This window comes from Streptomyces sp. Y20, from assembly GCF_043195475.1.
Classification (GTDB): domain Bacteria; phylum Actinomycetota; class Actinomycetes; order Streptomycetales; family Streptomycetaceae; genus Streptomyces.
The window spans coordinates 390,370-1,191,770 of sequence record NZ_JBIDDP010000001.1 but is presented as its reverse complement, the minus strand read 5'-3'; the positions used below and the strand labels follow the sequence as shown (position 1 = coordinate 1,191,770).

The window sequence follows — 801,401 nt, the reverse complement described above, 5'->3', positions numbered from 1 at the left end:
ACCGTCGTGAGGGTGACCGGGGTTCGCGTCCGCCGTTCCAGCGCGACGACCGTCGTGAGGGTGACCGGGGTTCGCGTCCGCCGTTCCAGCGCGACGACCGTCGTGAGGGTGACCGGGGTTCGCGTCCGCCGTTCCAGCGCGACGACCGTCGTGAGGGTGACCGGGGTTCGCGTCCCGCGTTCCAGCGCGACGACCGTGACCGCGGGCCGCGTCGGGACGACCGTGGGGACCGCGGCTTCCGCCGGGACGACCGGGGCGGCGACCGTCCCCCGTTCCGCCGCGACGACAACCGAGGCGGCGGCTTCCGCCGCGACGACAACCGCAGCGGCGGTTTCCGCCGCGACGACCGCCGCGACGACAACCGAGGTGGCGGCTTCCGCCGCGACGACAACCGCAGCGCCGGCTTCCGTCGCGACGACCGCCGTGACGACGGTCGTGTCGAGCGGCGCGACGACCGTCGTGGTGAGGACCGTGGTGGTTTCCGGGGTCGCGACGACCGGGGTGAGCGGGGCGGTTTCCACCGCGACGACCGCCGGGACGACCGCGGTGGCCGACCCGGTGGCTTCCGGGGCCGTGACGACCGCCGGGACGACCAGCGTGGTGGTGGCCGGTTCCGTGATGAGCGGGACCGGGACCGGGAGCCGATCAAGCGGCTGCCGATCCCGGAGGACGTCACCGGTGACGAGATCGACAAGGACGTCCGGCAGGAGCTTCAGAGCCTGCCCAAGACGCTCGCTGAGGATGTCGCCAAGAACCTGGTGATGGTCGCCCGCCTGCTCGACGAGGACCCCGAGGGCGCGTACGGCTACTCCAAGGTGGCCCTGCGTCTGGCGTCCCGCGTGGCCGCAGTACGGGAGGCCGCCGGGTTCGCCGCGTACGCCACCCAGAAGTACGCCGAGGCCCTCGGGGAGTTCCGGGCCGCCCGGCGGATGACCGGCACCGTGGAGCTGTGGCCGGTCATGGCCGACTGCGAGCGCGGACTCGGACGGCCGGAGAAGGCGCTGGACATGGCCGGCGCCCCGGAGGTGCACAAGCTGGACAAGGCCGGGCAGGTCGAGATGCGGCTCGTCGCCGCCGGTGCCCGGCGTGACATGGGGCAGCTGGACGCGGCCATCGTGACCCTCCAGAGCCCCGAGCTGGCCTCCCAGTCGGTGCAGCCGTGGACCGCTCGTCTGCGCTACGCGTACGCCGACGCGCTGCTGGCCGCCGACCGGGAGCGCGAGGCGCGCGAGTGGTTCGCCAAGGCCGTCGAGGCCGACCGTGACAGCAGCACGGACGCGTCGGACCGGCTCGCCGAGCTGGACGGCGTGGAGTTCGTCGACGCCCTGGCCGAGGATGAGTCGGAGGAGCCCGTCGAGGTTGACGAGTCCGCCGAGTCGGAGGAGCCCGTCGAGGTCGACGAGTCCGCCGAGTCGGAGGAGCCCGAGGAGGCCGAGGAGGCTGTCGGGATCGACGAGGTCGAGGTGTCCGACGAGCTCGCCGAAGCCGAGGAGCCGGGCAAGCCCGCCGGGGTCGTCGGAGCCGCCGAATCCGAGAAGGCCGGGGATGCCGGGGATGTCGCCTCCCCGGACGCCGGTGACAAGGACTGACCCAGGTCGGTGACGAAGAGGGCGGGCTCCCCGGGGAGCCCGCCCTCTTTTTTCGTGCCGTTCTGTTGCCGTGTGTTGTGCCGTTGCTCGTGCCCGGTCAGATGTCCAGCGCGCGCAGGACCAGCCCCGAGGCCGGTTTCGGGCCGAACGACGTCGACTTGCGGGGCATCGTGACGCCCTGCCGGGCCAGGTCGCGGACGACCTCCTCGCGGACCGGGTGCATCAGGACGGCCGTGCCGCCGTCGCGTTCCGCCTTCTCGACCGTCGCCGCCGTGTCGTGTATGTAGGCGATGTGGGCCGGGGAGTCCTCCGGGATCCGCCAGACGTGCTCCAGCAGCGTGGTGTGCAGGACCGTCGCGTCCAGGGAACGCCAGGCGGCCGGGCGGTCAGCCGGGATCGTCCGGGCCAGCAGGTCCGGATCCGGGCGGTCCAGGAGGTGGAAGGCGCCGTCCCCGGCCAGCAGGAAGGCGTTGCCCTCGCAGGAGGCGTCCGCGAGCACCTCCAGGGCCTGCGGCAGCCCCACGTCGAGGCGCTGTGTCCGGAACAGGCCCGACACGGCCGACAGGGCGTCGGCGACCGGCAGGCCGTGCAGCAGCCGGTGGATGGCGCGGACCCGCAGCGGATAGCGGGCCGTGTCCACCAGGAGGACCAGGCCGTGGTCCCAGGGACTGGGGGAGGGATGTTCGGCGCGCAGCCGCAGGTAGGTGGCCCAGCGGTGGTGGCCGTCGGCGATCAGGGCCTGCCGGCCGGAGAGGTCGGACCGGATGAGGGTGAGGTCGTCGGGGTCGGTGACGGACCACAGCCGGTGGTGGAAGCCGTCCTCGGTGGTCGTGGCCAGCAAGGGCGGGCGGCCGGCCGTGCGCTCGACGACCTCGGCGGCGGTGCCGTCGCCCCGGTACGTCAGCAGCAGCGGCTCCAGGTTCGCGCGCGTCGCGCGCATCAGGGCGGCGCGGTCGGCGACCACGGGCGGCATGACGTCCTCGTGCGGAAGCACCACGCCCTCGGCGGGATCCGTGACGCGCAGGGTGCCGATGACCCCGCGCTGGAGCATGCCGTCGGTGTCCTGCTGCTCGTACACGTAGAGGCCGGGTTTCCGGTCCGCGGTGAGGATGCCCTCGTCCAGCCAGCGCCGGAGGGTGTCGGCCGCCTGCTCGGTGCGGGCGCTCGGCGTGCCTGCCTGGGGCAGGATCAGCCGGACGATGTTGTAGGGGTCGGCGGACTGGAGGTGGTGCAGGCCGTCGGGGCGCACGACGACGTCGTAGGGAGGGGACGTGACGGAGGCGAGGCTGCCGACCCGGTCGGGGTCGTAACGGAGGCCTCGGAACGGTGTGAGTTCCAGGCCTCGGCGCGCCGTTGCCTCCGAGTGACCTGCTGTCTTCATCCCGGCATCGTACGTGGGGCCGGCGGTGTGCGGGATGATCGGGGGAAAGGCGAGCGAACGAGGAGCGATGCGAAATGAGCCAGGGTGTCAGGACGAGGCCCGAGAGCAGTGAGCGGCCCCTGAACGAGGCGTACGACACGGCGCTCCTCGATCTGGACGGGGTGGTGTACGCGGGCGGGAACGCGATCGCGCACGCGGTCGACTCGCTGGCGGCGGCCCGCGAGGACGGTATGCGTCTCGCCTATGTCACCAACAACGCGCTGCGGACCCCGGACGCCGTGGCCGGGCACCTCACGGAGCTGGGGATACCGACGGGTGCCGGTGATGTCATCACCTCCGCTCAGGCCGTCGCGCGGTTGGTCGCCGAGCAGGTGCCGGCCGGGGCGCGGGTGCTGGTGATCGGCGGGGAGGGGCTGCGGGTGGCGCTGCGCGAGCGCGGCCTGGTGCCGGTGGAGTCGGCGGACGACGACCCGGCGGCGGTCGTGCAGGGGTACGGCGGGCCCGATCTGCCGTGGGGGCGGTTCGCGGAGGCGTCGTACGCGGTCAGGCGCGGGGTGCCGTGGTTCGCGTCCAACACCGATCTGACGATCCCGAGCGCGCGGGGCATCGCACCGGGCAACGGGGCGGCCGTGGAGGTCGTGCGCATCGCGACCGGGTCCGAGCCGCAGGTTGCGGGGAAGCCGTTGCCCCCGATGCACCGGGAGACGATCATCCGGACGGGTGCCGAGCGCCCGCTGGTGGTCGGGGACCGGCTGGACACGGACATCGAGGGCGCGTTCCACGGCGAGGTCGACTCGCTGCTGGTGCTGACCGGCGTCACCGACGCGCCGCAGCTGCTCGCCGCGCCGCCGCGGCACCGGCCGACGTTCGTGGACGCCGATCTGCGCGGGCTGCTCACCGGGCAGCCGGAGGTCGCCGCGGAGGGCGACGGTTTCCGCTGCGGTGGCTGGACGGCGGCAGCCGGGTCCGGCCGGCTGGCGCTGGAGGGTGACGGGGCGGCGCTGGACGGGCTGCGGGCGTTGTGCGCGGCGGCGTGGACGGCGGCCGGGGACGGCGCGTGCGAGCTGGACGCGGGCAAGGCGCTGGACCGGCTGGGGTTGTGAGGCCGCTGTCCAGGAAGGCGGTTCGAGTTCCGTCTTGCGGGGGATGCGTCGACACCAGGGGCCCGAATAATAGGCAGGGTAGGCTAACCTAACCGGGTGTTGGTCGACAGTCCTCCGGAACAGCGCGCGGAAGCCGCGGCCGCGCCCCCGACCCGCCGAGCGGCAAGGGCCGTCGGGCTCCTGCTCTCGGCCGTGCTCCTGGCGCTCGTCGCCCTGGCGAGTATCGCGATCGGGGCGAAGGCGCTGTCCCCGGACCAGGTCTGGCACGGCCTCTTCCACGCCTCGGGGACCTACGGGGACGTCGTCGTGGACGACCGGCTCGCGCGCACGGTCCTCGGGCTCCTGGTGGGCGCCGCGCTCGGTCTGTCGGGTGCGGTGCTCCAGGCGCTGACCCGCAATCCGCTGGCCGACCCGGGGCTGCTCGGCATCAACGCGGGCGCCTCCGCCGCCGTCGTCACCGCCCTCACCTACGGCGGCGTCACCAGCCTGACCGGATATGTGTGGTTCGCGTTCCTCGGCGCCGCGGCGGTCGGCGCGCTGGTGTGGTTCCTCGGCGGCAGCCGGGGCGCCACCCCGGTGCGGCTCGCGCTCGCCGGTACGGCGATCAGCGCCGCCCTCTACGGCTATCTCCAGGCCGTGATGATCACGGATGGCGCGGCGCTGGCCAAGCTGCGCTTCTGGACGGTCGGTTCACTGGCCTCGGCCACCGACTCGACCATCCTCCAGGTGCTGCCGTTCCTCGCGGCCGGCACCGTCCTCGCGCTCGCCCTGGCCCGGCCGCTGAACGCCGTCGAGATGGGCGACGACACCGCCCGGGCCCTCGGCGCGAACCTCGACCGGACCCGCGCGCTGGCCATGCTGTCCGCCGTGGTGCTGTGCGGTGCGGCGACCGCCGCCTGCGGCCCGATCGTCTTCGTCGGCCTGATGGTCCCGCACGTGGTGCGTTCCTTCACCGGCCCCGACCTGCGCTGGATCCTGCCGTACGCCACGGTGCTGTCGCCCGTGCTGCTGCTCGGAGCCGACGTCCTCGGGCGGGTCGTGGCCCGGCCCTCCGAGGTGCAGGCCGGCATCGTGACCGCGGTCGTCGGCGGCCCGGTCTTCATCTTTCTCGTACGACGGCGGAGGACGGCCCAGCTGTGAAGACCCACTCCAGGAGCCGTGCCGTCCGCATGCCCGGCGGGCTGTCCCTGCGGCTGGACCCGCGTGCCCTGACGGTCGTCGTGCTGGTGCTGGCCGCCGCGCTCGCCGCCGGGATCGCGCTGATCGGCACCGGCGAGGCGAGGATCCCGGTGGCCGACGTGCTCAGGACGCTCGCCGGGAACGGCACCGCCTACCAGGACTTCATCGTCGAGGAGTTGCGGCTGCCGCGGGTCCTCGTCGGCCTGCTGGTCGGTGCGTCGCTGGGGCTCGGCGGCGCCCTGTTCCAGTCCGTCTCCCGCAACCCGCTGGGCAGTCCGGACGTGCTCGGCCTGTCGCAGGGATCGACGGCCGGCGCGCTCGTGGTGATCGTGCTGATGTCCGGCGGCGCCGCCCAGGTCACCGCCGGCGCGCTGATCGGCGGCCTGGTGACCGGGCTCGCCATCTATCTGCTCGCCTGGAAGCAGGGCGTGCACGGATACCGGCTGGTCCTGGTCGGCATCGGCGTCAACGCGCTCGTCACCGCGGTCAACGGCTACCTGCTCACCAAGGCCGACCTGGTCGACGCGGCCCGCGCGGTGGTGTGGATGACCGGCTCGCTGGACGGCCGCGACTGGAACCAGGTCCAGCCGCTCCTCGCCGTGTGCGCCGTCCTCGTCCCCATGGTCCTCGTCAACGCGCGCGGCCTGCGGATGATGGAGATGGGCGACGACGTCGCGAACGCGCTCGGTGTACGCGTGCAGCGCGTCCGGCTCCTGCTGATGGTCTGCGCCGTCCTGCTCACCGCCACCGCCACCGCCGCCGCGGGCCCCGTCAGCTTCGTCGCGCTCACCGCGCCGCAGCTCGCCCGGCGCCTGACCCGCTCCCCGGGTCCGAACCTGGTCCCCTCCCTCTGCATGGGGGCCGCCCTGCTGGTCGCCGCCGACTGGGCCTCCCAGCGCCTGTTCGGCGCCGACCAGCTGCCCGTCGGCGTCGTCACCGGCGTCCTCGGCGGCGGGTATCTGCTGTGGCTGCTGGTCGCCGAGCGCAGGGCGGGCCGGATATGAGCGGCGCCTCCCCGAACACCCCTCGCACGGCACCGGCCCCCGCTCCCCGATCCGGCCCGATCCGAACGAAAGACCCCAGGAGCACTGTGAACCGCCTGTCCGCCGAGAACGTCACCCTCGCCTACGACCAGCGCGTCATCGCGGACCAGCTGTCGGTGGAGATCCCCGACCACTCGTTCACGGTGATCGTCGGCCCGAACGCGTGCGGCAAGTCGACGCTGCTGCGGGCGCTGTCCCGGATGCTCAGGCCGAGCCGGGGCCGGGTGCTGCTGGACGGGCAGGCCATCCGGTCGATGCCCGCGAAGAAGGTGGCGCGGACCCTCGGTCTGCTGCCGCAGTCGTCCGTCGCGCCCGACGGGATCACCGTCGCCGACCTCGTCGGCCGGGGCCGCTACCCGCACCAGGGCCTGCTGCGCCAGTGGTCCGCGCAGGACGAGCGGGTCGTCCAGGAGTCGATGCGGCGGACCGGGGTCGACGCGCTGGCGGACCGGTACGTGGACGAACTGTCCGGCGGGCAGCGCCAGCGCGTGTGGATCGCCATGGCGCTGGCCCAGGAGACCCCGCTGCTGCTGCTCGACGAACCGACCACCTACCTCGACATCCAGCACCAGATCGACATCCTCGACCTGTGCGCCGAGCTGCACGAGACACAGGGCCGCACCCTGGTCGCCGTCCTGCACGACCTGAACCACGCCGCCCGCTACGCCACCCATCTGATCGCCCTGCGCGGCGGCGAGGTGGTCGCCGAGGGCGCCCCGGGAGACATCGTCACGGCCGGGCTGGTCGAGGAGGTCTTCGGGCTGCGCTGTCAGGTCATCGACGACCCCGAGACCGGTACCCCGCTGGTGGTGCCGGCCGCCCGGAAGGCGCGGGCGCGGCGGGTCACAGCAGCTTCCTGAGCCGGAACAGGTCCAGCAGGCTCGCCTCCAGCCGCACCCGGCCCGAGCCCCAGGCGGTCGCGAAGTTCAGCCCGCCGCCCACCAGGGCCATCAGGTCGTCGCCGGCCATGGCGAGCCGGATCTGCGCCCGTTCGGGCGGGTGCCCCGGGTGGGTCGCGTCGACCTCGATCCGACCGCCGGTCAGCCGGCCCGCGAAGGTGACGTCGAGATCGGTGATGTGACAGCTCACCGAGCGGTCCAGGGCGGCGGCGGCGCGGACCTCGCCCCCTGCCCCCTGCATGTTGTCCGAAAGCTTGCCCAGTGCGGCGCGGCACTCCTCGATCGTGGCCATCGCCACCGACGGTACCCCAGCGGTTCGGGGTAGCGTCTGGGCATGAGCGAGTCCGTGTCCGAGGCCGGGACCGCCGCGGCGGAGCCCGCGTACGACCCCGCCGCCCCGGCCCCCCTGAACATCCCGCGCACCCCCACCGGCGACGCCGGGGTCGACGCCCTGCTGGAGCGGCTGGCCGACGCCGGCCACCTCGCCACCGACGGGCACACCGAGGTGTACGAGGATGTGCACCGGGGGCTGCGCGACGCGCTCACCGCGCTCGACGCCCGCCCGGGACCGCCGGTTCCGGACCGTCACCCGATCGCCGCCCCCCGGTGAGGCCCTCCGGGTCGCATCCCTCGACCGCCGTACGAATAGCAGGAGCTGAACCGAACGTGGCAGGAGTCGCACGCCGCCGTCTCGACGCCGAGCTGGTCCGCCGGAAGCTCGCGCGCTCGCGCGAGCACGCCGGCCAGCTGATCGCCGCCGGCCGGGTCACCGTCGGCCGGACCGTGGCGACCAAGCCGGCCACCCAGGTGGAGGCCGCGGCGGCGATCGTGGTCCGCGCCGACGACAGCGACCCGGACTACGTGTCCCGGGGCGGGCACAAGCTCGCCGGGGCGCTCGCCGCCTTCGTGCCGCAGGGCCTCGCCGTCGAGGGCCGGCGCGCGCTGGACGCCGGCGCGTCCACCGGCGGCTTCACCGACGTCCTGCTGCGCGCGGGCGCCGCCCACGTCGTCGCGGTGGACGTCGGCTACGGGCAGCTCGCCTGGAGTCTGCGCAACGATGAACGCGTCACCGTCAAGGACCGTACGAACGTACGCGAGTTGACGCTGGAGGCGATCGATGGGGAACCGGTGGATCTAGTCGTGGGTGATCTGTCCTTCATCCCGCTCGGGCTGGTGCTGCCCGCCCTGAAGCGGTGTGTGAAGCCGGACGCCGACCTGGTGATGATGGTCAAGCCGCAGTTCGAGGTGGGGAAGGAACGGCTCGGCAGCGGAGGTGTCGTACGGAGCCCGCAGCTGCGGGCGGAGGCCGTGCGGGGAGTGGCCCGGAAGGCCTGGGAGCTGGGACTCGGGGTGCGTGGCGTCACCGCGAGCCCGCTGCCCGGGCCCTCGGGGAACGTGGAGTACTTTCTCTGGCTGCGGGCGGGAGCACCCGAGGTGGACCCGGCCGACGTCGACCGTGCAGTGGCGGAGGGGCCCCGGTGACACAGAACCTGGCGCGTACTGTCTTCCTGCTCGCCCACACCGGGCGGCCCGCGGCGATCCGCAGCGCGGAACTCGTCGTCAAGGGCCTGCTCCGGCACGGCATCGGGGTGCGGGTACTGGAGGAGGAGGCCCGCGACCTGCCGCTCCCCGACGAGGTGGGGCTCGTCAAGGAGGCCACCCCGCAGTGCCTCGACGGGTGCGAGCTGCTGATCGTGCTCGGTGGTGACGGCACGTTGCTGCGCGGCGCCGAGTTCGCGCGGGCCTCCGGGGTCCCGATGCTCGGCGTCAACCTCGGGCGCGTCGGCTTCCTCGCCGAGGCCGAACGCGACGACCTGGACCGCGTGGTGGACCGGGTGGTGGCACGGTCGTACGAGGTCGAGGAGCGGATGACCGTGGATGTCGTCGTGCACCGCAACGGGGACATCGTGCACACCGACTGGGCGCTGAACGAGGCTGCCGTGCAGAAGGCCGGCGCCGAGAAGCTGCTGGAAGTCGTGCTGGAGATCGACGGGCGGCCGGTGACGGGGTTCGGGTGCGACGGGGTCGTCCTGTCCACGCCCACCGGGTCCACCGCGTACGCGTTCTCCGCCGGCGGGCCGGTGGTGTGGCCCGAGGTGGAGGCGCTGCTGATGGTGCCGATCAGTGCACACGCCCTGTTCGCCAAGCCGCTGGTCACCTCGCCGGACTCGGTGCTGGCGGTGGAGGTCCTGCCGCACGTTCCGCCCGGCGTCCTGTGGTGCGACGGACGGCGGACCGTCGAGCTGCCGCCGGGGGCGCGGGTGGAGGTGCGGCGGGGAGCGGTGCCGGTGCGGCTCGCCCGGTTGCACCACTCGTCGTTCACGGACCGGATCGTGGCCAAGTTCGCGCTGCCGACCACCGGATGGCGGGGAGCGCCGCACTAGCGGATCGTGGGGCTCGGCGTGGTCCGCCGGCGGGTGCGGGTGCTTCCTGGCTCGTCGGGCGGTCCGCCGCGCCCCGTCGGCGGGACCACTCGCCGGGGTGACACGGGCGGGCCGTGTGCGCTCCCCGCCCCGGACCTCGTATGGTCTGTTCCGTGTTGGAGGAGATGCGGATACGGTCACTCGGGGTCATCGACGACGCTGTGGTCGAGCTGTCACCGGGGTTCACCGCTGTCACCGGTGAGACGGGTGCCGGCAAGACGATGGTGGTCACGAGCCTGGGGCTGCTGCTCGGCGGCCGGGCCGACCCGGCGCTGGTGCGGATCGGCGCGGAGAAAGCCGTCGTCGAGGGGCGGATCGCCGTACCCGCCGACGCCACCGCCGTCGTCCGGGCCGAGGAGGCGGGCGCCGAGCTGGACGACGGGGCCCTGCTCATCACCCGTACCGTCTCCGCCGAGGGCCGCTCCCGCGCGCATCTGGGCGGACGCAGCGTGCCCGTCGGGCTGCTCGCCGAGCTGGCCGACGACCTGGTGGCCGTGCACGGGCAGACCGACCAGCAGGGGCTGCTGAAGCTGTCCCGGCAGCGCCAGGCCCTGGACCGGTACGCGGGCGAGGCCGTCGCCGTGCCGCTCGCCGCCTACACGGAGGCGTACCGGCGGCTGCGGGCCGTCTCCGCCGAGCTGGAGGAGATCACCACCCGTGCCCGGGAGCGGGCGCAGGAAGCCGACCTGCTGCGGTACGGGCTGGACGAGATCGCCGCCGTGGAGCCGCGGCCCGGGGAGGACGCGGAGCTGGCAGAGGAGGCGGACCGGCTCGGGCACGCCGAGGCACTGGCGTCCGCCGCGACGGCCGCGCACGCCGCTCTCGCGGGCAACCCGGAGGACCCGGAGGGGATCGACGCCTCGACCCTCGTCGCGGGCGCCCACCGGGCGCTGGAGGCCGTACGCTCCCACGACCCGGCGCTGGCCGCGCTCGCCGACCGGGCCGGGGAGATCGGCATCCTGCTCGGCGACGTGGCGGGCGAGCTGGCCGGATACGCCGACGACCTGGACGCCGATCCGCTGCGGCTGGCCGCCGTGGAGGAACGGCGGGCCGCGCTCACCGCGCTGACCCGCAAGTACGGCGAGGACGTCGACGCCGTCCTCGCCTGGGCCGAGCAGAGCGCCTCGCGCCTCACCGAGCTGGACGGCGACGACGAGCGGACCGGTGAGCTGATCGCCGAGCGGGACGCCCTGCGCGCCGAGCTGGGCGGGCTGGCACAGGCGCTGACCGACGCGCGCGCCGAGGCCGCCGAGCGGTTCGCCGCCGCGGTGACCGCCGAGCTGGCCTCGCTGGCGATGCCCCACGCGCGCGTGTCCTTCGACATCCGGCAGACCGAGGACCCCGAGGGCGTCGAGGTCGGCGGCCGTACGGTCGCCTACGGGCCGTCGGGCGCCGACGAGGTCGAGCTGCTCCTCGCCCCGCACCCCGGCGCCCCGCCCCGCCCCATCGCCAGGGGTGCGTCCGGCGGTGAGCTGTCCCGGGTGATGCTGGCCGTCGAGGTCGTGTTCGCGGGCACCGACCCGGTCCCGACGTACCTCTTCGACGAGGTCGACGCCGGGGTCGGCGGCAAGGCCGCGGTCGAGATCGGCCGGCGCCTGGCGAAGCTCGCCCGGACCGCGCAGGTCGTCGTGGTCACCCACCTGCCGCAGGTCGCCGCGTTCGCCGACCGGCAGCTGCTGGTGGAGAAGACCGACGACGGGTCGGTCACCCGTTCCGGCGTGAAGGTCCTGGAGGGCGAGGACCGCATCCGCGAGCTGTCGCGGATGCTGGCGGGCCAGGAGGACTCCGAGACGGCCCGGGCGCACGCCGAGGAGCTCCTGGCGACGGCCCGGGCCGCCCTGTGAGCCGGCGTCCCCGCCGGTGACCAGGGTGGCGCGATGATCGGCGCGACGCGGTCGTCCCGCGTCTTCCTCCTCGCCGCCGGACTCACCCGGGCCGGCCAGGCCCTGCTGCGCGCCCGGGCGCCCGGGGGGCGGGAGCGCTGGGAGCGGACGAACCACGCCGGGCGCACCGTCGGGCTGTACGCCGGTCCGGCCGCGGCCCTCGGCGCGTCCCTCGCCGTGGCCCGGGTGCGTCCCGGGGCCGGACTCGCGGTCCTCGCCGCCGGGGCGTGCGGGGCGTACGACGACGTGGCCGGGGACCACCGGCGCGGCTTCCGCGCGCACCTGGGGGCGCTGAGGGACGGGGAGGTCACCAGCGGCGCCGTGAAGCTGTTCGGGATCGGGGCGGCCGGGCTGGCCGCGGGAGCCCTGCTGAAGGAACACCCGCTCGACCGGCTGCTCGCCGGCATCGCCGTCGCAGGCACCGCCCACCTGGTCAACCTCGTGGACGTGCGGCCCGGACGGGCCGCCGGCGCGGTGCTCCTGCTCGGCGCGCCGGCGGTGGTGCGCGCGGGGGCCGGCGGGCAGCTCGCCGCCGGTGCGCTGGGGGCGGCCGCGGCCGTGCTGCCGGAGGACGTGGCGGAGCGGACGATGCTCGGGGACACGGGGGCGCACTCCCTCGGTGCCGCGCTGGGGGCGGCCGTGGCGGCGGGAAACCGGCGCGCGGGGTTGCTCGCCCACGCGGTCGCGGTGGTGGCGGCGGCCCGGTACGGGGACCGGGTCAGCGCCTGGACGCGCGCCATGGGCTGCTGACCTCACCGTATGCCGGGCCGTCGTTCGGCCATGGCGGAATTTCCCTCCCCCGTGTGGGTGATGTGCTCCGGCGCATTGCCCCGGCCCGCCGCGTGGTGCGCCCTCCTGGCCGTCCCTGAACAGCCGTACGCCCTGGCATGCTTGGCAGGGAACGGGGGGCGGGTGGCGGGTCCGGACCGTTCGCGCGGGAGGCGCGCGGGGCGCGCCCTTCCGGCCCCCTGAGCCCGCTACCTTCTGTACGTTTCCTCGTACCGCCCACGCGAACCAGGAGCCCCGGCCACGTGACCCCCGTGAGCAGCAACGCACCGCACGGCCAGTCGCCGCTGCGCACCGTGCAGGTGCTCGGTGGAGGCAACGCCGGCAGCAGCGCGCACGTGCGGTCCCTGGCCCAGGGGCTCGTGGCGCGGGGCGTGCGGGTCACCGTGTGCGCCCCCGTCGAGGCCGAACGCGCCTACGACTTCACCGGAGCCGGCGCCGAACACGTGCACGTGCCGCGCAGCAGCGACCCGGTCTCCGTGGCCGCGCTCCGCACGGCCTGCGCCCATGCCGACCTGGTGCACGCGCACGGTCTGCACGCCTCCTTCCGGACCGTGCTCGCACTCGGCGGACGCGGCACCCCGCTGGTGGTCACCTGGCACGGCCGCACCCGCGCCGAGGGCCCGCGGGCACAACTGCTGCGGGTGCTCGAGCGTCGGGTCGTGCGGACCGCGGCCGTGGTCCTCGGCACCAGCTCCGACCTGGTCGACCTGGCCCGGCGGTGCGGTGCGCGCGACGCCCGGCTCGCGGCCGTCGCCCTACCGGACCGGCGTCGGCCCGGACATCCGGCGGACCCGGACGACCCCGACCTGCTGCGGCTCAAGACCCGGGCCGAACTCGGCGCCACCGGGCGCCCGTTGCTCATCACCGTCGGCTCCCTGGACCGGCAGCGCGGCTACGGCGTCCTGCTGGACGCGTCCCGGGCCTGGCGGGACCTCGACCCCGTTCCGCTGGTGGTGATCGCGGGCGAGGGGCCGCTGCGTCCGGTGCTCCAGCGGCGCATCGAGGACGAGGAACTTCCGGTACGGCTCGTCGGACGCCGGGACGACGTGCCCGAGCTGCTCGCCGCCGCCGATCTGGCGCTGCTGACGAGCAGTTGGGAGGCGCGGTCCGTCCTCGCCCAGGAGGCGCTGCACGCGCGCGTGCCGCTCGTCGCGACCCGCGTCGGCGGCATCCCGGACCTCGTCGGCGACGCGGCGGCCCTCGTCCCCTACGGCGACGCGGACGCCCTGGCCGCCACCGTCGTACGGCTGCTGGCCGACCCCGGATGGTGCGCGGGGCTGCGCGAGCGCGGGGCGCGGCAGGCGGCGACGTGGCCGACGGAGGACGAGACCGTCGCCCAGGTGCTCAGCGTCTACGACGAGTTGACCCAGCCCCGGCCCCTTGCCTGAGCGGCGGCGGGGCTACGGCACATGGCGGCGGGCTCGCAGGGCCAGGCTCAGGGCCAGGACCGTCTGCGGGTCGTCGAGGTCGGTGCCCAGCAGCTCACCGATCCGGGCGAGCCGGTTGTAGAGGGTCTGCCGGTTGAGGTGCAGCTCGCGGGCGGTCTCCGCCTTGCGGCCGGCGTGCGCCAGATAGGTCTCCAGGGTGGGCAGCAGCGGTGGCCGCGAGCGGTGGTCGTGCTCGCGCAGCGGGCCGATCGCGCGGTCGACGAAGGCCGCCAGGTCCGGATGTTCGCGCAGCCGCCACAGCAGCAGGTCGATGTCGAGGCGGCGGGCGTCGTACCAGGGCCGGTCGCTCAGGCCCTGCGCCGCGGTCGCCGTCTCCGCCGCGTGCCGCAGCCCCGCCGAGGCGGCCGCCCAGCCACCGGCCACGCCGACGACGACCACCGGGGGAGGGGAGCCCGGCCGCCGCATCCCGGCCCGCTCGACACCCGCCCGCAGCGCCGCCGCCACCCGGTCCGCGACCACTGCCCGCTCCGACTCCGAGCGCAGCCCCAGCAGCACCGGCACCCGGCCCTCCACCGGCCGCACCCCCAGCAGCACCGGTACCCCCACCGCGGCCAGCTCCTCCGAGACGGCCCGGGCCAGCACCGCCCAGCCCCCGCCGGGCGCCAGGGCGTCCCCGACGCGCATGACGACGGGCAGCAGCGGGCTGTCGCCGGGCTTGAAGCCGAGGACCCGGGCCTGCGCGGGCGCGTCCTCCGCCGCGATCCGCCCCTCGGCGAGGTCGGTGAGGAAGTCACCGCGCCCGCGCGCCGCCAGCTCCTCCTCCTGCCGGGCCTGCATCAGCACCACGGCCAGGATGCCCGCGGCCCGCTCGGCGGCAATCCGGTGCACCGGGGCCAGCGGCGCCCGCACCGGCAGCAGGACGAGACGGGCGCGCACCGAACCCGTCGTACCGGGTCCGCCGCCGGGCACGTCGACCAGGACCGAACCGGCGGGCGGCGGGGCGTCCTTGTGCGGGCCGCGCAGTCCCTCCCACACCTGGAGCGGGTCCGCGCCCTCGGGTCCGGGCCCGGCGGCGTACAGCAGGCGGCCGTCGGCGGTCTCCAGGAACACCGGGTTGCCGCCGAAGTCGGCCAGGATGCCCAGGACCTGCGGCACCCCGCCGCCGCCCAGCAGGGCCTCCGTGCACCGCCGGTGCACCTCCTCCGCCCGCTGGAGCAGCGCGTAGTGGTGATTGACGATCTCGGTGTGGACTTCCTCGGTCACCGTCACGAACGGCACCTCGCGGTGCAGCTGGACCAGGGGCAGGCCGGCCGTCCGTGCGGTGTCCACCAGGGCGGCGGGCAGCCGGGCGAACCGCGGGCCCAGCTCCACCACCAGGGCGGCGATCCCGCGCTCGGCGAGGGTGCGGACGAAGGCCCGCTGCTCGGCCGGGCGGGTGCCCACGCCGTAACCGGTGGTGAGCAGCAGCTCGCCGCCCTTGAGCAGTGAGGCGATGTTCGGCACCTCACCGGCGTGCACCCAGCGCACGGTACGGCCGAGCCGGTCGGCGCCCGCCAGGATCTCCGGCAGCCCGCTGCGCAGCCCGGGCAGCTCCAGCGCCCGCTGCACGGTGATACCGGCGCCCTGGGTGTCGAAACGGTGGTCCGTACGGCTGTCCATGCAGCGGACGCTACCTGCGCAAACGGCCCGATGACAGGTCCGGCGGCCGGCTACACCGGCCTGATGTTGTGGTTGAAGCGGAACACGTTGTCGGGGTCGTACCGCCGCTTCACCTTCTCCAGGCGCAGGATGTTGCCGACGCCCAGGCCCGCCCGGACCCGCTCGGGTCCCTCGGCGCCGACGAAGTTGAGGTGGACGGCGCCCGTGCTCCACGGCCTCAGGCCGGCGCAGACGTCCCGCACCCAGCCGGTCGCCCGCTCGTCGTCGGCCGGCTCCGCCCAGAGGGCGAACGGGTGCGCGGCCCAGGGCGCGTCCCGGTAGGGCACCGGGTACTCGCGCGGGCCGGCGGCGATCGCCCCGCCCTGGGGGAACAGGAGGTGCCGGCAGCCGGCCGGCACCGGCAGGCCGTCCGCGCGGGCGCACAGGACGTCCACCACCTCGTCCGGCAGCCCGGTCAGGCACTGCGCCGACCAGTGGTGGCGCAGCCCGGGCGGGACGTCCAGCATGCACTGCACGTCGGCGTACGGCATGTCACCGGCCAGCTCCACCTCGTGCGGCAGCGCGAGCAGCGGCCCGGCGAGCTTGCGCAGGTCGTCCTCGCCGCCCGCGTACGTCAGCAGCACCCCGCACAGCGGCGTGCCCACCAGCCGCTCCGGCACGAACTCCGCGGGCGGGCCGACCCCGTAGAGCATCGCGCCGCCCAGCTCGTCGGGCCCGTCGGCGATGACCTCACCGAAGGTGCGGACGGCGTCGGGGCCGGACTCGGGGAGGTACAGCAGCAGGACGACGGAGAACTCCGGCAGCTCGTGCAGCCGCAGGGTGAGCGCGGTGGCGACGCCGAAGTTGCCGCCCCCGCCGTGCAGCGCCCAGAAGAGCTCGGGGTTCTCGTCGGCGCCGGCGTGCACCCGCTCGGCGTCGGCGGTCACCAGCTCGACTTCGAGGAGGTTGTCGGCGGCGAGACCGAAGGCACGGTCCAGCCAGCCGGTGCCGCCGCCCAGGACGAGTCCGCCGACGCCGGTGGTGGAGACCCGGCCGCCGGTGGTCGCGAGGCCGTACGGCTCGGTGGCCCGGTCCAGATGGCTCATCGTGGCGCCGCCTCCGATCCGGACCACCGCGGCCGCCGGGTCGACACTCACCTCGTGCATCCGGCGCAGGTCCACCACGAGCGCCCCGTCGCCGAGCGCCGCACCGGCCACGCCGTGCCCGCCGCCGCGCACCGCGATCGGCAGATCCAGCTCCCGGCCGAAACGCACCGCCCGGACCACGTCGGTTGCGTCCGCGCACTGGGCGATCACGGCCGGCCGCCGGTCGATCATCGCGTTGAGGACCGTACGGGCCTCGTCGTAACCCGGGTCGGCCGGGGCGAGCACCGCGCCGACCAGATCGTCGCGCAGCGCGTCCAGGGCCGCGCCCGCCTTCGAGAGGGAAGCCATGGCCGCCCCCTTCCGCAACAGGGGCTGTCGTCCGCCTCCAGCCTAGGCCGTCCCGCCGGCTTCGACGGGCCCTGTCCTCCGGTCGCGTTCAGCCGCCGTACGCCCCCGAGGCGGTCAGGCGCAGGGCCGTGTCGATCAGCGGGACGTGGCTGAACGCCTGCGGGAAGTTGCCGACCTGGCGCTTCAGGCGCGGGTCCCACTCCTCGGCGAGCAGACCGAGGTCGTTGCGCAGGGAGAGGAGCTTCTCGAACAGCCTGCGGGCCTCGTCCACCCGGCCGATCATCGCCAGGTCGTCCGCCATCCAGAACGAGCACGCCAGGAAGGCGCCCTCGTCGCCCGGCAGGCCGTCGACGCCCGCGTCGTCGCCCTCCGTCGGGTAGCGCAGGATGAACCCGTCGGCGGTGGACAGCTCCCGCTGGATCGCCTCGATGGTGCCGATCACCCGCTTGTCGTCCGGCGGCAGGAAGCCCATCTGGGGGATGAGCAGCAGCGAGGCGTCCAGCTCACGGGAGCCGTAGGACTGGGTGAAGGTGTTGCGCTCCTGGTCGTAGCCCTTCTCGCAGACGTCCCGGTGGATGTCGTCGCGCAGTTCCTTCCAGCGCTCCAGCGGGCCGTCCGCGTCACCGGACTCGATCAGCTTGATGGTGCGGTCCACCGCGACCCAGGCCATCACCTTGGAGTGCACGAAGTGCCGGCGCGGGCCGCGCACCTCCCAGATGCCCTCGTCCGGCTCCTGCCAGTGGTCCTCCAGGTAGCGGATCAGCTTCAGCTGGAGCAGCGAGGCGTAGTCGTTGCGGGCCAGGCCCGTCATGTGGCCCAGGTGCAGGGCTTCGGTGACCTCGCCGTACACGTCCAGCTGGAGCTGGTGCGCGGCGCCGTTGCCGACCCGGACCGGGGCCGAGTTCTCGTAGCCCGGCAGCCAGTCCAGCTCGGCCTCGCCCAGCTCCCGCTCGCCGGCGATGCCGTACATGATCTGGAGGTTCTCGGGGTCGCCGGCCACCGCCCGCAGCAGCCACTCGCGCCAGGCGCGGGCCTCCTCGCGGTAGCCGGTGCGCAGCAGCGAGGAGAGGGTGATCGCCGCGTCGCGCAGCCAGGTGTAGCGGTAGTCCCAGTTGCGGACGCCGCCGATGTCCTCGGGCAGGGAGGTGGTGGGGGCCGCGACGATGCCGCCCGTGGGGGCGTACGTCAGCGCCTTCAGGGTGATCAGCGAGCGCACCACGGCCTCGCGGTACGGCCCGTGGTACGTACAGTGCTCGACCCACTCGCGCCAGAAGGTCTCCGTCGCCTCCAGCGACTGCTCCGGCTCCGGCAGCGGCGGCGGCTGCTTGTGGGAGGGCTCCCAGGAGATCGTGAAGGCGATCCGGTCACCCGGGGCGACCGTGAAGTCCGCGTACGTGGTCAGCGCCTTGCCGTAGGTCTCGGCCTCCGTGTCGAACCACACGGAGTCCGGCCCGGCGACGGCCACCGTGCGGCCCTCGTGCTTGTGCACCCACGGCACCACACGGCCGTAGGAGAACCGCATCCGCAGGGCGGAACGCATCGGCACCCGGCCGGTGACGCCCTCCACGATCCGGATCAGCTGGGGGGCGCCGTCACGCGGCGGCATGAAATCGGTCACGCGCACCGTGCCGCGCGGGGTGTCCCACTCGGATTCCAGGATCAGCGAGTCGCCGCGGTAGCCGCGCCGGGCCGCCGTGGGCGGCTCGGCGTCGGCCGCGTGCGCCGGGCCGAGCCGCCAGAAGCCGTGTTCCTCGGTGCCCAGCAGGCCGGCGAAGATGGCATGCGAGTCGAAGCGGGGCAGGCACAGCCAGTCCACCGTGCCGTCCCGGCAGACCAGTGCCGCGGTCTGCATGTCTCCGATGAGTGCGTAGTCTTCGATGCGCCCGGCCACGTGCAACTCCAGTCGAACGGCCACGTCACCCCCGCGCAGGGGGATATCGCTTAGTGCGGTCAAGGGGGTCGTTGTTGTGCGTCATTGAGCGGTGAAGCAAAGCAGCCCGCCGAGCCCTGAGGCAACACGACAAGTCTTTGCTCAACGAACTGCCGCGCTCTCGTTGTTCCGGTGTGATGCAGCGGGGGTGTGCCGTCTTTTCCGGCCGGGCTCGGCAGCGAGTGTCCGAGCAGGATACGACGCACCCAGATGATCCGCGCGCCGCTCCGGACAACCCGTGTGGGCCGAACGGGTGACCGGTGGGGTGAGAACTGTCCGTAGTGACGTACGTGACGGAGCGGCCTGTGCCCGGGCGTGCGCGGAGGGTGCCCGGGAGCCATCCCGTCCGGGCGCTGATACGCTGGTAGCCCGTGGAGCGGTGGGCGACGAACCCCCGAACCGCAGCGACGGCACCCCGGGCCCTTCCCGTCCGGCAGCCGCCCCGCATCACAGACAGCGACCACGGGAGCCCCCTCTTGGCCATGCCCTCCAAATCCACGACGACCAAGCACATCTTCGTCACCGGGGGTGTCGCCTCCTCGCTCGGCAAGGGGCTGACGGCCTCCAGCCTGGGCATGCTGCTCAAGGCTCGCGGCCTGCGCGTCGTGATGCAGAAGCTCGACCCGTACCTGAACGTCGACCCGGGCACGATGAACCCCTTCCAGCACGGTGAGGTGTTCGTCACGAACGACGGCGCCGAGACCGACCTGGACATCGGCCACTACGAGCGCTTCCTCGACCGCGACCTGGACGGCAGTGCCAACGTCACCACCGGTCAGGTCTACAACACGGTGATCGCCAAGGAGCGCCGCGGCGAGTACCTGGGCGACACCGTCCAGGTGATCCCGCACATCACCAACGAGATCAAGCACCGCATCCGCCGCATGGCGACCGACGAGGTCGACGTCGTCATCACCGAGGTCGGCGGCACCGTCGGCGACATCGAGTCGCTGCCGTTCCTGGAGACGGTCCGCCAGGTCCGCCACGAGGTCGGCCGGGACAACGTCTTCGTCGTGCACATCTCGCTGCTGCCGTACATCGGCCCGTCGGGCGAGCTGAAGACCAAGCCCACCCAGCACTCGGTGGCCGCGCTGCGCAACATCGGCATCCAGCCCGACGCGATCGTGCTGCGCTGCGACCGCGAGGTGCCCACCGCCATCAAGCGGAAGATCTCGCTGATGTGCGACGTGGACGAGGCCGCCGTCGTCGCCTGCCCGGACGCCCGCTCGATCTACGACATCCCGAAGACCGTGCACGGCGAGGGCCTGGACGCCTACGTCGTCCGCAAGCTCGACCTGCCCTTCCGGGACGTGGACTGGACGACCTGGGACGACCTGCTCGACCGGGTCCACAACCCGGACCACGAGATCACCCTCGCGCTGGTCGGCAAGTACATCGACCTGCCCGACGCCTACCTCTCGGTCACCGAGGCGCTGCGGGCCGGCGGATTCGCCCACCGCGCCCGGGTCAAGATCAAGTGGGTGACCTCGGACGACTGCAAGACCCCGGCCGGCGCCCAGGCCCAGCTCGGTGACGTCGACGGCATCTGCATCCCCGGCGGCTTCGGCGACCGCGGTGTGCTCGGCAAGGTCGGCGCCATCCGCTACGCCCGCGAGAACCGGATCCCGCTGCTCGGCCTGTGCCTGGGCCTCCAGTGCATCGTGATCGAGGCGGCCCGCAACCTGGCCGGGATCCCGGACGCCAACTCCACCGAGTTCGACCCGGCGACCGGCCACCCGGTCATCTCCACCATGGCCGAGCAGATGGACATCGTCGCCGGTGAGGGCGACATGGGCGGGACGATGCGGCTGGGCATGTACCCGGCCAAGCTCGCCGAGGATTCCATCGTGCGCGAGGTGTACGACGGCCGGGAGTACGTCGAGGAGCGCCACCGCCACCGCTATGAGGTGAACAACGCCTACCGCGCGGAGCTGGAGAAGAAGGCCGGCATCCTGTTCTCCGGCACCTCCCCGGACGGCAAGCTCGTCGAGTACGTGGAGTACCCGCGGGAGGTCCACCCCTATCTGGTCGCCACCCAGGCGCACCCGGAACTGCGCTCGCGCCCGACCCGTCCGCACCCGCTCTTCGCCGGCCTGGTGAAGGCGGCCGTCGAACGCCAGCAGCAGGGCTGACACGCGCGGAAGATCGCGAAGTGATCCACCGGTTGTACGGTGGCCGGGGTGCACACCTGAGAAGGGTGGGCACCCCGGTTTTGTCTGTGCGCACGTGGAAGGACAGGGCATGACGATCAAGGACACCCCCGAGGAGTGGGAGATCCGGGCGACCGACACCCCTTTCGTGGGCGGCAAGACATCCGTCCGCACGGACGACGTGGTCATGCCCGACGGCTCGGTGGCCGGCCGTGACTACCAGGTCCACCCCGGCTCGGTCGCCGTCCTCGCCCTGGACGACGAGGACCGGGTCCTGCTCATCAACCAGTACCGGCACCCGGTCCGGCACCGGCTGTGGGAGATCCCGGCAGGCCTGCTGGACGTGCCCGGCGAGAATCCGCTGCACGCCGCCCAGCGGGAGCTGTACGAGGAGGCGCACGTCAAGGCCGGCGACTGGCGGGTGCTGACCGACGTCTACACCACCCCCGGCGGCTGCGACGAGGCCGTACGGATCTTCCTCGCCCGGAACCTGTCCGAGGCCGATCAGCGGCGCTTCGAGGCGGAGCACGAGGAGACCGACATGGAGCACGCGCGCGTGCCGGTCGAGGAACTGGTGCGCCGGGTGCTGTCCGGGGACGTGCACAACAACTGCCTCGTCGTCGGGGTGCTCTCCCTGGTGGCGGCCCGCGGCGGGGACGGGCTGGACGCGCTGCGCCCGGCCGACGCCCCGTGGCCCGCGCGTCCCTTCAGCTCCTGACGTCATCCGTCCGGCGCAGTGGTGTGACGATCGCCTGATCCGATCGGGCGATTCGTTCGCCGTGCTCCTCACGGGAGGTAGCAGAGCGTGAACTAGGCTCTGCAAAACGCCCGTACCGGAAGACACCGGCGGGCTTTGCGCGTGCGGTGGGACGGGAGCGTGGCCCGTGACGGATCAGGTGGTGGACACAGGCGAGGTGCGGCCGGCCGCGCACCCGGCCGCGCGGGACCGTTTCCTGGGCCGCGCACGCGAGCTGAAGGAACTGCGCGCCGACATCGAGCGCGCGGGCCTGGACACGCTCTCCGGCCGCAAGGCCCCCCGCGCGCGCGTGCTCCTCATCGCGGGCCGCCCCGGCTCGGGCCGCACCAGCCTCGCCGAGGAACTCGTCCGCCAAGTCGCCGGCCGCTACCCCGACGGGGTGCTGCGGGCCCGGCTGAGCGAACCCGACGGCACGCCGGTGCCCGTCGAACGGGCCGCCCGCGATCTGCTGGGCGCCCTGGGCCTGCCCGCACCGGCCGGGGCCGCCGAGGACGACCTCACCGCTGCCCTGCGCGGCGCCCTCGCCGGCCGGCGCATGCTGCTCCTGCTGGACGACGCCGCCGGTGCCGACCAGGTCGACGCGCTGCTCCCGGACGCCCCGGACTGCCTGGCGGTGGCCGTCTCCGGCGGCCCGCTCACCGGCATCGCGGACGTCCGCCCCTGCACACTCGGCGGGCTGGACACCAAGTCCGCCGTGGAGCTGCTCACCCGCTACGCCGGCACGGTCCGCGTCACCGTCGACCCCCGTTCCGCGGAGAGCCTGGCCGAGGCCTGCCAGGGACACCCGGCCGCGCTCGTCCTGGCCGGCGGCTGGCTGGCGGCCCGGCCCCAGGCCGCCGTCGCCGACCTCGCCAAGCGGATGCACGCGGACAGCGACGACGGCGCCGACGGCGCGGACGCCGGCCCGACGGCCCGGGTCCTGCGGCTCGTGTACGAACAGCTGCCCGGCCAGGGCGCCCGGATACTGCGACTGCTCAGCCTCGCCCCGGCCGGCCTGGTCGACCCGCACACCGCGTCCTCCCTGGCCGGCTGCTCGGTCGACGCCGCCCGAGCCGTCCTGGAGGACTTCGTCGCCCTCGGCCTGCTGCGCGCGGTGGACTCCCCGCTGCCCCAGTACGACGTCCCCGGCTGGCTGCACCCGCTGCTGCGCGTCCTCGCCGCCGGCCAGGAGCGGCCCGCGGACCTCCAGCTGGCCCGGGCCCGGATGCTGGAGCGGACGGTGCGGCTGCTGCACTCCTGCCGCGTCATCACCGAGACGGACAGTCCGCAGGCCCGGGAGAAGCTGAGCGCCATGCCCCGGGAGGTGCGCTTCCCCACCCCGCGGGCGGCGGCCGACTGGCTGCGCATCCGGCGGCCCGCCCTGCTGGCGTCCGCCCGGCTCGCGGTGGCCGACGGAGAGCTGGACACCCTGGCGAGGCGGCTGCTGTCCCAGCTGGTCAGGGCCATCGCGGCGCATGTCGGCACCCAGGCCGCCGCGCCCGACCTGTACGGCGTGCACGGCCTGGTCCTGGATGTCGCCGAGCGGCGCAGGCTGCCCCGGGAGAAGGCCGCGGCCCTGTTGAATCTGGGCGATCTGGACGCGCAGACCGGCCGTACCCGGGACGCCCTGGTGCGCTACCGGGCCGCTCTGGAGGCCGGCCGCGAGGCGAACGACCCGTACGCGACCGGCCGCGCGATGGAATCCGTAGGCGGGGCCTACCAGGAGCTGGGCGACTACGACCGGGCCGCGGACTGGTTCGGCCGGGCCCTGGCCGAGCGGCTGGCCCGCGGGGAGCACCCGGAGGCCGCCCGGCTCTACGGCCGGATCGCCACCACCCACACCTACGCCGGCCGGTACGGCGAGGCGCTCAGGAACTGGCGGGCCGCGCTCGCCGGCTACCGCAGGAGCGCCGATGTCGCCGCCAGCGCGCGGGCGTTGAGTGAGATCGCCCGGGTGCAGGAGTACGCGGGGCGGCCCGAGGAGTCGCTGCGCACCTGCCAGGAGGCCGTGGACTGGGCGCGGCGCGCCGAGGACGTCCGGTTGCACGCCGCGCTGGAGCTGCGGCTGGCGGACACCCTGGACCGGATCGGCGACCCGGCGGCGGCCCGCCTGCACCGCGCGGCGGCGGAGCGCATGCTGGTCGAGGAGCCGCCTGAGGACGGTACAGGCCAGGAAAGGAACGCTGACGCCTGCGAAATCCGCAGCTCATCCGAGGAAGATTGATGCAATGAAAGGCTAGACAGCCGGAACGCCTTCATTAGACTGGCTCTGCCGCTCGTTCTCCTGCGGTGTCTCCCGGTGTGCCCTGCATGCCTGGGTATGTCATGTAATGCACCCCCCCATACCCTCTGAGCCAAGGACCGTGATCGACGTGAAGGTCGGCATCCCCCGCGAGGTCAAGAACAACGAGTTCCGGGTGGCCATCACCCCCGCCGGCGTGCACGAGCTGGTGCGCAACGGCCACCAGGTCGTCATCGAGCGGGGCGCCGGCCTCGGCTCCTCCATCACGGACCAGGAGTACGTCTCCGCCGGTGCCGCGATCCTCGAGACCGCCGACGAGGTGTGGGCCGCCGCCGACCTGCTGCTCAAGGTCAAGGAGCCGATCGCGGAGGAGTACCACCGCCTGCGCAAGGACCAGACGCTCTTCACCTACCTGCACCTGGCCGCCTCCAAGGAGTGCACGGACGCGCTGCTGGAGTCCGGCACCACGGCCATCGCCTACGAGACCGTCGAGCTGCCGGGCCGCGGCCTGCCGCTGCTCGCCCCGATGTCCGAGGTCGCGGGCCGCCTGGCCCCGCAGGTCGGCGCCTACCACCTCATGCGCGCGGCCGGCGGCCGTGGCGTGCTCCCCGGCGGAGTCCCGGGCGTGACCCCGGCCAAGGCCGTCGTCATCGGCGGCGGTGTCTCCGGCTGGAACGCCACCCAGATCGCCGTCGGCATGGGCTTCGACGTCACCCTGCTGGACCGCGACATCAACAAGCTCCGCGAGGCGGACCGGATCTTCGGCACGAAGGTCAAGGCGATCATGTCCAACTCCTTCGAGCTGGAGAAGGCCGTCCTCGACGCCGACCTGGTCATCGGCGCGGTCCTCATCCCGGGTGCCAAGGCCCCGAAGCTGGTCACCAACGAGCTGGTGTCCCGCATGAAGCCCGGAAGTGTTCTTGTCGACATCGCGATCGACCAGGGCGGCTGCTTCGAGGACTCCCGTCCCACCACGCACGCCGAGCCGACCTTCCAGGTCCACAACTCGGTCTTCTACTGCGTGGCCAACATGCCGGGCGCGGTGCCGAACACCTCCACCAACGCGCTCACCAACGCCACGCTGCCGTACATCGTCTCGCTCGCCAACAACGGCTGGGCCGAGGCGCTGCGCCGCGACGCCGCGCTCGCCAAGGGCCTCAACACCCATGACGGCAAGGTCGTCTACAAGGAGGTCGCCGAGGCCCACGGCCTGGAGCACGTCGAGCTGACCGCTCTGCTCGGCTGACCCCTCCCGACCTGGCGGGTCACCAAGTCACCGCCGGGTAAAAGGCGATTCGTCAACACGACTCGTCAACCGCGCGCACCCGGCCGGACCTTGCCGACAAGGTCCGGCCGGATGTGTGTATGGTCACTTTGCGGCACTCGGTCAACTCGCCTCGAACGTAACCCTTCGACCGATTCGCACACCGGTGAAACCTGCCGTGCGACGGCCGTGAGCCCTTGACAGAGGGATGTTTCATTGCCGACACATCCTGCCGGGTCCGGCGGATTGTGTTGCTGCGGACCGCCGACACGCCATAGAGTCGCCAACCGTCGGCATGGTGCCACGCTGACCTTGTCTAGAAGTTTCCTGGTCACCAAGGAGGTAAGACGACTTGTGAATGAGTCGACATTTTCTCCCGGGGGTGGTCAACCAGGAATGCCGGTACGGGGCCAGGACCCCACGGGATTCGAGGCTGTCGGCTCCGTAGCTGTGCGCACCTTCGCAGCCCACCAGAGTCCGGATCCGCAGGCGGACCGGACAGCACACCAGAGCATGGATGGCCATCACGTGAACGCCATGGCCGGCGACGGAAGTGGCGCGCCCCACAACCAACTCGCCGACTACGACGACCTGCCCGAGGGGCATTTCTACGACCCCGACGCCGAGTACGAGCCCGATCCGGAGTACGCGGCCACGCTCGCGCCCGACGCTGCCCGCCAGCGCCGTGAGCGCGTCGGCCCTACCGGCCGTCCGCTGCCGTACTTCCCGATCCCGGGCCCGCTGACCGACCACGGCCCCGCGAAGATCATCGCGATGTGCAACCAGAAGGGCGGCGTCGGCAAGACCACGTCGACCATCAACCTGGGTGCCGCGCTCGCGGAGTACGGCCGGCGCGTGCTGCTCGTGGACTTCGACCCGCAGGGCGCGCTGTCGGTCGGTCTCGGCGTCAACCCGATGGAGCTGGACCTCACCGTCTACAACCTGCTCATGGAGCGGGGCATGTCCGCGGACGAGGTCCTGCTGAAGACGGCTGTCCCCAACATGGACCTGCTGCCCAGCAACATCGACCTGTCGGCCGCCGAGGTCCAGCTGGTCTCCGAGGTCGCGCGCGAGTCGACGCTCCAGCGGGCCCTGAAGCCGCTCCTGCCCGACTACGACTACATCGTGATCGACTGTCAGCCCTCGCTCGGCCTGCTGACCGTCAACGCCCTTACGGCCGCGCACAAGGTGATCGTGCCGCTGGAGTGCGAGTTCTTCGCCCTGCGCGGTGTGGCCCTGCTGACCGAGACCATCGAGAAGGTCCAGGAGCGGCTCAACCCCGAGCTGGAACTGGACGGCATCCTCGCCACGATGTACGACTCGAGAACCGTGCACAGCCGTGAGGTGCTCGCACGTGTCGTCGAGGCGTTCGACGACCACGTCTACCACACGGTCATCGGGCGCACGGTCCGCTTCCCGGAGACCACGGTCGCCGGTGAGCCGATCACCACGTACGCCTCCAACTCCGTAGGTGCCGCCGCCTACCGCCAGCTCGCCAGGGAGGTGCTCGCCCGGTGTCACGCCGAGTGAGTCTGCCCGGGGCCGACGAGTTGTTCCGCACGACGGGGGGGACGGCGCTCCAGCCGTCCGGTACCCGGCGCGGGGCGAACGGTGAGGCCCGGGTGCCGGCTCCCGCGGGGGAGAGCGACGAGACGGCCGCCGAGGGCGGACCCCAGTCGGTGCCCGTCCAGGGCGGTGACGGAGAGGGCGCGGAGCACGCGGCGGCCGAGGCCGAGCCGTCCGGGACCGGCGAGTCCCGCACTCGTCCGGCGCGGCGGCAGGAGGCGCAGGAAGGCGTCGATCCCGCCGGGCAGCCGCGCAAGCGCGCTCGGGCGGCGTCCCGGCGGCCCAGCGGGCGCGAGCGGCACGACGAGAAGATCACCGTGTACGTCTCGGCCGAGGAACTGATGGACCTGGAGCACGCCCGGCTCGTGCTCCGCGGCGAGCACGGGCTCGCGGTGGACCGCGGCCGGATCGTCCGCGAGGCGGTGGCCGTGGTCCTGGCCGACCTGGAGTCCCGCGGGGACGCGAGCATCCTCGTACGACGGCTGCGCGGGCGGTAGCGGTAGCCTGCGGGGGCCATGACCTCGCACGCAGCCCCCGCTCCCGGCGCATCCGCCGGCCGCCGGCGTGCGCTGGGGCGGGGTCCGGGCGGACCGCGGAACGCCCCCGGGACTCCCGGCGCCGAGCCGCCCGGGACCACGCGGAGCGCCCCGCGAACCCCGGCGCCACCCGCACCGGGAACCCCCCAGCGGCCGCCCGAGCCCTCGGCGCCCGGTGAGCCTGCCGAGCCCGCTGTGTTCGACGAGCCCGCTGTGCTCCCCGGGCCGGCCGGGCCGCATGAGCCCTCGGCGCCCGGTGAGCCTGCCGAGCGGGGGCCCGCCGAGCCCCATGAGCCCGCGCCGCCGCGCGCGCCCGCACGATCCTCGGCGCCGCACCAGCCCACCGCGCCGCATGAGCCCACCGAGCCCGCCGCGCCGCACGAGCCCGCCGAGTCCGCCGCGCCCCGTGAACCCTCCGACGGGGTTTTCACGGTTCGGCTCGCCAACTTCGAGGGGCCCTTCGACCTGCTCCTGCAGTTGATCTCCCGGCACCGGCTGGACGTCACCGAGGTCGCCCTGTCCCGGGTGACGAACGAGTTCATGGCGCACATCCGGGCCATGGGGCCGGACTGGGACCTGGACCAGACGACCGAGTTCCTGGTCGTGGCCGCCACGCTGCTCGACTTGAAGGCGGCCCGCCTGCTGCCCGCCGCCGAGGTGGAGGACGAGGGCGACCTGGCGCTGCTGGAGGCGCGGGACCTGCTGTTCGCGCGGCTGCTCCAGTACCGCGCGTACAAGCAGATCGCCGGCATCCTCGACCGGCGGCTCGACGACGAGGCACGCCGCTATCCCCGTACCGTCGGCCTCGAACCGCAGCACGCCGAGCTGTTGCCCGAGGTCGTCATCAGCATCGGCCCCGAGGGTCTGGCCAGGCTGGCGGTCAAGGCGATGCGGCCCCGGCCCGAACCGCAGGTCTACGTCGACCACATCCACGCCCCGCTGGTCAGCGTGCAGGAGCAGGCCGGGATCGTGGTGGCCCGGCTGCGGGAACTGGGCGAGGCGGACTTCCGCACGCTGGTCGAGGACACCGGCGACACCCTGACGGTCGTGGCCCGGTTCCTGGCGCTGCTGGAGCTGTACCGGGAGAAGGCCGTCGCCCTGGACCAGGAGACCGCGCTCGGCCGGCTGCTCGTGCGCTGGACCGGCGAGGCGGACGCGGCGCCCCTGGTCACCGACGAGTTCGACCGGCCGCCGGAGCGGCCCGAGGAGAAGAAGGCATGAGCGAGGAAACAGCGGAACCCCCCGCGGGACCCCGGACCGCCGCCGGCCTCGACCTCAGGCCCGCCCTGGAGGCGATGCTCATGGTCGTGGACGAGCCCGCGACCGAGGAGCACCTGGCGCGGCTCCTGGAGCGGCCGAAGCGGCTGATCGCGAACGCCCTGCGGGAACTGGCCGAGGAGTACACCGCGCAGGGCCGCGGCTTCGACCTGCGGTTCGTCGCCGGCGGCTGGCGTTTCTACACCCGGGCGGCCTACGCGCCCGCGGTCGAACGGCTCGTCCTGGACGGCCGGACGGCCCGGCTCACCCAGGCCGCGCTGGAGACCCTGGCGGTCGTCGCCTACCGCCAGCCGGTCAGCCGCAGCCGCGTCTCCGCGGTGCGCGGAGTGAACTGCGACGGCGTGATGCGCACCCTCCTCCAGCGCGGTCTGGTCGAGGAGGCGGGCGCGGAACCCGAAACAGGTGCGATCCTGTACAGGACGACGAACTACTTCCTGGAGCGGATGGGCCTGCGTGGCCTGGACGAGCTTCCGGAACTCGCGCCCTTCCTCCCGGAGGCGGAGGCGATCGAGGCCGAGACCCAGGAGGGAGTCCCGTCGTTCGACCCGGACGCGCCCGACGCGCCCGGCGCAGACGACGACGCAGACGACTAAGACGGAACTTTGATGCGAAGCAGCGGCAGCGGCAAGAGCGGTGGCGGACGCGGGAACTACCGCGGTGCCGGCAACAGCAGGGACGACAAGCAGGGGCAGGGCCGGCCCCGCAAGCCCCGCCCCGAGGAGCGCCGTTACGACGTGGGCCCCGGGGCCACCAAGGACGGCCCCAAGGCGGGCCGGGGCGGCGCCGCGCGCGGTGGCTCCAAGGGCGGCCCGAAGCGGCCCCAGCAGGGCGGCCGTACGGCCCCCGCGCGCTCGCGTGAGTACGAGACGCGGGTCGAGGAGCGCAACCGTGATCGGTACGCCGGGAAGCCGGACATCAAGCTGCCCAAGACCTTCCCGGGCGCGGAGCAGGAGGGCGAGCGCCTGCAGAAGGTGCTCGCGCGCGCGGGCTACGGCTCCCGGCGGGCCTGCGAGGAGCTGATCGAGCAGGCCCGGGTCGAGGTGAACGGCGAGATCGTCACCGAGCAGGGCCGCCGGGTGGACCCGGAGAGTGACGAGGTCAAGGTCGACGGCCTGACGGTGGCGACGCAGTCGTACCAGTTCTTCTCGCTCAACAAGCCCGCCGGTGTCGTCTCCACCATGGAGGACCCGGAGGGCCGCCAGTGCCTCGGGGACTACGTCACCAACCGCGAGACGCGGCTGTTCCACGTCGGCCGGCTGGACACCGAGACCGAGGGTGTCATCCTGCTCACCAACCACGGCGAGCTGGCGCACCGTCTCACCCACCCGAAGTACGGCGTGAAGAAGACCTACCTCGCGGCGATCGTCGGCCCGATCCCGCGCGACCTGGGCAAGCAGCTGAAGGACGGCATCCAGCTGGAGGACGGCTACGCCCGCGCGGACCACTTCCGGGTGGTCGAGCAGACCGGCAAGAACTACCTGGTCGAGGTGACCCTGCACGAGGGCCGCAAGCACATCGTGCGGCGCATGCTCGCCGAGGCCGGCTTCCCGGTCGAGAGGCTGGTGCGCACCGCCTTCGGCCCGATCACACTCGGCGACCAGAAGTCGGGCTGGCTGCGCCGTCTGTCGAACACCGAGGTCGGCATGCTCATGAAGGAAGTCGACCTCTAGAGCGTCTTGCCGTGATCACCATCCCCGTTTATGGTCATAGTGACGATAAAGGGGATGGTGAACCGCGTGAATCGCGTGTCCGAACGAGTCGCGACCGGCGCACTCCTGGGCCTGGCCCTCGGGGACGCCCTCGGCTACCCGACCGAGTTCAAGACCGTGCCGGCGATCCTCGCCGAGTCCGGTCCCTGGCGGACGCTGGAGCCGGCGCGGCCCGCGCTCGTCTCCGACGACACCCAGATGACCCTCGCCGTCGGCCGCGCCCTGCGGACGGCCATGGAGCGCGGCGACCTCACGCCGCTGCGGCTCCAGCGGCCGCTGCGCGAGGAGTTCGTGGACTGGTACCGGTCACCGGAGAACGTCCGCGCTCCCGGCGGTACCTGTCTGCGGGCGTGCGCCCTGCTCACGGAGCCCGACCGGCCCTGGCAGGACGCCAGCCAGGTCGGCTCCAAGGGTTGCGGCGCCAACATGCGCGTCGCACCCGTCGCCCTCGCCCCCGGCCTGAGCGACGAACAGCGCGCCGGTGCCGCCCAGTTGCAGGCCGCGCTCACCCACGGCCACCCCACCGCGCTGGCCGCCTCCGACCTCACCGCCCACGCCGTCCACCTGCTCGCGCGGGGCACCGGCCCAGCGGAACTGGTCGGCGCCCTGCGCGCGTACGCCCTGGACCACCGCACCCGCTACCACCACGGCTGGCTCGGCGACCTGTGGACCCGGGCCGAGGACGCCGGCCCCGAGCAGTTCATCGCGCGCGGCTGGGACGAGTGCCTGGCCATCCTCGACCGCCTCCGGGACGCCGTACGGACCGCCTCCCCGGAGACCGACCCCTGCCTGGCCACCGGGGAGGGCTGGATCGCCGAGGAGGCCCTCGCCACCGGGCTGCTGTGCTTCCTGCTCTTTCCGGACGAGCCCCTCACCGCCCTGCGCCGGGCCGCCTGCACCGCCGGTGACTCCGACTCCATCGCCTGCCTCACCGGCGCCTTCGCGGGCGCCCGGCTGGGCGCCGGCGCCTGGCCCGCCGAGTGGGCCGGGCGGATCGAGTACCGGGCGGACCTGCTGGCCCTGGGATCACTCTGGGACGGCCGACCCGGCACTGCGGCGTGAATCGGCGGCGGGGCCTCCACCGACGTGCCCCGCGCCCGGGACCCGCGCGGCCTCGTGGTCCGGCTCCGCCCGGAGGGCCGACGCCCGGCGCACCCGGTACAGGAAGCGGGCCACGCGCGCGTGGTCCGGCTCCGGCGGCAGCGGGCTGCCCCGCAGGGCCGCCTCGGCCTCGGCCGCCAGCCGGACCATCCGCCGCTCCACCTCCGCCCACGGCACCTCGCCCCGCTTCACCGCGAGCAGTGCCTCCCGCCGGTCGCCGGCTTCGATCCGCAGCTCGCCGGTGCGCATCAGGTCCCGGGCGCTCGCCAGCAGCCGCAGCAGATGCATCGCGTGCTTCCAGCGCGGGGCGCCCGTGACACGGACGTCGGCGTCGAGCCTCTTGCGCTGGCCGAGGGCATAGCCGGTGAACGTGTCGTAGGCCCGGAGGGACAGGAAGGCGCCGCGCAGGGACAGCAGTTCGCGGCCCGTGTCGTCGACGTGCTCCACCAGCGGGGAGTGCAGGCACTCCAGGATGTTCGGGTTGCCGCGCAGCGCCAGCTCGCAGAACCGCTCCAGCTCCCAGGAGAACCGCTCCTCACCCGGCCCCTCCACATGCGTCGGCGGCTTCTCGAACCGCCAGAACTGCGGGGTGGGGGCGAGGAACACCCCCCGCCGGTCGGTGTCGCTGGCGTCCGTGGCCAGTCCGAAGGCACGGGAGCCCATGACACAGGCGTAGACGGTGTGATCGCGTACGAGATCCTGCGGCTCCATCCCCGGAGCCTACGCGGGCCCTCAGGCCAGCTGGATCGACTGCCCCCGCACGGTGATCTGCTTCTCGGGCAGCGGCTCGGTCGCCGGGCCGTGGGCCACCGAGCCGTCGGCGACGTGGAACCTGCTGCCGTGGCAGGGGCAGTCGATGGTGCCGTCCGCGACCTTGTCCACCGTGCAGCCGCGGTGCGTGCAGACCGCCGAGAAGGCCTTGAACTCGCCCTTCGACGGCTGGGTGACGACGATCTTCCGGTCGGCGAACACCTTGCCGCCACCCACCGGGATGTCGCCGGTTCTGGTGAGTTCCGCACCGCCGACGGACGAGGAGGGCGAGGGGGAGCCGCTGGCGGCGCCCGCGGAGGAGGCGGAGGGGACGGGCGAGGGGGAGCCGCTGCCGGCGCCGGTGGGGGAGGCGGACGACGAGGAGCCGTTGTCGCTCTTGCCGCCGCCGCACCCCACGCAGCCCAGGGCGAGCGCTCCCGCGCTCGAAGCCAGAACCGTGCGCCGGGTCGAGGGCTGGGTCATGTCACGCCTTTCGTGCAGGACGTCGAAAAGGGCCGATACCGGTACGTCCGCATCGTCTCAGTGACCGGGCGGCGCACGCCCGCCCCGCGCGGGCTGACTACGCTGGACGGACCAAGAACAGACACGCATGTCAGCGAGGAGCAGCACCGTGGCGGTACGAGCGGTCCGGGGGGCCGTCCAGCTGGAGCGCGACGAGGCCGGACACATGGAGGAGCAGGTCGGGGCCCTGCTCACCACCGTCCTGGAACGGAACGGGCTGACCGCCGACGATCTGATCAGCATCTGGTTCACGGCCACCCCCGACCTGCACAGCGACTTCCCGGCCGCCGCCGCCCGCGGGCTCGGCCTCGTGGACGTCCCGCTGATCTGCGCCCAGGAACTGGACGTCGAGGGCGCCATGCCCCGCGTCGTGCGGATCCTCGCCCACGTCGAGTCGGACACGCCCCGCGCCGGCATCGCCCACATCTACCTCGGCGCCGCGGCCGGCCTGCGCAAGGACATCGCCCAGTGAGAACCGCACTCGTCATCGGCACCGGCCTCATCGGCACCTCCGCCGCCCTTGCCCTCGTCCGGCGCGGTGTCACCGTCCACCTCGCCGACCACGACCCCGACCAGGCCCGTACGGCCGCCGCGCTGGGCGCGGGCACCGACGAGGCCCCCGAGGGCCCGGTCGACGTGGCGATCGTCGCCGCCCCGCCCGCCCACGTCGCCCGGGTGCTGGCCGACGCCATGCGCCGGGGCGTGGCCCGCGGTTACCTGGACGTCGCCAGCGTCAAGGGCGGCCCCCGCCGCGAACTGGAGGCGGCCGGCCTCGACCTCAGGGCCTACCTCGGCACCCACCCCATGTCCGGCCGGGAGAAGTCCGGCCCGCTGGCCGCGACCGCCGACCTCTTCGAGGGCCGGCCCTGGGTGCTCACCCCGACCCGGGACACCGACACGGAGGTACTGAACCTCGCCCTGGAACTGGTCTCGTACTGCCGGGCCGTACCGGTCGTCATGGACGCCGACGCGCACGACCGCGCCGTCGCCCTCGTCTCCCACATGCCCCACCTGGTGTCCAGCATGGTCGCCGCGCGCCTGGAGCACGCCGAGGAGGCCGCCGTACGGCTGTGCGGGCAGGGCATCCGGGACGTGACCCGGATCGCCGCCTCCGATCCGCGCATGTGGATCGACATCCTCTCCGCGAACCCCGGGCCGGTCGCCGACCTCCTGTCCGACGTCGCCGCCGACCTCGGCGAGACCGTGCGGGCGCTGCGCGCCCTGCAGTCCGCGGACGACGACAAGCGCCGCTCGGGCAGCGCCGGCGTCGAGGACGTGCTGCGCCGCGGGAACGCCGGCCGGGTGCGGGTGCCCGGCAAGCACGGCAGCGCGCCCCGCGTGTACGAGTCCGTCGTCGTCCTCATCGACGACCAGCCCGGTCAGCTGGCCCGGATCTTCGCGGACGCGGGACAGGCGGGCGTCAACGTCGAGGACGTGCGCATCGAGCACGCGACGGGACAGCAGGCCGGCCTCGTCCAGCTCATGGTCGAGCCGCAGGCGGCGACGGCGCTGAGGGACGCACTGCGCGAGCGGGGCTGGGCCCTGCGGCAGTAGAGCCCGGTGAGGGCGCCTGCCGCGAGCCAGTAACCTTGTGCGGGGCGCCCTCGCGTCCCGCCCCCAGCCCACCACCCTTCACCAGGAAGGTGCCCTCCCGTGGAAAACGGCGCCGCCCCGACGCCCAAGCCCGTGATCGTCGCGATCGACGGTCCGTCCGGCACGGGCAAGTCGAGCACGTCGAAGGCCGTGGCCGCGCAGCTCGGCCTGAGCTACCTGGACACCGGCGCCCAGTACCGGGCGATCACCTGGTGGATGGTGACCAACGGCATCGACCTGGCGGACCCCACCGCCGTCGCCGCCGTCGCCGGCAAGCCGGAGATCGTCTCCGGCACCGACCCGGCGCACCCGGCCATCACGGTCGACGGCGTGGATGTGGCCGGCCCGATCCGGACCCAGGAGGTCACCTCCAAGGTCAGCGCGGTCAGCGCGGTCCCCGAGGTGCGCGCCCGGATCACCGAGCTCCAGCGCTCGCTGGCCGCCGCCGCGGAGCACGGCATAGTGGTCGAGGGCCGGGACATCGGTACGACCGTCCTGCCGGACGCCGACCTGAAGATCTTCCTCACCGCCTCCCCGGAGGCCCGTGCGGCCCGCCGCAGCGGCGAGCTGAAGAACGCCGACGTCCACGCCACCCGCGAGGCCCTGATCAAGCGGGACGCGGCCGACTCCAGCCGCAAGACGTCACCGCTCGCCAAGGCCGACGACGCGGTCGAGGTGGACACCACCGAGCTGACCCTCGCCCAGGTCATCGAGTGCGTCGTCACCCTGGTCGAGGAGAAGCGGGCCGGGAAGTGAGCCGTCCGCCGGTCCCCTCGGAGCGGGGCGCCGAGATCGGCCGGCGCATCGGCGTCGGCCTGATGTACGGGCTGTTCCGGCCGCGCGTGCTGGGCGCCTGGAAGGTGCCGGCGACCGGCCCGGTGATCTTCGCGGTGAACCACTCCCACAACGTCGACGGCCCGATGGTCATGGGTGTGGCGCCCCGGCCGACGCACTTCCTGATCAAGAAGGAGGCGTTCATCGGCCCGCTGGACCCCTTCCTGACCGGCATCGGCCAGCTGAAGGTGGACCGGGCCCTGCCCGACCGCACCGCGATCGCCCAGGCCCTCGGCGTGCTGGCGGCCGGGGGAGTGCTGGGCATCTTCCCGGAGGGCACCCGGGGCGAGGGCGACTTCGCCGCGCTGCGCGCCGGGCTGGCCTATTTCGCGGTCCGCGGCGGGGCGCCGATCGTGCCCGTCGCCGTCCTGGGCAGCTCCGAGCGGCCCGGACGGCTGGTCAAGGCGCTGCCTCCGCTGCGCTCGCGGGTCGACGTCGTCTTCGGTGACCCGTTCGACGCGGGCGACGGCAGCGGGCGGCGTACGCGCGGCGCGCTGGACGAGGCGACCGAGCGGATCCGCAAGCGGCTCACCAGCCACCTGGAAAACGCCAGGCGCCTGACCGGGCGCTAGGCGACACTTGAGTAGTGGATCAGCCCACGGAGGGCCGCTCCACCGATCACCACGAATGAACGACGAGGTACGGACTTCATGAACGACGACATCCAGCCCGACGGCTCGGCCGAGCACGAGTACGAGCACGGGGCTCTCGGCGACGCCGAGTACGCGGAGTTCATGCAGCTCGCCGCGGAAGAGGGCTTCGACATCGAGGACGTCGAGGGCGCCATCGAGGCGGCGGGCCACGGCCCGCTGCCCGTGCTCGCCGTCGTCGGCCGCCCCAATGTCGGCAAGTCGACCCTGGTGAACCGGATCATCGGCCGTCGAGAGGCGGTCGTCGAGGACAAGCCGGGCGTCACCCGCGACCGTGTCAGCTACGAGGCCGAGTGGGCCGGCCGCCGCTTCAAGGTGGTCGACACCGGCGGCTGGGAGCAGGACGTCCTCGGCATCGACGCCTCCGTTGCCGCGCAGGCCGAGTACGCGATCGAGGCGGCCGACGCGGTCGTCTTCGTCGTCGACGCCAAGGTCGGCGCGACCGACACCGACCAGGCGGTCGTCCGGCTGCTGCGCAAGGCGGGCAAGCCGGTCGTGCTGTGCGCCAACAAGGTCGACGGCCCCAGCGGTGAGGCGGACGCGACCTACCTGTGGGCGCTCGGCCTCGGCGAGCCGCACCCCGTCTCCGCCCTGCACGGCCGCGGCACCGGCGACATGCTGGACGCCGTCCTGGAGGCGCTGCCGGAGGCGCCCGAGCAGACCTTCGGCACCGCCGTCGGCGGCCCCCGCCGCATCGCGCTCATCGGCCGCCCGAACGTCGGCAAGTCCTCGCTGCTGAACAAGGTGGCCGGCGAGGAGCGCGTCGTCGTCAACGAACTGGCGGGCACCACCCGCGACCCGGTCGACGAGCTGATCCAGCTGGGCGGCGTCACCTGGAAGTTCGTCGACACCGCGGGTATCCGCAAGCGGGTCCACCTCCAGCAGGGCGCCGACTACTACGCCTCGCTGCGCACGGCGGCCGCCGTGGAGAAGGCCGAGGTGGCGGTCATCCTGATCGACGCCTCCGAGAACATCTCCGTCCAGGACCAGCGCATCGTCACCATGGCGGTCGAGGCGGGACGCGCGATCGTCCTCGCCTTCAACAAGTGGGACACCCTGGACGAGGAGCGCCGCTACTACCTGGAGCGGGAGATCGAGACGGAGCTGGCCCAGGTCGCCTGGGCGCCCCGGGTCAACGTCTCCGCCCGCACCGGCCGGCACATGGAGAAGCTGGTCCCGGCGATCGAGACGGCGCTGGCGGGCTGGGAGACGCGCGTCCCCACGGGCCGCCTGAACGCCTTCCTCGGCGAGCTGGTCTCGGCCCACCCGCACCCCGTCCGGGGCGGCAAGCAGCCGCGCATCCTCTTCGGCACCCAGGCCGGCACCAAGCCGCCGCGGTTCGTGCTCTTCGCGTCGGGCTTCATCGAGGCGGGCTACCGGCGCTTCATCGAGCGCCGCCTGCGCGAGCAGTTCGGCTTCGAGGGCACCCCGATCCACCTGTCGGTGCGGGTGCGCGAGAAGCGCGGCGCGAAGAAGAAGTGACGGCGGTACGACGAGAAGGGCGCCCCCTGGCTCTCCAGGGGGCGCCCCTCGCCGTTCGCGGGTCCGTCACGCGCCCCGGCGCGGCCCCGGCGGCAGGGCGGCGGGCGCGTACTGCGTGCCGGTGTCCTGCTGCCGCCCGAGCGTGCCGACCCGCTGCCACTGCGACTGCTGGCGGGCGCTGTAGGCCCCCGCGCTGTAAGCGCTGTAGGAGCTGCTGAACGACCCCGCGCGGTGGCCGCCGTACGCGCTCGTGCCGTCGGGGAAGTCGCCGAAGGCACTGAACCTCAGCTCCTCCTCGCCGCTGCGGTCCCCCGGCAGTGTGCGGAAGGTCCTGACCCACTCCGCGTAGAGCGCGTCGTAGATCGGCGTGGCAGACGGTCCGCCGGACGGTTCGTGGGCCGTCCGGGCGGACGGCACGGAGGAGAAGGACCGGCGGGGGGGAGTGTCGTATGCGTGCACGTATGTCCAAACGACCTGACGCGCAAAGGGATGCGGCCGACGCGGTCGTACGGCTGCGCGGGCGGCCTCAGGTACCCGCGAGCGGAAGCGCCGCGGCGACCAGCCTGCCGTGCGCGGCGGCCCTGTCCAGCGCGCCGCGCAGCAGGTCCTCCCGGGGCTGGCGCCCGATCGACCCCACCGGCGCCGCGAACAGGAGCACCTGCTGGTGCTTGTTGGCGGCGGCCCGCCAGCTGTCGGTCACCTGGAGCGGCTGGTGGGCCTGCCACCAGGCCACCGGCCGGCCCCCGTCGGCCGACGGCTGGAGCACCGCGTGCAGCTGCCCCACGGCCAGCAGGACGGACCAGCCGTGCAGCACCGGCGGGACGGACGCCAGCTCGGGCACCGGCAGGAAGCCCTGTTCGACGAGCAGCGGAAGGAAGTCGTCGCCGGTGCCGGTGGTGCCCGGGCGCGCGATCGCCGTGGTCGGCTCGACGACGAGCGCGGGGTGCAACTCCCCGTCGATCAGGACCAGTCCGCTGGTCACACCGAGCACCGCCTGCTCGGGAACGGTCGGGTGCGGCACGCCGGCGGCGGCGTCGCCGCCGGCCATGTCACCGGCGGCGCCGATGGATCGGACGGCGCCCTGCAACTGCTCCTCGGTGACCTGGACGACCTGCGAGGGCAGGCAGCCGGCGTGGGCGAAGGCGAGCACGGCGGTCTCGTCGCCGACGAACAGGACGGTGCTGGTGCGCTCCTGCGCGGAGTCGCCCGGGGTGCGGCAGGACGTGCAGTCGTAACTGCCCGGGGCGTTCTCTCCGGCGAGCAGCCGGTCGGCTTCTTCGTCGCCGATCTCGGCGCGTACGGCGTCACTGACGTCGAGCATGCGCGGCACGGGTGGCTCCCTCGGAGTGCGGTGCTGGGGGTCGGCCGGGTGGCTCCCGGCCGATGAGCCCCGGGGTTCCGGGCTCATGAAGAAGACAACGGGCGTCCTGTGGTGGGAGTCACGCCCCGGGACCGACCGGTTCGGACTGCCTGCCGCACGCTGTCACAGCATGCGCATGCATGGTTGCCGTGTGTGAAAAGTCGGGCCGAGTGAGAGGCGTGATCGGGTGAGGTGGGTCACAGCCCGCTCGCGCCAGTGGTCGTCTCGTCCGGAAATAAGTGGATGAGGTGGGTGTCCGAAAATCTCCGCTACCTCCGGTAACAAGCAACTGGCCTGGAAGGACGGTGAGTTGGTTGATTCCGGTGCCCCGCCCTCCCTACATTCCTCCGCCGTGTGCAACGAGCACCGCTCGGGTACGTCCGCAGACCGGCATCAGGCAGAGCACGAACGCCGCGCCGGCGGTGGCGGACGGGGCGGGCGCGGCGAACCGCGGCCATACGCGGCACGACGCGCTCCGTCCGGGGGAGCCCGGGTTCGTGGAGAGGGAACCACATGTCCGACTGTGCCGATACCACCCGCAACACCGACCGGCCCGCCGGCACCCGCAAGGGCCGTACGACGGCCGCGCTGGCCGGAGCCGCCCTGCTGGCCCCGCTGGGACTGCTGGCCGCCACCGGCAACGCCGCCGCGGCGGACAACGGGGTGTGGGACCGCATCGCCCAGTGCGAGAGCGGCGGCAACTGGCACATCAACACCGGCAACGGCTACTACGGCGGGCTCCAGTTCTCCGCCGGCACCTGGCGCGCGTACGGCGGCACCGCCTACGCCCCGACGGCCGACCAGGCCTCCAGAAGCGCGCAGATCACCGTCGCCACCAAGGTCCAGGGCGCCCAGGGCTGGGGTGCCTGGCCGGTCTGCTCGGCCCGCGCCGGAGCCGCCGGCACCGCCCCGGCGACCGCCTCGGACACGTCCTCCCGGAGCGGCGCGCCCCGCGGCAGCGGAACCGGGAGCGGCTCGACCGGGAACAGCCCGGCCCGGAACACGGCGACGCCGAGGAGCCTGACGGCGCCGTCCGCCCCGGCCGCGACGCCGGAGCGCCCGGCGGCCGCCACCAACCGCAGCGCGTCCCGCGGCGACTACACGGTCCGCGAGGGCGACACCCTGAGCATCATCGCCGCCCGGTACGGAACCAGCTGGCAGCGGCTCTACGCCGCCAACAAGGCCGTCATCGGCGCCGATCCCGACCTGATCGTGCCCGGCCAGCGCCTCGCGCTGTGAGCCGCGCGGTGAGCCCCGCGCGGTGAGCCCCGCGCTCTGAGCCCCGGGCCGCCCACGGCGGGCAGCCGCCGTCCCGGCGGGGACGGCGGCTGCCCGCATCCGCGTGTCGCCGCGGACCGCCGGTGAGGCGGTCAGGAGGATCAGGAACCGGCCTGATGCCGCTCCGGCTCGGGCTGCGGGGCCTGGCCCGCGTACTCCGGGTGGTGCAGGTCGAACGCCGGGGACTCGGAGCGGATCCGGGGCAGGGTGACGAAGTTGTGCCGGGGCGGCGGGCAGGAGGTCGCCCATTCCAGGGAACGGCCGTAGCCCCAGGGGTCGTCGGTCTCGACCTTCGCACCGTGCACGGCGGTCGTCCAGACGTTGTAGAGGAACGGCAGCGTGGACACGCCCAGCAGGAACGCGCCGATCGTGGAGACCGTGTTGAGCGCCGTGAAGCCGTCGGCCGCCAGGTAGTCGGCGTACCGGCGGGGCATGCCCTCGGCGCCCAGCCAGTGCTGCACCAGGAAGGTGGTGTGGAAGCCCGTGAACAGGGTCCAGAACTGGATCTTCCCGAGCCGCTCGTCGAGCATCCGGCCCGTGAACTTCGGCCACCAGAAGTAGAACCCGCCGAAGACCGCGAAGACGACCGTGCCGAAGACGACGTAGTGGAAGTGGGCGACCACGAAGTACGAGTCCGTGACGTGGAAGTCCAGCGGCGGCGATGCCAGGACCACTCCCGACAACCCGCCGAACAGGAACGTCACCAGGAACCCCAGCGCCCACAGCATGGGCGTCTCGAAGGACAGCGAACCCTTGATCATCGTGCCGGTCCAGTTGAAGAACTTCACGCCCGTCGGCACCGCGATGAGGAACGACGTGAACGAGAAGAACGGCAGCAGCACCGCGCCGGTGGCGAACATGTGGTGCGCCCACACCACCACCGACAGCCCGGTGATCGTCATGGTCGCGCCGACCAGCGTCAGATAGCCGAAGATCGGCTTGCGGCTGAACACCGGGATGATCTCCGTGACGATCCCGAAGAACGGCAGCGCGATGATGTACACCTCGGGGTGCCCGAAGAACCAGAACAGGTGCTGCCACAGCAGCGGGCCCCCATCGGCCGCCTCGAACACCCGGGCGCCGAACCGCCGGTCCGCCTCCAGGACCAGCAGCGCGGCCGCCAGCACCGGGAAGGCCAGCAGGATCAGGATCGACGTGAACAGCGTGTTCCAGGTGAAGATCGGCATCCGGAACATCGTCATGCCGGGTGCGCGCATCCCGATGATGGTCGTGATGAAGTTGACCGCGCCGAGGATCGTCCCGAAGCCGGACAGCGCCAGGCCCATGATCCACAGATCCGGGCCGAGGCCGGGGGAGTGGGCGGAGTCGTTGAGCGGCGCGTAGGCGAACCAGCCGAAGTCGGCAGGCCCGTCCGGTACCAGCAGCGAACCCAGCACGATCAGCCCGCCGAACGTGAACAGCCAGTACGACAGCATGTTCAGCCGGGGGAACGCCACGTCGGGCGCGCCGATCTGCAACGGCATCAGCTCGTTGGCGAAGCCCGCGAAGCTGGGGGTGGCGAACAGCAGCAGCATGATCGTGCCGTGCAGCGTGAACAGCTGGTTGTACTGCTCGTTGCTCATGACCTGGAGCCCCGGCCGGGCGAGTTCCGCGCGCATCAGCAGGGCCATGACCCCGCCGGCCAGGAAGAAGCAGAACCCCGTGATCAGGTACAGATGACCGATCCTCTTGTGGTCGGTGGTGATGAGCCACTCCACGACCAGCCGGCCGCCCCGGCCGCTGCGCACCGGTCGTGCCGTCGTCCCCGCGGCCTCGGTCCCCATCGCTCGCTCGCCCCTTCGCGTCGTCGCGCGCCGCCGTCCTGCCGCTCACCGGGCCGTTCGCCCGGCAGGGGCGTACGGCGGTCGTGTGCTGAATCCGTGAAATCTCCTATGCGGCGTCAGCTTCCGTGGCGTCGCACAGGATTGCCGGGGAATCGCGCCGCGGGCCCGCCCCGATCCTCCACGGGGGCACTTTCCGCCGGGTAATTCGAAGCCGTTCGCCGACACGCGTGAATTCGGCTCGATTACCCCGGTAAGCCGAACGGAAACGCCCGTTCGGGTGACGTCCGGCCGTGATGTCAGCCGATGCCCAGGGTGGCTGAAACCGGGACGCGCGGCTGTGACAGAGGTGTGACCGGAACCGGATACGGCTCTTACCCTGCTGTGCCCGCTTCCGTCGTCGCCGGATGCGGCCTAGCGTGGCGGCATGGCACCGATTCCCACTCCGCCAGCGGAGCCCCAGGACAGTCCGGACGGGTACGTCGGTCTCGACGCCGCACACGCCGAGCGCCTCGCCCGCGAGCGCGGCTGGCCCTCGGTACGGTCGCTGCCGCCGGGCGCGGTCATCACCATGGAGTACCGCGCGGGCCGGCTGAACTTCGAGGTGCGGGACGGCCGGGTGGCCCGCGCCTGGAAGGGCTGACCCCGGGCCGGCGACACGGACACGGCGAAGGCCCCACTCCCTGGCAGGGAGCGGGGCCTTCGCCGTGGCGCGGGGTGGTGGTGCGTACCGGGCCCCGTCGCCGTTCCCGCCGTCAGCCGCCTGTCAGGGGGCGGGCCGGCTGGGACGTACCTCGGGGGAGACGGTCGGCGTGCGGCGGGCGGCGGCTGCCCACCGGGGTGACCGGGGTGCGTTCCGAACGGGCCGTGTGCGGCCCGGGGGCCAGGTGGGCCGCGCCCCGGGAGGACCGGGTCGCGGACACCGGCTCGCGGACGTGCGCCGGCTCCGCCGGGACGCCGCGCGGCCGGAGCGCCACCGGCCTGACCGGCGCGGCCGGCTTCGGCACGGGCAGGCCGCCGCGGGCGCGCAGGCGGTCGCGCAGGACGAAGATCCCCTGCTCGGCCCGGGCGATCAGCGGTTCGAACCAGGGCAGGGCGAGCAGGATCAGCAGGCCCGCGGCCCAGCCGAGGAGTACGTCGCTCAGCCAGTGCGTACCGAGGTAGACGGTGGTGAGGCCGACGCCGAGCGAGGTGACCGCGGAGAGGGCCGACAGCCAGCGGCGCGCTCTCGGGGTGGAGGCCAGATAGGCAAGGATTCCCCAGGTCACGACCGCGTTGGCGGTGTGGCCGCTGGGGAATATATCGCCGCCCAGGCCCATCTCGTTCGAGCCGATCACGGTCGCGTAGTGCGGACCGAGCCGCCCCATGCCGAGCTTGGCGGCGCCGACCGTGATGTTCAGCAGCAGCAGCGAGGCGGCCAGGGTCAGCAGCGGGCGGAGCGTGTGCTGCCGCCAGGAGCGCCAGCCGAGCCAGGCCGCGACCATCACGGCGGTGGGACCGCGCTGGCCGAGCACCACGTAGTAGTCGAGGAAGGCGTGGATCTGCGGCCACTGCTGGTACGGCCGGAAGAACATGACCTGCCAGTCCAGCCGGACCAGCCAGGAGGTGGTCACCACGGCCCACACGATCGCCAGGTAGAAAGCCAGGGTCGCCGAGAACAGGACGACCCGGTGCCGGCTCATCCTCGGCACATCGATGTGAGCCGGTCGTTCCGGCTCACGGTCCAGTCTGGTGAACACCCGGTCCAGACGCCGGATGAGGTTTCGTTCGGTACGCACCCAATCGACGTTACAGCGAGTGAGCTGGGTCCCCGGTCGAAACAGCGGCTTTGTGATGACGATGTGATGTGGCAAACCTCTCAAGGGCCGCCCGAATTCACGGGATTCCGCAATCGAGCGAGGCCACTCGGGTCAATTCCTTTGATCATGCCGGGTGTTGTTTATATGGCGCTTATGAATGTGTTAACCGGGTCCTGGCGTGGATTTCTCCCGGCGGCCATCGGCGCGGGGGCCGGTCACGGCGGACCGGAGCCGTTCAGCCAGAACGCGCCGTAGACGGCCGCCGCGCCCGCCAACCCCGCCGCGACCAGGGCGGCTCGGGAGGTGCGCAGCCGGGCCAGGGCGCAGGCGAGCGGCAGCAGTACCGGGAAGGCGGGCATCAGCAGCCGGGGCTTGGAGCCGAAGTAGCTCGACGCGCACAGGGCGAGGGCGAGGACGGTCCCCGTGTACACCAGCAGTTCCACGGGCTGCCGCCGGTGGACGCCGGTGACGTACAGCCAGATCAGCAGGGCGACGCCGGTGATCAGGGCGAGGCCGGCGAGAGCCGACGGGAATGACGTGAACTTGTCGGCCACGAAGCGGGCGAAGGCGTAGCCGCCGTCGAACCCGTTGCGCCATCCGGCCTGGACGTCCAGGTACCCGAGCGGGCCGTGGCCGGTGCGCCGCCCGACCCAGAGGACGTAACCGGCGGCACCGAGCGGAGCGATCAGCATGCCGAGCGCACGGCGCCAGGCGGGGGCGCGCGAGGTGGGCGGTGCGCCGGGCGGGTCGGGTACGGGCGCGGGGGCGCGGGTGTCCATCGGCGCGCCCGGTGTGAGCGCCGGAGCGTGCGAGGCGGCCGGCCCGCCCGGTGTACGCGCCGGGGCTCGGGGGACGCTTGGAGCGCCCGGCGCGCGCATCGTGCCGCGCGCTCGCACGAACGAGACCACGCCCGCCACCCACACCGCGGCGACCACCGCCAGCCCCACCGGACGGGTCAGCCCCGCCAGCGCGGCGAGCGCGCCCGCGGTCAGCCACCGCCCGGTCAGGACCGCGTACAGCGCCCAGGCCGCCAGCGCCGTGAACAGCGACTCGCTGTACGCCATCCACTGCACGGCCCCGACCGGCAGCACCGCCCACAGCAGCACCGCGCAGACCCCGGCCCGGGGTCCGTACACCCGGTCGGCGACCGCGAAGATCCCGGCCGCCGCGGCCAGGGACGCCAGCAGGCTCACCACGAAACCGGCGTCTGCGTACGACAGCGGGGCGACCGTGTGCAGGAGCCGCTCCAGCCACGGCAGCAGCGGGAAGAACGCCAGACTGGAGTGGACGTCCCCGTTCGGCAGCCGCACCTCGTAGCCGTACCCCCCCTCCGCGACCCGGGTGTACCAGAGCGAGTCCCAGCGTGCGGTCAGCAAGGTGTACGCGCTCCTGCCGCGCGCGGCGCTCCACGCCGTCAGCACGGCCAGCCCCAGAACGCGCACCGCCGCGTAGCCGAGGAGGGCGGGGGCCGCCCGGCGCGGGAGGGAGGCGGGGGGCGCGGCTGCGCGCGCGGCGAGATCGGTCACGGGCCCGATTATCGACCGCGCCCGGAACGGTACCGGCCGCCGGGGCGCGGTCGGGGGAGGAGGGCGTGGCGTACGCCACACGGGTCTCGTCGCGCGCGTGAGATGTCCGCCACGTGGCCGTGCGGTGGACTCGCGTACGCTGACGAGTCACTCGCATGGGTTCGCGCGGGTCGGGAAACCGCTCATTCCCGGCCATAAGGCAGGGAGTCCCCACCCCGCCGGTCCGCCCCACACGAGGGATCTTCTGGGAGGTACGTACATGTCCGGGACGATCACGGCTGCCGCAGGGCCGCGCCGTCGGGCGCCCGGGGCGGATGCCCACCGCTGGGTCGTCCTCGTCGTCCTCTGTGCCAGCCTGCTGCTCGTCGCCCTCGACGCCACCGTGCTGCACGTGGCGGTGCCCGCCGTCACCGAGGACCTCCGGCCCGGCGCCGTGGAACTGCTCTGGATCGTCGACGTCTATCCACTGGTCTGCGCCGCGCTGCTGATCCTCTTCGGCACTCTCGGCGACCGGGTCGGCCGCAGACGCGTCCTGCTGCTCGGCTACGCCCTCTTCGGCGTGGCGTCCGCCGCGGCCGCGTTCTCGGGGACCGCCGAGATGCTCATCCTCGCCCGCGCGCTGCTCGGCGTCGGCGGCGCCATGATCATGCCCGCGACCCTGTCGATCCTCCGCCAGGTCTTCCCCGACCGGCGCGAGCGCGCCCTCGCCATCGGCGTCTGGAGCGCGGTGGCGGCGGTCGGCGCGGCGGTCGGACCGCTGCTCGGCGGCTTCCTGCTGGAGCACTTCTGGTGGGGCGCGGTCTTCCTGGTCAACATCCCGCTGATGCTGATCAGCCTCCCGGTGGGCCGGCTCCTGCTGCCCGAGTCGAGGGGGGAGCGCGACGGCCCCTGGGACGTGACCGGCGCGCTGACGGCGGCGGCCGGCCTGTTCGCTGTCGTCCTCGGCGTGCAGCGGCTCGGCGGCGGGCGGGCGGCGGCGAGTCCGCTCACCGCGCTGCCGCTGCTGGCCGGCGCGGGTCTCCTCCTGCTCTTCGTACGGCGCCAGCGGCGGCTCCCGTATCCCCTGGTGGATCTGCGCATGTTCCGCCGGCCCGCGTTCAGCACCTCGGTGGGCTGCATCGTGCTGGCCATGCTCGCGCTGGTCGGCCTGGAGCTGATCGCCGCCCAGTACCTGCAACTGGTGCTCGGCCTGTCGCCCCTGCAGACCGGCCTCAGGCTGCTGCCCCTGACCGTGGCCGCGATGGCGGCGGGCCTGGCGGGCGCGCGCATGCTGCGCCGCTTCGGGCCACGCCGCATGGTGTCCGCGGGCTTCTGCCTGACGGCGGCGGCCGTGCTCACCCTGACGGTGATGGGCGGCGCCGACGACCCGCCGCTGCTGCTGGCCGGCTTCGTGCTGCTGGGCTTCGGTCTGGAGACCACGCTGTTCGGCGCGTACGAGTCGATGCTCAGCGAGGCCCCGGCCGACCGGGCCGGCGGTGCCGCGGCGATCGGCGAGACGTCGTACCAGCTCGGGGCCGGTATCGGCATCGCGTTGCTGGGCAGCGTGATGAACGCGGCCTACGCCCCGGCGCTGCGGTCGGTGCCGGGCGTGCCGCGGGACGCGGCCCGGGCGGCGGGGCACTCGCTCGGCGAGGCCTACCAGGTCGCCGGACGGCTCGGCGGGCCCGCCGGGGCCGCGCTGCGCCGGGCGGCGCGGGACTCCTTCGTGCACGGGCTGCATGTGACCCTGCTGGTGAGCGCGGGCCTGTTGCTGCTGGGCGCGCTGATGGCCCTGCGGCTGCCGCGGGCCATGCAGTGCGGCGAGGAGCCGGGCGGAAACGGACCGGAGGTGCCGGGGCCGCGGGAGGCGGAGGCGGCGGGCGGCCGGCCGAGGGTCTCCGCCTGAGCCGCTCTGGACGTGCGGGAGAGCGCACCGTAACGTCGGCCGCAGAGCTGTGACTAGCGGTGCTAGTTTTACTCCGTTCCCGTGTCCCGGAGGGTGTTCCATGTCCGCGTCCGCGAAGCTGCCCCCGTTCGACCCCGCCGACCCGCTCGGGCTCGACGACCTGCTGGAGCCGGAGGACCTGGCCGTCCGGGACACCGTCCGCGGCTGGGCGGCCGACCGTGTCCTGCCGTACGTCGCCGACTGGTACGAGAAGGGCGAGCTGCCCGTGATCCGGGACCTCGCGCGCGAACTGGGCTCGATCGGCGCGCTCGGCATGTCCCTCACCGGTTACGGATGCGCGGGCGCGAGCGCCGTGCAGTACGGGCTGGCCTGTCTGGAGCTGGAGGCGGCCGACTCGGGCATCCGCTCCCTGGTCTCGGTGCAGGGCTCCCTCGCCATGTACGCCATCCACCGCTTCGGCAGCGAGGAGCACAAGCAGCAGTGGCTGCCCCGCATGGCCGCCGGTGAGGTGATCGGCTGCTTCGGGCTGACCGAGCCCGACCACGGCTCCGACCCCGCCTCGATGCGCACCCGCGCCGAGCGGGACGGCGGGGACTGGGTGCTCAACGGCCGCAAGATGTGGATCACCAACGGGTCCGTGGCCGGCGTCGCCGTCGTGTGGGCGCAGACGGAGGGCGGCATCCGCGGGTTCGTCGTGCCCACGGACAGCCCCGGCTTCTCGGCGCCCGAGATCAGGCACAAGTGGTCCCTGCGCGCCTCCGTCACCAGCGAACTCCTCCTCGACGACGTACGGCTGCCCGCCGCGGCCGTGCTGCCCGAGGTGGCCGGACTGCGCGGACCGCTCAGCTGTCTCTCGCACGCCCGGTACGGCATCGTGTGGGGCGCGATGGGCGCGGCCCGCAGCAGCTTCGAGGCGGCCGTGGAGTACGCGCGGACGCGGGAGCAGTTCGGCCGGCCCATCGGCGGCTTCCAGCTCACCCAGGCCAAACTCGCCGACATGGCGGTCGAACTGCACAAGGGCATCCTGCTCGCCCACCATCTGGGGCGGCGGATGGACGCCGGCCGCCTGCGTCCCGAGCAGGTCAGCTTCGGCAAGCTCAACAACGTCCGCGAGGCCATCGACATCTGCCGCACGGCGCGGACGATCCTCGGTGCCAACGGGATCTCCCTCGAATACCCCGTGATGCGGCACGCGACCAACCTGGAGTCCGTGCTCACCTACGAGGGCACGGTCGAGATGCACCAGCTCGTGCTGGGCAAGGCGCTCACCGGGCTCGACGCCTTCCGGTGAGCCCCGTCGGGGAGCGGGGCCGGGAGCGGCCCCGCCTCAGCTCTGGTTGAAGAAGCCGTCGGAGCGGTGCGAGGACGCCTCACCGCTGATGATCTCGGTGTCGGCGGGGGTCAGCAGGAACACCCGGTTGGAGACACGGTCGATCGAACCGCGCAATCCGAAGATGAGCCCCGCCGCGAAGTCCACGACGCGCTTGGCGTCGCCGGGCTCCATGTTGGTGAGGTTCATGATGACCGGGACACCCTCCCGGAACAGCTCGCCGATGGCGCGGGCGTCCCGGAAGCTGTCCGGGGTGACCGTGCCGATTCTGCGGTCCTTCTCGTCGGCCGTGTCCGTGGCCACCTTCACGCGCGGGTCGGTGACCCAGGCGTCCCCGGACTCGGAGCCCTCGGAGTAGTCGTCGTCGTAGTAGCGCTCGTCATCGTTGTCGTCGACGAGGCCGAGCCACGCACTCGCCTTGCGTACCGATCCCATGGACGCCTCCTCTCACAGCGTTCTTTCTTGCTTTCCGTATCCCTATGGTCATCCATGATGCGGACGGTGCGCCAAGTGGATAGACGCCGCGCGGGGGGTTTGTGACGGTACTGGTGCACAGCAGATCCGTCGAGAGTCCTTGTGCCCCAAGGGGCGAGACTCATACGGGTGCTGACTGAGAGTGAAATATGATGGTACGCGGCGGACGGGTGATGCACAGTGCGTATGGGTGAACCCCAACGTCGTACCACAGTACGGGCGAAACCGGCAGATCGCGCGTGCGGAATGCGGACGGTGTACCGGCGCGCGGGCTGAGGCCCGCGCCCTGGCCGCGACCACGGCCGGGTCCCGAGGATGGTGACACGTTATGACGGGCTGCTCATATGCGCCCTGACGACGGCTCAGGCGCCGCGCCGGCCCGGGACGCGCCGAGCCCCCGGCGGGGCCGGGGGCTCTTCGGCCGGCTTCGCCGGGGGCTCGGGCGCGGGGCAGGGCCGGAGGCCCTAGTTCTTCAGCTCCGGCGGGGAGATCCGCGACGTGTCGACGGCGGAGCCCGTCGTGCCCCACTTCTCGAGGATCTTGTCGTAGGTGCCGTCCGCGATCAGCTTGTTCACCGCCGCCCGGAAGGCCGGGGCCAGCGCGGTGCCCTTCTTGAAGGCGAAGCCGACGTCCAGGCGGTGGAACTCGTTGAGGAATCTCAGGCCCTGCTGGTGGGCGACGGCGTAGCGCAGCCCGTTGATCGTGGACATCACGACGTCGCTGCGGCCCTGCTGGAGCGAGGACCAGATCGCGCTCGTCTCCCCGTACGTCTGCACCCGGTAGGCCTTCTTGCCCGCGTCGGCGCAGACGTGCTTGTTCTCCTCCAGCGTGGCCTCGAAGGTCGTGCCGGCGGCGGTCGCGACGTTCAGGCCGCACAGCTGCGTCAGCCGTGTGATCTTCGAGAGCTTGCTGTCCTCGCGGGTGGCGAAGCCCTGGCCGTCGTTGATGTAGGTGACGAAGTCGATGGTCCTGCGCCGCTCGTCGGTGACGCCGAAGTTGCTCGCGCCGACGTCGTACTTGCCGCTGTCCAGGGCGGGCAGGATCGCCTCGAAACTCGCCTGCTCCAGCTTCGGCTCGATGCCCAGGACCCGGGCGACCGCCTTGGTGAAGTCGACGTCCTGGCCGGTGAGGGTCGTGCCGTCGGCGAGGTAGGTGGTGCCGGGCGGGGTGCCGCCGATGCTGACCGCGACGGTGAGGCCGGTGGTGCCCGCCGGCAGCAGCCTCGCCGCGGCCTCGTCCTTCTTCTCGGCGGAGACGACGTCCGTGGTGGGCACCTTGACGGACCCGGCCGCCACCCCGGAGGCGTCCGTGCCGTCCTGGTCGCCGGACCCGGAACCGCAGGCGGTGAGGAGCAGGGCGGCCGACGTGATGCTGACAAAAGGTAGGAAATGCCGATAGGCGGGCGTACGCATCGGGGAGCGGTCTCCTGAAGCCGAAGGGGGTGCGACAACGCGAGGGGAGGGGAGCGCGTGTGAAGGCGGAGAAGCAAGAGAACGCGAGTGCGCCCGCCGTGAGGGCGGGTGCGCGCAGGGGGTCAGCTCAACAGGAAGAGGACCACACGCGACCGAAGTCGATGTGGGAGCGGGTGACCAGCCACTGCTGTGGATGCATGGGCCAAGTGGAACAGGCATGCGGTTCTGCGTCAACCGAGTTGAGATGTACCGCTCACAGTATGGACAGCCTTGACAGCGGAGGGAAACGCCCCCGTACTCTCGGGGTGCGGCCCTGCTGAGGGGCTCGGCCGTAACGCGCCGTGCGGCGCGTTTCGTGTGAAGGCACCACCCCGTATCGACGACTCTCCCCCGCTCCCGGCCTCGCCGAGCGGGGGACCACCCCGTCACGGAGCCTTCGCATGTCATCCGACACCCTCGCCAAAGTCCCCACGGTCCCGGATCTGCCCGAGCCCGCGGACGTCCCCCGGATCGTCCCGCAGCGCCGGTACGGGCAGTGGGCCGCCGCCGTCGCCGTCCTCGTCGCGCTCGGCCTGGCCGTCAACTCGGTCGTACACAACAAGGCGTTCCAGTGGGACGTCGTCGCCGACTACTTCACCTCGGACTCCGTCCTGCGCGGACTGTGGCTCACGCTGTGGCTGACCGCGGTGGTGATGGTCCTCGGCTTCGCCCTCGGCACCCTGCTCGCCGCGTTCCGGCTGTCCGCCAACCCCGTGCTGCGCGCGGTCAGCTGGGGCTACGTGTGGCTGTTCCGGTCGATCCCGATCCTGGTGCAGCTCCTGCTGTGGTTCAACATCGGGGCGCTGTACCCGCAGGTGTTCGGCGTGCGGACCGTCAACCTCCTCGGCCCGGTGGCCGTCGCGATCGTCGGCCTCACCCTGCACGAGGCCGCCTACGCCGCCGAGGTCGTCCGCGGCGGGATCCTCTCCGTGGACCGCGGCCAGATCGAGGCGGCCCACGCCCTCGGCCTGAGCCGGTGGCGGCGCTGGTGGCGGATCGTGCTGCCGCAGGCGATGCGCTCCATCGTGCCGCCGGCCGGGAACATGCTGATCGGCACCCTCAAGGGCACCTCGATCGTCAGCGTCATAGCCGTCAACGACCTGCTGTTCTCCGCCCAGTTGATCTACCACCGCACCTATCAGGTGATCCCGCTGCTGATGGTCGCCACCCTCTGGTACGCCGTGGTCACCTCGCTGCTGGGCGTCGGCCAGTACTACGTCGAGAAGCGCTACGCCCGTGGCACGGAGAGCACCCGATGAGACAGCAGTTGGTGATCGTCGGAGCCGGGCCGCGGGGGACCGGCATCCTCGAACGCCTCGCCGCCAACGCGCCCGGCCTGTACACCGGTTCGGGCCTCGACATCCATCTGGTCGACCCCCATCCACCCGGCGGCGGACGCATCTGGCGCGAGGAGCAGTCGCCGCTGCTGTGGATGAACTCGCACGCCGAGGACGTCACCATGTTCACCGACGAGACGGTGGCGATGGACGGCCCGGTGCGCGAGGGGCCCACCCTGCACGAGTGGGCCCGGCTCGACGGCCGCGTCTTCGCCGGCCGCCGGGTCCAGGGCCGCTATCTGCGCTGGGTGTACGAGCGGGCCCTCGCCGACCTTCCCGCGAACGTCTGCGTGTACCACCACCCCCGGCGCGCCCTCCGGGTCGGCGGCCCGCGCGAGGGCCGGCAGCAGGTGTGGCTGGAGGGCCTCGCGCGGCCCCTCCTCGCCGACCTGGTGATCCTCACCCTCGGCCACCTGGACAGCGAACCGGACGCGGAACAGGACCGGTTGGCGCGGTACGCCCGCGAACACGGCCTGGTGCACCTGCCGCCCGACTTCACCGCCGACAGCGACCTCTCGCCGCTCGCACCCGGCGAACCCGTCCTCGTCCGCGGGTTCGGCCTGGCCTTCGTCGACCTGATGGTGCTGCTCACCGAGGGACGCGGCGGACGGTACGAGGGGCAGACGTACCTCCCCTCGGGGCGCGAGCCGGTGCTGTACGTCGGCTCGCGGCGCGGGGTGCCGTACCACTCCAAGATCGGCTACGACTGGACCGGCGACCGTCCCCCGCTGCCCCGGTTCCTCGGCCCCGCCGAGGTGGCGGAACTGCTGGCCCGGCCCGGCGGCTTCGACTTCCGCCGCGATGTGTGGCCCCTGGTCGAGAAGGAACTGGGCTTCGCCCACTACCACCGGCTGTTCACCGCCCACCCCGGGCGTACGGCGATGGCCTGGGCGGACTTCGAGAGGAAGTACGCGGTGGCCGGCGACCCCGCCGAGACGCGGGCGCTGGTCGCCGCGGCCGTACCGGATCCGGCCGACCGGCTCGACCTCGCCGCGCTCGACCGCCCGCTGGACGGCGTCCGGTACGCCTCGCACGAGGACTTCCAGGCGGGGCTCAGGGACTACGTCGAAGCCGACCTGGACCGGCGTCACGACCCCGCGCACAGCGCGGACCTGGGCGTCTTCCTCGGGTTGCTCTCCGTCTACGGACAGCTCGTGCGGCTCGGGGACATCGGGCCCCGGTGGCACGGGTTCTTCAGCTACCTGGCGTCCGGGCCGCCCGGGCCGCGACTGCGGCAGATGCTCGCGCTGTCCCGGGCCGGGCTGCTGAAGTTCGTCGGCGCCGGCATGACCGTCACCGCCGAGGACGGGGTGTTCCGGGCGGCCGGTTCCACCGTGCCCGGGTTCTCCGTCGAGGCCCGGGCGCTGGTCGAGGCCCGGCTGCCCGAGCCCACCGTCGGGCGGGCCCGGGACGGCCTGCTGCGCGAACTGCACGCCGACGGCGCCGCCGCGACCCCCGGCGGGCTGCTCCGGGTCGACCCCAGCGACGGCCGCGTCCTCGACGGCGCCGGGCGCCCGCACCCCCGGCGCTTCGCGCTCGGCCCGTACACCGACACCCGTGCCCCCGGTGCCTTCACCCGCCCCCGCACCGGCGGACCCGCGTTCCGGCAGAACGACGCCACCGCCCGGGCGGCGCTGGTCTTCCTGCGGGACCTGGCCGGCCGCCTGGCCGCCTGAACCCCTCGACTCGAAAAGGAACTCACCCGCCATGACCGTCATGGTCGACATCAGGTCGGTGCACAAGAGCTTCGGCCCGCTGGACGTGCTCAGGGGCATCGACCTCCAGGTGCGCGCCGGCGAGGTCACCGTCGTGCTCGGCCCGTCCGGCTCCGGCAAGTCCACGCTGCTGCGCACCATCAACCACCTGGAGAAGGTGGACCGCGGCGAGATCAGCGTGGACGGTGCGCTGATGGGCTACCGGCGCGCCGGGGACAGACTGTACGAGCTGCCGGAACGGGAGGTGCTGCGCCAGCGCACCCGGATCGGGTTCGTGTTCCAGAACTTCCACCTCTTCCCGCACCTCACCGTGCTGGACAACGTCGTCGAGGCGCCGGTGTCCGCGCTGAAGCGGCCCCGCGAGGAGGCGCTGGAGCACGCGCGCCGGCTGCTGGCGCGGGTCGGGCTCGCGGACAAGGCCGGCGCCTACCCCCGGCAGTTGTCCGGCGGGCAGCAGCAACGGGTCGCCATCGCGCGGGCGCTGGCGCTGGAGCCGAAGCTGCTGCTGTTCGACGAGCCGACGTCGGCACTCGACCCCGAACTGGTGGGCGAGGTCCTCGATGTCATCCGGGACCTGGCGGCGCGGGGCACCACGATGATCGTCGTCACGCACGAGATCGCGTTCGCCCGGGAGGTCGCCGACACGGTGGTGTTCATGGCCGACGGGAGGATCGTCGAGCAGGGTCCGCCGCAGGAGGTGCTCGGCGCTCCGCGGGAGGAACGGACACGGACGTTCCTGGCGAAGGTGCTGTGAGGATGGCGGACGTGGTCACCGCAGACGGCGCGGCCGGCACCGCGCCGGCCGTCCGGACGGCGTGGACGGCCTCCCGGCCGCGTCCGGGTGGCGGCCCGCCGTCGCGGCGCGAGCGGGAACCGGGAAGGCGCCCGGCATGAGCAGTCTGCTGCACCTCGCCGCCGCCGTGGACCAGCCCGGCACGCCCGACGCGGCCACCTGCGCGGAACTGGCCCTGCTCGCCGAGCGCGGCGGGCTGGACTTCGTGACGCTGGGCGACTCCTTCACCCGGCCCGTACCCGACGCGCTCGGCGTGCTGTCCCGGCTGGCACCCGCGACCCGGCGGATCGGGCTGGTGCCGACCGTCACCTCCGCCGACGGCGAGTCCCTCCAGGTGCGGGCCGCCGTGGCCGCCCTGGACCGGGTCAGCCGCGGGCGGGCCGGCTGGCGGACCGAGGTGCCGGCCACCGAGGAGGAGTCCCGGCTGTGCGGCCGGCCGCCCGCGGCGCCGCCGGAGACGCCGTGGCGGGAGGCGGGCGGGATCGCCGGCGCGGCGGCCGGGCCGGGGGACGGCTCTCAGGACGGCGCCGAGGTCCGGGGCGGAGTCCGGGACGCGGTCACCGGCCGGTTCCCGAACCGGGACCGCCCGCACCACGTCGGCTTCACCCGTACCGGGTCCCCGGTCCGGGCCCCCTCCACCGTGCCCCGGCCGCCGCAGGGCCACCCCGTCCGTGTGGGCGACGCCACCGACGACCACGCTCTCACCGTCGCCGCCCGGTACGCGGACGTGGCCCTGGTGCGGGCCGCGGACCCGGCCCGGGCCGCCGGCCTGCGCGACCGGCTGAGGGAACGGGCCCGCGCGGCGGGCCGGGACCCGGACACCCTGCGGATCCTGGTCAGCCTGCTGGTGGACCTCGGTGACGGCGAGTGCGCGGCCCGGCCGGGGCACGGCGGGGGCGGCCCGCGGCCCACCGCGCGGGGCCCGCTGTACCGGGGCGGCCCGGTCGATCTCGCGGAACTGGTGACCGCCTGGCACGCCGACGGCGTCACCGACGGCTTCCACCTGATCCCCGTCGAACCGCGCCGCGACCTGGAACGGCTGGTCAACGGCACGGTGGCGCTGCTCCAGCACCGCGGTCTGTTCCGCACCTTCTACCCGGGCAGCACCCTGCGCGAGCACCTGGGCCTCGGCCGGCCCGCCCACCGGTGCGCCGTGCTGACGGACCACCGCCGGCACCCCGCGCCCTGATCCGGCGACAGACCCCGGGCCTGCCGCTCCCGCGGGGGAGCGACGGCCGCACCCGAAAGGAGACAACGGCATGACGACGGACGCGTCCGACGCCTGGAAGCAGTGGCACGACAAGCGCGTGGAGGCGGTCACGGCTCCCTACGGACCGCTCGCGCTGACCGGGACCCACTGGATCGAGGACTATCCGGAGGGGCGACTTCCGGACATTCCCGGGACCTGGGTGGCCGAAGAGGGCGGGGTGACGCTCACCGCCGGCGACACCGACGGCCTCACCGTGGACGGCCGGCCCCTCGCGGGGACGGTCGGGCTGGCCGCCGACCGCGGCCCGGAGTCCGGAGCGCGGGTCGCGCTGGGCGGGAAGCGGCTGGTCGTCCTGGTCCGCGAGGGCGTCTGGGGAGTGCGCGTCTACGACCCCGGTGCACAGGCCCGCCGCGCCTTCCCGGGCATCGTGGCCGGCCCTTACGACCCGGACTGGGCGGTGCCGGCGCGGTTCACGCCGTACGACGCCACGCGCACCGTACGGGTCGGCAACGCGGACGGCCGCGAACGCGGGTTCGGCCTCGCCGGGGAGCTGCGCTTCACCCTGGCCGGGCGGGAGCGGACCCTGAAGGTCGCGCGGCAGGCGGACGGGGCGCTGTGGGCGGTGTTCGCCGACGCGACCAGCGGCGACACGAGCTTCCGGTTCCGCTTCCTCTTCGCCGGGGCGCCGGACGCCGAGGGGCGCACGACCGCCGACTTCAACCGCGCCCAGCTCCCGCCGTGCGCCTTCGCCGACCACTTCCTCTGTCCCTTCCCGGCCCCCGGGAACACGCTGGACGTGGCGGTGCCGGCGGGGGAGCGCCGGGTGGGCTGAACGGGGTGCGCACCCGGGGCCTGTGCGGGGCGTGTTGATGCTTTCGAGTGGTTCGGGGGCGACGGCCGAAAGGCACCCTTGTGCCGACCGGCCGTTCGGCCGAATACTCCCCCTCAGCGCTTGTCAGGGGCATGCGTATTTGGATCCGGTCGGTTCCCTGGCTGCGCCTCACGGGCCCCGACCCCACGCGGGCCCCTGACTTCCCTTGGAGGGAACGACACGTGAGGATCAAGCGCATCACTCCCCGCAACGGTGCCACGAGACGGACCCGGCTGACCGCCGTGGCCACCGGCTTCCTGGCCGCAGCGGCGTTCGCGGCCCCCACCGCCAACGCCAGCGACGCCCACACGTTCAGCGCCACCCAGCTGACCAGTGCGAGCGACTCCGTCCGCAAGGCCGACATCCCCGGTACGGCCTGGGCGGTCGACGGCAGGAACCACCGTGTCGTCGTCACCGTCGACAGCACGGTGTCCCCGGCCGAGATCGCCAGGATCAAGCAGCAGGCCGGCGCCGACGCGGGCGCGCTCACCATCAAGCACACGCCCGGCAGGTTCAAGAAGCTGATCACCGGCGGCGACGCCATCTACGGCGGCGCCTACCGCTGCTCGCTCGGCTTCAACGTGCGCAGCGGCAGCACGTACTACTTCCTGACCGCCGGGCACTGCGGCGAGGTCGCCTCCACCTGGTACAGCAACTCCAGCAAGACCACGGTGCTCGGCACCAACGTCGGCTACAGCTTCCCGGGCAACGACTTCGCACTGGTGCGCTACACCAACTCCTCGGTGGCGCACCCGAGCGCGGTGGGCAGCCAGACCATCAGCAGCGCGGCCACCCCGTCCGTGGGGACCACCGTCTACCGGCGCGGTTCCACCACCGGCACCCACAGCGGCCGGGTGACGGCGCTGAACGCCACGGTCAACTACGGCAGCGGTGACGTCGTCTCCGGGCTGATCCAGACCACCGTCTGCGCCGAGGGCGGCGACAGCGGCGGCCCGCTCTACGGGGGCAGCGTGGCCTACGGTCTGACCTCCGGCGGCAGCGGCGACTGCACCTCCGGCGGTACGACCTTCTTCCAGCCGGTCACCGAGGCGCTGAGCTACTACGGGGTGACCCTGCCCTGACAGCCGCCGGGGTCCGCTCCGGTGACACGAGCCCCCGCCGGCCGAGCGCGAGCGGGGGCTCCGCCGCGCCCCGGCCCGGCCGACGCGGGCTCCCCGGGCAGCCGGTGTCATGTCCCCGAGGACCGCCCGCGGCGGGTGTTTGCGCAGGTGGGAGGCGCCCGAACGGGAGTCGTACATACGTTCGGGAATGGGGGTATGGTGGGGTGAGGGAGTTGGAACAGATGTTCGAGAGCCGTTCGGGGCTCACGAGTGCGGGAGGTGTGCGTGCCGGGCTTCGCGCATCTGCACACCGTCTCCGGGTTCTCCCTGAGGTACGGAGCGTCCCACCCGGAGCGGCTGGCCGAGCGTGCCGCGGAACGGGGCATGGACGCCCTCGCCCTGACCGACCGCGACACCCTCGCCGGCACGGTGCGCTTCGCCAAGGCCTGCGCCGGCGCGGGCGTCCGTCCGCTGTTCGGCGTGGACCTGGCGGTGCGGACGGGACGGGACGTACGGCGGGACCGGCGGCGCACCCCGGTGCGCGGCGGCGCCTTCGTGGACGAGTCGGCGCCCCGGGTGACCTTCCTCGCCCGGGACGGCGCCCGTGGCTGGGCCGGCCTGTGCCGGCTCGTCACGCAGGCGCACGCCGGCGGGGGCACGCCGCTGCTTCCCTGGTCCGCGCACCAGGAGGACGGCCTCGTGGTGCTGCTCGGTCCGGGATCGGACGTGGGGCGCGCGCTGGCCGCCGGGCGGCCCGACCGGGCGGCGGCGCTGCTGGCCCCGTGGCGCGAGATCTACGGCGACGCGCTGCGCCTGGAGGCCGTCTGGCACGGCCGTACCGGCACGGGGACCGGCTCCCTGCGGCTCGCCGCCCGTACCGTCGGCTTCGCCGCCGAGCAGGGGATCCGGCCGGTGCTCAGCAACGCCGTCCGGTACGCCGATCCCGGCCAGGGGCCGGTCGCCGACGTGCTGGACGCCGCGCGCCGTCTGGTGCCGGTCGACCCCCGGGGCGAGCTGGACTCCGGCGAGGCCTGGCTGAAGGACCCGCAGGCCATGCTGGGGGTCGCCGAGCGGGTCGTGGAGGCCGCCGGGTTCCGCCGGGACACCGCCCACCGGCTGCTGGAGCAGACCCGGGCCACGGCCGCCGAGTGCCGGGTGGACCCCGAGGACGGCCTCGGCATCGGCACCGTCCACTTCCCCGAGCCGCACCTCGTCGGCGCCGGCCTGCGCACCGCGCAGCGGACGCTCGCCTCGCGGGCGACGGCGGGGATGCTGCGGCTCGGGTACGGCGGCCGGCGCGCGTACTGGGAGCGGATGCACCATGAGCTGGACATCATCGCCCACCACGGCTTCGCGTCCTACTTCCTGACGGTCGCCCAGGTGGTCGACGACGTACGGGAGATGGGCATCCGGGTGGCCGCGCGGGGCTCCGGCGCCGGATCGCTCGTCAACCACCTGCTCGGGATCGCGCACGCCGACCCGGTCGGGCACGGGCTGCTGATGGAGCGCTTCCTGTCCAGGGAGCGCGTCGTGCTGCCCGACATCGACATCGACGTGGAGTCCGCGCGGCGGCTGGAGGTCTACCGGGCGATCATCGGCCGGTTCGGCGCGGAGCGGGTCGCGACCGTCTCCATGCCGGAGACCTACCGGGTCCGGCACGCGATCCGGGACGTGGGCGCCGCGCTGTCCATGGACCCGGCCGAGATCGACCGGATCGCCAAGTCCTTCCCGCACATCCGCGCCCGCGACGCCCGGGCCGCCCTGGCGGAGCTGCCCGAGCTGCGGCGGCTGGCGGGGGAGAAGGAGAGGTTCGGCAGGCTGTGGGAGCTGGTGGAGGCTCTCGACGCCCTGCCGCGCGGCATCGCCATGCATCCGTGCGGGGTGCTCCTGTCCGACGCCTCCCTGCTCGCCCGTACGCCGGTGGTGCCGACCAGCGGCGAGGGGCTGCCCATGTCGCAGTTCGACAAGGAGGACGTGGAGGACCTCGGGCTGCTCAAGCTGGACGTGCTGGGGGTGCGGATGCAGTCGGCGATGGCGCACGCGGTCGCCGAGGTGGAGCGGGCGAGCGGGGAGCGGATCGACCTGGACGCGGTGCCGCCGGAGGATCCGGAGACGTACCGGCTGATCCGGTCCACCGAGACCCTCGGGTGCTTCCAGATCGAGTCGCCGGGGCAGCGGGACCTGGTGGGGCGGTTGCAGCCGGCCACCTTCCACGACCTGGTGGTCGACATCTCGCTGTTCCGGCCCGGCCCGGTCGCCGCCGACATGGTGCGGCCGTTCATCGAGGCGCGGCACGGGCGGGCGCCGGTGCGCTGTCCGCACCCGGACCTGGAGGAGGCGCTGAAGGGGACGTACGGGGTCGTCGTCTTCCACGAGCAGGTCATCGACATCATCGCCGTCATGACCGGCTGCGGCCGGGGCGAGGCCGACCGGATGCGGCGCGGGCTGTCCGATCCGGAGACGCAGGGGCGGATCAAGGTGTGGTTCGCCGAGCGGGCGGCGGCCAGGGGATACGCCGCAGAAACGATTCAGCAGACCTGGGGGACCGTGGAGGCCTTCGGTTCGTACGGCTTCTGCAAGGCGCACGCGGTCGCCTTCGCCGTACCCACCTACCAGTCGGCCTGGCTGAAGGCGCACCACCCGGCCGCCTTCTACGCCGGGCTGCTCACGCACGACCCCGGGATGTATCCCAAGCGGCTGCTGCTGGCGGACGCGCGGCGGCGCGGGGTGCCGGTCCTGCCGCTGGACGTGAACGCCTCCGGGGTCGCCCATAAGATCGAACTGGTGTCCGAGTCCCCGGCGGTGTGGGGGCTGCGCCTCGCCCTCTGCGACGTGCACGGCATCAGCGAGGCCGAGGCGGAGCGGATCGAGGACGGCCAGCCGTACGCCTCCCTGCTGGACTTCTGGGAGCGGGCCCGGCCCAGCCGGCCGCTGGCGGGACGGCTCGCCCAGGTGGGGGCGCTGGACGCCTTCGGCGCCAACCGGCGTGACCTGCAACTGCACCTCACCGAGCTGCACCGGGGCGCCCGGGGCGGTGGTGGCGGCCAGCTCCCGCTCGCGGGAGGCAGGAGGACCGCGCCGGCCGGCCTGCCGGACCTCACCCCGGCCGAGCGGCTCAGCGCCGAGCTGGGCGTGCTGTCCATGGACGCCTCCCGCAATCTGATGGACGACCACCGGGAGTTCCTCGACGAGCTGGGCGTGGTCTCCGCGCGCCGGCTGCGCGAGGCGCGGCACGGCGAGACCGTGCTGGTCGCGGGCGCCAAGGCGGCCACCCAGACCCCGCCGATCCGCTCCGGCAAGCGGGTCATCTTCTCCACGCTGGACGACGGCACGGGACTGGTCGACCTCGCGTTCTTCGACGACTCGCACGACACGTGCGCCCACACCGTCTTCCACTCCTGGCTGCTGCTGGTGCGCGGAGTGGTGCAACGCCGCGGCCCGCGCAGCCTGAGCGTGGTGGGTTCCGCCGCCTGGAACCTCGCCGAACTGGTGGACGTACGCCACGAGGAGGGGCTCGACGGGGTCGCCGCCCGGCTGGCCGGCCCCCCTGCCGGCGACGGAGCCCCGGCGGGATCTCCGGCGGGTTCCCCGGCGGAGGGCGACGGCGGTCCGTCCCGGGCCCGGCTCGCCGGTTCGGACGGACTGCCGGCCCCGGCGGGTTCCGCGGCCCAGGACGCGATGGACCGGCGGCGGATCCGCCTGCCCACGGGGTACGAGATGCACCCCTGGGCCGATCTGCGCCCCGCGGGCGAAGGGCCCGCGGTGGGAAGGAAACTGTGGCACCAGAGCCCGGGGAGTGCGGGATGACCATTCTCTGCGTACGTTTCCAGCTGCCGCCGGCGCACGAGGCGGCCCTGCCGGAACTGCTCGGACTGCTGGAGGAGTTCACGCCGGTCGTGGAGGCGCTGCCCCCGGACGGGGCGCTGGCCGACCTGCGAGGTGCCGAGCGGTACTTCGGGCGCGGTGCGGTGGAACTGGCCTCGGTGATCCGGGTACGCGCCCTCGCGCGGTACGGCGTCGACTGCGTGATCGGCGCCGGGCCGGGCCCGATGCTGGCCCGCGTGGCGCTGCGCGACGCCCGGCCGGGGGTGGCCTGCGCGGTGCCCGAGGACCCCGACGGCATCGCCGGGTTCCTCGCCGGCCGCCCGGTGTCCGCGCTGCCCGGCGTCGGCGCGGCGACCACCCGCACCCTGGACGAGTACGGCCTGGACACCCTGGGCCGGGTCGCCGCCGCGCCGCTGTCCACGCTCCAGCGGCTGATCGGCGCGAAGGCGGGCCGGGAACTGCGCGAGAAGGCGGCCGGCGTCGACCGCGGCCGGGTCGTCCCGAACGCCGTCTCCCGCTCCCTGGCCACCGAACGCCCCTTCCGGCGGGACGAGCTGGACCCCGGCCGCCACCGCCGCGCCCTGCTCTCGGCGGCCGAGGAACTGGGCGCCCGGCTGCGCGCCCTGGGCAAGGTCTGCCGCACCCTGACCCTGACCGTGCGCTACGCCGACCGCTCCTCGACCACCCGCAGCCGCACCCTGAAGGAGCCGACGGCGCACTCGGCCGAGCTGACGAGGACGGCCTGCGGCATGTACGAGTCCCTGGGCCTCCAGCGAGCCCGGGTCCGGGCGATCGCCCTGCGCGCGGAGGACCTGGGGGCCGCCGAACAGGCCTCCCACCAGCTCACCTTCGACCCGGTGGACGAGAAGGTCCGCCGCATCGAGGAGGTCGCGGACCGCGCGCGGGCGAAGTTCGGGCCGCGGGCGGTGATGCCGGGGCGACTGGCCGCCTGACTCCCGCGCTCCGGGCGTCGGTCGGCCCACGGCGGGGTGAGGCGCCTACCGTCGGCCGGATCCGCCGCCAGGCCGACGGGGGCGGTGACCCACAAGATCGCGGTGTGCTCGGCCGGATTCTCCAGGCCCAGGGCCGTACCGGAGTCGACGGTCACCGTGTCGCCCGGGGTGATCCGCTCGGTACGGCCGTCGAGCGTGACCCGCAGCTCGCCGATGAGCAGGTGCAGGACCTCCTCGCGGGTGACGGTGCGGACCGGGGCCTTCGTCCCGGCCGGGATCTCTCGGGGTGACCAAGCAGGCGGCGAGCCGGCTGGTGGACGAGATCGTACGCAAGGGGTACGCGGAGCGGCGGCCGCATCCCGAGGACGCGCGGGCGCGGCTGGTCGTGCTGACCGAGCGGGGACGGGCGCGCACCCGGGCCGCGCAGGAGGCGGCCGCCGAGGTGGTGGAGCGCCGGGGCGACCTGCTGGGCGGGGGTGAACGCCGCCTGATGCGGGAGCGGATGGCTCGGATCGCCCCCGTGGCCCCATCAGGCCCGCCTGGTGACGATGTGCCGGCCCGGCGGCGAGCCGCCGCCCACCTGGCCGCCGGTCACCGCCGGAACTTTTTACCGACGCGTAACTTCACACATCCACTACCCGCCCGTAACTTGACGAATGAACAGCATCCCGTGATCCGGATCACAGGTTGAGGCCGTGCACCTCCCTTGAGCCGCAAGGAGATCCCACGATGCTGCCCTGGAAGCGAGTGCTCAGACCCGTCGCCGCCCTCCTCCTGACCGCCGCCCTCGCCGCCGTACCCGCCGCCACCGCCAGCGCCTCGGACACCACCGCCCCGAGCGCGGGCTGGAACGACTACACCTGCAAGCCCTCCGCCGCCCACCCCCGCCCCGTCGTCCTCGTCCACGGCACCCTGGGCAACTCGGTCGACAACTGGCTCTCCCTCGCCCCCTACCTGGAGAGCCGCGGGTACTGCGTCTACTCCCTGGACTACGGTCAGCTCCCCGGCGTCCCCCTCTTCCACGGCCTCGGCCCCATAGACGAGTCCGCCGGACAGCTGGCCGCCTTCGTCGACCGGGTGCTCGCCGCGACCGGCACCGCCAAGGCCGACCTGGTCGGTCACTCGCAGGGCGGCATGATGCCCCGCTACTACCTGAGGTTCCTGGGCGGGGCGGACAAGGTGAACGCGCTCGTCGGCATCGCCCCCGACAACCACGGCACCAGCCTCAGCGGCCTCACCCGGCTGCTGCCCTACTTCCCCGGCGCCGAGGACCTGCTGCGGGCCACCACCCCAGGCCTCGCCGACCAGATCGCCGGCTCCGCGTTCCTCACCCGGCTCAACGCGGGCGGCGACACCGTCCCCGGAGTGCGCTACACGGTCATCGCCACCCGGAACGACGAGGTCGTCACCCCCTGGCGCAGCCAGTACCTGACCGGCCCGGACGTCCACAACGTGCTGCTCCAGGACCTCTGCCCGCTCGACCTCTCCGAACACGTCGCGATCGGTCTGCTCGACCGGATCGCCTTCCACGAGGTGGCCAACGCGCTCGACCCGGCCCACGCCACCGCCACCACCTGCGCGTCGGTGTTCAGCTGACGGCCACCGGGGCCTGACCGGCCTGAGCCGCCGGACAGGCCCCGGACACCGCCGCGAGGCGTGGCTGACGGCCGCTCGCCGAAGCCACGGGGTGTGCGGGCGCTGCCCCCAGCAAACCGCGGAACCGCCCGCCGCGGGTGGCCGGAGGAGATCCTTATGGTGCCGTTAAGGCAGTGCTCAGGCTGCGCTGAGGTGGGCGGCGCCGGCCGGGCGCCGCGGGGTCAGCCCTCGGGCCACCAGGTGCGCGCGATGTCCCTGCGCACCTCGGGGCGTCCCGCGGGGGGCTCCTCCCCCTCCTCGCGGATCCGGCGGCTGTCCGTCCTCTTCAGGGGCTTCTGCACGGTCACGCGGCGCATGGCTGCCTCCTCCAGTGCCTACCGGGTTCCGCGTTGTCACGGAGGTAGACGCCTGGGGCGAGAGTTCCTCATCGGTTCCGGGCTGTCAGTGGCGGCAGTCACGTCCGCCCTGTCAGTGGCGTGTGCCACTCTGCGGGCATGACGAACGGGAAACGGCACAGGGCCGAGGCTGCCCCGGAAGTGGACTGGGACGCGCAGGCCGCCGCCTTCGACGACGAACCCGACCACGGCCTGGGCGATCCCGCGGTCCGCGCGGCCTGGGCGGCCCGGCTGCGGACCTGGCTGCCCAGTCACCCCGCCGACGTCCTCGACCTCGGCTGCGGCACCGGCAGCCTGGCACTCCTCGCCGCCGAACAGGGCCACCGGGTGACGGGCGTCGACCGGTCGCCCGCGATGGCCGGGCGGGCCCGCGCCAAGCTCGCCGGGCGCGACGCGGAGATCCTGTGCGGGGACGCCGCGAGCCCGCCGGTCGGCGACCGCCGCTACGACGTCGTCCTCGTACGGCACGTGCTGTGGACACTGCCGGACCCCGCCCGCGTCCTGCGGCACTGGCGGGGCCTGCTGCGGCCCGGGGGCCGGTTCGTGCTGACCGAGGGCGTGTGGGGGACCGTCACCCAGGTCGGCATACCCGCCGAGCGGCTCACCGCCCTGCTCCTGCCGCTCACCGCGGACGTGCGCGTGGAGCGACTGTCCGGTGACCCGCTGCTGTGGGGGAAGGCCGTGACCGACGAGCGGTACACGGTGGTGGCGACGGTGTGACACCGCGGGTGCCGGCGGGTCAGGCCAGCAGCTCCTCGAAGCCGCCGTCCCGGGCCAGCCCCTCCAGGGTGTCCAGCGCGGCCACCGCGGCGGACGCGGCACGCGGGTCCGCCTGCGTGAGCCCGCTCCCGGCGAACTCGTCCTCGTCCAGCCGCCGTACGTCCCGCCCGTCCGCGGAGCGCCACAGGTCCAGGTCGAGGTCCTCCACGACCAGCTCGGTGCCGGACAGGACCGCGGGCCGGGCGACGTCGCAGTACCAGCCCTTGAGGGCACCGTCCGCGCCGCGGACCTCCTTCACGGCGTACCACCGGTCCCGCCAGTAGTACTCGGTGAACAGGTCACCCGGCTCGAAGCGCACGAACCCGAAGTCACGCACCCCCGAACCCGCCCAGCGGGCACGTACGGCGATGCGGGTGCCGTCGTCCCGGAGCAGCTGAGCCGGGTAACGGATCTTCGTACGGCCCCCCTTGACCAGGACGACCTCCAGCCACCGCACGGGTTCAGCCGAGTTCGCGGACACAGCGCACCTCCGACGCGCACTTCTCGTGGCCGGCCCTGGCCGGCTCCCGGTCCAGCAGCGGATGGTTCCGGCCCTCCCGGACCCAGGCGTCGTAGTCCGTCATCTCGGCGCTCACGTCACCCGGTTCGTCCCGCACCGTCCGCGCGTCCAGGTCGAACAGCGGCCGGGGGGCGTCCGCGAAGTCGGCGGTGGTGCGCAGTTCGACGGCGGGCGGGACGCCGGGGCGCAGGTCGCGCACGAGCAAGGTCATGCGGTGGACCGTACGGGGCGCGAGGACGGGACCGCCTCCCCATTTCCGCGCCGGGTGCGGGACAATCGGGCCGTGAGCCTGAAGATCCGCATCGATGACAGCGCGCCGCCGTACGAGCAGGTGCGGGCGCAGATTTCCGCACAGGCGCGGTCCGGCGCCCTCCCCGTGGGGTACCGGCTGCCGACCGTGCGGGGGCTGGCCGAGTCCCTGGGGCTCGCGGTGAACACGGTGGCGAAGGCCTACCGGGCACTGGAGGGCGACGGGGTGATCGAGACACGCGGACGCAACGGCACGTTCCTGGCCGCCGCCGGCTCGGCCGCCGAGCGGGAGGCGTCGTCGGCCGCGCAGGCGTACGCGGAGCGGGTGCGCAGGCTCGGGCTCGGCGAGGACGAGGCGCTCGCCGCTGTACGGGACGCCCTGCGGGCGGCCTACGCGGGATAGCCCCCGCGCCGGGCCCGAGCGGTCACCGCGGTCGCACGGGCTCCGGAGTCCGTGACACCGTCAGTCCCGCCCGGCGCGCCAGCGCCGCGAACACCTCCGCGTCCCGCACCGCCGCGCCCCCGGGGTCGTTGTTGAAGTACGCGTACACGTCCTCCCCGCCGGTCCAGGCCGTCGCGACGCGGTCCACCCAGGTCTCCAGGGAACGCCGGCCATAGCGGGGCCAGGGCTGGGCGCGGCCCTGGTGGAAGCGGACGTACCCCCAGTCGGCGGTGCGCCACAGCGGGCCGGCCGGACGGGCCAGGACGTCCGCCCAGCACAGGGCAGCGCCGCGGGACTCCAGCACCCGCCGCAGCTGCGGTGTCCACCACGAGTCGTGGCGGGGCTCCACCGCGACCCGTGTGCCGGCCGGGAAGCGGGCCAGGCACGCGTCCAGCAGGGGCGGGTCGGCGCGCAGGGTCGGCGGGAGCTGGAGGAGGACCGGGCCCAGGCGGTCGCCGAGGCCCGCCGCGTGGGTCATCAGCCGGTGGACCGGCTCCTCCGGGTCCTTCAGGCGCTTGATGTGGGTGAGGAAGCGGCTGGCCTTGACCGCGACGACGAAGTCCGGCGGGACGCGGTCGCGCCAGGCGGTGAAGGTGTCGTACGACGGCAGCCGGTAGAACGCGTTGTTGATCTCCACCGTCGCGAACAGCCGTGTGTACTCCTCCAGCCACAGCCGCGTAGGGACACCCGCCGGGTAGACGAGGTCCCGCCAGTCCTTGTACTGCCACCCCGACGTGCCGACGAACACGGTCATACCCTCATGAAAGCATCACAGGTACAGGCCCGCGTCCGCGCCCTCCCGCGCGCCCGGCACGGACGTCGGTGCGGTGCCCCGGCGCAGCGCGTACAGCTCGGCCAGGGTCGCGCCCTCGCGGCCGACGCCCTCCTCGGTACCGAGCCAGTTCACCGCCTCCCGGTGGGTCAGCGGGCCCACCTCGACGCGGGCCAGGCAGCGGCCTGGGCGGACCACGGCCGGATGCAGGCGCTCCAGGTCCTCGTTGGTGGTGACGCCCACCAGGACGTTGCGGCCCTGGCCGAGCAGGCCGTCGGTGAGGTTGAGCAGCCGGGACAGGGCCTGGCCCGCCGTGTGCCGGGCCTCACCGCGGATCAGCTCGTCGCAGTCCTCCAGCAGCAGCAGCCGCCAACGGCCCTTGCCGGCACCGTCGTCCTCGCCGATGGCGATGTCCATCAGATAGCCGACGTCGGAGAAGAGGCGTTCGGGGTCCAGGACGCAGTCCACCTGGCACCAGTCCCGCCAGGAGCGGGCCAGGGTGCGCAGCGCGGAGGTCTTCCCGGTGCCGGGCGGACCGTGGAGCAGGAGCAGCCGGCCCGCGATGTCCTCGGGGGTCGTCTTCATGAGGCGGTCCATCGCGTCCGCCACCGGCGCCGTGTAGTTGGGCCGCACCTCGTCCCAGGTGCCCGCCGAGATCTGGCGGGTGGTGCGGTGCGGGCCGCGCCGCGGGGAGACGTACCAGAACCCCATCGCCACGTTCTCCGGCTGCGGTTCCGGCTCATCGGTCGCGCCGTCCGTGGCCTGGTCGAGGATCCGCTTCGCCAGCTCGGCACTCGTCGCGGTGACCGTGACGTCGGCGCCGCGGTTCCAGCGGGAGACCAGCAGGGTCCAGTCCTCGCCCTCGGCGAGGGTCGCGCTGCGGTCGTCGTCACGGGCGACCCGCAGCACCCGGGCGCCCTCCGGCAGCAGGGACGCGCCCGAGCGGACGCGGTCGATGTTCACCGCGTGCGAGTACGGCTGCTCGCCCGTTGCGAAACGGCCGAGGAACAGCGCGTCGACGACGTCGGACGGCGAGTCGGAGTCGTCGACGTGGAGCCGGATCGGCAGAGCGTCGTGCGGGTTGGCAGCCATGCCGCCATGATCCGGCACGGACGCGCTCCGCGCACGGCATTTCCGCCGCTGGTTCCCGGTGTCCCGGAGACGGTTCCCGGTGTCCCGGGACCGTTGCCGTTGTTCCGGCCGACACCTGCCCGCCGCCCCGCTCCCCCCGTTACTGTGGTCCGCGATGGGACGCCCTGGCGGGGACGCGCGAAGGCGGCGGTGGCGGTTCACCGCCCTGCTCGGCGCGGCGCTGGCCGCGCTGGCCCTGCTGGTCCCCCTGCTCGGCACGCTGCCCGGCGGCCCCCGCACCGCCCGTGACGGCGACAGGCCGCACGGCACCCCGGCCGCCCCGGCCGGGAGACCCGGACCGGACGTCGGCTGGGGCTTCACGCACACCCGGTACAGCGCCGACCGGGGTTCGCCGGCCGCCATCGCGCGCGTCACCCGCCTCCTCGGCCGGGACGGCGGGCTCACGCAGAACCAGCACATCATGGGCTGGGGCGCCGACAACCCCGAACCGGCCAGGGGGCGTTACGACTTCGGCGCGCTGGACCGGCGCATCGGCCTCGTCCGCGCCTCCGGCGGCACCCCGGTGATCACGCTGTGCTGTGCCCCGGACTGGATGAAGGGCGGTGCGGCCGGGGCCGGCCGCACCGACTGGAGCCGGGCCGCGCTGGAGAGCGCCCCGCTGCCCGGCCACTACCAGGACTTCGCCGACCTCGCCGCGACCGTCGCCCGGCGCTACCCGGACGTGCGGCACTTCATCGTCTGGAACGAGTTCAAGGGCTTCTGGAACGACGCCGGTTCCCGCTGGGACTACGAGGGCTACACCCGGATGTACAACCTCGTGTACAAGGCGCTGAAGAACGTCGACCGGGACATCATGGTCGGCGGCCCGTACCTGGTCATGGACAGCGTCGGCCCGCACGACCCGAACGCCTCGACCGCGCTCAGGGGCCCCTGGGGTGCCATGGACCAGCGGGTCCTGGACGCCTTCGCCTACTGGAACACCCACCGGGCCGGCGCCGACTTCACCGTGGTCGACGGCTCCAGCTACACCCGCGACGACGCGCTGCTCCCGGACGAGTTCGCGGCCACCGCCAAGTTCACCGCCGTCGGCGCCTGGGTACGGCGGCAGACCCGGGACCTGCCCCTGTGGTGGGCCGAGTACTACGTCGAACCCGGCGACGGCGACGGTGCGCGCACCGGCTGGAGCGAACCGCACCGCGTCGCCGTCCAGGCCACCGGCCTGATCGCCATGGCCAGGGGCGGCGCCGGCTCCGGCTTCTACTGGAACCCCGAGGAGCGGGCGGGCCCGTGCCCCGGCTGCCTGTGGACGCCGACCGGCACCGCCGGCGGCGGCCGGGAACTGCCCCTGTACGGCCTGCTGTCCCGGTTCGCGAGCGCGTTCCCGCCGGGCACCCGGTGCGCGGCCGTGTCCGTCGCCCCGCACGACGCGCCTCACGTCCGTGTCCTCGCCACCCGCAGCACCGTCCTCGTCGTCAACACCCTCGCCCGGCGGATCGGCGCACGCGTCGACGGCAGGCGGTTCGAGATGGACGCGTACGAGGTGAAATGGCTCGACCGCTGAGCCGCGCACCCTCACTTCAGCGTCACGAACCGCTGCACCAGCGAGGCCAGCACCAGCCCCAGCAGCGGCAGCGCGAACCAGAAACCGCCCTGCACCAGCCGCAGCCGGCGCACACCCGGCCGCACCGCGACCCGGACCAGCTCGCGCGCGGCCAGCAGCAGGACCAGGACGGCGGCGGCGAGAGCGCCGGCCACCGACCACGGTGTCCATGTGACCTGCGGCCCGGCCGGCCCCGGTCGTGGCGCGGGCACCGCTCCCGCCGGCCGCTCGCGCAGCGCGTACACCGCGACGTCCTCACCGGCCAGGACCCTCGTCAGTTCCGGCCGGCCGTCCAGCCGCCTGACCAGCCGGCGCTGCCAGGCCGCCGGGTAGCCCGCGTCCAGCTCCAGGTACGTCGCCTGGCTGCGGTCGACCATCAGATACGAGTGCGGTCCGGCGTCCTGGAGCGCCTTCACCAGGCCCGACACCAGCCGGGGGTCGGCCGGTGCGCGCGTCGGCACGTAGGTCACCCGCTCCATGTCCCGCGCGCCCCACGGCAGCGCCGGCGTCACGTCGTCGACCGGGTCCTGGCTGAGCCACAGCAGCCGTACGGTCGGCCGGTCATGGGCGTACACCCAGTCCATGGCCGCGACCTCGCCCGGCCTGACCCGTTCGAACGGCTCGTTGCCCCAGCGGGCCACCAGGAAACCGCCCATCAGCAGCAGCCCGGTGAGGAGTACGGCCGGCGGGGCGAGCCGCGTCCGCACCTCGCGCACGGCGGCGGCACCGGTGCGCGGGAAGAGGGCGAGTCCGCCGAGCAGTGCCGCGCCCGGCACCGCGAACATGAAGACGCGCAGCGCCATCTCGCCGCCGTACGACTGCATGCCGAAGCCGAGGAACGGGACGAACACGAGGACCGGCAGGGACCGTTCCCGGTACCGGTGCAGGCGGCGCCGCCACCAGCCCCAGCAGGCCAGGCCCAGCACCGAGCCGGCCAGCAGCACCCGGGTGTACAGCACCAGCTTGTGGGTCGGGCTGCCGCCCTGGATACGGCCGGAGACGGAGGTGGAGACGTTGCCGCCGACCCCGCCCACCCCGCCGAAGAGGTCGTCGAAGTGCCCGGACCAGTACGGCTCGGCCATGAAGCCGACCCAGACCGCCACCAGCAGCCCGAACAGCAGCGGCAGCCCCGGAAGTTCGCACCGGCCGAGCAGGACGAGGACCGTGAGCACGCCCAGCATCATGAACGGGGTGAGCTGGTGCGCGGGCACCGTCGCCGCGTAGAGCGCCATCAGCACGAGCAGCAGCACGGCCCGTTGCCGCCGGCCGGCCGGCTCCACCTCGGCCTCGCCCGGGCAGCGTGACGTCCGGATCATCCGGGGCGGGCGGAACCAGACCAGCAGGATCGCCACGAACACCAGGTACAGCAGATAGGTGAAGCCCTGCGGGGAGAAGTAGTCCTGGCCGACCCAGCCGCTCAGCGCGAAGATCCAGACGCCGGTCCACTTCGCCCGCCAGCTCGCGCGCATCGCCCGGGTGAGCAGGAACATCGGTGCCAGATAAGCGAGTTGCATGACCGTCGGCCACCAGCGGATGACCTCGGTGAAGTCGGTGATCCCGCATGCCCGGCCCGCGAACGCGGCCAGCGCGAAGAAGCCCGGCCAGCTCCAGCGGGCGTCCAGGTCGGGTACGGCGGAGCCGGTCCGGTCGATGTGGTCGAGGAAGCCGAGGTGCTGCCAGGCCGTCGGGAACCGCGGTTCGGTCTCGATCACCGCGGGCAGCGCGTGCAGACAGACCACGGTCGCCAGCAGGGTGAGCAGCAGCAGCGCCCGGTGTTCGCGGCGCAGCCGGAGCAGCGCGGCGAACACGGTGACCAGCAGGGCCGCCCCGGCCAGGGTCGGCAGGGGCAGCACCGAGACCAGCCCGAGCCCGTCCATCCGGTCCAGGTGCGTCTCGCCGAGCCGCAGCGCGGGCACCCAGTACAGCGCCAGCGCGGCCACCAGCAGACACCCGAGGAGCAGCCCGGCCCGGGTGTCCCCCTCGCGCACCCGCGCCGGGCCGGGCCGGGGCGCCGGGGCGGCCGGGGTGTCGCCGCCGGAGCGCCGCCGGGAACGGGAGAAGGGCTCCAGGTCGGCGAGGTCGCCGTCCGGTGCCGTGGTGTCCGGCACGGTGGTGGGCGCGGACCGCATCGTCCGCCACAGCCTCGGCGCGGCGACGGCGACGACCACCGCGAGGCTGGAGACCTCGGCGACGCCCGCGCCGGTCAGCCCCAGCCGGGGCAGCAGCAGGACGGTCAGGCCCAGCACCAGCACGCACAACAGGCCCTGCAGCCAGGCCAGCCCGGCGGTGCGGCTCTGTGCGCGCAGCACCGCGAAGTGGGTCTCCAGCACCGTCCGCAGCACCGTGCCGACCGCGGACCAGCGCAGCAGCGGGGTCGCGGCGTCCGTGTAGCCCTCACCGAACACACCGAGGATCCAGGGCGCCCCGAGGAACAGCAGACCCGCGACCGGCAGCGTGATCCGGGCCATCCGCCGCAGCGCGGCCCGGGTGTCGGAGGCCAGCCGCGCCGGGTCGTGCGAGCCCTCGACGGTGAGGGAGGCACCCATGTTGACGGCGAGCAGGTTGGTCGTGCCGGCGATGGTGGCGGTGATGTAGAAGTACGCGTTCTGCTCGGAGCTGACCCGCGCGGCGATGATCACCGGCACGAGGTAGACGACGGCGAGGGAGAACAAGGAACCGGTGTAGTCCCCGGCCAGGAACCGGCCTATCTCCCTCGGCGTCGGCGGGCGGGCCAGGTTCGCGGTGGCCCGCACGTGCCGGGGGACCAGCCGCCGGAACACCAGCCAGCCCAGCGGCACCACCGAGGTGGCGATCGCGGCCACCCAGGACACGAAGACACCGGTGGCCGGCAGGGCGGCGGCGAACGCGGCGAGCAGGGCCAGTTTGACCGCCGAGAACACGGTGTTGCCGACGGGCACCCAGGGCGCGCTGCGCAGCCCGGTGAGCACACCGTCCTGGAGGGTGAGGACGTTCCAGGCGACGACGGCAAGCACGAACCCGAGCCCGCTGAGGGTGCCGTGCAGGAAGCGGTACGACGGCCCCCACGCGTCCAGGGTCAGCAGGAAGATCCCGGCGGCGGCCGCCACGACCAGCGAACCGCCCGCGTAGGTACGCAGCACGAGCCGCCCGGTGCGGTCACCGGAGACGGGGATGAATCGGGCCAGGGCACCGGTCAGGGTGACCGCGGTCAGCCCGGCGAGGAACTTCATCGCGGCGATGGCGGCGGAGCCCATCCCGACCGCCGACTCGGAGTAGTAGCGCGCCGCGGCCAGCCAGAAACCGAGTCCGAGGACGGCGGAGATGCCGGTGTTGAGCATCAGCGCGTAGGCGTTGCGGAACAGCGGACTGCCGCTGCCGCCGCCGCCGGATCGGCCGGTCCCGGGTGCCGTGGCGCCGGGCGCGGTGGTCGTCGTGGTCGCGGTGGTTGTGTCAGACACGGCTGGAGAGGGCCTTCCGGCGGACCTGGCGGGCTCTGCGGACGACGGCGTACCCCTTGGTGAGGACGCGGTCCCCGGCGAAGTCCCGGGCGAGGCGGCGGCCTTCGAGGAGCCGCCCGAACTCCTCGGCACCGGTGCCGCGGCGGACCGTGACACGACGCAGCGCGTACGGTCCCTGGCGGCGGCGGGCGAGAGCGTTGCCGACGGCGAGCGCCTGGGCGTACCCGGCCGCGCGCACCGCCTGGCGGACCCGCCGGCTGGAATAGCCGTACGGGTAGGCGAACGACGTCGGCGGGGTGCCGAGTTCGTCGGTGACGATCCGGGTGCAGCGGTCCAGCTCGGCGCGCAGTCCGCCGTCGGGGAGCTGGTCGAGCTGGGGATGCGTGTGACTGTGCCCGCCGATCTCGAGCCCGGCGGCGGCCAGTTCACGCACCTGCGGCCAGTCGAGCATGGTGTCCGGGGCGCCGCCGGTGTCGTGGGCGCCCCGGAGCCAGCCGGTGGCGACGAACACGGTGGCCGGGAAGCCGTGTCTCGCCAGGACGGGCAGCGCGTGCCGGTGCACGCCCTCGTAGCCGTCGTCGAACGTGATCAGCACCGGCCGGGCGGGCAGCGGACGCCCACAGCGCCAGCCGGCCGCCAGGGCGGCGGTGGTCACCGGGGTCAGCCCCAGAGCGTCGATGAGCGCCATCTGCTCCGCGAACGCCTCCGGCGCGACCGACAGGGCACGGGTGGCGTCGTCGGGGGCGGTGGCGACGGAGTGGTACATGAGGATGGGCACGGGTGCGTCACTCACCGGAACCCCCGGGTGCCGGCGTCCGCGGGGGCGCCTGGACGGGGGATCGGGACGGGTTCTGGGCCGGTGCCCGGGCCGGTCCGCGGGGTGGTTCCTGGGTCGGTGTCCGGGGTGGGGTCCGGGTCGGGTTCCGGATCGGTGGCCGGGGCGGCTCATCTGCCGGTCCGCGGGACGCTTCCTGGGCCGGTGCCCGGCTCGGCCTCCGGGCCGGCGTCCGGGGCGGTTCCTCGGCCGGTTCCTGAGCTGGTTCGGGGGGCGGGTTCCGGGTGGGGTCGTGGAGGGGCTGCTCGGCCGGTGCCCGGGGCGGTTCCTGGGCCGGTTCGCCGGGCGGTTCCTGGACCGGTGCCCGCGTCGGCCTCCGGGTCGGTTCGAAGGCCGGCGGGGCCGGGAACGGCGTCCCGGCCGCTCGCCGGGCCCGCAGGCTGCCCAGCGCGTAGCCGCCGGCCGCGCTCAGTGCCCCGGCGACGATCGCGCCCGCGCGACCAGCCCCGCCCGGCCTGCCCAGCAGCGCGTCCCTGATCCCCCGCGCGACCCCGGCCGGCAGTACCCGTGCGACGTGACGGCGTTCGGACTCCAGGCCCTTCTGCGCGCCGACACTGCGGGCGACCAGGGCCTTGGACAGGCCCTCGGCGTAGGTGCGGCTGCGGAAGTAGGCGAAGCGCTCGCGGGCCGCGGGCACCCGGTGGTGGATCACCGCGCGGTCGTCGATGAGCAGGACGGCGTCGGGGCGGGCGCGGCTGAGGCGGATGCACAGTTCCGTCTCCTCGCAGCCCAGCGGGCGGCGGTCGCCGTCGCGGCCGATGCCGGTGGCGAAGCCGCCCGCCGCCTCGAACGCCGTACGCCGGAAGGAGGCGTTGCCGCCGAGGACGTTGCGGACCCGGACCCGGCCGGGCGGCAGCCCCTGGTAGGTGCAGCCCACCACCCAGTCGAACTCCTCCGGGAACCAGGCCGGCCGCCGGCCCGACGCCCAGACGGGTTCCGTACGGCCGCCGACCGCGAGGACACGCGGGTCGGCGTACCCCTCGGTGAAGCGGCGCAGCCAGTCCCGTTCGGCCACGGCGTCGTCGTCCAGGAAGGCGATCACCTCCCCCCGGGAAGCGGCGATTCCGGTGTTGCGGCCCGCGGAGAGGCCGCGCGGACCGGCGTTGGCCAGGACCCGGACGCCGTCGCTCGCCTCGAACGCGCGCTCCAGCCGGGTCCGCAGGGCCGGGTTGTGGTCCACGACCAGGAGCGTCTCCAGCGCCGGACAGGACTGCGCGCGGACGGAGGAGACCGCCGCGAGGATGTCCTCCCAGCGGTCCTCGGTGTACACGCAGATCACGACGGAGATCCCGGGACCGGTCACGACACGTCCCCCCGGACCGTGTCGAGCAGCGGCGAGCGGCGTTCCCGGCGGCGCAGTTCCCGCCGGTTGGAGCGTTCCCGCAGGATCACCCGGAGCACCCGGAACCCGTCCCGTACGGCCCGCAGGTTGCTGGTGCCGTGGATGCGCAGGTACTCGTGGCTCGGTATCTCCTGCACCCGCAGGCCCGCCTTGACCACTCTGATGTTCATCAGCGTCTCGACCTCGAAGCCGGTGCAGTCGAGGTCGATCCTGTCGAGGCAGTGCCGCCAGAACGCGTTGTAGCCGTAGCAGAGGTCGGTGTAGCGGGCGCCGAACTTGTGGTTGACGGTGGCGCACAGCGCCCGGTTGCCGAGTCTGCGGACGAAGGTCATGTCGTCGGTGCCGCCGCCGTTGGCGAAGCGGGAGCCCTTGGCGAAGTCGGCGCCGGAGACCAGTGCGGAGACGTACGACACGATCTCCCCGCCGTCGGCCGAGCCGTCCGCGTCGACCATCACGATGATGTCGCCGGTGCAGGCCTCGAACCCGGCGATCAGGGCATCTCCCTTGCCTCTGCCCCGCTGTTCGACGACCTTGACCTCCGGCCACAGGGAACGCGCCACGCCGACGGTGCCGTCCGTGGAGTTGCCGTCCACCAGGACCACTTCGTGTATCCAGCCGGGCAGACTCTTGAAGACGTAGGGCAGGTTCTCCGCCTCGTTCATGGCGGGAATGACCACGCTCACCGGCACGGTGATCGCCAGGTGGGAGGAGATGGGCCGGTAGTCGGCGGCGATCAGCGGATCTTGGCCCGGACCCGGCGGGCGCAGGACGGAACTCATGAGTGTTTCCCTCTCGTCCGGTGGACCGCCCGCCCACGGGCGGTCCGGCTCTGTATCCGGTTCGAAAGGGGGGTTCTCATCTTCGGCACGGCGGCCCGGTCTCCGGGGCGGTACCCGGGGCGGTCTCCGTGTCCGTCGACGAGCTGGCAAAGCTGGCCGGTCTGCCGGGGAACGACGGCAGCCGGTCGCGCGGCACGACTCGGTCACGGTTGCGGTCACCGAGCACGGCACCCCCCTACCGCGCCCCGCGCCGGGCACACCGTGGCCCTGAGCCCTCCCCTGGAGCCGAGTTCCGGCGGACCGGTGCGGGTGAGATGTATGACGGTATTGACGGCCGCACCCGAAAGGCAAGACACAGAAGGCTGTCTCACCTTCATGCTGGTTTGGCCGTTCAACCCACCTTGCACCATAGCGGTCACTTTTGTGTGCGTTTTCCGGAAATTCGTTCCCGCAGCGGTATCGGGAGGAGGAGCAGCAGGCTCAGGACGGCCACCGCGGCCACTCCGCCACGGACCGACCACCGGTGCACGGCCAGCATGACCTGGGCGACCAACATGTTCACGGCGATCGCGCCCGCGAGGGCGGTCAGTGTCCGGCCGTAGGGCTCCAGCCCGCGCAGCGCCGCGGCGATCGCCGCGGCCGGCGCCGTGAGCAGGAAGAACAGGGTGAACGGGGCGCGCAGGGGGGAGGCGGAGTCGAGGAGCGCGAGCACCGCGCCGGTCATCGCCACGGCGGTCGCGGCCCCGGCGAGCAGTGGTCGCAGGAGCCGTCCCGGATCTGGCCGGAAGTATGCCTCGGTGCGTGTTCTGGTGCGTGAGGTCCGCATTGGCGACTTCGCCCCCCGACGCGCCGGATGCCGGGCTTCAATGTGGCGCAGACCGGAGTGGGCGTCAAGAAGGCCTTGCCGAGGGCGGTTGCCGTTTCACCCGCGGCGGCTCACAGATGACATGCACATGCAATAGATGAGCGGTGAACGTCTTGGGCTGATCCTGTTGAGATCACAAAACTCTTGGCATGGACACTTCCCGTCAACACGCGTGGTTGGTACCAACGTTGAGGCAGAGATCCTGCTAAAGGGAGGTTCCATGAGACGTTCCCGACTTACCGGACTCCTCACCTCGCTCCTCCTCGCCGCCGGCCTCGGTCTCACCGGGGCCGCTTCGGCGCACGCGTCCGGCACGGCCGCGGCCGGAGGCTACGTGGCGCTCGGTGACTCCTACTCCTCCGGGGTGGGCGCCGGGAGTTACATCAGTTCGAGCGGCAGCTGCGACCGGAGCACGAAGGCCTACCCCTACCTGTGGAACGCCGCCCACAGCTACTCCTCGTTCGCCTTCAACGCCTGCTCGGGCGCGAAGACGGACGACGTGCTCGCGAACCAGCTCGGCTCCCTCAACTCCGCCACCTCGCTGGTGTCCCTCACGATCGGCGGCAACGACGCCGGTTTCTCCGACGTCATGACGACCTGTGTCATCCAGTCCGACAGCGCCTGCCTCTCCAAGATCGACACGGCCAGGGCGTACGTCGCCAACACGCTCCCCGGCAAGCTGGACACCGTCTACAACGCGATCAGCGCCAAAGCCCCGTCCGCCCATGTCGTCGTCATCGGCTACCCCCGCTTCTACCTGCTCGGCCAGACCTGCCTAGGCCTCTCCGAGACCAAGCGGTCCGCCATCAACGGCGCGGCCGACTACATCGACACCGTCATCCAGGCCCGTGCCACCGCCCACAACTTCGCCTTCGGCGACGTCCGCACCACGTTCACCGGCCACGAGATCTGCTCCGGCGACTCCTGGCTGCACAGCGTCAACTGGCTCGACATCGGCACGTCGTACCACCCGACCGCGGCCGGCCACTCCGGCGGCTACCTGCCGGTACTCACGAACGCGGCCTGACCCGTTCGGGCTCGCCCGGCGGGGTGAACTCTCCCGGCCGGTTCCTCGGGGCGAGCCCGGCGGCGCGGCGGAGACCCGGTCCGACGGGGTCTCCGCCGCCGTCGTCCCACCGGAGCGGCTCAACCGAGCGCCGACACGGCCCCCTTCAGCACCAGTCCCGCACCCAGCGCCACCACGACCAGCGCGGACGCGAACGGCAGGGTGCGGCGCGCCAGCGTGGCCAGCGGATGCGCGGTCCAGCGCGGACGCCGCTCCAGCATCAGGGCCGCGCCCGAGCCCAGCCGTACGACGGCGAACCCGGCCGCGGTGAGCGTCAGCGCGAGACCGGCGCCGTAGGCCACGACGAGCAGCAGCCCGAACCAGGCCTTGCCGAGCGCGGCGGCACCGACCAGCACCACCACGGCCGACGGGCTGGGCACCAGCCCCCCGGCGAAGCCGAGAAGAAGCGTGCCGCGGAGCGTGGGTGCGGTGGGGTGGGTGTGCGTGTGACCGCCGTGGGTGTGGGTGTGACCCGCGTGAGTGTGCGTATGACCGTCATGGCTGTGCGCGTGACCGTCATGGCTGTGGGTGTGACCGTCATGGCTGTGGGTGTGGCCACCATGGGTGGGCTCCACACCGTCGTGGCGGTGGGGGTGTGGGCCGGCGCCCACGGCCACCAACTCCCTTCGCGTCGCCTCGCCGTGGGCGACGGTGACCGTACGGGGCCGGCTGTGCCACGCCCGCCGTACGAGGGTGACGCCCGCCGCGAGCACCAGGACACCGCTGGCGAGGCCCAGCCAGGCGATCACCACCGGCGTGGCGGCGGAACCGGCCGTCACCAGCAGGCCCAGGGCGACCACCCCGAGCGTGTGGGTCACGGTCACCGAGGCGGCCAGCGGCAGCACGTCCCGCGGCCGGGCCCGGCCCCCGCGCGCCGCCGCCGACGCGGCCATCAGGGTCTTGCCGTGCCCCGGCGCGAGCGCGTGCAGCGCGCCCAGGGCGACCGCGATGAGCAACGCCAGCGCCGCGAAGCCGACGGTGAGATCACGCCGGGCCACCAGATCGTCCAGGGCCCGGGTCCAGCGGTCGGCGCCCCGGGGCAGCACGCCGGCGCCCGGGGTCTCCTGCCGCGCCGCGTCCGCGGCGAGCGCCGGACCACCGGGGCGCAGCCGTACGGAGGCCGTCGCGGTGTCGGCGGGCGAGGACAGCAGGTCCTTCGGATACGTGGTCAGTTCGTGCGAGACGGACGTGCGCGGTACGTCCGTCGCGGTCAGCGTCATCCGGTCACCGCGCGCGGTGATCTCCCGCCAGCCGGGCCCACCGGCGGCACCCGCGCCGTGGAAGCGCAGGGTGACGGTACCGGCGCGGGGGAGCGCCGCGGTCAGCCGGCACTCCACGCGCAGGGTGCGCAGCCCGGCCTGACCGGGGCGCGGGCGCGCGGTGCCCCGGGCGGCCGTCAGTGCGGTCGTACGCCCGTCCACGGTGAGGGCGCTGTCCGCGGCGGCCCGCGCGCACCGCTGCCGCGCCCACCCGCCCAGCCCCAGCCGCTCGATATCGGGCCCCGCCTGGGTCGCCGGGATCTCGGCGAGGTCCTCCACATGGTCGATGCGGAGCTGCCCGGGAGCGGCGACGAGACCGTCGTAGCGGTTGACGGTGAAGTTGCCGAGGGGGTGCGCGCTCGCGGTGCCGGCCGTGAGGAGGGCGAGCGCGCACACGGCGAGGAGGAGGTACAGCGGGCGTGGCCTCACTCGGTCGCCTCCAGGGCCTTGCGGGCCGCGGCGGAACCCAGCGGGGAGAAGCCGGGGTTCAGCCTCAGGGCCGAGGTCAGCGAGGCGCGGCCGGCCGCCCGGTGGCCCGTGGCCAGCTCGATCACACCCCGGTGGTAGCGGAACGCGGCGTTGCGGTAGCCGGTGGCGGTGGCACGGTGGGCGTAGGGGAGGGCCTCGGTGTCCCGGCCGTTGACGTGCAGCGCCCAGGCGAGCGCGTCCGCCGTGTGCACGGTGTGCCGGCGGGCCCATTCCGCCCGGGCCGCGCGCAGGGCGGCCGTCCTGTCGCCGTGGTCGGCGGCGGCCAGCGCGGTGTCCAGGTCGGCGTTGACGCCGTTGGCGCGGGCCAGCGCGGTCCAGGCGCCGACGAGCGCGTACTGCCGCCGTGCCCGCGTCCGGTCGCCCGCCGCGCCGCGTGCCTCGTACAGCTCGCCCAGGACGACGAGCGGGCCGGGCACCGGATACCGGGCGACCACCCTCTCCATCCCCTTGATCGCGGCGGTCCGGTCACCGCGGGCCGCCTGGGCGCGGGCCCGGCCCTCCAGCGCCGGGAGGTAGCCGTCGTCGGCGGCCAGGGCGCGGGCGTAGCAGGCGAGGGCCGACCGGTAGTCGCCCTGGTTCCAGGCGAGCTGGCCGAGTTGCGAGGCCACGTACGCGGTGTCGCCCGGTGAGGTGGCCGCGGACAGCGCCTGTTCGAGGACCCGGCGTGCCGTGGTGACGTCCCCGCGCAGCTCGCGCACGTACGCGTACCGGGTGAAGACCGGGACGCCCGGCTTGCGCGCGTCGGCGGTCGCCGCGGCCTTCGCCGCGTCGGCGTACCGGCCGAGTTCGACCAGGGCGTCGATACGGGAGGACAGGGCGCGCTCGCTGTACGGGTTCCGCCGCAGGGCCGCGTCCGCGAACGCCAGCGCGTGCGCGAAGTCGTGCCGGGCCGCGGCGAGGGCGGCGCGGCCGGCCAGGGCCTGGTCGCTGTCCGGCGTCAGGGACACGGAACGCCGCAGCGCCTGCTCCGCCTGCGGATAGCGGGCCGGATCGCCCTTGGTGCGCGCCTGTTCCACGTAGGCCAGGCCCAGGGTGGCCCAGCCGCCGGAGTCCTTCGGCTGCGCTCGCAGATGCGTCTGGAGCGCTGCGATGCTCGCGTCCAGGTTCGCGCCGCCCAGGACACCGGGGTCGACGGCGTCGGCCACGACCGGCACGGTCGCCGGCGCCCGTTGCGCGCCGAGGGCGATCGCGCCGCCGGTCAGGGCGACGGCCACCAGGAGGGCGGACCCGGTCAGCCGCGCGGCCCGCCACCGCCGCCCGGCCTCCCCGGCCCGCCGTACCGCGGCGACCCGATCGGTGCCTTCGCGTCCACCGGCACCCCGGGCCGTGCCCGCTCCGGCGGGCCCCGCCTCGCCGGTGTCCGGCGTTGCCGTCTGCGGTGGCGGGGATGCCGTCGGCCGGGTGATGTCGGTCGTGCCCGCCGGCCGCTCGTCGTTCTCCTGGTGCTGCCCGCGCGGGCCCATGCCTGTTCCTCCGTCGGTCGTGCGTCGGTCGTGTGGGAGGCGCGGCCCGCCGTGGGGGGAGGGGGAACGCGGGCCGCGCCGGTCCGGGTGGGGGCGGGGATCAGTACGCGCGCTGCATACGCCGGCGCCACCACGCGAACGCGGTGCCGAGCAGCAGGATCCCGGCCGCACCGGAGGCCGCCGAGGCGGCGATCAGCATCGTGTCGCCGGAGCCGCCGGCGGAGGACCCGGCCGGCTGGAGCGCGTCCCCGAGCTGGCTGCGCACGTCCGTCCCCGCGGTCGTTCCCTTGGCGAGCCGGCCGCGTGAACCGGCCGTGGGCTCGGCGACGTACGGGAAGTACTTCTCGAACTTCTTGTCGTTCTTGTCGACCGCGTCACCCAGGTCGTTCTTGGAGCCGACCAGTTCGCCCTCGACGACCTGGAGCGCGGCGTCGATCACGTCGTCGCCGAGCCGGCGCCCGTTCGGGAAGCCCGCGTTGTCACCGTCCAGGACGCCCAGCCGCTTGGGGTGCATGCTCGGCCGGACCGAGGTGTTCAGCCGCAGTTCCTCCGAGGCCCGCACGTTCGGGGGCTGGTTGAGGCCCTTGACGCCCTTGAGGAAGACGTCGACGAGGTCGTTGCGCGGCTCGGCGGGTGCCTTGATCTTGTAGATGGACTCGATGAGCTTCGGCAGCTCGGGGTTGGTGACGTTCTTCAGGAACTGGCCGTCGTACGCGGGCTGCGACGCGTTGAACCTGTCCTTGTCCTTCTGCGGGTTGACGACCTCGTTCACCAGCGGGTTGCCCAGGCGTGAGACCTGGCTGTAGTAGCCCTGGGCGTTACGGCGCTGGGTGGTCGACCAGATGCCGACGACCGGCTGGTGGGCCGACTCGCGGATCAGCTCGTTCGGCACCTGGAGGGCGATGGTGTTGACGTTGTAGCCCTTGAGGGTGTCCCGGCCGACCTCGCTCAGGTTGCCCCCGTACAGCAGGTCGAAGACGCGCAGGTCGGCGAAGAACGGGTCGTCCGCCTGCCCGGCGAACGTGGTGGCGCCGCCCGCCGTCCGGTAGACGGCCTGCGAGCGCAGTTTGCCGTAGTCCGGCATGGACGCCTTGCCGACGTCGGACGGTGCCACCGGCACGTCGTCCGCGAGCTTCGTCCTCGACACCTCGTGCCCGTTCTTCAGCCGGACGAGGTCGAGGTCGTAGGTCTGCGTGATGTTGAGGTCCGGGTCGGCCAGGTTGGTGACCGGGCCCGTGTTGTAGAGGAACGTGTCTCCGTTCTTCGTGTGCGTCTTGAAGGTGTAGCGGAAGACCGTGTCGCCCTGCGCGTCCCCGTTGCTGTCGATGTGCAGGTCGTACTGCGCGTCGTCCGCGAACGTGTAGAAGTTCGGTCCGCCCGCCGGTTCTTCGAACGGGATCCAGTCCGCCACGATCGTCGTCGTGTCGGGCTTGTCCGGACTGACGAACGCGTACAGGTCGGTGTTGTCGTACTGCGGGGTCCCCGAGATCAGAGGTGCTTCCCGGTGGGAGGAGGCGGAGGCCGCCCCGGGTTCCAGCGTGGCGACGCCGGCGGCTGCGAGCCCTCCGGCGGCCAGCGCGCCACATATGAGCGAGACCAGGCCCTTGCGTCCTGTGCCGCTCCTGGAGAAGTGAGGTGTCATGCCGTCCGTCCTCAGTGCCGTCTTGCCTTGACGGACGGATATACGGAGCGGTCACGCCATTCGGATTGGTCGGCGCGAAAAAACTTTTCGGCGCCGGACGGCCCGCGTTTTCGGCCCGCGGATCCGTATGTCTCCCGGGAGGTGTGTCTCGTTGCGGATGCGCGGTGTGCGGGGAAGGACCGGCTGCGGGCACGGGCAGGGGGCTCGCGCGGGGGCGGACGATCTGCTGGTGCGCGTGGCGCGCGGTGACCAGCGGGCGTTCGAGGACCTGTACGCACTGGTCTCCGGGCCGGTGTTCGGACTCGTCCGGCGGGTGGTGCGCGACCCCGCCCAGTCCGAGGAGGTCGCCCAGGAGGTGCTGCTCGAACTGTGGCGGTCCGCCGCCCGGTTCGACCCCGGCCGGGGCAGCGCCCTGTCCTGGGTCCTCACCCTCGCCCACCGCCGGGCCGTCGACCGGGTGCGCAGCGCCCGCGCGGCCGGGGAACGCGAGCAGCGCGAGGCCCTGCGCGCCGGGGAACCCGCGTTCGACCACGTCGCCGAGGAGGTCGAGGCCGGCCTGGAACGCGAGTGGGTGCGCCGCTGCCTGAACCGGCTGACCGCCCTTCAGCGCCAGTCCGTCACCCTGGCCTACTACGACGGCTACACCTACCGTGAGGTGGCCGAGCGGCTCTCGCTGCCGCTCGGCACGGTCAAGACGCGGATGCGCGACGGGCTCACCCGGCTGCGCCAGTGCCTGGGAGGCGCCGTATGAGCGTCCTCGGCAGACTGGTGCGCCGCGAGGACCCGCACTCGCTCGCCGCGCCCTACGCGCTCGACGCCCTCGAACCGGGCGAGCGGCGCCGGTTCGAGAAACACCTGGCGGGCTGCGACCGCTGCGCCGCCGAGGTACGGGACCTGGCCGAGGACGCGGTGCGGCTCGCCTGGTCCGCGGCGGTACCCGCGCCGGCCGCCCTGCGGGAGAGGGTGCTGGCCGCCGTGCGCACCACCCCGCAGGAGCAGGCACCGGCACCGGAGGCAGCGCGCCGGCTGCCGCCGCACGTCTGGGGTGTCCAGCCTCCCCCGGGACGCGCTCACGCCCCACGCAGGCGCCCCCTGTTCGCGCCGTTCGCCACGGCCACCGCCACCGCCGCGCTCGTCGTCGCCTCCCTCTTCGCGGTGCAGGCGCACCGCACCGGGGACCGGCTGGCCGCCGAGCAGGACCGGGCACGTGAGATCGCCCACGTTCTGGCCGCTCCGGACGCCCGCGCGGCGAGCGGCGAGGACGCGCGGGGCCGCCGGATCGGAGTGATTGCTTCCGCTTCCGGGCGGGAGGCCGTCGTCACCCTCAGCGGGTACGGCGCCCCGGCCGGCGGACGCGTGCACCAGCTCTGGCTCATGCGTCCCCGCGCGCAACCGCGCTCCCTGGGGCTCTTCGCGGGCGACACGCCCTTGGTCGCGCGCGGCCTCGACACCTCCTCGACGTCACTCGCCGTGACCGTCGAGCCTGACGGTGGCTCAGCGCGGCCCACGGGCCAGCCGATTGTCCAACTCACCCTGGAATCGGTCGGATTCGGAGAGTAGTCGGCGAGGGATGGTCAACCCCCTTACAGGGAAGGTGAATCGTGTGGCCGAGATACACGCGTGCCCCATTGGGGCGATAGGGTTACCCTGCCCGGGCCGGGTGGACTCGTACGGGTGGGGAGTGACATGGAGCAGATAGCAGTGCGCAGCAGGGCCAGGGTCCCTGCGATCACCTGCGGGAGCAGCGCGACCAGTTCGCGCCTCGACCGCCATCTGTCGGTACTGGCGGGTCCCGCCATACCGCAGCGGGAGACGATCGAGGCGACCTCGTTGATGCGTGAACTGACGGCGCGCAGCGCTGTGCACGAGCGCAGTGACCGGGGCAGGCGGGTCAGTCGCGTCTCCCTCTTCGCGCCGCTGCGCCGGCTGCGCCGTTCACTGTTCGGCGGCCACTAGCGGTCACCGAGCGGTCACCCGCCCACCGAAGCGGCCGACGCGCGGGGAGGCCCGCGCTCAGGCCGCCACACCGTCCCGGCGCAGCGCTGCGATCTCGTCGTCCGTCATCCCCACGGCGCGCAGCAGCGCCCCGGTGTGCTGCCCGAGCGCGGGTACGTCGCCCATCCGCGCCCCGTCCCCGCCCGGCAGTGTGATGGGCGGCAGCAGCGCCTTCAGCGGCCCGGCCGGCGAACCCACCTGACGCCACCGCTCCCGGGCCGCCAGCTGCGGATGCTCCGCCAGCTCGTGCAGATCCCGCAGCCGCGCACAGGCGATGCCGGCCTTCTCCAGCCGCGCCAGGGCCTCCTCGGTGCCCAGTGCCCCCAGCGCCCGCGCGACCAGGGCGTCGGTACTCTCCCGGTGCGCCACCCGGGCCGCGTTGGTCGCGTACGCCGGATCCGTGCCCAGCTCGGGACGGCCCATGACCTGTCCGGCCAGCCGCCGCCACTCCCGGTCGTTCTGCACCGACAGCAGCACCCGCCCGCCGTCCGCCGTCGGATAGGCGTCGTACGGGGCGATGACGGCGTGCGCCAGCCCGGTGCGCGCCGGCGGCTCGCCTCCGTGCATCGCGTGGTGCAGCGGATGCCCCATCCACTCGGCGAGCGCCTCCAGCATCGACACCTCCACCGGCCCGCCCCGCCCGGTCGTCCCGCGCCGCACGAGAGCGGCCAGGACCCCCGAGAACGCGTACATGGCCGCCGCGATGTCCGCCGCCGGGATCCCCGCCTTCACCGGCTGCTCCGGCGTCCCGGTCACCGAGACCAGTCCCGCCTCGCACTGCACCAGCATGTCGTAGGCCCGCTTGTCCGCGTACGGACCGGAGCCGCCGTAGCCCGAGATGTCCACGGCGACCAGCCGCGGGTGCGCGGCGCACAGCGTGGCCGCGTCCAGGCCGAGGCGGGCCGCCGCGCCGTGCGCGAGGTTCTGTACGAACACGTCCGCGCCCGCGACCAGCCGCCGTACGACGTCGAGGCCGCGCGGGTCCTTCAGGTCCAGCGCGAGGGACTCCTTGCCCCGGTTGCACCATACGAAGTGCGAGGCGAGACCGCCGGCCGCCGTGTCGTAGCCGCGCGCGAAGTCGCCGCCGTCGACCCGCTCCACCTTGATGACCCGGGCGCCCAGGTCGGCGAGCTGGCGGGTCGCGAAGGGCGCGGACACGGCTTGTTCGACGGCGACGACGGTGATGCCCGCCAGGGGCAGGGGCTGACGCGTGTACGGGTCCATCGGCTGATCCATGCCCGGATCATGGCCCCCGAGCGGCGACTTTGTCAGCAGCGGGGTCTCACTCGCCCCGCGCGTACCTGTGCACGGGGAGCGGCGGGAACATCGCGGTCAGGGCGAGGCTCCAGGCGGGCGCCCCGGCGACCGGGTGGGTCACCGGCCGGGCCGCGCCGTCCGGTACGGGCGCGTCGCCGAACGATGCCGAACGGTGTCGTGACGGCGTACGTCCGCGGCGGACTCGACACCGCCGAGCGCGCCGCACCGGCCGTGCAGCGTGGGCTAGAGGAGCGTGAACTGGCCCTCCGGGCCCTCCTCTTGATGGTCCAGGACGGAGGCGGGGCGACGGGACCGCTGCGGTGGCGGGAGGACGCCGGCGTCGCGCAGGTCGGCCGCCGTGACCGGTGACGTCATCCGCAACGCGGCCCGCAGCGGTCGTAGTTCCGCCAGCAGCGCCAGGACCGTGATCAACTCCAGCAGTTCCGACGTCCAGGCCTGCGGCCAGGTCGCCGGGCGGACCGCGGCGAGGGTGCCCGGCTCGGGCGGGGCCGTACGGACCGCGAACCAGGTCTCCAGGACCCGTACTCCGGCCACCTCCAGGTCCCAGGCCTGAGGCGGCACGGGAGAGACGCGGCCCTCGTCCAGGTGCAGCGTCTCCTCGTCACGGTCGTAGCGCAGGGCCGTCGGGCGGCTCGGCAGGGGTGCGCGGACGTAGGGGCGGCGGCCGCCCGGCAGCTTGGGGCGTTCGCCGTCGCGGCGCAACAGCCGCAGCATGCGGCGGCCCACGCCCACGCCCGTGGACCACAGCCCGGGGTCCGCCGTGAGCGGGACGGTGAGGTCCGGGCGGACCGCCGCCAAGATCCACGCCAGTACGTCCGGTGCCGTCGGGGGCGTGCCCAGCCGGGCCGCCAGGTGGTCCGCCAGGCCGGGCGCCAGATTGGGTTCCGTGCCCCCGGGGCGGCGGTGGAGCGGGCGGACGCGGCCGGTGCGCAGCAGGGGCAGCACCGAGGTCGCCAGCAGAGGGGTACCGGCGTCGCCCGTCTCCACCGTGAACACCTGGTGCGCGTCCGCCACCCGCCACAGCTCCGGGCGGGCGGCGTCGATCAGCCGGTGGTCCGGGATCAGCCACTGCTCGTCGAAGGGGGCGGCCAGTACCCGGACGGGCTCCGCGCAAGGACCCTCGGCGCGCACCAGCCGTCGCGTGCCGCCGGCCTGGCCGGGCAGCTGGCCCACCGCCGAGGTGAGTGTCCGGGCGCGGCTCGGCTCGAACAGCGCCTCCCGGTCCGGGCCCCCGGCCTTCAGCAGGGCGTCCCACCGGGCCCGCAGGGACGCCGGGTCCGGTGCCACGGGCCAGCCGCGGCCCAGCCGCAGGGGTGCGACCGACCACGGCATGAGGTCCGCCAGCAGCGGAGCGTCGTCGTGCGTCACGCCGGGCATCGTACGACAGCGCCGCGACGGGGGCGGGAGCGCGCAAGATACGCGGCTCAGCCGCGGAAGCGACCGTCCGGGGGGTGGCCTTGCGGACGGCCGGGGCGAGCCTGCGGGTGGCTCGTGAGGGGTCGCGGACGGCCGTGAGCGACCTGCGGACGGCCGGGGCGAGCCTGCGGGTGGCTCGTGAGAGGTGGCGGACGGCCGTGAGCGACCTGCGGACGGCCGTGAGGGGGTGGCGGACGGCTGTGACAGCCCCGGGCGGCTGCGTGGAGCGGTGGTGGCGGCCGTGACGGGCCCGCGGAGGTCGACACGGGTCCCCGGGGTCGACACGGACCCGCGGACGACTGTCACGGGGGCGCGGGCGGCTGTGACGGTCCGCGGAGGGCCGCGACGGGAGCGCGGGTGGCTGTGTCGGGTCCGTGGGGGCCGACCGGCCTGACGGCCGCGGACCGTCGGCGGTTCTCTCGGGGCCCGGCCGGCGGAACGCTCAGGCGTCCAGCGTGACCGTGAACGAGAAGCGGTCGCCCCGGTAGTGGATGACGGCCACGTCCAGCACCCGGCCCTCGGTGTCGTAGGTCACGCCCGTGTAGTGCAGGATCGGGCTGAGCAGCGGGACCTGCAGCAGGCGGGCCGTCTCGGGGTCGGCGAGGCGGGCCTCCACGGTGTCCGTGATCCGGCTGATGTCCGCCCGCACCACGTCCCGCAGCACCTTGGTCATCGGCCAGCGGACGAGGTCGTCCGGGTCGATGAGCGCGGCCAGGTCGGGACGGATGTGGTTGACGGCGTGGTTCGTCGGCTCGCCGGTCTTCTCGTCGCTGCGCAGGCGGTGGTACGCCGCCACCTCCGCGAGGTCCGGGAAGTACTCGGCGAGTCCGGCCGGCACGGGCACCGGGCCGTGCTCCAGCAGCTCGGCCGTCATCCCGGACTGCTGGGCCACGATGGCGTCCACCGAGCCCAGCAGCCGCACGGGAGCCCCGCGCCGGACCCCGGGCTCGATGAACGTGCCGCGCCGCCGGTGCCGGCTGATCAGCCCCTCGTCCTCCAGCTCCTTCAGCGCCTGCCGCATGGTCAGCACGCTCACCCCGTAGTGCTGCGCGAGCCGCTCCTCGGTCGGCAGGCGCAGCGGATCCTGGGGTGAACGGCCCAGTATCGAGGCGCGCAGCGACTGCGACACCTGGTACCACAGCGGCAGCTTGCGGTTCAGGACGATCGAATCCGGAGCGAAGGAGGTCACGCGGCTATCCGTACCTGTCGATGAACGGTCGGCGCAATGCGGCCGTCACACCCGGAAGTGGCGCTCCAGCCCCTGCCACACGTCGTCGTAGCGCTGCTGGAGGTGGTCCGCCCGGGCCGCGAGCGGGGTCAGGGTCACCGGCCAGCGGGTCTCGAACATGAACGCCAGCCCGTCGTCGATCTTCTGCGGCTTCAGCTCGGCCGCGCTCGCCCGGTCGAACGTCTCCCGGTCCGGACCGTGCGCAGACATCATGTTGTGCAGCGAGCCGCCACCGGGCACGAAGCCCTCCGCCTTCGCGTCGTACGCGCCCTCGATCAGGCCCATGTACTCGCTCATCACGTTCCGGTGGAAGTACGGCGGCCGGAAGGTGTCCTCGCCCACCAGCCAGCGCGGCGCGAACACGACGAAGTCCACACCGGCCAGGCCCGGGGTGTCCGAGGGCGAGGTGAGGACCGTGAAGACGGACGGGTCGGGGTGGTCGTAGGAGATGGTGCCGATCACATTGAAGCGGCGCAGGTCATAGACGTACGGCACATAGTTGCCGTGCCAGGCGACCACGTCCAGGGGGCTGTGGTCGTAGGTCGCGGCCCACAGGTTGCCGCAGAACTTGTTCACCACCTCCACCGGCCCCTCCACGTCCTCGTAGGCCGCCACCGGCGCCCGGAAGTCCCGGGGCGCGGCAAGCCCGTTGGCGCCGATCGGGCCGAGGTCGGGCAGCCGGAACGGCGCCCCATAGTTCTCGCACACATAACCGCGCGCCGAGTCGTCCAGCAGTTCCACACGGAAGCGGACCCCACGCGGAATCAGTGCCACCTCGGCGGGCTCCACATGGAGCCGGCCGAACTCGGTGTGCAGCAGCAGTCCGCCGCGCTCGGGCACGATCAGCAGCTCCCCGTCCGCGTCGGAGAAGACCCGCTCCATCGAGGCGTCGGCGTGGTAGAGGTGCACGGCCATGCCGGTGCGCTGGCTCACGTCACCGTTGCCGCCCAGCGTCCACAGGCCGGCGAGGAAGTCGGTGCCCGCCGGGGGCTCGGGCAGCGGGTTCCAGCGCAGCCGGTTGGGGTCGGGCACGGTCTGGGTGAACGGGGCCGTGCGCAGCGTGCCGTTGCCGGTGCGGGCGAACTCCGGGTGCGCGGCCGACGGGCGGATCCGGTACAGCCAGGAGCGGCGGTTGTGCGCCCGCGGCTCGGTGAACGCCGTACCGCTCAGCTGCTCCGCGTACAGCCCGAGCGGGGCGCGCTGCGGTGAGTTGCGGCCCTCCGGCAGGGCGCCCGGCACCGCCTCCGAAGCGTGTTCGTTGCCGAACCCGGTCTGATACGACAGCCCCTCGGCGGTCTTGCGCGCGTCCCCGCTCATCATCGCTCCCTTTGCGCCGCTGATTCCTATGCATCACCGTAGGAATCGATCGGGGGGCTGCGCAAGAGGGTCCAGGCTCCTCCCTCCGGGTGGGGGGACAACCCGACCTCAGGGGGATCCGGGGTCGCCGGGCGGTGTTCTACGCTCCCGGCCATGTCGTGGATCAAGTGGACGCGTGGACCTCTCGCCGCGCTCGCCGTGTCCGTCCTGCTGCCGCTGGGAGCGGCGGCCTGCGCGACGGGTGAGGCGCACGGGGGCACGGCCCCGTCCTCACCCGCGGGAACGGTGCTGGACGTCACCGACGGGACCGGCCGGAACCTGCGCCAGGTGGCCGGGAAGGACGCCCCCGCGGTCGGCGTCGAGGTGACCCCGGCCGCCGGCGGCGGCTGGGACGTGCGGCTGGCCTTCCGCCGCTTCCGCCTCTCCGCCCCCGGCGCCCGGCCGGTCGCGGTCACCGGGCGCGGGGGCGTCTCCCTGTTCGTCGACGGCCGCCGCGTCGCCCGGCCGCGCACCCCCGCGTTCCACCTCGCCGCCGCCCTCGTCCCGCACGGCACCCACCACGTCACCGCGCGGCTGTACGCCGACGACGGCACCGTGTGGGCCGTACGGGGCAAGCCGGTCGAGAGCACCGTCGACGTCACGGTGTCGGGCGCGGAGGCGGCGGCGGTGCCGGGCACCGGGCCGGACGCGGCGGAGGCGGACCGGGCGGAGGGGGGCGCGGCCGAGGCGGACGCGGCGGGGGCGGACGCGGACGCGGCGGGGGCGGACGCGGCGACGCCCCCGGCCGCCGGTGCGACCCCCGGCACCGGCAGATGAGTGCATCGGCCACCCTTCTCCGTACTGTGGGACGAGCTTCACCGGCCCCCGGCGGAAAGGCATCATGAAGCCCGTGCCCCACGCGACATCGCTCCGCCGCGCGCCCGTCCAGCGGCGCAGCGCCGAACGGCTGACCAGGATCCTGGACGCCTGTGCCGAACTCCTCGACGAGGTCGGCTACGACGCCCTGAGCACCCGCGCCGTCGCCCAGCGCGCCGGGGTCCCCATCGGTTCGGTCTACCGCTTCTTCGGCAACAAGCGGCAGATGGCCGACGCCCTCGCCCAGCGCAACCTGGAGCGGTACGTCGAGCGTGTCACCGAGCGGCTGAAGGACGGGGGCGGTGGCGCTCACGCCCGCTCGCCGGAGACCGCGGGCGCGGGCACGACGGGCGGGGGAGACTGGCGGGCCGCCATGGACGCCGTCCTGGACGAGTACCTGGCGATGAAACGCACCGCGCCCGGCTTCTCCCTGGTCGACTTCGGCAACCAGATCCCGGTCGGCAGCCGCCACGACGAGCCCAACACCCGTGTCGCCGACCGGCTGACCGACCTGCTCTCCGGCTATCTCTCCCGCACCCCCGACGAGGAACTGCGCCGGGTCTTCCTGGTCGCGGTGGAGAGCGCCGACACCCTCGTCCAGCTGGCCTTCCGGATCGATCCGCAGGGTGACGACGCGATCATCGCCGAGACCCGGCAGCTGCTGCGGGCCTACCTGGGACGCGCGCTCGACTGAACGGCAGGCCACCGGGACTCCCCAGCGGGCATACCGGTCGGTATGCTCCGAGCGGGCCCGTCCGCGCCGCCGGTTCCTGCCTGCGCCCGTCCGTGCCCGTCCGTGCCCGTCCGTGCCCCCTCGCGCTCGTCCGCCCCCGCCCGAGCCCGCCCGCCTCCGTCCGGGCGAGCCCCCGCCGACCCTCCGGAGGACCCGTGTCCCGCACCGCCCTGCGAATCTGCCCCCTGTGCGAGGCCACCTGCGGGCTGACCCTCACCGTCGAGGGCACCCGTGTCACCGGCGCCCGCGGCGACCGGGAGGACGTCTTCAGCAAGGGGTTCATCTGCCCCAAGGGAGCCTCCTTCGGCGCCGTCGACGCCGACCCCGACCGGCTGCGCGCCCCGCTCGTCCGAAGGGACGGCGCCCTGCGCGAGGCCACCTGGGAGGAGGCCTTCGACGCGGTCGCCGCCGGCCTGCGCCCGGTCGTGGAGCGCCACGGCCCGGACGCCGTCGGCGTGGTCCTCGGCAACCCCAACGTGCACACCATGGCCGGTGCCCTCTACCCGCCGGTGCTGCTCGGCGCCCTGCGCACCCGCAGCCTGTTCACCGCCTCGACGGTCGACCAGATGCCCAAGCACGTCTCCAGCGGGCTGCTGTTCGGCGACCCCAACGCCATCCCGGTGCCCGACCTCGACCACACCGGCCACCTGCTCCTGATCGGCGCCAACCCCCTGGAGTCCAACGGCAGTCTGTGCACCGCCCCCGACTTCCCCGGCCGGCTCAAGGCGCTCAAGGCCCGCGGCGGCCGGCTCACCGTCGTGGACCCGCGCCGCACCCGTACCGCCAAGCTCGCCGACCGGCACCTGGCGATACGCCCCGGCACCGACGCCCTGCTCCTCGCCGCGATGGCCCACACCCTCTTCGCCGAGGACCTGGCCGATCTCGGGGAGCTGGCCCCGCACGTCCAGGGCCTGGACGAACTGCGCGCCGCGCTGGCCGACTTCACCCCCGAGGCCGTGGCCCCTGCCTGCGACCTGGACGCCGGAGTCATCCGTACCCTGGCCCGCGAACTGGCCGCCGCCCCGGCCGCCGCCGTCTACGCCCGCATCGGCAGCTGCACCGTCCCGCACGGCACCCTGGCGAGCTGGCTGGTCGACGTCCTCAACATCCTCACCGGCAACCTGGACCGCCCGGGCGGCGCCCTCTTCCCGCAGGCCGCCACCGACCGCACACCCCGCCCGGCGGGCCCCGGCCGCGGATTCGCCCTCGGCCGCTGGCACTCCCGGGTCGGACGGCACCCGGAGGCCAAGGGCGAACTGCCCCTGTCGGCGCTCGCCGAGGAGATCGACACGGCGACCGGCACCGGGGAACCGGTCCGCGCGCTGATCGCCGTCGCCGCCAACCCGGTGCTCTCCGCGCCCGACGGCGACCGGCTCGACAAGGCCCTGGCCTCCCTGGACTTCATGGTCAGCGTCGATCCGTACCTCAACGAGACCTCGCGCCACGCCCACGTCGTCCTTCCCCCGCCCCCGCCCGCCCAGAGTCCGCACCACGACTTCGCCTTCAACACCCTCGCCGTGCGCAACCAGGTCCGCTACACCCGCCCCGCCGTCCCGCTGGAGCCCGGCCGCATGGCCGAGAGCGAGATCCTGGCCCGGCTGGTCCTGGCGGTCTCCGGCATGCACGGCACGGATCCGGCCGCCGTCGACGCGATGGTCATCGAGCAGACGCTCGCCAAGGCGGTCCAGGACGAGCACGCGCCGGTGCACGGCCGCGACCCGCGCGCCCTCGCCGACCGGCTCACCGGCGCCAACGGCCCCGAACGGCGGCTGGACATGATGCTCCGCCTCGGCCCGTACGGTGACGGCTTCGGCGCCCGGCCCGACGGGCTGAACCTGGCCCGGCTGCTCGCCCACCCGCACGGCATCGACCTCGGCCCGCTGCGCCCCCGCCTGCCGCAGCCGCTGCGGACCCGCAGCGGCAGGATCGAGTTGCTGCCCGAGCCGATCGCCGGCGACCTGCCCCGCCTGCGCCGGGCCCTGCGCGAGCGCCCCGCGGGACTCGTCCTCGTCGGCCGCCGCCATCTGCGCTCCAACAACAGCTGGATGCACAACGTGCCCGCCCTGACCGGCGGCAGCAACCGCTGCACCCTGCACATCCACCCCGAGGACGCGGCCCGGCTCGGCGTCCGGGACGGCGCCGGCGTACGCGTCAGGGGCGCCGGGGGAGAGGTGGTCGCCCCCGCCGAGGTCACCGACGGCGTCCGGCCCGGGGTGGTGAGCCTGCCGCACGGCTGGGGCCACGACCGTCCCGGCACCCGGCTCGGCCACGCCTCCACCGACCCGGGCGTCAACGTCAATCAGCTGCTCGACGGCAGCCTGCTCGACCCGCTGTCGGGCAACGCGGTCCTCAACGGCATCCCCGTCGAGGTCGTCACACTGCCGTGACCTGGACTTCTGCGCTTATTGCTCGCACGTCAACCACTTGTTAACGCCGTTTGACCGGACCTAACGTCAACGCACCGCCGGCCCCCAGGTGGGATGTTCAAGGGCGAACGTTAGGTATCCATTTCATGCTGACCATCCTCGGCTTCGCCATGATCGCGACCTTCCTGGTCCTGATCATGCTGAAGAAGATGTCGCCGATCGCGGCGCTCGTGCTCGTACCCGCGCTGTTCTGCGTGTTCGTGGGCAAGGGCGCCGAGCTCGGCGACTACGTCATCGGCGGCGTCACCAGTCTCGCCCCCACCGCGGCGATGCTCATGTTCGCGATCGTCTACTTCGGTGTGATGATCGACGTGGGCCTCTTCGACCCGGTCGTGCGGGGCATCCTGAGGTTCTGCAAGGCCGACCCGCTGCGCATCGTCGTCGGTACCGCGGTCCTCGCCGCGATCGTCTCCCTGGACGGTGACGGCTCCACCACGTTCATGATCACCGTGTCGGCGATGTACCCGCTGTACAAGCGCCTGAAGATGTCCCTGGTCGTGATGACCGGCGTCGCCGCCATGGCCAACGGCGTGATGAACACGCTGCCCTGGGGCGGGCCCACCGCCCGGGCCGCCACCGCCCTGAAGGTCGACGCGAGCGACATCTTCGTGCCGATGATCCCGGCGCTGGCCGTGGGGCTGGCGTTCGTCTTCGCCCTCGCCTTCGTCCTCGGCCGCCGCGAGCGCGGGCGGCTCGGCGTGCTCACGCTGGACGAGGTCCTGGTGGAGGAGACCGAGCCCGTACTGGCCGGTGCCGGCGCCGGCAAGGGTGCGACGGGCGCCGGAGGAGGAGCCTGCGGCAACGAGGCTCAGAGCACCGGCGGTCCGGGTGCCGGTACGGACGCCTCACCCGGCGAGCCCGAGGCCGACGGCTTGCAGGGCCTGGACCCGGACCGCGCCACCCTGCGCCCCCGGCTGTACTGGTTCAACGCGCTGCTCACGGTCATCCTGCTGACCGCCATGATCATGGAGTGGCTGCCGATCCCGGTGCTGTTCCTGCTCGGCGCGGCCCTCGCCCTGACCGTCAACTTCCCGCACATGCCCGACCAGAAGGCCCGCATCGCCGCCCACGCCGAGAACGTCCTCAACGTCTCCGGCATGGTGTTCGCCGCCGCCGTCTTCACCGGCGTCCTCCAGGGCACCGGCATGGTCGACCACATGGCCGGGTGGCTGGTCGACAACATCCCCGCCGGCATGGGCCCGCACATGGCCGCCGTCACCGGCGTGCTGAGCATCCCGCTGACGTACTTCATGTCCAACGACGGCTTCTACTTCGGTGTCCTGCCGGTGCTCGCCGAGGCCGGCCACGCGCACGGCGTCTCCTCCCTCGAGATCGCCCGCGCCTCGATCATCGGCCAGCCCCTGCACATGTCCAGCCCGCTCGTCCCCGCCGTGTACGTCCTGGTCGGCATGGCCAAGGTCGAGTTCGGCGACCACACCCGCTTCGTGGTCAAGTGGGCCGCGCTCACGTCCCTGGTGGTGCTCGGCGCGGCCATCGTGTTCGGCATCGTCTGACCGCTCGCGACGGAGGTCGTGTCCATGGGGTCCGGTGGGAACCGCGGCTGGCTGCTGCGCCTCGTCATCGCCTTCGGCTGCGCGCAGCGGGCGGTGTCGACGGCCCGGCCCGCCGTCTCCTACCGGGCCCTCGCGCTGGGCGCCGACGAACGGGCGGTCGGTGTCATCGCGGGCGTCCACGCCCTGTTGCCGCTGTTCGCGGCCGTACCGCTCGGCCGCCGTACCGACCACGGCCGCTGCGCGCCGCTGCTCCCGGCGGGCGTGGCCCTGATCGCCGGCGGCTGTGTACTCAGTGGTCTCGCCGGCTCGCTGTGGACGATGGCCCTGTGGAGCGGGGTGATGGGCCTGGGCCACCTCTGCTTCGTGATCGGGGCGCAGTCGCTGGTGGCCCGCCGGTCCGCGCCGCACAACAGGACCGCGACTTCGGCCACTTCACCATCGGCGCCGCCCTCGGCCAGCTCGCCGGACCCGTCGCCGCGGGCGCCCTCGTCGGCGGCCCGGACCTGGCGCGCAGCAGCGGGCTCGCCCTCGTCACGGCGGGTGCGGGCGCGGCCGTCGCGTTCACGTCGCTGTGGCGCGTGGAGGACCGTACGGCCGTCGCCTCCCGCCCGGGACGGGGCGCGCGCGTGCCGGTAGCCGGCATCCTGCGTGCCCGCGGCGTGCCCGCCGGAATGCTGATCAGCCTGTCGATGCTCTCGCGACCGACCTCCTGACCGCCTACCTGCCGGTGGTCGGCGAGCACCGGGGCATCGCCCCCTCGGTGATCGGTGTCCTGCTCGGCCTGCGCGCCGGTGCCACCCTCGCCTGCCGGCTCGTCCTCACCCCGCTGCTCCGGCGGCTCGGCCGGCCGGCGCTGCTCACCGTGACCTGCCTCCTGGCGGCCCTGCTGTGCGCGGGGGCCGCGCTGCCGGTGCCGGTGGGGGTGCTCGGCGCGATGCTCACGGCGCTCGGTTTCTGCCTGGGGGTGGGCCAGCCGCTGTCGATGACGACGGTGGTGCGGGCCGCGCCCGCGCAGGCCCGCACCACCGCGCTCGCCCTGCGGCTGACCGGCAACCGGCTCGGCCAGGTCACCGCGCCGGCCGCCGCGGGCCTGGTCGCCGGCCTGGCGGGGGTGGCGGCGCCGTTCGTGATGCCGGGGGGTCTGCTGCTGTCGTCGGGCGTGGCGCTGCGCTCCCCGGACGGGCCTCGTTCGCCCGTCCGGGTGGACGAGGCCCGTCCGGGGAGCCCGGGACTGCGCCGCACGAGCGATTTCTGACGGTGCGTGGGGCGTCGCTCCCGGCTCGCGCGGGGGGGATGGCGCAGAGTCCAGGCGAAAGAGCGATTTGTATGAAAATCGTCTGACTCGGAGGAACATCCATGCCCACCCTGAAACTCCCACGAAGCCTCGGCTCGCGCGCGGGCGCCACCGTCATTCTCTCCGCTCTCGCGGCGTCCGGCGCGTCGTGGGTGGCGGCCCCGGCGGCGGTGGCCCAGGGGGAGAACGGCGACATCAGGATCCACCGCGTGGGCGTGCCCTTCGGGGTCTCGAAGGACGATCCGGTGGTGTGCAGGTTCTACCTGGACGCCGTCAACTTCGACGTGCTGCCCACCATCGCCTACACCATCACACCGCAGCCCCCGCTGCCGACCTCGGCCACCGTCGCGGGCACCATCCCGCTCGCCGGGGGCGCGGGTCACACCGACCCGCTCGGCCTGGCGGACGGTCAGTACCGCCTCACCTGGGTGGTGGCGGGCGCCCCCAAGGAGAAGGTCTTCCGGGTCCGGTGCAAGGACGAGCATCAGGAGGAGGGGCACGAGGGCCCGAACGGCCAGATCGCCGACAACCAGCACAACGACGGTGCCTGGGGCAACGGCGACCAGGGCGGCCCCAAGGGCGGGGTGCACGCGGGCGGCGGCGGTCTCATCGACACGGCCGCCGCGTACTCGCCGGTCGCCGCCGCGGGCGTCGTGGGCCTGATCGCCGTCAGTGGTGTCGTGTACGTCCGGGTGGTCCGCCGGCGGCCCCATGGTGCCGCGTAGGCGCCGACGCAGGCCCTGGTACCGGACCCGCCCCTACCGCCTGGCCAGGACGGCGCTGCTCGTGGCCGTCCTGGTGACGGTCGGCAACCGGTGCGGACGGGACGGCGGATGGGGTGTGCCCGGCCGGCCGGGCGGCCCGGACGCCGTGGCCGCCCCCGGCGCGGGCGCCGTCCGGGCCGACGGACGGGGCCCCGGCCCGGACGGCCCCGGGCCCTCCGCCGCCCCGGGGCCCCCGCCGCGCCCGCTGCCCCGGTCCCGGCCGACATCCTTGCGGGTGCCCTCCCTCGGGATCGACGCCCCCGTCGCCCCGCTGCGCCTGGACGCGAACCGCCAGCTGGAGACGCCGCCCGTCGACCGGCCCAAGCTGGTCGGCTGGTACCAGGGCGGCCCCACGCCGGGCGAGTCCGGCACCGCGATCGCCGTCGGCCACCGCGACACCAGGACCGGACCCGCCGTGTTCGCCGGGCTCGCCCAGGTCCGGCCCGGCAAGCCCGTGGAGGTGCGGCGGGCGGACGGCCGTACCGCCGTCTACACCGTGGACCGCGTGCAGGTGTTCGACAAGGCGGGCTTTCCCGACAAGGAGGTCTACGGGCCCTCCGGGCGTCCGGAGCTGCGGATCCTCACCTGTGGCGGCCTCTTCTCCCGGCGGACCGGCTACACCAGCAATGTGGTGGTCTTCGCCCACCTGACCGCGACGAAGTGACCGGCGGACCGGCCGGTACGGGTTCTTCCGACCGTACCGGCCGGTCCGCCGTCGTGAGCGTGATGCCCTTCGCGATGATGTCCCGGAACGTCCGCGGACCGGGAATGTCTGGCGCCGTAAAACTATCACCGCTAGTTTGAGTGCCGGACGACGCAACCCCGCCAGGAGGAAGCAGCATGAAGGCACACGACGCCCTGTACATCGACGGCGCCTGGCGCCCCGCGGACAGCGGGGACGTGATCGAGGTCGTGAACCCGGCCGACGAGCAGGTCATCGGACGGGTCCCGGCCGGCGGGGCCCTGGACGTCGACACCGCAGTCCGGGCCGCGCGCGCCGCCCTGCCCGCCTGGGCGGCCACGCCGCCGGCCGAGCGGGCCGCGCGCCTCGCCGCCCTCCGGGACGCCCTCGTCACCCGCAAGGACGAGATCGCCGCGACGGTCACCGCCGAACTCGGCTCACCCCCGCAGTTCTCCCAGGCCGTGCACGCCGCAGTGCCGATCGCGGTCGCCGGCTCCTACGCCGAGCTGGCCGCTTCCCATCCCTTCGAGGAGCGCGTCGGCAACTCCACCGTCCTGCACGAACCGGTCGGCGTGGTCGGCGCGATCACCCCCTGGAACTACCCCCTGCACCAGATCGTCGCCAAGGTCGCCCCCGCGCTCGCCGCGGGCTGCACGGTCGTCCTCAAGCCCGCCGAGGACACCCCGCTCACCGCCCAGCTGTTCGCCGAGGCGGTGCACGAGGCGGGCGTACCCGCGGGCGTGTTCAACCTGGTCACCGGCCTCGGACCGGTCGCCGGGCAGGCCCTCGCCGAACACCCGGGCGTCGACCTGGTCTCCTTCACCGGCTCCACGGCGGTCGGCCGGCGGATCGGCGCGGTGGCCGGCGCGGCCGTGAAGAAGGTCGCCCTCGAACTGGGCGGCAAGTCCGCCAACGTCATCCTGCCGAGCGCCGACCTCGCCAAGGCCGTCAACGTCGGCGTGGCCAACGTGATGTCCAACTCCGGCCAGACCTGCAGCGCGTGGACCCGCATGCTGGTCCACCGCGACCGGTACGCCGAGGCCGTCGAGCTGGCCGCGGCCGCCGCCGCCAAGTACGGCGACCGCATCGGCCCGGTGGTCAACGCCGGCCAGCGGGCACGGGTGCGCGGCTATATCGAGAAGGGCATCGCCGAGGGCGCCCGCCTGGTCGCCGGCGGTCCTCAAGCGCCGCGCGAGCAGGGCTACTTCGTCAGCCCGACCGTCTTCGCGGACGTCACCCCGGAGATGACCATCGCCCAGGAGGAGATCTTCGGGCCGGTCCTGTCGATCCTGGGCTACGACGACGAGGAGGACGCCCTGCGCATCGCCAACGGCACGGTGTACGGCCTCGCGGGCGCCGTCTGGGCCGCCGACGAGGCGGAGGCGGTGGCCTTCGCCCGCCGCATGGACACCGGCCAGGTCGACATCAACGGCGGCCGGTTCAACCCTCTCGCGCCCTTCGGGGGTTACAAGCAGTCCGGAGTCGGCCGGGAACTCGGCGCGCACGGACTCGCGGAGTACCTCCAGACCAAGTCCCTCCAGTTCTAGAGGAGTCCGAGACCCATGGCCGTACGAGCCGCCGTCCTGCCCGCCATCGGTGCCCCTCTGGAGATCACCGGCATCGAACTGCCCGACCCGGGCCCCGGACAGGTCCGGGTCCGCCTGGCCGCCGCCGGCGTCTGCCACTCCGACCTGTCCCTGGCGAACGGCACCATGCGGGTGCCGGTGCCGGCCGTCCTCGGCCACGAGGGCGCCGGCACGGTCGCCGCCGTCGGCGAAGGCGTCACCCATGTCGCGCCCGGCGCGCCCGTGGTCCTCAACTGGGCGCCGTCCTGCGGCATCTGCCACGCCTGCACCCTCGGCGAGGTCTGGCTGTGCGCCAACGCCCTGAACGGCGCCGCGAACGTCCACGCCCGCACCACCGACGGCACCGACCTCCACCCCGGCCTCAACGTCGCCGCGTTCGCCGAGGAGACGGTGGTCGCCGCGTCCTGCGTGCTGCCGCTGCCTGAGGGGGTGCCGCTGGTGGACGCCGCCCTCCTCGGCTGCGCCGTGCTCACCGGGTACGGCGCCGTCCACCACTCGGCGCAGGTCAGGCCCGGCGAGACGGTCGCCGTGTTCGGCGTCGGCGGGGTCGGCCTCGCCGCCCTCCAGTCGGCCCGCGTCGCGGGCGCCTCCCGCGTCATCGCGGTCGACGTCTCCCCCGGCAAGGAGGAGCTGGCCCGCGCGGCCGGCGCCACGGACTACGTCCTCGCCTCCGACACGACCGCGCGCGAGATCCGGGCGCTCACCGGCAAGCAGGGCGTCGACGTCTCCGTGGAGTGCGCGGGCCGCGCGGTCTCCATCCGGGCGGCCTGGGAGTCCACCCGCCGGGGCGGCCGTACGACGGTCGTCGGCATCGGCGGCAAGGACGAGCAGGTCACCTTCAACGCGCTGGAGCTGTTCCACTGGGGCCGCACCCTGTCCGGCTGCGTCTACGGCAACAGCGACCCGGCCCGCGACCTGCCGGTCATCGCCGCCCACGTACGGGAGGGCCGCCTGGACCTCTCCCGGCTGGTGACCGAGCGGATCACCCTGGAGGGCATCCCGGCGGCCTTCGACAACATGCTGGCGGGCAAGGGGGGCCGGGCGCTGGTGGTGTTCTGAGGGACCCCGCGGGACTCCGGGCGACCCCGGGGGGCGGGGACGCCCGCAGGTCCTGCCCCTACGCTCCCTGCCGTACCTGCCGGTACTGCTGCGCGAGCCCGTCCAGCAGCGCGGTCAGCCCCGTCTCGAAGGCCCGCTCGTCGATCTTCTCCTGCTGCTCGGCCAGGAGGTGGGCCTGGCCGAGGTGGGGGTAGTCGGCGGGGTCGTAGGCGCTGGCGTCGTCCACGAAGCCGCCGGCGAACGAGCCGAGCGCCGAGCCCATGATGAAGTACCGCATCAGCGCGCCGATGGAGGTCGCCTGCGCCGGCGGCCAGCCCGCGTCGACCATGGCGCCGTAGACCGCGTCGGCCAGGCGCAGGGCGGCGGGGCGGCGCCCGGGGCCCCGGGCGAGGACGGGGACGATGTTCGGGTGGTCGCGCAGGGCGGCCCGGTAGGAGACGGCCCAGTCGTGCAGCGCGGTCCGCCACTCCCGGCCGTCCTCGAACATCGACAGATCCACCAGCCCGCTCACCGAGTCCGCGACCGCCTCCAGGATCTCGTCCTTGGTGCGGAAGTGGTTGTAGAGCGAGGGCCCGCTCACCCCCAGCTCGGCGGCGAGCCGGCGGGTGGAGACGGCGGCCAGGCCCTCTCGGTCCACGAGGTCCCGGGCCGTCTCGACGATCCGGTCGGGGCTGAGGAGGGGCTTGCGCGGTCGGGCCATGGCGCACATAGTAGGGCTGCGATCAGAAACTAGCAGTGCTAATTTAAATGTACGACTTTCAAGATACATGTGGTGTGGGGTGATCTCGTGGTGAACCTGGGACTCAGCGAGGAGCAGACGGCCGTACGGCAGCTCGCCCGGGACTTCGTGGAGCGCGACATCGCCCCGCACGTCGTCGCCTGGGACCGGGCCGAGGAGGTCGACCGGGGCATCGTGAGGAAGCTCGGCGAGATCGGCTTCCTCGGCCTGACCATCGACGAGGAGTACGGCGGCTCGGGCGGTGACCATCTCACGTACTGCCTGGTCACGGAGGAGCTGGGCCGCGGTGACTCCTCGGTCCGCGGGATCGTGTCCGTCTCCCTCGGGCTCGTCGCCAAGACGATCGCCGCCTGGGGGAGCGAGGAGCACAAGCGGCGCTGGCTGCCCGGCCTCACCTGCGGCGCGTACGTCGGCTGCTTCGGCCTGACCGAGCCGGGCACCGGATCCGACGCGGGCAGCCTCACCACCCGGGCCGTGCGCGACGGCGGCGACTACGTCATCAACGGCACCAAGATGTTCATCACCAACGGCACCTGGGCCGACGTCGTCCTGCTCTTCGCCCGCTCCACCGACGCCCCCGGCCACAAGGGCGTCTCCGCCTTCCTCGTCCCCGCCGACACGCCCGGCCTGACCCGCCGTACCGTCCACGGCAAGCTCGGCCTGCGCGGCCAGGCCACCGCCGAACTCGTCCTCCAGGACGTGCGCGTCCCGTCCTCCGCCCTGCTCGGCGAGGAGGGCAGGGGCTTCTCGGTCGCCATGTCCGCACTCGCCAAGGGCCGGATGTCGGTGGCCGCGGGCTGCGTCGGCATCGCCCAGGCCGCCCTGGACGCGGCCGTACGGTACGCCGGCGAGCGTGAGCAGTTCGGCAAGCCGATCGCCCGCCACCAGCTGGTGCAGGAGCTGATCAGCGACATCGCCGTCGACGTGGACGCGGCCCGGCTGCTGACCTGGCGGGTCGCCGACCTCGTCGACCGCGGCGAACCGTTCGCCGTCGAGTCCTCCAAGGCCAAGCTGTTCGCGTCCGAGGCCGCCGTGCGCGCCGCCAACAACGCCCTCCAGGTGTTCGGCGGCTATGGCTACATAGACGAGTACCCGGTCGGCAAACTCCTGCGCGACGCCCGGGTGATGACCCTCTACGAGGGCACCAGCCAGATCCAGAAGCTGCTCATCGGGCGTGCCCTGACCGGTGTCTCGGCGTTCTGAGTAGGTGCCTGAGTATCCCGGCGGATGTGGCGCGGGCCGCGTCCGCCGATGCTGTGTCCCATGAGTGACACACCGGTCAAACAGCAGAGCACGGCCGCTTTCCACGGCCAGGCCGTGGCGTCCTTCGCCGTCGCCCTGGCGGCCACCGCCATCGGCGTCTACCGGCTGGACGCCGGCGCCTGGGTTCGCGGCTTCCTCGCGATCGCCGTCCTCTACCTCGTCACCTCCGCCTTCACCCTCGCCAAGGTCGTCCGGGACCGCCAGGAGGCCGGGTACCTCGTCAGCCGCGTCGACCAGGCGCGCCTGGAGAAGCTGCTCGCCGAACACGACCCCTTCGACAAACCCTGAGGCGCGCCGCCGGCCCCGGTGACCTCGCCTGACGGCTACGCTAAGCGACCGCTCACCGTCGGCGGTATGGTGGTGCTCCTGTCACGAGAGGGGCGAACGAGCGATGAGTACGGCGGAGGAGACGACCGGCGGCGAAGTGGAGCCGTGGGAAGAGGTCACCCCGGACGCGGCCCGGCGGCTGCTCGTCGCCGCGGTGGAGGCCTTCGCCGAGCGGGGCTACCACGCGACGACGACCCGTGACATCGCGAGCCGCGCGGGCATGAGCCCGGCCGCGCTCTACATCCACTACAAGACCAAGGAAGAGCTGCTCCACCGGATCAGCCGGATAGGCCACGACAAGGCCCTCGACATCCTGCGCACGGCGGCCCGCCGTGAGGGCCGCGCGTCCGAGCGGCTGGCCGACGCGGTCAGCTCCTTCGTCCGCTGGCACGCCGGCCGGCGGACCACCGCGCGGGTCGTGCAGTACGAACTCGACGCCCTCGGCCCCGACGCCCGCGCCGAGATCGTCGCGCTGCGCCGCCAGGTGGACGCCGAGGTGCGCGGGATCATCGAGGACGGCGTGGCCTCGGGTGAGTTCGACGTGCCCGACGTGCAGGGCACCACGCTCGCCGTGCTGTCGCTGTGCATCGACGTGGCCCGGTGGTTCACCGTGAACGGCCCGCGCACCCCGGAGGAGGTCGGCGCGCTCTACGCCGACCTCGTGCTGCGGATGGTGGGGGCGAGGTAGTCCGCCCCCGGGTCAGAGGTAGTACCGGGACACCGACTCCGCGACGCAGACCGGCTTGCCGCCGCCCTCGCGCTCCACGGTGAACGCGACCGTCACCTGCACCCCGCCGGTGACGTCCTCCACGCCGGTGATCGTCCCGGTGGCGCGCAGCCGGGAGCCGACCGGCACCGGGGCGGGGAAGCGGACCTTGTTCGTCCCGTAGTTGACGCCCATCTTCACCCCGTCGACCCGGATGAGCTGCGGCCCGAACAGCGGCAGCAGCGACAGGGTGAGGTAGCCGTGGGCGATCGTGGTCCCGAACGGCCCGGCGGCGGCCTTCTCCGGGTCCACGTGGATCCACTGGTGGTCCCCGGTCGCCTCGGCGAACAGGTCGATCCGCTTCTGGTCGACCTCCACCCAGTCGGTGTGCCCCAGTTGCTCGCCCACGGCCGCCCGCAGCTCGTCGGGGGAGGTGAAGATCCTCGGTTCTGCCATGTTCCCGGCCTCTCGCTCGCGTCTCTAAGCAACTGCTTAGCATGGTCGGGCGGGAGGGCGATGTCAACGGACGGCCCGGCCGGCCGGGTGGGTAATCTCTGGGGAGTGCCCCAGATTCCGGAGAAGATCCACGAGCTGACCGTCGGCCAGTTGTCCGCGCGCAGCGGCGCCGCGGTGTCCGCCCTGCACTTCTACGAGGCCAAGGGCCTGATCTCCAGCCGGCGCACCCCGGGCAACCAGCGCCGGTACAGCCGCGACACCCTGCGCCGCGTCGCGTTCGTCCGCGCGGCCCAGCGGGTCGGCATCCCCCTGGCCACGATCCGCGAGGCGCTCTCCGGGCTGCCGGAGGAACGGACGCCGACCCGGGAGGACTGGGCGCGGCTGTCGGAGAAGTGGCGCTCGGAACTGGAGGAGCGGATCCAGCAGTTGAACCGCCTGCGGGACCATCTGGCCGACTGCATCGGGTGCGGATGCCTGTCCCTGGAGAACTGCGTCCTGTCCAACCCCGACGACGTCTTCGGCGACCGCCTGACGGGCTCCCGGCTCCTGGCGGAGGACCGCTGACCGGCGCGCCCCTACCGGGACAGCGCCGCCGCGACCAACTGGGCGTTGGATTGTGCCGGTCGGCCGTCCGGCAGGAACAGGGTGTCCTCCAGGCCGACCCGGGTGGCGAGGCGCAGCCGCCGGGCCAGCCGGAGCACCGGCCAGGTGCCGCCCTCCTCACCGTGCAGCAGCACGGGACGGCCGTGCGCCGTATCCAGCTCGGCCAGCAGCGCCCGCGCCGACGCCTCGGCGGTCGCCGGGTCCGCGTCGGTCACCTCGGCCAGCACCCGCAGCACCCGCGGCCCGAGCCGCGAGACCGCGAACCGGCGCGCGCCCCCGGTGCCGGACCAGATGCCCGCCTCCACACCGACCCCCCGGCCGAGCAGTTCCCCGGCGACCTCCTCGGCGCCGTCCTCGTGCCAGTTGACCGAGGCGAAATCGGGCAGCACCGGCCAGGCGCGCACCCGCGCGCGGCGCGCGGCCGGATCCGGTTCGGCCCAGGCGCCGGTGGTCACCCCGACCGGCACCCGCACCCGCGCCCGTATCGCCTCCAGCGCCGGCGTCAGGACGTGCGGGGAGAGGCTCTCCTGCCCGCACGGTGTCCTGGGGTGGACATGGACCGAGGAAGCACCGGCCGCCACCGCCTCCGCGGCGGCACGCGCCAGCTCCTCGGGAGACATCGGCACGCTCGCGCCGTCGGCGGCCGAGCGGCGCCCGTTGAGACATACCTGAATCATGATCCGATGATGCCGGACGGAGCCGACGACGGCCCCGGTCCACGGGCCGGCCGCCGCGCGGAAGGGGTGCGGCATCCCCTGCGCACCCCGCACCGGGTACCGGCCCGCCGCTCGGGCCGCGCCCGCTGACACCCCATCGCTCAGGCCGACATGAGCAGGCGCTCCCGCCTGGCGTACTCCAGGGCCCGCGAGGTGAGCACGGGACGGGGCACGAGGATGCCGCAGTCCGCGCAGACCGGGCCGGAGGACGGCTCGTGGTCCAGGCCGTACCTCCAGACCAGATGTTCGCCGTCACACACCGGGCAGGACGAGCCCGGTGCCCGCTCCAGCGCGGCGATCAGCCGGCGCAGCACCACCGCCAGCGGTTCACCGGGGTGGACCCGTGGGTCGTCGCACCAGGCGACGCCGAAGCCGCCCCAGGTCAGCCGGTGCCAGTCGTCGACACTGCCCGGCCGGCGCAGCCCGTCGTGCTTCTCCTTCTTGCGTCGCTCCGTGAAGTCGGTCTCGTAGGCGAGCCAGACGTCACGGGCCTCCTCCAGCTCCTCCAACGCGGCCACGAGCCGCGCCGGATCGGGGGAGCGGTCCTCCGGGCCGAAGCCCGCCCGGGAGCACAGATGGTCCCAGGTCGCGCGATGCCCGTAAGGGGCGAACTTCTCGAGGCACTTGCGCAGTGAGTACCGCCGCAGCGCCAGATCACAGCGCGGATCGCGTACTTGTCTCGCCAGACTCCGGAAACCTGCCATCGTCCTGCACCTCCGTCACACCTGCACCTGCATTCCGGTCACTTCGGCGTCGTCGTCGCACGGACGTCGCCGAATAGACGTATCGACAGGCGATTCGGCTCCATCTCTTCTCCGGTTCCGCTCGCGGACTCCCGAAAGTGACGCATGTTCACCTTTGAACGTGGGGATACCGCCGGTAACGTTCGGCCACCCCCTGTCGCTAGGAGCCGCCATGCCACGGCGAAGTCCACGTACTGCCCCTGACAGACTGAGAACGTCCCGACGTCTTCCCGGGTTCCTGAAGACCGCGTCCGTATGCGTCCTCGTCGCCGGTCTCCTCGTTCCCTTCACCCGGACAGCGGTCGCGGCCGGCGCGACCGCCCCGAACGACTACTGCGGCGGCCAGTGTTCGGACATCGTGCCGCCCGGCGAGAACGGCAACGCGACTCTCGCCCAGATCCTGCTCAACCAGGCCTTCGGCACCCAGCCCTCGCACGCCGAGGACCAGCTCGGCCCCTACGCCGACCTGGCCACCGGCTACAAGGGCCTGACCGACGCCACCATCAACGCCTTCTTCAACGACGCCTCGTTCGGCGTCCCCTCCGGGCAGGTCGCCTCCAGTGAGAAGCCGGCCGGCCGCGGCGACGTGACGATCGTGCGCGACAAGAAGTCCGGCGTGCCGCACATCACCGGCACCACCCGGTACGGCACCGAGTTCGGCGCCGGTTACGCGGCGGCCGAGGACCGGCTGTGGCTGATGGACGTCTTCCGGCACGTGGGCCGCGGCCGGCTGACCTCCTTCGCGGGCGGCGCCCCCGCCAACCAGGGCCTGGAGCAGCAGTTCTACCGCGACGCGCCCTACACCGAGGCCGACCTCCAGGCGCAGATCGACAACGCGGTCGCGAAGAACGGCGCGCGCGGCCGGCAGGCCCTCGACGACGTCAACGCCTACCTCGCCGGGATCAACGCCTACATCGACGCCTCCGACAGCGGCCGTTACTTCCCCGGCGAGTACGTCCTGACCGGCCACAAGGACTCGATCACCAACGCCGGCACGATAGACCACTTCAAGGTCACCGACATGGTGGCCCTCGCCTCCGTCATCGGCTCGCTGTTCGGCTCCGGCGGGGGCGGCGAGGTCGACAACGCCCGGTCCCTGCTCGCGGCCCAGGCCAAATACGGCCTTGAGGAGGGCACCCGGGTCTGGGAGTCCTTCCGCGAACGCAACGACCCCGAGGCCGCCCTCACCGTCCACGACGGCCGCAGCTTCCCGTACGCCGCCAAGCCCGCCGACGCGCAGGGCGGGGCGTTGCCCGACGCCGGCTCGGTCACCCAGGAACCGCTCGTGTACGACCGCACGGGCAGCGCGGCCACGGCGAGCGCCGAGAAGATGTCCGCCACGGCCACCAGGACGGCGCTCGGCTCGGCCCGCCGGGGCATGTCCAACGCCCTCGTGGTCAGCGGCGCGCACACCGCGAGCGGCCACCCGGTCGCCGTGTTCGGCCCGCAGACCGGCTACTTCGCGCCACAACTGCTCATGCTCCAGGAGATACAGGGCCCGGGCATCAGCGCCCGCGGCGCGTCCTTCGCGGGGCTGGGCATGTACGTGGAGCTCGGCCGCGGCCAGGACTACTCCTGGAGCGCCACCACGTCCGGGCAGGACATCATCGACACCTACGCCGTCGAGCTGTGCCAGGACGACCACCACTACCTGTACCACGGCACCTGCACCGCCATGGACCAGGTCGAGCAGAAGAACGCCTGGTCGCCGACGGTGGCCGACGGCACGGCCGCGGGCTCGTACACCATGCGCGTGTGGCGCACGAAGTACGGTCCGGTGACCTACCGGGCGACCGTCGGCGGCAAGAAGGTCGCCTACACCTCCCTGCGCTCCTCCTACCTACACGAGGCCGACTCCATCATCGGCTTCCAGATGCTCAACGACCCCGACTACGTCAAGGGACCCCAGGACTTCCAGAGCGCCGCGCAGCACATCAACTTCACCTTCAACTGGTTCTACGCCGACTCCCGGCACACCGCCTACTACAACAGCGGTGACAACCCGGTCCGGGCGGACGGCGTCGACGCCGAGTTCCCCGTCTGGGGCCGGCCGGCGTACGAGTGGCGGAACTGGGACCCGGCCACCAACACGGCCGACTACACCCCGGCCGCCGCGCACCCCAACTCCGTCGACCAGGACTACTACATCTCCTGGAACAACAAGCAGGCCGCGGACTACACGACCGCGTCCTGGGGCGACGGCTCCGTGCACCGCGGCAACCTGCTGGACGACCGCGTCAAGAAGCTCGTCGCGGCCGGCGGGGTGACCCGTACGAAACTGGTCCAGGCCATGGCCGACGCGGGCCTCGCCGACCTGCGGGCCGAGGACGTGCTGCCCGAGCTGCTGAAGGTGATCGACTCCGCGCCGGTGACCGACCCCACGGCCGCGGCGGCGGTGGGCAAGCTCAAGGCCTGGGTGACCGCGGGCGCCAAGCGCACCGAGACCTCGGCCGGTTCGAAGACCTACGCCGACGCCGACGCGATCCGCGTCCTGGACGCCTGGTGGCCGCTGCTGGTCAAGGCGGAGTTCGAGCCGGGGCTCGGCAGCGACCTGTACGACGCGATCACCGGCAGCCTGCCGGTCGACGAGGCGCCGTCCGCCGGACACGGCCCGACCGGCTCGCACGCCGGAAGCTCCTTCCAGTACGGATGGTGGAGCTATGTCGACAAGGACATCCGCGCGGTGCTCGGTGAGCCCGTGCGGGGCGGCCTCGCGCACACGTACTGCGGCGGCGGCAGCCTCGGCGCCTGCCGGGACGCCCTGCTCGGCACGCTGAAGCAGGCGGCCGGCCTGACCGCCGCGCAGGTCTACCCGGGCGACGACCAGTGCTCGGCCGGCGACCAGTGGTGCGCCGACTCGATAGCCCAGCGCACCCTGGGCGGCATCAAGCACGGCAGGATCAGCTGGCAGAACCGGCCGACGTTCCAGCAGGTCGTGGAGTACACCTCGCACCGCTGAGGTGACACGGGCGGCGGGTCAGCCGATGCGGCCCGCCGCCACCACCAGCCGCGCCAGTTCGGGGTGCACGATGTCGCTGTGCGCCCCGGTCGGCGCGCCGCCGCGCCGCACCACGGACGCCGCGTCGACGTTCACGCACCCCGACGCGGGCAGCGCACCGCTCAGGGCCGCCGCCAGGTCCAGCCGGGCGGTGCCCGGCACCCCCTGCGCCCCGTCATGGCCCAGGGCGCCCCACCGCGGGCCCAGCACGGCCGCGATCTCGCCGCCCGCGCAGGAACGGTCGTCGCCGGCCAGCCGGGAGGCCAGCGGGTAGAACGTGCCCAGAGCCGTGTCGAAATGGGAGTAGCAGCACACCAGCGGGCCGTCGACGCGCCGCTGCCGGTCCCTGAGCGCCCCCGCACGGTCCGGGGCGTGCGGCAGCCGGGCGGTGAACGCGTAGTGCGAGAAGGCTCCCTGGAGCAGGGTCACCGACTTGACGGTGGACACCCCCTCGGGCAGCCCGCGCAGCGCGAACGCCACCAGCCGGCCGCCGAAGCTGTGCCCGACCAGGTGCACCCGCACGCCGGGCGCCACCGCGGCCAGCCGCCCGAGCAGCGGCCCCAGCCCCCGTTCGCCGACTGTCCCCGCCCGCCCCTTCATCTGGTGGTACGTCAGCTGCCGCAGCAGTTCCTTGGCGCCGTCCCACGGGTTCGGAAGACTGAACCGCGCGGCGCCACCCGCCGTGCCGAGCGCGGCCAGCGCCTCGGCGAACTGCCCGCACGCGGCCACCGGATCCCCGCCGGACACGGCCGGTTCGCCGCTCTCGTCGGTGTCGGCGGCCCCCGCCCGATCCCCGTCCGGCAGCAGTCGCGCCAGCCGGCAGAACTCCGTCAGCCCCGCGGCGCCGTCCGGCCGCTCGTCGAGCATCCGGGCCAGCCGGTCGACCACCGCCGCCCGGCCGGGGAAGGTCCGCGACAGCGCGCGCCGGGTCTCCTCGTCCAGTCCCCGGCGCGCCGCCGCCGCCTCCGCGGCCGCCACGGACGCCGGGAAGTCCGGGATCGGCTCGTCGCTGAACCGCATCGACGGCCAGATCACGCCGGCGTAGCCGAGCCGGGCCTGTGGCGCGAGCCGCGGGAACGGGGCGAAGAAGCGGCGGTACAGCGCGGTCGCGCCCGAGCGGTCGTTGTTCCAGCCGTGCGAGAAGACGACCAGGTCACGCACGCCGTGCTCGGTGACCTGCGTCAGCAGCCGGTCGCGTTCGGAGCCGTCCCCGTCCCCGTCCGCGTCGAAGGTCAGCTCCCAGTAGGGAGTCACACCCGTCCCAGGATCCGTCATGCCAGGCTCCCTCGTCCCGCACCTCGGTGTGATGCGCCCGTATCGTCCTGCGCGCACGAGGGGTTGGCCATACGGCGCGGCTCACTTGTAGAGGAGGTATTTCCTCCGGGTGCGCCGGAACGCGGCCAGCTCGTCCTGCCAGGCCCCCGTCACCTCGTCGGTGCCGGCACCCGCGTCGATCATCGTGCGCACCCGGGCCGAACCGGTCAGCTTGTCGATCCAGTCGTCGGACCGCCAGGCGAAGCCGTCCCAGACCTTCCTGGCCGTCACGAGCAGCGCGATCCCGGTGCCTACGGGATCGTAGGCGGCCCGGTCGGTCACATGGATCTGCACCCCGCCGACCGTCGTGCCCTGGAACTTGGAGAACGTGGGCTGGAAGTACGCCTCCCGGAACCGCACGCCCGGCAGTCCGAGCCCGTTGACGGCGGCGGCCCAGCGCCCGTCGACGCCCTCGGCGCCCAGGAGTTCGAACGGCCGGGTCGTGCCGCGCCCCTCGGAGAGGTTGGTGCCCTCGAACAGGCAGGTGCCGGAGTACACCAGCGCGGTGTCCGGGGTCGGCATGTTGGGGCTCGGGGGCACCCAGGGCAGGCCGCAGTCGTCGTAGAACGCGTCGCGCCGCCAGCCCGACATGCGGACGGTCTCCAGGCCTACGGGTGTGGCCAGGAACTCCCCGTTGAACAGGCGGGCCAGCTCCGCGACGGTCATGCCGTGCGCCTGCGCGATCGGCTGCCGGCCGACGAAGGTGGCGAACTCCCGGTGCAGCACGGGTCCGGCGGCCTCGCGGCCGGTCACCGGGTTCGGGCGGTCCAGGACGACGAGGCCCAGGCCGGCCAGCTGGGCCGCCTCCATGCAGTCGTACAGGGTCCAGACGTACGTGTAGAACCGGGCGCCGACGTCCTGGATGTCGAAGACGACCGTGTCGACGCCGGAGGCGGTGAAGATGTCGGCGAGTGCCCGGCCGCTCTTGAGGTAGGTGTCGTAGACCGGGAGGCCGGTCGCGGGATCGACGTGGCGGCCCTCGGAACCGCCCGCCTGCGCGGTGCCCCGGAAGCCGTGCTCCGGGCCGAAGACCGCGGTGAGCGCGACGCGGGGGTCGGCGTGCAGGACGTCGACGATGTGGCGGGCGTCCCGGGTGATGCCGGTGGGGTTGGTGACGACTCCTACGCGCCGGCCCTCCAGCAGGGCGTACCCGTCGGCCGCGAGTCTCTCGAATCCGGTGCGCACGTGCCCGCCGTGCCGGGCGGTCGCGGGTGCGGTCGCGGGTGCGCCGGGCCGGGGTACGGCGGGGACGGCCGCCACCGCCGCCGAGCCGAGCAGATTCCGTCGGGACAGGTGCATGGGATGGCCTCCGTGGGGATGGAAGGTACCGGCAGGTCCGTGGTCGCTCGCGCGGTTCCCCGCGTCCCCCGAGGGTGGCGCAGTCACCCTTTCCCTTATACATACCGACTGGTTAGTCTGTCCCGGAAGAGCCGCGCGCGCCGCGCGAAATGTCGTGTCGAAGGAGACCGATGGTGGAAGCCGTGCAGGATGCGGGAGTGATCGTCACCGGAGCGGGCGGTGGGATCGGGGCCGCGCTGGCCCGGCGGTTCGCCGCCGAGGGCGCCCGGGTCGTGGTCAACGACCTGGACGCCGCCAAGGCCGAGGCCGTGGCCGGGGAGATCGGCGGGATCGCCGTGCCCGGCGACGCCTCCACGATCGTCGGCCCGGCCCGCGAGGCGCTCGGCGGCACGGTCGACGTCTACTGCGCCAACGCCGGTGTCGCCTTCGAGGACGGCGACCTCGGCGGCACCCTGGACGAGTACTCCTGGGCGACGTCCTGGGACGTCAACCTGATGGCCCACGTCCGCGCGGCCCACGCCCTGCTGCCCGACTGGGTGGAGCGCGGCGGCGGCCGGTTCGTGTCCACCGTCTCCGCCGCCGGGCTGCTGACGATGATCGGCGCGCCCTCCTACAGCGTGACCAAGCACGGCGCCTACGCCTTCGCCGAGTGGCTGTCGCTGACGTACCGCCACCGGGGGATCAAGGTCCACGCCATCTGCCCGCAGGGCGTCCGCACCGACATGCTGTCCGCCACCGGCAGTGCGGGCGACCTGGTGCTCCAGCCCACCGCGATCGAACCGGAGGATGTCGCCGAGGCGCTGTTCCGGGGCATCGCGGAGGACCGCTTCCTGATCCTTCCGCACCCCGAGGTCGCCGGTTTCTACCAGGCGAGGGCCGGTGACCCCGACCGCTGGCTCGCCACCATGAACCACATCCAGCAGAAGTGGGAGGCCGGCCGGTGACCGCCTCCCGCTACGCCGCCCGCCCCTGGCTGGCGCTGCTCGACGAGGCCCAGCGCGCCCCGGTCACCCCCGCCGACTCGCTCGTGCACGCGCTGCGTGAGGCCGTGGCCGCGGCACCGGACCGCACCTTCCTCGCCTACTTCGACGCCCGCCTGAGCTACCGCGAGGCCGACGAGCTGAGCGACGGCGTCGCCGCCCACCTCGCCGCCCGCGGCCTGGCCCGCGGCGACCGGGTGGCCGTCCTCCTCCAGAACTCCCCGCACTTCGTGCTCGCCGTCCTCGGCGCCTGGAAGGCGGGCGCGACCGTCGTCCCCGTGAACCCCATGTACAAGGCGGGCGAGGTGGGGCACGTCCTGCGGGACGGCGAGGTCACCGCGCTGATCTGCTCCGACCGGGCCTGGGACGCGTACCTGCGCGAGACGGCCGCCGGCTCGCCGGTGCGGATCGTCCTCACCGCGTGCGAGCGTGACTTCCAGACGCGCGACGACCCGCGCGTCCTGTCCTTCGAGCGGCTGCCCCCGGCCGCGGACGCCGACGACCTGGTCACCGTGGCCCGCCGCGGCGGCCCGGCCCCCGAGGACCGCGTGCCGCGCCCGGACGACATCGCGCTGATCAGCTACACCTCGGGCACCAGCGGCACCCCCAAGGGCGCCACCAACACGCACGCCAACATCATGCACAACGCCGAGCGGCAGGCCACCGGGCTCGGCCTGCCCCAGCCCCCCGTCTACCACGCCCTGGCGCCGCTGTTCCACATCACCGGCATGGTCTGCCAGTTCGGCGCCTGCCTGAACAGCGCGGGCACCCTGGTCCTGACCTACCGTTTCGAGCCCGGCGTCGTCCTGGAGGCCTTCGCCGAGCACCGCCCGCACTACACGGTCGGTCCCTCCACCGCCTTCATGGCGCTCGCCGCCCACCCCGCCGTCACCCGCGAGCACTTCGCCTCCTTCACCAACATCTCCTCCGGCGGTGCCCCCGTGCCGCCGGCCCTGGTGGAGCGCTTCCGCGAGCGCTTCGGGCCGTACATCCGCGTCGGCTACGGCCTCACCGAGTGCACAGCCCCCTGCGCCTCCGTCCCACCCGGCCTGGAGGCACCCGTGGACCCGGTCTCCGGGACGCTGTCCGTCGGCCTGCCCGGCGCGGACACCGTGGTGCGCATCCTGGACGAACAGGGCGCGGAGGTGCCCTTCGGGGAACAGGGCGAGATCGTCGTACGGGGGCCCCAGGTGGTCCCCGGCTACTGGCGGCGCCCCGACGCCACCGCCGAGACCTTCCCCGGCGGTGAGCTGCGCACCGGCGACATCGGGTTCATGGACGAACAGGGCTGGCTCTACGTCGTCGACCGCAAGAAGGACATGATCAACGCCTCCGGCTTCAAGGTGTGGCCGCGCGAGGTCGAGGACGTCCTGTACAGCCATCCGGCGGTGCGCGAGGCGGCCGTCGTCGGCGTCCCGGACGGGTACCGTGGCGAGACCGTCAAGGCCTATATCAGCCTGCGTCCGGGAGTCGAGGCGGACCCGGACGAACTCGCGGGGTACTGCAAGGAGAGACTGGCCGCCTACAAGTACCCGCGTCAGGTGGAGATCCTGCCCGAACTGCCCAAGACGGCGAGTGGGAAGATCCTCCGTCGGGAACTGCGTTCCCGCACCGACGACTAGCAGCAGACCGGAAGGCAGGTGGCGGCAGTGCCCAGGACGACGGACGGAGACGGTACGCCCGTCCCGCAGCGGCTGCTGGCCGCCGCCACCCGGCTCTTCGCCGACCGCGGTTACGACCGCACCTCCGTGCAGGAGATCGTGGAGGCGGCCGGCGTCACCAAGGGGGCGCTGTACCACTACTTCGGCTCCAAGGACGACCTGCTGCACGAGGTCTACGCGCGCGTGCTGCGCCTCCAGCAGGAGCGGCTGGACCACTTCGCGGGCCTGGACGCGCCCGTGGAGACACGGCTCAGGGGCGCGGCGGCCGACGTGGTCGTCACCACGATCGACAACCTCGACGACGCGATGATCTTCTTCCGCTCCATGCACCACCTGAGCCCGGAGAAGAACAAGCAGGTACGCGCCGAGCGCCGGCGCTACCACGAGCGGTTCCGCGCGCTCGTCGAGGAGGGCCAGAAAGCGGGGGTCTTCTCCACCGCGACCCCGGCCGACCTGGTGGTGGACTACCACTTCGGCTCCGTCCACCACCTCTCGACGTGGTACCGCCCGGGCGGCCCCCTCACCCCCCAGGAGGTCGCCGACCACCTCGCCGACCTCCTGCTGCGCGCACTGCGCCCCTAGGCGTGCCGCCCCGACCGGGTTCCGGGTCGGCACCCGCCCCCTGGAGGGCGTCTCTTCGGTCGGCTCATCACCGGCCTCGCGTTCGACGACCGCCTTCGGCACCCGGCCCACCTGCGCCCCTGCCCGCGAGGGCGGTGCGGGCGGGGGCGGCCTCTGTCGCGCGGCCGTCGGCGCAGGTGGTCGTGGTCTCCGCCCCTGTCGGCGTGGAGCTCGGCCGGGCGCCGGCGGCACGGTCCTCGTCCGGAGCGGACGGGCGGGACCGCGCGCACGAGCGGTTCCAGGGCGAGGCCGGCGCACAGTGTGGCGCCCGAGATGCCCAGCGACAGGGGTAGGCCGTTCCGGGCCGCCTCCGGGAGAACCGCGCGCGGGGTGCGCGGCCCGACGGGCGCCGCAGAAGGCTTCCCGTACGGCGGCCCCGGCGCGTTAGGGTCGGGACATGGCTTCCGGAATCGGGGACGAGAAGGCGGGCCGTGGAACGGGCGAGGGGCGAGCCGGCGAGCCGGCCGACACGGACCCGGCCTGCGCGGCACAGCCGTTGGACAGCGAAATCGCTGCTGCCGTGGCGGCCGCCGAGGCCGCTGGGTCCGCCGGCGGCGAGGGCGTCCGCGTCGACAGCTGGATCTGGGCCGCCCGCCTCGTCAAGACCCGGTCCCTCGGCGCCGCCGCCTGCCGGGGCGGGCACGTTCACGTGAACGGAGATCGGGTGAAGCCCGCCCGCTGCCTGCGGGTGGGTGACAAGGTACGCCTGCGGCACGAGGGCCGGGAACGCGTCGTGATCGTCAAGCACCTGATCCGCAAGCGGGTCGGAGCGACCGTGGCCGCCCAGTGCTACATCGACAAATCCCCACCGCCTCCGCCCCGGGACGCCGTCGCCCCCGCCGGCCTGCGTGACCGGGGCACCGGCCGCCCCACCAAGCGCGACCGGCGCGAGCTGGACCGCCTCCGTGGTCTCGCGGCGGGCAGCCCCACGTTCTTCGCCTCGTTCGCCGGACCGAGCGGCCCCGACGGTGCCGGGAGCGCGAAGGGCTCCGATGGGCGCCGTGGCACCAGCGACCCGAACGGGCGTCGACGGTGACGGACGACTCGGCGGGGGCGTTGCCACGCACCCGGTGATCCTCGGCGTTGCCGGACTTGCTGCCGGTGGGCGGCGGATCGGTGCTGCCGGTGCCCGTGCGGAGCGGTGCCCGGTTCCGGGGTCCAGGTCGGATCGACGCCAGCAGCAGGCCGGCCGCCCGGCGACGTGCGGGGAGGCCATGGAGGTGCTGCCAGGGCGGGGGCGGCGCCGCGGCCGGGGCTCGTGCGCAGGGGCCGGCCCCGCGAGTGGCCGCCCCCGCGGAGCACGGGGACGGCCACGGTCCGGTGGATCGGTGGGCGGGCGGGGTGTGGTGGGTCCTGGTGAAGTCCGGGTGATCCAGGGGGCGCCGCTGCCGGACAGGTAGGTCCCGCGTACCCGCGGGAGGCGCCCTCCTCGGTGTCGTCCGTACCGCCGCCGACCTCGACGGGACCACCGACGGGTGGGTGGGGGCCGGCGCCGGCCCCCACCCTGGCCGCGGCGTCGATCGCCTGCGTCGCTCCACCTCGCCGCCATCCTCATCCGGACACGACGCCGACCGAAGAGACAGAACTAGTCGATGATCTCCCGGAAGAACAGGACGGCCGTGGCGGACGTACCGCTGCCCACGCTCACCGCCACCGGCCAGGCGTTGCCGGCCAGCGCCGCCAGGACGGTGGCCCCGATGCCGGCCAGCGCGGCCAGCAGGAACACCATGGCGGCGCGCTGCGTCAGGAGCGGCCCGGCCCGCTCCGGCCGCGTCCGCTCCGGCCGCGGCCGGTCCCGCTCGGGCGACGGCCGGCCGGCCGGGGGCACCCCGGTGCTCCTCACCGGGCGTCGCCGGCCGGGACGGCCACCGGGTCCTGGGACAGCGGGTCCACGCCGTCCTGCTCGGTCAGCTGCCACGGGTCCTGCGCCGGACGGACGACGGTGAACGCGATGCCGCCGTCCGCGTTCGTCCGGACCCCGTACACGGCGGGTTCGGGCAGGCTGTTGTACCTGAACGGCGTCGAGAAGTAGTAGGCACCCGTGTCCGGCACCACCACGAGGTCGCCCGGCTCCAGCGGGGGCAGCGCGCGGTCGCGGGCCAGCAGGTCGCCGGCGAAGCAGGCGGGCCCCGCGATGTCCTGGCGTACGGGCCGCCCCCGCTTGGCCGTGCCGGACGGGTCGTGCGCCTCGACGCGCAGCGGCCAGGCGTCGGGACTGAACACCGTCCGGGTGGCGACCTGGACGCCGGCGTGGGTCACGGCGATCGGCCGGCCCCCCGCGCTCTTGGTGTACTCGACGTAGGCGGCCATGAAGCCGTTCTTGGCGAGGAGGGACCGGCCGAACTCGGTGACGACCGCGTACCCGCCCCCGAAGAGCCGCGGGGCGTGTGCCCGCACCTGCTCGACGTACGTCGCGAACGTGGGGGTGACCTCGTCGTCGGCGAAGTTGACGGGGAGCCCGCCGCCGATGTCGATGCCCGCGATCCTGCCCTCCCCGAACGCGGCCGTCACCTGGTCGGCGAACTCGACCGCCTGCGCCACCCCGCGGGCCATCAGGTCCAGGGGGCAGCCCTGGGACCCGGTGTGCGTGTGCACCCAGGTCAGCCACGGGTACGTGTCGAACGCCCGCATCAGCCGCTCGCGGTTGCCCGGATCCGTCAGCGGGACGCCGAACTTGGAGGTACTCGTGGCGGTGCTCATCGCGGCGATGGCACCCCCGCCGACCTGGCAGTTGAGGCGCACCCCGATCCGCGAGACCGGAGCGCGGCCGTCGAGCAGCCGGTCGATCCGCTCCAGCTCCTGGAAGCTGTCCGCGTTGACGGCCACCCCCAGGCCCAGCGCCCGCTCCAGCTCCGCCCGGGTCTTGGCGGGGGAGTCGAAGACGATCCGCTCGGCCGGGAACCCGGCCGCCAGCGCCCGGGCCAGCTCACCGGCGGTCGCGACCTCGCAGCCCATGCCGTGCCCCGCCAGTTCCGCCAGGACGGGCACGAGGCAGTTGGCCTTCGCGGCGAACGTGTGCAGGACGCCGCGGACCTCGGGGGAGCCGGGGAAGGCGTCGTGCAGGGCCCGGACGGTGGCCGCGACGCCGTCGAGGTCGACGAAGGCGGCCAGCAGGGACTGCTCCGGGTCCAGCAGCCTCTGCCGCACGGCCTCCTGGAGAACACGTTCGCGCCGTACGGCGTCGAGGGGCACAGCGGTCATGGTGAACCTTCCGGTGTGGGACGAGGCGGCCGGGGCCGATTCCCCGGGCGTGTTTCCAGGTTGCGGGCCGCGCACCCGTGCCGTCATCGTCGGTTTCCCAAAGGCTCGCCCCCCGCGCCGGCGGGCGCACCGGGCGGCCGGCCCCGGCCGGCCACGCCGTTGTGCGCGGCGACAAGGACGGCGCCCGGCATTGGTGCGGGCACACGAATCACGCCTCGGGGCACACCCTCAGGACCCGGCCTCCGCCTCCCCGTCCGGGTCCGCGAGGCGTAATTGCAGCTGGGCCAGCAGGCGGGCGTCCGGACTGCCGAGATCGAGGTCCGAGGCCGCGGTGATCCGGCCCAGCCGGTACCGCAGGCTGTTGGGGTGGACCGAGAGCGCGTGCGCCGCCGCCGACACGTCGCCGAAGTGGTCGAGGTAGGCCCGCAGCGACTTCACGAGGTGTCCTCCGCCCGGCCCCGCGTCCCAGGCGGCCAGCCGCGCCACCGAGGTCCCCGGCGGCAGCTCCAGGTCCCGCAGCGCCTCCAGCACCCGGAGCACGCCGATCGTGTCGGCCACGTCCGCCACCCGGGCGACGGTACGGGCGCCCCCGGTCCGGATGAGGGCCCTCAGGGCCTGTTCGGCGCCGCGGCGCGACTCGGCGGCCCGGGCCAGCGCCGGCACCACCTCGCCCAGCCCGGCCCGCACCGGCGTGCCCGTCGTGGCCGACAGCCGCTCGGCGAGCGACGCCCCCAGCTTCGTCAGCTGCTCGCGGGCCCCCTCCGGATCCTCGTCCAGCGCGGTCACCAGCACCAGGGCCCTGCCGCCGGCCGGCACCACCACGACCCGGTGGCCGAGCGCCGCGCAGTGCAGGGCGAGTGCACCGTACAGCCGCGACGGGTCGTCGGGCGGGGCTTTCGCGGACGCGCTCGCGCCGCGGCCCACCGCCAGCACGGCGCAGGGCTCCAGCGCGGGCAGCGACGCCCGCGCGGCCAGCACCTCGGCCGAGCCGCGGTCCTCCAGCAGCGCCCGCGCCGCGTCCTCCACCAGCCGGCTGTCCGCACCGCGCGTGCGGTGGTGCAGCAGATGTGCGGCGGCCTCCCTGGACGCCGCGCGCAGGGCCTCCGACGCGTTCGGGGACAGGGGCCGGCCGCCGACCGCCGCCACCCAGACGGATCCCAGCACCTCGCCGCCCGCCCGGACGGCGCACACGAGCCGCTCGGGGTCGTCACCCTGAGCCCTGCGGTGCAGCACGTCGTCCGCCGTCCACAGGGCGCGGAAGAAGCCGGCGTCCCGCATGGCGGCCACGCGCCAGGGAGGAACGCGCCGTCCGAGGATGGTCAGCCGGCGCATCTCGTCCACGTTCTCCTCGGTCGAGGAGAACGCCAGCACCCTGGACTCGGTGTCCTCGATGGTCACCGAGCCGCCGACCAGCGCGGCCACCGCGTCGGCCAGCGCGTCGAGGTCCCCCAGGGCCGGTCCCGGGGCCGTCGCCGACGGCGCGGCCCCCGCCGCTGCCAGCCCGGCCCGCAGCACCACGACCAGCTCGTCCCACCGGTACCAGGTGCGGAAGAACACCGCCGTGCCGGCCTCCCGGGCCGCCGCCCGCAGGGCTCCGGCGGCACCCTCGGGGCGGTCCGGGCCGAAGACCACCCCGGCGGCCCCGGCGTCGCCGGCCCGGCGCAGGACGTCCACCGCCTGGGGCGAGCCGGCACCCACACCGACCGCGAGCACCAGCTCCCGGGGCCGGATCGCGGGATCCAGCACGTCCAGCACGGCGACACCGCCGACGGCGACGGCCAGCCCGCCGGGGGCCGTGTCCAGCTCCAGGGCCCCGGGCCCCACCACCGACAGCAACCGCTCCAGGGTCACCTTGTGCTCCGCCGCCGCGCCCCACCCCGGTCGCTCCCGCGCATCGCCCACGCTTCCCCCTCGCCCCACCGCCCGGCCGTGGCCCGGCCGCTTCCGGAACACGTACGACACCACAGCTCGCGCCGGCGCTCAACAGCGCACGGAGACACGAGGAAGCACGGACCACCGCCGGTGCGGCGAAGGGGGAGGGGACCGGTGCGGGGTGGCCGCACCGGCCGGGGCGGTCAGGCGTACTTCTTCAGTTCCCTGCGGGCCAGCGAGCGCTGGTGCACCTCGTCCGGGCCGTCGGCCAGCATCAGGGTGCGGGCGCTCGCGTACAGCTCGGCCAGCGGCAGGTCCTGGCTCACCCCGCCCGCGCCGTGCAGCTGGATCGCGCGGTCGAGGATGCCGACCACCGCGCGCGGCGTGGCGATCTTGATGGCCTGGATCTCCGTGTGGGCGCCCCGGTTGCCGACGGTGTCCATCAGCCAGGCCGTCTTCAGCACCAGCAGCCGCAGCTGCTCGACGGTCACCCGGGCGTCGGCGATCCAGTTCTGGACCACCCCCTGCCGGGCCAGCGTCTTGCCGAACGCGGTACGGGACACGGCCCGCCGGCACATCAGCTCGATCGCCCGCTCGGCCATACCGATCAGCCGCATGCAGTGGTGGATCCGGCCGGGGCCGAGCCGGGCCTGGGCGATGGCGAAGCCGCCGCCCTCCTCGCCGACGAGGTTGGCCACCGGCACGCGGGCGTGGTCGAAGACGACCTCGGCGTGGCCGCCGTGGGAGTGGTCCTCGTACCCGAACACCCGCATGGCGCGCCGCACGGTGACGCCCGGGGCGTCGCGCGGGACCAGGACCATGGACTGCTGGCGGCGGATGTCCGCCCCGTCCGGGTCGGTCTTGCCCATGACGATGAAGACGGCGCAGTCGGGGTTCATCGCCCCGGAGATGTACCACTTGCGGCCGGTGATGACGTACTCGTCGCCGTCCCGTTCGATGTGGGTGGTGATGTTCGTGGCGTCGGAGGAGGCCACCTCCGGCTCGGTCATCGCGAACGCCGAGCGGATCTCACCGGCGAGCAGCGGCTCCAGCCACTGCTTCCTCTGCTCCGCGCTGCCGAACTGCGCGAGCACCTCCATGTTGCCGGTGTCGGGCGCGGCGCAGTTCGTCGCGGTGGGCGCGAGGTGCGGGGAGCGGCCGGTGATCTCGGCGAGCGGCGCGTACTGGAGGTTGGTCAGCCCGGCACCGTACTCGGTGTCCGGCAGGAACAGGTTCCACAGACCCTGCCTGCGGGCCTCGGCCTTCAGTTCCTCGACCACGGCCGGGGTGTCCCAGGGGGACGCCAGCCGGGCCCGCTGCTCCTCGGCCACGGCCTCGGCCGGGTAGACGTACTCGTCCATGAAGGCGAGGAGTCTGGCGCGCAGCTCCTCGGTGCGCGCGTCGAACGCGAAGTCCATACCGGTCAGCCTTCCTGAAGAGTGGTCAGTCCGTGGTCGATGAAGACGGGGACGAGTTCGCCGATGCGGTCGAAGCCGCGGCCGACCGTCTGGCCCAGCGTGTACCGGTAGTGGATGCCCTCCAGGATCACGGCGAGCTTGAACCAGGCGAACGCCGTGTACCAGGAGACGGCGCGGACGTCGCGCCCCGAGCGCGCGGCGTACCGCTCGATCAGCTCCTGCGGGGAGGGGTGTCCCGCCGCCTCGGCGGTGGTGGAGACGGGGGACTGCGCCATGCCGAGCGGCCGGCTGTACATCACCAGCAGGCCCAGGTCGGTCAGCGGATCCCCGAGCGTGGACATCTCCCAGTCGAGAATCGCCCTGATCCGGTCGTCGTCGCCGATCAGGACGTTGTCCAGGCGGTAGTCGCCGTGGACGACGGCCGGGGCGGGGGAGGCCGGCAGCGCCCGCCCGAGGGCGGCGTGCAGCTCGTCGATGCCGGGCAGGTCGCGGTTGCGGGAGGCGTCCAGCTGCTTGCCCCAGCGGCGCAGCTGCCGGTCCAGGAAGCCCTCCGGGCGCCCGAAGTCGGCGAGGCCCACCTCGGCGGGGTCCACCGCGTGCAGCTCGACGAGCGTGTCCACGAGGGACAGCACCGCCGCGCGGGTGCGCTCCGCACCGAGCGGGGCGAGCTGCTGGGCGGTGCGGTACGGGGTGCCCTCGACGAACTCCATGACGTAGAACGGCGCGCCCAGCACGTCCTCGTCCTCGCACAGCAGCACCGGCCGCGGCACCGGCACCCGGGTGGGGTGCAGGGCGCTGATCACCCGGTGCTCGCGCCGCATGTCGTGCGCGGTGGCCAGGACATGGCCGAGCGGGGGCCGGCGTACGACCCACCGCGCGGTGCCGTCGGAGAGCGCGTAGGTGAGGTTCGACCGTCCGCCCTCGATCAGCCGGCCGGTCAGGGGGCCGCTGACCAGACCGGGGCGCTCGCGGTCGAGCAGGACGCGCAGCCGGTCCAGGTCGAGTCCGGGCGGGTGGTCGGCGCTCATACATCACTCCTACGCACGGGTGGACACTACCCGACACATGATGCCGACCGGTCGGTATGTCGTCCAGTGCGAGGGTCGAACGTGACGTGAAACGTGACGTGAGCCACGATAGGCCGTCCGCTCCCCGGACCGGGGCATCCCGGGTGCGCGGGGCCCGCGCACCCCGGGGGGTCGAGGACATGAAGGGCGTCAGCAACAGCCGCTACGGCGGACCCGAGGTGCAGTGCTGGAGGTCGAGCGCGGCGAGACCGTCCTGGTGCACGCGGCGGCCGGCGGGGTCGGCTCGCTCGCGGTCCGGCTCGCCGCCCGCACCGGCGCCCGGGTGATCGGTACCGCCGGCGAGCACCACCACGACTTCGTCCGCGGCCTCGGCGGCGAGCCGGTGACGTACGGCGGGGGCCCGGCCGAACGGGTGCGCGGGCTCGCCCCGCAGGCGTGGACGCGGTCTTCGACACCATCGGCGGGGACACGCCGAGGACCTCCGCCCACCTGCTCGCTCCCGAGGGCCGGCTCGCGTCCGTCGCCGACCCGGCGGTGGTGGGCTACGGCGGCCGGTACGCCTTCGTCCGCCCGGACACCGAGGGCCTCACCGCGCTCGCCGCGTCGGCCGGACGGGGAGTCCTCTCCGTCCACGTCCAGGGGACGCTCCCACTGGAGCGCGCGGCGGACGCCCACCGGCTGAGCGAGCGGGGCCGCACCCGCGGCAAGATCGTTGTCACCGTCGGCCAGGACACCGGCGCGGGCGGCGCCTAACGGGCGGGGCCGAGCACCAGCACGGCCGCGCACACCGCCGTCGCCACCGCGCACAGCACCGCCGCCCCCGCGTGGCGGGGGGCCAGCACGGGCGGCGGGGTGCCGGCGGACAGCGCACGGATGCGCTGGTGGGCCACCCACACGAAGGCCAGCCACAGCCCGCAGCACACCGCGCACACGACGAGCGCGCCGGAGCCGGCGCCGGCGCGCAGAGCCGACTTCACGGCGAACACGGCGGCCACGGCCGCCGACAGCGTCGTACGCCGCCAGGCCAGCCGGGTGCGCTCGGGCTGGAGCCCCGGATCCCGGCCGGCCGCGGCCGCCGTCACGTCTCCCACCCGACCAGCACCACCACGACCATCGCCACGGCCACCACCGCGACGACCAGGCTCAGCAGCACCGGGAACCGGGAGGCGGGCAGGTCCTCGCCGCGCCGCATCGCCCGCTCGCAGCGCACCCAGTGATTCACCGCCCGCAGCGAGCACAGCACCCCGGCGCCCAGCAGCGCGAGCGCGAGACCGGCCCGCCACGCCCAGCGCAGGTCCGGCAGGAACTGGTCCACCGCGAATCCACCGCCGATCAGCGCGAGCGCGGTCCGCAGCCAGGCGAGGAAGGTGCGCTCGTTGGCCAGCGAGAACCGGTAGTCGGGCGTGCCGCCTTCGTCCCGCACCTGTTCCGGCGCGAACCACAGCCGGATGTTCCGTACGAACTCGATCACGTGGCCGACCCTACCGGCGGCTCACCGGCCCGCCCGGAACGCCTTCAGACGCTCGTACGCCGCGAGCCCGTCCGGCACCCACTCCCACTCGGTGAGCCGCCGCCCGACCTCCTCCTCGGTGAGGAAAGCGTGCCACTGGACCTCCTCGGCCTGGGGCCGTACGGGCAGATCGCAGCGCACCTCGTACACCGCGGACCACCAGCTCTTCCCGGCGCCGTCGTCGTACAGGAACGTGAACAGGTGAGCCGGCCGGGGCAGCCCGCCGACGCCCAGCTCCTCCTCGGCCTCGCGCAGCGCCGCCGCGTCGTAGGACTCGCCCGCGCCGACCACCCCGCCGACGAACATGTCGTACCGGGACGGGAACACCAGTTTGGTGGCCGTGCGCCGGTGCACGAAGAGCCGTCCGTCCGCGTCCCGGGCCTGGACGAACACACAACGGTGGCGCAGCCCGCGGGCGTACGCCTCGCCGCGCGGGCACTGAGCGACGACCCGGTCGTGCTCGTCGACGATGTCGAGGATCTCGTCAGCGGGATTCATGCCCCTCATCCAATCAGGGCGGCGACTTCAGCGGCGCTGGAGGTCGCGGGCCGACGGCTCCGCCCGTGCGGGGCCGCACGGCATCGCCGGGTGCAGCCCCAGCAGCACGATGCCCGCGACCACGGCCGCCAGCCCGGCCGCCTCCCAGGCGAGCGCCCCGGTGTCGGTGCGCAGCCGGTCACCGAGGAAGCCCACCCCGCACAGGATCCCGGCGAGCGGCTCGGCCGCGGTCAGCGCGGGCAGCGACATGCGCAGGGGGGCCGTCTCGAACGCGCTCTGCACCAGGACCAGCCCGGTGATCCCGCACGCCAGCACGCCGTACGGCTGCCAGCCCGTGAACAGCTCGGTGAGTCCGCCGTCGGCGAAGCGCGTGCCGCTCACCCGGGTCAGCGCGTCCTGGATGCCGTACAGCAGGCCGGCGGCGGTGGCCAGCAGCACCGGGCCCCAGCTCATCCGGGAGCGCTTGGCGTACGCCGTCAGGATCAGCGCCACGCCGGCCACGGCCCCGATGATCAGCCAGTGCCGCAGCGGATCGGCGACCGCCGTGCCGGCGCGCGGCTCGCCCGCCAGGAGGAACGCGCTCACCCCGCCCGCGAGCAGCAGCAGCCCGGCCCAGCCCTGACGGCCGAGGGACTGTCCGGCGCGGTACCGGGAGAGGGCGAGGGCGAACAGCAGGTTGGTCGCGAGCAGCGGCTCGACCAGCGAGACCTCACCCTTGCCGAGGGCGACCGCGCCCAGCACCATGCCGGCCACCATCAGACCGAGACCGCCCAGCCAGCGCGGCATCCGCATCAGGTCGAGCAGCAGCCGGAAGGACAGGAAGTCGCTGAGCGGTGCCTGCTGGGCCGCGCTCTGCTGGAGTACGAATCCGAAGCCCAGACAACAGGCCGCGCTCACGGCGAGGACGAGAACCAGAACCGACACGCTGTGTACCTCATCATCCGGCCGGACCACGGGCGCGTAGTGGCCGACTGTAGCGTTCCCGGGACGGCATTGCCCCGGAAGCACCCGAAAACGGGCGGTTGACTCGCCATGGTCCGATGCCGGGGCGTCCCGCGCCATGGCGTACGCCACACCGGGGCGCCACGCGTTCCGCACAGCCCGTGGCATACGCCACAGGGAAGCCCGCCGACCGCGGCGGCGGACCCCCGGCCACCTGCGCCGGTCATGCCAAGTTCCGTTCCCGGCGCGGCTGTTGAAGTGCGGAGCATCAGGGTTCCGCTTGACGCGAGTCACGGCTGCGGGTTTGCTGTGCGTGATCGGTCGATGGCAGCCCGAGAAAACAGGAAGTCCCCCGGTGCCCCCTCTCCCGCCCGCGCCCGGCCTGCGCCGGGTCCTCACGGACGCGTCCGGCGACCTTGCCGGGGACGCCACCGCTGCCTTCGACGAGGACCTCGGCGACGCCGGACTCCGCACCGCACGGACCGCCCTGGCCCAGGGCCGCCGACAGGCCGCCCGCTCCCTGCTGATCCGCACCGGCGACGACTGGGACCGCCGCGGCCACCGCCTCACCGTCCTCGCCCGGGACCCCCGCGCCGCCGACCGGGCCGGTGACTGGCTGGCCGCCGAACCCGGGTCCGCCGACGCCGCCACCCTCCTCGCCCTGGCCCTCGTCCACCGCGCCGTGCGCGGCAGGGACGAACCCGACCGGGCCCGCGAGGCCTGCGACACGGCCGCCGCGCTCGCCCCGGCCGACCCCACGCCCTGGCTCGGCCGGCTGCTGCTGGCCCGCGCCCTCGGCTCCGACCGCGAGCTGCTCGGCACCTTCGCCGAGCTGCGCCGCCGCCACCCCGAGCACCACCACGCCCACCACCTGCTGATCGCCCGCCTCGCCGAACGGCCCGCGGGCGGCCGGCCGGAGGCCCACGAGGTGTACGACGTCGCCGAACTGGCCGCCGCCGAGGCCCCCGCCGACTGCCCCCTCGCCGTGCTGCCCGTCGTCGCCTACGCCGAGCGCTACCGGGTCCTGGCCGCCACCGGCCTCACCCCCGCCGACCCTGCCGCCTCCGGGCACTGGTCCGGCCCACGGGCCCGGCGCATCCTGCGCACCTGCTTCGACTGGTGGCTGGAGTGGGAGCACGACGACCACCCGCGCCGCCACCTCGACCTCAACCACCTCGCCCTCGCCCTGTCCTGCGCCGGCCGCCCGGCCGAGGCGGCGGCGCTCTTCCAGCGCATCGGCCGGCACGCCACCCGGGCACCCTGGTCCTACGTCCACCGCGACCCCTGGACGGCCTTCCGCACGGCCCGCGGCCACGCGCTCGGCCGGTAAGACACGCGCTCGGCCGGTAAGAAGAGATGACGAAAGTCTGACCGATGACCCGGATCCCTGGTCCCGCGGAGCCGCGAGTGCTCGAATGGGCCACGTGAACCCTGACCAGCCCGAGGAGCGGGACGGCCGGCCGGTCGGCCGCCGTATCTTCCTCGGCACCCTCGGCCTCGGCGCGCTCGGCGTCCTCGGCGCGCCCGTGCTGCAACGCGGTACGGAGGGCTTCCTCGCAGGTGTCGCGGGCAAGGATCCCACGGGCCTGACGGGGTTGCTGCCCAACGGCGGCGGATTCCGGTACTACTCCGTCGCCGCCTCCGTCCCGCGGCCCGGCGCCACCGCCTACCGCCTCACCGTCGACGGCCTGGTCGACCGCCCGCACAGCTACACCCTCGCCGAACTGCGCGCCCTGCCGCAGACCCGGCTGGTCAAGGACGTCCAGTGCGTCACCGGCTGGCGGGTTCCCGGCACGCCCTTCGAGGGCGTACGCCTCTCCCGGCTGCTGGACGCCGCCGGCGTCCACCCCTCCGCCCGAGCCGTCCGCTTCACCTGCTTCGACGGCACCTACACCGAGAGCCTCACCCTGGCGCAGGCCCGCCGCCCGGACGTCCTGGCCGCCCTGCGCATGCAGGACCACGACCTCGGCCACGACCACGGCGGCCCCGTCCGCCTCTACGTGGCGCCCATGTACTTCTACAAGTCGGCCAAGTGGCTCTCCGGCATCACGGTCACGGACCGCGTCCGGCCCGGCTACTGGGAGGACCTGGGCTACGACGTCGACGCCTGGGTGGGCCGCTCGAACGGACGCACCGATGCGCCTACCGACTGACGCCCCGGCCCCGCCGGGCACCCGCGTCCACCGCTTCACCCCGGCCGAGCGCCGGGTGCACCGCGGCACCGCCGCGCTGATGGGGCTGTGCGTGCTGACGGCCGCCGTCCTCTACATCCCGCAGCTGGCGATCCTGGTCGGCCGCCGTGAACTGGTCGTCCGCGTCCACGAGTGCGCGGGCCTCGCCCTGCCGGTCCCGGTCCTGCTGGGCCTCGCCTCCCGCGCCTTCCGCGCCGACCTGCGCTTCCTCAACCGCTTCGGCCCGCACGACCGGCTCTGGCTGCGCACCGCCCTGCGCCGCGCCACCCGGCACGCCCCGCGTCCGGCCGGCAAGTTCAACGCCGGCCAGAAGGTCTACGCCGCCTGGATCGCCGGCGCCACCCTCGTCATGCTCGGCACCGGTCTGATGATGTGGTTCACCCACCTCACCCCGCTGATGTGGCGCACGTCGGCCACCTTCGTGCACGACTGGCTGGCCCTGGCGACCGGCGTGGTCCTGGCCGGCCACATCGGCATGGCCCTCGGGGACCCGGAGGCGCGCAAGGGCCTGCGCACGGGGACGGTGAGCGAGGAGTGGGCCCGGCGGGAGCATCCGCTGTGGCGCCCCTGACCGGGCCGGCCCGGCCCCGCTGACCGTTCCTCGCCCCGGCAGCCGGGGACGGCTAGACCACGAGGGACAGCAGCAGGACCAGGCCGCCGCCGACCACCGAGATGATCGTCTCCATCACCGACCACGTCTTGAGGGTCTGCCCGACGCTCAGCCCGAAGTACTCCTTCACCAGCCAGAAACCGGCGTCGTTGACCTGGCTGAAGAAGAGCGAGCCCGCGCCGATGGCGAGGACGAGGAGGGCGGTGTGCGTGGTCGACATGTCGGCCGCGAGGGGCGCGACCAGGCCGGCCGCCGAGACCGTCGCCACCGTCGCCGAGCCGGTCGCCAGCCGGATCGCCACCGCGATCAGCCAGCCCAGCAGCAGCGCCGGGATCGACCAGTCCCTGGAGATGTCCAGGATCATCTGGCCCACCCCGGAGTCGATCAGCGTCTGCTTGAAGCCGCCGCCCGCGCCGACGATCAGCAGGATGCCGGCGATGGGCATGAGGCCCTTGTCGACGGTCCGCTGCAAACGGTCCCTGGTGAACCCTGCCGGCCGGCCCAGCGTGAAGAAGCCGACGAGCACGGCGGCGAGCAGAGCGATCAGCGGTGAACCGACGATGTCGAAGACCCGCTGGGTCCGGTCCGTGGTGTCGTCCACGACGATGTCCACCAGCGCCTTGGCCAGCATCAGCACCACCGGCAGCAGCACGGTCGCGAGCGTCGCGCCGAAACCGGGGCGGCGCTCCAGCTCGTCCGTCGCGCGCGTCGGCAGCATCCGGTCCGGCGCCGGCACGTCCACCCAGCGGGCCGCGACCTTCGAGAACAGCGGACCGGCGATGATCACCGTCGGTATGGCGACGAGGATGCCGAACGCCAGGGTCACGCCCAGGTTGGCGTGCAGCGCGTCGATCGCGACCAGCGGGCCGGGGTGCGGCGGGATCAGGCCGTGCATCACGGACAGACCGGCCAGCGCCGGGATGCCGATGCGCATCAGGGAGTAGTTGCCGCGCCTGGCGACCATCAGCACGACCGGGATCAGCAGCACGATGCCGACCTCGAAGAACAGTGGCAGACCGATCACCGAGGCGATCAGCACCATCGCCCAGGGCATCGCGCGCCCGCCCGCCCTGTCGAGGATCGTGTCGACGAGTTGGTCGGCGCCGCCGGAGTCGGCGAGCAGCTTGCCCAGGATCGCCCCGAGCGCGATCAGGACGCCGACGCCGGCCACGGTGGTGCCGAGCCCGATGGTGAAGCTGGTGATGGCCTTGTCGAGCGGCGCTCCGGCGACCGCCCCGAGCACCAGCGACCCGATGGTCAGGGCCAGGAACGCGTGGAGCTTGTACTTGGTGATGAGCAGGACGATCGCGGCGATGCCCACCAGGACGGCGATGCCCAGCTGGGCGTGTCCGGCGGAGGTGATCGGCGGAGGCGCGTCCGCTGCCAGCATCTCGACGCTGAGTCTGGTCACGGGGGTTCCCTTGCGGTTACGGAAAGGTGTTCGGGTGCTAGGCGGATGCGGCGGGAAGGGCGTCCAGCGCCCGCACGGCGCGCTCGGTGATCTCCTGCGGGCTGCCGGCGACGTCCACGGCGACTCCCGGCTCGTCCGGCTCCAGGGGCTGGAGCGTCGCGAACTGGGAGTCCAGCAGCGCGGTGGGCATGAAATGGCCCTGCCGCCCGGACATCCGCTCCTCGATCAGCTGCCGGTCCCCGGTGAGGTGCAGGAACACGACCCCGGGGGCCACCGCCCTGAGCCGGTCGCGGTACGACCGCTTCAGCGCGGAACTGCTGACCACTCCGCCCAGCCCGGCCCGGCCGTGCGCCCAGTGCCCGATGGCGTCCAGCCACGGCCACCGGTCGGCGTCCTCGAGCGGGATCCCGGCCGACATCCTGTCGATGTTGGCCTGCGGGTGGAAGTCGTCACCCTCGGCGTACGGGACGCCCAGCCGCGCGGCGAGCAGAGGACCGATCGTGGTCTTGCCCGTCCCCGCGACGCCCATCACGACGACGACCTGGGGGCTTCGCATCACTGCCTCGCTGTCTTCCTCGACATCCGACGCCCCTGCGGCGTCGCCACACTGAAACCCATTAGGTACGACGAATTCAAGACTGTGTGACATATAAGTCTGACTTTTTGTCCCCGTGATCCAGGCCGTACGCTGAGTGCATGAGCACACCGGGCCGGGGCCTGCACGGCCGTGTACTGGACACTCTCGGCCCCGCGATCACGGCGGGCGAGTACCCGCCGGGCAGCGTTCTGCGCACGGACGAGCTCGCACAGGACTTCGAGGTGTCACGCTCCGTGATGCGCGAGGCGGTCCGCGTCCTGGAGTCCATGCACCTGGTCGCGTCCCGCCGCCGGGTCGGCGTCACGGTCCGCCCGAAGGCCGAGTGGAACGTGTACGACCCCCAGGTCATCCGCTGGCGCCTCGCGGGCGCCGACCGCCCGCACCAGCTGCGCTCCCTGACCGTGCTGCGCTCCGCGGTCGAACCCGTCGCCGCCGGCCTCGCCGCCCGGCACGCCACGGCCGGGCAGTGCGCGGAACTCACCGAGTGCGCCCTCGGCATGGTGGCCAACTCCCGCGGCCACCGCCTGGACCAGTACCTGATCCACGACGTCGCCTTCCACCGGGTCGTCCTCATCGCCTCCGGCAACGAGATGTTCGCCCGCCTCGGCGACGTCGTGGCGGAGGTGCTGGCCGGACGCACCCATCACGAGGTCATGTTCGAGGACCCCGACCCGGCGGCCGTCACCCTGCACGTGCGGGTCGCGGAGGCGGTCCGCGCGGGCGACGCGGTCCGCGCCGAGGAGCTGACCCGGCAGATCACCGTGGGCGCCCTCCAGGAACTGGACATCCTGGCGCCCTGAACCGCGCCGTTCCGCCGGAGGGGGATACCGTCCGCGGCGCCTTGCCGGGGCCGCGGCCGGCGCGGCCGTCCCAGGCCGCCTACTCGTCCGGGAAGTCGCCGTCCACGTACACCCACGCCCCGTCCACCCGCTCGAACCGGCTGCGTTCCAGCAGCGAGCCGCCCCGGTAGGAGGCGCGGAAGGTCACCGTGCCCGTCGTGTGGAAGGCCGACCCGCCGGTGGAGCCGAGGACCTCGAGCCCCGTCCACCGCGTCCGCGGATCGAGGTCGAGCCGCTCCGGCCGGGTCCGGGGATGCCAGGTGCGCAGCAGGTAGTCGTTGTCGCCCCGCACGAACGCGCTGTACCGCGACCGCATCAGCAGCTCCGCCGTCGGCGCCGCGGCGGGGCCGGAGTGGAAGCGGCCGCAGCAGGCCTCGTAGGACATGGGGAGCCCGCAGGGGCACGTGCGCGAGGTCATGACCCACATTCTGCCCGCGGCCGGGCGGCGTCCGCCCGCGCGGGGGTGCACAGTGGAAGGGGCCCACCGGCGCTCCACCGGGCCGCGGCGCGCAGGGAGGAGAGACGGACGATGACCCGACCCCCCGGCAGCCGTCCTCCCGCCATCAGGGAGTGGCGGCTGAACCTCTATCTGTCCGAGCGCGATCCGGACACCACGGCCCGGATCGTCCTGGACACCGGCGACAGCGTCCTGGAGATCCGCGCGGAGGCCCGCCGCAGCCCCTACGACCCGGCGATGCCGGACATCGGCGACGAACTCGCCGCCGGCCGCGCCCTGATCGCCCTGGGCCGCATGCTGCTGCGCGCCGCCGACGGTGACCTGAGGGCGACGGGGGCCACCGGCACCGACGCCGCCCTGGCGCCGCTCTGGCTGACCCGTGAGTGACCGGGAGCCCCCCCGCCGGGGGCGACGCGAAAGGCCCCCGCGTCGCGGGGGCCCTGCTGGTGTCCGAGGGGGGACTTGAACCCCCACGCCCGATAAAGGGCACTAGCACCTCAAGCTAGCGCGTCTGCCATTCCGCCACCCGGACAAGGTGTCTGTCGTACGGGATTTCCCTTTGGTCGGGATTTTCCTCGCGGCGACGAAGGAAACATTACCAGGCTTTCCGGGGTGGCCGATCACCCCCTTCCCCGGCGCGTACCCCGGCGGCTCGCCCGTGAACGGCGTGTGACGGGCCCGGCCCCGTCTTGGGCCCGGGGTGCGCCCGGAGAGAGGATGAGAGGGACCCAGCAGTGACAGCGGGAGGATGCAGCGTGAGCGAGACGGACACGGCCAGGAGCGTCACCGGTGAGGACGAGGTCGTGGACCTCTGCCGCGAGCTGATCCGGTTCGACACCAGCAACTACGGCGACCACTCCGGACCCGGCGAGCGCAAGGCCGCCGAGTGGGTCGCGGGGAAGCTCGCCGAGGTCGGGCTGGAACCGGAGATCTACGAGTCGCACCCCGGCCGCGCCTCCACGGTGGCCCGCATCGAGGGCGAGGACCCGTCCCGGCCCGCGCTGCTGATCCACGGCCACCTGGACGTCGTACCGGCCAACGCCGACGACTGGACCCACCACCCCTTCTCCGGCGAGATCGCCGACGGGTGCGTGTGGGGGCGCGGGGGCGTCGACATGAAGGACATGGACGCCATGACGCTGGCGGTCGTGCGGGACCGGCTGCGCAGCGGGCGCCGGCCGCCGCGGGACATCGTGGTCGCCTTCCTCGCCGACGAGGAGGCGGGCGGCACGTACGGCGCCCGCTACCTGGTCGACCACCACCCCGAGCTGTTCGAGGGCGTCACGGAGGCGATCAGCGAGGTCGGCGGTTTCTCCTTCACCGTGAACGAGCAGCGGCGGCTCTACCTGATCCAGACGGCCGAGAAGGGCATGCACTGGATGAAGCTCACGGTGGCCGGGACCGCCGGGCACGGATCGATGATCCACCGCGACAACGCGATCACGGAGCTGTCCGAGGCCGTCGCCCGCGTCGGCCGGCACAAGTTCCCGGTGCGCGTCACCAAGACCACCCGGGCCTTCCTGGACGAACTGGGCGACGCGCTCGGCACCCAGCTGGACCCGGAGGACATGGAGTCCACCCTCGCCCGGCTCGGCGGCATCGCCAAGCTGATCGGCGCGACCCTCAGCAACACCGCCAACCCCACCCAGCTGAACGCCGGCTACAAGGTCAACGTCATCCCGGGCGAGGCCACCGCGCACATCGACGGCCGGTTCCTGCCCGGCCACGAGGAGGAGTTCCTGAGCGACCTCGACCGGCTGCTCGGGCCGCACGTCCGCCGCGAGGACGTGCACGCCGACAAGGCGGTCGAGACCGGCTTCGACGGCGCCCTGGTCGAGGCCATGCAGTCCGCGCTGCTCGCCGAGGACCCCACGGCCAAGGCCATCCCGTACATGCTCTCCGGCGGCACCGACGCCAAGTCCTTCGACGACCTCGGCATCCGCGGCTTCGGCTTCGCGCCCCTGAAGCTGCCGCCGGAGCTGGACTTCGCGGGCATGTTCCACGGCGTGGACGAACGGGTACCGGTGGACGGGCTGCGGTTCGGCGTCCGCGTGCTGGACCGGTTCATCGACGCGTCCTGAGGCCGCCTGCCCCGGACGGCCGGGCACACGATCGGGCAGCCGTGCGAGATCGCCCGAGAGGGTGAATGCGACGATAGGTTCGTAGCTTCATCAGTCCCTCCTCGTTACCGCTGATGTGACCTCGCACCTTGGGGTCGCACTGCCAACTAGGAGGAATAATGATCAAGAAGGTCGTCGCCGCCGCGGCTGCCACCGGTGGGCTGCTCCTCGCGGGCGCGGGCCTCGCCGCCGCCGACGCCGGTGCCCAGGGTACCGCCGTGGGTTCCCCGGGCGTGGTCTCGGGCAACGTCATCCAGGTGCCCGTGCACGTCCCGGTGAATGTGTGCGGCAACACGATCAATGTGATCGGGCTCCTGAACCCCGCCTTCGGCAACGCCTGCCTCAACAAGTGAGGCGGGCTCCCCGCGGGACATCCCTCCCGAGGGGGCCTCTTTCCTGAGCGGTCGGCCGTCCGTCCTCGACGGGGCCGGTCCTTCACCATCGAAGGCAGGGGGGAATTCCAGCATGCGATACAGCACGCGCAAAGGCCTGATGACCATGGCCGCCGCGACCGGCGTGCTCGCCGCCGCGAGCGGCTACGCACACGCCGACTCGACCGCCGCCGGCACCGCCGCCGGCTCGCCCGGCGTACTGTCCGGCAACACGGTGCAGGTACCGGTACACGTCCCGGTGAACGTCTGCGGCGACACGGTCGACGTCATCGGGCTCCTCAACCCGTCGGCGGGCAACGCCTGCGCCCAGCGCGGCGGCACCTCGGCGGAGCGCCACAGCGGCTCCGGCGGCTCGCACGCGGGCGGCGCGAGCGCCGGCTCGCCGGGCGTCGGCTCCGGCAACACCGTGCAGGTGCCGATCGACGTCCCGGTGAGCGTGTGCGGCGACAGCGTCGACGTCATCGGGGCGGGCAACGCCACCGCGGGCGACGACTGCGGCAACGGCGGCGGGCACTCCGCGCCGCCGCCGGGCGGTGGACACGGCAACCCGCCCGGGAAGCCGGTCACACCCGGCCACCCGGCCCGACCCGGTCACCGGATCCACCCCGAACACCCTGGTGATTCCGGTCACTCCGCCCACCGGCAGGCCTCGCGGCACCAGGCCCAGTGGACGGGTCGCGCCGACCGGCCCCCGACCACCGCCCAGCTCGCCCACACCGGCAACGGCATGCCGCTCGGCCTCGCGCTGCCGGCCGCCGGGGGCGCGCTGCTCGCGGGCGCCCTGCTCTACCGCAAGGCGCGGTCCGCGGCGTAACCGACACACCCGGCACGAAGGCGGCACGGCCCCCGGCAGGGCGGTGATCGCCCGGGAGAACGGAGCGGGCCCTGCCATGCCGGCGGGGCCCGCTCCGTTCAGTTGTCCCGCGTCACCACGTGGCACGCACCTGGCGGATGATCCGCCGGCGCAACCGCACCCTGCGGCTGCCGTCGCGCAGCAGGCTCAGTCGGTCCAACTCCCAGTGTCCGTACTCGGCATGGTCGGTCAGCAGACGTGTCGCCTCCTTGCGGGAGACCCCGCGAGGCACGTACACGTCGACAAATTCGTATTCCGGCATCGCATCTATTGTGCGGGCTGGTGCCCGGTACGGATAGCGTCTGCACTATGTCTGATGCTGCGCAGCCCACCGCTGCCGAGGTACGCGCCGCCGCCGAGGCGGTCAAGACCGCGCTCGACCGCCATCTGGCTGCGGTCGAACGCCGGTCGGGGGAGGACGACCCGGCCGTCTCCGAGGCGTTCAACCAGCTGGCCGCTGCCGCCGAGGTGTACGACGAGCTGCTCTACGACCGCTACGACGAGGTCACGCCCTTCGAGATCCCCGGCGCGGAGGACGCCCTGCCGCCGTACGCCGGACCCGACGAACCGAACGCGATCAGTGTGCTGATCCGCCGCGACTACACCGTGGCGGAACCGCCGCGGCTGCTCGCCCAGGCCCAGCGGATCGAGGCGGCGGAGTACGACGGCGGCGTGGACGACGACGGGGCCGCCCGCTCCGTCCCCGGAGCGCTCGGCATCCTCTTCGGCGAGTTCGAACCGGACGAGATCGCCTCCCGGCACAAGGAGTTCGGCCTGGAGGAGGGCGACTCCACGCTGTGGGTCACCGCCGCGGAGGAACCACCCGAGGCCGGGGAGTGGCTGGAGGCGCCGTTCGAGCACTTCGACCCGCAGCAGGTGGTGTGCCGCTTCGACGTGAGCGCGGTGTTCGACGACGAGGCCTCCGACATCGAGGACGACGACATCGACTTCGTCGAGGAGGACCACGAGGGCGAGGACGGCGACGAGGACGAGCTGGAGCCGCTCGACGCCGAGAAGTGAGCGGCGTGGCGGCGCCGCGGGGGGCCGGGCCCCCTACGGCGCCGCCGGTTCCCCCCGCGCGCTGACCGTCCGCGCCGCGGACCCGGGCGAGGGGGTCAGGGCGTCGGGGTCTGTGTCCGCAGCAGGGCCCGCAGCCGGGTCGTGCGGGGTTTGGCGGCAATTTCCGCGACCGCCTTCGGCAGCGCCTGGTCCACGCCGTGCACCACGGACAGATGCCGGTCCGCCCGCCCGAACGCGGTGTACACCCATGGTCTGCTGAGAGCCTGCGCGGCGTCGCCGGGCAGCACCACGACCGCCGCCGGCCAGCGCGCGCCCACCGCCTGGTGCGCGGTCAGCGCCCAGCCGTGCCGCACACCGCTCTCCACCCGCTCCCGGGGTACGACGACGGGGGCGCCCGCGCACGACAGGTGCAGTCCGTCGGCGTCGGCCCTCACCACCACGCCCGGCACCGTACGGCCCGGCGCGGGGGAGTAGGCGACCCGGTCACCGGGGTCGAAGCCGCCGAACCGCCCGGGGCCGGGGTTGAGCCGTTCCTTCAGCGCGGAGTTGAGGGCACGGGTGCCCGCTGCGCCTCCGTGGCCCGGGGTGATCACCACGGTCTGGTCGGCCGGCACGCCGATCGCCCGCGGCACCGAGTCCGCGACCAGCTGCACGGTCCGGTGCACGGCCTCGCCGGCGTCCCGCACCGGCACGATCACGACCTCCTTGCCCGGGGCGGCGACCTGGTTCAGCTCGCCGACGCCGATGCCGGACACCAGCTCCCCGAGCGGACCCGGGTCCGGCACGCGGGACACGGTGTGCGGGCAGACGCGGGCCGCGAGCAGGTCCGCGAAGACCCGGCCCGGACCGGCCGACCACAGGACCGACGGGTCTCCGCTCAGCACCAGCCGGGCCCCGTCGGGCAGCGACTCCACCAGCATCGCGGCGGCCTCCACGTCGAGCTGGGGTGCGTCCAGCACGATCAGCAGGTCGAGTTCGAGGGCGCCCTCCGCGTCCCGGCCCGGCCCCTCGTCGCCGGACAGCAGACCGGCGACCGTGCCCACCCCCTGCTCCGCCGGGCCGCCACCCAGCGACGCGGCCAGGCGCCGGCAGCCGTCGGGCGTGTGGCAGACGGCGAAGGCCCGCAGTCCCGCGGCGGTGGCGGCACCGAGCAGCGCGGCCGGTTCGGCGCGGGCCGCCTCCCCGCCGGTGTGCAGCACCAGGCCGTGCCCGGCGACCGCGCGGGCCAGCTCGGCCGCACCGCCGGACACCCCGGAGGCGGCCGCCTCCCAGGCCTGACCGGGATCCGGCGACCGGGAGTCGACCAGCCGGGCCAGGCCGTCGGCGAGGCTCTCCTCGGCCATGGCGTAGCGCTCCAGGCCGGCCAGGACCCGGACCGGCCGCTCCTGCTCCTCCTCGCTGTCCCGGGGGTCGGGGGCGCCGGTCTCCTCCAGGGCGTCCTGGAACACCAGGGCCTCGCCCTCGGCGAGCGCGCTCTGCACCGCCGCGTCCGCGTCCGGCACCGCCTGCCGGGTCAGTGCCGCGGTGAGCGTGGGCAGTTCCAGGGCGGTGTGCCCGGCCAGGGCCGCCTGTTCCAGCAGCCAGACGGTCAGCGCGCGGCCGCGCCGTTCGTCGTCGGGGCCGCATGCGGCGCCGAGCAGTGCCCGCGCGAACCCGTCGGCCTGCTCCGGCCGGACACCGCCGACCCGGAGCAGCTGCCAGGGGTCCTCCCGGAGCGTGGTGCCGGCGTCCTCGCCGAGCGCCGCGGCCACCTGCGGGGCCAGGCCGTCGGGCGCGCCGCCCTCGGTCAGTACCCGGCGCACGGCCTCCACGGCCTCCGGAGCGGGAGCACCGGGCGCGGCCACGGCTGGGGCCGGCTGGGGCCTGCGCACGGGCTCCGGTGCGGGGCGGCGCGGTGCCGGTGCGGACTCGGCGAACACCGCGGCCACCGGCTTCTCACCGCTCTCCACGGCCCGTACCGCCGCGAGCAGGTCGGCCGCCTTGCCGCTGAGCTTGGCCCCGGCAGCGACCGGGCCTGCCTTCTCGGCCTTGCGCCGCTCGATCCGCTCCCGCTCGATCCGCTGCGCGGCCAACTCGGCCTCCGCCTCGGACACCCCGCCCGCGGCGCCGCCGCCGCCCTCGGTGTCCACGCCGCCCGCTGGACCGGCCTCCGCCGCGGCCTCCCCGCCGCCGTCGGCACCGGCCGGCACGGGCGCTTCCACGCCGGACTCGGCGCCGGACTCGGCAGAAGCTTCCTCACGGCCCGAGGAGCGCGGGGAGCCCGGGGAGGCCGGGGAGGCCAGGGCGTCGTCCCTCGCCGGGGCCCCCGTACGCTCCTCTGAAGCGGCGGAGCCAGAGGCCCCGGCCTCCGCACCCCTCCCGGAACCTGCGTCCGCCGCGCCCCCGGCACCCTCCACGCCGCCCGCGCCCCCCTCAGCCCGAGCCTGAGCGCCCCCGGCCTCTTCGGCGTGCCCGGTGCCGTCCCGGTCCTCCGTGGTGGCCCGGCCGGCCGGGTCGCCCGTGCTCCCGGCCGGGGCGGCTCCCGTGTCCGGTGTCCCCGGCCCGGCTTTCTCCGTGGTCTCCGGCTCCGTGCTCACAGCGTGCTCCAGTCGTGATCGGGATAGCGGTGCACGGGCGCCGACACATCGTCCAGCGCCCGGCAGATCTCGTCAGGAAGACTAAGGGCCTCCACTGACAGCGCGGCCGCGAGCTGCTGCCCGTTGCGCGCGCCGACGATCGGCGCGGCCACCCCGGGCCGGTCCCGGATCCAGGCGAGGGCCACCTGGAGCGGGGTGACGGCGAGACCGTCCGCGGCCGTGGTCACCGCGTCCACGATGCGGGTCGCCGTGTCGTCCAGGTACGGCTCGACGAACGGCGCCAGATGCTCGGAGGCACCGCGGGAGTCCTGGGGTGTGCTGTGCCGGTACTTGCCGGTCAGCACGCCCCGGCCCAGCGGGGAGGACGGCAGCAGGCCGACGCCGAGGTCGAGCGCGGCGGGCAGCACCTCGCGCTCCACGCCCCGCTGGAGCAGCGAGTACTCCATCTGCGTGCTGGCCAGCCGGGTGCGCGTGCCCGGCGCCGCGAGCTGCCAGGTGGCGGCCTTGGCCAGCTGCCAGCCGCAGAAGTTGGACACCCCCGCATACCGGGCGCGGCCGGTGCTCACCGCGAGGTCGAGAGCCTGGAGGGTCTCCTCCAGCGGGGTGTCGGGGTCGTAGGCGTGGACGTGCCACACGTCGACGTACTCCGTGCCCAGGCGGGCCAGGGAGGCGTCGAGCGCGGCGAGCAGATGGCCCCGGGAACCGTCGAAACGACGGTCGGGATCGGGGACGCTGCCCGCCTTGGTGGAGATGACCAGGTCGCGGCGCGCCACCAGTTTCTCCATGAGCTGCCCGAGCAGGTACTCCGCCTCCCCGTCGCCGTACACGTCCGCAGTGTCGACGAGGGTGCCGCCGGCCTCCCAGAACGCCTTCAGCATGTCCGCGGCGTCGTGCTCGTCGGTGCCCCGGCCCCAGGTGAGGGTGCCGAGTCCGATGCGGGACACGCGAAGGCCGGTCCGGCCGAGATGCCTCTGCTCCATGCCCGCGACATTACTGGCCGCGCCCGCTGCCGTGGGTTGCCTGTGGATAACGTCCCGGGCCCCGGGCGAACGACCCGGTCGCGCCCGGTGTGCGGGCTCCGGCGGCCCGCCGCGCGCCGCTTCGGCCGTCCCGCCGCCGGCGCCCCGCCCGCCCCGCGCGCCGCGCGATCCACCCGGCTGTCCCCGGCCACGCCCTGCTCCCGGCGCCCGGTCCCGCGCTAAGGTCTGCGCACAGGGACGTTACTCATCGGTAAGGGGAATCGCGCATGCAGCTCGGGATCAACCTCGGCTACTGGGGTGCCGGAATGGACGGCGACAATCTGGCCGTGGCGCAGGAGGCCGACCGGCTGGGCTACTCCGTGTGCTGGGCCGCCGAGGCGTACGGCTCCGACGCGGCGACGGTGCTCAGCTGGGTCGCCGCGCAGACCGAGCGCATCGACGTCGGCTCGGCCATCTTCCAGATCCCGGCCCGCCAGCCCGCGATGACGGCGATGACCGCGGCCACGCTGGACTCCCTGTCCGGCGGCCGGTTCCGCCTCGGCCTCGGCGTCTCCGGCCCCCAGGTCTCCGAGGGCTGGTACGGCGTCAAGTTCGACAAGCCGCTGGCCCGCACCCGCGAGTACGTGGAGATCGTCCGCCGGGCGATGACCCGGGAGCGGCTGACGTACGAGGGCGAGCACTGGACGCTGCCGCTGCCCGGCGGCCCGGGCAAGCCGATCAAGCTGACCGTGCACCCGCAGCGTGAGCACATCCCGCTGTACATCGCCGCGATCGGTCCGAAGAACCTGGAGCAGACCGGCGAGATCGCCGACGGCGCGCTGCTGATCTTCCCCTCCGCCGAGCACCTGGAGGAGACCACGGTCGCATACCTGCGCGCGGGCCGGGAGAAGGCCGGCCTCACTCTCGACGGGTTCGACGTGTGCCCGACCCTGCCGATCGCCCTCGGCGACGACAAGGACGTGTCCCGGCTCGCCGACACCTTCCGCCCGTACACCGCGCTGTACGTCGGCGGCATGGGCAGCCCGAAGCAGAACTTCTACAACCAGCTCGCCCAGCGCATGGGATACGAGAAGGAGGCGGCCGAGATCCAGCGGAAGTACCTCTCCGGGGACAAGCAGGGCGCCGCCGCCGCGGTCCCGCAGGAGCTCGTCGACAGCACCACGCTGCTCGGTTCCGTCGACCGCATCGCCGACCGGATGAAGGCCTACGCCGCCGCCGGGGTCACCACCCTCAGCCTGGCCCCGGCCGGCTTCACGCTGGACGAGCGGCTCGCGTCCCTGCGGGCCGGCAGCGAGGCCCTGGAGCGCGCCGGGCTCGCGTAGAAGAAGTTCAGCGGCCGTGGTGGGGGCTCGGGGGTCTTCCCCGCCACGGCCGTCACCCGGAACAACGCGTCCGGCGCCGAGCGGTTACGACTCCGGTGGCCCTTCTTCCGGCCGATCCGGTCCGCACACCGGTCCGGCATGACTCCCGCCCGGCCTCACAGCCAGCCGCGCCGCTTGAACAGCCGGTACAGCACCGTCTCCAGGACCGCCATCACCACGATCACCACGGGGTACGACCACACCCAGTGCAGCTCCGGCATGTGGTCGAAGTTCATGCCGTAGATGCCCGCGATCATCGTCGGGACCGCTGCCATCGCCGCCCACGCGGAGATCTTCCGCATGTCGTCGTTCTGCCGCACACTCATCTGCGCCAGATGAGCCGACAGGATGTCCGACACCAGCCGGTCCAGGGCCTCCACGGACTCGTTCACGCGCGTGAGGTGGTCGCCCACGTCCCGGAAGAACGGTCGCGCCTTGTCGTGCACGAACGGCACCCCACCGCCGGTCGGGCCGTTGCCGGACAGCCGGGACAGCGGCAGCGCCAGCGGCCCGGTGGCCCGCCGGAACTCAAGGACCTGCCGCTTGAAGGTGTAGATCCGGGACGCGATGTTGCGCGACCCCCCGATGTCCGGCCGGAACACCTCCGCCTCCAGCTCGTCCAGGTCGGTCTGCAGCTCCGTCGCCACTTCCAGATAGTGGTCGACGGTGGCGTCCGCGATCGCGTACAGGACCGAGGTGGGGCCCTTGTCGAGCAGCTCGGGCTCCTCCTCCAGCCGGTGCCGCACGGCGGCCAGCGGGGCGCCCTCGCCGTGCCGTACGGTCACCACGAAGCAGTCACCGATGAAGATCATCACCTCGCCGGCCGAGACGGCGTCGCTGCTGGGCTCGTACACGACCGGTTTCAGCACCAGGAACAGCGAGTCGTCGTACACCTCCAGCTTGGGCCGCTGATGGGCCTTGAGGGCGTCCTCCACGGCCAGCGGATGCAGTCCGAACTCCCTGGTGACCAGGTCGAACTCCCGCTCGGACGGTTCGTGCAGCCCGATCCATACGAAGCCGCCCGCCGCCCTCGCCTCGGCGAGCGCGTCGGACAGGTCCTCCGGGCCCTCGGTACGGTGCCCCTGCCGGTAGATGGCGCAGTCCACGATCACGCGGAGCATTCTCCCTTCGGCCGATCATCGGCACATCACGTGATGCGCCTACCCTGTCCGCATGCCCACGCTGATCCTCGTAAGGCACGGACGTTCCACTGCCAACACCTCTGGCCTCCTCGCCGGCTGGACGCCCGGCGTCGCCCTGGACGAGCGCGGCATCGCGCAGGCCGCCGCGCTGCCCGGCCGGCTCGCCGGCCTGCCGCTCCGCGAAGTGGTCGTCAGCCCGCTCCAGCGCTGCCAGGAGACCGTGCGGCCGCTGCTCGACGCCCGCCCGGAGCTGCGCGCCCACACCGACGAGCGGATCGGTGAGTGCCACTACGGGGACTGGACCGGCCGCAAGCTCGCCGAACTGACGGACGAGCCGCTGATGGAGGTCGTCCAAACCCACCCGTCCGCCGCCGCCTTCCCCGGCGGTGAGTCGATGCGGTCCATGCAGACCCGCGCCGCCGAGGCCGTACGCGAGTGGAACGCGCGCGTGGAGCGCGATCACGGCGCTGACGCCGTCTACCTCATGTGCTCCCACGGCGACATCATCAAGTCGCTCGTCGCCGACGCCCTGGGGCTCCATCTCGACCTCTTCCAGCGGGTTTCCGTCGAGCCGTGTTCCGTCACCGCGATCCGCTACACCCGCCTGCGGCCGTTCCTCGTCCGCCTCGGCGACACCGGGGATTTCGCTTCGCTCGTCCCGCGCGAGGAACACGGCGAGGGCGACGCACCGGTCGGGGGTGGTGCGGGCGCACCGTGATCGTCGGCCGCAGTAGGGTGAAGCGGTCCGCACGGGCCGCGCATCCGCGAACAGCCGTGAACCCGAATGACCCGCACCGCACCTCTCGAATCAATGGAGACAGGACGTGTCCCGTCAGGTGTTCCTCTACGACCAGCCGGACCGCTTCGTGGCCGGCACGGTCGGACTGCCCGGGCGCCGTACGTTCTTCCTCCAGGCCACCGCAGGCCCCCGGGTGACCAGCGTGGTCCTGGAGAAGACCCAGGTCGCCGCGCTCGCCGAGCGCATGGACGAACTGCTCGACGAGGTCGTACGGCGCAGTGGCGGCAGCGCCGCCGTGCCCGCCGTGGCGCCCTCGGAGATCAGCGACACCGCCCCGCTGGAGAGCCCCGTCGAGGAGGAGTTCCGCGTCGGCACCATGGCGCTGGCCTGGGACGGCGAGGACCAGCGCATGATCGTCGAGGCGCAGGCTCTGGTCGAGCTGGACGCCGACACCGAGGAGGACCTCGCCGAGGCCGAGGAGCGGCTGCTCCAGGACGAGGAGAACGGGCCCCCGATGCTGCGGGTCCGGCTGACCGGAGCGCAGGCCCGGGCCTTCGCCAAGCGCGCCCTCGACATCGTCAACGCCGGACGGCCGCCGTGCCCGCTGTGCAGCCTCCCGCTCGATCCGGAAGGACACGTATGTCCGCGCCAGAACGGATACCGCCGCGGAGCGTGACGGCGGACCCGAACCCCGCCGAGCTGCTCGCGCGCGGTGAGCTGACCGTGCGCGGGCGCATCCGCGAGGCGTCCAACGCGGCGCTGTTCTGCACGGTCGCCCTGGACGGCCGGGAAGCCTCCTGCGTGTACAAGCCGGTGGCGGGGGAGAGGCCCCTGTGGGACTTCCCCGACGGCCACCTCGCCGGCCGTGAGGTGGCCGCCTACGAGGTCTCCGAGGCCACCGGCTGGGGGCTCGTGCCGCCGACCGTGCTGCGCGACGGACCGTACGGCGAGGGCATGTGCCAGCTCTGGATCGACGTCAGCCCCGAGGCGGAGCTGCTCGCCCTGGTGGACGGCGAGGAACCGGAGCCGGGCTGGAAGGCGATCGGGTTCGCCGAGGTCGGTGAGGGACGCACCGCGCTGCTGGTGCACGCCGACGACGAGCGGCTGCGCCGGCTCGCCGTCCTCGACGCGGTGATCAACAACGCCGACCGCAAGGGCGGCCATCTGCTGCCCACCGCCGACGGGCGGCTCTACGGTATCGACCACGGCGTCACCTTCAACGTCGAGAACAAGCTGCGCACGCTGCTGTGGGGCTGGGCCGGGGAACCCCTGACCGCGGAGGCCGTCGGTGTCCTCAAGGGGCTGCGGGACGCCCTGGACGGGCCGCTGGGCGAGCGGCTGGGCGGGCTGGTCACGAAGGCCGAGACGGACGCCACGCGCGCGCGTGTCGAAGCGCTGCTCGCCTCGGGCCTGCACCCGGAGCCGAGCGGGGAGTGGCCGGCGATCCCCTGGCCGCCCGTGTGAGGGCCGCGCCCGTGCGGGTCAGCACATTCGGCGCCGAGACGCAAGAGCGCGGAACCGGCCGTCCGGCCCGATCTCGTTCGTACGCGCAGCTCTACGCCGGTTAGGCTCATGTACATGCATGCCTGGCCCGCTTCCGAGGTCCCCGCCCTGCCTGGTCAGGGCCGCGACCTGAGGATCCACGACACCGCGACCGGCGGTCCGGTCACCCTCGACCCCGGTCCCGTCGCCCGAATCTATGTCTGCGGCATCACCCCGTACGACGCGACCCACATGGGTCACGCGGCGACCTACAACGCGTTCGACCTCGTCCAGCGCGTGTGGCTCGACACCAAGCGGCAGGTCCACTACGTCCAGAACGTCACCGACGTCGACGATCCGCTGCTGGAGCGCGCGGAGCGGGACGGCGTCGACTGGGTCGCCCTCGCCGAGAAGGAGACGGCCCTCTTCCGCGAGGACATGACCGCCCTGCGGATGCTCCCGCCGCGGCACTACATAGGCGCCGTCGAGGCGATACCCGGCATCGTGCCGCTGGTGGAACGACTGCGCGACCTCGGCGCGGCCTACGAGCTCGACGGGGACGTCTACTTCTCCGTCGAGTCCGACCCGCACTTCGGCACGGTCTCGAACCTGGACGCCGCCGCCATGCGGCTGCTGTCCGCCGAGCGCGGCGGCGACCCGGACCGTCCGGGCAAGAAGAACCCACTGGACCCGATGCTGTGGTCGGCGGCCCGGCCCGGCGAGCCCAGCTGGGACGGCGGCACCCTCGGCCGGGGCCGGCCCGGCTGGCACATCGAGTGCGTGGCCATCGCCCTCGACCACCTCGGCATGGGCTTCGACGTCCAGGGCGGCGGCTCAGACCTGGCCTTCCCGCACCACGAGATGGGCGCCTCGCACGCCCAGGTGCTCACCGGCGAGTTCCCGATGGCCCGGGCGTACGTGCACGCCGGCATGGTCGCCCTGGACGGCGAGAAGATGTCCAAGTCCAAGGGGAACCTGGTGTTCATCTCGCGGCTGCGCCGCGACGGCGTCGACCCGGCGGCGATCCGGCTCGCGCTGCTGGCCCACCACTACCGTGCCGACTGGGAGTGGACCGACCAGGTCCTCCAGGACGCCGTGGCCCGTCTCGGCCGCTGGCGCGCGGCCGTCTCCCGGCCCGACGGCCCGTCCGCCGACGCGCTCGTGGAGGAGATCCGCGAGGCACTGGCCGACGACCTGGACGCACCGGCCGCGCTCGCCGCGGTGGACCGCTGGGCGGCCCGGCAGGAGCGGGACGGCGGCACCGACCCCGGCGCCCCCGGCCTGACCTCCCGAGCCGTCGACGCACTGCTCGGCGTGGCGCTCTAGAAAGTGCCCCTGCGGCCGCTCACGCCCGCGCGAGCGGCCGCAGGCGCCGGCGCGACCGCCCGGGCCGGGTCGGCGGCAGAGAGCTGACCGGGGCACACGGACCCGCGCGGACCGATCACCACTCCCGCTGACCGGCACGACCACTCCTCCGGAGCCGGCACGCCGCTCACGTGTCTCACACGAGCCGGGTCAGGGCCGCTCCCGCCGAGCCGGCACGCGCAGTCACACCTACGAGCGCGGACCGGTTACGGCCGGTCCGCGGCCGTCCGTGCCGGTCCCGCGGAAGTGGGCGTGCCGGGCCGGCGGGAGCGGCCGTGACCGGTTCGCGTGAGCCGCTCCCGGAACCCCAGGAGTTCCCACCGCAGACGCACCACCGCCCTGGCCGGCCTCAGGCCGCTGACCGGTCGTGCCGGGTCCGCGTGAGCGGCTGTGACGGGGTTCGTGCGGCCGGCCGGCCGTGCAGGTCCGCGCCGGGTCCGTGCGATCGGCCGTGAGTGGTCCGCACGAGCTGCCGCGAGGGGTGCGCACGAAGCGTCGTGAGCGGCGGTCCGTGTGCCGGCCGTGCCGCGCTCGCGCGGCTGGGGCGCGCAACCGGTCCGCGCGGCCGGCCCCCGAGCGCCGGTTGCCCTCCGCAGCGGCGGCCGTACGACGCAGAGGGGCGGTACGCGCGCCGCGTACCACCCCTCTCCGTGTGTCCGCTCAGTCCTCGGCGGCGTCACCCTTGTCCTGGTCGTCGCCCTCGGCCGCGTCCGGCCTGGGCGGCTTCGCCGGGCGGGTCCGGCCGCCCGGGCTGTCCCGCAGGAACGAGCCGCCCTCCCCGCCCTCCGCGGTGGCGTGGCCGCCCGGCGGGCCGATGTCCCGCCGCCGCAGGTACCGCTCGAACTCGCGGGCGATGGCCTCGCCCGACGCCTCCGGCAGCTCCGCGGTGTCCCGGGCCTCCTCGAGCGACTGGACGTACTCGGCGACCTCGTTGTCCTCGGCGGCCAGCTGGTCCACGCCCACCTGCCAGGCCCGCGCGTCCTCGGGCAGCTCACCGAGCGGAAGGCGCACGTCGAGCAGGTCCTCCAGACGGTTGAGAAGTGCCAGCGTGGCCTTGGGGTTGGGCGGCTGGGAGACGTAGTGCGGTACGGCCGCCCACAGCGAGACCGTCGGGACACCGGCGTGCGTGCACGCCTCCTGGAGGACGCCGACGATGCCCGTGGGGCCCTCGTACTTGGTCTCCTCCAGGTCCATCCGCTGGGCCAGGTCCGGGTCGGAGGTGACCCCGCTGACCGGCACCGGCCGCGTGTGCGGCGTGTCCCCGAGCAGGGCGCCCAGGATGACCACCAGCTCCACGCCCAGCTCGTGCGCGAAGCCGAGCAGTTCGTTGCAGAACGAGCGCCAGCGCATCGACGGTTCGATACCGCGCACCAGCACCAGGTCCCGAGGTTTGTCGCCGCCGACGCGGACCACCGACAGCCTGGTCGTCGGCCACGTGATCTTTCGCACACCGCCGTCCATGAACACCGTGGGGCGGTTCACCTGGAAGTCGTAGTAGTCCTCGGCGTCCAGCGCCGCGAACACCTCGCCCTTCCACTCGCGTTCGAGATGCGCGACCGCCGTGGAGGCGGCGTCGCCGGCATCGTTCCAGCCCTCGAACGCGGCCACCATGACTGGGTCGATCAGCTCGGGAACCCCCTCCAGCTCGATCACCCAGTGCCTCCTTCCGACGTGCCCTCGCTTGACTCACCAACCTTACGGCGTCCGGCGGGGGCGCCCGCAGCCCCCTCGCACGGGGGAGTGAACGGATCACTGCCCCGTTCCCCGGCCGGGAACACCCCTGCTCGGCACGCGCAAGGGCGGCCCCACCGGGGTGGGGCCGCCCTTGCGCGTGCGGGCCTACTTGCGGTCGAGGAGGTCCTGGACCTTCGTGCGGACGTCGTCCGTGGCCAGGCCGCGGATGGTCAGCGTGGTCCGGCGGCGCAGCACGTCGTCCGGAGTCTCGGCCCACTCGTGGTCGCGGGCCCAGACGACCTGGGCCCAGATCTCCGGGGCGTCGGGGTGGACCCGCTCGGCCAGCTCCGGGCTCTCGTTCGCCAGGCGGGCGATGTCGAAGGCCAGGGAGCCGTAGTGGGTGGCCAGGTGCCGGGCGGTGTCGGCGGCCATGCGCGGGCCGGGGGCCGGGTTGTCCACCAGCAGGCGGTGGGCGACCGCGCGCGGGTTGGCGACACCGGGCAGCGGCATCTTCTTCGGCAGCGAGGAGATCGGCTCGAAGTCGTCACCGAGCGGGTGCCCCGGCAGCGCCTCCAGCTTCTTCATGATCGTACGGCCGATGTGGCGGAACGTCGTCCACTTGCCGCCCGCGACGGACAGCATGCCGCCCCGGCCCTCGGTCACCACCGTCTCGCGCTTGGCCTTGGCGGTGTCGCCGGGGCCGCCCGGCAGCACCCGCAGACCGGCGAACGAGTAGGTGATGAGGTCACGCCGCAGCTGCTGGTCCCGGACGGAGAACGCGGCCTCGTCCAGGATCTGGGCTATGTCCTTCTCGGTGACGGACACGTCCGCCGGGTCGCCCTCGTACTCCTCGTCGGTGGTGCCGAGCAGCAGCATGTCCTCCCAGGGGAGGGCGAAGGTGATGCGGTACTTGTCGATCGGGGTCGCGAGCGCGGCCTTCCACGGAGAGGTGCGCTTGAGGACCAGGTGCGCGCCCTTCGACAGGCGGATGGACGGAGCCGCGTTCGGGTCCTCCAGCTTGCGCAGGTGGTCGACCCAGGGACCGGTCGCGTTCAGCACCAGGCGGGCGTTGACCCCGAACTCGTCACCGGAGGTCCGGTCCTTGAGCTCGGCGCCGGTGACCCGGCCCTGGGTGAAGCGCAGCCCGGTGACCTCGGCGTGGTTCAGGACGACCGCGCCGGCCTCGACGGCCGCGCGGACCGTCATCAGCGCCATGCGGGCGTCGTTCATCTGGTCGTCGCCGTACACGGCCACGGCCTTGAGGTTCTCGGTGCGCAGCTCGGGCACGTCCTGCGCCGCCCTGGCGGGCGAGAGGAGGTGGCCGACGCCGTCACCGAACGCGGAGAGCGCGGAGTAGGCGAAGACGCCCGCGCCGAGCTTCGCCGCGCCGTGCGGCCCGCCCTTGTACACGGGGAGGTAGAAAGTGAGCGGGTTCGCCAGGTGGGGGGCCACCTGGCGGGAGACCGCACGGCGCTCGAAGTGGTTCTCCGCCACCAGCTTCACCGCGCCGGTCTGCAGGTAGCGCAGACCGCCGTGGAGCAGCTTGGACGAGGCGGAGGAGGTGGCGCCGGCGAAGTCGCCGGCGTCGACCAGCGCCACCCTGAGACCGGACTGCGCGGCGTGCCAGGCGGTGGAGATGCCCAGGATGCCGCCGCCGATCACAAGAAGGTCGTACGACGCCTTGGCGAGCTGCTCCCTGGTCTCGGCGCGGCTCGGATTCGAGCCGGAGGCCGGGTGCGTCCCCAGGGCAGGCACGGACTTCAGGGTGGACTGACTGGTCATGTCGGGTACTTACTCCTCGTCAGAGCTGACTGAGCCGGGGGAACCGCTCAGTCCTCGTCTTCGAGCCAGCCCATGGTCCGCTCTACGGCCTTGAGCCAGTTCTTGTACTCACGGTCGCGGGTCTCCGCGTCCATGCGGGGGGTCCATTCGGCGGCCCGGCGCCAGTTGGCGCGCAGTTCGTCGGTGCTGGACCAGAAGCCGACGGCGAGGCCGGCGGCGTAGGCGGCGCCGAGGCAGGTGGTCTCGGCGACCATCGGGCGCACCACGGGGGCGTCCAGGACGTCGGCGAGGTTCTGCATCAGCAGGTTGTTGGCGGTCATGCCGCCGTCGACCTTCAGGGTCACCAGCTCGTCGCCGGAGTCCTTGACCATGGCGTCGGCGATCTCCCGCGTCTGCCAGGCGGTCGCCTCGAGGACGGCGCGCGCGAGGTGCGCCTTGGTCACGTACCGGGTCAGGCCGGCGATCACACCGCGGGCGTCGGAGCGCCAGTGCGGGGCGAACAGGCCGGAGAAGGCCGGCACGAAGTAGGCGCCGCCGTTGTCCTCGACCGAGAGCGCGAGCGTCTCGATCTCGGCGGCGGTGGAGATCAGGCCCATCTGGTCGCGCATCCACTGCACCAGCGAGCCGGTGACGGCGATGGAGCCCTCCAGGGCGTACACCGTCGGCTGCTCGCCGATCTTGTAGCCGACGGTGGTCAGCAGACCGGCGTAGGAGTTGATGATCTTGGAGCCGGTGTTCATGACCATGAAGGTGCCGGTGCCGTAGGTCGACTTCGTCTCGCCCTCGGAGAAACAGGTCTGGCCGAACAGGGCCGCCTGCTGGTCACCGAGCGCGGAGGCGACCGGGATGCCGCCGAGCAGATCGCCGAGCCGGCCGCCGGTGACCTCGCCGTACACCTCGGCGGAGGAGCGGATCTCGGGCAGGATCTGGAGGGGCACACCGATCGACTCGGCGATCTTCTCGTCCCACTGCATCGTGTGCAGGTTCATCAGCATGGTGCGGGAGGCGTTGGTGACGTCGGTGACGTGCCTGCCGCCGTCGACACCGCCGGTGAGGTTCCAGATGACCCAGCTGTCCATGGTGCCGAAGAGGATGTCGCCCGCCTCGGCGCGCTCCTTCAGGCCGTCGACGTGGTCGAGCAGCCAGCGGGCCTTGGGCCCGGCGAAGTAGGACGCGAGCGGCAGCCCGGTCTCGCGGCGGAAGCGGTCCTGGCCGACGTTGCGGCCCAGCTCGCGGCAGAGGGCGTCGGTGCGGGTGTCCTGCCAGACGATGGCGTTGTGGACGGGCTCACCGGTGTTCTTGTCCCACAGCACGGTGGTCTCGCGCTGGTTGGTGATGCCGATGGCCTTGATGTCGTCGCGGGTGATGCCGGCCTTCTCGACGGCTCCGGCGACGACCTCCTGGACGTTGGTCCAGATCTCGTTGGCGTTGTGCTCGACCCAGCCCGGCTTGGGGAAGATCTGCTCGTGCTCCTTCTGGTCGACGGAGACGATGCGGCCGTCCCGGTCGAAGACGATGCAGCGCGAGGAGGTCGTGCCCTGGTCGATGGCGGCGATGAACGGGCCTGCGGTGTGGGCGTCGGTCACTGTGTGCTCCTGAAAGGTCCGTGGTGGTGGGGCTGTACGTACGGCGCGTACGCGAAGGCTCGGGGGCTTCCTAGGCGAACGCGACGTTGTAGATGCCTGCGGCGATCGCGGCGCCGATCAGCGGACCGACCACCGGGATCCAGGCGTAGCTCCAGTCGGAACCGCCCTTGTTGGGCAGCGGCAGGAGGGCGTGCACGATGCGCGGGCCCAGGTCACGGGCCGGGTTGATGGCGTAGCCCGTCGGGCCGCCCAGGGAGAGGCCGATCGACACGACCACGAGCGCGGTGATCAGTCCGCCGAGGACGCCGAGGCCGTTGCCCTTGTCGTTCAGGCCCTGGGTGAGGACCGCGAGGATCAGCACGACGGTGCCGATGATCTCCGTGGCGAGGTTCTGCACCACGTTGCGGATCTCCGGACCGGTGGAGAAGATGCCGAGGACCGGGCCGGCGCCCTTCTCCTGGGCCTCCACGGCCTTCACGGAGGTGTCCTGCGCGCCCGGACCGCCGACGATCTCCTTGTCGGTCAGGTGCGCCTGGAACTGTCCGTAGTAGGCGACCCACACCAGGGCCGCGCCGATCACGGCGCCGAGCAGCTGGCCGGCGAAGTAGGTCGGGACGTTGCTCCAGTCGCTGTCCTTGATGGCCAGGGCGACGGTGACGGCCGGGTTGAGGTGGGCGCCGGACAGCGGTCCGGAGATGTACACGGCCGTCATGACGGCGAAGCCCCACCCGAAGGCGATGGCGAGCCAACCGGCGTTACGGGCCTTGGAGGCCTTCAGCGTGACAGCGGCACAGACGCCGCCGCCGAGCAGGATGAGTATGGCGGTACCGATGGTCTCGCCGATGAAGATGTCGGAGCTGGACACCCGCGACTCCTTTGTCCTTCGTCCAGGGGTAGCCGGACCCCGGTTCCCGCCGGGGGTCTGGCGCCCTCAGGGGGTGAGAGCTGGCCGGCCTCTGGCGTTGTCACACTCTAGCGCGTATTGCCGGTAGGTGTTCGACAATGCCGACCGATGGACGGGAGTCTTGCTTCGGCGTTACGCGTGCGTCAAGGGTTCTGTTATCGAAAACAGGATCGTTATTGATCGCTACGGCCTATCGGCCTTCGGGTGCAGACCGGGTGCGGGGATACATTGTGATCCTGTTTGTCCGTTTCAGGGTAGGTCGGCAGCCGGAACGCCGCCTGACGTCCCGGTCGTTCCGTGCCTCAGCCCCTGCTCAGAACCGTCCGGCGCCCAGGTCGCGGGAGACCGCGCGGGCGCAGTCCCGCACCGCCGCGATCAGCTCCGGGCGCAGCTTGCCCTCCCGGCACAGCCGTTCCACGGCCCCGGTGATGCCGACCGCGCCCACGGGCATGCGGCGCCGGTCGTGGATGGGGGCGGCGAGCGAGGCCACTCCCTCCCAGGTCTCCTCCACGTCTGCGGCGTACCCACGCGCGCGCGTGACGTCCAGGAGGTGCTCGAAGTCCCCGGGGTCGCACACCGTGCGGTCCGTGAACGCCTTCCGGTCGGCCTCCAGCGCCTCGCTGTGCGCCACCGGGTCGTAGGCCGACAGCACCTTGCCCAGTGCCGTGGAGTGCAGCGGCTGCATGGCGCCGATCTCCAGCACCTGCCGGCTGTCGTCGGGCCGGAAGACGTGGTGCACGATCAGGACGCCCTGCTGGTGCAGGACGCCCAGGTACACGCTCTCGCCGCTGGAGCGGGCCAGGTCGTCGGCCCACACCAGGGCCCGGGCCCGCAGTTCGTGCACGTCCAGGTAGGTGGTGCCGAGGCGCAGCAGCTCCGCGCCCAGCTGGTAGCGCCCCGAGGCGTCGTCCTGCTCCACGAAGCCCTCGTGCTGGAGGGTGCGCAGGATGCCGTGGGCGGTGCCCTTGGCGAGGCCCAGCGACGAGGCGATGTCCGAGAGGCCGAGCCGCCGCTCGCCGCCCGCGAGCAGCCGCAGCATCGCGGCCGCCCGTTCGAGCGACTGGATGTTCCGTGCCATCGCCGTCCTGCCTCCGTCCCCTTCGACTGCCGTAGGCACCATGCCCTATCCGCCGTTCGGCAATGCCGAACACTACCGGTCCTTGCCGATCTCCCGCCAATGGTCGGACGACACCTGTTACACAGCCTCCGGCCCGGGTCGGAGGCGTCCGTTCCGTGGACGTAGGTGCCCATCCAAGCCGACTCCCGGCTACTGTGGCGCCGTGCGGCAACCCTGCCTGCCGGGGAATCCGCATAGCCGACAGCCGTCGCAGCCCAGGGAGCCCCTTCATGGCCTCGTTGCCCACGTCCCCTTCCGCCGACAGCCGGACCCGGGTGTCCGAGCTCCGCGAGGCACTGGCCACCCGTGTGGTGGTCGCCGACGGAGCCATGGGCACCATGCTCCAGGCCCAGGACCCCACCCTCGAGGACTTCGAGAACCTCGAGGGCTGCAACGAGATCCTCAACATCACCCGCCCCGACATCGTCCGCTCCGTCCACGAGGCGTACTTCTCCGTGGGCGTCGACTGCGTCGAGACCAACACCTTCGGGGCCAACCACGCGGCCATGGCGGAGTACGACATCCCCGACCGCGTGTACGAGCTGTCCGAGGCCGGCGCCCGCATCGCCCGCGAGGTCGCCGACGCGTACGCCGCCGCGGACGGCCGCCGGCGCTGGGTCCTCGGCTCCATCGGCCCCGGCACCAAGCTGCCCACCCTCGGCCACATCGCCTTCACCACCATCCGGGACGGCTTCCAGGCGAACGCCGAGGGCCTGCTCGAGGGCGGCGCCGACGCCCTGATCGTCGAGACCACCCAGGACCTCCTGCAGACCAAGGCCTCCGTCCTCGGCGCGCGCAACGCCATGGAGCGGCTCGGCGTCGAGGTCCCGCTGCTGGTCTCGATGGCCTTCGAGACCACCGGCACCATGCTGCTGGGCTCCGAGATCGGCGCCGCGCTCACCGCGCTGGAGCCGCTCGGCATCGACATGATCGGCCTGAACTGCTCGACCGGCCCGGCCGAGATGAGCGAGCACCTGCGCTACCTCACCCGGCACTCCCGCATCCCGCTGCTGTGCATGCCCAACGCCGGTCTGCCCATCCTCACCAAGGACGGCGCCCACTTCCCGCTCGGCCCCGAGGGCCTGGCGGACGCGCAGGAGAACTTCGTACAGGACTACGGCCTGTCCCTCGTCGGCGGCTGCTGCGGCACCACCCCCGAGCACCTGCGCCAGGTCGTGGAGCGCGTCCGGGACCTCGCCCCGGCCGAGCGCGACCCGCGCCCCGAGCCGGGCGCCGCCTCCCTCTACCAGTCGGTGCCGTTCCGCCAGGACACCGCCTACCTGGCCATCGGCGAGCGCACCAACGCCAACGGCTCCAAGAAGTTCCGCGACGCCATGCTGGAGGCGCGCTGGGACGACTGTGTGGAGATCGCCCGCGAGCAGATCCGCGAGGGCGCGCACATGCTCGACCTGTGCGTGGACTACGTCGGCCGTGACGGCGTCGCCGACATGGAGGAACTGGCCGGCCGCTTCGCCACCGCCTCCACACTGCCGATCGTCCTGGACTCCACCGAGGTCGAGGTCATCAGGGCGGGCCTGGAGAAGCTCGGCGGGCGCGCGGTGATCAACTCCGTGAACTACGAGGACGGCGACGGACCCGACTCGCGGTTCGTGAAGGTCACGCGGCTGGCGCGGGAGCACGGCGCCGCCCTGATCGCGCTCACCATCGACGAGGAGGGCCAGGCCCGCACCCCCGAGAAGAAGGTCGAGATCGCCGAGCGGCTGATCGCGGACCTCACCGGGAACTGGGGCATCCACGAGGAGGACATCCTCATCGACACCCTGACCTTCACCATCTGCACCGGTCAGGAGGAGTCCCGCAAGGACGGCGTCGCCACCATCGAGGCGATCCGCGAGCTGAAGAAGCGCCACCCGGCGGTGCAGACCACGCTGGGCCTGTCGAACATCTCCTTCGGCCTCAACCCGGCCGCCCGCATCCTGCTGAACTCCGTCTTCCTGGACGAGTGCGTCAAGGCCGGACTCGACTCGGCGATCGTGCACGCGAGCAAGATCCTGCCTATCGCCCGCTTCAGCGAGGAGGAGGTCCGCACGGCCCTCGACCTCATCCACGACCGCCGCGCCGAGGGCTACGACCCCCTCCAGAAGCTCATGCAGCTCTTCGAGGGCGCCACCGCGAAGTCCCTGAAGGCCGGCCGCGCCGAGGAACTGGCCGCGCTGCCGCTGGAGGAGCGCCTCAAGCGCCGCATCATCGACGGCGAGCGCAACGGCCTGGAGGCGGACCTCGACGAGGCCCTCCGGGACCGGCCCGCGCTCGACATCGTCAACGACACCCTGCTGGACGGCATGAAGGTGGTCGGCGAGCTGTTCGGTTCCGGCCAGATGCAGCTGCCGTTCGTCCTCCAGTCCGCCGAGGTCATGAAGGCGGCCGTCGCCCACCTGGAACCGCACATGGAGAAGTCGGACGCCGACGGGAAGGGCACCATCGTCCTCGCGACCGTGCGCGGCGACGTGCACGACATCGGCAAGAACCTGGTCGACATCATCCTCTCCAACAACGGCTACAACGTCGTCAACCTGGGCATCAAGCAGCCCGTCTCCGCGATCCTGGAGGCGGCCGAGGAGCACCGGGCGGACGTCATCGGCATGTCGGGGCTGCTGGTCAAGTCCACGGTGATCATGAAGGAGAACCTGGAGGAGCTGAACCAGCGCGGTCTCGCCGCCCGCTTCCCGGTCATCCTCGGCGGCGCCGCCCTGACCAGGGCCTACGTCGAGCAGGATCTGCACGAGGTCTACGAGGGCGAGGTCCGCTACGCCCGTGACGCGTTCGAGGGCCTGCGCCTGATGGACGCGCTGATCGGCGTCAAGCGGGGCGTGCCCGGCGCGAAGCTGCCCGAGCTGAAGCAGCGCCGGGTGCGGGCCGCGGCCGTCGTCGAGGAGGCCGAGGAGCGCCCGGAGGAGGGCCACGTCCGCTCCGACGTCGCCACCGACAACCCCCTGCCCGTCCCGCCGTTCCTGGGCACCCGGGTCGTCAAGGGCATCCAGCTCAAGGAGTACGCGAGCTGGCTGGACGAGGGCGCCCTGTTCAAGGGCCAGTGGGGGCTGAAGCAGGCCCGCACCGGTGAGGGGCCGTCGTACGAGGAACTGGTGGAGACCGAGGGCCGGCCGCGCCTGCGCGGCCTGCTCGACCGCCTCCAGACGGAGAACCTGCTGGAGGCGGCCGTGGTCTACGGCTACTTCCCGTGCGTCTCCAAGGACGACGACCTGATCATCCTGGACGAGCAGGGCAACGAGCGCACCCGGTTCACCTTCCCGCGCCAGCGCCGCGGCCGGCGCCTGTGCCTGGCCGACTTCTTCCGCCCGGAGGAGTCGGGGGAGACGGACGTGGTCGGCCTCCAGGTCGTCACCGTCGGCTCGCGCATCGGTGAGGAGACGGCCCGGCTCTTCGAGGCCAACGCCTACCGCGACTACCTCGAACTGCACGGCCTGTCCGTGCAGTTGGCCGAAGCCCTCGCCGAGTACTGGCACGCCCGCGTCCGTTCCGAACTCGGCTTCGCCGGCGAGGACCCGGCCGCCATCGAGGACATGTTCGCCCTCGGGTACCGGGGCGCCCGATTCTCCCTCGGCTACGGCGCCTGCCCCAATCTGGAGGACCGGGCCAAGATCGCCGACCTCCTCCAGCCGGAGCGGATCGGCGTGCACCTGTCGGAGGAGTTCCAGCTCCACCCCGAGCAGTCCACCGACGCGATCGTGATCCACCACCCCGAGGCGAAGTACTTCAACGCCAGGTGACCCCCGCCGCGGGCACCCCCGGCGCCCCTGGGCCGTTCAGGGGGCCCGGCGGGGCGCCCCGGGGCCGCGAGTGGCGGACGAGACGTTTCGCCCCGCGGAGTCGTACACTGGTCGGTCCACCGCAGGCCGGTTCCCCGCACGGGAACCGGCCTGACCGTCCCTCAAGGAGGTGCGCCCGGATGACCAGCACGGTCCCCGCGCCCGGAACCCTTCCCCCCGCTCCCGCCGGCACCGGAGCGGGCAGGACCGCGCCGCCCGAGGGTTCCGTCCTCCAGGCGGTGCTTCTCGACATGGACGGCACCCTGGTGGACACCGAGGGCTTCTGGTGGGACGTCGAGGTGGAGGTCTTCGCCCGCCTCGGCCACACCCTCGACGACTCCTGGCGGCACGTCGTGGTCGGCGGCCCCATGACCCGCAGCGCGGGTTTCCTCATCGAGGCCACCGGCGCCGACATCACCCTCGCCGAACTCGCGGTGCTGCTCAACGACGGGTTCGAGGAGCGCATCGACCGCGCCCTGCCGCTGATGCCCGGCGCCGCCCGTCTGCTCGGCGAGCTGCACCGGCACGGCATGCCCACGGCCCTGGTCTCCGCCTCCCACCGGCGCATCATCGACCGGGTGCTGTCCGTGCTGGGCCCGCACCACTTCGCCCTCTCCGTCGCGGGCGACGAGGTCTCGCGCACCAAGCCCTTCCCGGACCCCTACCTGCTCGCCGCCGCGGGGCTCGGCGCGCATCCGGCCGGATGCGCCGTGGTCGAGGACACCGCGACCGGGGTCGCCGCCGCGGAGGCCGCGGGCTGCCGGGTGATCGCCGTACCCTCCGTGGCGCCCATCGGACCGGCCGCCGGACGGACCGTCGTCTCCTCGCTGGAAGAGGTCGACCTGGCATTTCTGCACGGTCTGATGACGGAAATGCGCTAGCCGTTCACCCAGCGTGCGAGGTCCATTGGGTGTGCTGGACATATTTCCGGGGAAGTGCACACCAGGGGAATTCCTGGTGAGCCGTCCGGCCGAATTGTGCTGACCCGTCACACAGTTGCGGGTGTGACGTTTCCCACGCCCATGGGGGTCGACAGTGTCGGCGGGCTGTGCTGAACGGCCTGGATCGGAGGGCGTGGACGGGTCTTTGTGTCCCGATTGATGGGATGCTGCACTAATCCTGCCGCTGTCGGGTTTTCGGTGTGTCCGCGACCGGTTCCACTGCGTGATGAGGGGTCAACTCACGCGGCCGTGAAGCGTGCTGCGAGTGCGGACTAACCTCGTCGCGAGAACATCACCGCGAACCCCCGTGATCCGTCGCACCACCCATGCATGCCGGATACACGGACCCGAACAGCTCTGGAGAAACTCCCGCATGAACCGCAAGACTTTGGTGCTGCCGGCGGTGGCCGGCCTGCTCACCCCGGTTCTCGCCGCGTGCGGCGGAACCGACAGCGGGAGCAAGAGCGGTGACGCCATCGTCGTCGGTACCACGGACCAGTTCACGGCCACCAAGGCGGCCCCGGCGCCCCTCGACCCGGCCTACGCCTACGACGTCGGCACCTGGAACATCCTGCGCCAGACCGTGCAGACCCTGATGGCCCAGCCCAAGGGCGAGGGCGACCCCGTGCCCGAGGCCGCCGAGAGCTGCTCCTTCACCGACAGCGGCAGCGAGCGCTACGTCTGCAAGCTGCGCAAGGGCCTGAAGTTCGCGAACGGCGACAAGGTGACCGCCGGTGACGTCAAGTACTCCATCGAGCGTGCGCTGCGCATCAAGGCCGACAGCGGGGTCTCCGCCCTGCTGAACACCGTCGACACCATCGAGACGCAGGGCGACCGCGAGGTCGTCTTCCATCTGAAGACGGCCGACGCCACCTTCCCGTACAAGCTGTCCACTCCGGTCGCGGGCATCATCAACCCGAAGGACTACGACAAGGACAAGCTGCGCGACGGCTTCGACGTCGACGGCTCCGGCCCGTACACCCTCCAGGCCGACGTCAAGAACAACGCGATCACCAGCATCACCTTCACCAAGAACCCCTCCTACAAGGGCAACGTGACGGTGCACAACGACGCGGTCGAGCTGCGCTCCTTCAGCGACGCCGACGCCATGGGGACCGCGCTCGACAAGGGTGACATCGACGTCATGACGCGCACCATGTCGCCCGCCCAGATCCAGAAGCTGGACGCCGGCAGCGACGACAAGGCCGACCTGGTCGACATGCCCGGCCTGGAGATCCGCTACCTGGCGTTCAACACCGACGCCACCAGCGTGAAGTCCAAGGCCGTACGCCAGGCGATGGCGCAGGTCATCGACCGCGGCGAGCTGGTCTCCAAGGTCTACGGCACCCAGGCCGAGCCGCTGTACTCGCTGGTCCCCGCCACCGTGACCGGCCACTCCAACTCGTTCTTCAACAAGTACGGCAACCCCAGCGTCGACAAGGCCAAGGCCCTGCTCGCCAAGGCAGGTATCACCACGCCGGTGAAGCTGACCCTGCACTACACGACCGACCACTACGGCTCGGCCACCAAGCAGGAGTTCCAGATCCTCCAGCAGCAGCTCAACGGCAGCGGCCTGTTCGACGCCTCCGTCCAGGGCCACCCCTGGGCGACCTTCCGGCCCGCCGAGCAGAAGGGCGCGTACGACGTCTACGGCATGGGCTGGTTCCCCGACTTCCCCGACGCCGACAACTTCCTCGCCCCCTTCCTCGACAAGGACAACTTCCTCGGCTCGCCGTACGCCAACAGCGCCATCCAGCGCTCGCTGATCCCGCAGTCCCGCCGTGAGGCCGACCGGCTCGGTGCCGCCAAGAGCCTGACGGAGATCCAGGACATCGTCGCCGACGACGTGCCGGTCCTGCCGCTGTGGCAGGGCAAGCAGTACGTCGCCGCCCGGGACAACGTCACGGGGGTCTCCTACGCCCTCAACTCGTCGTCTACGCTCCAGTTGTGGGAGCTCGGCCGTGGTGTGAGCGGCTGACGGCTCTCCTCACCCGGGGGCCAGGGACGGCTGCCCCGGGTCCCGGGGCCAGGACGGCGGTCCCGGGGTGACGGACCGACGACAAGGCACCTCTCAAGTGAACAAGCGCAACCCGTGGCCGGTCCTGCCCCTCGTGGCGGGGCTGGCCTCCGGCCTGTTGACCGGCTGTGGCTCGGAGACCGGCGATTCCGGGGGAACCGGCTCCGCGGTGGTGATGGGGATGTCCGACGACGTCCTCGCCACGGACCCGGCGTCCGGCTACGACCCCGGCTCCTGGCTGTTGTTCAACAACGTCTTCCAGTCGCTGCTCGGCTTTCCCAAGGGCGCGACCGAACCCGAACCCGAGCTGGCGAAGCAGTGCGGCTTCACCGACACCCGGGCCATGGTCTACCGGTGCGAACTGAAGGACGGCCTGAGGTTCAGCAACGGTGACCCCCTCACCTCCGCCGACGTGAAGTTCTCCTTCGAACGCATCCTGAAGATCGACGACCCCGCCGGTCCCGCGATCATGTTCCCGATGCTCGGCACGATCGGGACACCGGACGCGAAGACGGTCGTCTTCCACCTGAAGGTGCCCGACGCCACCTTCCCCAGCAAGGTCGCCTCCGGCGCCGGTTCCATCGTGGACCACCGCCAGTACGACGCGAACGGCCTGCGCACCGACCACAAGGCCGTCGGCTCCGGCCCGTACAAGCTGGACTCCTTCGACAAGGACCAGGCGGTCTTCTCCGTCAACGGCAACTACAAGGGAACCGTCCAGGTCAAGAACTCCGGCGTCACCCTCAAGTTCTTCCACGGCGACCGCACCGCCCTGAAGCAGTCCCTCCTCGACGGCGGCATCGACATCGCCTACCGCGGTCTTTCCGCCTCCGACATCGCCGGCCTCGACGAGCAGAAGGACGACAAGGGCGTCGACGTCATCGAGGGCACCAGCGCCGAGGTCCAGCACCTGGTCTTCAACATGAAGGACCCGGTGGCCGGCAAGCTCGGCGTCCGCAGGGCCATGGCCTACCTCATCGACCGCGACGCCCTGATCGCGAACGTGTACCAGGGCACCGCCACCCCGCTGTACTCGATCATCCCGGCGGGCATCGCGGGCCACAACACCGCCTTCTTCGACACGTACGGCGCCCGTCCCTCCCGCGCCAAGGCCGCCGCCGCGCTGCGCGCCGACGGCATCACCGGCAAGGTCAAGCTCACCCTGTGGTCCACGCCGTCCCGCTACGGCCCGGCCACCGACGAGGAACTGAAGGCCATCGCCGGCCAGCTGAACGCCAGTGGCCTGTTCGACGCCGACGTGCGCTCCGTCCCCTTCGGCCGGTACGAGAAGGAGATCGCCCAGGGCAGGTACGGCGTGTACGTGAAGGGCTGGGTGCCGGACTACCCCGACGCCGACAACTTCACGGCCCCCTTCTTCGGCAGGGGCAACGTGCTGGAGAACAACTACGGCAACCGCACCATCACCGGTTCGCTCCTGCCCGCCACCGCCGCGCAGAGCGACCGGACCGCGACCGACAAGCAGTTCGGCAGGCTGCAGGACATCGTCGCCGACGAACTGCCCGTCCTGCCGGTCTGGCAGGCCAAGCAGTACGCGGTCGTCCGCGACGGCGTCTACGGCCTGGAGTACTGCCTGGACGCCTCGACGGTGTTCCGGTTCTGGGAACTCAGCAAGAGCTGACGATCGTCATGGAGAAGGGCGCCCCTCACCACGCGCGAGGGGCGCCCTTCGCCGTACCGGCGGGCCGGCCGCCTCGCCGCTACTGCGCGCCGGGGCGCACCAACCCGCTCTCGTACGCGTACACCGCCGCCTGCACCCGGTCCCGCAGGCCCAGCTTCGTCAGCACGTGGCCCACATGGGTTTTCACGGTCGTCTCGCTGACGAACAGGTCGGCCGCGATCTCCGCGTTGGACAGCCCGCGCGCCACCAGCTTCAGCACCTCGACCTCACGGTCCGTCAGGGTGTGCAGGGCGTGCGGCACCGGGTCCTCGCCGGAGGGCAGATGCGTGGCGTACTTGTCCAGCAGCCGCCGGGTGATGCTCGGCGCGAGCAGGGCCTCGCCGGCCGCCACCACCCGGATGGCCTGCACCAGTTCGTTGGCGGGCGCGTCCTTGAGCAGGAAGCCGCTCGCTCCCGCGCGCAGGGCCTCCACCACGTACTCGTCCAGGTCGAACGTGGTCAGCACCAGCACCTTGGCCGGACCGTCCCGCCCGGGGCCGGTGATCTGCCGGGTGGCCTCCACACCGTCCATCCGCGGCATCCGGATGTCCATGAGCACGACATCCGGCTGCAACGCGCGCACCTGGTCGATGGCCTGGAGACCGTCACCGGCCTCGCCGACGACGGCGAGGTCCTGCTCGGCCTCCAGGATCATCCGGAAGCCGGTACGCAGCAGGGGCTGGTCATCGACCAGTAGGACGCGGATGGCCACGTGACACTCCTTCGCTAGTCCGCGCCCATTGTGCCCTGCGCCACCGTCCCGGACTCGGCCGCCCTCACCGGCAGCGGATAGGGCGGGGGAGTGCCGCCGAACTCCGGGCAGTGCGCCTGGTGGTCGCACCAGCCGCACAGCCGGGTCGGCCGGGGCCGCCAGTTCCCCGTCTCCGTGGCCTGGCTGATGGCCTCCCACAACGCGTGCAGCTTGCGTTCGACCCGCTCCAGGTCGGCGAGGACGGGGTCGTACGTCAGCACGTCGCCGCTGCCGAGATAGACCAGTTGCAGCCGGCGCGGGATCACCCGCTTCAGGCGCCACACCACGAGGGCGTAGAACTTCATCTGGAACAGGGCGCCCTCCGTGTACTCGGGGCGGGGCGCCTTACCCGTCTTGTAGTCGACGATCCGCACCTCGCCGGTCGGTGCCACGTCCACCCGGTCGATGATCCCGCGCAGCCGCAGCCCCGAGTCCAGCTCGGCCTCCACGGACAGCTCCCGCTCGGCGGGCTCCAGCCGCGTCGGGTCCTCCAGCGTGAACCAGCGCTCCACGAGCCGCTCCGCCTCGGCGAGCCACCGGGCCAGCCGCTCGCCCTCCGGGTCGTCGGTGAACAGCTCGGTCACCTCCGGGCGGCTCTCCCGCAGCCGGTCCCACTGCCCCGGGATCAGCGCCTTGGCCCGTGGCACGGTCCGCTCACCGGCGGGCGCGTCGAACAGGCGCTCCAGTACGGCGTGGACCAGCGTGCCGCGCGTCGCCGCCTCGCTCGGCTTCTCCGGGAGCCGGTCGATCACCCGGAACCGGTACAGCAGCGGGCACTGCATGAAATCACTCGCCCGGGACGGCGACAGGGAGGCCGGCGCCACGGCCGCCCGCTCCCCGCCGGCCGCCGGGGGTGCCGGCGGTGGGGCGTCCGGTGGCGTGTGCCCGGCGCCGGCCGCCGGGGCCGCTGCCTCCTCGATGCTGCTGTCCATGCCCACAGACCTTACGGCCCGGCACCGACAGTGACCCGCCCGCCGGCCGCGTCGGCCGGTGAGCGGGGGGCGAACACAAGGGGTGCCGGGGCGGAACGTGCCGCCACTGCCGCATACCATCGAGCAGAGACCCTTCCGCCCGGCAGGCGCGGGAGACGCTTCGAACGAGGGGACACCGTGGACGTGAGCGGCGGGAGCGGGCAGCCGCGGTCCGGCAACGAGGGGCCGGCCGACAACTCCGCCGACCCCACGGCCGAACCCGCCGACCACCCCGCGGACCGGACCCACGACAGCCCCGACGCCCCCAGCCCCACGACACCGCACCCCGCCACCCGGCAGCCGACCCGGCCCGACGGCCCCCACCCGGCCGGCGAAGCCGCCCAGGCCGGCCCGGTCGACGAGGATGACGCGGCAGGGGAGGGCGGCACCGCTGGACGCCCTCGCCTCGAAGGCGTCCGCACCCGCCGCGATGACGCCGCCCCCACGCCCGGTTCGCCCGGCACGGCCGACGCCGACCAGCCGGTCCGCCCGGCGGACACGGACAGCGCCTCCCGCGCGGCGGACACGGACAGCGGCCCCGGCCCGGCCGGCAGGGCCGGCGCTCCTGGCAGGGAAGACACGGACGGCTCACCGCGCCCGGCGCGTCCGGACAGCGCCCACCACCCGGCAGGGGAGTCCGAGCCGCAAGACGGCGACTCCTGCGAGCACCGCTCGCTCGCGCACTCCGGTATCGCCAAGGGCGAGCCGCCCCGGCCCCGGCCCAAGGAGCCCGGCGGCGGCATCCTCATGGGGCGGCCCTTCGGCGTGCCCGTGTACGTCGCGCCGAGCTGGTTCCTCGTCGCCGCGCTGATCACCTGGGTCTTCGGCGGCCAGCTCGACCGCGTGCTGCCCGAGCTGGGCGCCGCCCGCTACCTGGTCTCCCTCTTCTTCGCGGTCGCCTTCTACGCCTCCGTCCTGGTCCACGAACTGGCCCACACGGTCGCCGCGATCCGCTTCGAGCTGCCGGTCCGCCGCATCCAGCTCCAGTTCTTCGGCGGTGTCTCGGAGATCGAGAAGGAGGCCGAGACCCCCGGCCGGGAATTCGTGCTGGCGTTCGTCGGCCCGCTGCTCTCGCTCGTCCTGGCCGGGCTGTTCTACCTCGCCATGAAGCCCGTCGAGCCCGGCACCGTCCCCGGCGTGCTGCTGACCGGGCTGATGGCCTCCAACCTCATCGTCGCGATCTTCAACCTCCTGCCCGGCCTGCCCCTCGACGGCGGCCGGATGCTCCGCGCCGTCGTCTGGAAGCTGACCGGCAGGCCGATGAGCGGCACCGTCGCCGCCGCCTGGGTCGGCCGTGCCCTCGCCGTCTCCGTCCTGATCGGCCTGCCGCTGCTCAACCACTCCGGCGCCCTCGGCGGCGGCGGTGAGGAGACGAGCGGCATGGACACGGTCACCGACGCCCTGCTCGCCGCCATCCTCGCCGCGATCATCTGGACCGGCGCCGGCAACAGCCTGCGGATGGCCCGGCTGCGCGAGCACCTGCCCGAGCTGCGTGCCCGCACCCTCACCCGGCGGGCCGTACCGGTCGAGAACGACACCCCGCTCTCCGAGGCACTGCGCCGGGCCAACGCCGCCGGTGCCCGTGCCCTGGTCGTCGTCGACGCCGACGGCACCCCCCTCGCGCTCGTCCGCGAGGCCGCCATCGTCGGCGTACCCGAGCACCGCCGCCCCTGGGTGGCGGTGAGCGGCCTGGCGCAGGAGCTGACCGACGGCATGCGGGTCTCCGCGGAGCTGGCCGGGGAGGACCTGCTGGAAGCCCTCCGGGCCGCTCCCGCCACCGAGTACCTCGTGGTCGAGCAGACCGGCGAGATCTACGGCGTCCTGTCCGCCGCCGACGTCGAACGCGCTTTTGTGAAGGCGATGGCCCGGCCGACCCCGTAACCGTGGTCGGCGGCCCCCGGAAACGCCGGTAGGCTGGTCACATGTCCGAACCGACCGGTGCCGCCCGCAGGCGCGGGCCCTTCAAGGTCGGGGACCAGGTACAGCTGACCGACCCCAAGGGCCGCCACTACACGTTCACGCTCGAAGCCGGGAAGAACTTCCACACCCACAAGGGCTCCTTCCCGCACGACGAACTGATCGGCGCTCCCGAGGGCAGCGTTGTCCGGACCACCGGCAACGTGGCCTACCTCGCGCTGCGCCCCCTGCTCCCCGACTACGTCCTGTCCATGCCCCGTGGGGCAGCCGTCGTCTACCCCAAGGACGCGGGGCAGATCCTCTCCTTCGCCGACATCTTCCCCGGCGCGCGCGTCGTGGAGGCCGGCGTCGGCTCCGGCTCGCTCAGCAGCTTCCTGCTGCGGGCCATCGGCGACCAGGGCATGCTGCACTCCTACGAGCGCCGCGAGGACTTCGCCGAGATCGCGAAGCAGAACGTGGAGCGCTACTTCGGCGGGCCGCACCCCGCCTGGCAGCTGACCGTCGGCGACCTGCAGGACAACCTGTCCGACACCGACGTCGACCGCGTCATCCTGGACATGCTCGCTCCCTGGGAGTGCCTGGAGGCCGTCTCCAAGGCGCTCGTCCCGGGCGGCATCGTGTGCTGCTACGTGGCCACCACCACCCAGCTCGCCCGGACCGTGGAGTCCATCCGGGAGATCGGCTGCTTCAACGAGCCGACCGCCTGGGAGACCATGATCCGCAACTGGCACATCGAGGGCCTGGCCGTCCGTCCCGACCACCGGATGATCGGCCACACCGGTTTCCTGCTCACCGCCCGCCGCCTCGCGGACGGCGTCGAGCCGCCCATGCGCCGCCGCCGCCCCGCGAAGGGCGCGTACGGCGAGGACTACGCCGGACCCAACGCCGACGGCGGCGCCGGCCGCTGACCGGCCCCGCACGCGTACAACGCAAGGGCGCCGTGCCCGAGTTCCCCATCGCATCCGGGAACTCGGGCACGGCGCTCCCGCGTTGGGCCGGTACTGGCACCGGCGCCGCCCGCACGCGGGTCCACCGCCCCGGGGGAATGCCGGTCCCCGCCGTTCCCCCGCCCAGCGGCGTGTGGCAGCATGCAGCCCATCCCACCGGCACAGCCCTCACAGGAGACACTCCTAGTGCAGCAATCCGCCGTTCCGGAGCTCGCCCACACCCAGACCCGGCCGATCCACTGGGTCCTCACCGCCACGGCCGTCGCCGCCGTGGTGGCCCTCTCCACCGTCGCCCAGCCCGGATCGGCCACGGCCGCCCAGTCCGCCACCGGCACGCGGACGACCACCGCGGCCGCCGCGCCGGGCACGGCCGGGGCGAAGTTCCCGCTGGACTGCGGACCGGTGAAGGCCCTGGTCGTCAAGAAGGCCGACGCGGATCTGGACGGTGACGGCAGGCCGGAAACCGTCGCGGTGGTCCACTGCGACGCCCCCATGGGCACCCCGCCGGACGGCGTCTACGTCCTCACCCGCTCCGCGGACGGCAAGCGGCCACGCGTGGTGGCCACCCTCGTCAGGCCCGAGGACCGGCTCACGGTCACCGGCTTCGCCGTGCGCGCGCGTACCGTGTCCGCCACGCTGCTCGGCTACTCGTCGGACTCCGTGCCCAGTTGCTGCCCGGACCTGAGGACCCCGGCCGCCTGGCAGTGGAAGGGCGGTGCCTTCATCCGCTCCACGGGAGCCGCGGCCCACAGCGTCTGAAGCGGGCTCAGTCCGCCTCGGGGCCGTACACCTCGACCCTGTCCTGAACGCGCCGCACGTGGATGCACTCGCCGGGACACTCCTTCGCCGAGTCCACCACGTCCGCCAGCAGCGGCAGCGGCACCGGCGTGGCCGCGCCCGGGGCCTGGAGCAGCTCGTCGTCCGTGCCCTTCACATAGGCCAGCCCGTCGATGTCCAGCTCGAACACCTCGGGGGCGTACTGGGCGCAGATGCCGTCGCCGGTACACAGGTCCTGGTCGATCCAGACCTCCAGCGCCTCGTCGCCCGGGGCCTCCTGCTGCACGGTCATCTCTCCTGCCGTCGGTTCGCCGGGCGCTCCGGGCGCCGCGAGGGCCGGCCGGGTCCGCTCCAGCGGCTGTTGGACACCCTCGACCCTACCTCCGCCGGATGCGCGTCCGGGCCGGCCCGGTCCGGGGTTTGTGGACCCGCCCGCTCGGGTACCAGCGCCGGACCGGGACAGGGGTGCCCCGGCGGCCGGATCGATCACTTCAGGCCGCTCCGCGGTGACAGCCCCTCCCGGTTCCGTCGCTCTGCGTGATGACCGTGCGAGCGGTCCGAGTGCTGCCCGCGAACGGGCCGACCGGCCCGGGACGGACAACTCCGGCCAGCCGTGGAGGCTTTCGACCGCGCCATGCGCGGAACACGCTGCTTTCCCCTCACGTTCAGTGGGTATCCCCTCCGTGCGAGGCAGTGCGCGCCGGGTGACCGACGACACACCTTGACAGTCTTTGTGATCTAGGGGTTTCAATCGACACCCACCCAGGTAGGGTCTGGAAGCGTCCAGCTCCCCTTGGAGGAGGTGAGGACCGTGGCAGCCCACGACGACGACATGAACCGCGGCATCCGCCCGGGACGCGGGTCCGACGACCCGGCCGGGCAGATCGCCTACCTTGAGCAGGAGATCGCCGTCCTGCGACGCAAGCTCGCCGACTCTCCGCGGCACACGAGGATTCTCGAAGAGCGGATCGTCGAGCTACAGACGAACCTGGCCGGCGTGTCCGCCCAGAACGAACGACTGGCCAACACCCTCCGCGAGGCCCGCGACCAGATCGTGGCCCTCAAGGAGGAGGTCGACCGGCTCGCCCAGCCCCCGGCCGGCTTCGGTGTCTTCCTCCAGGCGAACGAGGACGGCACGGCGGACATCTTCACCGGTGGCCGCAAGCTCCGGGTCAACGTCAGCCCCAGCGTCGAACTCGACGATCTGCGGCGCGGCCAGGAGGTCATGCTCAACGAGGCGCTCAACGTGGTCGACGCCATGGCGTACGAGCGCGTCGGCGACATCGTCACCCTCAAGGAGATCCTGGAGGACGGCGAGCGCGCCCTCGTGCTGGGGCACACCGACGAGGAGCGGGTGGTGCGGCTCGCCGAGCCGCTGCTGGACGTCACCATCCGCCCCGGCGACGCCCTCCTGCTCGAACCCCGCTCCGGTTACGTCTACGAGGTCGTGCCCAAGAGCGAGGTCGAGGAGCTGGTCCTCGAAGAGGTCCCCGACATCGGTTACGAGCAGATCGGCGGCCTCGGCAACCAGATCGAGGCCATCCGCGACGCGGTCGAGCTGCCGTACCTCTACCCGGACCTGTTCAAGGAGCACGAGCTGCGCCCGCCCAAGGGCGTCCTGCTCTACGGCCCGCCCGGCTGCGGCAAGACGCTCATCGCCAAGGCCGTCGCCAACTCGCTGGCCAAGAAGGTCGCCGAGGTCACCGGCCAGGCCCAGGGCAAGAGCTTCTTCCTGAACATCAAGGGTCCCGAGCTGCTCAACAAGTACGTCGGCGAGACCGAGCGGCAGATCCGCCTCGTCTTCCAGCGTGCGCGTGAGAAGGCCAGCGAGGGCACCCCCGTGATCGTCTTCTTCGACGAGATGGAGTCCCTCTTCCGCACCCGTGGCTCCGGTGTCAGCTCGGACGTGGAGAACACCATCGTCCCGCAGCTGCTCGCCGAGATCGACGGCGTGGAGGGCCTGCAGAACGTGGTCGTGATCGGCGCCTCCAACCGCGAGGACATGATCGACCCGGCCATCCTGCGCCCAGGCCGGCTCGACGTGAAGATCAAGATCGAGCGTCCGGACGCCGAGGCGGCGAAGGACATCTTCGGCAAGTACCTCACCGAGCGCCTGCCGCTGCACACGGACGACGTCGGCGAGCACGGCGGTGACAAGACCACCACTGTCCAGAGCATGATCCAGACAGCGGTCGAGCACATGTACGCCGAGTCGGAGGAGAACCGCTTCCTGGAGGTCACCTACGCCAACGGTGACAAGGAAGTCCTCTACTTCAAGGACTTCAACTCCGGCGCCATGATCGAGAACATCGTGGGCCGGGCCAAGAAGATGGCGATCAAGGACTTCCTGGAGAAGAGCCAGAAGGGTCTGCGCGTCTCCCACCTGCTCCAGGCCTGCGTGGACGAGTTCAAGGAGAACGAGGACCTGCCCAACACCACGAACCCGGACGACTGGGCCCGGATCTCCGGAAAGAAGGGCGAGCGGATCGTGTACATCCGTACGCTCATCACCGGGAAGCAGGGCGCGGACACCGGACGCTCGATCGACACGGTGGCGAACACCGGTCAGTACCTGTAACGGCAGGGCGGCTGCGGGTGCCCTCGGCGGGTACCCGCAGCCGTCTGTTTTCAGGGCCACGACCGGAGCAGCCAATGACGCAAATGATCTCCCCACCAGCGCAAAGGCGTTCTAGGCTCGTTCCTGCCGCCGAGTCGCGCCGTGCGGGAACGGGCACCGCACACACACCGGAGCGCCAGCGGCACATGAGCGGTGTCCACGACCGAGGGTGCCGCCGGGCAAGGAGGGCCGCATGACCGTACGGCGAGTAATGGGAATCGAGACGGAGTACGGGATCTCCGTCCCCGGCCACCCGAACGCCAATGCCATGCTCACCTCGTCCCAGATCGTCAACGCCTACGCGGCCGCGATGCACCGGGCCCGCCGGGCCCGCTGGGACTTCGAGGAGGAGAACCCGCTGCGGGACGCGCGAGGCTTCGACCTCGCCCGGGAGACAGCCGACTCCAGCCAGCTCACCGACGAGGACATCGGCCTGGCCAACGTGATCCTCACCAACGGCGCGCGGCTCTACGTCGACCACGCCCACCCCGAGTACAGCGCCCCCGAGGTCACCAACCCCCGCGACGCCGTCCTCTGGGACAAGGCGGGCGAGCGGATCATGGCGGAGGCGGCCGAGCGGGCCGCGCAGCTGCCGGGAGCCCAGCAGATCCACCTCTACAAGAACAACACCGACAACAAGGGCGCCTCCTACGGCACGCACGAGAACTACCTGATGAAGCGGGAGACCCCCTTCTCGGACATCGTGCGCCACCTCACGCCCTTCTTCGTCTCCCGTCAGGTCTTCGCCGGAGCGGGCCGCGTCGGCATCGGCCAGGACGGGCACGAGCACGGCTTCCAGCTCAGCCAGCGCGCGGACTACTTCGAGGTCGAGGTCGGCCTGGAGACCACGCTCAAGCGCCCGATCATCAACACGCGCGACGAGCCGCACGCGGACGCGGAGAAGTACCGCCGGCTGCACGTGATCATCGGTGACGCCAACCTCTCGGAGATCTCCACCTACCTCAAGCTCGGCACGACCGCCCTGGTCCTGTCCATGATCGAGGACGGCTTCATCGCCGTGGACCTGGCCGTCGACCAGCCTGTGCGCACCCTCCACCAGGTCTCGCACGACCCGTCCCTGAAGCGCCTGGTCACCCTGCGCAGCGGGCGCACGCTCACCGCGGTCCAGCTGCAGATGGAGTACTTCGAACTGGCCCGCAAGTACGTCGAGGAACGCTTCGGCGCCGACGCCGACGACCAGACCAAGGACGTCCTCGGCCGCTGGGAGGACACCCTGACCCGGCTGGAGCGCGACCCGATGAGCCTGGCCGGCGAGCTGGACTGGGTGGCCAAGCGGGAGGTGATGGAGGGGTACCGCCGCCGGGACGACCTGGACTGGGACGCCGCGCGGCTGCACCTGGTCGATCTCCAGTACGCCGACGTCCGCGCCGAGAAGGGCATCTACAACCGCCTGGTGGCCCGTGGGCGCATGAAGCGGCTGCTGGACGAGGCCGAGGTCGAGCGGGCCCGTACGAAGCCGCCGGAGGACACGCGCGCGTACTTCCGCGGCCGGTGCCTGGAGCAGTACGCGGACGACGTGGCCGCGGCGAGCTGGGACTCGGTCATCTTCGACCTCCCCGGCCGCGATTCCCTCCAGCGCGTCCCAACCCTGGAACCGCTACGCGGAACGCGAAATCACGTCAAGGAGCTGCTGGACCGCTGCCGTACCGCGGAAGACCTGGTCAGGGTCCTGTCCGGCGGGTGAGCGGTGTCAGGGGGGTACTCGGTGCGCCCCGGGCGGTCGGGGTGGAAAGCCCACCGCCCGGGAATCATCGGGATGGCCCCCGTTCGTTGGAGAAACTGCGGGGCCGATGTCGGACCCGGCTTGTAGGGTCTGATCATCACCGATCGGCAGGCGAACTGAGCGGGGTGAGGGTTATGGCGACCAAGGACACGGGCGGCGGCCAGCAGAAGGCCACGCGCTCCACCGAGGAGGTCGAGGAGCAGGCGCAGGACGCGCAGGCGCAGGACGACCTCAAGGAGCGGCACGAGAAGCTCTCCGACGACGTGGACTCCGTCCTGGACGAGATCGACGACGTCCTTGAGGAGAATGCGGAGGACTTCGTGCGCTCGTTCGTGCAAAAGGGTGGCCAGTAGGCTGCTTTCCCCTTCGGATCCAAGGTCCAGGGGCGTCGGAGTGGTGAGTGGCCGGCGAACGGACGACGAAGCACTGCTCGCGGCCGGAGAAGTCCGGGCCGCGGGCAGTCCTCGTCCCCGGGGAACGGCTGCCGCCGGGCAGGTGGATCACCGCCACCGGCCGGGTAAGGTCCGTGGCATACCGTGCTTCAACCGCAATTCGGCCATCGGCACATGGGGGAAGACACCCCGGACCTGCCCGCCGGACTGCCGCTACGTGGAAGGAATCTCGTGGAAGCCAATACTCGTGGCACCGGGCGTCTACCAGCTGCCTTCCTGACGCCAGGATCCTCCTCCTTCATGGACTTCCTCTCCGAGCACCAGCCCGCGCTGCTGCCCGGCAACCGGCAGCTGCCGCCCACGCAGGGTGTCATCGAGGCGCCGCACGGCACGACGATCGTCGCCGTCACCTTCCCCGGAGGTGTCGTGCTCGCCGGTGACCGCCGGGCGACCATGGGCAACGTCATCGCGCAGCGGGACATCGAGAAGGTCTTCCCGGCCGACGAGTACTCGGCCGTCGGCATCGCCGGCACCGCCGGGCTGGCCGTCGAGATGGTCAAGCTCTTCCAGCTGGAGCTGGAGCACTTCGAGAAGGTCGAGGGCGCCCAGCTGTCCCTGGAGGGCAAGGCCAACCGGCTGTCTACCATGATCCGTTCCAACCTCGGCATGGCCATGCAGGGCCTGGCCGTGGTCCCCCTCTTCGCCGGGTACGACCTGGACCGCGAACGGGGACGCATCTTCTCCTACGACGTCACGGGCGGCCGTTCCGAGGAGCACAACTTCGCCGCGACGGGCTCGGGTTCGGTCTTCGCCCGCGGTGCGATGAAGAAGCTGTTCCGGAGCGACCTGACCGAGGAGCAGGCCACCACGCTCGTCGTCCAGGCCCTCTACGACGCGGCTGACGACGACTCGGCGACCGGTGGTCCCGATGTCGCCCGCCGGATCTATCCGATCATCACCGTGATCACCGAGGACGGCTTCCGCCGGCTCACCGAGGAGGAGTCGTCCGGGCTCGCCCGCGCGGTGCTCCAGAAGCGCCTGGAGGAGCCCGACGGCCCCAAGGCCGCCCTGCTCTGAGCCCGGCCCCGGTTCTTATCGAGGTGATCCAGTGACCATGACAGAAAGGGACGGATAACCGGTGTCGACGCCGTTCTATGTCTCACCCCAGCAGGCCATGGCCGACCGGGCCGAGTACGCCCGCAAGGGCATCGCCCGCGGCCGCAGCCTGGTCGTGCTCCAGTACGCCGACGGCATCGTGTTCGTCGGCGAGAACCCGTCCCGCGCGCTGCACAAGTTCAGCGAGATCTACGACCGGATCGGCTTCGCGGCGGCCGGCAAGTACAACGAGTACGAGAACCTGCGGATCGGCGGCGTGCGCTACGCCGACCTGCGCGGCTACACCTACGACCGTGACGACGTCACGGCCCGCGGCCTGGCCAACGTCTACGCCCAGACGCTGGGCACGATCTTCTCCTCGGCGGCCGAGAAGCCGTACGAGGTGGAGCTGGTGGTGGCCGAGGTGGGGGAGACCCCCGAGGGCGACCAGATCTACCGGCTGCCGCACGACGGTTCCATCGTGGACGAGCACGGCTCGGTCGCGGTCGGCGGCAACACCGAGCAGATCAGCACCTTCCTGGACCAGCGTCACCGCGACGGCATGAGTCTCGCGGAGGCTCTGAAGCTGGCCGTGCAGGCCCTGTCCCGGGACACCAACGGCAGCGAGCGGGAGATCCCCGCCGAGCGGCTGGAGGTCGCCGTGCTGGACCGCACGCGCCCGCAGAAGCGCAAGTTCAAGCGCATCGTCGGCCGCCAGCTCGGCCGCCTGCTGGAGGCGGGCGGCGCGACCACGGAGGCGGAGAGCGCCGACGAGGAGTGATCCCCGCACACCAGGTGTGCCCCGGCCGGTCCTCCGGCCGGGGCACCTGCCGTTCCGGCGGTGGGTGACCGGCCGGTGGGTGACCGGCCTACGCCTCGCGGGGCGGTGCCGTGGAGCCCCGGACGACCAGTTCGACGGGGATGTCCCCGCTCTGCGGCGCACGGCCCTCCAGCACCGCCAGCAGGGCCCGCATCCCGTGCTCGCCGAACAGCTCGGCGTCCAGCCGCACGGTCGTCAGCTCGGGGTCGAGGGCGGTGGCCAGGGCCAGATCGTCCAGGCCGGTGACCGAGACGTCGTCCGGGACGCGCAGGCCCAGCCGGCGCAGCGCCTTGTACGCGCCCGCGGCCAGCTTGTCGTCGTCGCACACCACGGCCGTGGGCCGGGGGCCGGGCGCGGTGAGCGCGGCCTCGGTGGCGGCCAGCGCGCCCTCGATGGAGATCGGTGCCCGGGCCGTACGCACGCGCGTGCCGGGGACCGCGGCCAGGCGCGCGGCCAGCTCGCGCGCGCGGACCTCGAACGTCCAGGACGGCACGTCCGCCGCCAGGTGCAGCACGCGGCGGTGGCCGAGGCCCAGCAGGTGCTCGGCGACCTGGCGGACGCCGTCGGTGATGTCCAGGTTCACGGTCGCGGCGCCCAGGCTGCCCGAGGGATCACTGTCCAGCATGACCAGGGGCAGCTGGTCGCCGCGGATCGCGGTGAGGGCGTCGGCGGCCATCGAGGAGGCGATGACGCCGTCCAGGGCGGCCTGCGCGGAGGCGAAGGGGTCGCGGGCCGGGCCGACCCCCTCGGGTGAGGGGTAGAGCACCACGCCGAAGCCGTGCTCGGCCGCCACGCGCGCGGCGCCCGTGTAGACCCCGGCGAAGAACTCCGTCGTCAGGGCGGGCACCACGAGCAGGACGGTGCGGGTGTGGCCGAGGCGCAGGTTGCGGGCGGCGAGATTGGGCCGGTAGCCCAGCTCCCGGGCGGCCTCCCGGACCCGTTCGGCGGTGGCCTCGGACACCCGGCCGCGCCACTTGTCGCCCAGCACGAGGGAGACGGCCGCCTGGGAGACGCCGGCCGCCCGGGCGACGTCACGGCTGGTCGGGCGGGTGCTGCTGGATGCCACCGCGGGCCTGCTCCTCTGTTTCGGCCGTCCGCCCGGGGCGCTGGCGCGCCCGCGGGTCACCGTCGGCCGTCTGGACGTGTGAACAGCGCACATGGTACGTATGGGCGGGGACGTTATACGTAACACTTCGGGCCGTCGAGGCGTCCCGCGAGCCACGGAAGGGCTGGACATGGCCACGGGATACCTGGAGATCCTCAGAGCGAGGCACGCGTGCCGGCTGCTCACCGGCACCCTGGTGGGCCGCCTGCCCAACGCCACCGCGGCCATCGCCCTGGTGCTCTTCGTCCGCGCCGAGGGCGGCAGCTACAGCCTCGCCGGCGCCCTCGCCGCGGTGTACGGCGTCGCCAACGCCGCCGGCCAGCCGGTCCTGGGCCGGCTCGTGGACCTGTACGGCCAGCCGCGCGTCCAGCTGCCCGCGGCGGTCCTCGCGGCCCTCTCGATGACCGCCTTCGCCTTCCTGGGCACCGGCTCGCTCCCCCTCGCCCACGCGAGTGTGGCGGCGGCCGGCCTGTTCGCCCCGCCCCTGGAGGGCGGCCTGCGCGCCCTGTGGCCGTCCGTGCTGCGCCGCGAGGACCAGGTGCACACCGCGTACGCCATGGACGCGATCGCGCAGGAGATCATGTTCACCGCCGGCCCGCTGCTGGTGACCCTGTGCGTGTCCCTGTGGGACGAGCGCGCCGCCCTGCTCGTGCTGAACCTCCTCGGCGTGCTGGGCGCGCTCTCCGTGGTCCTCTCACCGCCCTCGCGCGCGTGGCGCTCCGCCCCGCGCGAGGCGCACTGGCTGGGCGCCCTGCGCTCGCCCGGCCTGCTCGCGCTGCTCGCGGCCTTCCTGTTCGTCGGCATCGCGCTGGGCTCCATCACGGTCGCCTCGGTGTCGTACGCGGACGGGCACGGCGGCGACGCGGTCTACGGCTGGCTCATGGCCGGACTCGGCCTCGGCGCGCTCGCCGGCGGCAGCGTCTACGGCGCCCGGCGGTGGGCCGGCGCGCCCGAACGGCGACTGACGGTGCTGGTGGCCCTGCTGGCGGTCTGTTACCTGCCGCTGACGCTGACCCCCGGCACGGTCGCCATGGTGCTGCTCAGCGTGGTCTCCGGTGTCTTCCTGGCGCCCTGCATCGCCTGCGCGTTCATCATCGTCGACCGGCACGCGCCGGCCGGGACCGTCACCGAGGCGTTCTCCTGGCTGGTGACGACGTTCACCGTGGGCGCCTCGGTCGGAACGGGCCTGGCGGGACCGGTCGTCCAGGCCGGCGGCACCCTGTGGGGTTTCGCCCTCCCGGGCGCGGCCGGGGCCGTGTCCCTGCTGGTCCTGCTCGCCACCGGACGGGTACTGGCGGCTCCCGCGCGGGGCGGGGTCGTTGCGGCTTCATCGGAAAATGATCCAGATCGTGCCGTCGAACCTCGTTTCAGCTCGGGGGATCGGGCGTAATGTTCCCTCATGGACCGCCGCATTTTCGGGCTGGAGAACGAGTACGGCGTCACGTGCACGTTCAGGGGACAGCGCCGCCTGTCTCCTGACGAGGTGGCGCGGTACCTCTTCCGCCGTGTCGTGTCATGGGGCCGCAGCAGCAATGTGTTTCTGCGCAACGGCGCCCGGCTCTATCTCGACGTGGGCTCACATCCGGAATACGCGACTCCCGAGTGTGACAACGTGACCGAACTGGTCACCCACGACAAGGCCGGCGAGCGCATTCTCGAAGGACTCCTGGTGGACGCGGAACGACGCCTGCACGAGGAGGGCATCGCGGGCGACGTCTACCTCTTCAAGAACAACACCGACTCGGCGGGCAACTCCTACGGCTGCCACGAGAACTACCTGGTGGCCCGGCACGGGGAGTTCTCCCGGCTCGCGGACATTCTCATCCCCTTCCTCGTCACCCGGCAGCTGCTGTGCGGCGCCGGCAAGGTGCTCCAGACCCCGCGCGGCGCCGTCTACTGCGTCAGCCAGCGCGCGGAGCACATCTGGGAGGGCGTCTCCTCGGCGACGACCCGCTCCCGGCCCATCATCAACACCCGCGACGAACCGCACGCGGACGCCGAGCGCTACCGCCGGCTGCACGTCATCGTCGGTGACTCGAACATGTCCGAGACGACCATGCTGCTCAAGGTCGGCGCCACCGACCTCGTGCTGCGCATGATCGAGGCGGGCACCGTGATGCGCGACCTCACCCTGGAGAACCCGATCCGGGCGATCCGCGAGGTCAGCCACGACATCACCGGCCGGCGCAAGGTACGCCTGGCCAGCGGCCGGGAGGCCTCCGCCCTGGAGGTGCAGCGGGAGTACTTCGACAAGGCCGTGGACTTCTGCGAGCGCCGGGGCATCCGCACCGGCACGGTCGCGGAGGTGCTGGACCTGTGGGGCCGCACGCTCGACGCGATCGAGGCCGAGGACCTCGACCGGATCGCCACCGAGATCGACTGGGTCATGAAGTACAAGCTCATCGAGCGGTACCGGGCCAAGCACAACATGACCATGTCGCACCCGAGGGTCGCGCAGATAGACCTCGCCTACCACGACATCCACCGCCGTCGTGGCCTGTACTACCTGCTGGAGAAGAAGGGCCAGGCCACCCGCATCTGCAACGACCTGAAGATCTTCGAGGGCAAGTCCGTTCCCCCGCAGACCACTCGGGCCCGGCTGCGCGGCGACTTCATCCGGCGGGCGCAGGAACAGCGCAGGGACTTCACGGTCGACTGGGTCCACCTGAAGCTCAACGACCAGGCGCAGCGCACCGTGTTGTGCAAGGACCCGTTCCGTTCGGTGGACGACCGGGTGGAGAAGCTGATCGCCGGAATGTAGGCGAAGGGCCGGGTCAAGCGTTCCGGCTCCGAAATGCCGGAACGCCACACGGGCGCCGTACGTTTTCCGTACGGCGCCCTTCTCACGCCGTAGAGTTGCGCGCACGCCATCCGCAAGATCGACCGATTACGAGGCTCTCCGTGCGCCGACGCTCACTCCTCCTCGCCGCTGTCCCCGCAGGACTGGTCACGCTCGCCGCCTGCGGGGACGACTCGTCCGACTCCGGCAAGACCAGTGTCTCGCCGTCGCCGTCGGCGTCCGCCGCGCCCCCGCCCAAGATCGTGGACGGACCGCTGCCGGCGGTCACGGCGGGCACGAAGTTCGGCGAGAAGCCGGTCGTCGCCAAGGGACCGGGCGACCCGTCGGAGAACCTGGCGGTCAAGACCCTGATCCCGGGCAGTGGCCGCACGGTCGCGGAGAACGACTTCGTCCAGGCGAACTACCTCGGCCAGATCTGGGACACCGCCAAGGTCTTCGACAACTCCTACGACCGCAAACGCCCGCTGGTCATGCAGCTCGCCCAGGGCAGCATCATCGACGGCTGGCGGTACGCCCTGGCCGGCAAGAAGTCCGGCAGCCGGATCGAGATCGCCGTCCCGCCCGCCCTGGGCTACGGCAAGTCGGGCCAGCCGGACGCGGGCATCAAGGGCACCGACACCCTCGTCTTCGTCATCGACGTCATCGACTCCTTCAATTCCAAGAGCTCCGCCAAGGGCAAGCCGGTCGCGCAGAACGACCCGGCCCTGCCGAAGGTGGCCACGAACACCGACGGCCAGGTGCCCAAGGTCACCATCCCCAAGTCGGACCCGCCGAAGAAGCTCGTCTCGGAGTACGTCCTGGAGGGCGACGGCGCCGAACTGAAGGCCGACCAGACGGTCCTGTGCCAGTTCCAGGGCCTGGTCTGGGAGAGCGGCAAGACCTTCCAGCGGACGTACGGCTCCGGCAGGCTCAGCCAGTTCTCCCTGGAGCAGATGCAGCAGGCGGTCAAGGGCCTGGCGCAGGGACTGACCGGCAAGAAGGTGGGCAGCCGGGTCCTGATCGTCGTCCCGCCGGAGCTGGGCTACGGCGACAAGCCGCCGAGCGGCGGGATCATCAAGAAGGGCGCCACCCTGGTGTTCACGGTGGACATCCTGGCGGCGATGTAGCCGGGGGACGCCCGGGGCGGGCGAGGGGCCCGCGATGATGAAAGACTGTCCGCGTTCCGTGTCGTACACAAGCAGGAGCTTTTGACGTGAGCATCGACAAGCCCGAGATCGACTTCCCGGAGGGCGCGCCCCCGGCCGACCTCGAGATCAAGGACATCTGGGAGGGCGACGGGCCGGTCGCCCAGGCGGGCCAGAACGTCACCGTCCACTACGTGGGCGTCGCTTTCAGCACGGGCGAGGAGTTCGACGCCAGCTGGAACCGCGGCACTCCGTTCCGCTTCCCGCTGGGCCAGGGCCGGGTCATCCAGGGCTGGGACCAGGGCGTGCAGGGCATGAAGGTCGGTGGCCGCCGCCAGCTGACCATCCCCGCCCACCTCGCCTACGGCGACCAGAGCCCGACCCCGGCGATCAAGCCCGGCGAGACGCTCATCTTCGTGGTCGACCTGCTCGGCGTCTGATTCACGGCCCGGATCCGACCGGATCCGATCACCTGGGGCCCATGCCTGCTCGGGCGTGGGCCCTCGGCTTTTGTCACCGCCCCGCGGAGCGGTACGGTCATCGGTCAGAAGCACCATAGGGAAGGCGAAGGGCGTCGATGGCCATTGCCAAGGCCGAGCGGCTGATGAACCTCGCGCTGTGTCTGCTCGGGACACGGCGGCCGCTCAGCAAGCGCGAGCTGCGGGCGTCCATCGAGGCCTACCTCGAAGCGGGGAGCGACGACTCCTTCAACCGCATGTTCGAGCGGGACAAGGACGACCTGCGCGAGCTGGGCCTCGTCATCGAGACCGTCGAGAACATCGACGGCGAGGTCGGTTACCTCGCCCGCCGCGACAGCAACCGTCTGCCCCCCATCACCCTGGACGCCGAGGAGGCCGCCGCCCTCGGTCTCGCCGCGAAGGTCTGGCAGCAGGCCCGGCTGGCCGGCGCGGCCAGCGGTGCCCTCCAGAAACTGCGCGCCGCGGGCCTGCCCGAGGACGTCGACCCCTACGAGGCGCACAGCGCCCTGGAACCGCGCATCCCGGTGCACGAGGCCGCCTTCGAGCCGCTGATGCTGGCCCTGCGCGACCGCCGCCCGGTCCTCTTCGAGTACCGCAAGGCCTCCGCCGCCCACCCCGAGCCCCGGCATGTCGAGCCATGGGCGCTGGAGTGCTGGCGCGGCCACTGGTACCTGGCCGGCTGGGACCGCGACCGGGGCGCCGAGCGCGTCTTCCGGCTCTCCCGGATCACCGGCAGGGTCCGCACGCGGGGCACGGGTTTCACCGTGCCCGTGCCCGACGTGGTCACCGTGCGTGAGACCGTCGCGAGCTGGGCCGGCGAGATCGCCGACCGCTCGGCGCTGATCCGGCTGCGCTCCGGCGCCGGCTACCCCCTTCGGGCGAAGGCCACCGCGGTCCGGGAACTCGGCGGCGGCTGGGACGAGCTGGAGATTCCGTACGGGCACGGACTGGACGCCTGGCTGGTGGAGTTCGGACCGGACGTGGTGGTGCTGGAGCCGGCCGAGCTGCGCGCGGACGTGGTGGACCGGCTGCGTGCCGTGGCCAAGGGCTGAGGGGGAGCAGGACTGTGGCAGGCAAACCGGTCAGGCCCGTGAACGCCATCGACCAGACCCGGCGGATGCTCTCGCTGGTGACCTATCTCCGGGAGCGCCCCGGCGCCCGGATCGCCGACGTGGCGCGCGCCTTCGGCATCACCGAGGACGAACTGGTCGCCGACCTCGACCTGCTGCCCATGTGCGGCACCAGCTTCCGGGGCGGCGACCTGCTGGACATCGACACCGACGGCGAGCGCATCTGGTGGCACAACCCGGCCGCGCTCGGGGAGGAGGCGGCCGAGCCGCTCCGGCTCGCCGCCGACGAGGCCACGGCCCTGCTGGTCGCGGCCCGCGCGGTGTCGACGCTGCCCGGCCTCCGGGAGGGTGACCGGCAGGCCCTGCTGCGGGCCACGGCCAAGGTGGAGACCGCGGCCGGCGAGGCCGCCGGGGCCAGCTCCCGCCTGTCGGTGACCTTCGAGTCCGAGGGCGGGGTCTTCGCCGACGTCGACCGGGCGATCTCCGAGCGCCGCCGGCTCTGGATCCGCTACTACTCCCCGGCGCGCGACGAGATCACCGAGCGCGAGATCGACCCCATCAGGCTGGTCAGCGTCGGCCACACCTATGTGGAGGCCTGGTGCCGCCGCTCCGAGGCCCGGCGCACCTTCCGGCTCGACCGGGTCGCCGAGATCAAGGTCCTCGACGAGCCGTCGGCGCCGCCCGAGGTGGAGCTGCGCGACCTCTCCGAGGCCCTGGTGCAGCCGGCCGCCGAGGACCCGGAGGTGGTGGTCGAGGTCGGCCCCGGCGGTCGCTGGGTCGCCGAGTACTACCCGCACGACAGCGCCGATGAGCTGCCCGACGGCGGACTGCGTATCACTCTGCGCACCCCCGACCCGGCCTCCCTGCGCAGGCTGGCCCTGCGGCTCGGCCGGGACGGCCGGATCGCCTCCCCGGCCGAGCTGGCCGAGAGCGCCCGCCGCGCCGCCCACGAGGCCCTGGCGGCGTACGACGCTGCGGCGGGCGTGGCGCGGGGCGCCGGTGACGGCCGGGACCTGAGGCCCGCGTGAGCCGGGGCCGTGCGCCCCGGCGGCGGACGGCCCGGAGCGACCAGAGGAAGAGGAGCGTGGGCTGTGAGCGAGTCCCCGGTGTCCGGTGCGGGTGAGATGACGGCGGCTTCGGCCTTCGCCGGGATGCGCGGAGCGGTCCCGGTGGTCTTCCGGGCCGGCTGCCCGGACTGCCGGGGCCGTTTCGAGCTCGCCGCGAGCGCGCTGCGCCTGGCCATCGGCGCCACCAGCCGGACGACGTTCTACTCCTTCACCTGTCCCGACTGCGGCACCCCGGTCCGCAAGCCCGCGGGGGAGCGGATCGTCGAGCTGCTCACCGGCGGCGGCGTCCGGACCCTGCGGCTGCACTCCACGGTGTAGCCGGCTGGGATCCGCCCCGGCGGACGGACTAGTCTCGGCGTCATGTTCTGGCCGATGTTCGCGGTAGCCATGGGGTTCCTGGGTCTCGCCGTCCTTGGGGTGTTCGCCGTCCGGGTGTTCCTGGAGGCTCGGCGCCTCGGGCGGCAGGTCGCCGATTCCGGACGCCGTATCACCAGGGCCGCGGAGGACCTGGAACGGGCGGCCGTGAACGCCGCCCGAGCCGTGGACACGCTGTAGCCGCGCCGGGTGCGGTGGGTCCCGCCCCGTCGGTGCGGTGTCGGTCACTCGGCTCTGTCACCCCGCCCACCCGGCCAGGTACGCTGCTGGTGCTGGTAGCGGCCCGATGACGAGGCGCGGTCCGCGAAGCAGGAGTACGCCGGGGGATTGTCCCGCGTTCATCCCCAGGCGTTACGATCGCAGCCAGCATGACGTCCGGACAAGTGTCCGACCTGTCGGACGTGCCCGCCTCGGTGAGAAGGTGAAGATTTATGTTCCGCAACGGACTTGAGCCGTGGCACCTGCTGCTCCTCGTTCTGGTGATCGTCCTGGTGTTCGGCTCCAAGAAGCTCCCGGACATGGCGCGCTCGCTCGGCAAGTCCGCGCGCATCCTCAAGAGCGAGGCCAAGGCGATGAAGGACGACGGCAAGCAGCCCGAGGGCACCGCCCAGTCCACCGCCGAGGAGCCCGCTCCGGCTCAGCGCACGATCCAGGCCGCCCCCGGTGACGTGACCAGCTCCCGCCCGGTCACCGAACCGACGGACACGACCAAGCGCTGACGCGAGGACCGGGGCATCCGGTCCACTGCACGAGATGAGGATGTGGGTTGCTCAAGCCTGCCCGCAAAAAGGAGAGGGATCCCGAGGGGCGGATGCCGCTCGCGGATCACTTGCGCGAGCTGCGCAACCGGCTCGCGAAGGGTGTCCTGGCGATCCTCGCCGTCACGATCGTCTCGGCCTTCTTCTATCGGGACATCATCGAGGTCATCACCCGGCCGATGCTGGACGAGATCGGCTGCCACCAGTCCTTCGGGGAACTGGCCGACGCCAAGAACGTCCGCTGTGCGCATATCACCGTCAGTGGCCTGCTGGGCGCGTTCAACCTGGCCCTGAAGGTTTCCCTCATGTCCGGCATCGTGCTCGCGTCGCCGGTCTGGCTGTACCAGCTGTGGGCGTTCGTCGCGCCGGGTCTGCACCGCGGCGAGAAGAAGTACGCCTACGCGTTCGTCTGCTTCGGTTTCCCGCTCTTCCTCGGCGGCGGCTACCTCGCGTTCCACTTGCTGCCCACCACGGCGAAGTTCATGATCGAGCTCACGCCGGCGGGCGCTGAGAACCTGTTGCCGCTGGACGACCTGCTGGACCTCATCACCCGCATGATCGTCGTCTTCGGCCTCGCCTTCGAGATGCCGCTGCTGCTGGTCATGCTCAATCTCACCGGGGTGCTGTCCGGGCGGCGCATGCTGGGCTGGTGGCGCGCCATGGTCGTCGGCATCACCGCCTTCGCGGCCGTGGCCACGCCCAGCCCCGACCCGATGACGATGCTGGCGCTGGCGGCGCCGATCTGGGCGCTGTACTTCATCGCCGTGGCCATCGCGCTGCTCAACGACCGGCGCCGGGCCCGCCGCGAGGCCGATGGCCCGGGCGACGACGAGGCGTCCGAACTGGACCTCACGCCCGAGGACATCGGCGCCGTCGAGCCCGTCCCGGCGGCCCGGGCACTGCCCGAGCAGGCGAGCACCGACCGGGTCAACGGCTACGACGACGTGACCTGAGCCCCTCCCACCACGCGCGATGCCCCCGCCCCCGGAGCCCTCCGGGGGCGGGGGCATCCGTCTTTGCCGATCAGCCCACGTTCCGGATAATGATCGTCCTGTTGTCAGTGGGGCCCGGTACGCTCGAAAGCACGATGACAGAGGACCTCTCACCGGCCGAGCGGTACGCGGCAGCCCGCAGGCGGGCTGCCGAGCAGGCCACCGCGCTCGCCTCCTTCCGCGAGATGTACGACTTCGGCCTCGACCCCTTCCAGATCGAGGCCTGCCAGGCACTCGAAGCGGGGAAGGGTGTACTGGTCGCCGCGCCCACCGGCTCGGGCAAGACGATCGTGGGCGAGTTCGCCGTCCACCTCGCCCTCCAGCAGGGCAAGAAGTGCTTCTACACGACGCCCATCAAGGCCCTGTCGAACCAGAAGTACGCCGACCTGTGCCGGCGGTACGGCGCCGCGAAGGTGGGCCTGCTCACCGGCGACAACAGCGTGAACTCCGACGCCCCGGTGGTCGTGATGACCACCGAGGTGCTGCGCAACATGCTGTACGCCGGCTCGCAGACCCTCCTCGGTCTCGGCCACGTGGTCATGGACGAGGTGCACTACCTCTCCGACCGCTTCCGGGGCGCCGTCTGGGAGGAAGTGATCATCCATCTCCCCGAGTCGGTGACCCTGGTCTCGCTCTCCGCCACCGTGTCCAACGCCGAGGAGTTCGGTGACTGGCTGGACACCGTCCGAGGCGACACCGAGGTGATCGTCTCCGAGCACCGGCCCGTACCGCTGTTCCAGCACGTCCTCGCCGGACGCCGGATGTACGACCTGTTCGAGGAGGGCGAGGGCCACAAGAAGGCCGTCAACCCCGACCTCGCCCGCCTCGCCCGGATGGAGGCGCAGCGGCCGTCCTTCCAGGACCGCAGGCGCGGCCGCTCGATGCGCGAGGCCGATCGCGAGCGGGAGCGCCGGCAGCGTTCGCGCGTGTGGACGCCGAGCCGCCCCGAGGTCATCGAGCGCCTGGACTCCGAGGGCCTGCTCCCGGCCATCACCTTCATCTTCAGCCGCGCCGCCTGCGAGGCCGCCGTCCAGCAGTGCCTGCACGCCGGCCTCCGACTAAACGACGAGGACGCGCGCGAGCGGGTCCGCGCCCTGGTCGCGGAGCGCACCGCCTCGATCCCGCCGGAGGACCTGCACGTCCTCGGCTATTACGAGTGGCTCGAAGGGCTGGAGCGGGGCATCGCCGCCCACCACGCGGGCATGCTGCCGACCTTCAAGGAGGTCGTGGAGGAGCTGTTCGTGCGCGGCCTGGTGAAGGCCGTGTTCGCCACCGAGACCCTGGCGCTCGGCATCAACATGCCCGCCCGCTCGGTCGTGCTGGAGAAGCTCGTCAAGTGGAACGGCGAGCAGCACGCCGACATCACGCCCGGCGAGTACACCCAGCTGACGGGCCGGGCCGGCCGGCGCGGCATCGACGTGGAGGGCCACGCGGTCGTCCTGTGGCAGCGCGGCAGCAGCCCCGAGCACCTCGCCGGTCTCGCGGGCACCCGCACCTACCCGCTGCGCTCCAGCTTCAAGCCGTCGTACAACATGGCGGTCAACCTGGTCGAGCAGTTCGGCCGGCACCGCTCGCGCGAACTGCTGGAGACATCCTTCGCGCAGTTCCAGGCCGACAAGTCGGTCGTCGGCATCTCCCGCCAGGTGCAGCGCAACGAGGAGGGCCTGGAGGGCTACAAGGCCTCCATGACCTGCCACCTCGGCGACTTCGAGGAGTACGCGCGGCTGCGCCGCGAACTGAAGGACCGGGAGACGGAACTGGCCCGGCAGGGCGCCAGCCAGCGCCGCGCCGAGGCCGCCGTCGCCCTGGAGAAGCTCAGGGCCGGCGATGTCATCCACGTGCCGACGGGCAAGTACGCCGGTCTGGCCCTGGTGCTCGACCCCGGCCTGCCCGCCGGCCGGGCCGACGGCCATCGCGGCTTCGAGCACCAGGACGGTCCGCGCCCGCTGGTGCTGACCGCGGAACGGCAGGTCAAGCGGCTGGCCTCGATGGACTTCCCGGTACCGGTCGAGCCGCTGGACCGGATGCGGATCCCGAAGTCCTTCAACCCCCGCTCGCCGCAGTCCCGACGGGACCTCGCGTCCGCGCTGCGCACCAAGGCGGGGCACATCCCGCCGGAGCGGGCGCGCAAGCAGCGGTCGCAGGCCGCCGACGACCGCGAGATCGCACGGCTGCGCACGGCGATCCGCGCGCACCCCTGCCACGGCTGCGGCGACCGTGAGGACCATGCCCGCTGGGCCGAGCGCTACCACCGGCTGCTGCGCGACACCTCGCAGCTGGAGCGGCGGATCGAGGGCCGTACGAACACGATCGCGCGGACCTTCGACCGGATCGTGGCGCTGCTGACCGAGCTGGACTACCTGCGCGGTGACGAGGTCACCGAGCATGGCAAGCGGCTGGCCCGGCTCTACGGCGAACTGGACCTGCTGGCCAGTGAGTGCCTGCGCGAGCGCGTCTGGGAGGGCCTCGGCCCCGCCGAACTCGCCGCCTGTGTCTCGGCGTTGGTGTACGAGTCCCGGACGGGCGACGACGCGCTGGCGCCGAAGCTGCCGTCGGGCGGGGCGAAGGCCGCGCTCGGTGACATGGTGCGGATCTGGGGACGGCTCGACGCCCTCGAGGAGGAGTTCCGGATCAGCCAGACCGAGGGGGTCGGCCAGCGGGAGCCGGACCTGGGGTTCGCCTGGGCGGCGTACATGTGGGCGACGGGCAACGGGCTCGACGAGGTGCTGCGCGAGGCGGACATGCCGGCCGGTGACTTCGTGCGGTGGTGCAAGCAGGTCATCGACGTGCTGGGGCAGATCTCGGCGGCGGCGCCCAGGGAGGGGTCGACCGTGGCGAAGAACGCGCGCAAGGCGGTGGACCAGTTGCTGCGCGGCGTGGTGGCCTACTCGTCGGTGGGGTGACCCGCCGTCCGGCGGGCGGGGGCGCGCCGCGGCCGGGCGCGCGGGCTCCCGCACCCGCCCAGGCGCGGTAGGACGCCGGCCGGCGCACGGCTCCGGGGGAGCGGCTCACGCCTCGGGCTCACCCTTCACGGTGAGCGGCATTCGCATGCCCGTTCGCCACTACGAAGAGTGTTCGAACAACAGCACAATGTGTAAAAGACTTCGAGCGTACTCCTGTTGCGGGGGCGATTTCAGATGCTTGCCGAAGAGGGCACGGCGATGATCCGGTCGGACTAAGCTCGCCCGAGGCGCACCGACTTGAGGTAATTCGCGCGCCTGTTCCCCTTGTGCGAAACAGATCCCGATCGTCCGTGAACCTTCCCTCCGCAAGACCCCCCGACACCCAGCCGACTCATCTCGGAAGGCATCCATGGTGAGTGTTCAGAAGCCTCCCGGCGGCCGTGAACGTCCCTGTGCGCGCGTGCTGTTGGCGCCGGCCATAGCGATGGCCGCAGCCGCCGGGGCCGCCGTCGCCCTGGTACCGCCCACGGCCCGGCTCGCCGTCGGCGTGTGCGGAACGCTGGCCGTTCTGCTGGTCCTCGGCGCGGCCGGGGAGGCCGTCCGGCGTGGCCGCCGCCTCCGCGAGACGCAGGCCGAACACGCCCGGCACGCCGCGTATCTGGAACAGCGGATCGCCGCCCACAACGCGCTGATCGACCGCATCACCACCGACATCCTGCCCACCGGTTTCTACCGGCTGCGCCGCGGCGAGGCGCTCCGGGACACCGTCAGCAACGTCTACGACGCGGACCCCGACCTGCGCGGCCTGCCCGAGGGCTACCGCGAACTGGTGCGCGTGGCCTGGCGCGGCGCCGACCACGAGATCTCGATGCGCGATGCCACGGAGCGCTCTTTCGTGAGCATCGCCCGCCGCGTCCAGGCCATCGTCCACCAGCAGGCCAAGGAGCTCCGCGAGATGGAGGAGGACCACGGCCGCAACCCCGAGGTCTTCGACGACCTGCTGCGCATCGACCACGGCACCTCGCTGATCGGCCGCCTCGCCGACACCATCTCGGTGCTCGGCGGCGGCCGGCCCGGCCGTCAGTGGCCCCTGCCGGTCTCCCTCTACAGCGTGTTGCGCGGTGCCATGTCCCGCATCCTGGAGTACCGCCGGATCGAACTCAGCTCCATCGTCAACATCAACATCAAGGGCACCGCGGTCGAACCGGTCCTCCACGCCGCCGCCGAACTCCTCGACAACGCCACCCGCTACTCGCCGCCCTCGACCAAGGTGCACGTCACCGCCTCCGAGGTGCAGTCCGGTGTCGTCATCGAGATCGAGGACGCGGGCGTCAGCCTCAGTGAGGAGTCCCGCGCCCGTATCGAGCAGGCCATCGAGGACGCCAAGAACAACGACGACGCCGACAACCTCGGTGAGAACCCGCGCCTCGGCCTCGCCGTCGTCGGGCGTCTCTGCAAGCAGTTCGACATGGAGGTCTCGCTGCGCTCCTCCGCCTACGGCGGCGTCCGCGCGATCCTCATCGTGCCGCGGGTGATGACGACCACCGAGCCCGGCGTAGGCGCCGCGCACGGCATCGGCGCCACCGGCATCCCCAAGCCCGAACTCGGCGCCGTCGAGGGCCCCAAGCGGCCGCCCAAGAAGCGCCGCCCCACCAGCCCCAAGATCCCCGCGGGCATCTCCATGGAGGACGACGTCCCGGAGGTCACCGAGTGGACCGCCGGCGGTCTGCCGCAGCGCCGCAGCCGGGTCAAGACCCCGATCGGCCAGCGGATCGCCGAGCAGGCCGCCATCGAGCGCGCCGAGCGCGAGGGCAGGCCGACCATCTGGTCCCAGAGGAGGCCGGAACCCGAGCCGGAGATCGATCCCGAGCGCAAGAAGCTCATGGACCGGCCGCCGGGCATGTGGATGGAGGCGTTCTGGGACGGCCTGCGCAAGGGCATGCCCGCGGACGCCACCGCCTCGGAACTGACCGACTTCACGCTCAACCCCACCAAGTACCTGCATCTGCTCAACGATTCGGCCGATCCCGGCGAGGGCGCCACCGAGGCCGACGACGAGGGGAACCCCAAGTGATCCAGCAGCGCGCGAACCTGGACTGGATGCTCAAGCAGCTGAACGACGGTGTGCCGGGTATCGAGATGATCGTGGTCCTCTCCGCCGACGGACTGCGCATCGCCCGCTACGGCGGCGACCCCGACGCCGCGGACCGGGTGGCCGCCGCCTGCGCGGGCGTCCAGAGCCTGGCCGGTGCCATCATCCAGGAGATCCCCGGCGCCGGTGACATGAAGGTCGTCGTCTTCGAGATCGACGGCGGTTACTTCTACCTCATGAACGCGGGCGCCAACGCCTACCTCGCCGTGCTCGCCGACGTGACCTGCGAACCCGGGCGGATGAGCGGCATGATGCGTGACCTCGTCGTCCGGATCGGAGCCCATCTGACCAGCCCACCCCGGCGCAACGGGCAGGCCGTATGACGCCTCCACGACGCAAACGGCGCCAGCCGCAGCCGGTGGCGCCCCCGCCGTCACCCCAGCCGGCCGGCGGCCAGGAACCGCCCAGGAATCCCGAGCGGCTGTACACCATCGCGGGATCAGCCGACGGCGCCCGCGCCGAACTCGACCTGGTGACCCTGGTGGTGGCGCGCTCCTCGCCGCAACCGTCCGCCTCGCCGGAGGAGGCGGCCGTGCTCCGGCTCTGCGTCGCCCCGCTGTCCGTGGCCGAAGTCTCGGCCTATCTCCAGCTGCCGTTCAGCGCGATGACCGTACTGATCACCGAGCTGATCGGGGCGGAGCTGGTGCAGGCGCGCGCCCCCATCGTCCGGCGGTCGGTCCCCGACCGCTCACTCCTCGAAGCGGTGATGCATGGACTTCAACGGCTCTGAGACGGTCCCCGGTCCGCGCACCGAGGACCATCTGCCGCACACGGCCCAGGCCGCGGTGAAGATCGTGATCGTGGGCGGCTTCGGTGTCGGCAAGACCACCATGGTCGGCTCCGTCAGCGACATCAGGCCGCTGACCACCGAGGAGACCATGACCCAGGCCGGTATCGGTGTGGACGACAACTACGGCTCCGACTCCAAGACGGCCACCACGGTGGCCATGGACTTCGGCCGGATCAGCGTCACCGACCAGTTGGTGCTCTACCTCTTCGGCACCCCCGGCCAGGAGCGCTTCTGGTTCCTGTGGAACGGCCTGTTCGAAGGCGCCCTCGGCGCGGTCGTGCTGGTCGACACCCGGCGCCTGGAGGTCAGCTTCGATGTGATGGGCCGGCTGGAGGAGCGCGGCGTGCCCTTCGTCGTCGCCGTCAACACCTTCCCGGACGCCCCCCGTTACCCGGTCGAGGACCTGCGTGCCGCGCTGGACCTGGCACCGGCCGTCCCGATCATCGACTGCGACGTGCGCCGCCGGGCCTCCAGCAAAGACGTGCTGATGACCCTCATGCGCTTCCTGCACTCCATCGCCCTCTCCGGCGCCCGCACCTGACCCGCTGCCCGACCGATCCCCCACCATCCGTTCCGGAGCGACACCGTGACGTCTGAATCCCCATCCCTGACCGGCACCGACCCCGCGTCCGGCCCGCCGCCGGGCTGCCCGGCGCACGGCCCCGGCCCCGGGGGGCCGCACCGGCTCTACGGGCCCGACGCCGAGGACCTCGGCAGCCTCTACGAGCGCCTGCGCGAACAGCACGGCCCGGTGGCCCCCGTGCTGCTCCCCGACGACGTACCGATGTGGGTGGTGCTCGGGCACGCCGAGAATCTGCAACTGGTGCGCAGTCCCTCGCAGTACACCCGGGACAGCCGCGTCTGGACCCCGCTGCTGGAGGGCACGGTCAAGCCCGACCACCCCCTCATGCCGCACATCGCGTGGCAGCCCATCTGCTCCCACGCCGAGGGGGACGAGCACCAGCGGCTGCGCGCGGCGGTCACCGCGGCCATGGCCACCATCGACCACCGCAGCGTCCGCCGCCACATCGGCCGCCACACCCAGGCCCTCGTCAACGGCTTCTGCGAGCGCGGCCGTGCCGACCTGGTCTCCCAGTTCGCCGAGCACCTGCCGATGGCCGTCATGTGCGAGATCCTCGGCATGCCCGAGGAGTACGACGACCGGATGGTGCAGGCCGCGCGGGACGCCCTCAAGGGCACCGAGACCGCCATCCAGAGCCATGGGTACGTCATGAGCGCGCTCAGCCGGCTCACCACCCGGCGCCGCGCCCTGCCCGAGGACGACTTCACCAGTCACCTCATCGCCCACCCGGCCGGACTCACCGACGACGAGGTCCGCGAACACCTGCGGCTCGTGCTCTTCGCGGCCTACGAGGCCACGGCGAACCTCCTCGCCAACGCGCTGCGCATGGTCCTGACCGAGCCGGGCTTCCGCGCCCAGCTCAACGGCGGCCAGATGACGGTGCCGGAGGCGATCGAGCAGTCACTGTGGGACGAGCCGCCGTTCAGCACCGTCTTCGCCTACTACGCCAAGCAGGACACCGAGCTGGGGGGCCGGCGCATCAGCAAGGGCGACGGGCTGCTGTTCGCTCCCGCGCCGGGCAATCTCGATCCGCGGATCCGCCCGGATCTGTCCGCCGGCATGCAGGGCAACCGGTCCCACCTCGCCTTCGGCGGCGGTCCGCACGAGTGCCCCGGCCAGGACATCGGCCGTGCCATCGCCGACGTCGGCGTCGACGCTCTGCTGACGCGGCTGTCCGACATCCAGCTGGACTGCGCGGAGGAGGAGCTGCGCTGGCGTTCGTCCATCGCCTCGCGGCACCTGGTGGCCCTGCCGGTGCGGTTCGAACCCAAGCCGCAGCAGGATGTGGAGATGCCGCCCCGGCCGGTGGCCGTCCCGCCGCAGCGCTCCGCCTGGCAGGTCGGCACGCTGAGCAGCGACCCGGCCCCGGCCGCCGCACCCCGGACGGCGCCCCCCGGCCCGCCCCGGACCCCGGCCCCGCTCCCCGCGCCCGCGGAACCGTCCCGCGCCCCGGGCGTCTGGCGCCGCCTGCTGGTCTGGTGGCGCGGCGAGTGACACACCGGCCTCCCGGGGCGGGCCCGCCCTCCCTGGCCCGGGACCGCCGGGTGACCTCGTGCTGAGGCCGGAAGGTGGCTCACGGCCATCCGGAGGACCGTCACGCGGGGCTCGCCCGGGGGTGCGTCCTGATGCCGGACGAGACAGCGGTCTGCGGGCGCGCTCCGCACTTGCCCCGCCCGGCGGGTGACCCTCGGCGCCGGGCGTCGGCCGCGACGTGAGCGGCCGCCATTCCTACGGGGCCGCGTACGCCTTCCTCCGCCCGGCTCAGGGCGCCAGCACGACCCTGCCGAAGACCTCCCCCGCGTCCATCGCGCGGTGGGCCGGCACCGCCTGGTCCAGAGGCAGCACCGCGTGCACGACCGTGCGCAGGTCCCCGTGCGCGGCATCGGCGAACTGGGAGGACCGTACGGCCTGCCGGTCGGGGCCGGGCACGGTGTCAGAGCTGAAAACGGTGAACGACAACGACCTGCGGAAGGCGTCCATCAGTCGCATGCCGAAGTCTGCCGGCGGCTGCCCACCGGCCACACCGACGGTCACATACCGTCCGTCGGGGTTCAACTTGTCCAGGAAAAGAGGAAGCCGGGGTCCTGCCACGACATCGATCACCACGTCGAAGCCCGCCGGCGCGTCCGGGCCGCCCTCGCCGCAGCGGTCGAGGACATGGGTCGCGCCCAGCTCCCGCAGGCGGGCGCCACGCTCCGCCGACGAGGTCGTGACCGCCACCGCGCCCGCGCCGTCCCTGGCCGCGAGCTGGACCGCCGTGATCCCGATGCTGCCCGCCGCACCGCGCACGAGCACCGTCTCACCGGGCGTGAGCCGGGCCCGGTCCAGGGCGAAATGGGCGACCACGCCGGAGCCGCCGAGAGTCACCGCGTCCGCGCCGGTCAGTCCGTCGGGCAGCGCGAGGACGTCCTCGACCGCGGCGACGGCCTGCTCGGCATACCCACCGGACAGGCCGGTGAACGCCCAGACCTTCCGTCCGATCCACGAGGCGTCCACGCCCTCTCCCACCGCGGTGACCCGTCCCGCGACCTCGCTGCCGAGGAGATGCCCCTCCCGGAAGCCGTAGGCGGCGAGGGTTCCCCGGCGGATCACGGCGTCCACGCCGCCCACCCCGATCGCCTCCGTCGCGATCCGCACCTGCCCCGGGGCGGGAACGGGCGCGGGCACATCGACGACCTCCAGGCCATCGGGGTCTCCGAACGTCCTGATCACGACGGCTCTCATCTCTGCTCCTCGGGTCGGTGGAGGGGACGCACCGCAGTCGCTGCGGCCGTGGGCGCCGAGCGGTCCCCACAGCCGGGGCATCACCGGCGGAGTGCCGGGACTTGAGGGCGGCACCGCCACCGGACCGTAACGAACGCCCCCGTCCGCTTGGCTAAAGTGAGAAACGATGCCCAGCCATTTGCCTCGGACCGTGCGCTCCGACGCCCGCGACAACCGGGCCCGCATCCTGGACGCCGCCCGCGCGGTGTTCGGCGAAGAGGGCCTGAGTGCGCCCATGCGAGAGATCGCACGGCATGCCGGCGTCGGCCCCGCCACGCTGTACCGGCACTTCCCGACCAAGCAGGCACTGATCGCGCAGACCTTCGCCGAGCAGCGCCGAGCCTGCCGTGCCGCCGTCCGCGACGCCCTCGCGGACCCGGACCCGTGGCACGGATTCCGGAGCCTGATCGAGCGGATCTGCGAACTCCACGCGCACAGCCGGGGATTCGCCGACGCCTTCATGGCGGCCTTCCCCGAGGCCATGGACTTCGCCGCCGACCGGGAGCAGACTCTGCGCGCGGTCGGTGAACTGGCCCGCCGCGCCCAGGAGACCGGCCGGCTGCGCCCCGGCTTCGTCGTCGACGACCTGATCCTCATGCTCATGGCCCACCAGGGCCTCCAGGGCACTCCGCGTGCCGTCCGGGCCACGGCCTCCCGCCGCTTCGCCGCGTACGTGATCGAGGCGTTCCGCGCACCGGAACCCGGAGCGCCTGCGCCGCTGCCGCCGGCACCGCGCCTGCGGCTGACGCACTCGCCCAGCACGCCGTGATCCGTCACCCGCACGTCCGTCCCGGCCGACGACCTTGCCGGACCCCTGTCTTCAGCCGGGCCGGAAAGGGCTCGCCGCGTCGCTGTCGGCTCCGGAGCGGCGCGGATGAACACCGGCTCGGGTGCGCCCGGTTGCTTGTTACCGAATGCGGACAGACCCTGATGAACGACGCCCGTCCCGGCGTCATCTCCTGGGGTGCAGCGAACAGTCGATGCGGCCGGACGCCCCGCGGGAGCAGGGGAGGTGCCGCGTCCTGACAGACCTGGGGGAGTTCTCATCATGACCACGCACCGCACCCGCCGTACCGCCCGTTCCGCCGCCCTGGCCGCCGTCACCGCCGCGCTGGCGCTGGGCCTGACGGCCTGCGGTGGCGCCGACGAGGGCTCGAAGGCGGCGGGCGGCGGTCACACCGCCGGTACCGCGCAGAGCCGGTCCTCGACCGACGGGGACGGCAAGGGCAGCGCGGAGCGGGCCGACAGCGGTGGTGGCCCCAAGGAGGGGGCGCGCCCGGCGACCCTCTCGGCCGGGACGGACAGGGTCGCGAGCAAGGTCGCGACGGCCGGCGCCCAGCAGTGCCGCGGAGACGAGATGCTGGTCACCGCGGTGCACCGGTTCGCCGGTCAGCAGGGCGACCACCTGCTGGTCACCGCGTCGAACGAGGGCACCGAGCCATGCTGGGTCACCTCGTACCCGGCCGTGAAGCTCGGTGGGGACGTCGACGGCGCCGCACTGCCGCACTCGAAGAAGGACAACCCGGGCGGCGACAAGCACATCACGCTCCGGCCCGGAGGCAAGGCATACAGCGCGGTGAACCTTTTCGACTACGGCTCGAAGCACCGCACGGCGCGGTCGTTCGCCATCGCGCTGCGCGGCGCGGACGGTCACATCGGCCCCTTCTACTCCGTCGGCACCAAGGGCCGGAAGCCGCGGTTCAGCTGGAACGAGGCGGACGTCCTGAACTGGAACACCCGCAAGCCGTACGACTTCTGACGGCCGATCGGCCAGGTCGCCGTCCGCCTGTGGAAGAGCGGCGGGGAGCCGATCCCGGTCCGCACCAGCGGGCCGCCCGAGATGGACGGCGCTCCCGGCGGCCTGTCGCCACCCGTTTCGACGAACGGGCCCACGTCCTCCACCGCACTGTCCCCACACAGTGATCCGCTTATGGCCCCGTCCATGAACCGCCGGGCAGAGCCTGGTCCCCGGCGGCCCACTCGTCGTACGACGTCCAGGCCCGGAGTACGCGTCCGGTGACGAACGTGTGCTCCGTGCCGGTGACCGGGTCGGTGAACTCCATCCTGCGCGCCAGCAGTTGCAGCGGGCGGCGGAAGTCGCCGGCCGGTACGGGGCCGCTCACCTCGGGGTAGAGCGGATCGCCGAGGACCGGCACGCCGAGGGCGCTCAGATGCACCCGCAGCTGGTGGGTCTGCCCGGTTGCCGGAAGGAGCCGGTAGCGGCCCAGCCCGTCCCGGTGGCCGGCGAGCTCCACCCGCGTCTCGGCGTTCGGTTCGCCCGCCACCTCCCGGGCGGCCGGCACCCCGCGCTCCTTCACGATCCTGCTGCGCACGGTGCGGGGCAGGACGAGCGCGGGATCGTACCGCGCGACCGCCTCGTACTCCTTGCGCACCAGCCGGTCCCGGAACAGCGTCTGGTAGGCGCCCCGCTCCGCGGGCCGCACGGTGAACAGCACCAGCCCCGCGGTGAGCCGGTCCAGGCGGTGCGCCGCCGTCAGCTGCGGGAGGTCCAGCTCGCGCCGGAGCCGGGCCAGCGCGGTCTCGGCGACATGCGAGCCGCGCGGGGTCGTGGCCAGGAAGTGCGGCTTGTCGGCCACCACGATGTGCTCGTCCCGGTGGACCACCTCCACCGGGAACGGCACCGGCACCTCCGCGGGCAGCTCGCGGTGGAACCACACGAACATCCCCGGTCGGTAGGGCGCCTCGGGGGACACGGGCCGTCCGTCGGCGCCGACCACCAGCCCCGCGTCGAACATCGAGGCGACGACCCCGGGCCCGGCGCCGGTGAGCCGCTCCACCAGGTGCTCCCGCACGGTCGCCCACGTCCCGTCCACGGGCAGCCGCACCCGTACGGGGTCGACACCGTGGCGCTGGGGGAGCGGGGCGGGCGGGGGCGGCGTACGGCGTCTCACCGGGTCAAGGTTAACGGCCGTCATCCGGGCGGCGGCCGTAAATGAGTGGGCCACCGGCCACAGGATCGGCAGGATGGGATCATGCCGTACCTCAGCAGCCCGGTCCTGTTCCCCGGCGCGCTCTCCCGCATCCCCCAGCCCGTTCTCGCGGCCGGTGACGGCCTGGTCCTGCGCCCCTGGCGGGCCGAGGACGCGCCCGCCGTGCACGCGGCCTTCCAGGATCCGCTGATGCACCAGTGGCACATCAGGTCCTCCGACTCGGCCGAGGAGGCCGCCGACTGGATCACGCGGTGGCGCAAGGGGTGGGAGGCCGAGCAGGACGCCCAGTGGGCCGTCGCGGACGAGATCACCGACGAGCTGCTGGGCCGGGTCGCGCTGCGCCAGATCCTGCTCGGGGACGGCGTCGCCGAGGTCGCGTACTGGACGGTGGCGCGGGCCCGCGGCCGGGGCGTCGCCCCGCGTGCCACGTCCGCGCTGGCCGACTGGGCCTTCGAGGAGATCGGGTTCCACCGCCTGGAGCTGACCCACGCCCTCGCCAACGAGGCGTCCTGCCGCGTCGCCGTCAAGGCCGGCTTCACCGTGGAGGGCACCAAGCGCAGCGCCCTGCTGCACCCGGACGGCTGGCACGACATGCACCTGCACGCACGCGTGCGGGGCGACGGCGCCTGACGGGGCCGGCGGCCCCGCCGCGCCTGCCGGTCCTGCTCAGGCCGCCGTCGCCGCGCCCTCCTGCTCGGCCTCGATGCGGGCGTTCCACTCCCGCTTGGAGGCCTGCCAGCCGTCCTCGTCGTGGCCGAGGCGCCAGTAACCGGAGATCGACAGATCCTCGCGCGGAAGCTCCCGTTCGACGCGGAGCAGCCGGCGCAGTTCCTTGACGAACCCCGCCTCCCCGTGCACGAACGCCTGCGGCCGGCCCTCGGGGAACCGGAGTCCCCGTACGGCCTCCAGCAGGGCCTCGCCGACCGGCCGGTCCCCGCGGTGCAGCCAGACGACCGGCACCTCGGTGTCGATCTTCTGCTCCTCCTCGGGCCCGGACACCTCGACGAAGGCGTGCGCACGGGTGCCGGCGGGCAGTGTCTCCATGGCGCGGGCGATGGCGGGCAGGGCGCTCTCGTCGCCGGCGAACAGATGCCAGCCGGCCTCGGGGTCGGGCGCGTAGGCGCCACCGGGGCCCATGAAACGCACGGTCTCGCCGGGACGCGCGCGGGCGGCCCAGGGCCCGGCCAGACCCTCGTCACCGTGGATCACGAAGTCGAGGGTCAGTTCCCGCTGTTCGGGGTTCCAGGCGCGCACCGTGTACGTCCGGGTCACCGGCCACTGCTCGCGCGGGAACTCGGCGCGGATCCGTTCCACGTCGAAGGGCTCCGGGTAGGTGACGCCGGGGGCGCCGAACAGCAGCTTCACATAGTGGTCGGTGCAGGTGTCCGCGGGGAATCCGGCGAGGCCCTCGCCGCCGAGCACCACCCGCTGCATGTGCGGGGTCAGTCGTTCGGTCCGCACCACCTGGGCGGTATGGGGCTTGCGCGGCTTTCGTCCGGGACGTTCTGCCATCACGGCCTCCTGCATATTGGTTAGGTAAACCTAAGTTAACACTCGCTCTCCGTGAACACCCCTTTCCCCGGGGCTCGGTGAAGGCCCTTTGCCGGAATATTCCAGTCAGGTCCCCGTCAAGGCCGCTCCGCCAGCGTGGTCAGCAGCCGCTGGAGGGAGCCGCCGAGTCCCCACCGCCGCGCCAGCTCCTCCAGGGCCGCCGGGTCACGCGGGGCGCGCGGCAGGACGGTGTCGACGTCCGGCAGCGGCACGTCGTCGGCCACCCGCACCACCTTCGGCGCGACCGCGACGTACGGCCGGGCCTCGGTGAGCCGCCTGCGCTGCGACGGCGTGAGCCGCGCCCGGGGATCGTCGACCGCCGCCATGATCCCGGCCAGGTCGCCGAACTCGGCGAGCAGCTTGGCGGCCGTCTTCTCGCCGATGCCCGCCACGCCCGGCAGGCCGTCGCTCGGGTCACCGCGCAGCAGCGCCAGATCCGCGTATCCCCGGCCGTCGACGCCGTACTTCTCGCGCAGCGCCGCCGCGTCGGTCAGCTGGAGCGTGCCGACGCCCTTCAGCGGGTACAGCACCCGGATCCCGCGCCCGTCGTCCACCAGCTGGTACAGATCCCGGTCGCCCGTGACGATGTCCACCGGCTCACCGGCACGGGCGGTGAACGTGCCGATCACGTCGTCGGCCTCGTACCCGGCGACCCCGACGCGCGCGATCCCGATCGCGTCCAGCACGTCCTCGATGACCGGCACCTGCGGGGCGAGCGTGTCGGGCACCTCCTCCTCGTCCGGCGCGTCCGCGCGCTCCGCGGCGACCCGGTGCGCTTTGTAGGTGGGGATGAGGTCGACCCGCCACTGCGGCCGCCAGTCGGCGTCCATGCAGGCCACGAGCCGCTCCGGCCGGTGGTCGCGGACCAGCCGGTCGATGAAGTCGAGCAGCCCGCGCACGGCGTTGACGGGTGTGCCGTCCGGCGCCCGCACGGAGTCCGGGACGCCGAAGTAGGCGCGGAAGTACAGCGAGGCGGTGTCGAGGAGCATGAGTCGTCCGGTCACGTTCGCATCATGCCGTACGGCACCGACGGCGACCCGGCTCCGGTGGTGCCCCCGCTCACGGAAAAGATCAGGACAATCACGGGCGGTGACGAGTGGTGGTCCGTGCGAGGGCGCGCGGCCCAGCTGGTCGGCGTGTTCCCGCGCCGCCGGGGCCGGATTCCCGGGTGGTCGCGGTGCCTGCGATGCTGGCGTGAAAGGTGAGGTCGGAGGGTCACCGGCATGTCAGGGATGTGACCGCACGTGAAACGGTTTGCCGAACATGCGTAGGGTGCAGAGAAGTCATCGGGAGAGGTGTGCCCCCGGGCGGGCACCCGGGCAGCGGCACGACGAGTGAGGGAGGGAGCCGGAGCGATGGGCGACCACAAAGAGCAGCAGCCCGTGCGGGTGGGCGCGGCCGTCCGGCGGCGCCGGCGCGTGCTGGAACTGACCCTCGCCGTCGTGGCCGAGCGCAGCGGCCTGTCGGTGCCGTTCCTCAGCCAGGTCGAGAACGACCGGGCCCGTCCGAGCCGTACCTCCCTGGAGAAGCTGGCCGACGCCCTGCGCACCACGGCCGTCGAACTCCTCGCCGCGGCCGATCCGGCGGCCAGCGTGGACGTGGTGCGGGCCGAGCAGGTCGCCGAGGGCGACTTCGACCCGCGGACCCGCTCCCTGGTGCGCGGACACCACCAGCTGCACGCCTCCGAGTTCACCGGCGACCACGACGCCGGCCGCGAGTTCCAGCACCGCAACGACGAATTGATGTACGTCGCCGACGGCGCCGTGGAGATCGAGGCCGAGGGACGGGCCTACCGCCTGGGGCGCGGCGACACCCTGTACCTGACCGGCGGCGTCCGGCACCGCTGGCGGGCCACGGTCCCGGACACCCGGGTCGTCGTGGTGGCGGTCGCCGAGCACATCGAGGCCGTCCAGGACCGGTCGCGTTAGGTGCGGGTCGTCTCGCTCGTCCCGTCGCTGACGGAGGCGGTCGCCGTCACGCTCCCCGGGGTGCTGGCCGGTGCCACGGACTGGTGCGACCGCCCGGCGGGCCTGGACGTCGCCCGGATCGGCGGTACAAAGAACCCGGACGTGGACCGGATCGTCTCCCTGGCCCCCGACCTGGTGATCGCCAACGAGGAGGAGAACCGCGCCCCCGACCTCGCCGCCCTGCGCGCGGCGGGGCTGGAGATGCTGGTCACCGAGGTGCGCACCGTGCCGCAGGCCCTCACCGAGCTGGACCGGGTGCTCACCGCGTGCGGCGCGTCCGGGCGGCCGGCCTGGCTGGCCGAGGCGGAGGCGGCCTGGGCGGCCCTGCCGGAGCCGGCGGAGCGCAGGACGGCGGTCGTACCGGTCTGGCGCCGCCCCTGGACGGTCCTCGGCCGGGACACCTTCGCCGGTGACGTCCTCACCCGCCTGGGTGTGGACCACGTGTACGCCGCCCACCCCGAGCGGTACCCCCGCGTCCCGCTGCACGAGCTGCGCGCGGCGGACCCGGACCTCGCCGTCCTTCCCGACGAGCCCTACCGCTTCACCGCCGACGACGGCCCGGAGGCCTTCCCCGGCCTGCCCTGCGCCCTGGTCAGCGGACGGCACCTGACCTGGTACGGGCCGTCGCTGGCGCGGGCGCCGGGGGTGCTGGCCGCGGCCCTGCGAGCAGCTCGCCGCTGAGCAGGCCGCGCACGGTGCCGCAGGCCGCCGCCAGCCAGGCCGCCACCAAGGCGGCGTACAGGCCGGCGGCCAGGACGCCGTACACGGCGAGGCCGGTGTGCCGGGCGAGGGCCGCCGCACCGGTCACGCAGGTGCCCACCGGGAAGGTGAACGCCCACCACGTCAGCGTGAACCCCATGCCGTCGCGCCGGGCCCGCACCACGAGCGCGACCGACAGCCCCAGCCACAGCAGCGCGAACCCCATGACCGGCACCCCGTACAGCACGGCGAAGACCGCGAGGCCACGGTCGTACGGGGCCGGGACGACCCCCGGCGCGGCGTCCGCGACCAGTGCCACGGCCGTGGTGGACTGCCCGAGCGGGCCGAGGACCAGGAACAGGGCCGGGGTGAGCGCGGGCGGCAGCGGCCCGGACGTGATCAGCCGGGCGAAGACCAGCGGCAGCGTCAGCAGTACGGCCAGCAGGCTCAGCCCGAACAGCGCGAAGCAGCCCAGCAGCAGGGTCTCGCGCGGCTGGCCCGGCGGCAGATGCGGCACGAGCAGCGGGCCGGCCGCGGCGGACACCATGGGCGCGACGAGCGGCAGCAGCCACACCGGCGTGGCTTCGGCGGCCCCGGGGCGGTGCCGTACGGCCATCAGGTACGGGACGGCCACGGCGGCCCCGAGCCCGGTCACCGTACCGGCGGTGAACAGCACGGTGTCCAGGGCGACCGCCGCGCGTGTGCCGATCAGCTCCCGCCCGGCCGTCAGGGCGCCGCCGCCCACCGCCAGCAGGGCCATCGCCGGACAGCCGTAGAAAGGAGCCGTCGCCGGGTCGAGGAGGTGGGCGCGGGCCTGGTCGCCATGGCGGGACCAGTGCAGCGCCCGGGCGGCCAGCAGGGCCACCAGCAGGAGCAGGGACAGCGCCCAGACGGCCGCGAAGACACCGTGCGGGCCGTGCGCGGGCCCGGGCAGCGCGACACCGGCCGAGCCGACGATCGCGGTGCCCATGACGCAGGCGTACCAGTTCGGGCCGAGATGCCGGAACCGGGCCGCGCGGGGCAGGGGCAGGGGCTGGGCTGCGGTGACCATGCGTCCACGGTGCCGTCACCCGCCGCCCCTGACCAGGGAGTTCCGTCCTATGAGGACATAAGCTGGTCTTATGAGTGAGGTGGAGGGGCGGCGGACACGCGCCGAATCGCTGGCGCACCGGGTGCCGGACCTGGGCGCGCTGGAGCTGCTGCTCGCCGTGGCGCGGCTGGGCAGTCTGGGAGCGGCGGCCCGCGAGGTCGGCATCACCCAGCCCGCCGCCAGCAGCCGGATCCGCTCCATGGAACGGCAGCTCGGGGTGGCCCTGGTCGACCGCTCACCGCGCGGCTCCCGGCTCACCGACGCGGGCGCCCTGGTGACCGACTGGGCCCGCCGGGTGGTGGAGGCGGCGGCGGCCTTCGACGCGGGGGCGCAGGCGCTGCGGGATCGCCGGGACTCACGCCTCAGGGTCGCGGCGAGCATGACCATCGCCGAGTACCTGCTGCCCGGCTGGCTCCTCGCCCTGCGCGCCCAGCGGCCCGACACGGCCGTCTCGCTGCTCGCCGGGAACTCCGCCAAGGTCGCGGAACTGCTGCTGGCCGGCGAGGCCGACCTGGGTTTCGTGGAGGGCCTGACGACGCCGGCGGGCCTGGACTCGGCGGTGATCGCCCACGACCGCCTGATCGTCGTCACGGCCCCCGGCCACCCGTGGGCCCGCCGCCGGCGCCCGCTGACCGCGGGGGAACTGGCCGCGACCCCGCTCATCCTCCGCGAGCGCGGCTCCGGCACCCGCCAGGTCCTGGACACGGCCCTCGGGGGCCTGGCCCGTCCGCTGATCGAACTGTCGTCGACCACGGCGGTGAAGGCGTCCGCGGTCAGCGGCGCGGGCCCCTCGGTCCTGAGCGAACTGGCGGTGGGGGAGGAACTGGCGACCCGGCGGCTGGTCGGCATCCCGGTCCAGGACATCTCCCTGCGCCGGGCCCTGCGAGCGGTGTGGCCCACAGGCCACCGCCCCACAGGACCGGCCCGAGACCTCCTCACCCTGACCAGAACCTGACCCACGCCGACGACCGACGGCCCGGCAACCCCCTAAGGGGCGCGGGGAACTGCACGACCGGCCACGACGACGCCGCACCCGCAAACCACCCGCACTCACGACGCCGCGCTCACGGCGCCGCACCGGCCACACATCCGCGCTCGCGACGCCGCACCGGCAAGCCACCCGCACTCACGACGCCGCCCCCACCAACCCCCGCATCACCCGCAGGTCCTCACCCATCTCCGGATGCCACTGCACCCCCAGCACCCAGCGACCCCCCTCCACCGGCAGTTCGACGGCCTCCACCGTCCCGTCCGCCGCGTAGGCCGACGGCACGAGACCGGCCCCGAGCCGCTCCACCGCCTGATGGTGGTACGCCGGCACGGTCAGCTCCTCCGGGACGATCCCGGCGTACAGCGTCCCCGGTACCGGCTTCACCGGGTGCCCGCCGAACACGCCGACCCGTTCCGCGTGCCCGTCCAGGTGCTGCACCAGCGTGCCGCCGAGGGCCACGTTCAGCAGCTGCATGCCCCGGCAGATGCCGAGCACCGGCACGCCCGCCGCCAGGGCCGCGCCGATCAGGGCCAGCTCCCAGGCGTCCCGCTCCGGCGCGGGCGGTCCCGTACGGGCCGAGCGCTCCGCGCCGTACCGCGACGGGTCGACGTCCGGCCCGCCCGCGATCACCAGCCCGTCGAGCCGGGCGACCGCGGCCGGCGCCCGCCCGGGTGTGTCCGGCGGCAGCATCACCGCCAGCCCTCCGGCCCGCTGCACGAGCCGGGGATACGCGGCCGGCAGCAGTGCCGCCTCCAGCTCCCAGACGCCCCAGCGGGCCCCGGCCTCCAGATACGTGCTCACACCGATCAGCGGTCGTACGGTCATGCCAGCCCTCCCACGCCGGGACGCCAGACGCTCACCCGTCAAAGGTCGATCCGCGTACCATCACACAACCGGCTCACGCCAGGAACCCCCGCAGCAGCGCCGCCGTCCCCGCGCAATGCTCCCGCGTCATCTCGCGCGCCCCGTCGGCGTCCCCGTCCAGCACCGCCTCCACCAGCGCGGTGTGCTGCCGCTGGGAGTGCTCCAGGTTGCGTACCAGCAGCGGGATGCAGTCCAGCAGGTCGTTCACCGTGGCCCGGACCGCCGCGTACTGCGCCGTCAGCGACGGCGAGCCGCACAGCTCGGTCAGGGTCAGGTGCAGCAGCGTGTCCGCCCGGCGGTAGTCCGCCAGGGGCGCGTCGCGGGTGCGGTCCAGCGCCGCCCGCAGCCGGTCCGCCTGCTCACCGGTCAGCCCGTGCGCCGCGCACAGCCCGGCGGCCCCCACCTCCAGCACCTCCCGGAACCGCAGCACGTCCTCGATGTCGGTCCCGGCGACGCGCCGCCGCAACGCGTCCTCGCCGCCCGCGTCCGTGCGGGGCAGCACGAACGTGCCGCCGTACCGCCCGCGCCGCGCCTCCACCAGCCCCTGGTCCTGGAGCACCTTCAGCACCTCGCGCAGCGTCACCCGGCTGATGCCCAGCCGCCCGGCCAGCTCCCGCTCGGCCGGCAGCCGCCCGCCGTCCGGCACCAGGCCGAGCCGGACGACCTGGAGGATCTGCTCGAGCGCCTCCTCGAAGCCGTTGCCCGCCCGCACCGGCCGCAGCACCGGAGCGAGCCGGTCGCCGGTGCCGGGCGCACCCGCCCCCTGCCGTTCCGTCTCCCGCGACACCCGCCGTGCCCCCTTCCCAAGCAATGGTTCTCAGCAATACCTTATGGTTCCCGGCCCGGCCGAAAAGCGCGATGGCGCCGAAGGAGGCTCTCCCGTGGCAGTCCGCACAGCCCCGCTCAGCGTCGAGGAACTGCACGCCCTCGTCGCGGGCGGCGAGATCGACACTGTCGTCCTGGCCTTCCCCGACATGCAAGGGCGCCTCCAGGGCAAGCGGTTCGCCGCCCGCTTCTTCCTCGACGAGGTCCTGCACCACGGCACCGAGGGCTGCGACTACCTGCTCGCCGTCGACACCGAGATGAACACCGTCGACGGCTACGCGATGTCCTCCTGGGAGCGCGGCTACGGCGATTTCGCCTTGCGCCCCGACCCGGCCACCCTGCGCCGCATCCCCTGGCACCCGGGCACCGCCCTGCTCCTCGCGGACCTCGCCTGGGAGGACGGCTCCCCGGTCGCCGCCGCCCCACGGCAGATCCTGCGCCGCCAGCTGGAGAAGCTCGCGGAACTGGGCTACACCGCCCAGGCGGGCACCGAGCTGGAGTTCATCGTCTTCCGGGACAGCTACGAGAGGGCCTGGGACGCCGGCTACCGCGGCCTGACCCCGGCCAACCAGTACAACATCGACTACTCCATCCTCGGCACCGGCCGCATCGAGCCCCTGCTGCGCCGCCTGCGCAACGACATGGCCGGCGCCGGCCTCACCGTGGAGTCCGCCAAGGGCGAGTGCAACCCCGGCCAGCACGAGATCGTCTTCCGCTACGACGAGGCCCTCGTCACCTGCGACCAGCACGCCCTGTACAAGACGGGCGCCAAGGAGATCGCCGCGCAGGAAGGGGTGTCGATCACCTTCATGGCGAAGTACAACGAGCGCGAGGGCAACTCCTGCCACATCCACCTCTCGCTCGCGGACGCCGAGGGGAACAACGCCATGGCCGGGCCGGACGGGATGTCCGAGGTGATGCGGTACTTCCTCGCCGGACAGCTCGCCGCCCTGCGCGACTTCTCGCTTCTCTACGCCCCCAACATCAACTCCTACAAGCGGTTCCAGCCGGGCTCCTTCGCCCCCACCGCGGTCGCCTGGGGGCACGACAACCGCACCTGCGCCCTGCGCGTGGTCGGCCGCGGCCGTTCCCTGCGCTTCGAGAACCGCCTGCCCGGTGGTGACGTCAACCCCCACCTCGCCGTCGCGGGGCTGGTCGCGGCCGGTCTGTACGGCATCGAGCAGAAGCTGGAACTCCCCGAACCGTGCGCCGGCAACGCCTACACCGCCGGCTTCGCGCACGTCCCCACCACCCTGCGCGAGGCCGCCGAACTCTGGGAGAACAGCCCGATCGCCCGGGCCGCCTTCGGCGACGAGGTCGTCGCCCACTACCGCAACATGGCGCGCGTGGAGCTGGCGGCCTTCGACGCCGCGGTCACCGACTGGGAGCTGCGCCGCTCCTTCGAACGCCTGTGAGCCGCCCCCGCACGCCAGTCACGCGCCGCCGCCTGTGAAAGGTCCTCACGTGCCCGACCCCCACGAGTCGTCCGGCCCCCACGAGTCGTCAGGCCCGCACGAGCTGGAGATCCTCAACCCCGCCACCGAGGAAGTCGTCGCCACCGTCCCCGCGGCCACCGCCGAGGACGTGCACGCCGCCGTCGTACGGGCCGGCCGCGCCCAGGCCGGGTGGGCCGGCCTCGCCCCCGCCGACCGGGCCCGCCTGCTCCGCCGTTTCGCCGACGTCGTCGACACCCACACCGAGGAACTCGCCCGGCTGGAGGTGCGGGAGGCCGGCCACACCATCGGCAACGCCCGCTGGGAGGCCGGCAACGCCCGCGATCTGCTCCTCTACGCGGCCGGCGGCGCCGAACGCCTGCTCGGCCGGCAGATCCCGGTCCCCGGCGGCTGGAACGTCACCTTCCAGGAACCCCTGGGCGTCATCGGCGTGATCGCCCCCTGGAACTTCCCCATGCCGATCGCCGCCTGGGGTTCCTTCCCCGCCCTGGCCGCCGGCAACGCGGTCGTCCTCAAGCCCGCCGAGACCACCCCGCTCACCGCGCTCCGGCTCGCCGCGCTCGCCCTGGAGGCGGGCCTGCCCGAGCACGTCTTCCAGGTGCTGCCCGGCCACGGCCACACCGCAGGACGCGCGCTGGTGGACCACCCGGACGTCGCCAAGATCGTCTTCACCGGCTCCACCCGCACCGGCCGCGAGGTCATGGAGCGCTGCGCCCGCCTGGTCAAACCGGTCACCCTGGAACTGGGCGGCAAGAGCCCCAACGTCGTCTTCGCCGACGCCGACCTCCAGGCCGCCCTCGACCCGTTCTCCTTCCTGGACAACTCCGGCCAGGACTGCTGCGCCCGTACCCGCATCCTCGTCCAGGAGCCGGTGTACGAGGAGGCCCGCGAGTTCCTCGCCGGCGCGCTGGCCGCCGTCGTGGTGGGCGACCCCGCCGACGAGCGGACCGGGATGGGCCCGCTGATCTCCCGGCGGCAACTCGACCGCGTCCGCTCCTACGTCCCCGGGGACGCCCCCGCGCTGCGCGGCAGCGCCCCTGACGGCCCCGGCTTCTGGTTCCCGCCGACCGTCCTCACCGGCGAGCGGCCGGGCGGCCGTGCCGCCCGCGAGGAGATCTTCGGCCCCGTCGCCGTCCTGCTGCCCTTCACCGACGAGGAGGACGCCGTCCACCTCGCCAACGACACCCCCTACGGCCTCTCCGGGTCCCTGTGGACCCGGGACCTCGGCCGCGCCCTGCGCCTGTCCAGGGCCGTCCGCGCGGGCAACCTGTCCGTCAACTCCCACTCCAGCGTCCGCTACTGGACCCCGTTCGGCGGCTTCAAACAGTCCGGCCTCGGCCGCGAACTCGGCCCCGACGCCCTGACCGCCTTCACCGAGACCAAGAACGTCTTCCTCAGCACGGAGGGCCCCGCACTGTGACCGCTCAGCACACCGACACCGTCTGCCGCCGCCTGGCCGGCCGTACCGCCGTCGTCACCGGAGCCGGCAGCGGCATCGGACTCGCCGCCGCCCGCCGGCTCGCCTCCGAGGGTGCCCACGTCGTCTGCGCCGACGTGGACGAGGCCCGGGGCGCGGCCGTCGCCGACGGGACGGGCGGGCTCTTCGTGAAGACCGACGTCACCGACCCCGAGCAGGTCGAGACGCTCTTCCGGACGGCGTACGACACGTACGGCAGCGTCGACATCGCCTTCAACAACGCCGGCATCTCCCCGCCCGACGACGACTCCATCCTGGACACCGGCCTGGAGGCCTGGAAACGCGTCCAGGAGGTCAACCTCACCTCCGTCTACCTGTGCTGCAAGGCAGCCCTGCCCTACATGCGCCGCCAGGGGAAGGGCTCCATCATCAACACGGCGTCCTTCGTGGCGCGGATGGGAGCGGCCACCTCGCAGATCTCCTACACGGCCTCCAAGGGCGGCGTCCTCGCCATGTCCCGCGAGCTGGGCGTGCAGTTCGCCCGCGAGGGCATCCGGGTGAACGCCCTGTGCCCGGGACCGGTGAACACCCCGCTGCTCCGGGAGCTGTTCGCCAAGGATCCCGAGCGGGCCGCGCGCCGCCTGGTGCACATCCCGGTGGGCCGGTTCGCCGAGGCGGAGGAGATCGCCGCCGCCGTCGCCTTCCTGGCCAGCGACGACTCCTCCTTCGTCAACGCCACCGACTTCCTGGTGGACGGCGGCATCTCGGGCGCGTACGTCACCCCTCTGTAGGGACGAAGGTGTACGGTCCGCGCATATGCGACAGCATCTTGCGTGGCTCCTGGCCGCGGCCGCCGCCCTGGCGGCCGCGCCCACCGCGCCCACGACGGCACGCCCCGGCGACTGCCCGCGCCTGCACGGCAGTTGGTACGGCGACAACCGCGCCCGTCTGCAACAGGTCATCGACGCCTACGGCACCTGCTCGGGACGCACCGGGGCGGTCGCCGCCTTCGACTGGGACAACACGCTCACCAAGAACGACGTCACCGACGCCACCCTCTCCTGGGCCCTGCGCCACGACCGCCTGCCACGCCCGGCCCGCTGGAAGGACACCAGCGCCTGGCTGACCGATGCCGCCGACCGCGCCCTCACGGCCGCCTGCGGCACCGGCGCCGGCGCTTCCCTGCCGACCTCGGCCCGGCCCCGCTGCACGGACGAGATCGTGGAGATCCGCGAGAACGGCACCACCATGAGCGGCGCCCCCGCCTTCGCCGGACACTGGAACCACCGCCGTACCGTCCCCCAGTACGCCTGGGTGTCCCCGCTCTTCGCCGGCCGCACCCCCGCCCAGCTCGCCGCGTACGCCCGCGCCGCCCGCCGCGAGGCCCTGGCCGCCCCCGTCGGCGCGACCCGCGTCCTCGGCACCCACACGGTCCCCGCCTATGTCCGCTACTACGCCCCGCAGCGCGCCCTGATCGACACCCTGCACCGCGCCGGCTTCCGGGTGTACGTCGTCTCGGCCGGCGTCGAGCCCGTCACCGAGGTCTGGTCCCGCGCGGTCGGCGTCGACGCCGCGCACACCCTCGCCATCCGCCCGGTCCTCGACCGCCGGGGCCGGATCACCGTGCGCACCGAGGGCTGCGGCGGCGTCCCGGGCGGCCGGGGCGCGGTGATCCCGTACATCGACGGCAAGCGCTGCCTGCTCGACGAGGAGGTGTACGGCGTCCGGGGCGCGCGGGCCTGGCGGCGGCAGCCCCGCGAGCGGCGGCCCGCCCTCGCCGCCGGGGACGCCGACACCGACGTCACCTTCGTCGGGGACGCCACCGGCGCCCACCTCGTGATCAACCGCAACAAGCCCGAGCTGATGTGCCGGGCGTACGACGACGCGGACGGCCGCTGGCTGGTCAACCCCATGTTCCTCGCCCCGCTGCCGCGCCGGGCCGCGCCCTACCCCTGCGCGACCACGGCGTACACCGCGCCCGACGGCACGCACGGACCGCTGCGCCGCCCGGACGGCTCGGTGGTGCCGGACCAGCCGGACACGGTCTACTGACCGGACCTCACAGGAACGTCCGCCCCTCGCCGCGGTAGGTCGGCACGGCCGCCGTCACCGCGTCCCCCTCGATCAGGTGCAGCGTGTCGAACCGCTCGCACAGCTCGCCCGCCTTGGCGTGCCGGAACCACACCTTGTCGCCGACCAGCAGGTCGTCGGCGGGCGAGCCGAGCAGCGGGGTCTGCACCTCGCCGGGGCCCTCCTGGGGGTCGTACGCCAGCCCCTCCGGCAGATACGGCACCGGCAGCCGGTCGCGGCCGGCGGCGCCGGAGGCCGGGTAGCCGCCGCCCAGCACGGTGACGACCCCCACGCCGGGCCGCCGTACGACGGGCTGGGCGAAGAGGGCGGCCGGACGGCCCGTGAACGAGGTGTAGTTGTCGAACAGGCGTGGCACATACAGCCCCGAGCCGGCCGCGATCTCCGTCACCGCGGCCTCGGCGGCCGTGTGCTGCACGCTGCCCGTGCCACCGCCGTTGACGAACTCCAGGTCCGGCACGACGGCCCGCACCGCCCGCACGACCGAGGCCCGCCGCTCGGCCAGCTCCCGCCGGGCGGCGGCCTGCATCAGCCGGATCGCCCGCGAGCGCAGCGGCCGCCCGGCCACCGCGTCCCCGACCCCGGCGACATGCCCCTCGTACGCCATGATCCCCACCAGCCGGAACCCCGGCCGCCGGGCCACCGAGCGTGCCAGCTCGGCGAGTTGGGCGGGAGAGCGCAGGGGCGAGCGCCGGGCGCCCACCCGTACCCGGCCGCCGAACAGTCGCAGGGACGTGTCCAACTCCAGGCACACGCGCACCACTTCGCGCCCGCCGTCGCGGGCGGCGTCGATGAGGTCCAGTTGCGCCGGGTCGTCGACCATCACCGTGACGGCACCGGCCGGCTTCGGATCGGCGGCCAGCTCGGCGAACCCGGCCCGGTCGGCCGACGGATAGGCCAGCAGGATGTCCTCGAACCCCGACCGCGCCAGCCACAGCGACTCCGCCAGGGTGAACGACATGATGCCCTGGAAGCCGTCCCGGGCCAGGACCCGTTCCAGCAGGGCCCGGCAGCGTACCGACTTGCTGGCGACGCGGACGGGCTTGCCCCCGGCGCGGCGGACCAGGTCGGCGGCGTTGGCGTCGAACGCGTCCAGGTCCACGATCGCGAGAGGGGCGTCGAGATGGGCGGTGGCCCGGTCGTAACGGGCCCGGTCAACGGCGCGCGCAGTCATGACGGAAGACTGCCAGACAGGATTACCGCAGGGTAGAGGGATGTTCCGGGCAGATGCCGCGGGCCCGCGCACCGGTTCCGTCCCGGCCCCCGTCAACCCGTAGAGTGACGCGCACGTACGGCGCGACGCGCCCGGCACACCCGTCTGAACCGGGATGCCGGTCCGGCCGTACGGGTATGCGTGCCCGACGGAGCTTCCGTACCGGGCGCGGCCGAGCAGCACAACGGCCCGCGTACGACAAACGGCCCGGGCATGAGGAAACGGGGAGTGCATGAGCACGGAAGCGCGGCACGCTCCCGTCCCGCGACGTCCGTCGGCCCCGCCCGGACCGCCCGCCGGCGCCGGGCCGCTCCCGCCCGGTACCCAGCATCCGCCGGCCCGCTCCACCCCCGCCCGCCCGGCCTCCGCGCCACTCACCGGCGACCCCTACGACCCCGACGACGAACCCTCGGTCTTCACCCCCCGCGCCCCGCACCCACGGCCCGGCCGGGCCGTACCCGAGGTCGCCGACCCCGTGAGCCCGCCGCCGCCTCCCGCGTCGGCCCGCTTCCCCGACGCCCCACCGAACCCCGGACACGAACCTGACCGGGGCGCCCCCGCCCCACCCCGCCCGTCCGGCCGTCCCGGCCGACCCGCGGATGCGGCAGGCATGGACGCGACGACCCCGGTGAGCCGGTCCGGCCCCAGGACCCTGTCAGGCCAGGAGCCCCTGGCAGGCCGGGGGGCCCCGGCGGGCCAGAGGACCTCGGGGGGACAAGGGACCTCCGGGCCGCAGGGGACACAGGGGGTTTCGGCAGTCCGGCCGCCACGGCCGGGCGCGGCGACCCCGGCGGGCCCGGAAGGTCCGGCGACTCCGGCAGGTCCGGCGGGCCCGGCAGGTCCGGCGGCCTGGGCAGGCCGTGCGGTCCCGGCAGGTCCGGTGACGCCGGCAGGTCAGACGGCCCCCGCAGGCTCCGCGGCTCCGGCAGGGCACCCGGCGTCGCCGGCAGACCCCGCGGCCCCGGCGGCAGTGCCGGGACCGACGACACCGGCGAGCCCGGACGGCCGGGCGGCCCGCGCGGGCGGGGAGCGCCCCGCGGCCCAGGCGGCCCCGGTCGCCACGGGGGAGACCCCGCCCGGGACGGCCTCCGGGGTGACCGCCCGATCGCGCCCCGGCGGGGAGTTCAGGGGGCGGGGCGGTGCCCCGGCGGAGACAACGTCGGAGACGACGGCCCGGCTCCGCCCGATCCGCCCGGCGTCCTCGGCCACCTCGCCGTCGTCGCCTCCTTCCGCGTTCCGCCCGGCGTCCTCGGCCACCTCGCCGTCGTCGCCCCCCTGCGCACCCCCGCAACCCCGGCGCCCCGCCTCCGCGCCCCGCGTACCGTCGGCACCCCCAGTGCCCTCCGCACCCCCGGTACCCTCCGCGCCTTCCAAGTCGGACATGCCCCCCGGGTCGGGGCGGCCCGGGGCGACGAGGCCCGCAGGGACCGCGCGGGGACCTCGTGGCGGCGTCGGCGGGGCGGCCCGTGCCGGTGATGAGCGTGTCCGGGACGGGGCCGCCGTGCACGCGGACGGGCCCGGCGAGCCCGCGTCCGGTACCGGCGCCTGGAGTCCGCTCGCGTCCGCCCACCCCGCGGGCTCCCCGCCCGACCCGGCCCACTCCTGGAGTGCCGCCCCGGCCGCCCGTCCCGACGTGACGTTCGCGGTGCCCGAGGCGTTCGGCGAGCGTACGCCCGGCCGCCTCGGGCCGCGCACCGCCGCTGCCGCCGCCTGCCTCGTGCTCGGTCTCGGACTCATCGGTGGCGCCGTCACCGGGAGCTGGCTCACCGGGGACGGTGGGGACCACGTCTCCGCCGACGCGTACACGGCCGCCGGGACGCTGTGGCACAGCGTGCCCGTGGACGATCTGTTCCCGCCCACCGTCCAGGGCACCGGCGCCGGTCCCGGCGGAGCCGACCGCACCTGGATCAGGATCGCCGTCGCCCCGGACAGCGGCTGCGCCCGCGCCTTCGACCCGCTGCTGGGCAAGGTCCTCGCTCCCGTCGGCTGCCGGCGGCTGCTGCGCGCCACCTACACCGACGCCACCCAGAGCCATGTCACCACCGTCGGCCTGCTGTTCACCGAGGCCGACCCCGCCGCCATGTCCGCGCTCGCCGCCCGCTTCCGCACCGAGCACCTGGACCGGCGCGCCGACCTGATGCCCCGGCCGTACGCCGCCCCGGGCACGGCCGCCGCCGCGTTCGGCGACCGCCAGCGCGCGTCATGGACCATCTCCGTCCTCACCGACGCCCCCGTCGTCGCCTACGCCGTCTCCGGCTGGGCCGACGGCCGCGCCGTCGACGCCCCCCAGCCCGCCGCGGACGCCGTCGGCTCCGGCGCGACCACGGCCCCGGCCCAGGCCGGCCTCGGCGACGAGGCGCAGGGCCTGGCCGACCGCATCGAACGGCGCCTGCGCAAGACCGTCGGCACAGCCTCGGAGAAGCCCGCATGACGCACATCCGCGCGGCGGCGCTGAGCCTGCTGCTCGCCGGCTCCCTCGCCCTGCTGCCGGCCACCACCGCCCACGCCGACGGCATCCGCGACCGGCAGTGGGCCCTGTCCGCCCTCCACCTGGACCGGGCCTGGCAGACCACCAGGGGCCGGGGTGTCACCGTCGCCGTCCTGGACACCGGCGTCGAGGCCGATCACCCCGACCTCGCCGGCAACGTCCTGCCGGCCAAGGACATGATCGGTTTCGGTGCCGGGCCCGGTGACCGCACGTGGGCCCGGCACGGCACCGCCATGGCCGGGATCATCGCCGGCCACGGTCACGGTCCCGGCGACGCGGACGGCGTCATGGGCGTCGCCCCCGAGGCGAGGATCCTGCCCGTGCGGGTGATCCTGGAGGACGGCGACTCGGCCCGCGCCAAGGCCCGTACCGAGCGTGGCAGCGCTCTCGCCGACGGCATCCGCTGGGCCGCCGATCACGGCGCCGACGTCATCAACCTCTCCCTCGGCGACGACTCGAACTCCGCGCATCCGGAGCCCGGCGAGGACGAGGCCGTGCAGTACGCCCTGAAGAAGGGCGTGGTCGTCGTGGCGTCCGCGGGCAACGGCGGCGACAAGGGCGACCACGTCTCCTACCCGGCCGCCTATCCGGGCGTCATCGCGGCCACCGCCGTCGACCGCTACGGCACCCGCGCCTCGTTCTCCACCCGCCGCTGGTACGCGGCGGTCAGCGCGCCCGGGGTCGACGTCATCATCGCCGACCCCGACCACAAGTACTACGAGGGCTGGGGTACGAGCGCCGCGTCCGCGTTCGTCTCCGGCGCGGCGGCTCTCATCCGGTCCGCCCACCCCGCCCTGGCCCCGGCGCAGATCAAGAAGCTGCTGGAGGACACCGCGCGGGACGCGCCGGTGGGCGGCCGGGACGACTCCCGGGGCTTCGGGATGATCGACCCGGCGGCGGCCCTGGAGTCGGCGCTCCGCCTGAAGCCGCAGCGTCTGCGCCCGGCGTCGTACGGCGAGCGGTACTTCGGTACCGGTCCCGACGCCCCCGGAACCGCGTCCTCGGCCTCCGGCTGGGCGGGCCCGCTGGCCGGCGGGGCCGGCGGGGTCCTGCTGGTCGCGGGCGTCCTGCTGTGGCGGGGCGGCAGGAGGAGACGGCTCAGCCGGCGGTGAACGCGGACACGGCCGCCTTCACATCGAGGCGCGCCCGCTCCCGCACGCGGACCGTGGCGCCGGCGGTGACCCGCCCACGGCGACGACGGCGAGCGCGGCGCACAGGAGGGGACGGCGCGGGGAGGGGCGCGCACGGCGGCGACGGCGGGCTCGGGGAACTCCCGCCCGCGATGCCCGGGGCGCGGAGTGTGCGTCCCCTGCGGCCGGGCTGAGGACCGCGTCAGGGAATGCCGGGATTCCTGTGAGCCGGGTGTCACCGGCCCCGCGGCCGGCCGGCGGCCTCCCCCCGATAGGCTCGGTGACCGTGGCGAACAAGAACATCCCCGACCCCGGCTTCTCCGACGACGACGGCTCCGCCGACCCCCGGCTGAGCGCCGCCCTCGCCGCCTGGGCCGAGGACCGCGGCGCCCTGGGGCCCGTCCTGGAGGCGCTCAAGGGCGCCCGCCTGCTCGTCCCCGTGGTCGCCGTGCTCGGGGAGGTGGAGGAGGACGAGAACGGGCTGCGCCGCGAGAAGACCAGCGACATGGCCGTCCCGACCCTGAAGGCCGGCGACCGCACCGCGCTGCCCGCCTTCACCTCCACCGGCTCCCTGGCCCGCTGGGACCCCGGGGCCCGTCCGGTCGCCGTACCCCTGCACCAGGCGCTTCAGGCCGCCGCGCACGAGAAGGCCGACACGGTCGTGCTGGACCTGGCCGGCCCGGTGCCGTTCGAGCTGACCGGCCCGGCGCTGCTCGCCCTCGCCGAGGGCCGCACCAGCATCGACCCGCTCGCCGACCCCGCGGTCGTCGAGGCCGTCCGTACGGCGGTGGCGGCGGAACCCGCCGTGCTCCGCGCCCACCTCGGGCCCGGGCGGGCCGACGGCATCCTCGCGCTCGTCCTCGACCCGGCGGCTGCGCCCGCCGAGGCCGCCCGGGCGGTCGCCGAACGCCTGGCGGCCGACGAGACACTGCGGGCCCGCCTGGTACGCGGCCTCGACCTGGCACTGCTGCCGGCCGGGACCACGCCGCCGGGCGAGCCCCTGTACGTGCGCGGATGAACGCGTGCGGTCGACGCGGACGGACTAGCCGTAGACGGGGCCGGTGTACTTCTCGCCCGGTCCCTGGCCCGGCTCGTCCGGGACGAGCGACGCCTCGCGGAACGCCAGCTGCAGCGACTTCAGGCCGTCGCGCAGCGGGGCCGCGTGGAAGGAGCTGATCTCGGTCGTGCTCGCGTCCAGCAGGCCGGCGAGCGCGCTGATCAGCTTGCGGGCCTCGTCCAGGTCCTTGTACGACTCGCCCTCCTCGCTCAGCCCGAGCTTCACGGCGGCGGCGCTCATCAGGTTGACGGCGACCGTCACGATCACCTCGACGGCGGGGACCTCGGCGATGTCCCGGGTCATCGCGTCGAAGTCGGGGGATGCGGGAGGGGTGTCACTCATGCCCCACACGATAGGTGGTCCCGGCGGTCCTCCCTCAATTAGCCCCCGCCAGGTGATGCTGCTAGTCTGAAAGACGACCGGCCGGACATTTTGTGCGGCCCACAAGTGGAGGCTCCGATCTCCCACCCGACCATCCTCCGGGACGGCGGGTCATCCGGTCAGGCGACCACCATCGTTCCGTACGGACGATGGAGTCGCCCGAAAGTGCGCCCCGCGGCATCGCGGCGGTGCTCCGGTAGCGTTCGGAGTCCCGCATGTGATCGTGCGGGGCATTTTTTGTGCCTCGGCGCGGTTGGTCCTGTGAACACAGACGTAACGCGGCTGTCCGCCAGACCGCCGCGTGGTGCTACCGAGGAGGATCCATCAGCGCCGAGCCCCGCATCAACGACCGGATTCGCGTTCCCGAAGTGCGACTTGTCGGTCCCAGTGGCGAGCAGGTCGGCATCGTGCCGCTCGCGAAGGCACTGGAGCTTGCACAGGAGTACGACCTGGACCTGGTCGAGGTGGCGGCGACCGCCCGTCCGCCCGTGTGCAAGCTCATGGACTACGGGAAGTTCAAGTACGAGTCGGCCATGAAGGCCCGTGAGGCGCGCAAGAACCAGGCGCACACGGTCATCAAGGAGATGAAGCTCCGGCCGAAGATCGACCCGCACGACTATGACACCAAGAAGGGTCACGTCGTCCGGTTCCTCAAGCAGGGTGACAAGGTCAAGATCACGATCATGTTCCGTGGCCGTGAGCAGTCGCGCCCCGAGCTGGGCTACCGACTGCTGCAGCGTCTCGCGGAGGACGTCCAGGACCTCGGGTTCATCGAGTCGAACCCGAAGCAGGACGGCCGAAACATGATCATGGTTCTCGGTCCGCACAAGAAGAAGACCGAGGCGATGGCCGAGGCCCGTCAGGCGCAGGAGGCCCGCAAGGCCGACGCGAAGGCGAACCCCGGCAAGTCGCAGAACGCCGCCGAGGCCGACGAGCACGACGAGGCCGAGGCCCAGGCCGAGGTGCCCGCCGAGGAACCTGCCGAGGCGTGATCCCCGGGGGACGTGCGTCCCCGAGGATGCAACCGACAGAAATGAGCGACGCTCCATCGTGCCCGGTTTCACGACCGGGCACCGGAGCGCCACCGACGAGGAGATAACGGCGCTATGCCGAAGAACAAGTCGCACAGCGGTGCCAGCAAGCGCTTCAAGATCACCGGCTCCGGCAAGGTGCTGCGCGAGCGCGCCGGCAAGCGCCACCTGCTCGAGCACAAGTCGTCCCGTGTCACGCGTCGCCTCACCGGCAACGCCGAGATGGCCCCGGGCGACGCCGCGAAGATCAAGAAGCTTCTCGGCAAGTGACGCCGCGGCGCGCCTGAGCGCCGTGCGTCTGGACCGGGACCGAATCGTTTTCGGGTCGTGTGAGCACCACCACGACCCCGCTACAAGGAGTTAAAAAGTGGCACGCGTCAAGCGGGCAGTCAACGCCCACAAGAAGCGCCGGGCGATCCTCGAGCAGGCCTCCGGCTACCGCGGTCAGCGTTCGCGCCTGTACCGCAAGGCCAAGGAGCAGGTCACCCACTCGCTGGTCTACAACTACAACGACCGCAAGAAGCGCAAGGGCGACTTCCGGCAGCTGTGGATCCAGCGCATCAACGCCGCTGCCCGCGCCAACGGCATGACGTACAACCGCTTCATCCAGGGCCTGAAGACCGCGAACGTCGAGGTCGACCGCAAGATCCTGGCCGAGCTGGCCGTGCACGACGCCAGCGCCTTCGCGGCGCTCGTCGAGGTCGCGCAGAAGGCGCTGCCGTCGGACGTCAACGCCCCGAAGGCTGCGTGACGCACCGGCCACGAGCCGATGTGACGAAGGACCCGCAGGCTGCACGGCTTGCGGGTCCTGCTGTTGCGACGACGCCGCGCGGCCAGGGCGGCCGCGCCGTTCCACGGGCGGGTCTGCCGCGGCGCGGGACACACCGCGCCCGCCCCGCAGCGGGGTGCGGCACCGCCTGAATCCGCCGTCGCGGCCGGTCGCCGCCGCGGCGGACACGAGTTTTCGAAGGTAAGAGGATGCCCCCCGTCTCCCCCGAACTCATCTCCCCCCGGTCCGCCCGGGTCAGCGCCGCGCGGCGGCTCGCCAAGCGGAACTTCCGGGGGAAGGACCGGCTCTTCCTCGCGGAGGGCCCGCAGGCCGTGAGGGAGGCCGCCGGGCACCGGTCCGGCGGGCAGGCCACCCTGGTCGAGCTGTTCGCCACCGTCGAGGCCGCGGAGCGCTACGCCGACATCGTGGGAGAGGCGCGGGACGCGGGCGCCCGGCTGCACCTGGCCTCCGAGGAGGTCATCGCCGAGATCTCCACCACCGTCACCCCGCAGGGGCTGGTCGGGGTCTGCCGGTTCCTGGACACCCCCTTCGAGGACATCCTCGCCGCCCGCCCCCGGCTCGTCGCCGTCCTCGCCCATGTGCGCGACCCCGGCAACGCCGGCACGGTGCTGCGCTGCGCCGACGCCGCCGGCGCCGAGGCCGTGGTCCTCACCGACGCCTCCGTCGACCTGTACAACCCCAAGGCCGTGCGCGCCTCCGTCGGCTCCCACTTCCACCTGCCCGTCGCCGTCGGCGTCCCCGTCGAGCGTGCCGTGGCGGGACTGAGGGACGCGGGGGTGCGGATCCTGGCCGCCGACGGCGCCGGGGACCGCGACCTGGACGAGGAGCTGGACCGGGGCACCATGGGCGGGCCGACCGCGTGGGTGTTCGGCAACGAGGCCTGGGGACTCCCCGAGGAGACCCGCGCCCTCGCCGACGCCGTGGTACGCGTTCCCATCCACGGGCGCGCCGAGAGCCTGAACCTCGCCACGGCCGCCGCCGTATGCCTCTATGCGTCGGCCCGCGCACAGCGCGCCTTCGGAGGGTGCCGATCCGTCACCCAGAGCTAGTAGGGTGACCAACTCGGGGCCTGCGCGGTCTGAGAGGTGGGGTACGGGGATGACTGTGGCCGGCACGAGCACCGCGCCGGGGGGACGGGACGCGCGACAGGCCTCCGCGCCCCGGCACCGCGACGCGGCCCTCGGTCTCGATCCCGACCAGCTGCCCGACGGCCTCGTCGTCGCCGACGCGGACGGCCGCGTGGTCTGCTTCAACGCCGCCGCCGCCCGCATCACCGCCGTACGGGCCGCCGACGCCCTCGGCCGGCCGCTGGAGCGGGCCCTGCCGCTGGAGGACCTGGAGGGCCGCCGCTGGTGGCAGCTGACCGACCCCTACGGCGGGCTCGCCATCCGGGTCCGGCAGCCGGAGCGCAACCTGCTGCTGCCGGGCGGCCGGGAGGTGCTGGTCTCCGCCCGCTACGTGCGGGACGAGCCGCTGGGGCCGGTGCGCAGCGTGGTCGTCTCCCTGCGGGACACCGAGGCCCGCCGCCGTACCGAGCGCAGCCACGCCGAGCTGATCGCCACCGTCGCGCACGAGCTGCGCTCCCCGCTCACCTCCGTGAAGGGCTTCACCGCCACCCTTCTCGCCAAGTGGGAACGCTTCACCGACGACCAGAAGCGGCTCATGCTGGAGACCGTCGACGCCGACGCCGACCGCGTCACCCGCCTCATCGCCGAACTCCTCGACATCTCCCGCATCGACGCCGGGCGCCTGGAGGTGCGCCGGCAGCCCGTCGACATCGGGGCCGCGGTGTCCCGGCACATCCAGGCCTACGTCGCCGCCGGCCAGCCCGCCGACCGCTTCCTGCTCCGCGTCGAACAGCCGCTGCCCGCCCTGTGGGCCGACCCCGACAAGATCGACCAGGTCCTGAGCAACCTCATCGAAAATGCCGTGCGGCACGGCGAGGGAACCGTCACCATTGACGTCACGCCCTCGGCGTCCCCCCGCGAGGGCGAGGACGGCGAGAACGCGGCCACGTCGGTCACGGTGAGCGACGAGGGGCCCGGCATCCCGGAGGAGTCCATGAACCGCGTCTTCACCCGCTTCTGGCGGGGCAGCAAGCGCGGCGGCACCGGCCTCGGGCTGTACATCGTCAAGGGCATCGTCGAGGTCCACGGCGGCACCATCACGGTCGGCCGCGCCCCCGGCGGCGGCGCCGAGTTCCGCTTTACGCTGCCCGTGGCGGCCCCGGCGTATCTCGCCTAGTGGCCCACGGGCGCATCCGCACACCTCCACCCCGTTAGACTCGGCCTTTGGCACCTTTGTGTCCCGAAAGCCGGACGCACCGTCCATCAGCCGGTGACGGGGACCATCCGCCAGCCAATCGGAAGTACGGGAAGAGATGTCGGCACCGAATAAGTCGTACGACCCTGTCGAGGTCGAGGCGTTGAAACCGGAAGAGATCGAGCGCATGCGGGACGAGGCGCTCGCCGCCTTCGCCGCCGCGGACTCGCTCGACGCGCTCCACGAGGCGAAGGTCGCCCACACCGGCCCGGCCTCCCCGCTGGCCCTCGCCAACCGCGAGATCGGCGCCCTGCCCCCGCACGCCAAGGCCGAGGCCGGCAAGCGCGTCGGCATGGCCCGCGGCGCCGTGAACAAGGCCCTCGCCGCGCGCCAGGTGGAACTGGAGGCCGAGCGGGACGCCCGCGTCCTGGTCGAGGAGGCGGTGGACGTCACACTTCCGTACGACCGCGTCCCGGCCGGCGCCCGGCACCCGCTGACCACCATGATGGAGCGGGTCGCGGACGTCTTCGTGTCCATGGGGTACGAGATCGCCGAGGGGCCCGAGGTCGAGGCGGAGTGGTTCAACTTCGACGCCCTCAACTTCACCCCGGACCACCCGGCCCGGCAGATGCAGGACACCTTCTTCGTCGACGGCCCCAAGGGCGAGAACGGCGACTCCGGTGTCATCCTGCGCACCCACACCTCGCCCGTGCAGGCCCGCGCCCTGCTGGAGCGCGAGCTGCCGGTCTACATCGTCTGCCCCGGCCGGGTGTACCGCACCGACGAGCTGGACGCGACCCACACCCCGGTCTTCCACCAGATCGAGCTGCTGGCCGTGGACGAGGGCCTGACCATGGCCGACCTCAAGGGCACCCTGGACCACATGGTCCAGTCGCTGTTCGGTCCGGACATGAAGACCCGGCTGCGTCCGAACTACTTCCCCTTCACCGAGCCGAGCGCCGAGATGGACATGCTCTGCTACGTGTGCAAGGGCGAGTCCGTCGGCAACCCCGACCGGCCCTGCCGCACCTGCTCCAGCGAGGGCTGGATCGAGCTGGGCGGCTGCGGCATGGTCAACCCGCGGGTCCTCACCGCCTGCGGCGTCGACCCCGAGAGGTACAGCGGCTTCGCCTTCGGGTTCGGCATCGAGCGGATGCTCATGTTCCGCCACAACGTCGAAGACATGCGAGACATGGTCGAGGGTGACGTCCGGTTCACCCGGCCGTTCGGGATGGAGATCTGATGCGGGTCCCGCTTTCTTGGCTGCGGGAGTACGTCGACCTGCCGGCGACGGAGACCGGGCGCGACGTCCAGGAGAAGCTGATCTCGGTCGGCCTCGAGGTCGAGACCGTCGAGCAGCTCGGCACCGACCTCAAGGGGCCGCTCGTCGTCGGCCAGGTGCTCACCATCGAGGAGCTGGAGGGCTTCAAGAAGCCGATCCGCTTCTGCACCGTCGACGTCGGCCGGGCCAACGGCACCGGTGAGCCCCAGGAGATCGTCTGCGGCGCCCGCAACTTCTCCGTCGGCGACAAGGTCGTCGTGGTCCTTCCGGGTGCCGTGCTGCCCGGCGGCTTCGCGATCTCCGCGCGCAAGACCTACGGCAAGACCTCCCACGGCATGATCTGCTCCGCGGACGAGCTGGGCATGGGTGACGACGGCACGCACGGCATCATCGTGCTCCCGCCGGAGTACGAGGTGGGCACCGACGCCATCGAGCTGCTCGAACTGGTCGACGAGGTCCTGGACATCGCCGTCACGCCCGACCGCGGCTACTGCCTGTCGCTGCGCGGCGTGGCCCGCGAGACCGCCATCGCCTACGGCCTCCCGCTGCGCGACCCGGCCCTGCTGGACGTGCCCGCACCGAACGCCTACGGCTACCCGGTCCAGGTCTCCGACCCCTTCGGCTGCGACCGTTTCACCGCCCGCACCGTCTCCGGCCTCGACCCGGAGGCGCGCTCCCCGATCTGGCTCCAGCGCCGGCTGCAGAAGGCCGGCATGCGCCCGATCTCCCTCGCGGTGGACGTCACCAACTACGTGATGCTGGAGCTGGGCCAGCCCCTGCACGCGTACGACCGCGCCCGCGTCCAGGGCCCCGTCGGCGTGCGGCGCGCCGAGGCCGGCGAGCGGCTCACCACGCTCGACGGCGTCACCCGCACCCTCGACGCCCAGGACCTGGTCATCACCGACGAGCGCGGCCCCATCGGCCTCGCCGGCGTCATGGGCGGCGCCCACACCGAGATCGACGACACCGAGGGCACCACCAGCGAGGTCGTCATCGAGGCCGCGCACTTCGACGCGATCTCCATCGCACGCACCGCCCGCCGTCACAAGCTGTCCTCCGAGGCCTCCCGCCGCTACGAGCGCGGCGTCGACCCGCAGGCCGCCGCGGCGGCCGCCCAGCGGACCGTCGACCTGCTCGTGCTCCTCGCGGGCGGCACGGCCGACGCGGGTGTCACCGAGGTGATCGCGCCCTCCGCGCCGCGCACCATCACCATCCCGGCCGACCATCCGGACCGGGTCGCGGGCGTGGAGTACGGCCGCGAGACAGTGGTCCGCCGCCTCCAGGAGATCGGCTGCGACGTCTACGGGCAGGACGAGCTGGTCGTCACCGTGCCGTCCTGGCGGGGCGACCTGACCGACCCGAACGACCTGGCCGAAGAGGTCATCCGCCTGGAGGGCTACGAGAACCTGCCCTCCACGCTGCCCAAGCCCCCCGCGGGCCGCGGCCTGACCGAACGGCAGCGGCTGCACCGCCGCGTCGGCCGCGCGCTGGCCGGCGCCGGTTACGTCGAGGCACCGAACTACCCCTTCATCGGCGAGCAGGTCCTGGATCGGCTGGGCCTGGAGGCGGACGACCCCAAGCGCGCGGTCGTCACGCTGGTCAACCCGCTCTCCGACGAGGAGCCGGCGCTGCGTACGACGCTGCTGCCGGGCCTGCTGGCCGCGCTGCGGCGCAACGACGGCCGGGGGTCGCACGACCTGGCGCTGTTCGAGACGGGCCTGGTCTTCCATCCGCGTGCGGAGGCGAAGGCCGCGGTCCGGCTGCCCGTCGACCGGCGTCCCACGGCCGAGGAGATCGCCTCCCTGACCGAGGCGCTCCCCGTCCAGCCCCGGCACGCCGCCGTCGTCCTCGCCGGCGCCCGCGAGCAGGCCGGCTGGTGGGGCACGGGCCGCCCGGCCGGCTGGGCCGACGCGGTCGAGGCCGCGCGGGTCATCGCCCGGGAGACCGGCACCGAGCTGATCGTCCGCAAGGGCCAGTACGGGCCGTGGCACCCCGGCCGCTGCGCCGAGCTGGCGGTCACGGCGGACGGCACCGAGCGGGTCGTCGGGTACGCCGGCGAGCTGCACCCGCGGGTCGTACAGGCCCTGGGCCTGCCGGCGCGCACCTGCGCGATGGAGCTGGACCTGGACGTGCTGGAGGAGGCGAGCGCGGGTCCGGTGAAGGGGCCGCGGATCTCGGCCTTCCCGGTGGCCACGCAGGATGTCGCCCTCGTGGTCGACCAGTTCGTGCCGGCCGCCGACGTCGAGGCCGCGCTGCGTGAGGGCGCGGGTGAACTCCTGGAGTCGATCCGGCTGTTCGACGTGTACGAGAACGCCGAGCAGCTGGGCGACGGGCGGAAGTCGCTGGCGTACGCCCTGCGGTTCCGGGCGTCCGACCGCACGCTGACCGTGGACGAGGCGTCCGCCGCGCGGGACGCGGCCGTCGCCCTCGCGGGCGAGCGGACCGGAGCGGCGCTGCGCAGCTGAGCGCGCATGCCGACCGGCCGGCCACGGGTTCCCCGTGGCCGGCCGCGCCGTGCGCCACCCCCCGCGGGAGCGCGCGCAACCCCCTGTCAGCTGCATAAATGCGGCCCGGCCCGCGGAGTCTCACTCGTTCGGGTGGGAATCGCAGGTGATCCGGTCCCACCGGCTCATGCCGTCGGCAGAATCGGACCGGCCTTCCGGGGCCGGTCCGTCCGCTCTGTCAGGGCCCATATGGGGGACCAGAGGCATGATCCGCATCAAGGCACGGGCGCCCACCGCGCGAGGAACCGTACTGCCCACACTCTGGGGAGCCGTGGCCGTCGGCTACAGATACGGGTGCCCGCTCGCCCGGCAGGACGGGCTCGGGGCGCGCCTGGTCACCAGCGCCGTGTTCCTCGCCGTCGGCACCGCCCTCATCTTCCACGTCCGGCGCGCCCTGCTGCGGGAGCTGCGGTTCGCCCGGCGGGCGGCGTGCGCCGCGCAGAGCGTCGTCCTGCGTCCACTGCCGCCCTGGCTGGACGGACTCAACGTCGGCGCCGCCCAGCTGTCCGCCGACCGGGGCGCCAGTGTCGGCGGCGACCTGTACGAGGCCATCGCCACCGAACACGGGGTGCGGGTGGTGATGGGCGACGTACGGGGGCACGGTCTGGCCGCCCTCGGCACCGTCGCCGCCCTCCTCGGCAGCTTCCGCGAGGCCGCCCACGACGAGCCCCGACTGGGTGGGGTGCTGCACCGGCTGGACCGCACCCTCGGCCGCCATCTGCGCGAACGCGCCCGCGCGGAACACCCCGCGTGCGGCGTCCCCGCCCCCGACAGCCCGGTCGCCGAGGAGTTCGTCACCGTCCTGCTCCTGGAGATCGACCGGGACGGCACGCTCCGCGCCCTCAACTGCGGCCATCCGTGGCCGTACGTGCTGCGGGGCACGAGGGTCGAGCCGCTCACCCGCACGGATCCGCTGCCGCCGCTGGGCCCGTTCCCGCCGCCCGCGGAGCCGGAGCCCCAGCCCTGCGGCCGGCTGCTGCCGGGCGAGTCCCTGGTCCTGTTCACGGACGGCGCGGAGGACGCCCGGGACGGCCGAGGGCGGTTCTTCTCCCTGCCGGAGGCGCTCAGCGAGGCCGTGCGCGACCAGCCGGCCTCCCCGCAGACGGTGCTGCGTACGGTTTTCGGCGCGCTGCTGCGCCACACCGGCGGGAGACCAACGGACGACGTCGCGCTCCTGGTCCTGCGCAACGACCGGAAGGACAGACGGCCGCCGGGCGCGCGGGGAGCCGCCCGCCCGGCCTCGACGCGTCCGCAGCCGACGACGCGCCGCTGAGGTCAGGGGCGCCGCCGGCCTTCGGGGCGCCGCCCGGCCGGGCCGCCGCTGTCTGAGGGGGAGCCGGCGGCCCGGCCGGTCTCTCGCGAGGCAGCCCAGTGAACCGGCGCGGCGCCCGCGGCGACAGCGCGTGCGCCGCGCGGACGCGGGCACTGCGTTCACACCCCGTGTGAAGGCGGACCCACTACGCTGACGGCACCAGGTCACTCGGGGGGCATCCCATGCAGCCCAACACTCTGCTCGACGCCATCCTGGACGAGGCGGGGATCTCGCACGCCGGTCTCGCCGCCCACGTCAACCAGGCGGGACGCGCCCGCGGTCTCGCGCTGCGCTACGAACACACCGCCGTGGCCCGGTGGCTGAAGGGGCAGCGGCCCCGCGGCCAGGTGCCCGACCTGATCTGCGAGGTGCTGGCGGCACGGCTGCACCGGCCCGTCACGCTCGACGACATCGGCCTCGGGGTGCCCGGCGGCCCCAGCACCCCGCACACCGGTTCGCTCAACGGGTTCGTGGAGCGGGCCACCGCGTTGTGGCGGTCCGACGAGCAGCAGCGGTCCCACGTGCTCGGGGCGCCCGCCGTCACCGGGACCCCGGCCGTGATGCCGGTGTGGGAGTGGGAGAACCCGCCCGAGGACGTCGACGTCTCACGGGGCGGCCGGCACGCGGTCACCGCGTCCGACATCGAGATGCTCCGGGCCGCCCGCGCGCACTACGAGCAGATGTACCGCAAGGCGGGGGGCATCGCGACGCGGAGCCGGGTCGTCGGCTTCCTCAACGCCGAGGCCGCGCCGCTGCTGCGCGGCGGCTACACCGACGCCACCGGCCGCCAGCTGCACCGGGCGACCGGCGGGCTCGTGGCGATCGCGGGCATCTGCGCGTACGACTCCGACGCGCACGGGCTCGCCCAGCGCTACTTCCACCAGGCGCTGCGCCTGGCCAAGGCCAGCGGGGACCGGGGACTGGGGGCGTACGTGATAGCCCTGCTCGTCAACCAGTCGCTGTTCATGCGGGAGTACCGGCAGGCCGTCGCCTTCGCCGAGGCCGCGCTGCGCACCGCCGGCCGGCACATCACCCCGGCGCTCGCCTCCGACCTGTACGCGATGCAGGCCAAGGCGTACGCGCACCTCGGGGACAGCGGCAGCGCGCTGTTCTGCATCCGGCGCGCGGAGACGGCGGCCGGGCGGATCCGGCGGGGGCACGAGCCGGCCGAGACCGGGTACGTCCAGCCGGGCCTCGTCAACGTGCAGGTGGCCGAGGCGCTCCTCAGCCTCGGGGACCTCAGCGGCGCCCGGGAGCACGCGGCCGCGGCCGTCGACAACCCCGCGCACGACCGGGGGCGGGTGCACCGGCTGGCGATGCTGAGCACCATCGAGCTGCGCCGGGGCAACGCCGACCGGGCGGCGGCCACCGCCGTGCAGATGGCCGAACAGGCCCGCGGGATGGAGTCCCAGCGGCTGCGGGACAGACTCCGCGCGGTGCGTGACCATCTGCTGCGCTGCGGCTCGGCCGGCACCGCCGAGGCCGCCGAACTCATCGACGGAGCACTGCGCGTGCCGCTGTAGGCGCACTGTAGGCGCACCGTCACTGCTGCGATATTGCCACTTACTCAGCGGAAGGTGGCAATACCGTGCAGTGGACGAAACAGAACGAACAAACTGTGTATGAGAACCGCTGGTTCAGCGTCAATCTCGCCGATGTCGAGCTGCCGGACGGCCGGCACCTCGACCACTTCGTCATCCGGCTGCGGCCCGTGGCGGTGGCGACGGTCGTCAACGAGGCGAACGAGGTGCTGCTGCTGTGGCGGCACCGGTTCATCACCGACAGCTGGGGGTGGGAACTGGCTGCGGGTGTCGTCGAGGACGGCGAGGACATCGCGCGCGCGGCGGCCAGGGAACTGGAGGAGGAGACCGGCTGGCGGCCGGGACCCCTGCACCACCTCATGAGCGTGGAGCCGTCCAACGGCCTCACCGACGCCCGGCACCACATCTACTGGTCGGAGCGGGGTGAGTACGTCGGACACCCCGTGGACGACTTCGAGTCGGACCGGCGGGAATGGGTCCCTCTCAAACTCGTCCCCGACCTGATCGCCCGCGGGGAGGTCCCGGCCGCCAACATGGCAGCCGCGTTACTCCTGCTGCACCACCTCAGGCTCGCCCAGGACTAATGGGCCGTCAGCGCCTGCCAGATCGTCGCCGCGAGCGCGCCCAGCGCGGTCAGTGCGGCGAGCGAGGGCAACGGCCAGCGCGCGTGTTCCAGCGAGGCCAGCCGGGAGTTCAGCTCGTCCAGTTCCTTGGCGGTCTCCTCGGTACGGTGACGCAGCAGCGCCAGTCCGCCCTCGACGCGGGCGTAGGCCACGTCGAGGCGGCGCCGTAACTCTGCGAGTTCTCCATGGATCACGGGATGCTCCGGATCGACCGTCACGGGCCCGTTCCTCTCGGTAGTCGAAATGGATGGTTCCGCTTCCCTTGCGTGCGCATGGAGAGTCAACTCGCCTGGTGGGCGCGTGGGGAGCGTGTGCGACAGGCATATGCGTGCCCGGCGCGCACACGGTGTGTGAAACGGACGGGCCCGGCACCGTATCCGGTGCCGGGCCCGCAGGGCGTCGCTCTGGGTGATCAGCCGTAGGTGTAGAAGCCGGAGCCGGCCTTCCGGCCCAGCCGGCCTGCCTCGACCATGCGCTGGAGCAGCGGGGGAGCGGCGTACAGCGGCTCCTTGTACTCGGCGTACATGGAGTTGGCGATGGAGACGATGGTGTCCAGACCGATCAGGTCGGACAGCTTCAGCGGGCCCATCGGATGGGCGCAGCCCATCTCCATGCCGTTGTCGATGTCCTCGCGGCTCGCGATGCCCGACTCGAACATCCGGATGGCCGACAGCAGGTAGGGCACGAGCAGCGCGTTCACCACGAACCCGGAGCGGTCCTGGGCGCGGATGGCGTGCTTGCCCAGCACCTTCTCGGCGAAGAGCTGGGCGCGGCTGAGGGTGCCCTCGGAGGTGGTGAGCGCCGGGATCAGCTCGACCAGCTGCTGCACCGGGGCGGGGTTGAAGAAGTGGATGCCGACGACGTGGTCCGGCCGGGACGTGGTGACCGCCAGCTTCACCAGCGGGATGGAGGAGGTGTTGGAGGCCAGGATCGCGTCGGGCCGGGTCACCACCTGGTCGAGCACCTGGAAGATCTCGGTCTTGACCTGCTCGTTCTCGACGACGGCCTCGATCACCAGATCCCGGTCGGCGAACTCGCCGAGGTCGGTGGTGAAGCTCAGGCGCGCCTGCGTGGCGTCCCGGTCCTCCTCGGTGATCTTGCCGCGTTCGGCGGCCTTGCCCAGGGAGTTGAACAGCCGGGTGCGGCCGATCTCCAGGGCCTCGCCGGTGGTCTCGGCGACCTTCACGTCCAGTCCCGCGCGGGCGCACACCTCGGCGATGCCCGCGCCCATCTGGCCGCAGCCCACGACCCCGACGCGCGCAATGTCTCCCCCTGGGATGCCCGTCACATCGTCCCCTTCGCTTCTCCGGCTCGCTCGGCAGGCCTCCGGGTTCGGTGCCTGCTCCGATCGTGCACGTTACCGCCAAGTATCGATGATCGATCGCCCGGGTGGGGGCATTCTGGAGCGCGGAACGATCCGTGACGAGGCGGATCCGAAGCGTATGGGGGTGTGCGAATGGGACGCATGTCACGGCGGACCTTCACGCTGGCCGCGCTGTCCACGCTGGCCACGGCGGCGGGCGGCACCGCGGGCGCCGGGGCGGAGGCCGCCGTCCCGGCGCCGGGCGCGCACCCGGGGTCGTACCGTCTGCCGCGCACCGGCGCCGAGATGCGCGGCGTCTGGCTCGCGACGGTCGCCAACCGGGACTGGCCCTCGCGGCCCGGCCTCCCGGCGAGCACCCAGCGCAAGGAGCTGATCGCCCACCTCGACCACGCGGCCCGCCGCCGGCTCAACACGGTCGTCTTCCAGGTGCGGCCCACCGCCGACGCCTTCTGGCCGTCGCCGTACGAGCCCTGGTCCGAGTACCTGACCGGCACCCAGGGCGGGAACCCCGGCTGGGACCCCCTCGGCACCGCCGTGCGGGAGGCCCACGCCCGGGGCCTGGAACTGCACGCCTGGTTCAACCCGTACCGGATCGCCAACCACACCGACCCGGGCCGGCTGGCCCCCTCCCACCCGGCGCGCAGGCACCCGGACTGGGTGGTGCCCTACGGCGGCCGGCTGTACTACAACCCCGGCCTGCCCGAGGTCCGTGCCTTCGTGCGGCGGGCCATGCTCGACGCGGTCGCCCGGTACCCCGTCGACGCCGTCCACTTCGACGACTACTTCTACCCCTATCCGGTCGCCGGGCAGACCTTCGACGACGAGGACGCCTACGACCGGTACGGCGGTGCCTTCCCCGGCCGGGCCGCCTGGCGGCGGGACAACATCGACAAGCTGGTGCGGGAGACGGCGGCGGACATCCGGCGCGTCCGGCCCGGCACCCGGTTCGGGATCAGCCCCTTCGGAGTGTGGCGCAACGCCTCGACCGACGCGCGCGGCTCCGAGACGCGGGCGGGGGTGCAGACGTACGACGACCTGTACGCGGACACCCGCAAGTGGGTCCGCGGCAACTGGATCGACTACATCGTGCCGCAGCTGTACTGGCACATCGGCTTCGCCGCCGCCGACTACGCCGAGCTCGTGGCCTGGTGGGCAGAGGTCGCCCGGGGCACCCGCACACGGCTGTACATCGGCGAGGCCCTGTACAAGGCGGGTGCCGCCGGGCAGCCCTCGCCCTGGCAGGACCCGGTCGAGCTGTCCCGGCACCTCACCCTGGCCGCGCGGTACCCCGAGGTGCGCGGGCACGTCTTCTTCGCCGCCGAGGAGGTCGCGGCCGACCCGGTCGGGGCGATGGCACGGGTGGTCGCCGACCACTACCGGCGGTCGGCGGTGCCACCGCGCTGACCTACTGCTGTGCCCGGTCCTGCGGATGACGGACCTCGCAGTCGGGGCCGGGGGACATCACGGCCTCCCGCCCGTCGGCGAAACGGACCCGGTAGGGCGGATTGCCCTCCTGACCCATCACTTCGACGACTTCCGTGACCTGGTCGTGCTGGCCGACCACCCTGCCGTGCTGGACAAGGCGGTCGCCCTTGGATGCGTGCATGGACGGGCCCTCCTCACGATCACGACCGCTGTGTGACGGCGATGCACACGAGCACCGCGACGGCGGTCAGCGGAGCGGCCGCCGTGAAGCGCTCGCCCAGCAGCAGCGCCGACCACACCAGTGTGAGCAGGGGCTGCGCCAACTGCAACTGGCTGGCCCGGGGGACGCCGATGGCCGCCATCCCCCGGTACCAGACGACGAGCCCGAGGAACTGCGAACCCAGCGCCACCCACAGCAGACCGGCGACGCCGTGCCCGGTGAGGTGCACGGGCTCGCAGGCCAGCGCCAGCGCGGCGGCCGGCAGGCTGAGCGGCAGGCACAGCACGAGCGCCCAGCCGATGACCTGCCAGCCCGGCATGACGCGGGCCAGGCGGCCGCCCTCGGTGTAGCCGGCCGCGCACACCAGCAGGGCCGCGAAGAGGAAACCGTCGGCGACCGTGAGCGTGCCGCCGCTCTGGGCGAGGGTGAAGGCGATCACGGCCGCCGCGCCGGCGACGGCCGCCAGCCAGAACCGGCGGGAGGGGCGGGTGCCGGTGCGCAGGGCCGAGAACACGGCGGTGGTCAGCGGCAGCAGGCCCACCACCACGGCCGCGTGCGCGGTGGTGGAGGTCTCCAGGGCGAGCGTGGTCAGCATCGGGAAGCCCAGCACCACTCCGGCGGCGACCACGGCGAGACCGGCGAGATGACGGCGGGCCGGGAGCCGTACCCGCAGGGCCAGCAGGCAACCGCCGGCGACGACCGCGGCCAGGACCCCGCGCACCGCCACCAGGGACCAGGGGCCGAAGCTCTCCAGCCCCCAGGCCGTCGAGGGGAACGTCAGCGAGAAGGCGAGCACACCGAGGGCGGCCTGGAGGGTGCCGAGGCCCCCGGACTCCTCCCGGGGAGCGGTGACTGCTATCGGGCTCGCCGCAGTAGCGCTACTCTGTGTTCTCATGCATCAGCGTAGCAGCGTGGCGGAACTGGCCGGACAGTTGCGGGGAGAACTCGACCGCTACCCGTTGGGTGGAAAGCTGCCGTCGAGCCGGGCACTCGTCGAACGGTTCCGGGTGAGCCCGGTGACCGTCTCCCGGGCCCTCGCCCAGCTGGCCGCCGAGGGTCTCGTCGTCACCCGTCCCGGTGCCGGCGCCTTCCGGGCCCGGCCGCACCCCGCGCAGGCCCCCGCCGGGGACACCTCCTGGCAGGAGGTGGCGCTGAGCGCCGACGGCGCCGCCGACCTCGTCCCCCGCACGGTGGACGCCGCCGGGGTCACGGTCTCGCTGGCCGCGCCGCCGCCGGGGGTGCTGGAGTTCAACGGCGGCTACCTCCACCCCTCCCTCCAGCCCGAGCGGGCCATGGCGGCGGCCCTGGCCCGGGCCGGGCGGCGGCCCGGTGCCTGGGGGAGGCCGCCGCTGGAGGGGCTGCCCGAGCTGCGGGAGTGGTTCGCGCGCGGGATCGGCGGGGCCGTCAGCGCGGCCGAGGTGCTGATCGCGGCGGGCGGCCAGGCCGCGCTGGCCACCGCCCTGCGCGCGCTCGCCCCGCCCGGCGCCCCGGTCCTCGTGGAGTCGCCCACCTACCCGGGCATGCTCGCCCTGGCCCGCGCGGCGGGCCTGCGCCCCGTCCCGGTGCCCGTGGATCCCGACGGGGTACGCCCCGGCCTGCTCGCGGCCGCCTTCCAGGCCACCGGCGCCCGGGTCTTCGTCTGCCAGCCGCTGTTCCAGAACCCGACCGGCGCCGTGCTGGCGCCCGACCGGCGCGCCGAGGTGCTGCGCATCGCCCGGGAGGCCGGCGCGTTCGTCGTCGAGGACGACTTCGTCCGCCGGCTGGTGCACGCCGACGCGGGGCCGCTGCCCCGTCCGCTGGCCGCCGACGACCCGGACGGCGTGGTCGTCCACGTCGGCTCACTGACCAAGGCCACCTCACCCAGCTTCCGGGTCAGCGCCCTGGCCGCGCACGGCCCCGTCCTGGAGCGCCTGCGCGCCATCCAGGTCGTGGACAGCTTCTTCGTGCCGCGGCCGCTCCAGGAGGCCGCCCTGGAACTCGTCGGCTCCCCGGCCTGGCCGCGCCACCTGCGCGCGCTCTCGGCCGAGCTGCGCACCCGCCGGGACGCCATGACGAGCGCGCTCGCCCGGCAGCTGCCCGAGCTCGCCCTGCCGCACATCCCCTCCGGCGGCTACCACCTGTGGCTGCGCCTGCCCGACGGCGGCGGCGCCTCCCCGGCGCTCGGCTCCGGGGTGGAGGCCGCGCTGGCCGCCGCCGCCCTGCGCGCGGGCGTCGCCCTGACCCCCGGCCGCCCCTACTTCAGCGCCGAGCCCCCCGCCGCCCACCTCCGCCTGAGCTTCGCCGCGGTCGCCGGCACGGGGGAGATCGCGGAGGGGGTACGGCGACTGCGGGCGGCCTGCGACGAGGTGCTGGGCTGACCCGCTGGTCCCGGCGCGGCCGGGCCGGTGAGGATGAGCGCGTGCACGGCACCCGCGGGATCGGCAGGTGGCGCGGGCGCGGGGTGACCGGCCGCGCGTGGTGCTGTCCGCCCGGCTCGCGGACGGCTGCGTCCGCCCGTCCGTGCGCGGCGGGGGCGTCGGCGCGGTGGCCGTCGGCCGGATCAGTTGGCCACCTGGCACTCCTCGGCGTACGCCGGCCGCCGGTCGCGGCGCGGGGCGCGCACGCCGGTCGGCGGAAGCTCAGGTTCCGGGAGCGGAACCGCCCCGCGCGGTGGATGGTCCACACCTTCCGGCAGGAAGCCGGGCAAAGTGCCGCACCCCTTCGGTAACTCCCGGGTAACCCCTCTTGACCCGCCCCCCGGCGCGGCCCACCATCACCGCATGCCACTCAGGGTCACGTTCGTCGCCGCCGCGCGCAGTGCCTCCCTCCTCGCCGAGCGCTTCGAGGACGACCGGCCGCTGGACGGGGCCGGCTGGGACGACGTGCAGCGCGTCGCCGGGGACCTGCTGCCCCTGGCGGCCGCCGAGCTGCGCTACTGCTCGCCGACCCCGCGCAGCCGGGCCACCGGTGACGCGCTGGGGTACGCCCCGCTGGTCCAGCCGGCACTGCGGGACTGCGACATGGGCCGCTGGCGCGGCCTGACGCTGGGCGAGGCGATGGCCCGGGAACCGGCCGCGGTCGACGCCTGGCTGGCCGATCCGTGCTCCACCCCGCACGGCGGTGAGTCCCTGCTGGTGTTCATCTCCCGGGTCGGCGGCTGGCTGGACACCCGGCCGGCGGACGACGGCGGCCGGATCGTCGCGGTGGCCGAACCGTCGGTGATCCGCGCGGCCCTGGTCTACGCCCTGAAGGCACCCCCGTCGAGCTACTGGAACATCGACGTCCGCCCGCTGTCCACAACCACCGTCACGGGCCGCTCGGGCCGGTGGAACCTCCGCTTCGACGGGGGCGGCGCTCAGACCTCGCGCGCGTAGTCGGTGACGAGGAGGAGGTCCTTCGCCGGTCCGCCGACCCGCCACACCGTGCGCCAGCGGCCGGCGTCCCGCACGGTGAACTCGCCCCGGTAGAGGTCGGCCGCGCAGGGGTGGTCGGCTACGTACCGTCCGGAGGTCAGGTCCAGCGCGTGGAAGGGCCGCCCGTCCGCGAACCGCACGTCCGCCCGGCCCGGCGTGGGCCCCGGCAGGAACCGCAGGGTCCGTGTGGCCGGCCGCGCCACGCCCTGCCAGGTGAAGATGCCGGACTCGGTGTGCAGCAGCCCGCCGCCGTCCAGCGGGCCGAAGACGGTTTCCCCGGTGAAGTGTCCCGTGTCCCCGCTCGCCAGGTCCCGCACGCTGCGCTCGACCCGCCAGCGTCCGGCGAGATGGGCCAGCAGGTCGGCCACGGGCCAGCACTCGTCCATCGTGTTCCCTCTCCACCCGTGCTTCCGGGCCGGCCCCATCGACGTGCTGACACCTCGGTCCTCACCGAAGCCGCCGGCCGGTCACGTCCATCTTCCCGGCGGACGGACCCCGCCATCCTCCTCGGGATCAGGGAGAAGCAGGCGACCCGGCCGCGGGCTGCCGCCCCGCCGGCAGCAGCCCGCGTTCGGCGAACACCTTCTTCGCCACGAAGGTGGCGTTCAGCGCCCGGGGGAAACCGCAGTAACCGGCCGAGTGCAGCAGCGCCTCCACGATCTGCTCGGGGGTGAGTCCCACGTTCAGCGCCGCGTTGACGTGCACCTCCAGCTGGGCCTCGCAGCCGCCGAGGGCGGTCAGCATGCCCAGGGTGACCAGCTGGCGGTCCCGGGGCGCCAGCTGGGGCCGGGCGTAGATCTCGCCGAAGCCCCACGCGACGATCTGGTGCCCCAGCTCGGGGCTGATGTCGGCGAGCGAGTCGACGACCCGCCGGCCGGCCTCGCCGTCGACGGACTCCAGTACCTCCAGGCCATGGGCGAAACGCTCGTCACGGGTGGTGCTGTGCTGGTTGCTCATGACCCGAACCGTAGGGGCTGGAGCGCGCTCCAGGTCAAGTCCGGCGTGACGCCATGTCCGCCGGCGCCTGCTTCACCCCGAGAACACCTTCCGTAAATCCCCGGTTCTCCGGAGCGGCGTCGAATTCACGCACTGTTCTCCTTGTTCGGAAGATACCGTCCCACTTTTCGATGAGTACACAACCATCGGGAAATGCCTTCCGTCTCACTCGGCGAAAACCGCGAAGTGAATTCCGCTGGGGGCCTTGCCGTAATGGACCGTCCGACCCCGCCCGACGTGCCGCGCCGGGCCGCCGCGCTGCTCGCCGCGGCCGTCACCCTCACGGCCCTGTGCGCCGGTGACATGCTGGCCCGCAGCTACCCCTTCGGCCCCCGCACGCGGAGCGTCAGCGACCTGGGCAACCAGTACGTGCCCTTCCACGCCCACCTGTGGGACCTGCTGCACGGCAGGGGCGACGGCGGCCTCCTCGTCAACTGGCAGTCCGGTTACGGCACCAGCTTCCTGCCCGACCTCGGCACCTACCTCGGCAGCCCCTTCGCCCCGCTCGTCGCCCTCTTCCCCCGGGACCGGATCGACCTCGCCGTCTACGCCGTCACCCTCCTGAAGACCGCGTCCGCCGCCGCGGCCATGGCCTGGCTGCTGCTCACCCTGCGGCCCGGCCGCTGGTGGGCGGCGGCCCTGCTGGGCAGCTCCTACGCGCTGTGCGGCTGGAGCGTGGCCGACGCCTCATACAACCCGATGTGGCTCGACGGCCTGATCGCCCTGCCCCTGTTGTGCCTGGCCGGGGAGTGGGCGCTCGACGGACGCCGGCGCGTCCTCGGCGTCCTGACCGTCGCCCTCGCCTGGACCGCGAACTTCTACACCGCCTACATGGCCACCCTCGGCGCCGCCCTGGTCCTGCTGCTGCGCCTGCTGCTGGCCCGCCCACCCCGCCGGCAGGCGCTCGCGGCGGCCGGCCGCGCCACCCTCACCACCGTGCTCGGCGTGGGCCTGGCCGCCCCGCTCGTGACGGTCGTCTACCTCGGCACCCGGCACGCCTACCCCGGCCGCGTACGGGAGTTCGCGCCCGTCGCCACCGAGGACGTGGCGGCCCGGCTGCTCCCCGCCACCTACGGCTTCGGCTCCCCGGCCCTCTACGTCGGCGTCACCGCCCTCCTCCTCGCCCTCGCCCTGCCCTTCCACCGGGCGGTCCCCGTGTCCGTACGCACCGGCTGGACCGCGCTGGTGCTCGCGGTGGCCCTGTCCCTCCAGTGGGCCCCCACCCACCTGCTCTGGCACGCCTTCGCCACGCCGCAGGGCAGCTCCTACCGGCAGGCGTTCGTGCTGTGCGGGCTGCTGGTCCTCGCCGCCTGGCACGCCCTGGCGTACGGCCTCCCGGACCGGCGCGCCCTCGGCGCCGCTACCGCGCTGCTCACCCTGATCACGGCCGTCGCGGCCCGCAGCGGCCTGGTGCGGGTCTGGACCTGGCCGGTGCTGCTGCTCGCCGTCGCCGGGTCGCTGGGCGGGCTCCTCCTCCTGGCCCGCCCCGGGCGGCGGAGCCGGCTCGCCGGGCTGGCCGTCGTCCTGCTGCTCGGCGCACAGTGCGGCGAGGCCGCCGCCACCTCCGCCGTCGCCGCCCGGCTGCGCCTGGGGCACCTGGACGACTACGCGCCCTGGGGCGGGCGGCAGGAGCGGCAGGCGGCGGTGGTCGCCGGGGCCGACGGCTGGCCCCGGTACCGCACCGACCCCGGCCGCGAACAGACCGTCGGCAACGACCCGATGCTGGTGGGCGGTCAGGGAGCGGCCTACTACAGCAGCCTGACCCCGGACGTCCTCAGCCGCACCCTCACCGCCCTCGGTGGCGGCTGGACCTCGCGGGGCCGCAGCGTGCAGAGCCTGGACAACGCGGTCACGGACGTGATCTTCTCCGTCGGCGCCCGGGTGCACTCGCCGCCCGACCCGCACCGGACGCGTCTGCCGGGGGACGGCGGCCCGGTGACCGTGACCCGGCAGGACGTGCCGCCCCTGGTGACCGTCCGGGCCGCCTCCGACGCGAGGGCGTTCGGGCCGTCGCCGTACCGCAACCAGGAACTGCTGCTCGGCAGCCGCGTCTACACCGTGCCCCGCGTCACCGTCCACGACGACGGCGGGCGGCCGGTGCGCTCCGGCCGGGTCGGCACCGGCACCTCCGTGACCGCGCCGACGCTCACCGCCCGGTGCCCGGCCGGCACCCAGGTCCACCTGTGGGCCCCGCAGTTCTCCGGCACCGCACGGCTCACCGGCGCCGGGAGCACGGTCCCGTTCCGCTACGTGTTCCCGCGCAACCGGGCCGCCATGGCACCTCTCGGCCGGGCCCCGGCCACCGGACGGGTCCGTGTCGAGCTGACCCCGGACCGGCCTGGGCGCGTCCCGGACGGCGCCGTCGGCTGCCTGGACACCGCCCGGCTGCGCACCGCCGCCGCCCGGCTGACCGCCACCGGTGCCACCGAGGTCACCGTCACCGACGGCACCGTACGGGCCCGGCTGCCCGCCGGCAGCAGGGGCATCGCGGTCCTCGCCGTCCCCAGGATCGCCGGCTGGCGGTGCGCCGCGGGCGACGGTCCCGAGCGGCCCGCCGCCGGCTTCCACGGCCTGACCGCCGTACCGCTGGACACCCCCTCCACCCGAGTGAGTTGCACCTTCCACCCACCCGGCCTGCGACTGGGCATGACGGCCGGGGCCGTCTCGCTGACGGCCCTGGTCCTGCTCACCGCCCTCACCGCTGCCCGCCGCCGCCGCGCCCGGGCACCGGCCACGACCACATCACCGCGCGAGCGCGTGACCACCGCTCTCCGACCGCGCCCAGGGGGAGACCCGCCATGCTGATATCGATCGTCGCGCCCTGCCACAACGAGGAGGACGTCCTCGCCCGCTTCCACGAGGAGGTCCAGCGGGTCGCCGAGGAACTGCTGCCGCTCGGCCACGACATGGAGTTCGTGTACGTCGACGACGGCAGCCGCGACCGTACCCTCGCCGTCCTGGAGCACCTGGCCACCGCCGACTCCCGGGTGCGCTACGTCTCCCTCAGCCGCAACTTCGGCAAGGAGGCGGCCCTCCTCGCCGGTCTCCGGCACGCCTCGGGCGACTCGGTCGTCGTCATGGACGCCGACCTCCAGCACCCGCCGGAGCTGATCCGGCGCATGGTCGCCCTGCGTGAGCAGGGCCACGACCAGGTCATCGCCCGGCGTACCCGCACCGGCGACGGGCTCGCCCGCACCCTGACCGCCCGTCTGTACTACCGGGTCGTCAACCGCCTGGTCGACGTCGAACTCGTCGACGGCGTCGGCGACTTCCGGCTGCTGTCGCGCCGCGTGGTGGACGCCGTCCTCGGCCTCACGGAGTACAACCGCTTCTCCAAGGGCCTGTTCGCCTGGGTGGGCTTCCCGAGCGTCACCTTCACCTACGGGAACGCGGCCCGCGGGGCCGGCCGCAGCTCCTGGTCGATGCGCGGCCTGCTCAACTACGGCCTCGACGGCCTGCTGTCCTTCAACAACCGCCCGCTGCGCGCCGCCCTCTGGCTCGGCATGGGCCTGCTGCTGTGCGCGGGCCTGTACACGGCCTGGATCGTGGGCGCGGCGCTCGTCAACGGTGTCCGGACGCCCGGGTATGTCACCATCATCACCGCGGTCACCGCGCTCGCCGGGGTGCAGATGGTCATGCTCGGTGTCATCGGCGAGTACACCGGCCGCATCTACTACGAGGTGAAGGGCCGCCCGCACTTCCTGGTGAAGGCGACCAACGTGGAACGGACAAAGGACCTCATCCCCTGATGCCGAGTCGTTCGCTGCCCCGCCAGATAGTGGCGTTCGCCGTGGTCGGTGTGGTGAACACGGCCGTCTACTACGGGCTCTACCTGCTGTTCCTGATATGGCTGCCGTATCTCGCCGCGCACACCCTGGCATTCACGCTCAGCATGACCGGTTCCTTTTTCCTCAACGCCCGTTTCACCTACCGGACGCGGCCGACCTGGCGGAAATTCCTGCTGTTCCCGCTGACGAACGTGACCAATTTCGTGATCACGACGGCCGGGGTCTACGTGATCGTGGACATCCTCCACGCCGGCCACCGCTTCGCCCCCCTCCTGGCCTCGGCGGCGGCGATCCCGGTGACGTTCGTCGTGTCCCGCCGGGTGATGCTGCCGGGAGCGAGGCCCGAACGGCGACCGGCCGCCGCACCGGCCCGGACCCGCAGGAGTTCGACGCCTTCCTGACACGCCTCGCCGATGTGGTCCCCACCGGTGCCCCGACGCGGGCACCGGACCCAGCGGTGACGCGCCGCACGACCTGTACACCCGCACCCGGGCCCGGGCCCGGGCATGGGCGGAAGGCGGTCGCACATGCCGGACACCCGGCAGATCCGGTCGGGCGCCCGGGCGGGAGTCGCGAACCTCCTGCTCTCCCTGGTGGTGCTGCTCGGCACCCCTGCCGGGAGTGGGGGAGCCGACCACACCTTGGGACGGTGCGTTGCATACTCCTGCATAGCTGCGTATAGTCATGCCATCCTGAGGAGGGTGGACATGGCGGTACGTGTGGCAGTGGCCGGAGCGAGCGGGTACGCGGGCGGAGAGGTCCTGCGCCTGCTCCTCGCACACCCCGAGGCGGAGATCGGCGCGCTGACCGGCAACTCCAACGCCGGGCAGCGGCTCGGCGCGCTCCAGCCGCACCTGCTGCCGCTGGCCGGCCGCGTCCTGACCGAGACCACGCCCGAGGCGCTCGCCGGGCACGACGTGGTCTTCCTGGCGCTGCCGCACGGGCAATCCGCGGCCGTCGCCGAACAGCTCGGCCCCGACGTCCTCGTGATCGACATGGGCGCCGACTTCCGGCTCGCCGACCCGGCCGACTGGGAGACCTTCTACGGCTCCCCGCACGCCGGCACCTGGCCCTACGGCCTCCCCGAACTGCCCGGCACCCGCACCGCGCTGGCGGGGTCCCGGCGCATCGCGGTGCCCGGCTGCTACCCCACCGCCGTCACCCTCGCCCTGTTCCCGGCCTACGCGGCCGCACTCGCCCGGCCGGAAGCGGTGATCGTCGCCGCGTCCGGCACCTCCGGGGCGGGCAAGGCACCCAAGCCGCACCTGCTCGGCAGCGAGGTCATGGGCTCCATGTCCCCGTACGGCGTCGGCGGCGGCCACCGGCACACCCCCGAGATGATCCAGAACCTCAGCGGCGTCGCGGGGGAACGGGTCGCGGTGTCCTTCACTCCGACTCTCGCGCCGATGCCCCGCGGGATCCTCGCGACGTGCAGCGCCGCCGCGGCGGAAGGGGTGACCGCCGAGTCCCTGCGGGCCGCGTACGAGAAGGCCTACGCCGACGAGCCCTTCGTCCACCTGCTGCCCGAGGGCCAGTGGCCCGCCACGGCGTCCGTCCACGGTTCCAACGCCGTACAGGTGCAGGTCGCCCACGACGCCGCCGTGGGCCGCATCATCGCGATCAGCGCCATCGACAACCTGACCAAGGGCACCGCGGGCGGCGCCGTCCAGAGCATGAACCTCGCCCTCGGTCTCCCCGAGACCACCGGACTTTCCACGATCGGAGTCGCACCGTGAGCGTCACGGCAGCCAAGGGATTCACGGCGGCGGGCATCGCCGCCGGGATCAAGGAGAACGGCAACCCGGACCTGGCCCTCGTGGTCAACAACGGGCCCCGCCGTGCCGCCGCCGGCGTCTTCACCTCCAACCGTGTGAAGGCCGCGCCGGTCCTGTGGTCCGAGCAGGTCCTCAGCAGCGGCCAGGTCTCCGCCGTCGTCCTCAACTCCGGCGGCGCCAACGCCTGTACGGGCCCCAAGGGTTTCCAGGACACCCACGCCACGGCCGAGAAGGCCGCCGAGCTGCTCGGCCGCGGCGCCATCGAGGTCGCCGTCTGCTCCACCGGGCTCATCGGCGTGCTGCTGCCCATGGACAAGGTGCTCACGGGCCTGGACACGGCCGCCGCCCAGCTGTCCGAGCACGGCGGTGAGAAGGCCGCCATCGCCATCAAGACCACCGACACCGTCCACAAGACCGCCGTCGTCAGCGGGGACGGCTGGACCGTGGGCGGCATGGCCAAGGGTGCCGGCATGCTCGCGCCGGGCCTCGCCACCATGCTGGTCGTCCTCACCACCGACGCCGACCTCGACAGCGCCACCCTGGACAAGGCCCTGCGCGCCGCCACCAGGGTGACCTTCGACCGGGTCGACTCCGACGGCTGCATGTCCACCAACGACACCGTTCTCCTGCTCGCCTCCGGCTCCGCCGGCGTCACCCCCGGGTACACGGAGTTCGCCGAGGCCGTACGGCAGGTCTGCGACGACCTCGGCCGGCAGCTCATCGGCGACGCCGAGGGCGCCGCCAAGGACATCAGGGTCGAGGTCGTCAACGCGGCCAGCGAGGAGGACGCCGTCGAGGTGGGTCGCTCCATCGCCCGCAACAACCTCCTCAAGTGCGCCCTCCACGGGGAGGACCCCAACTGGGGCCGGGTGCTCTCCGCGATCGGCACCACCCGGGCCGCCTTCGAGCCCGACCGGCTGAACGTGGCCATCAACGGCGTCTGGGTCTGCAAGAACGGGGCCGTGGGCGAGGACCGCGACCGGGTCGACATGCGCTACCGCGAGGTGCACATCGTCGCCGACCTCGCCGCGGGCGAGGAGACCGCGACCATCTGGACCAACGACCTGACCGCCGACTACGTCCACGAGAACAGCGCCTACTCCTCATGAGCACTCGCAAGCACACGGCCCTGCCGAAAGCCCAGATCCTCATCGAGGCGCTGCCCTGGCTCACCCGGCACCACGGCAAGACCGTCGTCATCAAGTTCGGCGGCAACGCCATGGTGGACGAGGAACTGAAGGCCGCCTTCGCCCAGGACGTCGTCTTCCTGCGGCACGCCGGCCTCAAGCCGGTCGTCGTCCACGGCGGCGGCCCCCAGATCAGCGCCGCCCTCGACCGGCACGGCATCGTCAGCGAGTTCAAGGCGGGCCTGCGCGTCACCACCGAGGACGCCATGGACGTCGTACGCATGGTCCTCGCCGGGCAGGTGCAGCGCGAACTGGTCGGTCTGCTCAACCGGCACGGCCCGCTCGCCGTCGGTATCACCGGCGAGGACGCGCACACCATCACCGCCACCCGGCACACCCCCGAGATCGACGGCGAACTCGTCGACATCGGACGGGTCGGCGAGATCACCGCGATCGACACGGGCGCGATCGAGGCCCTCCTGGCCGACGGCCGCGTCCCGGTCGTGTCCTCCATCGCCCGCTCCCAGGACGACGGGCACGTCTACAACGTCAACGCGGACACGGCGGCCGCGGCGCTCGCCGCGGCACTGGGCGCCGAGACCCTCATGGTCCTCACCGACGTCGAGGGCCTCTACGAGGACTGGCCGCGCTCCGACGAGGTGATCAGCCGCCTCACCGCTTCCCAGCTGGAGAAGCTGCTGCCGGACCTCAGCGCCGGCATGGTGCCGAAGATGGAGGGCTGCCTGCACGCCGTACGCAACGGCGTGACGACCGCCCGCGTCATCGACGGCCGGGTCCAGCACTCGATCCTGCTGGAGATCTTCACCGACGAGGGCATCGGCACCATGGTCGTGCCGGACGAACAGGGGGAGTCATGAGCAACCAGGAGCTGACCGGGCGCTGGCAGGGCGCGCTCATGAACAACTACGGCACCCCACGCCTGCCCCTCGTCCGCGGCGCGGGCCTGAAGGTGTGGGACACCGACGGCCGGGAGTACCTCGACTTCGTCGGCGGCATCGCCACCAACGCCCTCGGCCACGCCCACCCCGCGATCGTCGAGGCCGTCAGCGGCCAGATCGCCTCCCTCGGCCACATCTCCAACTTCTTCATGGCCGAGCCCACCGTCGCCCTCGCCGAACGGCTCCTGACGCTCTTCGGCCGGGAGGGCCGCGTCTTCTTCTGCAACTCGGGTGCCGAGGCCAACGAGGCCGCCTTCAAGATCGGCCGGCTCACCGGGCGCGCCCACATGGTCGCCACCGGCGGCGGCTTCCACGGCCGTACGATGGGCGCCCTCGCGCTCACCGGCCAGCCCGCCAAGCAGGACCCCTTCCTGCCGTTGCCCGGCGACGTCACCCACGTCCCCTACGGCGACGCCCAGGCGCTCGCCGCCGCGGTCACCGAGGACACCGCCCTGGTGATCCTCGAACCGGTCCAGGGCGAGAACGGCGTGGTCGTGCCCCCGGCCGGCTACCTCAAGGCGGCCCGCGCGATCACCGCGGCCACCGGTGCCCTGCTCGTCCTGGACGAGGTGCAGACCGGTGTCGGCCGCTCCGGGAACTGGTTCGCCTACCAGGCCCACGAGGGCGTGCTCCCCGACGTCGTCACCCTCGCCAAGCAACTCGGCGGCGGACTGCCCCTCGGCGCCACCGTGGCCTTCGGCCGGGCCGCCGAACTGCTCCGGCCCGGCCAGCACGGCACGACCTTCGGCGGCAACCCCGTCGCCTGCGCCGCCGGGCTCGCCGTCCTCGACACCATCGCCGACGAGGGCCTGCTGGACAACGTCAAGCGGCAGAGCGAGAGGTTGCGCAACGGCATCGAGTCCCTGAACCACCCGTTGATCGACCACGTCCGGGGGGTGGGCCTGCTCCTGGGTATCGTGCTCACCGGGCCGCGCGCACCACAGGTGCAGCAGGCGGCCCAGGAGGCCGGGTTCCTGGTGAACGCGCCCGTCCCCGACGTCGTACGGCTCATGCCGCCGCTGAACCTCCGCGACGACGAGGCGGGTGCGCTGCTCCAGGCACTGCCCGGCATCCTCGAGCAGGCCAGCGGGGACGGACTATCCGGGGAATGAGACGACGATGAGCCACGCGCAGGACCACGAGCAGGCGGCTGGAGCCGGACCCGGCGTGCCGCAGACCCGCACCGCACGGCACGGCCGGATCGTGGACATCCTCAACCGGCAGCCCGTGCGGTCGCAGAGCCAGCTGGCGAAGCTGCTCGCGGACGACGGGCTGAGCGTCACGCAGGCGACGCTGTCACGGGACCTCGACGAGCTGAACGCGGTCAAGATCCGCAACGCCGACGGTGACCTGATCTACGCGGTGCCGAGCGAGGGAGGTTTCCGCACACCTCGGGCTCCGCTGGGCGGGTCGGCGAAGGAGGAGCGGATGCGGCGCCTGTCGCAGGAGCTGCTGATCTCCGCGGAGGCCTCGGCGAACCTCGTGGTGCTGCGTACGCCGCCCGGCGCGGCCCAGTTCCTCGCCTCGGCGATCGATCAGGCGGAGCTGCACGACATCCTCGGCACGATCGCCGGGGACGACACGTTGCTGTTGATCAGCCGGGATCCGGGCGGGGGGCAGGCGTTGGCGGACCATCTGCTGCGGCTGGCCCAGAACAGCCACTGAACGCTCCGCGGGGTGGCGGGGGCGGGGGGTGGCGGGTGGCGGTTCGTCGCCGGGTGCGGGTCCGTGGGGGCTGTTCGCGCAAGTCCTCGCGCCCCTGAGGGGCGGGCGTCCGTTGTCCGGTGGGGTCAGCCCAGTTTCGTGGGGAGGCCTGCTGTGCAGCGGACCTCGTCGCCCGCCGTGATCAGGAGGGCCTCTGTGTCCGGCAGGGACTCCAGCCAGGTCAGGGCGGCCCGTGAGCCCATGGCGAAGGCCGCCGTGGCCCAGCAGTCGGCCCAGGTCAGGCGTGGTCCGACCACGGTCACGGCGACCAGGTCGGTCACCGCCGGCCGGCCCGTGCGCGGGTCGATGATGTGCGCGCCCCGTTCCGCCGTACCGGACGTCGCCACCGACAGCTCCTCCGCTCCGGCAGCCGAGATCACCGCCGCCAGCCCGCCGGGCCGCAGCGGATCGGCCACCCCGGCCCGCCAGGGCCGCCGCGGTTCCGGCGCGCCCAGCAGCTGCACGTCGCCGCCCCCGTTGACGCTGACCCCGCACACCCCCTCGACCGCGCCGATCAGCCGCGCCGCCCGCTCGGCGGCCCAGCCCTTGACGATCCCGGTGGGGTCCAGGGAGCCCTGGTACCGGGTGCTGAACCACCCCTCGCTCACCCGTTCCGCCTCGGCCGCCAGCTCCAGTACCTCGGCCACCTCGGGAGCGCACCGGGCGGCGTCCAGCTCACCGCGGGCCAGCCGGGACACCTCACTGTCCTCCCGGTACGTACTGAAGAGCATGTCCGCCCGGTGCAGCCCGGCGACGGCCTCGTCGAGCGCCGCCCGGACCGCGCCGGGCGCCCCGCCACGGATGTCGAAGGAGAAGACGGTCCCCATGACCTCCTCCGCGTGACGCACCGCGGCGGGGGTCCGCGCCGGCCCGGCCACCGTGTCAGCCACCGGCCTGGTCCAGGGCGGACTGGAGCGATGTGCGGTAGCCGGCGCTGGTGTAGGTGGCGCCGGAGACGGTGTCGATGTGTGCGGTGCCCGTGGTGACGGCTTCCTGGTTGAGGCGGGGGACGGCGAGTTGGGTCTTCTGGTCGCTGAGGCCGCCCTTGGGGGCCTGGACCGCCTCGGCCTTGGTGATCTTCCCGCCGGCGACGGTGATGCGTACCTGCACGGCCCCGTACTGGGTCTGCGCCGCCTTCCCGGTGACCGTACGGGCCTGCGCCGAGCCGGTGGCGGCCGGGGACGCGGGCTTCATCCGGTCCAGGGCGGACTGGAGCGATGTGCGGTAGCCGGCGCTGGTGTAGGTGGCGCCGGAGACGGTGTCGATGTGTGCGGTGCCCGTGGTGACGGCTTCCTGGTTGAGGCGGGGGACGGCGAGTTGGGTCTTCTGGTCGCTGAGGCCGCCCTTGGGGGCCTGGACCGCCTCGGCCTTGGTGATCTTCCCGCCGGCGACGGTGATGCGTACCTGCACGGCCCCGTACTGGGTCTGCGCCGCGTCCCCGGTCACCGTGCCGGAGCCCGCCCGGGCCTGCCCGCCGCCCTGCGGCGGCTCCTGCCCCGCCACCGGCTGCCGCGGGGCCGCGCCCGCAGCCGACGCGGCGGCCGGGTCCGACGCGGGTTTCAGCGCCAGCAGCAGCACGACACCGGACACGGTGGCCGCGGTGGCCAGCACGACCCGCCGAACGGGATGACTCTTCCTCATCGCTTCGCTGCTCCGCTCACATCTCGAACGACTCGTGGTGGATACGGCGGGCGGGAACCCCGGCGCCGCGCAGTGCCTCGTACACCGACTGCGCGAAACCGGGCGGCCCGCACATGAACACGTCGTGGCGGTCGATGTCCGGGATCTTCCGCTGGAGGTTCTCCGCGGAGATGTCCGGCCGCTCGCCCTCCGGGCTGTTCACCGCGTACATCAGCCGGGCGTCCCGCTCCGTGGCGATCGCCGCCAGCTCGTCCCACAGGGCGAGGTCCTGGGTGGTGTTGGCCCGGTAGAGGAGGGTGATGTCACCGGCGGCCCCGGGCAGCGTCTCGAACAGCGCGCGCATCGGCGTGATGCCCACCCCGCCCGCGACCAGCAGCACCTTGCCCCGGCTGCGGCGCTGGGCGGTGAGCGCGCCGTACGGGCCCTCCGCCCACACCTTCGTGCCGGGCGTCAGCTCGCGCAGCCGGGCACTGTGGTCGCCGATCGCCTTCACCGTGATCCGCAGCATGCCGGGGCGCGGCGCGGCGGAGAGGGAGTACGGGTGGGAGCTGAAGCGCATCCCGGGGGCCAGGAACCGCCAGCGGAAGAACTGCCCCGCCTCCGCGCCCATCCGGTGCAGCTTCCGCCCGCCGATCAGCACCGACACGATGCCGGGCGTCTCCTCGATGACGGCCTCCACCCGCATGCGGTGCCGGAGGTTCAGGCGGAGCGGGGTGAGCACGCGGTACCAGAGGACGAGCGCGGTGACCACGCCGTACAGCCCGTACCAGAAGGTCTTGGCGGCGGGCTCCACCGCGAAGTCGTTGCCGGTGGTGATCTGGTGCCAGAACGTCAGGAACACGGCCGCGTACGTCAGCAGGTGCACGTGGTACCAGCCGTCGTACGGCAGCCGACGGCGCACCGCGCCCACGGACGACAGGCCGATGACGACGAACAGGCCCGTGCCGATCGCGGCCTTGCCCATGTCCGGCAGCTGTTCGACCGAGTCGACGGTCTGCCGCACGATGTCGCCGAGCGACCTGCCGGCCTGGAGCGCGTACCCCCACATGGTGAGGAAGACGTGCGCGAGGACCAGGCACAGCGTGTACCGGCCGCTCATCGCGTGCCAGCGGGCCACCCGGTCGGAGCCGACCCGCCGCTCCAGGGCCGGGACCCGCGCCATCTGGAGCACGACCAGCGCCAGCAGGTAGCCGGCCAGCAGGCCGGTGATGCGGCCCGCGTTGAGGATCCGGCCGGTGTCGTCGCCGATGGCCGGCGTGTCGTGCCACCAGAGCCACAGCACGGCCGCCGCGCCCGCCCAGACGGCGAGCAGCAGCGGGACGGCCGGGGAGCGGCGCGGACGGATGCGGCGCATCGTCTGTCGGCGGGCGGCACGTCCGCCTGCGAGCGTGGTGGTCACTGTTCCTCCGTGGGGACTTGACCCTTGGCCCTCAGATACGTGCCGGGTGAGCCGGGTGTTCAGAGGCCCGCCGAGTCCAGCGCGGACTGGAGTGACTGACGGTAGCCGTCACTGGTGTACGTGGCTCCCGAGACGGTGTCGATCTGCGCGCTCTGCGCGGTCAGCGCCTCCCGCCGCAGCTGGGGGAGGGCGTAGCTGTTGATCTCCTGGTCGCGCGGGTTGTCCTGCGGGTAGCTGACGGCGGTGACGTCCGTGAGCTTGCCGCTCCCCAGCGTCACCCGTACCCGGACCGGGCCCCAGCGGGTCCGGACGGTGTCCCCGGTGACGGTCCTGGTGCCGGTGGCGGGCGCCCGCTTCGCCCCCGGTGGGGCACCGGCGGCGCTGCTCACCGGCGCCGGTGCGTGCGAGCCGACGGCGAGGACCGGGCTCGTGTGCGGCTTCAGCGACAGCAGCAGCACCATCCCGGAGACGGTCGCGGCACTGGCCAGCACCATCCGGCGCAACGGGCGGTTCTTCCTCAGCGGATGCACGGTGTCTGCCTCACAGTTCGAACGACTCGTGGTGGATGCGGCGGTCCGGCACCCCGGCCGTCCGCAGCGCCCGGTACAGGTCCTGCGCGAAACCGTGCGGGCCGCAGATGTAGACGTCGTGGCCGGCCAGCCCGGGGAAGGACGCGCTCAGCGACCCGGCGGTCAGGTCCGGGCGCTCGCCGTGGGGGCCGTTCAGCGCGTATCGCACCCGCGCCCCGCGCCGGCGGGCGATCGCCTCCAGCTCACCGCCCAGCGCCAGGTCCTCCACCGAGCGAGCCCGGTACAGCAGGGTGACCTCGCCGGGCAGCGTCTCGAACAGCGCGCGCAGCGGGGTGATGCCGACACCGGCCGCGATCAGCAGGGTGGGCCGGCCGGTGGCCCGGTCGGCGGTCAGGGAACCGTACGGGCCCTCGGCCCACACCCGGGTGCCCGGGCGCAGCAGGGAGACGGCCGCGCTGTGGCCGCCGAGTGCCTTGACGGTGATGCGCAGCAGCCCGGGGCGGGGCGGCGCCGACAGGGAGTACGGGGTCGACGTCCGGCTCAGGCCCTCGGCGAGGAACCGCCAGCGGAAGAACTGCCCCGGCCGCGCCCCCAGTTCCTCCAGGTACCGGCCCCGGACGACGACGGAGTGCACACCCGGTGCCTCCTGGTGCACCGAGTCCACCCGCAGCCGGTGGCGCAGGTTGAGCCGGACCGGGGTGAGGACGCGGAACCACAGCACCAGGGCGGCCACGCCCAGGTACAGCGTGTACCAGGCGGCGGTGGCGGCCGGGTCGCCGCTGAACTGCTCACCGAGCGTGAGCTGGTGACCGAAGGCGAGGAAGACGGCCGCGTACGTGAGCAGGTGGACGTAGTACCAGAACTCGTAGCCGGTGCGGCGGCGTACCGCACGGGCCGAGGTGACGCCTGCTGTCAGGAGCATGACGGTGCCGGCGGTGGCCTTCAGCATGTCCGGGTAGTCCAGGACGACGGTGACCGTCTCGTGCCAGAGCGAGGCCCGGTCCTGGGCGGCGTATCCGGCGAGGATCAGCACGATGTGGGCGACGAGCAGGCACACCGTGTACCGGCCGGCCATCGCGTGCCAGCGCGCCACCCGGTCCGAGCCGACCCGCGTCTCCAGCACCGGCACCCGGGCCATCAGACCGACCAGCACCGCGCAGGTGTACCCGCACAACAGCCCGGCGATCCGCCCGGCCCCGGTCAGCCCGCCGGCCGTGCCGACCACCGCCCCGGTGTCCGCCCACCACAGCGCGATCACCGCCGCGGCCCCCGCCCACAGCAGGGCCAGCACGGCCCCCGCGGGGGAGCGCCGGCCCGTCACGAGCGGCGGCGGAGCCGTCCGCCGCGCATCCACCTCCGTCATCGGTCCTCACCGTCCGTCGTCATGCGTCCTCGCCGTCCCTTCGTCCGTCCTGCCGGGCCACTGTGCGGGCCGAACCTCTCAGGGACCTTTGAGCGGCCCTCTCCTGAGCGGACTCAGAGGAAACTCAGAGGGGGCCGGTACGCCCGGGCCACCGGCGACGAGCGATGCTGGGGACGCGATGAACACCACCCGCTCCGGCCGCCCGGCCCTCACCCGTCCCGACGGCACCCCGCTGCGCGTCCTCGTCGTCGACGACGATCCCGACCTGGCCGAGGTCCTCACCGGCGCCCTGCGCTACGAGGGCTGGCGGGTCCGCGCGGCCGGTGACGGCGCAGCCGCCCTCGCCGCCGCCCGCGAACTGCTGCCCGACGCCGTCGTCCTCGACGTGATGCTCCCGGACACCGACGGCTTCGCGGTGCTGCGCCGCCTGCACGAGGTCAAGCCCGACGTGTGCGTGCTGTTCCTGACGGCCAGGGACGCGGTGGAGGACCGGATCGCCGGGATCACGGCGGGCGGCGACGACTACGTCACCAAACCGTTCAGCCTGGAGGAGGTGGTGGCCCGGCTGCGGGGCCTGCTGCGCCGCGCCGGCATGGCCCGCCGGCCGGACGAGGGACCGCGGCTGACCGTCGGCGACCTCGTGATGGACGAGGACGCCCGCGAGGTGACCCGGGCCGGGGAGCTGATCGAGCTGTCGCCGACCGAGTTCGAACTCCTCCGCTTCCTCATGCGCAACCCGCGCCGCGTGCTCAGCAAGGCGCAGATCCTCGACCGGGTCTGGTCCTACGACTTCGGCGGCCGGGCCCATGTGGTCGAGCTGTACATCTCCTATCTGCGCAAGAAGGTCGACGCGGGCCGCGAACCCATGATCCACACGGTGCGCGGCGCCGGTTACGTCCTCAAGCCGGTGACCAGGTGAGCGCCGTACGCCGGCTGTCCCGCGCCGTACGCCGGCTGCCCCGCCCCCGTTCCCTGCGGGCCCGGCTCACCGCCGGCCTGGTGGTGCTGCTGGCGGTGAGCTGCGCGGCCGTCGGACTGGCCGCCGTCGTCGAACTCGACGGCTTCCTCACCCAGCGGCTGGACGAGCAGCTCAGCCAGGTCGGCACCCGGTTCCCGGCCAGCCTGGAACACCCCGGCCGCCTACCCGACGATCACGACGGCGACGAGAACGCGGACACCCGCCGGACGGCGACCGGCACCTTCGGCGCCCGCCTGGTGAACGGCACGGTCACCCACCGGGGGCTGATCCGCTCCGGCGACCCCTCCGCGGACCTGCGCGTCGACCTGACCTCCGGGGACGCCGCGCGGCTGGCCCGGGTACCGGTCGACGGCAGTCCCCACACCGTCCAGCTGTCCGTCCTGCACGACTACCGTGTCGTCGCCTCCGCCGGCCGGGACGGCGACGTGCTGATCGTCGGGCTGCCGCTGGAGCCGGTGGAGGCCACGGTGCACCGGCTGGAACTGGTCGCCGGGATCGTCTTCGGGCTGGCCCTGGTGGTGATCGGGGTGGCCGGGGCGTGCTGGGTGCGCTGGTCGCTCCGGCCGCTGAGCCGGGTCGCGGCCACCGCCACCCGGGTCAGCGAGCTGCCGCTGGCCAGCGGCGAGGTCGCGCTCCCGTCGCGGGCGCCGGACGCCGATCCGCGCAGCGAGATCGGGCGGGTGGCCGCGGCGTTCAACCGCATGCTCGGCCACGTGGAGGACGCGCTGACCAAGCGGCACGCGGTCGAGGAGCGGCTGCGCCGCTTCGCCGCCGACGCCAGCCACGAGCTGCGCACCCCGGTGGCCTCGGTCCGCGGCCACGCCGAGCTGGCCCTGCTGCACCCCGGCCCGGTGCCGCCCGAGGTGTCACGCGCCCTGGAGCGCATCGCGGCCGAGTCCGCCCGCATGGGCGGGATGGTCGACGACCTGCTCCTGCTGGCCCGTCTGGACGCCGGGCGGCCGCTGGAGCGGGACGCGGTGGACGTGACCCGCCTGGTCCTGGACGCGGTCACGGACGCCCGGGCCGCGGGCCCCGGCCACCACTGGGTCCTGGACCTGCCCGAGGAGCCGGTGACGGTGCCGGGGGACGCGCACCGCCTCCACCAGGTGTTGGCCAACCTGTTGGCCAACGCGCGTGGGCACACACCCGTGGGCACGACGGTGACGGTCACCCTGGCGACCGAGGGGGCGACCGGCGCGACCGGCGCCGGCACGGTCCTCCTGCGCGTCCACGACGACGGGCCCGGCGTCCCCGGCGACATCCGGCCCACCGTCTTCGAGCGCTTCACCCGCGCGGAGCACCGCCGCCACCCGGACCCCTCCGGCGGGGGAGCGGGGCTGGGCCTCTCGATCGTGTCGGCGGTGGTGGAGGCGCACGACGGGACCGTGGACCTGGACAGCGCCCCGGGCAACACGGCGTTCACCGTCCGCCTGCCGGCCTGAGAGCCGCACCGGGCGGTGCCGCGTCGAGGGGGGTACGCGTCGGGCCGTCCCCCACCGGGCCCGCCCGCGTCGGTGCGCGGTGCCGCCGCACCGGCACAGGACACCTCGGTATCGGGATGGCACCGGCTGGACCGGGACGGCACCGCCAGCATCCGGACGGCGCCCTCAGCGCCCGGTGACCGGCTCCTCCGCGTCCGGGGACCGGCACCTCGGTACCGGGCGACCGCCGTCGCCCCGCTCACCGTGCCGATGGCGATGTGCGGGCGTTCGTCCGCCCGGGCCCACCGCAGGATCTGCCGCATGGCGTCCTCCGGGACCGGCACGCAGCCGGCCGTGGCGCCCTCCCCGCTGACGTGCAGGAAGATGCCGGCGCCGCGTCCGTGCACCGGCCGGTCGTAGTCGAAGCCGACGACGAGGCCGTACGCGTACTGCGTCCCGTAGGAGATCGGATGCTCGGACCCGTCGGCGCGGCAGTCGTCCGGCAGCGGGTCCGTCCACCGGTTGTACGCCGCCGACTCGCTGTCCTCGCACCACCAGGAACTCTCCCGCACGGGACGGTAGGTGACGCTCGTCCCGGCCGGCGCCGGCCGGATCCCGAAGCCGAAGGGGAGGCCGTACAGCCCGGTCGGGGGTGGTGTCCGTGCCCTGGCTGCGGGTGCCGCCCTCCACCAGCCCGTGGGACCGGAACCGCGCCGGCGCGGACCCGGCCCGGTCCACTGCCCCTGCCGCAGGTCCCACCAGGTCACCGTTCCCGCCGTGGCGCCGCTGTCCGGAGCCTCGGCGGTGATCAGCTGGCCACCGCCGCCGGTGTCGGCCATCCGCGCGGGCAGCGGCAGCGGCAGCGGCACCGGCCCGGGCACGGGCGCGACGCCGAGCAGGGCGGGGCAGGAGGCGGGGACGAGGGCGAGGACCGCACCGGGGCGCATGGCTCAGACGGTGGACGGCGGCAGTGGCAACGGCAGCCCGGGTAGCCCGTCCAGGCTTGTGGCGATGTGTTCTTTCTTCGCGAAGTAGGCGCTCAGGGAGGTGTCGTCCTCACGTGCGAACCGCTTTCCGTGCAGCTCGCGGTCCTCCTCGTACGCCATGTGGGGGACGGCGTAACCGCAGCTGTCGCGGATCCGTTCGGCGTGGACGACGATGACCGCGCGCAGGCCGTGCGCGCTCGGGTCGATGTCGGGGAAGCGGGCGAGCAGCTCCGCGAAGCGCGGGTCGTCGCGGAAGACCGGCTCGCCCCGGCCGTGCACGCGCACGATGTTCGGCGGCCCCTGGAAGGCGCACCACATCAGCGTGATGCGCCCGTTCTCCCGCAGGTGCGCGATCGTCTCGGCGGTGGACCCGGCGAAGTCCAGGTAGGCCACGGTGAGTTCGTCCAGCACGACGAAGGAGCCCCGCAGGCCCTTGGGGGAGAGGTTGACCGTGCCGTCGCCGGAGAGGGGGGCGGTCGCGGTGAAGAAGAGGGGCTGCCGTTCGATGAACGTGCGCAGTCTGCCGTCTATGCGTTCATAGGTTCTTCCCATGGCAGCCGAGTATGCCGTGAGGTGCCCGCCCGTCAGAGGGATCGACCGGCGGGCGAGGGGGTCCGGCCGCGGCCGCCCCGGCCGGTGCTCGCCGGGGCGGCCACGCTGTCCGCTACCTCACTTCGTGAGCGTGCAGGCGGCCAGGGAGTCCAGGCCGGTGGGCTTGGTGCTCTTGCGGCCGATGCTGATGGCGATGCGGTCGATGGTGGAGACGCGTTTGTCCTTGAGGGGTCCGAGGATGGCGTTGTCGACGAAGTTGGGTCCGCCTTGGCCGACGGTGTTGCGCAGGCGCGTGTTCGCTTCCTGGATCTGGGTCTGCAGGAGGGCGAGGTTGCGGTCGACCTCGGCCTTGGCGGAGGCGGGCACGGCGGGCAGTTTCGAGGCGACGTCCGGGCACGTGATCGTGCCCGTCCCGGTGTTCCCGCCGGAGCCGGTGGTCGCCCCGGTGCCCGCGCCGGTGCCCTCGCCGGTGCCCTCGCCGGTGCCCGGCTGCCGGGTCGCGCCCGGGCCGGCCGTGGCGGTGCCGGCCCCCGCGCCGCCGGCCCTGCCGGTGCTGCCCGCGTTCAGCGTGCAGGCGGCCAGGGAGTCCAGGCCGGTGGGCTTGGTGCTCTTGCGGCCGATGCTGATGGCGATGCGGTCGATGGTGGAGACGCGTTTGTCCTTGAGGGGTCCGAGGATGGCGTTGTCGACGAAGTTGGGTCCGCCTTGGCCGACGGTGTTGCGCAGGCGCGTGTTCGCTTCCTGGATCTGGGTCTGCAGGAGGGCGAGGTTGCGGTCGACCTCGGCCTTGGCGGAGGCGGGCACGGCGGGCAGCTTCGAGGCGACGTCCGGGCATGTGATCGTCCCGGGGCTCGCGAGGGTGCGCGCCCCCGTGGCGCCGTCGCTCTTGGCGGGGGTGCCGGCGAGGGCCGAGCCGGCGATCACCGCGCCGGACAGCACCACGGCGGCCGCGCCGCCGATGACCGCCACGCGACGCTGGTTGTACTTCGGGAGAGCCCTGGACATGCGATGCCTCACTTGGGTCGGGGGTGGGTCGGGTCAGCCCCTGGTGACGGGGTCTTGGCAACGCGGCGCCTGCGTGCGCAGAGGAGTACGGGAAAGCGGTTTCATCCGTTCACCCTCCCCGGCGATCTCTCTCACCTGCCGCGCTGATTGACGAATCATGCAGAGCGCTGCATACTCATGCAGGTAGTCAGTGAAAGCAGTGTGAGGAGAAACCCGTGACCGAGCGCGTCGTACTCGCCTACTCGGGCGGTCTGGACACCTCCGTCGCCATCGGCTGGATCGCCGAGGAGACGGGCGCGGAGGTCATCGCCGTCGCGGTGGACGTCGGCCAGGGCGGCGAGGACCTGGACGTCATCCGCAAGCGCGCCCTCGCCTGCGGGGCCGTCGAGGCCGAGGTCGCCGACGCCCGGGACGAGTTCGCCGACGAGTACTGCCTCCCCGCGATCAAGGCCAACGCCCTCTACATGGACCGCTACCCGCTGGTCTCCGCCCTGTCCCGGCCGGTGATCGTCAAGCACCTCGTCGCCGCCGCCGAGAAGCACGGCGCCACCACGGTCGCCCACGGCTGCACCGGCAAGGGCAACGACCAGGTCCGCTTCGAGGCCGGCATCGCCGCCCTCGCCCCCGGCCTCACCTGCATCGCCCCGGTCCGCGACTACGCGATGACCCGCGACCGGGCGATCGACTTCTGCGAGCGCAAGCAGCTCCCCATCGCCACCACCAGGAAGTCCCCGTACTCCATCGACCAGAACGTCTTCGGGCGCGCCGTCGAGACGGGCTTCCTGGAGGACATCTGGAACGCCCCGACCGAGGACATCTACGAGTACACCGCAGATCCGGCCCTTCCGCGCGAGGCCGACGAGGTGGTCATCACCTTCGAGGCGGGCGTCCCGGTCGCCCTCGACGGCCGGCCCGTCACCGTCCTCCAGGCCGTCCAGCAGCTCAACGAGCGCGCGGGCGCCCAGGGCGTCGGCCGGATCGACATGGTCGAGGACCGCCTCGTCGGCATCAAGTCCCGCGAGGTGTACGAGGCGCCCGGCGCGATCGCCCTGATCACCGCCCACCAGGAGCTGGAGAACGTCACCGTCGAGCGGGAACTCGCCCGCTACAAGCGCCAGGTCGAGCAGCGCTGGGGCGAACTGGTCTACGACGGCCAGTGGTTCTCCCCGCTCAAGCGCGCCCTGGACGGCTTCGTCGACGAGGCCAGCCGGCACGTCAGCGGCGACATCCGGATGACCCTGCACGGTGGCCGCGCGGTCGTCACCGGCCGCCGCTCCGAGGCCTCGCTGTACGACTTCGACCTCGCGACCTACGACACCGGTGACACCTTCGACCAGTCCGCGGCCAAGGGCTTCATCGACATCTACAGCCTGTCGTCGAAGATCGCCGCCAAGCGCGGCCCGGCGTAAGGCGCCGTACGGCCTTCGGGTCGTCCCGCACGCATCAGCCTGACAGCCGCCCGACCGCCTGGAAGAGTCGGGACACGGTGGCCCACCGAGACTTCGAGGAGCAAGACAAGTGAGCAGCAACAGCGGTGACGTACGGCTCTGGGGCGGCCGTTTCGCCGACGGTCCCGCCGAGGCCCTGGCCAGGCTGTCCGCGTCCGTCCACTTCGACTGGCGGCTGGCGCCCTACGACATCGCCGGTTCGCGTGCCCACGCGCGCGTGCTGCACACCGCGGGGCTCCTCACCGAGGACGAGCTGGCCCGCATGACCGACGGTCTCGACCGGCTGGAGGCGGACGTGGCCTCCGGCGCCTTCGTGGGCACCGTCGCCGACGAGGACGTCCACACGGCGCTGGAGCGCGGCCTGCTCGAACGCCTCGGCCCCGACCTCGGCGGCAAGCTGCGGGCCGGAAGGTCCCGCAACGACCAGGTCGCCACCCTCTTCCGGATGTACCTGCGCGACCACGCCCGGATCATCGGCGGCCTGATCGCCGATCTCCAGGACGCGCTCGTCGGCCTCGCCGAGGCGCACCCGGACGTGGCGATGCCCGGCCGCACCCACCTCCAGCACGCCCAGCCGGTGCTCTTCGCCCACCACGTCCTCGCCCATGTGCAGTCCCTGTCCCGGGACGCCGAGCGGCTGCGCCAGTGGGACGAGCGGACGGCGGTGTCGCCCTACGGCTCCGGCGCCCTCGCGGGTTCCTCCCTCGGCCTGGACCCGGAGGCGGTCGCGCGTGACCTCGGGTTCGAGCACGGCAGCGCCGGCAACTCCATCGACGGCACGGCCTCCCGGGACTTCGTCGCCGAGTTCGCGTTCATCACCGCGATGATCGGCGTGAACCTCTCCCGGATCGCCGAGGAGATCATCATCTGGAACACGAAGGAGTTCTCCTTCGTCACCCTGCACGACGCCTTCTCCACGGGGTCGTCGATCATGCCGCAGAAGAAGAACCCCGACATCGCCGAGCTGGCCCGCGGGAAGTCCGGCCGCCTCATCGGCAACCTGACGGGTCTGCTTGCCACGCTGAAGGCCCTGCCCCTCGCCTACAACCGCGACCTCCAGGAGGACAAGGAGCCGGTCTTCGACTCCTGCGACCAGCTGGAGGTGCTGCTCCCCGCCTTCACCGGCATGATCGCCACCCTCACGGTGCACCGCGAGCGCATGGCGGAGCTGGCTCCGGCCGGCTTCTCGCTCGCCACCGACATCGCCGAGTGGCTGGTCCGGCAGGGTGTGCCGTTCCGGGTGGCGCACGAGGTGGCCGGCGAGTGCGTGAAGGCCGCCGAGGCCGAGGGCAAGGAGCTGGACGACCTCACCGACGAACAGTTCGCGAAGATCTCCGCCCACCTCACCCCGGAGGTCCGCACGGTCCTCAGCGTCCCCGGCTCCCTCGCCTCCCGCAACGGCCGCGGCGGTACGGCGCCCAGCGCGGTCGCCGTCCAGCTGGCGGAGGTCAAGGCGGACCTCGTGCGCCAGCACGCCTGGGCCACGGCCAGGAAGCAGGGCTGAGGACGCCGCCGTCCCGGCGCGCGCCGGGGCGCACGCCACCCCGTCCCGGGGCGCACGCCAGCCCGTCCCGGGGCGAACCGCCGCACGCTCCGGGCGGTACGGCGGCCGTACCAAGGTCATCGCGGGTTACGTTGGTCGAAAGCCCGTCCCGGAGCCGACCCCACGGAGCCCGCGATGCCCTTCGCCCGTCTCGCGACCGCCACCACGCCGACCTGCCACCTGGGCCTCGGCCTGGCCGCCGTCGGCCGCCCCGGCTACATCAACCTCGGCCGCGACGAGGACCTCGGCCGGGACCGCGGCGTCGAGGCGATGCGCGCCCGCACCCACGAACTCCTGGACGCGGCCTACGCGCAGGGCGTGCGCTACGTCGACGCGGCCCGCTCCTACGGCCGCAGCGAGGAGTTCCTCGCCGACTGGCTGAACGCCCGGCCCGGCACCGACGACGTGGTCGTCGGCAGCAAGTGGGGCTACACCTACACCGCCGGCTGGTCCACCGACGCCGACCGGCACGAGGTCAAGGACCACAGTCTCGCCGCCTACGAGCGCCAGCGCGCCGAGACCGACGCCCTGCTCGGCGGCCGGCTCGACCTCTACCAGATCCACTCGGTGACCCCGGACAGCCCGGCCCTCACCGACAGGGACCTCCACGCCCGGCTGGCGGACGCCGCCGCCGGCGGTCTCACCGTCGGCTTCTCCACCAGCGGACCCGCCCAGGCCGACGCGGTCCGCGCCGCGCTCGCCGTGACGGTCGGCGGCGAGCCCCTCTTCCGTACCGTCCAGTCGACGTACAACGTCCTGGAGACATCGGCCGGTCCGGCCCTCGCCGAGGCGCACGAGGCCGGGCTGACCGTGATCGTCAAGGAGGGCATGGCCAACGGCCGGCTGGCCGGACCGCACGCCCCGGACGCGCTGCGGGAGGTGGCCGCCGCGACGGGGCTGGGCTGTGACGCCGTGGCCCTCGCGGCGGTCCTGCGGCAGCCGTGGGCGGGCGTGGTCCTCTCCGGCGCCGCGACCGTCGCCCAGCTGACCTCCAACCTGCACGCTCCCGCCGTCGACCTCGGTGAGGAGCGGCTCGCCCGCCTGGCCGCGCTGGCGGAGGACCCGCGCGCCTACTGGGAGCGGCGCGGACAGCTGCCCTGGCACTGATAGCGGTACACCGCACGACCCACGGGAGTGAGTCCCGTGCGCCTGCGATGAGACGTTGATGTCTCATGTAGGCTACTCTTGTTTCATGGCCTTCGACCGTGACCACGTGCTCCGCACCGCAGCCGCCCTGCTGACCCGCAAGTCCACCGCGACCATGGACGAGGTCGCCCGCGCAGCCGGGATCAGCCGGGCCACGCTGCACCGTCACTTCGCCGGCCGCGACGCGCTCGTGCGGGCGCTGGAGTCGCTCGGCATCGCGGAGTGCGAGGCGGCCCTGGAGCGGGCCCGGCCCGAGGCGGGCCCCGCGCCCGAGGCCGTACGCAGGCTGCTCCGCGAGATCCAGCCCGCCGCCGGGCTGCTCGCGTTCCTCTACGGCGAGAACCAGCTGTGGGAGGGCGACCGGCAGCACGACGGCTGGCAGCGCCTGGACACCCGCATCGGCGCCCTGTTCCAGCGCGGACAGCGCGACGGCGCGTTCCGTATCGACCTCACCCCGGCCTGGCTCACCGAGGCGCTGTACGGCCTGATCGCCTCCTGTGCCTGGGCCACCCTGGACGGCCGGGTGGCCGCCCGCGACTTCCCGACCATGGTCGCCGAGCTGCTGCTCGGCGGCGCACTGCGAAGAGAGGAACCATGACCAGCACCCTGCGGCCGGCCGACACGACCGAGGCGGTGAAACGCCCGGGCCGCTGGCTCGCGCTCTCCGTCCTCGTCCTGGCCGTGCTGCTGGTGGCCGTCGACGCCACCGTCCTCGGCCTGGCGACCCCCTACATCAGCGAGGACCTGCGCCCCTCCGGCACCCAGCTGCTGTGGATCGGCGACGTCTACTCCTTCGTCATCGCCGGACTGCTGGTCTCCATGGGCAGCCTCGGCGACCGCATCGGCCGCAAGCGGATCCTGCTGTGCGGCGCCACGGCGTTCGGCGCCCTGTCCGTCCTCAACGCCTACGCCACGACACCCGAGCTGATGATCCTCGCCCGGGCGCTGCTCGGCGTCGCGGGCGCCACCCTGATGCCCGCCACCCTGGCCCTGATCCGCAACATCTTCCACGACCCGCGCGAGCGCAGCCTCGCCGTCGGCGTCTGGGGCGCCACCGCCTCGGCCGGTACGGCGGTCGGCCCGATCACCGGCGGTTTCCTCCTGGAGCACTTCTGGTGGGGATCGGTCTTCCTCATCAACCTGCCGGTGATGGCCGTCCTGGTCCTGGTCGGCATCCGTACCCTGCCCGAGTCCCGCGACCCCCGCCCGGGCCCCTGGGATCCGGGCAGCGTCCTGCTGTCGCTGACCGGCATGATCGCCCTGGTCTACGCGGTCAAGGAGGCCGCCACCCACGGCCTCGGCCCGGCCCCCCTCGCCGCCGGCCTGCTGGGCGCGGCGGCCCTGTACGGGTTCGTGCACCGCCAGCTCACCATGCCGATGCCGCTGCTGGACATGCGCCTGTTCCGGCGCCCGGGCTTCAGCGGTGCGGTCCTCGCCGACCTGCTGACCGTGCTCGGCATGTCCGGCCTGGTGTTCTTCCTCTCGCAGTATCTGCAACTCGTCCAGGGCCGGCGCCCGTTGGAGGCGGGCCTGGCCGAACTGCCCGCGGCCGTGGGCGCGGTGGCGGCCGGCCTGGCCGCGGGCCGCGCCGCCCGGCGCCTCACGGTCCGTACGGTGGTCTCGGGCGGCCTGGCCGCCGTCGGCATCGCCCTGGCCGCCCTGACGATGCTCGGCCGGTCCACCGCCTACCCGGTCCTCGGTGCCGCCCTGCTCGTCGTGGGCATCGGCGCGGGCTTCTCGTTCACGGTGACGGCCGACGTCATCCTCTCCAGCGTCCCCAGGGACCAGGCGGGCGCCGCCTCGGCGGTCTCCGAGACGGCGTACGAACTGGGCGCGGCCCTCGGCATCGCCCTGCTGGGCTCCATCGTGACCGGCGTCTACCGCGGCTTCGAGGGCCCGGCCGGCACTCCGGCCGAGGCCCACGAGTCCCTCGGCGCGGCCGCGCAGGCGGCGGCGCACATGGCTCCGGACCAGGCGGAGGCGCTGCTGGACGCGGCCCGGACGTCCTTCGTCCACGGCCTGCACCTGGCCTCGGCGGCGGGGGCGGTGGTCCTGCTGACGGCGTCGGCGGTGTCCTGGTTCCTGCTGCGGCACCAGGAACTGGAGACCACCGGCTGAGGCCACCGCCCGGGCCGGGGGCGCCGCGCGGCCGGCTCCCCGGCGCCCGCGCCCGGTCAGCGCTGGTATCCCAGGACCGTCATCATCCCGGTCTCCGAGTGGTACTGGTTGTGGCAGTGCAGCATCCACAGCCCGGGATTGTCGGCGTCGAACTCGACGACCAGCTTGCGGTGCGGCAGTACCACCGCCGTGTCCTTCAGGGCCCCGGCGGCGTCCAGCCCGGTCATCGAGAACGTGTGCCCGTGCAGATGCAGCGGGTGCCACATGTCGGTGGCGTTGATGAGGGTGAGCCGCACCCGCTCACCGGCCTTGACCGGATGGCGGCGGCGCACGTCGAAGCCCCGGTGGTCGAAGCCCCAGTCGTACTTCTCCATCGTGCCGGTCACCCGGATCCGCAGTTCCCGGTCGGGCTTGCGGTCGCGCAGCGCCACGGACTCGGCCGGCACCAGTCGCCGCGCCGGGACGACCTTGCCGTCCAGCTCGTCCGGCCGGACGTCCGGCTTGGGCACCTCCTTGCCCTTGCCGGTGCGCAGGACGGCGAGTGCCTGGCCCTCCTTGCCCTCGGCGAGCGCGACGAGGGGGAAGACCCCGTCCTTGGCGGTGACGAGGACGTCGTAGCGCTCGGCCATGCCCACGAGCAGGGCGTCGGTCTCCTTGTGCCGCACGGGGTAGCCGTCGGTGTGCGTGACCGTCATCGTGTGGCCGCCGAGCGCCACCCGGAAGGCGGTCTCGGAACCGGCGTTGATGATGCGCAGGCGGATGCGGTCGCCGGGACGGCAGCGGAACGCCGAGGGACTGGTGTTCACGCGCCCGTTGACCAGGTAGTGGGGATAGTCGACGCTGCCGCCGTCGCCGTGCAGGATGCGGCTGTGGGACTCCCGCAGCACCCGGGAGGGGCCCGCCGGCTTCCGGGACGGGGATGCGTGCGGGCTCGCCGACCCGTGCGGGCCCGGGCTGCCGTGGCCCGGGCCGGCCATGCCGTGCATGGACATGGAGCCGTCCGCGCCGGGCTTGAGCTGGCGCAGCACCTCGTCGGGGGTGGAGCCCTGCACGCCGTCGACCCAGTCGTCCAGGACGACGAGCCACTCCTTGTCGTAGGACAGGGGCTCCTTGGGGTCGTCGACGACCAGCGGCGCGTACAGCGCGCGGTCGGGCTGCATCCCGACGTGGGAGTGGAGCAGATAGGTGCCCGGATGCGGGACGGTGAAGCGGTAGCGGAAGTCCGCCCCGGGCTTGATGGCCGCCTGGGTCACGTCCGGGGTGCCGTCCATGTCGCAGCGCAGCCGCACGCCGTGCGAGTGCAGCGTGGTCGTCGCCGGCAGCCGGTTGGTGAGCGTCAGATCGAGCACGTCGCCGGCGGTGACCCGCACCAGCGGGCCGGGGAGCGACTCGTTGTACGCCCAGCTGCGCACGGACTGCCCGCCCAGGTCCAGCGTGCTCTCGGCAGCGGTGAAGCGGTGCGTGCGTACGGGGCCGGAACCGCGTTTCCGCTCGGCGGCACGCACCTCCGGGTCCGAAGGGTTGACGTACCCCCGGGGGCCCGCTGGGACGAAGTCACCCTGGACGCCGCTGTCCTGGGGGCCCGAGCGGGGCTCCGAGCCGGAGCCGGAGCTGGTGCAGGCTGCCAGGAGTCCCGCGCCCGCACCGGCGAGGGGGGCACGCAGCAGGGTACGCCGAGAAGGAAGGAACATATCTCAATGAGACATGTCGGGTGGTCATATGGCCGGATGGTACGGCCGAATGCACGATGTGTCGGGGACAGATTCCTCCGGCAGGCGGACGCACGCGTGTCACCGCGCCCGCCGCACCACCCTCCTAGGCGGCCTTCGCCTTGGTGGCGTACATGTCGACGTACTCCTGACCGGACAGCCGCATCACCTCGGTCATCACGGAATCCGTCACCGCCCGCAGCACGTACCGGTCCCGGTCCATGCCCTCGTAGCGGGAGAACTCCATGGCCTCGCCGAACCGGACGGTGACCCGCCCGGGCCGCGGGATGCCCTTGCCGCCCGGCTGGAGCTTGTCCGTGCCGATCATGGCGAACGGGACCACCGGCGCGCCGGTCATCAGCGTCAGCCGCGCGATGCCGGTGCGCCCCCGGTACAGCCGGCCGTCGGGCGACCGCGTGCCCTCCGGGTAGATGCCGAAGACCCGGCCCTCCTCCAGGATCCGGCGCCCCGTCATCAGCGCGGCCACGCCGCCGTTCGCCCCGTCCCGGTCGACCGGGATCATGCCGACGCCGGTGAAGAACCACGCCATCAGCCGGCCCTTGACGCCCTTGCCGGTGACGTACTCGTCCTTGCCGATGAAGCACACCTGCCGCTTGGTGACCACCGGCAGCACGATCGAGTCGATGAAGGTGAGGTGATTGCCGGCCAGGATCACCGGTCCGTCCCCGGGGATGTGCTCCGCGCCCTCCACCTGTGGGCGGAACATCAGACGCATGATCGGTCCGAGCACTGCCTTGATGAGCGCGAAGCGGGACAACGGGTCCTCCGACGGCGAGGGAAGCGATATGAGTCTGTGCAGGTGAGGACATTACTCGCGGGTCCGGTCCGGGCGCACATCGGGAACGTCCGGTTCACCGAGGCCTTACGAAGAGTTGACGCGGGTTTACCTGCGGTTGCGTGCCGGTGGCGGCCCGTCACGCCCCCGCCTCGGTGTGACGCACATCGCGCGCTCCGGGGGCCCGCCGCGCCGACGGCCCGTCACCTCCGCCGCCCGAGCGGACAGACGACCGCACCCCGGTGTTCGCGCCGGGGTCTCCCTCCCGTCATGTGCCCGCCCCTACGATCGGCCGCACCGAGGCGCGACCCGGCAGACGGAGCGCCTAGACCGGACACAGGGCGAAGGCGGCAGGAGAGCGCTCATGGACAGCGACCAGGCGAACGGGCGGACGCAGGGAACGGGACGGCGGGCGCTCCTCGGCGCCGCGGTGCTCGGCGCGGGCGGAGGGGCCCTCGGGCTGCCCGGCACGGCCCGGGCCGCCGGGACCCGGACGGCGGGGCGCGGGGGCCGCGGGCTGAAGAGCCTGCCGGTGCCGACGATCATCGGCCACCGGGGTGCCAGCGGGTACCGCCCCGAGCACACCTTCGGTTCGTACGAGCTGGCCCTGGACCTGGGCGCCGACGTCGTCGAGGCGGGCGACCTGGTGCCCACCAGGGACGGCCACCTGGTCTGCCGGCACGAACCGGAGATCGGCGGCACCACGGACGTCGCCTCCCACCCCGAGTTCGCCGACCGCAGGACCACCAAGGTGCTGGACGGCGTCTCCACCACCGGCTGGTTCACCGAGGACTTCACGCTCGCCGAACTGAAGACGCTGCGCGCGGTCGAGCGCATCCCGGCCAACCGGCCGCACAACACCCTCTACAACGGCCGCTGGGAGATCCCGACCTTCGAGGAAGTCCTCCGGTGGCAGGACGAGCAGACCCGCAAGCGCGGCAGGCAGGTCTGGATCTACCCCGAGACCAAGCACCCCACCTACTTCCGCGGGCTGGGCCTCCCCCTGGAGGAGCGGGTGGCGAAGCTGCTGCGCAAGTACGGCAAGGACGGCAGGAACGCGCCGGTCATCCTGCAGTCGTTCGAACCGACCAGCATCCAGCGGCTGAACCGGCTGGTCGACAACCCGCTGGTCGTCCTGCTCTCCTCGGCGGACAGCCGCCCGTACGACTTCGTCGCGGCCGGCGACCCGCGTACGGTCGCCGACCTCATCACCCCCAGGGGGCTGCGGGAGATCGCCGGCTACGCGCAGGGCATAGGCCCGACCCTGGACCTGGTCATCCCCCGGAACGGGGACGGCACCCTGGGCCGGCCCACCACGCTGGTCCCCGACGCGCACAAGGTGGGCCTGGTCCTGCACCCCTACACCATGCGCAACGAGAACCCCTTCCTGCCCGCCGAGTACCGCAAGGGTGGCGCGGCCGACGGCTACGGCGACGTCTTCGGCGCCTTCAGGACGTACTTCGCGACCGGCATCGACGGTGTCTTCACCGACAACGCAGACACCGGGCTCCTCGCCCGCGAGGACTTCCTGAACCGCTGAGCGCGTCAACCTGAGTACGCGCCGATCCCCCGTTGGGGGTGACTCCGTGCCGCCCCGGCAACCCGCCGCCGGGGCGGCTCGTCGTTCCGCATATGACGCCCGACCTGGTTGCCGCCCTGCACCCCCTGCTGACCGCCGAGGCCTCCGCCGAGGCATATGCCTCCGGGAGCGAGCCGGGCGACCTGGAACAGGCGGTCTGGCTCCGCCTGCTGGAGCGGCTGGAGACCGACGGGCCGCCGCCCGACCCGCAGGGCTGGCTGCGCAGGGCCGTGCGCGCGGAGGTCCGCCGCACCCGCCGCACCACCCGCCTCGAACGCCCGTACGGCGTCGAACCGGCCGACGACGCCCGTCCCGGCCCCGAGCAGGACGCCCTCACGGCCGCCCGCTACCGTGCGCTGCGGGACGCCGTCCGCCGCCTGCCCGGTCGCTGCCCCCGCCTCCTGGAGGCCCTGCTCTCCCCGAAGGACCCCACTTACCGGGAAATCGCGGGGGAGTTGGGTATCTCACAGGGCAGTCTCGGGCCGGAACGCTCCAGATGTCTGGGATGTCTCCGGCGTTTGCTCAGCCCGGAGGTTGCTTCCCGCGGAGCGCGGGGATAGGAGTGGGGGACGACAGGTGATCAGGTGAGCGGGAGGCGTGCGCACATGGGCATGAGCGTGACCATCTCGGTGGCGACCGGGCAGGACGCGGAGCAGATCTTCAGGCTCCAGTACCTGTGCTTCCAGAGTGAGGCGGCGCTGTACGGCAACTACCGCATCGACCCGCTCGTCCAGACCCTGGAGTCCGTCCGCCAGGAGGTCGACGGCGACTGCGTCTTCGTCGCCCGGCTCGGTGAGGAGGTGGTCGGCTCCGTGCGCGGCAGGGTCACCGACGACGGCGCCGCGGCCATCGGCAAGCTCTGCGTCCACCCGCGTCTCCAGGGCCACGGCATCGGCGCCCGCCTGCTCCGCGCGGCCGAGGCGGCACTGGCCGGGGAGCGCGGCGCCACCCGGTTCCGTCTCGTCGCCGGCCACCGCAGCGAGGGCAACCTGCGGCTGTACCGCCGGGTGGGATACCAGACGGTGGGCAGGGCCAAGGGCGCCGACGGCGTCGACATGATCATCCTGGAGAAGCCGGCCGGGGAGTACGCGCAGACGGCCTGAGGCACGGTGCCCCGCGAGGGGCGCCGGGAACCGCCCGGCCGGCCCGCCTCGGCCCCCGGGCCGTCGCTCTCAGGCGCCCCTGCGCTCCCGCGCCCTGCGCAGCCAGTACAGGGCGGACAGGGGCAGCAGCACGGGGATGAAGACGTAGCCCATGCCGTAGTCGGACCACACGGTGGCGTCCGGGAAGGCCGAGCGGTCGACCAGCGTCCACGTGCCGACGAGCAGCACCCCGGCCAGCTCGGCGGCGCAGCACACCGACGCCGCCCGCCGGGCCGTCTCCCCGCCCCGCACCAGCGTGTACGTGATGAACGCGTACACGACGCCGGCCACGGCCGACAGGGAGTACGCCAGCGGCGCCCGGTCGAACCCCGTGGCGATCTGGTACGCCGACCGCGACAGCGCGCCGACCACCATCACGCCGTAGAACCAGACGAGCAGCAGGCCCGGCCCGCTGATCAGCCGGACCGGCTTCTCCTCCACCGCGCTCACCTCAGCCTCCCCAGATGTCGTACAGCCGCACTTCCAGCACGGCCAGCACCACACCGCCGGCCGCGACCGTCACCGAACCCCACCGCGTGCGCTCGGCCAGTGACATGAAACCCGCCGCCGGAACGCACGCGAACGCGCCCAGCAGATAGGACACGAAGATCGTCGTGCCCTGCTCCGGCTTCTCGCCCCGGGCCAGCAGCACGATCCCGGCCACCAGCTGGACCACGGCCAGCAGCGACACCACCGCCATGCCGATGAAATGCCAGTCCTTGGTCGGCTGGTCGCGATACGCGGCCCAGCCGCACCAGGCGGCGAGCAACAGCGCGGCGACCCCGGTCACCAGCATCAGGACGTTGAGCATGCCGTGACCCTATTACGGCGGAAAAGGCCCACCGCCGCCGACCCCGGCGTACACCGTAGGGTCGCAACCATGACGATCCGCGCACACGCCCTCCTGTTTGACAACGACGGCACCCTCGTCTCCTCCCTCGACTCCGTCCGGCGCTGCTGGACGCGCTGGGCGCGGGAGTACGGGATCACCGCGGAGGAGTTCGGGCGCGTGGAGCTGCACGGACGCACAGCGGTCGAGATCGTCGGCGACCTGCTGCCCGCCCGCCTGGTGCCCGAGGCCGTCGCCCGGGTCGAGCAGCTGGAGGTCGAGGACGTACCCGATGGCGGTGTGCGCCTGCTGCCCGGCACCCGGGCCTTCCTCGACGTCCTGCCGGCCGACCGCTGGGCCGTGGTCACCTCCGCCACCCGCCGTCTGGCCGAAGCCCGCCTGGACGCCGTCGGCATCTCGCCGAAGGCCCTGGTCTCGGCGGACGACGTCACCCGCGGCAAGCCCGACCCCGAGCCCTATCTGCTCGCCGCCCGGCAGCTCGGCGTGGACCCGGCCCGCTGCGTCGTCTTCGAGGACGCCCCCGCCGGACTGCGGGCGGGCCGCGCGGCCGGCATGACCACCGTGGCCTTGGCCACAACCCACCCGGCGCGCGAGCTGGACGCCGACCTGGTGGTACCGGACCTGTCGGCCTTGTCGGCCCTGGTCACCGACGAAGCCGTGGAGATCACCGTCCGCGGCTGAACCCTGTCCGCGGTTGTCCACTATCCGGACAGCGGCGACCGGTCAGGACCGTACGTCTGCTTTACTGATCGCATGACCACGACGAGCAGCCGCATCCTTGCGACCGAGGCGACCAGCACGCCCGGTGCTCGTTGTATGTGTCCGTGCCGAATGTGCGCCTTCTAGAGGGCCCCCGCACCAGCCGAGCCTCGCGCCCCGAAGCGAGAGCCGTGGCCCGTCCCGCGCCGCCACCCCGGCGTACGTGACCGAGGCCGCCGCGCGCACACGCCGTTCTCCCCGGTTCCCCCGCCGCCCGAGAACCGTGCCGCGTCCCTGACCGAACGCACACCACGCATTCGTGCCCGGGCACACCCGCGCCCGCGCACTCGACAGTGACGGAAACCCACGTGATCACCACCTCGGGCCTGACCAAGGTCTACCGCTCCCGCGGCCGTGAGGTCACCGCCCTCGACGGCGTCGACCTGCACGTCCGTGAAGGCGAGGTCTACGGCGTCATCGGCCAGTCCGGCGCCGGCAAGTCCTCCCTCATCCGCTGCGTCAACCTGCTGGAGCGCCCCACCTCCGGCACCGTGACCGTCGCCGGGCAGGACCTCACCGCCCTGGCCGGCCGCGGCCCGCGCGCCGGCCGGGAACTGCGCCGCGCCCGCAGCCGGATCGGCATGGTCTTCCAGCACTTCAACCTGCTCTCCTCGCGGACGGTCCAGGACAACGTCGAACTGCCGCTGGAGATCCTCGGCAAGTCCGGCAGGGAACGCTCCCGCAAGGCCCTGGAACTGCTGGACCTGGTCGGCCTCGGTGACAAGGCCAAGGCCTTCCCCGCCCAGCTCTCCGGCGGGCAGAAGCAGCGCGTCGGCATCGCCCGCGCCCTGGCCGGCGATCCCAAGGTGCTGCTCTCCGACGAGGCCACCAGTGCCCTCGACCCCGAGACCACCCGCTCCATCCTCCAGCTGCTGCGCGACCTGAACCGGCAGCTCGGCCTCACCGTCCTGCTCATCACCCACGAGATGGACGTCGTGAAGTCGGTCTGCGACTCCGCCGCCCTGATGGAGCGGGGCCGCATCGTGGAGTCCGGCACTGTCGGCGAACTGCTGGCCACCCCGGGCTCCACGCTCGCCGCCGCGCTGTTCCCGGTGGGCGGCGAGGCCTCCGGCACCGACCGGACCGTCCTCGACGTCACCTTCCACGGCGAGGCCGCCACCCAGCCGGTCATCTCCCAGCTCTCGCGCACCTACAACATCGACATCTCGATCCTCGGCGCCGCCATCGACACCGTCGGCGGCCTCCAGATCGGCCGGATGCGCATCGAACTGCCCGGCCGCTACGAGGACAACGTGGTGCCCGTCGGATTCCTGCGCGAACAGGGCCTTCAGATCGATGTCGTCGGCCACGAGGACGACGAGTCCTCGCTGGTCAAGGAGGGTGCGAAGTGACCTGGTCCGAGATGTGGGAGCTGCTGGAGCCCGAGTGTTGGAACACCCTCTACATGGTCGGGTGGTCCACGCTCATCGCCGTCGTCGGCGGTCTGCCGCTCGGCATCCTGCTCGTCCTCACCGAACGCGGCGGCCTGCTCCAGAACGTCGTGGTGAACAAGGTCCTCGGGCAGGTCGTGAACATCACCCGCTCGATGCCGTTCATCATCCTCATGGTCGCACTGACCGACGTCACCCGCTTCGTCACCGGCACCAGCATCGGCCGTGACGCGGCCATCGTGCCGCTGGCCATCGGTGCCATCCCGTTCTTCGCCCGGCTGGTCGAGACGGCTGTCCGCGAAGTGGACGGCGGGCTGGTCGAGGCCGTGCAGTCGATGGGCGGCAGCACCTTCACCATCGTCCGCAAGGTCCTGGTCCCCGAGGCCCTGCCCTCCCTGATCGCCTCGGCCACCACGACCCTCGTCGCCCTCATCGGCTACTCCGCGATGGCCGGCACCGTCGGCGCCGGCGGCCTCGGCGACCTCGCCGTCCGCTACGGCTACCAGCGCTTCGAGACCGGACTGATGTGGGTGATCGTGGCGATCCTCGCCGTCGTCATCACCGTCATCCAGTTCGCCGGCGACCTCGCGGCCCGCTCGCTGCACCGCCGCGGCGCCCGCTCGGGCCCCGGCCCAAGGCTCCGCCTGCTCAAGGCGAAGGAGCCCGCCGCGGCCGACATCGGCAAGGTCGCCTGACCGTCCCCCCGAAGACCCCCCGTAACCCGACACGGGGTCGCACCACCCATAAGGAAAGGCACTTTTCGTGCGTAACACCGCCAAGCTCACCACCGCCGTCCTCGCCGCCGGAGCCCTCACTCTCGGACTCACCGCCTGCGGCTCGGACAAGGACTCCGGCTCCTCCGACCACAACGGTCCGCTGGTCGTCGCCGCGAGTCCCACCCCGCACGCCGAGATCCTCGACTACGTCAAGAAGAACCTGGCGAAGAAGGCGGGCCTGGACCTGGAGGTCCGGGAGTTCACCGACTACATCACGCCGAACACGGCGACCGAAGACGGTGACGTGGACGCCAACTACTTCCAGAACCAGCCCTACCTCGACGACTTCAACAAGAAGCGCGGCACGCACATCGTGCCCGTCGTCACGGTGCACCTGGAGCCGCTCGGCCTCTACTCCCACAAGATAAAGAAGGCCGACGCCCTCAAGAGCGGTGCGACCATCGCCGTCCCGAACGACGCCGTCAACGAGGCCCGCGCCCTGAAGCTGCTCGCCTCCCACGGGCTGATCACCCTCAAGGACGGCGTCGGCACCGAGGCCACCCCGCAGGACATCGCCAAGAACCCCAGGAACCTCAGGTTCAAGGAGGTCGAGGCGGCCCAGACCGCGCGCTCCCTGGACGACGTGGACGCGGCCGTGATCAACGGCAACTACGCGATCTCCGCCGGCATCAAGCCCGCGAAGGAGGCGCTGGTCCTGGAGTCCGCGAAGAACAGCCCGTACGGCAACTTCCTCGCCGTGAAGAAGGGCAACGAGACGGACCCGCGGGTCAAGAAGCTCGCCAAGCTCCTCACCTCGCCCGAGGTCAAGAAGTTCATCGAGGACAAGTACCAGGGTTCGGTCATCCCCTCCTTCTGATCCCCGGTCCCGGGCGCCCTTCCGGTCCGTCGCGCCTGATCCCCCGCTTGTGATCGCACGGACGGTGGCACCGTCGGCCCCTCGGCCGCCGGTGCCACCGCCGTCCTATGCTGGCAGTTCAGCAGGCCTGACGGTCTTTCGAGAACCACCGAAGGTTACGGAGCGGCGCATGACGAGCACCTTCCCCAACATCTCCATCAGCACGGAGCGGTTGGTGCTGCGCCCCTTCGACGAGGACGACGTCCCCGCCCTGGCCGAGATGATGAACGACGAACAGGTCATCGCCTGGACCACCGTCCCGCACCCCTACACCGAGGCCCACGCCCACGAGTGGATCACCCGATCGGCCCCCGGCGAGCGCACCGGGGGCGGGGGCATCGTCCTCGCCGTCACCGAGTTCCTCACCCAGCGGCTCGTCGGCACCGTGCACCTGAAGAACACGGACCGGCGCATCCGCTCCAGCGAGATCGCCTACGTCATCGCCCCCTGGGCCCGCGGCGAGGGATACGCCTCCGAATCCGTCCTCGCCATAGCCGAGTGGCTCTTCCACGACCAGAAGTTCGAGCGCCTCGAACTGCGCACCGCCGCCGGCAACACCGCCTCCCAGCAGGTGGCCCAGCGGATCGGCTGCATCAGCGAGGGCGTGCTCCGCAACGCCTGGATAGCACGCGCCAGGACCGGGAACGGTCACTGGACCGAGGTGCGCACGGACGTCATCCTCTGGAGCCTGCTGCCGGAGGACCTCGCCGGAGTCGGTGAGCAGCAGGCGGCCGCCGACGGATTCACCTCGTACCCGGACTGGAACTGAGCCTGCCGGCGCCCGGCCCCCGCACCCCACCGGGTACCCTCACGGAGCCCGCCCCGGGCCCCCTTGGAAGAGCCGCACAACCCACTGGAGACTGACGACGATGGCCGACCGGGTCACGGTGATCGGCTGGGACGGCTCGCCGCTGACCGCCGCGGCACGCGCCGCCCTCGGCGCCGCCACACTGGTGGCCGGCGCCGCCCACCACCTGGAACTCCCCGAGCTGCCCCCCACCGCCGAACGCGTCCGCCTCGGCAGCCTCTCTCTGGCCGCCCGCCGCATCGCGGCCCACCGCGGCACCGCGGTCGTGCTCGCCGACGGCGACCCCGGCTTCTTCGGTGTCGTACGCAGCCTGCGCGCGCCGGAGTTCGGCCTCGAGGTCGAGGTCGTCCCCGCGGTCTCCGCCGTCGCCGCCGCCTTCGCCCGCGCCGGCATGCCCTGGGACGACGCGCAGGTCGTCGTCGCCCACCCGCGCACCCTGCGCCGGGCGGTGAACGTCTGCCGCGCCCACACCAAGGTCGCCGTCCTCACCGCGCCGGACGCCGGCCCCGCCGAACTCGGGCTCCTGCTGGAGGGCGTGCACCGCACCTTCGTCATCTGCGAGGAACTGGGCACCGCACGCGAACGGGTCAGCGTCGTCACCTCCGACAAGGCCGCCGACCACATCTGGCGCGACCCCAACGTCGTCATCGTCATCGGCGGGCCGGCCGGGGCCGGGGAGGGCGGCGGCTGGATCGCCGGACGCGACCCGGGCGCCGGCCCGCGCGGCTGGGTGCAGCCCGACGAGACCTACGGCGGCGGACTCGGCGAGGGCGAGACGGAACTGCTGCGCGCCGCCCAACTCGCCCGGCTCGGGCCCCGGGCCGGCGACCTCGTGTGGGACATCGGCTGCGGCAGCGGCGCCTTCGCCACGGAGGCCGCGCTCGCGGGAGCGGCCGTCATCGCCGTCGACCACGACCCGGCGGCCTGCGCCCGCACCGAGGCCGCCGGCCACCGCGGCGCCGTCCAGCTCCAGGTCGTCCGCGGCAGCGCCCCGCACGTGCTCGAGGACCTGCCCGAACCGGACGTCGTGCGCGTCGGCGGCGGGGGACCGGCCGTCGTCTCCGCGGTCGCCGACCGGCGCCCGCAGCGCATCGTCACGCACGCCGCGACCCGTGACGCCGCCGAACGCGTCGGCCGCGACCTGACCGAGCACGGATACCGGGTCGAATGCGCCCTGCTCCAGTCCGTCGAACTCGACACCCGCGCCTGGACGGAGACCGAGCGGAGTGTCGCGTTCCTGCTCAGCGGGGTACTGCCGGATCGCGCCCCGTGATCGGGTTGTCGTACCGCGCGCGGTAGGCTGGCCGATCGTTGTACCGCACCGGTGGTCCGAACTTCGTTCGCCAATGTCCGGAACGCACGCCCGTTTTGGGGTGGGTGTGGTACGGCGGACCGGAGGACGCGCAACGTGGCGCAGTCCACAGCGAGCTGTCGCGGATCACGCTGTCGCGACGGCGCGACGGCCGGGACAATGCCACTGAATGGCTTTGTCGCCTTTTCCGGCGGGTCGTTCGTGCCGCTGGGCACGGACGCTCGTTCTTCACTGCGGGGCGGGCGGTGCGCCGTTCCGGGTGAGCGGGTCGTAGGAGCATCAACCGATGGGCGAGGGGTACGCATGACGGACACCGGCCAGGTCCCGGGCGAGGGGCAGCCGGAGAGCGCAGGCATGGTGGAGCACCCGGGCGTCCCCCCGCACGGTGCGTACACCTACCTCTCCGAGGCTCCCGCCGAGGACGAAGACCTGCTGCTGCCGGGTGCCCAGGGCGCGTGGGGCAACGAAGTGCCGCCCCCCGCCCCGGAACCGGTGGTGGAGGCCGTCCACGAGCCGGGCCCGCACGAGACGGCGGGCCGGGACACCGGCTCGGTCGATCTCAACGGTGTCCGCCTGCCCAGCTCGGGCCCGGCGTCCGTGCCGCCGTCGCCCATCCTCTCGGCGCCGCACGACCCCGCGTCCGCGCCCCAGCCTCCGCGCCGCCCGCTGCACCTCGGCCCGCCGATCCCGGACGCCTCCGCGAGCCCGGTCCGCTCCCTCGCCGACCGCGGCCCCGCGGGAGCGCCGGTACGGCAGCCCGGACCGGCCGTCGCCGCCGGTTCGGAGTACCTCGACGCGCAGCCGCTGCGGGACATGGTTCCCCAGACCGCGGCCCCCTGGGGCGCTGCCCCGGCCCAGGTTCCGGCTGCCGGATCTGTTGACCCGGCCGACGCGGCCCAGGCCGCGATGACCGGTCTCGCCGATGAGGCCGCGGCCCGGACACAGCCGGCCGACGCCCACTGGAGCCCCGAGCAGGCACCCGTCGTGCACGCCCACGACGGTGTGCAGCCGGCACACGGCCACGACGGCGTGTCGACCACGGTCGCCGGACTGGAGGGCGGGGGCACCCAAGCACCGGTGGCGGCCGGCACCGAGGGTGCGCAGGTGCCCCCGGCGGAGGCTGCCGGCGGTGTTCAGGTGCCGGTGGCGCAGGGCGCCGAAGGAGTTCACGCGCCGGTGGCGCAGGCTGCCGACGACGTCCCGGTCCAGGTGGCGCAGGGTGCCGACGACGTCCCGGTCCCGGTGGCGCAGGGTGCCGGCGCGCCCGTCGCCGACGCCGCGCACGTGCCGGCGGCGCCGGACGCCGACAGCGTGCACGCCGCCGACGCCGCGCACGTGCCGGCGGCCGGTGCGGAGGTGCCCGACGGCACCCTTCCGGCCGAGGTGTTCCCGCCGGCCCAGGCCGAGCCGGCTGCCGACGGCACCGCGACCGAGGGCCCGGTGTCCGCGCCGGCCGAGGCCGCCGAGGCGCCGGGCGGCGCACCCGGCCCGGTGCACGCTCAGGGCGCCGGGACGGCCGCCGGGCAGGAGGCCTCCGGCCAGCTGCCCCCGGTCGCGGAGGCGTCCGTGGCGGACCCGGCGGCCCAGGACCTTGCCGCCGAGGACCTTCCCGCCGAGGATGTGCCGGCACAGGCCGCACCGGCCGAGGCGCCGGACAGCGCGCAGTCCGCGCAGCCCGCTCCGGTTGCCGCGGACGCCTCGGAGGCCGGCCCGGTGACCGAGACGCCGCCGGCCGCAACGGCCCCGGCCGAGCCGGTGACCGCCGAGCCCGCTCAGCCCGACGCACCGGCCGAGCCGCACGCGGGCACCCGGCCGGACGCCGGTACGGAGCACAGCGACGCCGCACCGGCCGAGGCCACTGGCCACATCGACGGCGCCGCGCAGCCCATCGGCGATTTCCAGCCGACCGACGCCGGGCAGCCCGCCGAAGCGGCGCACGACGCTGATGCCACGCAGCCCGAGGCTCCCGCCGCCGTGCAGGGGCAAGCCGGTACGCAGGTACCGCACGTCGCCGTCGAGGCAGTGGTGGAGCCCGCCGACGCGGCTGGTGCCCGACACGCCGCCCAGGTCCCCGACGCGGTGGTGGCCCCGGGCGTCGCCCAGATCCCCGGCACGGCTCCCGCGTACGAAGCTGCCGGCGTCGCCGACCCGACGGCCGCCCAGGCCACCGAGGCCGTCGCCCCGCAGGGCGCGGCCGGGGGCCCCGGGGCAACCGCTCCGGTCCAGCCGGGTCCGGACGCCCCCGGCGTCGCACCGGTCGCCGAGCCCGCCCCGGGCCAGGCGGCGGAGGCAGCGGAGTCCGTGGCACCCGCGCCTGCCGCCCCGGCCCCGGACGCCGTACCCGGCCAAGCCGCGGGCGACAGTGCCCCCGAGCCCGCCGCCCCGGCCGAGCCGGTGGAGCCCGCGCCCGTGGAGCCCACCGTGTTCCAGGCGCAGGGTCCGCAGGTCGTCGATCACGCCCCGCACGGCGCCGAGACACCGGCCGCCGCCCCGGCCGCCCCGGCTGCCGACCGGCCCGCCGGCCCGCAGCCTCTGCCGCAGGTTCCGGACACCGCCGTACCGGACACCGCGCACCCCGAACCGACGGACCCGGCGCTGGCCGCCGCACACCCGCGGAATCCGGACCAGCCGTTGCCCCCCGCCGTCCCGGAGCAGCCGCACGCGGAGCAGCCGTTGCCCTCGGCCGTCCCGGAGCAGCCGCACGCGGAGCAGCCGTTGCCCTCGGCCGTCCCGGAGCAGCCGCACGCGGACCAGCCGTTGCCCTCCGCCGTCCCGGAGCAGCCGTCGCCCCCCGTCATCGCGGAGGACACGCACCCGGAGCAGCCGTTCGGGCAGTTCGTGCCGGTGCAGGGGCAGGTGCCCACCACCCCGCACCTGGCGCCGACCCCGCCCCACCCCATCGTCCTGCCCAGGGACGAGCAGGCCCCCCAGGGGCCGCAGGAGCAGCCGGAGGCGGTGGCGGTCACCGTGCCCGCGCCCCGCGAGGGCGAACAGGCCGCACCGGAGGCGGAGCCCGCCCCCGATGCCGTACAGCACGCGGAGGACCTGCCGACCAGGGCCGCCGACCAGGAAGAGAGCACGGCCGCAGTGGCGGAACCACGACAGTCCACCGGCCCGGCCGCACCCGGCTACGCCGACGCCGAGCGCGAGGCCGTCCTGAAGGTGATGCGCGAGCGCCGCGACATCCGCAACGGCTTCCGCAGCGACCCGATCCCGCACGAGGTGCTGCTGCGCGTCCTGGAGGCCGCGCACACGGCGCCCTCCGTGGGGCACTCGCAGCCCTGGGACTTCGTCGTCATCCGGTCCGCCGAGACCCGCCGGACCATGCACGAACTGGCGATGCGCCAGCGCGAGGCGTACGCCAAGTCGCTGCCGAAGGGCCGGGCGAAGCAGTTCAAGGAACTGAAGATCGAGGCCATCCTCGACACCCCGGTCAACATCGTCGTCACCGCCGACCCCACCCGCGGCGGCCGGCACACCCTCGGCCGTCACACCCAGCCGCAGATGGCGCCCTACTCCTCGGCGCTCGCGGTGGAGAACCTCTGGCTCGCCGCCCGTGCCGAAGGCCTCGGCGTCGGCTGGGTCAGCTTCTTCGACGAGCGGGAGATGGTCCGCGCGCTCGGCCTGCCCGAGCACCTGGAGGTCGTCGCCTACCTGTGTGTCGGGTACGTCGACGAGTTCCCGGACGAGCCCGAGCTGATGCAGGCCGGCTGGTCCAAGAGACGCCCCCTGTCCTGGGTGGTGCACGAGGAGACGTACGGCCGCCGCGCCCTGCCCGGAGAGGACCCCCACGACCTGCTTGCCGAGACCGTCGCACAGATCCGCCCGCTCGACGCCAAGGCGCTCGGCGAGGCGTGGGAGCGCCAGAAGCGCATGACCAAGCCGGCCGGTGCCCTCGGCATGCTGGAGATCATCTCCGCGCAGCTGTCCGGGCTGTCCCGCCAGTGCCCGCCGCCCATCCCGGAGCCCGCCGCCGTGGCGATCTTCGCGGGCGACCACGGTGTGCACGCCCAGGGCGTCACCCCCTGGCCGCAGGAGGTCACCGCCCAGATGGTGGCCAACTTCCTGGGCGGGGGAGCGGTCTGCAACGCCTTCGCCGCCCAGGTCGGCGCCGAGGTGTGCGTCGTGGACGTGGGCGTCGTCGCCGACCTGCCCGCCACCCCCGGCCTGCTGCCCCGCAAGATCCGCGCCGGCACCTCCGACATGACCACCGGCCCCGCGATGAGCCGCGAGGAGGCCAGGGCGGCCATCGAGGTGGGCATCGAAACCGCCCGCGACCTGGTGGCGGCCGGCAACAAGGCGCTGCTCACCGGCGAGATGGGCATCGCCAACACCACGGCGTCCGCCGCGCTGATCTCCGTCTTCACCGGCGCCGACCCGGCGGAGGTGACCGGCCGCGGCACGGGCATCAACGACGAGACCCTGGCCCGCAAGACCGAGGTGGTCCGGCGCGCGCTGGAACTGCACCAGCCGGACCCGGCCGACCCGATCGGCGTCCTCGCCGCCATCGGCGGCTTCGAGCACGCGGCCATGGTCGGTCTGCTCCTCGGCGGCGCGTCCCTGCGTACGCCGGTGATCCTCGACGGCGTCAGCGCCGGTGCCGCCGCGCTCGTGGCCCGCGCCATCGCCCCCGAGGTGCTGGCGGCCTGCATCGCGGGCCACCGCAGCGCCGAGCCGGGCCACGTCGCCGCGCTGAACAAGCTGGGTCTGCGCCCGCTGGTCGACCTGGACCTCCGTCTCGGCGAGGGCACGGGCGCGCTGCTGGCCCTGCCGCTGGTGCAGAGCACGGCCCGGGCGATGCACGAGGTGGCCACGTTCGACTCGGCGGGAGTCACCGAGAAGTAGGCGTCACGGACGTCACGGGTGGTCCGGTGTTCAACTGCCGGACCACCCGTGCCGCCTGCCCTGCCCACACCGTAAAATCCGCACGTCAGGGCCGCTCCGCAGTCGCAGCGGGCCCACCGCACCGCCGCAGGAGGAGCCGCCCCTCATGGCCGAACACCCCGCTTATCCCGTAGGCCTCCGCCTCTCCGGCCGTCGCGTGGTCGTCCTCGGCGGCGGACAGGTCGCCCAGCGCCGGCTCCCGGCGCTCATCGCGGCCGGCGCGGACATCGTCCTCGTCTCCCCGCAGGCCACCCCGTCGGTGGAGGCCATGGCGGACGCGGGCGAGATCGCCTGGCTCCGGCGCCCGTACGAGGACGGCGACCTCGCCGAGGCCTGGTACGCCCTCATCGCCACCAGCGACACCGAGGCCAACACGCGGGCCTCCGCCGAGGCCGAACGGTACCGCGTCTGGTGCGTGCGCTCCGACGACGCCGAGCAGGCGACGGCGTGGACCCCGGCGACCGGCCACAGCGAGGGCGTCACCGTCGCCGTGCTCACCACCCACGCGCGCGGACGCGACCCCCGGCACACCGCCGCCATCCGGGACGCGGTCGTCGAGGGCCTGCGCGACGGCACCCTCGTCGCCCCGCACCACCGCACCCGCACCACCGGTGTGGCCCTGGTCGGCGGCGGCCCCGGCGACCCCGACCTGATCACGGTCCGCGGCCGCCGGCTGCTCGCCGAGGCGGACGTCGTCATCGCCGACCGGCTGGGCCCGCGCGACCTGCTGGCCGAACTCCCGCCGCACGTCGAGGTGATCGACGCGGCGAAGATCCCGTACGGCCGGTACATGGCGCAGGAGGCCATCAACAACGCGCTCATCGAGCACGCCAAGCAGGGCAAGGCGGTCGTCCGGCTCAAGGGCGGCGACCCGTACGTCTTCGGCCGGGGCATGGAGGAGGTCCAGGCGCTCGCCGAGGCCGGTATCCCGTGCACGGTGGTCCCCGGTATCTCCAGCTCGATCTCGGTGCCGGGCGCGGCCGGCATCCCGGTCACCCACCGGGGCGTCGCCCACGAGTTCACCGTGGTCAGCGGCCATGTCGCCCCCGACGACGCCCGCTCCCTGGTCGACTGGCCGGCGCTGGCCAGGCTCACGGGCACCCTGGTGGTCCTGATGGGCGTCGACAAGATCGGGAAGATCGCCGAGACGCTCGTCGCGCACGGCAAGTCCCCCGGGACACCGGTCGCCCTGGTCCAGGAGGGGACCACGGCGGCGCAGCGGCGCGTGGACGCCACCCTCGCCACGGTCGCGGAGACGGTACGGACCGAGGACGTCAGGCCCCCGGCGGTCATCGTCATCGGCGAGGTCGTGCGCGCCGGCTCCACGCCCGGCGCATGACAGCGGCCTGAACACCCCCTGACCCGCGGTAGCCCCATCCGTTCCCGGTCGTTCCCACCCCACCCAGGACAAGGCAGTATCACCCTGTGGCCGAGCTCATCACCCTCGACGATCCCGACGACCCACGCCTGGCCGACTACACGGGCCTGACCGACGTCGAGCTGCGCCGCAGGCGCGAGCCCGCCGAGGGCCTGTTCATCGCCGAGGGCGAGAAGGTCATCCGCCGGGCCGGGGAAGCGGGCTACGAGACGCGCTCGATGCTGCTCTCGGCCAAGTGGGTCGACGTCATGCGGGACGTCATCGACGCACTCCCGGCCCCGGTGTACGTCGTGAGCCCCGAACTCGCCGAACGCGTCACCGGCTACCACGTGCACCGCGGCGCCCTCGCCTCCATGCAGCGCAAGCCGCTGCCGACGGCCGCCGAACTGCTCCGCGCCGCCCGCCGGGTCGTCATCATGGAGTCGGTCAACGACCACACCAACATCGGCGCGATCTTCCGCTCGGCGGCGGCCCTCGGCATGGACGCGGTGCTGCTGTCACCCGACTGCGCCGACCCCTTGTACCGGCGCAGCGTCAAGGTCTCCATGGGCGCGGTGTTCTCGGTGCCGTACGCCCGCCTGGAGACCTGGCCGAAGGGGCTGGAGCCGGTCCGGGAGGCGGGCTTCACGCTCCTGGCCCTCACCCCGGACGAGAAGGCCGTCACCCTCGACGAGGCCGCCCCGCACACCATGGAGCGGGTCGCGCTGATGCTGGGCGCCGAGGGCGACGGGCTGTCCAGGCGGGCGCTGGCCGCCGCCGACACATGGGTACGCATCCCGATGTCGCACGGCGTCGACTCGCTCAACGTGGGCGCGGCTGCCGCGGTGGCGTTCTACGCGGTGGCGACGGGCCGACCGAGCGCCTGATCCCTCGGGGCGCTGATCCAGGCGGCCCGGCCGTCACCCGCCGTACCCGGCCGCCCACTCAGAGGTCTCTCCCCGGCGGCCGTCTGTCCCGGCCCCGGGGCGGCAGTTCCCGGGGGCCCTCACTTGCCGGCGTCGCGGCTCAGCGTCGACGTGTACCGGTCGGACATGAGCTTGCCGTTCTCCAGCGGCGGGTAGCTCGGCTGGGCGTCCTGCTGCCGCTGTACGCCGCCATCACGGCCGTCGCCGCCCAGCCCGCGCGCCGGCCCCTGGCAGCCCTGGGCCACCGCGATCCCGAGCGCCACCAGCAGCGTCACCACCACGAACACGAACAACCGCTGCCGCAGCAGCCGCGGATTGGCCGGCCGCCGCCCGGTCCGCGACGGACCCTGCCCCGGCCGCCGGGAATCGCCGCGCGGAGCGGGCCGGCCGCCGCTGCCGGAGCGCGGAGCACCACCGCGCGGCGCCGGCGTGGGACGTGCCCTGCCCGGCCGGGCCGCGGCACCCGCGCCGCGCGCACCGCTGCCTCCGCGCGAGGCGATCCCGCCGCGGAACGGCGCGTCGCTCCGCGAGGACATCCCGCCGCGCGACGGCTCACCGCTCCGGGAGGGGGTGCCTCCGCGCGGCAGCGGCGTACCGGAGGAGGTACGCCGCTGGACGCGCTGCTGTTCGGGATAGGTGTCGGCGAGGCGCCCGGTGGGGCGGTCCGCCTCGGCGGCGCGAGGCGCGGGCGGCCGTGCGCCGTCCAGGCCGTGCGCCTCCCGCGCGGCGATCTCCTTGAGTCGCAGCGACAGCTGGAGGGTGCTGGGCCGGTCCTCGGGATCCTTGGCCAGGCAGGCCCGGATCAGCGGGGCCAGCGCGTCCGGTACGCCGTACAGCTGCGCTTCCTCGTGCACCACCCGGTACAGCATCACCTCGGAACTGCCGTGCCCGAAGGGCGAGTCACCCGTCGAGGCGTACGCCAGGGTCGCGCCGAGGGAGAACACGTCCGTCGCCGGGGTGACCGCCGCGCCGCGGACCTGCTCGGGCGCGAGGAAGCCGGGGGAGCCGACCGCGGTGCCCACGTGGGTGAGGGTGGAGGCACCGGTGGCCCAGGCGATGCCGAAGTCGATGATCCGCGGCCCCTTGGGGGACAGCAGGATGTTGGACGGTTTCAGATCCCGGTGGACGACACCCGCCTCGTGCACGGCGACCAGTCCCTCGGAGAGGGCCGCGCCGACCGCCGCGGTGTCCGCCGCGGAGAGGGGGCCCTCGTCGGCGACCTTGTCGTGCAGGGAGGGGCCGGGCACGTACTGGGTGGCGAACCAGGGCCGCTCGGCCTCCAGGTCCGCGGCGACCAGCCGGGCCGTGCATCCGCCGCGGATGCGCCGGGCCGCCGACACCTCGCGCGCGAACCGCGACCGGAACTCCTGGTCCTCCGCGAGGTCGGGCCGGATCACCTTCAGCGCGACGCGCTGCCCCTTCTTGTCGGAGCCGAGATAGACCACGCCCATCCCGCCCGCGCCGAGCCGTCGGTGAAGCCTGAACGAGCCGACGACGCGCGGGTCCTCGCGCCTCAGGCGCATCATCGCCATGTTCATCCCCGCTGCCCGGTCCCTGTGACGTGGCACAGCTTACGTTTCCACGGCCGCCTGCGCGCAGAGGCCGCGCCCTCTCGGCCCGGCGGATTGTGTACGCCGTTCGGGGGAGGTGAAGCCCGGTCAGCGAGCCTCCGAACACAGCCCGTTGACGGTGCGGACGACGACAACCCGTCCGTAAGATAGGGGAGTTGGGCTCCCGTGAGGGTGCCGGGTGTCGCGCGGCACGGTCGCCGGTGAGGTGCCGCGGGCAGCCCTGCGGCCGCGCCGCGCACCGGATCGCGCTCCACCTCCCACCCCCCTCCCAGCCCCGTCAGGGGTGAGCGAAGTCTCACCGCCCCGGGCGTGCCGGACGCGTCGGACATGCCCGGACACAGCGGGCAGCCCCCTCCGGGAAGACCCCGAGACCCGCACCCGCGCCTCCACCCAGGGGAGTACTCCGCAGGTCGTGGCTCATCCTCCGGGAGGCCCGGCAATCGGTACGAGGGCATGACGCCCGGTGTCCGCCGCGCGCCTAGATTTGAGGTCAAGCGGCGGGTGCAGCACTCGTCCCCCGAGGCCAGACACCCGCCGCTACCGACGACAACCGAAACGGTCAGGAGAGGGACCATGGCCCACCCGGCACCGCGACGCACCGCGTTCGCCTCCCGCCGGACGGGCCGTCGCCACCCACTGGTGGCGACGCTCATGGCCCTTCCCCTGGCGGCCCTGCTCCTGCTCGTCTTCGACGGCTGGGAGACGGTGGCCACACAGGCGTCGTCCGTGGGTGCGATGCTGGGGCGCTGAGCGGCGCCCCCAGGCCCGGAAGAGCGGTCCGGGCGGGGACATCTATCCATGAAACCCCGTGGGGACGGGGGTGCGGCGGACGGCACAGATGCCGGCGCAGCTGGGGAGCTGCGCCGGCATTGGCCGTTGCCCGGTACACGAACGACCGGCGCCGACATCAGTGATCCCTCTCGCCCGATCGAGGCACGCCGCCATGACCGTTCCTCTCCGGTGAGCGAGCTGTGCCGCCTGAGCAAGCGGTTCCCTCTCCCGCGAGCGCGCCGCGTCGGCGTCCGCCTTCACCGTCCCGCGCACCGCGCCCGCTGTGGCCACGGGGCACGGCCCCAGCCACGCCTGCTCGATGACGGCCGCCATCCCCGTCGCCCAGCGAGCCCCGCCCCGCCCTGACCTGACCTGCCGATGCCCCCATCGGACCGCCCCGCCGCCGACCCCACCCGCACCACCCGCACCACCCGCCACCCGCCGGCGGACCCCCGCCCAGTAGCCTCGGCCGAACAGCCCACCCCCCGAGGCAGCCTTGACCGCAGACGCGTCCGCCCCCGCCCCCGCCCTGATGACCGCGCTGACCGCGCAAGCGACAGCCGCGGTCCACCCCCGCGTCCTCACCGTCCCCTGCGCCTGCGTCAGCACCCCCCTCGCCGACCGGGAGGACGCCACGGTCGTGCGGCATGCCGGCATCGTCGCCAAGGCCCACGCCCCGGGCACCGACCGCGCCGCGCTGGTCCGGCGCCTCGCCACGGCCGCCGGTCACCCGGACGTGCTGCTCCCCCCGCTCGCCCCCACCCCGGCCCCCCTGCGCGACCGCCTGATGACCCTCTGGCCCTACGGCGTCCCGGTGGACCCGGACGATCCGGACGCGGCCCCCTGGGAGGCCGCCGCCACCCTCCTGGCGAACCTGCACCGCTGCCCCCTCCCCGCCGGCCTGCCCCCGATGCGCGGTCCCGCCAAGGCCGCCCGCGCCCTCGTCCGGCTCCACGCGGCCCTCCGTGCCACCGCCCCCACCGGTCACCCGGCCGCCCGTCCCGTCCTGGACGCCTGGGCCGGCCTGCCCGCCTGGGCCCGCGGGAAGGCGCCGATGCCCGGCCCGCCGGCCCTGTGCCACGGTGATCTCCACCTCGGCCAGCTGGTCCGGCACCCGGCACCGGACGGCCCCTGGAAGCTGATCGACGTCGACGACCTGGGCTTCGGCGTGCCGGCCTGGGACCTCGCCCGCCCGGCCGCCTGGTACGCCTGCGGGCTCCTCCCGCCCGACGAGTGGACCCGCTTCCTGACCGCCTACCGGCACGCGGGCGGCCCGGCCGTACCCGCGGACGGCGACCCCTGGGCCGCCCTGGACGTGCCCGCCCGCGCCCTCACCGCGCAGACGGCCGCGCTCGCGCTGACGAAGGCGCTCGCGGCGGACCGCCCGCTCGACGAGGTGGAGCAGGCCCTGGTCGACGCGTGCGCGCGGATGCCCTCGGTACCCCCTCGGCCCGCGCCGGTTCCGTCGGACTAGGCTGCAACCGCCCGGGGCCGGACGGAGTCTGTCCTGGGGAAACGCGAAGCAGGACCGACCGGCGAGGAGTTGAGCCGACCATGCAGTGTCCGAAGTGCCATGCGCCGATGCACACCTACAACCGCAACGGCGTTCAGATCGAGCAGTGCAGCGGCTGCCGCGGCATCTTCCTCGACTACGGCGAGCTGGAGGCGCTGACCCGGCTGGAGAGCCAGTGGTCCCAGCCCGCCCCGCCGCCCCCGCCGGCCCCGCAGTCGTACCCGGCCCCGTCCGCGCCCGCCTGGGGCGCCCCGCACGGCGGCCACCACGGTGGCGGTCACGGGCACTACGAGCACCACCGCCACAAGAGCTTCGGTCACATGCTCTTCTCCAGCTGAGCGCACGAAGAAGCCCCCGGCCGTACGAGACGGCCGGGGGCTTCCTGCTGTGTGGACGATACTGGGATTGAACCAGTGACCTCTTCCGTGTCAGGGAAGCGCTCTCCCGCTGAGCTAATCGTCCGCGGACCGTGACTGACGCGTCACAGGCGGTGCGCGATACTGGGATTGAACCAGTGACCTCTTCCGTGTCAGGGAAGCGCTCTCCCGCTGAGCTAATCGCGCGGGACGGATCATGCCGTACAGGCCGGCGGATCCAGTGGACGATACTGGGATTGAACCAGTGACCTCTTCCGTGTCAGGGAAGCGCTCTCCCGCTGAGCTAATCGTCCTTGGAGGTGGAGACGGGATTTGAACCCGTGTAGACGGCTTTGCAGGCCGTTGCCTCGCCTCTCGGCCACTCCACCAGGAGTGTAGGGGATCGGGACGACCCCTTCTTCCTTCGAGCGGACGACGAGGCTCGAACTCGCGACCTCAACCTTGGCAAGGTTGCGCTCTACCAACTGAGCTACGTCCGCCTGTCGTTTCGGAGCGCTTCCGCGTCCCGGCGACGTGTTGAACTCTAGCGGATTCCCGGGCCAGTACAAAAACGCGTTTGCGCAGCGTGCTGCGGTGCGCCCGCCGGAGCCGCCGGTCCCGGTCCCCTCCGGGACATCCCGAGGTCGGCTTTCGGATACCCGCCCTAGACTCGACCACGTGTCCCATCACCCTCCTCTGGCCCGCTTCGGCGACCGCGTCGCCACCGGCCTCCTCGACGTCACCGGCGATCCGGCCGCCCTGGACTCCGCCGGCTTCTGGGCCGTCTGCGCGGACTTCGAGGGCCGGCTGACCTGCGCCCGCTTCGCGGACGTACGCGAGGAGCCGGTGCCCGCCCCGGTGCCGGGCGCCTGGCGCGGCCCGGCACCGGGGGAGTGGACCTCCTCCCTGGACCGGGCCGCGTACACGGCGGCCGTCCGCGGGATCCGCGAGCGCATCGCCGCGGGCGACGTCTACCAGGTCAACCTCTGCCGGGTGCTCGGCGCGCCCGTCGCCCCGGACGCCGACGTGGACGCCCTGACCGCCCTGCTGGCCCGCGGTAACCCGGCGCCGTACGCGGGCACGATCCGCCTGCCGGAGCACGGCGTGGAGATCGCCACCGCCTCGCCCGAGCTGTTCCTGCGCCGCGACGGCCGCGTCGTCGAGTCGGGGCCGATCAAGGGCACCGCGCACACCGAGGCGGACCTCCTGGAGAAGGACTACGCCGAGAACGTGATGATCGTGGATCTCGTCCGCAACGACATCGGGCGCGTCTGCGCGACCGGCAGCGTGACCGTCCCCGACCTGTGCGCCGTGGAGAAGCACCCCGGCCTCGTCCACCTCGTCTCCACCGTGCGCGGCGAGCTGCGCGAGGAAGCCGGCTGGCCGGAGCTGCTGGCCGCCGCCTTCCCGGCCGGCTCGGTCACCGGCGCGCCGAAGCCGAGCGCCCTCGCCATCATCGCGGAGCTGGAGACGGCACCGCGCGGTCCGTACTGCGGCGGGATCGGCTGGGTCGACGCCGACCGGGGCACCGGCGAGCTGGCCGTGGGCATCCGCACCTTCTGGATCGACCGCGCCGACGGCACCCTGCGCTTCGGCACCGGCGCCGGTATCACCTGGGGTTCCGACCCCGAGGGGGAGTGGCGGGAGACCGAGCTGAAGGCGTCCCGGCTGCTGGCGGTAGCGTCGGGATCGTACGAGGACACGGAAAGGGCGCTCACATGAGGATCTGGCTGGACGGCGGGTTGCGGGACTCGGACGCCGCCCGGGTCTCCGTCTTCGACCACGGGCTGACCGTCGGTGACGGCGTCTTCGAGACCGTGAAGGCGGTCGACGGCAGGCCGTTCGCACTCACCCGGCACCTCGACCGGCTGACCCGCTCGGCCCGCGGCCTCGGCCTGCCCGACCCCCGCCACGAAGAGATCCGCGAGGCCTGCACGGCCGTGCTCGCCGCCAACCCGATGCCGCTCGGCCGGCTGCGGATCACCTACACCGGCGGCCACGGCCCGCTCGGCTCCGACCGCGGCGCGCACGGCCCGACCCTCGTCGTCGCCCTCGGCGAGGTCACCCGCCGTCCGGACACCACCGCGGTGATCACCGTCCCGTGGACCCGCAACGAGCGTGGCGCCCTCACCGGCCTGAAGACCACCTCGTACGCCGAGAACGTCGTCGCCCTGGCCCGCGCCCACCGGCACGGCGCCTCCGAGGCGCTGTTCGGCAACACGGTCGGGCAGCTCTGCGAGGGCACCGGGTCCAACGTCTTCGTCGTCCTCGACGGCGAGATCCACACCCCGCCGGTCGCCTCCGGCTGCCTGCCCGGCATCACCCGTGTCCTGACGGTCGAGTGGACGGGCGCCAGGGAGACGGACCTGCCCCTGGACGCCGTGCGGCGCGCCGACGAGATCTTCCTGACCTCCACCTTGCGGGACGTGCAGGCCGTGCACCGGGTCGACGGCCGTGAACTGCCCGGCACGCCCGGCCCGGTGACCGCCAAGGCCATGCGGATCTTCGACGAGCGGTCCGGGCAGGACCTGGATCCCTGACCCCGGCCGAGGAGGCTGACCCGACGGGGTGGTCGCGGGTAGAACAACTGTGATGACGACGACCCTGCGGCCGGCCGAGCCGCTCCAGCTGCACCCCGACGGCACGCGTTCACGCCGCTACCAGGTGTGCGTCAACAGCCGTCCCGTCGGCGAGATCCGCCTCGGCACCTCGCCGGGTTTCGGTGACTCGGTGGCCCGCATCATCGACCTGAGGATCGCCGAGCCCGACCGGCGGCGCGGCCGGGGCACCGTGGCCGCGCTCGCCGCGGAGGAGGTGGCCCGCGGCTGGGGCTGCACCCGGATCGAGGCCACCGTGCCCGCCACGGCGGACGCCGGGCTGCGCCTGCTCGCGGCCCTCGGCTACACCGAGCGCAACCGCCGCATGGAAAAACGCCTCGGCACGACCCCGCCCGCACTGCCGTCGGACAGCCGTGCGCGGCCCATGACCGAGGAGGAGTTCGAGGCCTGGCGGAAGACGGAGAGCGAGCGGTACGCGCGCATGTGGAGCGAACGGGGCGTCCCCGGGGCCGCGGCCCGCGCCAAGGCCCGCGACGACCACACACGGCTGCTGCCGCACGGGCTCGCGAGCGACGGCATGCTCTTCAGCGTGCTGGAGTACGGGGGCAGCCGGGTGGGCATCCTCTGGGTGGCCCTCAGGGACGACGGGGCGTTCGTGCTCGACGTCGAGACGGACGCGCCCCACCGCGGCCGGGGACACGGCCGCACGCTCATGCTGCTGGCGGAACGCCAGGCGATCGAGGGCCGCCTGCCGGTCCTCGGCCTCAACGTGTTCGCGGGCAACACCCCGGCCGAGCGGCTCTACGCGTCGCTGGGCTACGAGCCGGTGACCCACTCCCTGACCAAGCCCCTGCTGTAGGGAGCCGGGCGGCCCCACGGGAGGGTCCGGGGCGCCCCGCAAGGGTCCGGGGCGGCCGGACGGGCTCGGGGCGTGCCGGGACGTGGTGGGGTCGGCGGGCGGGGCGGACGGGGTCGGGAAGGGCCGGGCGTGTGGGTTCCCGGGGTGTGCCGGAGCGTGCCGTCCCCCGGGGCGCGCCGGCCGTGGCGCCGGGGCGCTGCGCCGCTCAGGCCGGCCCGTCGGCCAGCAGCCGGTCCGCGATGCCCTCGATGCGTTCGCGCAGCCCCTCCTGGCTCTTGCCGCCGTCGAGGCGTTCGCCGCCGATGACGTACGTGGGGGTGCCGCTCACACCGATCGCCTTGCCCTCGGCCTGGTCGGCGTCGACGACCAGGATGTGCCGGCCGTCGATCAGCGCCGTGTCGAACTCCTCGGCGTCCAGCCCGAGTTCCCGGGCCACCTCCACCAGGAAGGCCTCGCCCCCGCGGTCCAGCTCCTCCACCCGCTCCAGCACGGCTTCCACGTACGCCCAGCCCTTGCCCTGCTCCAGCGCCTCCTCGGCGGCCTGGGCGGCGGCGAATGCGTGCTGGTGCTTCTCCAGGGGAAAGTGCCGCAGCCGCGGTTCCAGCCGGTCACCGTAGCGGGCGCGCAGGGCGCGGACGTCGTCGAGGGCGCCACGGCAGTCGGGGCACTGGAGTTCGCACCAGACGTCGAGGACGACGGCGTCGGTGCGTACGGGTGAGGAGTCGCTCATGGACCCCAGTCTTCCAGGCGGGACCCGGGCGGCCCAATCGGGACGCCGGAGCACCGGCCGGGTCCGGGCGCGGCTCCGGGGGCCGCGTCCGGCACTCCAGGAGGAGCCGACCCGGAGATGTCCCTGAAGTGTGCCCGGAGCATGGCATCGCGGGGACGCGGCGGTGCAGGATGGAAGGACCGAACGAGCCCTGCCAGGAGGACCGGATGATTGCCGAGACCGTCTGCTCCGCCGTGTCCGCGGCGGGCCTGGGCATCGCGGTGGTCACGGCCTACCGCAAGCGGTATCTGGCCGCCGCCCGCCTCGCGGCCTACTCCCTCGTGCCGGTCGCCCTGGTGATGACCGGGATCGTCGGCTGGCTCGCGGGCACCGCCCTGAGCCCCACCGCCTGGGCGGGCTTCGGCCTGCTGGGTGCGGCCTGGCTCCTGTTCGCCGGCACGCGAGCCGTGGAGCGCCGGCGCGCCGGTGGCCGTTCCGGGCGCAAGCCGGCCCGGCAGACGGGACCGGATGCGGTGGCCCCGGACGCCTCGGCGCCCTCCCTGGGCCAGGGCCGGGCAGCCCGGCCCGCGTCCCGCCCCGCCGCCACGCCCCGGCCGGCCGGCCAGGGGGACGACTTCAGCGACATCGAGGCCATCCTCAAGAAGCACGGCATATGACAGTCACATGACTCGCTGAAACGACACAGTGGGTCCTGGGACGTCCGGAATCGTTCACCAGCCGAACGAGACCTCACGGCATTCGGCGAACTCCCGCAAGATCCGTGAGCGGTGATCGCGTACGAGGCCCCGGGTACGCCATCATCTGCCGCGAGATGCTGGACACACCCCCACAGAGCGAGGCCGCGCCGCCGAAGGACGAGCCGCGCGGATGCCTCTTCGCCCTTTCCCAGCCACCGCTGATGATCTTCCTGGCGGTGATCGGGTGCCTCATCCTCATGGCTGCGCTGCACGACCTGCTGTTGCTGTGAGCCGTACACGTCCGTCCCGGCGCCACCCGCCGGGACGGACGTCGCACCGGAGGTACATCCCCGCCGCTCAGCCCGCCGCCTCCTTGCGCCGGGCCCGGTAGGCGGCGACATGCAGCCGGTTCCCACATGTCCGGCTGTCGCAGTAGCGGCGCGAGCGGTTGCGGGAGAGATCGACGAAGGCGCGCCGGCAGTCCGGTGCCTCACAGCGCCGCAGCCGCTCCTGCTCCCCGGCCACCACGAAGAAGGCGAGCGCCATCCCGCAGTCGGCGGCGAGATGGTCGGCGACCGAGGCGCCCGGCGCGAAGTAGTGCACATGCCAGTCGTAGCCGTCATGGTCCGTCAGGCGGGGGGTGGTGCCCGCCCCGGCGACCAGCTCGTTGATCAGCGTGGCGGCCGACCGGGCGTCAGGGGCCGCGAAGACCGAGGCGAACCGCCCCCGGATGCGGCGCACCGCCGAGAGGTCGAGCTCCGACAGCACGCCGACGTCGCTGATCTGGTGGTTTCGCACGAACTCCGCGAGAGCACGCAGGTCGGGCAGTCCGTCCGCCGCCGCGTCCTCCTCCGGCGCGGAGTTCACCAGATCCACCACGGTGTCGAGGGCGCACCGGGTGTCGTGGGTGATCAGCACGTTTCGCTCCCTGGCCTGGGGTCGGGCGGACGCCCGCCGATGCTGGCCGATGGTAGCGACAACCGCGCCCGGTGCACCGGTCACCGTCCGTCCCGGTCACGGGAGGCACCGCTCCCGGCACTCCGGGGGCCGGCCGTCCGTCCCGCGACAGCCGGCCCGCACAGGCCGGCGCCGTCCCCGCGGTCGCTCACGGTGACGGCGCCGGCCAGTGCCCTATGCGGTTGTCTTGGCCCGAGCCGTCTCCCCGAGTGGACGGCACCGGGCTGCTTCGAGGGGCCGCGACCTAGCTCTCCGCCAGGATGTGCGACAGCTCCTGGTCAAGATCGAAGTGCCGGTGCTCCGTGCCGGGCGGCACGGCGGCGTCGGTTCGCTTCAGGAAGGACTCGAGGGCCCGCGCCGGGGCCTCCAGCAGGGCCTCCCCCTCCGGGGAGCTGAGGGCGATGCACACGACGCCCTGACCATGACTGCGCGATGGCCAGACGCGGACGTCTCCGGTGCCGGTGGGCCGGTGCAGCCCCTCGGCGAGGAGGTCGCGGGCGAACACCCACTCGACGGTCTCCTCGGCTCCGGTGTGGAAGGTGGCGTGCACGGCGTAGGGGTCGGCCGTGTCGTACCGCAGGCCTGCGGGGACAGGCAGGGAGGACTCGCTCGACACAACGAGGCGCAGGTGCAGCTCGCAGCTGACCGTGGTGTTCATAAGCGCCAGGGCCTTTCGCTCAGTGTGCGCTCGGGGATTCGCACGTCGGCGAAATCGACATGCCACCTACGGTGCCGTTGTAAACCCCTCTGAGGGTTTTGCGTGGCTTTACGTAACTCTTCCGGCCGAGAACTCGTACCGGATCCAGGACCATTCCGGTGACCGATTCACTACGGTAGGGTTTGTTTGTATGAATACGGGGAGTGACGACCTGGGCGAGGTCGCGGTGGCGGTGGACGAGGCGAAGGCGGACGGGCACGTGGGCGAGGAAGGTGCCGAGCGGGGGCTGGGCTCCCGGGCGCCGGAGTACGTCAGGGAGCGCCGGCTCCTGCACCTGAGCTGGCAGGTCGGTGTCTTCGTGATCGGGCTGGCGGTGGTCGCCGCCGGCATCGTCATGCTGCCCCTGCCGGGTCCCGGCTGGGTGGTGATCTTCGGCGGCATGGCGATCTGGGCGACCGAGTTCGTCTGGGCCCAGCTCGTGCTCCGCTGGACCAAGCGCAAGGTCACCGAGGCGGCCCAGCGGGCCCTCGACCCCAAGGTGCGGCGCCGCAACATCACTCTCACCGTCGTCGGGCTCGTGATCATCGGCGTGCTCGCCGGGTTCTACCTGTGGAAGTTCGGCGCCGTCATGCCGTGGAAGATCAAGGACCAGTGACACGGCCGCGGGGCCGGCGGCCCGGCCGTCCCCTCCCGGGTTCGGAAGCACCCCCTGACTTGGGGTAATGTTCTTCCTGCGCCCGGGCGATTAGCTCAGTGGGAGAGCGCTTCGTTCACACCGAAGAGGTCACTGGTTCGAACCCAGTATCGCCCACCCGGACCGACGGCCCACCTGCGACAAGCAGGTGGGCCGTCGACGTGTACGCCCCCTTCCGGGCAGCGTCGGGCGACCGGCGGGCACGCCGGGCCGGGGGCTCGAACCCGACCGGGGAGGCGTCTCGGCGTGGGCGATCGGCAGGGCCGGAGCGGCGTCTCGCTCGGAGCGGTCGGTGGGCTCTGAGGGCGTCAGGAGTGTGCGGCGTCCGGGGGTCGGCGGGGGCTTGGAGCGGTTCCTCGCGCGGGGCGGCGGGCGGTCCCTAGGGCTACCTCAGCGGCTCGGGCGCCGAGCGGCCCGTATCCCTGGAGTGGCACCCTTGGCCCCAGCGGCCGCGACGTACCGGAGCGGCAGGTCGGCGACACCGAGCGCCCGGCACCCGGCAGAGCGGGACGCGAGCGGTGGCACCTCTCGTCCCCGAGCGGCAGCCCGGCGCGCCACCGCCGGCGCCGGGTGGCTGACCGCTGGCGCACCCCCTGTCCTGAACGGGATTCATCGGCCCCACGGAAACGGATCCAGTGGTCCACCCCCTCGAAGGGGCGGGCGGCCGTTCACCGGAGCCCCGGACGGCCTCTTCTCGCCGGCTGCGCTTGTGCGCGGACCACCGACGGCCCGTCGGGCGAACACCTGGCGGAGCCGGAGCGACTCGGCGGAGACAGGCCCAGGCCGCCGGCCGTCGGCCCGCTCGACTCCCTGGCCGCCCGATCCCCAGCCCCCCCGGTCCCTCCGCTTTCCGGCGCCTCCGGGCCTCCGGGCCTCCGGGCCTCCGGGCCCCCGGGCCTCCGGGCCTCCGGGCCTCCGGGCCTCCGGGCCTCCGGGCCCCCGGGCCCCCGGGCCCCCGGGCCCCCGGGCCCCCGGGCCCCCGGGCGAATTCTCGAGCATTTCGGGAGGCGCGCGATCCTGGGGGCGGCCGGGGTCTCGGTGGCCGGGGCCGGGCGCGCTGTGGTGACCGGACGCGGGGACGCCAGCGGTTCCGGGACGGGACGGTGACGACCCGTTATGCCTGGTGGGGCGTCCAGGAGCGGGCCAAGAAGATGGACCGGAGCGTCGCGCCGTTCGAGAAGAAGTACCCGGAGGCCAGGGGCAGGACCGGCTTTCAGACGTACGAGTCCTTCTGGGAGAAGTCCCAGGCACGGGCCGCGAGCGGAAATCCTCCCGACTTTTTCCAAAGCACCGTCACTTTCCTGCGGAAGTACGACAAACGCGGAATTCTCGTCGATTCGAGGTCGTAGGCGCAGCCCGGAAATCTGAGCCTGAATCACTTCCGGGACAGCGTCACGAAGGTGGGCGGGGCCGGAGGCAAACAGACCGGAATTCCCGTCGGTTCGAACACCGCGGTGCTCGTCATCGAAAAGGAAGTCTTCGCAAAGATGGACGTCTTTCCGCGACCTGGCTGGACCTGGAACACTCGGCGACGACACCGCCCTCTGCGGCCTCGCCGCAATCCAGATCCTGGCACCGATCGGTGACCGGATGCCCGCCTGACCCGCCCGGCACGAGCGCGTCGCACGGGCGGCGCTCGTGCCGGGTCCGGCCCTCCTCCGCTGCGGGCGGCCACCGTGGGCACACTCACCCCATGGACTGGAACCACTACCGCTTCCGCAGCCTGTGGCCCCTGCCCGCCCCGCCGGCCGTGGTGTACGCGGCACTGGAGCGCCCCGAGGACTACCCCCGCTGGTGGCCGCAGGTGCGGGCGGTGACCCGGCGGGACGGCCGCAGCGGCGTGATCACCATCCGGCCCGCGCTGCCGTACGGCATCACCCTCACCGTGCGGGAAATCCGCCGGGACCCGTCCGCCGGCATCCTGGAGGTCGCCCTCTCCGGCGACATGGAGGGGTGGGCGCGCTGGACGGTCACCGCCGGCGGCCCCGGCGCGCTCGCCCGCTACGACCAGGAGGTCCACGTGCGCAAACCACTGCTCAGGCTGCTCGCCGTCCCCGGGCGGCCCCTCTTCCGCGCCAACCACCGGCTGATGATGCGCGCCGGACGGCGCGGACTGCGGCGGCACCTGGGAGCGGTTTGAACGAAGGGCGCCCGGACCTGTATGGTTCAGTGCGTTCCCGGGCGATTAGCTCAGTGGGAGAGCGCTTCGTTCACACCGAAGAGGTCACTGGTTCGAACCCAGTATCGCCCACCGGGAGAGAGCCGGTCCGCAGCAGCGGACCGGCTCTTCGCGTATCCCGGGCCCTGCCGCCCCGCCCGGTGGTCACGCCGCCGCGGGAAGCTCCGGCCTGAGCGGCCAGTCCGTGCACACCGTCTCCTCCGAGCCGCTGCGCGCGAACCACGCCTGCAACCCGCGCGCCTGCGCCGCGTGCCAGTTCGTCTGGAGTGCGTGCAGCTCGGTGGGGGTCAGGCGCTCCAGCCGGGCCGCGAAACGGCGGCCCAGCGCCCGTACGACGTCCAGCGCGGCCAGCGCGTCCGCCGCCGCGTCGTGCGCGTCCTGGAGCGGCACGTCGTAGTGCGCGCACAGGTCGGTCAGCGTCCGGCGGCCCTTGCGGTACCGGTCCAGGTGTTTGTCCAGCACCCGGGGGTCCAGCACCCTCAGCGGCACCGCCTCGAACCAGCGGTCCAGCGACGACGCCCGGTGCCGGCGCAGCTCCCGGTCCAGCAGCGTCAGGTCGAACGGCGCGTTCATCACCACCAGCGGCCGGCCCAGCGCCGCGTGCTCGGCCAGCTGCTCCGCTATCTCGTACATCACCGGCGCCGGCCACCGCCCGTTGCGGTGCAGGTGATCCTCCGTCAGCCCGTGCACCGCGGTCGCCGCCTCGGGCACCGGCACACCCGGGTTCACCAGCCAGCGGGACGCCCGGGGCCGGGTCCCCGGCGCGTCCTGGACGACGACGGCGGCCGACACGATCCGGTCGGTCTCGACGTCCACGCCCGTCGTCTCCGTGTCGAAGGCGGCCAGCGGCCCCTCGTACCAGGTCGTCATTCCCACCCAACTCCTCGTTCTCCCGCGACAGATGACTTTCCGTCGCCTGTCCGGTTCGGTGATACCCGGGCTGTTTGCGCCGTACGCCGGGAGGAGACAACAGGAGTAAGGGTCTTTGCAGTTCAGCGGCCCGCCGCAGGAGAACACCGGGCTGGGAGGGCTGTTGGTCATGGCCGTAGCGCAGCCCGAGCGGAGCGGATTGCTGCCCGACCGCCCGGGCACCCTCCGCGGCACGCTCGCCACCACCGCCTGCATGGAGACGTTGCAGGTCGGCTATCTGCACGCGGTCGCCGCCGCGGCCGGCTGCTCGCTGTCCCAGCCCTTCCCCGACAACGGCATCGACTGGCACGTCAGCCACAGCGCACCCGGGCACACCGTCGACGACGAGGTCACCGTCAAGGTGCAGCTGAAGGCCACCTACCAGGTCGCGCCCGACCCCCCGGGCCCCTTCTTCTCCTTCACCCTCGACAACGCCCACCTGCGCAAACTCGCCCGCACCCCGGTGTCGGTCCACAAGATCCTGGTGGTCATGCTCGTCCCACGCTCCCCGGACGACTGGCTGCGCGCCGGCCACGAACGGCTCGAACTCAGACACTGCTGCTACTGGATCAACCTCGCCGGCCACCCCGTCACCGGCCGGCACCGGACCACCGTGCGGGTACCGACCTCGCGCATCTTCGACGACCGGGCGCTGTGCGCGATCATGGCGCGGGTCGGGACGGGAGGCAGGCCATGAGGAACCGTCCCTCCGACGAGCCGCCGGTACGGCAGGTCCTCGACGGGCCGGTACGGCGGGCCCGGCCGGAACCCGGTGACATCCCGCGTGACCCCCCGCCGCGGCCCGCCGACGTCGACCCCGCCGTCCTCGGCGCCCTGCTGCGCCGGCACGGCTGGCAGCGGCGCGGGGGAACGGCCGGGCACTACGGCCGCTGGACCCCGCCCGGGCCGGGCGCCGCCGCGACCAGCCTGCTCGTGCCGGAGAGCCGCGCCTTCCCGGACAGCGACGACCTGCTCGGCGAGGCCCTCGAAGCCCTCGCCCGCAGCGACACCCCGTCCGCCCGTGAGGTGCTGCTCTGCCTCGCCGTACCCAGCGACGAGATCCGCTGGTGGCGCGACACTCCGGCCGGCCCCGCCGGAGTCGCGCCCTGGACCGCCGACGCACACCTGCGCGACGCAGCCCGCCGGATCCTGCTCGCCGCCGCACTCGCCACCCGCGCGCTCGCCGGCTACCACGGCGCACGCCACCGCCGCTCCGCCGCAGCGATCGTCGGGGGCGTCCTCGTCGGCCCCGCCGCCGAGGACCACGCCCTCACCGCCTTCGTCCCCGTCCCCGCGGGACGCGCTCTCTCCGTCCGCCTCCACCAGGCCCTCCATGCCGCCCGCGAGGCCATCGACTACCAGCGGGCCACCGGCGGCATGGACGCCTTCGACGGCGCCGTCGAGGCGGGCGTCAGCCACGAGCTGACCGAGGCGCTCTCCGCGCTGGTGCGCGGCACCGAGGGCGCCCGCGTCGCCGTCGCCTGGGCCCCCGGCACCGGCGTCCCGGACGGCTGCGCCGCCTTCGCCGAACCCGTCGAGTTCTCACCCGGCGACCTGCCCGTGCTGCGCGAGGCCGCCGCCCGCTACCTCCGCGCGGAGCCCTCGGTCCCGGTCAGCGTCACCGGCGCCGTCGTCCGCATGCGCCGCTCCGGACCCGGTGGTCAGGGCACCGTACGCCTGCGCGTCCTCACCGGCGCCGAAGTGCCGCACCTCCGCGTCACCCTGGACGAGGAGGACTACCGGGTCGCCGGCCACGCCCACCTCGTCGGACTCCCCGTGCGCGTACACGGCCGGCTGGAACGGCGGGGCGGCTTCCGCCGGCTCACCGGCGCCCGCGGGGTCGTCCCCGTACAGGTCGACGACGCCGAACGCGACCGGCTGCTGAAGTCCCTCCACGAGAACCTCGACTTCTTCGACGAGGTCTGCGACGAGCCAGGTGGGGAGGCGTACGGGCAGGACGACTGAAGGTAACCGTTTCGCGGTGGGTGCCGTCGGGTCGGTACGATCGCCTGAGCGCGCGCTCCTCGTACGGCGCCGCACCCACCTTCAGTCAGGAGAGACCGGTGTCAGACGTCCGTGTGATCATCCAACGCGATTCCGAGCGGGAAGAACGCGTGGTGGCGACGGGCACTACGGCTGCCGACCTCTTCGCCGGCGAGCGCTCCGTCATCGCCGCGCGCGTGGGCGGCGAGCTGAGGGACCTCGCCTGGGAGCTGTCCGACGGTGACGAGGTCGAGGGCGTCGAGATCTCGTCCGAGGACGGCCTGAACATCCTGCGCCACTCCACCGCGCACGTCATGGCGCAGGCCGTGCAGGAGCTGTTCCCCGAGGCCAAGCTGGGCATCGGCCCGCCCGTGAAGGACGGCTTCTACTACGACTTCGACGTCGAGAAGCCGTTCACGCCCGAGGATCTCAAGGCCGTCGAGAAGAAGATGCAGGAGATCCAGAAGCGCGGGCAGAAGTTCGCCCGCCGTGTCGTCACCGACGAGGCGGCCCGCGCCGAGCTGGCCTCCGAGCCGTACAAGCTGGAGCTGATCGGCCTCAAGGGCTCGGCGTCGCACGACGACGGCGCGGACGTCGAGGTCGGCGCCGGCGAGCTGACGATCTACGACAACCTGGACCCCAAGACCGGCGAGCTGTGCTGGAAGGACCTCTGCCGCGGTCCGCACCTGCCCTCGACCCGGCTGATCCCGGCGTTCAAGCTGATGCGCAACGCCGCCGCCTACTGGCGCGGCAGCGAGAAGAACCCGATGCTCCAGCGCATCTACGGCACCGCCTGGCCGTCCAAGGACGAGCTGAAGGCGCACCTGGAGTTCCTCGCCGAGGCTGAGAAGCGCGACCACCGCAAGCTCGGCAGCGAGCTGGACCTCTTCTCCATCCCCGAGCAGATCGGCTCCGGCCTCGCCGTCTTCCACCCCAGGGGCGGCATCATCCGCCGGGTCATGGAGGACTACTCGCGCCGCCGCCACGAGGAGGAGGGCTACGAGTTCGTCTACACCCCGCACGCGACGAAGGGCAAGCTCTTCGAGACCTCGGGCCACCTGGACTGGTACGCCGACGGCATGTACCCGCCCATGCAGCTCGACGAGGGCGTGGACTACTACCTCAAGCCCATGAACTGCCCGATGCACAACCTGATCTTCGACGCGCGGGGCCGGTCGTACCGTGAACTGCCCCTGCGCCTCTTCGAGTTCGGGACCGTGTACCGGTACGAGAAGTCCGGTGTCGTGCACGGCCTCACCCGGGCGCGCGGCTTCACCCAGGACGACGCGCACATCTACTGCACCCGCGAGCAGATGTCCGGGGAACTGGACAGCACGCTCACCTTCGTGCTGAACCTGCTGCGCGACTACGGTCTGACCGATTTCTACCTGGAGCTGTCCACCAAGGACCCGGAGAAGTTCGTCGGCTCCGACGAGGCATGGGAGGAGGCGACCGAGACGCTGCGCCAGGTCGCCGAGAAGCAGGGCCTGCCCCTCGTGCCCGACCCGGGCGGCGCCGCCTTCTACGGCCCGAAGATCTCCGTCCAGGCCAAGGACGCGATCGGCCGCACCTGGCAGATGTCGACCATCCAGCTCGACTTCAACCTGCCCGAGCGGTTCAACCTGGAGTACACCGGCCCGGACGGCTCCAAGCAGCGTCCGGTCATGATCCACCGGGCCCTGTTCGGCAGCATCGAGCGGTTCTTCGCGGTGCTCCTGGAGCACTACGCGGGCGCCTTCCCCGCCTGGCTGGCCCCCGTCCAGGCGCTCGGCATCCCGGTCGGCGACGCGCACGTCGAGTACCTGGAGAAGTTCGCCGCCGCGGCCCGGAAGAAGGGCCTGCGGGTCGAGGTGGACTCCTCCTCGGACCGTATGCAGAAGAAGATCAGGACGGCCCAGAAGCAGAAGGTCCCGTTCATGGTCATCGTCGGTGACGAGGACATGAACGCCGGCACCGTGTCCTTCCGCTACCGGGACGGCTCGCAGGAGAACGGCATCCCGTTCGACGAGGCCATCGCCAAGATCGTGAAGGTCGTGGAGGAGCGGACCCAGGTCTGATCCGCCCGGCCCGGGGGACCCCGGGAGTGAGCGTGACGCCGGCCGTCACGACCCGTCGTGGTCGTGACGGCCGGCGTCGTGTCCGGGGAGGGCCCCGGCGCCGGCCGCACGCCGGCGGCCTCCCGGACCGACACGCAGACGGCGTTGCCGTGACGCATGGTGAGGCACTAGGGTCAGCCAGGTGACTGCCGGGTCGGCCAGAGGCCATGCACGAGTGGGGCACCCGGCCTCGGCGTGAGCACGAGGCGGGTGAGAGCCCCGCCGTTTCTCCGCGTCCTCCCTCCCAGCGCCCGCACGCGGCGCTCCGCAGCGGATCCAAGACCGGAGAAACCCCCGTATGACACATGCTCAGCAGCGCCATGACGCCCCCGGATCGCCGACCACCGTCCAGCTGAACCACACCGCCGTCTACGCCACGGACCGACAACTGTCGGCCGGCTTCGTGGCGGCGATCCTGGGGCTGGAGACCGGCGCCCCCTTCGGGCCGTTCCTCCCCGTCGATCTGGGCAACGGCGTGACGCTCGACTACTACGAGAAGCGCGACGAGCCGATCCAGTCGCAGCACTACGCGTTCCTCGTGCCCGACGACCGGTTCGACGCCATGATCGCCCGCCTGGAGACGGCCGGGGTCACCTATTACGCCGACCCCCACCACACCGAACCCGGCCGGATCAACCGTCTGTTCGGCGGTCGCGGTGCCTACTTCGACGACCCGGACGGTCACAACATGGAGATCATGACCCGTCCCTACGTACGGCCGTAAGCGGCCTCGGGGAACATCGGTACAGCGGTTATCGGTGGCAAGGATCCCGGTCCAGGGGTGGCGCGAGTGCGCTGACCCGGTTCTCGTACTCGCGGCGTGCCTCGCGCCGGGCCGGGACAGCCGGGGCGCCTCGACCGCCGTCGAGCGTTGGGCAGCGGGCGAGGAGCCCGCGGTGTACGGCGGGGACGGCGGTGACGCGCAAGGTGCAGCCCTGGCCGCGCCGTACGGTCACCCCTTGACACGGTCGTCGCGGGCAAGGGCGGTGATCGAGTGGCCCTCCAGGTAAGCGGTGCGCACATCGGCGGTCTTGTCGGCCGTCACGGCGGGGCGGCGTCCGCCCTTGCCGCCCCTGGCCTCGGCGGCGCGCAGTCCGTCGCAGGCCAGTTCCCGCTGGAGTCCGCCGGCGGCGGCGAGGGTCTGCGCCATGAACTCCACGGCGGACAGCAGCTCGCCGGTGCGCGGGTGCGGGCGGTGAGGTCCATCGCGCAGAACGCGCCGTCGTGGATGCGCAGCGCCACTTGGTCGCGGTGGAAGACGCCGAGCACGTCGAGGATGTGGCCGGTGCCGCGTACGAGGCGGAACATCCCGGAGATGTGCACGGTGTCGCCCGGCTGCGCGTACGTGAGCACGTCGCGGAACTTCGGCCGCTGGAGCGGACGAAGGCGGCTGGAGGTGCCGCCGTCCTCCTCGAAGACGACCGGGTCCGCGATACCGGCCTCGTGAAGGACGAGGTTCTGCCGGGCGGTCGGTCGCTGGTCGGTCGAGACCCGCATGCGGAGCAGGTTCGCCACCAAGGGCCCCTTCCGTTCGGAGGATCGGACCCTGTCTGTCGTCGAACGATGCTTTTCCGGCAGGGGCTGGTGCAGGCCTATACGTCGGCGCCCCGCGGGCAGGGGGCGCCGGTGTGCATGTTGGATGAGGCGCCACCGATGACGGAGTCGAGCCTGTCCCGGGCGTGGATGAGGTCCGTGATGCGCCGGTCGAGGTGGTCACGTTCCGCGGCCAGGCGCTGGAGGAGGTCGGGGGTGGCCTTGCCGTCGATGACGCAGGGCGTCAGCTCGGCGATGGCCTTGCTGCTCAGTCCGGCGGCGTAGAGCTGGCGGATGAGGTGGATCCGGTCGACTGCATCTTCCGCGTAGTGGCGCTGGCCGCTGCCACTGCGTTCGGCGGTGAGCAGGTTCTGTTCCTCGTAGTAGCGCAGGGCTCGGGTGGTGACACCCGTGCGGCGCGCGAGTTCACCGATCCGCATTCCCGCCTCATCTCCTCCATGCGCTGTGCGGCCCGCACACTTGCCTTTGACGTCAACGTCAAGTTTTACGGTAGGTCATGCGCCCGCTGGCGGGCGAGCGGCGCCCGCGCCTTCGTCGACCGCGCCCCGCTCGACGAACGGGGCCGGGACACACTCGGCCGTCTCGACGCCGAACGCCTCCGCCATCTCCCCCGGCCCGTCACCTTCCGAAAGGCAGACACACGTATGACCATGTCCCCCAGGACCGGCCTCTCGGGGCCCCCTCTCACTTCGACCGTGTCCGTCAAGCCACTCGTGCTGAACGCACCGCAGCGCGGTGAGGACCTGCACGTCCGCGTCACCGCCCCCACCACCGGCACCAGCCTGCCCGTCGTGCTCTTCGCCCACGGCTTCGGCTCGAACCTGGACGGCTACGCCCCGCTGGTCGATCACTGGGCATCCGGCGGCTTCATCGTGATCCAGGCCACCCATGTGGACTCCGAGCGGCTCGGCCTCCCCGCCGATGACCCTCGCCGACCTCAGATGTGGCGCTACCGCGTACAGGACATGCGGCGCATCCTCGACGAGCTCACCACCCTGGAGGCGGCCGTGCCGGGCCTGCCGAGCCGCATGGATCGCAGCCGCGTCGTCGCGGCCGGGCACTCCTTCGGCGGCCAGACTGCCGGCATCCTGGTGGGCCTGCGCGTCAGGGACCCGCAGACCGGTGCCGCCGAGGACCTGGCTGACGCCCGGGTCATGGCCAGCGTCCAGCTGGCCACCGCCGGCCAGGGCGGCGACGAACTGACCCCCTTCGCCCACGACAACCTTCCCTGGCTGCGTGATCAGGACTTCTCCCACATCACCGCCCCTGGCCTCGTCGTCGCAGGAGATAAGGACGACCTTCCGCTCTCCACCCGGGGCCCGGCCTGGACGGCCGACCCCTATACCCTCAGCCGCGGCAACAAGAGCCTCCTGACCGTCCGCGGCGGTGAGCACTTCCTCGGTGGCATCTCCGGTTACCGAGCGGCGGAGACCACCGATGAGAACCCCGACCGTGTCGCCCTCGTCCAGCAGGTCACCCTCGCCTACCTGCGGCACGTCACCGGAATCGACCACACCTACTGGAACGACGCCCGGACCGTCCTCACGGGCAGCCACCCGCTGGGACACCTCGAATCCAAATAACCCCTGGCCACCCGCGGCCTCGCGTCCTCCTACCGCCTGGTCCATGACCGGAACACGTCGGTGGTCAGGTCCTGCTCCCGTCGGGCCCCTTCCTCAGCGGGCATGGACGGCCCCCGGAGGATCACCTTCCCGGGGGCCGTTGGTCGCTCTCCCGGGAGAACGTCTGCATCAGCCAGGACGAGAACGAGCCCGTCACCGCGCCGAGCAGGCCCAGCCCGCAGGCCATCATCCCGGTCGCGATCACCCGGCCGAGCGGGGTGACGGGGGTGATGTCGCCGTAGCCGACGGTGCTGAGGGTCGAGGCGGCCCACCACACCGCGTCCCCGAAGGTGCGCATGGTGCTGCCGGGCGCCCCGCGTTCCTGCTGGTACACCGCGAGGGCGCCGGCGAGGCCGAGCAGCAGCGTGGACAGGCTCGCGTACGCGATCACCCGCGCGTACAGGGACAGCCGGGGATCTCCCTGCCGGCGCTGGATGACGTCGTACAGCGGGACGATCCGCAGCGGGCGCAGCAACGGCAGCACCACCACGGCCGTGTGCAGCAGATGCGAGGTGGCGAAGCGCAGGAAGCGCTGCCCGCCGAGCCGCCAGCGCACCGCGTAGTCGACGGCGAACAGCACCCACAGGACGAGCATCACGACCCCGCACAGGTTGCGCCAGCCCCAGGGCAGGCTCACGGCCAGGACCCGGGTGGCATAGGCGGCCATGAAGACCAGGGACGCCAGGAACAAGGGGATCTCGGTGCGCTGCTCCCAGCGAACCATGGGGCTGTCGTCGTCCACCGGCCAAGCTTGGCCGGAGAACACTGCCCGGGTCCCCCGGCGACACGCCGGGATCGGACCAAGCCATATGCTGCCTAGCATGACGAGTGAGCCGGAACAGCAGATCGGAGTGGGGACGCAGGACGCGTTCCAGCGCCTGTGGACGCCCCACCGGATGGCCTACATCCAGGGCGAGAACAAGCCGAGCGGTCCGGGGGCCGACGACGGCTGTCCCTTCTGCTCCATCCCGGCGAAGTCGGACGAGGACGGGCTCGTCGTCCGGCGCGGAGAGCACGTGTACGCCGTCCTCAACCTGTACCCCTACACCGGCGGTCACCTGATGACCGTGCCGTACCGGCATGTGGCCGATTACACCGACCTGACCCCGGCGGAGACCGTCGAGCTGGCGGAGCTGACCAAGCAGGCGATGACGGCTCTGCGCACGGCGTCCGGCGCCCACGGGTTCAACATCGGCATGAACCAGGGCGCGGTGGCGGGCGCCGGTATCGCGGCCCATCTGCATCAGCACATCGTCCCCCGCTGGGGCGGCGACACCAACTTCATGCCGGTCGTGGGCCACACCAGGGTGCTGCCGCAGCTGCTGGCCGACACCCGCGGAATGCTCGCGCAGGCGTGGCCGGCCGGCTGATCCGCCCGGGCCGGCCGGGCCGGCGCGGGCCTACGCGTCGTACAGGTCGGCCTTCCGGGGCGTCGGGTCCTGGACGTTGCCGCTGAGGAACGCCGAGCGGGCACCGAACTTCTCCGTGTCCACGCCGTTCTCCCGCAACACCTTGATCGCGGCCGAGTGCACCACCCGCAGCACCGGTGTCGCCGCGCGCAGGGCGTCGTCGGCCATGAAGCGGTGGCGCCAGGGCTGATCGGCCCAGGCGTGCCGCAGGCCGAACGGCTCGGGCAGCCCGAGGGAGCCGCCGAGCCAGTTGAGCAGCGGCGGATACCACGTCAGCGGGGCGCGCACGGCGAGCCGGACGACCTCGTCGGTGCCGACCAGGGGCAGCTTGACCGTGCGGGTCTCCCAGGGCTTGAAGGACTTGGAGACCTCCTTGGCCGGCGCCTCCGGTTTCGTGGTGAACAGGGAGTTCACCGGTCCCAGCGCATGACCCGTGACCTCGATGCGCAGCGTCTCGTGCAGCACGGTGACGGTGATCAGCATCGTGATGACCAGCTGTCCGTCCCACAGCGTCCACTGCACGCCCAGATAGTGGCGGTCCCCGCTGCCGAACTGCTGCTTGTTGCAGATGTCCTGTATGGCGTGCGGTTTGATCTGGAAGGCCTCGACATCGGTGCCCTCGGGGCGGGAGACGGCCGTGGCCTTCTCACCGATCGGGGTGACGATCCAGTGCCGTACGGACGGCTTCGGGAAGCCGCCGGTGTTCAGCGGGCCGCGCTCCAGGAGGGCCAACTGATCGTGGATCGCGCGTATCACGTCCCAGCTGCGGAACGGGTGGATCTCCCGGGTGGGGTCGGCGGGCACGAGGTCCTCGGCGAGCTGCCACGAGCCCCAGCGGGTGCCCATGCCCAGTATGCCCTTGGGGCCGGCGTAGAAGACGGAGTTGGACCGCTGTTCCGCCCGGAGCCGGGCCAGGGACTGCCGCAGATCCTCGGCGGCGGTCTGGCCGGGGGCCCGGGGCACGGCCTCCGGGACCTTGGCGCCGACGCTGCTGCCGGACAGCAGCCCCGCCCACCGGCCCCGCAGGTCCTGGGCGGTGCGCTCACAGATCCGCTTGGCCCAGAACCAGCCCAGCACGGGCACGACGACGGTCGCGCGGGCGTACCAGGCCCAGAAGCCGGAGAACGGCATCTTGACCAGGAACAGCGCGGCGAGGATGCCGACGCCCAGCAGCAGCACGGTGCCCAGCGCCCCGGCCCGCCGGTCGTCACTGCGGGCGACGAGACCGCGGAGCTGGAAGACGAGCAGCCAGCAGAGCATGCCCGGCAGGAAGAGCAGGCCGCACACGACGGTGACGACGGTGAGCCGGTTGTCGCGCTCCCGGCGGATGTTGTTGGCGGCGAGGGCGTGTTCCACGACGAACTGGGGCTCGGAGCCGAAGGACTGGATGAGCGGCTTGCGGCCGGGACCCAGCATCCGGTCGACCACGGCACGCGAGAACGCCTCACCGAGATTCGGCCGGAACAGCTTCATCCTGCCGGCCTTCACGGCCGACTGGTGCCACTCGTTGTCGGCCTTCTTGATCTCCTCGACCGGGCTGTCCCGGTACGCCGCGGACGCCAGCGCGGAGGTCGCCGCCTGCCCCTCGTCGCCCGAGACGGGCACCTGGGGCCCGTCCCACTCCGTTCCAAACGACATTCCCGCCCCCATCGCCGCCGGTGTCGCTCCTGCGGCCTTCCCGACTTCCCTGCCCCGCACACCTGTTGGACCGCTCGTCGTGCCGGTACCGGACGAATGCCGGACGGCCGCGGCGCGACGTGCTCCGGTGATCAGCGTATCCGCCGGCACCGACAGCCCGCGGGCGGACGGCCGAAGCCGCCCGCCCGCACACCGGCGCCGGACCCTTCGCCTGCCGGACTACCCGTCGTCCCCCGCCTGTTCGCGGATCCGTTCGGCGATCTGCGGCGGCATCGGCTCGTGCCGGGCGTAGCTCCGGTCGAAGCGGGCCGTGCCGTGGGAGAGCGAGCGCAGGTCGACCGCGTACCGGCCGATCTCGAACTCCGGCACCTCGGCGCGGATCAGGGTCCGCCCCGAGCCGATCTGTTCGGTGCCCAGGAGCCGGCCGCGCCGGCCGGACAGGTCGCTCATCACGGCGCCCACGTAGTCGTCGCCGACCAGCACGGTGACCTCCGCGACCGGCTCCAGCAGATGGATCCGCGCCTCGGCCGCGGCCTCCCGCAGGGCGAGCGCGCCCGCTGTCTGGAAGGCGGCGTCGGAGGAGTCCACCGAGTGCGCCTTGCCGTCCACCAGCGTGACCCGCACGTCGACGAGCGGATAACCGGCCGCGACGCCCTTGGCGGCCTGGGCCCGCACGCCCTTCTCGACGGACGGGACGAACTGCCGGGGCACCGCGCCGCCGACGACCTTGTCCACGAACTCGATGCCCGAGCCGCCCGGCAGCGGCTCCACCTCGATCTCGCAGATCGCGAACTGGCCGTGCCCGCCGGACTGCTTGACGTGCCGGCCGCGCCCGGCGGCCCGGTCCGCGAACGTCTCGCGCAGGGACACCCGGTGCGGTACGACGTCGACCTGGACGCCGTAGCGGCTGCGCAGCCGTTCCAGGGCGACGTCGGCGTGGGCCTCGCCCAGGCACCACAGGACGATCTGGTGGGTGTCCTGGTTGTGCTCCAGGCGCATGGTCGGGTCCTCGGCGACCAGCCGGGCCAGCCCCTGGGAGAGCTTGTCCTCGTCGGCCTTGCTGTGCGCCTGGATGGCGAGCGGCAGCAGCGGGTCCGGCATCTGCCAGGGCTGCATCAGCAGCGGATCGTCCTTGCCGGAGAGCGTGTCGCCGGTCTCGGCGCGGCCGAGCCTGGCCACGCACACCAGGTCGCCGGCGACGGCATGGGTCACCGGGCGCTGCTGCCGGCCGAAGGGCATGGACAGGGCACCGGTCTTCTCGTCGACGTCGTGGTCCTCGTGGCCGCGGTCGGCGAGGCCGTGCCCGGAGACGTGCACGGGCTCGTCGGGACGCAGGGTGCCGGAGAAGACGCGGACCAGCGAGATCCGGCCGACGTAGGGGTCGGACGAGGTCTTGACGACCTCGGCGACCAGCGGGCCGTCCGTGTCGCACGGCTTCAGCTCGCGCGGCTCTCCGTCGACGGTGGTGACGCCGGGCAGGGGGTGTTCGAACGGGGTCGGGAAGCCGCCGGTGATGAGCTGGAGCAGCTCGACCGTGCCGAGGCCCTGCCGGGCGCCCTCGGCGGCGGGGGCCGCGGCCAGGACGGGGAAGAAGCTGCCGCGGGCGACGGCCCGCTCCAGGTCCTGGACCAGTGTCTTGGTGTCGACCTGCTCGCCGCCCAGATAGCGGTCCATGAGGGTCTCGTCCTCGCTCTCCGAGATGATCCCCTCGATGAGCCGGTCACGGGCCTCCTCGATGTCCGGCAGCTGGTCCTCGCCGGGCTCGGACTCCTTGCGCTCCCCGGACGCGTAGTCGAACAGTTTCTTCGACAGCAGCCCGACCAGCCCGGTCACGGGCGCGTGCCCGTCGGGGCTCTCGGGACCGCGCAGCGGCAGGTACAGGGGCAGTACGGCGTCGGGATCGTCGCCGCCGAAGGCCTCCGCGCAGATCCGGGTCATCTCCTCGAAGTCCGCGCGCGCGGCCTCCAGATGCGTGACCACGATCGCGCGGGGCATGCCGACGGCCGCGCACTCCTCCCACACCATCCGGGTCGTGCCGTCGACGCCGTCCGAGGCGGAGACGACGAAGAGGGCCGCGTCCGCGGCGCGCAGACCGGCCCGCAGCTCCCCGACGAAGTCGGCGTATCCGGGGGTGTCCAGCAGGTTGACCTTGATGCCGTCCCAGGCGACCGGCACCAGGGAGAGCTGGACCGAGCGCTGCTGGCGGTGCTCGATGTCGTCGTAGTCGGAGACGGTGCCGCCGTCCTCCACGCGGCCCGCGCGGTTCACCGCCCCCGCGGTCAGTGCGAGGGCCTCGACCAGGGTCGTCTTGCCCGAGCCCGAGTGGCCGACCAGCACCACGTTCCGTACGGACGCGGGCCGGTCGGCCGTCAGAGCCCTGCCGGCGGCCCCGGGGTGGTGTGTCTGTGCCTTGTCGCCCATGATCCTGCCTCCCGTGCACGGTGAGGTCACTGTGGGCGCGGACGTACCGCATCCGCGTGCTGGGGCGGTTGTGGCGACGCCCGCGGTCATTCGAGCTTTCCACTCCCGTCACGCCGCGTCCATACGAAGGGCTACGAAGGGTGCGTACGGGACATCGAACGCGTCACGAACGCCCCGCGCGCGGGGGCGTGCACCGCTTCCCGGCGCGGCTGCGGGTGCCCGCCCGCCACGCGCGCGCGTGCCTGGCTACGATGGGCCAGCCGGCGGCCACCAGGGGCCGCGGCGACACCGACCGTCGGGAAGGCCATGCTGAACAAGTACGCGCGTGCATTTTTCACGCGTGTCCTCACACCGTTCGCCGCGTTTCTCATCCGCCGGGGCGTGAGCCCCGACACGGTCACCCTCCTCGGCACGGCCGGTGTGGTCGCGGGCGCGCTGGTCTTCTACCCCCGGGGCGAGTTCTTCTGGGGCACGATCGTGATCACCCTGTTCGTCTTCTCCGACCTGGTCGACGGCAACATGGCCCGCCAGCTGGGCCGTTCCAGCCGCTGGGGCGCCTTCCTCGACTCCACCCTGGACCGGGTCGCCGACGGCGCGATCTTCGGCGGGTTCGCGCTCTGGTACGCGGGCCACGGCGACGACAACATGCTGTGCGCGGTGTCGATCTTCTGCCTGGCCAGCGGACAGGTCGTGTCGTACACCAAGGCGCGCGGCGAGTCGATCGGGCTGCCGGTCGCCGTCAACGGGCTCGTCGAGCGCGCCGAGCGGCTGGTGATCTCGCTGGTCGCGGCCGGTTTGGCGGGCCTGCACAAGTTCGGCGTGCCGGGCATCCAGTGGCTGCTGCCGATCGCCCTGTGGGTCGTCGCCGTCGGCAGCCTCGTCACCCTGGTCCAGCGGGTCGTCACCGTGCGCCGCGAGTCCGCCGAGGCGGAGGCGGCCACTCGGCCGACCGCGGGCGAGGCGGCCCAGTGAGCGCCGCCGACCGGTTCACCGACACGCTGTACGGCGCCGGCTGGAGCACCGTCAAGAAGCTCCCCGAGCCCGTCGCGGCGCGCCTGGGCCGGACCATCGCCGACCTCGCCTGGAAACGGCGCGGCAAGGGCGTTCAGCGCCTGGAGTCCAACTACGCGCGCGTGGTGCCCGGCGCGAGCCCCGAGCGGCTCGCCGAACTGTCCCGCGCGGGCATGCGGTCCTACCTGCGCTACTGGATGGAGTCCTTCCGGCTGCCGGCCTGGAGCGCCGAGCGGGTCAGGTCGGCTTTCGACCCCAAGGACCTGCACCACCTGACCGACGGCCTGGCCGCCGGCCGGGGCGTGGTCCTCGCGCTGCCCCACCTGGCCAACTGGGACCTGGCCGGCGCCTGGGTCACCACCGCCCTTCGGACGCCGTTCACGACGGTCGCCGAACGCCTCAGGCCCGAGACGCTCTACGACCGCTTCGTCGCCTACCGCGAGGGTCTCGGCATGGAGGTCCTGCCGCACAGCGGCGGCTCCGCCTTCGGCACCCTGGCCCGCAGGCTGCGTGACGGCGGGCTGGTCTGCCTGGTCGCCGACCGCGACCTGTCCGCCTCCGGTGTCGAGGTCGACTTCTTCGGCGAGCGGGCCCGCATGCCCGCGGGCCCCGCCCTGCTCGCCCAGCAGACGGGCGCGCTGCTGCTGCCCGTCACCCTCTGGTACGACGACTCGCCCGTCATGCGGGGCCGGGTGCATCCGCCCGTCGAGGTCCCCGCGTCCGGCACGCGCGCCGAGAGGACGGCCGTCATGACGCAGGCGCTGGCCGACGCCTTCGCCGGCGGGATCGCCGACCACCCCGCGGACTGGCACATGCTCCAGCGCCTGTGGCTCGCCGACCTCAACCCCGCGAAGGGACCCGCGTGAGAATCGGGATCGTCTGCCCGTACTCCTGGGACGTGCCCGGTGGCGTCCAGTTCCACATCCGCGACCTCGCCGAGTACTTCCTCCGCCTCGGCCACGAGGTGTCCGTCCTCGCCCCGGCCGACGACGACACCCCGCTGCCGCCCTACGTCGTCTCCGCCGGCCGCGCCGTCCCGGTGCCGTACAACGGCTCGGTGGCCCGGCTGAACTTCGGGTTCCTGTCGGCCGCGCGGGTGCGGCGCTGGCTGCACGACGGCAAGTTCGACGTGGTCCACATCCACGAGCCGACCTCGCCCTCGCTCGGCCTGCTGACCTGCTGGGCGGCGTCCGGCCCGATCGTGGCCACCTTCCACACCTCCAATCCGCGCTCGCGCGCGATGATCGCCGCCTACGCGATCCTCCAGGCCGCCCTGGAGAAGATCAGCGCGCGGATCGCGGTGAGCGAGTACGCCCGCCGCACCCTCGTCGAGCACCTGGGCGGGGACGCGGTGGTCATCCCCAACGGCGTCGACGTCGACTTCTTCGCCAAGGCCGACCCCGACCCGCGGTGGCAGGGCGGGACCATCGGCTTCATCGGCCGCATCGACGAGCCCCGCAAGGGCCTGCCGGTGCTGATGAAGGCCCTGCCGCACATCATGGCCGCCCGGCCGGGCACGCGGCTGCTGGTGGCGGGCCGGGGCGACGAGGAGGCGGCCGTCGAGGACCTGCCGAAGGAGCTGCGCTCGCGCGTCGAGTTCCTCGGCATGATCAGCGACGAGGACAAGGCGCGCCTGCTGCGCAGCGTCGACCTGTACGTCGCGCCCAACACCGGCGGCGAGAGCTTCGGCATCATCCTCGTCGAGGCGATGTCCGCGGGCGCCCCCGTCCTCGCGTCCGACCTGGACGCCTTCGTACAGGTCCTCGACCAGGGCGAGGCCGGCGAGATCTTCGCCAACGAGAACGCGACCGCGTTGGCGGAGGCGGCCGTACGGCTGCTGGCGGACCCGGCGCGCCGGACCCTGCTGCGCGAGCGCGGCAGCGCCCACGTGCGGCGGTTCGACTGGTCCACGGTCGGCGCGGACATCCTGTCCGTCTACGAGACGGTGACGGCCGGCGCGGCCGCGGTCGCCGCGGACGAGCGGACGACGGGCCTGCGGGCCCGCTTCGGCCTGACCCGCGACTTGAGCGGGAACACCCGCGAACAGCCGACGGCTCAGGGACTGGGGGACTGAGGCCGGGGCCGTGCACCCGGGCTCGGTGACCGGGCAGGGCAGCGACGCTCCCGGATCCCGGGACCGAAGCGGGGGCGCGCGGAGCGGTGCCCGACCGCGACCGGCGTCCGGCTGGGGGCGCGGTGGTGCGGGTCGCTGAGGGCCTTCGGGTTGCGGTGCGGGCGGTTGCGGGGACCGGAGCGGGAGGGGCCGGGGCGGTGGGCGGGTCGCCGGCGGGTTCGTGAGGTGGGGTGACGGCCTTCGAGCTGCGGACGGCGGGCCGGAGGCAGGGGTGCCGGGGGTCAGCGGCCGACCGCGCCGGGTTCCCGGTCCGGGCGGTGCGGCCGGCGGCCCCCGGGCACCGGGCCGGCGGTCTCCCCGGAGTGCGGCGGAGTCGTTCCGGAGCAGCCGATAGCCTTCCGCCGTGACCGTAACCCTCATCTGGATCCTCCTCGCGCTCGTCGCCGTCGGCGGGTACCTGAGCTGGACGGCCGGGCGGCTCGACCGGCTGCACGTACGGATGGACGCCACCCGGGCCGCCCTCGACGCCCAGCTGCTGCGACGGGCCTCCGTGGCGCAGGAGCTGGCCACCTCGGGCGTCCTGGACCCGGCGGCCTCGATCGTGCTGTACGAGGCCGCGCACGCCGCCCGGCAGGCCGAGGAGGAGCACCGGGAGGTCGCCGAGAGCGAGCTGAGCCAGGCACTGCGCGCGGTCTTCGCGCATCCGGCGCAGGTGGAGGCCGTACGGGCGGCGCCGGGCGGCGAGGAGGCGGCCAGGGAGCTGGCGGAGGCCGTCCGCCGGGTGCCGATGGCCCGCCGCTTCCACAACGACGCCGTGGGGGCGGCGCGCAGGCTGCGGGAACACCGTAAGGTGCGCTGGTTCCGGCTGGCCGGCCACGCCCCGTTCCCGCTGGCCGTCGAGATGGACGACGAGCCGCCCGCGGCGCTGGTGGAACGGGTCACCTGACCGCCCGCCGACGGCCCGGTGAACCAAAACGATCCACCGGCTTGCCATTGGCCCTTGCTGTGGACTGGTCCGTTCGCGTTTCCTCAGCGGTGCAGAAGCCTTCTTTCCCATCAGTGAGGTCACCCGTGTCCACCATCGACAACCAGGCTCCCGAGACCGGCACCGCACGCGTGAAGCGCGGCATGGCCGAGCAGCTCAAGGGCGGCGTGATCATGGACGTCGTCACGCCGGAGCAGGCGAAGATCGCCGAGGACGCGGGCGCCGTCGCGGTCATGGCCCTGGAGCGGGTCCCCGCGGACATCCGCAAGGACGGCGGTGTGGCCCGCATGTCCGACCCGGACATGATCGAGGGCATCATCGACGCCGTCTCGATCCCGGTCATGGCCAAGTCCCGCATCGGCCACTTCGTCGAGGCCCAGGTCCTCCAGTCCCTCGGCGTCGACTACATCGACGAGTCCGAGGTGCTGACCCCGGCCGACGAGGTCAACCACTCCGACAAGTGGTCGTTCACCACCCCCTTCGTGTGCGGTGCGACCAACCTGGGCGAGGCACTGCGCCGCATCGCCGAGGGCGCCGCGATGATCCGCTCCAAGGGCGAGGCCGGCACCGGCAACGTCGTCGAGGCCGTCCGCCACCTGCGCCAGATCAAGAACGAGATCGCCCGGCTGCGCGGCTACGACAACCACGAGCTGTACGCGGCGGCCAAGGAGCTGCGCGCCCCGTACGAGCTGGTCAAGGAGGTCGCCGAGCTGGGCAAGCTCCCGGTGGTCCTGTTCTCCGCCGGCGGAGTCGCCACCCCGGCCGACGCCGCTCTGATGCGCCAGCTCGGTGCCGAGGGCGTGTTCGTCGGCTCCGGCATCTTCAAGTCGGGCGACCCGGCCAAGCGCGCCGCCGCCATCGTGAAGGCCACCACCTTCTACGACGACCCGAAGATCATCGCGGACGCGTCCCGCAACCTGGGCGAGGCCATGGTCGGCATCAACTGCGACACCCTCCCCGAGACCGAGCGCTACGCGAACCGCGGCTGGTAAGGCACCGGAACACATGAACACCCCCGTCATAGGCGTCCTGGCCCTCCAGGGCGACGTACGGGAGCACCTCATCGCCCTGGCCGCGGCGGACGCCGTGGCCAGGCCGGTGCGGCGCCCCGAGGAACTCGCCGAGGTCGACGGCCTCGTGCTGCCCGGCGGCGAGTCCACCACCATCTCCAAGCTGGCCGTCCTCTTCGGAGTGATGGAACCGCTCCGCGCGCGCGTGCGCGCCGGCCTGCCCGTCTACGGCACCTGCGCCGGCATGATCCTGCTCGCCGACAAGATCCTCGACCCGCGCTCGGGCCAGGAGACCATCGGCGGCATCGACATGATCGTGCGCCGCAACGCCTTCGGGCGGCAGAACGAGTCGTTCGAGGCCGCGGTCGACGTGCGGGGCGTCGCGGGCGATCCTGTGGAGGGCGTCTTCATCCGCGCGCCCTGGGTGGAGTCCGTGGGCGCCGGCGCCGAGGTGCTGGCCGAGCACGAGGGCCACATCGTCGCGGTGCGCCAGGGCAACGTGCTCGCCACCTCCTTCCACCCGGAGCTGACCGGCGACCACCGCGTGCACTCCCTGTTCGTCGACATGGTGCGCGCCGATCGGACACCGGAGTCCTTGTAGGATCTCTGCCGTTCGTACAGAGATGGGTTACGCGAAGGAGACAGGCAGATGTCCGGCCACTCTAAATGGGCCACGACGAAGCACAAGAAGGCCGTGATCGACGCCAAGCGCGGCAAGCTCTTCGCGAAGCTGATCAAGAACATCGAGGTCGCCTCGCGGACGGGCGGCGCCGACCCGGACGGCAACCCGACGCTGTACGACGCCATCCAGAAGGCGAAGAAGTCGTCGGTCCCGAACAAGAACATCGACTCCGCGGTCAAGCGCGGCGCGGGTCTCGAGGCCGGCGGCGCCGAGTACGAGACGATCATGTACGAGGGCTACGGACCCAACGGTGTCGCGGTGCTCATCGAGTGCCTCACCGACAACCGCAACCGCGCCGCCTCCGAGGTCCGCGTCGCCATGACCCGCAACGGCGGCTCCATGGCGGACCCGGGTTCGGTGTCGTACCTGTTCAACCGCAAGGGCGTGGTGATCGTCCCCAAGGGTGAGCTGTCCGAGGACGACGTGCTCGGCGCGGTGCTCGACGCCGGCGCCGAGGAGGTCAACGACCTCGGCGAGACCTTCGAGGTCATCAGCGAGGCCACCGACATGGTCGCGGTCCGCACCGCCCTCCAGGACGCCGGGATCGACTACGACTCCGCCGAGGCCAACTTCGTCCCCACCATGCAGGTCGAGCTGGACGAGGACGGCGCGCGGAAGATCTTCAAGCTCATCGACGCGCTGGAGGACAGCGACGACGTGCAGAACGTCTTCGCCAACTTCGATGTGAGCGACGAGATCATGGAGAAGGTCGACGCGTAGCGCGCACGGCTGATCACGGCCGACGGGACATCCCCCGTCGGCCCGTCGCGTTGCCGGGCGCGGGCTGCCCGGGCGCTGGTGCGGGGCGTTGTCGGTGGCACCCGATAGCCTGCACGAACAGGCCGTCGAAGGGAGGGGGCGCGGTGCGCGTACTGGGGGTGGACCCCGGGCTGACCCGGTGTGGCGTCGGTGTCGTGGAGGGGGTCGCGGGCCGCCCGCTGACGATGCTCGGCGTCGGCGTCGTACGGACACCCGCGGACGCCGACCTCAGCCACCGGCTGCTCGGTGTCGAGCAGGGCATCGAGCAGTGGCTGGACGAACACCGGCCCGAGTGCGTCGCCGTGGAGCGCGTCTTCAGCCAGCACAACGTGCGCACGGTCATGGGCACCGCCCAGGCCAGCGCCGTCGCCATGCTGTGCGCCGCCCGGCGCGGCATCCCCGTCGCCCTGCACACACCCAGCGAGGTCAAGGCCGCCGTCACCGGCAGCGGTCGTGCCGACAAGGCACAGGTGGGCGCCATGGTCACCCGGCTGCTCAGGCTGTCGGCGCCGCCCAGACCCGCCGACGCCGCCGACGCCCTCGCGCTCGCCATCTGCCACATCTGGCGCGCCCCCGCGCAGAACCGGCTCCAGCAGGCCGTCGCCCTGCACACCGCCCACGCAACGAAAGGCCGTACGGCATGATCGCCTTCGTCAGCGGCACGGTCGCCGCACTCGCCCCCGACGCAGCGGTCGTCGAGGTCGGGGGCGTCGGCATGGCCGTCCAGTGCACGCCGAACACGCTCTCGACCCTCCGGACCGGCCAGCCGGCCAGACTGCACACCTCCCTCGTCGTCCGCGAGGACTCGCTCACCCTCTACGGCTTCGCCGACGAGGACGAACGCCAGACCTTCGAGCTGCTCCAGACCGCGAGCGGGGTCGGCCCCCGCCTCGCCCAGGCGATGCTCGCCGTGCACACCCCGGACGCCCTGCGCCGCGCGGTCGCGGGCGGCGACGAGAAGGCCCTCACGGCCGTTCCCGGCATCGGCAGGAAGGGCGCGCAGAAGCTGCTGCTGGAGTTCAAGGACCGGCTCGGCGCGCCGGTCGGCGCCCCCGCCGTCGGCGCGCCCGCCGGCCAGGGCTGGCGCGACCAGCTGCACGCGGCTCTGCTCGGCCTCGGCTACGCCACCCGCGAGGCCGACGAGGCGGTCGCCGCCGTCGCCCCCCAGGCCGAGGCCGCCGAGGGCACCCCCGAGGTGGGCCGGCTGCTGAAGGCCGCCCTCCAGACGCTGAACCGAGCCCGCTGACCGAGACCGTCGTAAGGCACACACATGAACTGGGACGATCCGACCGGCACCCCCGCCCCCGACCGGCTGGTGGGCCCGGTCGCCGACGGGGAGGACCAGGCCGTCGAGGCCGCCCTGCGCCCCAAGGACCTCGGTGAGTTCATCGGCCAGGAGAAGGTCCGCGAACAGCTCGACCTGGTGCTGCGCGCCGCACGCGCGCGCGGCGCGACCGCCGACCACGTGCTGCTCTCCGGCGCGCCCGGCCTGGGCAAGACCACCCTGTCGATGATCATCGCGGCCGAGATGGGCGCCCCCATCCGCATCACCTCGGGCCCCGCCATCCAGCACGCAGGCGACCTCGCCGCGATCCTGTCCTCGCTCCAGGAGGGCGAGGTGCTCTTCCTCGACGAGATCCACCGCATGTCCCGGCCCGCCGAGGAGATGCTGTACATGGCCATGGAGGACTTCCGCGTCGACGTCATCGTCGGCAAGGGCCCCGGCGCCACCGCGATCCCGCTGGAACTGCCCCCCTTCACCCTGGTCGGCGCCACGACACGCGCGGGCCTGCTGCCGCCCCCGCTGCGCGACCGCTTCGGTTTCACCGCGCACATGGAGTTCTACGAGCCGCACGAACTCGAACGCGTCGTGCACCGCTCGGCGCACCTGCTGGACGTCGAGATCGACCCGGCCGGCGCCGCGGAGATCGCCGGCCGCTCCCGTGGCACGCCCCGCATCGCCAACCGCTTGCTGCGCCGCGTCCGCGACTACGCGCAGGTCAAGGCCGACGGCGTCGTCACCCGCGACATCGCCGCCGCCGCCCTCGCGGTGTACGAGGTCGACGCGCGCGGCCTGGACCGGCTCGACCGCGCCGTCCTGCAGGCCCTGCTGAAGCTGTTCGGCGGCGGCCCGGTCGGCCTGTCGACCCTCGCGGTCGCGGTGGGGGAGGAGCGGGAGACGGTGGAGGAGGTCGCCGAACCGTTCCTGGTCCGGGAGGGCCTGCTCGCCCGGACCCCGCGCGGCCGGGTCGCCACCCCCGCCGCCTGGGCCCACCTCGGTCTCACCCCGCCCCGCTCGGCTCCCGGCGGCGCCGGGGGAGGCGCACAGCCGGACCTGTTCGGGGCGTGACGGCGGTCTGATGCCCGCCCGGGGGCGGCCGGGTGACCGCCCGGCGGCCACGTGATGCCGAGGTGACAGCGGGGACATTGGCCTCGGCAGGAACCCAGGTGCCATGCTGAGCGTTGTTCCATGCGCGCGGACTCGCTTAGACTCCGCCGATGCCGCCCTTGCGGGTGGCGCCGACCACACCCCCGTCCCAATGGCCGCTGTCCGTCGCGGTCGCGCGAAGGAAACCCCGTCCCGTGAATACCTTGACCCTTCTCCCCTTCATCGTGCTCATCGCGGCCATGTTCCTGATGACCCGCTCGGCCAAGAAGAAGCAGCAGCAGGCCGCCCAGATGCGGAACGAGATGCAGCCCGGCTCCGGTGTCCGCACGATTGGGGGAATCTACGCGACGGTCAAGGAAGTCAACGAGGAGACGGTCCTCCTCGACGCCGGCCCCGGCGTGGACCTGCTGTTCGCGAAGAACGCCATCGGCGCCGTCCTCTCCGACGACGAGTACAACCGCATCGTCCACGGCGTCGAGCACGACCTGAAGTCCGACGCCGCCGTCGTTCCGGACGACGCGTCCTCTCTCACCGAGACCGACGAGACCGACGGGCCCGCCGCTGCCGCCGCCTCCGACGAAAAGATCGACCTCGGTAAGAAGGACGCCGCCGAGCGCGGGGACGACGCCATCCGGGCTGCCGAGGACAGGGCCCAGGCCGCCGAGGCCAGGACGGAAGACGAGCCGAAGAAGACCGACGGCGACTCCGGCACGAAGTAGTCACGCCCCGGGACGCGCGGCGGGGGCACCACCAGCCCCGCCCCGCGCACCCCGGGCACGGCTGTCTCGCACGGGAGCCCGACACCATGTCATGGCCGACCGCGCCGACCGGGCGCGGGGCGGCCCGAGAGGGAGTACGAGAAGGTGGCAGCACCTAAGAGGGGCCGGAGCGCGAGCGCCCAGAGCAAGCCAGGGCGCTCGCTGGCCCTCATCCTGATCGCCATCGTGGCGCTCACCGGAGGGATGTTCGCCTCCGGGCACACCACTCCGCGTCTCGGTATCGACCTCGCCGGTGGTACGAGCATCACGCTCAAGGCGAAGGCCGACCAGGGGTCCGCGATCAACAAGGCCAACATGGACACCGCGGTCGACATCATGAACCGCCGTGTCAACGGCCTCGGCGTCTCCGAGGCGGAGGTGCAGACCCAGGGGACCGACAACATCATCGTCAACATCCCCAAGGGCACCAACTCCGCGGAGGCCCAGCAGCAGGTCGGCACCACCGCCAAGCTGTACTTCCGCCCGGTCCTGGCCAGCGAGCCCAGCGGCGCCGCCGCGCAGAGCCCCTCGCCGAGCGCCTCCTCCAGCGGCGGCTCCTCGCCCAAGCCGGGCGCGAGCCCCTCGGGCAGCGCCTCCCCGCAGCGGGCGACGTCCGGCTCGGCGTCCCCCACGGGCACCGCGACCTCCCAGGGCCGCCCCGTCACCGACGCGCTCAAGGCCGGCTCCACCCCCTCGCCGAGCGGCTCCGCCTCCGGCAGCGCCAAGCCGTCCACCACACCCTCGGCCCCGTCGAGCGGCAAGCCCTCCGGCGACACCGCCCTCCAGGCCCGCTACGCGGCCCTGAACTGCGCCAAGCCCGCCGACCGCGCCAACGCCGGCAAGAACGCCAAGCCCGGCCAGCCCACCGTGGCCTGCGGCGAGAACGACGGCGCGTGGTTCAAGTACCTGCTCGGTCCGGCCGCCGTGGACGGCACCGAGGTGAAGAAGGCGCAGGCCGTCTTCGACACCCAGGGCGCCGCCGGCTGGCAGGTCCAGATGACCTTCACCTCCGGCGGTGGCAAGAAGTTCGCGGACATCACCGGCGAGCTGGCCAAGAACCAGTCCCCGCAGAACGAGTTCGGCATCGTCCTGGACGGCGAGGTCGTCTCCAGCCCGTTCGTGCAGCGAGCCATCACCGGCGGCCAGGCGGAGATCTCCGGCAGCTTCAAGCAGGAGGAGGCCCAGAACCTCGCCAACATGCTGTCGTACGGCGCCCTCCCGCTCTCCTTCCGCGAGGAGTCCGTCACCACCGTCACCGCCGCGCTCGGCGGTGAGCAGCTGCGTGCCGGCCTGCTCGCCGGCGCGATCGGTCTCGCGCTGGTCGTGATCTACCTGGTGGTGTACTACCGCGGCCTGTCCCTCGTGGCCATGGCGTCCCTGGTGGTCTCCGCGATCCTCACCTACCTGATCATGACGCTGCTCGGCCCGGCCATCGGCTTCGCGCTGAACCTGCCCGCGGTCTGCGGTGCCATCGTCGCGATCGGTATCACCGCGGACTCGTTCATCGTGTACTTCGAGCGCATTCGTGACGAGATCCGCGAGGGCCGCTCGCTGCGCCCCGCCGTGGAGCGGGCCTGGCCGCGCGCCCGGCGCACCATCCTCGTCTCGGACTTCGTGTCGTTCCTCGCCGCCGCGGTGCTGTTCATCGTCACCGTCGGCAAGGTGCAGGGCTTCGCCTTCACCCTCGGTCTGACCACCCTGCTCGACGTGGTCGTCGTCTTCCTCTTCACCAAGCCGCTCATGACGCTGCTCGCCCGCCGCAAGTTCTTCGCCGACGGCCACAAGTGGTCCGGACTCGACCCGAAGGGCCTGGGCGCCAAGCCGCCGCTGCGCCGTACCCGCCGTTCCGCCGGTCCCGCCGGCCCTGTCGACCCGAAGGAGGCATGAGCGATGTCGAAACTCGGCAACCTCGGCGCTCGACTGCACCGCGGCGAGATCAGCTACGACTTCGTCGGCAAGCGCAAGATCTGGTACGGCGTCTCGATCCTGATCACCATCACGGCCATCCTCGGCCTGGCGGTGCGCGGCCTGAACATGGGCATCGAGTTCCAGGGCGGCGCGGTCTTCACCACGCCGACCAAGATGAGCACCTCGGTGGCCCAGGCCGAGGAGTACGCCAAGGACGCCGCCGGCCATGAGGCGATCGTCCAGAAGCTCGGCAACGGCAGCCTGCGCATCCAGATCGCCGGTATCGAGACCGACCAGTCCGACCGGATCAAGAAGGATCTGGCGAAGGACCTGAACCTCGACCCCGAGAAGCTCGCCGCCGACCTGGTCGGCCCGAGCTGGGGCGAGCAGATCGCCAACAAGGCCTGGGAGGGCCTGGCGATCTTCATGGTGCTCGTCGTGATCTACCTGGCCATCGCCTTCGAGTGGCGCATGGCCATCGCGGCGCTGGTCGCGCTGATCCACGACATCACCATCACGACCGGTATCTACGCCCTGGTCGGCTTCGAGGTCACGCCCGGCACCGTCATCGGCCTGCTGACCATCCTCGGCTACTCGCTCTACGACACGGTCGTCGTCTTCGACAGCCTCAAGGAGCAGACCAAGGACATCACCAAGCAGACCCGCTGGACCTACAGCGACATCGCCAACCGCTCGATCAACGGCACCCTGGTCCGCTCCATCAACACCACGGTCGTCGCCCTGCTGCCGGTGGCCGGTCTGCTCTTCATCGGCGGCGGCTTCCTCGGCGCGGGCACGCTCAACGACATCTCGCTGTCGCTGTTCGTCGGTCTCGCGGCCGGTGCCTACTCCTCGATCTTCATCGCCACCCCGCTCGTCGCCGACCTCAAGGAGCGCGAGCCGGCGATGAAGGCCCTCACCAAGCGGGTCCTGGCCAAGCGCGCCCAGGCCGCGGCCGGCGGGGACTCCGCGGAGTCGCCCGCCACCCCGGACGACGACGCCGACGGCGCCGCCCCGGCCGTGGTGGGTCCGCGCCACCAGCCCGAGTCGCGCGGCCGGGGCCGCGGCCGGACCCCGGGGAAGCGCCCATGACCGAGCTCGCGGACATCTCGACGCTGCTGCTCAGCCGCATCCGTGACGTCGCCGACTACCCGGAGCCGGGCGTGATGTTCAAGGACATCACCCCGCTCCTGGCCGACCCGGCGGCCTTCGCGGCGCTCACCGACGCCCTCGCCGGTATCGCCGCCGCCACCGGCGCGACCAAGGTCATCGGCCTGGAGGCCCGCGGCTTCATCCTCGGCGCCCCGGTCGCCGTCCGCGCGGGACTGGGCTTCATCCCCGTCCGCAAGGCCGGCAAGCTGCCGGGAGCCACCCTGCGCCAGGCCTACGACCTGGAGTACGGCTCGGCCGAGATCGAGGTGCACGCCGAGGACCTGGCCTCCGGGGACCGCGTCCTGATCGTGGACGACGTCCTGGCCACCGGCGGCACCGCCGAGGCCGCGGTCCAGCTCGTCCACCGCGCCGGCGCCGAGGTCTGCGGGGTCGCCGTGCTGATGGAGCTGGGCTTCCTCGACGGCCGCGCCCGCCTGGAGCCGGCTCTGGGCGGCGCGCCGGTGGAGGCGCTCCTCAGGATCTGATCGGCCCGCACACCGAACGGCCGCCCCGGTGCCACCGGGGCGGCCGTCGCCGTCCCCGGCCCGGCACGCACCGGCGCAGACTGCCCGGGAACGGCCGTGGAATCGCGTGGGGGCTCCGTCCGTCGCACGTGCAGACGGTCCTCACAGCGGCCTGGAGGCGATGACCGGGCGCGGGATGGCTACCATGGGATGTCCGGAGCCTGACCGGGGGACCCGGATCGCGCACGAGGAGTCCTCTTGCCAGACGAGGCCCAGCCACTGACCGCCGCCAAGCCCGAGCCCGCCTCGGCACCCGCGGCGAAGCCCGCGCCGAACGCGTCCCAGGTGCAGAACGACACCCGTGGACGGGTCGAGCACGCCCAGTCCGCGCCCGTCGAGAAGAGCGCCGAGGCCTCGCGTCCCAAGCCCGCCCCCGCGGAGCGCCCGGCACAGCCGCCGGTCGTGCGCCAGCCCCCCACCCCGTCGGCGCGCACCGGCTCCTCCAACCGCGTCCGGGCCCGCCTGGCCCGCCTCGGTGTCCAGCGCGCGAACCCGTACAACCCGGTCCTGGAGCCGCTGCTGCGGATAGTGCGCAGCAACGACCCCAAGACCGAGAACTCCACGCTGCGCCAGATCGAGAGCGCCTACCAGGTCGCCGAGCGCTGGCACCGCGGCCAGAAGCGCAAGAGCGGCGACCCGTACATCACGCACCCGCTCGCCGTCACCACCATCCTGGCCGAGTTGGGCATGGACCCGGCCACGCTGATGGCCGGCCTGCTGCACGACACCGTCGAGGACACCGAGTACGGCCTCGACCAGCTGCGCCGCGACTTCGGCGACACCGTCGCCCTGCTCGTCGACGGCGTCACCAAGCTCGACAAGGTCAAGTTCGGCGAGGCCGCGCAGGCCGAGACCGTGCGCAAGATGGTCGTCGCCATGGCCAAGGACCCCCGCGTCCTGGTCATCAAGCTCGCCGACCGCCTGCACAACATGCGCACCATGCGCTATCTCAAGCGCGAGAAGCAGGAGAAGAAGGCGCGCGAGACGCTGGAGATCTACGCGCCGCTCGCCCACCGCCTCGGTATGAACACCATCAAGTGGGAGCTGGAGGACCTCGCGTTCGCGATCCTCTACCCCAAGATGTACGACGAGATCGTACGGCTGGTGGCCGAGCGGGCACCGAAGCGTGACGAGTACCTGGCCATAGTGACCGACGAGGTCCAGGCCGACCTGCGGGCCGCCCGCATCAAGGCGACCGTCACCGGCCGCCCGAAGCACTACTACAGCGTCTACCAGAAGATGATCGTGCGGGGCCGCGACTTCGCCGAGATCTACGACCTGGTGGGCATCCGCGTCCTCGTCGACACGGTCCGCGACTGCTACGCCGCCCTCGGCACCGTCCACGCGCGATGGAACCCGGTCCCCGGCCGGTTCAAGGACTACATCGCGATGCCCAAGTTCAACATGTACCAGTCGCTGCACACGACGGTCATCGGGCCCAACGGCAAGCCGGTCGAACTCCAGATCCGCACGTTCGACATGCACCGCCGCGCCGAGTACGGCATCGCCGCGCACTGGAAGTACAAGCAGGAGGCCGTCGCCGGGGCCTCCAAGGTCCGCACCGACGTGCCGAAGGCCTCCGGCAAGGACAAGGACGCCATCAACGACATGGCGTGGCTGCGGCAGCTGCTGGACTGGCAGAAGGAGACCGAGGACCCCAGCGAGTTCCTGGAGTCCCTGCGCTTCGACCTCTCCCGCAACGAGGTCTTCGTCTTCACGCCCAAGGGCGACGTCATAGCGCTGCCGGCCGGGTCCACACCGGTGGACTTCGCGTTCGCGGTCCACACCGAGGTCGGCTACCGCACCATAGGAGCGCGGGTCAACGGCCGCCTCGTACCGCTCGAATCAACCCTGGACAACGGCGACCTGGTGGAGGTCTTCACCTCCAAGGCGACCGGCGCCGGCCCGTCCCGCGACTGGCTCGGCTTCGTCAAGTCGCCGCGGGCACGCAACAAGATCCGCGCCTGGTTCTCCAAGGAACGCCGCGACGAGGCCATCGAGCACGGCAAGGACGCCATCGTGCGGGCCATGCGCAAGCAGAACCTGCCGATCCAGCGCATCCTCACCGGCGACTCCCTCGTCACGCTCGCCCACGAGATGCGGTACTCGGACATCTCCGCGCTGTACGCGGCCATCGGCGAGGGCCATGTCTCCGCGCAGAACATCGTCCAGAAACTGGTGCAGGCCCTGGGCGGCGAGGAGGCCGCCACCGAGGAGATCGATGAGTCGGTGCCGCCGGCGCGCGGACGCAGCCGCAAACGCCGCTCCAGCGCCGACCCGGGCGTCGTCGTCAAGGGTGTCGACGACGTGTGGGTCAAGCTGGCCCGCTGCTGCACACCGGTCCCCGGCGACCCGATCATCGGCTTCGTCACGCGCGGCAGCGGCGTCTCGGTGCACCGCAGCGACTGCGTCAACGTCGACTCGCTCTCCCGTGAGCCGGAGCGCATCCTCGACGTCGAGTGGGCACCCACCCAGTCCTCGGTCTTCCTGGTCGCCATCCAGGTCGAGGCGCTGGACCGCTCCCGCCTGCTGTCGGACGTCACCCGCGTCCTGTCCGACCAGCACGTCAACATCCTCTCCGCGGCCGTGCAGACCTCCCGCGACCGGGTCGCCACCTCCCGCTTCACCTTCGAGATGGGCGACCCCAAGCACCTCGGTCACGTCCTGAAGGCCGTCCGCGGCGTGGAAGGCGTGTACGACGTGTATCGCGTGACCTCGGGACGCAGCCGGTCGTAGCCGGGCACGCGAAAGGGCCCCGTACGCGCGTACGGGGCCCTTTCGCGCAAGCGGCGGGGATGATCAGCCGCCGAACTCCTGCAAGCCCTTCAGGGCCTGCTCCAGGAGCGCCTGGCGGCCTTCCAGCTCACGCTGGAGCTTGTCGGCCCTGGCGTTGTTGCCCTGGGTGCGCGCCTGCTCGATCTGCTTCCCCAGCTTGTCCACGGCGGCCTGGAGCTGACCCGTCAGACCCTCGGCGCGCGCGCGTGCCTCGGGGTTCGTCCGGCGCCACTCGGCCTCCTCCGCCTCCTGGATCGCCCGCTCGACGGCGTGCATCCGGCCCTCGACCTTCGGCCGCGCGTCCCGCGGGACGTGGCCGATGGCCTCCCAGCGTTCGTTGACCGAACGGAAGGCGGCCCGGGTGGCCTTCAGGTCCTGGATCGGCAGGAGCTTCTCGGCCTCCTCGGCCAGCTCCTCCTTCAGCTTCAGGTTCTCCGACTGCTCCGCGTCCCGCTCGGCGAACACCGAGCTGCGGGCGGCGAAGAAGACGTCCTGGGCGCCGCGGAAGCGGTTCCACAGGTCGTCCTCGTGCTCACGCTGGGCGCGGCCCGCCGCCTTCCACTCCGCCATCAGCTCGCGGTAACGGGCCGCCGTCGGACCCCAGTCCGCCGAACCCGACAGTGCCTCCGCCTCGGCGACCAGCCGCTCCTTGACGCGGCGGGCCTCCTCGCGCTGCGCGTCCAGCTGCGCGAAGTGCGCCTTGCGCCGTTTGGAGAACGCCGACCTGGCGTGGGAGAAGCGGTGCCACAGTTCGTCGTCGGACTTGCGGTCCAGCCGCGGCAGGCCCTTCCAGGTGTCCACCAGCGCCCGCAGCCGCTCACCGGCGGCCCGCCACTGGTCGGACCGCGCCAGCTCCTCCGCCTCGGTGACCAGCGCCTCCTTGGCGTGGCGGGCCTCGTCGGTCTGCTTGGCGCGCTGCGCCTTGCGCTCCTCGCGGCGTGCCTCGACGGTCTCCACCAGCTTGTCCAGCCGCGTGCGCAGGGCGTCCAGGTCGCCGACCGCGTGGTGCGCGTCCACCTGCTCGCGCAGGTGGCCGATCGCGGTCTGGGCGTCCTTCGACGACAGGTCGGTGGTCCGCACCCGCTTCTCGAGGAGGCCGATCTCGACAACCAGGCCCTCGTACTTGCGCTCGAAGTAGGCAAGCGCCTCCTCGGGGGAGCCGGCCGCCCAGGAGCCGACGACCTGCTCGCCGTCGGCCGTACGCACGTACACGGTCCCCGTCTCGTCGACGCGTCCCCACGGGTCGCTGCTCACAGCGCCTCCTCCACATGATGCCTGCGGGGGGCCTCAGCACCCCCGGGCATCGTCCACAGTTTCGTCACGGCCAACATAGGCGACCGGCGGGCGGCCTGTCCGCATCCAGCGCGACCGAAATTCCGCAGTCGGCCGTCCCGCGCCACCCTGGCCGTCAGGACTTCGTCACCGTCGCCTTGTTGATCACCACGGTGGCGTTCGGGGCGGTGTTGCGGGTGCTCGGGTCGGCCGGTGCGCTACCCGCCGCGGCGATCTTCTGGAGCACCTTCATGCCCTGCTCGGACACCGTGCCGAACGGGGTGTAGCTGGGCGGCAGGGGGCTGTCCTTGTAGACGAGGAAGAACTGGCTGCCGCCGGTGTGCTTCTGTCCGGTGTTGGCCATCGCGACCGTGCCCGCCGGGTAGGTGTTGCCCTTGAGCACCTTGTCCTTCAGGTTCTCGTCCGGGATGGTGTAGCCCGGCCCGCCCATGCCCGTGCCCTGGGGGTCGCCGCACTGGAGGACGAAGATCTGCGCGGTGGTGAGCCGGTGGCACTTGGTGTGGTCGAAATAGCCCTTGCCCGCCAGGAAACCGAACGAGTTCACCGTGTGCGGGGCCGCCGCCGTCTTCAGCGCGATGCCGATGTCACCGCACGTCGTCGCGAGCTTCATCGTGTACTTCGCCGACGTGTCGATCGTCATCGCCGGCTCCTTCTTCCAGCTGAGCTTCTTCACCGAGCCGGCCGCCGGCTTGGCGCACGGGTCGGGCGCCTTGCTGGTGGGCGTCGCGCTCGGCGTGGTGCCGGCGCTCGCGTTCGTCTTCTTGCCGTCGTCCTTCAGGACCCCGGTCGTGTACAGCGCGACACTGCCGATCACGACCACGCCCAGGACCGACGCGATCACGGAGTTGCGCAGGCGGGCCTTGCGCCGTGCCTGGGTGCGCCGCTGCTGCTGCCGCAAGAACTTCTCCCGGGCGAGCTGACGCCGCCGCTGCTCCTGGCTGACCACCGGGTTATCTCCTCATGCGTGTCGTGGCGGGCGGTACGCGTGCGTCCTCGTGAGCCGACCGCAGTGTGTAGCCCCGTACCGTATATGGGTTGGCTGAGGAAACGGCAGCGCCGGTAGGCTTCTGACCGCAGCTGAAGCCGCCCGTGACCGACACAACGAAGGACGACCGTGCTCATTGCCGGGTTCCCCGCCGGGGCCTGGGGGACGAACTGCTATCTCGTCGCCCCTGCCGCCGGTGCGGAGTGCGTGATCATCGACCCCGGCCACCAGGCCGCCGAAGGCGTCGCGGAAGCGCTGCGCAAGCATCGGCTCAAGCCCGTCGCCGTCGTCCTCACCCACGGCCACATCGACCACGTGGCCTCGGTCGTCCCCGTCTGCGGGGCGCACGACGTACCGGCCTGGATCCACCCCGAGGACCGGTACATGATGAGCGACCCCGAGAAGGCGCTCGGCCGTTCCATCGGCATGCCGCTGATGGGCGAGCTGACCGTGGGGGAGCCGGACGACGTCAGGGAGCTGGGCGACGGCGCCACCCTCGAACTGGCGGGCCTGGAGTTCTCCGTGGCGCACGCGCCCGGCCATACCAGGGGGTCGGTGACCTTCCGGATGCCCGAGAGCGCCGACATCCCGTCGGTGTTCTTCTCCGGGGATCTGCTGTTCGCCGGCTCCATCGGACGCACCGACCTGCCGGGCGGATCCATGACGGACATGCTCGAGTCGCTGGCCCGCGTGTGCCTGCCGCTCGACGACTCCACCGTGGTGCTGTCCGGACACGGCCCCCAGACGACCATCGGCCAGGAGCGCGCCACCAACCCCCATCTGCGGCAGGTGGCGGCCGGCCAGGGAGCCTCCCCGGCTCCCCGACGAGGAATGTGACGAGAGACCTTCGGTGAGCACCTTCAAGGCCCCCAGGGGCACCTACGACCTGATCCCGCCCGACTCGGCCAGGTACCTGGCGGTCCGCGAGGCGATCGCCGCCCCGCTGCGCACCGCCGGCTACGGCTACGTCGAGACGCCCGGTTTCGAGAACGTCGAGTTGTTCGCGCGCGGTGTCGGCGAGTCCACGGACATCGTGACCAAGGAGATGTACGCCTTCGAGACCAAGGGCGGCGACCGGCTCGCCCTGCGCCCCGAGGGCACCGCCTCGGTGCTGCGCGCGGCCCTGGAGGCCGGCCTGCACAAGGCGGGCAACCTCCCGGTCAAGCTCTGGTACTCCGGCTCCTACTACCGCTACGAGCGCCCCCAGAAGGGCAGGTACCGTCACTTCTCCCAGGTGGGCGCCGAGGCGCTCGGTGCGGAGGACCCGGCCGTCGACGCCGAGCTGATCATCCTGGCCGACCAGGCGTACCGCTCGCTGGGCCTGCGCGACTTCCGCATCCTGCTGAACAGCCTGGGCGACAAGGAGTGCCGCCCGGTCTACCGGACCGCGCTGCAGGAGTTCCTGTACGGCCTGGACCTGGACGAGGACACGCGCCGCCGCATCGAGATCAACCCCCTGCGGGTCCTCGACGACAAGCGCGAGTCGGTCCAGAAGCAGCTGACGGGCGCCCCGCTGCTGCGTGACTTCCTGTGCGACGCGTGCAAGGCGTACCACGAGGAGGTCCGCGAGCTGATCACCGCCGCGGGCGTCTCCTTCGAGGACGACCCGAAGCTGGTGCGCGGCCTGGACTACTACACGCGTACCACCTTCGAGTTCGTGCACGACGGGCTCGGCTCGCAGTCCGCGGTGGGCGGCGGCGGCCGGTACGACGGCCTGTCCGAGATGATCGGCGGCCCCGCGCTGCCGTCCGTCGGCTGGGCCCTGGGCGTCGACCGCACGGTCCTCGCGCTGGAGGCCGAGGGAGTGCAGCTGGACCTGCCCTCCGCGACCAGCGTCTTCGCGGTCCCGCTCGGCGAGGAGGCCCGGCGGGTGCTGTTCGCCAAGGTCACCGAGCTGCGCAAGGTCGGCATCGCGGCGGACTTCGCGTACGGCGGCAAGGGCCTGAAGGGCGCCATGAAGAACGCCAACCGCTCGGGCGCCCGCTACACGATCGTCGCCGGCGAGCGGGACCTCGCCGAGGGCGTCGTCCAGCTCAAGGACATGGAGTCCGGCGAGCAGACGGCGATCGGCGTCAACGAGATCGTGGCCGAACTGGAGTCCCGGCTCGGTTAGCCGTCGCACCGCGCGCGTGGGCGCCGGGCGCTTCCCGCGGGGCGTCCGGCGCCCTTGTCGTACCAACATGCTTATCCGGAGCGAACGGTGCGCACCCGTGTGCGTGCGGCACAATGGCCCCTGCCCGAAGCAGGTCCCGACTCTCAAGTGACGGAATCGGCGTGATGAGCAAGACGACAGTCAACGACGCCTCCACGGATCCCGGTCCCGGGCGCGCCGCCGAGGCCCCGCGCACCGAAGGCGCCGGCCGCGCCCTCGCCCTGCTGCTGGTGATCACCGGTGCGGCCGGACTGCTGGCCGCCTGGGTCATCACGATCGACAAGTTCAAGCTCCTGGAAGCCAAGGTCGAGGGGAAGACCTTCACCCCCGGATGCAGCCTGAACCCGGTCGTCTCCTGCGGCAGCGTGATGGAGAGCAAGCAGGCCGCCGTGTTCGGCTTCCCCAACCCGATGCTCGGCCTGGTCTGCTACGGCATCGTCGTCTGCGTCGGCGTGACCCTGCTGGCCCGCGCCCGCTTCCCGCGCTGGTACTGGCTCACCTTCAACGCCGGCACCCTCTTCGGCGTCGCCTTCTGCACCTGGCTCCAGTTCCAGTCCCTGTACCGGATCAACGCCCTGTGCTTGTGGTGCTCGCTGGCCTGGGTCGCCACGATCGTCATGTTCTGGTACGTCACCTCGTTCAACGTCCGCAACGGCTTCCTGCCGGCCCCGCGCCCGCTGAGGTCCTTCTTCGGCGAGTTCACCTGGGTGCTGCCGGTCCTGCACGTCGGCATCATCGGCATGCTCGTGCTGACCCGCTGGTGGGACTTCTGGACCAGCTGACGGCGGTTCCCGCGTTGTCAGTGCCGTGTTCTAGGGTTTTGACGTGGAACCCGACCTTTTCACCGCCGCGGCGGAAGAACGCCAGGAGAAGGACCCGGCAGGCAGCCCCCTGGCCGTGCGCATGCGCCCGCGCACCCTGGACGAGGTCGTGGGCCAGCAGCATCTGCTGAAACCCGGCTCCCCACTGCGCCGGCTGGTGGGCGAGGGCTCCGGTGGCCCCGCCGGGCCCTCCTCGGTGGTCCTGTGGGGGCCGCCCGGCACCGGCAAGACAACCCTGGCCTACGTCGTGTCGAAGGCGACCGACAAGCGGTTCGTGGAGCTGTCCGCGATCACCGCGGGCGTCAAGGAGGTCCGTGCGGTCATCGACGGCGCCCGCCGCGCCGTCGGAGGGTTCGGCAAGGAGACCGTCCTCTTCCTCGACGAGATCCACCGCTTCAGCAAGGCCCAGCAGGACTCCCTCCTGCCGGCCGTGGAGAACCGCTGGGTCACCCTGATCGCGGCCACGACGGAGAATCCGTACTTCTCGGTGATCTCCCCGCTGCTCTCCCGCTCCCTGCTCCTGACCCTGGAGCCGCTCACCGACGACGACGTCCGCGGGCTGCTCCGCCGGGCCCTCACCGACGAGCGCGGCCTGAAGGACGCCGTCGCCCTGCCCGCGGACACCGAGGAGCACCTGCTGCGGATCGCCGGCGGTGACGCCCGCCGCGCCCTGACCGCCCTGGAGGCCGCGGCCGGGGCCGCCCTGGCCCAGGGCGAGAGCGAGATCAGCCTGCGGACACTGGAGCAGACCGTCGACCGCGCCGCGGTGAAGTACGACCGCGACGGCGACCAGCACTACGACGTGGCCAGCGCCCTCATCAAGTCCATCCGCGGCTCCGACGTCGACGCGGCCCTGCACTACCTCGCCCGCATGATCGAGGCCGGCGAGGACCCCCGGTTCATCGCCCGCCGGCTGATGATCTCCGCCAGCGAGGACATCGGCCTCGCCGACCCGAACGCGCTGCCCATCGCCGTCGCCGCCGCCCAGGCCGTCGCCATGATCGGCTTCCCCGAGGCCGCGCTCACCCTCAGCCACGCCACGATCGCCCTGGCCCTCGCGCCCAAGTCCAACAGCGCGACCACCGCGATCGGCGCCGCGCGGGAGGACGTGCGCAAGGGGCTGGCCGGGCCCGTCCCGCCGCACCTGCGCGACGGGCACTACAAGGGCGCCGCCGACCTCGGTCACGCACAGGGCTATGTGTACCCGCACGACCTGCCCGAAGGCATCGCCCGGCAGCAGTACGCCCCGGACGCCCTCCGGGACCGCGCGTACTACACGCCCACCCGCCACGGCGCCGAGGCCCGGTACGCGGACGCGGTCGAGTGGACCCGCGAACACCTCGGTCGCAAGCGGTCCTGACCACCCTGTAGAATGCTGCGAAGTGCTGACTCCCGTGCCGTCAGAGCGGGAGAGCCAGCCGGAGCTCCGGTCCCTCGCGGACCGGCTCCAGGAGCGTCGCGCACCGTCGAACGGTGTCGCGGGCAGCCCACCACCCCCCGCGGTTGCGGGACGGTCGGTGGGCCACTCGCGTGCTGCACGTATGTGCCCAGACCAGGGAAGCGGCTGCCCGGCAGGTCCCCTGCGGACCCGGCGGGTTCTCCCGGCTGCGGATGCGACCTCCCTAAACGCTGACAAGCCGGAATTTCACGAAAAGAGACACAGACAGTGGCGAACCAGTCCCGCCCCAAGGTCAAGAAGTCGCGTGCCCTCGGCATCGCGCTGACCCCGAAGGCCGTCAAGTACTTCGAGGCCCGCCCCTACCCGCCGGGTGAGCACGGCCGCGGCCGCAAGCAGAACTCGGACTACAAGGTCCGTCTGCTGGAGAAGCAGCGTCTGCGCGCGCAGTACGACGTGTCCGAGCGCCAGCTCGTCCGCGCCTACGAGCGTGCCTCCAAGGTCCAGGGCAAGACCGGTGAGGCCCTGATCATCGAGCTCGAGCGCCGTCTCGACGCGCTGGTCCTGCGTTCGGGCATCGCCCGCACGATCTACCAGGCCCGCCAGATGGTCGTCCACGGCCACATCCAGGTCAACGGCCAGAAGGTCGACAAGCCGTCCTTCCGTGTCCGCCCGGACGACGTCGTGCAGGTCCGCGACCGCTCCAAGGACAAGACGCTCTTCCAGGTCGCCCGTGAGGGTGGCTTCGCCCCCGACGGCGAGACCCCGCGCTACCTCCAGGTGAACCTCCGCGCCCTGGCCTTCCGCCTGGACCGCGAGCCGAACCGCAAGGAGATCCCGGTGATCTGCGACGAGCAGCTCGTCGTCGAGTACTACGCCCGCTGATCCCGGTCACGGCCTAGGTTCTCAGCCCGCCGTCTCCCCGCCCTTCCGGGTGGGCGAGGCGGCGGGTTCGCGTTTCCCGGCCTCTCCGTGGCTCGCACCCGCGCCGCCGTCCGCGCCGCCGTCCCCGGGCACCGGCCCGCGCGGCCCCGGCAGCCCGGCCGGCGGCCGTACCCGGCCGTGTCCCAGCGCCCGGGCCACCGCCGCCTCCCGGTCCAGCCCGGCTCCCTCCCGTACGTACGCCTCGTACCGCGCGTCGCCGAGCGCCTGCCGTGCGGACGCCTCGCACCTCTCGTGCGGGGCGTTGTAGTGCGCCGAGCCGAACAGCGGCAGTCCCACCGACGGCCACAGCCGGCCCGCCGCGCCCTGGAGCACGGCCGCCTCCGCCGCGTCGCCCTCGGTCACCGCTACCAGCGCCAGCAGCTCGATCACCAGGACGCAGGCCAGCAGGTCGTGGAAGGCGTGCGCGTGGCCCAGGCAATCCGCCAGCAGCTCCCGCGCACGGGCGCTGTCCCCGTCGAGCCAGGCCGCGTACGCCAGCACGTACAGGGCGTAGGACCGGGCCCACCGCTCACCGTGGTCCTCGCACACCCGGCGCACGTCCTCGCACAGGCGCACCGCCTCCGGCAGGTCCCCCTGGAACGCCCGGGTCATCGCCAGCTCCACCTGGCCCATCAGCACGTTGCTGTTCAGCTCGCCGATCTCCTGGTAGCGGCCCAGCGCCGACCGCAGCAGCGCCTCCGCGCGGGCCATGTCGTCCGTGACCAGGGCCAGACAGCCGGTGCGGTGCTCCGCGTACGCCAGCGCCGTCGGGTCGGCCGCCCGTTGCGCCTGTTCTCGGCACGCCCGGAGGGCCTTCAGCGCGGGCACGGCGTCGCCCTGGAGGACCGCCACATAGCCGAGCACCCACAGCGCCTTCAGCCGGGACCGCTCGTACCCCGACTCCAGTTCCACGCTCCGCTCCAGCCAGCGCCGCCCCTCCGCGAGCCGCCCGCAGCCCACCCAGCAGAACCACAGCGAGCCCGCCAGGTACTGGCCGAGGTGCGCGTCCTCCGGGTCGGTCAGGGACACGTCCAGCGCGGCCCGCAGATTGGGCAGCTCGGCGTCCACCCGCGCGGCCACCTCCCGCTGCCGGGGCGAGAACCAGTCCAGCTCGCACATGGTGGCGAGACCGAGGTACCAGTCGCGGTGCCGCCGCCGCAGGCGTTCCGCGTCCCCGGCCGCCTCCAGCCAGTCGGCGCCGTAGGCCCGGACGGTGTCCAGCATCGCGTAGCGGGGGCCCGCCGGGGTCTCCTCGCGGGAGACGACGGACTGGGCGAGCAGCTCCGTCAGCACGTCCAGGACGTCCTCGGCGGCCAGCCCGTCCCCGCTGCACACGTACTCCGCCGCTTCCAGGTCGAAGGTCCGGGCGAACACCGAAAGCCGCGCCCACAGCAGCCGCTCGGCGGGCGCGCACAGCTCGTGGCTCCAGCCGATGGCCGTACGCAGCGTCTGGTGCCGGGGGAGCGCGTCCCGGCCGCCGCCGGTCAGCAGCCGGAACCGGTCGTCCAGCCGCTGGAGCAGCTGCGCGGGGGACAGCGCCCGCAGCCGCCCCGCCGCCAGCTCCAGCGCCAGCGGGATCCCGTCCAGCCGGCGGCACAGCTCCCGTACCTCGGAGCCGTCGGCCACCGTGAGGCCCTGCTCGCGAGCCCGGTCGGTGAACAGCTCCACCGCCTCGTCCTCGCCGAGCGGGGCCAGCGGGAACAGCCGCTCACCCACCAGGCCCAGCGGGCGCCGGCCCGCGGCCAGCACCCCCAGCCGCGGCAGCTTGCGCAGCAGCTCCGCCACCAGCTCGGCACAGGCCGGCGCCAGGTGCTCGAACCCGTCCAGCACCAGGAGCATCTCCCGGCCGGCCAGGTGCTCCAGCAGTGTCTCGCGGGGCAGGCGGCTGGTCCGGCCGGTCAGGCCCAGCGCCTCCATGACCGCGTACTCCACGAACTGCGGATCGCGCACGGCCGCCAGGTCCACCCGCCGCCAGCCCGCGGCCCCCGGCGCACCGGCCGCCCAGCGCGCCGCCACGCGCACGGCGAGCCGGGACTTGCCGACCCCGCCGGTGCCGGTCACGGTCACCAGCCGCGCCCGGCCGAGCGCCGCCGTCAGCGCGGCCAGTTCGGCCGACCGCCCGACGAAGGCGGTGAGTTCGAGGGGCGGATCGGCGTCCGCCCAGGGGCCGGGGGCCTGAGGACCTCGCATGGGACACGGAGCGTACTGAAGTGTGTTCACTCCGTACAATCGCTTCCCGCAACTCCGCCGATGGCGTCCCCCTGATCCGGTGCGGAGCCCCGGCCCCGGCGCGATAGGCTCGGGGCACTGCTTTTTCCATGGTTCCGATGTTCAGAGCACGTTTCAGGGAGCGGGTGCGCACAGTGTCCGGTGGAGAGGTGGCCGGGATCCTGGTGGCCGTCTTCTGGGCGATCCTGGTCTCCTTCCTCGCCGTGGCACTGGCGAGGCTGGCCCAGACGCTCAAGGCGACCACCAAGCTCGTGGCGGACGTGACCGACCAGGCGGTCCCGCTGCTGGCCGACGCCTCCCAGGCGGTGCGCTCCGCGCAGACGCAGATCGACCGGGTCGACGCGATCGCCTCGGACGTCCAGGAAGTCACGTCCAACGCCTCCGCGCTGTCCACCACCGTCGCCTCCACCTTCGGCGGCCCGCTGGTCAAGGTCGCGGCCTTCGGCTATGGCGTCCGCCGGGCCCTGGGCGGCCGCAAGGAGGACGCGCCCGCCGCGTCGTCCCGGCGTACCGTCATCGTGGGCCGGGCGGTGCCGGCCGCACGGCGCAGCAGGCGGAACCGCGGAAACACCGAAACGTAGGAGAGCCGGTCATATGTTCCGCCGCACGTTCTGGTTCACCACGGGTGCCGCCGCCGGTGTGTGGGCCACCACCAAGGTCAACCGCAAGCTCAGGCAGCTGACCCCGGAGAGCCTGGCCGTCACCGCGGCGAACAAGGCGCTGGAGACCGGTCAGCGGATGAAGGACCGCGCGGTCGGTTTCGCGCTCGACGTGCGCGACAACATGGCGCGGCGCGAGGCCGAACTGGGGGAGGCGCTGGGCATCGACGCGCCCCCCGGACCGTCCGCCCCCCGGCGGTACGCCGCCATCGAGAACGACCGCAGCAACCCCAAGTACATCGAGAACCCGACGTACACGCACAACCGGAATGAGGACTACTGATGGAGTCGGCCGAGATTCGCCGCCGCTGGCTGAGCTTCTTCGAGGAGCGCGGGCACACCGTCGTCCCTTCGGCGTCGCTCATCGCGGACGACCCGACTCTGCTCCTCGTCCCCGCCGGCATGGTGCCCTTCAAGCCCTACTTCCTGGGTGAGGTCAAGCCTCCCTTCAGCCGCGCCACCAGCGTGCAGAAATGCGTGCGCACGCCGGACATCGAAGAGGTCGGCAAGACCACGCGCCACGGCACGTTCTTCCAGATGTGCGGCAACTTCTCCTTCGGCGACTACTTCAAGGAAGGCGCCATCGAACTCGCCTGGGAGCTGCTCACCAGCCCCCAGGACAAGGGCGGTTACGGCCTCGACCCCGAGCGCCTGTGGATCACCGTCTACCAGGAGGACGACGAGGCCGAGCGGATCTGGCACGAGGTCGTCGGCGTGCCCAAGGAGCGCATCCAGCGCCTGGGCATGAAGGACAACTACTGGTCCATGGGCGTCCCCGGCCCCTGCGGCCCCTGCTCCGAGATCAACTACGACCGCGGCCCCGAGTTCGGCGCCGAGGGCGGTCCCGCCGTCAACGACGAGCGGTACGTGGAGATCTGGAACCTCGTCTTCATGCAGTACGAGCGGGGCGAGGGCATCGGCAAGGACAACTTCGAGATCCTCGGGGACCTGCCGAGCAAGAACATCGACACGGGCCTCGGCCTGGAGCGGCTCGCCATGATCCTCCAGGGCGTGCGGAACATGTACGAGATCGACACGTCGATGGCCGTCATCGAGAAGGCCACCGAGCTGACCGGTGTCCGCTACGGCGACGCCCAGGCCTCGGACGTCTCGCTCCGTGTCGTCACCGACCACATGCGCACCGCCACCATGCTCATCGGCGACGGCGTCACGCCCGGCAACGAGGGCCGCGGCTACGTGCTGCGCCGCATCATGCGCCGCGCCATCCGCAACATGCGCCTGCTAGGCGCCACCGGCCCGGTCGTCCACGACCTGATCGACGTCGTGATCGCCATGATGGGCCGGCAGTACCCCGAACTGGTCACCGACCGCGAGCGCATCGAGAAGGTCGCCGTCGCCGAGGAGAACGCCTTCCTCAAGACGCTGAAGGCCGGCACCAACATCCTCGACACCGCCGTCACCGAGACCCGGCAGTCCGGCGGCACGGTCCTCTCCGGCGACAAGGCCTTCCTGCTCCACGACACCTGGGGCTTCCCCATCGACCTCACCCTGGAGATGGCCGCCGAGCACGGCCTCTCCGTGGACGAGGACGGCTTCCGCCGCCTGATGAAGGAGCAGCGGGAGCGCGCCAAGGCCGACGCCCAGGCCAAGAAGACCGGCCACGCCGACATGGGCGCCTACCGCGAGATCGCCGACTCCGCCGGTGCCACCGACTTCACCGGCTACACCGACACCGAGAGCGAGACCACGATCGTGGGCCTCCTCGTCGACGGGGTCTCCTCGCCGGCCGCCACCGAGGGCGACGAGGTCGAGGTCGTCCTGGACCGCACGCCCTTCTACGCCGAGGGCGGCGGCCAGATCGGTGACACCGGCCGCATCAGGGTCGAGTCCGGTGCCGTCATCGAGGTCCGCGACTGCCAGAAGCCGGTCCCGGGCGTGTACGTCCACAAGGGCGTCGTCCAGGTCGGTGAGGTCACCGTCGGCGCCAGGGCCCACGCCTCGATCGACTCGCGCCGCCGCAAGGCCATCGCCCGCGCCCACTCGGCCACCCACTTGACCCACCAGGCCCTGCGGGACGCCCTCGGCCCGACGGCCGCCCAGGCCGGTTCCGAGAACCAGCCCGGCCGCTTCCGCTTCGACTTCGGCTCCCCGTCCGCCGTCCCGACGGCCGTGATGACCGACGTCGAGCAGAAGATCAACGAGGTCCTCGCCCGCGACCTCGACGTGCACGCCGAGGTCATGGGCATCGACGAGGCCAAGAAGCAGGGCGCCATCGCCGAGTTCGGCGAGAAGTACGGCGAGCGGGTCCGCGTGGTGACCATCGGCGACTTCTCCAAGGAGCTGTGCGGCGGCACGCACGTGCACAACACCGCCCAGCTGGGTCTGGTGAAGCTGCTCGGCGAGTCCTCCATCGGCTCGGGAGTGCGCCGTATCGAGGCTCTCGTCGGTGTGGACGCCTACCACTTCCTCGCCCGCGAGCACACGGTCGTCGCCCAGCTCCAGGAGCTGGTCAAGGGCCGCCCGGAGGAACTGCCGGAGAAGGTCTCCGCCATGCTCGGCAAGCTGAAGGACGCCGAGAAGGAGATCGAGCGCTTCCGCGCCGAGAAGGTGCTCCAGGCCGCCGCCGGTCTCGCCGAGTCCGCCACGGACGTGCGCGGAGTGGCCGTCGTCACCGGCCGGGTCCCGGACGGCACCACCCCGGACGACCTGCGCAGGCTGGTCCTGGACGTGCGCGGCCGGATCCAGGGCGGCCGGGCCGCCGTGGTCGCCCTGTTCACCGTCAGCAACGGCAAGCCGCTGACGGTCATCGCCACCAACGAGGCCGCCCGCGAGCGCGGGCTGAAGGCCGGTGACCTGGTGCGGACCGCCGCCAAGACCCTCGGCGGCGGCGGTGGCGGCAAGCCGGACGTCGCCCAGGGCGGCGGTCAGAACCCGGCCGCCGTCGGCGAGGCCGTCGAAGCCGTCGAGCGGCTCGTCGCCGAGACCGCCAAGTAGGGAACGGCCATCACGATGCGCACAGGACGCCGGCTCGCGATCGACGTCGGGGACGCCCGGATCGGGGTCGCCTCGTGCGACCCCGACGGGATCCTCGCCACCCCGGTGGAGACCGTTCCCGGCCGGGACGTCCCCGCCGCCCACCGCCGGTTGCGGCAACTGGTGGAGGAGTACGAGCCGATCGAGGTCGTCGTCGGTCTCCCTCGCTCCCTCAAGGGGGGCGAGGGCCCGGCAGCGGTCAAGGTGCGCGCGTTCGCCCAGGAGCTGGCCGGCGGCATCAGGCCGGTGCCGGTGCGCCTGGTGGACGAGCGGATGACGACCGTGACGGCCAGTCAGGGGCTGCGCGCCTCGGGCGTGCGGTCGAAGAAGGGCCGCGCGGTCATCGACCAGGCGGCCGCGGTCATCATTTTGCAGCAGGCCCTGGAATCCGAACGGGTGTCAGGCAGGGCACCCGGCGAAGGCGTCGAAGTGGTCATCTGATCGCGATACGGTAACGTTCCGCGCGATGCGCCGGTATTCGAACAGCCGGTGCACAGCATGAGGCGCAGCGGACACCGGCCCACCGGCCGCGTGACCGCCGGCCTCGCGGCTCTAGGGGATCGATGACTGAGTATGGCCGGGGCCCGGGCTCCGAACCGTGGCATCCGCAGGACCCGTTGCACGGGGACGGCGGATGGGAAGGACAGCAGGCCCAGCAGGGTCAGCCGTCCCCCTACGGCGGCCGGTCGCAGCACCATCCGCAGGAGCCGGAGCACGGCGACTGGAGCCGGCGGCAGCCCGGCCACGACGCACAGCAGTACCCGTACGACCAGGGACACGGCGAGCCCCGCTACGACGAGGAGTTCGCCGGGCACGCCCCGCACCAGTTCCAGCAGGGCGGCTGGGACGCCACCGGCACCCACGGCCAGGCGCCGTACGCCGCCGACCCGGGTGACCCCTACGGGCAGCAGCCCGTGGCGTACGGCGGGGAGCAGCCCGACCTGTACGGCACCGACGAGGCCTATCCGCCGCCGGTGCCGCCCAGCCGCAGACGCCCCGACCCGGCCCCGGAGCCGGAGGCGCCGGCCGGGGAGGAGCACGCCGTCCTCGCGGGCGGTGGCGTCGACGCGGACGACGACGAGGAACACGGCTTGCGGACCCGGCGCGAGCGGCGCGGCAAGAAACCCGTCAAGAGCAAGAAGGGCCGCACCGGCTGCGCCTGCATGGTGGTCGTCCTCGTCTTCGGCGGCGGCCTCGGCGGAGTCGGCTACTTCGGCTGGAAGTTCTACCAGAACCGTTTCGGCGCGGCCCCCGACTACGCGGGCAGCGGCAACGGCCACCAGGTCACGGTGGAGATCCCCAAGAACGCCGGCGGCTGGCAGATCGGCCAGAAGCTGCACGAGGCGGACGTCGTGGAGAGCGCCGCCGCGTTCGTCTCGGCGCTCCAGGCCAACCCCCAGGGCAAGTCGATCCAGGACGGCGTCTACACCCTGGAGAAGCAGATGTCCGCCGCGAGCGCGGTGCAACTGATGCTCAGCCCGAAGAGCCGCAGCAACCTGATCATCGCCGAGGGCCTGCGCAACACGGCCGTCTACGCACTGGTCGACAAGCGCCTCGAGGTGGCGGCCGGCACCACGGCACGGGTAGCGAAGAAGGAGTACAAACACCTCGGGCTGCCCGGCTGGGCGCTGAACCACCCGTATCTGAAGGATCCGCTGGAAGGCTTCCTCTATCCCTCCAGCTACGCCGTCCTCAAGGGCCAGAAACCCGAGGCCGTCCTGAAGAAGATGGTGTCCCAGGCCACCGCCAAGTTCCAGGAGCTGGGCGTGGAGAGCCGGGCCAGGTCGCTCGGCCTCGACAGCCCGTGGCAGCTGCTGACCGTGGCGAGCCTGGCGCAGGCCGAGGGCACCAGCCACGACGACTTCCGCAAGATGGCCGAGGTCGTCTACAACCGCCTCGAGCCCGACAACCCGCAGACGTACGGCCGACTGGAGTTCGACTCCACCTACAACTATGTGAAGAACCAGTCGAAGATCGACCTGAGCATCGCCGAGCTGCGTAAGTACGACAACCCCTACAACACGTACTTCTCCAAGGGCCTGCCGCCGGGTCCCATCGACAACCCCGGCGAGGAAGCGCTCAGGGGAGCGCTCGATCCGACGCACGACGGCTGGTACTACTTCATCTCGATGGACGGCAAGACCAGCAAGTTCACCAAGACGCTCGCGGACCACGAGAAGCTCGTCAACGAGTGGAACGCGTCGAGGAAGAAGAACTGACGGCGGGACGGATCTCCGGGCGTACGCGAGGAAGAACGCGGCCCGGACGCGGGGACACGCCCGCACCCGTGAGGCTCAAGGACAGGTTTCCATGACATCAAGGGCAGTCGACGGCCGCCGGGCCGCCGTGCTCGGTTCGCCCATCGCCCACTCCCTCTCCCCGGTGCTGCACCGCGCCGCCTACGACGCGCTCGGGCTCACCGGCTGGACCTACGACAGCTTCGAGGTCGACGAGGCCGCCCTGCCCGGCTTCCTGGGCCGGCTCGGACCGGAATGGGCGGGGCTGTCGCTGACCATGCCGCTGAAACGGGCGATCATGCCCCTGCTGGACCAGGTCAGCGAGACGGCGGCCTCCGTCGACGCGGTCAACACGGTCGTCCTCACCGAGGACGGCCGCCGGATCGGCGACAACACCGACATCCCGGGCATGGTGGCCGCCCTGCGCGAGCACGGCATCGAGCAGGTCGACTCCGCCGCGGTCCTCGGCGCCGGCGCCACCGCGTCCTCCGCGCTCGCCGCGCTGGCCCGCGTCTGCACCGGCGAGGTCGTCGCCTACGTCCGCAGCGCGGCCCGCGCCGCCGAGATGCGGCAGTGGGGCGAGCGCCTCGACGTGGAGGTCCGTACGGCCGACTGGACCGACGCCGCCGAGGCACTTCGCGCCCCGCTGGTGATCGCCACCACGCCCGCCGGGACGACCGATGCCCTCGCCACCGCCGTACCCGAACGCCCCGCCACCCTCTTCGACGTGCTGTACGAGCCTTGGCCCACCGAGCTGGCGGCGCGCTGGTCCATGTTCGGCGGCGCCGTGGTCAGCGGCCTGGACCTGCTGGTGCACCAGGCCGTCCTCCAGGTCGAGCGGATGACCGGGCGGGCGCCGGCGCCGGTCGAGGCCATGCGCCGCGCCGGCGAGCACGCGCTCGCCGCCCGCTGACACCGCCGCGAGGCGTCCGTCCTGTGGACCGGAGGCCGCCGCGCCCCCCGGACGTGGGAGGATCGGGGGTGGCGTACCGGGATCGCGCACCCGGTCGCGCCGTCGACGTACGCGCACACCCGCGTACGCCGGGCAGTACCGGGCGCGAACACTGAGGAGCATCGTTGAGCAGGCTGCGTTGGCTGACCGCGGGCGAGTCGCACGGTCCCGCACTTGTCGCGACGCTGGAGGGCCTTCCCGCCGGCGTGCCGATCACCACGGAGATGGTGGCGGACCACCTTGCGCGGCGGCGGCTCGGCTACGGCCGCGGTGCGCGCATGAAGTTCGAGCGCGACGAGGTCACCTTCCTGGGCGGGGTCCGGCACGGCCTGACCCTCGGCTCCCCGGTCGCGGTCATGGTGGGCAACACCGAGTGGCCGAAGTGGGAGCAGGTCATGGCGGCCGACCCGGTCGACCCCGAGGTGCTGGGCGGCCTGGCCCGCAATGCCCCGCTGACCCGCCCGCGCCCCGGCCACGCCGACCTCGCCGGCATGCAGAAGTACGGCTTCGACGAGGCCCGCCCGATCCTGGAGCGCGCCTCCGCCCGTGAGACCGCCGCCCGGGTGGCACTCGGCGCGGTCGCCCGGTCGTACCTGAAGGAGACGGCCGGCATCGAGATCGTCTCCCACGTCGTGGAGCTGGCCGCCGCCAAGGCCCCGTACGGCGTCCACCCCACCCCGGCCGACGTCGAGAGGCTCGACGCCGACCCGGTGCGCTGCCTGGACGCCGACGCCTCGAAGGCGATGGTCGCGGAGATCGACCAGGCACACAAGGACGGCGACACGCTCGGCGGCGTGGTCGAGGTGCTGGCCTACGGCGTGCCGGTCGGCCTCGGCTCGCACGTGCACTGGGACCGGCGCCTGGACGCCCGCCTGGCCGCCGCCCTCATGGGCATCCAGGCGATCAAGGGCGTCGAGGTCGGCGACGGCTTCGGCCTGGCCCGGGTGCCCGGCTCCCAGGCGCACGACGAGATCGTCACCACCCCCGAGGGCATCCGCCGCTCCACCGGCCGTTCCGGCGGCACCGAGGGCGGTCTCACCACCGGTGAGCTGCTGCGCGTCCGCGCGGCCATGAAGCCGATCGCGACCGTGCCCCGGGCCCTGCGGACGGTGGACGTCGTCACCGGCGAGGCCACCCAGGCCCACCACCAGCGGTCCGACGTCTGCGCGGTCCCGGCCGCCGGCATCGTCGCCGAGGCCATGGTCGCGCTCGTCCTCGCCGACGCGGTCGCCGAGAAGTTCGGCGGCGACTCCGTCCCCGAGACCCGCCGCAACGTGCAGTCCTACCTCGACAACCTCGCGATCCGGTGAGTGCCGTGCCAGCGGTCGTCCTGATCGGACCGATGGGTGTCGGCAAGTCCACCGTCGGCCGGCTCCTGGCCGAGCGCCTCGGCGCCGGCTACCGGGACACCGACGAGGACATCGTCGCCGCCGAGGGCCGCGCCATCGCCGAGATCTTCGTGGACGAGGGCGAGGACGCCTTCCGTGCGCTCGAGAAGCGGGCGGTGGCGACCGCGCTCGCCGAGCACGAGGGCGTCGTCGCGCTCGGCGGCGGTGCCGTCCTCGACCCGGACACCCGCGCCGCGCTCGCCGGGCACCGGGTGATCTACCTCTCGATGGAGGTCGAGGAGGCCGTCAGGCGCACCGGGCTCAACGTGGCCCGTCCGCTGCTCGCGGTCAACCCGCGCAAGCAGTGGCGCGAGCTGATGGAGGCGCGGCGGCACCTGTACGAGGAGGTCGCCACCGCCGTGGTGCCGACGGACGGCCGCACCCCCGAAGAGGTCACGCAAGCAGCGCTGGACGCACTGGAGTTGAAACAAGCATGAGCGAGGCAGTCACCCGGATCCAGGTCGCGGGCACCGCGGGCACCGACCCGTACGAGGTGCTCGTCGGCCGGCAACTGCTGGGCGAGCTGCCCGGGTTGATCGGGGAGCAGGCCAAGCGGGTCGCGGTGATCCACCCGGAGTCGCTGGCCGAGACCGGCGACGCGCTCCGCGCCGACCTGGCCGGTCAGGGGTACGAGACCGTCGCCATCCAGGTGCCCAACGCGGAGGAGGCCAAGACCGCCGAGGTCGCCGCCTACTGCTGGAAGGCGCTCGGCCAGTCCGGCTTCACCCGCACCGACGCCGTCGTCGGCGTCGGCGGCGGCTCGACCACGGACCTGGCCGGCTTCGTCGCCGCGACCTGGCTGCGCGGGGTGCGCTGGATCGCCGTCCCGACCACCGTGCTGGCCATGGTGGACGCGGCGGTCGGTGGCAAGACCGGTATCAACACCGCCGAGGGCAAGAACCTGGTCGGCGCCTTCCACCCGCCGGCCGGCGTGCTGTGCGACCTTGCCGCGCTGGACTCCCTCCCGGTCCACGACTACGTCTCCGGCCTCGCCGAGGTGATCAAGGCCGGTTTCATCGCCGACCCGGTGATCCTGGACCTGATCGAGGCCGACCCCGAGGCCGCCCGGACCCCGGCGGGCCCGCACACGGCCGAGCTGATCGAGCGGTCGATCCGGGTCAAGGCGGAGGTCGTCTCCTCGGACCTCAAGGAGTCCGGTCCGCGCGAGATCCTGAACTACGGTCACACGCTCGGCCACGCCATCGAGAAGAACGAGCGTTACAAGTGGAGGCACGGGGCCGCGGTCGCCGTAGGCATGCACTTCGCCGCCGAACTCGGCCGCCTGGCGGGCCGCCTGGACGACGCGACGGCCGACCGGCACCGCGCCATCCTGGAGTCCGTCGGCCTGCCGCTGCACTACCGCTACGACCAGTGGCCCAAGCTGCTGGAGACGATGAAGGTGGACAAGAAGTCCCGCGGTGACCTGCTGCGCTTCGTCGTGCTGGACGGCCTGGCCCGGCCTACCCTGCTGGAGGGCCCGGACCCGGCCGTCCTGCTCGCCGCCTACGGCGAGGTCGGCCAGTAGGCCCCACATTCCTTACGGGTAACACCGGGTTCCGTTTCCAGCGTCCGGTTCCTGCGTTCCGGCGCCGCGTCTTCGGCGGTGTCTGCGGCGGTCCGTGCTTCTTCCCGTCGGAACGGGCACTTCGGGCCGCCCCCGGTCGTTTCACCGAACGACGGCCGGGGACGGTACCGTTCGGAAGGCGAGCGGGGGCGCACCCTCGCTGCCGGCGCCAATTGCCTGTACCGGGTGAGCTGGAGAGGCGTGTCGACACCGACTCGGACGCCTCGGCGCCGACGAGCCAAGACGACGAGACGGAGTGGCAACGGATGCAGCACGCAGTCGGGTCTCCGCTGCCGCCGCCCCACCAGCCGGGGCAGGCACCGCACACCGGCTGGGCGCCGGCCGCACACCACCCGGGGCCGCCCCCGGGCGCCTCCCCGGGGCCCGCCCCCGTCCCACCGCCGGGCCTCCGCGTCCCGCCCGGCCCGCCGCCGCGGGTCCCGCAGCAACCCCCCGCCGGCTCCGCCCCGGTGCCGCCCGCGCCCCCGAGGCACGCGCCCCCTCAGTCCGTCCCCGGCCCGCCGCCGGCCCCTGATACCACCGGGCACGTGCCGCTGCCACCCGGCGGCCCGGTCGGCGTGCCGTCGGCGCCGCCCGCCATGGTCACGGTCCCGGACCCGGCGGCCACCACCCTCGCCGTCCTCCTCATCGGTCCGGCGGGCGCGGGCAAGACCAGCGTCGCCAAGTACTGGGCGGACCACCGCCGCGTCCCCACGGCCCACATCAGCCTGGACGACGTCCGCGAATGGGTCCGCTCCGGTTTCGCCGACCCCCAGTCCGGCTGGAACGACAACTCCGAGGCGCAGTACCGCCTGGCCCGCCGCACCTGCGGCTTCGCCGCCCGGAACTTCCTCGCCAACGGCATCTCCTGCATCCTGGACGACGCCGTCTTCCCGGACCGCCCGGTCGTGGGCCTCGGCGGCTGGAAGCGGCACGTGGGCCCCGGTCTGCTCCCGGTCGTCCTCCTGCCGGGCCTGGACGTCGTCCTGGAGCGCAACGCCGAACGCAGCGGGAACCGCCGCCTCACCGACGAGGAGGTGGCCCGCATCCACGGCCGCATGGCCGGCTGGTACGGCTCGGGCCTGCCGATCATCGACAACTCCCAGCTGGACGTCCCCGCGACGGCCCGCGTCCTGGACGAGGTCCTGGCGAGAGCCATAGCGAGCCCGCCGAGCTGGTGAACGGGGGAGCGGCGCCTCCCGCCCGGGCCACGCGAAACGACGCGAGCGACCCGGCACGCGCCGCACACGCGCGCCGCTGGTGAGCCGGGCACCGCTTCGCCCGGTCCCCAGCGCCTGCGAAGACGCGTGCCGTGCCTCGGGCCGGCGGAACCGCAACCACGCCGCGAGGCGCCGCACGAAGTCCCGGGGCCCACTGAGCCGAGCCGCGCTGCGAGGCGCCGCTGAGCCGCGCCCCGATGCGCTGCTGAGCCCGCGCTGCGAGGCGCGGTCGAGCCGGCCCCGGGGCTGCGGAGCCGAGCCCGATGCGTCACTGAGCCGGCCCCGGGCCCGCTGAGCCGTGCTCCAGGCCCCTTGCCACCGGCTCCCGGAATCACCGGAACCCGGCCCAGGGCGGCGAAGTCCCGTCACCGCGGCCCTGTGCGACCGGCTCCGGAATCCCACGCAGCCGCGCGCCGGGGCGTCCGGAAGGCCGGGGCCGGGGCACCGCGGACCCTGCCCCGGGCATACGGAGCCGATTCCGGGCATGCGGAGCCGGCGCCCTGGGCATGCGAAACCCGCATCGGGCAGGCGGAGCCCCCGCCCGCGTGCCGCTGAGTCGCGCCCCGAGGCCCTGTGCGACCGGCGCCGGAATCCCACGCAGCCGCGTCGCAGGGCGTCCGGAAGGCCGGGGCCGGGGCACGGCAGGGTCCCCGCCCCGGGCGTGCGGATCGTCCGTCCCGGGCCCCACGGAGCCGCGTGCCGCTGAGTCGCGCCCCGAGGCCCTGTGCGACCGGCGCCGGAATCCCACGCAGCCGCGTCCCAGGGCGTCCGGAGGCAGGGGGCGGGGCACGGCAGGGTCCCCGCCCCGGGCGTGCGGATCGTCCGTCCCGGGCCCCACGGTGCCGTGTCCCGCTGAGTCGCGCCCTGCGGCCCTGTGCGACCGGCGCCGGAATCCCAGGCAGCCGCGTCCCAGGGCGTCCGGAAGGCAGGGGCCGGGGCACCGCGGACCCCCGCCCCCTCGGCTTCCCTCCCCACTCGGCCCTTGCCAACCGGCACAATCCGGGCAGAACTCCTACGCTCATCTCATGTCAGAGGTGTACGCGAACCGCCGATCCCGGCTGAGGGACCGCTGTAACGCGGCCGGCGCCCCCGCCGCCCTGGTCAGCCGCCCCGCCAACGTGCGCTATCTGGCGGGGGCCGCCCCCCAGGGCGCCGTCCTCCTGCTCGGCAGGCGCGAGGACCTCCTGGTGTGCGCGGGTACGCCGGGCGACCGCCCCACCGAGGGCCGGCCGGACGAGAACGTGCGCCTGCACATCCTCGCGTCCCCCGGAGGCGACCCGGCGGTCGCCGCGGCCGACCTCGCCCTGGGGCAGGACGCCGACGGCCTCGCCGTGGAGGAACACCACCTCACCGTCAGCCGGCACCGGGCCATCACGTCCGTCGCCCCCGGACTCCGCCTGGTCGACCTCGGCGGTGCCGTGGAGCAGCTCAGGGTGGTCAAGGACGAGGAGGAGATCTCCTGCCTCCGCATCGGCGCCGAGATCGCCGACCAGGCCCTCGGTGAGCTGCTGGAGTCCATTCTGGTCGGCCGCACCGAGCGGCACCTCGCGCTGGAGCTGGAGCGGCGCCTGGTCGACCACGGCGCCGACGGCCCTGCCTTCCCGACGTCCGTGGCCACCGGTCCGCACGCCGGCCGCCGCGGCCACCGCCCCACCGACCGGCGCGTGGAGGAGGGCGACTTCCTCACCGTGTGCCTCGGCGCCACCTACCGCGGCTACCGCTGCGAGATCGGCCGCACCTTCGTGATCGGCACCTCGCCCGCGGACTGGCAGATCGAGCTGTACGACCTCGTGTTCGCCGCTCAGCGGGCCGGACGCGAGTCCCTGGCACCCGGCACCGCCTACCGTGACGTGGACCGCGCGGCACGGCAGGTACTGGACTCCGCGGGCTATGCGGAGTCCATGCCGCCGCTGACCGGACACGGGGTCGGACTCGAAATCGACGAGGACCCGCAGCTGGCCCCCGCGGCCATGGGTAAACTGGACGCTTGCGTGCCGGTCACCGTCGAACCGGGGGTCCACCTCCCGGGCCGGGGCGGCGTCCGGATCGATGACACGCTCGTCGTGCGCCCCGAGGCGGACGGCGGACCCGAGCTACTCACCATCACGACCAAGGAGCTGCTCGCGCTCTGAGCGACCCCAGGGGCATTGCCCCGGGGGCGCTGGGCGCGTGACCCGGGGTCGTACGTCAGTCCAGGAGATTCCGCAACCGTGGCTTCCACGAACGACCTCAAGAACGGCCTGGTGCTCAAGCTCGAAGGCGGCCAGCTCTGGTCCGTCGTCGAGTTCCAGCACGTCAAGCCCGGCAAGGGCCCGGCCTTCGTGCGCACCAAGCTCAAGAACGTGCTCTCCGGCAAGGTCGTCGACAAGACCTTCAACGCCGGTGTCAAGGTCGAGACGGCCACTGTCGACAAGCGCGACATGCAGTTCTCGTACATGGACGGCGAGTACTTCGTCTTCATGGACATGCAGACCTACGACCAGCTGATGGTCGACCGCAAGGCCGTCGGCGACGCCGCCAACTTCCTGATCGAGGGCTTCACCGCCACCGTCGCCCAGCACGAGGGCGAGGTGCTCTTCGTCGAGCTGCCGGCCGCCGTCGAGCTGACCGTCCAGGAGACCGAGCCGGGCGTCCAGGGCGACCGCTCCACCGGCGGCACCAAGCCCGCCACCCTGGAGACCGGTCACCAGATCCAGGTCCCGCTCTTCATCACCACCGGTGAGAAGATCAAGGTCGACACCCGCACCAGCGACTACCTCGGCCGGGTGAACAGCTAACCGTGGCTGCCCGCAACACGGCCCGCAAGCGCGCCTTCCAGATCCTCTTCGAGGGCGACCAGCGCGACGCCGACGTCCTGACCGTCCTCGCGGACTGGATCCGGCTCTCCCGGTCGGACACCCGGCAGCCCCCGGTCAGCGAGTACACGATGCAGCTGGTCGAGGGCTACGCGGAGCACGCGGCGCGGATCGACGAACTGATCTCCCAGTACTCGGTGGGCTGGACGCTCGACCGCATGCCGGTCGTCGACCGCAACATCCTGCGGCTGGGCGCGTACGAGCTGATCTGGGTGGACGAGACCCCGGACGCCGTCGTCCTGGACGAGATGGTGCAGCTGGCGAAGGAGTTCTCCACCGACGAGTCGCCCTCGTTCGTCAACGGCCTGCTGGGCCGGCTGAAGGAGCTGAAGCCGACGCTGCGCCGTGCCTAGCCGCGCTCAGCGCGGTCGGTCACGCCCAGCGCGGCCGCGGGTCGTCCGTGGCCGCTGGTGCTCATGCCGCGGGGCCGCATTCCGGTGCGGCCCCGCGCCAGTGCGCCATCCCGCGTGCCACCCGGGCCCCACAGGGCGCGGAACAGCCGTGAACGCCGCCGGGGGGGGGCGGCCCCCGGGGGGGGCCCCCCCCCCCCGGGGGGGGCCCCCCGCTCCGGTCTGCCAGGGTGATCTCCTTCAGGGCATAAACATGCCAAGTCACCGCCCGAAGCGGGTACAGGCAGCCGCATGGGATCTTTGAGCTCTCCGGTGCTGCTCGTATTGTTCGTGGCCAGTGCGGCCGCCATCTGGTACGCGGGCATCAAGTTGTCCGACACCACCGACGTCCTCGCCGAACGGCTCCATCTGGGCAGTGCCCTGGGCGGGCTCGTCCTCCTGGCGATCGCGACCAACCTCCCGGAGATCGCCATCACCGTCTCGGCCGCCCTGGCCGGCCAGCTGGACGTCGCCGTCGGCAACATCCTCGGTGGTATCGCCATCCAGACCGTCGTCCTGGCCGTCCTGGACGCCGCCGGGGTGCGCCCGCGCGCGCCGCTGACCCGGCTGGCCGCCAGCCTCCAGCTGGTGCTGGAGGGCGCGCTCGTGGTGGTCATCCTGGCCGTGGTGGTCATGGGCACCCAGCTGTCCCCGGATCTGCACGCCGCGCGTCTGGCCCCGGCGTCGCTGGCGATCGCCGCGTTGTGGGTGATCGGACTGGTGCTGCTGAACCGGGCGGGCCGGGGGCTGCCGTGGCGTGAGGGCGGTGACGCTCCGGACAGCCAGCCCGAACCGCGCGGCCACTCCCGCGGGAAGAAGGAGAAGGCCGCGACCGACCGGGGTGTCGGCTCCCGCCGCGCCGCGCTCGTCTTCGCCGCGGCGGCGCTGGCGACGCTGATCGCGGGCGTGGTCATCGAGCGCAGCGGTGAGCAGCTCTTCGCCCGGCAGGGACTCAGCGGGGTGCTGTTCGGCGCGACCGTCCTCGCCGCGGCCACCTCCCTGCCCGAGCTCAGCACGGGCCTGACGTCCACCCGGCTCGGCGACTACCAGCTCGCCGTCAGCGACATCTTCGGCGGTAACGCGTTCCTGCCCGTTCTCTTCCTCCTGGCCACCCTCATCTCCGGCAAGCCCGTCCTGCCGGCCGCGCACGACACCGACATCTACCTCACCGCGCTCGGCATCATCCTCACCGTCATCTACATGGCCGGTCTGGTCTTCCGTCCCCGCCGCCAGTACGCGCGGATGGGCATCGACAGCGTCACCGTGGTCGTCGTCTATCTCGTCGGCATCGCCGGACTGGCCACCATCGCCACCTGAACCACCCGGTGGGCGAGAGGGGGCGCGCGCCGGTCAGACCTCGTCCACCCGGCGCAGGTCCTGCTCGTCCCACGTGCGGGTGTCACGCGGCTCGGCGTACGGCTCCGCCTGCGGCGGGTGACCGCCGGCGATCGCCCGCTGCCGTGCCGTCTCGGCGTCGAACTCCAGGCCCAGGAGGACGGCCAGGTTGCTGATCCACAGCCACACCAGGAAGACGATGACGCCGGCCATGGTGCCGTAGGTCTTGTTGTAGGAGGCGAAGTTCGCCACGTAGAACGCGAACCCGGTCGAGGCGATCATCCAGATGACCAGGGCGAGGAAGCTGCCGGGCGTCACCCAGCGAAAGCCCCTCACCTTCGCGTTCGGCGTCGCCCAGTACAGGAGCGCGATCATCATGGTGACCAGGAGCACCAGCACCGGCCACTTGGCGATCGACCACACCGTCAGCGCGCTGTCCCCGATCCCGAGCGCCACCCCCGCCTGGTGGGCCAGGCTGCCGGTGAACACCACGATCAGGGCGCTGACCACCGCCAGCACCATGAGGACGACGGTCACGCCGAGACGCACGGGGAGGATCTTCCACACCGGGCGGCCCTCGGGCATGTCATAGACGGCGTTGGCCGTGCGGATGAAAGCGGCGACGTAGCCGGAGGCGGACCAGACGGCGATTGCCACACCGACGATCGCCATGACCGAACCGGTGCCCGCGCGGTTCTGCAGCTGTTCCACGGCCCGCGTGAGGATCTCCCGGGCCGACCCCGGGGCGAGCTGCTTGAGGTGGGACAGCACCGTGTCGGTGGCCGACTTGCCGGTGATGCCCAGCAGCGAGATCAGCACCAGGAGGGCCGGGAACAGGGAGAGCACCCCGTAGTAGGTCAGTGCGGCCGCCCGGTCGCTCAGCTCGTCGTCCTGGAACTCCTTCAGTGATCCCTTCAGTACCCGCAGCCATGCCCCCTTGGGCAGCTTCGTCGGCGCGTCCGGCGCCCGCCGCTCGACCTCCGGTCCGGGCCCCGCCTCCGCGGGGTCCGGCACCTCGCTCTTTCGGTTCTCGCCGTGATCGCCGTGGTCACGGCCGGGAAGATGCAGATTCGCCATGCGCACCGGATAACCCCGGCCCGCGGGCTTACGCCGGCTCGGCGGTGGGGAGCAGCAGGGCCGATGACAGGGCCGGTCACGCCGGACGGTGTGGGATGGCCCGTGCGGGGCACGGGAATGCTGCGGCGCCCCGCCGAGGCGCGGAGACCGCCGAGAGTGTGGGAGGCCACATGAACGTGCTGGCCCGGCTGGACCGATATCAGCGACGGCACCGGTGGGCGGGTATGCCGCTCGCGGTGGTGTACAAGTTCTTCGACGACCAGGCGGCCTATCTCGCCGCGCTGCTGGCCTACTACGGCTTCGTCTCCCTCTTCCCGCTCCTGCTGATCCTCGTGGCCATCCTCAGCGCCTCCCTGCACGGCAACCCGCAGTTGCAGCAGTCGGTGCTCCACTCGGCGCTCGGCGAGATCCCGGTGATCGGTGACCAGCTCGGCCACAACATCCACTCCTTCCACGGCAACGGCGCCGCCCTCGCGGTAGGTGTCATCGGCAGTCTCTACGGCGCCCTCGGGGTCTCCCAGGCGGTCCAGCACGCCCTCAACAAGATCTTCGCCGTACCGCGGCACGCCAGGCCCGACCCGCTGCGCTCCCGGGCCAGGGGCCTGTACTTCCTGCTGCTGCTCGCGGTCGGCCTCGTGCTGACGACGGCGCTGTCCACCGCGGAATCCGCCGCCGACATCTTCGGCACGCGCCTGGCCGTCGGCATCCGCGTCGCCATCGGTGTGGTGGGAGTGGTGGTCAACGCCGCGCTGCTGCTTATGAGCTACCGGCTGATGACCCGGCGCCGGCTGCCGCTGCGCGCGATGTACGGCCCCGCGCTGGGAGGCGCCGCCGCCTGGCAGGCACTTCAGTGGGGCGGCTCCTACTACGTCGGACACGTGCTGCGAGGCGCCACCGCGACCTACGGGATGTTCGGCATCGTGCTCGGCCTGCTCGCCTGGATCTACCTCGCCGCCATCGTGTACCTCGCCACCGCCGAGATCATCGCCGTGCGCAGCCTGCGGCTGTGGCCGCGCAGCCTGCTCACACCGTTCACCGACCACGTCCACCTCGCCACGGGTGACCTGCGCGCCTACCGGTCCTACGCGGCCACCGAGTCCTTCAAGGGTTTCGAGAAGGTCTCCGTGCGCTTCGGCAAGCCCCCGCCGCCGGCCGTCGGTGACAAAGGGCCCCCCTGATCTCACGCGGGTTGCCTGCCGGTGCGATGCGCGGACAGCGCCTGCCTGTCGAGGCGATCGCGACGCCACCGCGACGTCGGCCTGACGCCCGCCTGTCCTCGCGGACTACTGGCCGCGGAAGCGGTCCTCGAGCATTTCGGCGACACCAGGGATGACCCCGTCGGGTGACGGACTGTAGTGCGGCACGGCCCATCGTGTGATCTTGGCGTCGATGAGCGTGGGCCGGCCGGAGGCCAGTGCCGCGCGGAACGCCTCCTCGAACTCATCGAGCGTCTCCACCTGATGGCCGTCGGCGCCGCAGGCACGTGCGTACGACGCGAAGTCCGGGTTCCGGAACTCGACGAGAGCGGACTCGCCGTAGGTGGCGACCTGGAACATCTTGATCAACTTGAATTCCTCGTCGTCGAAGATCACCCAGATGACGGGGATGTCGTGTTCCACGGCGGTCACCAACTCGAAGCCTGACAGCGAGTAGCAGCCGTCGCCGCAGCCGACGACGACCGTCCGCTCGGGGTGCGCGACCTTGAGGCCGATGGCTCCGTTGACGTGACCGGCCATCGGCCCGAAGGCGCCGGCCTTGCGGAAGTTCTGGCCCGCCTCGAGTTCCACGTAGTACCCGAGCCAGGCCAGATGGGCTCCGGCGTCCGCGAGCAGCACGCCCTGCGGCGGCAGCATCCGGCCGATCGCCTGCGCGAGCTGTGCGGGATGGATCCTCCCGTCGACGTTGACGACGTGCCGGGCCTCGTAGTCCTGGCTGTCCACCTTCACCGCCGGCACGTCGCCGACCCTCCGCTCCAGCGCGTGGACGAGGGCCGCCACCGCCTCACGCGCGTCGGACAGCAACGCGTAGTCGGGCCGATAGGCTTTGGCGAATTCCGTTTCGGCGATGTTCACATGGATGAGCACCTTGTTCTCGAACAGATCGCCGCGGTAGTTGAACGTGGCATGCTGGTTGAGGGAGTTCCCTATGCACAGCACGATGTCTGCCTCGCGGAAGGCCTTCCAGGCGCTGGAGTGGCCGCTGTCGGCGAAGACGCCGACCGCGAGCGGGTGTCCCTCCGCCACGATGCCCTTGCCGTCCAGGGTGGTGAGCAACGGAATCTGGAACCGTTCGATCAGGCGCTTGATCTCCGGTCCGGCTCCGGAACGGATCGCGCCGAACCCGACCAGGGCCACGATGCGCTTCTGCTGCGCGATGGCGTCGGCAAGGACGGACGCGATCTCCTCGACCCTCGCCGGGTCGGGCCGTACCGGCGGCACGTCCAGGCGTACCGGCCGGAAGTCCGTCACCTCGACGCCGCTCTCGGTCAGGTCTTCGGGCACATGGATGTGTACCGGCCCCGGCCTCCCTTCGAACGCGAGGTTGACCGCTTCCTCCAGGACGTCACAGGTGTCGGCCACGTCGGTGAGCAGGAAGGACTTCTTGGTCGTGGCCGCGAACATGGCCTGGGAGTCGGGAGTGCGGTTCAGCCCGGAGGTCTCGTTCAGCGAGCCCCATCCGCGCCATTTCATCCGCGAGTATCCGGAGACGGCGAGAACCGGGTACGAGTCGGACATCGCCACGGCCAGCCCGGAGAAGAGATTGAACGCACCGGGCCCCGCTGTGGCGAAGCAGAATCCCAGTTGGTTGCTGTACATCGCATAGCCGCAGGCCATGAAGGAGGCGGCCTGTTCGTGTCGCGTGATGACCGGCCGGATCTGCCGCGAGTGCTTCAACGCCACCATGAGGCCTGCGGCGTTCTCCCCGGCGCCACCGAACGCGGCTCGTACGCCGATCCCTTCCAGGCCCTTGACAATGGCCTCATACACTCTCATGGCTCTTCTCCTCCGTGCTGCGCGGTTGACGGCGGAGTTCTCGCACGCCGTTCTTCGGTCGTGGCCGCGTTCCCGTCAGCCATGACGGAATCGCTCCTCGAGCGTTTCCCACACGCCCGGGATGACGCCCTCGGGGGAGCTGCTGTAATGCGGGAGGGCCCACCGGGTGATCCTGGCGTCTATCACCGTGGGTCTGCCCGACGTGAGCGCGGCCTTGAAGGCGGCGTCGAACTCCTCCAGGGTCTCCACGCGGAAGCCGTCGGCACCGCAGAGCCTTGCGTACGCGGCGAAATCGGGGTTCTGGAATTCGACCAGGCCCGATTCACCGTACGTGGCCGTCTGGTAGAGCTTGATGAGCTTGTACTCGTCGTCGTCGAAGATGATCCAGATGACGGGGATGCTGTTCTGTACGGCGGTCATCAGCTCGAAGCCGGCCATGGAATAGCAGCCGTCGCCGCAGCCGACGACGACCGTCCGGTCGGGCTGGGCCAGCTTGACCCCGATCGCACCGTTGACATGCCCGGCCATCGGCCCGAAGGTGCCGGTCTTGCGGAAGTTCTGCCCCTTGTCGAGGTCCACGTAGTAGCCGAGCCATGCCAGATGCGCGCCCGCGTCGGCGAGCAGTACGGCGCGTTCGGGCAGCATGCGACCGATCGTCTGCGCAAGCTTCCCCGGGTGGATCCCTCCCGGAGCGGGCAGGAGGGGCCGCCTCTCGTGGTCGCGGTTCACGGGCGCGAGCGGCTCCGCAGGGGCGGCCCTCTTCGCCAGGGCGTCCGTGATCGCCTCGACCGCCAGGCGGGCGTCGGAGACGAGCGCGTGGTGGGGGACGTAGGTCTTGCCGATCTCGCTGTCCGCGATGTTGACCTGGATGAGGACCTTGCCGTCGAACAGGTCCTTCCGCAGCCCGAACGTGGCATGCTGGTTGAGCGAGTTGCCGATGGCCAGGACCACGTCCGCTTCGCGGAACACCTTCCAGGCACTGGCGTGGCCGCTCTCCGAGAACACCCCGGCCGCGAGCGGATGGGTCTCGGCGACAATCCCCTTGCCGTCCAGTGTGGTGACGAGCGGTATGCGGAATCGCTCCACGAAATCCTGCACCGCGGCCTCGGCGTGGCTGCGGATGGCTCCGAATCCGGTGAGCAGGACGATCCGGCGTCCGTCCCGCAGTGCGCCGGCCAGCACCTCGGTGATTTCCCCGACCCGCTCCGGGTCGGGCCGCACCGGAGTCACGTCGAGCCGGAGGTCGCGGTAGTCGTCCACGGTCACTTGGCGATGGGTGAGGTTCTGCGGCACGTGGATGTGCACCGGGCCGGGTCGCCCCTCGAAGGCCACGTTCACCGCTTCCTCGAGCACCTCGCAGGTGTCGGCGGCGTCGGTGAGCAGGTAGGACTTCTTGGTCGTCGCCGCGAACATCGCCTGCGAGTCCGGCGTGCGGTTCCGCCCGGAGGTGTCGTTCACCGCGCCCCGCCCGCGCCAGTCGAGTTCGACGTACCCGGTGATGGCCAGCACCGGATAGGAGTCCGACAGTGCCACCGCCAAGCCGGAGAACAGGTTGAACGCACCGGGACCCACGGTCGCGAAACAGACCCCCAGCCGGTTGGTGTACATGGCGTACCCGCACGCCATGAAGGACGCCGCCTGCTCGTGCCGGGTCATGACAGGCCTGATCTTCGGCGAGTGCTTCAGTGCCAGCGTCAGGCTGGCGATGTTCTCGCCGTTCCCGCCGAACGCTGTGTCGACCCCTACGCTCTCGAGTCCTTTGACGACAGCTTCGTAGACCTGCATGGCGTGGCTGCCCATTCCGTCAGGCGTCCTTCTTGAGGCACAGCGGCGATGTCCGGCCGGTAGGACCGAGGCCGGTCGTGGCACTGTGGAGTGCCGGCACCCGACGTGGGCCGGCAGAATCTGCACACAGTCGGTACCGGTGTGCAGATGATCGCTTGCTGGTCGTACCCGCTCCTCGGCGAGTCACCGCTGCGTGCGGCCGCCCGCAGGGACGCGGGCGAACATCGACCCTTTCGCCAGCGTAGAACAGGGTGGCCGTAAGGGCATCTGCTCTCGCGGCACCAGCCGCCCTCGGCCTGGCACTTCCTGTCAGAGGCCGCGCGTACGGCAGCCGCCGCGGCCGCGATGTGCGGGCGGCGACGGGTTGCGCGAACATGGTCGAGTGGGCTCGGCGGTGAGGAGAACCCGCCGGCTGCACCCTCCTCGGACCGAGGCTCCGTGCCGCTCCACCCCCGCCGGAGGATGGAGGATCCCGTATGTCGGAGACCGGAATCCCACGTAGCGCCTACGAGCACCGCACGAGCTGCGAACCCCGGGGCGGAGTGCGGCCCGGCGACGGTGAGCGCGGCGATGTCACCGCGGCGGTACTGGCCGGCGCCCAAGGCGCCCACGAGGCGGGTCTGCTGGCGGAGATACTTGCCGGCCCTGGAGGCGCGCGGGCAGGGCCCGAACGTCTCCGCCGGCACCAGGGCGGGCGCCGTCAACACCGTGCTGTCCGCTTCGCTGTCCTGACTGCCGGCGCGGCAGGCCGCCGAAGCAGCTGGCGGGTTGCGGCGAGGCATGAGCAAGGAGCAGGTCCGCATGCCGTTCGCGCCCAGGACGCTGTGGGTGGGCCTGAAACGGTATTCCAGCTGGCTGCTCCGGCGGCCCGGTCCGCCGCTGACCGGTGTGCTGGACACGCCCCCGCTGCTGACCACGCTGCGCGACGGACTCGGCCGACGCGATGCCCGGCGCGTGATCGGCAACGCGCACGACGGCGGTCTCCGGCAGGTCACAGCGTCCACGACGTGACGCGTGGGCGGAAGCGCGAACCCGCTAGGAAAGGCATGGCGCAACCATGAGCAGGTCAGAGCGGTACGAGCGGTACGAGGGCGGCAGCGCGGAGGCCGAGCGGCTGGTCTTCGAGCAACTGGCCATGGAACTGATGCGTGTCCAAGGCAAGATCAGGAAGGCCGGCGGGGCGGCGGCCTTCGCCAGGACCTTCCACGCGAAACCGGTGCTCGGCGCGGAGAACGCCCGTCTGAACATCCACGACCAGGTGCCGCCCGAGCTGCGGACGGGCTTCGTCCGGCCCGGCGCCGAATACCCGGTCACCGTCCGGCTGTCCAACGCCAGCGGTGCCCCGCAGGCCGACTCCCTGCCCGACATGCGCGGCGCAGCGCTCCGCGTCGAGGCCGCCGACGGCGCGCACGACCTTCTCATGACCAACTATCCGGTGTCCCACGCTCGCAACGCACGTGAGTTCGTGGCGTTCGCCAGGACGATGGCGGGCGCCCGCACCCGTCCCCAGAAGGCGTTCGCGCTGTTCGTCAAGTTGCCCTTCGCCGTCGGCTGGTCCACCGCCGCCCGGATGCGCCACAACGTGCGGGCCGGAGCGCGCGGTGATGTGCGCAGCCTGGCCCTGGAGACGTACTGGAGCCGCGGCGCCATTCTGTGGGGCGAGGCCGGTCCGGTGCGCTACCAGCTGCGTCCCGCGCAGGGCGCGCCCGACGCGCCCGCACCGCCCCGCGCCGATCCCGACCATCTGAGCCACGAGCTGGCGCAACGCCTGGCCCGCGGCGACGTCGTCTTCGAGCTGCTCGTGCAGCGGTACGTCAGCGAGGCGATCACCCCTGTCGAGGACGGCTCGGTGGAATGGCGGGAGGACGTCGCCCCCGCGGTGCCCGTGGCCACCCTGACCATCCCCCGCCAGAGCGTCGACACCGCCGAGGCCCGGGCGGCCGCGCGCCGGATCGAGGAGCTGGCGTTCAACCCCTGGCACACCACGGAGGAGTTCCGTCCACTGGGCAATCTCAACCGTGCCCGCAAGGCCGCCTACCAGGCGAGCAGTGCGCAGCGGCTGGGCTACCGCTTCACCACCGAGGAGCCCCGGCGCAACAGGGTGCTGAGCGCTCCGGTGAACGCCGCCTTCCGCGTCCTCGACCGGTGGGTGCCCTGGTACCGGCTGCCCTTGCCGGCCGGCCTGCTCAACCTCGTCTTCCTGCGCAAGACGTTGCGCAGGAAGAACCTCATCGACACCGATCGCCACGAGGCACCGCCGCAGCCCGTCCCGGTGCCGGCGCCGATCGACGAGTCGCTGCGGGTCGCCCGCAGCTACGATGGCACGTACAACGACCTGTCCGCGCCCGCGATGGGCGCCGTGGGCGCGGCCTTCGGCCGCAACATGCCGCCCGTGCTGCGCCCGGACCTCTTCGACGAGCCCAGCCCGTACGAGGTCAGCAGGCTGCTGCTGCACCGCGACACGTTCCTGCCCGCCCGGTCCCTGAACCTGCTCGCCGCCGCGTGGATCCAGTTCCAGGTGCACGACTGGGTCAACCACAGTCGCTACCCGACGGGTACCTCCAGCGTGGAGGTGCCGCTCCCGCCGGACGTCGAGTGGCACAACACCCCGGGCGGTCCCACGGAGCATGTGATGCGCTTCGCCGAGAACGTGTCGATGGCCGGTGACGGCGCGCCGGTCCACTTCGCCGACTCGGCCTCCCACTGGTGGGACGGTTCTGAGCTCTACGGCGGTGACGAGAAGGCCGCCCGCTCCCTGCGCGAGCCGGACGGCGCGGACCTGCGCCTGGAGGACGGCCATCTGCCGTTCGGCCCGAACGGCGTCCCGCTCACCGGTGTCCGCGAGAACTGGTGGCTGGGCCTCAGTGTGATGCACACCCTCTTCGCCAGGGAGCACAACGCGGTGTGCTCGGCGCTGCGACGCGAGTATCCGCGCATGGAGGAGGAGCGCGTCTACCAAACGGCGCGGCTCATCGTGTCCGCGCTCATCGCCAAGATCCACACGGTCGAGTGGACACCGGCGATCCTTGCCACCGAGGCCATCGAGATCGGGCTGAAGACCAACTGGCAGGGTCCGCCCGCGAAGTGGCTGGAGCGTCTGGGCCTGTGGCTGTTCGAGGCGCACTCGCTGACCGGCATCCCCAAGACCGTGCCCGACCACCACGGCGCGCCCTACTCCCTCACCGAGGACTTCGTCACCGTCTACCGGATGCATCCGCTGATCCCGGACGACTTCGAGATCTGCGACCACCGCTTCGGACGGCGGCGGGACATCCTAGGCTTCGACGACGTGCAGGGCGCGGCGGCCGAGCCCCTCATCCGCAAGACCGGGCTGCCCGACTCGCTGTACTCGTTCGGCATCGCCCATCCTGGCGCGATCACCCTGCACAACTACCCGCGCGCACTGCAGCACTTCCGGCGGGACGGCGAGATCATCGACCTGTCCGTCGTCGACCTGGTGCGTACCCGGCGCCGTGGAGTCCCCCGGTACAACGACTTCCGGGCCGGCCTGCACAAGGAGCGCATCCGCCGCTTCGAGGACCTGACGGACGAACCCGGGACGCTGGCGCGGCTGAAGGAGCTCTACCGGTCGGTCGATGAGATCGACACCATGGTGGGACTGTTCGCCGAGAACCCGCCGACGGGATTCGGATTCAGTGACACCGCCTTCCGCGTCTTCATCCTGATGGCGACCCGGAGGCTGCAGAGCGACCGCTTCCTCACCGTGGACTACCGCCCCGAGCTGTACACGCCGCTCGGCATGGACTGGATCGAGCGCAGCGGCATGACCGAGGTCGTCCTGCGGCACTGCCCGGAGCTGGCGAGCTTCCTGCCGCGCCACGCGAGCGCGTTCGTACCGTGGCGGCCGATGCCGGCACCGCCGAACGGCTCCCGCACCACCCAGCCTTGAGACCAGAGGGTGTTCCTGAGACAAGGAGAGGACCATGACGGTGACCACCCGGCATCGGGGTCTCGAAGCGCTGCTGGCGCGGCCGCTCCTGGAGACCATCTGGCGGCGGCGCACCCACCGGGTCAGCCGGGGTGCGGCCGTCCCCGCCGGCTCGATGAGCTATCGCTCGTCCGACGTCCCGCTACCGCTCGGCGAGCTGGAGGAGGCGGTGCTGATCGCTCTCACCGGCTGCACCGGGCTCACCATGCCGGACCGGCCGTTCGAGGATCCGCGCGACGGCAAGCCCATCATGGCCAAGCCGAACCTCAACATGGTCGGCCGGACGGCAGGCAGCCCCGACAACGCCCAGGGCACCCACTTCTTCATGATCAACGACAGCGGCACCTATTACCTGCGCAAGTTGCCGCCGTCCCCCGACGCGTCCTTCGAGCCCGGCGCTCTGGTCGATCGGGCCCGGCAGTCCAAGGTGCGGGTCCTGGACCACCGCCTGGACGTCGCCGAGGGCATGCGCGACTTCCCGGCCTACCTCGACTCCAACCGCGTGCTGTCCAATCTGCCGGGCAGCACCGTCCTCCTGCCGGTCGTCGATCTTTCGCACCAGTACATCAACGGCCTGATGTATCTGCTCACTCAGCCGGACGGAGCTCGGCCCACACTCGTCGACGACCGCAACTTCTACCGCCCCGCCGGGGTCCACAAGTGGATACGGAGCGGCTTCCTGAACAAGGACCTCAAGCTTCCGCTGGGTGTGCTGGGCCCGCTGCGGACCCAGATCGAGGCCGAGCTCCTGCTGCAGAACCTCATGCTGACCGCGGACGCCATGGGGCTCGGCGCGTGGATTCACGCCTCGATCAACCCCCAGATCATGTTGGGCGACCCGAAGTTCTCGGCCCGGTACGGGCGGATGCTCGGCTTCGACTTCGTCACCCCCCGCTGGCGCCCGTTGGACCTCCCGCGCTGGCAGCTGCCTCTGCCAAGATTCGCGACCGCGCGGTCCCACCCGGTCGGGCTCAGCGTCGACGGCCAACCGCTGATCAGAGCGGCATGTCCCCCCTACCACCCGTCGATGTCCGAGGCCGTCGACGCGGTCGTCCAGGCGAAGTTCGGTGCGACGGGCATCTATCACGACAAGAACCTCTTCGCGGGCATCTACCGCGATGACTACGGGCAGCGCTATCTCGCCGAGGCCCGAGAGTACGACGAGCGGGTCGTCGAGTGTGCCCGTGACATATGCGAGTACATCCACGCCACGCACGACCGCTTCCCGGCACATGTCGACGCGATTCAGGTACCCGGCATCTGGCTCCAGGTGCACCATCCCGAACTCGGCTACTACGAGCGGTTCTTCCGCGACGGTCTGACCCATGCGCACACGGAACACACAAGATTGTGGGACACCTGACAGCTTTCCTTCCCTCGGCTGGTTGACGGACAGGCATCTCCCCGTTGGACACCCGACCCCGCGAGAGGGAGGCTTGCATCGAGAGAATATGCGGGCCGGGCACCGTCCGGTCCACCTGCCCGACCGAGAAGAATGTGGCGCCCGGGAGTATCCGTGCGCGCGCCGGAATCAGGACCGGTGCCGGCGGAGATCAAGCGCCATGAGAGGGGCGCACGGTCATGCCCTCCCTCAGACCTGACGCCGAAGAGGCATGCCGCATCGCGGTTTCCGAGCCCTTCACGTCTGCCCGCCGAGCCCGGCGGATCTGTCTCCTCCGGTGCCGGGCGTGGGGCAGTGGGAACAAGATGCTGCTCAGGTGCTGCCTGGCCTGCTCGGCCGTGAGACTCCGGGGGCACTGCTCAAGGATCTGCTGCCAGCTGTCCCGTGCGCGGTTCCGGCAGCGAGCCCGCTCTTCATGCCCGCCCAGGCCACGGGACGCCAGCGACCGCGGGACGCCAGCGGCCTCGGGCGGTGCCGATGTGGGCAGCCAGGAGGGATCGACATGGCCAAACGCCTCGTCATCTGCTGCGACGGAACGTGGAACTTCGCCGACCAGCCGAGCAAGACCAACGTCACCAAGGTCGCGCTGTCCGTGTGCTCAGGGGCAGATGGCGGCAAGGTGCAGCGTGTGTACTACCACAGTGGCGTCGGTACCGGCCGCTGGGAACGTCTCAGGGGTGGCGCCTTCGGCGTGGGCCTGTCCCAGAATGTGATCGACGCCTACCGCTTCCTCGTCGAGACGTACGAGTCCCACGACGAGTTGTTCCTGTTCGGCTTCAGCCGCGGCGCGTTCACCGTGCGAAGTCTTGCGGGTCTGGTGCGCAACTGCGGCATCGTGCGCCGGGATCACGCCGGCCGGATCCAGGAGGCCTGGGACCTCTACCGCGACCGGGTCGAGAAGCCGAGCGGCACGGCCTCCACGCTGTTCCGCCGTTCGTACGCGCATGAGACGGATATCCGCTTCATCGGGGTGTGGGACACGGTCGGCGCCCTCGGTATTCCGGTTCCCACCTCCCGGAGGCTCGACCCGGTCGTGGACCGCTTCAACCGCCACTGGGCGTTCCACGACACCGAGTTGAGCAGCTGGGTCAGGGCGGCATTCCACGCGCTGGCCATCGACGAACAGCGCTCGGCCTTCCAGCCGACGCTCTGGCACCAGCAGCCCGGAGCCGAGCAGCGCCAGGAGCTGAAGCAGGTGTGGTTCGCCGGCGTGCATTGCGATGTCGGTGGCGGCTACAGGGAGACGGGGCTGTCCGACATCACCCTGCTCTGGATGATCGACCAGGCTCGTAGACATGGGCTGGAGTTCGATCCGGAGGCGCTCGGCGTGGCCGGGCCGAATGCGATGAAGCCGGAGGACTGCATCGACTTCCGGGTGCAGCCGGATGTCCTGGGCGAGGTGCACCTTTCGAGGAAAGGCATGTACCGGCTGGCCGAGCCGTTGCAGCGGCCCATCGGGCGCGCGGCGGACAAGGAGGGCCGGCTCGACGGGAACGAGTTCCTGGCAGTGCCGGCCATGGAGCGCTACGACGAAGACGCCGGCTACCGGCCGCCCGAGCTCGCGAAATACGTCACTGATCGGAGGCGGTTCCGGCTGGAATCCTGAGAGACGCGACCCTTCGCGCGGCCGTTGTCACCGCGACCCCTGCAGAGCGGCGGTGAGTCCGCGTACGACCTCGGCGAAACCCGCCATGCGTTGGAGCGGGCGGTCAGCCTCTGGCGGCCGGTCCCAGGGCGCTCGGGCGGACCGGGAGGAGCCCCCTGCCCGGAGACCGTCTCGCCGGAGCTGTGGCAGCCCGGGCGGCACGGCCTGCGCGCCTCAGGGAACCGAGGACTGAAAGCTGTCCCCCCGCCTCGCCGTGCGACAGGCAACCGCGCACCGGTTCGCGTGGCGGTGGGTCTCCCGGTCGCCGGGCCGCTCGGCGGAGAAACCGGCTGCAGTCGTTCGCGTTCACGCGGAGTCCCGTACGACCAGCTCGGGGTCGAAGATGACGGACGTGGGCTCGGCCCGCTCTCCCCGGACGTGTTCGTCCAGGAGGCGGGCCATGTGCGCGGCCATGCGCTCGACCGGTTGGCGGATCGTGGTCAGCGGTGGGTGGCAGGCCGGCGCGATGCCGGAGTCGTCGAAGCCGACGACCGCGACGTCCTCGGGCACGCGCCTGCCGTGCTCCCGCAGCACCTGGCAGGCGCCCTGGGCCATCAGGTCGTTGGCTGCGAACACACCGTCCACGTCGGGCTGTTCGGCGAGGAGCCGGGTCGTGGCGGTGACGCCGCTGGCGAAGGTGAAGCCGCCTTCGACGACCGGCGTGTACGGATGCCCGTTGCGGGCCAGAGTGTCGCGGAAACCGGCGAGCCGTTCCTGACTCGCGCCGACGGCGAGCGGCCCGGCCACGGTGGCCGGCCTGCGGCAGCCGCGTGCCAGCAGGTGTTCCGCCGCGAGCCGGCCGCCGTCCCGGTGGTCCAGGTCCACGTAGCTCAGCGGCACCGGGCGTGCCGGGCGGGCGAACAGCACGGTGGGCAGTTCCGCCTCGGCCAGGAGCGCGGGCAGCGGGTCGTGGGGGTGCGTGGAGACGACGAGCGCCCCGTCGGCGCGGCCCTGCCGCAGATAGGTGAGGACCTCGCGCCGGTCCTCGGCCGACTCGGCGAACATCAGTACCGGATGCATGGAGCGCGGGCGCAGGAAACCGATGACGCCCGCGACCACCCGCCCGAAGAAGGGGTCCGCGAAGACCCGGGACGCGAAGGCCTCCTGGCTGTCGTCCGGCGCGTCCCCGGCCCCGGAGACCACCAGGGCGACGGTCTCGGCCCGCCGGGTCACCAGCGACCGGGCGGCCCGGTTGGGTGCGTAACCGGTCTGCTCGATCGCCCGGCACACCAGTTCCTGGATCGTGGGATCGACATTGCGGACGCCGTTGACGACCCGGGAGACAGTCGCCCGGGACACCCCCGCCGCGCGGGCGACGTCCTCCAAGGTCGGAGCCTGTTTGCTCATGGCCGCACCCTAGCGGCACGCCGGGTTCACGGCATAGAGCGCTCTCCGGCACCGGACGCCCGCCTCCCCGCGGCCACCGCCCGCCGCCCAGCTTGCCTGCCGGTCGCCGGTCGCCGGTCGCCGCCTGCCGGGGGCACGGGCCGGGCTCACCGGGCGGTGAGCGGCCACGGCGACGTGGACGCAGCACCTTGGTCGGCGGGGGGGAGAGCGCTCTCCGGAACAGGGACTCTCAGGCCGGTGATGCTGAGACGTCAAGGTGTCCGGCTGGGACAGGATGAGATCCGCGACGCGCGTGCCGGCGACGCCGACGGGCCGGCGGCTCGCGGGTGTCGGGGTGGCGTCGGCCCCTTTCCTGACCGGTCTGGCCACTCCGGCCTCGGCGGCTCCCTCGGCCGTCCGGCCGCGCGCCCTGGCCGGCGGCGGCGACCTCGGCCCCGACGTCCTCGTCCTCCACCCCGCCGCGCCCGGCATCCAGGCCGACCTCGACGAGGTCTTCCGGCAGCAGAGTCGGCGCAGTTCGGCACCGGCCGCTACGCGCTGCTGTTCAAGCCCGGCACCTGCACGGGACTCGACGCCCGGTCCGGCCCTCGGGGCCCGGGGACGAGGTCAGCCGCAGTCGGTGCCGCTCTCGCCGAACCACACCCCGTCCAGCCGTCCGTACCAGTCGACGCACTGGCCCTTCGCGCTGAGGTACAGCGGGCCCGCGTACGACCGGTAGGCGCCGCTGTCGTAGTTGTCGTGGATCTCGTCCCCGCTGACGTTCAGATACAGCTCCATCGGCACCGGGTCACCGCTCACGTTGCGGATCATGACCAGGCAGTTCTTTCCGGTGGACGAGCTGTACGTCAGGTAGGCGGTGCCCTTGTTCCCCACCGGGGCGGAGTTGACCACGCTGTAGCCGGAGCCGCAGGCGCCGTTGTAGGCGGCCTGGGCGGCGGCGGAGGCGCCGGGAGCCGCGGCCAGGAGAGCGGCGGTGGCCGTTCCCGCCACCGCCACGGCGGACAGGGCGCGCCGGGCGCGGGACATGTGTGACATCGGTTCTTCCCCCATGGATCGGTCGTCACGGTGAACGGCCGGACGGCCGCCTCCGCGGGGACGGACGGCACGGCCGCCGTTCCCCTCATGCGTGACGACCGGTACGACCTGCCACCCTCACCGATGGTTGTGCCCGGCGACAGTTATGAACTCGTGTCGCCCGATGCCGACTTGCCGGAACGGCAGGCGAACTCGCCGTCTCGGCACCGCCTTCCGCATCATGCGCGTCGAGCCGTCGGAACGGCGGCAGACCGCTGCGCGGGCCGCTGTCCGGGCGGCTTCCGGCCGGCCGGCGCCCGGGCCCCGCCGGCGCCGCCGGAATTGGTAGCGTCGGGCCGTGGATCAGGGGCCCGGTTCGGACGGCAGCGCTTGCTTCTCCCCGTCCGCGCGAGCTGTCCGGGCGCTGCGGATCGGCTCGGCGATGCTCGTGCTCGGCGTGGTGGTGCCCACGGCCGTCATCGCGGGCGCCGGGGAACACGGACGGTGGCGGTCCGCCGCCGCGCTCGTGCTCGCGGCGCTCCAGATCGCGGCGCTGTGGTGGGTGGTCCGCCGTCCGCGGATCGTCCTCGCCGCCACCGCGCTGACCGGCGCCGGGCTCTGGCTGGTCCTTCCCGTGGTGAGCCTGACCGGCGCCCTGCTCGCGGCCCAGATCGCGCTGAGCGTCCTGGCGTCGCAGTCACCGCCACGGGTGTCGCGGTGGTGGCTGCTCGGTCTGCTGGCGCTCACGCCGGGCGCGTTCGTCGGCGGCGGGGCACTGGGCCTGGCGGCGTACCTGCTGGCCGTCACGCTGGCCTGGACCGGTGGCCAGTGGCGCCGGGCCCAGCACGACCGTCTCGTCGCGCAGACCCATCGGGCCGCGGCGGAGGAACGCGCCAGGATCGCCCGCGAGGTCCACGACGTGGTGGCGCACACCGTGTCCGTCATGGTGATCCAGGCGAGCGCCGCCGAGGACGTCTTCGAACGGGACCCGGAGCGGGCCCGGCAGGCGCTGCGCGCCATCGAGGGCGCCGGCCGGTCCGCGTTGAGCGAGTTGCGTCTGCTCCTGCGCGCCGAACCGCCGCATGACGGCGACGACGGGCGCATGCCCCCGCGCGGGCTCATGGACCTGGAGGAGCTGGCGTCGAACGCCCGCGCCTCCGGTCTCGCCGTGGACCTGGACCCGGGGGAGCGCACGCACGCCCCCGCCGCCGCTGTGGATCTCGCGGGATACCGCATCGTCCAGGAGGCGCTGACGAACACCCTGCGCCACGCCCGCGCGACCCACGTCCGCATCCGCGTGCGCTACGACGCCTCGACCGTGCACCTCACCGTGACCGACGACGGGCGGCCCCCGGCCCGCGCGGTCCGATCCCCCGGAGCCGGGCGTGGTCTCCTCGGCATGCGCGAGAGGGCGGCGCTCCTCGGCGGCACCCTGGACGCCGCGCCCGGGGCGGACGGCGGTTTCGAGGTGCGTGCCCAGCTGCCGATAGGCTGCGATCCGTGACGATCCGGGTGGTGGTGGCCGACGACCAGGCGCTGGTCAGGGGCGGTTTCCGCATGATCATCGATGCGCGTGACGATCTGGAGGTCGTCGGTGAGGCGGCCGACGGCCAGCACGCGGTGCGGCTGGTCCGGCAGTTGCGGCCGGACGTCGTCCTGATGGATGTCCGGATGCCCGTGATGGACGGCATCGACGCCACCCGCGAGATCATCGCGTCGGGCAGTACGACCCGGGTCCTCGTCGTCACCACGTTCGACCTGGACGAGCATGTGCTGACAGCGCTGCGCGCGGGCGCCAGCGGATTCCTGCTGAAGGACATCCGGCCCGCCGAACTCGCCGAGGCCATCCGGGTCATCGCCGGTGGCGACGCGCTGCTCGCCCCCAGCGTGACGCGTCGCATGCTCGACCGCTTCGCGTCCACCGGCCCGGCCGAACGGCCGACGCCCGGAGCGCTGTCGGAACTCTCGGCACGCGAGCTGGAAGTCCTCGCCCTGATCGGGCAGGCCCTGTCGAACGCGGAGATCGCCCGGCACCTGAGCCTGTCGGAGGCGACCGTCAAGAGCCACGTCTCGGCGGTGCTGCGCAAACTGGGGCTGCGGGACCGGGTGCAGGCCGCGGTCGCCGCCTACGACCACCGGATCGTGCGCCCCCGCGACCTCTGACACCCGGCACCGCGCAGGTCCACGTCACTCATCCTTCAGGATGAGCGCCCGGCCCACTCGTCCCTTGTATCCAGGGACGTTCCACCCCCTGGACGGATCACTCCCGGCCGTGACAACCGTAGCGTCGACGTCATGACGCAGCCTCCGTACCGCACGACGCGGCCTCCGTCCCGCACCGCGCAGCCTCTGTACTGCCGGATGTACCTCACGGCCTACGACACCTCCGCCGACGGCCTCCACGACCGCACCCGGACCGGATTCCTGCTCCGCGCGGCCGTCCTGGCCGAACTGGCGATCCGGGGACACCTCGTCGACTCCGACGGCGACGCGCTGGTCGCGACGCCGGGACCGGCCGGGGACCCCGTCCTGGACCTGATGCTCGGCCACGTCGCGAGCGACCGGCGCAGCTGGGCCTCCTGGATCAGACACGACCGCAGGCGGACGCTGCGCGCGGTCGAGGACCGGCTCGTCGCCCAGGGCGTGCTGGCCGTCGCGGAGAAGAGGTCCTTCGGCCGGTCCCGGCGCGCGGTGACGGTCACGGACCCCTCGGCCGTCACCGCGCTCCGGGCCACGGTGACCGCTCTGCTGCACGGCACGGAGCCCGCCGGGCGGATCGCGCCCGCCGACGCCGCGCTGGTGGCCCTGGCCGCGGCCGGCGGCATCCGGCCCGTCGTCTCCCGCTCGGACGCCCGTACCGGCAAGGACCGTATCGAGGAACTGACCGGACGTGTCGGCGCCGTGGCTCCCGGTCTGGGCGCCGCGATCGGCGGCCTCCGCATGACACTGGTGGCCGCCCAGGGCGGGATGGGCGGAGGCTGACATGCGTTCTGTGGCGGTGATCCTCACGAGCGCGCTGGCCGTGCTCGCCTCCCTGCCCGTCACGGCCGCACCGAACGCGCCGGTGGTGGTGCGCACCCGGGACGGCGCGGTACGCGGAACTGTCCATGGCGGCTACCGGACCTTCGAAGGCATCCCGTACGCGGCGCCGCCGGTGGGCGCCCTGCGCTGGACCGCGCCCCGGCCGCCGACGTCCTGGACAGGAGTACGGGACGCCCGGCACGCGGCCCCCGCGTGCGCCCAGCCCGACGGCGAGGTGCGCGGCGGCAGCACGGCCGAGGACTGTCTGTACCTGGACGTGACCGCACCGGACACCGCCACCTCCGCCCACCCGCAGCCGGTCGTCGTGTGGCTGCACGGCGGCGGCTTCACCACCGGGGCCGGCAGTTCCTACGAGGCCCACAGGATGGCCGTACGCGGCAACGTCGTGGTCGTCACGGTCAACTACCGCCTCGGAGCACTGGGTTTCCTCGCCCGCCCGGGCCTCGCCGGTTCCGGCACGTTCGGCCTCGCCGACCAGCAGGCCGCGCTCCGCTACGTCCGGGCCGGGATCGCGGCATTCGGCGGCGATCCCGGCAACGTCACCCTGGCAGGCCAGTCGGCCGGGGCCTACAGCGTCTGCGCCCAGCTCGCTTCGCCGCGGGCAGCGGGACTGTTCCACCGGGCGGTCATCGAGAGCGGACCGTGCTCCGGGCGGCCCGAACAGCCCTTCGCGCCGTCCGCCTACCCGCGCGCCACGGCCGAGGCAGCCGGCGCCCAGCTCACCGCGGACGTGGGCTGCGCCGAGGCGGCACACCCCCTGGCCTGCCTGCGCGAGGTACCGCCCTCGCAGCTGCTCGCCCACCAGGGGATCGACCAACACCCCGCCTACGGGACCCCGTTGCTGCCGCGGGATCCCGCCGCCGCCCTCGCCACGGGAGACATGCGGTCAATGCCGGTCCTGCTCGGCAGCAACCACGACGAGGGGAACGTCTGGGCCGCCGGCATCATGCGCGCGGGCACCGTCGTCACGCCGGCGACCTGGCCGGACGTCGTCGGCAGCTACCTCCCCGACCCGGCGCGCACCGCTGAGGTCGTCCACGCCTACCCCGTCACCGCCGACAGTGCGGGGCCGGTGTTCGGCGCCGTCATCGGCGACTCGAACTACGCCTGCCCGACCGCGCACACGGCCCGGCGACTCGCCGGCCGAATGCCCGTGTGGCGCTACGAGTTCGCCGACCCGAACGCGCCCCGCCCCACGACGACCGAACCGCCCTTCCCGCTCGGCGCCACCCACACCACGGAACTTCCGTACCTGTTCGACCTGGGCGGCAGACCCCGCCCCCTGACCGAGCCCCAGAAACACCTGGCCGACACGATGATCGGTTACTGGACACGCTTCGCCCGCTCGGGCGACCCCAACGGCGACAACGCGCCCCGCTGGCCACGGACCGGCGTACAGACCCTGCTCCCGGACGGCACCGGCCCGACCCGGCCGGACACGGACCACCACTGCGGCATCTGGACCGGTCGCCCCTGAGGGCGCCGGACACGGATGCGGGCACCTCGTGGACGGGCGGTGGTCTTCGCACGCCGGAGACGGGCAGGGCGCAGGGGCGGCGGCGGTCAGCTCTGGGCGGTGGGTCGTACGACGATCTCGTTCACGTCGACCGCGGCGGGCTGCTCGATCGCGAAGGCGATGGCCCGGGCGATCGCGTCGGGCGGGATGGCGATGTGGTCCCGCAACCTCGTGATCTCCGCCCTGACCTGGTCGTTCGTCGACGCCTCGGCGAAGTCGGTCAGCGTCGGACCGGGGGAGACGGTGGTCACCCGCAGGCAGTCGCCGGCTTCCTGGCGCAGTCCTTCGCAGATGGCCCGGACCGCGAACTTGGTGCCGGCGTAGACGGCCATCGCCGGCACGACGCGGAACGCGGCCGTGGAGGCGGTGGTGATGAACTGCCCGGCGCCCTGCGCCCGGAAGACCGGCAGCGCGGCGCCGATTCCGTGCAGCAGGCCCTTCACGTTGACGTCGACCATGTGGTCCCACTCCTCGACGCGCAGATCGTCGAGAGGGGAGATCGTGCCGACTCCGGCGTTGCTGACCAGTACGTCGAGTCGGCCGAACCGCTCACCGGCCAGCGCGACCAGGGCGTGCAGGTCGTCCCGCCGGGTCACGTCGGTGCGGATGTGTACGGCTGCGCCACCCGCGTTCTCGATCCGGGCGACCAGTTCGGCCAGGCGCCCGGACCGGCGCGCGCCCAGGACGAGTCGCGCGCCCCGTTCGGCGAGCAGCAGCGCGGTCGCCTCGCCGATGCCGCTGCCGGCTCCCGTGATCGCCACCACTTTGCCCGTGATCCCGCTCATGAAGTCGTCCTCTTCCTCGGCAGGGAGGCCGTCGGCGGCGCCGTGGCCCTGTGCTCGCGCCCCAGTCTCCGGGAGCCGTAGCCTGGTATCCAGACCGCCTTTATCGTGGAATCAGAGGTGCCATCCATCATGCCCGCACAGCCGGACCACCGCGACCGCCGCCGTCAGCTGGGTGCGTTCCTGCGCAGCCGCAGAGAGCGCCTCACCCCTGACGACGTGGGCCTGCCCCGGACCGGCCGCCGCCGGACCCCGGGACTTCGCCGGGAGGAACTGGCACTGCTGGCCGGGATGAGCGCCACCTGGTACACGTACCTGGAGCAGGGACGGGAGATCCGTGCCTCCGCACAAGTGCTCGACGCCCTTGCCGCGGCGCTGCGGCTCGACCGTCACGAGCGGGCTCACCTTCTCCAGCTCGCCGGTCACGTGCCCGCGGCCGACACCGGGGAACGCGAGCCGCTGCCGGCGGGGGCGGGAGCCGTACCCTCGTTGCTCCAGCCGCACCCGGCCTACATCATCGGCGGCGACTACGAGGTCCTCGCCCACAACCAGGCGGCCGGCGAACTGTTTCCCAAGCTCATCACCGAGACGGACCGGCCGGCCAACTTCGTTCGCTGGGTGTTCCTCGAACCGGTGGCCCGGGAGGTTCTGCTCGACTGGGAACCCGAGGCGCGGAGCCTGCTCGCCCGGCTCCGGACGCTGGCCGCACGCCACCCTGGCGACCCGCGGTACACGCGACTGATCGAGGAGCTGAACGAGGGCAGCCCGGAGGCGCGGGACTGGTGGACCCGGTACGAGGTGCAGGCCCGGCACAGCGGTCGCAAACGGCTGTGGCATCCGCAGCGGGGGGCGACCGAATATGTGTACACCGCTTTCCACCTGGCCGAACAGCCGGAGCAGACGCTGGTGGTCTACTTCGACAGCGCTGAACTGCCCGACGGGGCGTAACCGTGACCGGCCCGGTTCTCTCAAGGGCGCGCGCGCCGGGCTGGTGCCGGGGCGGGCGACGGTGCCGGCTCCGGCTGGGACGGATGTGCTGCCGCGCTGCGGGGGAGCAGCAGGGGGGTCGCCAGCAGGAGCACGCCGGCCAGGCCGATCGCCGTACGCGGGCCGAGCAGGCTGCCCAGCACGCCCCACACAGCCGTGAGCAGCGCGGTCGAGGCCTTGGTCGTCACCGCCCAGGCGGACAGCGTGCGGGCGACCCGGTCGGTCGCGGTGCGCTCGAGGCGGTAGGTGGCGTACACGGGGTTGAAGACCCCGCAGCAGAAGATGAGCCCGAGTTCGACACCCACCACCAGCAGCAGTCCGCCGGTGCCCGGCCCCACGAAGGCCAGGCCGACGGGCCAGAGCGCACGCAGGGCCCCGGTCACGGCCAGGACCTGCTGCTGCCCCGACCGGGTGACGAGCGGCCGGGCCAGCCGTGAACCGAGCAGCCCGCCGATCGAGGGCGCCGCGAAGGCGAGGCCGTACTGCCACGGTGTGAACCCGAGCCTGCCGAGCATCAGGACGGCCAGCAGCGGCTGGGTGGCCATCAGCAGGCCGTTGAACAAGGCGGTGTTGAAGAACAGCGGACGCAGCGTCGCGTCCGCGAGGATGTACCGCCAGCCGTCGAGCAGGTCCCCGGCCCGCATGCGGGTGGCCGCCGGGCTCTCGGGCAGCGGCTCGTGCCCGCCCGTCGCGCGGATGCCCACGGCCGAGAGCAGGTAGCTGACGGCGTCGGCCACCACCGTCGCCACCGGACCGAGGAGCCCGATCACCGCCCCGCCCAGCGGCGGTCCGACGATCGTGGTCGTCCAGGCCGTGGATTCCAAGCGGGCGTTGGCGACGAGCAGGTCCTCGGCCGGCAGCAGCGTCTTCAGGTACGCGCCGGAGGCGGCGCGGAAGGTGATGTCGGCCGCCGCGACGACGACCGAGACCACCAGGAGCTGAAGGAAGGTGAGCACGCCGAGCGTGAACGCGGCGGGGATGGTCAGCAGCGCCGCGAACCGCACCAGGTCCATCGCGATGAGCACCGGCCGCTTCCGGCGGAACTCCACCCACGGGCCGAGCGGCACCGCCACGGCCGCACCCACCGCGGCCGCAACGGAGGAGAGCGCGGCGACCTGGGCCGGGCCGGCGTGCAGCACCCGGATGGCGATCAGCGGGAACGCGCCGAAGGCGAGCCACGTGCCGAGCGCGCTGGTCCCGTACGCTCCCCAGAGCCACCCGAACCGCCGCCCCAGCCGATGTCCCGTCCGGTGCCCGCTTCTCATGCCCGACGCCCCTCGCCCCTCACCCGCACAACCGTTCAGCGACCGGAAGCATCAAAGCGAGCGCCGTACCCCGGGATCAAACAACTACAGGACCGTCGTCCACAACCGGTGGTTGTGGTTCTAGGGTGTCAGCATGGACCTCGACACCGTCCGGACCTTCGTGGCCGTCGCCGACGCGGGGCAGTTCCAGGAGGCCGCCGGCGAGCTTGCGGTCACCCAGCAGGCCGTCTCCAAGCGCATCGCCGCGCTGGAGCGCAACCTCGGAGTACGGCTGTTCACCCGGACCCCGCGCGGCGCCGAGCTCACCATCGACGGGCAGGCGTTCCTGCCCCACGCACGCGAGCTGCTGCGCGTCGCCGAGCGCGCGGCCGGGTCCGTGCGCGCCGGCCGCCGTCCGCTGCGCGTCGACGTGATCGCGTCACGCGTCGCCGCGTCGGGCCTGATGCGGGGCTTCCACCGCGCGCACCCCGACATCGACCTCGACGTGGTGATGCTGTTCGACATCGAGACGGCCGTCGCCGCCATCCGCACCGGCACGATCGACGCCTCCTTCCGCGCCGTCGCCGTGCCCGGCCGGCCCCTCCCCGAGGACATCGAATCCGTCCGGGTGCTCGACGAGCCGCTCCAGCTCCTCACCGGCCCCGCCCACACGCTGGCGGGCGCCGGGTCGGTGACCGTCGCCCAGCTCGCGGGGCACCGCATCTGGATGCCCGGCATCGTCCCCGGTACCGAATGGGCGGCCTACTACGACGACCTCGTCGCCGAGTTCGGCCTCACCATCGAGGCGACCGGCCCCAACTTCGGCTCCGACGCGCTCCTCGACACCGTCGCCGACACCCCGGCCCTGGCCACCTTCATGGGCGAGCACACCCGCCTCGTCTGGCCCGCCGGCCACGGCCTGCGCCGCATCCCGGTGACCGACCCGACACCCGTCTACCCGCACTCGCTCCTCTGGCACCGCGACAACCCCCACCCGGCCCTGGCCACCCTCCGCGCCCACCTCGCCACCACGGCGTCCCACCACGACGCCACCGGAACCTGGACCCCGAGCTGGGTGCTCCCACGCTGACCGCGCCTCGCTGTCGTACGGCCTGTCGACTAGGGAACGGGCACCGCGATGAACCGCCCCACTCTTGACGTGAACCTGATTAGCGCTCTACGTTCCCGGGGAGCGCGCGCCCCGCTCCGGCATCTCCAACCGCTCCGCCGTGCGCAGAACCCACCATCTCCTCCGTCCCGACATCGAGTTCGCGCATCGGTAGACAACGTTGTCAGAGGCGCCGCACGGTCCTGTCCCGCACGCTGTCCGCCGGTCTCCGGGACCAGGTGGACACGAGCACAAGGAGCCTGACGGACATGAGACTCACCCCCCGCCCACCTGCGGCCCTGGCCACCGGGCTGCTGGCGGCGACCGCTCTCGCGGCGACAGCCCTCGTCGCGCCCGCGGCTGCGGCGGCTCCCGCCTCCGCGACCCTGGTGACCGCCCCCGCCACTCTCGTCAACCCCTTCATCGGGACGTCGAACGAGGCCAACGACTTCCCCGGTGCCGACGTCCCGTTCGGCATGGTGCAGTGGAGCCCGGACACCCCATCGCGGCCCCCGGGCGGCGGTTACGAGTACAACGACAAGTCGATCACCGGCTTCAGCCTCACCCACATCGCGGGGCCCGGCTGCGGCGCCGCCGGGGACGTTCCGGTGCTCCCGACCGTCGGCGCGGTCAGCACCTCGGCGACCGACAGCTTCTCGCACGCCAACGAGAGCGCAACCGCCGGCTCCTACAAGGTGTCGCTGGACAACCAGGTCACCACCGAGCTGACCGCCACCGAACGCAGCGGCATGGCGCGCTTCACGTTCCCCGCGACCACGCAGGCCAATCTCGTCTTCAAGCTCACCGGCAGCCAGAACGGCGCCAGCAACACCCAGTTCACCGTCGTCTCACCCACCGAGGTCAGCGGGCAGGTCACCAGCGGCCGCTTCTGCGGGGCGGGAAACACCTACACCGTCTACTTCGACATGGTCTTCGACCAGCCGTTCAAGACCAGCGGCACTCGCACCGCCAGGTCCACGCTCCGCCGGCCAACCGTCCACGGTGCCGGTCCGCACGCCCCGGAAAGGCCCAACAAGCCGGTGCTGCACGGCAAGCCGGCCCCCGCCCCCGGCCGTCCCGGAGCCGCGGCGCAGACCCCCAAGGCCGCCGCTCAGAACGGCTACGTGACGTTCGACGCGACCGCCCACCCGACCGTGCAGGCGAAGGTCGGCATCAGCTACGTCTCCGTCGCCAACGCCACCGCCAACCGCACCGCGGAGAACGCGGGCTGGGACTTCGACGCCATCCGCGGTGCCGCCCAGAACGCGTGGAACGCCGAACTGGGCAGGGTCCAGATCGGTGGCGGGACCGCGATTCACCAGCAGATGTTCTACACGGCGCTGTACCACTCCCTGCTCCACCCCAACATCGTCAGCGACACCGACGGGCAGTACACGGGGTTCGACGGCCGGACGCACACCGTCGACTCCGGCCATCAGGCCGTCTACGGCAACTATTCCGGATGGGACATCTACCGGTCCCAGGCGCAACTCGAAGCTCTCGTCGACCCGGAAGCGGCCTCCGACACAGCGCAGTCGATGCTCGACGACTACCGCCAGACCGGCATCTTCCCCAAATGGTCGGAGTACAACGGCGAGTCCTACGTGATGGTCGGTGACCCCGCAGCCGCCATCATCGCCGACTACTACGCGTTCGGCGCCCGCCGGTTCGACACCATCGAGACGCTCAAGGGACTGGTCGCCCAGGCATCGCGGACCAACAACGACCGGCCCGGCCTGAACTACCTGAACACTCCCGGATGGATGCCGCACGACGGCAGTTACGGATGCTGCAACTTCTACGGGCCGGCCGCCACCACCTTGGAGTACAACACCGCCGACTTCGCCCTCTCCGCTCTGGCCGGCGCCCTCGGTGACAGCGCCGATCAGAAGACGTACGCCGCCCGGGCACAGAACTGGCGCAACGTCCTCAATCCCGCTTCCGGCTTCGTCGAGCCGCGCAATGCCAACGGATCGTGGACCGGTGGATTCGATCCCACCAGTGGCACGGACATGGTCGAAGGCGACTCATGGATCTACACGGGCATGATCCCGTTCAACATCGCCGGACTCGCCCGGGCCAAGGGCGGCAACACCGCCACGAACCACTATCTCGACACCGTGCTGCGCAGCTTCACCGGCGACAAGGGGTACGCCTGGGTGGGCAACGAGCCCAGCATCGAACTGCCGTGGGAGTACGACTACACCGGAGCGCCGTACAAGACACAGGGCGCCGTCCGCGCGATCCAGAACCAGATCTGGTCCGACACCCCGAGTGGACTCGCCGACGGCAACGACGACCTCGGGGCGATGAGCGCCTGGTACGTGTGGTCCGCGCTCGGCATGTTCCCGCAGACCCCGGGCACGGCCGACCTGGCTCTCGGCTCCCCGGTCTTCCCGCAAGCCGTCGTGACCCTGCCCTCCGGCAAGACGCTGACCGTCAACGGGAACGGTGCCGCCGATGACGCGCCGTACGTCCAGTCCGTGTCCTGGAACGCGGACGCCTGGAACAACGCCTACGCCCCCACCGCGGCCCTCACCTCGGGCGGCATCCTCACCTACACGCTCGGCACCGCCCCGAACACCGGCTGGGCCTCCGGCAGCGCCGCCGCGCCGCCCTCGTACGCCGGCGGCGTCGCGGCCCCGCCGGCACCCCGCGTCGGCCCGGTCGCTTCCGGCGTCGCAGGCAGCAGCGGGAAGCTCTGCCTCGACGTCGCCGACTCGGGTACCGGGGACGGCACGCACATCCAGACCTGGGGATGCAACCAGACCTACGCCCAGGACGTGACGGTCGCCGCGGACAACACTCTCCGCGTGCTCGGCAAGTGCGTGGACGTCAGCAACAGCGGCACCGCCGACGGCACACCGGTCCAGCTCTATCGCTGCAACGGCACCGGCGCACAGCAGTGGAAGCAGGGCACCAGCGGTTCCTTCGTGAACCCCGGTTCCGGAAAGTGCTTGGACGTCCCCAACTCCTCCACCGCCACCGGCACTCAACTGCAGATCTACACGTGCAACGGCACGGGTGCCCAGGACTGGACACTGCCGGCCGCCGCGGCGGCTGCCGGAAGCCGGGCCGCACCGGCCGCGCAGGCACCAGCAGTGCGGCACTGACCACCGACCTGCGGGTCCGTCCGGTACACCCACCGGGCGGACCCGCCGTCTGTGCGGGGCGTCGCGGGCACGCTCTCGCCACGGCTCAGGAAGCGGAAGCTCCCGCGCATCACCGGCTTGACGCGCACCGGGCCGCCCCAGAGGACTCCGCCTCGACTGACCGCCCCCGCCCGCTACCACGCGCGCGACAGGGCCTGACGGGTGGACCCGGGTAAGGCGCCTTTCCGCAGGTGGCTGGAAGAAGCCCCGCTCCTTCGGCGAGTAGCTCACCAGCAGATTCTTCGTCTGCTGGTGGTACACGTCCCCACCCTCCTTTGACCTGTCACTACGGGTGGAGTCACCCGATGGCGATCCGAATCGGTCCGCACCTGGTCCGGATCTTGGTAGGTGGTGCCGGCGGGGAGCCGCGGTAGCGCCTTGGGGGGTCCGCCTACCGTCCTCGTTGCCGGCCCAGGTCGACGTGGTCGTCGGTGGGAAGGGGGGCGCCATCTGCGGCAGGGCAAGAAGTCGGTCGGCGCGTACGGGCAGCTGCCCCAGTGCTGTGTGACGCCGACTGTCTCGCCACTCGTATGGCGCTGAGGTTCCGAACGAACGTCGCGGAGGTTCAAGTACGAGCCGTGCCGGTATTCCTAAGATTCGACGGCAGAAGGGAAACCCGGGCTGCTCCTGGACGGGTACACACCAAGGACAAGAACCTCGTGAGACAAGAGAAGTTCAGCCGCGTGGCGGTCATCGCAGGTACCGGCGTCGACATGGACATCCCCAACGGGTTGATCGGCAATGGCCGAACCGGGCGTGCCCAGGGCCGCCGGATCAAGGTGGTCGTCTGCCACCGGGCCACCTCGGTGTCCGTCAGCACCAGCAGCGCGCGCGGCCTGCATCCGGACAGCCTGCTCCACTGGAGCCCGCTCGCTGTTGATCAGCCGGTGCCACGCCTTCCGCGCGCCGGAGCCCGGAGGCGGCCGAGCGAGGGCACAGGGCCGACCTGAAGAGAACCATCCCAACTTTCGGCCCCTTTAGTACATGCAAGCAATCAGCTCTTTGATCTTCGAGGAGCTATTGCCCTGAAACCCGGTGGCCGGACAGTGCCGCCGTGGGAAGCGGAGACATGATAGGCCAGAGTCCTTATGACTATGTCGTGGTGGGAGCGGGGACAGCGGGGTGCGTGATTGCCTCCCGGCTTTCGGAACGCCCCGGTGTGCGGGTGCTGTTGCTGGAGGCGGGAGCCCGAGACGCGACCGAGGCGATGGCATCTCCATGGGGGTTCCTGGGCTTCGACCCGTCATCCCTCTGGCTGGGCGCCTCAACCGTGCAGGCCGGTACAGGCAGGGCCGCTGACGTGCTGCGCGGTAAGGCGCTCGGCGGATCGTCGAGCGTCAACGGCCTCTACCACCTGCGGGGGCACCGCTCCGGGTACGACGCATGGCCCGGACTCGGTGCTCCGGGCTGGGGTTTCGACGATCTGCTGCCCTATTTCCGCCGCAGCGAGAGCACTCGCGGTCGTGATGCCTCCGTACGGGGCACAGACGGACTGGTCGTGGCCGCCCCGGTCCCGGAACCCCATCCCCTGGCCACGGCAGGCGTCGACGCCGCGGTGCAGGCTGGGTTCACACGCGCCGATGACATCGGCGGGGGGCTGGAGACCGGGTTCGGGTGGAGTGACATGAATCTGCCCGGCGGCGCCCGCCAGAGCGCGGCCGACGCCTACATCCGTCCGTTCCTCGACCGGCCGAACCTGGACGTCGTCACGGACGCGACCGTGCAGCGGCTGCGCACCACCGAGGGCCGCTGCACCGGCGTCGACTACACCATGGGTGGCGAGCACCTGTCCGTCGAGAGCGCCGAGGTGGTACTGACCGCGGGAGCCATCGGTTCCGCACACCTCCTGATGCTGTCAGGGATCGGCCCGGCACGACACCTTGACGAACACGGCGTCGATGTCGTCGCCGATCTGCCGGGAGTGGGCTCCCATCTGCAGGACCATCCGATGGCGGCCGTGGTGTACGAGGCCCTCCAGCCCGTACCGTTCGTTCCTGCCAACCCTCCGGCCGAAATGATGGGCCTGCTGTACAGCGACCCCGTCGCGGCCCGGCCGGACCTTCAGGTCTACATCGTCGCCGCACCGCTCCCGTCGGCATGGGGCCAGCCGCCGGCCAACGGCTACTCCATCGCCTTCTCCGCGATGGCTCCGCACAGCAGCGGCACCGTGCGCCTGGCGGACGCCGATCCCGCCAGCGCTCCCGTCGTCGACCCCGGCTACCTGAGCGACGACCGTGACCTGGAGGTCATGCGCAAGGGCCTGGCCCTGGCCCGCCGCATCGGTGAGGCAGACGCGTTCGCCGACTGGCGCAAGCAGGAAGCGGTGCCGGGCTCCGGAACGAGCGGCGAATCCGTGGACGAGTTCATCCGCAAGGCCACCGGCCCCTACTTCCACTTCACCGGCACCTGCCGCATGGGAACCGACGCCGATGGCGTCGTCGACCCTGCGAACCTTCGCGTACATGGGGTGGCCGGACTGCGAGTCGCCGATGCCTCGGTGATGCCGTCCATCCCCTCGGCCAACACCAACGCGACCGTCTACGCCATCGCCGAACGGGCCGCCGAACTGCTCGACTGAGCCTCCTCGGCGCCCACGGCCCTTCCTCAACGCGTTCATCCTCCCCCGGACGTGCGCCGAATGCGGCCCAGACTCCGGCTCACCGCGGTGGCGGTGACATGCAGACGCGCGGCCGCACCGGCCAGGCTTCCCTCCTCCGGCAGTGCGTCGAGCGCGGCGAGAAGGTTCAAATCCAATTGCATGTGAGTAACCCTTGCCGTTCTTGACATGCATTTGAAGTTAATGGTGGGGCTCTATACCTTCGAGACGAAAGCGCAAGAAGCAACGCGCAGTTCGGCCCCCGACCCGGCCTCATCCCCCCTCCTCAAACAGGAGCACCATCATGTCCGAAACACCTCAGACCACTGCCGGCGCGACCTCCGACGCCGACCTGCTCGAGCAGACCGCGATCGCCGTGCGCGAGGCCGGGTCGGCGCTGCGCGAGCGCTTCGGCAAGGTGGTCCGCTACCAGACCCGCGAGGAGCTGATGAGCGCGCTCGCCGTCAACGACGACACGGCCCTCGACATCCTGCGTCCCCGCCTCTCGAGCCTGCGCCCGGACGCCGGCTGGGTGGAGGACGAGCTGGACGGCGGGGCGCTGCCGTCCGGCGAGTGGTGGGTCGTGGATCCGGCCGAAGGCAACGTCAACCACCTGCACGGCCTGCCGGAGTGGGCGGTGACCGCCACCCTCGTGCGTGACAACCAGCCCGTGCTCACCGCGGTCCACCTGCCGTTGACCGGCGAGACCTACACCGCGCTCACCGGCGCCGGCGCCCACCTCGACGGCCGGCCGCTGCGCGTCTCCCCGACCGCGGAGCTGGGCCTGAGCATCGTGGCCACCAGCCAGGCCCGGCCCGACGAGGACAAAGACGTCGTGCGGCGCGTCGGCTCCTCGATCACCGCGATGCTCTTCGACGCGCTCGTCGTCCGCGCCGCCGTACCCGCGACCCTGCACCTGCTGAACGTGGCCGCCGGCCGGATCGACGCCTTCTGGCAGTTCGCCGGTGCCCGCGCCGACCTGCTCCCCGGAGCGCTGCTCGTCACCGAGGCCGGCGGACGGATCTCCGACACCGCGGGCCGCCCCTGGACCCCGCAGAGCGCCAGCTTCCTGGCCGCCGCGCCCGGCGTCCACGCCGAAGCCGTCGCCACCCTTTCACGCTGACCGCGCACTACAACCTGCACCCACGGAAGGACCAGATCATCATGACCACGATCGCAGTTCTCGGAAACGGCCGCGTCGGCGGCAACCTGGCCACAGCCCTCACTCGGGCGGGGCATGAGGTGACCGTCGCGGACCGCGCGCCGGGCGCGGCCGCCGACGCCGCCCGGACGGCCCGGATCGTCATCAACGCCACCCCGGGCGCCGGCTCCCTGGACCGACTCGTCGCCCTGCGCGAGGAACTGCGCGACAAGATCCTCGTCGACGTCTCCAACGCCACCACCGACGGACCGGACGGACTGCCCGCCGACCTCATCTACCCCGGCTCGAGCCTCGCCGAACAACTCCAGGAAGCCCTCCCCGAAACGCACGTCGTCAAGACACTCAACACCATGCTCTTCCCGGTGATGACCGCGCCGGCCACGCTCACCCAGGCGCCCGACGCCTTCCTCTCCGGCGAAGACCCGCAGGCCAAGCAGACCGTCCGCGAACTGCTCATCGACCTCGGCTGGCGCAAGGAGTGGATCACCGACCTCGGCGGCATCCAGACCGCCCGCGCCACGGAGGCCGCGATACTGTTCGTCCCGCACGTCATCCGGTCCACCGGATTCACCCCCTTCGCGGTCTCGATCGCCCGCTGACCGTCGAGTCGCGCCGGCTGCAGGTGACCGGAGCCGGCGCCGGCATGGATGGGTTCCCGGTGGGACACGATCGAGGCAGGCATTGTCCGACTTGGTCGCGGAGTTGACGTTGACATGAGGTCGTCGTGCAGGAACTCATCTGAAATCAGAGCGCCTGGCGTCCAGGTCGACGTCCGGGTGCGGCAGGTTGATCTTGACCGCGACGGCTCGGCAAGCACGATCGGCATGGCTCGCTGGCTGGAAGACGCCCGGATTCGGCTGCGGCTGCACCGTTTCGAACGCCACATCGGTAAGGGCGGGTTCGGCCGGTTCCAGATACTGCTCGTCGGCCGACGGGTCAGCCGGCTCGCTCCGGCTGGACCGGCCGGTTCCCGCGTTCGGGTGCACACCGGCGTTCGCCAGGCCGGGCGCTCCTCCTTCACCTTCGAACAGGTGATCATGGTCGGCGGCACGCGTGTGGGTAGTGAGATCGCCCTTTCGGTCCGTTCCCTCGACACCGGGTCCGTGCACTACGAACTCGGTGTCTTCCGAGGCAGCACCTGCCTGGGCGTGGTCGGCGACGTCCACACGGCAGGCTGCCCGCCAGCCACGTCCCGCTACCTTGGGCGGAAACTCCGACCGAGGCGGCGAAGAAGCCCCCGGTCGTCGAGACGAAGACCGCTGCCAGCAGCTCGTGGGTATCGGCGGCGAAAAGGTCGATAGCCGCGAGGGACGTAGCTCCTGGGTAGGGCTGGGCGTTCGCCTGTGTCGGGCCGAAGGCATCCTCGTTCCAATGGTGTCACCCCGCGTGCTCCGGTCCGCCCGCCCAGGCCCTGACAGCCGATCTCTACGGCGGGGCCCTCAACAAGGAGCCTGACCAGCCCCAACTGGCGGGCATGGGTGATGCCGGCGCGGCCTCCGGGCTTGGTCGGACTGCCGAACAGCACCCGGCCGCCCCTGGCTGTGAGCAGCGTTGCCTTGACGGCGTTCCGCCTTTCTTTGTCGGAGATGAACTTGTCTCGGTCCTTGCGTCCGACGGCCGGTCTCCGGACCTGGATCTCGGCACCGTCGGTAATCCAGGTCTGCCCGCTGGCATCGAGGCCAGCCTTCGTTGTCGGCGGCCCGCGTGTGATGCAGGTCGTCGAGCCTCCAGTCGATGCCCAGGCCGCGCACAGCGCCGCACTGCCTTGCTTGGGACACGAGTAGGCGGCATCCGCTGAACTGCGGTCGTACCTCCGGTCACACGCTTTCGGCCGGCCCGTGGCCCGGCGAGTGCCGGTCCGGCGAGAGCGAGGCTGCTCCGGTCGAGCGGGCGTACTCGGTGGGAGTCTGTCCGTAGTGCTTCTTGAAGGCTCGGGTGAAGTGACTGCCGTCCGCGAACTGCCAGTGCGCGGCGAGTTCCGAGATGCTCAGGCGACCTGACGGTGAGGTAAGGGCGAGCCGCGCCTCGTGCAGTCGCCGGTGGCGGATGTAGGTGGTCACCTGCTCGCCCACCGCGGCGAATGCCCGGTGCAACGTACGGACGGAGACGTTGAGTTCACGCGCAAGCATCGCCGGGGAAAGCTCGGGATCAGCGAGCCGACGGTCCGCGAGGTCCTTGGCCGCCTGGGCGAGCGCGGGAGCCAGACGGGGTTCTACGTCGTCGAACCGGCCCTTCGCCACCGCCTTGGCCAGCTCGATCAGGGTGCCGTGGGCAGCTGCCACACCAGCCGGGCCCAGGTCGGCCACGGTTTTGTGGATCATGTTGGTAAGGGCCGTCAGCAAGCGCATCTCGGCCGAGTCCGCCGGCCCTGTGATGGCCCGGTTCCCGACCAGGGGTTTGAGCTCGCCGGGTGGCAGGACAAGGAACTTCGCCGTGAGGTGCGCCGTCGTCTCGAAGGCCGTCAGGCGCCCGAGGTGCCGGACGAGGAACCGCCCGGCCGACACGGCCTGGTCGCCATAACCGGGCGGGCCGCCCAATGTCCATGTGCCGCGCCGCACTACGTACATGGCAACCAGATCCTGATCGCCGCCCTGAACGTCCGCAGTCCGGGTTGCCGACGCGGCGTGAAGGTCGGCGATCGCCGCGCCGTGCACCTTGGTCACATTGCCCTTGACCCGGAAGTCACCGATCGTGTCCGGGCTGAAGGCCGGAAGTTGGAAGACGTCGTCGCCGATCTGCGTCTCCCACCCGCGCCGGAACACGTCCAGTCCCCGCGGTGCGGCGCCCGGGGCGGTCGAGTCCACTGCGAACACCCCACGCGCGCCGTCGACCTCCGCTCCAGTACTGTGCATCCCTCTCCGATCTCGTACTCATTGCTTCAACGCCATCCTGTTGTGATCACGTTCCGCAGGACGTCGCCATGGCTCATGTGGGCACTGTGCCAATCTTCCTACAGACGGCCCGCATGGCAGCGGTCGAGAGGCAGCGCTGATGCTTCTGGTTCGGCTGGATGAGCTGATCGCCTGAGTACGCGAGGCGGTGGTCGGTTCGCCCAGTCCGGCAACGCGAGACGCGACCCCTGATGGGCCTGTGCCTGGTGGGCGATGAGCATCAACCCAGGCTCGCCTCGCGGTCACGGAAGCGGCCCGTCGGCGCTGGTGCGAAACACCGGATGGCGTTCGTCGACCGGCTCCTGGCCAAGCTTGTCCATCTCCGACGTGGGACAGAGCACGGGGTTCTTGCCTGCTGGTTCGGCGTGGACTGCTCGACCATCATCCACGCGATCAGCGAGGTGCGGCCTCTGCTCACCGAGCGAGGCTGCACTGTCAGCACTGCGGACCTTGGCTGACGCAATCGACCATTCGGGACGGATTAGGTTGGCTGCGTACGGGGAGCCCTTTTGCTCGCTAGTCGGGCCCCGGGATGGCCTGCATCCCCCCGCCGGGGCGGGGGGCGCGTCGGGCGGTTGGCGGCGTACCTATCCGGCCGCCGGCTCTGCCTGTCATACCCGAGCCGCCGGCAACGTACGGGTCAGGAAGTCCCGGATGTAGCCGACCGCGCTGTCCAGGTGACTCTCCAGCAGGAAGTGGCCGCCTCCGGGCACCAGATGGATCTCGGCGTCCGGCAGGTCCCGCGCGAAGGCACGCGCGCCGTCAGGGCCGAAGATGAGGTCCTCGGCTCCCCACACCGCAAGGAGCGGGACGCGGCTTTCCCGGAAGTACGCGTGCACCTGCGGGTAGAGGGGCGGGTTGGTGGCGTAGTCGCGGAAGAGGGCGAGCTGTACGAGGTCATTGCCGGGGCGGCTGATGTCGCGGTGGTCGGCCGTCCAGGTGTCGGGGTCGACCAGTTCGGGGCGACCCACCCCGTGGAGGTACTGCCAGCGGATGGCGTCCAGGTCGAGGGCGGTGCGGACCGCCGGCTCCGTCCCGGGCCCTGGGTCCTTCGCGTAGGCCCACACGGGCGCCCAGAACTCAGGGACGAAGCCATCCTCGTAGGCGTTGCCGTTCTGGCTGATCACCGCGGTGATGGCCTCCGGGTCGCGCAGCGCGAGCCGCCACCCGATGGGTGCGCCGTAGTCCTGTACGTACATGGCGTAGCTGGTGACACCGAGTCCGGCCAGGAGTGCCTCCGTGATGTCTGTGAGTGCGTCGAACGTGTACGGGAACGTGTCGGCGGGAGGGGTGTCGGAGTGGCCGAAGCCGAGGTGGTCGGGGGCGATCACGCGGAACCGGTCGGCGAGCTCCGGGATAAAGCGGCGGAACATGCGCGAGCTGGTGGGGAATCCGTGCAGGAGCACCAGAGCCGGCGCGTCGCGGGGTCCCGCCTCCCGGTAGAAGATTCGGTGTCCGTGCACGGTGGCGCACTGATGGCGGATCTCAGTCATGGCTAACCTTCTACGGTCTTGGAGATGGTTACTTGTGCCCTCAGTGGACCGGATGCGAGGTAACCTGTCAAATCGATTGATGGGGTTAGGCAGGGAGGTGGGCGGACATGATCGACGAAGGAGCGCTGCTCGAGGCGCTGAACAGCACCCCCGTGGTGGACGGCCGGTCGCAGGATCTGTGGGCCGATGACGCCGGGCTGCGGCGGTGGGCTCAGGAGCATGGCGGCCCCGGTGACGCAACGGCGATCGACTGGCTGCGGACGGCGAGGGACGTGCTTCAGGCCGCCACACGCGGCCCGGTGCCCGAGGCGGAGCTGCAGCGGATACTCGCTGGCGTCTGCCGGCTCCCCGAGGCCGGCGAGTCGGGCCTGCGGTGGCGTCTCCAAGTGCCACCCGAGCGGACACTCGCGGTGGAACTGGTGCTTGTCTGGTACGGCGTCCGGGAACGCAGGCCCGGTCGGCTGCGCCCCTGCGGCAACGACGAGTGCCGCCTCTTCCTCCTCGACCGCAGCCGTGCCAACACCGCCCGCTGGTGCTCGATGAAAACCTGCGGTAATCGCCTGAAGGCCCGCCGCCACCAGGAGCGCGCCCGTCAGGCTTCGACGCCCTGACGGGCGCATCATCAGCTCCAGGTGTGCGCTCGTGCTCCTCGGGATGCTTCCGGTGCTTCGATTTCGCCGACGTGGCCGGGAACTGAACGGCACCCGCGTCCGACTCGTAAGAAGGAGGCAGGTCGACCGGGTAACAGCTCCCCGGGCGGTGATGCGTATGCATGGGATGGGCCGGGGGATAGACCCTTTGGGCGCGTGGCAGCATCAGGTGCCGTGAGTGTGTCCCTGGCGGTGCGGAGCGTGCGTGCGGCGGTGTTCGCCGTGCTGTGCGTGCTGCTCGCTGCCGGAGGACATGCCGTGGCCACGGGGATGGTGCCGTCGGTGTGGGTGCAGGCCGCCGGCTTCGTGCCGGTCTTCGCGGTCGGCTGTCTGCTGGGTGGCCGTGAGCGGTCGCTGGTCGCCATCGGCACCGGGACGCTGGCCGCCCAGGTCGGGTTGCACCTTGTCTTCGACGTCGCCGAGCCCCATCACGTCGCGATGGTCATGCACGGCATGCGGATGGTCCGTGCGGCCCATTCGCCGACACCGCACGCCACCGCCGCGCATGCCGGAGCGGCCCTGCTGCTGACCTGGTGGCTGCGGCGCGGCGAGGCGGCACTGTGGGCACTGCTGCGGTGGGCGGTCGTGTTCGTGCCGGGGCTTGCCGCCTGGTGGCAGGTCGCCGGTGGGGCGTGGCGGGCGCCGGCCGGGCCAGGGCTTGTGCGTCGGGCTGCCGGCGAGCCGTGGATGTTGCGGCAGGTACGGCTGCGGTACGCCGTTCACCGGCGGGGGCCGCCGACGGGGATGTCGTACGCGCTGTCGTGCGCGATCTGACCCCCGACATCCCTTCTTTCGTACGGAGATCCCGAACCATGTCCAGGACCCGCACCACCCTGCGCCGTGCCGGCGCCGTCACCGCCCTCACCGCCGCCGGGCTCCTCGCTGCCGCGGGCGTCGCCTCCGCGCACGTCACCGTCCACCCCGACAGCTACGCCAAGGGCGCAACCGACGGCTTGCTGACCTTCCGCGTTCCGAACGAGGAGGACAACGCCTCCACCACCAAGGTCCAGGTCTTCCTGCCCACCGACCACCCCGTCCTCGGCGTGCTGGTCCACCCGCAGGACGGCTGGACCGCCAAGGTCACCACCACCAAGCTCAAGACGCCCGTCAAGAGCGACGACGGCACCATCACCGACGCCGCATCCGAGATCACCTTCACCGGCGGCAAGATCGCGCCGGGCCAGTACGAGGACTTCGACGTCGCCTTCGGTCAGCTGCCCGATGACACCGACCAGCTGGCCTTCAAGACCCTGCAGACGTACTCCGACGGCAAGACCGTCCGCTGGATCGAGGAGGCACAGGGCGGCCAGGAGCCGGAGGACCCGGCGCCCGTGCTCAAGCTCACCGCCAAGGGCGCAGAGGACGGTGGTGGTGCTTCGACCGCCTCGGCGGCGGCTTCGAAGGGCTCCGAGAGCGTCAAGTCGACGGCCTCGGCCAGCGATTCGACGGCCCGCGGTCTCGGCATCGCCGGGCTGGTCGTCGGCGTGCTGGGCCTGGTAGCGGCGGGCTTTGCCGTCGTGCGCGGCCGTTCCGCCGGGTCCCAGGCGGAGTAGCGCAACCTGCCCTGCCGACGGTAGCCGTCGGCAGGGCATCGTTCCGTTGCCGCGACCCCCGGCACAGTCGTCCCTCACGTGACGCGGACCACATGTTGCTCCGGAACTCGCCCCCCGGCGGCTCCGACTCCTGATGCAGTACGGCGCGATCCGGCCGACGCCGTACGACGTGATCTGGAGACGCCTTTTATGGATGAGTCCCGGCAATCCTCTTCCTCCGGCGCGGGTGCGGTGCCGCGGAAGCTGGTTCCTCCGCCCGCCCTGTGCGGATTCCTTCTCCTGCTGGCGCTGGTGTTCACGGTGTCGTACGCCGTCGGTGCCGCCGCAGGACCCGTCGCGCCCGGCATGCACGGCACAGGCACGAGCCGGGGGGACGGTGGCCCCGGCGGGGGCGGCGGCACGGACGACATGGGGGACATGCACGGGGGTGGCCACTGATGGGCGGGGAACCAGTGGCCGTGGACCTGGTGACGACCGACCTGACCGTCGGTGGCATGACCTGCGCGGCCTGTGTGAGGCGCGTCGAGAAGAAGCTCGGCAAGCTGGACGGGGTCACGGCGACCGTCAATCTGGCCACTGGACGGGCGCGTGTGAACCACCCACCCGGGATCAACCCCGAGGAACTCGTCGCCGTCGTCGAGAAGGCCGGCTACACGGCTGCCCTTCCCGAAACACCCGAACAGCCCGAGACGCGCGAGGTCACGGACGCGGGCGAGTCCGAGGATGCTCGCAAGGAGCGGGACCGGCTGCTGATCACCGCGCTGCTCGCCGTGCCCGTGCTCGTCCTGTCGATGGTGCCCGCCCTGCAGTTCCGTAACTGGCAGTGGCTGTGCCTCGTGCTGGCCGCGCCGGTCGCCGTCTGGAGCGCGTCGCCCTTCCATGTGCGTGCGGCGCGCGGGCTTCGGCATGCGGCGGCGACCATGGACACCCTGGTGTCGCTGGGTGTGGTGGCGTCCTTCTCCTGGTCCGCCTACGCGCTCTTCCTCGGCGGCGCCGGGGAGCCCGGCATGCGGATGCCGTTCACTCTGGTGCCCTCGGCTTCGGACGGCGCGGCGCACCTCTATCTCGAAGCGGCCGTCGGCGTACCGCTGTTCGTCCTGGCGGGGCGCTTCCTGGAGGCGCGGGCCCGGCGCGGGACCGGGGCCGCGCTCAGATCACTGGCCCAACTCGCCGCCAAAGAGGTGACGATCTGCGAAGGCGACGAGGAACGGCTCGTTCCTATCGAGCGGTTGGGGGCGGGACAGGTCTTCGTCGTGCGGCCAGGGGAGCGCGTGGCCACCGACGGGCAGGTCGTGGAGGGCAGTTCGGACGTCGATCTGTCCCTGGTCACCGGGGAGAGCGAGCCGGTCCAGGTCGGGCCGGGTTCTGAGGTGGTCGGCGGCGCCGTCAACGCCGGCGGGCTGCTGCTGGTGAAGGCCACGGCCGTCGGCGCCGACACCCAGCTCGCCCGGATCACCCGGCTGGTGACCGAGGCCCAGGCCGGAAAGGCACGGGCGCAGCGGCTGGCCGACACGGTGGCCGGGGTGTTCGTCCCTGTGGTGCTGACGCTGGCCGTCACCTGCCTCGGCTTCTGGCTCGGTGCCGGGGCCGACCCACAGGCCGCCGTCACCGCGTGCGTAGCTGTGCTGGTCGTGGCCTGCCCGTGCGCGCTCGGCCTGGCCACGCCGACCGCGCTGATGGCCGCGACCGGCCGCGGTGCCCAACTGGGCGTCCTGGTCAGCGGACCCCAGGCTCTGGAGGGGCTCCAGCACATCGACACGGTCGTCCTGGACAAGACCGGCACGCTCACCTCCGGCCACATGGCCGTCACCCGGGTCACGGCTGTACCGGCCGGGCTCGGCAGGGAGGTGGAGCTGCGACTGGCCGGTGCCGTCGAGCACGGCTCGGAGCATCCCCTGGGCCGGGCGATCGCTTCCCACGCCCGGCGGGAACTGCCCGAGGGGCCGCTGCCGGACGTGCGTGAGTTCGCCGCCGCGCCGGGGCGGGGCGTGCGCGGCCTGGTCGAGGGTCGGCTGGTGGAAGTCCTCGCCCCCGACGGCGAATTGCCCACAGCCCTGGCAGACGCGCTGTCAGTGGCCGAGGCCGCCGCCCGCACGCCCGTCCTCGTCCGGGTGGACGGCGTGGCCGAGGCCCTGATCGAGGTCGGGGACGTGGTGCGGCCCGGCAGCTACCGGGCCGTGGACCGGCTGCGGCGCCTCGGCGTACGGCCGGTGCTCGCCACCGGTGACCGTGAGGCACCGGCGCAGGCCGTGGCCGCGGCTCTGGGCATCGACGAGGTGCACGCCCGCTGCACTCCCGAGGCCAAGGCCGACCTCGTACGGGACCTGCAGGAGAGGGGCTACCGCGTCGCGGTCATCGGTGACGGAGTGAACGACGCCGCGGCCCTGGCCGGAGCAGACTTGGGCATCGCCATGGGCAGCGGCACGGACGTGGCCATCGGGGCCGCCGACGTGACGTTGGTACGCGGGGACATCGAGGCGTTGCCGGACGCGGTCCGGCTGGCCCGGCGCACGCTGGGCACGATCCGGGCCAACCTCGTCTGGGCCTTCGGCTACAACGTCGTGACCGTCCCGCTCGCCATGGTCGGCCTGCTCGATCCGATGCTCGCCGCGGCGGCGATGTCGGTGAGTTCGCTGCTGGTCGTGGGCAACAGCCTGCGGCTGCGCGCCTGGCAGCCCGCGCCCGGCCCCACCCGGAGGCGTACCCGATGACCGAGCAGCATCTCTGGCGACCCACTCGCCGCCGAATGGCCGACACCCTCCTCGCTGCGCTCTCTCCCGTGGCCGCGTGCAGCCTCGCCCTGGGCGGGCTCACGACCTGGGTCGGGGCCGGGAAGGCGGGCAGCCCGGCCCGGATCACCGTCTCGAACGGGCGGGTCCTCCTGCCGTACGGGGACAGCACGGACACCGCGGCGCTCTTTGACATCGCCAACGTCGGTGGCGCGGACGACCGCCTGGTGAACGTGACGTCCACCGTCACGCACGGCCGGATCACCCTCAGCGGGCACCGCATGCTGGGCGGCTGGGCCGCCTACAAGGCGGACGTGACCGCGGCCGCTGTCCCTGCGGGCGGCGTGCTGTCCATGTCGCCGAGCGGAGTGGACGCGACGCTGCGGGCGGGGGCCGGCTGGCGGGCGGGTGACCTCGTGCCGTTCACGCTGCACTTCGCGCGCAGCGCACCGGTCGAGACGATCGCGGTCGTGATCCGGCCGAGCGACAGCGGTCCATGATCCTCCTGAGTGCGGAGAAGTCCTCTCCTGGACGTCGGGGCAGAGTGCCGTCGAGTTCCAGCAGGTTGCCGTGGTCTGGATCACATCCTGCGGATTGAGTACGGTCCCCCGTGGATGTCCGTACCCACGCATGACGACCGAAGCCCGGATGCGAGGATGAGGCGCCATGACAGCAGGGTGGTGTGCTCGCGCGATACGGGCCGCGGTGTTCGCGGCCATGTGCGTGCTGCTTGCTGCCCTGGGCCACGTCCTGATGTCGGGCAGCGACGTGCCGGCGTGGGCGCTGGCGGCAGGCGGTGCCGTGACCGGGTTCGTGGGCTGGTGTCTGGCGGGGCGTGAGCGCGGGCTGCCGTTGATCGTGACGGTCATGGTCGCCGCCCAGGCGGCGCTGCACGAGGCGTTCGCCTACGCCCAGTCGACGTCCGGCACGTCCGACGGCTCCGCCTCCATGGACATGAGCGGCATGGGCTCCATGGACAGCTCCACGGACATGGACTCGATGCCGATGGGCTCCATGGACATGGGCGCCATGCCTATGCACCACACGGGAATGAGCCCCATGGACCACATGGGGCACTCCATGAACGGTGGTTCGTCGTCGTTCGGCATGCTCGCCGCGCACCTGCTCGCCGCGGTGCTGTGCGGCCTGTGGCTGGCGTACGGCGAGAAGGCCGCCTTCCGGATCCTTCGGGCAACGGCCGGATGGCTGGCGGCGCCGCTGCGGCTGCTGCTCGCCCTGCCCGCCACCCCCGACCGCCCACGCGCCCGCCTGCGGCGCCGCCGCTCGGACCGGGCGCCGCGTCTCCTCCTCCTCGTCCACGCGATCACTTCTCGGGGGCCGCCCGTGGGAACGGCTGTCGGCTGAAGACAGCTGGTTTCCCGAGGCCGCCCGGCTACCCGTGTGCGCCCCGGGCCACAGCCGTACGACCGCACAGGCGTTGTAGCGCCACAGCCACGTCGTAGGGCCGTCTCCCGCACTTTCACCGGACCGCGCACTTCGGCGCGCCCAGGTCCGGAACACGGTTGACCCGAGAAGGACACCACGTGAATACCTCTGCCCTGCCCACCTCGCGCACCCGGAGCGACATCCCGGCGGCGCTCGACGAATCGATCACCGCATGGGCGCTGGCCGCCCGCGGCGGTGACGCGCAGGCGGTCGAGCAGTTCGTGCGCGCCCTGCACCGCGACGTCCAGCGCTACGTCGCCCATCTGTGCGGCGATCCGCAGGCCGTTGACGATCTCGCCCAGGACACGTTCCTGCGGGCGCTCGGCAGCCTGCACCGCTTCGAAGGGCGTTCCTCGGCCCGGGCCTGGCTGCTGTCCATCGCCCGCCGAGCGGTGATCGACAGCTATCGGCACGCTGCCGCCCGTCCCCGGTTGTCGGACGTACCGGACTGGCAGCTGGCCGCCGAACTGGCCCAGCCGTGCGACCTGCCCGGCTTCGACGACGGCATCGCCCTGCTGGATCTGCTGGCGTCGCTGCCCGACGACCGTCGGGAGGCGTTCACCCTCACGCAGCTGCTCGGCCTGCCGTATGCGGAGGCCGCCGAGGTGAGCGACTGCCCGATCGGCACGGTCCGCTCCCGCGTGGCCCGGGCCCGCGCGACGCTCATGGACCTGCTGGAGGATGCGGACCAGCCTGCCGCGCTGGCGGCCTGACGCTCAGGGAGGGTGCCGGTGCCGGCTGGAAGAACGGCACCGGCACCCTCGTCGCTGGAGCACCGGGAGCGGTTCGCCTGAGCCGGATCGCCGACTGGCCGGGAACTCAGGGCGCTTTCACTCCGACTACTGGAGCGGGTGGCGAAGGCTCGCCCGTGTACCGAGTGGATCCGGGAGTTGTTCGATGCGTTCTCGTGTGTGGGGCGGTACCGCGGCCGTCATGCTTGGCGGGCTGCTGGTGGCGGGCTGCGGCGGCGGGGGGAAGGACACGGCGAACGGGAACGCGGGGCAGGCTGGGAAGGCGGTTTCCGGCGGCTACCCGGTGTCCGTCACGGACTGCACGGGCGCCAGGACCACCTTCTCCAGCGCCCCGAAGAGAATCGTCACCAGCAACGCCTCCAGCCTGGAGCTGCTGCTCCGCCTCGGCGCCGGCGACCAGGTGATCGGCACCGGCTTCCCGCCCGGCAAGGGCACGTTGCCCGGCACGCTCGACGCACAGGCGCAGAACGTCAAGGTGCTCGGCCAGGCCGTGATCCCGAAGGAGAAGCTTCTCGGCTCCGGCGCCGACCTGTACATCGACACCTTCGCCTCCATGGGGGGCATGGGCGGCTCAGGGATGGGGGACGCGCCGACGGCGGAGGAGTTCCAGGCGGCAGGGATCAAGCACATCTACCTGAAGTCCACCGCGTGCGCGGCGCAGAGCAGGACCCCGGTGACCGATCTGTCCGCTGTCGAGGCCGACATCACCTCCCTCGGCGCGGTCACCGGCACGAGTGCGCAGGCGCGGAAACTCGTCGCCGGGATGAAGGGGAAGGTGGGCGCCGTCCGGAAGGCGGTCGGCGGTACGGCGGAGAGCAAGCGGCCGACGTACTTCTTCTTCGACTACGACGCCGGTACGAAGCAGCCCAGCGTCACCTGCAACCGCCAGGTCGCCAACGCCGTGATCACCCTGGCCGGAGCCCGCAACGTCTTCGCCGACTGCGACGGCGACTACAAGCAGGTCGGCTGGGAGGACGTCATCGCCAGGAACCCGGACTGGATCCAGCTCGGGGTGCGTGACAGGGGCGGCGAGGCGGCGAACCAGAAGGCGTTCGACGAGGCCGAGCAGTGGCTGAAGTCGAACCCCGCCACCAAGGGGCTGAAGGCGGTCAAGGAGGGCCACTTCCTGCGCATCGGCTCCGAGCAGACCACCATCGCCGGAGTCGAGAACGCCGACACGGTCGAGGCCATCGCCAAGACCCTCTACCCGGGCAAGGTCGCCTGATCGTGGCCTTCACCCTGGTGCGCCGGAAAGCCCCGGCTGATCAGGAGCGCGGCAGCCTGCCCGCCGGTCCGCTGGCGGCGGTTCTGACCGTGGCGCTGCTGGCCGGGCTGACGGCGGCCGTGGCCCGGGGCTCGACCTCCATCCCGTCCGGCGAGGTCTGGAGCGTGGTGTGGCGGCGGCTCTCCGGCGAGGCGCCGCGCCCTGGCACGGACGACCTCATCATCTGGCAACTCCGAGTTCCTCGCGCCCTGCTCGCCGCCCTCGTCGGCTCCGGCCTCGGGGTCGTCGGTACGGCCGTCCAGGCGCTGGTGCGCAACCCGCTGGCCGACCCCTATCTGCTGGGTATCTCCAACGGCGCCTCCCTCGGCGCGGTCGCCGCGATCGTCCTCGGCCTCGGCGCGGGCGGGGCGCTGGGACTGGGGTTGTCCGGGGCTGCTTTCGCCGGCGCGCTGGCGACGTTCGCGCTGGTGTGGGTGGTGGCCCGACGTGGGGGAGGGTTCGCGCCGCTGCGGCTGGTGCTGGCCGGGGTCGCGATCGGCCAGTTCCTCTCCGGGTTCACCAGCTACCTGGTGCTGCGGGCCGGGGACGAGCAGCAGACCCACAGCGTCCTGTTCTGGCTCATGGGCAGCCTCAGCGGAGCGACCTGGGAGCTGCTCGCGGTACCCGCCGTCGCCGTACCCGCCGCCCTGCTGTGGCTCCAGGCGCGCGCCCGGGGCCTGAACGCCCTGCTGATGGGCGACGAGACGGCCGCCGGACTCGGCATCGATGTCACCCGGCTGCGCCGCGAGCTGTTCACCGTCACCAGCGTGCTCACCGGCGTCCTGGTGGCCGTCTCCGGCGCGATCGCGTTCGTGGCGCTGATGGTGCCGCACGTCTGCCGCCTGGTGGTCGGCGGCGACCACCGGCGCCTGCTACCCGTTTCTGCACTGTTCGGCGCTCTGCTGCTGGTGGTTGTCGACACCGTCTGCCGTACGGCGATGGACACGCAGGAGCTGCCGGTCGGCGTGGTCACCTCGCTGCTCGGAGCTCCGGCCCTGCTGTATCTGCTGGACCGGCGCCTGGGGAGCGGCAGTTGAGGATCGACATCGAGGACCTGCACGTCGCCTACGCCGGCCGTACGGTCGTCGCCGGTGCCCATCTCGTCGCGGCCGAGGGCGAGATCACCGGCCTGGTCGGCCCGAACGGCAGCGGCAAGTCCACTCTCCTGCGCACCGTCTACCGCCACCTCAAGCCCGTCGCCGGGCGGGTCCTGCTCGCCGGCACCGACCTGCGCGAGATGACCGCGCTCCAGTCGGCGCGGCACGTGGCCGCCCTGCCACAGGAGCGCGGGAGCGACTTCGAACTGACCGTGCGCGAGGTCGTCGCGATGGGCCGCACTCCCTACAAGCGGGCCTTCGCCGGGGAGGACGCCACCGACCGCGACATCGTCGCCCGCGCCCTGACCGGCGTCGGCATGGCGGAGCAGGCCGGGCGCCGCTTCACGGCCCTGTCCGGCGGGGAGCGCCAACGCGTCCTGCTGGCAAGGGCGTTCGCGCAGAACCCGGACGTCCTGGTGCTGGACGAACCGACCAACCACCTCGACATCCGCCACCAGGTCGACCTGCTCGCGCTCCTGCGCGTCCAGCGCCGTACGACACTGGTGTCGCTGCACGACCTCAACGCGGCTGCCTCCGTCTGCGACCGTCTCCACGTCCTGCACGAGGGAGCGGTCGTCGCCTCCGGCCCGCCGCGCGAGGTCCTTACGCCCGCGCTGATGGCGGAGGTGTTCGGGGTGCGCGCGGCGGTTGTCGACCATCCCCTGACCGGTGACCCGCTCATCGCCTTCGACCACCGAACGCCGGCGGACGAGGCATCGACGGCCGTACCGCTGGAGACCCCCACACGGGGATGAACGGGCTCGGGCAGGGCGACGGTCGCGTCCTGCCCGCTCGTCCGGAAGCATGGATCAGGCGGCCGTCGAGTCGGCGATGCCGTACCCGGCCTCGACGATCGCGGCACGCAGCCGCTCGTCGTCAAGGTCCGTGCCGTCCACGGTGACGGCGTTGGCGGCGAGGTCGACCACGACCTCGCTCACCCCGGGTACCTCGGTGACCTCTTCCCTGATGCTCGCCGCGCAGTGCTCACAGCTCATACCCGTGACGTTGTACTGCTTCTGGTCCATGGCGCGACTCCTGCATGCGGACAGGACTTCGGCGCGGCGTACGGATGCCCGAACGCGGACGTTCAGGCCGACGCCGTCGCCTCAGCAGCCGGCTGAGCGGAGCGTGGAGCCCAAGTAGGCATGCCGATTCGATGTCCGGCGGCAGGGAAGGAACCCTCCGCGGCACGCACCGGGCAGAGGGCGTGTTCAGCACCGCGGGGAGGGCGGTCGGATGGCGCCGCTCCGGCGCGACGTGCACGGCGGTCCCACACGGCATGGCCTTGGGACCCTGAGCCCAGGACGATCCGGCGCGGCCGGGCGCGGATCGACGGGGGAGCCTGGCCGCTGCTCGCGGCCACCGTGGCCGTTCTCGTAGCCGGGCACGGCTGGCTGGGCTCCGTCGTCGATGGAGCGTTCGGCGCGGCTGTCGGCTGTGCCACCGGGCTGATCCTCTGCGCGCTGCTGTACCTGCTGGTGGGGTCGGCCATGTCGGGCAAGCCGGTACGCGGCGGCCACCGCGACTGATCGGCGCGGGCAGTTTCAGCCTGCCCGCCATGATTTCTGGACGCACCCGGGAACTCGTGTGCGATCTCTTCCGACTTGTGGGACGAGGCTGCCGTCCGGCAGCCCACCCACGACCGTGAGGGGCGGCAACGGTGACACGCCACAGTCCCGGTTCGGAACAGCCCGGCCGCATAGCCGCGGGCGGCGCGGACCGCTGGCTGCTCGTTGCGGTGGCCGGCCTGTTGTCGTTCGTGGCGATGCTCGACATGAACATCGTCAACGTGGCCCTGGCCGACATCGCCGACGGTCTGCACGTCTCCGCCGCGACCGCCCAGTGGGCGGTCCTGGGTTATCAACTGCCTGTGGTGGCTTTGCTGCTGCCGGTCGGCCGGTGGCTGGACGGGGTCGGGATGCGCTCCGCTCTGCTGGTCGCGACCGGGGGCTTCGGTCTGTGCAGCGCGCTGGCGGCCGCCGCCCCCTGGGCGTCCTGGCTGATCGCCGCCCGCCTCGCCCAGGGCGCGTTCGGGACCGTGCTCTTCGTGCTGATGCCGGTGCTCGCCCTGCGTTCGGTACGGCCGGAACTGCGCGGGCGGGCCATGAGCGTGCCCGCGACGCTGGGCCCGCTGGGCGCCGTGACCGGCCCGGCGGTGGGCGGACTGCTGCTGGACCACCTGGGCTGGCGCGCCGTCTTCCTGGTCAAGATCCCTTTCTGCCTGCTCGCCCTGATCGTGGCGTGGAGGGTGATGCCGAGGGACGGGGGGGTGCGCCTGCCCGACCGGCGGGCGGCGGCGGATGTCCTGCTGGTGGGTTCCGGGGCGGCTGCCCTGCTGCTGGCGCTGACCCTGGCGCCGGGAAGCCCTGGGCGGCTGATGCTCGCGCTTGCCGCCGTACCGCCGCTGTGGTGGTGGCTGCGCGGACCAGGCGGCCGCCCGGTCGTCGGCGTACTGCGGACGGCGGGACTGCTCCGGGCGCATACGGCGGTGCTGGCGCTGGCGGCCGGGTTCGCGGCGATGCACTACGTCGTCGCCCTGCACCTCCAGCGCGACGACGGCGTCAGCGCCACCACTACCGGTCTGACCGTCCTCGCCTTCCCGCTCGGCATGGGGCTGGCCGGACCGCTCGGCGGACGCCTCGCCGACCGGTGCGGTGCCCGGCCGGTGGCGGTCATCGGCGCCGCCCTCACCGCCGCCGGTCTGCTTCTCCTTCTTCCGCTGGGGCGTGACTGGTCGCCGGTGGACGTGGCCTGGCGGCTGGTGCTGGCCGGCGTCGGCATGGGCCTGAACGGTGGCCCCACCCAGGCCCTCGTCATGGGCGCCGCCCCACCGGACCGCACGGCGACCGTGGGCTCTTCCGTACAGCTGGCCCGCAGCCTCGGCTTCACCCTCGGCCCTGCCCTGGCCACCGCCGCCTGGGGCCTCGCGGGAGGCGACAGCGGAGTGACAGCCGGCCTGGCCCTGGCGGCTGTCGCCGCCTGCATCGCCATACCTTTGCTCGCCCTGCACGGACGCAGGAGTGCGCCCGTGCCGGAGAACACCACCGACGCGGCTCCCGCCGCCCACCGTCCCTGACCGAGGAGTCCTCCCCATGTGCGGAATCACCGGCTGGGTGTCCTTCCACAGCGACGCCCGTACCCAGGCCCTGGTCATCGAGGCCATGACCGCCACCCTCGCCCCGCGTGGCCCCGACGCCCAAGGCGTCTGGCTCGGCGAGCGGGCTGCGATCGGCCACCGCCGGCTGGCCGTCATCGACCTCGAAGGCGGCGTGCAGCCGATGACCGACCGGCCCGACCAGCCGGACCTCGTGCTCACGTACAGCGGCGAGGTCTACAACCACCGCGAGCTGCGGACTGAGCTGCGCGGCCGGGGCCATGTGTTCCGCACGCGCAGCGACACCGAGGTGGTGCTGCGCGCGTACGCCGAGTGGGGCGAAGCGGTGGCCGAGCACCTGGAGGGCATGTTCGCCTTCGCCGTCTGGGACGAGCGTGCTCAGCGGCTGCTCCTGGTCCGCGACCGGCTCGGGGTGAAGCCCCTGTTCTGGGCCACTGTCGACGGCGGTCTGGCCTTCGCCTCCGAGCCCAAGGCGCTGTTCGCCCATCCGGAGATCCGGCCGAGGGTGGATGCCGACGGGCTGCGGGAGGCGTACAGCCTGCTGTTCAACACCGGTCCGACGGTGTGGTCCGGGATCCGGGAAGTCGAGCCGGGTGGCGTGCTCGTGCTGGACGGGGCCGGCATCCGCGAACGCCGTTACTGGCAGTTGGAGGCCACCGACCACACCGACGACCAGGACACGGCCATCGAGCGGATTCGCGCCCTGGTCGGTGGCGCGGCCCGCAGCCAGCTCGAAGCGGACGTCCCGCTGTGCAGCCTGCTCTCCGGCGGTATCGACTCCACCGTCCTGACCGCCCTGCTCGCCGACGAACTCCGCTTGCGCGAAGGCCCGGACGCCCGGATCCGTTCCTACGCCGTCGACTACAGCGACCAGACGGAACGGTTCACCGGTGACGTCCTGCGCACCGGCTACGACACCCCGTACGCCACCGAGGCCGGCGCCTTCATCGGTACCGATCACAGCACCGTCGTCCTCGACCTGCACGCCCTGCTCGACCCCGAGCACCGCAGGGCCGTCGTCGTGGCCCGCGACTCACCCATCGGCGTCGGCGACATGGATACCTCGCTGTACCTGCTGTTCGGCGAGATCCGCAAGCACTCCACCGTCGCCCTCTCCGGCGAGGCGGCCGACGAGGTCTTCGGCGGCTACCCCTGGTTCCACAACCCGAAGGCCCTCGCAGCGGAGACCTTCCCGTGGCTGCTGGTGACGGGCGACGAGGCCGCCATGCCCCTCAACCCCGAACTGGGCCTGCGCATACCCGAGTTCCGCGACGACGTCTACCGCGCAGCGCTGGCCGCCGTGCCGCACACGGACGGCGAAAGCCCCGCCGAACACCGCCAACGCGAGATGCAGCACCTGTCCCTGACCCGCTGGCTGCGCCAGCTCCTGCACCGCAAGGACCGCCTCAGCATGGCTCAGGGCCTGGAGGTACGCGTCCCCTACTGCGACCACCGCCTGGTCGAGTACGCCTTTAACACGCCCTGGAGGCTGAAGAGCTTCGACGGCCGGGAGAAGAGCCTGCTGCGGGCGGCGGGCGCGGGCCTCGCCCCGGACTCCGTGCTGTACCGCCCGAAGAACCACTACCCGGCCACCCACCACCCCGACTACAACCGCGGCCTGCAGCACATGGCCCGCGACGCGCTCGCCACCGAACAGGTCCGCGCCCTGGCCGACGAGACCCGTATCAAGCCCTGCCTCGACACCCCGCCCGACCGACTGGAGTGGGGCCACCGCCTCCGCCTCGAACGCGTCGTCGACCTCTCCCTCTGGCTGGACCACTACCGGCCCGAACTCGCCCTCTGAGGAGCCACCCCATGACCCTCCAGGAACAGCAGCCGGCCGCAGATCCGGACACTTTGCCCGACCCCGTGCCGCTGATGGGCTGCCCCTACAAGAGCAACCCCTATCCCCTGTACGAGCAGATGCGCGAGGCCGGCCCCGTCCACCGCGTCCTGTTTCCCAGCGGCGTGCAAGCCTGGCTCGTCACCGGCTACGACGCCGCCCACGCCGCGCTGAACGACGACCGCCTCGGCAAGAACCACGACCGCGGCAACGACCGCTGGCGAGCCCGCGCCTCGATCATGCCCGAGCCGCAGCACTCCCAGCTCCAGGTGCACCTCCTCCACCAGGACCCGCCCAAGCACACCAGGATGCGCCGCTTCGTCACGGACGCCTTCACCCCGCGCCGCATCGAGCAGCTCCGCCCGCGCTTGCAGGAACTGGCCGACGCGCTCGTCGACGCACTGCCGGAGCACGGCCCCGCGGACCTCGTCGGCGGATTCGCCGCCCACTTCCCCTTCCAGGTCCTCGCCGAGGTCATCGGCCTCCCGCGGGAACTCGCGGCCCGCTTCGACCGCGACTGGGGCAAGGTCGTGCAGCCGGTCGGCCCCACCGACCCCGGACGCCCCCGCTACGAGGCACGCCTGCACGGCCTGCAGAGCTACATCGCCGACGTCGTGGCCCACAAGCGCGATCACTGGGACGACGACCTGCTCAGCCGCCTCGTCGTGGCCCGCGACCGGCGCGAACTGTCCCAGGAGGAGCTGGACTCGATGATCTTCCAGCTCCTCGTCGCGGGCCAGGAGCCGGTCACCAACCAGATCACCACTGCCCTGATCGCCCTGTTCCGCAATCCGCAGCAGCTCGCCCGCCTGCGCGACAACCCGCACCTGCTGCCCCGCGCCGTCGAGGAACTCCTCCGCTACGACAGCGCCTTCGAACTCACCACCTGGCGCTTCTTCGCCACGGACAGCGACCTGCACGGCACCGAGGTGCCGGCCGGTGACTCGGTGATCGTCTCCCTGTGCGCCGCCAACCGCGACCCACGCCGCTTCCCCGAGCCGGACACCCTCGACCTCGACCGCTCACCCAACCCCCACCTCGCCTTCGGCCACGGCATCCACTTCTGCCCCGGCGCCGCCCTCGCCCGAGCCGAACTCCAGATCGCGCTCGGCACCCTCCTCACCCGCCTGCCCGGCCTCCACTTGGCCATCAGAGACGAGGACATCGAGTGGACCCCGGCCGTCCTCGGCCGCGGCGCCAACCACCTCCCCGTCGGCTACGACCACCGCATCTGACACCGACTTACCGCTGACCGGGCCCGGCCACACCGGCCGACCCGGCCCCAGCCGACCCACGCCCACCGACCCCAGGCGCCTGGCTTCCCCTCCCGCCACGGCGCCATGTCGACGTGCCCTCGTACGCCCTCGTACCCCAAGAGGAACGACATGCCCCTGACGACCGCGCCGGACACCCTCCCCACGAGCATCGCCACCGAGATCCTGCACCTGCTCCTGCCCCACCACCGCACGACCGACCCCGCCCCCGTCCCCGCGGACGCGTTCCCGCATCAGCTGCGCCGCATCGCCGCCTTCGTACGCGACGGCGCCCGCATCGTCTTCACGCTGCCCGGCTTCCCCTGCAAGTCCCCCAACCCGGCCAAGGTCCTCGGCCACCTCCCCGACCAGGGCGAACGCCTTTCCCTGACCTTCCTGAACACCCTGTGCACCAAGATCGAGCAGATCTACTCGCCCGGCGCCCGCGTGATCATCTGCTCCGACGGTCACGTCTTCGGCGACCTCATCGGCGTCCCCGACGACCACATCGACGCCTACGCCGACGACCTGCGCATACAGATAGGCCGCATGGGCCTCCGCAGACTGTCCGTCTTCGATCTCCGCGATGTCCTCGGCGACCTCCCCCACGACACGAAACGCACCCACATCCACGAGCACCATGCCCCAACCGTGGAGGCCCTCCGCGCCGAGACCCGCGCCGACGACCAGGCCCTCGCCCTCTACCGGGGCATCACCCGCTTCCTCGTCGAGGACACGGCCAACTGGACCGGCACCCGCTCCGCCCTCCAACGCGCATGTCGCCAACGGGCCTACGGCGTCATCCAACGCAGCCGCGCCTGGGGCTCCCTGATCGCGGAGCACCACCCACAGGCCGTACGCCTCTCCATCCACCCCCAGCCCATCGGCGCCCCGAAATTCGGCATCCGCCTCCTCGACGCCCCGGACGCGTGGACCACTCCCTGGCACTCGGTCGCCCTGCACCGCATTGATGGCAGCTGGACCCTGATGCCCCTGGCCAAGGCCGTCGAGATGGGCCGACTGGTTGAGCAGGGCGGCAGGGCCAGCCACTTCGACCAACGGCTGAACGAGACACGCCGTGCGGCACCCAGTGCGCCACTGGCGTGACGCTCGTTTGACGCTCTGAGTCCCCGACAGCCCTCTCAGGGCCCCGAAAACCGGCTCGGCCTCGGCGCCTTCATGGCCGGCCGTGCCGCCCTCGACCAGGCGGGGCCGGGCGCCCTGAAGCGGCCGTCGTGCCCGATCCCAGGTCGCACCGGTGAGTGCGGTGTTGGTCATGAGTGCACGGCGAGCGAACAGTGGAGGCTTCGTCCGGCGGTCCGACTATGCCGTGGCCGCACCAGCAGGGCCGCTACCTAGCTGCCACGTTCGTCCCGTCCATCATCGAAGACGAACAGTGGCTTGGTGCCGTGTGCGGCTGCTTCGGCGAGCGCGACGGCTTCTGCGAAGGCTTCGAGCGGGAACGGCCGGCCCTGGGGGATGCTCAGTACCCCGTCGGCGACGAGACTGCGCACCTGGGCCAGCGCGTGCAGCGCGTCCTCTGGCGAGGCGCTGCCGAACCAGCGGTTCAGCCAGAAGCCACGGACTGTTTTGGTCTCGTAGATGACCGAGCGCGCCTGGAGCGGGATCGTCAGCGCCGCCGGGTCGGTCTGCCGGTGGGTGGAGAGCGCGCCGTAGACCACCAGTTTTCCTCCCGGCGCCAGGGCTTGGGACACTTGGGCGCCGACGGGGCCCGCGACACAGTCGATGGCCTTTCGCACGCCGGCCGGTCCCACGATCTCAGCGGCACGCTGCACCAGGTCCTCGTCCTCCGTGCAGATGACCTCATCTCCACCGAACGCTTTGACCTCCTCGACAGCAGCACGTCGGCGCACGACATTGATCGTGCGAATCCCCAGATGCCCGGACAGCTGGATCACGAGCCGGCCGACCGTGGAGCCGGCGGCCGTCTGCAACAGCCATTCGCCCGGCTCCACGTCGAGTTCGTGCGTCACGAGGAGAAGCGCGGTCAACGGGTTGATGGCGAGTTGGCAGGCGGTGGAGTCGCTCAGCTGGTCGGGGACCGACAGCAGCCTGTGTGTGTCGGCGATGAGGTATTCCTGCCAGGTGCCTGCCACAGGGGGCCCGGGTACAGCCGGGATCGCAGCGGTCACCACGCGCTCACCGACCTTCAGCCCCTCGGTTTGCGAGCCCAGGTCCGCGATACGGCCCACGCACTCCATGTAGCCCCCGACAGCGGGAAACTCTGGCGAGAAGCCGTAACGGCCACGCAGCACGTGCAGATCACTCGCGTGAACCGGGGTGGCCTTCACACGGATCAACGCCTGACCGGCGTCCGGGGTGGGAACAGGCCGGGACTCCAGCCGCAGGACATCGATGGGCTCACCAGCCGCTACGGCTACGAGCGCGCGCATAGATCGAGCCATGAGTGGCCTTTCGTCTCTCGATCCACGGGGAACCCGGCGGACGCTCCAGGCAGAGCGATGCTGGGGTCGGCGCCCTGGCCGGTGCCGAGACCGTGATCGGCATCGGACTCCTCCAGACCCTCACCGACTCACCCGAGGGATCATGCAAGTGCTCTGGGCTCACAGGTCTGCCGAAGCTCGTGCCCCGGACCCGCTCGTTGCGGCCCGAGTGCGGACAGGTGTCCGTCACTTCACGCTACGCCCAGCTTCGGGAAGGTTCTCGGCGGTCGACCGTGACCGCGGAGAGATTGCCCGCCGCGCCGATCCAGGACTCCGCATCAGCTGCTCGTGTCGGCGTCGCCGTCATTCGGCAGGTCTCTCTGTCTCCTGCCGCCCGGAGGGGGGCCGTCCCCTTGCTCTTCCAGCAGCTCGAGGAGCGCCGCATCCGCTCTCCTCTGATCTTCCTTCGTCAGCTCGACCGGCGCGTTGTTGTAGACGGTGTAGCGATCCGGATCGGTGATGTTGGCGGCCCGCAGGGTGAACGTCAGCAGGCGCCGCCACCCCTTGCGGTGGCCGACTCTCGCTTGCAGTTGGACCTTGAAGTCACGGGCTTCCGGCACGAAGCCGGAGAAGGGTGCCTCGAACTCGATGAAGAGTTGTTGCGCTTCTCTGCCGGGCACGACGAAGCCAGCCGGCAGCTTCGCATCCTCGTCCGGCCGCGGCTGGAGGCGAGAGGGTGAGGACACCCACAGCAGTGGCAGGTGGGAGGCGGGCTCGTCGGGGAAGGTCAGGATGAGGTCCTGCACGACTATCGGCTTGGGGCCGGTGTTGTGAAGAACGAGCGGGAGCCGAAGGCGGGCCGTGGAAGAGTGGATGATCGCTGCGAAGGCGTGGGGCTCCCATGTCTTCAGGCGCCCTTGTCTGGCGTTGAGCCACCAGAATGACGCGACGGTGAAGAGCAGTGCGCAGACCGATACCACACCGGCGCCTGTGAGTGATGAGGACGTGGCCTGAGCGGTCGCGGTCATCAGCGGAACCACACATTCAGTGTGCCAGCGCCGGCGTGGGCTCGTTAAGAGGACCCGAGACCTCCGCGACCTGCGCGCAGCAGCCGACGAGCAGGACGGTCCTGCGTGTCACAGGTGGCCGCTGCACCGCTCGGCCCACGTGACGAGCCGACACCGGCAAGGAGCACGACGTATCAGGCGACCAGTGCGGCGCACACCATCGCTGGGACGGGTTTGGGCAGCTGGTCTCCCTTGCGCACGTGCGTGGTCACCGCACCGGCGAGCAGCATCAGCAGGCCGAGGGCGGCGGGAAGGCTCATGAGGCGTCCTTGGCGGTGTGTGGATGACGGGCCTGACGGCGTTCGGCTCCCAGGTGGGCGAAGTAAGCGACCAGGTCCGGGTTGTCGACCGCCGAGGGATTGAGGACATGCTCAGCGGGCGCGCCCTGGAGGAGGCGTTTGACCGGGACCTCGAGTTTCTTGCCGGTCCTGGTGTGCGGGATGGCCGGCACGGCGAGGATCTCGTCGGGGACGTGGCGGGGAGAGGCACCGGTGCGGACGGCGTCGCGGATCTTCTCGCGCAAGGCGCCGTCCAGCGTGACCCCGGGCGCGGGAACGACGAACAGGGGCATCCAGTAGCCGCCGTCGGGTTCCTCCGCGCCGATGACGAGGGCCTCGGTGATCTCGGGGAGGCGTTCGACGATGTCGTGGATGTCGGCACTGCCCAGGCGTACGCCGTTGCGGTTGAGGGTGGCGTCGGAGCGGCCGTGGACGATCACCGAGCCGTGGGAGGTGTGAGTGATCCAGTCGCCGTGCCGCCACACGCCCGGGTAGGCGGCGAAGTAGGCGTCGCGGTAGCGGCTGCCGTCCGGGTCGTTCCAGAAGTACAGAGGCATGGACGGCATGGGCCGGGTGACGACCAGTTCGCCGACCTGGTCGACGACCGGCTGTCCCGCCTCGTCGTACGACGCGAGCGCTACGCCGAGGTTGGGGGCGGACACCTCGCCCGCCCAGACGGCGGTCGTGGGGGCGCTGCCGGCGAAGGCGGAGACGACGTCGGTGCCGCCGCTGGTGGAGGCCAGCTGGATACCGGCGCCCACGTGGTCGCGGACCCAGGGGTAGGCGGAGGCGGGCAGGGCGGAGCCGGTGCTGCCGATGGCCCGGACGGCCGACAGGTCGTGCTCCGAGGGTTCGATGCCGAGCTTGGCCATGGCCAGCAGATACTGGGGGCTGGTGCCCAGGACGGTGACCTTGTGTCGGGCCGCCAGCTCCCACAGGACGTCCGGGCGCGCCACCGGCACGGGGCTGCCGTCGTAGGTGCAGGTGGTGGCGCCGGTCAGCAGGGTGGAGACGACCAGGTTCCACATCATCCAGTGGGTGGTGGTGTACCAGAGCAGGCGGTCCCCGACGTCCAGGTCGCAGTGCAAGGCGAGGATCTTGAGGTGTTCGAGCAGGACGCCGCCGTGCCCGTGGACGATGCCCTTGGGCAGGCCGGTGGTGCCGGAGGAGAAGACGATCCACAGGGGGTGGTCGAACGGCACCGGCGTGATGGTGAGGTATTCGGTGCGGGTGGCGGCGTCGTCCCAGGGCACCGTGAGGCCGGTGGGCCGGGTCTTGGACCAGGTCAGGCCCAGGTGGTCCACGAGCACCGTGGCCTTCAGAGTGGGAAGGGCTCCGGCGAGGTCGAGCGAGGCTGCGCGGCGGTCGTGCCGCGTGCCGTTGAAGAGATAGCCGTCCGCGGTGATGAGAACGGTCGGTTTCAGCTGGGCGAAGCGGTCGGCTGCGGCCTTGGGGGAGTAGTCCTGGCCGCACACCGACCAGACCGCGCCGAGGCTGGCCGTGGCGAGGAAGGCGATGACCGCGTGGGGGGTGTTGGGCAGGTAGCCGACCACCCGGTCACCCTGTCCGACGCCCAGGTCGCGCAGGGTGGCCGCGACGGAGGCGACCTGGGCGCGCAGCTGCCGGCCCGTGATCTCGTAGCCGGCTCCGGTCTCGTCCAGTGCGGTGATCGCGGGTGCGTCCGGGTGCAGGTTGCGCAGCGCGTGGTGGGCGTAATTGAGGGTGGCGCCCGGGAACCAGTGGGCGCCGGGCATGGTCTCCTCGGCCAGCACCCGCTCGTAGGGAGTGGCGGCGTCGATGTCGAAGTACTCCCACACCGCCGCCCAGAAGCCCTCCAGGTCGGTGACGGACCAGTGGTGCAGGGCCTTGTAGTCGCTGGGGTCCTGGATCGTTTCGGCGCCCCGGTGTCGGGCGGCCCAGCGGGCGAAGTCCGCGATGCGGCTGTCGGCGGCCGTCTTCGGGTCGGGCGGCAGGAAAGGTTCCGGATGCGGCGTGGGATGCGGGGTGGTCACGGTGCGGTGCTCCTCGGCAGGGGGACGGCTCGGGCATCGGCGGGACGGCGGGCCGTGTGGAGCAAGGAGGCCCAGGCCGTGGGGTCCGGGAAGTGGCCGGTGCCGGCGGGGACGGTGTCCATCACGACGCGGTCGGGGCGCAGCAGGGCGGCGTCGACTCGGCCGCGTGCCAGCCAGGCGGCCAGCGTGCCGTCGTCGTCCAGGTCGTCGACGTGGATCGTCGGGGCGTCCAGTGCCGTGGCCACGGCCGTCATCTGCGCCGTGGGCGGTACGGCGGTCAGGACGACGAAGGCGTCGCGGACGGCGTCATCGAGGCGCACTCGCCTGCCGTCGTGCCGTATCCAGGGCTGCGGGCAGAAGGTGCCGGCCAGCGCGCGGCCGGCCGGTCTGGGCCGGCGGCGTACCAGTGGGCCGGCGGCCAGAGCGGGGCTGAGGTCGCGGCTCACCGCCTCGGTGACGCCGGGGATGCGGCAGGCCGTGCCCACGACGGCCCGGCGGAATGCCGCACCGCGGTCCTGCCCGCCGGTCATGGCCCAGCCGACGGCGACCGCCACGCGGATCACATGGCGGGCGTGCGGCTTGCGCTCGCGTTCGTAGGTGTCCAGCAGTGCCTCGGGCGCGCCCCGTCGGAGGACCCGGGCGAGTTTCCAGGTGAGGTTGTTGGCGTCGCGCAGGCCGGAGCACAGACCCTGCCCGACGAAGGGCGGGGTCAGGTGGGCGGCGTCGCCCAGCAGGAAGACACGCCCCTTGCGCCACCGGTCGGCTAGACGGGCCTGGAAGGTGTACTGCGCCTGCCGTATCACCTCGAAATCGTCGCTCTGCGAGGCCGGCAGGTCCACCCAGGGGGCGACCAGCTCGCGCAGGCGCTCCCAGCCGTCCGGGCCCTCCAGGTTCTGGTCGTCGGCCAGCCGGAACTCCCAGCGGTAGCGGTCCTCGCTGATGCGCATGAAGGTGGCCGGCCGGGTGGGGCAGCAGATCTGCTCGGCGCCCTCCCAGGTACGCACCGGGCGGCTGGTGCGCACGTCGATGACCCGCCAGCTCTCCTGGAAGTGCAGGTCCTCCCAGGCGGTGCCGATGGCGTCACGGGTGAGGCTGCCGGCGCCGTCGCAACCGAGGACGGCATCGGCCCACAAGTGCTCCTCCTCGTCGCTGCCACCGCGCCGGAAGGCGACCCGGACGGAACCCGTCGGATCGTCGGGTACGCCGGTGTCCGGCGTGTCGGACCGAGTGACGGACACGACCTCCACCCCGCTCCACAGCTCGCACTCCGGGCGGCGAGCCAAGGCGTCCCGCAGCAGGCGTTCCAGCTCGGGCTGGTTGAACATGCTCAGCTGCGGGAAGCCGTGGAGTCCGTGCAGGGACCGCGGGAACTCGCTGATCACGCGGCGCCGGGCGTCCAGCAGCCGTAGCCCGGGCGCCGGACGGGCGATGGCGGCGAACTCCTCGTGGATGCCGACGCTCTGCAGGATCCGGCGGATTTCGTCGTCCACGACGACGGCGCGCGGCAGGGGGTAGACGTCCGGGTGGCGTTCGAGGAGCAGGCTGCGCACTCCGTAACGGGCCAGCAGGAGCGCGGCCGTGACCCCCACAGGCCCCGCACCGATGATCACCACCTGTCTGCGAGCTGTGGCGCTCACGTCGCGGCCCCCACAGCGGTCCGCTGCTCGCCCAGGTCGATCCGCCCGTCCGGGGTGGCGATGGTGGCGGTGATGAGGTCACCGTCGCGCAGGTAGAGCGGGTTCTTTGCCTGGCCGTTGAAGAACGCCTTCCACTTCAGCGCGGGCGGCAGCAGAGCGGCGATCTTCTCGACCGGCTTGGGCGGGGCCTTCAGCGCGGTGCCGCCGGGCGTGCCGGTGAGCAGCAGGTCGCCCGGGTCGAGGGTCTGGAAGCGGGCGAGCAGGGTGAGCGCCTGCGCGGGCCGTACGATCATGTCGGCGAGCGTGCGGTCCTGGCGCGGCACGCCGTTGACGTTCAGCCGCAGCCGCAGGTTCAGCAGATGGGGGAAGTCCTCAGGTTCCAGCAGGGCCAGGTACGGCCCGGTGGGCGTGAAGGTCGGGTAGGACTTGCTCTCGTAGAACTGGGTCTTGGTGAGCTGGACGTCGCGGGCGCTGACGTCGTTGGTGAGGACGAGCCCGGCGATGTAGCGCGGCAGGTCCCGCTCCTCCACGACGGTGCCCACCGGCAGGGGCGCTCCCATGACGAGGCCGAGTTCCACCTCGTAGTCGAGGAACTTCACGTGCGACGGGCGGACGATCGGGTCATGGGGACCGCTGACCGAGCCGGACGCCTTGCGGAAGAAGGCGGGCGGGATGTCGCCGGTGAATCCCGAGTCCTTCGCATGGCTGCGGTAGTTGACCATCTGGGCCACCACCCGGCAGGGAGTGGTGACCGGGGGCAGCGCCACCAGGTCGGCGACGGGCGTGGCGCTCTCGCCGGAGGCGGCGGCCTCCTGCACGGCGGCCCGGTCGGCGAGCAGCTCGGCGGTGGTGACCGCCTCGGTCTCGATGCGGACGGCGCGCTCGTTCCGGACGGCCCACCAGCCGTCGGGGGTGCGCAGCACGTTGGTGCTCATGAGCTCATCGCTTTCATCAGGCCCAGCAGGCGTGCGGGGTCGAGTTCGTTGTCGTCGCGCAGGGCCGTCATGACCTCACGCAGCTTGGCGGGGGACGGGTTCGCGCCCAGGAAGTCGCGGGTGACCGGCGGGCCCCACTGGGCCAGGCCGCTCGCCGACATCGGCGCCCACCCGGGTTCGAGGTCGCAGGAGAACAGGTCACCGTCGGCGAAGTGCTCCAGCATGAAGCGGTCGGGGTCGCGCCAGTAGTCGAAGAGCTGGCTGCCCTGGATGTGCCGGCCGATGCCCCAGCTGCGCCGGTAGCCGCGCTCGGCCAGGTACTCCCCGCCGGCGGCGATCGCGTCGAGGTCGGTGACCTGGTAGGCGGAGTGGACGTAGCCGGTACCCGGCCCCAGATGCAGGGCGAGGGTGTGGTGGTCCACGGGCAGGCTGCCCTGGTCGCAGCGGATGAACGCCATGGTCGGCCCGCGCTGGCGCTGCCCGTCCAGGAACAGGAAGTCGGACACGATCATCCCGAGGGTGTCCAGATACCAGTCCAGCGTGCGGGCGAACGACCTTGTCTCCAGCACCACATGGCCGAGACGCTGAATGCGTGACGGCTCGCGCGGGGGTCGCTGGGTGGTGTTCGTACGACGGTGGTCCGCGCCGAAGTTCAGGATCAGAGGCTCCTGCTCGGGCAGCGCGGGCAGCGGTTCGGCGCAGTGCACCACCCGGACCGGGACACCCGAGGGGTCGAGCAGGGCGACCGACCTACCGCCGCCGGGGACGTCGATGTCCCGGACGGTGTGTCCGACGGCGGAGGCCAGCCGGTCCACATCGGCCTGTTCGGCCGCGCGGAACGCGGGTCCGAGGAAGCGGGAGGAGCTCCCGCGCCGGATGACCATGCAGGGAGAGCCCGCGAACGTGCCGCGCAGCCATAGTTCGTGCTGGGTGCGGGCGGCGATCGCGAAGCCGAAGTCACGGGCGAACACTTCGGCCCGGCCCAGGTCGGGCTTCTCGAACTCCAGCCAGGCCAGGTCCGCCACCTTGATCACGGGATTCCGGGCTCGTCCGGGATGTTCCTCGCGTAGGGCGCCCTGCTCACTGTGGAGGTCTTGGTGGGGCGTCAGAGGACCGCCCTTGTCAACGGGGATGTGGGACATGGTGTCCTCCAAGCAACACTGCCGTAATGAGGAAATCATCAACTCTGCTGAATCTCGTCGTCAATAGGTGCGGCCCCATAAATTGAGGATTTCATCAGTAATGGCAGTGTCATCGTGGCGGCGGTTACACTGGGCCGCATGCCGACGTCAGCCCCGCCCAGGAACCGCTTCGAGCGACGCCGCGCCGAGACCCGTCAGGCGCTCGTCCGTGCGGCCCGGCAGATCCTCGCGGAGACCGGGGACACCGCCGTCAGCATCCAGGCCATCGCCGAGCGCGCCGATGTCGGCTTCGGGTCCTTCTACAACCACTTCGAGTCGAAGACGGAGCTGTTCGACGCGGCGGTGACAGACGCCCTGGAGGAGTTCGGGCAGGTCATCGACGCGCGTGTGGAAGGCATCGACGACCCGGCCGAGCTGGTCGCGGCAGGCTTCCGGCTCACCGCCCGGATGGCCGACTCCCACCCGGAACTCCTGCGGATCCTGCGCGACCGCGGCCTGGCCCACATCCACTCCGACAGCGGCCTCGCCCCGCGCGCCCTGCGCGACCTGGAGATCGGCATCGCCTCGGGCCGTTTCATCTGCGGCAACGCGACCACCGCCCTGTCCGCGCTGGGCGGCACCCTGCTGTCCCTCGTGGCTCTGCGGCTGGACCGCCCGGACCTCGACGGAGACGAGGCCGCCTCCGACCTGGCCGAGATGGTCCTGCGCATGCTCGGCCTCGCTGCGGACGACGCCCACGAGGTCACCCGTCGCCCGCTGCCCGATCTCGCCCGGTGATGACGGCCTGTACCTGAAGCGCGGCCGCCTGCGGTGCTACGCCGGCGGCGACGAGGAACGCGGTAGCCGCGGCCTCACCAGTGGGGTCCGCCCACGGGCATGCGGCGTTCTCCTCGGCGAGGGCCAGCATCAGTGCCTCCAGTGCTTGGGCGAGGACGGGTGCTGGAAGGTGGTCCGCGAAGAGGCCTTCGCGCTGACCGCGCCCTAGGGTTGCGACAGCTTCCGCGCGGGCCGGTGCCAGGGTGGTGCGGATCTCGTCCTCTCCCGGGTGGCGGCGTCCCAAGGCGGTGAGCATGCGGTACTGGTCGCCGACCCTCCATGCCGCCAGCACCATCCGTGTCATCGCCTCGATCGGGTCGGCGTCCGGGGTACGGGCCGCGGCGAACGCCTGCCGTAGTTCATCGCCTGCTTTCCGAGTCAGGTCGGCGATCAGCGCATGGCGGCCGGGGAAGTGTCCGTAGAGGGTGCGCCGGGCGACGCCGGCCGCCCGAGAGATGCTGTCGAGACTCGCGTCCGGGTCCTCCCGCAGTTTCTGCCGGGCGGCCGTGAGGATGCGTCGGCGGCTGGAGTGAGCATCCTTGCGCTGCGGAGCACGGCCCGGGGCGTCGGTCGTCTGCATGGTTCTGTCTCTCCAGGGTTGCCGGAAAGCCGTGGGCGCCGGTGCTCCCTCACGCACCGGCGCCCACTCACCCCTGCCCGGGGTGGCTTGCCGTCCTGCTGACGGGCGTCAGGGGACGAGGATGAGGCGGATCGGGTCGCCGATCTTGTTCTCCAGACGGCTGACCGCGTTGGCCGCGTCGATGAGCGGGATGTGGTCGGTGATGGAGGGGGCCAGGTCGAGGCGGCCGGCCGCGGTCAGCTGCACCAGCTCGGAGACGGACTCGGGGAAGCCGCCGTAGTGGCCGCGCACCTGCTTCTGCAGGTAGTTGAAGGTCAGGCCCTCGGTGAGGGTGAGCGGCCGGGGCGTGATGCCCACCAGGATCAGGGAGCCGCCCAGGCCGAGCACGGAGGCGGCCTGGTCGCGGACGGCGGGGACGCCGGCGCAGTCGAAGGCGAAGTCCAGGCCGCGTCCACCGGTGGCCGCGCGGACCTGGTCGGCGAAGTCGGGTGCGGCCGGGTCCAGGGCGTAGTCCGCGCCGAAGGCGAGGGCGCGCTCGCGGGCGCTGGGCAGCGGGTCGACGGCGATGATCGGGGCGGCGCCGACCAGGCGGGCGAGGCGTACGTTGTGCGCGCCGACTCCGCCCACGCCCCAGACGCCGACGGACTGGGCGGCACGGACGCCCGCGGTGGCGACGACGGCGGCGTAGGGGGTGGAGACCGCGTCGGGGATGATCGCGGCCTGGTCGAAGGGGAGGCTGTCGGGGATGGGGATGAGGGTGTCCTCGCGGACGGCCACGTACTCGGCCCAGCCGCCGTCGTAGTCGATGCCGGCGGTCAGCATCTGGGTGCAGGGCCGGCGCCGCACGCAGCCGGCGCACTTGCCGCAGGTCTTCCCGGCCTCCAGGGTGACGCGGGTGCCCACGGGCAGGCCGCGCTCGAGGTCGGGGCCGAGCGTGTGGATCACACCGGAGACCTCGTGGCCGACGGTGATCGTGTCGGAGGTGGCGAACAGCGGGACGAGGGAGCCGTCGAGCAGGTGGACGTCGGAGAGGCAGACGCCCGCAGCCTTCACCTCGATGAGGACCTCGCCCGGACCGGGCACGGGGATGGGGACCTCTTCCACGGCGAACTTCCCGCTGTCCAGGTGGAAGCGTCCGGCGAGCATGGTGTCCATGGTGATCTGCTTTCTGTGAGCGGCACGGCCCGGTGGTTCGGGCCATGGGTGCCATGGGGTGTCTGGTGGGCTGGTGGGGCCGGGAGGCGTGCGGGGGAGGCAGGACACCCGCACGCCGCCCGGCGGCTGGGGGTCGCATGCCTTGACGGCGTGCGAACGGTCAGGCGAAGACGTCCTGCTGGTAGCGCTCGTCGGCCTCGAGCTGGGCGAGCCACTGCTGGGCGGTCTCGTCGTCGCAGCCGGTCTTCTGGCGGTAGATGGCGGCCAGTGCCTCGCGGACGGCGGGTGCCATACGGCGGCCGTCACCGCAGACGTAGATGTACGCGCCGTCCTCGATGGCCTGCCACACCTCGTCGGCGGCATTGGCGATGGCGTTCTGCACGAACCGGGCGGGGTGGCCGGTCACCGCGGAGTAGGCGGTGTGGATCTGCGCGATCCCGGCCTGCTCCCAGTCCTGCATCTGCTGACGGTAGAAGTAGTCGTGCTCCGGGTGGCGGCAGCCGACGAAGACCTGTGAAAGGCCGACCTCGGTGCCGTTGGCGTGCTGCCAGGCCCGCTCCTCCAGGAAGCCGCGCAGCGGTGCGATGCCGGTGCCGGGGCCGATGAGGATCAGCGGCGTGGCGGGGTCGGCGGGCGGGGCGAACGTCGGGGAGGGCACGCGGACGTAGCCGTAGACGACGTCCCCGGGCTCGAGGCTGGCGATGTAGGAGGAGCAGGTGCCGCGGTACTGGCCGTCGCCGGACAGGGCCGGGCCCTCCAGCAGGCCGACGGTCAGGCGCACGTGGCGCGGGTCGGCCGACGGGGCGGAGGAGATGGAGTAGAAGCGCGGACGGATCGGGCCCATCATCTCCAGGAAGACCGCCAGCGGCAGCTCGACCGCCTCGAAGCGCTCCAGCAGGCCCAGCACCGAGACCCGCTTGCCGAGGATCTCCTTGCCGTAGTGCTCCCCGGCGTCCTCCGTGTCGGCGGTGTACGCCTGGAGCTGCGGCCGGGTCCACGGGCACTCGGTGTACTCGGCCAGGGTCTGGATCTGGGAGCGGGTGGCCACGTCCTGCAGTTCCAGGAACTCGGTGAGCAGGATGCCGGCGGTGACCGGGGTGCCTACCGGCAGGTGGGTGCGGCCGCCTGCGGGCTGGTCGAGCCGGAGCACCTGGTCGTAGTCGACACCGAGCCGCCTCAGCGCGCGCTCCACCAGGGCGAGTTCGTTCTTGGCGAAGACGGCCAGGTGGTTGCCGGTGTCGTAGGTGACACCCTCGGGCAGCTCGAAGGTGATGGACTTCGCCGACGGGCGCGGCGGCTCGATGCTGAAGTCCCACAGACCCGTCGCATCCGCCACGAGCTCCTCGTTGGCCACCACCGTGAGCGGGTACGCCTGCTCGGAGACGATGGCGGGGCGCACGTCGGACTCGGTGAGCAGTCGCACCTGGAAGCGCGGGCCGCTCACCTCGGAGGTGTCGGCGGCGTACTCCTCGGCCAGGGTGGCCCACAGGCTGTCCATCCACCGCGTGGCCATGCCGTCGAAGTCACCGGCGGCGTCCGCGATGCCGCGCTCGACGACCGGGGTGGCGCCGGCGGCCAGCAGACCTTCCTCGATCCGCTTGGGGAATGCCTGGTAGGTGGCCACCCACTGGGTGTTGCCGGCGCCGAGCAGCGCGAACCGCACGTTCGACAGCGCGCCCTCCGGCAGTCCGGCGGCGAGGAGGTCGTCGAAGCGCTGGGCGTTGTCGGGGGCCTTGCCGTTGTAGCTGGCGGCGACGACGGCGAGGAGGCCCTCGGTGGGCAGGTCGTCGCCCAGCTCGTCCAGGCTCACCAGGGTGGTGCCGAAGCCGGAGCGCTCGCCGCGGTCGGCGATGGTGCGCGCCAGGTCCTCGCAGGAACCGAGGCTGGAGCCGTACGCGACGGTCAGGTCGACGCCGACGCCGCTGACCGCTGTCTGCGCCTGCGTGTCGCCGGTCTGCAGGTCCGCGGCACCGAAGACGGTCCGCTCGTGTTCCTGACGGCGACGGACGATCAGCTCGAAGTTGCCGGGCTTGCGCGTCAGCGCCTCCCGCACGTCCATCTTGTAGTCGCTGGTGTCCGAGAGCTTGAACTTCTGCAGCACCAGCGCCAGCGCCAGGCGGGCCTCGGTGAGCGCGAACTGGCGGCCGATACAGGCACGCACGCCGTTGCCGAACGGCTTGTAGGCGTGCGGGTGCTGCTGAGCCCGCTTTTCCGGCAGCCACCGGTCGATGTCGAACTCGTCCGGCCGCTCCCACGCCTTGGGATGGGTGTGCAGCGGGCCCTCGAGAATGTTGACCCGCGTGCCCTTCTTCAGCTGGTAGCGGCCGCCGATGACGGTGTCCTCCAGCGGGGCCTTGCCGAACGCCGGGATCGGAGCCCACAGGCGCAGGGTCTCGTCCAGGATCCGCGGGATCACGTCCAGCTGCATGATCGTGTCGTAGTCCGGGACCGTGTCGCCCGGCATCAGGCGGTCCACTTCGGCATACGCCTGCGCCAGGACGTGCGGGTTGCGCATCAACGAGTACGTGGCGAACGACAGCAGACCACTGGTGGTCTCGTGACCGGCGATCAGGAACGTCAGCACCTGGTCGCGGACGTTGTCGTCGGCCAGCAGCTTGCCGGTCTCCGGGTCGGTGGCCTCCAGCATCAGACCCAGCAGGTCCTCCTCCCCGGTGCCCTTCCCCTCGCGGCGCTCCTTGATCACACTCTCGACCAGGTCCTGCATCAGCCGAATGTTCTCGCGGTACTTCCGGTCGTCCGCCTTACGGAGCCTGGTCATCATCGGCAGCTCCTGCGAGCGCCGCAGCGACTCCACCAGCGCGCCCAGCAGCGCGTTGAGGAAGGGGTGCAGCTCCTCCTTGTCGAAGGACTGGAAGCGGTAGCCGAACCCCGACAGGGCGATGGTGTCCAGCGTGAGGCGGGTGTAGTCGTCGGTGATGTTGACCGGCTGCCCCTCCCGGCGCTCCCACTTGCCCGCCAGGTTCTGGGCGATCTCCAGCATCTGCCCGAAGTACGCCTTCATGGCCCGCTGGCTGAACGCCGGCAGCAGGACACGGTGTGCCATGCCCCATTCCTCTTCGTGCTGGTGGGCGGTGAACAGGCCGGCGCCCGCGAAGTCCCGGACGTGCTGCAGTGGCGTCTTGTCGATCTGCTTGAAGAACCGCGTCTCGTCGCAGACCTCGGCCACCAGGTCCGGGTCGTAGACGAAGACCTGCTCGATGCCGGCGATGTCCATGCCGTAAATGCCCTCAGGGAACTGCTTGGACAGCTCACCGAAGTACTCCACCGGATTGGTGTCGGGGATCTGCGGCGTGTTGCCGAGGAGAGGGATCCCACGCGGGGACCGGATGGGGCGAAGTTCGTTCGCGGAGTGCGTGGCCATGGCTTGCTCCTGTGGTGGAGGGGGATGGGCAAGGGCGCGCTGCGCAGGTCGATGCCGTGGCGCCATACAGAAACATACGCTGTATGGAATCACTACCGTACGGCGTATGGAAACTCGACGCAACCTGGACCGCGTCGACGGCCGCTGTGATTCAGATCATTTCCATACAGCGTACGGAACTGGTACCGTACGTGGTATGGAAAAGAAGGTGAGACGCCCCCCGCGGGGAACGAGGAAGAGAGACGTGCCTCTGACCGAGGCCGGGATCTATGCCGCCGCCCTGCGGCTCATCGACGAGGACGGGGTCGAGGCGCTCACCATGCGCAAACTCGCCACCGTGCTCGACGCGAACCCGATGTCGCTGTACCACCACGTGCCGAACAAGGAAGCCGTGCTGCGCGGCGTGGCGAGAATGGTCGGAGCCCATTTCCGCACCGTGACGCTTCAGGACGCGCCCTGGCAGGAGCGCATCCGCCTGCTCGCCATGGACTTCCGGACCCTGGCGCACCGCCACCCCGAGCTGATGGCCTACTCGTTCAGCCACCAGCCGGACTTCATCCAGCCCGACGACCCGTTCTGGACCGCGCTCACCGCGATCGTGGCAGCTGCAGGGGTGTCGCAGCCGGACGTCCCGGAGACCGCGGCTCTCATGGTCGCCGTCGTCATCGGTGTCCTCGGCGCCGAACTCAACGGCTCGCTCCAGCAGTGGGCGAGCCTCAAGCCCCCCGGGGCCGCTGCCGGCGCGGACGAGGTCACGGACGCAGACCCGGCAGGCCCTGATCAGGACCACATGTTCCGGCTGGTGATCGATACACTCATCACGGGCCTGGAGGGCCGGCTCGCCGCCGGTCGTAACGGCCAGGGCGCCAGCCACTGAGTCGGTGGCTCCAAGGCGTTGCGGCCTGGGCCCGTCCATCGTCGGGCGAGTCCCAGGCCGCAACGCGCCGTGACGCACGAGGAGCACTCCATCCCCTCCGGAAAGACCGTCCCGATGCGGCCACTGCCGGCGCGCGATGCGTTGCGGCTGCGCCGGGCGACCGACCTGTGGCTGGCCCTTCTGGCCGCGTCACTCGTCGCAGGACGGCCGTCAGCGCAAGGGTGAGTCCACGGTGGGCGTCAGCAGGGTCTCGTCGAGGCCGACGATCTGGCTGATGTCGAAGCCCTCCATGTCCGCGCAAAACTCAGGTCGATGTGTCCGGACTCCGTGCCGCGAGGCACCTGAGCCTCGGTTTGCTCCAGGAAGGACCTGATGTCCCGCGCGGAGACCTCGAGCAGGGCGGTGTCCGCGGACGATCCGAGAGCGATGTACATCGACGTGTCGCCACGTCCCACGGTCGACCGGATCCGGACGTCCGCGCAGCCCGCGGGGCCCTCAAGGCCGTCGGCCAGAAGATCCCGCCCCAGGACCCATTCGACCGGCTAGTCGCAGTCGGCGAAGAAGACGGCACGGACGGCACCGGGATCAGTGGGCTCGTACCGAAGGCGCACGCACAAGGGCAGTGAGCAGTCCCTCGGGACGACCAACTGCACGGCCACCCGCCGCTCCACAGACTTCAAGGACTTCTTCATCGCTCCTGGGCGTGCCTCTGCGGCGCCTTGCGTCCGGCCGGCGGCACAGCGGCGGCGTGGGCGGAGGCGGTACGGCGGGGCGCGGGCGCCGGACGGCACCGGCGCATCGCACGATCAGTGGGGCGGCCCCGCTCAGCCGGCGGTCGGAGACGCCGATCCCCGACAGTCGGCCTGATCCCGCCCGTCGGCAGGGATCAGGCCAGCCGGAGCCCAGGGCCTCAAGCGGTACCCGTCTCACCGGTCGCCGTGGCCCGGGTCGTTGTGGTTCCAGCCCCGGCCGTCGTGCTCGATGTGGTATTCGTCGTGCCGGTACGACCGCTCACCATACGTCGTATGGAACTGTCGATGTGACGCGGGCGACTGTCGTGGGCGGCTCCTGGGGGAACGATCAACTGGCGTTTGGTGCAGGTGAGTTGACCGTTGTCATGCCCCCGGCATTCTGTGGTTTCCGTCCCGACCCCGCGACATGCGGGCGCGCGATTTCCGGCCCATGCTGGAGCTGAGGGGGATGTGGCAACGGAGGAAGTGGTGACGATGCGGACCGTTGTCGACCTCACGCGCTGCCAGGGCTATGCGCAGTGCGTGTTCCTCGCGCCGGAGGTGTTCGAGCTGCACGGCGAGGAGGGACTGCTCTATGCCACGGCCGTCCCTGACGACCAGGCCGAACGCGTACGCCAGGCCGCCGCGGCCTGCCCGGTCCAGGCCATCCTCCTCGGGGAAGAGGTGAGCAGTGGTGCCCGGTGACCTGAAGGAGGGCCGGATCGTCATCGTCGGCGCGTCGCTGGCCGGGCTCAGGGCCGCCGAGGCACTGCGCGAGGAGGGCTTCACCGGCCCACTGACCGTCGTCGGGGATGAATCACACCCGCCCTACGACCGGCCGCCGCTGTCCAAGCAGGTGCTGCTCGGCCAGGCGTCGGCGGACACCAGCGAGCTGCCGATGCGCCGGGATCCGGACGCCGAGTGGCGCCTCGGCATTCGCGCCACCGGTGTGGATCTGCTGGCGAAACGAGTGCTGCTTGAAGACGGGGAGTCGCTGCCGTACGACCGGCTGCTGATCGCCACCGGCACGCGGGCGCGTCCCTGGCCGAACCCGGAGGAAGGCGCCCTGGACGGCGTGTTCACCCTGCGTACCCGGGAGGACGCCGCCGGGCTGGCCGAACGGTTGGACGCGCGGCCGGAGCGGGTGCTGGTGATCGGCGGCGGATTCACCGGCTCGGAGATAGCCTCGGCCTGCCGGGAGCTGGGGCTCGAGGTCACGGTCGCCGAACGCGGCTCCGCACCGCTGGTCGGCGCTCTCGGTGGCACCTTGTCGAAGCTCGCGGCGGTCATGCAGCGCAACCACGGCGTGGACCTGCGCACCGGGGTCACGGTCACCGCCCTCAACGGCAACGGCGCCTTCACCGGCGCGGAGCTGTCCGACGGCAGCCGCGTGGAGGCGGACGTGTGCGTCGTGGCGCTGGGCGCGGTCCGCAACGTGGAGTGGCTGGCCGACTCGGGGCTGGCGGCGGGCCCGCGCGGGATCGCCTGCGACGCTGGATGCCGCGCCTTCAACATGTACGGGATCGTCACCGACGACGTCTTCGTGGCCGGCGACGTCTCCCGCTTCCCCCACCCGCTGTTCGGTTACCAGATGCTGTCCCTGGAACACTGGGGCAACGCGGTCGAGCAGGCCGGGGTGGCGGCCCACAACATGGTCAACCCCGGGCCGCTGCAGCGCCCGCACCTGTCCATCCCGGTGTTCTGGTCGACCCAGTTCGGCCTCAACATCAAGTCCGTGGGCGTCCCCACCTACTCCGACCACGTGGTCATCGCCCAGGGCTCCCTGGAGGCACGTCGTCTGGCCATGGTCTACGGCTACCAGGGCCGGGTCACCGCCGCGGTCACCGTCGACATGGCCAAGTCACTCGACTACTACAAGCACCTGATCGAGACGGCCGCTCCCTTCCCGCCGCCGCCCGGGGCCCAGGACCGGGCGATCGCGGCCGACATCCCGATCCCCTCTCTCGTGCCGGATCCGTCGGGGCTCTCCCACGGCCCGACCGTCGCCCTCACCGGCCATCTTCCCGACCGCCGGCTGACGGTGGTGTAGCCCACGTCCCGCCGACCACGAGGATCCGCCATGGAATCCGAGACCTTGCTGGCACGGATCACCGACTACGCCAGCCGCCCCAACCCCTACCCCTTGTACGCGGAACTCCGCGAGGCCGGTCCCGTGGTGCAGCAGGCAGACGGCAGCTACCTGATCGGCACGTACCACGAGATCGCCGCTCTGCTCCACGACCCGCGGATGAGCGTCGATCCCCGTACCCGGGGAGAAGCAGCCCACAAGCCGCCCTTCCTCCGGCTCGACGACCCCGAGCACCACAGACTGCGCACCCTGGCCATGCGGCCCTTCGGCCCCCCGCACAGCCCCGACCGGGTCGACTCCATGCGCGGCGAGATCGACCGGATCGCCAAGGAATTGCTGGAGCCTTTCGAGGCGGGCCGGCAGATCGACATCGTCGACGACTTCGCCTACCCACTGCCCGTCACCGTGATCTGCCGGCTGCTCGGCGTACCACGCGAGGACGAACCGCTGTTCCGGGCCTGGTCCGACGCGCTGGTCACAGCGGCCGACGTCAGGCCCGGAGACGACTCCACCGAGACGGACAAAGCCGGCGACCAGCCGCGGATGGAGATGGGCGGGTACCTGGTGAACCTCGCCGAGCAGCGTCGCGGCGATCCGGGCGACGACATGCTCTCCGCCTTCGTCAACGAACCGGACCCGGCCCTGCGGCTCACCCAGGAGGAACTCGCGGAAACCGCCGTGCTGCTGCTCATCGCCGGGCACGAGACCACGGTCAACCTGATCACCAACGGCTCCCTCACACTGTTGCGCCACCCCGAGCAGCTGGACCTCCTGCGCCGCGAACCCGACCTGCTGCCGCGAGCAGTGGAGGAACTGCTGCGCTACGAGCCCCCGGTCCACATGCGCGAGCGCATCCCGCACGCCGACATCGACGTCGCCGGCACCAAGATCCCGCAACACGCGTCGGTCATCCTGGCGCTGGCCTCGGGCAACCGTGATCCCATCCGGTTCCACGAGCCCGACCGGTTCGACCCCACCCGCCCGGACAACCAGCACCTCGGCTTCGGCAACGGAATCCACCTCTGCTACGGCGGCCCCCTGGCACGCGTCGAGGCATACGCCGCGCTCAGCGCGCTGCTTCCCCATCTCGGCAGCGCCCGCCTGGTCGAGGATCCGCCGCCGTACCGGCAGAACGCCATGCTCCGCGGCCCGCGCCACCTGCCCATCCAACTGTGAAGCCGCGTCGTCGGCAGACAGCAAATCGTCTTCACGCCGCAGCGGGAAGGGGGCCGCCGGGCGAGGTCACGAGCCTCGTCCGATCACGCCCTGTGATTATCACACTCGGCCCGCGCAACTCGCTCGGCGGCTCCGGCAGGCGCCGCCGGAACTCCTCCCGGTACAGCGCGAAGTTCTCGGTGTCCCGCCGTGACGCTCGTTTGACGCTCTGGACGCCCGCACGCGGTACAGCGCGCCGAAAAACCGCGCCTCACCTGGTCCTTTCTGCACCTTGCTCAGGTCGACGCCTTTCTGATGATTCGTCCGGGCCGAGAAGCCGGTGGACGAAGGTCACGCCACGCACGGACACCGGGCGGTTCGGCGTGTTCTTGTGCGACGCCGGGGCGGGGGAAGTGGGCGGTGTGCTCATGGCCGGGTCCTCAGGTGGTGCGGTGGAGGGATCGGGGTGTGCACGATCTTCTTGTTGCCGGTGGTGACTGGCGCCGGGGACTCGTTCCCGCCCTTACGTCATCGCGACGACGACTTTGCCGGCCTTGGCCCGTCCCTTTTCCACGTACTCCATGGCCTGGAGGGTTTGTTCGAACGGGAAGATACGGTCGACGACGGGGCGGATCTTCCCGGTGTCGATGAGGGGGGTGAGTTCGCGCAGTTGGTCGCCGCTGGCCTTCATGAACAGGAACGAGTACGTCACACCGCGGCGCTTGGCGTTGCGCCGGACTGTGAAGCTGAGGGCGGTCATGGCCAGGCGGAGGATCGGGTTCGCGCCCAGTTCGCGGGCGAAGGCCGGGTCGGGCGGGCCCGCGACGCTGATGGCTGTGCCGCCGGGCTTGAGGACGCGCAGGGACTTGGCGAGGTTCTCGCCGCCGAGGCTGTCGAGGACGACGTCGTAGCCGTCGAGGACCTCTTCGAAGTCCTGGGTGCGGTAGTCGACGACGACGTCCGCGCCGAGGTCCTTGGCCACGTCGGCCTTGGCGGTGCTCACGGTGGTGGCCACGTGCGCGCCCAGCGCCTTGGCCAGCTGGACGGCGATGGAGCCGAGGCCGCCGGCGCCCGCGTGGACGAGGACCTTCTGGCCCGGCTGCACGCGTGCCCGCTCGACCAGTGCCTGCCATGCGGTCAGGGCGACCAGGGGGAGGGAGGCGGCCTCGGTCATGGTGAGGGTGGCGGGTTTGGGTGCCAGGTCGTCCTGGTGGACGGCGATGAGTTCGGCGAAGGTACCGATGCGGTCCTTGTCGGGCCGGGAGTAGACCTCGTCGCCCACCGCGAAGCGGGTGACGGACGGGCCGACGCGGACCACCGTCCCGGCGAGGTCGTTGCCCAGAACGAGCGGGAGACGGTAGGGCATGAACGCCTTGAAGTCTCCGCTGCGGATCCTGAGGTCCAGCGGGTTGACGCCCGCCGCGTGGATCTTGACCAGGACGTCGTCGGCGCCTACCTGCGGGTCGGGGAGCTCGGCGGCGCGCATCCCGGCTCGGTCGCCGTACTTCTCGACCATGAAGGCCCTCATCGTCGTCTCCGTTCTGTGTTCCGTCCCTGAGGGGGCGGGGTCTGCGCTCGTCCGGCCGTCGACCAGTACGAGATGGTTCGGGTTGTTTCTCCGGCTGCGGCTCGGGCCTGTTGGGTCCTCAGCCGCGCTCACCCATCAGGCGACCGGCACGACCGGGGCGGTGACGCGGTCGGCGGCGCCTCCCTGGAGGCGGTCCGGTGAGGCGGCGGTTCCCTCGTGGGGTGCGCCGAGCGGCACCGCGCCGACCTCGGACAGGCGGGTGTACTGCTCGTCGGTGAGCGTCAGTCCGCGTTCGGCTGGGGTGTCGCGGACAGGCTCTGCTTGACGTACCGGCTGGCCTCGTCGGCGAGGATCTCGGGCACGCCCGCCTCGATGCCCTGCAGGGCCTGGGCCGCGACGTCGGCGGCGGCGACCTTCTGATCGGCGGGTACGCCGGCAGCCATGTCGGTGTCCATGTAGCCGACGTGCAGCGCCGAGACGGTGATGCCGCGGGGCGCCAACTCCTCACGGGTCGCGTCACTCAGCGCCCACGCGGCGGCCTTGGATGCGGCGTAGGAGCCGAGGCCGGCCGGGTGGAACCAGGACAGGGCGGACAGGACGTTGAGTACGGCGCCGCCGCCGTTGCCCTCGATGACGGGGACGAAGGACCGGGTCGCGGCGAGCGGGCCGAAGAAGTTGGTCTCCATCTCCCGGCGCACCTCAGCCACGTCGCCGCCGATCAGCGACGCGCCGGTGGAGACGCCCGCGTTGTTGATCAGCAGTGTCGCGTCGGACGCCACGCGCGCGGCCTCCCGTATCGACGCCTCGTCCGTGACGTCCAGCCGCAGCGGGATGACGCCCGGCACGTCGACCGTCTCGGGGCGTCGGGCCGCGCCGTACACCTTCGCGCCGCGCTCGACGAGCTGGGCGGCCAGGTGCCGCCCGAGCCCCCGGTTGGCGCCGGTGACGACCGCGACCGCGTTCTTCAGTTCCATGCTCGCTCCATGTGCCCGCGGGTGCCGTCGGCGACCCGCATGAATTAGATTACAGATGTAATCTAAACACGGGACTATGATAGATGCCAGTCGACATCCAAATGGGAGGTGGTCATGGGCCGCGTATCGCAGGCGCAGGCGGCGGAAAATCGCAGGCGGGTGGTGGACACCGCCTCCCGGCTGTTCCGGGAGCAGGGCATGCAGGTCAGCGTCGCCGACCTGATGACGGCGGCCGGTCTGACTCACGGCGCCTTCTACAAGCAGTTCGCCTCCAAGGAGGCGCTCGTCGACGAGGCCACTGCCCACGCCTTCGCCGAGCTCGCCCAACGCTACAGCGCCGGGCTCGAGCGGTACGGCGGGCAGCGCGCCGCCGCCCAGCAGGCGCTGATCGACACCTACCTCTCCGTCGAGCACCGCGATGACCCGGCGGACGGCTGCCCGGTCGCCGCGCTCGCTACCGACATCGCGCGCGAGGGCGGGGCGCGCGAGGCCCGTCGCGTCTACGCCGAGGGGGTGGCCGACTTCGCCGATTTCCTGGCCGGTGACGACCAGGACGGCATCGTCCGGCTCTGCACGCTGTTCGGTGCGCTGGTCCTGTCCCGGGCCACCAAGGGCTCCGCGCTCTCCGGGGAGATCCTCGCCGCAGCGCACGCAGCCTTGACCGAAGCGGGCTGATCAAGGGCAGTAGGCAGACCGTCCGCCTCGGCGGTCGGCTCGGGAGGACATCGATCGCGGAGGGCAGCCGAAGTGGCCGGGCGGGGTGAATGACGGCGTCATAGGGGCACGGCCGTGACGCTCATATGACGCTCCGGCCCGGGGCAGGCCGATACGGCATACCCTGGTCACCGCCGCCCTCGCCGCTGGCGGTCGCCCTCCCAGGCGACCGAGGATCGCAACGCGGTGACGGGTACTCGTGGGCATTCAACAAGAAAGCGTGGCAGTGCGAGCCCACCGAGGAGTGGTTCCACGCGCTGGACTGGATGAAGCGGAACTCGCTGCCGGTCAGCGCCCTGGCGGAAGCCGACGTTCTGGGGCGGCCCTCGATGCTGTGTGCCGCAAGCTGGACGGCAGGACGACTGCGGCTGAAACAGCCCGTCGCAAGAGGGCTGCGTTCAGCGAAGCTCTCAACACTGCGGTGGAGAAGGGGTACTTCGCAGAGAACTCCCTCAAGGAACTCCGGTGCCAGCTGAGGTCATCCACCTTCGGATCGGTCAATGCCACTTGCCGAAGACGGGATGGGGGATGCTGAACCTCTCGGGCGGGGTTGTCACGTCTGGCAAGGAGTGGACCGGCGACGGTGAGGTGCACGAGGTGCACTCGCTCAAGCTTCGTGCGGCAAGCGCGACGCGGCCTGTTCCCATTCCGCCGCAGTTCGTACGCATGCTGCGTGCGCATGTGAATCGGTTCGACGTAGCACCTGACGGTCGACACTGCCGGAACCAGGCTGGCAACAACGTGGATGCTGCCGCCTACGGCATCACGTGGGCCGCGGGCCCGGGAATATGCCCTGACTCGTACTGAGCGCACTTCTCGCCTGGCCAAGCGGCCTTACGATCTCCGGCATGCCGGGATCTCGTTCTGGCTCTACTCCGGAGTGGACCCGGCCGAGTGCGCCCGCCGCGCCGGCCGGAGCATCGAGGTTCTCTTTCGCCACTACGCCAAGTTCCTTGACGGCCTTCGAGAGCAGGCGAACCGTCTCATCGAGCAGTCCATGAGCGAGTGGCAGCGCGTCAGCCAAGATGACGTACCCGAGGGCTGAACCGGGATCTGGTCCGTGACTGGTCCGGACGCACTGGTCAGGAGGGGTGCAGTCGTGGGAGGAATCGGGAGTCAGCACGCAAGCCGGGCTCGGTCGAGAACGGGTTGAGCGAAGGGCGCCCGACGGGTGAAACCTCCAGGTCAGGCGCCCCTTCGCAGGTGTCTAGAAGAAGCCCAGCTTCTTCGGCGAGTAGCTCACCAGCAGATTCTTCGTCTGCTGGTAGTGCTCCAGCATCATCTTGTGTGTTTCACGGCCGATCCCGGACTGCTTGTAGCCACCGAAGGCGGCGTGTGCGGGGTAGGTGTGGTAGCAGTTGGTCCATACCCGGCCCGCCTGGATCGCGCGGCCCGCACGGTAGGCGGTGTTGAGGTCTCGGGTCCACACGCCCGCCCCCAGGCCGTACAGCGTGTCGTTGGCTGTCTTGATGGCGTCGTCGAAGCCGTCGAACGAGGCCACCGACACGACCGGGCCGAAGATCTCCTCCTGGAAGATCCGCATCCGGTTGTCGCCCTCGAAGATCGTCGGCTGGACGTAGTAACCGCCCTCCAACTCGCCGTCGTAGCGAACCCGCTCCCCACCCGTCAGGACTTTGGCCCCTTCCTGGCGGCCGATGTCCAGATAGGAGAGGATCTTCTCCAACTGGTCATTGGACGCCTGGGCGCCGATCATCGTCTCGGTGTCGAGCGGGTGCCCGGGTGTGATCCGCCGAGTGCGCTCGACCGCGGCCTCCAGGAACTCCGCGTAGTGACCGCGCTGGATGAGGGCCCTGGACGGGCAGGTGCAGACCTCGCCCTGGTTGAGCGCGAACATGGTGAAGCCCTCGAGCGCCTTGTCCCGGAAGTCGTCGTCGTGCGCCCACACGTCGTCGAAGAAAATGTTCGGCGACTTCCCGCCGAGTTCGAGGGTGACCGGCTTGATGTTCTCGGAGGCGTACTGCATGATCAGCCGCCCGGTCGTGGTCTCCCCGGTGAACGCCACCTTCGCCACCCGCGGGTTCGAGGCCAGCGGTTTGCCCGCCTCCACACCGAAGCCGTTGACGATGTTCAGTACGCCCGGCGGCAACAGGTCCGCGACCAGGCCGAGCCAGTAGTGGATGGAGGCCGGGGTCTGCTCGGCCGGCTTGAGGACGACCGTGTTCCCCGCGGCCAGCGCCGGCGCCAGCTTCCACGTCGCCATCAGGATGGGGAAGTTCCACGGGATGATCTGCGCGACGACCCCGAGCGGCTCGTGGAAGTGATAGGCCACCGTGTCGTCGTCGATCTCGCCCAGCGAGCCTTCCTGCGCCCGGATCGCCCCGGCGAAGTAGCGGAAGTGGTCGATCGCGAGCGGGATGTCCGCGGCCAGTGTCTCGCGCACCGGCTTGCCGTTCTCCCAGCTCTCGGCCACCGCCAACGGCTCCAGGTACGCCTCCATCCGGTCGGCGATCTTCAAGAGGATGTCGGAACGCTCCGCGACCGGAGTACGGCCCCACCCGGGTGCCGCCGCGTGCGCCGCGTCCAGCGCTCGCTCGACGTCCTCCGCGGTACCACGCGCGATCTCGGTGAACGGCCGCCCGTTGACCGGCGACGGATTCTCGAAGTACCGCCCGCGCGAAGGCGGCACGTAAGCACCGCCGATGAAGTGGTCGTACCGTGCCTGGTAGGAGACGATCGCACCCTCGGTGCCCGGCGCCGCGTAACGAGTCATCTGGTCTGTGCCTCCCGCTACCGCGCTGCCCGCGACTCGGGCAGCTCTGGCGCGAGGCTAGGCAGGGGGACGTTGCAAGTACGTTGCGCCGCGGGTCCGTCCCGCTGCCCGGACGACCGGCGCCGTCAGCTCGGCCTCCAGCGCCGTGAGCCGGGCGCGCACCGGAGCCGTGGGACGGACCGCGGAGAGGGCCCGCCACACCTCGACGTCGTCCTCGCCCCACGGCGCGTGCGCCCACCGCGCCAGCAGGTCCGGGTCGCGGTGCGCGATCAGCGCCGCCCGCAGTGCGCCGGCGAGCCGCTCCCGCAGCCGGGCGATCGCCGGGGACCGTGATCCGGGCAGCAAGGGACCGGTGTACGCCTCCGCCGCCGCGGTGAGCGCACCCGTCTCCAGCCGTCGCTCGACCACGGTGGCGTCCGACTCGACCGCGGCCGTCAGCCGGTACGGCCGAGAGGCGAGTACCTTCGGACCCAACAACCGGCGCAACCGTGCCAGTTCGGCACGCAGCGTCACCGGGGTCACCGATTCGTCGGCGTACAGCGCGCACAGCAGCTCATCACCGCTCAGCCCTGCCGGATGCCGGGTGAGCAGCACGAGTATCTCGCTGTGCCGGCGGCTGAGCCTGATCCGTCGGCCGTCCAGGACGAGTCCGGCCTCGTCCCGGCCCAGCGCGGTCAGCAGCGCTGCCTCCTCGGGACGCGCCGGGGTGAGCAGCGCGAGCTGTGCCTCGGCGGCCCGCGCCACCGCCTGCACGAAGCCGAGGCTGTGCGGATGGGCGAGCCCGTCACCGCCGGTGATGTCCACGGCGCCCAGTACGCGTCCGGTGCGCGGATCGTGCACCGGAGCGGCCGCGCACGTCCACGGCTGCACCCGCCGGATGAAGTGCTCCGCCGCGAAGACCTGCACCGGCCGGTCGACGGCCACCGCCGTGCCCGGCGCGTTGGTGCCGACCGCGCTCTCCGACCACCGCGCCCCCGGCACGAAGTTCATCCCGTCCGCCCGGCGCCGGGTCGCCGGGTGCCCCTCCACCCACAGCAGTCTGCCGTGCGCGTCGCACACCGCCAGCAGATGCTCTCCATCGGCCGCGAACGTGCCCATCAGCTCCCGGAACAGGGGCATCACCCGGGCCAGCGGATGCTCCGCGCGGTAAGCGCCGAGGTCACCGCCGGTCAGCTCCACACCGGCGGTGCCGTCCGGCCCGACGCCGGCCCGTGCGCTGCGCCGCCACGACTCCGCCACCACCGGCCGCACCGGGCGCGGCACCGTGCCCACCGAGGTGAACGTCTCGTGTGCCCGGCGCAGCACCCGGACGCGCTCGGCGGGGTCGGCCCCTGGCTCCAGGGCCACCCACGGATCGGTCACTGGGCCTCCCCGGTCGGTGAAAGGGCGATGATGTGGCGGACACAGACCACTGTGCGGGGAACATCCGGTGTCGGCTAGGCGAAATTGACCATTCTGATGTAGCGAACCCAGTCCCAGTTCGGCCCCGGATCGGTGTGGTCGGCGCCGGGCACCTGGTAGTGGCCGATGATGTGTTCTCTGTCCCGGGGGATGCCGTACTTCGCGCAGATCGCCGCCGTGAGTTTCGCCGACTCCGCGTAGAGGGCGTTGGTGAAGTAGCCGGGCTGGTCCACCCAGCCCTCGTGCTCGATGCCGATGCTGCGGGTGTTGTAGGTCCAGTTGCCCGCGTGCCAGGCGACGTCGGCCTCGCGCACACACTGGGCGACGTGTCCGTCCGCCGAGCGCACCAGGTAGTGCGCGGAGACCTGCCTCAGCGGATCGTTGAAGATCGCCAGCGTGTCGTTGTACGTCTCCTGTGTGACGTGGATGATGACACGATCGATCGCGTAACTGGCGGGGCGGCTGGACAGCGTGTAGTTCGAGGCGCCGGCCGGCTGCCATTCGGCGGCCGGATAGTCGACGGCCGCGGTCTGCGCACTCGCGAGCGGGTCGGAAAGCAGCGCGCAGGGGACGGCGGCGACGGCCGCGCCCTTCAGCAGCCGGCGCCGGCTGAGCCGGGGTCTGACTCGGTCCATGTCCATCGGGGCACGCCTTTCTGAGGTCTGGGAGTACGACGGGGATGTCAGAGGCGCAGGGTCCGCGCGGTGTCCCGCAGCCGTGCGTGCACGCCGCGGTACGTCTCGCGCGCGGGCAGCCATTGCTTGCGGAGCTTGGCCACACACGTGTGATTGGTGTCGCACACGTTGGCCAACGGTGACTCGACCGTCTGCGTGGCGAATTGGTACGCGTCCAGCTCACTGAACCCGTAGTCGCGTACCAGCCACCGCACCAGGTCGAGCTGCGATATCCGGAACGCGTCCTCCAGCGGGCGGGCGGATCCGGTCGAGATGATGTGCGTGTCGGACTCCAGCCGGGGCCACGGTGTGGCGACGTCCTTGAGGAGGTCCACGACCACCACCGTGTTCATCGCGCACTCCACGGCCACGCCGCAGGTCTCGCCCTCGCCCTGCCGGGCGTGCCCGTCGCCCAGACTGAGCAGGGCCCCGTGGACGTTGACGCCCAGATAGCAGGTGACGCCGGCCCGCATCTCGGGCGTGTCCATGTTCCCGCCGTGGGCATCCGGCACCAGGGCCGAGCGCACCTCCAGGTTGGCGGGGGCCACGCCCACCGTGCCGTGCATGGGGTCCAGGGGCAGCTCCAGCCGGATGTCGTTGTCCTGGGCCTGGAAGAGGGTGGTGCGCTTGGCTCGATCCAGCTGCCAGATCCAGACCCGCTCCGGCAGCGGAGGCTGAAGGGTGGCCGTGGTGTGCGTGGAGGTGAGCGCGCCGAAGAGGGGAACGGTCGTCGACGCCGCCCAGTCGCGGGCCGGTTCGATCGACACGAAGTGCACGGCCACGGTGTCACCGGGCTCGGCGCCCTCGACATGGAACGGACCCGTCTGCGGATTGAGGTAGGGAAACTCGCACACCTTTGACACGAGGTCCTTCTCGGAGCGGACCCGGCCGGCGAAGCAGTCCTCCGTGTAGAGGTCGAGAACCGTACCGGGGGCGATCCGCGCCACGGGCGCCGCTCCTCCGAAGGTCCAGGCGTACTGGTCCGGTTCCGGGCGCACGGTGAGGATCCGGGGGTCGGTCATCGTCGCATGACTCCCTTCTGGAGGGTTGTCGTCAATCACGGGGCCGGGTGGCCGGACCGCGGTACCCCGGCCGCGGTACCCCGGCCCGGTGGAGGCGCGGCTTCGCCTCGGCCGGGTGCCGCTGTCCCTCGGGTGAGGGGCCGTCAGCGGAGCGCGGTGTCGCCGTGCCGGTGGCTGGCGGGGTCGTACTCGTCGAGATGCACCCGCGCGGTCTCGGCTATCCGCTCGGGGTGTCGCCGTATCAGGATGAGCAGTGCCACCACGCCCACGGCGATCCACACGCCGACGACGGGACCGGCGTAGGACACCGGGGCCGTCAGCGGGGTCACGAAGTCGAACACCGGGAGGCCGGCGGCCGTCAGCAGCGCGGGGACGAACGCGGTGATGCCGAGCGCCGGGAACACCAGGTGCCGTACCGGTTTGAGAGCGGCCCGGCGGGACCGCAGGAAGTGCCCGGCGCAGGAGAGGTTCACCACGATGTAGACGCCGGCGACCACCGTGACGATCACGGTGGCGAGGAGCAGGAACGCGGTGACGGGGCCGTAGCCGAGACCGAGCCCCAGTACCGCTGTGACGGCCACGGCGGTCTGCACCGCGATGCCGGCCACGGGGGACCGGTGCCGGGGATGGAGTGTGGCGAGGAGGCGGGGGAGGACGCGGATCCGGGCCAGGGCGAAGGCGGTGCGGGTCGAGACGTTCGCGCACGCGTTGGCGTTGGCGATCGTGGAGTTGACCACGGCGAGGAACACCAGCACCCAGAAGAGGCCGTAGGAGGCCCGCGCGACTCCTTGCCAGGACGCGCCGCCCGAGGCGCCGAACGTCGCGAAGCGGTCGGGGCCGAAGGAGACGGTCATCGCGTAGGTCGTCAGTACGTAGAACACGCCGATGCCGAGAGCCGCTCCGAGGACCGCGCGGTGCATCGTGCGCCGGGGGTCGCGCGTCTCCTCGGCGAGCGGGGCCGCCGCCTCGAAACCGGAGAAGGCCAGCACCGTGTACACGGACCCGGCGAACACGCCGGCGGCCCCCGGGTACCCGTCGGCGGTGTGGGACGTACCGAACACCGACAGGGTGTTGGCGCTGCCCGCCCTGCCGATCAGCAGGACCGCGAACACCAGGAAGACCAGGATCTCGAAGACGCCGAGGACGGTGCCGAAGCGGGCCGAGGCGCGGACACCGAGATAGCCGGCGGCGGCGATCACCACGGTCCCCGCCAGCGACCAGGGCCACCACAGGTCCGCCGGACACGAGGACCATTGCGCGTGCAGGGTGCCCGCTGCCGTGAAGCCGAGTTGCAGGAGCAGCAGCGGCGGGACCAGCATCTCCACGAAGACGTAGGCCCAGCCGACGAGGAAGCCGACGGCCGGATGCAGACCGCGCGCCGCGTAGGTCGCCACCGAGCCCGCCGCGGGCAGCTCCCGCGCCAGCTCCGCCACGCACGATGCGGTGAAGAGACAGGCCACGAGGGCGACCAGCACCGCCAGCGGCAGACTCCCGCCCGCGAAGGCGGCGCCGGACGGGATCGACGCGGCCACCGCGGCGGCCGGCGCCATCGCCGTGACGCTCTGGAACAGGACCTCGCGAAGACCGATGGCGTCGCGCCGCAGTGCCCCGGTCGTCTCCCCGCGCATGTGTCCCCCGATACGTGTCGGTCCGCTGCCACCTGCTGCCCGCGTGTTCCTCTCATCGCACGGATGTGCGGCCGGGCCTGACGGTTCGTCGGCCGCGTCTCACGTGAATCACGGTACGGCTCGGGCCGGTCGCGCAGAAGGGTCCGCCACGGTTCCGTGGACAACACGTGGCATGTGGAAAACCCGACCACCCGATCGGGCGATGACAGGGTGTCCGGGGAAGCCGGCGCATGTGTGTCCGCGGCACGTCCACGCGTGGTCCACGCCGAGCAGCAGCGGCTCGGTGCCTATGCGGAACGCCGGTCTCCTCGGGCGTATGCCCGCCGTCGGCCAGGCATCGTCACCGTGGTCGTGCCTCGCGCCGGACGGCCGCCACCGCCCGGCGCGGGGCGGCCGGGGCTGGACGAGGGCCGGCTGCCGCGCTGCCTGCCGCAGTCGCCGTCCGCGAGCGGCGTCAGGACCGCCGCGCCACCACCGCCGGATCGTCCAGCACCGCCCGCACGACCGAGTGCGCGGCGCCCAGCAGCGGGCCCTGTGGACCGAGCCGGGACACCGTCACCGGGCAGGCGGGGCCGGCCGTCCGGCCCCTCAGCTCCGTCTCCAGTGACGGCAGCAGCCAGGGCGAGAGTCCGGCCAGGGCACCGCCCATGACCACGGTCTCGGGGTCGAGCAGGTTGACGGCCCCGGTCAGGGCGATGCCGAGGGCCGTACCCGCCTCCCGCAGCGCGGCCCGTACCTCTTCGTCACCCTCCTCGGCGCGCTCCGCGAGCAGCCCCACCAGATCTTCACGGGGCTCCAGCCCGGCCGCGCGCCGTACCGCCTCCTCGCCCGCGTACTGCTCCAGGCAGCCCCGGCCGCCGCACGGGCAGTGGGGACCGTCCGGCCGGACGGGCACATGACCCAGCTCACCCGCGAATCCCCGGGTTCCGCGCAGCAACCGGCCGTCCACGACGATCGCGGCACCGATGCCGATCTCCGCCGACACGTGGAGGAAGTCCCCGGGCGTGCCGGCGCCCAGCCACAGTTCGGCCAAGGCGCCGAAGTTGGCCTCGTTGTCCACGGTCAGCGGCCATCCGCCGGGCACCAGGGGGGCGAGATCGGTGTCGTGCCAGCCGAGGTTGGGGGCTCGTGCGACCGTGTGTCCGTCCCTCGCCACCAGTCCCGGCACGGCGACCGCGAGCCCGGCGGGCCAGAGCCCCGCTTGTTCGGTCTCCGCGACGACTTGGTGGATCAGTGCCGTCAGCTCCTCGGTCACCGGCCCGGGTGCCCGGCCCCGGTTGGTCCCGCGCAGGTCCGCCCGCGCGCGGACCTCGCCGCGCAGGTCGACCGCGCACACCGCGAGATGGTCGACGCCGATCTCGGCCCCGATACCGGCCGGGCCCCGGGCGCTCACCGCGAGCGCCGACCCCGGCCGGCCCACCCGGCCCGGCCGTTCCGGGCCCAGTTCCTCCAGCAGCCCCCAGCGGACCAGATCGTCGACCAGGGTCGACACCGCCGCCCGCGTCAGGCCGATCCGCGAGGCGACCGCCGCCCGGGACAGCGAGCCCTCCGCACTGACGGCGTGCATCACCCGGGCGAGATTGCGTCGCCGCATGCCCTGCTGGGTGTCCGGCAGGGCGCGGCCGGTGCCCGGGGGGCGCGCCTCGCGCAGCGGTTCGGTCATGCCTCCGTCAATCCTCGGTGTCCGCGGCCCGGCTCCGCGCAGGCGGCCGGGGTCACTGGGTCCGCGTCCCCCGCTCCAGCAGCGGGGACGCGTCGGAGAGTACCCCGGTGATCCGGTCCAGCGTCGTCCGGTCCCGCTCCACGGCCTCCAGGACCGGTCCGGCCGCGGTGTTCCAGCGGCGGGCCACCGCCGCGGGATCCTCGCCGGTCAGCAGCCCCGCCGCCTGCGCCGCCGCACCCAGGGCGACCAGTTCCCGGGCCTCCGGCACCTGCACGGGCCGCCCCGACAGCCGGCGCACGGTCTGCTGCCAGGCCGTTCCCCGGGCCCCGCCGCCGATCAGCAGCAACGGAACGCTGCGGTCCGCGTCCGCGTCGAGGACCAGGTCGAGAGCCCCCAGCAGGGCGTGCACCGCACCGTCGTAGGCGGCCTGGAGCAGGTGGCCCGCGGTCGTGTCGTGCCGCAGCCCGTGCAGCAGACCGGAGGCGTGCGGCAGGTCCGGGGTGCGTTCGCCGTCCAGGTACGGCAGCAGCGTCACCGAGCCGCCGGGCTCCACGGCCTCCCGGTCGCGGCCCAGCAGGGCCGCGACGCGGTCCACGGCGAGCGTGCAGTTCAGGGTGCAGGCCAGCGGCAGCCAGTCCCCGCGTGCGTCGGCGAAGCCCGCCACCGTGCCGGTCGGATCGGCCGGGCGGTGCCTGGAGACGGTGTACACCGTGCCGGACGTACCGAGGCTCAGCACCGGGGTGCCGGGCCGCAGACCGAGGCCGAGCGCCGCCGCCGCGTTGTCACCGGTGCCCGCGGCCACCAGCGTGCCCTTGGAGAACGGCAGGTCGTGGCCGTCGCGCACGGTGCCCGCCACCTCGCCGGGCCGCACCACCCGGGGCAGCAGCGCCGGGTCGAGGCCGACGTGCGCGAGGGTCTCCTCGTCGTACGCCTCCGTCCCGGACGCCCACCAGCCGGTCCCCGAGACATCGCCGCGGTCGGTGGTGCCCTGCCCGGTCAGGCGCTCGGTGAGGTAGTCGTGGGGGAGCCGTACCGCTTCGGTCGCGCGGACCGCCTCCGGCTCGTGCTCGGCGAGCCACGCCCATTTGGTGACCGTGAAGGACGCGCCGGGCACGCTGCCGGTGCGCTCCGCCCATGCCTTGGGGCCGCCCAATTCCGCAACGAGGCGGCGCGCTTGCGGTGCCGATCGGACGTCGTTCCACAGCAGCGCCGGCCGGACCGGCTCACCGTGCCCGTCCAACGTGACCAGGCCGTGCTGCTGGCCGCCGATCGACACGGCCGCCGCCTCGTGCGCCGCGTCGCCGCACTGGCGCAACGCCGCGCACAAGGCGTCCCACCACTGGCGCGGATCGCTCTCCCGGGCCGCCCCGGCGGTCACGGTGTGCGGCGCCTGGCCGCTCGCCACGACCTGACCGGTGGCCGCGTCGACGACCAGCGCCTTCGTGGACTGGGTGGACGTGTCCACGCCGACGACGAGCGGACCCTCGGCTGCTGACATCGTGGTCTCCCTCTTCCGCGGCTGCGCGGGATGTGCGGTGGGCTGACGAAGACACCTCGTGGTCGAAACATCTTGTCTCTTCCCACCGGTGCGTGCGCATACTAATTTGTAAAGCGCCATGACGAATAGTCGTACGCAGCAAGGAGCCGCGCCATGAACTACCAGCCCACACCCGAGGACAGGTTCACCTTCGGCCTGTGGACCGTCGGCTGGCAGGGAAGGGACCCGTTCGGGGACGCCACCCGCCGCGCCCTCGACCCGGCCGAGACGGTGCAGCGCCTGGCCGAGCTGGGCGCCCACGGAGTGACCTTCCACGACGACGACCTGATCCCCTTCGGCTCCTCGGACACCGAGCGCGAGTCGCACATCAAGCGGTTCCGCCAGGCCCTGGACGCCACCGGCATGACCGTGCCCATGGCCACCACGAATCTCTTCACTCACCCCGTCTTCAAGGACGGCGCGTTCACCGCCAACGACCGCGACGTGCGCCGCTACGCGCTGCGCAAGACGATCCGCAACATCGACCTGGCGGCCGAGCTGGGCGCGAGGACGTACGTCGCCTGGGGCGGGCGCGAGGGCGCCGAGTCCGGGGCCGCCAAGGACGTACGCGCCGCCCTGGACCGCATGAAGGAGGCCTTCGACCTCCTCGGCGAGTACGTCGTCACCCAGGGCTACGACCTGCGCTTCGCCATCGAGCCCAAGCCGAACGAGCCCCGCGGCGACATCCTGCTGCCCACTGTCGGGCACGCGCTGGCCTTCATCGAACGCCTGGAGCGCCCCGAGCTGTACGGGGTCAACCCGGAGGTCGGCCACGAGCAGATGGCCGGCCTGAACTTCCCGCACGGCATCGCGCAGGCCCTGTGGGCGGGCAAGCTCTTCCACATCGACCTCAACGGCCAGTCCGGCATCAAGTACGACCAGGACCTGCGGTTCGGCGCCGGTGACCTGCGCTCCGCCTTCTGGCTCGTCGATCTCCTGGAGAGCGCCGGTTACGACGGGCCCCGCCACTTCGACTTCAAGCCGCCGCGGACCGAGGACCTCGACGGCGTGTGGGAGTCGGCGGTGGGCTGCATGCGCAACTACCTCATCCTCAAGGAGCGTGCGGCCGCCTTCCGTGCCGACCCCGAGGTGCAGGAGGCGCTGCGGGCCTCGCGGCTGGACCAGCTGGCCCAGCCGACCGCGTCCGACGGCCTGGAGGCCCTGCTCGCCGACCGCGCGTCCTTCGAGGACTTCGACGTGGAAGCCGCCGCCGCGCGCGGCATGGCCTTCGAACGACTCGACCAGCTGGCCATGGACCACCTGCTCGGAGCCCGGGGCTGAAACAGCGGGCGGGCCGGGGTGAGCGGCAGCAGCTCACCCCGGCCCGCCCGGCCCCAGGCAGGCGTCAGTGCCCCTCGGGCAGCCGCAGGTACGTCACGGTCGTCCTGATGCCGCTGTCGACCAGGCGGCCCTCGGCATCGAAGGCACCCGCTCCGTCGGTCATCCCGAAGTCGTTGTCATTGGCGAGCGCCAGCGTGTCGTCGTCCACGCGCGCGATGCCCTCGATCTTCTCCGGCACCCCGTCGACCCCGTCCAGATCCACCACGAGCCGCTTGGACAGCACCGGCACACCCGCGGTCGCCGGGTCGTCCAACTGCTCCAGCGACGGAGACGTCCTGTCGTCGTCCCACGGACCAGCGAGAATGTCCGACGTGCGCCGCAGCCGGACCAGTTGCAGACGAGCCGTCCTGTCCGTCCGCTCCTCGACGAGCAGCCGGTCACGGCCCACGGCCACCACGGACGAGATCTTCAGCTCGGAGGTGTCGTCCTCGCCCGGGTCGACCACGCCCACCGGGTCGAACCGGTAGGCGTACTCCGCGGTGACGGCCTTCTTGCTCGGCGAGAAGCGCAGCAGGCGGGTGGTGCGCGAGTCGTCCCCGGCGCGCGCGTCCGGGAGCGAGAGCGGGCTCTGCAGCGCCAGCACCAGGTCGCCGCCGGGAAGCTGGGCCAGCCCCTCGAACCCGCGGTTGACCTTGCGGTGCAACAGGACCGACGGCAGCGCCTCCACCACCGGGTAGTCCGCGCCCTTCAGGCCCAGCCCCCCGGGCACATAGCGGGCGAGAACCCTGCCGCGTGCGGAGACGTGGACGAGCGAGGGGCCGTACTCGTCGGCGAGCCAGAACGTCCCGTCCCCGGCCCGCACGAGGCCCTCGGTGTCCAGGCCGTCCGGATCGTAGGGCAGCGGCGTCCTCGCGTCGTACGTGTACGGCGCCTCGTCCCGGCCCCGCTGGTCGGGCAGCCCGCTGACCGGCTTGCCCGAGGAGGTGGTCAGGGCAACGGCGTCGACGACGTGGATTTCGCCTCCCGAGACCCGGATCTTCACGATCGCGGGGTCGAAGCCCGGCACCGGGAAGGTGCGGCGCTTCGCCCCGTCGACCTTGATCTGGCCGTTGGGGCCGCGGTCGGTCACCGTCCAGTACTCGTCCTTGCGGCCCGCCGGGTAGATGTCACTGCCGATGCCGCCGAGCTTCACCCCGCGGTCGTCGGCCACGCTGCCGGGCAGCAGCGCGTTGCTGAACGCACCGAGCGGGATGTCACCCAGGACCGCCGTGCGGATGACGCGGGCATCACCGGACGGCGCCGCGGTGCCCGTCCCCGCGGCCACCAGGACGGCTGCCAGCGCCAGGGGCAGGCCCGTGGCGAGGGAACGGCGGACGTGGCGCCGGCCGGCGGCGAGCGGGGACATCGGGCCTCCTGGGAACAAGGTCGCTGACGACGGCCACGTTCCGGCCCCAGCGAGAACACCGCACGACCCCGGGCTGAACGGCCGGCGTCCGCCGCTCATCGGATCGTGCCCACCGTGGCCGGCGCGTCAGGCCCCGTCCTCCCCACCGGTTCCTGGCCGCCGCGCCGCGGCCAGCGCCGTGGCCGGATCGGCTTCCGCTCCGCCCGCCGGCCACCAGCGGCCTGCCTCCTCGCGATACGGCCACCAGCGGCCCTCCTGTCCGAGCCGCAGCTGGACACCCTCGCTCCGGACGGTCCACCGGTTGCCGCTCCGCTGGAACACCGGCCGCTCCGCTGTCTCCCAGGCCGCTTCCAGCGCGGCGCGCGCGCGTGCGAGTGCCGCGCCCTCCACCTGCCACTCCTCATCGAGCGCGGCCAGAGCAGCCGGACCCCCGAACCGCCAGGCGCGGACCGCCGCGGCCAGTCCGCCGGGAGCCCGCCCCGACCCCGTGGCGAGCCGCTCGGCGACGGCGGCGGGCACCGTCCCGCAGGCCAGCCGAACGGCGTCCTCAGCGGTTGTCAGGTCCGCCCGCGCGTCACCGCAGAGGGACGCAGCCAGCAGCCGGCAGGCCTCCACGGCCGTACGGCCGGCCAAGTGTTCCAGTGCCGCAGGGTCGATGCCGGGCGCCGGAGCCGACCCGACGCTGAGGGACGGTGGCGCGCCGGGCGCCGGGGGGAGTCCGGGCAACTCGGGCAACGACGGCAGGATGCCGGCGGCCGCCCAGGCCTCGGCCGCGTCCACGCCCGCAGCCGTGCCCGTAGCCCCGGCCGGTTCCGCGACGCTGCGCACGTGCAGCTCCGCGAGAAAGGCCCCCTTCTCCCGCCCGCGCATCATCAGCAGCAGGAACGGATCCTCGTCCAGCAGCCGGGCCACCTGGTGACAGAGCGCGGTGGTGTGCCCGCAGTGGTCCCAAGCGCCGCAGTCGCACTCGGGATCCACCTCGCCGAGGCCCGGCAGGAGTGCGATCCCCGCCACCTCCGCATCCTCGATCAGGTGCGGCGGAAGCTCCCGGTCGAGCAGCGCGGCCAAGTGACCGGCCTGCTCGACGGCAAGGTCCTGAAACCGTCTCCACTGCGCGTCGGACAGCTCCGGTAACAGGACGTCCGCCCGGTGAGCCGCACCTCCGGGTTCACGTACGACGGCGGTGACGCGGCCCGGCCGCACGGTGACCGCTCCCACACCGCCCGCGCGCGCGAGCCGGCGCCCGGCCTTCACCACCGCCGCCTCCAGGGCGGCATCCTCCAGGGCCCGCAGCCAGGCGTGCCCCCACCAGGTTCGGGCGAAAGCCCGCCCCCGCGCGGGCGGCAGTGCGGCGAAGGTGCGCCCCGTGTCACCGTCGCGTTCGTCGTACCGGCTCATCGCGCCTCCCCGCGCAGTTCCACCAGCGCGGCCAGATCCGCGTCCGTCAGTTCCGTCAGGGCCCTCTCGCCGGTCCCCAGCACCGCGTCGGCCAGTTCCCTCTTGCGTCCCAGCAGCTCCGCGATGCGGTCCTCCAGCGTCCCCTCGGTGATCAGCCGGTGCACCTGCACCGGACGGGTCTGCCCGATGCGGTACGCGCGGTCGGTGGCCTGCGCCTCCACCGCGGGGTTCCACCAGCGGTCGTAGTGCACGACGTGCTCGGCCCGGGTCAGGTTCAGGCCCGTTCCCGCGGCCTTGAGCGACAACAGGAACACCGGCACCTCGCCGTCCTGGAAACGCCGTACCAGTGCCTCGCGCGCGTCGACCGGGGTCCCGCCGTGCAGGAGCAGGGACGGCACCCCGCGAGCCGTCAGATGCCGTTCCAGCAGGCGGGCCATGCGCACGTACTGGGTGAAGACGAGGACCCCCGCGTCCTGCGTGAGGATGGTGCCGAGCAGCTCGTCCAGCAGCTCCAGCTTTCCCGAGCGGCCCGCGAGCCCCGGCTCGTCCTCCTTCAGGAACTGCGCCGGGTGGTTGCAGATCTGCTTCAGGCCGGTCAGCAACCGCAGGACCAGGCCCCGGCGGGCCATGTCGTCGGCGGTCGCGATCCGCTCCAGCGTCTCACGGACGAAGGCCTCGTAGAGGCCGGTCTGTTCGCGTGTGAGCGCCACCGGGTGATCGGACTCGGTCTTCGGCGGGAGCTCGGGAGCGATGCCGGGGTCGGACTTGCGTCGCCGCAGCAGGAACGGTCCGGCGAGCCGGGCGAGCCGCTGTGCGGCGGCGGGGTCCCGGCCGCCCTCGACGGGCTGCGCGTACCGCGCGCGGAAGGCGCCGAGACTGCCGAGCAGGCCGGGGGTCGTCCAGTCCAGGATGGCCCACAGTTCCGTGAGGTTGTTCTCCACCGGAGTGCCGGTGAGCGCCACGCGCGCGCGTGCCCCGATGGTGCGCAGCGCCCGCGCGGTCGCGGAGTGAGGATTCTTCACGTGCTGCGCCTCGTCGGCCACCACCAGTCCCCACGGCACTCCGGCCAGCCGTTCGGCGTCCAGGCGCATCGTGCCGTAGGTGGTCAGCACGAACCCTCCGGGTGCCACGGTGCCGCAATCGCGTACCGGCCCGTGGAACCTGCGCACCGGTACACCCGGGGCGAACCGCTCGATCTCGCGCTGCCAGTTGCCCAGCAGCGAGGCAGGGCAGACGACGAGCGTGGGTCCGGCCGCCGAGGGATGCGTCTGCCGGTGCAGATGCAGGGCGATCAGTGTGATCGTCTTGCCCAGCCCCATGTCGTCGGCGAGACAGCAGCCGAGCCCGAGGGCTGTTGTACGGGCCAGCCAGCCCAGGCCGCGCAGCTGGTAGTCCCGCAGGGTCGCGGCCAGGCCCGGCGGCTGTCCGACGGCGGGAGCCGCCGTGGGAGCCGTGAGCCGCTCACGGAGGCCCTTCAGCCATCCCGTGGGCCGCGCGTCGACCCGTCGGCCGTCGACCTCCGCCGAGCCCGTGAGCGCCGCCGCCAGCGCCTCGGCGGAAGAGAGCGAGCGGTCCCGCCGGGCGCGGGCCCGCGCCGCCTCCCGCGGATCGACGAGAGCCCATCCGTCGCGCAGTCGCACCAGGGGACGCTCGGCCCGCGCCAGCCGGTCCAGTTCCTCCGGGGAGAGCTCCCGCCCGTCCAGACCGAACCACCAGGCGAACGCGACCCGCGCGTCCGCGGAGAGGAACGGCGACGGGGCGGACTTCGCGGATGGGGCGGTTCCGTCGTCCGGTGGCCCGATGGACGCGTGGGCCGTGAGACCGCGCGCCAGTCCCTTCGGCCAGTGCACGTCGACTCCCACCGCGGCCAGGGCGCGTGCGCCCTCGCTCAGCAGTTCGGCGATCTCCTCGTCGGCGAGGTCGACGGCGTCGGGAACGGCCGCGGAGAGGAGGGGCGTCAGGGGCGGCCAGGCCCGGGCCGCGCGGCGCAGGGCCAGGAGCGCGTCCGCACGCGCGCGCGAAGCGAACGCGGAGGCGTCCCCGGTCTGCGATGCCGAGGACGCGTCCGCACACGCGCGTGACACCGACACCTCGCGTCCGGCTGCCGCACCGGTCCACAGGCCGGCGGCGTCCATGACGTCCGCCGCCCCGTGCCGGCCGTGCACCTGGAGCACCGCGCGGAACCGCACCGGAGCGTCCTCGTGTGCGGCGTCTTCGAGGCCGGACGCCTCCACGCGCAGCGACAGCCGCACGCCCGCGTCATACCCCGCGGCGATGCCGTCGGCCCATGCCCGCAGCGCGGGCAGACGCTGTAACTCGGGCCCGGCGTACGCGCGGGTGCCGGTCACCAGCGGTGCGGCAGGGGAGCGGGGGAGTACGTCGGCGACCGCGTCCAGGAAGGAGCGCAGCAGCCGCTCCGGGTCGGGCAGCAGCGGTGGCCCTTCTGCCGTGAGCGGGGTGGCATGTGCTTCGGGAGGCATGGCTGCGGCGAGTTCGCGGACCAGCTCCGCGTCGTGCGCGGACAGCGGTCCGACACGCCAGGTGTCGTGGTCACCCGCGGACAGACCTGGCAGCAGCAGGCCGCGCGCCAGGAATCCCAGGGCCAGTTCGTACGCCGTACGCCAGAAAGCGGTGGCCCGGTGTTCTTCCGGCAGTGCACGCGCGCGCGCGAGTACCGACAGGGCAGCGCCCACGGGCAGCACGAGGGCGGGTACAGGAACCCGTTCGACATGGCCGTCCGCCGCGGGCAACACCAGCTCCAGACGGGTCACCGAGCCGGCTGCCGCGCCGGGCGGAGCCGCACCGTCCGCCCGCCAGAACGCGATCCGGCCCGCCCGCGCGGGGTCGGACGGCAGGAACAGGACGCAGCAGCGGGCCAGTTCGGAGGGATCGGACATCGGTGCCGAGGGGAAGGTCTCCACGACTCTGCCGCACTCCTCAAATTTGACTACTCGATCGGATCGCCGAGAGTACAGCACGCCGAGCCGTGACCGTCCCGGCCCTGCCGACTCGACGACCGGGCCGACTTCACGGCCTGTTCGCCCGCGGGTACTCGTCCGCACCCCGGAAGGGCGCGTCTCAGGGATGTCTCAGGGTTCGCAGCCGGAACCGATGGGAGCGGACGGCCGTTCTCACATCAGAGAGCGGCAGTGGCCGCGAAGGAGGCGACGTACATGTCCAAGAACGCGAAGATCGCCGCGGGGGGCGTGGCAGTCGGGCTGATCCTGCTGATCTGGCTGCCCTGGTGGGTGACGTTCCTGATCGTGGTGGGCGTTCCGGTCGCCGCGTACCTGACGCTGGACCCGTCCCAGCGGCGCAGACTGCGCCGGGTCTCCCGCAAGGAGATCGGCCGCTGACACACCTGGCCCACCGCCGGCGATCGCTCGCGCAGCGACTGCCCGGACAAACCGGGCCGCCGGGGATCGCGTCAGCCCGCGGGGCGCGGCTCCCGTCGGCGTACGGCGGCTTCCGTCCGGCCGGCCCGGCTCACAGGGGTCGTACGGCCATCTTGTCCAGCGCCTCCAGCAGGCCCGGCAGCTCGGGGCCCCGGCCCACCGGCAGGACTCCGCCGGGCTCCTCGTCGAGCAGGACGAACGCGATGTCGTCGGTGCGGGCCACGATCGACCAGCCGGGACCGTCGGCGCGCAGCGTACGGGCCTCACCGGGAGCGAACGACGAGCGGACCCGGCCGAGCGGTGGCGGCGAGTCGAGGTAGGCACGCGCCTGCGCGAGTACCCGGCGCACTCCCGCGTGACCGCCCGCCGAAGCACCCGCGCCGCCCTCAGTGCCCGGCGCGCGCCTCGGGTCCGTCGCGCCTTCCTCGCCTTCCGGCGAGGACGCCGTCGCTTCCGGGCGCTCAGCAGGAGCCTTGAAGTCGGTGTCGCTGATCTGCTGCCGCCAGGCCGCCCACTGGAGCGCGATCTCGTCGGCGCCGAGACGGCGCTGTGCCGACCCCCAGACTCGGGTGTCCGGTGGGCGCAGCACCGGACCGCCCGCCGTCTCGGGAGACGGGTCGTGCGGAGCGGGCACCCCGGGTGCCGCGACGGCGACGGCCAGGGGCCACCCCGGTAGCGCGGTCACGACCGCGTGCTCGTCCGGTGACAGCTCGTACTCCATGCCGCAGTCCCAGGACGCGATCGCCACGGCGACCAGCGAGACGTCGTCGATGACGACCGTCCAGCGGGCGCCGTCCCCGTCCTGGCCCAGCACCAGGCCGTACCCGTCGGCGCGAGGCGCGAGCCCCAGGGCCGCGCAGGCCTCCGGGTAGTCGTCGCCCAGCACGCTCGGGAACTGCGCCGGCGTCAGCAGTACCGCCGTCAGCACATACAGCGCATCGTCCGCGGCGGCGACGGCCGCATCGTCCGTCCCGGCCATCCCAGCCTCCCCAGTGGTTCGTCCATCGGCGCGCACCTTAGTGCGAGCGGAAGCCGCTTGTCACGGGCACGCACGCCGGTGGAGCAGCAGGTTTCCCCCTGGACAGGGGCGAAACGGCCACCTCCGGGAAGTGGAGATCTCCTCAGGCCGCGGGCAGCCCGAGGAGATCGCGGGCCACCGCACCGGGCGGCTGGGCGCGTTCCCGGGCCAGTGCGACGACCGCTCGGCAGGCCAGCTCGCTCACGCCGAACGACAACGCCTCCGGGGACACCCAGGCCGCCGCCTCCTCGACCCCGTCCTGGTCGTCCTGCGCACGGGCGACCACATAGACGGCCGCCGCTTCGAACAAATTGTGCGCGCGCCTCTCATGGGCATCCGCCGGCTGCGCGTGCGTGGAGGCGCGGAGCCTGGCGGCGTATCCGCGAACCATGTCGAACACGTGGATCACTCTCTCTCCCCGTACAGGATCAGGTCGATCGTTCAACTCCTCCTCTCTAACGTAGAGTTGTTGTTTCGGCGACATAAGGGGACGACGCGGTGAAGCGGTTCGAGCGGCTCGGCCAGATCCGCCTGCTGGACCCGGTGAAAGACGCACCGGAGATCTACCGGATCAGTGTGACCCTCGAGTTCCCCTGGGACTACACGCGTGCCCTCGAGCTGGCTCTCTACCGCACCTACGCCGTGCCGAGCATCGGGCGGCTGCTGGCGCGGACGGCGGAGCTGACCGAACACACACAGAAGCGGTACGACGACACCTCGCTGCTCCTCGACACCATTGTGGAACACGGCTTCACCGCGGAGCGGGGGCGTACCGCGATCCGTCGCATCAACCAGATGCACCGCAGCTACGACATCAGTGACGACGACATGCGGTACGTGCTGAGCACCTTCGTCGTGGTGCCCCGGCGCTGGATCGACGCCTACGGCTGGCGGCGGCTGTCCCGGCACGAGGTCGTCGCCACCACGGAGTACTACCGCACCCTCGGCCGGCACATGGGCATCCCCGGCATTCCGGAGACCTACGAGGAATTCGAAGCCCTTCTCGACGCCTACGAAGAGGCCCACTCCGGCTGGGACGAGGGGGCCCGTCGTGTCTCCGACGCCACCCTCGGCCTGATGGCGTCCTGGTACCCGTGGCCCCTGGCACCGTTGCTGCGTACGGCGACGCTCGCCCTGCTGGACGAGCAGCTGCTGCGCGCCTTCCGCTACCGGCGACCCGCCGCGGCCACCTCCGCGCTGGTGCGTGGCGCCGTACGGACGCGGGGCCGGCTGGTCCGGCTGCTGCCGCCGCGCCGCACCCCGCACTTCGCACGCCAGAACCGGGAGATCAGGGGATACCCGAACGGCTACCGCGTGGCCGACCTCGGCACCCGCCCGGTCCCCGGGCTGCGCGGCTGCCCGGTGCGGTCCCGGGAGGGCTCAGCGGCCGATCCCGTCGAGTGACGTCAGGGTGTCGCGCAGCCAGGCCAGTTCGGTCCGGCTCGTGGCCCGGGCGATGGTGAGCACACCCTGCCGGAACGGGTCGTCCAGCTCCTCGGCGCGCAGCGGCCGGTCGCCCTCGTAGAAGAAGCTCGCCGGCTCCTGGAGGAAGGCCAGCCGGCGCCGCAGTACGGCCGCCTGCGCGGCGGGATCCGCCAGGTGCCTGAGGAACGCCAGCAGCGTGAACCAGTCGTTCTCGTCGGTGATCTCGCGCTGCGCGGGCTCGGCGAGCCGGCGCTTCAGCTCGCGCCTGCCCTCCTCCGTCAGCCTCAGCACATGCCGGGGGGCGGCCACCGCACCGGGCTCGGTGGCCCGCACCAGCAGACCGGCCTTCTCCAGCCGCTTGATCGCCGGGTACAGAGTGCTCTCGGCGACGGGGCGCACATGGCCGGTGAGCGCGGCGATGTGACGGCGCAGGACGTACCCGTGCAGCGGGGAGTCGTACAGAAAACCCAGGATGGCGAGTTCGAGCATGACCGCATTCTTCCTCATTCATACATTGCTCCAGCAGTAGAACGTTGCCGCTATACATCGTCATGGATGTATCTTGGTCTCGAAGACGTCAGGGGATGGGAGGGGCGCGGTGCAGCAGGCCACGTTCGACAGCAGGGGAAGCCGCATCCGGTGGACCGAGACGCCTGGAGCGGAGCCCGCCCGGGTGTATCTGCACGGGCTCGGGTCGATGTCCACCGCGTACCACGCACACATCGCGGCCAGGCCCGCCCTCGCGGGCCGGCGCACTCTCTTCGTGGACCTTCCCGGACACGGCACGAGCGACCGCCCCCAGGACTTCGGCTACACGCTGGAGGAACACGCCGACGCGGTCGCGGCTGCCCTCGACGTGGCGGGGGCAGCCGGTGCCGAACTGGTCGGGCACAGCATGGGTGGCGCCGTAGCCGTCGTGCTCGCCCACCGGCGGCCCGACCTCGTCTCCCGCCTGGTCCTCACGGAGGCCAATCTGGACGCCTTCCCACCGGTGACCGCGGCCAGCAGCACCATCGCCTCCTACGAAGAGGACGAGTTCGTCGAGAGGGGGTACGCGCGCGTGCTCGACGCCGTCGGGCCGTTGTGGGCGGCCACCATGCGGCTGACCGACCCCCGCGCCCTGCACCGCAGCGCCGTCGGTCTGCGCCGGGGCTCGGATCCGGTGATGCGCACACTCCTGGAGCAGTCGCCCGTCGAACGTGTCTTCCTCCAGGGCGCGTACAGCGGTGAACTCGCGGGGCGGGACGGCCTGGAATCGGCCGGCGTACGGGTGGTGACGGTGCCTGGAGCCGGGCACAACGCCATGTTCGACAACCCCGATGCCTTCGCGGAAGCGGTCGCCGGAACCGGCTGACCGCACCTCCGGGGCGTCAGTCCTCGCGGACCGCGAGCGCGAGGAACCGCGCGTCCTCGTCGGTGTACGAGGTCATGCGCCACCCCGAACGGTCCAGAAGGGGACCGAGATTGGCCTCGGCGCGCAGGTCGTCAGGGGTGATCCGGCGGCCGTGACGTGCTGCCAGGGCCGCGCGCCCGATGGGATGGAAGAGGGCGAGGGTGCCGCCCGGCCTGACCACGCGGGCCAGTTCCCGCAGGTTGTCCGCCGGATGTGGCAGGTGGGCGATCAGGCCGGCGGCGAACACGGAGTCCAGGCCCCCTGGGCGCAGCGGCAGCGCGGCGACGTCCGCGAGCAGCAGCCGGCCGTCGCGGTCCCTGCCCGCCCGTACGGCGGCCCGGAGCATCGCCGGGGTCAGATCGGCGCCCAGCACCACGCCGGAGCGGCCCACGGCGGCCCGCAGAGGTGGCAGGGCGCGCCCCGTGCCGCACCCGGCGTCCAGGACGCGGTCGCCCTCCCGCAGCCCGAGACCGGTGACGGCGGCGGCGTATGCCGGGCCGTCGTCCGGGAACCGGCTGTCCCAGTCGGCCGCCCGCGTGGTGAAGAACTCCTGGACGTGTGTGTGGTCGTCTCTCATGTTCCGCATGATGTCTCACCATCACGAGGAGGGACTCCGGCGAGGAAGTGCCGATCCGGCTCGTCGAGGGAGCCGGGCGGGGCACACACCGCCCGGCTCCGGGACTCGGACGGCTCGACGCGCCGCTCAGGCCGCCAGGTCCCGCACGGCCACCACGTTGTCGACGGTGACGCGGACGAGCAGTTCGCCCGGCACGCCGTTGCGGGCGCCGTACTCCTCGGCGCGCGCCTGACCCATGTACCGGGCGGCGATCCGGGTGGCCCAAAGGCGCACCTCGGCCAGGTCCTCCGACAACCGGGCCCGGCCGCTGACCACCACGAAGTGGAAGGGTGGACGGTCGTCGTCCACGCAGAGGGCAACCCGGCCGTCACGGGCCAGATTGCGTCCCTTCACCGTGTCCTTGCCGGTGTTGAAGACCAGTTCCTCCCCGTCGAGCACGAACCAGATCGGAGCCACATGCGGGCTCCCGTCTGCGCGAACGGTGGACAGCTTGCCGGTGCGGGTGCCGTCCGAGACGAACGCCCGCCACTCCTCATCGGTCATCTTCTCTGCCATGAGCCCATCCTGCTTGCCCGCACGCCGGTCGTGGGGAAGGCTGGCGGAGGGGTTCCTCCAGCCAGGGGGAGACATCACACGGGGAGGGACATGGTGCAGAACCAGGGACTCGGCTGGCTCCTGGACGATCTGACCCAGCGGGTGGACCACGTGCGGCACGCGCTGGTCCTGTCGAACGACGGACTGGTCACGGGAGCGAGTACGGGCCTACGCCGCGAGGACGCCGAGCATCTGGCAGCCGTCGCGTCCGGCCTGCACAGCCTCGCCAAGGGCTCGGGACGCCACTTCGGTGCGGGCAGGGTGCGCCAGACGATGATCGAGTACGACGATGCCGTGCTGTTCGTGACCGCGGCCGGCGCCGGCAGCTGTCTGTGCGTGCTCAGCGGCGCGGAGGCCGACATCGGTCAGATCGCCTACGAGATGACCCTCCTCGTCAACCGGGTCGGCGAACACCTCGGCGTCAACGCCAGACACCCCGAAAAGACGCGTATCGCGGACGCCTGACCAGCGCCTTCTCCCGAGCGCGTCGAGTTATCCACAGGACTGCCACCGGTGGCGACGAATTGGCTACGGTGTGTGCACGGCGAACGCACGGGGCGTGAGCCACTCACTCCACGGGGGAGTACGACCATGTCGGCAAACACCGTCGGCCCGAACCGGTCCAGCCGCTGCACACCGAGTCGTGCCACTCGGGAACTGGAGCTCAAGCGGGGCGAGTTCGACCTCGCCGTGCACCTCGGCCGCATCCGGACCGTGCCCGACGAGGGCGGGGGTGGAGACCGCCGGGTGGAATGGGCGGAGATCGACCGCCTCCGGTCACAGGACGGCTTCCCCGACGCCCTGCGCGAGCGGGTACGGGTCATGGGCACCGCGGAGGGCGCCGCCCTCATGGACATCTCGGCCGGCCGCTTCACCCGGCTCGCCCGACTCGGCCTGCTCGTGCCCATGAAGTTCTACCTCAACCGCTACCGGGCCGTGGTCTGGCTCTATCTGGCGGAAGAACTGAGGGAGTTCGCCGCGGACGCGAAGAACACGGGCCTGCTCAAGGGCCGTACACCCGAGACCCTGCGCGGCCAGCTGGCGGCCGGAGTGGATCTGCGGGCCCGCAACTGGCGGGGGCGCCGCCTTGGAATCCTGCTGCGGCAGGCGGAGCATCCCTGGGCCCGCGCCGGGGCCGTGGCCGGCTTGCTCCCCGCCGCCGAGGTCGCCGACATCGTCAGGGACCCGTACGACCGTGCCTACCTGAACCGGTTCCGCCCGGTCCCATCCGGTCAGGGCGCTCCCGGAACGCCCTCCGCGGAACTTGCCGAGCGAATCATGACGGCCCAGGACGCGGATGAACTAGGTTGGCTGCGCAGCGACCTGGCGCGCGCGATGGAAGAGGCGCGCACCCTCTCGCCCGCCCCGCGCCCCGCCGCCCGCCGCGTTCCGCCGGTGATCCGGGCGGCGGCGCGGCCCATCCCGCCGATGGCGCGCACGGTCACCCGGCCCGTGGAGGACTCGGCGTGGTTCCCTGGTCCGGCGACGCGGTCCGGGTATCGCGCGCCGCGAGCACCCGAACCGACGCCGCTACCGCCCGAACCAATGCCGCGAGCGGCTGAACCGACGCGGCGGGGGCCTGAACCAACGCGGCGAGGGCCTGAACCAACGCGGCGAACGCTTGAGCCGACCGCACGGCCGTCTGAGTCGACGACGGGACTTCTTGGGGCGCCGGCGCACCGATGCGGGTCGGCGGCGCGAGTACCCGAGCCGGTGTCCCGGCCGCTCGGGCGGCCGACACGACGGCCGGGACCGGCGACCCGGCCGGCGGCATGGCCCCGGCTGCGGGCGGTGCGACCGGCAGCCGTACTCCTCCCACAGGGTCACGAGTCGGAAGGTACCGGCCAGGCGGCGCCCCCCGGCGTACGGCGAACGCCGCGGGCGGTGCCGCAGTCACCGCCGGAAGCCACGCGGCCGTCTCGTGGTCTGCGAGCCTGGCTGCGGTGGAGAGGCCCACGAACCGCACGGTCCGACCACCCCGCGGGGCATCTGCCGTCGGATGTCACAGGGACCTGAACAGGCCTTCCTGAACGACCGAGACGAGCAGCCGTCCCCGTACGTCGTAGATGCGACCGCGGGCCAGGCCACGCCCGCCGGTGGCGATCGGCGACTCCTGGTCGTACAGGAACCACTCGTCCGCCCGGAACGGCCGGTGGAACCACATGGCGTGGTCCAAGGACGCCATGTCGAAGTTCCGCGGTCCCCACAGCGGCTCGACCGGGATGCGCACCGCGTCCAGGAGGGTCATGTCACTGGCGTAGGTCAGCGCGCACGTGTGCACCAGCGGATCGTCGCCGAGCGGGCCGACCGCGCGCATCCACACGGCGCTGCGCGGCTCGGCACCCTCAATCTCGTCGGCGTTCCAGCGCAGGCGGTCGACGTACCGGATGTCGAACGGCTGGCGGCGTGCCATCCGCTCCAACTGCTCGGGCAGCGCACCCAGATGCTTGCGTATCTCCTCGGTGACCGTAGGCAGCGACTCGGGGTCCGGTACCTCACGGGCCGGCGGGAGCTGGTGCTCGAACGATCCTTCCTCAGGCTTGTGAAAGGAGGCGGTCAGATTGAAGATCGTGCGACCCTGCTGCACGGCTGTGACCCGGCGCGTGGTGAACGAGCGCCCGTCGCGGACCCGCTCCACCTGGTACACGATCGGCACGCCGGGACGGCCCGGGCGCAGGAAGTACGCGTGCAGCGAGTGCACCGGGCGCTCGCCGTCCGTGGTGCGGCCGGCGGCGACCAGGGCCTGTCCCGCCACCTGGCCACCGAAAACCCGCTGGAGGGACTCCTGCGGACTGCGGCCACGGAAGATGTTGACCTCGATCTGCTCAAGGTCCAGCAGGTCGACCAGTCTCTCGGCCGGATTCGTCATCAGTGGGTTTCTCCTGTGCTCACAGCTGGCCGACATCGGTGACGCGGACGACCGCGCGGCCCTCGGCGTCCGAGGCCGTGAGGTCGACCTCTGCGCTGATGCCCCAGTCGTGGTCGTCGTTCGGGTCGTCGAAGATCTGGCGGACACGCCACAGAGCGTTCTCCGGCTCCTCGTTGATGACGAGCAGCTTGGGGCCGCGGGCGTCGGGGCCGGTACCGAGGTCGTCGTACTCGTCCCAGTACTTGTCCATCGCCTCACCCCACGCGTCGGCGTCCCAGCCGGACTCGGCGTCCATCTCGCCCAGTTCCTCGACGTGGTCGAGGGCGGCCAGCTCCACGCGGCGGAACATGGCGTTGCGGACGAGGACGCGGAAGGCGCGGGCGTTGGCGGTGACCGGCTTGACCTCGTCGGCCTTCTCCTGGGCCTCCTCGGCGGTCATCTCCGCCGGATTGGCCAGCTGCTCCCACTCGTCCAGCAAGCTGGAGTCCACCTGGCGCACCATCTCGCCCAGCCACTCGATCAGGTCCTGGAGGTCCTCGGACTTCAGGTCGTCCGGGATGGTGTGGTCGAGGGTTTTGTAGGCACTGGCGAGGTAGCGCAACACGATGCCCTCGGTGCGGGCCAGCTCGTAGTGGGACACCAGCTCCGTGAAGGACATCGCCCGCTCGTACATGTCCCGGACGACCGATTTAGGGGACAGCGGGTGGTCGCCCACCCACGGATGGCTCTTGCGGTAGGTGTCGTACGCGTGGAAGAGCAGCTCCTCCAGCGGTTTCGGGTACGCGATGTCCTGGAGGCGCTCCATCCGCTCCTCGTACTCGACACCGTCCGCCTTCATCGCGGCCACGGCCTCACCGCGCGCCTTGTTCTGCTGGGCGGCCAGGATCTGCCGCGGGTCGTCCAGGGTGGACTCGACGACGGAGACCATGTCGAGGGCGTAGGACGGCGACTCGGGATCGAGGAGTTCGAACGAGGCGAGGGCGAACGTGGACAGCGGCTGGTTCAGCGCGAAGTCCTGCTGGAGGTCGACCGTGAGCCGGACGATGCGGCCCTCGGCGTCCGGCTTGTCGAGCTTCTCGATGATGCCGCCGTCGAGCAGCGAGCGGTAGATCGCGATCGCCCGGCGGATGTGCCGGAGCTGCTGCCTGCGGGGCTCGTGGTTGTCCTCCAGCAGGTGGCGCATCGCCTCGAACGCGTTGCCCGGGCGGGCGATCACCGACAGCAGCATCGTGTGCGTCACCCGGAAGCGCGAGGTCAGCGGCTCCGGATCCGACTCGATCAACTTCTGGAAGGTGTTCTCCGTCCAGCCGACGAAGCCCTCCGGCGCCTTCTTGCGCACCACCTTGCGCCGCTTCTTGGGGTCGTCGCCCGCCTTCGCCAGCGCCTTCTCGTTCTCGACGACATGCTCCGGAGCCTGCGCGACGACGAGCCCGGCCGTGTCGAAGCCGGCCCGGCCGGCCCGGCCCGCGATCTGGTGGAACTCCCGGGCCCGCAGCGTCCGCACGCGGTTGCCGTCGTACTTGGTCAGCGCCGTGAACAGCACCGTGCGGATGGGCACGTTGACGCCCACGCCGAGCGTGTCCGTGCCGCAGATGACCTTCAGCAGCCCGGCCTGTGCGAGCTTCTCCACCAGGCGCCGGTACTTGGGCAGCATGCCGGCGTGGTGCACGCCGATGCCGTGCCGGACGTAACGGGAGAGGTTTCGGCCGAACTTGGTGGTGAAGCGGAAGTTGCCGATCAGTTCGGCGATCCGGTCCTTCTCCTCGCGCGAACACATGTTGATGCTCATCAGCGCCTGTGCCCGCTCCACGGCCTGCGCCTGCGTGAAGTGCACGATGTACACCGGCGCCTGCCTGGTCTCCAGCAACTCGGTGAGTGTCTCGGTGAGCGGGGTGAGCTGGTACTCGTAGGAGAGGGGAACCGGCCGCGTGGCCGAGCGGACCACCGCCGTGGGGCGGCCGGTACGGCGGGTGAGGTCCTTCTCGAAGAAGGACATGTCTCCCAGAGTCGCCGACATCAGGATGAACTGCGCTTGCGGCAGTTCCAGCAGGGGGATCTGCCACGCCCAGCCGCGGTCACCCTCGGCGTAGAAGTGGAACTCGTCCATGACGACCTGGCCGACGTCCGCGCCCCTGCCGTCGCGCAGCGCGATCGACGCCAGCACCTCGGCGGTGCAGCAGATCACGGGTGCGTCGGCGTTCACGGACGCGTCACCGGTGAGCATGCCGACGTTCTCGGTGCCGAAGATCTTGCACAGCTCGAAGAACTTCTCCGACACCAGCGCCTTGATGGGAGCCGTGTAGAAGGTGACCTCGTCGCGGGCCAGCGCCGCGAAGTGAGCGCCCGCGGCGATCATGCTCTTACCGGAACCGGTGGGCGTCGACACGATCACGTTCGCCCCGGAAACGACCTCGATCAGCGCCTCCTCCTGGTGCGCGTACAGAGTGAGGCCGCGCTCCTGCGCCCACGCCTCGAAGGCTTCGTACAGGGCGTCGGGGTCGGCGGTCGGCGGCAGCTGATCGATGAGGGTCACGCCCCCATCTTGCCTGGCCTCCCGCCTGACCGGGGAATCGGCTGCGGGGCCGAAGATCACGGCCGCTACGCTGTGTCGCCGGCGCAGCGTCGGTGCACCAGGTCAACTGGACAGCGGCACACGAGAAATGGGGCGGGAAGCGGCCATGATGGGACCAGCACACTCACTGTCGGGGGCCGCGGCCTGGCTCGGCGTCGGTGCGGCCGCCGCCGCGGCTGGTCATGCGATGCCCTGGCCGGTCCTCCTCACCGGTGCGCTGATCTGCGCCGGTGCCGCGCTCGCCCCGGACCTCGACCACAAGGCGGCCACCATCTCCCGGGCCTTCGGGCCGATCTCCCGATGGATCTGCGAGATCGTGGACAAGCTGTCGTACGCCGTCTACAAGGCGACCAGGAAGCAGGGCGACCCACGCCGCTCCGGCGGTCACCGCACGCTGACCCACACGTGGCTCTGGGCGGTGCTCATAGGTGCCGGCTGCTCAGCGGCGGCGATCACGGGCGGCCGCTGGGCGGTGCTGACGATCCTGTTCGTACACATGGTGCTGGCGATCGAGGGCCTGCTGTGGCGGGCGGCGCGCGGTTCCAGCAGCGACGTCCTGGTCTGGCTGCTGGCGGCCGCCAGCGCGTGGATCATCGCGGGAGTGCTGGACAAGCCGGGCAATGGTTCCGACTGGCTCTTCACCGCGCCCGGGCAGGAGTATGTGTGGCTGGGGCTGCCGGTCGTGCTGGGGGCGCTGGTGCACGACATCGGGGACGCGCTGACCGTGTCCGGCTGCCCGATCCTGTGGCCGATCCCGGTGGGCCGCAAGCGCTGGTACCCGATCGGGCCGCCGAAGCCGATGCGGTTCCGGGCCGGCAGCTGGGTCGAGCTGCGGGTGCTGATGCCTGTATTCATGCTGCTCGGCGGAGTGGGCTGTGCGGCGGCCCTCAACGTGATCTGAGGAACCCTGCCGGATCAGCTCGCCCCACCCGCGTCCGCCCCGCCGTACCGGCGCTCGAACCGGGCGATGCGGCCCTCGGTGTCCACGCTGCGGGCCTTGCCCGTGTAGAAGGGATGGCTCTCCGAGGAGATCTCCACGTCGATCACCGGGTAGGTCCGGCCGTCGTCCCAGTCGATGGTCTGCTCGCTCCATGCGGTGGACCGGGTCAGGAACGCGTATCCGGCGGCCCGGTCGCGGAAGACGACGGGGTGGTAGTCGGGTTGCTTGTCCTGCTGCATGGCAGCTCCTCCTGCGGGCCGGTCGGGCCGGTGGCGTGCGGGTCAGCCGGGGAGCGAATCCTCGTCGACGATGTGGATCGCGGCCTCCTCGGCGGAGGCGGCGGCACCGTCGATGCCGACGTCGGTGGCGACCAGAGCGGGCTCCTCGTCCTCGTGCGCGCCCTCGTCGGGGGCCACCAGCCGACCGGAGCGGAGGTTGCCGACCTCGTTGTCGAGCAGTTCCCCGTCCGTGCCGTCACAGTCACCGATGCCGTCGCCGCGGGGGGTGGCCAGGTCGGGCAGCTCCTCGGCGAGCCGCTGGTCGAGGCTCTCGCCCGCCTTGCGTTCGGCAGCCGTCACCCCGATGTGTTCCACCGCCCACGGTCGCTCGGGAGGGGACCAGCCGCGGTCGAGCGGTTCGGCGATGCCGTCGAAGTCCAGTGTGTCCTCGACGTCGAGCACCCCCGAATCCTCCGGTATTTCCGATGCGTCGGGTTGGTAGACGTCGTCCCCCCAGCCGTCGGCGCTGTCCACGAGTACCTCCAGGTGGTGAGGACGGCCCTGTGCCGCACCAGCGGACGGCGGGCCGTCGGCGCGCCCGGCACGGAGGTTGCGCGCTGGGAACCGGGTGGTTCCCGCGTGCTCCCCCGACCGGTGCCGCTTTCCAGCCTTCCACCCCTGCTCGGCACCGCGCAACGGCACGGACCCCGGCGAGGAGCCGGGCCTCCGCACCGATGCCGGGTCCGGCCCGCGGCGCACCGGTACCGGGGCCGCACCGGCATGGCCGACCTGTCCTGCCTCGGCCGTGCCGGCACGGGTGCCGCCGGCCGTCGCCCGGCCGTCGGTGAGGACACCGGGGCCGTGGACCGGCCTATCACCGTCGGCCCGGACACCGGCCGCGCCGCAGGCATCACAAGCGCCGGCCCAGACAGCGGCCCCGGCCCAGACCCCACAAGCCCCGGCCGCGGCTCCGGCCCGGGTCCCGGCGATCCAGCCCCACCGTCATCACCCGTGCCAGGAGCGCCACAGGGCCGCGTACGCGCCGTCCGCGGTGACCAGCTCGTCGTGGCTGCCCAGTTCGCTGATACGTCCGTGCTCCACGACGGCGATCACGTCGGCGTCGTGGGCGGTGTGCAGGCGGTGGGCGATGGCGACGACGGTGCGGCCGTCGAGGACACGCGCCAGCGAGCGTTCGAGATGGCGTGCCGCCCGCGGGTCGAGCAGCGAGGTCGCCTCGTCCAGGACGAGGGTGTGCGGATCGGCCAGCACCAGCCGGGCCAGCGCGATCTGCTGGGCCTGCGCGGGCGTCAGGCCGAGTCCGCCGGAGCCGACCTCGGTGTCCAGGCCGTCCTCGAGCGCCCGCGCCCAGCCGTCGGCGTCGACCGCGCCCAGCGCCGCCCACAGCTCGGCGTCCGTGGCGCCGGTGCGGGCCAGCAGGAGGTTGTCGCGCAGGGAACCCACGAAGACATGGTGTTCCTGGTTGACCAGGGCGACGTGCGAGCGTACGCGCTCCGCGGGCATCCGGGACAGCTCCGCCCCGCCCAGGGTGACCCGGCCCTCCCGGGGCGCGTAGATCCCGGCGAGCAGTCGGCCCAGGGTCGACTTGCCCGCGCCGGACGGACCGACCAGGGCCAGTCGGGTGCCCGGGGCGACCTCCAGGGAGACCGTGCGGAGCACGTCGACGCCCTCGCGGTAGCCGAAGTGCACCCGGTCGGCGCGCACGTCCCGCCCGTCGGGAGCCAGCGCGGCGTCACCCGCGTCCGGCTCTACCTCCCGCACCCCGACCAGGCGGGCCAGCGAGACCTGGGCGACCTGCACCTCGTCGTACCAGCGCAGGATCAGGTTCACCGGGTCGACGAGCATCTGCGCGATGAGCGCCCCGGTGATCAGCCGGCCCACGTCCAGCCAGCCGTGCAGGACGAGCGCCCCGCCGACCATCAGGACCGAGCCGAGCACGATGACGTGCACGGCGTTGATGACCGGGAAGAGCACCGAGCGGAGCCAGAGGGTGTAGCGCTCCCAGGCGGTCCATTCCTTGATCCGCCGTTCGGAGAGGGCGATGCGGCGGGCGCCGAGGCGGTGCGCCTCGATGGTGTGGCCCGCGTCCACGGTCTCGGCGAGCGCGGCGGCGACGGCGGCGTACCCGGCAGCCTCGGAGCGGTAGCCGGAGGGTGCCCGCTTGAAGTACCAGCGGCAGCCGGCCACCAGCACCGGTACGGCGAGCAGCACGGCCGCGGCCAGTGGTGGGGCCGTCACCAGGAGCCCGCCGAGCAGCAGCAGGGCCCACACGAAACCGATGGCCAGCTGCGGCACGGCCTCACGCATCGCGTTGGCCAGCCGGTCGATGTCGGTGGTGATCCGGGAGAGCAGGTCACCGGTGCCGGCCCGTTCCAGCACGCCCGGCGGCAGCCCTACGGACCGGACGAGGAAGTCCTCGCGCAGGTCGGCCAGCATCCGCTCGCCGAGCATCGCGCCCCGCAGCCGTACCTGCCGGACGAAGACGGCCTGCACGGCCAGTGCCAGCAGGAAGAGCGTGGCGGTCAGGCCCAGGTGCAGTTCCCCGGAGTCGTCCGTCACCCGCTGGACCAGATCGCCGAGCAGGTAGGGACCCGCCATCGAGGCGATCACGGCCACCGTGTTGACGGTGACGAGCAGCAGGAAGGCGCGGCGGTGCCGGCGGAACAGCTCGGCGACGTACGCGCGCACGGTGGCGGCGGTGCCGACGGGCAGGGTGGCGGCGGTGGTCGGGGCCGCAGGGTCGTACGCCGGGGGCGCAACGCCGATCATGCGCTTTCCTCCATCTCTTCCAGTTCCATCAGCACACCCGCGTCGGAACCGGCGGGCCTTCCGTCGGCTCCGGCCGGTTCCTCGCGGGTTCCGGCCAGTTCCTCGTCGGTCTCCCGGGTCACCACGGCCCGGTACCGCGGCTCGCTGTCGACCAGCTCCCGGTGGGTGCCGACCGCGACGACCTCGCCCTCGTGGACCAGGACGACCCGGTCCGCGCGGTCGAGCAGCAGCGGGGAGGAGGTGAACGCGACCGTCGTCCGCCCTGAACGCAGCCGGCGCAGTCCGTCCGCGATACGTGCCTCGGTGTGCGAGTCGACCGCGGAGGTCGGCTCGTCCAGTACCAGCACCTCCGGATCGGTGATCAGCGACCTGGCGAGCGCGAGTCGCTGGCGCTGGCCGCCCGAAAGGGAGCGTCCGCGCTCGGTGATGCGGGCGTCCATCGGGTCGGCGGCGTCCAGGGAACCCTGCACGAGCGCGTCCAGTACGTCCTCGCACCGGGCCGCGGCCAGCGCGTCCGCGGCCCGGACGGCTCCGGAGGAGGGTACGTCGAGCAGCTCGCGCAGGGTGCCGGACAGCAGCACCGGATCCTTGTCCTGGACGAGGACGGCGGTCCGGGCGGTGCTGAGGGCCAACGCGTCCAGGGGCACCCCACCGAGGAGCACCGACCTGTCCGGTTCCGCCGGGTGGCCGCCCAGCCGCTCGGCGAGCGTGCCCGCCGCGTCCGGGTCGCCGCACACCACGGCCGTGAACCGGCCGGCGGGGGCGAGCAGACCGGTCGCCGGGTCGTACAGATCACCGGCCGGCACCCCGGCCTCAGCCTCAGGCACAACCCCGGCTTCGGCCTCGGCCTCGGCCTCGGCCGAGTTCTGGTTCCCGTGCCCGTGCCCGTCCCGGTCCCCGTCCGTGCGGAGGGGAGCCGTGGACCGCTTCAGCGACAGCACCCGGGCTGCCCGCGTGGCCGAGGGACGGGAGAAGGAGTACGCCATGGCGATCTCCTCGAAGTGCCGCAGCGGGTAGTTGAGGATCATGACGGCGCTGTAGACGGTGACGAGTTCACCGACCGTGATCCGGCCCTGGCGGGCCAGGTGGATGCCGTGCCAGACGACGGCGATGAGCAGCAGTCCGGGCAGCAGTACCTGGACGGCTGAGATCAGCGACCACATCCGGGCGCTGCGCACAGCGGCGTGCCGTACCTCCTGGGAGGCGTGGCGGTAGCGGTCGAGGAACAGCTCCTCGCCGCCGATGCCGCGCAGCACCCGCAGTCCGGCGACGGTGTCCGAGGCCAGCTCGGTGGCCCGGCCGGCCTTCGCGCGCTGTTCGTCGGCGCGTCGCGTCGCCCGGGGCAGCAGGGGCAGCACCGCGAGTGCCACGACGGGCAGCCCGACGGCGACGACCACGCCGAGCGCCGGCTGGTAGACGAGCAGGCCGACGCAGACGATCACGACGGTCAGTGCGGCGGCGGTGAAACGGGAGACCGCTTCGACGAACCAGCCGATCTTCTCCACGTCACCGGTGGAGACGGCCACGACCTCGCCGGCCGCGACCCGCCGGGTCAAAGCGGAGCCCAGCAGGGCGGCCCTGCGGGCCAGCAGTTGCTGCAGGCGGGCGGCGGCGGTGATCCAGTTGGTCACCGCGGCCCGGTGCAGGAAGGTGTCGCCGACCGCGATGGCCGTGCCGCAGACCAGCATCAGACCACCCGTCAGGGCCAGCCGGGTGCCGGAGCGGTCGATGACCGCCTGCACGGCCAGACCGACGCAGAAGGGCAGCGCGGAGACTCCGACGAAGTGCAGCAGGCCCCAGGCGAGCGCCTTCAGTTGTCCGCCCAGCTGGTTGCGCCAGAGCCACCACAGGAACCGGGGACCCGAACGCGCGTCGGGGACGCCAGGATCGGAATACGGAAGGTCTTGAATCTGCATGACGTCCCAGTGGCTCGTGTCAGGGAGGAGAAGAGGGCGATGAGCGGCAGCAAGCCGTGAAAGGGTCGCGTCGCACGGAGGTGAATTTCAAACGGTTTTCCTGCCGGGCCCTGTGATGTCCGCGGGTTCCGGACAGGCACCGGGAGCACCGGGAGCGCAGGGCGGCACATTGTTCGAAGGACCGTCACCCGACACGGTGAACGCCCGAAACATCGCACAACCGGCCGGGGCGTGATGCCACCATGAGCGGGTGCAGATCGACAGTGCGCGGCGCATGACGCTCGCGGCGGCGGCCTTCGGACTCCTTCTCGCAGCGCTCTCCGCCTGCGGCACGACCGCCCCCGAACCCGCCTCCGACCGCGGCGCGCACGGTGCTCATGCCCCCCTCGGGCCGACGCCCACCGTGTCGTCCGCCCCCACGACCGATCCGACGCGCATCCCGGGCGTCGGCGACCGCCTGTACCGGCGGATTCCCGCCGGCTCCCGCCAGGTCGTGGCCGTGTACGGCGAGGACGACGACTCGCCCGAGTCCAGGCTGGTGCTGTACACGCGGCGGGGCGCCACGTGGCGCCCGGTGGGCAGTTGGCCCGCTCACAACGGGCGCGCCGGCTGGACCAGCGACCACCACGAGGGTGACCAGCGCAGCCCGGTCGGCGTGTTCACCCTCACCGACGCGGGCGGTGTCCTGCCCGACCCGGGCACCCGGCTGCCCTACGACCGGGACGAGGACGCCTACGCGCCCCCGGCGGAGTGGGACGAGGCACACCAGCACGACTTCGACTACGTCATCGCCATCGACTACAACCGTCTGCGGGGCACCCCGCCGCGCGACGCGACCCGCCCCGCGGGCACGGGCAAGGGCGGCGGTATCTGGCTGCACATGGACCACGGCAGCGGCACCTCGGCCTGCGTCAGCGTCTCCAAGGAGGCCATGGAGCACCTGCTGCGCACGCTCGACCCCGCGCGCCATCCTGTCGTCGTGATGGGCGACAGGGCGAGTCTGACGGCCTAGCGGCGGCGCCGGGCCGGCGATCGCCGCGTCATCGATGCGCCGGGCCGTCCTTGCGTGCCGGTGGGCCCGCGGCAGGGGGTGTGTCCACCACGTCCACGTCGCTCGCGCGGACGTACGCGAGCCGGTGGCCGAGCTGGATCTCGTAGTAGCGTTCCCGGCCCCAGACGACCGGGTTGGGCGTGTCGGTGAAGGACGACCTGGCGGTGTAGGAGCTGCCGACGCGGGACTGCGTGACGTACCGCTGGCCCGCGAGGAGGCTGTACGGGAGCGGTGATTCGGGCTGCTCCGGCACGTCGTCCGGGTAGGCGTCCTCCTCCGGGAGGGCACGTCCGTACACCGGGATCTCGTCCCGGCCCTGCGCCGGTGTGACCATGCGCCCGGCCGCACCGACGGCGGTCGGCTGCTTCTTGGGGTTCTTGAACCACGCTTTGTGGCCCTGGTACCAGATGGCGGTCCAGTCACCGTCGCGGCCGGCGACGGCGAAGGTCTGGCCGGTGGAGACGCGGGACCCCAGGTCGTTGACGTCCTCCGTGGAGTCGTCGCCGTCCGGCTTGCGGCCCGGGTCCTGGATCAGCGGGGCGCCCTCGTCCGGTTCGGTGTGCAGCCGTACGGCACTGGATCCGTGCGGCGGACACGGTGAACCGCTCTCGGCGCACCCCGTGTACCGCGGCTTGTTCCTGGCGAAGTCCGGCAGGATGGTCACCATGTCGCTGTCGGGTCCCGCCGTCGCCCGCAGGGGCGCGCCCAGGAGGTCGAAGTAGTGCCGCCAGTCCCAGAAGGGGCCGGGGTCGTCGTGCATGTCCGGGATCGTGTCGGCGGTCGGGGACGGCACGTTGTCGTGGCCGAAGATGTGCTGCCGGTCGAGCGGGATGCCGTACTTCTTCGCCAGGTACCGCACCAGGCGGGCCGAGGCCCGGTACATCTGTTCCGAGTACCAGGTGCCGGGCTGCCTGAGGAAGCCCTCGTGTTCGATGCCGATGGAGCGGGAGTTCACGAACTGGTTGCCGGAGTGCCAGGCCTCGTCCTTCGTCCTGACGTGCTGGATGACGTGGCCGTCGCTGGAGCGGATCGAGTAGTGCCAGGACGACTCCGTCGGGTCCTGCACGGTTTTGAGCATGTTCGGCAGCACGGCCTCGGTGTCGTGGATGACGATGTACTCGATCGACTGGTCGCGGGGCCGGTCGGCGATGTCGTGGTTGCCGTACTCGTTGTCGTCGATCTCCTCGTACGGGGCGCCGAGCCAGTCGCAGGACAGCTCGGCCGGGCACTCGACGTTCTTCGGCTGCCGGGAAACGTGGGGGCGGGTGTGCGGTCGTACGCCGGGGGTGGCGGGAAGGGTGACGTCCTGTCCTTCGGCGGTCGTGCGGTGCGTTCCCCGCCGGATGAGGGCGAAGACGTCGTCGGCGTACGTCGCGGCTGATGTGACGTCCCGGGTGCCCGGGAAGCGCGCCACCGCCTCCCACCAGTCCGCCGGGTCGGCGCTGAGCTTGTTGCCGAGCTGCCGTTGCGTGGCCGCCAGGAGTGCCGCGCCGCCGCGCACGTTCGCGGTGGCGTCCGTCCGCAGGCGTCCGGCGGGGGAGTGGATCAGCCGGGCCGCCTGCCGCAGGTCCGCGGGCTGTACGGCGCGGCTGGACGCGGTGTCCGTGGTGCCCGCGACGGGCGGCGCCGCCGCCCCCACGAGCGGCGGGGTGAGGCCGCCTTCCGGTGGCCGCGGGCTGGGTTCCTGTGCCGGGGCCTGGCCGCGGTGGGCGTCCACCAGGTGCATCGGCCCGTAGCCGCCCGCGACGCTGGGCGCGCCGGGATGGGAGTCCCACCGGGACTGCATGTAGGACACGCTCATGAGCACGCTGCGCGGTACGTGGAACTCGTGCGCGGCCTCCGTGAAGGCGTCCTCGAGGCGCCGGTCCGCCGCATCGTCGGTGCCGTACATCGGGAGGATCAGCAGGGGCGACAGCACAGCCGCCGACGCGATCACGCATGCCGTCCTGCGGCACCTCCGGACGACTCCGGGCACTTGTGCGGCGACTCTTCTTCTCATTGCGGGGCTCCCAACCAGGCTCGGCACAACCAGGACAAAGGTGTTGCCCTGCCGTCACACCACCCCTCGTAGGTTTCCGTGCCCGGCGCGCCGCGTCGTGGCGAGCTTCACCGGGGTGGACCAGCGGCCCGGCAGAGGCCACCCGGTCGGCGGCAGCGACTCCGCCTCCTGGGGCACGACGCGCGACCGCGGGCGGGCTTCAGTCCTCGACCGGATGCACCTGCCAGTCCGGGTGGCCGGGCATGGGCGGCGTGTGCGCCCCGTACAGCCACGGAGTCAGGAAGGGGCGCAGGTCCTCGCCCGCGATCCGGGACGCGAGCGCGGTGAAGTCCCGGGTGCCGGCCGCACGGCCCCGGTACTCGGTCACCCACGCCCGCTCGATCCTGTCGAAGGTCTCGGTACCGACCTTCTCCCGCAGTGCGAACAGCACCAGCGCCGAGCCGTCGTACCGCATGACCTTGAAGAGCGTCGCCTCGGTGGGTTCGGCCGGCGCCCCGTCGTCGTGCCGCCACTGGTCGTGCTGTTCGTAGGCCGCCCGCATCGCGGACTCCAGGCTCACGCCGCCGTGCTCCTCGGAGTACAGACGTTCGTAGAAGCGGGCGTGTCCCTCGCTGAGCCACAGGTCGGACCAGCGCCGGATGGCGACGCTGTCGCCCGTCCAGTGGTGCGTCAGTTCGTGCACGAGATTGCGTTCGGCGTCGACCCGGTCACCCAGCAGGTCGTCCTTCGGTACGACGGACAGCGACTGTGTCTCCAGCGCCACGGGCAGGTCGGTGTCCCCGACCAGCACGCCGTAGCGGCGGAACGGGTACGGGCCGAGACGCCGTTCCAGCCAGGCCAGGTGCTCCGGAGTGAGCGAGCGCTGGGCCTCGGTGTCCGTGACCAGGGCGTCGGGGACCACGTCGCGGACGGGCAGCCCGTGCGGGCCTCTGCTGTCGACGAACGTGAACCTGCCGATCGCCATCTGGACCAGTTGTGCCGCGATCGGCTGTTCGGAGTCGTAGGTCCATCGGACGCGGCCGTCCGGCCGCCGGACGGTACCGACGAGCCGGCCGTTGGCCACAGCGGTGAGCCCCGCGGGGGTGGTGATCCGGAAGGTGACCGGTGCCCGCAGGCTCGGGTGGTCGTTCGCCGGGAAGATCATCTTGGCGCCGTCGGGCTGCGCGCAGAGCAGGGTGCCGTCGGGCGTGGGAACCCAGCCGTAGTCCTGGATGGCGTCGTCGCGGTGCCGGCTGCGGGCCGGGTCGGCGGTGTAGGTGACGCGGACGGTGAACGTGGCGCCGCGGGGGATCGGCTTCGCGGGCGTGACGACGAGTTCGTCGGCTCGGCGGGCGGTGGTGGCCCGCGTGCCGTCGACGGTGACGTGGTGCAGCGCGTTGCCCGCGAAGTCCAGGTCGAAGCGGGACAGGGCCTGGGTGGCGGTGGCGCTGATGGTGGCTCCGGCTCCGAAGGGCGTCCGAGGCGCCCGCCAGTCGAAGTCGAGTGTGTAGCGGCGGACCGTGTAGCCGCCGTTGCCGGCCAGCGGCATCAGCGGGTCGCCGATGCCCGGCGCGCCGGGGGACGGGGTCGGACGGGCCGAGGCGCCGGGGGCGGGAGTGCCGCGGCCCCCGTGCCTGGCACCGTCGGCGAAGAGGACGCCACCGGGGAGTGCGAGGGATCCGGTGAGAGCGAGCGTCCCGGTGAGTGCTACCGCTCCGGTGACGGCGAGGGCCAGCGCGGTCTGCCGTGCGCGGAGGGTCTGGCGGCGACGCGGACGCCGGGGTTCCGGGTGCCTGGATCGCGCCTTCACCGGCGGAGTTCGTGGGTGTCGCGGCGCCGGGAGGGCCGGCTCGCGGCCGTGCGCCTCAATGGACTGGCGGCGGTCATGATCTCCATGGCGGCACTATGACAGGAAGAGGTGCTCATATCACTGAATGTCCGTCAACTGGGGGGCTCGTGCGGAGGTCGCGTGGGCCGTCCTGATCGCGCCGGTCCGCCCGAGGCGTCATTGCGGGTGCCGCCCCCGGCCCGTAGAACACCGGCCATGAGAAGACGGATGGTCATGTCCATGCTCGCCGGGGCGACCCTGCTGGCGAGCGCGCTCCTCGGCACGGGGACCCCGGCCGCCCAGGCCACCGGCGTACCCGCCGAATTCGGCGCCGACTGGCACGACCCGGTGACCGCGGCCCCGCCCGTCGGCCGGCCGCACACCCGGTCCTGCCGCGTGACTCTCGCCGACGTGCGGTTCCGCGACTTCACCCCCTACCGGGGTGCCTACACACCCCCCGAGGGCTGCGGCGACCGCTGGAGCAAGGTCGTCCTGCGTCTGGACGGCAAGGTGAAGGGCCGCCAGTACGACCGTCTCGGCTATCTGCGTGTCGGCGGAGTCGAGGTGCTGCGCACCTCCACCCCCGAGCCCTCGCCCGACGGCATCGAGTGGCACGTGGAGAAGGACGTCACCCGTTACAGCGACACCTTCCGCCGCGCCCGCGATGTCGAGATGCTGATCGGCAATGTCGTGGACGACACGTACACCGGCGTCATCGACGTACACGTCACCCTGGCCTTCTACGCGGGCCGTCCGGCCGCCCCGGCCCCCGACCGCGTCCTCACCCTCGCCGACGGCTCCGACGGCACGACCCTCTCCACGCCGCGCAACAGCGAACGGATCGTCGCCGAGGTCTACGCGACCGGATCGGGTGGGGGCTGCGAGGAGTTCTGGTACCTGACCGTGGCCGACCCGGCGTCGTACTCCTGCAAGGCCGACCACGGCCCGTACCGCGAGGTGCAGATCAAGGTCGACGGCCGGCTCGCCGGCATCGCCGCGCCCTACCCGAACGTATGGACCGGCGGCTGGTCCAACCCCTTCCTCTGGTACGTGCTCCCGGCGCCGCGTGCCCTCGACGTACGGCCGGTCGAGTACGACCTCACCCCCTTCGCCGGCCTGCTCGACGACGGCCGCGCGCACCGCGTCGAGGTCTCCGTCGTGGGTGTGCCCGCGGGCCAACAGGGCTGGAGCACCCCCGTGAACGTCCTGGTCTGGCAGGACGCGCACCGCGCCCGGCTCACCGGCGCGCTCACCACGCACCACGCGACCGGCCTCGCCAACTCCTCCCGGTACACGCCCGGAACGCAGAACCGGGTACGCACCGAGGCCGGGCACCGGCTCACCGTCTCCGGCTACCTCGACACCTCGCACGGCCGCGTGACCACCACCGTCACCCGGACGCTCGCCAACAGCTCCGTCCACCGCTGGACCGACGACGAGACCACGGACGGACTCGACGCCGGCTGGACCGACGACGAGACCGTCACCGTAGGCGGCCCCGGCCCCGGCCCCGGCCAGGGACGCGGTGCCGGACACGGACCCGGGAGCGTTCCCGTGCGGACGACGCACACGCACCGGACGTACACCATGAACGGCGCCACGACCCTCGGCGCGGACAGCCGGCTGCGTACCGTGCTGGCCCTCGGCGACCGGGCCACGGCGGTGGTCGGCGAAGGCGGCCGGCGCACCGCGTGGTCGCGGCTCGACGACACCTACAGCGGCGACGCGGCGTACACGACCGACGTCCCGCGCGACCAGCGGCACGCGGTCGGCACCTCGACGGAGCGCTACCGCCTCGTCGGTCCTGACGGTTGCCACGACCGTTCGCTGACCACGGTCCAGGGCGTGCTGACGCAGGACCGCAGCCGCTGCTGAGACGTGCGCCCCAGGGCTCCCATCCTCCCCGTGGCGGCCGCCGGCGACCCCGTCCCGTCTCCCGGGGGGCGGGGCCGCGGTGGTCAGCAGGACTGCGGGGGGTCCCCGTCGATCAGTGTGTCGAGCAGGACCCCGAGCACCTGGCGCTCTTTCTCCGTCAGGGGAGCGAGCATCTCCTGGGCCGCCGAGCGGCGGGCGGCACGCAGCTCACGCAGAGTGGTGCGGCCCTCGTCCGTCAACTCGATCCGGGTCACGCGCCGGTTCGCCGGATCCGCCACCCGCCGCACCCGGCCGCTCGCCTCGAGCCCGTCCACCAGCGTCGTCACCGCGCGGGGCACGACCTCCAGGCGCTCGGCCAGATCGGCCATGCGCGGCGGGGAGGTGTAGTGCGCGAGGGTGCGCAGCAAGCGGGACTGCGCCGGGGTGATGCCCAGGTCATGCTGTTCCAGATGGTGTTTCTGGATGCGGTGCACCCGGCGGGTGAGCCGTAGCAACTGCTCGGCTAGCAGGCCGTCGGGATCGGGGGTGGTCATACGGGAACAATATCAGGACGCCGTTCATTGTGAGTATAGGTAACAATGAGCTATGATCCATCAGACATCGCCGGCCGACCCCTGACCGGCGTCCGCTCACCTCCGTAGGAGCCCATGCACCCCGACCGTGAACCCGCCTGGACCCCACCTGCCGACGCCGGCGAACAGCCGCGGCAGGTGCGCCGCATCCTGAAGCTCTTCCGTCCCTACCGCGGGCGGCTCCTGATCGTCGGCCTGCTCGTCGGCGCCTCCTCACTGGCGTCGGTGGCGACGCCCTTCCTGCTCAGGGAGACCCTCGACGTCGCGATCCCCGAAGGCCGCACCGGGCTGCTGAGCCTGCTCGCGCTCGGCATGATCGTCAGTGCCGTCCTGTCCAGCGTCTTCGGCGTGCTCCAGACGCTCATCTCCACCACGGTGGGCCAGCGGGTCATGCACGACCTGCGCACCGCCGTCTACGGCCGGCTGCAAAGCATGTCGCTGGCCTTCTTCACCCGCACCCGCACCGGCGAGGTGCAGTCCCGCATCGCCAACGACATCGGCGGCATGCAGGCCACCGTCACCTCGACCGCCACCTCGCTGGTCTCCAACGTCACCAGCGTGGTCGCGACGATCGTCGCGATGGCCGCCCTGGACTGGCGGCTGACGATCGTCTCCCTCCTCCTGCTGCCGGCGTTCGTATGGATCAGCCGCCGGGTCGGGAACGAACGCAAGAAGATCACCACCCAGCGGCAGAAGCAGATGGCCGCGATGGCGGCCACGGTCACCGAGTCGCTCTCGGTCAGCGGCATCCTGCTCGGCCGCACGATGGGCCGCTCCGACTCGCTCACCGCGTCCTTCGCGGAGGAGTCCGAGCGCCTCGTCGACCTGGAGGTCAGATCGAACATGGCCGGCCGCTGGCGCATGGCCGTGATCACTGTCGTCATGGCCGCGATGCCCGCCGTCATCTACTGGACCGCGGGCCTCGCGCTCCGGTTCGGCGGTCCCGAGGTCTCCCTCGGCACCATCGTCGCCTTCGTCTCGCTCCAGCAGGGCCTGTTCCGCCCGGCCGTGAGCCTGCTCGCGACCGGCGTTCAGATCCAGACCTCGCTCGCGCTCTTCCAGCGCATCTTCGAGTACCTGGACCTGCCCGTCGACATCACCGAACGCGAGCGGCCCGTCCGGCTGGACCGGATCAAGGGTGAAGTCCGCTTCGAGGGAGTCGAGTTCCGCTACGACGGCAGGGGCGGCCCCGTCCTCGACGGCATCGACGTCACCGTCCCCGCCGGGGGCAGCCTCGCCGTCGTCGGCCCGACCGGCGCCGGCAAGTCCACGCTCGGCTGTCTGGTGCCCCGCCTGTACGACGTCACCGGCGGTCGCGTCACCGTGGACGGCGTCGACGTCCGCGACCTCGACTTCGACACCCTCGCCCGCGCGGTCGGCGTCGTCTCGCAGGAGACGTACCTCTTCCACGCCTCCGTCGCCGACAACCTCCGCTTCGCCAAGCCGGACGCCGACGACGAGGAGTTGTACGCGGCGGCCAGGGCGGCGCAGATCCACGACCACATAGCCGCGCTGCCCGACGGCTACGACACGGTCGTCGGCGAACGCGGCCACCGCTTCTCCGGCGGTGAGAAGCAGCGCCTGGCGATAGCCCGCACCATCCTGCGCGACCCGCCGGTCCTCATCCTCGACGAGGCGACCAGCGCGCTGGACACCCGCACGGAGGCCGCCGTACAGCAGGCCATCGACGCGCTCTCGGCCGACCGGACGACGATCACCATCGCCCACCGCCTGTCGACGGTCCGCGATGCGGATCAGATCGTGGTGCTGGACTCCGGCCGGGTCGCCGAACGGGGCACGCACGAGGAACTGCTTGAGCTGGACGGCCGGTACGCGGCTCTGGTGCGCCGGGACGCGCAACTGCAACCGACAAGCTGAACAGATGCCGGGTTTGTGATGATATGCGTATTACCGTGCCCGCATGCAGACGAAGACTCCGCCACGGAGCAGGATCCGACTGACACGCCGGGGCAGACTCGCCCTCGTCGTGGCCGGCGCCGTCGTCGCCGGCACCGCCGTGGCGGTGCCGCTGCTGACGCTGGTGGACTTCCACGAGGAGACGAAGCCCGCCACGCTGGTCATCCCGGAGGGCTGGCGCGCCGGCCAGGTCTACGACGCCGTCGACAAGGCGCTGGAGCTGCCGCCGGGAAGCACCCGCAAGTCCCTCGGCAAGGCCTCCCTGAAACTGCCGGGTGAGGCCGAGGGCAACCCCGAGGGCTATCTCTTCCCCGCGACGTATCCCATCCGGAAAGGGGCGACGCCCGAGTCCCTGGTGCAGCTCATGGTCGACACCGCCAACAGGAAGTACGACGGCGCACCGGTCGCGGCCGGGGCCCAGCACACCGCGATGAACGTCTACCAGGCCGTCACCATCGCCAGCATCGTCCAGGCCGAGGCCGCGACGAAGGAGGACATGGGCAAGGTGGCGCGGGTCGTCCTCAACCGGCTGGAACGCGGGATGCCCCTCCAGATGGACTCGACCCTCAACTACGCGCTGAACCGCAGCACCTTGCGCACCAGCCAGGACGACACCCGGATCGAGAGCCCCTACAACTCCTACCAGCGCATGGGCCTGCCGCCGACGCCGATCGGCAACCCCGGCGACGACGCGATGCGCGCCGTGCTCAACCCGACGCCGGGCGACTGGCTGTACTTCGTCACCGTGAAACCCGGGGACACCCGCTTCACCGCGGACTACGCCGTGCACCTGAGCAACGTGGCGGAGTTCAACACCCTGCACCGGCGCGGGGGGACGGCACAACCGCCGAGCGGCAGCCCGGCGCAGTCCCCGGCCTCGGCACAGCCCCCGGTCCGCTGACGTGGCACGAGGTCACGCGGCGACCGGCTCCCCGGCCAGCAGCCGCCGGATGTCCCGGACGGCCGTGCGCCCGGCGCGGTTGGCGCCGATGGTGCTGGCCGAGGGGCCGTAACCGAGGAGATGGATCCGCGGATCGGCGACCACGCGGGTGCCCTCGACGCGGATGCCGCCGCCCGGCTCACGCAGTCGCAGCGGAGCCAGATGGTCGAGCGCGGCCCGGAAACCGGTCGCCCACAGGATCACGTCGGCGGCCACGTGCCGGCCGTCCCGCCACTCCACGCCGTCGGGGGTGATCCGGTCGAACACCGGCTGCCGTTCCAGCACACCGTCGGCCAGACCCTGCCGGACGGCGTCGTTCAGGAGCAGCCCGGTGACCGAGACCACGCTGCGTGGCGGCAGCCCCCGGCGTACCCGCTCCTCGACCAGCGCGACCGCCGCACGGCCCGCCTCCTGGTCGAACGGCCCGTCCCGGAAGACCGGGGGTCGCCGGGTGACCCATGTGGTCGCGGCGGCGTACGGGGCGATCTCCAGCAGATGCTGGGTGCCCGAGGCGCCGCCGCCCACGACCACGACCCGCTTCCCGGCGAACTCCTCGGGTCCGGCGTACTGCGCGGTGTGCAGCTGCCGCCCGCGGAAGTCCTCCTGGCCCGGGTAGCGCGGCCAGAACGGGCGGTCCCAGGTGCCGGTCGCGTTGAGCAGCGCCCGCGTCGCCCAGGTGCCGTCCGGGGTCTCCACGAGCAGCCGTCCTCCGTCGCCCTCCCGTACGGCGCGTATGCCGACGGGGCGCCGTACCCGGAGGTCGAACGCCCGCTCGTAGCGGTCGAAGTACTCCCCGATCACGTCCGCCGAGGGCCGCGACGGGTCGGCGTCCGCCAGCTCCATGCCGGGCAACGCGTGCATCCCGTGGACCTTGCCGTACGTCAGCGACGTCCACCGGTACTGCCAGGCCCCGCCCGGCCCCGGGGAACGGTCCAGGACGACGAAGTCGCGGTCCGGCTCGAAGCCGCTGCGGCGCAGATGATAGGCGCCGGCCAGACCCGCCTGACCGGCACCTGCGACGACGACCTCGACCTCGCGCGTTGCGTTCACGCCCCCCTCAACGGACCTGCCCACGCGGATCTTCCCGACCGGGTGGCACGCCGGGGCCCAGTGCCGGACAGGGGTCTTCGGCCAAGCGGCGGCCGGCGGTCCGGAGGCCGTGGGCGACCTGTGCGACGCCCGCGAGTGCGCGCGGACCGCGGACCGTAGGCAGCGGAATTCGACGCTGTCACGGCGTGTGAGAAACGGCGCACGGGTCAGGATGGGGGCATGTCCGATGCTTTCACCACGCGCATGCTGAACGTCTCCACCGGCTCCCGGGAACGCGTCGTCGACCTCACCGCCGAGTGCGAGGAGTTCCTGCGGGAGGCCGCCGCCGGCCGGGACGGCCTGCTCAACATCTTCGTCCCGCACGCCACCGCTGGAATCGCCGTCATCGAGACGGGTTCCGGAAGCGACGACGACCTCCTCGCGGCCCTGCACACCCTGCTCCCCGCCGACGACCGCTGGCAGCACCGGCACGGCAGCCCCGGCCACGGCCGCGACCACGTCATGCCGGCCATCGTCCCGCCGCACGCGACCCTCCCGGTGATCGGCGGCCGTCTGGAACTGGGCACCTGGCAGTCGGTGTGCCTGGTGGACACCAACAAGGACAACCCCGACCGCCGGGTGCGGCTGAGCTTCCTCGGCTGACCCACCGGACCAGCCCCTCCCCGTGGCCGGCCGCGGCGCGGTGACGTGTCACGGGGAGCGGGTCCGGGCCACCCCGGGTGGCCGCGGCGCCGGCACCAGGCCGAGCCGCTGGGCACGCAGCACGGTGCCGACGCGGTCGCGGGTGCCCAGCTTGCGGTAGATGTTCTCGACGTGCTTGTGCACGGTGCGGGCCGAGATGCCGAGGCGGCGGCCGATGGCGTCCGCCGTGAGCGCGTCGGTGAGCAGCAGCAGGACGGACGTCTCGCGCGGGGTCAGCGCGCAGTCCGCCGCGCGCTGGTCCGGCGACCCGGCCGCACCGAGCGCCCGCCGCCACTCCTGGAGCAACTGCCGCTGCCGCTCCACGGCGGCCAGCAGCGGCTGCGCCCGCTCGGCCATAGCCAGGTGGTCGTCGGTGAAGTCGGTCCCGGCGCGGTAGACGAGGCAGCCGGTGATCGGGGCGGTGCTGCCCGGCAGCGGGACGCCCAGCACGTGGTCGACGTCGAGGACCCCGGCGAGCAGGCGTGCCGTGGGACTGTCCGGCCAGGTGCCGCCCACCGCCCGGTGCGCGGTGACCGGCGCGCGGTCGGTCCGGGGAGCGTAGTGGCGGGCGAAGGGGTAGCCGGCGCGCAGCAGAGCGAGGTCGGCGTCGCCGAGCCGGGCCAGTTCCGCGGCGGCGGCGTCGGGCACCGTACCGAGGGTGCCCTCGCTCTCGCTCCAGTCGTCCAGCTTGTGGATGGCCGCCTCACCGCCGCACAGGTCCGCCAGCGTCCCGGCCAGCAGGGGCCACAACCGCTCGGGCTCCCGTTCGTGCAGCGCCGTCACGGCGGCGGCCGCCATGCGTTCGTAGGTCCTGTCCAGCCCCACGTGGTCCTCTCCGGTCGCCGTACCCGCCCGTCCTTCCGCGGGCATACGTACTTGTACGCATACCCCGGCGGTCTCCGGCTGGTACAGACTTCAACCCGACGACACCGGCCTGCGCGGGCGCATCGCGTCCGACGGGCCGCCGGCACGGGGGAACGGCGGCCCGTCCGGTGCCGTCGGCGAAACGCCCGGCAACGGACGACGCCCCCCGGCAGAGCCGAAGGGCGTCGCGGACGGGCGGGCGGGTCAGCCGCGCTCGGCGCCGCTCTCCTTCTCCTGCTTCAGGTTCTTGATCCGCGCGGCCTCCTTGCGGACCTCGGCCTGGGTGGCGCGCTCCTTCTCCAGCCACTCGGGCCGCTCCTGCTTGAGCGCCTCGATCTGCTCGGTGGTGAGCGGTTCGGTGACCCCGCCGCGGGACAGGCCCGCGATGGACACGCCCAGCTTGGCGGCGACCACCGGACGCGGGTGGGGGCCGTTGTTCCGCAACTCGCGCAGCCACTCCGGCGGGTCGGCCTGGAGCTCGTTCAGCTCGGCACGCGAAACCACGCCCTCCTGGAAGGAGGCGGGGGTGGCGGGGAGGTACACACCCAGCTTCTTCGCCGCGGTCGCGGGCTTCATCGTCTGGGTGCTCTGCTGCGACTTCATGAGGTCAAGGGTATCGGCCGCGTGTGGAAAGCCTGACCACGCCTGCGAGGTGAGGGGCCGGTGGTGGCCGGTGCCGGGGGCGGGCCGGCGGCGGACGGTGGGGGAGGCCGGTGGCGGACGGTAACCTGGGCGGGTGACAGGCTCGGAGGAATCACCGTCGTTCCGGCTCGCGTACGTTCCCGGAGTGACGCCCGCCAAGTGGGTGAAGGTCTGGAACGAGCGCCGGCCCGGCGTCCCGCTCACCCTCGTCCAGGTCGAGGCCGCCGAGGCGCCGCGGGCGCTGCGCGCGGGTGAGGCCGACGCGGGGCTGGTCCGGCTGCCCGTCGACCGTACGTACTTCAGCGCGATCCCGCTGTACACGGAGACCTCGGTGGTCGTCGTCCCCAAGGATCACGTGATCACGGCGGTGGAGGAGGTGACCCTCGCCGACCTCGCCGACGAGGTGATCTTCCACCCGCTGGACGATCTCTTCGACTGGGACGCCCCGCCGGGCGAACCGGCCTTCGAACGGCCCGCCACGACCGCGGACGCGATCGAGCTGGTCGCGGCCGGCGTCGGCCTCCTGATCGTCCCGCAGTCCCTGGCCCGTCTCCACCACCGCCGGGACGTGACCTACCGGCCGGTCGCCGACGCACCGCAGTCCAGCGTGGCCCTGTCCTGGCCGGAGGACGCCACCACCGACCTGGTGGAGGACTTCATCGGCATCGTCCGCGGGCGCACCGTCAACAGCACCCGGGGCCGTACGACGGTGAACCCCGCCGCCGACGGGACGCCCAAGCGTTCCGGGCAGGGCGGCGGCCGGCAGGCCCCCGCGGCGAAGGCGCGGGCCAAGTCGGCGGGCGGCACGGCACGCGCCCGCACCGGCGGCGCGAAGCCGGCCAAACGGGGGAAGCCGCGCCGCAAGTCGTGAGCCCGGCGCGCGCCGGCGCCTCGGCGAGGCATCTCGGGCCCGCACCCCGCCCCCCGGCCCGGGCGTTCAGGAGGCGCCCCGCACCCGCTCCTCGGTGCCGCCCTCCTGCGAACCCCGCCGGACCGTCTCCCCGGTCCTGCCCGGCTCCGGATGCACATGGCGTTCCCGCAGGTCGGCGATTGCCAGCACCAGTGCGGCCAGGATGATCCCCACGGCGGTGAGCAGCCCGAGCTGGACCGCCGTACCGGCGCTGCCGTGGTTGGCGAGGTGAGCGAAGTACACCGCGCCCACCACGGCGATCCCGGCCGCCGAACCCACGCGCTGGCCCGTCTGGAGGACCCCGCCCGCCGCGCCCGCGCGGTGCACCGGGACGCGGGTGAGGGTGAGGGTGGTGTTCGGGGAGACGGTCAGACCGGAGCCGATGCCTCCGATGAGCATCGGCAGCGCCGACGCCCACCCCACGCCCCGCCCGGGCGCCAGCTCGACGGCCGCGACCACGCCGAGCAGCCCCAGTGCCACCCCGCTCAGACCGATCACGACCAGCGTGCGGCCGAAGCGCAGCACGAGCCGGCCGCCGACCGCGGCCCCGACCGCCGAGGCCGCCGCGAAGGGCAGCACGCTGAGACCCGCGGCGAGCGCGCTGTATCCCACGTCGTTCTGGAGGTACAGCGTGTAGACGAAGAACACGGTGGTGAAGCCCGCGAAGTACGAGAGGCTGACCAGGGCGCCGAGCGTGAAGGAGCGCAGGGAGAACAGCGCCAGGTCCACCAGCGGGGCGTGCCCGCGCAGTCCCTGCCGCCTCTCCCACACCCAGAACGCGCCCAGCAGCACCACGGCCAGTGGCATCAGCGCCCATTTCTCCCGCCCGGTCCACTGCTGCTCCTGCACCAGGGGCAGCATGAGCGCGAGGACACCCGCGCCGAGGAGCAGTACGCCGATCGGGTCGAAGTCCTCGCGCTTTCCCGCCGGTACCGCGAAACGGGGCAGCAGCCGCAGTCCCGCGACGAAGGCGGCCACCCCGATCGGCAGATTGACGAAGAACACCCAGCGCCAGCCGTCGTCGGTGCCGACGGCGTCGATCAGCAGGCCGCCCGCCAGGGGGCCCACCGCCGTCGAGACGCCGATGACGCTGCCGAGCAGCCCGAAGGCCTTGGCCCGTTCGGCGCCCTGGAACATCTGCTGGATCAGCCCCGACGTCTGGGGCGCGACCACGCCCGCCGCCGTGCCCTGGATCAGCCGGAACAGCACCAGCCAGGAGGGGCCGGGCGCGAGCCCGCACGCCGCCGAGGCCACTGTGAACAGGGCGAGCCCGAACAGGAAGGCCTGACGCCGTCCGCGCATGTCACCCAGTCGGCCCGCCGGGACCAGGGCGAGCCCGAAGGTGAGGGCGTACCCGGAGACCACCCACGACTGTGCGGCCTGCGACGCTCCCATCCCGTGTTCCATCGAGGGCAGTGCCACGTTCACGATCGAGGTGTCGAGGAGCGAGATGAAACCCGCCGCGAGACAGACCCCGAGCGCCTTCCACCGGCGGTCGTCGGGGACGGGCCGGGCCTGAACTGTGCTCATGGGGTCACGCTATGCAGCCACGGCCCACCCCGCACGGTGAGGCTCGGCGAGCCGGTCCGGCACCGGTGCCCGTCCGGAGTACCGGTTCAGCGCGCCGCGTCCCTCAGCCACACGCCCGCGCGCCATGAACTCCTGCCGGCCGCCCCGTACGAGGTCGGCACGGCCGCGGCGGCCGGGAGTCCGACGAGTGCGCGCATCTCCGGCACGCGTGCGTACCGGCGCGGGCCAGGTCCGGATGACGCTGGTTCGCGCGGGCCGGCGGGTCGTCCACCGGGGCGCGCGCACCGAAGCGTCCCCGCCGGATCGCCGCAGACTCCCGGGCGCTGACGCCGGCGTAGTCCTCGTGATCCGCCCAGGTGCAGACCGGGACGCCGTGCTCGGCCAGGGTCTCCCGGCTCGCCCCGTACCAGTTCGGCTCGCTGTCCACCGGCGTCCCGTCGAGAGCGCAGACGATCGAGAGGCTGCCGAAGCCGCTCATGGCGTCCGGATCGCTCATGGCGTCCATGACGCCGACCGTCAGGCGCGCGCGGCCCGGCCGACCGACTCCACCAGCGGCAGGAGCCGGTATGGAACGCGTTCGCGCAGGGCCACCTCCGTGCGGGTGCGCACGACGCCGGGGAGGCTGATCAGCTTCTGGATCACGTCCTCCAGATGGGCGTTGTCCCGGCCCACCACGCGGGCGAGCAGGTCTCCGCCACCCGTGATCGAGAACGCCTCCACGATCTCCGGTACGGCGGCGAGCGCGTCGCCCACGTCGTCCAGATGGCCCTGGGTGACCTCGATGTGCACGAACGCCAGCACCGGATGTCCCAGTGCGGCGGGGGAGAGGGAAGGACCCGTACCGGTGATCACGCCGCCGCGTTCCATCCGGTCCAGCCGGGCCTGGAGCGTGCCGCGGGCGACCCCGAGGACGCGGGCGTATTCGCGCACGCTGGTGCGCGGCTGCTCCAGGAGCAGCCGCAGGATGCGGGTGTCGAGTTCGTCCACGGCCATGACGTACGACTGTACCAATGGCCCAGGTCACGAGAGGGGGCGCGAACCTTCCCACCTGGTCCGTTGGCATTCCGTAGGCCGCCTCCACCTCTCATTGGCAGAGCCAATGGCCCAGTGATTCGGGCAACACTTGAGCCAGTGAGCTCTGTGATGCTCTCATGGGGGTGTCGATGGCGCTGCGGATCACCGCGGCGCCTTTTCTGTGCCGGTGTTTCCCAGGGGAGGGCAGCAGTGCTGAAGAGGGTGTTCGTGGCTCCGGACCCGGGGCGGGGGCGGTTGCGCTTCGCCGCACGGGCGGTCCTCGGCATCGGACTGGCGGTCGTGGTCTGTCTCGGCGCCGGACATTCTCTCACCGGCGCGGTCGCCGGTGGCCTCGCCGCCCTGCTCGCCCTGTTCACCGTCGCCGACCCGACCGTGCGCGGCCAGGCGGTCACCACCGCCCTGCTGCCCGCGGTGGGCCTGCCGGTGCTCGCCGTGGCGGCCGGGCTGCACGACCTTCCCGTCGCCCGTGACCTGGCCTTCCTCGCCGTCGTAGGCGCCGGCGTGTACGCGCGCCGCTGGGGGCCGCGGGGACACAGCCTCGGCGTGTTCGCCTTCATGACCTTCTTCGTGGCCCAGTTCCTGCACGCCACGCCGGCCCAGCTGCCCGAGCTGTACGCCGCCGTCCTGCTGTCCGTGCTGAGCGCGGCGGCGGTCCGCTTCGGCGCGTGGTGCTACGAGCGCCGGCTGCCCCCGGCCGTCGTACCCGCCCCGCCCGGCGCGACCGGGCTGGCCCGGGTGACCACGCGGCAGGCGGTCCAGGCGACCGCGGGTGCCGGCTTCGCGCTGGTCGCCGGGCAGTTGCTGTCGGGGCAGCGCTGGTACTGGGCCGTCGGCGCCACCTGGTGGATCTTCGTGAACACCGCCTCGCGGGGCGAGACGCTGGTACGCGGCTTCCGCCGGGTCCTCGGTACGGTGATCGGCATCGGCCTCGGACTCCTCGTCGCCGTCCCCCTGCACGGCGCGCCCGTCCCGACGGCCGCCCTGGTCGCGGTCTGCGTCTTCGGCATCTTCTACACGGCCGCCGTCTCCTACACCTGGATGATGCTGTGGGTGACGCTGCTCGCCGAACTGCTCTACGGCCTGCTCGGCGTCCTCAGTCCCGGACTGCTGGGACTGCGGCTCGCCGAGACGGGCGTCGGCGCGCTCGGTGCCGCGCTCGCGGTCCTGCTCGTGCTGCCGGTCACCACGCATGCCACCACCGACGCCTGGATCCAGCGGGCCCTGCGCTGCGTCCACGCCTGCACGGCGGAGGCCGCGGCACGCCTCGCCGGGTCCACCACGGCCGACCCCGCGCCCCGTGTGGCCGAACTGGAGCAACTGCTCGGCCGCGTCCGGCTCTCGGTGGCGCCCCTGGTCCATCCGCTGAACCCGATGCCGGCCCGCAAGGCGCGCGCCCGCCGGGTCCTGGCGCTGCTCGACGACTGCGCGCGCGAGGTCAGGGGCCTGGTGGCGGTGGCCGCCGACCCGGAGGCCTCCCACGACGCGCGCCTCGCCGCCGCCTGCTGGCGCGTCGAGACCGCCGTCGAGGCCCTCACCGCCGGCCGCGGAGAACCGCTCCACCGCCCCGCCGAATCGCCCGCCGAGCCCGTCCTGGCCCACCTGCACGGCCTGGAACGCGCCCTCGCCGCCCTCGCCGAACCGCTGCGGACGCCGGCCGGGCCGAGAGCGGCGGGAGCGGAGGCCCTGGCCGGGCGGCCGGACGGCTTCTGACGCCCGCTACCGCGACCTGCCGGGCGCCGCTGAACGCGCCGCATGGCGGGGCGCCCGCGCACCGGCTCCTGCAGGGCGCGTGCCGGCGGCCGAATGCCCTGCCGGGCGCGTGGGGTGTCACGTCCGCGTGAAGAACCGGCCTGCCGCCCGCTGCTGGTCTAGACCGCAGGCGAGGGGCTGCTACCGTCGGCCCCGGACTGGCTCGACCGAGAGGGGACAGCGGTGGCACAGGGCGGCAGGCCGGGCAGACGCCGGGCGTTCATCGGCTCGTTCACGGCGGCGGGCGGCCCCGGACTGGTGACCGCCGAGGTGGCGCCCCACGGCGGCGCCCTCACCGTCGTCGCCGCCGCGGACGACCTGCCCGACCCGTCCTACCTGGCCCTGTCACCGGACGGCGCCACGCTCTACGCGGTCAGCGAGACGGCAGAGGGCGCCGTCGCCGCCTACCGCGTCACCGGCGACCGGCCACAACCCGCCGGCGTGCCCGTGCCGGTGGACGGCAGCGGCCCCACCCACCTCGGCCTGTACGCCGGGCACGTGCTGACCGCCAACTACGGCTGCGGCAGCGTCACCGCCGTACCGCTGCGCCCCGACGGCACGCTCGCCGCCAGGGCTTCCGGCCGGCTCCGGCACAGCGGCTCCGGCCCGCACGACCGGCGTCAGCGCGGCCCGCACGCCCACCAGGTCCAGGCCGACCCCAGCGGCCGGTGGGCCGTCAGCGTCGATCTCGGGACGGACTCGGTCCGCGTGTGCACCCTCGTGGACGGAACTCCCGCCGTGCACCGCGAGACCGCCCTGCGTCCGGGTTCCGGCCCGCGCCACCTGGCCTTCCACCCGGCCGGCGAGCACGCCTACGTCGTCAACGAGCTGACGCCCACCGTGACCGTCTGCCGCTGGGATGCCGGTACCGGCTCCCTGAAGCCGCTCACCGAGGTCCCCCTGCTGCCCGGCGCCCCCGCCGGGGACGCCTACCCCTCCGGGATCGTCGTCTCGCCCGACGGCCGCTTCGTGTGGACCGCGACCCGCGGCGAGGACGTCCTGTCGGTGCTCGCCGTCGGGGCCGACAGCCTCCGGCTGATCGGCACGGTGCCCTGCGGCGGGCACTGGCCGCGCGCCCTGGCCGAGCACAACGGTCATCTGTACGTCGCCAACGAACGCTCCGGGGACGTGACCTGGTTCACCGTGGACGAGGCGACGGGCCTGCCCCGCTACGACGGCTCGGTGCGGGTCGCCGCGGCCTCCTGCGTCGTCTTCGGCTGAGCACGCCGGGCACGGTGAAGGGTCCGCGCGCGAAGCGGCGAAGGTCCCGCCCCGGCACGCCGAAGGGCCCGCTCCGCCACGGGAGCAGGCCCTGCTTCGTACCCACGCCGGCGGGTCAGCGGACCGGCGCGCCCTGTGCCTGCTGCGGGGCGATGCCCAGCGCCGTCGTGTACTTGGCGAGGGCCAACTTGCCGATCGCCGGGTACGCGCCGAGCGCCTCGGCCGTGGCGCAGCCCGCCTCCGCGGCCGCATCGGCCGTCAGCACCGGGTCGATCTCCGGCCCGATCAGATACGGCGCCAGGGCCAGCTGCTGCGAACCCGAGGAACGCAGCTGCTCGGCCACCGAGGAGATGGAGCCCTCCTGGTCCAGCGCCGCCGCCATCACCGGCACGGCCAGGCGCGCGGCGAGCAGCATGCCGGTGATGCCGGCCGCCTGCACCGCCTCCTCGCCGCCCACGGAGGCCAGGATGATGCCGTCGGCGGCGGTGGCCACCGTGAACAGCCGGGCGCGGTCGGCACGGGCCAGGCCCGCCTCGGACAGCCGCACGTGCAGGGCCTCGGCGAGCAGCGGGTGCGGGCCGAGTACATCGGTCAGTTCGGCGGCGACCCGGCTGTCCATGACGGCCTGACGGATGTGACGCAGCAGCGCGCCGTCCGGACCGGCCAGCAGCGGGACGACGACGGCGACCGGGCCGTCGGGCTCCCTGACCCCCTCGACCCCGGCGGCGACGGCGCGCTCATAACGGGCGGTGCGCTCCTCGGCCGCGCGCGCCAGCACGGAGCGGAGCGTGGCGAACTCCGAGTCGTCCCCGTCCAGGTACCCGATCCGGGCATCCAGGCCGGGCAGCTCGGAGCGGGCGATGCTCACGACCTCCTCGGCGAGACTGCGCGTGGCGGCGCTGGGCACGCCAGGCACCGCGAGGACGAGCGCCGGCGCGCCCTCGGGAGCCACCAGCGGTTCCGGGCGGCGGTGGCGTCCGGGCTGGCGGGGTCGCGGCATTCGTACGGGCAGGCCGGACGCGGGTCCAGTGGGGGAGCTCATGGCGCCGAATGTTACTGGCTTACCGGGCTACGCCGTTTGGGGAGGGTGCAGGTGAGCGGTATCCGTCCGGTTTTGTCTGATGAGTTGCGTATGACTGACGCATGTTCAGGGCACACCGAGCCGATCACCCGCCGCGACGGGGAACAACCCCCTGGTGAGGGTCGCGGATGACGCAGAGCATGGTCGTCTCGGCCGGCAGGGGGAGCCGGCCGGCCACCAGCGCCCGGGCGATCCGCACCGAGCCGTCCAGTGGGTCCCCTTCGGCCGGTACCTGCCGGGCGTGCGGCAGCCTGCGCGCCAGCTCCTCGCGCAGCGGGACGAGGAGCGGGTCACCCATCGTGAACAGACCGCCGGTGAACGCCACGTCGGGTGTCCCGCCGACCGGGCACACGGCGGCGGCGGACTCGGCCATGTGCCGGGCCGCCGCGCGCAGGATGCCCGCGGCGACCGGATCGTGCCCGGCGCACGCGGCCACCCGGGGCGCGAAGGAGGCGAGCACGGCGGGCCGGTCGGTGCGCGGATAGAGCAGACCGGGCAGCCCGAGCACCGGGCCGAACTGTCGTTCGGCACCGGCCAGCAGCGGCGCGGAGCCGCCGTCCCGGCCGTCGTGGGCGCGTAGCGCCGCCTCCAGACCCGCCCGGCCGATCCAGGCTCCGCTGCCGCAGTCGCCCAGCAGGTGCCCCCAGCCGTCGGCCCGCCGCCAGTCCCGCAGATCCGTGCCGACGGCGATCAGCCCGGTGCCCGCGGCCAGCACCGCGCCCGGACGAGTCCCGAGGGCACCGACGTACGCGGTGACGGCGTCCGCGGCGAGCGCCACGGTCCGCACCCCCAGCTCCCGCGCCAGGGCCCCGGGCAGCTCGGCGCGCAGGGCGTCGCCCAGGGTGGCGAACCCGGCGGCGCCGACGACGGCCGTGCCCAGCTCGGCCACCCCTGCCTCGGCGGCCATGGCACGGGCCACCGGGAGCAGTAGTTCCATGAAATGGTCCGCATCGATGCCGTGCGCACCCGTGCGCACCGGTTCCCGGATCTCCCGCCGGAGCGGGGTCTCCCGCTCCGGGACACCGACGGCGGCCCGCAGCCCGGAACCACCGGAGTCCACGGCGAGGAACCCCGGTGAGGTCACGGCAGGCGCCAGTCCACCGGCTGGCCGCCCTGCCGCATCAGCAGGTCGTTGGCCCGGCTGAACGGGCGCGAGCCGAAGAACCCGCCGTCCGCCGATCTGGGCGAGGGATGCGCGGACTCCACCGCCGGCAGACTGCCCAGCAGCGGACGCGCGTTACGGGCGTCGCGGCCCCACAGGATGGACACCAGCGGCTTGCCGCGCGCCGCCAGGGCCCGGATCGCCTGCTCGGTCACCGCCTCCCAGCCCTTGTCACGGTGCGCCCCGGGACGGCGCGGCGCGGTGGTCAGCGCCCTGTTGAGCAACAGCACGCCTTGTCGCGTCCACGGCGTGAGATCGCCGGTGGACGGCTGGGGCAGCCCCAGGTCGCTGTTCAGCTCGCGGAAGATGTTGATCAGGCTCGGCGGCAGTGGACGCACCTCGGGCGCGACGGAGAAGGACAGGCCCACCGCGTGCCCGGGGGTGGGGTACGGGTCCTGACCGATGATCAGAACCCTCACCTCGTCGAAGGGTTGCTGGAAGGCCCGCAGGACGTTCGGTCCGGCCGGGAGGTAGGTGCGTCCCGCGGCGATCTCCGCGCGCAGGAAGTCGCCCATCTCGGCGATCCGTCCCGCGACGGGTTCCAGGGCCTTCGCCCAGCCCGCTTCGACGATCTCATGCAAGGGTCGTGGTGCCACGGGCGTCACCCTACTGCCGCGCGCCCGCCGGCGATCAACCGATGGCCGGAGCACGACCCGCGGGCGCCCGCGGTCCCGCGCGCCCGTTCAACCACCGACCACCCGTGCGCCCGCTCGCCGGCCACCGCCGCCCGCCCGGCCGTCGCCGTCCCGAGGCTCGGAGCCGGCCGCCGCCGTCCTGAGTCTCGCTCAGCCGGCCACAGTCACCGCGCGCCATGCCCAGCCGTCCACCGCGGCCCCCGAGCCCGGTCAGCCGACCACCGTCACCTGACCCCCGCCCAGCCGGTCATCGCCGTCCGAAGCCCCGCGCGCTCAGTCGGCGACCGTCCCCGCGTGCCCTGCTCAGTCGGCCACCGTCCCCCGCGAGCCTTGTTCAACGGTCCACCATGGACCGCGCGCCCGCTCACCCGACCCCCGCCGCCCGCACGCACAGCACGTCCGGGAGATGCGCGGCCAGCAGCCGCCAGCTGTCGCCGTCGTCGGCCGATGCGAACACCTCGCCGTTGCGGTTGCCGAAGTACACCCCCGCCGGGTCGGCGTCGTCCGTGCACAGCGCGTCCCGCAGCACCGTGCCGTAGTGGTCCTCCTCCGGCAGCCCCTCGGTCAACGGCTCCCACGTGCCGCCCGCGTCCGCGGTACGGAAGACGCGGCAGCGGTGCCCGGCGGGCACCCGGTCGGCGTCGGCGTTGATCGGGAAGACGTACGCCGTGCCGGCCCGGCTCGGATGCGCGGCCACCGCGAAGCCGAACGTGGACGGCAGGCCCTCGCCGATGTCGGTCCAGTGCCCGGCCGCGTCGTCGCTGCGGTACACGCCCCAGTGGTTCTGGAGATACAGCCGGTCCGGGTCACCCGCGTCTCTGGCGACCTTGTGGACGCACTGGCCGAACTCCGGGTTCGGATCGGGCAGGAAGACGGCGGACACACCGGAGTTGGACGGAGCCCAGCTCGCCCCGCCGTCCGCCGTGCGGAACACCCCCGCCGTCGACACCGCCACGGTCACCGCCCGCGGGTCGCGCGCGTCGGTGAGCACCGTGTGCAGACCCTCGCCGCCCCCGCCGGGCACCCAGTGCGAGCGGGTCGGGTGCTCCCACAGCGGCCGGATCAGCTCGAAGCTCTCACCTCGGTCCACCGAGCGGTACAGCGCCGCCGGTTCCGTGCCCGCGTACACCACGTCGGGCTCGGCGGCGGCGGGGTGCAACTGCCAGACACGCTCCAGGGAGGCGCCGGTGTCCCTGGGGAACCGGACGGCCGGCTGCGCCGGTTCGGTCCACGTGCGGCCCAGGTCGTCGGAGTGGAACACCGACGGGCCCCAGTGCGCGCTGTCACCGCCCGCCAGCAGCCGGGGCCGCGGGCCCCGGGTGTCGATCGCGACCGAGTACACCGCCTGTGCGTTGAAATACGGACTCTCGTCGAACTCCCAGGGGCCACCGCCCCGCTTCCGCCCGATGAACAGGCCTTTACGGGTGCCCACCGCGAGCAGTACCTCGGCCATGCCGATCACCTCCGGGACGTCTTCGTCCAGGTAGCCGCCAGATATCGGCCAGTGTGCACCCCACCACTGACACTCTCCCCCGGTGAAGGTGTCACCGCAGGTCACAGTCGTGTCGTCGGCCCGGGGCGGGGATCGGCCGGGCCTGTTCCGGCATGCGCCTGCGCGAGAGGGGTGTCTCGTGCGACCGTCGGGGAGACGGCTCGTCGTGAGCAACGGAGCGATCTCCCCCGTATGGGAGGGCGGTCCGGCCGGTCGGTGCGCTCGTGAGGAGGATGCCTTTGAAGGCGTTCCGTGGTCCGAAGGTGTGGCTGTGGCGCTGGCGGCGCAACCCGCTCAGACGCCGGGCCGACGTGCTGGAGGCCTGGGTGCTGCTCGGCACCTTGCTGCTGACCGTCCTGGCCGGAGTGCCGGCCGGCCTGGCGGCGGCCCGCTCGGTGGAGCACGGACTCGCCCGCGAGCGTGCCACCTGGCGCCCCGCTGTCGCCCGGGTGGCCGGCCGTATCCCGGGGGCGACCCGCACCGCCACCGGCCGCCCCTCCTCCCGTGAGCGGTTCTGGGCCAGGGTCCGCTGGACCACGGCCGACGGCTCCGCCCACACCGGCCGGGTCCGGGTGGAGCCCGGCGTCAGCCGCGGCACGCCGCTCACCGTCTGGACCGATCCGCAGGGCCACCTCGTCAGCCGTCCCACGACCGCGTCCGAGGCCGCCTTCCGGGCCACTCTGGTGGGACTCCTCGTCGGCGTGAGCACCGGCGCCGTACCCTTCGTCGGCGGCCTCGCCGCACGAGCCCGCCTGGAGCGCCGCCGCCTGGACGCCTGGGACACGGAGTGGGCCCGACTCGGCCCGCAGTGGGGGCGCATGGTCTGAACCGGTCGGCGCGTCGGGGATGCTCCGGCTCCGTGGTGGGGCAGTCGGGTCGGGCCGGTCGCCCCGCCGTGGCCGCATTGGTCCCCGGCACGCCCCTACAGGGCCGCCGGCACCTCGCGGCCAGCCGTACCAACTCCTCACGGGGCCGCCAGCACCTCGCGGCACAGCCGTACCAACTCCTCGTCCGCCGGGATGTCACCGCTCCCGTACGCGCCCTCGCCGGTGGTCACGTGGCGGCGGGGCGTGGCCAGTTCCGAGGTGAGCAGGTCACGGAGCGGCGCGGCGGCCGGGCCCATCACGGCGAGGCAGCGGGCGACGGGGACACGGGTGTGGGGGGCCTTCGCCCAGGCCGCCCGGAGCACGGGCCGAACGAGACCCGGATCGGAGGTCACGCGCCACCACGCGCACGCGGCCGGTACCGCTTCGTGCGCCGGCCCCGACCGGGCGAGCCGGCGCAACCCGGGCAGGGCGGCGCGGGCGGCCGGCCCCATGCTGCCCAGCGCGCGGACGGCGTGCTGCCGGGCCACCGGATCCGCCCGCGTCAACTCGCGGACGAGGACGGGGAGTACAGCGGACACGTCCCCGTCCGCCGACCACAGCGCGCCCGCCGCTACGGCCGCGTGCCGGGTGCCCAGCAGCCGGCGGAGCGATGGTCTCGCCTGCGCGGCGGCCCCCAGGTCCGTCAGCGTCTCGATCACCTGGCCGACGACCGCGTCGCGCGCTCCCGGGCCGTCGGGCGTGTCGGACAGCAGCCGTAGCAGCTCCGGGACCGCCTCCGCGTCGCCGGTGGCCCTGACCGCGGTCAGCAGCGGCGCGGCGAGCCGGGGCGCGGTGGGGGAGGCGAGCGGGATGCGGCCGAGCCGGTGCCGCAGAGCGGGGGCCAGGGGAAGCGCGGCCCGGCCCAGGTGCGCGACCTCGAAGCCGAGGCCCACGGGTGCGGCCGGGCCGGCCAGGAGCTGCGCCAGGACCGGGACCGCGCGGCGATCGCCGCTCCTGGCCAGCGCCTTGAGCGGGCCGCCCAGCGTCGGCGGGCAGCGCTCCCAGCGATGCGTCCACAGGTCGGGCCGGGTGGCCACCAGCACGTGCAGGCCGTCCGCGGCGGGCGCGGCCAGGGCGTACAGCTCCGCCAGGACCGAGACCGCCGCGTCCCGTAACCGGTCCTCCTCGGTGCCCAGTTGGGCACCGAGGAGCCGTACCGCACCGCTGTGGTCGCCGCGCCAGCCGCGGAACAGGACCGCCGACATCCACGCCGCATTGCACCGGTCCACCGGGTCAGGGCTGGTCAACTGCCCGGCGAGCAGGGCGAGCCGGTCGGTCACCCGGTCACCGAGCGCGCTGTGCAGCGTGCGCAGCAGCGCGGCGCCCTCCTCGTCGGAGGGCCGCAGCCGCCGTATGCGGCCCACCAGGGTGTCCGGGCCGCGGTGCTCCCGGGCGAGGGCGCGGCGCGCGGACCGCTCCCGTAACAGCCGGACCGCCGTCGGCACCAGGCCGGCGGGGAGCCGGCCCGGCGCGCGGAGCGCGAGCTGTCCCAGTGCCGCGAGCCGGAGCGCGGGCGAGGACGACGGCCCGCTCTGTTCGGCCAGGAGGGCCACCGCGGCGTCGGCGTGCGCGGGGTACCGGTGGGCGAAGAGGCCGACGGCCTCCGCGAGGGCGAGCAGGACACAGTCGTCCCGTTCCCCGCGCAGCCGTCGCCGCAGCAGCTCCAGCACCCGGGGCGGCTCGTCCAGGAAGCGGACCACAGCGCCGGCCGCCGCCCGGCGCACGGCCGGATCGGAGTCCGTGGCGAGCCGGACGAAGAAATCGGCACCCGCGCGGACCGCCTCCCGCGCCCGCCGGTCCCGGCCCCCGTCCTCGCCGCTCTCCCGGTCGAGGCCGCCCAGGCCGCCGACGCCGCGCCTCCCGCCGGCACCCCCGGCTCCGTCCATGCCGCCGGTGCCGCCGGTCCCGTCCACGCCGCCGCTCCCGCCGGTGCCGCCGGTCCCGTCGAGGCCGCCGATGCTGACCAGGAGTTCCACGATGCCGCCCCGGTCCGGCACGTCCTCACGTGCGGCGAGCGCGAACAGGAAGGGGACGCAGGCCAGCGTCGAGTCGTACACCCTGCCCTGGTGGTGCACCGCGCCGTACATCCCGTCGAGCGCGGTGGCCCGCTCGGCGGCGTCCGTGGACGCCAGCGCCCGTAACCGTCCGGGCACGTCCTCCGCGCTGCCGTGCGCGTGCCGCAGCGTGGCCCAGTCGACCTCGTCGATCCCCGTGAACACGTTGTCCTCCCCAGGCGAGCGACCTTTGATCGCGAGTGTGCACCACGGCACCGACGGTGGTCCGGAAACGGATGCTGACTGTGTGCGATCCGTCGGCGGTCACCGGCCACGCGGCGAGCTTGCCCGCACGCGCGCGGGGAGGGTTCAGTTCCGGCCGGGAAGGGCGCGCTCCAGGATGCTGCCGAGGTCGGTGCCCGCGGGAAGCGTGCCGAAGGAGTGTCCCCAGTCGCCGCCCAGCCGGGTCGCGCAGAAGGCGTCCGCGACCGGGTGCGGAGCGTGCCGGACGAGCAGTGAGGCCTGGAGCGCGAGCGCCATCCGCTCGACCACCCGGCGGGCGCCCGTCTGATCGGTTCCGGCCAGTTGGTCCTTGAGCGCGGTCACGGCCGTGTCGAGGCGTGGGTCCGCGCCGCGCGCGAGGGCGAGTTCGGCGAACAGCGCCTCGGCGGCGTCCGGTTCACGGCTCAGGGCGCGCAGTACGTCGAGCGCGTTGACGTTCCCGGAGCCTTCCCAGATCGACAGCAGCGGGGCCTCCCGGTAGTGCCGGGGCATGCCCGACTCCTCGACGTACCCGTTGCCGCCCAGGCATTCCAGAGCCTCGGCGGTGAAGGCCGGGCCCCGCTTGGTGACCCAGTACTTGCCGACGGCGGTGGCGATGCGCCGGAACGCCCGCTCTCCGGCGTCCCCGCGCACCGCGCGGTCCGCCGCGCCGGCCAGCCGCAGCGTGAGAGTCGTCGCCGCCTCCGACTCCAGCGCGAGATCGGCCAGGACGTTGCGCATCAGCGGCTGGTCGAGCAGCCGGGCACCGAACGCGCTGCGGTACCGGGTGTGATGTCCGGCCTCGACCAGCGTCTTGCGCATGAGGGTCGCCGAAGACATCACACAGTCGAGCCGGGTGCAGTTGACCATCTCGATGATGGTCTTCACACCCCGCCCCTCCGGCCCCACCAGCCAGGCCACGGTCCGGTCGAACTCCGGTTCGGAGGAGGCGTTGGACCGGTTGCCCAGTTTGTCCTTCAGGCGCTGGATGCGGAAGGTGTTGCGGGTGCCGTCCGGCAGGACGCGCGGCACCAGGAAGCAGGAGAGCCCGCCCGGGGCCTGCGCGAGCACCAGGAAGACGTCGCACATCGGCGCCGAGGTGAACCACTTGTGCCCGCGCAGCATGTACACGCCCGGCTCACCGGTGGGCGTGGCCGCGGTGGTGTTCGTCCGGACGTCGGAACCGCCCTGCTTCTCCGTCATGCCCATGCCGGCGAGCAGCCCGGGTTTGTCGGTGGGGACGCGCAACTCGGGGTCGTACTCCCGGCTGGTGAGCAAAGGCTCGTACACCTTGGCGAGATCCGGCTGCGCGCGCAGGGCGGGGACGGCGGCGTACGTCATCGACGTCGGGCAGCCGTGTCCGGCCTCCGTGTGTCCCCACACCAGCCCGCCTGCGGTCCGGGCCACGTGCGCTCCCGGCCGGCCGTCGCCCCACGGCGCGCCGGCCAGGCCCTCGGCGACCGCGGTGCGCATCAGGTGGTGCCAGCTGGGATGGAACTCGACCTCGTCGACGCGGTGGCCGAAGCGGTCGTGGGTGCGCAGCACGGGCTCGTGCCGATTCGCCTGCTCGCCCCACTCCTGTGCCTCCACGCCGCCGGCCCGCGTCCCCAGCCGCCGGACGTCCTCCTCCGCCCAGCCGGCGCCCTCCCGGCGCAGCCCTTCGAGCAGGGCCGCGTCCTCGGCGGCGTCGTACGGGGCGAGTGGCGGGGCCTGGTTGGTGACGTCGTGCGTGGCGTACGGCTGCTGGAGCTGCGACGAGGGCCGCGGCTCTGACTGCGACTGCGGCTGCGTGGGAATCGAGGCCATAGCAGCATGTTGCACCCTCTCTGCGGCCGTAGCAATATTGCAACAAGGAGGCGCACGTACAGTACGGGCCCATGCGCATGAACCTCTCGGCCGAGCCGGAGCCGGCCGGCCTGCGGCCGCTGTCCGCCCGGTCGGTCGTCCTCAGCCTGCTGCTCGGCGCGCATCCGCCGGAGCTGCCGGTGAAGGACCTGGTGCGGCTCGTGGAGCCGTTCGGGGTCGCAGGCTCCACGCTGCGGGCCGCGCTGAGCCGGATGGTCACCGCCGGCGACCTCCGGCGCGCGGACGCCGTCTACCGGCTCAGTGACCGGCTGCTGGCCCGACAGCGCCGCCAGGACGACGCGGTGCACCCCCGCACGCGCGCGTGGGAGGGCGATTGGGAGATGGCGGTGATCACGGCGACGGGCCGCGGCCCCGCCGAACGTGCCGACCTGCGCGCCCGGCTCACCGCCCTGCGCCTGGCCGAACTCCGCGAAGGCGTCTGGCTGCGTCCGGCCAATCTCGACCGCCCCCTGCCGGCCGGCCTGCGCGAGGTGGCCCTGACGTACCGCGCGCGGCCCGAGGAGCCCCCGGGCGACCTCTGCGCGCGGCTCTGGCCGCTGGGGGACTGGGCGGACACGGCGCGTTCCCTCCTGGTCCACGCCACCGGCGCCGGCCACCCGGCCGTACGCCTCACCGCCTACGCGGCGGCCGTACGCCACCTGCTCACCGACCCCGTACTGCCGCCGGCGCTGCTGCCGGCCGGCTGGCCGGGGGAGGCCCTGCGCACGGCCTACGCCGCCTACCGCCGGGAGCTGGCCGGAGCGCTCGGCGGGCGGACGGAAGGGGAGGGATGAACGGGCGGCGATCGAGGGCCGGGCAGGAGGGCGGCCGTCGATGACGCCGCGCGTTCCGGGGGCGCCGTGACGCCCCCGGAAGCTCAGCCGGCGCTCACTTGTAGGTGATGTCCGAGCCGGAGTACTTGCAGTACGTGCCGTCGGGCCCGGAGCCGTTCGTGGTGGGCTCCTTGCCGGTGTTGTTGCCGGTGTACTTCTGGCACGGAATGATCTTCTTGCCGGTGTCCCCGACGATGGTGACGTTCCTCAGCGTCGCGGTGTCGCCGTAGTTGGTGTTGATGCCGACGAGCTTGTTGCCCTTGTAGGTGGCCTCGATGCCGCTGAGGTTGATGGTCCGCTTGTACTGCGTCTTGCAGTTGCCGCAGGACCGGGCGAAGGTGCCGAAGTTCTTCACGGCGAAGCCGGAGACGTTCAGCGTGCCCGCGCCGTTGAACTGGAACACCTTGTCGCTGGCCTCCTTCGCCCCGCCGCCGCTCACGGTGTAGACGTTGGACGGCGAGGAGCCGAGGAAGGTGGCCGCGTCCTCGCCCACGTCCTCCCACCAGACGTTCTGGAGCGTGCAGCTGCCCAGGCAGTGGATGCCGTCCGCGGCGGGAGCGCCGATGATGACGTTCTTGACGACGGCGCCGGGTGCCAGCTCGAGGATGGGGCCCTGGTCCTCGTCCTGACTGCCGGAGCCGAGGTCGCCGCTGCCGTACAGCCGTTTCATCCCGTAGTCCTTGGTGCCGGACACCGAGATGGTGGAGGAGACGGCCTGGCTGCCGTTGGCCGAGGGCCAGGTGGTCGCACCGGCCGGCGTCTCGAATGTCATGATCATGCCAAATGCGAGGCCGAGTGCGGCCAGTCCGCCCAGCAGGGCGCGTGGGGATGCGTGTGAGGTCATGTCCCGGATGCCTTCTTCCGAGTGGGGATCGGACATGTACGTGAAGGGCTGCCACTGCGCGGAACGCGGAGTGCGCCCGTGCTGCAGCCAGGGCCGCCGTTGCGGTTCGGTGGTCAGGCTGATGAACGGACCGTAGATGGTAAGCGCTTTCTGGTCAACGCCTCGCGCGCCCTGTTTCCAGCCGGCCCGACCGGGTGGGGACCGCTTGCGCGGAAGGTGGTGCGAGGCGGCGGGTCATCGCATGGATCCGCACCCCGGCCACTTCGGCGCGGTGGTCGACTTCGACCGGGCGGTACTCGTCCCCGCCGCCCCGGACCGGCTGCTGCCCGCCCTGCGCGCCGGTGACCGGCTGCACCTCGACCCGCAGGGATACGCCTCCTCACCGCCGCCGTACCGAAGGGGCTGTCCGCCCAGCCCGGCGAGACGCCCGGCCCCCCGGGTGACCCGGCCCCCCGGAATGCTCCGGACCGCGGGCGGTCCGGCTCCGGGCCCCCGTGGTCCGGGCCCTGCGGGACGGGTGGCGCGGGCGGGACGGGTGGCGTGGGCGGGATCCGTGGCGTTCCCTGGGAGAAGGCCGTTCGTCAAAGGCCTGCCCGAGGAGCGTCCCGGAGGAGGAGCGTCCCGGAGAAGGATCGCCTCAGGAGAAGGGGCGTGCCAGGAGAGGGCGAGGTATTCCGGCAAGCGCACGGCGTTCCCCCCGCGCAGAGGGGATGACCGGTGCGCTCGAGGGAACTCGACGGATATAAGGGACGAACTCACCCGAGGAGAGTCATGACTGAGACGAAGTCGTCGTCGGTCCTCACGGCGCCCCTGCGCGGCGCGGCCTCGGTACTGCGCAAGGTGCCCGGCGCCGGGACGGTGGGCAGGGCGGCGGAGGGAACCCTGGACAAGGTCGGCGCGGTCTCGCCCCGCGGACGGCGCGTCGCGGTGTACGCCGGGGCCGGGCTGCTCGGTGCCGCGGGCGTGGTGGAGTGGCCCGTGGCCCTCACCGGAGCGGCGGTCGCCTGGTTCACCCAGCCCCGGCCCGCCCCGCGGCCGGACGTCGGGCAGGGCGCCGTGGACGCGGACACACCCCACCCCGAACCCGCGCACGATCTCGGCACCGCGGCCCTCCGCTCCGGCGCGGAAGGCCCCGGACCGGTACCCGTGAAGGAGAAGGCGACCGAGCACCGCGCAACAGGAACGCCCGCCGGGGCCGGGGACGCCGAAGGCAGCGAGGCGTCCGCTGCACCCGGGGCGGCTCCCGGCGGCGGGGCGCCGGCGCCCACGACGTCGCCCGGGCCCCTCGGTCCGACCGCGCGACCCGACCGCACCACGCTCTGAGGAGGGTCATGGTCTCCGGCCTGCTGACGGCACCTTCGGCCGCCGCCGGAACGGCACGCGCGGGCGTGCGCGGTGCGGACGCCGCCGCGCGGGTCGTGCGGGTGGCCCGCAACGCGCTGCCGTGGAGCGGCGATCACTGGCGGTCCGGCACCCGTGCCCACCTGGCGCTGCGACCCCTCGAACACGAGGAGGCGCGCCGCGCCGGCGGCACGGGGCATCTCGCGCGCCGGATGGCCGCGGCGCTGGCGGAGCACCCCGATGTGCTCGTCGCCTACTGGGACCAGGGGCTGGCCCGCCTGGTCGTGACCGCCACCGAGGAGGAGGCCACCGACCGCGTCATGGCGCACGCGGCCGAGCTGGCCGGACAACACGGCCTCGTCCTGGCGGGCGAGGACGTGGAGGAGACCACGCATCCGGCCGACCCGGCCGGTGTGCGCGCCGCGACGGTCACACTCGCGGCCGACGGCGCGGGCATCGGCGTCGCCCTCGCCGCGTACGCGCTGCGGCTGCCGCCCTCACCCCGGATGGTGACGGCGCTGGTGACACTGCTGCGGGAGAACCCGCGCTTCCGCGCCTGGCTGCGCGCCCGGCTCGGCGACTCCCGGATGGACCTCCTGCTGGCCTGTGCGAACGCCGCCGTGCACGGCGCCGGGCAGACCCCCACCTCCCTGGTGCTCGACGGTGTCCTGCGGGCCTGCCAGGTGGCCGAGACGGTGGCCCGTTCGGCCGCCTTCGACGCGGTGCACGACGAACTGTGCGCACCCGAGCGGATCAGCCTCGCCCCGGAGGGCCCGCCACGCCCGCCGCTGCGCGAGTCCCCGGCTCAGGAGTACGCCTCCCACGCCTCCGCGGGCAGTCTGCTGGGCGCGGCGGCGACCCTGCTCGTCAAGCACGACGGCTCGGAGGCGGCGGAGGCGGTGCTCTCCGGCTCCCCGAAGGCCGCCCGTTACGGTCCCGCCGCCTTCCACGCCGTACTCAGCGCCGCGCTGGCCCGTACCGGCGTCCTGGTCCGCGACCCGGCCCGGCTGCGCCAGCTGGAGCTGGCCGGCACGGTCGTCCTGCACCCCGGCGCGCTGTGCACCGAGGAGGGCGAGGCCGACCCGTGGACCGAACCGGTGCTCGACGCGGCCCGCCGGGCCGGTCTGCGGGTGGTGGTCGTGGACGACCCCGCGCTGGAGGACTTCACCGGACTCGCGGACCAGGTCGTCGACGCCCGCCGTCCACTGGACGACGTCGTGTACGAGGCGCGCGGCGACGGGGGTGCCGTGCTGGTGGTCGCCCGGGTCCGCGAGGCGGGCCGGCGCGACGTCCTGGCCGCGCTGCGCGCCGCCGACATCGCGGTCGCCATGACGGACCGGGACGGAGCCGTGGTGTGGGGCGCGGACATCCTGGCGTTGCACGGCCTGCCGGACGTGTGGCGGGTGCTGACCGCGATCCCGGCCGCCCGCGCGGTCGGTCATCGCGCCCAGACGCTGGCCCGTTCCGGTGCCGCGCTGTCCGGGCTGCTCGTGGCCGTCGGCGAGTCCGGCGGCGGACGCGGACGCCGTTCCCTCCTGCCGGGACTCCGGCACGCGCCCGTCGACGCGGGCGCCGCGGCGGCCCTGTTCTCCGGGGCACGCGCCGCGCTCGCCGTGGCGGCGGCCGGCGCCCCGCACCCGCGCCCCCGCGTGCACTGGCACGAGCTGGACCCCGACCAGGCCCGCGAACGGCTGGCCCACGAACCGGCAGCCGAGCCGGGCCCCTTCGAGGAGCTGACCACCCGGGTGCGCAAGGCGGCCCGACGCGTCACCGGGCACCCGGCCGCCGCCCCCGCCCGCTGGTCCTACCGGCTCGGCCGCGCCGTCCGCGGCGAACTCCAGGACCCGCTCACCCCGGTGCTGGCGGTCGGCTCGGCGGCGTCGGCGATCCTCGGCTCCGTCGCGGACGCGCTGCTCGTCCTAGGCGCCCTCGATCTGAACGCCCTGGTCGGCGGCATCCAGCGGCTGCGCGCCGAGCGGGCGCTCTCCGGACTGGTCGCGGACCAGAAACAGAAGGCACGGCTCGTGCCGCCGGAGAGCGAGGCCCCGGCGGGCGGCACCCGCACCGTGGAGGCGGGCCGGCTCCGGCCCGGCGACGTCATCCAGCTCAAGGCGGACGACGTGGTTCCCGCCGACGCGCGGCTGCTGTGGCAGGACGGCCTGGAGGTGGACGAGTCGGCCCTGACCGGCGAATCACTGCCGGTGGAGAAGCAGACGGACCCCACCCCGCACGCCCCCGTCGCCGACCGCAGCTGCATGGTCTTCGAGGGGACGACCGTGGCCGCGGGACAGGCCCGGGCCATCGTCGTCGACACCGGTGAACGCACCGAGGCCGCCCGCGCCGTCCACCTCGCGTCCCGTACGCCCCCGGCCGCGGGCGTACAGGCCAGGCTCCAGGAACTGACCCGCAAGGCACTGCCGCTGACCCTGGCGGGCGGCGCCGCGGTGACCGGCCTGGCACTGCTGCGCGGCACCCCGATCCGTGAGGCGGTCAGCGGCGGGGTCGCGGTGGCCGTGGCGGCCGTACCCGAAGGGCTGCCCCTGGTGGCGACCGTCGCTCAGCTCGCGGCCGCCCGGCGGTTGAGCCGCGGCGGTGTACTGGTCCGCACCCCGCGCACGCTGGAGGCGCTGGGCCGCATGGACACCATCTGCTTCGACAAGACCGGCACGCTCACCGAGAACCGGCTGCGTCTGGTGCGGACCTGCGACGCCGACGGCACGATCCACGGCGTGGACGACGCCGGCTCGCGGGGCACCGTACGGGCCGCCGCGCGGGCCTGCCCCCAGCTGATCAGCGGCTCCGGCCGGCCGGTGCACGCCACCGACGAGGCCGTCCTCGCCGCGGCGGGCCCTGACCCGGACTGGACCCAGCTCGCCGACCTGCCGTTCGAGGCCGCGCGCGGTTACGCCGCCGCCGTGGGCCGCAGCGGCGACGGGCCCCCCGTGCTCGTGGTCAAGGGCGCCCCGGAGACCGTGCTGCCCGCCTGCGCCGGCCTTCCCGAGCACGCCGCCGACTCCGCGCACGCGCTGGCCGGGAGCGGCCTACGGGTCCTGGCGGTGGCTGAACGGCGGCTCGGCGCGGACGAGCAGGAGTCGGACGCCCTCGAACGGGAGCTGGAAGGGCTGAGATTCACAGGTCTGCTGGCGCTCTCCGACGTTCCGCGCGAGACCTCCACGGCGCTGGTGAGCGGCCTCAACGGGGCCGGTGTACGACCCGTCATGCTCACCGGCGACCATCCGCAGACCGCGCGGTCCATCGCCGCCGACCTGGGCTGGCCCGAGGACACCGTGGTGGTCACCGGGGACGAACTGGCCGCGGCGGACCGTGCGGCCCGGGCCCGGATGCTGCGCGACGCCGGCGTGGTGGCCCGGGTGGCGCCCGAGCAGAAACTCCAGGTCGTGGAGGCGCTGCGGGACGCGGGCCGGGTGGTGGGCATGGTCGGCGACGGCGCCAACGACGCCGCGGCCATCCGCGCCGCCGACATCGGCGTCGGCATCAACGCGCGGGGCTCGGCCGCCGCGCGCAACGCCGCGGACATCGTGCTGACCGACGACGATCTGACGGTGCTGATCGACGCGGTCGGCGAGGGCCGCGCCCTGTGGCACAGCGTGGCCGACGCCATCGCCATCCTGATCGGCGGCAACGCCGGCGAGGTCGGGTTCGGCATCATCGGCACGCTGCTGTCCGGGCGGGCGCCGCTGTCCACCCGGCAGATGCTCATGGTGAACCTGTTCACCGACCTGTTCCCGTCGATGGCGGTCGCGGTGACGGAGAAGGAGGGCGAGGCGGACCTGGGCCACGTGGAGGAGGCGGCCGGTGTGCTGGGCGAGCCCCTGCTGCGGCAGATCCGGCACCGGGCCCTGACGACCTGCCTCGGCGCGGTCACCGCCTGGCTGATCGGCCGCTTCACCCCTGGCACCGCCCGCCGCTCCAGCACCATGGCGCTGTGCGGGGTCGTCGGCACCCAGCTCGTGCAGACCCTCCTCGACCGGCGCGACAGCCGCCTGGTGCAGGTCACCTCGCTGGGTTCGGCGCTGGCGCTCGTCGCCGTGGTCCAGACCCCGGGTGTCAGCCGCCTGGTCGGCTGCACCCCGCTCGGCCCGGTCGCCTGGGCCGGCGTCGTGGCCGCGATAGCGCTGGCGCTGGCAGGCCAGCGCACCCTGCCCCGCCTGGAGGAGACGATCGGCCGCCTGCTCCCGACCTGACGGATCGCATCCCGACCGCACCCTCCCGACCGACGGGACGGACGAACGACGTACCCGACCGTACCGACCACGGCCCGACCGCCTGGAGCACGCCTGGATCGCGCGGTCCACGTCCCGATCGCACGGACCGTGCCCCCACCGGCTCCCGACCGGACGGCACCGGGCCCGACGGCGACGGGCGCCGGTCACCGCCCGCGGGGCCGCACGGGCCCGCCGGGACCCATGGGGTCCCCAGGGACCCGTCGGACGGCCGGATCGGGCCCGGGCCGGGGACCGCGCCCGGCCCGGGCCGGGCTCGCCCTGGCTGTCGGCCGGTACGGGGCGGCCGGGGTCAGACCGAGCGGTGATACGGGTCCGGCACCCGGACCTCGCCGCCCAGCTCGCGTGCCGTCCGCCGGGCCCAGGACGGGTCGCGCAGCAGCTCCCGGCCGAGCATGACCGCGTCGGCCTCACCGTTCGCCACGATCTTCTGGGCCTGCCCGGCCTCGGTGATCAGGCCCACGGCGCTGACCGGCAGCCGGGACTCGGCCTTCACCCGGGCGGCGAACGGGACCTGGTAGCCCGGCCCGGTCGGGATGCTGACGCCGGCGGCGTTGCCCCCGGTGGAGACGTCCAGCAGGTCGATGCCGTGGGCGTGCAGGTCGTGGGCGAAGCGGACGGTGTCCTCGACGGTCCAGCCGCCGTCCTGGAGCCAGTCGGTCGCGGAGATCCGGAAGAACACCGGCTTGTCGTCGGGCCAGACCTCGCGTACGGCGTCCACGACCTCCAGGGCGAACCGGGTGCGGTTCTCGTAGGAGCCGCCGTAGGCGTCGGTGCGGTGGTTGGAGTGCGGGGACAGGAACTGGTTGATCAGATAGCCGTGGGCGCCGTGGACCTCGACGACCTCGAAGCCCGCGGCGTGCGCCCGCCGCGTGGCGGCTGCGAACTGCCCGACGATCTCGCCGATCTGCTCGACCGCCAGCTCGGTGGGGACCGGGTGGCGCTCGTCGAACGGCACCGCGCTCGGGCCCAGCGGCTGCCAGCCGTGGGCCTCCGGACCGATCGGCGCGCCGCCCTTCCACGTCCGCTCGGTGGAGGCCTTGCGGCCGGCGTGCGCGAGCTGGACCCCCGGCACGGTGCCCTGTGCGACGAGGAAACGGGTGATCCGCCGGAAGGCCTCCACCTGGGTGTCGTTCCACAGGCCGAGGTCGTACGGGGAGATCCGGCCCTCGGGCGAGACCGCGGTGGCCTCGGTCACGATCAGGCCGGTGCCGCCGGTGGCCCGTGCTCCGTAGTGCGCCAAGTGCCAGTCGTTCGGGGCGCCGGTGAGGGGGCCCTCCGACTCGGCCGAGTACTGGCACATGGGGGTCATCCACACCCGGTTCGGGATGGTCGTCTCGCGCAGGGTGAGGGGCTGGAAGAGCGTGCTCACGACGGACTCCGTTCGTCAGGGGACCGCTGGTCGACTCGTACGATAGTCCTCGTACTACGATGGATGTCAAACTACGACGGTTCTCGTACAGTTGTGGCAGCCAACGCACTCCGCGACGAAGGGCAGCCGCCGTGACCGACACCGCCGCCACCGGCCGCGACCTGCCGCACCCGGAGCGGGAGGACATCCGGCTGGAGTCCGTGCTGCACGCGCTGTCCGACCCGATGCGGCTACAGATCGTGCGGGAACTGGCGGACCAGGAGGCAGAGTTGACCTGCTCGCAGTTCGACCTGCCGGTGACCAAGTCCACCACCACGCACCACTTCCGGGTGCTCCGGGAGAGCGGGGTCGTCCGGCAGGTCTACCGGGGCACCGCCAAGATGAACGCCCTGCGCCGGGACGACCTGGACGGCCTCTTCCCGGGGCTGCTCGACAGCCTTCTGTCCGCCGCCGACCGGCAGTCCCTCCGCCTCGGCGTGGACGCCTGAACCCGGCCCGCTTCCCCGGGCGACGGGTTCACGCGGCCCCCGCCGCCCCGAGCAGCGCCGCCCAGTCGGACAGCTTGACCACGCTGCGCCCCAGCCGCGCCCCGAGCTCGGCCTCGGCCCGCTCGATCGCCAGCCACCCCGTCCAGGGCACCGGCTCGATCCCGGCCGCCCGCAGCCCCTCGACCGGATCCGGTCCGTCCGCACGGCCGAGCGCGGGGGCGTCCGCGAGCAGGGAGGTCACCGTCTCCTTGGCGCAGGGCCGGTTGGTGCCGATGACACCCGTCGGGCCGCGCTTGATCCACCCGGCGACGTACTCGCCGGGAGAGCGCGTGCCGTTCCGCAGGACGCGGCCCTCCTCGTGCGGGACCGTGCCGCCGGCCGGGTCGAACGGCAGCCCGTCCGGAGGTACGCCGCGATAGCCCACCGAGCGCAGCACCAACTGCGCGGGCACCTCCTCGTACCGGCCCGTGCCCGTCACGCCGCCCCGGCCGTCCGGCGCCGTGCGTTCGAAGCGGACGGCGCCCACAGCGCCGCCCTCCGCGAGCAGTTCCACCGGGCGCAGGAAGAACCGGAGCCGGATGCGCCGGACGGCCGTCGCGGCGGGCCGTGCGGCCCAGTCCCGCAGCACCTCCACATTGCGGCGCTGAACCGCCGGCAGGCTGCCGGGGTCGGCCGGATCGAGCGCCAGCTCGTCCTTCTCCACGGTCACCTCGGTGCCCGGGAGCCCGCCCAGCTCGCGCAGCTCCTTGGTGGTGAAACGGGCTTGTGCGGGCCCGCGCCGGCCGACCATGTGCACCTCACGGAGCCCGCTCGCCGTCAGAGTGTCCAGGGCCGCCTGCGGGATGTCGGTCGGACGCAGCTCGGTGGCGCCCCGGACCAGCATCCGGGTGACGTCCACCGCGACGTTGCCGACCCCGATGACCACCGCCGACCGCACCCCGCGCAGGAAACCCGCGTCCGCCGCGTCCGGATGGGCGCTGTACCAGGACACGAACTCGGTCGCCGACCAGCTGCCCGGCAGGTCCTCGCCGGGGATGCCCAGCCGGCGGTCGGCCGCGGCGCCCACGCAGTACACCACCGCGTGGTAGAGCTGCCGCAGCCGCTCCACGGGCAGGCCACCGGGGCCGCCCACCCGGACCCCGCCGAGGAACCGCACGCGCTCGTGCTCCAGAACCGTCCGCAGGCTGCTCTGCAGTGACTTGATCTTCTCGTGGTCGGGGGCGACGCCGTAGCGGACCAGGCCGTAGGGGCACGGCAGCCGGTCCAGGACGTCCACCCGGACCTCGGCGTCACGCTGGACCAGGTTCTGGGCGGTGTAGCACCCGCTCGGCCCGGAACCGACGACGGCGACTCGCAGCACAGCGGTACTCCTCGCCCGAAGGAGGGTGTGCGGACAGTTCCAGCATGGCACCGCCCGGCGCGGGACGGCAGGGGCCGGCGGGGTGACACGGACGCGGGCCCGTTCGTGTGCGCAGGGATGCCGATGTCCGGCTGCGCGGCGGGCCGGGGGCGGGGGGAGCGAGCGCGGGACCGCGGACGGGAGCCGGTCCCTCACGCGGCGCCGAGGGGGGACAACGGGCCCGGTCAGGGGCTGCTCGGACGTTCCTCCGTGGCGAAGAACCGGGACAGGTCCCGCTGCCGCGCCGCCGTGCCCGGGTCACGCTCCGGGGGCACCCCCAGTTCCCAGTCGAGCCCGTAACGCCGGAACAGCTCGCCGCGCAGCAGCGGAACCGGCATCGGGACCCCCGGCACCAGCGCCGCGTACACCGCGCCCATCAGCAGGGACCGCAGCACCGGGTAGCCGGCGGCGGCATCCTGCGAGCCGTACCGGGCGACGGTGTCGCTGAGCAGCTCCGACAGCCGGCGCTGCTCCGGGCACTGCACGAAGCCCTCGCCCTGGAGCAGGCCCGCCATGTGCTGCCGCATCAGCACGGGCCGGTCCCGGGCCAGGCCCAGAATCGCGTCGATGGCCCGGGCCAGCCGCTCCCGGCCGTCCTCGGTACGCGGCTCCCGCTCCAGTGCCTCCTCCAGGCTGCGGTGCATCAGCCGGTGCACGGCTGACTGCACCAACTGCCGCTTGCCGGGGAAGTAGTACGACACCAGTCCACGCGCGGAACCGGCCCGGTCCGCGATGGCGCCCAGCGTCGTGGCCTCGAAGCCGTGCTCGCCGACCAGTTCGACCGCGGCCTGGAGCAGCCGCTCCCGGGAACGCCGCCGCAATTCTTCATTGACCGAGGCGCTGCGCGGGGACATCCTGTAACTCCTGCGTTGACTGGCTGCCAGCCAACTATACTCAACGCAGCGGGCATCCCTGTGAGTTGGGGAGCTGCCCAGGCCGGCTGTCCGTCTGGGGCGACGCGGGGGATCGTCTCAGACGGACGGCACGCGGCTTCGGCCCGAAGCCCCGTCGGCGTCCGCGTCCCGTCACGAGGCCCTGCCGGGCCCGGGCGGCGGACCGGCCCACAGGATGCTCAACGTGCCAGATCAAGCACCCTGAGCAGTGCGTCGGGGCGCTGGGCCACCGGCAGGTGGTCCACGAAGTGCACGCGGCAGCCCAGTGCCGTTGCGCCGCCGTCCGCCACCCTGTTGTCGCCGACCATCAGCACCTGCCGCGGATCGGCGCCGAGCGCCTCGCAGGCGACCGAGAACAGCCTCGGGTCCGGCTTCTGCACCCCGTGCTCGTACGACAGCACGTACGCGTCGACATACGTGTCCAGTCCGTGCTCGCGGAACACCGGCCGCGGGTCCCAGCCGATGTTGCTGACGATGCCGACCCCGGTCCCGCGCTCGCGCAGGGTGCGCAGCACCTTCGCGGCGTCGGGGTACGGGGACCAGGCGGCGGGGGACATGTGCCGCTCGTACAGGGCGTCGTGCAGTTCCGGGTCGGGCAGCGGCACGCGCCGGGACAGGCCCGTGTAGGCGGCCCGGTGCAGCTCCGCGCTCCTGTCGCGGGCCGCCCAGACGTCCGCGAGGTCCGCCGGCACCTCCACCGGTGGCGCACCGCCCGGCAGCGCACCGGCCGCCTCCAGCGCCCGCGCGGTCCTCGCGAGTTGTGGGCCGGGCAGAACGCGGCCGGACTCGGCCAGTACCGCCCGCAGCCAGGACTCGGCGGGCTCGACGCGGAACAGCGTCCCGGAGAAGTCGAACAGCACGGCGCTCACGCCGGGACCCTACCCACGCCGGTCCGACGGTACCCCCGCCCGGCCGGTCCACGGCCGCTCGTACACCGCCACGGCCACGGCCACCAGCAGGGCCCCCAGCAGCCAACCGCCCAGCACGTCCGAGGGCCAGTGCACCCCCAGCCAGATCCGGGTCACGCCGACGCCCGCCACCGAGACCAGCGCCACCGCCACGGCTGTACGCCACAGGGCGAGGCCCGGGCCGTGCCGGTGCAGCAGCCACAGCAGCAGGCCGCAGACCACGGTGGCGGTCAGGGCGTGACCGGAGGGGAAGGCCGCGTAGTGCGCGGAGTCGACGGGATCCGGCCAGACCGGGCGGGGCCGGCCGACGGCGGCCTTCACCACCTGCTGCACGACCGCGGCCACGGCGCAGGCGGCCGCCAGCCACACGGCCGTCCACCAGGCCGCGCGCCGCCACACCAGCCACACCGCGACCGCCGCGCACACCAGGCGCATGGTCAGCGGATCCCACACCCAGTCCGTCAGCACCCGGAAGACACGCGTGACGCCGGGGTCGGAGACCGCCCAGCGGTGGGTGGTGCGGGAGACGTCACCGTCCACGCTGAGCAAGGGGTGCCAGTGAACGGCGACCAGGACCAGCAGTGCGAGGGAGCAGCCGCCGAGGGCGGCGGCCAGACGGACGGCCGTGCGGAGCGTCGCCGGCCGGCGGGGCGAAGGGGCGGGCGGGGGAGGTGGGGGAGCGGTGGGACGTGGGTGCATGACACGATCCTGGGCGACGGACGGGCCGTGGCCAAGCCGCCCCGGTGACGGGGCGGGGCGCGACGGGGCAGTACATCCGGCGCTCACATCGTCAGCAGCATCGCCACCATGCCGATGCCCATCGACAGCCGGCAGGCCCGGGCCAGTTCCGGGCGGTCGCCCCAGCGGGCCGGGCCGGCCGCGCCCGCCGTGCCGGTGGCGGGCACCAGCCGCGCGCCGGCGAGCAGCACATAACCGGCGAAGTACAGCAGGAGCGCGCCGGTCACCAGCGGCACGCCGCTGCCGCCGTGCGCGTGGTGGGCGGCGGCCGGGGCCCCGGCCATCGTCACCGCCATGTAGACCATCGCCGAGCTGCCCATCAGGTGGTGCAGGTGGCGGGGCCCGCCGCGCGCGGTCCACAGCGCGTGCAGCGCCGCCGCGCCGAACACGGCGGCGTACACCGGCCAGGCCCACCTCGGCGGCGTGAACACCGCGGCCGGTACGGCCATCACGGCCATGCCGAAGCCCATCAGCGCCTCGCCGCCGGCGGCCCGGCGCTGCTCCTCGACACCGCTGCGCAGCCGCAGCAGACAGTACGACCCGCTCGCCCCGCAGAGCGCGACAAGCAGCCAGGCTGCCGACACCGGTCCGTGCAACGCGCACCTCCCCGCCCGACGGTCGGTCGAGGGATGCGATGCCCACGGCGGACGGAGCGCACGCGAGCGCAAGGGTGTACACGGGGAGCATGCGGGGGAGCACGCGCGGTGATCGCGAGCCCGGCCGGCCGCCGCCGACCTATACGCTTTACAGGTAAAACACATGCTAAGTTAGTGGGATGAGCAGTGCGACCCCCCACCGTCTTCCCCTCGCCGGAGTGCTCCGCCTCGGGCGGCCCTCCGACATCTGGTTCAAGCCCGCACTGAGCGTGGCCGTCGCGGTCACCCCGCCCAATCTGACGCTGCTGGCGCTCGGCCGCCTCGACCTGGCGATGTACACCATGGCCGGATCGCTGTGCGCGCTCTACGGCCACAACCGCCCCTACGCCGCCCGGGCCCGTCTCCTGGCCTGGGTGGTACTCGGCATGGTCGGCGGCCTGGCCGTCGCCCTGCTCGCCGCCGCGTTCACACCGCACGCCGCCGTCCTGGTGGCCGTCGGCGCCGTCCTCGCGGCGGTGCAGAAGGCCGTCTGCGACGCCACCCGTGTCGGACCGCCCGGCAACGTGGTGCTGACCTTCATCAGCTCCGCCTCGCTGTTCGCGCCGCAGACCCCCGGCGAGCTCCCCGGACACCTCGGGCTGGCCCTCGCCGCGGGCGCCTGGGCCTGGCTCGTCGGCATGGCGCCCGGGCTGCTGCGCCCGCACGGTCCCGAGCGCCGCGCCACCGCCCAGGCCCTGCGGGCCGCCGCCGCGTACGCGGACACCCGGGGCACCGGCGACGGACACGCCCGGACCCGCGCCGCCGGCGCCGCCGCCATCCACGCCGCCTGGCAGTCGCTGCTCGCCGCCGGTGCCCGCCCCGACCGCACCCGGCGCGCCCTCGAACAGCTCCTCGTCCGCGCCGAGGTCGCCCTCGCCGCACCCGCCGACGCCGACCCCGCCCGGCTGCGCGCCTGGGCCCGTGACCTGCGCGGCACCGGCCGTGTCCCCCGCGTCACGGCAGCGCGCGAGCACACCGACGAGCTGCTCGGCGTGGCCGTCGAACAGGCCTGTCCGCGCCCGTCGCTCCGGCATCGCCTCGCTCCCCTCGCGCCGCTCGCCGCCCGCACCGCGACCGGCTGCGCCCTCGCCGGCTACACCTCCCTCGCTCTCGGTGTCGGCCGCCCGTACTGGGCGCTGGTCACCGCGGCCTCCCTGTACCAGGCCAACGTCACCCTCACCTGGAGCCGGGGCGTCCAGCGCGTCGTCGGCAACCTCGTCGGCGTCCTCGTCTTCGCCGGTCTCGCCCCGCTCGCCCATCTGCACCCGGCCGCCCTGGTGCTGTGCGCCCTCGCGCTGAACTGTGCCGCGGAGGCGCTGATCGGCCGCAACTACTGGCTGGGCACCGTCTGCGTCACCCCGATGGCCCTCCTCGTCACCGAGTTCGCCCACGTCCAGGACTCCACCGAGCTGATCACCGAGCGGGTCGCGGACACCCTGGTCGGCGCGCTGGCCGGTTTCGTCGCCGCCGTCGTCGTCACCAACCGGCGCGCCGGCGACCGCCTGGAACAGGCGCTGACCGCGGCGGAACGCGCCCGCGAGAACGCCGCCCGGCTGCTCGCCGCACCGCAGTCGGCGCCGCACGCCCTGGAGTCCGCCCGCCGCGGCCTGGCCGCCGCCCTGGTCGACCTGCGCGCCACGGCCGACGCCGCGGCCGGCGAGTGGTGGCAGCGGGCCCTGCCCGAGGACCGGGTCGTGCTCACCGAGCAGGCCGGACACCGTACGCTCGCGGCGACGGTACGGCGTCAGGGGCTCGTACCGCGGCACCGGGACCAGGACCCGGGCAGGACGACGGAGGACATACGGCCATGACGGCGACGAACGGCGCGGCGGCGCCCGCGAGCGACGCGACCGGAGCCCGGGCCGGGGCCGGTACCGGCCCCGGCACCGCGCGGAAAGACACCGTCGCCGCCGTCGTCCGCCAGTGGCAGGCCGTCCACCCCGAGCTGGACACCGGGCCCATGGAGGTCATCGGCCGGATCAACCGGTGCGCCGCCCTGCTCCAGCAGGCCGAGGACGCACCGCTGCGCCGGGCCGGGCTGAGCCGTCCCGAGTTCGACCTGCTGGGCGCGCTGCGCCGCACCGGGCACGAGCTGACCCCGGGGGAGCTGGCCCGGGAGACCTTCTCCTCCGGGGCCGCCGTCACCAAGCGGCTCAAGCAGCTGACCGGGCGAGGCCTGGTGGAGCGGCGCGGTGACACCCGGGACCGCCGCGTCGCCCACGTCCGCCTCACCGACGCGGGCCGCGACCTGGTCGACGGCATCCTCCCTGAGCAACTCGCCTACGAGACGGCCGTCCTGTCCGTTCTCGACCCGGAGGGCCAGGACGGACTCTCCGGCCTGCTCGCCGAGCTGCTCAGCCGCCTGGAGGGCCGGATGAACGCGCTACGCACGTAGCGCACCACCGGGACGGGAAGGCCGGGAGCCTCCGACCCATGACAGCGGCCCCGGGCTCCGGCGGAACCCGCCTCCGGTCCGGGGCTCCGGCCTCCGGTCCCCGACCAGCTCCCGGCCGGGCCCCGGCCTCGGGCCTCTGGTCCCGGCCCTCGCATCCGGGCCTCGCCCGCCGTCCCCCCTGCATCCGGGCCTCGCCCGCCGTCCCCCCTGCACTCGGGCTCCGGCCCTCGGCCGCCGGTCTTCAACCCCGGCGCCGGCCCCACCGGCACCAGCCCTCCGCCCCCTAGGACGAGTCAGTCCGATGTGATCAGTGGTCGTAGGCGATGAGGGAGCGTGTGACCGGCTGGCCGGTCTTGTGGTTGTGCCAGATCGCGGCGGCCATCGCGAGGACGCGCTGGGCGACGCGGACTGCGACGCCTTCGAAGGTCCGGCCGCCGTGCTGTTCCAGGTCGAGTTGGCCCTTGAGGGTGTCGTTGACCGACTCGATCAACTGTCGCACTGATTTCAGGAGGCTCTCGCCCTTGCGTTTGTTCTCGCGCTTGAACGACGGCCGCAACAACTCGACACCCCGCAAGGCCTGATCGGCCTCGAACTCCGTGGAGGCGAAACCCTTGCCGGAGATCACCAGCAGCCCCGGCCGGTCCGTGACCGTCTCCGGTTCGCGGTCGAGCATCGCGGTCAGTACCTCGCGTTCGTCGATCTTCGGGTTGGCAAGAGCCCACAAGATGGGCATCCCGGTCGGGGTGCATACCAGGAACAGGCGCAGGCCCCAGAAGAACCGGCTGTGGCTGGCGCAGTACCCGTACCCGGCCCAGCCGGCCATGTCCGACCGCTTCACGGTCGGACGCGAGCGACCGCATTCCACCGGCGTGGAGTCGACGATCCAATGGTTGTCGAACCAGAAGTCCGTGTCGGCGGCCAAGAGCCGTATGGTCTTCTTGACCAGCGGCAACGCGGCCCTCAGCCGCTTGTTCCAGCCAGGCTGCTTGGGCACGTACGGGAACATCTCACCCAAGCGGGAGTCTACGAAGCGCAGCCACCGCGACTCCGAAGTGAAGCCCAGCAGCGCCTGCGCGACGGCGAGGCGGACGAGCTCGGAGTGCGCCAGCTGCGGCGGTCGGCCCAGCCATCGGGTGCCTCCGATCTCGTCGTTGATCTTCACGTACAGTGCGGTCAGCAGGGCGTCCAGGTTGCTCGTCACACAACGATCTTGGATGCCCTGTCTGCGTTCCCGGACACCATCAGCATTCGCATGTCAACGAGAGCTGCACCGCCCGTTCGGTCGGCGACCGTTCCAGCATTCGTGACAGGGTGAACGAATGGCGACGAACCGCGGGCACTCACCCGATCTCCACCCCACCGGATTCAAACCGTGGTCGGACACCACCCCGGCCCACAGAGATCTCCTCGCGGCGAAAGCGCTCGTCTACGACCCCTGCGGGTTCACCTGCTCGCAGCCGGCCCCAGAAACCGAGAGTGCCGCATACGCCGCCCACGCCTTCACCATTGACGGACTCGCCATCCGATTCCGCGCAGCCAGGACGACCCCGACCAAGGTCGGACAGTTCGTCACCGTATGGAAGAGGTCCCCGGGCGGGCCCATCCAGCCTTTCGACGCCACCGACCCCGTCGACCTCTTCGTCGTCAGCACCCGCGACCATCATCACTTCGGTCAGTTCATCTTTCCTATGGACGCGCTCTGCCAACACGGTGTCGCATCAGTAGACGGCTCCGGTGGGAAACGAGCCTTCCGCGTCTACCCGCCCTGGGTGACCACCACCAACCGCCAAGCCGGCACTGCGCAGGCGTGGCAACTGGACTACTTCCTACGCCTGCCCCAGGACCGACCCATCGATTCCGCCCGCGCCCAAGAGCTGTACCACCCATAGGACGCACGCCCGGCCGGGGTGACACGATCGCCTACGACCTCTGATCATTCGGAATGACTCGTCTAGAAGTCTGCTGAAGACTTGCTGGTGGAGGGGCTGTCCCGGTTGGGGGCGGCCCCTGGTTGCGTGGGTGATGGTCCAGGTGGGCCTGTGTGGGTGAGGCCATGGTTGATCAGCCGGCGGAAGGCTGAGGGCGGCGGCGCGGTTGTGGAGCCAGGTGTGGACTCCGGCCTTGTGGCGGGTGGCGAGTTTGTCGAAGCGGGTGGCGATCGCGCGAAACTGCTTGAGACGGTTGAAGCAGCGTTCGGCCACGTTGCGGGCCTTGTAGGGCTCGCAGTCGAAGGCTGGCGGTCTGCCGCCGGCCTTCCCTCGCCGGTTCTCGGCGTCGCCCGTGCCCACACGACAGCCGTTCTCGCCCTGCCGTGGCTCGGTGGGTCTTCGCTGCGTCAGCTTGCCGTGTTGCGGTGCCGTACGAAGATCGCTGCGGGGATGGCGATGACGAGCAGGGTGATGCCGCCGATGAGCAGGCCGAGGTGGACGGCGTCGGTGAGGGCGCGTGCGGCGGCGTCGGCGACGGTGTGGGCGAGAGCGGCGGGCAGTTCGCCGGTTCCGTCGCCGTGGACGGCGCCGGCGGTGATGCGGGCGGCGTCCGGGGCCGGTATGCCCGCGGTGATCAGGCGGTCTTCGAGGTAGTGGGGGAAGCGGGTGGTGACGATGGTGCCGAGGATGCTGGGGCCGAGGACGGAGCCGATCTGGCGGAACATGTTGACCGTGGCGCTGGCCATGCCGGCCTGGAGTCGCGGCACGCTGTTGACCGCGGCGGCGGTCGAGGGTGCGGTCAGGAGTGCGGATCCGATGCCTGCGACGAGCAGGCCGGGCCACAGGGTGTCGTAGCCGGTGAAGGGGCCGATGGCCAGCAGGGCGAGGGCTCCGGCGCCCAGGACGACGAGCCCGGCGGTCAGCATGAGGGTGAAGCCGGCCTTCTGGACGAGGCGTCCGGCCAGTGCGCTGACGGCGATGTAGGTGGCGAACATGGCCAGGAGCCGGACGCCCGTGGCCAGTGCGGACAGTTGCTGGACGCGTTCCATGTACAGGACGGCGAGCAGCGAAGTGCCGACGAAGCCGAACATGGAAGCCGCGGCGACGCCCATCACCGCGGTGTAGGACGGGTTGCGGAACAGGCGCAGGTCGAGCATGGGGTCGTGGTGGCGTGCTTCGGCGGTCAGGAAGAGGGCGAGGGAGACGGCGAAGACGGCGTACATGGTGAGGATGCGGCCGGAGGTGTAGCCGGAGGAGCCGCCCTCGATGATCGCGTATGTCGCTGAGGCGATGGCGATGGTGCCCAGGAGGACTCCGGGAAGGTCCGGCCGCCGGGTGGGGTGCCTGGACTCGGTCACGAGGAACGGGGTGAGGATCACTGTGAGCGCGCCGATGGCGACGTCGATCAGGTACACCGAGTGCCAGGTGAAGTGGTTCAGGAGCAGGCCGGCGCCGAGCGGGCCGACGGCGAGTCCGAGGCCGGAGCAGCTGGCCCAGGCGCCGATGGCCTTGGTCCGCTGGTGCGGGTCGGTGAATGAGTGGCTGACGATCGACAGGCTGGCGGGCAGGACGGCCGCGCCGCCGAGGCCCATGACCGCCTGTGCGGTGATCAGCAGCCATGTGCTGTCGGCGGTGCAGGCGAGCACGCTGCCGGCGGTGAAGACGGCCGCGCCTGCGAGGAAGACCGCGCGGCGTCCGATCAGGTCGGCGAGGGTGCCGGCGGACATCACCAGGCTGGCGACGACGAGGGAGTAGGCGCTGGTCACCCAGACCAGCGTGCTGGCCGGGGGGTGCAGGTCCTGCTGAATGGCGCCGAGCGCGCCGATGGTGGAGGAGACGTTGACGAACGCCATCATCACGCCGAGGCACACGGTGAGCACGCCGCGCCAGGGACGGGCGGGTGTTGCGCCGTGCCCGGCTGGAGGGGCGGCGGGTGCCGGGGCGGCTTGGGCGGGCGGGCGTGCGGCGTCTGCCGCGTACGGCTGACTGCTGTTTTGCATAGTCAGGAAGGTAGCAGTCTGACTACTGAAAAGACTAGCCAGGTTAGGATGGGGGCATGGAACGCGTTGACCGGCAGAGCGAAGAGGCAGTGTTCACGCGCGCGGGCGAGTTCGCCGACCGGGACGCCTTCACGGCGACCGGCTGGTGCGCCATGGAGCGCTCGCTGGAAGTGGTCGGCACCCGTTCGGCGATGATGCTGGTCAGGGAGGCGTTCTACGGAGGGCGCCGGTTCGACGACCTGGTGCGGCGCACCGGTCTCGCCGAGACTGTCGCCTCCAAGCGGCTGCGGCAGCTGGTGGCCGACGGGCTGATGGAGCGCAGCCCCTACCGGGAGCCGGGCGCGCGCACCCGGTACGAGTACGTGCTGACGGCCCGGGGCCGGGACCTGTTCCCGCTCTTCGTGGCCCTGATGCGGTGGGGGCGGACCGTGGGGGACGGGGTGCGCGGCGGGGTGGAACTCACCCACGCCGGCTGCGGTGCCCCGCTGGTGCCCGCGGTGCGGTGCGAGGCCGGGCACGACGTGCCCATCGGTGAGACCGAGGCGCGCCTCGCCCCTCGGCACTGACGCGTGACGCGCCCGCCGTCAGGCGAGGGGGACGGCCCCGATGGAGGGGGCGGCCCCCTCACCCAGGCGGTCGCGGGCGGCTGCCAGGAAAGCGCGGGAGAGGTCCTCGTCGTCGCTGGCGCGTGACAACAGGACGGTACCGACGAGGAGGGCGAGGTCGGCAAGCGCGGCATCGGTGTCGCCGCCGCCTCCGGGCCCGTCCATCTCCCTGCGCCGGTCGGCGAGTTGGCGCAGGACGGCGGTGAACACCGTGCGCAGCGGGGTTCCGGGTTCGGCGTGGGCCGCGTCGGTGGCCACGGCGGCGGCGGGACAGCCGTCGGCGGGATGGTCGCGGTGGAGTTCGGACCGATCGACCTGGTGGCCCCGGAGAGCCCTGACAACGTCATCGCGACGATCTGCAAGCTTCCGATCAAGGTGGGGGCCTGTGGGCACCACGGCGAACGGGGGACAGTGATCCGCAAGAAAACGGCCTAGATCCCCGGCCGGTAGCGCAGTGGGTGGTCGGACGGGATCTCCACCAGGACGATCGGGGTGCCGTCCGGATCGGTGATCCACATCTCGACCAGGCCCCACGCCTCCCGCACCGGTGGTCGTACGATCTCCACGCCCCGCGCCCGCAGTTCCTCGCACGCGGCCGTCACGTCCTCGACCTGCAACCACAGCCGCACCGCGGGCGACGGCGGGGCATCGGAGCGTCCCGACAGCTCCAGGAAGCCGCCGCCGAGGAAGTAGACCGTCCCGCGTTCGGGGCCGGTACCGAACTCCCGGTAGACGGACAGCCCGAGCCGCTCGCCGTAGAAGTCGCGCGAGCGTTCGGGGTCGGTGGGCTGGAGAAGTGTCCGGCTGCTGAGTACATGCACCATGCACGGGAGGTTAGTGGCAGGGTTACCCTCATGCCTGGCTCAGCCACGCCCGAGATCGGAGACCGCCGCCCCATGGACACCCCCGCCACCGCACTCACCTTCCGTGACGCCACCGACGCCGATGTGGACGCCCTGGTCACGCTGATCGAGTCGGCGTACCGAGGAGACAGCAGCCGGACCGGGTGGACCACCGAGGCGGACATCCTGGAGGGGCAGCGGACCGACCCCGAGGGCGTGCTGGAGGTGATCAAGGCCCCCGAGAGCCGGTTGCTGGTCGTCGAGCAGGACGGCCGTGTCGTCGCCTGCTGCCAGCTGGAACACCGCGGCGGCCACGCCTACTTCGGGATGTTCGCGGTCAGCCCGGCCCACCAGGGCTCGGGCCTCGGCAGGACCGTCATGGCGGAGGCGGAACGGCTGGCCCGCGAGACCTGGGCCGTCACCGAGATGCGGATGACGGTGATCTCCGTCCGCGACGACCTCATCGCCTGGTACGAGCGCCGCGGCTACCGCCGTACGGGACAGACCGAGCCGTTCCCGTACGGCGACGAGCGCTACGGCATCCCGCAGCGCGACGACCTGGAGTTCGAGGTGCTGGTCAAGCCGCTGGTGTGACGCCCCCGCGGGAAGACCGCCGCCGGGTCACGCGGTGAAGCGGCCCGTGCGCTTGATGTCCGGGTAGTCGGTGGTAGCGCCGTCCAGCTCCAGGGCGCGGACCAGCCGCAGCTGGGGCTGGGAGTTGACCACCCAGCCGATGATCCGCAGCCCGCAGGCGCGCGCGTGCTCGACGGTCTCCAGGGTGAGCCGCCGGATGTTCAGGCACACGGTCGCGGCCCCCACGGCGACGGCGCGGTCCACCACGTCGGGGCCGTAGCGGCTCGCGACCAGAGCGGTCCGCACCCCGGGCACCAGCCGCGCGATCTCGGCGACGGCCTCGTCGTGGAAGGAGGACACCTCCACCCGCGCGGTCAGATCCCGGGCGCGCATCACCTCGGCCAGCGCCCGGGCCGCGGTCACGTCCTTGATCTCGGCCTGCAACGGTGTGTGCACCGCGTCGAGGACCTCTTCGAACACGGGCACCCGCTCCCCGCGGCCCGCGTCGAGGGCGCGCAGTTCCGGCAGGGTCTTCTCGCCGATCGGCCCGGAGCCGTCCGTCGTACGGTCCACGTCCGCGTCGTGCATGACGACCAGGGCGCCGTCCTTGCTGAGGTGCAGATCGAGTTCGATCAGGTCGAGGCCGGCCTGCTGGGCGGCGACGAAGGAACGGAGGGTGTTCTCGGGCTCGACGCCCATGACCCCGCGGTGACCGATGGTAAGGAAGTTCAAAGTTCAACTCGCTTCCGTCGACGGCGGCTCGGCGACGCGCGGACCCGGCGGCCCCCGTACGGACGTCGTCGTCCACGCGGCAGGCTCGCAGCCTAATGGCCGGGCCGCACGATGGACCCGCATGCGCGCGGGGCACGGGAGCATCGACGGCGCACCGTACGGCCGGTGGCCGCTCGGGCCGTCACCCTCCCGTGGGCGGGTCCCCGCTTTCGTTGACCGAGCCTGCCGGCCGGATCGCGGCGGTGCCGAGACCCCGCCGTCTCAGCCGAAGTGAGCGTCGTCACGGTTTGTGGCAGGAAGAATGTCGGTCACCACGGGGTCCGACAGAATAATTTCCCGGCTAGCCACTTGCTGAGAGAAACCGGCTATGCATACGGTGTCCCCGACGCGAGGTTCTCCTGTGGAGGATGGGACATGACGGAAATTCTTGTGCAGGCCGGTGCGGAGGAGCAGGTACCTTCGCTGATCAGGGTGGTTGAGCACCCGGCCTGGCCCGTGCTCAAGAATGCCGTGGAGCAGATCCGGCCATGGCAGTCGACGGACGGATCCATAGACCTCGGCGCCGAGGGTGCCCCGCGGCGCGACGACGTCGTGGCGGCCGTCGAGCGTGTCGTCGCCGCGGTCGAGCAGCTCTCCCCGCTGCTCCCGCACGACACCGCCTATCACCAGGCCCTCGTGACGGACCTGCGCCGCTGGGCCGAGGGCGGCTTCGGGGTGCCGGACTTCCTGGACTCCCTGCTGGCCTTCAACCCCGCCGCGAACCGTGCGGACGGCCTCCAGCACCTGGTCGTCTTCCCGATGTACACGCAGAACGGCAACCCGGACCGCAACCTGGAGGCGGTCGTGCTGCGCATGGTCTGGCCCGAGTGGCTGGCCGAGCTGGAGCGCACCCGCTACGACAACCCGCTTTTCTGCGGCATCACGTTCGAGGACTTCACCTCGGGCTACGACACCAACTCCGCCGTGCTCTTCCCGGAGACCATCGCCGTCCGCGAGGCGCCGGAACGTTTCTCCTGGGGTGGCATCTTCTGCGACCGCGAGGCCGCCCGCTTCCGCCGGGTCACCGAGGCCGCCGTCGACATCCTCGGCCTCGACCTGCCCGAGGACATCGCCGCGATGGTCCACGACCAGAAGCGCTGCGAGGAGGCCTTCGTCCTGTGGGACATGGTCCACGACCGCACCCACAGCCACGGCGACCTGCCGTTCGACCCGTTCATGATCAAGCAGCGCCAGCCGTTCTGGATGTACGGCCTGGAGGAGCTGCGCTGCGACCTCACCGCCTTCAAGGAGGCCGTGAAGCTCCAGGCGGACGGCGTCCCGCAGGCCCGTGACGTGCAGTACGCGGTGCTCTTCGACCGCATGTTCCGCTTCCCGGTCACCGGCGACCGCGTCCGCAACTACGACGGCCTCGGCGGCCAGCTGCTCTTCGCCTACCTGCACAAGCACGACGTCGTCCGCTGGACCGACAACCGGCTCTCCATCGACTGGGAGCGCGCCCCGCAGGTCACCAACCAGCTCTGCGCCGAGATCGAGAAGCTCTACAAGGACGGCATCGACCGCCCGAAGCTGGTGCACTGGTTCGCCGGCTACGAGCTGGTCTCCACCTACCTCGCTCCGCACCCCGGCTCGCGGTGGGCCAAGGGCCCGGACGCCCTGGACCTGACCCAGCCGCCGCGCAAGCTCGTGGACGACGTGCTTCCGGACGAGTTTCCGCTGAGCATGTTCTATGAGGCGCTGTCCAAGAAGCTGAAGAACGTCATCGCCTCGACCCGGGGCATCAAGGCGGACGGCGCCGAGCGGCTCGCCGCGTGAGCGACCGCGTCCAGCACACTGCGTCAGAGGGGAAGACCATGGGGAACGGGGCGAACGGGACACTCAGCGGTGCGGTGATCGCGGTGGCCGGCGCGGGCGGGCCCGCGGGTCGCGCGGCGCTGCTGCGACTGGCCGAGGCCGGGGCGACCGTCATCGGCGCGGACAACGACCCGGAGCGGCTGTCCGAGGCGGTGGACGCGGCCCGCTACGCCGCCGGCGGCGCCACCGTCACCGGCGACACGGTGGATCTGCTCGACCTCCAGTCCACCCGCGACTGGGCCACCCACATCGAGAAGGACTTCGGCCGGGTCGACGGGCTCGTGCACCTGGTCGGTGGCTGGCGCGGCAGCGAGACCTTCACGAAGACCAGCCTCGACGACTGGGACTTCTTGGAGATGCTGCTGATCCGCACCGTGCAGCACACCTCCCTCGCCTTCCATGAGGCGTTGCAGCGCAGCGAGCGCGGCCGGTACGTCCTGATCAGCGCCGCCGGTGCGAGCAGGCCCACCGCGGGCAACGCCGCCTATTCCGCGGCGAAGGCCGCCGCCGAGGCGTGGACGCTGGCCATGGGCGACTACTTCCGCAAGGCGGGGGGCGCCGAAGGGCCGACGTCCGCGGCTACGATCCTGGTGGTGAAGGCGCTGGTGCACGACGCGATGCGCGCCGAACGCCCCAACGCGAAGTTCGCGGGCTTCACGGACGTCAAGGACCTGGCCGAGGCCATCGAGGGCGTCTGGAGCAAGTCCGCCGCCGAAGTGAACGGAAACCGTCTGTGGCTGACCGAGAAGCCGTGAACCCTCCCAGGACCGACGCGCGTCGCCATCACGACCCGGAGGTCCGCGGTTTCGCCAGTGACAACTACGCGGGAGCCCACCCCGAGGTGATGGCCGCCCTCGCGCTGGCCAACCACGGCCACCAGGTGGCGTACGGCGAGGACGACTACACCCAGAATCTCCAGCGGATCATCCGCGGCCACTTCGGCTCGACCGCGGAAGGCTTCCCGGTCTTCAACGGCACCGGCGCGAACGTGGTCGCGCTCCAGGCGGTCACCGACCGCTGGGGCGCGGTGATCTGCGCCGAGAGCGCGCACATCAACGTCGACGAGGGCGGCGCCCCCGAGCGCATGGGCGGCCTGAAGCTGCTCACCGTGCACACGCCCGACGGCAAGCTCACGCCGGAGCTGATCGCCCGGCAGGCCTGGGGGTGGGAGGACGAGCACCGCGCGATGCCGCAGGTCGTGTCGATCACCCAGAGCACGGAGCTGGGCACGCTCTACACGCCCGAGGAGATTCGCGCGATCTGCGAGCACGCCCACGCGCACGGCATGAAGGTGCACCTGGACGGCTCCCGGATAGCCAACGCCGCCGCCTCCTTGGACGTGCCCATGCGGACGTTCACCAACGCGGTCGGCGTCGACATCCTCTCCCTGGGCGGGACGAAGAACGGCGCGCTGTTCGGCGAGGCCGTCGTGGTCCTCAACCAGGACGCGGTGCGGCAGATGAAGCACCTGCGCAAGATGTCCATGCAGCTGGCCTCCAAGATGCGCTTCGTGTCCGTGCAGCTGGAGGCGCTGCTGGCCAAGGACCTGTGGCTGCGCAACGCCCGGCACGCCAACGAGATGGCCCAGCGGCTCGCCGAGGGCGTGCGCGCGGTGCACGGCGTGGAGATCCTCCACCCGGTGCAGGCCAACGGCGTCTTCGCCCGGTTGCCGAACGACGTGAGCGAGCGCCTCCAGAAGCGGTTCCGCTTCTACTTCTGGGACGAGGCCGCCGGAGTGGTGCGCTGGATGTGCTCCTTCGACACCACGGAGGAGGATGTCGACATGTTCGTGGCGGCACTCAAGGAGGAAATGGCGCGCTGACCGCGACGGATGCATAGATATGCGATTACCCGAAAAGTCATTGACGCCGGGTGATCGCATTTCTATGCTCTGCGGGCATGGAGCTGATCCAGCACACCGCCGACCTGTCCGCCTATCTGGCGTCTGACGAGGTCATCGACCATCACCACCCGGTGGTCAGGGAGACGGCCGCCGGGCTCGCTCAAGAGTCGGCCGACTCGTATGACTATGCGCGCGCCGCCTACACTTTCGTCCGTGACGCCATCCCGCACTCCCAGGACTGCGGCGACCCGCGCGTCACCTGGCGCGCGTCCGACGTGCTGACCCTGCGGACCGGCGTCTGCCATGCCAAGTCCCACGCCCTGGCGGCGCTGCTGCGGGCCGAGGACATCCCCACCGCGCTGTGCTACCAGCGGCTGCGGCACGACGACGGGGGCGGCCATGTCGTACACGGTCTGGTCGCCGTCCGCTTCCACGGCGCGTGGCACCGGCAGGACCCGCGCGGCAACAAGCCCGGCGTCGACGCCCGATTCTCGCTGGAGGGCGAGCGGCTGGCCTGGGTACCGGATTCCACGTCCAATGAGATGGACTACCCGGTCCTATATGCTGAACCGCACCCGGCCGTTCTCGCCGCCCTGCGGGCTGCCCCCGACCGGCCGCACCTGTGGAAGACGCTCCCCAGCACCCTGTGAGGCGAGGCAGATGACCTTCACGCTCACCGTGTCCGACGAGGTCCGTGTCCTCGCACCCGGCTTCACCCACGTCGCGATCGAGGCGCACGGCCTGGTCAACGGGCCCAGTAACCAGGCGAGTTCAGCCCTGCTGGACGACGCGTCCCGCCGCCTCGCCGCCCGCCTGGCCGGCCGCGCGCCGCACGAGGACCCGCACATGGCGGCCTGGCGCGCGGCGTACACCGCCTTCGGCGCCAAACCCTCGCGCACCCGCAACTCCGCCGAGGCGCTGGCCAAGCGGGCCCTGTCCGACGCCGGCCTGCCCCGGATCAACCTGCTCGTCGACCTCTATAACGCCATCAGCGTCGCCCACCTGATCCCCGTCGGCGGCGAGGACCTCGACCGCATCCAGGGCGGGATGCGCCTGGTGCGGGCCACGGGGGAGGAGGACTTCGTGACGGTCGCGGGTGGCGCGCAGGCCGTCGAGCACCCCGAGCCGGGCGAGGTGGTGTGGCGCGACGAGGCCGGTGTCACCTGCCGCCGCTGGAACTGGCGCCAGGGCCCCCGTACCCGCCTCACCGAGCGGACGGTGTCCGCCGTCTTCCTGCTGGAGACCCTGGCCCCGATGCCCGTCCCCGAAGTCGAGGCGGCCGCCGCCGAACTCGCCGGACTGCTGGCGAAGTCCAGCCCCGGGGCACGTCTCGAGGTGCGCGCGCCGGTGCCGTCCGGCGCCGGCGCCTGATCCCGGCCGGGTCGGCGCCGCGCGCGGCCGGGCAGGATCAGTGGGCCTCTGCCGTGCGCAGCTGGTCCGCCGTGGGCGCCGTGCCGCCGAGGTGGGCCGGCAGCCACCAGGAGTCCTCCGTGTCCCTGGGGCGCGCGGGGTAGGCCCGCTGGGCGGCCTCCAGCAGCTCCTGGACGCGCTCGCGCAGACGGCGGGTGATGGCGCCCGCGTACTGGTCGCGCGGGGCCTCGACCGGCTCGCCGACCCGGATGGTGACGGGGGTGTGGCTGCGCCCGAAGTTGCGGGGCTGGCCCTTCGTCCAGAGCCGCTGGGTGCCCCACACCGCCATCGGGACGAGCGGAACGCCCGCCTCCTGAGCCAGCCGCGCCGCACCGGACTTGAAGCTCTTCAGGGTGAACGACTCGGAGATCGTGGCCTCGGGGAACACCCCGATGACCTCGCCGGAGCGCAGCGAGTCCAGCGCGTGAGCGTAGGCGTCCTCGCCCTGTCTGCGGTCCACCGGGATGTGCTTCATGCCCCGCATCAGCGGACCGGAGACCTTGTGCCGGAAGACGGACTCCTTCGCCATGAAGCGCACCAGGCGCTTCTGCGGCAGAGCGGCCAGGCCGTTGAAGATGAAGTCCAGGTAACTGATGTGATTGCTCACCAGCACGGCGCCGCCCGAGCGCGGGATGTTTTCCGATCCCTTGCAGTCGATCTTCAGATCCCAGGCCTTGAACAGCGTCTTGGCGAGACCGATGACGGGGCGGTAGACCAGCTCTGCCATGGGCGGGGTGGACCCTTCCTGCTCTGCTCGGGAAAGGGGGCTCCCGGCGGGAGGTTACGCGGCCGTAGGTTTAACGGCGTCTCGCAGATCGTGCCCGAAGAACGGACGGGTAGCCAGTCCTGGTGCCACGCGGCGGCGAGATCCTCGTCACGTCCGCCCGTATGCCGCCCGTGGACCTTATGTCCTGCTTACTCCACCCGTACCGTGGCCCTCCTGGGCAACACGGGGAACCCGCACCCCGGGCAGTGTCCGAACGCGTCGTTCATGAGGACGGCGAGGGCCGCCCCGGCCGCGGCCCGAACCGCGCTTCCGCTGGGACCACTCGCCGGGCGGTGGGAATTCTTGCGGCCCCCTAAACGCTTATGTTGAGAAGGACCGGACTGGTGGTGTGCCCGGGGCGCTCGCGGCGGCGCGTGCCCACGGAGTGCCGCACAAGCGGCGGAACGGGAGGACGCGGGTGCGCGGGCGGGACGACGGCAGGCGGCTCGTGGCGGCCGAGCTGGGCGGCGAACTGGGGGAGCGGGCCACGCTGGTGCAGTTCTCCAGCGCCTTCTGCGCACCCTGCCGGGCCACCCGGCGCGTCCTCGGCGAGGTCGCCGCGATGGTCCCCGGCGTGACCCACGTCGAGATCGACGCGGAGGCCCGGCTGGAACTCGTACGCGCACTGGGGATCCTGCGGACGCCCACGGTCCTGGTCCTGGACTCCGGGGGCCGGGTGGTGCGGCGCGCCGCCGGACAGCCCCGCAAGGCCGACGTCATCGCGGCTCTGGGTGAGGCGGTGTGAGGGGGGTTCAGCGCCCGGGGCGGCGGCTTCCGTATCGCGGAACCGACTTGACTGTCCGCGCCACCTCTCGTCAGCCTGGCCGTATGCCGACCGAACTCCTTCTCCACGGGCGGGTCCACGTCGACCTCGCCCGCAACGCGAGCGCGCGCTGTCCGGGCTGTTGAGCAGCCACGGCCCGTTTCCCCTCCCTCGCAGAAGGACAACTCCATGACGGCCACACCCGGTCTCGGCACTCCTCGGCTCGCCTCCCCCGACCTGCTGCGCTCCACGTTCCGCCGGCATGCCGCCGGCGTCGCGGTGATCACCGCGCGCGGCGCCGCCGGCCCGGTCGGCTTCACCGCCACCTCGCTGACCTCCGTCTCCGCCGAGCCGCCGCTGGTCTCCTTCGGCGTCGGCACGGGCGCCTCCAGCTGGCCCGCGATAGCCGAGGCGGACCATGTCGGCGTGCACGTACTCGGTGAGCACCAGAGCGAGCTGGCCGCCACCTTCGCCCGCAGCGGCGCCGACCGCTTCGGCGCGCCGACGGCGTGGCGGGACGGCCCGGAAGGCGTCCCGGTGCTGGACGACGTGCTGGCCTGGCTGGTGTGCCGGGTCGTCGGACGCGTCCCGGCGGGCGATCACCGGATCGTGCTCGCGGAGGTCGTCCTGGGCGACCCCTCCGGCTCCGGCCGCCCCCTCCTCTACCACCAGGGCCGCTTCGGCGGTCTGCGGGATTGATCACGGCGCCCCGTTCTGCGCGGCCGTCGAGTTCCGGTTACGCTGCGTTGCGAAGGTCACAGTTCAAAGCGCTTGCTTAGCGGGCAGGAACTGGATGTACTGACGAGTAATATTTCGGTCGGAGCGCGCGGACGCCCCGACCGGGATCGGCCGCTTCAGGCGCCTATGCTGCCTGCAAGAGGCAGCCCGGAAAAAGACGATGCAGTAGGAGAGCCGGCGTGAGCTTGAGGATCGTTGTCACTGTGAAGTACGTGCCCGACGCCACCGGCGACCGGCACTTCGCCGATGACCTGACCGTCGACCGCGACGACGTGGACGGTCTGCTCTCCGAGCTGGACGAGTACGCCGTGGAGCAGGCCCTGCAGATCGCGGAGAACGCGGACGACGCCGAGGTCACCGTCCTGACGGTCGGCCCCGAGGACGCCAAGGACGCGCTCCGCAAGGCCCTGTCCATGGGTGCCGACAAGGCCATCCACGTCGAGGACGACGACCTGCACGGCACGGACGCCATCGGCACCTCCCTGGTCCTGGCCAAGGCCATCGAGAAGGCCGGCTACGACCTGGTCGTCTCCGGCATGGCCTCCACCGACGGCACCATGGGTGTCGTACCCGCGCTGGTCGCCGAGCGCCTGGGCGTCCCGCAGGTCACCCTCCTCTCCGAGGTCTCCGTCGAGGACGGCACGGTCAAGGGCCGCCGCGACGGCGACGCCGCCTCCGAGCAGCTTCAGGCGCAGCTCCCGGCGGTCGTCTCCGTGACCGACCAGTCCGGCGAGGCCCGCTACCCGTCCTTCAAGGGCATCATGGCGGCGAAGAAGAAGCCGGTTCAGTCCTGGGACCTGTCCGACCTGGACATCGAGGCCGAGGAGGTCGGTCTCGACGGCGCGTTCACCAAGGTCGAGACCGCGACCGAGCGTCCGGCCCGTACGGCCGGCACGATCGTCAAGGACGAGGGCGAGGGCGGCAGGCAGCTCGCCGAGTTCCTCGCGAGCCAGAAGTTCATCTAAGGGCTCGCCCCCGCCGACCGCCCCTCAACTTCGTTACGCAGGAGAGCAATCCCATGGCTGAAGTCCTCGTCTACGTCGATCACGTGGACGGTGCCGTCCGCAAGCCCACGCTGGAGCTGCTGACGCTGGCCCGCCGCATCGGCGAGCCCGTCGCCGTCGCGCTCGGCAACGGCGCCGCCGACACCGCCGCCACGCTCGCCGAGCACGGCGCGGTGAAGGTCCTCACCCACGACGCGTCCGAGTACGCCGATTACCTGGTCGTGCCGAAGGTGGACGCCCTCCAGGCCGCCCACGAGGCCGTCTCCCCGGCCGCCGTGCTGGTCCCGTCCTCCGCCGAGGGCAAGGAGATCGCCGCCCGCCTGGCGCTGCGCATCGGCTCCGGCATCATCACCGACGCCGTCGACCTCGAGGCCGGCGACGAGGGCCCGGTGGCCACCCAGTCGGTGTTCGCCGCGTCCTTCACCACCAAGTCCCGGGTCATCAAGGGCACCCCGGTCATCACGGTCAAGCCGAACTCGGCCGCCGTCGAGGCCGCCCCGGCCGCCGGTGCGGTCGAGGCCCTGTCCGTGACCTTCTCCGAGCAGGCCACCGGCACCAAGGTCACCGGCCGTACCCCGCGCGAGTCGACGGGCCGCCCGGAGCTGACCGAGGCCGCGATCGTGGTCTCCGGCGGCCGTGGCGTCAACGGCGCCGAGAACTTCTCGCTCATCGAGGCGCTCGCCGACTCCCTCGGCGCGGCCGTCGGCGCCTCGCGCGCCGCGGTGGACGCCGGCTGGTACCCGCACACCAACCAGGTCGGCCAGACCGGCAAGTCGGTCTCGCCGCAGCTGTACATCGCCAACGGCATCTCCGGCGCGATCCAGCACCGTGCCGGTATGCAGACCTCCAAGACGATCGTGGCCGTCAACAAGGACGCCGAGGCCCCGATCTTCGAGCTGGTCGACTTCGGCGTGGTCGGTGACCTCTTCGACGTCGTCCCGCAGCTGACCGAGGAGGTCAAGGCCCGCAAGGGCTGAGTCCCCCCGCTGTGCGAGGCCCCCGTGACCAGTGCGGTCACGGGGGCCTCGGCGCATCCTGGACACGGTGTTGACCAGCGGGAAGCGCGCCGGATAACTTCATTCTACGGATTGTTGATTCCGGAAAGCGGAAAATCGGAGGGTGTGGGATGGGTCAGCAGGAGAAGGTGGCGACAAGCCTCGCGGGCGCCGTCAGCGAGGAGATCAGCGCCTCCCTGGCACCGGTGGACGCGGAGCTGGAGCGCCGCTATCCCGGAGATCCCGGCACCCGGCAGCCCGTCCACACCGTCTACGTACCCGGCGACGTCTTCGCCGCCGGCACCTTGCGCACCTGGGGCGACCAGGCACTCGCTCTCCTCGACGCCCACGCCCCCGACGCCGCCTCCCTCGCGGCCGTCCTCGGCCTCGCCGACGACCTCGCCGAACCGGTGTACTCCCGTGTCCGCGCCAAACTGGAGCGCGAGCCCGTCGAGGACCTGCGCGTCGACTTCGAGGACGGCTACGGCCCACGCCCCGACGCCGAGGAGGACGCGGCGGCGGCCCGCGCGGCCCGCCTGATCGCCCAGGCGTACCGGGACGGCACGGCCGCGCCGTACATGGGCATCCGCATGAAGTGCATGGAGGCCGCCGTACGCGACCGGGGCATCCGCACCCTCGACGTCTTCCTCACCGCTCTGATGGAGGCCGGCGGCCTGCCCGACGGCCTGGTCCTCACCCTGCCGAAGGTGACGTACGCCGAGCAGGTCAGCGCGTTCGTCCGCCTCCTGGCGGCCTTCGAGAAGGTGCACGGCCTGGACGCGGGCCGCCTCGGCTTCGAGATCCAGATCGAGACCAGCCAGGCCGTCCTCGCCGGCGACGGCACCGCCACCGTCGCCCGTATGATCCAGGCCGCCGAGGGCCGCGCCACCGGACTCCACTACGGCACCTTCGACTACAGCGCCTGCCTCGGCGTCTCCGCCGCCCACCAGGCCAGCGACCACCCCGCCGCCGATCACGCCAAGGCCGTCATGCAGGTCGCAGCGGCCGGTACCGGCGTCCGCGTCTCCGACGGCTCCACCAACGTCCTGCCGGTCGGCCCGACCGAGCAGGTCCACGACGCCTGGCGGCTGCACTACGGCCTCACCCGCCGCGCCCTCTCCCGCGCCTACTACCAGGGCTGGGACATGCACCCCGGTCACATCCCCACCCGCTACGCCGCCGTCTTCGCGTTCTACCGCGAGGGCTTCGAACAGGCCGCGGCCCGTCTGACCCGGTACGCCCACCGCGCCGGCGGCGACGTCATGGACGAGCCCGCGACCGCCAAGGCCCTCAGCGGCTACCTGCTGCGCGGCCTGGACTGCGGGGCCCTGGACATCGCCGAGGTCGCCCGCCTCACCGGCCTGACCCGCGCCGACCTGGAGAGCTTCGCCGCACCCCGGCGCGGCGACCTCACGGCCTCCGCGCAATAGACGGGCCCGCCAAGGACCCGGGGCGGCAGGAGTGCGGGAGGCGCCGTAGCGGTGCCGGGACGGGCCGGCGGCCGGTCGGCAGGCAGCGCAGCCGTGGCGAGGACCGGCGGCGCCACGGCCATGACCGGCGCCGCGCTGAGGGCCGCGCCGCGGTGGGGGCCGCCCCCAGGGGGCGCACTTCCCAGGCGTCGGGCCCTCAAGAGGGTGCTTCAGTTCGCGGGCGGCAGTTCGCCCGAGCCGCGGGTGATCAGCCGGGTCGGCAGCAGGATCCGCTCGGGTTCCAGGAGGACGCCGTCCAGCTGGCGGAAGAGGCGCTCTGCGGCGGTACGGCCCAGCGTCGCCGCGTCCTGTGCGACGACCGTGACCCCCGGCTGGAGCAGGTCGGCCAGTTCGATGTCGTCGAAGCCGACGAGCGCGGTCCGGCGGGTGTGCCCGGCGAGGACCCGGATCACCGTCACCGTGACCCGGTTGTTGCCGGTGAAGACAGCGGTGACGGGGTCGGGCCCGGACAGCATCTCCTCGGCCGCCCGCCGCACCCGTTCCGGGCTGGTCGTGCCGAGGGACATCCAGCGCCCCTCGACGGGTATGCCCGCGTCCTCCATGGCCGCCCGGTAGCCGCGCAGCCGCTCGGCCGCGGTGTGGATGCGCGGCATGTCACCGATGAACCCGATCCGGCGGTGGCCGTGCGCGATGAGATGGGCGACGCCGTCGCGGGCACCGCCGAAGTTGTCGGACAGGACCACGTCGGCCTCGATCCGCCCGGCCGGGCGGTCCACGAACACGGTCGCCACCCCGGCCCTGATCTCCGGCTCCAGGTAGCGGTGGTCGTTCCCGGCCGGGATCACCACGAGACCGTCCACCCGGCGCGCGCACAGCGCCAGCGCCAGCTCCTGCTCGCGCTCCGGGTCCTCGGCGCTGGAGCCGTTGATCAGCAGGGCGCCGTGCGCGCGGGCGACCTCCTCCACGGCACGGCTGAGGGGGCCGTAGAACGGGTCCGCGAGGTCCTCCAGGACCAGGCCGATGCTCGCCGTGCGGCCCTTGCGCAGCACGCGGGCGCTGTCGTTGCGGCGGAAGCCGAGCGCCTCGATGGCCTCCTGCACCCGGCGCTCGGTGTCCGGGGTCACCCCCGGCTCGCCGTTGACCACGCGGGAGACCGTCTTCAGCCCCACACCGGCGCGTGCCGCCACGTCCTTCATCGTCGGGCGGTTGCCGTACCGGTTCCCGGGGAGGCGTTCTGCACGGCGGGTGGTCTCGGGCACGGGGTGCTGTCCTGTCTCTCGTCCGTCTCGTCCACGGCGGTGGTGCGATCCGTGGTCCTGTATGAGGATGTGGCGTCGAGCATAGAGCCTGGACAACGTTGTCAGATGCGGGAGAGACTGTCCACCGCTGTCCCGGCCTGCGCCCCCACCGCTTGTCCGGCCTCCGGTATTCCGCTTTCACGTTCCAACGGGGAGATCTGACTCTTGATGCACACCGACCTCGTCGCGGCCCTGGACATCGGCGGCACCAAGATCGCCGGCGCGCTGCTGGACCGCGACGGACGGATCCTGGCCCGGGCTCAGCGCGCCACGCCCGCCCAGCAGGACGGCGAAACGGTCATGCGTGCCGTGACGGGGGTGCTCGGCGACCTCGCCGGTTCACCCCTGTGGGGACGGGCCGCCTCGGTCGGCATCGGCAGTGCCGGCCCGGTGGACGCCTCGGCGGGTACCGTCAGCCCGGTGAACGTCCCGGGCTGGCGTGAGTTTCCGCTGGTCGAGCGGGTACGCGCGGCCACCGGCGGCCTGCCTGTCGAGCTGATCGGCGACGGCGTCGCCATCACGGCGGCCGAGCACTGGCAGGGCGCCGCACGGGGCCATGACAACGCGTTGTGCATGGTGGTGTCGACGGGGGTGGGCGGCGGACTGGTGCTGGGCGGCCGGCTGCACCCCGGCCCGACCGGCAACGCCGGGCACATCGGCCACATCAGTGTGGACCTGGACGGCGACCCCTGCCCGTGCGGTTCGCGCGGCTGCGTGGAGCGCATCGCCAGCGGGCCCAACATCGCCCGCAGGGCCCTGGAGCAGGGCTGGCGGCCCGGCCCCGACGGTGACACCTCGGCCGCCGCGGTGGCTGCCGCCGCGCGCGCCGGCGACCCGGTCGCCGTGGCCTCCTTCCAGCGGGCCGCGCAGGCGCTGGCGGCCGCTATCGCGGCCACCGCGACCCTGGTCGAGATCGACATCGCCGTGATCGGCGGGGGCGTCGGCAAGGCGGGCGACATCCTCTTCACCCCCCTGCGCAGGGCTCTGGCCGACTACGCGGCCCTGTCCTTCGTACAGCGGCTCACCGTCGTACCCGCACAGACAGGCACCGACGCGGGCCTCGTCGGCGCCGCCGCGGCAGCCCTGACCAGCAGGACGGACGCCGCCGCGGTGAGTCTGTGAGCAACGCGTCCCCCCGTACGGCCGTCGCACCGGGCACATGGCCGTGACGTTCCGCGTGACCCCCGGGCCGGTTCCGTAGTTGATCAGGGCATGAAGAAGCGCAGCATGCTGGCCCTCGCCACCCTCGCCACCGGATTCTTCGTGGCCGCCGTCACCCCGCCCCACGCGGCCCACGACGGTCCCCGCCACGACCTGAGCGTCTCGGACACCCCCGACACGGCAGGCCACCTCGTCAGCCAGTACGGACCGGCCGTCGATCAGGAGGACCTCGGCCAGGGATAGGGCCGACGCACGTACGGAGCGCGTGCCGGTGTCCCCGCCGCGGGGGGGGCACCGGCACGTTCCCGTGTGAGGGCAGGCGCCCTCACCGTGAGGGGGTTTCCGTGGCAGGGTGGAGCGGGCAAGCCACAGGGGGCCAACAGAAGAGGGGGAGTCCGTGACCGTCGTCTGGATCAACGGCGCGTTCGGTGCGGGGAAGACCACCGCCGCACGGGAGCTGATCGAACTGATCCCGCACAGCACGCTCTTCGATCCCGAGGTCATCGGCGGGGCGCTCGCACACCTGCTGCCGCCCAAGCGCCTGGCCGAGGTCGGCGACTTCCAGGATCTGCCGGTCTGGCGCCGACTGGTGGTGGACACCGCCGCGGCCATGCTCGCCGAGCTGGGCGGCACCCTGGTGGTGCCCATGACCCTGCTCCGCCAGGAGTACCGGGACGAGATCTTCGGCGGTCTCGCCGCCCGCAGGATAGCCGTCCACCATCTGCTCCTCGCCCCGGCGGAAACGATCCTGCGCGAGCGGACAGCCGGTCGGGAGACACCGCCCGGCCTCCCCGACGGCGAGCTGCGGACACGCCAGTGGTCCTACGGCCACATCGAGCACTACCGCGCCGCCCTCGCCTCCTGGCTCACCGCCGACGCTCACCTCGTCGACACCAGCGTCCTCACCCCGTACGACACCGCAGTCCGCATCGCCGACGCCGTCGGCAGCGGTGCGGTGCCGGCCTGCGACATCGTGCAGACCCCGGAGCCGACCGCCGAGACGCTGGCCGCCGGCGTACTGCTCTTCGACGATCAGGACCGGGTGCTGCTCGTCGACCCCACCTACAAGCCGGGCTGGGAGTTCCCCGGTGGGGTGGTGGAGCGGGGAGAGGCCCCCGCCCGCGCCGGGATGCGCGAGGTCGCGGAGGAGACGGGGATACGGCTGAGGGAGGTGCCGCGGCTGCTCGTCGTGGACTGGGAGCGGCCCGCGCCGCCCGGATACGGCGGGCTGCGGCTGCTGTTCGACGGCGGCAGGCTGGCGCCCGCGCAGGCGTCCCGGGTGCTGCTGCCGGGCCCGGAGCTGCGCGCCTGGCGCTTCGCCACCGAACAGGAGGCCGCCGCGATGCTCCCGCCGGTCCGCTACGAGCGGCTGCGCTGGGCGCTGCGGGCGCGCGAGCGGGGCACCGCGCTCTATCTGGAGGCCGGGGTGCCGGTCGGCTGACCGCCGGCCGCCGGTCAGGCCGCGGCCGCCGCCCGGCCCAGTGCGGCGGCGGCGCCTCCCACCACCGGGTCACCGTGCCCGAAACAGGCCACCTCCGCTTCGAGATCGGCCAACATCCTTACGGATTGGAGGAGTTGAGTGCGGTCGAGGTTGAACACCCCGGGCATGGGCGTTCCGTGGCCCGGTGCGGCCGCGACCGTGTCCCCGGTGAACAGCACGCCTTCGGCGGGCAGGAACAGCGCGATGCTGCCGTCCGTGTGCCCCGGGACGTGGAGCACCCGGGCACCACCGCCGAAGTCCAGCACCTCGCCGCCCGCCAGGCCGGTGACGGCGGCCGGCGGCACCGGCTCGCCCTCGGGCAGGTGCGCGGCCGCCGCCGCGTGCAGCGGCAGCTCCCACTCCTCGAACCGCGGCGCCGGACCCGGCGGTCCACCTCGTACGAAGGGGGCGTCCCGCTCGTGCGCCAGCACCTCTGCACCGGTCAGCGCGGCCAGCTCGCCCGCCCCGCCCGCGTGGTCCTCGTGGAAGTGGGTCAGCACGATCCGCCGTACGTCCCGCGGCGCGTGCCCGAGCGCCGTGACCGCGTCGGCGAGGGGCCGGCCGGAGCCGAGCGTGCCCGCGTCGATCAGCGTCAACTCGTCGCCGTCGCGCCAGAGATAGGCCTGGCCGACCGGGAATCGCAGGAGGTGCAGGCGGGGGAGGAGCTGGATGACGTCCATGTGCCGACCGTAGGCGCGGCCCCGGCCGTCCGGCGAGGGTCGTCTGCCGTGGGCAGAACGGTTCAGCCGGCCGCGTAGTTGCGCAGGAACAGCGCCTCGGCGACCGAGAGCCGCTCCAGCTCCTCGGGCGACACGCTCTCGTCGACCGCGTGGATCCGCGCCTCCGGCTCGCTCAGCCCGATGAGCAGGATCTCCGCCTGCGGGTAGAGGCCGGCGAGGGTGTTGCACAGCGGGATGGAGCCGCCGTGGCCGGCGTACTGCATGGTCTCGCCCGGGTAGGCCACCGCCATCGCGTCGGCCATCGCCCGGTAGGCGGGGCTGGAGGTGTCGGCGCTGAACGGCTGGCCCTGCCCGGTCTGCTCGGTGGTGACCCGGGCGCCCCACGGGATGTGGGCCGCCAGGTGCGCCTGGAGCAGCTCGGTGGCCTCCGCCGCGTCCACCCCCGGCGGCACCCGAAGGCTGATCAGGGCACGGGCGCGGGACTGCACGGAGGGGGTGGCGCCGACGACCGGCGGGCAGTCGATGCCGATGACCGTGACGGCCGGGCGGGCCCAGACGCGGTCGGCGACCGAGCCGGTACCGATCAGTCCGACGCCGTCCAGCACCTTGGCGTCCTCGCGGAACTGCTCCTCGGTGTACTCCAGGCCGTCCCATGCCGCCGTGGCCTCCAGGCCGTCGACGGTGGTGGAGCCGTCCTCGGCGCGCAGCGAGTCCAGGACCCGGATCAGCGCGGCCAGCGCGTCCGGGGCGGCGCCGCCGAACTGGCCCGAGTGCAGGTTGCCGGCCAGGGTGTCGACCTGCACCCGGACCATCGTCATGCCGCGCAGGCTGGTAGTGGCCGTCGGCAGGCCCACACGGAAGTTGCCCGCGTCGCCGATGACGATCGTGTCCGCCGCCAGCAGCTCGGGGTGCTGCTCGGCGTACCGCTCCAGGCCGCCCGTGCCCTGCTCCTCCGAACCCTCCACGATCACCTTGACGTGCACGGGCACGCCGCCGTTCGCCCTGAGGGCGCGCAGCGCGAGCAGGTGCATGAGGAAGCCGCCCTTGCAGTCGGCGGTCCCGCGGCCGTACCAGCGGCCGTCGCGCTCGGTGAGCTCGAACGGCGGAGTGGTCCAGCCGGCTTCGTCCAGGGGCGGCTGGACGTCGTAGTGCGCGTACAGAAGAACCGTTTTCGCACCCTCCGGGCCGGGCAGCCGGCCGTACACCGACCGGGTGCCGTCGGGGGTGTCCAGCAGGGCGATGTCGGCGAAGCCCTCGGCACGCAGCGCATCGGCGATCCAGTGCGCGGCGGCCTCGCTCTCGCTCTCCGGGAACTGCGCGAAGTCCGCCACCGATCGGAAGGCGACCAGTTCGGCCAGCTCCTCCTTCGCCCGGGGCAGCAGCGAGGCCACGGTCTCGGCGACCGGATTCGACGACATGGGCACGCTCCTTGTGGGTGCGACGCTGTACGGGGGTGAGTCCACCGATCCTCCCACAGTGGCCTGCGCGGACGGCCGCCGTAGGATGCGGGGGGACACTTCGGCGGCGGCTTGATCGGAGCGGTAGACCATCGTGAGCGGCGACAATTCTTCGGCGGACGACGTGCAGCGGGTGTGGGACGTCGTCGTGGTGGGCGCGGGACCCGCGGGGGCCTCGGCCGCCTACGCGGCCGCGGTCGCGGGACGGCGCGTGCTGCTGCTGGAGAAAGCCGAGCTGCCGCGCTACAAAACGTGCGGCGGCGGCATCATCGGGCCTTCGCGCGACGCGCTGCCGCCGGGCTTCGAACTGCCCTTCCGCGACCGGGTGCACGCGGTCACCTTCTCCCACAACGGCCGCTTCACCCGCACCCGCCGCTCCAAGCAGATGCTGTTCGGGCTGATCAACCGGCCCGAGTTCGACCAGCAGCTGGTCGAGCACGCCCAGAAGGCGGGCGCCGAGCTGCGTACGGGCGTCACGGTGCAGCGTGTCGAGCAGCACGGCTCGGCGGTGCCGGACCGGCGCACGGTCGCCGTCGTCCTCCAGGGCGGGGAGGCGGTGCTGGCCCGCGCGGTCGTCGGCGCCGACGGCAGTGCCAGCCGGATAGGGGCCCACGTCGGTGTGAAGCTGGACCAGGTCGACCTCGGCCTGGAGGCGGAGATCCCGGTGCCGGAGACGGTCGCCGAGGACTGGAAGGGCCGGGTCCTCATCGACTGGGGCCCGATGCCCGGCAGTTACGGCTGGGTTTTCCCGAAGGGGGACACGCTGACGGTCGGCGTGATCTCCGCGCGCGGCGAAGGCGCCGCCACCAAGCGGTACTTGGAGGACTTCACCGCCCGGCTCGGCCTGGCCGGCTTCGAACCGTCCCTGTCCTCCGGGCATCTGACCCGCTGTCGCGCCGACGACTCGCCGCTGTCCCGCGGCCGGGTGCTGGTCTGCGGTGACGCGGCGGGGCTGCTGGAGCCGTGGACCCGTGAGGGCATCTCGTTCGCGCTGCGCTCGGGCCGGCTGGCGGGGGAGTGGGCGGTACGGATCGCCGAGTCGCACGACGCCGTCGACGCCCGCCGTCAGGCCCTGAACTACGCGTTCGCGATCAAGGCGGGGCTCGGTGTCGAGATGGGCGTCGGCAAGCGGATGCTGGCGGTCTTCGAGAAGCGCCCCGGCCTCTTCCACGCCGCCCTCACCGGCTTCCGTCCGGCGTGGCGGGCGTTCCGGGACATCACCCAGGGCTCGACCACGCTCGGCGACATGGTCCGCGCGCACCCCCTTGCCCAGCGTGCCCTGGCCAGGCTGGACAAGGCGCAGGCCGCACCGGCGGAGGAACCCGTCAGTTCGTGACGGTGATCCGGAAGACCGGGTGGTCGGGGGCGCAGGCGATGATCTCCGCGTCGGTGGACGCGGAGGTGACCCCGGCGAAGTACTGGTTGACCTCCCAGCCCCACTTGTCCAGGTAGGTCCGCAGGAGGGGGAGCTTGTCGGCGTCGGGAAGCTCCACCGCGGTGAAGGTGCGCACCCTGCGGCCGACGCGCAGTTCGCCGCCGCCCGCGACGCGCATGTTCCGCACCCACTGGGAGTGGCCGCGAGCCGAGATCAGGTACTGCCCGCCGTCGTACGTGTGCGGGTTGACCGGGACGCGCTGCATCTGGCCGCTCTTGCGGCCCCGCACGGACATCTCGGCGCTCCCCGCGAGGCTGAACCCGTGCCGGGCGAGCCAGCCGATCACGCTGTTGAAGCGGACGTTCAGCGGGCTGCCCTTGAGGTAGTACGGCGAAGACGACGACATGATGACCCCCACGATTCGGGAGAGCGGTGCTCTCGCTCTCCTCCAGTGTGGGGCCCATGGCGCACCAGAGCAAGAGCGGTGCTCTCTTTTGTGTGCACCGCTCTCCTCCGTGGCACACTTCTTCCATGAGCACCACACAGGGCGCCCGCGCGCGAGCCAGGCAGGAAGTCACCGCGGCCATCAAGGAGGCGGCACGCGGACAACTGGTCGCGGAGGGCGCCGCCAAGCTCTCGCTGCGCGCGGTCGCCCGCGAGCTGGGCATGGTCTCGTCGGCCGTGTACCGCTACTTCCCCAGCCGCGACGACCTGCTGACCGCCCTGATCATCGACGCCTACGACGCCCTCGGCGAGGCGGCCGAACAGGCCCGGGACGCCGCGTCCGCCGCCCCGCCCCTGGACCGCTGGACGGCCGTGTGCGAAGCGGTCCGCGACTGGGCGCTCGCCCATCCGCACGAGTACGCGCTGATCTACGGGACGCCCGTGCCCGGATACTCGGCCCCCGACACCACCGTCCGGGCCGCGGCGCGCGTCGGCATGGTCCTCATCGGCATCGTCCGGGAGACCCATCAGGCGTCGGGCCTGACCGTCCCTCCCCTCCCCGCGGGGCTGCGCCCCGAGGGGGAGCGCATGGCCGCCGACTTCGCCCCCGGGCTGCCGCCCGAGGCCGCCGCGGCACTGGTGGCCGCCTGGGCCCAGCTCTTCGGGCTGGTCGGCTTCGAGGTGTTCGGCCAGTTCACCCGGGTGGTCGAGGATCGTGCCCCGTTCTTCCGGCACGCGGCCGCCCGGCTCGCGCACGGGGTGGGTCTGACCCAGGCCTGAGCGGCGCACCTCCGGGGGTAGGCAAGGTCGAGCCGGTGCGGGCGGCGCGGCTCCTGGGAATGCCCCTGACCGACGCGGGTGTGCCTGCCGGGGGGCATTCGCCGTGATGAGGGCCGGGTGCGGCGCCTGGAAGTCGGGTGCCGCACCTTTTCCCGCGACGCCTCCCCGATTCTCTGAATTCGTTGAATGGCGACATTCCGGCGAATGGCTTCGAATGGCTTTCGATCCGTAAAAACTCGCGGGATATCGGGGAGGAAGTCGCTGGTGAAGAAGGTCAGTGCAGTTCGGTGTCCAGCCATTGCAGGACGTCGGGCGTCACGGGGTCGGTGATGTCGGCGAACTCGTCGTGCCGCTCCAGGAAAGCGGCCACGTAGGGGCAGACGGGCACGATCCGCTTCCCCGACTTCCGCACGTCGGTGAGCGCCTCCTGGACGAGCCGGGAGGCCAGGCCCTGTCCGGCGAAGGCGTCATCGACCTCGGTGTGGAAGAAGACGCGCTGTTCGCCGCGGTCACGGTAGGCGGTCAATCCGGCGCGCTTTCCGTCGACCAGGATCTCATAGCGCTTCCGGGCATCCACACGCTCGACGACCGGAGCAATGGAAGGCTGGCTCATGGGGTTCCTTTCGGACGGGTTCGGTGAACCGGCGGATTTCCGCGCGGCGCGATGCTCGTATGAGGTAGGGCCGGCGCGGGAAGAGGGTCGCCCCGGCGGGCGCCTGCTGTCCCAGGGGCAGCGGCGACGCCTTGCCACCGCGCGCGCCGGGCTGAGGCGTCCCGCGGTCCTGCTGCTCGATGAACCCACCGCCGGCCTGGACCGCCGCACTGCGACGGCCCTGCCGGCCGCGCTGCCCCGGGCGCTGCCCGAGACTTCGCTGGTGATCGCCGTACAGGAGCAGGACATCGGCCTGCTGGACCGGCCGCCGACCGCGATCGTCCGCCTGGGGCGGGCCGCGGACCGGACCGGCGGCTCAGCGGGGCATCCGGCAGGGCATGCCGGTGCCGGTCTCAGTCGAAGCGCAGATCGGACAGCTGCCGTTCGAGCGCCGTGACGTCGTCCTCGGGTGCCGCCTCGGCCGGACGCGAGGCCATGCGGGCGGCCAGCTCGCCGCCCGCCCGCCGGATGCGCGCGGGCAGTCCCTCCGTGTACGCGTCGCCGCCCGACCCCCAGTCCTCGGACGCCGCGTACACCGCCGTGGGGACGACGGCGGCACGCAGGTAGGAGAACAGCGGACGCAGAGCGTGCTCCAGGACGAGCGAGTGGCGGGCCGTACCTCCCGTCGCCGCGATGACGACCGGCTTGCCGGTGAGGGCGTCCGGATCGATCAGGTCGAAGAAGGACTTGAACAGTCCGCTGTAGGAGGCGGTGAACACGGGAGTCACGACGATCAGACCGGCGGCACCCGCCACCGAGTCGATCGCGGCGGCCAGCGGGGGCGCCGGGAATCCGGTCACGAGGTTGTTGGCGACGGCGACGGCCAGTTCGCGCAGCTCGATGGCCTGGATCTCCACATCGCGTCTCTGAGCGGCGAGTTCGCCGTGGACCGACTCGGTGAGCCGGTCGGCGAGCAGACGGGTGGAGGACGGGGTGCTCAACCCCGCGGACACGGCGACGAGTTTCATGCGGCGCTCTCTCCCTTCGAGGACGCGGCCGCCGCGACCCGGGCCGCGTGCGTCGGTGCGTCCGGCACATCGGCGGGGCGACTGTTCACGAACTCCTTGCGCAGGACGGGCACCACTTCCTCGCCGAGCATGTCGAGCTGTTCGAGCACGGTCTTCAGGGGCAGGCCCGCGTGGTCCATCAGGAACAACTGCCGCTGGTAGTCGCCCACGGTCTCGCGGAAGGACAGGGTCCGCTCGATGACCTGCTGCGGGGAGCCCACGGTCAGCGGGGTCTGCTCGGTGAAGTCCTCCAGGGACGGACCGTGGCCGTACACGGGGGCGTTGTCGAAGTAGGGGCGGAACTCCCGCACGGCGTCCTGCGAGTTCTTCCGCATGAAGACCTGCCCGCCGAGACCGACGACGGCCTGTTCGGGGCGGCCGTGGCCGTGGTGGGCGTACCGCCGCCGGTACAGCTGGACCATCCGCCGCGTGTGCTCGGCCGGCCAGAAGATGTTGTTGTGGAAGAAGCCGTCGCCGTAGTAGGCGGCCTGGTCGGCCATTTCCGGCGAGCGGATCGAGCCGTGCCAGACGAACGGCGGTACGCCGTCCAGCGGGCGGGGGGTGGAGGTGAAGCCCTGGAGGGGCGTGCGGAACGTGCCCTCCCAGTCGACGACGTCCTCGCGCCACAGCCGGTGCAGCAGGCCGTAGTTCTCCCGGGCCAGCTCGATGCCCTTCCGGATGTCCTTGCCGAACCACGGATAGACGGGCCCGGTGTTTCCGCGCCCCAGCATCAGGTCCACGCGGCCGTCAGCGAGGTGCTGGAGCGTCGCGTAGTCCTCGGCGATCTTCACGGGGTCATTGGTGGTGATCAGTGTCGTGGCGGTGGACAGGATCAGCTTCTCGGTACGGGCGGCGACGTAACCGAGCAGCGTGGTCGGGGACGACGGTACGAACGGCGGGTTGTGGTGCTCGCCGGTGGCGAAGACGTCCAGCCCCACCTCCTCCGTCTTGAGCGCGATGGCGACCATCGCCTTGATGCGTTCGTGCTCCGACGGCGTGCGGGCACTGGTGGGATCGGGGGTGACGTCCCCGACCGTGAAGATGCCGAACTGCATGGGTCTCTCTTCTCCCGGCGATCGTGTGAGGTGGGGAACGCTAGGCGCCGGCCGCAGGGTCGTCGTGACTGCGCGTGCACGGGGAGGGGCTCCCCAGCGCCCTCCTTCGCCGCTCGGGCGCGCCGCGGGATCGGGTGCGCCGCCCAGGACGGATGCTTGTCGTCAGGCGGGCCGACGGTCCGCTTTCCGTGTGTTCCGTGCGTGGAGGGAGATCTTCGATGGTCGACGAACCGGTCTTGGTGCTTGCGGCAACCGGCGGACAGGGCAGGGCGGTGACGGACGCGCTGCTGGACCGCGGTGCAGCGGTCCGGGCGCTGGTGCGCGACCCCGGCCGAGCGACGGCGCGTGCACTGGCCGGCCAAGGCGTCGAGGTGCTGGCGGGGTCCCTGAGCGATCGTGAGTCGCTCGCCGCGGCGATGCGCGGGGCGGCCGGTGTCTTCGCGTTCACCACTCCGTTCGAGGCCGGCCCGGAGGCGGAGGTGGATCAGGGGCGGTCGATCCTCGCCGCCGCGACGCAGGAACGCGTTCCGCATCTCGTGTTCAGCTCCGTGGCCGGGGCCGACCAGGACAGTGGGGTGCCCCATTTCGAGAGCAAGGCGCGCATCGAGGCGGCGCTGGCCGCCGGTGATGTGCCGTACACGATTCTGGGGCCGACGTATTTCTTCGACAACGCGCTGGGCGGGGCGGAACGCATCCGCGACGGCGTTCTCGATCTGCCGCTGCCGCCCGACCGGCCGTTGCAGCAGCTGGCCCGGCCCGACCTCGGCGCGTTCGCGGCGGACGTTCTGCTCCGCCCCGCTGCCTACGTCGGGCAGCGCATCGAGCTGGCCGGCGACTCCCCCACTCCCGCACAGATGGCGGCGGCGCTCGGCACGGCGCTGGGGCGGGAAGTCCGCCATGAGCAGGTACCACTGACGGCGATCGGCGATCCGGACATGCGCGCGATGTGGACGTTCCTGAACGGGGCCGGCTACCGCGTCGACATTCCCGCACTCCGCGGTGCCCACCCCGAGATCCGCTGGACCGGCTTCGCCGACTGGGCCCGCCGCACCTGGGCGACGACGGCCCGCTGAACGGACCGGCCCCTCGGTGCTCCGCCCGGCGGCGAGCACGCTCATCCCGCCCGATTGCTGATCCCTGATCCCTGATCAGGGATCAGGCGGACGCATGCCTGATCCGGTCCAGGACGGCCTGCCGCGCGGCGATCGGGAGGCCGCGCGGCAGCGCGCACGCCACCCGACCGACGCGCGCGCCGGGCAGACGCGGCGGGTCGCTACCGGTTCCTGATCCACCCATGTGGCGGACAGGGCTCCCTCAGGCGGTTCCTCTACTTGTCGCGCTTGACGTGAGCGGTGAGGACGTTGGGGTCGTCACCGGTGAAGTAGGCGCCGCTGGCGATGTAGGCCGTGCCGCCCCGTACGGCGAGGGAGGCCGGGTTCTCCAGCCCGTCGGCGCCGGTCAGCACGATGGAGTGGCTGCCGTCGGGCCTGACCAGGGCGACCTCGTTGTTCTTGTTGATGGCCGCGAGCAGGGTGTCACCTGCGCCGGTGAAATCGATGTCGTCGATGGTGGCGCGGGTCTCGACAGGTCCGGCGTATCTTGATGCCGTTGGCTCCCGGCCACCGATGAACGGTGAGGTGAGGGCGGGCGTGACGGCCCCGGCGGGAGGCTCCGGCAGGGTCGCGAGGACACGGGCCCGGCCGTCGGGGGTGACCCGGGCGACTTGGCGGGAGTAGGCGAAGGTGACGTCCGCGCCACCGCAGGGCTCCAGGGTGATGTTCTCCGGTCGCTGCCCTTCGGCGACGTTCAGGTGCGCCATGAAGCGCACCTCCGGCAGACGGCCGGAAGCGGCGGTCGCAGTGCCGGTGGCGGTGACGGTGGCGGTGAGAGTCGCCGCCACGGCCGCGGCCAGGAGGCCCGTGCGAACGCGCGCCTTGGTGCTCGGCATGGTGATGTTCCTTCTCCTCCACTTCGGATACGGGACAGAGGTGCGCCACGAACGGGGGCGTACCGGTCGGGGAGCCGCGCGGGGCCCTCCTCGGCCGACGAAGCGCCGGCGTGGTCCGCCGGTGCCCGCGAGGGGACCGGCCGGAGGTGGGACCGGGCCGGCCGGAGGGGCACGGTGCGCTCCCATGTGGGCAACGCGGGTGGCGCTGTGCGCCGCGGATCAGCGGTCGCCGCCCTGGTGCAGTTCGGCCACATAACCGCCGGGGAACTGCACCATGGAAGTGGAGCGGCCCCCGGCGGTGTACGGCCCCCGCAGCACCTTCGCACCCGCTGCCTCGGCCTTGTGCAGCGTCGCCACGAGGTCCTTCACCGCGTAACCGGTGGTCTCCCGTCCGAACGGATAGGGCAGGTGGCCGTCGGTCACGCTGACGACGGTGCTGCCGAACGGGGAGCGGATGGTGATGCGGCGGTACGTCTCCTCGGGCAGACCGATGTCACCGCCGTCCGCCGCCCGGCGGTCGGCGACGACGCGGCCACCGGTGAACCGCAGGTAGGAGCCGAGGAAGGAGTCCGCCGAATCCGGTGTCAGGTACACACGATTGTCCGGCACGGTCTCCAGGGGTGCGTACGACGGTGCCTTGGTGTGCCAGTACAGCTGGGCGTTGACGCCGCCCGGGAACTGCACGACCGCGTCCCGCCCGATGGGGTCGTCGAAGGGCGCGACGACGAGGTGCGCCCCGCTGCGCCGGGCCAGCCGGACGCCCTTGTCGAAGTCACTCATGAGCCAGCCCGTCCGTTCCGCACCGAACGGGTAGGGGACGGGGGTTCGGAAATCGAAGACGGACAGGGTGCCCACCGGCGACAGGACCAGCTCCGACTCGGTCTCGCTCGGCGTCGGAGTGACCTGCGTGACGACCTTGGCCGTGTGCGTACCGCCGAAGGTCGCCTGCCAGCTGTCGACGAACGCGTCCACGGAGCCCGGTGTGACATAGACGTGTGTGGTGTCGTACTGGGGACCGACCGCCGTCGTCGAGGACGTGGCCTTCAGTTCCCGGTCCTGCGCCGAGGAGGGAGCGCCGGACCCCACCACGCTCAGTGCCACCAGGAGCGTGGGCAGCATCCACGCCGTCGCCTTGCACCTCATGTCCGTTCCTTTCCGCAGCAGCCGTCTTCGCCGAAAGCTAGACACCGAGGGCAGGGACGATCACGCCCACAGCGTTCCGGGTGTTGACTGCCAGCGCACAGTGCGCGCTCTGGCACGGGCCACCCTGCCGGGCCGGCGCTGCTGACCAAGGTCGTCGAGTCCGCCGAGACGGCCCGGCTGAGGTCCTCGTCGGCGTCGGCCTGAGCCATCGGCGCGGTGAGACACCCGCTCCCGGATTTCCGAACGGCCTAGCTCTCGTCGTGCGGTGCCGGCCGGTCGGACCGCGTCTGCTGCTGGAAGCGGACCAGCACGCTCACCACGCGGGCGACGAAGACCACCGCGGCGACGGCCGGGCCCAGCCGGAGCAGCACCGTGGTCGGCAGGGGCGGCAGGTGGAACAGGAGCGCGGGGCCGGCCACGGCTCCGAACAGCACCGCTGCCGCGAACGTGGCGCTGACCAGCGCATATCCGATCTCGACCGTGGCCGCGTCCTGTTCGGCCTTGGTGCGACGTCCCCCGTATGCATACATTCCGTCAGTTTCACAGACACGCACCCGGCGGACAAGCGGTCGCCACCGGGTGCACGCGCGCGGAAGCCGGCCGGCCAGCCTCTTGCATGCATGTGCATTAAATTACGACGCAATGAAACTGTTTCTCTGCTACGGTGCGCCCATGGCGGCGAAGAAGGCCGAACAGGCGCTCGTGGAGCAGTGGCGGGACATCCTGGCCCTGCAAGCCCGCACCCAGTGCGAACTGGACCGTGAGCTGCACGTGCACGGCCTGTGCGCCAGCGACTTCGAGGTCCTCGACCTGCTCGCCGAGGGTGGCGCGGCGGACGGCGGCTGCTCGAACCGCGTGCAGGAGATCTCCGACCGCGTCCATCTCAGCCAGAGCGCGCTGTCCCGGCTCATCGGCCGCCTGGAGAAGGACGGCCTCGTCGAGCGGACCATGTGCCCCGACGACCGGCGCGGGGTGCGTGTGTCGCTCACGGCGAAAGGGCGCGCGCTGCACGCGGAGGTGCGGCCGGTGCAACGCGCGGTGCTGGCCCGGATGCTGACCGACGCCGACTGATACGGGCTGACGGCAAGTCAGATAACGGACCGCTCCTGCCACAGTGCCGCGAGCGACCGGTCGCCCGTCACCTGCGGCACCGCCCTCCGGTTCCACAGCGCCAGGTACAACTGATCGGCAGGGCCCGACAGTTCGGTCTCGGCCGCACCGTCCGCCGCGCGCACGCACACCGGTTGCCCGGCCGTGAGCCGCAGGGTCCACACCGCGTCCGCCCCCGCGTCCGCGGCCCGCACCCGCAGCACCCGCGGCTCCTCGCTGCGCAGCCGGCTGCGGGAGCGGGCGTGGAAGCCGCGCAGCAGCTCGTCGATGCCGTCCACCGCGAAGTCGGGCGCGACCGGGGACGGGGTACCCCCGCGGGCCGCCTCCGCGTCGTACCGGTGCACGGTCGTCTCGTGCGCCTGCCGGCGAGCCCAGAACGCCAACGGCGACGGACCGGGCTGCGGCAGGAACGTCCAGCACTCGGTATCGGCGGGGGCGGCGGTCAGGCTGTCCAGCAGCAGGCGGTGGCTCTCCCGGTACCAGGCCACCAGCCCGGCGCCGTCCAGCTCCGGCGGTTCGCCGAAGGGCCCGCCCTCGGTGCGCCCCTCGGCGACGATGGCGGTGGCCCACCGGTGCACCCCACCGGTGTGCCGCAGCAGATCACGCACCTGCCACTCCGGGCACGTCGGCACCTTGGCGGCGGTCCCCGCCGCCTCGGCCGCGTCGGCCAGCAGCCGTCCTTCACGGTCCAAGGTCTCCAGATACTCAGCAGTCTCCATGGGGTCGAGTGTGCCTGACGGCGCCGACTCCAACAGGGTTGGGGTGCACGTGCGTTGGCGCGATGGGGTGCTTGGAGGGGGGCGTGCGGGTCGCGGGCGTCCTCCCGCGCCGGGTCGCGCGGCCGGGGCCGCCGGAGCCGGCCGTCACCCGCGGGGTGCCCGGCAGCTCAAGCACGCCAACCTCAACGTGCTGGGCCGCTACACCTTCCGCCACTCCGGTCCGGCCTGCGGCCCCTGCGCGATCCGGCCGACGCCGCGGACGACGAAGAACCCGACGAGTAGGTGAACCCCCGTTCGGGGCTGTAGCCCAGGGCCCGTGGTTCAGGCCTGGCCGGTCTCGAAGCGGACGACCTGGCCGTCAGCGATCTCGAAGCGCCAGGCGGTGCGCATCTCGCCCCAGGTGTCGTTGCGATAGTTGACCACCAGGGAGCGGCCCCCGTCGGCTTCGGAATCGACGGACATGTGGCCGTTGCAGGACCAGATCTCCCGCTCCGACCAGTCGTCGATGTCGCGGTCGGAACCATCGTCGGACATGGTCGCGCTGGGGGTCAGGATCGCGCGGAAGGCGGTGCGGTCCCCGGCGTTGACGGCGGTGACGAAGGTACGGACGGTGGGGTCGGTCAGCTGGGTGGGATCGATCACGGGGGCTCCTGGGCAGGTGTGTGCGTACGGTGCTGTGTGCGAGACAACACCAGGGTGGCCGCGCTCGCGGCCACCCTCACCCGTTCGCCGCCGGACGGCGTGTCAGAGGCGGTGTGGGGCCTTCGTTGAACACACATGCGCAATGGCTGGCGTTCGCAGAGTGGGGAGGGTGTAGCCCTGACTGCGCCGTACGGTCACCCCCTGGTCGAGCGCGGTTCGACGACAGGGAGGTATCGGCGCGCGACTGCCCGAACCCTGTGGTCCTGTGGCGCCTGTCCGCAGGCGGCGCCGAAGTCTTCGGGAGGGCTGGACGGTGCCTTGGCCCGCGAGACGCCAAGAAGCAGCTCCCGAACAGCTGACACCACGCCCGGCTCACCGGCCCCCGAGGTCTACCCCGGGCCAGGGGGCCGGGGCAGACCTCAAGCTGGATCGCCCCCGCATTCAGCTGACGGGATGACCGACGGCGTCTAGGCGTGGTGGCGGCGAGCTGGCCGCCCGCATGGCCTCGCGTCCGGCCGAGGCGGCACCCGAGGACGACGTCACGGCGCTCGAACGGCAGCTGTCCGATCTGCGCTTCGACTGAGACCGGCACCGGCATGCCCTGCATCGCCGTGCTCGAAGGCCCATGCGCCGACGGCGTCGATGGGCGCCAGCAAGGTCCGGCCCAGAGCGGTGAGTCGGTACTCGACCCGTGATGGTGCGTCGGGGTCTGCCTGCCGGTCGACCAGTCCGTTGAACTGCAGCCGGCGCAGAGTCTCGGTGAGGACCTTGGAACTGATGCCCCCGATCCGCTCCCGTAATTCGATCGGGCGACTGGGGCCGTCGCGCAGTGCCCAGAGCACCACGGAGTTCCAGGTGTTGGAGAGCAGGTCGAAGGCAAGGGGGGCGCGGCAGTCGGCGAGGAAGGCGTCAGTCGTCACGTACCGAATGGTGCCCGAACGGCCATCTAGCGTCGGTGCGAACGGTCGAAGCAGACACGGAGAGGGACCGCGTGATGAGAATCGGTGTACTGGGCACGGGCAACATGGCCGACGCGCTCGCCACCCACTGGGTGCGGGCCGGGCACGAGGTGACTATCGGGGGACGGGACGCACACAAGGCGGAGCGGCTCGCGACGCGCATCGGAGGCAGCGCGAAGCCTGCCAGTCTGCGCGCGGCGGCCGCCTCCGGTCAGGTGGCGTTGGCCGCGCTGCCCTTCGGGGCGGGAGCAGACGTGGCGCGGGACCTCCACGCGGTCCTGCAGGGCAAGGTGGTGCTGGACTGCTCCAACCCGGTGGGGCCGGGCTTCCGGCTGCTGACGGAAGGCGGTCCCTCCGCCGCGCAGCAACTGGCTGCGGCGGCACCGGGAGCCCACGTGGTCAAGGCTTTCAACCTCTGTCACGAGGACGTGTGGCGCATGCGGCCGCCCGTCTTCGATGGGCGACCATTGGCTGTTCCGGTCTGCGGGGACGACGAGACGGCCCTCGTGCGTGTGCGTGAGTTGGTACGGAACGTGGGCTGTGAACCCGTGGCCGGCGGCGGTCTCGAACGTGCGGGTCTCCTGGAAGCGACCGCCGCGCTGTTTATCGCGCTGTGGGTCGGCGAGGGAGCTTATGCCCAGGCAATCGCCCCTCCGCTGGCATACGCGGCCGGACCGAGCCACTAGGAAGCGGAGGGTGGCACGGCGGCTTTCCGTCAGGGATTCTTGGACATCGGCGTCCACGTGCCCGTGTTCGCCACCGCCGGCATCGGCGGCATGACGGTGTAGGCCGCGGTGTTCCTCGTGCTGGTGGCCGTGTGGTGCTTGGCGGGCAAGTTCTTCGCCACCCGACCCGTCATCGCCAAAGGCACTTGCCCGCTGGGACCGCGTCCTGCTGCCCCTGGTCCTGATCGCCATCGGCCTGCTCATCCTCATCGAGGCGGCGCCTTCGGCCTGTAGCGACTGGCGGCACATCACCGGCGCAGTCCGGGGCGCACGGAAGGGAAGTCCCGTTCGGAACGCGGATGAATGTGCGGGCTTCGGAACCCGCTGTGGATACAGGTCGGTTAATGCTTGCGCACGACCTGGTTGCGGGCGGGTGAGCAGGCCATGATGGGCCCATGACGTTGGCCTTCCGCGCGCTCGCGCAACTGGCGACCTGGCCGGACCTGAGACCGGCCGTCCCGAGCTGCGGCCTCGGGCAGGCCGTGTGTTCGGCACGGGGCGAGATCGCCCACTTCCACTCGGAACGTGACGTCGATCTGCGGCTCACCGACCGGGCCATCCGGCGGTTCGCCGAGGACCTCAGAGGTTCGGGACCGATCAGGATCGTGCCCGGCTCGCAGTGGGTGACCCTGCGGCTCGACGCCGCCAGCGACGTCGATCTGCTGCTGACCCTGGTGAGCGTGGCCCTCCAGGCGCAGCTGACCTGGCCCGACCCGGCCGAGCGGCCGCTGGTCGGCTGCAACGACCAGCGGGGCGCCGGGTTCGTGAAGGCCGACCTCGGCGCCTTCTGAGGCCGATCCCGCGCGCGGACCGAAGCCGGCGGCCTTTCGGCGGGACCGTATCGGCGGCGCGCGCCGGTCTCACACCGCCAGCACCCGGACACCCGCCTCCTCGAACCGCCGTACCGTCTGCGGTGCCACCGCCGCGTCCGTCACCAGGGTGTTCACCAGCTCCGCCCCGCAGATCCGGGCGAACGCGCGGCGCCCCAGCTTGCTGGAGTCCGCGGCGACCACCACCCGCTCGGCGCGCTCGCACAGCAGCCGGTTGATCGCGGCCTCCGCCTCGTCGTGCGCCGCCGCGCCGTGCGTGACGTCGAAGCCGACGACTCCGAGCACGGCCACGTCGAGCGTGATCTGCCCCAGCACCCCGTCCGCCAGTGGACCGATGAGTTCGTACGACTGGGCGCGTGCCACCCCGCCCGTCACCACGATCTTGAACTGGGGCCGTACGGCCAGCTCGTTGGCGATGTTGAGCGCATTGGTGACGACGGTCAGTGCCGGTGAACCGGTACCCAGGTCACCGCGCACGGCCAGCGCGCGGGCCACCTCCGTGGTGGTCGTTCCACCGGTCAGCCCCACGGCTTCGCCCGGCACGACGAGTTCGGCCACCGCCTTGGCGATGCGCTGCTTCTCCGAGGCGCGGCGGGCCGTCTTGTAGCGCAGCGGGAGTTCGTACGACACCCCGTGCACCACCGCTCCGCCCCGGGTGCGGACCAGCATCTGCTGCTCGGCGAGCTGGTCGAGGTCGCGGCGGATCGTGGCCGCGGACACCGCCAGTTCGGCCGCCGCCTCCTCGACCTCCAGCCGGCCGCGCTCGACGAGCAGTTCCAGCAGCGCCTTCCAGCGGGCGTCCCGGGACATCCGCGGCCTCCGTTCCCTGACCGTCGTCTTCGATCTTCTGGCGACCCTAGCGCACCCGGTATCGCGCTCGAATGCTTGATTGTGCTCGAAAGATCGCTATATCTTGCAGGAACAATCAGCTAGGGGAGGGTGTGGGCATGACCCATGTCGAGAACGAGCTGAAGAGTCAGCCGGAGTGCTGGATACGGGCGGCCGCGCAGGCGGGGCGCCACCGGGAGGCATTGCCGGAGCGGGGGGAGCGGGTCGCCGTCGTCGGGTGCGGGACCTCGTACTTCATGGCCCAGGCCGTCGCCGCACTGCGCGAGGACGCGGGGCAGGGGGAGACCGACGCGTTCGCCGCCTCCGAGTTCCCGTCCGCGCGGTCCTACGACCGCGTCCTCGCCCTCACCCGCTCCGGCACCACCACCGAAGTACTCGACGTACTGGGGAAGTTGCGCGGACGGACGCGCACCACCGCCGTGACCGCGGATCCGGACACGCCGGTCGTGTCGGCCGCCGACGATGTCGTGGTGATCGACTTCGCCGACGAACGCTCCGTGGTGCAGACCCGGTTCGCCACCACCGCGTTCACCCTCCTGCGCGCCCACCTGGGCCTGCACACCGACACCGTCGTCGCCGACGCGCGCACCGCCCTCGCCACCCCTCTGCACCAAGGACTCGCGGAGCGTACGCAGTTCACCTTCCTCGGGCGCGGCTGGACCGTCGGACTCGCCCACGAGGCCGCGCTGAAAATGCGCGAGGCGTCCCTCGCCTGGACGGAGGCCTACCCGGCGATGGAGTACCGGCACGGCCCGATCAGCGTCACCACCGACGGCACGGCCACCTGGATGCTCGGTACGGCACCCGGAGGCCTGGCCGAACAGGTCCGCGCCACCGGCGCGTCGTGGATCGGGGGCGGACTCGATCCGCTCGCCGAACTCGTCCGCGTGCAGCGGCTCGCGGTGGCCGTCGCCGCCGCCCGGGGCCTCGACCCCGACCGGCCGCGCCACCTCACCCGCTCGGTGATCCTCGCCCCCTGAACCCGCCGGCCCCGTCCCGGAAGGACCCGCACGTGCCCCTCGCACCCACGGGCGAGCTGGTCACCCGCGCCGCCAAGGCCCGGTCCGCCGTTCCCGCGTTCAACGTCATCACCCTCGAACACGTCGAGGCCGTCATCGCCGGAGCCGAGGCCGCCGGCGCCCCGGTCGTCCTCCAGGTCAGCGAGAACGCCGTCAGGTTCCGCTACGGGCGGCTGCTGCCGCTGGCCCGCGCCGCCGTCGCCGCCGCCGAACGCGCCGCCGTGCCTGTCGCGTTGCACCTGGACCATGTGCAGAGCGACGAGCTGCTGCGGCAGGCGCCCGGTGCCGGGTTCTCCTCGGTGATGTACGACGCGGCCCATCTGCCGTACGCCCAGAACCTCGCGGCGACGCGGGCCGCCGCCGACTGGGCACACGGCCGAGGGCTCTGGATCGAGGCCGAGTTGGGTCAGATCGGGGGAAAGGACGGCCGGCCCGCGCTCGACGCCCACGCGCCCGGCGCCCGCACCGACCCGGACCAGGCACGGGACTTCGTCGCCGGTACCGGTGTCGACGCGCTGGCGGTCGCCATCGGCAGCACGCACGCGATGACCACCCGCACCGCCGTCCTGGACCACGGCCTGCTCCGGCACCTCTCGGCAGCGCTCGCCGTGCCGCTCGTCCTGCACGGCTCCTCCGGCGTACCGGACACGGGGCTGGTCGCCGCGGTCGGGGGCGGCATCACCAAGGTCAACGTCGGCACCGCACTCAACATCGCCATGACCGGGGCGATCCGCACGTACCTCGCCGCCCGGCCCGAGGCCGTCGACTCCCGCGAGTACCTCGGCGTCGGCCGGGAGGCGATGGCCCGCGAGGTCACCCGGATCATCGGCGTCCTCGCCCGCACCCCCGCCGGGCCGGCCGCCCCACGACCCCCCGCCTCGTCCCCGCACCCCCGGAGCTGACCGCCACCGGGACCGCGCGCACGGCGGCGCCCGCCGGCAACGCCCGCCGAAGGCCTCGTCGGATCCGGGGTCTAGCTCTTCCTGACGGCCCTGAGCACGACGAACTTCGGGTCGCACGCGACCAGTTCGGCGTTCCCGAACAGCCGCTTCAGCTTCACGTGGTAACCGAGGTGGCGGTTGCCGACCACCCACAGTTCGCCGCCCGGCCGCAGCGCGCGCTTGGCCCCGGTGAACATCCGCCACGCCGTCGCGTCCGTCGTCGCCTGGTGGGAGTGGAACGGCGGGTTGTTCAGGACCAGGTCCACACTGCCGGGCGCCACCCCGGCCAGCCCGTCCCCGACCCGGAACTCGGCGTGCCCGGGCACCCCGTTGGCCTTGTACGTCGCCTCCGCCGAGGCCACCGCCTGGAACGACTCGTCCACGAACAGCACTTCGGCCGCCGGATCGGCCAGCGCCACCGCCGTACCCACCACGCCGTTGCCGCAGCCCAGGTCCACCACCCGGCCCGCGCCCGGACCGGGCAGGTGCTGGAGGAGGAAACGGGTGCCGATGTCCAGCCGGTCGGCGCAGAAGACGCCCGCGTGATTGACGACCGTGCGCCCGGACACCGCGCCGACACCGCCCGGCAGGGCGTAGCTGTACGGCCACGGGTTCGCGGGCCGCTCCCGCGCCGGGTCCGGGGCGCAGAAGATCAGCCGGGCCTTCTGCCGCGCCAGCGAGGTCCGGGTCGGCCCGATGATCCGCTCGAACAGCTCCAGCGTCGAGGTGTGGATCTCCTTCACCATCCCGGTGCCGACGACGACGGTGCCCGCGTGCAGCCCGGGTGCCAGGCGCAGCAACTGGTCCTCCAGCAGCGCCAGGCTCTTGGGCACCCGCACCAGCAGCACGTCCACCCGCTCCGGCGGGGCGTCCTGCGTGGTGAGCAGCCGGACGGCACCCGGCTCGGCACCGGCCCGCGCCAGGTTCGCCCGGGTCGCCTCCTGGCTCAGGAAGGAATCGGTGATCTGCACCGGCCGGTGCGCGGCCAGCGCCGTGACCAGCGCGCCCCAGCGGTCCCCGACCACGACGACCGTGCCCGACAAGGGCACCTTCTCCTCGGCCAGATGCCGCAGCAGATACGCGTCGGAGGCGTCCCAGGCACGCAGCCGGTCACGGGGGTCCTCGGGGAAGCGGGTCAGCCCGACCTCGCCCCACGGTGTCGTCATAGGGTCGCTCATCGTGCGTCCAGGCTATCCGAGCCGCAGCTCAGGGCTGGTGCGACGAACCTGCGGCAGTATGGGCGCATGGACGTGGAGCTGTTTCCCCGGGAGCGTGCGGAGGTCACCGCGGGCGCCGTGCATGTCCCGGACTGGCTGGACGAGGCGCGGCAGCGCGACCTGCTCGCCGCCTGCCGGGAATGGGCGCGGCCCCCGGCCGGACTGCGCACGGTCCGCACCCCGGGCGGCGGCACGATGACCGCGCGCCAGGTCTGCCTCGGCTGGCACTGGTACCCGTACGCCTACACCCGCACGGTCGTCGACGGCGACGGCACGCCCGTCAAACCCTTCCCGGACTGGCTCGGCGAGCTGGGACGCCGGGCAGTGGCCGACGCCCTCGGCCCGGACGCCGTCCCCGACGCGCCGTACGACATCGCACTGATCAACTTCTACGACGGCGACGCCCGGATGGGCATGCACCGTGACAGCGACGAGAAGTCGGACGCCCCGGTGGTGTCGCTGAGCCTCGGCGACAGCTGCGTGTTCCGCTTCGGCAACACGCGAACGCGGGCGAAGCCGTACACCGACGTCGACCTGCGCAGCGGTGACCTGTTCGTCTTCGGCGGCCCGTCCCGGCTCGCCTACCACGGCGTGCCGCGGGTCCAGCCGGGCACGGCCCCGGAGGGGCTGGGCCTCACCGGCCGGCTCAACATCACCTTGCGTGTGAGTGGCCTCTAGGGGCTCTCGTTCGGGCTCCTGCCGGGATCGCGGGCCCTGGCGCCGCTCTCCCGCTTCCGGCTTCGCTCGAGGGAGGTACCCCACCGCCGCGCTGCCGTCGGCTGCCATGGCTCCGCCAAGGCGCCCTCGCCTTGCGACACACGGCACCGGACCCGCTCCCGCGCTCCTGCCTGGTCCGAACGGAAGACCCGAGCCGGCAGGCACACGCCACCCAAGCTGCGGATCATGGGAGACTCACCCCTATGAGCGGCAAGGCGGATCCCCGGACAGCGGGGGAGAGGACCACCTCGAGAGCGCGGCTGGACCGGGGGCGCGGTGCGCTCGGACCCGCGCTGGAGCTGGTGCACACCGGGCGGGCCCCCACCCGGGCCGTGCTCACCGCCGAACTCGGTGTCACCCGGGCGACGGCCGGCGCGGTGGCCGCCGAACTGGAGTCGCTCGGCCTGATCAAAGTGGACGCCCGGCCCGGCTCGGCGGCCGGCTCCCAGGGGCGCCCCTCGCACCGGCTGGACGTCGCCGAGGACGGCCCCGTGGCACTCGCGGCGCAGATCCACGCCGACGGCTTCCGGGCCGCGCTGGTCGGCCTCGGCGGACGGATCGTGGCGACCGCGCCCGGCTGCGAGACCGTCGAGGCCGACCCGGCCAAGGTGCTCGGCTCCGTGGTCGAGGTGGGCGCGGAGCTGCTGCGCACGACCGGCCGGCGCTGCGTCGGCGCCGGGCTGGCCGTACCGTCCGCCGTCGCCGAACCCGGCGGCCTGGCCCTCAACCCCCTGCACCTGGCCTGGCCCGTCGGCGCCCCCGTCACACGGACCTTCGCCGAGTGCGTACGCGCCGCCGGCATCACCGGACCCGCGTTCGCGGCCAACGACGTCAACCTCGCCGCGCTCGCCGAGCACCGGCACGGCGCCGGCCGGGGCGCGCGGGACCTGCTGTGCGTCGCCACCGGACACCGGGGCGTCGGCGGTGCCCTCGTCCTCGACGGCCGCCTGCACACCGGCAGTTCAGGGCTCGCTCTGGAGGTCGGCCACCTCACCGTCAACCCCGAGGGCCGCCCCTGCCACTGCGGCAGCCGCGGCTGCCTGGACGTGGAGGCCGACCCGCTGGCCCTGCTCATGGAGGCCGGCCGTGAACCCGGCCCCGAGGTGTCGCTGCTCCAGCAGGCCAACGACCTGCTGCGCACGCGGTACGACGACAGGGCCGTGCGCACCGCCGCCGAAGCCCTCATCGACCGCCTCGGCCTCGGTCTCGCCGGCCTCGTCAACATCCTCAACCCCGACCGCATCATCCTGGGCGGCCTCCACCGCACCCTCCTGGACGCCGACCCCGCCCGGCTCCGCGCGGTGGTCGCCGACCGCAGCCTCTGGGGCCAGAGCGGCGGCGTCCCCATCCTCCCGTGCACCCTCGACCACAACAGCCTGGTCGGAGCCGCCGAACTGGCCTGGCAGCCGGTCCTGGACGACCCACTGGGCGCGCTGGCCGCGGGCGCGTAGACGTCCCGTCGGGCGCCCGCGGCGAACGCGGACGCCCGGACGATCCGCTGGGCGGGCTGGTCGCGGATGCCCGGGCGGCGGCGGGTCGGTGTCCGGCGTACCGAAGCCGCCGGGTTCCGGTGCGTCCGGACCTTCCCTACTCCCGGGCCGGGGACCAGTCGGCCGCGAAGGCCCGCGCCGGATGCTCCGTGAGCATGCGGTCCACCAGGTCCGCGCCCACCGCCTCCGCCAGCCGAGCGCGTACCCGGCGCAGCAGATACGGCATCCCGGGACCGCCGTCGACCGAGCGTGCCCCCGCGGTCACCGTGTCCCCGCCGAGCAGCAGCCGGTCCCCGAATCCCGCCTCCGCCAGGGCCCGTACGGCTTCCGGCATGCGCCAGTCGGTGGCGTGGTGGGCGCGGGACGGCCCGTCGAAGGCCAGCCAGCAGCCCGACCCGGCCGCCTGCCGGTGCACGACCGGGTCGGGGGCGCGGTTCAGGTGACCCAGGATCACCCGCTCACCGGGCACGCCCAACTCGCCGCACAGCAGGTCGATTACGTCCAGCGCACCGGTGCCCTGCTCCAGGTGTACGGCGATGGGCGCACCGGTGGCGTGATGCGCCTCGGCCGCCGCCGTCATGGTCCAGCGGGCGTGCGTGTCCAGGGTGTGGAAGCCGCCGGCCACCTTGACGAGACCGGCGCGCACCCCCGTCGTGCCGATGCCGTCGGTGAGTTCGGAGACGAACAGCGCGGCGAGCCGCCCGCCGCTCACCCGGGCGAGCGCCTCCGGCGCGTAGTGTGCCGCTTGGTGCAGGCCCGTCGCGCAGACCAGGTGGACCCCCGTCGTCCGGGTCAGCGCCGGCAGATCCGCCACGTGCCGTCCCATGCCGTACGGCGTCCACTGCACGACGGCAGCGCCGCCCGCCGCACGGAAGGCCGCCAACTCGGCCCGCGCGGCGGTGAGGTCGTCCAGTTCCTGTCCCGGCAGCCGTGGGCTGCGCAGGAAGAGGTGGTCGTGCGCGTCGCACACCCCCAGCTCCGCGGCCGGGATGTCGCCGAGGACCGTACGGACGTGTCTCACCACTGCCGTCCGCGCGCGAGACGGTCCCGGCCCGGGGCGGACACGTGCAGCACCTCGAAGACATCCCCGTCGGCCTTCGCGGTGGCGTGCTCCCAGAGGGAGAAGTGCACGAGCTCCCAGCGGTGCGGGTCCACGGCCGCCGCGGCGAGCACGGCACCGTCCTGGCCGGCCAGCCGTTCCGCCTCGGCCACCGCGTCCTCCATCAGCGCCGCCAATTCGGCTTCCTCCGGGACCGGTTGCCGCCGCCGTACGGCGAACGCGGCGGGCGCGCGGGTGCCCTCGGCGTACGCGAGACCGGTCCACTGCCGCACCGGGGGCCGCCCGAAGTCGTTGACGAGCCCCTGGAAGGCGCCGCCCCACAGGAAGCGGTTCATGCCGTCCACCGTGTTCCAGAGGTAGAACGGCGCGTACTGGTTCACCGGCGAGCCGTGCGCGCCCCGTTCACGTATCAGGTACGCCTTGAGACCGAGGCCCTCCCAGTCGTCCAGCAGATGGCCGACGCGGGCGACCCGGGCACGGATGACGCCCATGTCGTAGTCGGCGGGCAGGGACAACTCGTACTGCGCGGCGTGCATGACGTGGTCCTTCCGTCGGGGCAGGTGTGCTCAGGCGGGGTGGTCGGCGGCGGACACATGGCAGTCCCACTCGGTGGTGGTGCCGTCCGCGGCGGCCTCCACGACCGCGAGGTGGGTCATGAAGGTGCGGGGTCCGCCACCATGCCAATGCCATTCCCCGGGCTCGATCCACACCGTGTCGCCCGCGCGGATCACCTCGGCCGCCCCACCCCTGCGCTGTACCAGCCCCTCGCCCTCCAGGACGTGCAGCACCTGTCCGTGCGGGTGCCGGTGCCAGGCCGTGCGGGCGCCCGGTGCGAAGTGGACGTTGAGCATGCGCAGCCGGGACGGGGCCGCGGGCGCGGCGATCTCGTCCAGCCAGACCGTGCCGGTGAAGTGCTCCGCGGGGCCCTGCCAGGTGTCGGGCCGCCGTCTGGTGATGTGCACGTGACTCAGTTCTCCTGTCGGGGGGTCCGGGCTGCGAGCAGGGAGAGCAGGCCGCGGACGCCGGCGTCGAAGGCGGCGGGGGAGCCGGACGCGCGGGCGAGCACATAGCCGCCCTGCACGGTGGCGACGACGGCCGCGCCGATCTCCGCGCCGTCCAGTTCGGGCGCGAACTGCCCCTGCCGCTTGCCCTCTTCGACGATTCCGGCGATCCGCTCGCGGATGGCGGCGATCGTCTCGTCGACCGGTGCGCGCAGCTCGTCGCTGGCGATCACGTCCGGATCCATGGTCAGCCGGCCGACCGGGCAGCCGCGCAGCACGTCACGTTCGCGCAGCAGATACGCCTCGATGCGCTCGTACGGCGTGCCCGGACCGTCGAGCACGGCCCCCGCGGTGGCCCGCAGCTCCTCGGCGGTGCGCCGGATCGCCGCCAGGGCGAGGTCGGGCTTGCCCTTGAAGTGGTGGTACATGCTGCCCTGGCCGGCCTCCGCGCGCTCCAGGATCGCCTTGGGGCTGGTGCCCACGTATCCGCGCTCCCACAGCAGCTCGCGAGTGGACTCGATCAGTCGTTCCGGAGTGCTCATGCCCTCACTGTACATACTAGTAGTTACAGAACGCCAGACCCCGTGGTGCGCAACCGACCAGCGGCGCCGCCCGTCCGGGCCGGACACGCGGCTCGGCCGCACCGCGGGGAGCGGTGCGGCGTGGCGTGGCCCGGTGCCGGGGCACGAGTCGTCGCGGTCCACGGCCGTCCTCGGCCGTGGCTACGGGAACGGACCGCTGTCCGGTCAGCCGGGCAGGGACGTCCGTGCGGGGGTCCGTGCCCCGGTCGCGCCGGCGGGCTCCACGGTGGGCGTGGCAGTCATGGCCGGCGCGGGAGCCGCGGCGACGGGTGCCGTACTCCCGACCGGACTCACACCATCGACCGGACTCACGCCACCGACGGGACTCCTCGCGTCTCCCGCACCCGCGACCCGGTTCCCGGCCCCGGCCGGAATCCCCGCGCTCGCGACCGGAGCCCCGGCGCCCACCGGGGCGCCAGCTCCCACCGGAGCGCCAGCTCCCACCGGAGTCCCCGCGCCGACCACGGCCCCTGCCCCGACCGGCGTCCGGGCCGGCACCGGAGTTCCCGGCGGCACGGCCGTCCGCGCCGGAACCGGGTCCGGCGCCGAAGCGCCGGCAGCAGTCCCCACCGCCGGCACCGGCGCCGCCCGTACCGCGTCCCGCGTCGGACCCGCCGGACGGCTCCGCCCCACCGGAGGTGCCGGCAGGGTGAACCAGACGATCTTGCCGTTCTCGCCGTCCGGCCGGGCGCCCCAGCTCTCGCTCACCGCGGCCACCATCGCCAGGCCCCGCCCGCAGGTGGCCAGCGGGGTGACTTCCGCCGGGTCGGCGATGTCGGCGGGCGCGGTGACGGGCACCGTGCCGGTGACGTCGGCCGACAGGACATCGGCCGGTGTCGCGGTCACGCCGGCCGGTACCGGGAGGCGTGGATCGTGGTCGCGTACCGAGACGGTGAGCCGGTCCGCGAGCAGTTCCAGCTCGACGGTGCACGACTTGTCGGGCCGGGCGTGCCGGTGGACGTTGCTCAGCAACTCCGTCACACCGAGCGCGGCCCGGTCTATCAACGGGTCCATGTGCCAGTAACGCAACTGCGCAGATACGATTCTGCGGACCTGGCCGATCCGCGACGGCAGGGCCTGGAGTTCCACTGTGCAGTGCCTGCTTGGATGAGTGATCACGGCTGCGACTCCCCGATGTGAGGTTCGAAAGAACCGGATGAACACGGAGAACAACGGATCCAGGAGGGTGCTTGCGTCCAAACGTCCGCCTGCTGTCGTGGCCGGCGGGCTGGTTCTCAGCGTTATCGCCGGTAAACCCAGAGTGACGTGACATCAGCGTGACGCAGCGGATGCGCTCACGCAACTCGCCGCGACGGTGCGCTGCTCAGCCGTGGTCTCCCGCCGCCCGGCGCACCGCCTCGATGAACCGCCGCGCCGCGGGCGGCCCCGGCCGGCCCGGCGCCGGATCCTGCTCGCCGAGTGTCAGCAGATACCGCGTGCCGTTGACGTCGGCCAGCGCCCGGCCGTCCGGCGCGAACCACGGCTTGGACGCGCGCACCGCCTGCACCGGCGCGCTGTCGATCTCGCTGCCGTAGCTGGTGAGCAGCTCCAGCCTGCCGTCGCTGATCCGGACCTGTCCGGCCCGGGTGAGCGAACGCAGCCGCTTGCCGATCCGCACGCCCGTGGCCGTGAACTCCGGTTCCGCCATGTCCTGCCGCCCCCTCGCGGTGTCTGCGTGGTCCGTGCGCGTGGTCCGTGTGCGCCCCCGTTCGGGACGGCCGTCCCGTCGCGTGCAGTCTGCCTGGATGCGGCGCGGAGCACCAGTACGCGCGGGGTGTGTGCGACAGACCCGGGAGCGGGTGCGCCGATGCGCCCACGGCACTCTCGCACAGCCGTGCCCCAGAGTGGCTTTGGGTGGCTCAAAGATGCGTTTATGCAGGTGGGAAGCGGTGTGAAAGGTGCCTATGCTCGAAGGTGCCGGCCGTGCGAGGCGCGGTCGGCGACCAGCGTAAGGAGCCCCCGTCGTGAGCACCACCCATCAGGCCAGGACCGGCGCCACCCTCGACGTCGACCGCAGTGACGCCGCCTACCGAGGCTGGCTGAAAGAAGCCGTCCGCAAGGTGCAGGCCGACGCCAACCGCTCGGCGGACACGCACCTGCTGCACTTCCCGCTGCCCGAGCGGTGGGGCATCGACCTCTATCTGAAGGACGAGTCGACCCACCCGACCGGCAGCCTCAAGCACCGGCTGGCCCGGTCGCTGTTCCTCTACGGCCTGTGCAACGGCTGGATCCGCCCGGACCGCCCGGTGATCGAGGCGTCCAGCGGCTCGACGGCGGTCTCGGAGGCGTATTTCGCGAAGCTGATCGGGGTGCCGTTCATCGCGGTCATGCCGCGCACGACGAGCACCGAGAAGATCCGGCTGATCGAGTTCCACGGCGGACGGTGCCACTTCGTGGACGACTCCCGGAAGATGTACGAGGAGTCGGCCCGGCTCGCGGTGGAGACCGGCGGCCACTACATGGACCAGTTCACCTACGCCGAGCGGGCCACGGACTGGCGCGGCAACAACAACATCGCCGAATCGATCTTCCGTCAGCTGCGGCTGGAGCGGTTCCCGGAGCCGGCCTGGATCGTCGCGACGGCCGGCACCGGCGGCACCTCCGCGACGCTCGCGCGCTATGTGCACTACATGCAGTACGACACCCGTATCTGTGTCGCCGATCCGGAGAACTCCTGCTTCTTCGACGGCTGGACGACCGGCGACCCGGATGTCACCTGTGACTGCGGTTCGCGCATCGAGGGCATCGGCCGGCCGCGCATGGAGCCGAGCTTCGTGCCCGGCGCGGTCGACAGGATGATGAAGGTCCCGGACGCGGCCAGTGTCGCCGCCGTGCGGGCCCTGGACCGGGCCATCAACCGCAAGGCGGGCGGTTCGACCGGCACCGGGCTGTGGAGCGCCCTGAAGATCGTGGCCGAGATGGTGGCGGAGGGGCGCCGGGGCAGTGTGGTGACGCTGCTGTGCGACCCGGGGGACCGCTACCTCGACAAGTACTACTCGGACGCGTGGCTGGCCGGGCAGGGGCTGGACATCACGCCGTACGCGTCGGCGATCGACTCGTTCCTGGCGACGGGGGCCTGGCCGCTCTGAGCCGGCCCCGGCCCCGGAGGGCCCGCGCTCGACGGGCGGGTGTCCGCGGCATGTCGTTTTGATGTCAACTCAATTGGGGCTCTGGGCAAGCGGATTGCCTCCGTGCGACTGATAAGATCATCCCACTTTTCGGTGGGCTGACGACGTGTCATGAATGCGTCCGGGGGACAGTCTCGAAGGCACCATCGCGCTGCTCACGTTCTCGGCGCGCTGCGACGTGAAGAGAGTCTCATGACGTCATTGACCCGGGATCCACTGCTGTGGATCTTGCTTGTGGTGCTCGTCGCTGCGGTCGCCGCAGTGATGCGGGCCCGGAGAACCAACATGGCGCTCCGAAGAACGAGGAAGGACCTGGAGGCAGGACTGGGGCAGGCCCGCGGCGACGTCGGTCAGCTCCACAACCACGTCGCGGCGCTGACCGCGCAGCACCAGCGCGACCTCGCCGACGTACGGGCGGACGCCGAGGCGGCGACCAAGGCGGTGCTGAAGTCCGCGATGGGAACGCTCCAGTCGCTCGCCGAGGAACAGCAGCTCCTCCTGGACACCCTGCTGAAGAAGTACGGCAACACCACCGAGGTCCTCGCCGACCTGATGTCGGTCGACCACACCGGCAGCCAGTTCGGCCGCCGCGCCAAGGGCATCTCGGTGCTGTGCGGCGGCTGGCTCGGCAGGCGGGAGGGCGCCGCCACCGTCTACGACGTCGCCCGCAGCGCCCAGGGAAGGATCAAGGACTTCGACCGGGTCGGCGTCCACTCCCAGGTCAACGTCTCCCTCGTCGGCAAGGCGGTCGAGCCGGTGGCCGTCGTCCTGGCCGAACTGCTGGACAACGCGACAACGTACAGCGCACCCGGGACCCCGGTCGAGGTCAACATCCAGACCGTGCCCACCGGTGTGTGCTTCATCGTGGACGACGCCGGTCTCGGTATGGACCAGGAGACCAAGGACCGGGCGGCGGCACTGCTCAGCGTCGACGGCCCCGTCGACATCACCGGTCTCGGCGATCCGCCGCGGTTCGGCTTCGCCGTGTGCGGCATGCTCGCCGCCCGCTACGGCTTCGCCGTCTCCGTCGGCTCCGTGTCCCCCTACGGCGGAGTGCGTGCAGTGATTCGTGTCCCCGAAAGCCTCCTCGCGGCCGACGCCCCTTCCCCGGCCGCCGGCACCCAGGACGACGCGGCCCCGCAGGCGGCGCCCCAGCGACTGGCGCCCGTCCCGGTCGTGGGCCCCTCGCACGTGGTGGGCACGACCACGGGCGGCCTGCCCAAACGCCGCCGGCGCTCGGGCCCCGTCACGATGGTTCCCGCCCTCGACACCACGGGCCAGGAGGCGACGTCCGAGCCGGCCGGCGAGGTGACGGCGTCGCGGCTCGGGGCGTTCGCACGCGGCACACACCTCGGTCGCACCACGAACACCATGGAAGGATCTGACGACCAGTGAAGACCGACCTGTCCTGGGTGCTGAACGACGTGCTAGAGGTGCGCGGAGCCCGCCACGCGATCCTCGTCTCGGGTGACGGCCTGCTGCTGCACCGCTCGGACGACATCGGCCGGGACGACGCGGAGACGAACGCCGCCGCGATGAGTTCCATGCAGTCGCTGAGCCGTGCCGTCGCCGGCTTCGTCGGAGCGGGACACGGCATCTGGAAGCAGACGCTGCTCGAGTACGACGGCGGCTGGATCTTCCTCATCGCCGCGGGCCAAGGCTCCTACCTCGCCGTCTCGGCCGCACCGGACGTCGACATGGAGGCCGTGTCCTTCCGCATGCAGAAGACGGTGGCCGCCCTGAGCAAGGCGATGAGTGTGGCGCCGCGCGCGGACAACGGTGTCGGCTCATGACGAAGCCCGCCGAGGAAGCCTCCGTCACCAGCGACTTCGTCCGCTCGTACGTCATCACCGGCGGCCGGACCCTGCCGGACTCGGACGACCTGGCGCTGCACACCCTGGTCACCCTCGCCCCCGAGCGGACGCCTCCGCTGGGAGCCGGTCCCGAGGTGACGGCGATCTGGCACCTGTGCGCGGGCGGCTACCTGTCGGTCGCCGAGGTGGCCGGCCACCTGGAACTGCCGGTGGGGGTGGCCCGGTTGCTGCTCACCGACTTATTCGAGCAGGGCCACCTCCTGCGCCGCGCCGAGCCGCCCCGGGCTCAGAACGTTGACAGAGCGACCCTCGAGAAGGTTCTGAATGGACTCCAATCCCTCATCGGCTGAGACGGCCCCTGGATCCATCTACGTCTCCAGCGCGGTGACCAACGCGGCCAAGATCCTGGTGGTCGGGCATTTCGCCGTGGGCAAGACGACGTTCATCGGCTCGCTGTCGGAGATCACCCCGCTGCGCACCGAGGAGAAGATGACGCAGGCGTCGCTCCACGTGGACGACCTCAGGGGCGTGACCGGCAAGTCCACCACCACCGTGGCCCTGGACTTCGGCCGGCTGACACTCAGCGACGACCTCGTGCTGTACCTGTTCGGTACCCCCGGACAACAGCGTTTCATGCAGCTGTGGGAGGACATGGCCCGTGGCGCGCTCGGCGCGCTGCTGCTGGTCGACCCCGCCCGGCTGGAGGAGACCTTCCCCGTCATCGACCTCGTCGAGCGGTACGGACTCGAGTACGCCATCGCGGTCAACAGCTTCGGCGCGGACACGGCGTACGCGGAGGCGGAGGTGCGCGAGGCCCTCGACCTGCTCCCGGACACCCCCGTCGTCTACTGCGACGCCCGCGACCGGCAGTCCTCCGCCCACGCGCTCATCGCGCTCGTGCGTCACCTGCTCACCCGAGCCGCCTGACACGCCCCACCGCCCGCCTCATCGGCCGGACCATCGGCCGCGGGCCAGCAGAAGGAACCTCATGGACCGTCAGTCAGTCAGCGCCCCCACCGGCGCAAGATGCCCCCTGCACGACGCCGCGTTCGCCGCCGACCCCCAGCAGGTCTACGACCGGGTGCGCGCCCACGGCCCGGCCGGGCCCGTCGAACTCGCACCCGGCGTGGACGCCACCCTGGTCGTCGGGCACGAGACGGCCCTGCGCGTCCTGCAGAACTCCACGCTCTTCGCCCGGGACGCCCGCCGCTGGAAGGCGCTGAACGAGGGGCGCGTCGGGCTCGACCACCCGGTGCTGCCGATGATGGCGTACCGGCCCAACTGCCTGTTCACCGACGGCGCCGTACACCTGCGGCTGCGCAAGGCCGTCACCGACAGCCTCGCCCGGCTCAACATGACCCGCGTCCGCCGCGACGTCGAGCCCATCGCCGACTACCTCATCGACCGGTTCAGCGAGCGCGGCCGGGCCGACCTCCTCAACGACTACGCCAAACTGCTGCCGCTGCTGCTGTTCAACCAGCTCTTCGGCTGCCCGCCGGACATCGGTGACACCCTCACCAGCGCCATGTCGGCGATCTTCGACGGCCGGGACGCCCTGCGCGCCAACGAGGAACTCACCGCCTGCCTCATGGAGCTGATCGCCCTCAAGCGCCGCCGGGCCGGCGACGACGTCACCTCCTGGCTGATCCAGCACCCCGCCGGCCTGACCGACGAGGAACTCAAGGACCAGCTGGTCATGCTGATGGGCGCCGGCGTCGAACCCGAGCGCAACCTGATCGGCAACGCCCTGCTCCTGCTGCTGGCACCCGGTGCGGGCGGCAGCGGCTCCGGCATGCTGATCGAGGAGGCGATCGACCACGTGCTGTGGAACCAGACGCCCATCGCCAACTACGCCACCCACTACCCGGTGCAGGACGTGGACCTCGGGGGAGTGGTGGCCGAGGCCAACACACCGGTCGTCATCAGCTTCGCCGCCGCCAACAGCGATCCCGCGCTGGCCGACGCCCGCCGCTCGCACAGCAAGGGCGCCCACCTCGCCTGGGGAGCCGGCCCGCACGCGTGCCCCGCCAAGGACCCGGCGCAGGTCATCGCCGTCACCGCGATCGAGAAGATCCTCAACGCCCTGCCCGACCTGACACTGGCCGTCCGCGAGGAAGACCTCCAGTGGCGGCCGGGACCGTTCCACCGGGCCCTGGTCGCGCTGCCCGTGGCCTTCAGCCCGACCCCGGCCACCCGGACGGCCACCGCCCTCCAGGGCCGTACCGTCCCCGCCGCGGCCGAACAGCCGGTCCCCACGGTCGCGGCGCCCACCGTCCGCCCGGAGGCGCCCAGGAAGAAGGGGTTCTGGAGCAGCTTCCTGGACACCTTCCGGGTCTGATGTGCGGCATGTGACGGGAGCAACACGCAGAGGCGCATGACCGGGGTGAGGGGAAGGGTAGGTTCCGGCGGTAACGGTAGCGCCCAGCCACCAAAGGAGCTTCGCGTGACCGCCGTCGGCGTCATACGCGGTACCACCACGGACCGCCGAGCCGTCATCCCCCTCCTCCGGCGCCTGCGTTCGGCCGACGGGCAGGCCGATCCCCTGCCCGTCTGGGAGGAATTGCGCGCACTGGGTGATGTGGTGCCCGCTCCCTGGGGCGGGTACTTCGTCACCGGCTTCGACGCCTGCAGCCAGGTCCTGCGGGGCAGGGACTGGCTCGCACCGGACTTCGCCTGGCAGGAGCGCCACGCGGACACGGCACGCTGGCAGGACCCGTCGACGCGGGAGATGACGCGGACACTGTCCCGGCTCAACGCCCCCGAGCACACCGCCCAGCGGCGCGCCCTGGGCAACCTCTTCGACCGCGGCACCCTGGAAACCCTGCGGCCCCGGATCACCGCCCACGTCACCCGGCTCCTGGACCACCTCGACGCACAACTGCGCGCCCACGGCGAGGCCGACTTCGTCACCGCGGTGAGCGACCGGCTCCCGATCCACACCGTCGGACAGTGGCTCGGCATCCCGGCCGGGGACCACCCGCGCATACTCGACTTCACCCATCGGCAGGTCCACGCGCAGGAACTCCTCCCCACCAAGAGCGAACTGGCCGTGTCGGCGCAGGCCACCCGGGAGATGCGGGCCTACTTCACCGCCCTCCTCGCCCACCGGCGCGCCCACCCCGGTGACGACCTCCTGACCGGCTGGATACGCTACTGGGACGCCCAGTATCCCGCCGACCGCGCGACCGCCGACCAGACGCTGTACGACCTGACGATGTTCATCACCATCGCCTCCCTGGAGACCACCGCGACCCTGCTGAGCAACGCGGTGTGGTTCCTCACCCGGGACCCCGCACGGGCCGACCTGCTGCGCCGGCACCCCGAACACGTCGACCACGCGATCGAGGAGACGTTGCGCTACGACCCGCCCATCCACCTCAACTCGCGCGTCGCCGCCGCCGACACCGTCCTCGCCGGAGTCCCCGTCGCCGGGGACACCACCGTCCACGTCCTCTACGGCGCCGCCAACCACGACCCGCGCCGCAACGAGAACCCCCACGTGTTCGACATCCTCCGCAAGGGCGGCCACCTCACCTTCGGCGGCGGAGCCCACTACTGCCTCGGCTCGGGCCTGGCCCGCCTGGAGGCCCGCGTGCTGCTCACCCAGCTGCTGGAACGATTCCCCACCCTGCGGCCGGCCGCGGGTCCGACCTACGCGAACCGGATGGTCTTCCGGCGCGTGACCTCCCTGAGAGTGACGACATGACCGCCCTCCCCTTCATGGCTCCTCCGGCCGAGCCCGTACGGCAGACCCTGCGGACCCGCCGGGAGGGCGCCGTCCTCACCGTCGAGCTGAACACGCCCGCGGAGGGCAACACCGTCACCGACGCCCTGCTGGACGACCTCCTGGCCGTCCTCCAGGACCAGGACCCGGCGGTCCGGGTGCTCGTGCTCGCCGGCAGCGGCGACGACTTCTGTCTGGGCGGGGACCGCGGCGAGTTCGGCCGGCACCTCGCCCACGACCCCACGGGCAGCGGCATCCGCCTGTCGGGGACCAAGGCACGGCGCGTCTGCGACGCCCTGACCGGGAACCCGGCCGTCACCATCGCCCGCGTCCAGGGCAAGGCCATCGGAGCGGGCCTAGCCCTCGCGCTCGCCTGTGACCTGCGGGTCGGGTCCGAGGACGCGACCTTCCGGCTGCCCGAACTCGCCCTGGGGCTGCCCACCGCGTGGGGCGGTCTCCTGCCCCGCCTCATCAACGAGGTCGGCGCCGCCCGCGTCCGCGAACTCGTCCTGACCGGACGGGCCTTCACCGCGGCGGAAGCCCTGTCCCTGTCCGTCCTGCAGAAAGTCGTGCCCGCCCGGGAACTGGACGCGGCCGTCGACGCGTGGGCCGGGCCCGTCGTCCGCCGCCCCCCGGCGGCACTGCGCGTCACCAAGGCCCTGCTCAACTCGCTGTCCGCCGGCTCGCGCCTGGCCGACACCTCCGCGCTGGACGCGGAACTGATGGCAGCGGTCGTCGCCGAACTGCACCACTCCCGCGGCACCGTCTGATCGCCGGCCCCCCGGGCACCTGCCCAGGCAGACCACCACGCCCCGGACGGCGGGCCCCGGGCCCCCGGCGGCTCCTCAGAAGTCCGCGTCGTCCTGACCGGGCTCGCCCGCCACCACCACACGCAGGTGCTCGGCGATCTCCGCACGCGCCTGCGCGGCCAGCCCCGCATCGGTCACCAGCGTGTCCACCTGCTCCAGCGTGGCGAACGAACTCAGGCCCACCGTGCCCCACTTGGTGTGGTCGGCGACCACCACGACGCGGCGCGCGGAGTGCACCAGCCGCCGGTTGGTCTCGGCCTCCGCGAGGTTCGGCGTGGACAGGCCGGCCTGTGCCGATATGCCGTGCACGCCGAGGAACAGCAGGTCGAAGTGGAGCGTGGCGATCGCCTGGTCGGCCACCGGCCCCACCAGCGAGTCCGACGGCGTGCGCACCCCGCCGGTCAGCACCACCGTCGCCGCCGCCTGCCGCTGTCCCGAGGTCCGCTGAGCCGTGTGGAAGACGTCCGCGACCCGCAGCGAGTTCGTCACCACGGTCAGGTCGGGCACCTCCAGCAGATGCTGGGCGAGCGCGTACGTCGTCGTACCGCCCGACAGGGCGATCGCCGCACCCGGCGCGACCAGCCGGGCGGCGGCGCGCGCGATGTCCTCCTTGGCGGTCAGCTCCAGCCCCGACTTCGCCTCGAACCCCGGCTCGTGGGTGCTCGCCTCGAGGACCGGCACCGCACCGCCGTGCACCTTCTCCAGCATCCCCTGCCGGGCGAGCGTGTCCAGGTCGCGGCGCACGGTCATGTCCGACACACCCAGCTTGCGGGTCAGTTCGTTGACCCGCACACCGCCCCGGCGGCGGACCTCGTCCAGGATCAGGGCGCGGCGCTGCTCCGCGAGGAGGTTCTGATTCTCACTCACGTACGCTCCGCTCCTTTCACCGCCACCCGTCCGACACGCCCGGCACAGCGGCCCCGACCTGGAAATTCCCTCGGTCCGGCAGTACGCGGGCGCCCCATCCTTTCACGGGTCGGCACCGCCCGCGCCACCACCCGCCGGCCCCGCGTCCGCCCCCCGGGGGGCCGCACGGCCCGCCCGCCGTCCCCCGGATCGGGGAGATTCCGTGAGGAGTGGGACACGGGGCCGCCGCACCGGAGACCCTGGAAGGCGCACGGCACAGACATCAGGGTGTCACGGGGGAAGTGCGAGAACAGTGGAACGTGCGCAGGAACGCCCCGCGGGGCGGCACGCGGACCCGGCCCGGGCGGCCGAGCCGGGCCAGGACCTGGAACTGATGGTGCACGGGGTCGGCGGCGCCACGCCCGAGAAGATGCTCGGCGATCCGCGCACGGTCCGGGTCACCGGCGACGACACGGCCGCCGTCTTCCGACGCGCCGAGGACGCGCAAGCCACCGGCCAGGACGGGGAAACCGCCGGTCAGGGCGCTCCGGCCGCCGGGCGCGAGTCCCGGAACGGGCCGGTCCGGGAAGCGTACGTCTGGTGCAACCTGACCTCCGGCGACGGCAGCCGCGCCCTGTGGCTGTTGCTGCTGCCGTTCATGGTCGTCAACCTCGCCCACTGGATGCGCCCCACCGCACCCGGCCGGCAGCGCACCGTCCGGCTCTATGGCCTCCTCGTGCGCCTGGCCGCCCTCACCCTGACGGCGCTCCTGGTCGGCGCCGCCTGCGAGGTCGCCCTGGACCTGGTGGCCTGGCAGTGCGCGGGCGTCCCCGACTGCGTGCGCCGCCACTCCTGGCTGGGCTTCCTGGCCCCCGCGGCCGACGGGGCACCGGCCGGCGCCGGTGGCTGGTGGAGCGCGCCCGGCCGCCGGCTCGCCCTCGCCTCGACGCTGCCGACCGCGCTGACCGGCCTGCTCTGGTACCTCTCGCACCGCACCTGGAGCGCCTACGAGTCCCACCGCCCGCTGTCCCCCGACGCCCGGACGGACACCGGCGGCAGCGCGCTGGCCCGGCCCGGCTTCTGGTTCGGGCGCCGACTGGTGGCCCGGCTGCGGGCGGCCCACACCGCGGCCGCCCTGCTGACGGTCGCCGCCGCCGTGGCCACCCCGGCGGCCCGCTTCGACCACCGCCCCGGCGGTCCCGCCGCCCTCGACGTCCTCGGCCGGCTGCTCATCACCGCCCTGCTCGCCTGCGCGGGCGTGGCCGTGAGCGTGGTCTGCCGCCGGGGCCGCAGCGAGAACCGCCTCGACCAGCGCCTCGACCGGCACCTCGTGCGCCGCCTGCCGCTCGGCGCGCTCGGTCTGCTGCTGCTCACCCTGCTCTACGCCGGCTGGTCCCGGCCCGGCTGGCAGTCCACCGGACGGCTGCCCGGAGACCCGGCCTTCGGCGCCCTCACGGCGGCCCAGGGCCTGCTCGTCGTCGCCCTCGCAGCCGTGGCCCGGGACCTGTACCGCCGCTGCCCCGACCCGCGCGCCGGGATGCGGGGCCTCGGCGGCCCCGCCGTCGCCCTGCTCGCCTGCGCGCTGGGCGGCGTGATCTCCGGCGGGGTCGCCCAGCGCGTCGCCGACTGGCTGGACGGCACCCGCGCCCTGCTCGCCGGGCCGCCCGTCCTGCTCACCTGGCAGGCGTCCGCCATTCCGCCGCTCCTCGCCGTCCTGCTGCTCGTCGCCGTCCGGCTCGCCCTGGACACCGCCCGGCTCGCCCGCGCCGAACGCGACCGGGTCCGCCACGAGCACCCCGGGGAACCCGAGGACCCCTCCCGCACACGCGCCATCGCACACGCCCGGGCCATGGCCACGCTCACCGACCGGGCGCCCGCCGTCCTCGCCGTGCTCACCGCCGCCACCCTGCTGCTGGGCAGCGCGGCCCTGGCCGGCGCCCTGGCCACGGGGAAGACGCCCGACGGCGCCGCCCGCCGCACCCAGCACCTGGTCCAGGCCGTGGCCGAGACCTCACAGGCGCTGGGCTCCTGGCTGGTGGGGTTCGGCTTCCTGCTCTTCGTGACCTGGGGCCGGCGCGCCTACAAGGACGCCGCCGCCCGGCGCACCATCGGAATCCTCTGGGACGTGGGCACCTTCTGGCCGCGCGCCGCCCACCCCTTCGCACCCCCCTGCTACGCCGAACGCGCGGTGCCCGACCTGACCTGGCGGATGGCGACCTGGACGCGGCACACCGGCGGCCGGCTCGTCCTGTCCGGCCACTCCCAGGGCAGCGTCCTCGCCGCCGCGGCGGCCTGGCAACTGCCGCCGTCGGTACGCGGGCGGGTCGCCCTGCTCACCTACGGCTCCCCGCTGGAACGCCTGTACGGCCGCTGGTTCCCGGCCCACTTCGGCCCGCCGGCGCTCGCATCCCTGCACCACGACATCGCCTGCTGGCGCAATCTCCACCGCGCCACCGACCCCATCGGCGGCCCCGTCCGTGTCTCCGACGGCACCACTCCCGAGGTCGACGAGCCCCTACGGGACCCCCTCGCCTACGGCCGCACCGACGAGCACCCTCTCCCCGCCCCGATCCTCGGCCACTCCGACTACCAGGCGGACCCCGCCTTCACCCGCGAACGGGCCCGCCTGCTCAGCCGCTTGCGCCCGGAGCTGCCGGGACAGCGCCCGGACCCCGCACCGGGCGGACGAGGCCACGGCTAGCCCCGGCGCCACGGGCACATCCCGGAGGAGGGATACGGCCGGCCCGCTCAGGGCAGGTCCGGCAGGTCCTCCCCGAACAGCAAGGTCAGATCGTCGGTGGTGGGGTCGGCGAGCTGGGCGACGCGGCTCGCGTGCCGCTCCACCATCGCCTCGAACGTCTGCCGGGCGGTACGGCCGTTGCCGAACGCGGGCCCCTTCGGGAGCGCGGTGAAGTACTTCAGCAGGGCCTCGGACGCACCCGGGGCCAGCCGGTACTCGTGCTCGTCGGCCTGCTGCTCCACGATCCGCAGCAGCTCCTCGGGGCCGTAATCGCCGAACGTGATGGTGCGGGAGAAGCGGGAGGCGACACCCGGGTTGACGGAGAGGAAGCGCTCCATCTCCGCGGTGTAACCCGCGACGATCACCACCACCGCGTCCCGCTGGTCCTCCATCAGCTTCACCAGCGTGTCGATGGCCTCCTTGCCGAAGTCCCGCCCGGCGTCCTGCGGGGACAGCGCGTACGCCTCGTCGATGAACAGCACACCGCCGCGCGCCCGCTGGAACGCCTCCTGGGTGCGGATCGCCGTGGAACCGATGTGCTCCCCGACCAGGTCGACCCGGGACACCTCGACCAGATGGCCTTTCTCCAGCACACCGAGGGAGGCGAGGATCTCGCCGTACAGCCGGGCGACGGTCGTCTTGCCGGTACCGGGGGAGCCCGTGAAGACCAGGTGCCGCTTGACGGAGGCCGCCTTCAGACCGGCCCGCTGCCGGCGCCGGCCCACCTCGATCATGTCGGTCAGCGCACGCACCTCGCGTTTGACGCTCTCCAGACCCACCAGCGCGTCGAGTTCCCCGAGCACGTCCTTCGACGAGCGCCGCGGCGCCTGCGGTTCCGCGACGGCGACGGGCGGTTCCCGCTCCGCCGTCTGCTGCCCGGGGATCGCGCCCAGCAGTCCGGCGCCCTGCCCAGCCGTCTGCACGGCAGCCTCACGGGGCACGGGCGGCCGGGGACCGCCGCTCTCGTCACTGGTGCAGTCCTCCACCACCGGTCCCGTCCCGGGTCCCGCGTCCGGGCCGCCGTCGGCGAACTCGTACCCACCGCGCGCGCACCGCTCCGTGCGGCATCTGCGCAGGGTCGTACGGCAGCCGTCGAGCACGTGGAAGCCGTACCCGCCGCTGCCGCTGACCCGGCAGTTGAGGAAACTGCCCCGGCCGCCCGCGGACACGTAGAAACCGGCCTCCGAGGGGGAGTCGACCGTGCAGCGCTCGATGGTCGGGTCCGCGCCCTTGGTGACGATCACACCCGTCTGGGTGCCGTCCAGGGTGCAGTTGCCGAGCGTGCCACCGCTGCCGTGGTCGCGGAACCAGGCACCGGTGGCCGCGTCCCGGATCCGGCAGTCGTCCAGCTGCGCGGTCGCCCCGTCGCTCACCGAGACGGCCGTGTTGCGCACCTGGGACAGGTCGCTGTCCACGACATCCACGCGGGAACCGCGGTCCAGCACGAACAGCGCGTCCGGCACGTCGTGCACCCGGCAGGAGTCGAGCACCGCGGTGGCGCCGTCGCTCACCCACACCGCCGGATAGTCACCGGTGCTGTCGAAGATCTCGCACTGATTGGCGTCCACCCGGGTTCCCGGATCCCACACCGACAGGCCGTTGCGACCGAACTGACGGACCGTCGTCCGGGTCAGGGTGAGCACCGAGCGGGAGCGCAGGTCGACCGCGTTCTCCGGGATGTCGTGGATGCGGCAGTCGGCCAGCGTGAGCACGGCGTCCGTGTCCAGGGTGATGCCGTCGGCGGTGGTGCGGTGCACATCGCAGTCGGTCAGGTGCGCGGTGGCCCGCTCGGTGACCTGCACTCCGGAGCCGCGCACCTCGTAGATCTCGCAGCCCACCGCCTCCAGCGCGGAGTTCTCGCCGGTAACGGTCAGCCCGGTCCCGGAGGCGTGGTGCACCCGGCAGCGCTCCAGCCGCGGATGCGCGCCGCCGCGGACCGCTACGCCCGCCTGTCCGGCCGCGACGACCTCGCACTCCTCGAACACGCCGCTGCCGCCGTCGAGGACGGTGATGCCGATGCCGGCCGGGTTGTCGACGGTGCAGCGGCGCACGGTCGGGCGGGCACCGCCGCGCACCTCGATGCCGGCGGCGGACCGGGTGACGATGCGCACGTCCGCCAGCTCGGGCGTGCCCTCCTCGACCAGCACCGCGGGCGCGGCCGCGTCCTGGCCCTCCACGTGCAGGTCCTGTACCACGGCCGAGGCCCGCACCGTGAGCGGCACCCCGTCCGCGGGCGCGATCCGCACCGAGCCGGAGGACCCCTCGGGCCCACGGAGAGTCACCGCCCGCTCGACGACGAGGTTCTCCCGGTACGTGCCGGGAGCGATGGTGAGGACGTCGCCGTCGGCGGCGGCGTCGAGGGCGGCGGCGAGCGACGCGTACTCACCCGTGCGGCGCCGCCACCGCGAAGTACCGGTGTGCGTCACCTGGACCGTGCCCTGTGCCATGGCGTTGCCGTGCCCCCACCTCGTCGTACTGATGCTCGCCGCCCGCCGGGGCGCTGCCGTGGGCGCCCGGACCGTGACCCCGCCCTCGGGCCGGAGTGTGTTCGCGCTGCCGGGAACCTGCGCGCCCCGGGACTTCACGCACCCGCGGGTCGTCGCCGAAAGTGCTTCGGCCGGTCCACCGTAGCGTGTGCGTGCGGGCGGGGTTGACCAGAGCCGGAAGGCCGTCAGCTGCCCGTGCCCGCCTTGCCCCAGTCCGGACCCGCCCGCTCCCAGGCCCGGTCCCAGCGGGCGTACCGCCGGCGGACCATGCGCCAGACGGTCAGGCGCCGGCCGGTCTCGACGAGGGCCGCGGTCACCAGGGCCGCGCCGAACCCGGCGAGCACGGCGTGTGCCGTCGCTGTGGCGCGGTCCAGCGGGCGGGTCGTTATTCGGCCGTGCGGGTCGGACCAGAGCCTGAAGCGGTCCCCTCGGCCGGGTGACTTCAGGTCCACGAGGACCTGGCCCCGGCGCCGGCTGCCGTCCGGCGCGCGCCAGTACGCCAGGACGCGGCTGTGGACGTCGCGCCCTGTGGTGGTGTCGGGGTCCGCCTCCGGCGGGGCCCCGCCCAGGTCCCGTACGACCGTGGCGGTGACGAGGTGACGCCCGTGCTGCTGCTGCCGTACGGACCGCTGGAGCGAGTCCTGGGCGGCGGCGCCGACCACACAGCCGGTCAGGGGGGCCGCCACGGCGATCAGCAGCAGTGCCACGAGGGCCACCCACGCCTCGGCGAGATCCGTCGCCCGGCGCAGCGGATTGCGCCGCCAGCGCCACAGTCCGCTCAGTGCCCGCATGCCCCACCCCCTTCCGGTCCGTCATGACCCCGGTTCCCGCGCCCGCCCCCGGTCCCGGCCGGGAGCAGGCCGCCTCACGTCCGCCGCCGTACCTCACGTCCGCGGCCTCTCATGAATTTCTCACGCCCCCTCAACGACCGGCGACCGGCTCCGGGTTCCCGGCCACCGGGCCACGGCCGCCCGCTTGCGGGCGACGTCCGCGTGCCGGTGGCCTGCGTGCTACGACAGCACGCGCACCGGGTCGCCGATCCTGATCGTGCCGGGCGAGAGGGGCACCAGGTGCACCCCGAACAGCAGCTGGCCGTCGATCCGGCGGTGCCGGGCCAGGGTGTGCAGCGGCTCCCGGCCGCGGACGGCGGAGTCCTGGTCGTTGGTCGTCACCACACAGCGCGCGCAGGCCTTCGGGACGCGGAAGCCGACCTCACCGATCGAGACGCGCGTCCAGTCGTCCTCGGCCCATGCCTCGGTGCCGGTGACGACGATGTTGGGCCGGAAGCGGCTCATGGGCAGCGGCCCCTCGTCGGCGTGTCCGCCCTGCGCTATGAGCGAGTTCAGGGCGTCCAGCGAGGCCGTCGTGGTGACCAGCAGGGGGAAGCCGTCGGCGAGGTTCACCATCTCGCCGGGCAGTGCGTAGGCGGGGACGATCGGACGACGGGTGGCCGGGTCGTCCAGGTGGACCAGGCGGACGTCGGCCTGGAGATAAGCGCTGCACCAGGCGTGCGCGTCGGCGGCGGCCGGGACGACCTCGACCTTCGTACCGAAGACGTTCACGGGCACGGTCGCGGCCGGGTGCGGCACCTCGACCGTCAGCGGTTCCCGGCCGGGCGCGGACAGACGAACGCCGCCGCCGGCCAGCGGCTCGGCGGCGGCCAGCGCGAGGCGCGGATGCTCACGCTGTGTGACGACCTTTCCCCCGTCGTCGATCAGTGACCAGCGCCGGTCCCCGGCCAGACCCCACGGCTCCACGACGGCCTCACCGCGCGCCAGCGCCCGGAACGCCTTGACCGGATGGACGTGGAGCGACTGCACTTCGACGTTTCCCATGCCGTCATCGTGCCAAACCGCACCGACAGCCGGGCGCGCCGGTCAGTAACCGCGGTACTGCTGCTGCTGATTGTTGTACGGGTCCTGGTAGGGAGCCGGTGCGGGGCGCGGCGCGGCCGGACGCATGGCCTCGTAGCCGTTGCCCGCCGCCATCGGCCGCTGCTGCTGCGGAGCCTGCGGGCCGGGATAGCCGCGCGGGGCGCTCGCCTGCTGCGGGATGTACGCCGTGGGCGCGTACTGGACCGGTGCGGGCTGCTGGGTCTGCGGGTAGCCGTAGGAGGGGACCTGCTGGGACGGGGCCGCCGGGAGGGCGGGCAGCGCCGACGGCAGGGCGGGCAGGCTGTTGCCCGTGTCGTAGGCGGCGGGGACCCGGATCGGGGCGATCTGCGGGGTGCCCCGCTCGGCGACGAGCGAGTCGTAGATCGGGGTGTCCGGGAAGGAGGCGGAGTAGTAGCCGCCGCCATAAGTGGAGCGGGGGGAGGTCATGGCACATAAGTTAAGCCCACGATGTGCTGGTTGGGGAGACCGGTAAGAGGGTTGTTTTCCGTGTCGGCAGCCGCTTGGGACCCCCAACCCGAGCGAACTCGGCAAAAAGGGACACCGATCCACGTTTGGATCGTGTAAAGGCCGCGTTCTCAGCGGGTTACCGGCGGTTGACCGGCGATCTTCCTGTGCCGTTCGTGGGCGTTCGCCGGACGCGGGAATAAGTTGTGCGGGCAGGGACGACCCCGACCGCCGGGGCGGAAACCGTGAGCGAAGACCCGATGGGGGCCCACATGTCAATGCCGAAAGGCGCCAACGTAGCCGTGCCGACCGCGGCCCTGCGCGTCGAACTGGGCTGGCGCACCGAGCCGGGGACGCCGGACGCGGATGCCTCGGCACTGCTGCTCGCCGCCGGGAAGGTCCGCTCCGACGAGGACCTCGTCTTCTACAACCAGCCCGCGCACCCCTCCGGGGCGGTCCGCCACGAGGGCAAGCGGACGGCCGGCGGACGCGTCACCGACGCTCTTGTCGCCGACCTCGCGCGCGTGGAGCCCGCCGTCGAGCGCATCGTCCTCGCCGCCTCCGCGGACGGCGGGACGTTCGGGCAGGTCCCCGGCCTCTACATCGAGGTCACCGACGCGGCCTCCGGGCAGGTCGTCGCCCGCTTCGACAGCCCCGGCGCGACCGTGGAGACGGCCTTCGTGCTCGGCGAGTTCTACCGCCGCCAGGATGGCTGGAAGTTCCGTGCCGTGGGCCAGGGGTACAGCAGCGGACTCGAGGGCCTGGCAACGGACTTCGGCATCACCGTGGACGAGCCGCAGCACGCGGCTCCGACGCCGGCCCCGGCGCAGGCCCCCGCGTCCCCGCCGGCCGCCCCGCCGGCGGGGACGGCACCGGCACCGGCCCCGGCGACCGTGCCGCCGCCCGCGCCCGCCGTTCCCCCCGCGCCCGCCGCCCAGCCGGTCCGCCTGTCCAAGGTCACCCTCACCAAGGCGGCCCCCTCCGTCTCGCTGGCCAAGCAGGGCGGCAGCTCCGGAACCATGCGGGTGAACCTCAACTGGCAGGTGCGCAAGCAGTTCCCGGGCCGTGTCGGGCGATGGGGCGGCGGCCCGAACCTCGACCTCGACCTCGGCGCCCTGTACGAACTCGCCGACGGCCGCAAGGGAGTCGTCCAGGCCCTCGGCAACGCCTTCGGCTCGCTCCACCGGCCGCCGTACATCCACCTGGACGGCGACGACCGCACCGGAGCCACGGCGAGCGGCGAGAACCTCTCCATCAACCTCGACCACACGCGGGACCTCCGGCGCGTCCTCGTCTTCGTCACCATCTACGAAGGCGCCAGGTCCTTCGCCGACCTGCACGCCACCGTCACCCTCCAGCCGCAGTACGGCGCCCCCATCGACTTCTCACTGGACGAGTGCACCGTCCCGTCCCCGGTGTGCGCGCTCGCCCTCATCACCAACACCGGCGGCGACCTCGTCGTCCGGCGCGAGGCGCGGTACCTCGTGCCGGAGCGCGGTGTGAGCCCGCAGCGGACCATGGACCGGGCCTACGGATGGGGCATGAACTGGACGCCGGGCCGCAAGTGAGGGGGCTCAGCCCTCGTCCGGCACGGCGTCCGGGCGGGCGTAGGTGCGGCCCTTCCAGGCGGCTCCGCGCCCGCGGTGGTGCCGCACCGCGGAGTCGACCGTCATCAGCAGGTACAGCGACGCGGTGAACGGCAGCAGCGGAGCGAGCCACAGCGGCTGCCGGTAGTACCGCAGCATCGGCACGTACGTGCCCGTCATCACCGCCCAGGCCAGCCCGCCCGTGGCCGCCGTCGCCGTACTGCCGCCCGCCGCGCCCGCGACGACCGCGGCGGGCGGCACCAGGTACACCAGGACGAGACCGGCGACCGTGCCGAGAAGCAGCAGCGGATGGTGCCTCAGCTGGGCGTAGGCACTGCGCGCGACCATCCGCCACAGGTCGTGCAGCCGCGGATACGGGCGCACGCTGTCCACCCGGTCGGCCAGCCCCAGCCACACACGGCCCCCGGCGCGCTTCACCGCGCGCGCGAGCGCGACGTCGTCGATGACGGCCTGCCGGATCGAGTCCGGGACGCGCGCCTCCTCCGCCATGCCCGCCCGCAGCAGGACACAGCCGCCCGCCGCCGCGGCCGTACGCGACCCCTCCCGGCCGATCCACCGGAAGGGGTACAACTGTGCGAAGAAGTAGACGAAAGCCGGCACCACGAGCCGCTCCCACGCACTCTCCACGCGCAGCCGCGCCATCTGCGACACCACGTCGAAACCGCCGGTCCGGGCCGCCGCGACCAGCTCACGCAGGCTGTCGGGGGCGTGCGCGATGTCCGCGTCCGTCAGCAGCAGATACTCGGGCTCACGCGCGCGTGCCAGCCCGATGCCGTACCGCACCGCCCACAGCTTGCCCGTCCAGCCCGCCGGCGGCTCACCGGGCGACCCGACGGTCAGCGGCAGCCCGCCGTGCCGCCGGGACAGCTCCCGGGCCAGGTCCCCGGTGCCGTCCGTGCTCCCGTCGTCCACCAGGAAGACCTCGGCCCGCCCCGGATAGTCCTGCGCCAGCAGCGACGGCAGGGCGGCGGGCAGCACCTCGGCCTCGTCGCGGGCCGGTACGACCACACAGACCGGCGGCCACGCCTCCGGTTCGCGGCGCCGCGGCAGCCGGACGTCCGTACGCCAGAAGAAGCCCTGGCCCAGCAGCAGCCAGCACCAGGCGGCCAGCGACCCGACGGTGATCCACAAACAGGCGCTCACGGCCGCAGTCTGCCCCACCGGGGAGGCCCGCAAGAGCGCATCCTCTATCGTGGCCGGGTGAAGATCGCGCTCATGGACTCCGGAATCGGCCTGCTGGCGGCCACCGCCGCGGTACGGCGCCTGCGGCCCGACGCGGATCTCGTGCTCTCCCTGGACCCCGACGGCATGCCGTGGGGACCGCGCACCCCCGAGGACCTGACCCGGCGCGCACTGGCCGTCGCCGAGGCCGCCGCGGCCCACCGGCCAGACGCGCTCATCATCGGCTGCAACACCGCCACCGTGCACGCGCTGCCGACGCTGCGCGCCCGTCTGGAGCCCGGCATACCGGTCATCGGCACGGTTCCGGCCATCAAGCCGGCCGCGGCCGGCGGCGGCCCCGTCGCGATCTGGGCGACACCCGCCACCACGGGCAGCGCCTACCAGCGCGGACTCATCGAGGCGTTCGCCGGCGGCGTCCGGGTGACCGAGGTGCCGTGCTGGGGTTTGGCCGAGGCCGTAGAACACGCGGACGAGACGGCCATCGACGCCGCCGTCGCCGCCGCGGCCCGGCTGACACCCGACGATGTAACGACCGTCGTCCTGGGCTGCACCCATTACGAACTGGTGGCGGAACGCATCCGCGCCTCCGTCCAGCAGCCCGCCGCCGCCCCGCTCGTCCTGCACGGCTCCGCCGGCGCCGTGGCCGCCCAGGCCCTGCGCCGACTCGGCGAACAGCCCGCGCCCGAGGCGCCCGCCGACGGCACCCTCACGGTCCTGCTGAGCGGCCGGGACAGCGGCCGGTTGCCCGCGGCCGCGCTGCACTACGCCGAGGGGCAGCTGCTGCCGCCCGTCGGTTCGGTCGTCGACCAGAGGTGACGCCCCGGAGCGACACCGGGGTGCGGGCGCGGTGCCGGGGCACGGTGCGCAATGCGTGAGGCAGGCTTCGAACCGCGTACGGCAGTCCGCGGGCCGCTTGCAGCGGTTCTCGGGACGTGCCGGGGCCTGCGCGTGCGCACCGAACCCTGTGCGGGGCGCGCCGAGCGGTCACGCTGAGCGAGCGGGTACCACCGCAGCGAAACCTGAGTAACCTCGTGAACATGAGGGACCACCCCCACGCCGACGAGGGCCCCCAGCCCGACGTCTGGACCGGGCGCGCCACCAACCGGGTCCAGTGGCTGCTGGCGCTGGTCGGCGCCGCCTGCCTGGCGCTCGGCATCGAACTGGCCGTCGACTCGGCCTGGAGCTCCGGCGTCGCTGCGCTCGCGATGTCCGTCGTCGGCTGCATCGCCGCCGGCCTGCTGGTCATCTTCGGCACGCTCGCCTTCGTGCACGTCGACCTCAGGCTCGACAGGGAGTGTCTGGAAGTGCGCTGCGGCCACATAGGGCTGCCTCGCCGCCGTATCCCGCTCTCCGCCGTGGCCGGCGCCGACTTCGCCGCCCTCGTCACCCCCCGGCAGTGGGGCGGCTGGGGCTACCGCTGGCGCCCCGAGATGGGCACCGCGGTGGTCGTGCGCCGCGGCGAGGGCATCGTGCTGCGCCTGTGGGACGGCCACACGTTCACGATCACCGTGGACAACGCGGAATCGGCGGTACGGGTCATCAGGGACCGGTTGCGGACGATCACACCGGGACCTGCTCGCTGACCCCTCCCCGGCTGTATTGGCGCCCAGCGTGCCACCGAACGACCCATGGCCGAACGGTCGCCACGCGGAGTCGCACGGGCGACGGTTGCCATGCGGACTCGCACGGACGAACGGTCGGCATGCGGAGAAGCGGCAAATCAGGGCCACCACCGGCGCACGCGGCTGAGACTCGATGCGCGGACGACCCCGACGCCCTTCCCACCCCTCCGAGCGGGTGCTATCGAGCCCGGCCGGTGGCACCGCCGCGGTGACGGCAAGCCGGACCACCGGCACTCGGGAACGGCGCCGGCCGGCGCCAGAAGCCCGTGCGCGGGAACGGCGCCCACCAGCGACGACCGCCGGGGCGAGGGCGCCGAACCATGCTGTCGGCCGTGACGTCCACCGCCGTACACTCACCCGGGTGACCGTCACCGCAACTTCCGTGGACCAGCCGGACCAGCTCCAGCCGCAGCCCGCCCCCGGCGCGCGCGGCGGCCGGCTGCTGCGCCTGGTCCCGGCCGCCGCCTCCGCGCTCTGCGGGGTGCTGCTGTACGTCAGCTTCCCGCCGCGCACCCTGTGGTGGCTGGCCCTCCCCGCCTTCGCCGGTCTCGGCTGGGTGCTGCGCGGCCGGAGCTGGAAAGCCGCCCTCGGGCTCGGCTACCTCTTCGGGCTGGGCTTCCTGCTGCCGCTGCTCGTGTGGACCGGTGTGGAGGTCGGCCCGGTGCCGTGGCTGGCCCTGGCCGCCGTGGAGGCGGTCTTCGTCGCGCTGGTCGCCGTGGGGGTGGCCGCCGTCTCCAAGTTGCCGGTCTGGCCGGTGTGGGCCGCCGCCACGTGGATCGCCGGCGAAGCGGTACGCGCGCGCGTGCCCTTCCGCGGCTTCCCCTGGGGCAAGATCGCGTTCGGTCAGGCGGACGGTGTCTTCCTGCCGCTCGCCGCGGTGGGCGGCAGCCCGGTGCTCGGGTTCGGGGTCGTGCTGTGCGGATTCGGCCTGTACGAGGCGGGGCGGCTGATCGCCGAGCAGCGCCGGACGCGGGTCCTGCGGCACGCCGCCGCGACCGCCGCGCTGCTGAGCGTCGCCGTACCGGTGGCCGGCGCGGTCGCCGCCCGCGCGCTGGTGAGCGACGGCGCGGAGAACGGCACGGCCACCGTGGCGGTCATCCAGGGCAACGTGCCGCGCTCCGGGCTGGAGTTCAACGCCCAGCGGCGGGCCGTGCTCGACTACCACGCGCGCGAGACGCACAAGCTCGCCGCCGACGTCAGGGCCGGCAGGGCCGCCAAGCCCGACTTCGTCCTGTGGCCGGAGAACTCCTCCGACATCGACCCCTTCGAGTATCCCGACGCCGCCCTCGTCATCGAGCAGGCGGCCAAGGACATCGGTGTGCCCATCTCCGTGGGCGGCGTGGTGGAGCGGGACGGCAAGCTGCTCAACGAGCAGATCCTGTGGGACCCGGTCAAGGGCCCCACGCACACCTACGACAAGCGGCAGATCCAGCCCTTCGGCGAGTACCTTCCGCTGCGCTCCTTCATCGGCGCGATCAACCCGAACTGGACCAGCATGGTCCGCCAGGACATCAGCCCGGGCCGCGAACCGGGCGTGTTCGACTTCGACGGCGTCAAGGTCGGCCTGGCCACCTGCTACGAGGCCGCCTTCGACTGGGCCGTACGGGACACGGTGACGCACGGCGCGCAGATGATCTCCGTGCCGAGCAACAACGCCACCTTCGACCGCAGCGAGATGACCTACCAGCAACTCGCCATGTCGCGGATCCGCGCCGTCGAGCACAGCCGCACGGTGACCGTGCCGGTGACCAGCGGGGTGAGCGCGATCATCATGCCGGACGGGCGGATCACCCGGAGGACCGGCATGTTCGTGCCCGCCTACCTCGTCCAGAAGGTACCGCTGCGCACCTCCACGACCCCCGCGACGAAGCTGGGCATCCTCCCGGAGATGGCACTGGTACTGGTCGCGGCGGGCGGGATCGGCTGGGCGATCGGGTCCGGCCTGCGCGCCCGGCGCGCCGGCGCCGCGTAGCCGTACCCACCGCCGTACGGCTACGCGGGGCATTCGCCGAGCGGCCGCCGGCCACCCACCGTCCGTGTACGACCGTCGCCAGGACCGCCGGACACTTCTGGGGGCGGGCGCCGGCCGGGCGGCGGTGACCGGGGACCGGGCGGGGACCGGGGACCGGTCCACCTGCGATCCGTCCCGCTAGGGTCGGATCATGGCAACTCCTGATTTCATCCGTACACTCCGGGCCTCCGCCGGCCGGCAGCTGCTCTGGCTGCCCGGGGTCAGCGCGATCGTCTTCGACGACGAGGACCGCGTGCTGCTCGGCCGGCGCACCGACACGCGCAAGTGGTCGGTGATCGGTGGCATCCCGGAGCCGGGTGAGCAGCCCGCCGCATGCGCCGTGCGCGAGGTCTTCGAGGAGACGGCGGTGCACTGCGTCGCCGAACGGGTCGTGCTGGTGCAGGCCCTGGACCCGGTCACCTACCCCAACGGCGACATCTGCCAGTACATGGACATCACCATCCGCTGCCGGGCGGTGGGCGGGGAGGCCCGCGTCAACGACGACGAGTCGCTGGACGTCGGCTGGTTCGCCGTGGACGCGCTGCCCCCGCTCAACGAGTTCGGGCTCTTCCGGATCAAGCAGGCGATGTCCGACGCACCCACATGGTTCGACCCTACGACTGTCGGTTGAAGTATGGGGCGTCGCCACATGTGGTGACTGTCGTGTTCCGCTTAGGGTCGGCACATGACCTCGCCCACCCCCCTGCCCGGCCCCGGACCCAGCGTCCAGCCCCTCGCCCTCGACCTCGGCGGCCGAACCGCCCTGGTCACCGGTGCCGCCAGTGGCATCGGCCGCGCCTGCGCGCTGCGGCTCGCCGCCGCCGGGGCCGAGGTGCGCGCCGTGGACCGGGACGCCGCCGGCCTGGCCGAGCTCGCCGCAGAGGCGGAACGGGCCGCCGGGCAGCGGGCCGACGACTACGCGGGAACCGTCGTACCACGGGTCGTGGACCTCACCGACCTGGACGCCGCAGAACGCGCCGCCGCGGGAACCGACGTGCTGGTCAACAACGCCGGGCTGCAACTCGTACGCCCCATCGAGGATTTTCCGCCCGAGGTGTTCCACACGGTGCTGACCGTGATGCTGGAGGCACCGTTCCGCCTGATCCGCGGCGCCCTCCCGCACATGTACGCGCAGGGCTGGGGCCGGATCGTCAATGTGTCCTCCGTCCACGGCCTGCGTGCCTCGGCCTTCAAGTCCGCCTATGTGGCGGCCAAACACGGTCTCGAAGGCCTGTCCAAGACAGCCGCGTTGGAAGGTGCCGACCATGGAGTGACCTCCAACTGTGTGAACCCGGCCTATGTGCGTACCCCACTGGTCGAGAAGCAGATCGCCGACCAGGCCCAGGCGCACGGCATCCCCGAGGAGCGCGTGCTCTCCGAGGTCCTGCTCAAGGACAGCGCGGTACGGCGGCTCATCGAACCCGAGGAGGTCGCTGAAGCGGTGGCCTACCTGTGCAGTCCCCAGGCGTCCTTCGTCACCGGCACCTCCCTCGTCCTGGACGGCGGGTGGACAGCCCACTGACCAGCCCGGTGGCACCGGCTCCAGCAGTTGTCCACAGGGCTGCCGGGGCGGGCGGCCGATACGGAATCCTGTGACCATGTCCCGCGATCACCTCCAGTCCGCACCCAGCGGCAGCACCGAGGCCCCGTACCTCGACCTGCTGGCCCGCGACGCCTCCGCGGAGGCCTACGAGCAGCCCGTGCTGCTCGCCCGAGCCGAGGGCGAGCCGGCCTGCCGGATCGCCGCGCTCGAAGAGGCCAGACTGCTCGCCCTGCGCGTGCGCGCGGAACTGGAGGGGCGCCGGCGCCGTGAGGCCGAGCTGTCCGCGCTGTTCGAGACCGCTCACGACCTCGCGGGCCTGCGCGACCTGGACGCCGTCCTCCAGGCGATCGTGCAGCGCGCCCGCTCCCTGCTCGGCACGGACGTCGCCTACCTCAGCCTCAACGACCCGGCACGCGGCGACACCTACATGCGGGTCACGGAGGGCTCCGTCTCCGCCCGCTTCCAGCAGCTGCGCCTCGGCATGGGGGAGGGGCTCGGCGGACTCGTCGCCCAGACCGCGCGGCCGTACGTCACCGACGACTACTTCCAGGACGGCCGGTTCCAGCACACCCTCGCCATCGACGGCGGCGTGCGCGACGAGGGCCTGGTCGCCATCCTCGGCGTCCCCCTGACGCTCGGCCCGCACGTGATCGGCGTCCTTTTCGCGGCGGACCGGCGGGCCCGCGTCTTCGAACGCGAGCAGATCGCCCTGCTCGGTTCCTTCGCCGCGCTCGCGGCGGCGGCCATCGACACCGCCAATCTGCTCACCGAGACCCGCTCGGCCCTGGCCGGGCTGGAGCGCGCCAACGAGATCATCCGGGACCGCAGCGCCGTCATCGAACGCGCCTCGGACGTGCACGACCGGCTCGCCGAGCTCGTCCTGCGCGGCGGCGGCGTCCACGACGTGGCCGCGGCCGTCTCCCAGGTCCTCGACGGCACCGTGGAGTTCACCGAGGCGCAGACGGCACCGGCCGCCGCCCTCGAGGCATCCCGCGCCGAGGGCCACGCCGTGCGGCACGGCAGCGACTGGATCGCCGCGGTGGCGGCCGGCGGCGAACTCCTCGGCGCGCTGGTCCTGCGCGGCCACCCCGGACTGGACCCGGTCGACCAACGCACCCTGGAACGAGCGGCGATGGTCACCTCGCTGCTCCTGCTCGCCCGCCGCTCCGCCGCCGAGGCCGAACAGCGGGTGCGCGGCGAACTGCTCGACGATCTGCTGGACGCGCGTGACCGGGATCCGCGCCTGCTGCGCGAACGCGCCAGCCGCCTCCACGCCGACCTCGACGCCACCCACGTCGTCCTCGCCGCCCGCCTCGACGGCCCGGCGGCCGACGCCGACGAGGAGGCCGCGGCCCGCCGCCGGCTGTGGTCCGCCGCGTCCCACCTCGCCGCCACCCGGCACGGACTGGCGGCCGCCCGCGACGGCGGCACCGTCCTGCTGCTGCCGCTCGGCACCGGCCACACCGCCACCGAGGTGGCCCGCCGTGCCGCCCGCCAGCTGGGCACGGCCGTCCACCAGCCCGTCACCGTCGGCGCCTCCGCACCCGTCACCACCCTCACCGCGCACCCCGAGGCCGTGGCCGCCGCCTACGCCGAGGGGCGCCGCTGCCTGGACGCGCTGCGCCTGCTGGGCCGGGCCGGGGACGGCGCGGCGGCCGAGGACTTCGGCTTCCTCGGCCTCCTGCTCGCGGGGGAGCGGGACGTCGCCGGGTTCGTCGACCGCACCATCGGCCCGGTGATCTCGTACGATCGACGGCGCGGCACGGAACTGCTGCGGACCCTGGAGGCGTACTTCGCCGGAGGGATGAGTCCGGCCCGCACCAAGGACGCGCTGCACGTCCACGTGAACACGGTGGCGCAGCGGCTGGAGCGCGTGGGCCGCCTGCTCGGCGCGAACTGGCAGACCCCCGCTCGCACCCTGGAGATCCAACTGGCCCTGAGATTGCACCGGTTGACCACGCCGGGACGGTCGTGACCGGCCTCCTCGCGGAGGCCGGCCGGAGCCGTCCCTCAAGGCCTGTGCCGGTCAGACGGTAGGTGCCTGCGCGGTCGAGGCGGCCTTGGAAGCCTCCCCGCCCTCACCCTTGCCCTCCCCCTCGGCCTCGGTGAGGTCCCGGTGCCGTGTCTCCCGGGCGAGGGCCACCGCGACCAGGGTCAGCAGGGCGGCGGCGATCACGTACAGGGCGATGGGAGTGGAGCTGCCGTAGTCGGAGAGCAGCGCGGTCGCGATGAGGGGGGCCGGCGCACCGGCGGCGACCGAGGCGAACTGGGCGCCGATGGACGCGCCCGAGTAGCGCATCCGGGTGGCGAACATCTCGGCGAAGAACGCGGCCTGGGGTGCGTACATGGCCCCGTGCAGCACCAGTCCCACGGTCACGGCCAGCACCAGGTACCCGAACGAGCCGGTGTCCACGAGCGCGAAGAACGGGAACGCCCACAGGCCGACACCGGCCGCGCCGAACAGGTAGACGGGCCGCCGTCCGACCCGGTCCGACAGCGCGCCCCAGGCCGGTATGACGGCGAAGTGCACGGCGGAGCCCACGAGTACGGCGTTGAGCGCCGTCTGCTTCGAGACGCCGGCGGAGGTGGTGGCGTAGACGAGGATGAACGCGGTGATGACGTAGTAGCTGATGTTCTCCGCCATCCGCGCACCCATCGCCACCAGCACGTCCCGCCAGTGGTGCCGCAGCACGGAGACGAGCGGCAGCTGCTCCGTCCCGCCGTCCTTGCGGGCCTCGGCCCGCTCCAGTGCCTGCTGGAAAACAGGGGATTCATCGACAGACAGCCGGATCCACAGACCGACGACGACGAGCACACCGGAAAGCAGGAACGGGATGCGCCAGCCCCAGGCGCCGAAGGCGTCGTCGGACAGCACGGCGGTCAGCAGGGACAGCACACCGGTGGCCAGCAGTTGCCCGGCGGGCGCACCGGTCTGCGGCCACGACGCCCAGAAACCGCGCCGCCGCGCGTCCCCGTGCTCCGACACCAGCAGCACGGCGCCGCCCCACTCACCACCGAGCGCGAACCCCTGCACCAGCCGCAGCGCGGTGAGCAGCACGGGTGCGGCGCTGCCGACGGTCGCGTGGGTCGGCAGCAGCCCGATGGCGAAGGTCGCCCCGCCCATCAGCACCAGACTGAGCACCAGCAGCTTCTTCCGCCCCAGCCGGTCACCGTAGTGCCCGAACACGAGCGCCCCCAGCGGACGCGCCGCGAACCCCACGGCATACGTCAGGAACGACAACAGCGTCCCCACCAGCGGATCGGAGTCCGGGAAGAACACCTTGTTGAACACCAGCGCGGCGGCGGACCCGTAGAGGAAGAAGTCGTACCACTCGATGGTGGTGCCGATGAGGCTGGCGGCGACGATGCGGGGGAGGCTGGCGGGGGGTGGGGGAGCGGTGGTTCCGGAGGCCATGTGCGCCACTTCCTCGTGTGCGGTGGGGACGGGTACGTGTCGGCACACGGTAGAAACATGCAGGTCAGGCGCACATGTGGTGGGGCAACATAGTTCGAGCGTTAGCTATGCATGCGGCCACCATGCCGGCTCACGGAAGGGCGGTTCAGGGGCTCGAAGATGGTCGAAACGAGTGCTGTCCGGGACGCGCGGTTCGGGGTGATTTGACGGTGCGGTACTGACTCCCGTGCTGGTTTGGTGCTGACTAAAAGCCCACGTCATCACCCGTGTTCACCCCCTCCCGTGCTGACTTGGTGCTGACTACGCTCCGTTGAACTCGGACATCTTGGGGCTGATCGGCTCAGGGCCGTTGCGTGGTAGGTGACCTGACTGAGAGGCCGACTTTGCCACTCGGCGCTGCGGGCACGGACAAGGCGCTGCGCCCGTGCGTGGTGCGCGTTCGTCCCAGCAGATTCTTGGTCTGCTGGTGGTACACGGCTCAGATGCAGTTTGACCAGCGAAAACAGCGCCGATCACCACGAGCTGCGGACGGCTGGTCCGGATATAGTCCGGATCTTGGTTCGAAGGTTCGTGGTGATGAGCGCTGCTCGCATGTCGCGCTTGTACGACGATGACGGCTTCGGCACTGCTTCGAGAGGCGACGACGGGCCGCAGAAGACTGTCCTGATCGGGCTGCACCAAGGCTGGATCCGGCGCTGGCGGAGGACAGCGGCGGTTTCTTCGGCCTGGCCCTACAACCGTGGCGCTGTCCTCGCAGGGACGCGACGACACTGCGTTGAGAATTCGTCCCATGGGGGCTCGGTTGGCCGAGGCGGCGCGGCGGTGGGTTGATCAGTGCCTACCAGTGCCTCCCGACCCTGTGACGCCCCCGGGTCATGGTCGCAGAACCACGGTTGGGGGCGGCGCCGGCGCACTATGGCTGTGAGTGCGCTTCCGCTGCTTTTCGCCATTCGTCGGCAGAGCTCCGCTTGGCGTGACTGGGGCTGTTTCCGCAGGTGAGAGACAGGACGGTCACGCGCCGCGTGAGGGCTGGCGGAAAGGGCCGTGGTGAACCGCTTGGGAGCTGAGAAGGGCATTCGCCCAGCTGAGCTGCCTCAGGCTCGCTGCCCCGTGAATTGGCCTGACGGTGTGGGCCCTCCTGGCCTGATGGCGACTCGACCGGGGCGTAGCGCCGTGATGACCCATCAGCTGCTGTCAGTGCCCACTGCTACACCCTTTTGTTGGGATGAGCCGCGCTCCGCGGCCCACCGACGGGAGGGGGAAACATGCCGAAGGTGCCGGACGGGTTCCACCGGGTACGCGGACACATCCGTCGCAATCCGAAGCCCAGGAGCGCCAAGCGCATGAGCGGTTGGATGATTGCCGGCTTACTGGCCGGCGTGTGGCTGTGGGGGCAGGTGTTCGGGTTCAGTGAGTCCACCGCCACGACGCCGCCGACGGATCCGAAGCCGGCGGCCAGCGCGACGGCCGACCGCTGATGGGACGGATACGTCTGCGGCGCCCTCGCGGTGCCGCGGAACTGGTCGCAGCGGCTGTGGTCGCCCTGGCTGTGCTCGTCCTGGTGGCGCGGACGGCGGCCACGGCGGTCGGCACACTGAAGGCGGCCTGGCCTGCCCTGCTGGCTCTCGCCCTGCTCACGGGAGCCGTCGCGGCGTGGCGGATCAGGCAGGCGACCACGATGCAGCGTCGGGAGAAGGAGCGGCTGGCCACTCTGCGGATCACGCTCGCGGAGTTCGACACCATGGACGACCGTCACTTCGAGTACGCCCTGCGGGATCTGCTGGTCCGCGACGGCTGGTCGGCCCGCAGAGTGGGTGGCGGCGGCGACCAGGCCGCCGACGTCATCCGTGACCATCCGCAGCGCGGCCGGATCGTGGTGCAGGCCAAGCACACCCGCGTCGGCGGGAAGGTGGGCTCAGCTGTGATGTACGCGGTGAAGGGGACGGCCGGGCCGGTCCACAACGCCGATCACGCTGTCGTCGTCACCAACGGAGCCTTCACACGCGATGCCATGGCGTGGGGCGACCGGCACGGCGTCCACTGGATTGACCGGGAAAAGCTACGGCGCTGGGCCGAGGACGGTGCCGCTCTACACGAGCTCCTCGGATTGTCCGCGCGCTCCCGCCCGAGCCGATTCAGGCGTGTGGCATGACTAGCAAAGATCGTGATCGCTGCCCAAAACGTCTGGAGGTGTGGTGTTCGACGAGGACGGGTCGCTCGACCCGCTGCTGAAGTTCCTGCTGTATGGGGTCATCGCGCTGGCCGTCGGCAAGATGCTCTGGGAGTGGCTCACCGAGGACGTCGGCCAGTGGATCACCGTAGATCTGTGGGGGCTGATAACCCATCACCCGTGGTGGACCGGGCTCTTCGCGGTCGGCGGACTGCCCATGCTGCTCCTGCTCGGCAGAATCCTGTCATTTCTGTTCGGCGCCAACACCTACGCCAACGTGGACGACACGTTCGCCGCTCCCTCTGGCGATGCGATCGAAGCGGACGCGCTGACCTTCAAGATGAAGCAGCTTTCGTCGATGAGCGCGACGGGTTTCGAGCAGGCGTGCACTGATCTCCTGGCCCGTGACGGATTCCGGCGTCCCAAGCGGGTCGGAGGCGCCGGTGACCTCGGCGTGGACATCACTGCCCGCGATGACGAAGACCGCCTCCTGATCGTGCAGTGCAAGCAGTATCAGAGCCCAGTCGGGTCGGGCCACGTGCAGAAGTTCAACGGGACAGCCCGCCCGCACCACGGAGCCGACCTCCCGATCATGATCGCGCTCAACGGCTTCACGCAGCCGGCGATCGACTTCGCCCAGCATCACCAGCTCATCCTCATGGGCCGCCCGGAATTGAAACGATGGGCCCACGGCGAGCACCTCTACGACGTCCTCGGTATCCAAAGCACGACACAGTGACGCGCACACGCAGCAGAGTCAGTCCCGGGAGCTCCCGCCTATCCGTCGGTGGTCTCTTCTCGGGATCAGTCCGGGGCCCTACCCAATGGGCCCGCGTCGGGATCCGCTTGCCCGCTACCCGGCCTGCAGCGTACGAGCGCTTTGATCAAACGGGCACGCTACGGAGCTACAGGGCCGCCGGTGTCAAACGCCCTTCAGGGTTCCTTCCCGCTCAGTAGCATCACCGGCAGAGTGGGGCGGGAGGCGCACGGGGTGGGGAGCAGCGGTATGGCAGCGGGGAGCCGGCGACCGTCGGCGGAGCGTGTGCGGCAGCGCCGGTCGGCCGCCGTGCGCAGGCGCGTGCACGAGAAGGCGCTGGTCGAGGTGCGCGGCTGTCTGCGGGACTGGGACGACGGCCGTGACGCGGCCCGCGAGGCCAAGGCCGTGGCCGAGACGATCATCGCGCCCGAGTACGAGGGCCGGGTGCTCATCGAGTTGTTGCAGAACGCGCACGACGCGCACCCGGCCAGAGCCACCGACGGACGCATCGAAATCCGGCTGGACGAGGACGAGGGTGAGCACGGCACCCTCTATGTGGCCAATCGCGGCAAGCCGTTCGGCGGCAAGAACTTCAAGGACCTGTGCAGCATCGCCCTGTCCAGCAAGCGTGCCGACGCCGGGATCGGCCACAAGGGCGTCGGTTTCAAGAGCGTGCTGCACCTGTGCGACGCGCCCGAAGTCTACAGCGTGGCCAGGGAGGGGTCCCGGCTCCTCGACGGGTTCACCTTCCGGTTCGCCCGGCTCGACGACTACGACGCGCTCGCCCGGGAGGTGGCGCCCGAACGCGATGGTTTCGCCGACTACTTGAAGGAGAACCTGCTCACGCTGAAGGTGCCGGTCTTCCTGGAGGAGCCACCGAAGACCGTCCAAGGCTTCGCGCGCCGGGGCTTTGTCACCGTCATCCGTCTGCCGCTGAAGTCGGACGACGCGCGCTCGGCCGCCGGGGCGCAGGTGCGGGAACTCATGGACGACAACGCCCCGTTCGAGCTGTTCCTCGACCGGCTGGAACGTGTCCGGCTGGAGTGGCGGGCAGCGGGGGAGACCCGGCGCAGGACGTACGACCGTCAGGTGGAGATGCTGCACCACGCCCGTGGCCTGAAGGTGCAGCAGATCACCTTGCGTCGGCGGATGCGTCTGATCGTCGTCTGTGGGAAGGCCGACCCGGACCGCGCACGGGAGGCGCTCGCCGCGTCGATCGAGAAGGGCGGGATGCGACGCGACTGGATGGCCTGGGAGAAGAAGGGCGAGGTACGGGTCGCCGTACCGGTTGGCGCTCCCTTGCGGGACGGGCGGCTCTACGCCTTCCTGCCGATGGGCGAGCAGATCTCGGCACCCGTCCGCGGCTATGTCCACGCACCGTTCTTCGCGGAGATGAACCGTCGTTCGTTCAACGAGGCGGTGCCGTGGAATGGCCTGCTGCTCGACACCGTGGCTGAGGTGTGCACCCACGCGGTGCTCGCCACGGCGGATGGGCGGGCATCGATTCCGCCTGGCGCGCTCGTCGACCTGATGTGCTGGCAGCCCAAGGCACTGGCGCGGCTGACGTCTGCCTTCCAACGGCTGGACCATGGCATCGCCCACGTGCCGTTCATCCCGGTGATCGGAACGACGCCCGGGGCTCGCACCTCCCTGCACCGTGCCCTTCTGTGGGAAGGGAAGGGCGGCTCCACGGTGTTCACTCCGCTCGCGGTCGCCGCCACGGGGGTCATGGATCTCCTCGATCCGCATCTGCACCCCATCCGGTTGCGGCGGCTGGCGTCCCTGGCCAGGAGCGCGGGCACGCGCCTCGAACCCCCCACAGAGCGCCTCGCGTCGTGGGCGGAAGGGCTCGCCGGTGCCGCCGTACGTGACACCTTTGATCCCGGATGGTGGGCGGACTTCTACTACGACCTCTCCCAGGCGTTCCCCGACGGCTCGGCCCTGACCGGCAAGCGGATCGTCATTACTTCCAGGTCGACGACGGCACCGGCCGGCGCGGATGGCGTCTTCTTCGACCGCGACACTCCGCAGGGCGGCTCCCTGCCGACCCTGCCCGACGGCCTGTCCGACCGCCTGCACTTCGTGCACGAAGGCATCGCCTGGTCCGGCAAGGGCCGCAAGCGCAGAGCCCAGGGCCGCAAGTGGCTCAGGACCGCGAACCTCGTCCACGACTACGGCGCCGACCGGGTGCTCGCCGTTGTCGCAGCCGCACTGAGCGCGGACAGTGAGGACAACGGCGTACGCCTGGCCTGCCTCCGCTACGCCTGCGCGGTCTCCCACGCTCTGGAGACGGAGGGCCGCAGGGCTCCCTTCCTGGGGAATCTCCACGTACTGACCCGGGCTGGCTGGATCGACGCGAGCCGCGCCATGTTCGGGCCGGGATGGCCCGCCGAGCACTCCTCCGTCGACGACACCCTGACCCGATTCCTGGAGCGCGTTCGGGAACTGTCTCCTGTGCTCACCCAGACGGAAGGACGGCTCCTCGTCCGCCCCGACGAGCTGTGTGGCGACGCGATCCCCGTGGAGGCCATGCGGCGCTTCCTCGAACGGCACCACGTCGCTCATGGCCTCCGTCCCCGGTACGAGACCTTCCGCACCAGTGTCAGGGGAGACGCCCTCAACCGGCCCTCCCGTTTCTGGGCCCCGGACCGGCCGGATCTGCTGCCGCAGTGGCGGACGAGCGCCGAGCGCTGGCGGAACCGGCGTAGGGTCGGCTACATCAGCGTCGAGTACCACTCACGCTCCCGTGCCGCGGCCATGCTGCCCGGTCAGGACGACTACGCCGCCTTCTCCGAGGAGGACCGCAGACTCTACGCGGAGCTCATCGTGCACGGCCTCGCCTTCGCCTGGGCCGACTCCGCACTGGAGATGCAGTTCGTACGCCACAGCGATCCCACCGGGACGCCCTGGCCCACTCCGCTGTCCGCCTTCCTCACCCACGCACCGTGGATCCCGCAGACGGCCGCCCCGACCGCCACCTCGGAGGGGACCGTGTTCGCCACCGCCGACACGGCCTGGTGGTGGCACGGCACGCAGCCCCCGCCCCAGTACCTCGGCGTGGTGCCGGCTTCCTTGCGCAGCAGGCGGTCCGCCAAGCTCGTGGCACGGCTCGGCCTGCTCGGCATCCGCTCCTGGGACGATCCCGGCACCGCGCTCGACCGGCTCCGCCACCTGCCGGACCTGGTGCAGGCCAACGCCCACCTCAGGGAAGGAAGACTCGCGCACGAGATCGGACGGGAGTACGAGAAGGCGTGGGCGCAACTGCTGCCGGCGGAGGGCGGGACGCGCACCACCGACGGCGGGCAGCCCGCGGCGCCGCGCCGGCTGCTGGTGACCCGCGCTGGTGCCCTCGCGTCGCTGGACCCGGCGGAGACGGACGAGACGGCCTTCGTCCCGGATCCTGACGGGGCCCAGAACCGAGCCCTTCTGGACCGGGTCCCCGTGCCCGTGATCCCGGTACGGGACAGGACACTGGGCGGCCGGGTCCACGCCTTCCTCCAACGGAGGACAACGTTCGACGTCCAGCGGTGCGGCGAGGCCGCGCACGACATCCAGGCCGACGGATTGCCCGTCCGTGACGCACCGCACGTGCCGTTGACGGAGTACGCGGGATCCTGGCTGCTCACCCTGGTCGCGGCCCTGGTGGAGTTCGACGAGGAACGAGCGTCCCGTCCGGAGCCCGTGGCCGCGGCCGACGTGGCTGGCCTACTGCATCGCTGCGACGTGACCGTGGCCGGCGAGGCCGTCCTCTGGATCGCCGGCCACCGCCTCACCGAGCACGGAGCGGACCGAGCCCTGCTGCACCCGCACCCAGACCGGCCCCGTGTGGTCGTCGTGCACAGCGAGCCGCGTACCGGCTGGCGAGTGCTCCGCACCGCCTCCCCCGCCGTGGCTGCCCTCATCGGCGCACCCTACCTCGCAGACCCGCTGTGGAAGGCGCTAACCAAACTGGAGGAACGCGGCCTGAAGACCGACCACGTCCCCGAGGGGGATCTCACGGACGTCCTGGACCTGCGGCCGCACCAACTGCACGCCGTCCTCGCCGAGCGGGCGTCACAGCGTTCCGGTAGCGCGCGGCTTGTTCCCCTGCTCGCCTGCCTCGATCTCGACCTCGCGGAGCAACTGCGGCAACATGCCGACGACTTCTCCGACCGCGTCGCCCTCCTCACCTGGCTCACCGACCGGATCGGCGCACCGAACGCGGAACAGCTCATGCGGTTGCTGGAGGACGACGACCGGGAACGGCAACTGAGCGCCATATCCGTGCCCCTTGCCGACGCCAACCGCGCATGGCGCGCTCTGGGCCTCCCGGAGATCGACAACAGGGACCGGCATGAACGGCATTTCGCGGCATGGCTTCAGCGGAACCGTCCCGCGCTCGCCGAGCGGATCAGGGACGCCTACAGGGACGTCCACCGGTCCGGACGGTCCCTGGCCCGGTACGTAAAGTTGCGCGACCTCTCCCTACTCGCGCCGGACGCGGCCTGGCACACGACGCTGTGGCATCTCTCCGACGAACTCCTCCAAGCCCACGCGGCCGCCTGGCTGATGAAACAGCTCCCCGCGCCCTCGTCGACGTCACGCCCGCTGAGGCCGCTGGCCGAGGTACGCGAGGCATCCAGCACAGCGGTGCACAAGCAGGTACCACGACTGCGGCAACTAATCGAGGAATGGGAGCGCCTCCATCCCGCAAGTCGCCCCACGGTGCTGCCCTCCGCCCAGGACGTCCTGCGGGAACTGGACGGCGACGGCCTGCTGGACTTCGAAGTCCTGTCCGTGAAGGCGTTGATCGCCTGGCTTAGGGCCCGCGGCCACTGGCCCCAAGACATGCCTCTGTCGGACCGGCGCGCAGACCTCGGGCTGGCCGCGACACGTCCCCTGGAGCCCGCGGGGAGCACCGGCGGAGCCACGGGCGGGGGCGGACCCGGTGGGTCCGCCCCCGGCCCCCATGTAATGCTGAACGGCAGGCCAGTGTCGGCCCTGCCCGACGACCTGGCGGCGCTCGCCCGCGAGGTGGCCGCAGACCTCACGCCTGAGCAGCGGTCCACCTCGGCCACGTCCGCCACGGCGCTTGCGCCCCGCATTCCGCAGCCACGCACCTTCTCGTCGTCCGGTGCAAGGTCGTACAGCGGTTCGTACCAGGTCCCCGCGAGCGACCAGGACCGGACATTGGCCGTGGGCCTTGCGGGGGAGGGGGCGGTGGCCGCGTGGCTGCAAGTGCAGTTCGGGGTCGAACCACAGGACTCTTGGAAGTCCGGCCTGCGAGTCCACGGGCTCGCCGGCGCGCAGCCGGGGGACGACCGGCTCGGCTACGACTTCCTCATCCACGACGGCGACGCGACCTACCTCTACGAGGTCAAGGCATCCACCGGCGACAGCGGCGAGATCATCCTTGGCGAGTCCGAGGTTCGACGCGCTTCTCGCCTGAAGCCGGACGAGACGTACTTCATCGTGTACGTCTCTCACGTGCTCGATCGCGACCGCCGCGACATCACCGTCCTGCCCAACCCCTTCGGCGCCCCCGACCTCGCTGGTTACGAACTGGTCAGCACTCAGCTGAGGCTCCGATTCAACCTCGGCTGAATCAAGAAGTTCGTGCCCGGCTGGCTGTGGAACGACGGAGGTGGCTCGCTCTATCCACGCATGCCCGCCCTCGGTCCACATTGCCGCCGAGTTCCTCGAACACCTCGCAGGACAGGGCCTTCCTTCCTGGCCGAATCGAGCCGCGGATCCTCGGCGTGCGCGTGGCCCGGTGACTTTCGCGCACAAGAACAGCGCCATCAGCCGGCCCTGGATTGCTCTCCAAGTCCGGCCGTCGCTCGCTCCACACACGTTCCGCTAGGGCCGGGACGGCGAGGGAATGACCCCGTAGCGTTGCCGTGTCCAGCCCTCGTGGCACTATGCCCCCGGTCCTCCCAGTTGATCATGTAGAACTCCGGGCCGGTCACGTACGTCAGGTCGGCATGGGCCGGCCGCCACTCCTCCACCGTCGTGTCGGTCACCTCGGGAAGGACCTCCCGGTCCCTTGGGGCCGATGGGGGTGCAAGCATGCGAATTCAGTGGAGAGCGGCGCCTGTTTCTAGGCAGAATCGCTGTTGTGGCTCCGATGTTGACCGATATGCCGTCCGACCGGCTGAACGCGCTGGTCAAGCACCCGTTCCACCGGGAGAACGGTGAGCGGCTGATCGGGTTCATCAAGGACTTGCGCGAATGCCACAGCGCCGAGGACTTCGTGACGTTCCAGCGGGAACTTCTGCTAGCCACACTGGCCGCGAACCGTGCGCGTGCGGAGCGCTCGCGAGTGATCAAGCGGCTCAGGAAGGGGCAGTCGCTGCCTGCCGACGCGCCAGATCTCGTCGTCGGTGATCCTCGCGACGTGGAGGACTGGCGACTGGAGTCCGACGTTCTGGAGCGTGTGGGGCGCCAACTGCGCTCGATCGGTGACGCCATGGCCTGGCGGGCATTCCGGTACGACCGGCGCTACATACTTGCGCTGCGCCGCAACGAATCACCGGGGCCGATGACCCTCAGTAAGGAGGGCACGGTCCATGAGATCCAGTTCGCGGAGCAGCAGTGGATCGAGAACAGGTTCTTCGCACTGCTGCATGACATCACCGACTGTCTGCGTATCGGCGACGTGACCGTGTTCCGTGATCGGGGCGACGACGAGCAGGACATCCTCCTTTACGAGCTGAAGACGAATCCGAGGCGGCGGGAGAGCACCCAACTGACACGGACCCGGTTGGCGGCGGAGGCACTGCACACTGGCGGGCCGCTCCCCGGTCCGGACAAGGCCGTTCTCGTCGAGACCGGTGTGCCCTACGCCACCCATATGTCCGTGCTGAGTGACGCCTTGGGCCGCGCCCACCAGGAGGGGCTGAAGACGATGCGCGTGCCGGGGCAGCGTGGTCTCCTGGCGCTCGACATCGCGGCAGCTGGGAACAGGTGGGATGCGGAGGAAGCGGTCCGACAGTTCCACGCCGCATACGCGGCACTGCTGCGTCGTATGCGACTGACGGGACAGCGCATCTGCTTCAGCAGCGGAGACAGCGCGGCGCGCAACACCATGGCCGTGCCGTGGGGCATCTATCCGCTCCAGCCAGCGCAGTGTGCCGGCCTCATCGCGGATGTTCTCGTCTTCACCGTGACACTGTCGTCCGGCGACCTTGTTGACGAGCTTGGTAAGCATGGGTTGGACGCTGAGTGGGTACTGCCGAGCGGAGCTGAGATGCAAGCAGCCCAGCCTGTCATGATCATTCGAGGGCACGGCCATCAGGTCACGATGGCTAGAGCAGGGCTCGAGCAGCTCGTGCTGGAACTTAGCGATCTACAAGTCTGGGCGCGCGGCATGGACCAGCTGCTTCGGAAGGGCAAAGCCGGCCGACAGCCGTGGCCGTACTTCGCTGATGAGTACAAGGTGTGGGCCTGACGCCGGCCGCGTATCAGGTTGCCCCTCGAAGTCGACGTGTTTCCGATGACCCACCACGTTGAGTGTGTCGCGATCCTAGAACCGGCCGCAAAGGGCTCCTGACCTGCGGTTTTGTGCGTGCGCATTATGTGCGGTGTGGGCGTTACGGGCGATATCTTGACGCTGAAATGACGCTCGTGAAGCTCATTTGACGCTCGTTCTGATGGGGTGTCAGGCTGCTTGCCGGGCAGGTTAGGCTCTGCGAGTCGGCGGGACATCAAGCCAGACACTTGGCAGCTTCAGCCGGGGCTGTGGGTGGCGGACTGCGAATTCAGCAACGGGCCGGGGCGAGCAGGTCACTTCGTCGGCACTTCGACCGCCCAGCACGCTTTGCTCCGGGCCCGCCGATAGGGTGGGCGGCCTGGGAGCGAGGAGGAAGACGATGGCGCTGACCACGTCGCTGGCCGGCCGGGTCCGGAATACGAGCCTGCCCAAAAGCCATGCCCTTCTGCCGCTCCTAGTGCTCCAGCTGTAGATCGTGATCTTCGTGTGGTGGCCATCGTCTGGCGTCACCAGCGGGCGACCAGGGTCTCGTCTCTACCTCGGTTGCGGTACAGCCAGGTGGTCCCGGGCGCGACATCCCCGGTCAGATAGCCGACGATGGGCTCCCGCTGGGTTGCGCTGTCCAGCTCGCCGAGTAGCTTCAGGGCGTCGGGCAGGGGGAAGAAGGCAGCCTGTTCGATGTCGGTGTCCTGTGGCGCGATGTCACCCGACCACTCGTCGATCTCGAAGGCAGCGACCAGTGCCGAAGGGTAGGGCTCGGAGTCGATGTGCATGAGGAATGCGGTCCTCACCGGGTCGCCTACCAGCAGCCCGGTCTCCTCCCGTAGCTCGCGCCGGAGGGCTTCGTGCATGAGCTCGCCGTCCTCGACCCCGCCACCGGGCAACGACCAGAGGATCTCGCCGGCGGCGCCGAGGCTCTCTCGCACGAGCAGGATCTCGTCGCCTTGGCGGATGATGCCAATGACCAACTGCACCCGGGGTTTTGGGGCCTCCGGAAATTCTGCCGTCATACCGCAGACCGTACGTGATGGCAAGCGCGCGGATAGCCAGGGCCGGTGCGGTGACGGGTGCGGCCACCGTTAATCATCGTGAGTTGTGTGGACTGACGAAGAGACAGTGGCCGCAGGTCACAGCATAGATCCAGGCCGTTGGCGGGAGGTGTTCGAGGTGGCCATGGGTCGCATCGCAGGCCGGTTCGCCCGGGTCGAACCCCGGCTCCGGGCCGGGCGGTTGGTGCTGGGGCTGCTGTCGGACCTGCTGCGCAAGAACTGCTGGACGATCGCGGAGTGGGCCGGGGAGAAGACCCCGCATGGCATGCAGCACCTGCTATGCCGGGCTGCCTGGGACGCCGATGCAGTGCGGGACGACGTGCGCGAGTACGTCGTCGAACATCTCCACGACGAGGCGGCAGTGCTGGTCCTGGACGAGACCGGCGATGTGAAGAAGGGCACCCGCACCGTCGGGGTTCAGCGCCAGTACACCGGGACCGCTGGCCGGATCGAGAACTCCCAGGTTGCCGTCTACCTCGTCTACGCGGGCGCCCGCGGGCACGCGGCGGTGGACCGGGAGTTGTACGTCCCGCGCTCGTGGACCTCGGACCCGGACCGGTGCCGGGCGGCCGGGCTCGGCGAGGACACCATCTTCGCCACCAAGCCGGAGCTGGCCCGCACGGTGATCGAACGGTTTCTGGACGCCGGACACCGTATCGGCTGGGTGACCGGCGACGAGGTCTACGGCGGCAACCCGAAACTGAGGTCCGCCCTGCAAAAACGCGGCCTGGGCTATGTCCTCGCGGTGGCCTGCTCAGCCGAAGTGACCACCGGTGCGGGCACGTTCCGCGCCGACGCGCTGGCCAGGAAACTCCCGAAGCGGGCCTGGCAGAGGCTGTCCGCCGAACGCGGCGCGAAGGGGCACCGCTACTACGACTGGGCCGTCATCGACCTCATCGACCCGGCGCCCGGCCACCGTCAGCTGTTGATCCGGCGCAACCGCACCACCGGAGAACTCGCCTACTATCGCTGCCATTCCACCGGGCCGGTCCCGTTGCACACCCTTGTCAGGACGGCCGGATCCAGGTGGCGGGTGGAAGAGACCTTCCAAACCGAGAAGGGCCTGGCCGGACTCGATGAACACCAGGTCCGCCGTTACCCATCCTGGAGCCGCTGGGTCACCCTCGCCATGCTCGCTCATGCCTTCCTCGTCGTCGTCCGCGCACACGAACACACACATCGCGCCCGACCGGACGACCTGGCCCCGCTGACCTGCAACGAGATCCAGCACCTGTTCCTCGCCGTCACCGTCCGGCCGCTGAACGACCTCACCCACCGGCTCCGCTGGTCCGACTGGCGACGACGCCACCAGGCACGATCACAGACCAGCCATTACCGCCGACAAGCCGCAGCTCAGACATGAAGATCACGATCTACAGCTGGAGTACTAGTCAACGACATTGGCTGCGTGGGCCTGGGGCAGATACCGCAATGGTGCCGCAGAAAATGCGGAGATGTTGCACCAAGGTGACGTGACCGTGGTGAACTTCGGCGCGCCGTAATGGTGCCGCAGCTTGAGAGTGCGGAGGTGCCGCTGGCGTTGATCACATTCGATGCGCCATTGGCCGTGCCGCAATGGGGCCGCAGCCCGAAGACTGCGGAGACGCAGTGTGCCCTGCACCTGCCTGCGTGATACCGATCATGCCGCAATGGTGCCGCAGCGGCGGGCTGCGGGGACACGCCGACGGCCAGGCATTGGGGGCGAGGTCAGAGCGTCGCATTGGTGCCGCAACCTCGGGCTGCGGATACACGTCGAAGATCAGGCGTGTTCTACAGGTGAGTCTCATCGCCGTAATGGTGCGCAGCCTTGGGCTGCGGACACAACCACGGTTGGCAGGACGATCCGGTCCGCGTTTGGACGCCGCAGCCCCGGTCTGCGGAGACGCGAAACTGTCTACAACAGAGGCATCGTCGAGGTCTGGCCGCAATGATGCCGCAGCCTTGGAACTGCGGAGATGCCGCTGCCACTTGGTGTGGGTGCTGTGGCCCTCCTGGCCATAATGGTGCCGAAGCTTCGATGGCTGGGGAGACACTCCTGGACACCGTCGAGGTCATCGCGGCTCGGAGGCCGTCAAATGGTGCCGCAGCTGGCGGCTGCGGAGACCTACGTTCTCGTGATCATAGAGCTGGGCGCCCAGGCCACCGCAATGGTGCCGCAGCCTTGGGCCGCGGGGACACTCGGGGACGTAGGGCGGGTGAGTCTCGGTGGTGTAGTCGCCGCAATGGTGCCGCAGCCCGTGGACTGCGGAGACACCTCGAAGTCGACGTACAGCATCGAGCCGTCCTGCTGGCCGCAATGGTGCCGTAGCTTCGCGCTACGGCGTCCCTGCCCGAACCTGTTTGAGATCGAGATCGACAAAGTTCCGCAATGGCGCCGCAGCTTTGGAACTGCGGAGACACAGGATTTGTCACCGGTACGAGCCGGCACCCTGCGGGTGCCGTAACTGTGCCGCAGCCATGGGCTGCGGAGGCGCTTCGAGTAAGTGATCGCCGCGCGGCAGAACGGGTCGCAATGGTGCCGCAGCCTGGGGCTGCGGAAAGATTCGCGGACATGGAGAACGCCCGCCAGGAAGAGAAGGAGCCGCAACGGGGCCGCAGTAGCTGGGCTGCGGAGACGTCTGGAGGTGACCCCGGAGGCCAAGCGGCTGGACGTGTCGCAATTGGGCCGCAGCTAAGTGCTGCGGAACATACCGCCATGACACCGTCGGTCAGACCGTTGATCTCAGGGCCGTAATGGTGCCGCATCGGGACTGCGGAGACGCTTTTCGGCACAACGTGGCAGTGGATCTACCAGCAGGCGCCGCAATGGTGCCGCCGCAGTTGGCGGCGGAGACGCTTCCACGTGGTCACACTGCCGATGGTGACGTCGTGGCCGCCACGGTGCCGCAGCCAGGGGCTACGGAGACGCGTAGTTAGCCCATGCACCGGGCGTGATGTGCGCGTGGCCGCAATGGTGCCGCAACCTGGGCTGCGGAGAGGCTGGCACAACTATGGCACCGCTGTTCGACTACTGGGGGCCGCAATGGTGCCGCAGACTGGGAACTGCAGAGACGCCGATGTCGGCGCCGCTCTGGCCATCTTTGGTGACAAGCCGCAATAGTGCCGCAGCGCGTGAGCTGCGAAGGCACATCGCCACCGGTGTGCTGGCATATTTCGGCCTGTGGCTGCGATGGTGCCGCAGCCGGGGCTGCGGAGACGCCAGAAGCCCTCCCAGAATTTGCCGAGGAGGTCGGGGCCGCGATGGTGCCGCAACGTGGGCTGCGGAGACGCTTTGACGCCTTGATGACGTTCAGAGCACCGTTTGCAGTGCCGCAATGATGCTGCAGCCAGGGGCTGCAGAGACGCTCGACCGCATCGATCTCGTCTACCTGCGAGTCTGGGAGCCGTAATGGGGCCGTAGTTGTAGCTGCGGAGACGCTGGTGGCTGACCTCCCGGTTCCATACGCAGATCACATCGCAATGGTGCCGCAGCCGAGGGCTACGGAGCTGCGCGGCGTACTTGACGCCCTCGATCATGCGGGTGTTGATGCCGGAATGATGCCGCAGCTGTTGGCTGCGGAGAGGCCGTTGGCATGGGCACGATGTGAACCGCCGCCACCAAACTGTAATGATGCCGCAGCGGTGGGCTGTGGAGACACCGCCGCTCTCGGCCAGGCGGAAGAGCGTGAACGTGCCGCAGCGGTGCGCCACGGAGAAGTAGCGACTCGGCGTTGGCATGATCGGTCCGATCCAGCTGCCGCAATGGGGCCGCACCCGTGGAGCGCGGAGAGGTACTGGTACTCCAGCACGTTGCCGATGTTCGCCTGCGGGCGACAATGGAGGGCAGCCGAGGACTGCGGAGCGACGGCGTGCCGCAGCCGGTGGACTGCGGAGAGGCCGGCACGACTATCGCACCGCTGCTCGACTACTGGGGGCCGCACTGTGGGCTGCGGAGAGGCACGACCTCAGCCATCCACTGATGCTCAGGCGCTGGTCGCTACGGGTGCCGCAGCCTCCGGCTGTGGAGTTCTGTCCACGACGTTATAGCAGCGCGGTAGCTCGATGTACCCGTAATGGTGCCGCATGTCGGGATGCGGGGGGACTCCATGCCACCGAGCGGGCAATGGCCTCCGGCACACCCTATGTCCTTCCGGTGCCCTACGAGAGTCGAACCGCGCCTACTCACCAGTTTGGTGATGGATTGTCAGTGGTGGGTGCTTCAATCCTCGCTACCTGATTGTTCGGGATCCGAGGAGGGGTTGTGGAGGCGTTGTACGAGCGGCTGCGGGCTGCGGCGAGCTTGCAGTCGGGGGACGGGGCAGTGCGAGTGGTGGCCGAGTACGAACCCGTGGGCGGGCCGGGATCACCGATCTTCCCGCCGACTGTGAAGGTGAAGGCCACGGACGCGGCTGGATACCTGGTGGAGCCACGTTGGGTGGACGGGCAGCAAACGGACGTAGTGCTGCTGGACCAGCGGCAGTCGCAGGCGAACCGGTGCGAGACCGCGCTTCTCTCCGCGATCGAGCGCGAGGAGACCTTCATCCCCCACTTGGCGCTGAGCACGCAGGCGGCAGGTGTGGGCGTGCGGGTGACGAGTCTGGAAGCGCCTCACCGATCCCGGGACGCCTACTTCCGTGACGCGGTAAATGCCGAGGGCCGGCCGTTCGATAAGACCCACGCGGGCGCCGGACTGCAGGCGGCCAGCGCCCGGGACGTGCGCGCCTACCTTCGCTGGGTACCGAGTGACTTGGTGTACGGGGTGTGGGACTCCCACCGCAAGCGCCGGATCCAGGTGAAGATCCCCCGCGCGTACTCCTCAGAGATGGTGGGGGTAGATCCTCTGGCCGGCAAGCGGGCAGCGGGTCGGATGGATCCGTTGAACCTACCCGGCGAAGTCGTGGAGGTCACCGCGTCCGGCTGGCAGTTCACCGACGGTGCGAAAAAAGCGAAAGACAAGTCGCAGGCGAAGCTCTCGGAGCTGGGGCACGGGATGATCCCGCCGTCCGAGGGAGCGGGCGGGGTTGTGGTCAAGGCTGTGCAGCGCACAGCGACGCTGAGCATGGCCCAGCTGGCGAGCCTCCGCTTCGGCGATGCCAGACCGGAATTCTGTGCGGCAGGACGGGCACTTGTGGGGGCGATCGCGTTGCTCGGGGATCGGTTGGCGTTCGCGGCGCCGGTGATCCGCCTGCGGTCCGGCTGCGATCTGATGCTGGTGTCCGAGCGCATCGAGTGGGTGGGCCGCGGCGTGGACGGCCGCCCGTCCACGGAGCCGTTGGAGCTCGCGACGCCGGAGCAGGCGCGCGCGCTCTTCGAGGTAGCGGTGGCGCGGGCGGAAGCGGCCGGAGTCGAGTGGCCCAAGAGGCCGGTCGAGTTGCAGCCGGCCTCTGGCCTGCAAGAGGCGATTCGCCGGTCATTCGAGGTGACCGGAATCGGTGAGGCAGAGAGCGAGTAGCGGTCGTGCCGTTCACTGTACGAGTGCACCTGCTGGAGCCGCTGTATCAGGCGTCGGGGTCGCAGCCTGGGCGAGCAGAGTGGCCGCCGCACCCGGCTCGGTTGTTCTGCGCGTTGGTGTCCGTCGCTGATCGCGATGATCCGGTGGAGGAGGCGGCTTTGCGTTGGCTGGAGACCCAGCCCGCTCCTCTGATCCGGGTACCGGCGCAAACGGCGGAGGCGGTGACTGCACGGAACGCCTGGGTGCCGACGAACGCTGTGGCGAAGGAGCCCGGCCATGCCGTGTTGCCGGGCCGGACGAACGGCGGTTCCCCGAAGAGCTGGCCGCAGCGCGTACTTCGGCATCCTGAAGTGGCGTTCGTGTGGGAGGTGGAGCCGCCGCAGAGTGTGCGGGTGGTGTTGGAAGCCATCGCTGGCCGGGTGCCGTACTTCGGGCGTGCCACCGGTCACGCCCTGCTCAGCACCCAGAACTCGCCCGCGCGTGAGGACCAGGGTGCAGGGGACCCAGAATTCGTGGAGTGGCAGCCGCTCCAGCCGGGCGATCCGGTGAAGACGGGAAGCACGCTGCGGGTGCCTTACGCCGGGTACCTGCAGCGGCTGCGGACCGCGTTCGACGCCCAGCAGCCCGCCTGGCAGCAAGCCCAATCACTGCGCTACCGAGTGCGCGGCGGTGAGTCTCCCGCAGAGGCCGGGCAGAACCGAGGCCCATACCGGGACTTGGTGACGTTCGCGTTCTCGCCCGGCATCGCCGTGGATCCCGGCTTTACCCTCGCGGTCACAGCTGCGCTTCGGGCTGCGGTGATGAGCAGGTTGGAGAAGGCCGGTCACGACGTGCGTGCGATGCCACAGGTGCATGGGCACAAGGACAAGAATGATCAAGGGCGGTTGTGCGCCTACCTGGGATTGCCGTTCGTTGGACACACCCACGCGGACGGCATGCTGCGAGGCGTGGCCATCGCCCTGCCGCATGACCTCCCCGTGCTGCACAGGCGAGCGCTGCTCGGCGTTCTACTTCACTTCGACGGTGGTATTCGCAAGTTGGCCGTACCCAAGATGGGTCCTCCGCTGAACCTGACGTACGTCAAACCAGCGGCGTCCGTGCTGAAGACGGTGCAACCCCACAACTGGACAAGGCCGTCTCGGGTGTGGACCACGGCACTGCCGATGGTCCTCGACCACTTTCCTAAGCGGGGCGGCCGGGGACTGGACGACTCAGTCGTCAAGAGCTGTCGTATGGCCGGTCTACCGGTGCCGGAGCGGGTAGAGGTGGTCCGCCAAGGTGGACTGCTGCCTGGCACACGGAACCTCGCCAGCCACCAGCTGCGCCGTAAGGCGGAGGAACGGCCCCTGCCAAGCTGCCATGTACGGCTGCACTTCGCGCGTCCGCTGAGCGGGCCGGTAGTGCTCGGGAGCAAGAAGACGTTCGGTCTGGGCCTGTGCCTGCCGGCCTCTACCATGACGGAGACCGTCTCATGAGCGACCCCATCGGTCTCGATGAGTTCCCCACCTTCGTCCGCGAAGCCTTCGGCTACCTCCCGTTTCCCTGGCAGGAGGCGTATCTGCGGGCGGTCGCTGTCGGAGCGGACTGGCCAGACCTCGATGTGCCCACGGCGTTGGGCAAGACGTCGCTCATCGACATCTGGGTCTTCCTCCTGGCCTGGCAGGCGGCCCAGGGCAGCGATCGCACGATACCGCTGCGCCTTTTCTTCGCCGTTGATCGTCGCTTGGTGGTCGACCAGGCCCATGAGCATGCCGAGCGTCTCGCTGATGTCCTCCGAAAGGCCGAGCCGGGGACCGTGTGCGGACGTGTCGCCGATGCGCTGTCACAGCTGGGTGGGGGCGACGAGCCGCTCAGCGTGGTCCGCATGCGCGGCGGTGTGGACTGGGCGTCCCGCTGGCTACGCAGCCCAGCACAGCCCGCCGTGGTGGTCAGCACGGTCGACCAATACGGCAGCCGACTGCTGTTCCGCGGCTACCACACGACACCGCGGATGCGCCCCATTGATGCCTCCTTGACCGGCTTCGATGCGCTGCTGGCTCTCGATGAAGCGCACCTGTCGCAAGCACTGCTCACCACGGCCCGCGACTGCGCCGCGTACCAGGCCACCGCAGCCGATCCCTACTTCGCTGCCCGAGCATTGAAGGTGGTCAGTCTTTCCGCCACAGCCGACGACTCCGGCAGACCGCGTCTGGGCGTGGGGCCGGAAGACCGTGCTCGCCCGGTGGCAGGAAGACGCCTGCATGCCAACCGCCGAGTGACCCTGCTCGATGTCTCCACATGGGCTAAGTCCCCCACCGATGCATTCGCCCATGGCGCCACCACCGCAGTGAACGCGCTTCTTCCCCACATTGAGCGCCCTGTAGTGGCCGTGGTGGCCAACACGATCGCCTCCGCCCGCGCCGCCTTCCAGTCCTTGTCAGCCCGAGACGACCTGGACATACTTCTGCTGACCGGACGCTGCCGGGACGGAGAACGAACAAACCTCGTCGAGGGCCCCCTTTCCGAACTGCTCAACGGAGTCGACCCCCACCGGTCCCGGCCGTTGATCGTCGTGGCAACCCAGACAATCGAAGTTGGCCTCGATGTCAGTGTGGCTGGAATGTGTATCGAGGCTGCCGCATGGGATGCCGTGCTACAGCGTCTGGGCCGCTTGGATCGCACCGGCGAGCTCGCCCTGGCACCGGCCGTCCTCGTCAGGAGCCACGCGCCGGACGACGACCGGACCATCCCCGTCTACGGAGAAGCCGCCGCCCACACCTGGCACTGGCTTGCCTCCCATACCCTCGTTCTGGACCAGCCAGGGGCTACGGAAGAACTGGAGCAAGCCCTTACAAGTGGCCTGCTGCTCAACCCTTCTACTCTCCCCGCACTGCGGGCCGACATCGACATCTCGGCCTTGACCGCGCCGAGCCCGCGCATCCCGGTCGTACACCGGACGGTGCTCGATTCGTGGGCTCGCACTGACCCTGCTCCGGTGCCCGATCAGGTTCCGGCCCCTTTCCTCCATGGCATGGACGCCTCCCCGGCAGACGTGCAAGTGCTCTGGAGAGCTGACCTTCCATGGGAGGACGGCACCGCACCTCTCTGGGAGATTTGGGCAGCGCGACTGGCCCAAACCCCGCCTCACCCGGGTGAAACCGTTGCGGTGCCTGTCCACCGCCTGCGTCGATTCTTGGTACGCCAAGCCGATGCCGACGCATGCGGCGACCTTGAGGGTGCTCCCGACCCCGAGCAGGCACCAAGGAAGCGCGGCATGGCGCGGTCTCAAGTGCTTCCCGCTTTGCGCTGGGACGGGCCAGGTGACTGGGCGCCGGCGCTGACTCCTGGGGAGGTTCGGCCCGGTTGCACTGTTGTCCTTCCCTCCGTAGTCGGTGGCCATGATGCGTTCGGCTGGACAGGTGTTGCGGGCACAACAGTGGTGCCGGATCTCGGCGACTTCTCGCTTGGAGACGCACTTGCAGCCACACGCTTGGACGCTGACGTCATCACCAGCCTGACGGGCCGAGCAGACCAGGCGGCCAAGTTGCGAGGACTTCTCGGTGACGCTATCGGGCGTCTGCAGTCTGGTGACGACCAGGAACCCACCACTGAGGTCGTGCGCGATCTACTCACCGCTGTCATCGACCTGCTGCCCACAGAGCTACCGGAACCGACCGGAACCGACCGTTTCACCCAGCGCCTGCTCGGCCGACTGGTCCTCCTGCGAGGCAGTGTCGCGCAGTGGGAGCAATCTGCATCGGCTCGCCCTGGAGGGGGACATGTAGTGATCAGCACCGCGTCCGATGGCTTGAACCTGATGCTGATCCCCCCGCGTGTGCCGAACGGCCTTCTAGAAAGTGTCCCTGGAGTAGGAGACGAGGAAGCTGACTCCAGCTCACTGACCCGGGTTGTCGGGTTGGCTCAGCATGGCAAGGCCGTCGGCGCCCGTGCCGCCGACTTTGCCCAGCGTGTTGGACTGCCTCAGCCAGCCATTGCCGCGACGGAGATCGCGGGACAAGCCCACGACTGCGGCAAGCAACACCCACGCTTCCAGACGATGCTGTGCGGAGGCGACGATCTGCTCGCCGAATCCCTGCCGGAACCACTCGCGAAGTCCGGCATGGACCCCGCTGACCTCGTCGGGCGGCGGACAGCCGCACGCTTGGCCGGCTGGAATCCAGGCTTGCGGCACGAAGCCCTCAGCGCTGCGGCCGTCCAGCGGTGGCTCAACAACGATCCTCCGATGGCCATCGGGCTGGACACAAACTTGATCATCCACCTTGTCGCGGCCCATCACGGTCGTGGCCGCCCCTTGCTTCCGCCCGTGCCTGATCCAGATCCCGTCGAAGTCGAGTGCACCATGCCCGACGGCCAGCAGGTCACCGTGTCCAGCTCAGTCATGGGGGTCGACTGGGACGGCCCCGACCGCTTCGCCGCTCTGATGGACCGATACGGCCCGTGGGGCACCGCAATGCTGGAGGCCATTGTCCGGCTCGCCGACATGTCAGTCTCCGAGGAGGGCAGTTGAACACGCACCAACTAGAGCTTCCGGCTCTGCACAGCGACGACCCGCTCGGATTCCTCGCTGCTCTTGGCGTACTGGAACTTGCGGAGGCGGCCCTCGGCCAGGCAGTCCGCCTGTCCTGGCGCGGGCTCGCTGCGCCAGCGGTCCTGCACACCGATCAGTCTGTGACCCTCACCCAGTTGGCTGAACTACTGGCCGGCTTCCTTCCGGGGGAACCAGCGAAGGAGTCGCTGCCCGCAGCACCGGGCATCCTCGGACTGCCTCGGGACACGAGCCCCGGGGCACCCAACGACGCCCTGCGTATGCCCATCGAACAGGCACACCGGCTGCTGCGCGATTTCGCAACGGCGGAGCGTCTCGAAAACGACCCCCGCGCGCGGTGGTTCGCGGCATTGGTCAATCAGCTCTGCGTCACTCCTGCTAAAAAATCCAAGGACGAGCCACAACAGGAGCAACGGGGTGCCACCGCGGCTGCCAGTGCTGTGACCGCTCAAGGGCCCGTCTGGTATACGGAATCAACACCCCTCTTCGCGGCGTCCGGTCAGATGACCCTCGCCAATAACTGGGTCAAGGCCGCCGAGCAGTGCCGCCGTCAAGGCGCCCACATCAGTGCGGCACTCACGGGATGGATACGAGTGCCCGACTACACCGGTGCGAACCTCGACCACCGGTCGACCGGTGATGCTTCCATGACCGGTGACGGCAAGCCTTCCCAGCAGGGCGTCCCAGGGGCGACCTGGCTCGCCTTGCACGCCTTTGCCACCTTCCGCCTCACCGGGGACACCACGAGGAGCGCCACAACCGCATGGGACACCTCCGGGGACCTACCTGCTCTCATCTGGCCAGTCTGGACATCGGCGCTCTCCAGAACATCAATCAGGGCACTGCTGGAACACCCACTCGTGCGCGCTGACAATCCCGCCCGCTTCGGTGAATCCCTCGCCAATCTCGGTCTGATTGGCATCTGCTCGGCTTCTCGGACCAAACTCAGCAACTCCTACGGTCCCTTCGAGCCCGGGCAGGTGCTTTGGCCCTAACCAGCGGCTCGACGGTGTAGACCCAAAGGATTGCTGTGCTCAGTCGCATGGAAAACCGCGCCACCCGACGGTACAACTACCGCGAGTGAGCGTGCGGATCCCGCCCGGCTGACGGCTCACCGGCCATCGTCGTGTGATCCAGCTGCCCTGCCATAGACGCTGCCACGGTGTACGCGGGGTGCCCGTCCAGCCGGCGCCGGGCCCGGTTGTACCGCTGGGTGGTGCGCGGATCTTTGTGGCCAACGGGTCGACGCGCCGGATGTGCCGGGTTCGGGGGGACAGGTGATCGCGGATCTCCAGGTCGACTACCCGGAGGGCTGGAAGGATCTGCTCCTAGAGGACGCGGCGTGTCTGTCGTTCCGGTACCTCGAAGTGGGCAGCTATCTTGGCCAGGTGTTCATCGACCTCAGCGGGGACGTGCGCAGCGATGTACGGGGCGGCGCGGCCGGTGAAGGCCAACGCGGTGATCCTGTCTTCCCCGCGGCCCTTCTTGGCCAGTGAACAGGCTTCGACCAGGAGGGTTGGCGCCCAGGACGGGCAGGAGCATCGGCCGGTCCAGCACCATCGGGTTGATCGCCGATCCCGACGGGACCTGCGGCGGCGGTGCCGGAACGGCAGGATCAAGGGTCATGAACCAAGTGCTGCCGCCACCACTGACGTCGGTTCGGGTTTTCGGGACACGGGGGCAGATCCCTTCAGCCTCAAAGAACCGCGCACCTGCAAGGATTCGGAGCGGTTCCAGCCTGACTCATCGACTGGTGTACCGGGGCAGAGGCGCTGCTCATCGAAATGGAGAACCGGCCTCAACCAGGTGTGGGAGACAGCAGCCCAGCTGAAGGGGAGCGTGCCGCTGACGCAGGGACAGGTTCTCTCCGGCGCCAGCCGCCGATCCCGGCGACATAGAGGGCCGTCGGCCACCTTGTCATGGCTTGCCTGTCACGGTCCTTGAGTGCGCGGCTGCCACAGCATGCGGGGGAGCCGGATTACCCTGAAGCTGCTCATCCGCGGACTGACGCTGTGCGGTGCCGTACCCGAGCCAATGGGGCGGCCAATAATTCAAGGGTGCTCTACGGAGGCATCCGCTCCCTCAGGGCTCTCCTCGTCGTCCTTTCTTCGGCAGCACGCGCAGTGCCACAGTGCCTTCGGCGCCGAAGGAGACGGCACCTCACAGCGGGGCCGTGGTGCTGGTCGCGTAGGTTTGTCCTTTGACTAGTAGGTCGTACAGTTCCTCGACTATCCCTGAGAACGCCTCGACACGGATCCGGTTCGGTTCCGACGTAGATCGTCGGGCCTATCGTGTGCCGCGCGTCCCGGACGCTGGACGAACCGGCGAAGGTCTGCTGCTTGTAGTGCTTGTGGCCCTGCTTGTCGGTCAGGTACTGGGCTATCTCGGTGCCCGCTCCGGCGAACGCCAGCTGTCCTGCGGCTCCGTGTGGACACCTAAAGGCGGTCTCTACAACCTGTGCCATGTGGGACCGCCCTGTCAGTACACTCGGCCACCGCGTGCGGCCCCGATCGGCGGACTGCCGCCCTGCCAGTGGCGCCGGCCAAACCTGCCCTGCCCCCGCACTCTGAAGATCCGATCGGGGCTAGGACCTGCGGTTTTCTATGATTCCGGCCCTCGAAGTCAGCACGGAACCAGCACGGGGTTTCTGACGTGCTGACTCCGTGCTGGCCGACCTGCGTCGCAGCGCGCATCCATTGCCCCCGACGGCATCCACACATGGTTACTCAATGTTACCGAGCGTCTGAGCCGACAGGGGTGCGTCAACCGCCCGAAGTGGGACAACGCCATGCGATCGAAGCAGGTTCCCGGGGACGTCCCCGGTGTCCCGCGGGACGTGGGAACGGCATTCTGACAACTCGTCATGGAAACGCTGGCTGTCGTGATCACGGTGCGTGGTCACGAGAACGACAGCCCGGAGGTTTCCATGATCCGACGGACCCTGCAGGGCGGCCTGCTGGCCACGGTCGCGGTGCTCGCCATCCTGCCCACGGCGGCTGGTGCCGCCTCGGCGGGCGGCACCACCCCGTACCCCACGCCCGCCGCCGGCGTGCAGCACACCCTCCCCTCACTGCTGCCCGCCACGACCCGGCACCAGCCGGCGAAGCACCGTACCGCCCGCCACCACCGCAGCGTCCACCGCGTGTACCGCAAGCACCACGTCGGGTGCCGCCTCCACTCGGCGCACCGCACCCACCGGCTCCGCCGCGTCATCGTGCAGACCGCGTCGTACCGGCGCGGCATCCCCGCCGTGGGCCGCGTGGTCACGCACCGCCTCCAGCTGAACGTCCGCTCCGGCCCGGGCACCGGTTACCGGGTGGTCGGCCACCGGCACCACCACCGGCTCGTGGCCCTCACCTGCAAGCGCTACGGCACCGGGGTGTTCGGCAACCACACCTGGTACCGGCTGTCCCACCACAGGGGCTATGTCTCCGCCCGTTACGTCAGGGTCGACGCCGCGCTCCCGTGGTGCTGACGGTCCCCCACCGCCGTACCCCCTGAGCCACCGCCCACCCCGACCGTCGAGGCCTGTTCGAGGACCACACATCCCCGAACAGGCCTTCGACGCGCTCATGTGCCGCACCTTTCTCACACCTCACGGAGTGTTGCAACCGCCTTCCTTACGGGAAGCCATTCCGGCATCAAGGGCGAAATGCTCATAGTGGAAAGGGAGTCGAGGGACGCACCATGCCCCACCCCGAAAAACCGACCGCGCCCGACGAACCATTGCTGGTCAGACCGCGGGAACTGAAGGACGGTACGGGGCTGAGCCTGGCGGCGCTGGCCGCGCGCACCCCTTACAGCAAGTCCGCCTGGCACCGATACCTGACCGGTGCTCAGCGGCCACCGCGGCCGGCCGTGGAGGCGCTCACCCGGCTGGCCCGCGTCGATCCTGACGCGGTACTGGCCTTGTGGGAGGCCACCGAGCACACCGCGGACGGGCCGTCGCCCGCGAGCACCCCGGACGGGATCGGACCCCGACGCTCGGGCAGGCGGCGGTGGCTGCCACTGTGTGTGCTCGCGCTGGCGGGGGTGACGGCCGTGGTGGGTGCCGCCGTCACCGCGCACGACCGGAGCGGTTCGACCGGTACGCCGGTCGTGATGGCGGTCCCGCACTGCCACGGGCCGCACTGCCGGGGCGAATTGCCCGACGCCACGGCCTGCGCACGCGACGCGCGGACCACCAGCACCGTCACCGACCCCACCTACACCGTCCGGCTGCGCTACTCCCCGGCCTGCGGCACCGCCTGGTCGGAGGTGCGGGTGCGCTCCCCGCACGCCCGCGAGGTCTCGGTACGCGCGGGCCGGGACGTCCTCTCTACGACCTACCCGGTCGACGACACCACCGGCTACACGAGCCCGATGCTCTCCGTACGCTCCCCCCGGGGCGTTGAGGCCTGCGCGGAGGTGGCCGAACAACTGGCCTGCACCGGCATGGACGTACAGGACCCGGACGAGGGCTGATCCCCTGCCCGGGGGCGGGCGGCGGGCGTACAGCACGCGCCGGAGCGCCCGAGTGCGGCAGGCGGCGGGCGGCCGGAGTACGGCGGGGGCGGGGAGCAGGTAGTCGTCAGCGCCGAAGAAGCGGACCTTGGCGCCGAGGGCGGCGGCGGCCTGCTCTGCCTCCTCGCGGCGTATCGCCTTGGCCTCCGCCGGCGTCCTGCCCTCGCGCCACACCTTGGCGGACTCGCCGCGCTCGCCGAAGGTCAGGCAGGAGGAGTGCTGCGACACAGAGACGTACTGGACGTGGTTGTCGGAGATCCACACGATGACGTGTTCCCAGTCGTGGGTGCGGCCGATGGCCGCCGGCCCCAGCGTGGCCTGGTCCTTCTCGAAGTAGCTGGCGTACATGACGGCGCACCAGCCGTTGTTGCACTTCTCGCGCGAGTACGTGTTGGCGTTCGCCAGCTGGCCGGGATCGTGGCAGTGGCCGTTCACGTCTCCGCCCAGCGGCAGGCCGGGATTGATGGTGCCGTCCGCGCCGATCGCGGCGGTGGCGTAGCATCGCCGAGCCCCTGGACGGCCCCCGCGTCATGGAGCTCGCCGAGCTCGCCGGAGACCTGGGTCTCTGGCTGCTGCCCGGCTCGGTGTGCGAGCGCGGGCCGGCCGGGGAACTGTTCAACACCGCTCTGGCCTTCTCCCCGCAGGGGCGTCTGGCGGCCTGGTACCGCAAGGTGTTCCCCTGGCGGCCGAGCGAGCCTTACGATCCCGGCGACCGGTTCGTGGTCTTCGACGTCCCGGAGGCAGGGCGGATCAGTTTCGCGATCTGCTACGACGCCTGGTTCCCGGAGGTCGCCCGCCACCCGGCGTGGCAGGGCGCCGGGGTCATCGTCAACTCCGTGATGACCACGACCGCCGACCGCGGACGCGCGACACAGGTCAAGCCGTGCTCCTTGCGGGCTGGGGGAGTTCGTGAACCGTGACGTGCAGAGGTAGAACGGCACTGCGTTGTATGGCGACCCGTGCCCAACCTACGGCGGTCGGAGACCAAGGTGCGTACACGCCGCCATGACGAGCGTGAGTCGCACCGCGTTGTTGTGCGAGTGGTGCACAGGGGTCTCAGGAAGGGGCGCGACACTTCACTCGAAGATGGCCGTCGCGTACTCCACGATGAGCGGGCTCGCCACTACGCACGGCCTGTTGGCACTGCCACCGGCGAGCACCCCCGTGATGCGCGCATATCCCGTCATCAAAGCGGATGTGTCAAGGCTGAGGTCCTCATTGTCGAGGGCGTGCAACAGCTCCTGCACGCCTCGGCCGTGCAGATCGGGGGCTGTCGGTGGTGCGGTCTGATCTGCCGCCATAGGGGCGCGGTGTCTGGTGAGTGCCTCGACGACCTGGCCGGCCCTCGTGACGAATGCATGTCCCAGGCTCGAGGCCGAGTTCCTCACCTCCAACAGGGGGCCGTCGATTGACATCGGGCTCCAGCCTCGCAAGTGCCGGACGGAACCGTGCATCAGCAGACGGCAACTCTGGTCAGATGCCAGGTCCGAGTCTCTTCCGGGCGCCGGGTCCACGAACAGCACGAGGTCCTCGTGCGCGCCGCTGAGCGTTACGCATCGAAGAGGCACCTCGTATTGAACCCATTGCCCAGGTCGCAGCCCCGGCTTCGCGTACCAGTCCGCAACAAGTTCCACATGCCGGTACACCTGACGTAGGTGCCGGCTCTGCTCTTCGTCCGTGGTCGGCGCTTCCATGTCGATGCCGCCGAACGGCGTGGTCACGCGAAGAGCGCCCGCACGCGGGGCGCGCCGAGGCTCGGGCATGAACTGCCGCAGTTTGCTGTCCGACAGGTAGACGATCTCACGCAAGAGGCTTCCTCCGTCAGGCGCGCCGGGCACGTGGCACGTCATAGTGCCATCCCGCACTGACAACGGCCGCCGGAACACAACCACGTGATTCGTTTGCCAGTTGATGATGACTGACGCACGTTGACCGGATAATGAGCAGGCGCGTACTGCGTGAAACGAGGAGCCCGGGGGACGTCATGGAAGACCGGTACGAAGCGGACTCGACACTGGAGCGACTCCGTGAACGGGTGGAGGGCATAGGGCAGAGCCAGACTCGGCACGAGGGAAAGCTGGACGGCTTCGAGGAGAACCTTCACGGGGTACGAGCGCACGTCGGCAAGCTCAGCGGCGAGCTCGCCGAAGTCCGTCAAGAGCTTGCGGGGCTGGAGAGCGCGGTTACCGACACACGGCAGGCACTCGACGGTTTCATCGAACAGTACGGTCGCGACCGAGAGGTGGCCAAGGCTCAGGCCGAGCTGTCCCGCCTGACAACCCAATGGCATGCGGACTTCGCCCAGCGCAAGCACACGCGTGCACTGGCCCGCGGACTCGTTCACACCCTTACCGCGCACGCCGTCAACAGGGGAGTCGTCAATACAGCCACGGTGCGAGCCTGTACAGAGGAACGAATACTCCTCGAACCGACATACTGGCTGGCACCGGCTGCCATGACGGTAGCGGCCGCATTCCGCAACGAGGTGGAACAGGGTGAGAGCGCCCACGCGCACGCGCTCATGCTGGACGCTGCCAAAACCAACCTCTTCTTCGCACTGACCTACTCCCGCCTTGGAGACCAGGTCAAGGCGGCTAACTGTATGGACCTCTACCTGCAATCACTTGATCCTGATGAACTCGGCCAGGACTTCTTCGTGGTCCTGGACGCCATCGCGAGCAAGGAATTGGGAGAGGAGGCGCTCGGCTACACACAGGTGGCCATGACGGGATGGAGTCAGAGCAGGCAGCTCACTCCGGGTAGTTCCTACCCGGCTGCCGACCTGGTCGATGGCGGCGAGTGCGAGGTTCGGTTGCAGAGCCTGCGTCGGCGCATGCCCAGGGGCCAGTACGACGCACTGCGCAAAGTATGCGGGCAGCAGTGGGAGTCGCTCGCGGAAGGCTGGGAGCTCGCATCAGTGCCCGGCAGAACTCTGGCTCATCTCAGGCGCACGTTCCCAGACGGGCCGAATGGGGTCGACTGGCCCGTCAGCGCCGGCCACTACGCCGAAAGTGCCCTGGAGCGACTCATCAACCAACTCGAACCCGATGAGGCAGACATGAGGGAGAGGATGCGGTGGCTCGAGCGCGTGATCGAGCATGGGGGAAACCTCGAAGCGGCCAAGGCAGCACACGAAATGTCCCTTGGCCCGGACGCGGAACCAGTGACCTTCATTACGCTCCTCGACCAGGCCGTCTTCGAACCGGCCACAGCGCGGCTCGGCTCTCCGGCCCGCCGCATGGCCCTTCGTGCCATCTGGCCGAGCTTGGAGCATGCCGCCAACCGAATCGTGGCGGCCTCCCGGTACCACCTTCCTCAGCACGTCGCCCTGAGCATCGCCGACTGGTCCTGCATCGTTCCGACGGATCCCCAGCGGATGGTCGAACCGGGCTCGCTCCTCGATGACCTGGCGACGCACATCAAGCGGCAGACGCAGGAGCAGTCGGACGCGGTCGTACGCAGATGGCCGCGTATCTGGGGAGCCCTGACGATCGGAACCCTCACCGGGTCACTCCTGGTGCCGTTCGTCGAGGGCGTATGGCTGGGGCTGTTCCTCCTGGTCGCCCTGGCAATGTTCGGGTGGGCGGCGTGGGAGATCTGCGGTGTCCCACTACGCAGGAAGCACGTGCTCGATCAGGGGGGCCGGCTACAGCATGAGGCCGTCGCTACGTTGGCCAAGGCTCTGGACCAACGTGAGGACTTCTTCGAGGAATGGCATGAGTCGATGGGCGAACTGACGGCACTCACAATGTGGGGAGGCAATCGCACACCGGACTGACCATGAGCTCTTCGCGGTGTACCGAGTGAACGGAAGAGGACACGGGTGAACACCTTCCAACTGATCGGCGGTCGCTACCAGCAGAAGGGCGGCCCTGCCAGAGGCGCAATGGGCGATGTGTGGACGGTCGAGGACACGAAACTGGGCCGCACCGTGGCTCTGAAATTCCTTGCTCGGCGTCGACTCTCCCAGCAAGGAGCCCTGACGGAGTTCATCGATTCGACAGTGAAGATGTTCGAACGTGAACGTCTGGCCATGGCGCGGATCAACCACCCCCACGTCGCGCACATCTACGACACCGGCGAACATGACGGCGAGTTGTACATCGTCATGGAGTACGTAGAGGGCAAGTCACTCGCTGAGCACCTGAAAACAGGCGCGACTCTCGCTCTCGAGCCAGCCGTGCGCTGGACCCGCCAGATATGCGAGGGGCTTGAGGCCGCGCACAAGGCCAAGGTGCTCCACCGCGACATCAAGCCCGACAACATCATGATCACACAGGAACGTGACGTGAAGATCGTGGACTTCGGGTTGGCATTCCTCGCCGACGTCACCCAGTCGCAGACGACCGCAGGGACCCCGCTCTACAAGGCACCGGAGCGGTGGAGCGGTGAACAAGGAAGCCTGCGCAGCGACTTGTACTCCGTAGGCTGCGTCCTGTACGAGATGCTGACAGGCCGCCCACCGTTCGGCAGCCCTGGAGACGACGTCATGGTCGTGGGCAGGATGCACCAGGAGAACACACCGGCACCCCCGAGCGCACACCGCCCCGGCGTTCCCCCTCAGCTGGATTCCATTGTTCAAATGCTGCTGGCCAAGGACCCGGCGCGTCGCCCGAAGAGCGCCCAAACGGTGGCGGATGCGGTGAGAGAGGTCCAGCATGTCCTGGATGCAGCGGGCCTGGGTGATGCGATTGAAGAGGCGGACCAGGTGGAGACGTCCGACACCGATGTCGGCCTCTGTGGAAGCATCCGAGCACTGGATCGCCTTATCTTCGACCTCGAGCGCAGGTTCGGACCGACTGACCAGTCCGTGATCGACGCACGCGCGAAACACGCTGAACTCACCGGTCGGTCAGGCGACGCACGAGGAGCTGTGGCTCTCTACAATCGGCTCGGCCATGACTGCCAGGACTTCTTCGGACCCTACGATGTGCGAGCGCTGAGCGCCTTTGAGGGCGTCGCACGATGGATTGCGGAAGCGGGCAAAAAGTGAACACGACACGGCGTTGAGGTGTTCGCCGTCGGCCTCGGCCGCCAAGGGACCTTGCGGCGAGGAGGACCGGTGCCAGGCCGTTTCGTCGTGTCAGCGCCCGCAGGCCACCCCCGTTGCGTCCCCTGTGCCATCTCACCTCTACGGCTCAGGACGAGAACCGGTGGTCGGGCAGGTCGTGGCGGCAACGGGGGTGCCGCATCCGTAAGCGCGAACGTTGCAGCCTGGGCCATGTGATCGGCCGATCACCACCATTTCAATCACGCGCCCCAGCACGCCAACGCGGAAAGGTGTTCACGCAAAGCCCTGCGCGACCGTGCGGATGAGCTTGTTGTTGGCGAACTCATCGATGCCTGGTCGGCCCAGCTCGCGGCCGAATCCGGAGCGCTTGATGCCACCTAAGGGGGTCCCGCTGCCTCCGCGCCGACGAAACCTTCGACCGGCTCCTGGCCGCAGTCCAGGGACGGGCGGAGGTGGACTGGCTCGTCGCGCTCGACTCCACCATCCCTCACTGCTGCGAAGCAGCAGCTGCAGCTCTTCACCACAAGGCAGCGCGCTACTGTCAGTGTCGAGCACTGGTGCGTGTCGTCAGGGCCGCCGTCGACCAGGGCGGGTGCTTCCCCGTTCCCCGGCCAGCACGAAAGTTCCCGGTGCTGGTTCGGTGCTGACTTGGAAGGGTCAGTAACGGAAAAGCCGCAGGTCCTAGCCCTGATCGAATGAGTTGTCGTACCACTCGATGGTGGTGCCGATGAGGCTGGCGGCGACGATGCGGGGGAGGCTGGCGGGGGGTGGGGGAGCGGTGGTTCCGGAGGCCATGTGCGCCACTTCATCGTGTGCGGTGGGGGCGGGTACGTGTCGGCACACGGTAGGAAGACGCAGGTCAGGGGCACATGTGGTGGGGCACCATAGTTCGGGGCGCTGCTATCCGTGCGGCCACCATGCCGGGCCGGGGAAGGGCGGTTCACGGGCTCGCGAGTGGTCGGGACCAGCACTGTCCGGGAAGCGTGGTGGGGGATGATTCGACGGTGCGGTGCTGACTCCCGTGCTGGTTCGGTGCTGACTGAAAGCCCACGTCATCACCCGTCTTCCCCCCTCCCGTGCTGACTTGGTGCTGACTGCGCTCCCGGGAACGGCCGTCCGCGGCGCACCGTGGCCGCCGGCCGAGGATGCCTCGGTCGGCGGCTACGGGCGGCGGCAGCCGGTCGGCACCAGCCGAGAAGTCCTCAGCGTGACGAAGGGGACGAACGCAGCCCCTTCGAAGGGCGGGCCGACCGGGTGCATGCGCCTACTTGAGCGCCGTACCCCCCGACTTGCGGTACGCGATCGTCTTGTTGATCAGGTTTCCGCCGTCGGACTCGGCCGTGGTCTGTTCCTGCTGCCCCGGACCGAACAGGAGGCCGGCGACATGTGCGTTCGCCACCTGGTCCATGTGCGAGAAGAACCAGTCGACCTTGTCGTCCTTGTAATGGTTGAGGGTGTTGTTCTGCGCCATGTTGCCCACGGGGATCTGCCACAGGACCACCGGCTTCCCCGCGGATTCGGCCATCGTCTTGTAGAACTTCAGCGAGGCAGCGGCCTTCTGGTCGGTCCAGAAGTTGTCCTGGCCGCCGTGGGCTGGCTGCGCGTACCAGCCTGCGTCGCGGTCCGACACATCGGCGACCAGGAAGTCGGCGTTCTGTGCCCCGAGGTTCTCGTAGTCCTTGGCGCATCCCTGGGTGTTGTTCTGCCAGTCCCAGCAGGAGAGGTGCATCCCCACGGTGGCGTTCGGCGCATATTCGTGCGCCATCGCAATCAGGCAGTGGGAGAGTCCGGCGGCGGTGTTCTCCTGCGAGCCGCAATCCGTCGGATTTGCACCCGAGACCTTCGCGGCAACCTGGTGCGGATTGCCGAGCGACCGGACATAGCCCCAGAAGTCGGGCTCGATGTCGATCATGTCGTGCGAGTTGCCGATCTTCTGGAGGAAGAAGCGGTAGTCGTTCATGTAGCGGGTGAGCAGGTCGGCCCTGTTGATGGCCTTGACCTCGCCCGGACCGTCGCCCTCGCCCGCGAGATCCCCGAGGTCGCGCAGCGAGTACCAGGTCCAGAAGTTCTTCTGCGGGCGCGGCTTGCCCTGGTACGTCGCCTTGGCCACATGGTCGTCGCCCCAGGTCACGTAGAAGCCGGGCGCCGTGGTGTCGCCGGACCAGCAGCCCCACCAGCTCGACCACTCGGCCTTGCAGCGCGACGCCGTGTAATAGTCCGACGAGGGAGCGGGCTGGCTGTGCACATAGGCGTATCGCACGTCGAACGGCGCGGCGGCTGCCGAGGCGTCGGACATCGAGCCACCGATGAGCACCGTGCTGCTGCCCATGAAACCTGTGGCCGAGCTGCCGCCACTGCCACTGCCACCGCCACCGGCGGCCGGAGACGACGCCGGGGCCGACGGCGAGCGGGTACCGCCCGGAGCCTGGCTTGCCGGAACGCTGCCGCCCGGCGTGGTAGACGTGGGAGTGCTGCCGGAGCTCCCGGTGCCGCCGATGCTCCCGGCCGGGACGAGTTTCCACTGCTGGTTGGCGCCGCCCTTGTCTTGCTGCTGGGTGACGCGGCCCCCGTCGGCCTTGGAGCCGTTCTTGACCTCAACGGCCATGCCGCTGAAGCGATTGATCAGACGCACATGGCCGGCCGACGATTTCTCCAGGTGGAACTGCTGGTTGGCGCCGTTCCGGTCGGCCCACTGCACCATGGCGGAGCCGGCGGTCTTCGACCAGCCGTAGTCGTCCAGCACCTTGCCGGAGTTCCGGTTCTGCAGCCGGTAGTTACCGTCACCCGAGTCGATGAACCGCCACTGCTGGTTGGCCCCGCCGTGACGGCCCCACTGCACCACCGCCGCACCGTCGTACGTGGCGTAGGAGAGCCCGTCCAGCACCTCGCCGCTGTTGCGGTTGACCAGCACGTACCAGGCCTTCGTATCCACGACTGCCGCTGAGGCCGTATTGACCACGGCCACGGAGCCGCCCACGACAGCCAGGACGACGGCCGCCCAGAAACTCCGACGCTGGTACAGCCGACGGCCACGATGCCCCTGCTGTCGCCCCGGAACGGCTGAGCGGAACGACAGTCGACCACGGCGACGACGGTGGGCGCGACCGCCGCCGGGCGACGCCTCGAACGACGCGGGTGGGGGAGGGAACATTCTTCGGTGCTCTCTTTCAGCTGTTGTCGCTCACCGGACCGCCTGGTCCGAACAACACCCAGTTGTCACGGCCCCCGAAAAGGTTGCCTCGGCCCGCCAGAATTCTTCTCGGCCGCCGCGCACCGGGTGGTGATCAGGTCATTGGATCGGAGCGGCGGCCAGGGCGGAACACAGCTGGCGACCCTGTCGGTCGACCGTCCACGGTGGGTGTCGTGAGCCGTCCGGCCCGTGGCCTCGGGGCTGCCGCCGTAGTGACCGCGGACCTGCTTGCCCATGTGGTTGAAGGCCAGGCCCTCGCTGATGGTCAGGCCTGGGGGTGACGCCCACCAGGATCAGGGAGCCGCCCAGGCCCAGCACGGAGGCGGCCTGGTCGCGGACGGCGGGGACGCCGGCGCAGTGGAAGGCGAAGTCCAGGCCCCGTCCGTCGGTGGCCGCGCGGACCTGGTCGGCGAAGTCGGGTGCGGCCGGGTCCGGGGCGAAGTCGGCGCCGAAGGCGAGGGCGCGCTCGCGGGCGCTGGGCAGGGGGCCGGCGGCGATGATCGGGGCGGCGCCGACCGGGCGGGCGAGGCGTACGCTGTGCGCGCCGACCCCGCCCACGCCCCGGATGCCGACGGACCGGAGTACTCGTGCGGCGGGCTGGAGCAGAACTCCACGCGGACATGGAGGGCTCTCCGACGCAGTCCCCACCCCTACGCCGCCGTCGTCACCACCGCGGGCGTCCGTCCCGCCGGTCGCCTCGCCCTACTGGGGCTCCTCACCGAAGTGCATCGCCCCCCATACGTGAACTCCGTCGTCAACCTGAACGGGACACTCGACATGCCTCATCCGCCACAGTGCCCCCTCGCTTTGCCACCAGGCAACATGACGCTGATCGGGTGACGATGGACATGTACGGACGTGACCACGCTGCTCCCGGTAGGAGGCAGGCGCCATGACATCCCCTTCCGAATCCTCCGGCCCCGTTCCGCCACGCGGCACCGAACCACAAGAGGACCGCTTGGCCGAAGGCATGACCGCCCTGGCGAACATGGGCTGGCAGGTCCTGCTCACCATGGGCCTCGCCACCATCGCCCTGGGCGTCATCGCCCTGGTCTGGCCGGGCGAGACACTCCGCGTCGTAGGGGTGCTCTTCGGTGTCTACCTGCTGGCCACCGGTGTCTTCCAACTCGCCGCAGCCTTCGGCACACACGTCCCCCGACATCTTCGAGTACTGCACTTCATCACCGGTGCGGTCTCCGTCCTGCTGGGACTGATCTGCTTCCGGGGTCCCCTGGAGTCGACCTTTCTGCTCGCCCTGTGGGTCGGCTTCAGCTGGCTGATGCGAGGCACCCTGGAGACGGTGGCTGCGGCCTCCGATAAGGCCATGCCGGCCCGTGGTTGGCACGTGGCCTTCGGCATCATCGGCACCATGGCCGGCATCGTGATGATCGTCATGCCGTTCGCCTCCATCGCGACACTCACCCTGGTAGTGGGCGTCATGGCCATAGTTCTGGGCCTGACCGAGGTGGTACGCGCCATCATGACACGCGTCGAAATCGGCCATCTGGCTGCCGGCACGCCCACCGAGCGGCGCCCCCTGTTCCACGGACGTCCGCATCCCCAGCACTGATCAGGGGGCGGATCGGCCGGACGCTGCGAGCGGCGACACCGCGCAATCTCCGGCTGTTGTCGGCCGGCGAGCGGTCACGCTCATCGCAGCAGCGCGCGGTTGTGAGGGCGATCCTGCCGTGGCACGTCGCGCCCGATCGACCGGGGCGGTATGGGGCATCGGCCCGTCAGAGCCGCACTCACGTTCCGCCCGGGCCAGAGAAGTGAAAAGGCCTTCCAGGGTGTGACCACGTAGCCGAAGAGGGCCAGCAGGCCGACGAACGGCACTCCGGAAACCAGCAGCGTGACGTAGGTCAGGAGCCCGCAGATGACGCTGATCACTGCCAAGGAAGTGCCATGATCGCGGTGGCCGCACAGGCGATCGGCGGACCGTCGGCTCGGCGGGGGGCGGCGCTGTCAGCCGCAGGCGTGATCGCGGCGGTCCCGCTGCCACCAGTGGTATGCGCCGGGCTGACGCATGCGGCTTTCGGGGAGGCACCGTGACCGAGAAGGCGGCGCGGCTGACGACCGGCGCACGGCGGCCCTATCTGATCGTGAATCCGCGTTCGGGGGGAGGGAAGGCAAGCCGGTTCCGCATCGCGGAACGAGCACGCGCGTTCGGAGCTCAGGTCTTCCTGATCGATCATTCCCTGACCCAGGACATGGCGACTGTCGCCCGACGTGCCGTGGATGACGGCGCCGATCTTCTGGGCGTGGCCGGCGGAGACGGTACGCAGGCGCTTGTCGCCGAGGTTGCCGCGAAGAGGGGCCTGCCCTTCCTGGTCATTCCGGCGGGTACCCGCAATCACTTCGCGATGGATCTCGGTCTGGACCGTGAGGACCCTTCGGCCGCTCTGGAGGCCCTCACGGACGGCGTCGAGCTGCACGTGGATCTGGGATACGCGGGCCAGCGGGTTTTCGTCAACAACGTGTCGTTCGGCGCCTATGCCGCCTTGGTGCAGGACCCCGCCTATCGTGACGACAAACTCGGCACGGCGGTGCGCATCCTTCCCGAATTCCTGGCCCGGCATGAGGGCCCGGAGCTGGTGGTGCGCGCAGGGCCGCTCACCGTGGAAGGGCCGGATGCCGTGCTGGTGAGCAACAACCCTTACCAAGTGGACGACCCCGCCGGGCTCGGCAGGCGTGCACACCTCGACTCCGGCCTCCTGGGAGTACTGGCCGCCAGGGCGGAGACGCCGGCCGAGACGGCCGCCAGGCTTCGCAGCGGCCAACCGCACGGCCTCACCCGTCTCGCCACGCCCGACGACGTCGTCGTGTACGCCGACGTCCCCGTCCTCCCCGCCGGGCTGGACGGCGAAGCCGTCAGCCTGCCGACTCCCGTGCGGTGCCGCGTCAGTCCTCGGGCGCTGCGGGTATGGGTTCCCCGGCATCGTCCCGGCGCCGGGACCTCCGGGCGACTGCGAGGTCGGCCTGCCGGCCGGCGGGTGGTCTGAGACTCCGGCGAGCTGTTCCCGGCCGCGGTACCTAACGCTGATGTCAGCGCTCGGCTTTCGACTGCTCCCGGTTCAGCCTGACGATCGAGGCGTTCAGCGCGCCGTTGCCCTGTGTACCCACCCCGTCACGCGGACGGTGGGGCCGCGTGACCGAAGGACTGCTCGGGCAGCCGGAGCGCTACCGGAGATGTGACTGCAAGTGGGTCAGGCGTTGCGAGGTCAGGTCCGACGTGAGGCGTGGTCCGGGGCGATGTCCGGCACGACGAGTGAGCAGGTTTCCCCGGGCGCGATGGTCACCGCCCGATCGGCCAGCATCACGCGGATCGGCGACTCGTCCGAGTCCGGCACGCTGATCTCCAGCTGCCCGCCCCGGCGGCGTACGCCGACGCCCCAGTGACCGCGGTAGTGCACCGTGAACCCGTACTCGGAGAGAGCGGGAAGAGGCACCGGGTTCAGCCACAGGGCGTCCTCCCGCGTCTCCAGTCCCGTCAGGCCACGCTGAACCAGGTCGAGCGTCCCGGCCATGGCCCCGAGATGGATGCCTTCCCCCGTGGTGCCGCCCTGGATATCGGCGATGTCAGCCTCCAGGGCCTCGTGGACGTACTGCCACGCCTCGGCCCGTCGGGCCCGGGCCAGAACCAGGCCGTGGACGAGTTCGCTGAGAGTGGATCCATGGCTGGTGCGCTGCAGGTAGTAGTCGACGGTCCTGCGCCAGAGGTCGTCGTCCAGGTCGTACCCGAGACGCCGGAACAGAGCCCGCAGTTCGGAGGGCGAGAACAGGTAGCCGAGCATGAGGACGTCTGCCTGCTTGGACGCCTTGTAGCGGTTGACCGAGTCGCCCTCGGCCTCCAGGAGCCGGTCCAGCCGGCGGATGGTGCCGTAGCGCGCACGGTAGGTGTCCCAGTCCAGCTCCGCGAGGTCGTCGTAGCCCTCGAACTGGCTGATGACCCCTTGGTGGAACGGCACTCGCAAGCGGTGGGAGACCTCCTCCCACTTCGGCAGCTCGTCGTTCAGCCGGAGCCGGTCGACCAGTTCCTCGCGACGCCATGCGGGAAGGCGCCGCACCAGTTCCAGGGTGCGGGTGAGGACCCAGGCGGCGGTGACGTTGGTGTAGGCGTTGTCGTCCAGTCCAGGCAGGACGGCCCCGGGGTAGCTGTCGTGGTACTCGTCGGGGCCGACGACCCCGCGGATCCGGTAGCGGTCCGTGCCGGGGTCGTGGACGGCGAGATGTGCCCAGAAGCGGGCGATCTGCAGCAGCATCTCCGCGCCCCTGGTGTGGAGGTACTCGGTGTCGCCGGTGGCCTCGCAGTACTGCCAGACGTTGTAGGCGATCGCCGAGCCCACGTGGTGCTGGAGGCGGGAGTGGTCGGGCAGCCAGCGGCCCGAGGCGGGGTTGAGATGCCATTCCTGGGATTCCTCACGGCCGTCGCTGCCGCTCTGCCACGGGTACATCGCCCCGGACCGGCCGGTCGCGGCCGCCGCTCGGCAGGCCCGCGTGAGGCGCCGACAGCGGTAGTTCAGCAGGGACCGGGAGACTTCCGGGAAGTGCAGGTTGAGGTAAGGGAGGACGAACAGCTCGTCCCAGAAGACGTGACCCCGGTACGCCTCCCCGTGCAGGCCCCGGGCGGGAACTCCCACGTCCAGCTCCGTGGTGTTGGGTGACAGCGTCTGCAGTACGTGGAAGAGGTGGAAGCGCAGGATCCGGCCGGCTTCACCGGGTACCCGGATGTCCGCGCGACGCCATAGCCGCTCCCACGCGGCAGCGTGCGAGTCCAGGACGGTGGGGAAGTCCGCCGCGGTGGTCACCCGGTCGACCGCTTCGCCGAGCGGGTCGCTGATCGCCGTGTCCCGCGAGGTGTGGAGCGCCACGGTCTTGTCCACGGTGATGCGTCGGCCCGGCGAGAAAGGGATCACCACACGCTGGATCGCGCGTTGGCGGGCCGGACGAAGCACCGACGAGGCCGGAGCCCCGTCGGCGGTGATCCTCGTTCGGGCGGCCAGGGCGACGGAGATGTCCGACGTGCTGGTCCGGCAGGTCAGCCAGACCGTGTGGGGCTCGTGGGCGCCAGTGCGCACATGGGTCACGTGGTGGCGGTTGAGGGCGCGGTAACGGTGTACGTTGCCATTTATCACCTCGCCGTCGATCGAGCTTTCGATCTCGATGTCACCTGAGCAGTCCTCGGCCGTGATGACCGTGCGCAGCGCTGCCAGGTGCGGATCCCCCATGTGCACCAGGCGGATCTGCTCGACCCTGAGCACGCCCCTCTCGTCGGTCCGGTGGCGGAAGACCCGAGTGAGCGTGCCGCGGCGCAGATCCAGGGTGTGCTTGTGGTCCAAGAGCGTGTGCGTGCCAGGGGAGAGCCACGGGCCCCACGCCCCCGGGGTGCGGCGCAGACGGAATCGGAGAAGCAGCCAGTTCGGGAGGTTGACCAGATCCTCGTTCACCACCTGCCGCCCCGCCACGGTCGACTCCAGGCGGTTGTAGCAGCCGGCCACATAGGTGGCCGGGTAGTGCAGCAGCCCGGCCCGGCGCTCGGGCAGCGCTCCCCGAGTGGCGAAGTAACCGTTTCCTAGTGTGCAAAGCGACTCACGCAGCCGCTCGGCGGTGGGGTCGTAGCCCGTCCATTCCCATGTCCACTCCGACATCCGTCACCCTCCCTCTCCTCCCCGATGCTCTGGAAGCTCGAGTGTGTGCGGTGGGTCTCAGACCGGTTGCGGAACGACGGTGACCGGGCGGTCCGAGCGGTGCAGGAGGGTCTGGGCACCCCCGCCGACTTGCGGACCGAAGTGTTCGTGTCGTCGCTGGGCGCGAAAAACGACGATCATGTCGTCCTCGGCCGACGCCTTCATGAGAATGCGGTGGGCGGGGCCTTCGAGCGGCTGACGTCGGACATCGGCCTGAGGGTGCTCTCGTACGGCCTCACGAAGTGCGTCGTCGAGGCCGGTGGCAGCCCGCTCCTCGCGCAGCCTGGCAGCGTCGTCGGCGATCGGCATGTGGTCCACGGGTTCCTGCGACGGATTGCGCCAGATCCGTACGGCCGTCAGTGCGCCGCCTCGCACCTCGGCCTCGCGGACGGCGAAACGCACCGCCGCCGCGCTGCCGGTCGTGTCACCGACACCCACGACGATGCGGCCAAGGGCTCCCCGGCGGTTGGGTTCCGCGCCTCGGACCACGACGACCGGGCATACGGCGCGTGCCGCGACCGCAAGCCTTACGTACCCCAGGAGTATTCCGGCGATCTGGCCGCGCCCGCGTGAGCCCGTGACCAGAGCGGACCCCTCGAGGCCCGCCCGCAGCAGCGCGGACACGGAGTCCTGGGCCAGTTCCTCGTCCGAGTCCTTCGTCCGGAAGTTGCGGTGGTGGGCCCGTTCCACGCAGGAGGGGACGATGTGCTCGGCCATGACCTCCTCGGCCGGGCGGTCCGTACCGAAGGACGGCTTGGCTCCCTCGTGGATCTCCCGGAGCGAGGCAGGGACGGGATGCAGGGGCAGGCCGTGCCGTACCGCCTCGTCCACGGCCCGGTCGACCGCCGTCGGACTGGAGTCCGATCCGTCGACGCCCACGATCAGTGGGAGGTCCATCGCCGTCACCGCCTTTGCCGCCCGGTGGCCGAGAGCCCGCTGTGAATACCGTCGCACTGCCTGCTCGGCGCCGCGACACGCCACCGGGCCGGACCGGTCGGCCCTCGGCCGGTTTGCGGTGTGTGCACCGGTCGTGCGAGACCTCGCTGGACAACCGGACCGCTGGAGCGCGCTTCTGGGCGCTCGCCGAGGCGGCGCTGATCACGCGAGACGCTTGCTGCACTCCGGCCGCCGCGGGCAGCGGACGGAGCGGGACCGACCCCGTGCCGGGCGGTGACGGCGCCGCCCCCGTCACCGCGTCATGCCGCCGGATGCCCATCGGTGGCGGTGTGGCGACGGGTCCCGCAGCGTGGGCGACAGCGGCGGATCGGCCCCGTGGGCACAGACACCGAAGGAGAAGGGGACGCATGGACACGGATGTCTCGGAGCCACGGGTGGTGGTCGGCGTCGACGGGTCGCAGTCCTCGTACGAGGCCTTGCGCTGGGCCGTGCGCTACGCCGGGCTGGTCGGCGGCACCGTGGAAACGGTCGCCGTATGGGAGCTGCCGGGCCTGTACGGCTGGTCGGGGCCCGCCGTGGACATGGACGTCGACGAGTCCACGCCCCACCGCGCGTCGAAGAGCCAGGCGTTCTCCTCCTCGTTGACGCGCGCGGCCACCCGCCCCACCCCGAACTGCCGCTTGCAGAGCAGACCTGCCGTTGCAGCGGGGTCTGCTGCCGCGGGGCGGCGGCGGTGAGCCGGAAGATCCGCCCGAACTCGGTGGCCGGACCCGTGGCGAACACGACGGCCTTCGCGGTGCCCGCGACCAGGTCGGTGCCCATGAACACGCAGTTGCGGGCCTGCAGCGGCGGTCCCGGCGGTACGGGTGCCGCGACCCGCGCGACCGGATCGCTCTCTCCGGTGAGCGCAGCGTTGTTGACGGCGGCTTCCTGGGCCTCGACCAGCCGGCAGTCGGCCGGCACCGCGTCCCCGGCCTCGAGGATCACCACATCGCCGGGCACCAGTTCCCGCGCGGGCAGCTCGCGCCGCTCGCCGTCGCGCAGCACGCGACAGGTGCGCGGCACCATCGCCTGCAGGGACTCGGCCGTGCGTTCGGCGGAGTACTCCTGCGCGAAACCGATGCCGGCGTTCAGCAGCACCACGCCTAGGATCGCCAGGGCCAGTTGAAGGGTGGCCGGATCCCGGGGCTGCCCCAGCCAGTACGCGAGAAACGTGATCGCCGAGGAGACGAGCAGAACCACCGCGAAGAGGTCGGTGAACTGCGCGACCAGCCGGGGCCACACCTGGCCCCGCCGCACGCCGGGCAGCTCGTTGGGGCCATGACGGTCCCGGCGTGTGGCCGCCTCGGCCGACGTGAGACCGCGCGGAGAACTTCCCAGGACGGCAAAGACGTCGGAGACCGGTACCGCGGGGATCGACGAGGCCAAGGTGTTTCGCCGATCCGGCGGCGCCGTCGTCGTGACGCCGGTCGATGGTCCGCCCGCGCGGAGAGCGGCCGTCGCCTGCCGAGCAGGTTCAGGGCTCATGCGGGGCTCCGGTCTGCGAAGGCGGCCCGGGCGGCTCCTGCATGACGCTCCAGGCGACCGGGCCCAGCAGGTCGGCAAGCCGCCGCAAGACGTCGAGGAACAGGTCGTCGATCGTCAGCACGCCCACCACCCGGCCCGCGTCGAGAACCGCAAGCCGGCGGACCCCCGTACGGCGGTACGTCCGATAGGCCACCTCCACATCATCGGTCGCTTCCACCCGGACGACACCGGGCGACATGACCGCGTCCACCCGGGCCGCCAGGTCCAGGCCGCCGCCCATGCCGCGTACGGCGAGGTCGCGGTCGGTGACGATGCCGTGCAGCGTTCCGTCCTCGACCACTAGGACCGAACCGACGGCACATCCGGCCATCCGTCGGGCCACCTCGACCAGGGATGCGCCAGGTACGACGCACATCGGAGGAGCGGTCATGACCTCGGAGACCTTCACGTGTCCCCTCCTCGCTGTCCGATGGGTCCGCGTCAGAGGACGGTGAGGACATCCGCCACCGGCCGCCGTGGACTCGCCGGGCCTTCGGGGCCGTAGCCCAGCCGGATCACCATCTGCACGTGTGTCATGGACGAGACGGGGTCACGGACGGTCCACCGGATTTCCGGCCACTCCAGGGGCTGGGAGGTGACCGAGGCGGCGAGTCCGTCCGCGGTGGCCCGGAGCAGGACCCGTTCCAGCGCCTGACCGGCGCGGAGCCAGTCCGCGGGGTCGTCGCGGGCCGTACCCAGCAGGGCGATGTTCGGATGCTTCTCGAAGGGTGCCAAGCCGCGCCCGGCCATCGGACGGCCGACGGCGAAGTCACGCACGGGGACCGAGGTACCGCGTTGCCGAGGGCCGAACGCCTCGCCGGGGATGCCGTCGGCCGCCCCGGCGACAGCCGACGGCTCCGTGCGTGTCCACTGTGCCGTCTCCCCGCGCACTTCCGGGTCCACGCCCTCCCTGCCCTCGGCGTCCCGAACCAAGTCCAGGATGGTCTGCACGTGCCAGCCGCCGGGGAACAGCAGCTGTGCGCCTTCGGCTCCGGCCGCGTCGTACAGCCTCTGCCGCACGGCGGCGGGGATTTCCTCCTCGCGGAAGGGCAGCCGGCTGGAGTGGCGGCGGCGGACCGCAGGTCCCAGCTGGGCGAGCGCCCCGTCGGGTGGCCCGGTGCCGCACAGATGCACCTCGGCGAGGAACTCCGGGTAGGCCGGGTCGGGCAGCAGGCGGACGAGCGGCGACAGGCCCGCCGCGGCGGCGGCCACGCGCAGATTCAGCAGCGCGGCGCCGCAACCGATGTGCAGGCCCCGGTTCTCCGGGTCCGTGTGCGGCAGGGCGCGCTCCAGGTCGGCGTACAGGCGGAGGACTCCGATGTCCCGCAGGTAGCGGAAGTTCCAGGGCTGCGCGTTGTGCAGCGAGGGCGCCGCGGCGGCGTCCGCCACGATTGCGGTGACGGCGTTCACGTCGAGAGGTTCTGCGGTCACGGCGGCTCCCCTTCGTGAGGGTCCTGGGACTCACCCAGGTGTCGGGACGGCGATGACAGGGCAAGTGGCGTGGTGCAGCACGCCTTGGCTGACCGACCCCAGCAACATGCCGGCGAAGCCCCCACGGCCCCGGGTTCCCACCACGAGACCCAGCGCATGCGCCGACGCATCGGTGAGAACTTCGACGGGATGCCCGAGGACCACTTCATGACGCAGGTCGACCTCGGGGAAGCGGCCATGGCGGCCTGCCACGACCTCGGAGAGCAAGCGCCGGCACTCCTGCTGCGGCTCGTGCTCGTCGAAGATCCGGAGCGGTGCGGGCTCCCGGACCAGCAGGGCTCGTAGCTCGGCGCCGCGCAGGGCCGCCTCCTCGAACGCCACGTCGACGGCGGCGGCGGAGTGTTCGCTGCCGTCGACGCCGACGACGAAGTACGCCGGCTCCTGGGTGATGTGTTCCGGCTCGGGAACGACCACCACGGGACAGTGCGCACGGGCCATGAGCGGCAGGGCCACCGAGTGCGAGCCGAACACCTCCTGCCTGCGGCTCAGGTGCCGTGATCCCAGCACGACGGCGGCGGCGTCGCGACTCTGCTCGCGCAGCACCCACACCGGGTCGCCCTCCGCGAGCAGAACGTCCACCTCGAGTTGTGGGTGCCGGGCCGCGACGAAGACCGCGGCCTCTTCCAGCACCTGCTGGCCGGCTTCGTGCAGTGCCTCGTTCCACTCCTCCCACGACGGTGGGACCTCCCGCCCGCGGTAGCCCCTGGTGGGCACGCCCTCGGCATGGACCAGGCGCAACGGCAACCGCCGTCGGGCGGCCTCGTCGGCCGCCCAGGCCGATGCCATCCGATGGCCGGGATCGGGATCGAGCCCCACCACGATCGGCCGGCGGTCAACGGGCCGGGACATGGTCGCCTCCGGTCACCAGATGGCGGATGTGGGAGTCAGGACCCGGGAAGTACAGGGTCACCCGCCCGCTGTCGGCCCAGCGCACGTCGTACGGCGGGCCGCCGTCCGGGTGATGGAGGCTGACGATCTCGCCCTCTCGTGCGACGACTCCGGCCGTGGACCCTCGTACGACGATCTCGTCGCCGACGCGGGCGCACGCCGAGGCGCCTGTCGCCTCGGGACCGGCAGTCGGTACGGCCTGGTCGTTCTTCCCCCATGGTCCGGAAGCGGACATCGTCTTCACCTCCTTTGCGGTGGCGCGGAGGGATCCCGCCGCCGATTCCATGGAAGGCTCAGGCACCGTCCGCCTGCCAGGGGCCATTGGTCCCCGCGGTGGCCCTGTCGACCCCCCCGCTTGCGCGGGGACCGGTCAGTGTGTGTGCGCCGAGAGGGACACGGAGCGGGAAACCGCCGTGTCCGAGGGAGCGACGCGCCCCTGCGGGCGCAGTCGGGCTTCGATGTCGGCGCGCGCCGAGCCGGTGAGTTGCGCGAGAGACTCGGACCGTACCGGCCCGTAGGAATGCGCCATGGTGCCCGAGGCCGGGAAGTCGAGAGCCGCTGCCGCGGCCACGTTGCTCGTACCCGCAACCCGACCAGGGCGCCCGGACGAGCCGCCTGCAGACCCGCCCACGGGCCGTGCGTGCGGCGCAGAGAGAAGTCCACGACCGGCCGTCCGGCCGCGGCCAGGACACAGCGCGCCGCCGTCGACCGTCTGGTGGCGCAGCTGGTTCAGCAGGTACGTCTCGCCGAGCTGAGCCTGTGGGAGCGGGGCGGTCACCTCCAGCAGCGGCTCACCGGCGAACACCACATGTCCCTCCGGCACGGCGCGCACTTCGCCCTCGAAGGAGAGCCCTAGGAGCGGTTCGAGATCCTGGACAGGCCGGTGAAGGACGTCCGCGAATCCTCGATGTCGTCCTGCTGCACACGGTAGCGGGCCAGGAAGTCCAGGGCGGACTCCAGACCCGCGGCGACCAGGAAGCCCCGGCCGGGTGGAAGGTCGCGGACGAAGAGTCTGAAGGTGGCCGGGGCCCGCATGTCTTCCCGTAGGTAGGACATGACCATGGTCACTTCGTAGAGGTCAGTGGTGGTGACGTCGGACATGGCCACACATTCCAGGGTGTGCCGGGAGCCGGAGGCGGGCCAGGGGCTGCCCGGCCCTTGGCCGGCCCCCTCCGGCTTACCGCATCGCAGAGGGCCGGTCGGTCCCCCGAAGGGGCCCTGTGGCCCCTGATCCGGCCGACGCCGCGGTGCCACGCTGATGGCGGAACCCTCGCACCGGGAGGTGGAGATCGTGTCCCGAACCGTCACCGTCGGCCTCGACGACTCGCCGGAGAGCCGGGCCGCGGCCGAGTGGGCGGCTCGTGAAGCACTGCTGCGGGGCCTGCCCCTGAAGGTCGTGCATGTCCAGGAGCCGACACCCACATATGTGGCCCGCACCCCGTTGCTGGACCTCGACAGTTACCAGCACTGGGCTCAACAGCTGACGCACGAGTCCGCGGACGGCATCCGGCTTCGTCATGCGGGCATCGAAGTGACCACCGATCAACTGACGGGGACCGTGGCCGACGTCCTGTGCGAGGCGGCGGGCTTCGCCGAACTGCTGGTGCTGGGCTCGCGGGGCCTCGGCGGACTCGGCGGACTCGGCGGTTTCATGGTCGGATCGGTGAGTCTGGGGGTCGTGGCCCGTGCCGAGCGTCCCGTCGTGCTCGTCCGGGCGCACGAGCAGGCCGCTGACGAGCACAGGATGGACCCGGCGGGCGTACCGTCCGCTGCGGCGCCGTTTCGTCCCGTCGTACTGGGCCTCGACATCGATCACCCGGACGACACGCTCCTGGAGTTCGCCTTCGACGCAGCCGCTCGCCGGAAAGCCGCTCTACGGGCCGTCCACGCGTGGCCCCAACCGCCCACATCGTTCTACCGATTCCCCGGGGACGCCGAACTCGACGACACGCTCGAACGCGGACAGGCCTCTCTCCTGAGCAAGGTGCTGCGTCCCTGGCGGCAGAAGTTCCCGGACGTCGAGGTGATCGAGGCGAGCCGGTGCGGCAGCGCCGCCCAGGTCCTCGTCAACGATTCCCGTGACGCCTCCCTGGTGGTCGTCGGCCGGCATATCCGCACCGGCTCCTTCGGCGCCCACATCGGCCATGTCGCGCACTCGGCCCTTCACCACATCACCGCCCCCGTCGCGGTCGTCGCGCACGGCTGAGCCACCGCCCCGAGCAGGAGAACCCATGAAGGCGGCAGCCGAACGGGCCCTCGGCGAGCCCGTGGACCTCCCGATCGTCGTCGGTGTCGACGGCTCCGAGCCGAGTGGGCCGCCGACGAGGCAGCCCTGCGCGGGGCATCGCTCCGGCTGGTGTACGCCTCGCTCTGGGAGCGTTACGAGGGTGCGTCCGTGGCCGATGACCTCGGTAAGCCGTCGGAGGAGGTGATGGCCCAGGACATCGCCGAGACCGCCGAGCGGCGCGCCCGCCGCCGACAACCGGGCGTCAAGATCACCGCCGAGAACTGCCCGAGGAACCGGAGTACAGCCTGGCGCGGGAGAGCCGCAGCGCTCCCGCGATGCTCCTGGGCTGCCGGGGCCGCAGAGGTGTGACCGAGGCACTTCTCGGTTCCGTCAGTGTCATGGTGGCCGGGCACGCGCACTGCCCGGTGATCGTCCTGCGCGGAAGCCATGACAACCAGGCCCGCTCAAGGGTACGCGGTCGCGTCGTCCTGGGGGTGAGTGAGAAGCCGACGCACTCGACCGCCGTACGGTTCGCGGTCGAGGAGGCACTGCCGCACGGGGTCCCGCTGGAGACCGTGCGGGCCCGGCGGCGACCACGGCACGACCCCCGCGCATCCGCTGATCGCCGGAGATCCGGCCCACGTGCAGGAGCGGCAAGCTGCGGAAGCGGTGGAGGAGGCGCTGCGGGGCACTCCGACCGGCCTGCAGGTGTACCGCCGTACGATCGAGGGCTTGGCCCGCGACGCCCTGCTGGCGGCGTCCCGCGAAGCCGACCTGTTGGTCGTCGGGGCCCGGCGCCGCGAGGGTCACTTCGGGCTCCAACTCGGCCGCGTCGCCCATCGGGTGCTGCACACGCGGCCTGCCCGGTGGCCGTGGTTCCGGAGCACGTCCGAGTCCGCCCGCACAGGCGGCGGTCACCGACGGCTCTCCCGGTCGCGTCAGCCGAACTCGATCGTCACCCGCGGTGGCCGGCCACGCGGAGCGGCCGGCCATCAGTCATCGTGAAGTCACTGCCATACTCGCCGGCGGCGTCACGGTCATAGCCAGCCCGTCGATCTTCGTGGGCTTCTCCCGCCAGTGGGGCATGTCGGTCGGCGGCCGGTGCAAGTCGTTCGGTGCCGCAGCCGACGGATCGGGCTGGTCCGAGGGTGCCGGCGTGCTGGTGCTGGAGCGGCTGTCGGACGCCCGGCGCAACGGGCACGAGGTGCTGGCGGTGGTGCGGGGTATCGCCGTCAACCAGGACGGGGCGTCGAACGGCCTGACGGCGCCGCACGGTCCGTCCCACAGCGGGTCGTCCGGACCGCGTTGGCGAAAGCCCATGTGGACACGGCTGACATCGACCTGATCGAGGCACACGGGTCCGGCACGTCGCTGGGCGACCCGATCGAGGCGCAGGCCCTGATCGCGACCTGCGGGCAGGACCGTCCTGAGGGCCGGCCGGTGTGGCTGGGGTCGTGAAGTCCGACATCGGCCACCCGCAGGCCGCCGCGGGCGTGGCCGGAATGATCAAGACGGTGATGGTGCTGCGGAACCGGGTGCTGCCGCGCACGCTGCACGCCGAGGAGCCGTCGCCGCACGTCGACTGGTCGGTCGGCGAGGTGCGGCTGCTCACGGAGCCCGAGCCGTGGCTGACGGACGGCCGCCCTAGGCGCGCAGGCGTGTCGGCGGTCGGGATCGGCGGCACCAATGCGCACATCATCGTCGAGGAGGCGCCCGGCGCCGAGGCCGGTGCCGAGGAGCCGACGGGTGGTGTGCCGTTGGTGTCCGGCGTCATGCCGTGGGTGGTGTCGGGGCGTTCCGCGGAGGGCCTGGTTGCGCAGGCGGTCCGGTTGGGTGTGTTCGTGGCGGGCCGGTCGGAGCCGGAGGCTTCCGACGTGGCGTGGTCGCTGGCGACGACCCGGGCGGTCTTCGAGCACCGGGCGGTGGTATTCGGGGCGACCGCGCGGAGCTGGCGGCGGGGCTGGACGCCGTGGCGTCGGGCGCTCCATGGCCCGGACTCGCGTCGGGTGTGGCGGCCGATATGGGCCGGGTGGTGTTCGTGTTCCCGGGGCAGGGTGCGCAGTGGGTGGGGATGGGTCGTGAACTGGCCCAGTGCGCACCGTCCTGGACACGCACTCCTCCGGACTGTCGGCGGGACAGCGGCAGTTGCTCACCATCGCCCGCGCCTTCCCCGCCGACCCGGGCATCCTGATCCTGGACGAGGCGACCGGCAACGTGGACACCCGCACCGAGGCGGTGATCCAGGACGCCATGACCCGGCTGCGCACCGGCCGGACCAGCTTCGTCATCGCCCACCGGCTGTCCACCATCCGCGCCGCCGGCACCATCGTCGTCATGGACGGCGGGCGGGTCGTCGAACAGGGTTCGCACGACGACCTGCTGGACCGCGAGGGGCTCTATCACCGGCTGTACCACAGCCAGTTCAGCGAACCGATGGCCTCCTGAGCACCGCCCGCCCCTCCCGCGGGCGAGGCCGTATCAACCGATCGGCTGATGCGCCCCCACCATGCGGCCCATCCACCGAACTCCTCCCGAGCATGACCGGACAGCCGATTCCGCGCGGGCGGCCCGCGCTGACACCGTGGGGGTGGCCTTCCGGACCGTCCGGAGGCGGGAGGGACCTTGGGATGCCGGTGACCATCGACGTGCGGCACCTGCGCAAGACGTACGGCGACACCGTGGCGGTGGACGACGTCTCGTTCTCCGTGCAGGAGGGCGAGATCTTCGGGATCCTCGGCCCGAACGGCGCGGGCAAGACGACCACCGTCGAGTGCGTCGAAGGGCTGCGCGCCCCCGACAGCGGCGAGATCAGGGTGCTCGGGCTCGACCCCCGGCGCGACCGCCCCGAACTGACCCAGCGGCTCGGCGTACAGCTCCAGGACGGGCAGCTGCCCGACAGGATGACGGTCGGCGAGGCGCTGCGCCTCTACCGCTCCTTCTACCGCAAGCCCGCCGACCCGCAGAACCTGATGGATGCGCTGGGCCTGGCCGACCGGCACCGGACCCGGTACGCGGACCTGTCCGGCGGCCAGAAGCAGCGGCTCTCCATCGCGCTGGCCCTGATCGGCAGCCCCGAGCTGGCCGTCCTCGACGAACTCACCACCGGTCTGGACCCGCAGGCGCGCCGTGACACCTGGAGCCTCATCCAGGACGTGCGCTCCCATGGCGTGACGATCCTGCTCGTCACCCACTTCATGGAGGAGGCCGAGCGGCTGTGCGACCGGGTGGCGGTGATCGACCGGGGCCGCGTGGTCGCGGTGGACACCCCGACCGGCCTGACCGAGGGGATCCAGAACGGCCAGCGGATCCGGTTCCGGCCGTCGGTGCCGTTCGACGACGCACTGCTGACGGCGTTGCCGGAGGTCACGAGCCTCACCCGCCGGGACGACCTGGTGGTGGTGACCGGCACCACCAACGTCCTCGACGCGATCACCTCGGTGCTGGCCCGCAACGAGATCGTGGCCGAGCACCTGCGCGTGGACCAGCCCAGCCTGGAGGACGCCTTCGTCGCGCTGACCGGCGGCAAGCCCCCCACGGGTCGGACCGGTGCCGATGCGGTCACCACCTGGGGACCGACCGAACTTCCTGGGAACTGAAGAACTCCTTGGGACAGACCGACGCACCCGCCGACCGAGCAGGAGGAACACCACCATGTCAGCCAGTACCTCGGCCGGGCCCGTGCCGTCCGCCACCGACCACGTGTCGGTGCTGGAGCAACTAGCGCTCAACGAGCTGAAGATGTTCTTCCGCGCCAAGGCCGGCCCGATCTTCGCGATCGGGCTTCCGCTCGGCCTGCTGATCGTCTTCGGCAACATCCCCTTCTACAACGTGCACCGCGGCAACCTCGGCGGTTACACCCTGCTCGACGTGTACGTCCCGATCCTGTCCGCCTTCGTCCTGGCCACGCTCGCGTTCACCGTGGTGCCCGCGGTACTGGTCGGCTACCGGGAGAAGGGCGTGCTGCGCCGCCTGCGGACGACCCCGGTCGGACCGGTCCGGGTGCTGGCCGCCCAGCTCCTGGTCAGCCTGGCGACCGCGGCCGTCTCCCTGATCGCGCTGCTGCTGGTGGCCCGGTTCGGGTTCGGGGTCGCGCTGCCGCGGCAATTCGGGGGCTGGCTGGTCAGCATCGTGCTGGCGGCGCTCGCCCTCATGTCGATCGGCCTGTTCGTCGCTGCGGTCTCGTCCAGCATCCAGGTCGCGGACGCCGTCGGCACCTCTCTGTTCTACGTGATGATGTTCTTCGCCGGGCTGTTCCTGCCGATCGCCGCGATGCCCTCGCTGCTGCGCAACATCAGCCGCGCGGCTCCGCTGGGCGCGGCCGTGCAGGCGCTCACCGACGCGTCCGAGGGGCACTGGCCCCACCCCCTCCAGCTGATCACCCTGGTCGGCTACGTCGTCGTCTTCGGAGCGGGAGCGGTTAAATGGTTCCGCTGGGAGTGACCCCGACGCGGAGGCAGCGATGAGCGAGCCGGACGTGCCCGCCCGCAAGGGCGGGCAGGACGAGCGGTTGTTGCCGCTGGTGACCGTGCTCCCCTACGTGCTCCTGGCCGTCCTCGGCGTCGTCACCGTGGTCGTGAAGCGGGAGTCCGGTGGCTCGATGCTGATCGACCTGGGGCTGTGCGCCGCACTGGGCCTGTGGATCCTGTGCATGTTCCACCTGCGCCGCGACCGGTGGGAGCAGGGCGGGCCGATGGGGGTGTTCTTCGCCGGGCTGGCCGTCGTCGTCGGCGTCCTCGTCGTCCGCGACCCGTGGTTCGGCCTGTTCACGCCGGAGGCCTACTTCTTCGCCTTCGGGATCCTGCCGTGGCCGTGGCGGCTGCCCGGGATCGCCGTCGTCGCGATGGAGTCGGGCACCGCCCAGGCCGCCGGGGTCTCCAAGCACACCGCGATCGGACTGACCGCCTTCGCCGTGGTGCTGGCCGTCAACGTGATCGTCATGTGCGGCCTGTGCTGGTGGGAGTGGGATGCCGACCGGAAGAACGAGGAGCGCAAGCAGGCCCTGGAGCAGGTGCGCGAGGCCAACCGCAAACTGACGGCGACCCTGGCGGAGAACGCCGGACTGCAGCGCCAACTACTGGTGCAGGCACGGGAGGCGGGAGTCCTCGACGAACGCCAGCGGATGGCCCGGGAGATCCATGACACCCTCGCGCAGGGCCTCATCGGGATCGTCACCCAGTTGCAGGCCGCCGAGCAGGCCTGCGGCGACCCGGACCGCTGGCGGGTGCACTTCGACGCGGCGACCCGGATGGCCCGGGAGAGCCTGACGGAGGCCCGCCGGTCGGTGGACGCGCTGCGGCCGCAGCCGCTGGAGACCGCCGGGCTGGGGGAGGCCCTGGCCTCGGTCGCCGAGAGCTGGTCCGCCCTGCACGGCGTGGCCGTCCGCGTGGGCACTACCGGCACGGTCCGGCCCATGCGACCGCAAGCGGAACTGGCCCTGCTGCGCGCGGTCCAGGAGTCGCTGGCCAACGTCGCCCGGCACGCCCGGGCCACCTCCGCCACCGTGACCCTCCGCTACCTCGACCACGAGGTCGCCCTGGAAGTACGCGACGACGGCTGCGGGTTCGACGCGTCCACCGCGTCCGTGTCCGTACCCGTCCCGGAGACGGCGGCCCGGGACACCGCGGCCCCGGTCGACGCAGCCCGGGAGACGGCGGCCCCGGGCACGCCGCTGCCAGCAGCGGCGGTCCCCGCCCCGGACGGCGGCCCGCCGGACACCGGCAGCGGCGGCGGGTTCGGCCTCAAGGCGATGCAGGAGCGGATCGAGGACCTGTCCGGCACGGTCCGGGTACGCTCGCAGCAAGGGGAGGGGACGACGGTGTGCGTACGCGTGCCGCACCCGGTCCCGGAGGTGATCGCGTGAGCGCGGCGGGCCCGGGTGCGGGCGACGCCCCGATCCGGCTGCTGATCGCCGACGACCACCCGGTGGTCCGGGGTGGTCTGAGCGGCATGTTCGCCTGCGACCCGGCGTTCGAGGTGGTCGGTGAGGCGGCGGACGGCGCCGAGGCGGTCCGGCTGGCGGAAGCTCTGCGGCCCGACGTCGTGCTGATGGACCTCGGGATGCCCGTCATGGACGGTGTCACCGCGATCACCGAACTGTCCAAGGCACGCAGCACCGCCCGGGTGCTGGTCCTCACCACCTACGACTCCGACAGCTACGTCCTGCCGGCCATCGAGGCCGGGGCGACCGGTTACCTGCTGAAGGACGCCCCGCGGGACGAACTGCTGCGGGCAGTGCGGGCCGCGGCCAACCGCGAGGCGGTGCTGTCGCCGTCGGTCGCCGCCCGCCTGATGAACCAGGTCCGCTCGCCCGCGCCCGGAGTGCTCAGCCGGCGGGAGCTCGAAGTGCTGGAATGGGTGGCGGCCGGGGCCACCAACCGCGAGGTGGCCACGCGCCTGCTGATCAGCGAGGCCACGGTCAAGACGCATTTGCTGAACATCTACGGCAAGTTCGACGTCGGCGACCGCGCGGCCGCCGTGGCCGAGGGTTTCAACCGCGGCCTGCTCACCCCCCGGAGGCCGAGACACCACTGAGATTCCACGCCGCTCCGCCGGTCTGCCCGCGGTGTCGTTGGCCTGGGGGTTCCGGGGCGAGGCGAGCGGCATGACCGGTCACCTGGATGTCGGTGACAAGGGTCGTATCGGCCGTGACGGCATCACGGCGCTGGGTACGGACGACGGGCCGGCCCTGCTGGACGCGGCTCTCGACCGTGACGAACCGCTCCTCGTCCCCGCCTTGTCGGAAATCGCCGGCCCGTGCAGCGGCAGCCCGCGGGGAGTACGTGCCGGCGGTCCCGCCCGCCCGGCCTCCGACGGCGCCCGCGCCCTCTCCGGCGGTGCCCGCGTCCTCAGCGGCGAGCAGACGCTCACGCACCGGCTCGCCCCGCTGTCCCCCGTCGGGCAGGACAAGGTGCTGCTGGACGTGGTGCCGGCACACACGGCGCCGGTCCTCGGCCATACCTCGGCCGGCGCCGTACGACTCGACGTGACGTTCCGCGAGATGGGCTTCGACTCGTTGGCCGCGGTTGAGCTGCGCAACCGCCTCAACGCCGCGGCCGGCCTGCGGCTGCCGTCCACACTGGTCTTCGACCACCCGACTCCGTGGCAGGCGCGGACCGCGAGCCGGCATGATCCGAACGGAAGACCCTAGTGCTCAGGCGAGGGGGGCAGGTGCGGGGAGCGGAGCACGAGCAGGGTGATCTCGCTGGGGGCGAAGACGCGGAACGGCGGGCCCCAGAAACCGGTGCCTCGGCTGGTGTAGAGGAGGGTTCGGGTGCCGTGGTGGCTGAGGCCGGCGAGGGCGGGCTGGTCGACGCGGACCAGGTGGTGGAAGGGCCAGATCTGGCCGCCGTGGGTGTGGCCGGAGAGCTGGAGGTCGATGCCGGCGGCTGCCGCCCGGTCGACGAACTTGGGCTGGTGTGCCAGGAGCAGGACGGGCAGGTCGGGGTCGGCGCCGCTGAGGGCTCCGGCGAGATGGGCGCGGTGGCCTGCCAGGCCGGAGGACTCGGCGGTGACGTCGTCCACGCCGGCGACCACGAGGGTGTCGCCTCCGCGTTCGAGCAGCAGATGGCGGTTGCGCAGCGGCTCCCAGCCCAGCTCGTCCATCAGGTCGACCCAGCCCTGGGCCTCGCTGTAGTACTCGTGGTTGCCGGTGACGTACACACGGGCCCGGGTGGCCCGCACCGTACCGAGTGGGGCGGCCTGGGCGCGGCGGCGTTCGGCCGTGCCGTCCGCGATGTCGCCGGTGTGGCAGACCAGGTCGGCTTCCAGGGTGTTCACCGTCTCGCACACCCGTGCCGACCAGCGAGCGCGATCGAGCGGGCCGTAGTGGGTGTCGGTGATGAGGACGACGCGGATGCCGTCCAGCCCGGCACCCAGTCGCGGGAGTCGCACGTCGAGTCGGCGCACGCGTGGCACGCGGCGGGCCTCGGCGTAGCCCCAGCCGAGCAGTACGGCGGTGGTGCCGAGGACGGCCCAGGTGACGATGCGGGCCCGGTCCTGACTCTCGCCGACGCCGGCCACGGTCAGGGCGAGCCGCAACAGGACGCCGATCAGGACGGACCAGGTGAACAGGACCCAGCCGGTGCCCAGCAGGGTGTCACCGACGATCGCCGCCCGGTCCTGCTGGCGCCGGCCGTGGCCGCGCGCCATCGCGAGCGGCATACCGATGAGGCCGAGGGTGAACAGGGCGGTGCCGACCAGCGTGACGGGCAGCGGCCAGCGCTGGCCGCTGTGCAGGAGCACCCAGCAGGGCACGGCCCACAGCAGGACGGGGGCGATCAGGGGGATGTAGCGCATCAGGCGGTGCAGCCGGCTCTGCCGCGGCGCTCGCGCTTCACCGTCGGTGGGCCGGGTGTTGCTGGTGGCGGTCACGCTTCCCCTCCCGGGCCGGGCTGCCGTCTCGCGCACTGTATCCGGTCGCCCTCGGGCCGGCCGGACCGGCATTCATGGACGCGGCCCTTGGGGCGACGGGTTCTCCCAGGAGGGCGGGACCGCGCCGCGGACACCTCTTTCCGAACGGACCGGGGGCTGCCACGCCTCGTGCGCTCCACGGGCCGGCGCGTGTCATCGACGTTCACCGAAGGGCAGGGGCCTCGCCGGAGCGCGGGTGTTCCCTGAGCCACTGTTCGGTATTGCTCACATGCAGCAGCGCGGCGGCCTGGCTGAGGGAGGCGTCGCGGGCGGACAGGGCATGGAAGATCGCCTCGTGCTCGGCGAGGGTCCGGCCCGCGGCCTGGGTGTCGACCAGGCCGCGCCAGATGCGGGCGCGCAGAGTGCGGCCGGAGATGCCCTCGAGGAGGGTGAGCAGGGTCTCGTTGCCCGTGGCCGTGATGACGGCGCGGTGGAAGGCGGCGTCGTGGGCGTTGAGCTGCTCCACGTCCTCGCGGGCCTCGCGCATGGCGTCCAGGTGCCGTTTGACCTCGGCCAGCTGCTCGTCGGAGATCCGGGTGGCGGCCAGGGCGGTGGCGACCGGTTCGAGGAGACGCCGCACCTCCATGAGGTCCTGCAGGGCGGCGGAATCGCCCTGCAGCAGTTCCACCGCTCCGCCGAGCCCTTCCAGGAGCAGGCTCGGCTGCAGACTGGTCACATACGTGCCGTCACCCCGCCGGACCTCCAGAACCCGCGCGACGGCCAGCGACTTGACCGCCTCACGGGCCAAGTTGCGCGACAGACCCAGCTGGGCCGCCAGGTCCGGCTCCGGCGGCAGCTTGGAGCCCGGAGGCAGCGCACCCGTGCGGATCAGCTCGCGGAGCTGCGCTATGGCCTTGTCCGTCAGAGACACCGCGCACTCCTTCCGGGATCGTTCGCCGTGGCATGTCCGACCTGATCAGTCCTCGGGCACGGAGATCATCCAGAGACCTTCAGGGATCCGCTGATCGTGGAGTTCCACGTTCCGTGCACCCTGCTCCGCATTCCGCATACCGACGGTGATGCCGATGATAGTGGGATGGGCGTGCGGAAAGGCGATCGCGGCGGCGGGCAGCGTCTTGCCGTGCGCCCCGCAGACGTCGGCGATCGCCCGGGCGCCGGACACCGGGGCGGGCGGGGCGTCTGGTGGTCGTGCTTCATGCCCTCGGCGGGCCGGTCGCGGGAGAGCGGTCCCGAGGTGAGGACGCCCACCGCCATGGCGCTCCCACCGAGTTCCCGGCAGCGGGCAGGACGTCGTCCCGGGCCGACTGATCGAGGAGTGTGCGGCGCCCGGCCGGCACTACCGATGGCGGCAACTCATGTGGCAGGCAGGGGGATCGGTCCCCTTGCGACGAGACGCGAAGCGCAGGAGGCCGGGCGCCCGGTGGGGCGGCCCGGGTCACTCCTGGACCTTGCCACCGGTGACGCGGGAGATGGCGAGGGCGACGAGGATGATCAGGCCGTTGAGAGCGCCGATCCACTGAGCGGGGACGCCCGCCAGCGTGAGCACGTTCTGGATCATGAAGAGCAGCAGGATGCCGCAGAACGCGCCGAACACGGTGCCCTTGCCGCCGTTCAGGCTGATCCCGCCGATGACGGCGGCGGCGAAGACGGTGAAGATGTAGCCGTTGCCCTGCGCGGAGGCGACCGAGGCCAGGCGTCCGGACAGCATCAGGCCGGCGAGGGCGGCGAGTACGCTGCCGGTGACGATCACGATCCACAGCACCCGGTCGGTACGGATGCCGGCCGCCCTCGCCGCGTCGACGTTGCCGCCGATGGCGTACAGGGAGCGGCCGAAACTGGTCCAGCCGAGCACGACGATCGCGATCCCGAACAGCGCCAGGCAGATCCAGATGGAGGCGGGCACACCGAACCATTCCGCGGTGCCGATGTAGAGCATCGAGTCCGGCAGCTGGAAGAAGGTCCGGCCGCCGGAGATGCCGGTGAGGATGCCGCGCAGGACGATGAGCATGCCGAGGGTGACGATGAAGCCGTTGAGGCCGAAGCGGATGATCAGCAGCGCGTTGAGCACGCCGACGAGTGCGCCCACGGCGAGGGTGACGGGGATGGACCAGGCGCCGGGGAGCAGGCCGAGCCCGTGGCCGGCGCCGGCCGGGACGACCAGCCAGGCCGCGACGCCGGGCGCGAGGCCCATGGTGGACTCCAGGGACAGGTCCATCTTCCTGACGATCAGGATCATCGTCTGGGCGAGGACCAGCAGGGCCATCTCGGACATGGTCTGCAGCACGTTGACGAGGTTGTCGGCCTGCAGGAAGACCGGGTTGACGATCTGACCGGTGATCGCGATGACGACGATCGCGGGGACGAGTGCGAGGTCGCGCAGGCGGCCCAGGCGTATCCGGCCGCCGAGCAGCGCGGTGCGCTTGGACGTGGGTTCCACGGCCTCGGCGGCCGCGTCCGCGAGGGCGGTTTCAGGCATTGAGGTCCACTCCCTCCATCGCGGCCACGAGTTCGTGGTCGTGCCAGCCGCGGGCCATCTTCGAGGTCACCCGGCCCTGGAACATCACCAGGACCCGGTCGCACATGCGCAGGTCGTCGAGTTCGTCGGAGGCGATGAGCACTCCGGCCCCGGTCCGCGCCGTCTCCTCGACCTTGCCGAGGAGGAACTCCTTGGAGCGCACGTCCACGCCCGCGGTCGGGTTGATCAGCACCAGCAGGCGCGGGTCGTTTGCCAGGGCACGGGCCATGACGACCTTCTGCTGGTTGCCGCCCGAGAGCGCGGAGACGGGCAGCTCGGGTCCCGGCGTCCTGATCGCCAGCTTCTCGACCATGTCGCCGGCGAGCCGGTCCCGTCGATCACGGCTGAGGAAACCGTTCTTGCCGAGCCTGTGGGGAACGGACAGCGTGGCGTTGTCCGCGATCGACATGCCGGGCACGAAGCCCTGGTGGTGCCGGTCCCGCGGTACGAACCCGGCGCCCGCGGCGAGCGCGGCGGGTACGCTGCCCGGCCGGGGCCGCCGCCCGGCGATCTCCACCTCGCCCCTCCGGGCCGCCCGCAGCCCTACGACGGTCTCGGCGACCTCGGTGCGACCGCTGCCCGCGGCACCCGCGAGTCCGACGATCTCCCCGGCGCCCACCTGGAAGGTGACATCACCGTAGGCGCCGTCACCGCCCAGCGCCCGCACGGACAGCGCGGGCGTGGCGGTGCGGTCGAGGGTGCTCGAGCGCACCCGCAGCCGGTCGACGGCCGCCTCGCCGGTCATCGCGGCGACCAGCTCGGTGCGGGGGAGCTGCGCGACCGGCGCGGTCACGATGTGCCGGGCGTCGCGGAACACCGTCACCATGTCGCAGATGTCGTAGACCTCCTGGAGGTGGTGACTGATGAACAGGAAGGTCACGCCCTGACGCTGCAGGTCGTGGATCCGGTCGAAGAGCCGCTTGATGGCCGCGCCGTCGAGCTGGGCGGTGGGCTCGTCGAGGATGACGAACCGGGCTCCGAAGGAGAGCGCCCGGGCGATCTCCACGAACTGCCGCTGTTCCACACTCAGATCGCCGGCCGAGGTCCGCGGGTCGACGTCCACCGACCACGCCGACAGCAACTCCTGCGCTCGCCGGCGCACACCCTGCCAGCTGATGAGCCGGCTGCGGCCGTGCTCGTGCCGGTTCAGGAAGAGATTCTCGGCGACGGTCAGGGTGGGGATGATCGTCGACTTCTGGTAGACGCAGGCCACGCGCTGTCGCCAGGCGTCGCGGTCCGCGAGGCGTGGTGCGGGGCTACCGCCGAAGGTGACCGTTCCCTCGTCCGCGGCCTGCAGGCCGGTGAGGACCGACACGAGCGTCGACTTGCCGGCCCCGTTGCGGCCGACGAGCGCGTGGGTCTCGCCGGGCCCGATGGTGATCCGGGCGCCGTCGAGGGCCACCGTCGGACCGAATCGTTTGACTATGTCCGTCGCCTCGACGACGGCCGGGCCCACCTGGGACCGTGCGTCGTCCACCGGGGCGGACGCGGGGCTGACTGCCCGCTCCCCGTCACTCATCACAACCGCCTTGTCCTCGTGAGCCGTTGGGTGCCTGACAGGGTCGGTCAGCCCAGGTTGTCGCCCCACAGGGACTTGTCGTCGCTCTTGACGCTGGACACGCCGCCATAGGTGCCGCCGTCGACGGTGACCAGCGGAGCGGGGAGCTGGTCCTCGAGCAGACCTGGACGGACCCGGACGAGGGTGCTGTCGTGGTCGGTCCTGCCGGGCTTGAACGTCTTCCCGTCGATCGCCGCCCTCAGGTAGTACAAGGCGTACTTGGCGTACAGGTCGGCCGGCTGGGAGACGGTGGCGTCGACGGTGCCGGCCGCGATGTCCTTGAGTTCCTCGGGGATGCCGTCGTTGGACACGATGAAGACGTGCTTCTTGTCCTTCGGGCCGGCCGATAGGCCCTTCTGCCGTAACAGCTGGAGCGTGCCCGACAGGGCGAAACTGGACTCCATGTAGACGCCCTTGATGTCCGGGTTGGCGGTCAGATCGGTCTGGAGCTTCTGAGCGGCGACCGCGCCGTCCCAGTTGGTGGCCTCACCGAGCACCTTGACGCCGGGGTAGTTCCTCTTCATGCAGTCGTTGAACGCCTCGGTGCGGTCACGGCCGTTGATCGAGTCGAGGCCGCCCTCCAGCATGACGACCTTGCCCTTGCCGTTCAGTTTCGTGCCGAGGAACCGGCAGGCCTTCTCGCCGTATGAGCGGTTGTCGGCCCGCACCACCATGAACACCTTGCCGCTGTCGGGGCGGGTGTCGATGGTGACGACGGGGATCTTCTTCGCCTCCAGCTGCGCCAGCGTCGGCCCGATGGCGGCCGTGTCCTGGGGTGCCATCGCGATGCCCTTCACGCCCTGGCTGATGAACGTCTGCGCGTCGGCGGTCAGCTTGGCGACGTCGTTCTGCGAGTTCGCCGTCCTCAGCGACAGGCCCAGCTGCGCGGCGTACTTGGGCGTGTACGTGATGTACGAGTTCCAGAAGTCGGTGTCGGAGCGCGGGTAGTCGACACCGACCAGCGGCGCGCCGCTCGACGCGGACGCGGTGCCGGAGCCGCTGCTGCAGGCGCTGAGCAGCGCCAGGACGGACAGGGCCGAGGCCGTGGAGCAGAGAGCGGTTCTGAGTCTCATCGGTACTTCCTCGCGCTGGTCCCGGGGCGGGCGGGAGATGGTGTGCAGGGAGACAGCTGTGTGCCGCCGCATCGAAGAGATGGGATGTATGTATAGGCGGCAGTTGAGGTGCTGTCTAGGTGGCGAGAGGAAGTACCGGGATGGAGACGCGTGTGCAGAACCGCAGCAGTGACCCGGTGGCTGAATCAATCCCATCAATCAGAGGTGATGGTGTCGGCGCCCGGGCCCACTGCCCGGGCCCGGCGGGCCGGGCAGTGGGGCTACGGAAGCGGCACCGACCTGCTGTGGTCCGTCACGGCGCTGCGACTCTCACACCGGCATGACGAGCAGCTGCGGCGGGCGCGCTCGCGGCCTGCGGGTTCCGGCCGGCGCGTACGGCAGCCCGGGCAAGGCTCAGTGGTTGAACGTCAGGCGCGGGGACGCGTTGCGGGCCAGGCTGTGGGCCTGGTCGGGCCACCAGGTGCCGGCGGGCGGGTCGACGATGCCGTACTCGGGGTCGATCGTGCCGCCGGTATTGCGCGTGCAGCTGCCGTCGGACTCACCGGGGGTCTTTATCCACAGGTAGGCGTCGACGAGCGGGACGCCCGTGTCGGCGGTGGGGCGCGGCCCGAGCCCGCGGCCGGGCGCGTTGCACCAGGTCTCCGGGTCCCCGTCGTACCTGCCCGGTTCCGGGGTCCAGGCGCCCAGACCGTTGCGGCTGGTGTCGATCACGAAATGACGCAGGTCGCCGGCCGGCGGGGTGCCCACGTTCTGGTCGAACCAGGCGTCGGTCCACCGCCAGGTGGTGGGGTCCGCGGGGGAGACGGCGTTGCCGGGGGCTCCGTCATTGGGGGCGGCGGACGAGTAGTACTGGCTGGCGCACCAGTCGGTGTGGCCGCGTGCCTGCTCGGGGCCCTCGGTGGCGAACCACATGCACTTGGCGATCCAGGTGCCGTACCGGGCGTTGTGATCGGTGGGGTGGGTGTTGGACACGTTGAGGGCGAAGCCGTCCGCGTACTGGACCCCGGCGTCCCCCAGCCGCTGCGCGATGTCGCCGACAGCCCGCCATTGCACGTTGCCGGCGTCCAGGTAGACCGCCGTGCGGGGCCGGGCCTTCAGGGTCTTCACGGCGTAGGCGAGATCGGCGATGCGGGCGGCCGTGAGTTCACCGGTTGGGTCGGTGGAGGGCCCGCAGTCGCTGGGAAGGTTGGCCAGGCCGTCGGGTTCGACGACGATCACCGCCTTGTCGTCGCCGACGCCGGCGGCGAAGGCGTCGATCCACTGACGGTAGGCGGCGGAGGATGGGGCGCCGCCGCTCGAGTACTGGGAGCAGTCCCGGCCGGGTATGTCGTAGGCGACCAGGACAGGGGTCCGGTCGACGATCCTGGCCCGCCGGACGAGCTTGTCGACCTTGACGCGGACCTCGTCGGGCGTGCCGCCCGTGAACCATGCGGCCTGCGGCCAGCTCGCGACCCTCGCCATGTTCGTCGCGTCCTCGATGTCGCCGTTCCTGAAGTCGACGAGGGCCTGCGTCGCGGCCTTGCTGTGCGGGTCCACGTAGAACTTCGTGGCCGGGGTGACCACGGCCCGCGTGGGCGCGGCCTGCGCCTGCGTCGCGATGAGGGCGCCGCAGGCGGTGATCGCCGCGACGACGGCGCCCGCGCGGCGCCGTGGGCTGCGTGCTGGCATGACTGCTCCTGGAAGGTGGGGGGTGCGGGAGACGGTGCCCGTGGCATGGTCGCGGACCGGGGCGGGACCAGGCCCCGGGAGCCGGGATCAGTAGCCGTAGACCATCTTGTAGGCGATCTCGGGGAGGAACTGGCCGGCCGAGGAGCCGGCTCCGGCACCGCAGTTGCCGTCGGACTCACCCGGCGTCTTGATCCACAGCAGCATCTCGGCACCCCCGCCCAGCCGGGTGGGCGTGCCGATACGGCGGCCCGCGGGGTTGCACCACTGGCCGTTGGAGCCGTTGCCGTTGCGGCTGGTGTCCACGACGAACGGCTTGGTGTAGCCGTAGCGGGCGCGCAGCTCACTGTTGACGGCGTTGCCGTAGGCCGTGTTCTCGGCCGTGGTGAAGTAGTTGGAGACGTTGAGTGAGAAGCCGTGGGCCTGTCGGAGGCCGGCCCCGTTCAGTCGCTGGGCCATGTCGGCCGGGCCGGCCCAGCCCGGGTTGCCGGCGTCGAGGTAGACCCAGCTGCTGGGGGCCTGGCGGCTGAACTCGGCGAGGGCACCGGTGAGCATGCCCTCGCGCTCGCGGATCTGAGCCTGAGTCATGCAGCCGTAGTCCCCGAGGGAATCCGGTTCCAGGACGACGACGGCCGGGCGGTTGCCGATACCGCCGGCGAACTGGGCGATCCAGTCTGCGTAGGCGGACGGCGAGGCGGCTCCGCCCGCGGAGTGCCCGCCGCAGTAGTCGCGGTTGTAGATGTCGTAGGCGACGAGGACGGGCAGCTTGTCCGCCGAGTCCGCGGCGCCCGCGTACGCACCGGTGGCGGTGCCGATGGTGCCGCTCCAGGAACCGAACCAACGGGCCATCGGGATGTCGGCGACAGCGGATCTGATCGCGGGCGCCCGGCCGTCGCCGGGGTTTGCGGCGACCCACCGCTTCGCGCTGGAGTTGGGGTCCACGTAGAACCCGCTGGTCATGGTCGTCGGGTCGGCCGCGTGGGCGGCCGGTGCGACGGCGAGCGCCAGCGGCAGGGCGAAGAGCGCTGCCACCAGGGGGCGGAGTCTGCGGCGCATGGCTGTACCTCGGTTTTCCTGGCAGGGGTGCGTCGCGCGCCCTCGTCCCGGGCGTGCGGCGAGCTGTAGGAAGTGCGGTGGTACGGCATCCCCTGGTGCGGCGACGGGCTCTTCGGCGGGGACGACACGTGCGGGGTTCGGCGGTTCCCTATGGGAGCGCTCCCACCTGGAAGCGTTTCCATAGGATGAGGACCTCGGGTGTGACCGGTATCGTGTGGCGTCCCTCGGGGGCGTGTCAAGTGTGCGAGCATGCGCCGTCCGTACCGCGAAGGGAACGCGGGTCCACTTCACTGGAAGCGCTCCCAGTGCTCGGCCGCTGCGAAGCCCCGGTCCCTGGCCGCCTCTCCCGCCGGGCGGCTGGCGGCCGCGTGGGGGAGGGTGAGATGCTTCCCGCCCGGTCGGCAGGGGGAGGCTCGGGGTTCATGGCAGAGGATGTGCCGCGTCGGCAACCGACGCTCGACGAGGTGGCTGAACTCGCGGGCGTATCCCGTTCGGTGGCCTCGCGGGCCCTGAACCAGGCGCGGCACGTGAGCGGGGCCAAGCGCGAGGCGGTCGAGCGTGCGGTCCGGCAACTCGGCTACGTGCCCAATTCCACCGCCCGGGCGCTGGCCACCCGGCAGACGGGGGTGGCCGCCCTGGTCGTCTCGGGAGAGGATCCTTCGATCTTCGCCGATCCGTTCTTCGCCCAGGTGATCGTTGGGGCGTCGGCCGCTCTGGAGGAGGCCGACCTGCATCTGATGCTGTGCCTGGCCGCTTCCGACCGGGGCCGCGAACGGGTGGAGGAGCTGTTCCGGTCCAAGGGCGCCGACGGCGTGATGCTGATGGCGCTGCGCGAGGGCGATCCGCTGGCCCGGATGGCCGAGGAGGCGAGGATGCCCGTCGTGTTCGGCGGACGCCCGGTCGGTCCGGCACCCCGGTGGTACGTGGACGTCGACAACGTCGGCGGGGCCCGCGAGGCCACCGAGTACCTGATCTCGGTCGGCCGGTCCCGCGTGGCCGCCATCTGCGGACGGCTGGACACCGAGGCCGGGCGCGCCCGTTACCGAGGGTACCGGGACGCCATGCTGGCTGCCGGCCTCCATCCGTTGCCGCCGCAGGAGGGGGATTTCACCGAGCGCAGCGGGGCCGTCGCCATGGCCGAACTGCTGGTGAAGCACCCGGACGCGGACGGGGTGTTCGCCGCCAACGACAACATGGGGGCGGGAGCGCTGCGCACGTTGCGCGGGGCCGGCCGGATGGTCCCCGACGACGTCGCCGTGGTCGGCTTCGACGACCTGACCGTCGCCCAGGCGGCCGATCCGCCGCTCACCACGGTTCATCAGCCCATACAGGCCCTCGGACGGGAGATGGCGCGCATGCTGGTCGCGCTCGTCAACGGGCAGGACCCCACCCCGCTGATCCTGCCCACCCGGATGGTCGTCCGCGCCAGCGCCTGACGGCCGCGCCCCGCACCGCCGCCGAACGCCGACACGTCGTCGCAGAGGCGGCCCCGGTGCAATGGCTTCTTCGCCACGTCGTGCGCAAGAGAGGCGGATCGATTCCACGCAAGCGCTTCGACAAATGCTGCGACCGGTGGAGTGCGTGGCCCATTCCGTGCTGCTAGGCGAGGGGGGCGCCGACGCGGGGCGGCGGGGCCTTTCGCACCGGCCCGTCCGTCAGCAGGGTATGGCGGCTCCGTACCTGTTCACCGGCACGACGGACGGCCATCGAACAGTCCGGCGCCGGCACGTGGGCGGACCGGGCGACCCACCGCGAGCGGCCGGTGGAAGGATCGACCGCGAACCGCCTCGCGACGTCACCCCCACCGTTCGAGCGTGCCGATCGGTCCCGAACCGCGGGAATCAGCCGTCGAATCGATTCCGCGACAACGTTCGCGGCAAGGGACTCCGCGCCCTTGACAGCCCGTGGACCCCGAGAGCACCGTCTCCCCCCGAAACATCTGTGCAATCTCGCTGCGAAATCGGCACCTTCAAGCGCTTCCGGATCGTCAGCGCCACCGCCATGTCACGAACGGGTCGCGCCGGCACGGTAGGGAGATCAGATGGGAACCATACGTTCAAGGCGCCACCTGCCGTCCGGACGCAGGGGCGTGCAACGGTTGCGCGCGGCGGTACGGCTCCGTGCGCGGCCGCACGGCGTGCCCGACCGGGCGCATGTCCCTCCGCGGGCGCGCCCGTCCGGCTCCTGGCGGAAACTGTTCACCCGGGCGGGGGCCGTAGCCGTGCTCCTCGCCGGCGCGCTGGCCGGCGCCACCGCCACGGCGGGTACGGCCGGTGCCGACACGTCCGGGCCGTGCGACATCTACGCGGCAGGCGGTACGCCCTGTGTGGCGGCGCACAGCACGACGCGAGCGCTGTACGCCTCGTACAACGGGCCGCTCTACCAGGTCCGGCGTGCATCGGACAACAGCACCCGGAACATCGGCGTACTGAGTGCGGGCGGATACGCCGACGCGGCCGCGCAGGACTCGTTCTGTTCGGGGACGACCTGCCTCATCACGATCATCTACGACCAGTCCGGCCGCAACAACAATCTCACCCAGGCACCCGGGGGCGGTGCCGCCGGCGGCCCCGACAACCTCGCGAACGCGACGGCCGCGCCCACCGTGGTGGGCGGCCACAAGGCCTACGGCGTCTTCGTGGCGCCCGGCACCGGTTACCGCGACAACCACACCAGCGGCATCGCGACCGGGGACAACCCCGAGGGCATGTACGCCATCTTCGACGGCACGCACTACAACGGCGGCTGCTGCTTCGACTACGGCAACGCCGAGACGGACAGCAACGACGACGGCAACGGCACCATGGAGGCCATCTACTTCGGCAACATCAAGGTCTGGGGATACGGCTCGGGCAACGGCCCCTGGATCATGGCCGACCTGGAGAACGGCCTGTTCTCCGGGGTGAACCAGCACTACAACGCGAACGACCCGACCATCAGCCACCGGTACACGACCGCAGTCGTCAAGGGCGGCCCGAACCACTGGGCGATCCGTGGCGGCAACGCGCAGTCGGGCGGTCTGTCCACCTTCTACGACGGACCGCGTCCCAACGTCGCGGGCTACAACCCGATGCGGAAGCAGGGCGCCATCATCCTGGGCATCGGCGGCGACAACAGCAAGGGCGCCCAAGGCACCTTCTACGAGGGCGTGATGACCTCCGGCTACCCGTCGGACGCCACCGAGAACGCGGTGCAGGCCAACATCACCGCGGCCGGATACAGCAACTCCTCCGGCGGGACGAGCACCGGTGCGCTGCACGCGGTGGGGGCGGGCAAGTGCTTGGACGTGCCGGACTCGTCCACCGCGGCCGGTACCCAGCTGCAGATCTGGGGCTGCAGCGGCGGCGCGAACCAGACCTGGACCCGCACGTCCTCCAATCAGCTCACCGTCTACGGCGGCAGCAGCCAGATGTGCCTGGACGCGTACGACAACCAGACGTCCGCCGGGACCAAGGTGGTGACCTGGCCCTGCAACGGCGGTGCCAACCAGCAGTGGCAGCTGAACTCCGACGGTACCGTCACCGGCACCCAGTCCGGACTCTGCCTCGACGTCACCGGCGCCTCCACGGCCGACGGTGCCCTGGCCGAACTCTGGCCGTGCAACGGCGGATCGAACCAGCAGTGGCGTCTGAACTGACCTGACCGGGTCCGGCCCCGCCACTCCGTCCGACTTCGCCGCCCTCGGCGTCGACGTGCAGATCACCGGACTCGACATCGCCCGGACGCCGCCGACGGCCACGTCGACACCGTCAAGGCCGGTATGAACGTCGCCCGCTGCACCGGGTCGCCCGACCGTCATGGGTCGCTGTCCCGGATGCCCGGGAGGCATCGTCTCGGCACCGACCCCGCGCTGGAACGTCAAGTGAGGTGATCGGCGCCCCGCGCGCGCTCCGCCACCGGATCGGCGGACCGGAACGGCGGGATCGCCGACCACTCCGAGGACCGGCACACCCGCGCCCGGCACGGCGGCCATCGCCGGGCGCGGGTTTCGCCATGCCGGCACAGCAACCTGATCGGGCAAATACATGGGATGGATCGTGTTCCGGCGGTGAAAGACGTGCCTATTGACAGCGGGATACACGTATGGAATCACTATTTACATGGGATGTCTGAGGCTCGCGTAGGCGTTCTCGACCGTCCCGGCCCCTTCGGACAGGCACGGCACTCTCTGTCCCCTTCCCTCCCCGTACGCGAGGAACAGAATGCAGCCTTCATCCGTTTCGCCCCGGTGCCTCGCGGCCCTTGCACGACGCTTACCGACGGCTGCCGCCGTATGTGTGACGGCACTGCTGGCCATGCTGCTGGCGACCGCCCCGTCATGGCCGGCACCCGCGTCGGCGGCGACCCTGGTGAGCTCGGCGTCGGGGCGCTGCCTGGACGTCAGGGGCAACGTCGACACGCCGGGAACGGTGCTGGAGATCTGGGACTGCAACCAACAGGTCAACCAGGCGTTCGAGTTCACGTCGGCGGGTGAGCTGAGGACGATGAACGGCACCCGGTGTGCGGACGCCTACGACAACCGTACGGCTCCCGGCGCCCCGGTGGTCATCCGGTCGTGCGACGGGCGGCCGACGCAGGTATGGCGACTGAACTCCGATCGATCCGTCACCGGTGTGGCGTCCGGATTCTGCCTTGACGTCAACGGGGCGGGAACGGCCGACGGCACCGCGGTCGTCCTGTGGACCTGCAACGGCCGAAGCAACCAGAGGTGGAGCACCCCGGCGACACCTCCGCCCCCGTCCGGTGGATCGGGCCCGTGCGACATCTACGCCGCGGGTGGTACGCCGTGCGTGGCCGCGCACAGCACGGTGCGAGCGCTCTACGGTGCGTACGACGGCGCCCTGTACCAGGTCAGGCGCTCCTCGGACAACGCGACCAAGGACATCCGCGTGCTGGCGCCCGGCGGCTTCGCCGACGCGGCGGCGCAGGACTCGTTCTGTGCCGGCACCTCATGCGTGATCACGGTCGTCCGCGACCAGTCCGGACACGGCAACGACCTGTGGTACCAGGGCTCGGCCCAGGTGCCGGGATCGAGTCGGAGCAGTCCCGCGAACGCGACTGCCGAGTCGCTGACCGCCGGGGGCACCAAGGCGTACTCGCTGTACATCGATCCCGGGAACAGCTACTGGCGCGACGGTCACCTGACGGGCGTGCCGACTGGTACGGCACCCGAAGGGGCCTACATGGTGACCAGCGGCACCCACGTCAACGGCGGTTGCTGCTTCGACTACGGCAACAGCGAGACGAGCCGGAAGGCCGACGCCGCCGGGGCGATGGACGCGATCAACTTCGGTACGGAGTGCTGGTTCGGCAGCTGTTCGGGAAGCGGTCCCTGGGTGCAGGCCGACCTCGAGTGGGGCCTGTACTCCGGGGGCAGCCAGTCCTGGAACCCCGGCCAGCGGGCCTTTCCCAGCAGGTTCGTCACCGCGATGCTGAAGAACAACGGGACGTCGAGGTTCGCCCTCAAGGGCGGCAACGCGCAGTCCGGCGGCCTCACCACCCTGTGGGACGGCGGGCTTCCCGGCGGATACAGCCCCATGAAGAAGCAAGGAGCCATCGTCCTGGGGAGCGGTGGCGACTGCTGCAAGCCCGGCGGCGGCGCCAACCTGAGCGCCGGCACCTTCTACGAGGGAGCGGTCGTCGCCGGTTACCCCTCCGACGCGACCGACAACGCGGTGCAGGCCGACATCACAGCAGCCGGCTACCGCTGAGGGTCTTTCTCCGGTGCGGGAGGTGGCGGTACCTCCGGATCGCCCGAGGTACCGCCACGGGGGCCCGCCCCGTCACCACGCACGCTCCTTCTCCGCGGCGCCGCACAGACCGTGGCCGTCGCACGATCCCGCTCGTCGGCGGACGCGCTGAACGTGGCCCGTCCTCCCAACCCGGCCAGGAGTCGATGAATGATGCCCGTGACCACTGCCAGAGCCAGGCGACAGTTGCCGCCCTCCCCGAAACGGTCCCTGCTCAGGACGTTGATGCTCGCGTTCTCGGTCGTGCTGCTCGCCGCGGCCGCCCCCCTCCTCGCCCCCGGCGCGGCGCAGCCCGCCGCCGCGCTGGGCAACGGGCTGGCGATGACACCGCAGATGGGCTTCAACGACTGGAACGCGTACGGCTGCGATGTCTCCGAATCGCTGATCAAGTCCACCGCGCGGGCCATGCACACCAACGGCATGCAGGCGGCGGGCTACTCGTACGTCAACATCGACGACTGCTGGATGACCCACAACCGCGATTCCGGTGGCCGTCTGGTGCCGGACCCGGCCAAGTTCCCCGACGGCATCAAGGGCACCGCGGACTACGTGCACTCGCTGGGGCTGAAGCTGGGGATCTACGAGGACGCCGGCACCGCGACCTGTGCCGGGTATCCGGGCAGCCTGGGCCACGAGAGCACGGACGCGCAGTCGTTCGCCTCGTGGGGCGTGGACTATCTGAAGTACGACAACTGCAACAACACGGGGGCGCCCGCGCGCACCCGGTACACCGCGATGCGTGACGCCCTGGCGGCCACCGGCCGGCCGATCCTGTTCAGCCTGTGCAACTGGGGCCAGGACAACGTGTGGACCTGGGGCGCGGGCGTGGGCAACAGCTGGCGCACCACCGGGGACATCACCCCCAGCTTCTCCAGCATGCTGTCGATCTTTCACAGCAATGTGGGGCTGGCCTCCTACGCCGGTCCCGGCCACTGGAACGACCCGGACATGCTGGAGGTCGGCAACGGCTCACTGTCGGCCACCGAGAGCCGCAGCGAGTTCAGTCTGTGGGCGGAGATGGCCGCGCCGCTGATCGCGGGTACCGACATCCCCTCGGCCAGTGCGGACACCCTGTCCACCCTGACCAACTCCCGGGTGATCGCCGTCGACCAGGACCCCCTCGGCAAGCAGGGCACCATGGTGTCCTCCTCGGGCGGCCTGGACGTGCTGGCCAAGCCGCTGGCCAACGGGGACGTGTCGGTGGCGCTGTTCAACGAGACGGGCTCGACGGCGACCATCACCACCACGGCGGCCGCGATCGGGAAGACGGGGGCGTCCGCATACACCCTGACCGACCTGTGGTCGGGGACGTCCGCGACCACCTCCGGCACGATCAGCGCCTCGGTACCGGCACACGGCACGGTGATGTACCGGGTCGCGGGCGGCACCAGCGGCGGCGGCACCAGCGTGACCGGCGAGCTGCACGCGGTGGGCGCCGGCAAGTGCCTGGACGTACCGAACTCGGCCACGACCGCCGGCACCCAGGTGGAGATCTGGGGCTGCAACGGCGGCGCCAACCAGACCTGGACGCATTCCGCGTCCAACCAGCTCACCGTCTACTCCGGCAGCGGCCAGATGTGTCTGGACGCCTACGACAACCGGACCACGCCCGGGACGAAGGTGGAGATCTGGCCGTGCAACGGCCAGACCAACCAGCAGTGGACGCTGAACTCCAACGGCACGATCACCGGTGTCCAGTCCGGCCTGTGCCTGGACGTCACCGGAGGGGCCACGGCTGACGGAACCCTCGCCGAGCTGTGGACCTGCAACGGCAGCGGCAGCCAGCGGTGGACGCTGGGATGAGTCCGCTTCCGCGCCTCGGCCGGGCCCTCCCGCGGGGCTGCCGGCCGCGCGCGGCCGGGCGCCCGCGCATCGACCACCCGCAGCTCCGGCGCCGTCGTGAGGCGGCACCGCCACAGAGGAGGCCTTCATGACCGAAGCCGTCCGTCGCCGGCGAAGGCGATGGAAAGCCGTGCTCCTCGTCGCCCTGGCGATGGCCGTGGCCGTGTTCGGCGCCCCGGCGTTCGCCACGTCCTCGCGGCCCGGTAGGACCGCCGTGGTCCACCCGGCGGTCCAGCGCGCGGCGGCCGCGTCGCTTCCGTGCGACATCTATGCCGCGGGCGGTACGCCGTGTGTGACGGCGCACTCCACGACCAGGGCCCTCTTCGCGTCGTACGACGGGCCGCTGTACCAGGTCCAGCGGTCCTCCGATCACGCTTACCGCGACATCGCAGTGCTGGGAGCGGGCGGGTACGCCGACGCGACGTCCCAGGTGTCGTTCTGCTCGGGCACCTCGTGCACGATCACGAAGATCTACGACCAGACCACCCAGCACAACGACCTGCCGACCTCCTGGGGCGGCTACTGGAAGGGACCCGGCCCCAACGGCTCCGACGTCGGCGCGGACGCCATGGCCCTGCCGGTGACCGCGGCCGGCCACCAGGTCTTCGGTGTCAAGGTCGAGCCCGGTGTCGGCTACCGGATCGACCACGCCAAGGGCGTGGCCACCGGTTCCCAGCCCGAAGGCGTCTACATGGTCACGTCGTCGAACTACACGAACCAGTGGTGCTGCTTCGACTACGGCAGCGGTGAGAACTCCCACACCGACACCGGCAACGCCACCATGAACGCCATCTACTGGGGCAACGCCTGCTGGTTCAACGGATGCACCGGCAACGGCCCCTGGGTCGAGGCCGATCTGGAGAACGGCATGTACCACACCAGCACCGGCTCCAACAAAGACCCCGGCAACACCGGCGTGCACTTTCCGTTCGTCAGCGCGTGGCTGAAGAACAACGGCACCAGCAACTTCACCCTCAAATACGGCAACGGCGCCGGCGGCGGCCTGACCACGACCTTCTCCGGTCCCTTGCCAAGCGGCTACTCACCCATGAAACTCGACAATTCGGTCCTGCTCGGCACCGGGGGCGACAACAGCGTCTCGGGTTCCGGCGAGTTCTTCGAAGGCGCGATGACGGCGGGCTATCCGTCCGACGCCACCGAGAACGCCGTGCAGGCCGCCGTCACCGCAGCCGGCTACGGGGTGGGCAGCGGCAGTGGTGACACCACGGGTGCGCTGCGCGCGGTGGGTGCGGGCCGGTGTCTGGACGTGCCGGGCGCGTCCACGACACCTGGTGCGCAGACCCAGATCCGGGACTGCACGGGCGCGGCGAACCAGACCTGGTCGAAGACCGCCTCCCAGGAGCTCACCGTGTACTCCGGCGGCAGCCGGCTGTGCCTGGACGCCTCCGGCCGGGGCACCGGCCCCGGCACCAAGGTCATCACCTGGACCTGCAACGGTCAGGCCAACCAGCAGTGGAACGCCAACACGGACGGCACCCTCACCAACCCCCGGTCCGGTCTGTGCCTGGACGTGACCGGGGCCGCCACCGCCAACGGCACCCCCGTCGAACTGTGGACCTGCAACGGGGGAGCCAACCAGCAGTGGTCACTGGGCTGACCTCATGGGAGGCCCGCGCCCGACGCCGGGGCGGACCGGACCCCGGTCCCGGCTCGTGACCGCGCCGCACCGCCCGAGCAGGGCAGCGGTCCCCGTCCCTCACGTGCGCCCCAGCACCCCGGACATCGTCCAGCAGGCACCCGGCGCGGCGGCGGGCGGCCTCCTACTGCCGGCGCGGCAGCCCGACGGCTCCTACGCGTTCCGGAACCGGAACAGCGGCCGCTGCCCGGATGTCTACGGCGCCGGCAGCAATCCAGCCAGCAGCTCGACCCGTGGCCGTGCAAGAACAGGCCCGGCACGAACCAGGACCTCCTCCGCTGACCGCACAGCCATCGGGTCCTGCCGCCGGAACCGCCAGACCGGCCACGGGACACCTCCGACCTGCGAAAGGAACACACCGTGTCAGCATTCAGACGGCTGTTGCGGCGCCTGCGCGCCTCGACGGCCGTGCTCGCGGGCCTCCTCCTGACCGCCGGCGGCCTCGTGGCCACGGCCGCCACGCCGGCCCAGGCCGCCACCTCCATCACGATCGACGGCGCATCCGGCGGCCGGACCTTCGACGGCGTCGGCGCGATCAGCGGCGGAGGCGGCAACAGCAGGCTCCTGATCGACTATCCCGAGCCCGAGCGCGGCCAGATCCTCGACTACCTGTTCCGACCCGGTTACGGCGCCTCCCTGCAGATCCTCAAGGCGGAGATCGGCGGTGACACCAACTCCACCTCGGGGGCCGAGCCGAGTCACCAGCACACCCGGTCCGATCTGAACTGCGACCGGGGCTACGAGTGGTGGCTGATGGAACAGGCCAAAGCGCGCAACCCGAACATCAAACTGTACGGGCTCGCCTGGGGGGCGCCCGGCTGGATCGGCGGCGGGAACTTCTGGTCCACCGACATGACCGACTACCTGCTCTCCTGGCTGGGCTGCGCCAAGCAGCACGGGCTGAGCATCGACTACCTCGGCGGGTGGAACGAGCGAGGCTACAACGTCTCCTGGTACGAGCAGCTGCGCAGCGCGCTCAACAGCAACGGCTACGGCAACGTCAAGATCGTCGCGGCTGACTCGGACTGGAACGTGGCGAACGACGTCAACTCCAACCCGGCGTTCGCCGCCGCGGTGAGCGTCATCGGCACGCACTATCCCTGCGGCTACCGGTCGTCCCAGTCCAACTGCTCGGTGCCGTCGGCCGCCACATCATCCGGCAAGACGCTGTGGGCGAGCGAGAACGGCTCGGACGACTACAACGGGGGAGCGCAGGCCGTGGCCCGCGGCATCAACCGCGGATACATAGACGGCCGGATGACCGCGTACCTCAACTGGCCGGTGGTCGCCGCCATCACGCCCAACATCCCCTACCCCACCATGGGGCTCGCCCTGGCCTCGCAGCCCTGGTCCGGCCACTACTCGATCGGAAAGAACGCCTGGGTGATGGCACAGACCAGCCAGTTCACCGCCCCGGGCTGGCACTACCTCGACGCCTCCAGCGGCTACATCGGCGGCAACCGTAACAACGGCAGCTACGTCTCGCTCAAGTCCACGAACAACTCGGACTACTCCACGGTCATCGAGACGATGGACGCCGGCAGCGCCCAGACACTGAACTTCAACGTCACCGGGGGACTGTCCACCAAGACCGTCCACGTCTGGTCCACCGACGTCACCTCCGGCAACCCGGCCGACTACTTCGTCCACGCCACGGACATCACCCCGTCCGGCAGCGGCTTCAGCCTCACCGTCCAGCCCGGCCGCGTGTACACCCTGACCACCACGACCGGTCAGGGCAAGGGCACCGCCACCGGCCCTGCCCAGGGCAAGCTGAAGCTGCCGTACAGCGACTCCTTCGACAGCTACGCCACCGGCACCGAGGCCAAGTACCTCATGGACTGGCAGGGTGCCTTCGAGGCGGTGGGCTGCGGCGGCGGCCGCGGCGGCAAGTGCGTGCGCCAGATGAGCCCGCAGAAGCCGATCACCTGGGACGCGCTGACCGATCCACACACCTTGCTCGGTGACGTGAGCTGGGGCGACTACACCGTCTCCTCGGACGTCATGCTCGAACAGCCCGGATACGCCGAGTTGATCGGCCGTGCGGGCGGGCACGACTACGACCGCACCGGAGGGCTGAACGCCTACCACCTGCGGGTGAGCGACACCGGGGCCTGGTCGATCCTGAGCTCGAACACAGGCGGCAACGTCTCCACCCTGGCGCACGGCACGACCGCGGCGCTGGGCACCAACCGGTGGCACACCCTGGGCCTCACCTTCTCCGGCACCACCATCACCGCCGTCATCGACGGTGCCACGGTCGGTTCCGTGACCGACCGCACCTTTGCCGCCGGGCAGATCGGCTACGCGACCAGCCAGGGCGAGACGGCGCAGTTCGACAACCTGTCCATCACTCCCGGCAGCGGCGGCAACGACGGCGGCACGACCGGCACGATCGTCGGGGCCGGTTCCGGCCGGTGCGTGGACGTGCCGAACCAGTCGCAGACGGCCGGCACCCAGGTGGAGCTGTGGGACTGCAACGGTGGCAGCAACCAGCAGTGGACGCAGACCTCCGCCGGTGAGCTGCGGGTCTACGGCAATGACTGCCTGGACGCCTCGGGGCAGGGCACCAACCCCGGCACCAAGGTGGACATCTGGGACTGCAACGGCGGAAGCAACCAGAAATGGACGATCCACGCCGACGGCACGATCACCGGGGCCCAGTCCGACCTGTGCCTGGACGCCACCGGGGCGGGGACGGCCAACGGCACCCTGCTGCAGCTGTGGACCTGCAGCGGCAGCGACAACCAGAAGTGGACGCGCGACTGATCCGGTCGCCGGCTGACGGCACCGACTCCCGCACCACGTCCGCAACTCCCCCGAGAGGCCCCCCACATGTCTTCCTCTTCCCTGCCGGTCAGCCGGCGCCGGCTGCTGGCGGCGGCCGGCGCGGCCACGGCCTTCGGCCTGCTGCGGTTCGCCCCCGAGGCCGCCGCGACCGACGGCCCCGGGAGCTACAGCGCGAGCTGGTCCTCCGTGGACCAGCACCCCCCGGCCCCGGCCTGGTTCCAGGACGCCAAGTTCGGCATCTACTACCACTGGGGCGCCTTCAGCGTTCCCGCTTTCGGCAACGAGTGGTATCCGCGCAACATGTACATCGGCGGATCGGCCGAGAACCGCCACCACATCGACACCTACGGCGACCCCTCGGCATGGCCGTACGACAACTTCATCGACGGTGCCCGCGACAAGGCCGGCAACCACGTGCAGTTCGCCCCCAAGCTCGCCTCCCAGGGCGGCAACTTCGACCCGGACGCCTGGGCGCGGCTGTTCAAGTCCGCGGGGGCGAGGTTCGCCGGCCCGGTCGCCGAGCACCACGACGGCTTCTCCATGTGGAACAGCCGCTCCAACCCGTGGAACTCGGTCCGGCACGGACCCGGACTCGACCTCGTGGGACTGCACGCGCAGGCCATCCGCGGGCAGGGGCTGAAATTCATGGCCTCGCTGCACCACGCCTACCACTTCAACGGCTACTACGACCACGTACCGAACCAGTCGGACCCGACGCTGCGCATCCTCTACGGCCAGCAGGGCACGGCGGCGGAGAACAAGCTCTGGTACGACAAGCTGATCGAGATCATCGACGGTTACCAACCCGACCTGGTCTGGCAGGACTTCGACCTGGGCCTGGTGCAGGAGTCGTACCGGCTCCAGTTCCTCGCGCACTACTACAACCAGGCGGTCGCGTGGAACAAGGACGTGGTCGCGACCTACAAGGACGGCCTCGACAACAAGGGCGAGGTGTACGACTTCGAGCGCGGCGGCCCGGCAGGGCTGCTCAGCCCCTACTGGCTGACCGACGACAGCATCTCCTCCTCCAGCTGGTGCTACACGGTGGGCATCGGCTACTACTCCACGCAGGCTCTGCTCCACTCGCTGATCGACCGGGTCGGCAAGGGCGGCAGCATGCTGCTGAACATCGCTCCGATGGCCGACGGCACCATCCCCTCCGGGCAGCAGTCCATCCTGCTCGGCATGGGTGACTGGCTCGGCCGCTTCGGAGAGGCGGTCTACGGCACCCGCTCCTGGGCCGCCTACGGCGAGGGCCCCACCAAGATGGGCGGAGGCGCGTTCAGCGGGCCGGTGGCCGGCACGCCGAAGGACATCCGGTTCACCCGCAGCCAGGACAACAAGGTCCTCTACGCCACCGCCCTGGGCTGGCAGGGCGGAACCATGACCATCACGACGCTCAACTCGAACCAGATCAACCTCAGCGGTCTGACGGGCGCGCAGCTGCTGAACAACACGGCCGGCACCTACGTCAACCTGCCCGCACCGGCCCAGGACGCCTCCGGCCTGCACCTGACCATGCCCTCGTCCACCCCGCCGTTCAGCGCCGTGGCGTACACGGTCAAGCTCACCTTCTCCGGTGAGATCCCCGTCCTCGGCGCGCCGGGCGGCTCCACGACCTGGGTGAAGATCGCCAACGCGACCAGCGGCCTGGTGCTGGACAGCGGAGGGAACGTGGCCTCCGGATCCAGCCTCAAGCAGTGGAACTACGACGGGAGCACCAACCTGCAGTGGCAGCTGATCGACCTCGGCAACGGCTACCACCGCATCATGAACCGCACCAACGGCATGGCCGCCGACAGCTGGGGCGACTCCGCCAACGGCGCTCCCGCCCGCCAGGAGGCGTGGAACGGCGGCAACAACCAGCAGTGGTCGCTCAAGGGCCTCGGTGGCAACCGCTACCAGATCGTCAACCGGGGTACCGGCACCGCCCTCGACGGCAGCGGCAGCACCACCGCCGGCGCCACGACGGTGATGTGGGCGCCGAACTCCAGCACCAACAACGAGTGGACCATCACCGGGGTCTGAAGCGCAGCCCGGGGCTTGCGTCTCCGTCGTCGCGCCACCGCCGCACGCAGCGCCCGTACCCGGCCGACCGGTGCTCCCTGCCCGTCCCCCGACTTCGGAAGAAGGAGTGCATGAAACGCAAATCCCTCTTGACGTCCCTCGTGGCTGCGTTACTTCTGGTACTGGCAGCCGCGGGCCCCTCGTTCAGCAGCGGTCACGGTGCGCCCGCGCCGGCCAGGAACACCGGCGCCGTCCGGGCGACCGCCGGCTGCGGTAAGGCCCCGACGCTGACGAGCGGGGCGCACACGATCCAGAGCGGCGGCCAGACGCGCGATTACATCCTGCGGGTCCCTGCCGGCTACGACAGCAACCATCCCTACCGGCTGATCTTCGGCTTCCACTGGCGGGGCGGCACCGCCAACGACGTCGACTCGGGCGGGACGGACGGGTACAACTGGTCCTACTACGGCCTCCGGCGCCTGGCGGACAACGCGGGCAACGGTACGATCTTCGTCGCCCCCCAGGGCATCGGCAACGGCTGGGCCAACTCCGGCGGCCAGGACGTGGCCTTCGTCGACGCCGTGATCAACCAGATCGAAGCAGGTCTGTGCGTCGACACCACCCAGTTGTTCTCCGCCGGCTTCAGCTACGGCGGCGCGATGTCGTACGCGCTCGCCTGCTCCCGGGCGACGGTCTTCCGCGCGGTCGCCGTCTACTCCGGCGCGAACCTCAGCGGATGCGCCGGCGGCACCCAGCCGATCGCCTACATGGGTCTGCACGGCCTCCGCGACAACGTACTGCCCATCTCGTCCGGACGGGAACTGCGCGACACCTTCGTCCGGAACAACGGCTGCACCCCGCAGAACCCGCCCGAGCCGGCCTACGGCAGCCTGACGCACATCATCACCGCCTACTCCGGATGCAGGTCCGGATACCCCGTCGTCTGGGCCGCGTTCGACGGGGCGGGCCATGACCCCGGTCCCGTGGACGGTTCCACCGGTGACGGCTGGCGCACCTGGACGTCGTCAGCGGTGTGGCAGTTCTTCACCCAGTTCGGCTCGAATCCGCCGCCACCGCCCTCCGGAAACCAGGAGATCGTCGGCCGGCAGTCGGGGCGCTGCCTCGACATCAACAACTCGACCACGGCCAACGGCACGCAGGCACAGCTGTGGGACTGCAACGGCGGCGCCAACCAGCGGTGGACCTACACGGCCGGAAAGCAACTGGTCGTCTACGGCAACAAGTGCCTGGGCACCGGCCAGGCAGCGGGCAACGGTACCCCGGCGACGATCTGGGACTGCACCGGGCAGACGGACCAGCAATGGAACATCAACCCCGACGGCACGATCACAGCGGCGCAGTCGGGGCTCTGCCTGGACGCCAACGGCCAGGGAACCGCGAACGGGACGAAAACCCAGCTGTGGAGCTGCACGGGCGGCGCCAACCAGACCTGGCGCCTGCAGAACTGACACACCGGGGGTCAGGCATGCCCTGGCCCCCGGTTCGACACCTTCGTCAACCAGTAGTTCCCAACCGACGTCAAGGCCGACGGCAGCGAGCCGTCGGGAGCCGCATCAGGCTCACCTGCATGTCGTTGGTGGTGCGGATCGCGGTGGGCGTCACAACGCGTCGGGTGCACACTTCGGGGCGGGATCCTTGGATGCCGGGTGATCCGGACCGCCGGCCGGGGCGGCGGCACGCAGCGCCGCTTCGACCCGGCGGTTGCTGGTCATGGATGCCGTGACGGCCGTCATCGCCAGGAGGAGGGCGGCGGCGGCGTAGAGCGGGGTGCGGATGTCGTAGGTGGCGGCCAGCCAGCCGCCGAGGAAGGCCCCGATGGGGGCTGCGCACATGGCCAGCATGCGGGAGGTGGATGCGACCCGGCCCATCAGGTGGGCCGGGACGATCGCCTGCCGGAGGGAGGGCCCGAGCACCATCGTGGCGCCCATGCCGGCCCCGCAGACGGCGAGCGCCAGCCCGGCCACGTACGGGTTCGGGGCGGCGGCCAGGCCCAGGATGGCAAGCCCTTCGACGGCGGCTGTGCAGGTCAGTGCGGTGCCGGTGCCGAGTCGTCGGCCAAGGTGGGAGGCGATGCCTGCACCGAGCAGGCCCCCGGTGGCCTCCGCCGTGAGGAGCAGGCCGAAGCCGTAAGTGTCGGTACCAAGGCGGTCGTGCGCGAAGAGCGCGAGTACGGTCTCCACAGCGAGGAAGGCGACGTTTCCGACCGCCGGGCGGAGCGCGAGCCCGAGCAACACCCGGTCCCGGAAGACGTACGAGGCCCCGGCCCGCGCCTGCCGAAGCAGCGACTCGCGGATCTCCGGCACGGGCCGGGGCGTGGCGGGAAGCGACCGTACGAGCAGTGCGGAGAGCATGAACGACACCGCGTCGGCGAGCAGGGGAACCGCCCGTCCGAGCGCGAGCAGCGCACTGCCCGCGGGCGGCCCCGCGAAGCCGGACATGGCGGTCTGGGCCCCGCGCAAGCGAGAGTTGGCTCGCTCCAGGAGCGCGGGGTCGCGGCCGAGTAGATCCGGCAGATAGGCCGTGGCGGCCGTGTCGAAGAAGAGCCCGCCGAGGCCGAGCAGGAAGGCGACGGCCGCGAGCAGCGCAATGCTCAGCACGTCGAGCGCGGCCGCTGCCGCCGGTATCGCGAGCAGCACCGCACGCGCCGCGTCCATGACCCACATGGTGCGCCGGCGGTCCCAGCGGTCCACCAGCGCACCGCCGAGCACCCCGAACAGCAGCCACGGCAGCGTCCCGGCTGCCGTGACGACGGCGAGCGCCATCGGATCCCGCGTCAATGCCAAGGCGAGCAGCGGCAGCGCGGCATGCGACACCCCGTCACCGAGCGAGGACACCGTCTGCGCGGTCCACAGCCGTCCGAACCCGGTCGGCAACTTCCGGACCGAGGTCACTCGGCGCTCCCCTCGGCCTGCTCCCGCGGTGCCGGGTGGAACAGCGCGAAGACGAGTGACGCGTCCGGCAGCGAGGGATCGGACAGCTCCCGGTACTCGTCAGCCAGTGCCTGCAACCGCGCCCCCAGCTCCGCGAACTGCTCCCCGGTCAAGCGCAGATGCGCCATCCGTACGTGCCGCTCGCCATCCACCGGCGACGCCTCCAGGTCCGCGACCGCATGCCGCATCAGCACGTCCGGCCCTCCCTCACCCGGATCCGGCAGCACGATCGATCGCGCGGCCATCGCGTAGTACCGCTCGGTGACACCCCGCACCTTCCGCGTCCGTACCACCTTCACCAAGCCGGCCCGTTCCAACAGCCGCACGTGATAGCTGGAACTCCCCTTCGCAAGGCCCACCCGCTCGGCGATCTGCGTAATCGTCGCCGGCTCGAAGCGGAGCAGGGCCATGATCCGGTGGCGCGTGAGATTGGAGACGGCGCGCAGCTGCTCGTCCGTGGTGACGTGAAACGTCTCGGGAAGATCATCAGTAGACATGCGAGTAATGGTCAACGATTCTTGACCATTGAGCAAGGGGATGTCGCAACATCCGCTGTCGGTTCTCGTGAACAAGGCCAGGGCACTGTGTCGGCAGTGGTGCCCACAGCAAGTGGTCCCCTGCAGATCTCGGCAGACGGCCAATGGTGTTGAAGCGCTTCGAAGCCGGCATCGGGGCAGGGTGCTGTCAGGAGAAAGCGCCCAGAAACGAATTGGAAGACAGGCGCGATGTCTTCTGAAGTATCGCTTGCATCAAGGGTGAGGTCGCCCTTAGCCTCTCGGAAACATCGAAGCGCTTCGACGACTCCGTAAGAACAACACATCCTTCCCATAGGGTGCGCCTCCCAGCCCCTGGAACCGCCGCTCCGCACATCACCATGACAGGCGAAGGGCCGCCCACCATGAGCACCGGAATAGGCCGCAGGACTTTCGTGAGCGGCTCCGCCACCGTGGCCGGGGCAGCCGCCCTGACCCCGCTGCCGACCGCCTGCGGCGGCAGCGCCAGCAGCCAGGGCGGAACCAGCAGCAGGAAAGGCGTGAAGGCCGCTCTGCCGGCCTATGCGGCGGGCAGCGCGGCCCAGCCGGACATCCCCTTGTACCGTTCCTGTGCCGCTTGCGCAGTGCGCACAGATCAGCGGTGAGGGCCCCTACGTGGAGCTCGCCGAGTACCTGCACCGGCACAGCCGGCACCGGGTCGAGCAGACCCTCGCCACCCTGGACTGCTTCGACGGCGTCCACGTCGCCCAGCGGGCCACCGCACCGGCCCTGTCCAGCGTCGGCTTGATGGACCCGGTCTGCCCTCCGTCCACGCGGCTGATGCGCCCCGGCTGCACCTCGCACCGTGCGGCCGAGGTCGCCGACTGTCGCGCCGAGGAGCACCGACTGGCGCTTTGTGCGCCGGTGCAGCACGTCCGCGGTCGCGCTGACCCCCTGAACAGTTCGCTGCCGGTGATCCCCTTCGCCGCCGACGACCAGCGCTCCGTCTCGGCCCGAACCGAACCCGTCCTCGACCGACCACTGACGCCCTGACCGAAGGACCGGACCATGACCACCCGTTCTCAGGATGCCCGCTCACGAAGCACCCGCCCGTCGGCCACCGACGCGCTGACGGCCCGGCTCGGTGGTCTGGCCTTCGGCGGCGACTACAACCCCGAGCAGTGGACCGAGGAGGTCTGGAGGCAGGACGACGAGCTGATGCGCACGGCCAGGGTCAACCTGGCCACGGTGGGGGTCTTCTCCTGGGCCCTGCTGGAACCGGAGGAGGGCCGCTACGACTTCACCTGGCTGGACGCCCACCTGGACAGGCTGCACGCCAACGGCGTCGCCGTGGACCTGGCCACCCCGACCGCCTCCCCGCCGCCGTGGTTCTCGCTCGCGCACCCGGACGCCCTGCCGGTCCAGATGGACGGAACCCGGTTCACCCACGGCAGCCGCGACACCTACTGCCTGGCCGCGCCCGCCTACCGCGCCGCTGCCCGCCGCATGGCCGGGGCACTGGCCGAGCGCTATGGCGACCACCCCGCGCTGGCGCTGTGGCACGTCCACAATGAATACGCGTCACTGTGCTGGTGCGACCACACCGCCGAGGCGTTCCGGCTCTGGCTCCGGGCCCGGCACGGGTCCCTGGACGCCCTCAACGAGTCCTGGGGGACGGCGTTCTGGGGCCAGCGCTACGGCACTTGGGAGGAGATCCTGCCGCCCCGCGCCACCCAGTGGCACAAGAACCCCGGGCAGGCGCTGGACTTCCGCCGCTTCTGGTCCGACGAGTCCCTGGCGGCCTTCCGTGAGCAGCGCGACGCGATCCGCGCCGCCAGCGACCGTCCGGTGACCACCAACCTGATGCTGCCCGGCTACCAGACCATCGACCTGTGGGCCTTCGGCCGCGAGGTCGACGTCGTCAGCATCGACCACTACCCCGTCGCGCCGGGCCTGGACGCCGCCGCCGACACCGCCTTCGGCGCCGACAGGGCCCGCTCCTTCGCCGGGGGCGCCCCCTGGCTGCTGATGGAGCAGGGCACCAACACCGTCTATGCCGGTGACCGGGTCCTGGGCAAGGAGCCCGGTGAGATCCTGCGCCACAGTCTCGGCCATGTTGCCAGGGGCTCCGAGGGCGCGCTGTTCTTCCAGTGGCGCCAGTCCTGTGCGGGCGCCGAGCAGTGGCATTCGGCGATGGTGCCGCACGCCGGCCCCGGCAGCCGGATCTTCCGCGAGGTCACCGGGACCGGCGAGGCCGTCGCCCGGCTCGGTGAGGTCGCCGGCTCCACCGTCCACGCCGATGTCGCCGTGCTGCACGACTCCGACGCCTGGTGGGCCATGGACGCCGACGGGCTGCCTTCCGCCGAACTCGACTACCACGGCACACTGCGCCGGGCCCACCGGGCGCTGTGGGACGCCGGTGTCACCGTCGACTTCGCGCATCCCCTGCACGAGCTGGACCGCTACCGGCTGGTCGTGGTCCCGGCGCTGTTCCTGCTCTCCGACGCCGCAGCCGCCGACCTGCGCCGCTACGTCGAGGGCGGCGGCACCCTGCTGGTCCAGTACGCCTGCGCCTACGTGGACGACCGGATGCAGGCACGCCTCGGCGGCTACCCCGCACAGCCGCTGCGCGAGGCGCTGGGCATCCGGGTCGAGGAGTACCGCCCACTGGGACGCGGCGAGCTGATCCGGCTTTCCGAGGGCTCGCAGGCCACCGCCTGGAGCGAACTGCTGCACACCGAGGGCGCCGAGACGATCGCCGCGTACACCGACGGCATGCTCGAGGCCCGCCCGGCGCTGACCCGCCACCGCTTCGGCGCCGGGCAGGGCTGGTATCTCTCCACACGCCTGGAGGACGCCGGCTACGGCGCTCTGATACGCCGGTTGCTCGACGAGGCGGGAGTCACGCCCGACGTTCCGGGCCTGCCGGCCGGCGTGGAGGCCGTGACCCGGCACGCGCCCGACGGCCGCAGCTGGCAGTTCCTGATCAACCACGCCACGGCAGCCGTACGACTGCCGAACCCGGCCCACGATCTGCTCACCGGCACCATCGCCCACGAACTGACTCCGGGTGGCTGCGCGGTGCTGCGCAACTCGTGACCACGCATCCTGCCCGACCAGCTGGACCGTGCCGCCAGGCCCGACCGCGCGCCCTGCCGCTGTGCATCTCCCCCGTACCGAAAGGACCTCCTGGCGTGTCAGACACCCGCCCCACCAACCCCGTGATCCCCGGATTCCACCCCGATCCGAGCATCTGCCGCGTCGGCGACGACTACTACCTGGTCTGCTCCAGCTTCGAGTACTTCCCCGGCATCCCCGTCTTCCACAGCCGCGACCTGGCGCACTGGACGCAGATCGGCAACGCCCTCGACCGGGCGAGCCAGTTGGAGCTGCCGGCCGACACGCCGTCCTCCGCCGGGATCTACGCCCCCACCCTGCGTCACCACGACGGCCGCTTCTGGCTGATCGTCACCAATGTGCGCGAGGGCGCCGGCAATATCGTCGTCTCCGCCACCGACCCCGCCGGTCCCTGGTCGGATCCGGTCCGGCTGCCCGGCGTGCCCGGTATCGACCCCGATCTGGCCTGGGACGAGGACGGCACGTGCTGGTGCACCGTCGCCGGGGTCGCGCAGGTCAGGATCGATCTGGAGACGGGGGAGACGCTCGGGCCGCCGGAGAAGTTGTGGTCGGGCGCGCCGGGCGCCAAGGCCCCGGAGGCGCCGCACCTGTACCGGATCGGGGAGTACTGGTATCTGCTCATCGCCGTGGGAGGCACCGAGCGCGGCCACGGTGTGGCGATCGCCCGCAGCAACGCGCCCAGCGGCCCGTTCGAGCCGTGCCCGGCCAACCCGATCCTCACCCATCGCGGCACCGACCATCCCGTGCAGAACACCGGGCACGCGGACCTGGTCCAGGCCCCGGACGGCTCCTGGTGGATGGTCATGCTCGGGGTACGTCCGGGCGGCGGCACCCCCGGCTGGCACGTGCTCGGCCGGGAGACCTTCCTGGCGCCCGTCACCTGGGTGGACGATTGGCCGGTCGTCGGCGAGGTCACGCTGGAACTGCCGAAGTTCCCGTGGCCGCTGGCCCCCGGCCCCGTCGAGGAACAGCGCGACGACTTCGAGCTGAGCGAACTGCGCCCGTCGTGGATCTCGCTGCGCGACCGCCCGGCCGAGCACGTCACCACCAGGGAACGCCCGGGCTGGCTGACGCTCCGCGCCCGGGGCGGCTCCCTGGACGAGGCCGACGTCATCTTCACCGGCCGGCGCCAGCAGCACCTGGCGTGCCGCGCGCGCACCCTCATCGACCCCTCGCAGGGATGCGGGGGTCTGGCCGTACGGCTGGACGAACGGCATCACTACGCGGTCGAGGCGGACGGCACCGAGGTACGGGTCATCGCCCGCATCGGCACCTTGCGCACGGTCGTCGCCGCGGAGCCCCTGCCCGAGGGGCCGGTCGTCCTGGGCGTCACGATCGCCGACCCGCCGCCTCCGCACGACGCCCGCACCGGACCCGACGCCGTCTCCCTCGGCTTCGAACGGCCCGACGGCACGTTCACCACGCTCGCCACCCTCGACGGACGCTACCTGTCGACCGAGGTCGCGGGCGGCTTCACCGGTCGCGTCATCGGCATGTACGCGGCGACCGGGACCGCCCACTTCGACTGGTTCGACTACGAGCCCAACGGCCGCTGAACCAGTCGCTCGAGTGGGATCCCGCCGAGGGCGAGGCGGCTCCTCCTTCGGCGGGATCGTTCAAGGCCGCGCGTCACGCTCCGGCAGCCCGTCGCGCCATGAGCATCGATCCGACCACTATCCGCACGAACCGGTCGAAAGGTACGAAAGCGTGGAGCCTGAAGACGGTCGCAGCCGCGATCGGCTCCGTCCGATGACGGCTTGGGTCGACCGCGCAGACGGGGTTCTCCGGCAAAAGGCTCCACGGGCGTCCCCGCTGTACTACCGCCGGGCCGCCCCCAACGGCGCGCTCAGAGCGTGGAGTCCCGGTGCGAGCCCGTCGTGAAGGCGAGGATGTCGGGCACCGCCTCGTGCAGGCTCGCGAAGTGGCGGTGCACGCCGTCCACCTGGACCGGGGCGTTGACTCCCCACACCGTCATACCGGCCCGCAGCCCGGACTCGACTCCGGATGGCGCGTCCTCGATGACCAGGCAGTCCTCCGGCTTGGCGCCCAGTCGTTCGGCGGCCAGCAGGTAGGGAACTGGTGACGGCTTTCCTTCCACTACTGCGGCGGCATCCACGAGCACGCCCGGAACCGGTAGCCCTGTCCGGGCGAACCGCCCGCGCACCCGATGCTCGTAGTTCGAAGTCACCAGCGCCCAGCAGCCTGAGGGCAGGCGGGTCAGCAGCTCGGATGCACCGTCGAAAGCGGCATAGACACCGGACCGGACGTCCTCGTCCTCGAGTTCATGCAACGCGGCCAGGCACTCCCGCGGGTCCTGGTCCGGGACCACCGCCGCGAAGGTCTCCATAGGCCGCGTACGCAGCGCCACTCGGCAGACCGCGGCGGGGTCGAGTCCGTAGCGTGCCGCCCAGATCTCCCAGACGTGGCGCTGGTTGGCCACCGCGTCGATCAACGTCCCGTCGACATCGAAGAGGACATACTTCGCGGAACCCGGCGGGGTATGTTCGCTGCTCACGCCGAGATCATCTCATCAGCTCGCCAAGCCGGCCGTTGCGGGACGATCCGCAATGGTGGTTTCAGTGGTCGTCAGAGGTCGGTGCGCGCATGCCCGGCCGGCCGCGCCTGGAGGCGGCTCCACTCATCGGGCCCCCTCGGAGCGATCGTCTAGGCTGGCGCGATGACTGACGAGCAGGAGCCGGTGCAGCCGTCGGGAGTGTGGGCCACGGCGGTGGGGGTGGCCAGAGTGCGGGCGCTGGAGACCCAGCGGGAGAACGCGCTGTTCCGCGACCCACTGGCACAGGCCTTCGCCGCCGCCGGCGGCCTGTGGCCCTCCTCGCCGCCGCTGCCCGATGACGAGGCCGCGCGACGCCGCCGGCTGGCCGTGTCGTTCTCCATCGTCATCAGGACGAAGTTCCTCGACGACCTGTTGCAGCAGGCCTGCGCGTCCGGGATCCGGCAGGTCGTGCTGCTCGGCGCCGGCATGGACAGCCGGGCCTTCCGGATGGAATGGCCCGCGGGCACCCGGCTGTTCGAGGTCGACACCGCCGCCCCACTGGATTTCAAGGCTTCGGTGCTGCGCCAGGAGCGGGCCGTCGCGCGCTGCGAGCGGATCACCGTCGCGGTGGATCTGCGTGAGGACTGGCCAGGCGCGCTGGCCGCCGCAGGGCACGACCCGGCCGTGCCGACCGTGTGGATCGCCGAAGGACTGCTGATCTATCTGCCCGAGGCTGCGGTGGAGCTACTGCTGGCCCGGATCAGCACGCAGTCGGCGGCAGGCAGTCGGATGGGGCTGACGTTGGGCTCGCGAGGCGTGATCGAGCGCTTCGGCGCGGACGCCGTGCCGGGATCGGCGGCGTCCATGTGGGTCTCGGAGATGCCCGACGACCCGGTCGGCTGGCTGGCCGGGCACGGCTGGGAGGCCGACAGCCACACCCTGGGCGAGTGCGCCGCCGCCTACGGACGCCCGATCAGCACCCCGCCGCAACGCGAGGAACGGCCCGGCGGACTGATCTCGGCGGTCCGCCGGTAGAAAGTCTCCCCGTTCGGGCGGCCTGTCCGGGGCGCGGGCGCTGGTCTGGGCGAACACACGGCTCCTACCTGATTTGCTCATGATCTGCCTTTGCCGGGCACGCTCGTCGTGGCGTCGTGGCGTCGTGGCGTCGTGGCGGGTGCGGAGACCTCGTCCGCGAGGAGGGATCATGCGAGCGCGTGACTTTCGCCGCGCAGGTACCCGGGCGCGTGACGGCCGGGGCTGACGGCGGGCGGGGGCCGACCTGCCTTCCCCGGTTCCTCCGCGGCGAGCTTCACCGCTGAAGGCCCTCTGGCGACGTCGGCTCCGGTGCCGGCAGACGGCGGCCGCAGTACGTCATCACCAGATGCTGGACCCCCAACGTGACACCCAGGCCGAGCCACAGCGCGTTGCCGTCGAACGGCTCACCGAACGCGGCTTGCGCGACGGCGCCCAGTGCCAGCTTGAGGGCGACGGTGGCGAGCCACAGCAGCAGCGTGTCCCGACCGCCCCTGCGGTACAGCCGTCCGTCCGCTTCCCGCCAGATCAGCATGGTGCGACCCCGTAGGACGCCGGCTACGACCGAAATGACCAGCCCGGCCACGAGGAACGCGATTCCGGCAAAGGTCGTGCGGCTCGGACCTGGCGGAACACAGCCACGGATGACGAGGAGGGCGACCCATGCGTAGGTCGGTGACCGTACCGGCCGCGCGGAGAACTGACTCCACACGATGACGGCAGTGACGCCGCTGACGAACAGCAGACCGGGCGTCACCGATCTGTGGACCTTCCGGTCAAGTACGTGGCGAGCGCGGACGACAGCGCGGCACGGAAGGCGGCGGCATGGGCCGGGTCGTCCGGGTCGTGTCCGAGCCCGGCGAGCCAGGAACGGTTGCCCAGCGCGTATCCGTACGCGGCGGACAGTGCCAGCAGGACGACGGCCTCGATCCGGTCCCGGTCCGGCCCGCCCGGGCCCGGCAGGACGAGCCGGATGCCGGCCTCCATCGCGTCGACCAACTCGGACAGCCCCTGTGACGACGTGCCGACGTCCTCGGCGTGGAGACTGGACCAGGCGAACAGGCGTACATAGCGCTCGTCCGCAAGCGCCTCGAACAGCACCTGGGTCATGTCGTCCGCGTACGGTACGCCGCGATCGGCACGCATCCGTTCGCGTACGCGCTCCCGCTGCCGCTCGTTCTCGCGCCGCAGTACGGCCCGGACCAGCGCGCCGTAGGTGCCGAAATAGTGGGTCACCAGGCCGTGGGAGACGCCAACCGCCTCCGCGACCCGGCGCAGGCCCACGCCGTCCGGCCCGTACCGGGCGATCAGCTCGGCGGCGGCGTCCAGAATCTCCTCGCGTGCCTGTTCCGGCGTGCGCCTTCGCCGTCGCCCCGTCATACCGCCTCCTTATTGGCAAGGGTGACAATAAGTTCTCGGTGAGGGCGCCGACAAGAGCGCCGTGACCCCCTGAGCCGATTGCGCTGCCGGGCTGTGCCGATCCTCGGCGTCGGGATCACGCCGGCTCCTGCGGCAGAGGCGAGCCGTCCGGCCGCGCCGGAGCGGGACGGACGGCCGTCGGCTCACACCAGCAGTTCTGCCGCTGTGGGCGGGTCTGCTCCTTCACGCCCGCAGGTGAGCGCGGCTACCCGGGCGGCCACCGCCAGCGCCTCGCCGAGGACCGCGGGCAGTCGATCGGTGTCCGTCGCCGCGCGCAGGGCCGTGCGGGCTGCCGCTGCCTCGGCTCCCGGGCCGCCCCCCAGCAACCCGGCGTGCAGCAGCCGGCCGACCAGTCCGGCCATGAACGCGTCGCCCGCCCCCACGGTGTCCCTCACCCGGACCGGCACCGGCACGACGTCCTGGCAGCCGTGTCGCCACCAGGCCCGGGCGCCGTTCGCTCCCAAGGTGAGGACGACGAGCGCCGGGCCGCTTCGTGCCCAGCGGGCCGCCGTCTCGTCCGGACTCTCGCCCGGATGGAGCCAGGCCAGGTCTTCTTCGCTCGCCTTCACCACGTCGCTGATGGCGACGAGCTGTTCCACCCGTTCACGCTCCCGCTCCGCGGAGCGGAGCAGCGCGGGCCTCGGATTGGGGTCGTAGGAGAGGGTGGCGCAGGCCCGCAGGGCGCCCAGCGTGCTGAAGACCTGGTCGGCTCCCGGATCGAGGGCGGTAGCGACGGATCCGGTGTGGACGTGCGCCGGCGGGCCGTCGCGCACTGCTTCCTCGACGGCCGCCGGCAGTGCCCAGGTGATGTCGAAGGTGTAGCTCGCGGCGCCCGCGGCATCGAGTACGGCGGTCGCCGTGGAGGTGGCGGCGTCGACCACGGATCCCGGTGACAACTCGACCCCGCTGCCCTCCAGATGCTTTCGGAGCAGGCCGCCGAAGTGGTCGTGTCCCAGGCGGGTGGCGAGCCGGACCGGGTGGCCGAGCCTGCCCAGGCCCACCGCCACGTTGGCGGGGCTGCCACCGGGACGGCTCCGGCGCGAGCCGTCGGGGCCCGCGATGACGTCCATCAGTGCTTCGCCGATGACGATCGCGGGGAGCCCGGGGGCCGCTGGGTCCCGTGCGCCGGTCAGGACTTCGGGCGCAGGGTCTGTGCGGGTCCGGCCGTGCCCGCGTCCGGTACTCCCGGTCACGGCAGTACCTGGATCTTCCGGCCCTTTCCCGCCTGGAACCGCCGCAGGGCTTCGGCGTAGTCCGCCAGCGGCAGCCGGTCGCTGATGAAGATCTCCGGGTCGAGCACTCCTGCGGCGAACAGTTCGGCGGCGCGCTCGTAGCTGTGCAGGACCGCCATCGAGCCGGTGATGGTGATCTCCTCGTTGTAGATCCGGTACGGGTCGATGGTGGCCCGGGTCGCGTAGTCGGCGACACCGAACTGGAGGTACGTGCCCCCCTTGCCGACGCGGCCGAGGGCGTCCTGGATGGCGTGGGCATTGCCCGTGGCGTCGATGACCACGTCCCAGCCGCGCGGGCGCTCGAGCGCTTCGGCGGTGGTCACCGCGTTGCTGCAGCCGAGCGTGCGGGCGGTGGCGAGCCGGTCGTCGTTGAGGTCGACCATGTCGACGGTGGCCGCCCCGGTGCGCTTGGCGAGTTCCAGCATCATCAGGCCCATGGTGCCCGAGCCGTAGATCAGCACATTGCTGGCGAGCGTGCTGCGCAGGATGTCGTAGCCGCGTACCGCGCACGACAGCGGTTCGATGAGGGCGGCGTCCTCGGTGCGGACGTGCTCGGGAAGCCTCACGCAGTTGGCGGCGGGGGCGGCCGTGTACTGTGCCGCGCCGCCGGGGACGGTGACACCGATGGCGTTCCAGCGCTCGCACATGTTGCCGCGCCCTATACGGCAGTAGTGGCACTCGTGGCAGTACAGAGAGGGATCGACGGCGACCCGGTCGCCGACGGCCAGGCCGCGTACTTCCGAGCCCAGGGCGACGACCTCGCCGGCGAACTCGTGCCCGGGAACAATGGGCAGGGCGGGTGCGAACTCGCCTCGCAGGATGTGGAGATCGGTGCCGCACAGGCCGCAGGCCGACACCTCGATCACTACCTGCCCGGGGCCGGGGGTCGGGTCGTCGACGGTCTCGACGCCGACCTGGCCGGGCGAGCTGATGACGGCGGCTTTCACTTGACTGCTCCGAGGGACAGGCCCTGGACAAGCTTGTCCTGGGCGGCGAATCCGGCGATGAGGACCGGCAGGGAGACGCAGACGGCGGCGGCGCACACCTTGGCCAGGAAAAGGCCCTGGCTGGTGACGAAGCCGGTGAGGAACACGGGTGCGGTACCGGCGACGACACCGGTGAGCACACGTGCGAACAGCAGTTCGTTCCAGCTGAAGATGAAGCAGATCAGCGAGGTGGCGGCGATGCCGGGGGCGACGACCGGCGCGACGATCCGGGCGAGGACGGTGGGCAGTCCCGCGCCGTCGATGGCGGCCGCCTCCAGGATCTCGACGGGCACCTCGGCGAGGAACGAACGCATCATCCACACCGCGATCGGAAGATTCATCGAGGTGTAGAGGACGACCAGCAGCACGACGTTGTCGAGCAGACCGCTGTTCTTGGCGATCAGATAGACCGGCAGCAGTCCGGCCACCGCGGGCAGCATCTTGGTGGACAGGAAGAAGAACATCGCGTCCGTCCACTTGCGCACCGGCTTGATGGACAGCGCGTAGGCGGCCGGGATGGACAGCACCAGCACCAGGAGCGTCGACAGGACGCTCGCGGAGAAGGAGTTGATCAGCGGCGGCCAGGGGGAGACACCGGTACTCGCGCCGAAGAACTCCCGGTAGCCCCCCAGGGTGAGCGGTGCCCCCAGGCTCGGTGGGTTGGTCGCGGCGTCGGACTCGCTGTGCAGCGACGTGAGCAACATCCAGGCGACCGGAAGGAAGAACACGACTCCGCAGAGCCACGCCAGCAGGCCCAGCGCGCCGCGCCGGCGCCGGGCCCCGCCGGGGCTGCGCGCGGGGCGGGTGGTCAGGGCCGCGCCCATCAGCGGGTCTCCTCTCGGAGCAGCGACGAGACCGTCCTGAGCGCGAAGCTGCCCACGAGGAGGGAGCAGAGGACGACGATGACGCCTTCCGCGGAGGCCTGCCCGTAGTCATGCGCCTGGTAGAAGGTCTCGTAGACGGTGTAGGGCAGGTTGGCGGTGCCCAGGCCGCCGCCGGTGAGCGTGAAGACGGCGTCGAAGTTCTGCACCACGTAGATGCTGCCGAGCAGGGAGGCCAGCTCGAGATAGCGGCGCAGGTGCGGGAAAGTGAGGTGGCGGAAGATTTGCCAGGTCGTCGCACCGTCCACCCGGGCCGCCTCGACGGCGTCCATGGGGCGGCTCTGCAGCCCGGCCAGCAGGATCAGCATCATGAACGGCGTCCACTGCCAGATCAGCGACGCCTCCACGGACATCAGCGGCAGCGAGGACAGCCAGTCGGGCTGCGGCGCGCTGTCGCTGCCGAACAGGCCCCACAGCCAGGTCAGCGATCCGTTGAACAGCCCGTAGGTGGCGTTGTACAGCGCGTGCTTCCACAGCAGGGCGGAGGCCACGGGCACGACGAGGAACGGCGTGATCAGCATGGTGCGGACGATGCCGCGGCCGCGGAACCGACGGTCGAGGAGCAGGGCCAGCCCCAGGCCGAGTACCAGGCTGACCAGCACCACGGTGGCCGTCAGCATGACGGTCGTCAGCAGGGAGGAACGCAGCTGCGGGTCGGTGACCGCGTCCTTGTAGTTGTGCAGGCCCGCGAAGGCGCGGTTGTCCGGGTCGAGTGCGTTCCAGCGCATGAACGAGATCGCCACGGTGCCGACGAACGGCAGCTGGGTGACCACGATCATGAAGATCAGGGCCGGGAGCAGCGGGGCCCTCCGGGCCCATGCCCTGCGAGATCGCCGCGGGGGCGCCGCCTGTTCCGCGATCCGCGGCGCTCGGGTACGCCCGGTGAGCGAATGAGTGAGGGTCATCGGTGTGTCTCCGCTGTGCTTCCGTCCCGTCGGTGCCGCGGGGGCGGGACCGGGGGACCGGGAAGGTCGGGGGGATCGGGGAGGGATCACTTGTCCGCGTACTTGGCGGCGACCTTCTCGGCGAGCGTCTGACCGGACTTCAGCGCCTGCTCGACACCGGTCCTGCCGGCGATGGCGGAGCTGATCTGCTGGGAGACCTGCGTGCCCAGGTCGGTGAACTCGGGGATGCCGACGAACTGGATGCCGGGGGCGGGCCGGGGCTGCACGCCGGGGTTGTGCGGGTCGGCGGACTTCAGTGCGTTCGCCGTGGCCTCGGCGAAGGCCGAGGCCGCGGCGACGTACCGCGGGTTGGCGTAGGTGGAGTTCCGCTTGCCCGCCGGGACCCGGGACCAGCCGAGCTTCCTGCCCACCAGGTCCTCGTACTGCTTGCCGGACGCCCAGGAGATGAACTTCCAGGCGTCGTCATGGTGCTTGCTCGCCTTCTGCAGGCCCCAGGCCCAGGTGTAGAGCCAGCCCGAACTCCTGGTCCGGTCGACCGGCGCGGGCGCGTAGCCCATCTTCCCGGCCACCGGCGACCCGCCGGCTTCGAGCGACCCGGCCGCGGAGGTCGCGTCGTACCACATGGCGGCCTTGCCCTGCTCCACGTTGTTGAGGCACTCGGCGAACCCGGACTGCGGCGCGCCCGTCTCGCCGTGGGCTCGTACGAGGTCGACGTAGAACTTGGTCGCCCTGGCGAAGGCGGGGCTGTCGACCCTGGCCTTCCAGTCCTTGTCGAACCAGGTGCCGCCCATGGTGTTGACCACCGTGGTCAGGGGAGCCATGACCTCGCCCCATCCCGGGAGGCCGCGCAGGCAGATGCCCTTCATCTCGGGCCTGGCGCCGTCGGCCTTGGCGGCCAGGGCGGCCACCTGCCGCCAGGTGGGGCGGGCCGGCATGGTCAACCCCTTCTCCTTGAAGACGTCCTTGCGGTACATCAGGAAGGACGACTCGCCGTAGAACGGCTCGGCGTACATCTGGCCGGACGCCGTCAGGGACTGCCGCAGGGCGGGCAGGACGTCGTTCTGGTCGAAGGCGGCGTCCTTCTTCGCGTACGAGGTCAGCGGCGCGAGCCAGCCGTTCCTCGCGTAGATCGGCGTCTCGTAGTTGCTGATCGTCGCCACGTCGTACTGGCCGGCCTGGCTGGAGAAGTCCTGGGTGATCTTGTCGCGGACGTCGTTCTCCGGCAGCACCGTGAAGTTGACCTTGATGCCGGTCTTCTTGGTGAAGTTGGCCGCCGTGAGCTTCTGCAGGTCAGCCATCTGCGGGTTGTTCACCATCAGCACGTTGATGGAGTGCGAGCCGGAGCCGCCCCCTGCGCCACCGGCGCCCGCGCACGCTGTGAGCAGTGCGCCGCACACGGCCAGCGCGCCCAAGGGCACGGCACTCCGCGGAACAGTCGGTCTCGAAGCCATGATCTTCCCTTTCATGGAATGTCGGGTGGGGCGGCGAAGAGCACGGAGAATGTGGGATCGGGCAGACGGTCGTGTCCGGCGGGTGTAGCCAGGGAGGTGCCGTCGGCGCGGCTCCGGCGGAGCCGTCCCCGGCGGTGGGCAGTGGGCTGAGCGGGTCAGACCCGGTGGACGCGGGGCCCCATCAGTGAGTAGCGGTGCGCCTCGGCGCTGGACAGTCCGGTGTCGGTGACGATGGCCTCGAAGTCACCCACCCCGGCGAAGCGGCAGAAGCTGCTCGCGCCGAACTTGCTGTGGTGCCCCATGAACACACGCCGGCGCGACACGGTCAGCGCCTTGGCCTTGACGTCGGCCACCACCGGATCGGGGGTGGTCAGGCCGAGCTCCCGGGAAATCCCGTTCGACCCCAGGAAGGCCAGGTCGATCACGAATTGCTCGAGCATGGCGCAGGTCCATGAGCCGACCGTGGCCAGGGTTCGCGCCCGGACCCGGCCGCCGAGGAGCAGGACGGTGACCTGCGGAGAGTCCGCGATCGCCGCCGCGGTGGACAGTGACGCGGTGACCACGGTCAGGGGGCGGTCACCGGGGAGGAGCGCGGCGAGGAGCTGGGGGGTGTAGCCCTCGTCCACGAACACGGTCTCCGCGTCACCGAGGAGTTTGACCGCCTCCGCGGCGATCCGGCGCTTGTCCTTGACGTGCAGGGTCTCTCGTTCGGGCAGGCCCGTCTCGAAGCCCGCGCCCTCGACGGGATAGGCACCGCCGTAGTTGCGGCGCAGCAGGCCCCTGCGTTCCAGGACCCTGAGGTCGCGACGGATGGTCTCCGGCGCGACGGCCAGGTCGACGGCCGTGGTGGTGACCTCGACACGTCCCTGGTGACGAGCGAGCGCGAGAATCCGGCTCTGACGCTCTTCGGCGTTCACCGCACGCACCTGGCCTTCCGTACCCGGTCCGGGCACGGCGTGCCCGGTCTTGCCGCACATTTATACCAATCGCCTTTTCGCGCGAACGGGCCCGCAGCGGGCCTGAAAATGCCCGATGATGCCTGAAGAGGTTATGCGAAATCCCAGGTCAGAGCGATGCCGCACGGTTCGTCCCAGGAGACTGGTGCCCATATGCACCGCCTCCGCTGCCCGGTTCGGGCGGACAGCGAACCGGGAACGCCCCACCACCGTGCACGCATGACCATCACTCAGAACGACGGGGCATGATCCTCACGGTTCGTGGACCACGCGGGCCGGATGGCCCGTCCGCAGTGCTGGTTGCCGGAATGTGTCGCCGACCGTGGCTGAATTCCGTCGGGGCCACGGCAAACATCACTCGGACGCCATCAGCGTATCGAGCTAATATCGGCGAATTTCCTTGTTCCGGGGGGCAAAGGGGCCCTTAGTGTTCCTGCCGGAACTGGACGGCTTTCTGTACGCGTCTACTTCCCTCGTCGCCCGGTGCCTTCCGAATCCGCGCGTCACCCCCCGACAAAGAGAGCCTCCCCGATGACTGTCGACTCCGGCTCGGAAGCGCCGCCCCGGCGATCCAGCTTGGGAACAGCGGCCGCCCGCAACCTCGCCACCACGACCAAGTCCGTCCCGCAGACGCAGGAGATCACCTCTCGCTGGCTGCCGCGCATGCTCCCCTGGGTGGAGATCGAGGGCGGTGTCTACCGGGTGAACCGGCGCCTGACCTACACCGTCGGGGACGGGAGGGTGGAGTTCGTCCAGAACGGAGCCGACGTTCGCGTGATCCCCCGGAAGCTGGGTGAACTGGCTCTCCTGCGCGGCTTCGACGACATCGAGGTGCTCACGGCGATCGCCGACCGGTGCGTCCAGCGTGACTTCCGGAGCGGCGAGACGCTGGTCGAGGGCGGCGCACGGGCGGATCGGCTCCACCTGATCGCCCACGGCCGCATCGGCCAGAGCGTTGCCGGCGGTTACGGCGACGAGGTCACCCTGGACGTACTCGCCGACGGCGACCGGTTCGGAGAGCACGCCCTGCTGGACGAGGACGCCCGGTGGGAACAGACCGCCACCGCGGAGACACCGGGCACACTGCTCACCCTGTCGCGCGCAGACTTCACGGCCGTACTGTCCCGGGCGCCCGGTCTCCGGGACCACGTCGAGGAGTTCACCTCCCGTTCCCGCAGGCGCCAGAACCATCGCGGCGAGGCGGAGATCGCCATGTCGGCGGGCCACGTCGGTGAGCAGGAGCTGCCCGGCGCCTTCGTCGACTACGAACCGAATCCGCGCGAGTACGAACTCTCCGTCGTCCAGACCGTCCTGCGGATCCATACGAGGGTTTCCGACCTCTACAACGGGCCGATGAACCAGACCGAACAGCAACTGCGGCTCACCATCGAGGCGTTGCGCGAGCGCCAGGAGCACGAGCTGATCAACAACCGGGAGTTCGGCCTGCTCCACAACGCCGACTTCAAGCAGCGGATCCAGCCGCACTCCGGCCCGCCGACCCCCGACGACATGGACACACTGCTCTGTCGCCGCCGCGGCTCCAAGTTCTACCTCGCCCATCCCCGGACGATCGCGGCGATCGGGCGGGAGTTCAGCTCGCGCGGGCTCTGTCCGGAACAGGTGGACCTGGGCGGCCAGCGGGTCCCGGCCTGGCGCGGGGTCCCGATCCTCCCGTGCGACAAGATCCCCGTCACACGGGAGAACACGAGCTCGATCCTCATCATGCGTACCGGCGAGGACAACCAGGGCGTCGTCGGCCTGCACCACACCGGCCTGCCGGACGAGTACGAACCAGGTCTGTCGGTCCGTTTCATGGGCATCAACGAGCAGGCCGTCGCGTCCTACCTCGTCAGTGCCTATTACTCCGCTGCCATCCTCGTGCCGGACGCGGTCGGCGTGCTGGAGAACGTGCAGATCGCCCGCCGGCCCGGGTAGCGCCCGGCCCGCACGGCGACGTGCGACGCCCCCGACCGCGCGGGCCCGTCGCGCCCGCTCGGAAGCCCCCGGACAGCCGTCCACCCCATCAAGGAGCCATGAATGCCCGCGCCTGAGCTGCCTCCCCCGCGGTCGAGCCTGCCGGAGTCCGCGTCCCGCTCCGACGCTCAGGTACTCGCCGACGCCGCGGCCCGCGCCCGCGACGTCGAAGCCGCCATCGGCTGCCCTCCCCGCGCACCTTCCCCGCCCCCCGCGACGCCCGAGCCGGCCCCGTCCGCCCCCGGCGCGCCGTCAGCCATGACGCCGGCGCCGGTCACCGCGCTGCAACGGCTCCTGGCAGGTCCCACCGGTCTGGGCACCGCGGGCCTGCGCATCTCCCTGCGGGAGGAGCTCCCGGCGCCGTCGGCGGACAGGGGGGAGGGCAAGGCGATCCCGGGCCTCTATCACCACCCGATCGCCGAGCCGGACCCGGTGCGGGTCGAAGAGGTCAGCCGACGGATCAAGTCCTGGGCCGCCGACGAGGTCGCCCTGTATCCCGAGGACTGGGAGGAGGAGTTCGACGGCTTCTCCGTCGGCCGCTACATGGTCGGATGCCATCCGGACGCACCCGGCGTCGACCACCTGATGCTCGCCACACGCCTCATGGTGGCCGAGAACGCGGTGGACGACTACTACTGCGAGGACCACGGGGGATCCCCCGTCGGCCTCGGCGAGCGGCTGCTGCTGGCGCACACCGCGCTCGACGCCCTGCACACCACGGCGGAGTACCGGCCGCAGTGGGCGGCGTCCCTCCACGCGGACGCGCCCCGGCGCGCCTACCGCTCCGCCATGGAGTACTTCGTCCGAGCGGCGAGCCCCTCCCAAGCGGACCGGCTGCGGCACGACTTGTCCCGGCTGCACCTGGGATACCTCGCCGAAGCGGCCTGGGCCCAGATGGACCACGTCCCCGAGGTCTGGGAGTACCTGGCGATGCGCCAGTTCAACAACTTCCGCCCCTGCCCCACCATCACCGACACCGTCGGCGGCTACGAGCTCCCGGCGGACCTGCACGCCCTGCCGGCCATGCAGAAGGTCATCGCCCTGGCGGGAAACGCGACGACCATCGTGAACGACCTGTACTCGTACACCAAGGAACTCGACGCGCCGGGCCGGCACCTGAACCTGCCCGTCGTGATCTCCGAACGTGAGGGGCTCTCCGACCGCGACGCCTACCTGAAGACGGTCGAGATCCACAACGAACTGATGCGTGACTTCGAGACCGCGGCCGCACGCCTGGCTGCCGACTGCCCCGTCCCGAGTGTGCTGCGCTTCCTCCGCGGGGTGGCCGCCTGGGTCGACGGCAACCACCACTGGCACCGGTCCAACACCTACCGCTACCGCCTGCCCGACTTCTGGTAAGAGAATGGACTCATCCGTGACCGACGCCGAACTCACCGGCACCGCCGCATCCGCCCCCGCCTCCACCCCACTGCGCATCCCCCGCCCGGCGAACCCCTACCAGGGAGACATCGCCCGTTACTGGGACGGCGAGGCGAGGCCCGTCAACCTGCGCCTCGGTGATGTCGACGGCCTCTACCACCACCACTACGGCATCGGTGAAGTCGACTCCGCCGCGCTCGGCGGCCCCGGGGACGCCGCGAGCGAGAAGAGGCTGATCGCCGAACTCCACCGACTGGAGTCGGCGCAGGCCGAGTTCCTGCTGAGCCACCTCGGCGACATCAAGCCGCGCGACACCCTGCTGGACGCCGGCTGCGGCCGCGGCGGCTCGATGGTGATGGCCCACCGGCGATTCGGGTGCGAGGTCGAAGGTGTCACGCTGTCGGCCAAGCAGGCCGACTTCGCCAACGGCCGGGCCCGCGAACTCGGCATGCAGGACCATGTCCGCGCCCGCGTCTGCAACATGCTCGCCACACCGTTCGGGACCGGCTCGGTGGCGGCCTCGTGGAACAACGAGTCGAGCATGTACGTCGACCTCCACGACCTGTTCGCCGAACACTCCCGCGTCCTGGAGGTCGGCGGTCGCTATGTGACCATCACCGGCTGCTGGAATCCGCGGTACGGCCAGCCGTCGAAATGGGTGTCGCAGATCAACGCGCACTTCGAGTGCAACATCCACTCGCGCCGGGAGTACTTCCGCGCCATGGCCGACAACCGCCTCGTGCCGCAGGCCGTCATCGACCTGACCCCCGACACCCTGCCCTACTGGGAACTGCGGGCCACCTCGACGCTGGTGACGGGCATCGAGGACGCCTTCATCAAGTCCTACAAGGACGGTTCGTTCCAGTACCTCCTCATCGCGGCCGACCGCGTCTGACCCCGTGCCGACGGGAGGGGCCCGCCGACGACACGGGCCCTTCCGATCCTGGCCGCGACCATGACGTCGCGCCAGCCACCGACTCGGGGCCGGGATCCCGACCCCGACGTGAGGGACGCCGTACGAGGACTGCCGCGCGGAATGCCGTTCGGTGACCGTCGCGCGGAATGCCGTACGAAGACTATCGCGCGCCATGCCCGGTGAGAGGGACCCCTTAACCGCCGTGGGGGCCCCTGGGGGCCGTAGGGGTGTCTTGGGTCATTGCCGGCTGCCTAGCCTCCGACAGCGGAGGGGAAGCGGACCGGAAACCGTCCGGAGGCGATCCGCGCGGCCCAGGCCCTCACTTCGATCTCGATCGGATGGCGCGCTGGTGAACAACGAAGAGCAACTGCTCGACTACCTCAGGCGGACGACCGCGGACCTGCGGGAGGCGCGGCGGCGGCTGCGCGAGAACGAGCAACGCGCACACGGCCCGGTCGCCGTCGTCGGCATCGGCTGCCGCTATCCGGGCGGCGTCACCACTCCCGAGGACCTGTGGGATCTCGTCGTGACGGGGACCGACGCGGTGACGGACTTCCCCGCCGACCGCGGCTGGGACGTGGACGCCCTGTACGACCCGGACCCGGCGCGGCCCGGCAGGACCTACGCCCGTACCGGCGGATTCCTGCACGACGCCGCCGACTTCGACTACGACTTCTTCGGCATCAGCCCCCGCGAGGCCCTCGCCATGGACCCGCAGCAGCGGCTGCTGCTGGAGACCTCGCACGAGGCCTTCGAGCGGGCCGGCATCGTCCCCGCCTCCCTGCGCGGCAGCCGCACCGGCGTGTTCGCCGGCGTGATGTACAACGACTACGCCACCCGTCTCGCCTCCGTACCCGACGACCTCGACGGCTACCTCGCCAACGGAAGCGCCGCCAGCATCGCCTCCGGACGCGTCGCCTACACCTTCGGGCTCGAAGGCCCGGTGGTCACCGTCGACACCGCCTGCTCGTCCTCCCTGGTCGCCCTGCACTGGGCCGTGCGGGCGCTCCAGGCGGGCGAGTGCTCGCTCGCCCTGGCCGGCGGTGTCACCGTGATGTCCACACCGGAGACGTTCATCGACTTCAGCCGGCAGCGCGGGCTCGCGCCGGACGGCCGGTGCAAGGCGTTCGCCGCCGCGGCCGACGGCACCGGCTGGGGCGAGGGCGCCGGCATGCTGCTGCTGGAACGGCTCGCCGACGCCCGGCGCAACGGCCACCCGGTGCTCGCCGTCGTCCGGGGCAGCGCCGTCAACTCCGACGGCGCCAGCAGCCGGCTGACCGCGCCCAACGGCCCGTCCCAGCAGCGGGTCGTCCGGCAGGCGCTGGCCGGTGCCGGGCTCACCCCCGCCGACGTCGACGTGGTCGAGGCGCACGGCACCGGCACCTCGCTCGGCGACCCGATCGAGGCGCAGGCCCTGCTCGCCACCTACGGCCAGGACCGCGCCGAGCCGCTGCTGCTCGGCTCGGTCAAGTCCAACCTCGGGCACACCCAGGCCGCCGCGGGCGTCGCGGGCGTCATCAAGATGGTGCTGGCCATGCGGCACGGCGAGGTCCCGCCCACCCTCCACGTCGACGCGCCCACCGATCAGGTGGACTGGAGCGCGGGAGCCGTCGAACTGGCCCTGGAGCGGCGCCCGTGGCCCGCCACCGGCCGGCCCCGCCGCGCCGCCGTCTCCTCCTTCGGTATCAGCGGCACCAACGCGCATGTCGTCCTGGAACAGGCGCCCGCCGACCCGGAGCCGGCCGAGAACGCCGAGAAGCCGGCCGGCGGGGAAGAGGGCGCGGAGCACTCGCCCGTAGGGGAGGGGGGCGGAGAGATCTCCCCCGGCCGGGAGGGCGGTCAGGTGCCCTGGATCGTCTCCGGCCGTACCCGCCAGGCCCTGGCCGCGCAGATCGCGCGACTGCGCGACCACCTCGACGCGCACCCCGGCGTCCGCCCCGCCGACCTCGGGCTGTCGCTCGCCACCACCCGCGCCCGCTTCGAGCACCGCGCCGTCGCGGTCGGCCGGGACACCGGCGATCTGCTCGCCGGGCTCGCCGCCGCTGCTCCGCTCACCCCCGCCGGCGGCAGGACCGCCTTCCTGTTCACCGGTCAGGGAGCCCAGCGGATCGGCATGGGCCGGGACCTGTACCGTGCCTTCCCGGTGTACGCGGAGGCCTTCGACGCGGTGTGCGCCCTCGCCGACCGGAGCCTGGAGCGGCCGCTCGCCGACGTCATCGACGCCGACGCCGGCCTCCTCAGCCGTACCGACTACGCGCAGATCGCCCTCTTCGCCATCGAAGTGGCCCTGTACCGGCTCCTGGAATCCTGGGGCGTCACCCCCGACTACCTGGCCGGCCACTCCGTCGGTGAGATCGCGGCCGCCCACGTCGCAGGGGTGCTGTCCCTGCCGGACGCCGTCCACCTCGTCCTCGCGCGCGGCACCCTGATGGCGGCCCTGCCCGCGGGCGGCGCCATGGCCGCCCTGCGCGCCACGGAGGACGAGGTCGCCCCCCACCTGGACGAGCGGGTCGGCCTCGCCGCCGTCAACGGCCCGCGCTCCGTGGTGGTCTCCGGTGCCGAGGACGCCGTCGCAGCCCTCGCCGCCCGCTTCGGCCAGGGCAAGCGGCTGAAGGTGTCGCATGCGTTCCACTCGCCGCTGATGGAGCCGATGCTCGCCGACTTCGCCGAGGCGGCCGCCCGGTGCTCCTTCGCCGAGCCGCGCATCCCGATCGTGTCCACGCTCACCGGCACCCTCGCCGACCCCGCGCGGCTGGCCACCCCCGGTCACTGGGTCGACCACGTGCGCCGGCCGGTCCGGTTCGCCGCCGCCATGAACGCCCTGCACGAGCTGGGCGTCCGCTCGTTCCTCGAAGTCGGCCCGGACGCGGCCCTGACCGCGCTGGCCGTGGACTGCGTGGCCGAGGACAGCGTGACCGTCGCCGGACTGCGCCGCGCGGGCGACGAGGAACGCGACCTGGTCACGGCCGTGGCCCGGCTGCACGCGGCCGGAACCGCGGTGGACTGGGCGGCGTTCTTCGCCCCCCACCACGCCCGGCGCACCCCCCTGCCCACCTACGCCTTCCAGCGGGAACGCCTCTGGCTGGAGGCCGGCGCCGGCGGCAGCGGCGACGCCGACGGCCTGGGACAGCACGCCACCGGCCATCCGCTGCTGACCGCCGCGACCGACCTGCCCGACACCGGCGGAGCGGTCCTCACCGGCCGGCTCTCCCTCGCCTCCCACCCGTGGCTCGCCGACCACGCCGTGCACGGGACCGTGCTGCTGCCCGGCACCGCCTTCGTGGAGATGGCACTCCAGGCCGCGGAGCGCACCGGCTGCGACACCGTCACCGAACTCACCCTGCACGCCCCGCTGGTCCTGCCCGAGCAGGGGGCGCTGGCGGTCCAGGCCGCCGTCGGCGGGGAACGGGACGGACAGCGGGAGCTGACCGTCTGGTCCCGCCGCGCCGACACCCCCGACGCCCCCTGGACCCGCAACGCGGCCGGCGTCCTCACCGCCGCGGCCGACGAAGGGGCCGCCCCGGCGGACCTGACCGACTGGCCGCCCCGGGACGCCGAACCCGTCGACCTGGACGGCCTCTACCCCCGACTGGCCCGCACCGGTTACGGCTACGGCGCGGTCTTCCAGGGTTTGCGTGCCATGTGGCGCCGCGGGGACGAGCTGTTCGCCGAGGCGGCCCTGCCCGACAGCGCCCGCGCCACCGCCGCCGCGTACGGCGTGCACCCGGCGCTGCTGGACGCCGTCCTGCATGTCAACCTGCTGGACCTGCCCGGCGGCCAGGCGGTGCTGCCGTTCGCCTGGGGCGGTGTCACCCTGCACACGGCGGGCACCGACACCCTGCGCCTGCACCTGTCGCCGTCCGGCCCCGAGGCCGTCGCCCTCACCCTGGCCGACGCCACCGGCACCGCCGTCGCGACCGTCCGCAGCCTCGTGGCCCGCCCCGTCTCCGCCGAGCAGCTCGCCGGGGACGGCGACGACCCGCTGTACCGGGTCGACCTGGTCCCGGCGCCCGTCCCGGCGACCGCCCGCACGCCCGCCCTGGCCGTGTGCGGCCTCGCGGGCACCGGCCGGGCACCCGGCGGAACGGACGGCACCGGTGTCGCGCCCACCGGCCTCGACGCGCCCCACCACCCCGGCCTGGCCGCCCTCACCGCCGCCGGCCCGGTGCCCGGCCTGGTGGTGCTGGCCGTCCCGGACACCCCCGACGCCGTACCCGACCTGCCCGCCCTGGTGCGCGAGCGGGTGCATGCCACGCTGGACGCGCTGCGCGCCTGGCCGGCCGGCGAGGAACACGACGACCGGCGGCTCGCGGTCCTGCTGCGCGCCGGCGACCTCGGCCACGCCCCCCTGTACGGGCTGGTCCGCGCGGCCCAGGCCGAGGACCCCGGCCGGTTCCTGCTGGTCGACAGCGACGGCAGCGCCGCCCCGGGCCCCGCCCTCGCAGCCGCGCTCGCCGCCGGCGAACCGGAGGTCGCGGTGCGGGACGGCGAGGTACGGCTGCCCCGGCTGGCCCGCGCCAAGCCCGGCGGTCCGCTCGCCTGGGACCCGGACGGCACCGTCCTGATCACCGGCGGCACCGGCGGCCTCGGCGCCGTGATCGCCCGCCACCTGGTCACCGAGCACGGCGTACGGCGCCTGCTGCTGGCCGGCCGGCGCGGCGCGGACGCCCCCGGAGCCGCCGAACTGGGCGACGCCCTGCGCGAGCTGGGCGCCGAAGTGATCACCGTCCGGTGCGACGCCGCCGACCGCGCCGGGCTGGCGGCGCTGTTCGCCGAGCACGACGTACGGGCCGTGGTGCACGCGGCCGGCGTCGTCGACAACGGTGTGCTGGCCACGCTCGGCGCGGACCAGGTCGACCGGGTGCTGCGGCCCAAGGTGGACGCCGCCTGGAACCTGCACGAACTGACCCGCGACAAGGACCTGTCGGCGTTCGTCCTGCTGTCCTCCACCGCCGGCCTGCTGGTCGGCGGGGGCCAGGCCAACTACGCCGCCGCCAACACCTTCCTCGACGGCCTCGCCGCCCACCGCCGCTCACTCGGCCTGCCCGGCGTCTCCCTCGCCTACGGCCTGTGGTCCGGCGCCGGCGGCATGAGCGCCGGCATCGACGCCGCCGACCTGGAACGGCTGCGCCGGCTCGGCCTGCCGCCCCTGACCCCCGCTCAGGGACTGCGCGCCTTCGACGCCGGCCTCGGTGGCGAGGATGCCGTCCTGGTGCCCGTACGCCTGGACGCCGCCGCGGTGCGCGCCCGGTCGGACGGCGTACCGGCGCTGCTGCGCGGACTGGTACGGCCCGCCCGGCCCGGTGCCCGGCCCGCCCCGGGTGCCCCCGACGGCTCCTGGCGCGACCGGCTGGCACCGCTGGCCGATCCCGAACGGGACCGCGCCCTGCTGGAACTGGTCCGCACCCACGTCGCCGCTGTCCTCGGGCACCCCTCGCCCGAGTCGGTCGACCCGGGGCGCGCGTTCCAGGAGATGGGCTTCGACTCGCTCGCCGCCGTCGAACTGCGCAACCTCCTGGCCGGCGCCACCGGCCTCACCCTGCCCGCCACGCTCGTCTTCGACCAGCCCACCCCCACCGCCCTCGCCGCCCACCTCAAGACCGCGCTCGTGCCCGGACCGGCCGACCGGGCCCGGACCGCGCTGGCGGAGCTCGACCGCCTCGAAGCCGCGCTGCTCACCCTGCCCGACGAAGGCGGCAGCCACGCCCGCGTCACCGCACGCCTCGAAGCGCTGCTGCGCAGCTGGCAGGACACCCACGGACGGCACACCGCGCCCGTGGCGCCGAAGGACCTCGGCGAAGCCAGCGACGACGAACTCTTCGCCAGGATCGACAACGAACTGGGAGCCCTGTGATGGAAGACTCGGCCACGGCCGGCAAGCTCCGCGACTACCTCAAGCGGGCCACGACCGAGCTGGAGCGCAGCCGCCGCCGCGTACGCGAGCTGGAGGAGCAGGACCGCGAGCCCGTCGCCATCATCGGCATGGGCTGCCGCTACCCGGGCGGGGTGCGCACCCCCGAGGACCTGTGGCGGATCATCGACGAGGGCACCGACGTCGTCACCGAGTTCCCCACCGACCGCGGCTGGGACGTCGAGGCCATCTACGACCCCGAGCCCGGCGCCCCCGGCAAGTCCTACGTCCGCCACGGCGGGTTCCTGCACGACGCCGCCGAGTGCGACCCCGCCTTCTTCGGTATCAGCCCCAAGGACGCCCCCGGCACCGACCCGCAGCAGCGGATGCTGCTGGAGGTCACCTGGGAGGCGTTCGAACGGGCCGGTATCGACCCCACCACGGTGAAGGGCACCCCGACCGGCGTCTTCGTCGGCCTGATGCACCACGACTACGTGGGCGGCACCATCTCCGGCAGCATCGTCTCCGGCCGCATCGCCTATACCCTCGGCCTGGAGGGTCCCGCGGTCACCATGGACACCGCCTGCTCCTCCTCCCTGGTGGCGCTGCACTCGGCGATCCAGTCGCTGCGCAAGGGGGAGTGCTCGCTGGCGCTGGCGGGCGGCGCCGCCGTCATGGCCAGCCCCGAGATGTTCATCGAGTTCAGCGAGCGCCGGGCGCTGTCCCCCGACGGCCGCTGCCACTCCTTCTCCGACGACGCGGCGGGCGCCGCCTGGGCCGAGGGCGCCGGCATGCTGCTGGTGGAACGGCTGTCCGACGCCCTGCGCAACGGGCACGAGGTGCTCGCCGTCGTCCGCGGCTCGGCCGTCAACCAGGACGGCGCCTCCAACGGCCTGACCGCGCCGAGCGGCCCGGCCCAGATCCGGGTCATCCGGCAGGCCCTCGCCGATGCCCGGCTCGCCCCGCACCACATCGACGCGGTCGAGGCGCACGGCACCGGCACCACTCTCGGCGACCCCATCGAGGCCCAGGCCGTCATCGCCGCCTACGGGCAGGACCGGCCCGAGGACCGGCCGGTGTGGCTCGGCTCCATCAAGTCCAACATGGGCCACCCGCAGGCCGCGGCCGGCGTCGGCGCCGTCATCAAGATGGTCATGGCCATGCGCCACGGCACCCTGCCCCGCACCCTGCACGCCGAGAAGCCCTCCACCGCCGTCGACTGGAGCGCCGGCCACGTCCGGCTGCTCACCGAGGCCCGCCCCTGGGACACCCCCGACGGACGCCCGCGCCGCGCCGGCGTGTCCTCCTTCGGCATCTCCGGTACCAACGCCCACACCATCCTGGAGGAGGCACCGCCCGCCGGGACGGCGCGGCCCGCCCCGGAGCGGGCCGCGCTGCCCGTCATCCCCTGGGTGCTGTCCGGCAAGGGCGCCGACGCCGTCCAGCGGCAGGCGGAGCGGCTGCTCGCGGTGGCCGGCGACCTCGACCCGTACGACGTCGGGTACTCGCTGGCCACCACCCGCACCGTGTTCACCCACCGGGCCGCCGTCACCGGCCGCGACCGGGACGAACTGCTGGCCGGGCTGCGCGCCGTCGCCGACGGCAGCCGGCCCGCCGTGGTGCCCCCCGAGCCCGGCCGCCTCGCCGTGCTGTTCTCCGGGCAGGGCTCCCAGCGGCCGGGCATGGGCCGCACCCTGCACGCCGCGTTCCCGGTGTTCGCCGCCGCCTTCGACGAGATCTGCGCCGCGTTCGACACCCATCTGGACCGGCCGCTGCGCGACATCATGTTCGAGGACGCCGACCCCGCAACCGCCCCCCTGAACCGGACCGGGTACACGCAGGCCGCCCTGTTCACCTTCGAGACCGCGCTGTACCGGCTGCTGGAGCACTGGGGAATCCGCCCGGACCTGCTCGCCGGGCACTCCATCGGCGAGGTCGTCGCCGCGCACGTCGCCGGCGTCCTGGACCTGAGGGACGCCGTCGCCCTGGTCGCCGCCCGCGGCCGGCTCATGCAGGAGCTGCCCGCGGGCGGCGCGATGGTGTCCCTGCTCGCCGGGGAGGCCGAGGTCGCCCCGCTGCTCACCGGCGGCGTCGACATCGCGGCCGTCAACGGTCCGCGCGCCGTGGTCGTATCCGGCGACGAGGAGGCCGTGCTCGCCGTCGCCGCGCGGGTGGAGAAGTCCACCCGGCTGAAGGTGTCGCACGCCTTCCACTCCCACCGCATGGACCCCATGCTCGACGCGTTCCGCGAGGTGCTGGCCGGCCTCACCTTCCACGAGCCCGCCCTGCCGGTCGTCTCCAACGTCACCGGCCGCATGGCCGGCGACCTCACCTCGCCCGACTACTGGGTGCGCCACGTCCGCGAGGCCGTCCGCTTCCACGACGGGGTCACCACCCTGGCCGCCGAGGGCGCCACCCGCCTGCTGGAGATAGGCCCGGACGCGGTACTCACCAACCTGGCCCAGGACACGGTGCCCGACGTCATCGGCACCCAGCGCCGCGACCGCGCCGAGGACGCCGCCCTCCTCGACGCGGTCTGCCGCCTGCACCTGACCGGCACCGGCCCCGACTGGCCGGTCGTGTTCGCCGGCGGCCGCAAGGTCGGCCTGCCCACCTACCCGTTCCGCCGCGACCGGCACTGGGAGGACGCCCCCATCCTCCAGGCCGAGCGCTCAGCGGCGGCCCGCGCGGGTGGTGACGCCGCCGACCCGTTCTGGGAACTGGTCCGGGACCAGGACGTGACCGCCGTCGCCGCCACCCTCGGCGTCACCGACGAGACGTCCGTCGCCGCCGTCGTACCGGCCCTGGCCGCCTGGCACGAGCAGCGGCAGGCCAACGCCGCCGCCGACGGCCGGCGGTACCGCGTCGCCTGGGAACCGCTCGCGCCCGCCGCCACCCCGGCGCGCGGCGGCCACTGGCTGGCCGTCGTCCCCGCCACCGACGATCCCTGGACGACCGCCGTCCTGACCGGGCTCACCGACCAGGGCCTCGCCGTGGACGTCCTCACGGTGCCGGACCCGGCCGGCCGCACGGAACTCACCGGACTGCTCGCCGGCCGGGACGGCCTCGACGGTGTCCTGTCCCTGCTGGCGCCCGCCACCGGACCGGCCGCCACCGCCACCCTCGTCCAGGCCCTCGGGGACGCCGGGATCACGGCCCCGCTGTGGTGCGTCACCCGTGACGCCGTCGCCCACGGCACGGCCGCCGCCGTCACCGGGTTCGCCCAGGCCCGGGTGTGGGGCCTCGGCCGGGTCGCCGCCCTGGAGCACCCCGAACGCTGGGGCGGCCTGGTCGACCTGCCCGCCGCGCCCGGTCCGCAGACCCTCGCCCGGCTGGCCGCCCTGCTCGGCGACGCGAGCGGTGAGGACCAGGTCGTGCTGCGCGAGTCCGGCGCCTACGGCCGGCGCCTGGAGCACGCCCCGGCCCGCGCCGGAACCCCCTGGAAGCCGTCCGGCACGGTGCTGGTCACCGGGGCCACCGGCGCCGTCGGCACGGCCGTCGCGCGGTGGCTCGCCGCCGAGGGCGCCGACCACCTGCTGCTGACCTCCCGGCGGGGCATGGACGCGCCCGGCGCCGCCGACCTCGTCCGCGAACTCACCGAGGCCGGCACCCGGGTGACCCTCGCCGCCTGCGACGTCGCCGACCGCCGGGCGCTGGCCGCGCTGCTGGACTCCGTACCGGCCGAACACCCCCTCACCGCCGTGCTGCACCTGGCCGGCGTCCTCGACGACGGCGTCCTGGACGCCCTCACCCCCGAGCGGTTCGCCGGCGTCCTCGCGCCCAAGGCCGACGCCGCCCGCCACCTGCACGAACTGACCGCGGACCGGGACCTGTCGGCGTTCGTGCTGTTCTCCTCCCTGACCGCCACCGTCGGCGGTGCGGGACAGGCCAACTACGCCGCCGCCAACGCCTACCTCGACGCCCTCGCCGAACACCGGCGCGGGGCCGGACTGCCGGCCACCTCGGTGGCCTGGGGGCCGTGGGGCGGCGACGGCATGGCCGCCCACGGCACCGTCCGCTCGGCCGCCCGGGCGATGGGCATGTCCCTCCTCGACCCCGACCGCGCGCTCACCGCGCTGCGCCGCGCCCTGGACGGCGGCGACACCACGGTCACCGTCGCCGACGTCGACTGGTCGGTGTTCGCGCCCGCCTTCACCGCCACCCGGCCCAGCCCCCTGCTGTCCACGCTGCCCGAGGCACGGACCGGCACCGGTGGCGCCGCCGCAGCGAGCGCGGCCGACGGGTTCGCCGAGAAGCTCGCCGGCCTCACCGGCGGCGAACGCGACCGCGCCCTCCAGGAGCTGGTGTGCGGTCAGGCCGCCGCGGTCCTCGGCTACGGCGGCGCCGACGCGGTCGAGCCGACCACCGCCTTCCGCGACCTCGGCTTCGACTCCCTCACCTCCGTCGACCTGCGCAACCGGATCAGCGGCGCCGCCGGGGTGCCGCTGCCGGCCACCCTCATCTTCGACTACGCCACCCCCGCCGCCCTCGCCAAGCACCTGGGCAGCGAACTCGCGGGCGCCGACACCTCCGTGGACTCGGTCCTCGCCGAACTCGACCGGGTCGCGGCCCGGCTCGGCGACCTCACCGCCGAGGACATCGAACAGGGAGGGATCACCACGCGCCTCCGGTCGCTGCTGGGCGACCTCGACAAGACCCTCGGCCAGGACGCCGCCGCCGTCGCCGGACGGCTGGAGGAGGCCTCCGCCGACGACGTCTTCGCCTTCATCGACAACGAGCTCCGCTAGGCGTGCGGCGTCCCTCCCACGACACCCCGGCCCCACCGCAGTCCCCGTCTTCGCACAGGAGTGGCGACACCCGATGACCAACGACGAAAAGCTGCTCTCCTACCTCAAGCGGGTCTCCGCCGATCTGGCCCAGACCCGCCAGCGGCTGCGCGAGGTGGAGACCCAGGACCGGGAACCCATCGCCATCGTCGGGATGAGCTGCCGCTTCCCCGGTGGCGTGACCACCCCGGAGGAGTTCTGGCGGCTCGTCCACGACGGCACCGACGCCATCGGTGACTTCCCCGACGACCGGGGCTGGGACATCGACGCGCTCTACGACCCCGACCCGGACGCCACCGGCAAGAGCTACGTCACCCGCGGCGGCTTCCTCACCGACGCGGCCGGGTTCGAGCCGGACTTCTTCGGCATCAGCCCCCGCGAGGCGGTCGCGATGGACCCCCAGCAGCGGCTGCTGCTGGAGGTGTCGTGGGAAGCCCTGGAACGGGCCCGGATCGCTCCCGACTCGGCGCACGGCTCCCGGATCGGGGTGTTCGCCGGCACCAACGGCCAGGACTACAAGGACCTGCTGGCCAGGACGGCCGAGGACAGCGAGGCCGCGCTCGGCACCGGCGTGCTGGCCGCCGTGATCTCCGGTCGCATCTCCTACACCCTCGGGCTGGAGGGCCCCGCCGTCACCATCGACACCGCCTGCTCCTCGGCGCTCGTCGCGGTGCATCTGGCCGTACAGGCGCTGCGCAGCAAGGAGTGCGGCCTCGCGCTGGCGGGCGGCGCCACCGTGATGTCCACGCCGGGCAACTTCATCGCCTTCAGCCGGCAGCGCGGCCTCGCCCCGGACGGCCGCTGCAAGTCCTTCGCGGACGCCGCGGACGGCACCGGCTGGAGCGAGGGCGCCGGCATGCTGGTGCTGGAACGGCTCAGCGACGCCCGCCGCAACGGGCACGAGGTGCTGGCCGTCGTCCGCGGCTCGGCAGTGAACCAGGACGGCGCCTCGAACGGTCTGACCGCCCCCAACGGGCCGTCCCAGCAGCGCGTCATCCGAGCCGCGCTGGCCTCCGCGCGGCTCGGCCCCGCCGACGTGGACCTGCTGGAGGCGCACGGCACCGGCACCACGCTCGGCGACCCGATCGAGGCCCAGGCGCTGCTCGCCACCTACGGCCAGGACCGGCCCGCGGACGCCCCGCTGTGGCTCGGGTCGGTGAAGTCCAACATCGGGCACACCCAGGCCGCGGCCGGCGTCGCCGGCATCATCAAGGCCGTCATGGCGATGCGGCACCGCGTCCTGCCGCGCACGCTGCACGCCGAGGAGCCGTCCGGCAAGGTCGACTGGGGGCGGGGCGGCGTCCGGCTGCTGACCGAGAACCGGCCCTGGACCGACCCCGGCCGTCCGCGCCGGGCCGCCGTCTCCTCCTTCGGTGCCAGCGGCACCAACGCGCACACCGTCCTGGAGGAGGCCCCCGCCGAGGAACCGGCGCCGTCCGAGCCGCGTACGGCGCCCCCGCTGGTCCCCTGGGTGGTCTCCGGCCGGACCGAGCGCGCCCTGCGCGAGCAGGCCGCCCGCCTGGCCGCCGCCGTCGGCGAGCTGGACCCGGTGGACGTGGCGCACTCCCTGGCCGCCACCCGCACCGCCCACCCGTACCGGGCCGTGGTCCTGGGCGCCGGCCGCGACCAGCTCCTCACGGCCCTGGCCGGCGTCGCCGAGGGCGGCCGGGGCGCCGCCTCGGGCCGGGTCCGCAAGGGCCAGACCGCCTTCCTGTTCACCGGGCAGGGCTCGCAGCGCGCCGGCATGGGCCGGGAACTGCACACGCACTTCCCGGTCTTCGCCCGCGCCTTCGACGAGATCTGCGCGCTGACCGGCGACCCAGGCCTGCGCGACCTCGTCCTCGGGGACGACCCCGAGCCGCTCGACCGCACCGCCCGCACCCAGAGCGCCCTGTTCGCCTTCGAGGTCGCGCTGTACCGGCTGGTGGAGTCCTGGGGGATCACGCCCGACTACCTGGCCGGGCACTCCATCGGCGAGATCGCCGCCGCCCATGTGGCGGGCGTGCTGGACCTGGCGGACGCGACCGCGCTGGTGGCCGCGCGCGGCCGGCTCATGCAGGCGCTGCCCGCGGGCGGCGCCATGATCGCCGTACGCGCCACCGAGGACGAGGTACGCCCGCTGCTCACCGAACGGGTCGACATCGCCGCCGTCAACGGCCCCGGCTCCGTGGTGATCTCCGGCGACGCCGCCGAGGCCGAGGCGGTGGCCGCGCGATTCGCCAAGAGCCGGCGGCTGACGGTCTCGCACGCCTTCCACTCACCGCTGATGGAACCGATGCTGGCCGAGTTCCGGTCCGCCGTCCGGTCCCTGACCTTCCACCGGGCCACCGTCCCGGTGGTCTCCCACGTCACCGGCGCCCTCGCCGGCCAGGAGATGGCCACCCCCGACTACTGGGTGCGGCACGTGCGCGAGGCGGTCCGCTTCCACGACGGGATACGCACCCTCGCCGGCGAGGGCGTCACCCGCTACCTCGAACTCGGCCCGGACGCGGTGCTGACCGCCATGGCCCGCGAGTGCCTGACCGCCGACGGCACGGACACCGGCGCGGTGCTGGCCGCCGCCACCCGCCGCGAGCGCGACGAGACCGAGACCCTGCTCACCGCCGTCGCCCAGCTGTACGCGGGCGGGGCCGCCGTGGACTGGACCGCGTTGTTCACCGGCGCCCGCACCGTCGACCTGCCCACCACCGCCTTCCAGCGCGAACGGTTCTGGCCCGAGACGGCCGCGACCGTGGGCGACGTCGGCTCCGCCGGTCTCGACCCCGCCGACCACCCGCTGCTCGGCGCGGCCACCGTGCTCGCCGACACCGACGGCGCCGTCCTCACCGGCCGGCTGTCGGTGCGCACCCATCCCTGGCTCGCCGACCACGTCGTCGGCGGCCGGGTCGTCGTCCCCGGCACCGCCATGGTCGAGCTCGCCGTCCGCGCCGGCGACCAGGTCGGCTGCGGACACCTGGAGGAACTGGCCCTCGAGACACCGCTCGTGCTGCCCCCGGACGACGGCGTGCGGGTCCAGGTCGCCGTCGGCGCGCCCGACGCGTCCGGCGCCCGTACGGTGCATGTGTACGCCCGCGCCGAGAGCCTGCCCCCCGACGAGCCGTGGACCCCGCACGCCTCCGGCCTCCTCACCGCCGGTACCGGCACGCCGGGCACCCGCCTGGACGTCTGGCCCCCCGAGGACGCCGAACCCCTCGACACCGGCGGCCTGTACGAGCGGCACGCCGAGGCCGGCCTCGCCTACGGGCCCGTGTTCCGGGCCCTGACGGCCGCCTGGCGGCGCGGTGGGGAACTGTTCGCCGAGGTAAGGCTGCCGGAGGGGCCCGCCGCCGACGCGCCCCGCTTCGGCCTGCACCCGGCCGCGTTCGACGCCGCCCTGCACTCCCTCGCCCTGCTCGGCGACGGCTCCGCCGACGACACCGCCCGGCTGCCGTTCCTGTTCGCGGGCGTCACCCTGCACGCCGTCGGCGCCCGCGTGCTGCGGGCCCGGCTGGTGCCCACCGGCGACCACGCCTTCGCCATCGACCTGGCCGACGCCGACGGCGCCCCCGTCGCCACGGTCACCTCACTCGCCTCCCGCCCGCTCACCCACCTGCGCGCCGCTCGCGACACCACCGCCGACGCCCTGTTCACCCTCGACTGGCAGCCGCTGCCCCTGGAGACCGACGCCCCCGGAACCGGCCACCGGGTGCTGCACAGTACGCCCGGGACCACCCCCGACGCCGTACGCGCGGCACTGCGCACCGCGCTCGCCGCCCTCCAGGACGACGACCCCCGCCCGCTGGCCGTCGTCACCCGCGGGGCGGTCAGCGTCGCCGGCGGGAACGTGCCCGACCTGGCCGGCGCCGCCGTCTGGGGTCTGGTGCGGTCCGCCCAGTCGGAGAACCCGGACCGTTTCGTCCTGCTCGACCTCGAACCGGGTACGGACGCCGGCGCCGTACTGCCCGGCGTCCTCGCCTGCGGCGAACCCCAGGTCGCGGTGCGCGCGGGCACCGCCCACGCCGCCCGGCTGGTGCGCGCCGAACTCCCCGCCGACCCCGCCGACCCCGCCGGCCCCGCCGACCTGACGCCCGACCCCGAGGGGACCGTCCTGCTGACCGGCGCCACCGGCGGCCTCGGCCGGGTTCTCGCCCGCCATCTGGTCACCGCGTACGGCGTGCGCCACCTCGCGCTCCTCAGCCGCTCCGGCACCGCCGACGACCTGATCGCCGAACTCGCCGGCCTCGGCGCCACCGCGACCGCCCACGCCTGCGACGTCGCCGACCGGGAGAGCCTCGCCGCCGTCCTGGCCGGCATCCCGGCCGCCCACCCGCTCACCGCGGTCGTGCATGCCGCCGGCGTCCTGGACGACGGCGTGATCTCCTCGCTCACCCCCGAACGGATCGACACGGTCCTCGCGCCGAAGGCCCTCGGCGCACTCCACCTCCACGAACTGACCGACGGCCTCGCGGCGTTCGTGCTGTTCTCCTCCGTCGCCGCTACCGTCGGCGCCCCCGGCCAGGGGAACTACGCCGCCGCGAACGCCCTCCTGGACGCCCTGGCCGCGCACCGCCACGCCCAGGGCGCCCCCGCCCTGTCGCTGGCCTGGGGTCCGTGGGCGCCGACGGGCGGCATGACCGGCTCGCTCGACGAGGCCGACCGCGCCCGGATGACCCGCGGCGGCATGATCGCCCTGTCGGCCGAGGAGGGCACCGCCCTGTTCGACCATTCGCTGCGCGCCGGCCGTCCCGCCCTGGCGCCGGTGCGGCTCGACCTGCCCGCGCTGCGCGCGCAGGGCACCGGACTCGCACCCGTCCTGCGCGCGCTGGCCGGCCGCCCGGTGCGCCGGGAGGCCGCCGCCGAGGGCGCCGGCGCCGGCTTCGCCGAGCGCATGGCCGCCCTGGGCGAGGAGGAGCGCGCCGAGGCGCTGCTGCACACCGTCCGCGCCCATGTCGCCGTCGTCCTCGGGCACGCGAACCCGGACAGCGTGGAGACCGACCGGGCCTTCAAGGACCTCGGCTTCGACTCGCTCGCCGCGATCGAGCTGCGCAACTCGCTCTCCGCCGAGCTGGACCGGCGGCTGAGCGCCACCCTGGTCTTCGACCACCCCTCGCCCGAAGCACTCGCCGCCCACCTCGGCACCCTGGTCGCCGGTGCCCGGGCCGGGACCAGCGGCGGCCGGCGCACCGGCCGGGCCCGCGCGGACGAGCCGCTGGCGATCGTCGGCCTGGCCTGCCGCTACCCGGGCGACGTCCGCACCCCGGACGACCTGTGGCGGCTGGTCGCCGACGGCACCGACGCCATCACCGCCTTCCCCGCCGACCGCGGCTGGGACGTGGACCGCATCGTCGACCCCACCCGGCAGCGGCCCGACACCTCCTACGTCGGCGAGGGCGGATTCCTGCACGGCGCGGGCGAGTTCGACGCCGGCTTCTTCGGCATCAGCCCCAAGGAAGCCCTCGTCATGGACCCGCAGCAGCGACTGCTGCTGGAGGCCGCCTGGGAGGCGCTGGAGAGCGCCGGCATCGACCCGACCACCCTCAAGGGCAGCCGCACCGGCGTGTTCGCCGGCGTGCAGTACCACGACTACTTCGGCAGTTTCGGCTCCGGCAGCATCATCTCCGGCCGCGTCGCCTACACCCTGGGCCTGGAGGGCCCCTCGCTCTCCGTCGACACCGCCTGCTCCTCGTCCCTGGTGGCGCTGCACCTGGCCGCCCAGTCGCTGCGGCAGGGCGAGTCCAGCCTGGCCCTGGTCGGCGGCGTCGCCGTCATGGCCACCCCGGAGACGTTCATCGAGTTCAGCCGGCAGGGCGCGCTGGCCCCCGACGCCCGCACCCGTGCCTTCGCCGACGCGGCGGGCGGCACGGTGTGGGGTGAGGGCGTCGGCGTCCTGGTCGTGGAACGGCTCTCCGACGCCCGCCGCAACGGCCACGAGGTCCTCGCCGTCGTCCGCGGCACCGCCGTCAACCAGGACGGCGCCTCCAACGGCCTCACCGCCCCCAACGGTCCCTCGCAGGAACGTGTCATCCGCGAAGCACTGGAGAACGCCCACCTCACCACCGCGGACGTGGACGTGGTGGAGGCGCACGGGACGGGGACGACGCTGGGTGATCCGATCGAGGCGCAGGCGCTGCTGGCGACCTATGGCCAGGACCGGCCCGCGGAGCGGCCGTTGTGGCTGGGTTCGGTGAAGTCGAACATCGGGCACACGCAGGCGGCGGCGGGTGTGGCGGGTGTCATCAAGATGGTGATGGCGATGCGGCACGGGGTGCTGCCCAGGACGCTGCACGTGGACCGGCCGTCCACGAAGGTCGACTGGGAGGCCGGGCAGGTACGGCTGCTGACGGAGGAGCGGGAGTGGCCGGCGGTGGACCGTCCCCGCCGGGCGGGCGTCTCCTCCTTCGGCATCAGCGGCACCAACGCCCACGTCATCCTCGAACAGGCCCCGCCCGCCCCCACCGAACCGGAACGTCCCGCACCTCAGGGCCCCGCCCTCCCGTGGCTGCTCACCGCCAAGACACCGGCCGCGCTCGCCGGCCAGGCCGCCGCGCTCCTCGGCCACCTCGACGCCCACCCCGGCCTCGACCCGTCCGACATCGGCTGGTCGCTCGCCACCACCCGCGCCCGCTTCGCGCACCGGGCCTCCCTCACCGGTACCGACCCGGCCGAACTGCGCGGCGCCCTGGCCGCCCTGGCCGACGGCACCACCGCCCGCAACCTGGCCCAGGGCACCGCGCCCGGCCGCGCCCGGCCCGTGTTCGTCTTCCCCGGCCAGGGCTCCCAGTGGTCCGGCATGGCCACCGAACTCCTTGACACGTCCCCGGTGTTCGCCGCCCGCATGGCCGAGTGCGCCGCCGCCCTCGCGCCCTACACCGACTGGGACCTCCGCACCGAGCTGGGCGGCGGCCTGGACCGCGTGGATGTCGTCCAGCCGCTGCTGTGGGCCGTGATGGTGTCCCTGGCACACACCTGGAGCGCGTACGGCGTCGCCCCGGCCGCCGTCATCGGCCACTCCCAGGGCGAGATCGCCGCCGCCTGCGCGGTCGGCGCGCTGTCCCTGGAGGACGGCGCCCGCGTCGTCGCCCTGCGGTCCCGGGCCATCGCCGAACTGCTGTCCGGCTCCGGCGGCATGATGTCCGTCGCCGAGGGCGCCGACACGGTCCGCGCCCGGCTCGCCGCCTGGGACGGCCGGCTGTCGGTCGCCGCCGTCAACGGCGCCGCCTCGACGGTGGTGTCCGGTGACTCCGACGCCCTCGACGAACTCCTGGACCGGCTGCGGGCGGAGAAGGTCCGTGCCAAGCGCCTGCCCGTGGACTACGCCTCCCACAGCGCCCACGTCGAGACCCTGCGCGCCCGCCTCGCCGAGGCCCTCGACGGCATCCAACCGCGCGCCACCCGCATTCCGTTCTACTCGACGGTCACCGGCGGCCCGCTCGACACCGCGGAACTCGGCGCCGGCTACTGGTACACCAACCTGCGCAACACCGTGCTGTTCGAGCAGGCGGTACGCGCCGCCGTCGCCGACGGCCACCAGCTGTTCATCGAGTCCAGCCCGCACCCGGTGCTGACCGTCGGCATCCAGGAGACCGACGACGCCGTGGCCGCCGTCGGCTCCCTGCGCCGCGACCAGGGCGGCCGGGACCGGCTGCTGACGGCGCTCGGCGAGGCGTTCACCCACGGTGCCGACGTCGACTGGACCGCCGTGACGGAGGGCCACCGGCCCCGCCGCGTGCCGCTGCCCGGCTACGCCTTCCAGCACGAGCGGTACTGGCTCGACAGCACCGCGGGCGGCGCCGACGTCACCTCCGCCGGCCTCGCCCCCACCGACCACGCCCTGCTCGGCGCCGCGATGGTACGCGCCGACAGCGAGGGCGCCGTGCTCACCGGCCGGCTCTCCGCGGGCACCCAGCCCTGGCTGGAACACCACCGGGTGGGCGGCCGGCTGCTCTTCCCCGGCACCGGGCACCTGGAACTCGCGCTGCGCGCCGGCGACCAGGTCGGCTGCGGCGACCTCAGCGAACTCACCCTGCACGCACCGCTGGTGCTGCCCGAGCACGGCGCCGTCCAGCTCCAGGCCGTCGTCGGGCCGCCCGAGGGGGAGACCCGGCCGGTCACCATCTGGTCCCGTCCGGAGAGCTCCGACGAGGAGCTGCCGTGGACCCGGCACGCCGACGGCCTGCTCGCCCCGACCGGCACCCTGCCCGCCACCGCCGACCCGCTCACCGACTGGCCCCCGAGGGACGCCGAACCCGTCCCGCTCGACGGCCTGTACGACGAACTCGCCGCCCTCGGCCTCGGCTACGGGCCGCTGTTCCAGGGGCTGCGCGCCGCCTGGCGCACCGGGGACGGACTCTGTGCGGAGGTCGCCACCGACGCCGTACCCGACGGGTTCGGGCTGCACCCGGCGCTGTCGGACGCCGCCCTGCACACCATCGGCCTCACCGACGCCGCGGGCGAGGAGGCTCTGCTGCCGTTCGCCTGGTCCGGGGTACGGCTGTACGCCACCGGTGCCACCGCGCTGCGCGTCCGCGTCCGGTCCACCGGCGAGGGCACCGTCTCCCTCACCCTCGCCGATCCCACGGGCGCGCCCGTCGCCACCGTCGACTCGCTCACGTTGCGCCCCCTGCGGACCGAGGCGCTCGCCGCGGCGGCGCGGTCGGCCCGCGCGGGCGCGCTGTACCGGGTCGACTGGATCCCGGCTCCGTCGCCGACGGCGCCCGGGACCGCTTCCGCACCGCACGTGGTGCGGGCCCCGGCCGGAGTGAGCGCCGCCGAGACCCGGTCGGCCGTCGACACGGTCCTGGCCGAGCTGCGCACCCGGCTCACGGACGAGGACCGCACCCTGGTGGTGGTCGCCGGCACCGACCCGGCAGGTGCCGCCGTCGGCGGCCTGGTCCGCTCGGCCCAGTCGGAGAACCCGGGCCGCATCGTGCTCGTCGAGGCCGAACAGCCCCCGTCCGTCGAACAGCTGGCCGATGCGCCGGCCACCGGCGAGCCGCACCTGGCGTTCCGGTCCGGCAGCTGGCTCGTGCCCCGGCTGGCCCGCACCGTCCCGGCCGAGCCGGACGACGCCTCCGGGTCCGGCCTGGGCGCCGGGACCGTCCTGATCACCGGTGCCACCGGGGCCCTCGGCCGGATCCTGGCCCGGCACCTGGTCGCCGAGCGGAACGTCCGGCATCTGCTCCTGCTCAGCCGAGGCGGTGCCGCCGACGATCTCGTCGCCGAACTCACCGAGCTGGGCGCCGAGGTGACGAGCGCCGCCTGTGACACCGCCGACCGCGCGGCGCTCGCCGCCGTGCTGGACGCCGTACCGGCCGACCGGCCGCTGACGGCCGTGATCCACGCGGCCGGCGTCCTCGCCGACGGCGTGCTCTCCTCCCTCACCCCGGAGCGGATCGACACGGTGTTCCGGCCGAAGGTCGACGCCGCCTGGAACCTGCACGAACTCACCGCGGACCTGGACCTGTCGGCGTTCGTGCTGTTCTCGTCCTCCGCCGCCACGCTCGGCTCACCCGGCCAGGCCAACTACGCCGCCGCCAACGCCTACCTCGACGCGCTCGCCGTGCACCGCCGCAGTCTCGGGCTGCCCGCGCACTCCCTGGCCTGGGGCCTGTGGGCGCGGGCCGGCGGCATGACCGGCGCCCTCGGCGAGACCGACCTCACCCGCATCGCCCGCGGTGGCGTCGCCCCGCTGGCGACCGAGGAGGGCGTCGCCCTGTTCGACGGCGCCCTGCGCGGCGCCGATCCCGCCGTCCTGCCGGTGAAGCTGGACCTGGCCGCCCTGCGCGCCCAGGGCGAGGACCTGGCCCCGCTGTTCCGCGCACTGGTACCCGTACGCCGGGGCGGCGCGGCCGGCGGGCCGAGCGCGGCCGGCGGTGCCGGCGCCCTGCGGGAGCGGCTCGCCGGACTGCTGGCGGCCGAGCACGAGCCGTTCCTGACCGAACTCGTGCAGAGCCACGTCGCGGCCATCCTCGGCTACCGCTCCGCCCAGGACGTCGGCCGCACCCTGGCCTTCCGGGAACTCGGCTTCGACTCCCTGGCGGCCGTGGAACTGCGCAACAGGCTCACCGCGGCGACCGGCCTGAAGCTGCCCGCCACCCTGGTGTTCGACCACCCCACACCGGCGGAACTCGCCCGCCACCTGCTCGGCGAACTCACCGGCACCCTCACCGAGGCCCCCGCCCGCCCCGCCCCCCGCACCGCGGCCGGCGACGAGCCGATCGCCGTCATCGGCATGGCCTGCCGGTTCCCCGGCGGCATCGCCTCACCGGAGGACCTGTGGCGGCTGGTGGCCGAAGGCCGGGACGCCGTCGGCGCGTTCCCCACCGACCGCGGCTGGGACGTGGAGAACCTGTACGACCCCACCCTGGACCGGCCCGGCACCAGCTACACCCGGCACGGCGCCTTCCTCCACGACGCCGCCGACTTCGACCCCGCGTTCTTCGCCATGGACGACGAGGAGGCCCAGGTCACCGACCCCCAGCAGCGGCTGCTGCTGGAAACCTCCTGGGAGGCGCTGGAGCGCGCCTCCATCGACCCCGCGACCCTGCACGGCTCCGACACCGGCGTGTTCGCGGGCGTCATGTACCACGACTACTTCGGCAGCTTCGGCTCCGGCAGCGTGGTCTCGGGCCGCGTCGCCTACACCCTCGGGCTGGAGGGCCCCACCCTCTCCGTCGACACCGCCTGCTCCTCGTCGCTGGTGGCGCTGCACCTGGCCGCCCAGGCGCTGCGGCAGGGCGACTGCTCGCTGGCGCTGGCCGGGGGAGTGACCGTCATGGCCACCCCGGGCACCTTCGTGGAGTTCAGCCGGCACCGGGGCCTGTCCCGGGACGGCCGCTGCAAGCCCTTCGCGGACGCCGCCGACGGCACCGGCTTCGGCGAGGGCGCCGGCGTGCTGCTGCTGGAGCGGCTCTCCGACGCCCGCCGCAACGGCCGCAGGATCCTCGCCGTGCTGCGCGGCACCGCCGTCAACCAGGACGGCGCCTCCAACGGCATCAGCGCCCCCAACGGGCCCGCCCAGCAGCGCGTCATCCGGCGCGCCCTGGAGGCGGCCGGCGTCGCGGCGGCCGAGGTCGACGTGGTCGAGGCGCACGGCACCGGCACCACCCTCGGCGACCCCATCGAGGCCCAGGCGCTGATCGCCACCTACGGCGCCGAGCACACCGAGGACCAGCCGCTGTGGCTCGGCTCGGTCAAGTCCAATCTGGGCCACACCCAGGCCGCCGCAGGTGTCGCCGGAGTCATCAAGATGGTCGAGGCGATGCGCAACGAGACCCTGCCAGCCAGCCTCGGCGTCGACCGGCCCTCCCGGCACGTGGAGTGGGACGGCGCGGGCGTCCGGCTGCTCACCGAGAACCGCCCCTGGCCCGACCCCGGCCACCCGCGCCGGGCGGGCATCTCCTCCTTCGGGATCTCCGGCACCAACGCCCACGTCATCATCGAGGCCGCGCCCGCCGAGGAGCCGGCCGCCGAGCCCGCCGAGCCCGCCGCCCCGCCGGCCGGCACCGTGCCGTGGCTGCTCTCCGGTCACACCCCCGACGCCCTGCGCGCCCAGGCCGCCCGGCTGCTGGAGCACCTGTCCACCGCCCCGGACACCGACCCGCACCGGCTCGCCGGCGCACTCGCCCACACCCGCACGCGGCTCGGCCACCGGGCCGCCGTACTCGGCCGCACCCCGGGCGAACTGATCGCCGGCGTACGGGCCGTGGCGGAGGGCCGCACCCCCGCGGCCGGTGTCCTCGCCACCGCCACGGACGGCCGGCTCGCCTTCCTCTTCTCCGGCCAGGGCTCGCAGCTGCCCGGCATGGGCAACCGCCTCGCGGCGGCCTTCCCCGCCTTCGCCACCGCCTTCGACGAGGTCCGCGCCCACCTGGACCCGCTGCTGGACCGGCCGCTCGCCGATGTGCTTCACTCCGCCGAGCTGCTGGAACGCACCGAGTACACCCAGCCGGCGCTGTTCGCCGTCGAAGTGGCCCTGTACCGGCTGCTGGAGTCCTTCGGCGTCCGGCCCGACCTGCTCGCCGGGCACTCGGTCGGTGAGTTCGCCGCCGCCCACGCCGCGGGCGTGCTCGGCCTGGAGGACGCCTGCACGCTCGTCGCCGCGCGGGGCCGCCTGATGCAGGCCCTCCCCGAGGGCGGGGCGATGATCGCCGTCCGCGCCACCGAGGACGAGGTCGGGCCGCTGCTGGGCGACGGCGTGGACATCGCCGCCGTCAACGGGCCCGCGTCCCTCGTCGTCTCGGGCCCCGCCGGACCGGCCCGCGCGCTGGCCGCCCGCTTCGAGCGCACCAAGGAGCTGGCCGTCAGCCACGCCTTCCACTCGGCCCTGATGGAGCCGATGCTGGAGGAGTTCCGCGAGGTCGCCGCCACCGTGTCCTACGGGACGGCACGCATCCCGCTGGTGTCCGCCCTCACCGGTGCCCCGGCCGCCCCCGACGAGCTGTCCACCCCCGAGTACTGGGTGCGGCACGCCCGCGAGGCCGTCCGCTTCGCCGACGCCGTCACCGCCCTGCACGACGCCGGCGCACGGCACTTCGCCGAGGTCGGCCCGGGCGGCGCGCTGACCGCCGCGGCCGGCGAGTGCCTGCCCGACGGGACGGCCGTCGTACCGCTGCTGCGCAAGGACCGCGAGGAGACCGAGGCCCTGCTCAGCGGGCTCACCGCCCTGCACGCGCACGGCGCCGCCGTCGACTGGACGGCCCTGCTGCCCCACCGCGACGGTTTCGACCTGCCCACCTACGCCTTCCAGCGCACCCGCTACTGGATGACCGGCGACCTCGGCCTGCCGCGCCCGGCCGGCGGCCATCCCCTGCTCGGCACCGCCGTCGAACTCGCCGGCGCCGACGGCACCCTGTACACGGGGCACCTCTCCCTCGCCGGCCACCCGTGGCTGGCCGACCACCGGGTGGGCGGGGCGGCGCTGCTGCCGGGCACCGCCTTCGTGGAGATGGCCCTCGCCGCCGGGGCCCGCGTCGGCTGCGGCACGGTGGACGACCTGACCGTCACCGAACCGCTGGTCCTGCCCGAGGACGGCGCCGTCCGCCTCCAGTGCACCGTCGGCGAACCCGACGCGAGCGGAGCGCGCGCCTTCCGCGTGTACGCCGCCCGGGCCGACGGCGAGCCCTGGACCACCCACGCCGCCGGGGTGCTGCGGCCCGCCGGGGACCGGCCCGCCCACGACCTCACCGCCTGGCCGCCGCCCGGCGCCGAACCGGTCGACCTGGACGGCGTCTACGAGCGGCTGGCGGAGCTGGGCGCCGAGTACGGGCCCTGCTTCCAGGGACTGCGCGCGGCCTGGCGGCACGGCGACGAGGCGTACGCCGAGGTCACCGTCCCCGCCGACACCACCGGGTTCGGCCTGCACCCGGCGCTGTTCGACGCCGCCCTGCACACCATCGGGCTGCGCGCGGGAGCCGCGGAGCGCATGTCGCTGCCGTTCGCCTGGAACGGCGTGGAGCTGGCCACGAGCGGCGCGACCGCCCTTCGGGTACGGATCGCGCCGGCCGGCGCCGGCGCGGTGCGCATCGACGCCGCCGACGCCACCGGCCGGCCGGTGGCGCGCGTCGCGTCCCTGTCGCTGCGGGAGGTCGATCCGCAGCGGATCGCGGCGGCCGCCGCGGGCGGACACGACGATCTGTTCGCCGTGGACTGGGTACCGGTCTCCGTGCCCGCGGCCCCGCAGGCCGGGCGGTGGACCGTGCTCGGCCCCGGCCGCGCGGAGCTGGCCGCGGCTCTGGCCGGAGAGGTCGCCGAGGTCGCCGTCGCCGCCGACCTGACGGAGGCCGCCGTCCGGGCCCCCGACACCCTGGTCGTCACCCACACCGGCGGCCCCGGCGCGGACACCGCCCGGGACGGCGTCCGGGACCTGCTCACCCTGGTGCAGGAGTGGCTGGCCGACACCCGGTTCGCCGACTCCGTCCTGGTGGTGGCGACCCACGGGGCGACCGGCCCCGGGGACGTCACCGACCCCGGCGCCGGCGCCGCCTGGGGCCTGATCCGTTCCGCCCAGTCCGAGCACCCCGGCCGGCTGGTCCTCGTCGACCTGGACGGCACGGACGCCTCCCGCCGCCTGCTGCCCTCCGCCGTCGCCTCCGGCGAACCCCAGCTGGCGCTGCGCGACGGCGCGGTGCTCGTCCCCCGCCTGGTACGCGCCCCGCGCGTGACCGAGCCCGTCCCGGCCGACCTCTCCGGCGGCGTCCTCGTCACCGGCGGCACCGGTGCCCTGGGCCGGCTGGTCGCCCGGCACCTGGTGACCGCGCACGGCGCCGAGCGGCTGGTGCTGCTCAGCCGCGGCGGCCCCGAGGCGCCCGGCGCGGCCGGGCTGCGCGACGAACTGACCGCGCTCGGCGCGCGGGTGAGCGTCGTCGCCTGCGACGCGGCCGACCGCGCCGCCCTCGCCCGGGTCCTGGACGAGCACCCGGTCTCCGCCGTCGTGCACACCGCGGGTGTCCTCGCCGACGCCGTCCTGACCTCGCTCACACCCGAGCGGCTGGACACGGTCCTGCGGCCCAAGCTGGACGCCGCCTGGCACCTGCACGAACTGACCCGCGAGCGGCCCCTGACGGCGTTCGTGCTGTTCTCCTCCGCGGCCGGTCTGCTCGGCAGCCCCGGTCAGTCCGGCTACGCCGCCGGCAACGCCTACCTCGACGCGCTCGCCGCCCACCGGCGCTCGCTCGGCCTGCCCGCGGTCTCGCTCGCCTGGGGTGCCTGGGCGGGCAGCGGCGGCATGGCCGACCGGCTCGGCGACACCGACACCCGGCGCGTCGCCTCCGGCGGCGTGCTCGCCCTCGACGCCGAGGCCGGGCTCGCCCTGTTCGACACGGCGGCGGGCCGTCCGGAACCGGTACTGCTGCCGGCCCGCCTGGACCTCGCCCCGCGGGACCCCTCCCGCGTCGCCCCGCTGCTGCGCTCCCTGGTGCGGGCGCCGCGCCGGACCGGACCCGGGGCGCCGGCCGCCACGTCCGCACTGCGCCGCGAACTGGCCGCGCTCGCCCCGGGGGACCGCCCCGGACGGCTGCTGCGGCTGGTCCGGGACGAGGCCCGCGCGGTCCTCGGCATCGAGGAGTTCGAGAACGAACTGCCCTTCAAAGACCTCGGCTTCGACTCGCTGACCGCCGTGGAGTTCCGCAACCGGCTCAACGAGGTCACCGGCCTGAGGCTGACCGCCACGCTCGTCTTCGACCACCCCACACCGGCCGCGCTCGCCGACCACCTCGCCACCGAGCTGGCCCCGCGCACCGCGGACGGCCCGCGCGACGAGGAGGACACCGTGCGGGCCGCGCTCACCGCCATCCCGGTGGCGCGGCTCCGCGAGGCCGGCCTGCTGGACGGCCTGCTCGAACTCGCCGGACTGCGGCCCGCGCCGCAGCCGGCCGAGGACGGTGGACCCGGCAGCGCGTCGATCGACGCGATGGACGCCGAGAGCCTGATCAGCATGGCGCTCGACGATCTCGTCGGGGACGACGACGCCCTGTGACGACGCCCGCGACAAGGAAGAGGACCATGGCCGAGTCCGAGAACCCGGACACCAGGATGGTCGAGGCACTCCGCGCCTCGCTGAAGGAGATCGAGCGGCTGCGGGAACGCAACCGCGCGCTGACCGCGGCGGCCCGGGAACCGGTCGCGATCGTCGGCATGGCCTGCCGCTACCCGGGCGGGGTCCGCTCCCCGCAGGAGCTGTGGGGCCTGGTCGCCGACGCCGGCGAGGGCATCACCGCCTTCCCCGCCGACCGCGGCTGGGACCCGGACCTGTACGACCCGACTCCGGGCGCGCCGGGCCGCTCCTACACCGGGCGGGGCGGATTCCTGCACGACGCGGGTGATTTCGACGCCGGCTTCTTCGGCATCGCCCCGCACGAGGCCCTTGTCATGGACCCGCAGCAGCGGCTGCTGCTGGAGGGTTCCTGGGAGGCCCTGGAGAACGCCGGGATCGACCCCGCCACGCTGCGCGGCAGCCGCACCGGGGTGTTCGCGGGCGTCATGTACCACGACTACTTCGGCAGCTTCGGCTCCGGCAGCATCGTCTCCGGCCGGGTCGCCTACACCCTCGGTCTGGAGGGCCCGACCCTCTCCGTCGACACGGCCTGCTCCTCGTCGCTCGTCACGCTGCACCTGGCCGCGCAGGCGCTGCGGCAGGGCGAGTGCACCCTCGCGCTGGCCGGGGGAGTGACGGTGATGGCCTCGCCGGGCACGTACGTGGAGTTCAGCCGGCAGGGCGCGCTCTCCCCGGACGGGCGCTGCCGCTCCTTCGCCGACGACGCGGCCGGCACCGGGTTCTCCGAGGGACTGGGCGTCCTGGTCCTGGAGCGGTTGTCGGACGCGCGGCGCCATGGTCACGAGGTGCTGGCGGTGGTGCGGGGTTCGGCGGTGAACCAGGACGGTGCGTCGAACGGTCTGACGGCGCCGAACGGTCCGTCGCAGCAGCGGGTGATCCGGCAGGCGCTGGCGTCGGCCCGGTTGTCGGCCGCGGACGTGGACGTGGTGGAGGCGCACGGGACGGGGACGACGCTGGGTGATCCGATCGAGGCGCAGGCGCTGCTGGCGACCTATGGTCAGGACCGGCCCGTGGAGCGGCCGTTGTGGCTGGGTTCGGTGAAGTCGAACATCGGGCACACGCAGGCGGCGGCGGGTGTGGCGGGTGTCATCAAGATGGTGATGGCGATGCGTCGCGGGGTGCTGCCCAGGACGCTGCACGTGGACCGGCCGTCCACGAAGGTCGACTGGGAGGCCGGGCAGGTGCGGCTGCTGACGGAGGAGCGGGAGTGGCCGGCGGGGGACCGTCCGCGCCGGGCGGGTGTCTCCTCCTTCGGCATCAGCGGCACCAACGCCCACGTCATCCTCGAGGAGCCGCCCGTGGCGGACCCGGCGGACCCGGCGGACACCGAAGCGGGCGCCCCCGCCGTCGTCTGGCCCCTGTCCGCACGCTCCGCCCAGGCCCTCCCCGCACAGGCCGAGCGGCTGCACGCGTTCCTGGCGGACCGGCCCGAGCTGCACCCGGCGGCCGTCGCCCGGGCGCTCGGCACCCGGCGCACCGCCTTCGACCACCGCGCCGCCGTCACCGGCACCGGCCGGGAGGAACTGCTGGCCGCCCTGCGCGCCCTCGCCACCGGGGCGCCCCCACCCACGGCCGCCACCGGCCGGGCCCGGGCCGGCGCCCGTACCGCCTTCCTGTTCACCGGGCAGGGCGCCCAGCGCCTCGGCATGGGCCTCGAACTGCGCGCCCGCTACCCGGTGTTCGCCGCCGCCTTCGACGCGATCGACGCCCGGCTCGGCCTGGACCTGGCCGGGGTGCTGGCCGGCGACGACACCGAGGTGATCCACCGCACCCGGTACGCCCAGTCGGCGCTGTTCGCGTTCGAGGTCGCTCTGTTCCGGCTGCTGGAGTCCTTCGGCGTCCGGCCCGACGTCCTGGCCGGTCACTCCGTCGGGGAGATCGCCGCCGCCCATGCCGCCGGCGTCCTCGACCTGGACGACGCCTGCACGCTGGTCGCCGCCCGCGGCCGGCTGATGCAGGCGCTGCCGGAAGGCGGCGCGATGATCGCCGTACAGGCCGGCGAGGACGAGGTACGGCCGCTGCTGGACGAGCGGGTCGGACTCGCCGCGGTCAACGGGCCGTCCTCGGTGGTCCTCTCCGGCGAGGAGGCGGCCGTGCTCGCCGCCGCGGAGGGTTTCGCGAAGACCAAGCGGCTCACCGCCTCGCACGCCTTCCACTCACCCCTGATGGAAGACATGCTCGACGAGTTCCGGGCCGTGGCCGAGAAGCTGGCCTTCCACGTGCCGCGCATCCCGCTGGTGTCCACCCTCACCGGCCGCCCCGCCGAGGACGAACTGTGCGACCCCCGCTACTGGGTGCGGCACGTCCGGGAGACGGTCCGGTTCTCCGACGCCGTCGCCGCCCTCACCGCCGCGGGTGCCGGCCGCTTCGTGGAACTCGGCCCCGACGCCGTCCTCACCGGCCTCGCCCGCGCGTGCGCGGACGCCGACGGCGCCGTCTTCGTCGCTCTCGGCCGACGCCACGGCAGCGAACCCACGACCCTCATGGCGGGCCTCGCCCGGCTGTACACCGACGGCCTCGCCCCCGACTGGGCCGCGCTCTTCCCCGGTACGGCCCGCGCCGAACTGCCCACCTACGCCTTCCGGCGCGACCGGTACTGGCTGAACGCGGACGTGGCCCTCACCACCGGCCCCCTGGCCGAGCCCGTGCCGCCCGCCGCGGCCTTCCCCGCGGACGCCGGGCCGCTGCGGCAGCGGCTGGCCGATGCCCCGCCGGCCGAACAGGAGGCGCTGCTGACCGACGTGGTCCGGGCCCAGACCGCCGCGATCCTCGGCCATGCGGGACCGGAGGCCGTCGAGCCCGACGCCGTCTTCCTGGAGATAGGCATGGACTCCGTCTCCGCCGCCGAACTCCGCGGCGCCCTGGGCACCGCACTGGGCACCACCCTGCCGGCCGGTGCCGTCTTCGACCACCGCACCCCGGCCGCCCTCGCGGCAGTCCTGCGCGGACACCTGGCCGGCGGCGCCACGGACCCGTCCGGCGCCGACGACCTCGAATCGGTCGGCGGGCTGGTGCGGCGCGCGGCGGCCGACGGGCGGATGGCACAGGCCATCGAGCTGCTGCGCACGGTCGCCGGCATCCTCCCCGGCTTCTCCCGCCTGACCGACATCGGCGGCATCACCGATCCGGTGCGGCTGGCCGTCGGCGACGCCTCCCCGCGGCTCGTCTGCCTGCCCTCGCCCATGGCGCTCGGCGGCGCCCACCAGTACGCCCGTTTCGCCCGGCACTTCCAGGGCCGCCGGGAGGTCCTGGTGCCCGCGATGCCCGGCTTCGGCCCCGGCGAGGCACTGCCGCGCTCCGTGGACGCGGTGCTGGAGGTGGTCGTCGAGGGCATCCGCCGGGCCTGCCCGGACGAGCGGCCGTACGTGCTCGTCGGCTACTCCTCCGGCGGCCAGTTCGCCCACGCGGCGGCCGAGCTCATGGAGAAGGCCGGACAGCCGGCCTCGGGGGTGGTGCTGCTGGACACCTATCTGCCCGGGGACGACGGCAAGGACGGGCTGTGGCGCCAGATGTTCGACGGCATGCTGGACCGCGAGGCGTCCCTCGGCGGCTTCGGGACCGCCCGCCTCGCCGCGATGAGCCGCTACAGCGACCTGATCCAGCACTGCCTGCCGGGCGCCCTGACCGCACCCGTGCTGTTCGTGCGGCCCACCGAGTCCTTCGCCACCGGAACCGACGACTGGCGGGCGGCCTGGCCGGTGGAGCACCAGCCGGCCGAGGTGCCCGGCACGCACTTCACCCTGCTGGAGGACTTCGCGGCGGCCACCGCCGAGGTGGTCGAGTCCTGGCTGACGGCATCACCGGCGGCCCGGGCCGCCTGAGCCCGTACTCGCCGAGCCGGCGACCCCCGAACGGGAACGGGTATCGCTCGTTCTCCGGCGCGGGCGGCGGAAAAGCCGCCCGCGCCGCGCATTTCGCTTACTCGCCGGCCTCATGGAAATGCGCCAACCATGCCTGAATATCGCATCGGACACTGTCCGGGTCGACACCTAATCGCAAGGCGATTTCATCCGCGGCCAATTCCGGTCGCCAGTCGCTGCGCCGGAGCGCCAGCCACATCGTCGTGCCACGTGGGCCGCACCGGTGCCGCTTCCCGGTGCGCTGAGAGAACAGCTCCAGATAACCGTCGGGCCGGACATGTGCGGTCAGCTCGTGGTCAGGCCTCCTGGCCATACGACTTCCCATCTTCCGTGGATTCTTCGGTCGGCTTCGACCGTACCCGCAGCAACGCCCCGGGACACGGGTGGCAATCGGCCCTTTCGCAGGGAAGCCAGATATCCGGACACGGTGGTGACACCGCTGCGCGAATTCCACCGGAAACCTGCCGAAACCTGGCCCGCAGAGGTAGAGAAACCTCTACCTCGAACCGGCCGGTCAATGCCAATGTGCCGCAGCCGCGACGTTCCTAATGTGGTCCGCAGACACCGCGTGAGAGGCGCGTCATCTCTTAGGGGAGCCCCGAGTGCACACTTCACAGGACCTCCGTCGTACGGAGGCGGTACGGCTGGACGCCGTGTCGAAGACCTACGGGCGAGGAGACAGCCAGGTCGCCGCGCTCCGCGGGCTCAGCGTGAGCTTCGCCGACGGCACCTTCACCGCGGTGATGGGCCCGTCCGGATCCGGCAAGAGCACCTTCCTGCACTGCGCCGCCGGACTGGTCCAGCCCACCTCCGGCACGGTCACCGTCGGCGGCACCGACCTCGCCGGCCTGGACGACACCCAGCTCACCAAGCTGCGCCGCGACCGGATCGGTTTCATCTTCCAGTCCTTCAACCTGCTGCCCGCGCTGACCGTCATGCAGAACATCACCCTGCCGCTGCAGCTGGCCGGACAGCGCCCCGACAAGAGCCTGATCCGCACCGTCGTCCAGCGCGTGGGCCTGGGCGACCGGCTCGGCCACCTGCCGTCCGAGCTCTCCGGCGGCCAGCAGCAGCGCGTCGCCATCGCCCGCGCCCTGGTGACCCGCCCCGCCGTGGTCTTCGCCGACGAGCCCACCGGCGCCCTGGACACCCGCACCGCCGCCTCCGTGCTCGGCCTGCTGCGCGAGTCCGTGGACACCGCCCGCCAGACGCTGGTCATGGTCACCCACGACCCGGTCGCCGCCTCCCATGCCGACCGCGTGGTCTTCCTCGCCGACGGCACCTTCGCCGGCGAACTGCTCCGGCCGACGGCCGACGCGGTCGCCGCCCGCATGACCAGGCTCGGCGCCTGGGAGGACGACGCCCACCGCCACAGCGCGCCGCAGCACTCGGGGGGACGATACTGATGTGGCGCCTGGCACTGCGTACCCTGAAGTTCCGCAGGACGAGCTTCGTCGCGACCTTCCTCGCCATGTTCCTCGGCGCCGCCATCGTCATCGGCTGCGGCGGCCTGATGGAGACGGGCGTCCGCATGGCGGCCGACCCGCAGCGCCTGGGCGGCGCCCCGGTCGTCGTCACCGGTGAACAGACCTACGACTCCAGCGCACTGACGGAGCGGCACCGCATCGACGCCGGCCTGGCCGCCGAGGTGGCCAGGACCGACGGTGTGCGCACGGCCGTCGCCGACGTGTCGTTCCCGGCCACCGTCCTCAAGGACGGCAGGCCGGTGACCGGCGAGTCCGCCTCGTACGGCCACGGCTGGGCGAGCGCCCGGCTCACCCCCTATACCCTCGCCGCCGGTAAAACCCCCGTCGCCGGCGGCGAGGCCGTTCTCGATGCCGGACTCGCCCGGCGGGCCGGCGCCCGCCCGGGGTCCTCGGTCGACATCGTCGTCCGGGGCACCTCCCGGCGGTTCCGGATCAGCGGCATCGCCGAGCAGCGCGGCGACCACAACCCCGACGCGGCCGTGTTCTTCACCGACCACGAGGCACGCGTCCTCGGGGGCGGCCGGATCGACTCCATCGGCGTGCTGCCCGCACCGGGCACGAGTGTCACCGCCGTCGCGGACGCGGTGCGGGCCACCGTCGGTGACCGCGCCGAGGTGCTCACCGGCGAGCGCCGGGGGCTGGCCGAGCTGCCCGGCACCCTCTCCAGCCGGCGCACCGTCGTCATCCTCGCGGCGGTCTTCGGCTCGTCGGTCGTCCTGATCGTGATGTTCGGCGTCGCCTCCACCCTCGGCCTCTCCCTCCAGCAGCGCGCCCGCGAGATGGCCCTGCTGCGAGCCGTGGGATCCACCCCGAAGCAGCTGCGCCGGATGATCCTCACCGAGACGGCCGTGCTGTCGGTGGGATCCGTACTGCTCGCCCTGTTGCCCGGATACGCCGTCGGGCGGCTGCTGTTCGGGGTGCTGACCGGCAGCGGCGTGGTGTCGCCGGCGATCGTCTACCACGCCGGCTGGATGCCGATGGCGGTCGGAGCGGCCGTCACCGTCCTCGCGGCGGCCGGCGCCACCCGGTTCGCCGGACGCCGGGCCGCCCGCACCGAACCGGTCGCCGCCCTGGCCGAAGCCACCGCCGGCACGCGCTGGTTCAGCGTGCCCCGGCTGCTGCTCGCGCTGTTCTTCCTCGCCAACGGCATCGGCCTGGCCGTCGCCACCGCCACCGTGATGGAGGACGGCCCCACCCTCGCCAGCACCGCCGGACCCGCCTCCGTGCTGTTCGGCATCGGCCTCACCCTGCTCGCCCCCGGCCTGACCAAGGCCCTGGTGACACTGCTCCGGCTGCCCGTCCGGCTGCTGTCCGGGCTCTCCGGCCACCTCGCGCTGCGCAACGCCGCCACCGCCAACGTCCGCATGGCGGGCGCCGTCGCGCCGATCGTCCTGCTCATCGGCATCGCCACGGGCACCCTGTACATGCAGTCCACCGAGGACCACGTCTCCCGGACCTCCTACGACCGCAATATCCTCGCCGACTACGTCCTCGACTCCACGACCGGCGGATTCGCGCCCGGCGTCGTCGACACGGTCCGCGCCACGCCCGGGGTGGCCGCGGCCTCCGAGTTCGTCACCAGCCGCGGCTTCGTGGACCGCCCGGACGGCCCGGCCGACGTCGACCTGCGCGGCGTCTCCGCCGACGGGGTACGCCAGAGCCTGGACCTCCCCGTCGTCGCCGGCTCGCTCGGCGGCCTGCACGGCGACACGGTGGCCCTGTCCGCCAAGAAGGCCCGCGCGTACGGCGTGCGGGTCGGCGACCGGCTGCCGATGCACCTCGGCGACGGCACGGCCGTACGCCCCGTCGTCGTGGCCCTCTACACCGACAACCCCAAGCAGCAGTACCTGACGCTGCCCGCGGCGGCCCTGGCCCCGCACACCGGTGACGGGCTGCCGCACCAGATCCTGGTCCGCACGGCGCGCGCAGGCGGCGCCGGGGTCCACGGCCGTCTCGCCGCGCTGGCCGCCCGGGTGCCCGGCACCGAACTGGACGACAGCTCCTCCCTGGCCGGCCGGAACAACCAGATCCAGCAGATCCTGGTGTCCGCGAACTACACGATCGTCGCCATGATCGTCGGGTACGCCGCGATCACCGTCGTCAACACCCTGGTGTCCGTCACCCGCAAACGGCGCGCCGAGTTCGGCCTTCAGCGGCTCACCGGCGCCACCCGCGCCCAGGTGATCGGCATGCTGACCGTCGAGGGCGTGCTGATCGGCGTCGTCGCCACCGTCCTCGGCACCCTCGCCTCCGCGATGACGATCGTCCCCTACAGCCTCGTCAAGAGCGACTCCTATCTGCCGTCCGGGTCCATCGGCATCTACCTCGCCATCGTCGGCGGGTCCGTGCTGCTGGTCTTCGGCGCCACCCTGCTGCCGTCCTGGCGCGGTATGCGCAACCCCGCCGTGGACACGGTGAAGGCAGCGTGACCCACCCCCTGGCCGGGCCGTCCCCGCTACCCCCGAGCGGGGGCGGCCCCTCCCCGACCGGCGGCCGGGGATGGGAGCATGAGGACATGAAGACTGTGCCGGTCACGTGGCGCGGCCGACTCGGCCGCGCCGCCCTGGACACCCTGGTCGGCGTGGCCGTCGCCACCGGGGCCCTGCTGTCGATCGTCCTCTTCGTCACCACCACCTACTTCATCGTCCTGTGCCTGATCGGCATCGGCTTTCTCGCACTGCCCTACCTGACCAGGGCCGTGCGCCGGCTGTGCGACCTCAACCGGCGGGCGGCCGCACGCTCCGGCGTCCCGGTGGAGCGGCCCTACCGGCCCGAACCCGAGGAGATCGAGAAGGACATCGTCGGCTGGATGCGCCGCTGCAAGTGGATCCTCGCCGACCCCGCGACGTGGCGGGACCTGCTGTGGCTCCTGCTCAACTGCGTCGTCGGACTCGCCGGTTTCGTGCCGGCCGCCCTGCTCTACTACGCGGGGGAGGGGCTGTTCCTGGCCTGCGGCCTGTGGCGGCCCCTCGCGCACGACGGGCAGGGCCGCTGGTACGCCTCCGTCACCGTCGACAGCTGGCCGGCCGCCTTCGCCGCCGGCCTGCTGGCGCTCGTCGTGCTCACCGGCTGGCTGTTCCTCGGCCCGCCGGTGCTCAAGGGGTACGCCTACTTCGTCCGGTTCCTGCTCGGCCCGACCCGCGGCTCCCGGCTCGCCGTGCGGGTCCAGCACCTGTCCGAGACCCGTTCCGGGGCCCTCGACATCCAGGCCGCCGAACTGCGCCGCATCGAACGCGACCTGCACGACGGCGCACAGGCCCGGCTGGTCAGCCTGGGCCTGCAACTCGGCGCCGTGGACCGTAAGATGAACCAGGATCCCGAGGAGGCCCGCCTGCTGCTGCGGCAGGCGCGCACCTCGTCCGTGCAGGCCCTGCGCGAACTGCGCGACCTGGTCCACGGCATCCATCCGCCGGTCCTCGCCGAACGCGGCCTGGCCGACGCCCTGCGCGCGCTGGGCCTGGCCAGCCCGCTCGACGTCACCGCGGTGGTGGACCTTCCCGGCCGGCTGCCCGACCCGGTCGAGTCCGCCGTCTACTTCGCGGTCTCGGAGCTGCTCACCAACGCCCTGAAGCACGCCGACGCGCGGGGCGTGGAGATCGTCGCCTGGCGCGAGGACGACATCCTGCACGCCCGCGTCACCGACGACGGCCGCGGCGGCGCCGACGCGTCGGCCGGGAGCGGCCTCGCGGGCATCCGGCGGCGGCTGGCATCCTTTGACGGGATCCTGGAGATCAACAGCCCTCCGGGCGGTCCGACCGTGATCAAGATGGAGCTGCCGTGCGCGTTGTCCTCGCCGAAGACCTCTTCCTCCTGAGGCAGGGGATCATCCAACTGCTGGAGGCGTACGGATGCGAGGTGGCCGCGGCGGTCGACAACGGCACCGACCTCGCCGCGGCGCTCGCCGAGCACCGGCCCGACGTGGCCATCGTCGACGTACGGCTGCCGCCCACCTTCACCACCGAGGGCCTCCAGGCCGCCCTGCGGGCCCGCCGGGAGCAGCCGGGCCTGCCGATCCTCGTCCTCTCCCAGCACGTCGAGCAGATGTACGCCCGCGAGCTGCTGGCGGACGGCACCGGAGGCATCGGCTATCTGCTGAAGGACAGCGTCCTGGACGACGAGCAGTTCATCGACGCCGTACGCCGGGTCGCGGCCGGCGGTACGGCCATGGACCCCGCCGTGGTGGCCCAGCTGATGACCAGTCACTCCCGGGACCAGCCACTGGCCGCGCTCACCGCGCGGGAACGGGAGGTGCTGGAACTCATGGCCGAGGGCTGCTCCAACACGGCGATCGCCCAGCGGCTGACCGTCACCGAGGGCGCGGCGGCGAAGCACATCTCCAACATCTTCACCAAGCTGACGCTGCCGCCGTCGAGCGACAGCAATCGCCGGGTGCTCGCGGTGCTCGCCTACCTCAACGCCTGAGAGCCGCATCGCCGTTGGGGCGGCTAGGGGTGGCCGGCCGTGCCCCGCGCGCGTGAGACTGCTGGGGCCCGGCGCGTCCCCGCGCCGCGCGGCCACCGCCAGGAAGGGATACGCCCGCCCCATGACCACGCTCACGGAGCACGACCGCCTCTGGATACGCCGCTACCATCCCCGCCCCGACGCGGCGGTCAGGCTGGTGTGCCTGCCCCACGCGGGCGGCTCGGCGACCTTCTACCACCCGGTCTCGGCGAGCATGCCGGCGTCCGTGGACGTGCTCGCCGTGCAGTATCCGGGCCGCCAGGACCGCCGCACCGAGCCGTGTGCCGGAAGCATCCAGGAGCTGGCCGACCACGTCACGTCCGTACTGCTGCCGTGGACGGACCGCCCGCTGCTCCTCTTCGGGCACAGCATGGGGGCGACGCTCGGCTTCGAGGTGGCTCGCCGGCTGGAACGCGACCACGGCGTCGTTCCGCACGCGCTGTTCGCCTCCGCCCGCCGCGCCCCCTCCTGCCCGCACAGCGAATCCGTCCATCTGCGCGACGACGACGGACTCGTCGAGGAGATGCGGCGGCTGAGCGGGACGGACTCGGCGATCCTCGACGACGTCGAACTGATCCGCATGGCCCTGCCCGCGATCCGCGCCGACTACCGCGCCGCGGAGACCTACGTCTACGAGCCGGGGCCGAACCTGCGGTGCCCCGTCGTCGCCCTGGTCGGCGACGACGACCCCAAGGTCACGGTGGACGAGGCACGCGCCTGGTCACGCCACACGGACGCGTCGTTCGAGTTCCATGTGTTCCGGGGCGGCCACTTCTACCTCACGTCCCATCAGCGGCAGGTGCTCGGCCTGCTGGCGGAGAAGGCGGCGCGGTCGTGAGGCAGGTCCTCGGGGACCGGGCGCGGTAGCGGCGTCGGGCCGGAGACGGCGCCGCGTTCGCGCGGTCCGGGGGCCGGCCGCACCCCGGGATCGGCAAGGAGGCGGAAGCGGCGCCGGCGCCCGTTGCGGGCGTCGCCCGAAAGGGGCTCCGGCGCTTCCCGGAGCCGGCGCGGTTCCCGGCCCGATCCCGGCCCGCTCCCCGCCGGCCCCGCGGCGACGGAAGAGCGCGGCACGCTCCCGTCGCCGTCGCGTTCGCCGCGGTGTCAGCCGTGCACGCGGATGGTGCGCGACGGGCACAGTTCGGCGGCTTCGAGGACCTGCTCGCGCAGTTCCTCGGCCGGCTCCTCCCGCAGGACCGTCACCAGGCCGTCGTCGTCCTGGTCGAACACCTCGGGGCTGAGGAGCACGCACTGGCCGGAGCCCACGCACCGGGCGCGTTCGGTGGTGACACGCATGAGGGGGAGTCCGTTCGGGTCGGCCGTCACCAGGTGACGGGGAGTTCGTAGACGCCGTAGACCATGGCGTCGTCCTTGAACCGCAGCTCGTCCGGCTCGGCGGCCAGCCGCAGGCCGGGGACGCGGCGCACCAGCGTGCCGTAGACGGCCTCCAGTTCCACCCGGGCGAGGTTGGCGCCGATGCACTGGTGGACGCCGTAGCCGAACGCCAGGTGGCCGCGGGCCTCCTTGCGGCGGATGTCCAGGGTGTCCGGGTCGGGGAAGACGGACTCGTCGTGGTTCGCCGCGTTGTTCAGTGCGAGGATGCCCTCGCCGGCGCGGATGGTGATGTCACCGACCTCGATGTCCTCCGCCGCGACCCGGGCCGTGCCGGAGTCGGAGATGGAGAAGACCCGCAGCAACTCCTCGACGGCGTTGGGAAGCAGGCCGGGGTCGGCCCGCAGCGCCGCCATCTGCTCCGGGTGCCGCAGCAGGGCCAGCACCCCGAGGGCGATCATGTTGGCCGTCGTCTCGTGGCCCCCGACCAGCATCAGCCGCGCCATCGTCACCACGTCGGTGTGGTCGGCGATCCGCTCGGTGCGGTTCTTCTCCAGGAAGCGGCTGATGAGGTCGTCGCCCGGCTCGTTCTCCTTCAGGGTGACGAGCTTGTCGAGGTAGGCGTCCAGGGCCTGCACGGCCGCCCCGTACTCCGCCGGGCTCAGCTCGTGGTTCATCATCGCCGCCGACCACTCCTCGAACCGGGCGTGGTCCTCGTAGGGCACGCCGAGCAGTTCGCAGATCACCAGCGAGGGCACCGGCAGCGCGAGGGCGGTGACCAGGTCCGCCGGGCCGCCCGCCGCCAGCATCGCGTCGACGTGCTCGTCCACGATCTGCTGGATCCGCGGGCGCATCTCCCGCACCCGGCGGGCGGTGAACTCCGGTATCAGCATCCGGCGTTGCGCGGTGTGCTCCGGCGGGTCCAGGTTCAGCATCATCAGCCGGACCTGCGCCAGCATCTCCTCGGGGATGTGGAACTGGTGCGGATAGCCCGGCAGTTTCAGATTGGAGCTCACCCGGCTGTCACCCAGCACCTGCCGGACGTGATCGTGCCGGGTGACCAGCCAGGCCGGCTTGCCGTTCACCTTCAGGGCGGCGCGCGAGACCGGGTTGTCCGCGCGCATCTCGGCGTACTCGCGCGGCTCGCTGAACGGGCAGGTGCGCCGCATCGGGAACCGCGGGAGCGGCGGCTCCGTCTCGGGTGCGGCGTCGGCTGACTGGGACATGGCTGCCTTTCGGACGGAGTCGGTGCCGGAACGGGGGGGACAGGAACGGTGCGGTGTCACCAGGTGACGGGCAGCTCGTACAGGCCGTAGACGATCGCGTCGTCCTTGAAGCGCAGCTCCTTCACCGGGGCGGCCAGGCGCAGCGTCGGCACCCGCCGCAACAGCGTCGTGTAGACGACGTCCAGCTCCATGCGCGCCAGGTTCTGGCCGATGCACTGGTGGACGCCGTAGCCGAACGCCACGTGGCTGCGGGCCTCGCGCCGCAGGTCCAGGCGGTCGGGGTCGGGGAAGACGCGTTCGTCGTGGTCGGCCGCGTTGTTCAGCGGCAGGATGCCCTCACCGGCGCGAATGGTGACCCCGCCCAGCTCGATGTCCTCCAGGGCGACCCGGGCGGTGCCCGCGTCGGAGATGGAGAAGAAGCGCAGCAGCTCCTCCACCGCCTTGGGCATCAGCTCCGGCTCCGCGCGGACGGCGGCGAGCTGCTCGGGGTGCTCCAGCAGGGCCAGCACACCCAGCGCGATCATGTTGGCGGTCGTCTCGTGCCCGGTGACCAGCATCAGCTTGGACATGCTGACGATGTCGGAGTGCTCCACCGCCGGTGTCCGCCGGTTGAACTCGATCAGCCGGCTGATCATGTCGTCGCCGGGCTCGCTCTCCTTGGCGGTGACCAGCCCGTCCACGTACCGGTCCAGCTCGTAGTGGGCGCGGCCCCGGTCCTCCTCGCTGATGTCGTGGTTCATGATGGCCCACGCCCACTCCTCGAACCGGCCGTGGTCCTCGTATGGCACGCCGAGCAGTTCGCAGATCACCAGCGAGGGCACCGGCAGGGCGAGGGCGGTGACCAGGTCGACCGGACCGTCCGCGCCCTTGGCGAGCATCTGGTCGATCTGCTGGTCCACGATCTGCTGCACCCGGTCGCGCAGCTCGCGCATCCGCCGGACGCTGAACTCCGGGGCCAGCATGCGGCGCTGCACCGTGTGGTCCGGGGGGTCCATGGAGAGGAAGGTCAGCGGCACCGACTGGAGCACCTCCTGCGGCACCGGCACCTGGAGGGGATACCCGGGCAGCTTCAGGTTCGCGCTGACCCGCGCGTCCCCCAGCACCTTCTTGTACAGGTCGTGCCGGGTGACCAGCCACGCGGGCTTGCCGTCGACCTTCAGCCGCGCCCGGGAGACCGGTGCGGTCTCGCGCAGCTCGGCGTAGGCGGCCGGCGGGCTGAAGGGGCAGGCCCGCCGCATCGGGAACTCGGGCAGCGCGGCCTCGTCGGCCGGTTCGGCAGGTGCAGTCATCAGGTCCTCTTCGCACGGGAGGGAACGGGACGCGCCGGCATCGGAGCGGGTCCGCGCCTGGGCGCCGGTGCGGCGCCGTCGGCCGTCCCTGGCACGCTAGGCAGCCACGCCGACGGACCCCAACCCCTAGCCGCCCCTAGGGTCCTTCGTTCCGATCGAGCCGGATCACGGCGCGGTGCCAGGGCCCGCGGGCCCGGCCCGGCCCGAACCAGACCCCTGGCAGACCGGGTACGGCCGGTGCCGCCGGGGCATGCTGGTGCCGGCCCGCGCCGGTGGGGGAACGCAACCCCTGGGAGTCCCCCGGTTCGCCGGGCGTCGCCTAGGGGCGGTTAGGGGTCCGGTGGCGGCGCGGGGGCCGTTAGCGTCGGCTGCGGACCACGGCAGAGACAGCGATCGCCCCGGCTCTCCCGGTCCCGGCCGGTGTCCTGGTCCCGGCCGCCGCCACGTCCCGCAGCGAGCAGAGGTGATCAGCGTGTCCCCGGAAGCCAGCGCGAAGGGCACCGTCCCCTTCGGGGAGTACCGGACCTGGTACCGGGTGACCGGTGAGCTCGGCGCGGGACGGCCGGCGGTCGTCGCCGTGCACGGCGGGCCCGGCAGCACCCATGACTACCTGCTGCCGCTCGCCCGCCTCGCCGACGACGGCTGGCCCGTCGTCCACTACGACCAGCTCGGCAACGGCGGCTCCACCCATCTGCCCGGCATGGGAGCCGAGTTCTGGACGGTCGAGCTGTTCGAGGACGAACTGGCCAACCTCGTACAGCGATTGGGGATCGCCGACGACTACGTGCTGTTCGGCCAGTCCTGGGGCGGCCCCCTGTGCGCCCGGCACGCCATGAGTACCCCGCCCGGCCTGCGCGGACTGGTGATCGCCAACGCGCCCGCCTCGTACCCGATGTGGCTGAAGGAGATGGCCCGGCTGCGCCGTGAACTGCCGCCGGAGGTGGAGGAGACCCTGCTGCGGCACGAGGCGGCCGGTACGTACGACAGCGAGGAGTACCTGGCGGCGATGCGGGTCTTCTACGACCGCCATGTGTGCCGCCTGACGCCCTGGCCCCGGGACTTCCTGTCCTCCTTCATGGAGATCTACAACGATCCGACCGTCTACTACGCCATGAACGGACCCAACGAGTTCCATGTCATCGGCTCCCTGAAGGACTGGTCGATCGTCGCAGACCTGCACCGGATCCGCACTCCCACCCTGCTGATCAGCGGCCGCCACGACGAGGCCACCCCGGTCGTCGTCCAGCCCTACCACGACGAGATCCCCGGAGCGCGCTGGGAGGTCTTCGAGGAGTCCAGCCACCTTCCGCACCTGGAGGAACCGGAGCGGTTCCTCGCGGTGATGACCGACTTCCTCAAGAGCCTGTGACGCTCCGGAGCCTCGTGAAAGGGGGCGGGGATCCCGCCATGGCACACGACACCGCGCTGGTCTTTCCCGGCATGGGGCCCGTTCCGTTCGCCGAGGTGGGCAGGTTCATGGTGGCCAACCCCATCGCCCGGGAGCTGGTCGCCGTCGCCGACGACGCCCTCGGCTACTCCCTCGTGGACGCCTTCCGGACCTCCCCGGGCGACTACTCGGAGGCCGCCCAGGTCGCCTTCTTCGTCAACTGCCTGGCCTGCGCCCACTGGGCCCGGGACCACCTCGGGGTGGAACCGGACATCGTCGCCGGACCCAGCTTCGGCGAGAAGGCCGCCCTCGCCTACACCGGCGCCCTGGAACTGCCCGACGCCGTCCGGCTGACCGCGGAGATCGCCCGCTGCCTGGAGGAGTACTTCGCCACGGAGCACCGGGACATCGTGACCCTGTCCTTCGTCCGCGCCCCGCGCGACGAGCTCGACGCGGTCCTCGCCGAGCTGGACGAGGCGGGGGAGTGGCACGAGATCTCCTGCCACATCGACGACGGCTTCTACATGGTCTCCCTGTCCGAGCACCGCGTGGCCTGGATGGAGGAGCGGCTGCGCGCCATCGGCAGCCTCCCGCTCTACACCATGCGGCCCCCCATGCACGCCTCGGCGTTCCGGTCGCTGCGCGACAAGGCCGCCCGCGAGGTGGTGTCCCGCTACTCCTTCGCCGACCCCGAGCTGCCCGTCGTCGCCGACCAGGACGGCCGGCTGCTGCACACCGGCGAGGAACTGCGCACCATGCTGCTCGACGGCTTCGACCATCCGATGAACTGGCCGAGCGTCACCACGGCCCTGAAGGAGGCCGGCGTGCGCCGTCTGTGCGTCGCCGGGCCCGACAGCCTCTTCGGCCGGGTGCCCGGCACCACCCGCCGCTTCGACGTCGTCGCCGCGCAGCCGCGGCTGGCGATGACCCCCCGGCGCCCCACCCGCGCCGCCTGACCCCGCCCGACTCGATGGAGGCCCCCATGTGGGACGACCGGTTCGAACAGATACTCCGCCCCTTCCTGCCCTTCCTCCCGCCGCAGGAGGAACTGGCCCCGGAGTCTGACCTGAAGGACCTCGGCCTGGACTCGCTCGGCATGGTCCAGCTCCTCGGCACCCTCGAGGAGGACTACCAGGTCCGCTTCCGCGACAGCGCGCTCACCATGGACACCTTCCGCACCGCGGGCGTGCTGTGGGACACCGTGCGGGGCATGCTCCAGAGCACCGCGAGCTGACGGGGCGGCCACCGTGGACCCCACCATGGACGGCACGCTGTCCGGCCGGTTCGCGCGCGGCCTGGCCGTCGCCCCGGACCGGCCCGCGCTGCGCGCCGACGGCGTCGACCTCACCTACCGCGACCTGCACGAAAGCGCCCTGGTCCGGGCCGGCTCGCTGCTCGCCCAGCTCCCCGAGCCGCCGCCCGCGGTGGGCGTACTGGCGAGCAAGGGACCCACGGCGTACGCCACCCTGCTGGCCGGCCTGTACAGCGGCGTCACCGTCGTACCGCTCCAGCCCGCCTTCCCCGCCGCCCGTACCCGGCAGATGATCGAGGCCGCCGGGGTCGGCGCGCTGCTCGCGGACGACGACGCGCTGCCCGCCCTGACCGCCCTGCACGAGGCCGGTGTCACCCTGCCGACCCTTTTCGCACCCGGCGGGCAGCCGATGCCGGCGCTCGCCGTCGACCCGGACAGCGCCCTGAAGGCCCCCATGCCCGCCCGGCCCTCCGACACCGCCTACGTCCTGTTCACCTCCGGCTCCACCGGCCGGCCCAAGGGCGTGCCCGTCACCCACGCCAACACCGCCCACTACTTCCGGCTGCTCGACCGGCGCTACGACTTCGGCCCGCACGACGTCTTCTCGCAGACCTTCGACCTCAACTTCGACTGCGCGATGTTCGACCTGTTCTGCGCCTGGGGCGCCGGCGCCACCGTCGTCCCCGTACCGGCCCGGGCCTACGCGCGCCTGCCGGAGTTCCTGGCCGAACAGGGGGTGACGGTGTGGTTCTCCACGCCCAGTGCGATCACCCTGGTGCGCCGCACCGGCGGGCTCGCGCCGGGCGCCCTGGGTTCGCTGCGCTGGAGCTTCTTCGCGGGGGAGGCGCTCAGCTGCAAGGACGCCGAGGACTGGGCCGCCGCCGCGCCCGGCGCCGCACTGGAGAACCTGTACGGCCCGACCGAGCTGACCATCACCGTCACCGCGCACCGCTGGACACCGGGACGGCACCTGAACGGCATGGTGCCCATCGGCGCCGTCCACCCGGGCCACGAGACGCTGCTGCTCGACCCCGCCGGCACGCCCACCGCCGGCGACGAGGGCGAACTGTGCATCGCCGGACCGCAGTTGACCCCCGGCTATCTGGACCCGGCCGACGACAGGGGACGGTTCCTCCAGCGGGACGGCCGGCGCTTCTACCGCACCGGCGACCGCGTCCGCCGCGCCGATGACGGCGGCTGGCTCTACCTGGGCCGGCAGGACGCGCAGGTCCAGGTGCACGGGATCCGGGTGGAGCTGGCCGAGGTGGACGCCGCCGCACGCACCTGCCCCGGCGTCGAGGACGCCGTGACGGTGGCGGTACCCGTGGACGGCACCGTGGAACTGGCCGTCTTCCACACCGGCACGCCCGTGTCACCCGCCGTGTTCGCCCGCCATCTGCGCCGGCTGCTGCCGGCCGCGGTCGTCCCGCGCGCCTACCACCACCTGGACGCCCTCCCGCTCAACTCCAACCGCAAGACCGATCGCAGGAAGCTCGCCTCCCAGGCCACGGCCGTGCGGCAGTCCGCCGGATCCGGAGGCACACACGAAAGGCGGCAGGAGTCGCAGTGAACGGTCAACCGACAGTGCCGGCCCGCACCGACGCCCGGGTGCACGACCTGCTCGACGAGGCGACCGCCGAGCGCCCCGACGCCCCGGCGGTCGCCGACGGCGCGGGCCGCTGGACGTACCGGGAACTCGCCGCCCACAGCCACGCCGTCGACGCCTGGCTGGAAGCGCGTGGCATCGGCCACGGCGACCGGGTCCTGGTCCAGCTGCCCAGCACCCGCGAACTGGTCGCGCTGCTGTACGGCACCGCGCGCCGGGGCGCGGTCCTGGTCCCCGTCAACACCGGCATGAAGGACTACCACCTGCGGGCGGTCGTCGAGAACGCCGAACCCTCCCTGGCCGTCGTCACCGACACCGCCGTGGACCGGATCAGCGCCCTCACCGGCGGCGTGCCGGTCCTCGGGCTCGGCGAGGCGTGGCCGGACATCACCGCCCTGCGCGACCGCGCGGCCCGCTCCGGCGGAGCACGGGTCGGCCCCGAGGACAACGCCGTCCTCGTCTACACCTCCGGCTCGACCGCGGCCCCCAAGGCGGTCGTCTGCCCGCACGGCCGCATGGTCTTCGCCACCGAGGCCATCAACCTGGAACTCGGCTACCGGCCCGACGACGTGGTGTTCTGCCGCTTCCCGATCTCCTGGGACTACGGCCTGTACAAGGTGCTGCTCACCGCCGCCGGCCGCAGCGAACTCGTCCTCGCCGACGGCGAGTCCGACCTGGTGCTGCTGCGCCGCATCCGGGAGACCGGCGCCACCGTCGTCCCCATCGTGCCGTCCCTGGCCACCATGATCTGCGCCCTGGCCGAACGCGAACCGGCCCGCGAATCCCGGGTGCGCATGTTCACCAACACCGGTGCCGCGCTGCCCAAGCCGACCGCCGACGGGCTGCGGACCGCGTTCCCCGGCGCGGAGGTGGTCATCCAGTTCGGGCAGACCGAGTGCAAGCGCGTCTCCGTGCTGCCGCCCGCCTTCCAGGACGCCAAACCCGACTCGGTCGGCCGCCCGCTGCCCGGCACCCGCGCCTTCGTCGTGGACGACGGCGGCCGGCCGCTGCCGCCCTGGGAGACCGGCGAGATCGTGGTCGAGGGACCGCACGTCATGCCCGGCTACTGGCGGGCCCCGGAACTGACCGTCCGTGCCTTCCGCCCCGCCCCCGACGGCGGACTGCGGCTGCACACCGGCGACTACGGCCATGTGGACGAGGACGGCTTCCTCTACTACGAGGGCCGCCGCGACGACATGTTCAAGCACAAGGGCGTGCGCATGAGCACCACCGAGATCGAGGCCGCCGCCACCGACGTGCCCGGCGTCCGCGCCGCCGCCGTGCTGCCGCCCGCCGAAGGCCGCGACCTCGCCGTGTTCGCCGAGGGAGACATCGACCCGCACACCCTGCTCAAGGAGCTGTCGCTGCGGCTGGAGCCCGCCAAGGTGCCCGGCGTGAGCCGCGTCGTCGCCGAGCTGCCGCTGACCCCGCACGGCAAGCACGACCGCAAGCGGCTCGCCCGCCTCCTGGAAGGACCCACCCCGTGACCGCCCCCACCGAACTCGCCGAGCGCTTCGGCACCCCGTCCTACGTCTACGACCTGGACCGGGTGGCCGCGGCTCGCGACGACCTGTTCGCCGCGCTGCCCGACGAGGTCGAGGTGTTCTACGCCGCCAAGGCCAACCCTCACCCCGAACTGCTGCGCGAGCTGCGCACCGGCGGCACCCGCGGCTGCCGCGCCGAGATCAGCTCCGTCGGCGAACTCGACGCCGTGCTGCGGGCCGGCTTCCCCGGCGACCGGATCCTCTACACCGGCCCCGGCAAGACCACCGGGGAGCTGACCGAGGCGCTGACCCGCGGCGTCCGCCTGTTCTCCACCGAGTCGTACGGCGACCTCCGCCGCGTCGGCGAGACGGCACGGGAGCTGGGCCTGACCGCCGACTGCCTGCTCCGGGTCAACAACGCCACCGGCGCGGCCGCCACCAGCATCCGCATGACCGGCGTGCCCTCGCAGTTCGGCTTCGACAGCGAGACCCTGCCCGGCCTCGCCGCCCGCCTGCGCGACGTCCCCGGCACCCGCATCGCCGGGCTGCACTTCTTCCCGCTGAGCAACGCCAAGGACGAGGCGAGCCTCATCGCCGAGTTCCGCCACACCATCGCCACCGCCGCCGCCCTCCAGCAGACGCTCGGCATCACCTTCCGCTTCCTCGACATCGGCGGCGGGTTCTCCGCGCCCTACGCCGTGCAGGGCGAGCGCCCCGTCTACGGCGAGCTGCGCGACGCCCTCGCCGCGACGCTGGACGAGCACTTCCCCGGCTGGCGCGCGGGCGCCCCCCACATCGCCTGCGAGTCCGGCCGCTACCTGGTCGCCGACAGCGGCACCCTGCTCACGTCCGTCGTCAACGTCAAGGACAGCCGCGACCACCGCTACGTCGTCCTCGACGCCGGCATCAACACCTTCGGCGGCATGTCCGGACTCGGCCGCATCCTGCCCGTGTCCGTCGAACCGCACGAGTCCGCCGGCGCGGACGGCACCCCCGCGAGCCTCGCCGGACCGCTGTGCACCCCGGGCGACCTGCTCGGCCGGAACGTCCCGCTGCCCCCACTGGCACCGGGCGACCTGCTCACCGTCCCCAACGCCGGTGCGTACGGACCCACGGCCAGCCTGCTGATGTTCCTCGGCAGGCCCGCGCCCGCCGAGATCGTCGTACGCGGCGACGACCTCGTCTCCGTCTCCCGCATCGAGCACACCCGCACCTACGACCACGGACAGGCCCTGTGATGAGCCCCTTCCCGGCCCACCCCGCCCCCGGCGACCAGCCCGTGCTGGTGGCCGGCGGGATCTCCGACTCCCACACCTGGAACCTCGTCTACCTCCAGCTCCTCCTTGAGGAGCACGGGCACCGCGTGGTCAACCTCGGCCCCTGCGTCCCCGAGGACCTGCTCATCGCCGAGGCCCTCGCCCACCGCCCCTCCCTGATCGTGATCAGCAGCGTCAACGGCCACGGCTACCACGACGGCATGCGGACCGTCACCCGGCTGCGCGAACACCCCGGCCTCGCCGCGGTGCCCGCCGTCATCGGCGGCAAGCTCGGCATCGCCGGCCCCTGCGGCGCCGACGAGGTGGCCGCGCTGCGCGCCGCCGGATACGACGAGGTGTTCGACGACAGCGCCGAGGGCGTCAGCGCCTTCCGGCGGATGCTCGGCACGCTGCCGCAGCGGGCCCTGGTGTGACCGGCGTCGGGTTCGGCGCGTTCGTGCGCCGGGCTCACGACGCCGGCCACCTGGTGGTCCAGCCCCGGATGGGGATGAGCAGCCCGGAACGGATGCGGGCCGGGCTGCTCGCCACCCGGAACGCCAAGGCCACCACCGTCGGCACGATCACCCTGGACAGCTACACCCGGGTCGGTGACCTGGAGTCGGCCGAACTCGCCGTCCTGGAGGGCGTGGCCCTCAACGGCTACCCGATCGTGAGCCACGCGCCGGCCGTCACCCGGCAGGTGCTCGACGGCATCCACGGCCCCGGCTTCCCCGTCCAGGTCCGGCACGGCTCGGCCGCGCCGCAGGACATCTTCCGGGCGCTGACGGCCGTCGGACTGGACGCCTCCGAGGGCGGCCCGGTCTCCTACTGCCTGCCCTACGGCCGGGTCCCGCTGCGCGAGTCGGTCGCCCACTGGACCGCCTCCTGCGAACTGCTCGCCGCACGGCGCGGGTCGGGGGCCGAACCGCACCTGGAGACCTTCGGCGGCTGCGTCCTCGGCCAGCTCTGCCCACCCAGCCTGCTCGTCGCCGTGAGCGTCCTGGAGGCGCTGTTCTTCCACCGGCACGGCGTCCGCAGCATTTCCGTGAGCTACGCGCAGCAGACCGATCCCCGCCAGGACGCCGAAGCGGTGGCCGCGTTGCGCGACCTGTGCGCGCGATTCCTGCCGGACACCGAATGGCATGTCGTCGTCTACGCCTACATGGGGCTGTATCCGGAAACGGAACCAGGCGCCTACCGGCTGCTCGGGAAAGCGGCCGAACTCGCCGTCGCCAGCGGCTCGGAACGACTCATCGTGAAAACCGTCGCGGAATCCCGCCGCATTCCGACGGTGGCCGAGAACACCGCCGCCCTCGAATACGCGGCGGCGGTCGCCGCGCGCACCTCCCGCGCCCCGCTGGACGCCACCGGCACCCAGACCTATGCCGAGGCGGCCGCCCTGGTCGACGGGGTGCTCGAGCTGGACGACGACCTCGGTACGGCCCTGCTGACGGCGTTCGCCGAGGGACGTCTGGACGTTCCCTACTGTCTGCATCCGGACAACGCCGGACGCAGCCGGAGTTATATCACCGCGGACGGCCGACTGGCCTGGGCCGACATCGGGAAGATGCCGCTGAACGGCATCGCCGACGTACGCCCGGCGCGGTCCGTCACCTCCGCGGAACTGCTCGACTCCTTGTCCTATGTACGCCGTTCCTTCGACCGGCACGACCCCGACGACCCCGGGCCCGCGAGGCCGCCCACCCCTAGGGGTGCTTAAGGGTGTGGCCTCTGAGGGGCCGTCACTACGGTGTGGAAAAAGGTGAGGAAAACCGGTGTCGGCCGAAAGTGGAGATGCGTGGATGAACGGGCCCGGACACGACTCAGCCCTGGCACGACGGCTCGCCACGGCCGTACCGTCCCAGCACCGCAGGCTGGTGACCGAACTGGTACGCCAAGCCGTGACCGAGGCGATCGAGACGGCCCGGCCGGGCACGCCGGCCGCACTCGACGCGGCCATCCCCTTCGCCGCGCAGGGACTCGACTCGCTCGCCGCGGTCGACCTGCACCGGCGGCTCACCGAGCGCACCGGCCTGGAACTGCCGGTCGGCCTCGCCTACGACTGCCCGACCGTCCACGACCTGGCCGCCCGGCTGCTCGCCGAGGTCCACGGCCGGGAGGACACCCCCGGCGGACCCGCCGGTGACGTCACCGCCGACGAACCCATCGCCGTCGTCGGCATCGGCTGCCGCTTCCCCGGCGGCATCGCCTCGCCCGGCGACCTGTGGCGGCTGCTCACCGAGGGCGGCGAGGTCCTCTCCGGCTTCCCGCGCGACCGCGGCTGGGACCTGGACGCCCTCTACGACGAGGACCCCGAGGTGCCCGGCAGCACCTACGTCCGCAGCGGCGGATTCCTCGACACCGCCACCGAGTTCGACGCCGACTTCTTCGGCATCAGCCCACGCGAGGCCCTCGGCATGGACCCGCAGCAGCGGCTCGTCCTGGAGACCTCCTGGCAGGCACTGGAGGACGCCGGCATCGACCCCACGGCGCTGCGCGGCACCCCGGCCGGCATGTTCTTCGGCGCCGAGATCCAGGAGTACGGGCCGCGCCTGCACGACGCCCCGGACGGCCTCGACGCCTACCTGCTCGCCGGGAACGCCAACAGCGTCATCTCCGGCCGCGTCGCCTATGTGCTGGGCGCCGAGGGCCCCGCCGTCACCGTCGACACCGCCTGCTCCGGCTCCCTGGTCGCCGTCCACCTGGCGTGCCGATCGCTGCGGCAGGGCGAGTCCTCCCTCGCCCTCGCCGGCGGCGTGGCCGTCATGGGCGGCCCCGGCGTGTTCACCGCCTTCAGCCGGCAGCGGGGCCTCGCACCCGACGGGCGCTGCAAGGCGTTCGCCGCCGCCGCGGACGGCACCGGATTCGCAGAGGGCGTCGGCGTGCTCGTCCTGGAACGGCTCAGCGACGCCCGCCGCAACGGACACCGGGTACTGGCCCTGGTGCGCGGCTCGGCCGTCAACCAGGACGGCGCCTCCAACGGCCTGACCGCCCCCAACGGCACCGCCCAGCAGCGGCTGATCCACCGGGCCCTCGCCGACGCCGGTCTCACCGCCGCCGACGTGGACGTGGTCGAGGCCCACGGCACCGGCACCCGGCTCGGCGACCCCATCGAGGCCACCGCGCTGCTCGCCACCTACGGCCAGGGCCGCCCCGCCGGCACCCCGCTGCTGCTCGGCTCCGTCAAGTCCAACCTCGGGCACACCCAGGCCGCCGCCGGCGCGGCCGGGCTGATCAAGACCATCCTCGCCATGCGGCACGGGCGGATACCGGCGACCCTCCACGTCGACGCACCCACCCCGCACGTCAACTGGTCCTCCGGGGCCCTGGAACTCGTCACCGCGGAGCGGGCCTGGCCCGACACCGGCCGGGCCCGCCGGGCGGGCGTGTCGTCGTTCGGGGTCAGCGGCACCAACGCGCACGTCATCCTCGAACAGCCGGAACCCGGGCCCGAGGAGCCGGCCCCGGACGGCCGCCCGGCCCCGCCCGCCGGGACGCCGCTGCCGTTCGCCCTGTCCGCTCGGGGCGAGGCCGCCCTGCGAGCCCGCGCCGCCGACCTGCTGCCCCTGGTGGACGAGGCCGACCCGCTCGACCTCGCCCACGCGCTGGCCACCACCCGGGCCGCCCTGCCCGACCGGGCCGTCCTCGTCGCCGCCGACCGCGCCGAACTGCGCGCCGCCCTCCACGACCTGGCCTCCGGGACCACACCGCTCACCGCGCGCGCCGACGGCGAACTCGCCTTCCTGTTCACCGGGCAGGGCAGCCAGCGCCCCGGCATGGGTCGCGAACTCGCCGCCGCCCACCCCGTGTTCGCCGGCGCCCTGGACGAGGTCTGCGCCCACTTCGACCTCCAGCTCGCCCGGCCGCTGAAGGAGGTCCTGTTCGCCGGGCCCGGTACCCCGGAGGCCGAGCTGCTGCACCGTACCGAGTACGCGCAGCCCGCCCTGTTCGCCGTGGAAGTCGCCCTGTACCGGCTCCTGGAGAGCTGGGGCCTCACCCCGGACCAGCTCGCCGGGCACTCCGTCGGCGAGATCGCCGCCGCCCACGTGGCCGGGGTCCTCACCCTCCAGGACGCCACGATCCTGGTCGCAGCCCGCGGCCGGCTCATGCAGGCGCTGCCCGAGGGCGGCGCCATGGTCGCCGTACGCGCCCCCGAGGACGAGGTGGCACCGCTGCTCACCCCGCGCACCGGCATCGCCGCGGTCAACGGGCCCGCCGCCGTCGTGATCTCCGGCGACACGGCCGACGTGGAGCGGATCGCCGCCGAACTCGCCGCGCGCGGCCACGACACCAAGCGCCTGAGGGTCAGCCACGCCTTCCACTCGCCGCTGATGGAACCGATGCTGGCCGAGTTCCGCCGCATCGCGCACGTCCTGGACTACGCCGAGCCGGCGCTGCCCGTCGTCTCCACCGTCACCGGCGGCCCCGTCACCGCCGAGCTCAGCGACCCCGAGTACTGGGTGGAACACGTCCGCGCCCGCGTCCGCTTCCACGACGCCGTCGGGGCGCTCGCCGACGCAGGGGTCCGCACGTTCCTGGAGGTCGGCCCGGACGCGGTGCTGTCCGCCATGGGCCCGGACTGCACCGACGTACCCGGCACCGCCTTCCTGCCGGTGCTGCGGCGCGAGCGGCCAGAGGCCCGTGAGGCCGTCACCGCGCTCGCCACCGCCCATGCCCGGGGCGTCCCCGTCGACTGGCGGCGGCACTTCGCGGGCCCGGCCGGACGCCACGTCGACCTGCCCGGCTACCCCTTCCAGCGGCGCCGCTTCTGGCTGGAGCAGCGCCCCAGCACCGATGCGGCGGGCCTCGGCCAGCTCCCCGCCGGCCACCCGCTGCTCGCCGCCGTGGTCGCCGTCGGCGCCGAGGGCGTCGTCCTCACCGGCCGGCTGTCCACCCGGACCCAGCCGTGGCTCGCCGACCACGTCATCGCCGGCCGGGTGCTGTTCCCCGGCACCGCCTTCGTCGAACTCGCCCTGCGCGCCGGCGACCACGTCGGCGCCACCACGCTGGAGGAGCTGACCCTCGGCGTCCCGCTCGTGCTGCGCGCCGACGAGGACGTCGCCGTACAGGTCGCCGTCGGCGAACCCGACGACTCCGGACGCCGCGACGTCACCGTCCACACCCGCGCCGACGAGGCCGCACCGTGGACCCGGCACGCCGCCGGCGTCCTCACCACCGCCGCCCCGTCCGCTCCGGCCGGCCTGACCGACTGGCCGCCGCGTGACGCCCGGCCCCTCGACACCACGCGCGTCTACCCGGACCTCGCCGACCAGGGCTACGGCTACGGACCCGCCTTCCAGGGGCTGCGCGCCGCCTGGCGGCACGGCGACGACGTCTACGCCGAGGTCGCCCTGCCCGAGGACACCGCCGCCGACGCCGGCTCGTTCGGCCTGCACCCGGCGCTGCTCGACGCCGCGCTGCACGCCGCCGACCTCGACGCCCCGCTCCGCCCCGAGGTGCTGGTGCCGTTCGCCTGGACCGGCGTCACCCTGCACGCCACCGGCGCGCCCGCCCTCCGCGTGAAGATCACCCACACCGGCGGCGACACCCTCGCCCTGCACCTCGCCGACGCCACCGGCGCCCCGGTGGCCGTCGTCGAGGCCCTCACCTCCCGGCCCGTACCGGCCGGCGACGTCCTGTACGCCGTGCGGTGGTCGCCGCACCCCCGGCCGGCGACCACCGCGCCCCTGCGCACCGCCGTCCTCACGGACTCCGTCGAGGCGCTGCTCGACGGCCCCGCCCCGGACGCCGTCGTGCACCGCGTCCCCGGCCCGGCGGGCGCCGACGCCACCGAGGCACGCGCCCACGTCCACCACGTCCTGCGGCTGCTGCGCACCTGGCAGACGGACGAGCGCCTGGCCGCCACCCGGCTCGTCGTCGTCACCCGGCCCGCCTGCCCCGCCCACGCCGCCGTCCGCGGCCTGGTCCGCTCCGCCCAGGCCGAGAACCCCGGCCGCTACGTCCTCGTCGAGCACGACGCACTGCCCTCCGAGGCCGACCTGCGTCAGCTCCTCGCCACCGGCGAGCCCGAACTCGCCCTCGTCGACGGCGAGTTCCGCGTGCCCCGGCTGACCTCGCGGCCCCCCGGCGAAGAACCCGCCGCCGACTGGGGCACCGTCCTCGTCACCGGTGGCACCGGCGGCCTCGGGGCGCTCCTCGCCCGGCACCTGGTCCGCGCCCACGGCGTGCGCCGCCTGGTGCTCGCCGGCCGCCGCGGCACCGCCCCCGCCCTGCACGCCGAACTCACCGCCCTCGGCGCCGAGGTGACCACCACCGCCTGCGACGTGGGTGACCGAGAGGCGCTGCGCCACCTGCTGGAACAACACCCCGTCGACTCCGTCGTCCACGCGGCGGGCACCGTCCGCGACGGCATCGTGGACACCCTCACCGACGAGATGGTGGACGAGGTCTTCCACGCCAAGGCGCTGGGCGCCTGGCACCTGCACGAGCTGACCCGGGACCGCGACCTCGCCCACTTCGTGCTGTTCTCCTCCCTCGCCGCCGTCCTCGACGGCCCCGGCCAGGGCAACTACGCCGCCGCCAACGCCTACCTCGACGCCCTCGCCGAGCACCGCGCCACCCTCGGCCTGCCCGCCACCTCCCTCGCCTGGGGCCTGTGGGCCACCGACAGCGGCATGGGCGCCGCTCTGGACGACACCGCCCGGCAGCGCATCGCGGCCCACGGCATCCCCGGACTGTCCGCCGCGCGCTCCCTGGAGCTGTTCGACGCCGCCGTCCGCTCCCGCGACCCCCACCTGGTACCCGTGGAGATCGACGCGGCCGCCGTACGCCGCCGCCCCGACGGCGTACCGCCGCTGCTGAGCGCCCTCGTCCGCCCGGTCACCCGCCGGGCCACGGCGAACGCCGCCCCCACCCGGGCCGCGGACGGACAACTCGCCGCGCTGCCCGCCGCCGAACGCGACCGCGCCCTGCTCGACCTGGTGCGCACCGAGGTGGCGGCCGTGCTCCGGCACGACGGGCCGTCCGCCGTCGACCCCGGCCGGGCCTTCACCGACCTCGGCTTCGACTCGCTCGCCGCCGTCGAACTGCGCAACCGGCTGGGCGCCGCCACCGGGCTGCGGCTGCCCGCCACCCTCGTCTTCGACCATCCCACCTCCCGTGCCCTGGCCGGCCACATCCGCGACACCCTCTTCGGCACCGGCCCGCGGGACACCCCCGCCGTCCCGGCCCGCACCGCCCCCGACGACGACCCGATCGCCATCGTCGGCATGAGCTGCCGCTACCCCGGCGAGGTCCGCTCCGCGGAGGACCTGTGGCGGCTCGTCGCCGACGGCGCCGACGCGGTCGGCGGCTTCCCGGCGGACCGCGGCTGGGACACCGAGGCGCTCTACGACCCCGAACCGGGCACCCCCGGCCGCACCTACACCCGCGAAGGCGCCTTCCTGTACGACGCGGCCGAGTTCGACCCGGGCTTCTTCGGCATCAGCCCGCGCGAGGCCGTCGCCATGGACCCGCAGCAGCGGCTCCTGCTGGAGGTGTCGTGGGAGGCGCTGGAGCGCTCCGCCATCGACCCGCACCGCCTGCGCGGCTCCCGCACCGGCGTGTTCGCGGGCGTCATGTACCACGACTACGGCACCTGGCTCGCCGAGGTGCCCGACGACCTCGCCGCCTACCTCGGCAACGGCACCCTCGGCAGCGTCGTCTCCGGCCGGGTCGCCTACGCCCTCGGCCTGGAGGGGCCGGCCGTCACCGTCGACACCGCCTGCTCGTCCTCCCTGGTCACCCTGCACCTGGCGGCCCAGGCGCTGCGGCAGGGGGAGTGCGACCTCGCCCTGGCCGGCGGCGTCACCGTCATGTCGACGCCGGACACCTTCGTCGACTTCGCCCGGCAGCGCGGGCTGGCCGCCGACGGCCGCTGCAAGTCCTTCGCCGCCGCCGCCGACGGCACCGGCTGGGGGGAGGGCGCCGGCGTCCTCGTCGTCGAACGCCTCTCCGACGCGCGCCGCAACGGCCACCGGGTGCTGGCCCTGCTCCGCGGCTCGGCCGTCAACCAGGACGGCGCCTCCAACGGCCTGACCGCCCCCAACGGCCCCTCCCAGCAGCGCGTCATCCGCGCCGCCCTCGCCACCGCCGGGCTCACCCCGGCCGACGTGGACGCCGTCGAGGCGCACGGCACCGGCACCACCCTCGGCGACCCGATCGAGGCCCAGGCGCTGCTCGCCACCTACGGCCAGGACCGCGCCGAGCCGCTGTGGCTGGGCTCGGTGAAGTCCAACATGGGGCACACCCAGGCCGCCGCGGGTGTGGCCGGCGTCATCAAGATGGTCATGGCGATGCGCCACGGCGTCCTGCCCAAGACCCTGCACGTCGACGCGCCGTCCCACCAGGTCGACTGGAGCGCCGGCGCGGTGCGACTGCTCACCGAGCGACGCCCCTGGCCCGAGAGCGGCCGGGCCCGGCGGGCCGGTGTGTCCTCGTTCGGTATCAGCGGCACCAACGCCCACGTCATCCTGGAGGAGTTCACCGAGCCCGCACCTGCGCGGCCGGACCCCGCCACCGCCCCGCCGGTGCTCGCCCTCCCCCTCTCCGCCCGCTCGCCCGAGGCCCTGCGCGGCCAGGCCCGGCGCCTGCTGGAGCTGACCGGCACCGCCTGCGCCGATCTCGGCCTGGCCCTGGCCACCACCCGCGGCACCCACCCCCACCGCGCCGTGCTCCTCGCGGCCGGTGACGACCAGGCCGCCGCGGCGCTGGCCGCCCTGGCCCAGGGCACCGACGCCCCCGGGCTCCTCGTCACCGGCTCCGCCACCGACGGCACCCTCGCCTACCTGTTCTCCGGCCAGGGCGCCCAGCGCCCCGGGATGGGCCGCGACTGGTACGACGCCTTCCCCGTCTACGCCGAGCACTTCGACCGCGCCGCCGCGCTCTTCGACAAGCACCTCGAACGGCCCCTCGCCGAGGTCGTCCTCGGTGGCGACGCCGAGACCCTGGAGCAGACCGCCTACACCCAGGCCGCCCTGTTCACCACCCAGGTCGCCCTCTACCGGCTGCTGGAGTCCTTCGGGCTGCGCCCCGACTCGCTGGCCGGGCACTCCGTCGGCGAGTTCGCCGCCGCCCACGTCGCCGGCGTCTGGTCGCTCCAGGACGCCGTCACCGCGGTCGCCGCCCGGGGCCGGCTCATGCAGGCCCTGCCGGAGGGCGGCGCGATGGTCGCCGTGCAGGCGTCGCAGGAGGAGGTCGCCGCGCTGCTGGACGGCGAGCGCTGCGGGATCGCCGCCGTCAACGGTCCCCGCGCCGTGGTCGTCTCCGGCGACGAGGACGCCGTCACCGAGGTCGCCGCGCACTTCACGGGCGCCCGCAGGCTGCGCGTCTCGCACGCCTTCCACTCGCCCCGCATGGACCCCATGCTGGCCGCGTTCCGGGAGGTCATGGCCGGCCTCCGGGCGGCCGAGCCGGCCACGCTCCTCGTCTCCACCCTCACCGGCGCCCCGGCCACCGCCGCCGAACTCGGCTCCGCCGACTACTGGGTACGGCATGTGCGGCAGACGGTGCGCTTCGCCGACGCGGTCGCGACCCTGGCCGCGCAGGGCGCCGGCACCTTCCTCGAACTCGGCGCCGCGCCCGTGCTCACCGCGCTGGGCCCCGACTGCCTGCCGGACACCCAGGACACCGAGGACACCGCGTCCGCCGAGGCCCCCGCCTTCGTCCCCACGGCCCGCAAGGACACCGCCCAGCTGCCCGGCCTGCTCGCCGCCCTGGCCACCGTCCACGCCCGGGGCTTCGACGTCGACTGGGCGGTGCTGTACGAGGGCTACGCGGGACGCCGGGTCGACCTGCCCACCTACGCCTTCGAGCACCGCAGGTACTGGCTCCCCACGCCCGCCGTCGCCGTCGGCGACGCCGCCGGACACGGACTCGCCGCCGCCGGCCACCCGCTGGTCAGCGCCCGCCTGGATCTGCCCGGCGGCGCCGGTGTGCTGCTCACCGGCCGGATCTCCACCGCCACCCACCCGGTCCTCGCCGAACACGCGGTGCTCGGCACGGTCCTGGTGCCCGGCGCCGCACTCGTCGACCTGGCACTGCACGCCGGACGCCTCACCGGCCGCCCCGTCCTCCAGGAGCTGACCCTCCAGGCCCCGCTGGCGCTGCCCGCGGGCAGCGCCGTACACCTCCAGGTCGCCGCCGGCGCCGACGGCACGGTCGAGATCCACTCGCGCGCCGAGAACGCCCCCGCCGACGACGGCTGGACACGGCACGCCACCGGCACCCTCACCGGACCCGGACCCGGACCCGCCGCCCCGGCCCCGGCCGCCTCCGGCGCCTGGCCGCCGCCCGGCGCCGCCCCGCTCGATGTCACCGGCCTCTACGCGCGCCTACACACCGAGGGTTACGACTACGGCCCCGTCTTCCGCGGCGTCCGGGCCGCCTGGCGGGACGGCGACACCCTCCTCGCCGAGCTCGAACTGCCCGCACCCGCACGTCAGGACGCCGCCCGGCACGCCCTGCATCCCGCGCTGCTGGACTGCGCCCTGCACGTCACGTCCCTCCTGGACAGCGGGGCGGCGCCCGCCGAACCGTCCGACAGCATCGCCCTGCCCTTCGCCTGGACGGGCGTCACCCTGCACGCCCAGGCGTCCCTCACCGCCCGCGTCCGCGTCACCCCGGGCCCCGAAGGCACCCGCCTCGAACTGGCGGACACCGACGGCCGGCCCCTCGCCACCGTGGACTCGTACGTCACCCGGCCGGTCACCGCGGACCGGCTCACCCCGGAGCGGCGCCGCCATCTGTACACCGTCACCGACACGCCGCTGCCCGCGGCCGCCGGCCGCCCCGACCGCCGCAGCTGGGCCGTCCTCGGCGACGACGACCTGGGCCTCGGCGTCCCGGTGCACGCCGACCTGGACGCCCTCGGCGCCACCGTGCCCGACGTGGTGATCCTGCCGGTCACCGTCCCGCCCGCCGACGGCTCACACCTGCCCGGCGCCGTGCGCACCGCCCTCGGCCGCGCCCTGGACCCCCTGAAGGCCTGGACGGCCGACGACCGGTACGCCGGCTCGGTGCTCGTGGTCCTCACCGGCGGCACCCTCGCCGACACCGCGGTGCACGGACTGGTCCGGGCCGCGCAGGCCGAGGATCCCGGCCGGATCCTCCTCGTCGCACGGGCCGCGCCCGACGCACCCGTACCCGACCGTGCCGCGCTGGCCGCGCTCCTCGACTCACGGGAGCCGGAGGTCCACTGGCGCGACGGCCGCGCCCACGCCCCCCGCCTGGTCCGCGCCGAGGCATCCCCGGGCACGGACCGCCCGTGGGGCACCGTCCTCGTCACCGGCGGCACCGGCGGGCTCGGCGCCCTGGTCGCCCGCCACCTGGCCGCCCGGCACGGCGTCACCCGCCTGCTGCTGACCAGCCGTCGCGGCCCCGGAGCGCCCGGCGCCGCCGCACTGCGCGCCGGCCTGGCGGACCTGGGCGCCGAGGCCGACATCGTCGCCTGCGACGTGTCCGACCGTGCCGCGCTCGCCGCGCTGCTCGCCGCGCACCCCGTCGACAGCGTCGTCCACACCGCCGGCGTCCTCGACGACGGCCTGGTCACCTCGCTCACCCCGGCCCGGCTGGACACCGTCCTGCGGCCCAAGGCGGACGCCGCCTGGCACCTGCACGAGCTCACCCGGGACCGGGACCTCGCGCACTTCGTGCTGTTCTCCTCGGCCGCCGGCACCCTCGACGCCTCCGGCCAGGGCAACTACGCCGCCGCCAACGTCTTCCTCGACGCGCTGGCCGCCCACCGGGCCGCCCTCGGCCTGCCCGCCACCTCCCTGGCCTGGGGCCTGTGGTCCGGCGGCGGCATGGGCGCCGCACTCGACACGGCCGAGATCCAGCGCATCGAACGCACCGGCATCGGCGCGCTCGACCCGGACGAGGCCCTGGAGCTGTTCGACGCCGCCGTGGCCTGCGGCAGCCCCGCACTGGTCCCCGTACGGCTGGACACCGCCGCCCTGCGCCGGCGCGGCGGCGACGTGCCGGCCGTGCTGCGCACCCTGGCCGGCGTCACCGCCCGCCCGGACCACGGCGACCACGCCCGCACCCTCGGCGAGCAACTGGCCGCACTGCCCGTCGCCGACCACGAACACACCGTCCTGGAAGCGGTCCGCACCGAGGCCGCCGCCGTCCTCGGGCACGCCGGAGCGGCCGCCGTCGAACCGCGCCGCGCCTTCACCGAGCTGGGCTTCGACTCGCTCGCCGCCGTGGAACTGCGCAACCGGCTCAACACGGTCAGCGGTCTGCGCCTGCCGTCCACGCTCATCTTCGACTACGCCACCCCGGTCGCGCTCGCAGGCCATCTCCTCGAACGGCTGCGACCGGAACCCGAGCCCGTCGCGGCCGCGTCCGGCGGCGACGACGAACTGCGCGCCGTCCTCGCCCGCATCCCCGTCGCCCGCATCCGGGAAGCCGGCCTGCTCGACGGCCTGCTGAAGCTGTCCGAGCCCGACGCGGACCCGGCACCCGCCGACCGGGCCCTGGACATCAAGTCCATGGCGGTGGCCGACCTGGTACGCGCCGCGCTCGACCGCAGCGGCAGATGACCCCATCCGGCACCGGACGACGCGCCGCGTCCGGCACCGGGCCACCCCCACCCGGCGCACCCTCCACCGCGTCACCAGCGCCGCCGAGCCAGCAGGGAGCGACACCGACCGTGGACACATCCGTCGAGCAGATCGTCGAGGCGCTGCGCGAGTCATTGCTCGAGAACGAGCGGCTGCGCCAGCACAACGACCAGGTCACCGAGGCGGCGCGGGAGCCCGTCGCGATCGTCGCCATGAGCTGCCGCTACCCCGGTGGCGTCAGCACGCCCGAGCAGCTGTGGCAGCTGGTCGACACCGGCACGGACGCCGTGGGCGACTTCCCCGCCGATCGCGGCTGGGACGTCGACGGCATCTACGACCCCGACCCCGACGCCCCCGGCCGCACCCACGTCCGCGAAGGCGGGTTCCTGTACGACGCCACCGAGTTCGACCCCGGCTTCTTCGGCATCAGCCCGCGCGAGGCCCTCGCCATGGACCCGCAGCAGCGGCTGCTGCTGGAGACCGCCTGGGAGGCGTTCGAACGCGCCGGCATCGACCCGCACACCCTCAAGGGCAGCCGCACCGGCGTCTACGCGGGCGTCATGTACCACGACTACGGCAGCTGGCTGACCGAGGTCCCCGAGGGCGTCGAGGGCTACCTCGGGAACGGCAACCTGGGCAGTGTCGCCTCCGGCCGCGTCTCCTACATCCTCGGCCTGGAGGGGCCCGCCGTCACCGTCGACACCGCCTGCTCCTCCTCGCTCGTCGCCCTCCACCTCGCCGTGCAGGCCCTGCGCACCGGCGAGTGCGGCCTGGCCCTCGCCGGCGGTGTGACGGTGATGTCCACGCCCGACACCTTCATCGACTTCTCCCGCCAGCGCGGCCTCGCCCTGGACGGCCGCTGCAAGTCCTTCGCCCAGGGCGCGGACGGCACCGGCTGGGGCGAGGGCGCCGGCCTGCTCCTGCTGGAACGGCTCAGCGACGCCCGGCGCAACGGCCACCCCGTGCTGGCCGTGGTGCGCGGCTCGGCCGTCAACCAGGACGGCGCCTCCAACGGCCTGACCGCCCCGAACGGCCCCTCCCAGCAGCGCGTCATCCGCGCCGCCCTCGCCAGCGCCGGGCTGGAACCCCGCCAGGTGCACGCCGTCGAGGCCCACGGCACCGGCACCCCGCTCGGCGACCCGATCGAGGCACAGGCCCTCCTCGCCACCTACGGCCAGGACCGTACCGAGCCGCTGTGGCTGGGCTCGGTGAAGTCCAACATCGGGCACACCCAGGCCGCCGCCGGCGTCGCGGGCGTCATCAAGATGGTGCTCGCCCTGCGGCACGGCCGGCTGCCCAGGACCCTGCACGCCGAACAGCCCACCTCCCAGGTCGACTGGGGGGCCGGCGCCGTCGAACTCCTCACCGAGGCCCGCGACTGGCCCGCCGACGGCGAGCCCCGCCGCGCCGCCGTCTCCTCCTTCGGCATCAGCGGCACCAACGCCCACGTCATCGTGGAGGCCGCCCCCGAGACCGAGCCCCGCACCACGGAGCCCTCCTGGACCGGCCCGCTCCCGCTCGTGCTGTCCGGCAACGGCACCCAGGGCCTCGCCGCCCAGGCCCGCCGCCTCCTCGACCACCTCACCACCGGCGCCGGCCCCCTCCCCGACATCGCCCACACGCTCGCCACCGGACGCGCCGCACTGGCCGAACGGGCCGTCGTCACCGGCACCGGCCTGCCCGCGCTCACCGCGGGCCTCACCGCCCTCGCCGAAGGCGACGACACCGCGCCGAACGTGGTGCGCGGCCGGCCGGCCGGCCGGTCCCGCATCGCCTTCGTCTTTCCCGGCCAGGGCTCCCAGTGGCCCGGCATGGCCGCCGACCTGCTCGACACCTCACCGGTGTTCACCGCGCGCATGGCCGACTGCGCCGCGGCCCTCGCGCCCGTCACCGACTGGGACCTCATCGAGACCGTACGGGCGCGGCAGCCGCTGGAGCGGGTGGACGTCGTCCAGCCCGTGCTGTGGGCGATCATGGTGTCGCTCGCCGAGGTGTGGCGCGCGCACGGGGTCCGGCCCGCCGCCGTCATCGGCCACTCCCAGGGCGAGATCGCCGCCGCCTGCGTGGCCGGCGCCCTCTCCCTCGCCGACGGCGCCCGCGTCGTGGCCCTGCGCAGCCAGGCCATCGCCCGGGAACTCTCCGGCCGCGGCGGCATGATGTCGGTGGCCCTGCCCGAGACCCGGGTGCGCGACCTCGTCGCCCGCTACGAGGGCCGGATCTCGGTGGCCGCCGTCAACGGTGCCGCCTCGGTGGTGCTGTCCGGCGACGCCGACGCCCTGGACGAACTCCGCGAGACGATCGTGGCCGATGGCGACCGCGCCAAGCGGCTCCCGGTGGACTACGCCTCGCACAGCGCCCACGTGGAGTCGATCCGGGAGCGGCTGCTCGCCGACCTGGCGGACGTCCGGGCCCGGTCCGCCGAGGTGCCGTTCTACTCCACCGTCACCGGCGCCCGGCTCGACACCACCGCCCTGGACGCCGGCTACTGGTACACCAACCTGCGGCAGAGCGTGCTGTTCGAACCGACCACGCGGAGCCTGCTGGACGCCGGGTACGGCGTGTTCGTCGAGTGCAGCCCGCACCCCGTGCTGCTGCACAGCATGGAGGAGACCGCTGACGCCGCCGGCGCCGACATCACCGGCCTGGGCTCCCTGCACCGCGACGACGGCGGCCCCGAGCGCCTGCTGACCGCGCTCGGCGAAGCCTTCGTCACCGGCGTCCCCGTGGACTGGGCGCCCGTCTTCGGCGACCTGCCCCTGCGCGCCGCCGACCTGCCCACCTACGCCTTCCAGCGCGAGCGGTACTGGCTCGGCCGGTCCGCCACCACCGGTGACGTCACCGCCGCCGGCCTGGAGACCACCGGCCACCCGCTGCTGGGCGCCGCCGTCCCGGTCGCCGAGGGCGGCACCGTGTTCACCGGCCGTCTCTCCACCGCCACCGCGCCCTGGCTGGCCGACCACGCCGTGTCCGGCGCCCCCCTGCTGCCCGGCACCGCCCTGGTGGAGCTGGCGCTCGGCGCCGGCCACGACCTCGGCTGCGCACACCTCGCCGAACTCACCCTCCAGGCACCGCTGACCCTGCCCGGCCGGGGCGCGATCCAGCTCCAGCTGCACGTGGCCGCCCCCGATGACACCGGACACAGCGCGCTGAGCGTCCACTCCCGCCCCGAGGGCGCCGACGACACCGCCTGGACCCGGCACGCCACCGGCCTGCTCGCCCCGCGGACCACCGCGCCCGCCTTCGACCTCACCGCCTGGCCGCCCGCGGGCGCGGAGCCGGTACCGGCCGAGGACGCCTACGACCGCCTGGCCGGCCTCGGCTACGACTACGGGCCCGCCTTCCAGGGGCTGCGCGCGGTCTGGCGGCGCGGCGACGAGACCTTCGCCGAGGTCGAACTGCCCGTGGACGCCGACGGCTTCGCCCTGCACCCGGCCCTGTTCGACGCCGCCCTGCACGCCGACGGCCTCGTCACGGACGGCCAGGACACCGCCCGGCTGCCCTTCTCCTGGTCCGGGGTCTCGCTGTACGCGGCCGGTGCCACCGCCCTGCGGGTGCGGCTGCACGGCGGCGAGACGCTGTCCCTCCAGCTGGCCGACCCCACGGGCGCCCCGGTCGCCGAGGTGGAGGCCCTGGTCTCCCGCCCCGTCGACCCGGCCGCGCTCACCTCCGCGGCCCGCGTGGACGACCTCTACCGCCTGGACTGGCCCGCCCTGCCCGTGCCCGCCACGCCCGCACCGGAGTACGCCGTACTGGACGGAGGGGGCCCGGCCGCACTGGACCCCGTGCCCGACTGGGCGGTGCTGACGGCCGGCGGCCACGACGACCCGGTCACCGGCGCCCACCGGGCCACCGAGCGGGTGCTGGCCGCCGTACAGGACTGGCTCGCGGACGAACGCACCGCCTCCGCACGCCTGGTGGTGCTCACCCGGGGAGCCGTGGCCGTGGGGGAGGAGGACGTCACCGATCTGGCGGGCGCCGCCGTATGGGGCCTGGTGCGGGCCGCGCAGGGCGAGCACCCCGGACGGTTCGTGCTGGTGGACGGCGGTGACGCCGCCGCCGCCGTGGCCGCCGCGGCGGCCGGCGGCGAACCCCAGCTCGCCCTGCGCGACGGCACCGCGCACGTCCCCCGGCTCGCCCGCACCGCACCGCCGGGCCGGGTCCCGCGGCTCGACCCCGAGGGCACCGTACTCGTCACCGGCGGCACCGGCGTCCTCGGTGCCGTGGTCGCCCGGCACCTGGTCGCCGAGCACGGCGTGCGCCGCCTGGTGCTGGCCGGGCGCAGCGGCACCGCCGCCGACGACTTCGCCGGCCTGGACGCGGAGATCGTCGTCACCCGCTGCGACGCGGCCGACCGCGGCCAGCTCGCCGCCCTCATCGCCGGGATACCGCCCGAGCGCCCGCTGACCGCGGTCGTCCACCTCGCCGGCGTCCTCGACGACGGCGTGCTGACCGACCAGACGCCCGACCGCCTGGACGCCGTGCTGCGGCCCAAGGCCGACGCCGCCTGGCATCTGCACGAGCTGACGCGCGACCTCGGTCTCGCCGCGTTCGTCCTGTTCTCCTCCGCCGCCGGCACGGTCGACGGCGCGGGCCAGTCCGGCTACGCCGCCGCCAACGCCTTCCTCGACGCGCTGGCCGCCCACCGCAGGCACCACGGCCTGCCCGCGCACTCGCTGGCCTGGGGCCTGTGGGAGCAGCGCACCGGGCTGACCGCCCACCTCACCGACGCCGACGTGGCCCGCATGGCCCGCGCGGGCGTGCGCGCCCTGTCCACCGAGGCGGGCCTGCGCCTGCTCGACGCCGCCCTGGCCGCCGACGAGCCGCTGCTGCTCCCGATCGGCCTGGACCTCGCCGTCCTGCGCCGCGCCCCGGACGTCCCGGCCGTGCTGCGCGCCCTGGTGCCCGCCCGAGCTCGCCGTACCGCGGCCTCCCGCACGGACTCCGCGTCGTTCGCCGACCGGCTCGCCGCCCTGGGCCCCGCCGAACGCGACGCGGCCCTCATGGAGCTGGTCCGTACCCACGTCGCCGCCGTGCTCGGCCACGGCGGCGACATGACGCTCGACCCGCGCCGCTCCTTCCGCGAGGTGGGCTTCGACTCGCTGACCGCCGTGGAACTGCGCAACCGCCTCGGCACCGCCGTCGGTCTGCGCCTGCCCGCCACCCTGGTCTTCGACCATCCCGACGCGGGCGCGCTCGTGGGACACCTGAGGACGGAACTGTTCGGCGCGCAGGCCGAGACCGCCACCGAAGTCCCCGTGCGGGAACGGGAAGCGGACGAGCCGGTCGCCATCGTCGCCATGGCCTGCCGCTACCCCGGAGGCGTCAGCACCCCCGAGGAGCTGTGGCGGCTGCTGGCCGACGGCGGCGACGGCATCGGCGCCTTCCCCGCCGACCGCGGCTGGGACCTGGACGGCCTGTACGACCCGGAGCCCGGCAGGTCCGGCCACTCCTCCACCCGGTCGGGCGGATTCCTGTACGACGCCGCCGACTTCGACCCGGACTTCTTCGGCATCGGCCCGCGCGAGGCCCTGGCCATGGACCCGCAGCAGCGGCTGCTGCTGGAGACGTCCTGGGAGGCGCTGGAGCGGGCCGGCATCGACCCGCACTCCGTGCGCGGCAGCCGTACCGGCGTGTTCGCGGGCGTGATGTACCACGACTACGGCAGCCGACTGCACCGCGTCCCCGAGTCCGTGCGCGACCACCTCGGCAACGGCAGCCTCGGCAGTGTGGCCTCCGGCCGGGTCGCCTACACCCTCGGTCTGGAGGGCCCGACGCTCACGGTCGACACGGCGTGCTCGTCGTCGCTGGTGGCGCTGCACCTGGCCGCGCAGGCGCTGCGGCAGGGCGAGTGCACGCTGGCGCTGGCCGGCGGGGTGTCCGTGATGTCGACCGTCGACACGTTCGTGGACTTCAGCAGGCAGCGCAACCTCGCCGCCGACGGCCACGCCAAGTCCTTCGCCGACGCGGCGGACGGCACGGCCCTGTCCGAGGGCGCCGGCATGCTCGTCCTGGAGCGGTTGTCGGACGCGCGGCGCCATGGTCACGAGGTGCTGGCGGTGGTGCGGGGTTCGGCGGTGAACCAGGACGGTGCGTCGAACGGTCTGACGGCGCCGAACGGTCCGTCGCAGCAGCGGGTGATCCGGCAGGCGCTGGCGTCGGCCCGGTTGTCGGCCGCGGACGTGGACGTGGTGGAGGCGCACGGGACGGGGACGACGCTGGGTGATCCGATCGAGGCGCAGGCACTGCTGGCTACCTATGGTCAGGACCGGCCCGCGGAGCGGCCGTTGTGGCTGGGTTCGGTGAAGTCGAACATCGGGCACACGCAGGCGGCGGCGGGTGTGGCGGGTGTCATCAAGATGGTGATGGCGATGCGTCACGGGGTGCTGCCCAGGACGCTGCACGTGGACCGGCCGTCCACGAAGGTCGACTGGGAGGCCGGGCAGGTACGGCTGCTGACGGAGGAGCGGGAGTGGCCGGCGGGGGACCGTCCGCGCCGGGCGGGTGTCTCCTCCTTCGGCATCAGCGGCACCAACGTGCACACGATCATCGAGGAGGCACCGGCCGAGCAGCCCGCCCCGGACCCGGCGCCCGCTCCGGCCCCGCTGCTGCCCCTCGTGATCTCCGGCGCCACCCCCGAGGCGCTGGCCGCCCAGGCGGCCCGGCTGCGCGCGGTCGCCGACCGGCCGCTGCCCGACCTCGCCCGCTCCCTGGCCACGGACCGTGCCGCCCTCACCCACCGGGCCGCCGTCGTCGCCCGCGACCGGGACGAACTCCTCGCCGCGCTCACCGCGCTGGCCGACGGCACCGCCACGGACAGCGTGGTCCGCGGCCGGCCCGGCACCGGCGGGACAGCCTTCCTCTTCACCGGGCAGGGCGCCCAGCGACCGGGCATGGGCCGCGGCCTGTACGCCGCCCACCCCGTCTTCCGGCAGGCGCTGGACGAGGCCTGCGAGGCACTCGACGCCCACCTCGACCGCCCGCTGCGGGACGTGATGTGGGCCGATCCCGGCACCGAGGCGGCCGGCCTGCTCGACCACACCCTTTACACGCAGAGCGCCCTGTTCGCCGTCGGGACCGCCCTGTACAGGCTGCTGGAGTCCCACGGCGTACGGGCCGAGAGGCTGGCCGGCCACTCCATCGGCGAACTGACCGCCGCGCACGCCGCCGGGGTCTGGGACCTGGCGGACGCCGCCCGGCTGGTCACCGCGCGCGGCCGGCTGATGCAGGCTCTGCCCGCCGGAGGCGCGATGCTCGCCGTCGACGCCACCGAGGCGGAGGTGCTGCCCCACCTCGGCCCCGAGGTGTCCCTCGCCGCCGTCAACGGGCCGCGCGCCGTCGTCGTCTCCGGCACCGAGGCCGCCGTGGACGCGGTCGCCGCGGCCTTCGCCGGCCGCCGCACCAAGCGGCTGCGGGTCAGCCACGCCTTCCACTCCCCGCTGATGGACCCGATGCTGGCGGAGTTCGAGAAGACCGCCCGCGAGCTGCGGTACGCCCCGCCCGCCCGCCCCGTCGTCTCCAACGTGACCGGAGCGCACGCCGGCGAGGAGGAGCTGTGCGACCCCGCCTACTGGGTCCGCCACGTCCGCGAGGCGGTCCGCTTCGGCGACGGCGTCCGCGCGCTGGAGGCCGACGGCGTGCGCACCTTCGTCGAACTCGGCCCCGACGCCGTCCTGTCGGCCATGGCCGCGCACGCCGTGACCGACGCCGAACGGTCGGCCTTCGTCCCGGCACTGCGCCGCGACCGCGACGAGGAACAGACCTTCGCGGCCCTGCTCGGCACCGCCCACGTGCGCGGTGTGCCCGTCGACTGGCGGCGGGTGTTCGCCGGCACCGGCGCCCGCCGCACCGACCTGCCGACCTACGCCTTCCAGCGCCGGCGGCTGTGGCTGGACGACGAGGCCGGCGCGGTCGCCGGCGCGAGCGGCCTCGGGCAGGTCCCGGCCGGGCACCCGATGCTCGGCGCGGCCCTGGAACTGGCCGGTGACGACCGGGTGGCCCTGACCGGCCGCCTCTCCGTGTCCACCCACCCCTGGCTCGCCGACCACGCCGTGGCGGGCGTCGTCCTCGTCCCGGGCAGCGCCCTCGTGGAACTGGCCGTCCAGGCCGGCGACCGCACCCACTGCCCGCTCGTGGAGGAACTCACCCTGGAACGCCCCCTGGTCCTGCCCGAGCACGGCGCCGTCCACCTCCAGGTGGCCGCCGCGGCCCCGGACGCCGACGGCCGCCGGCGCCTCACCGTGCACGCCCGCCCGGAGGGCGCGGACGGCGCGTGGACCCGGCACGCCACCGGCGTCCTCGCCCCGCGCACCCAGCCCGAACCGGCCCCCGTGACCGACTGGCCGCCCTCCGGAGCCGTCCCCGTCGACGTCACCGGCACCTACGACCACCTGGCCGAACAGGGCTACGCCTACGGCCCGTCGTTCCGCTGCCTGCGCGGTGCGTGGCGGCTCGGCGAGGAGGTCTGGGCCGAACTCGCCCTGCCGGACGCCGACGCGGCCGGCGGGTTCGCCCTGCACCCGGCGCTGCTCGATTCCACGCTGCACGCCATCGACCTGCTCGACGGCCAGGACCCGACCGTGCTGACCCTGCCCTTCTCCTGGGAGGGGGTCAGCCTGTACGCGACCGGCGCCACGGCCGTGCGGCTGCGCCTCACCCCGCACGGCACCGACCACATGACCCTGCGCCTGTACGACGGCGCGGGCGCACCCGTGGCCGAGGTGGCCTCGCTGCGCATCCGCCGGGTGACCGCCGGACAGCTGGCCGCGGCCGCACCGGAGCCCGGCGACCTGTTCCGGGTGCGCTGGACCGAACTGCCGGTCACCGCCGACGGATCCGCGCCCGCACCCCGCACCCTCACCGTGGCCACCGACCCCGGCGAGGCACCGCCCGAGGCGGCCCGCGAGACCGCCCTACAGGCTCTCGCCGCGCTGCGGGGCCACCTCGCCGACGCACCGGACGACGCACCGCTGGTGGTGCTGACCCGGTCCGCCGTCGCCGTCCGCGCCGATGGCGCGCCCGACCCGGCGCAGGCCGTGATCTGGGGCATGGTGCGGGCGGCGGCGGTCGAGCACCCCGGCCGGTTCGTGCTCGCCGACACCGACGGCGACCCCGCCTCGGCCGCCGCCCTACCGGCCGCCGTCGCCACCGGCGCACCCGAACTGGCCCTGCGCCGCGGCACGGTGTACGTGCCGGAGCTGGCACCGGTCACCGACACGGAGCCGGGCCGGGCGCCCGTCCTGGACCCGGCGGGAACCGTCCTCGTCACCGGCGGCACCGGCAGCCTCGGCCGGCTGCTGGCCCGGCACCTGGTCACCCGGCACGGCGTACGCCATCTGCTGCTGGCCGGCCGCAGCGGGCGGCTTCCCGAGCCCGGCGCCCTGGACGAACTGGCCGCCCTGGGCGCCACGGTGACCGTGGCCGCCTGCGACGTCACCGACCGCACCGCGCTCGGCGCCCTGCTGGCGTCGGTGCCGGCGGAGCATCCGCTGACCGCCGTGGTGCACGCCGCGGGCGTCCTGGACGACGGACTGCTCACCGACCTCACCCCCGAGCGGCTGGCCGCCGTGCTGCGGCCCAAGGCCGACGCCGCCTGGCATCTGCACGAGCTGACGCGCGACCTCGGTCTCGCCGCGTTCGTCCTGTTCTCCTCCGCCGCCGGCACCCTGGGCGCGGCGGGCCAGGCCAACTACGCCGCGGCGAACGCCTTCCTGGACGCCCTGGCCGCGCGGCGCCGCGCGGAGGGGCTGCCGGCGCTCTCGCTGGGCTGGGGACTGTGGGACACAGGGCAGGGCATGGCGGCCGGGCTCGGCGAGACCGAGTTGCGCCGGCTGGCCCGCGACGGCATCCTGCCGCTGCCCGCCGACCGGGCGCTGGCCCTGTTCGACCGCGCACTGACCGCCGGGGGCTCCCCGGCCGCCGACCGGGCCCTGCTGCTGCCGGTCCGGGTGCAGGTCACCGAGGACGCCCCCGCTCTGGTCCGGGGCCTCGCACCCGCGGCCGGACGGCGCACCGCCCGGGCCGCGGCCACCGCCGCGCCCGCGTCCGCCGAGCCGCTGCCGCGGCGGCTGGCCGGGCTGGGCACCGCCGACGCCCTGCGCCTGCTCTTGGAGACGGTGTGCGCACACGTCGCCGATGTCCTCGGACACGGCTCCGGCAGCGCCGTCGATCCCCAGCGCCCCCTGGGGGATCTGGGCGTGGACTCGCTGGCCGCCCTGGAGCTGCGCAACCGGCTCGGCGCCGACACCGGCCTGCGGCTGTCCACCACGCTCACCTTCGACCACCCGACCTCCGACGCCCTGGCCCGGCACCTCTTGGCGGAGCTGGGCGGCGACACCTCCGCCGGACCGGTCGACATCGAGGCCGAAGTGATGCGCCTGGAGGCGGCGCTGGGCGCGGCGCTGGACTCGGCCGCGCTGGACGAGGAGCAGCGGGCCCGGGTGGCCGCCCGGCTGCGCACCCTCAGCGCGCGGTGGGACGGCACCGGGGAGGCGCCGGAGGGCGGGACCGGGCAGAGGGACGGGACGGGCCTGGAGACGGCCACGGCCGACGAGCTCTTCGGCATCCTGGACGACGAACTGGGGAGCTTCAACTGACCGTACGGGAGGCGGGACGCGGCCGCACCGGTGACACCACCGGCGCGGCCGCGCTCCGTTCCGTTCTTCCCTGCCCCCGGAAGGGGCGGCGCCGGGCCCGCTCAGCCCGCGGAGGAGTTGGTGCAGGACCAGCGGTCCGACAGCTTGGGAATGCGGTGCTCCAGCATCTTCGACGGCAGCTCCGAACGGCTGGCCACGTTCAGCTTGCGGTACACCCGGGTGAGGTGCTGCTCCACCGTGCTGATCGTGACGTGCAGGCGGGCACTGATCTCTCGGTTGGTGTAGCCGAGCGCGGCCAGCCCGGCGACCCGGCACTCGGCGTCGCTGAGGATCGCGGGGCCGCCCTCGGACTCGGCGGCCTCGGGCCGTGCCGGATCCTCCAGCAGGTGGGCGTCGACCGGCGACTCGATGCGGCAGGTCTCGGCCTCCCGGGCCGCCTGCCGCGCCACCAGCCGGGCCCGGGCGTACTCACCCAGCTCGTAGTGGGCCGCGGACAGATCGGCGTACGCCTGGGACAGCGCGTAGCGGTCGCCGCACGCCTTGAGCAGATCGATCGACTCGCGCAGCAGCGAGCCCCTGCGATGCGGCTTGCAGGTCGCGGCCAGCAGGCGCAGCGCCATGGCCCGGGCGCGGGAACTGTGGCCGCCGGGCAGCCGCAGCTGCTCCTCGGCCCATTCCCGGGCCGTGCGGGCCTTGCCGATCCGCAGGTTGGCCAGGGCCAGGTCGGACCGCCACGGAATGCCCTTCTGAAGATTGGGGTTGCCCTCGCGCAGCAGCCGCCCGCAGGTCTCGAAGTCGCCCAGTGCCGCGAAGGGCCGGCCGGTGGCGAGATGGTGGTGACCGCGGGCACGCAGGTACTGGATGCCGAACACGGTGCGGTACATGGGTTCCGGCACATCGAGCCGGAGGAGTTCCTCGGCCTCGGCGTAGGAGCCCATGGCGGTGTGCGCGGAGATCGCCGTCGCCAGCGGGAGGCCGATGAGCACCCCCCAGCTCGGGGCGGCCAGGTTGCCGAGCGCGGCGAGCGCGCCCCGCGATGCGGCGGTCACGTCCCCCTGGAGAAGGGCGATCTCCGCCCGGATGGAACCGAGCAGGGCCTGCCAGGTCGTCGCCCGGCGCTCCAGGGCGCACTCCAGCAGCGCGTCGCAGGCCTCGGCGGCGATCGCGGGACGGTCCGCGTGGGCGATCGCCAGCAGGGACATCGCGACCAGCTCGAGGTTCAGATGGTCCAGCCGGTGCCCCTGGAGGGCCTGGGCGACGGCAGCCGCGGACTCGTCGGTGGCCTCGCCGCCGACGAGCGCGGCTACCCGCGAGGCCAGAGTGCCGGAGTGCGAGCGCGCCTGCCGGGGGTGCGGGTCGAGGCCGGTGACCGGGGCGCCCCTGCCGGGGAGCGCGACGCCGTAGAACCACTGCCGGACGAATTCCACCTCGGCGACGATCTGGGCGTCGGCGGGCGACTGGGCGTTGACGAGTGTGGCCACGGCCCGGGCGGCCAGCTCGGTGTCGCCCCGCCACAGCAGGTACCGCAGGACGGTGGCGGTGTCCCGCATGCTCAGCTCGCCGTCCAGCGCGGCCTCGCGCAGCGGTTCCAGATGCGGGCCGGCCGCGGCCGGGTTGGTGCGCCACTCCGCGCGCGCCACGGCCACCGACAGCGCGTGGCGCTCCTGCTCGTCGGCGCACTCGCGCAGGACCAGACCCAGGTAAGCGGTGCAGCGCTCCACGTCGTCGGCGGCCAGCGCCTGTTCCGCGGCGGCGCGCAGGACGGCCGCGCCCCATGGAGCCGGGACGGTGTCCGCGGCGTACAGATGACGTGCCACCTCGACGGCGGGGGCGCCGGAACGATACAGCAGGTGGGCTATCCGGCCGTGCAGTCCGGCCCGGGCGGCGGCGTCCATGTCCTCCAGGACGGCCGCGGCGGCGGTCGGGTGCCGGAAGGCGTGACCGTCCAGCAGACCGGAGGAGTTGAGGATGTCCACGGCTTCCTGGGTGCCGGCGGGTGTGGTGCCGGCCAGCTCGCCGACGGGGACCGTCTCGGCCAGGGTGCCGAGCGCGGCCAGGGCCCGGGCCACCCGTACCTGGCACGCTTCGCCGCGGTGCAGCAGCGACAGCACGGCCTGGCGGTAGGCGGCGCCGGCGATGGGCCGGTCGATCTCGGGGCCGAAGCGGGTGCTGTCGTCCAGCAGGGCGTGCACGAGCAACGGGCTGCCGGCGGTGGCCCGGTGGTAGGCGGTGCGCACGTGTCCCGGCAGCGGCCGTCCGGCCTGGGCGGCGAGCAGTTCGCCGACGCCGGCCTCCGACAGCGGGGCCAGCCGCACCCGGCGGTGCGGCTGGCGGAGGAGCTCGGTGTGGGCGGCCGAGCGGATCTCGCCGAAATGACCGGAGGTGGCGCACACCACGAGCACCCGCCGGGAGCGGCTGCGGCGCAGCAGGTGGACGACGGTCTGGAGCGAGGCCTGGTCCATGGTGTGGGCGTCGTCCAGGCCGATGACCAGGGGGTGTCCGTCCGGGACGAGATGCAGCAGCGCTTCGGCCGCCTCGTGTGCGGCGGGGGTGGGCAGGGCCTGCGGTTCGGGGGGCCAGGGACGGCGGTTTTCCGCCGGGGAGTTCACCGCCGAGGACGCGTGGTGTGATGCCGAGAACGCGTGGTGTGATATCGCGCACTCGGCCTCCGCGTTGCCCAGTAATTGCCCGACCAGGCTCATCGGCTGTTCTCGTTCCCCCGAAGAGGCCGTACCCGTCAGTATGCACGCGCCGGTGCCGTTCAGGGTGGTGAGGAATTCATGCATGAGCTGGGTCTTGCCGGATCCGGGACCGCCTGTGATGATCACGAGCCGGCCGTTTCCCCGCGTGCTGTCGGTGAACGCCTCGGACAGGGCGTGAAGTTCTCTCGAACGACCGAAAAGGTGCATCGTGGGTCCCCCCATGGTTTCTTTCCCCGAGCCGGAACGTGCGCCGTTTCCCCCGCGCGGGCGCGGCGCCGCACAACGCCGCGGGGCGAGTGTGCGAGGACGGCGGCGCCGCGGCAAAGGCGGCGCGCCGCACCGGTCCGGTCCCTGGCGGACGGCTCCTGACCGGCGGCGGAGCGTACGCGCGCCGGCCGGAGTGATCCGTGCCCCCGTCGCGCGAGAGGCGTCGCATCCTCTGGTCTCCCGTTTATGCCGCGTACCGCGGGCGGACCCCAATGCCGCGTCGCATTGTCGTGCCGATGCTTACCGGCGGTACGGCCGCGAAGCGGCCGGAATCCACGGACCGAACGGTTTCGGCCAATTAGTGGCCGAAACCGATTCGGTTGTCCGCAGCTTTGCTGGTCGAGTTCCGAATTAAAGATTAGGTGCTTATAGCAGGTAGAAACCGTATCCGTCTATGTCAACGTTGTCAACCATCATCCGATAGGGGTCGACTGCGGTCAGCGAGGGGCAACTTCGGTCCCGTCCATGCCCCTTGCCTACTGTCTCCACCGTCCGTCGAGACGTCTATTCACAGACCGTTGAATTACCGGCTGGTTAAAGAAAGGAACCGGGCATCGTCCGCAGTGAGATCGGTCATGCGAAAGGCCGTCCCGCGCCCTTTCGGGCACCCCGTGTCCGGGAACCGGGCAACGGGACAGCGGCTCCCGGAGGTGGAGAGGCGGGGCGTGGTCACCTGCTCGCGGGCCCGACGGTCGCCCTGGGGGCGAGGACGGTGCGGTCGAACGGGCCGCCGTGCGAGGCGGCGTACGCGACGGCGTCGTTGACGGCATCGAGGCCGTACGACCGGACGTGTTCGGGAGCGAGGTCCAGCGCGCCCGAGGCGAGGAGCCGGATGATGCCGGCGTTCGCTGTGCGCGGGTACATCCACTGTCCGCGCACGGTGACCGAGTTGCGCATGATCCACGGGTACGGAAGAGCGAGGGCGTCACCACCGAGCATGCCGACGCCACCCATGAGGACGACACGACCGTACTCGCGCACGGTCATGGCCGCGACACGCACGGCGGACGCGGGTGCGCTCGGCGGGAGCAGATCGATCACCATGTCGATCGGGCCGTCGCCCGCCGCGGACATCGCCGCCCGGTCGACGGCCTCGTCCCCGGTCAGCGGCACCGGGCGCACACGCGGGCCGAACCGGTCGGCGAGAAGGCCGAGCGCTGCCCGGTTGCGGCCCGGCGCGACCACGCGGCCCGCCCCCATCGCGAGCGCGACAGCGACCGCACTGCTGCCGAGGTTGCCGGTGGCCCCGCTGACGAGCAGCGTCTCACCAGCCGCGAGCCCGCCTGCCAGCAGCCCGCCGTAAGGGATGGTGTGCACACTGAGCGCCGCCCAGCGGGCCGGGTCGTTCCCCGCGGCGGCCGGCAGCGGAAAGACGTTCTCCGTCGGGACCCGCATGAGTTCGGCGAACGCCCCGTCGTGCAGGTACCGGGCCAGCCGCGCGCCGCCCTCGCCGCGGGAGCTCCAGCCCTGGAGCGTGATGTCGGGCGTCAGGGCGTCGTCCCGCGAGCGCACCGTGCAGTCGCACCACACCATGTCCCCGGCGCGCAGCCGGGTGGCGTCCGGACCGACGTGGACGATCCGTCCCACGCCGCCGATCCCGGGTACGACGGGAGGGACGAGGGGGTAGTTCCGTTCGCCGCCGAAGACCTCGGCCGCGTACGGGGGCACGCAGGTGGCCAGTACCTCGACCACCACCTCACCGCCGCCGGCCTCGGGGTCGGGCATCTCCCGCACCGTGAGCGGGGCGCCGAACCGCGTCAGTACTGCTGCTCGCATGCGATGACCTCCATGTTCGTCCGGTTCCGTCGGCATCGACAGTAGGAGTGCGGAGATCATGCGGGAAGCGACGATCCGGCATCTGTGGTATGCGTACACCGCATGGACATCTCCAGTACGGGCCTGCGGGTCCTGAGGCAGATCGCGGAATCCGGCAGCTTCACCGCGGCGGCCGCCAGGCTCGGCTACACGCAGTCGGCGGTCTCACGACAGGCCGTCTCCCTCGAACGGAGCGCGGGCGCCACCCTGTTCGACCGCCGTCCCGACGGGGTGCGGCTCACCCCCGCCGGTCTGACCCTGCTGCGCCACGCCCGCACCATCCTGGACTGCCTCGCGGCGGCCGAGTCCGACCTCACCGGCACGGTCCCACGGACCGAACCGGTGCGGCTCGGACTGTTCCTGAGCGCGGGCGCCGTCATCCTGCCCGCCGCGCTCACCCGCCTGACGGCAACCGACCCGCAGATCACGCTCACGACGACCGAGGGCACCACACCCACCCTGATCCGGGCGCTGCGGGCGGGCTCGATCGACCTCGCCGTGCTGACGTCCCGCCCGCCCCACCGGCCCCTGGACGGCGAGTCGCCGCGCCTGCACGTCGAGGCCGCCGTGGACACCGAACTGGTCCTGGCGACGGCTACGACCGGGAGGTTCGCCGGCCGCACCACGGTGCATGTCGACGAACTGGTCGATGCCCCGTGGATCGCCACCCCGTCGTCGAACTCCGAGCCACTGCTCGGCGTCTGGCCCGGCCTGCCCGGACGGCCGCACATCGTCCACCGCGCACGCGACTGGCTGACCAAACTCCATCTGGTCGCCAACGGCTTCGGGGTGACGACGGTGCCGTCCCGGCTCTCGCCGGTGCTACCGCCCGGGGTGAGCCTGGTGCACGTCGAAGGCGCGCCTCCCGAGATCCGCCGTGTTCTCGTGGCCCGCCTCCCCGGCCGCCCCACCCCGGCGATCACGGCCGTCACCCGAGCGATCACCTCTACCGTCTGACACGTACCGCCGCGGCGGCCGGCCGACCCCGGTCGCCGCCCGCGCGATCACCCGCGCGTCCCTCGGGTCCATCAATGCCGCCGGCCGGCCCGTCGCGCCGGAAACGGCCACGCGCCCCCACGTGTGGCCGACGCACCTCCCCATCGGCGCGCCGCCGCGCCGTCGAGCGGCTGAAACCGCTGCCCCGCGGTTGCGCCCGTCAGCCGCTCGGCCGATGCCCCGGACGGCCACCCGCGCCCTCAGGCGGGTGAGCGGCCGCCTCCTTCGGGCCGCCGGGCATCACGAGCGCTCTCGCCCTGGAGGGACACGTCATCGAGCAGTGCAGTGCCCGGGGCCTCCTCCGAGCGTCGGCCGCCGTTCGGGTGAATCGTCCGGCACGCACAGTCGCGCGGAAACCAAGGGGCGCGGCAACCGTCGGGGTTTTTCCGGCGGGCGCCGGTGGCGATGTTGAGTGGCAGCCCGGTGAACGCCTGTCCAGACTGAAACCGGCGCTTACTGATCACCTGTGATCGGGTCGCCGTCGCCCATCCGTACGTTCTCAGGAGATCGAATGGTGGAGCAGTCCTCCGAGGTCCCCATAGCCGGGCCGGACGAGCCTGCCGTCACCATGAGCGGCACCGGGGCGGCGCAGGCGGAGAGCGAGACGGAGACCGAGCGCAGACTCGCCGCGGTACTGGCCGAGGTCACCGGCGCCGGACAGGTCGCGGTCGACCGTCACTTCTTCGCCGATCTCGGCGCGAACTCCCTGGTGATGGCCCAGTTCTGCGCGCGGCTCAGGAAGAACCCGGAGCTGCCGTCCCCCTCGATGCGGGACATCTACCGGCATCCCACGATCCGGAGCCTGACGGCCGCGCTCGCGCAGGCCGCGCCGGATGGCGACGGGACGGCCGCCTCCCCGTCCGCGCCGGTGGAGTCCACGGGACCAGCGGTTCCGGCGGCGCGCCGCAGCCGGTTCGCCCACCCGTTGTGCGGGGCGTTCCAACTGCTGGTCTTCCTCGGGTACTCGTTGGTGTCCGGCTTCGTGACCGCCGCGGGATACGAGTGGATCGCCGCCGGTTCGGGATTCACCGGGGTCTATCTGCGGTCGCTGGTGTTCGGCGGCATCGGGTTCGTCGTGCTGTGCGCCTTCCCGGTCGCCGCCAAGTGGCTCCTCGTCGGCCGCTGGAAGGAAGGCGAGTTCCCCGTCTGGGGGCCGGCCTACGCGCGCTTCTGGCTCGTCAAGGTGCTGTTGCACGCGAACCCGATGGTGTTCCTGGTCGGAACCCCGCTGTACGTGCTCTATCTGCGGGCGCTGGGCGCGCGGATCGGGAAAGGCGTCACGATCCTCTCCCGTTCCGTCCCGGTCTGCACCGACCTGGTGACGATCGGTGCCGGGACGGTCATCCGCAAGGAGGCGTTCTTCCTGGGGTACCGGGCCCACGCGGGCCGTATCCAGACCGGCCGGGTCACACTCGGCCGGGACGTGTTCGTCGGCGAGAAGACGGTGCTGGACATCGACACCGCGATGGGCGACGGCGCTCAGCTGGGCCACACCTCCGCGCTGCACCGCGGCCGGGCGGTCCCGGACGGCGAACGCTGGCACGGATCGCCGGCCGAGCCCACGGCGGTCGACCACGTACGGGTCCCGCCGGCCCGGTGCGGTACCGCGCGCCGGACCTGGTTCGGGTGCGTGACGATGCTCCAGGTGCTCGGCCTGTACGTTCCGCTCGCCGTCGGCGGGGTGTACATGCTGTTCACCGAGGTGCCGGCGATCGGCAAGCGGCTCGATCCGCGGACGGCGGCGCTGAGCCGGCCGGAACTGGTCTCCGACGCGCTGGCCGTCTCGCTCGTGCTGTTCGCCGGCTCCGTCGTCCTGGGCCTGGCCGCCCTGTACACCCTGCCCCGGCTGCTGCGCCTGTTCGTCCGGCCCGGCCGGGTCTATCCGCTCTACGGATTCCACTACACGGTGCACCGGACGGCGGCCCGCATGACGAACGTCAAGTTCTTCGCCTGGCTGTTCGGGGACAGTTCGTACATCGTGCACTACCTTCGCGGCCTCGGATACGACTTGTCGCACGTCGAGCAGACCGGCTCCAACTTCGGCACGGAAATGCAGCACGAGACGCCCTTCCTGGTCTCCGTCGGCAGCGGGACGATGGTGGCCGACGGGCTGTCCGTGCTCAACGCCGAGTACTCCGCCACGTCGTTCCGGCTCTCCCGGGTGTCGATCGGGCCCCGCAACTTCCTCGGCAACAACATCGCCTATCCCGCGGGCGGCAGGACGGGGGAGAACTGCCTCCTCGCGACCAAGGTGATGGTGCCCCTCGACGGCGAGGTCCGGGAGGGCGTGGGGCTCCTGGGGTCGCCGTGTTTCGAGATTCCCCGGTCGGTGGACCGGGACGCGCGGTTCGACCATCTCCGGTCGGGTGACGCGCTGCGCCGCCGGCTCGCCGCGAAGAACCGGTACAACCTCCGGTCGATGGCGGTGATGCTGTGCGTGCGCTGGGTGCACGTCTTCGCACTCACGCTGCTCGCCCTCGCCTCCGTGGACCTGTACGGCGTGATCGGTCACGTGGTGATCGCCGCCTATCTCGCGCTGACGCTCGCGTTCTCCACCGTCTACTACGTGCTCGTGGAGCGCAGCATGCTGTCGTTCCGCAGGCTGAGCCCCAAACTGTGCTCGATCTACGACCGGGGTTTCTGGCTCCAGGAACGGTTGTGGAAGGTCCCCTCGAACTTCCTCGACGTCTTCAACGGAACCCCCTACAAGAGCCTCGTCTGGCGCATGCTGGGCGTCCGCATCGGCAGCAGGGTGTTCGACGACGGCTGCTATCTGACCGACCGCACGCTCGCCACCATCGGCGACGACTGCACCCTGAACGTCGGCAGCAAGATCCAGTGCCATTCGCAGGAGGACGGCACTTTCAAGTCCGACGGCACCACCCTCGGCGCCGGCTGCACGCTGGGCGTCGGCGCTCATGTGCACTACGGCGTGACCATGGGCGACCGTGCGGTGCTGGCGGCCGACTCCTTCCTGATGAAGGGCGAGGAGGTCCCCCCGGACGCGCGGTGGGGCGGTAATCCGGCCGTGGACATGGCTAAGGCCGGCAGCCGGCCGCGCGGGCCCGTCCCGGCCGTGGAAGCGGCCGACGCCCCTGCGACCGCCCAGAGCTGAGGAAGGCCATTCGATGGACACGCGTGTGGAATCGGACCGGGAGTTCTGGGGCCGGGTGCTGACCGCCGGCGGCGCCACCGCCGTGCCGCGGTGGGCCCCGGAGCCGGCTCCGGGAGCGCTGGAGCAGCGGACGGCGGTCCCGGACGACGTGGCGGCCTCGGTGCGCCGCCTGGCGCGGCGGTCCGGACTCCCGCTGAGCGCGGTGCTCCTGGCGGCGCACGCCAAGGTGCTGGCCGCGCTGTCGGGCGAGCAGGAGGTGGTGACGGGGTACACCGCGGGAGTGCACGGTGAGCCGTTGCCCTGCCGCCTGGCCGTGCCCGCGGGGTCCTGGCGCGCTCTGCTGTCGGCCGCCGGGCGCGCCGAGGCGGAGGTGCTGGCGCACCGGGAGTTCCCGCTGGCCGGGCTGCGGCGCGAACTGGGACTGACCGAGCCGTCGTACGAGGTGGTGTTCGGCCCGCAGGGCGCCGAGGAGACGCCGGGCGGCGACGACGCCGTACTGCGCGTGCGCTGGTGCGACCGGGGCGGACGGCTGCTGCTGCGCCTGCGGTACCGCACGGACGCGCTGGACCCCCCGAGCGCGGCCCGGATCGCCGGCTACCACCTGAAGGCGCTGGCGCTGCTGGCGGCCGACCCGGACGCCGACCACGCCCGGCAGGGACTGCTGTCGGCCGACGAGGTGCGCGAGCAGCTGGAAGGACTGGCGGGGCCCCGCCGGCCGCTGCCGGACGCCCGCGCGCACGAACTGTTCGAGCAACGGGTACGGGCGCACCCGCGCGCGGTGGCCGCCGTGCAGGGCGAACGGCAGTGGACGTACGGCGAACTCAACGCGCGCGCGAACCGGTTGGCGCGGGCGCTGCTCTCCCGCGGGCTGGGCCGGGAGGACGTCGTCGCCGTCGCCATGGAACGCGGCCTCGACTGGCTGGCGGCGACGCTCGCGGTGTTCAAGGCGGGCGGCGTGTACCTGCCGGTCGAGCCGCACCTCCCGGCCGGCCGTATCGCGGCGACGCTGTCGCGCGCGGGCTGCCGGCTGGTGCTCACCGGGCCGGGCGGCACCGGCACCCTCGACGAGGCACTGGCGGCCGTGCCGGGAGCCGAGAAGCTGCCGGTCGGGACGGCGTACGCGGAGCCGCACGGCGACGGCGACCCCCGGGTGCCGGTCGCACCCGGCCAGCTGGCCTACATCTACTTCACCTCCGGCTCCACTGGCGAGCCGAAGGGGGCGATGTGCGAGCACGCGGGCCTCCTCAACCACTTGTACGCCAAGATCGACGACCTGGGTGTCGGCGAAGGGTCCGTGGTGGCGCAGACGGCCCCGCAGTCCTTCGACATCTCGCTCTGGCAGCTGGTGGCCGCCCTGCTGGTCGGCGGGCGGACGCTGCTGGTCGGCCAGGACGAGATCATGGACGTGGAGCGGTTCCTGGACACGATGGTGCGCGGCCGGGTCACCGTGACCCAGCTGGTGCCCTCCTACCTGGAGGTCGTGGTCTCCTACCTGGAGCAGCACCCCCGCGCCCTGCCCGACCTGCGGTGGGTGTCCGTGACCGGTGAGGCGCTGAAACGGGAGCTGGTCCAGCGCTGGTTCGCGGTGCAGCCGGGGATCAGGCTGCTCAACGCCTACGGGCTGACGGAGACGTCGGACGACACCAACCACGAGGTGCTGGACTCGGTACCGGACCGCGTACTGCTGGGCCGGGCGGTCGGCAACGTGCGCGTCTACGTCGTGGACGAGCGGCTGTCGCTGATGCCGCTGGGCGCACCGGGACTGATCGCGTTCTCGGGCGTGTGCGTGGGCCGGGGGTACGTCAACGATCCCGAACGGACCCGTGAGGCCTACCGGACGGACCCCTACCGGCCCGGGGAGCGGCTCTACCTGGGCGGCGACTGGGGCCGCTGGCACCCCGGCGGCAAGCTGGAGTTCCTCGGCCGCCGGGACGGCCAGGTCAAGATCCGCGGCTTCCGCATCGAGATCGGGGAGATCGAGAACGCCCTCCTGCGGGTGGACGGGGTGCGCGACGGTGCGGTGGTCGTCGTCGAGCGGGGCGGTGGGAACAAGCAGCTCGTCGCCTTCCACACCGGCACGCGCCACGAGCCCGAGACGCTCCGCGCGGCGCTCGCGGCGGAGCTGCCCGCCTATATGGTGCCCGCGGCCTTCCACTGGCGGGACGGCCTGCCGCTGACCGCCAACGGCAAGACCGACCGCAAGGCCCTGATCGCCCGGGCCGGGCGGACGGCGCCGGCCGCGGGACCGGTCGCGGCGGCGGAGGGCGGGCTCAGCCCGGCCGAGCGGAGGGTCGCGGCGGCCTGGGCCGCACTGCTGGGCGTGCCCGAGGAGCGGATCGGCCGGGCGGACCACTTCTTCGACTCCGGTGGCACCTCCCTGACGGCGGTCAAGCTCAGCATCGCGCTCGACCGCGCGGTGTCGCTGAAGGACATCACCCGCAATCCCGTGCTCGCCGACCTGGCCGCCCTCCTCGACGCCGCCGGCCGGCGGGGCACTCAGCTGCTGGAGCTCCTGTCGGTGGCGGGCGGTGCGTCCGAGTGCGCGTTGGTGTGCTTCCCGTCCGCGGGGGGCAACGCGGTCAACTTCCGTCCGCTGGCCGCGGCGCTTTCGGGTGACGGCCCGGCCGTTCTCGCGGTGGACCCACCCGGTCACGATCCGGCCGCCGGCCGTGAGCCGTTCGTGCCGATCGCGGACGTGGCCGGCCGGGTCGCCGCCGAGATCGCCGCGCGCGGCCTGACCCGGGTCATGCTGTGGGGCCACTCGTCGGGCGCCGCCCCGGCGCTGGAGACGGCCAGTGCCCTCGCGGAGCACGGTGTGCGGGTGACACGGGTGTTCCTCGGCGCCCACCTGCTCGGCACCGCGGCGGACCGGCGAGCCGCCGCCGCCGAGCTGACCGGCCGCAGTGACGCGGAGATCGTCGCGGAACTGGCCGCGGACGGTGGCCATCCGGAACTCGCCGAGCTGACCGCGCCGCACGCCGAGCACATCGCCGCGGCGTACCGGCACGACTGCGTGTCCGCGCACCGCTACTTCCAGGCGGCCCTGGAGAGTCCGCCGGCGGCACGACTGTCCGCGCCGGTCTCGGTGGTCGTCGCCGCCGACGACCCGCACACGGCCGGCTACGCCGAGCGCCACCGCGACTGGCTGCTCCTGGCCGAACATGTCGAACTGCACGAACTGGCCGACGGCGGCCACCACTTCCCGCGCACCCGGCCGGCCCAGGCGGCGCGGGCGGTCCTGAGCGCCGCCGTCCCGCTGGCCCCGACCTGAGGCCGGCGCCCCTGCCCACCCTCCCTTCCGACGGGTGACCGAAAGGAAACCGAGATGACGTCCTCATCCCTGGCAGCACCGCTCGACGTGGAGCCGCGGCCGGACAGACCCGCGATACTGCGCGTCGACCCGCCCGACGACCCCGCGCGCTGGGCGGCCGAGAACCGGGAGGCGTTGCGGGCGCGGGTCACCGAGCACGGGGCGCTGCTCGTCCGCGGCCTCGGCCTGCGCGACGCGGACCGGGCCGGCGCCGTCTTCACGCGGCTGGCCGGCCGGCTGCTGCCCGAGCGGGAGGCGTTCGCCCCGCGGGAGGCCCACGGTCCGGCGCTGTACTCCTCCACGCCCTGGCCGGCCAACCAGCCGATGTGCATGCACCACGAGCTGAGTTACCCGCTGGAGGTGCCCGGCCTGCTGCTGTTCGCGTGTCTGACCGCCCCCGAGCAGGGCGGCGCGACGGCGGTCGCCGACGCCGCGCAGGTCCTCGACGCCCTGCCCGGTGAGCTGACGGAACGGTTCGAGCGGGAGGGCTGGCTGCTGACACGCACCTACAACGACGAGATCGGCGCGTCCCTGGCGGAGTCGTTCGGCACCGAGGACCGCGGCGAGATCGAGCGCTACTGCCGGGCGAACGCCATCGACTTCACCTGGGGCGCCGACGGCTCACTGCGCACCGAGCAGCGTCGCAGCGCCGTCGTACGGCACCCGCTCACCGGCCGGCGCTGCTGGTTCAACCAGATCGCCTTCCTCAACGAGTGGACGCTCGCCCCCGAGGTGCGTGAGTACCTGCTGGACGAGTACGGCGCGGACGGTCTGCCGTTCAACACCCGCTACGGCGACGGCACCCCGATCGACGAGTACGTCGTGCGGCTCCTCAACGACACGTACGAGGAGCACACCCGGCGCGAACCCTGGCAGGCCGGTGACCTGATGCTGGTGGACAACATCGGCACCGCGCACAGCCGGGAGGCGTTCACCGGTGACCGGCAGGTGGTCGTCGGCCTGGCCGAGCCGCACCGCCCGGCCGACCACCGCCCGACCCCGGAGGCGAGCCCACGATGACCGATCTGCTGCCCACGCCCGCCCAGCCGGCCCCGCCCGGCCCGGAAGCGGCGCCCACCTTCGCGGTGATCTCCGGCGAGCAGGTGCACCGGGCACTCGACGGGCGCGAGAAGGAACTCGTCGACCTGGTCGAGGCCACCTACCGGCTGCACGGCGCCGGGGACTCGGTCAACCCGCCCTCGTACTTCCTGCGCTTCCCCGACCGCCCCGCGTCACGGATCATCGCGCTGCCCGCGTCCCTCGGCGGCCCGGTGCGGGTGGACGGCATGAAGTGGATCTCCAGTTTCCCCGACAACGTACGGAGCGGGCTGCCGCGGGCCTCCGCGGTGCTGATCCTCAACGACCACGACACCGGTTACCCGTTCGCCTGTCTGGAGAGCTCCGTCATCAGCGCGGCCAGGACCGCGGCGTCCGCCGCGCTGGCGGCCGACCGGCTCACCCGCGCCCGGCCCCGGCCCCGCCGTGTCGGCTTCTTCGGCACGGGGCTGATCGCCCGGTACATCCACACCTTCCTGGCCGGCACCGGCTGGACCTTCGACGCGATCGGCGTGCACGACCTGTCCGCCGACAGCGCCGCCGGGTTCTCCGGCTACCTGCGCCAGGCCGGCGCCGGCGAGCGGGTCACCGTCCACGACAGCGCCGAGGACCTCGTGCGCTGCAGCGACCTGGTGGTCTTCGCCACCGTCGCCGGCCGGCCCCACGTCACGACACCCGGCTGGTTCCGCCACCACCCCGTGGTGCTGCACGTGTCGCTGCGCGACCTCGCCCCCGAGGTCCTGCTCGCCTCGGCGAACTACGTCGACGACGTCGAGCACTGCCTGAAGGCGGACACCTCCGCGCACCTGGCCGAACAGCTGACCGGCAGCCGCGACTTCCTGGACGGCACGCTGAACGACGTCCTGCTCGGCCGGACCGTCCCGCCGCGCGACCGGCCGGTGGTCTTCTCCCCGTTCGGCCTGGGCGTCCTCGACCTCGCCGTCGGCAAGTACGTCTACGACCAGGTGGCCCGGGCGGGCGGACTCCGCCTCATCGACGACTTCTTCCACGATCTGCGCCGGTACGGCTGAGGCCGTCGCCCTCAGCCCTGGGACCAGGAGGCCTGCCGTGCCCGTCATCTCCGCTCCCCATGCCTTCAACGAGGGAAACCTCTTCATCGACCTGGAGCCGAGCTTCGGATGCCGCCTCTACCTCAAGTGCGAGGGCTTCAACTTCGCCGGCTCCATCAAGTTGAAGGCCGCGAAGGAGATGGTGGAGGGCGCCGAGCGGGAAGGAACCCTGACAACGGATTCCATCCTCGTCGAGTCCTCGTCCGGGAATCTGGGTGTCGCCCTGAGCATGATCGCCGCGAGCAAGGGCTACCGGTTCCTGTGCGTGACGGACTCCCGTTGCAACCTCTCGACCCGGCTGCTCATGGAGGCCCTCGGCAGCGAGGTGCACGTCGTGGCCGACCTGGACACCAACGGGGGCTTCCTGGGCACCCGGCTCGACTACGTCCGCGGGCTGTGCGCGTCCGACGACCGGTACGTGTGGCTCAGCCAGTACACCAACGCGCAGAACTGGCGGGCGCACTTCCGCACGACGGCACCGGAGATCGCCCGGCACTTCCCTCGCCTGGACGCGCTGTTCATCGGAACGGGCACCGCCGGGACCCTGATGGGCTGCGCGCGCTACTTCCGCGAGTGGCACCGCCCGGTGCGGATCGTCGCCGTGGACAGCGTGGGCTCGGTGGCCTTCGGCGGCGAACCCGGCCGCCGGATGATCCCCGGCCTGGGCATGAGTATGCGCCCCCCGCTCCTCGACGAGGCGTTGGTGGACGAGGTGCTCCGGGTGGAGGAGGCCGACACCATCCGCACCTGTCACCGCCTGGCCCGACGGGGCTTCCTGTTCGGCGGCTCCACGGGGACGGTGGTCAGCGCGGCGTCGGCCTGGCTGGCCCGGCACGGCACCCGTGACCTCACCGCTGTGGCCATCGCCCCCGACCTCGGCGAACGCTACCTCGACACCGTCTACCAGACGAACTGGTTGCAGGACCTGTACGGCGACGGCATGCTCGACTCCGCCCGGGTGAGCCCCTCGTAACCGGGGCGGGCGCGGGTCGGCGTTCGGCGGCGAGAGCGGCCCACTTCCGCTCGCCGGCCACGTCGAGGCGGCGGTACCCGCCGTCCGGCCGTACGCCGGTGGCGCTCACCCGTGCCCTTCCGGGTGAATGTCCCGACACCCGGCGGCGCCCCGGCCGCGGGCCGCACCGGGGACCGGTCGTGCCGAGCCGCACGGAGGCGCCACTCGCCCCGACCGCGTCGATCGGCCCGCCTGATGGCACCGCTGTACGGGTGGTGGAGGCGCCGTACGAGGCGATCCGGCTGAGGCAGGCACCGCGGTGGCATCCGGTACGCACGCGTGACGCCGCCACATCCGGCTGCGGGAGACGGCCGTGCGGTCGGCGGGCGGCTCGTGGACCGAGCCGAGGAGGACGACGTCCCCGGGCGGTGATCCGGGCGCCACCGGCCCCAGAGGTTTTACCGTCCCGTGGTTGCCGCCCCCGAGGGCCCGTCAGAACCTTGGTCACCACGCCGTCGGACAACTGCCTCTGCCGTTCTCGGGGTTGCCCGGGTCCCCGGCGCCGAACGGGGAATGTCCATGCACCTGGAGTTCCGGCATCTGCGTATCCTGCTCACCGTCGCCGAGGCCGGCAGCATTCGCCGGGCCGCCGCGCGGCTCCAGCTGTCCCAGCCGGCCACGAGCGCTCAGCTGAAGCGCATCGAACACGAGTTGGGCGGCCCGCTCTTCATCCGCGGCGCCGACGGGGTGAAGCCGAACGAGAACGGCCAGTACGTGCTGCGCTGCGCCCGGGACCTCGTCATCGGCTTCGACCGGTTGCGCGAGTACGCGCGATCGGCGGCGGAGGCGGACGCAGAGACCGCCGCGCCGCTGAGGGCGGGCGGAGCGGCCGGCCCTCTGGTGCCGCTGCTGGTCTCCGCCCTCTTCGAACTCGTCCCCGAACGCCGGCTCACCGTAGACGCCCGTCGTTCCGTGCACACCCTGGTGAGATCGCTGAGCCTGTCCAAGTGCGACATCGCGGTGTTCGGCGAGTTCCCGGGCTTTCCCCATCCGGTCGGCGAGTCGGTGGTGACACGCACCCTGCTCCGCGAGCCGGTCTTCGTCCTCCTCGCCGAGAACCACCCGCTGGCAAGCCAGGAGACGGTCGGCCTCCATGAGTTGGCGGACGAGGACTGGGTGATGCCGGAGGCGGACGAGAGCGGTGTGCACGCCTACCTCCATCTCACCTGCCGGTCGGCGGGATTCACTCCGCACATCGCCCATGTGACGCCGGACCTGGCCGTGGCGCAGATCCTGGTCGCCGGCCGGCGTGCCGTCTGCGGCGTGTGGCCGACCGCCGATGTGTCCGTCCAGGGCACCGTGCAGAGGCCGCTCGCGGACATCCCGTTGCACCGGCGGCTGCTGCTGGCCTGGAACACGGAGTCGGTACCGCCCGAGCTCGCCGACGCGGCGTGCGAGCGTGTGCTGGCCGCCTATGTGTCGCTGGTGCGGCAACGGCCCCGGTACCTGGACTGGTGGGAGGCCGGGGGAGCGGAGTTCGCACTCGGCGACGGCGGATGAGCGAACGGGCCGTGACTCCCCTCGCCCTATAGCTCCGCGGTTATATCCCAGCTGAAGTCACGTCAGGGACATGTCACCTGTTGAACACTTCGCGTCAACGTCCAAGGACGTCGTCACCCCACGACGAGCGAAGGAATCCCCATGTCCCGTCCTCTTCTCGCCCTTTCCGCGGCGGTCGCCGCCGGCGTCATCACCACGGGGGCCGCGGCCGTACCCGCGCACTCACAGACCGGGGCGGCGCGGCACGCCGCCTCCGTCCGTGACACCGCGATATCCCGGGCCGAGGCGAACGTGACCCGGCACGCCGACACCTTCGGGTTCGGCGCGGGCCAGACCCTCCACGTGAAGGACGTCGTGATCGACGCCGACGGCACCCAGCACGTCCGCTTCGAGCGGACCTACCGCGGCCTCCCCGTCGTCGGCGGCGACTTCGTCGTCCACCAGAAGGCCGACGGCTCGTTCAAGGGATCCACCCGCGCCCGGGCCCACAAGGTCGCTCTCAGGTCCGTCGCTCCCGCCGTAGGCGCCAAGGGCACCGCGGCCGGCGCCCTGAAGCGCGCACACGGGGCGGTGCGCAACGCCAGGTCCACCCCCGAGCTGATCGTGTGGGCCGCCGACGGCACCCCGCGCCTGGCCTGGCGCACCACCGTGCAGGGCCTCGGCGCCAAGGGGCAGCCGCACGGCGAGGTCTTCGTCACCGACGCCACCACCGGCGCGGCGATCGAACAGTACGACGCCGAGCGCGAGGCGACCGGCACGGGCCACTCCGAATACACCGGCGACGTCGGCATCGACACCACCCAGCAGACCGCCGGCACCTTCGCCCTGATCGACCCGCTGCGCGGCCACGTCACCAAGGACGCGCACAACCTGTCGTCGTCGTCCCTGAAGAGCTCCTCCGGCACCCTGTTCACCGACGCCGACGACATCTGGGGCGACGGCAAGAAGTTCTCCACCGACCGCGCCACCGCCGCCGTCGACGCGCACGCCAACACGGCGAAGACGTTCGACTACTACAAGACGACCTTCGGCCGCAACGGCATCAAGAACGACGGCCGCGGCGCCACCGTCTTCGTCCACGTGGGCACCGACTGGGACAACGCCCAGTGGTCGGACTCCTGCTTCTGCATGCTGACCGGCGACGGCAACGGCACCACGGACCCCGAGCAGGTCGACCTGGACACCATGGGCCACGAGATGACCCACGGCGTCACCTCGGCCACCGCCAACCTGCGTTACAGCGGTGAGTCCGGCGGCCTGAACGAGTCCACCAGCGACATCCTCGGCACCATGGTCGAGTGGTACGCCGACAACCCGGTCGACACTCCCGACTACCTCTTCAGCGACCAGTCCACCCCGCCGTGGCTGCGCCGCTTCGACAAGCCGTCGCTGGACGGCCGCTCCGCCGACTGCTGGTCGAAGTCGGTCGGCCGCCTCGACGTGCACTACTCCTCGGGCGTCGGCAACCACTGGTTCTACCTGACCAGTGAGGGCAGCGGCGCCAAGACCGTCAACGGCGTCTCCTACAACAGCCCCACCTGCAACGGCTCCACCGTCACGGGCATCGGCAACCAGAAGGCATCCGCCATCTGGTACCGGGCCCTGACCGTCTACATGACCTCCACCACGGACTACAAGGGGGCCCGTACCGCGACCCTGAACGCGGCGAAGGACCTCTACGGCGCCACCGGCCCCGAGTACGCCACCGTGGCCGCGGCCTGGAGCGCGGTCGACGTCCTCTGACGCCCCTGGCACCGCCCCGGGAGGCAACTCCGCGCGCTACCAGGGCAGAAGATCCATGTTCGGGTGATGTGTGCCGTATCACGCCATTGAAGTCCGCCCAAGTTGTCTGAATCACAGCGGATATGTCCATTTGGCGTCCATGCTTGCTGGGACAGCGGCTCCCGAAGGGGAGCCCCTCGGCATGGGCGCCAAGTTCCGAAGTGGCCCATGGCGCAGTCCTCGTGACATTCCCCCCTGGATCTCCCGGAAAGGTGCCCATCATGGCCGCTTACCTCTGTCCTCCTGCCGTGATACACGGCGAGCACGCCGTGAAGACCAGCCAGATCGTGGCGGAGGTGCGCGACCGGCACCCGCACGCGGCGTGGGCGCCCCGCATCGACGGCATCGCCGCCGGTACGGGCATCGAGACCCGCGGGTGGATGCTGCCGCTGGAGACCGCCGTCGCGCCCGGCAGCGGCGGCGGACTGCGGGCTGCCGGCACCGGGCCGGCCCGCAAGGCGCTGGCACGCGACGGGTTCACCGAGCACGACGCCGACCGCGTGATCGCGGCCCTCGAGGCGATGCCCGCGCCGCAGACCGTCCAGGAGCGCACCGCGCCCGCGTGGGAGGCGGTGCGGTCCTACGGCGAGCGTGCGGCACGCGGAGCCCTGCAGACAGCCGGGCTGGACACCGCGGACGTCGACTGCCTGATCACGAGTCACTCCACCACCCCGGCGCTGCCGGGGCTGGACATCGCCCTGGCCAACACACTCCCGCTCCGCAACGACGTGATGCTGCTGCCGGCCACGCAGTGGGCCTGTGTCGCGGGGACCCGCTCACTGGCCCTGGCGGCGGATCTCGTGGCCGCGGACCCCGACCGGGTGGTCCTGGTCGTGATCGCGGAGGCGCTGAGCACCACCTACCAGCCCGCGGACGACACCCTGGAGTCCCTGATCGTCCGGTTGCTGTTCGCGGACACCGCGGTGGCCGCGGTGGTCACGGGCCGCCCGAGGCGCGAGTCGGTGCTGCGGTTGGACGCCGCCTGGCACCACACCCTGCCCGGCACCCAGGACCTGCACCGCCTGGACACACGGGCGGACGGCACCCACTTCGTCATGGACCGGCGCGGGCCGCGCGCCGTACAGGAGACGGTCACCGCGATGTGGGAGTGGCTGCGCGTCCGGTATGAGGACCATCCCGACTCCTGGCACCCCGACGTGCTGCTCGCGCACCCCGGCGGGACCCGGGTGCTGGAGTACATGGAGCAGACGATGCCCGACGCGTGGCCGTCGGGGCTGCTGGACCACAGCCGGGAGAGCTACACCAGCGGCAACCGCGGAGGCGCCGCCGTGTTCGACATCCTGAGGCGGGCGCACGACGCCGGGCAGAAGTCGGGCAGCCGAGCCGTCCTGTACGCGGCGGCACCGGGCCTCACCGCCACCGCCCTGGAAGGGGAGTGGCTGTAGAGGCGCACGCCACCGCTGCCCTCACCGCGCCCGCGCCCGCGTACGCCCGCCGCGCCCCGTCCCGCGGCCGCGTCACCTCCTGACTTCCGCCCAGACCACCTTGCCGGTGTCCGTCCACCGCACCCCCCACCGGCTGGTGAGCCTGTGCACGATGTTCAGGCCCCGCCCGCCGTCGTCGAGGAGGCCGCCCCCGCTCAGCCGCGGCCTGCCGTTGCCGGTGTCGCCCACCTCGCACAGCAGGCCGTGACCGGTTCTGATCAGTCGTACCGTGACGGGCCCGGTGGCGAAGCGCACCGCGTTGGTGACCAGCTCGCTGACCAGGAGCGGCACGTCGTCCCGGGTGTCGTCCCTGGTGCGCCACTTCCGCAGCACCGCGGAGACGTACGCGCGGGCACGGGCGGGCGCGTCGTCGCGGGCGGGTATCCGCCAGGTGACGGTGTCCCCCTTGCGGTAGCCGATCATGCGCGCGAGCAGCAGGGTCACGTCGTCACGCCGGCGCACGGGCGTCAACGCGGAGACGATGTGCCGTGCGGCCTGCTCCAGGGCGTCCCAGGGGTGCACCGCGGACACGGTCTCCGCCAGTCTCCCGATGCCCTCGTCGATCGGCAGGGCCGGATCCTCCACCAGGCCGTCGGTGTAGAGGGTGAGCAGGGAGCCCGGGGGCGCGCCGAACGTGTGCACGCCGAACGGCTCCCGCACCGCGAACTCGGCGCCCAGGCCGGGGTGGGGGCGGACCGGCAGTGGGGCCGCGTGCCCGTTCGGGAGCACCAGGATCGGGGGGAGGTGGCCGGCGCTGGAGAGCGCCACGTGGTGGCTGACCGGGTCGTACAGGGCGATGCAGCAGGTGGAACCGAGGGCGCTGTAGCCGGCCGCCAGCCCGGACTCCGCGTCGTCCAGCAGTGTCACGGTCGCGTCCAGGTGCTCCAGCACCTCGTCGGGTGCCAGCCCCGCGGACAGCAGCGCGCGGGCCTCCATGCTCAGTTGGCCCATGGTGGCCGCTGCCCCCAGGCCGTGCCCGACGACGTCACCGACCACCAGCGCGGTACGGCCGTCGGGCAGCGGGAAGCTGTTCACCCAGTCGCCGCCGACGCCCGCGCTGTCGGGGGTGGCGGGCTGGTAGACGCTGGCGATCTCGACGGTGTCGCCGCCGGTCCGGGGCAGCAGCCGGCGCTGCAACGCCAGCACCTGCGTGTGCTCGCGCTGGTGCTGACGGGCCAGGTCGACGTGATGGGCGGTCCTGGCCACCAGTTCCTGCAGGTCGAGCAGCTCGCTGTCGCGGAAGGGGCAGTCCGCCCGCCGCCAGACCTCCGCCACGCCCAGCACGACGGGCGGTGCGCGGTCCAGGACCAGCGGTATGCACGCCACGCCCGCCGACCGGTCACCGGGCACCAGGGCGCGTATCACTCGCGGACTGCCGAGGACCCGCTCCACCGCCTTCCGGTCGGGTATGACGATCGCCTGCGGGGCATCGTCCCGGCGCACCGCCTGCGCCAGCAGGCGGCTCGCGTCGCTGGGAAGATCGTCGCCCGGAGTCACGTAACCCTCCGGCCACGCCCGGTCCGGCACCAGGGCCGCCCGCCGTAGCCGGATGCGCCCCTGTGCCCGCTCGGTCACTCCCTCGCCCGTCCACACGGAGAAGTCGAGGTCGACGGCGGCCACGTCCCCCCAGGCCAGCAGGGACTCCGCCAGGGACTGCGCGGTCTCGCCGATGTCCAGAGAGGTCCCGACCGCGGTCTCGGCGGCGTACAGGTGCAGCCTCCTGGCCATGGCGATCACGGAGACGGTCAAACCCTCCTGGGGCGCCGCGGCGGGCAGGATGCTCATCGAGACCACCAGCTCGGACCCGTCGCCGCGCCGCAGGCGCTGGATCCGGGCGACATGCGCCTCACCCATCTCCAGAACCTGCCGCAACCGCCGCGTGACCGTCGGTACGTCCCCGGGGGGCAGCAGATCGACGAAAGAACTGCCCGCCGCGGCGTCCAGACCAGCGAAGACGGGGGCGTCCAGATTGCAGCGGGTGATTGTCAGATCCCTGTCGAGGTTGACCACGCCGAGAATCTGGTCCTGACGGTCGGCTCCCGGGCCGTCGGGCGCGCGCCGGCGGGCCGCGCGGTCACCCGGCGCGTCGGCGGGACCAGCGGCCGCGGGCGCTTTGCCGCGCGGGATGTAGCGACCCAGGGCACCGCTGACCAGGTCGAAGGGCGAAGAGGACGAAGGGGAGGGTGTGGAGTCCATGGGGCTCTCTCGGCAATCCCCGGCGCAGCGCCGGGGCCGTACTCGAAAACCGTGCGACGGAGCCCCGAGATCCCTGACCGCACACCTCATTGAATAACACCGGCGGCCGCTTCGCCCACAGCGGCCGACCGCGTGCCGCGTGTGCGGAGGGACGGGCACGTGCCGGCACACGGTGGAAGGACGCGGCTCACCCGCGCACGGGGCGCGGACCGCAATCCGGCCGGGACCGTTCCCGCCCGGTTACCAGGGCACTTCCCCGTCCTCGTCCTGGAACGTCACCGCCGGGCCGTCCGCGCCGGGCATGGCCGGACGTACGACGACCCCGGCACTGCCCTCGGGTGTCCTGCCGATCCCGGATGCCGACGCAGCAACGGTCACCCCCGCGTCCGGGAGCGGTTCCGGCGCGCAGTCGACAACGGCGACCTGCCCCGCGGACCGATCCCGGCCGGCTGGCCCGCTACCTCACCACTTCGCCTGCGGCCTCGCCGCACAAGCCGCGAGCGGTGTCGGCCGCGACGAACCCCAGGAGCTGGCCGACGCACGCCGCCCTGCGCAACCGGCCACCCGCCGGAAGCCCGCCCGGCGTGCTCCGGCCGCCCTCCTGACGGGTGAACGTGGTGAGCCGCGTCGCATCGGAGCGGGGAAGGCTTGCTATGCAACGAGGTGCATAGCAGGATCTGTGTCATGGCGCTCGAACACGCGATCCTGGTGTCGCTCCTGGAGAAGCCCGGATCCGGCTATGAACTGGCGCGGCGTTTCGAGCGGTCCATCGGCTACTTCTGGACCGCGACGCACCAGCAGATCTATCGCGTGCTCAAGCGCATGGAGAACGACGGCTGGGTCGACGTCCGGGACGTCCCGCAGCAGGGCCGGCCGGACAAGAAGGAATACTCCGTCGCCGACCTCGGCCGGGCGGCGCTGTCCTCCTGGCTGCACGATCCGATCGAACCGGAGAGCGTCCGCCACGACCTGGCCGTGAAGATCCGGGGCGCCGCCTTCGACGACCCGGCCGCCCTGATCCGCGAGGTGGAGCGGCACCGGCAGGCACACCGGAACCGGCTGGCGCGCTATCTCGCGGGCGAGGTACGGGACTTCATCGAGCCCGAGGCGGAGACAACGGGTCCGCGGACGCCGCTCGACGCGGAAAGAGAGCTCCAGCACGTCGTCCTGCGCGGCGGCATCGCGTACGAGCGGATGATGATCGACTGGCTGGACGACGTGCTCGCCACGCTGGCCCGGTTCGGTCCGGTCCGCTGATCGTGCCGCGCTCTTCGCCGGGCCTCCCGGTGCGCCGGGCCTGCCACCGGCCCTCCCGGTCCGCCGTCCCCTCCGCCGGTCCTCCCGCTCCGGCCCCCGCCCAGCCGTCGCACCCTCCCTTCCCTCCGTCCACCGGCCGAAAGGCGTCCCACCATGGCTGACCAGCTGCTGTTCAACCCGCGCGGTTACGACCCCGCGCACTTCGACCCCGAGACGCGCCGCTTGCTGCGTGCCACCGTCGACTGGTTCGAGGAGCGCGGGAAGCGGCGGCTGCTGGAGGACTACCGGACCCGCGCGTGGCTCGGTGACTTCCTCGCCTTCGCCGCGAAGGAGAACCTGTTCGCCACCTTCCTGACGCCGTCGTCCGCGGCGGGCGAGGGGGAGCCGGACAAGCGGTGGGACACCGCCCGGATCGCCGCGCTCAACGAGATCCTCGGCTTCTACGGCCTGGACTACTGGTACGCCTGGCAGGTGACGATCCTCGGCCTCGGCCCGGTCTGGCAGAGCGACAACGCCGCCGCACGTGCCCGGGCCGCGCGACTCCTCGCCCAAGGGGAGGTGTTCGCGTTCGGCCTGTCGGAGAAGGCCCACGGCGCCGACATCTACTCCACCGACATGCTGCTCCAGCCCGACGGTGACGGGGGCTTCAGCGCCACCGGCTCCAAGTACTACATAGGCAACGGCAACGCCGCCGGACTCGTCTCCGTCTTCGGCCGCCGCACCGACGTAGAGGGCCCGGACGGCTACGTGTTCTTCGCCGCCGACAGCCGTCACCCCGCCTACCACCTGGTCAAGAACGTCGTCGACTCCTCGAAGTTCGTCAGCGAGTTCCGCCTGGAGGACTACCCCGTAACGGCCGAGGACGTTCTGCACACCGGCCGCGCCGCCTTCGACGCCGCCCTCAACACCGTCAACGTCGGCAAGTTCAACCTGTGCACCGCCTCGATCGGCATCTGCGAGCACGCGATGTACGAGGCCGTCACCCACGCGCACAACCGCGTCCTGTACGGCCGCCCCGTCACCGCTTTCCCGCACGTGCGGCGCGAGCTGACCGACGCGTACGTCAGGCTCGTCGGCATGAAGCTGTTCAGCGACCGTGCCGTCGACTACTTCCGCTCCGCCGGCCCGGACGACCGCCGCTACCTGCTCTTCAACCCGATGACGAAGATGAAGGTGACCACGGAGGGCGAGAAGGTCATCGACCTCATGTGGGACGTGATCGCGGCCAAGGGCTTCGAGAAGGACAACTACTTCGCCCAGGCGGCGGTGGAGATCCGCGGCCTGCCGAAGCTGGAAGGTACGGTCCACGTCAATCTGGCGCTGATCCTGAAGTTCATGCGCAACCACCTCCTCGACCCGGTCGACCACCCCCGCGTGCCGACCCGCCTGGACGCGGCCGACGACGACTTCCTGTTCCGGCAGGGGCCGGCCCGCGGCCTCGGCTCGGTGCGCTTCCACGACTGGCGACCCGCCTTCGAGGCCTACGCGCACCTGCCCAACGTGACCCGCCTGCGCGAACAGGCCGACGCCCTCTGTGCGTTCGTCGCCACCGCGGCCCCCGACGCGGAGCAGAGCCGCGATCTCGATCTCCTTCTCGCGGTCGGTCAGCTCTTCGCGCTCGTCGTGCACGGGCAGCTCGTCCTGGAACAGGCGGCGCTCGCCGGACTCGACGAGGACGTGCTCGACGAACTCTTCGCCGTTCTCGTGCGGGACTTCTCCGCGCACGCCGTCGAACTGCACGGAAAGGACTCGGCGACCGAGGCGCAGCAGCAGTGGGCGCTGGGTGCCGTCCGGCGCCCGGCCGTCGACGAGGCACGCACGCAGCGGGTCTGGCAGCAGGTCGAGGCGCTGTCCGGCACGTACGAGATGGCTCCTTAGACGCGCCCGGCACAGCACCGGAGGCCGGGCCGCGCGTGCCGGCCTCCGGTCGGCCGGGGTTCGGCTCCGTGGCCGCGCCCCGACCGGTGCCGTCCGGTGCGTCAGGTGGTCGAGCAGCCGGCCGGGGTGGCCCGCGACGCGTCGTCGATCAGCGCCCGCTGCGCCGCCTCGACCCGCCGCACATCGGGCTTGACGACCGTGCGGTCGTACGTCATCAGGCCGTTGAGCTCACCCTCGACGTCCGAGATCTGGGTGTAGACGGCGCCGTTGCCGCCCTTGCAGGCCAACGCGTGCACCTCGGCGAGTTTCGCCAGGTAGTCGTCGGTGTACCGTGCCGGGTCGACGTCGACGTACGACTGCTGGACCGGCCAGGCGTGGCCGGGCACCGCGAGACCGAGACCGCCGTACTCGCCGCTGACCATGGCACGCCTGCCGTCGGGGTGCGGTGGCAGCGCCGGGCTCGGGTAGCCGTGTTCGTCCATGATGTCGCCGGTGCCGCCGTCGGCGCCGAGGTTGAGGCCCGACATGCTGTCGACCAGCCGGGTCGGGTCCCAGGACTTGGCCTGGTCGGCGATGCGGGCCATGTCGTACTGGCCCCAGCCCTCGTTGAAGGTGACCCACATGACGACCGACGGGCTGCTGATGTGCTCATCGATCATCTCCTTCATCTCGTGCTCGTACTCGGCGCGTTGGGCGGACGTGTCGGGCACCCGGCTCATCGCCGGCATGTCCTGCCAGACCAGCAGACCGAGCCGGTCGGCCCAGTAGAACCAGCGGTCGGGCTCCACCTTGATGTGCTTGCGGACCGCGTTGAAGCCCATCGCCTTGTGCGTCTTCAGGTCGTGGGCGAGGGCCGCGTCGGTGGGCGCCGTGTACAGGCCGTCCGGCCAGAAGCCCTGGTCCAGCGTTGCCATCATGAAGACGGGCTTGCCGTTGAGGACGGTGCGCGGGACGCCGTCCACCTTCTCGACCGCGATGGAGCGCATCCCGAAGTAACTGCCGACGCGGTCGCGGCCGACGCTCACCCTCAGGTCGTACAGGAAGGGGTCGCCGGGCGACCACAGGTGCGCGTGCGGGATCTTCAGCGTGAGGGGTTCGCCGCTGCGGCCGACGGCCGTGGCGACCTCGCGGTGGCCGTCGTACGCCGTGGCCCGCACCGGGAGTCCGGCCCGCACGCCCTGCGGTTCGACGCTGAGCGTCCCCGCCGGGACGTCCGGGGTGAGCTTGAGCGTGTCGACGTGCTCGGCCGCGACCGGCTCCATCCAGACGGTCTGCCAGATACCGGACGACGGTGTGTACCAGATGCCGCTGGGGTCGGTGCGCTGCTTGCCGACCGGCGGGTTCTCGCCGGCGGCTGCGTCCGTCGGGTCGTAGACACCGACGATCAGCTCCTGGGTGCGGCCGGGTTCGAGGGCGTCGGTGATGTCGGCGGTGAACTTGTCGTAGCCGCCCTTGTGTCGGGCGACCTCGGTGCCGTTGACGTACACCTCGGCCTGCCAGTCGACGGCGCCGAAGTTCAGCTGCAGGTGCTTGCCCGAGCCGATTCTCCAGTCGGCCGGGACGGTGAAGGTGCGCCGGTACCACATCCGGTCCTCGTGCCGTTCGATCCCCGACAGCTGGGACTCGACCGGGTACGGGACGAGGATCCGCTCGCGCAGCTGCTTGCCGACCGGGGGCCGCTCGCCGGGCGCGGCGGCGGCGAACTGCCAGGTGCCGTTCAGGTTCCGCCAGGCGTCCCGGGTGAGCTGGGGACGGGGGTACTCGGGGTGGGCGTTGGCGGGAGTGACCTCGTCCGCCCACGGGGTGCGCAGTTCGTGTGTGGAGTGGTTGGGGCCGCTGCTCCAGAAAGCCCCGACGGCCTTGCCGTCCTGGGCGCCGAGACCGCCCTTGCCGTCGTAGTGGACGTCGGCGAGGCCGGGCGCGGTGCCGGTCCTGTTGCCGACGACGGGCTCCTTGAGTGCCACGAGCAGGGACCTGGGGTCGCCCGGGTCGGCCGTGGCCGTGCCGAGCGGCCACTCGGCCCCGCCGATCACGGCGTCGATGTGGTCGGTGACGCCGGCCGGTGGCGCGGCGAGTGCCTGGGCGAAGTCGAGCTTGAGGGTGCGGCCGTCCTTGAGGACGGTGGCGGCCAGGGCGCCGTCGTAGTCGAAGTCGTCGGGCAGCCGGAAGGCCGAGGACGGGATCGCCTCCTCGGCCTCTCCCGGCTCGGTCCAGCGCAGGTGGAGGTTGGAACCGCCGAAGTGCTCGAAGTACTCGACCTTGATGTCGTAGGCCTTGCCGGCCGTCAACTCCACCGGCTGGGAGGTCTGTTCGTTGTCCCAGTCGTCGACCCAGTGGTCGATGGCCGGCTTGCCGTCGATCCACAGCCGGAAGCCGTTGTCACCGGTCATCGAGAAGGTGGTGGGGCCCGTCCTCTCCGGTACGACCTTGCCGGTCCAGCGGACGCTCACGTCGTCGTTCCGGCCGGTGGCGGACTGCAGACGGGGCTCGAGGTCGCCGAAGTCGATGCCGGGGTCGAAGGCGGTCGCCTTCAGGTCGTGGAAGTCGAAGGCTCCGGGGGCGGACTGGATGTAGTACTCGCCCTTGAGGCCGTGGGGTTCCAGGGGGGAGCCGGCGGCCGTCGCGGACGGCGCTGCGGCGAGACCGGTGATGCCGAGAGCTGCGGTGAGCAGCATGGCCAGTCGCTGTCGGCTTCTGCTGGGGCGCACTTGTCTCCTTGGGGGTGAGCTGATCGATGGCTCGTCGAGACGTTGTACAACGTTGGAAGGAGAGAGCAATGGGCATGACAGCATGGCGTCCGGCCGCCTGTCCAGACCCGTGCGCGCCGAACCGGTCCGGCGGGGCGCACGCCACCTCGATGCTGTGACGACGTGTCATGTCCGTAGACCGGCGACGGGCTCCTGCACAACACTGCTCCTCACGGCTCACGGCGTTCGTGCGCGGTACGCCGTCGCTCCGGAAGCGGTGGTGGTCCGGCCCCGCGGACATCCGCCGGGGGCGGACGGCGGTGCGTCATCCCTCGCCTTGTCAGTGTGATGAAACCGCATGTATAACGTTGTAAATCAGTGCCAGGGGCTCGGCCGCACGGCTCACGGCGGCGACGCCGGACCCGCACCGGCCACCCGGGCCGAGTCGCTCAGAAGGGACGAACGTGCGGGTCAGCCTCAAGGACGTCGCCGCGCACGCGGGGGTCTCCATCAAGACCGTCTCCAACGTGGTGAACAACTACCAGCACGTCACCCCCGCCATGCGGGAACGCGTCCAGCGCTCCATCGACGCGCTCGGCTACCGGCCCAACCTGGCCGCCCGGCACCTGCGCAAGGGGCGCACGGGCATCATCGCGCTCGCGCTGCCCGAACTCGGCAACCCCTACTTCGCCGAACTCGCCGCCACCGTCATCGACGCCGCCGCCGAACACGACTACATCGTGCTGCTCGACCACACCGGCGGACGGCGCGAACAGGAGATCCTGGTCAGCCAGGGCTTCCGGGCACGGGTCATCGACGGACTGATCCTCAGCCCGATCGAACTGGAAGCCGACGACCTCGGCGACCGCACGGAGAACGTGCCGCTGGTCCTGCTCGGCGAGCGGGAGTACGACCTGCCCTACGACCACATCGCCATCGACAACATCGCCGCCGCCCGCACCGCCGTCCGGCACCTGATCGGCCTGGGCCGCCGGGAGGTCGCGTTCATCGGCGCCCGGCGCGGCCGCAGTGAGCCCGCCCAGCTGCGCGTGCGCGGCTGGCGGGAGGAACTGACCCTGGCCGGACTGCCCGCCGACGACGGGCTCGTCGCCGCCACCGACGGCTGGGGGCACGCGGAAGGCGCGGAAGCCATGGCGCGCATCCTGGAGACCGGGAGGCGCCCCGACGCGGTCTTCGCCTACAACGACCCTATGGCCATCGGTGCGATGCGGGTGCTGCACGAGTGGGGCCTGCGGGTGCCCCAGGACGTCGCGGTGGTCGGATTCGACGACGTGGTCGAAGGACGGTTCGGCGCGGTGACCCTCACGTCCGTCTCACCGGACAAGGGGGCCATCGGCCGGCGCGCGGTGGAGTCGGTGCTGGCTCGGCTCGGCGGCGAGGCTCCGGAACCGCGGCGCATCCGGGTCGACCACCGGCTGGTGGAGCGGGAGAGCACAGTGGGGCGCCGAGCGGCCGGCGGCGGCACGAACGGTTGACCGCACCGGTGGGCGTGGCGCACCCCGTGGGTGGCCGCGCCCCCTTCGGGGGCTCAGCGTCCTCGCGGCCGCGGACGGCACGCGCGACCCCGTCGGCGACGGGGGAGTGATGACCGATCGGCCTGGTACGGAGCGCGTCTTGCCCCCTTGTCCAAGGTCACATGTCGGTTACACGGCAGGGGAGTTCGCCGGGTCGGGGACGGCCGCGGCCGAGTGGCGCCTGTGACACACGGGCATCACTGAAGTCCCTGTTCAGTACGTGTTTCGAGTCGCCGCGCCGTACGCCGCCGCCGGCGGGTCGGCGGCGAGCCGGCCCGGCTCCGGCCGCATTCCGGCCTCCGGCCTGATGTCCGTACGCGGTGCACAGGGGGTTTACAGCACTCTTCCAACGATGTAAAAACCTGCTTGCGGCGGACCGGACAGCGTCCTGCGCCGGGGGAGAAGCACCGCCTGTGCTCATCTGATGCCTCCTCAGTTCCCTTCAAGCGTCGCCCGGATCGGGGTCACCATGCAGCGCACCACTCACCGTCCTCACCTCCTCACCCGTCCCGTGCTGGTCGCCCTGGCCGCAGCGGTGGCGCTGACCGCCACCGCGTGCACCAAGTCGGAGGACGACGCCTCGGGCAAGCAGCGCTCCACGGCGGCCGCGGACGGCGCCGAACAGAAGGTCGTCACGCCCGGACCCGGCAGCAAGGGCTGCACCATCGGCGCCTACGGAGCGAAGAAGACCGATCTGCGGAACGCGACCGTCGGCTTCTCCCAGTCGGAGAAGGAGGCCAACCCGTTCCGCATCGCCGAAACCCGGTCCATCAAGGACGAGGCGAAGAAACGGGGAGTCAGACTGCTGACGGCCAACGCCCAGTCGCAGTTCTCCAAGCAGATCAGCGACGTGCAGGACCTGCTCGCCAAGGGTGCCGATCTGCTGGTCGTCGCACCGCTCAACTCCGACGGCTGGGACCCGGTGCTCCAGGCCGCCGCCGCCAGGAAGGTGCCGATCGTCACGATCGACCGCAAGATCAACGCGAAAGCCTGCAAGGACTACGTCTCCTTCATCGCCTCGGACTTCGTCGAGCAGGGCCGGCGTGCCGCCGACCAGATGATCGAGGCGACGGGCGGCAAGGGCGAGGTCGCCATCCTGCTGGGTTCGGCCGGGAACAATGTCACCACCGAGCGCACCAAGGGCTTCAAGGAGCGGATCGCCGCGAAGGCCCCCGACCTGAAGATCGTCTTCGAGCAGACCGGTGACTTCGCCCGCGAGAAGGGCCAGCAGGTCACCGAGCAGCTGATCCAGTCCAAGCCGGGTATCAAGGGCATCTACGCGGAGAACGACGAGATGGGCCTGGGCGCGGTGGCCGCGCTCAAAGGTGCCGGCAAGAAGGCCGGCGACATCAAGATCGTCACGGTGGACGGCACCCGCAACGCCGTCCAGGGCATCGTCGACGGCTGGGTCAGCGGTGTCGTCGAGTCCAACCCGCGCTTCGGTCCGCTGGCGTTCCGGACGCTGGACACCTTCACCAAGGGCGGCGAGGTCCCCCAGGACATCGTCATCCAGGACAGCGCCTACAACAGCGCCAACGCCAAGCAGGACATCGGTAAGGCGTACTGACCGCCGGGTGGGCCCGATGCCGACCGGGCCCTCCGCTCGCTCACGTCACTCCCCTTCTCCCCGCTCTGCCTGGAGGCACAGGTGGCACCCCCCGCCCAGGTCCTCGCCGTCCGCGGACTGACCAGGACCTTCCCCGGTGTCCGCGCCCTCGACGGTGTGGACCTCACCCTGCGCCCCGGTGAGGTGCACGCCCTCATCGGCGAGAACGGCGCCGGCAAGTCCACTCTCATCAAGGTGCTGACCGGCGTGTACCGGGCGGACGCCGGCGACATCACCTTCCAGGGCCGGAAGGTCGCCTTCACCACGCCGCTGGAGGCCCAGAAGGCCGGCATCTCCACCATCTACCAAGAGGTCAACCTCATCCCGCTGCTGAGTGTGGCCCGCAACCTGTTCCTCGGGCGCGAGCCCCGCAACCGCCTCGGCCTGCTGGACCTGGCCCGCATGAACCGGGAGGCCGGGGAGAGGCTGCGCACCTTCGGCGTCCGGGTGGACGTCCGGCAGCCGCTGCGCACCCTCGGCGTCGGGGCCCAGCAGATGGTGGCCCTCGCCCGCGCGGTCGTTGCGGACGCCCGGATCGTCATCATGGACGAACCGACCTCCTCCCTCGAACCACGCGAGGTGGAGACACTGTTCGCGGTGATCCGCCGCCTGCGCGAGGCGGGCATCGCCGTCGTCTACGTCAGCCACCGCCTGGACGAGCTGTATACCGTGTGCGACACCGTCACCGTGCTGCGCGACGGACGCCGCGTGCACCATGGCCGGCTGGCCGACCTGCCCCGCCTCGAACTGGTCTCCACGATGCTCGGCCGCGAACTCGGCGAGGTGCGCCAGGAGGGTCTGACCAAGTTCACCGGCGACCACCACGCGGCCGGCGCCCAGCCGGTGCTGGAAGCGACGGACCTCACCGTGCCGCACAGGCTGCACGGCGTGTCCGTGAGCATCCGGCCGGGCGAGGTCGTCGGCCTCGGCGGACTGCTCGGCTCCGGGCGCACCGAGACGGCGAAGGCCATCTCCGGTGCGGTGCCGGTCCGTTCCGGCAGTGTCGTGGTCGCCGGGGTCCCGGTGCGCGGCGGCTCCACTCCCGGCGCCCTCCGGGCCGGCATCAGCCTGCTGCCCGAGGACCGCAAGAGCGAGGGCATCGTCCCCGGTCTGTCGGTCCGGGAGAACATCGCGCTGGCCGCCCTGCCCCGGCTCTCCCGCTTCGGCCTCGTGTCGGAGTCCCGTGTGGACAGCATCGTGGACACCTTCATCGAGCGGTTGCGGATCAAGGCGTCGTCACCGCACCAGAAGGCGGTGGAACTGTCCGGCGGCAACCAGCAGAAGGTACTGCTCGCCCGCTGGCTCGCGATGAACCCCAAGGTGTTGCTGCTCGACGAGCCGACGCGCGGCATCGACGTCGGCGCCAAGGCCGAGGTGCAGAAACTCGTGGACGAACTCGCCGCGGACGGCCTGGGCGTCCTGCTCATTTCCTCCGACCTGGAGGAACTGATCGAAGGATCCGACCGCGTGGTCGTACTGAAGGACGGTGCGGTCGTGGGCGAACTGACCGGCGACGACGTCACCGAGGACAAGCTGATGCGGACCATCGCCGGGGACGCCCCGGCATGGGACGCGGTGAAGGAGGAGGCGGGCACCGATGGCTGAGGCCACGCTCCGCGCCACCCCGCTGGACAGGACCGGCGTCCTGCCATGGCTGCGGACCTACGGCGTCTACGCGGGCGTTGTGCTGCTCCTGGTCGTCAACGTCCTCATCACGCCGCACTTCCTGTCCGCCGAGAACTTCCGCACCCAGGCCGTCCAGGTCGCCCCGGTGATCATCGTGGCGATCGGCATGGCCCTGGTGATCGGCACCGAGGGTGTCGATCTGTCCGTCGGTGCCGTGATGGCACTGGCGGCCTCGGTGACGGCCCTCTACCTCGGTTACGGCCTGCTGCCGGCGCTGCTGGTGGTGGCGCTGTTCGCCGCCGGCGTCGGCCTCGCCAACGGGGTGCTGGTCGCCTTCGTCGGGGTCCAGCCCATCGTCGCCACCCTCGCCCTCATGGTCGGTGGCCGCGGCCTCGCCCTGGTGCTGCTGCCCCAGCTGGAGGACGTGCGCAATCCCGCGCTGGCCTCCCTGGGGTCGGGCGACCTCCTCGGCATTCCCTATCTCATCCTGATCGCGGGCGCGCTGGCACTGCTGGTGGCCTTCGCCGTCCGCCGCACCACCTTCGGGCGCCAGCTCCTCGCCATCGGCGACAGCCGCCCCGCGGCCCGGCTCGCCGGCCTGCCCGTACGCAGGGTCCTCATCCTCGTCCACGTCGCCTGCGCGCTGCTCGCGGCCGTGGCGGGCGTGCTGGCCACCGCCCGGCTCCAGGCCAGCGACCCGACCTCGCTGGGCAACCTGATGGAACTGTCCGCCATCACCGCCGTCGTGGTCGGCGGCACCCCGCTGACCGGCGGCCGGGTCGACATCGCCGGCACGGTGGCGGGCGCGGTCCTCATCCAGCTGCTCACCGCCACCCTCATCAAGCACGATCTGCCGCCCTCCTCGACCCAGATCGCCCAGGCCATAGTGATCATCGCCGCGGTCTACGCGGCACGCGGACAGGGGAAGCGATGACCGCCACCGGGACGGACACACACACGACCACCGCGAGCGGCGAAGTGCCGGGTGGCGCGGAGCCGGTGGGCTCCGCGCGTTCCGAACGGCTGAGCGCGCTGGTCCAGCAGCACGGCGCGCTCGCGGTGCTGGTGATCGCCTGCGTCATCGCCTCGGTCGGCTTCGACACGTTCGCCACCGGCGACAACATCTCCAACATGGCGACCGGTTCGGCGTTCCTCGCCGTCATCGCCCTCGGTATGACGTTCGTCATCATCACCGGCGGCATCGACCTGTCGGTCGGTTCCCTCTTCGCGCTCGGCGGCGTCCTTTCGGCCTGGGGGTCCCGGCACGGCACCCTGGTGGCGCTGCTGCTTCCCCTCGCCGTCTGCGGCCTCATCGGCGTCGTCAACGGCCTGCTCGTCGCCCGCTCCCGGCTGGCCCCCTTCATCGTCACGCTGGCCGCCATGCTGGGGGCGCGCGGACTGATGCTGGCGCTGACGGACGAGGGTGCCGAGACGTACCTGATCGGCAAGGGCTCGTTCCTCGCCGAACTCGGCCAGGGCAGCACCCTGGGCGTCGGCAACCCGGTGTGGATCACGGTGGCGCTGTTCGCCGCCGGAGCCGTGGTGCTGCGCCGTACCCGGTTCGGGCAGCACGTGTACGCGGTCGGCGGCAACGAGGACGCGGCGGCCCTGATGGGCGCGCCCGTGGCCCGTACCAAGATCCTCGTCTACACGCTGTCCGGCGTCCTGGCCGGACTGGCCGGGGCCCTCAACGCCGCCTGGCTGGCCTCCGGCGTGACCATCCTCGGCAACGGCATGGAACTGGACGCCATCTCCGCGGTCGTGATCGGCGGCACCCTGCTGACCGGAGGCCTCGGCCACGTCAGCGGTTCCCTGGTCGGCGTCCTGCTGCTCAAGGTGATCCAGAACGTCATCAACCAGATCGGCTCCCTGGACTCCTCCTACCAGCAGGTCGTCAGTGGCGCCTTCCTGGCCGTCGTCGTGATCGCGCAGACCTGGCTGGGCCGCAAACGGCAGCTGATGTGACGAGCCCCGGACGCGGCGGCCATGCCTCTCCCGTGCCCCGGCTGCCGCGTCCGCCTCCCGGCGGTGACCGTCTTCGTGTCCGGCGGCTTGACCCCGTGTCAGTGCGGTCCTACGCTGGCACGCCAGCGGAGTTACATCGATGTAAAAGTAGGGTACGGCGCCTGCCGGTCCAGGATCGCGCGCCGATGCCCGCACGCCGGCCCGTACACCCCCACACAGCCGCCCGGCACCGTCACCGACCGGTCCCACCCGTGCGAGAGCGATCCTTGTCCGAGGAGCCCCCCATGCGCACGCAAGCCCCGGAACCGTACGTCCCCCGTGGTTGCCGTATCTGCCCGGCGCGCCGACCGTGTTCGGGCCGATCCCGACGGGACGCCCGCCGCAGGGCCCGCCACCGCCGCGGCGGCCCTGCGGACCGTCACGGCCGCCGTGGCACGTTCCGCGATTCAGCACCGGCCCGGACCCGTTCATGACGTACGGGAACGGGAACGACTGCCCGACCACCACCCAGGGCGACGGCACCGGCATGTGGCGCTCACCCTCGCTCCGGGCGCTGACGGCCACGCCGGCCGGGGACCGGGCGCAGGGGGCCGGCCGGTTCCCGTCCTGCCACCGGGCGGCTCGCCGCCCCGATGAGGACAACGATGTCGCCGAAAGAGAGGTTCGCCGTGCGCATCAGCAGACGTGAGGTCATCAGGGGCGGTGCCGCCGTCGCCGGCGCGGCCGTGCTGGGGCCGGTGACCGCGCGGCCCGCCGCGGCGGCGACCACGCCGTGGTATCCGGCCAACCGGGCGCCCCTGCAACCGTCGGCGTTCCTGCGGCTGCCACCCGGCGCGGTCCGTGCGCGCGGCTGGCTCGCCACGCAGCTCGCCCGTCAGGCCGACGGCCTGTGCGGGCACTACCCGGAGACGTCGCACTTCCTGCGGTACGAGGACACCGGATGGATCCACGCGGGCCTGGACGGCTGGGAGGAAGTCCCGTACTGGCTGCGCGGCTTCGTCGACATGGCCTACGTGACCGGTGACGCGGCCGCACTGGCCACCGCGTCGACGTGGATGGACGGAGTGCTCGCCAACCAGGCGGCCGACGGGTACTTCGGCCCGTCACGGCTGCGGACGTCCCTCGCCGGGCATGTCGACCTGTGGCCGCACATGCCGATGCTGCACGCCCTGCGCTCCTTCGCGGAGTACTCCGGCGACAGCCGCGTCGTCCCCTTCCTGACCCGGTACTTCGCCTACGTCCACGCCCAGCCCGCGGCGGTGTTCTCCGACGGGTGGGGGACCTGGCGCTGGGGCGACACCATCGACGTCGTCTACTGGCTGTACAACCGTACCGGCGACGCGTTCCTGCTCGACCTGGTGCGCAAGATCCACGCGAACTCGGCCAGATGGGCCGACGGCGTCGTCAACGGGCACAACGTCAACTTCGCGCAAGGGTTCCGCGAACCGGCCCAGTACTGGGTGCTGTCCGCCGACGCCGCCGACCGCAGCGCCACGTACCGCGACTACGCCACCATGCAGGACGCTTACGGCCGGTTCCCCGGCGGGGGTTTCGCCGGCGACGAGACCGTGCGCGCCGGCTGCGGAGACCCGCGGCAGGGGTTCGAGACGTGCGGCATCGTCGAATACATGCTCAGCCACGAGATCCTGACGCGCATCACGGGCGACCCGGTGTGGGGCGACCGCACCGAGGAACTGGCGTTCAACACGCTGCCCGCCGCACTCGACCCCGAGGGCCGGGCCACGCACTACATCACCTCGGCGAACAGCGTCGACCTGGACAACAGCGCGAAGACACGGGGCCAGTTCGCCAACGGCTGGGCGATGCAGTCCTACCGTGCCGGGGTGGACCAGTACCGCTGCTGCCCGCACAACTACGGCATGGGCTGGCCCTACTACACCGAGGAGATGTGGCTCGCCACCGCCGACGCAGGACTGTGCGCCGCGCTCTACGGCCCCTCCACCGTCACCGCCGAGGTCGGCGACGGCACCCGGGTCACCCTCACCGAGACCACCGGATACCCGTTCGACGACACGCTTGTCTTCACGCTGTCACTGCCCGCACCGGTGGCGTTCCCCCTGGTCTTCCGCATTCCCGGCTGGTGCGGCGCACCGGACCTGCGGGTCGGCGCAACAGCCGTGTCCGCCGGTCCCGGCCCTCGCTACGTCATGGTGAACCGCACCTGGGACAACGGCGACACGGTCACCCTGCGCCTGCCGATGCAGCCCCGGGTGAAGGCGTGGCCGTCCCAGCGCAACGCCGTGTCCGTCGACTACGGGCCCCTGGGCTTCTCGCTGGCCGTCACCGAGAACTGGGTGCGGACCGGCGGCAGTGCACGGTTCCCCGAATACGACGTCCACGCCGGCTCCGCCTGGAACTACGGCCTGACGCCCCATCAGGAGCTCAGCGTGTCCACCGGGGGCAGCGTCGACGATCCCTTCACCACGGCGGGCGCACCGGTCCGGATCACCGCGCAGGCCCAGCGCATCGACGCCTGGCGGGCCGACAGCCAGAACGTCGTCACCCCGCTCCAGGACGGACCCGTCGCGTCCTCCGCTCCCGTCGAACAGGTCACGCTCATCCCGATGGGCGCGGCACGTCTGCGCATCACCTCCTTCCCTCAGACCGGCGGCAGCCGCCAGTGGCAGTCCGGCACCGGCGCCGCCTTCCGCATCCAGAACCGCAACTCCGGCAAGGTCCTGGGTGTGGACCGCATGTCCACCGCCGACTCGGCGGACGTCGTGCAGTACGGCGACAACGGCACGGCCGACCACCTGTGGTACCTGCTCGGCGCCGGCGATGGCTACTACAAGGTCCAGAACGCCAATTCCGGCAGGCTGCTGGCGGTGGACCGGATGTCCACGGAGGACTCCGCCCGGGTGGTGCAGTACGAGGACAACGGCACCGACGACCACCTGTGGCAGCCGCTCGACAGCGGCAACGGCCATGTGCGGCTGCGCAACAGGAACAGCGGCAAGGTCCTGGGTGTGGCGGGGATGTCCACGGCCGATTCCGCGCGGGCCGCGCAGTTCACCGACGACGGCGGCGCGGACCACGACTGGCGGTTCGTCCCCGACGGCCGGGTCGGTATCGAGAACGTCAACTCCGGCAGGCTGCTGGCGGTGGACCGGATGTCCACGGAGGACTCCGCCCGGGTGGTGCAGTACGAGGACAACGGCACTCCCGATCACCTGTGGACGTTCCTGCCCGACGCCGACGGCTGGTTCCGCGTACGCAACGTCAACTCGGGCAAGGTGCTCGGGGTCGCCGGGATGTCGACCGCTGACTCGGCGCAGGTCGTGCAGTTCACCGACAACGGCACCGACGACCACCTGTGGCGGCTCGTCCACGATGCCGACGGGGCCTTCCGCATCCGGAACCGCAACTCCGGCAAGGTCCTGGCCGTGCACGACGCATCCACCGACAACTCCGCGAACGTCGAGCAGTTCCAGGACAACGGGACCCCCGACCACCTCTGGCGCTTCCGGTAAACCCGCCACGACACAAAGGAATGTCATGTATCCAACAAGAGTTGCCGTCGGTGACACAGGTGCACCGGACGACCGGGGACCGATGCGCGGACGGGGGAGGACCGTGGCGGCCGCGCTGGCCACGCTCGTCCTCGCCCTCGGCGTCCTGATCGGTGTCCCCTCCGTGTCGCGGGCGGCGGGCTCACTGCCGTGCGACGTCTACGGCGCTGCCGGCACCCCCTGCGTCGCCGCGCACAGTTCGACGCGCGCCCTGCTGTCCTCGTACAACGGCCCCCTGTACCAGGTCACCCGTGCCTCGGACGGGGCCCGGGCCGACATCGGGCTGCTGTCCCAGGGCGGTTACGCGGACGCCGGCCGGCAGGACACGTTCTGCCGGAACACCACGTGCCGCATCACGAAGGTCTACGACCAGACGTCACGGCACAACGATCTCACTCCGGGCCCCGCCGGCACCTCGGGCATGGGCGCCGACCGCGGCGCGGACGCGAGCGAGATCGCCGTCACGGCCGGCGGCCACAAGGCGTACGGCATCTGGATCTCACCCGGCGTCGGCTACCGCTACACCGGGGTGGCGTCCGGCGTCGCCGTCGACGGCCAGCCGGAGGGCGCCTACATGGTGGCCAGCGGCACACACGTCGGCTCCGACTGCTGCTTCGACTACGGCAACGCCGAGAGCACCCCGGCCGACACCGGCAACGGTCACATGGACGCGGTGAGCATCGCGACCACGTGCTACTTCTCGCCGTGCAGCGGCTCCGGCCCCTGGGTCGAGGCCGACCTGGAGAACGGCATGTTCCAGGGGGACAACGGGTCCAACACCGCGAACCGCGGGAACAGCACCCCGTTCGTCACGGCGGTGCTGAAGAACGACGGACAGACCAGGTACGCGCTCAAGGGCGGCGACAGCCGCTCCGGCGGGCTCTCGACCTGGTGGGACGGCGCACTGCCCACGCGCGGCGGTTACCGGCCCATGCACCAGGAGGGCGGCATCATCCTGGGCACCGGCGGCGACAACAGCAACTGGAACAGGGGCACCTTCTTCGAGGGCGTGATGGTCGCCGGCTATCCGACCGACGCCGCCGAGAACGCCGTCCAGGCGAACGTCGTATCCGTCGGCTACGCCGGTGAGACGGACGTGCCCGACGGACCTCAGGGCACGATCACGGGGCCGGGCGGCAAGTGCGTCGACGCCGCCGCCGACGACACCGGTGGCAACGGCACGGCGGTACAGCTGTGGGACTGCCAGTCCTGGGCCGAGGACCAGCACTGGCAGCACAACGCCGACGGCTCCCTGAGCACGATCGGCAAGTGCCTGGACATCGAGGGCAACGGCACGGCGGGTGGCGCCCAGGTGCAGCTGTGGGACTGCGACGGCGCCGGCGGTCAGAAGTGGGTGCAGCAGGCCGACGGCTCGCTCCGCAACCCCCAGTCGGGCCGCTGCCTGGACTCGCCCAGCGGCGCGACCGCCAACGGCACCCGTCTGCAGATCTGGGACTGCAACGGCGCCGCAGCGCAGAAGTTCTCCGTGGGCGGTGGCGCCCCGGTCGGCGGTCCGGGTGCCAAGTGCGTCGACGTGGCGGGCGACGACAGCGGCGGGAACGGCACGGCGGTACAGCTGTGGGACTGCCAGTCCTGGGCCGTGGACCAGCACTGGTACCACAACGCCAACGGCTCGCTGAGAACGCTGGGCCGTTGCCTGGACATCAACGGCAACGGCACGGCGGACGGCACCCAGGTCGAACTCTGGGACTGCAACGGCGCCGGCGGCCAGGTCTGGAACCAGCGGTCCGACGGCTCACTGGTCAACCCCCAGTCGGGCCGCTGCCTCGACGCGCCCAGCGGCGCGACCGCCAACGGCACCCGCCTCCAGATCTGGGACTGCAACGGTTCCATCGCCCAGAAGTTCACACTGACCTGAGAAGCCTCGCCCGTTCGCCCGCGCGGGCGAACGGATGGCCGGCAGCCAGGACCGCCGGACGTCCGTTCGCCCGCGCCCCGATCCTTCCGGGCCGGGGTGGGTCGTGCGGCGTCTTGGACACGGGCGGACATGGCGCGGGTCATGCCGGGGACGTCGCGCCGAGGACGGCGGCCAGGCGCTGGAGGCCGGCTTGCGGGCGGTCATGTGGACGGTGCGGCCGACGGTGACGATCGGGATGGTGACCGTCGGCCCCGGGGACCGGTCGAGGAGACCAGCAATCCGCGAAGCCCGCCGAATGGCAGAAATCGCTCTCTATCATCGACCACCGGCCTCGGTGACGTTCGGTCGCTGGGATGCTTTCATGGCCTTCGGCTGGGAGCCGCGCTCGCTCGCCGGGCGTGGGAGTGCCTTTTGCCGCAACCCTGATCGCTCACGCAGGAAGCGGCGATGACGGCCGGACCCAACCACGTGCCTCGAGCGTGGTCCGACTCGGTCGGCCGAGTCACCATCGGGCAGCTCCGAACCGGCTGTTGTCCCGCCGCGCCCCCCGGCCTCGCCGTACTGGTCGCAGCGGTTTCCCCCCGGGACAGGCAACCGCAGGGCATCGAGGCCGTCCACGACTGATCGGGCGACGGGCAACACGCGGTCAGGCGGAGCGGGAGGGCTGCGAGGTCTTCACGTCCTCGCGGCCGGTGGAGCGGTGGGCGGCTTCCACGGTGGGGTAGAGGGGGAACAACGAGTCGAGACCGAGCAGGCGCAGGGTCTGCTGGTAGTGGTCGCCGAGGGCGGCCAGCCGCAGGCTGCCGTCGTGCTCATCGAGGAGGCGCAACAGCAGGATGAGCATGCTGATGGCGGAGCTGTCCAGGTACTGGACGGTGGAGGCGTCCAGGATCAGGGTGCGGCAGCCCTGCCTGATCAGGTCCTCGCACTGGGCACCGACCATGGAGGCGTTGTCGTAGTCGATCTCCTGCGGCAGCTGCGCCACCATGGTGTCCCCGTGTTGCATCCGCACCGTGATCATGCGTAACGCGCTCCCGTCCCGACCCGATTCGATCCCTTTGTGTCCCGGACACTCCTACCCCGGACCTGATTTCCCACCCAAGGTCGAGAGTCGGAGCCTGATCCTACTCAGCGGCTCGCGGCCCGTGAGCCGTCCAGGGGCTGGCGACCGGAGAAGAGGGAGGGGGCGGTCAGGTGTCGATTCGCCTTCGGTGCACGCGTCGATGGGGAAGGTCTCCCGGCATCCGAGGATTCGGGAACCTTCCCCATCTCACAGCTTGGGCTCAGCCGGATTTCTCCGCGCGCTCCGGTTCGGCCGTTCTCCCCGGGTCGAACGGCGAAGAGGTGTTCAGCGGGACTCGTCGTAGGGGTCGCGGCTGCCGGACTTGGCCAGACCGCGGCTGATCATGTAACCGACGGACAGGATCACGACGTAGAGCCACGCCTTGTCGGCGCGGAAGTAGTCGGCGTGGCCGTCATCGTCCCCCACGACCATGGAGGCGATGAGCACCGCGACGACCGCGGCGAGATAGGCGAAGAACTCGGTGGTCTTGAAAGCTGCCTTCGTCTCGGTCGACAGCCGACGGGTGTGGTGAACGGGCGCGTCGGTGCCGGTGTGGAGGCCCGCGTTGCCCGCCGGGTTGACAGTGCTCATGTGAAGGCACCTTTTCTTCTCGTCGTGGGGAGCGCCTGGTGGGTTTCCCGGAGAGGATGTGCGCCAAGATCGGCGCGGTCTCTCAGGAGTACCCGAACCCAGCGGGTTAAACAGGGTGTTAGGCCATGGGCACGCCAGGAGGCGGCGAGAGCGGCGGGGCCGGTCCAGGCGTCGGGGCCTGCGCCCGGCTCCACTCTGCGGTTGCCGCCGCCCGTGCCCCACCGTCGCACCGGGTGCCGTCGGCGCTGCCGTTGTTCGGACGTCCAGGCAGCGGTTGGAGTCCTGACCGCGCAGGACGCCCGTACTGCCGTCGACGGCACGGGAGTTGCCCGGAACCGTGGTGGAGACGGTCCAGGCCGGACCGGTCGGTGACGGACGGAGGCCGATTCATCGGTCCGGGTGATCGTCTTCTCCAGCGCCGACCCATCGGGGAAAGGATGGAACGGAACCACTACCGGCCGACGCACCGGCCGACGCACCGGCCGACGCACCGGCCGACGCACCGGCCGACGCACCGGCCGACGCACCGGCCGGCGGGCCCGCCTCCGCGGGTGCCGGCCGCTGGAGGAACTCCCGGAGCGGCAAGCGGCTCTCAGTACGCGGCCGGAGCGCGTGTGCCGCGTTGTGACACGGTCAGGTAGCTCACGAAGCCGATGATCGCCACCGTCCAGGCGAGGGTGACCGGCCCCAGGCCGAGGCCCAGGCCGCCGCGGGTGTGGCCGAGCGCCGTCCAGTCGGCGAGGGAGGCGCCGAGGGGGCGGGTGATGACGTACGCGGTCCAGAAGGCGGTCACCGCGTTCAGGGCGCCGAAGCGGTGGGCCAGGGCGGGGACGCAGATGGCGGCGGCGAAGAGGACCACCGACCCCAGATAGCCGAAGCCGACCGTGGCGGTGAGGTCGCCCGCGGCGGTGCCCAGGGCGAAGGTGGCGAGAACGGCCGCCCAGTAGAACGCTTCGCGGCGGCGCGTCCGGATGCTGTGGACGGACAGCGTCCGCTCGCACACGTACCAGAGCACGAACACCGCGGCCAGTACGGCCATGAAAGCCGGCGTCGACACCGCGTACGGCACGCCGAGGCCGACGTGCAGGACGTCGGCGGCCATGGTGCCGAACACGCTGACCATGACGACCGCCGTCCAGTACGCCCAGGCGACGTACCGGCGCAACGCGAACTGCACGGCCAGGGCGGCCACCAGGGCGAGCCCGCCGAACGCGACCGCCGGTACCGGCCCGAGCAACCGGGCCAGGAGGTCCGACGCCGTCTCGCCCATGCCGGTGGTCAGTACCTTGACGATCCAGAAGCAGACGGTCACCTCCGGCACCTTGTCCGCCATCCGGCGTACGGGGGCGAGGGGGCGGTCGTCGAGGACGTGCTCAGTGGTCATGATCCGCACGATGGCATTCCGCACCTGAAAGGAACCTGAACAGCATGCCCGCGGCGACGGCGTCACGTAGTACCGCGGTACGACCCGAGGGCCGCGGATCAGTCCCCGGTACCACCGGTTCGGGGCGGTTCGGTGCCTAGCGTGGTCGGTGAGGCGTCAGGGGCGGCCGATGGACGCCCGTGCCCGACAGGAAGACACACGAATGATCGACGCACAGCAGCTGACGAAGAGGTACGGCGAGAAGACGGCCGTCGACGGGCTGGACTTCGCCGTCAGACCGGGCACGGTCACCGGTTTCCTCGGGCCCAACGGCGCCGGGAAGTCGACGACCATGCGCATGATCGTCGGGCTCGACGCGCCGACGAGCGGATCCGTGACGGTCAACGGCCGCCACTACGCCCGGCACCGGGCACCGCTCCAGGAGGTCGGGGCCCTGCTGGAGGCGAAGTCGATCCATCCGGGCCGCTCGGCCCACAACCACCTGAAGGCGCTCGCGCTGACCCACGGGATTCCCGCGCGGCGGGTCGAGGAGGTCATCGACCTCGCCGGACTCGGCAGCGTGGCGAAGAAGCGGGCCGGCGCCTTCTCCCTCGGCATGGGCCAGCGGCTCGGCATCGCGGCGGCGCTGCTGGGCGATCCGCAGACGGTGATGCTGGACGAGCCGGTCAACGGACTGGACCCGGAGGGCGTCCTCTGGATCCGCAACCTGCTGAAATCGCTCGCCGACGAGGGCCGGACGGTCTTCGTGTCGTCCCACCTGATGAGTGAGATGGCCCTGGTCGCGGATCACCTGATCATCGTCGGACGGGGGCGGCTGCTGGCCGACACCACCGTGGCGGACCTCATCCGCGAGGCGGGCGGCGACACGGTGCACGTGGCCACGCAGGACCCGGCGCGGCTGCGGGACGTACTGGCCGGACCGGGCGTCGACATCACGGGCCGTATCGGTTCCGGCGGACTCCAGGTGACCGGGCTGAGCGCCCGCGAGATCGGCCTGAAGGCTGCCGAGCACGGGATCGCGCTGTTCGAACTGAGCTCGCGGACGGTATCGCTGGAGGAGGCGTTCATGGAGCTGACCAGGGATGCCGTGGAGTACCACGGCACCACGACCGTCGAGAGCCTGGAGACCGCCGGGAGGCCCGCATGAGCACGCTGACGACGACCGCCGAGGCGCCGCCGGCCGCGCCCGTCCGCCCCGCCTACCGGGTGACCGGACGGCGCGTACTGGCCTCGGAATGGGCCAAACTGTGGTCGCTGCGTTCGACCTGGATCACCCTGGGCCTCGGGCTGCTCTTCCTCGTCGCCTTCGGGCTGATCGCGTCGAGCCGCTACCGGTCCGGCATCCACTCCGGTCACCTGGACAGGGATTTCGCCGACGCGACGGCCGTGAGCCTGTCCCTCTTCGGTACCAACTTCGCCCAGCTCGCCCTGGGCGTGCTCGGCGTGCTGGTCACGGCGGGGGAGTACTCCACCGGCATGATCCGCTCGACGCTGGCGGCCGTACCGCGCCGGCTGCCCGTGCTGTGGTCCAAGGCGGCCGTCTTCGGACTGGTGGCACTGGTGGTCGGCACCCTGGGCGCCTTCGCCGCCTTCGGGTTCGGCAGCGGCATCGTCTCCGGCACGCCCGCGGCGATGAGCCTGTCGCACGCCGGAGTGCCGCGCAGTCTGCTGGGCGCCGGGCTCTACCTCGGGCTCGTCGGTGTCATCGGTGTGGCCCTGGGCGCGCTGCTGCGGTCGGTGGCCGGCGGCATCTCGGTACTGGTCGCCACGCTCATGCTGATCCCGGGCCTCGTCTCCCTGCTGCCCAGCTCCTGGCGGGACGACATCGGCCCGTACCTGCCGAGCAACGCGGGCGAGTCGCTGTTCGCCCTCACCCACGACAGCACCGCCCTGTCTCCCGCGGCCGGACTGCTGGTCTTCCTCGGCTGGACGGCGCTCGCGCTGGCGGGGGCGGCGTACCGGCTGGTGCGCAGCGACGTCTGACCGCCCGCACCATGGGCAGGTGACCACCTTGACCACCACCGAGGACGTCAACGGGATGGGACCGCTGGTCGCCCGGCTCGCCCGGGGCGGCCAGCGGCTGCGGCACGCCGACCGGGCGCATCCCTGGGTGCTGGACACCGCGGTGGTGGTGCTGGTCTTCCTGATGTTCTGCCTGCCGGACCTGCTGCACGGCGGTGCCGGAGACGGGGACGGTCCACGCCGGTTCCGGCTCGCCTTCACCCGGCTCGCCCCGTCGGCCATGCTGCTCCTGCAGGCCGGTCTCGTGCTGCCGCTGCTGTGGCGGCGGCGCAGACCCATGCCGGCCTTCGGCGTGATCGCGGCCGTCTTCGTCCTCCAGTGGTCCCTGGGCGCCGCCCTGCGCGCGGACATCGCCCTGTTCATCGCCCTGTACAGCCTGGCCCTGCACGGGCGGCTGCGGCAGCTGCCGTGGGCCTGCGGGGCCATGGCGGCCGGGATGGTGCTGGTGGCGGTGCGCGCATCGGCGGCGGTGTCCGTCTGGGACGCACTGTTCTTCCTGCTCAGCACGGCGACCGCCGCCCTGGCGCTCGGCCTGATGGTACGGATCCGCCGGGCCCAGCTCGCCGGGCTGCGGGACCGGGCGGCCCGCCTGGAGATCGAACGCGACCAGCGCAGCAGACTCGCGGCCGCCACCGAACGCGCCCGGGTGGCCCGCGAGATGCACGACATCGTCGGCCACAACCTGTCCGTCATGATCACTCTCGCCGACGCCGGTGTGTACGCCACGGACACCGCTCCCGAACGCGGCAAGGAGGCCCTGCGGCTCATCGGCGACACCGGCCGGACGGCCCTCGGTGAGTTGCGGCGCGTGCTCGGCGTCCTGCGGGAGGCGTCGGACGCTTCGGGCGGGGCGCCGGAACTCAGCCCGCAGCCCGGCGTCGCGGACCTCGCGGCCCTGTGCGATGGTGTGCGAAGCGCCGGCCTGGACGTCATCTACCGGACCGCCGGCGACGTGGAGGCCCTGGACGGCGGGGTGCAGTTGACGGTCTACCGCATCGTCCAGGAAGCCCTGACGAACACCCTCAAGCACGCCGGCCCTGGCACCCGGGTGAACCTGTCGGTCGTCGTGGAGGACACCCGGCTGGTCATCCGGGTCCGGGACGACGGCCCGGCCGGACGCCCCGGACCGCCGAACGAGGAAGGACACGGCCTGGTGGGCATGCGAGAACGAGCGGCGCTCTACGGCGGCGACGTCGGCGCCGGACCCGCGGCCGGCGGCGGATGGACGGTGGAGGCCACCCTCGACCTGACCCCCCAGGCGGGCGCCCGGTGACCACCGTGCTCATCGTGGACGACCAGCCCCTCCAGCGCTACGGCTTCCGGGTGCTGCTCGACTCCATCCCGGAGACCGAGGTGGTCGGCGAGGCCGCGCACGGCGCCGAAGCCGTCCGCAGGACCGCCGAACTGCGCCCCGACGTCGTCCTGATGGATGTGCGGATGCCCGGCATGGACGGCATCGAGGCCACCCGCCGGATCACCGCCGCCGGCGACCGCTCCCGCGTCCTTGTGCTGACCACCTTCGACCTGGACGAATACGTCCACGCCGCCTTGCGGGCCGGGGCCAGCGGCTTCCTCCTGAAGGACGCGCGCCCCGAGGAACTCCTCGCCGGCATCCGGGCCGTCGCGGCCGGGGACGCCGTCATCGCGCCGGCCCTCACCCGCCGCCTCCTGGACGAGTACGCCCAGCACGTGCCCGCTCGCCGCGGCGAGTGCGACGACCCGAGGCTGGGGTCCCTCACCGACCGCGAGCGCGAGATCCTCGTGGCCATCGGCAAGGGCTGGACCAACGGCGAGATCGCCGCCCACTTCGTCGTGTCCGAGTCCACCGTCAAGACGCATGTCGGCCGCGTCCTGTCCAAGATCGGCGCCCGCGACCGCGTCCAGGCCGTGATCTTCGCCTACGACCTCGGACTCGCCCGGCCCGGGGCCGGTTGACCGGACGGCGGGCAGCGGGGTCGTCGGCGCGGCGGCCACCCGGCCGGGCCGGTCCCGCTCGTCCGCCCCCGTCAGGCGGCGTCCGGGCGGGACAGGGGCCGAGGGCGTGTCCGTACGACCCGGTTCGCGGCCGTCTTCTGCAACAGGCCGTACGCGAGGACGGGCAGCAGCAGATGGGGCTTGTCGGGCAGCGTGGTCGTCAGCAGCACGGCACCGGCGCTGCTGTTGTTCATTCCGCACGCGAGAGTGAGGGAGGAGGAGACGGGGGCGTCGAGGCGCAGGACGCGCCCCGCGACACGGCCGGTGGCGAAGGACAGCGCGCACACGACCGCGGCCACGGCCAGCGCCGCGGCGAGCAGGAGCGGCCGGGGACGCGCGACGAAGGAACCCAGGGCGCCACTGGCGTTGACGTACGTCAGGACGAGCGAGCCGGCCAGCGCCACCGGGACGACGGTGCCCAGCAGACGGTTCAGCCGGTGACGCGGTACGACGAGCCGGCACAGGACCCCCGCCGCACAGGGTCCCACCACCCCGGTCAGGGCGAAACCGCCGCTCAGCGTGTGTCCGGCCGCGGTCATCGTGCGGGCGTACCCGCCGTCGAGCAGCGGGGCCAGCGCCTCGACGACGACGGGGATCGAGAGCGGGCTGAGCAGGGTGGACACGAGGACCAGCCCCACCATCGTCGGCTGGTCTCCCTGGCCCTTGCCGGTCCATACCGTGGCCCCGGCCGCGACCGGCATGGCGACAATCATGATCATGGCGGTCAGCAGTCCGCTCCCGCCGTCGGCGTCGGGAGAGCGGTGCAGCACGAACGCGACGAGCGGGATGATCAGCAGGGGAGCCGTGACGTGCAGCACGAGTCCGGCCACCAGTGCCCTCGGGCGGCGCAGCAGCCGGCCCAGCGCGTGCGGCGGGACCTGGAGCCCGGCCGAGAACAGCACCAGGCCCAGCAGTGCCGAGGACACGGGCAGGGGCAGCCCGGCGCCGTCACCGAGCGGCAGGGCGGGAGCGTGACGCAGCCACAGGCCCGGGGCCGGCAGGACCAGCGCGAGGAGATAGGCGAGAGCGACGGACCGGCCCAGCCGTCGGCGCAGCCAGGCGGTCGCGCGGTCGGCGCCGTCGCGGTTCGCGGGCGTGCTGTCCATAGGGGCCTACCTCCGTCGGGGGCGTGGGGCGCGGACGGGGCGTCGCTATGGCGGGGCGGGGGGCGCGGGGGCACATGGGTCCCATGATTCACGCGTGGGCCGGTGGGGGCGGGTGGGGCCGCGCGGCAGTCAGGATGTATTCAGGTTCGCGGTGGCACGGTCGGGCCCCATGACATACGAGACCTCCGAGACCGCCGGCGTCCCCAGCGCCCCGCCGGCCCCGTCCGGCCACCGCCCGCGCTGGAACAAGGTGCCCGAAGTCACCGTGTACTTCTGGGTGATCAAGGTGCTGTGCACGACGGTCGGCGAGACCGCGGCCGACATGCTCAACGAGAACCTCGGCCTGGGACTGACAGGCGTGTCGCTGCTGATGAGCGTGCTGCTGGCCGCCGTGCTCGTCGTCCAGTTCCGCACCACCGCCTACCGTCCCGGCGTCTACTGGCTCGCCGTGGCCCTGATCAGCGTCGTCGGCACGCTGATCAGTGACAACCTCACGGACAACATGGGCGTGCCGCTGACCACGAGCACCACGGTCTTCGCACTCGTCCTCGCGGTGGTGTTCGCCGTCTGGTACCGCCGTGAGCGGACGCTGTCCATCCACAGCGTCGACACCTTGAGCCGTGAGTCGTTCTACTGGCTGGCGGTGCTGTTCACCTTCGCCCTCGGCACGGCGGCCGGCGACCTGGTCGCCGAGCGCATGGACCTGGGGTACTGGGTCTCCGCGGTGCTGTTCGCCCTGGCGATCGCCGCGGTCGCGCTGGCGCACTTCGCCCTCGGTCTGAACGCGGTGTGGAGTTTCTGGATCGCCTACGTGCTGACCCGGCCGCTCGGCGCCTCGGTGGGCGACTACCTCTCCCAGCCGGCCGGCGACGGTGGCCTGGGGATGGGCACCGTGGTGACCAGCGTGCTGTTCCTCGCGGTCATCCTCGGCCTGGTCGTGTACCTGGCGGTGACCCGCAAGGACGTCATCGAGCGGGAGGGGGCGGTCACCCGGCCGGCAGGGTGACCACGAACCGGGCCCCGGGCGTGTGCCCGGGGTCGTGGAACACCTCGCCGCCGGCGGAGCGGGCCAGGCGCCGCGCGAGAGGCAGCCCGAGGCCCGCTCCGCCGTGCCCGTCGTCCGGGTCGGCCCGCCGTCCGGGCTGGAAGAGCTGCGCGACGAAGGTGTCCGGCACACCGGGCCCGTCGTCGGTGACGTCGATGCGCAGGCGACCGGGCTCCGAGGCCGTACGGACGACGACGGCCGAGCGGGCGTACCGCAGGGCGTTGGCGAGCAGCGGGCTGACGATCCGCTGGAGGAGGGCCGGTGCGACCCCTGCCCTCGGTTGCGCCTCCTCGCCGGTGACGGTCACCGTCAGGTGGTCCGGGGTGTCCAAACTTTCGGCGAGCCGGCGCAGCGTCGGCAGCGCCTCGGCCGTGCCGGGGACGACGGCCGCGCCCTCACGCGCGTCCTTCAGCAGCGTGTCGCAGATGGTGTGCATGGACTCGGCGGCTTCGGCGATGACCTGGTGGGCGGCCCGGGTCTCGTCGGGTGAGCGAGGACGGCTCTGCCACCAGTCGAGCGTGGCGATGATCCGGCTGAGCGGGGTGCGCAGTTCGTGCGAGAGTTCCCCGGTCAGCTGTCTCTCGTGGCGCAGCACGGCGCGGATGCGGTCCAGCAGCGCGTCCAGCGAGAGGCCGAGGCCGGCGAGTTCGGCAGGCCGGCGCAGGGTGCCGAACCGGTCGTCCGAGCCCACGGCGCTCCACTGGGCCGCCTGGGCGGTCATGGTGCGTACGGGGCGCAGAGCGCGGCCGACCGCCAGACGGGTCAGCGCGTAGGTGCAGGCCAGCATCACCGCGTCGAGGGCGAACGATCCGAACAGCAGGGCGTCGGCCGAGCTCCGGTAGGGGGAGAGGTCCAGGGCCGTGACGACGGTGGCCGCGTCCCTGCCCTCGGGTACCGGCTGGGAGCACAGCCGGACCGGCTCCGGCCCGGCGGCGGTCACGCAGTGCGGGCCGCCGCGCTCGGCGAGTGCGCCGGCGACACGGGTCAGCGCCGCGGCGGGGGAGGGCGGTTTCTCGAGCAGCCGGGTGCCGGCGTAGATCCACACGTTGGCGTCGAGGAGCTGGTCGTTGGAGGTCTCCAGGACGCGCACGGTCGGACCACTCGTGTCGACGGTCGTGGCGACGGCGGCGGCCCGGGCCCGCAGCTCGTCGTCGGCCTGACGCCGGAGGTGGTGGCGGACGACGGTGTTGAAGACGACGGTGAGGATCACCATCAGGAGCGTGGCGGTGGTCAGCGCCACGAGGGAGAGCCGGCCCCGCAGGGTGCGCGGAGCCAGCCGTGACGCGAGTGACCGGAACGGGATCATGACAGGCGGTGTCCGATCCCGCGGGCGGTGCCGATGGTCAGGGCACTGCCGCTGTCGCGCAGCTTGCGGCGCAGCCGGGTCAGGTACTGGTCGAGGGTGTTCTCGCTGACCTGGGCGCCCTCGGGCCAGCCCGCCCTGACCAGTTCGCGCCGGCGTACCACGTCCCCGTTCGCCGCCATGAGCCTCGCCAGCAGACGGAACTCCGTCGGGGTCAGATCGACGCGGTCGCCGTGCACGGTCAGGCTGTGCCCGACGGGGTCCAGGGCCAGGTCCCCGGCCGTGGCCGCGGGACCGGGCGCGGCGCGTCTGACGGCCGCGCGCAGCCGCGCGGCGAGTTCGGCGATGTGGAAGGGCTTGGGCAGATAGTCGTCGCCCCCGGCGGAGAATCCCGCGAGACGGTCCGTGAGGCGGTGACGGGCCGTCAGGAAGATGACCGGTGCCGCGAATCCGTTCGCGCGCATGGCCTGGCACACGTCCCGTCCGTCCGCGTCCGGCAGCCCCACGTCGAGCACGGCCGCACCGACCTCACGCGTGGCCAGCCGCAGGGCGGTGGCACCGTCCGCGGCGGGCACCGGGTCGAAGTCCTCCTCACGCAGGCCTCGCAACAGCACGTCACGCAGGATGTGATCGTCCTCCACGACCAGGATCCTGGTGCGCATGGTCCTCCGTCGGGTCGATGGGAGTGTTCGCGGGGCCGGTGAGGAACCGGTCGGGCAGCCACCAGGCCATGAGGCACACCCACAGGCCGAGCCACCCGATACCGAGGAGCCAGCCGCCGGCCACATCGGTGAACCAGTGCACCCCGAGGTAGACGCGGGTCAGCCCGACCAGCGCGCCCCAGCAGCCCGCGGCGGTGGCGAACAGGGTCCGCCCGCGCGGCTCGCGCAGGCATATCGCCGAGATCAGCAGTCCGGCGGCGAGGGTCGCGGTGGTGGTGTGCCCGGAAGGGAAGGCCCAGCCCGAAGCGTGCGTCGCCCAGTCCGCCCGGGGCGGCCGGGCCCGGGCGGCCAGCGTCATCACGCCGTACCGCACGGCCTGCCCGGAGGCCAGGCACAGGACGGCGAGGCCGGCGGCGGGCAGCCGGTGACGCGGCGTACGGACCGCGACGATCCCGGCCAGCACGGCGAGCGCGTACGGGACGGCACCCGTCCCGGTGGCGGTGAGCCCGCGGGCGAGCGCCACGGCCACGTCGGGACGGTGAGCCACGGACCAGGCGTGCAGACCTCCGTCCGTGAACAGCGGGGCTCCGTCGCCGAACACGCACAGGGCCAGCACACAGAACCCCGCCAGGGCCCCGAGGCCGACGCTCGCCGCCACATCGGCCACCTCGTCCCGGCTCACGACGCCACCAGCAGCGCACGCAGACGGGTGGCCGTGACCTGCCGGACCAGCGTGTTCGCGGGCCGGCGCAGGGCTGCCACGGCGAGCAGCGAGACCAGTGCGCCGACGGCCGCGCCGGCCGCCACGTCGTGCGGGTAGTGCACGCCGACCCAGACCCGCGACGCCGCCATCGCGCAGGCCGCGACGGCCGCGACGGCACCGAGGCGGCGGGAGACGGAGTACAGCGCCACCGCGGCCGCGAACGCGATGGCCGCGTGATTGCTGGGGAAGGACCAGTCGCCCGGTGCCGGACATGCCTCGAGGGTGCGGACGTGCAGGCTCTGACAGGGCCGCTCCTCACGCACCACCAGTTTCAGGGCGGCGTCCACGCCGTACGCCAGGACCACGATCACCGGGACCGCCAGTGCCCGCACCGCCGCCGCTGCGGCGGTGCGCCTGGCCTGCCACCAGCCGATGACCATGAGCAGCGCGAACACTCCGAGGCCGTACGTCGACCAGGCCGACACCAGGCCGTCCAGCCAGCCGGGGGAGCGGTGGGCGAGGTCCACCACGTCGGTGTAGGCGGAGCCGTCGACCGATGAGCCGCCGAAGGCGAGCGTCATCCGCGCGCCTCCTTCGCCTGGGTCCGCGCCCGGACCTTCGCCGCCCGCCGGGAGCGGGACACCTCGACGGCCAGCGGGATCAGCGACACGGCGACGATCACCGCCACGATGGGCAGCAGATACCGGTCCACGTCGGGGATCGAGGAACCCAGCGCGTAACCGGCCAGGGTCAGGCCCAGGCTCCAGACGAGACCGCCGGCCGCCTGCCAGAGGGTGAACGTCCGCGCGGGCACCCGGAGCGCGCCGGCCATCGGGTTCAGCACCGTCCGCACCACCGGCACGAAACGGGCCAGCACGATCGCCCGCGCGTGCCCGTACTTCGCCAGCAGCTCCTCGGCCCGGCGCGCCCCTTCCTGCAGCCGGGGCGAGGAGCTGCGGGCGAGCAGCGCGCCCCCCGCTCTCCTCCCGAGCAGGTAACCGCACTGCGCGCCGGCGAGGGCGCCCACGGCGGCGGCGGCCAGCAGCGGTCCGAGCGACAGCCTGACCGGGCCGGCCGTGCCCGTGCACAGCAGACCCGCGGTGAACAGCAGGGAGTCCCCGGGCAGGAAGAATCCGATCAGCAGGCCGGTCTCGGCGAAGAGCACCACTGCGACGCCCAGCACGCCGAAGGCGGCCAGCAGCGAACGGGCGTCCAGCACGTTGACCGCGAGCTGCGACGATAGGTGGACGGGTGTGGTCATCGTCGTGAGCCCTTCGTGCTGACGCGACGGATACGGCGGTACTGCATCCGACCGGTGACTACAATTCTGTAGACGGTCTACCGAACTGTAGACGATGATGGGGTGAGGATCGTTCCCATGGGCGACACCAACGACGAGCGACGGCCGGCCGGCGAGCTGGAGGCCGCCGTCATGGCCGCACTCTGGGCCGCCGGCACACCGCTCACACCGGGCCGGGTGCAGCAGGAACTCGCAGCCGACCTGGCGCGTACGACCGTGACGACGATCCTGTCCCGCCTGCACGAGAAGGGCGCCGTCGACCGCGAACAGCAGGGACGCGGCTACGCCTACTTCCCCGTCCACGACGCGGCGGGGCTCACCGCGCGGCGCATGCACGGCGAACTCGACCGGGACACCGACCGCGAGACCGTGCTGGCCCGCTTCGTCGCCCAGCTCAGCCCGGACGACGAGCAGGTGCTGCGCCGGCTGCTGGAGGCCGACCAGGCATGATCCTTCTGCTGCTGGTCCCCCTCCTGGCACCCTTGGCGGCGCCGGCCCTGGCGCGGCACGCCCTCGACCGCCTCGATCCCGTCACCGCGCTGTGGGCACTGACCGCCTCCTCCCTCGCGCTCGCGGGGGCGTGCGTGACAGCGCTCGGCGTCGTCGTACTGACCGCCCTGCTCAAGATCCCGGCCTTCGCCGCGCTCGGCGAACTCGTCCACCCCCTGCGCACCCTCTCGGACGGCGTTCTCGTCCCCGCCGCGGCGGCGGCGGCCGGCGTGCTCACCGTCGGCGTCCTGGCCCTCGGCCGCTCGGCCGTACGACAGATCGGCGCCTTCCGCACCGCCCGCACCCAGGCCGACCGCCGTCCCGCAGCCGGCGACCTGTGCGTCATCGACTCACCCCACCCGGACGCGTACGCCCTCCCCGGCCGCCCGCACCGCATAGTCGTCACCACCGCCATGCTGCGCAGCCTCGACGCGGCCGAGCGCGAAGCCCTCTTCGCCCACGAACGCGCCCACAACGCCGGTGGCCATCACTACTTCCTCGTCGCAGCCGAACTCGCGGCCCACTGCCACCCCGCCCTGCGCGGGGCCCGCGCCACCATCCGGTTCGCCGCGGAACGAGCCGCCGACGAGGCCGCGGCCACCGCTGTCGGAGACCGGCGCCTGATCGCCCGGGCCATCGCCCGGGCGGCCCTCGCCGGCCACGACTCCCGTGCGACGCGCCCGGCCTTCACCCCCGCCGCGACCACCGGCCCCGTCCCCCGCCGGGTCGCCGCCCTCCTCGCGCCCCCCGGCTCCCGCCCGCACGCCACCCGCTGGATGGCCCTGCTCCTGGCCGCCTGCGCGGCGCTGTCCGTGACCGCCGCGACCGCCGGCGTACTCACCGTCCATCACCAGGTGGAGGTCGCCCAGGGCGAGGAGAGTCCGTGACCCGCTGAGGCGCTGAGCCGCGGCGTGGGCGGTGATCCGCCGGGGCGCCGAGGAGCACGCCTGGGGTCAGTGGGGCGGCGGCGGCGACAGGGCGGCGCGGGTGCGCACGGCGCCCCCAGGGGGAGCGCTGTGGTGCCCCGGCAGCTCGCCGGGCCGGCCGACCGGTGTCCGCCCGCCACGGTGACCCTCCGGACTCTCGGTCACGCACCTGCCGCGCAAGCGCTACGAGTGCTGCTCCCCGGGGCCGGCCGGTGCGGGCCCGCCCCCCGGCGCCCGTGACCTCGTCGCTCACAGCCGGCGCCGGGCTCCGTCCCCGGACTCGGCTTCCCATAAGCGGACCCGTCCGCCCGCATCGGTCGCCCCGTCGGGTCCGCGGGCGGCCACCCCCTGCGGCCCCCGCCCCGAGTGACGGTGAGGGCCCGCCCCAGCCGGCCGGCGAGCAGGAGAGCCGCCGCGCCGGTGGCTCGGTCCTCCGATGCCGTCACCGCGGCCAGGCCCGGGTGCGGGACGGTCAGTGGCCGGTGAAGACGGCGTCGCGGCGTTCGACGAAGGAGCGGATCCCCTCGGCTCCGTCGGCGGTCGACAGCAGCCGTGCGATGTCGGGGCGCAGCCGCTCGATCGCGGCGCCGTCGCCCTGCTCGTGGGCCAGGTGCGCGGACCGCAGGACGGTCCGCACTCCCAGAGGGGCCGACTTCTCGGCGATGACCCGGGCGATCCGGGTCGCCCGCTCGACGGCGGCCGGTCCGTCGGCCACGACCTCCTGCACCAGACCGATGCGGTGGGCCTCGGCGGCGTCGAACTCCTCGCCGGTGAGGATCCAGCGCATGGCGTTGCCCCAGCCGGCTTCGCGGGGGAAGCGGAGGGTGGCGCCGCCGAAGGGGTAGATCCCGCGGCGGATCTCGTACTGGGCGAAGCGGGCGTCCCGGGCGGCCACCCGGATGTCGGCGGCCAGCAGCAGCTCGATGCCCAGGGTCATCACCCAGCCCTGCGCGGCGGCGACGACGGGCTTGGACCAGGTCCCGTCCAGCCGCCAGGGGTCCCGGCCGCCCTCGGGCGCGTCGAACTTTCCGGAGGCCAGTTCGGCGCCGACGTCGACCATGTCCAGGCCGCCCGTGAAGTGGTCGCCGTGGGCGAAGAGGACCCCGCACCACAGGTCGTCGTCGGATTCCAGGAGGCCGTACGCGGCCGACAGCCCGGCGAGCATGGCCCGGGTGAAGGCGTTGCGCCTCGCCGGGCGGTTCAGGCCCATGAGCAGCACGTGCCCGTCCCGTTCCACGGTGACCGCGGCGGCATCGGCAGATGCGGAATCCATCGGCTCTCCTCGTCAGTTGCGTGATGAGACTTACTGGAACGTAATCGACGCGCGCGCCATGGACAAGTCCATCTCATGATGAGACTGATAGGCTGAAAGGCATGAGGCGGACCTCCTTCGACAACTGGCCCTGCTCGATCGCCCGGACCGTGGACGTCCTGGGCGACGGCTGGACCCTGCTCGTGCTGCGCGAGGTCTTCTACGGCGAGTCACGCTTCGACGGCTTCATCACCAGTCTCGGCATCGCCCGCAACACCCTCACCGACCGGCTGCGCCGCCTGGAGGACGCGGGCCTGCTGCACCGGCGCGCCTACCAGACCGACCCCGTCCGCCACGCGTACCTCCTGACGGACAGGGGCCGCGACTTCTTCGGTGTCCTTGCCGCACTCAACGCCTGGGGCGACCGGTGGCTGGCCGACGACTCCGGGGCGCCGGTGCTCATGCGGCACACGGCCTGCGACCACGACACCCACGCCCAGGTGGTCTGCTCCTCCTGCGGTGAGCCGCTGCGCCACGAGGACGTCGACGTGCGCACCGGCCCCGGCTACCCGGCCCGGCTGCTCGACGGCCCCGGGGTGCGCGCCCGGTTCGAGCGGAACGGCAACCCGGAGGCGGCCGCCGGCCGGTGACGCTCGACGGGCTCCTCGCGCGGTGCGCCGCGGTGCCGGGACCTGCGGCCCTCGGCCCGCGGTGCGGTGCCGGGAGCGGGCGGTCCCGGTCGGCGTGCGATGCGGTGCCGGCAGGTGCCGGTTCCGATCGGC

Annotated in this window: 646 protein-coding genes, 8 tRNA genes and 20 pseudogenes; 410 read left to right on the top strand and 264 right to left on the bottom strand. The window is 72.5% G+C overall.

Going from position 1 to position 801,401, the window contains the following annotated elements; translation table 11 throughout:
• Together ACGFT1_RS05205 and ACGFT1_RS05200 are read left to right on the top strand one after the other, a co-directional pair.
• Nucleotides 1-608 (top strand): annotated as a pseudogene (locus tag ACGFT1_RS05205) (hypothetical protein); the annotation flags it as partial.
• Between the two features lie 45 nt (nucleotides 609-653).
• Nucleotides 654-1,589, top strand: a complete 936-nt coding sequence (locus ACGFT1_RS05200; protein ID WP_373907670.1) for a hypothetical protein — start codon at nucleotides 654-656, stop codon at nucleotides 1,587-1,589.
• A gap of 97 nt (nucleotides 1,590-1,686) precedes the next feature.
• Here ACGFT1_RS05200 and ACGFT1_RS05195 read toward each other — a convergent pair whose 3' ends face one another.
• On the bottom strand, nucleotides 1,687-2,970 hold the full coding sequence (locus ACGFT1_RS05195; protein ID WP_373907621.1) for a DUF1015 domain-containing protein: 1,284 nt from the start codon (nucleotides 2,968-2,970) through the stop codon (nucleotides 1,687-1,689).
• 74 nt (nucleotides 2,971-3,044) lie between these two features.
• On the opposite strand from ACGFT1_RS05195, the gene ACGFT1_RS05190 reads away from it, so the two are divergent.
• From ACGFT1_RS05190 to ACGFT1_RS05175, 4 genes are all read left to right on the top strand, one after another.
• Nucleotides 3,045-4,073 (top strand): HAD hydrolase-like protein, encoded by a 1,029-nt coding sequence (locus tag ACGFT1_RS05190; RefSeq protein ID WP_373907620.1) that lies wholly within the window; start codon nucleotides 3,045-3,047, stop codon nucleotides 4,071-4,073.
• 96 nt (nucleotides 4,074-4,169) lie between these two features.
• Nucleotides 4,170-5,213: a FecCD family ABC transporter permease gene (locus ACGFT1_RS05185; RefSeq protein WP_373907619.1), complete on the top strand. Its 1,044-nt coding sequence runs from the start codon at nucleotides 4,170-4,172 to the stop codon at nucleotides 5,211-5,213.
• A 29-nt stretch (nucleotides 5,214-5,242) separates the two neighbouring features.
• Nucleotides 5,243-6,256 (top strand): FecCD family ABC transporter permease, encoded by a 1,014-nt coding sequence (locus ACGFT1_RS05180; RefSeq protein ID WP_373907669.1) that lies wholly within the window; start codon nucleotides 5,243-5,245, stop codon nucleotides 6,254-6,256.
• Nucleotides 6,257-6,342: 86 nt separating this feature from the next.
• Complete coding sequence (locus tag ACGFT1_RS05175) at nucleotides 6,343-7,155, top strand: ABC transporter ATP-binding protein (protein ID WP_373907618.1); 813 nt, start codon at nucleotides 6,343-6,345, stop codon at nucleotides 7,153-7,155.
• Here the strand turns inward: ACGFT1_RS05175 and ACGFT1_RS05170 are convergent.
• Nucleotides 7,139-7,486, bottom strand: a complete 348-nt coding sequence (locus ACGFT1_RS05170) for a sterol-binding protein (protein ID WP_373907617.1) — start codon at nucleotides 7,484-7,486, stop codon at nucleotides 7,139-7,141. The two genes, ACGFT1_RS05175 and ACGFT1_RS05170, sit on opposite strands and share 17 nt — an antisense overlap.
• A gap of 42 nt (nucleotides 7,487-7,528) precedes the next feature.
• On the opposite strand from ACGFT1_RS05170, the gene ACGFT1_RS05165 reads away from it, so the two are divergent.
• From ACGFT1_RS05165 to ACGFT1_RS05140, 6 genes are all read left to right on the top strand, one after another.
• Complete coding sequence (locus ACGFT1_RS05165; RefSeq protein ID WP_373907616.1) at nucleotides 7,529-7,804, top strand: hypothetical protein; 276 nt, start codon at nucleotides 7,529-7,531, stop codon at nucleotides 7,802-7,804.
• 56 nt (nucleotides 7,805-7,860) lie between these two features.
• Nucleotides 7,861-8,676, top strand: a complete 816-nt coding sequence (locus ACGFT1_RS05160) for a TlyA family RNA methyltransferase (protein ID WP_373907615.1) — start codon at nucleotides 7,861-7,863, stop codon at nucleotides 8,674-8,676.
• The gene (locus ACGFT1_RS05155) at nucleotides 8,673-9,578 is read left to right on the top strand and encodes an NAD kinase (RefSeq protein WP_121789511.1); all 906 of its coding nucleotides are present in this window, start codon (nucleotides 8,673-8,675) and stop codon (nucleotides 9,576-9,578) included. The genes ACGFT1_RS05160 and ACGFT1_RS05155 overlap by 4 nt, the downstream gene beginning before the upstream one ends.
• 140 nt (nucleotides 9,579-9,718) lie before the next feature.
• The gene (recN, locus tag ACGFT1_RS05150; protein WP_373907614.1) at nucleotides 9,719-11,461 is read left to right on the top strand and encodes a DNA repair protein RecN; all 1,743 of its coding nucleotides are present in this window, start codon (nucleotides 9,719-9,721) and stop codon (nucleotides 11,459-11,461) included.
• A 33-nt stretch (nucleotides 11,462-11,494) separates the two neighbouring features.
• Nucleotides 11,495-12,250, top strand: coding sequence for a hypothetical protein (locus tag ACGFT1_RS05145; protein WP_373907613.1), 756 nt, complete (start codon nucleotides 11,495-11,497; stop codon nucleotides 12,248-12,250).
• Nucleotides 12,251-12,531: 281 nt separating this feature from the next.
• Nucleotides 12,532-13,677 (top strand): glycosyltransferase family 4 protein, encoded by a 1,146-nt coding sequence (locus ACGFT1_RS05140; protein WP_373907612.1) that lies wholly within the window; start codon nucleotides 12,532-12,534, stop codon nucleotides 13,675-13,677.
• Nucleotides 13,678-13,689: 12 nt separating this feature from the next.
• Here ACGFT1_RS05140 and ACGFT1_RS05135 read toward each other — a convergent pair whose 3' ends face one another.
• From ACGFT1_RS05135 to ACGFT1_RS05125, 3 genes are all read right to left on the bottom strand, one after another.
• Nucleotides 13,690-15,336, bottom strand: a complete 1,647-nt coding sequence (locus ACGFT1_RS05135; RefSeq protein ID WP_373907611.1) for a PucR family transcriptional regulator — start codon at nucleotides 15,334-15,336, stop codon at nucleotides 13,690-13,692.
• A gap of 50 nt (nucleotides 15,337-15,386) precedes the next feature.
• Entirely contained in the window at nucleotides 15,387-16,769 is a 1,383-nt protein-coding gene (locus tag ACGFT1_RS05130; RefSeq protein ID WP_373907610.1) for an FAD-binding protein, read from the bottom strand.
• An 88-nt stretch (nucleotides 16,770-16,857) separates the two neighbouring features.
• Nucleotides 16,858-18,660, bottom strand: a complete 1,803-nt coding sequence (locus ACGFT1_RS05125; RefSeq protein ID WP_373907668.1) for a glycoside hydrolase family 15 protein — start codon at nucleotides 18,658-18,660, stop codon at nucleotides 16,858-16,860.
• Between the two features lie 521 nt (nucleotides 18,661-19,181).
• Here ACGFT1_RS05125 and ACGFT1_RS05120 point away from each other — a divergent pair.
• The 10 genes from ACGFT1_RS05120 to ACGFT1_RS05075 all read left to right on the top strand — a co-directional run bounded on the left by ACGFT1_RS05120 (nucleotide 19,182) and on the right by ACGFT1_RS05075 (nucleotide 31,242).
• Nucleotides 19,182-20,831 (top strand): CTP synthase, encoded by a 1,650-nt coding sequence (locus ACGFT1_RS05120; RefSeq protein WP_373907609.1) that lies wholly within the window; start codon nucleotides 19,182-19,184, stop codon nucleotides 20,829-20,831.
• Nucleotides 20,832-20,940: 109 nt separating this feature from the next.
• Nucleotides 20,941-21,567: an NUDIX domain-containing protein gene (locus tag ACGFT1_RS05115; protein ID WP_373907608.1), complete on the top strand. Its 627-nt coding sequence runs from the start codon at nucleotides 20,941-20,943 to the stop codon at nucleotides 21,565-21,567.
• 166 nt (nucleotides 21,568-21,733) lie between these two features.
• Entirely contained in the window at nucleotides 21,734-23,809 is a 2,076-nt protein-coding gene (locus ACGFT1_RS05110; RefSeq protein ID WP_373907607.1) for a tetratricopeptide repeat protein, read from the top strand.
• A 139-nt stretch (nucleotides 23,810-23,948) separates the two neighbouring features.
• Entirely contained in the window at nucleotides 23,949-25,073 is a 1,125-nt protein-coding gene (gene ald / locus ACGFT1_RS05105) for an alanine dehydrogenase (RefSeq protein WP_373907606.1), read from the top strand.
• Between the two features lie 414 nt (nucleotides 25,074-25,487).
• Complete coding sequence (locus ACGFT1_RS05100) at nucleotides 25,488-26,621, top strand: ParA family protein (protein WP_356821932.1); 1,134 nt, start codon at nucleotides 25,488-25,490, stop codon at nucleotides 26,619-26,621.
• On the top strand, nucleotides 26,606-27,154 hold the full coding sequence (locus ACGFT1_RS05095) for a hypothetical protein (RefSeq protein WP_373907605.1): 549 nt from the start codon (nucleotides 26,606-26,608) through the stop codon (nucleotides 27,152-27,154). The genes ACGFT1_RS05100 and ACGFT1_RS05095 overlap by 16 nt, the downstream gene beginning before the upstream one ends.
• Before the next feature lie 18 nt (nucleotides 27,155-27,172).
• Nucleotides 27,173-28,414, top strand: coding sequence for a segregation/condensation protein A (locus tag ACGFT1_RS05090; RefSeq protein WP_373907604.1), 1,242 nt, complete (start codon nucleotides 27,173-27,175; stop codon nucleotides 28,412-28,414).
• The gene (gene scpB / locus ACGFT1_RS05085) at nucleotides 28,411-29,064 is read left to right on the top strand and encodes an SMC-Scp complex subunit ScpB (protein ID WP_373907603.1); all 654 of its coding nucleotides are present in this window, start codon (nucleotides 28,411-28,413) and stop codon (nucleotides 29,062-29,064) included. The genes ACGFT1_RS05090 and scpB overlap by 4 nt, the downstream gene beginning before the upstream one ends.
• A 12-nt stretch (nucleotides 29,065-29,076) precedes the next feature.
• Nucleotides 29,077-30,141 (top strand): pseudouridine synthase, encoded by a 1,065-nt coding sequence (locus tag ACGFT1_RS05080; protein WP_373907602.1) that lies wholly within the window; start codon nucleotides 29,077-29,079, stop codon nucleotides 30,139-30,141.
• Between the two features lie 54 nt (nucleotides 30,142-30,195).
• A complete protein-coding gene (locus ACGFT1_RS05075) occupies nucleotides 30,196-31,242 on the top strand; it encodes an ADP-ribosylglycohydrolase family protein (protein ID WP_373907601.1) in 1,047 nt (348 codons plus the stop codon).
• On the opposite strand, the gene ACGFT1_RS05070 is transcribed toward ACGFT1_RS05075, so the two are convergent.
• Both ACGFT1_RS05070 and ACGFT1_RS05065 read right to left on the bottom strand, forming a co-directional pair.
• Nucleotides 31,207-31,992, bottom strand: a complete 786-nt coding sequence (locus tag ACGFT1_RS05070; RefSeq protein ID WP_373907600.1) for a DNA polymerase beta superfamily protein — start codon at nucleotides 31,990-31,992, stop codon at nucleotides 31,207-31,209. The genes ACGFT1_RS05075 and ACGFT1_RS05070 overlap by 36 nt on opposite strands.
• 21 nt (nucleotides 31,993-32,013) lie before the next feature.
• Complete coding sequence (locus tag ACGFT1_RS05065) at nucleotides 32,014-32,514, bottom strand: Rieske (2Fe-2S) protein (protein WP_373907599.1); 501 nt, start codon at nucleotides 32,512-32,514, stop codon at nucleotides 32,014-32,016.
• A 148-nt stretch (nucleotides 32,515-32,662) separates the two neighbouring features.
• Here ACGFT1_RS05065 and aroH point away from each other — a divergent pair, with 148 nt between their 5' ends.
• The 5 genes from aroH (at nucleotide 32,663) to der (ending at nucleotide 37,112) form a co-directional block, all read left to right on the top strand.
• Nucleotides 32,663-33,025, top strand: a complete 363-nt coding sequence (gene aroH, locus ACGFT1_RS05060; RefSeq protein WP_373907598.1) for a chorismate mutase — start codon at nucleotides 32,663-32,665, stop codon at nucleotides 33,023-33,025.
• Entirely contained in the window at nucleotides 33,022-34,107 is a 1,086-nt protein-coding gene (locus ACGFT1_RS05055; protein WP_373907597.1) for a prephenate dehydrogenase, read from the top strand. The genes aroH and ACGFT1_RS05055 overlap by 4 nt, the downstream gene beginning before the upstream one ends.
• Nucleotides 34,108-34,206: 99 nt before the next feature.
• Nucleotides 34,207-34,902 carry a (d)CMP kinase gene (gene cmk, locus ACGFT1_RS05050; RefSeq protein WP_373907596.1) on the top strand — a complete coding sequence of 232 codons (696 nt, stop codon included), beginning with the start codon at nucleotides 34,207-34,209 and terminating at the stop codon, nucleotides 34,900-34,902.
• Nucleotides 34,899-35,552, top strand: coding sequence for a lysophospholipid acyltransferase family protein (locus ACGFT1_RS05045; protein ID WP_373907595.1), 654 nt, complete (start codon nucleotides 34,899-34,901; stop codon nucleotides 35,550-35,552). The genes cmk and ACGFT1_RS05045 overlap by 4 nt, the downstream gene beginning before the upstream one ends.
• A 78-nt stretch (nucleotides 35,553-35,630) precedes the next feature.
• Nucleotides 35,631-37,112, top strand: a complete 1,482-nt coding sequence (der, locus tag ACGFT1_RS05040; RefSeq protein WP_356821912.1) for a ribosome biogenesis GTPase Der — start codon at nucleotides 35,631-35,633, stop codon at nucleotides 37,110-37,112.
• 66 nt (nucleotides 37,113-37,178) lie between these two features.
• Here the strand turns inward: der and ACGFT1_RS05035 are convergent, their stop codons facing one another.
• Together ACGFT1_RS05035 and ACGFT1_RS05030 are read right to left on the bottom strand one after the other, a co-directional pair.
• Nucleotides 37,179-37,571 carry a hypothetical protein gene (locus ACGFT1_RS05035; protein WP_373907594.1) on the bottom strand — a complete coding sequence of 131 codons (393 nt, stop codon included), beginning with the start codon at nucleotides 37,569-37,571 and terminating at the stop codon, nucleotides 37,179-37,181.
• A 67-nt stretch (nucleotides 37,572-37,638) separates the two neighbouring features.
• Complete coding sequence (locus tag ACGFT1_RS05030) at nucleotides 37,639-38,442, bottom strand: hypothetical protein (RefSeq protein WP_373907593.1); 804 nt, start codon at nucleotides 38,440-38,442, stop codon at nucleotides 37,639-37,641.
• 543 nt (nucleotides 38,443-38,985) lie between these two features.
• Here ACGFT1_RS05030 and ACGFT1_RS05025 point away from each other — a divergent pair.
• Nucleotides 38,986-39,711 (top strand): transglycosylase family protein, encoded by a 726-nt coding sequence (locus tag ACGFT1_RS05025; protein WP_373907592.1) that lies wholly within the window; start codon nucleotides 38,986-38,988, stop codon nucleotides 39,709-39,711.
• 140 nt (nucleotides 39,712-39,851) lie between these two features.
• Here ACGFT1_RS05025 and ctaD read toward each other — a convergent pair whose 3' ends face one another.
• On the bottom strand, nucleotides 39,852-41,534 hold the full coding sequence (gene ctaD / locus ACGFT1_RS05020) for a cytochrome c oxidase subunit I (RefSeq protein WP_373907591.1): 1,683 nt from the start codon (nucleotides 41,532-41,534) through the stop codon (nucleotides 39,852-39,854).
• A gap of 424 nt (nucleotides 41,535-41,958) precedes the next feature.
• On the opposite strand from ctaD, the gene ACGFT1_RS05015 reads away from it, so the two are divergent.
• Complete coding sequence (locus ACGFT1_RS05015; protein ID WP_356821904.1) at nucleotides 41,959-42,174, top strand: I78 family peptidase inhibitor; 216 nt, start codon at nucleotides 41,959-41,961, stop codon at nucleotides 42,172-42,174.
• Nucleotides 42,175-42,286: 112 nt separating this feature from the next.
• On the opposite strand, the gene ACGFT1_RS05010 is transcribed toward ACGFT1_RS05015, so the two are convergent.
• The gene (locus ACGFT1_RS05010) at nucleotides 42,287-43,309 is read right to left on the bottom strand and encodes a phosphatase PAP2 family protein (RefSeq protein ID WP_373907590.1); all 1,023 of its coding nucleotides are present in this window, start codon (nucleotides 43,307-43,309) and stop codon (nucleotides 42,287-42,289) included.
• A gap of 236 nt (nucleotides 43,310-43,545) precedes the next feature.
• Complete coding sequence (locus ACGFT1_RS05005) at nucleotides 43,546-44,856, bottom strand: mannosyltransferase family protein (protein WP_373907589.1); 1,311 nt, start codon at nucleotides 44,854-44,856, stop codon at nucleotides 43,546-43,548.
• A gap of 259 nt (nucleotides 44,857-45,115) precedes the next feature.
• Here ACGFT1_RS05005 and ACGFT1_RS05000 point away from each other — a divergent pair, with 259 nt between their 5' ends.
• Both ACGFT1_RS05000 and ACGFT1_RS04995 read left to right on the top strand, forming a co-directional pair.
• A complete protein-coding gene (locus tag ACGFT1_RS05000) occupies nucleotides 45,116-46,741 on the top strand; it encodes an MFS transporter (protein WP_373907588.1) in 1,626 nt (541 codons plus the stop codon).
• A 100-nt stretch (nucleotides 46,742-46,841) separates the two neighbouring features.
• The gene (locus tag ACGFT1_RS04995; protein ID WP_373907587.1) at nucleotides 46,842-48,032 is read left to right on the top strand and encodes an acyl-CoA dehydrogenase family protein; all 1,191 of its coding nucleotides are present in this window, start codon (nucleotides 46,842-46,844) and stop codon (nucleotides 48,030-48,032) included.
• 36 nt (nucleotides 48,033-48,068) lie between these two features.
• Here ACGFT1_RS04995 and ACGFT1_RS04990 read toward each other — a convergent pair whose 3' ends face one another.
• Nucleotides 48,069-48,506 carry a cell division protein SepF gene (locus ACGFT1_RS04990; protein WP_356821894.1) on the bottom strand — a complete coding sequence of 146 codons (438 nt, stop codon included), beginning with the start codon at nucleotides 48,504-48,506 and terminating at the stop codon, nucleotides 48,069-48,071.
• 503 nt (nucleotides 48,507-49,009) lie between these two features.
• Nucleotides 49,010-49,957, bottom strand: coding sequence for an ABC transporter substrate-binding protein (locus ACGFT1_RS04985; RefSeq protein WP_373907586.1), 948 nt, complete (start codon nucleotides 49,955-49,957; stop codon nucleotides 49,010-49,012).
• Between the two features lie 440 nt (nucleotides 49,958-50,397).
• Here ACGFT1_RS04985 and ACGFT1_RS04980 point away from each other — a divergent pair, with 440 nt between their 5' ends.
• From ACGFT1_RS04980 to ACGFT1_RS04945, 8 genes are all read left to right on the top strand, one after another.
• Nucleotides 50,398-51,255, top strand: coding sequence for an amino acid ABC transporter permease (locus tag ACGFT1_RS04980; protein WP_373907585.1), 858 nt, complete (start codon nucleotides 50,398-50,400; stop codon nucleotides 51,253-51,255).
• Nucleotides 51,252-53,009, top strand: coding sequence for an FAD/NAD(P)-binding protein (locus ACGFT1_RS04975; protein WP_373907584.1), 1,758 nt, complete (start codon nucleotides 51,252-51,254; stop codon nucleotides 53,007-53,009). Before ACGFT1_RS04980 ends, ACGFT1_RS04975 begins: the two co-directional genes overlap by 4 nt.
• Before the next feature lie 31 nt (nucleotides 53,010-53,040).
• Nucleotides 53,041-53,802 (top strand): amino acid ABC transporter ATP-binding protein, encoded by a 762-nt coding sequence (locus tag ACGFT1_RS04970; protein ID WP_373907583.1) that lies wholly within the window; start codon nucleotides 53,041-53,043, stop codon nucleotides 53,800-53,802.
• Between the two features lie 136 nt (nucleotides 53,803-53,938).
• Nucleotides 53,939-55,030 (top strand): LLM class flavin-dependent oxidoreductase, encoded by a 1,092-nt coding sequence (locus ACGFT1_RS04965; RefSeq protein WP_373907582.1) that lies wholly within the window; start codon nucleotides 53,939-53,941, stop codon nucleotides 55,028-55,030.
• Nucleotides 55,031-55,100: 70 nt separating this feature from the next.
• Complete coding sequence (locus ACGFT1_RS04960) at nucleotides 55,101-55,883, top strand: DUF1684 domain-containing protein (RefSeq protein ID WP_373907581.1); 783 nt, start codon at nucleotides 55,101-55,103, stop codon at nucleotides 55,881-55,883.
• A gap of 221 nt (nucleotides 55,884-56,104) precedes the next feature.
• The gene (locus tag ACGFT1_RS04955) at nucleotides 56,105-57,004 is read left to right on the top strand and encodes a S1 family peptidase (RefSeq protein ID WP_373907580.1); all 900 of its coding nucleotides are present in this window, start codon (nucleotides 56,105-56,107) and stop codon (nucleotides 57,002-57,004) included.
• 264 nt (nucleotides 57,005-57,268) lie between these two features.
• Entirely contained in the window at nucleotides 57,269-60,790 is a 3,522-nt protein-coding gene (locus ACGFT1_RS04950; RefSeq protein WP_373907579.1) for a DNA polymerase III subunit alpha, read from the top strand.
• Nucleotides 60,787-61,761, top strand: a complete 975-nt coding sequence (locus ACGFT1_RS04945; protein ID WP_373907578.1) for a hypothetical protein — start codon at nucleotides 60,787-60,789, stop codon at nucleotides 61,759-61,761. The genes ACGFT1_RS04950 and ACGFT1_RS04945 overlap by 4 nt, the downstream gene beginning before the upstream one ends.
• 20 nt (nucleotides 61,762-61,781) lie before the next feature.
• Here the strand turns inward: ACGFT1_RS04945 and ACGFT1_RS04940 are convergent.
• Nucleotides 61,782-62,042: pseudogene (locus ACGFT1_RS04940) on the bottom strand (cupin domain-containing protein); the annotation flags it as partial.
• On the opposite strand from ACGFT1_RS04940, the pseudogene ACGFT1_RS04935 reads away from it, so the two are divergent.
• Nucleotides 62,042-62,307, top strand: a pseudogene (locus ACGFT1_RS04935) (MarR family winged helix-turn-helix transcriptional regulator); the annotation flags it as partial. The pseudogenes ACGFT1_RS04940 and ACGFT1_RS04935 sit on opposite strands and share 1 nt — an antisense overlap.
• Before the next feature lie 183 nt (nucleotides 62,308-62,490).
• Nucleotides 62,491-63,357: an esterase/lipase family protein gene (locus ACGFT1_RS04930; RefSeq protein ID WP_373907577.1), complete on the top strand. Its 867-nt coding sequence runs from the start codon at nucleotides 62,491-62,493 to the stop codon at nucleotides 63,355-63,357.
• A gap of 221 nt (nucleotides 63,358-63,578) precedes the next feature.
• Here ACGFT1_RS04930 and ACGFT1_RS04925 read toward each other — a convergent pair whose 3' ends face one another.
• On the bottom strand, nucleotides 63,579-63,713 hold the full coding sequence (locus tag ACGFT1_RS04925) for a hypothetical protein (RefSeq protein WP_373907576.1): 135 nt from the start codon (nucleotides 63,711-63,713) through the stop codon (nucleotides 63,579-63,581).
• Nucleotides 63,714-63,851: 138 nt separating this feature from the next.
• Between ACGFT1_RS04925 and ACGFT1_RS04920 the strand changes: the two genes are divergently transcribed.
• On the top strand, nucleotides 63,852-64,472 hold the full coding sequence (locus ACGFT1_RS04920; protein WP_373907575.1) for a class I SAM-dependent methyltransferase: 621 nt from the start codon (nucleotides 63,852-63,854) through the stop codon (nucleotides 64,470-64,472).
• Nucleotides 64,473-64,491: 19 nt separating this feature from the next.
• Here the strand turns inward: ACGFT1_RS04920 and ACGFT1_RS04915 are convergent, their stop codons facing one another.
• The gene (locus ACGFT1_RS04915) at nucleotides 64,492-64,992 is read right to left on the bottom strand and encodes a DUF402 domain-containing protein (protein ID WP_373907574.1); all 501 of its coding nucleotides are present in this window, start codon (nucleotides 64,990-64,992) and stop codon (nucleotides 64,492-64,494) included.
• Nucleotides 64,973-65,242 (bottom strand): hypothetical protein, encoded by a 270-nt coding sequence (locus ACGFT1_RS04910; RefSeq protein WP_373907573.1) that lies wholly within the window; start codon nucleotides 65,240-65,242, stop codon nucleotides 64,973-64,975. The genes ACGFT1_RS04915 and ACGFT1_RS04910 overlap by 20 nt, the downstream gene beginning before the upstream one ends.
• 72 nt (nucleotides 65,243-65,314) lie before the next feature.
• On the opposite strand from ACGFT1_RS04910, the gene ACGFT1_RS04905 reads away from it, so the two are divergent.
• The gene (locus tag ACGFT1_RS04905) at nucleotides 65,315-65,683 is read left to right on the top strand and encodes a GntR family transcriptional regulator (protein ID WP_373907572.1); all 369 of its coding nucleotides are present in this window, start codon (nucleotides 65,315-65,317) and stop codon (nucleotides 65,681-65,683) included.
• 22 nt (nucleotides 65,684-65,705) lie between these two features.
• Here ACGFT1_RS04905 and ACGFT1_RS04900 read toward each other — a convergent pair whose 3' ends face one another.
• Nucleotides 65,706-66,476 (bottom strand): DUF72 domain-containing protein, encoded by a 771-nt coding sequence (locus ACGFT1_RS04900; RefSeq protein ID WP_373907571.1) that lies wholly within the window; start codon nucleotides 66,474-66,476, stop codon nucleotides 65,706-65,708.
• Between the two features lie 15 nt (nucleotides 66,477-66,491).
• Complete coding sequence (locus tag ACGFT1_RS04895) at nucleotides 66,492-67,586, bottom strand: DUF5925 domain-containing protein (RefSeq protein ID WP_373907570.1); 1,095 nt, start codon at nucleotides 67,584-67,586, stop codon at nucleotides 66,492-66,494.
• 154 nt (nucleotides 67,587-67,740) lie between these two features.
• Here ACGFT1_RS04895 and ACGFT1_RS04890 point away from each other — a divergent pair, with 154 nt between their 5' ends.
• Entirely contained in the window at nucleotides 67,741-69,147 is a 1,407-nt protein-coding gene (locus ACGFT1_RS04890; RefSeq protein WP_373907569.1) for a xylan 1,4-beta-xylosidase, read from the top strand.
• Nucleotides 69,148-69,158: 11 nt separating this feature from the next.
• Here the strand turns inward: ACGFT1_RS04890 and ACGFT1_RS04885 are convergent, their stop codons facing one another.
• The 5 genes and pseudogenes from ACGFT1_RS04885 to ACGFT1_RS04865 form a co-directional block, all read right to left on the bottom strand.
• A complete protein-coding gene (locus ACGFT1_RS04885) occupies nucleotides 69,159-72,623 on the bottom strand; it encodes a lipopolysaccharide biosynthesis protein (RefSeq protein WP_373907568.1) in 3,465 nt (1,154 codons plus the stop codon).
• Nucleotides 72,616-73,416 (bottom strand): polysaccharide deacetylase family protein, encoded by an 801-nt coding sequence (locus tag ACGFT1_RS04880; protein ID WP_373907567.1) that lies wholly within the window; start codon nucleotides 73,414-73,416, stop codon nucleotides 72,616-72,618. The genes ACGFT1_RS04885 and ACGFT1_RS04880 overlap by 8 nt, the downstream gene beginning before the upstream one ends.
• A 394-nt stretch (nucleotides 73,417-73,810) precedes the next feature.
• Nucleotides 73,811-74,761 (bottom strand): annotated as a pseudogene (locus ACGFT1_RS04875) (glycosyltransferase family 2 protein); the annotation flags it as partial.
• The gene (locus ACGFT1_RS04870) at nucleotides 74,758-75,579 is read right to left on the bottom strand and encodes a glycosyltransferase family 2 protein (RefSeq protein WP_373907566.1); all 822 of its coding nucleotides are present in this window, start codon (nucleotides 75,577-75,579) and stop codon (nucleotides 74,758-74,760) included. The gene ACGFT1_RS04870 and the pseudogene ACGFT1_RS04875, both read right to left, overlap by 4 nt.
• Before the next feature lie 415 nt (nucleotides 75,580-75,994).
• Nucleotides 75,995-76,303 (bottom strand): hypothetical protein, encoded by a 309-nt coding sequence (locus ACGFT1_RS04865; RefSeq protein WP_393732788.1) that lies wholly within the window; start codon nucleotides 76,301-76,303, stop codon nucleotides 75,995-75,997.
• A 361-nt stretch (nucleotides 76,304-76,664) separates the two neighbouring features.
• On the opposite strand from ACGFT1_RS04865, the gene ACGFT1_RS04860 reads away from it, so the two are divergent.
• The gene (locus ACGFT1_RS04860; RefSeq protein WP_373907564.1) at nucleotides 76,665-77,471 is read left to right on the top strand and encodes an SGNH/GDSL hydrolase family protein; all 807 of its coding nucleotides are present in this window, start codon (nucleotides 76,665-76,667) and stop codon (nucleotides 77,469-77,471) included.
• A gap of 119 nt (nucleotides 77,472-77,590) precedes the next feature.
• Here ACGFT1_RS04860 and ACGFT1_RS04855 read toward each other — a convergent pair whose 3' ends face one another.
• From ACGFT1_RS04855 to ACGFT1_RS04845, 3 genes are all read right to left on the bottom strand, one after another.
• The gene (locus ACGFT1_RS04855; RefSeq protein WP_373907563.1) at nucleotides 77,591-79,198 is read right to left on the bottom strand and encodes a nickel transporter; all 1,608 of its coding nucleotides are present in this window, start codon (nucleotides 79,196-79,198) and stop codon (nucleotides 77,591-77,593) included.
• Nucleotides 79,195-80,721: a tetratricopeptide repeat protein gene (locus ACGFT1_RS04850; protein ID WP_373907562.1), complete on the bottom strand. Its 1,527-nt coding sequence runs from the start codon at nucleotides 80,719-80,721 to the stop codon at nucleotides 79,195-79,197. The genes ACGFT1_RS04855 and ACGFT1_RS04850 overlap by 4 nt, the downstream gene beginning before the upstream one ends.
• A 100-nt stretch (nucleotides 80,722-80,821) precedes the next feature.
• Nucleotides 80,822-82,363 carry a DUF4331 domain-containing protein gene (locus ACGFT1_RS04845; RefSeq protein WP_373907561.1) on the bottom strand — a complete coding sequence of 514 codons (1,542 nt, stop codon included), beginning with the start codon at nucleotides 82,361-82,363 and terminating at the stop codon, nucleotides 80,822-80,824.
• Between the two features lie 157 nt (nucleotides 82,364-82,520).
• On the opposite strand from ACGFT1_RS04845, the gene ACGFT1_RS04840 reads away from it, so the two are divergent.
• The 3 genes from ACGFT1_RS04840 to ACGFT1_RS04830 all read left to right on the top strand — a co-directional run bounded on the left by ACGFT1_RS04840 (nucleotide 82,521) and on the right by ACGFT1_RS04830 (nucleotide 84,319).
• Complete coding sequence (locus ACGFT1_RS04840) at nucleotides 82,521-83,114, top strand: sigma-70 family RNA polymerase sigma factor (protein ID WP_373907560.1); 594 nt, start codon at nucleotides 82,521-82,523, stop codon at nucleotides 83,112-83,114.
• Nucleotides 83,111-83,923, top strand: a complete 813-nt coding sequence (locus ACGFT1_RS04835; protein ID WP_373907559.1) for an anti-sigma factor domain-containing protein — start codon at nucleotides 83,111-83,113, stop codon at nucleotides 83,921-83,923. The genes ACGFT1_RS04840 and ACGFT1_RS04835 overlap by 4 nt, the downstream gene beginning before the upstream one ends.
• 126 nt (nucleotides 83,924-84,049) lie before the next feature.
• Nucleotides 84,050-84,319 (top strand): hypothetical protein, encoded by a 270-nt coding sequence (locus ACGFT1_RS04830; protein ID WP_373907558.1) that lies wholly within the window; start codon nucleotides 84,050-84,052, stop codon nucleotides 84,317-84,319.
• Nucleotides 84,320-84,376: 57 nt separating this feature from the next.
• On the opposite strand, the gene ACGFT1_RS04825 is transcribed toward ACGFT1_RS04830, so the two are convergent.
• The 4 genes from ACGFT1_RS04825 to hmgA form a co-directional block, all read right to left on the bottom strand.
• Complete coding sequence (locus tag ACGFT1_RS04825; protein WP_373907557.1) at nucleotides 84,377-85,594, bottom strand: CaiB/BaiF CoA transferase family protein; 1,218 nt, start codon at nucleotides 85,592-85,594, stop codon at nucleotides 84,377-84,379.
• A 264-nt stretch (nucleotides 85,595-85,858) separates the two neighbouring features.
• Nucleotides 85,859-87,013, bottom strand: a complete 1,155-nt coding sequence (locus tag ACGFT1_RS04820) for a type ISP restriction/modification enzyme (protein ID WP_373907556.1) — start codon at nucleotides 87,011-87,013, stop codon at nucleotides 85,859-85,861.
• A gap of 481 nt (nucleotides 87,014-87,494) precedes the next feature.
• A complete protein-coding gene (locus tag ACGFT1_RS04815; RefSeq protein ID WP_373907555.1) occupies nucleotides 87,495-88,241 on the bottom strand; it encodes a GntR family transcriptional regulator in 747 nt (248 codons plus the stop codon).
• Nucleotides 88,242-88,286: 45 nt separating this feature from the next.
• Complete coding sequence (gene hmgA, locus ACGFT1_RS04810) at nucleotides 88,287-89,597, bottom strand: homogentisate 1,2-dioxygenase (RefSeq protein WP_373907554.1); 1,311 nt, start codon at nucleotides 89,595-89,597, stop codon at nucleotides 88,287-88,289.
• A gap of 153 nt (nucleotides 89,598-89,750) precedes the next feature.
• Here hmgA and ACGFT1_RS04805 point away from each other — a divergent pair, with 153 nt between their 5' ends.
• The 9 genes and pseudogenes from ACGFT1_RS04805 (at nucleotide 89,751) to ACGFT1_RS04765 (ending at nucleotide 100,510) form a co-directional block, all read left to right on the top strand.
• On the top strand, nucleotides 89,751-90,413 hold the full coding sequence (locus tag ACGFT1_RS04805) for a hypothetical protein (protein WP_373907553.1): 663 nt from the start codon (nucleotides 89,751-89,753) through the stop codon (nucleotides 90,411-90,413).
• 64 nt (nucleotides 90,414-90,477) lie between these two features.
• The gene (locus tag ACGFT1_RS04800) at nucleotides 90,478-91,146 is read left to right on the top strand and encodes a TetR family transcriptional regulator (RefSeq protein WP_373907552.1); all 669 of its coding nucleotides are present in this window, start codon (nucleotides 90,478-90,480) and stop codon (nucleotides 91,144-91,146) included.
• A 194-nt stretch (nucleotides 91,147-91,340) separates the two neighbouring features.
• A complete protein-coding gene (locus ACGFT1_RS04795; protein ID WP_373907551.1) occupies nucleotides 91,341-93,572 on the top strand; it encodes a molybdopterin oxidoreductase family protein in 2,232 nt (743 codons plus the stop codon).
• Nucleotides 93,573-93,697: 125 nt separating this feature from the next.
• Nucleotides 93,698-95,125, top strand: coding sequence for a CitMHS family transporter (locus ACGFT1_RS04790; protein ID WP_373907550.1), 1,428 nt, complete (start codon nucleotides 93,698-93,700; stop codon nucleotides 95,123-95,125).
• Nucleotides 95,126-95,149: 24 nt separating this feature from the next.
• A pseudogene (locus ACGFT1_RS04785) lies at nucleotides 95,150-96,380 on the top strand (MFS transporter).
• 101 nt (nucleotides 96,381-96,481) lie between these two features.
• Nucleotides 96,482-97,144: a hypothetical protein gene (locus tag ACGFT1_RS04780; RefSeq protein WP_373907549.1), complete on the top strand. Its 663-nt coding sequence runs from the start codon at nucleotides 96,482-96,484 to the stop codon at nucleotides 97,142-97,144.
• Nucleotides 97,131-97,847 (top strand): class F sortase, encoded by a 717-nt coding sequence (locus ACGFT1_RS04775; protein ID WP_373907548.1) that lies wholly within the window; start codon nucleotides 97,131-97,133, stop codon nucleotides 97,845-97,847. Before ACGFT1_RS04780 ends, ACGFT1_RS04775 begins: the two co-directional genes overlap by 14 nt.
• A 176-nt stretch (nucleotides 97,848-98,023) precedes the next feature.
• Nucleotides 98,024-99,412, top strand: coding sequence for an aldehyde dehydrogenase family protein (locus tag ACGFT1_RS04770; protein ID WP_373907547.1), 1,389 nt, complete (start codon nucleotides 98,024-98,026; stop codon nucleotides 99,410-99,412).
• A 15-nt stretch (nucleotides 99,413-99,427) separates the two neighbouring features.
• Nucleotides 99,428-100,510 (top strand): Zn-dependent alcohol dehydrogenase, encoded by a 1,083-nt coding sequence (locus tag ACGFT1_RS04765; protein WP_373907546.1) that lies wholly within the window; start codon nucleotides 99,428-99,430, stop codon nucleotides 100,508-100,510.
• A gap of 58 nt (nucleotides 100,511-100,568) precedes the next feature.
• Here the strand turns inward: ACGFT1_RS04765 and ACGFT1_RS04760 are convergent, their stop codons facing one another.
• Complete coding sequence (locus ACGFT1_RS04760; protein WP_373907545.1) at nucleotides 100,569-101,210, bottom strand: TetR/AcrR family transcriptional regulator; 642 nt, start codon at nucleotides 101,208-101,210, stop codon at nucleotides 100,569-100,571.
• Between the two features lie 90 nt (nucleotides 101,211-101,300).
• Here ACGFT1_RS04760 and ACGFT1_RS04755 point away from each other — a divergent pair, with 90 nt between their 5' ends.
• From ACGFT1_RS04755 to ACGFT1_RS04745, 3 genes are all read left to right on the top strand, one after another.
• Entirely contained in the window at nucleotides 101,301-102,452 is a 1,152-nt protein-coding gene (locus ACGFT1_RS04755) for an acyl-CoA dehydrogenase family protein (protein WP_373907667.1), read from the top strand.
• Between the two features lie 60 nt (nucleotides 102,453-102,512).
• Entirely contained in the window at nucleotides 102,513-102,800 is a 288-nt protein-coding gene (locus ACGFT1_RS04750) for a YiaA/YiaB family inner membrane protein (RefSeq protein ID WP_356821805.1), read from the top strand.
• A 103-nt stretch (nucleotides 102,801-102,903) separates the two neighbouring features.
• Nucleotides 102,904-103,527: a TetR/AcrR family transcriptional regulator gene (locus ACGFT1_RS04745; protein WP_373907544.1), complete on the top strand. Its 624-nt coding sequence runs from the start codon at nucleotides 102,904-102,906 to the stop codon at nucleotides 103,525-103,527.
• A 12-nt stretch (nucleotides 103,528-103,539) separates the two neighbouring features.
• On the opposite strand, the gene ACGFT1_RS04740 is transcribed toward ACGFT1_RS04745, so the two are convergent.
• On the bottom strand, nucleotides 103,540-104,001 hold the full coding sequence (locus tag ACGFT1_RS04740; RefSeq protein WP_373907543.1) for a MaoC family dehydratase: 462 nt from the start codon (nucleotides 103,999-104,001) through the stop codon (nucleotides 103,540-103,542).
• 105 nt (nucleotides 104,002-104,106) lie between these two features.
• Here ACGFT1_RS04740 and soxR point away from each other — a divergent pair, with 105 nt between their 5' ends.
• Nucleotides 104,107-104,565 (top strand): redox-sensitive transcriptional activator SoxR, encoded by a 459-nt coding sequence (gene soxR, locus ACGFT1_RS04735; RefSeq protein WP_373907542.1) that lies wholly within the window; start codon nucleotides 104,107-104,109, stop codon nucleotides 104,563-104,565.
• Between the two features lie 11 nt (nucleotides 104,566-104,576).
• Here soxR and ACGFT1_RS04730 read toward each other — a convergent pair whose 3' ends face one another.
• On the bottom strand, nucleotides 104,577-105,281 hold the full coding sequence (locus tag ACGFT1_RS04730; RefSeq protein WP_373907541.1) for a 3-keto-5-aminohexanoate cleavage protein: 705 nt from the start codon (nucleotides 105,279-105,281) through the stop codon (nucleotides 104,577-104,579).
• A gap of 140 nt (nucleotides 105,282-105,421) precedes the next feature.
• A complete protein-coding gene (locus ACGFT1_RS04725; protein WP_373907540.1) occupies nucleotides 105,422-106,024 on the bottom strand; it encodes a hypothetical protein in 603 nt (200 codons plus the stop codon).
• A 211-nt stretch (nucleotides 106,025-106,235) separates the two neighbouring features.
• On the opposite strand from ACGFT1_RS04725, the gene ACGFT1_RS04720 reads away from it, so the two are divergent.
• A complete protein-coding gene (locus ACGFT1_RS04720) occupies nucleotides 106,236-109,022 on the top strand; it encodes a penicillin acylase family protein (RefSeq protein ID WP_373907539.1) in 2,787 nt (928 codons plus the stop codon).
• A gap of 18 nt (nucleotides 109,023-109,040) precedes the next feature.
• On the opposite strand, the gene ACGFT1_RS04715 is transcribed toward ACGFT1_RS04720, so the two are convergent.
• Together ACGFT1_RS04715 and ACGFT1_RS04710 are read right to left on the bottom strand one after the other, a co-directional pair.
• The gene (locus ACGFT1_RS04715) at nucleotides 109,041-110,336 is read right to left on the bottom strand and encodes a serine-threonine protein kinase (RefSeq protein WP_373907538.1); all 1,296 of its coding nucleotides are present in this window, start codon (nucleotides 110,334-110,336) and stop codon (nucleotides 109,041-109,043) included.
• 81 nt (nucleotides 110,337-110,417) lie between these two features.
• A complete protein-coding gene (locus ACGFT1_RS04710; RefSeq protein WP_373907537.1) occupies nucleotides 110,418-111,674 on the bottom strand; it encodes an exo-beta-N-acetylmuramidase NamZ domain-containing protein in 1,257 nt (418 codons plus the stop codon).
• Between the two features lie 170 nt (nucleotides 111,675-111,844).
• Between ACGFT1_RS04710 and ACGFT1_RS04705 the strand changes: the two genes are divergently transcribed.
• The 4 genes from ACGFT1_RS04705 to ACGFT1_RS04690 all read left to right on the top strand — a co-directional run bounded on the left by ACGFT1_RS04705 (nucleotide 111,845) and on the right by ACGFT1_RS04690 (nucleotide 115,972).
• Complete coding sequence (locus tag ACGFT1_RS04705; RefSeq protein WP_373907536.1) at nucleotides 111,845-112,618, top strand: SDR family oxidoreductase; 774 nt, start codon at nucleotides 111,845-111,847, stop codon at nucleotides 112,616-112,618.
• Nucleotides 112,615-114,276, top strand: a complete 1,662-nt coding sequence (locus ACGFT1_RS04700; RefSeq protein ID WP_373907535.1) for a class I adenylate-forming enzyme family protein — start codon at nucleotides 112,615-112,617, stop codon at nucleotides 114,274-114,276. Before ACGFT1_RS04705 ends, ACGFT1_RS04700 begins: the two co-directional genes overlap by 4 nt.
• A gap of 27 nt (nucleotides 114,277-114,303) precedes the next feature.
• Nucleotides 114,304-114,897 carry a TetR/AcrR family transcriptional regulator gene (locus ACGFT1_RS04695; RefSeq protein WP_373907534.1) on the top strand — a complete coding sequence of 198 codons (594 nt, stop codon included), beginning with the start codon at nucleotides 114,304-114,306 and terminating at the stop codon, nucleotides 114,895-114,897.
• Between the two features lie 436 nt (nucleotides 114,898-115,333).
• The gene (locus tag ACGFT1_RS04690) at nucleotides 115,334-115,972 is read left to right on the top strand and encodes an RNA-binding S4 domain-containing protein (RefSeq protein ID WP_373907533.1); all 639 of its coding nucleotides are present in this window, start codon (nucleotides 115,334-115,336) and stop codon (nucleotides 115,970-115,972) included.
• A gap of 549 nt (nucleotides 115,973-116,521) precedes the next feature.
• Here the strand turns inward: ACGFT1_RS04690 and ACGFT1_RS04685 are convergent.
• The 5 genes from ACGFT1_RS04685 to ACGFT1_RS04665 form a co-directional block, all read right to left on the bottom strand.
• Nucleotides 116,522-116,764, bottom strand: a complete 243-nt coding sequence (locus ACGFT1_RS04685; RefSeq protein WP_373907532.1) for a hypothetical protein — start codon at nucleotides 116,762-116,764, stop codon at nucleotides 116,522-116,524.
• A gap of 11 nt (nucleotides 116,765-116,775) precedes the next feature.
• Nucleotides 116,776-118,137: a diaminopimelate decarboxylase gene (locus ACGFT1_RS04680; RefSeq protein WP_373907531.1), complete on the bottom strand. Its 1,362-nt coding sequence runs from the start codon at nucleotides 118,135-118,137 to the stop codon at nucleotides 116,776-116,778.
• Between the two features lie 228 nt (nucleotides 118,138-118,365).
• The gene (locus ACGFT1_RS04675; protein ID WP_373907530.1) at nucleotides 118,366-120,039 is read right to left on the bottom strand and encodes a PucR family transcriptional regulator; all 1,674 of its coding nucleotides are present in this window, start codon (nucleotides 120,037-120,039) and stop codon (nucleotides 118,366-118,368) included.
• Between the two features lie 173 nt (nucleotides 120,040-120,212).
• Nucleotides 120,213-121,427, bottom strand: a complete 1,215-nt coding sequence (locus ACGFT1_RS04670) for an acyl-CoA dehydrogenase family protein (RefSeq protein ID WP_373907529.1) — start codon at nucleotides 121,425-121,427, stop codon at nucleotides 120,213-120,215.
• Between the two features lie 5 nt (nucleotides 121,428-121,432).
• Nucleotides 121,433-122,455: a phosphotransferase family protein gene (locus ACGFT1_RS04665; RefSeq protein WP_373907528.1), complete on the bottom strand. Its 1,023-nt coding sequence runs from the start codon at nucleotides 122,453-122,455 to the stop codon at nucleotides 121,433-121,435.
• Nucleotides 122,456-122,681: 226 nt separating this feature from the next.
• On the opposite strand from ACGFT1_RS04665, the pseudogene ACGFT1_RS04660 reads away from it, so the two are divergent.
• Nucleotides 122,682-123,208: pseudogene (locus ACGFT1_RS04660) on the top strand (zinc-binding dehydrogenase); the annotation flags it as partial.
• Here the strand turns inward: ACGFT1_RS04660 and ACGFT1_RS04655 are convergent.
• Genes ACGFT1_RS04655 through ACGFT1_RS04640 form a run of 4 tightly spaced genes read right to left on the bottom strand, consistent with a single transcriptional unit; the run spans nucleotide 123,205 to nucleotide 125,387 of the window.
• The gene (locus ACGFT1_RS04655) at nucleotides 123,205-123,537 is read right to left on the bottom strand and encodes a DUF202 domain-containing protein (RefSeq protein WP_373907666.1); all 333 of its coding nucleotides are present in this window, start codon (nucleotides 123,535-123,537) and stop codon (nucleotides 123,205-123,207) included. The pseudogene ACGFT1_RS04660 and the gene ACGFT1_RS04655 overlap by 4 nt on opposite strands.
• Nucleotides 123,534-123,926 carry a YidH family protein gene (locus ACGFT1_RS04650; protein ID WP_373907527.1) on the bottom strand — a complete coding sequence of 131 codons (393 nt, stop codon included), beginning with the start codon at nucleotides 123,924-123,926 and terminating at the stop codon, nucleotides 123,534-123,536. The genes ACGFT1_RS04655 and ACGFT1_RS04650 overlap by 4 nt, the downstream gene beginning before the upstream one ends.
• 21 nt (nucleotides 123,927-123,947) lie before the next feature.
• Nucleotides 123,948-124,463, bottom strand: coding sequence for an NUDIX domain-containing protein (locus ACGFT1_RS04645; protein WP_373907526.1), 516 nt, complete (start codon nucleotides 124,461-124,463; stop codon nucleotides 123,948-123,950).
• A gap of 27 nt (nucleotides 124,464-124,490) precedes the next feature.
• Nucleotides 124,491-125,387: a DMT family transporter gene (locus tag ACGFT1_RS04640; protein ID WP_373907525.1), complete on the bottom strand. Its 897-nt coding sequence runs from the start codon at nucleotides 125,385-125,387 to the stop codon at nucleotides 124,491-124,493.
• Nucleotides 125,388-125,760: 373 nt separating this feature from the next.
• Between ACGFT1_RS04640 and ACGFT1_RS04635 the strand changes: the two genes are divergently transcribed.
• The 3 genes from ACGFT1_RS04635 to ACGFT1_RS04625 all read left to right on the top strand — a co-directional run bounded on the left by ACGFT1_RS04635 (nucleotide 125,761) and on the right by ACGFT1_RS04625 (nucleotide 128,168).
• Nucleotides 125,761-126,735, top strand: a complete 975-nt coding sequence (locus ACGFT1_RS04635; protein ID WP_373907524.1) for a hypothetical protein — start codon at nucleotides 125,761-125,763, stop codon at nucleotides 126,733-126,735.
• Nucleotides 126,736-126,820: 85 nt separating this feature from the next.
• The gene (locus ACGFT1_RS04630) at nucleotides 126,821-127,558 is read left to right on the top strand and encodes a molybdopterin-dependent oxidoreductase (RefSeq protein WP_373907523.1); all 738 of its coding nucleotides are present in this window, start codon (nucleotides 126,821-126,823) and stop codon (nucleotides 127,556-127,558) included.
• Nucleotides 127,542-128,168, top strand: a complete 627-nt coding sequence (locus tag ACGFT1_RS04625) for a cytochrome b/b6 domain-containing protein (protein ID WP_373907522.1) — start codon at nucleotides 127,542-127,544, stop codon at nucleotides 128,166-128,168. Before ACGFT1_RS04630 ends, ACGFT1_RS04625 begins: the two co-directional genes overlap by 17 nt.
• 52 nt (nucleotides 128,169-128,220) lie before the next feature.
• On the opposite strand, the gene ACGFT1_RS04620 is transcribed toward ACGFT1_RS04625, so the two are convergent.
• Nucleotides 128,221-129,618 (bottom strand): GntP family permease, encoded by a 1,398-nt coding sequence (locus ACGFT1_RS04620; protein WP_373907521.1) that lies wholly within the window; start codon nucleotides 129,616-129,618, stop codon nucleotides 128,221-128,223.
• A gap of 37 nt (nucleotides 129,619-129,655) precedes the next feature.
• Complete coding sequence (locus ACGFT1_RS04615) at nucleotides 129,656-130,174, bottom strand: gluconokinase (RefSeq protein WP_373907520.1); 519 nt, start codon at nucleotides 130,172-130,174, stop codon at nucleotides 129,656-129,658.
• 140 nt (nucleotides 130,175-130,314) lie between these two features.
• On the opposite strand from ACGFT1_RS04615, the gene ACGFT1_RS04610 reads away from it, so the two are divergent.
• Complete coding sequence (locus ACGFT1_RS04610; RefSeq protein WP_373907519.1) at nucleotides 130,315-131,016, top strand: FadR/GntR family transcriptional regulator; 702 nt, start codon at nucleotides 130,315-130,317, stop codon at nucleotides 131,014-131,016.
• A gap of 79 nt (nucleotides 131,017-131,095) precedes the next feature.
• On the opposite strand, the gene ACGFT1_RS04605 is transcribed toward ACGFT1_RS04610, so the two are convergent.
• Nucleotides 131,096-131,473, bottom strand: a complete 378-nt coding sequence (locus tag ACGFT1_RS04605; RefSeq protein ID WP_373907518.1) for a YchJ family protein — start codon at nucleotides 131,471-131,473, stop codon at nucleotides 131,096-131,098.
• A gap of 111 nt (nucleotides 131,474-131,584) precedes the next feature.
• Between ACGFT1_RS04605 and ACGFT1_RS04600 the strand changes: the two genes are divergently transcribed.
• On the top strand, nucleotides 131,585-131,899 hold the full coding sequence (locus ACGFT1_RS04600; RefSeq protein WP_373907517.1) for a dsRBD fold-containing protein: 315 nt from the start codon (nucleotides 131,585-131,587) through the stop codon (nucleotides 131,897-131,899).
• 57 nt (nucleotides 131,900-131,956) lie between these two features.
• On the opposite strand, the gene ACGFT1_RS04595 is transcribed toward ACGFT1_RS04600, so the two are convergent.
• A tRNA-Leu gene (locus ACGFT1_RS04595) sits at nucleotides 131,957-132,044 on the bottom strand.
• 223 nt (nucleotides 132,045-132,267) lie between these two features.
• Between ACGFT1_RS04595 and ACGFT1_RS04590 the strand changes: the two genes are divergently transcribed.
• From ACGFT1_RS04590 to ACGFT1_RS04580, 3 genes are all read left to right on the top strand, one after another.
• Nucleotides 132,268-133,593 carry a M20/M25/M40 family metallo-hydrolase gene (locus tag ACGFT1_RS04590; RefSeq protein ID WP_373907516.1) on the top strand — a complete coding sequence of 442 codons (1,326 nt, stop codon included), beginning with the start codon at nucleotides 132,268-132,270 and terminating at the stop codon, nucleotides 133,591-133,593.
• Nucleotides 133,594-133,751: 158 nt separating this feature from the next.
• Nucleotides 133,752-133,985 carry a chaplin gene (locus tag ACGFT1_RS04585; RefSeq protein ID WP_373907515.1) on the top strand — a complete coding sequence of 78 codons (234 nt, stop codon included), beginning with the start codon at nucleotides 133,752-133,754 and terminating at the stop codon, nucleotides 133,983-133,985.
• A gap of 112 nt (nucleotides 133,986-134,097) precedes the next feature.
• Nucleotides 134,098-134,838, top strand: a complete 741-nt coding sequence (locus tag ACGFT1_RS04580; RefSeq protein WP_373907514.1) for a chaplin — start codon at nucleotides 134,098-134,100, stop codon at nucleotides 134,836-134,838.
• Between the two features lie 112 nt (nucleotides 134,839-134,950).
• On the opposite strand, the gene ACGFT1_RS04575 is transcribed toward ACGFT1_RS04580, so the two are convergent.
• On the bottom strand, nucleotides 134,951-135,139 hold the full coding sequence (locus ACGFT1_RS04575) for a DUF5703 family protein (RefSeq protein ID WP_014671721.1): 189 nt from the start codon (nucleotides 135,137-135,139) through the stop codon (nucleotides 134,951-134,953).
• A gap of 47 nt (nucleotides 135,140-135,186) precedes the next feature.
• Here ACGFT1_RS04575 and ACGFT1_RS04570 point away from each other — a divergent pair, with 47 nt between their 5' ends.
• Entirely contained in the window at nucleotides 135,187-135,897 is a 711-nt protein-coding gene (locus tag ACGFT1_RS04570; protein WP_373907513.1) for a hypothetical protein, read from the top strand.
• A 95-nt stretch (nucleotides 135,898-135,992) separates the two neighbouring features.
• On the opposite strand, the gene ACGFT1_RS04565 is transcribed toward ACGFT1_RS04570, so the two are convergent.
• Both ACGFT1_RS04565 and ACGFT1_RS04560 read right to left on the bottom strand, forming a co-directional pair.
• Nucleotides 135,993-138,473 (bottom strand): helix-hairpin-helix domain-containing protein, encoded by a 2,481-nt coding sequence (locus ACGFT1_RS04565; RefSeq protein WP_373907512.1) that lies wholly within the window; start codon nucleotides 138,471-138,473, stop codon nucleotides 135,993-135,995.
• Nucleotides 138,470-139,453 (bottom strand): aldo/keto reductase, encoded by a 984-nt coding sequence (locus ACGFT1_RS04560; protein WP_373907511.1) that lies wholly within the window; start codon nucleotides 139,451-139,453, stop codon nucleotides 138,470-138,472. The genes ACGFT1_RS04565 and ACGFT1_RS04560 overlap by 4 nt, the downstream gene beginning before the upstream one ends.
• 266 nt (nucleotides 139,454-139,719) lie before the next feature.
• Between ACGFT1_RS04560 and ACGFT1_RS04555 the strand changes: the two genes are divergently transcribed.
• Complete coding sequence (locus ACGFT1_RS04555) at nucleotides 139,720-140,775, top strand: LLM class F420-dependent oxidoreductase (protein WP_373907510.1); 1,056 nt, start codon at nucleotides 139,720-139,722, stop codon at nucleotides 140,773-140,775.
• 155 nt (nucleotides 140,776-140,930) lie between these two features.
• On the opposite strand, the gene corA is transcribed toward ACGFT1_RS04555, so the two are convergent.
• Complete coding sequence (gene corA, locus ACGFT1_RS04550; RefSeq protein WP_373907509.1) at nucleotides 140,931-141,926, bottom strand: magnesium/cobalt transporter CorA; 996 nt, start codon at nucleotides 141,924-141,926, stop codon at nucleotides 140,931-140,933.
• 61 nt (nucleotides 141,927-141,987) lie between these two features.
• On the opposite strand from corA, the gene ACGFT1_RS04545 reads away from it, so the two are divergent.
• The 4 genes from ACGFT1_RS04545 to mshC all read left to right on the top strand — a co-directional run bounded on the left by ACGFT1_RS04545 (nucleotide 141,988) and on the right by mshC (nucleotide 145,503).
• A complete protein-coding gene (locus ACGFT1_RS04545; RefSeq protein WP_373907508.1) occupies nucleotides 141,988-142,674 on the top strand; it encodes a histidine phosphatase family protein in 687 nt (228 codons plus the stop codon).
• 106 nt (nucleotides 142,675-142,780) lie between these two features.
• A complete protein-coding gene (locus ACGFT1_RS04540) occupies nucleotides 142,781-143,371 on the top strand; it encodes a DUF3090 domain-containing protein (RefSeq protein ID WP_373907507.1) in 591 nt (196 codons plus the stop codon).
• Nucleotides 143,335-144,159 carry an SCO1664 family protein gene (locus tag ACGFT1_RS04535; RefSeq protein WP_373907506.1) on the top strand — a complete coding sequence of 275 codons (825 nt, stop codon included), beginning with the start codon at nucleotides 143,335-143,337 and terminating at the stop codon, nucleotides 144,157-144,159. Before ACGFT1_RS04540 ends, ACGFT1_RS04535 begins: the two co-directional genes overlap by 37 nt.
• A gap of 114 nt (nucleotides 144,160-144,273) precedes the next feature.
• Nucleotides 144,274-145,503, top strand: coding sequence for a cysteine--1-D-myo-inosityl 2-amino-2-deoxy-alpha-D-glucopyranoside ligase (mshC, locus tag ACGFT1_RS04530; RefSeq protein ID WP_373907505.1), 1,230 nt, complete (start codon nucleotides 144,274-144,276; stop codon nucleotides 145,501-145,503).
• Nucleotides 145,504-146,202: 699 nt separating this feature from the next.
• On the opposite strand, the gene ACGFT1_RS04525 is transcribed toward mshC, so the two are convergent.
• From ACGFT1_RS04525 to ACGFT1_RS04505, 5 genes are all read right to left on the bottom strand, one after another.
• A complete protein-coding gene (locus ACGFT1_RS04525) occupies nucleotides 146,203-147,195 on the bottom strand; it encodes a PAC2 family protein (protein WP_373907504.1) in 993 nt (330 codons plus the stop codon).
• A gap of 186 nt (nucleotides 147,196-147,381) precedes the next feature.
• The gene (locus tag ACGFT1_RS04520; RefSeq protein WP_373907503.1) at nucleotides 147,382-148,998 is read right to left on the bottom strand and encodes an FAD-dependent oxidoreductase; all 1,617 of its coding nucleotides are present in this window, start codon (nucleotides 148,996-148,998) and stop codon (nucleotides 147,382-147,384) included.
• 47 nt (nucleotides 148,999-149,045) lie between these two features.
• Nucleotides 149,046-150,584 (bottom strand): glycerol kinase GlpK, encoded by a 1,539-nt coding sequence (gene glpK / locus ACGFT1_RS04515; RefSeq protein WP_373907502.1) that lies wholly within the window; start codon nucleotides 150,582-150,584, stop codon nucleotides 149,046-149,048.
• A gap of 70 nt (nucleotides 150,585-150,654) precedes the next feature.
• Entirely contained in the window at nucleotides 150,655-151,449 is a 795-nt protein-coding gene (locus tag ACGFT1_RS04510) for an MIP/aquaporin family protein (protein WP_373907501.1), read from the bottom strand.
• Nucleotides 151,450-151,801: 352 nt separating this feature from the next.
• Nucleotides 151,802-152,566: an IclR family transcriptional regulator gene (locus ACGFT1_RS04505; RefSeq protein ID WP_373907500.1), complete on the bottom strand. Its 765-nt coding sequence runs from the start codon at nucleotides 152,564-152,566 to the stop codon at nucleotides 151,802-151,804.
• Nucleotides 152,567-152,835: 269 nt separating this feature from the next.
• On the opposite strand from ACGFT1_RS04505, the gene metH reads away from it, so the two are divergent.
• The 4 genes from metH to ACGFT1_RS04485 all read left to right on the top strand — a co-directional run bounded on the left by metH (nucleotide 152,836) and on the right by ACGFT1_RS04485 (nucleotide 160,990).
• On the top strand, nucleotides 152,836-156,354 hold the full coding sequence (gene metH / locus ACGFT1_RS04500) for a methionine synthase (protein ID WP_373907499.1): 3,519 nt from the start codon (nucleotides 152,836-152,838) through the stop codon (nucleotides 156,352-156,354).
• Nucleotides 156,355-156,533: 179 nt separating this feature from the next.
• Nucleotides 156,534-157,274 (top strand): HAD family hydrolase, encoded by a 741-nt coding sequence (locus ACGFT1_RS04495; protein WP_373907498.1) that lies wholly within the window; start codon nucleotides 156,534-156,536, stop codon nucleotides 157,272-157,274.
• 433 nt (nucleotides 157,275-157,707) lie between these two features.
• Nucleotides 157,708-159,312 (top strand): ABC transporter substrate-binding protein, encoded by a 1,605-nt coding sequence (locus tag ACGFT1_RS04490; RefSeq protein ID WP_373907497.1) that lies wholly within the window; start codon nucleotides 157,708-157,710, stop codon nucleotides 159,310-159,312.
• 97 nt (nucleotides 159,313-159,409) lie between these two features.
• Nucleotides 159,410-160,990, top strand: coding sequence for an ABC transporter substrate-binding protein (locus tag ACGFT1_RS04485; RefSeq protein ID WP_373907496.1), 1,581 nt, complete (start codon nucleotides 159,410-159,412; stop codon nucleotides 160,988-160,990).
• A 79-nt stretch (nucleotides 160,991-161,069) separates the two neighbouring features.
• Here the strand turns inward: ACGFT1_RS04485 and ACGFT1_RS04480 are convergent, their stop codons facing one another.
• Nucleotides 161,070-161,741 (bottom strand): response regulator, encoded by a 672-nt coding sequence (locus tag ACGFT1_RS04480; RefSeq protein WP_373907495.1) that lies wholly within the window; start codon nucleotides 161,739-161,741, stop codon nucleotides 161,070-161,072.
• Nucleotides 161,742-161,755: 14 nt separating this feature from the next.
• On the bottom strand, nucleotides 161,756-162,712 hold the full coding sequence (locus tag ACGFT1_RS04475; RefSeq protein WP_373907494.1) for a RecB family exonuclease: 957 nt from the start codon (nucleotides 162,710-162,712) through the stop codon (nucleotides 161,756-161,758).
• 177 nt (nucleotides 162,713-162,889) lie between these two features.
• Between ACGFT1_RS04475 and ACGFT1_RS04470 the strand changes: the two genes are divergently transcribed.
• The 3 genes from ACGFT1_RS04470 to ACGFT1_RS04460 all read left to right on the top strand — a co-directional run bounded on the left by ACGFT1_RS04470 (nucleotide 162,890) and on the right by ACGFT1_RS04460 (nucleotide 166,374).
• Nucleotides 162,890-164,632 (top strand): site-2 protease family protein, encoded by a 1,743-nt coding sequence (locus tag ACGFT1_RS04470; RefSeq protein ID WP_373907493.1) that lies wholly within the window; start codon nucleotides 162,890-162,892, stop codon nucleotides 164,630-164,632.
• Nucleotides 164,633-164,673: 41 nt separating this feature from the next.
• The gene (locus tag ACGFT1_RS04465) at nucleotides 164,674-165,576 is read left to right on the top strand and encodes a tRNA (adenine-N1)-methyltransferase (protein WP_373907492.1); all 903 of its coding nucleotides are present in this window, start codon (nucleotides 164,674-164,676) and stop codon (nucleotides 165,574-165,576) included.
• A 225-nt stretch (nucleotides 165,577-165,801) separates the two neighbouring features.
• A complete protein-coding gene (locus tag ACGFT1_RS04460; protein WP_373907491.1) occupies nucleotides 165,802-166,374 on the top strand; it encodes a hypothetical protein in 573 nt (190 codons plus the stop codon).
• A gap of 7 nt (nucleotides 166,375-166,381) precedes the next feature.
• Here ACGFT1_RS04460 and ACGFT1_RS04455 read toward each other — a convergent pair whose 3' ends face one another.
• Nucleotides 166,382-166,684, bottom strand: a complete 303-nt coding sequence (locus ACGFT1_RS04455) for a ferredoxin (RefSeq protein ID WP_356821710.1) — start codon at nucleotides 166,682-166,684, stop codon at nucleotides 166,382-166,384.
• A gap of 519 nt (nucleotides 166,685-167,203) precedes the next feature.
• On the opposite strand from ACGFT1_RS04455, the gene arc reads away from it, so the two are divergent.
• The 6 genes from arc to prcA all read left to right on the top strand — a co-directional run bounded on the left by arc (nucleotide 167,204) and on the right by prcA (nucleotide 173,021).
• On the top strand, nucleotides 167,204-168,970 hold the full coding sequence (arc, locus tag ACGFT1_RS04450; protein ID WP_373907490.1) for a proteasome ATPase: 1,767 nt from the start codon (nucleotides 167,204-167,206) through the stop codon (nucleotides 168,968-168,970).
• A 232-nt stretch (nucleotides 168,971-169,202) separates the two neighbouring features.
• Nucleotides 169,203-170,714 (top strand): depupylase/deamidase Dop, encoded by a 1,512-nt coding sequence (gene dop / locus ACGFT1_RS04445; RefSeq protein WP_356821706.1) that lies wholly within the window; start codon nucleotides 169,203-169,205, stop codon nucleotides 170,712-170,714.
• Nucleotides 170,715-170,887: 173 nt separating this feature from the next.
• On the top strand, nucleotides 170,888-171,106 hold the full coding sequence (locus tag ACGFT1_RS04440; protein ID WP_361987940.1) for a ubiquitin-like protein Pup: 219 nt from the start codon (nucleotides 170,888-170,890) through the stop codon (nucleotides 171,104-171,106).
• The gene (locus tag ACGFT1_RS04435) at nucleotides 171,060-171,425 is read left to right on the top strand and encodes an endonuclease domain-containing protein (RefSeq protein ID WP_373907489.1); all 366 of its coding nucleotides are present in this window, start codon (nucleotides 171,060-171,062) and stop codon (nucleotides 171,423-171,425) included. The genes ACGFT1_RS04440 and ACGFT1_RS04435 overlap by 47 nt, the downstream gene beginning before the upstream one ends.
• Nucleotides 171,377-172,222 carry a proteasome subunit beta gene (gene prcB, locus ACGFT1_RS04430; protein ID WP_373907488.1) on the top strand — a complete coding sequence of 282 codons (846 nt, stop codon included), beginning with the start codon at nucleotides 171,377-171,379 and terminating at the stop codon, nucleotides 172,220-172,222. Before ACGFT1_RS04435 ends, prcB begins: the two co-directional genes overlap by 49 nt.
• Before the next feature lie 61 nt (nucleotides 172,223-172,283).
• Entirely contained in the window at nucleotides 172,284-173,021 is a 738-nt protein-coding gene (gene prcA / locus ACGFT1_RS04425; RefSeq protein ID WP_373907487.1) for a proteasome subunit alpha, read from the top strand.
• A gap of 88 nt (nucleotides 173,022-173,109) precedes the next feature.
• On the opposite strand, the gene ACGFT1_RS04420 is transcribed toward prcA, so the two are convergent.
• On the bottom strand, nucleotides 173,110-174,126 hold the full coding sequence (locus tag ACGFT1_RS04420) for a LacI family DNA-binding transcriptional regulator (RefSeq protein WP_373907486.1): 1,017 nt from the start codon (nucleotides 174,124-174,126) through the stop codon (nucleotides 173,110-173,112).
• A 169-nt stretch (nucleotides 174,127-174,295) separates the two neighbouring features.
• On the opposite strand from ACGFT1_RS04420, the gene ACGFT1_RS04415 reads away from it, so the two are divergent.
• The 16 genes from ACGFT1_RS04415 to ACGFT1_RS04340 all read left to right on the top strand — a co-directional run bounded on the left by ACGFT1_RS04415 (nucleotide 174,296) and on the right by ACGFT1_RS04340 (nucleotide 190,752).
• A complete protein-coding gene (locus tag ACGFT1_RS04415) occupies nucleotides 174,296-175,555 on the top strand; it encodes an MFS transporter (protein ID WP_373907485.1) in 1,260 nt (419 codons plus the stop codon).
• A gap of 9 nt (nucleotides 175,556-175,564) precedes the next feature.
• Nucleotides 175,565-176,926 (top strand): Pup--protein ligase, encoded by a 1,362-nt coding sequence (gene pafA / locus ACGFT1_RS04410; protein WP_373907484.1) that lies wholly within the window; start codon nucleotides 175,565-175,567, stop codon nucleotides 176,924-176,926.
• A gap of 140 nt (nucleotides 176,927-177,066) precedes the next feature.
• Nucleotides 177,067-178,071 (top strand): FKBP-type peptidyl-prolyl cis-trans isomerase, encoded by a 1,005-nt coding sequence (locus ACGFT1_RS04405; RefSeq protein ID WP_373907483.1) that lies wholly within the window; start codon nucleotides 177,067-177,069, stop codon nucleotides 178,069-178,071.
• Nucleotides 178,072-178,157: 86 nt separating this feature from the next.
• On the top strand, nucleotides 178,158-178,529 hold the full coding sequence (locus ACGFT1_RS04400) for an FKBP-type peptidyl-prolyl cis-trans isomerase (protein WP_373907482.1): 372 nt from the start codon (nucleotides 178,158-178,160) through the stop codon (nucleotides 178,527-178,529).
• Nucleotides 178,530-178,666: 137 nt separating this feature from the next.
• On the top strand, nucleotides 178,667-179,620 hold the full coding sequence (locus tag ACGFT1_RS04395; RefSeq protein ID WP_373907481.1) for a helix-turn-helix transcriptional regulator: 954 nt from the start codon (nucleotides 178,667-178,669) through the stop codon (nucleotides 179,618-179,620).
• Between the two features lie 14 nt (nucleotides 179,621-179,634).
• A complete protein-coding gene (locus ACGFT1_RS04390) occupies nucleotides 179,635-180,666 on the top strand; it encodes a helix-turn-helix transcriptional regulator (RefSeq protein ID WP_373907480.1) in 1,032 nt (343 codons plus the stop codon).
• Nucleotides 180,667-180,762: 96 nt separating this feature from the next.
• Complete coding sequence (locus tag ACGFT1_RS04385; RefSeq protein WP_373907665.1) at nucleotides 180,763-181,023, top strand: hypothetical protein; 261 nt, start codon at nucleotides 180,763-180,765, stop codon at nucleotides 181,021-181,023.
• Between the two features lie 42 nt (nucleotides 181,024-181,065).
• Nucleotides 181,066-181,260: a hypothetical protein gene (locus ACGFT1_RS04380; RefSeq protein ID WP_373907479.1), complete on the top strand. Its 195-nt coding sequence runs from the start codon at nucleotides 181,066-181,068 to the stop codon at nucleotides 181,258-181,260.
• Between the two features lie 251 nt (nucleotides 181,261-181,511).
• A complete protein-coding gene (gene tatA, locus ACGFT1_RS04375) occupies nucleotides 181,512-181,799 on the top strand; it encodes a Sec-independent protein translocase subunit TatA (protein ID WP_356821679.1) in 288 nt (95 codons plus the stop codon).
• A 47-nt stretch (nucleotides 181,800-181,846) separates the two neighbouring features.
• Nucleotides 181,847-182,791, top strand: a complete 945-nt coding sequence (gene tatC, locus ACGFT1_RS04370; RefSeq protein WP_373907478.1) for a twin-arginine translocase subunit TatC — start codon at nucleotides 181,847-181,849, stop codon at nucleotides 182,789-182,791.
• A gap of 89 nt (nucleotides 182,792-182,880) precedes the next feature.
• Nucleotides 182,881-185,733 carry a DEAD/DEAH box helicase gene (locus tag ACGFT1_RS04365; RefSeq protein ID WP_373907477.1) on the top strand — a complete coding sequence of 951 codons (2,853 nt, stop codon included), beginning with the start codon at nucleotides 182,881-182,883 and terminating at the stop codon, nucleotides 185,731-185,733.
• 409 nt (nucleotides 185,734-186,142) lie between these two features.
• Nucleotides 186,143-187,807, top strand: coding sequence for a sensor histidine kinase (locus ACGFT1_RS04360; RefSeq protein WP_373907476.1), 1,665 nt, complete (start codon nucleotides 186,143-186,145; stop codon nucleotides 187,805-187,807).
• The gene (locus ACGFT1_RS04355; RefSeq protein WP_356821672.1) at nucleotides 187,804-188,208 is read left to right on the top strand and encodes a roadblock/LC7 domain-containing protein; all 405 of its coding nucleotides are present in this window, start codon (nucleotides 187,804-187,806) and stop codon (nucleotides 188,206-188,208) included. The genes ACGFT1_RS04360 and ACGFT1_RS04355 overlap by 4 nt, the downstream gene beginning before the upstream one ends.
• Nucleotides 188,205-188,615 (top strand): DUF742 domain-containing protein, encoded by a 411-nt coding sequence (locus ACGFT1_RS04350; protein WP_373907475.1) that lies wholly within the window; start codon nucleotides 188,205-188,207, stop codon nucleotides 188,613-188,615. The genes ACGFT1_RS04355 and ACGFT1_RS04350 overlap by 4 nt, the downstream gene beginning before the upstream one ends.
• The gene (locus ACGFT1_RS04345) at nucleotides 188,596-189,216 is read left to right on the top strand and encodes an ATP/GTP-binding protein (protein ID WP_373907474.1); all 621 of its coding nucleotides are present in this window, start codon (nucleotides 188,596-188,598) and stop codon (nucleotides 189,214-189,216) included. Before ACGFT1_RS04350 ends, ACGFT1_RS04345 begins: the two co-directional genes overlap by 20 nt.
• Before the next feature lie 45 nt (nucleotides 189,217-189,261).
• The gene (locus tag ACGFT1_RS04340) at nucleotides 189,262-190,752 is read left to right on the top strand and encodes a cytochrome P450 (protein WP_373907473.1); all 1,491 of its coding nucleotides are present in this window, start codon (nucleotides 189,262-189,264) and stop codon (nucleotides 190,750-190,752) included.
• Between the two features lie 267 nt (nucleotides 190,753-191,019).
• Here ACGFT1_RS04340 and ACGFT1_RS04335 read toward each other — a convergent pair whose 3' ends face one another.
• A complete protein-coding gene (locus ACGFT1_RS04335; protein WP_373907472.1) occupies nucleotides 191,020-191,982 on the bottom strand; it encodes a zinc-dependent alcohol dehydrogenase family protein in 963 nt (320 codons plus the stop codon).
• A 166-nt stretch (nucleotides 191,983-192,148) separates the two neighbouring features.
• On the opposite strand from ACGFT1_RS04335, the gene ACGFT1_RS04330 reads away from it, so the two are divergent.
• Both ACGFT1_RS04330 and ACGFT1_RS04325 read left to right on the top strand, forming a co-directional pair.
• The gene (locus ACGFT1_RS04330; RefSeq protein WP_373907471.1) at nucleotides 192,149-192,790 is read left to right on the top strand and encodes a TetR/AcrR family transcriptional regulator; all 642 of its coding nucleotides are present in this window, start codon (nucleotides 192,149-192,151) and stop codon (nucleotides 192,788-192,790) included.
• A 279-nt stretch (nucleotides 192,791-193,069) separates the two neighbouring features.
• Entirely contained in the window at nucleotides 193,070-193,780 is a 711-nt protein-coding gene (locus ACGFT1_RS04325) for a DUF4232 domain-containing protein (RefSeq protein WP_373907470.1), read from the top strand.
• A 169-nt stretch (nucleotides 193,781-193,949) separates the two neighbouring features.
• Here ACGFT1_RS04325 and ACGFT1_RS04320 read toward each other — a convergent pair whose 3' ends face one another.
• Entirely contained in the window at nucleotides 193,950-194,933 is a 984-nt protein-coding gene (locus tag ACGFT1_RS04320; protein WP_373907469.1) for a pseudouridine synthase, read from the bottom strand.
• An 81-nt stretch (nucleotides 194,934-195,014) separates the two neighbouring features.
• Between ACGFT1_RS04320 and ACGFT1_RS04315 the strand changes: the two genes are divergently transcribed.
• On the top strand, nucleotides 195,015-195,602 hold the full coding sequence (locus ACGFT1_RS04315; protein WP_373907468.1) for a GNAT family N-acetyltransferase: 588 nt from the start codon (nucleotides 195,015-195,017) through the stop codon (nucleotides 195,600-195,602).
• 36 nt (nucleotides 195,603-195,638) lie between these two features.
• On the opposite strand, the gene ACGFT1_RS04310 is transcribed toward ACGFT1_RS04315, so the two are convergent.
• Together ACGFT1_RS04310 and ACGFT1_RS04305 are read right to left on the bottom strand one after the other, a co-directional pair.
• Nucleotides 195,639-196,484, bottom strand: coding sequence for a siderophore-interacting protein (locus tag ACGFT1_RS04310; RefSeq protein WP_373907467.1), 846 nt, complete (start codon nucleotides 196,482-196,484; stop codon nucleotides 195,639-195,641).
• A 116-nt stretch (nucleotides 196,485-196,600) separates the two neighbouring features.
• Nucleotides 196,601-197,527: a 5'-3' exonuclease H3TH domain-containing protein gene (locus ACGFT1_RS04305; RefSeq protein WP_373907466.1), complete on the bottom strand. Its 927-nt coding sequence runs from the start codon at nucleotides 197,525-197,527 to the stop codon at nucleotides 196,601-196,603.
• A 351-nt stretch (nucleotides 197,528-197,878) separates the two neighbouring features.
• Between ACGFT1_RS04305 and ACGFT1_RS04300 the strand changes: the two genes are divergently transcribed.
• Together ACGFT1_RS04300 and ACGFT1_RS04295 are read left to right on the top strand one after the other, a co-directional pair.
• Nucleotides 197,879-198,451, top strand: a complete 573-nt coding sequence (locus tag ACGFT1_RS04300; protein WP_356821650.1) for a cupin domain-containing protein — start codon at nucleotides 197,879-197,881, stop codon at nucleotides 198,449-198,451.
• The gene (locus ACGFT1_RS04295) at nucleotides 198,452-199,171 is read left to right on the top strand and encodes a helical backbone metal receptor (RefSeq protein ID WP_373907465.1); all 720 of its coding nucleotides are present in this window, start codon (nucleotides 198,452-198,454) and stop codon (nucleotides 199,169-199,171) included.
• Here the strand turns inward: ACGFT1_RS04295 and ACGFT1_RS04290 are convergent.
• Nucleotides 199,083-200,240 carry a TDT family transporter gene (locus tag ACGFT1_RS04290; RefSeq protein WP_373907464.1) on the bottom strand — a complete coding sequence of 386 codons (1,158 nt, stop codon included), beginning with the start codon at nucleotides 200,238-200,240 and terminating at the stop codon, nucleotides 199,083-199,085. The two genes, ACGFT1_RS04295 and ACGFT1_RS04290, sit on opposite strands and share 89 nt — an antisense overlap.
• Before the next feature lie 70 nt (nucleotides 200,241-200,310).
• On the opposite strand from ACGFT1_RS04290, the gene ACGFT1_RS04285 reads away from it, so the two are divergent.
• Nucleotides 200,311-201,234 carry a LysR family transcriptional regulator gene (locus ACGFT1_RS04285; protein ID WP_373907463.1) on the top strand — a complete coding sequence of 308 codons (924 nt, stop codon included), beginning with the start codon at nucleotides 200,311-200,313 and terminating at the stop codon, nucleotides 201,232-201,234.
• 171 nt (nucleotides 201,235-201,405) lie between these two features.
• On the opposite strand, the gene ACGFT1_RS04280 is transcribed toward ACGFT1_RS04285, so the two are convergent.
• Both ACGFT1_RS04280 and ACGFT1_RS04275 read right to left on the bottom strand, forming a co-directional pair.
• The gene (locus ACGFT1_RS04280; RefSeq protein WP_373907462.1) at nucleotides 201,406-202,095 is read right to left on the bottom strand and encodes a gamma-glutamyl-gamma-aminobutyrate hydrolase family protein; all 690 of its coding nucleotides are present in this window, start codon (nucleotides 202,093-202,095) and stop codon (nucleotides 201,406-201,408) included.
• 73 nt (nucleotides 202,096-202,168) lie between these two features.
• Nucleotides 202,169-202,921: a FadR/GntR family transcriptional regulator gene (locus ACGFT1_RS04275; protein ID WP_373907461.1), complete on the bottom strand. Its 753-nt coding sequence runs from the start codon at nucleotides 202,919-202,921 to the stop codon at nucleotides 202,169-202,171.
• A 94-nt stretch (nucleotides 202,922-203,015) separates the two neighbouring features.
• Between ACGFT1_RS04275 and ACGFT1_RS04270 the strand changes: the two genes are divergently transcribed.
• The 4 genes from ACGFT1_RS04270 to ACGFT1_RS04255 are packed head-to-tail and all read left to right on the top strand — an operon-like array spanning nucleotide 203,016 to nucleotide 207,882.
• Nucleotides 203,016-204,374: a glutamine synthetase family protein gene (locus tag ACGFT1_RS04270; protein ID WP_373907460.1), complete on the top strand. Its 1,359-nt coding sequence runs from the start codon at nucleotides 203,016-203,018 to the stop codon at nucleotides 204,372-204,374.
• A gap of 49 nt (nucleotides 204,375-204,423) precedes the next feature.
• Complete coding sequence (locus tag ACGFT1_RS04265; RefSeq protein WP_373907459.1) at nucleotides 204,424-205,833, top strand: aldehyde dehydrogenase; 1,410 nt, start codon at nucleotides 204,424-204,426, stop codon at nucleotides 205,831-205,833.
• Nucleotides 205,830-206,621, top strand: coding sequence for a 3-oxoacyl-ACP reductase (locus ACGFT1_RS04260; protein ID WP_373907458.1), 792 nt, complete (start codon nucleotides 205,830-205,832; stop codon nucleotides 206,619-206,621). Before ACGFT1_RS04265 ends, ACGFT1_RS04260 begins: the two co-directional genes overlap by 4 nt.
• Nucleotides 206,622-206,646: 25 nt before the next feature.
• Nucleotides 206,647-207,882 carry a haloacid dehalogenase-like hydrolase gene (locus ACGFT1_RS04255; RefSeq protein ID WP_373907457.1) on the top strand — a complete coding sequence of 412 codons (1,236 nt, stop codon included), beginning with the start codon at nucleotides 206,647-206,649 and terminating at the stop codon, nucleotides 207,880-207,882.
• A gap of 7 nt (nucleotides 207,883-207,889) precedes the next feature.
• Here ACGFT1_RS04255 and ACGFT1_RS04250 read toward each other — a convergent pair whose 3' ends face one another.
• Nucleotides 207,890-209,092: an amino acid deaminase/aldolase gene (locus ACGFT1_RS04250; protein ID WP_373907456.1), complete on the bottom strand. Its 1,203-nt coding sequence runs from the start codon at nucleotides 209,090-209,092 to the stop codon at nucleotides 207,890-207,892.
• 1,540 nt (nucleotides 209,093-210,632) lie between these two features.
• Between ACGFT1_RS04250 and ACGFT1_RS04245 the strand changes: the two genes are divergently transcribed.
• The 3 genes from ACGFT1_RS04245 to ACGFT1_RS04235 all read left to right on the top strand — a co-directional run bounded on the left by ACGFT1_RS04245 (nucleotide 210,633) and on the right by ACGFT1_RS04235 (nucleotide 213,767).
• On the top strand, nucleotides 210,633-211,562 hold the full coding sequence (locus ACGFT1_RS04245; protein WP_373907455.1) for a hypothetical protein: 930 nt from the start codon (nucleotides 210,633-210,635) through the stop codon (nucleotides 211,560-211,562).
• Nucleotides 211,559-212,731, top strand: coding sequence for a type VII secretion-associated serine protease mycosin (mycP, locus tag ACGFT1_RS04240; protein ID WP_373907454.1), 1,173 nt, complete (start codon nucleotides 211,559-211,561; stop codon nucleotides 212,729-212,731). The genes ACGFT1_RS04245 and mycP overlap by 4 nt, the downstream gene beginning before the upstream one ends.
• Before the next feature lie 304 nt (nucleotides 212,732-213,035).
• The gene (locus ACGFT1_RS04235) at nucleotides 213,036-213,767 is read left to right on the top strand and encodes an SseB family protein (protein ID WP_373907453.1); all 732 of its coding nucleotides are present in this window, start codon (nucleotides 213,036-213,038) and stop codon (nucleotides 213,765-213,767) included.
• A 24-nt stretch (nucleotides 213,768-213,791) separates the two neighbouring features.
• Here ACGFT1_RS04235 and ACGFT1_RS04230 read toward each other — a convergent pair whose 3' ends face one another.
• The gene (locus ACGFT1_RS04230) at nucleotides 213,792-214,148 is read right to left on the bottom strand and encodes a DUF1844 domain-containing protein (protein WP_373907452.1); all 357 of its coding nucleotides are present in this window, start codon (nucleotides 214,146-214,148) and stop codon (nucleotides 213,792-213,794) included.
• A gap of 362 nt (nucleotides 214,149-214,510) precedes the next feature.
• On the opposite strand from ACGFT1_RS04230, the gene infC reads away from it, so the two are divergent.
• From infC to ACGFT1_RS04180, 10 genes are all read left to right on the top strand, one after another.
• Complete coding sequence (infC, locus tag ACGFT1_RS04225; protein WP_373907664.1) at nucleotides 214,511-215,179, top strand: translation initiation factor IF-3; 669 nt, start codon at nucleotides 214,511-214,513, stop codon at nucleotides 215,177-215,179.
• Nucleotides 215,180-215,293: 114 nt separating this feature from the next.
• Nucleotides 215,294-215,488: a 50S ribosomal protein L35 gene (gene rpmI / locus ACGFT1_RS04220; protein ID WP_003977225.1), complete on the top strand. Its 195-nt coding sequence runs from the start codon at nucleotides 215,294-215,296 to the stop codon at nucleotides 215,486-215,488.
• A 97-nt stretch (nucleotides 215,489-215,585) separates the two neighbouring features.
• A complete protein-coding gene (gene rplT, locus ACGFT1_RS04215) occupies nucleotides 215,586-215,969 on the top strand; it encodes a 50S ribosomal protein L20 (RefSeq protein WP_373907451.1) in 384 nt (127 codons plus the stop codon).
• Between the two features lie 227 nt (nucleotides 215,970-216,196).
• A complete protein-coding gene (locus tag ACGFT1_RS04210) occupies nucleotides 216,197-217,057 on the top strand; it encodes a TrmH family RNA methyltransferase (RefSeq protein ID WP_373907450.1) in 861 nt (286 codons plus the stop codon).
• A gap of 49 nt (nucleotides 217,058-217,106) precedes the next feature.
• A complete protein-coding gene (locus ACGFT1_RS04205; RefSeq protein WP_373907449.1) occupies nucleotides 217,107-218,252 on the top strand; it encodes an ATP-binding protein in 1,146 nt (381 codons plus the stop codon).
• A 136-nt stretch (nucleotides 218,253-218,388) separates the two neighbouring features.
• Nucleotides 218,389-219,513 (top strand): phenylalanine--tRNA ligase subunit alpha, encoded by a 1,125-nt coding sequence (gene pheS, locus ACGFT1_RS04200; RefSeq protein WP_356824695.1) that lies wholly within the window; start codon nucleotides 218,389-218,391, stop codon nucleotides 219,511-219,513.
• On the top strand, nucleotides 219,513-222,017 hold the full coding sequence (gene pheT, locus ACGFT1_RS04195) for a phenylalanine--tRNA ligase subunit beta (RefSeq protein WP_373907448.1): 2,505 nt from the start codon (nucleotides 219,513-219,515) through the stop codon (nucleotides 222,015-222,017). Before pheS ends, pheT begins: the two co-directional genes overlap by 1 nt.
• A gap of 244 nt (nucleotides 222,018-222,261) precedes the next feature.
• Nucleotides 222,262-223,329 carry a PP2C family protein-serine/threonine phosphatase gene (locus tag ACGFT1_RS04190; protein ID WP_373907447.1) on the top strand — a complete coding sequence of 356 codons (1,068 nt, stop codon included), beginning with the start codon at nucleotides 222,262-222,264 and terminating at the stop codon, nucleotides 223,327-223,329.
• A gap of 221 nt (nucleotides 223,330-223,550) precedes the next feature.
• Entirely contained in the window at nucleotides 223,551-224,891 is a 1,341-nt protein-coding gene (locus tag ACGFT1_RS04185) for a transcriptional regulator (protein WP_373907446.1), read from the top strand.
• A gap of 65 nt (nucleotides 224,892-224,956) precedes the next feature.
• Nucleotides 224,957-225,493, top strand: coding sequence for an NUDIX hydrolase (locus ACGFT1_RS04180; RefSeq protein ID WP_373907445.1), 537 nt, complete (start codon nucleotides 224,957-224,959; stop codon nucleotides 225,491-225,493).
• On the opposite strand, the gene ACGFT1_RS04175 is transcribed toward ACGFT1_RS04180, so the two are convergent.
• Together ACGFT1_RS04175 and ACGFT1_RS04170 are read right to left on the bottom strand one after the other, a co-directional pair.
• Nucleotides 225,490-225,750, bottom strand: coding sequence for a hypothetical protein (locus tag ACGFT1_RS04175; protein WP_361987856.1), 261 nt, complete (start codon nucleotides 225,748-225,750; stop codon nucleotides 225,490-225,492). The genes ACGFT1_RS04180 and ACGFT1_RS04175 overlap by 4 nt on opposite strands.
• A 194-nt stretch (nucleotides 225,751-225,944) precedes the next feature.
• Nucleotides 225,945-226,820 (bottom strand): 3-hydroxybutyryl-CoA dehydrogenase, encoded by an 876-nt coding sequence (locus ACGFT1_RS04170; protein ID WP_361987854.1) that lies wholly within the window; start codon nucleotides 226,818-226,820, stop codon nucleotides 225,945-225,947.
• Nucleotides 226,821-226,988: 168 nt separating this feature from the next.
• On the opposite strand from ACGFT1_RS04170, the gene ACGFT1_RS04165 reads away from it, so the two are divergent.
• Entirely contained in the window at nucleotides 226,989-228,260 is a 1,272-nt protein-coding gene (locus tag ACGFT1_RS04165) for a glycoside hydrolase family 10 protein (RefSeq protein WP_373907444.1), read from the top strand.
• Nucleotide 228,261: 1 nt separating this feature from the next.
• On the opposite strand, the gene ACGFT1_RS04160 is transcribed toward ACGFT1_RS04165, so the two are convergent.
• Entirely contained in the window at nucleotides 228,262-228,462 is a 201-nt protein-coding gene (locus ACGFT1_RS04160) for a DUF1918 domain-containing protein (protein ID WP_373907443.1), read from the bottom strand.
• Between the two features lie 19 nt (nucleotides 228,463-228,481).
• Nucleotides 228,482-229,396 (bottom strand): DMT family transporter, encoded by a 915-nt coding sequence (locus ACGFT1_RS04155; protein WP_373907442.1) that lies wholly within the window; start codon nucleotides 229,394-229,396, stop codon nucleotides 228,482-228,484.
• Between ACGFT1_RS04155 and ACGFT1_RS04150 the strand changes: the two genes are divergently transcribed.
• A complete protein-coding gene (locus tag ACGFT1_RS04150) occupies nucleotides 229,395-230,858 on the top strand; it encodes a PLP-dependent aminotransferase family protein (protein WP_373907441.1) in 1,464 nt (487 codons plus the stop codon). The two genes, ACGFT1_RS04155 and ACGFT1_RS04150, sit on opposite strands and share 2 nt — an antisense overlap.
• Before the next feature lie 402 nt (nucleotides 230,859-231,260).
• A complete protein-coding gene (locus ACGFT1_RS04145; RefSeq protein ID WP_373907440.1) occupies nucleotides 231,261-231,854 on the top strand; it encodes a histidine phosphatase family protein in 594 nt (197 codons plus the stop codon).
• On the opposite strand, the gene ACGFT1_RS04140 is transcribed toward ACGFT1_RS04145, so the two are convergent.
• Nucleotides 231,836-232,279 carry a DUF6314 family protein gene (locus ACGFT1_RS04140; protein ID WP_373907439.1) on the bottom strand — a complete coding sequence of 148 codons (444 nt, stop codon included), beginning with the start codon at nucleotides 232,277-232,279 and terminating at the stop codon, nucleotides 231,836-231,838. The genes ACGFT1_RS04145 and ACGFT1_RS04140 overlap by 19 nt on opposite strands.
• 127 nt (nucleotides 232,280-232,406) lie before the next feature.
• Entirely contained in the window at nucleotides 232,407-232,850 is a 444-nt protein-coding gene (locus ACGFT1_RS04135) for a carboxymuconolactone decarboxylase family protein (protein ID WP_373907438.1), read from the bottom strand.
• A 252-nt stretch (nucleotides 232,851-233,102) separates the two neighbouring features.
• On the opposite strand from ACGFT1_RS04135, the gene ACGFT1_RS04130 reads away from it, so the two are divergent.
• From ACGFT1_RS04130 to ACGFT1_RS04095, 8 genes are all read left to right on the top strand, one after another.
• Nucleotides 233,103-235,694 carry a YfhO family protein gene (locus ACGFT1_RS04130; RefSeq protein WP_373907437.1) on the top strand — a complete coding sequence of 864 codons (2,592 nt, stop codon included), beginning with the start codon at nucleotides 233,103-233,105 and terminating at the stop codon, nucleotides 235,692-235,694.
• Nucleotides 235,688-236,638 carry a glycosyltransferase family 2 protein gene (locus ACGFT1_RS04125; RefSeq protein WP_373907436.1) on the top strand — a complete coding sequence of 317 codons (951 nt, stop codon included), beginning with the start codon at nucleotides 235,688-235,690 and terminating at the stop codon, nucleotides 236,636-236,638. The genes ACGFT1_RS04130 and ACGFT1_RS04125 overlap by 7 nt, the downstream gene beginning before the upstream one ends.
• Nucleotides 236,638-237,078 carry a GtrA family protein gene (locus ACGFT1_RS04120; protein WP_373907435.1) on the top strand — a complete coding sequence of 147 codons (441 nt, stop codon included), beginning with the start codon at nucleotides 236,638-236,640 and terminating at the stop codon, nucleotides 237,076-237,078. Before ACGFT1_RS04125 ends, ACGFT1_RS04120 begins: the two co-directional genes overlap by 1 nt.
• Nucleotides 237,079-237,384: 306 nt before the next feature.
• Complete coding sequence (gene argC, locus ACGFT1_RS04115; protein WP_373907434.1) at nucleotides 237,385-238,413, top strand: N-acetyl-gamma-glutamyl-phosphate reductase; 1,029 nt, start codon at nucleotides 237,385-237,387, stop codon at nucleotides 238,411-238,413.
• Entirely contained in the window at nucleotides 238,410-239,561 is a 1,152-nt protein-coding gene (gene argJ / locus ACGFT1_RS04110) for a bifunctional glutamate N-acetyltransferase/amino-acid acetyltransferase ArgJ (RefSeq protein ID WP_373907433.1), read from the top strand. The genes argC and argJ overlap by 4 nt, the downstream gene beginning before the upstream one ends.
• Nucleotides 239,558-240,457: an acetylglutamate kinase gene (argB, locus tag ACGFT1_RS04105; protein ID WP_373907432.1), complete on the top strand. Its 900-nt coding sequence runs from the start codon at nucleotides 239,558-239,560 to the stop codon at nucleotides 240,455-240,457. The genes argJ and argB overlap by 4 nt, the downstream gene beginning before the upstream one ends.
• Nucleotides 240,454-241,650, top strand: coding sequence for an acetylornithine transaminase (locus tag ACGFT1_RS04100; RefSeq protein ID WP_373907431.1), 1,197 nt, complete (start codon nucleotides 240,454-240,456; stop codon nucleotides 241,648-241,650). Before argB ends, ACGFT1_RS04100 begins: the two co-directional genes overlap by 4 nt.
• Nucleotides 241,651-241,657: 7 nt before the next feature.
• Nucleotides 241,658-242,203, top strand: a complete 546-nt coding sequence (locus ACGFT1_RS04095) for an arginine repressor (protein WP_356824674.1) — start codon at nucleotides 241,658-241,660, stop codon at nucleotides 242,201-242,203.
• Nucleotides 242,204-242,328: 125 nt separating this feature from the next.
• On the opposite strand, the gene ACGFT1_RS04090 is transcribed toward ACGFT1_RS04095, so the two are convergent.
• From ACGFT1_RS04090 to ACGFT1_RS04070, 5 genes are read right to left on the bottom strand one after another with little or no spacing between them, the layout of a single operon-like run.
• Nucleotides 242,329-243,069: an FAD:protein FMN transferase gene (locus ACGFT1_RS04090; protein WP_373907430.1), complete on the bottom strand. Its 741-nt coding sequence runs from the start codon at nucleotides 243,067-243,069 to the stop codon at nucleotides 242,329-242,331.
• Between the two features lie 55 nt (nucleotides 243,070-243,124).
• Nucleotides 243,125-243,883 carry an FMN-binding protein gene (locus ACGFT1_RS04085; protein WP_373907429.1) on the bottom strand — a complete coding sequence of 253 codons (759 nt, stop codon included), beginning with the start codon at nucleotides 243,881-243,883 and terminating at the stop codon, nucleotides 243,125-243,127.
• Nucleotides 243,884-243,899: 16 nt separating this feature from the next.
• Nucleotides 243,900-245,282, bottom strand: a complete 1,383-nt coding sequence (locus ACGFT1_RS04080; RefSeq protein ID WP_373907428.1) for a ferric reductase-like transmembrane domain-containing protein — start codon at nucleotides 245,280-245,282, stop codon at nucleotides 243,900-243,902.
• Between the two features lie 59 nt (nucleotides 245,283-245,341).
• Nucleotides 245,342-245,812: an FMN-binding protein gene (locus tag ACGFT1_RS04075; RefSeq protein WP_373907427.1), complete on the bottom strand. Its 471-nt coding sequence runs from the start codon at nucleotides 245,810-245,812 to the stop codon at nucleotides 245,342-245,344.
• 10 nt (nucleotides 245,813-245,822) lie between these two features.
• A complete protein-coding gene (locus tag ACGFT1_RS04070; protein ID WP_373907426.1) occupies nucleotides 245,823-247,175 on the bottom strand; it encodes a ferric reductase-like transmembrane domain-containing protein in 1,353 nt (450 codons plus the stop codon).
• A 178-nt stretch (nucleotides 247,176-247,353) separates the two neighbouring features.
• Here ACGFT1_RS04070 and ACGFT1_RS04065 point away from each other — a divergent pair, with 178 nt between their 5' ends.
• Nucleotides 247,354-248,094: a response regulator transcription factor gene (locus ACGFT1_RS04065; protein WP_373907425.1), complete on the top strand. Its 741-nt coding sequence runs from the start codon at nucleotides 247,354-247,356 to the stop codon at nucleotides 248,092-248,094.
• Entirely contained in the window at nucleotides 248,091-249,596 is a 1,506-nt protein-coding gene (locus tag ACGFT1_RS04060; protein ID WP_373907424.1) for a sensor histidine kinase, read from the top strand. The genes ACGFT1_RS04065 and ACGFT1_RS04060 overlap by 4 nt, the downstream gene beginning before the upstream one ends.
• Before the next feature lie 212 nt (nucleotides 249,597-249,808).
• On the opposite strand, the pseudogene ACGFT1_RS04055 reads toward ACGFT1_RS04060, so the two are convergent.
• The 3 genes and pseudogenes from ACGFT1_RS04055 to ACGFT1_RS04045 form a co-directional block, all read right to left on the bottom strand.
• Nucleotides 249,809-250,522: pseudogene (locus ACGFT1_RS04055) on the bottom strand (hypothetical protein); the annotation flags it as partial.
• 3 nt (nucleotides 250,523-250,525) lie between these two features.
• Nucleotides 250,526-251,113 carry a pyridoxamine 5'-phosphate oxidase family protein gene (locus tag ACGFT1_RS04050; protein WP_373907423.1) on the bottom strand — a complete coding sequence of 196 codons (588 nt, stop codon included), beginning with the start codon at nucleotides 251,111-251,113 and terminating at the stop codon, nucleotides 250,526-250,528.
• Between the two features lie 117 nt (nucleotides 251,114-251,230).
• Nucleotides 251,231-252,118 (bottom strand): hypothetical protein, encoded by an 888-nt coding sequence (locus tag ACGFT1_RS04045; protein WP_373907422.1) that lies wholly within the window; start codon nucleotides 252,116-252,118, stop codon nucleotides 251,231-251,233.
• A 215-nt stretch (nucleotides 252,119-252,333) separates the two neighbouring features.
• Between ACGFT1_RS04045 and ACGFT1_RS04040 the strand changes: the two genes are divergently transcribed.
• From ACGFT1_RS04040 to ACGFT1_RS04020, 5 genes are all read left to right on the top strand, one after another.
• The gene (locus ACGFT1_RS04040) at nucleotides 252,334-253,527 is read left to right on the top strand and encodes an argininosuccinate synthase (protein ID WP_356824665.1); all 1,194 of its coding nucleotides are present in this window, start codon (nucleotides 252,334-252,336) and stop codon (nucleotides 253,525-253,527) included.
• Between the two features lie 109 nt (nucleotides 253,528-253,636).
• Entirely contained in the window at nucleotides 253,637-255,070 is a 1,434-nt protein-coding gene (gene argH / locus ACGFT1_RS04035) for an argininosuccinate lyase (protein WP_373907421.1), read from the top strand.
• Between the two features lie 174 nt (nucleotides 255,071-255,244).
• Nucleotides 255,245-256,216, top strand: coding sequence for an aldo/keto reductase (locus ACGFT1_RS04030; RefSeq protein ID WP_373907420.1), 972 nt, complete (start codon nucleotides 255,245-255,247; stop codon nucleotides 256,214-256,216).
• Between the two features lie 85 nt (nucleotides 256,217-256,301).
• Complete coding sequence (locus tag ACGFT1_RS04025; RefSeq protein ID WP_373907419.1) at nucleotides 256,302-256,853, top strand: TetR/AcrR family transcriptional regulator; 552 nt, start codon at nucleotides 256,302-256,304, stop codon at nucleotides 256,851-256,853.
• Nucleotides 256,850-258,373: an MFS transporter gene (locus tag ACGFT1_RS04020; protein WP_373907418.1), complete on the top strand. Its 1,524-nt coding sequence runs from the start codon at nucleotides 256,850-256,852 to the stop codon at nucleotides 258,371-258,373. Before ACGFT1_RS04025 ends, ACGFT1_RS04020 begins: the two co-directional genes overlap by 4 nt.
• Nucleotides 258,374-258,429: 56 nt before the next feature.
• Here ACGFT1_RS04020 and ACGFT1_RS04015 read toward each other — a convergent pair whose 3' ends face one another.
• Both ACGFT1_RS04015 and ACGFT1_RS04010 read right to left on the bottom strand, forming a co-directional pair.
• Nucleotides 258,430-260,064 carry a multicopper oxidase family protein gene (locus ACGFT1_RS04015; RefSeq protein WP_373907417.1) on the bottom strand — a complete coding sequence of 545 codons (1,635 nt, stop codon included), beginning with the start codon at nucleotides 260,062-260,064 and terminating at the stop codon, nucleotides 258,430-258,432.
• 124 nt (nucleotides 260,065-260,188) lie between these two features.
• Entirely contained in the window at nucleotides 260,189-260,860 is a 672-nt protein-coding gene (locus ACGFT1_RS04010) for a lysophospholipid acyltransferase family protein (protein WP_373907416.1), read from the bottom strand.
• Between the two features lie 382 nt (nucleotides 260,861-261,242).
• Here ACGFT1_RS04010 and ACGFT1_RS04005 point away from each other — a divergent pair, with 382 nt between their 5' ends.
• From ACGFT1_RS04005 to ACGFT1_RS03995, 3 genes are all read left to right on the top strand, one after another.
• Complete coding sequence (locus ACGFT1_RS04005; RefSeq protein ID WP_373907415.1) at nucleotides 261,243-262,418, top strand: glycerophosphodiester phosphodiesterase; 1,176 nt, start codon at nucleotides 261,243-261,245, stop codon at nucleotides 262,416-262,418.
• Between the two features lie 92 nt (nucleotides 262,419-262,510).
• On the top strand, nucleotides 262,511-263,017 hold the full coding sequence (locus ACGFT1_RS04000; RefSeq protein WP_373907414.1) for a sigma-70 family RNA polymerase sigma factor: 507 nt from the start codon (nucleotides 262,511-262,513) through the stop codon (nucleotides 263,015-263,017).
• Between the two features lie 45 nt (nucleotides 263,018-263,062).
• Nucleotides 263,063-263,560, top strand: coding sequence for a GNAT family N-acetyltransferase (locus ACGFT1_RS03995; RefSeq protein WP_373907663.1), 498 nt, complete (start codon nucleotides 263,063-263,065; stop codon nucleotides 263,558-263,560).
• Nucleotides 263,561-263,629: 69 nt separating this feature from the next.
• Here the strand turns inward: ACGFT1_RS03995 and ACGFT1_RS03990 are convergent, their stop codons facing one another.
• Both ACGFT1_RS03990 and ACGFT1_RS03985 read right to left on the bottom strand, forming a co-directional pair.
• Complete coding sequence (locus ACGFT1_RS03990) at nucleotides 263,630-264,049, bottom strand: hypothetical protein (protein WP_373907413.1); 420 nt, start codon at nucleotides 264,047-264,049, stop codon at nucleotides 263,630-263,632.
• 1 nt (nucleotide 264,050) lies between these two features.
• Nucleotides 264,051-264,410: a hypothetical protein gene (locus ACGFT1_RS03985; protein ID WP_373907412.1), complete on the bottom strand. Its 360-nt coding sequence runs from the start codon at nucleotides 264,408-264,410 to the stop codon at nucleotides 264,051-264,053.
• Nucleotides 264,411-264,479: 69 nt separating this feature from the next.
• Here ACGFT1_RS03985 and ACGFT1_RS03980 point away from each other — a divergent pair, with 69 nt between their 5' ends.
• The 9 genes from ACGFT1_RS03980 (at nucleotide 264,480) to ACGFT1_RS03940 (ending at nucleotide 277,479) form a co-directional block, all read left to right on the top strand.
• Complete coding sequence (locus ACGFT1_RS03980) at nucleotides 264,480-265,130, top strand: HAD family hydrolase (RefSeq protein WP_373907411.1); 651 nt, start codon at nucleotides 264,480-264,482, stop codon at nucleotides 265,128-265,130.
• 386 nt (nucleotides 265,131-265,516) lie between these two features.
• On the top strand, nucleotides 265,517-266,560 hold the full coding sequence (locus tag ACGFT1_RS03975; RefSeq protein ID WP_373907410.1) for a methionine ABC transporter ATP-binding protein: 1,044 nt from the start codon (nucleotides 265,517-265,519) through the stop codon (nucleotides 266,558-266,560).
• A complete protein-coding gene (locus ACGFT1_RS03970; RefSeq protein ID WP_361987785.1) occupies nucleotides 266,557-267,294 on the top strand; it encodes a methionine ABC transporter permease in 738 nt (245 codons plus the stop codon). Before ACGFT1_RS03975 ends, ACGFT1_RS03970 begins: the two co-directional genes overlap by 4 nt.
• Before the next feature lie 67 nt (nucleotides 267,295-267,361).
• On the top strand, nucleotides 267,362-268,192 hold the full coding sequence (locus ACGFT1_RS03965) for a MetQ/NlpA family ABC transporter substrate-binding protein (RefSeq protein WP_373907409.1): 831 nt from the start codon (nucleotides 267,362-267,364) through the stop codon (nucleotides 268,190-268,192).
• 169 nt (nucleotides 268,193-268,361) lie between these two features.
• On the top strand, nucleotides 268,362-269,000 hold the full coding sequence (locus ACGFT1_RS03960; protein WP_373907408.1) for a GNAT family N-acetyltransferase: 639 nt from the start codon (nucleotides 268,362-268,364) through the stop codon (nucleotides 268,998-269,000).
• 100 nt (nucleotides 269,001-269,100) lie between these two features.
• Nucleotides 269,101-270,312 carry a precorrin-6y C5,15-methyltransferase (decarboxylating) subunit CbiE gene (gene cbiE, locus ACGFT1_RS03955; protein ID WP_373907407.1) on the top strand — a complete coding sequence of 404 codons (1,212 nt, stop codon included), beginning with the start codon at nucleotides 269,101-269,103 and terminating at the stop codon, nucleotides 270,310-270,312.
• 342 nt (nucleotides 270,313-270,654) lie between these two features.
• Nucleotides 270,655-275,196: a nicotinate-nucleotide--dimethylbenzimidazole phosphoribosyltransferase gene (cobT, locus tag ACGFT1_RS03950; protein WP_373907406.1), complete on the top strand. Its 4,542-nt coding sequence runs from the start codon at nucleotides 270,655-270,657 to the stop codon at nucleotides 275,194-275,196.
• A 145-nt stretch (nucleotides 275,197-275,341) separates the two neighbouring features.
• On the top strand, nucleotides 275,342-276,574 hold the full coding sequence (gene cobA / locus ACGFT1_RS03945; protein WP_373907405.1) for a uroporphyrinogen-III C-methyltransferase: 1,233 nt from the start codon (nucleotides 275,342-275,344) through the stop codon (nucleotides 276,572-276,574).
• Nucleotides 276,575-276,660: 86 nt separating this feature from the next.
• Nucleotides 276,661-277,479, top strand: coding sequence for a TrmH family RNA methyltransferase (locus tag ACGFT1_RS03940; RefSeq protein ID WP_373907404.1), 819 nt, complete (start codon nucleotides 276,661-276,663; stop codon nucleotides 277,477-277,479).
• A gap of 119 nt (nucleotides 277,480-277,598) precedes the next feature.
• Here ACGFT1_RS03940 and ACGFT1_RS03935 read toward each other — a convergent pair whose 3' ends face one another.
• Nucleotides 277,599-279,056: a serine/threonine-protein kinase gene (locus ACGFT1_RS03935; protein WP_373907403.1), complete on the bottom strand. Its 1,458-nt coding sequence runs from the start codon at nucleotides 279,054-279,056 to the stop codon at nucleotides 277,599-277,601.
• A 606-nt stretch (nucleotides 279,057-279,662) separates the two neighbouring features.
• On the opposite strand from ACGFT1_RS03935, the gene ACGFT1_RS03930 reads away from it, so the two are divergent.
• From ACGFT1_RS03930 to ACGFT1_RS03920, 3 genes are all read left to right on the top strand, one after another.
• Nucleotides 279,663-279,839: a hypothetical protein gene (locus ACGFT1_RS03930; protein WP_361987771.1), complete on the top strand. Its 177-nt coding sequence runs from the start codon at nucleotides 279,663-279,665 to the stop codon at nucleotides 279,837-279,839.
• A gap of 553 nt (nucleotides 279,840-280,392) precedes the next feature.
• Nucleotides 280,393-281,334, top strand: a complete 942-nt coding sequence (locus ACGFT1_RS03925) for a phosphotransferase family protein (RefSeq protein ID WP_373907662.1) — start codon at nucleotides 280,393-280,395, stop codon at nucleotides 281,332-281,334.
• 80 nt (nucleotides 281,335-281,414) lie between these two features.
• Nucleotides 281,415-281,711 carry a zf-TFIIB domain-containing protein gene (locus ACGFT1_RS03920; RefSeq protein WP_361987767.1) on the top strand — a complete coding sequence of 99 codons (297 nt, stop codon included), beginning with the start codon at nucleotides 281,415-281,417 and terminating at the stop codon, nucleotides 281,709-281,711.
• Nucleotides 281,712-281,763: 52 nt separating this feature from the next.
• Here ACGFT1_RS03920 and ACGFT1_RS03915 read toward each other — a convergent pair.
• The 5 genes from ACGFT1_RS03915 to ACGFT1_RS03895 form a co-directional block, all read right to left on the bottom strand.
• Nucleotides 281,764-281,835 (bottom strand) — tRNA-Val (locus ACGFT1_RS03915).
• Between the two features lie 29 nt (nucleotides 281,836-281,864).
• Nucleotides 281,865-281,936, bottom strand: a tRNA-Val gene (locus ACGFT1_RS03910).
• 35 nt (nucleotides 281,937-281,971) lie between these two features.
• A tRNA-Val gene (locus ACGFT1_RS03905) sits at nucleotides 281,972-282,043 on the bottom strand.
• A 1-nt stretch (nucleotide 282,044) separates the two neighbouring features.
• Nucleotides 282,045-282,118 (bottom strand) — tRNA-Cys (locus tag ACGFT1_RS03900).
• 38 nt (nucleotides 282,119-282,156) lie between these two features.
• Nucleotides 282,157-282,229 (bottom strand) — tRNA-Gly (locus ACGFT1_RS03895).
• A 178-nt stretch (nucleotides 282,230-282,407) separates the two neighbouring features.
• Between ACGFT1_RS03895 and ACGFT1_RS03890 the strand changes: the two genes are divergently transcribed.
• From ACGFT1_RS03890 to ACGFT1_RS03880, 3 genes are read left to right on the top strand one after another with little or no spacing between them, the layout of a single operon-like run.
• Nucleotides 282,408-283,451 carry a chorismate-binding protein gene (locus ACGFT1_RS03890; protein WP_373907402.1) on the top strand — a complete coding sequence of 348 codons (1,044 nt, stop codon included), beginning with the start codon at nucleotides 282,408-282,410 and terminating at the stop codon, nucleotides 283,449-283,451.
• Entirely contained in the window at nucleotides 283,448-284,269 is an 822-nt protein-coding gene (locus tag ACGFT1_RS03885) for an aminotransferase class IV (RefSeq protein WP_373907401.1), read from the top strand. Before ACGFT1_RS03890 ends, ACGFT1_RS03885 begins: the two co-directional genes overlap by 4 nt.
• A 52-nt stretch (nucleotides 284,270-284,321) precedes the next feature.
• Complete coding sequence (locus tag ACGFT1_RS03880) at nucleotides 284,322-285,146, top strand: GNAT family N-acetyltransferase (RefSeq protein WP_373907400.1); 825 nt, start codon at nucleotides 284,322-284,324, stop codon at nucleotides 285,144-285,146.
• Between the two features lie 205 nt (nucleotides 285,147-285,351).
• On the opposite strand, the gene ACGFT1_RS03875 is transcribed toward ACGFT1_RS03880, so the two are convergent.
• Nucleotides 285,352-285,876, bottom strand: a complete 525-nt coding sequence (locus ACGFT1_RS03875; RefSeq protein ID WP_373907399.1) for a DsbA family protein — start codon at nucleotides 285,874-285,876, stop codon at nucleotides 285,352-285,354.
• Nucleotides 285,877-286,082: 206 nt separating this feature from the next.
• Between ACGFT1_RS03875 and ACGFT1_RS03870 the strand changes: the two genes are divergently transcribed.
• Together ACGFT1_RS03870 and ACGFT1_RS03865 are read left to right on the top strand one after the other, a co-directional pair.
• A complete protein-coding gene (locus ACGFT1_RS03870) occupies nucleotides 286,083-286,532 on the top strand; it encodes a hypothetical protein (RefSeq protein ID WP_373907398.1) in 450 nt (149 codons plus the stop codon).
• A 155-nt stretch (nucleotides 286,533-286,687) separates the two neighbouring features.
• Complete coding sequence (locus ACGFT1_RS03865; protein ID WP_356824637.1) at nucleotides 286,688-286,843, top strand: hypothetical protein; 156 nt, start codon at nucleotides 286,688-286,690, stop codon at nucleotides 286,841-286,843.
• A 67-nt stretch (nucleotides 286,844-286,910) separates the two neighbouring features.
• On the opposite strand, the gene ACGFT1_RS03860 is transcribed toward ACGFT1_RS03865, so the two are convergent.
• Complete coding sequence (locus ACGFT1_RS03860; protein ID WP_373907397.1) at nucleotides 286,911-287,471, bottom strand: CGNR zinc finger domain-containing protein; 561 nt, start codon at nucleotides 287,469-287,471, stop codon at nucleotides 286,911-286,913.
• Nucleotides 287,472-287,754: 283 nt separating this feature from the next.
• Nucleotides 287,755-288,168: an SsgA family sporulation/cell division regulator gene (locus ACGFT1_RS03855; RefSeq protein WP_004002642.1), complete on the bottom strand. Its 414-nt coding sequence runs from the start codon at nucleotides 288,166-288,168 to the stop codon at nucleotides 287,755-287,757.
• A 190-nt stretch (nucleotides 288,169-288,358) separates the two neighbouring features.
• Here ACGFT1_RS03855 and ACGFT1_RS03850 point away from each other — a divergent pair, with 190 nt between their 5' ends.
• From ACGFT1_RS03850 to ACGFT1_RS03830, 5 genes are all read left to right on the top strand, one after another.
• On the top strand, nucleotides 288,359-288,823 hold the full coding sequence (locus tag ACGFT1_RS03850; protein ID WP_373907396.1) for a TIGR02611 family protein: 465 nt from the start codon (nucleotides 288,359-288,361) through the stop codon (nucleotides 288,821-288,823).
• 84 nt (nucleotides 288,824-288,907) lie between these two features.
• Nucleotides 288,908-288,979, top strand: a tRNA-Val gene (locus ACGFT1_RS03845).
• A 986-nt stretch (nucleotides 288,980-289,965) separates the two neighbouring features.
• Nucleotides 289,966-290,211, top strand: coding sequence for a hypothetical protein (locus ACGFT1_RS03840; protein ID WP_373907395.1), 246 nt, complete (start codon nucleotides 289,966-289,968; stop codon nucleotides 290,209-290,211).
• A 344-nt stretch (nucleotides 290,212-290,555) separates the two neighbouring features.
• On the top strand, nucleotides 290,556-291,002 hold the full coding sequence (locus ACGFT1_RS03835; protein WP_373907394.1) for an SRPBCC family protein: 447 nt from the start codon (nucleotides 290,556-290,558) through the stop codon (nucleotides 291,000-291,002).
• Nucleotides 291,003-291,041: 39 nt separating this feature from the next.
• Nucleotides 291,042-291,113: transfer RNA gene (locus ACGFT1_RS03830), tRNA-Val, on the top strand.
• A gap of 72 nt (nucleotides 291,114-291,185) precedes the next feature.
• On the opposite strand, the gene ACGFT1_RS03825 is transcribed toward ACGFT1_RS03830, so the two are convergent.
• On the bottom strand, nucleotides 291,186-291,911 hold the full coding sequence (locus ACGFT1_RS03825; RefSeq protein ID WP_373907393.1) for a 3'-5' exonuclease: 726 nt from the start codon (nucleotides 291,909-291,911) through the stop codon (nucleotides 291,186-291,188).
• Nucleotides 291,912-292,080: 169 nt separating this feature from the next.
• Between ACGFT1_RS03825 and ACGFT1_RS03820 the strand changes: the two genes are divergently transcribed.
• From ACGFT1_RS03820 to ACGFT1_RS03805, 4 genes are all read left to right on the top strand, one after another.
• Nucleotides 292,081-292,647 (top strand): DUF4365 domain-containing protein, encoded by a 567-nt coding sequence (locus ACGFT1_RS03820; protein WP_373907392.1) that lies wholly within the window; start codon nucleotides 292,081-292,083, stop codon nucleotides 292,645-292,647.
• Nucleotides 292,644-293,915: a hypothetical protein gene (locus ACGFT1_RS03815; RefSeq protein ID WP_373907391.1), complete on the top strand. Its 1,272-nt coding sequence runs from the start codon at nucleotides 292,644-292,646 to the stop codon at nucleotides 293,913-293,915. The genes ACGFT1_RS03820 and ACGFT1_RS03815 overlap by 4 nt, the downstream gene beginning before the upstream one ends.
• Before the next feature lie 98 nt (nucleotides 293,916-294,013).
• Nucleotides 294,014-295,990: a threonine--tRNA ligase gene (gene thrS / locus ACGFT1_RS03810; RefSeq protein WP_373907390.1), complete on the top strand. Its 1,977-nt coding sequence runs from the start codon at nucleotides 294,014-294,016 to the stop codon at nucleotides 295,988-295,990.
• Between the two features lie 337 nt (nucleotides 295,991-296,327).
• Nucleotides 296,328-296,753, top strand: a complete 426-nt coding sequence (locus tag ACGFT1_RS03805) for a VOC family protein (RefSeq protein WP_373907389.1) — start codon at nucleotides 296,328-296,330, stop codon at nucleotides 296,751-296,753.
• A gap of 317 nt (nucleotides 296,754-297,070) precedes the next feature.
• Here the strand turns inward: ACGFT1_RS03805 and ACGFT1_RS03800 are convergent, their stop codons facing one another.
• Both ACGFT1_RS03800 and ACGFT1_RS03795 read right to left on the bottom strand, forming a co-directional pair.
• The gene (locus ACGFT1_RS03800; protein ID WP_373907388.1) at nucleotides 297,071-297,544 is read right to left on the bottom strand and encodes a recombinase family protein; all 474 of its coding nucleotides are present in this window, start codon (nucleotides 297,542-297,544) and stop codon (nucleotides 297,071-297,073) included.
• Between the two features lie 77 nt (nucleotides 297,545-297,621).
• Nucleotides 297,622-298,002 (bottom strand): MerR family transcriptional regulator, encoded by a 381-nt coding sequence (locus tag ACGFT1_RS03795; protein ID WP_373907387.1) that lies wholly within the window; start codon nucleotides 298,000-298,002, stop codon nucleotides 297,622-297,624.
• Nucleotides 298,003-298,227: 225 nt separating this feature from the next.
• Here ACGFT1_RS03795 and ACGFT1_RS03790 point away from each other — a divergent pair, with 225 nt between their 5' ends.
• Nucleotides 298,228-299,166 carry an alpha/beta hydrolase family protein gene (locus ACGFT1_RS03790; protein ID WP_373907386.1) on the top strand — a complete coding sequence of 313 codons (939 nt, stop codon included), beginning with the start codon at nucleotides 298,228-298,230 and terminating at the stop codon, nucleotides 299,164-299,166.
• Between the two features lie 121 nt (nucleotides 299,167-299,287).
• Here ACGFT1_RS03790 and ACGFT1_RS03785 read toward each other — a convergent pair whose 3' ends face one another.
• Nucleotides 299,288-299,947 (bottom strand): potassium channel family protein, encoded by a 660-nt coding sequence (locus tag ACGFT1_RS03785; protein WP_373907385.1) that lies wholly within the window; start codon nucleotides 299,945-299,947, stop codon nucleotides 299,288-299,290.
• Nucleotides 299,948-300,014: 67 nt separating this feature from the next.
• Between ACGFT1_RS03785 and ACGFT1_RS03780 the strand changes: the two genes are divergently transcribed.
• Nucleotides 300,015-300,575, top strand: a complete 561-nt coding sequence (locus tag ACGFT1_RS03780; RefSeq protein WP_373907384.1) for an HIT domain-containing protein — start codon at nucleotides 300,015-300,017, stop codon at nucleotides 300,573-300,575.
• 30 nt (nucleotides 300,576-300,605) lie between these two features.
• Here the strand turns inward: ACGFT1_RS03780 and ACGFT1_RS03775 are convergent, their stop codons facing one another.
• Together ACGFT1_RS03775 and ACGFT1_RS03770 are read right to left on the bottom strand one after the other, a co-directional pair.
• The gene (locus tag ACGFT1_RS03775) at nucleotides 300,606-302,252 is read right to left on the bottom strand and encodes a hypothetical protein (protein WP_373907383.1); all 1,647 of its coding nucleotides are present in this window, start codon (nucleotides 302,250-302,252) and stop codon (nucleotides 300,606-300,608) included.
• A 219-nt stretch (nucleotides 302,253-302,471) separates the two neighbouring features.
• Complete coding sequence (locus ACGFT1_RS03770) at nucleotides 302,472-304,673, bottom strand: elongation factor G-like protein EF-G2 (protein WP_373907382.1); 2,202 nt, start codon at nucleotides 304,671-304,673, stop codon at nucleotides 302,472-302,474.
• 306 nt (nucleotides 304,674-304,979) lie between these two features.
• Between ACGFT1_RS03770 and pgsA the strand changes: the two genes are divergently transcribed.
• The 15 genes from pgsA (at nucleotide 304,980) to ACGFT1_RS03695 (ending at nucleotide 320,661) form a co-directional block, all read left to right on the top strand.
• Nucleotides 304,980-305,645 (top strand): phosphatidylinositol phosphate synthase, encoded by a 666-nt coding sequence (pgsA, locus tag ACGFT1_RS03765; protein WP_373907381.1) that lies wholly within the window; start codon nucleotides 304,980-304,982, stop codon nucleotides 305,643-305,645.
• Nucleotides 305,642-306,550: a phosphatidylinositol mannoside acyltransferase gene (locus ACGFT1_RS03760; protein WP_373907380.1), complete on the top strand. Its 909-nt coding sequence runs from the start codon at nucleotides 305,642-305,644 to the stop codon at nucleotides 306,548-306,550. Before pgsA ends, ACGFT1_RS03760 begins: the two co-directional genes overlap by 4 nt.
• Nucleotides 306,547-307,758 (top strand): glycosyltransferase family 4 protein, encoded by a 1,212-nt coding sequence (locus ACGFT1_RS03755; RefSeq protein WP_373907379.1) that lies wholly within the window; start codon nucleotides 306,547-306,549, stop codon nucleotides 307,756-307,758. Before ACGFT1_RS03760 ends, ACGFT1_RS03755 begins: the two co-directional genes overlap by 4 nt.
• A gap of 403 nt (nucleotides 307,759-308,161) precedes the next feature.
• The gene (locus ACGFT1_RS03750) at nucleotides 308,162-308,704 is read left to right on the top strand and encodes a hypothetical protein (protein WP_373907378.1); all 543 of its coding nucleotides are present in this window, start codon (nucleotides 308,162-308,164) and stop codon (nucleotides 308,702-308,704) included.
• Between the two features lie 125 nt (nucleotides 308,705-308,829).
• The gene (gene pdxS / locus ACGFT1_RS03745; protein ID WP_361987729.1) at nucleotides 308,830-309,735 is read left to right on the top strand and encodes a pyridoxal 5'-phosphate synthase lyase subunit PdxS; all 906 of its coding nucleotides are present in this window, start codon (nucleotides 308,830-308,832) and stop codon (nucleotides 309,733-309,735) included.
• Between the two features lie 13 nt (nucleotides 309,736-309,748).
• Nucleotides 309,749-310,354 (top strand): pyridoxal 5'-phosphate synthase glutaminase subunit PdxT, encoded by a 606-nt coding sequence (gene pdxT / locus ACGFT1_RS03740; RefSeq protein WP_373907377.1) that lies wholly within the window; start codon nucleotides 309,749-309,751, stop codon nucleotides 310,352-310,354.
• Between the two features lie 48 nt (nucleotides 310,355-310,402).
• Nucleotides 310,403-311,155: a YebC/PmpR family DNA-binding transcriptional regulator gene (locus tag ACGFT1_RS03735; RefSeq protein WP_373907376.1), complete on the top strand. Its 753-nt coding sequence runs from the start codon at nucleotides 310,403-310,405 to the stop codon at nucleotides 311,153-311,155.
• A gap of 143 nt (nucleotides 311,156-311,298) precedes the next feature.
• Nucleotides 311,299-311,838 carry a crossover junction endodeoxyribonuclease RuvC gene (ruvC, locus tag ACGFT1_RS03730; RefSeq protein ID WP_373907375.1) on the top strand — a complete coding sequence of 180 codons (540 nt, stop codon included), beginning with the start codon at nucleotides 311,299-311,301 and terminating at the stop codon, nucleotides 311,836-311,838.
• On the top strand, nucleotides 311,835-312,440 hold the full coding sequence (ruvA, locus tag ACGFT1_RS03725; RefSeq protein WP_373907374.1) for a Holliday junction branch migration protein RuvA: 606 nt from the start codon (nucleotides 311,835-311,837) through the stop codon (nucleotides 312,438-312,440). Before ruvC ends, ruvA begins: the two co-directional genes overlap by 4 nt.
• A 24-nt stretch (nucleotides 312,441-312,464) precedes the next feature.
• Nucleotides 312,465-313,544 (top strand): Holliday junction branch migration DNA helicase RuvB, encoded by a 1,080-nt coding sequence (gene ruvB / locus ACGFT1_RS03720; RefSeq protein WP_356824616.1) that lies wholly within the window; start codon nucleotides 312,465-312,467, stop codon nucleotides 313,542-313,544.
• 233 nt (nucleotides 313,545-313,777) lie between these two features.
• Nucleotides 313,778-314,302 (top strand): preprotein translocase subunit YajC, encoded by a 525-nt coding sequence (gene yajC / locus ACGFT1_RS03715; RefSeq protein WP_373907373.1) that lies wholly within the window; start codon nucleotides 313,778-313,780, stop codon nucleotides 314,300-314,302.
• A 144-nt stretch (nucleotides 314,303-314,446) separates the two neighbouring features.
• Nucleotides 314,447-316,228 carry a protein translocase subunit SecD gene (gene secD / locus ACGFT1_RS03710; protein WP_373907372.1) on the top strand — a complete coding sequence of 594 codons (1,782 nt, stop codon included), beginning with the start codon at nucleotides 314,447-314,449 and terminating at the stop codon, nucleotides 316,226-316,228.
• 3 nt (nucleotides 316,229-316,231) lie between these two features.
• Nucleotides 316,232-317,341, top strand: a complete 1,110-nt coding sequence (secF, locus tag ACGFT1_RS03705; protein WP_373907371.1) for a protein translocase subunit SecF — start codon at nucleotides 316,232-316,234, stop codon at nucleotides 317,339-317,341.
• Complete coding sequence (locus tag ACGFT1_RS03700) at nucleotides 317,338-317,886, top strand: adenine phosphoribosyltransferase (RefSeq protein ID WP_373907370.1); 549 nt, start codon at nucleotides 317,338-317,340, stop codon at nucleotides 317,884-317,886. The genes secF and ACGFT1_RS03700 overlap by 4 nt, the downstream gene beginning before the upstream one ends.
• 237 nt (nucleotides 317,887-318,123) lie before the next feature.
• Nucleotides 318,124-320,661, top strand: coding sequence for a bifunctional (p)ppGpp synthetase/guanosine-3',5'-bis(diphosphate) 3'-pyrophosphohydrolase (locus ACGFT1_RS03695; RefSeq protein WP_373907369.1), 2,538 nt, complete (start codon nucleotides 318,124-318,126; stop codon nucleotides 320,659-320,661).
• Nucleotides 320,662-320,724: 63 nt separating this feature from the next.
• On the opposite strand, the gene ACGFT1_RS03690 is transcribed toward ACGFT1_RS03695, so the two are convergent.
• The gene (locus ACGFT1_RS03690) at nucleotides 320,725-321,954 is read right to left on the bottom strand and encodes a DUF349 domain-containing protein (RefSeq protein ID WP_373907368.1); all 1,230 of its coding nucleotides are present in this window, start codon (nucleotides 321,952-321,954) and stop codon (nucleotides 320,725-320,727) included.
• A gap of 154 nt (nucleotides 321,955-322,108) precedes the next feature.
• Nucleotides 322,109-322,939, bottom strand: coding sequence for a peptidylprolyl isomerase (locus tag ACGFT1_RS03685; RefSeq protein WP_373907367.1), 831 nt, complete (start codon nucleotides 322,937-322,939; stop codon nucleotides 322,109-322,111).
• 168 nt (nucleotides 322,940-323,107) lie between these two features.
• Here ACGFT1_RS03685 and ACGFT1_RS03680 point away from each other — a divergent pair, with 168 nt between their 5' ends.
• The 5 genes from ACGFT1_RS03680 to rpsD all read left to right on the top strand — a co-directional run bounded on the left by ACGFT1_RS03680 (nucleotide 323,108) and on the right by rpsD (nucleotide 328,232).
• Complete coding sequence (locus tag ACGFT1_RS03680) at nucleotides 323,108-323,815, top strand: MBL fold metallo-hydrolase (protein ID WP_373907366.1); 708 nt, start codon at nucleotides 323,108-323,110, stop codon at nucleotides 323,813-323,815.
• A 13-nt stretch (nucleotides 323,816-323,828) separates the two neighbouring features.
• Entirely contained in the window at nucleotides 323,829-325,091 is a 1,263-nt protein-coding gene (gene hisS / locus ACGFT1_RS03675; RefSeq protein WP_356826684.1) for a histidine--tRNA ligase, read from the top strand.
• 164 nt (nucleotides 325,092-325,255) lie between these two features.
• Nucleotides 325,256-325,912: a vitamin K epoxide reductase family protein gene (locus ACGFT1_RS03670; RefSeq protein ID WP_373907365.1), complete on the top strand. Its 657-nt coding sequence runs from the start codon at nucleotides 325,256-325,258 to the stop codon at nucleotides 325,910-325,912.
• 43 nt (nucleotides 325,913-325,955) lie between these two features.
• Complete coding sequence (locus tag ACGFT1_RS03665) at nucleotides 325,956-327,311, top strand: replication-associated recombination protein A (protein WP_373907364.1); 1,356 nt, start codon at nucleotides 325,956-325,958, stop codon at nucleotides 327,309-327,311.
• A gap of 306 nt (nucleotides 327,312-327,617) precedes the next feature.
• Complete coding sequence (gene rpsD, locus ACGFT1_RS03660) at nucleotides 327,618-328,232, top strand: 30S ribosomal protein S4 (RefSeq protein ID WP_121789752.1); 615 nt, start codon at nucleotides 327,618-327,620, stop codon at nucleotides 328,230-328,232.
• Nucleotides 328,233-328,253: 21 nt separating this feature from the next.
• Here the strand turns inward: rpsD and ACGFT1_RS03655 are convergent, their stop codons facing one another.
• Nucleotides 328,254-330,461 carry a regulator gene (locus tag ACGFT1_RS03655; protein ID WP_373907363.1) on the bottom strand — a complete coding sequence of 736 codons (2,208 nt, stop codon included), beginning with the start codon at nucleotides 330,459-330,461 and terminating at the stop codon, nucleotides 328,254-328,256.
• Nucleotides 330,462-330,625: 164 nt separating this feature from the next.
• Here ACGFT1_RS03655 and ACGFT1_RS03650 point away from each other — a divergent pair, with 164 nt between their 5' ends.
• The 14 genes from ACGFT1_RS03650 (at nucleotide 330,626) to ACGFT1_RS03585 (ending at nucleotide 346,075) form a co-directional block, all read left to right on the top strand.
• A complete protein-coding gene (locus tag ACGFT1_RS03650) occupies nucleotides 330,626-331,081 on the top strand; it encodes a DUF948 domain-containing protein (protein ID WP_373907661.1) in 456 nt (151 codons plus the stop codon).
• 13 nt (nucleotides 331,082-331,094) lie between these two features.
• Nucleotides 331,095-331,442, top strand: coding sequence for a hypothetical protein (locus tag ACGFT1_RS03645; protein ID WP_373907362.1), 348 nt, complete (start codon nucleotides 331,095-331,097; stop codon nucleotides 331,440-331,442).
• Nucleotides 331,442-334,114, top strand: a complete 2,673-nt coding sequence (alaS, locus tag ACGFT1_RS03640) for an alanine--tRNA ligase (protein WP_373907361.1) — start codon at nucleotides 331,442-331,444, stop codon at nucleotides 334,112-334,114. Before ACGFT1_RS03645 ends, alaS begins: the two co-directional genes overlap by 1 nt.
• A gap of 15 nt (nucleotides 334,115-334,129) precedes the next feature.
• A complete protein-coding gene (gene ruvX, locus ACGFT1_RS03635; protein ID WP_373907360.1) occupies nucleotides 334,130-334,594 on the top strand; it encodes a Holliday junction resolvase RuvX in 465 nt (154 codons plus the stop codon).
• A gap of 122 nt (nucleotides 334,595-334,716) precedes the next feature.
• A complete protein-coding gene (gene mltG, locus ACGFT1_RS03630) occupies nucleotides 334,717-336,372 on the top strand; it encodes an endolytic transglycosylase MltG (protein ID WP_373907359.1) in 1,656 nt (551 codons plus the stop codon).
• 91 nt (nucleotides 336,373-336,463) lie between these two features.
• Complete coding sequence (locus ACGFT1_RS03625) at nucleotides 336,464-337,303, top strand: shikimate dehydrogenase (RefSeq protein WP_373907358.1); 840 nt, start codon at nucleotides 336,464-336,466, stop codon at nucleotides 337,301-337,303.
• A gap of 164 nt (nucleotides 337,304-337,467) precedes the next feature.
• Complete coding sequence (aroC, locus tag ACGFT1_RS03620; RefSeq protein WP_373907357.1) at nucleotides 337,468-338,652, top strand: chorismate synthase; 1,185 nt, start codon at nucleotides 337,468-337,470, stop codon at nucleotides 338,650-338,652.
• Between the two features lie 32 nt (nucleotides 338,653-338,684).
• Nucleotides 338,685-339,167, top strand: coding sequence for a shikimate kinase (locus tag ACGFT1_RS03615; protein WP_373907660.1), 483 nt, complete (start codon nucleotides 338,685-338,687; stop codon nucleotides 339,165-339,167).
• Complete coding sequence (gene aroB / locus ACGFT1_RS03610; RefSeq protein WP_373907356.1) at nucleotides 339,164-340,255, top strand: 3-dehydroquinate synthase; 1,092 nt, start codon at nucleotides 339,164-339,166, stop codon at nucleotides 340,253-340,255. Before ACGFT1_RS03615 ends, aroB begins: the two co-directional genes overlap by 4 nt.
• 305 nt (nucleotides 340,256-340,560) lie before the next feature.
• A complete protein-coding gene (locus ACGFT1_RS03605) occupies nucleotides 340,561-341,475 on the top strand; it encodes a Pro-rich N-terminal domain-containing protein (RefSeq protein WP_373907355.1) in 915 nt (304 codons plus the stop codon).
• Nucleotides 341,476-342,539: 1,064 nt separating this feature from the next.
• Nucleotides 342,540-343,646: an aminopeptidase P family protein gene (locus ACGFT1_RS03600; protein WP_373907354.1), complete on the top strand. Its 1,107-nt coding sequence runs from the start codon at nucleotides 342,540-342,542 to the stop codon at nucleotides 343,644-343,646.
• Nucleotides 343,647-343,724: 78 nt separating this feature from the next.
• Complete coding sequence (gene efp, locus ACGFT1_RS03595) at nucleotides 343,725-344,291, top strand: elongation factor P (RefSeq protein WP_121789765.1); 567 nt, start codon at nucleotides 343,725-343,727, stop codon at nucleotides 344,289-344,291.
• A 2-nt stretch (nucleotides 344,292-344,293) separates the two neighbouring features.
• Nucleotides 344,294-344,722 (top strand): transcription antitermination factor NusB, encoded by a 429-nt coding sequence (gene nusB / locus ACGFT1_RS03590; RefSeq protein WP_373907353.1) that lies wholly within the window; start codon nucleotides 344,294-344,296, stop codon nucleotides 344,720-344,722.
• A 288-nt stretch (nucleotides 344,723-345,010) separates the two neighbouring features.
• Nucleotides 345,011-346,075 carry a sodium:calcium antiporter gene (locus ACGFT1_RS03585; RefSeq protein ID WP_373907352.1) on the top strand — a complete coding sequence of 355 codons (1,065 nt, stop codon included), beginning with the start codon at nucleotides 345,011-345,013 and terminating at the stop codon, nucleotides 346,073-346,075.
• 33 nt (nucleotides 346,076-346,108) lie between these two features.
• Here the strand turns inward: ACGFT1_RS03585 and ACGFT1_RS03580 are convergent, their stop codons facing one another.
• The gene (locus ACGFT1_RS03580; RefSeq protein WP_373907351.1) at nucleotides 346,109-347,170 is read right to left on the bottom strand and encodes a YihY/virulence factor BrkB family protein; all 1,062 of its coding nucleotides are present in this window, start codon (nucleotides 347,168-347,170) and stop codon (nucleotides 346,109-346,111) included.
• Between the two features lie 170 nt (nucleotides 347,171-347,340).
• Between ACGFT1_RS03580 and ACGFT1_RS03575 the strand changes: the two genes are divergently transcribed.
• Entirely contained in the window at nucleotides 347,341-348,348 is a 1,008-nt protein-coding gene (locus ACGFT1_RS03575) for a YihY/virulence factor BrkB family protein (protein WP_373907350.1), read from the top strand.
• Between the two features lie 105 nt (nucleotides 348,349-348,453).
• Here ACGFT1_RS03575 and ACGFT1_RS03570 read toward each other — a convergent pair whose 3' ends face one another.
• The gene (locus ACGFT1_RS03570; protein WP_373907349.1) at nucleotides 348,454-350,163 is read right to left on the bottom strand and encodes a thiamine pyrophosphate-binding protein; all 1,710 of its coding nucleotides are present in this window, start codon (nucleotides 350,161-350,163) and stop codon (nucleotides 348,454-348,456) included.
• 75 nt (nucleotides 350,164-350,238) lie between these two features.
• On the bottom strand, nucleotides 350,239-351,963 hold the full coding sequence (locus ACGFT1_RS03565; RefSeq protein WP_373907348.1) for a thiamine pyrophosphate-binding protein: 1,725 nt from the start codon (nucleotides 351,961-351,963) through the stop codon (nucleotides 350,239-350,241).
• A 765-nt stretch (nucleotides 351,964-352,728) separates the two neighbouring features.
• Here ACGFT1_RS03565 and ACGFT1_RS03560 point away from each other — a divergent pair.
• The 4 genes from ACGFT1_RS03560 to ACGFT1_RS03545 all read left to right on the top strand — a co-directional run bounded on the left by ACGFT1_RS03560 (nucleotide 352,729) and on the right by ACGFT1_RS03545 (nucleotide 358,905).
• Nucleotides 352,729-352,959 (top strand): hypothetical protein, encoded by a 231-nt coding sequence (locus ACGFT1_RS03560; protein ID WP_373907347.1) that lies wholly within the window; start codon nucleotides 352,729-352,731, stop codon nucleotides 352,957-352,959.
• A 46-nt stretch (nucleotides 352,960-353,005) separates the two neighbouring features.
• Entirely contained in the window at nucleotides 353,006-355,858 is a 2,853-nt protein-coding gene (locus ACGFT1_RS03555) for a peroxidase family protein (RefSeq protein WP_373907346.1), read from the top strand.
• A 34-nt stretch (nucleotides 355,859-355,892) separates the two neighbouring features.
• Nucleotides 355,893-357,260, top strand: a complete 1,368-nt coding sequence (locus ACGFT1_RS03550; protein ID WP_373907345.1) for a hypothetical protein — start codon at nucleotides 355,893-355,895, stop codon at nucleotides 357,258-357,260.
• Nucleotides 357,261-357,801: 541 nt separating this feature from the next.
• A complete protein-coding gene (locus ACGFT1_RS03545; protein WP_373907344.1) occupies nucleotides 357,802-358,905 on the top strand; it encodes a DUF2235 domain-containing protein in 1,104 nt (367 codons plus the stop codon).
• A 345-nt stretch (nucleotides 358,906-359,250) separates the two neighbouring features.
• Here ACGFT1_RS03545 and ACGFT1_RS03540 read toward each other — a convergent pair whose 3' ends face one another.
• Nucleotides 359,251-360,291 carry a LacI family DNA-binding transcriptional regulator gene (locus ACGFT1_RS03540; protein WP_373907343.1) on the bottom strand — a complete coding sequence of 347 codons (1,041 nt, stop codon included), beginning with the start codon at nucleotides 360,289-360,291 and terminating at the stop codon, nucleotides 359,251-359,253.
• A 274-nt stretch (nucleotides 360,292-360,565) separates the two neighbouring features.
• Between ACGFT1_RS03540 and ACGFT1_RS03535 the strand changes: the two are divergent.
• Nucleotides 360,566-360,876: pseudogene (locus tag ACGFT1_RS03535) on the top strand (coagulation factor 5/8 type domain-containing protein); the annotation flags it as partial.
• Between the two features lie 21 nt (nucleotides 360,877-360,897).
• On the opposite strand, the gene ACGFT1_RS03530 reads toward ACGFT1_RS03535, so the two are convergent.
• Nucleotides 360,898-361,326 carry a spore-associated protein A gene (locus ACGFT1_RS03530; protein ID WP_373907342.1) on the bottom strand — a complete coding sequence of 143 codons (429 nt, stop codon included), beginning with the start codon at nucleotides 361,324-361,326 and terminating at the stop codon, nucleotides 360,898-360,900.
• Between the two features lie 337 nt (nucleotides 361,327-361,663).
• Here ACGFT1_RS03530 and ACGFT1_RS03525 point away from each other — a divergent pair, with 337 nt between their 5' ends.
• From ACGFT1_RS03525 to ACGFT1_RS03510, 4 genes are all read left to right on the top strand, one after another.
• The gene (locus ACGFT1_RS03525) at nucleotides 361,664-362,809 is read left to right on the top strand and encodes a sensor histidine kinase (protein ID WP_373907341.1); all 1,146 of its coding nucleotides are present in this window, start codon (nucleotides 361,664-361,666) and stop codon (nucleotides 362,807-362,809) included.
• The gene (locus ACGFT1_RS03520; protein WP_373907340.1) at nucleotides 362,806-363,468 is read left to right on the top strand and encodes a response regulator; all 663 of its coding nucleotides are present in this window, start codon (nucleotides 362,806-362,808) and stop codon (nucleotides 363,466-363,468) included. The genes ACGFT1_RS03525 and ACGFT1_RS03520 overlap by 4 nt, the downstream gene beginning before the upstream one ends.
• 132 nt (nucleotides 363,469-363,600) lie before the next feature.
• The gene (locus tag ACGFT1_RS03515; RefSeq protein ID WP_373907339.1) at nucleotides 363,601-364,287 is read left to right on the top strand and encodes a GPP34 family phosphoprotein; all 687 of its coding nucleotides are present in this window, start codon (nucleotides 363,601-363,603) and stop codon (nucleotides 364,285-364,287) included.
• 1 nt (nucleotide 364,288) lies between these two features.
• Nucleotides 364,289-365,824 carry a carboxylesterase/lipase family protein gene (locus tag ACGFT1_RS03510; protein ID WP_373907338.1) on the top strand — a complete coding sequence of 512 codons (1,536 nt, stop codon included), beginning with the start codon at nucleotides 364,289-364,291 and terminating at the stop codon, nucleotides 365,822-365,824.
• A gap of 86 nt (nucleotides 365,825-365,910) precedes the next feature.
• Here the strand turns inward: ACGFT1_RS03510 and ACGFT1_RS03505 are convergent, their stop codons facing one another.
• Entirely contained in the window at nucleotides 365,911-366,648 is a 738-nt protein-coding gene (locus tag ACGFT1_RS03505) for an SDR family oxidoreductase (RefSeq protein WP_373907337.1), read from the bottom strand.
• Nucleotides 366,649-366,777: 129 nt separating this feature from the next.
• On the opposite strand from ACGFT1_RS03505, the gene ACGFT1_RS03500 reads away from it, so the two are divergent.
• The gene (locus ACGFT1_RS03500; protein ID WP_373907336.1) at nucleotides 366,778-367,593 is read left to right on the top strand and encodes a helix-turn-helix transcriptional regulator; all 816 of its coding nucleotides are present in this window, start codon (nucleotides 366,778-366,780) and stop codon (nucleotides 367,591-367,593) included.
• 20 nt (nucleotides 367,594-367,613) lie between these two features.
• Here ACGFT1_RS03500 and ACGFT1_RS03495 read toward each other — a convergent pair whose 3' ends face one another.
• Nucleotides 367,614-368,897, bottom strand: coding sequence for an MFS transporter (locus ACGFT1_RS03495; protein ID WP_373907335.1), 1,284 nt, complete (start codon nucleotides 368,895-368,897; stop codon nucleotides 367,614-367,616).
• Between the two features lie 133 nt (nucleotides 368,898-369,030).
• Here ACGFT1_RS03495 and ACGFT1_RS03490 point away from each other — a divergent pair, with 133 nt between their 5' ends.
• The 4 genes from ACGFT1_RS03490 to ACGFT1_RS03475 all read left to right on the top strand — a co-directional run bounded on the left by ACGFT1_RS03490 (nucleotide 369,031) and on the right by ACGFT1_RS03475 (nucleotide 375,714).
• On the top strand, nucleotides 369,031-369,966 hold the full coding sequence (locus ACGFT1_RS03490; RefSeq protein ID WP_373907334.1) for a LysR family transcriptional regulator: 936 nt from the start codon (nucleotides 369,031-369,033) through the stop codon (nucleotides 369,964-369,966).
• 287 nt (nucleotides 369,967-370,253) lie between these two features.
• On the top strand, nucleotides 370,254-373,097 hold the full coding sequence (locus tag ACGFT1_RS03485) for a lectin (protein ID WP_373907333.1): 2,844 nt from the start codon (nucleotides 370,254-370,256) through the stop codon (nucleotides 373,095-373,097).
• Nucleotides 373,098-373,819: 722 nt separating this feature from the next.
• Complete coding sequence (locus ACGFT1_RS03480) at nucleotides 373,820-374,086, top strand: hypothetical protein (RefSeq protein WP_373907332.1); 267 nt, start codon at nucleotides 373,820-373,822, stop codon at nucleotides 374,084-374,086.
• A gap of 119 nt (nucleotides 374,087-374,205) precedes the next feature.
• On the top strand, nucleotides 374,206-375,714 hold the full coding sequence (locus tag ACGFT1_RS03475) for a GMC family oxidoreductase (RefSeq protein WP_373907331.1): 1,509 nt from the start codon (nucleotides 374,206-374,208) through the stop codon (nucleotides 375,712-375,714).
• Between the two features lie 44 nt (nucleotides 375,715-375,758).
• On the opposite strand, the pseudogene ACGFT1_RS03470 reads toward ACGFT1_RS03475, so the two are convergent.
• A pseudogene (locus ACGFT1_RS03470) lies at nucleotides 375,759-375,896 on the bottom strand (LysR family transcriptional regulator); the annotation flags it as partial.
• Nucleotides 375,897-376,036: 140 nt separating this feature from the next.
• Between ACGFT1_RS03470 and ACGFT1_RS03465 the strand changes: the two are divergent.
• Together ACGFT1_RS03465 and ACGFT1_RS03460 are read left to right on the top strand one after the other, a co-directional pair.
• Nucleotides 376,037-376,855 carry an inositol monophosphatase gene (locus tag ACGFT1_RS03465; protein WP_373907330.1) on the top strand — a complete coding sequence of 273 codons (819 nt, stop codon included), beginning with the start codon at nucleotides 376,037-376,039 and terminating at the stop codon, nucleotides 376,853-376,855.
• A gap of 41 nt (nucleotides 376,856-376,896) precedes the next feature.
• Entirely contained in the window at nucleotides 376,897-377,493 is a 597-nt protein-coding gene (locus ACGFT1_RS03460) for an NADPH-dependent F420 reductase (protein WP_373907329.1), read from the top strand.
• A 135-nt stretch (nucleotides 377,494-377,628) separates the two neighbouring features.
• On the opposite strand, the gene ACGFT1_RS03455 is transcribed toward ACGFT1_RS03460, so the two are convergent.
• A complete protein-coding gene (locus ACGFT1_RS03455; protein ID WP_373907328.1) occupies nucleotides 377,629-378,060 on the bottom strand; it encodes a hypothetical protein in 432 nt (143 codons plus the stop codon).
• Between the two features lie 651 nt (nucleotides 378,061-378,711).
• A complete protein-coding gene (locus ACGFT1_RS03450) occupies nucleotides 378,712-379,698 on the bottom strand; it encodes a helix-turn-helix domain-containing protein (protein WP_373907327.1) in 987 nt (328 codons plus the stop codon).
• 278 nt (nucleotides 379,699-379,976) lie between these two features.
• Between ACGFT1_RS03450 and ACGFT1_RS03445 the strand changes: the two genes are divergently transcribed.
• Nucleotides 379,977-380,243, top strand: a complete 267-nt coding sequence (locus ACGFT1_RS03445; RefSeq protein WP_373907326.1) for a transposase family protein — start codon at nucleotides 379,977-379,979, stop codon at nucleotides 380,241-380,243.
• 153 nt (nucleotides 380,244-380,396) lie between these two features.
• On the opposite strand, the gene ACGFT1_RS03440 is transcribed toward ACGFT1_RS03445, so the two are convergent.
• Nucleotides 380,397-381,278, bottom strand: coding sequence for an alpha/beta fold hydrolase (locus tag ACGFT1_RS03440; RefSeq protein ID WP_373907325.1), 882 nt, complete (start codon nucleotides 381,276-381,278; stop codon nucleotides 380,397-380,399).
• A 107-nt stretch (nucleotides 381,279-381,385) separates the two neighbouring features.
• On the opposite strand from ACGFT1_RS03440, the gene ACGFT1_RS03435 reads away from it, so the two are divergent.
• From ACGFT1_RS03435 to ACGFT1_RS03385, 11 genes are all read left to right on the top strand, one after another.
• Entirely contained in the window at nucleotides 381,386-381,889 is a 504-nt protein-coding gene (locus ACGFT1_RS03435) for a CGNR zinc finger domain-containing protein (protein WP_373907324.1), read from the top strand.
• 213 nt (nucleotides 381,890-382,102) lie between these two features.
• Nucleotides 382,103-382,702: a hypothetical protein gene (locus ACGFT1_RS03430; RefSeq protein ID WP_373907323.1), complete on the top strand. Its 600-nt coding sequence runs from the start codon at nucleotides 382,103-382,105 to the stop codon at nucleotides 382,700-382,702.
• A 38-nt stretch (nucleotides 382,703-382,740) separates the two neighbouring features.
• Complete coding sequence (locus ACGFT1_RS03425; protein ID WP_373907322.1) at nucleotides 382,741-383,481, top strand: YcnI family protein; 741 nt, start codon at nucleotides 382,741-382,743, stop codon at nucleotides 383,479-383,481.
• A 189-nt stretch (nucleotides 383,482-383,670) separates the two neighbouring features.
• The gene (locus tag ACGFT1_RS03420; RefSeq protein ID WP_373907321.1) at nucleotides 383,671-383,919 is read left to right on the top strand and encodes a hypothetical protein; all 249 of its coding nucleotides are present in this window, start codon (nucleotides 383,671-383,673) and stop codon (nucleotides 383,917-383,919) included.
• Nucleotides 383,919-386,192: a heavy metal translocating P-type ATPase gene (locus ACGFT1_RS03415; protein ID WP_373907320.1), complete on the top strand. Its 2,274-nt coding sequence runs from the start codon at nucleotides 383,919-383,921 to the stop codon at nucleotides 386,190-386,192. The genes ACGFT1_RS03420 and ACGFT1_RS03415 overlap by 1 nt, the downstream gene beginning before the upstream one ends.
• 35 nt (nucleotides 386,193-386,227) lie before the next feature.
• Nucleotides 386,228-386,710: a copper chaperone PCu(A)C gene (locus ACGFT1_RS03410; protein WP_373907319.1), complete on the top strand. Its 483-nt coding sequence runs from the start codon at nucleotides 386,228-386,230 to the stop codon at nucleotides 386,708-386,710.
• A 166-nt stretch (nucleotides 386,711-386,876) separates the two neighbouring features.
• A complete protein-coding gene (locus tag ACGFT1_RS03405) occupies nucleotides 386,877-387,575 on the top strand; it encodes a hypothetical protein (protein WP_373907318.1) in 699 nt (232 codons plus the stop codon).
• Between the two features lie 179 nt (nucleotides 387,576-387,754).
• Nucleotides 387,755-388,369: a sigma-70 family RNA polymerase sigma factor gene (locus tag ACGFT1_RS03400; RefSeq protein WP_373907317.1), complete on the top strand. Its 615-nt coding sequence runs from the start codon at nucleotides 387,755-387,757 to the stop codon at nucleotides 388,367-388,369.
• A 184-nt stretch (nucleotides 388,370-388,553) separates the two neighbouring features.
• Entirely contained in the window at nucleotides 388,554-389,633 is a 1,080-nt protein-coding gene (locus tag ACGFT1_RS03395; protein WP_373907316.1) for an ABC transporter substrate-binding protein, read from the top strand.
• 2 nt (nucleotides 389,634-389,635) lie between these two features.
• The gene (locus ACGFT1_RS03390; RefSeq protein WP_373907315.1) at nucleotides 389,636-390,709 is read left to right on the top strand and encodes a FecCD family ABC transporter permease; all 1,074 of its coding nucleotides are present in this window, start codon (nucleotides 389,636-389,638) and stop codon (nucleotides 390,707-390,709) included.
• Nucleotides 390,706-391,524 (top strand): ABC transporter ATP-binding protein, encoded by an 819-nt coding sequence (locus ACGFT1_RS03385; protein WP_373907314.1) that lies wholly within the window; start codon nucleotides 390,706-390,708, stop codon nucleotides 391,522-391,524. The genes ACGFT1_RS03390 and ACGFT1_RS03385 overlap by 4 nt, the downstream gene beginning before the upstream one ends.
• Before the next feature lie 54 nt (nucleotides 391,525-391,578).
• Here the strand turns inward: ACGFT1_RS03385 and ACGFT1_RS03380 are convergent, their stop codons facing one another.
• The gene (locus ACGFT1_RS03380; RefSeq protein ID WP_373907313.1) at nucleotides 391,579-391,794 is read right to left on the bottom strand and encodes a heavy-metal-associated domain-containing protein; all 216 of its coding nucleotides are present in this window, start codon (nucleotides 391,792-391,794) and stop codon (nucleotides 391,579-391,581) included.
• Nucleotides 391,795-392,133: 339 nt separating this feature from the next.
• Here ACGFT1_RS03380 and ACGFT1_RS03375 point away from each other — a divergent pair, with 339 nt between their 5' ends.
• The 5 genes from ACGFT1_RS03375 to ACGFT1_RS03355 all read left to right on the top strand — a co-directional run bounded on the left by ACGFT1_RS03375 (nucleotide 392,134) and on the right by ACGFT1_RS03355 (nucleotide 398,087).
• Nucleotides 392,134-392,298, top strand: coding sequence for a hypothetical protein (locus ACGFT1_RS03375; RefSeq protein WP_373907312.1), 165 nt, complete (start codon nucleotides 392,134-392,136; stop codon nucleotides 392,296-392,298).
• A gap of 131 nt (nucleotides 392,299-392,429) precedes the next feature.
• Nucleotides 392,430-393,845, top strand: coding sequence for an MFS transporter (locus ACGFT1_RS03370; protein ID WP_373907311.1), 1,416 nt, complete (start codon nucleotides 392,430-392,432; stop codon nucleotides 393,843-393,845).
• 16 nt (nucleotides 393,846-393,861) lie between these two features.
• Nucleotides 393,862-395,688, top strand: coding sequence for an asparagine synthase (glutamine-hydrolyzing) (gene asnB / locus ACGFT1_RS03365; RefSeq protein ID WP_373907310.1), 1,827 nt, complete (start codon nucleotides 393,862-393,864; stop codon nucleotides 395,686-395,688).
• An 11-nt stretch (nucleotides 395,689-395,699) separates the two neighbouring features.
• A complete protein-coding gene (locus ACGFT1_RS03360) occupies nucleotides 395,700-396,962 on the top strand; it encodes a cytochrome P450 (RefSeq protein ID WP_373907309.1) in 1,263 nt (420 codons plus the stop codon).
• A 150-nt stretch (nucleotides 396,963-397,112) separates the two neighbouring features.
• A complete protein-coding gene (locus ACGFT1_RS03355; protein ID WP_373907308.1) occupies nucleotides 397,113-398,087 on the top strand; it encodes an L-tyrosine/L-tryptophan isonitrile synthase family protein in 975 nt (324 codons plus the stop codon).
• Between the two features lie 248 nt (nucleotides 398,088-398,335).
• On the opposite strand, the gene ACGFT1_RS03350 is transcribed toward ACGFT1_RS03355, so the two are convergent.
• From ACGFT1_RS03350 to ACGFT1_RS03320, 7 genes are all read right to left on the bottom strand, one after another.
• The gene (locus tag ACGFT1_RS03350) at nucleotides 398,336-399,394 is read right to left on the bottom strand and encodes a zinc-dependent alcohol dehydrogenase family protein (protein ID WP_373907307.1); all 1,059 of its coding nucleotides are present in this window, start codon (nucleotides 399,392-399,394) and stop codon (nucleotides 398,336-398,338) included.
• A 329-nt stretch (nucleotides 399,395-399,723) separates the two neighbouring features.
• Complete coding sequence (locus tag ACGFT1_RS03345; protein ID WP_373907306.1) at nucleotides 399,724-400,425, bottom strand: hypothetical protein; 702 nt, start codon at nucleotides 400,423-400,425, stop codon at nucleotides 399,724-399,726.
• Between the two features lie 161 nt (nucleotides 400,426-400,586).
• On the bottom strand, nucleotides 400,587-400,712 hold the full coding sequence (locus ACGFT1_RS03340; protein ID WP_373907305.1) for a DoxX family protein: 126 nt from the start codon (nucleotides 400,710-400,712) through the stop codon (nucleotides 400,587-400,589).
• Nucleotides 400,709-402,742 (bottom strand): acetoacetate--CoA ligase, encoded by a 2,034-nt coding sequence (locus ACGFT1_RS03335; protein WP_373907304.1) that lies wholly within the window; start codon nucleotides 402,740-402,742, stop codon nucleotides 400,709-400,711. Before ACGFT1_RS03335 ends, ACGFT1_RS03340 begins: the two co-directional genes overlap by 4 nt.
• Nucleotides 402,739-404,379, bottom strand: coding sequence for a bifunctional 3-(3-hydroxy-phenyl)propionate/3-hydroxycinnamic acid hydroxylase (locus tag ACGFT1_RS03330; RefSeq protein WP_373907303.1), 1,641 nt, complete (start codon nucleotides 404,377-404,379; stop codon nucleotides 402,739-402,741). The genes ACGFT1_RS03335 and ACGFT1_RS03330 overlap by 4 nt, the downstream gene beginning before the upstream one ends.
• On the bottom strand, nucleotides 404,376-405,314 hold the full coding sequence (locus ACGFT1_RS03325; RefSeq protein WP_373907302.1) for a fumarylacetoacetate hydrolase family protein: 939 nt from the start codon (nucleotides 405,312-405,314) through the stop codon (nucleotides 404,376-404,378). The genes ACGFT1_RS03330 and ACGFT1_RS03325 overlap by 4 nt, the downstream gene beginning before the upstream one ends.
• Nucleotides 405,311-406,456, bottom strand: coding sequence for a VOC family protein (locus ACGFT1_RS03320; protein WP_373907301.1), 1,146 nt, complete (start codon nucleotides 406,454-406,456; stop codon nucleotides 405,311-405,313). The genes ACGFT1_RS03325 and ACGFT1_RS03320 overlap by 4 nt, the downstream gene beginning before the upstream one ends.
• Before the next feature lie 138 nt (nucleotides 406,457-406,594).
• On the opposite strand from ACGFT1_RS03320, the gene ACGFT1_RS03315 reads away from it, so the two are divergent.
• Nucleotides 406,595-407,233, top strand: coding sequence for a TetR/AcrR family transcriptional regulator (locus ACGFT1_RS03315; RefSeq protein ID WP_373907300.1), 639 nt, complete (start codon nucleotides 406,595-406,597; stop codon nucleotides 407,231-407,233).
• Here ACGFT1_RS03315 and ACGFT1_RS03310 read toward each other — a convergent pair.
• The 3 genes from ACGFT1_RS03310 to ACGFT1_RS03300 form a co-directional block, all read right to left on the bottom strand.
• The gene (locus ACGFT1_RS03310) at nucleotides 407,199-407,852 is read right to left on the bottom strand and encodes a TetR/AcrR family transcriptional regulator (RefSeq protein ID WP_373907299.1); all 654 of its coding nucleotides are present in this window, start codon (nucleotides 407,850-407,852) and stop codon (nucleotides 407,199-407,201) included. The two genes, ACGFT1_RS03315 and ACGFT1_RS03310, sit on opposite strands and share 35 nt — an antisense overlap.
• Before the next feature lie 108 nt (nucleotides 407,853-407,960).
• Complete coding sequence (locus tag ACGFT1_RS03305) at nucleotides 407,961-409,007, bottom strand: zinc-binding dehydrogenase (protein WP_373907298.1); 1,047 nt, start codon at nucleotides 409,005-409,007, stop codon at nucleotides 407,961-407,963.
• 160 nt (nucleotides 409,008-409,167) lie between these two features.
• A complete protein-coding gene (locus ACGFT1_RS03300) occupies nucleotides 409,168-412,389 on the bottom strand; it encodes a bifunctional cytochrome P450/NADPH--P450 reductase (RefSeq protein WP_373907297.1) in 3,222 nt (1,073 codons plus the stop codon).
• A gap of 244 nt (nucleotides 412,390-412,633) precedes the next feature.
• On the opposite strand from ACGFT1_RS03300, the gene ACGFT1_RS03295 reads away from it, so the two are divergent.
• On the top strand, nucleotides 412,634-413,266 hold the full coding sequence (locus ACGFT1_RS03295; protein WP_373907296.1) for a TetR/AcrR family transcriptional regulator: 633 nt from the start codon (nucleotides 412,634-412,636) through the stop codon (nucleotides 413,264-413,266).
• A 239-nt stretch (nucleotides 413,267-413,505) separates the two neighbouring features.
• Here the strand turns inward: ACGFT1_RS03295 and ACGFT1_RS03290 are convergent.
• Nucleotides 413,506-413,796, bottom strand: a pseudogene (locus ACGFT1_RS03290) (SsgA family sporulation/cell division regulator); the annotation flags it as partial.
• Between the two features lie 12 nt (nucleotides 413,797-413,808).
• Nucleotides 413,809-413,958: a hypothetical protein gene (locus ACGFT1_RS03285; RefSeq protein ID WP_373907295.1), complete on the bottom strand. Its 150-nt coding sequence runs from the start codon at nucleotides 413,956-413,958 to the stop codon at nucleotides 413,809-413,811.
• Between the two features lie 534 nt (nucleotides 413,959-414,492).
• On the opposite strand from ACGFT1_RS03285, the gene ACGFT1_RS03280 reads away from it, so the two are divergent.
• Genes ACGFT1_RS03280 through ACGFT1_RS03270 form a run of 3 tightly spaced genes read left to right on the top strand, consistent with a single transcriptional unit; the run spans nucleotide 414,493 to nucleotide 417,262 of the window.
• A complete protein-coding gene (locus ACGFT1_RS03280) occupies nucleotides 414,493-414,702 on the top strand; it encodes a ferredoxin (protein WP_189959614.1) in 210 nt (69 codons plus the stop codon).
• Nucleotides 414,692-416,047: an NAD(P)/FAD-dependent oxidoreductase gene (locus tag ACGFT1_RS03275; RefSeq protein ID WP_373907294.1), complete on the top strand. Its 1,356-nt coding sequence runs from the start codon at nucleotides 414,692-414,694 to the stop codon at nucleotides 416,045-416,047. Before ACGFT1_RS03280 ends, ACGFT1_RS03275 begins: the two co-directional genes overlap by 11 nt.
• Before the next feature lie 30 nt (nucleotides 416,048-416,077).
• On the top strand, nucleotides 416,078-417,262 hold the full coding sequence (locus ACGFT1_RS03270) for a cytochrome P450 (RefSeq protein ID WP_373907293.1): 1,185 nt from the start codon (nucleotides 416,078-416,080) through the stop codon (nucleotides 417,260-417,262).
• Nucleotides 417,263-417,764: 502 nt separating this feature from the next.
• On the opposite strand, the gene ACGFT1_RS03265 is transcribed toward ACGFT1_RS03270, so the two are convergent.
• Both ACGFT1_RS03265 and ACGFT1_RS03260 read right to left on the bottom strand, forming a co-directional pair.
• The gene (locus tag ACGFT1_RS03265) at nucleotides 417,765-418,769 is read right to left on the bottom strand and encodes an NADP-dependent oxidoreductase (RefSeq protein WP_373907292.1); all 1,005 of its coding nucleotides are present in this window, start codon (nucleotides 418,767-418,769) and stop codon (nucleotides 417,765-417,767) included.
• A gap of 281 nt (nucleotides 418,770-419,050) precedes the next feature.
• Nucleotides 419,051-419,743 carry an SDR family oxidoreductase gene (locus tag ACGFT1_RS03260; protein WP_373907291.1) on the bottom strand — a complete coding sequence of 231 codons (693 nt, stop codon included), beginning with the start codon at nucleotides 419,741-419,743 and terminating at the stop codon, nucleotides 419,051-419,053.
• Between the two features lie 114 nt (nucleotides 419,744-419,857).
• On the opposite strand from ACGFT1_RS03260, the gene ACGFT1_RS03255 reads away from it, so the two are divergent.
• Nucleotides 419,858-420,418, top strand: a complete 561-nt coding sequence (locus tag ACGFT1_RS03255) for a TetR/AcrR family transcriptional regulator (RefSeq protein WP_373907290.1) — start codon at nucleotides 419,858-419,860, stop codon at nucleotides 420,416-420,418.
• A 1,246-nt stretch (nucleotides 420,419-421,664) separates the two neighbouring features.
• On the opposite strand, the gene ACGFT1_RS03250 is transcribed toward ACGFT1_RS03255, so the two are convergent.
• The 7 genes from ACGFT1_RS03250 to xylB form a co-directional block, all read right to left on the bottom strand.
• Nucleotides 421,665-423,188, bottom strand: coding sequence for an aldehyde dehydrogenase family protein (locus ACGFT1_RS03250; protein WP_373907289.1), 1,524 nt, complete (start codon nucleotides 423,186-423,188; stop codon nucleotides 421,665-421,667).
• Between the two features lie 57 nt (nucleotides 423,189-423,245).
• Nucleotides 423,246-424,550 carry a GAF domain-containing protein gene (locus tag ACGFT1_RS03245; RefSeq protein WP_373907288.1) on the bottom strand — a complete coding sequence of 435 codons (1,305 nt, stop codon included), beginning with the start codon at nucleotides 424,548-424,550 and terminating at the stop codon, nucleotides 423,246-423,248.
• 74 nt (nucleotides 424,551-424,624) lie between these two features.
• Entirely contained in the window at nucleotides 424,625-425,224 is a 600-nt protein-coding gene (locus tag ACGFT1_RS03240) for an N-acetylmuramoyl-L-alanine amidase (protein ID WP_373907659.1), read from the bottom strand.
• Nucleotides 425,225-425,271: 47 nt separating this feature from the next.
• Nucleotides 425,272-426,285, bottom strand: a complete 1,014-nt coding sequence (locus ACGFT1_RS03235) for an acetamidase/formamidase family protein (protein ID WP_373907287.1) — start codon at nucleotides 426,283-426,285, stop codon at nucleotides 425,272-425,274.
• A gap of 143 nt (nucleotides 426,286-426,428) precedes the next feature.
• The gene (locus ACGFT1_RS03230; RefSeq protein ID WP_373907286.1) at nucleotides 426,429-427,913 is read right to left on the bottom strand and encodes an APC family permease; all 1,485 of its coding nucleotides are present in this window, start codon (nucleotides 427,911-427,913) and stop codon (nucleotides 426,429-426,431) included.
• A gap of 454 nt (nucleotides 427,914-428,367) precedes the next feature.
• A complete protein-coding gene (locus ACGFT1_RS03225; protein WP_373907285.1) occupies nucleotides 428,368-429,576 on the bottom strand; it encodes an ROK family protein in 1,209 nt (402 codons plus the stop codon).
• A 52-nt stretch (nucleotides 429,577-429,628) separates the two neighbouring features.
• Nucleotides 429,629-431,074 (bottom strand): xylulokinase, encoded by a 1,446-nt coding sequence (xylB, locus tag ACGFT1_RS03220; protein ID WP_373907284.1) that lies wholly within the window; start codon nucleotides 431,072-431,074, stop codon nucleotides 429,629-429,631.
• 153 nt (nucleotides 431,075-431,227) lie between these two features.
• Between xylB and xylA the strand changes: the two genes are divergently transcribed.
• Nucleotides 431,228-432,394 (top strand): xylose isomerase, encoded by a 1,167-nt coding sequence (xylA, locus tag ACGFT1_RS03215; RefSeq protein WP_373907283.1) that lies wholly within the window; start codon nucleotides 431,228-431,230, stop codon nucleotides 432,392-432,394.
• 64 nt (nucleotides 432,395-432,458) lie between these two features.
• On the opposite strand, the gene ACGFT1_RS03210 is transcribed toward xylA, so the two are convergent.
• From ACGFT1_RS03210 to ACGFT1_RS03200, 3 genes are all read right to left on the bottom strand, one after another.
• A complete protein-coding gene (locus ACGFT1_RS03210; protein WP_373907282.1) occupies nucleotides 432,459-433,799 on the bottom strand; it encodes an esterase-like activity of phytase family protein in 1,341 nt (446 codons plus the stop codon).
• Nucleotides 433,800-433,925: 126 nt separating this feature from the next.
• Nucleotides 433,926-435,197 carry an SWF or SNF family helicase gene (locus ACGFT1_RS03205; protein WP_373907281.1) on the bottom strand — a complete coding sequence of 424 codons (1,272 nt, stop codon included), beginning with the start codon at nucleotides 435,195-435,197 and terminating at the stop codon, nucleotides 433,926-433,928.
• Nucleotides 435,194-438,094, bottom strand: coding sequence for a DEAD/DEAH box helicase (locus ACGFT1_RS03200; RefSeq protein ID WP_373907280.1), 2,901 nt, complete (start codon nucleotides 438,092-438,094; stop codon nucleotides 435,194-435,196). The genes ACGFT1_RS03205 and ACGFT1_RS03200 overlap by 4 nt, the downstream gene beginning before the upstream one ends.
• A gap of 276 nt (nucleotides 438,095-438,370) precedes the next feature.
• On the opposite strand from ACGFT1_RS03200, the gene ACGFT1_RS03195 reads away from it, so the two are divergent.
• Nucleotides 438,371-438,553, top strand: coding sequence for a hypothetical protein (locus ACGFT1_RS03195; RefSeq protein ID WP_361985878.1), 183 nt, complete (start codon nucleotides 438,371-438,373; stop codon nucleotides 438,551-438,553).
• A gap of 130 nt (nucleotides 438,554-438,683) precedes the next feature.
• Here the strand turns inward: ACGFT1_RS03195 and ACGFT1_RS03190 are convergent, their stop codons facing one another.
• Nucleotides 438,684-439,571 carry a hypothetical protein gene (locus ACGFT1_RS03190; RefSeq protein WP_373907279.1) on the bottom strand — a complete coding sequence of 296 codons (888 nt, stop codon included), beginning with the start codon at nucleotides 439,569-439,571 and terminating at the stop codon, nucleotides 438,684-438,686.
• Nucleotides 439,572-439,713: 142 nt separating this feature from the next.
• The gene (locus ACGFT1_RS03185; protein WP_373907278.1) at nucleotides 439,714-440,010 is read right to left on the bottom strand and encodes a hypothetical protein; all 297 of its coding nucleotides are present in this window, start codon (nucleotides 440,008-440,010) and stop codon (nucleotides 439,714-439,716) included.
• A 98-nt stretch (nucleotides 440,011-440,108) separates the two neighbouring features.
• Here ACGFT1_RS03185 and ACGFT1_RS03180 point away from each other — a divergent pair, with 98 nt between their 5' ends.
• Nucleotides 440,109-441,014, top strand: coding sequence for an oxygenase MpaB family protein (locus ACGFT1_RS03180; protein WP_373907277.1), 906 nt, complete (start codon nucleotides 440,109-440,111; stop codon nucleotides 441,012-441,014).
• On the opposite strand, the gene ACGFT1_RS03175 is transcribed toward ACGFT1_RS03180, so the two are convergent.
• Nucleotides 440,991-441,524 (bottom strand): PadR family transcriptional regulator, encoded by a 534-nt coding sequence (locus ACGFT1_RS03175; protein ID WP_373907658.1) that lies wholly within the window; start codon nucleotides 441,522-441,524, stop codon nucleotides 440,991-440,993. The genes ACGFT1_RS03180 and ACGFT1_RS03175 overlap by 24 nt on opposite strands.
• 109 nt (nucleotides 441,525-441,633) lie before the next feature.
• Between ACGFT1_RS03175 and ACGFT1_RS03170 the strand changes: the two genes are divergently transcribed.
• Nucleotides 441,634-442,389, top strand: coding sequence for an alpha/beta fold hydrolase (locus ACGFT1_RS03170; RefSeq protein WP_373907276.1), 756 nt, complete (start codon nucleotides 441,634-441,636; stop codon nucleotides 442,387-442,389).
• 16 nt (nucleotides 442,390-442,405) lie between these two features.
• Here ACGFT1_RS03170 and ACGFT1_RS03165 read toward each other — a convergent pair whose 3' ends face one another.
• Together ACGFT1_RS03165 and ACGFT1_RS03160 are read right to left on the bottom strand one after the other, a co-directional pair.
• Entirely contained in the window at nucleotides 442,406-443,005 is a 600-nt protein-coding gene (locus tag ACGFT1_RS03165; protein WP_373907275.1) for a class I SAM-dependent methyltransferase, read from the bottom strand.
• Nucleotides 443,006-443,131: 126 nt separating this feature from the next.
• A complete protein-coding gene (locus tag ACGFT1_RS03160; protein ID WP_373907274.1) occupies nucleotides 443,132-443,560 on the bottom strand; it encodes a PPOX class F420-dependent oxidoreductase in 429 nt (142 codons plus the stop codon).
• Nucleotides 443,561-443,650: 90 nt separating this feature from the next.
• Between ACGFT1_RS03160 and ACGFT1_RS03155 the strand changes: the two genes are divergently transcribed.
• Both ACGFT1_RS03155 and ACGFT1_RS03150 read left to right on the top strand, forming a co-directional pair.
• Nucleotides 443,651-444,064 (top strand): roadblock/LC7 domain-containing protein, encoded by a 414-nt coding sequence (locus ACGFT1_RS03155; protein WP_373907273.1) that lies wholly within the window; start codon nucleotides 443,651-443,653, stop codon nucleotides 444,062-444,064.
• Between the two features lie 126 nt (nucleotides 444,065-444,190).
• Nucleotides 444,191-445,615, top strand: coding sequence for a DUF6397 family protein (locus ACGFT1_RS03150; protein ID WP_373907657.1), 1,425 nt, complete (start codon nucleotides 444,191-444,193; stop codon nucleotides 445,613-445,615).
• Here the strand turns inward: ACGFT1_RS03150 and ACGFT1_RS03145 are convergent.
• Both ACGFT1_RS03145 and ACGFT1_RS03140 read right to left on the bottom strand, forming a co-directional pair.
• Nucleotides 445,602-446,468 (bottom strand): acyl-CoA thioesterase, encoded by an 867-nt coding sequence (locus ACGFT1_RS03145; protein ID WP_373907272.1) that lies wholly within the window; start codon nucleotides 446,466-446,468, stop codon nucleotides 445,602-445,604. The two genes, ACGFT1_RS03150 and ACGFT1_RS03145, sit on opposite strands and share 14 nt — an antisense overlap.
• Nucleotides 446,469-446,487: 19 nt before the next feature.
• Entirely contained in the window at nucleotides 446,488-449,001 is a 2,514-nt protein-coding gene (locus ACGFT1_RS03140) for a DUF3516 domain-containing protein (RefSeq protein WP_373907271.1), read from the bottom strand.
• Between the two features lie 145 nt (nucleotides 449,002-449,146).
• Between ACGFT1_RS03140 and ACGFT1_RS03135 the strand changes: the two genes are divergently transcribed.
• Nucleotides 449,147-449,941, top strand: coding sequence for a metal-dependent hydrolase (locus ACGFT1_RS03135; RefSeq protein ID WP_361985895.1), 795 nt, complete (start codon nucleotides 449,147-449,149; stop codon nucleotides 449,939-449,941).
• Nucleotides 449,942-449,955: 14 nt separating this feature from the next.
• Here the strand turns inward: ACGFT1_RS03135 and ACGFT1_RS03130 are convergent, their stop codons facing one another.
• The 4 genes from ACGFT1_RS03130 to ACGFT1_RS03115 all read right to left on the bottom strand — a co-directional run bounded on the left by ACGFT1_RS03130 (nucleotide 449,956) and on the right by ACGFT1_RS03115 (nucleotide 454,901).
• Nucleotides 449,956-450,219 (bottom strand): type B 50S ribosomal protein L31, encoded by a 264-nt coding sequence (locus tag ACGFT1_RS03130; RefSeq protein WP_373907270.1) that lies wholly within the window; start codon nucleotides 450,217-450,219, stop codon nucleotides 449,956-449,958.
• A 42-nt stretch (nucleotides 450,220-450,261) separates the two neighbouring features.
• Nucleotides 450,262-450,732, bottom strand: coding sequence for a DUF5709 domain-containing protein (locus ACGFT1_RS03125; RefSeq protein ID WP_373907269.1), 471 nt, complete (start codon nucleotides 450,730-450,732; stop codon nucleotides 450,262-450,264).
• A 471-nt stretch (nucleotides 450,733-451,203) separates the two neighbouring features.
• Nucleotides 451,204-452,985 carry an ABC transporter ATP-binding protein gene (locus ACGFT1_RS03120; RefSeq protein WP_373907268.1) on the bottom strand — a complete coding sequence of 594 codons (1,782 nt, stop codon included), beginning with the start codon at nucleotides 452,983-452,985 and terminating at the stop codon, nucleotides 451,204-451,206.
• Nucleotides 452,982-454,901 (bottom strand): ABC transporter transmembrane domain-containing protein, encoded by a 1,920-nt coding sequence (locus tag ACGFT1_RS03115; protein ID WP_373907267.1) that lies wholly within the window; start codon nucleotides 454,899-454,901, stop codon nucleotides 452,982-452,984. Before ACGFT1_RS03115 ends, ACGFT1_RS03120 begins: the two co-directional genes overlap by 4 nt.
• Nucleotides 454,902-455,175: 274 nt before the next feature.
• Between ACGFT1_RS03115 and ACGFT1_RS03110 the strand changes: the two genes are divergently transcribed.
• Complete coding sequence (locus ACGFT1_RS03110) at nucleotides 455,176-455,913, top strand: L,D-transpeptidase family protein (protein WP_373907656.1); 738 nt, start codon at nucleotides 455,176-455,178, stop codon at nucleotides 455,911-455,913.
• A 28-nt stretch (nucleotides 455,914-455,941) separates the two neighbouring features.
• Here the strand turns inward: ACGFT1_RS03110 and ACGFT1_RS03105 are convergent, their stop codons facing one another.
• Both ACGFT1_RS03105 and ACGFT1_RS03100 read right to left on the bottom strand, forming a co-directional pair.
• Entirely contained in the window at nucleotides 455,942-457,888 is a 1,947-nt protein-coding gene (locus ACGFT1_RS03105) for an N-acetylmuramoyl-L-alanine amidase (RefSeq protein ID WP_373907266.1), read from the bottom strand.
• 262 nt (nucleotides 457,889-458,150) lie between these two features.
• The gene (locus tag ACGFT1_RS03100) at nucleotides 458,151-459,740 is read right to left on the bottom strand and encodes a M1 family metallopeptidase (RefSeq protein ID WP_373907265.1); all 1,590 of its coding nucleotides are present in this window, start codon (nucleotides 459,738-459,740) and stop codon (nucleotides 458,151-458,153) included.
• Between the two features lie 234 nt (nucleotides 459,741-459,974).
• On the opposite strand from ACGFT1_RS03100, the gene ACGFT1_RS03095 reads away from it, so the two are divergent.
• Nucleotides 459,975-461,633 (top strand): peptide-N4-asparagine amidase, encoded by a 1,659-nt coding sequence (locus tag ACGFT1_RS03095; RefSeq protein ID WP_373907264.1) that lies wholly within the window; start codon nucleotides 459,975-459,977, stop codon nucleotides 461,631-461,633.
• Between the two features lie 83 nt (nucleotides 461,634-461,716).
• Here the strand turns inward: ACGFT1_RS03095 and ACGFT1_RS03090 are convergent, their stop codons facing one another.
• On the bottom strand, nucleotides 461,717-462,166 hold the full coding sequence (locus ACGFT1_RS03090; protein WP_373907263.1) for a MarR family winged helix-turn-helix transcriptional regulator: 450 nt from the start codon (nucleotides 462,164-462,166) through the stop codon (nucleotides 461,717-461,719).
• Nucleotides 462,167-462,280: 114 nt separating this feature from the next.
• Here ACGFT1_RS03090 and ACGFT1_RS03085 point away from each other — a divergent pair, with 114 nt between their 5' ends.
• A complete protein-coding gene (locus ACGFT1_RS03085) occupies nucleotides 462,281-464,083 on the top strand; it encodes an ABC transporter ATP-binding protein (RefSeq protein ID WP_373907262.1) in 1,803 nt (600 codons plus the stop codon).
• 43 nt (nucleotides 464,084-464,126) lie between these two features.
• On the top strand, nucleotides 464,127-465,023 hold the full coding sequence (gene mltG / locus ACGFT1_RS03080) for an endolytic transglycosylase MltG (RefSeq protein ID WP_373907261.1): 897 nt from the start codon (nucleotides 464,127-464,129) through the stop codon (nucleotides 465,021-465,023).
• Nucleotides 465,024-465,035: 12 nt separating this feature from the next.
• On the opposite strand, the gene ACGFT1_RS03075 is transcribed toward mltG (ACGFT1_RS03080), so the two are convergent.
• Nucleotides 465,036-466,112 carry an NAD(P)-binding domain-containing protein gene (locus tag ACGFT1_RS03075; protein WP_373907260.1) on the bottom strand — a complete coding sequence of 359 codons (1,077 nt, stop codon included), beginning with the start codon at nucleotides 466,110-466,112 and terminating at the stop codon, nucleotides 465,036-465,038.
• 219 nt (nucleotides 466,113-466,331) lie between these two features.
• On the opposite strand from ACGFT1_RS03075, the gene ACGFT1_RS03070 reads away from it, so the two are divergent.
• On the top strand, nucleotides 466,332-466,754 hold the full coding sequence (locus tag ACGFT1_RS03070; protein WP_373907259.1) for a secondary thiamine-phosphate synthase enzyme YjbQ: 423 nt from the start codon (nucleotides 466,332-466,334) through the stop codon (nucleotides 466,752-466,754).
• Between the two features lie 48 nt (nucleotides 466,755-466,802).
• Here ACGFT1_RS03070 and ACGFT1_RS03065 read toward each other — a convergent pair whose 3' ends face one another.
• The gene (locus ACGFT1_RS03065) at nucleotides 466,803-467,591 is read right to left on the bottom strand and encodes a LuxR C-terminal-related transcriptional regulator (RefSeq protein WP_373907655.1); all 789 of its coding nucleotides are present in this window, start codon (nucleotides 467,589-467,591) and stop codon (nucleotides 466,803-466,805) included.
• Nucleotides 467,592-467,861: 270 nt separating this feature from the next.
• A complete protein-coding gene (locus ACGFT1_RS03060) occupies nucleotides 467,862-468,260 on the bottom strand; it encodes a DUF5997 family protein (RefSeq protein WP_356824224.1) in 399 nt (132 codons plus the stop codon).
• A 133-nt stretch (nucleotides 468,261-468,393) separates the two neighbouring features.
• Here ACGFT1_RS03060 and ACGFT1_RS03055 point away from each other — a divergent pair, with 133 nt between their 5' ends.
• Nucleotides 468,394-469,170: a LysR family substrate-binding domain-containing protein gene (locus ACGFT1_RS03055; RefSeq protein WP_373907258.1), complete on the top strand. Its 777-nt coding sequence runs from the start codon at nucleotides 468,394-468,396 to the stop codon at nucleotides 469,168-469,170.
• Nucleotides 469,171-469,236: 66 nt separating this feature from the next.
• On the opposite strand, the gene ACGFT1_RS03050 is transcribed toward ACGFT1_RS03055, so the two are convergent.
• Both ACGFT1_RS03050 and ACGFT1_RS03045 read right to left on the bottom strand, forming a co-directional pair.
• On the bottom strand, nucleotides 469,237-470,739 hold the full coding sequence (locus ACGFT1_RS03050; protein WP_373907257.1) for an MFS transporter: 1,503 nt from the start codon (nucleotides 470,737-470,739) through the stop codon (nucleotides 469,237-469,239).
• A 516-nt stretch (nucleotides 470,740-471,255) separates the two neighbouring features.
• Entirely contained in the window at nucleotides 471,256-471,732 is a 477-nt protein-coding gene (locus ACGFT1_RS03045; protein ID WP_373907256.1) for an Lrp/AsnC family transcriptional regulator, read from the bottom strand.
• A 231-nt stretch (nucleotides 471,733-471,963) separates the two neighbouring features.
• On the opposite strand from ACGFT1_RS03045, the gene ACGFT1_RS03040 reads away from it, so the two are divergent.
• Both ACGFT1_RS03040 and ACGFT1_RS03035 read left to right on the top strand, forming a co-directional pair.
• Nucleotides 471,964-473,484: an FUSC family protein gene (locus ACGFT1_RS03040; RefSeq protein ID WP_373907255.1), complete on the top strand. Its 1,521-nt coding sequence runs from the start codon at nucleotides 471,964-471,966 to the stop codon at nucleotides 473,482-473,484.
• Between the two features lie 222 nt (nucleotides 473,485-473,706).
• Nucleotides 473,707-474,744: a lactonase family protein gene (locus ACGFT1_RS03035; RefSeq protein WP_373907254.1), complete on the top strand. Its 1,038-nt coding sequence runs from the start codon at nucleotides 473,707-473,709 to the stop codon at nucleotides 474,742-474,744.
• Between the two features lie 115 nt (nucleotides 474,745-474,859).
• On the opposite strand, the gene ACGFT1_RS03030 is transcribed toward ACGFT1_RS03035, so the two are convergent.
• The 4 genes from ACGFT1_RS03030 to ACGFT1_RS03015 all read right to left on the bottom strand — a co-directional run bounded on the left by ACGFT1_RS03030 (nucleotide 474,860) and on the right by ACGFT1_RS03015 (nucleotide 479,075).
• Complete coding sequence (locus ACGFT1_RS03030; protein WP_373907253.1) at nucleotides 474,860-475,786, bottom strand: sirohydrochlorin chelatase; 927 nt, start codon at nucleotides 475,784-475,786, stop codon at nucleotides 474,860-474,862.
• A 124-nt stretch (nucleotides 475,787-475,910) separates the two neighbouring features.
• Nucleotides 475,911-476,909, bottom strand: a complete 999-nt coding sequence (locus ACGFT1_RS03025; protein ID WP_373907252.1) for an N-acetylglucosamine kinase — start codon at nucleotides 476,907-476,909, stop codon at nucleotides 475,911-475,913.
• On the bottom strand, nucleotides 476,906-477,583 hold the full coding sequence (locus tag ACGFT1_RS03020; RefSeq protein ID WP_373907251.1) for a uracil-DNA glycosylase: 678 nt from the start codon (nucleotides 477,581-477,583) through the stop codon (nucleotides 476,906-476,908). The genes ACGFT1_RS03025 and ACGFT1_RS03020 overlap by 4 nt, the downstream gene beginning before the upstream one ends.
• Before the next feature lie 403 nt (nucleotides 477,584-477,986).
• Entirely contained in the window at nucleotides 477,987-479,075 is a 1,089-nt protein-coding gene (locus ACGFT1_RS03015; protein ID WP_373907250.1) for a WD40/YVTN/BNR-like repeat-containing protein, read from the bottom strand.
• A 272-nt stretch (nucleotides 479,076-479,347) separates the two neighbouring features.
• On the opposite strand from ACGFT1_RS03015, the gene ACGFT1_RS03010 reads away from it, so the two are divergent.
• The gene (locus ACGFT1_RS03010; RefSeq protein WP_373907249.1) at nucleotides 479,348-479,941 is read left to right on the top strand and encodes a hypothetical protein; all 594 of its coding nucleotides are present in this window, start codon (nucleotides 479,348-479,350) and stop codon (nucleotides 479,939-479,941) included.
• 137 nt (nucleotides 479,942-480,078) lie between these two features.
• Here ACGFT1_RS03010 and ACGFT1_RS03005 read toward each other — a convergent pair whose 3' ends face one another.
• Nucleotides 480,079-482,199, bottom strand: a complete 2,121-nt coding sequence (locus ACGFT1_RS03005; RefSeq protein WP_373907248.1) for a HEAT repeat domain-containing protein — start codon at nucleotides 482,197-482,199, stop codon at nucleotides 480,079-480,081.
• A 144-nt stretch (nucleotides 482,200-482,343) separates the two neighbouring features.
• Nucleotides 482,344-484,041 carry a DNA alkylation response protein gene (locus tag ACGFT1_RS03000; protein WP_373907247.1) on the bottom strand — a complete coding sequence of 566 codons (1,698 nt, stop codon included), beginning with the start codon at nucleotides 484,039-484,041 and terminating at the stop codon, nucleotides 482,344-482,346.
• Between the two features lie 71 nt (nucleotides 484,042-484,112).
• On the opposite strand from ACGFT1_RS03000, the gene ACGFT1_RS02995 reads away from it, so the two are divergent.
• Complete coding sequence (locus tag ACGFT1_RS02995) at nucleotides 484,113-484,874, top strand: PaaX family transcriptional regulator C-terminal domain-containing protein (RefSeq protein ID WP_373907246.1); 762 nt, start codon at nucleotides 484,113-484,115, stop codon at nucleotides 484,872-484,874.
• 94 nt (nucleotides 484,875-484,968) lie between these two features.
• Here ACGFT1_RS02995 and ACGFT1_RS02990 read toward each other — a convergent pair whose 3' ends face one another.
• Complete coding sequence (locus ACGFT1_RS02990; RefSeq protein WP_373907245.1) at nucleotides 484,969-485,757, bottom strand: pectate lyase; 789 nt, start codon at nucleotides 485,755-485,757, stop codon at nucleotides 484,969-484,971.
• Nucleotides 485,758-486,528: 771 nt separating this feature from the next.
• Between ACGFT1_RS02990 and ACGFT1_RS02985 the strand changes: the two genes are divergently transcribed.
• Entirely contained in the window at nucleotides 486,529-487,080 is a 552-nt protein-coding gene (locus ACGFT1_RS02985) for a hypothetical protein (protein WP_373907244.1), read from the top strand.
• Between the two features lie 8 nt (nucleotides 487,081-487,088).
• On the top strand, nucleotides 487,089-491,303 hold the full coding sequence (locus tag ACGFT1_RS02980) for an HAD-IC family P-type ATPase (RefSeq protein ID WP_373907243.1): 4,215 nt from the start codon (nucleotides 487,089-487,091) through the stop codon (nucleotides 491,301-491,303).
• Between the two features lie 331 nt (nucleotides 491,304-491,634).
• Here the strand turns inward: ACGFT1_RS02980 and ACGFT1_RS02975 are convergent, their stop codons facing one another.
• On the bottom strand, nucleotides 491,635-492,714 hold the full coding sequence (locus ACGFT1_RS02975) for an NADH:flavin oxidoreductase/NADH oxidase (RefSeq protein ID WP_373907242.1): 1,080 nt from the start codon (nucleotides 492,712-492,714) through the stop codon (nucleotides 491,635-491,637).
• A gap of 131 nt (nucleotides 492,715-492,845) precedes the next feature.
• On the opposite strand from ACGFT1_RS02975, the gene ACGFT1_RS02970 reads away from it, so the two are divergent.
• On the top strand, nucleotides 492,846-493,202 hold the full coding sequence (locus tag ACGFT1_RS02970) for an ArsR/SmtB family transcription factor (protein WP_373907241.1): 357 nt from the start codon (nucleotides 492,846-492,848) through the stop codon (nucleotides 493,200-493,202).
• A 28-nt stretch (nucleotides 493,203-493,230) separates the two neighbouring features.
• Here ACGFT1_RS02970 and ACGFT1_RS02965 read toward each other — a convergent pair whose 3' ends face one another.
• The 5 genes from ACGFT1_RS02965 to ACGFT1_RS02945 form a co-directional block, all read right to left on the bottom strand.
• Nucleotides 493,231-494,562, bottom strand: a complete 1,332-nt coding sequence (locus ACGFT1_RS02965) for an FAD-dependent oxidoreductase (RefSeq protein WP_373907240.1) — start codon at nucleotides 494,560-494,562, stop codon at nucleotides 493,231-493,233.
• A gap of 224 nt (nucleotides 494,563-494,786) precedes the next feature.
• A complete protein-coding gene (locus ACGFT1_RS02960; protein WP_373907239.1) occupies nucleotides 494,787-495,455 on the bottom strand; it encodes a TetR/AcrR family transcriptional regulator in 669 nt (222 codons plus the stop codon).
• A gap of 218 nt (nucleotides 495,456-495,673) precedes the next feature.
• Complete coding sequence (locus ACGFT1_RS02955; protein ID WP_373907238.1) at nucleotides 495,674-496,363, bottom strand: HAD family hydrolase; 690 nt, start codon at nucleotides 496,361-496,363, stop codon at nucleotides 495,674-495,676.
• 9 nt (nucleotides 496,364-496,372) lie between these two features.
• Nucleotides 496,373-497,101, bottom strand: a complete 729-nt coding sequence (locus ACGFT1_RS02950) for a phosphatase PAP2 family protein (protein ID WP_373907237.1) — start codon at nucleotides 497,099-497,101, stop codon at nucleotides 496,373-496,375.
• An 83-nt stretch (nucleotides 497,102-497,184) separates the two neighbouring features.
• The gene (locus ACGFT1_RS02945) at nucleotides 497,185-497,736 is read right to left on the bottom strand and encodes a DUF5134 domain-containing protein (protein WP_373907236.1); all 552 of its coding nucleotides are present in this window, start codon (nucleotides 497,734-497,736) and stop codon (nucleotides 497,185-497,187) included.
• Between the two features lie 179 nt (nucleotides 497,737-497,915).
• Here ACGFT1_RS02945 and ACGFT1_RS02940 point away from each other — a divergent pair, with 179 nt between their 5' ends.
• Complete coding sequence (locus tag ACGFT1_RS02940) at nucleotides 497,916-499,586, top strand: FUSC family protein (protein WP_373907235.1); 1,671 nt, start codon at nucleotides 497,916-497,918, stop codon at nucleotides 499,584-499,586.
• On the top strand, nucleotides 499,583-500,170 hold the full coding sequence (locus ACGFT1_RS02935; protein WP_373907234.1) for a MarR family winged helix-turn-helix transcriptional regulator: 588 nt from the start codon (nucleotides 499,583-499,585) through the stop codon (nucleotides 500,168-500,170). Before ACGFT1_RS02940 ends, ACGFT1_RS02935 begins: the two co-directional genes overlap by 4 nt.
• Nucleotides 500,171-500,477: 307 nt before the next feature.
• On the opposite strand, the gene ACGFT1_RS02930 is transcribed toward ACGFT1_RS02935, so the two are convergent.
• Entirely contained in the window at nucleotides 500,478-501,371 is an 894-nt protein-coding gene (locus tag ACGFT1_RS02930) for an IS982 family transposase (protein WP_373907233.1), read from the bottom strand.
• 118 nt (nucleotides 501,372-501,489) lie between these two features.
• Here ACGFT1_RS02930 and ACGFT1_RS02925 point away from each other — a divergent pair, with 118 nt between their 5' ends.
• Nucleotides 501,490-502,059 (top strand): MepB family protein, encoded by a 570-nt coding sequence (locus tag ACGFT1_RS02925; RefSeq protein ID WP_373907232.1) that lies wholly within the window; start codon nucleotides 501,490-501,492, stop codon nucleotides 502,057-502,059.
• Nucleotides 502,060-502,278: 219 nt separating this feature from the next.
• Here the strand turns inward: ACGFT1_RS02925 and ACGFT1_RS02920 are convergent.
• A pseudogene (locus tag ACGFT1_RS02920) lies at nucleotides 502,279-502,434 on the bottom strand (IS5/IS1182 family transposase); the annotation flags it as partial.
• Nucleotides 502,435-502,505: 71 nt separating this feature from the next.
• Entirely contained in the window at nucleotides 502,506-504,098 is a 1,593-nt protein-coding gene (locus tag ACGFT1_RS02915) for an MFS transporter (protein WP_373907231.1), read from the bottom strand.
• 56 nt (nucleotides 504,099-504,154) lie between these two features.
• On the opposite strand from ACGFT1_RS02915, the gene ACGFT1_RS02910 reads away from it, so the two are divergent.
• Nucleotides 504,155-504,664, top strand: coding sequence for a winged helix-turn-helix transcriptional regulator (locus ACGFT1_RS02910; RefSeq protein ID WP_373907230.1), 510 nt, complete (start codon nucleotides 504,155-504,157; stop codon nucleotides 504,662-504,664).
• Between the two features lie 18 nt (nucleotides 504,665-504,682).
• On the opposite strand, the gene ACGFT1_RS02905 is transcribed toward ACGFT1_RS02910, so the two are convergent.
• Together ACGFT1_RS02905 and ACGFT1_RS02900 are read right to left on the bottom strand one after the other, a co-directional pair.
• Nucleotides 504,683-504,961, bottom strand: coding sequence for a hypothetical protein (locus tag ACGFT1_RS02905; RefSeq protein ID WP_373907229.1), 279 nt, complete (start codon nucleotides 504,959-504,961; stop codon nucleotides 504,683-504,685).
• Between the two features lie 173 nt (nucleotides 504,962-505,134).
• On the bottom strand, nucleotides 505,135-505,527 hold the full coding sequence (locus tag ACGFT1_RS02900) for a VOC family protein (protein ID WP_373907228.1): 393 nt from the start codon (nucleotides 505,525-505,527) through the stop codon (nucleotides 505,135-505,137).
• A 72-nt stretch (nucleotides 505,528-505,599) separates the two neighbouring features.
• Here ACGFT1_RS02900 and ACGFT1_RS02895 point away from each other — a divergent pair, with 72 nt between their 5' ends.
• A complete protein-coding gene (locus ACGFT1_RS02895; protein WP_373907653.1) occupies nucleotides 505,600-506,139 on the top strand; it encodes a GNAT family N-acetyltransferase in 540 nt (179 codons plus the stop codon).
• Nucleotides 506,140-506,166: 27 nt separating this feature from the next.
• Here the strand turns inward: ACGFT1_RS02895 and ACGFT1_RS02890 are convergent, their stop codons facing one another.
• Nucleotides 506,167-506,850 (bottom strand): glycerophosphodiester phosphodiesterase, encoded by a 684-nt coding sequence (locus ACGFT1_RS02890; RefSeq protein WP_373907227.1) that lies wholly within the window; start codon nucleotides 506,848-506,850, stop codon nucleotides 506,167-506,169.
• 414 nt (nucleotides 506,851-507,264) lie between these two features.
• Here ACGFT1_RS02890 and ACGFT1_RS02885 point away from each other — a divergent pair, with 414 nt between their 5' ends.
• The 5 genes from ACGFT1_RS02885 (at nucleotide 507,265) to ACGFT1_RS02865 (ending at nucleotide 511,915) form a co-directional block, all read left to right on the top strand.
• Nucleotides 507,265-508,662 carry a DUF6421 family protein gene (locus tag ACGFT1_RS02885; protein WP_373907226.1) on the top strand — a complete coding sequence of 466 codons (1,398 nt, stop codon included), beginning with the start codon at nucleotides 507,265-507,267 and terminating at the stop codon, nucleotides 508,660-508,662.
• A 38-nt stretch (nucleotides 508,663-508,700) separates the two neighbouring features.
• A complete protein-coding gene (locus ACGFT1_RS02880) occupies nucleotides 508,701-509,456 on the top strand; it encodes an SDR family NAD(P)-dependent oxidoreductase (RefSeq protein WP_373907225.1) in 756 nt (251 codons plus the stop codon).
• Complete coding sequence (locus ACGFT1_RS02875) at nucleotides 509,453-510,523, top strand: low specificity L-threonine aldolase (RefSeq protein ID WP_373907224.1); 1,071 nt, start codon at nucleotides 509,453-509,455, stop codon at nucleotides 510,521-510,523. Before ACGFT1_RS02880 ends, ACGFT1_RS02875 begins: the two co-directional genes overlap by 4 nt.
• Before the next feature lie 77 nt (nucleotides 510,524-510,600).
• A complete protein-coding gene (locus ACGFT1_RS02870; RefSeq protein WP_373907223.1) occupies nucleotides 510,601-511,194 on the top strand; it encodes a transglutaminase family protein in 594 nt (197 codons plus the stop codon).
• Between the two features lie 10 nt (nucleotides 511,195-511,204).
• Entirely contained in the window at nucleotides 511,205-511,915 is a 711-nt protein-coding gene (locus tag ACGFT1_RS02865; protein WP_373907222.1) for a B3/4 domain-containing protein, read from the top strand.
• Between the two features lie 37 nt (nucleotides 511,916-511,952).
• Here ACGFT1_RS02865 and ACGFT1_RS02860 read toward each other — a convergent pair whose 3' ends face one another.
• Nucleotides 511,953-512,681 carry a lysophospholipid acyltransferase family protein gene (locus ACGFT1_RS02860; RefSeq protein WP_373907221.1) on the bottom strand — a complete coding sequence of 243 codons (729 nt, stop codon included), beginning with the start codon at nucleotides 512,679-512,681 and terminating at the stop codon, nucleotides 511,953-511,955.
• Nucleotides 512,682-513,043: 362 nt separating this feature from the next.
• Between ACGFT1_RS02860 and ACGFT1_RS02855 the strand changes: the two are divergent.
• From ACGFT1_RS02855 to ACGFT1_RS02835, 5 genes and pseudogenes are all read left to right on the top strand, one after another.
• A pseudogene (locus ACGFT1_RS02855) lies at nucleotides 513,044-513,465 on the top strand (TlpA family protein disulfide reductase).
• 207 nt (nucleotides 513,466-513,672) lie between these two features.
• Nucleotides 513,673-514,182 carry a flavin reductase family protein gene (locus tag ACGFT1_RS02850; RefSeq protein ID WP_373907220.1) on the top strand — a complete coding sequence of 170 codons (510 nt, stop codon included), beginning with the start codon at nucleotides 513,673-513,675 and terminating at the stop codon, nucleotides 514,180-514,182.
• Nucleotides 514,183-514,400: 218 nt separating this feature from the next.
• Nucleotides 514,401-515,186, top strand: coding sequence for an electron transfer flavoprotein subunit beta/FixA family protein (locus ACGFT1_RS02845; RefSeq protein ID WP_361985986.1), 786 nt, complete (start codon nucleotides 514,401-514,403; stop codon nucleotides 515,184-515,186).
• 53 nt (nucleotides 515,187-515,239) lie between these two features.
• Complete coding sequence (locus ACGFT1_RS02840) at nucleotides 515,240-516,202, top strand: electron transfer flavoprotein subunit alpha/FixB family protein (RefSeq protein WP_373907219.1); 963 nt, start codon at nucleotides 515,240-515,242, stop codon at nucleotides 516,200-516,202.
• A 149-nt stretch (nucleotides 516,203-516,351) separates the two neighbouring features.
• On the top strand, nucleotides 516,352-517,650 hold the full coding sequence (locus tag ACGFT1_RS02835; RefSeq protein WP_373907218.1) for a DUF6986 family protein: 1,299 nt from the start codon (nucleotides 516,352-516,354) through the stop codon (nucleotides 517,648-517,650).
• A gap of 209 nt (nucleotides 517,651-517,859) precedes the next feature.
• Here ACGFT1_RS02835 and ACGFT1_RS02830 read toward each other — a convergent pair whose 3' ends face one another.
• Entirely contained in the window at nucleotides 517,860-518,909 is a 1,050-nt protein-coding gene (locus tag ACGFT1_RS02830; RefSeq protein ID WP_373907217.1) for a LacI family DNA-binding transcriptional regulator, read from the bottom strand.
• A 207-nt stretch (nucleotides 518,910-519,116) separates the two neighbouring features.
• On the opposite strand from ACGFT1_RS02830, the gene ACGFT1_RS02825 reads away from it, so the two are divergent.
• The 3 genes from ACGFT1_RS02825 (at nucleotide 519,117) to ACGFT1_RS02815 (ending at nucleotide 521,550) form a co-directional block, all read left to right on the top strand.
• Entirely contained in the window at nucleotides 519,117-520,070 is a 954-nt protein-coding gene (locus ACGFT1_RS02825; protein ID WP_373907216.1) for an ROK family protein, read from the top strand.
• A 90-nt stretch (nucleotides 520,071-520,160) separates the two neighbouring features.
• On the top strand, nucleotides 520,161-520,352 hold the full coding sequence (locus ACGFT1_RS02820; RefSeq protein WP_373907215.1) for a hypothetical protein: 192 nt from the start codon (nucleotides 520,161-520,163) through the stop codon (nucleotides 520,350-520,352).
• Between the two features lie 154 nt (nucleotides 520,353-520,506).
• Nucleotides 520,507-521,550 (top strand): NUDIX domain-containing protein, encoded by a 1,044-nt coding sequence (locus ACGFT1_RS02815; protein ID WP_373907214.1) that lies wholly within the window; start codon nucleotides 520,507-520,509, stop codon nucleotides 521,548-521,550.
• Nucleotides 521,551-521,564: 14 nt separating this feature from the next.
• Here ACGFT1_RS02815 and ACGFT1_RS02810 read toward each other — a convergent pair whose 3' ends face one another.
• Both ACGFT1_RS02810 and ACGFT1_RS02805 read right to left on the bottom strand, forming a co-directional pair.
• Nucleotides 521,565-522,269, bottom strand: a complete 705-nt coding sequence (locus ACGFT1_RS02810; protein ID WP_373907213.1) for an MBL fold metallo-hydrolase — start codon at nucleotides 522,267-522,269, stop codon at nucleotides 521,565-521,567.
• Between the two features lie 62 nt (nucleotides 522,270-522,331).
• The gene (locus ACGFT1_RS02805) at nucleotides 522,332-523,687 is read right to left on the bottom strand and encodes a dipeptidase (protein ID WP_373907212.1); all 1,356 of its coding nucleotides are present in this window, start codon (nucleotides 523,685-523,687) and stop codon (nucleotides 522,332-522,334) included.
• Nucleotides 523,688-523,820: 133 nt separating this feature from the next.
• Between ACGFT1_RS02805 and ACGFT1_RS02800 the strand changes: the two genes are divergently transcribed.
• On the top strand, nucleotides 523,821-525,062 hold the full coding sequence (locus ACGFT1_RS02800; RefSeq protein ID WP_373907211.1) for a geranylgeranyl reductase family protein: 1,242 nt from the start codon (nucleotides 523,821-523,823) through the stop codon (nucleotides 525,060-525,062).
• On the opposite strand, the gene ACGFT1_RS02795 is transcribed toward ACGFT1_RS02800, so the two are convergent.
• Entirely contained in the window at nucleotides 525,052-525,507 is a 456-nt protein-coding gene (locus ACGFT1_RS02795) for a nitroreductase/quinone reductase family protein (RefSeq protein WP_373907210.1), read from the bottom strand. The genes ACGFT1_RS02800 and ACGFT1_RS02795 overlap by 11 nt on opposite strands.
• Nucleotides 525,508-525,632: 125 nt before the next feature.
• Between ACGFT1_RS02795 and ACGFT1_RS02790 the strand changes: the two genes are divergently transcribed.
• Nucleotides 525,633-526,325: a TetR/AcrR family transcriptional regulator gene (locus tag ACGFT1_RS02790; RefSeq protein WP_373907209.1), complete on the top strand. Its 693-nt coding sequence runs from the start codon at nucleotides 525,633-525,635 to the stop codon at nucleotides 526,323-526,325.
• A 274-nt stretch (nucleotides 526,326-526,599) separates the two neighbouring features.
• On the opposite strand, the gene ACGFT1_RS02785 is transcribed toward ACGFT1_RS02790, so the two are convergent.
• Complete coding sequence (locus ACGFT1_RS02785; protein WP_373907208.1) at nucleotides 526,600-526,938, bottom strand: GNAT family N-acetyltransferase; 339 nt, start codon at nucleotides 526,936-526,938, stop codon at nucleotides 526,600-526,602.
• Here ACGFT1_RS02785 and ACGFT1_RS02780 point away from each other — a divergent pair.
• Complete coding sequence (locus ACGFT1_RS02780) at nucleotides 526,922-527,374, top strand: ATP-binding cassette domain-containing protein (protein WP_373907207.1); 453 nt, start codon at nucleotides 526,922-526,924, stop codon at nucleotides 527,372-527,374. The two genes, ACGFT1_RS02785 and ACGFT1_RS02780, sit on opposite strands and share 17 nt — an antisense overlap.
• Here the strand turns inward: ACGFT1_RS02780 and ACGFT1_RS02775 are convergent.
• Together ACGFT1_RS02775 and ACGFT1_RS02770 are read right to left on the bottom strand one after the other, a co-directional pair.
• Nucleotides 527,331-527,945 carry an FMN reductase gene (locus ACGFT1_RS02775; protein ID WP_373907206.1) on the bottom strand — a complete coding sequence of 205 codons (615 nt, stop codon included), beginning with the start codon at nucleotides 527,943-527,945 and terminating at the stop codon, nucleotides 527,331-527,333. The two genes, ACGFT1_RS02780 and ACGFT1_RS02775, sit on opposite strands and share 44 nt — an antisense overlap.
• A complete protein-coding gene (locus ACGFT1_RS02770; protein WP_373907205.1) occupies nucleotides 527,942-529,039 on the bottom strand; it encodes an LLM class flavin-dependent oxidoreductase in 1,098 nt (365 codons plus the stop codon). The genes ACGFT1_RS02775 and ACGFT1_RS02770 overlap by 4 nt, the downstream gene beginning before the upstream one ends.
• A 218-nt stretch (nucleotides 529,040-529,257) precedes the next feature.
• On the opposite strand from ACGFT1_RS02770, the gene ACGFT1_RS02765 reads away from it, so the two are divergent.
• On the top strand, nucleotides 529,258-530,112 hold the full coding sequence (locus ACGFT1_RS02765; RefSeq protein WP_373907204.1) for an NmrA/HSCARG family protein: 855 nt from the start codon (nucleotides 529,258-529,260) through the stop codon (nucleotides 530,110-530,112).
• 254 nt (nucleotides 530,113-530,366) lie between these two features.
• Here the strand turns inward: ACGFT1_RS02765 and ACGFT1_RS02760 are convergent, their stop codons facing one another.
• The 3 genes from ACGFT1_RS02760 to ACGFT1_RS02750 all read right to left on the bottom strand — a co-directional run bounded on the left by ACGFT1_RS02760 (nucleotide 530,367) and on the right by ACGFT1_RS02750 (nucleotide 532,660).
• Nucleotides 530,367-530,987: a hypothetical protein gene (locus ACGFT1_RS02760; protein ID WP_373907203.1), complete on the bottom strand. Its 621-nt coding sequence runs from the start codon at nucleotides 530,985-530,987 to the stop codon at nucleotides 530,367-530,369.
• Nucleotides 530,988-531,206: 219 nt separating this feature from the next.
• Nucleotides 531,207-532,130 (bottom strand): glyoxalase, encoded by a 924-nt coding sequence (locus ACGFT1_RS02755; protein WP_373907202.1) that lies wholly within the window; start codon nucleotides 532,128-532,130, stop codon nucleotides 531,207-531,209.
• A gap of 248 nt (nucleotides 532,131-532,378) precedes the next feature.
• Nucleotides 532,379-532,660: a DUF6332 family protein gene (locus tag ACGFT1_RS02750; RefSeq protein WP_373907201.1), complete on the bottom strand. Its 282-nt coding sequence runs from the start codon at nucleotides 532,658-532,660 to the stop codon at nucleotides 532,379-532,381.
• A 142-nt stretch (nucleotides 532,661-532,802) separates the two neighbouring features.
• Here ACGFT1_RS02750 and ACGFT1_RS02745 point away from each other — a divergent pair, with 142 nt between their 5' ends.
• Entirely contained in the window at nucleotides 532,803-533,201 is a 399-nt protein-coding gene (locus tag ACGFT1_RS02745) for a MarR family winged helix-turn-helix transcriptional regulator (protein ID WP_373907200.1), read from the top strand.
• Nucleotides 533,202-533,218: 17 nt separating this feature from the next.
• Here ACGFT1_RS02745 and ACGFT1_RS02740 read toward each other — a convergent pair whose 3' ends face one another.
• From ACGFT1_RS02740 to ACGFT1_RS02730, 3 genes are all read right to left on the bottom strand, one after another.
• Complete coding sequence (locus tag ACGFT1_RS02740; RefSeq protein ID WP_373907199.1) at nucleotides 533,219-533,959, bottom strand: maleylpyruvate isomerase family mycothiol-dependent enzyme; 741 nt, start codon at nucleotides 533,957-533,959, stop codon at nucleotides 533,219-533,221.
• A gap of 321 nt (nucleotides 533,960-534,280) precedes the next feature.
• On the bottom strand, nucleotides 534,281-534,601 hold the full coding sequence (locus tag ACGFT1_RS02735) for a nuclear transport factor 2 family protein (protein WP_373907198.1): 321 nt from the start codon (nucleotides 534,599-534,601) through the stop codon (nucleotides 534,281-534,283).
• A gap of 539 nt (nucleotides 534,602-535,140) precedes the next feature.
• Nucleotides 535,141-535,521 (bottom strand): winged helix-turn-helix transcriptional regulator, encoded by a 381-nt coding sequence (locus tag ACGFT1_RS02730; RefSeq protein ID WP_373907197.1) that lies wholly within the window; start codon nucleotides 535,519-535,521, stop codon nucleotides 535,141-535,143.
• Nucleotides 535,522-535,595: 74 nt separating this feature from the next.
• Here ACGFT1_RS02730 and ACGFT1_RS02725 point away from each other — a divergent pair, with 74 nt between their 5' ends.
• A complete protein-coding gene (locus ACGFT1_RS02725) occupies nucleotides 535,596-536,246 on the top strand; it encodes an NADPH-dependent F420 reductase (protein WP_373907196.1) in 651 nt (216 codons plus the stop codon).
• Between the two features lie 29 nt (nucleotides 536,247-536,275).
• On the opposite strand, the gene ACGFT1_RS02720 is transcribed toward ACGFT1_RS02725, so the two are convergent.
• A complete protein-coding gene (locus ACGFT1_RS02720) occupies nucleotides 536,276-536,407 on the bottom strand; it encodes a hypothetical protein (RefSeq protein WP_373907195.1) in 132 nt (43 codons plus the stop codon).
• A 273-nt stretch (nucleotides 536,408-536,680) separates the two neighbouring features.
• Between ACGFT1_RS02720 and ACGFT1_RS02715 the strand changes: the two genes are divergently transcribed.
• Nucleotides 536,681-537,076: a luciferase family protein gene (locus ACGFT1_RS02715; protein ID WP_373907194.1), complete on the top strand. Its 396-nt coding sequence runs from the start codon at nucleotides 536,681-536,683 to the stop codon at nucleotides 537,074-537,076.
• A gap of 69 nt (nucleotides 537,077-537,145) precedes the next feature.
• On the opposite strand, the gene ACGFT1_RS02710 is transcribed toward ACGFT1_RS02715, so the two are convergent.
• Nucleotides 537,146-537,925 carry a DeoR/GlpR family DNA-binding transcription regulator gene (locus tag ACGFT1_RS02710; protein ID WP_373907193.1) on the bottom strand — a complete coding sequence of 260 codons (780 nt, stop codon included), beginning with the start codon at nucleotides 537,923-537,925 and terminating at the stop codon, nucleotides 537,146-537,148.
• Nucleotides 537,926-538,062: 137 nt separating this feature from the next.
• Between ACGFT1_RS02710 and ACGFT1_RS02705 the strand changes: the two genes are divergently transcribed.
• Both ACGFT1_RS02705 and ACGFT1_RS02700 read left to right on the top strand, forming a co-directional pair.
• Nucleotides 538,063-538,944: an SIS domain-containing protein gene (locus tag ACGFT1_RS02705; RefSeq protein ID WP_373907192.1), complete on the top strand. Its 882-nt coding sequence runs from the start codon at nucleotides 538,063-538,065 to the stop codon at nucleotides 538,942-538,944.
• A gap of 32 nt (nucleotides 538,945-538,976) precedes the next feature.
• Entirely contained in the window at nucleotides 538,977-539,885 is a 909-nt protein-coding gene (locus ACGFT1_RS02700) for a ketose-bisphosphate aldolase (protein ID WP_373907191.1), read from the top strand.
• A gap of 71 nt (nucleotides 539,886-539,956) precedes the next feature.
• Here the strand turns inward: ACGFT1_RS02700 and ACGFT1_RS02695 are convergent, their stop codons facing one another.
• Complete coding sequence (locus tag ACGFT1_RS02695; protein ID WP_373907190.1) at nucleotides 539,957-541,090, bottom strand: methyltransferase; 1,134 nt, start codon at nucleotides 541,088-541,090, stop codon at nucleotides 539,957-539,959.
• Between the two features lie 78 nt (nucleotides 541,091-541,168).
• Between ACGFT1_RS02695 and ACGFT1_RS02690 the strand changes: the two genes are divergently transcribed.
• Entirely contained in the window at nucleotides 541,169-541,819 is a 651-nt protein-coding gene (locus ACGFT1_RS02690; RefSeq protein ID WP_373907189.1) for an alpha-ketoglutarate-dependent dioxygenase AlkB, read from the top strand.
• A 242-nt stretch (nucleotides 541,820-542,061) separates the two neighbouring features.
• Nucleotides 542,062-543,309: an ROK family protein gene (locus ACGFT1_RS02685; protein ID WP_373907188.1), complete on the top strand. Its 1,248-nt coding sequence runs from the start codon at nucleotides 542,062-542,064 to the stop codon at nucleotides 543,307-543,309.
• A 136-nt stretch (nucleotides 543,310-543,445) separates the two neighbouring features.
• Here the strand turns inward: ACGFT1_RS02685 and ACGFT1_RS02680 are convergent, their stop codons facing one another.
• The 6 genes and pseudogenes from ACGFT1_RS02680 to ACGFT1_RS02655 form a co-directional block, all read right to left on the bottom strand.
• Nucleotides 543,446-544,369: a phosphotriesterase gene (locus ACGFT1_RS02680; protein WP_373907187.1), complete on the bottom strand. Its 924-nt coding sequence runs from the start codon at nucleotides 544,367-544,369 to the stop codon at nucleotides 543,446-543,448.
• Entirely contained in the window at nucleotides 544,366-544,944 is a 579-nt protein-coding gene (locus ACGFT1_RS02675) for a DUF4865 family protein (protein WP_373907186.1), read from the bottom strand. Before ACGFT1_RS02675 ends, ACGFT1_RS02680 begins: the two co-directional genes overlap by 4 nt.
• A 30-nt stretch (nucleotides 544,945-544,974) precedes the next feature.
• On the bottom strand, nucleotides 544,975-545,370 hold the full coding sequence (locus ACGFT1_RS02670) for a cupin domain-containing protein (protein WP_373907185.1): 396 nt from the start codon (nucleotides 545,368-545,370) through the stop codon (nucleotides 544,975-544,977).
• A gap of 5 nt (nucleotides 545,371-545,375) precedes the next feature.
• Nucleotides 545,376-545,951, bottom strand: a complete 576-nt coding sequence (locus tag ACGFT1_RS02665) for a TetR/AcrR family transcriptional regulator (protein ID WP_373907184.1) — start codon at nucleotides 545,949-545,951, stop codon at nucleotides 545,376-545,378.
• 677 nt (nucleotides 545,952-546,628) lie between these two features.
• Nucleotides 546,629-547,109: pseudogene (locus tag ACGFT1_RS02660) on the bottom strand (ATP-binding protein); the annotation flags it as partial.
• 205 nt (nucleotides 547,110-547,314) lie between these two features.
• Nucleotides 547,315-547,638, bottom strand: coding sequence for a hypothetical protein (locus ACGFT1_RS02655; RefSeq protein WP_373907183.1), 324 nt, complete (start codon nucleotides 547,636-547,638; stop codon nucleotides 547,315-547,317).
• 316 nt (nucleotides 547,639-547,954) lie between these two features.
• Between ACGFT1_RS02655 and ACGFT1_RS02650 the strand changes: the two genes are divergently transcribed.
• The 8 genes from ACGFT1_RS02650 to ACGFT1_RS02615 all read left to right on the top strand — a co-directional run bounded on the left by ACGFT1_RS02650 (nucleotide 547,955) and on the right by ACGFT1_RS02615 (nucleotide 555,426).
• Nucleotides 547,955-549,079 (top strand): PLP-dependent cysteine synthase family protein, encoded by a 1,125-nt coding sequence (locus ACGFT1_RS02650; RefSeq protein WP_373907182.1) that lies wholly within the window; start codon nucleotides 547,955-547,957, stop codon nucleotides 549,077-549,079.
• A gap of 231 nt (nucleotides 549,080-549,310) precedes the next feature.
• Nucleotides 549,311-550,513, top strand: a complete 1,203-nt coding sequence (locus ACGFT1_RS02645) for an ATP-binding protein (RefSeq protein ID WP_373907181.1) — start codon at nucleotides 549,311-549,313, stop codon at nucleotides 550,511-550,513.
• Entirely contained in the window at nucleotides 550,510-550,911 is a 402-nt protein-coding gene (locus ACGFT1_RS02640) for a roadblock/LC7 domain-containing protein (RefSeq protein WP_373907180.1), read from the top strand. The genes ACGFT1_RS02645 and ACGFT1_RS02640 overlap by 4 nt, the downstream gene beginning before the upstream one ends.
• Complete coding sequence (locus ACGFT1_RS02635; RefSeq protein WP_356944119.1) at nucleotides 550,908-551,282, top strand: DUF742 domain-containing protein; 375 nt, start codon at nucleotides 550,908-550,910, stop codon at nucleotides 551,280-551,282. Before ACGFT1_RS02640 ends, ACGFT1_RS02635 begins: the two co-directional genes overlap by 4 nt.
• The gene (locus ACGFT1_RS02630; protein ID WP_356823709.1) at nucleotides 551,257-551,859 is read left to right on the top strand and encodes an ATP/GTP-binding protein; all 603 of its coding nucleotides are present in this window, start codon (nucleotides 551,257-551,259) and stop codon (nucleotides 551,857-551,859) included. Before ACGFT1_RS02635 ends, ACGFT1_RS02630 begins: the two co-directional genes overlap by 26 nt.
• A 61-nt stretch (nucleotides 551,860-551,920) precedes the next feature.
• Nucleotides 551,921-553,270 (top strand): cytochrome P450, encoded by a 1,350-nt coding sequence (locus tag ACGFT1_RS02625; protein WP_373907179.1) that lies wholly within the window; start codon nucleotides 551,921-551,923, stop codon nucleotides 553,268-553,270.
• 105 nt (nucleotides 553,271-553,375) lie between these two features.
• Complete coding sequence (locus ACGFT1_RS02620) at nucleotides 553,376-554,638, top strand: cytochrome P450 (protein WP_373907178.1); 1,263 nt, start codon at nucleotides 553,376-553,378, stop codon at nucleotides 554,636-554,638.
• Nucleotides 554,635-555,426, top strand: a complete 792-nt coding sequence (locus tag ACGFT1_RS02615; protein WP_373907177.1) for an enoyl-CoA hydratase/isomerase family protein — start codon at nucleotides 554,635-554,637, stop codon at nucleotides 555,424-555,426. The genes ACGFT1_RS02620 and ACGFT1_RS02615 overlap by 4 nt, the downstream gene beginning before the upstream one ends.
• A 75-nt stretch (nucleotides 555,427-555,501) precedes the next feature.
• On the opposite strand, the gene ACGFT1_RS02610 is transcribed toward ACGFT1_RS02615, so the two are convergent.
• On the bottom strand, nucleotides 555,502-556,332 hold the full coding sequence (locus ACGFT1_RS02610) for a DeoR/GlpR family DNA-binding transcription regulator (protein ID WP_373907176.1): 831 nt from the start codon (nucleotides 556,330-556,332) through the stop codon (nucleotides 555,502-555,504).
• A 292-nt stretch (nucleotides 556,333-556,624) separates the two neighbouring features.
• On the opposite strand from ACGFT1_RS02610, the gene ACGFT1_RS02605 reads away from it, so the two are divergent.
• Nucleotides 556,625-559,012: a hypothetical protein gene (locus ACGFT1_RS02605; RefSeq protein WP_373907175.1), complete on the top strand. Its 2,388-nt coding sequence runs from the start codon at nucleotides 556,625-556,627 to the stop codon at nucleotides 559,010-559,012.
• Nucleotides 559,013-559,059: 47 nt separating this feature from the next.
• Here ACGFT1_RS02605 and ACGFT1_RS02600 read toward each other — a convergent pair whose 3' ends face one another.
• The 4 genes from ACGFT1_RS02600 to ACGFT1_RS02585 all read right to left on the bottom strand — a co-directional run bounded on the left by ACGFT1_RS02600 (nucleotide 559,060) and on the right by ACGFT1_RS02585 (nucleotide 563,858).
• Nucleotides 559,060-561,498, bottom strand: coding sequence for a right-handed parallel beta-helix repeat-containing protein (locus ACGFT1_RS02600; protein WP_373907174.1), 2,439 nt, complete (start codon nucleotides 561,496-561,498; stop codon nucleotides 559,060-559,062).
• 224 nt (nucleotides 561,499-561,722) lie between these two features.
• Nucleotides 561,723-562,328: a hypothetical protein gene (locus tag ACGFT1_RS02595; protein WP_373907173.1), complete on the bottom strand. Its 606-nt coding sequence runs from the start codon at nucleotides 562,326-562,328 to the stop codon at nucleotides 561,723-561,725.
• 219 nt (nucleotides 562,329-562,547) lie between these two features.
• Nucleotides 562,548-563,372: an MOSC domain-containing protein gene (locus tag ACGFT1_RS02590; RefSeq protein WP_373907172.1), complete on the bottom strand. Its 825-nt coding sequence runs from the start codon at nucleotides 563,370-563,372 to the stop codon at nucleotides 562,548-562,550.
• A gap of 42 nt (nucleotides 563,373-563,414) precedes the next feature.
• Nucleotides 563,415-563,858 carry a DUF6643 family protein gene (locus ACGFT1_RS02585; RefSeq protein ID WP_373907171.1) on the bottom strand — a complete coding sequence of 148 codons (444 nt, stop codon included), beginning with the start codon at nucleotides 563,856-563,858 and terminating at the stop codon, nucleotides 563,415-563,417.
• Nucleotides 563,859-564,154: 296 nt separating this feature from the next.
• Between ACGFT1_RS02585 and ACGFT1_RS02580 the strand changes: the two genes are divergently transcribed.
• Entirely contained in the window at nucleotides 564,155-565,444 is a 1,290-nt protein-coding gene (locus ACGFT1_RS02580) for a TerD family protein (protein ID WP_373907652.1), read from the top strand.
• Between the two features lie 6 nt (nucleotides 565,445-565,450).
• On the opposite strand, the gene ACGFT1_RS02575 is transcribed toward ACGFT1_RS02580, so the two are convergent.
• On the bottom strand, nucleotides 565,451-566,644 hold the full coding sequence (locus ACGFT1_RS02575; protein WP_373907651.1) for a glycosyltransferase: 1,194 nt from the start codon (nucleotides 566,642-566,644) through the stop codon (nucleotides 565,451-565,453).
• A 39-nt stretch (nucleotides 566,645-566,683) separates the two neighbouring features.
• On the opposite strand from ACGFT1_RS02575, the gene ACGFT1_RS02570 reads away from it, so the two are divergent.
• The 6 genes from ACGFT1_RS02570 (at nucleotide 566,684) to ACGFT1_RS02545 (ending at nucleotide 573,816) form a co-directional block, all read left to right on the top strand.
• On the top strand, nucleotides 566,684-567,481 hold the full coding sequence (locus ACGFT1_RS02570; protein WP_373907170.1) for a glutamate racemase: 798 nt from the start codon (nucleotides 566,684-566,686) through the stop codon (nucleotides 567,479-567,481).
• A 221-nt stretch (nucleotides 567,482-567,702) separates the two neighbouring features.
• On the top strand, nucleotides 567,703-568,248 hold the full coding sequence (locus tag ACGFT1_RS02565; protein WP_373907169.1) for a hypothetical protein: 546 nt from the start codon (nucleotides 567,703-567,705) through the stop codon (nucleotides 568,246-568,248).
• 400 nt (nucleotides 568,249-568,648) lie between these two features.
• Nucleotides 568,649-570,259: an apolipoprotein N-acyltransferase gene (lnt, locus tag ACGFT1_RS02560; RefSeq protein ID WP_373907168.1), complete on the top strand. Its 1,611-nt coding sequence runs from the start codon at nucleotides 568,649-568,651 to the stop codon at nucleotides 570,257-570,259.
• A gap of 190 nt (nucleotides 570,260-570,449) precedes the next feature.
• A complete protein-coding gene (locus ACGFT1_RS02555) occupies nucleotides 570,450-570,929 on the top strand; it encodes an NUDIX domain-containing protein (RefSeq protein ID WP_362223229.1) in 480 nt (159 codons plus the stop codon).
• 54 nt (nucleotides 570,930-570,983) lie between these two features.
• Nucleotides 570,984-571,820, top strand: a complete 837-nt coding sequence (locus ACGFT1_RS02550; protein ID WP_373907167.1) for a 3-hydroxybutyrate dehydrogenase — start codon at nucleotides 570,984-570,986, stop codon at nucleotides 571,818-571,820.
• A gap of 76 nt (nucleotides 571,821-571,896) precedes the next feature.
• Entirely contained in the window at nucleotides 571,897-573,816 is a 1,920-nt protein-coding gene (locus ACGFT1_RS02545; protein ID WP_373907166.1) for a helix-turn-helix domain-containing protein, read from the top strand.
• Nucleotides 573,817-573,867: 51 nt separating this feature from the next.
• Here ACGFT1_RS02545 and ACGFT1_RS02540 read toward each other — a convergent pair whose 3' ends face one another.
• Nucleotides 573,868-575,256: an MFS transporter gene (locus tag ACGFT1_RS02540; RefSeq protein WP_373907165.1), complete on the bottom strand. Its 1,389-nt coding sequence runs from the start codon at nucleotides 575,254-575,256 to the stop codon at nucleotides 573,868-573,870.
• Nucleotides 575,257-576,521: 1,265 nt separating this feature from the next.
• Between ACGFT1_RS02540 and ACGFT1_RS02535 the strand changes: the two genes are divergently transcribed.
• The 5 genes from ACGFT1_RS02535 (at nucleotide 576,522) to ACGFT1_RS02515 (ending at nucleotide 585,612) form a co-directional block, all read left to right on the top strand.
• Nucleotides 576,522-576,734, top strand: a complete 213-nt coding sequence (locus tag ACGFT1_RS02535; protein ID WP_373907164.1) for a hypothetical protein — start codon at nucleotides 576,522-576,524, stop codon at nucleotides 576,732-576,734.
• On the top strand, nucleotides 576,734-577,408 hold the full coding sequence (locus ACGFT1_RS02530) for a restriction endonuclease (protein ID WP_373907163.1): 675 nt from the start codon (nucleotides 576,734-576,736) through the stop codon (nucleotides 577,406-577,408). The genes ACGFT1_RS02535 and ACGFT1_RS02530 overlap by 1 nt, the downstream gene beginning before the upstream one ends.
• 43 nt (nucleotides 577,409-577,451) lie before the next feature.
• Complete coding sequence (locus tag ACGFT1_RS02525; RefSeq protein WP_373907162.1) at nucleotides 577,452-578,165, top strand: restriction endonuclease; 714 nt, start codon at nucleotides 577,452-577,454, stop codon at nucleotides 578,163-578,165.
• Between the two features lie 267 nt (nucleotides 578,166-578,432).
• Nucleotides 578,433-583,766 carry a sacsin N-terminal ATP-binding-like domain-containing protein gene (locus tag ACGFT1_RS02520; protein ID WP_373907161.1) on the top strand — a complete coding sequence of 1,778 codons (5,334 nt, stop codon included), beginning with the start codon at nucleotides 578,433-578,435 and terminating at the stop codon, nucleotides 583,764-583,766.
• A 514-nt stretch (nucleotides 583,767-584,280) separates the two neighbouring features.
• A complete protein-coding gene (locus ACGFT1_RS02515; RefSeq protein WP_373907160.1) occupies nucleotides 584,281-585,612 on the top strand; it encodes a hypothetical protein in 1,332 nt (443 codons plus the stop codon).
• A 548-nt stretch (nucleotides 585,613-586,160) separates the two neighbouring features.
• Here ACGFT1_RS02515 and ACGFT1_RS02510 read toward each other — a convergent pair.
• Nucleotides 586,161-586,628, bottom strand: coding sequence for an NUDIX hydrolase (locus ACGFT1_RS02510; RefSeq protein WP_373907159.1), 468 nt, complete (start codon nucleotides 586,626-586,628; stop codon nucleotides 586,161-586,163).
• A 199-nt stretch (nucleotides 586,629-586,827) separates the two neighbouring features.
• Here ACGFT1_RS02510 and ACGFT1_RS02505 point away from each other — a divergent pair, with 199 nt between their 5' ends.
• From ACGFT1_RS02505 to cas3u, 4 genes are all read left to right on the top strand, one after another.
• Nucleotides 586,828-588,066: an IS701 family transposase gene (locus ACGFT1_RS02505; protein ID WP_373907158.1), complete on the top strand. Its 1,239-nt coding sequence runs from the start codon at nucleotides 586,828-586,830 to the stop codon at nucleotides 588,064-588,066.
• 2,877 nt (nucleotides 588,067-590,943) lie between these two features.
• Nucleotides 590,944-592,134, top strand: a complete 1,191-nt coding sequence (cas7u, locus tag ACGFT1_RS02500) for a type I-U CRISPR-associated RAMP protein Csb1/Cas7u (RefSeq protein ID WP_373907157.1) — start codon at nucleotides 590,944-590,946, stop codon at nucleotides 592,132-592,134.
• Nucleotides 592,135-592,157: 23 nt separating this feature from the next.
• A complete protein-coding gene (gene csb2 / locus ACGFT1_RS02495; protein WP_373907156.1) occupies nucleotides 592,158-593,609 on the top strand; it encodes a type I-U CRISPR-associated protein Csb2 in 1,452 nt (483 codons plus the stop codon).
• Complete coding sequence (gene cas3u, locus ACGFT1_RS02490; protein ID WP_373907155.1) at nucleotides 593,606-596,641, top strand: type I-U CRISPR-associated helicase/endonuclease Cas3; 3,036 nt, start codon at nucleotides 593,606-593,608, stop codon at nucleotides 596,639-596,641. Before csb2 ends, cas3u begins: the two co-directional genes overlap by 4 nt.
• Before the next feature lie 11 nt (nucleotides 596,642-596,652).
• Here cas3u and ACGFT1_RS02485 read toward each other — a convergent pair whose 3' ends face one another.
• The gene (locus tag ACGFT1_RS02485; protein ID WP_373907154.1) at nucleotides 596,653-596,790 is read right to left on the bottom strand and encodes a hypothetical protein; all 138 of its coding nucleotides are present in this window, start codon (nucleotides 596,788-596,790) and stop codon (nucleotides 596,653-596,655) included.
• Nucleotides 596,791-596,802: 12 nt separating this feature from the next.
• Between ACGFT1_RS02485 and ACGFT1_RS02480 the strand changes: the two genes are divergently transcribed.
• The 4 genes from ACGFT1_RS02480 (at nucleotide 596,803) to ACGFT1_RS02465 (ending at nucleotide 601,144) form a co-directional block, all read left to right on the top strand.
• Nucleotides 596,803-597,675: a hypothetical protein gene (locus tag ACGFT1_RS02480; protein ID WP_373907153.1), complete on the top strand. Its 873-nt coding sequence runs from the start codon at nucleotides 596,803-596,805 to the stop codon at nucleotides 597,673-597,675.
• 282 nt (nucleotides 597,676-597,957) lie between these two features.
• Nucleotides 597,958-598,176: a hypothetical protein gene (locus tag ACGFT1_RS02475; RefSeq protein WP_373907152.1), complete on the top strand. Its 219-nt coding sequence runs from the start codon at nucleotides 597,958-597,960 to the stop codon at nucleotides 598,174-598,176.
• A gap of 1,430 nt (nucleotides 598,177-599,606) precedes the next feature.
• Nucleotides 599,607-600,155, top strand: coding sequence for a hypothetical protein (locus ACGFT1_RS02470; RefSeq protein ID WP_373907151.1), 549 nt, complete (start codon nucleotides 599,607-599,609; stop codon nucleotides 600,153-600,155).
• 212 nt (nucleotides 600,156-600,367) lie between these two features.
• Nucleotides 600,368-601,144, top strand: coding sequence for an XRE family transcriptional regulator (locus ACGFT1_RS02465; protein ID WP_373907150.1), 777 nt, complete (start codon nucleotides 600,368-600,370; stop codon nucleotides 601,142-601,144).
• 252 nt (nucleotides 601,145-601,396) lie between these two features.
• Here ACGFT1_RS02465 and ACGFT1_RS02460 read toward each other — a convergent pair.
• A pseudogene (locus tag ACGFT1_RS02460) lies at nucleotides 601,397-601,684 on the bottom strand (NPP1 family protein); the annotation flags it as partial.
• Between the two features lie 29 nt (nucleotides 601,685-601,713).
• Between ACGFT1_RS02460 and ACGFT1_RS02455 the strand changes: the two are divergent.
• On the top strand, nucleotides 601,714-602,103 hold the full coding sequence (locus tag ACGFT1_RS02455; protein ID WP_373907149.1) for a carbon-nitrogen hydrolase family protein: 390 nt from the start codon (nucleotides 601,714-601,716) through the stop codon (nucleotides 602,101-602,103).
• 156 nt (nucleotides 602,104-602,259) lie between these two features.
• On the opposite strand, the gene ACGFT1_RS02450 is transcribed toward ACGFT1_RS02455, so the two are convergent.
• On the bottom strand, nucleotides 602,260-602,991 hold the full coding sequence (locus ACGFT1_RS02450; protein ID WP_373907148.1) for an SAVMC3_10250 family protein: 732 nt from the start codon (nucleotides 602,989-602,991) through the stop codon (nucleotides 602,260-602,262).
• 176 nt (nucleotides 602,992-603,167) lie between these two features.
• On the opposite strand from ACGFT1_RS02450, the gene ACGFT1_RS02445 reads away from it, so the two are divergent.
• Both ACGFT1_RS02445 and ACGFT1_RS02440 read left to right on the top strand, forming a co-directional pair.
• Nucleotides 603,168-604,961: a hypothetical protein gene (locus tag ACGFT1_RS02445; RefSeq protein WP_373907147.1), complete on the top strand. Its 1,794-nt coding sequence runs from the start codon at nucleotides 603,168-603,170 to the stop codon at nucleotides 604,959-604,961.
• 45 nt (nucleotides 604,962-605,006) lie between these two features.
• Complete coding sequence (locus tag ACGFT1_RS02440; protein WP_373907146.1) at nucleotides 605,007-606,176, top strand: serine/threonine-protein kinase; 1,170 nt, start codon at nucleotides 605,007-605,009, stop codon at nucleotides 606,174-606,176.
• A 1,282-nt stretch (nucleotides 606,177-607,458) separates the two neighbouring features.
• Here the strand turns inward: ACGFT1_RS02440 and ACGFT1_RS02435 are convergent.
• Entirely contained in the window at nucleotides 607,459-609,126 is a 1,668-nt protein-coding gene (locus ACGFT1_RS02435) for an RICIN domain-containing protein (protein ID WP_373907145.1), read from the bottom strand.
• A gap of 357 nt (nucleotides 609,127-609,483) precedes the next feature.
• A complete protein-coding gene (locus ACGFT1_RS02430) occupies nucleotides 609,484-609,942 on the bottom strand; it encodes a zinc-binding dehydrogenase (RefSeq protein ID WP_373907144.1) in 459 nt (152 codons plus the stop codon).
• Between the two features lie 334 nt (nucleotides 609,943-610,276).
• On the opposite strand from ACGFT1_RS02430, the gene ACGFT1_RS02425 reads away from it, so the two are divergent.
• Nucleotides 610,277-610,954 (top strand): HdeD family acid-resistance protein, encoded by a 678-nt coding sequence (locus tag ACGFT1_RS02425; protein WP_373907143.1) that lies wholly within the window; start codon nucleotides 610,277-610,279, stop codon nucleotides 610,952-610,954.
• An 80-nt stretch (nucleotides 610,955-611,034) separates the two neighbouring features.
• Here ACGFT1_RS02425 and ACGFT1_RS02420 read toward each other — a convergent pair whose 3' ends face one another.
• Entirely contained in the window at nucleotides 611,035-611,280 is a 246-nt protein-coding gene (locus ACGFT1_RS02420; RefSeq protein WP_373907142.1) for a hypothetical protein, read from the bottom strand.
• A gap of 152 nt (nucleotides 611,281-611,432) precedes the next feature.
• Here ACGFT1_RS02420 and ACGFT1_RS02415 point away from each other — a divergent pair, with 152 nt between their 5' ends.
• A complete protein-coding gene (locus tag ACGFT1_RS02415; protein ID WP_373907141.1) occupies nucleotides 611,433-612,386 on the top strand; it encodes a diacylglycerol kinase family protein in 954 nt (317 codons plus the stop codon).
• A gap of 219 nt (nucleotides 612,387-612,605) precedes the next feature.
• On the opposite strand, the gene ACGFT1_RS02410 is transcribed toward ACGFT1_RS02415, so the two are convergent.
• Nucleotides 612,606-615,032, bottom strand: coding sequence for a glycoside hydrolase family 65 protein (locus tag ACGFT1_RS02410; RefSeq protein WP_373907140.1), 2,427 nt, complete (start codon nucleotides 615,030-615,032; stop codon nucleotides 612,606-612,608).
• 57 nt (nucleotides 615,033-615,089) lie between these two features.
• On the bottom strand, nucleotides 615,090-615,968 hold the full coding sequence (locus ACGFT1_RS02405) for a universal stress protein (protein ID WP_373907139.1): 879 nt from the start codon (nucleotides 615,966-615,968) through the stop codon (nucleotides 615,090-615,092).
• 407 nt (nucleotides 615,969-616,375) lie between these two features.
• Here ACGFT1_RS02405 and ACGFT1_RS02400 point away from each other — a divergent pair.
• Nucleotides 616,376-616,564 (top strand): annotated as a pseudogene (locus tag ACGFT1_RS02400) (universal stress protein); the annotation flags it as partial.
• A 151-nt stretch (nucleotides 616,565-616,715) separates the two neighbouring features.
• Here the strand turns inward: ACGFT1_RS02400 and ACGFT1_RS02395 are convergent.
• The 6 genes and pseudogenes from ACGFT1_RS02395 to ACGFT1_RS02370 all read right to left on the bottom strand — a co-directional run.
• Nucleotides 616,716-617,495, bottom strand: a pseudogene (locus tag ACGFT1_RS02395) (HAD-IC family P-type ATPase); the annotation flags it as partial.
• Nucleotides 617,485-617,943 (bottom strand): CBS domain-containing protein, encoded by a 459-nt coding sequence (locus ACGFT1_RS02390; protein WP_373907138.1) that lies wholly within the window; start codon nucleotides 617,941-617,943, stop codon nucleotides 617,485-617,487. The pseudogene ACGFT1_RS02395 and the gene ACGFT1_RS02390, both read right to left, overlap by 11 nt.
• A gap of 32 nt (nucleotides 617,944-617,975) precedes the next feature.
• Complete coding sequence (locus tag ACGFT1_RS02385) at nucleotides 617,976-618,965, bottom strand: Acg family FMN-binding oxidoreductase (protein WP_373907137.1); 990 nt, start codon at nucleotides 618,963-618,965, stop codon at nucleotides 617,976-617,978.
• A 30-nt stretch (nucleotides 618,966-618,995) separates the two neighbouring features.
• The gene (locus ACGFT1_RS02380; RefSeq protein WP_373907136.1) at nucleotides 618,996-619,874 is read right to left on the bottom strand and encodes a universal stress protein; all 879 of its coding nucleotides are present in this window, start codon (nucleotides 619,872-619,874) and stop codon (nucleotides 618,996-618,998) included.
• On the bottom strand, nucleotides 619,858-620,148 hold the full coding sequence (locus ACGFT1_RS02375; protein ID WP_373907135.1) for a DUF1918 domain-containing protein: 291 nt from the start codon (nucleotides 620,146-620,148) through the stop codon (nucleotides 619,858-619,860). The genes ACGFT1_RS02380 and ACGFT1_RS02375 overlap by 17 nt, the downstream gene beginning before the upstream one ends.
• A gap of 279 nt (nucleotides 620,149-620,427) precedes the next feature.
• A pseudogene (locus ACGFT1_RS02370) lies at nucleotides 620,428-621,014 on the bottom strand (nicotinate phosphoribosyltransferase); the annotation flags it as partial.
• A 190-nt stretch (nucleotides 621,015-621,204) separates the two neighbouring features.
• Here ACGFT1_RS02370 and ACGFT1_RS02365 point away from each other — a divergent pair.
• The 10 genes and pseudogenes from ACGFT1_RS02365 (at nucleotide 621,205) to ACGFT1_RS02320 (ending at nucleotide 629,287) form a co-directional block, all read left to right on the top strand.
• Nucleotides 621,205-622,119: a universal stress protein gene (locus tag ACGFT1_RS02365; protein WP_373907134.1), complete on the top strand. Its 915-nt coding sequence runs from the start codon at nucleotides 621,205-621,207 to the stop codon at nucleotides 622,117-622,119.
• 25 nt (nucleotides 622,120-622,144) lie between these two features.
• Nucleotides 622,145-623,024: pseudogene (locus tag ACGFT1_RS02360) on the top strand (universal stress protein); the annotation flags it as partial.
• 80 nt (nucleotides 623,025-623,104) lie between these two features.
• Nucleotides 623,105-623,485: a beta-ketoacyl synthase N-terminal-like domain-containing protein gene (locus tag ACGFT1_RS02355; RefSeq protein WP_373907133.1), complete on the top strand. Its 381-nt coding sequence runs from the start codon at nucleotides 623,105-623,107 to the stop codon at nucleotides 623,483-623,485.
• A pseudogene (locus ACGFT1_RS02350) lies at nucleotides 623,446-624,002 on the top strand (ketoacyl-synthetase C-terminal extension domain-containing protein); the annotation flags it as partial. The gene ACGFT1_RS02355 and the pseudogene ACGFT1_RS02350, both read left to right, overlap by 40 nt.
• Before the next feature lie 235 nt (nucleotides 624,003-624,237).
• Nucleotides 624,238-624,585 (top strand): annotated as a pseudogene (locus tag ACGFT1_RS02345) (ATP-binding cassette domain-containing protein); the annotation flags it as partial.
• 182 nt (nucleotides 624,586-624,767) lie between these two features.
• Nucleotides 624,768-625,736 (top strand): ABC transporter ATP-binding protein, encoded by a 969-nt coding sequence (locus ACGFT1_RS02340; protein WP_373907650.1) that lies wholly within the window; start codon nucleotides 624,768-624,770, stop codon nucleotides 625,734-625,736.
• A gap of 55 nt (nucleotides 625,737-625,791) precedes the next feature.
• Nucleotides 625,792-626,580: an ABC transporter permease gene (locus tag ACGFT1_RS02335; protein WP_373907132.1), complete on the top strand. Its 789-nt coding sequence runs from the start codon at nucleotides 625,792-625,794 to the stop codon at nucleotides 626,578-626,580.
• 19 nt (nucleotides 626,581-626,599) lie between these two features.
• Nucleotides 626,600-628,000, top strand: a complete 1,401-nt coding sequence (locus ACGFT1_RS02330; RefSeq protein WP_373907131.1) for a sensor histidine kinase — start codon at nucleotides 626,600-626,602, stop codon at nucleotides 627,998-628,000.
• Nucleotides 627,997-628,671, top strand: a complete 675-nt coding sequence (locus ACGFT1_RS02325) for a response regulator (RefSeq protein WP_373907130.1) — start codon at nucleotides 627,997-627,999, stop codon at nucleotides 628,669-628,671. The genes ACGFT1_RS02330 and ACGFT1_RS02325 overlap by 4 nt, the downstream gene beginning before the upstream one ends.
• 70 nt (nucleotides 628,672-628,741) lie before the next feature.
• Nucleotides 628,742-629,287, top strand: a complete 546-nt coding sequence (locus ACGFT1_RS02320) for a beta-ketoacyl reductase (RefSeq protein WP_373907129.1) — start codon at nucleotides 628,742-628,744, stop codon at nucleotides 629,285-629,287.
• On the opposite strand, the gene ACGFT1_RS02315 is transcribed toward ACGFT1_RS02320, so the two are convergent.
• From ACGFT1_RS02315 to ACGFT1_RS02280, 8 genes are all read right to left on the bottom strand, one after another.
• Nucleotides 629,284-630,510, bottom strand: coding sequence for a metallophosphoesterase (locus tag ACGFT1_RS02315; RefSeq protein ID WP_373907128.1), 1,227 nt, complete (start codon nucleotides 630,508-630,510; stop codon nucleotides 629,284-629,286). The two genes, ACGFT1_RS02320 and ACGFT1_RS02315, sit on opposite strands and share 4 nt — an antisense overlap.
• A gap of 202 nt (nucleotides 630,511-630,712) precedes the next feature.
• The gene (locus tag ACGFT1_RS02310) at nucleotides 630,713-631,420 is read right to left on the bottom strand and encodes a FadR/GntR family transcriptional regulator (RefSeq protein WP_373907127.1); all 708 of its coding nucleotides are present in this window, start codon (nucleotides 631,418-631,420) and stop codon (nucleotides 630,713-630,715) included.
• Between the two features lie 45 nt (nucleotides 631,421-631,465).
• Complete coding sequence (locus ACGFT1_RS02305) at nucleotides 631,466-631,672, bottom strand: hypothetical protein (protein ID WP_373907126.1); 207 nt, start codon at nucleotides 631,670-631,672, stop codon at nucleotides 631,466-631,468.
• A gap of 273 nt (nucleotides 631,673-631,945) precedes the next feature.
• Nucleotides 631,946-632,986 carry an ABC transporter permease gene (locus ACGFT1_RS02300; protein WP_373907125.1) on the bottom strand — a complete coding sequence of 347 codons (1,041 nt, stop codon included), beginning with the start codon at nucleotides 632,984-632,986 and terminating at the stop codon, nucleotides 631,946-631,948.
• On the bottom strand, nucleotides 632,979-634,544 hold the full coding sequence (locus tag ACGFT1_RS02295; protein ID WP_373907124.1) for a sugar ABC transporter ATP-binding protein: 1,566 nt from the start codon (nucleotides 634,542-634,544) through the stop codon (nucleotides 632,979-632,981). Before ACGFT1_RS02295 ends, ACGFT1_RS02300 begins: the two co-directional genes overlap by 8 nt.
• Nucleotides 634,545-634,591: 47 nt before the next feature.
• The gene (locus ACGFT1_RS02290) at nucleotides 634,592-635,656 is read right to left on the bottom strand and encodes a sugar ABC transporter substrate-binding protein (protein WP_373907123.1); all 1,065 of its coding nucleotides are present in this window, start codon (nucleotides 635,654-635,656) and stop codon (nucleotides 634,592-634,594) included.
• A 393-nt stretch (nucleotides 635,657-636,049) separates the two neighbouring features.
• Nucleotides 636,050-637,324: a glycoside hydrolase family 6 protein gene (locus tag ACGFT1_RS02285; protein WP_373907122.1), complete on the bottom strand. Its 1,275-nt coding sequence runs from the start codon at nucleotides 637,322-637,324 to the stop codon at nucleotides 636,050-636,052.
• 87 nt (nucleotides 637,325-637,411) lie between these two features.
• Nucleotides 637,412-638,377, bottom strand: coding sequence for a glycoside hydrolase family 6 protein (locus tag ACGFT1_RS02280; RefSeq protein WP_373907121.1), 966 nt, complete (start codon nucleotides 638,375-638,377; stop codon nucleotides 637,412-637,414).
• Nucleotides 638,378-638,799: 422 nt separating this feature from the next.
• Here ACGFT1_RS02280 and ACGFT1_RS02275 point away from each other — a divergent pair, with 422 nt between their 5' ends.
• From ACGFT1_RS02275 to ACGFT1_RS02240, 8 genes are all read left to right on the top strand, one after another.
• Nucleotides 638,800-639,813, top strand: coding sequence for a LacI family DNA-binding transcriptional regulator (locus ACGFT1_RS02275; RefSeq protein WP_373907120.1), 1,014 nt, complete (start codon nucleotides 638,800-638,802; stop codon nucleotides 639,811-639,813).
• Nucleotides 639,814-640,418: 605 nt separating this feature from the next.
• A complete protein-coding gene (locus ACGFT1_RS02270; RefSeq protein WP_373907119.1) occupies nucleotides 640,419-642,014 on the top strand; it encodes an arabinofuranosidase catalytic domain-containing protein in 1,596 nt (531 codons plus the stop codon).
• Between the two features lie 658 nt (nucleotides 642,015-642,672).
• Nucleotides 642,673-644,088, top strand: a complete 1,416-nt coding sequence (locus tag ACGFT1_RS02265; protein WP_373907649.1) for an arabinofuranosidase catalytic domain-containing protein — start codon at nucleotides 642,673-642,675, stop codon at nucleotides 644,086-644,088.
• Nucleotides 644,089-644,352: 264 nt separating this feature from the next.
• A complete protein-coding gene (locus tag ACGFT1_RS02260) occupies nucleotides 644,353-645,930 on the top strand; it encodes an RICIN domain-containing protein (RefSeq protein ID WP_373907648.1) in 1,578 nt (525 codons plus the stop codon).
• Nucleotides 645,931-646,057: 127 nt separating this feature from the next.
• The gene (locus ACGFT1_RS02255; RefSeq protein WP_373907118.1) at nucleotides 646,058-647,587 is read left to right on the top strand and encodes an arabinofuranosidase catalytic domain-containing protein; all 1,530 of its coding nucleotides are present in this window, start codon (nucleotides 646,058-646,060) and stop codon (nucleotides 647,585-647,587) included.
• Nucleotides 647,588-647,986: 399 nt separating this feature from the next.
• The gene (locus tag ACGFT1_RS02250) at nucleotides 647,987-650,395 is read left to right on the top strand and encodes a ricin-type beta-trefoil lectin domain protein (RefSeq protein ID WP_373907117.1); all 2,409 of its coding nucleotides are present in this window, start codon (nucleotides 647,987-647,989) and stop codon (nucleotides 650,393-650,395) included.
• 66 nt (nucleotides 650,396-650,461) lie between these two features.
• A complete protein-coding gene (locus ACGFT1_RS02245; protein WP_373907116.1) occupies nucleotides 650,462-652,444 on the top strand; it encodes an alpha-L-fucosidase in 1,983 nt (660 codons plus the stop codon).
• Between the two features lie 110 nt (nucleotides 652,445-652,554).
• Nucleotides 652,555-653,892, top strand: a complete 1,338-nt coding sequence (locus ACGFT1_RS02240) for a ricin-type beta-trefoil lectin domain protein (protein WP_373907115.1) — start codon at nucleotides 652,555-652,557, stop codon at nucleotides 653,890-653,892.
• A 150-nt stretch (nucleotides 653,893-654,042) separates the two neighbouring features.
• On the opposite strand, the gene ACGFT1_RS02235 is transcribed toward ACGFT1_RS02240, so the two are convergent.
• Nucleotides 654,043-655,317, bottom strand: coding sequence for an MFS transporter (locus ACGFT1_RS02235; protein ID WP_373907647.1), 1,275 nt, complete (start codon nucleotides 655,315-655,317; stop codon nucleotides 654,043-654,045).
• Nucleotides 655,318-655,331: 14 nt separating this feature from the next.
• The gene (locus tag ACGFT1_RS02230; protein ID WP_373907114.1) at nucleotides 655,332-655,871 is read right to left on the bottom strand and encodes an ArsR/SmtB family transcription factor; all 540 of its coding nucleotides are present in this window, start codon (nucleotides 655,869-655,871) and stop codon (nucleotides 655,332-655,334) included.
• 606 nt (nucleotides 655,872-656,477) lie between these two features.
• Here ACGFT1_RS02230 and ACGFT1_RS02225 point away from each other — a divergent pair.
• From ACGFT1_RS02225 to ACGFT1_RS02215, 3 genes are all read left to right on the top strand, one after another.
• Nucleotides 656,478-656,900, top strand: a complete 423-nt coding sequence (locus ACGFT1_RS02225) for an acetylxylan esterase (protein ID WP_373907113.1) — start codon at nucleotides 656,478-656,480, stop codon at nucleotides 656,898-656,900.
• 15 nt (nucleotides 656,901-656,915) lie between these two features.
• On the top strand, nucleotides 656,916-658,946 hold the full coding sequence (locus ACGFT1_RS02220; protein ID WP_373907112.1) for a beta-galactosidase: 2,031 nt from the start codon (nucleotides 656,916-656,918) through the stop codon (nucleotides 658,944-658,946).
• A 95-nt stretch (nucleotides 658,947-659,041) separates the two neighbouring features.
• Complete coding sequence (locus ACGFT1_RS02215) at nucleotides 659,042-660,541, top strand: glycoside hydrolase family 43 protein (RefSeq protein ID WP_373907111.1); 1,500 nt, start codon at nucleotides 659,042-659,044, stop codon at nucleotides 660,539-660,541.
• Between the two features lie 290 nt (nucleotides 660,542-660,831).
• Here ACGFT1_RS02215 and ACGFT1_RS02210 read toward each other — a convergent pair whose 3' ends face one another.
• Complete coding sequence (locus ACGFT1_RS02210) at nucleotides 660,832-661,500, bottom strand: HAD family hydrolase (protein ID WP_373907110.1); 669 nt, start codon at nucleotides 661,498-661,500, stop codon at nucleotides 660,832-660,834.
• Between the two features lie 162 nt (nucleotides 661,501-661,662).
• On the opposite strand from ACGFT1_RS02210, the gene ACGFT1_RS02205 reads away from it, so the two are divergent.
• Nucleotides 661,663-662,514, top strand: coding sequence for a class I SAM-dependent methyltransferase (locus ACGFT1_RS02205; protein WP_373907109.1), 852 nt, complete (start codon nucleotides 661,663-661,665; stop codon nucleotides 662,512-662,514).
• Between the two features lie 274 nt (nucleotides 662,515-662,788).
• Here ACGFT1_RS02205 and ACGFT1_RS02200 read toward each other — a convergent pair whose 3' ends face one another.
• The 8 genes from ACGFT1_RS02200 to ACGFT1_RS02165 all read right to left on the bottom strand — a co-directional run bounded on the left by ACGFT1_RS02200 (nucleotide 662,789) and on the right by ACGFT1_RS02165 (nucleotide 670,302).
• The gene (locus ACGFT1_RS02200) at nucleotides 662,789-663,268 is read right to left on the bottom strand and encodes a hypothetical protein (protein ID WP_373907108.1); all 480 of its coding nucleotides are present in this window, start codon (nucleotides 663,266-663,268) and stop codon (nucleotides 662,789-662,791) included.
• Nucleotides 663,265-663,891 carry a TetR/AcrR family transcriptional regulator gene (locus tag ACGFT1_RS02195; protein ID WP_373907107.1) on the bottom strand — a complete coding sequence of 209 codons (627 nt, stop codon included), beginning with the start codon at nucleotides 663,889-663,891 and terminating at the stop codon, nucleotides 663,265-663,267. Before ACGFT1_RS02195 ends, ACGFT1_RS02200 begins: the two co-directional genes overlap by 4 nt.
• Nucleotides 663,892-664,073: 182 nt before the next feature.
• On the bottom strand, nucleotides 664,074-665,015 hold the full coding sequence (locus ACGFT1_RS02190) for a PfkB family carbohydrate kinase (RefSeq protein ID WP_373907646.1): 942 nt from the start codon (nucleotides 665,013-665,015) through the stop codon (nucleotides 664,074-664,076).
• Between the two features lie 104 nt (nucleotides 665,016-665,119).
• Nucleotides 665,120-666,109 (bottom strand): zinc-dependent alcohol dehydrogenase family protein, encoded by a 990-nt coding sequence (locus tag ACGFT1_RS02185; protein WP_373907106.1) that lies wholly within the window; start codon nucleotides 666,107-666,109, stop codon nucleotides 665,120-665,122.
• Nucleotides 666,106-666,972: a carbohydrate ABC transporter permease gene (locus tag ACGFT1_RS02180; protein WP_373907105.1), complete on the bottom strand. Its 867-nt coding sequence runs from the start codon at nucleotides 666,970-666,972 to the stop codon at nucleotides 666,106-666,108. Before ACGFT1_RS02180 ends, ACGFT1_RS02185 begins: the two co-directional genes overlap by 4 nt.
• Nucleotides 666,972-667,934, bottom strand: coding sequence for a carbohydrate ABC transporter permease (locus ACGFT1_RS02175; RefSeq protein ID WP_373907104.1), 963 nt, complete (start codon nucleotides 667,932-667,934; stop codon nucleotides 666,972-666,974). The genes ACGFT1_RS02180 and ACGFT1_RS02175 overlap by 1 nt, the downstream gene beginning before the upstream one ends.
• Nucleotides 667,935-668,020: 86 nt before the next feature.
• On the bottom strand, nucleotides 668,021-669,385 hold the full coding sequence (locus tag ACGFT1_RS02170; RefSeq protein WP_373907103.1) for a sugar ABC transporter substrate-binding protein: 1,365 nt from the start codon (nucleotides 669,383-669,385) through the stop codon (nucleotides 668,021-668,023).
• A gap of 155 nt (nucleotides 669,386-669,540) precedes the next feature.
• Entirely contained in the window at nucleotides 669,541-670,302 is a 762-nt protein-coding gene (locus ACGFT1_RS02165) for a DeoR/GlpR family DNA-binding transcription regulator (RefSeq protein ID WP_373907102.1), read from the bottom strand.
• A gap of 570 nt (nucleotides 670,303-670,872) precedes the next feature.
• On the opposite strand from ACGFT1_RS02165, the gene ACGFT1_RS02160 reads away from it, so the two are divergent.
• From ACGFT1_RS02160 to ACGFT1_RS02105, 12 genes are all read left to right on the top strand, one after another.
• Nucleotides 670,873-672,276, top strand: coding sequence for a family 2B encapsulin nanocompartment shell protein (locus ACGFT1_RS02160; protein ID WP_373907101.1), 1,404 nt, complete (start codon nucleotides 670,873-670,875; stop codon nucleotides 672,274-672,276).
• Nucleotides 672,277-672,378: 102 nt separating this feature from the next.
• Nucleotides 672,379-673,674 carry a family 2 encapsulin nanocompartment cargo protein terpene cyclase gene (locus ACGFT1_RS02155; protein ID WP_373907100.1) on the top strand — a complete coding sequence of 432 codons (1,296 nt, stop codon included), beginning with the start codon at nucleotides 672,379-672,381 and terminating at the stop codon, nucleotides 673,672-673,674.
• A 16-nt stretch (nucleotides 673,675-673,690) separates the two neighbouring features.
• Entirely contained in the window at nucleotides 673,691-674,590 is a 900-nt protein-coding gene (locus ACGFT1_RS02150) for a geranyl diphosphate 2-C-methyltransferase (protein ID WP_373907644.1), read from the top strand.
• A 370-nt stretch (nucleotides 674,591-674,960) separates the two neighbouring features.
• Complete coding sequence (locus tag ACGFT1_RS02145; RefSeq protein ID WP_373907099.1) at nucleotides 674,961-680,465, top strand: SDR family NAD(P)-dependent oxidoreductase; 5,505 nt, start codon at nucleotides 674,961-674,963, stop codon at nucleotides 680,463-680,465.
• Nucleotides 680,462-685,210, top strand: coding sequence for a type I polyketide synthase (locus ACGFT1_RS02140; protein ID WP_373907098.1), 4,749 nt, complete (start codon nucleotides 680,462-680,464; stop codon nucleotides 685,208-685,210). The genes ACGFT1_RS02145 and ACGFT1_RS02140 overlap by 4 nt, the downstream gene beginning before the upstream one ends.
• Before the next feature lie 73 nt (nucleotides 685,211-685,283).
• Nucleotides 685,284-700,703, top strand: coding sequence for an SDR family NAD(P)-dependent oxidoreductase (locus ACGFT1_RS02135; protein ID WP_373907097.1), 15,420 nt, complete (start codon nucleotides 685,284-685,286; stop codon nucleotides 700,701-700,703).
• A gap of 26 nt (nucleotides 700,704-700,729) precedes the next feature.
• Nucleotides 700,730-704,602, top strand: coding sequence for a type I polyketide synthase (locus ACGFT1_RS02130; RefSeq protein ID WP_373907096.1), 3,873 nt, complete (start codon nucleotides 700,730-700,732; stop codon nucleotides 704,600-704,602).
• Between the two features lie 641 nt (nucleotides 704,603-705,243).
• On the top strand, nucleotides 705,244-706,047 hold the full coding sequence (locus tag ACGFT1_RS02125; protein ID WP_373907095.1) for an ABC transporter ATP-binding protein: 804 nt from the start codon (nucleotides 705,244-705,246) through the stop codon (nucleotides 706,045-706,047).
• Nucleotides 706,047-708,557 (top strand): FtsX-like permease family protein, encoded by a 2,511-nt coding sequence (locus ACGFT1_RS02120; protein WP_373907094.1) that lies wholly within the window; start codon nucleotides 706,047-706,049, stop codon nucleotides 708,555-708,557. Before ACGFT1_RS02125 ends, ACGFT1_RS02120 begins: the two co-directional genes overlap by 1 nt.
• 86 nt (nucleotides 708,558-708,643) lie before the next feature.
• Nucleotides 708,644-709,942: a sensor histidine kinase gene (locus ACGFT1_RS02115; RefSeq protein WP_373907093.1), complete on the top strand. Its 1,299-nt coding sequence runs from the start codon at nucleotides 708,644-708,646 to the stop codon at nucleotides 709,940-709,942.
• The gene (locus ACGFT1_RS02110) at nucleotides 709,906-710,550 is read left to right on the top strand and encodes a response regulator (RefSeq protein WP_373907092.1); all 645 of its coding nucleotides are present in this window, start codon (nucleotides 709,906-709,908) and stop codon (nucleotides 710,548-710,550) included. Before ACGFT1_RS02115 ends, ACGFT1_RS02110 begins: the two co-directional genes overlap by 37 nt.
• 121 nt (nucleotides 710,551-710,671) lie before the next feature.
• Nucleotides 710,672-711,427: a thioesterase II family protein gene (locus ACGFT1_RS02105; RefSeq protein ID WP_373907091.1), complete on the top strand. Its 756-nt coding sequence runs from the start codon at nucleotides 710,672-710,674 to the stop codon at nucleotides 711,425-711,427.
• Between the two features lie 263 nt (nucleotides 711,428-711,690).
• Here the strand turns inward: ACGFT1_RS02105 and ACGFT1_RS02100 are convergent, their stop codons facing one another.
• From ACGFT1_RS02100 to ACGFT1_RS02090, 3 genes are read right to left on the bottom strand one after another with little or no spacing between them, the layout of a single operon-like run.
• Nucleotides 711,691-711,882: a ferredoxin gene (locus ACGFT1_RS02100; protein WP_373907090.1), complete on the bottom strand. Its 192-nt coding sequence runs from the start codon at nucleotides 711,880-711,882 to the stop codon at nucleotides 711,691-711,693.
• A gap of 26 nt (nucleotides 711,883-711,908) precedes the next feature.
• On the bottom strand, nucleotides 711,909-713,144 hold the full coding sequence (locus ACGFT1_RS02095) for a cytochrome P450 (RefSeq protein ID WP_373907089.1): 1,236 nt from the start codon (nucleotides 713,142-713,144) through the stop codon (nucleotides 711,909-711,911).
• Between the two features lie 56 nt (nucleotides 713,145-713,200).
• Nucleotides 713,201-714,433, bottom strand: a complete 1,233-nt coding sequence (locus ACGFT1_RS02090) for a cytochrome P450 (RefSeq protein ID WP_373907088.1) — start codon at nucleotides 714,431-714,433, stop codon at nucleotides 713,201-713,203.
• A 472-nt stretch (nucleotides 714,434-714,905) separates the two neighbouring features.
• On the opposite strand from ACGFT1_RS02090, the gene ACGFT1_RS02085 reads away from it, so the two are divergent.
• The 10 genes from ACGFT1_RS02085 (at nucleotide 714,906) to ACGFT1_RS02040 (ending at nucleotide 744,570) form a co-directional block, all read left to right on the top strand.
• On the top strand, nucleotides 714,906-715,802 hold the full coding sequence (locus tag ACGFT1_RS02085; RefSeq protein WP_373907087.1) for a proline iminopeptidase-family hydrolase: 897 nt from the start codon (nucleotides 714,906-714,908) through the stop codon (nucleotides 715,800-715,802).
• Between the two features lie 38 nt (nucleotides 715,803-715,840).
• On the top strand, nucleotides 715,841-716,776 hold the full coding sequence (locus ACGFT1_RS02080; RefSeq protein ID WP_373907086.1) for an ACP S-malonyltransferase: 936 nt from the start codon (nucleotides 715,841-715,843) through the stop codon (nucleotides 716,774-716,776).
• Nucleotides 716,777-716,802: 26 nt separating this feature from the next.
• Nucleotides 716,803-717,054, top strand: coding sequence for a phosphopantetheine-binding protein (locus tag ACGFT1_RS02075; protein WP_356826191.1), 252 nt, complete (start codon nucleotides 716,803-716,805; stop codon nucleotides 717,052-717,054).
• 25 nt (nucleotides 717,055-717,079) lie between these two features.
• The gene (locus ACGFT1_RS02070; RefSeq protein WP_373907643.1) at nucleotides 717,080-718,642 is read left to right on the top strand and encodes an amino acid adenylation domain-containing protein; all 1,563 of its coding nucleotides are present in this window, start codon (nucleotides 717,080-717,082) and stop codon (nucleotides 718,640-718,642) included.
• Nucleotides 718,639-720,165, top strand: coding sequence for an AMP-binding protein (locus ACGFT1_RS02065; RefSeq protein ID WP_373907085.1), 1,527 nt, complete (start codon nucleotides 718,639-718,641; stop codon nucleotides 720,163-720,165). The genes ACGFT1_RS02070 and ACGFT1_RS02065 overlap by 4 nt, the downstream gene beginning before the upstream one ends.
• Nucleotides 720,162-721,400, top strand: a complete 1,239-nt coding sequence (locus tag ACGFT1_RS02060; protein ID WP_373907084.1) for a type III PLP-dependent enzyme — start codon at nucleotides 720,162-720,164, stop codon at nucleotides 721,398-721,400. Before ACGFT1_RS02065 ends, ACGFT1_RS02060 begins: the two co-directional genes overlap by 4 nt.
• Complete coding sequence (locus ACGFT1_RS02055) at nucleotides 721,400-721,852, top strand: cobalamin B12-binding domain-containing protein (RefSeq protein ID WP_373907083.1); 453 nt, start codon at nucleotides 721,400-721,402, stop codon at nucleotides 721,850-721,852. The genes ACGFT1_RS02060 and ACGFT1_RS02055 overlap by 1 nt, the downstream gene beginning before the upstream one ends.
• Nucleotides 721,849-723,138: a methylaspartate mutase gene (locus ACGFT1_RS02050; RefSeq protein ID WP_373907082.1), complete on the top strand. Its 1,290-nt coding sequence runs from the start codon at nucleotides 721,849-721,851 to the stop codon at nucleotides 723,136-723,138. The genes ACGFT1_RS02055 and ACGFT1_RS02050 overlap by 4 nt, the downstream gene beginning before the upstream one ends.
• A gap of 82 nt (nucleotides 723,139-723,220) precedes the next feature.
• Nucleotides 723,221-733,957 carry an SDR family NAD(P)-dependent oxidoreductase gene (locus ACGFT1_RS02045; RefSeq protein ID WP_373907081.1) on the top strand — a complete coding sequence of 3,579 codons (10,737 nt, stop codon included), beginning with the start codon at nucleotides 723,221-723,223 and terminating at the stop codon, nucleotides 733,955-733,957.
• Between the two features lie 110 nt (nucleotides 733,958-734,067).
• Nucleotides 734,068-744,570 carry an SDR family NAD(P)-dependent oxidoreductase gene (locus ACGFT1_RS02040; RefSeq protein ID WP_373907080.1) on the top strand — a complete coding sequence of 3,501 codons (10,503 nt, stop codon included), beginning with the start codon at nucleotides 734,068-734,070 and terminating at the stop codon, nucleotides 744,568-744,570.
• A gap of 101 nt (nucleotides 744,571-744,671) precedes the next feature.
• Here ACGFT1_RS02040 and ACGFT1_RS02035 read toward each other — a convergent pair whose 3' ends face one another.
• Together ACGFT1_RS02035 and ACGFT1_RS02030 are read right to left on the bottom strand one after the other, a co-directional pair.
• Nucleotides 744,672-747,479 carry an AAA family ATPase gene (locus ACGFT1_RS02035; protein WP_373907642.1) on the bottom strand — a complete coding sequence of 936 codons (2,808 nt, stop codon included), beginning with the start codon at nucleotides 747,477-747,479 and terminating at the stop codon, nucleotides 744,672-744,674.
• A 729-nt stretch (nucleotides 747,480-748,208) separates the two neighbouring features.
• Nucleotides 748,209-749,315, bottom strand: a complete 1,107-nt coding sequence (locus ACGFT1_RS02030; RefSeq protein ID WP_373907079.1) for an alcohol dehydrogenase catalytic domain-containing protein — start codon at nucleotides 749,313-749,315, stop codon at nucleotides 748,209-748,211.
• 102 nt (nucleotides 749,316-749,417) lie between these two features.
• Here ACGFT1_RS02030 and ACGFT1_RS02025 point away from each other — a divergent pair, with 102 nt between their 5' ends.
• The 9 genes from ACGFT1_RS02025 to ACGFT1_RS01985 all read left to right on the top strand — a co-directional run bounded on the left by ACGFT1_RS02025 (nucleotide 749,418) and on the right by ACGFT1_RS01985 (nucleotide 764,601).
• A complete protein-coding gene (locus ACGFT1_RS02025) occupies nucleotides 749,418-750,311 on the top strand; it encodes a LysR family transcriptional regulator (RefSeq protein WP_373907078.1) in 894 nt (297 codons plus the stop codon).
• A gap of 550 nt (nucleotides 750,312-750,861) precedes the next feature.
• A complete protein-coding gene (locus tag ACGFT1_RS02020) occupies nucleotides 750,862-753,465 on the top strand; it encodes a Pls/PosA family non-ribosomal peptide synthetase (RefSeq protein WP_373907077.1) in 2,604 nt (867 codons plus the stop codon).
• A gap of 13 nt (nucleotides 753,466-753,478) precedes the next feature.
• Entirely contained in the window at nucleotides 753,479-756,736 is a 3,258-nt protein-coding gene (locus ACGFT1_RS02015) for an amino acid adenylation domain-containing protein (protein WP_373907076.1), read from the top strand.
• Nucleotides 756,737-756,790: 54 nt separating this feature from the next.
• Nucleotides 756,791-757,795 (top strand): TauD/TfdA family dioxygenase, encoded by a 1,005-nt coding sequence (locus tag ACGFT1_RS02010; RefSeq protein WP_373907075.1) that lies wholly within the window; start codon nucleotides 756,791-756,793, stop codon nucleotides 757,793-757,795.
• Nucleotides 757,792-758,862 carry a 2,3-diaminopropionate biosynthesis protein SbnB gene (gene sbnB / locus ACGFT1_RS02005; RefSeq protein WP_373907074.1) on the top strand — a complete coding sequence of 357 codons (1,071 nt, stop codon included), beginning with the start codon at nucleotides 757,792-757,794 and terminating at the stop codon, nucleotides 758,860-758,862. The genes ACGFT1_RS02010 and sbnB overlap by 4 nt, the downstream gene beginning before the upstream one ends.
• A 37-nt stretch (nucleotides 758,863-758,899) precedes the next feature.
• Nucleotides 758,900-759,874 carry a 2,3-diaminopropionate biosynthesis protein SbnA gene (gene sbnA / locus ACGFT1_RS02000; protein WP_373907073.1) on the top strand — a complete coding sequence of 325 codons (975 nt, stop codon included), beginning with the start codon at nucleotides 758,900-758,902 and terminating at the stop codon, nucleotides 759,872-759,874.
• Nucleotides 759,875-760,432: 558 nt separating this feature from the next.
• Nucleotides 760,433-761,413, top strand: coding sequence for a LysR family transcriptional regulator (locus tag ACGFT1_RS01995; protein ID WP_373907072.1), 981 nt, complete (start codon nucleotides 760,433-760,435; stop codon nucleotides 761,411-761,413).
• 141 nt (nucleotides 761,414-761,554) lie between these two features.
• Entirely contained in the window at nucleotides 761,555-763,156 is a 1,602-nt protein-coding gene (locus ACGFT1_RS01990; RefSeq protein WP_373907071.1) for a M4 family metallopeptidase, read from the top strand.
• A 260-nt stretch (nucleotides 763,157-763,416) separates the two neighbouring features.
• Nucleotides 763,417-764,601: a type III polyketide synthase gene (locus tag ACGFT1_RS01985; protein ID WP_373907070.1), complete on the top strand. Its 1,185-nt coding sequence runs from the start codon at nucleotides 763,417-763,419 to the stop codon at nucleotides 764,599-764,601.
• 72 nt (nucleotides 764,602-764,673) lie between these two features.
• Here ACGFT1_RS01985 and ACGFT1_RS01980 read toward each other — a convergent pair whose 3' ends face one another.
• Nucleotides 764,674-766,836, bottom strand: coding sequence for a SpoIIE family protein phosphatase (locus ACGFT1_RS01980; protein ID WP_373907069.1), 2,163 nt, complete (start codon nucleotides 766,834-766,836; stop codon nucleotides 764,674-764,676).
• Between the two features lie 684 nt (nucleotides 766,837-767,520).
• Between ACGFT1_RS01980 and ACGFT1_RS01975 the strand changes: the two genes are divergently transcribed.
• Nucleotides 767,521-768,093 (top strand): PadR family transcriptional regulator, encoded by a 573-nt coding sequence (locus ACGFT1_RS01975; RefSeq protein ID WP_373907068.1) that lies wholly within the window; start codon nucleotides 767,521-767,523, stop codon nucleotides 768,091-768,093.
• Between the two features lie 153 nt (nucleotides 768,094-768,246).
• The gene (locus ACGFT1_RS01970; protein ID WP_373907067.1) at nucleotides 768,247-769,971 is read left to right on the top strand and encodes an acyl-CoA dehydrogenase family protein; all 1,725 of its coding nucleotides are present in this window, start codon (nucleotides 768,247-768,249) and stop codon (nucleotides 769,969-769,971) included.
• 101 nt (nucleotides 769,972-770,072) lie between these two features.
• On the opposite strand, the gene ACGFT1_RS01965 is transcribed toward ACGFT1_RS01970, so the two are convergent.
• The gene (locus ACGFT1_RS01965) at nucleotides 770,073-772,679 is read right to left on the bottom strand and encodes a PA14 domain-containing protein (RefSeq protein WP_373907066.1); all 2,607 of its coding nucleotides are present in this window, start codon (nucleotides 772,677-772,679) and stop codon (nucleotides 770,073-770,075) included.
• Between the two features lie 443 nt (nucleotides 772,680-773,122).
• Here ACGFT1_RS01965 and ACGFT1_RS01960 point away from each other — a divergent pair, with 443 nt between their 5' ends.
• From ACGFT1_RS01960 to ACGFT1_RS01930, 7 genes are all read left to right on the top strand, one after another.
• Nucleotides 773,123-774,154: a LacI family DNA-binding transcriptional regulator gene (locus ACGFT1_RS01960; protein ID WP_373907065.1), complete on the top strand. Its 1,032-nt coding sequence runs from the start codon at nucleotides 773,123-773,125 to the stop codon at nucleotides 774,152-774,154.
• A 508-nt stretch (nucleotides 774,155-774,662) separates the two neighbouring features.
• Complete coding sequence (locus tag ACGFT1_RS01955; protein ID WP_373907064.1) at nucleotides 774,663-775,760, top strand: ABC transporter substrate-binding protein; 1,098 nt, start codon at nucleotides 774,663-774,665, stop codon at nucleotides 775,758-775,760.
• 81 nt (nucleotides 775,761-775,841) lie between these two features.
• Nucleotides 775,842-777,404 carry a sugar ABC transporter ATP-binding protein gene (locus ACGFT1_RS01950; RefSeq protein ID WP_373907063.1) on the top strand — a complete coding sequence of 521 codons (1,563 nt, stop codon included), beginning with the start codon at nucleotides 775,842-775,844 and terminating at the stop codon, nucleotides 777,402-777,404.
• Nucleotides 777,397-778,359 carry an ABC transporter permease gene (locus ACGFT1_RS01945; RefSeq protein WP_373907062.1) on the top strand — a complete coding sequence of 321 codons (963 nt, stop codon included), beginning with the start codon at nucleotides 777,397-777,399 and terminating at the stop codon, nucleotides 778,357-778,359. The genes ACGFT1_RS01950 and ACGFT1_RS01945 overlap by 8 nt, the downstream gene beginning before the upstream one ends.
• Nucleotides 778,356-779,390, top strand: a complete 1,035-nt coding sequence (locus ACGFT1_RS01940) for an ABC transporter permease (protein WP_373907061.1) — start codon at nucleotides 778,356-778,358, stop codon at nucleotides 779,388-779,390. Before ACGFT1_RS01945 ends, ACGFT1_RS01940 begins: the two co-directional genes overlap by 4 nt.
• 668 nt (nucleotides 779,391-780,058) lie before the next feature.
• Nucleotides 780,059-782,881 (top strand): RICIN domain-containing protein, encoded by a 2,823-nt coding sequence (locus tag ACGFT1_RS01935; protein WP_373907060.1) that lies wholly within the window; start codon nucleotides 780,059-780,061, stop codon nucleotides 782,879-782,881.
• Nucleotides 782,882-782,984: 103 nt separating this feature from the next.
• Complete coding sequence (locus ACGFT1_RS01930) at nucleotides 782,985-784,799, top strand: arabinofuranosidase catalytic domain-containing protein (RefSeq protein WP_373907059.1); 1,815 nt, start codon at nucleotides 782,985-782,987, stop codon at nucleotides 784,797-784,799.
• A gap of 646 nt (nucleotides 784,800-785,445) precedes the next feature.
• On the opposite strand, the gene ACGFT1_RS01925 is transcribed toward ACGFT1_RS01930, so the two are convergent.
• The 3 genes from ACGFT1_RS01925 to ACGFT1_RS01915 all read right to left on the bottom strand — a co-directional run bounded on the left by ACGFT1_RS01925 (nucleotide 785,446) and on the right by ACGFT1_RS01915 (nucleotide 787,837).
• Nucleotides 785,446-785,820 (bottom strand): STAS domain-containing protein, encoded by a 375-nt coding sequence (locus ACGFT1_RS01925; protein ID WP_373907058.1) that lies wholly within the window; start codon nucleotides 785,818-785,820, stop codon nucleotides 785,446-785,448.
• A 327-nt stretch (nucleotides 785,821-786,147) separates the two neighbouring features.
• A complete protein-coding gene (locus tag ACGFT1_RS01920; protein ID WP_373907057.1) occupies nucleotides 786,148-786,453 on the bottom strand; it encodes a hypothetical protein in 306 nt (101 codons plus the stop codon).
• A 592-nt stretch (nucleotides 786,454-787,045) separates the two neighbouring features.
• Entirely contained in the window at nucleotides 787,046-787,837 is a 792-nt protein-coding gene (locus ACGFT1_RS01915; protein WP_373907056.1) for a hypothetical protein, read from the bottom strand.
• A 202-nt stretch (nucleotides 787,838-788,039) separates the two neighbouring features.
• Here ACGFT1_RS01915 and ACGFT1_RS01910 point away from each other — a divergent pair, with 202 nt between their 5' ends.
• From ACGFT1_RS01910 to ACGFT1_RS01895, 4 genes are read left to right on the top strand one after another with little or no spacing between them, the layout of a single operon-like run.
• Nucleotides 788,040-788,984 (top strand): ATP-binding cassette domain-containing protein, encoded by a 945-nt coding sequence (locus ACGFT1_RS01910; RefSeq protein WP_373907055.1) that lies wholly within the window; start codon nucleotides 788,040-788,042, stop codon nucleotides 788,982-788,984.
• A complete protein-coding gene (locus tag ACGFT1_RS01905; RefSeq protein WP_373907054.1) occupies nucleotides 788,981-789,820 on the top strand; it encodes an ABC transporter permease in 840 nt (279 codons plus the stop codon). Before ACGFT1_RS01910 ends, ACGFT1_RS01905 begins: the two co-directional genes overlap by 4 nt.
• A 55-nt stretch (nucleotides 789,821-789,875) precedes the next feature.
• Complete coding sequence (locus ACGFT1_RS01900) at nucleotides 789,876-791,132, top strand: sensor histidine kinase (RefSeq protein WP_373907641.1); 1,257 nt, start codon at nucleotides 789,876-789,878, stop codon at nucleotides 791,130-791,132.
• Nucleotides 791,129-791,794, top strand: a complete 666-nt coding sequence (locus ACGFT1_RS01895) for a response regulator (RefSeq protein WP_373907053.1) — start codon at nucleotides 791,129-791,131, stop codon at nucleotides 791,792-791,794. The genes ACGFT1_RS01900 and ACGFT1_RS01895 overlap by 4 nt, the downstream gene beginning before the upstream one ends.
• Before the next feature lie 71 nt (nucleotides 791,795-791,865).
• Here ACGFT1_RS01895 and ACGFT1_RS01890 read toward each other — a convergent pair whose 3' ends face one another.
• The gene (locus ACGFT1_RS01890; RefSeq protein ID WP_373907052.1) at nucleotides 791,866-792,939 is read right to left on the bottom strand and encodes a sodium-dependent transporter; all 1,074 of its coding nucleotides are present in this window, start codon (nucleotides 792,937-792,939) and stop codon (nucleotides 791,866-791,868) included.
• Nucleotides 792,940-793,108: 169 nt separating this feature from the next.
• On the opposite strand from ACGFT1_RS01890, the gene ACGFT1_RS01885 reads away from it, so the two are divergent.
• Nucleotides 793,109-793,945: a hypothetical protein gene (locus tag ACGFT1_RS01885; RefSeq protein ID WP_373907051.1), complete on the top strand. Its 837-nt coding sequence runs from the start codon at nucleotides 793,109-793,111 to the stop codon at nucleotides 793,943-793,945.
• Here ACGFT1_RS01885 and ACGFT1_RS01880 read toward each other — a convergent pair.
• Genes ACGFT1_RS01880 through ACGFT1_RS01860 form a run of 5 tightly spaced genes read right to left on the bottom strand, consistent with a single transcriptional unit; the run spans nucleotide 793,926 to nucleotide 797,913 of the window.
• A complete protein-coding gene (locus ACGFT1_RS01880; protein ID WP_373907050.1) occupies nucleotides 793,926-795,290 on the bottom strand; it encodes a sensor histidine kinase in 1,365 nt (454 codons plus the stop codon). The genes ACGFT1_RS01885 and ACGFT1_RS01880 overlap by 20 nt on opposite strands.
• Nucleotides 795,287-795,949 (bottom strand): response regulator transcription factor, encoded by a 663-nt coding sequence (locus tag ACGFT1_RS01875; RefSeq protein WP_373907049.1) that lies wholly within the window; start codon nucleotides 795,947-795,949, stop codon nucleotides 795,287-795,289. The genes ACGFT1_RS01880 and ACGFT1_RS01875 overlap by 4 nt, the downstream gene beginning before the upstream one ends.
• Complete coding sequence (locus ACGFT1_RS01870; protein WP_373907048.1) at nucleotides 795,903-796,631, bottom strand: phosphatase PAP2 family protein; 729 nt, start codon at nucleotides 796,629-796,631, stop codon at nucleotides 795,903-795,905. The genes ACGFT1_RS01875 and ACGFT1_RS01870 overlap by 47 nt, the downstream gene beginning before the upstream one ends.
• Complete coding sequence (locus ACGFT1_RS01865) at nucleotides 796,628-797,233, bottom strand: phosphatase PAP2 family protein (RefSeq protein WP_373907047.1); 606 nt, start codon at nucleotides 797,231-797,233, stop codon at nucleotides 796,628-796,630. The genes ACGFT1_RS01870 and ACGFT1_RS01865 overlap by 4 nt, the downstream gene beginning before the upstream one ends.
• On the bottom strand, nucleotides 797,230-797,913 hold the full coding sequence (locus ACGFT1_RS01860; RefSeq protein ID WP_373907046.1) for a DedA family protein: 684 nt from the start codon (nucleotides 797,911-797,913) through the stop codon (nucleotides 797,230-797,232). The genes ACGFT1_RS01865 and ACGFT1_RS01860 overlap by 4 nt, the downstream gene beginning before the upstream one ends.
• 117 nt (nucleotides 797,914-798,030) lie before the next feature.
• On the opposite strand from ACGFT1_RS01860, the gene ACGFT1_RS01855 reads away from it, so the two are divergent.
• Both ACGFT1_RS01855 and ACGFT1_RS01850 read left to right on the top strand, forming a co-directional pair.
• On the top strand, nucleotides 798,031-798,402 hold the full coding sequence (locus ACGFT1_RS01855) for a BlaI/MecI/CopY family transcriptional regulator (protein ID WP_373907045.1): 372 nt from the start codon (nucleotides 798,031-798,033) through the stop codon (nucleotides 798,400-798,402).
• Nucleotides 798,399-799,328 (top strand): M48 family metalloprotease, encoded by a 930-nt coding sequence (locus ACGFT1_RS01850; protein ID WP_373907044.1) that lies wholly within the window; start codon nucleotides 798,399-798,401, stop codon nucleotides 799,326-799,328. The genes ACGFT1_RS01855 and ACGFT1_RS01850 overlap by 4 nt, the downstream gene beginning before the upstream one ends.
• A gap of 511 nt (nucleotides 799,329-799,839) precedes the next feature.
• Here the strand turns inward: ACGFT1_RS01850 and ACGFT1_RS01845 are convergent.
• Nucleotides 799,840-800,640 (bottom strand): crotonase/enoyl-CoA hydratase family protein, encoded by an 801-nt coding sequence (locus ACGFT1_RS01845; RefSeq protein WP_373907043.1) that lies wholly within the window; start codon nucleotides 800,638-800,640, stop codon nucleotides 799,840-799,842.
• Nucleotides 800,641-800,741: 101 nt separating this feature from the next.
• Between ACGFT1_RS01845 and ACGFT1_RS01840 the strand changes: the two genes are divergently transcribed.
• Nucleotides 800,742-801,269, top strand: coding sequence for a winged helix-turn-helix transcriptional regulator (locus tag ACGFT1_RS01840; protein WP_373907042.1), 528 nt, complete (start codon nucleotides 800,742-800,744; stop codon nucleotides 801,267-801,269).
• Nucleotides 801,270-801,401: the final 132 nt, after the last annotated feature.

Coding starts and splice junctions, on each gene's coding strand:
- ACGFT1_RS05195 (WP_373907621.1), bottom strand. CDS start 2,970: ATGAAGACAGCAGGTCACTCGGAGGCAACGGCGCGCCGAGGCCTGGAA.
- ACGFT1_RS05190 (WP_373907620.1), top strand. CDS start 3,045: ATGAGCCAGGGTGTCAGGACGAGGCCCGAGAGCAGTGAGCGGCCCCTG.
- ACGFT1_RS05180 (WP_373907669.1), top strand. CDS start 5,243: ATGCCCGGCGGGCTGTCCCTGCGGCTGGACCCGCGTGCCCTGACGGTC.
- ACGFT1_RS05170 (WP_373907617.1), bottom strand. CDS start 7,486: ATGGCCACGATCGAGGAGTGCCGCGCCGCACTGGGCAAGCTTTCGGAC.
- ACGFT1_RS05165 (WP_373907616.1), top strand. CDS start 7,529: ATGAGCGAGTCCGTGTCCGAGGCCGGGACCGCCGCGGCGGAGCCCGCG.
- recN (WP_373907614.1), top strand. CDS start 9,719: ATGGTCTGTTCCGTGTTGGAGGAGATGCGGATACGGTCACTCGGGGTC.
- ACGFT1_RS05145 (WP_373907613.1), top strand. CDS start 11,495: ATGATCGGCGCGACGCGGTCGTCCCGCGTCTTCCTCCTCGCCGCCGGA.
- ACGFT1_RS05135 (WP_373907611.1), bottom strand. CDS start 15,336: ATGGACAGCCGTACGGACCACCGTTTCGACACCCAGGGCGCCGGTATC.
- ACGFT1_RS05130 (WP_373907610.1), bottom strand. CDS start 16,769: ATGGCTTCCCTCTCGAAGGCGGGCGCGGCCCTGGACGCGCTGCGCGAC.
- ACGFT1_RS05120 (WP_373907609.1), top strand. CDS start 19,182: ATGCCCTCCAAATCCACGACGACCAAGCACATCTTCGTCACCGGGGGT.
- ACGFT1_RS05115 (WP_373907608.1), top strand. CDS start 20,941: ATGACGATCAAGGACACCCCCGAGGAGTGGGAGATCCGGGCGACCGAC.
- ACGFT1_RS05100 (WP_356821932.1), top strand. CDS start 25,488: ATGCCGGTACGGGGCCAGGACCCCACGGGATTCGAGGCTGTCGGCTCC.
- ACGFT1_RS05090 (WP_373907604.1), top strand. CDS start 27,173: ATGACCTCGCACGCAGCCCCCGCTCCCGGCGCATCCGCCGGCCGCCGG.
- scpB (WP_373907603.1), top strand. CDS start 28,411: ATGAGCGAGGAAACAGCGGAACCCCCCGCGGGACCCCGGACCGCCGCC.
- ACGFT1_RS05080 (WP_373907602.1), top strand. CDS start 29,077: ATGCGAAGCAGCGGCAGCGGCAAGAGCGGTGGCGGACGCGGGAACTAC.
- ACGFT1_RS05075 (WP_373907601.1), top strand. CDS start 30,196: ATGGTGAACCGCGTGAATCGCGTGTCCGAACGAGTCGCGACCGGCGCA.
- ACGFT1_RS05070 (WP_373907600.1), bottom strand. CDS start 31,992: ATGGAGCCGCAGGATCTCGTACGCGATCACACCGTCTACGCCTGTGTC.
- ACGFT1_RS05065 (WP_373907599.1), bottom strand. CDS start 32,514: ATGACCCAGCCCTCGACCCGGCGCACGGTTCTGGCTTCGAGCGCGGGA.
- der (WP_356821912.1), top strand. CDS start 35,631: ATGAACGACGACATCCAGCCCGACGGCTCGGCCGAGCACGAGTACGAG.
- ACGFT1_RS05025 (WP_373907592.1), top strand. CDS start 38,986: ATGTCCGACTGTGCCGATACCACCCGCAACACCGACCGGCCCGCCGGC.
- ctaD (WP_373907591.1), bottom strand. CDS start 41,534: ATGGGGACCGAGGCCGCGGGGACGACGGCACGACCGGTGCGCAGCGGC.
- ACGFT1_RS05015 (WP_356821904.1), top strand. CDS start 41,959: ATGGCACCGATTCCCACTCCGCCAGCGGAGCCCCAGGACAGTCCGGAC.
- ACGFT1_RS05000 (WP_373907588.1), top strand. CDS start 45,116: ATGTCCGGGACGATCACGGCTGCCGCAGGGCCGCGCCGTCGGGCGCCC.
- ACGFT1_RS04995 (WP_373907587.1), top strand. CDS start 46,842: ATGTCCGCGTCCGCGAAGCTGCCCCCGTTCGACCCCGCCGACCCGCTC.
- ACGFT1_RS04990 (WP_356821894.1), bottom strand. CDS start 48,506: ATGGGATCGGTACGCAAGGCGAGTGCGTGGCTCGGCCTCGTCGACGAC.
- ACGFT1_RS04985 (WP_373907586.1), bottom strand. CDS start 49,957: ATGCGTACGCCCGCCTATCGGCATTTCCTACCTTTTGTCAGCATCACG.
- ACGFT1_RS04980 (WP_373907585.1), top strand. CDS start 50,398: ATGTCATCCGACACCCTCGCCAAAGTCCCCACGGTCCCGGATCTGCCC.
- ACGFT1_RS04975 (WP_373907584.1), top strand. CDS start 51,252: ATGAGACAGCAGTTGGTGATCGTCGGAGCCGGGCCGCGGGGGACCGGC.
- ACGFT1_RS04970 (WP_373907583.1), top strand. CDS start 53,041: ATGACCGTCATGGTCGACATCAGGTCGGTGCACAAGAGCTTCGGCCCG.
- ACGFT1_RS04965 (WP_373907582.1), top strand. CDS start 53,939: ATGAGCAGTCTGCTGCACCTCGCCGCCGCCGTGGACCAGCCCGGCACG.
- ACGFT1_RS04960 (WP_373907581.1), top strand. CDS start 55,101: ATGACGACGGACGCGTCCGACGCCTGGAAGCAGTGGCACGACAAGCGC.
- ACGFT1_RS04945 (WP_373907578.1), top strand. CDS start 60,787: ATGACCATTCTCTGCGTACGTTTCCAGCTGCCGCCGGCGCACGAGGCG.
- ACGFT1_RS04930 (WP_373907577.1), top strand. CDS start 62,491: ATGCTGCCCTGGAAGCGAGTGCTCAGACCCGTCGCCGCCCTCCTCCTG.
- ACGFT1_RS04925 (WP_373907576.1), bottom strand. CDS start 63,713: ATGCGCCGCGTGACCGTGCAGAAGCCCCTGAAGAGGACGGACAGCCGC.
- ACGFT1_RS04920 (WP_373907575.1), top strand. CDS start 63,852: ATGACGAACGGGAAACGGCACAGGGCCGAGGCTGCCCCGGAAGTGGAC.
- ACGFT1_RS04910 (WP_373907573.1), bottom strand. CDS start 65,242: ATGACCTTGCTCGTGCGCGACCTGCGCCCCGGCGTCCCGCCCGCCGTC.
- ACGFT1_RS04900 (WP_373907571.1), bottom strand. CDS start 66,476: ATGACCGTGTTCGTCGGCACGTCGGGGTGGCAGTACAAGGACTGGCGG.
- ACGFT1_RS04895 (WP_373907570.1), bottom strand. CDS start 67,586: ATGGCTGCCAACCCGCACGACGCTCTGCCGATCCGGCTCCACGTCGAC.
- ACGFT1_RS04890 (WP_373907569.1), top strand. CDS start 67,741: ATGGGACGCCCTGGCGGGGACGCGCGAAGGCGGCGGTGGCGGTTCACC.
- ACGFT1_RS04870 (WP_373907566.1), bottom strand. CDS start 75,579: ATGAGTTCCGTCCTGCGCCCGCCGGGTCCGGGCCAAGATCCGCTGATC.
- ACGFT1_RS04865 (WP_393732788.1), bottom strand. CDS start 76,303: ATGACCGGCGCGGTGCTCGCGCTCCTCGACTCCGCCTCCCCCCTGCGC.
- ACGFT1_RS04860 (WP_373907564.1), top strand. CDS start 76,665: ATGAGACGTTCCCGACTTACCGGACTCCTCACCTCGCTCCTCCTCGCC.
- ACGFT1_RS04850 (WP_373907562.1), bottom strand. CDS start 80,721: ATGGGCCCGCGCGGGCAGCACCAGGAGAACGACGAGCGGCCGGCGGGC.
- ACGFT1_RS04845 (WP_373907561.1), bottom strand. CDS start 82,363: ATGACACCTCACTTCTCCAGGAGCGGCACAGGACGCAAGGGCCTGGTC.
- ACGFT1_RS04840 (WP_373907560.1), top strand. CDS start 82,521: ATGCGCGGTGTGCGGGGAAGGACCGGCTGCGGGCACGGGCAGGGGGCT.
- ACGFT1_RS04835 (WP_373907559.1), top strand. CDS start 83,111: ATGAGCGTCCTCGGCAGACTGGTGCGCCGCGAGGACCCGCACTCGCTC.
- ACGFT1_RS04830 (WP_373907558.1), top strand. CDS start 84,050: ATGGAGCAGATAGCAGTGCGCAGCAGGGCCAGGGTCCCTGCGATCACC.
- ACGFT1_RS04825 (WP_373907557.1), bottom strand. CDS start 85,594: ATGGATCAGCCGATGGACCCGTACACGCGTCAGCCCCTGCCCCTGGCG.
- ACGFT1_RS04820 (WP_373907556.1), bottom strand. CDS start 87,013: ATGCCCGGCGTGACGCACGACGACGCTCCGCTGCTGGCGGACCTCATG.
- hmgA (WP_373907554.1), bottom strand. CDS start 89,597: ATGAGCGGGGACGCGCGCAAGACCGCCGAGGGGCTGTCGTATCAGACC.
- ACGFT1_RS04805 (WP_373907553.1), top strand. CDS start 89,751: ATGTCGTGGATCAAGTGGACGCGTGGACCTCTCGCCGCGCTCGCCGTG.
- ACGFT1_RS04800 (WP_373907552.1), top strand. CDS start 90,478: ATGAAGCCCGTGCCCCACGCGACATCGCTCCGCCGCGCGCCCGTCCAG.
- ACGFT1_RS04790 (WP_373907550.1), top strand. CDS start 93,698: ATGCTGACCATCCTCGGCTTCGCCATGATCGCGACCTTCCTGGTCCTG.
- ACGFT1_RS04780 (WP_373907549.1), top strand. CDS start 96,482: ATGCCCACCCTGAAACTCCCACGAAGCCTCGGCTCGCGCGCGGGCGCC.
- ACGFT1_RS04775 (WP_373907548.1), top strand. CDS start 97,131: ATGGTGCCGCGTAGGCGCCGACGCAGGCCCTGGTACCGGACCCGCCCC.
- ACGFT1_RS04770 (WP_373907547.1), top strand. CDS start 98,024: ATGAAGGCACACGACGCCCTGTACATCGACGGCGCCTGGCGCCCCGCG.
- ACGFT1_RS04765 (WP_373907546.1), top strand. CDS start 99,428: ATGGCCGTACGAGCCGCCGTCCTGCCCGCCATCGGTGCCCCTCTGGAG.
- ACGFT1_RS04760 (WP_373907545.1), bottom strand. CDS start 101,210: ATGGCCCGACCGCGCAAGCCCCTCCTCAGCCCCGACCGGATCGTCGAG.
- ACGFT1_RS04750 (WP_356821805.1), top strand. CDS start 102,513: ATGAGTGACACACCGGTCAAACAGCAGAGCACGGCCGCTTTCCACGGC.
- ACGFT1_RS04745 (WP_373907544.1), top strand. CDS start 102,904: ATGAGTACGGCGGAGGAGACGACCGGCGGCGAAGTGGAGCCGTGGGAA.
- ACGFT1_RS04740 (WP_373907543.1), bottom strand. CDS start 104,001: ATGGCAGAACCGAGGATCTTCACCTCCCCCGACGAGCTGCGGGCGGCC.
- ACGFT1_RS04730 (WP_373907541.1), bottom strand. CDS start 105,281: ATGATTCAGGTATGTCTCAACGGGCGCCGCTCGGCCGCCGACGGCGCG.
- ACGFT1_RS04725 (WP_373907540.1), bottom strand. CDS start 106,024: ATGGCAGGTTTCCGGAGTCTGGCGAGACAAGTACGCGATCCGCGCTGT.
- ACGFT1_RS04720 (WP_373907539.1), top strand. CDS start 106,236: ATGCCACGGCGAAGTCCACGTACTGCCCCTGACAGACTGAGAACGTCC.
- ACGFT1_RS04715 (WP_373907538.1), bottom strand. CDS start 110,336: ATGACGGATCCTGGGACGGGTGTGACTCCCTACTGGGAGCTGACCTTC.
- ACGFT1_RS04710 (WP_373907537.1), bottom strand. CDS start 111,674: ATGCACCTGTCCCGACGGAATCTGCTCGGCTCGGCGGCGGTGGCGGCC.
- ACGFT1_RS04705 (WP_373907536.1), top strand. CDS start 111,845: ATGGTGGAAGCCGTGCAGGATGCGGGAGTGATCGTCACCGGAGCGGGC.
- ACGFT1_RS04690 (WP_373907533.1), top strand. CDS start 115,334: ATGGCTTCCGGAATCGGGGACGAGAAGGCGGGCCGTGGAACGGGCGAG.
- ACGFT1_RS04680 (WP_373907531.1), bottom strand. CDS start 118,137: ATGACCGCTGTGCCCCTCGACGCCGTACGGCGCGAACGTGTTCTCCAG.
- ACGFT1_RS04670 (WP_373907529.1), bottom strand. CDS start 121,427: ATGGACTTCGCGTTCGACGCGCGCACCGAGGAGCTGCGCGCCAGACTC.
- ACGFT1_RS04665 (WP_373907528.1), bottom strand. CDS start 122,455: ATGAGCGCCGACCACCCGCCCGGACTCGACCTGGACCGGCTGCGCGTC.
- ACGFT1_RS04645 (WP_373907526.1), bottom strand. CDS start 124,463: ATGAATCCCGCTGACGAGATCCTCGACATCGTCGACGAGCACGACCGG.
- ACGFT1_RS04630 (WP_373907523.1), top strand. CDS start 126,821: ATGGGCCACGTGAACCCTGACCAGCCCGAGGAGCGGGACGGCCGGCCG.
- ACGFT1_RS04625 (WP_373907522.1), top strand. CDS start 127,542: ATGCGCCTACCGACTGACGCCCCGGCCCCGCCGGGCACCCGCGTCCAC.
- ACGFT1_RS04615 (WP_373907520.1), bottom strand. CDS start 130,174: ATGCGAAGCCCCCAGGTCGTCGTCGTGATGGGCGTCGCGGGGACGGGC.
- ACGFT1_RS04610 (WP_373907519.1), top strand. CDS start 130,315: ATGAGCACACCGGGCCGGGGCCTGCACGGCCGTGTACTGGACACTCTC.
- ACGFT1_RS04605 (WP_373907518.1), bottom strand. CDS start 131,473: ATGACCTCGCGCACGTGCCCCTGCGGGCTCCCCATGTCCTACGAGGCC.
- ACGFT1_RS04600 (WP_373907517.1), top strand. CDS start 131,585: ATGACCCGACCCCCCGGCAGCCGTCCTCCCGCCATCAGGGAGTGGCGG.
- ACGFT1_RS04585 (WP_373907515.1), top strand. CDS start 133,752: ATGATCAAGAAGGTCGTCGCCGCCGCGGCTGCCACCGGTGGGCTGCTC.
- ACGFT1_RS04580 (WP_373907514.1), top strand. CDS start 134,098: ATGCGATACAGCACGCGCAAAGGCCTGATGACCATGGCCGCCGCGACC.
- ACGFT1_RS04575 (WP_014671721.1), bottom strand. CDS start 135,139: ATGCCGGAATACGAATTTGTCGACGTGTACGTGCCTCGCGGGGTCTCC.
- ACGFT1_RS04570 (WP_373907513.1), top strand. CDS start 135,187: ATGTCTGATGCTGCGCAGCCCACCGCTGCCGAGGTACGCGCCGCCGCC.
- ACGFT1_RS04560 (WP_373907511.1), bottom strand. CDS start 139,453: ATGGAGCAGAGGCATCTCGGCCGGACCGGCCTTCGCGTGTCCCGCATC.
- ACGFT1_RS04555 (WP_373907510.1), top strand. CDS start 139,720: ATGCAGCTCGGGATCAACCTCGGCTACTGGGGTGCCGGAATGGACGGC.
- ACGFT1_RS04545 (WP_373907508.1), top strand. CDS start 141,988: ATGCCCACGCTGATCCTCGTAAGGCACGGACGTTCCACTGCCAACACC.
- ACGFT1_RS04535 (WP_373907506.1), top strand. CDS start 143,335: ATGTCCGCGCCAGAACGGATACCGCCGCGGAGCGTGACGGCGGACCCG.
- mshC (WP_373907505.1), top strand. CDS start 144,274: ATGCATGCCTGGCCCGCTTCCGAGGTCCCCGCCCTGCCTGGTCAGGGC.
- ACGFT1_RS04520 (WP_373907503.1), bottom strand. CDS start 148,998: ATGACCAGTCAGTCCACCCTGAAGTCCGTGCCTGCCCTGGGGACGCAC.
- ACGFT1_RS04505 (WP_373907500.1), bottom strand. CDS start 152,566: ATGGCACGGAACATCCAGTCGCTCGAACGGGCGGCCGCGATGCTGCGG.
- metH (WP_373907499.1), top strand. CDS start 152,836: ATGGCCTCGTTGCCCACGTCCCCTTCCGCCGACAGCCGGACCCGGGTG.
- ACGFT1_RS04495 (WP_373907498.1), top strand. CDS start 156,534: ATGACCAGCACGGTCCCCGCGCCCGGAACCCTTCCCCCCGCTCCCGCC.
- ACGFT1_RS04490 (WP_373907497.1), top strand. CDS start 157,708: ATGAACCGCAAGACTTTGGTGCTGCCGGCGGTGGCCGGCCTGCTCACC.
- ACGFT1_RS04475 (WP_373907494.1), bottom strand. CDS start 162,712: ATGGACAGCAGCATCGAGGAGGCAGCGGCCCCGGCGGCCGGCGCCGGG.
- ACGFT1_RS04465 (WP_373907492.1), top strand. CDS start 164,674: ATGTCCGAACCGACCGGTGCCGCCCGCAGGCGCGGGCCCTTCAAGGTC.
- ACGFT1_RS04455 (WP_356821710.1), bottom strand. CDS start 166,684: ATGACCGTGCAGCAGGAGGCCCCGGGCGACGAGGCGCTGGAGGTCTGG.
- dop (WP_356821706.1), top strand. CDS start 169,203: ATGACCGTACGGCGAGTAATGGGAATCGAGACGGAGTACGGGATCTCC.
- ACGFT1_RS04440 (WP_361987940.1), top strand. CDS start 170,888: ATGGCGACCAAGGACACGGGCGGCGGCCAGCAGAAGGCCACGCGCTCC.
- ACGFT1_RS04435 (WP_373907489.1), top strand. CDS start 171,060: ATGCGGAGGACTTCGTGCGCTCGTTCGTGCAAAAGGGTGGCCAGTAGG.
- ACGFT1_RS04415 (WP_373907485.1), top strand. CDS start 174,296: ATGGCCACGGGATACCTGGAGATCCTCAGAGCGAGGCACGCGTGCCGG.
- pafA (WP_373907484.1), top strand. CDS start 175,565: ATGGACCGCCGCATTTTCGGGCTGGAGAACGAGTACGGCGTCACGTGC.
- ACGFT1_RS04395 (WP_373907481.1), top strand. CDS start 178,667: ATGGCCATTGCCAAGGCCGAGCGGCTGATGAACCTCGCGCTGTGTCTG.
- ACGFT1_RS04385 (WP_373907665.1), top strand. CDS start 180,763: ATGACGGCGGCTTCGGCCTTCGCCGGGATGCGCGGAGCGGTCCCGGTG.
- ACGFT1_RS04380 (WP_373907479.1), top strand. CDS start 181,066: ATGTTCTGGCCGATGTTCGCGGTAGCCATGGGGTTCCTGGGTCTCGCC.
- tatA (WP_356821679.1), top strand. CDS start 181,512: ATGTTCCGCAACGGACTTGAGCCGTGGCACCTGCTGCTCCTCGTTCTG.
- ACGFT1_RS04365 (WP_373907477.1), top strand. CDS start 182,881: ATGATCGTCCTGTTGTCAGTGGGGCCCGGTACGCTCGAAAGCACGATG.
- ACGFT1_RS04360 (WP_373907476.1), top strand. CDS start 186,143: ATGGTGAGTGTTCAGAAGCCTCCCGGCGGCCGTGAACGTCCCTGTGCG.
- ACGFT1_RS04350 (WP_373907475.1), top strand. CDS start 188,205: ATGACGCCTCCACGACGCAAACGGCGCCAGCCGCAGCCGGTGGCGCCC.
- ACGFT1_RS04345 (WP_373907474.1), top strand. CDS start 188,596: ATGGACTTCAACGGCTCTGAGACGGTCCCCGGTCCGCGCACCGAGGAC.
- ACGFT1_RS04335 (WP_373907472.1), bottom strand. CDS start 191,982: ATGAGAGCCGTCGTGATCAGGACGTTCGGAGACCCCGATGGCCTGGAG.
- ACGFT1_RS04330 (WP_373907471.1), top strand. CDS start 192,149: ATGCCCAGCCATTTGCCTCGGACCGTGCGCTCCGACGCCCGCGACAAC.
- ACGFT1_RS04325 (WP_373907470.1), top strand. CDS start 193,070: ATGACCACGCACCGCACCCGCCGTACCGCCCGTTCCGCCGCCCTGGCC.
- ACGFT1_RS04315 (WP_373907468.1), top strand. CDS start 195,015: ATGCCGTACCTCAGCAGCCCGGTCCTGTTCCCCGGCGCGCTCTCCCGC.
- ACGFT1_RS04310 (WP_373907467.1), bottom strand. CDS start 196,484: ATGGCAGAACGTCCCGGACGAAAGCCGCGCAAGCCCCATACCGCCCAG.
- ACGFT1_RS04300 (WP_356821650.1), top strand. CDS start 197,879: ATGGGCGACCACAAAGAGCAGCAGCCCGTGCGGGTGGGCGCGGCCGTC.
- ACGFT1_RS04290 (WP_373907464.1), bottom strand. CDS start 200,240: ATGGTCACCGCAGCCCAGCCCCTGCCCCTGCCCCGCGCGGCCCGGTTC.
- ACGFT1_RS04285 (WP_373907463.1), top strand. CDS start 200,311: ATGAGTGAGGTGGAGGGGCGGCGGACACGCGCCGAATCGCTGGCGCAC.
- ACGFT1_RS04280 (WP_373907462.1), bottom strand. CDS start 202,095: ATGACCGTACGACCGCTGATCGGTGTGAGCACGTATCTGGAGGCCGGG.
- ACGFT1_RS04255 (WP_373907457.1), top strand. CDS start 206,647: ATGCGACAGCATCTTGCGTGGCTCCTGGCCGCGGCCGCCGCCCTGGCG.
- ACGFT1_RS04250 (WP_373907456.1), bottom strand. CDS start 209,092: ATGACTGCGCGCGCCGTTGACCGGGCCCGTTACGACCGGGCCACCGCC.
- mycP (WP_373907454.1), top strand. CDS start 211,559: ATGACGCACATCCGCGCGGCGGCGCTGAGCCTGCTGCTCGCCGGCTCC.
- ACGFT1_RS04230 (WP_373907452.1), bottom strand. CDS start 214,148: ATGAGTGACACCCCTCCCGCATCCCCCGACTTCGACGCGATGACCCGG.
- rpmI (WP_003977225.1), top strand. CDS start 215,294: ATGCCGAAGAACAAGTCGCACAGCGGTGCCAGCAAGCGCTTCAAGATC.
- ACGFT1_RS04210 (WP_373907450.1), top strand. CDS start 216,197: ATGCCCCCCGTCTCCCCCGAACTCATCTCCCCCCGGTCCGCCCGGGTC.
- ACGFT1_RS04205 (WP_373907449.1), top strand. CDS start 217,107: ATGACTGTGGCCGGCACGAGCACCGCGCCGGGGGGACGGGACGCGCGA.
- pheS (WP_356824695.1), top strand. CDS start 218,389: ATGTCGGCACCGAATAAGTCGTACGACCCTGTCGAGGTCGAGGCGTTG.
- pheT (WP_373907448.1), top strand. CDS start 219,513: ATGCGGGTCCCGCTTTCTTGGCTGCGGGAGTACGTCGACCTGCCGGCG.
- ACGFT1_RS04190 (WP_373907447.1), top strand. CDS start 222,262: ATGATCCGCATCAAGGCACGGGCGCCCACCGCGCGAGGAACCGTACTG.
- ACGFT1_RS04185 (WP_373907446.1), top strand. CDS start 223,551: ATGCAGCCCAACACTCTGCTCGACGCCATCCTGGACGAGGCGGGGATC.
- ACGFT1_RS04165 (WP_373907444.1), top strand. CDS start 226,989: ATGGGACGCATGTCACGGCGGACCTTCACGCTGGCCGCGCTGTCCACG.
- ACGFT1_RS04160 (WP_373907443.1), bottom strand. CDS start 228,462: ATGCACGCATCCAAGGGCGACCGCCTTGTCCAGCACGGCAGGGTGGTC.
- ACGFT1_RS04150 (WP_373907441.1), top strand. CDS start 229,395: ATGCATCAGCGTAGCAGCGTGGCGGAACTGGCCGGACAGTTGCGGGGA.
- ACGFT1_RS04155 (WP_373907442.1), bottom strand. CDS start 229,396: ATGAGAACACAGAGTAGCGCTACTGCGGCGAGCCCGATAGCAGTCACC.
- ACGFT1_RS04145 (WP_373907440.1), top strand. CDS start 231,261: ATGCCACTCAGGGTCACGTTCGTCGCCGCCGCGCGCAGTGCCTCCCTC.
- ACGFT1_RS04140 (WP_373907439.1), bottom strand. CDS start 232,279: ATGGACGAGTGCTGGCCCGTGGCCGACCTGCTGGCCCATCTCGCCGGA.
- ACGFT1_RS04135 (WP_373907438.1), bottom strand. CDS start 232,850: ATGAGCAACCAGCACAGCACCACCCGTGACGAGCGTTTCGCCCATGGC.
- ACGFT1_RS04130 (WP_373907437.1), top strand. CDS start 233,103: ATGGACCGTCCGACCCCGCCCGACGTGCCGCGCCGGGCCGCCGCGCTG.
- ACGFT1_RS04125 (WP_373907436.1), top strand. CDS start 235,688: ATGCTGATATCGATCGTCGCGCCCTGCCACAACGAGGAGGACGTCCTC.
- ACGFT1_RS04120 (WP_373907435.1), top strand. CDS start 236,638: ATGCCGAGTCGTTCGCTGCCCCGCCAGATAGTGGCGTTCGCCGTGGTC.
- argC (WP_373907434.1), top strand. CDS start 237,385: ATGGCGGTACGTGTGGCAGTGGCCGGAGCGAGCGGGTACGCGGGCGGA.
- argB (WP_373907432.1), top strand. CDS start 239,558: ATGAGCACTCGCAAGCACACGGCCCTGCCGAAAGCCCAGATCCTCATC.
- ACGFT1_RS04100 (WP_373907431.1), top strand. CDS start 240,454: ATGAGCAACCAGGAGCTGACCGGGCGCTGGCAGGGCGCGCTCATGAAC.
- ACGFT1_RS04095 (WP_356824674.1), top strand. CDS start 241,658: ATGAGCCACGCGCAGGACCACGAGCAGGCGGCTGGAGCCGGACCCGGC.
- ACGFT1_RS04090 (WP_373907430.1), bottom strand. CDS start 243,069: ATGGGGACCGTCTTCTCCTTCGACATCCGTGGCGGGGCGCCCGGCGCG.
- ACGFT1_RS04085 (WP_373907429.1), bottom strand. CDS start 243,883: ATGAGGAAGAGTCATCCCGTTCGGCGGGTCGTGCTGGCCACCGCGGCC.
- ACGFT1_RS04070 (WP_373907426.1), bottom strand. CDS start 247,175: ATGACGGAGGTGGATGCGCGGCGGACGGCTCCGCCGCCGCTCGTGACG.
- ACGFT1_RS04065 (WP_373907425.1), top strand. CDS start 247,354: ATGAACACCACCCGCTCCGGCCGCCCGGCCCTCACCCGTCCCGACGGC.
- ACGFT1_RS04050 (WP_373907423.1), bottom strand. CDS start 251,113: ATGGGAAGAACCTATGAACGCATAGACGGCAGACTGCGCACGTTCATC.
- ACGFT1_RS04045 (WP_373907422.1), bottom strand. CDS start 252,118: ATGTCCAGGGCTCTCCCGAAGTACAACCAGCGTCGCGTGGCGGTCATC.
- ACGFT1_RS04030 (WP_373907420.1), top strand. CDS start 255,245: ATGCCCTTCGCCCGTCTCGCGACCGCCACCACGCCGACCTGCCACCTG.
- ACGFT1_RS04025 (WP_373907419.1), top strand. CDS start 256,302: ATGGCCTTCGACCGTGACCACGTGCTCCGCACCGCAGCCGCCCTGCTG.
- ACGFT1_RS04020 (WP_373907418.1), top strand. CDS start 256,850: ATGACCAGCACCCTGCGGCCGGCCGACACGACCGAGGCGGTGAAACGC.
- ACGFT1_RS04015 (WP_373907417.1), bottom strand. CDS start 260,064: ATGTTCCTTCCTTCTCGGCGTACCCTGCTGCGTGCCCCCCTCGCCGGT.
- ACGFT1_RS04005 (WP_373907415.1), top strand. CDS start 261,243: ATGGACAGCGACCAGGCGAACGGGCGGACGCAGGGAACGGGACGGCGG.
- ACGFT1_RS04000 (WP_373907414.1), top strand. CDS start 262,511: ATGACGCCCGACCTGGTTGCCGCCCTGCACCCCCTGCTGACCGCCGAG.
- ACGFT1_RS03995 (WP_373907663.1), top strand. CDS start 263,063: ATGGGCATGAGCGTGACCATCTCGGTGGCGACCGGGCAGGACGCGGAG.
- ACGFT1_RS03985 (WP_373907412.1), bottom strand. CDS start 264,410: ATGCTCAACGTCCTGATGCTGGTGACCGGGGTCGCCGCGCTGTTGCTC.
- ACGFT1_RS03980 (WP_373907411.1), top strand. CDS start 264,480: ATGACGATCCGCGCACACGCCCTCCTGTTTGACAACGACGGCACCCTC.
- ACGFT1_RS03960 (WP_373907408.1), top strand. CDS start 268,362: ATGACGAGCACCTTCCCCAACATCTCCATCAGCACGGAGCGGTTGGTG.
- cbiE (WP_373907407.1), top strand. CDS start 269,101: ATGGCCGACCGGGTCACGGTGATCGGCTGGGACGGCTCGCCGCTGACC.
- cobT (WP_373907406.1), top strand. CDS start 270,655: ATGACGGACACCGGCCAGGTCCCGGGCGAGGGGCAGCCGGAGAGCGCA.
- cobA (WP_373907405.1), top strand. CDS start 275,342: ATGGCCGAACACCCCGCTTATCCCGTAGGCCTCCGCCTCTCCGGCCGT.
- ACGFT1_RS03935 (WP_373907403.1), bottom strand. CDS start 279,056: ATGAACATGGCGATGATGCGCCTGAGGCGCGAGGACCCGCGCGTCGTC.
- ACGFT1_RS03930 (WP_361987771.1), top strand. CDS start 279,663: ATGGCCCACCCGGCACCGCGACGCACCGCGTTCGCCTCCCGCCGGACG.
- ACGFT1_RS03925 (WP_373907662.1), top strand. CDS start 280,393: ATGACCGCGCTGACCGCGCAAGCGACAGCCGCGGTCCACCCCCGCGTC.
- ACGFT1_RS03920 (WP_361987767.1), top strand. CDS start 281,415: ATGCAGTGTCCGAAGTGCCATGCGCCGATGCACACCTACAACCGCAAC.
- ACGFT1_RS03885 (WP_373907401.1), top strand. CDS start 283,448: ATGAGGATCTGGCTGGACGGCGGGTTGCGGGACTCGGACGCCGCCCGG.
- ACGFT1_RS03880 (WP_373907400.1), top strand. CDS start 284,322: ATGACGACGACCCTGCGGCCGGCCGAGCCGCTCCAGCTGCACCCCGAC.
- ACGFT1_RS03875 (WP_373907399.1), bottom strand. CDS start 285,876: ATGAGCGACTCCTCACCCGTACGCACCGACGCCGTCGTCCTCGACGTC.
- ACGFT1_RS03870 (WP_373907398.1), top strand. CDS start 286,083: ATGATTGCCGAGACCGTCTGCTCCGCCGTGTCCGCGGCGGGCCTGGGC.
- ACGFT1_RS03865 (WP_356824637.1), top strand. CDS start 286,688: ATGCTGGACACACCCCCACAGAGCGAGGCCGCGCCGCCGAAGGACGAG.
- ACGFT1_RS03855 (WP_004002642.1), bottom strand. CDS start 288,168: ATGAACACCACGGTCAGCTGCGAGCTGCACCTGCGCCTCGTTGTGTCG.
- ACGFT1_RS03850 (WP_373907396.1), top strand. CDS start 288,359: ATGAATACGGGGAGTGACGACCTGGGCGAGGTCGCGGTGGCGGTGGAC.
- ACGFT1_RS03835 (WP_373907394.1), top strand. CDS start 290,556: ATGGACTGGAACCACTACCGCTTCCGCAGCCTGTGGCCCCTGCCCGCC.
- ACGFT1_RS03825 (WP_373907393.1), bottom strand. CDS start 291,911: ATGACGACCTGGTACGAGGGGCCGCTGGCCGCCTTCGACACGGAGACG.
- ACGFT1_RS03820 (WP_373907392.1), top strand. CDS start 292,081: ATGGCCGTAGCGCAGCCCGAGCGGAGCGGATTGCTGCCCGACCGCCCG.
- ACGFT1_RS03815 (WP_373907391.1), top strand. CDS start 292,644: ATGAGGAACCGTCCCTCCGACGAGCCGCCGGTACGGCAGGTCCTCGAC.
- ACGFT1_RS03805 (WP_373907389.1), top strand. CDS start 296,328: ATGACACATGCTCAGCAGCGCCATGACGCCCCCGGATCGCCGACCACC.
- ACGFT1_RS03795 (WP_373907387.1), bottom strand. CDS start 298,002: ATGCGGATCGGTGAACTCGCGCGCCGCACGGGTGTCACCACCCGAGCC.
- ACGFT1_RS03790 (WP_373907386.1), top strand. CDS start 298,228: ATGACCATGTCCCCCAGGACCGGCCTCTCGGGGCCCCCTCTCACTTCG.
- ACGFT1_RS03780 (WP_373907384.1), top strand. CDS start 300,015: ATGCTGCCTAGCATGACGAGTGAGCCGGAACAGCAGATCGGAGTGGGG.
- ACGFT1_RS03775 (WP_373907383.1), bottom strand. CDS start 302,252: ATGTCGTTTGGAACGGAGTGGGACGGGCCCCAGGTGCCCGTCTCGGGC.
- ACGFT1_RS03770 (WP_373907382.1), bottom strand. CDS start 304,673: ATGGGCGACAAGGCACAGACACACCACCCCGGGGCCGCCGGCAGGGCT.
- pgsA (WP_373907381.1), top strand. CDS start 304,980: ATGCTGAACAAGTACGCGCGTGCATTTTTCACGCGTGTCCTCACACCG.
- pdxT (WP_373907377.1), top strand. CDS start 309,749: ATGAACACCCCCGTCATAGGCGTCCTGGCCCTCCAGGGCGACGTACGG.
- ACGFT1_RS03735 (WP_373907376.1), top strand. CDS start 310,403: ATGTCCGGCCACTCTAAATGGGCCACGACGAAGCACAAGAAGGCCGTG.
- ruvA (WP_373907374.1), top strand. CDS start 311,835: ATGATCGCCTTCGTCAGCGGCACGGTCGCCGCACTCGCCCCCGACGCA.
- ruvB (WP_356824616.1), top strand. CDS start 312,465: ATGAACTGGGACGATCCGACCGGCACCCCCGCCCCCGACCGGCTGGTG.
- secF (WP_373907371.1), top strand. CDS start 316,232: ATGTCGAAACTCGGCAACCTCGGCGCTCGACTGCACCGCGGCGAGATC.
- ACGFT1_RS03700 (WP_373907370.1), top strand. CDS start 317,338: ATGACCGAGCTCGCGGACATCTCGACGCTGCTGCTCAGCCGCATCCGT.
- ACGFT1_RS03670 (WP_373907365.1), top strand. CDS start 325,256: ATGAGCAAGACGACAGTCAACGACGCCTCCACGGATCCCGGTCCCGGG.
- ACGFT1_RS03655 (WP_373907363.1), bottom strand. CDS start 330,461: ATGCGAGGTCCTCAGGCCCCCGGCCCCTGGGCGGACGCCGATCCGCCC.
- ACGFT1_RS03645 (WP_373907362.1), top strand. CDS start 331,095: ATGTTCCGCCGCACGTTCTGGTTCACCACGGGTGCCGCCGCCGGTGTG.
- alaS (WP_373907361.1), top strand. CDS start 331,442: ATGGAGTCGGCCGAGATTCGCCGCCGCTGGCTGAGCTTCTTCGAGGAG.
- ruvX (WP_373907360.1), top strand. CDS start 334,130: ATGCGCACAGGACGCCGGCTCGCGATCGACGTCGGGGACGCCCGGATC.
- mltG (WP_373907359.1), top strand. CDS start 334,717: ATGACTGAGTATGGCCGGGGCCCGGGCTCCGAACCGTGGCATCCGCAG.
- ACGFT1_RS03625 (WP_373907358.1), top strand. CDS start 336,464: ATGACATCAAGGGCAGTCGACGGCCGCCGGGCCGCCGTGCTCGGTTCG.
- ACGFT1_RS03615 (WP_373907660.1), top strand. CDS start 338,685: ATGGGTGTCGGCAAGTCCACCGTCGGCCGGCTCCTGGCCGAGCGCCTC.
- aroB (WP_373907356.1), top strand. CDS start 339,164: ATGAGCGAGGCAGTCACCCGGATCCAGGTCGCGGGCACCGCGGGCACC.
- ACGFT1_RS03605 (WP_373907355.1), top strand. CDS start 340,561: ATGCAGCACGCAGTCGGGTCTCCGCTGCCGCCGCCCCACCAGCCGGGG.
- ACGFT1_RS03600 (WP_373907354.1), top strand. CDS start 342,540: ATGTCAGAGGTGTACGCGAACCGCCGATCCCGGCTGAGGGACCGCTGT.
- ACGFT1_RS03585 (WP_373907352.1), top strand. CDS start 345,011: ATGGGATCTTTGAGCTCTCCGGTGCTGCTCGTATTGTTCGTGGCCAGT.
- ACGFT1_RS03580 (WP_373907351.1), bottom strand. CDS start 347,170: ATGGCGAATCTGCATCTTCCCGGCCGTGACCACGGCGATCACGGCGAG.
- ACGFT1_RS03575 (WP_373907350.1), top strand. CDS start 347,341: ATGAACGTGCTGGCCCGGCTGGACCGATATCAGCGACGGCACCGGTGG.
- ACGFT1_RS03570 (WP_373907349.1), bottom strand. CDS start 350,163: ATGAGAGTGTATGAGGCCATTGTCAAGGGCCTGGAAGGGATCGGCGTA.
- ACGFT1_RS03565 (WP_373907348.1), bottom strand. CDS start 351,963: ATGGGCAGCCACGCCATGCAGGTCTACGAAGCTGTCGTCAAAGGACTC.
- ACGFT1_RS03560 (WP_373907347.1), top strand. CDS start 352,729: ATGAGCAAGGAGCAGGTCCGCATGCCGTTCGCGCCCAGGACGCTGTGG.
- ACGFT1_RS03555 (WP_373907346.1), top strand. CDS start 353,006: ATGAGCAGGTCAGAGCGGTACGAGCGGTACGAGGGCGGCAGCGCGGAG.
- ACGFT1_RS03550 (WP_373907345.1), top strand. CDS start 355,893: ATGACGGTGACCACCCGGCATCGGGGTCTCGAAGCGCTGCTGGCGCGG.
- ACGFT1_RS03545 (WP_373907344.1), top strand. CDS start 357,802: ATGGCCAAACGCCTCGTCATCTGCTGCGACGGAACGTGGAACTTCGCC.
- ACGFT1_RS03540 (WP_373907343.1), bottom strand. CDS start 360,291: ATGAGCAAACAGGCTCCGACCTTGGAGGACGTCGCCCGCGCGGCGGGG.
- ACGFT1_RS03530 (WP_373907342.1), bottom strand. CDS start 361,326: ATGTCACACATGTCCCGCGCCCGGCGCGCCCTGTCCGCCGTGGCGGTG.
- ACGFT1_RS03515 (WP_373907339.1), top strand. CDS start 363,601: ATGACGCAGCCTCCGTACCGCACGACGCGGCCTCCGTCCCGCACCGCG.
- ACGFT1_RS03510 (WP_373907338.1), top strand. CDS start 364,289: ATGCGTTCTGTGGCGGTGATCCTCACGAGCGCGCTGGCCGTGCTCGCC.
- ACGFT1_RS03505 (WP_373907337.1), bottom strand. CDS start 366,648: ATGAGCGGGATCACGGGCAAAGTGGTGGCGATCACGGGAGCCGGCAGC.
- ACGFT1_RS03500 (WP_373907336.1), top strand. CDS start 366,778: ATGCCCGCACAGCCGGACCACCGCGACCGCCGCCGTCAGCTGGGTGCG.
- ACGFT1_RS03495 (WP_373907335.1), bottom strand. CDS start 368,897: ATGAGAAGCGGGCACCGGACGGGACATCGGCTGGGGCGGCGGTTCGGG.
- ACGFT1_RS03490 (WP_373907334.1), top strand. CDS start 369,031: ATGGACCTCGACACCGTCCGGACCTTCGTGGCCGTCGCCGACGCGGGG.
- ACGFT1_RS03485 (WP_373907333.1), top strand. CDS start 370,254: ATGAGACTCACCCCCCGCCCACCTGCGGCCCTGGCCACCGGGCTGCTG.
- ACGFT1_RS03475 (WP_373907331.1), top strand. CDS start 374,206: ATGATAGGCCAGAGTCCTTATGACTATGTCGTGGTGGGAGCGGGGACA.
- ACGFT1_RS03465 (WP_373907330.1), top strand. CDS start 376,037: ATGTCCGAAACACCTCAGACCACTGCCGGCGCGACCTCCGACGCCGAC.
- ACGFT1_RS03460 (WP_373907329.1), top strand. CDS start 376,897: ATGACCACGATCGCAGTTCTCGGAAACGGCCGCGTCGGCGGCAACCTG.
- ACGFT1_RS03445 (WP_373907326.1), top strand. CDS start 379,977: ATGGGCCTGTGCCTGGTGGGCGATGAGCATCAACCCAGGCTCGCCTCG.
- ACGFT1_RS03440 (WP_373907325.1), bottom strand. CDS start 381,278: ATGACTGAGATCCGCCATCAGTGCGCCACCGTGCACGGACACCGAATC.
- ACGFT1_RS03435 (WP_373907324.1), top strand. CDS start 381,386: ATGATCGACGAAGGAGCGCTGCTCGAGGCGCTGAACAGCACCCCCGTG.
- ACGFT1_RS03425 (WP_373907322.1), top strand. CDS start 382,741: ATGTCCAGGACCCGCACCACCCTGCGCCGTGCCGGCGCCGTCACCGCC.
- ACGFT1_RS03420 (WP_373907321.1), top strand. CDS start 383,671: ATGGATGAGTCCCGGCAATCCTCTTCCTCCGGCGCGGGTGCGGTGCCG.
- ACGFT1_RS03415 (WP_373907320.1), top strand. CDS start 383,919: ATGGGCGGGGAACCAGTGGCCGTGGACCTGGTGACGACCGACCTGACC.
- ACGFT1_RS03410 (WP_373907319.1), top strand. CDS start 386,228: ATGGCCGACACCCTCCTCGCTGCGCTCTCTCCCGTGGCCGCGTGCAGC.
- ACGFT1_RS03405 (WP_373907318.1), top strand. CDS start 386,877: ATGACAGCAGGGTGGTGTGCTCGCGCGATACGGGCCGCGGTGTTCGCG.
- ACGFT1_RS03395 (WP_373907316.1), top strand. CDS start 388,554: ATGCGTTCTCGTGTGTGGGGCGGTACCGCGGCCGTCATGCTTGGCGGG.
- ACGFT1_RS03380 (WP_373907313.1), bottom strand. CDS start 391,794: ATGGACCAGAAGCAGTACAACGTCACGGGTATGAGCTGTGAGCACTGC.
- asnB (WP_373907310.1), top strand. CDS start 393,862: ATGTGCGGAATCACCGGCTGGGTGTCCTTCCACAGCGACGCCCGTACC.
- ACGFT1_RS03360 (WP_373907309.1), top strand. CDS start 395,700: ATGACCCTCCAGGAACAGCAGCCGGCCGCAGATCCGGACACTTTGCCC.
- ACGFT1_RS03355 (WP_373907308.1), top strand. CDS start 397,113: ATGCCCCTGACGACCGCGCCGGACACCCTCCCCACGAGCATCGCCACC.
- ACGFT1_RS03350 (WP_373907307.1), bottom strand. CDS start 399,394: ATGCGCGCGCTCGTAGCCGTAGCGGCTGGTGAGCCCATCGATGTCCTG.
- ACGFT1_RS03340 (WP_373907305.1), bottom strand. CDS start 400,712: ATGAGCCTTCCCGCCGCCCTCGGCCTGCTGATGCTGCTCGCCGGTGCG.
- ACGFT1_RS03325 (WP_373907302.1), bottom strand. CDS start 405,314: ATGAGCACCAACGTGCTGCGCACCCCCGACGGCTGGTGGGCCGTCCGG.
- ACGFT1_RS03320 (WP_373907301.1), bottom strand. CDS start 406,456: ATGTCCCACATCCCCGTTGACAAGGGCGGTCCTCTGACGCCCCACCAA.
- ACGFT1_RS03315 (WP_373907300.1), top strand. CDS start 406,595: ATGCCGACGTCAGCCCCGCCCAGGAACCGCTTCGAGCGACGCCGCGCC.
- ACGFT1_RS03310 (WP_373907299.1), bottom strand. CDS start 407,852: ATGCAGACGACCGACGCCCCGGGCCGTGCTCCGCAGCGCAAGGATGCT.
- ACGFT1_RS03305 (WP_373907298.1), bottom strand. CDS start 409,007: ATGGACACCATGCTCGCCGGACGCTTCCACCTGGACAGCGGGAAGTTC.
- ACGFT1_RS03300 (WP_373907297.1), bottom strand. CDS start 412,389: ATGGCCACGCACTCCGCGAACGAACTTCGCCCCATCCGGTCCCCGCGT.
- ACGFT1_RS03285 (WP_373907295.1), bottom strand. CDS start 413,958: ATGAAGAAGTCCTTGAAGTCTGTGGAGCGGCGGGTGGCCGTGCAGTTG.
- ACGFT1_RS03280 (WP_189959614.1), top strand. CDS start 414,493: ATGCGGACCGTTGTCGACCTCACGCGCTGCCAGGGCTATGCGCAGTGC.
- ACGFT1_RS03270 (WP_373907293.1), top strand. CDS start 416,078: ATGGAATCCGAGACCTTGCTGGCACGGATCACCGACTACGCCAGCCGC.
- ACGFT1_RS03265 (WP_373907292.1), bottom strand. CDS start 418,769: ATGAGGGCCTTCATGGTCGAGAAGTACGGCGACCGAGCCGGGATGCGC.
- ACGFT1_RS03260 (WP_373907291.1), bottom strand. CDS start 419,743: ATGGAACTGAAGAACGCGGTCGCGGTCGTCACCGGCGCCAACCGGGGG.
- ACGFT1_RS03255 (WP_373907290.1), top strand. CDS start 419,858: ATGGGCCGCGTATCGCAGGCGCAGGCGGCGGAAAATCGCAGGCGGGTG.
- ACGFT1_RS03250 (WP_373907289.1), bottom strand. CDS start 423,188: ATGACTCGTTACGCGGCGCCGGGCACCGAGGGTGCGATCGTCTCCTAC.
- ACGFT1_RS03240 (WP_373907659.1), bottom strand. CDS start 425,224: ATGGACCGAGTCAGACCCCGGCTCAGCCGGCGCCGGCTGCTGAAGGGC.
- ACGFT1_RS03235 (WP_373907287.1), bottom strand. CDS start 426,285: ATGACCGACCCCCGGATCCTCACCGTGCGCCCGGAACCGGACCAGTAC.
- ACGFT1_RS03230 (WP_373907286.1), bottom strand. CDS start 427,913: ATGCGCGGGGAGACGACCGGGGCACTGCGGCGCGACGCCATCGGTCTT.
- ACGFT1_RS03225 (WP_373907285.1), bottom strand. CDS start 429,576: ATGACCGAACCGCTGCGCGAGGCGCGCCCCCCGGGCACCGGCCGCGCC.
- xylB (WP_373907284.1), bottom strand. CDS start 431,074: ATGTCAGCAGCCGAGGGTCCGCTCGTCGTCGGCGTGGACACGTCCACC.
- xylA (WP_373907283.1), top strand. CDS start 431,228: ATGAACTACCAGCCCACACCCGAGGACAGGTTCACCTTCGGCCTGTGG.
- ACGFT1_RS03210 (WP_373907282.1), bottom strand. CDS start 433,799: ATGTCCCCGCTCGCCGCCGGCCGGCGCCACGTCCGCCGTTCCCTCGCC.
- ACGFT1_RS03205 (WP_373907281.1), bottom strand. CDS start 435,197: ATGAGCCGGTACGACGAACGCGACGGTGACACGGGGCGCACCTTCGCC.
- ACGFT1_RS03200 (WP_373907280.1), bottom strand. CDS start 438,094: ATGTCCGATCCCTCCGAACTGGCCCGCTGCTGCGTCCTGTTCCTGCCG.
- ACGFT1_RS03195 (WP_361985878.1), top strand. CDS start 438,371: ATGTCCAAGAACGCGAAGATCGCCGCGGGGGGCGTGGCAGTCGGGCTG.
- ACGFT1_RS03190 (WP_373907279.1), bottom strand. CDS start 439,571: ATGGCCGGGACGGACGATGCGGCCGTCGCCGCCGCGGACGATGCGCTG.
- ACGFT1_RS03175 (WP_373907658.1), bottom strand. CDS start 441,524: ATGCTCGAACTCGCCATCCTGGGTTTTCTGTACGACTCCCCGCTGCAC.
- ACGFT1_RS03165 (WP_373907275.1), bottom strand. CDS start 443,005: ATGAGAGACGACCACACACACGTCCAGGAGTTCTTCACCACGCGGGCG.
- ACGFT1_RS03160 (WP_373907274.1), bottom strand. CDS start 443,560: ATGGCAGAGAAGATGACCGATGAGGAGTGGCGGGCGTTCGTCTCGGAC.
- ACGFT1_RS03155 (WP_373907273.1), top strand. CDS start 443,651: ATGGTGCAGAACCAGGGACTCGGCTGGCTCCTGGACGATCTGACCCAG.
- ACGFT1_RS03150 (WP_373907657.1), top strand. CDS start 444,191: ATGTCGGCAAACACCGTCGGCCCGAACCGGTCCAGCCGCTGCACACCG.
- ACGFT1_RS03145 (WP_373907272.1), bottom strand. CDS start 446,468: ATGACGAATCCGGCCGAGAGACTGGTCGACCTGCTGGACCTTGAGCAG.
- ACGFT1_RS03135 (WP_361985895.1), top strand. CDS start 449,147: ATGATGGGACCAGCACACTCACTGTCGGGGGCCGCGGCCTGGCTCGGC.
- ACGFT1_RS03130 (WP_373907270.1), bottom strand. CDS start 450,219: ATGCAGCAGGACAAGCAACCCGACTACCACCCCGTCGTCTTCCGCGAC.
- ACGFT1_RS03120 (WP_373907268.1), bottom strand. CDS start 452,985: ATGATCGGCGTTGCGCCCCCGGCGTACGACCCTGCGGCCCCGACCACC.
- ACGFT1_RS03115 (WP_373907267.1), bottom strand. CDS start 454,901: ATGCAGATTCAAGACCTTCCGTATTCCGATCCTGGCGTCCCCGACGCG.
- ACGFT1_RS03110 (WP_373907656.1), top strand. CDS start 455,176: ATGACGCTCGCGGCGGCGGCCTTCGGACTCCTTCTCGCAGCGCTCTCC.
- ACGFT1_RS03095 (WP_373907264.1), top strand. CDS start 459,975: ATGAGAAGACGGATGGTCATGTCCATGCTCGCCGGGGCGACCCTGCTG.
- ACGFT1_RS03090 (WP_373907263.1), bottom strand. CDS start 462,166: ATGACCACCCCCGATCCCGACGGCCTGCTAGCCGAGCAGTTGCTACGG.
- ACGFT1_RS03085 (WP_373907262.1), top strand. CDS start 462,281: ATGCACCCCGACCGTGAACCCGCCTGGACCCCACCTGCCGACGCCGGC.
- mltG (WP_373907261.1), top strand. CDS start 464,127: ATGCAGACGAAGACTCCGCCACGGAGCAGGATCCGACTGACACGCCGG.
- ACGFT1_RS03070 (WP_373907259.1), top strand. CDS start 466,332: ATGTCCGATGCTTTCACCACGCGCATGCTGAACGTCTCCACCGGCTCC.
- ACGFT1_RS03065 (WP_373907655.1), bottom strand. CDS start 467,591: ATGGCGGCCGCCGCCGTGACGGCGCTGCACGAACGGGAGCCCGAGCGG.
- ACGFT1_RS03060 (WP_356824224.1), bottom strand. CDS start 468,260: ATGAAGTCGCAGCAGAGCACCCAGACGATGAAGCCCGCGACCGCGGCG.
- ACGFT1_RS03050 (WP_373907257.1), bottom strand. CDS start 470,739: ATGAGCACAGTTCAGGCCCGGCCCGTCCCCGACGACCGCCGGTGGAAG.
- ACGFT1_RS03045 (WP_373907256.1), bottom strand. CDS start 471,732: ATGGCCGTGGACGAACTCGACACCCGCATCCTGCGGCTGCTCCTGGAG.
- ACGFT1_RS03030 (WP_373907253.1), bottom strand. CDS start 475,786: ATGAGCTCCCCCACTGGACCCGCGTCCGGCCTGCCCGTACGAATGCCG.
- ACGFT1_RS03015 (WP_373907250.1), bottom strand. CDS start 479,075: ATGGCCGAGGTACTGCTCGCGGTGGGCACCCGTAAAGGCCTGTTCATC.
- ACGFT1_RS03010 (WP_373907249.1), top strand. CDS start 479,348: ATGCCTTTGAAGGCGTTCCGTGGTCCGAAGGTGTGGCTGTGGCGCTGG.
- ACGFT1_RS03000 (WP_373907247.1), bottom strand. CDS start 484,041: ATGGCCTCGATTCCCACGCAGCCGCAGTCGCAGTCAGAGCCGCGGCCC.
- ACGFT1_RS02995 (WP_373907246.1), top strand. CDS start 484,113: ATGCGCATGAACCTCTCGGCCGAGCCGGAGCCGGCCGGCCTGCGGCCG.
- ACGFT1_RS02990 (WP_373907245.1), bottom strand. CDS start 485,757: ATGACCTCACACGCATCCCCACGCGCCCTGCTGGGCGGACTGGCCGCA.
- ACGFT1_RS02985 (WP_373907244.1), top strand. CDS start 486,529: ATGACTGAGACGAAGTCGTCGTCGGTCCTCACGGCGCCCCTGCGCGGC.
- ACGFT1_RS02980 (WP_373907243.1), top strand. CDS start 487,089: ATGGTCTCCGGCCTGCTGACGGCACCTTCGGCCGCCGCCGGAACGGCA.
- ACGFT1_RS02960 (WP_373907239.1), bottom strand. CDS start 495,455: ATGTCCCCGCGCAGCGCCTCGGTCAATGAAGAATTGCGGCGGCGTTCC.
- ACGFT1_RS02950 (WP_373907237.1), bottom strand. CDS start 497,101: ATGCACCCACGTCCCACCGCTCCCCCACCTCCCCCGCCCGCCCCTTCG.
- ACGFT1_RS02940 (WP_373907235.1), top strand. CDS start 497,916: ATGAGCAGTGCGACCCCCCACCGTCTTCCCCTCGCCGGAGTGCTCCGC.
- ACGFT1_RS02935 (WP_373907234.1), top strand. CDS start 499,583: ATGACGGCGACGAACGGCGCGGCGGCGCCCGCGAGCGACGCGACCGGA.
- ACGFT1_RS02925 (WP_373907232.1), top strand. CDS start 501,490: ATGGCGACGAACCGCGGGCACTCACCCGATCTCCACCCCACCGGATTC.
- ACGFT1_RS02915 (WP_373907231.1), bottom strand. CDS start 504,098: ATGCAAAACAGCAGTCAGCCGTACGCGGCAGACGCCGCACGCCCGCCC.
- ACGFT1_RS02910 (WP_373907230.1), top strand. CDS start 504,155: ATGGAACGCGTTGACCGGCAGAGCGAAGAGGCAGTGTTCACGCGCGCG.
- ACGFT1_RS02900 (WP_373907228.1), bottom strand. CDS start 505,527: ATGGTGCATGTACTCAGCAGCCGGACACTTCTCCAGCCCACCGACCCC.
- ACGFT1_RS02895 (WP_373907653.1), top strand. CDS start 505,600: ATGGACACCCCCGCCACCGCACTCACCTTCCGTGACGCCACCGACGCC.
- ACGFT1_RS02885 (WP_373907226.1), top strand. CDS start 507,265: ATGACGGAAATTCTTGTGCAGGCCGGTGCGGAGGAGCAGGTACCTTCG.
- ACGFT1_RS02880 (WP_373907225.1), top strand. CDS start 508,701: ATGGGGAACGGGGCGAACGGGACACTCAGCGGTGCGGTGATCGCGGTG.
- ACGFT1_RS02870 (WP_373907223.1), top strand. CDS start 510,601: ATGGAGCTGATCCAGCACACCGCCGACCTGTCCGCCTATCTGGCGTCT.
- ACGFT1_RS02865 (WP_373907222.1), top strand. CDS start 511,205: ATGACCTTCACGCTCACCGTGTCCGACGAGGTCCGTGTCCTCGCACCC.
- ACGFT1_RS02860 (WP_373907221.1), bottom strand. CDS start 512,681: ATGGCAGAGCTGGTCTACCGCCCCGTCATCGGTCTCGCCAAGACGCTG.
- ACGFT1_RS02850 (WP_373907220.1), top strand. CDS start 513,673: ATGACGGCCACACCCGGTCTCGGCACTCCTCGGCTCGCCTCCCCCGAC.
- ACGFT1_RS02840 (WP_373907219.1), top strand. CDS start 515,240: ATGGCTGAAGTCCTCGTCTACGTCGATCACGTGGACGGTGCCGTCCGC.
- ACGFT1_RS02835 (WP_373907218.1), top strand. CDS start 516,352: ATGGGTCAGCAGGAGAAGGTGGCGACAAGCCTCGCGGGCGCCGTCAGC.
- ACGFT1_RS02825 (WP_373907216.1), top strand. CDS start 519,117: ATGCACACCGACCTCGTCGCGGCCCTGGACATCGGCGGCACCAAGATC.
- ACGFT1_RS02820 (WP_373907215.1), top strand. CDS start 520,161: ATGAAGAAGCGCAGCATGCTGGCCCTCGCCACCCTCGCCACCGGATTC.
- ACGFT1_RS02810 (WP_373907213.1), bottom strand. CDS start 522,269: ATGGACGTCATCCAGCTCCTCCCCCGCCTGCACCTCCTGCGATTCCCG.
- ACGFT1_RS02805 (WP_373907212.1), bottom strand. CDS start 523,687: ATGTCGTCGAATCCGGTCGCCGAGACCGTGGCCTCGCTGCTGCCCCGG.
- ACGFT1_RS02795 (WP_373907210.1), bottom strand. CDS start 525,507: ATGTCGTCGTCTTCGCCGTACTACCTCAAGGGCAGCCCGCTGAACGTC.
- ACGFT1_RS02790 (WP_373907209.1), top strand. CDS start 525,633: ATGAGCACCACACAGGGCGCCCGCGCGCGAGCCAGGCAGGAAGTCACC.
- ACGFT1_RS02780 (WP_373907207.1), top strand. CDS start 526,922: ATGGAAGGCTGGCTCATGGGGTTCCTTTCGGACGGGTTCGGTGAACCG.
- ACGFT1_RS02785 (WP_373907208.1), bottom strand. CDS start 526,938: ATGAGCCAGCCTTCCATTGCTCCGGTCGTCGAGCGTGTGGATGCCCGG.
- ACGFT1_RS02775 (WP_373907206.1), bottom strand. CDS start 527,945: ATGAAACTCGTCGCCGTGTCCGCGGGGTTGAGCACCCCGTCCTCCACC.
- ACGFT1_RS02770 (WP_373907205.1), bottom strand. CDS start 529,039: ATGCAGTTCGGCATCTTCACGGTCGGGGACGTCACCCCCGATCCCACC.
- ACGFT1_RS02765 (WP_373907204.1), top strand. CDS start 529,258: ATGGTCGACGAACCGGTCTTGGTGCTTGCGGCAACCGGCGGACAGGGC.
- ACGFT1_RS02760 (WP_373907203.1), bottom strand. CDS start 530,987: ATGCCGAGCACCAAGGCGCGCGTTCGCACGGGCCTCCTGGCCGCGGCC.
- ACGFT1_RS02755 (WP_373907202.1), bottom strand. CDS start 532,130: ATGAGGTGCAAGGCGACGGCGTGGATGCTGCCCACGCTCCTGGTGGCA.
- ACGFT1_RS02750 (WP_373907201.1), bottom strand. CDS start 532,660: ATGTATGCATACGGGGGACGTCGCACCAAGGCCGAACAGGACGCGGCC.
- ACGFT1_RS02745 (WP_373907200.1), top strand. CDS start 532,803: ATGGCGGCGAAGAAGGCCGAACAGGCGCTCGTGGAGCAGTGGCGGGAC.
- ACGFT1_RS02740 (WP_373907199.1), bottom strand. CDS start 533,959: ATGGAGACTGCTGAGTATCTGGAGACCTTGGACCGTGAAGGACGGCTG.
- ACGFT1_RS02725 (WP_373907196.1), top strand. CDS start 535,596: ATGAGAATCGGTGTACTGGGCACGGGCAACATGGCCGACGCGCTCGCC.
- ACGFT1_RS02715 (WP_373907194.1), top strand. CDS start 536,681: ATGACGTTGGCCTTCCGCGCGCTCGCGCAACTGGCGACCTGGCCGGAC.
- ACGFT1_RS02710 (WP_373907193.1), bottom strand. CDS start 537,925: ATGTCCCGGGACGCCCGCTGGAAGGCGCTGCTGGAACTGCTCGTCGAG.
- ACGFT1_RS02705 (WP_373907192.1), top strand. CDS start 538,063: ATGACCCATGTCGAGAACGAGCTGAAGAGTCAGCCGGAGTGCTGGATA.
- ACGFT1_RS02695 (WP_373907190.1), bottom strand. CDS start 541,090: ATGACGACACCGTGGGGCGAGGTCGGGCTGACCCGCTTCCCCGAGGAC.
- ACGFT1_RS02690 (WP_373907189.1), top strand. CDS start 541,169: ATGGACGTGGAGCTGTTTCCCCGGGAGCGTGCGGAGGTCACCGCGGGC.
- ACGFT1_RS02685 (WP_373907188.1), top strand. CDS start 542,062: ATGAGCGGCAAGGCGGATCCCCGGACAGCGGGGGAGAGGACCACCTCG.
- ACGFT1_RS02675 (WP_373907186.1), bottom strand. CDS start 544,944: ATGCACGCCGCGCAGTACGAGTTGTCCCTGCCCGCCGACTACGACATG.
- ACGFT1_RS02665 (WP_373907184.1), bottom strand. CDS start 545,951: ATGAGCACTCCGGAACGACTGATCGAGTCCACTCGCGAGCTGCTGTGG.
- ACGFT1_RS02655 (WP_373907183.1), bottom strand. CDS start 547,638: ATGGCGGAACCGGAGTTCACGGCCACGGGCGTGCGGATCGGCAAGCGG.
- ACGFT1_RS02645 (WP_373907181.1), top strand. CDS start 549,311: ATGACGTCATTGACCCGGGATCCACTGCTGTGGATCTTGCTTGTGGTG.
- ACGFT1_RS02635 (WP_356944119.1), top strand. CDS start 550,908: ATGACGAAGCCCGCCGAGGAAGCCTCCGTCACCAGCGACTTCGTCCGC.
- ACGFT1_RS02630 (WP_356823709.1), top strand. CDS start 551,257: ATGGACTCCAATCCCTCATCGGCTGAGACGGCCCCTGGATCCATCTAC.
- ACGFT1_RS02625 (WP_373907179.1), top strand. CDS start 551,921: ATGGACCGTCAGTCAGTCAGCGCCCCCACCGGCGCAAGATGCCCCCTG.
- ACGFT1_RS02615 (WP_373907177.1), top strand. CDS start 554,635: ATGACCGCCCTCCCCTTCATGGCTCCTCCGGCCGAGCCCGTACGGCAG.
- ACGFT1_RS02600 (WP_373907174.1), bottom strand. CDS start 561,498: ATGGCACAGGGCACGGTCCAGGTGACGCACACCGGTACTTCGCGGTGG.
- ACGFT1_RS02595 (WP_373907173.1), bottom strand. CDS start 562,328: ATGCGGGCACTGAGCGGACTGTGGCGCTGGCGGCGCAATCCGCTGCGC.
- ACGFT1_RS02590 (WP_373907172.1), bottom strand. CDS start 563,372: ATGGGAAACGTCGAAGTGCAGTCGCTCCACGTCCATCCGGTCAAGGCG.
- ACGFT1_RS02585 (WP_373907171.1), bottom strand. CDS start 563,858: ATGACCTCCCCCCGCTCCACTTATGGCGGCGGCTACTACTCCGCCTCC.
- ACGFT1_RS02580 (WP_373907652.1), top strand. CDS start 564,155: ATGCCGAAAGGCGCCAACGTAGCCGTGCCGACCGCGGCCCTGCGCGTC.
- ACGFT1_RS02565 (WP_373907169.1), top strand. CDS start 567,703: ATGAGGGACCACCCCCACGCCGACGAGGGCCCCCAGCCCGACGTCTGG.
- ACGFT1_RS02555 (WP_362223229.1), top strand. CDS start 570,450: ATGGCAACTCCTGATTTCATCCGTACACTCCGGGCCTCCGCCGGCCGG.
- ACGFT1_RS02550 (WP_373907167.1), top strand. CDS start 570,984: ATGACCTCGCCCACCCCCCTGCCCGGCCCCGGACCCAGCGTCCAGCCC.
- ACGFT1_RS02545 (WP_373907166.1), top strand. CDS start 571,897: ATGTCCCGCGATCACCTCCAGTCCGCACCCAGCGGCAGCACCGAGGCC.
- ACGFT1_RS02540 (WP_373907165.1), bottom strand. CDS start 575,256: ATGGCCTCCGGAACCACCGCTCCCCCACCCCCCGCCAGCCTCCCCCGC.
- ACGFT1_RS02535 (WP_373907164.1), top strand. CDS start 576,522: ATGCCGAAGGTGCCGGACGGGTTCCACCGGGTACGCGGACACATCCGT.
- ACGFT1_RS02530 (WP_373907163.1), top strand. CDS start 576,734: ATGGGACGGATACGTCTGCGGCGCCCTCGCGGTGCCGCGGAACTGGTC.
- ACGFT1_RS02520 (WP_373907161.1), top strand. CDS start 578,433: ATGGCAGCGGGGAGCCGGCGACCGTCGGCGGAGCGTGTGCGGCAGCGC.
- ACGFT1_RS02505 (WP_373907158.1), top strand. CDS start 586,828: ATGGGTCGCATCGCAGGCCGGTTCGCCCGGGTCGAACCCCGGCTCCGG.
- cas3u (WP_373907155.1), top strand. CDS start 593,606: ATGAGCGACCCCATCGGTCTCGATGAGTTCCCCACCTTCGTCCGCGAA.
- ACGFT1_RS02470 (WP_373907151.1), top strand. CDS start 599,607: ATGATCCGACGGACCCTGCAGGGCGGCCTGCTGGCCACGGTCGCGGTG.
- ACGFT1_RS02465 (WP_373907150.1), top strand. CDS start 600,368: ATGCCCCACCCCGAAAAACCGACCGCGCCCGACGAACCATTGCTGGTC.
- ACGFT1_RS02455 (WP_373907149.1), top strand. CDS start 601,714: ATGGAGCTCGCCGAGCTCGCCGGAGACCTGGGTCTCTGGCTGCTGCCC.
- ACGFT1_RS02445 (WP_373907147.1), top strand. CDS start 603,168: ATGGAAGACCGGTACGAAGCGGACTCGACACTGGAGCGACTCCGTGAA.
- ACGFT1_RS02425 (WP_373907143.1), top strand. CDS start 610,277: ATGACATCCCCTTCCGAATCCTCCGGCCCCGTTCCGCCACGCGGCACC.
- ACGFT1_RS02410 (WP_373907140.1), bottom strand. CDS start 615,032: ATGTCGGAGTGGACATGGGAATGGACGGGCTACGACCCCACCGCCGAG.
- ACGFT1_RS02405 (WP_373907139.1), bottom strand. CDS start 615,968: ATGGACCTCCCACTGATCGTGGGCGTCGACGGATCGGACTCCAGTCCG.
- ACGFT1_RS02380 (WP_373907136.1), bottom strand. CDS start 619,874: ATGTCCCGGCCCGTTGACCGCCGGCCGATCGTGGTGGGGCTCGATCCC.
- ACGFT1_RS02375 (WP_373907135.1), bottom strand. CDS start 620,148: ATGTCCGCTTCCGGACCATGGGGGAAGAACGACCAGGCCGTACCGACT.
- ACGFT1_RS02340 (WP_373907650.1), top strand. CDS start 624,768: ATGCCGGTGACCATCGACGTGCGGCACCTGCGCAAGACGTACGGCGAC.
- ACGFT1_RS02335 (WP_373907132.1), top strand. CDS start 625,792: ATGTCAGCCAGTACCTCGGCCGGGCCCGTGCCGTCCGCCACCGACCAC.
- ACGFT1_RS02330 (WP_373907131.1), top strand. CDS start 626,600: ATGAGCGAGCCGGACGTGCCCGCCCGCAAGGGCGGGCAGGACGAGCGG.
- ACGFT1_RS02320 (WP_373907129.1), top strand. CDS start 628,742: ATGACCGGTCACCTGGATGTCGGTGACAAGGGTCGTATCGGCCGTGAC.
- ACGFT1_RS02300 (WP_373907125.1), bottom strand. CDS start 632,986: ATGCCTGAAACCGCCCTCGCGGACGCGGCCGCCGAGGCCGTGGAACCC.
- ACGFT1_RS02295 (WP_373907124.1), bottom strand. CDS start 634,544: ATGAGTGACGGGGAGCGGGCAGTCAGCCCCGCGTCCGCCCCGGTGGAC.
- ACGFT1_RS02290 (WP_373907123.1), bottom strand. CDS start 635,656: ATGAGACTCAGAACCGCTCTCTGCTCCACGGCCTCGGCCCTGTCCGTC.
- ACGFT1_RS02285 (WP_373907122.1), bottom strand. CDS start 637,324: ATGCCAGCACGCAGCCCACGGCGCCGCGCGGGCGCCGTCGTCGCGGCG.
- ACGFT1_RS02280 (WP_373907121.1), bottom strand. CDS start 638,377: ATGCGCCGCAGACTCCGCCCCCTGGTGGCAGCGCTCTTCGCCCTGCCG.
- ACGFT1_RS02275 (WP_373907120.1), top strand. CDS start 638,800: ATGGCAGAGGATGTGCCGCGTCGGCAACCGACGCTCGACGAGGTGGCT.
- ACGFT1_RS02270 (WP_373907119.1), top strand. CDS start 640,419: ATGGGAACCATACGTTCAAGGCGCCACCTGCCGTCCGGACGCAGGGGC.
- ACGFT1_RS02265 (WP_373907649.1), top strand. CDS start 642,673: ATGCTGCTGGCGACCGCCCCGTCATGGCCGGCACCCGCGTCGGCGGCG.
- ACGFT1_RS02260 (WP_373907648.1), top strand. CDS start 644,353: ATGCTCGCGTTCTCGGTCGTGCTGCTCGCCGCGGCCGCCCCCCTCCTC.
- ACGFT1_RS02255 (WP_373907118.1), top strand. CDS start 646,058: ATGACCGAAGCCGTCCGTCGCCGGCGAAGGCGATGGAAAGCCGTGCTC.
- ACGFT1_RS02245 (WP_373907116.1), top strand. CDS start 650,462: ATGTCTTCCTCTTCCCTGCCGGTCAGCCGGCGCCGGCTGCTGGCGGCG.
- ACGFT1_RS02240 (WP_373907115.1), top strand. CDS start 652,555: ATGAAACGCAAATCCCTCTTGACGTCCCTCGTGGCTGCGTTACTTCTG.
- ACGFT1_RS02230 (WP_373907114.1), bottom strand. CDS start 655,871: ATGTCTACTGATGATCTTCCCGAGACGTTTCACGTCACCACGGACGAG.
- ACGFT1_RS02220 (WP_373907112.1), top strand. CDS start 656,916: ATGACCACCCGTTCTCAGGATGCCCGCTCACGAAGCACCCGCCCGTCG.
- ACGFT1_RS02205 (WP_373907109.1), top strand. CDS start 661,663: ATGACTGACGAGCAGGAGCCGGTGCAGCCGTCGGGAGTGTGGGCCACG.
- ACGFT1_RS02195 (WP_373907107.1), bottom strand. CDS start 663,891: ATGACGGGGCGACGGCGAAGGCGCACGCCGGAACAGGCACGCGAGGAG.
- ACGFT1_RS02180 (WP_373907105.1), bottom strand. CDS start 666,972: ATGGGCGCGGCCCTGACCACCCGCCCCGCGCGCAGCCCCGGCGGGGCC.
- ACGFT1_RS02175 (WP_373907104.1), bottom strand. CDS start 667,934: ATGACCCTCACTCATTCGCTCACCGGGCGTACCCGAGCGCCGCGGATC.
- ACGFT1_RS02170 (WP_373907103.1), bottom strand. CDS start 669,385: ATGGCTTCGAGACCGACTGTTCCGCGGAGTGCCGTGCCCTTGGGCGCG.
- ACGFT1_RS02160 (WP_373907101.1), top strand. CDS start 670,873: ATGACTGTCGACTCCGGCTCGGAAGCGCCGCCCCGGCGATCCAGCTTG.
- ACGFT1_RS02155 (WP_373907100.1), top strand. CDS start 672,379: ATGCCCGCGCCTGAGCTGCCTCCCCCGCGGTCGAGCCTGCCGGAGTCC.
- ACGFT1_RS02135 (WP_373907097.1), top strand. CDS start 685,284: ATGACCAACGACGAAAAGCTGCTCTCCTACCTCAAGCGGGTCTCCGCC.
- ACGFT1_RS02130 (WP_373907096.1), top strand. CDS start 700,730: ATGGCCGAGTCCGAGAACCCGGACACCAGGATGGTCGAGGCACTCCGC.
- ACGFT1_RS02120 (WP_373907094.1), top strand. CDS start 706,047: ATGTGGCGCCTGGCACTGCGTACCCTGAAGTTCCGCAGGACGAGCTTC.
- ACGFT1_RS02115 (WP_373907093.1), top strand. CDS start 708,644: ATGAAGACTGTGCCGGTCACGTGGCGCGGCCGACTCGGCCGCGCCGCC.
- ACGFT1_RS02105 (WP_373907091.1), top strand. CDS start 710,672: ATGACCACGCTCACGGAGCACGACCGCCTCTGGATACGCCGCTACCAT.
- ACGFT1_RS02100 (WP_373907090.1), bottom strand. CDS start 711,882: ATGCGTGTCACCACCGAACGCGCCCGGTGCGTGGGCTCCGGCCAGTGC.
- ACGFT1_RS02095 (WP_373907089.1), bottom strand. CDS start 713,144: ATGTCCCAGTCAGCCGACGCCGCACCCGAGACGGAGCCGCCGCTCCCG.
- ACGFT1_RS02090 (WP_373907088.1), bottom strand. CDS start 714,433: ATGACTGCACCTGCCGAACCGGCCGACGAGGCCGCGCTGCCCGAGTTC.
- ACGFT1_RS02080 (WP_373907086.1), top strand. CDS start 715,841: ATGGCACACGACACCGCGCTGGTCTTTCCCGGCATGGGGCCCGTTCCG.
- ACGFT1_RS02075 (WP_356826191.1), top strand. CDS start 716,803: ATGTGGGACGACCGGTTCGAACAGATACTCCGCCCCTTCCTGCCCTTC.
- ACGFT1_RS02070 (WP_373907643.1), top strand. CDS start 717,080: ATGGACGGCACGCTGTCCGGCCGGTTCGCGCGCGGCCTGGCCGTCGCC.
- ACGFT1_RS02055 (WP_373907083.1), top strand. CDS start 721,400: ATGAGCCCCTTCCCGGCCCACCCCGCCCCCGGCGACCAGCCCGTGCTG.
- ACGFT1_RS02045 (WP_373907081.1), top strand. CDS start 723,221: ATGAACGGGCCCGGACACGACTCAGCCCTGGCACGACGGCTCGCCACG.
- ACGFT1_RS02035 (WP_373907642.1), bottom strand. CDS start 747,479: ATGCACCTTTTCGGTCGTTCGAGAGAACTTCACGCCCTGTCCGAGGCG.
- ACGFT1_RS02030 (WP_373907079.1), bottom strand. CDS start 749,315: ATGCGAGCAGCAGTACTGACGCGGTTCGGCGCCCCGCTCACGGTGCGG.
- ACGFT1_RS02025 (WP_373907078.1), top strand. CDS start 749,418: ATGGACATCTCCAGTACGGGCCTGCGGGTCCTGAGGCAGATCGCGGAA.
- ACGFT1_RS02020 (WP_373907077.1), top strand. CDS start 750,862: ATGGTGGAGCAGTCCTCCGAGGTCCCCATAGCCGGGCCGGACGAGCCT.
- ACGFT1_RS02015 (WP_373907076.1), top strand. CDS start 753,479: ATGGACACGCGTGTGGAATCGGACCGGGAGTTCTGGGGCCGGGTGCTG.
- ACGFT1_RS02010 (WP_373907075.1), top strand. CDS start 756,791: ATGACGTCCTCATCCCTGGCAGCACCGCTCGACGTGGAGCCGCGGCCG.
- sbnB (WP_373907074.1), top strand. CDS start 757,792: ATGACCGATCTGCTGCCCACGCCCGCCCAGCCGGCCCCGCCCGGCCCG.
- ACGFT1_RS01995 (WP_373907072.1), top strand. CDS start 760,433: ATGCACCTGGAGTTCCGGCATCTGCGTATCCTGCTCACCGTCGCCGAG.
- ACGFT1_RS01990 (WP_373907071.1), top strand. CDS start 761,555: ATGTCCCGTCCTCTTCTCGCCCTTTCCGCGGCGGTCGCCGCCGGCGTC.
- ACGFT1_RS01985 (WP_373907070.1), top strand. CDS start 763,417: ATGGCCGCTTACCTCTGTCCTCCTGCCGTGATACACGGCGAGCACGCC.
- ACGFT1_RS01980 (WP_373907069.1), bottom strand. CDS start 766,836: ATGGACTCCACACCCTCCCCTTCGTCCTCTTCGCCCTTCGACCTGGTC.
- ACGFT1_RS01975 (WP_373907068.1), top strand. CDS start 767,521: ATGGCGCTCGAACACGCGATCCTGGTGTCGCTCCTGGAGAAGCCCGGA.
- ACGFT1_RS01970 (WP_373907067.1), top strand. CDS start 768,247: ATGGCTGACCAGCTGCTGTTCAACCCGCGCGGTTACGACCCCGCGCAC.
- ACGFT1_RS01955 (WP_373907064.1), top strand. CDS start 774,663: ATGCAGCGCACCACTCACCGTCCTCACCTCCTCACCCGTCCCGTGCTG.
- ACGFT1_RS01945 (WP_373907062.1), top strand. CDS start 777,397: ATGGCTGAGGCCACGCTCCGCGCCACCCCGCTGGACAGGACCGGCGTC.
- ACGFT1_RS01940 (WP_373907061.1), top strand. CDS start 778,356: ATGACCGCCACCGGGACGGACACACACACGACCACCGCGAGCGGCGAA.
- ACGFT1_RS01925 (WP_373907058.1), bottom strand. CDS start 785,820: ATGATCACGGTGCGGATGCAACACGGGGACACCATGGTGGCGCAGCTG.
- ACGFT1_RS01920 (WP_373907057.1), bottom strand. CDS start 786,453: ATGAGCACTGTCAACCCGGCGGGCAACGCGGGCCTCCACACCGGCACC.
- ACGFT1_RS01915 (WP_373907056.1), bottom strand. CDS start 787,837: ATGACCACTGAGCACGTCCTCGACGACCGCCCCCTCGCCCCCGTACGC.
- ACGFT1_RS01910 (WP_373907055.1), top strand. CDS start 788,040: ATGATCGACGCACAGCAGCTGACGAAGAGGTACGGCGAGAAGACGGCC.
- ACGFT1_RS01905 (WP_373907054.1), top strand. CDS start 788,981: ATGAGCACGCTGACGACGACCGCCGAGGCGCCGCCGGCCGCGCCCGTC.
- ACGFT1_RS01900 (WP_373907641.1), top strand. CDS start 789,876: ATGGGACCGCTGGTCGCCCGGCTCGCCCGGGGCGGCCAGCGGCTGCGG.
- ACGFT1_RS01890 (WP_373907052.1), bottom strand. CDS start 792,939: ATGGACAGCACGCCCGCGAACCGCGACGGCGCCGACCGCGCGACCGCC.
- ACGFT1_RS01885 (WP_373907051.1), top strand. CDS start 793,109: ATGACATACGAGACCTCCGAGACCGCCGGCGTCCCCAGCGCCCCGCCG.
- ACGFT1_RS01880 (WP_373907050.1), bottom strand. CDS start 795,290: ATGATCCCGTTCCGGTCACTCGCGTCACGGCTGGCTCCGCGCACCCTG.
- ACGFT1_RS01875 (WP_373907049.1), bottom strand. CDS start 795,949: ATGCGCACCAGGATCCTGGTCGTGGAGGACGATCACATCCTGCGTGAC.
- ACGFT1_RS01865 (WP_373907047.1), bottom strand. CDS start 797,233: ATGACGCTCGCCTTCGGCGGCTCATCGGTCGACGGCTCCGCCTACACC.
- ACGFT1_RS01860 (WP_373907046.1), bottom strand. CDS start 797,913: ATGACCACACCCGTCCACCTATCGTCGCAGCTCGCGGTCAACGTGCTG.
- ACGFT1_RS01855 (WP_373907045.1), top strand. CDS start 798,031: ATGGGCGACACCAACGACGAGCGACGGCCGGCCGGCGAGCTGGAGGCC.
- ACGFT1_RS01850 (WP_373907044.1), top strand. CDS start 798,399: ATGATCCTTCTGCTGCTGGTCCCCCTCCTGGCACCCTTGGCGGCGCCG.
- ACGFT1_RS01845 (WP_373907043.1), bottom strand. CDS start 800,640: ATGGATTCCGCATCTGCCGATGCCGCCGCGGTCACCGTGGAACGGGAC.
- ACGFT1_RS01840 (WP_373907042.1), top strand. CDS start 800,742: ATGAGGCGGACCTCCTTCGACAACTGGCCCTGCTCGATCGCCCGGACC.